808 protein-coding genes, 13 tRNA genes, 1 rRNA gene, 6 pseudogenes and 1 riboswitch (2 of these 829 only partly in view) are annotated in these 922,746 nt (G+C 32.6%); of the genes and pseudogenes, 418 read left to right on the top strand and 410 right to left on the bottom strand.

The features are described from left to right. The 8 genes from E9099_RS04665 to E9099_RS04630 form a co-directional block, all read left to right on the top strand. Window positions 1-1,054: the 3' portion of a POTRA domain-containing protein gene (locus tag E9099_RS04665; RefSeq protein ID WP_136582545.1), read on the top strand. It extends 200 nt beyond the left edge of the window; the window shows 1,054 of its 1,254 coding nt (coding positions 201-1,254); its start codon lies beyond the left edge, outside the window; the stop codon is at window positions 1,052-1,054. A 122-nt stretch (window positions 1,055-1,176) separates the two neighbouring features. Beyond that, complete coding sequence (locus E9099_RS04660; protein WP_205961020.1) at window positions 1,177-1,869, top strand: NUDIX hydrolase; 693 nt, start codon at window positions 1,177-1,179, stop codon at window positions 1,867-1,869. 63 nt (window positions 1,870-1,932) lie between these two features. Further along, a complete protein-coding gene (prs, locus tag E9099_RS04655) occupies window positions 1,933-2,769 on the top strand; it encodes a ribose-phosphate diphosphokinase (RefSeq protein ID WP_136582544.1) in 837 nt (278 codons plus the stop codon). Between the two features lie 7 nt (window positions 2,770-2,776). Then, the gene (locus E9099_RS04650; RefSeq protein WP_136582543.1) at window positions 2,777-3,745 is read left to right on the top strand and encodes an ADP-ribosylglycohydrolase family protein; all 969 of its coding nucleotides are present in this window, start codon (window positions 2,777-2,779) and stop codon (window positions 3,743-3,745) included. Next, window positions 3,735-4,250: an O-acetyl-ADP-ribose deacetylase gene (locus tag E9099_RS04645; RefSeq protein ID WP_205961019.1), complete on the top strand. Its 516-nt coding sequence runs from the start codon at window positions 3,735-3,737 to the stop codon at window positions 4,248-4,250. The genes E9099_RS04650 and E9099_RS04645 overlap by 11 nt, the downstream gene beginning before the upstream one ends. A gap of 22 nt (window positions 4,251-4,272) precedes the next feature. After that, a complete protein-coding gene (locus tag E9099_RS04640; RefSeq protein WP_136582541.1) occupies window positions 4,273-4,830 on the top strand; it encodes an RNA 2'-phosphotransferase in 558 nt (185 codons plus the stop codon). Continuing rightward, window positions 4,830-5,609 carry a metallophosphoesterase family protein gene (locus E9099_RS04635; RefSeq protein WP_136582540.1) on the top strand — a complete coding sequence of 260 codons (780 nt, stop codon included), beginning with the start codon at window positions 4,830-4,832 and terminating at the stop codon, window positions 5,607-5,609. Before E9099_RS04640 ends, E9099_RS04635 begins: the two co-directional genes overlap by 1 nt. Continuing rightward, window positions 5,606-7,057, top strand: a complete 1,452-nt coding sequence (locus tag E9099_RS04630; RefSeq protein WP_136582539.1) for a nicotinate phosphoribosyltransferase — start codon at window positions 5,606-5,608, stop codon at window positions 7,055-7,057. Before E9099_RS04635 ends, E9099_RS04630 begins: the two co-directional genes overlap by 4 nt. Window positions 7,058-7,167: 110 nt before the next feature. Here E9099_RS04630 and E9099_RS04625 read toward each other — a convergent pair whose 3' ends face one another. The 14 genes from E9099_RS04625 to E9099_RS04560 all read right to left on the bottom strand — a co-directional run bounded on the left by E9099_RS04625 (window position 7,168) and on the right by E9099_RS04560 (window position 21,646). Continuing rightward, a complete protein-coding gene (locus tag E9099_RS04625; RefSeq protein ID WP_136582538.1) occupies window positions 7,168-7,857 on the bottom strand; it encodes a TIGR04283 family arsenosugar biosynthesis glycosyltransferase in 690 nt (229 codons plus the stop codon). A gap of 32 nt (window positions 7,858-7,889) precedes the next feature. After that, complete coding sequence (locus E9099_RS04620) at window positions 7,890-8,771, bottom strand: DUF547 domain-containing protein (protein ID WP_136582537.1); 882 nt, start codon at window positions 8,769-8,771, stop codon at window positions 7,890-7,892. Beyond that, window positions 8,768-9,649, bottom strand: coding sequence for a sterol desaturase family protein (locus E9099_RS04615; protein WP_136582536.1), 882 nt, complete (start codon window positions 9,647-9,649; stop codon window positions 8,768-8,770). The genes E9099_RS04620 and E9099_RS04615 overlap by 4 nt, the downstream gene beginning before the upstream one ends. Window positions 9,650-9,706: 57 nt before the next feature. Further along, the gene (locus E9099_RS04610; protein WP_136582535.1) at window positions 9,707-10,519 is read right to left on the bottom strand and encodes a purine-nucleoside phosphorylase; all 813 of its coding nucleotides are present in this window, start codon (window positions 10,517-10,519) and stop codon (window positions 9,707-9,709) included. Next, window positions 10,500-11,123, bottom strand: coding sequence for a TIGR04282 family arsenosugar biosynthesis glycosyltransferase (locus E9099_RS04605; RefSeq protein WP_136582534.1), 624 nt, complete (start codon window positions 11,121-11,123; stop codon window positions 10,500-10,502). The genes E9099_RS04610 and E9099_RS04605 overlap by 20 nt, the downstream gene beginning before the upstream one ends. After that, a complete protein-coding gene (locus E9099_RS04600) occupies window positions 11,123-11,644 on the bottom strand; it encodes a rhodanese-like domain-containing protein (protein WP_136582533.1) in 522 nt (173 codons plus the stop codon). Before E9099_RS04600 ends, E9099_RS04605 begins: the two co-directional genes overlap by 1 nt. A 4-nt stretch (window positions 11,645-11,648) precedes the next feature. Beyond that, window positions 11,649-12,476 (bottom strand): metallophosphoesterase family protein, encoded by an 828-nt coding sequence (locus E9099_RS04595; protein WP_136582532.1) that lies wholly within the window; start codon window positions 12,474-12,476, stop codon window positions 11,649-11,651. Next, entirely contained in the window at window positions 12,461-13,795 is a 1,335-nt protein-coding gene (locus E9099_RS04590) for a sodium:solute symporter (protein ID WP_136582531.1), read from the bottom strand. The genes E9099_RS04595 and E9099_RS04590 overlap by 16 nt, the downstream gene beginning before the upstream one ends. A 3-nt stretch (window positions 13,796-13,798) precedes the next feature. Then, entirely contained in the window at window positions 13,799-15,244 is a 1,446-nt protein-coding gene (locus E9099_RS04585) for a SusD/RagB family nutrient-binding outer membrane lipoprotein (protein ID WP_136582530.1), read from the bottom strand. A gap of 10 nt (window positions 15,245-15,254) precedes the next feature. Next, window positions 15,255-18,446, bottom strand: a complete 3,192-nt coding sequence (locus E9099_RS04580) for a SusC/RagA family TonB-linked outer membrane protein (protein WP_136582529.1) — start codon at window positions 18,444-18,446, stop codon at window positions 15,255-15,257. Window positions 18,447-18,487: 41 nt separating this feature from the next. Next, window positions 18,488-19,174: a DUF2064 domain-containing protein gene (locus E9099_RS04575; RefSeq protein ID WP_136582528.1), complete on the bottom strand. Its 687-nt coding sequence runs from the start codon at window positions 19,172-19,174 to the stop codon at window positions 18,488-18,490. Between the two features lie 36 nt (window positions 19,175-19,210). Beyond that, window positions 19,211-20,266 carry an arsenosugar biosynthesis radical SAM (seleno)protein ArsS gene (arsS, locus tag E9099_RS04570; protein ID WP_136582527.1) on the bottom strand — a complete coding sequence of 352 codons (1,056 nt, stop codon included), beginning with the start codon at window positions 20,264-20,266 and terminating at the stop codon, window positions 19,211-19,213. A gap of 59 nt (window positions 20,267-20,325) precedes the next feature. Next, on the bottom strand, window positions 20,326-20,661 hold the full coding sequence (locus tag E9099_RS04565) for an arsenosugar biosynthesis-associated peroxidase-like protein (protein ID WP_136582526.1): 336 nt from the start codon (window positions 20,659-20,661) through the stop codon (window positions 20,326-20,328). Between the two features lie 88 nt (window positions 20,662-20,749). Continuing rightward, window positions 20,750-21,646, bottom strand: a complete 897-nt coding sequence (locus E9099_RS04560; protein WP_136582525.1) for an alpha/beta hydrolase — start codon at window positions 21,644-21,646, stop codon at window positions 20,750-20,752. A 262-nt stretch (window positions 21,647-21,908) separates the two neighbouring features. On the opposite strand from E9099_RS04560, the gene E9099_RS04555 reads away from it, so the two are divergent. From E9099_RS04555 to E9099_RS04545, 3 genes are all read left to right on the top strand, one after another. Continuing rightward, entirely contained in the window at window positions 21,909-23,150 is a 1,242-nt protein-coding gene (locus tag E9099_RS04555; protein WP_136582524.1) for a cation:proton antiporter, read from the top strand. Window positions 23,151-23,732: 582 nt separating this feature from the next. Then, window positions 23,733-24,740: a hypothetical protein gene (locus E9099_RS04550; protein WP_136582523.1), complete on the top strand. Its 1,008-nt coding sequence runs from the start codon at window positions 23,733-23,735 to the stop codon at window positions 24,738-24,740. Then, the gene (locus E9099_RS04545) at window positions 24,737-25,222 is read left to right on the top strand and encodes a nucleoside-triphosphatase (RefSeq protein WP_136582522.1); all 486 of its coding nucleotides are present in this window, start codon (window positions 24,737-24,739) and stop codon (window positions 25,220-25,222) included. The genes E9099_RS04550 and E9099_RS04545 overlap by 4 nt, the downstream gene beginning before the upstream one ends. On the opposite strand, the gene E9099_RS04540 is transcribed toward E9099_RS04545, so the two are convergent. The 4 genes from E9099_RS04540 to E9099_RS04525 form a co-directional block, all read right to left on the bottom strand. Next, window positions 25,219-25,602, bottom strand: a complete 384-nt coding sequence (locus tag E9099_RS04540) for a hypothetical protein (RefSeq protein ID WP_205961018.1) — start codon at window positions 25,600-25,602, stop codon at window positions 25,219-25,221. The genes E9099_RS04545 and E9099_RS04540 overlap by 4 nt on opposite strands. A gap of 112 nt (window positions 25,603-25,714) precedes the next feature. Continuing rightward, complete coding sequence (locus tag E9099_RS04535) at window positions 25,715-26,290, bottom strand: GNAT family N-acetyltransferase (RefSeq protein ID WP_136582520.1); 576 nt, start codon at window positions 26,288-26,290, stop codon at window positions 25,715-25,717. Between the two features lie 202 nt (window positions 26,291-26,492). Further along, complete coding sequence (locus E9099_RS04530) at window positions 26,493-26,966, bottom strand: nucleoside deaminase (protein WP_136582519.1); 474 nt, start codon at window positions 26,964-26,966, stop codon at window positions 26,493-26,495. Window positions 26,967-27,095: 129 nt separating this feature from the next. Further along, window positions 27,096-27,171: transfer RNA gene (locus E9099_RS04525), tRNA-Phe, on the bottom strand. A gap of 188 nt (window positions 27,172-27,359) precedes the next feature. On the opposite strand from E9099_RS04525, the gene E9099_RS04520 reads away from it, so the two are divergent. The 7 genes from E9099_RS04520 (at window position 27,360) to E9099_RS04490 (ending at window position 35,111) form a co-directional block, all read left to right on the top strand. Beyond that, on the top strand, window positions 27,360-28,091 hold the full coding sequence (locus tag E9099_RS04520; protein ID WP_136582518.1) for a type III pantothenate kinase: 732 nt from the start codon (window positions 27,360-27,362) through the stop codon (window positions 28,089-28,091). Continuing rightward, window positions 28,088-29,395, top strand: coding sequence for a hypothetical protein (locus E9099_RS04515; protein ID WP_136582517.1), 1,308 nt, complete (start codon window positions 28,088-28,090; stop codon window positions 29,393-29,395). The genes E9099_RS04520 and E9099_RS04515 overlap by 4 nt, the downstream gene beginning before the upstream one ends. An 18-nt stretch (window positions 29,396-29,413) precedes the next feature. Continuing rightward, a complete protein-coding gene (locus E9099_RS04510; protein WP_136582516.1) occupies window positions 29,414-30,745 on the top strand; it encodes a tetratricopeptide repeat protein in 1,332 nt (443 codons plus the stop codon). Then, window positions 30,745-31,299, top strand: a complete 555-nt coding sequence (lptC, locus tag E9099_RS04505) for an LPS export ABC transporter periplasmic protein LptC (protein WP_136582515.1) — start codon at window positions 30,745-30,747, stop codon at window positions 31,297-31,299. Before E9099_RS04510 ends, lptC begins: the two co-directional genes overlap by 1 nt. 62 nt (window positions 31,300-31,361) lie before the next feature. Then, window positions 31,362-31,547, top strand: coding sequence for a hypothetical protein (locus E9099_RS04500; RefSeq protein WP_136582514.1), 186 nt, complete (start codon window positions 31,362-31,364; stop codon window positions 31,545-31,547). Next, the gene (locus E9099_RS04495; protein WP_136582513.1) at window positions 31,548-32,837 is read left to right on the top strand and encodes a hemolysin family protein; all 1,290 of its coding nucleotides are present in this window, start codon (window positions 31,548-31,550) and stop codon (window positions 32,835-32,837) included. Between the two features lie 132 nt (window positions 32,838-32,969). Continuing rightward, complete coding sequence (locus tag E9099_RS04490; protein ID WP_136582512.1) at window positions 32,970-35,111, top strand: peptidylprolyl isomerase; 2,142 nt, start codon at window positions 32,970-32,972, stop codon at window positions 35,109-35,111. A gap of 83 nt (window positions 35,112-35,194) precedes the next feature. On the opposite strand, the gene E9099_RS04485 is transcribed toward E9099_RS04490, so the two are convergent. Together E9099_RS04485 and E9099_RS04480 are read right to left on the bottom strand one after the other, a co-directional pair. After that, the gene (locus E9099_RS04485) at window positions 35,195-36,100 is read right to left on the bottom strand and encodes a GYDIA family GHMP kinase (protein ID WP_136582511.1); all 906 of its coding nucleotides are present in this window, start codon (window positions 36,098-36,100) and stop codon (window positions 35,195-35,197) included. Then, complete coding sequence (locus E9099_RS04480) at window positions 36,100-37,398, bottom strand: hydroxymethylglutaryl-CoA reductase, degradative (protein WP_136582510.1); 1,299 nt, start codon at window positions 37,396-37,398, stop codon at window positions 36,100-36,102. The genes E9099_RS04485 and E9099_RS04480 overlap by 1 nt, the downstream gene beginning before the upstream one ends. A gap of 147 nt (window positions 37,399-37,545) precedes the next feature. Here E9099_RS04480 and E9099_RS04475 point away from each other — a divergent pair, with 147 nt between their 5' ends. The 4 genes and pseudogenes from E9099_RS04475 (at window position 37,546) to E9099_RS04460 (ending at window position 44,721) form a co-directional block, all read left to right on the top strand. Further along, window positions 37,546-39,732: a S9 family peptidase gene (locus E9099_RS04475; protein ID WP_136582509.1), complete on the top strand. Its 2,187-nt coding sequence runs from the start codon at window positions 37,546-37,548 to the stop codon at window positions 39,730-39,732. 29 nt (window positions 39,733-39,761) lie between these two features. Then, window positions 39,762-40,997 (top strand): annotated as a pseudogene (locus E9099_RS04470) (peptide MFS transporter); the annotation flags it as partial. A gap of 656 nt (window positions 40,998-41,653) precedes the next feature. After that, window positions 41,654-44,083: an oligopeptide:H+ symporter gene (locus E9099_RS04465; RefSeq protein WP_136582507.1), complete on the top strand. Its 2,430-nt coding sequence runs from the start codon at window positions 41,654-41,656 to the stop codon at window positions 44,081-44,083. Window positions 44,084-44,169: 86 nt separating this feature from the next. Further along, window positions 44,170-44,721: a thioredoxin family protein gene (locus E9099_RS04460; protein WP_136582506.1), complete on the top strand. Its 552-nt coding sequence runs from the start codon at window positions 44,170-44,172 to the stop codon at window positions 44,719-44,721. A gap of 6 nt (window positions 44,722-44,727) precedes the next feature. Here E9099_RS04460 and E9099_RS04455 read toward each other — a convergent pair whose 3' ends face one another. Genes E9099_RS04455 through surE form a run of 5 tightly spaced genes read right to left on the bottom strand, consistent with a single transcriptional unit; the run spans window position 44,728 to window position 49,542 of the window. Continuing rightward, window positions 44,728-46,758, bottom strand: coding sequence for a ComEC/Rec2 family competence protein (locus E9099_RS04455; protein WP_136582505.1), 2,031 nt, complete (start codon window positions 46,756-46,758; stop codon window positions 44,728-44,730). A 21-nt stretch (window positions 46,759-46,779) separates the two neighbouring features. Next, window positions 46,780-47,382 carry a C40 family peptidase gene (locus E9099_RS04450; protein WP_136582504.1) on the bottom strand — a complete coding sequence of 201 codons (603 nt, stop codon included), beginning with the start codon at window positions 47,380-47,382 and terminating at the stop codon, window positions 46,780-46,782. A gap of 10 nt (window positions 47,383-47,392) precedes the next feature. After that, a complete protein-coding gene (gene lpxB / locus E9099_RS04445) occupies window positions 47,393-48,505 on the bottom strand; it encodes a lipid-A-disaccharide synthase (protein WP_136582503.1) in 1,113 nt (370 codons plus the stop codon). Window position 48,506: 1 nt separating this feature from the next. Then, window positions 48,507-48,776, bottom strand: coding sequence for a hypothetical protein (locus E9099_RS04440; RefSeq protein WP_136582502.1), 270 nt, complete (start codon window positions 48,774-48,776; stop codon window positions 48,507-48,509). Next, window positions 48,766-49,542, bottom strand: coding sequence for a 5'/3'-nucleotidase SurE (gene surE / locus E9099_RS04435; protein WP_136582501.1), 777 nt, complete (start codon window positions 49,540-49,542; stop codon window positions 48,766-48,768). Before surE ends, E9099_RS04440 begins: the two co-directional genes overlap by 11 nt. Before the next feature lie 155 nt (window positions 49,543-49,697). Here surE and E9099_RS04430 point away from each other — a divergent pair, with 155 nt between their 5' ends. Both E9099_RS04430 and E9099_RS04425 read left to right on the top strand, forming a co-directional pair. Next, entirely contained in the window at window positions 49,698-51,854 is a 2,157-nt protein-coding gene (locus E9099_RS04430; RefSeq protein WP_136582500.1) for a carboxy terminal-processing peptidase, read from the top strand. Window positions 51,855-51,892: 38 nt separating this feature from the next. After that, window positions 51,893-52,987 carry an ABC transporter permease gene (locus E9099_RS04425; protein ID WP_136582499.1) on the top strand — a complete coding sequence of 365 codons (1,095 nt, stop codon included), beginning with the start codon at window positions 51,893-51,895 and terminating at the stop codon, window positions 52,985-52,987. On the opposite strand, the gene E9099_RS04420 is transcribed toward E9099_RS04425, so the two are convergent. From E9099_RS04420 to E9099_RS04365, 12 genes and pseudogenes are all read right to left on the bottom strand, one after another. After that, a complete protein-coding gene (locus E9099_RS04420) occupies window positions 52,984-53,703 on the bottom strand; it encodes a 3-ketoacyl-ACP reductase (protein ID WP_136582498.1) in 720 nt (239 codons plus the stop codon). The two genes, E9099_RS04425 and E9099_RS04420, sit on opposite strands and share 4 nt — an antisense overlap. Window positions 53,704-53,888: 185 nt before the next feature. Continuing rightward, window positions 53,889-54,113: a hypothetical protein gene (locus E9099_RS04415; protein ID WP_136582497.1), complete on the bottom strand. Its 225-nt coding sequence runs from the start codon at window positions 54,111-54,113 to the stop codon at window positions 53,889-53,891. 259 nt (window positions 54,114-54,372) lie between these two features. Next, complete coding sequence (locus E9099_RS04410) at window positions 54,373-54,810, bottom strand: GNAT family N-acetyltransferase (protein WP_240788951.1); 438 nt, start codon at window positions 54,808-54,810, stop codon at window positions 54,373-54,375. Window positions 54,811-54,901: 91 nt separating this feature from the next. After that, window positions 54,902-55,672: an SDR family NAD(P)-dependent oxidoreductase gene (locus E9099_RS04405; RefSeq protein ID WP_136582495.1), complete on the bottom strand. Its 771-nt coding sequence runs from the start codon at window positions 55,670-55,672 to the stop codon at window positions 54,902-54,904. Between the two features lie 510 nt (window positions 55,673-56,182). After that, the gene (locus tag E9099_RS04400; protein WP_136582494.1) at window positions 56,183-59,854 is read right to left on the bottom strand and encodes an ankyrin repeat domain-containing protein; all 3,672 of its coding nucleotides are present in this window, start codon (window positions 59,852-59,854) and stop codon (window positions 56,183-56,185) included. Between the two features lie 3 nt (window positions 59,855-59,857). After that, window positions 59,858-59,983 (bottom strand): annotated as a pseudogene (locus tag E9099_RS19445) (endonuclease III); the annotation flags it as partial. 404 nt (window positions 59,984-60,387) lie between these two features. After that, window positions 60,388-60,843: a hypothetical protein gene (locus E9099_RS04390; RefSeq protein WP_136582493.1), complete on the bottom strand. Its 456-nt coding sequence runs from the start codon at window positions 60,841-60,843 to the stop codon at window positions 60,388-60,390. Window positions 60,844-61,829: 986 nt separating this feature from the next. After that, window positions 61,830-62,795 (bottom strand): hypothetical protein, encoded by a 966-nt coding sequence (locus E9099_RS04385; RefSeq protein WP_136582492.1) that lies wholly within the window; start codon window positions 62,793-62,795, stop codon window positions 61,830-61,832. Between the two features lie 80 nt (window positions 62,796-62,875). Further along, window positions 62,876-63,181, bottom strand: coding sequence for an integrase core domain-containing protein (locus tag E9099_RS19135; protein WP_168800715.1), 306 nt, complete (start codon window positions 63,179-63,181; stop codon window positions 62,876-62,878). Between the two features lie 310 nt (window positions 63,182-63,491). After that, window positions 63,492-64,298, bottom strand: a complete 807-nt coding sequence (locus E9099_RS04375) for a hypothetical protein (RefSeq protein ID WP_136582490.1) — start codon at window positions 64,296-64,298, stop codon at window positions 63,492-63,494. A gap of 163 nt (window positions 64,299-64,461) precedes the next feature. Further along, window positions 64,462-65,013 carry a hypothetical protein gene (locus E9099_RS04370; RefSeq protein WP_136582489.1) on the bottom strand — a complete coding sequence of 184 codons (552 nt, stop codon included), beginning with the start codon at window positions 65,011-65,013 and terminating at the stop codon, window positions 64,462-64,464. A 52-nt stretch (window positions 65,014-65,065) separates the two neighbouring features. Then, window positions 65,066-65,374, bottom strand: coding sequence for an integrase core domain-containing protein (locus E9099_RS04365; RefSeq protein WP_136582488.1), 309 nt, complete (start codon window positions 65,372-65,374; stop codon window positions 65,066-65,068). Between E9099_RS04365 and E9099_RS19355 the strand changes: the two genes are divergently transcribed. Beyond that, window positions 65,373-65,573 carry a hypothetical protein gene (locus tag E9099_RS19355; RefSeq protein WP_205961017.1) on the top strand — a complete coding sequence of 67 codons (201 nt, stop codon included), beginning with the start codon at window positions 65,373-65,375 and terminating at the stop codon, window positions 65,571-65,573. The two genes, E9099_RS04365 and E9099_RS19355, sit on opposite strands and share 2 nt — an antisense overlap. A 106-nt stretch (window positions 65,574-65,679) precedes the next feature. Here the strand turns inward: E9099_RS19355 and E9099_RS04360 are convergent, their stop codons facing one another. The 4 genes from E9099_RS04360 to E9099_RS04345 form a co-directional block, all read right to left on the bottom strand. Further along, window positions 65,680-66,738, bottom strand: a complete 1,059-nt coding sequence (locus tag E9099_RS04360; RefSeq protein WP_136582487.1) for a PIN domain-containing protein — start codon at window positions 66,736-66,738, stop codon at window positions 65,680-65,682. A gap of 956 nt (window positions 66,739-67,694) precedes the next feature. Then, complete coding sequence (locus tag E9099_RS04355) at window positions 67,695-68,621, bottom strand: hypothetical protein (RefSeq protein ID WP_136582486.1); 927 nt, start codon at window positions 68,619-68,621, stop codon at window positions 67,695-67,697. Between the two features lie 260 nt (window positions 68,622-68,881). Then, window positions 68,882-70,030: a hypothetical protein gene (locus E9099_RS04350; RefSeq protein WP_136582485.1), complete on the bottom strand. Its 1,149-nt coding sequence runs from the start codon at window positions 70,028-70,030 to the stop codon at window positions 68,882-68,884. An 84-nt stretch (window positions 70,031-70,114) separates the two neighbouring features. Then, complete coding sequence (locus E9099_RS04345; RefSeq protein ID WP_136582484.1) at window positions 70,115-70,687, bottom strand: Crp/Fnr family transcriptional regulator; 573 nt, start codon at window positions 70,685-70,687, stop codon at window positions 70,115-70,117. Between the two features lie 254 nt (window positions 70,688-70,941). Here E9099_RS04345 and E9099_RS04340 point away from each other — a divergent pair, with 254 nt between their 5' ends. Then, the gene (locus E9099_RS04340) at window positions 70,942-71,934 is read left to right on the top strand and encodes an IS110 family transposase (RefSeq protein WP_136582483.1); all 993 of its coding nucleotides are present in this window, start codon (window positions 70,942-70,944) and stop codon (window positions 71,932-71,934) included. Between the two features lie 813 nt (window positions 71,935-72,747). Here E9099_RS04340 and E9099_RS04335 read toward each other — a convergent pair. The 4 genes from E9099_RS04335 to E9099_RS04320 all read right to left on the bottom strand — a co-directional run bounded on the left by E9099_RS04335 (window position 72,748) and on the right by E9099_RS04320 (window position 78,393). Continuing rightward, the gene (locus tag E9099_RS04335) at window positions 72,748-73,743 is read right to left on the bottom strand and encodes a hypothetical protein (RefSeq protein WP_136582482.1); all 996 of its coding nucleotides are present in this window, start codon (window positions 73,741-73,743) and stop codon (window positions 72,748-72,750) included. An 871-nt stretch (window positions 73,744-74,614) separates the two neighbouring features. Next, window positions 74,615-77,017: an erythromycin esterase family protein gene (locus E9099_RS04330; protein WP_136582481.1), complete on the bottom strand. Its 2,403-nt coding sequence runs from the start codon at window positions 77,015-77,017 to the stop codon at window positions 74,615-74,617. A 153-nt stretch (window positions 77,018-77,170) separates the two neighbouring features. Further along, a complete protein-coding gene (locus tag E9099_RS04325; protein ID WP_262710433.1) occupies window positions 77,171-78,019 on the bottom strand; it encodes an IS3 family transposase in 849 nt (282 codons plus the stop codon). 2 nt (window positions 78,020-78,021) lie between these two features. Continuing rightward, window positions 78,022-78,393: a transposase gene (locus E9099_RS04320; protein WP_136582479.1), complete on the bottom strand. Its 372-nt coding sequence runs from the start codon at window positions 78,391-78,393 to the stop codon at window positions 78,022-78,024. 286 nt (window positions 78,394-78,679) lie between these two features. On the opposite strand from E9099_RS04320, the gene E9099_RS04315 reads away from it, so the two are divergent. Continuing rightward, the gene (locus E9099_RS04315) at window positions 78,680-79,672 is read left to right on the top strand and encodes an IS110 family transposase (RefSeq protein WP_136581761.1); all 993 of its coding nucleotides are present in this window, start codon (window positions 78,680-78,682) and stop codon (window positions 79,670-79,672) included. 775 nt (window positions 79,673-80,447) lie between these two features. Here E9099_RS04315 and E9099_RS04310 read toward each other — a convergent pair. Beyond that, window positions 80,448-81,182, bottom strand: a complete 735-nt coding sequence (locus E9099_RS04310) for a hypothetical protein (protein ID WP_136582478.1) — start codon at window positions 81,180-81,182, stop codon at window positions 80,448-80,450. 196 nt (window positions 81,183-81,378) lie between these two features. On the opposite strand from E9099_RS04310, the gene E9099_RS04305 reads away from it, so the two are divergent. Beyond that, entirely contained in the window at window positions 81,379-82,938 is a 1,560-nt protein-coding gene (locus tag E9099_RS04305; RefSeq protein WP_136581760.1) for an IS1182 family transposase, read from the top strand. A 100-nt stretch (window positions 82,939-83,038) separates the two neighbouring features. Here the strand turns inward: E9099_RS04305 and E9099_RS04300 are convergent, their stop codons facing one another. Beyond that, window positions 83,039-83,989, bottom strand: a complete 951-nt coding sequence (locus E9099_RS04300; protein WP_136582477.1) for a hypothetical protein — start codon at window positions 83,987-83,989, stop codon at window positions 83,039-83,041. 723 nt (window positions 83,990-84,712) lie between these two features. After that, window positions 84,713-85,234 carry a hypothetical protein gene (locus E9099_RS04295; RefSeq protein WP_136582476.1) on the bottom strand — a complete coding sequence of 174 codons (522 nt, stop codon included), beginning with the start codon at window positions 85,232-85,234 and terminating at the stop codon, window positions 84,713-84,715. A gap of 1,036 nt (window positions 85,235-86,270) precedes the next feature. On the opposite strand from E9099_RS04295, the gene ltrA reads away from it, so the two are divergent. Beyond that, window positions 86,271-87,551 carry a group II intron reverse transcriptase/maturase gene (gene ltrA / locus E9099_RS04290; RefSeq protein WP_136582475.1) on the top strand — a complete coding sequence of 427 codons (1,281 nt, stop codon included), beginning with the start codon at window positions 86,271-86,273 and terminating at the stop codon, window positions 87,549-87,551. Between the two features lie 92 nt (window positions 87,552-87,643). Here ltrA and E9099_RS04285 read toward each other — a convergent pair whose 3' ends face one another. The 4 genes from E9099_RS04285 to E9099_RS04270 all read right to left on the bottom strand — a co-directional run bounded on the left by E9099_RS04285 (window position 87,644) and on the right by E9099_RS04270 (window position 90,163). After that, window positions 87,644-88,153, bottom strand: a complete 510-nt coding sequence (locus tag E9099_RS04285) for a hypothetical protein (RefSeq protein WP_136582474.1) — start codon at window positions 88,151-88,153, stop codon at window positions 87,644-87,646. After that, the gene (locus tag E9099_RS04280; RefSeq protein ID WP_136582473.1) at window positions 88,150-88,476 is read right to left on the bottom strand and encodes a hypothetical protein; all 327 of its coding nucleotides are present in this window, start codon (window positions 88,474-88,476) and stop codon (window positions 88,150-88,152) included. The genes E9099_RS04285 and E9099_RS04280 overlap by 4 nt, the downstream gene beginning before the upstream one ends. A 172-nt stretch (window positions 88,477-88,648) precedes the next feature. Continuing rightward, complete coding sequence (gene yihA, locus E9099_RS04275; RefSeq protein WP_136582472.1) at window positions 88,649-89,254, bottom strand: ribosome biogenesis GTP-binding protein YihA/YsxC; 606 nt, start codon at window positions 89,252-89,254, stop codon at window positions 88,649-88,651. A 144-nt stretch (window positions 89,255-89,398) separates the two neighbouring features. Beyond that, window positions 89,399-90,163, bottom strand: coding sequence for an alpha/beta fold hydrolase (locus tag E9099_RS04270; protein ID WP_136582471.1), 765 nt, complete (start codon window positions 90,161-90,163; stop codon window positions 89,399-89,401). A gap of 283 nt (window positions 90,164-90,446) precedes the next feature. On the opposite strand from E9099_RS04270, the gene mraZ reads away from it, so the two are divergent. The 18 genes from mraZ to E9099_RS04180 all read left to right on the top strand — a co-directional run bounded on the left by mraZ (window position 90,447) and on the right by E9099_RS04180 (window position 110,283). After that, entirely contained in the window at window positions 90,447-90,917 is a 471-nt protein-coding gene (gene mraZ / locus E9099_RS04265) for a division/cell wall cluster transcriptional repressor MraZ (RefSeq protein WP_101020918.1), read from the top strand. Next, on the top strand, window positions 90,895-91,800 hold the full coding sequence (gene rsmH / locus E9099_RS04260) for a 16S rRNA (cytosine(1402)-N(4))-methyltransferase RsmH (protein WP_136582470.1): 906 nt from the start codon (window positions 90,895-90,897) through the stop codon (window positions 91,798-91,800). The genes mraZ and rsmH overlap by 23 nt, the downstream gene beginning before the upstream one ends. A 3-nt stretch (window positions 91,801-91,803) precedes the next feature. Beyond that, the gene (locus E9099_RS04255; protein WP_101016784.1) at window positions 91,804-92,121 is read left to right on the top strand and encodes an FtsL-like putative cell division protein; all 318 of its coding nucleotides are present in this window, start codon (window positions 91,804-91,806) and stop codon (window positions 92,119-92,121) included. 63 nt (window positions 92,122-92,184) lie between these two features. Next, window positions 92,185-94,137 carry a penicillin-binding protein gene (locus E9099_RS04250; protein WP_136585130.1) on the top strand — a complete coding sequence of 651 codons (1,953 nt, stop codon included), beginning with the start codon at window positions 92,185-92,187 and terminating at the stop codon, window positions 94,135-94,137. Further along, the gene (locus E9099_RS04245) at window positions 94,134-95,597 is read left to right on the top strand and encodes a UDP-N-acetylmuramoyl-L-alanyl-D-glutamate--2,6-diaminopimelate ligase (protein WP_136582469.1); all 1,464 of its coding nucleotides are present in this window, start codon (window positions 94,134-94,136) and stop codon (window positions 95,595-95,597) included. The genes E9099_RS04250 and E9099_RS04245 overlap by 4 nt, the downstream gene beginning before the upstream one ends. Window positions 95,598-95,653: 56 nt before the next feature. Continuing rightward, a complete protein-coding gene (gene mraY, locus E9099_RS04240; RefSeq protein ID WP_136582468.1) occupies window positions 95,654-96,886 on the top strand; it encodes a phospho-N-acetylmuramoyl-pentapeptide-transferase in 1,233 nt (410 codons plus the stop codon). Between the two features lies 1 nt (window position 96,887). Continuing rightward, the gene (gene murD / locus E9099_RS04235; protein ID WP_136582467.1) at window positions 96,888-98,219 is read left to right on the top strand and encodes a UDP-N-acetylmuramoyl-L-alanine--D-glutamate ligase; all 1,332 of its coding nucleotides are present in this window, start codon (window positions 96,888-96,890) and stop codon (window positions 98,217-98,219) included. 120 nt (window positions 98,220-98,339) lie between these two features. After that, complete coding sequence (locus tag E9099_RS04230) at window positions 98,340-99,545, top strand: FtsW/RodA/SpoVE family cell cycle protein (protein WP_136582466.1); 1,206 nt, start codon at window positions 98,340-98,342, stop codon at window positions 99,543-99,545. A 9-nt stretch (window positions 99,546-99,554) separates the two neighbouring features. After that, entirely contained in the window at window positions 99,555-100,661 is a 1,107-nt protein-coding gene (gene murG / locus E9099_RS04225) for an undecaprenyldiphospho-muramoylpentapeptide beta-N-acetylglucosaminyltransferase (protein ID WP_136582465.1), read from the top strand. Continuing rightward, a complete protein-coding gene (gene murC, locus E9099_RS04220) occupies window positions 100,661-102,013 on the top strand; it encodes a UDP-N-acetylmuramate--L-alanine ligase (RefSeq protein WP_136582464.1) in 1,353 nt (450 codons plus the stop codon). Before murG ends, murC begins: the two co-directional genes overlap by 1 nt. A gap of 16 nt (window positions 102,014-102,029) precedes the next feature. Further along, complete coding sequence (locus tag E9099_RS04215; RefSeq protein WP_240788950.1) at window positions 102,030-102,722, top strand: cell division protein FtsQ/DivIB; 693 nt, start codon at window positions 102,030-102,032, stop codon at window positions 102,720-102,722. A gap of 3 nt (window positions 102,723-102,725) precedes the next feature. After that, window positions 102,726-104,051, top strand: coding sequence for a cell division protein FtsA (gene ftsA, locus E9099_RS04210; RefSeq protein ID WP_136582462.1), 1,326 nt, complete (start codon window positions 102,726-102,728; stop codon window positions 104,049-104,051). A 69-nt stretch (window positions 104,052-104,120) separates the two neighbouring features. Further along, window positions 104,121-106,088 carry a cell division protein FtsZ gene (gene ftsZ, locus E9099_RS04205; RefSeq protein WP_136582461.1) on the top strand — a complete coding sequence of 656 codons (1,968 nt, stop codon included), beginning with the start codon at window positions 104,121-104,123 and terminating at the stop codon, window positions 106,086-106,088. 190 nt (window positions 106,089-106,278) lie between these two features. After that, window positions 106,279-106,728 (top strand): GatB/YqeY domain-containing protein, encoded by a 450-nt coding sequence (locus tag E9099_RS04200; protein ID WP_136582460.1) that lies wholly within the window; start codon window positions 106,279-106,281, stop codon window positions 106,726-106,728. A gap of 7 nt (window positions 106,729-106,735) precedes the next feature. Then, window positions 106,736-106,809, top strand: a tRNA-Arg gene (locus E9099_RS04195). A gap of 517 nt (window positions 106,810-107,326) precedes the next feature. After that, on the top strand, window positions 107,327-108,892 hold the full coding sequence (locus E9099_RS04190) for a glycerol-3-phosphate dehydrogenase/oxidase (protein ID WP_136582459.1): 1,566 nt from the start codon (window positions 107,327-107,329) through the stop codon (window positions 108,890-108,892). Between the two features lie 11 nt (window positions 108,893-108,903). Continuing rightward, a complete protein-coding gene (locus E9099_RS04185; RefSeq protein WP_168800714.1) occupies window positions 108,904-109,785 on the top strand; it encodes a zinc-dependent peptidase in 882 nt (293 codons plus the stop codon). A gap of 108 nt (window positions 109,786-109,893) precedes the next feature. Beyond that, the gene (locus tag E9099_RS04180; RefSeq protein WP_136582457.1) at window positions 109,894-110,283 is read left to right on the top strand and encodes an HPP family protein; all 390 of its coding nucleotides are present in this window, start codon (window positions 109,894-109,896) and stop codon (window positions 110,281-110,283) included. A 64-nt stretch (window positions 110,284-110,347) separates the two neighbouring features. Here the strand turns inward: E9099_RS04180 and rpe are convergent, their stop codons facing one another. The 4 genes from rpe to E9099_RS04160 all read right to left on the bottom strand — a co-directional run bounded on the left by rpe (window position 110,348) and on the right by E9099_RS04160 (window position 113,705). Further along, complete coding sequence (rpe, locus tag E9099_RS04175; protein ID WP_136582456.1) at window positions 110,348-111,010, bottom strand: ribulose-phosphate 3-epimerase; 663 nt, start codon at window positions 111,008-111,010, stop codon at window positions 110,348-110,350. Window positions 111,011-111,052: 42 nt separating this feature from the next. Continuing rightward, on the bottom strand, window positions 111,053-111,460 hold the full coding sequence (locus tag E9099_RS04170) for a BLUF domain-containing protein (RefSeq protein ID WP_168800713.1): 408 nt from the start codon (window positions 111,458-111,460) through the stop codon (window positions 111,053-111,055). A gap of 144 nt (window positions 111,461-111,604) precedes the next feature. Next, window positions 111,605-112,468, bottom strand: coding sequence for an RNA polymerase sigma factor RpoD/SigA (locus E9099_RS04165; protein WP_101016821.1), 864 nt, complete (start codon window positions 112,466-112,468; stop codon window positions 111,605-111,607). Between the two features lie 268 nt (window positions 112,469-112,736). Next, window positions 112,737-113,705: a hypothetical protein gene (locus E9099_RS04160; protein ID WP_136582454.1), complete on the bottom strand. Its 969-nt coding sequence runs from the start codon at window positions 113,703-113,705 to the stop codon at window positions 112,737-112,739. Window positions 113,706-113,821: 116 nt separating this feature from the next. Between E9099_RS04160 and E9099_RS04155 the strand changes: the two genes are divergently transcribed. Genes E9099_RS04155 through E9099_RS04140 form a run of 4 tightly spaced genes read left to right on the top strand, consistent with a single transcriptional unit; the run spans window position 113,822 to window position 117,625 of the window. After that, a complete protein-coding gene (locus tag E9099_RS04155; protein ID WP_168800712.1) occupies window positions 113,822-116,131 on the top strand; it encodes a phosphotransferase in 2,310 nt (769 codons plus the stop codon). After that, window positions 116,124-116,639, top strand: a complete 516-nt coding sequence (locus tag E9099_RS04150; RefSeq protein WP_136582452.1) for a CDP-archaeol synthase — start codon at window positions 116,124-116,126, stop codon at window positions 116,637-116,639. The genes E9099_RS04155 and E9099_RS04150 overlap by 8 nt, the downstream gene beginning before the upstream one ends. A 3-nt stretch (window positions 116,640-116,642) precedes the next feature. Further along, complete coding sequence (locus E9099_RS04145; RefSeq protein WP_136582451.1) at window positions 116,643-117,218, top strand: CDP-alcohol phosphatidyltransferase family protein; 576 nt, start codon at window positions 116,643-116,645, stop codon at window positions 117,216-117,218. After that, window positions 117,215-117,625, top strand: a complete 411-nt coding sequence (locus E9099_RS04140; RefSeq protein WP_136582450.1) for a GtrA family protein — start codon at window positions 117,215-117,217, stop codon at window positions 117,623-117,625. Before E9099_RS04145 ends, E9099_RS04140 begins: the two co-directional genes overlap by 4 nt. A gap of 56 nt (window positions 117,626-117,681) precedes the next feature. Here E9099_RS04140 and E9099_RS04135 read toward each other — a convergent pair whose 3' ends face one another. After that, the gene (locus E9099_RS04135; protein ID WP_136582449.1) at window positions 117,682-118,680 is read right to left on the bottom strand and encodes a hypothetical protein; all 999 of its coding nucleotides are present in this window, start codon (window positions 118,678-118,680) and stop codon (window positions 117,682-117,684) included. A gap of 136 nt (window positions 118,681-118,816) precedes the next feature. Here E9099_RS04135 and E9099_RS04130 point away from each other — a divergent pair, with 136 nt between their 5' ends. Then, window positions 118,817-119,209, top strand: coding sequence for a hypothetical protein (locus E9099_RS04130; RefSeq protein WP_136582448.1), 393 nt, complete (start codon window positions 118,817-118,819; stop codon window positions 119,207-119,209). 41 nt (window positions 119,210-119,250) lie between these two features. Here E9099_RS04130 and E9099_RS04125 read toward each other — a convergent pair whose 3' ends face one another. The 5 genes from E9099_RS04125 to proC form a co-directional block, all read right to left on the bottom strand. Continuing rightward, window positions 119,251-119,646: a hypothetical protein gene (locus E9099_RS04125; RefSeq protein ID WP_136582447.1), complete on the bottom strand. Its 396-nt coding sequence runs from the start codon at window positions 119,644-119,646 to the stop codon at window positions 119,251-119,253. 121 nt (window positions 119,647-119,767) lie between these two features. After that, entirely contained in the window at window positions 119,768-121,183 is a 1,416-nt protein-coding gene (locus E9099_RS04120) for a glycosyltransferase (protein WP_136582446.1), read from the bottom strand. 294 nt (window positions 121,184-121,477) lie between these two features. After that, window positions 121,478-122,677 carry a glutamate-5-semialdehyde dehydrogenase gene (locus E9099_RS04115; RefSeq protein ID WP_136582445.1) on the bottom strand — a complete coding sequence of 400 codons (1,200 nt, stop codon included), beginning with the start codon at window positions 122,675-122,677 and terminating at the stop codon, window positions 121,478-121,480. Window positions 122,678-122,697: 20 nt separating this feature from the next. Then, the gene (gene proB, locus E9099_RS04110; protein WP_136582444.1) at window positions 122,698-123,477 is read right to left on the bottom strand and encodes a glutamate 5-kinase; all 780 of its coding nucleotides are present in this window, start codon (window positions 123,475-123,477) and stop codon (window positions 122,698-122,700) included. 3 nt (window positions 123,478-123,480) lie between these two features. Further along, a complete protein-coding gene (gene proC / locus E9099_RS04105; protein WP_136582443.1) occupies window positions 123,481-124,287 on the bottom strand; it encodes a pyrroline-5-carboxylate reductase in 807 nt (268 codons plus the stop codon). An 860-nt stretch (window positions 124,288-125,147) separates the two neighbouring features. Here proC and E9099_RS04100 point away from each other — a divergent pair. Further along, complete coding sequence (locus tag E9099_RS04100) at window positions 125,148-126,146, top strand: hypothetical protein (protein WP_136582442.1); 999 nt, start codon at window positions 125,148-125,150, stop codon at window positions 126,144-126,146. A gap of 483 nt (window positions 126,147-126,629) precedes the next feature. Here E9099_RS04100 and E9099_RS04095 read toward each other — a convergent pair whose 3' ends face one another. Next, complete coding sequence (locus tag E9099_RS04095) at window positions 126,630-128,873, bottom strand: polyribonucleotide nucleotidyltransferase (RefSeq protein ID WP_136585129.1); 2,244 nt, start codon at window positions 128,871-128,873, stop codon at window positions 126,630-126,632. A 196-nt stretch (window positions 128,874-129,069) separates the two neighbouring features. Beyond that, window positions 129,070-129,339, bottom strand: a complete 270-nt coding sequence (gene rpsO / locus E9099_RS04090; protein WP_101016848.1) for a 30S ribosomal protein S15 — start codon at window positions 129,337-129,339, stop codon at window positions 129,070-129,072. Window positions 129,340-129,483: 144 nt separating this feature from the next. Between rpsO and def (E9099_RS04085) the strand changes: the two genes are divergently transcribed. Further along, window positions 129,484-130,107, top strand: a complete 624-nt coding sequence (gene def / locus E9099_RS04085) for a peptide deformylase (RefSeq protein ID WP_136582441.1) — start codon at window positions 129,484-129,486, stop codon at window positions 130,105-130,107. 65 nt (window positions 130,108-130,172) lie between these two features. On the opposite strand, the gene accD is transcribed toward def (E9099_RS04085), so the two are convergent. The 3 genes from accD to E9099_RS04070 form a co-directional block, all read right to left on the bottom strand. Beyond that, the gene (gene accD / locus E9099_RS04080; protein ID WP_101016852.1) at window positions 130,173-131,030 is read right to left on the bottom strand and encodes an acetyl-CoA carboxylase, carboxyltransferase subunit beta; all 858 of its coding nucleotides are present in this window, start codon (window positions 131,028-131,030) and stop codon (window positions 130,173-130,175) included. 316 nt (window positions 131,031-131,346) lie between these two features. Then, window positions 131,347-132,414: a class II fructose-bisphosphate aldolase gene (gene fbaA / locus E9099_RS04075; protein ID WP_136582440.1), complete on the bottom strand. Its 1,068-nt coding sequence runs from the start codon at window positions 132,412-132,414 to the stop codon at window positions 131,347-131,349. A 113-nt stretch (window positions 132,415-132,527) separates the two neighbouring features. Further along, window positions 132,528-135,065, bottom strand: a complete 2,538-nt coding sequence (locus tag E9099_RS04070; RefSeq protein ID WP_136582439.1) for a BamA/TamA family outer membrane protein — start codon at window positions 135,063-135,065, stop codon at window positions 132,528-132,530. 165 nt (window positions 135,066-135,230) lie between these two features. On the opposite strand from E9099_RS04070, the gene E9099_RS04065 reads away from it, so the two are divergent. After that, window positions 135,231-135,944 (top strand): RNA methyltransferase, encoded by a 714-nt coding sequence (locus E9099_RS04065; RefSeq protein ID WP_136582438.1) that lies wholly within the window; start codon window positions 135,231-135,233, stop codon window positions 135,942-135,944. A gap of 345 nt (window positions 135,945-136,289) precedes the next feature. Here the strand turns inward: E9099_RS04065 and E9099_RS04060 are convergent, their stop codons facing one another. Then, complete coding sequence (locus E9099_RS04060; protein ID WP_136582437.1) at window positions 136,290-137,015, bottom strand: porin family protein; 726 nt, start codon at window positions 137,013-137,015, stop codon at window positions 136,290-136,292. Next, window positions 137,015-137,743 carry a bifunctional demethylmenaquinone methyltransferase/2-methoxy-6-polyprenyl-1,4-benzoquinol methylase UbiE gene (ubiE, locus tag E9099_RS04055; protein ID WP_136582436.1) on the bottom strand — a complete coding sequence of 243 codons (729 nt, stop codon included), beginning with the start codon at window positions 137,741-137,743 and terminating at the stop codon, window positions 137,015-137,017. The genes E9099_RS04060 and ubiE overlap by 1 nt, the downstream gene beginning before the upstream one ends. Before the next feature lie 118 nt (window positions 137,744-137,861). Here ubiE and trkA point away from each other — a divergent pair, with 118 nt between their 5' ends. From trkA to E9099_RS04035, 4 genes are all read left to right on the top strand, one after another. Further along, window positions 137,862-139,211, top strand: coding sequence for a Trk system potassium transporter TrkA (gene trkA / locus E9099_RS04050; RefSeq protein ID WP_136582435.1), 1,350 nt, complete (start codon window positions 137,862-137,864; stop codon window positions 139,209-139,211). Then, window positions 139,211-140,716, top strand: coding sequence for a TrkH family potassium uptake protein (locus tag E9099_RS04045; RefSeq protein WP_136582434.1), 1,506 nt, complete (start codon window positions 139,211-139,213; stop codon window positions 140,714-140,716). The genes trkA and E9099_RS04045 overlap by 1 nt, the downstream gene beginning before the upstream one ends. An 88-nt stretch (window positions 140,717-140,804) precedes the next feature. Further along, entirely contained in the window at window positions 140,805-141,044 is a 240-nt protein-coding gene (locus E9099_RS04040; RefSeq protein WP_136582433.1) for a hypothetical protein, read from the top strand. A gap of 178 nt (window positions 141,045-141,222) precedes the next feature. After that, entirely contained in the window at window positions 141,223-141,492 is a 270-nt protein-coding gene (locus E9099_RS04035) for a hypothetical protein (protein ID WP_136582432.1), read from the top strand. Between the two features lie 52 nt (window positions 141,493-141,544). Here the strand turns inward: E9099_RS04035 and E9099_RS04030 are convergent, their stop codons facing one another. Both E9099_RS04030 and E9099_RS04025 read right to left on the bottom strand, forming a co-directional pair. Then, window positions 141,545-142,735, bottom strand: a complete 1,191-nt coding sequence (locus tag E9099_RS04030; RefSeq protein WP_101016873.1) for a pyridoxal phosphate-dependent aminotransferase — start codon at window positions 142,733-142,735, stop codon at window positions 141,545-141,547. Window positions 142,736-142,769: 34 nt separating this feature from the next. Beyond that, window positions 142,770-143,864 (bottom strand): fatty acid desaturase family protein, encoded by a 1,095-nt coding sequence (locus E9099_RS04025; RefSeq protein ID WP_136582431.1) that lies wholly within the window; start codon window positions 143,862-143,864, stop codon window positions 142,770-142,772. A 134-nt stretch (window positions 143,865-143,998) separates the two neighbouring features. On the opposite strand from E9099_RS04025, the gene rsmG reads away from it, so the two are divergent. Further along, window positions 143,999-144,634, top strand: a complete 636-nt coding sequence (rsmG, locus tag E9099_RS04020) for a 16S rRNA (guanine(527)-N(7))-methyltransferase RsmG (protein ID WP_136582430.1) — start codon at window positions 143,999-144,001, stop codon at window positions 144,632-144,634. Between the two features lie 56 nt (window positions 144,635-144,690). Here the strand turns inward: rsmG and metK are convergent, their stop codons facing one another. Next, on the bottom strand, window positions 144,691-145,947 hold the full coding sequence (gene metK, locus E9099_RS04015; RefSeq protein WP_136582429.1) for a methionine adenosyltransferase: 1,257 nt from the start codon (window positions 145,945-145,947) through the stop codon (window positions 144,691-144,693). A 352-nt stretch (window positions 145,948-146,299) separates the two neighbouring features. Between metK and E9099_RS04010 the strand changes: the two genes are divergently transcribed. The 22 genes from E9099_RS04010 (at window position 146,300) to E9099_RS03905 (ending at window position 173,387) form a co-directional block, all read left to right on the top strand. Next, on the top strand, window positions 146,300-148,879 hold the full coding sequence (locus E9099_RS04010) for a phosphoenolpyruvate carboxylase (RefSeq protein WP_136582428.1): 2,580 nt from the start codon (window positions 146,300-146,302) through the stop codon (window positions 148,877-148,879). A gap of 257 nt (window positions 148,880-149,136) precedes the next feature. Next, a riboswitch (SAM riboswitch) is annotated at window positions 149,137-149,259 on the top strand. 117 nt (window positions 149,260-149,376) lie between these two features. After that, window positions 149,377-150,669 (top strand): O-acetylhomoserine aminocarboxypropyltransferase/cysteine synthase family protein, encoded by a 1,293-nt coding sequence (locus tag E9099_RS04005; RefSeq protein WP_136582427.1) that lies wholly within the window; start codon window positions 149,377-149,379, stop codon window positions 150,667-150,669. 28 nt (window positions 150,670-150,697) lie between these two features. Beyond that, window positions 150,698-151,150 carry an OsmC family protein gene (locus E9099_RS04000; protein ID WP_055447995.1) on the top strand — a complete coding sequence of 151 codons (453 nt, stop codon included), beginning with the start codon at window positions 150,698-150,700 and terminating at the stop codon, window positions 151,148-151,150. Continuing rightward, window positions 151,150-154,545, top strand: coding sequence for a bifunctional aspartate kinase/homoserine dehydrogenase I (gene thrA, locus E9099_RS03995; RefSeq protein WP_136582426.1), 3,396 nt, complete (start codon window positions 151,150-151,152; stop codon window positions 154,543-154,545). Before E9099_RS04000 ends, thrA begins: the two co-directional genes overlap by 1 nt. Before the next feature lie 59 nt (window positions 154,546-154,604). Then, window positions 154,605-155,774 (top strand): trans-sulfuration enzyme family protein, encoded by a 1,170-nt coding sequence (locus tag E9099_RS03990; RefSeq protein ID WP_136582425.1) that lies wholly within the window; start codon window positions 154,605-154,607, stop codon window positions 155,772-155,774. 17 nt (window positions 155,775-155,791) lie between these two features. After that, the gene (locus E9099_RS03985) at window positions 155,792-156,082 is read left to right on the top strand and encodes a rhodanese-like domain-containing protein (protein ID WP_136582424.1); all 291 of its coding nucleotides are present in this window, start codon (window positions 155,792-155,794) and stop codon (window positions 156,080-156,082) included. 194 nt (window positions 156,083-156,276) lie between these two features. Next, window positions 156,277-157,290 carry a homocysteine S-methyltransferase family protein gene (locus E9099_RS03980; RefSeq protein ID WP_136582423.1) on the top strand — a complete coding sequence of 338 codons (1,014 nt, stop codon included), beginning with the start codon at window positions 156,277-156,279 and terminating at the stop codon, window positions 157,288-157,290. 15 nt (window positions 157,291-157,305) lie between these two features. Beyond that, a complete protein-coding gene (gene metH, locus E9099_RS03975) occupies window positions 157,306-159,978 on the top strand; it encodes a methionine synthase (protein ID WP_136582422.1) in 2,673 nt (890 codons plus the stop codon). Window positions 159,979-160,292: 314 nt separating this feature from the next. Beyond that, window positions 160,293-161,249 carry a methylenetetrahydrofolate reductase [NAD(P)H] gene (gene metF / locus E9099_RS03970; RefSeq protein WP_136582421.1) on the top strand — a complete coding sequence of 319 codons (957 nt, stop codon included), beginning with the start codon at window positions 160,293-160,295 and terminating at the stop codon, window positions 161,247-161,249. 25 nt (window positions 161,250-161,274) lie between these two features. Beyond that, complete coding sequence (locus E9099_RS03965) at window positions 161,275-161,685, top strand: RrF2 family transcriptional regulator (RefSeq protein ID WP_136582420.1); 411 nt, start codon at window positions 161,275-161,277, stop codon at window positions 161,683-161,685. Window positions 161,686-161,811: 126 nt separating this feature from the next. Further along, on the top strand, window positions 161,812-162,063 hold the full coding sequence (locus E9099_RS03960; RefSeq protein WP_136582419.1) for a DUF2061 domain-containing protein: 252 nt from the start codon (window positions 161,812-161,814) through the stop codon (window positions 162,061-162,063). Next, window positions 162,063-162,677: a phosphoadenosine phosphosulfate reductase family protein gene (locus E9099_RS03955; RefSeq protein ID WP_136582418.1), complete on the top strand. Its 615-nt coding sequence runs from the start codon at window positions 162,063-162,065 to the stop codon at window positions 162,675-162,677. The genes E9099_RS03960 and E9099_RS03955 overlap by 1 nt, the downstream gene beginning before the upstream one ends. A 10-nt stretch (window positions 162,678-162,687) precedes the next feature. Next, window positions 162,688-163,590, top strand: coding sequence for a sulfate adenylyltransferase subunit CysD (cysD, locus tag E9099_RS03950; protein ID WP_136582417.1), 903 nt, complete (start codon window positions 162,688-162,690; stop codon window positions 163,588-163,590). Between the two features lie 136 nt (window positions 163,591-163,726). Next, a complete protein-coding gene (locus E9099_RS03945) occupies window positions 163,727-164,974 on the top strand; it encodes a sulfate adenylyltransferase subunit 1 (protein WP_136582416.1) in 1,248 nt (415 codons plus the stop codon). 82 nt (window positions 164,975-165,056) lie between these two features. Continuing rightward, window positions 165,057-167,147, top strand: a complete 2,091-nt coding sequence (locus E9099_RS03940) for a HEPN domain-containing protein (RefSeq protein ID WP_136582415.1) — start codon at window positions 165,057-165,059, stop codon at window positions 167,145-167,147. 21 nt (window positions 167,148-167,168) lie between these two features. After that, a complete protein-coding gene (gene cobA / locus E9099_RS03935) occupies window positions 167,169-167,951 on the top strand; it encodes a uroporphyrinogen-III C-methyltransferase (RefSeq protein WP_136582414.1) in 783 nt (260 codons plus the stop codon). A gap of 5 nt (window positions 167,952-167,956) precedes the next feature. After that, window positions 167,957-168,529, top strand: a complete 573-nt coding sequence (locus E9099_RS03930; RefSeq protein ID WP_136582413.1) for a bifunctional precorrin-2 dehydrogenase/sirohydrochlorin ferrochelatase — start codon at window positions 167,957-167,959, stop codon at window positions 168,527-168,529. Window positions 168,530-168,615: 86 nt separating this feature from the next. Continuing rightward, window positions 168,616-169,665 carry an NAD(P)/FAD-dependent oxidoreductase gene (locus tag E9099_RS03925; RefSeq protein WP_136582412.1) on the top strand — a complete coding sequence of 350 codons (1,050 nt, stop codon included), beginning with the start codon at window positions 168,616-168,618 and terminating at the stop codon, window positions 169,663-169,665. Window positions 169,666-169,794: 129 nt separating this feature from the next. Continuing rightward, window positions 169,795-170,532 (top strand): serine O-acetyltransferase EpsC, encoded by a 738-nt coding sequence (epsC, locus tag E9099_RS03920; RefSeq protein WP_136582411.1) that lies wholly within the window; start codon window positions 169,795-169,797, stop codon window positions 170,530-170,532. Window positions 170,533-170,536: 4 nt separating this feature from the next. Next, entirely contained in the window at window positions 170,537-171,415 is an 879-nt protein-coding gene (gene cysM, locus E9099_RS03915) for a cysteine synthase CysM (protein ID WP_136582410.1), read from the top strand. A gap of 105 nt (window positions 171,416-171,520) precedes the next feature. Beyond that, complete coding sequence (locus E9099_RS03910; RefSeq protein WP_240788949.1) at window positions 171,521-172,576, top strand: acyloxyacyl hydrolase; 1,056 nt, start codon at window positions 171,521-171,523, stop codon at window positions 172,574-172,576. A gap of 67 nt (window positions 172,577-172,643) precedes the next feature. Beyond that, window positions 172,644-173,387 (top strand): head GIN domain-containing protein, encoded by a 744-nt coding sequence (locus tag E9099_RS03905; RefSeq protein WP_136582408.1) that lies wholly within the window; start codon window positions 172,644-172,646, stop codon window positions 173,385-173,387. Here the strand turns inward: E9099_RS03905 and gldA are convergent, their stop codons facing one another. Next, window positions 173,388-174,281, bottom strand: a complete 894-nt coding sequence (gene gldA / locus E9099_RS03900; RefSeq protein WP_136582407.1) for a gliding motility-associated ABC transporter ATP-binding subunit GldA — start codon at window positions 174,279-174,281, stop codon at window positions 173,388-173,390. A gap of 365 nt (window positions 174,282-174,646) precedes the next feature. Between gldA and E9099_RS03895 the strand changes: the two genes are divergently transcribed. The 13 genes from E9099_RS03895 to rlmN all read left to right on the top strand — a co-directional run bounded on the left by E9099_RS03895 (window position 174,647) and on the right by rlmN (window position 189,246). Continuing rightward, on the top strand, window positions 174,647-175,474 hold the full coding sequence (locus E9099_RS03895) for a prephenate dehydratase (protein ID WP_136582406.1): 828 nt from the start codon (window positions 174,647-174,649) through the stop codon (window positions 175,472-175,474). Next, the gene (locus E9099_RS03890; RefSeq protein ID WP_136582405.1) at window positions 175,471-176,613 is read left to right on the top strand and encodes a pyridoxal phosphate-dependent aminotransferase; all 1,143 of its coding nucleotides are present in this window, start codon (window positions 175,471-175,473) and stop codon (window positions 176,611-176,613) included. The genes E9099_RS03895 and E9099_RS03890 overlap by 4 nt, the downstream gene beginning before the upstream one ends. Continuing rightward, window positions 176,613-177,464 carry a prephenate dehydrogenase gene (locus E9099_RS03885; RefSeq protein ID WP_136585128.1) on the top strand — a complete coding sequence of 284 codons (852 nt, stop codon included), beginning with the start codon at window positions 176,613-176,615 and terminating at the stop codon, window positions 177,462-177,464. The genes E9099_RS03890 and E9099_RS03885 overlap by 1 nt, the downstream gene beginning before the upstream one ends. A 53-nt stretch (window positions 177,465-177,517) precedes the next feature. Then, on the top strand, window positions 177,518-178,600 hold the full coding sequence (locus E9099_RS03880; RefSeq protein WP_136582404.1) for a bifunctional 3-deoxy-7-phosphoheptulonate synthase/chorismate mutase type II: 1,083 nt from the start codon (window positions 177,518-177,520) through the stop codon (window positions 178,598-178,600). Window positions 178,601-178,687: 87 nt separating this feature from the next. Continuing rightward, window positions 178,688-179,248, top strand: a complete 561-nt coding sequence (locus E9099_RS03875) for a hypothetical protein (protein ID WP_136582403.1) — start codon at window positions 178,688-178,690, stop codon at window positions 179,246-179,248. An 85-nt stretch (window positions 179,249-179,333) separates the two neighbouring features. After that, window positions 179,334-180,284: a ribosome small subunit-dependent GTPase A gene (rsgA, locus tag E9099_RS03870; protein WP_136582402.1), complete on the top strand. Its 951-nt coding sequence runs from the start codon at window positions 179,334-179,336 to the stop codon at window positions 180,282-180,284. Then, window positions 180,285-180,737 (top strand): D-aminoacyl-tRNA deacylase, encoded by a 453-nt coding sequence (gene dtd, locus E9099_RS03865; RefSeq protein WP_136582401.1) that lies wholly within the window; start codon window positions 180,285-180,287, stop codon window positions 180,735-180,737. Window positions 180,738-180,857: 120 nt separating this feature from the next. Beyond that, window positions 180,858-182,762 (top strand): DUF3857 domain-containing protein, encoded by a 1,905-nt coding sequence (locus tag E9099_RS03860; RefSeq protein ID WP_136582400.1) that lies wholly within the window; start codon window positions 180,858-180,860, stop codon window positions 182,760-182,762. A gap of 4 nt (window positions 182,763-182,766) precedes the next feature. After that, window positions 182,767-184,776 carry a DUF3857 domain-containing protein gene (locus tag E9099_RS03855; RefSeq protein ID WP_136582399.1) on the top strand — a complete coding sequence of 670 codons (2,010 nt, stop codon included), beginning with the start codon at window positions 182,767-182,769 and terminating at the stop codon, window positions 184,774-184,776. A 457-nt stretch (window positions 184,777-185,233) separates the two neighbouring features. Beyond that, window positions 185,234-185,560, top strand: a complete 327-nt coding sequence (locus tag E9099_RS03850) for a nucleotide pyrophosphohydrolase (RefSeq protein WP_136582398.1) — start codon at window positions 185,234-185,236, stop codon at window positions 185,558-185,560. Window positions 185,561-185,595: 35 nt separating this feature from the next. Further along, window positions 185,596-186,828 carry a 3-phosphoshikimate 1-carboxyvinyltransferase gene (locus E9099_RS03845; protein WP_136582397.1) on the top strand — a complete coding sequence of 411 codons (1,233 nt, stop codon included), beginning with the start codon at window positions 185,596-185,598 and terminating at the stop codon, window positions 186,826-186,828. 85 nt (window positions 186,829-186,913) lie between these two features. Further along, a complete protein-coding gene (queA, locus tag E9099_RS03840; RefSeq protein ID WP_136582396.1) occupies window positions 186,914-187,963 on the top strand; it encodes a tRNA preQ1(34) S-adenosylmethionine ribosyltransferase-isomerase QueA in 1,050 nt (349 codons plus the stop codon). A 239-nt stretch (window positions 187,964-188,202) separates the two neighbouring features. Beyond that, window positions 188,203-189,246 (top strand): 23S rRNA (adenine(2503)-C(2))-methyltransferase RlmN, encoded by a 1,044-nt coding sequence (gene rlmN, locus E9099_RS03835; protein ID WP_136582395.1) that lies wholly within the window; start codon window positions 188,203-188,205, stop codon window positions 189,244-189,246. A gap of 70 nt (window positions 189,247-189,316) precedes the next feature. Here the strand turns inward: rlmN and E9099_RS03830 are convergent, their stop codons facing one another. After that, window positions 189,317-190,441: a T9SS-dependent choice-of-anchor J family protein gene (locus E9099_RS03830; RefSeq protein WP_136582394.1), complete on the bottom strand. Its 1,125-nt coding sequence runs from the start codon at window positions 190,439-190,441 to the stop codon at window positions 189,317-189,319. 143 nt (window positions 190,442-190,584) lie between these two features. On the opposite strand from E9099_RS03830, the gene E9099_RS03825 reads away from it, so the two are divergent. The 13 genes from E9099_RS03825 (at window position 190,585) to E9099_RS03765 (ending at window position 205,485) form a co-directional block, all read left to right on the top strand. Continuing rightward, window positions 190,585-191,562, top strand: a complete 978-nt coding sequence (locus E9099_RS03825; RefSeq protein WP_136582393.1) for a polyprenyl synthetase family protein — start codon at window positions 190,585-190,587, stop codon at window positions 191,560-191,562. Between the two features lie 106 nt (window positions 191,563-191,668). Next, complete coding sequence (locus E9099_RS03820; protein ID WP_136582392.1) at window positions 191,669-194,407, top strand: gliding motility-associated C-terminal domain-containing protein; 2,739 nt, start codon at window positions 191,669-191,671, stop codon at window positions 194,405-194,407. Between the two features lie 7 nt (window positions 194,408-194,414). Beyond that, the gene (locus tag E9099_RS03815; protein ID WP_136582391.1) at window positions 194,415-195,326 is read left to right on the top strand and encodes a type IX secretion system membrane protein PorP/SprF; all 912 of its coding nucleotides are present in this window, start codon (window positions 194,415-194,417) and stop codon (window positions 195,324-195,326) included. A gap of 1 nt (window position 195,327) precedes the next feature. After that, window positions 195,328-197,379: an OmpA family protein gene (locus tag E9099_RS03810; protein ID WP_136582390.1), complete on the top strand. Its 2,052-nt coding sequence runs from the start codon at window positions 195,328-195,330 to the stop codon at window positions 197,377-197,379. Between the two features lie 432 nt (window positions 197,380-197,811). Then, window positions 197,812-198,372: an RNA polymerase sigma factor gene (locus E9099_RS03805; RefSeq protein WP_136582389.1), complete on the top strand. Its 561-nt coding sequence runs from the start codon at window positions 197,812-197,814 to the stop codon at window positions 198,370-198,372. Further along, entirely contained in the window at window positions 198,359-199,102 is a 744-nt protein-coding gene (locus E9099_RS03800; RefSeq protein WP_136582388.1) for a hypothetical protein, read from the top strand. The genes E9099_RS03805 and E9099_RS03800 overlap by 14 nt, the downstream gene beginning before the upstream one ends. Window positions 199,103-199,133: 31 nt before the next feature. Beyond that, on the top strand, window positions 199,134-200,183 hold the full coding sequence (locus E9099_RS03795; RefSeq protein ID WP_136582387.1) for a hypothetical protein: 1,050 nt from the start codon (window positions 199,134-199,136) through the stop codon (window positions 200,181-200,183). Window positions 200,184-200,605: 422 nt separating this feature from the next. Next, on the top strand, window positions 200,606-202,003 hold the full coding sequence (locus E9099_RS03790; protein ID WP_136582386.1) for an arginine decarboxylase: 1,398 nt from the start codon (window positions 200,606-200,608) through the stop codon (window positions 202,001-202,003). Further along, entirely contained in the window at window positions 201,993-202,931 is a 939-nt protein-coding gene (gene speB, locus E9099_RS03785; RefSeq protein ID WP_136582385.1) for an agmatinase, read from the top strand. The genes E9099_RS03790 and speB overlap by 11 nt, the downstream gene beginning before the upstream one ends. Continuing rightward, window positions 202,921-203,895 carry a deoxyhypusine synthase family protein gene (locus E9099_RS03780; RefSeq protein WP_136582384.1) on the top strand — a complete coding sequence of 325 codons (975 nt, stop codon included), beginning with the start codon at window positions 202,921-202,923 and terminating at the stop codon, window positions 203,893-203,895. The genes speB and E9099_RS03780 overlap by 11 nt, the downstream gene beginning before the upstream one ends. Window positions 203,896-203,910: 15 nt before the next feature. Continuing rightward, window positions 203,911-204,237: a hypothetical protein gene (locus E9099_RS03775; protein WP_136582383.1), complete on the top strand. Its 327-nt coding sequence runs from the start codon at window positions 203,911-203,913 to the stop codon at window positions 204,235-204,237. A 2-nt stretch (window positions 204,238-204,239) separates the two neighbouring features. Beyond that, on the top strand, window positions 204,240-205,016 hold the full coding sequence (locus E9099_RS03770) for an RMD1 family protein (protein WP_136582382.1): 777 nt from the start codon (window positions 204,240-204,242) through the stop codon (window positions 205,014-205,016). Window positions 205,017-205,155: 139 nt separating this feature from the next. Continuing rightward, window positions 205,156-205,485 carry a hypothetical protein gene (locus tag E9099_RS03765; RefSeq protein ID WP_136582381.1) on the top strand — a complete coding sequence of 110 codons (330 nt, stop codon included), beginning with the start codon at window positions 205,156-205,158 and terminating at the stop codon, window positions 205,483-205,485. A 54-nt stretch (window positions 205,486-205,539) separates the two neighbouring features. On the opposite strand, the gene E9099_RS03760 is transcribed toward E9099_RS03765, so the two are convergent. Both E9099_RS03760 and E9099_RS03755 read right to left on the bottom strand, forming a co-directional pair. Beyond that, window positions 205,540-206,472, bottom strand: coding sequence for a hypothetical protein (locus E9099_RS03760; protein WP_136582380.1), 933 nt, complete (start codon window positions 206,470-206,472; stop codon window positions 205,540-205,542). A gap of 272 nt (window positions 206,473-206,744) precedes the next feature. Continuing rightward, window positions 206,745-207,626, bottom strand: coding sequence for a hypothetical protein (locus tag E9099_RS03755; RefSeq protein ID WP_136582379.1), 882 nt, complete (start codon window positions 207,624-207,626; stop codon window positions 206,745-206,747). Window positions 207,627-207,883: 257 nt separating this feature from the next. On the opposite strand from E9099_RS03755, the gene E9099_RS03750 reads away from it, so the two are divergent. Beyond that, window positions 207,884-210,265, top strand: a complete 2,382-nt coding sequence (locus E9099_RS03750; RefSeq protein ID WP_168800711.1) for a GAF domain-containing protein — start codon at window positions 207,884-207,886, stop codon at window positions 210,263-210,265. A gap of 4 nt (window positions 210,266-210,269) precedes the next feature. Here the strand turns inward: E9099_RS03750 and E9099_RS03745 are convergent, their stop codons facing one another. Beyond that, window positions 210,270-211,526, bottom strand: a complete 1,257-nt coding sequence (locus E9099_RS03745) for a Pycsar system effector family protein (protein ID WP_136582377.1) — start codon at window positions 211,524-211,526, stop codon at window positions 210,270-210,272. A 55-nt stretch (window positions 211,527-211,581) separates the two neighbouring features. On the opposite strand from E9099_RS03745, the gene E9099_RS03740 reads away from it, so the two are divergent. Beyond that, window positions 211,582-215,292: a metallophosphoesterase gene (locus E9099_RS03740; protein WP_136582376.1), complete on the top strand. Its 3,711-nt coding sequence runs from the start codon at window positions 211,582-211,584 to the stop codon at window positions 215,290-215,292. A 10-nt stretch (window positions 215,293-215,302) separates the two neighbouring features. Next, on the top strand, window positions 215,303-216,589 hold the full coding sequence (locus tag E9099_RS03735) for a DUF2254 domain-containing protein (protein WP_136582375.1): 1,287 nt from the start codon (window positions 215,303-215,305) through the stop codon (window positions 216,587-216,589). Here E9099_RS03735 and E9099_RS03730 read toward each other — a convergent pair. Next, window positions 216,584-217,390 (bottom strand): hypothetical protein, encoded by an 807-nt coding sequence (locus E9099_RS03730; protein ID WP_136582374.1) that lies wholly within the window; start codon window positions 217,388-217,390, stop codon window positions 216,584-216,586. The genes E9099_RS03735 and E9099_RS03730 overlap by 6 nt on opposite strands. A gap of 86 nt (window positions 217,391-217,476) precedes the next feature. Here E9099_RS03730 and E9099_RS03725 point away from each other — a divergent pair, with 86 nt between their 5' ends. Both E9099_RS03725 and E9099_RS03720 read left to right on the top strand, forming a co-directional pair. After that, on the top strand, window positions 217,477-218,163 hold the full coding sequence (locus E9099_RS03725) for a glycerophosphodiester phosphodiesterase (protein ID WP_136582373.1): 687 nt from the start codon (window positions 217,477-217,479) through the stop codon (window positions 218,161-218,163). Next, window positions 218,160-219,371 carry an NAD(P)/FAD-dependent oxidoreductase gene (locus tag E9099_RS03720; RefSeq protein ID WP_136582372.1) on the top strand — a complete coding sequence of 404 codons (1,212 nt, stop codon included), beginning with the start codon at window positions 218,160-218,162 and terminating at the stop codon, window positions 219,369-219,371. Before E9099_RS03725 ends, E9099_RS03720 begins: the two co-directional genes overlap by 4 nt. A gap of 296 nt (window positions 219,372-219,667) precedes the next feature. Here the strand turns inward: E9099_RS03720 and E9099_RS03715 are convergent, their stop codons facing one another. Next, a complete protein-coding gene (locus E9099_RS03715; protein ID WP_136582371.1) occupies window positions 219,668-220,234 on the bottom strand; it encodes a TetR/AcrR family transcriptional regulator in 567 nt (188 codons plus the stop codon). Between the two features lie 201 nt (window positions 220,235-220,435). Between E9099_RS03715 and E9099_RS03710 the strand changes: the two genes are divergently transcribed. The 5 genes from E9099_RS03710 to E9099_RS03690 are packed head-to-tail and all read left to right on the top strand — an operon-like array spanning window position 220,436 to window position 225,281. After that, window positions 220,436-221,518 (top strand): diphosphomevalonate/mevalonate 3,5-bisphosphate decarboxylase family protein, encoded by a 1,083-nt coding sequence (locus tag E9099_RS03710; RefSeq protein WP_136582370.1) that lies wholly within the window; start codon window positions 220,436-220,438, stop codon window positions 221,516-221,518. Window positions 221,519-221,546: 28 nt separating this feature from the next. Continuing rightward, entirely contained in the window at window positions 221,547-222,476 is a 930-nt protein-coding gene (locus tag E9099_RS03705) for a mevalonate kinase (RefSeq protein WP_136582369.1), read from the top strand. Between the two features lie 34 nt (window positions 222,477-222,510). Further along, window positions 222,511-223,416, top strand: a complete 906-nt coding sequence (locus E9099_RS03700; protein ID WP_136582368.1) for a geranylgeranylglycerol-phosphate geranylgeranyltransferase — start codon at window positions 222,511-222,513, stop codon at window positions 223,414-223,416. Window positions 223,417-223,420: 4 nt separating this feature from the next. Beyond that, window positions 223,421-224,371, top strand: a complete 951-nt coding sequence (locus tag E9099_RS03695) for a carbon-nitrogen hydrolase family protein (protein ID WP_136582367.1) — start codon at window positions 223,421-223,423, stop codon at window positions 224,369-224,371. A gap of 55 nt (window positions 224,372-224,426) precedes the next feature. Continuing rightward, on the top strand, window positions 224,427-225,281 hold the full coding sequence (locus tag E9099_RS03690; protein ID WP_136582366.1) for a pseudouridine synthase: 855 nt from the start codon (window positions 224,427-224,429) through the stop codon (window positions 225,279-225,281). A gap of 93 nt (window positions 225,282-225,374) precedes the next feature. On the opposite strand, the gene E9099_RS03685 is transcribed toward E9099_RS03690, so the two are convergent. The 5 genes from E9099_RS03685 to E9099_RS03665 all read right to left on the bottom strand — a co-directional run bounded on the left by E9099_RS03685 (window position 225,375) and on the right by E9099_RS03665 (window position 228,966). Continuing rightward, entirely contained in the window at window positions 225,375-226,109 is a 735-nt protein-coding gene (locus tag E9099_RS03685) for an SDR family oxidoreductase (protein ID WP_136582365.1), read from the bottom strand. Next, window positions 226,093-226,491, bottom strand: a complete 399-nt coding sequence (locus E9099_RS03680) for a DoxX family protein (protein ID WP_136582364.1) — start codon at window positions 226,489-226,491, stop codon at window positions 226,093-226,095. Before E9099_RS03680 ends, E9099_RS03685 begins: the two co-directional genes overlap by 17 nt. Window positions 226,492-226,495: 4 nt before the next feature. Then, the gene (locus tag E9099_RS03675; RefSeq protein ID WP_136582363.1) at window positions 226,496-227,299 is read right to left on the bottom strand and encodes a haloacid dehalogenase type II; all 804 of its coding nucleotides are present in this window, start codon (window positions 227,297-227,299) and stop codon (window positions 226,496-226,498) included. A gap of 50 nt (window positions 227,300-227,349) precedes the next feature. Continuing rightward, window positions 227,350-227,952 carry a TetR/AcrR family transcriptional regulator gene (locus tag E9099_RS03670; protein WP_136582362.1) on the bottom strand — a complete coding sequence of 201 codons (603 nt, stop codon included), beginning with the start codon at window positions 227,950-227,952 and terminating at the stop codon, window positions 227,350-227,352. Between the two features lie 102 nt (window positions 227,953-228,054). Further along, window positions 228,055-228,966: a dihydrofolate reductase gene (locus E9099_RS03665; RefSeq protein ID WP_136582361.1), complete on the bottom strand. Its 912-nt coding sequence runs from the start codon at window positions 228,964-228,966 to the stop codon at window positions 228,055-228,057. Window positions 228,967-229,226: 260 nt separating this feature from the next. Here E9099_RS03665 and E9099_RS03660 point away from each other — a divergent pair, with 260 nt between their 5' ends. Together E9099_RS03660 and E9099_RS19130 are read left to right on the top strand one after the other, a co-directional pair. Further along, a complete protein-coding gene (locus E9099_RS03660; protein WP_136582360.1) occupies window positions 229,227-229,523 on the top strand; it encodes an isoamylase early set domain-containing protein in 297 nt (98 codons plus the stop codon). A gap of 343 nt (window positions 229,524-229,866) precedes the next feature. Next, the gene (locus E9099_RS19130) at window positions 229,867-230,022 is read left to right on the top strand and encodes a hypothetical protein (RefSeq protein WP_168800710.1); all 156 of its coding nucleotides are present in this window, start codon (window positions 229,867-229,869) and stop codon (window positions 230,020-230,022) included. 10 nt (window positions 230,023-230,032) lie between these two features. Here E9099_RS19130 and E9099_RS03655 read toward each other — a convergent pair whose 3' ends face one another. Continuing rightward, complete coding sequence (locus E9099_RS03655; RefSeq protein ID WP_136582359.1) at window positions 230,033-230,926, bottom strand: IS1595 family transposase; 894 nt, start codon at window positions 230,924-230,926, stop codon at window positions 230,033-230,035. A 58-nt stretch (window positions 230,927-230,984) separates the two neighbouring features. On the opposite strand from E9099_RS03655, the gene E9099_RS03650 reads away from it, so the two are divergent. Together E9099_RS03650 and E9099_RS03645 are read left to right on the top strand one after the other, a co-directional pair. After that, window positions 230,985-231,395, top strand: coding sequence for a conjugal transfer protein TraO (locus tag E9099_RS03650; RefSeq protein WP_168800709.1), 411 nt, complete (start codon window positions 230,985-230,987; stop codon window positions 231,393-231,395). A 29-nt stretch (window positions 231,396-231,424) separates the two neighbouring features. After that, window positions 231,425-234,313 (top strand): PKD domain-containing protein, encoded by a 2,889-nt coding sequence (locus E9099_RS03645; RefSeq protein ID WP_136582357.1) that lies wholly within the window; start codon window positions 231,425-231,427, stop codon window positions 234,311-234,313. 130 nt (window positions 234,314-234,443) lie between these two features. On the opposite strand, the gene E9099_RS03640 is transcribed toward E9099_RS03645, so the two are convergent. The 6 genes from E9099_RS03640 to E9099_RS03615 form a co-directional block, all read right to left on the bottom strand. Further along, window positions 234,444-234,971 (bottom strand): hypothetical protein, encoded by a 528-nt coding sequence (locus E9099_RS03640; RefSeq protein ID WP_136582356.1) that lies wholly within the window; start codon window positions 234,969-234,971, stop codon window positions 234,444-234,446. A 58-nt stretch (window positions 234,972-235,029) separates the two neighbouring features. After that, window positions 235,030-235,854, bottom strand: a complete 825-nt coding sequence (locus tag E9099_RS03635) for a thymidylate synthase (protein WP_136582355.1) — start codon at window positions 235,852-235,854, stop codon at window positions 235,030-235,032. A 222-nt stretch (window positions 235,855-236,076) separates the two neighbouring features. Further along, window positions 236,077-237,900 (bottom strand): NupC/NupG family nucleoside CNT transporter, encoded by a 1,824-nt coding sequence (locus E9099_RS03630; RefSeq protein ID WP_410523970.1) that lies wholly within the window; start codon window positions 237,898-237,900, stop codon window positions 236,077-236,079. Window positions 237,901-237,910: 10 nt separating this feature from the next. Further along, window positions 237,911-238,519, bottom strand: a complete 609-nt coding sequence (locus tag E9099_RS03625) for a bifunctional nuclease family protein (protein ID WP_136582354.1) — start codon at window positions 238,517-238,519, stop codon at window positions 237,911-237,913. 115 nt (window positions 238,520-238,634) lie between these two features. Then, a complete protein-coding gene (locus E9099_RS03620; protein ID WP_136582353.1) occupies window positions 238,635-239,597 on the bottom strand; it encodes an electron transfer flavoprotein subunit alpha/FixB family protein in 963 nt (320 codons plus the stop codon). A 100-nt stretch (window positions 239,598-239,697) separates the two neighbouring features. After that, window positions 239,698-240,444 (bottom strand): electron transfer flavoprotein subunit beta/FixA family protein, encoded by a 747-nt coding sequence (locus tag E9099_RS03615; protein ID WP_136582352.1) that lies wholly within the window; start codon window positions 240,442-240,444, stop codon window positions 239,698-239,700. 240 nt (window positions 240,445-240,684) lie between these two features. Between E9099_RS03615 and E9099_RS03610 the strand changes: the two genes are divergently transcribed. From E9099_RS03610 to E9099_RS03590, 5 genes are all read left to right on the top strand, one after another. Continuing rightward, a complete protein-coding gene (locus E9099_RS03610) occupies window positions 240,685-241,662 on the top strand; it encodes a pyruvate dehydrogenase complex E1 component subunit beta (protein ID WP_101017033.1) in 978 nt (325 codons plus the stop codon). A 77-nt stretch (window positions 241,663-241,739) separates the two neighbouring features. Next, the gene (locus E9099_RS03605) at window positions 241,740-244,241 is read left to right on the top strand and encodes a DUF5686 and carboxypeptidase-like regulatory domain-containing protein (protein ID WP_136582351.1); all 2,502 of its coding nucleotides are present in this window, start codon (window positions 241,740-241,742) and stop codon (window positions 244,239-244,241) included. A gap of 83 nt (window positions 244,242-244,324) precedes the next feature. Continuing rightward, a complete protein-coding gene (locus tag E9099_RS03600; protein ID WP_136582350.1) occupies window positions 244,325-245,419 on the top strand; it encodes a methyltransferase in 1,095 nt (364 codons plus the stop codon). Window positions 245,420-245,648: 229 nt separating this feature from the next. After that, window positions 245,649-246,176: an inorganic diphosphatase gene (locus E9099_RS03595; protein ID WP_136582349.1), complete on the top strand. Its 528-nt coding sequence runs from the start codon at window positions 245,649-245,651 to the stop codon at window positions 246,174-246,176. A gap of 253 nt (window positions 246,177-246,429) precedes the next feature. Next, window positions 246,430-247,434 (top strand): App1 family protein, encoded by a 1,005-nt coding sequence (locus tag E9099_RS03590; RefSeq protein WP_136582348.1) that lies wholly within the window; start codon window positions 246,430-246,432, stop codon window positions 247,432-247,434. A 123-nt stretch (window positions 247,435-247,557) separates the two neighbouring features. Here the strand turns inward: E9099_RS03590 and E9099_RS03585 are convergent, their stop codons facing one another. Both E9099_RS03585 and E9099_RS03580 read right to left on the bottom strand, forming a co-directional pair. Beyond that, entirely contained in the window at window positions 247,558-248,172 is a 615-nt protein-coding gene (locus E9099_RS03585) for a deoxynucleoside kinase (RefSeq protein ID WP_136582347.1), read from the bottom strand. 2 nt (window positions 248,173-248,174) lie between these two features. Continuing rightward, window positions 248,175-248,954: a hypothetical protein gene (locus E9099_RS03580; protein WP_136582346.1), complete on the bottom strand. Its 780-nt coding sequence runs from the start codon at window positions 248,952-248,954 to the stop codon at window positions 248,175-248,177. Between the two features lie 158 nt (window positions 248,955-249,112). Between E9099_RS03580 and E9099_RS03575 the strand changes: the two genes are divergently transcribed. Both E9099_RS03575 and E9099_RS03570 read left to right on the top strand, forming a co-directional pair. Beyond that, a complete protein-coding gene (locus E9099_RS03575; RefSeq protein ID WP_136582345.1) occupies window positions 249,113-250,015 on the top strand; it encodes a GLPGLI family protein in 903 nt (300 codons plus the stop codon). A 37-nt stretch (window positions 250,016-250,052) separates the two neighbouring features. Next, window positions 250,053-252,797 carry a TonB-dependent receptor gene (locus tag E9099_RS03570; RefSeq protein ID WP_136582344.1) on the top strand — a complete coding sequence of 915 codons (2,745 nt, stop codon included), beginning with the start codon at window positions 250,053-250,055 and terminating at the stop codon, window positions 252,795-252,797. Between the two features lie 149 nt (window positions 252,798-252,946). Here E9099_RS03570 and rodA read toward each other — a convergent pair whose 3' ends face one another. The 7 genes from rodA to E9099_RS03535 all read right to left on the bottom strand — a co-directional run bounded on the left by rodA (window position 252,947) and on the right by E9099_RS03535 (window position 260,946). Beyond that, window positions 252,947-254,224, bottom strand: a complete 1,278-nt coding sequence (gene rodA, locus E9099_RS03565) for a rod shape-determining protein RodA (RefSeq protein ID WP_136582343.1) — start codon at window positions 254,222-254,224, stop codon at window positions 252,947-252,949. After that, on the bottom strand, window positions 254,208-256,151 hold the full coding sequence (mrdA, locus tag E9099_RS03560; protein ID WP_136582342.1) for a penicillin-binding protein 2: 1,944 nt from the start codon (window positions 256,149-256,151) through the stop codon (window positions 254,208-254,210). Before mrdA ends, rodA begins: the two co-directional genes overlap by 17 nt. Continuing rightward, complete coding sequence (locus tag E9099_RS03555; protein ID WP_136582341.1) at window positions 256,148-256,654, bottom strand: rod shape-determining protein MreD; 507 nt, start codon at window positions 256,652-256,654, stop codon at window positions 256,148-256,150. Before E9099_RS03555 ends, mrdA begins: the two co-directional genes overlap by 4 nt. Further along, window positions 256,647-257,462: a rod shape-determining protein MreC gene (mreC, locus tag E9099_RS03550; RefSeq protein WP_136582340.1), complete on the bottom strand. Its 816-nt coding sequence runs from the start codon at window positions 257,460-257,462 to the stop codon at window positions 256,647-256,649. Before mreC ends, E9099_RS03555 begins: the two co-directional genes overlap by 8 nt. 13 nt (window positions 257,463-257,475) lie before the next feature. Beyond that, a complete protein-coding gene (locus tag E9099_RS03545) occupies window positions 257,476-258,504 on the bottom strand; it encodes a rod shape-determining protein (protein WP_136582339.1) in 1,029 nt (342 codons plus the stop codon). 273 nt (window positions 258,505-258,777) lie between these two features. Then, the gene (purH, locus tag E9099_RS03540; RefSeq protein ID WP_136582338.1) at window positions 258,778-260,307 is read right to left on the bottom strand and encodes a bifunctional phosphoribosylaminoimidazolecarboxamide formyltransferase/IMP cyclohydrolase; all 1,530 of its coding nucleotides are present in this window, start codon (window positions 260,305-260,307) and stop codon (window positions 258,778-258,780) included. Between the two features lie 183 nt (window positions 260,308-260,490). Next, window positions 260,491-260,946, bottom strand: a complete 456-nt coding sequence (locus tag E9099_RS03535; protein ID WP_136582337.1) for a GAF domain-containing protein — start codon at window positions 260,944-260,946, stop codon at window positions 260,491-260,493. Between the two features lie 80 nt (window positions 260,947-261,026). Here E9099_RS03535 and xrtF point away from each other — a divergent pair, with 80 nt between their 5' ends. Both xrtF and E9099_RS03525 read left to right on the top strand, forming a co-directional pair. Continuing rightward, window positions 261,027-261,569: an exosortase family protein XrtF gene (gene xrtF / locus E9099_RS03530; protein WP_136582336.1), complete on the top strand. Its 543-nt coding sequence runs from the start codon at window positions 261,027-261,029 to the stop codon at window positions 261,567-261,569. Continuing rightward, window positions 261,570-261,998, top strand: coding sequence for an exosortase F system-associated membrane protein (locus E9099_RS03525; protein WP_136582335.1), 429 nt, complete (start codon window positions 261,570-261,572; stop codon window positions 261,996-261,998). It begins immediately after the preceding gene. Window positions 261,999-262,095: 97 nt separating this feature from the next. Here the strand turns inward: E9099_RS03525 and groL are convergent, their stop codons facing one another. The 7 genes from groL to miaB all read right to left on the bottom strand — a co-directional run bounded on the left by groL (window position 262,096) and on the right by miaB (window position 268,921). Further along, window positions 262,096-263,730 carry a chaperonin GroEL gene (gene groL / locus E9099_RS03520; RefSeq protein WP_136582334.1) on the bottom strand — a complete coding sequence of 545 codons (1,635 nt, stop codon included), beginning with the start codon at window positions 263,728-263,730 and terminating at the stop codon, window positions 262,096-262,098. A 101-nt stretch (window positions 263,731-263,831) separates the two neighbouring features. Further along, on the bottom strand, window positions 263,832-264,110 hold the full coding sequence (gene groES / locus E9099_RS03515) for a co-chaperone GroES (protein ID WP_101017068.1): 279 nt from the start codon (window positions 264,108-264,110) through the stop codon (window positions 263,832-263,834). Between the two features lie 144 nt (window positions 264,111-264,254). Then, entirely contained in the window at window positions 264,255-264,605 is a 351-nt protein-coding gene (gene secG, locus E9099_RS03510; protein WP_136582333.1) for a preprotein translocase subunit SecG, read from the bottom strand. Window positions 264,606-264,617: 12 nt separating this feature from the next. After that, the gene (locus tag E9099_RS03505) at window positions 264,618-265,538 is read right to left on the bottom strand and encodes a hypothetical protein (protein WP_136582332.1); all 921 of its coding nucleotides are present in this window, start codon (window positions 265,536-265,538) and stop codon (window positions 264,618-264,620) included. A 5-nt stretch (window positions 265,539-265,543) separates the two neighbouring features. After that, complete coding sequence (locus E9099_RS03500) at window positions 265,544-266,047, bottom strand: LptE family protein (RefSeq protein WP_136582331.1); 504 nt, start codon at window positions 266,045-266,047, stop codon at window positions 265,544-265,546. A 30-nt stretch (window positions 266,048-266,077) separates the two neighbouring features. After that, on the bottom strand, window positions 266,078-267,349 hold the full coding sequence (locus E9099_RS03495; RefSeq protein WP_136582330.1) for a sigma-54 interaction domain-containing protein: 1,272 nt from the start codon (window positions 267,347-267,349) through the stop codon (window positions 266,078-266,080). 123 nt (window positions 267,350-267,472) lie between these two features. Further along, a complete protein-coding gene (gene miaB / locus E9099_RS03490; RefSeq protein WP_136582329.1) occupies window positions 267,473-268,921 on the bottom strand; it encodes a tRNA (N6-isopentenyl adenosine(37)-C2)-methylthiotransferase MiaB in 1,449 nt (482 codons plus the stop codon). A 155-nt stretch (window positions 268,922-269,076) separates the two neighbouring features. On the opposite strand from miaB, the gene topA reads away from it, so the two are divergent. The 7 genes from topA (at window position 269,077) to E9099_RS03455 (ending at window position 278,721) form a co-directional block, all read left to right on the top strand. After that, the gene (gene topA, locus E9099_RS03485; RefSeq protein ID WP_136582328.1) at window positions 269,077-271,620 is read left to right on the top strand and encodes a type I DNA topoisomerase; all 2,544 of its coding nucleotides are present in this window, start codon (window positions 269,077-269,079) and stop codon (window positions 271,618-271,620) included. 8 nt (window positions 271,621-271,628) lie between these two features. Next, window positions 271,629-272,795, top strand: a complete 1,167-nt coding sequence (locus E9099_RS03480) for a formimidoylglutamase (protein WP_136582327.1) — start codon at window positions 271,629-271,631, stop codon at window positions 272,793-272,795. 163 nt (window positions 272,796-272,958) lie between these two features. Next, window positions 272,959-274,326, top strand: a complete 1,368-nt coding sequence (gldK, locus tag E9099_RS03475) for a gliding motility lipoprotein GldK (protein ID WP_136582326.1) — start codon at window positions 272,959-272,961, stop codon at window positions 274,324-274,326. A 56-nt stretch (window positions 274,327-274,382) separates the two neighbouring features. Next, window positions 274,383-275,021: a gliding motility protein GldL gene (gldL, locus tag E9099_RS03470; protein ID WP_136582325.1), complete on the top strand. Its 639-nt coding sequence runs from the start codon at window positions 274,383-274,385 to the stop codon at window positions 275,019-275,021. A gap of 48 nt (window positions 275,022-275,069) precedes the next feature. Then, window positions 275,070-276,635, top strand: a complete 1,566-nt coding sequence (gene gldM / locus E9099_RS03465) for a gliding motility protein GldM (protein ID WP_136582324.1) — start codon at window positions 275,070-275,072, stop codon at window positions 276,633-276,635. 43 nt (window positions 276,636-276,678) lie between these two features. Beyond that, window positions 276,679-277,578 carry a gliding motility protein GldN gene (gldN, locus tag E9099_RS03460; RefSeq protein WP_136582323.1) on the top strand — a complete coding sequence of 300 codons (900 nt, stop codon included), beginning with the start codon at window positions 276,679-276,681 and terminating at the stop codon, window positions 277,576-277,578. Window positions 277,579-277,680: 102 nt separating this feature from the next. Further along, window positions 277,681-278,721: an NAD(P)/FAD-dependent oxidoreductase gene (locus tag E9099_RS03455; protein ID WP_136582322.1), complete on the top strand. Its 1,041-nt coding sequence runs from the start codon at window positions 277,681-277,683 to the stop codon at window positions 278,719-278,721. Between the two features lie 10 nt (window positions 278,722-278,731). Here the strand turns inward: E9099_RS03455 and E9099_RS03450 are convergent, their stop codons facing one another. Further along, window positions 278,732-279,139 carry a DUF983 domain-containing protein gene (locus tag E9099_RS03450; protein ID WP_136582321.1) on the bottom strand — a complete coding sequence of 136 codons (408 nt, stop codon included), beginning with the start codon at window positions 279,137-279,139 and terminating at the stop codon, window positions 278,732-278,734. A gap of 107 nt (window positions 279,140-279,246) precedes the next feature. Here E9099_RS03450 and E9099_RS03445 point away from each other — a divergent pair, with 107 nt between their 5' ends. From E9099_RS03445 to E9099_RS03360, 18 genes are all read left to right on the top strand, one after another. Beyond that, window positions 279,247-281,151, top strand: a complete 1,905-nt coding sequence (locus E9099_RS03445; RefSeq protein ID WP_136582320.1) for an ABC-F family ATP-binding cassette domain-containing protein — start codon at window positions 279,247-279,249, stop codon at window positions 281,149-281,151. Window positions 281,152-281,231: 80 nt separating this feature from the next. Further along, window positions 281,232-282,368 (top strand): efflux RND transporter periplasmic adaptor subunit, encoded by a 1,137-nt coding sequence (locus E9099_RS03440; protein ID WP_136582319.1) that lies wholly within the window; start codon window positions 281,232-281,234, stop codon window positions 282,366-282,368. Beyond that, window positions 282,368-285,565 carry an efflux RND transporter permease subunit gene (locus tag E9099_RS03435; protein WP_136582318.1) on the top strand — a complete coding sequence of 1,066 codons (3,198 nt, stop codon included), beginning with the start codon at window positions 282,368-282,370 and terminating at the stop codon, window positions 285,563-285,565. Before E9099_RS03440 ends, E9099_RS03435 begins: the two co-directional genes overlap by 1 nt. After that, the gene (locus E9099_RS03430; protein WP_136582317.1) at window positions 285,555-286,874 is read left to right on the top strand and encodes a TolC family protein; all 1,320 of its coding nucleotides are present in this window, start codon (window positions 285,555-285,557) and stop codon (window positions 286,872-286,874) included. The genes E9099_RS03435 and E9099_RS03430 overlap by 11 nt, the downstream gene beginning before the upstream one ends. A 187-nt stretch (window positions 286,875-287,061) precedes the next feature. Continuing rightward, window positions 287,062-287,880, top strand: coding sequence for a Two component regulator three Y domain protein (locus E9099_RS03425; RefSeq protein WP_136582316.1), 819 nt, complete (start codon window positions 287,062-287,064; stop codon window positions 287,878-287,880). Between the two features lie 69 nt (window positions 287,881-287,949). Beyond that, entirely contained in the window at window positions 287,950-288,132 is a 183-nt protein-coding gene (locus E9099_RS03420) for a CPXCG motif-containing cysteine-rich protein (RefSeq protein WP_136582315.1), read from the top strand. 119 nt (window positions 288,133-288,251) lie between these two features. Continuing rightward, window positions 288,252-288,324, top strand: a tRNA-Met gene (locus E9099_RS03415). Window positions 288,325-288,869: 545 nt separating this feature from the next. Further along, a complete protein-coding gene (tssD, locus tag E9099_RS03410) occupies window positions 288,870-289,265 on the top strand; it encodes a type VI secretion system tube protein TssD (protein ID WP_136582314.1) in 396 nt (131 codons plus the stop codon). A 23-nt stretch (window positions 289,266-289,288) separates the two neighbouring features. Continuing rightward, window positions 289,289-291,061: a type VI secretion system Vgr family protein gene (locus tag E9099_RS03405; protein WP_136582313.1), complete on the top strand. Its 1,773-nt coding sequence runs from the start codon at window positions 289,289-289,291 to the stop codon at window positions 291,059-291,061. Then, on the top strand, window positions 291,062-291,919 hold the full coding sequence (locus tag E9099_RS03400; protein WP_136582312.1) for a hypothetical protein: 858 nt from the start codon (window positions 291,062-291,064) through the stop codon (window positions 291,917-291,919). 11 nt (window positions 291,920-291,930) lie between these two features. Next, window positions 291,931-293,601: a PAAR-like protein gene (locus tag E9099_RS03395; RefSeq protein WP_136582311.1), complete on the top strand. Its 1,671-nt coding sequence runs from the start codon at window positions 291,931-291,933 to the stop codon at window positions 293,599-293,601. Then, window positions 293,601-293,924: a hypothetical protein gene (locus E9099_RS03390; protein ID WP_136582310.1), complete on the top strand. Its 324-nt coding sequence runs from the start codon at window positions 293,601-293,603 to the stop codon at window positions 293,922-293,924. Before E9099_RS03395 ends, E9099_RS03390 begins: the two co-directional genes overlap by 1 nt. 5 nt (window positions 293,925-293,929) lie before the next feature. After that, window positions 293,930-295,102, top strand: coding sequence for a DUF6402 family protein (locus E9099_RS03385; RefSeq protein ID WP_136582309.1), 1,173 nt, complete (start codon window positions 293,930-293,932; stop codon window positions 295,100-295,102). Beyond that, on the top strand, window positions 295,095-295,448 hold the full coding sequence (locus E9099_RS03380) for a hypothetical protein (RefSeq protein ID WP_136582308.1): 354 nt from the start codon (window positions 295,095-295,097) through the stop codon (window positions 295,446-295,448). Before E9099_RS03385 ends, E9099_RS03380 begins: the two co-directional genes overlap by 8 nt. Window positions 295,449-295,630: 182 nt before the next feature. After that, window positions 295,631-296,149, top strand: coding sequence for a hypothetical protein (locus E9099_RS03375; protein ID WP_136582307.1), 519 nt, complete (start codon window positions 295,631-295,633; stop codon window positions 296,147-296,149). Next, window positions 296,142-298,343, top strand: a complete 2,202-nt coding sequence (locus E9099_RS03370; RefSeq protein WP_136582306.1) for a M23 family metallopeptidase — start codon at window positions 296,142-296,144, stop codon at window positions 298,341-298,343. Before E9099_RS03375 ends, E9099_RS03370 begins: the two co-directional genes overlap by 8 nt. Further along, the gene (locus tag E9099_RS03365) at window positions 298,327-298,935 is read left to right on the top strand and encodes a hypothetical protein (RefSeq protein WP_136582305.1); all 609 of its coding nucleotides are present in this window, start codon (window positions 298,327-298,329) and stop codon (window positions 298,933-298,935) included. The genes E9099_RS03370 and E9099_RS03365 overlap by 17 nt, the downstream gene beginning before the upstream one ends. 81 nt (window positions 298,936-299,016) lie before the next feature. Continuing rightward, window positions 299,017-299,298 carry a hypothetical protein gene (locus tag E9099_RS03360; RefSeq protein ID WP_136582304.1) on the top strand — a complete coding sequence of 94 codons (282 nt, stop codon included), beginning with the start codon at window positions 299,017-299,019 and terminating at the stop codon, window positions 299,296-299,298. A gap of 491 nt (window positions 299,299-299,789) precedes the next feature. On the opposite strand, the gene E9099_RS03355 is transcribed toward E9099_RS03360, so the two are convergent. Beyond that, window positions 299,790-301,403 carry an oleate hydratase gene (locus E9099_RS03355; RefSeq protein ID WP_262710420.1) on the bottom strand — a complete coding sequence of 538 codons (1,614 nt, stop codon included), beginning with the start codon at window positions 301,401-301,403 and terminating at the stop codon, window positions 299,790-299,792. A 183-nt stretch (window positions 301,404-301,586) separates the two neighbouring features. Between E9099_RS03355 and E9099_RS03350 the strand changes: the two genes are divergently transcribed. The 18 genes from E9099_RS03350 to E9099_RS03265 all read left to right on the top strand — a co-directional run bounded on the left by E9099_RS03350 (window position 301,587) and on the right by E9099_RS03265 (window position 319,098). Further along, window positions 301,587-302,054 carry a hypothetical protein gene (locus E9099_RS03350; RefSeq protein WP_136582302.1) on the top strand — a complete coding sequence of 156 codons (468 nt, stop codon included), beginning with the start codon at window positions 301,587-301,589 and terminating at the stop codon, window positions 302,052-302,054. A gap of 27 nt (window positions 302,055-302,081) precedes the next feature. Then, entirely contained in the window at window positions 302,082-302,300 is a 219-nt protein-coding gene (locus E9099_RS03345) for a hypothetical protein (RefSeq protein ID WP_136582301.1), read from the top strand. A gap of 17 nt (window positions 302,301-302,317) precedes the next feature. Beyond that, complete coding sequence (locus E9099_RS03340) at window positions 302,318-302,683, top strand: arsenate reductase family protein (RefSeq protein ID WP_136582300.1); 366 nt, start codon at window positions 302,318-302,320, stop codon at window positions 302,681-302,683. An 87-nt stretch (window positions 302,684-302,770) separates the two neighbouring features. Beyond that, window positions 302,771-303,157, top strand: coding sequence for a hypothetical protein (locus tag E9099_RS03335; protein WP_136582299.1), 387 nt, complete (start codon window positions 302,771-302,773; stop codon window positions 303,155-303,157). Between the two features lie 6 nt (window positions 303,158-303,163). After that, a complete protein-coding gene (locus tag E9099_RS03330; RefSeq protein WP_136582298.1) occupies window positions 303,164-304,438 on the top strand; it encodes an MgtC/SapB family protein in 1,275 nt (424 codons plus the stop codon). Window positions 304,439-304,681: 243 nt separating this feature from the next. Further along, a complete protein-coding gene (locus tag E9099_RS03325; RefSeq protein WP_136582297.1) occupies window positions 304,682-306,283 on the top strand; it encodes an oleate hydratase in 1,602 nt (533 codons plus the stop codon). Between the two features lie 29 nt (window positions 306,284-306,312). Further along, entirely contained in the window at window positions 306,313-307,131 is an 819-nt protein-coding gene (locus tag E9099_RS03320; protein ID WP_136582296.1) for a DUF1269 domain-containing protein, read from the top strand. A gap of 42 nt (window positions 307,132-307,173) precedes the next feature. Then, the gene (locus E9099_RS03315; RefSeq protein WP_136582295.1) at window positions 307,174-307,674 is read left to right on the top strand and encodes a hypothetical protein; all 501 of its coding nucleotides are present in this window, start codon (window positions 307,174-307,176) and stop codon (window positions 307,672-307,674) included. A 20-nt stretch (window positions 307,675-307,694) separates the two neighbouring features. Then, window positions 307,695-308,246 carry an HdeD family acid-resistance protein gene (locus E9099_RS03310; protein WP_136582294.1) on the top strand — a complete coding sequence of 184 codons (552 nt, stop codon included), beginning with the start codon at window positions 307,695-307,697 and terminating at the stop codon, window positions 308,244-308,246. A gap of 135 nt (window positions 308,247-308,381) precedes the next feature. Next, window positions 308,382-309,974 (top strand): oleate hydratase, encoded by a 1,593-nt coding sequence (locus E9099_RS03305; protein WP_136582293.1) that lies wholly within the window; start codon window positions 308,382-308,384, stop codon window positions 309,972-309,974. Between the two features lie 42 nt (window positions 309,975-310,016). Beyond that, window positions 310,017-310,661: a DUF2238 domain-containing protein gene (locus E9099_RS03300; protein ID WP_136582292.1), complete on the top strand. Its 645-nt coding sequence runs from the start codon at window positions 310,017-310,019 to the stop codon at window positions 310,659-310,661. Window positions 310,662-310,723: 62 nt separating this feature from the next. Next, on the top strand, window positions 310,724-311,200 hold the full coding sequence (locus tag E9099_RS03295; RefSeq protein ID WP_136582291.1) for a Dps family protein: 477 nt from the start codon (window positions 310,724-310,726) through the stop codon (window positions 311,198-311,200). 211 nt (window positions 311,201-311,411) lie between these two features. Beyond that, window positions 311,412-312,065 carry a BON domain-containing protein gene (locus E9099_RS03290; RefSeq protein WP_136582290.1) on the top strand — a complete coding sequence of 218 codons (654 nt, stop codon included), beginning with the start codon at window positions 311,412-311,414 and terminating at the stop codon, window positions 312,063-312,065. Window positions 312,066-312,234: 169 nt separating this feature from the next. Further along, the gene (locus tag E9099_RS03285) at window positions 312,235-312,903 is read left to right on the top strand and encodes a BON domain-containing protein (protein ID WP_136582289.1); all 669 of its coding nucleotides are present in this window, start codon (window positions 312,235-312,237) and stop codon (window positions 312,901-312,903) included. Window positions 312,904-312,924: 21 nt separating this feature from the next. Further along, window positions 312,925-313,821 (top strand): 3-hydroxyacyl-CoA dehydrogenase, encoded by an 897-nt coding sequence (locus E9099_RS03280; protein WP_136582288.1) that lies wholly within the window; start codon window positions 312,925-312,927, stop codon window positions 313,819-313,821. Window positions 313,822-313,881: 60 nt separating this feature from the next. Beyond that, a complete protein-coding gene (locus E9099_RS03275; protein ID WP_136582287.1) occupies window positions 313,882-315,642 on the top strand; it encodes an APC family permease in 1,761 nt (586 codons plus the stop codon). An 80-nt stretch (window positions 315,643-315,722) separates the two neighbouring features. Then, entirely contained in the window at window positions 315,723-318,227 is a 2,505-nt protein-coding gene (locus tag E9099_RS03270; protein ID WP_136582286.1) for a cation-translocating P-type ATPase, read from the top strand. A gap of 109 nt (window positions 318,228-318,336) precedes the next feature. Further along, window positions 318,337-319,098: an exodeoxyribonuclease III gene (locus E9099_RS03265; RefSeq protein ID WP_136582285.1), complete on the top strand. Its 762-nt coding sequence runs from the start codon at window positions 318,337-318,339 to the stop codon at window positions 319,096-319,098. Between the two features lie 17 nt (window positions 319,099-319,115). Here E9099_RS03265 and E9099_RS03260 read toward each other — a convergent pair whose 3' ends face one another. The 3 genes from E9099_RS03260 to E9099_RS03250 all read right to left on the bottom strand — a co-directional run bounded on the left by E9099_RS03260 (window position 319,116) and on the right by E9099_RS03250 (window position 320,776). After that, window positions 319,116-319,475 carry a hypothetical protein gene (locus tag E9099_RS03260; protein WP_136582284.1) on the bottom strand — a complete coding sequence of 120 codons (360 nt, stop codon included), beginning with the start codon at window positions 319,473-319,475 and terminating at the stop codon, window positions 319,116-319,118. An 89-nt stretch (window positions 319,476-319,564) separates the two neighbouring features. Continuing rightward, a complete protein-coding gene (locus E9099_RS03255) occupies window positions 319,565-319,972 on the bottom strand; it encodes a hypothetical protein (protein WP_136582283.1) in 408 nt (135 codons plus the stop codon). Window positions 319,973-319,999: 27 nt separating this feature from the next. Further along, window positions 320,000-320,776 (bottom strand): RNA polymerase sigma factor, encoded by a 777-nt coding sequence (locus tag E9099_RS03250; protein WP_136582282.1) that lies wholly within the window; start codon window positions 320,774-320,776, stop codon window positions 320,000-320,002. Window positions 320,777-321,210: 434 nt separating this feature from the next. Here E9099_RS03250 and E9099_RS03245 point away from each other — a divergent pair, with 434 nt between their 5' ends. Continuing rightward, window positions 321,211-324,261, top strand: a complete 3,051-nt coding sequence (locus E9099_RS03245) for an ankyrin repeat domain-containing protein (RefSeq protein ID WP_136582281.1) — start codon at window positions 321,211-321,213, stop codon at window positions 324,259-324,261. A 287-nt stretch (window positions 324,262-324,548) separates the two neighbouring features. Here the strand turns inward: E9099_RS03245 and E9099_RS03240 are convergent, their stop codons facing one another. Then, on the bottom strand, window positions 324,549-325,034 hold the full coding sequence (locus tag E9099_RS03240; protein ID WP_136582280.1) for a hypothetical protein: 486 nt from the start codon (window positions 325,032-325,034) through the stop codon (window positions 324,549-324,551). A gap of 169 nt (window positions 325,035-325,203) precedes the next feature. Between E9099_RS03240 and E9099_RS03235 the strand changes: the two genes are divergently transcribed. Genes E9099_RS03235 through E9099_RS03225 form a run of 3 tightly spaced genes read left to right on the top strand, consistent with a single transcriptional unit; the run spans window position 325,204 to window position 326,094 of the window. Then, window positions 325,204-325,527: a YtxH domain-containing protein gene (locus E9099_RS03235; protein WP_136582279.1), complete on the top strand. Its 324-nt coding sequence runs from the start codon at window positions 325,204-325,206 to the stop codon at window positions 325,525-325,527. A gap of 5 nt (window positions 325,528-325,532) precedes the next feature. Further along, window positions 325,533-325,892, top strand: coding sequence for a hypothetical protein (locus E9099_RS03230; RefSeq protein WP_136582278.1), 360 nt, complete (start codon window positions 325,533-325,535; stop codon window positions 325,890-325,892). After that, the gene (locus E9099_RS03225) at window positions 325,879-326,094 is read left to right on the top strand and encodes a DUF6327 family protein (RefSeq protein WP_136582277.1); all 216 of its coding nucleotides are present in this window, start codon (window positions 325,879-325,881) and stop codon (window positions 326,092-326,094) included. The genes E9099_RS03230 and E9099_RS03225 overlap by 14 nt, the downstream gene beginning before the upstream one ends. 56 nt (window positions 326,095-326,150) lie before the next feature. On the opposite strand, the gene E9099_RS03220 is transcribed toward E9099_RS03225, so the two are convergent. The 5 genes from E9099_RS03220 to E9099_RS03200 all read right to left on the bottom strand — a co-directional run bounded on the left by E9099_RS03220 (window position 326,151) and on the right by E9099_RS03200 (window position 332,943). Beyond that, the gene (locus tag E9099_RS03220) at window positions 326,151-327,221 is read right to left on the bottom strand and encodes a response regulator (RefSeq protein WP_136582276.1); all 1,071 of its coding nucleotides are present in this window, start codon (window positions 327,219-327,221) and stop codon (window positions 326,151-326,153) included. After that, window positions 327,214-329,988, bottom strand: coding sequence for a PAS domain-containing protein (locus tag E9099_RS03215; protein WP_136582275.1), 2,775 nt, complete (start codon window positions 329,986-329,988; stop codon window positions 327,214-327,216). Before E9099_RS03215 ends, E9099_RS03220 begins: the two co-directional genes overlap by 8 nt. Before the next feature lie 77 nt (window positions 329,989-330,065). Next, window positions 330,066-330,833 (bottom strand): patatin-like phospholipase family protein, encoded by a 768-nt coding sequence (locus E9099_RS03210; protein ID WP_136582274.1) that lies wholly within the window; start codon window positions 330,831-330,833, stop codon window positions 330,066-330,068. 70 nt (window positions 330,834-330,903) lie between these two features. Beyond that, window positions 330,904-332,340: a cardiolipin synthase gene (gene cls / locus E9099_RS03205; RefSeq protein WP_136582273.1), complete on the bottom strand. Its 1,437-nt coding sequence runs from the start codon at window positions 332,338-332,340 to the stop codon at window positions 330,904-330,906. Between the two features lie 3 nt (window positions 332,341-332,343). Next, complete coding sequence (locus E9099_RS03200; RefSeq protein WP_240788947.1) at window positions 332,344-332,943, bottom strand: DUF6134 family protein; 600 nt, start codon at window positions 332,941-332,943, stop codon at window positions 332,344-332,346. Window positions 332,944-333,128: 185 nt separating this feature from the next. Here E9099_RS03200 and E9099_RS03195 point away from each other — a divergent pair, with 185 nt between their 5' ends. Both E9099_RS03195 and E9099_RS03190 read left to right on the top strand, forming a co-directional pair. Then, window positions 333,129-333,761, top strand: a complete 633-nt coding sequence (locus E9099_RS03195) for a YceI family protein (RefSeq protein ID WP_136582272.1) — start codon at window positions 333,129-333,131, stop codon at window positions 333,759-333,761. Between the two features lie 57 nt (window positions 333,762-333,818). After that, window positions 333,819-334,193, top strand: a complete 375-nt coding sequence (locus tag E9099_RS03190; protein ID WP_136582271.1) for a hypothetical protein — start codon at window positions 333,819-333,821, stop codon at window positions 334,191-334,193. A 124-nt stretch (window positions 334,194-334,317) separates the two neighbouring features. On the opposite strand, the gene E9099_RS03185 is transcribed toward E9099_RS03190, so the two are convergent. Both E9099_RS03185 and E9099_RS03180 read right to left on the bottom strand, forming a co-directional pair. Next, window positions 334,318-334,893 carry a DUF2911 domain-containing protein gene (locus tag E9099_RS03185; RefSeq protein ID WP_136582270.1) on the bottom strand — a complete coding sequence of 192 codons (576 nt, stop codon included), beginning with the start codon at window positions 334,891-334,893 and terminating at the stop codon, window positions 334,318-334,320. 2 nt (window positions 334,894-334,895) lie between these two features. Beyond that, window positions 334,896-335,699 (bottom strand): DUF6503 family protein, encoded by an 804-nt coding sequence (locus E9099_RS03180; protein ID WP_136582269.1) that lies wholly within the window; start codon window positions 335,697-335,699, stop codon window positions 334,896-334,898. A gap of 145 nt (window positions 335,700-335,844) precedes the next feature. Between E9099_RS03180 and E9099_RS03175 the strand changes: the two genes are divergently transcribed. The 3 genes from E9099_RS03175 (at window position 335,845) to E9099_RS03165 (ending at window position 338,829) form a co-directional block, all read left to right on the top strand. Then, window positions 335,845-336,303, top strand: a complete 459-nt coding sequence (locus E9099_RS03175; protein WP_136582268.1) for an RNA methyltransferase — start codon at window positions 335,845-335,847, stop codon at window positions 336,301-336,303. A 27-nt stretch (window positions 336,304-336,330) separates the two neighbouring features. Further along, a complete protein-coding gene (gene era / locus E9099_RS03170) occupies window positions 336,331-337,212 on the top strand; it encodes a GTPase Era (protein WP_099570439.1) in 882 nt (293 codons plus the stop codon). Between the two features lie 87 nt (window positions 337,213-337,299). Continuing rightward, a complete protein-coding gene (locus tag E9099_RS03165) occupies window positions 337,300-338,829 on the top strand; it encodes a choice-of-anchor I family protein (RefSeq protein WP_136582267.1) in 1,530 nt (509 codons plus the stop codon). Window positions 338,830-338,879: 50 nt separating this feature from the next. On the opposite strand, the gene E9099_RS03160 is transcribed toward E9099_RS03165, so the two are convergent. Then, window positions 338,880-339,377 carry a GTP-binding protein gene (locus tag E9099_RS03160; protein WP_136582266.1) on the bottom strand — a complete coding sequence of 166 codons (498 nt, stop codon included), beginning with the start codon at window positions 339,375-339,377 and terminating at the stop codon, window positions 338,880-338,882. Window positions 339,378-339,474: 97 nt separating this feature from the next. Here E9099_RS03160 and der point away from each other — a divergent pair, with 97 nt between their 5' ends. Together der and E9099_RS03150 are read left to right on the top strand one after the other, a co-directional pair. Then, window positions 339,475-340,782, top strand: a complete 1,308-nt coding sequence (gene der / locus E9099_RS03155) for a ribosome biogenesis GTPase Der (protein WP_136582265.1) — start codon at window positions 339,475-339,477, stop codon at window positions 340,780-340,782. Window positions 340,783-340,892: 110 nt separating this feature from the next. Then, window positions 340,893-343,664, top strand: a complete 2,772-nt coding sequence (locus E9099_RS03150; RefSeq protein ID WP_136582264.1) for an outer membrane beta-barrel protein — start codon at window positions 340,893-340,895, stop codon at window positions 343,662-343,664. A gap of 243 nt (window positions 343,665-343,907) precedes the next feature. Here E9099_RS03150 and E9099_RS03145 read toward each other — a convergent pair whose 3' ends face one another. Genes E9099_RS03145 through E9099_RS03125 form a run of 5 tightly spaced genes read right to left on the bottom strand, consistent with a single transcriptional unit; the run spans window position 343,908 to window position 347,155 of the window. After that, a complete protein-coding gene (locus E9099_RS03145; protein ID WP_136582263.1) occupies window positions 343,908-344,768 on the bottom strand; it encodes a TPM domain-containing protein in 861 nt (286 codons plus the stop codon). An 8-nt stretch (window positions 344,769-344,776) separates the two neighbouring features. Further along, the gene (locus E9099_RS03140; protein WP_136582262.1) at window positions 344,777-345,217 is read right to left on the bottom strand and encodes a TPM domain-containing protein; all 441 of its coding nucleotides are present in this window, start codon (window positions 345,215-345,217) and stop codon (window positions 344,777-344,779) included. A gap of 3 nt (window positions 345,218-345,220) precedes the next feature. Beyond that, window positions 345,221-345,817 carry a LemA family protein gene (locus E9099_RS03135; protein ID WP_136585125.1) on the bottom strand — a complete coding sequence of 199 codons (597 nt, stop codon included), beginning with the start codon at window positions 345,815-345,817 and terminating at the stop codon, window positions 345,221-345,223. A 37-nt stretch (window positions 345,818-345,854) separates the two neighbouring features. Then, a complete protein-coding gene (locus E9099_RS03130; protein ID WP_101017192.1) occupies window positions 345,855-346,184 on the bottom strand; it encodes a MerR family transcriptional regulator in 330 nt (109 codons plus the stop codon). Then, window positions 346,184-347,155, bottom strand: a complete 972-nt coding sequence (locus tag E9099_RS03125) for a M23 family metallopeptidase (protein ID WP_136582261.1) — start codon at window positions 347,153-347,155, stop codon at window positions 346,184-346,186. Before E9099_RS03125 ends, E9099_RS03130 begins: the two co-directional genes overlap by 1 nt. 133 nt (window positions 347,156-347,288) lie before the next feature. Between E9099_RS03125 and alaS the strand changes: the two genes are divergently transcribed. From alaS to E9099_RS03110, 3 genes are all read left to right on the top strand, one after another. Further along, window positions 347,289-349,904: an alanine--tRNA ligase gene (gene alaS / locus E9099_RS03120; RefSeq protein WP_136582260.1), complete on the top strand. Its 2,616-nt coding sequence runs from the start codon at window positions 347,289-347,291 to the stop codon at window positions 349,902-349,904. Between the two features lie 132 nt (window positions 349,905-350,036). Continuing rightward, window positions 350,037-350,984: a GSCFA domain-containing protein gene (locus tag E9099_RS03115; protein ID WP_136582259.1), complete on the top strand. Its 948-nt coding sequence runs from the start codon at window positions 350,037-350,039 to the stop codon at window positions 350,982-350,984. A gap of 239 nt (window positions 350,985-351,223) precedes the next feature. Continuing rightward, entirely contained in the window at window positions 351,224-351,835 is a 612-nt protein-coding gene (locus E9099_RS03110) for a DUF4230 domain-containing protein (RefSeq protein WP_136582258.1), read from the top strand. 28 nt (window positions 351,836-351,863) lie between these two features. Here E9099_RS03110 and E9099_RS03105 read toward each other — a convergent pair whose 3' ends face one another. Next, window positions 351,864-352,169, bottom strand: coding sequence for a rhodanese-like domain-containing protein (locus E9099_RS03105; RefSeq protein ID WP_136582257.1), 306 nt, complete (start codon window positions 352,167-352,169; stop codon window positions 351,864-351,866). A gap of 84 nt (window positions 352,170-352,253) precedes the next feature. On the opposite strand from E9099_RS03105, the gene E9099_RS03100 reads away from it, so the two are divergent. Further along, complete coding sequence (locus tag E9099_RS03100; protein WP_136582256.1) at window positions 352,254-353,006, top strand: enoyl-CoA hydratase/isomerase family protein; 753 nt, start codon at window positions 352,254-352,256, stop codon at window positions 353,004-353,006. A 112-nt stretch (window positions 353,007-353,118) separates the two neighbouring features. On the opposite strand, the gene E9099_RS03095 is transcribed toward E9099_RS03100, so the two are convergent. Then, window positions 353,119-354,879, bottom strand: coding sequence for an aromatic amino acid hydroxylase (locus E9099_RS03095; protein ID WP_136582255.1), 1,761 nt, complete (start codon window positions 354,877-354,879; stop codon window positions 353,119-353,121). Window positions 354,880-354,985: 106 nt separating this feature from the next. Here E9099_RS03095 and E9099_RS03090 point away from each other — a divergent pair, with 106 nt between their 5' ends. Next, the gene (locus E9099_RS03090; protein WP_101017207.1) at window positions 354,986-355,273 is read left to right on the top strand and encodes a twin-arginine translocase TatA/TatE family subunit; all 288 of its coding nucleotides are present in this window, start codon (window positions 354,986-354,988) and stop codon (window positions 355,271-355,273) included. Between the two features lie 300 nt (window positions 355,274-355,573). Then, complete coding sequence (locus E9099_RS03085) at window positions 355,574-357,088, top strand: S8 family peptidase (protein ID WP_136582254.1); 1,515 nt, start codon at window positions 355,574-355,576, stop codon at window positions 357,086-357,088. A gap of 69 nt (window positions 357,089-357,157) precedes the next feature. Here the strand turns inward: E9099_RS03085 and E9099_RS03080 are convergent, their stop codons facing one another. The 4 genes from E9099_RS03080 to E9099_RS03065 form a co-directional block, all read right to left on the bottom strand. Further along, entirely contained in the window at window positions 357,158-358,183 is a 1,026-nt protein-coding gene (locus E9099_RS03080; RefSeq protein ID WP_136582253.1) for a TQO small subunit DoxD, read from the bottom strand. Between the two features lie 10 nt (window positions 358,184-358,193). Further along, a complete protein-coding gene (locus E9099_RS03075; protein ID WP_136582252.1) occupies window positions 358,194-358,616 on the bottom strand; it encodes a sulfur reduction protein DsrE in 423 nt (140 codons plus the stop codon). Window positions 358,617-358,780: 164 nt separating this feature from the next. After that, window positions 358,781-359,155 (bottom strand): hypothetical protein, encoded by a 375-nt coding sequence (locus tag E9099_RS03070; protein WP_136582251.1) that lies wholly within the window; start codon window positions 359,153-359,155, stop codon window positions 358,781-358,783. Between the two features lie 104 nt (window positions 359,156-359,259). Beyond that, a complete protein-coding gene (locus E9099_RS03065; RefSeq protein WP_136582250.1) occupies window positions 359,260-359,790 on the bottom strand; it encodes a DUF421 domain-containing protein in 531 nt (176 codons plus the stop codon). A gap of 216 nt (window positions 359,791-360,006) precedes the next feature. Here E9099_RS03065 and E9099_RS03060 point away from each other — a divergent pair, with 216 nt between their 5' ends. Then, on the top strand, window positions 360,007-361,050 hold the full coding sequence (locus E9099_RS03060; RefSeq protein WP_136582249.1) for a flavin-containing monooxygenase: 1,044 nt from the start codon (window positions 360,007-360,009) through the stop codon (window positions 361,048-361,050). Window positions 361,051-361,135: 85 nt separating this feature from the next. Here E9099_RS03060 and E9099_RS03055 read toward each other — a convergent pair whose 3' ends face one another. The 12 genes from E9099_RS03055 to E9099_RS03000 form a co-directional block, all read right to left on the bottom strand. Beyond that, complete coding sequence (locus E9099_RS03055; protein WP_136582248.1) at window positions 361,136-361,543, bottom strand: DUF3037 domain-containing protein; 408 nt, start codon at window positions 361,541-361,543, stop codon at window positions 361,136-361,138. Continuing rightward, window positions 361,533-362,312 (bottom strand): HipA family kinase, encoded by a 780-nt coding sequence (locus E9099_RS03050; RefSeq protein WP_136582247.1) that lies wholly within the window; start codon window positions 362,310-362,312, stop codon window positions 361,533-361,535. The genes E9099_RS03055 and E9099_RS03050 overlap by 11 nt, the downstream gene beginning before the upstream one ends. An 8-nt stretch (window positions 362,313-362,320) precedes the next feature. Then, on the bottom strand, window positions 362,321-362,962 hold the full coding sequence (locus E9099_RS03045) for an O-methyltransferase (RefSeq protein WP_136582246.1): 642 nt from the start codon (window positions 362,960-362,962) through the stop codon (window positions 362,321-362,323). Next, on the bottom strand, window positions 362,962-364,047 hold the full coding sequence (locus tag E9099_RS03040) for an amidohydrolase family protein (protein ID WP_136582245.1): 1,086 nt from the start codon (window positions 364,045-364,047) through the stop codon (window positions 362,962-362,964). Before E9099_RS03040 ends, E9099_RS03045 begins: the two co-directional genes overlap by 1 nt. A 287-nt stretch (window positions 364,048-364,334) precedes the next feature. Next, complete coding sequence (locus tag E9099_RS03035; RefSeq protein WP_136582244.1) at window positions 364,335-364,871, bottom strand: 3-hydroxyanthranilate 3,4-dioxygenase; 537 nt, start codon at window positions 364,869-364,871, stop codon at window positions 364,335-364,337. A 284-nt stretch (window positions 364,872-365,155) separates the two neighbouring features. Further along, window positions 365,156-365,938, bottom strand: coding sequence for an SDR family oxidoreductase (locus E9099_RS03030; protein ID WP_136582243.1), 783 nt, complete (start codon window positions 365,936-365,938; stop codon window positions 365,156-365,158). A 4-nt stretch (window positions 365,939-365,942) separates the two neighbouring features. Next, a complete protein-coding gene (locus E9099_RS03025; protein ID WP_136582242.1) occupies window positions 365,943-366,704 on the bottom strand; it encodes a hypothetical protein in 762 nt (253 codons plus the stop codon). 106 nt (window positions 366,705-366,810) lie between these two features. Beyond that, entirely contained in the window at window positions 366,811-368,247 is a 1,437-nt protein-coding gene (locus E9099_RS03020) for an aldehyde dehydrogenase (RefSeq protein ID WP_136582241.1), read from the bottom strand. Then, complete coding sequence (locus E9099_RS03015; protein ID WP_136582240.1) at window positions 368,248-368,655, bottom strand: RidA family protein; 408 nt, start codon at window positions 368,653-368,655, stop codon at window positions 368,248-368,250. It lies immediately after the preceding gene. Between the two features lie 435 nt (window positions 368,656-369,090). Next, complete coding sequence (locus tag E9099_RS03010) at window positions 369,091-370,488, bottom strand: FAD-dependent oxidoreductase (protein WP_136582239.1); 1,398 nt, start codon at window positions 370,486-370,488, stop codon at window positions 369,091-369,093. A gap of 318 nt (window positions 370,489-370,806) precedes the next feature. Next, window positions 370,807-372,078 carry a kynureninase gene (gene kynU, locus E9099_RS03005; RefSeq protein ID WP_136582238.1) on the bottom strand — a complete coding sequence of 424 codons (1,272 nt, stop codon included), beginning with the start codon at window positions 372,076-372,078 and terminating at the stop codon, window positions 370,807-370,809. Between the two features lie 180 nt (window positions 372,079-372,258). Next, window positions 372,259-372,918, bottom strand: a complete 660-nt coding sequence (locus tag E9099_RS03000; RefSeq protein ID WP_136582237.1) for a hypothetical protein — start codon at window positions 372,916-372,918, stop codon at window positions 372,259-372,261. Between the two features lie 79 nt (window positions 372,919-372,997). On the opposite strand from E9099_RS03000, the gene E9099_RS19675 reads away from it, so the two are divergent. Together E9099_RS19675 and E9099_RS19670 are read left to right on the top strand one after the other, a co-directional pair. After that, window positions 372,998-373,384 (top strand): class I SAM-dependent methyltransferase, encoded by a 387-nt coding sequence (locus E9099_RS19675; protein WP_317130645.1) that lies wholly within the window; start codon window positions 372,998-373,000, stop codon window positions 373,382-373,384. Beyond that, a complete protein-coding gene (locus E9099_RS19670; RefSeq protein WP_317130644.1) occupies window positions 373,385-373,792 on the top strand; it encodes a hypothetical protein in 408 nt (135 codons plus the stop codon). 9 nt (window positions 373,793-373,801) lie between these two features. Here the strand turns inward: E9099_RS19670 and msrA are convergent, their stop codons facing one another. The 3 genes from msrA to E9099_RS02980 all read right to left on the bottom strand — a co-directional run bounded on the left by msrA (window position 373,802) and on the right by E9099_RS02980 (window position 376,482). After that, a complete protein-coding gene (gene msrA, locus E9099_RS02990; protein ID WP_136582236.1) occupies window positions 373,802-374,458 on the bottom strand; it encodes a peptide-methionine (S)-S-oxide reductase MsrA in 657 nt (218 codons plus the stop codon). Between the two features lie 143 nt (window positions 374,459-374,601). Further along, the gene (locus E9099_RS02985) at window positions 374,602-375,384 is read right to left on the bottom strand and encodes a zinc ribbon domain-containing protein (protein ID WP_136582235.1); all 783 of its coding nucleotides are present in this window, start codon (window positions 375,382-375,384) and stop codon (window positions 374,602-374,604) included. Window positions 375,385-375,387: 3 nt separating this feature from the next. Continuing rightward, entirely contained in the window at window positions 375,388-376,482 is a 1,095-nt protein-coding gene (locus E9099_RS02980) for a Nif3-like dinuclear metal center hexameric protein (RefSeq protein ID WP_136582234.1), read from the bottom strand. 124 nt (window positions 376,483-376,606) lie between these two features. Here E9099_RS02980 and lpxK point away from each other — a divergent pair, with 124 nt between their 5' ends. Further along, window positions 376,607-377,611 (top strand): tetraacyldisaccharide 4'-kinase, encoded by a 1,005-nt coding sequence (lpxK, locus tag E9099_RS02975; protein ID WP_136582233.1) that lies wholly within the window; start codon window positions 376,607-376,609, stop codon window positions 377,609-377,611. On the opposite strand, the gene E9099_RS02970 is transcribed toward lpxK, so the two are convergent. The 6 genes from E9099_RS02970 to E9099_RS02945 all read right to left on the bottom strand — a co-directional run bounded on the left by E9099_RS02970 (window position 377,608) and on the right by E9099_RS02945 (window position 383,707). Further along, window positions 377,608-379,842 carry an ATP-binding protein gene (locus tag E9099_RS02970; protein ID WP_240788946.1) on the bottom strand — a complete coding sequence of 745 codons (2,235 nt, stop codon included), beginning with the start codon at window positions 379,840-379,842 and terminating at the stop codon, window positions 377,608-377,610. The two genes, lpxK and E9099_RS02970, sit on opposite strands and share 4 nt — an antisense overlap. 48 nt (window positions 379,843-379,890) lie before the next feature. Then, on the bottom strand, window positions 379,891-380,886 hold the full coding sequence (gene gap / locus E9099_RS02965; RefSeq protein WP_136582232.1) for a type I glyceraldehyde-3-phosphate dehydrogenase: 996 nt from the start codon (window positions 380,884-380,886) through the stop codon (window positions 379,891-379,893). A gap of 1 nt (window position 380,887) precedes the next feature. Then, window positions 380,888-381,766, bottom strand: coding sequence for a lipoyl synthase (gene lipA, locus E9099_RS02960; RefSeq protein ID WP_101017253.1), 879 nt, complete (start codon window positions 381,764-381,766; stop codon window positions 380,888-380,890). Window positions 381,767-381,848: 82 nt separating this feature from the next. Beyond that, window positions 381,849-382,397: an RNA polymerase sigma factor gene (locus E9099_RS02955; RefSeq protein ID WP_136582231.1), complete on the bottom strand. Its 549-nt coding sequence runs from the start codon at window positions 382,395-382,397 to the stop codon at window positions 381,849-381,851. Further along, on the bottom strand, window positions 382,388-383,500 hold the full coding sequence (locus tag E9099_RS02950) for a glycosyltransferase (RefSeq protein ID WP_205961016.1): 1,113 nt from the start codon (window positions 383,498-383,500) through the stop codon (window positions 382,388-382,390). Before E9099_RS02950 ends, E9099_RS02955 begins: the two co-directional genes overlap by 10 nt. Before the next feature lie 3 nt (window positions 383,501-383,503). After that, complete coding sequence (locus E9099_RS02945) at window positions 383,504-383,707, bottom strand: membrane or secreted protein (protein ID WP_101017258.1); 204 nt, start codon at window positions 383,705-383,707, stop codon at window positions 383,504-383,506. A gap of 200 nt (window positions 383,708-383,907) precedes the next feature. On the opposite strand from E9099_RS02945, the gene aqpZ reads away from it, so the two are divergent. Next, entirely contained in the window at window positions 383,908-384,597 is a 690-nt protein-coding gene (gene aqpZ, locus E9099_RS02940) for an aquaporin Z (protein WP_136582230.1), read from the top strand. Between the two features lie 82 nt (window positions 384,598-384,679). Here aqpZ and E9099_RS02935 read toward each other — a convergent pair whose 3' ends face one another. From E9099_RS02935 to E9099_RS02920, 4 genes are read right to left on the bottom strand one after another with little or no spacing between them, the layout of a single operon-like run. Then, window positions 384,680-385,474 carry an anti-sigma factor domain-containing protein gene (locus tag E9099_RS02935; RefSeq protein ID WP_136582229.1) on the bottom strand — a complete coding sequence of 265 codons (795 nt, stop codon included), beginning with the start codon at window positions 385,472-385,474 and terminating at the stop codon, window positions 384,680-384,682. A gap of 5 nt (window positions 385,475-385,479) precedes the next feature. Beyond that, window positions 385,480-386,016, bottom strand: a complete 537-nt coding sequence (locus E9099_RS02930) for an RNA polymerase sigma factor (RefSeq protein WP_136582228.1) — start codon at window positions 386,014-386,016, stop codon at window positions 385,480-385,482. A 56-nt stretch (window positions 386,017-386,072) separates the two neighbouring features. Then, window positions 386,073-387,086, bottom strand: coding sequence for a UDP-N-acetylmuramate dehydrogenase (murB, locus tag E9099_RS02925; RefSeq protein ID WP_136582227.1), 1,014 nt, complete (start codon window positions 387,084-387,086; stop codon window positions 386,073-386,075). Next, entirely contained in the window at window positions 387,086-388,276 is a 1,191-nt protein-coding gene (locus E9099_RS02920) for a pyridoxal phosphate-dependent aminotransferase (protein ID WP_136582226.1), read from the bottom strand. Before E9099_RS02920 ends, murB begins: the two co-directional genes overlap by 1 nt. 127 nt (window positions 388,277-388,403) lie before the next feature. On the opposite strand from E9099_RS02920, the gene E9099_RS02915 reads away from it, so the two are divergent. After that, the gene (locus E9099_RS02915; protein WP_136582225.1) at window positions 388,404-389,744 is read left to right on the top strand and encodes an aspartyl protease family protein; all 1,341 of its coding nucleotides are present in this window, start codon (window positions 388,404-388,406) and stop codon (window positions 389,742-389,744) included. Window positions 389,745-389,809: 65 nt separating this feature from the next. Here the strand turns inward: E9099_RS02915 and E9099_RS02910 are convergent, their stop codons facing one another. After that, window positions 389,810-390,235, bottom strand: coding sequence for a DUF1573 domain-containing protein (locus E9099_RS02910; protein WP_136582224.1), 426 nt, complete (start codon window positions 390,233-390,235; stop codon window positions 389,810-389,812). A 186-nt stretch (window positions 390,236-390,421) separates the two neighbouring features. Here E9099_RS02910 and E9099_RS02905 point away from each other — a divergent pair, with 186 nt between their 5' ends. Beyond that, window positions 390,422-393,058, top strand: coding sequence for a valine--tRNA ligase (locus E9099_RS02905; RefSeq protein ID WP_136582223.1), 2,637 nt, complete (start codon window positions 390,422-390,424; stop codon window positions 393,056-393,058). A 541-nt stretch (window positions 393,059-393,599) separates the two neighbouring features. Here E9099_RS02905 and E9099_RS19125 read toward each other — a convergent pair. The 9 genes from E9099_RS19125 to E9099_RS02870 all read right to left on the bottom strand — a co-directional run bounded on the left by E9099_RS19125 (window position 393,600) and on the right by E9099_RS02870 (window position 403,329). Beyond that, complete coding sequence (locus E9099_RS19125) at window positions 393,600-393,776, bottom strand: hypothetical protein (RefSeq protein WP_168800707.1); 177 nt, start codon at window positions 393,774-393,776, stop codon at window positions 393,600-393,602. 85 nt (window positions 393,777-393,861) lie between these two features. Beyond that, window positions 393,862-395,151, bottom strand: a complete 1,290-nt coding sequence (locus tag E9099_RS02900) for an HlyD family secretion protein (RefSeq protein WP_136582222.1) — start codon at window positions 395,149-395,151, stop codon at window positions 393,862-393,864. A gap of 63 nt (window positions 395,152-395,214) precedes the next feature. After that, on the bottom strand, window positions 395,215-395,451 hold the full coding sequence (locus E9099_RS02895) for a hypothetical protein (protein ID WP_136582221.1): 237 nt from the start codon (window positions 395,449-395,451) through the stop codon (window positions 395,215-395,217). A gap of 208 nt (window positions 395,452-395,659) precedes the next feature. Continuing rightward, window positions 395,660-397,852: a peptidase domain-containing ABC transporter gene (locus tag E9099_RS02890; RefSeq protein ID WP_136582220.1), complete on the bottom strand. Its 2,193-nt coding sequence runs from the start codon at window positions 397,850-397,852 to the stop codon at window positions 395,660-395,662. 90 nt (window positions 397,853-397,942) lie between these two features. After that, complete coding sequence (locus E9099_RS02885) at window positions 397,943-398,182, bottom strand: hypothetical protein (protein WP_136582219.1); 240 nt, start codon at window positions 398,180-398,182, stop codon at window positions 397,943-397,945. Between the two features lie 73 nt (window positions 398,183-398,255). After that, window positions 398,256-398,432, bottom strand: a complete 177-nt coding sequence (locus E9099_RS19120) for a hypothetical protein (protein ID WP_168800706.1) — start codon at window positions 398,430-398,432, stop codon at window positions 398,256-398,258. Window positions 398,433-398,544: 112 nt separating this feature from the next. After that, window positions 398,545-400,164: a vitamin K epoxide reductase family protein gene (locus E9099_RS02880; RefSeq protein ID WP_136582218.1), complete on the bottom strand. Its 1,620-nt coding sequence runs from the start codon at window positions 400,162-400,164 to the stop codon at window positions 398,545-398,547. Window positions 400,165-400,215: 51 nt separating this feature from the next. Next, on the bottom strand, window positions 400,216-402,678 hold the full coding sequence (locus E9099_RS02875) for a CHAT domain-containing protein (RefSeq protein ID WP_136582217.1): 2,463 nt from the start codon (window positions 402,676-402,678) through the stop codon (window positions 400,216-400,218). A gap of 6 nt (window positions 402,679-402,684) precedes the next feature. Further along, window positions 402,685-403,329, bottom strand: coding sequence for a hypothetical protein (locus E9099_RS02870; protein ID WP_136582216.1), 645 nt, complete (start codon window positions 403,327-403,329; stop codon window positions 402,685-402,687). Between the two features lie 146 nt (window positions 403,330-403,475). Between E9099_RS02870 and E9099_RS02865 the strand changes: the two genes are divergently transcribed. The 6 genes from E9099_RS02865 (at window position 403,476) to E9099_RS02840 (ending at window position 415,554) form a co-directional block, all read left to right on the top strand. Next, window positions 403,476-404,039, top strand: coding sequence for an RNA polymerase sigma factor (locus E9099_RS02865; RefSeq protein ID WP_136582215.1), 564 nt, complete (start codon window positions 403,476-403,478; stop codon window positions 404,037-404,039). Further along, window positions 404,036-404,845 (top strand): tetratricopeptide repeat protein, encoded by an 810-nt coding sequence (locus E9099_RS02860; RefSeq protein ID WP_136582214.1) that lies wholly within the window; start codon window positions 404,036-404,038, stop codon window positions 404,843-404,845. The genes E9099_RS02865 and E9099_RS02860 overlap by 4 nt, the downstream gene beginning before the upstream one ends. Before the next feature lie 205 nt (window positions 404,846-405,050). After that, window positions 405,051-408,014 (top strand): T9SS type A sorting domain-containing protein, encoded by a 2,964-nt coding sequence (locus tag E9099_RS02855; protein ID WP_136582213.1) that lies wholly within the window; start codon window positions 405,051-405,053, stop codon window positions 408,012-408,014. A gap of 447 nt (window positions 408,015-408,461) precedes the next feature. Continuing rightward, complete coding sequence (locus tag E9099_RS02850) at window positions 408,462-411,464, top strand: T9SS type A sorting domain-containing protein (RefSeq protein WP_136582212.1); 3,003 nt, start codon at window positions 408,462-408,464, stop codon at window positions 411,462-411,464. 314 nt (window positions 411,465-411,778) lie between these two features. Beyond that, window positions 411,779-414,748: a T9SS type A sorting domain-containing protein gene (locus E9099_RS02845; protein WP_168800705.1), complete on the top strand. Its 2,970-nt coding sequence runs from the start codon at window positions 411,779-411,781 to the stop codon at window positions 414,746-414,748. Further along, window positions 414,748-415,554: a DNA/RNA non-specific endonuclease gene (locus E9099_RS02840; RefSeq protein WP_136582210.1), complete on the top strand. Its 807-nt coding sequence runs from the start codon at window positions 414,748-414,750 to the stop codon at window positions 415,552-415,554. The genes E9099_RS02845 and E9099_RS02840 overlap by 1 nt, the downstream gene beginning before the upstream one ends. A gap of 121 nt (window positions 415,555-415,675) precedes the next feature. On the opposite strand, the gene E9099_RS02835 is transcribed toward E9099_RS02840, so the two are convergent. The 4 genes from E9099_RS02835 to gcvP all read right to left on the bottom strand — a co-directional run bounded on the left by E9099_RS02835 (window position 415,676) and on the right by gcvP (window position 421,170). Then, entirely contained in the window at window positions 415,676-416,524 is an 849-nt protein-coding gene (locus tag E9099_RS02835) for a glycosyltransferase (RefSeq protein WP_136582209.1), read from the bottom strand. Between the two features lie 83 nt (window positions 416,525-416,607). Then, on the bottom strand, window positions 416,608-417,129 hold the full coding sequence (locus E9099_RS02830) for a class I SAM-dependent methyltransferase (protein WP_136582208.1): 522 nt from the start codon (window positions 417,127-417,129) through the stop codon (window positions 416,608-416,610). A gap of 35 nt (window positions 417,130-417,164) precedes the next feature. Next, window positions 417,165-418,223: a 3-oxoacyl-ACP synthase III family protein gene (locus tag E9099_RS02825; RefSeq protein ID WP_136582207.1), complete on the bottom strand. Its 1,059-nt coding sequence runs from the start codon at window positions 418,221-418,223 to the stop codon at window positions 417,165-417,167. A 94-nt stretch (window positions 418,224-418,317) separates the two neighbouring features. After that, complete coding sequence (gene gcvP / locus E9099_RS02820) at window positions 418,318-421,170, bottom strand: aminomethyl-transferring glycine dehydrogenase (protein ID WP_136582206.1); 2,853 nt, start codon at window positions 421,168-421,170, stop codon at window positions 418,318-418,320. 162 nt (window positions 421,171-421,332) lie between these two features. Between gcvP and E9099_RS02815 the strand changes: the two genes are divergently transcribed. Then, window positions 421,333-422,160, top strand: a complete 828-nt coding sequence (locus E9099_RS02815) for a hypothetical protein (protein WP_136582205.1) — start codon at window positions 421,333-421,335, stop codon at window positions 422,158-422,160. Here E9099_RS02815 and E9099_RS02810 read toward each other — a convergent pair. The 10 genes from E9099_RS02810 to E9099_RS02770 all read right to left on the bottom strand — a co-directional run bounded on the left by E9099_RS02810 (window position 422,140) and on the right by E9099_RS02770 (window position 430,163). Then, window positions 422,140-422,397: a hypothetical protein gene (locus tag E9099_RS02810; protein WP_240788945.1), complete on the bottom strand. Its 258-nt coding sequence runs from the start codon at window positions 422,395-422,397 to the stop codon at window positions 422,140-422,142. The genes E9099_RS02815 and E9099_RS02810 overlap by 21 nt on opposite strands. A gap of 2 nt (window positions 422,398-422,399) precedes the next feature. Next, entirely contained in the window at window positions 422,400-422,954 is a 555-nt protein-coding gene (locus tag E9099_RS02805) for a sigma-70 family RNA polymerase sigma factor (RefSeq protein ID WP_101017327.1), read from the bottom strand. Window positions 422,955-423,011: 57 nt separating this feature from the next. Continuing rightward, the gene (locus E9099_RS19665) at window positions 423,012-423,380 is read right to left on the bottom strand and encodes a DUF1731 domain-containing protein (protein WP_317130642.1); all 369 of its coding nucleotides are present in this window, start codon (window positions 423,378-423,380) and stop codon (window positions 423,012-423,014) included. A gap of 14 nt (window positions 423,381-423,394) precedes the next feature. Next, window positions 423,395-423,910, bottom strand: a complete 516-nt coding sequence (locus E9099_RS19660; RefSeq protein WP_317130641.1) for an NAD-dependent epimerase/dehydratase family protein — start codon at window positions 423,908-423,910, stop codon at window positions 423,395-423,397. Between the two features lie 7 nt (window positions 423,911-423,917). Continuing rightward, window positions 423,918-424,793, bottom strand: a complete 876-nt coding sequence (locus tag E9099_RS02795; RefSeq protein ID WP_136582204.1) for a methyltransferase domain-containing protein — start codon at window positions 424,791-424,793, stop codon at window positions 423,918-423,920. A 121-nt stretch (window positions 424,794-424,914) separates the two neighbouring features. Further along, complete coding sequence (locus tag E9099_RS02790) at window positions 424,915-425,250, bottom strand: hypothetical protein (protein ID WP_136582203.1); 336 nt, start codon at window positions 425,248-425,250, stop codon at window positions 424,915-424,917. 55 nt (window positions 425,251-425,305) lie between these two features. Beyond that, complete coding sequence (locus tag E9099_RS02785) at window positions 425,306-425,809, bottom strand: GbsR/MarR family transcriptional regulator (protein WP_136582202.1); 504 nt, start codon at window positions 425,807-425,809, stop codon at window positions 425,306-425,308. A 121-nt stretch (window positions 425,810-425,930) separates the two neighbouring features. Further along, the gene (locus E9099_RS02780) at window positions 425,931-427,961 is read right to left on the bottom strand and encodes a M3 family metallopeptidase (RefSeq protein WP_136582201.1); all 2,031 of its coding nucleotides are present in this window, start codon (window positions 427,959-427,961) and stop codon (window positions 425,931-425,933) included. 561 nt (window positions 427,962-428,522) lie between these two features. Next, window positions 428,523-429,005 carry a 5-(carboxyamino)imidazole ribonucleotide mutase gene (purE, locus tag E9099_RS02775; RefSeq protein WP_136582200.1) on the bottom strand — a complete coding sequence of 161 codons (483 nt, stop codon included), beginning with the start codon at window positions 429,003-429,005 and terminating at the stop codon, window positions 428,523-428,525. 3 nt (window positions 429,006-429,008) lie between these two features. Continuing rightward, on the bottom strand, window positions 429,009-430,163 hold the full coding sequence (locus E9099_RS02770; RefSeq protein ID WP_136582199.1) for a 5-(carboxyamino)imidazole ribonucleotide synthase: 1,155 nt from the start codon (window positions 430,161-430,163) through the stop codon (window positions 429,009-429,011). Window positions 430,164-430,283: 120 nt separating this feature from the next. Here E9099_RS02770 and E9099_RS02765 point away from each other — a divergent pair, with 120 nt between their 5' ends. After that, a complete protein-coding gene (locus E9099_RS02765) occupies window positions 430,284-431,399 on the top strand; it encodes an adenylate kinase (protein WP_136582198.1) in 1,116 nt (371 codons plus the stop codon). Window positions 431,400-431,477: 78 nt separating this feature from the next. Beyond that, entirely contained in the window at window positions 431,478-432,473 is a 996-nt protein-coding gene (gene obgE / locus E9099_RS02760; RefSeq protein WP_136582197.1) for a GTPase ObgE, read from the top strand. 111 nt (window positions 432,474-432,584) lie between these two features. Here obgE and E9099_RS02755 read toward each other — a convergent pair whose 3' ends face one another. Continuing rightward, entirely contained in the window at window positions 432,585-433,691 is a 1,107-nt protein-coding gene (locus tag E9099_RS02755; RefSeq protein ID WP_136582196.1) for an alpha/beta hydrolase family protein, read from the bottom strand. 174 nt (window positions 433,692-433,865) lie between these two features. On the opposite strand from E9099_RS02755, the gene E9099_RS02750 reads away from it, so the two are divergent. From E9099_RS02750 to E9099_RS02725, 6 genes are all read left to right on the top strand, one after another. After that, window positions 433,866-436,145: an alpha/beta hydrolase family protein gene (locus E9099_RS02750; protein WP_136582195.1), complete on the top strand. Its 2,280-nt coding sequence runs from the start codon at window positions 433,866-433,868 to the stop codon at window positions 436,143-436,145. Window positions 436,146-436,453: 308 nt separating this feature from the next. Further along, window positions 436,454-436,969 (top strand): hypothetical protein, encoded by a 516-nt coding sequence (locus E9099_RS02745; protein WP_136582194.1) that lies wholly within the window; start codon window positions 436,454-436,456, stop codon window positions 436,967-436,969. Between the two features lie 337 nt (window positions 436,970-437,306). Next, window positions 437,307-437,804, top strand: a complete 498-nt coding sequence (locus E9099_RS02740; protein WP_136582193.1) for a hypothetical protein — start codon at window positions 437,307-437,309, stop codon at window positions 437,802-437,804. Between the two features lie 52 nt (window positions 437,805-437,856). Beyond that, on the top strand, window positions 437,857-438,273 hold the full coding sequence (locus tag E9099_RS02735) for a hypothetical protein (protein ID WP_136582192.1): 417 nt from the start codon (window positions 437,857-437,859) through the stop codon (window positions 438,271-438,273). Next, entirely contained in the window at window positions 438,273-439,337 is a 1,065-nt protein-coding gene (locus E9099_RS02730; RefSeq protein ID WP_136582191.1) for a sensor histidine kinase, read from the top strand. Before E9099_RS02735 ends, E9099_RS02730 begins: the two co-directional genes overlap by 1 nt. Next, window positions 439,334-440,062: a LytR/AlgR family response regulator transcription factor gene (locus tag E9099_RS02725; protein ID WP_136582190.1), complete on the top strand. Its 729-nt coding sequence runs from the start codon at window positions 439,334-439,336 to the stop codon at window positions 440,060-440,062. Before E9099_RS02730 ends, E9099_RS02725 begins: the two co-directional genes overlap by 4 nt. Window positions 440,063-440,073: 11 nt before the next feature. Here E9099_RS02725 and E9099_RS02720 read toward each other — a convergent pair whose 3' ends face one another. Continuing rightward, window positions 440,074-446,676, bottom strand: coding sequence for an alpha-2-macroglobulin family protein (locus E9099_RS02720; RefSeq protein WP_240788944.1), 6,603 nt, complete (start codon window positions 446,674-446,676; stop codon window positions 440,074-440,076). 245 nt (window positions 446,677-446,921) lie between these two features. On the opposite strand from E9099_RS02720, the gene E9099_RS02715 reads away from it, so the two are divergent. The 3 genes from E9099_RS02715 (at window position 446,922) to E9099_RS02705 (ending at window position 450,906) form a co-directional block, all read left to right on the top strand. Continuing rightward, a complete protein-coding gene (locus E9099_RS02715; RefSeq protein WP_136582189.1) occupies window positions 446,922-447,866 on the top strand; it encodes a tetratricopeptide repeat protein in 945 nt (314 codons plus the stop codon). Window positions 447,867-448,019: 153 nt separating this feature from the next. Next, window positions 448,020-449,375, top strand: coding sequence for a UDP-N-acetylmuramate--L-alanine ligase (locus E9099_RS02710; RefSeq protein WP_136582188.1), 1,356 nt, complete (start codon window positions 448,020-448,022; stop codon window positions 449,373-449,375). 118 nt (window positions 449,376-449,493) lie between these two features. Then, window positions 449,494-450,906 carry a hypothetical protein gene (locus tag E9099_RS02705; protein WP_136582187.1) on the top strand — a complete coding sequence of 471 codons (1,413 nt, stop codon included), beginning with the start codon at window positions 449,494-449,496 and terminating at the stop codon, window positions 450,904-450,906. Window positions 450,907-451,037: 131 nt separating this feature from the next. Here the strand turns inward: E9099_RS02705 and E9099_RS02700 are convergent, their stop codons facing one another. Beyond that, window positions 451,038-452,219, bottom strand: coding sequence for an MFS transporter (locus E9099_RS02700; RefSeq protein ID WP_136582186.1), 1,182 nt, complete (start codon window positions 452,217-452,219; stop codon window positions 451,038-451,040). A gap of 608 nt (window positions 452,220-452,827) precedes the next feature. On the opposite strand from E9099_RS02700, the gene E9099_RS02695 reads away from it, so the two are divergent. Further along, a complete protein-coding gene (locus E9099_RS02695) occupies window positions 452,828-453,511 on the top strand; it encodes a Lipl32 family lipoprotein (protein ID WP_136582185.1) in 684 nt (227 codons plus the stop codon). Window positions 453,512-453,757: 246 nt separating this feature from the next. Here E9099_RS02695 and E9099_RS02690 read toward each other — a convergent pair whose 3' ends face one another. The 3 genes from E9099_RS02690 to E9099_RS02680 form a co-directional block, all read right to left on the bottom strand. Further along, window positions 453,758-455,092: a hypothetical protein gene (locus E9099_RS02690; protein ID WP_136582184.1), complete on the bottom strand. Its 1,335-nt coding sequence runs from the start codon at window positions 455,090-455,092 to the stop codon at window positions 453,758-453,760. Window positions 455,093-455,909: 817 nt separating this feature from the next. Beyond that, complete coding sequence (locus E9099_RS02685) at window positions 455,910-456,803, bottom strand: energy transducer TonB (protein WP_136582183.1); 894 nt, start codon at window positions 456,801-456,803, stop codon at window positions 455,910-455,912. Between the two features lie 487 nt (window positions 456,804-457,290). Next, complete coding sequence (locus E9099_RS02680) at window positions 457,291-457,746, bottom strand: hypothetical protein (RefSeq protein WP_136582182.1); 456 nt, start codon at window positions 457,744-457,746, stop codon at window positions 457,291-457,293. 575 nt (window positions 457,747-458,321) lie between these two features. Between E9099_RS02680 and E9099_RS19745 the strand changes: the two genes are divergently transcribed. Next, complete coding sequence (locus tag E9099_RS19745; RefSeq protein ID WP_136585120.1) at window positions 458,322-458,549, top strand: glucuronate isomerase; 228 nt, start codon at window positions 458,322-458,324, stop codon at window positions 458,547-458,549. Between the two features lie 256 nt (window positions 458,550-458,805). On the opposite strand, the gene E9099_RS02670 is transcribed toward E9099_RS19745, so the two are convergent. The 3 genes from E9099_RS02670 to E9099_RS02660 all read right to left on the bottom strand — a co-directional run bounded on the left by E9099_RS02670 (window position 458,806) and on the right by E9099_RS02660 (window position 462,459). Next, window positions 458,806-460,170: a spondin domain-containing protein gene (locus tag E9099_RS02670; RefSeq protein ID WP_136582181.1), complete on the bottom strand. Its 1,365-nt coding sequence runs from the start codon at window positions 460,168-460,170 to the stop codon at window positions 458,806-458,808. 99 nt (window positions 460,171-460,269) lie between these two features. Then, window positions 460,270-461,748 (bottom strand): sensor histidine kinase, encoded by a 1,479-nt coding sequence (locus tag E9099_RS02665; RefSeq protein WP_136582180.1) that lies wholly within the window; start codon window positions 461,746-461,748, stop codon window positions 460,270-460,272. A gap of 6 nt (window positions 461,749-461,754) precedes the next feature. After that, the gene (locus tag E9099_RS02660; RefSeq protein WP_136582179.1) at window positions 461,755-462,459 is read right to left on the bottom strand and encodes a response regulator transcription factor; all 705 of its coding nucleotides are present in this window, start codon (window positions 462,457-462,459) and stop codon (window positions 461,755-461,757) included. 622 nt (window positions 462,460-463,081) lie between these two features. Here E9099_RS02660 and E9099_RS02655 point away from each other — a divergent pair. Then, window positions 463,082-463,357 carry a transposase gene (locus E9099_RS02655; RefSeq protein WP_136585119.1) on the top strand — a complete coding sequence of 92 codons (276 nt, stop codon included), beginning with the start codon at window positions 463,082-463,084 and terminating at the stop codon, window positions 463,355-463,357. On the opposite strand, the gene E9099_RS02650 is transcribed toward E9099_RS02655, so the two are convergent. The 8 genes and pseudogenes from E9099_RS02650 to E9099_RS02615 form a co-directional block, all read right to left on the bottom strand. Continuing rightward, on the bottom strand, window positions 463,352-464,035 hold the full coding sequence (locus tag E9099_RS02650) for a hypothetical protein (protein ID WP_136582178.1): 684 nt from the start codon (window positions 464,033-464,035) through the stop codon (window positions 463,352-463,354). The two genes, E9099_RS02655 and E9099_RS02650, sit on opposite strands and share 6 nt — an antisense overlap. A 314-nt stretch (window positions 464,036-464,349) precedes the next feature. Further along, window positions 464,350-464,808 (bottom strand): annotated as a pseudogene (locus tag E9099_RS02645) (GNAT family N-acetyltransferase); the annotation flags it as partial. A gap of 788 nt (window positions 464,809-465,596) precedes the next feature. Then, complete coding sequence (locus E9099_RS02640) at window positions 465,597-466,442, bottom strand: hypothetical protein (protein WP_136582176.1); 846 nt, start codon at window positions 466,440-466,442, stop codon at window positions 465,597-465,599. Window positions 466,443-466,734: 292 nt separating this feature from the next. After that, complete coding sequence (locus tag E9099_RS02635) at window positions 466,735-467,889, bottom strand: T9SS type A sorting domain-containing protein (RefSeq protein WP_168800703.1); 1,155 nt, start codon at window positions 467,887-467,889, stop codon at window positions 466,735-466,737. A 117-nt stretch (window positions 467,890-468,006) separates the two neighbouring features. After that, complete coding sequence (locus tag E9099_RS02630) at window positions 468,007-468,339, bottom strand: hypothetical protein (protein WP_136582175.1); 333 nt, start codon at window positions 468,337-468,339, stop codon at window positions 468,007-468,009. A gap of 1,299 nt (window positions 468,340-469,638) precedes the next feature. Continuing rightward, on the bottom strand, window positions 469,639-470,763 hold the full coding sequence (locus E9099_RS02625; RefSeq protein WP_205961015.1) for a BspA family leucine-rich repeat surface protein: 1,125 nt from the start codon (window positions 470,761-470,763) through the stop codon (window positions 469,639-469,641). A 431-nt stretch (window positions 470,764-471,194) separates the two neighbouring features. Next, complete coding sequence (locus E9099_RS02620) at window positions 471,195-471,890, bottom strand: hypothetical protein (protein WP_136582173.1); 696 nt, start codon at window positions 471,888-471,890, stop codon at window positions 471,195-471,197. A gap of 265 nt (window positions 471,891-472,155) precedes the next feature. Then, complete coding sequence (locus E9099_RS02615) at window positions 472,156-472,500, bottom strand: 5-carboxymethyl-2-hydroxymuconate Delta-isomerase (RefSeq protein ID WP_136582172.1); 345 nt, start codon at window positions 472,498-472,500, stop codon at window positions 472,156-472,158. Window positions 472,501-472,898: 398 nt separating this feature from the next. On the opposite strand from E9099_RS02615, the gene E9099_RS19740 reads away from it, so the two are divergent. Next, on the top strand, window positions 472,899-473,111 hold the full coding sequence (locus tag E9099_RS19740) for a transposase (protein WP_136585117.1): 213 nt from the start codon (window positions 472,899-472,901) through the stop codon (window positions 473,109-473,111). A 335-nt stretch (window positions 473,112-473,446) separates the two neighbouring features. Here the strand turns inward: E9099_RS19740 and E9099_RS02605 are convergent, their stop codons facing one another. The 5 genes from E9099_RS02605 to E9099_RS02585 form a co-directional block, all read right to left on the bottom strand. Then, window positions 473,447-474,304: a hypothetical protein gene (locus tag E9099_RS02605; RefSeq protein ID WP_136582171.1), complete on the bottom strand. Its 858-nt coding sequence runs from the start codon at window positions 474,302-474,304 to the stop codon at window positions 473,447-473,449. 221 nt (window positions 474,305-474,525) lie between these two features. Beyond that, window positions 474,526-474,996 (bottom strand): hypothetical protein, encoded by a 471-nt coding sequence (locus E9099_RS02600; RefSeq protein WP_136582170.1) that lies wholly within the window; start codon window positions 474,994-474,996, stop codon window positions 474,526-474,528. 870 nt (window positions 474,997-475,866) lie between these two features. Further along, entirely contained in the window at window positions 475,867-476,847 is a 981-nt protein-coding gene (locus E9099_RS02595) for a hypothetical protein (RefSeq protein ID WP_136582169.1), read from the bottom strand. 244 nt (window positions 476,848-477,091) lie between these two features. Further along, window positions 477,092-477,745, bottom strand: coding sequence for a hypothetical protein (locus E9099_RS02590; RefSeq protein ID WP_136582168.1), 654 nt, complete (start codon window positions 477,743-477,745; stop codon window positions 477,092-477,094). A 182-nt stretch (window positions 477,746-477,927) separates the two neighbouring features. After that, entirely contained in the window at window positions 477,928-478,413 is a 486-nt protein-coding gene (locus E9099_RS02585; protein ID WP_136582167.1) for a hypothetical protein, read from the bottom strand. Window positions 478,414-478,622: 209 nt separating this feature from the next. Here E9099_RS02585 and E9099_RS02580 point away from each other — a divergent pair, with 209 nt between their 5' ends. From E9099_RS02580 to E9099_RS02455, 26 genes are all read left to right on the top strand, one after another. Beyond that, entirely contained in the window at window positions 478,623-479,894 is a 1,272-nt protein-coding gene (locus E9099_RS02580; protein WP_136582166.1) for a DUF2851 family protein, read from the top strand. Window positions 479,895-480,003: 109 nt separating this feature from the next. Continuing rightward, the gene (locus E9099_RS02575) at window positions 480,004-480,231 is read left to right on the top strand and encodes a PspC domain-containing protein (protein ID WP_101017429.1); all 228 of its coding nucleotides are present in this window, start codon (window positions 480,004-480,006) and stop codon (window positions 480,229-480,231) included. A 3-nt stretch (window positions 480,232-480,234) separates the two neighbouring features. Then, the gene (locus E9099_RS02570) at window positions 480,235-481,260 is read left to right on the top strand and encodes a potassium channel family protein (RefSeq protein WP_136582165.1); all 1,026 of its coding nucleotides are present in this window, start codon (window positions 480,235-480,237) and stop codon (window positions 481,258-481,260) included. Between the two features lie 91 nt (window positions 481,261-481,351). After that, window positions 481,352-482,941, top strand: coding sequence for an alanine/glycine:cation symporter family protein (locus E9099_RS02565; RefSeq protein WP_136582164.1), 1,590 nt, complete (start codon window positions 481,352-481,354; stop codon window positions 482,939-482,941). Window positions 482,942-482,951: 10 nt separating this feature from the next. Continuing rightward, a complete protein-coding gene (locus E9099_RS02560; protein ID WP_136582163.1) occupies window positions 482,952-483,839 on the top strand; it encodes a ComEA family DNA-binding protein in 888 nt (295 codons plus the stop codon). Window positions 483,840-483,863: 24 nt separating this feature from the next. Beyond that, window positions 483,864-485,033, top strand: coding sequence for an acyl-CoA dehydrogenase family protein (locus E9099_RS02555; protein WP_136582162.1), 1,170 nt, complete (start codon window positions 483,864-483,866; stop codon window positions 485,031-485,033). A 190-nt stretch (window positions 485,034-485,223) separates the two neighbouring features. Next, window positions 485,224-486,654: a carboxypeptidase-like regulatory domain-containing protein gene (locus E9099_RS02550; RefSeq protein WP_136582161.1), complete on the top strand. Its 1,431-nt coding sequence runs from the start codon at window positions 485,224-485,226 to the stop codon at window positions 486,652-486,654. 170 nt (window positions 486,655-486,824) lie between these two features. After that, window positions 486,825-488,201, top strand: a complete 1,377-nt coding sequence (locus E9099_RS02545) for an alpha-amylase (RefSeq protein WP_136582160.1) — start codon at window positions 486,825-486,827, stop codon at window positions 488,199-488,201. A gap of 92 nt (window positions 488,202-488,293) precedes the next feature. Continuing rightward, window positions 488,294-488,488 carry a 30S ribosomal protein S21 gene (rpsU, locus tag E9099_RS02540; protein ID WP_136582159.1) on the top strand — a complete coding sequence of 65 codons (195 nt, stop codon included), beginning with the start codon at window positions 488,294-488,296 and terminating at the stop codon, window positions 488,486-488,488. A gap of 112 nt (window positions 488,489-488,600) precedes the next feature. Next, window positions 488,601-489,491, top strand: a complete 891-nt coding sequence (locus E9099_RS02535; RefSeq protein ID WP_136582158.1) for a tyrosine-type recombinase/integrase — start codon at window positions 488,601-488,603, stop codon at window positions 489,489-489,491. A 25-nt stretch (window positions 489,492-489,516) separates the two neighbouring features. Next, complete coding sequence (gene hpf / locus E9099_RS02530; protein ID WP_136582157.1) at window positions 489,517-489,831, top strand: ribosome hibernation-promoting factor, HPF/YfiA family; 315 nt, start codon at window positions 489,517-489,519, stop codon at window positions 489,829-489,831. An 88-nt stretch (window positions 489,832-489,919) separates the two neighbouring features. Then, window positions 489,920-489,993, top strand: a tRNA-Thr gene (locus tag E9099_RS02525). 76 nt (window positions 489,994-490,069) lie between these two features. Further along, window positions 490,070-490,151 (top strand) — tRNA-Tyr (locus E9099_RS02520). A gap of 53 nt (window positions 490,152-490,204) precedes the next feature. Beyond that, window positions 490,205-490,277: transfer RNA gene (locus E9099_RS02515), tRNA-Gly, on the top strand. An 11-nt stretch (window positions 490,278-490,288) separates the two neighbouring features. Continuing rightward, a tRNA-Thr gene (locus tag E9099_RS02510) sits at window positions 490,289-490,360 on the top strand. A gap of 68 nt (window positions 490,361-490,428) precedes the next feature. Continuing rightward, window positions 490,429-491,616 (top strand): elongation factor Tu, encoded by a 1,188-nt coding sequence (tuf, locus tag E9099_RS02505; RefSeq protein ID WP_136582156.1) that lies wholly within the window; start codon window positions 490,429-490,431, stop codon window positions 491,614-491,616. Window positions 491,617-491,678: 62 nt separating this feature from the next. Beyond that, window positions 491,679-491,751, top strand: a tRNA-Trp gene (locus E9099_RS02500). Between the two features lie 87 nt (window positions 491,752-491,838). Then, window positions 491,839-492,039 carry a preprotein translocase subunit SecE gene (gene secE, locus E9099_RS02495; RefSeq protein ID WP_136582155.1) on the top strand — a complete coding sequence of 67 codons (201 nt, stop codon included), beginning with the start codon at window positions 491,839-491,841 and terminating at the stop codon, window positions 492,037-492,039. A gap of 2 nt (window positions 492,040-492,041) precedes the next feature. Then, window positions 492,042-492,596 carry a transcription termination/antitermination protein NusG gene (nusG, locus tag E9099_RS02490; protein ID WP_090837417.1) on the top strand — a complete coding sequence of 185 codons (555 nt, stop codon included), beginning with the start codon at window positions 492,042-492,044 and terminating at the stop codon, window positions 492,594-492,596. 70 nt (window positions 492,597-492,666) lie between these two features. Next, window positions 492,667-493,107, top strand: a complete 441-nt coding sequence (gene rplK / locus E9099_RS02485) for a 50S ribosomal protein L11 (RefSeq protein WP_101017457.1) — start codon at window positions 492,667-492,669, stop codon at window positions 493,105-493,107. 19 nt (window positions 493,108-493,126) lie between these two features. Continuing rightward, window positions 493,127-493,816, top strand: coding sequence for a 50S ribosomal protein L1 (gene rplA, locus E9099_RS02480; protein ID WP_136582154.1), 690 nt, complete (start codon window positions 493,127-493,129; stop codon window positions 493,814-493,816). Window positions 493,817-493,836: 20 nt separating this feature from the next. Then, window positions 493,837-494,358: a 50S ribosomal protein L10 gene (gene rplJ, locus E9099_RS02475; RefSeq protein ID WP_136582153.1), complete on the top strand. Its 522-nt coding sequence runs from the start codon at window positions 493,837-493,839 to the stop codon at window positions 494,356-494,358. A 58-nt stretch (window positions 494,359-494,416) separates the two neighbouring features. Further along, complete coding sequence (rplL, locus tag E9099_RS02470; RefSeq protein ID WP_136582152.1) at window positions 494,417-494,791, top strand: 50S ribosomal protein L7/L12; 375 nt, start codon at window positions 494,417-494,419, stop codon at window positions 494,789-494,791. A 124-nt stretch (window positions 494,792-494,915) separates the two neighbouring features. Beyond that, entirely contained in the window at window positions 494,916-498,728 is a 3,813-nt protein-coding gene (gene rpoB / locus E9099_RS02465) for a DNA-directed RNA polymerase subunit beta (protein WP_101017468.1), read from the top strand. 70 nt (window positions 498,729-498,798) lie between these two features. Beyond that, a complete protein-coding gene (gene rpoC / locus E9099_RS02460) occupies window positions 498,799-503,100 on the top strand; it encodes a DNA-directed RNA polymerase subunit beta' (protein ID WP_136582151.1) in 4,302 nt (1,433 codons plus the stop codon). Window positions 503,101-503,193: 93 nt separating this feature from the next. Further along, complete coding sequence (locus tag E9099_RS02455; RefSeq protein WP_136582150.1) at window positions 503,194-503,514, top strand: DUF3467 domain-containing protein; 321 nt, start codon at window positions 503,194-503,196, stop codon at window positions 503,512-503,514. A gap of 220 nt (window positions 503,515-503,734) precedes the next feature. On the opposite strand, the gene E9099_RS02450 is transcribed toward E9099_RS02455, so the two are convergent. Next, window positions 503,735-505,324, bottom strand: coding sequence for a peptide chain release factor 3 (locus tag E9099_RS02450; protein ID WP_136582149.1), 1,590 nt, complete (start codon window positions 505,322-505,324; stop codon window positions 503,735-503,737). A 737-nt stretch (window positions 505,325-506,061) separates the two neighbouring features. Between E9099_RS02450 and E9099_RS02445 the strand changes: the two genes are divergently transcribed. From E9099_RS02445 to E9099_RS02415, 7 genes are all read left to right on the top strand, one after another. Beyond that, a complete protein-coding gene (locus E9099_RS02445) occupies window positions 506,062-520,428 on the top strand; it encodes a gliding motility-associated C-terminal domain-containing protein (RefSeq protein WP_136582148.1) in 14,367 nt (4,788 codons plus the stop codon). A gap of 67 nt (window positions 520,429-520,495) precedes the next feature. Continuing rightward, a complete protein-coding gene (locus E9099_RS02440; protein WP_136582147.1) occupies window positions 520,496-521,428 on the top strand; it encodes a type IX secretion system membrane protein PorP/SprF in 933 nt (310 codons plus the stop codon). A 19-nt stretch (window positions 521,429-521,447) separates the two neighbouring features. Beyond that, on the top strand, window positions 521,448-523,361 hold the full coding sequence (locus tag E9099_RS02435) for an OmpA family protein (protein WP_136582146.1): 1,914 nt from the start codon (window positions 521,448-521,450) through the stop codon (window positions 523,359-523,361). A 122-nt stretch (window positions 523,362-523,483) separates the two neighbouring features. After that, complete coding sequence (idi, locus tag E9099_RS02430; protein WP_136582145.1) at window positions 523,484-524,020, top strand: isopentenyl-diphosphate Delta-isomerase; 537 nt, start codon at window positions 523,484-523,486, stop codon at window positions 524,018-524,020. After that, window positions 524,004-524,414, top strand: a complete 411-nt coding sequence (locus E9099_RS02425) for a 6-pyruvoyl trahydropterin synthase family protein (RefSeq protein ID WP_136582144.1) — start codon at window positions 524,004-524,006, stop codon at window positions 524,412-524,414. The genes idi and E9099_RS02425 overlap by 17 nt, the downstream gene beginning before the upstream one ends. Before the next feature lie 94 nt (window positions 524,415-524,508). Then, window positions 524,509-524,778, top strand: coding sequence for a hypothetical protein (locus E9099_RS02420; protein ID WP_136582143.1), 270 nt, complete (start codon window positions 524,509-524,511; stop codon window positions 524,776-524,778). A 59-nt stretch (window positions 524,779-524,837) separates the two neighbouring features. Continuing rightward, a tRNA-Thr gene (locus tag E9099_RS02415) sits at window positions 524,838-524,911 on the top strand. 109 nt (window positions 524,912-525,020) lie between these two features. On the opposite strand, the gene E9099_RS02410 is transcribed toward E9099_RS02415, so the two are convergent. From E9099_RS02410 to E9099_RS02390, 5 genes are all read right to left on the bottom strand, one after another. After that, window positions 525,021-525,719 (bottom strand): DUF4369 domain-containing protein, encoded by a 699-nt coding sequence (locus E9099_RS02410; protein ID WP_136582142.1) that lies wholly within the window; start codon window positions 525,717-525,719, stop codon window positions 525,021-525,023. 50 nt (window positions 525,720-525,769) lie between these two features. After that, a complete protein-coding gene (locus E9099_RS02405; RefSeq protein WP_136582141.1) occupies window positions 525,770-527,077 on the bottom strand; it encodes a DUF819 domain-containing protein in 1,308 nt (435 codons plus the stop codon). An 817-nt stretch (window positions 527,078-527,894) separates the two neighbouring features. Beyond that, on the bottom strand, window positions 527,895-528,821 hold the full coding sequence (locus tag E9099_RS02400) for an alpha/beta hydrolase (RefSeq protein WP_136582140.1): 927 nt from the start codon (window positions 528,819-528,821) through the stop codon (window positions 527,895-527,897). Between the two features lie 412 nt (window positions 528,822-529,233). After that, the gene (locus E9099_RS02395; RefSeq protein ID WP_136582139.1) at window positions 529,234-529,827 is read right to left on the bottom strand and encodes an alpha-ketoglutarate-dependent dioxygenase AlkB family protein; all 594 of its coding nucleotides are present in this window, start codon (window positions 529,825-529,827) and stop codon (window positions 529,234-529,236) included. A gap of 2 nt (window positions 529,828-529,829) precedes the next feature. After that, window positions 529,830-530,189: a hypothetical protein gene (locus E9099_RS02390; protein WP_136582138.1), complete on the bottom strand. Its 360-nt coding sequence runs from the start codon at window positions 530,187-530,189 to the stop codon at window positions 529,830-529,832. Between the two features lie 44 nt (window positions 530,190-530,233). On the opposite strand from E9099_RS02390, the gene E9099_RS02385 reads away from it, so the two are divergent. Then, entirely contained in the window at window positions 530,234-530,899 is a 666-nt protein-coding gene (locus E9099_RS02385) for a M15 family metallopeptidase (RefSeq protein ID WP_136582137.1), read from the top strand. An 87-nt stretch (window positions 530,900-530,986) separates the two neighbouring features. Here E9099_RS02385 and E9099_RS02380 read toward each other — a convergent pair whose 3' ends face one another. Continuing rightward, a complete protein-coding gene (locus tag E9099_RS02380) occupies window positions 530,987-531,499 on the bottom strand; it encodes a VOC family protein (RefSeq protein ID WP_136582136.1) in 513 nt (170 codons plus the stop codon). Window positions 531,500-531,619: 120 nt separating this feature from the next. Between E9099_RS02380 and E9099_RS02375 the strand changes: the two genes are divergently transcribed. After that, window positions 531,620-531,931, top strand: coding sequence for a winged helix-turn-helix transcriptional regulator (locus E9099_RS02375; RefSeq protein WP_136582135.1), 312 nt, complete (start codon window positions 531,620-531,622; stop codon window positions 531,929-531,931). Between the two features lie 71 nt (window positions 531,932-532,002). On the opposite strand, the gene E9099_RS02370 is transcribed toward E9099_RS02375, so the two are convergent. After that, a complete protein-coding gene (locus E9099_RS02370) occupies window positions 532,003-532,650 on the bottom strand; it encodes a YceI family protein (protein ID WP_136582134.1) in 648 nt (215 codons plus the stop codon). A 167-nt stretch (window positions 532,651-532,817) separates the two neighbouring features. On the opposite strand from E9099_RS02370, the gene E9099_RS02365 reads away from it, so the two are divergent. The 7 genes from E9099_RS02365 (at window position 532,818) to E9099_RS02335 (ending at window position 540,294) form a co-directional block, all read left to right on the top strand. Then, window positions 532,818-533,375: a nucleotide exchange factor GrpE gene (locus E9099_RS02365; RefSeq protein WP_136585116.1), complete on the top strand. Its 558-nt coding sequence runs from the start codon at window positions 532,818-532,820 to the stop codon at window positions 533,373-533,375. A 7-nt stretch (window positions 533,376-533,382) separates the two neighbouring features. Beyond that, window positions 533,383-534,513: a molecular chaperone DnaJ gene (dnaJ, locus tag E9099_RS02360; protein WP_136582133.1), complete on the top strand. Its 1,131-nt coding sequence runs from the start codon at window positions 533,383-533,385 to the stop codon at window positions 534,511-534,513. Window positions 534,514-535,031: 518 nt separating this feature from the next. Then, complete coding sequence (locus tag E9099_RS02355) at window positions 535,032-535,955, top strand: ABC transporter ATP-binding protein (RefSeq protein WP_136582132.1); 924 nt, start codon at window positions 535,032-535,034, stop codon at window positions 535,953-535,955. 2 nt (window positions 535,956-535,957) lie between these two features. Further along, a complete protein-coding gene (locus E9099_RS02350; protein WP_136582131.1) occupies window positions 535,958-537,271 on the top strand; it encodes an ABC transporter permease in 1,314 nt (437 codons plus the stop codon). 12 nt (window positions 537,272-537,283) lie between these two features. Beyond that, window positions 537,284-538,234: a mechanosensitive ion channel family protein gene (locus tag E9099_RS02345; protein ID WP_136582130.1), complete on the top strand. Its 951-nt coding sequence runs from the start codon at window positions 537,284-537,286 to the stop codon at window positions 538,232-538,234. 12 nt (window positions 538,235-538,246) lie between these two features. Further along, window positions 538,247-539,131 carry a DUF6268 family outer membrane beta-barrel protein gene (locus E9099_RS02340; protein ID WP_136582129.1) on the top strand — a complete coding sequence of 295 codons (885 nt, stop codon included), beginning with the start codon at window positions 538,247-538,249 and terminating at the stop codon, window positions 539,129-539,131. Then, window positions 539,131-540,294, top strand: coding sequence for a sigma-54-dependent transcriptional regulator (locus tag E9099_RS02335; protein ID WP_136582128.1), 1,164 nt, complete (start codon window positions 539,131-539,133; stop codon window positions 540,292-540,294). Before E9099_RS02340 ends, E9099_RS02335 begins: the two co-directional genes overlap by 1 nt. A 78-nt stretch (window positions 540,295-540,372) precedes the next feature. On the opposite strand, the gene E9099_RS02330 is transcribed toward E9099_RS02335, so the two are convergent. Continuing rightward, the gene (locus tag E9099_RS02330; RefSeq protein ID WP_136582127.1) at window positions 540,373-541,128 is read right to left on the bottom strand and encodes a hypothetical protein; all 756 of its coding nucleotides are present in this window, start codon (window positions 541,126-541,128) and stop codon (window positions 540,373-540,375) included. Between the two features lie 187 nt (window positions 541,129-541,315). On the opposite strand from E9099_RS02330, the gene E9099_RS02325 reads away from it, so the two are divergent. From E9099_RS02325 to E9099_RS02305, 5 genes are all read left to right on the top strand, one after another. Next, window positions 541,316-542,194, top strand: a complete 879-nt coding sequence (locus tag E9099_RS02325) for a PPK2 family polyphosphate kinase (RefSeq protein ID WP_136582126.1) — start codon at window positions 541,316-541,318, stop codon at window positions 542,192-542,194. 115 nt (window positions 542,195-542,309) lie between these two features. Beyond that, window positions 542,310-543,707, top strand: coding sequence for a M20/M25/M40 family metallo-hydrolase (locus E9099_RS02320; protein ID WP_136582125.1), 1,398 nt, complete (start codon window positions 542,310-542,312; stop codon window positions 543,705-543,707). 3 nt (window positions 543,708-543,710) lie between these two features. Then, a complete protein-coding gene (locus E9099_RS02315) occupies window positions 543,711-544,178 on the top strand; it encodes a hypothetical protein (protein ID WP_136582124.1) in 468 nt (155 codons plus the stop codon). 25 nt (window positions 544,179-544,203) lie between these two features. Then, window positions 544,204-544,776, top strand: a complete 573-nt coding sequence (locus E9099_RS02310; RefSeq protein WP_240788942.1) for a M23 family metallopeptidase — start codon at window positions 544,204-544,206, stop codon at window positions 544,774-544,776. A gap of 2 nt (window positions 544,777-544,778) precedes the next feature. Continuing rightward, window positions 544,779-545,348: a hypothetical protein gene (locus E9099_RS02305; protein ID WP_136582123.1), complete on the top strand. Its 570-nt coding sequence runs from the start codon at window positions 544,779-544,781 to the stop codon at window positions 545,346-545,348. 101 nt (window positions 545,349-545,449) lie between these two features. Here E9099_RS02305 and E9099_RS02300 read toward each other — a convergent pair whose 3' ends face one another. From E9099_RS02300 to lysA, 3 genes are all read right to left on the bottom strand, one after another. Further along, window positions 545,450-545,848 (bottom strand): response regulator, encoded by a 399-nt coding sequence (locus E9099_RS02300; RefSeq protein ID WP_136582122.1) that lies wholly within the window; start codon window positions 545,846-545,848, stop codon window positions 545,450-545,452. Beyond that, complete coding sequence (locus E9099_RS02295) at window positions 545,841-547,340, bottom strand: sensor histidine kinase (RefSeq protein WP_136582121.1); 1,500 nt, start codon at window positions 547,338-547,340, stop codon at window positions 545,841-545,843. Before E9099_RS02295 ends, E9099_RS02300 begins: the two co-directional genes overlap by 8 nt. 275 nt (window positions 547,341-547,615) lie before the next feature. Then, complete coding sequence (gene lysA, locus E9099_RS02290; RefSeq protein WP_136582120.1) at window positions 547,616-548,821, bottom strand: diaminopimelate decarboxylase; 1,206 nt, start codon at window positions 548,819-548,821, stop codon at window positions 547,616-547,618. A 199-nt stretch (window positions 548,822-549,020) separates the two neighbouring features. On the opposite strand from lysA, the gene sucC reads away from it, so the two are divergent. After that, on the top strand, window positions 549,021-550,211 hold the full coding sequence (sucC, locus tag E9099_RS02285) for an ADP-forming succinate--CoA ligase subunit beta (RefSeq protein WP_090839032.1): 1,191 nt from the start codon (window positions 549,021-549,023) through the stop codon (window positions 550,209-550,211). Window positions 550,212-550,248: 37 nt separating this feature from the next. Here sucC and E9099_RS02280 read toward each other — a convergent pair whose 3' ends face one another. Further along, on the bottom strand, window positions 550,249-550,569 hold the full coding sequence (locus tag E9099_RS02280) for a DUF1456 family protein (protein ID WP_101017550.1): 321 nt from the start codon (window positions 550,567-550,569) through the stop codon (window positions 550,249-550,251). Window positions 550,570-551,094: 525 nt separating this feature from the next. Between E9099_RS02280 and E9099_RS02275 the strand changes: the two genes are divergently transcribed. Next, window positions 551,095-551,496: a TerB family tellurite resistance protein gene (locus tag E9099_RS02275; RefSeq protein WP_136582119.1), complete on the top strand. Its 402-nt coding sequence runs from the start codon at window positions 551,095-551,097 to the stop codon at window positions 551,494-551,496. Between the two features lie 4 nt (window positions 551,497-551,500). On the opposite strand, the gene uvrB is transcribed toward E9099_RS02275, so the two are convergent. The 6 genes from uvrB to E9099_RS02245 form a co-directional block, all read right to left on the bottom strand. Next, entirely contained in the window at window positions 551,501-553,504 is a 2,004-nt protein-coding gene (uvrB, locus tag E9099_RS02270; protein ID WP_101017552.1) for an excinuclease ABC subunit UvrB, read from the bottom strand. Window positions 553,505-553,609: 105 nt separating this feature from the next. Then, window positions 553,610-558,427 (bottom strand): T9SS type B sorting domain-containing protein, encoded by a 4,818-nt coding sequence (locus E9099_RS02265; protein WP_136582118.1) that lies wholly within the window; start codon window positions 558,425-558,427, stop codon window positions 553,610-553,612. A gap of 123 nt (window positions 558,428-558,550) precedes the next feature. Continuing rightward, window positions 558,551-560,389 (bottom strand): gliding motility-associated C-terminal domain-containing protein, encoded by a 1,839-nt coding sequence (locus E9099_RS02260; protein WP_136582117.1) that lies wholly within the window; start codon window positions 560,387-560,389, stop codon window positions 558,551-558,553. Between the two features lie 32 nt (window positions 560,390-560,421). Beyond that, window positions 560,422-563,766 (bottom strand): T9SS type B sorting domain-containing protein, encoded by a 3,345-nt coding sequence (locus tag E9099_RS02255; protein WP_136582116.1) that lies wholly within the window; start codon window positions 563,764-563,766, stop codon window positions 560,422-560,424. A gap of 79 nt (window positions 563,767-563,845) precedes the next feature. Further along, window positions 563,846-564,670 (bottom strand): ABC transporter permease, encoded by an 825-nt coding sequence (locus tag E9099_RS02250; RefSeq protein ID WP_136582115.1) that lies wholly within the window; start codon window positions 564,668-564,670, stop codon window positions 563,846-563,848. Between the two features lie 20 nt (window positions 564,671-564,690). Further along, window positions 564,691-565,599, bottom strand: coding sequence for an ABC transporter ATP-binding protein (locus tag E9099_RS02245; protein ID WP_136582114.1), 909 nt, complete (start codon window positions 565,597-565,599; stop codon window positions 564,691-564,693). A 98-nt stretch (window positions 565,600-565,697) separates the two neighbouring features. Between E9099_RS02245 and E9099_RS02240 the strand changes: the two genes are divergently transcribed. After that, window positions 565,698-566,756, top strand: coding sequence for a hypothetical protein (locus tag E9099_RS02240; protein WP_136582113.1), 1,059 nt, complete (start codon window positions 565,698-565,700; stop codon window positions 566,754-566,756). Here E9099_RS02240 and E9099_RS02235 read toward each other — a convergent pair. From E9099_RS02235 to E9099_RS02215, 5 genes are read right to left on the bottom strand one after another with little or no spacing between them, the layout of a single operon-like run. Further along, window positions 566,753-567,271, bottom strand: coding sequence for a plasmid pRiA4b ORF-3 family protein (locus tag E9099_RS02235; protein WP_136582112.1), 519 nt, complete (start codon window positions 567,269-567,271; stop codon window positions 566,753-566,755). The genes E9099_RS02240 and E9099_RS02235 overlap by 4 nt on opposite strands. 39 nt (window positions 567,272-567,310) lie before the next feature. Beyond that, window positions 567,311-568,327: a COX15/CtaA family protein gene (locus E9099_RS02230; protein ID WP_136582111.1), complete on the bottom strand. Its 1,017-nt coding sequence runs from the start codon at window positions 568,325-568,327 to the stop codon at window positions 567,311-567,313. A 16-nt stretch (window positions 568,328-568,343) separates the two neighbouring features. After that, window positions 568,344-568,793 carry a GNAT family N-acetyltransferase gene (locus E9099_RS02225; RefSeq protein ID WP_136582110.1) on the bottom strand — a complete coding sequence of 150 codons (450 nt, stop codon included), beginning with the start codon at window positions 568,791-568,793 and terminating at the stop codon, window positions 568,344-568,346. Window positions 568,794-568,795: 2 nt separating this feature from the next. Next, window positions 568,796-570,214, bottom strand: coding sequence for a CCA tRNA nucleotidyltransferase (locus E9099_RS02220; RefSeq protein WP_136582109.1), 1,419 nt, complete (start codon window positions 570,212-570,214; stop codon window positions 568,796-568,798). Between the two features lie 8 nt (window positions 570,215-570,222). After that, complete coding sequence (locus E9099_RS02215) at window positions 570,223-570,783, bottom strand: L-threonylcarbamoyladenylate synthase (protein WP_136582108.1); 561 nt, start codon at window positions 570,781-570,783, stop codon at window positions 570,223-570,225. Window positions 570,784-571,150: 367 nt separating this feature from the next. On the opposite strand from E9099_RS02215, the gene E9099_RS02210 reads away from it, so the two are divergent. Then, a complete protein-coding gene (locus E9099_RS02210; protein WP_136582107.1) occupies window positions 571,151-572,602 on the top strand; it encodes an MAC/perforin domain-containing protein in 1,452 nt (483 codons plus the stop codon). 217 nt (window positions 572,603-572,819) lie between these two features. On the opposite strand, the gene E9099_RS02205 is transcribed toward E9099_RS02210, so the two are convergent. After that, on the bottom strand, window positions 572,820-573,743 hold the full coding sequence (locus E9099_RS02205) for a glycosyltransferase family 2 protein (protein WP_136582106.1): 924 nt from the start codon (window positions 573,741-573,743) through the stop codon (window positions 572,820-572,822). A 220-nt stretch (window positions 573,744-573,963) separates the two neighbouring features. Between E9099_RS02205 and E9099_RS02200 the strand changes: the two genes are divergently transcribed. Both E9099_RS02200 and E9099_RS02195 read left to right on the top strand, forming a co-directional pair. Continuing rightward, window positions 573,964-574,719: a glycosyltransferase domain-containing protein gene (locus E9099_RS02200; RefSeq protein ID WP_136582105.1), complete on the top strand. Its 756-nt coding sequence runs from the start codon at window positions 573,964-573,966 to the stop codon at window positions 574,717-574,719. A 177-nt stretch (window positions 574,720-574,896) separates the two neighbouring features. Beyond that, the gene (locus tag E9099_RS02195) at window positions 574,897-575,850 is read left to right on the top strand and encodes a hypothetical protein (RefSeq protein WP_168800702.1); all 954 of its coding nucleotides are present in this window, start codon (window positions 574,897-574,899) and stop codon (window positions 575,848-575,850) included. Here the strand turns inward: E9099_RS02195 and E9099_RS02190 are convergent. Beyond that, window positions 575,842-576,909, bottom strand: coding sequence for a glycosyltransferase family 4 protein (locus E9099_RS02190; RefSeq protein ID WP_136582103.1), 1,068 nt, complete (start codon window positions 576,907-576,909; stop codon window positions 575,842-575,844). The genes E9099_RS02195 and E9099_RS02190 overlap by 9 nt on opposite strands. After that, window positions 576,910-577,656: a glycosyltransferase family 2 protein gene (locus E9099_RS02185; protein ID WP_136582102.1), complete on the bottom strand. Its 747-nt coding sequence runs from the start codon at window positions 577,654-577,656 to the stop codon at window positions 576,910-576,912. Window positions 577,657-577,757: 101 nt separating this feature from the next. Between E9099_RS02185 and E9099_RS02180 the strand changes: the two genes are divergently transcribed. Then, window positions 577,758-578,456: a polysaccharide deacetylase family protein gene (locus tag E9099_RS02180; RefSeq protein ID WP_136582101.1), complete on the top strand. Its 699-nt coding sequence runs from the start codon at window positions 577,758-577,760 to the stop codon at window positions 578,454-578,456. On the opposite strand, the gene E9099_RS02175 is transcribed toward E9099_RS02180, so the two are convergent. Both E9099_RS02175 and E9099_RS02170 read right to left on the bottom strand, forming a co-directional pair. After that, window positions 578,431-578,673 carry a hypothetical protein gene (locus tag E9099_RS02175; RefSeq protein ID WP_136582100.1) on the bottom strand — a complete coding sequence of 81 codons (243 nt, stop codon included), beginning with the start codon at window positions 578,671-578,673 and terminating at the stop codon, window positions 578,431-578,433. The genes E9099_RS02180 and E9099_RS02175 overlap by 26 nt on opposite strands. Continuing rightward, a complete protein-coding gene (locus E9099_RS02170; RefSeq protein WP_136582099.1) occupies window positions 578,673-579,410 on the bottom strand; it encodes a glycosyltransferase family 2 protein in 738 nt (245 codons plus the stop codon). Before E9099_RS02170 ends, E9099_RS02175 begins: the two co-directional genes overlap by 1 nt. A 44-nt stretch (window positions 579,411-579,454) precedes the next feature. On the opposite strand from E9099_RS02170, the gene E9099_RS02165 reads away from it, so the two are divergent. Then, complete coding sequence (locus tag E9099_RS02165) at window positions 579,455-580,276, top strand: glycosyltransferase family 2 protein (RefSeq protein ID WP_136582098.1); 822 nt, start codon at window positions 579,455-579,457, stop codon at window positions 580,274-580,276. A 4-nt stretch (window positions 580,277-580,280) separates the two neighbouring features. Here E9099_RS02165 and E9099_RS02160 read toward each other — a convergent pair whose 3' ends face one another. After that, window positions 580,281-581,360 carry a glycosyltransferase family 9 protein gene (locus E9099_RS02160; RefSeq protein ID WP_136582097.1) on the bottom strand — a complete coding sequence of 360 codons (1,080 nt, stop codon included), beginning with the start codon at window positions 581,358-581,360 and terminating at the stop codon, window positions 580,281-580,283. Window positions 581,361-581,581: 221 nt separating this feature from the next. On the opposite strand from E9099_RS02160, the gene E9099_RS02155 reads away from it, so the two are divergent. Beyond that, window positions 581,582-582,256, top strand: a complete 675-nt coding sequence (locus E9099_RS02155; protein WP_240788941.1) for a lipopolysaccharide kinase InaA family protein — start codon at window positions 581,582-581,584, stop codon at window positions 582,254-582,256. 71 nt (window positions 582,257-582,327) lie between these two features. Here the strand turns inward: E9099_RS02155 and E9099_RS02150 are convergent, their stop codons facing one another. After that, on the bottom strand, window positions 582,328-583,143 hold the full coding sequence (locus E9099_RS02150) for a 2,3,4,5-tetrahydropyridine-2,6-dicarboxylate N-succinyltransferase (RefSeq protein ID WP_136582096.1): 816 nt from the start codon (window positions 583,141-583,143) through the stop codon (window positions 582,328-582,330). A gap of 102 nt (window positions 583,144-583,245) precedes the next feature. On the opposite strand from E9099_RS02150, the gene ruvX reads away from it, so the two are divergent. From ruvX to mazG, 4 genes are all read left to right on the top strand, one after another. Further along, window positions 583,246-583,656 carry a Holliday junction resolvase RuvX gene (gene ruvX, locus E9099_RS02145; RefSeq protein ID WP_101017605.1) on the top strand — a complete coding sequence of 137 codons (411 nt, stop codon included), beginning with the start codon at window positions 583,246-583,248 and terminating at the stop codon, window positions 583,654-583,656. A gap of 8 nt (window positions 583,657-583,664) precedes the next feature. Continuing rightward, window positions 583,665-584,258: a peptide deformylase gene (def, locus tag E9099_RS02140; protein WP_136582095.1), complete on the top strand. Its 594-nt coding sequence runs from the start codon at window positions 583,665-583,667 to the stop codon at window positions 584,256-584,258. A 105-nt stretch (window positions 584,259-584,363) separates the two neighbouring features. After that, window positions 584,364-584,786 (top strand): DUF5606 domain-containing protein, encoded by a 423-nt coding sequence (locus E9099_RS02135; protein ID WP_101017609.1) that lies wholly within the window; start codon window positions 584,364-584,366, stop codon window positions 584,784-584,786. Window positions 584,787-584,893: 107 nt separating this feature from the next. Continuing rightward, window positions 584,894-585,667, top strand: a complete 774-nt coding sequence (mazG, locus tag E9099_RS02130; RefSeq protein ID WP_136582094.1) for a nucleoside triphosphate pyrophosphohydrolase — start codon at window positions 584,894-584,896, stop codon at window positions 585,665-585,667. Between the two features lie 943 nt (window positions 585,668-586,610). Here mazG and E9099_RS02125 read toward each other — a convergent pair. The 64 genes from E9099_RS02125 to htpG form a co-directional block, all read right to left on the bottom strand. Beyond that, complete coding sequence (locus E9099_RS02125) at window positions 586,611-587,408, bottom strand: hypothetical protein (RefSeq protein ID WP_136582093.1); 798 nt, start codon at window positions 587,406-587,408, stop codon at window positions 586,611-586,613. Between the two features lie 86 nt (window positions 587,409-587,494). Further along, a complete protein-coding gene (locus E9099_RS02120; RefSeq protein WP_136582092.1) occupies window positions 587,495-589,399 on the bottom strand; it encodes a DUF349 domain-containing protein in 1,905 nt (634 codons plus the stop codon). A gap of 94 nt (window positions 589,400-589,493) precedes the next feature. Beyond that, window positions 589,494-590,261 carry a shikimate dehydrogenase family protein gene (locus E9099_RS02115; RefSeq protein WP_240788940.1) on the bottom strand — a complete coding sequence of 256 codons (768 nt, stop codon included), beginning with the start codon at window positions 590,259-590,261 and terminating at the stop codon, window positions 589,494-589,496. Then, window positions 590,230-591,249 carry a DUF368 domain-containing protein gene (locus E9099_RS02110; RefSeq protein ID WP_136582091.1) on the bottom strand — a complete coding sequence of 340 codons (1,020 nt, stop codon included), beginning with the start codon at window positions 591,247-591,249 and terminating at the stop codon, window positions 590,230-590,232. Before E9099_RS02110 ends, E9099_RS02115 begins: the two co-directional genes overlap by 32 nt. Continuing rightward, on the bottom strand, window positions 591,250-592,263 hold the full coding sequence (locus E9099_RS02105; protein ID WP_136582090.1) for a DUF368 domain-containing protein: 1,014 nt from the start codon (window positions 592,261-592,263) through the stop codon (window positions 591,250-591,252). Between the two features lie 53 nt (window positions 592,264-592,316). Continuing rightward, window positions 592,317-593,705: a tetratricopeptide repeat protein gene (locus E9099_RS02100; protein WP_136582089.1), complete on the bottom strand. Its 1,389-nt coding sequence runs from the start codon at window positions 593,703-593,705 to the stop codon at window positions 592,317-592,319. 142 nt (window positions 593,706-593,847) lie between these two features. Beyond that, entirely contained in the window at window positions 593,848-595,035 is a 1,188-nt protein-coding gene (locus tag E9099_RS02095; protein ID WP_136582088.1) for an aspartate aminotransferase family protein, read from the bottom strand. 3 nt (window positions 595,036-595,038) lie between these two features. Further along, window positions 595,039-596,859 carry an OstA-like protein gene (locus tag E9099_RS02090; RefSeq protein ID WP_240788939.1) on the bottom strand — a complete coding sequence of 607 codons (1,821 nt, stop codon included), beginning with the start codon at window positions 596,857-596,859 and terminating at the stop codon, window positions 595,039-595,041. 127 nt (window positions 596,860-596,986) lie between these two features. Beyond that, window positions 596,987-598,258 (bottom strand): adenylosuccinate synthase, encoded by a 1,272-nt coding sequence (locus E9099_RS02085; RefSeq protein WP_136582087.1) that lies wholly within the window; start codon window positions 598,256-598,258, stop codon window positions 596,987-596,989. A gap of 2 nt (window positions 598,259-598,260) precedes the next feature. Then, window positions 598,261-598,728: a Fur family transcriptional regulator gene (locus E9099_RS02080; protein WP_101017641.1), complete on the bottom strand. Its 468-nt coding sequence runs from the start codon at window positions 598,726-598,728 to the stop codon at window positions 598,261-598,263. A gap of 96 nt (window positions 598,729-598,824) precedes the next feature. After that, window positions 598,825-601,044, bottom strand: coding sequence for a RelA/SpoT family protein (locus E9099_RS02075; RefSeq protein WP_136582086.1), 2,220 nt, complete (start codon window positions 601,042-601,044; stop codon window positions 598,825-598,827). Window positions 601,045-601,180: 136 nt separating this feature from the next. After that, the gene (locus tag E9099_RS02070; protein ID WP_136582085.1) at window positions 601,181-602,164 is read right to left on the bottom strand and encodes a carboxypeptidase-like regulatory domain-containing protein; all 984 of its coding nucleotides are present in this window, start codon (window positions 602,162-602,164) and stop codon (window positions 601,181-601,183) included. A gap of 947 nt (window positions 602,165-603,111) precedes the next feature. Beyond that, window positions 603,112-604,905: a DUF885 domain-containing protein gene (locus E9099_RS02065; protein WP_136582084.1), complete on the bottom strand. Its 1,794-nt coding sequence runs from the start codon at window positions 604,903-604,905 to the stop codon at window positions 603,112-603,114. Window positions 604,906-604,954: 49 nt separating this feature from the next. After that, a complete protein-coding gene (locus E9099_RS02060) occupies window positions 604,955-606,196 on the bottom strand; it encodes a DEAD/DEAH box helicase (protein ID WP_136582083.1) in 1,242 nt (413 codons plus the stop codon). A gap of 78 nt (window positions 606,197-606,274) precedes the next feature. After that, a complete protein-coding gene (locus tag E9099_RS02055; protein WP_136582082.1) occupies window positions 606,275-607,279 on the bottom strand; it encodes a transglutaminase domain-containing protein in 1,005 nt (334 codons plus the stop codon). A 10-nt stretch (window positions 607,280-607,289) separates the two neighbouring features. Beyond that, window positions 607,290-607,955 carry a carboxypeptidase-like regulatory domain-containing protein gene (locus E9099_RS02050; RefSeq protein ID WP_136582081.1) on the bottom strand — a complete coding sequence of 222 codons (666 nt, stop codon included), beginning with the start codon at window positions 607,953-607,955 and terminating at the stop codon, window positions 607,290-607,292. A 161-nt stretch (window positions 607,956-608,116) separates the two neighbouring features. Then, complete coding sequence (locus E9099_RS02045; RefSeq protein ID WP_136582080.1) at window positions 608,117-609,022, bottom strand: c-type cytochrome; 906 nt, start codon at window positions 609,020-609,022, stop codon at window positions 608,117-608,119. Between the two features lie 82 nt (window positions 609,023-609,104). Next, window positions 609,105-611,363 (bottom strand): FUSC family protein, encoded by a 2,259-nt coding sequence (locus E9099_RS02040; protein ID WP_136582079.1) that lies wholly within the window; start codon window positions 611,361-611,363, stop codon window positions 609,105-609,107. Between the two features lie 51 nt (window positions 611,364-611,414). Continuing rightward, window positions 611,415-613,967 carry a B12-binding domain-containing radical SAM protein gene (locus E9099_RS02035; RefSeq protein WP_240788938.1) on the bottom strand — a complete coding sequence of 851 codons (2,553 nt, stop codon included), beginning with the start codon at window positions 613,965-613,967 and terminating at the stop codon, window positions 611,415-611,417. A 67-nt stretch (window positions 613,968-614,034) separates the two neighbouring features. Further along, window positions 614,035-614,673 (bottom strand): MOSC domain-containing protein, encoded by a 639-nt coding sequence (locus E9099_RS02030; RefSeq protein ID WP_136582078.1) that lies wholly within the window; start codon window positions 614,671-614,673, stop codon window positions 614,035-614,037. Between the two features lie 9 nt (window positions 614,674-614,682). Next, a complete protein-coding gene (locus E9099_RS02025; protein WP_136582077.1) occupies window positions 614,683-616,011 on the bottom strand; it encodes a DUF2207 domain-containing protein in 1,329 nt (442 codons plus the stop codon). 47 nt (window positions 616,012-616,058) lie between these two features. Further along, a complete protein-coding gene (locus E9099_RS02020) occupies window positions 616,059-617,006 on the bottom strand; it encodes a tRNA dihydrouridine synthase (RefSeq protein WP_136582076.1) in 948 nt (315 codons plus the stop codon). A 52-nt stretch (window positions 617,007-617,058) separates the two neighbouring features. Next, complete coding sequence (locus tag E9099_RS02015; RefSeq protein ID WP_136582075.1) at window positions 617,059-617,670, bottom strand: YkgJ family cysteine cluster protein; 612 nt, start codon at window positions 617,668-617,670, stop codon at window positions 617,059-617,061. 105 nt (window positions 617,671-617,775) lie between these two features. Next, a complete protein-coding gene (locus tag E9099_RS02010) occupies window positions 617,776-618,369 on the bottom strand; it encodes a hypothetical protein (RefSeq protein WP_136582074.1) in 594 nt (197 codons plus the stop codon). Between the two features lie 138 nt (window positions 618,370-618,507). Next, a complete protein-coding gene (locus tag E9099_RS02005) occupies window positions 618,508-618,852 on the bottom strand; it encodes a ribosomal protein L7/L12 (protein ID WP_136582073.1) in 345 nt (114 codons plus the stop codon). A 2-nt stretch (window positions 618,853-618,854) separates the two neighbouring features. Continuing rightward, window positions 618,855-620,687, bottom strand: a complete 1,833-nt coding sequence (locus E9099_RS02000; RefSeq protein WP_136582072.1) for a Xaa-Pro dipeptidyl-peptidase — start codon at window positions 620,685-620,687, stop codon at window positions 618,855-618,857. A 125-nt stretch (window positions 620,688-620,812) separates the two neighbouring features. After that, window positions 620,813-621,055 carry a hypothetical protein gene (locus tag E9099_RS01995; protein WP_136582071.1) on the bottom strand — a complete coding sequence of 81 codons (243 nt, stop codon included), beginning with the start codon at window positions 621,053-621,055 and terminating at the stop codon, window positions 620,813-620,815. Window positions 621,056-621,161: 106 nt separating this feature from the next. Then, window positions 621,162-621,884: a hypothetical protein gene (locus E9099_RS01990; RefSeq protein ID WP_136582070.1), complete on the bottom strand. Its 723-nt coding sequence runs from the start codon at window positions 621,882-621,884 to the stop codon at window positions 621,162-621,164. A gap of 205 nt (window positions 621,885-622,089) precedes the next feature. Next, entirely contained in the window at window positions 622,090-623,436 is a 1,347-nt protein-coding gene (locus E9099_RS01985) for a hypothetical protein (RefSeq protein ID WP_136582069.1), read from the bottom strand. A 465-nt stretch (window positions 623,437-623,901) separates the two neighbouring features. Then, a complete protein-coding gene (locus E9099_RS01980) occupies window positions 623,902-624,384 on the bottom strand; it encodes a hypothetical protein (RefSeq protein WP_136582068.1) in 483 nt (160 codons plus the stop codon). 431 nt (window positions 624,385-624,815) lie between these two features. After that, entirely contained in the window at window positions 624,816-624,986 is a 171-nt protein-coding gene (locus tag E9099_RS19115) for a hypothetical protein (RefSeq protein ID WP_168800701.1), read from the bottom strand. Between the two features lie 408 nt (window positions 624,987-625,394). Next, window positions 625,395-625,745 carry a hypothetical protein gene (locus tag E9099_RS01970; protein WP_136582067.1) on the bottom strand — a complete coding sequence of 117 codons (351 nt, stop codon included), beginning with the start codon at window positions 625,743-625,745 and terminating at the stop codon, window positions 625,395-625,397. Between the two features lie 429 nt (window positions 625,746-626,174). Further along, window positions 626,175-626,486: a hypothetical protein gene (locus E9099_RS01965; RefSeq protein ID WP_136582066.1), complete on the bottom strand. Its 312-nt coding sequence runs from the start codon at window positions 626,484-626,486 to the stop codon at window positions 626,175-626,177. Window positions 626,487-627,043: 557 nt separating this feature from the next. Then, complete coding sequence (locus E9099_RS01960) at window positions 627,044-628,117, bottom strand: Fic family protein (RefSeq protein WP_136582065.1); 1,074 nt, start codon at window positions 628,115-628,117, stop codon at window positions 627,044-627,046. 509 nt (window positions 628,118-628,626) lie between these two features. Then, window positions 628,627-629,241: a hypothetical protein gene (locus E9099_RS01955; protein ID WP_136582064.1), complete on the bottom strand. Its 615-nt coding sequence runs from the start codon at window positions 629,239-629,241 to the stop codon at window positions 628,627-628,629. Between the two features lie 195 nt (window positions 629,242-629,436). Further along, entirely contained in the window at window positions 629,437-630,411 is a 975-nt protein-coding gene (locus E9099_RS01950) for a terpene synthase family protein (RefSeq protein WP_136582063.1), read from the bottom strand. Window positions 630,412-631,031: 620 nt separating this feature from the next. After that, window positions 631,032-631,937 carry a hypothetical protein gene (locus E9099_RS01945; protein ID WP_136582062.1) on the bottom strand — a complete coding sequence of 302 codons (906 nt, stop codon included), beginning with the start codon at window positions 631,935-631,937 and terminating at the stop codon, window positions 631,032-631,034. After that, window positions 631,938-632,651 (bottom strand): hypothetical protein, encoded by a 714-nt coding sequence (locus tag E9099_RS01940; protein WP_136582061.1) that lies wholly within the window; start codon window positions 632,649-632,651, stop codon window positions 631,938-631,940. A gap of 216 nt (window positions 632,652-632,867) precedes the next feature. Continuing rightward, the gene (locus E9099_RS01935) at window positions 632,868-633,485 is read right to left on the bottom strand and encodes a hypothetical protein (protein ID WP_136582060.1); all 618 of its coding nucleotides are present in this window, start codon (window positions 633,483-633,485) and stop codon (window positions 632,868-632,870) included. A 168-nt stretch (window positions 633,486-633,653) separates the two neighbouring features. Then, entirely contained in the window at window positions 633,654-634,439 is a 786-nt protein-coding gene (locus E9099_RS01930) for a DUF4272 domain-containing protein (protein WP_136582059.1), read from the bottom strand. 240 nt (window positions 634,440-634,679) lie between these two features. After that, window positions 634,680-635,663, bottom strand: coding sequence for a hypothetical protein (locus E9099_RS01925; RefSeq protein ID WP_136582058.1), 984 nt, complete (start codon window positions 635,661-635,663; stop codon window positions 634,680-634,682). Between the two features lie 621 nt (window positions 635,664-636,284). After that, window positions 636,285-636,806 (bottom strand): hypothetical protein, encoded by a 522-nt coding sequence (locus E9099_RS01920; protein ID WP_136582057.1) that lies wholly within the window; start codon window positions 636,804-636,806, stop codon window positions 636,285-636,287. Between the two features lie 158 nt (window positions 636,807-636,964). Further along, complete coding sequence (locus E9099_RS01915; RefSeq protein WP_136582056.1) at window positions 636,965-637,909, bottom strand: hypothetical protein; 945 nt, start codon at window positions 637,907-637,909, stop codon at window positions 636,965-636,967. A gap of 154 nt (window positions 637,910-638,063) precedes the next feature. Further along, window positions 638,064-638,672, bottom strand: coding sequence for a hypothetical protein (locus tag E9099_RS01910; RefSeq protein ID WP_136582055.1), 609 nt, complete (start codon window positions 638,670-638,672; stop codon window positions 638,064-638,066). A 380-nt stretch (window positions 638,673-639,052) separates the two neighbouring features. Further along, a complete protein-coding gene (locus tag E9099_RS01905) occupies window positions 639,053-640,453 on the bottom strand; it encodes an SH3 domain-containing protein (protein ID WP_136582054.1) in 1,401 nt (466 codons plus the stop codon). Between the two features lie 94 nt (window positions 640,454-640,547). Beyond that, entirely contained in the window at window positions 640,548-641,561 is a 1,014-nt protein-coding gene (locus E9099_RS01900; RefSeq protein ID WP_136582053.1) for an XAC2610-related protein, read from the bottom strand. Further along, complete coding sequence (locus E9099_RS01895; RefSeq protein WP_136582052.1) at window positions 641,561-645,115, bottom strand: DUF4132 domain-containing protein; 3,555 nt, start codon at window positions 645,113-645,115, stop codon at window positions 641,561-641,563. Before E9099_RS01895 ends, E9099_RS01900 begins: the two co-directional genes overlap by 1 nt. A gap of 4 nt (window positions 645,116-645,119) precedes the next feature. After that, entirely contained in the window at window positions 645,120-645,554 is a 435-nt protein-coding gene (locus E9099_RS01890) for a hypothetical protein (protein ID WP_136582051.1), read from the bottom strand. Window positions 645,555-645,779: 225 nt separating this feature from the next. Then, complete coding sequence (locus tag E9099_RS01885) at window positions 645,780-646,844, bottom strand: DUF692 family multinuclear iron-containing protein (RefSeq protein WP_168800700.1); 1,065 nt, start codon at window positions 646,842-646,844, stop codon at window positions 645,780-645,782. Continuing rightward, the gene (locus tag E9099_RS01880) at window positions 646,844-647,128 is read right to left on the bottom strand and encodes a hypothetical protein (RefSeq protein WP_136582049.1); all 285 of its coding nucleotides are present in this window, start codon (window positions 647,126-647,128) and stop codon (window positions 646,844-646,846) included. Before E9099_RS01880 ends, E9099_RS01885 begins: the two co-directional genes overlap by 1 nt. 41 nt (window positions 647,129-647,169) lie before the next feature. Continuing rightward, window positions 647,170-647,439, bottom strand: a complete 270-nt coding sequence (locus E9099_RS01875; RefSeq protein ID WP_136582048.1) for a hypothetical protein — start codon at window positions 647,437-647,439, stop codon at window positions 647,170-647,172. A 402-nt stretch (window positions 647,440-647,841) separates the two neighbouring features. After that, entirely contained in the window at window positions 647,842-648,981 is a 1,140-nt protein-coding gene (locus tag E9099_RS01870) for an erythromycin esterase family protein (protein WP_136582047.1), read from the bottom strand. 724 nt (window positions 648,982-649,705) lie between these two features. Continuing rightward, window positions 649,706-650,446, bottom strand: a complete 741-nt coding sequence (locus E9099_RS01865) for a hypothetical protein (RefSeq protein ID WP_136582046.1) — start codon at window positions 650,444-650,446, stop codon at window positions 649,706-649,708. A 56-nt stretch (window positions 650,447-650,502) separates the two neighbouring features. Continuing rightward, complete coding sequence (locus E9099_RS01860) at window positions 650,503-651,087, bottom strand: SMI1/KNR4 family protein (RefSeq protein WP_136582045.1); 585 nt, start codon at window positions 651,085-651,087, stop codon at window positions 650,503-650,505. Window positions 651,088-651,687: 600 nt separating this feature from the next. Continuing rightward, window positions 651,688-653,619, bottom strand: coding sequence for a hypothetical protein (locus E9099_RS19110; RefSeq protein WP_168800699.1), 1,932 nt, complete (start codon window positions 653,617-653,619; stop codon window positions 651,688-651,690). 319 nt (window positions 653,620-653,938) lie between these two features. After that, window positions 653,939-655,015 carry a serine hydrolase domain-containing protein gene (locus E9099_RS01850; protein ID WP_136582044.1) on the bottom strand — a complete coding sequence of 359 codons (1,077 nt, stop codon included), beginning with the start codon at window positions 655,013-655,015 and terminating at the stop codon, window positions 653,939-653,941. Between the two features lie 324 nt (window positions 655,016-655,339). After that, window positions 655,340-656,065, bottom strand: a complete 726-nt coding sequence (locus E9099_RS01845; RefSeq protein ID WP_136582043.1) for a hypothetical protein — start codon at window positions 656,063-656,065, stop codon at window positions 655,340-655,342. A gap of 56 nt (window positions 656,066-656,121) precedes the next feature. Further along, complete coding sequence (locus E9099_RS01840) at window positions 656,122-656,688, bottom strand: SMI1/KNR4 family protein (RefSeq protein ID WP_136582042.1); 567 nt, start codon at window positions 656,686-656,688, stop codon at window positions 656,122-656,124. A gap of 600 nt (window positions 656,689-657,288) precedes the next feature. Then, window positions 657,289-658,848, bottom strand: coding sequence for a hypothetical protein (locus tag E9099_RS01835; RefSeq protein WP_136582041.1), 1,560 nt, complete (start codon window positions 658,846-658,848; stop codon window positions 657,289-657,291). 313 nt (window positions 658,849-659,161) lie between these two features. Next, window positions 659,162-659,560 (bottom strand): lipocalin family protein, encoded by a 399-nt coding sequence (locus tag E9099_RS01830; RefSeq protein ID WP_136582040.1) that lies wholly within the window; start codon window positions 659,558-659,560, stop codon window positions 659,162-659,164. 284 nt (window positions 659,561-659,844) lie between these two features. Beyond that, window positions 659,845-661,080 carry a hypothetical protein gene (locus tag E9099_RS01825; protein WP_136582039.1) on the bottom strand — a complete coding sequence of 412 codons (1,236 nt, stop codon included), beginning with the start codon at window positions 661,078-661,080 and terminating at the stop codon, window positions 659,845-659,847. Between the two features lie 270 nt (window positions 661,081-661,350). Next, window positions 661,351-664,803 carry a pyruvate carboxylase gene (locus E9099_RS01820; RefSeq protein WP_136582038.1) on the bottom strand — a complete coding sequence of 1,151 codons (3,453 nt, stop codon included), beginning with the start codon at window positions 664,801-664,803 and terminating at the stop codon, window positions 661,351-661,353. A 436-nt stretch (window positions 664,804-665,239) separates the two neighbouring features. After that, window positions 665,240-667,462, bottom strand: a complete 2,223-nt coding sequence (locus E9099_RS01815) for an ATP-binding protein (protein WP_136582037.1) — start codon at window positions 667,460-667,462, stop codon at window positions 665,240-665,242. A 223-nt stretch (window positions 667,463-667,685) separates the two neighbouring features. Further along, window positions 667,686-669,602 (bottom strand): molecular chaperone HtpG, encoded by a 1,917-nt coding sequence (gene htpG / locus E9099_RS01810; protein WP_136582036.1) that lies wholly within the window; start codon window positions 669,600-669,602, stop codon window positions 667,686-667,688. 245 nt (window positions 669,603-669,847) lie between these two features. Between htpG and E9099_RS01805 the strand changes: the two genes are divergently transcribed. Next, complete coding sequence (locus tag E9099_RS01805) at window positions 669,848-670,858, top strand: 3-oxoacyl-ACP synthase III family protein (protein ID WP_136582035.1); 1,011 nt, start codon at window positions 669,848-669,850, stop codon at window positions 670,856-670,858. Between the two features lie 1,043 nt (window positions 670,859-671,901). Here E9099_RS01805 and E9099_RS01800 read toward each other — a convergent pair. Then, window positions 671,902-674,346 (bottom strand): outer membrane beta-barrel family protein, encoded by a 2,445-nt coding sequence (locus E9099_RS01800; protein WP_136582034.1) that lies wholly within the window; start codon window positions 674,344-674,346, stop codon window positions 671,902-671,904. Window positions 674,347-674,466: 120 nt separating this feature from the next. Here E9099_RS01800 and E9099_RS01795 point away from each other — a divergent pair, with 120 nt between their 5' ends. Next, window positions 674,467-674,829 (top strand): CoA-binding protein, encoded by a 363-nt coding sequence (locus tag E9099_RS01795; protein ID WP_136582033.1) that lies wholly within the window; start codon window positions 674,467-674,469, stop codon window positions 674,827-674,829. Here the strand turns inward: E9099_RS01795 and E9099_RS01790 are convergent. After that, complete coding sequence (locus tag E9099_RS01790) at window positions 674,813-676,300, bottom strand: sodium:solute symporter (protein ID WP_136582032.1); 1,488 nt, start codon at window positions 676,298-676,300, stop codon at window positions 674,813-674,815. The two genes, E9099_RS01795 and E9099_RS01790, sit on opposite strands and share 17 nt — an antisense overlap. Window positions 676,301-676,504: 204 nt before the next feature. On the opposite strand from E9099_RS01790, the gene recR reads away from it, so the two are divergent. From recR to E9099_RS01775, 3 genes are all read left to right on the top strand, one after another. Continuing rightward, entirely contained in the window at window positions 676,505-677,122 is a 618-nt protein-coding gene (recR, locus tag E9099_RS01785) for a recombination mediator RecR (RefSeq protein WP_136585108.1), read from the top strand. 6 nt (window positions 677,123-677,128) lie between these two features. Then, on the top strand, window positions 677,129-678,241 hold the full coding sequence (locus tag E9099_RS01780) for a glycosyltransferase family 2 protein (protein WP_136582031.1): 1,113 nt from the start codon (window positions 677,129-677,131) through the stop codon (window positions 678,239-678,241). Between the two features lie 79 nt (window positions 678,242-678,320). Next, window positions 678,321-679,625 (top strand): dihydrolipoamide acetyltransferase family protein, encoded by a 1,305-nt coding sequence (locus tag E9099_RS01775; RefSeq protein WP_136582030.1) that lies wholly within the window; start codon window positions 678,321-678,323, stop codon window positions 679,623-679,625. Between the two features lie 135 nt (window positions 679,626-679,760). On the opposite strand, the gene E9099_RS01770 is transcribed toward E9099_RS01775, so the two are convergent. Both E9099_RS01770 and E9099_RS01765 read right to left on the bottom strand, forming a co-directional pair. After that, window positions 679,761-680,165: a nuclear transport factor 2 family protein gene (locus E9099_RS01770; RefSeq protein WP_410523969.1), complete on the bottom strand. Its 405-nt coding sequence runs from the start codon at window positions 680,163-680,165 to the stop codon at window positions 679,761-679,763. Between the two features lie 61 nt (window positions 680,166-680,226). Then, window positions 680,227-680,865: a glutaredoxin family protein gene (locus E9099_RS01765; RefSeq protein ID WP_136582029.1), complete on the bottom strand. Its 639-nt coding sequence runs from the start codon at window positions 680,863-680,865 to the stop codon at window positions 680,227-680,229. Between the two features lie 147 nt (window positions 680,866-681,012). Between E9099_RS01765 and E9099_RS01760 the strand changes: the two genes are divergently transcribed. From E9099_RS01760 to rimO, 10 genes are all read left to right on the top strand, one after another. Next, complete coding sequence (locus E9099_RS01760) at window positions 681,013-681,786, top strand: 3'-5' exonuclease (RefSeq protein ID WP_136582028.1); 774 nt, start codon at window positions 681,013-681,015, stop codon at window positions 681,784-681,786. A gap of 51 nt (window positions 681,787-681,837) precedes the next feature. Further along, on the top strand, window positions 681,838-682,449 hold the full coding sequence (locus E9099_RS01755; RefSeq protein ID WP_136582027.1) for a fumarylacetoacetate hydrolase family protein: 612 nt from the start codon (window positions 681,838-681,840) through the stop codon (window positions 682,447-682,449). Further along, complete coding sequence (locus E9099_RS01750) at window positions 682,450-682,794, top strand: Hpt domain-containing protein (protein ID WP_136582026.1); 345 nt, start codon at window positions 682,450-682,452, stop codon at window positions 682,792-682,794. Continuing rightward, window positions 682,791-684,041 (top strand): competence/damage-inducible protein A, encoded by a 1,251-nt coding sequence (locus E9099_RS01745; RefSeq protein WP_136582025.1) that lies wholly within the window; start codon window positions 682,791-682,793, stop codon window positions 684,039-684,041. Before E9099_RS01750 ends, E9099_RS01745 begins: the two co-directional genes overlap by 4 nt. A gap of 81 nt (window positions 684,042-684,122) precedes the next feature. Continuing rightward, window positions 684,123-684,359, top strand: coding sequence for a 50S ribosomal protein L28 (gene rpmB / locus E9099_RS01740; RefSeq protein WP_090839172.1), 237 nt, complete (start codon window positions 684,123-684,125; stop codon window positions 684,357-684,359). A 27-nt stretch (window positions 684,360-684,386) separates the two neighbouring features. Beyond that, a complete protein-coding gene (gene rpmG, locus E9099_RS01735) occupies window positions 684,387-684,569 on the top strand; it encodes a 50S ribosomal protein L33 (RefSeq protein WP_044399393.1) in 183 nt (60 codons plus the stop codon). Window positions 684,570-684,604: 35 nt separating this feature from the next. Then, window positions 684,605-684,757, top strand: coding sequence for a DUF4295 domain-containing protein (locus E9099_RS01730; protein WP_101017841.1), 153 nt, complete (start codon window positions 684,605-684,607; stop codon window positions 684,755-684,757). A gap of 167 nt (window positions 684,758-684,924) precedes the next feature. Further along, the gene (ftsY, locus tag E9099_RS01725; protein ID WP_136582024.1) at window positions 684,925-685,899 is read left to right on the top strand and encodes a signal recognition particle-docking protein FtsY; all 975 of its coding nucleotides are present in this window, start codon (window positions 684,925-684,927) and stop codon (window positions 685,897-685,899) included. A gap of 83 nt (window positions 685,900-685,982) precedes the next feature. Continuing rightward, entirely contained in the window at window positions 685,983-687,632 is a 1,650-nt protein-coding gene (locus tag E9099_RS01720) for an amidase family protein (RefSeq protein ID WP_136582023.1), read from the top strand. A gap of 314 nt (window positions 687,633-687,946) precedes the next feature. Then, the gene (rimO, locus tag E9099_RS01715) at window positions 687,947-689,251 is read left to right on the top strand and encodes a 30S ribosomal protein S12 methylthiotransferase RimO (RefSeq protein WP_101017845.1); all 1,305 of its coding nucleotides are present in this window, start codon (window positions 687,947-687,949) and stop codon (window positions 689,249-689,251) included. A gap of 62 nt (window positions 689,252-689,313) precedes the next feature. Here the strand turns inward: rimO and E9099_RS01710 are convergent, their stop codons facing one another. Further along, window positions 689,314-690,126 (bottom strand): VanW family protein, encoded by an 813-nt coding sequence (locus E9099_RS01710; protein ID WP_136582022.1) that lies wholly within the window; start codon window positions 690,124-690,126, stop codon window positions 689,314-689,316. A gap of 309 nt (window positions 690,127-690,435) precedes the next feature. Between E9099_RS01710 and E9099_RS01705 the strand changes: the two genes are divergently transcribed. Both E9099_RS01705 and E9099_RS01700 read left to right on the top strand, forming a co-directional pair. Next, entirely contained in the window at window positions 690,436-690,963 is a 528-nt protein-coding gene (locus E9099_RS01705; protein WP_136582021.1) for a DUF4878 domain-containing protein, read from the top strand. Next, the gene (locus tag E9099_RS01700; RefSeq protein WP_136582020.1) at window positions 690,964-691,599 is read left to right on the top strand and encodes a YiiX/YebB-like N1pC/P60 family cysteine hydrolase; all 636 of its coding nucleotides are present in this window, start codon (window positions 690,964-690,966) and stop codon (window positions 691,597-691,599) included. A 61-nt stretch (window positions 691,600-691,660) separates the two neighbouring features. Here E9099_RS01700 and E9099_RS01695 read toward each other — a convergent pair whose 3' ends face one another. Continuing rightward, on the bottom strand, window positions 691,661-692,911 hold the full coding sequence (locus E9099_RS01695; protein WP_136582019.1) for a carboxypeptidase-like regulatory domain-containing protein: 1,251 nt from the start codon (window positions 692,909-692,911) through the stop codon (window positions 691,661-691,663). 133 nt (window positions 692,912-693,044) lie between these two features. Between E9099_RS01695 and bshC the strand changes: the two genes are divergently transcribed. The 7 genes from bshC to E9099_RS01660 all read left to right on the top strand — a co-directional run bounded on the left by bshC (window position 693,045) and on the right by E9099_RS01660 (window position 701,710). Further along, the gene (bshC, locus tag E9099_RS01690) at window positions 693,045-694,646 is read left to right on the top strand and encodes a bacillithiol biosynthesis cysteine-adding enzyme BshC (RefSeq protein ID WP_136582018.1); all 1,602 of its coding nucleotides are present in this window, start codon (window positions 693,045-693,047) and stop codon (window positions 694,644-694,646) included. Between the two features lie 3 nt (window positions 694,647-694,649). Then, complete coding sequence (locus tag E9099_RS01685; RefSeq protein ID WP_136582017.1) at window positions 694,650-696,023, top strand: pyridoxal phosphate-dependent decarboxylase family protein; 1,374 nt, start codon at window positions 694,650-694,652, stop codon at window positions 696,021-696,023. A 101-nt stretch (window positions 696,024-696,124) separates the two neighbouring features. Beyond that, on the top strand, window positions 696,125-697,186 hold the full coding sequence (locus E9099_RS01680) for a ThuA domain-containing protein (RefSeq protein ID WP_136582016.1): 1,062 nt from the start codon (window positions 696,125-696,127) through the stop codon (window positions 697,184-697,186). A gap of 91 nt (window positions 697,187-697,277) precedes the next feature. Next, the gene (gene guaA, locus E9099_RS01675; RefSeq protein WP_136582015.1) at window positions 697,278-698,810 is read left to right on the top strand and encodes a glutamine-hydrolyzing GMP synthase; all 1,533 of its coding nucleotides are present in this window, start codon (window positions 697,278-697,280) and stop codon (window positions 698,808-698,810) included. Between the two features lie 145 nt (window positions 698,811-698,955). Further along, complete coding sequence (locus tag E9099_RS01670) at window positions 698,956-700,899, top strand: LysM peptidoglycan-binding domain-containing protein (RefSeq protein ID WP_136582014.1); 1,944 nt, start codon at window positions 698,956-698,958, stop codon at window positions 700,897-700,899. An 83-nt stretch (window positions 700,900-700,982) separates the two neighbouring features. After that, window positions 700,983-701,471 (top strand): hypothetical protein, encoded by a 489-nt coding sequence (locus E9099_RS01665; RefSeq protein WP_205961014.1) that lies wholly within the window; start codon window positions 700,983-700,985, stop codon window positions 701,469-701,471. Between the two features lie 2 nt (window positions 701,472-701,473). Continuing rightward, complete coding sequence (locus E9099_RS01660) at window positions 701,474-701,710, top strand: DUF3820 family protein (protein WP_101017856.1); 237 nt, start codon at window positions 701,474-701,476, stop codon at window positions 701,708-701,710. Between the two features lie 45 nt (window positions 701,711-701,755). Here the strand turns inward: E9099_RS01660 and E9099_RS19600 are convergent, their stop codons facing one another. Next, window positions 701,756-701,914, bottom strand: coding sequence for a DUF4269 domain-containing protein (locus tag E9099_RS19600; RefSeq protein WP_136582012.1), 159 nt, complete (start codon window positions 701,912-701,914; stop codon window positions 701,756-701,758). Between the two features lie 49 nt (window positions 701,915-701,963). After that, window positions 701,964-702,062, bottom strand: coding sequence for a hypothetical protein (locus E9099_RS19735; protein WP_410523979.1), 99 nt, complete (start codon window positions 702,060-702,062; stop codon window positions 701,964-701,966). A 391-nt stretch (window positions 702,063-702,453) separates the two neighbouring features. Between E9099_RS19735 and E9099_RS01645 the strand changes: the two genes are divergently transcribed. The 3 genes from E9099_RS01645 (at window position 702,454) to E9099_RS01635 (ending at window position 706,880) form a co-directional block, all read left to right on the top strand. Further along, on the top strand, window positions 702,454-704,070 hold the full coding sequence (locus E9099_RS01645; protein ID WP_136582011.1) for a CTP synthase: 1,617 nt from the start codon (window positions 702,454-702,456) through the stop codon (window positions 704,068-704,070). Between the two features lie 82 nt (window positions 704,071-704,152). After that, complete coding sequence (gene yidC / locus E9099_RS01640) at window positions 704,153-706,063, top strand: membrane protein insertase YidC (protein WP_136582010.1); 1,911 nt, start codon at window positions 704,153-704,155, stop codon at window positions 706,061-706,063. 133 nt (window positions 706,064-706,196) lie between these two features. Then, a complete protein-coding gene (locus tag E9099_RS01635; RefSeq protein WP_136582009.1) occupies window positions 706,197-706,880 on the top strand; it encodes a toxin-antitoxin system YwqK family antitoxin in 684 nt (227 codons plus the stop codon). Between the two features lie 95 nt (window positions 706,881-706,975). On the opposite strand, the gene E9099_RS01630 is transcribed toward E9099_RS01635, so the two are convergent. Continuing rightward, entirely contained in the window at window positions 706,976-707,950 is a 975-nt protein-coding gene (locus tag E9099_RS01630; RefSeq protein ID WP_136582008.1) for a fasciclin domain-containing protein, read from the bottom strand. A gap of 181 nt (window positions 707,951-708,131) precedes the next feature. Between E9099_RS01630 and mnmA the strand changes: the two genes are divergently transcribed. The 7 genes from mnmA to E9099_RS01595 all read left to right on the top strand — a co-directional run bounded on the left by mnmA (window position 708,132) and on the right by E9099_RS01595 (window position 715,111). Next, window positions 708,132-709,322 carry a tRNA 2-thiouridine(34) synthase MnmA gene (mnmA, locus tag E9099_RS01625; RefSeq protein WP_136582007.1) on the top strand — a complete coding sequence of 397 codons (1,191 nt, stop codon included), beginning with the start codon at window positions 708,132-708,134 and terminating at the stop codon, window positions 709,320-709,322. 25 nt (window positions 709,323-709,347) lie between these two features. Beyond that, window positions 709,348-710,982, top strand: a complete 1,635-nt coding sequence (locus tag E9099_RS01620) for a S8 family serine peptidase (RefSeq protein WP_136582006.1) — start codon at window positions 709,348-709,350, stop codon at window positions 710,980-710,982. Between the two features lie 47 nt (window positions 710,983-711,029). Further along, a complete protein-coding gene (locus E9099_RS01615; protein WP_136582005.1) occupies window positions 711,030-711,971 on the top strand; it encodes an NAD(P)H-dependent flavin oxidoreductase in 942 nt (313 codons plus the stop codon). A 30-nt stretch (window positions 711,972-712,001) separates the two neighbouring features. Continuing rightward, window positions 712,002-712,778 (top strand): FkbM family methyltransferase, encoded by a 777-nt coding sequence (locus E9099_RS01610; protein WP_136582004.1) that lies wholly within the window; start codon window positions 712,002-712,004, stop codon window positions 712,776-712,778. A gap of 120 nt (window positions 712,779-712,898) precedes the next feature. After that, on the top strand, window positions 712,899-714,296 hold the full coding sequence (locus tag E9099_RS01605) for an MATE family efflux transporter (RefSeq protein ID WP_136582003.1): 1,398 nt from the start codon (window positions 712,899-712,901) through the stop codon (window positions 714,294-714,296). Between the two features lie 7 nt (window positions 714,297-714,303). Then, window positions 714,304-714,531 carry a hypothetical protein gene (locus E9099_RS01600; protein WP_136582002.1) on the top strand — a complete coding sequence of 76 codons (228 nt, stop codon included), beginning with the start codon at window positions 714,304-714,306 and terminating at the stop codon, window positions 714,529-714,531. A 4-nt stretch (window positions 714,532-714,535) separates the two neighbouring features. Then, the gene (locus E9099_RS01595) at window positions 714,536-715,111 is read left to right on the top strand and encodes a phosphatase PAP2 family protein (RefSeq protein ID WP_136582001.1); all 576 of its coding nucleotides are present in this window, start codon (window positions 714,536-714,538) and stop codon (window positions 715,109-715,111) included. A gap of 1 nt (window position 715,112) precedes the next feature. On the opposite strand, the gene E9099_RS01590 is transcribed toward E9099_RS01595, so the two are convergent. From E9099_RS01590 to E9099_RS01580, 3 genes are read right to left on the bottom strand one after another with little or no spacing between them, the layout of a single operon-like run. Further along, window positions 715,113-716,747: an ArnT family glycosyltransferase gene (locus E9099_RS01590; protein ID WP_136582000.1), complete on the bottom strand. Its 1,635-nt coding sequence runs from the start codon at window positions 716,745-716,747 to the stop codon at window positions 715,113-715,115. Then, on the bottom strand, window positions 716,740-717,363 hold the full coding sequence (locus tag E9099_RS01585) for a lipid-A-disaccharide synthase N-terminal domain-containing protein (protein ID WP_136581999.1): 624 nt from the start codon (window positions 717,361-717,363) through the stop codon (window positions 716,740-716,742). The genes E9099_RS01590 and E9099_RS01585 overlap by 8 nt, the downstream gene beginning before the upstream one ends. Further along, window positions 717,363-718,076 carry a glycosyltransferase family 2 protein gene (locus tag E9099_RS01580; protein WP_136581998.1) on the bottom strand — a complete coding sequence of 238 codons (714 nt, stop codon included), beginning with the start codon at window positions 718,074-718,076 and terminating at the stop codon, window positions 717,363-717,365. Before E9099_RS01580 ends, E9099_RS01585 begins: the two co-directional genes overlap by 1 nt. A 94-nt stretch (window positions 718,077-718,170) precedes the next feature. Between E9099_RS01580 and E9099_RS01575 the strand changes: the two genes are divergently transcribed. Then, window positions 718,171-719,112, top strand: a complete 942-nt coding sequence (locus E9099_RS01575) for an NAD-dependent epimerase/dehydratase family protein (protein ID WP_136581997.1) — start codon at window positions 718,171-718,173, stop codon at window positions 719,110-719,112. 216 nt (window positions 719,113-719,328) lie between these two features. On the opposite strand, the gene E9099_RS19655 is transcribed toward E9099_RS01575, so the two are convergent. Continuing rightward, complete coding sequence (locus E9099_RS19655) at window positions 719,329-721,686, bottom strand: fibronectin type III domain-containing protein (RefSeq protein WP_136581996.1); 2,358 nt, start codon at window positions 721,684-721,686, stop codon at window positions 719,329-719,331. A 286-nt stretch (window positions 721,687-721,972) separates the two neighbouring features. On the opposite strand from E9099_RS19655, the gene E9099_RS19345 reads away from it, so the two are divergent. Further along, complete coding sequence (locus tag E9099_RS19345) at window positions 721,973-722,113, top strand: hypothetical protein (RefSeq protein ID WP_205961013.1); 141 nt, start codon at window positions 721,973-721,975, stop codon at window positions 722,111-722,113. A gap of 229 nt (window positions 722,114-722,342) precedes the next feature. On the opposite strand, the gene E9099_RS01560 is transcribed toward E9099_RS19345, so the two are convergent. The 5 genes from E9099_RS01560 to E9099_RS01540 form a co-directional block, all read right to left on the bottom strand. Continuing rightward, window positions 722,343-723,053 carry a DUF3239 domain-containing protein gene (locus E9099_RS01560; protein WP_136581995.1) on the bottom strand — a complete coding sequence of 237 codons (711 nt, stop codon included), beginning with the start codon at window positions 723,051-723,053 and terminating at the stop codon, window positions 722,343-722,345. A 438-nt stretch (window positions 723,054-723,491) separates the two neighbouring features. Next, window positions 723,492-723,893 carry a hypothetical protein gene (locus tag E9099_RS01555; RefSeq protein WP_136581994.1) on the bottom strand — a complete coding sequence of 134 codons (402 nt, stop codon included), beginning with the start codon at window positions 723,891-723,893 and terminating at the stop codon, window positions 723,492-723,494. Between the two features lie 172 nt (window positions 723,894-724,065). Further along, window positions 724,066-725,196, bottom strand: a complete 1,131-nt coding sequence (locus tag E9099_RS01550) for a hypothetical protein (RefSeq protein WP_136581993.1) — start codon at window positions 725,194-725,196, stop codon at window positions 724,066-724,068. A 188-nt stretch (window positions 725,197-725,384) separates the two neighbouring features. Then, window positions 725,385-726,455 carry a methylmalonyl Co-A mutase-associated GTPase MeaB gene (gene meaB, locus E9099_RS01545; RefSeq protein WP_136581992.1) on the bottom strand — a complete coding sequence of 357 codons (1,071 nt, stop codon included), beginning with the start codon at window positions 726,453-726,455 and terminating at the stop codon, window positions 725,385-725,387. A gap of 61 nt (window positions 726,456-726,516) precedes the next feature. Further along, window positions 726,517-727,065, bottom strand: a complete 549-nt coding sequence (locus E9099_RS01540) for a DUF2911 domain-containing protein (protein ID WP_136581991.1) — start codon at window positions 727,063-727,065, stop codon at window positions 726,517-726,519. A gap of 185 nt (window positions 727,066-727,250) precedes the next feature. Between E9099_RS01540 and E9099_RS01535 the strand changes: the two genes are divergently transcribed. The 4 genes from E9099_RS01535 to E9099_RS01520 all read left to right on the top strand — a co-directional run bounded on the left by E9099_RS01535 (window position 727,251) and on the right by E9099_RS01520 (window position 730,717). Beyond that, window positions 727,251-727,808, top strand: a complete 558-nt coding sequence (locus E9099_RS01535) for an RNA polymerase sigma factor (RefSeq protein WP_136581990.1) — start codon at window positions 727,251-727,253, stop codon at window positions 727,806-727,808. Further along, entirely contained in the window at window positions 727,792-728,373 is a 582-nt protein-coding gene (locus E9099_RS01530) for a hypothetical protein (protein WP_136581989.1), read from the top strand. The genes E9099_RS01535 and E9099_RS01530 overlap by 17 nt, the downstream gene beginning before the upstream one ends. A gap of 73 nt (window positions 728,374-728,446) precedes the next feature. Beyond that, a complete protein-coding gene (locus E9099_RS01525; protein WP_136581988.1) occupies window positions 728,447-729,988 on the top strand; it encodes a hypothetical protein in 1,542 nt (513 codons plus the stop codon). A 33-nt stretch (window positions 729,989-730,021) separates the two neighbouring features. Beyond that, a complete protein-coding gene (locus tag E9099_RS01520; RefSeq protein ID WP_136581987.1) occupies window positions 730,022-730,717 on the top strand; it encodes a peptidoglycan DD-metalloendopeptidase family protein in 696 nt (231 codons plus the stop codon). Here the strand turns inward: E9099_RS01520 and E9099_RS01515 are convergent. From E9099_RS01515 to E9099_RS01505, 3 genes are all read right to left on the bottom strand, one after another. After that, window positions 730,714-731,124: an MFS transporter gene (locus tag E9099_RS01515; RefSeq protein ID WP_136581986.1), complete on the bottom strand. Its 411-nt coding sequence runs from the start codon at window positions 731,122-731,124 to the stop codon at window positions 730,714-730,716. The genes E9099_RS01520 and E9099_RS01515 overlap by 4 nt on opposite strands. Before the next feature lie 91 nt (window positions 731,125-731,215). Then, the gene (locus E9099_RS01510; RefSeq protein WP_136581985.1) at window positions 731,216-731,650 is read right to left on the bottom strand and encodes an RbsD/FucU domain-containing protein; all 435 of its coding nucleotides are present in this window, start codon (window positions 731,648-731,650) and stop codon (window positions 731,216-731,218) included. A gap of 243 nt (window positions 731,651-731,893) precedes the next feature. Next, on the bottom strand, window positions 731,894-732,526 hold the full coding sequence (locus E9099_RS01505; protein ID WP_136581984.1) for a hypothetical protein: 633 nt from the start codon (window positions 732,524-732,526) through the stop codon (window positions 731,894-731,896). 483 nt (window positions 732,527-733,009) lie between these two features. Between E9099_RS01505 and E9099_RS01500 the strand changes: the two genes are divergently transcribed. Next, on the top strand, window positions 733,010-733,435 hold the full coding sequence (locus tag E9099_RS01500) for a hypothetical protein (RefSeq protein WP_136581983.1): 426 nt from the start codon (window positions 733,010-733,012) through the stop codon (window positions 733,433-733,435). A 354-nt stretch (window positions 733,436-733,789) separates the two neighbouring features. Here the strand turns inward: E9099_RS01500 and E9099_RS01495 are convergent, their stop codons facing one another. From E9099_RS01495 to aceB, 20 genes and pseudogenes are all read right to left on the bottom strand, one after another. Continuing rightward, window positions 733,790-734,539, bottom strand: coding sequence for a YARHG domain-containing protein (locus E9099_RS01495; protein ID WP_136581982.1), 750 nt, complete (start codon window positions 734,537-734,539; stop codon window positions 733,790-733,792). 111 nt (window positions 734,540-734,650) lie between these two features. Continuing rightward, entirely contained in the window at window positions 734,651-734,812 is a 162-nt protein-coding gene (locus tag E9099_RS19105; protein WP_168800698.1) for a hypothetical protein, read from the bottom strand. A 905-nt stretch (window positions 734,813-735,717) separates the two neighbouring features. After that, a complete protein-coding gene (locus E9099_RS01490; RefSeq protein ID WP_136581981.1) occupies window positions 735,718-736,599 on the bottom strand; it encodes a hypothetical protein in 882 nt (293 codons plus the stop codon). Window positions 736,600-736,799: 200 nt separating this feature from the next. After that, complete coding sequence (locus E9099_RS01485) at window positions 736,800-737,225, bottom strand: hypothetical protein (protein WP_136581980.1); 426 nt, start codon at window positions 737,223-737,225, stop codon at window positions 736,800-736,802. Between the two features lie 3 nt (window positions 737,226-737,228). Continuing rightward, on the bottom strand, window positions 737,229-737,420 hold the full coding sequence (locus tag E9099_RS01480) for a hypothetical protein (protein ID WP_136581979.1): 192 nt from the start codon (window positions 737,418-737,420) through the stop codon (window positions 737,229-737,231). Window positions 737,421-737,625: 205 nt separating this feature from the next. Then, window positions 737,626-739,272, bottom strand: a complete 1,647-nt coding sequence (locus E9099_RS01475; protein ID WP_136581978.1) for a hypothetical protein — start codon at window positions 739,270-739,272, stop codon at window positions 737,626-737,628. Between the two features lie 567 nt (window positions 739,273-739,839). After that, a complete protein-coding gene (locus tag E9099_RS01470; protein WP_136581977.1) occupies window positions 739,840-740,463 on the bottom strand; it encodes a hypothetical protein in 624 nt (207 codons plus the stop codon). A 290-nt stretch (window positions 740,464-740,753) separates the two neighbouring features. Beyond that, a complete protein-coding gene (locus E9099_RS01465) occupies window positions 740,754-741,581 on the bottom strand; it encodes an SH3 domain-containing protein (protein WP_136581976.1) in 828 nt (275 codons plus the stop codon). A 137-nt stretch (window positions 741,582-741,718) separates the two neighbouring features. Then, the gene (locus tag E9099_RS01460) at window positions 741,719-742,075 is read right to left on the bottom strand and encodes a carboxypeptidase regulatory-like domain-containing protein (protein ID WP_240788937.1); all 357 of its coding nucleotides are present in this window, start codon (window positions 742,073-742,075) and stop codon (window positions 741,719-741,721) included. A 368-nt stretch (window positions 742,076-742,443) separates the two neighbouring features. After that, window positions 742,444-743,106, bottom strand: coding sequence for a CPBP family intramembrane glutamic endopeptidase (locus E9099_RS01455; protein ID WP_136581974.1), 663 nt, complete (start codon window positions 743,104-743,106; stop codon window positions 742,444-742,446). Between the two features lie 123 nt (window positions 743,107-743,229). After that, window positions 743,230-743,412 (bottom strand): annotated as a pseudogene (locus E9099_RS19425) (LytTR family transcriptional regulator DNA-binding domain-containing protein); the annotation flags it as partial. 12 nt (window positions 743,413-743,424) lie between these two features. Continuing rightward, a complete protein-coding gene (locus tag E9099_RS01450; protein WP_240788935.1) occupies window positions 743,425-744,066 on the bottom strand; it encodes a LytTR family transcriptional regulator in 642 nt (213 codons plus the stop codon). Between the two features lie 372 nt (window positions 744,067-744,438). After that, window positions 744,439-744,586: pseudogene (locus E9099_RS19730) on the bottom strand (IS3 family transposase); the annotation flags it as partial. A 477-nt stretch (window positions 744,587-745,063) separates the two neighbouring features. After that, a complete protein-coding gene (locus tag E9099_RS01445) occupies window positions 745,064-745,882 on the bottom strand; it encodes a 2OG-Fe(II) oxygenase (RefSeq protein ID WP_136581973.1) in 819 nt (272 codons plus the stop codon). A 253-nt stretch (window positions 745,883-746,135) separates the two neighbouring features. Continuing rightward, window positions 746,136-746,798: a hypothetical protein gene (locus tag E9099_RS01440; protein ID WP_136581972.1), complete on the bottom strand. Its 663-nt coding sequence runs from the start codon at window positions 746,796-746,798 to the stop codon at window positions 746,136-746,138. Between the two features lies 1 nt (window position 746,799). Then, a complete protein-coding gene (locus E9099_RS01435; RefSeq protein ID WP_136581971.1) occupies window positions 746,800-747,258 on the bottom strand; it encodes a hypothetical protein in 459 nt (152 codons plus the stop codon). Window positions 747,259-747,622: 364 nt separating this feature from the next. Beyond that, on the bottom strand, window positions 747,623-748,798 hold the full coding sequence (locus E9099_RS01430; RefSeq protein ID WP_136581970.1) for a pyridoxal-phosphate-dependent aminotransferase family protein: 1,176 nt from the start codon (window positions 748,796-748,798) through the stop codon (window positions 747,623-747,625). A 7-nt stretch (window positions 748,799-748,805) separates the two neighbouring features. Then, entirely contained in the window at window positions 748,806-749,285 is a 480-nt protein-coding gene (gene rraA / locus E9099_RS01425; RefSeq protein ID WP_136581969.1) for a ribonuclease E activity regulator RraA, read from the bottom strand. Window positions 749,286-749,370: 85 nt separating this feature from the next. After that, entirely contained in the window at window positions 749,371-750,996 is a 1,626-nt protein-coding gene (locus tag E9099_RS01420; RefSeq protein WP_136581968.1) for an isocitrate lyase, read from the bottom strand. A 71-nt stretch (window positions 750,997-751,067) separates the two neighbouring features. Then, window positions 751,068-752,666 (bottom strand): malate synthase A, encoded by a 1,599-nt coding sequence (gene aceB, locus E9099_RS01415; RefSeq protein WP_136581967.1) that lies wholly within the window; start codon window positions 752,664-752,666, stop codon window positions 751,068-751,070. 119 nt (window positions 752,667-752,785) lie between these two features. Between aceB and E9099_RS01410 the strand changes: the two genes are divergently transcribed. Then, on the top strand, window positions 752,786-754,261 hold the full coding sequence (locus tag E9099_RS01410) for a helix-turn-helix domain-containing protein (protein ID WP_136581966.1): 1,476 nt from the start codon (window positions 752,786-752,788) through the stop codon (window positions 754,259-754,261). A gap of 34 nt (window positions 754,262-754,295) precedes the next feature. On the opposite strand, the gene E9099_RS01405 is transcribed toward E9099_RS01410, so the two are convergent. From E9099_RS01405 to E9099_RS01375, 7 genes are all read right to left on the bottom strand, one after another. Next, window positions 754,296-754,712, bottom strand: a complete 417-nt coding sequence (locus E9099_RS01405; protein ID WP_136581965.1) for a hypothetical protein — start codon at window positions 754,710-754,712, stop codon at window positions 754,296-754,298. 196 nt (window positions 754,713-754,908) lie between these two features. After that, window positions 754,909-758,265 carry a preprotein translocase subunit SecA gene (gene secA, locus E9099_RS01400; protein ID WP_136581964.1) on the bottom strand — a complete coding sequence of 1,119 codons (3,357 nt, stop codon included), beginning with the start codon at window positions 758,263-758,265 and terminating at the stop codon, window positions 754,909-754,911. Window positions 758,266-758,440: 175 nt separating this feature from the next. After that, window positions 758,441-758,662, bottom strand: coding sequence for a DUF2795 domain-containing protein (locus E9099_RS01395; protein WP_006989959.1), 222 nt, complete (start codon window positions 758,660-758,662; stop codon window positions 758,441-758,443). A gap of 163 nt (window positions 758,663-758,825) precedes the next feature. Continuing rightward, window positions 758,826-759,398, bottom strand: coding sequence for a cob(I)yrinic acid a,c-diamide adenosyltransferase (locus tag E9099_RS01390; protein ID WP_136581963.1), 573 nt, complete (start codon window positions 759,396-759,398; stop codon window positions 758,826-758,828). 70 nt (window positions 759,399-759,468) lie between these two features. Further along, the gene (locus tag E9099_RS01385; protein ID WP_136581962.1) at window positions 759,469-760,407 is read right to left on the bottom strand and encodes a hypothetical protein; all 939 of its coding nucleotides are present in this window, start codon (window positions 760,405-760,407) and stop codon (window positions 759,469-759,471) included. 82 nt (window positions 760,408-760,489) lie between these two features. Beyond that, the gene (locus tag E9099_RS01380) at window positions 760,490-761,269 is read right to left on the bottom strand and encodes an O-methyltransferase (RefSeq protein ID WP_136581961.1); all 780 of its coding nucleotides are present in this window, start codon (window positions 761,267-761,269) and stop codon (window positions 760,490-760,492) included. Between the two features lie 117 nt (window positions 761,270-761,386). Beyond that, entirely contained in the window at window positions 761,387-763,255 is a 1,869-nt protein-coding gene (locus E9099_RS01375; RefSeq protein ID WP_136581960.1) for an ABC-F family ATP-binding cassette domain-containing protein, read from the bottom strand. A 209-nt stretch (window positions 763,256-763,464) separates the two neighbouring features. On the opposite strand from E9099_RS01375, the gene E9099_RS01370 reads away from it, so the two are divergent. The 33 genes from E9099_RS01370 (at window position 763,465) to E9099_RS01210 (ending at window position 801,063) form a co-directional block, all read left to right on the top strand. Further along, a complete protein-coding gene (locus tag E9099_RS01370) occupies window positions 763,465-764,262 on the top strand; it encodes a polysaccharide biosynthesis/export family protein (protein WP_136581959.1) in 798 nt (265 codons plus the stop codon). A 3-nt stretch (window positions 764,263-764,265) separates the two neighbouring features. After that, on the top strand, window positions 764,266-766,716 hold the full coding sequence (locus tag E9099_RS01365; protein ID WP_136581958.1) for an exopolysaccharide transport family protein: 2,451 nt from the start codon (window positions 764,266-764,268) through the stop codon (window positions 766,714-766,716). Between the two features lie 30 nt (window positions 766,717-766,746). Continuing rightward, on the top strand, window positions 766,747-767,625 hold the full coding sequence (locus E9099_RS01360) for an ABC transporter permease (protein ID WP_136581957.1): 879 nt from the start codon (window positions 766,747-766,749) through the stop codon (window positions 767,623-767,625). Between the two features lie 18 nt (window positions 767,626-767,643). Then, window positions 767,644-768,762 carry a non-hydrolyzing UDP-N-acetylglucosamine 2-epimerase gene (gene wecB, locus E9099_RS01355; RefSeq protein ID WP_136581956.1) on the top strand — a complete coding sequence of 373 codons (1,119 nt, stop codon included), beginning with the start codon at window positions 767,644-767,646 and terminating at the stop codon, window positions 768,760-768,762. Next, entirely contained in the window at window positions 768,756-770,009 is a 1,254-nt protein-coding gene (locus E9099_RS01350; RefSeq protein ID WP_240788934.1) for an ABC transporter ATP-binding protein, read from the top strand. The genes wecB and E9099_RS01350 overlap by 7 nt, the downstream gene beginning before the upstream one ends. Further along, complete coding sequence (locus E9099_RS01345; RefSeq protein WP_136581955.1) at window positions 769,999-771,156, top strand: glycosyltransferase family 4 protein; 1,158 nt, start codon at window positions 769,999-770,001, stop codon at window positions 771,154-771,156. Before E9099_RS01350 ends, E9099_RS01345 begins: the two co-directional genes overlap by 11 nt. Beyond that, on the top strand, window positions 771,129-772,133 hold the full coding sequence (locus E9099_RS01340; protein WP_136581954.1) for a glycosyltransferase family 2 protein: 1,005 nt from the start codon (window positions 771,129-771,131) through the stop codon (window positions 772,131-772,133). Before E9099_RS01345 ends, E9099_RS01340 begins: the two co-directional genes overlap by 28 nt. 30 nt (window positions 772,134-772,163) lie before the next feature. Next, on the top strand, window positions 772,164-773,333 hold the full coding sequence (locus E9099_RS01335; RefSeq protein WP_136581953.1) for a glycosyltransferase family 4 protein: 1,170 nt from the start codon (window positions 772,164-772,166) through the stop codon (window positions 773,331-773,333). 319 nt (window positions 773,334-773,652) lie between these two features. Next, window positions 773,653-774,492 carry a glycosyltransferase gene (locus E9099_RS01330; RefSeq protein WP_136581952.1) on the top strand — a complete coding sequence of 280 codons (840 nt, stop codon included), beginning with the start codon at window positions 773,653-773,655 and terminating at the stop codon, window positions 774,490-774,492. A 55-nt stretch (window positions 774,493-774,547) separates the two neighbouring features. Continuing rightward, window positions 774,548-775,393: a class I SAM-dependent methyltransferase gene (locus E9099_RS01325; RefSeq protein WP_136581951.1), complete on the top strand. Its 846-nt coding sequence runs from the start codon at window positions 774,548-774,550 to the stop codon at window positions 775,391-775,393. Window positions 775,394-775,439: 46 nt separating this feature from the next. Next, window positions 775,440-776,363: a glycosyltransferase family 2 protein gene (locus tag E9099_RS01320; protein WP_136581950.1), complete on the top strand. Its 924-nt coding sequence runs from the start codon at window positions 775,440-775,442 to the stop codon at window positions 776,361-776,363. A 24-nt stretch (window positions 776,364-776,387) separates the two neighbouring features. Next, window positions 776,388-777,842, top strand: a complete 1,455-nt coding sequence (locus tag E9099_RS01315) for an MBOAT family O-acyltransferase (protein ID WP_136581949.1) — start codon at window positions 776,388-776,390, stop codon at window positions 777,840-777,842. A 5-nt stretch (window positions 777,843-777,847) separates the two neighbouring features. Further along, window positions 777,848-778,816, top strand: a complete 969-nt coding sequence (locus E9099_RS01310) for a hypothetical protein (protein WP_136581948.1) — start codon at window positions 777,848-777,850, stop codon at window positions 778,814-778,816. Between the two features lie 131 nt (window positions 778,817-778,947). Then, window positions 778,948-779,877: a glycosyltransferase family 2 protein gene (locus E9099_RS01305; RefSeq protein ID WP_136581947.1), complete on the top strand. Its 930-nt coding sequence runs from the start codon at window positions 778,948-778,950 to the stop codon at window positions 779,875-779,877. Between the two features lie 34 nt (window positions 779,878-779,911). Next, on the top strand, window positions 779,912-781,165 hold the full coding sequence (locus E9099_RS01300; protein WP_136581946.1) for a glycosyltransferase family 4 protein: 1,254 nt from the start codon (window positions 779,912-779,914) through the stop codon (window positions 781,163-781,165). Between the two features lie 49 nt (window positions 781,166-781,214). After that, on the top strand, window positions 781,215-781,937 hold the full coding sequence (locus E9099_RS01295) for a hypothetical protein (protein WP_136581945.1): 723 nt from the start codon (window positions 781,215-781,217) through the stop codon (window positions 781,935-781,937). Between the two features lie 474 nt (window positions 781,938-782,411). Continuing rightward, the gene (locus E9099_RS01290; protein WP_136581944.1) at window positions 782,412-783,695 is read left to right on the top strand and encodes a hypothetical protein; all 1,284 of its coding nucleotides are present in this window, start codon (window positions 782,412-782,414) and stop codon (window positions 783,693-783,695) included. A 25-nt stretch (window positions 783,696-783,720) separates the two neighbouring features. Then, a complete protein-coding gene (locus E9099_RS01285) occupies window positions 783,721-784,395 on the top strand; it encodes a cytidylyltransferase domain-containing protein (protein ID WP_136581943.1) in 675 nt (224 codons plus the stop codon). An 11-nt stretch (window positions 784,396-784,406) separates the two neighbouring features. Continuing rightward, window positions 784,407-785,474 carry an acyltransferase family protein gene (locus E9099_RS01280; protein WP_136581942.1) on the top strand — a complete coding sequence of 356 codons (1,068 nt, stop codon included), beginning with the start codon at window positions 784,407-784,409 and terminating at the stop codon, window positions 785,472-785,474. Between the two features lie 22 nt (window positions 785,475-785,496). After that, complete coding sequence (locus E9099_RS01275; protein WP_136581941.1) at window positions 785,497-786,537, top strand: N-acetylneuraminate synthase family protein; 1,041 nt, start codon at window positions 785,497-785,499, stop codon at window positions 786,535-786,537. After that, window positions 786,530-787,657, top strand: a complete 1,128-nt coding sequence (gene neuC / locus E9099_RS01270) for a UDP-N-acetylglucosamine 2-epimerase (RefSeq protein WP_136581940.1) — start codon at window positions 786,530-786,532, stop codon at window positions 787,655-787,657. The genes E9099_RS01275 and neuC overlap by 8 nt, the downstream gene beginning before the upstream one ends. A gap of 3 nt (window positions 787,658-787,660) precedes the next feature. After that, window positions 787,661-788,575 carry a polysaccharide deacetylase family protein gene (locus tag E9099_RS01265; protein ID WP_136581939.1) on the top strand — a complete coding sequence of 305 codons (915 nt, stop codon included), beginning with the start codon at window positions 787,661-787,663 and terminating at the stop codon, window positions 788,573-788,575. Continuing rightward, window positions 788,572-789,405 (top strand): GNAT family N-acetyltransferase, encoded by an 834-nt coding sequence (locus E9099_RS01260; RefSeq protein WP_136581938.1) that lies wholly within the window; start codon window positions 788,572-788,574, stop codon window positions 789,403-789,405. The genes E9099_RS01265 and E9099_RS01260 overlap by 4 nt, the downstream gene beginning before the upstream one ends. 6 nt (window positions 789,406-789,411) lie before the next feature. After that, complete coding sequence (locus tag E9099_RS01255; RefSeq protein WP_136581937.1) at window positions 789,412-790,821, top strand: UDP-glycosyltransferase; 1,410 nt, start codon at window positions 789,412-789,414, stop codon at window positions 790,819-790,821. Then, the gene (locus E9099_RS01250; protein ID WP_136581936.1) at window positions 790,818-791,381 is read left to right on the top strand and encodes a serine acetyltransferase; all 564 of its coding nucleotides are present in this window, start codon (window positions 790,818-790,820) and stop codon (window positions 791,379-791,381) included. Before E9099_RS01255 ends, E9099_RS01250 begins: the two co-directional genes overlap by 4 nt. Window positions 791,382-791,425: 44 nt before the next feature. Continuing rightward, the gene (locus E9099_RS01245; RefSeq protein WP_136581935.1) at window positions 791,426-792,586 is read left to right on the top strand and encodes a glycosyltransferase family 4 protein; all 1,161 of its coding nucleotides are present in this window, start codon (window positions 791,426-791,428) and stop codon (window positions 792,584-792,586) included. After that, window positions 792,567-794,099, top strand: coding sequence for a glycosyltransferase family 2 protein (locus tag E9099_RS01240; RefSeq protein WP_136581934.1), 1,533 nt, complete (start codon window positions 792,567-792,569; stop codon window positions 794,097-794,099). Before E9099_RS01245 ends, E9099_RS01240 begins: the two co-directional genes overlap by 20 nt. A gap of 1 nt (window position 794,100) precedes the next feature. Beyond that, window positions 794,101-795,093: a glycosyltransferase family 2 protein gene (locus tag E9099_RS01235; RefSeq protein WP_136581933.1), complete on the top strand. Its 993-nt coding sequence runs from the start codon at window positions 794,101-794,103 to the stop codon at window positions 795,091-795,093. Continuing rightward, window positions 795,093-796,211, top strand: a complete 1,119-nt coding sequence (locus E9099_RS01230) for a glycosyltransferase family 4 protein (protein WP_136581932.1) — start codon at window positions 795,093-795,095, stop codon at window positions 796,209-796,211. The genes E9099_RS01235 and E9099_RS01230 overlap by 1 nt, the downstream gene beginning before the upstream one ends. A 1-nt stretch (window position 796,212) precedes the next feature. Continuing rightward, window positions 796,213-797,283, top strand: coding sequence for a glycosyltransferase (locus tag E9099_RS01225; RefSeq protein ID WP_136581931.1), 1,071 nt, complete (start codon window positions 796,213-796,215; stop codon window positions 797,281-797,283). Window positions 797,284-797,288: 5 nt separating this feature from the next. Further along, window positions 797,289-798,635, top strand: coding sequence for an O-antigen ligase family protein (locus E9099_RS01220; RefSeq protein WP_136581930.1), 1,347 nt, complete (start codon window positions 797,289-797,291; stop codon window positions 798,633-798,635). After that, window positions 798,598-799,608 carry a glycosyltransferase family 4 protein gene (locus E9099_RS01215; RefSeq protein ID WP_136581929.1) on the top strand — a complete coding sequence of 337 codons (1,011 nt, stop codon included), beginning with the start codon at window positions 798,598-798,600 and terminating at the stop codon, window positions 799,606-799,608. The genes E9099_RS01220 and E9099_RS01215 overlap by 38 nt, the downstream gene beginning before the upstream one ends. A 60-nt stretch (window positions 799,609-799,668) precedes the next feature. Continuing rightward, window positions 799,669-801,063 carry a sugar transferase gene (locus E9099_RS01210; protein WP_136581928.1) on the top strand — a complete coding sequence of 465 codons (1,395 nt, stop codon included), beginning with the start codon at window positions 799,669-799,671 and terminating at the stop codon, window positions 801,061-801,063. A 128-nt stretch (window positions 801,064-801,191) separates the two neighbouring features. Here the strand turns inward: E9099_RS01210 and E9099_RS01205 are convergent, their stop codons facing one another. Continuing rightward, on the bottom strand, window positions 801,192-802,367 hold the full coding sequence (locus E9099_RS01205; protein WP_136581927.1) for a DUF4105 domain-containing protein: 1,176 nt from the start codon (window positions 802,365-802,367) through the stop codon (window positions 801,192-801,194). Window positions 802,368-802,381: 14 nt separating this feature from the next. Further along, window positions 802,382-803,368 carry a PorV/PorQ family protein gene (locus tag E9099_RS01200; RefSeq protein WP_136585104.1) on the bottom strand — a complete coding sequence of 329 codons (987 nt, stop codon included), beginning with the start codon at window positions 803,366-803,368 and terminating at the stop codon, window positions 802,382-802,384. A 206-nt stretch (window positions 803,369-803,574) separates the two neighbouring features. Between E9099_RS01200 and E9099_RS01195 the strand changes: the two genes are divergently transcribed. Together E9099_RS01195 and E9099_RS01190 are read left to right on the top strand one after the other, a co-directional pair. Beyond that, window positions 803,575-804,324 carry a CDP-alcohol phosphatidyltransferase family protein gene (locus tag E9099_RS01195; protein ID WP_136581926.1) on the top strand — a complete coding sequence of 250 codons (750 nt, stop codon included), beginning with the start codon at window positions 803,575-803,577 and terminating at the stop codon, window positions 804,322-804,324. Window positions 804,325-804,351: 27 nt separating this feature from the next. Further along, complete coding sequence (locus E9099_RS01190) at window positions 804,352-805,179, top strand: TerC family protein (protein ID WP_136581925.1); 828 nt, start codon at window positions 804,352-804,354, stop codon at window positions 805,177-805,179. A 144-nt stretch (window positions 805,180-805,323) separates the two neighbouring features. On the opposite strand, the gene lptB is transcribed toward E9099_RS01190, so the two are convergent. From lptB to E9099_RS01170, 4 genes are all read right to left on the bottom strand, one after another. Further along, complete coding sequence (gene lptB / locus E9099_RS01185; RefSeq protein WP_136581924.1) at window positions 805,324-806,064, bottom strand: LPS export ABC transporter ATP-binding protein; 741 nt, start codon at window positions 806,062-806,064, stop codon at window positions 805,324-805,326. Between the two features lie 75 nt (window positions 806,065-806,139). Then, window positions 806,140-806,502 (bottom strand): carboxymuconolactone decarboxylase family protein, encoded by a 363-nt coding sequence (locus tag E9099_RS01180; RefSeq protein ID WP_136581923.1) that lies wholly within the window; start codon window positions 806,500-806,502, stop codon window positions 806,140-806,142. Further along, complete coding sequence (gene tatC, locus E9099_RS01175; protein ID WP_136581922.1) at window positions 806,486-807,322, bottom strand: twin-arginine translocase subunit TatC; 837 nt, start codon at window positions 807,320-807,322, stop codon at window positions 806,486-806,488. The genes E9099_RS01180 and tatC overlap by 17 nt, the downstream gene beginning before the upstream one ends. Then, window positions 807,322-808,287 (bottom strand): SIS domain-containing protein, encoded by a 966-nt coding sequence (locus E9099_RS01170; protein ID WP_136581921.1) that lies wholly within the window; start codon window positions 808,285-808,287, stop codon window positions 807,322-807,324. Before E9099_RS01170 ends, tatC begins: the two co-directional genes overlap by 1 nt. A 202-nt stretch (window positions 808,288-808,489) precedes the next feature. Here E9099_RS01170 and E9099_RS01165 point away from each other — a divergent pair, with 202 nt between their 5' ends. Beyond that, complete coding sequence (locus tag E9099_RS01165) at window positions 808,490-810,682, top strand: ATP-dependent DNA helicase RecQ (protein ID WP_136581920.1); 2,193 nt, start codon at window positions 808,490-808,492, stop codon at window positions 810,680-810,682. Between the two features lie 52 nt (window positions 810,683-810,734). On the opposite strand, the gene E9099_RS01160 is transcribed toward E9099_RS01165, so the two are convergent. Next, window positions 810,735-811,205, bottom strand: a complete 471-nt coding sequence (locus E9099_RS01160; protein ID WP_136581919.1) for a hypothetical protein — start codon at window positions 811,203-811,205, stop codon at window positions 810,735-810,737. 129 nt (window positions 811,206-811,334) lie between these two features. On the opposite strand from E9099_RS01160, the gene E9099_RS01155 reads away from it, so the two are divergent. Together E9099_RS01155 and E9099_RS01150 are read left to right on the top strand one after the other, a co-directional pair. Continuing rightward, window positions 811,335-812,267 (top strand): peptidylprolyl isomerase, encoded by a 933-nt coding sequence (locus tag E9099_RS01155; RefSeq protein WP_136581918.1) that lies wholly within the window; start codon window positions 811,335-811,337, stop codon window positions 812,265-812,267. A 93-nt stretch (window positions 812,268-812,360) separates the two neighbouring features. Next, on the top strand, window positions 812,361-812,903 hold the full coding sequence (locus E9099_RS01150; protein WP_136581917.1) for a YfiT family bacillithiol transferase: 543 nt from the start codon (window positions 812,361-812,363) through the stop codon (window positions 812,901-812,903). Window positions 812,904-812,906: 3 nt separating this feature from the next. Here the strand turns inward: E9099_RS01150 and E9099_RS01145 are convergent, their stop codons facing one another. Then, complete coding sequence (locus E9099_RS01145) at window positions 812,907-813,311, bottom strand: OsmC family protein (protein ID WP_136581916.1); 405 nt, start codon at window positions 813,309-813,311, stop codon at window positions 812,907-812,909. Between the two features lie 233 nt (window positions 813,312-813,544). Between E9099_RS01145 and E9099_RS01140 the strand changes: the two genes are divergently transcribed. Both E9099_RS01140 and E9099_RS01135 read left to right on the top strand, forming a co-directional pair. Continuing rightward, entirely contained in the window at window positions 813,545-813,880 is a 336-nt protein-coding gene (locus E9099_RS01140; protein WP_136581915.1) for a tRNA-binding protein, read from the top strand. Window positions 813,881-813,912: 32 nt separating this feature from the next. After that, a complete protein-coding gene (locus E9099_RS01135) occupies window positions 813,913-814,068 on the top strand; it encodes a hypothetical protein (RefSeq protein WP_168800696.1) in 156 nt (51 codons plus the stop codon). 76 nt (window positions 814,069-814,144) lie between these two features. Here the strand turns inward: E9099_RS01135 and E9099_RS01130 are convergent, their stop codons facing one another. Further along, window positions 814,145-814,558: a PUR family DNA/RNA-binding protein gene (locus tag E9099_RS01130; protein ID WP_136581914.1), complete on the bottom strand. Its 414-nt coding sequence runs from the start codon at window positions 814,556-814,558 to the stop codon at window positions 814,145-814,147. 84 nt (window positions 814,559-814,642) lie between these two features. Then, window positions 814,643-816,385 carry an ABC transporter ATP-binding protein gene (locus E9099_RS01125; RefSeq protein ID WP_136581913.1) on the bottom strand — a complete coding sequence of 581 codons (1,743 nt, stop codon included), beginning with the start codon at window positions 816,383-816,385 and terminating at the stop codon, window positions 814,643-814,645. A 146-nt stretch (window positions 816,386-816,531) separates the two neighbouring features. Between E9099_RS01125 and E9099_RS01120 the strand changes: the two genes are divergently transcribed. The 5 genes from E9099_RS01120 to E9099_RS01100 all read left to right on the top strand — a co-directional run bounded on the left by E9099_RS01120 (window position 816,532) and on the right by E9099_RS01100 (window position 820,153). Then, a complete protein-coding gene (locus E9099_RS01120) occupies window positions 816,532-817,635 on the top strand; it encodes a Glu/Leu/Phe/Val family dehydrogenase (RefSeq protein WP_136581912.1) in 1,104 nt (367 codons plus the stop codon). Window positions 817,636-817,778: 143 nt separating this feature from the next. Next, entirely contained in the window at window positions 817,779-818,690 is a 912-nt protein-coding gene (nusB, locus tag E9099_RS01115) for a transcription antitermination factor NusB (RefSeq protein WP_136581911.1), read from the top strand. An 84-nt stretch (window positions 818,691-818,774) separates the two neighbouring features. Further along, entirely contained in the window at window positions 818,775-819,272 is a 498-nt protein-coding gene (locus E9099_RS01110; RefSeq protein ID WP_136581910.1) for a DUF1573 domain-containing protein, read from the top strand. Further along, complete coding sequence (gene yajC, locus E9099_RS01105; protein ID WP_136581909.1) at window positions 819,272-819,568, top strand: preprotein translocase subunit YajC; 297 nt, start codon at window positions 819,272-819,274, stop codon at window positions 819,566-819,568. The genes E9099_RS01110 and yajC overlap by 1 nt, the downstream gene beginning before the upstream one ends. A 503-nt stretch (window positions 819,569-820,071) precedes the next feature. Next, window positions 820,072-820,153: transfer RNA gene (locus tag E9099_RS01100), tRNA-Tyr, on the top strand. 296 nt (window positions 820,154-820,449) lie between these two features. Here the strand turns inward: E9099_RS01100 and E9099_RS01095 are convergent. From E9099_RS01095 to E9099_RS01085, 3 genes are all read right to left on the bottom strand, one after another. Then, window positions 820,450-820,800, bottom strand: coding sequence for a hypothetical protein (locus E9099_RS01095; protein ID WP_240788932.1), 351 nt, complete (start codon window positions 820,798-820,800; stop codon window positions 820,450-820,452). A 160-nt stretch (window positions 820,801-820,960) separates the two neighbouring features. Next, window positions 820,961-821,323, bottom strand: a complete 363-nt coding sequence (locus E9099_RS19725) for an SET domain-containing protein-lysine N-methyltransferase (RefSeq protein WP_136581907.1) — start codon at window positions 821,321-821,323, stop codon at window positions 820,961-820,963. 143 nt (window positions 821,324-821,466) lie between these two features. After that, a complete protein-coding gene (locus E9099_RS01085; protein WP_136581906.1) occupies window positions 821,467-822,009 on the bottom strand; it encodes a hypothetical protein in 543 nt (180 codons plus the stop codon). A gap of 546 nt (window positions 822,010-822,555) precedes the next feature. On the opposite strand from E9099_RS01085, the gene E9099_RS01080 reads away from it, so the two are divergent. Both E9099_RS01080 and E9099_RS01075 read left to right on the top strand, forming a co-directional pair. Further along, complete coding sequence (locus E9099_RS01080; RefSeq protein WP_136581905.1) at window positions 822,556-823,152, top strand: superoxide dismutase; 597 nt, start codon at window positions 822,556-822,558, stop codon at window positions 823,150-823,152. A gap of 17 nt (window positions 823,153-823,169) precedes the next feature. Beyond that, a complete protein-coding gene (locus tag E9099_RS01075) occupies window positions 823,170-823,610 on the top strand; it encodes a tetratricopeptide repeat protein (RefSeq protein WP_240788930.1) in 441 nt (146 codons plus the stop codon). 443 nt (window positions 823,611-824,053) lie between these two features. On the opposite strand, the gene E9099_RS01070 is transcribed toward E9099_RS01075, so the two are convergent. The 3 genes from E9099_RS01070 to pepT all read right to left on the bottom strand — a co-directional run bounded on the left by E9099_RS01070 (window position 824,054) and on the right by pepT (window position 826,778). Then, window positions 824,054-824,281 (bottom strand): hypothetical protein, encoded by a 228-nt coding sequence (locus E9099_RS01070; RefSeq protein ID WP_205961012.1) that lies wholly within the window; start codon window positions 824,279-824,281, stop codon window positions 824,054-824,056. Window positions 824,282-824,451: 170 nt separating this feature from the next. Continuing rightward, window positions 824,452-825,534, bottom strand: a complete 1,083-nt coding sequence (locus E9099_RS01065; RefSeq protein ID WP_136581903.1) for an L-dopachrome tautomerase-related protein — start codon at window positions 825,532-825,534, stop codon at window positions 824,452-824,454. 2 nt (window positions 825,535-825,536) lie between these two features. Further along, window positions 825,537-826,778, bottom strand: a complete 1,242-nt coding sequence (pepT, locus tag E9099_RS01060; RefSeq protein WP_136581902.1) for a peptidase T — start codon at window positions 826,776-826,778, stop codon at window positions 825,537-825,539. Window positions 826,779-826,929: 151 nt separating this feature from the next. On the opposite strand from pepT, the gene E9099_RS01055 reads away from it, so the two are divergent. The 8 genes from E9099_RS01055 to E9099_RS01020 all read left to right on the top strand — a co-directional run bounded on the left by E9099_RS01055 (window position 826,930) and on the right by E9099_RS01020 (window position 836,288). Beyond that, the gene (locus E9099_RS01055) at window positions 826,930-827,964 is read left to right on the top strand and encodes a quinone-dependent dihydroorotate dehydrogenase (protein ID WP_136581901.1); all 1,035 of its coding nucleotides are present in this window, start codon (window positions 826,930-826,932) and stop codon (window positions 827,962-827,964) included. Next, entirely contained in the window at window positions 827,965-828,591 is a 627-nt protein-coding gene (locus E9099_RS01050) for a LysE family translocator (protein ID WP_136581900.1), read from the top strand. 30 nt (window positions 828,592-828,621) lie between these two features. Further along, entirely contained in the window at window positions 828,622-829,485 is an 864-nt protein-coding gene (locus tag E9099_RS01045; protein WP_136581899.1) for a hydroxymethylglutaryl-CoA lyase, read from the top strand. A 213-nt stretch (window positions 829,486-829,698) separates the two neighbouring features. Next, the gene (locus E9099_RS01040; RefSeq protein WP_136581898.1) at window positions 829,699-830,907 is read left to right on the top strand and encodes a DUF4856 domain-containing protein; all 1,209 of its coding nucleotides are present in this window, start codon (window positions 829,699-829,701) and stop codon (window positions 830,905-830,907) included. Window positions 830,908-830,993: 86 nt separating this feature from the next. Continuing rightward, entirely contained in the window at window positions 830,994-832,091 is a 1,098-nt protein-coding gene (locus tag E9099_RS01035) for an imelysin family protein (RefSeq protein WP_240788929.1), read from the top strand. Window positions 832,092-832,150: 59 nt separating this feature from the next. After that, window positions 832,151-833,515 carry an HTTM domain-containing protein gene (locus E9099_RS01030; RefSeq protein WP_136581897.1) on the top strand — a complete coding sequence of 455 codons (1,365 nt, stop codon included), beginning with the start codon at window positions 832,151-832,153 and terminating at the stop codon, window positions 833,513-833,515. Further along, the gene (locus tag E9099_RS01025) at window positions 833,496-835,922 is read left to right on the top strand and encodes a TonB-dependent receptor family protein (RefSeq protein WP_136581896.1); all 2,427 of its coding nucleotides are present in this window, start codon (window positions 833,496-833,498) and stop codon (window positions 835,920-835,922) included. The genes E9099_RS01030 and E9099_RS01025 overlap by 20 nt, the downstream gene beginning before the upstream one ends. Window positions 835,923-836,039: 117 nt before the next feature. Beyond that, on the top strand, window positions 836,040-836,288 hold the full coding sequence (locus E9099_RS01020) for a hypothetical protein (RefSeq protein WP_136581895.1): 249 nt from the start codon (window positions 836,040-836,042) through the stop codon (window positions 836,286-836,288). Between the two features lie 70 nt (window positions 836,289-836,358). Here E9099_RS01020 and E9099_RS01015 read toward each other — a convergent pair whose 3' ends face one another. The 3 genes from E9099_RS01015 to E9099_RS01005 form a co-directional block, all read right to left on the bottom strand. Next, window positions 836,359-837,435 carry an imelysin family protein gene (locus E9099_RS01015; RefSeq protein WP_136581894.1) on the bottom strand — a complete coding sequence of 359 codons (1,077 nt, stop codon included), beginning with the start codon at window positions 837,433-837,435 and terminating at the stop codon, window positions 836,359-836,361. A 2-nt stretch (window positions 837,436-837,437) separates the two neighbouring features. Beyond that, window positions 837,438-838,844, bottom strand: a complete 1,407-nt coding sequence (locus E9099_RS01010; protein WP_136581893.1) for a di-heme oxidoredictase family protein — start codon at window positions 838,842-838,844, stop codon at window positions 837,438-837,440. Window positions 838,845-838,919: 75 nt separating this feature from the next. Further along, entirely contained in the window at window positions 838,920-840,137 is a 1,218-nt protein-coding gene (locus E9099_RS01005; protein ID WP_136581892.1) for an imelysin family protein, read from the bottom strand. A gap of 229 nt (window positions 840,138-840,366) precedes the next feature. On the opposite strand from E9099_RS01005, the gene guaB reads away from it, so the two are divergent. Continuing rightward, on the top strand, window positions 840,367-841,836 hold the full coding sequence (gene guaB / locus E9099_RS01000) for an IMP dehydrogenase (protein ID WP_136581891.1): 1,470 nt from the start codon (window positions 840,367-840,369) through the stop codon (window positions 841,834-841,836). A 176-nt stretch (window positions 841,837-842,012) separates the two neighbouring features. Here guaB and E9099_RS00995 read toward each other — a convergent pair whose 3' ends face one another. Beyond that, window positions 842,013-842,870 (bottom strand): hypothetical protein, encoded by an 858-nt coding sequence (locus E9099_RS00995; RefSeq protein WP_136581890.1) that lies wholly within the window; start codon window positions 842,868-842,870, stop codon window positions 842,013-842,015. A gap of 796 nt (window positions 842,871-843,666) precedes the next feature. Here E9099_RS00995 and E9099_RS00990 point away from each other — a divergent pair. The 7 genes from E9099_RS00990 to E9099_RS00960 all read left to right on the top strand — a co-directional run bounded on the left by E9099_RS00990 (window position 843,667) and on the right by E9099_RS00960 (window position 849,898). Further along, the gene (locus E9099_RS00990) at window positions 843,667-844,101 is read left to right on the top strand and encodes an integrase core domain-containing protein (protein ID WP_136581889.1); all 435 of its coding nucleotides are present in this window, start codon (window positions 843,667-843,669) and stop codon (window positions 844,099-844,101) included. An 80-nt stretch (window positions 844,102-844,181) separates the two neighbouring features. Then, a complete protein-coding gene (locus E9099_RS00985; protein ID WP_136581888.1) occupies window positions 844,182-845,654 on the top strand; it encodes a restriction endonuclease in 1,473 nt (490 codons plus the stop codon). A 226-nt stretch (window positions 845,655-845,880) separates the two neighbouring features. Beyond that, window positions 845,881-846,786, top strand: a complete 906-nt coding sequence (locus E9099_RS00980) for a hypothetical protein (protein ID WP_136581887.1) — start codon at window positions 845,881-845,883, stop codon at window positions 846,784-846,786. Between the two features lie 216 nt (window positions 846,787-847,002). Then, window positions 847,003-847,992 carry a hypothetical protein gene (locus E9099_RS00975; RefSeq protein WP_136581886.1) on the top strand — a complete coding sequence of 330 codons (990 nt, stop codon included), beginning with the start codon at window positions 847,003-847,005 and terminating at the stop codon, window positions 847,990-847,992. A 265-nt stretch (window positions 847,993-848,257) separates the two neighbouring features. After that, window positions 848,258-848,584, top strand: coding sequence for a DMT family transporter (locus E9099_RS00970; protein ID WP_136581885.1), 327 nt, complete (start codon window positions 848,258-848,260; stop codon window positions 848,582-848,584). A 793-nt stretch (window positions 848,585-849,377) separates the two neighbouring features. After that, window positions 849,378-849,611 carry a type II toxin-antitoxin system ParD family antitoxin gene (locus E9099_RS00965; protein WP_136581884.1) on the top strand — a complete coding sequence of 78 codons (234 nt, stop codon included), beginning with the start codon at window positions 849,378-849,380 and terminating at the stop codon, window positions 849,609-849,611. Next, window positions 849,611-849,898: a type II toxin-antitoxin system RelE/ParE family toxin gene (locus E9099_RS00960; RefSeq protein ID WP_136581883.1), complete on the top strand. Its 288-nt coding sequence runs from the start codon at window positions 849,611-849,613 to the stop codon at window positions 849,896-849,898. The genes E9099_RS00965 and E9099_RS00960 overlap by 1 nt, the downstream gene beginning before the upstream one ends. A 92-nt stretch (window positions 849,899-849,990) precedes the next feature. Here E9099_RS00960 and E9099_RS19595 read toward each other — a convergent pair whose 3' ends face one another. Further along, a complete protein-coding gene (locus E9099_RS19595) occupies window positions 849,991-850,149 on the bottom strand; it encodes a transposase (RefSeq protein ID WP_136585100.1) in 159 nt (52 codons plus the stop codon). 429 nt (window positions 850,150-850,578) lie between these two features. Between E9099_RS19595 and E9099_RS00950 the strand changes: the two genes are divergently transcribed. From E9099_RS00950 to E9099_RS00920, 7 genes are all read left to right on the top strand, one after another. Then, complete coding sequence (locus E9099_RS00950; protein WP_136581882.1) at window positions 850,579-851,187, top strand: hypothetical protein; 609 nt, start codon at window positions 850,579-850,581, stop codon at window positions 851,185-851,187. A 242-nt stretch (window positions 851,188-851,429) separates the two neighbouring features. Continuing rightward, the gene (locus E9099_RS00945; protein WP_136581881.1) at window positions 851,430-852,038 is read left to right on the top strand and encodes a hypothetical protein; all 609 of its coding nucleotides are present in this window, start codon (window positions 851,430-851,432) and stop codon (window positions 852,036-852,038) included. A gap of 286 nt (window positions 852,039-852,324) precedes the next feature. Further along, on the top strand, window positions 852,325-852,702 hold the full coding sequence (locus E9099_RS00940; protein ID WP_136581880.1) for a hypothetical protein: 378 nt from the start codon (window positions 852,325-852,327) through the stop codon (window positions 852,700-852,702). A 163-nt stretch (window positions 852,703-852,865) separates the two neighbouring features. Then, on the top strand, window positions 852,866-853,438 hold the full coding sequence (locus tag E9099_RS00935; protein WP_136581879.1) for a hypothetical protein: 573 nt from the start codon (window positions 852,866-852,868) through the stop codon (window positions 853,436-853,438). Between the two features lie 219 nt (window positions 853,439-853,657). Continuing rightward, window positions 853,658-854,248 carry an ASCH domain-containing protein gene (locus tag E9099_RS00930; protein WP_136581878.1) on the top strand — a complete coding sequence of 197 codons (591 nt, stop codon included), beginning with the start codon at window positions 853,658-853,660 and terminating at the stop codon, window positions 854,246-854,248. A gap of 200 nt (window positions 854,249-854,448) precedes the next feature. Then, the gene (locus E9099_RS00925; protein WP_136581877.1) at window positions 854,449-854,700 is read left to right on the top strand and encodes a hypothetical protein; all 252 of its coding nucleotides are present in this window, start codon (window positions 854,449-854,451) and stop codon (window positions 854,698-854,700) included. Between the two features lies 1 nt (window position 854,701). Then, window positions 854,702-855,010 (top strand): hypothetical protein, encoded by a 309-nt coding sequence (locus E9099_RS00920; protein ID WP_136581876.1) that lies wholly within the window; start codon window positions 854,702-854,704, stop codon window positions 855,008-855,010. Between the two features lie 108 nt (window positions 855,011-855,118). Here E9099_RS00920 and E9099_RS00915 read toward each other — a convergent pair whose 3' ends face one another. Continuing rightward, the gene (locus tag E9099_RS00915; RefSeq protein ID WP_136581875.1) at window positions 855,119-856,678 is read right to left on the bottom strand and encodes an IS1182 family transposase; all 1,560 of its coding nucleotides are present in this window, start codon (window positions 856,676-856,678) and stop codon (window positions 855,119-855,121) included. Between the two features lie 187 nt (window positions 856,679-856,865). Between E9099_RS00915 and E9099_RS00910 the strand changes: the two genes are divergently transcribed. Further along, window positions 856,866-857,588, top strand: coding sequence for a hypothetical protein (locus tag E9099_RS00910; RefSeq protein WP_136581874.1), 723 nt, complete (start codon window positions 856,866-856,868; stop codon window positions 857,586-857,588). Window positions 857,589-857,696: 108 nt separating this feature from the next. Here the strand turns inward: E9099_RS00910 and E9099_RS00905 are convergent, their stop codons facing one another. Next, window positions 857,697-859,256, bottom strand: a complete 1,560-nt coding sequence (locus E9099_RS00905; RefSeq protein ID WP_136581873.1) for an IS1182 family transposase — start codon at window positions 859,254-859,256, stop codon at window positions 857,697-857,699. A gap of 254 nt (window positions 859,257-859,510) precedes the next feature. Here E9099_RS00905 and E9099_RS00900 point away from each other — a divergent pair, with 254 nt between their 5' ends. Together E9099_RS00900 and E9099_RS00895 are read left to right on the top strand one after the other, a co-directional pair. Further along, complete coding sequence (locus E9099_RS00900; RefSeq protein WP_136581872.1) at window positions 859,511-859,843, top strand: hypothetical protein; 333 nt, start codon at window positions 859,511-859,513, stop codon at window positions 859,841-859,843. Window positions 859,844-859,990: 147 nt separating this feature from the next. Next, a complete protein-coding gene (locus E9099_RS00895; protein ID WP_136581871.1) occupies window positions 859,991-860,185 on the top strand; it encodes a hypothetical protein in 195 nt (64 codons plus the stop codon). A gap of 493 nt (window positions 860,186-860,678) precedes the next feature. Here E9099_RS00895 and E9099_RS00890 read toward each other — a convergent pair whose 3' ends face one another. From E9099_RS00890 to E9099_RS00840, 11 genes are all read right to left on the bottom strand, one after another. Then, entirely contained in the window at window positions 860,679-861,776 is a 1,098-nt protein-coding gene (locus E9099_RS00890; RefSeq protein ID WP_136581870.1) for a WG repeat-containing protein, read from the bottom strand. Between the two features lie 147 nt (window positions 861,777-861,923). Then, a complete protein-coding gene (locus E9099_RS00885) occupies window positions 861,924-862,256 on the bottom strand; it encodes a TfoX/Sxy family protein (protein ID WP_136581869.1) in 333 nt (110 codons plus the stop codon). 42 nt (window positions 862,257-862,298) lie between these two features. Further along, window positions 862,299-862,862 (bottom strand): YdcF family protein, encoded by a 564-nt coding sequence (locus E9099_RS00880; RefSeq protein ID WP_136581868.1) that lies wholly within the window; start codon window positions 862,860-862,862, stop codon window positions 862,299-862,301. 483 nt (window positions 862,863-863,345) lie between these two features. Further along, entirely contained in the window at window positions 863,346-864,332 is a 987-nt protein-coding gene (locus E9099_RS00875; protein WP_136581867.1) for a hypothetical protein, read from the bottom strand. 139 nt (window positions 864,333-864,471) lie between these two features. Continuing rightward, the gene (locus E9099_RS00870) at window positions 864,472-864,696 is read right to left on the bottom strand and encodes a hypothetical protein (RefSeq protein ID WP_136581866.1); all 225 of its coding nucleotides are present in this window, start codon (window positions 864,694-864,696) and stop codon (window positions 864,472-864,474) included. Window positions 864,697-864,925: 229 nt separating this feature from the next. Further along, window positions 864,926-865,498, bottom strand: coding sequence for a Crp/Fnr family transcriptional regulator (locus tag E9099_RS00865; RefSeq protein WP_136581865.1), 573 nt, complete (start codon window positions 865,496-865,498; stop codon window positions 864,926-864,928). A 272-nt stretch (window positions 865,499-865,770) separates the two neighbouring features. Further along, a complete protein-coding gene (locus tag E9099_RS00860; protein WP_136581864.1) occupies window positions 865,771-866,538 on the bottom strand; it encodes a T9SS type A sorting domain-containing protein in 768 nt (255 codons plus the stop codon). Window positions 866,539-867,077: 539 nt separating this feature from the next. Continuing rightward, window positions 867,078-868,049, bottom strand: a complete 972-nt coding sequence (locus E9099_RS00855; protein WP_136581863.1) for a hypothetical protein — start codon at window positions 868,047-868,049, stop codon at window positions 867,078-867,080. An 11-nt stretch (window positions 868,050-868,060) separates the two neighbouring features. Beyond that, window positions 868,061-868,609 (bottom strand): hypothetical protein, encoded by a 549-nt coding sequence (locus E9099_RS00850; protein ID WP_136581862.1) that lies wholly within the window; start codon window positions 868,607-868,609, stop codon window positions 868,061-868,063. Between the two features lie 221 nt (window positions 868,610-868,830). Next, on the bottom strand, window positions 868,831-869,505 hold the full coding sequence (locus E9099_RS00845) for a hypothetical protein (RefSeq protein ID WP_136581861.1): 675 nt from the start codon (window positions 869,503-869,505) through the stop codon (window positions 868,831-868,833). Between the two features lie 440 nt (window positions 869,506-869,945). Beyond that, entirely contained in the window at window positions 869,946-870,932 is a 987-nt protein-coding gene (locus E9099_RS00840) for a hypothetical protein (RefSeq protein ID WP_136581860.1), read from the bottom strand. Between the two features lie 193 nt (window positions 870,933-871,125). On the opposite strand from E9099_RS00840, the gene E9099_RS00835 reads away from it, so the two are divergent. Further along, on the top strand, window positions 871,126-872,649 hold the full coding sequence (locus E9099_RS00835; protein WP_136581859.1) for a GH3 auxin-responsive promoter family protein: 1,524 nt from the start codon (window positions 871,126-871,128) through the stop codon (window positions 872,647-872,649). Here E9099_RS00835 and E9099_RS00830 read toward each other — a convergent pair. From E9099_RS00830 to E9099_RS00785, 11 genes and pseudogenes are all read right to left on the bottom strand, one after another. Continuing rightward, complete coding sequence (locus tag E9099_RS00830) at window positions 872,646-873,251, bottom strand: hypothetical protein (RefSeq protein ID WP_240788928.1); 606 nt, start codon at window positions 873,249-873,251, stop codon at window positions 872,646-872,648. The two genes, E9099_RS00835 and E9099_RS00830, sit on opposite strands and share 4 nt — an antisense overlap. Before the next feature lie 123 nt (window positions 873,252-873,374). After that, window positions 873,375-874,223: pseudogene (locus tag E9099_RS00825) on the bottom strand (alpha/beta fold hydrolase). Window positions 874,224-874,403: 180 nt separating this feature from the next. Then, a complete protein-coding gene (locus E9099_RS19720; protein WP_410523978.1) occupies window positions 874,404-874,577 on the bottom strand; it encodes a hypothetical protein in 174 nt (57 codons plus the stop codon). 23 nt (window positions 874,578-874,600) lie between these two features. Further along, on the bottom strand, window positions 874,601-875,383 hold the full coding sequence (locus tag E9099_RS00820; protein ID WP_240788927.1) for an alpha/beta fold hydrolase: 783 nt from the start codon (window positions 875,381-875,383) through the stop codon (window positions 874,601-874,603). Between the two features lie 84 nt (window positions 875,384-875,467). Continuing rightward, complete coding sequence (locus E9099_RS00815) at window positions 875,468-876,214, bottom strand: SDR family NAD(P)-dependent oxidoreductase (protein WP_136581858.1); 747 nt, start codon at window positions 876,212-876,214, stop codon at window positions 875,468-875,470. A 65-nt stretch (window positions 876,215-876,279) separates the two neighbouring features. Then, the gene (locus E9099_RS00810) at window positions 876,280-876,843 is read right to left on the bottom strand and encodes a TetR/AcrR family transcriptional regulator (protein ID WP_136581857.1); all 564 of its coding nucleotides are present in this window, start codon (window positions 876,841-876,843) and stop codon (window positions 876,280-876,282) included. A 214-nt stretch (window positions 876,844-877,057) separates the two neighbouring features. Beyond that, on the bottom strand, window positions 877,058-877,708 hold the full coding sequence (locus tag E9099_RS00805; protein ID WP_136581856.1) for a peroxiredoxin-like family protein: 651 nt from the start codon (window positions 877,706-877,708) through the stop codon (window positions 877,058-877,060). Between the two features lie 110 nt (window positions 877,709-877,818). After that, on the bottom strand, window positions 877,819-878,526 hold the full coding sequence (locus tag E9099_RS00800) for a hypothetical protein (RefSeq protein ID WP_136581855.1): 708 nt from the start codon (window positions 878,524-878,526) through the stop codon (window positions 877,819-877,821). A 242-nt stretch (window positions 878,527-878,768) separates the two neighbouring features. Next, complete coding sequence (locus tag E9099_RS00795) at window positions 878,769-879,203, bottom strand: UPF0158 family protein (RefSeq protein ID WP_136581854.1); 435 nt, start codon at window positions 879,201-879,203, stop codon at window positions 878,769-878,771. 191 nt (window positions 879,204-879,394) lie between these two features. After that, window positions 879,395-879,631: a hypothetical protein gene (locus tag E9099_RS00790; RefSeq protein ID WP_136581853.1), complete on the bottom strand. Its 237-nt coding sequence runs from the start codon at window positions 879,629-879,631 to the stop codon at window positions 879,395-879,397. A 2-nt stretch (window positions 879,632-879,633) separates the two neighbouring features. Continuing rightward, window positions 879,634-880,086, bottom strand: a complete 453-nt coding sequence (locus tag E9099_RS00785) for an SRPBCC family protein (protein ID WP_136581852.1) — start codon at window positions 880,084-880,086, stop codon at window positions 879,634-879,636. Window positions 880,087-880,388: 302 nt separating this feature from the next. Between E9099_RS00785 and E9099_RS00780 the strand changes: the two genes are divergently transcribed. The 10 genes from E9099_RS00780 to E9099_RS00735 all read left to right on the top strand — a co-directional run bounded on the left by E9099_RS00780 (window position 880,389) and on the right by E9099_RS00735 (window position 894,019). Then, a complete protein-coding gene (locus tag E9099_RS00780) occupies window positions 880,389-882,329 on the top strand; it encodes a peptidylprolyl isomerase (protein ID WP_136581851.1) in 1,941 nt (646 codons plus the stop codon). 1 nt (window position 882,330) lies between these two features. Continuing rightward, the gene (locus tag E9099_RS00775; protein ID WP_136581850.1) at window positions 882,331-883,182 is read left to right on the top strand and encodes a peptidyl-prolyl cis-trans isomerase; all 852 of its coding nucleotides are present in this window, start codon (window positions 882,331-882,333) and stop codon (window positions 883,180-883,182) included. Beyond that, a complete protein-coding gene (locus E9099_RS00770; protein WP_317130636.1) occupies window positions 883,166-884,596 on the top strand; it encodes a peptidylprolyl isomerase in 1,431 nt (476 codons plus the stop codon). The genes E9099_RS00775 and E9099_RS00770 overlap by 17 nt, the downstream gene beginning before the upstream one ends. 5 nt (window positions 884,597-884,601) lie before the next feature. Continuing rightward, window positions 884,602-885,555, top strand: a complete 954-nt coding sequence (locus E9099_RS00765) for an AAA family ATPase (protein ID WP_136581848.1) — start codon at window positions 884,602-884,604, stop codon at window positions 885,553-885,555. Beyond that, a complete protein-coding gene (locus E9099_RS00760; protein WP_136581847.1) occupies window positions 885,556-885,747 on the top strand; it encodes a gliding motility protein GldL in 192 nt (63 codons plus the stop codon). Window positions 885,748-885,762: 15 nt separating this feature from the next. Beyond that, the gene (locus tag E9099_RS00755; RefSeq protein WP_136581846.1) at window positions 885,763-886,908 is read left to right on the top strand and encodes an acyltransferase family protein; all 1,146 of its coding nucleotides are present in this window, start codon (window positions 885,763-885,765) and stop codon (window positions 886,906-886,908) included. Between the two features lie 233 nt (window positions 886,909-887,141). Beyond that, the gene (locus E9099_RS00750) at window positions 887,142-889,922 is read left to right on the top strand and encodes a bifunctional aconitate hydratase 2/2-methylisocitrate dehydratase (RefSeq protein ID WP_136581845.1); all 2,781 of its coding nucleotides are present in this window, start codon (window positions 887,142-887,144) and stop codon (window positions 889,920-889,922) included. Window positions 889,923-890,109: 187 nt separating this feature from the next. Then, on the top strand, window positions 890,110-892,380 hold the full coding sequence (locus E9099_RS00745; protein WP_136581844.1) for an aconitate hydratase: 2,271 nt from the start codon (window positions 890,110-890,112) through the stop codon (window positions 892,378-892,380). A 128-nt stretch (window positions 892,381-892,508) separates the two neighbouring features. Beyond that, complete coding sequence (locus tag E9099_RS00740) at window positions 892,509-893,387, top strand: anti-sigma factor (protein ID WP_136581843.1); 879 nt, start codon at window positions 892,509-892,511, stop codon at window positions 893,385-893,387. 68 nt (window positions 893,388-893,455) lie between these two features. Next, the gene (locus tag E9099_RS00735; RefSeq protein ID WP_136581842.1) at window positions 893,456-894,019 is read left to right on the top strand and encodes a TlpA family protein disulfide reductase; all 564 of its coding nucleotides are present in this window, start codon (window positions 893,456-893,458) and stop codon (window positions 894,017-894,019) included. Here the strand turns inward: E9099_RS00735 and E9099_RS00730 are convergent. The 9 genes from E9099_RS00730 to E9099_RS00690 form a co-directional block, all read right to left on the bottom strand. Continuing rightward, entirely contained in the window at window positions 894,016-896,217 is a 2,202-nt protein-coding gene (locus E9099_RS00730) for a prolyl oligopeptidase family serine peptidase (protein WP_136581841.1), read from the bottom strand. The two genes, E9099_RS00735 and E9099_RS00730, sit on opposite strands and share 4 nt — an antisense overlap. Before the next feature lie 17 nt (window positions 896,218-896,234). Continuing rightward, window positions 896,235-897,377 carry a lycopene cyclase family protein gene (locus tag E9099_RS00725; protein ID WP_136581840.1) on the bottom strand — a complete coding sequence of 381 codons (1,143 nt, stop codon included), beginning with the start codon at window positions 897,375-897,377 and terminating at the stop codon, window positions 896,235-896,237. A gap of 12 nt (window positions 897,378-897,389) precedes the next feature. Further along, a complete protein-coding gene (locus E9099_RS00720; RefSeq protein WP_101018023.1) occupies window positions 897,390-897,839 on the bottom strand; it encodes a sterol desaturase family protein in 450 nt (149 codons plus the stop codon). A 2-nt stretch (window positions 897,840-897,841) separates the two neighbouring features. After that, window positions 897,842-898,681 carry a phytoene/squalene synthase family protein gene (locus E9099_RS00715; protein WP_136581839.1) on the bottom strand — a complete coding sequence of 280 codons (840 nt, stop codon included), beginning with the start codon at window positions 898,679-898,681 and terminating at the stop codon, window positions 897,842-897,844. 1 nt (window position 898,682) lies between these two features. Next, window positions 898,683-900,146: a phytoene desaturase family protein gene (locus tag E9099_RS00710; RefSeq protein WP_136581838.1), complete on the bottom strand. Its 1,464-nt coding sequence runs from the start codon at window positions 900,144-900,146 to the stop codon at window positions 898,683-898,685. Window positions 900,147-900,159: 13 nt separating this feature from the next. Next, window positions 900,160-901,059, bottom strand: a complete 900-nt coding sequence (locus E9099_RS00705; protein ID WP_136581837.1) for a MerR family transcriptional regulator — start codon at window positions 901,057-901,059, stop codon at window positions 900,160-900,162. Between the two features lie 91 nt (window positions 901,060-901,150). Then, window positions 901,151-901,236 (bottom strand) — tRNA-Leu (locus tag E9099_RS00700). A 52-nt stretch (window positions 901,237-901,288) separates the two neighbouring features. Beyond that, a tRNA-Lys gene (locus E9099_RS00695) sits at window positions 901,289-901,361 on the bottom strand. A 58-nt stretch (window positions 901,362-901,419) separates the two neighbouring features. After that, a tRNA-Lys gene (locus E9099_RS00690) sits at window positions 901,420-901,492 on the bottom strand. A gap of 124 nt (window positions 901,493-901,616) precedes the next feature. Between E9099_RS00690 and E9099_RS00685 the strand changes: the two genes are divergently transcribed. After that, window positions 901,617-902,132 carry a shikimate kinase gene (locus E9099_RS00685; protein ID WP_136581836.1) on the top strand — a complete coding sequence of 172 codons (516 nt, stop codon included), beginning with the start codon at window positions 901,617-901,619 and terminating at the stop codon, window positions 902,130-902,132. Here the strand turns inward: E9099_RS00685 and E9099_RS00680 are convergent. Next, entirely contained in the window at window positions 902,124-902,642 is a 519-nt protein-coding gene (locus E9099_RS00680) for a phosphoribosyltransferase family protein (protein ID WP_136581835.1), read from the bottom strand. The genes E9099_RS00685 and E9099_RS00680 overlap by 9 nt on opposite strands. Further along, the gene (locus E9099_RS00675) at window positions 902,632-903,006 is read right to left on the bottom strand and encodes an RNA-binding S4 domain-containing protein (RefSeq protein WP_136581834.1); all 375 of its coding nucleotides are present in this window, start codon (window positions 903,004-903,006) and stop codon (window positions 902,632-902,634) included. The genes E9099_RS00680 and E9099_RS00675 overlap by 11 nt, the downstream gene beginning before the upstream one ends. A gap of 80 nt (window positions 903,007-903,086) precedes the next feature. Here E9099_RS00675 and E9099_RS00670 point away from each other — a divergent pair, with 80 nt between their 5' ends. Beyond that, on the top strand, window positions 903,087-904,136 hold the full coding sequence (locus E9099_RS00670; RefSeq protein WP_136581833.1) for an FKBP-type peptidyl-prolyl cis-trans isomerase: 1,050 nt from the start codon (window positions 903,087-903,089) through the stop codon (window positions 904,134-904,136). 59 nt (window positions 904,137-904,195) lie between these two features. Here the strand turns inward: E9099_RS00670 and E9099_RS00665 are convergent, their stop codons facing one another. From E9099_RS00665 to E9099_RS00655, 3 genes are all read right to left on the bottom strand, one after another. Next, a complete protein-coding gene (locus E9099_RS00665) occupies window positions 904,196-904,786 on the bottom strand; it encodes an outer membrane beta-barrel protein (RefSeq protein WP_136581832.1) in 591 nt (196 codons plus the stop codon). A 145-nt stretch (window positions 904,787-904,931) separates the two neighbouring features. Further along, window positions 904,932-905,885 carry a transketolase family protein gene (locus E9099_RS00660; protein WP_136581831.1) on the bottom strand — a complete coding sequence of 318 codons (954 nt, stop codon included), beginning with the start codon at window positions 905,883-905,885 and terminating at the stop codon, window positions 904,932-904,934. A 20-nt stretch (window positions 905,886-905,905) separates the two neighbouring features. After that, window positions 905,906-906,751, bottom strand: a complete 846-nt coding sequence (locus E9099_RS00655; RefSeq protein WP_136585098.1) for a transketolase — start codon at window positions 906,749-906,751, stop codon at window positions 905,906-905,908. A gap of 210 nt (window positions 906,752-906,961) precedes the next feature. On the opposite strand from E9099_RS00655, the gene tgt reads away from it, so the two are divergent. The 9 genes from tgt (at window position 906,962) to E9099_RS00610 (ending at window position 916,842) form a co-directional block, all read left to right on the top strand. Beyond that, the gene (tgt, locus tag E9099_RS00650) at window positions 906,962-908,092 is read left to right on the top strand and encodes a tRNA guanosine(34) transglycosylase Tgt (RefSeq protein WP_136581830.1); all 1,131 of its coding nucleotides are present in this window, start codon (window positions 906,962-906,964) and stop codon (window positions 908,090-908,092) included. 43 nt (window positions 908,093-908,135) lie between these two features. Further along, window positions 908,136-909,209, top strand: coding sequence for an LptF/LptG family permease (locus E9099_RS00645; protein ID WP_136581829.1), 1,074 nt, complete (start codon window positions 908,136-908,138; stop codon window positions 909,207-909,209). Then, a complete protein-coding gene (locus E9099_RS00640; protein ID WP_136581828.1) occupies window positions 909,196-910,104 on the top strand; it encodes a DMT family transporter in 909 nt (302 codons plus the stop codon). Before E9099_RS00645 ends, E9099_RS00640 begins: the two co-directional genes overlap by 14 nt. A gap of 109 nt (window positions 910,105-910,213) precedes the next feature. Next, window positions 910,214-911,167 carry an acetyl-CoA carboxylase carboxyltransferase subunit alpha gene (locus E9099_RS00635; protein ID WP_136581827.1) on the top strand — a complete coding sequence of 318 codons (954 nt, stop codon included), beginning with the start codon at window positions 910,214-910,216 and terminating at the stop codon, window positions 911,165-911,167. Between the two features lie 243 nt (window positions 911,168-911,410). Continuing rightward, window positions 911,411-912,943 (top strand): replicative DNA helicase, encoded by a 1,533-nt coding sequence (dnaB, locus tag E9099_RS00630; RefSeq protein ID WP_101018036.1) that lies wholly within the window; start codon window positions 911,411-911,413, stop codon window positions 912,941-912,943. A 21-nt stretch (window positions 912,944-912,964) separates the two neighbouring features. Next, window positions 912,965-913,999 carry an AI-2E family transporter gene (locus tag E9099_RS00625; protein WP_136581826.1) on the top strand — a complete coding sequence of 345 codons (1,035 nt, stop codon included), beginning with the start codon at window positions 912,965-912,967 and terminating at the stop codon, window positions 913,997-913,999. A 146-nt stretch (window positions 914,000-914,145) separates the two neighbouring features. Beyond that, on the top strand, window positions 914,146-915,330 hold the full coding sequence (locus E9099_RS00620; RefSeq protein WP_136585097.1) for an asparagine synthetase B: 1,185 nt from the start codon (window positions 914,146-914,148) through the stop codon (window positions 915,328-915,330). A 132-nt stretch (window positions 915,331-915,462) separates the two neighbouring features. Then, window positions 915,463-915,732, top strand: coding sequence for an EF-hand domain-containing protein (locus E9099_RS00615; protein ID WP_136581825.1), 270 nt, complete (start codon window positions 915,463-915,465; stop codon window positions 915,730-915,732). Window positions 915,733-915,741: 9 nt separating this feature from the next. Further along, the gene (locus E9099_RS00610) at window positions 915,742-916,842 is read left to right on the top strand and encodes an adenylate/guanylate cyclase domain-containing protein (RefSeq protein ID WP_136581824.1); all 1,101 of its coding nucleotides are present in this window, start codon (window positions 915,742-915,744) and stop codon (window positions 916,840-916,842) included. Here E9099_RS00610 and E9099_RS00605 read toward each other — a convergent pair. The 5 genes from E9099_RS00605 to thrS form a co-directional block, all read right to left on the bottom strand. Next, window positions 916,839-917,642, bottom strand: a complete 804-nt coding sequence (locus E9099_RS00605) for a Cof-type HAD-IIB family hydrolase (protein ID WP_136581823.1) — start codon at window positions 917,640-917,642, stop codon at window positions 916,839-916,841. The genes E9099_RS00610 and E9099_RS00605 overlap by 4 nt on opposite strands. A gap of 163 nt (window positions 917,643-917,805) precedes the next feature. Next, complete coding sequence (rplT, locus tag E9099_RS00600; RefSeq protein WP_136581822.1) at window positions 917,806-918,150, bottom strand: 50S ribosomal protein L20; 345 nt, start codon at window positions 918,148-918,150, stop codon at window positions 917,806-917,808. A gap of 100 nt (window positions 918,151-918,250) precedes the next feature. Further along, a complete protein-coding gene (gene rpmI, locus E9099_RS00595) occupies window positions 918,251-918,448 on the bottom strand; it encodes a 50S ribosomal protein L35 (RefSeq protein WP_055435293.1) in 198 nt (65 codons plus the stop codon). A gap of 67 nt (window positions 918,449-918,515) precedes the next feature. Beyond that, the gene (infC, locus tag E9099_RS00590) at window positions 918,516-919,025 is read right to left on the bottom strand and encodes a translation initiation factor IF-3 (protein ID WP_262710430.1); all 510 of its coding nucleotides are present in this window, start codon (window positions 919,023-919,025) and stop codon (window positions 918,516-918,518) included. Between the two features lie 70 nt (window positions 919,026-919,095). Continuing rightward, complete coding sequence (gene thrS / locus E9099_RS00585; RefSeq protein WP_136581820.1) at window positions 919,096-921,030, bottom strand: threonine--tRNA ligase; 1,935 nt, start codon at window positions 921,028-921,030, stop codon at window positions 919,096-919,098. A gap of 759 nt (window positions 921,031-921,789) precedes the next feature. Here thrS and E9099_RS00580 point away from each other — a divergent pair. Then, window positions 921,790-922,746: ribosomal RNA gene (locus E9099_RS00580) — 16S ribosomal RNA — on the top strand (it continues 564 nt past the right edge of the window).

The following is a 922,746-nucleotide window of genomic DNA, read 5'->3' as shown; positions in this document are numbered from 1 at the left end:
GTCTCATGCCTATTATCAAGTGTTTCCTTCAGATAATGGCGATTATAATGTGTTTTATAATATTGAAGAAAACTTCACTATAATTCCTTCGTTTAATGTGTACACGTCTAATGATGGTGAGTTTGCGTATCGCTTAGGGTTGTACGAGTTTAATTTGTTAGGACAGAATATGGTTTTTGGTGGCTTTTATCAAAAAGATATTTATAGTTCTTACGGTATTAATTTTAGAGCGCCGTTTTTGTTTAGTCGTGAATTTGGTTTGGCCGTAAATCATCAAGATTTACAAACATTGGAGCCCGTGTTTTTTGATAATACCACTTCAGATTATAGATATCGAAACAAATCGTTTGAGGTTTTAGGATTGTATCAACCTAACTTTAATAATCGTTTTGAGTTTGGAATTAATTCTTTTTTAGAAGAATACGAATATGTGTCAGGAGCTACAAGTCTGAGTGTTCCACAAAATTTAAGTGTACAAAAGTTATTGTATAAAGGTATTTATGAATTCAATAATTTAGATTATCATTATCAGTATGTTTCGGGCTTTAAAAGCCAGTTGAATGTGCAATATGTAACTTCAACCAGTGATGAGTTACCTGAATTTGTAATTGGTTGGAATGATTTTAATTTTTATAAACGGCTAGGTGAAAAGGGGAATTGGGCAACAAGAGTACGTGTAGGATTGTCTAGTAACGATGATACGCCATTTGCACCATTTTCTGTGGATAACAATATAAATATTAGAGGTGTTGGAAATACTATCGATCGCGGTACAGGTGCAGTGGTATTAAATACTGAATATAGGCATACCTTATACGAAAAAAACTGGTTTGTACTTCAAGGAAATGCTTTTGTAGATGCTGGTAGCTGGAGAAATCCAGGAGGTGATTTAGGGGATTTTGGACAAGCCGATAATCTTCGTGTGTTTCCTGGTGTAGGATTACGTTTTATTCATAAGTCCATATTTAATGCCATTTTTAGAATAGATTACGGTTACGGAGTTTCTGAAAAAGATGGTCAAGGATTAGTCTTTGGTATTGGTCAATATTTTTAAAATAATTAATTTACTTTAATTGAAGTCAGTACTCAAGTCCTGTCTCAATTTTACAACTGGAGTCTTGTCGTTGTAAGTCAAACCATTTTAATAGTTATCTTTGTGTCAATAATACACAAAATATGAGTGCGATTCAAAATATTAAAGTTGCTGTAGATGCTGTTGTTTTTGGGTACTCTTCTCAAAAAAATCTATCAGTTCTTTTAATAAAAAGAGGGGTAGCTCCTTTTAAAAATACTTGGGCGTTGCCAGGAGGTTTGGTATTGGATGACGAATCATTAGAATCCGCAGTGCAAAGAGAGCTTAAAGAAGAAACGGGAGTTACTATTGATTATTTAGAACAGTTATATACTTACGGTAAACCTGGACGTGACCCTAGAAATCGTGTGGTTTCTGTATCTTATTTCGCATTAGTCAAACCACATCATTTTAAAATTCAGGCAGACACAGATGCTGCAGAAGCGCAATGGTTTGATTGTAATCAATTACCAGAGTTGGCATTTGATCATTCACGTATTTTGCAAACGGCTAAAGACCGTTTAAAAGCTAAATTAACCTATCAACCTATCGGTTTTGATTTGTTAGAAAAGGAATTTCCTTTTTCTGACTTAGAGCATTTATATACTTCAATCTTAGAAAAAAATATAGATCGCCGTAATTTTAGAAAGAAAATCCTAAGCTTCGGTATCCTTGAAGAAACTAATAAAATAAGCCAGAAAGGAAGCGGAAGACCAGCCAAGTTATTTAGATTTAATATTATAAAATATAACACCCTTTTAAAGGACGGTTTTCACTTTGACATTAAGTTTGTGTAAATAATACGCAAAATATTTTGCAGCTATTAGCAATTGATTTATATTTGTGTAAAAATAACGCAAATGTATTTAAATTTAGATCCTCAGTTCACGCCATTCCATTCGGGAGAAAACATAGAGTTTGAAACTTTTACTTTTTCAGGAGGAGAGCCACACATTAAAATTTTATCTGATTTATCAAACGTTTCAGAAGTCACCATAACAACTAGAGCACGATCGTTTAACGATTTTGGATTGTTGTTGCTAACAATAGATGCACTAAAGCGATTTTATATTCAAAAAATCAATGTTTTTATACCATACTTTCCAGCAGCGAGACAAGATAGAGTGATGGTAAAGGGTGAACCGCTTTCGGTTAAGGTCTATGCCGATATGTTAAACCAACTTAGCCTTAATAAAGTGATGGTTTATGACGCACATTCTGAGGTTACAGCTGCTGTTTTAAATAACTGCGAGTCGCTATCTAATCATACATTTATAAAAACGGTCTTGTCTAGAATTAATTCAGAAGTCTTATTGATTTCCCCAGATGGTGGTGCCTTAAAAAAAATATATAAAGTCTCTGAGTTTTTGGGAGGTGTGTCAGTGATTGAATGTTCTAAAAAACGAAACGTAAAAAACGGAAAACTAGAAGGTTTTAAAGTGTATGAAGACGATCTAAAAGGTCAAGATTGTTTAATCGTAGATGATATTTGCGATGGTGGCCGTACATTTATCGGTTTAGCACAAGAGTTGAAAAATAAAAATGCAGGGAATCTGTATTTGGCAGTAAGTCACGGGATTTTTAACAAAGGTTTTGAGGTGTTAAATCAACATTTCACTAAAATATTCACTACCGATAGTTTTAAAACTATAGCGGATGGTGTGGAGCAGATTACAATTAAAGAGTTATTAAAATGATATTGAAATGAAACCAGTAGCTATAACAAATATGTTTTTAGGACTAGCTCTAGCAGATGCGTTAGGTGTTCCAGTTGAGTTTAAGTCAAGAGAATATCTGTATAAGTATCCAGTTAATTCCATGTTGGAATTTGGAACGCATAATCAACCTGCAGGTACTTGGAGTGATGACAGTTCTTTAACATTTTGCTTGGCAGAAAGTTTAATTAAAGGGCTGAATTTAAGTGATATTGCAACTAGTTTTATAAAATGGAGGCATGCGCAATTATGGACGCCTCATGGTAGCGTGTTCGATATTGGTATGCAAACCAGAAAGTCTATTGATAGACTTCAAGGGATGATAGCAGATGAAGATTTTGAAGGGTTACAATTGTTAAAATACGATGCTGATGAGTATAGTAACGGAAATGGATCTTTAATGCGAATACTTCCCTTATTGTTTTTTATAAAAGGAAAGTCAATTAAACAACAGTTTGATATCGTTTGGGAGGTTTCGGCCCTAACGCATGGTCATATTAGAAGCGCAATTTCATGTTTGATTTATTTGAAATTTGGGGAATATCTTATAGAAGATAATACTATGCGTCAAGCTTATGTATTAATGCAGAATGATATTAAACTCTTTTTTACCGAAGAAGCGCTCTCTGATTATGAAACGATTCATTTTAAAAGATTAATTGAAAATGATATTTCACTTTTAGTGCCAACAAAAATAAAATCTGACGGTTATGTTATTAATACATTAGAAGCTAGTTTTTGGTGTTTGTTAACAACAGATTCATATCAAGAATCAGTTTTTAAAGCTGTTAATTTAGGTGGAGATACAGATACTACTGCTATGGTAGTTGGAGGAATAGCAGGCTTGGTTTATGGTCTAGAATCCGTTCCAAAACAATGGATTGATAGTTTAGCTAGAAAGGATGATATTGTAGATTTAAGTAATCAGTTTTTTAACAGATATAATCGTGAAAGTTAAAATATTAAAAGGAGATATTACTAAAATAGAAGTAGATGTAATAGTAAATGCAGCTAACTCTAGCCTGCTTGGAGGAGGCGGTGTTGATGGTGCAATCCATAGAGCGGGAGGGAAAGCTGTTTTGGAAGATTGTCAAGCTATCAGAAATAAACAAGGTAAATGTAAAACGGGAGAAGCTGTCATGACTACAGCTGGTCATTTACCAGCAAAAAAGATAATACATACTGTTGGTCCAGTTTATAATGGTGGAAAACGTTTAGTAAAAGAAAAGGACGATTTAGCTAATTGTTATTTGAATAGTTTAAAGCTAGCCGAGGCTAATGGTTTACAATCCATAGCATTTCCAAACATAAGTACTGGGATTTATAGATTCCCAAAAGGATTAGCGGCACAAATTGCTTTAGAAGCAATCGCTAATTTTGATTCTGAGATTATTGAAACAGTTGTTTTTATTTGTTTTGATGACGAGAATTATACTATTTACAAGCGCCTTTTAAACAAATAATTCAACACTAGAATAATTGATTATGAACGAAACAGATAAAAAAAGGATAAGTAAGTTTATAAGTCTTATTTTGAGACATAAACCTTCTGAAATAGGATTGATATTAGATGATAATGGTTGGGCAGATGTTGAGGAGCTTATCGAGAAATCAAAATTGAGAAATCAAAATTTTACGTTAGCGCAACTTGAAGAGGTTGTTGTGACCAATGATAAACAACGATTTGGATTTAATGAAGACAGAACAAAAATAAGAGCCAATCAAGGGCACTCTTTAAAAACAGTTGATTTAGAATTAAAAGCAATCCAACCACCAGAATTTTTATATCATGGTACAGTTGCACGATTTATAGAATCCATAGAAAAACAAGGGTTACAAAAGCAAAGTCGACAACATGTCCATTTAAGTGGTGATAGAGACACAGCTGTAAAAGTAGGAAGTAGAAGAGGTAATCCAATTGTTTTATGTATTAATGCTATAGATTTACATAACCAGGGACATTTGTTTTATTTATCTGAAAATGACGTTTGGTTGACGGACGCTGTTCCTTCTGAATTTATTGACTTTAAAGAAAAAAAATAATGAAAAGAACATTAGCAATAGGAGATATTCATGGAGGATTAAAAGCTTTGGAGCAGTTAATACAGCGTATAGAAATAACCGAAGAGGATTGTTTTATTTTTCTTGGTGACTATGTGGATGGCTGGAGTGATTCTGCTCAGGTTATTCAATTTTTAATCGAATTTTCAAAACAGCACGATTGCATTTTTATAAAAGGAAATCATGATGCTTGGTGCGAGCAATGGTTAGAAAAAGGTATCGAAAACCAACCGTGGTTTGTTAATGGAGGACAAGAAACAATTCAAAGTTATTCTCAGTTTTCTGAAGCGGAACGCGCAATTCATTTACAATTTTTTAGAGATATGAAATTGTATCATCTTAATCAAGAGAATCAATTGTTTTTACATGCAGGCTTTACCTCTATGCATGGTGTAACTAAAGAAGTCCATCCCGAAAACTTGTATTTTGACAGAACGCTTTGGGAAATGGCGTCAACAATGGATAAGCGTATTAAAAAGCATTCAGAATTATATCCCAATCGGTTGAAACATTATACCGAGATTTTTATTGGACATACACCAACCATACGCTATAATTCTGATGTGCCAATGCAGGCTATAAATGTTTGGAATGTGGATACAGGTGCTGCTTTTACAGGAAAACTGTCGGCAATAGATATTGACAGTAAGAATGTGTTTCAAAGTGATGAAGTGCAATCTTTATACCCGAAGGAAACAGGTAGAAACAAAAGCCCTTATAAAATTATAAAAAATAAATACTCTAAAAAATATACAATATGAACCCATTATTATACACAGATGGTTATAAAGTAGACCACAGAAGACAATATCCAGATAAAACGACATTAGTATATTCTAATTGGACGCCTAGAATGACACGGATTAAAGGCGTTGATCAAGTCGTGCTTTTTGGATTGCAATACTTTATTAAAAAGTACATGATTGCAGATTTTAATGCTAATTTTTTTAAACAACCAAAAGCTGACGTTTGTAAGAAGTATCAAAGACGAATCAATAATTATTTAGGAGAAAACAGTGTTGGAATTCAACATATCGAGGATCTGCATGATTTGGGGTATTTACCTATGGTTATTAAAGCGTTACCAGAAGGTGTGTCCGTCCCAATCAAGGTGCCAATGTTAACTATGTATAATACTAAAGCCGAATTTTTCTGGTTGACTAATTATTTTGAAACCATATTATCTACGACATTGTGGTTACCGTGTAACTCTGCAACAATAGCAAAACAATACCGTAAGATTTTGGATAAATATGCTAATGAAACGTCTTCTGTATTAGAGTTTGTAGATTGGCAAGGTCATGATTTTTCAATGCGAGGAATGGGAGGTTTGGAAGCTGCAACGGTTTCTTCTGCTGGGCATTTGCTAAGTTTTACGGGGACAGATACGATTCCAACAATAGATTTTTTAGAAGACTATTATAATGCTAATTCAGATACGGAATTAGTTGGTGGTTCGGTTGCCGCAACAGAACATTCAGTAATGTGTATGGGAACCAATACTGGGGAGCAGGAGACGTTTAAACGACTGATTACAGAAGTGTATCCAAACGGAATTGTATCCATAGTCTCCGATACATGGGATTTATGGAAAGTATTGACCGAGTATCTTCCTAATTTAAAAGAAGACGTTTTAGCTAGAAACGGAAAAGTGGTTATTAGACCTGATTCTGGAGATCCAGCAGATATTATTTGTGGTAATCCTAATGGTAAAACAGAGGCAGCTAAAAAAGGTGTCGTACAATTACTTTGGGATATTTTTGGAGGCACAACTAATAACAAAGGTTGTAAAGAATTAGATAGTCATATTGGTGCTATTTATGGAGATAGTATCACCATTGATAGAGCAACTGAAATTTGCGAACGTTTAAAACAAAATGGTTTTGCATCTACAAATGTGGTGTTAGGTATCGGGTCTTTTACTTACCAATACAATACGCGTGATACGTTTGGATTTGCAATGAAGGCCACTTATGGTGAAGTAGATGGAGAGTCAAGAGAAATCTATAAAAATCCAATTACAGATGATGGGACTAAAAAATCAGCGAAAGGTTTAATTAAAATCGTAAAAGAAAACGGTGATTATGCGTTAGTGGATCAAGTCTCTTGGGAAGAGGAGCAGAAAGGCGAACTAAAAGAAGTTTTTCGCGATGGGGAATTATTAGTAGATGATTCTTTAGGAGAAATAAGACAACGAATTAGAGCATAAATAATGTCATATTGAGCGTAGTCGAAGTTTGCTTTTAATTAAAAATAAAGTTGATTTCGACTCGTTCAGTGATATTACGAACTTAAAATAGTATTTGGAAATTGTTTTATTTAGGCTATATGCTTCTTGTAATAAGCGCATAGTTCCTCAGCAGAAGCGCCAAACCATTTTTTGATATAGATCAAGCAGAAATGATATTGTAGTTTCCAAACGCCGTGTTTTTCATATAATCGTGCTGAGGTTTTTAGTTTTTCATTAATGACCACAAACTCGTTACGTTTATACAGCTCATTTATTAAAATATTGTCTTCGTATATTATATAAGACTCGTCATAGCCACCAATATCATCAAATAGTGGTTTGGTAATAAACTGACTTTGATCACCACCACGACTAGCTCTCCAAGAGAATTTAGTCAACCAACTAACCAGGCGTAACCACCAATGGCTACTATCAAATTGTAATCTGAAACAACCAGCATTATTTCCTTTTTTAATTTCTTCTAAAATTAAATGATCATATCTGTTAGGAGGAAAAGAATCGGCATGTAAAAAATAAAGAATGTCTCCTTTAGAAGCTTTGGCACCAATATTCATTTGTTTTGCACGTCCTTTTTCTGATTGCAATACTTTAATGTTTAAACCTAATTGGTTTATAATATTAACGGTGTTATCCGTGCTTCCGCCATCTACAACAATAATCTCTTGAATGGTGTTTAAGGATGCGTTATCAATTAAATGATATAAGACGTCAGTAATGTGTTCTGCCTCGTTTAAAACCGGAATAATAATACTTATCATGCTTTATTTACGTAAGTTTTATTGGGTTGGTTTTAATTATTTAAATCCCAGTTGTAATCTTTGTAGCTTATTTTAGCTTTCGCTGAAATAGTTATGTCTGTATACTTGTTTAAAAAATCAATTAAACTTCCGGTTTGTTCAAAATCTTTATCAAACCATTTAAATATTTTTGATAATTTTAAACTGTTCTCTTTGATCTCGTTACGTTTAGTATCGCTTAAAAACTGTTTAGTTGCAGCGGTTAATTGCGTTTCTAAATTTGAAGCTGTAAATGCGGTATTTTGTAATTTAGGACAAGAATAAGAAGCGCAAACAATTGCAAAGTGTATTCGTGGTTCGTCCATTTTACGTAAAACTTCATGCTCAATGTCTTCTAAACTATACCATTTATCTCCTAGTTCCCAAAGTTTTTGACCCCAAGGATCTTTAATGTCTTTGATGCTTTTTACAGGATAGTTTTTTATAATTAAATCTATTGTTAACGCGTTGTATGCATTAATCCAATAGGCTAGTTTTTCTTCTTTTGAAATAGAGTCAAATTCGGGATTGGACTTTAATAAATCCAGGATATATATGTATTCTAATAATTTTTTATGATCGGTTTTAAATGATTTGTAGTTTACATTTCCGTTATCAGAAACATGTTTTTGTAATAATTCATTCCATATAAAATGAATGTTAGAATGCTCTGTTTTGGTAAGAATTTGATTGAAAACAACTGTGGTGTCTTGTTCTGTTTCCGTTTTTGTAATAGTGCTTTCTTCTAAGACTTTTGCATTCATTTTGGCAGTACTGTCTTTTTTAATTTCAGCGACAGCTTTCTCTTTTAAAATAGGGGATTCCTGAGTAGCTTTTTTTGCATTACAACAAGAACTAAACAGTACAATTAAAAGTAATACAATGCTATTTTTCATTTTTTTAAAGGATATAATTCTTGACTAATAAAATCTTTTGGAAACGTTTCGTCGCCTTCAAAACCTAACTCGATATCACGACCATCATGCGGAATGTAATTGGTTTTAAAAATATAATCCCAAATACTTAACGTAATCCCAAAGTTAACACCAAACTTTGTGTGCTCTGGTAATTGTTTTACGTGATGCCAAATGTGCATTTTTGGGTTATTAAATACATATTTTAAAGCGCCATAATCCCAACCTAAATTAGCATGATTTAAGTGTCCAACAGTGATTGCAAAAAAGTGCACAATTGCTACATGTTGTGCATCAAAACCACCAATAATGGCAATAGGAATGTATAGCATGGATTTATACAAAATAGGTTCCATCCAATGGTAGCGTAAATGTGCTGCAAAGCCCATTTCTTTAACACTATGGTGTACTTTATGGAAGTTCCATAAAAACTCAAAACGATGTAATAAATTATGAGTTATCCATTGCGTAAAGTCAGAGATTATAAAAAATATAAATAAGCCTAACCATAATGGTAAATTGTCAACATCAAACAGCTGAAAGTTAGAAATAGATAAACCAACAACGCCTAAAATATCATCAAAAAAACCAGCAGCAGTATTAGATAACGCTATTAAAATGATAAGGTTTAGCAAAAAGAAATTAAAGAACATATAAAACGTGTCCAACCAAAAATCTTTACGGAAAATAGATTGGTTTTTACGCCAAGGAAACACAATCTCTAAACCCCAAACAACTAAAGATATTAGGATTAATCCATAAAAATAGTTGTCCCAGTTATTTGGGAATATAATTTGGTGTTTTAGATAGTTCCAATAACCAAAATAGGCGTTTTTTATTATTTCTAAATACTTTTCCATAGCTGGCTAAATTAGCCTTTTAGTTGCTTTTTTGATGTAACTAAAGTTACATGCGTGTTATAGTGTTTCTATCAACCCTTTAAATAACGTAATCATATCTGGCTCTGCTTGATTAGCCATTGCAATAATTTCGGTAATATCTACAGGTTTTAGATTACTTGGGTCGCATTCATCTGTTAAAACTGACACAGCAGCCACTTTTAAATTTAAATGATTAGCAACAATTACTTCCGGAACAGTACTCATACCAACAGCATCGGTACCAATAATTTTTAGCATACGGTATTCTGCTCTAGTTTCTAATTGCGGTCCGACAACACTAGTGTACACACCTTCGTGCAATGTGATGTTGTTTGCTTTTGCAATGGCTTTAAATTTTTTGTTAATTTCTAAATCGTAAGGCGCACTCATGTCAACAAAACGTTCGCCTAATTCTTGCACACCTTTAAAAGCTAAAGGCGAACTTCCTTGTAGGTTAATATGATCGTCAATTAGCATTAATTCACCTTTCTTAAAATCTAAATTAATGGCTCCCGAAGCATTAGAAACTAATAATGTTTTAATCCCTAATTTTTCCATAACTCTAACAGGGTAAGTCACGTCTTCTAAGCTGTAACCTTCATAGATATGAAAGCGACCTTGCATTACAATTACTTTTTTACCTGCTAAATTTCCGAAAATTAATTTCCCTTTATGAAACTCGACAGTCGCAGTAGGAAAATTAGGAATATGATTATAGCTAACTTCTTCTATAATTTCAATTTCGTCAGTTAATTTACCTAATCCAGTACCTAAAATAATACCAACTTCAGGATTGTTAAATCCTTTTTCTTGAAGGTATTCGACTGTTTTATTTATATGTTTTATCATATTCTATTAAAGCTTTAAGTGTTTGGTTATTTTTAATGTCTTCGTAAGTGTCAACATCATTTAGTTGTTCTAACAAAAATACGCTTTCATTTTTTAAATTTTTAATAGTGTCATCAAATACCGTTTCGGTTCCCCAATTTTTATTTTTAAACACGTCTTTATGCAGGGTTTTCATTCCTAAAAGGTAATAACCGCCATCTTCGGCAGGACCAATTGTGACATCGTTTGTATCCAATGCTTCAAATGCTTGCGTGATATGTTTGGGTTGTAAATCGTGTAAATCACTCCCAACAATCACAATTTTATTATAACCTGCGTCAAAACCAGCTTTAAAAGCGTTTTGCATTCGGATACCTAAGTCGTCACCAAATTGTTGATGTTTTTGGTATATATTACTATCCCAAAGATCGTTTTCTCTGATTTTAACCGAGTAGTAAACTGCTTTGTCGCTGTCTATATTGCGTAAAACACTTTCGGTATGTTCTAACAATTTTATATATATCGCTAAAGCGGAAGTTTCGCCGATGGTCTTGGCTAATCTTGTTTTTACTTTGCCTAACTCTGGGTTTCTGGTAAAGGTTATTATTAGGTTTTTATGAGCCATTAGTTAGTGTTCTTTTTTGTAGGTTTTACTTCAAATACATGTTCTCCTTTTGTTAACCATTTGCTCCATGCTTCGTTAAAGGTGTGTACTTGTTCTGTTTCTTTTTCTTCGGAATCTACTACAATAAAATCATTGTTTTTCCATTCGAAAATACCGCCATAAAGATTAAGTACGTTGGTGTAGCCTTCGTCTTTTAGCTTTTTGGCAATCGTTTCTGATCGTATGCCGAGTGAGCAATAGACTACTATTTTTTGATCTTTATTAGTGTGCTGTGTTGTTACTGTTTTAATGTCAAAAAAGTTATAACCAACTAACATTGCATCTTTAATATGGCTCACTTCAAACTCTTTAGGTTCGCGCGCGTCTAAAATAATAGCGTCTGTTTTTGGCATTGCTAATTCTTGCACAGAAATATATGGGACACTATTTTTGTTGTGTTTTTTTAGTAACTCATCCAACGTGTCTTGCGCTATGCTTTGTGCAGCAAAAAGACTTATAAATAAAAATAATACTGTTTTCATAGGGTTATAAATTAATTCCGAAACCTTGTAATCCACTTTCTATTGCTGGTAAAATTTCGGTGTTATCCCAAATTCCCGTAATAATGGTTCTTGCATATTCTTCTGGCAATAATCCATTTTTCATTAAGCTATTGGTTAACTTGTAATTATAGTCGAGGTTGTGGTGTGTAAATTTCATTTCGCCATTAAGGTCTTCTAAAATAGCATACCAGACTTGTGGCGTTCCATCGTTGGCAGGCATCCCAATAACGCCTGGGTTTAGCCATAATTTGTCCTTTTGTTCATGACTAAAAGGCAAACCGCAATGTCCCGCAATAATAACATCACTATTGGTGGCTTCTAATGTTTTTGATTTAACAGACCAATCTGTAGATTTAAATACAAACTCCGAGACATTAAAATAATCACCATGCACAACCGCTACTTTTTTATTGGCATAAGTAAATGTTAGATGATCGGGAATCGTTTTAAGATGGTCAATGGAGTTTTTACTCAGCTGACTTTGGGCAAATGGATACCATAGTTTTGAAAATCCATCACAACGTGACCCTTCAGTAAAGTCGCAACCACAGTCTTCTTCGCCTTCAATTAGTTGTATTTCTACATTCCCTAATACACTATTGGCTTTCCATAATTTAAGCAATTGAACTGTTTCTTCTGGTTGTGCGCAATAGCCAACAATATCTCCTGTACAAATACAGTTTTCTGGTGTTATTTCTTCTTTTTCGGCAACCGCTTTAAGTGCCTCCAAAGCTTGTAAATTACTGTAAACGCCTCCAAAAAGAAGCACTTTGCCAGATAATGTGCCAATATGTTTTATTGTTTTATCCATCTAGGAACGAAATATAAAATGTTACAACTAAAAATTCCCCAAACATTTACCCAAAGTAAATCGGCATAACGCCCTTTAGTAAAAATTAATGCCTCAGGAAATGCTTTAAATATTAATAAAAAACCAAAAAGGATGCCACAACCCACGCTTAAATAAAAACTGATTATAGGCACTTTATAATTCCAGAATAGAAAGATTGGTGTTAAACCAATAACCATAGTTCCGGAAATGGTGGTTGCTGATAGGATTTCGGCATTAAAAAAGATTGGAATGGTCCCTAATAAGGCAATTGCAACCATTGCTAATCGTCCAAAAGACAAACTTTTGCCTAAGCCTAAATCCACAGCTAATAGTTTTGAAAATGATGAAAAAGTAGAATCTAGGGTTGATGCTGCGGAGGTTATCATTATAAAATTAATGGCTAACAATACCACCACACCAAATGCTTTTCCAACTTCAACTGCTGCTTGCCCTTTAAAACCTTGTGTTTGTGCATAAACACCAATAATACTGAATAACACAATACAAATAGCACCTAATAAACTGGCCCATAAAAAGCTTTTTCTAGTCACTTTAGGAGAACTTATAAAGGCTCTGTCTGTTAAAACGGGGTCATGAAAAGGGTAACTAAAGGATTGAATTATGGCTGCAAAAAACAGGTTTAAACCCAGTTCAAAACTCCAAGTTCCGGACGTTGCAATGTCTTTTGCTGTAAAATTTTCAACAGAAAAAATAGTATATAAAATAATGATTAGCAGTACAGAAAATAAGACCATTTGGATCACATCCGTAAAAATAGAACTACTCAAACCACCTTTAATGGCATAGCTTAGCGTTAGTAATGTAAATACAATTATGGCTGTGTAATAGCTGGTGCTTCCTGTTTCTCCAAAGTAAGAGCCAATAACCATGGTGTTACTCCAAACCTCATTAAATAATCTAATAATGATTAAAATAGTAAAAACAGCAACAGCCTTTTTGCCAAACTTACTGGTTAAAAATTGATGGATACTGGTATAACCACCTTTGGTACGTAATTGATATATTAGTAATCCTGCAACTGCAAAACTTAAATAATAGCCAGCATAAGCCACACCACCAACAATACCAAAATCTAAACCTAAATTAGCCGCATTGGTAATGCTTTTGGCAAAAATCCAAGAAATAATAAGGCTTCCCGTTAGGACTAAAACGTTTGGAGATTTTTTATTGTGATTAGCTTTAAAAAAGGACTCCGTAGTTTTAGCGTAAGGGGATAGGAGAAACAAGATTAAACTTGATCCCACTACCAAAATCCATTGCCAAATTTCTGTACTCATCTGTTAGTTTTCGTCCCACCAAACTGGGAAGTTTATATCGTTACCGTTTGTTGCGTTTGCAGCTTGATTATAATTTTCGGCATTCAATGCATCTTCCTCTGCAGGATAAGGCATTCTTACAGGAATTAATCCATTATTTAAACTTGCCGAAATAGTATTAAATTCAGGGAAACCTGTGCGTCTGTAATCTACCCAACCTTCATAACCGTTAATAATATTGGCAATCCACTTTTGGGTGATAATTTGTTGTAAAGGAGTGGTGCCAACAGCATCAAAAGCTGCACTTTCAGTTAAGTAAGATGTGGGCATATCAGTCTGCCAATATTCAAAAGCTTGTGTTACGCCTGTTTCATATAGCATTTGTGCATTTGCAGAAATTAAACCTTTAGAAGATGCTTCGGCTAAAATAAAATGAACTTCCCAAGACGTCATAAAATTGGCGTCTAAGACCGAAGTGTCTTCTCTAAATGCAGAACCCGCTAACGAGTATTCCGCTAAAGCAATAGATGTTGATGACGCATCAATACCATTTAGTAGACCGTTATATTGATTAGTTGTGGCGTTTTCAAATGGTCTGAAAAAGGTGTTAATTCTATCATCATTTAGGTTAATTAAAACGTTTTCCATAGTTTCCGATAATACAAAATTATTGAAATCTCCAACACGTAATTGTGCTAATCTAAAGCTGTTTGGATCTGTATTGGTAAAGTTGAATACTGCGTTTTCAGCTGTAGCTGAAATAAAATCGCCTGAATTATATAGGGCTTGCAAGTCTCCTGAAACATCGATTTTATCCGATAGTCTCATTAAATATTTTAACTTCAAACTATTCGCGAATTTCACCCAAGCATTTAAGTCACCATTAAATAAAATATCTCCTTCCAAAGGAATGGCTAAATTGTAGTTTTGGATGGCTGCAATCCCTTTGTCTAAATTATCAAGGATTCCGTTGTCGTCTAAATAAATAGATTGCTGTGTATCATAAGTTGGTGTAACGGTTCCGTTAACGCCATTAAAGGCTTCAAAATAGGGTACATCTCCAAATAAATCTGTTAATCCTGCTGCCATGTAGGCTTTTAGGATTAAGGCTGGACCTTCATAGACTTGAAAAGTAGCTGTTGTTCTGGATTGTGTTAGTATGATTTCGTTGTCACGCAAATTCGTATAAAAAATAGGCCAAGGATTTCCTCCTAATTGTGGCGATTTTAAATCGTGTCGGTCAAATAGGTTAAAGTCTAAAGCGGTTCTGTGTTGCGATAATAAATCGCCAGCAACAAAACCTTCGTAACTCATTTGTTCGCCAAAATCGTAAATAACTTGACGCAGTAACAAACTTGGTTGTACAGTGTTTGGTGCGTTAGGATTAGTATTAATCTCTTCAAAGTTCTTGGTGCAACTTGTGGTTAAAACAAGCGCGAAAAAACTTAATATATATAATGTGTTTTTCATGATGTTGCCCTTAAAAATTTAAACTTGCTTTTAATCCAAAACTACGTGATGAGGCATAACTCATATCCTCAACTCCGCTTACAAAACCATTACCCTGAACCGCTAATTGTTCTGGGTCAAAATGTGGGTTTTCTGTAATAACAAACAAATTGCGACCAATTAAGGATACTGCAATATCGCCACCTTCTTCTAGCCCTAAAAAGCCTTCTTTTAGTTTAAAATTGTAACCAATAGAAAATTGTCTCAACTTTAAGTAAGACGCGTCATAGACATTGTTTTCTTCATGGTTTCTGTCGTAAAATTGTCTGTAATAACTCTCTGCAGAAATGGCAACTGTATTGGGTTGTCCAGTTTGCGTAACACCTTCCGCAATAATTCCGTCTTCTGGTCTATATTCTGTTTCTGCTAATTGACCACCAACATTCCCTAGAGCACTTGTACGAGATACAATCTCTCCTCCTTGTCTCCAATCAAACAAAAAGCTTGCAGTCCAATTTTTATAATTAAAATCGTTATTCCAACCTAATGTAAAATCTGGATTATAGTTTCCTAGTTTTTGTAGCGTGTTATCAGCAATATAGTTTCCGTTGTCATCAATTATAAATTGTCCATTTTCATTTTTCAAATACCCTGTACCATAAATATCTCCAATTTGCCCACCTTCTTCCACTTGAAACCAAACGGTTTGGTTGGCACTATCGTAAATTCGGCTATAAGCCAAAGTTAAACGACCGTCTGCTTGCGGTAATTCTTCAATAGTAGCTTTGTTTTTCGCGAAGTTAAACGTCGTGTTCCATTTAAAATTACTGGTTTTAATTGGTGTGATACCTGCAATAATTTCGACACCAGTCGATTTTACTTTACCACCATTAACCACTTGTTGGTTATAACCTGAGGATATAGGAATAGGTAATGATATAATCTGGTCTTTGGTAATTGCGTTGTAATAGGTAAAGTCAAAACGGATGCGGTCATTTAGAAAACGTAAATCTGCACCAAACTCGTAATTAGTTGTGCTTTCTGGTTTTAAATTAGCGTTAGGAATAAAATCCTGATTGCTAAAAGTTGGTTGGCCATTATAAGGTGTTTGAGAGATAAAAGCGGCAGATGTTTGATACGCATTAGTATCGTTTCCTACTTGTGCTACACTGGCTCTTAGTTTTGCAAAAGACAACGCTTTTGGAAGTGTGGTAGTATTAGATAATATAAAACTGGCTGAAGCCGAAGGATAGAAAAATGAAGTCCCATCGACTGAAAAAGGAGTTGCTAAAGCACTAGACCAATCATTACGTCCTGTAATATCTAAATACAGAAAATCTTTATAACCTAATTTGGCAATTCCGTAAAAAGAATTAATGCGTTTTTTAGAGTCAAACTGAAACACTTCAATAGGTGATGCTGCATTATTTAAGCTAAAAATACCCGGTTGCGCTAAGTTGACGGTTTGAGCTTGTTTTGTGGATGCCTTCTGGTCTAAACGGTTTCCTCCAGCGGAGATGTCTACTTTAAAATCGCCAAAGATTTTATTATAATTTAATAAGAAATCTGTGTTAATTTCTCTAAAAAAGACATCGTGTTCTGCGTATGCACCATTTTTAAATCGGTTGCTAGAATAACTACGTTTTAATTCTCTTTTTTCTGAAGAGTAGTCCATTCCTGTTCGGAATTGTAAACTAAAAGCATCGGTAAATTGATGCTTAAAAGCCACATTACCAAACACACGATCGCGATTAAAACTGTTGGTGTTTTCGTATAAAATAAAATATGGATTATCAAAAAATGTGTAGTTAAAACTATATTGTTGCACACCTTCTAAACCAGGTTGCCAATAATTTTTTAAGCTATTAATATCTAGACTTCGTGGTCCCCAAGCTACCAAACTATAATTTGCGTTTTCGCTTCCATAACCATTAGATGGTCTATTATCACTAGTAGAATTTGTATAAGAAATAGAAGTTGAAATTGTTGTTTTTTCCGTAGGTTCAAAATTAAGCTTTGCAGCAACAGTTTGTCGGTCTAAATTAACACCAGGGATAATAGATTCGCTTCTTAAATCTGTAAAAGACAAACGGTAATCTCCTGTGTCAAATCCATTAGAAATAGCAATATTGTTTATAGTTGTGACGCCAGTTTGATAAAAGTCTTTTAAGTTATCCGGATTGGATTTTAAAAGTGTTGGAGTAATGGCGTCTCCGTTGTATAAAGCAGTATCTCCACCACGTACAATGGTTCCGTTTGGCAAAACTACAGGACTATCAAATTGTGGCGTAAAAATACCAGCATCCAATTGTGGTCCCCAAGAATAGGTAATGTTATCATTAATACCACCGCCAAGACCATCAACATATTCAAATTGTCCAGAATTACCTTGTCCGTAACTATTTTGAAATTCTGGTAATCTAAAAGCAGAATCTACAAATACAGACGTATTAATACTAATCCCTAAGCCCTTTGACTTTTTACCATCTTTGGTTTTAATAACAATCACTCCGTTTGACGCACGCGTACCGTATAATGCAGCAGCACTTGGTCCTTTTAAAACCGAAACTTCTTCAATATCATCCGCATTAACTTCCATCGCACCATTTCCGAAATCTATTTCCTGAAAACCTGCAGCAGCCTCGTTTGTAAAGTTAAAAACAGTGTTGTTATTGATAGGAACACCATCGACTACAAACAGCGGATTGTTGTTGGAGAAAGAGGCTTCGCCACGAATCGTAATTTTTGAAGACGATCCAACACCTGTTGCGCCTTGAGAAATCGTAACCCCAGCTAATTTACCTGCTAAATTGTCTAAAAAATTGACCGCTTTAACTTCTGTAAGCCCTTTTGAAGATAACGATTGTACCACATAACCTAGCTCTTTAGTATCGCGTTCCAATCCTAGGGCTGTGATAACTACTTCGTCTAAACTTGAAGCATCTTCAATTAAAGCAACGTTTATAATAGTTTGATTAGTAATGGCTATTTGTTGCGTTTTATACCCAATAAACGAAAACGACAAAGTCTCCGTATTATCTAAAATAGTAATAGAATATTGCCCATCATTATCAGTAATTGTTCCGCTATTATTGCTGGTCACAATGTTGACGTATGGTAATGTTTGACCATCTTCAGCACTTGTAATGGTACCTGTAATTGTAGTTTGCGCGATGCTAAATGTTGATACAAGAAGCAAAGCACATAAGTAAATGTGTTTCATTTAAAAAGATTAGTTTCAGAAATAAAATGACTTAAAAGTCTTTAGTTTTTAATTGAAACTAATTGAGGAGAGCCTTTGTTAAAAAGGGTGTGATTTATAGTAAAACCGATAACTATAGCAGTGTATAAAAGTATCGCTTTCGCGGAAATACAAAGCTGGAGTAATATTGTTTTTACTGCTTTTGAAATAGTTTTATAGCTATTTAATATGGAAGATATATCTGAAGCCGAGTCAATGTCAACCAAAGTTTCTAGTAAACTGAAGCTAATATGATTGACAGATAATAACTGTAATGTGGTTGTTTTTAACGCTGAGGTTTGCCAAGGAAGTTGACTAAAACGTTTAGTATTAAATAACGCTTTATTAAGTCCCATTAAATAAAAACCACCATCTTTAGAAGGCCCAAAGACTAACTGATTGTTATTTAGTTTTTGGTTAGCATCATTTAGATGCTTGGTTTTTAAATGAGGCGTGTCATTTCCAATCGAAATTATATTTGTAAAACCTTTGTCAAAAACGGTTTGTATGGCATGACTAAAACGTGCACCAAAAGACGTTCCTTCTTGCTGCGCTTCAGTAAAATGAAAATAGGGTAGTCCTGTTTTCTTTACTTTATTAATGGTTTCATTAGTCAATGTTTCAAACAACTGACTATCTGCAAAAGATTTGCGCTTGGCATCCTCTTTAGCAGAATTTGAAAAAATTAATATGGCCGTTTTTTTTGTCATTTTTTAATTTCCGCGGAAGCGAAAAATCTATTTTAACTATGCAACAACACCTTGACAGCTGCTTCCTGCACCTGCAGTACAACCATAACAATGTTGAGAAATTATAATGTTTCGTCCTTCTAATAATTCTGTTTTGTACTCAGAAATGTGTTTAGACTTACTGTTTACAGGTAGTTCTAGCATTTGATTAAAATCGCAATCAAATAAATAACCATCCCAACTTACAGACAGTGTATTAGTACACATGACGTTTGCTACAGCAGCAGGATTATAAGCTTCTACTAAAGAGTACATGTAATCTTCGTAGTTTTCTGAAGCAATTAAATAATCTAAAAAACGAGCAATTGGTAAGTTTGTAATGGCAAATAAGTTATGAAACTGAATGCTAAAATCTTCCGATAGTGCTTTCTTAAAATCTTTTTCCATAGCCATTTGATCACCAGGTAAAAAGGCACCTGAAGGATTATAAACCAAGTCCAGTTTTAAGTCGCTTCCGGGCATACCGTAACCAACAGCGTTTAATTCTTGCAATGCTTTTATGGACATGTCAAAAACACCTTCGCCACGTTGTTTATCTGTTTTTCCTCTAGTCCAGTGTGGCATAGAGCTTATAACATGAATATTATGTTTTTTGAAAAATTCGGGTAAGTCGTAATACTTTTTGTTAGCACGAATAATGGTTAAATTAGAACGGACAATAAAATCTTTAATTCCAATTTTTGAAGCTTCTTCTACAAACCATCTAAAATTTGGGTTCATTTCTGGAGCACCTCCCGTTAAGTCTAAAGTATGTGCACCAGTTGTTTTTATAACATCCAAGATTTGTTGCATAGTCTCTTGGGTCATAATTTCCTTTCGGTCTGGACCTGCATCTACGTGACAGTGCTCGCACACTTGATTACACATGTAGCCAACGTTAATTTGTAGTATTTCTAGTTTTTTCGCTTTAAGCGGAAATTGACCAGTTTCAGAAATTTTATCTTTGAAAGTCGGTAATTCGCCATCAGCAAAAATACCACCAGATAAAATCTCTAATTGTTTATTGCTTTGTGCTAAATCGCTTCCTAGTTTTTTAAGGGACTTTGTTGCCATTAATACAGTTATCTTGTTTGTAGTCTACCTACGAAATTAATTAATCATTGGTTTTAATATTAACCATCTAATTTGTTTACTTTATTCATCATTTGCACACCATGAGCTAAAGTTGCTCCAGCTTTTATAGCCGCTCCTACATGGACTGCTTCCATCATTTCTTCTTTGGTAACACCACGTTGTAAACCATCTTTAGTGTAAGCATCAATACAATAAGGGCATTGCTCTGTGTGTGCTACAGCAAGCGCTATTAATGACTTTTCTCTAGCAGTTAAAGCGCCTTCTTCAAACACTGTACCGTAGTAATCAAAAAACTTGTTTCCAAGTGTTTCGCTCCATTCTGTTATTTTCCCAAATTTTCTTAGGTCCGCTGGATCGTAATATGTTTTTGCCATTGTGATTTTTTTTTAAAGATATAAATCTAAAACCGTTTTGTCGTAAAGTTTTAGTTGTACTAACAAAAGTACCGTAATTTCCGATAAATTAATAGGTGGTAGGTTTTGGTAATGTGTATTTTTTGGTTTGGATAATCTCGTTTTCTAGGACTGTTTTATTTAAAAAATAAAAGATGTCGTCTAGATCTTCAGGATGCACGTTTGCAGCATCGTGAGTCCCGTTTTTAACAATGTTTAAAAAGTAAGACGCTTCTAAAGTATCTAGTTTTTGGGTAATAGTTTTAGCGCCATGTAGCATCATATACCCTGTTTTTTTTGGTTGGCAATTTTGGTGAGGAGCACTACCATAGGGTACAGCGCCATCCTCTGTGCCATGAGTAAGAGCTACAGGTACCATATTGTCAATAGTTAGGGCGTCTATGTCTAAAAAAGCACCAGAAAAACCAATGACACCAACAAAAGTAATGTCTTTGTAAACGGTTAAGTCAGGTATAAAAAAGGGCCTCATAAAGACCGCGTGTAAAGCAGTTTCTGCACCAGAACTACTTCCTGCAGCTATTATTTTAGTTGTGTCTACTTGTAGCATCGCACTATTTTGATAGATAAAATTAGTAGCGTCTAAAAAGTCGATCACTGCCTGATTAAATGTAAAAAGCTTATCCTCTTTACTGCAATTGCAACCAAAACCTGTTTTGGTGCCTTTACGTAGTAATCGGTAAGTAATAGAAACGCCTATATATCCATTTTTATTTGCTGCATTTACAATGTTGACCTCGTCAATACCATTACGTCCGCCTCCAGAAAAACCACCGCCATGCATCCAAATAACAACAGGTAAACTGTCTGTTGATTTTATATTCTCTGGTGTATAAACATCTAGTTTAAGTGTATCTAATCCTTTTGTGGCGTAGGTGTAAGTTTTCATGTTTTGTGCAGGACTTGAGAGGTAGGTTAATATTAAGATGACTAGATATAGATTTTTCATAAATCGTATTAGAAACAAAAGTTTGGTCAAAAATAGGGGAATTTTTCTGACATTTTTTTTCTTTTTATTAATCTGTTGTGATTAAACAGCTAATAGATTTAATGTTTAAATCAAATATTATGTTCTATCGGTTTGTATTTAAAACGTCTTGTGCCGTGTCAAGATCGTATAATGTTGTATTTTATATTAGTCTTTTCTTAGTGCTTAATTAGTGAGACTTTGAAGATATAAATTTTTAATTTAGCATTAAATTTATGTTTCTATGGACTATTTTGTAATTATCTCTGTGTTAGTGTTTATGGCTGCGGCTTTTGGTTATCTAAACGTTCGCTTTTTAAAAATGCCAAACACTATTGGTTTAATGCTAATTACAATCGTGTTTACATTTGCGGTTTTTATACTTAGTTATTTTGATGATACATTACTAAATGCTGAGCGTTTTATTATCACACAAATAGACTTTAAAGAAGTTTTACTTGATGTTATGCTTAGTTTTTTGCTTTTTGCAGGAGCGCTTCATACTAATTTTGAACAACTTAAAGTGCAACGTTGGCCCGTTTTAATATTTGCAACATTTGGTGTTTTGTTGTCTACGTTTTTAGTCGGTTTGATCATGTTTTATGCCTTGCCAATAGTTGGTTTACATGTTGATTTTGTTTACTGTTTATTATTCGGGTCTTTGATATCGCCTACAGATCCTATTGCTGTTTTAGGTATTCTAAAAAAAGCAGGAGCGCCAAAAGAATTAGAAACAAAGATTGTAGGAGAGTCCTTATTTAATGACGGTGTTGGCGTTGTTATATTTTTAACCATTTTTAAAATAGCAAGTTTAGGTATTGATAATGTGAGTGCTTTAGAGGTTGCGGAATTGTTTGGTTTAGAAGTTATAGGAGGCATTGGGTTAGGTTTAGTTTTAGGTTGGATTACGTATAGACTAATGAAATCTATAGATGATTATGATATTGAAGTTATTATAACCCTAGCAGCAGTTATGGGAGGGACTGTTTTAGCACAAAAATGGCATATTTCTGCACCATTGGCAATGGTTACAGCGGGTTTAGTTGTAGGTAACGATACTGTTAGAAGCAGTGCTATGTCGGAAACCACCGAGGTTTATGTCGATAAATTTTGGGAGTTAATAGATATTCTTTTAAACACAATTCTGTTTGTATTAATAGGGATGGAAATGTTAGTGCTTACTTTTAAATTCGAGTATTTAATGGCGGGTTTAATTGCAATACCTTTAGTGCTAGCATCTAGGTATTTGTCATTATTAGTGCCTATAAAGTTTTTTGAAAATAAATTAAATTTTGTGCCAAAAACCAATTTAATCATGACTTGGGGAGGATTGCGTGGTGGGATTTCTATAGCATTAGCTTTAGGGCTTACAGAAGCTATGGAGCGTGATTTGTTTTTAGTAATTACTTATGTTGTTGTGGTCTTTTCTATTGTGTTCCAAGGGTTGACTGTTGGTAAGCTTATTAAAAAGTTAGAAGTCAAATAAAGGTTATGCGTAATTTTATAACACTTTTAGCTGAATTTAAAAAAGTGCAAATACCCATAGCTTTTATTACGATATACAAATGTTTGGGTCTACGCCTTGCATTGTTGGTTCTACTATGATAATGACCAAAGACAAGCCGTTTTAACATTGCAAGAAAATAGAATGTAGTTACACGTTAGGGCTATAGTTTGAGCACTGTTGTGTCGGGAACGCCAGAATTATTTTTATTCGGAGAAGGACATATGGGAGTAGGAATCTGTAAACTTTTAGTAGACACATCTTTTTAAGTTAATCTTATATGTTTTCGGGATAATTGTTTTTTTTATCTAGCATTAGACGCATGTGTCGCAACTCATCAAACCACCTAAACCGATTTTAAAACGTTTAAGGGTGTTGTAAGATGAGGTAATAATAACTACGGTTTGGTTTTGATACATAATCGTGCAATCGACTTTAATATTACTACAAGTGCATTAAAAAAAAACTAAGTTAATTTGTGCTGAGCTATAAGATAATATGCCTTCGAAGGGATTGCTCTGATCTCTTGTAAGAAAATAATGACTATTATTGTAGTGACTAAGGATGAGGAAAAACAAATCAATTATAGATAAATTAACTGCGCTTTGGGCTTTAAACGAGTCTGGGTTAGGTGGTTTTTTACACGTGTTTAATTCGCCATTTACAGGTTTAATAGTTGGTGGTGTTTCAATATTATTAATTAGCTTAATTGCTTTTTATGCTAAAAATAAATGGCAAGCTATTTTAAAAGCATTGGTTATTGTATTGATTATTAAAATGGCGGTAAGTCCGTATTCTCCATTCGGAGCTTATGTTGCGGTCAGTTTTCAAGCCCTTTGTGGTGCGTTTTTATTTTCTAACTTTTCTTGGAAAGGTGTTGTGTTATTGGTTTTAGGGATGGTGACTTTTTTAGAGTCCGCACTGCAAAAATTAATAGTACTAACAGTGGTTTATGGTGCTGGTCTATGGGAAGCTATTAATATTTATGGTGCATGGGTTCAGCAAAAGTTAGACTTTGTCTCAGAAACCTCCACCACATCTTTTTTGGTCACGTTATATCTGGTCGTATATGGTATTTTTGGACTATTATCAGGAGTGTTTATTAAAAGTATTATTACGATAATAGCAAGTAAGCCCGAAGTTGATTTTTATTTAGAAACAATGCCAAAGGAATCGGAAAGTACTAAACCAAAAGTGCCTTTTAAAACTAAAGTTATTTGGGTTTGGTTAATTACGGTTGCTGTAATTGTTTTGGGGTTTTCAATATTTGGAGGTGCGCTTTTTGGGTGGCAAAAAGCCATTTATATCGTGTTCCGTAGTTTTCTTGTTTTGATGCTTTGGTATTTAGTAATTGGTCCTTTTTTATTAAAATTGGTTCAGAAATACTTAAGTAAAAAAGAATCTAAGTACCAGCAGGACATTGCTAATGCGATGGATTTGTTTCCTTTTTTTAGACAAATTATTTCATTTACATGGAAACAAACGCAGCATTTAAAAGGATTCAATCGGTTTAGGTTTTTTATAGCGAATAGCATTTCTAATTGTATTCATTTTAAAATACCTTCGGAATGATTTATATCCTCACAGGAGCAATACGATCTGGGAAAACGACAGCATTATTAAACTGGTCTAAAAACAGGAATGATGTTGATGGGGTATTGTGTCCCGATGATGCTAACGGAAAACGCTATTTTCTGAAATTAAAAAGTGAAATAACTTTTAAGCTTGAAGCTGAAGCTGAAAAGGAAGCTATAGTTGCAATAGGTAATTTTAAATTTTTACAATCGGCTTTTAATGAAGCTAATGACTATTTGACTTTAGAAGCTTCAAAAACAGAAACTAAATATTTGATTATTGATGAAATAGGTAAGTTAGAATTAAAAAATGAAGGCTTGCATATTTCAACCGAAGCTTTGAGTGCTCAATTTGGATCTAAAGATAACACACATCTTATATTGGTTGTCCGGGATTATTTACTGGATGCTGTTTTGGAGTATTATGGGATAACGGAATGTGCTATTCTGACTACGGAAGATTTAGAAAATTTAATTTAACTAAAAATAGTTTCGCCTAAAGCATAGTAAATCGCCATTATTGCCGAGTATATCGCACTTGCTAAGAATCGCCATTTCAATTTAAATCTATTTTGAATTAAGTAATTTGCTAAAAACGAAACAGGAATATTTACTAAAAAGGACCAAAAGGCAATTTCTATTAAATTAAAACCAATAGAATTAAATTGCCAAGAAACCAATTTGATAAACAGTAGGTGTCTTACAACCCAAAGCGGGTTAAAGTATGCTATTGCTAAGCCGGTTTTGGATATTACAGCGCGTGCACCTTTTAAATCTTTAGTCTTTTTTACAATCCAATCAAAATAGTTGGGGATTTCAAACGCGTAAAAAGTCGCGCCAATAAATGCTATTCCCAGCAAACGATGCCAATAAAACTCGTCAACTATTAAAGCGGCTATTGTGTCTCCAGCACTATAAATAAGTGCGCCTTTAAGGATGTTTTGTGTTTTGTAATGTAGTGCGATAAGACGTTTATTTTAAATCAGATTGTAGCAAGCAGTAAATTTCGCTATCCAAAAATTGACCATTGTAATAGTAGTTTTCTCTAAATATAGCTTCTAGTTTAAATCCGAATTTAAGTAACAGTGTTTTTGAGTTGATATTTTCAATATTAACATTAGCAGAATAGCTATGAAGATTTAAATCTTTAAAGCCAAAAGTAATTAGTGTGTTTAAGGCTTCTGTCATATAACCTTTGCCCCAAAAATCAGGATGTAAAATATAACCAATTTCCCCTCTCGAGTTTTGTTTGTCAATGTGGTGAATTGCAAAGTCACCAATAACAGTATTGGTGCTTTTGTCTACAATAGCCCAGGTAATTCCTTTCCTTTCTTTAAAAGCTTTTATGTAGCCTTCAATTCTTTGTAAAGTATCTTCAACACATTTTGGAATTGTTGTGTCCATGTATTTGGAGATTGCCTTATTGCTTCTTAAGTTTAAAAGCGTTCGCGCATCCTTTTTTGTATAAGCTTTATACAATAGACGTTCGCTTTCTAGTTCTGGAAAAACATCAAAAACGGACTTGTTTATTTTTGTTTCTTTACTCATTTAGGCTTTTTTATACAAACTCATTAATAACTTTTTAGGTGTCATTGGTGTGTAATATTGGAAATGAGATAAAAACATAATACTATAACATCAATTCGAATGAAAGTCTTAAGCAAAATAATCGAGAAGTTTTTCTTATTTGGAACTTCTCGATATATTTTGTCTATAAAGGTAAATACATCCAATTGATGTAGCCGTTTATTTAGTACTCAGTTTTATCCATTTTCTTAGTCCATTCTTGAAAAGGCTCTAAAGCAATGTCACGAGCTAATTGCTCAAATGGGATACTTCTTTCTGCATACGGTAATGGGATTTCTTTGTAAATAAATTCGTCATCAAAACCAATATTAGCAGCATCTACTTGATTACTTCCGTAATATACTTTGTCTGGTCTAGCCCAGTAAATAGCACCTAAACACATTGGGCAAGGCTCGCAAGACGTATAAATTTCACAGCCGTCTAATTGAAACGAGTCTAAATTTTTACAAGCATCTCTAATAGCGGTCACTTCTGCATGAGCAGTTGGGTCGTTAGTAGAGGTTACTTTATTGTTTCCGCGTCCTACAATTTTTCCGTCTTTAACAACGACACAACCAAATGGTCCACCTTCGTTGTTATTCATTCCCTTTAGAGCTGCGCTGACAGCTTCTTTCATAAATTGATCTTTGTTACTCATACTATAATTTAAATTTTTAAGTTGAAAAATGTAGCATTAGCTAATATACTACTTTTTTATAGTGAATTATTAAGCTTTGGTTTAGTTCTTTAAACCAAAAAACCCGATTCAGATGAATCGGGTTTTTAGTGGTGGTGCCTCCAGGAATCGAACCAGGGACACAAGGATTTTCAGTCCTTTGCTCTACCAACTGAGCTAAGGCACCAGTAGCAATTATATTGCGAGTGCAAATATAGTTTCAATTTTAGAACTACCAAAGAAAAAAGTAAAAAATTTACAATATTTTTTTGAGTTTTCACCTTTGCAGGGTTTAATAATCTCAATGTCAGTATTATAAAATTATTAAGATTTTTATAGTAATGGTTTTGTAATTTTGTTCTTTTTAGAAACTATATGAATTTAATAATAGATGTTGGGAATACTAGGACTAAACTAGCTGTTTTTAATAATAACAAAATAGAAGATAACACTGCTGTAGAGACTAAGGATGTTTTAAATTCGGTACAACAAATTTTAGAGACTCACACTAAAGTGCGTTTAGCTATAGTGTCTTCGGTTGGATTACTAGAGGATGACGTTTTGATATATTTGAGGGCGCATTTAAAAGTATTGATTTTAAATCATGAAACACCAGTCCCTTTTACTAATTTATACGGTACCCCTAAAACCTTGGGCATAGATAGGATTGCATTAGTTTGTGCGTCTGTACAACAATTTCCAAATAAAAATGTTTTAATTATAGATGCAGGAACATGTATCACGTATGATTTTATAAATACAGAAAACCAATATTTAGGAGGAGCTATATCACTGGGTGTAAGAATGCGTTATCAAGCATTACATAATCAAACAGCGAATTTACCGTTATTAGAAACAGAAAGTCCTAAGCATTTAATTGGGAATTCAACAATGGAAGCAATAAACAGTGGAGTTGTTTACGGTGTTTTGAATGAAATGGATGGAGTTATTAAGGAATATCAGTCAATATATTTAGATTTAACAATTATTTTAACAGGAGGAGATGCTAATTTTTTGTCAAAGCAATTAAAAAGTAGCATATTTGCCAATTCAAATTTCTTACTAGAAGGTTTGAATTATATATTACAATATAACACAGTCGAATGATAAAAAAACTTGGATTAGTTTTTATTGCACTATTTGCAATTCAAAGTTACGGTCAGAATGGAACAGCTTCACCATATTCTTTTTATGGTATAGGAAGTATAAATTTTAAAGGGTCTGTAGAGAACCGAAGCATGGGAGGATTAGGGGTCTATAAGGATAGTGTCCATATTAATTTCCAAAATCCAGCAACTTTTGCTGGAAATAACTTAGAGGGATGGAATGGAGAGTCTAGACCTGTTAAATTTACAGTAGGAGGTAGTGCTACTTCTTCTAATCTTAAATCGGATACTGGTAGCGATAAATCAAAAAGTGCTAATTTTGACTACCTAGCTTTATCAGTGCCAGTTGGTAAATTTGGTTTTGGTTTTGGTTTACAGCCTTATTCTTCAGTTGGCTACAAATTAGAAAGTAGAGACTCTGAAGATAAAATGGATTATAGATATACAGGTGAAGGAGGATTAAATAAAGTCTTTTTAAGTTTAGGGTATCAAGTAAATAAATCATTAAGTGTTGGTATTCAAGCAGATTATGATTTTGGGAACATAGAAAATAACACCATAAATTTTGGTTATAATACGGAAGGAGAATTGCTTCAATACCAAACAAAGGAATATACACGTTCTGATCTAAGTGGTTTAAATTTTAACGTGGGTGTTCATTATCAGGAAATGATAACTGATAAATTAGAATTACAGGCTTCAGCAACATTTACACCACAGACGGACTTAACGTCTAAAAATGAAAGAACATTTTCCACTATAACAGTTGATACTGAAACAGAAACTGAATTTATTTTTAACGACCTTGATGCGGATTTAGTGTCTTCAAATTTAGAGGAAACGGATTTAACGTTGCCATCAAAATTTAGTTTTGGAGCAGGATTAGGTCAACCAAGAAAATGGTTTGCAGGTTTGGAATATACAACTCAAAATACAAGTGAATTTTTTAACCCTTTGTATGATAATGTGGGAGCAAGCTTTGAAGACGCTTCAAAATTATCTTTTGGAGGTTTTTATATTCCAGAATATAATTCATTATCAAAATACTGGAAAAGAATGACTTATAGAGCTGGTCTGCGTTTTGAGAACACAGGTCTTAATATTAATAATCAGGCTATTAAAGAGTTTGGCATGTCTTTTGGAGTAGGTATACCAGTTGGGAATATGTTTTCTAATGCTAATATTGGTTTAGAGTTTGGTCAAAGAGGAACGACAAACGCTAATTTAGTAAAAGAAAACTTTGTAAGTTTCCAATTGAGTCTATCGCTGAATGATAGATGGTTTATTAAAAAGAAATATAACTAACAGCATAAAATTATGATTATGAAAACGAAAATTACTTTATTTATTGCTTTGATATTTGGGCTAAACGTTGGTTTTGCACAAAGTTCAGAAGAATGTATGACGAAGCTGTCTCTAATGACGGAAGCTACAAAAGCAAAAAACTTTGATGCTGCCTATAAGTCTCTTAACGAATTAAGAAAAGATTGTCCTCAATACCACATGGGAATCTATAAATATGGTGAGGATATTCTAGAACATTATATAGATACTAAAACAGGTGAAGAGAAAAAAGCTAATGTTTTAGATTTAATTAAGTTATGGGAAGAGAGAATGGCTAATTTTCCTAATGATAAAAAAGTAGGGGAGTATCCTTCTAAAATTTGTCAATTAAAATATGATAACAAAGCTGAGTTAGGATTGTCTGATCAAGATTTATATAACTGTTTTGATACATCATATAAAACTGATAAGGATAACTTTAAAAATGCTAAAAGTTTATATGTTTATTTTAAATTGATGGTTAATCTTTTTGATGCTAAACAAAAGACAGATCAAGAATTATTTGATAAGTATGATGATGTATCAGATAAGATTGAAGTTGAAATTGAATACAACTCAAAAAAATTAAATGAGTTAGTTGTTAAAGAAGATGCGGGTACAGCCTTGACTAAAAAAGAAGGTAAGTACAAAACGTATTATGGTGCTATGGTTGATGCTTTTGATAAAGTACAAGATGGAGTTGATAAAGAATTAGGAGATAGAGCTAATTGTGAAAACTTAATCCCATTATATCAAAAAGATTACGAGGCAAACAAAAACAATGGTGTTTGGTTGCAAAGAGCAATGAATAAACTGTATCAAAAAGGATGTAAGACTGATCCAATGTTTACAACTATAGTTAAGCAGAAAAACATAGTTGAGCCTAATGCTAGCACTTCTTATTATTTATATATAATAACTGGTGAGCAAAAGTATTTAGACCAAACAATGGCCTTAGAAACAGATCCTATTAAAAAGGCTAAATTAAATTATACGATTGCATTAGATTTTAAGAAGAGTGGTAATTATGGAAAAGCAAGACAATATTTTCAACAGTCTTTAAAGCTTAACCCATCAAATAGAAAGCCTTATGAGCATATCGCTAGAATGTATGCAGGAAGTGCAAATAATTGTGGGACAACAACATTTGATAAGCAATCAGTATTCTGGTTAGCTGCAAATGAAGCTGACAAAGGAGGATACTCTTCATTAGCATCAAGTTATAGAGCAAAAGCACCATCTAAATCTGATATTTTCTCTTCGGGTAAAGGAGGGCAAACTATTAAAATTGGATGTTGGATTGGAAGAAGTGTAACAGTGCCAAGCCTATAATGCAGAAATATAAATTACATATTATTAAAAACTCAGTCATAGCATTAGCTATGACTTTGTTTTTTGCATGTAAAAGCAATTTGGAGGACGTAAAACAATTAAGTATGTCCGCTAATGATCCTGTCGGGATATCAGATAGTATAAATGTAAAGTATACAGATTCTGGTCGGCTAGCGGCTAATTTAATTAGTCCTAAGATGTATGATTATAGTAATAGAGAATTTGCCTTTTCTGAGTTTCCAGATGGTGTTGTTTTACACTTATATGACGACAAAAATGCGCAAACCACAATAATCTCCGATTATGCTATTATATATAATAATACAGATTTAATAGATCTAAGAGGTAATGTTATTGCTGCGACACCAACCAAGGACACCTTGTTTGCGGATCAGCTATATTACGATCAATCTAAAGAGTGGCTCTTTACTAATAGGCCGGCGACATACAGGTCTAAAGGTTATGTGACTAGTGGTAATGGCTTTGACTCTGATAAGGACTTTAAAAAAGCTGAAATTCTTGGAGTTACAGGTCAGTTTGCTGTACAAGAATAATGGCTTCTTTATTAATAACGGTTTACTTTTTTAGTATATTTACTTAACCATAAAATTTTTTAATGAAAACCTTTAAGTTTTTTCAATACGCTTATTTAGTATTTGCAGTGCTTTTTTTATATGATGCCATTGCAAATTGGGGAGATTCCAAAGCATACATGTCTCTATTGTTAGGGGCAACAGCTGTTTTTATGTTCTTTTTTAAACAAAGATTTAGTAAAAAGATAGAAAACAAAGACCGCAAATAAATGGTGTCTTCAATTATCATCATTATTATTTGTTTATTACTATCAGCTTTTTTTTCAGGTATGGAAATTGCCTATGTATCCTCAAATAAAATACACATTGAGATAGAAAAAAAACAAGATGGTTTTTTAGCTAAAATTTTATCAAAAATAACAGTTAAACCATCCAAATTTATTGCGACCATGCTTATTGGTAATAATATCGCATTAGTAATTTATGGTTTTTTTATGGGTGATTTACTAATGGATTGGTTTAACAGTTTATTGCCAAGTAATTATGCTTTTATAACTTATCTTTTAACAGATTTAAGTTTATTGTCGCAGACAATTTTGTCTACACTCTTAATTTTATTTACTGCCGAATTTTTACCGAAAGTATTCTTTCAAATTTATTCAAATACGCTACTTAAGGTTCTCGCTTTTCCAGCTTACATTTTTTATGTGTTTTTTAGTTGGGTGTCTGATTTTGTTATTTGGATTAGTGATGTTGTGCTTAAAAAGTTTTTCAAGACAGAAGGAGATCAAGTGCAGTTAGCGTTTACTAAGGTAGAACTAGGGCATTATATTAGCGAGCAGATGGAAAGTGTAGAAGCAGATGAAGATATAGATTCTGAAATTCAAATTTTTCAAAATGCATTAGAGTTTTCAGAAGTTAAAGCACGTGAGGTTATGGTGCCTCGTACAGAAATTGTAGCATTGGAACTTCAAGATACTATTCCCAATTTAAATGCCGTATTTACAGAAACAGGATGCTCTAAGGTGTTGATTTATAAAGAAACCATAGATGATATTTTAGGTTATGTACACTCTTTTGACTTGTTTAAAAAGCCAAAAAATATTGGAGCGATGATTATGCCAATAGAATTAGTTCCGGAAACAATGTTAGTAAAAGACATCTTAAACGTTTTAATAAAAAAACGTAAAAGCATTGCTGTTGTGGTTGATGAGTATGGGGGCACTTCTGGAATAATGACTGTGGAAGATATTGTAGAGGAGTTATTTGGAGAGATTGAAGATGAACATGATACTGTAGATTTAATAGAAGAACAAAAAGATGAGTTTACTTATGTGTTCTCAGCAAGAATGGAAGTCGATTATTTAAATGAAACCTACAAACTCAATTTGCCTGAAGGTGAAAATTATGAAACGTTGGGTGGGTTAATTGTAGATCATACTGAGGAAATTCCACATCAAAATGAAATTGTTTCTACAGAAAAATTTCACTTTAAGATATTAGAAGCTTCAAATACTAAGATTGAATTAGTTGAGCTTATAATCAATACAGAAGACTAAGCTTAGGTGTTAAAATGTCTACTTTTTATCAGTACTATATTCATTTAATTTATTTATTGTGTAAAGAGCTTTTATTATTGAATAGAAAATGGTATTTTCGCCCACTATATTTCACAAAATTTATCACAAAAAATGGCAATTTTAAATAAAATTAGACAAAAAACGGTTGTATTAATCTTAGTTATTGCATTAGCGTTATTCGCTTTTATTTTATCAAGTTTATTTAGCAATAAAGATGCACTGTTTTCTAAATCTCCAGATGTTGTAGCTACAATTAATGGTCAAGATATTTCTAGAGCAGAATTTTCTAATCTTGTTGAGTTTCAACAAAGACAATTAGGACCTAATGCAACGACTAGTCAAGTTATGAATAGTGTTTTTGAGACTAAGGTTAGAGAAATTGTTATGGATGGTCAGATTCAGAAATTAGGAATGACTGTGGAATCAGACCAAATGAGAGATCTGATCAAAACTAATTATGCTAATGATCCTACTTTTTTAAATGAAGCTGGGATTTTTGACGAGTCTAAGGTTGCGCTATATATCGACAATCTTAAAAACTCTTCTAATCAGGCTTATCAAAATTGGATTTCAGGTGAAAAAGCTTTAGCATCAAATGCGTTACAAGCAAATTACTTTAATATGGTTAAAGCTGGTACTACTGCAACTTTAGCAGAAGGAAAGTTAGAACATAAATTAGAAGGAGAAAAAGTCGATATCAAATACGTGCAAGTGCCTTACAGCTCAATTGCAGATAGCACTATCAAAGTGTCTACTTCAGAGATTAAAAGTTACATCAATAAAAATCCAAAAGCTTACCAAGCTGATGCTAGTAGAAGTTTTCAATATGTGTTTTTTAAAGAAGTTGCTTCTTTAGAAGATCAAAAGGCTATTCAAGACGACTTAAATAAGCTTTTGAAAAATAAAGAAGTTTACAATGACGTCACTAAGCAAACAGAAAATAAATTAGGGTTTTTAGAAACTAAGGATGTGGAAGGTTTTGTAGATGGGAACTCTGATGACTTTAAATTTGTAGATAAATACCAATACAAGTCAAGTTTACCATCAACAATTGCAGATACTATTTTTAAATTAGATGCTGGTCAGGTTTATGGACCTTATAAGGATGGTAACTATTATAAAGTCACTAAAGTTTTAGATTATAAAAAATTAGCAGATTCAATCGAGTCGAGTCATATCGTAATTCCTTTTGTTGGGACAACAAGAGCTGGTGCAGATGTAACCAGAACTAAAGAAGAAGCTAAAGTAATGATCGATAGTATCTTCCCTTTAGTGAAAAACAATAAAGATAAATTTGCTGAAGTGGCTAATGAGATTAACTCTGATGGTACTAAAGGAAAAGATGGAAGTATTGGATGGACAAGGTTAACAACTTATAATCCAGCTGGATTTGATCCTGATTTTGCTAACTTTTTGTTCTTTAATGAAGCAGGGAGTATTGATGTAGTCTTGACTAAATTTGGATATCATATTATTAGAGTTGACAATAAGAAAAATGTTGATACAGCTATAAAAATTGCAACTATTGCAAGAAAAGTAGAACCATCTTCTAAAACTGAAGACAAGGTTTTTGCTGATGCTTCTAATTTTGAGTTAGCTATTGCTAAAGGAAACTTTGCTGAAGTTGCTAAAAAATCAAACTATGATGTACGTCCTATGACAGCTAAAGAATTAGACGAAAGTATTCCTGGTTTAGGAAATCAACGTCAAATTGTACGTTGGTCTTTTGAAGATGCTACTGAAATAGGAGATTATAAGCGTTTTGATAATATACCTGGTGGAATTGTAATAGCGCAATTAACTGCAACGCAGGATGATGGTGTGATGAGTGTTGAAGATGCTTCAGTAACAGCATTACCAGCAATAAGAAAGGAAAAGAAAGCTAAATTAATAATGGACAGAGTAAAAGCAACGACTTTAGAGGCGTTTGCTACAGAAGAAAATCAAACTGTAAAAACCGCGTCTGCTATTAATATGAAAACACCAACAATTGCAGGAGCAGGAAATGAGCCTATGGTTGTCGGTAATGCTTTTGGATTAGCTGAAGGAGGAACTTCTAAATTAGTAAAAGGTAACACTGGTGTGTTTATGGTGCAAGTCACTAAAAAGACACCAGCTGTAGAATTAGAGAACTATTTGCCTTTTGCAAACCAGGTGGGTGCTGAAAAATTAAACGCAGTACAAACAAGATTATATAATGCTTTAAAAGAATCTTCAGAAATTGAAGATTATAGAGCTAAGACAGTACAATAATAGACCTTAAGTCTTAAAGTGAAAAAAGCCTTTTCAATTTGAAAAGGCTTTTTTTATGCATTGTAATGAAGGGGATTCTTGGTTTATAAAGCCATGTCTGTATATTTTAAAATAGTATGATAATCCTTTGCTTTGAAATAGTCTGTAGGATTGGTTGTAGAGGCTACTAAAATAAAATCACCTCCCCATGCACCCAAGCTCTTGATACTCCCATTAAAGTCGCTAAAAAGAATCTCTTTTACCGTTTTTTGATTTGTAACCCGGGCAATAAGTGTTTCGTGTTGTTCTATCAGTTGCTGAAACGCTGTAATTGATTTACACGTAGTGAAAGCAATGGTTAGTTGATTAATTGCGGCAATAGTTTCAGTTAAATTATGTCTATTAGACTTATAATGTGCAATCCCTTCACGGCTGTTCTGTTTTTTATTTAAATGAACAAAATAAAGTTGATCAGAAAATATAGGTTTGAAATCTACTAGTTCTGTTTTAGGCAATGTGTTGTTCAGGGAATAGTGTAAAGCAGAGTCTTCTTGAGCACAAGCAATATCGTAACCACTGCCACCAAAAGAACGTTCTAATAGGGTATACGGATCTACTTTTGCCCATGTAGCTAGGTTGTTAATTAATGTAGACGATGTGCCCAAACCCCAATCTTGAGGAAACTCCAAAGTTGTCGTTATTTTAAAACCGTCTTGTTTTGTTAAAAATTCAGGATTTAATTGTTTGGCGGCATTTAAAATTTGAATGAGTCGGTTGGAAATAGCATTACCGGTGTCCTTTGAAGTAGTAATAGCTTCAATAGTGATTGTGTCTGTAAACCAAATATTGTTTTCGTTATCAAAACTAGTCCAAATAATATTTTGTTCTTGAATAGGTTCAATAGTAAGGTGCTGTCCGAAAACGGTAGGAATAGCTAATGCCTTTGCGCCATCTAAAACAACATATTCGCCCGTCAGTAATAATTTTCCGTGACTATAAAAGCTTTCCATTAGTGTCTTAAATTTTCAATAGCGTCTACAACTGCACTATGGGTGACTACATTTGTTTTAAAGTGATGTACTATTTGTGCTTTTTCTTCAGCAGTAGCTTCAAATTGATTTAGGATATTCATTAAATGCATTTTCATATGCCCTTCTTGTATGCCAGTAGTCGTTAAACTACGTAAGGCAGCAAAGTTCTGAGCTAAACCGGCAACAGCAACAATTTGCATAAGCTGTTTTGCATTTGGTTTATCTAGAATCTCTAAAGCTAATTTAACTAAAGGATGCAGATTTGTTAAGCCTCCAACAGTACCTAATGCTAAAGGGACTTCCATCCAAAAGGTAAATATGCCATTTTCTATTTTAGCATGCGTTAAACTACTGTATGTCCCGTCTTTTGCCGCGTAGGCATGTACACCAGCTTCCACTGCTCTAAAATCGTTACCTGTAGCTAAAACCACAGCGTCAATACCGTTCATTATTCCTTTGTTATGGGTGACGGCTCTGTAAGGTTCGATTTCTGCAATGTTAACGGCTTGTATAAATTTTTCGGCAAATGCATTTGGGTCAATATCTTTTTCTGCTAAATCTTCAACGTTACAGCTAACTTCTGCTCTGACTAAACACTCTGGGACGTAATTAGATAAAATACTCATAATTACATTTAAAGGTTGTGGTAAAACCTTTTCAGCTTCAGCTTTAAATGTTTTTGCAAATTGCTCCAAACAGGAATTTATAAAATTGGCGCCCATGGCATCCAAAGTTTCAAAAGTGGCGTGTAATTGGTAGTAGTTTTCTAAGTCTGTAGTCTTGTTTTTTAATTCAATATCTAATATCCCACCACCACGTTTGTCCATGTTTTTGGTTATGGGTTTAGCGTCTTCTATTAATTGTGGTTTTACTAAATTAAAATAGTCTTCTAAAGCTTTAAAAGATCCAGAATAGGTAAAATGAACTTGACCTATTTTAGTTGTAGATAAAACAGTTGTTTTAAATCCCCCGCGGGTTTGCCAATATTTGGCAGCTTTACTGGCTGCAGCAACTACAGAGCTTTCTTCAGTAGTCATCGGGATGGTGTAAATTTTATCGTTTATAACAAAATTAGGGGCAACACCTAATGGTAAATAGTAATTAGTAACAGTGTTTTCTATAAACTCGTCATGTAATTGTTGTAGTTTTTGGTCACTATTCCAATACTGTGTTAGGATCTTTTTTGCAGCATCCTGATTTGGTAAATGGTTGGTGATTAACCAATTTATTTTTTCAGTTTTAGATAATTTTGAAAACCCGGAAACTAATTTACTCATGCTATTCATTTTGAAATACAAAGATACTATTTACACTTTCATTTTTTGCTTAACAAGTTAAGATTGCTGATTTATGTGTTAATGTTTACGTTTTTTTAAGTAATTTTTAGTAAACTTGAGCTCCTATTATTAAATAACAAATATTAAATGAAGATCTTAAGAATTCTTTCACTATTCTGTTTATTAACAACTTCCTTTTTAACTGCTCAGAATAAGCAAATTACCCTTGACGATATATGGAGCGGTACCTTTAGGACGGAAGGTTTAGACGTACTTCACTCCATGAATAACGGACAACAATATTCTGTTTTAAATTTTGATAGAACACTGGGTGGAACAACAATCGATATTTATGATTACAAGACGTTAGCAAAAGTTAATACGTTAGTTAGTTCTGCAGATATAGAAGCTATTAAATATTTTACAGATTATACATTTAGTACTGATGAAAGTCAAGTGTTATTGGCTACAGAGGAAGAGTCTATTTTTAGACGCTCGTCTTTAGGGATTTATTATGTGTATAATACAAAAACAAAACAAGCCACTTTGGTGTCTGAAGACAAAATACAAGAGCCTACTTTTTCTCCTGATGGAACTAAAATTGCTTTTGGTTTAAATAATAACCTGTACGTTAAAGATCTATTGTCAGGAAAAACGACACAATTTACTTTTGATGGCGTTAAAAATAAAGTGATTAATGGTATTACGGATTGGGTGTATGAAGAAGAGTTTGCCTTTGTTCGTGCTTTTGATTGGAATGCAGGGAGTAACAAAATAGCTTTTATAAGATTTGATGAAACTGATGTTCCTGAGTTTTCTATGGATGTCTATGGCAAAGAGTTATACCAAACACAAACTGTTTTTAAATATCCTAAAGCAGGAGAGAATAATGCAAAAGTGTCGTTACATGTGTTTGATTTAAAATCGAATACATTAAGCGAAGTTATAGTGGATAAAACTTATGACGATTTTTATATTCCTAGAATCAAATGGACGAATGATGCGGATGTGTTAAGTGCACAATTTATGAATCGCCATCAAAACGAACTTGATTTATGGATGGTTAATACCAAAAAAAATAAAGCAAATTTGGCTGTAGCCGAAACTGATAATGCTTACGTAGACGTCACAGATAATTTAACGTTTTTAGAGGATGATAGTTTTATTTGGACTAGTGAGAAAGATGGGTATAACCATATCTATCACTATGATAAAAAAGGGAAATTAATTAATCAAGTTACTAAAGGAAATTGGGAAGTCACTAGTTATTATGGTTATGATGATAAGTCCGGTCAGATTTTTTACCAATCGGTTGAAAACGGAAGTACTAATAGAGATGTGTATTCCATAAAACTTAATGGAACACAAAAAAGAAGATTGTCTAAAACCGAAGGAACTAATGCTGCAGATTTTAGCGCAGATTTCACCTATTTTATTAACACATTTTCAAGTGCAACGACACCTTATTTGTATACTTTAAACGATGCTAAATCAGGAACGGTTATAAAATCGATACAAGATAATAGCGATTTAAAAGCGCTTGTTGCCAATTATACACTATCTAAAAAAGAATTTTCTACAATTAAAGTAAATGGAAATGATTTAAATATGTGGGTTATTAAACCAGCTAATTTTGATGCAAACAAGAAATATCCATTGTTTATGTATCAGTATTCTGGTCCTGGATCTCAACAAGTGGCTAATAAATGGAATAGTGCTAATGATTATTGGTACCAAATGTTAGCACAACAAGGCTATATTGTCGCTTGTGTTGACGGACGTGGAACAGGATTTAAAGGCGCGGATTTTAAAAAAGTTACACAAAAGGAATTGGGTAAATACGAAATAGAAGATCAAATAGAAGCTGCAAAATTATTAGGTGCAAAGCCATATGTTGATTCTAGTAGAATCGGAATTTGGGGTTGGTCTTATGGCGGTTTTATGTCAAGTAATGCCTTGTTTAAAGGTCATGATGTTTTTAAAATGGCAATTGCAGTAGCACCAGTTACAAGCTGGAGATTTTACGATTCTATTTATACAGAACGTTATATGACTACACCGCAGGAAAATGCAAGTGGTTATGATGATAATTCACCAATTAACCATGTTGATAAACTAAAAGGCGACTTTTTATTAATTCATGGAACAGGAGATGATAATGTACATGTGCAAAACACAATGCGCATGGTGGAGGCTTTAGTACAAGCTAATAAGCAATTTGAATGGATGATTTATCCAGATAAAAATCATGGTATTTACGGCGGTAATACTAGATTACACTTGTATACAAAAATGACGAATTTTATTAATCGTACCTTAGGAGACAAACTTTAAAATAAAACTAACTAACTTAAATATTTAATATGTCAAGTAAAGCTTTACAACCACATCAAAAAGAACTGTTTGGACATCCAGTCGGTCTATATGTCTTGTTTTTCACCGAGCTATGGGAGCGTTTTTCCTATTATGGTATGCGTGCCTTATTGACGCTTTATATAGCAACATCAGCTACTGCGATAGATCCAGGTTTAGGTTGGACTAATAAAGATGCAATTTGGCTTTACGGATGGTATACCATGTTAGTATACGTTGCAGCAATACCAGGAGGATGGTTAGCAGATAAGTTTTTAGGTCAGAAAAAAACAGTAATGTTAGGGGGTTTATTACTTTGTGTTGGTCATCTTGTTCTAGCTATTCCCGGAACTACAGCTTTCTTTGGAGGGTTATTGTTAATTATATTGGGAGTTGGAGGTTTAAAACCTAATATATCTACTATGGTAGGTGGATTATATAAGCCTGGAGACATTAGAAGAGATAGTGGATTTACCATATTTTATATAGGAATTAATGTTGGTGCTTTCTTATCAAGTATTATTGTTGGTTTAGTTGCTTTTAAGTATGGATGGCATTATGGTTTTGGATTAGCAGGTATTGGAATGTTGTTAGGACAAGCTGTTTTCATGTATGGTCAAAAGTATTTGAGTCATGTTGGTAACTTTATTGGAGCTTCAGGTAGTGTAGCTGATAAAGAGGCAATGAAAAAACCTTTAAATAAAATTGAAAAGGATAGAGTCATTGTATTATTAATCTCCTTTTTAATTGTAATAGTGTTTTGGGGAGCGTTTGAACAAGCCGGTGGTTTGATGAATTTGTATACAGATGCTAAAGTTGATCGATCAATTAGTATTGGCTCTTGGACAGAAATTCCAGCTGCTGTATTTCAATCATTAAATGCAGGTTATATAATAATTTTTGGAACATTAATTGGAGGTTTTTGGATTTGGTGGAAAAAGCAAGGAAAAGAATCGTCGTCGTTGTTTAAAATGGCTATCGGTACAATAATTATGGGATTAGGTTATGTGTTTATGATGTTTGCATCAAAAGAAGCATCAGCTGAAGTCTTTGGTAAGGCAGCAATGTTTTGGGTGTTCTTAGCGTATTTGTTTCATACGATTGGAGAGCTTTGTACATCTCCAGTTTCATTATCATTTATTACTAAACTAGCACCGGTAAAATATGCATCTATTATGATGGGGGTTTATTTTGCAGCAACAGGATTTGGAAATAAATTAGCTGGTAGCATTGGGGAGTCTTCTCAGTTAGAACCATTTCATGGAGAAATGATGGTTAGCAAACAAGAGGTTATACCTTTTATGAGCAAACACTCTATTAAAATGAAGAATAGTAAGAGGGAGATAATAACAGAGTTTGACTATCCAATTAACCAGGATAAGAATTTTAGTATTAAGTCTAAAGTGTATGTCGAAAATGGCGAGGTAATTTACAAACAATTAGAGTCGGATAAAGCACTGAACTCTTTATTTGCTTTATCAAGTAAAGCAGATTCTAATACTAAAGAGTTGTTGGCATTACTGAAAGAAAGAAAAATTTCTTCATCTAACCCGTATCACGCAAAATTAGTATTTGAAAAAGATAAAGATAAAGCACAAAATGTTGAAAATAAGGGGGACGGTAACGATTATGGCGTATCTTTTGTGTTAGAAGAACAACAAAGTGAAGTCGAGTATGCGACGTTTAAATGGTTAGTTATTTTTACTGTGGCATTCGGATTTTTACTTATTTTATTCTTAAAACGTTTAAAAAAACTGACTCATGGAGCAGAAGATCGTGAACGTGTAATTAAATATGAAGACAACGAAGGGTTTGAATTAGCAGACAATTAAAATCATTGATATAAAGACCTCACAAATTTTAATTTGTGGGGTTTTCTTTTTTTAACTAACTAAATTTAATAATGAATACAGATATTGAAAATCTATTTGAAGACAAGGTTTTAGGACATCCCGCAGGTTTGTTTGTTTTGTTTTTCACTGAAATGTGGGAACGTTTTTCGTTCTACGGAATGCGAGTGCTTTTGGTTAATTTCTTAACCATGGCTGCCATTGGATATAACCCAGGTTGGGAATGGTCGGTAGAGAATGCAACAGCTTTATTTGGTACTTACGCCATGCTGTTGTACATAACTCCAATTATCGGTGGTTGGATAGCGGATAAGTATACTGGATATAGATGGGCTGTAATAATTGGTTCGCTGATAATGACTTTAGGACATGTTTCTATGGCTTTAGAAACAGAGTTTTCATTATACTTAGGTTTGGCTTTGTTAGTTATTGGGACAGGGTTTTTTAAGCCAACAATGACGTCTATAATTTCTGAAATGTATAAGAAGAATCCTGAGAAGAAGGATGGCGCATATACCATTTATTATATGGGTGTTAATGCAGGTGCTTTTTTCGGAATGATGCTTTGTGGTTATTTAGCTGAAAAAGTTGGTTGGGCTTATGGATTTGGACTAGCGGGAGTTTTTATGTTATTAGGAACGCTTCAGTTCTGGTTGTCAGGAAATCTGTTTGGTAAAATCGGGCAAAAACCTTCACAGGTTTATGAAGTGGAATTACCTCAAAATATTAATGAGGAAAGTGTTGTTGTAAATGATTCAGAGGTTGAAGAAAAAGAGAATCCTTTTACGTCTTTAGATAAAATATTGATTGTTTTGTCATCCATTTTAGGTTTGGGATATGCTATAAATGATCCTATGTCTAGAATTGCTGGAATTGATATGTTTTCAGCATTACAAATCGGTGATTTTGAAGGGCAATATGTAGCCGTATTGACAGCATTAGCGCTTTTTGTATACCTAGTAATTAGTAGAATATTAAGATATACAAAGGTGGTTAGACATCGCATGTTTGCATTTATCATTTTTGCTTTCTTTACAGTATTCTTTTGGTTGTCATTTGAGCAAGGTGCTTCTTCTTTAGTTATTTTTGCTAGGGATAATGTAGATAGATTACTAAGTGGTAATTCTGCTACTATTTTTAATGTAATAAATACATTGTTAACGGTGGTGCCTCTTATGATTATTTCCTATGTGTTATATCTTCTTTGGAAAAAAACATATAATAAAATACCAGGATCAAATATTGTTTTGGTTGTTTGTTTTGTTTTTATGTGGGGAATTGTAGGATGGATGTTGAATAGGGATTTTAATACAACATCATACGAAACTGAATTTATGGCTTATAAAGTTGCCGCTGTGGATGAAAATCAAGATATAAAACTATCTGAAGATTCAGGAGAGTTAGAATATTATTATCTGCCAGTAACCCAAAATGATAACAAGTCAATTTCAGACTATAAGACAGTAGCTAAAACAAGTCAGTTTTTTAAAATTGAAGTTTTAGATAAAGAGACTAACCTTCAGAAAAAGGATAAAAAAGGTAATTTGGTATTTAAATATTTGCCAGTTAAGAGTTTTGAAAAGAAACCTGAAGGAAAACGTAAACCCGAAGCTAAACATAGCATAATTACTAAGACACTTCAAACTATTGCTGTACCTGTATTAGACCATACAACAAAAGAGCAATTGAAAACAAAAGAGGGGGATTTAGTCTATAGCCATTTTACTTTTGCTGATAATAATGACACATCTAATAAATTTCAAATTGAAAAAAGAACAGTTAGTATTGGTGAGCCATTTGTTGATTATAAGGTTGGAGCCAAAAAAATAATAATCAATAAGGATAAGGATCTTACAGAATTTTCTTTTATTTCTTCAAACGAGAAGAAGGAAAGCTTATTAGCTAATGCTAAAACATTAAATAGAGATAATGGATTTGTTAATGGTACTGTAACTAAGGTAAAAGATAATGAAGTTGAAATTACAGTATCTTGGTTTAGTATTCTAAATTCATTTTTTATTATTGTATTTGCATCTTTCTTTTCTAAATGGTGGGAAAGTAAATATAATCCTTCAGCAGCAACTAAATATGCCCTTGGATTGATTATTATGGCTGTTGGTTTTGGTTTACTTGCTTTTGGAGCCTATGGAATGCAAGAAGGAGTTAAAGTGAGTATGATTTGGTTAATATTAGCTTATTTATTCCACACACTAGGAGAGCTTTGCTTGTCTCCTGTTGGGCTGTCTTATGTAAGTAAACTAGTTCCAGCAAGGATGATTGCTTTAATGTTTGGTATGTGGTACTTAGCGATTGCTATTGGTAATAAATTAGCGGCAGTATTAGGTGGTCAAATAGAGAATATTACAAAAGAATATAGCTTGTCTACATTCTTCTTAATATTTACAATGGTGCCTTTAGCAGCTGGTTTATTGGTTTTTGCTTTAAACCCATTACTGAAAAAATTAATGCACGGTGTAAAATAAAAATAAAATGCCTCATTTTTGAGGCGTTTCTTTTTTTTGTAAATTTGGAATGCTATTTGCGACTACAAAATTAAAATAGAGACATCATGAAAAATATATTTTTAGCCTTAACACTATTATTTGCAGTAAATACCATTGCACAAGAAGAAATTAATTGGATGACTTTGGAAGAGGCAGTGGCGCTTCAAGAAAAAGAACCAAGAAAAATAATGATGGATGCCTACACGTCTTGGTGTGGTCCATGCAAGCTTTTGGATGCAAGAACGTTTAAAAACAAAGATCTTGTTGCTTATGTAAATACACATTTTTATGCTGTTAAGTTTAATGCAGAAGGTAACGAAGAGGTTAATTTTAAAGGTAAAGTATATAAAAATCCAAGTTACGACCCTGCGAAAGCTCAAAAAAGAAATTCATCGCACGAATTATCACGTGGTTTAGGGATTAGAGCTTATCCAACGTTATTGTTTTTTGACGAAGACGCAAAGCTTATTGCGCCAATTACAGGTTATAAAAAACCACAAGATCTAGAAATGTATTTAAAAATGTTTCAGACTAACAAACATTTGGATATGAAAACGCAAGCACAATTTGATGAATATTATAAAGCATTTATAGCGGAGTTTAAAGACAACGTGTAATCCTTTTTAATCTTTAATAATAAAAGCTCCTGTTTTACCGGTTTGGTAAAACGGGAGTTTTTGTTTTTTACAGGTTTGTCGCCATCGGCTGATATAGGATTTGTAGTTGTTACCATCAACAATAATAGCTTTAGGCTTTAGGCTATCTATTAAGCGTTCTAGATTCAATTTTGGTGATTGGGTCAGTAGGACGTAATCTATAGTAATATTTTTTATATTATAAACACCTAAGCTATCAACAATCAATATGTGTTTATCTTTTAATTTGTATAGGACATTTACAGGTTTAGAGGCGATTGGTTGTAATGCATTTTTTACGGCGTAACTTCTAATGATTGTATTGGTTTCTGCATGTTTTAGAGTTGAATAAATAGCGAGTTGGTTATTGTGTTTTTTTGCAATAAGAGTTGTTCTGTTTTTATGAAATACTAAAAAAGAATCCCCTTTAGTATGATACTGGTTTAGAATGTAAGTTAGTTGTAGGACGATAACAGAAACTAAAGTAAATTTAGTCCACGTGTAGTTTTTTTGAATGCATAATTGATAAATACTAAAAATTAACAGGTATGATACAACGACTTGTAAAAGAGTAAACGGGATATCTAGGATTAAAAAATCTTCTTGGTTGGATATCCATGCAAAAAACTGATTCATCCAATTAATTATGGCTCCAAAGGTGTCGGATATAAAACTTTTAGGTATTCCTAAAATCGCACATGTTATAACGACTAATCCTAAACCTAAAATCAGACTTAAAAACGGAATAACAATAAGGTTTGACAGCCAAAACAAACTGGGGAACTGATGGAAGTAATACAAACTAATAGGGATGATGCCAAATTGGGCAGAAACCGTCACTGTAAGCGTTTGCCATAGTAGTTTGTTTAGTTTGTATTTAGGGGAGTAGAGACGTTCTAATATTGGCTGAAAACTAACAATGGAAATAACAGCAGCATAACTTAATTGAAATCCAACGTCAAATAGAAAATTGGGTTTAATTAAGAGTAAAATAAAGACGGAAATGGCTAAGGTGTTGTAAATGTTAGTCGGTCGTTTCAGGTTTATACCAATGGCAACAATACTAAACATGGTCGTTGCTCTAATAATAGAGGCTGATCCTCCTGCGATTAAGGCATACGTCCATAGTAAAATGACTAGGATGATAGTCTTAATTAATTTACCATTTTTTATACGTTCTATGGGTTTGAAAACAAAGTTTAATAGTAATAAGATTATTCCAATATGCAGACCTGAAACAGCTAGAATATGAATGGCACCTGCATTGGTATAATTATCATACACTTCTTTTGTGATATTTTGTCTTTGTCCCAGAATAAGGGCATTAATTATAGACGATTGCTCATCAGAATATTGATATTTGCTAAGTGCCTTGTTGATATAATTTCTAAAACGAGCAGCATGACCAAAGACTGTGGATGTTTCGCTTTTTAACTCAAGAATGTCGAGTTGATTGGCATAAATTTGATAGTAGATTTGTTGCTTCTCAAGATAAGCTTTGTAGCTAAATTGATCTGGGTTTAATGGCGCCTTGATTTCAATGACATTGGTTTTTGATAAGTAAACAGCATCTATAGGTATTGGTATGTTTAGGCTGTCTTTTCTAATGTTTATTAAAGCCTTTCCTTTAACATTTTTAGCGTTTAGTTTTAATATGTCTACGTAATACCGTTGACTAAAAGCATTGGGTTTTAATCGTTCTCTAATCCTAAATGTAATTGTTTGGTTAGCTTGGTCTTTATCAATAGCATGAGAAAAATGGTTCGTTTTTTGTAACTCTCCATTTATATTTGTGATAAAAATTCCAAAGGCAATAAAAGTTAAATAGACTGAGATTCCAAAAAGGTAGATAAAACTTTTTTTCTTTTTTAAAGTGAAATAAAAACCTATAGTAATTAAGGTAAAACCTACACAAAAAAGTAAGCTATAAAGTATGCTAATACTAAATAGCTTAGAAATTATTATGCCTACGATTAGGCAAAATGTAAACTTAATTATAGAAAAATTGAGAAGTTTCACTTCCCTAAGATAAACTATTTCTTACAAAACGCGTCTAGCTTGTACAAAAGCAAAGTACCAGTAACGTTCTGACAGTAAGGAGGTCATGACGCCTTTGCTTGTGCTGGCGTGTATAAACTCAACACGACCAGGTCTTGAAGAGGTGACTAAACCAACATGATTAATGGTTCTGCTATTTTTTCTAGTTGCAAAAAAAAGTAAATCACCTTCTTCTACTTGTTTAACATCTATCCAGTCTCCATGTTCGGACATGGCGCTAGAAGTTCTAGGTAAGGCAATATCTTCCGTTTTAAAAGCTGTATACAGCAGTCCAGAGCAATCCATACCTTTTTTCGTAGTCCCTCCATACTTATATTTAACCCCTTCATAACTTTTGGCGCTACTTATTATGTTTGCTATTGTAGGGTTGTCTGCACGTATTGTATTGTAACTAGGATCTGAGTGAGTGCCTATAATTGATTCTTCTGTCTTTTTAGTATTTCGGGTTGGACGTTTTCTATTGCGTTTAGGCTCTGGTTGACTTACGGTATGAGATTCTGATTTTTTGGTAACAACATGTTTACTTTTAGAACCTCCACAAGATAAAATTGTAGTTGTTAACAGGAGTAGGGCAATCTTTTTCATTTGTAATTTACTATTTTATTGAGTCAAAAATTAATTTTGCTGTATTTTGGCTGGCACCTTTACCGCCTAGTTTTTTTTCTAATTCGTAATAATCTATAAAGAATTTAGTGCGTTCATAATCGTTTAAAATCCGATCTAATTCTTTTTTAAGTCGCTTAGTATTAAAATCATTTTGTATTAATTCTGTTACAGATTCCTTATCTAAAATTAAGTTGACAAGACTAATGTAATCAAGGTTTACTACTCGTTTTCCGATTTGGTAAGATACCCAACTTCCTTTGTAGCAGACTACTTGTGGGACTTTAAACAAAGCAGTTTCTAAAGTTGCAGTGCCCGAGGTTACTAAGGCAGCAGTTGATAAACTTAATAAATCGTAAGTTTTATTGCTAATAAAGTGGACGTTAGTTTGCTTAATAAAGGTTTTATAAAAATCGTAATCTTGACTTGGTGCTCCAGCAATTACAAATTGATAGTCAGGATAGTCGTCCACGACACTAAGCATTACGGATAACATTTTTATAATTTCTTGTTTTCTACTTCCCGGTAATAAAGCGATGATTGGTTTTTCGCTTAAACCATGTGCTTGTCTAAACTCAAACTCACCAACCTGTGTTCTGTCAGAAATGGCATCAATTAATGGATGACCAACAAAGTGAACCGGGTAATTATGTTTTTTTTCATAAAAATCTTTTTCAAAAGGAAGAATAACATACATCTGGTCAATATCATGCTTAATGGCTTTTATACGACCTTCTTTCCAAGCCCAAATTTGAGGAGATATGTAATAATGAGTTTTAAAGTTTTTCTGTTTGGCCCATTTTGCTATTCGTAAATTAAAACCAGGGTAATCGATAAAGATGATAACGTCAGGATTGTAACTAGCAATATCGGATTTGCAAAAAGAGAGGTTTTTAGTGATAGTTCTTAGGTTCATTATAACTTCAGAAAAACCCATAAAAGCGAGTGCTTTATAGTGTTTTACTAAAGTGCCACCAACACTTTGCATAAGGTCGCCACCCCAAAACCTAAACTCTGCATTAACATCTTGTGTTTGCAGTGCCTTCATTAAGTTGGATCCATGTAAGTCTCCAGAAGCTTCGCCAGATATGATATAATATTTCAATTTATAGTCTATTTATTATAAAAATTAATCCAATTATTAAGGTTGCAATTAGTACGCCTTTTGCTTTTTCGTCTTGTTTTCTATTTAAAAATAAAAAGAATAGTCCTAAGTTAAGTAAAGCGCCACGACTTACAAATTTAAACTGTAATGCATGGCTTACAATGTCTTTTGTTCCCAATTTAGAAAACATAATAATGTACAAAAACACACCGACACAGGTGCAAATAATGCCTGAAATAAAGCCAATTACAAGGTCTTTTTTATTGTTCAAATGACCATGTGTTTAATTGTTGCATGTAATGGTGTGCAGTTAAATCGTATTGCACAGGAACTACAGATATATAACCTTGCTCTAGGGCAAACTCATCTGTATCAGTGCCTTTATCGTAATTAACAAATTCTCCAGTTAGCCAATAATAATCTCTACCTTGAGGTGTTTTTCGTTTGTCAAATTTTTCTTTCCAATTTGCTTTTGCTTGTCTACAAATTTTAATCCCTTTTAAGTCTTTTTCTTTTAGATCGGGAATATTAACGTTTAAAATGATGCCTTCAGCAATGCCATTAGTCAATGCATTTTCTGCAATTTGTTTAATGTATTTCTCTGAGGCTTCAAAATCTGCATCCCAACTATAATTTAATAAAGAAAACCCAATAGCAGGTATACCTTCTATTCCAGCCTCGATAGCAGCACTCATAGTTCCAGAATAAATCACATTTATAGAACTGTTAGATCCATGATTAATTCCGGAGACACAAAGATCGGGGCGCCTATCTAACACTTGGTTAACCGCAATTTTAACGCAGTCTGCTGGTGTACCAGAGCAACTATATTGTACCGTTTTGTCACCTTTTTTAGAAACCTTATCTAAATGCAAGACATTATTTAGGGTAATTGCATGGCCCATTCCACTTTGCGGGCTGTCGGGTGCTACAACAACCACATCTCCAAGGGTTTCCATAACTTTAATTAAAGTTAAAATTCCTGGTGCAGTTATGCCATCATCATTGGTAACTAAAATCAGTGGTTTTTTACTCATAAAAAGGGTGTTTATTTGACTGAGCTAAAATACATAAAATCCCTTGTAACTGCTCAATTTATTCAGTTTAACAAAAAATTATCTGCTTTAGGTTTTATTGGCATGGTTTTTTCTTTACTTTAGTAGAAATTTCTTGTAAAATTTAAAAAGAACAGATGAAAAGGAAATACAATATAATATTACTAGTGTTACTATTAGCATTTGGTTCTTGCAGTTTTACTGCAAAAGTAGATGATGATCCAGATAAGGATAAATTATTAATTCAGATTATTACTTTAGCTTTAGACCAGTTGCATTTTGAGCCAAAAGAATTAAACGATTCCTTTTCTAAAGAAATCTACTCGGACTATCTAGAATTAGTAGATCCGTTAAAACGTTATTTCTTACAATCAGATATTGACGAATTTAAAAAGTTTGAAACGCAAATTGATGATCAATTGAGAGCTTCAGATATTTCTTTTTTTAATACGGTTTATCAGCGCTTAATTCAACGTCAGAATGATGCAAAAGTATATTATAGAAGTATTTTAGAAAAGCCTTTTGATTTTTATGAAGATGAAGATTATAATACAGATTATGAAACCTTAACGTATACAAAAAGTAAAAAAGCTTTGAAAGAACGTTGGAGGCAGCAATTAAAGTTTAACACACTTTCTGGTTATGATATGTTAATTGATCAACAGAATGGAGATTCTAAAACAGAAGGAGAAGATACGGAAGAGGTGTCAGAGCCAATCGTTGAAAAATCTTTAATAGAACTAGAGGTGGAAGCCCGAACTGAAACTTTAAAAACTTTAGATAATTATTTTACGGATTATATAGAAGATATGGAGCGTGAGGATTGGTTTGCTATGTATGTTAATACTATAGTAGAAGAGTTTGATCCACATACGTCTTACATGGCACCTACAGATAAAGATCGTTTTGACCAGCAAATGTCTGGGAAGTTAGAAGGGATTGGAGCACGTTTACAAAAGAAAATGGACTACATTAAAATAGTCGAATTAATTTCAGGAGGTCCAGCTTGGAGAGATGGTAAGATTGAAGTTGGAGATGTTATTGTAAAAGTACGTCAGGATAAAGAAAAGGAAGCTATTAGCGTTGTTGGGATGCGTATTGATGATGCTATCAAATTAATTAAAGGACCTAAAGGGTCTAAGGTTATTTTGACAATGAAAAAAGTAGACGGATCATTCGAGGATATTGCAATTACAAGGGACATTGTAGAGTTAGAAGAAACGTATGCAAAATCGTCTATAGTAAAAAAAGAAGGTATAAATTATGGCGTAATTAATCTGCCTAAATTTTATGTGGATTTTGAAGATTACAATAGCAGAAATGCCTCTTCAGATATTAAATTAGAAATCGAACGTTTAAAAGAGCAGGGTATTGAAGGGTTAGTATTGGATCTACGTAATAACGGAGGTGGCTCGTTAAGAACTGTTGTTGATATGGCTGGTTTATTTATTAAAGATGGTCCAATTGTACAGGTAAGATCTACTGGCGAACCAAAAGAAGTTTTAAGTGACGAAGACAAATCGATTAGTTGGGATGGACCTTTAGTTATAATGGTTAACGAGTTGTCGGCTTCTGCTTCAGAAATTTTAGCTGCAGCAATGCAAGATTACAAGCGAGCTATAATAATAGGTAGTAAACAAACTTATGGTAAAGGAACAGTACAGAATGTATTGGATTTAAACCGTATGGTTCGTAACAGTTCTCATGGAGATTTAGGAGCTTTAAAATTAACACGTCAAAAGTTCTATCGTATTAACGGTGGCTCAACACAATTAGAAGGTGTTAAAAGTGATGTGGTTGTTCCGGATCGCTATAGTTTTATTGATATTGGAGAACGTGATCAAGAAAATCCATTAGCTTGGGATAAAATTACACCTGTAGAGTATGAAGTTTGGAATAGTTATTTTGATTATAATACGACTATCGCTAACAGTAAAAGGCGTATGGAGAATAACGAACAGCTAAAGCTTATTGAAAATAGTGCTAAATGGGCCAAATCAAAAATGGACGACAATAGTTACTCGTTAAATTATACAAAATATAAGTCAAAGTTAAAGTTAAACGAAGAAGAAGCTAAGCAGTTTGAAGCTATTTCGGATTACAAAACTAACTTGACTTTCGAGTCGTTACCATACGAGCAAAAATTATTTACGCAAGACACGACTTTACGTGATAAACGAAATAGATGGCATGAAAATTTAAGTAAGGATGTTTATGTTGAAGAAGCTCTTAATGTTTTAAACGACTTAAAAATGACTTACGAGATTAATAAATTAGCAACCATAAGAAACTAAGGTCTATTATCTTTAGGATAATAGGGTGTTAAAATTTAATGGTGACTAAAACAAATTCATTATCACAAATAGCGCTTCAAAAGTTTAAAAAAAACTTTTGGGGCGTTTTTAGTTTATGTTTTATTGGTGTTGTTGGGATAATCTCGGTGTTTGCTTATGTCTTTGCGCCAGATAATTCGCAAAATGCGAATCAAATGCATGTTTCTATTCATTCTAAATCGCCAGGATTTACTGTGGATATGTTGACTATTCCTTCTCAGATAAAGAATCAGCAATCCGTTTTTGATAAATTATTCTTTGGAACAAAAAATACGGATACCGAAATTCCTATATCTATTTTCAATATAAAGGGTAACCAACTTACGTATACAGCATATGCTTCCGATGGGTTGGAAGGTGTTACTAAAACAATTGATGCGGATTTTATCGTGCAAAACTCAGCTAAACAATACATAAAAACGGTAACGTTTTATTTAGGAACTGATAAATATGGACGTGACTTACTTAGTCGCTTATTAGTGGGGGCGCGTATTTCTTTTTTTATAGGGTTTGTAGCCGTATTTATTTCTTTGGTTATCGGAATATTTATGGGAAGTGTTGCCGGTTATTATGGCGGTAAAGTAGATGCTTTTGTTATGTGGATTATAAACGTGACTTGGTCTATCCCAACTTTGTTATTAGTTATAGCAATCACTTTAGCTTTAGGGAAGGGGTTCTGGCAAGTGTTTATTGCAGTCGGACTTACCATGTGGGTAGAAGTAGCTAGAGTCGTGAGAGGGCAGTTGATAAGCGCTAAACAAATGCAATATGTAACAGCTGCACGTGCTTTAGGGTTTAAAGATTATAGGATTATTACTAAACACATCTTGCCCAATATTATGGCACCAGTTATTGTTATTTGTGCAGCAAATTTTGCAGCAGCGATATTAATAGAGTCTGGACTTAGTTTTTTAGGAATTGGAGCGCAACCACCTATGGCTAGTTGGGGCGCTATGATAAAAGACCATTACAACTACATAATCCTAGGAAAACCTTATTTAGCGGTTTTACCAGGCTTATGTATTATGTTTTTAGTAATGGCCTTTATGCTTATTGGAAATGCGTTACGCGACGCTTTAGATGTTAAAAATTAAGGGTTTGTAGACCACAACGCTGCGCTTTTAAGCATAGCTCTTCTAGGTAGTTTTAAACCAGCAACAACTAACTCTGCGAAGTCTTCAGGTTGTAAGACACTGTCTTCAGAATCTTTATCTGCAATACCTAAATCGATGGACATATCAGAAGCTATAGTACTTGGTGTTAAGGTACACACTCTAATGTTGTTTTTTCTAACCTCTTTCATTAAAGATTCAGAAAGACCAATAACAGCAAATTTTGAAGCTGAATAAGCCGAAGTACTTGCGTTTCCAGATAATCCTGCAGTAGAGGATACGTTAATAATATCACCCTCGTTTTTATTAATTAAATGTGGTAAAACCTCTTTGGTTACATAATACATACCCATAACATTAGTTTGGATAATTTGAGACCATTGGCTAACTTCCATCTCGTTAAAAGTTCCGAAAGCTGCAATACCAGCATTGTTTACTAAAATATCAACTGTACCTAAAGTCTCTACTATTGTTTTAATGCTACGTTTTACTTCTTCGTAATTACTAACATCAAAGACGGAGTAAATAGCGTTAACACCAAAGACTCTTAATTCTGCAACCGTTGCTTTTAATACCGCTTCATTTCTACCTGTGATGGCAACGTCAATACCTTCTTTAGCAAAAGCAATAGCAGTTGCTTTCCCTAAACCTCTACCACCACCAGTAATGATGGCTTTTTTGTTTTTTAAGTGTTCCATATGTTTTTATAATCTATAATTTTGATATAACTTTTAAAGAAGACTGTTTTGAGTTATGTCTCATTTAAATGTGACACGAAGTTAGTAGAATTTTCTATAAAGACCAATATTAGAAACTTCATTAACGTAGAAATAACACTAGGGTATGTTGGAAATGGAGTATGCCGACAATCGGTAAAACTAGTTTAGTCTATAATTTCGTAATCAATATCTAGTTTTCGTAAAGCTCTTAATGCTGAACCAGAATTTTTATCATTTAGTTCAATATCTACTGCGTCACCTTCTAATAAGATATCTGTAAGTTCGTTTGCTAAAGAATCGCTAACACTTAAAGAAATCTCAACAATGCATTTGGATATAGCTCTCCTATCTGGTCTTTGAGCGTCACAGGATAATAAATTTATTTTCATAATATAATTTTATAATTGTAATATACCATTGTTTATGTTAGTTTGAATGGTATTCGTTTTATTTCTAAATAAATTTCAATTTAAAAATCTTCTAGATTGAAAATATCGTTAATACAGTCAAATTTATTTTATTGCAATTACCTAGTTTATAATGCGAGAGATTTATAAATATTGTACCGTTTTAAGTCTAATTTTTAAACGTTCTAGTAGGGTCGTTATTTCAAGAACAAGGTTGTTCTCGAAATAATAATTTAGAAAACTATTTTGTTAAATCTTTTGAGAAGTAAATGCGTCTGTGTCCTTTTGGGAAATTTTTCATTTCGCCAATAGCAATGTATCCATTGTTAAGATAAAATTTTTCGGCCTGAAAGTCAAACGTGTCTAGTATAGCTGTCGTAGCACCTTTTTCTTTTGCTACTGTTTCAACATGTTGTAAAATATGAGTTCCGATTCCTTTTTTCCTATACCCTTCTCTTACCCACAAAATCTTTATTTCAAGTCCATTCCAATACCCGATTCCTGCTAAAACACCTCCTATTTCTAGACCATCTTTGTCTTTTACAACAAACTCTAAACGGGTCCAAATGTCAGAAAGCGCAGGCACTTGACTTAGGTTGTATTCGTTAATTCCGTCAACGATTGTTTTTATGTTTTCTTTATCGCAAGTTTCAATAGTAAAATCCATTGTTTTGTTCATTTTAGTAAAGGTATTCTAATTAAAAATTATATATGTTTAAACAGTTAATAGATAATCTTTTGTGTTCAAACATATATAATTTAATCAGTAATTACATATTATAAACACCACCATTAATGTCAAGTGTCGCGCCAGTAATAAATCCATCATATTCAGAAGCTAAATAAATGACAGCTCTAGCAACGTCAGCTGCGTTACCTGCGCGTTGGATTGGTATCCCTGCAGTTGTTTCTGCTGCGGATTCCTTTGTTGTATGTGTGTTATGAAATGAAGTACCAAGGATTAGACCTGGTGCAACAGCATTAACTCTTGTTCCGTTTGGTCCTAATTCTGTAGACAGTGCTCGCGTTAAAGTTAAGATAGCGCCTTTACTTGTCGCATAAGCTAAAGATCCTGGGTGACCACCTTTACGACCAGCAAGTGATGCTAAATTAACGATACTACTAGTTTCGTTTTTTGCCAAATAAGGTGCCGCAGCTCGTGTTACATACAGCATCGATGTCAGGTTAATATCCATTACTTTATGCCAGAATTCGGCTTCCAGTTCGCTTAGTAATTTGCGAGCAACCAATGATCCTGCATTATTAATTAATATATCTAAACCACCAAGAGCTTTGACTGTTTTGTCTACTAGTGCATTGGCATCGGCTTCTTTAGTTAAATCTCCGCTTATAGCAACTGCTTTTTGTCCTTTACTAGTGGCATATGCTGTTAATTCGTTTGCGGTATCAGCGCTAGAAAAATAGTGAATAGCAACATTTGCGCCGCTATCGATAAAATGTTTTGTAATGGACTCGCCAATGCCTTGAGCACCAGCTGTTATTAAAACGTTTTTTCCAGTTAATTTAGTATTGCTTTTCATTGTATTCCTTTTGTTAATAGGGTTGATAATTGCAGTATAATGACTGCTTGTCGCTATAGACGACAAGATTTTATAAATATAATATAATTAGACTTGTGTTTTTGTATTACTCATAAAACAATTGCAAGGTGGTGGTATTGTTTTATTTAGAATAAACACCCTTTTATAATTGTTGCAAGTAGATAGAATGGTTTATAGATAATAGAAAGTAAATTGAGTGATCAATTTACTTTTTATTACTAGTGTCTTTAGAATAATTAACCAAGATTATATTCGGAATATTTTATTAAAAACACGAAAAACTAGCTAATAAACATTAGATTGCTATGTTTTAAGCTACTTGCATTTTAGAGAAAATGCGGACCGTGAAAATTAAAAACAGCTTAAAATCAAAGATTTTAGGCTGTTTTTGTGATTTTTAAGGCGTTGTGCAACGCTTACTAATGTTACAAAACGTTAGTTAGATTTTTGAAGTTTATACCTATTATGAAAAATAGTTCAGCTGTTACGCTATTTCTTTAGAAAGCTAATCACCTCTCTTGCATTTCCGAGCTCTGCATACATTAGCGCATTTCTATTTTTATTATCAACGCTTTCTACTATTGCTTTTGAATTAATAAGTACTTCTGTTATTTTTAAGTGATTAGAAAATGATGCAATCATTAATGGAGTTACATGTTGATTATTAGCAATATTAGTATCTGCATTTTTATCTAATAATGCTTTTACAAGTTTTATATTTCCTGTTTTACAAGCTAAAAATAAAGCTGTTTCTCCGTAGTTATTTTGCTGATTAATATTTGTTATCTTATTTAAAATGTCTGGAGCATTCTCTGTAAAATCATAATCGTTCTTAACCATAGTATGCAAAAGGTTATTTTTTTGATAATTAATATTTGGATTTACTCCCTTTTTCCAAAAAGCTTCAAAACCTTTTTCAAACCCTCTGTCTATAAGTATTTGAGACCATGGTTTGTTGTAAAAATGTATATACGGTTCAAAATAATGTGTGGCAATTATATTTGGGTTTACATCAAAATTTAGTATTGTTTCTATAAGTTTTGTATTGTAAGTTTCTGCAGCATATTTAACAGGGCTGTTACTGTTGTTTGCGGGGTTGTCAAGCGTTACATCGCACTCTAATAAAAAAGGAATCATATCAGGTCTGTTCGTTTGAATGGCATATTCAATCATACCCGTATCACCAGTTCCTGCATGATGTTTTCCTCTGGTAGATAATTTTATAGACATATCAAACTCATTGTCGTAGTAAGAAGAGATGAAGTTATAATTAGAGTAATCTATTGCTTCTTTAAGGTGTCTAATTAGTTTTTTAGATTTTTCTTTCGGGTGTATTTTAAGCATTGCATCCATAGCATATTTATTGTCATAGAGTATCGCATATGTATAGTACCCATGAATCATTTCTTCGTTGCTGTAAAATTTACTGGAGTTTGATTCGTTCTTCATTATATAAGGAGCAAACAGGTCTATTATTTTAGTGCTGTTATTTTTTATAATATACTTACTGTATTGATTTATAAGTGATAGATACTGTTTCTTATCACATTTGTTTAAGTAATACTTAATAAAGTCTATTTTTTCTTCTAAAATTAATAGTGTATTTAATTTATGTGTCCATCCAGAACGATTAACGCTTGTTTCTATGGCTTTTTCCATTGAAATTCCTTTTTCGGATAGGTATTCTAACACGCCCCAAAGGTTGTTTCTAACAACACCAAGATTCAATTTATAAATGTAATCTCCATTTGTCTTAAAAGATTTTATTAAATAAGATTCTTTTTTTAAATAATGGTCTAAATACTCTTTTACAAATTTCTCATTTTCCAACTCACAGATAATTACATAATTGTTCATTATATCATAACTACTCGAAGCGTTTTCAGTGTTTAGAGCGTACTTTACAGCTTGCAGATTTTTTTTATCTACAAGAGTTTGAAGGATGTCTAGTTTACTACCTGGGTATGAACTATAAGGTATTATTTTTTGGTTAAAAGGATTGATGCCTTCTTTTATAAGGTGCATAACAATTTTGTTAGACTTTGCCTGTGCAGCTAAGGCTAAAAATATACGCATAGCATCATCATCATTATAATCTACTTCAGACAAATCTAACGATTGAACCTTACTTTTAAATTGAGGTAAATTATCATCTAAGATTATTTGGGTTATAGATTTTGGTATTTTGGAATCTTCCGCCAATTTATTAATCAATATAAGATCTAAACCAGGGACTTTGTAACCTTTACTATGAGTATCTAATAATTTTTGTAGTTTATTAAAGTAATTAAAATGTTTGGTAGATTTTGCCAAAGAAATAATATTGAGATTAATTTTGGCAATGGTCTCTTTATCCTTAAGATTAATACCTCGTTTTAAAATACTTTTTAAAATAGGAGTAAAATTGGTAACGCTATTTTGGGTAAGATATTTATCTACGGTAAAATTAAAGATGTCTACCAATTTTTGAGGTTCTTTGGTGTGGGTGAAATCGAGAATGTCGCCAGCATATAAATAGGTGTTTTTAGAAGGGGAATCTTCTTTGTTATTTGTAGCACTAACATCTGCACCATAACGAATTAACAACTTATCAATACAATCTTTGTTAGATAAATGTAGGGCTGTATTTCCTTCATTATCAATAGCATCTATATTAGCACCATAGTCTAATAATACTTCTATAAATGGCAAATAACTACAGTCTTGATGTCTATCACTTGTTATGATTCTATGTAAGAGTGTTTTGTTTTCTTCAAATAAAAATTCTGTATCTCTACCGTTTTCTAACAGTTTTTTAAATAAAAGTAAGTTCTCGTCTTTAAAAGCCATCCAAAGAAAATTGGAGTTTTTATAAACCTTTTGAGGTTCTAATGTTACTTTTTTATCAAAAACAGAATTAAAAGCAGTTATATTGTTGTTATGGATTGCAGCAGCAAGTACATCATAATAAAACTCACTGTCGGGTGTTTTGGTTTTAGAAACATGTTCAAAAATTGAGTTATTAAACTTTTTGTTTTTGAGAGTTTTTTGGAAGAAAGGAGAAGTAATTGAGTCTATAATTGGTATTTGAATACCATACTCCTCTAAAATTCGTATTTTATTGTTTAGTTGTCTTATGCTTTCGTATTTGTTTTTAGTATAAATATCTTCACCATTTCCGGTTACCTTAAAGTTATTGTTCAGCAACATTTTAAAAATAGCAGGGTTATATGTTGTTTGTATAATTTTTTTTAAAGTATCACTTGGTATTAAAGTTGGGTTTGCTAAATCATTATTTAAAATATACTTTTTCAAAAGAGAATAAGTACCATAACTTTCTTTTAATGCTGCTTCTTTAAAAATAGAGGCTACAAAATTTAAAGGCACTTTTTTGTTTGCGCCATTTTGTAGTAGCCATGCTACCATATTCTCATCCTCATTAATAATTGCAACACACAAAGGGTTGGCATACAATTTCTCGTTTTTATGTATTAAATCAGGAGACTTCAATAAAAGCTTTTTAGCAGTTTCAGTTTCTCCGCACGAAATAGCAAAAGTAGCCTCTGTTCTACCTTGAGCATCCACAAAAATACTTTTAGCATTTTTATTTAAAAGGTATCTCGTGTAGTTGTAGTTTTCGTTTGTAAATGCGTAAGATAAAGGCGATTTTTTGTCTGAATCCTTTAAGTTGATATCTGCACCTTTTTTAATCAAAAAATCAGCAATTTCTTCAAAGTCATTTCGGTAAGCTAAGTAGAACATGGCGTTCCAAGCTAAGTTACCATTGGAGTCTAATTCTCTGTCATTTGCTTTGATGCCACAATCCAATACAAGAAATTTAATCATGTCTAAATCTGCATTTAAAGCAGCAACAGTTAATGGGCTTCCAACAGCTAAATCCCAATTATCGTCATATAAAATGTCTTTTTTATGGACTTTGGCTCCGTTTATTTTAAGAAGTTTGGCAATATCTAGCTGGTTTTTGTAGATCGCCCACATAAATGCAGTTCCACCGTCTTCGTCTATTTGGTTAATATATTTTTTCTCCTTAATTAAAGCTTTAGCTTCTTCATATTTATCGTTGTAAATTAGGTCTATTAAGGTCATTTTATCTTGACCAAAACCTATATTACAAGATAGCAAAAGTGTAATAAGAGGTAAAAGCATTTTTTTTTGTAGCATTTTTTATTTCTTGTTATAGTCGTTCAATACCGTTTTTCTATCGATTATTTTGGTAATAATATCCTTTTCTAAATCCCAACCAGTAGCTAGGGAATACGCTCTACCGTACCAAATAATTTCTGAGTGCAAAATAGTAAAAAAGGAAGCTATATGAAAGGTAAACGACAAAGTAGATCGCCCCAGTATTTGTTACGCTAACCCAGTTTTTAGGCATGAGTAAGGTAAATACCCTTGGGATTAAATAAGTTAATAAGTATATGCATCTATCCGCAACAGCCTATAATCTTAAAAAGTATTTAAAATATATGAAAAACGGGCCAGAAAGTATAGCGGGACTACTTGCTTTTATTAAAAGTACCAAAAAACACCTAATAAGCCTTCGAATACTAAGTTTTAAGCCACTTGCATTTTATAGAAAATACGGAGAGTCAAAATTAAAAACAGCTTAAAATCAAAGATTTTAAGCTGTTTTTATGTTTTTTTAAGGGGTTGTGCAACGGTTACCATTGTTAGCAAATGTTTTTATTTCATCTTTACTTCATAGGGTATATTTCTGATAATAATTCTTTTACTTTTTCGAAATCTTCAATTTCTTTTGGTATTAAAATCATTTCTTGTGGTAAACTACTTTCTCCTTGAATAGTCAGCCCTTTTCTCTCATTGATGGAAATAGATTTAATTTTGTCTATTGGTATTGAAGTTTTTTTAATATAAAGTTGCTCTCTACTAATTTCGTTTTTATTGATTATTAGGACGAAACTTTCAAATTGTTTTTTAACTCTTTTCATTGCTAAAAAAACAATTAAAGAGAAAATTCCAATTACTATTGGAGCCACAACTATAAGTGTATCTATTTTTGTAGTAAAACCTTTTGATTTTATTCCTAAAACAACAATAAGTATAGTTGCTAATATTAGTGCTATTTTCAGAATTATAGGCTTACTTATTTCAGAAAATCCATTTTCTTTAATTTTAAATTCTTGGTTCATTATATTTGTTTTTTTTGAATATTTGCTAACGTCTCGGCTATGGTTAGTACGGGAATTAAAAGCGATTAATTTCGAGTTAAGCACTTAGCCAAAACTTTCTATTTTGTTTTATCTTTTTTGTTCTAAAGCCAAATCAAAAGATTTGGCGGACTTTATAAAAACACACTAAACTTTGAATTAAAACTAAAACCCGTATTAACTATAGCCATTGTGTGTGCCCAGCATGGGCATCTTTTTATTTACCTAAAGGTAGATAATTAATCTAGAGGGTGCAAGTCCCTTATGCGCAGGAGTAACGTCTTGAAGCATTAGTAAGTCGCAAGGGTGAAAACCGTGAGGTTTTATCTGAAGGAAGCGAGACTACAAAACTCGGTACTGACGAACAGAAATCGTATACAGAGGCATAATTGTTTGGGTAAGGAAGCACACCTTTGTAACGCCCAAACGGTACCAAAAGGGTAATTATGTAGATACGGGAGTGATTGAGTGAAAGAGGATGCTATTACCTGGGGAGGTCTCGAAAGTTACCAATTGACTATTTGGAGCAGTCAGCAGAGGTCATAGTACTTGAAGGAAACGAGGAGATGCAATGCCTCCGACGGTCTCACAAGTAAGGAAGGACTGAACTTAATTCTCTTCAAAATTCGCATAAGAGCACTAGTGGTAGCCTATGCCTAAATTAGAAGATAGTACCAAGGGAGAAAAGCCTTTTGGTGTGATGATTTACGAACCGCCGTATACGTTCCTGAGTTGTATTGCTAGTCGCAATAGATACGAAAGGACCAACGTAGTTATGTACGTACGGTGGTGTGAGAGGCGCACTCCGACTATTTTAGTCGGAGCCGTCTACTCGATTTGTAGCCGTTTATGTTTTGTTGCCAATTTTATTTTTCATATAGTTGTTTTATGAAATAACGTTTTTTGTATTGTAAAAACGTTGTGATTTATATTACAACTCTATTTTTTTATGTTTAAAAATTAAAAGTTTAATCTAAATATTCTTTTGGAAACATTAGTTTTTTTGGTCTAACATAGTTGAGGTCTGTAAAAATCAGATTTTTACCAAAGGTTACACCATCCAAATACCCACAACCTTTTTCAAAAGTGTCATAGGGATTAACTTCTATTTCTTTACCTTCTTTGTTTTTATAAACGACACTAAGACGATTTGATTTATATGAAACTTCAAATATTTCAGGCAGTAATGGGTCTTCGGGAAAACTGCGATTACCCATTGTTTCGTGACAGGAGAAGCATTCTTGCCTTAATCCATCACTGTTTGTTTTTTTTGCTAAAATCCCTAGATTTTCTTGTAGTTTTTCTTTGTTCAAAAAGGTGTTTACTATTTTTAAATTCGTGTTGTATACATATGTTTTTGAGTTCTTAATTGCAGTGAAATAAACGTTTTTATTGGATGATTCATCAACTAATAAACCTGGTTCACTAATTTTTCCTGAGATAACGGAAGGTAATTTTTTATTATTTTTTAATAATATATAGCTGTCGTAATCTAATTGGCCAATTATGAATTCATTTTCAATGCCAGAATTAGGATTAGTTAGTATTACATTTTCAAAGTTGGAGTATTTAAGCGATAATGCTATTTTTTCATTATTTTTCAGGTCTATTAAAAGTGAGATATCTCCATTGTTAAATAGATAAAACCGTTGTTTGTTTACAAAAATTTCAGTTTGAAACGTTCCTGGAGATTTTTGTTGAGTTCCCTTTTCTAAATCAAAAATTAATTCATCATCAAAAGAAACATAATCTAATTCGCCTAAAAGTCTAATATCATTATATTTAGGCTCTATTATGGTTTTTTGAGTAGAATCAACAATCCCCCAGAGGTTATTATGCTTAAACGGCATATATTCTTTATACTTTTTTTTGTCTTGAGAATGAACATTGTTTATCAAAAACAATGAGATTGTTATAAATAGTATTTTTTTCATTTTTTATAAGTTTTTTTTGGGAATTTGAAATGGTTTATTTAATGTCTTGTCCTGAAATATGGCTACCGGTTAAAATTGAATTAAGCTGATAATTTATATACCATATTAGGTGTTTTATAATCTAAAGATAAATGTAATCTAACTTCGTTGTATAAATTAATTGCATTTTTTCTAGTTCTCTTTGCGTGTGCTTTGCTATCAAAGGTTTGGTCTAAGTAAAACTCATCTTTTAATATGCTATTTATACGTTCTTCCATTACTTTTTCGTAACAAGCGTTTTGTTCAGTAAAGAACGATGAAGAAATAATAAAAAAGGAAGCTATATGAAAGGAAAACGACAAGGTAGATATCCCCTCTTTTGGTACGCTAACCCAGTTTTTAGGCATGGCCAAAGTGAATACCCTTGGGATTAAATAAGTTAATAAGTGTATGCATCTATCCGCAACATCCTATAATCTTAAAAAGTATTTAAAATATATGAAAAATGGGCCTGAAAGTATAGCGGGACTACTTGCTTTTATTAAAAGCACCAAAAACCACCTAATAAGCGTTCAAATACTATGTTTTAAGCCACTTGCATTTTAGAGAAAGTATGGCGTATTAAAATTAAAAAGAGCTTAAAATCAAAGATTTTAAGCTCTTTTTATGCTTTTTTAAGGGGTTGTGCAACGGTTACCGGTGTTGACAACAGTTTTTTTATTGTTTAATATATTTCTTTGTTATGAAAAATGTCCTAGTGTCGTTAAACTCATTATTTTCCTTAAAGTCAATAACCCACATATTTACTTCTATACCAGTTAAAAGAACATATTCCAATCGAATAAAACCATAAATATCAGAATAAAAGCTTTTTAGTTTAGTTGAACCTAATTCTGAGTCAGCTTGGCTTTCAACGATAAAGCATTCTACTTCTCCGAATTCAGTATTTAGTTTTTCTTTACCAGTTATTTTATAACTGTAATTAAGTAATAATTGTCCAATCCACTTGCCCCATAATTTATTTCCCCAACCTTCTCCAATTAACATCGCATCTTTCCATTGTGCACCAACTTGTAAAGGTTTTTTAATATAGGGAAATGGGCAAGTCTCTAAGGAACTAAAAAATCCACTTCTAATTGGGTGAATCCATACATTTTCTGAATTATCAACTGCTCCTGTTGACGAGAAAGAACTAAATTCAGGTCCTTGTAAATATGATATTTGGGTTTGATTTTCGTTAGTCCTTGAGTCATCATCTGTCGGTCTTATTATCAAATGAATTTTGTCCACGCCTATAGAGTCATGCTCTTTCTGAACTAATTCAAAATCACCTTCTGAATTTGTTTTGAGTTTTTTTGTAATATTATTTTCAATTATTTCGTAATCAAAAACATAAACATTTCCAATTTTATAAACTTGATTATTTAAGTCAACGCTATCTTGTTCTATTAAAACAGAATCGTATTGTTGAGAAAATACTATTTGAAGAATAAATAAAAATAAAAAGAATAATTTATATTTCATTATGAGAGTTTTTTCAAATTGTTGCCAACGTTGTTCGTATAAGAATAGGTGCGTGTTTGTATGCGAGGATTTTCCGCAGGAAAATCAGTCGTTACAAACACGCAACGACTATTGATTAAACACTAAACCGCAATTATTTTTATACGGTGTTGTGTGGCGTTTTTTAATTTATAAATTCAATTTCTAATCTATCTTTAGATGTATATTCTTTTATAATTTTATGCAATTCTACTTCAACATTTTTTTTGTAGAAAATTTCAAATTTTACAGCACCCTCACCTTTATGTAGAAAATATCGAGGTTCTGGTATAAAGATCTTGGGTTTGTCATAATCTATAAACCTGGTCAAAGTAAGTATTGCTCCTAATGGTACTTCTTGCCCATCTTGGTTCTCTATACTCATATCTTCAAATCTATCTTTATTCAAATCATATTTTTTAATCTTATCACTTAATTTGGTTAGTGATACATTGAGTTTATTAACCCTCAACGTGTCAACTTCAAATTTAACAGCCTTTTTGGTAAGTGGTCTACCTATTACTTTAAGGCTATCTATTAAATTAGTATTTAATAAATTGTTAGTTAAACTTACATAATTATAATTTGGTGTGGGCTCATGTATGTCATAATTTATAAATTCCATTTTTTTTGATTCTTGACTAGCACAAGAATTAAATAATAAAAGGAAAATAGTAGAATAAATAATTTTAATCATCTGTTTTTTTTTAATGTCTTGTCCTGAAATACGGCTACAGTTTAAAATTGAATTAAGCTGATAATTTATATACCATATTAGGTGTTTTATAATCTAAAGATAAATGTAATCTAACTTCGTTGTATAAATTAATTGCATTTTTTCCAGTTCTCTTTGCGTGTGCTGCGCTATCAAAGGTTTGATCTAAGTAAAACTCATCTTTTAATATGCCATTTATACGTTCTTCCATTGCTTTTTCGTAACAAGCGTTTTGTTCAGTAAAGAACGATGAAGAAATAATAAAAAAAAAGGAAGCTATCTGAAAGGAAAGCGACAAGGTAGATATCCCCTCTTTTGGTACACCAACCCAGTTTTTAGGCATGAGTAAGGTAAATACCCTTGGGATTAAACAAGCTAATAAGTGTATGCATCTATCCGCAACAGCCTATAATCTTAAAATGTATTTAAAATATATGAAAAACTTACCAGAAAGTATAGCGGGACTACTTGCTTTTATTAAAAGCACCGAAAACTACCTAATAAGCGTTAGAATACTATGTTTTAAGCCACTTGCATTTTAGAGAAAGTATGGCGTATTAAAATTAAAAACAGCTTAAAATCAAATGTTTTAAGCTGTTTTTATGCTTTTTTAAGGGGTTGTGCAACGGTTACCGGTGTTGTACATAGTTATTTTTTTTCAACATTCCAATCAGGAAGAAAATCTTCGAAATTTTGGCTAATAATATTTTTAGATTCTAAATCAATTTTACCCTCGTAGATACATAAAACATTATTTTCATAAATAGCTCTATTTTCACTATCTATCCTGTGTTTGATTTCGTCAAGGTTATAATCTTTGGGATATTTATTCGGATAGTCATTTAAATCTACTTGTGTTTCCTTATCATAAACAGCTTTTAATCTAACTAAAAAACTTGATATAAGTGTTACTTCTGATTTATCTTCTGAATAAGTGTAGTATTCATAAACTTTTACATCAAGAATTTCAAATGAAATGTTTTTCGGTGGTTTGTGTCTATTGTAATAATCTGAAACGTAACTCGGAAAATCATCAACACTTTTCAATAAACTATTTCTGATTTCTGTTTTGTCAATTGAGTTTAATATAATTTCGTTGTTAAGAAATTTAACTTGAAGACCATAATCACTTAGATATTTTGGAATACTTTCAATTATTATTATATTTTTTATTCCATTGTCCTCGAGCATTTTTTTAAAGAAAATATTCTCTGTAAAAATCTTGTCTCTGCTAATTAATATTACTTTGTCTTTAGGGTATTCTGATGCGAGATTAATTAAGTTAAACCATATAATAAAATCTCGTGTGTTGTCCTTCTTTGATTCTCTTTTATTAGCAATTGAAAAATCAATGAGCAGTTCAGGATTTAAGTAACTTGTAGTCTGAATCTTCCAACAAGTTGACTTTAGTTTTTCTTTAAAATTTTTAAGTGCTTTTTTTTCTAAAGTTTTAGAATCGATATTTTCAATGTTATCTATAAATGGATTTGTTTTAAATCTAGTGTAAACATCTTTATGGTCATACATTAATTTTTTTAAATAATCATTTTCAAAATAATCGATTAATTCTTTATAAACTACATCTTGAAGAACTAGTTCATAATGACTTTTTTTCAAGAAATTTACTAAATAATCAAAGTTGATATTATTATTTAATGCAACTCCAAGTTCCCGATAAATATTAGTGTCAAATGTTAGAAAGTGCATTTTTTGTTTTAATTATGTACAACGTTTTGTGTAAGGATAGTTGCGTGATTAAATAATCAACTTACTAAATATGGAACGAACCAGAGGGGAATCTTTAGGATTTTCCAAGTAGGCAAGAACCAAGCAATTATTTTTACACGTTGTGTGTGCCCAGCATGGGCATCTTTTAATTTACGGAAAGGTAAATAATTAATCTAGAGGGTGCAAGTCCCTTATGCGCAGGAGTAACGTCTTGAAGCATTAGTAAGTCGCAAGGGTGGTAATCGCGAGGTTACATCTGAAGGCTATTTGTGATTGATTAATGAGCAAATACCACTACAAAACTCGGTACTGACGAACAGAAATCGTATACAGAGGCATAGTTATTCGGGTAAGCAAGCACATCATTGTAACGCCCAAACAGTAACAAAAGAGTAATTATATAGATACGGCAGTGATTGAGTGAAAGAAGATGCCATTACCTGGGGAGGTCTCCAAAGTTACGAGTTGACTATTTGGAGAAGTCAGCAGAAGTCATAGTACTTAAAGGAAACGAGTTGAGGCAATACCTCAGAAGGTCTCACAAGTAAGGAAGGACTGAACGTAATTCTCTTCAAAATTCGCATAGGAGCACTAGTGGTAGCCTATGCCTAAATTAGAAGATAGTGTCAAGGGTGAAAAGAGCTTTGGCGTGATGATTTACGAACCGCCGTATACGAGACCCGTACGTACGGTGGTGTGAGAGGCGCACTCCGGCTATTTTAGTCGGAGCCGTCTACTCGATTGTACACTGGCTTTTTAGTTATAATTCAAATTCAGTTCCATACTTCAATCCAATTTCCTTAACTCTCGACATGTGGAGATTCTAGAAATGACACAGAATATCTCTTGAGAAAAACCTCACATCTCTTTAACCTAAACTTGAACCTTGGTTGAATTACATTCAATACTTAAACCAGTCAAACAGAATAAATACACTACTTTTCCAAAAACACTATTTCGTGTAAAGATTTGGTGTTGTATGTCTTTTCCACTCCATCTCTAGTGATTGTCATTGTCTCTTTACCAATATATCGATAGGCAGATTCACTGGGTGTGAATTTAGCTTTTTCTTTCATAACCATGTGATCGACCTCAATCTTTAAGTCCATCTTAAAGTTTTTATCTTTTAATTTTATCACAATCTCATTGGCATACTCAAATCCCATATCTGGATCTTTACTAATCTTATTTAATTTAGATTTAAGTTTAAATAGTGAAGATAATATTGATGGTTCGAAAATTACACCATCCTTATCTGTAATTAAGGCAGTACCAAGAAGTATTTTACCAAATTTTAATACCATTACAGAATAATCTATTGAGATATCTTCCGTATGAACTTTACCCCAATACCAATTTTTAAAAATGTTACCCATAGGTTTAAATCCCCAATTGTGGTCGTGATATCCAGTACCCTTTACTTTGGTTTCTATGCCATTCTTGATGATAACACCTTCCACTCTACCTTGAGGAACTGCAACGGTCCAACCCATTATATTTTTTCCAGCAGGTCGAGACCAATGTGGATTTTCTGGATATAGCTTTAGCTTTGCTCCGTTACCATTAATATTTGTATAGAATTCGTAGTAACCACCTTTATCGATGCAATATTCTTCACCAAGATGAGTGTCACATTTGTCGTAGGATAGCGAGACCTCTGTTTCTTTATATTCTTTAAGTTCCCATATCTCATTCCCGTTTGCTTCATAGATATTAGTTCTTACAGATGGTCTTCTTGGTTTAAGCCTTGTATCGTTTGTAGAATACATAACAACAAGATGATCACCATTATCTAGTGCAGCATCGAAGTACCACCATTCAAACTCATTTTCTCTATCTTTCACAGGGAAAGCAATATGCATTGCATCTTCTTTAATAAAATTTTTCATCTTCAATTTATTTTTTAATGAATATAATTTTTATGCTTGTGTACAACGTTTAGTATATAGAAAGTAAGGCAGAAGACAAGCACTATCGTTTCGGTTTATAACTTAGCTAAATATAAACATTTTACTTTTCGGTTAAATGTCAAATTTTATATTTAGCGAAGTTGCATACATAGAAAAAGGCATTTGGATTAACACCAAATGCCCTATGTTTTTTATACGTTATTAGCAGTATGTTATTTACCTACAGGATCTCCGAAATACATTAATTCCCAAACCGCTTTGTTGCTGGTATGCTTCTCTATTAATTTACCTGATTTGTAAACTCTTATTTCTGCTTTTCCAGTAAATCTAAAATATGCAGGATCAATACTAGTAAGCATTTTTGCAAGTCTGAATTTAAGTCCATTACCAACTGATGCCGCAATTAAATCTACTTCAACAATAGTTTTTTCTCTAAAAAGTGAATATTCATACCTGTATTCAGTTTGAGGATCATCATAAACAAAAATTAAATCGTCACTTACATCTTTTTTTAGTGTTGGATGCTCCTTACCATAAGTTCTATATAGCGTTACTAATTCACCATCATCAACAACTGTTTCGCCATCCTTAGAAATATTAAAAGTAATTATATTGTCATTATTAAATTCTTTTTCAGATATCATTTCTGAAGCAATTACGTTATAAGGACCAATTTCAGCTCTTGACCAATACCAATGGTTAAAAATTTCCATCATAGAGACATTTCCCCAATTATGGTCGTGGTAGGCAGAACCAGATGTTTTAGTTGTTAGATCTTTGTAATCATATTCAATTTCCATTTCACCTTGAGGTACAGGTACTACCCAATTGAATTCTTTGCTTTCGTCAGCACCAAACACCATATATCCTGTTTTTGGTCTCCAGCTTTGCGTAGTTCTTTTTATTACGGCTGTTAAGTTTATATTTTCATTTTCAATGTGAATTTTGTATTCCTTTAGGTTTCCTACTACATAATTATTACCCATCTTAACATTACACGAATCTTTTGAAGCAAAAAAATCTTCTGGGTCACAGTAAATTTTTTCTGATATTTTGCTGCCATCAGCTTTATCTATACTAACCGTCAAGTATGGATTAAAAGGTTTTTTTATGGCGGTCATAAACTTGGTGTAAAACGTTATTACAACAGTACTTCCATCATGTAAATGAGCATCAAAATACCACCATTCGTAGCTTCCTTTATCTCCAGATGTTCTCATTCCGTCTTCCCATTTTTCAGGAATATTACCTTCTATTAAGTTTCTTTTGTTATAGTCGTCACTAATTTTTGCTAAGTTCTGACTGAATAAAAAAGTAGAAAAAAGAAGTGTTATAAATGTAAGACTGATTTTCTTTTTCATTTGAGTTAAATTGTGATCTATAGTTTTTGTAAACCACAAAAATAAATGTAATTTATTTGAGTTTGATGAAACTAATTTCATGTTTCAACTAGTACGTTTTATTTTACTTAACCATTGGGGTGTAACTCCCATAAATTCGGCTATATATTTAGATGGAACATTTTTAGTAATTGGATTGTGTTTTTCTAGAAGGTAGCTGTATAATTTATCTTTTGGTAGACCTATTAGTTTGGACTTTATTTGATTTATAAAAATGAGAGCTTCTATAATATGCGTATTGCAAAATTTATCAAAAGCTTTATGTTTTGAACTCAATCTTTCTATTGTATTTCTATGAAATGCAATTACTTCAGAGTTTTTGAATGCTTTTATTTGCGTATCAGAAGGCTCTTTTGAAAAATAACTTTCTGGTTGCGTCATAAATGGATGATAATTGTCAATGTGGAACGCAGTTGTTCTAAAATTTGATTTATTATCATCAAAATACTGACTTACAAATCCGCCTTTGATTACTATGTAGATATATTTACTATGTTCTCCTAAATTAAGAATATTGTCGTTTCTTTTGATTTCAATTTGCTTACCATTCAAATTTATCTCTTGAATTAAATCTTCTGATAGACCGTATTGAATACCATGGTTTATAAGGTTTCTCATTTTTTTTTAATTACTGCCAACGTTGTTCTTTACTTTATACTCATTACAAAAGTAGTTATTACTTTTACTAGGAAACAAGAGGAGAACTAGAACGTTGTTTAGAATAATAGTTCCACTATACGTATAAGTCCTCTTGTCTTTCTTAGGTTGCTTTAGGACCATTTGGAATACCAGGAATCACTTCCTAATAAAGGTGATAGTCATAGCAGCATTTATTAATCATTCCTCTTTGAGTAGGAACAATATTTAAAAATATGAAAAAATATGTAGATGTTATCGGTATTGATGTATCTAAATTAACAATTGATGCACATATTTATAATAGAGGCGTTCACCGTGTGTTTTCCAATACTTCAAAAGGTTACAAAGCACTATTATCTTGGGTCGAAAAGCATCTTGGTAAAGACCTCTGTTTTTTCTGTTTTGAGAATACAGGTCATTACTCTACAAATCTTAGTGTTTATTTATCAGAAAACAACATAGATTATGTAGAAGAAAGTCCTTTGACCATTAAACGATCTTCTGGAATTGTTAGAGGAAAAACAGATCAGCTTGATTCCGCAATGATTGCGAGATATGCATGGCTTTACAAAGAAGAGTTGACTCTAAGTAGTCCAAAAGCGCAAGATATTCAAGAGTTAGGACGTTTGTTATCCTTTAGAGAACAGTTAGTACGAGACCGTACAGGTAAGATGAGTAGTCTTAAAGAAATGCAGACCTTGCTTAGTAGTCCATCGACTGATGATTGTTGTATAATTGTCAAAAAGATGATTCATTATCTAACAAAACAAATTACAACACTTGAGCAAAGTATTAAAAAACTAATACGAAGTGATGAGTTCTTGGAAAAGAATTATCAGCTTTTAAATACCTTAAAAGGGGTTGGTTTAATATTATCTTGTCAATTGTTATACCACACGAACAATTTTAAGCGATTTGATAGTTGGCGTCAGTTTTCAAGTTATTGTGGTGTAGCTCCTTTTGAGCACAGTTCAGGAACCAGTATTTACCGGAAAAACAGAATTCATAAGATAGGAGACCGGAAAATGAAAACACTCTTAACACTTGCCAGTGTTAGCGCAATACAGTGCGATAAAGAATTAAAACAGTATTACGAGAAAAAAGTTGCAGAAGGTAAACCAAAATTGGTGGCTTTAAATAATGTTAGAAATAAGATTTTGTCAAGAGCTTTTGCTGTGGTAAAAAGAGGAACACCTTATGTCGAATTACAAAAATTTGCAGCATAGTAAAAAGGTCTTTAAATAATTAGGTTTTGACCTTGGAATACGTATATGGTTTGTTGCGTGTTTTAAGCAACTAATTTAGTAAATAATTACCGACCAAGAAAGTCCGCGAGGACTTTCGTAAGTAGGCGAGAAGCTAGCAATAAATTATATACGGTGTGTGTGCCCAGCATGGGCATCTTTTAATTTACGGAAAGGTAAATAATTAATCTAGAGGGTGCAAGTCCCTTATGCGCAGGAGTAACGTCTTGAAGCATTAGTAAGTCGCAAGGGTGGTAATCGCGAGGTTACATCTGAAGGCTATTTGTGATTGATTAATGAGCAAATACCACTACAAAACTCGGTACTGATACTTCGACTACGCTCAGCATAAACTAAACAGAAATCGTATACAGAGGCATAATTATTCGGGTAAGCAAGCACATCATTGTAACGCCCAAACAGTAACAAAAGGGTAATTATGTAGATACGGCAGTGATTGAGTGAAAGAGGATGCCATTACCTGGGGAGGTCTCCAAAGTTACGAGTTGACTATATGGAGAAGTCAGCAGAGGTCATAGTACTTACAGGAAACGAGTTGAGGCAATACCTCAGAAGGTCTCACAAGTAAGGAAGGACTGAACGTAATTCTCTTCAAAATTCGCATAGGAGCACTAGTGGTAGCCTATGCCTAAATTAGGAGATAGTGTCAAGGGTGAAAAGAGCTTTGGCGTGATGATTTACGAACCGCCGTATACGAGACCCGTACGTACGGTGGTGTGAGAGGCGCACTCCGGCTGTTTTAGTCGGAGCCGTCTACTCGATTAGCTGTAGTTTTTATTCCACTTTGTAACGAACAATGACTTCATTATCCAAAACGACATTAGTAGACCAAATAAATTCAGCACCTTTTCCACTAAATTTTTCTATGAAGTTCATATATGCTTTTTTATTATTTACTCCTATTTCATCTTCAGTATATGTGGTCGCATTTGGCCATTGGCTGTCATTGAAAGTAACGTCAAAACTATTTTCTGGAATTTTCCAATGAATACCGTAAAATGCTGTTCCATTATCAACTCCATCTGTACTGCAATTTGAAGAGATTCTTTTTTCTCCAATTTCACTTAAACAACTTAAATCACTAATAGGTGCAGTATAAAAAGTTTGTGCTTTCCATTTGCTATTTGTAATAGTCCCATCACTAAAGCTGGCTATAAAACCTCCATCTCCAGGATGAAAATCTTTTCCTCTATTATTTTCTGAACCTAAACCTAAATGTTCTTCCCAATCTATTAGTTTTACTGCAATTGTATAAGGTTTTTTTACTTTGAATTTTACAATGTTTGAATTAAATGGTGTAAAAGGTACTGGGTCAACTGCTATTAATTTTCCGTTAATGTAAAGTTCAAAATAATTATCCGCAAAAAGATAGCCTGTAATGATTTCTCCGTCCGAATCTATCTCAAAGACAGGAACGGAATTCATATCTATTTCTGAAAGATTATTTGGTGTTATAGAGTTACATTCATTATATAAATCAGAAGCTTTGGTCGATTCGTTGAAATGATTAATTCCGGGAACTGTCCAACTATTTCCTAAATCATCTTTTATTTCTCCAACTCCTGAAATTCTGCTACCTCCTTGATTACAAGAAATAAGACTTTTAATTTGTGTTTCCGCTAATCCTTGGGTTACGTTTCCTGTTCCATTGTAAATTTTTTCGTTAGTTGTTTCTTTAGGAATTGATTCATTAGTTGATGATTTTGCGTTTTTTTCCTTACAACTGATTATCGTAATTAATAGAAATAGAAATAAAATGTTATTTTTCATTATATGAGTTTTTTTTAAAATTACAGCTAACGTTTAGTATAAGAAACGTAGGGCAGTTGAAAAGCACTTCGTTTCGGGTTTTGCACTTAGCCAAATATAATATTTTGTATTTATCTTTTTTATTGAAAATGCCAAATTTTATATTTGGCGGACTTTGTAAATAAACACAGACCTTTGGAGTTAACACAAAAGCCCTATGTTTTTTATACCTTGTGTGTGCCCAGCATGGGCATCTTTTAATTTACGGAAAGGTAAATAATTAATCTAGAGGGTGCAAGTCCCTTATGCGCAGGAGTAACGTCTTGAAGCATTAGTAAGTCGCAAGGGTGGTAATCGCGAGGTTACATCTGAAGGCTATTTGTGATTGATTAATGAGCAAATACCACTACAAAACTCGGTACTGATACTTCGACTACGCTCAGCATAAACTAAACAGAAATCGTATACAGAGGCATAATTATTCGGGTAAGCAAGCACATCATTGTAACGCCCAAACAGTAACAAAAGGGTAATTATGTAGATACGGCAGTGATTGAGTGAAAGAGGATGCCATTACCTGGGGAGGTCTCCAAAGTTACGAGTTGACTATTTGGAGAAGTCAGCAGAGGTCATAGTACTTACAGGAAACGAGTTGAGGGAATACCTCAGAAGGTCTCACAAGTAAGGAAGGACTGAACGTGATTCTCTTCAAAATTCGCATAGGAGCACTAGTGGTAGCCTATGCCTAAATTAGAAGATAGTGCCAAGGGTGAAAAGAGCTTTGGTGTGATGATTTACGAACCGCCGTATACGAGACCCGTATGTACGGTGGTGTGAGAGGCGCACTCCGGCTATTTTAGTCGGAGCCGTCTACTCGATTGGCAATAGTTTTTTATTCAGTCTTTTCTCCTTTCTTTCGTTTGTAAAATGAATACCAAAAGGTTTTGTCATATTCTACACGATTCAATACTGTTTGTTCCATTTTGCGAAATTCATACTCTATTTCTTCAACATTATTTAGCTCAAAGTCATAAAGCTCGGAATCCATTTCTAAAACTCTATTCTCTATTTTGTCATCTATATTTTGTATTTCTTCATAAGATCTATTAAAATATTTTGTTGCGTAATATTTTCCATCATTAAAAATATTAGAATAAGTACAAGTATTTTCCTCTTTAATGGTAATTTGTTTTGCCTTTATAAAGCGTTTATAGCTTTCGTATTCTTTAAAGTGTTTTTCAATTTCTTCAGATTTTAAAGTTGTTTCCCAATTTTCTACAACCTTTACAATAGCAAATGTTTCTTTATCAATATAAACTCTGCCAGAATACTCTGTTGGATAAGGTTTATTTGTGTAATTCCATTTATTCCTTTCTGTTTGGAATGAAATAATATATGTAGTTTCATCTATTGGATTGTCCGATTTTACAAATTTTAAATTGAATTTTTTATATTTTCTTTTGTGTAAGATATTTGCGTAGCGAATAGCATTCTGACGATAAGAGAAAAAATCAGAAGAGTATTTATATTTTTTCGGGTTATTATTCTTGTTCCATTTTATTTGTTCGACTCTTTGTGTTATAACGAAAGGTGATAAATAACCATCGTCATAGTCTTTTGTTATTAACTCCAAATCTAATTCGTTTGTGTCATTTTTGTTTATCAAAACTTTGCCATATCTATAAAAATTAAAAGGCTTGGTTGGATGATTTATCTTTTTATTTAAAATTGCTTTCTTTAATACTGTTTTTGGAGATAAAAAGCCAGTTATAACAACTTCATTTAACGTTTGAAACTTTTGATTAAAATAGGTTTTATCTTTTAGCTCTTTTAATCTAATAGTGCGAGTTTCAAAACCCATTGATGAAATTTCGACACTTGCGTTTTCTATCATAGTTTTTTTTATTGGCAATTCGTAAAAACCATTTTCATCTGCTACTCTGTAAATTTCTTCTTTTTTTAGTATTAAGGTAGCAAACGGAATAGGTTCTTTACTTTCTTTGTCAATAAGTTGACCTTTTAGAATGACATTCTTACCTATTTCAATTTGTTCTATTTTTTCTCCAAAATCTTGTTGTTTGTTAGAAACATTTACGCTGTCAATTGGGGTTTCTAATTTTGGTAATGTCGCATTTTTAAAAAATATATAACCATCGTGTAATTGGTCTAATCGAGCATTTGTAAAATCGACAAAGTTTAATAATCTTGTTTCTTTTATTGATTGCATTTCTTCTTGATTTGAAGTTACAAACAAGTAAGGTTTATTTAAATTACTCAACTCATATTCAAATGAACTTTTTTTAATAGATGTTGAATGCCATTTTTTAGTACCTAAGTCAAAAAGAGAATCATTTGCGTGTATTGTAGCCAAACTATATGATTTGTCTTTTAATGTTTTATGAATATAAGAACCCATTGAAATAAACTCTTTTGCAATTGGTTTTTTTATACTTGAATTATCGTTGATAATATGAACATTATCTGCCCAACAAATAATTTTTTCATTCGGATTTCTATTGATGTAACTCAATAAGTTATCAGCCATTTGTTTATCTCTTATATTGTCATTTTTGTTGCCAAAATCGGTGGTGAGAATTTCTTTTTTATTGTAATAAGATTCTTGTGAACAAGCTAAAAGACTTTTAGTAAACTGTTTCCAATAATAATTAGTTTCATTAGTTTCTAATTTTTCTATTTGCTTTATGATTCTATTGACCTCCTTTTCGTAAACTTTATATTTTATATCATCTTCCTCAATGGTTACATTTTCTAAAACTCCCTCGATGATAATGCCTAAATCATCTTCGTCTAATTTTAAAGTAATATTTTGACTTTCCAAATAATCATAAAAATCTTCTACAAATTGTGAAGTATTATTTACTTGAGAATCGAAACCAATAACTTTTAAATTGTTTTTTTCTATATATTTAACAACTCTTTGAAATTCTAAAGTATTAGACCAAACTCCCCAAACTGCGTTATTAAAATCTTTGGAATTAAAACCGTTTTTGTTCATTCTCCAAATGTCGTACATTGAAGATTCCATTGCAATAGTTGTAAATCCTAACTCTTTATGAAGGTATTCCAAAACTCGTGCTTTCATCTCAAATATGTTTCCATACATATGAGTTTGTTCTCCAAGCATCACAAGTTGTTTTCCTTGTAATTCATTTTTTAGAAATCCTAAATCTGTGTATTCTTTAGATTCAGGAGGAAGAAGTTCTTCTATTTTTAATTCTTGTGATTGTATTAAGTTTACAAAAAGTATAGAACAAATAATAATTAAGTTTTTCATAAAAATATTGCATTTAAAATACAATGATAATAATCCATTTTCAGTAATAGGTTTTATTATTTTTTCTTAACAAAAGTTTATTAAGAATAACAGGTTTTGAGGTAGGCGTGTTAAATGTCTTGTCCTGAAATATGGCTACAGGTTAAAATTGAATTAAGCTGATAATTTATATACCATATTTGGTGTTTTATAGTCTAAAGATAAATGTAATCTTATTTCGTTGTATAAATTAATTGCATTTTTTGCAGCTCTCTTAGCGTGACTAACGTTATCAAAGGTTTGGTCTAAATAAAATTCATCTTTTAAAATTCCATTTACACGTTCTGCCATTGCATTTTCGTAACAATGATTTTCTTCGGTCATACTAATATCTATCTTTTTTCTTTTGAGTATTTGTGTGTATACATTGCTACAGTACTGTATTCCTCTATCCGAATGATGGATAAGTTGTTTAATGTTTTTAGCTTGATAAATGGCCTTATTAAGCGCTCTCACACATCCTTTTAATTCTAAGCTATCACTAAGATCGTAACCTACTATTTTCCTTGAATGCATATCAGTTATTAAAGCCAAGTAACAAAACCCTTTTACGGTTCTAATATAGGTTATGTCACTCACCCAAACCTGATTTGCTCTAGTAACTTCCATGTCTTTTATAATGTTATTATACTTATAAAAACGATGATAAGAATTGGTTGTTCTGGCACTAGTTTTCTTTCTAAGTGTTAGCATTTGGTGTTTTCTAAGGACATTAAATAAGGAGTCTCTACCGACTATAATATTATCTTTATTAAAATCTACATCTAATGATTTTACAAGTTTTCTCACGCCCTCTCTAGGAAGGATCTTGCGTCTTTTTCTAACGATATCTATAATTTGTTGTTCGCGTCTTAAGCGGTTATCAGCTCTAGATTTGTATTTGTAATACGCATCACGTTTAAGATGAAAACAATTAGCGATAGTAGTTAAAGAAGCAGATCCTTTAGATTTCTCTTTAGCTATGATTAAGGCTTTATACTTATTTTTTTTTTTAACTCATTGACAGATTTGTAGCCTAAGTCTTCAGCTGCTACTTCTAGATAAGAGTCTTGTACCATAGCATCTAGATCTTTTTTTAATAGTAGTTTTTTTAACTGTTCAATTTCTTTTTGAAGCGTTTTAATTCTAGATATCTCGTCTTTGGTTTCCACTTTTATTCTGGTGTTCATTAAGTCTGTACGATTGTATTTTTTGATCCATACATTGACTGTAGTAGGGGCTATAGAATAGATTTTACAAAGCTCACTCTTTGTATGCTTGCCACTACTAAGTTCTGTTAATATTTTTAATTTAAAAGGTTCGCTGTAACGTCTAATTACTTTGTCATTTTTATACATAATGTTTAAAATTATGTAGCCTTATTTCAGGACGAGTCAAAATTATTGCCAACGTTGTTCTTTACTTTATACTCATTACAAAAGTAGTTATTACTTTTACTAGGAAACAAGAGGAGAACTAGAACGTTGTTTAGAATAATAGTTCCACTATACGTATAAGTCCTCTTGTCTTTCTTAGGTTGCTTTAGGACCATTTGGAATACCAGGAATCACTTCCTAATAAAGGTGATAGTCATAGCAACATTTATTAATCATTCCTCTTTGAGTAGGAACAATATTTAAAAATATGAAAAAATATGTAGATGTTATCGGTATTGATGTATCTAAATTAACAATTGATGCACATATTTATAATAGAGGCGTTCACCGTGTGTTTTCCAATACTTCAAAAGGTTACAAAGCCCTATTATCTTGGGTCGAAAAGCACCTTGGTAAAGACCTCTGTTTTTTCTGTTTTGAGAATACAGGTCATTACTCTACAAATCTTAGTGTTTATTTATCAGAAAACAACATAGATTATGTAGAAGAAAGTCCTTTGACCATTAAACGATCTTCTGGAATTGTTAGAGGAAAAACAGATCAGCTTGATTCCGCAATGATTGCGAGATATGCATGGCTTTACAAAGAAGAGTTGACTCTAAGTAGTCCAAAAGCGCAAGATATTCAAGAGTTAGGACGTTTGTTATCCTTTAGAGAACAGTTAGTACGAGACCGTACAGGTAAGATGAGTAGTCTTAAAGAAATGCAGACCTTGCTTAGTAGTCCATCGACTGATGATTGTTGTATAATTGTCAAAAAGATGATTCATTATCTAACAAAACAAATTACAACACTTGAGCAAAGTATTAAAAAACTAATACGAAGTGATGAGTTATTGGAAAAGAATTATCAACTTTTAAATACCTTAAAAGGGGTTGGTCTAATATTATCATGTCAATTGTTATACCACACGAACAATTTTAAGCGATTTGATAGTTGGCGTCAGTTTTCAAGTTATTGTGGTGTAGCTCCTTTTGAGCACAGTTCAGGAACCAGTATTTACCGGAAAAACAGAATTCATAAGATAGGAGACCGGAAAATGAAAACACTCTTAACACTTGCCAGTGTTAGCGCAATACAGTGCGATAAAGAATTAAAACAGTATTACGAGAAAAAAGTTGCAGAAGGTAAACCAAAACTGGTAGCTTTAAATAATGTTAGAAATAAGATTTTGTCAAGAGCTTTCGCAGTGGTAAAAAGAGGAACACCTTATGTCGAATTACAAAAATTTGCAGCATAGTAAAAAGGTCTTTAAATAATTAGGTTTTGACCTTGGAATACGTATATGGTTTGTTGCGTGTTTCAAGCAACTAATTTAGTAAATAATTACCGACCAAGAAAGTTCGCGAGGACTTTCGAAAGTAGGCGAGAAGCTAGCAATAAATTATATACGGTGTGTGTGCCCAGCATGGGCATCTTTTAATTTACCTAAAGGTAAATAATTAATCTAGAGGGTGCAAGTCCCTTATGCGCAGGAGTAACGTCTTGAAGCATTAGTAAGTCGCAAGGGTGAAAACCGTGAGGTTTTATCTGAAGGCTATTTGTGATTGATTAATGAGCAAATACCACTACAAAACTCGGTACTGACGAACAGAAATCGTATACAGAGGCATAATTATTCGGGTAAGCAAGCACATCATTGTAACGCCCAAACAGTAACAAAAGGGTAACTATGTAGATACGGCAGTGATTCAGTGAAAGAGGATGCCATTACCTGGGGAGGTCTCCAAAGTTACGAGTTGACTATATGGAGAAGTCAGCAGAAGTCATAGTACTTACAGGAAACGAGTTGAGGCAATACCTCAGAAGGTCTCACAAGTAAGGAAGGACTGAACGTAATTCTCTTCAAAATTCGCATAGGAGCACTAGTGGTAGCCTATGCCTAAATTAGAAGATAGTGTCAAGGGTGAAAAGAGCTTTGGCGTGATGATTTACGAACCGCCGTATACGAGACCCGTATGTACGGTGGTGTGAGAGGCGCACTCCGGCTATTTTAGTCGGAGCCGTCTACTCGATTACCTGCCGTATTTTTTTCTGACTTTTTTATATCGTCTTTCAGATGTATTTAATATAATCACTCCACTTACTCCTTTCGTTCCATAAATCATTGCTGATTTTTCCTTGGTCATATAAGTAATGTCATAAGTTTCTGCTAATAATAGTTCTTTTAAAGGTTCTCTATTTTTTAATAGATAGCCATTGACAATGATTGAAGGTTCTGGAGGAGTGGGGTCTCCACAAAGTCGAAAATGTCTTCTAGAAGGTGAAAGATTCGCAATATTAATATATTCTATTGGATTGTATTTCAATACTTTTATAACTAAAGAATCTACATATTTATATAATTTTTGTTCAGTCAGTTTGTCAAAGTGCATAAGCTTGAGTTCTGACTCATTTTTTTTATTCAGTTCAATAATTCGGAATTTGTTAGTTAAAATTCCATTATGGTAATATTCTATTATTTGTCCGAAATCTTTTTTTTTAAATTTAATTTTTTCTTCACCAACAATTCTCTTTATTCGATTTGGTTCAGTACAAATATTTAATTCGTTTGTCTTAATTTTTCCCTTTTCAATTGACCATTCCGTTTGAAAACAACTTTTTATATTTGAATAAAATTTAATAGTGTCGGTTTTAGAAAACAATCTTTTATCCGTTTTCCATACTCCGTTTAATTCCTTTTTCTTAATTTGAGAGAAAGAGAAATTAGTTAATAAAAGAAAACCTAAAGTTAAAGCAGTTATTTTCATTTTGTATTGTTATGGAAGGTAACGTTGATGTGTATGGTTAGTTGCGTGGTTTAGCAACTAATTTAGTAAACTTTTACGAACCTGAGAATATTCCGAAGGAATATTCCAGATGAGCACTTACAAAGCAATTAATTATACACGGTGTGCCTGTTGCACAACGTGTTGTTAAAGATATAGAAATTTCGTATATTTAATAATGCAAGGCACAAAAATATATCAAGAGAAATTATTCAACAATTTCCAGTTGAGTCGTCGGGTTCCCCAAGACAATTTTTATAGACGATTATCAGAAATTTTAGACTTAGAATTTCTACGGAATCAAACAAAAATCTATTACGGAAACTGTGGACAAAAAAGTTTAGATCCCGTGGTGTTTTTCAAATTCTGTTTAGTTGGTTATTTAGAGAATATCACCAGCGATAGAAAATTGGTGTTACATTGTAGTCTTCGACTGGATATTCTGTATTTTCTTGGCTATGATATCGATGAAGAATTACCATGGCATTCTACGTTAAGTAGAACACATCAACTGTACCCAGAGTCAGTTTTTGAAAATCTATTTACTCATGTTTTCAAAATGTGCGTAGACATGCATATGGTAAGTGGTCATACCCAAGTTATCGACGCCGCACCTGTAAAAGCAAACGCTTCGATGGATAGTTTAGAGCTTAAAGTACCAGAGGAAGATTTAGAGGCTCATTTACGCGCCTTACGACATATAAGCAATAGAGATAAAGCAGTGCCACTTCGATCAGCCAAAGTTAATAAAGCCCCAAAATTGCAACAAGAATTATCAGCAAGCCGTCAGGAATTACAAGCGATAAAAAGCCGAAACAAAAAATGGTCAAAAGATCAAAACCATCGTCCTGGAGCAGGAAATAAAGGCTCACGTTATACGAGTAATAAAACGCATTATAGTCCAACCGATCCCGATGCTCGCATAAGTGTAAAACCAGGAAAAGCAAGAAAGCTAAACTATTCAAGTCAACTCACGGTAGATGCCGCACATCATGTAATAAGTGATATCAAGGCCTATCATGCCGATGGCAAAGACAGTCAGCATTTACCAGATATTGTATTGCGTGTAAAACGACGCTTATGGCAATCTGGTCTTACCATAGACACCTGTCTCGCGGATACTGGTTACAGTAGTGGCGAGAATTATGCTTTTTTAGAAAAGCAGGATATTACCAGTTACATTCCGCCACACGGCACCTTTAAAGGAGGGCCAGATGAATTTATTTATAATGAAAAAGAAGACCACTACACCTGCCCTCAAGGGAAAATTATTCCCTTTAAAAAGGTGTTTTACGAAAAGAAGAACAACACCAAAAAGAAGGCCTATAGAGGTTCAAAAAAACTTTGTATAGATTGCCCAATACGAAGCGCTTGTTTAAGCAAAACGGCACAAGAAAAGTCATTTTCCGTAACGTATTACCGCGCAGAATACCTACGGAATATAGCACGAGTTGACAGTAAAAAAGGAAGCTATATGAAAGGAAAACGACAAAGCACGGTAGAGCCTGTATTTGGTACATTAACCCAGTTTTTAGGCATGGGAAAAGTGAATACCCTTGGGATTAAACAAGCTAATAAATGTATGCATCTATCCGCAACAGCCTATAATCTTAAAAAGTATTTAAAATATATGAAAAACTTACCAGAAAGTATAGCAGGACTACTTGCTTTTATTAAAAGCACCAAAAACCACCTAATAAGCCTTCGAATACTATGTTTTAAGCCACTTGCATTTTAGAGAAAGTATGGCATATTAAAATTAAAAACAGCTTAAAATCAAAGATTTTAAGCTGTTTTTATGCTTTTTTAAGGGGTTGTGCAACGGTTACCGGTGTTGGCTACAGTTTTACTGTTATTTTTTCATTAACTCCATAAATTGGTTCATAAAGTATTATTTCATTTTCAATAGGCGCAGGTAATTCCATAATAATATATTTTCCTATTAGTTCTTCGTTCATTACTGTTTCAAATGAAAAGTTACTTTTGTAATTGTCAAGACTTAAATCTTTATCGTCTTTAAAAAGTTTATATATTTTTTCGTCAATTAGACTTGATGACATATTAAAAGTGTCAGATACTAATTCCATTTTCCCATTTTTATTGAGATTAATACATTTAACTTTTATATCATCTATCGTTAGTTTTTCATCTAAGTTAGATTTTAAGACTATTTTATTTTCGTATATGTCAATAATTTTATATTCGTTTCCACTTAATTCTATAGTTTTTCCGATATCAATTTTTGATATTTTTTCTTTGGAATAATTTGTAATAAATTTTACATTATAAGAAACTTCTCCTGTTAAATTTTTATCAAATTCAGAATCAAAACTTAATTGATTAGATTGAATAATATTTAAACCATTAAAGGAAGTTGATTCCGATTTCATTGTTTTCAATGGAATATTATTGTTACCAAATAAGTTAGTTTCTGCTATTTTAATAGAAATAACTTGAAATTCTTCTTGAACAAAATTTTTAGGAAAACTTGAACGTAATTCTATACTTTTTGTTCGCTCATTTTTTATTTCAAGTTTAGAGTTTTGTTCAAGATGTTTTATACTTGAAATAATTGACTCCTTTGTCTTGTTTGATTTTAAAAATTTTTTATCAAAGTCTAAATTTTGACTTTTAAAATCATATTTAGGTTTTTTAAATAAATCTTGTGTCATTTCAAATTTCATTGAAAGAATATAATCTTTTTGCTCTTTTGGCATTTCAGATTTCTGAGAATAGATTGATTGAGAAATAAGTATTAAAAATATTAATAAATTAAATTTTGTCTTCATTCTTGATTTTTTTTAATTGTAGCCAACGTGTTTGTGCATGATTAGTATGCGACGTTAAGCCACTAATTTAGCAAATAAAAACTAACCATTAGTGAAATTCGGCAGAATTTCACGACAATAAAAACCAAGCATATTAATTATGCGCGGTGTTAGCAACTGGTTTAATTCCGTTATTCAGCTTTCTGTTTTTTTAAAATTCAGCTTTGTCCTTTGGTTTTCTAAGTTGTTGTCTTTAAAAACAAACCGGGGAAAATCCATTTTCATAATATTCAGCCGTAAAGATTAGATTCTGTTATAATCAAACTCAGAGTTTAGCTATTTTATAAAAAGCTAAAAGCGATCTTTTTGCTAAAATTTTCGATGCAAAAATCGACTTCGGGCAAGCCAAAATTCAGAATTAATATGTTTGTCTTTTTTGATTAAACATGTGGTAAAAGAATATATTTTTTTCAGAGCGTACCAACCTGAATTCCCCTTTTTAAATAGACAATAAACTTTGGCTTAAAAACTTAGTTTGCTGATTTACACACTTGTTGCTAACGGCTCAGTGTATGAAACGTAGCGTGCAAAAAGATACTACATTTTGGATTTAGCACAGAGCTAATTTTTTATATTTTGATTTAACTTTTCAGTTTTAAAGCCAAATTAAAAATTTGGCGGTCTCAGCAAATAAAACTCAAACCTTTCGGTTTAGCACTTATTAGCTATGTTTTATAAACCGTGTTACCCAACGTTTTTTATTCTTTTTTTTATCAATCCAATAATTAGAATTACTAAAAAAACAACTCCAATTGTTTTGAATTTTTTCCAACTATTTTTTTTACAAGAATTATAGTCTTTAATGTCTAATATTTTTCTCCCTTTTGGTAACTCGATTCCGTAAACAGAGATATAATTATTCACATATGTTTTTCCTGAATTTAAATCACTTGCCTTAGCTGTAATTCTTAAATTATCTCCAACATCAAGGTTCAAAAGTTCTTTTTTGTTTATGAGGCTTAAAGAACAATCTTTTAATTCAAAATTTTGTTCATAATCGTTGTCAATCAATTTCAGATAAGCAGCAATTTCTGTAGTTGCTTTTGAGAATTCGGGTTTTACAGACAATTTTATATTCACAATCTGAATTTCAGATTCTTTTACAATTGATGGATTAAAATAGAAATACAAAACACCTAGAACGCAAATAGCAATAAAACCAAGAGTTTCTGTCATACCAATATCGTCAAAAATTTTCTTTAGCATATTCTATTTCGATATGTTTTTTAATGTTGGGTAACGGTCTTGTATAAAAAGAGTTGCGTTTTTGCGTGCGAGGATTTTCCGTAGGAAAATCAGAAGTAGCAAAAGTGCAACGACTTTTAAAATTAGTTCTAAATATAGCAATTTTTTTTATGCATTGTTAGCTACTGTTACGAGACATTTGAGTAAGCACATTTTATATATTCTGCATAAAAAGATTATTTCTGAGTGAAGTCCGCAAAGTGATTATGTTTTTTTAAAATTCCGTTTGAGTGACTATTCCGTAACTGGCTATATTCCGCAAGAGTATATTCCGAATTCGAGTAAATGATTCCGCATTATCTAATTCAGATTTTAAGTGGTTTTTTCAGCGTAAAGTTTGGTGGAATTCCGTTTGGTAATTTTTCCGAGTTATAGTAGCTAACGTTGTTGTATATGATTTGTTGCGTGTTTCAAGCAACTAATTTAGTAAATAATTACCAACCAAGAAAGTCCGCGAGGACTTTCGTAAGTAGGCGAGAAGCCAGCAATAAATTATATACGGTGTGTGTGCCCAGCATGGGCATCTTTTTATTTACCTAAAGGTAGATAATTAATCTAGAGGGTGCAAGTCCCTTATGCGCAGGAGTAACGTCTTGAAGCATTAGTAAGTCGCAAGGGTGAAAACCGTGAGGTTTTATCTGAAGGAAGCGAGACTACAAAACTCGGTACTGACGAACAGAAATCGTATACAGAGGCATAGTTATTCGGGTAAGCAAGCACATCATTGTAACGCCCAAATAGTGCTAAAAGGGTAATTATGTAGATACGGCAGTGATTGAGTGAAAGAAGATGCCATTACCTGGGGAGGTCTCCAAAGTTACGAGTTGACTATTTGGAGAAGTCAGCAGAAGTCATAGTACTTACAGGAAACGAGTTGGGAAACCCCCATAGGTCTCACAAGTAAGGAAGGACTGAACATTAAATTACGTTGTCATTCGATTAGGATGCTTAGCTAGCCTAGTTTTAGAGCAACAGGAGTACACGTATTATTAACCCTATGATTGAAAACGTATTAGCAGCAACAAACCTTTATAAAGCAACACGACAAGTGGAGCGCAATAAAGGTGCGAGCGGTGTAGATGGTATGAAAACAACGAAGCTTTCTAAATATATATTAGAAAACCGTTCAATAGTGCTATCCACCATTCGAGAAAACCGCTATACTCCAAAACCAATATTAGGGGTAAGCATTCCAAAAGGACAAGGTAAAACTAGACTTTTAGGAATACCCACGGTAGTAGATAGGTGGCTACAACAGGCGGTAAGTCAGCAATTAATGGTTCATTTTGAGTATGATTTTGAACCCGTTAGTTACGGCTTCCGCCCACAAAAGAACATCCAAAAAGCAGTACTACAAGCTCAAACGTATATCAATTCAGGTTACCAAGATATTGTAGATATTGATTTAAAAGGATTCTTTGATCAAGTAGACCACTGTATTTTACTACAACTTATTTACCACAAGGTAAAATGTCCAACCACCTTACGGTTAATCCGAAAATGGCTAAGAGTTCCCATTTTAATAAATGGAAGACTCAAAAAGCGCAGAAAAGGAATCCCGCAAGGCAGTCCAATAAGTCCTTTATTATCTAATATTATGTTAGATGTACTGGACAAAGAAATGAAAAGTATGGGCTTGCGTTATGTGCGCTATGCTGATGATTTTAGCGTTTACGCTAAAAGTAAAAGCGAGGCGAAACAAATAGGAAACAAACTGTTTGTCTTTTTAAGAGACAGACTTAAATTACCTATAAATAAAGCCAAAAGTGGGCTGCGTAGACCTGTAAATTTTGAGTTACTCGGACATGGTTTTGTGCCCGTTTATAAAAAGGGAGTGAAAGGACAATATGCATTAGTGGTAGCTAAGAACAGTTGGGCAAAGTTTAAACGTAATCTAAAAAGTATCACCAAGAAAACCAAACCGATGTCGTTGTTAGAACGTCTTGAACGGCTTAACCAAGTCTGCCGAGGCTGGATGACTAATTATCGCTTAACAAACATCTATGCAAAAAGTAAAAAGCTAGATGAATGGTTAAGAAATCGATTACGCTATTGTATTTGGCATGATTGGAAGAAACTAGAACGCAAGCGTAAAAACTTGATTCAATTAGGTGTAGAGGCAGGACAAGCTTATGCTTGGAGTAGAACCAGAATGGGAGGTTGGGCAGTAGCTCAAAGTCCTATTTTAAAGACTACTATCACAACTTCTAGGCTTAAACGAAAAGGGTATAAACCTTTGTTAGATTATATTAATAATACGCAAACTTCAATTTGGTGAACCGCCGTATACGAGACCCGTACGTGCGGTGGTGTGAGAGGCGCACTCCGGCTATTTTAGTCGGAGCCGTCTACTCGATTGTAAAACGTTTTTTATTCACTCGGAATTTTATATTTTCCATCTGTTAATTCCCAATTATTTTTCTTTTGGTCAAATATAAATCTCATATCAGGAACGTAGCCATTTGTTCCGCCACATTCTAATGCAAAATCTGCCTTTTTAAATTTCAGACCATTATTGAAATGAATTTTCCGTTTTCCAGTAATATTTACAATTCCAAAATTCACGTCAACTGTGTCAATTCCGATTATTTTATGAGTCAGACGCAAAACTCGAATTGTCTTTTTTTCTTTAATTGATAAGTCAATTAGTTCTCCATTAGTCAGGAATTTGTATCGGTCAGATACATTCAGTTTGGAAATTCGTTTTCCGTTTTCATTCAGTTCTACATATTTCCAACCGCTTGAAAGTAAAAGATCAAATCTGTTATTTAATGCTCGGACGTAAATACTATCCAATTCAATCGTATTCAGTTCGGTTTCTTGTCCAAAAGTCAAAAAACTAATTAAAGTCAATATGATTGTCAAAACATTTTTGTTCATTTTATTCGTACAAATTTTCCAGAATGTGAAATCACGTGCAAGTTCACTCGCAATGTAAAATCAATTGTATCATTTTTACAATTCGTAATCTCATAATATGGTTTTCCATTTGAGGTTAACATTTTTTGAAATTCAGTCAACGAGTCTTTTTGTTTTTCAAGAGATTTTAACCTAAAAGAATTCTCTCCAAGACTTTCAATCTGATAGCTACGATTTAATTCAGAGTTTATTTCGGTTAAGTTTTGTCCGACTATTTCAAACTCAAATTTTGGATAGTCAGAAAACTGTTTGTCATAAATAACTTTATATTTTCCGTTATTCAAACCGCAATTTTTATCAGCGCATTTAAATCCGAAACAGAATATTATTAATATGTACAGAATTTTTTTCATAATGTTTTACAACTAGTTATATGATGACTTTTGTTCCATATATCCCCTAAATATTACGGGATATGAGGAACTTTTGTTCCTGATTTTGGTTTTTATAATAGTATTAATCTATTACAAAACTTTGATTTAAACTATCAATATAACCAAGGACATCTTCTTTTCCGATGTCTTTGCTAGAAGAGGTGACAAAGTAATTGGGCATCTCTTCCCAAGTTTCTAACAAGATGTTTTTGTAAGCGTCAACATGGTTGTCAATAGCTTTTGGTTTAAGCTTGTCGGCTTTAGTAAATATGATAGAAAACGGAATACCTTTTTCTCCTAAATACTGCATAAATTCTTGATCAATAGGTTGGGGTAAGTGTCTAATGTCTACTAATACAAATGCGGTTACTAATTGTTCGCGTTGTTCAAAATATTGAGTAATAAATTTTTGAAAGACTTTTTTTGCACTTTTAGAGACTTTGGCATAACCATAGCCAGGTAAATCCACTAAAAACCATTCTTTGTTAATTGTAAAGTGGTTTATTAGCTGTGTTTTTCCTGGGCGTCCAGAGGTTTTAGCTAAGCTTTTTCTGCTTGTAAGCATATTTATTAAAGACGATTTTCCAACATTACTTCTACCAATAAAAGCATATTCAGGTAAGCGGTCTTTGGGGCATTTTGAGGCGTCAGAATTACTGGTTACAAATTCGGCAGATTTAATGTGCATAGGTATGTGTTTCTGCGAAAGCAAAAAGCGTATTTAAATTAAACAAAAAGCTCAGGCCAATACATAGTTAGCCATTAGAGTCGGTGTAAAAGTAAGGACAATAAAGTAATCAAAAAAGTTTAAGCTTTTAAAACGCTTTAAAAACTATATTTTGCGTGCTTTAAACCAATCAAATAAAATTTGATTAAAAGTATCAGGATGTTCCATCATAGCAGCGTGGCCACATTTATCAATCCAAAATAAATCAGAATCTGGTAACAACGCATTAAACTCGTCAGCAACCTCAGGAGGTGTAACGCCGTCATTTTTACCCCAAATGATACAGGTCGGTGTCGTCATTTTTGGCAAGTCTTTAGCCATATTGTGTCTAATCGCACTTTTGGCAATAGCTAAGGTCTTAATTAGTTTATTACGGTTGTTTACGGTTTCGTAAACTTCGTCTACAATGTCTTTAGTAGCCACTGCAGGGTCGTAAAAAACTTCTTGTGCTTTTTTCTTAATGACTTCGTAATCGCTACGTTTGGTATAACCGCCACCCATTGCACTTTCGTATAATCCAGAACTTCCGGTAATAACTAAAGCTTTAACTGTTTCAGGGTGCATTTTTGTATGGTATAAACCAATATGTCCACCTAGTGAGTTTCCTAATAATACGACGTTTTCAAGTTCTTTAAAAAGAATAAAATCGTATAAATATTTAGCAAACGATTTAACATTTGTTTTAAGTAGTGGCTTACTGTAAATAGGTAATTCTGGAATAATGACTTTGTACCCCTTAGTGCTAAAAAAAGTGGTTACTGCTTCAAAATTACTTAATCCTCCCATAAGTCCGTGAAGTACAATTATTGGCTGTCCTTCTCCAACTTCAATATAGTTGAATTTTCCTTCTTTTTTAAGTATTCTAGTCATTAACGATTAGTAGTTTACATCGAAAGCAAATATAAGTATTTCATTTAAAAAATCGACATTTTAATGATTTAGTTGAGTAGACTTTTTTTTAAGAAAATTTAAATTTCCTCCCACTTAGTTATTACTCTTCTAGTTAACCGATTTTATTGACTATTAATCGATTTTAAAAGGGGGTAACCTGTTAAAGTGGTAATACTTATTAACAATGTGGTAAAATGTGGTAAGATGTGGTAAAATTTTCAATATATTTGATTTTTACAAATTTAGACGCTAAAAAAAGGTTGTGAACTCATTAATAGGGACATACGAATGTAAAGTAGACGCAAAAGGACGGCTTATGCTGCCTGCTGCGCTGAAAAAGCAGTTGGCTCCCGAGTTACAAAATGGATTTGTTATAAAACGAGCAGTGTTTCAGGAGTGTTTGGAATTGTATCCAATGCAAGAATGGGACGCATTAATGCTAAAAGTAAATAAGCTTAATCGTTTTAAAAAGAAAAATAACGATTTTATTCGCAGGTTTACTGCGGGAGTAAAATTGGTGGAAGTGGATACAAATGGACGGTTGCTAATACCAAAGGATTTGGTAGGGTTTGCGTCAATAGCTAAAGATATTGTAATGTCTTCGGCTGTTAATATTGTTGAAATTTGGGATAAAACGAAGTATGAGAAAGCTATTGATGACGCAACATTAGATTTTGCCGATTTAGCTGAAGAAGTAATGGGTCAAGACAATGAAGATGACAGCATATCATAATCCAGTATTATTACATGAAACCGTGGATGGTTTGGCTATCAAAGAAGATGGGGTCTATGTAGATGTCACTTTTGGTGGTGGTGGACATAGTAGAGAAATTTTAAATCGCTTAGGGGAAAACGGGAGGTTATACGCGTTTGATCAAGATAAAGATGCGCTTGAAAATGCAATTGACGATCCTAGGTTTACATTAATACATGAAAATTTTAGATATATCAAGCGCTTTTTGCGTTTTCACGGTGTGAAAGCTGTGGATGGTGTTTTGGCAGATTTTGGAGTGTCATCGCATCAGTTTGATGTAGCAGAACGTGGTTTTTCAACCCGTTTTGAGGCGGTTTTGGATATGCGTATGAATCAGAATGATACATTGTCGGCATACCATGTTATTAATGAGTATGAAGAAGAACAGCTTAAACAGGTGTTGGCGCAATATGGCGAGTTAAGGTCTGCGTCTGCTATGGCTAGGTTGATTGTGGAGCATCGTAAGACTGAAATTATTAAAACTAGTGATCAGCTAAAAAAGGTGTTGCAGCAGTTTTTGTCACCTAAGCATGAAAATAAAATATTAGCACAGATCTATCAGGCGATTCGTATTGAGGTGAATCAAGAAATTGAAGCTTTAAAAGAGTTTTTGCAGCAAACGCCAGAGATTTTAAAACCAGAAGGGCGTTTAAGTTTGATATCCTATCATTCTTTAGAGGATCGCTTGGTTAAGCGTTTTATAAGGAATGGTTTGTTTGAAGGCGAGCCGGAGCGTGATGTTTTTGGTCGCTTTGAAGTGCCTTTAAAAAAAGTGGGAGGACTAATTATTCCGTCTAAAGAAGAAATTAAAATTAATAATCGAGCACGTAGTGCAAAGTTGCGTATTGCAGAAAAGGTGTAATAAATGAAAAAAAGTATCTATAGTATATTAAGAGGGACTTTTCTGGTTAGTGAAGATTCTTTTAAAAATTGGAGACTGATTCTTTTTATTTCAGCTTTAGCAATAGTAATGATTGCGAGTTCGCATAGTTTGGATAAAAAAGTATACGAGATAGCAAAGCTTAATAATCAAGTTAAAGAATTGCGATCCGAGTTGTATGATGGTAGGACCAGATTGATGCAACTGAAAATGGAATCTTCCGTTGTTAAAAAAATGAAAGAAAAAGGGTTGGCGCCTTCCGTAATTCCGCCTAAAAAAATAATTGTTAAATCACAAACCTAAGTTCACATCGTGGCAGTAAACGAAAAGAACATATTAAACAGATTGTATTTTGTCGCAGGATGTATGTTCGTCTTTGGGGTGCTTGTGGTTGTCAAATTGTTAACCATTCAGATCGTTCAGGGGGATGAGTATAGAGCGCTTGCAGATAAGCGTGCTATAAAGAATGTTGTTATTCCTGCTAATCGCGGTAATGTGTATTCTTCAGACGGTAGCTTGTTGGCAACATCAATTCCTAAATATGATATTTTGTTTGATGCGGTAACACCATCGGATAAAAATTTTAAAGCCAATTTAATTCCTTTAAGTGAAGCCTTATCTAAATATTCTGGAAAGCCAACAACGTTTTATAAAAAAGAATTAGGAAAAGCAAGAGCTAATAAAAACCGTTATTTTTTATTGGCTAGAAATATTGGGTATTCAGGTTATTTGAAATTTAGAGAATTCCCTTTATTGAAATTAGGAGCGTTTAAAGGTGGGCTGATTGTTGAACAAAAAGTAAAAAGAGAGCATCCTTTAGGTGAAGTTGCACAGCGTACTATTGGGTATGAGCGTACGGATGATGATGGTAATGTGACCAGAGCTGGGATTGATGGTGCTTTTGGTGTTGATTATTTAAGAGGGAAAGACGGGCAGCGTTTAAAGCAGAAAATAGGAAAAGGGCAATGGAAGCCTATTGTTGATTATGATCAAGTAGAACCTAAAGATGGGTTTGATGTGTATACCACTATAGATGTAAATATCCAAGATATTGCGCATCATGCTTTGTTGGAACAATTAGAATTGTATGAAGCGGAACATGGAACAGTTGTCGTTATGGAAGTGGCTACTGGAGAGGTTAAAGCGATTTCTAATTTAGGAAAAACAAAATCGGGTTACTATTATGAGAAACGGAATTATGCGGTTTATGAGTCTCATGAGCCAGGATCTACTTTTAAGTTAATGGCCTTAATGGCGGCGTTAGAGGATAAGAAAATAGATACTTCAGATATTATAGATACAGGTAATGGGTATAAAGTGTTTTATGGTAGGGGAATAAAAGATTCTCACGGAAATGGTAAGATATCTGCTGCTAAGGTGTTAGAGGTGTCTTCTAATATTGGGATGGCAACCATTATAAATAATGCGTATGCTAAGGATCCAAAGCGCTTCTTAGATATTTTAAGTCGTTGGAATTTAGATAAAAAATTAGGGATCTCTATAAAAGGAGAAGGAGAGCCGATGATTCCAAAACCAGGTGATGATAAATGGAGTCGTAACGCATTGCCGTCTATTGCCTACGGTTATAATTTAAGGTTAACGCCATTGCAGACGCTTACCTTTTATAATGCAGTTGCTAATAATGGTGTTATGGTTAAGCCTCGATTTATAAGAGAGGTTAAAGAGTTGGATAAGCAGATTGAGTCTTTTGAGAAATCAATAATTAATCCAAAAATATGTTCTGATGCCACATTAAATGCTGCTAAGGAGATGCTTAAAAACGTGGTGATAAGAGGGACAGGGCGTTCTTTGTATTCTGATTATTTTTCAATGAGTGGGAAAACAGGGACCGCAAGAGTAGAGTATTGGATGGACGACTGGGCGCGTAACCCAAGGTATATATCGTCTTTTGCTGGTTATTTTCCGTCGGATGAGCCTAAATACTCTTGTATCGTAATTATACATAAACCGAGTATTAAAAAAGGATTTTATGGTGCGGATGTGTCTGGTCCGGTGTTTAAAAAAATAGCACAAAAAATATTTACAGATACGCCTTTAATTGATCAGGTCGCGTCTTTAAATGTTGATGATAAGGCTGTGGATAAGGAGTATGAAGGCTATTATAAAACGGCTAATAAATATAAAACAATCATGCCTGACGTAACGGGTTTACCTGTTATGGATGCATTGGCTTTATTGGAAAACATGAACATTAAGGTTAGTGTTAGTTGTAAAGGTATAGGGACGATTACAAGTCAGTCTGTAAATAAGAATACTAAGTTAAAGAATAATCAAATTATAGTTTTAGAAGCCTCGTGAATTTATTAAAAGACATATTATATAAGGTAACGTTAGACGCGGTAGTGGGTAGTACTGATATTATGGTGCATAATATTCACTTTAATTCGCAAGATGTGGCTGTGGGCGATGTGTTTGTGGCTATTAAAGGTAGTATTACAGATGGGCATCAGTACATAGATAGTGCTATAAAACAAGGGGCTATTGCTGTGGTTTGTCATGTGCTTCCAAGTGATATGGCTAAACATGTTACTTATATTCAAGTCGATGACTCTAGTCGTGCATTGGCTATTATGGCTGCTAATTTTTATGGTAATCCGTCGGAAAACTTAAAGTTAGTAGGAGTTACGGGTACAAACGGTAAGACAACAATTGCATCGTTATTATATCAGTTGTTTAAAAAAGCCGGGTATAAAGTAGGCTTGTTGTCTACTGTAAAAATAATGGTGGATAATACGGAGCATGCAGCAACGCATACGACGCCAGATTCGCTAACGATTAATGGGTGTTTGAAGAAGATGAATGATGAGGGAGTGGAGTTTTGCTTCATGGAAGTTAGCTCTCACGGAATTCATCAAAACAGAACCTTAGGATTAAAATTTGAAGGCGGGATTTTTACTAACCTGTCTCATGATCATTTAGATTATCATGACACGTTCGCAGAGTATAGAGATGTTAAAAAACGTTTTTTTGATGAGTTGCCTAAAACGGCTTTTGCATTAACAAATGGTGACGATAAAAATGGGAGTGTCATGCTTCAAAATACCAAAGCAAAACAATATACTTATGCTTTAAAAACGTATGCGGATTATAAAGCTCAAATTTTAGAAAATCAGTTTAATGGTTTGTTGTTAAAGCTTAATGATAATGAAGTGTGGATTCGGTTAATTGGAGAATTTAATGCTTATAATATTTTGGCAATTTTCGCTACTGCGGAATTGTTAGGTCTTGAAAAAGAAGAAACGTTACGATTGATTAGTGAGTTAGAAAGTGTGAGTGGTCGTTTTCAGTTTTTAATCTCTGAAACAAACATTACGGCTATTGTGGATTATGCACATACGCCTGACGCATTGCAAAATGTGTTACAAACAATTAATGATATCAGAACTAAAAATGAAGATGTTATTACAGTAGTTGGTTGTGGAGGAGATCGTGATAAAACTAAAAGACCGAAAATGGGACATATTGCGTCAGCTTTAAGTACAAAAGTCATATTTACAAGCGATAATCCGCGTAGTGAAGTTCCGGAAACCATTATTGAAGATATTGAAAAAGGGGTGGAGCCTCAAAATTTCAAAAAGACGTTGTCTATTGCGGATAGAAGGCAAGCTATAAAAACCGCTTGTCAGTTAGCAAATCCTAATGATATTATTTTGATAGCAGGGAAAGGGCATGAAACCTATCAAGAAGTGAAAGGGGAGCGATCTGATTTTGATGATTTCAAAATAGTGAAAGAATTTTTAAAACAATTACAGAAATAAGTATTGTCACCTCTTAGATAAACGGAGCGTCACAATAAAAATAAAATATTAAAAGAATGCTATATTACTTATTCGAATTTTTAGAAAAAAACTACCAATTTCCAGGGGCTAGTGTGTTTCAATTTATCACATTTAGAGCAGCTTTGGCAATTATTATCTCATTGTTGTTTTCTACAATTTTCGGTAAACGTATCATATTGGCTTTACAAAGAAAGCAAGTAGGAGAGTCTGTTAGGGATTTAGGGTTAGATGGTCAGTTAGAGAAAGCAGGGACGCCTACAATGGGTGGTGTTATTATAATCTTAGCGACTTTAATTCCAGTATTGCTGTTGGCCAAATTGGATAATATCTATGTGATCATGTTAATTGTGACTATGATTTGGATGGGGGCAGTTGGTTTTACGGATGATTATATTAAAGTATTTAAAAAAGATAAAGCAGGACTTAGTGGTAAGTTTAAAGTTTTAGGTCAAGTCGGACTTGGTGTTTTTGTAGGTGCAGTCATGTATTTTCATCCAGGGATAACTATTAAGACGGAAAAAGTAAATCCTGTTTATGAAACCGAATTGATTACTCAGAACTCTGCAGGAGAATTTAATGTGCCAGAGAAATCTCTAAAAACAACCATCCCTTTTGTAAAGGATAATGAGTTTGATTATACAAATTTGGTCTCGTGGATGGGCGATGATTATGCTAAATATGCTTGGTTAGTGTTTATTCCAATTGTTATTTTTATAATAACAGCAGTGTCTAACGGAGCTAATTTAACAGATGGTATTGATGGGTTAGCTGCGGGTAGTTCTGCAATTATCGTATTTGTGCTCGCGATCTTTGCTTTTATATCAGGTAACATAGTGTTTTCGGATTATCTCAATGTTATGTTTATTCCTAATTTGGGTGAGGTCGTAGTGTTTATAGCAGCTTTTGTAGGCGCTTTAATTGGTTTTTTATGGTATAATACTTATCCGGCTCAAGTATTTATGGGGGATACGGGTAGTTTGACTATTGGAGGTGTTATAGCGGTTATAGCAATTGTAATTAGAAAAGAATTGCTGATTCCATTGTTGTGCGGGATCTTCTTTGCAGAGTCCTTATCGGTGATACTGCAAGTGGCTTATTTTAAGTTTACAAAAAAGAAATATGGCGAAGGGCGACGCATTTTTTTAATGGCGCCTTTACATCATCATTATCAGAAAAAAGGATATCACGAAAGTAAAATAGTCACTCGATTTTGGATTGTAGGGATTATTCTAGCAATACTGTCTATAGTAACCCTGAAATTAAGATAAAATGAAACGATTAGTAATACTTGGAGCTGGAGAAAGTGGTGTGGGTACTGCGCTTTTGGGTAAAGCGAAAGGTTATGAGGTGTTTGTTTCGGATAAAGGGAAAATAAAAGAAAAATACAAAAAGGTTCTTATACATAATGAGATTGAATGGGAGGAAGAGCAGCATACAGAGGCTAAAGTTTTAAATGCTGATGTGGTGATGAAAAGTCCTGGAATTCCTGATAAAGTTGCAATAATACAAGCGCTTTTAAATAAAGGGGTATCGGTAATTTCTGAAATAGAATTTGCAAGCCAATTTACTAAGGCGACTATTGTGGCTATTACGGGAAGTAATGGTAAAACAACAACTGCAATGTTGACGCATCATTTGCTAAAGCAGGAATTGGAAGTAGGGCTTGCAGGTAATATTGGAGATAGCTTTGCAAAGCAGGTTTTAGAACATGATTTTGATAATTATGTTTTAGAGATAAGTAGTTTTCAGTTGGATGGTTGTTTCAACTTTAAACCGAAAATTGCAATAATAACCAACATTGTACCAGATCATTTAGATCGTTACGATTACAAATTTGAAAATTACATTGCTTCAAAATTTAGGATTACAAAAAATCAAACAAAAGAGGATTATTTGATTTATGATGCAGATGATGAGGTGATTTTAGAATACATAAAAAACAATACTATTCAAGCTACATTAGTACCGTTTTCATTGACAAAAACAATTGAAAATGGTGCGTATTTGGATAACGATAATATAATAATAACAATTGATAATAATCAGATAATTATGCCAACAGAAAATATCGCTCTAAAAGGAAAACACAATGTAAAAAATGCGATGGCTGCTTCGACAGTGTCACATTTATTAAATATAAGAAAGCAAACGATCCGTGAGAGTTTGGAAAACTTTCAAGGTGTTGAGCATCGTTTAGAAAACGTACTTAAAATTAACAAAGTACAGTATATAAACGACTCTAAGGCAACTAACGTTAATGCAACTTATTTTGCATTGGATAGCGTGTCGTCACCAACAGTTTGGATTGTTGGAGGTGTTGATAAAGGGAATAGTTATAATGAATTGTATTCTTTTGTTAACGAAAAAGTAAAGGCGATTATCTGTTTAGGTGTTGATAACGAAAAGCTGTTGGCAAGCTTTGGAGAAATGGTTGATGTTATTGTAGAAACACAGTTTATGAGTGAAGCTGTAAAAATAGCCTATAAATTAGCTGAAGCTGGTGATACTGTTTTATTGTCTCCTGCTTGTGCTAGTTTTGATCTGTTTGAAAATTATGAGGATAGAGGGCGTCAATTTAAAGAAGCTGTAAGAAATTTATAAAGGATGCTATCATTTTAAAACAAGTAAAGGGTTGATTTTTAGAGTGGTGCAATTTAGAGTAAAAAATAAATAAATAATGACGCCTAAAAAGGGCGTACAGACGTATAATTATAAATAGAAGTGCAACAAGTATTTAACAACATAAAAGGAGATCGATTGATTTGGGCAATAGCTGCATTATTAGCTATTTTCTCATTTCTTCCTGTATATAGTGCTGCTAGTAATTTGGTTAATATTAGTGGTGGTGGTAGTACTTTTTCATATTTCGTGAAACACTTTATGCACTTGTTTTTAGGGTTTTCTATAATGTATGGCGTCCATAAAATACCATATAGGTATTTTAGAGGGTTATCCATGGTTATGATGCCTGTTGTGTTTATGTTATTGATTTTAACGTTCTTACAGGGTACAACTATTGGTGGGGCTAACGCCAGTCGTTGGATACGTATACCGTTTGTTAATATGTCCTTTCAGACCTCGACGTTGGCAGCGGTTGTTTTGATGGTTTATATTGCACGGTATTTGTCTAAGATTAAAGATAAAACGATTTCGTTTAAGGAGTCTATATTGCCACTTTGGACACCTGTATTTGTCATATTAGCATTAATTTTGCCTTCAAATTTTTCAACAACAGCAATCATTTTTGTAATGGCTTGTGCGTTATTGTTTTTAGGAGGCTATCCATTACGATATTTAATAGCAATGGGATTTGCGGGACTCCTTGGGTTAACGATGTTTGTTTTAGTGGCGAAAGCTTTTCCGGAAGCTATGCCAAATCGTGTCGATACGTGGATAAGCAGGGTAGAAAGTTTTTTGAATGGAGAGGACTCAAAAGAGGATTATCAAATAGAGCGCGCTAAAATAGCAATTGCTTCGGGAGGTATTGTTGGTGTGGGCTCTGGAAAAAGTGTTCAGAAAAACTTCTTGCCACAATCGTCTTCAGATTTTATTTATGCAATTATTGTAGAAGAATATGGTTTGTTTGGAGGGTTTGCATTAATGATCTTGTACATGTGGTTGTTGTTTAGGATAATAATAGTGTCTCAAAAAGCAGACACCTTTTTTGGTAAGTTACTTGTCTTAGGTGTTGGTTTGCCTATTATTTTTCAAGCCATGATTAATATGGCGGTGGCGGTAGAGCTGTTTCCTGTTACGGGGCAGACGTTGCCTTTAATTAGTAGTGGTGGAACCAGTATTTGGATGACTTGTATGGCTATTGGGATAGTGTTAAGTGTTAGTGCAAAAAGAGAAGAAATTATTAAAAAAGAAAAAGCAACTGACGTGGATAGCTCGTTAGACGTTTTGTCGGAAGCATTAGAAGATTAAAATATAACAGTGAATAGTAAAAATAAAACATATAAAATTATTTTATCAGGTGGTGGTACAGGGGGGCATATCTATCCTGCGATAGCTATTGCTAACGAGTTAAAGTCGCGCTTTCCAGAAGCTGAGTTTTTGTTTGTAGGTGCAGAAGATAGAATGGAGATGGAAAAAGTGCCTCAAGCTGGTTATGCTATAAAAGGCTTATGGATTACCGGTATTGAGCGTAAGTTGACGCTTAAAAATATGATGTTTCCATTTAAATTGATTAGTAGTTTATGGAATGCTAGAAAAATTATAAAACAGTTTAAGCCCGATGTTGCTATTGGAACAGGTGGGTTTGCAAGTGGTCCTTTATTGCAAATGGCGTCTTTAAAAGGAGTGCCAAGTATAATACAAGAACAGAATTCGTATCCAGGAATTACAAATAAGTTGTTAGCTAAAAGGGTGGCAAAAGTGTGTGTTGCTTACGATGGTTTAGAGCGCTTTTTTCCTTTAGATAAAATTATAAAAACAGGTAATCCTGTGCGTCAAGATTTATTAGATATTTCTTCTAAAAGAGACGCGGCAATAAAACATTTTGGTTTGGTTGAAGGTAAGCAGACCTTACTTGTTTTGGGAGGAAGTTTAGGGGCTAAAGCAATTAACGAATTGATGGTTGATGAGCTAGACTTTCTGCAAACATTAAATGTTCAAGTAATCTGGCAATGTGGTAAGTTATATTATCAGACCTATAAGTTATATGGTAATACTAAGCATGTTCAAATCCATGAGTTTATAAATAAGATGGATTATGCGTATGCAGCCGCAGATTTTATTATCTCACGTGCTGGAGCAGGTTCTGTAAGCGAGTTGTGTATTGTTGGTAAGCCTGTCGTATTTGTGCCTTCTCCGTATGTGGCAGAAGATCATCAAACAAAAAACGCAAATGCAATAGTGGATGAAAATGCGGCTTTGTTAATTGCGCAAGACGATTTAAAAGTAGATTTTAAAAATAAATTTGGACAACTAGTAGCTTCAAAAGAAAAACAAGAACAATTAAGTAAAAATATAAAAAAGTTAGCATTGGTAAATGCAACAAAAGACATTGCGGACGAGGTTGAAAAATTGCTAAAAAAATAATGAATTTAAATACTATACATAACGTTTATTTTATTGGCATCGGAGGTATCGGTATGTCTGCTATTGCGCGCTATTTTAAAGCTAGTGGTAAGCAGGTGTCTGGTTATGATAAGACGCAAACAGATATTACTACTAGTTTAGAGGGATTAGGTATAGCTGTGCATTTTGAGGATGCAATAGTTAACATTGAAGATCAATATTTAAACCCAGAAAGTACAGTAGTAGTTTATACGCCTGCAGTGCCTAAAAGTCATTCGGAACTACGCTATTTTAAAGATCACGGTTTTAAAGTGTTAAAACGTTCTGAGATTTTAGGATTGATAACAGAGCATACATTTTGTTTAGCAGTCGCTGGAACACATGGTAAAACAACGACGACCAGTATTTTGGGTCATTTGTTAAATGAATGTGATATTGAGTTAACTGCTTTTTTAGGTGGTATTAGCGAGAATTATAATTCTAATTTAATACTTAACGGAGATCAGGTTAGCGTGGTAGAGGCTGACGAGTTTGATCGTTCGTTCTTGACTTTAAGTCCCGATATGGCTTGTATCACATCTATGGATGCAGATCATTTAGATATTTATGGTGATGCTTCAGAATTAATAAAAACCTTTGCGGATTTTTCTAAAAAATTAAAACCTAATGGGAAGCTATTCGTTAAAAACGGGTTGCCTTTAAAAGGAATTACTTACGGAATAGAAGATGATGCAGATTATTCTGCTCAAAATATAAGAATAGAAAACGGGGTGTATGTTTTTGATGTCAAAACGCCAGAAACAGTATTGAAAGATTTTAGATTTAATCTGCCAGGGCGGCATAATTTATCTAATGCGTTAGTCGCTTTAGCAATGTCTTTAGAGTATGGTGTTTCTGCTTCAAAATTAGCAAAAGCATTGACGTCCTATTTAGGCGTGAAACGTCGATTTACTTATCAAATTAAAACGGATGAGTTAGTGTTTATTGATGACTACGCGCATCATCCTGAGGAGATTAATGCGGTGCGTCAAGCGGTAAGAGAAATGTATCCAAATGATAAGGTTGTTGCTGTTTTTCAGCCACATTTATTTTCTAGAACAAAGGATTTTACTGAGGAGTTTGCAAAAAGTTTATCACAGTTTGATGAAGTTATCTTATTGGATATCTATCCCGCAAGAGAATTACCTATAGAAGGAGTGACATCGGAATGGTTATTGAGCTTAATTGAAAATGATAACAAAAAATTAGTATCAAAAGCGGCACTAGTAGATACTATAAAACAAAGTGAAGCAAAAATTGTTTTAACAATAGGTGCGGGTGATATTGGAGCAGAAGTTTCAAAAATAAAAAAAGGATTGCTTAATGAAGATTAATTGGAACTATATAAAAATGGCAGTACTACTAGGTTTAGTAGTGTTTTTGTATGCGTTTTCTTCAGTAAGAAATGCTAAAAGGATCGTATCAAAGCCACATGTCGAGTTTATAGGTAATAAAAACTTATTTATTACGCATGAGGATGTTAGTAAGTTGTTAATACAAAATCAGCATTATGCTACCAACGAGTCTAAAGAAATTTTAGATTTGAATGTTTTGGAAACGACTCTAAATGAAAACCCAATTGTCGAGTTTGCAGATGTTTATGTTAGTGTGTCTGGAGATTTAATAGCTAAGGTAAAACAAAAAATGCCTATTGCCAGAGTCGTATCTAGTACCTCTTTTTATGTAGATAGTAATGGTGGTTATATGCCATTGTCAAAAAACTATACAGAACGTGTTCCAATCGTGACCGGTTTTGTGGATAAAAAGGACTTGATTAGGATTCATGAAATAGCAACAAAAATTCAAAATGACGAATTTTTGAAAAAACATGTGGTACAAATTCAACAAAACAAGAATAATACTATAGATCTTAAGTTAAGACAGTGTAGTTTTGTAGTCAAAATAGGTGATTTAGAACAATTGGATAAAAAGATCAATAATCTAAAGGCTTTCTACCTAAAAGCTACGAAAGATAAAACCTTAAATAATTACAATACAGTAAATTTGCAATTTGGGAGTCAAGTTGTGTGTACAAAAGCATAAGTTATGGAACAGAACATTGCAGTAGGACTAGATTTAGGAACCACAAAGATTGTGGCTATGATTGGTCGTAAAAACGATTATGGTAAAGTTGAAATTTTAGGTATTGGTAAGTCTAAAAGTTTAGGTATCCATCGTGGTGTTGTTAATAATATAACGCAGACTATACAATCTATACAGTTGGCTATTCAAGAAGCAGAAGCTGCAGCATCATTTAAGATTGATGGTGTAACGGTTGGTATTGCTGGGCAACATATTAGAAGTTTACAACATAGTGATTATATCACTAGACCTGATAGCGAAACTGTTATTGATGAGGACGATATAGATCGTTTGATTAATCAAGTACATAAATTGGTAATGTTGCCTGGAGAAGAGATTATCCACGTGCTGCCTCAAGAATATAAAATTGACGGTCAAGCCGAAATAAAAGAACCAATAGGGATGTATGGTGGACGTTTGGAAGCTAATTTTCATGTCGTTGTTGGACAAGTATCGTCTATTAGAAACATTGGGCGTTGTGTACAAAGTGCAGGATTAAGTTTAGATGGTATTACTTTAGAACCTTTAGCGAGTGCCAATGCGGTTTTAAGTCAAGAGGAAAAAGAAGCAGGTGTAGCGTTAATTGATATAGGAGGAGGAACAACGGATTTAGCCATTTTTAGAGATGGTATTATCCGTCATACCGCAGTCATTCCTTTTGGAGGAAACGTGATAACGGAAGATATTAAAGAAGGGTGTTCAATAATAGAGAAACAAGCCGAATTACTTAAAATTAAGTTTGGAAGCGCATGGCCAGGAGAAAATAAAGATAACGAGATTGTGTCTATTCCCGGTTTAAGGGGGCGTGACCCAAAGGAGATTACCTTAAAAAACTTGTCTAAAATAATACATGCAAGAGTTGTAGAGATTATTGAGCAAGTGTACGTAGAGATAAAAAACTACGGACATGAAGAACAAAAAAAGAAACTAATAGCTGGTATTGTTTTAACTGGTGGAGGAAGCCAATTAAAACACCTTAAGCAATTAGTAGAGTATATTACGGGTATGGATACTAGAATAGGGTATCCAAACGAGCATTTAGCAGGAGATAGTGACGACGCTATAACAAGTCCATTATTTGCCACAGCAGTTGGTTTAGTGATGGATGGTCTAAAACGTCAAGATCGTAAAAAAGCGGAAGCTATAATTGAAGAAGAGATTCAGGCACTTGAAGAAGCAGTCGAAGAAACTCCAGAAATAGAACAAATAGAGCCACCTAAAAAACAACGTAAGTCGTTTTTAGATACGTTAACAGAAAGAGTAAAAGACTTTTTGGATAACGCAGAATAATAAAAGTAAAAAGTAAGCGATGTATGTATCGTGTAAAATATTAATAATTGATCCAGTAAAATAGAATTTATGAGCAGCAACAACGAATTCGAAAATATATCTTTTGATCTTCCTAAAAATCAATCTAATGTCATTAAAGTCATTGGTGTCGGTGGGGGAGGAAGTAACGCAATCAACCACATGTTCCTTCAGGGAATTAAAGGGGTAGATTTTGTTATTTGTAATACAGATGCACAAGCACTACAAAATAGTGGTGTGCCAAATAAAATCCAATTAGGTCTTAACTTAACAGAAGGACTTGGTGCAGGGGCTAATCCAGATGTTGGAGAGCAATCTGCAGTGGAGAGTTTTGATGACTTGCAACGCATGCTAGACACCAATACCAAAATGATTTTTATCACCGCAGGTATGGGTGGAGGAACAGGTACAGGAGCAGCACCAATTATTGCTAAAATGGCTAAGGATTTAGACATTTTAACCGTTGGTATTGTAACCATGCCTTTTCAGTTTGAAGGAAAAATGCGTAACGAACAAGCTCAGGAAGGGATTGAGAGATTACGTAAAGAAGTAGATTCTTTAGTTGTAATCAATAACAATAAACTTCGTGAAGTATATGGTAACCTTGGTTTTAAAGCTGGGTTCTCTAAAGCGGATGAAGTATTATCTACTGCAGCACGTGGTATCGCAGAAGTTATAACGCATCACTACACGCAAAACATTGATTTACGTGATGCTAAAACAGTGCTAAGTAATAGTGGAACTGCTATTATGGGATCTGCGTCTGCGTCTGGTCAAAACCGTGCACATGAAGCGATTTCTAAAGCATTAGATTCACCTTTATTAAATGATAATAAAATTACTGGAGCCAAAAACGTATTGTTGCTAATCGTTTCTGGAGCTCAAGAAATTACTATTGATGAAATAGGAGAAATCAATGATCATATTCAGAATGAAGCTGGTCATGGTGCGAATATTATTATGGGTGTTGGTGAGGATGATAATTTAGAAGAATCAATTTCTGTAACTATTATTGCTACAGGCTTTGATGTCGAGCAACAAAATGAAATTTCAAATACCGAAACAAAAAAAGTGATTCACGCTTTGGAAGATGACCATAATGTGGAGCAAGATTTAAATAAAGAAAAAGAGGAAACACCTGCGGTTATTTTACCAACGATAGAGCTAGAGGTTAAAAAAGAAGCGCCTAAAGCAGTGGTTCATACTTTAGATTTAGAAGAAGATACCGATGATCAGTTGTCTGCTTTTGAAATGGCACAGGTCAATAAGCAAAGAACTGTAAATTATCAAGATTTGGATTTAATTCCGACTAGTGAGTTTATCAAAAATATAGATGTTAACTATTCTGAAGTGGATGTTATTGTAGACGAAACAGAGGAGTTTACTATTACTGATACCAGTGTTAATAATATTGAAGTTGCTAAAGTAGAAGAAGAAAAGAAGCAACAAATAACATTAAGTTTTGATTTACCATTATCAGAGCCTGTAATCGAAACTGCCGAAATAGAAGAACGTCCTGTTGTTATGAATCTGTCAGATGATGTTAACAATATAACAGTTAATGATTTTGTTGAAATTGTTCCGGTAACAGAAAATACAGAAAAAGGAGAAGTTAGATATGCGCTTGATGATTATGAAGAGGTAGATTCGGTAATTAATAAAGTAGCAGAACCTAAAGTTGATAAAGAAGTCGTTTTTGAAAGAAAAGTGGTTGAAAATGATGAGGTAAACGCCGATGCCGATGCTGATGTGGATCCAATGAATACACCTATTTCAGAATTACTTAAAAGTAGAGCTGACGAGCGAAGAAAAAAAATGAAGAATTTTAATCATAAATTCAATAGCTCAAAAATTGAAGATATAGAAAAGATTCCTGCTTATAAGCGTCAAGGATTAGAGTTGGATGATAGACAACATTCTTCAGACAATAGCATTTCTAGAACCTCATTAGGTGTTGATGACAATGATGATATACAATTAAGAAGTAACAATTCTTTTTTACATGATAATGTAGATTAGTACATCTCTAAAATTAATAAAACCCCAAATTAGTTTGGAGTTTTATTTTAAAGGATAATCCATTTTAACCCGAAAAGCCCCTCAAGCTTCTCGGGTTTTTATTTTAGATATTTTAAGAGGTAACACAAGGCCTTTTAAACACCCTAAAACTAAATACTATTTATTATCTTCGTGGCTCAAAATATAAGACATGAGTTTATCTACAGACCTAATGACTGCCTTAAAGGAGGCAATGAAAAGTAAAAATACAGTAGCACTAACAGCTTTAAGAGCGGTTAAATCGGAAATATTATTAGCGCAGACAGAAAGTGGCGCAAAACAAGAATTAACAGAAGAGCAAGAGCTTAAAATACTTCAAAAGCAAGTTAAGCAACGTAAAGATAGTGCAGCAATATTTTTAGAGCAAAATCGTGAAGATTTAGCAGCTCCAGAATTGGCAGAAGCAGAAGTTATTTCTCAGTTTTTACCGGAAGCTATGAGCGAGGAAGACGTGACTAAAGTTGTTGAGGCAGTGATTGCTAAAACAGGAGCGGCGGGTATGAAAGATATGGGTAAAGTTATGGGAATGGTTAGTGGTCAATTAGCAGGTAAGGCTGATGGAAAAACGATATCTAATATTGTAAAAGCAAAATTGTCATAAATAATTTGGCCTCGTAGTTCAACTGGATAGAATATCAGATTTCGGCTCTGAGGGTTGGAGGTTCGAATCCTCTCGAGGTCACGAATAAATAGAAAAGTTGCATGTCAAATCAAGCTCGCTTGAATTTGTAATTGCAACTTTTCTATTTTCAAAGCGGAGCTATGAGGATAACGAAGCGCAGCGAAGTAATCTAAAAGTAGGTCAAATCAAGCTCGCTTGAATTTGTAAGTGCAACTTTTTTATTTTCAAAGCGGAGCTATGAGGATAACGAAGTATAGCGAAGTAATCTAAAGTAGGGTCAAATCAAGCTCGCTTGAATTTGTGTTTAAATAGTTTCTATTATCAAAGCAGAGTTTTAATAAGCTATCGGATTAGTAATTGCGACTAGGTGAAAGCATAAAGGGCTAAATGAAGGGCGCTAGAGTAAAAAAACCAGAATTAAAGTTGAGTACATTCAATTTTAATTCTGGTTTTTTTTATGTCTCTAAATTTCTGTTTTTTAATTGTTTTTATACATAGGTGTAGCTTCTTTTAGGTTTGTCGTATAAACAGCAGGTATTTTATATATTTGGTAAAGATCATAATTATTGAGAACAAGATGTTTAATAGAGAAGCTTTAGTAAATCAAATAAAAACGAACTTTAATTGGGACGTCATTATAATTGGTGGTGGTGCAACAGGTTTGGGAGTTGCATTAGATGCTGCAACAAGAGGTTATAAAACCTTATTGTTAGAACAGGTGGACTTTGCAAAAGGAACTTCTAGCCGAAGTACAAAGCTAGTACATGGTGGTGTTAGATATTTGGCACAAGGTAATGTGGACTTAGTGCGTGAGGCTTTGTATGAAAGAGGCTTGATGATGAAAAATGCTTCTCATTTAGTAAGTAAACAATCTTTTATTATACCTAATTATAATTGGTTTGACTCTGTTTTTTATACTATTGGATTAAAAGTATATGATTTTTTATCTGGTAAATTAAGTTTTGGTAAATCCACAAGGATTAATAAACGGGACACAATGTCTAGGTTGGCAACCTTAAAAAACGACAAATTAAAAGGCGGTGTAGTGTATTACGATGGACAATTTGATGATGCTAGACTAGCCGTTAATATGGCGCAAAGTTGTATTGAAAACGGTGCAACTGTTTTAAACCATTTTAAGGTAAAAACGTTGCTTAAAAATAACAAAGGGAAAGTTGATGGAGTTGTAGCAAGCGATGGTGAGTCGGGACTAGATTATAAGCTAAAAGCAACCGTTGTAATTAATGCAACAGGCGTGTTTTCTGATGAGGTATTAAAAATGGACGATGTTAGTGCTAGAACCTCTATAAAGCCTAGTCAAGGGGTTCATTTGGTTTTTGATAAGTCGTATTTACCCGGTGATGATGCCATTATGATTCCTAAAACGGACGATGGTCGTGTTTTGTTTTTAGTACCCTGGCATGATAGGGTAGTAGTAGGTACAACCGATACGTTGGTTGATAATCATAGTTTAGAACCGCAAGCTTTAGATGAAGAAATTAATTTTATCCTACAAACAGCTAATAAGTATTTAAATAAAAAGGTAAGCAAAAAAGATGTGCTTAGTATTTTTGCTGGACTCAGACCGCTGGCAGCGCCAAAGGATAATTCTACAAAAACAAAAGAAATTTCAAGAAGCCATAAAATTATTGTGGCAAAGTCTGGGTTAATTACAATTACTGGTGGAAAATGGACTACTTATAGACGCATGGCTCAGGATACTATTAATAAAGTAATAGCACTTAAAAAGTTATCAAAAGTAAAATGTAAAACAAAAGATTTGCTAATACATGGCGCAAATGGGACAGTCGATAGATCCAATCATTTATATATTTATGGTACAGATCAAAAACATATTGCAGATTTAATTACAGATCATCCGGAATGGTCAGTGCGTTTACATCCACGTTTAGAATTTACAAAAGCAGAAGTTGTTTGGGCTGTAAGAAATGAAATGGCAAGAACTATTGAGGACGTATTGGCAAGACGTGTCCGCGTTTTGTTTTTAGATGCTAAAGCGGCAATCGAAATTGCACCAATGGTTGGAGAGCTTATCAGAGTAGAATTACAGCAAACATCAGAATGGAAAGCGAAGCAAATCTCAGACTTTGTTACTATGGCACAAGAGTATGTTTTAAAATAAAATTGATCTATATGCTGTTAGAAGTTGAGACTAAATTAGAAGAAAATCCCGTGGTAATTGAGTATGTTACTAATATTGGGATTATTTTATTGGCTATTTTTATTACTATTATAAGCTTGATTTGGTGCTTTAAATTAATAGAAAGCATCTATATCGATTATATCGGTGGTAAGCCTTTATTTCGTCATTTTTATTTTCGAGTTAGAGATTTAAAATCGAATCAAAAAAGAATTCTTGAAAGTCAGTTTAAATTCTATAATACACTTGGCATTAAGGAGCGACGCTATTTTAGACATCGCGTTCACAAATTTTTGAGTATCACAGAATTTGTCGGAAAAGAAGGTGTCATAATAACAGATCAACATCGTGTTTTGGTTGCTGCAACAGCAATAATGCTAACCTTTGGTTATCGGGATTATGCAATAAGGTTAGTTGATAAGATCTTAGTATACCCAGCTAGTTTTTATTCTAATCTTGATAAGACGTATCATAAAGGGCACTTTAATCCAGGTTTTAGAGCTGTAATATTTTCATGGGAAGATTTTTTAATAGGATATAAAATTGAAGATGATAATTTAAATTTAGGTATTCATGAGTTTATTCACGCCTTACATTTAAGTTATTTAAAAGCCGAATATAAAAATGAAGTCACTGCATATTTATTTTTAAGTGGGCTAGAAGCCGTAGTTGATTATATCAATTCCAATGAGGTGTGTAAAAACAAGATTAGAAACTCTGATTATTTTAGAGAGTATGCTTTTGAAAATGATTTTGAATTTGTAGCTGTACTTATCGAGAGCTTTATTGAAACGCCAAGCGAATTTAAAACCCAATTTCCGGAAATTTACAATAAAGTAAAGCAAATGCTTAACTTTAATTTTAAAGGGTATTAAATCTGTTTCTACTGACTTATATCATGTTTATTTAGCCTAATTACGTCTAACTTTGAGATATAATTAAAAAGCTATTATCATGAAAAAAGAACTCCTGTATCAGAAATAATGACCAAAAATGTCATTGCTTTAAATAAAACAGACGATTTAGAACAAGCAGAAAAATTATTTAAAGCACATAACATAAGGCATATTCCTGTGGTTAGTGGTGATCAGATAATAGGGATGTTAAGCTATACAGACTTACTCAGAATCAGTTTTGCAGATGCTGCAGAGGATTATGCTGTAGATGTAGAAAGTGTAGTCTATAATATGTTTACCATCGAACAGGTCATGGCAAAAAACCTAATAAGTGTATCAAGTAGTACAACTATAAAAGAAGTGGCAGAATTACTAGCCAAAAAAGAATTTCATGCATTGCCTGTTGTAGATAATAATGTTTTGGTTGGTATTGTTACTACAACAGATCTAATTAATTACTTAATCAAACAGTTTTAGAGATAATAATATGGTAATTAAGTAATTAAAAAAAGGCTCCAATAATTTGGAGCCTTTTTAGATATTAACTGTTAGCTAATGTTTTTAGATTTTTTATTGTTTCTGGCTGATTGTCACTTTTAAAAACGTGACTTCCAGCAACAAAAACATTGGCACCTGCATCAACCAGTTTTTTTATGTTTTTGTCAGTAACACCACCATCGATCTCTATAAGCGTATCTAAACCTTGATCATCAATCATTTTACGCAGTTTACGAACTTTTTGGTAGGTAATCTCTTCAAATTTCTGTCCACCAAATCCAGGGTTAATAGACATTAATAATACCATATAACATTCTGGTAAAATATCTTCCAGAACAGATACGGGCGTGGTTAAGTTTAGCACAATACCTGCTTTACAGCCTGCATCTTTAATTTGTCTTAAAGTACGATGTAAATGGACTGTAGACTCATGATGTACAGTAATTATATCTGCACCAACCTTTGCAAACTCCTCAATATAGCGCTCAGGTTTTTCAATCATTAAATGAACATCTAAAGGTTTTTTAGCATGTTTTTTTATGGCAGCAATTACAGGCATACCATAAGATATATTTGGTACAAAGTGACCATCCATAACATCAATATGAAACCAATCGGCATCACTGTTATTTACCATTTCTGTATCGCGTTGCAGGTTACCAAAATCGGCAGCAAGCATTGACGGGGCAATTAATTTTGAAGACATTTTTTTAGTTTTGTGTTGTTTTTACAAAGCTAAGGTTTTTTATTAGTGGTCGCTTAATAGCCCTTCAATTATTTCTAAAAACAATGGGCTGTTTTCATGTTTTTGCTGGTTTAAATTAGCAACAAACTGTTGTAGACTATAAAGTGTATCAAGATTTTTAATGACAGAATAGCCGATGTCAAATGTTTTAAAGCTTAAACGTGGAATAGAGGTATTTAAAAACTCAGTAATATTGGTATGTCTATAATCTTTTTTAATATCCTCGTAAACCGTATCTATAATAATAGGATTACCTTCCAATACCTGAAAAAACACATCATCTCTCTTGACTAAAAAACCTGTTATATTATGACTGTCGTTTTTTAATTGTGTTTGATTAAATAAAGCTTCAAATTCTAAAAGTTGCAATGCTTTATTTGCATCGCTTGTATAACAAATTGTTTTTAACATACCCATAAATAATAATGCGAAAAATAATAATAATATAAAGATTTAATGTCTAAAATGAGTGAACCCGAAGTAATCAGCTTCGGGTTCTTCATCAATCAAAAAACGAACAGTTATGAATAACTGTTTGTTATTGTAACCTAGGTTTTATCCTAAGTATGTTTTTAATATTTTACTTCTAGACGTATGTTTTAATCTACGAATAGCTTTTTCTTTAATTTGTCTAACACGCTCTCTAGTTAAGTCAAATGTTTCACCAATTTCTTCTAAAGTCATTGGGTGTTGATTACCTAAACCAAAGTATAATCTGATAACATCAGCTTCACGTGGCGTTAGTGTTTCTAAGGCACGCTCAATTTCTGTACGTAAAGATTCGTGTAATAAATCACGATCTGGATTTGGTGATTCACCAGAGTTTAAGACATCATATAAGTTAGAATCTTCACCTTCTACTAAAGGCGCATCCATACTGACGTGACGACCAGAATTTTTCATTGACTCTTTAACATCGTTAATAGTCATGTCTAATTCCTTAGCAATTTCTTCTGGACTTGGTGGACGCTCATGCGCTTGTTCCAAGAAAGCAAAAGTTTTGTTTATTTTATTAATAGATCCAATCTTATTTAACGGTAAACGTACAATTCTAGATTGCTCCGCTAATGCTTGTAAAATAGACTGTCTAATCCACCATACCGCATAAGATATAAATTTAAAACCACGCGTTTCATCAAAACGCTGTCCAGCTTTAATTAATCCTAAGTTACCTTCATTAATTAAATCAGGAAGTGTTAATCCTTGATTTTGGTATTGTTTGGCTACAGATACCACAAAACGTAAGTTAGCTTTAGTCAGTTTTTCAAGTGCTACTTGATCTCCAGCCTTGATGCGTTGTGCTAATTCTACCTCTTCATCTGCAGTAATTAGGTCAACTTTTCCAATCTCCTGTAGATACTTATCTAAGGATGCGGTCTCACGGTTAGTAACCTGTTTGGTAATTTTAAGTTGTCTCATCTAAAAAAGTGTGATTATTTTCTTGTGTGTAAATTGCTATCAATGATTATACGTGAGTAAGTTAGGTTTTGTTACAAAAAAGTGTAATTATTTTTATTTATTAATTTTGGCGTTACGTTTTTAATCCTGAAAAAGGCTTAAAAACGTCAGGCTGTCCATTATATCTTTTTTACTTGTTTGCGATATGTTTGCTCATGCTTCACAAAAATACTCAAACTAAAGTAAAAAAAGATGCCATTTCCATCCTTAACGCACTTACGCTTGCATCTTACTCAAAATCTAACAACTCTGTCGCTTCAATTAATTGTTTTAAAGCATTAATCTTAGCATGTAATTTATTAAAAAATCTATTGCGTTCTTTCTCTCCAGCAGTATTTAATAATTTAGAGTTTTGTAACTGTTTGGTCAAAAAACGCTCAGCTTCCTTACAAGTATGTTTATCTTCTGTCTTATAATAGGACAACAAAGTAAACGGCACATACAATAATTGGTTATTGGGCGTGCTAACCAAAACATTATTATTCATTAAATGCAATTCATTATAATATAATAAAAAGGGATGGTCTTCTGCCATCAACTTATTAAAAATAGAGATGATTAATTGTTGTAATAAATCACATAACTGCAAAGCGGTGCTAGATTTTACTTGGCCAGCCTGAAAATAAAAATGAATTTGTTTTAGCGTACTATTTACCGTTGTTATATCCCAAATCTCTTGTGTGTTAAGATTGCTGTACAAACTCCCTAATTGTTTTCCTGCGATAATTAAAGAAGGACTAGGTGCAAAATTATCAAAACTTTTATTTGCCAATTGTGGGTCTAATAATTTTAGCCAAACATAGTATTTAAACTGACTTAAAGCATCACCATTTAAGTTGTAAAATAAGGGGATGTCTTTTGCCGAATATAAGAGAGTACTGTCCTTTTGTTGTAACAAAGGCAAAAGTGACTGGTACGAATCTTCAAAGTACTGTTGCAATTCGGCTTCACTTTCAATATGTTTTGTCTTTTCAATGGTCACAAATTCGGTCGAAGTTGTTTCAAATAAGCGGTCTAAAGACAAATTGTAATATTTAGCCAACGCAATGCTTTCATCTAAGGATAATTTACTTTTTAAACTAACACGCCTATGCGCAGCATCATAACTAATATCTAAAGCGGTGGCTACTGCTTCAATAGTTGAGGTATTGGCGGGTAATTCAGTTTTTAAATAGTCTAAAAAAGTAGTTTGAAACATATTGTAAAGTACTAAAATTTGCGATAAACACAAAAAATAGTTTTATGCTATGTGATTTGCGATGTTTAAAATGTGATTATAACAATAGTTTTGAATCAAATTTAAAAATAATAGTCATGAAGACACCAATTATTCCAGGGAGAGGTCTTGTAACAAGGACAGCAACTGCTATGCGTTTAGATTTTCTTGAATCTAATAATGTTCCTACCAACCTAATTGCGGATGCTAGATTAGATCTTGACGATATTAAAAACAATATAGAATCCTATATAGGAAGTACCGAAATCCCTTTGGGCATCGTAGGACCTTTACTTTTTAATGATTCAGATCAACACGAATTAACCTATTGTGCAGCAGGGACGTTAGAAGGGGCTTTAGTAGCAAGTATGAATCGTGGCGCAAAAGTTATTAGTAAAAGTGGCGGGTTTTCTGCCGAAGTACTATGGCAAAAAATGACGCGGTCTCCGATGTTTATTTTTAATATTGACGCAGAAGCGATACGTTTTGAGCATTTTATTAAGGGTAATTTTAACAAAATAAAAAAAGTCGCAGAGTGCTATTCTAATCATGCTAAACTAGAAGAAATTAGTATTACTAGACTGGACGAAGTGGTGCATTTAAAATTTGTATACCGTACAGGTGATGCTTCTGGACAAAATATGACGACGACCTGCACTTGGCATGCCATGTTATTTATTGTTGACCAATTTAAAAAGGCCACTACTATTGTTCCTGTAGATTTTGTTATTGAAGGTAATGGTGCTAGTGATAAAAAAGTATCGCAGACTAATATAGATGCTGGTCGAGGTATTAATGTTGTGGCAGAATGTAGTATTCCTGAACAGGTCATAAAAGAGACTTTAAGAACAACGACTGATAAGCTTTTAAAATGTTTTAATCCTTCAAAAACCCAAGCCTTAAAAAATGGGATGGTTGGTTATAATATTAATGTAGCTAATGCTATTGCTGCTATTTTTGTTGCAACAGGTCAAGATTTAGCTTCTATTCACGAATCCAGTACCGGTTTTTTGCATTTAGAAAAAAGAAAGGAGAGTTTATATATTAGACTAACATTACCAAATTTAGTAATAGGTAGTGTAGGGGGTGGGACAGCTTTACCAAAACAATCTCAAGCACTAAAAATCATGAAGTGTGAGGGTAGCGGTAAAGTCAATCGTTTCGCAAAGCTTATAGCTGGTTTTGCTTTAGGCCTAGAAATATCGACCTATGCAGCGATTGTTAGTGGAGAGTTTGCTAAAGCTCATGAAAAACTAGGACGAAATAAACCTGTCAAATGGTTTTTAAAGTCAGAGATTACTCCGGATTTTATTCAATCTAATCTTAGTAACTATTTTAAAGACAAGAAAATTGTTACTGTCAAACCTAATAACGATGTGTTGTTAGAAAATGGGATACTTACTAATATCGCTTCTAAAGTCAATAAAAAGATAACGGGTTTTATACCTTTTCAAGTTAATTATACCAATGCTAATAACATTCTAGATAGTAAAAAGGTACTTGTTAAGTCCAAGCCATTAGATGACGACGTTATAAAAGGGTTACACATCATTGCAGCGTCCATTGATCCAAATTTAGCAGATGTGTTAAATGGAGCAAAAGCTAATTTGGAATATCATAGATGCCATTTAAAAGAAATCGAATTATACGACTATTTGTATCAGAACGGGTTTGAAAATAGCCCTAATTATTATGGGAAGTATGTCAACTCTAAGCGAGAAGTTTATATGATTATTCAAGAGTATTTAGAGGCTGACTCTATGCGGATAATGAATTCTGAAAATAATCCAGAGTTATGGAGTCAAGAAGATATACTTAACGTTATAAAATCAATATCTAGGTTTCATAAAAAAGCAAAGGTCTCAGATTTTAAACATGTGAGACAATTTGAACCATGGAAATCAAAGCCGTTTTATAAAAAAATCATGGCTATTTTAATTAGAGAATGTACAGATCAAAAAAATGCAGCTGTACTAAATGATTTATACCATCAAATAGAAGGTTTGCAAACCGAATCAGAGACGATAGTATTGAAGCAAACGGTTATTCATAATGATTTTAATCCTCGGAATATAGCAATAACAAAAGCAGGTTTGCCTATTATTTATGATTGGGAATTAGCTATGGTCGATTTTCCACATCGAGATATAGTGGAGTTTTTGAGTTTTGTTTTACCATTACATTTTACAAAAGAAACGTTCTTTTTTTATTTAAAAGCACACTATAATATATACAGCTCTGAGTCTTGGAAGGACTGGTTAAAGGGGTATAGCTATTCGCTTAAAGTTTATATTATCACTAGGCTTTCGTTTTATGAAGTGGCAGGATTATTAGTCACGTATGACTTCTCTAAAAGAGTTTTAAATACAGCATTAGCAATGTTAAATTATCTAGCAGAAGATGAGTAGTTTTTTAGAGCATATAACCGTTGTCTTAGCGCCTTTAATAGTGTCTAATATATTACATATGTTAGTTGTAAAAAGAGCGTATTTTGAATGGTTAAAACAACCTATTCTTGATAACGCATTTGGAAGTAATAAGACATGGCGAGGATTTGTGTTTGTACCATTAGTAAATGCAGTAGGATTACAAATACTAGACGTCGTGTCTAGTTATAATGTACAAAATGCTTTTGTTTTAGGTTTTATGTTGGGGTTCGCTTATATGCTGTTTGAATTACCCAACTCTTATATGAAACGAAAGTTAGGGATTAAATCTGGTCAGCATTCTAGCAAAAACCAAGTGTGGTTTGCATTGATAGATAAAACAGATTCTGCTTTTGGAGTATCGCTCTTCTATTTTTTACTTGGATATATAGATTATAAATATGGGATACTCCTATTTCTAGTTAGTAGTTTAACTCATATATCCGCTAGTTTTTTACTATTGAAATTAAAATTAAAACAATCTTTTTAAATTATGAAAAAAGAAAATATATATAATGTTCCGAATTTTTTGAGCTTTTATAGGTTACTTACTTTTCCATTAGTGTTATGGTTTATCTATGTGGGAGAAGACAATCTATTCGCTCTGTTTTTATGCATAAATTTAATTACAGATATCCTGGATGGTTTAATTGCTAGGACGTTTAATTTAAAAACAGAATTTGGAGCAAAATTAGATTCTTTAGCAGATAACGGAACCTTTATAGCGGCTTTTATAGGGATCTTTACTTTTAAAATGGAAGAATTATCCCAATCGATCTGGATGCTTTGGTTATTTATATCTTTTTTTATTTTGGGTTTACTACTCTCTTTTTTAAAATTTAAACAATATCCAAGTTTACATTTGTACACAACAAAAATTGGAGGCTACATTCAAGGACTATTTATTTTTGTTTTATTCGCATGGGGTTATAATGCTAATTTGTTTTACTTAGCCATGCTTTTAGGTTACATTTCTCATATTGAAGAAATTATAATTTTGTTACTGTCTAAAGAAATGGTCTCCGACGTAAAAGGGTTGTACTGGGTTTTAAAAGAAAAGAACAAATGAATCTGATAACGCTTTACAAAGATTCTCAATATTTTCGGATACTTATTGTAGCTATAATTGGAGCTGCTTTTAGCTTTATTACTTACGAAATTATATTTTATTTAAATCCATTTTCACCGAGGGCTACAATAAGTTGGAGTGTCGCTTTTGTAATAGGGGTTGCAAGACAACATGCATTACATCGTTATTTTAGCTTTCAGGATAAAGGGGCTTATTTTATTAGTTTGTATCGTGCTTATGTTGTTGATTTTAGTGGGTTGGTGTTTAGCGCTGCTTTAAGTTGGTTTCTATCTCAGATTTTACAGTTTAATTACAGACTGACGTGGTTGTGTTGTTTATTATCCACAGCAGTAATAAGTTTAGTGTTTCTTAAAAGATTTGTTTTTAAATCTGAATCTGCTGCATAGTTATTAATTAGTGAAAAATAAATAAATAAAGTTTAGTTATAAAAACGAGATCAATTTTAATCAAATTGAAAATTGACATCTATTAGAATTCTTTCTTTTAGTTTATTAATTTTTTGATGCATTTTATTAAAAAATAAAGTGCGATCCTTTTCTCCAGAATGGACTAATAATTTTGAGTTGGTCATTTGTCTATTAAAAAAGTCATCCATAATATTACAAGTGTCTGGATGTTCTATTTTTAAATATTCTAAAACAGTATAAGGAACAAAAAAGGTTTTTTTATGTGTGGTTTTGACCATTATAATGTTGCTCATAGTTAATAAATCACTTTTATATAAATGATAAGAAGCATTGTTTTTTGAATTAATAATACTTTGTTGTATTGTTTGTTCTTCAATATGATTAATAATTTCTTCTAAATCATCACATATTTTTAAAGCCAATGTTTTGGATAATAATTGAGATTCGTAGAAGTAAATTATTTGCTGTATGGTCCCGTTAATTGTATTATCATTCCAGAACTCGGTAATGTTTATAAAGTTATAAGTTTCGCCAAGCTGTATTGCTTTTTCTATTAAAGATTTTGGTATTGTATCAATAAATTGATCAAAAGAAATTTTGCTTTTAGTCATTTCTTTATTGGTTAGTTTTAACCAAACGTAAATTTTATAGCGTGTTATAAAAGAATCTTTTAAGGTGTAAAACAAAGGGATATCTTTTGCAGAGTATAAAATGGAAGCACTTTTTAGTTTGGTTAGTGGTGTTAAATTTTCTATAGATTTAGTAAAATAAGACTCTAAGTGCATTTCATTAGATATGATTGGAGACTTCTCAACCAAAACAGTATTTTGACTACCAACCTGATAAAGATTATTTAGCGATATCTTATAATGTTTAGCCAATAGAACGGCTTCTGTTAAGCTTAGATTTGTCTTGTTGGTAGTGCGTCTGTAGGCTGCATCATAACCAATGTCTAAAACCGAGGCTATTTCATCAACAAATGAATTGCTATTGTTTTTTTTCTTTTTTAGATATTTGAAAAAGTGTTCTTGCATATTTTACAAAATATAACTTCAATTTAATTAAAACTTGTGATATACAGTAGTTTAAGTTTTTATTTTTAGCATTATTTAACTCACACTGTTAATTATTGCAAGTAATTTAGACGTGTAACCAATAAAATTTTTAATTATGAAAACAATTAAATTAATGTGTGTCTGCTTAACTATGTTAATCATATTACAAAGTTGTCGCGTTTATCATTCCAAAACAGTATCGTTAGAAGAAGCGACTGCGTCAACGCAACGGGTGAAGATTAAAACAAAAGAAAATAAGATCTTAAAGTTTCATAAAATTATTTTAGAAGAGGGGCAGTTTTATGGAGTAAAAATAAAAGGAGAAGACATAAGTAAGACGCTACTAAATACGGAAGATTTAGAGCAGGTTAGATTACATAATAAAAATCTGTCTGTAATATTAGGAATTGCTGTGCCGATTATATCTGTCGTTGGTATATTGGTTATTGCAATAGTTAACTGGAATGGTCCGCAAATTGGAGATATCCAAACGTCAAATTTAAATTAAAAAGTCCATCAATACTTGATGGACTTTTTAGACTAATTAATTTAAAATTTATATTCTAAACCTCCAAGAACGGATAATGTAAATGTTTTTGAGTTCAACCTGTTTTCTAATGGTTTAAAATGATATTTGAACATGGGATCTACTGCAAAATGGAGTTTGTTAATTATTAAGGTGTCAAAACTTAAGCCTAAGTTAACAGACATGTTTGAGTTTTCTATGGTTTCTATTTGTAAATTATTTTGAATACCATCAGTGTATAATGCTGCTTTGTCAAGTATTAAATAGCTTATACCACCTATTATGGATGTATTTATTTTTCCTTTAATTAGTTTCTGCCTTATTTCTAAAGGAATTTGATCATAATCATCACAAGAAAATAGTACTAATAGTACTAATAGTATTGAAAATAGTAATAATAGTTTAAAATGAGTTTTCATGACCTTGATTTTTTATGTTTACCTATAGTCCGATAATTTTAAAAAGGTTGCGTCAAAAAACAAGAAAATCCCAAAAAATTTAATTTTTGAGATTTTTTATATAATAGTTTTAAGGAGTTATTTATTTTTTATCCTCCAAATCACGAGTTAACCAACCACTTCTAGCAGCTGTGGCTATTGCATAAGGTGTAATCCAGAACAGCCCGAATGTGTATAAAATGCTGTAGGAATAAGCCCAAAAACCTTGGTAAGTTTTATGCTGGTTTGTGAAAAATAATAATGAAAAGGTTGATAAGATCAATATGCTAACCAATGTAGATCCGAAGAATAATAAAGGATGGACTAAAACAAAAAATAGCATGAAAAGCATTACGGGGTAACTCATGATTAATTTTGAAAACTGACTTAAAAATAATAGTCGTGTTCCTGTCTTTTTTCCTTCTCTAAAATTTGTAAATACATATTTACCCATTTCTAAGTTTTCACGCACATTACTGCGTCCCCATCTTATAAACATTTTGTATAAACCTAAATATTCCTCAGGGACGTTTGTGTAAGCAATAGCATTCCTTTGAAATAATACATGTTCTCCTTGTTTTAAAATCATGTTTGTTAAGGCGCGATCTTCTCCAATATCAGACGGTTGTCCCATAAATTTTTGATCAATCCACTCTGGTAAACATTTAAAAACGACTGTGCTCCTGTAAGCAGCCAATGCTCCAGGTGTGCATAAAACCGAATTTAAATTACTCTCTGCAGATCTTACAAATTCAAAACTCATTACAAAACTAACATCCAACATTTTTGGAAGCATTTCTCTTTTGTTGTTTAACACTCTTATATTTCCTGCTACAGCACCACATTTGGCATCTTTTAGAAATGGACTTACTAAATTTCTTAAAGTGTCCTCTGTAACTATTGAGTCACTATCAACCGTTACAAATATCTCTCCTGACCCCAAATTGAAACCACGGTATAAAGCCTGACGTTTTCCCATGTTTTTGGGTTGCTTGTATATTTCTAGGCGGTCACCAAGCTGTTCTTTAGCATCTAACATCCACTTCCAAGTATCATCCAAGCTACCATCATCTATAGCTAATAACTGTAGTTTTTGTTCTGGATAATCACTTTTAGCTAAGCTCATCAAGGTGTCCCAAACTTGTTTCCCTTCATTATAGGCCGGTACAATAACCGTACATGTTGGTAGTTCTTTGTCTGTTATTGATGCAATTGGTTTATACTTAAAATAATTATAGGCTGTATACATAAAGAATAACACTTTGTACGTAAAAATAACAGTGGCTGTAATAATAAAAGTAAAGCCTAGCGTAGAGCTAAGTTGATTGGCATTAAAAGTTTCGAAATCGTTATGGAAAACAGAGAAAAAATAAATACCTAAACCAATCAGGAAGAAGGTACTTAATAATACCAATCTATTTTGTGGACTGCTTGTTATTCCTTTACTATGAAAAAAGCTGTTTTTTAGCTTTTTTCTTGTTGATTTTGCTTTTTTTGAGCTGGTGATTTTAGTAGCCATTATTTCTAGTGATGTATGGATTAAAGTAATACTACAGTTACGACTGAAACCTAGGTTTAGACGTCCATTATTATGTATTTAAGAAAGATTTAGGATTATGGTTTTTGGTTGTGGCTGTCAAGTGTAAAGTAAATTTGAAAAAATGGGGCATAAAAAAGCCTAACACTACTGTTAGGCTTTTTAAATTTATAAAGTTTAAAAAGAATTAATCTTCTTTTTTTCGTGTTATTAATAAAAAAAATGAAGTTATAAACGCTAAGAGGTGTGAGCGATTATGTTTGAGTGTTTAATTCTTTAAACTCTTACCTGTCCATCTCCATAGACGTAATATTTATTGGTAACTAATTGATTTAATCCTAAAGGGCCACGGTGGTGAAGCTTGTCTGTGCTTATAGCTAATTCGGCACCAACGCCCATTTGGCCTCCATCGGTAAATCTAGTAGATGCATTATGATAAACCGCAGCACTATCTACATTGTGCATAAAGGTCATCGCTTCATTAGTTTGCTCCGTAATTATTACTGCGGAATGTTTGCCGGAGTATGTATTAATTACTTCAATCGCTTCGTCTAAGGAGTTGACTTCTCCTATTAATAGTTTTAATGCTAAAAATTCTTCATGCCATATATCGTTATCAGAAATAGTTTCTTTAGTGTTTAAAATGTTAGATACTTTAGCGTCCACCACAATGTCCACGCTATGTTTTTCTAGTTTTTCTTGAAGCATTTTAAGTTTTATTTCGTATTCAGGAAGATTTTTGTTAATCAATACTTTGTCTAATGCATTACAACCAGAAATTTTATCTGTTTTGGCGTTAACTATAATATTGACAGCTTTACTCCAATCTGCTTTTTCTGATATATATAAGAAATTATTCCCTCGTCCACTGACTAATACTGCACAGGTCGCATGGGTTTTAACAAAGTTGATTAATCGCTCACCTCCACGAGGTACGATTAAATCTATTGTTTCGGTTGGGTTTTTAAGGAAGGCTTGGGTTTCTTCACGTTTTAAATGCAGTAGCTTAATCCAGTCTTTAGATAATCCATTTTCTTCTAAAGCTTCATGCCAACATTTTTCTAAGATAAGATTGCTGTGCAATGCTTCTTTTCCACCTTTCAATAAAATCTTGCTATTTGCTTTAAATGCTAAAACAGCAGCTTCAATGGTGACATCTGGACGAGATTCGTAAATGATTAGAATAGTACCAAATGGAGCAGTAGTGTTAACTATATTTAGTTTGTTTTTTAATGTTAGATTAGAAAGCTCTTTTCCAACAGGGTCATCTTGAAGCATTACCGCATTAACAGCTTCAATCATCTCGTTCACTTTTTTGTTATCCACAACTAGGCGCTCATAAAGTGCTTGGTCTTCTTTTTTAAAAGCATCTAAATCTTTTTTATTAGCTTCAATAATATGTGTGCGCTTCGTATTTAAAATCTGAAGCATTGACTTTAGAACCTTGTTTTTCAATTCTGTATTTAATAGTTTCATCGATTTTTTTAATTTTTAGATTAAGCACTAATAAATTTTGTGCCTACTTTTTTATTATTAATAATATCTACAATAACATTTTCGCGTTTACCATTGGCAATATATGTTGGGATGTTTTTGCTAGCCGTTCCTTTTGCTATTTTTAGTTTAGATGCCATGCCACCGCGACCTTCGCCTTCTTTTTTATTAGAGGCACAAACGTATTTTTCGACATTTTGGTTGGTTCTCACCTCAGATAGTTTAATGGAGTCGTCATCGTCTGGGTCTCCAGTGTAAAGTCCGTCTGTATCTGATAATATAATTAGCCGATCGGCATCTAATAATTCGGCAATCAAACTTGCTAGTTCATCATTGTCAGAAAACATAGACATTGTTAAGGATACCGCATCATCTTCATTCGCAATGGGAATGATACCTTCAGAGAGTAAACCTTCATAACAATTAATCATGTTTTCGCGATGTTTTCCTATATCAAAGTCACGTTTTGTTGCTAAAACTTGTGCACAGCGCATGCCGTAATCATGAAAAAGACTATAATAGTGACGCATCATTCTAGGTTGTCCCACAGCAGAGTACACTTGGCGTCTTATAGACGAATCTTTTATTTTTGTATCTCCTAAGATTTCTTTTCCTGCAATAGCAGAACCAGAAGAGACTAAAATAACCTTGATGCCACGTTCGTATAATTCCGAAATCTGCCGTACCAATTCTCTAAGAATAGGACCTAGTATTCTATTGTCTTTGTTTGTTAACACATTGGTTCCTACTTTTACAACTACACGTTTAATATCGTCTTCCATAATTTATTTTTCTTTTCCTAATTCTACAGCTTTATCAAAGGCAGCATAAGCAGCATCTTGGATAAGTTGTTTTACGTTATTGTCTTCCATCGAGTCTATTGCTGCTTGTGTTGTACCTCCTTTTGAAGCGACTTTATTTATCCAGCTTTCTGGTGATATGTCGGATTGGTTAAATAGTTCGATTGCGCCCTCAAAAGTATTACTAACTAGTATTTTAGAGTCGTAGTCAGAAAAGCCCATTTTTAATGCAGCTTCTAACATCGATTGCATAAAGTAGAACACGTAAGCTGGTCCGCTACCTGAAATCCCTGTTGAGGCATCTATAAAGTTTTCTGAACTTACATGTATTGAGGTTCCTGTTGTATCCAATAAATGCCTCACCATTAAAAGTTCTACTCTAGATACCGCATCGGCACCTGTATAAGAGGTGACACCTTTACCCACTTTTGCTGGTAAATTAGGCATTGTTCTAATAACTTTATCAATCTTTAGATGTTCTTGAATAGTCTTTATGGTTACACCAGCCATGAGTGATACAAAAATTTGGTCTTTATTTACTAATGGTAACATTTCTTTAAATAGAGCTTCGGAGTGATAGGGTTTTACAGCTAAAAAGACAATGTCTGATTTAGGTAAAGCGTCTGCTAAGGAGGTGTATATTGTAAATTTAGGTTCTTGTCTAAGCGTTTCAATTTTGTTTGGATCTGTGTCATAGATTCTTAATTTTTGTTTACCTAATAATGAAGAAGTTGCCATTCCTTCAGAATAAGTTAAACCCATGTTTCCTGCTCCTATTACTAATACTTTCATAATTTTTTTGATTAAAATATTAATTGTTAGTTTAGTACTATAGCCGCAATTACTATGCGGATGTGCCAAATGGAGTAGTTGATTTAAAGAATTTCGAAGTTCTAAAGTATTTGGTATGATACTTATGATATTGAAAACGGATGATGGTATTAGTTAACAATATGAAAATGAGGAAATTTTAGAAAGGGTATAATGGCGACAGTCTGTCGGTGACAAACCCGGTAACTAATGTTATTAAACAGTGATTAATACTCTTTATTCTAAGTATTTCTTTGTGTACAAAAGCGAATGCTATTACTATTAAGTGGGAATTAACTAAATTAAACCTTCATGAAATAACGGGTTACGCTCTCCTGATTGCTGTAAATAGGGGATTTGAGATTGTTATTATTTTAGATGATAAAATTAGAAGTTTTAAGGTGCTAATTGTCATATATAAAGTTTAAAAGAATAATCTTTTTTTTCTCCTATGGTTTTATATTATCGTTTAGCTATGTTATTATGATAACTACGATTTTGTTTTTTTCAGAATGTTATTAGACTCTTGGGGTTACTTTACCTAATCTTTTGGTTTTAGTAAGATGACCTTTCTAAACGTTTTTTTGTTAAGAGTTCCTGGGGCTAATCCAAAAGACTAAACAGCAAAGGTGTTTCGATAGTTTATAATATAGGATACATCTTGTATAAGCTAATTAAGGACGTGAAGTAATACTTTATATTGAAGGGCATTTAAGTGTGTTATAGAATAGTTAATATTCTTTTTTTTATCAAGTAATCAGTTTTATTGGCAAAAGGATATATTTTTCATATTTTGCGGCAATAAACTTATTTTACATTAAATAAACCCCATCTTTTATATTATGAAATATTATTTTTTGCTGCCTGTAGTATGGTTATTCTCTATTTTAGGTATAGCACAGAGTGCTAATTTGGATAGAGAAAAAGTACAAGTATCTTATGTTAAATTACCTTCTCATCCTATTCTTGAAAAAGAAAATCGGACCTATTCTTCAAATTCGTCAGCACTTACAATCTCTGGTTATAAAAGACAGTCAGAAGAAGCTGTTTTAACTGTTGATTTTGATTATCATGGTACACAAGTAGAAGACGTAAACATTAATAAAGAAAAGCATGAGAAAAAAGATAAAGAAGGTAATGTTACTTCTACGACATATACTTATGCTGCAACTGCAAACTATACATCTACAGGTACATTAATTATTAATAATTCTGTTTCAGGTGGTTCTAAAACTCAGAATTATAGCGAGAAAAAAGCTTATAAAAGTAGTGACTATTCTACTTATAATAAGGCAAGAGACTATTATAATAATAATAAAGACAATTTAAGAAATAAACAAAATGCAAGTCATAAGAGTATTATTGTTAATAATGCTAAAGCTTATTTAAATGCAACTTTTGGGTTTGTTCCTACAATTAATAAATATGAATTTTTCTGGATTTTAGGATCTAAAAAGCATCCTGAATTTGAAAATCATCATATTAATTTTGATAAATTAAAAGTTATTATAGATAACATGAAGTATGATCAACCAATTGATGAATTGGAAAAAGAATTAGAACCTGTTATTACTTATTTTGAAAATGTAGTTGAAAAGTACCAAGGCAAGAAAAAGAAATTAAGAAAAGTGAGGTATGCTAGTTATTATAATTTAGCTAATATTTACTATTATTTAGATCAACCAGAAAAGTGTGAGGCATATGGTCAAAAAATTATAGATAACGATTATGATAAAGCTGATGGTAGATACTTTATTAGGATAGCAAAAAATCTAAAGCAAAAACTAGAAAGTAATAAAGTGGATTCAAGACACTTTTCTGTAGATTATATGGCAGAGTAGTTTTTTATTATTATCTGATTTTTAAGATTTAAAGACGGGTTAATTAACACAGATCATCGATTATAAATAAGTATAATCACAAGTCTGTTTTAATTAGTCCGTTTTTTTATGTTCATGTTTTTTATTTTTCAAGGCATAATTAAGTCATATTTGTAAGCTTTGGTAATAGTTTATGAGATCATTTAAAACGACTGGGCTTTTTTTAGGTTTCTTCTGTAATTATAAAAGTTATTGTTAACCGTTGCAATTAGGTGTCTTTTACTCAAGTTAAAATTATAATATAAGCCATTAATTTTGCACATATAGATTAGAGTAATATTACAATTACAACTAAGTTAAGATATCGGTTAATAGTTTTAAAAAAAAATAGAAGTATGTGTTTTGTTGCGATCCTCAAGTGTTAAAGTACATGAGAACAAATTATGCATAAAAAAAAGCCCAACAGTATTGTTGGGCTTTTTAATATATAAAGTTTAAAAAGAATTAATCTTCTTTTTTCTCTTCTCTTGGTTTTCTATCATCACGACCTTTGTTGTCACGAGAACCACGATTATCACGTCCACCAGAACGTTTGTCATCTCTTGGTGGTCGAGCTACATAACCTTCAGGTTTTGGTAAGATTGCTTTTCTAGAGACTTTTTCTTTGCGCGTTCTTGGGTCTAATCCAAAATACTTCACATCAAAAATGTCACCCATGTTAACAACGTCAGATACATTTTCTGTACGTTCCCAAGCTAATTCACTTACGTGAAGTAATACTTCGTTTCCTGGAGCATCAATGTATTCTACAACTGCACCAAAATCTAACATTTTGATTACTTTTACTTGGTAAGTGTTACCTACTTTTGGCTTAAATAAGATAGCATCTATTTTTGCCATTACAGCATCAATACCTGCGCTACCTATACCTAAAATTTCTACAATACCTTCTTCAGTTACTGGATCTTCGTTAATAACGATAGTCGTCTCAGTTTCTTTTTGCATCTCTTGGATTACTTTTCCTCCAGGTCCAATTAAAGCACCAATAAATTCGTTAGGGACACGTCTTGTAACCATAGTTGGTGCGTGTTCTTTAACTTCAGCATTAGGTGTATCAATTGTATCTGTTAGTTTACCTAAGATATGTAAACGACCATTACGAGCTTGTTTTAATGCATTCACTAAAATCTCGTAGCTTAATCCTTTTACTTTAATATCCATTTGGCAAGCAGTAATACCTTCTGAAGTACCTGTTACTTTAAAGTCCATATCTCCTAAGTGATCTTCATCACCTAAAATATCAGATAATACAGCGTATTTTCCAGTTTCTGCATCAGAAATTAATCCCATTGCAATACCTGAAACAGGTCTTATCATTTGTACACCTGCATCCATTAATGCCATAGTACCAGCACAAACAGTTGCCATAGATGACGATCCGTTAGATTCTAATACTTCCGACACTACACGTACTGTGTAAGGACAGTCTGCAGGAATCATTCCTTTTAACCCACGTTGTGCTAAATTACCATGTCCAACTTCTCTACGAGAGGTTCCACGAATTGGTCTAGCTTCACCTGTACAAAAAGGAGGGAAGTTGTAATGTAAATAGAAATTTTCCTCACCTTCGTAAGAGGGCATGTCTATTTTGTTTGCATCTCTAGAGGTTCCTAAAGTAACTGTAGCTAGTGCTTGAGTTTCTCCACGAGTAAAAATAGAGGATCCGTGTGTTGATGGTAAGTAATCTACCTCACACCAGATTGGTCTGATTTCGTCAGTCTTACGACCATCTAAACGTAAACCTTCATCTAAAGTTAAGTTTCTAATTGCTGCTTTTTCAGCTTTACGGTAGTAGTCGGAAACTAAACCACCATAATCTGCTAATTCTTCTTCAGAAAAAGTAGCTTTAATATCTTCTTTTATTTGTTGAAATGCCGCCGTTCTTTCATGTTTAGAAGATCCAGCTTTTGCTATAGCATATACTTTATCGTATGCCATATCATGTACTTTTTTCTCTAAATCTTCATCTGTTCTTTCAGCTTCATATTCACGAACAGCTTTTTTTCCAAAGGCTTCAGCTAATCTTAACTGAGCAGCACATTGTACTTTAATCGCTTCGTGAGCAAACTTAATAGCGTCAGCCATTTCGTCTTCAGAAATTTCATCCATTTCACCTTCAACCATCATTACCGAATCAGCTGAAGCTCCAATCATCATATCGATGTCAGACTCTGCTAATTGAGCTCTAGTTGGGTTGATTACAAATTCTCCGTTTACACGTCCAACTCTAGCTTCAGAGATAGCACATTCAAAAGGGAAATCTGATAATTGAATTGCTGCTGATGCTGCTAATCCTGCCATAGCGTCTGGCATAACATTTTCGTCATGAGACATTAACTGTATCATCACTTGTGTTTCAGAGTGATAATCTTTTGGGAATAATGGACGTAAAACACGATCCACTAAACGCATCGTTAATACTTCACCATCACTTGGTCTTGCTTCTCTTTTGAAGAAACCACCTGGATAACGTCCTGCAGCTGCAAATTTCTCTCTATAATCTACCGTTAAAGGTAAAAAATTAAGATCTTTTTGCTCGTAGTTAGAAACTACGGTACATAACATCATACATTTTCCTGATGTAACAACAACAGAACCATGCGCCTGTTTTGCTAATTTTCCGGTTTCGATAGTAATTTCTCTACCGTCTCCTAGGTCTATGACCTCTTTAAAAACTTTTGGAATCATAAATTTTTCAATTCTAATTAAACAATGGTCGTTGTGTTGTGTTGTGTGGTAGTAGTAGTTGTGATGACCAATGAAAAACTGTTTACCCTGAATATATTTCAGGATCTGCTTAATCAATATTGGAGTTTAGACTCTTCCAAAACGAGTTAGTTTATACCAAAAAACCACGCTGTTAGGCGTGGTCTTTGTATTGAGATTATTTTCTTAATCCTAATTCTTTTACTATTGCACGATATCTTAAGACATCTTTCTTTATTAAGTAATCTAGTAAGCTTCTTCTTTTTCCTACTAACATTACTAAAGAACGCTCAGTGTTATAATCTTTACGATTTTTCTTTAAGTGCTCTGTTAAGTGTGCTATTCTTGCTGTGAATAATGCTATTTGACCTTCTGCAGATCCAGTATTCTTAGCGTCTTTACCGTGTTTTGCAAAAAGTTCAGCTTTTGCTTCTTTTGTTAAATACATTCTAATATTGTTGTAAATGATTGTTATGTAACCGAAAGCTTATCTTTCGAGGTGCAAATATAGTTATTTTTATTGAATAGTAAACAATAGGAATAGTATATAAAAGATGTAAATTACTTTAAATTATAAAATCTCTTTTTTAAAATGAAAAAATGTATTCATCTAATGGTATTTATACTGCTTTTTGCCAGCTGTGGGAGTCGTAAAAAGGTTATATCTAAAAGTTTTTCTGATCAACAGATTAGTAAGATTATGAGTAGTAGCGGATCAAAACCTATGCGTGTATTTAAAATAAATAATACGAAAGATTCTATTCTATTAAGAACGCAGAGTGCTTACATAAAGCCTGATCCTAATAATAAAGTTTTGAAACATTTTACGGAACGCCTTTTTGCTACGGTTAGAGACAGTCTATCTATGGGGGTTGGTATTGCTGCTCCGCAAGTTGGTATACTGAAAAATATTATTTGGCTACAGCGTTTTGATAAAGATCAAGTACCTTTTGAAGTCTATTTAAATCCTAAAATTGTTAACTATTCTCAAACAAAGCAAACCAGAAGGGAAGGCTGTTTGTCAATACCGGATCGAACAGATATTGTTAATACAAGATCTAAAGAGATTACTATCACGTATGATACTATGGAAGGACAACATGTAACCGAAGTTATTACGGATTTTACAGCTGTGATTTTTCAACATGAAATAGATCATTTATATGGTATCCTATATTTGGATCATTTAGAAGAAGAAATCAAGGATGCTAATTGATGCCATAAAAAAACCTCACGAGTTTTAAAATTCGTGAGGTTTGATATTCAATTATTTTAAAGCGCTTATGCTCTTAGAGGCTGATTAGTTATCAGGTCTATATATAAGTTGACTTTGTTTTTTAGTTCTTTACGGTGAGTAATAAAATCTAAGAAACCATGTTCTAACAAAAATTCTGAGGTTTGAAAACCTTCTGGTAATTCTTGTCCTGTAGTATCACGTACTACACGTGGTCCTGCAAATCCTATTAATGCACCAGGTTCTGCAATGGTTATATCTCCAAGCATTGCAAAAGAAGCTGTTGTACCTCCTGTTGTTGGATCTGTACATAAAGAGATGTAAGGAATACCAGCGTCTGCTAGTTGTCCTAATCTTGCTGAGGTTTTTGCTAATTGCATTAAAGATAATGCCGCTTCCATCATACGAGCACCTCCTGATTTAGATATAATCATTAAAGGTAATTTCTTTTTTAATGAATATTCTGCAGCACGCGCAATTTTTTCTCCCACAACACTACCCATAGAACCACCAATAAAGGCAAAGTCCATACAAGCAATGACTAAGTCTTTACCTTTTGATTTTCCAACGGCACAACGTACAGCATCTTTAAGGTTTGTTTTTTCTTCAGCTGCTTTTAAGCGGTCTGGGTATTTTTTAGTATCCTCAAATTTTAAAGGATCTTTAGAGGTTAAATTTTCATCTAACTCTTTAAATTTATTGTCGTCAAATAATATTCCAAAGTATTCTTTACTTCCAATTCTTACGTGGTAACCATCTTCAGGACTTACGTAAAAGTTTTTTTCAAGTTCTTTAGAGTCTACTATCTTTCCGGTTGGAGATTTGTACCACAAACCTTTCGGGATGTCTTTTTTCTCTGCAGTTTCGGTAGTAATACCTTTTTCTTTTCTTTTAAACCAAGCCATATTGATTTACTATTTTGGGATTAAGATTTTAGATATATTCTAAAAATCTATGTTTTTGTTAGTTATTAGTTTGCTTTAAACAAGCGCGTAAAATTACAGTTTTTATTAATCAAACTCAAAAATAGTGGTCGCTATCTGTTTGTTGATGTCGTTTAAATAAGAAAAAATTCCGTTTAAGTCCTGATGCTAGTCAGTTTAAACGGAATTTTTATTTTAAGAAATAACCTTGGTTTGCGTTAGGGATGGAGCAATTGTTGGAGCACATCTGTGATTGCTACTTGTGAGAGCCCGACCCTTGGGTAACGCCAAAATTATTTTATAATGTATTAACGTTGTTAAGGTCTTCGAATGCTTTTTTAAGACGCTCTACAAAGGTAACTTCTCCTTCTCGTAACCATTTTCTTGGGTCGTAATATTTTTTGTTTGGAGATTCTGGCCCGTCTGGACTACCAATTTGTGATTGTAAATAGTCTGTCTTTTCAGCCATGTAATCTCTTACACCTTCCATAAATGCATATTGCATGTCTGTATCAATATTCATTTTTATGACGCCGTAACCGATAGCTTCTTGGATTTCTGCTTCCGTAGAACCTGATCCACCATGGAATACAAAATCAATATGATTGTGTGGTAAGTTGTGCTTTTTTGATAAAAACTCTTGAGAATTTTTCAAAATTTTCGGCGTTAACTTTACATTTCCTGGCTTGTATACACCATGGACGTTTCCGAAGGCAGCTGCAATAGTAAATTGATCACTAATTTTAATTAACTCCTCATACGCATAAGAAACTTCTTCAGGTTGTGTATAAAGTTTAGATTCGTCAACATCACTATTATCTACACCATCTTCTTCTCCTCCTGTAATACCTAATTCGATTTCTAAGGTCATACCCATTTTACTCATTCTAGTAAGGTATGTTTTACAAATTTCTATGTTTTCTTCAAGTGGCTCTTCACTTAAATCAATCATATGTGAGCTGTATAATGGTTTTCCTGTGTCTTTAAAATGTTGCTCACTAGCATCTAGCAAACCGTCAATCCATGGTAATAATTTTTTAGCGCAATGGTCCGTGTGCAAAATTACTGGTACACCGTAAGCTTCGGACATTAAATGGATATGTTTAGCTCCTGCAATACTTCCTGCAATTGCTGCTTTTTGTCCGTCGTTACTTAAACCTTTTCCAGCGTTAAACTGTGCGCCTCCATTTGAAAACTGAATGATTACTGGAGCATTTAAAGCTGCTGCTGTTTCTAAAACACCATTAATTGTGTTAGATCCAATAACGTTAACTGCTGGTAATGCAAAACCTTTTTCTTTTGCTAATTTAAAAATTGCTTGAACTTCTTTTCCTGTAGCAACTCCTGGTTTGATATTATGAGCCATTTTATTTTTTTTAGATGATTTTGTATAAGTTCAAAAGTACTAAAAAATGCTAAATTTTGTGAAGTTTTACAGATAAAACAACGCAAACGTTTTAGCTAAAATGCTTGTTTTTATTAGAAAGGATAGTTGATACCGATGTTATAAACGGCGTTTGAAAAGTTGTAATCATTAAACCAACGATTACCTAATGTGTATTGCGGATCATAGGTTTTAAACCCAATATCTCCACGTAAGACAAAAAAGTTAAAGTCATAACGTAACCCAAAACCTGAACCTACAGCAATGTCTTTTAAAGAATCTAAACCAGAGAAAGTCGCTTCTTCTTGAGTGATATCATCAAAAACATTCCAGATATTTCCTGCGTCTACAAAGAAGGCGCCATTTAAAGGTCCAAACAGATTAAAACGATGCTCAGCACTTAAAGCTACTTTAAGGTTAGCTTCATTAAATTCGTCGCTAGAATTTAAACTTCCTGGGCCAAGACTATATGCTGACCACGCGCGATTATCATTAGCTCCCCCTGCAAAAAAACTTTTTGTAAAAGGAATGTTTGTTGAGTTGCCATATGGTATTGCTATACCAAAAAAGGTGCGTATTGCTAAAACATTTTTGTAACCTAAACTCCAATGCTTGATGTAATTCAGTTCTGTTTTTACGTATTGCGAAAACGCGACGTTAAACATTTCGTATTTACCATCTTCGTTTTTTTCTAAACCTAGTATTTTGGAGGTTGCAGAAAACAGGTTGCCAGCGACTTCTAAACGTGCACTAAATATAGAAAAGTCTTCGTCAGCTAAATTATCTCTGCGATCTTTAGTATAGCTAAAGTTAGTGGAAAAAATAAGATTGTCTTCTGTTAGTCTTTGTTTTCTTTCGTTAATAGCATTAGCTGATTCTAAGTCGTCTGTGGATAATACACTGTCATATGTTCCGTTATCCACTAGATTTAAAAAGGCATCAGCACCGTTTGGAATTCTTAAGTCTTCTGACGGATTAATATAGCCGCTAGTTTGCGCTATGTCATTTAGAGAATCGTATGAATTGGTGTAAACGTTAAAGTAATTTGCTGTATTCAAGTTTTTGACAAACTGAATGTTGAATAAGTCTAGCTTATTAGTAACCATAGTGTCAGGGTACCATTTATAGTTAAACGATCCTGTAAAGGTTTGCTTGTCTAAACCAATATTTGTTTGACTAGAAGTTGCAGCTGTTAAACTGGTGTTAGGGAACATGTATTTTGGTATGATTTTCTCTGTATTAAAGGGTGAGAATAGTCTAGGAATAGTTAGTTTAAAATTTATCCCCAATTCATTAATATCAAAAAATTCGTCATTAGTATTGTTGCTATCTTTGGAAGCACCAATAGAGGTAAAGCCAGAAATTTCTAAAGTCTCGGCTGCGTTAAATACATTTCTAATTAGTAAGCTTGGGCTTATAGAAAAGCCTATAGTCTGTATGTTACTTTGTAATGCTTCTGTACTAAATTCTAGCTCAAACTTATTTAAGGGTGTTAAGTAGATGTTTGCTGTAAGTGTCGTGTCAGGATTTTCTAGGTAATCTATGTTTGGGTATTTAAAAGTACGTAAATCACTGATTTTTCTTGACGTTAAAGGTCTGTTGTTGTCTTTGAAGATGGTGTTTGGTGTAATAAAAACAGCATTAGTTAAAGCTCTAGGTTTGTATTTAAGTTTACCTACACTATAAATAGTGTAACCATCATAGGTAGTGGTGTCTGTAATAGAAAGGTTTCTGTCTTTAAAAGAATTGTTAGTATAGATATTAACGTCTTTTACATTATAAACTTTAAATTTTTCACGCCTTGAAACGTCTTCCTCTCTAATTAACCTATCTTCGATTATGGTTTCAATATTTATTTTGTGATTACCCAAAATACTATCTCCCTCAAAACTTACATAGTCTTGACTAAAGTGATACACCCCATTGTCACGCATAAGATCTACAATACGATCCTCTTCGCTATATACTTTAGAGATGCGGTATTGTTCTCCTGATTTTAATAAACTTTGGTCTTTGTATTGATTGTAGATTTTTTCGACTTCTGGCGAACCAATTTTGGAATTAACTGTGTCTAGTTTATAGGCATGACCTGTCGTTATATTGTAGTCAATAGATGCTTTTTTATAATCTTCTTTATTGATTTTGTATTCTGCTTTGGCATTAAACCAACCATTGGCTTTGTAGTAATTTTGTATACGCGTAATAGATTTATTGGCAAGAACGGTATCTACAATTACGGGAGCTTCTCCGGTACGTTTTATCCAATTATTAAAACTGGCTTTAGACTCCAATCGTTTGATCAATTGTTTCCTTGATAAGAAGCGTGATTTTTGCTTCATTTTTTCTGGCTGACTGTAATATTTTGCGTTTAAAATAGAGTCTATATTTGGTCGTGCGGTATTGTAAAAGTAAAGCCTTAAGGGGATACTAGTAAAAGGGAGTGGTATTGTTGTATTCGGTTTTTGATACAATAGATTTGATATCGTATCATTGGTTACTTTCTGGTTATTTATGGTTAATGTGTTCTTTGTTAAAAGTTGCTGATTATCTGCAACACGTTTTACGGTGTCACAGCCATTAATTAGTAGTGTTAAAACTAATAAGACGACTATTTTAAACTGGAGATTTTTCAAATGAATTGTTTAATAATACCAACGGTTATTGCAAATATGATGCCTAAAAAAGCATGATATTCAAAAATACAATATTTATCGTACAAACAAATTTTAAATAAATAGAAACAGACAAATGGTAACTGCATTTTTTTTGTTTTCTTTATAAAAAATAATAATTTACTAGTGATTTCTAAAATTCAAATTAAAAATATAACGCGTTTAAAGCAAAAAAAATATAGACAACAGGACGGTTTGTTTATTGCTGAAGGCGGAAAAGTAATTAAAGAGTTTTTAAACTCTACTTTTCAGTTAATAGACTTATTTACAACGGAAACATTTAACGTTGTAAATGAAACCATTATCTCTGAGAAAGAGTTGCAGAAAATCAGTTGTTTAACTAACGCAAATACGGCATTAGCTATTTTTAAAATCCCCGAAACTGTTGCGTTAAGTACTGACGGCTTGATTTTAGCATTAGATAGTGTCCGCGATCCAGGAAATTTAGGGACTATTATTAGATTGTGCGATTGGTTTGGTGTTAAACAATTGGTTTGTAGTTTAGAAACCGTGGATTGTTATAATCCAAAAGTCGTACAGGCTACTATGGGGTCATTAACTAGAGTTAAGGTATACTATACCGATTTAGAGCAGTATTTAAAAGATATCAAATTACCTGTTTTTGGTGCTTTTATGGAAGGGGAAAATGTGTACCAAACAACGATGCCTAATGAAGGCGTTTTAGTTTTAGGAAACGAAGCTAATGGTATCTCAAAAACTATTGAAGGCTGTGTGACAGATAAAATAAGTATTCCAAGATTTGGAGCACTTCAAGCAACCGAAAGTTTAAACGTGGCTACTGCTGGAGCAATTTTGTTAAGTGAATTTAGAAGAGGATAGTCTTATATTTTTGATGAAAGCATTAAAAGATGAATCTGGAATTGTAAAAACAAGCAGATTAGTGGCTTTATTGTCTTTTGTGTTTGGGTCTATACTTTTTTTGTTGTTTTATTTCACTGAAAACACAATGTTTATACTTTTGGGAGTTGTTTTCTTTTTTGCGGCAGTTTTAATAAATAGTATGTTTTTTTAAGTAAGTTGATTTTATAATACCCTAAAAATGAAGATAAAAAGGGTGTTAAATTTAGTGTAATACTTATACTCTAGAATATTCCAATAGCATATTGTTACTATTTGTCAGCAACGCATGTTTTTAGCAGAGTACTTGAATTTTTGTAGTAGACGTTACTGTACAGTAAAGTTAATAAAAACCCCACGTGTTTGCATTTGATTGATGTTACTCGTCCAAGGACTATTAGGGTCTTCATCTCTAATAAGTTCGTCTTTCATGGCAAATACACCTCTAATAGATGGTGTAAACTTAAAACGGTCTAAATAGAAATCTATCCCAAAACCAAGTTCGAAAAACTGCATGTTTTTGACCATTCTAAAATCTCCAGAGGAGTTGTCGTCAGGGTTTTTCTCGTTACTGGATAGGTTTATAGCAGTGGATACTCCGGCTAAAACAAATGGTTTAAAATTATTAACACGTTTGGTTGAAATTTTTAATAATAGAGGGAAATAAACATATGTAGATTTTATTTCACGTAGCAGATCTGAGTCTGAAATGTCGTCTTCAAAATCGGCAAAATAGTTCTCTTGGTACAGTAAGTTTCGTTGAGAAATCACCAAGCCTGGCTCAAGACGTAAATCTAAATAATCATTAATACGAAAATTCCCTAAAAGACCAACATTAAAACCTGTTGTGCTTTCGGTCTGGATGTCACCAATATTACTGTTGTAGTCAAACTTAAAATCTAAGTTGTTAAACCCTAAGTAATACCCCCAACTAATGGTCGCTTTATCTACAGTTTCTAGGTTTTTAATCTTTTCTCTAGAAAAAAGTTGTGCTTTGGAGGCTGTTACAGCAAATAGTGTAAACAGTAAAACGTAAATATGTTTTGTATTCATTATTGTTTTGATGCTTTGTAAATTGTAGCTACACCAAATGTTTGAGGCATATCTGTAACATTAATAAACCCAATATTACGTAAAATATTGTTCAACGCTTCTCCGTAAGGAAATGCGTTAGCACTTTCGCTTAAGTATTTGTAGGCTGTTTTGTCTTTTGAAAACAATTTTCCAACTGTAGGTAAAATAACCTTAGAATGGAACTTATAACCTTGTTTAAAAGGGAATTTGGTTGGAACAGACGTTTCTAGAATCACAAAAATACCGCCTGGTTTTAAAACTCGTAAAATATCTTTTAATCCTTTTTCTAAAGTTTCAAAATTTCGAACGCCAAAGGCTACAGTAATCGCATCAAACGTATTATCATCAAAGGGCATGTTTTCAGAATCACCAATGACCATATCAATTTTTTGATCTAATTTTTTGGTTTTTATTTTCTGTTTACCAACGTCTAGCATTCCGCTACTAATATCTAATCCTATTATCTTTTCAGCACTGGTTTCGGCTAGGTTAATAGCTAAGTCGCCAGTACCTGTAGCGATGTCTAAAATGTTTTTAGGGTTAGTTGCCTTTACTAAGGCGACGACTTTTTTACGCCATTTGATATCAATCCCGAAAGAAATTACTCGGTTTAGACCGTCATATTCTCCAGAGATGGTATCAAACATTTTGGTGACTTGTTCTTTCTTACCTAAGTCGCTATTTTTGTATGGATTTACTTTTGCCAAAATCAATTTTTTTACAAAGATAATGCATTCATTATAGTCTATAAAACTTCAAAAGAATAAATAATTGAGCCTTAAATCTTTAAATTAAGTACCTTTGTATTCTCTTTATTAAAAATTTATGAAAATAATTATTGCTGGAGCTGGTGAAGTAGGATTTCATTTAGCAAAATTATTGTCTTACGAGTCTCAAGAAATAACACTTATTGATACAGATAGAGACAGTTTGTCTTACGCGGATAACCATTTAGATATTAAAGTCTTAAAAGGTGATGCCACATCTATTGCAATTTTGAAAGAAGCAAAAATAGATAGAGCAGATTTGTTAATTGGTGTTACAGCGTCGGAGACTACAAATATTACGGTTTGTGTTTTGGCAAAACAATTAGGTGCAAAACGTACGATTGCTAGGATATCAAATACTGAATTTATTACACATAAAGATGAGGTCGGATTTACCAGATTTGGTATTGATGAACTTATTTCTCCAGAAAGTTTGGCGGCAGCAGAGATTGAATTGCTTTTAAACCAATCTGCTTTTAAAGATAGTTACGAATTTGAAGATGGTGCGTTAACCATGGTTAGTCTTAAATTATCTAGGACAGCTGGATTTGTTGGGAAAACGGTAAAAGAAGCAGCGGAGTTGTTTTCTGAAATACATTTTGTGCCCATTGCAATTCAGCGTTTTGGAACACAGTATACAATCATACCAAGAGGAGATACCGAGTTTAGAGAAGGTGATAATGCAGTGTTTATAACTTGTGCAGGTGGTGGTGAAGAGTTGTGCAAAATGACTGGTAAAACCAACACGCCTGTAAAGGATGTTATGATTTTGGGAGGAAGTAAAATTGGTTATAAAACCGGGAGAGACTTGTCTGCTAATGGTTTTAATGTCAAGCTAATTGAAAACAATAAAGAGATTGCTTTTGATTTAGCAGATGATTTACCAAAAGTATTAGTCATAAATGGAGATGGTAGAAACGTCGAGTTGTTAGAAGAAGAAAATATTAGTGATATGGATGCTTTTATTTCTGTGACTGGTAATTCTGAAACTAACATCATGTCTTGTTTGATGGCTAAATCCAAAGGCGTAAAGAAAACGATCGCATTGGTTGAAAATATGGATTATTTTGAATTATCTCAATCTATCGGTATTGATACATTGATTAATAAAAAGCTTTTAGCTGCAAATAATATATTTAGATATATCCGTAAAGGTGAGGTTGTGGCAATGACTAAGCTTAACAACATGAATGCAGAGTTGTTAGAGTTTAGGGTTAAATCCTCATCGAAAATTTGTAATAAATTAATAAAAGACGTTAAATTTCCTAGATCTGCTATTGTCGGAGGCGTTATTAGAAACGGTGAAGGTTTAATTGCGTTGGGAGGTTTTAGAATTGAGGAAGGCGATTATATCGTGGTGTGTTGTTTACCAAGATCTATAAAAGAAGTGGAAAAATTATTTTTATAATGAGAAAACGTTTACGTCTTAACTACAAAATAATATTTTATTTTTTCGGATTATTATTAGTGTTTAACGGTGGTTTTATACTGTTATCAGCATTAGTGAGTCTTATTTATCAAGATAATGTAACGCTTGAGTTATTTTTATCTGGTTTTGGGGTATTGAGTTTTGGTCTTTTTGGGATGTTTAATCATCGGGATCATAATAAAGAGTTAAACAAGCGTGAGGGTTATATTGTGGTGTCTTTTGGATGGATCGTTATGTCTTTATCTGGTGCGATACCCTATTTAGCTACGGGCGCTATTCCAAGTTTTACAAATGCTTTTTTTGAAACCATGTCTGGTTTTACAACCACGGGAGCTTCTATTTTAAATGATATTGAAATTGTTCCAAAAGGGGTTTTGTTTTGGAGGAGTTTAACCCATTGGATTGGTGGTATGGGTATTATTGTATTGGCGGTGGCTATACTTCCTCTTTTAGGTATTGGTGGTATGCAGTTGTTTGCTGCAGAGGCACCAGGACCAAGTGCGGACAAATTACATCCACGTATTACGGATACGGCAAAGCGTTTGTGGCTAATCTATTTTGGATACACAGCAGTAGAGACCATTTTGCTTAATGTCGCTGGAATGAGCTTTTTTGATGCTATAAATCACTCGATGTGTACACTGTCTACAGGAGGTTTTTCGACTAAAAACGCAAGTGTTGCCTATTGGAATAATAAACCAATAATACAGTATATTATTATCTTTTTCATGTTTTTAGCGGGGTCAAACTTCGTGTTAAGTTATTTTGCTTTTAAAGGAAAGGTGCAGAAAGTAATTCAGGATGAAGAGTTTAAACTTTATTTTAAGTTTGTGGCTATATTTACTATTGTGTCAGCTTTAATTATTTATTTTAAAGCAGATTTAACAACATCATCTATTGATCATCCAATGGTTTGGGGAGCAGGAGAAAGTGCTTTTAGACATGCATTATTTCAGGTTATATCGGTAATAACCACCACGGGGTTTGTGACTGCGGATTATACTTTATGGACGCCTTTTTTAGTTGTACTCTTCTTCGGTTTAATGTTTTTAGGGGGATCAGCAGGTAGTACATCAGGAGGTGTTAAAGTAGTGCGTCATATGGTGTTAATTAAAAATGGTTTTTTGGAGTTTAAAAGAACATTACATCCTAATGCCATTATACCTGTGAGATATAATAAAAAAGCAATCTCAAAAGAAATTGTATTTAATATTCTAGGCTTTTTTATCTTATATATGATTTCTTTTATTGTTGGCGCGTTAGGCTTTTCAATGATGGGTATTAATTTTGAGTCCTCCGTGGGGATTGCAGCATCAAGTTTAGGAAACGTGGGGCCTGCTTTGGGGCAATTTGGTCCAGTTAATAATTATGCAGCTTTACCAGCAATTGGTAAATGGTGGTGTAGTTTTTTAATGTTAATTGGTAGATTAGAGCTGTTTACAGTGCTTATTTTGCTGACGCCTTTCTTTTGGAGAAATAGATAAAATGCTGTTTTTTAGTGTTGTTTTGTGTTGAACTGTAACATTTTACAGTTTTATTCGTCTTTATTATATAACCAACACATCAACCATTATGAATGCATCAATCAACACACAATCATTTAAGCAAGATTCAGTTATTCACTATTCAGGAATTTTGAATTCTAATTACAAATCTATTGTAAAACAGAATTTTAAAAATTTAAAAACCACCTCATTATTTAGTAGAAAGCAACATTTAAAAAGTTGGACGTATAATAGAACATGTAGTATTGTTGCAACGTCTCTTAAAGTGTTCTTGTTTATAGGTTTAACGCTTCTCGCTATTATATAATTTCAATTAGTCTTTTGTTATTTCTTTGTAAAAGAATGTAACATTTTATAAAAAGCTGCTACTTATATGTAAAGCAGCTTTTTTTATGGAATAATTTTAAGGTGGTTGAAGCGTATTCAGCCGTTAAAAGATTATTAGTGTTTAATTTCTGAAATCATTCAGACTAATATTTAAGATTATGGGAGGGGAAGGTGCAATGATGGCTGCGAATCAGTCTTTGAAAAGTAATAGAAGTATGCTAAGAAAACGAAGAGAGAAGTCTTTTAGTTTTGTGAGTAATTCTACCGAGAAAACAGAGTATAATTTACCTGAAATTTCAGAAAAAGATATTTTACTATTGCGTAAGAAACTGCAACAAGAACAAAAGGAAAGACGTATTAAACAGGTTGTGCTTCTAAGTGTAGTTATGATGGTTTTGATTTTCACCTTTATTTATCTGTTTATTTAGCATAAAAAAAGCTTCACACATGTGAAGCTTTTTATTTATATAACAGGGTTAACTAGCTAACCACTTCTTTAATTCTTTTAATTGCTTCTATAATTTCTTTCTGCGATGCTGCATAACTTATTCTAATACAATTAGAGTTTCCAAAGGCGTCTCCGGTTACGGTAGCAACTAAGGCTTCTTCTAATAAGTATAATGAGAAATCTGTAGCATTGTGTATTGTTTTTCCTCTTAAGGTCTTTCCGAAAAAGTAAGATACATCTGGAAAAACGTAAAAAGCACCTTCTGGTGTGTTAGTTTGAAAACCTTCAATATTACTTAATAGGTCTAAAACTAAATCACGACGAACTTTAAACTCGTCAATCATAAATTTAACAACACTAGGGTCTGCATTTAAAGCTGTGATTACAGCACGTTGTGCAATGCAATTTGCGCCACTAGTAATTTGACCTTGCATTTTGTTACAGGCACGTGCAATCCAATCTGGAGCACCAATGTAGCCAATACGCCAGCCCGTCATAGCAAATGCTTTAGAGACTCCGTTTACTGTAATGGTATTGTTAAACATACCATCGATACCAGCCATACTTGCGTGTGGTTTTCCAGTGTAATTGATGTGCTCGTAAATCTCGTCAGAAACAACGTATATATTTGGATGTTGTTTTAAAACGACAGCTAGAGCTTCTAATTCAGCTTTGCTATATAGTGATCCACTTGGGTTACAAGGGCTACTAAACCAAACCATTTTTGTTTTTGGAGTAATAGCTGCTTCTAACTGTGCTGGTGTCATTTTAAAGTCTGTATCAATACTTGTTTGTACTTCTACAGGTACTCCTTCGCTAAGCTTTACAATATCAGAATAACTAACCCAATAAGGACATGGTAAAATAACCTCGTCTCCTTTGTTTAGCATAACAGCAGCTATATTTGCTAAACTTTGTTTAGCTCCTGTAGATACTACTATTTGTGGTAAAGTATAGGTTAAGTTATTATCACGTTTAAATTTAGTAATAACAGCTTCTTTTAATTCTACATAACCATCAACAGGAGAGTAAGAATTGTAGTTGTCATTAATTGCTTGGATGGCAGCATCTTTAATAAAATCTGGTGTATTAAAGTCTGGCTCTCCTAGACTTAATCCAATAATATCTTTGCCTTCACCTCTAAGCTCTCTTGCTTTTGCTGCCATAGCTAAAGTGGCAGAAGTGGACATGTTTAAAATGCGGTCAGATAATGGTTGGCTCATAAGTGTGTGTGTTGTTTTGTAATGCGAAAATTAATTAAGCTAAATTAGGTTTTTGACCTAATACTTTTAGTTGTCTGTAGTGTTCTCCTATGGCTTTCCACATCGTGTTGTATTCGTTGTATGGTAAGCTAAACTCATGAGCAGTATCTTTTACGATTTTTGCTATGTGCTTGTAGTGGACATGACTAATATTTGCAAATAAATGATGTTCTACTTGTCTGTTCAAACCTCCAGTATAAAATTCTACTAGCCAGCTTTTAGGCGAGAAGTTAGAAGTAGTAAATAATTGATGAATAGCCCAGGTGTTTTTCATGTTACCATCTTTATCTGGTATTGGTGTGTCAGTATTAGGCATAACATGTGCTAATTGGAAAACAACGCTTAATATGATTCCTGCAGTATAGTGCATAATAAAAAAGCCTATCAATACTTGCCACCAAGCATATCCTAATGTTATTGGTAAAACCACCCAAATAGCATAATATAATATTTTACCAATAATTAGTTTAGTCCATTGTGTTGCTGGTTTAGGGAAATCACCGTAGGATAAATTTCTCTTTAAGTAATTATAAGTCTGTTTAAAATCTGTTGTAATTGCCCAGTTTACAGTTAATAAACCATATAGTAAAAAAGCATAATATTTCTGATATTGATGAATTTTTAACCATTTAGAATGTTTAGAAAAACGGATAATACGTCCTGCATCAATGTCCTCATCATGACCTTGAATATTCGTATACGTATGATGCAATACGTTGTGTTGTACTTTCCAGTTGTAATCGTTACCAGCTAAAATGTGTATGCTACTTCCCATTAATCGGTTAACCCATTTTTTACTAGAAAAAGAGCCGTGATTAGCGTCGTGCATCACATTCATACCTACACCAGCCATTCCAATTCCTATAACCATTACGGATATAATTTGAAGCCAAGTTGGTAAATCAAGAGTTAATAATAACACTAGAGGACCTAGTAATAAGGTAAACATTACTACTGTCTTAATGTATAATTTCCAGTTTCCTGTTTTTTTAATATTGTTTTCTTTAAAATAATTGTTAACACGTTTATTAAGTGTTTTGAAAAATTTTGCAGAATCTATTCGTGAGAATGTTACTGTTTGCTTTGTCATTGTAATTGTATTCTTTTTATTGTAACGTAAAAAAACGTTAAATAATATTTATTACAAAGATAATTAATTAAGCAAAACAGAAGCTCCCTTTTTTGTGTTAAAATGTATATTTTTGCCGAAAATTATAAAAGACTATGGAGCTGATTTTAAAGTATTTTCCTGATTTAACACCTTTACAAATAGAACAATTTACTAAGCTTGAAGCGTTGTATCAAGATTGGAATCTAAAAATAAATGTAGTATCTAGAAAAGATATAGACGAGTTGTATTTACGTCACGTATTGCATTCTATTGCTATTGCTAAAGTGATTCAGTTTAAGGATGGAAGTTCTATGATGGATGTTGGTACTGGCGGTGGATTTCCTGGTATTCCTTTGGCTATTTTATTTCCTGAATGCGAATTCCATTTAGTAGATAGTATTAATAAAAAACTAAACGTAGTGAGAGATGTTGTTGCTGGTTTAGAATTACAAAATGTAAAAGTGACACACAGTAGAGTAGAAGATATAAAGGAAACTTACGATTTTATTATTAGCCGTGCTGTTGCTGCTATGCCAACTTTTGTACATTGGATCAAAGGAAAAGTAGCTAAATCGCAACAAAACGAATTAAAAAACGGAATTATATATCTTAAAGGTGGTGATTTAGCAGAAGAGTTGCAAAATTACCAAACTGCTAAAATTTATGATATTTCAGATTACTTTGAAGAAGACTTTTTTGAAACAAAAAAAATAGTGCATTTACCAATTAAATGGAAAGCACAGTATTAAATAAAAAAGCCTCTCAAATAATTGAGAGGCTTTTTTATATTAAAAAGGAGCGGATGTTATAATCCAAACTCAGCTTTTACTTTATCTACGTAGTCTAATTTTTCCCAAGTAAATAATTCAACATCTAAAGTGATGTCTCCTCCATTTGGTCTTGAAAATGTTTTAGATACAGTTTCGTTTTGTCTTCCCATATGTCCGTATGCAGCAGTTTCGCTATACATTGGATTACGTAATTTTAAACGGTCTTCAATAGCAGATGGACGCATGTCAAATATTTTAGATATTTTATTAGCAATCTCTCCATCAGTCATATTAAACGGGCAAGTTCCGTATGTATCTACAAAAATCCCCATTGGTTCTACAACTCCAATAGCGTAAGATACTTGTACTAAAACTTCGTCAGCAACACCTGCCGCAACTAAGTTTTTAGCAATATGTCGTGTTGCGTATGCAGCACTTCTATCTACTTTACTTGGGTCTTTTCCTGAAAAAGCTCCACCACCATGGGCTCCTTTTCCTCCGTAAGTATCAACAATAATCTTACGACCTGTTAATCCTGTATCTCCATGTGGTCCACCAATAACAAACTTTCCTGTTGGGTTAATATGGTATTTGATGTCGTCATTAAATAACGCTTGAATAGTTTCCGGTAACTTAGCAACTACTCTTGGTATTAATATCTCAACAATGTCTTTTCTGATTTTAGATAACATCACGTCATCAACAGTATCAAAATCATCATGTTGTGTAGATACTACAATGGCATCAATACGTTGTGGTGTATTATCATCACTATATTCAATAGTAACTTGACTTTTAGAGTCAGGTCTTAAGTAAGTAATGTCTTTGTTTTCACGACGTAACTCAGCTAATTCAATTAAGATTTTATGAGATAAATCTAAAGCTAAAGGCATGTAGTTTTCAGTTTCACGAGTGGCATAACCAAACATCATTCCTTGGTCACCTGCGCCTTGCTCTTCTTTGCTGTCACGATCAACACCACGATTTATATCGTCCGATTGCTCATGTATTGCACTAAACACACCGCAAGAATTACCATCAAACATGTATTCGCTTTTTGTATAGCCAATTTTGTTTATCGTATCTCTTGCTATTTTCTGTACGTCTAAATAGGTGTTAGATTTAACTTCACCTGCTAATACCACTTGTCCAGTGGTTACTAATGTTTCGCAAGCTACTTTACTGTCTTTGTCAAACGCTAAAAAATTGTCTATTAGAGCATCACTAATTTGATCTGCTACTTTGTCTGGGTGTCCTTCAGACACACTCTCTGATGTAAATAAATACGCCATATTTGTTTTTTAAAATGTATATAATAGATTTGACGAAAGCGTCTAAGGAAGTTTACACTGCCTTTAGCATTTTTTAATGAGGTTGCAATCAGTCAAATCCGTCCTCTAAATTTATTGAGGTGCAAAAGTAAGAAAATAAAGTAGTTTCTAAGGGTACTTAGAGTTAAAAATAGTTAATTGATTAATTTGAATCAATATTCAAGAATGAGTAAAAGTCAGTAATGTAGTTTTAAATTATGTATTTCTTATTAAGAAAACGATTTAGTATGATAATTTGTAAAATCTTGGCTTTTAAGATTGTCTTAAGCGATTGTTACTTAACTTTATAAATTAAATAAACTAAACGAAAGTCATGTCTTTACAACCTAAATTAACACGTTTTAATCAAAATGTATTGTCAAAATATCAAATATATAATGGTATTTTTATGACACTGCCTTTCGATACTATTACAAAAACAGGCGTATTACTTCCTTTGTTTCATGAAACCTGTAAAAACGGATTTGACAGTGGAGATAATCCTACCGTGATTGTCGATACTTTTTTTAAAAAATATCAGGCAAGACGTTCTGACAAAAGTAAAATAGATTTATTATTTCGTTTTATTCAATATATAGAACGCCAAGTTGTATTATTTGACGCTATAGAGGATGCTGCATTTCCTGTTGTTAATAATATGGATGGGATTGGTACGCTTCGTAGTTTAAAAGAGAGCGCTGCTGCGGAAGGCAAACTGGATAAGTTACGTGAGTATTTAGAAGATTTTAAAGTTAGGATTGTGCTAACGGCCCATCCAACACAATTTTATCCTGGAGCAGTTTTAGGAATCATTACAGATTTAACGGATGCGGTAAAACAAAACGATTTATTAAGAATCAACGATTTACTGGCTCAATTAGGGAAAACACCATTTTTCAAGCATGAAAAACCAACACCTTATGATGAAGCGGTTAGTTTAATATGGTATTTAGAAAATGTATTTTATGAATCCTTCGGAACAATTTATGACTACATCCAACAAAATATTTTTGATGGTCAACATATAGATAACGAAATTATTAATATTGGATTCTGGCCAGGAGGAGATAGAGATGGTAATCCATTTGTAACACCAGAAATTACAGTGAAAGTAGCCAAAAGGTTGCACGAAACTATTATAAAAAATTACCATAAAGATATTAGAAAGTTAAAACGTAAACTAACTTTTCAAGGGGTAGAAGCACGTGTTTCTAAAATAGAAAGCGAATTATACAAAAAGATTCTTAACGAAAAATCTAGTATTACTTTAGAAGGTTTTGTTTCAGAATTAAAAGACATTAGACAAATTATAATTGATAAGCATCAATCTTTATATGTTACGGAGATTACAAGTTTGCTTAATAAATTACATCTGTTTGGATTTCATTTTTCAAGTTTAGACATACGTCAGGATAGTAGAGTGCATCACTCAATATTTACAACGATGGTGGATGCTATGATAGAAAATGGAAGCAAAGATATACCAAGTAATTATCATGATTTACCAGAAAAGGAGCAAGTAAAACTATTGTCAGAGGTAAAAGGAACCGTTGATTTATCTTTAATTAAAGACGAAGAAACACTCAAAGCGCTTAATACGATAAAAGCATTAAAGTCTATTCAGCAGACCAACGGAGAGTTGGCCGCCAACCGTTATATTATAAGTAATAATCAAACCACTTTACACGTCATGCAATTATTTGCTATGCTTAAATTGGTTGCTTTTCAGGATAATTTAACTGTGGATGTAGGACCGCTTTTTGAAACTATTACGGATTTAGAAAATGCACATTTAGTAATGGAAGAGTTGTATACTAACCCTGCTTATGCTAAACATTTAAAAGCTAGAGGAAATAAGCAAACGATCATGTTAGGGTTTAGTGATGGGACAAAAGATGGGGGGTATTTAATGGCTAATTGGGCTATTTATAAAGCAAAAGAGCGTTTAACAGCTATTTCTAGAAAATATGATGTTACTGTGATATTTTTTGATGGGCGTGGTGGGCCACCTGCACGTGGAGGTGGAAAAACACATAATTTTTATGCGTCTTTAGGGCCAACAATAGAGGATAAAGAAGTACAGTTAACGATCCAAGGACAAACGATTAGTTCTAATTTTGGTACGTTAGATTCGTCACAATATAACTTAGAGCAGTTAATTAGTTCTGGGATTTATAATAGTTTAAGTGATACAGATTTACGTATGGTACCGGAAAATAGAGTGGTTATGGATAATCTTGCAAAGCTTAGTTATGAGGCTTATGTCGATTTTAAAAACCACCCCAAGTTTATATCGTACTTAGAACATATGAGTACCTTAAAATATTATGCAAAAACTAATATTGGAAGTCGACCATCAAAACGAGGGAAGGCTGAAGGGTTAGTGTTTGAAGATTTAAGAGCGATACCATTTGTTGGATCTTGGAGTCAGTTAAAACAGAATGTCCCAGGATTTTTTGGTGTGGGTACAGCGTTAAAACATTATGAGGATGCTGGCGAATTTGAAAAAGCACAAAAATTATTTCAGACGTCCAGTTTCTTTAAAACATTAATAGAAAACAGTATGATGTCTTTGTCAAAATCATTTTTTGACTTGACAAAGTATATGAGTGAAGATCCTGAATATGGCGCCTTTTGGAATGTGATTTATACGGAGTATAAAACAACAAAACGTCTAATTTTAAAACTTACTGGTTATACGGAACTGATGGAGGAAGAACCTTCAGGAAAAGCATCTATAAAAGTTAGAGAGTCTATTGTATTGCCATTATTAACCATCCAACAATTCGCTTTAAAGCAAATTCAAGAATTGGAAAAAGCGGAGGATAAGGATACAGAACTAATTGCTGTTTATGAAAAGTTAGTGACACGTTCGTTATTTGGAAATATTAACGCCAGTCGTAATTCAGCCTAAACTCTCGAATAAAGGTTTTGATTGTATATAAAAAAGCAAGTTTGAAATTATCAAACTTGCTTTTTCTTGTTTTAGCCGAATATATTTTTGTTTAATTCGTGTTTAGTAGAATTATATTCTGTTTTATTGATTATTATGTATTTTATTAGAAAATTATTCCGTTTTACTTGTTTGGGAACAATAAATTTTGCAATATTTGCCTATACAAAGTTCAATATCTTACTGAAAAGGAAATTTTTAATTTAAAAGTTTCCGTAATGTTATCAAGAAAGGCGGAGGGATAGACCCATCGAAGCCTTAGCAACCCTTAGACTTACTAAGAAGGTGCTAAATTCTACTTAATAGTCGATTCATTAATCGCTCTATTGGATAGATAACTAAAAACTAATTACTCATTTGTAATTGGCATATTTCTTTTTAACATTTTTCTATTAAGTACGCTTCTAACGAGGCTTATTTGACTTTTGGTTTAATTTATTAATTCAAAAACTAGAAAAATGAGTACACAAAAATTCGCAACACAAGCGTTGCACGCGGGACATGACACAAGTAAAACAGGAGGAACAAGAGCGGTTCCTATTTATCAAACATCATCTTATGTTTTTGATGATTCAGATGACGCCGCAGGACGATTTAATCTCTCTGTTCCAGGCTTTATTTACACGCGTTTAAACAATCCAACAAACGATATTTTAGAACAGCGTATCGCAGCACTAGAAGGTGGTATTGCGGCAGTTGCAACAGCATCTGGTACAGCAGCAATTTCTACAACATTATTAACCTTGTTAAAAGCAGGCGACCATATTGTGGCATCCAGTAGTTTGTATGGCGGAACGTATAATTTATTAAGTGTAACGCTACCAAGACATGGTATTACTACTACATTTGTAGATCCTTCAGATCCAGAAAATTTTAGCAAAGCAGCACAAGAAAATACAAGAGCAATTTTTGTAGAGTCTTTAGGGAATCCAAAATTGGACGTGTTAGATTTAGAGGCTATTTCTAAAGAAGCAAAAGCTGTAAAAGTGCCATTAATTGTAGATAATACTGTGGCAACGCCTTATTTGTTAAACCCAATTGCGCATGGAGCAAACATTGTAATTCATTCTTTAACCAAATATATTAATGGTAATGGAACATCGCTTGGTGGTATCATTATAGATGCAGGAACATTTGATTGGACTAATGGGAAATTCCCTGAGTTTACAGAACCATCTGCTGGTTACCATGGTTTAGTTTATAGTGAAGCTATTGGTGCAGCTGCATTTATTGCTAAAGTTAGAATTGAAGGTTTAAGGGATTATGGTGGGGCATTAAGTCCGTTTAACGCTTTTCAAATCATTCAAGGATTAGAAACATTGGAATTAAGAATTTTAAAGCACTCTCAAAATGCTTTAGAACTAGCAAAATGGTTACAAGAACAACCAGAAGTAACTTGGGTGAATTATCCAGGATTACAGACTAGTAAATATAATAGTTTAGCTAAAAAGTACTTGCCAAAAGGACAAAGTGGTGTGGTTACTTTTGGAGTTGATGGTGGTTTTGAATCAGCTAAAAAAATAGCAGACACCACAAAATTATTCTCGTTATTGGCCAATATTGGTGATACAAAATCATTAATCATTCATCCGGCAAGTACTACGCATCAACAATTAAGTGATGAGGCGCAACAATTAACAGGAGTGACTAAGGATTTAATAAGACTATCCGTAGGAATCGAAAATATAGAAGATTTAAAAGCCGATTTAAAAGAAGCTTTTGCAGTCGTTAAAAAAACAGTTTTAGCTTAAGACGTTACTTAATTAAAATTCGGAAAAGATGAGTGATTTAAAATTTTCAGTAGCAGGAGTAAGCACATCTGCGACGCAATTTGTTGGAAAAGCAAGGCAGTTTAAATTAGTAATAGATGAGCCCGAAGCTTTAAATGGTGCAGACGAAGGCGCTAACCCAGTAGAATATATTCTCGCTGGATTTGCTGGCTGTGTTAACGTTGTTGGTCATTTAGTGGCGAAAGAACTTGGTTTTAAAATTGATAAATTGAACATAGAAGTGTCAGGAGATATTAACCCAGGTAAGTTTCTAGGGACATCAAATAATGAGCGTGCAGGTTTTAAAAATATAGAATTAAAACTAGTGCCAGAAACTACTGCAAGCATTGAAACATTAGTTAAATGGTTAGAAATTGTTGAAGCACGATGTCCAGTTAGAGATAATTTATCTAATAATACACCAGTAAAAATCTCAGTACAAAAAGAATACAATCTTAATTAATGACAGATTTACAATACATAGACAGTATCGATTATGTTACTCTAAGTGGTAAGGCAACTAAAATAAAGTTGTCTTATCAAGTGTTTGGTAAAGCATTACATACAGCTCCAATTGTATTGGTAAATCATGCGCTAACGGGTAATAGTAATGTTGCAGGAGAAGATGGTTGGTGGTCAGATTTGGTTGGCGATAATAAAGTTATCGACACTAAACAATATACTGTTTTAGCGTTTAATATTCCAGGAAACGGATATGATGGTTTTTTAATTGAAAATTATAAAGATTTTATTGCTAGAGATATAGCAAAACTATTTTTAATAGGATTAGAAAAACTAAACATCAACTCGGTTTACGCTATGGTTGGTGGCTCTCTTGGAGGCGGAATTGCATGGGAAATGGTCGTTTTAAAACCCAATTTAGCAACCCACTTTATTCCTGTAGCAACAGATTGGAAAGCAACAGATTGGTTAATGGCTAATTGTCAAATACAAGAACAGTTTTTGGTCAATTCTAAAAACCCAGTACATGACGCTCGCATGCATGCTATGTTATGCTATCGTACACCGGAGTCTTTTAAATCAAGGTTTCAACGTTCTAAAAACGAAGACTTAAATCTGTTTAATGTCGAAAGTTGGTTGCTGCATCATGGTAATAAATTGCAAGAGCGTTTTCAGCTGTCGGCTTACAAGTTAATGAATCAATTATTACGCACAATTGATGTTACTAAAGGTCGGGAGCCAAATACAAATGTGTTAGATGTTATTCAATCTGAAACTACAATTGTTGCAGTAGATTCTGATTTGTTTTTTACTGCTGAAGAAAACAGAGAAACACAAAAACAGTTAGCGTTAACGCATTCAAATGTGACTTACAATGAAATTAATTCCATTCATGGTCATGATGCTTTTTTAATTGAGTTCGAGCAACTCGAAAACATAATTAAAGGCATTTTTAAACCTGCATTAAAAGAAAAGAAAATGAAGATATTAAAATTCGGAGGAAAATCTCTAGCCAATGGTGAAGGTTTAAATCGCGTTATTTCTATTATTGAAAATAAAATTAAAGCCGAAGAAAATATAGCTGTTGTTGTTTCTGCAAGAGGAAAAGCTACAGATCAACTAGAAAGTATACTTGAAAAAGCTGTAAAAGATGAGGCTTATGCTACAGATTTTGATGCTTTTAAAAAGGATCAAAAAGGAACGATTGTAGTAGATTTTGAAACAGAATTTTTAAGATTAGAAAGTTTGTTTGCAGGTGTGCAATTGTTAGGGGATTATAGCCCGAAAATTAAAGATGAAGTTTTAGCGCAAGGCGAATTGATTTCAGCTAAATTAATTACAGCATTATTAGTGGATAAGAATATTAATGCAAAAGTGGCAGATGCTAGAACGTTTATAAAAACAGACGATACCTTTGGTAATGCAAAACCAATAGATGCGCTGTCTAAGAAAAATGTAGTTGCTTATTTTAAACAAAATAATGGCACTACAGTAAATATTGTAACTGGTTTTATAGCGTCTAATAGAGATAATAAAACAACAACTTTAGGTCGTAATGGTAGTAATTACACTGCTGCATTATTGGCTAATTATCTTGATGCTGAAGAGTTGCAAAACTATACGCATGTTAATGGTATTTATACCGCTAATCCAGATTTGGTAGCAGATGCTAGAAAAATTGAAAGACTGTCTTTTACAGAGGCAAACGAGTTGGCCAATTTTGGGACGACCATTTTACACGCAAAAACTATTATTCCTTTAATAGAAAAAAATATTCCATTACGTATTTTAAACACATTCAATCCGGAAGATAAAGGCACAATAATAACGGCTCAAAATAAAGATAAAGGTATCCGTTCGTTATCTGTTTTAGATAATGTGGCTTTAGTAAATATCGAAGGTCGTGGTTTATTAGGTAAAGTAGGTGTAGATGCTAGGATTTTTACTGCTTTAAGTAAAGAGAATATAAGCGTTAGTATTATTTCTCAAGGCTCGTCAGAGCGTGGCATTGGTTTGGTCATTGAAGCCGAACACGCAAATAGAGCCGTTATTGTTTTGGAACAAGAGTTCGAGAATGATTTCTATTCGCAAGACATTAATAAAATTAGTGTTATAGACGATGTGTCTGTCATTTCAATTATTGGTCAAGAGCTAAGCACGTTTCACAAACCATTTAATACCTTAATTAAAAACCAGATTATTCCTATCCTTTTCAATAACACAATTACTGGCGAAAATGTGAGTATTGTGGTTAGAAAAAAGGAACTTCATAAAGCCTTGAATGTTATTCATGGAGAGATCTTCGGAATCTCAAAAAAGATAAATCTAGCCATTTTTGGACATGGTTTAGTTGGTGGAGCTTTAGTGAATCAAATTATTGCTTCAGCTAAAGATATCGAAAAACGTAAAGGGATTAAGCTTAATATTTTTGCGATTGCCAATTCCCAAAAGGCATTATTTAGCAAAAACGGAATCGATAAAAACTGGAAAAACACATTAGAAACTAACGGTGAAAATTATAAGATTGAAGATGTCTTTCAGTTTGCAAAAGACAATCATTTAGAAAACTTAATAGCTATAGATAATACGTCAAGTTTAGAATTTGTATCTAATTATATTAAGTTGGTAGAGCAAGGTTTCGATTTAGTTTCGTCTAATAAAATAGCCAATACTATAGATTTAGAATTTTATAACCAATTACGTAATACTTTAGAGAAACATCAAAAAAGTTATTTATACGAAACTAATGTTGGTGCAGGTTTGCCGCTAATAGATACTATTAAATTGTTGCACCTTTCGGGTGAAAATATTGTGCGTATTCGTGGTGTGTTTTCTGGATCGTTAAGTTATTTGTTTAATACATTTTCTTCGCAAGACACCTCGTTTGCAACCGTATTACAGCAAGCTCTGGATAAAGGGTTTACAGAACCAAATCCAAGAGAAGATTTAAGCGGAAACGATGTCGCAAGAAAACTATTAATCTTAGCGAGAGAATTAGATTTACATAATGAAATTAGCGATGTAACTATCGAAAACCTAATTCCAGAACCGCTTAGAGAAATTGAAACGGCTCAGTTTTTAGATAGTTTAGATGAAATGAATACTGTTTTTCAAAAGATAAAAGAAGCACAAAAAGAAGGTCACGTATTAAGATATATTGGCGATTTACACGGTGATTTATCGCAAGAAAATGGAGCGCAATTAGATGTTAAACTGGAGTCTGTGCCTAGTCAATCGCCTTTAGGAGCATTACAAGGGGCCGATTCTATTTTCGAAATATACACAGAAAGTTATGGCGAAAAACCCATTGTTATTCAAGGTGCAGGAGCAGGAGCATCAGTAACAGCAAGAGGTGTTTTTGGAGATATTTTAAGACTAACAGAAAAAAATAATTAAATAAATGTCACGCTGAGCGCAGTCGAAGTGCTTTAATAGTTGATTTTAAAAACAAATTAATGGATTCTAATAATTTTGAAACCCAGGCCATAAGAACACAAACAGAGCGTTCTCAGTATTTAGAGCATTCTACACCTTTGTACTTAACATCTAGTTATGTATTTGAAGATGCCGAAGATATGCGAGCCTCTTTTGCAGATGAGAAAGAGCGTAATATTTACAGTCGCTATTCTAATCCAAACACATCAGAGTTTATAGATAAAATCTGTAAAATGGAAGGTGCAGAAAGTGGTTATTCTTTTGCTTCGGGTATGTCTGCTATATTTTCAACATTTGCAGCTTTATTAGATGTAGGCGATCATATTATTTCATGTAACAGTGTGTTTGGTTCTACACAAACCATGTTTAAAAATATTTTACCAAAGTGGAATATTTCTACCAGTTATTTTAAAATAAATGAACTTGATAAAATTGAAAGCTTAATTCAACCAAGTACTAAGGTTATTTATGCAGAAAGCCCAACAAATCCAGCAGTAGATATTTTGGATTTAGAAGCTTTAGGTCGCATTGCTAAAAAGCATGATCTTATTTTAATTATCGATAATTGTTTTGCAACACCTTATTTACAACAACCTATACAATTTGGAGCAGATTTGGTAATCCATTCGGCAACAAAGTTAATAGATGGTCAAGGTCGTGTACTTGGTGGTGTTACAATTGGTAGAGCAGATTTAGTTAAGAAAGTCTATTTATTTTCAAGAAATACAGGTCCAGCATTGTCACCTTTTAATGCTTGGGTATTGTCTAAAAGTTTAGAGACTTTAGCGGTTAGATTAGATAGACATTGTGAAAACGCATTAAAAATAGCAACATTTTTAGAAGGACATGATAAAGTAAATGTTGTAAAATATCCTTTTTTAAAATCGCATCCACAGTACGAATTGGCTAAAAAACAAATGAAAGCTGGTGGTAATATTGTTGCTTTTGAAGTTAAAGGTGGTATTGAAGCAGGACGACAGTTTTTAAATAACATTAAGCTACTATCGTTATCTGCAAACCTTGGTGATACTAGAAGTATTGTCACGCATCCAGCATCAACAACACATGCAAAATTAACTGAAGAAGAAAGATTGTTAACGGGTATTACTGGCGGTTTAGTACGTGTTTCGGTAGGATTAGAGCATCCCGATGATATTATCAAAGATTTAAATCAAGCGTTAGCGCAATAAAAAATAAAACACAAGTTATGAGTAATAATTCAGAATTTAAAAACATTCAAGAGTATCTAGATAAAGGTGCTGTAATATTAGACGTTAGAACGGAAGGTGAGTATAATGAAGGTCATGTAGATAATTCATTACATATCGTTTTAGATGAATTGGAATATGAAATAGACCAACTAAAAGCGCTTGATAAGCCAATAATAACATGTTGTAGAAGTGGAGCAAGAAGCGAAAGAGCAAAAGAACTTTTAGAAGACAATGGCTTAGATGTCATTAATGGAGGACCATGGGAAAATGTAGAATCTTATTTGTAAAATAATAAAATATTTACATCGATTTGTCATTCCTGCGCAGGCAGTAATCTAGTATAAAGATTGAAGTAAAAGACAAGAGTAAATAAGTAACGTCAGTTCGAGTGATTTTATGACGAAGGAATGAAATAGTATCGAGAACAAATAATAATAGTACTTAAGGTTTTCTTAGGTGTAGTTGAAATATAGTATTAAGGATGGCAAATATTAGAGAAGAATTAAAAAAACGAATTTTAGTGTTGGATGGTGCTATGGGTACCATGTTACAGGCTTATAAATTTTCTGAAGACGATTTTAGAGGCGAACGTTTTAAAGATTATGCATCGCCATTACAAGGAAATAACGATTTGTTATCCATCACGCAGCCAGAAGCTATAAAAACCATTCATGGTAAATATTTTGAAGCTGGTGCCGATATTATAGAAACCAATACCTTTTCTGGGACTACTATTGCAATGGCAGATTATCAAATGGAAGATTTGGTGTACGAGCTAAATTACCAATCGGCTAAAATAGCTAAAGAAGTGGCCGATGAGTTTACTGCAAAAGAACCGCATAAACCACGCTTTGTGGCAGGTTCAATTGGGCCTACAAATCGTACGGCTAGCATGTCTCCAGATGTAAACGATCCTGGTTATAGGGCAGTAACTTTCGATGAGTTGCGTATAGCTTACAAGCGACAAGTAGAAGCGTTAATAGATGGTGGAGCAGATTTGTTATTGGTAGAAACGGTTTTCGATACCTTAAATGCAAAAGCAGCTTTATTTGCTATTGAAGAAGTTAAAGACGAAAGAAATATAGAGGTTCCTATTATGTTAAGTGGTACCATTACAGATGCTTCAGGTAGAACATTGTCTGGACAAACAGCAGAGGCTTTTTTAATTTCTATATCGCATATTCCATTATTATCTGTAGGTTTTAATTGTGCTTTAGGTGCTAATTTATTACAACCACATTTAGAGGCTATTGCTAGTAAAACGGACTTTGCTATTTCGGCACATCCAAATGCAGGATTGCCAAATGCTTTTGGAGAATACGATGAAACTCCAGAAGAAATGGGAGAACAAATAGAAGAATATTTAAAAAAGGATTTGATAAATATTATTGGAGGTTGTTGTGGTACAAGTCCAGAACATATAAAAGTGATAGCTTCTATTGCAGCAAAATATAGTCCGCGTCGTCATTCTGAACTTGTTTCAGAATCTCACTAAAACAACAGAATGAAGATGAAAATTAAACAAACAAAGTACATGAAATTGTCTGGTTTAGAGCCTTTGGTTTTAAGCGAAAACATGAACTTTATAAATATTGGTGAACGTACAAATGTAGCAGGTTCGCGTAAGTTTTTACGATTAATAAAAAACGAAGAGTTTGACGAAGCACTAGATGTTGCACGTCACCAAGTAGATGGAGGCGCACAAATTATCGACATTAATATGGACGATGGTTTAATAGATGGTGTAAAATCCATGGTTCGTTTTTTAAATCTTATTGCAGCAGAGCCAGATATCTGTCGAGTGCCTATTATGATTGACAGTTCTAAATGGGAAATCATAGAGGAAGGTTTAAAAGTTGTACAAGGTAAGTGTGTCGTAAACTCTATTTCTTTAAAAGAAGGCGAAGAAAATTTTATCTGGCAAGCCAAACAGATTAAGCGTTATGGAGCAGCCGTTATTGTTATGGCTTTTGATGAGGTTGGGCAAGCAGATAATTACGACAGGCGAATAGAAATTGCACAACGTTCTTACGATGTTTTAGTAAATAAAGTGGGCTTTCCTTCGGAAGACATCATTTTCGATTTAAATATATTTCCTGTAGCAACAGGAATGGATGAACACCGTAGAAATGCTATCGATTTTATTGAAGCAACACGATGGGTAAGAGAAAACTTAATAAATGCAAGTGTAAGTGGTGGAGTAAGTAATGTCTCTTTTTCTTTTAGAGGAAATGATGGTGTTCGCGAAGCCATGCACTCGGTGTTTTTATATTATGCTATTCAAGCAGGTATGAATATGGGAATTGTAAATCCAGCCTTATTGGAGATTTACGATGATATTCCTAAGGATTTATTAGAACATGTAGAAGATGTTATTTTAGATAGACGCGACGATGCTACCGAACGTTTATTAGATTTTGCAGACACTGTAAAAGGATCTAAAAAAGAAAAAGTAGCTGATTTATCTTGGAGAGAAAATCCATTACAAGATAGAATTACACACGCTTTAGTAAAAGGTATTGATGCTTTTATTATTGAAGATGTAGAGATAGCAAGACAAGAAACTGCTAAACCTATTGAAGTTATAGAAGGTAACTTAATGGTTGGTATGAATGTGGTTGGAGATTTATTTGGTGCAGGGAAAATGTTTTTACCACAAGTGGTGAAATCTGCTCGTGTCATGAAAAAAGCAGTATCCTACTTAAATCCGTTTATTGAAGCCGAAAAAGGTGAAAAACAAAAAGCTTTAGGTAAGGTGTTAATGGCAACTGTAAAAGGCGATGTGCACGATATTGGTAAAAATATTGTGAGTGTTGTTTTGGGTTGTAATAATTATGAAATTGTAGATTTAGGTGTTATGGTGTCGCCAGAAAAAATAATAGCAGCTGCTATTGAAGAAAATGTAGACATTATTGGTTTGAGTGGTTTAATTACACCGTCGTTAGACGAAATGGTGTATTTGGCTAAAGAAATGGAACGCCAGAATTTTGTTGTTCCGTTGTTAATTGGAGGTGCAACAACCTCTAAAGCGCATACCGCTGTAAAGATTGATACGCAATATAAAAATGCAGTTGTACATGTTAATGATGCCTCTAGGGCAGTAACTGTTGTTAGTGATTTATTGAATCCTAAAACAAGTAATTTATATGTTGCTAAATTAAAGAAGGATTATGACGAGTTTAGAACCAAGTTTTTAAAACGTGGTAAAGAAAAATCATACATCAGCATTGAAAAAGCAAGGGAAGAGAAGTTTAAAATCGATTGGAATACAAGTCATATTGTAAAGCCAAAAACACTAGGTGTTCAAACGTTAGAGCAGGTTAGCTTAAAAGAAATTCTGCCATTTATAGATTGGAGTCCGTTTTTTAGAAGTTGGGATTTACATGGAAAGTATCCAAACATTTTAACTGATGAGGTTGTTGGCGAGCAAGCCACTATTTTGTTTGAAGACGCTCAAATTATTTTAAAGGAAATTATAAACAAGCAGTTATTAAAACCGAAAGCTATTTTTGGTTTGTTTGAAGCAAATACTATTAATGATGATGATATTTCTATTCAGAAAAAAGGAGAAGAAATAGCTGTTTTTAGAACGCTACGTCAGCAATTAAAAAAACGAGCAGGAAAACCAAGTTTTGCGTTATCAGATTTTATTGCGCCTAAAGAAACTGGAATTACCGATTATATGGGCGCTTTTTGTACTGCTATTTTTGGAGCAGACGAGTTGGCTAAAAAATATAAGGATAAGGAAGATGACTATAATGCCATAATGGTTCAGGCAATTGCAGATAGGTTTGCTGAAGGCTTAGCTGAGTATTTACACAAACAAGTAAGAATAAAACATTGGGCTTATGGTGCAAATGAAGACTTAACAAACGAAGATTTAATTAAGGAAAATTATAAGGGTATTCGTCCAGCACCTGGATACCCAGCGTGCCCAGATCATTTAGAAAAAGAAACGATTTGGGACTTGTTAAAAGTAGAAGAACAAATAGGTGTAACGCTTACCGAAAGTTTAGCCATGTGGCCAGGAGCTGCAGTTTCTGGATATTATTTTGCAAACGAAGAAGCGAAATATTTTGGATTGGGTAAAATTACAGACGATCAAGTAAAAGATTTTGCACTAAGAAAAAATATCACATTAGAAAAAGCAAGAAAATGGTTGCATCCTAATTTAACAGAGTAAATTTCTGAGAAGACAGGAGGCTATTAATAGATGAGAAATATAGTTTTTTAAAGCTGAAAAATGACTGATAAGTGCGTTAGGGATTACGCGTTCATTCTTATTTGATTAAATAAGAATTCGTGATTGCTTCACGGTTGAACGGTGTGTTTGAGTTACTCGAAGAGAGCGAGTAGTGAAAGCCCGACGTTTTGCGATCCTGCAAGGCGAAGTGCCAAACTTGTTTTGGTATCTAAAACCTGGCAGGTATGAGTAAAACGAAACGCCCGGAAAATACATAATAATTTAATAAAACACCCATTGTCACGGGGAGATACATGAAAGTAACAGAACACATCACAAAGGGGGAAGGGAAAACACAATTTTCTTTCGAGATTTTACCACCATTAAAAGGGCAACACATACAGTCGGTTTTTGATAATATTGATCCGTTAATGGAGTTTAAACCTCCATTTATTGATGTGACTTATCATCGGGAGGAGTATGTCTATAAGGATTTGGGTGACGGTTTACTTAAAAAACAAGTGGTCAAAAAGCGTCCTGGAACAGTCGGTATTTGTGCTGCAATTCAGAATAAATATAATGTGGATGCTATTCCACATATTTTGTGTGGTGGTTTTAGTAAAGAAGATACAGAGAATTTTTTAATCGATTTAGATTTTCTAAACATTGAGAACGTGATGGCTTTGCGAGGAGATGCTGTGAAAACAGAAACTTATTTTACACCAGAAAAAGATGGGAATGTTTTTGCTAGTGACTTGGTTAAACAGGTTTCGGAACTTAATCATGCTAAGTATTTAGATGAGGGTTTACTTAATTGTAGCGCTACAGATTTTTGTATCGGTGTGGGTGCCTATCCCGAAAAACATATGGAAGCACCAAGTTTAGATAGTGATATTCATTTTCTTAAAAAGAAGATTAATAATGGAGCCGAATATATCGTGACACAAATGTTTTTTGATAACGAGAAGTATTTTCAGTTTGTTGATAAGTGCAGGGCAGAAGGTATTACAGTGCCTATTATTCCAGGTTTAAAACCTATTTCTACAAGAAAACAACTAAATATTATTCCGCATCGTTTTCATGTCGATTTACCTGAAGCTTTAATTAAGGCTATTATTAAGTGTAAAACGAATGCAGAAGTCAGGCAAGTGGGTGTCGAATGGTGTATACAACAGTCTCAAGAACTTAAAAAATCGGGTCTCCCGTTATTACATTATTATTCTATGGGAAAAAGTGATAATATAAAAGCGATTGCTGAAGCTATTTTTTAGTAAAAAAAACGCTTACTTTTGTAATATGCTTTCTAAAAAAACAAAATACGGAATTAAGGCGCTTACTTTTCTTGCAAAACAAGAGACGCATGTGCCGGTTAGAATTGCTACCATTTCGGAAAGTGAAAATATTTCTTTAAAATTTTTAGAAACTATTTTATTATCGCTTCGTAAAAGTGGTTTTTTAGGCTCCAAGAAAGGTAAAGGCGGTGGATATTATCTACTGAAAGACCCAAAAGCTATTCCGATGACGGAAGTTATGAGAGTCTTGGAAGGGCCAATAGCTATGGTGCCTTGCGTAAGTTTAAACTTTTATGAAAAATGCCAAGACTGTCCAGAGGAAGACGTTTGTGCAGTCAATAAAATTATGCTTAAAGTACGAGATAGTACTTTAGAAATTTTTAGAAACACGACACTTGCGGATTTGTGTAATTAACAGATTCTCAGTAATAACTTTTTATTTTTTCAGAATTCTTATTGATTTATAACATATAATTATATAGATTTGCATCATTACCCTACTAAGTCTATAGGGTATTAGAAATAAAAGTAAAATACTGTTATGGGAAACGTGATAAATTCGCAAGTAAGGTTGGAGAGAGAAGAGGTTTCAACTTCAGAAAATATTAAAAGGAGTTTAGTTAAAACGATAAGTTGGAGAGCAGTTGGTACTATTACAACAGTAGTAATCTCTTATGTAATTACTGGTACAATAGCTTTAGCTTTTTCGATTGGAGGAATAGAATTAGTCTCTAAAATGGTATTATACTTCTTTCATGAACGTGCTTGGGAAAAAATTAAATGGGGAAAATAATGAGCTTAGATTTAGATAAAATTAATAAAGAATTAGAAGGTAAAACACCTCAAGAGATTGTGGAGTGGGCTATTAGTGTAGCAGAATCGCCTGTTGTAACCACTAATTTTAGACCTTATGAAGCGGCTATTTTAAAAATAACAAGTGCAACTAAAAAGGACATAAAAGTGATATGGTGCGATACGGGTTATAATACACCAAATACATATAAACATGCAGAAGAGGTGATTAAAATATTAGGCCTTAATGTTAAATTATATGTTCCAAAACAGACTACAGCACATCGCGATGTTGTTTTAGGAGTGCCAAGTATTGAAGATCCTAAGCACGCTGTGTTTACAGAGCAAGTAAAATTAGAACCTTTTAAGCGTGCTATGGCCGAGCATAAGCCAGACGTTTGGTTTACTAATTTACGTAAAGGTCAAACCGCTTTTAGAGATAGCATAGATATTGTATCTCAGGATAAAAACGGGGTTATAAAAGTAAGCCCATTTTATAATTGGACAGATAAAGAGTTAGATGTCTATTTAGAAGAAAATAATTTGCCTAATGAGTTTAAATACTTTGATCCAACAAAACAATTAGAAAATAGAGAGTGTGGATTACATGCTTAAAAAGATAGAAATGATAGATACTTCAAATATAAATCCGTTAGAAAACGAAGCCATATACATAATGCGAGAAGTCGCTGCCCAGTTTGAAAAGCCTGTGCTTTTGTTTTCGGGTGGTAAAGATTCCATTACATTAGTGCGTTTAGCTCAAAAGGCGTTTTATCCAGCAAAAATTCCGTTTCCATTAATGCATATAGATACAGGTCATAATTTTCCTGAAACTATTGAATTTAGAGACCGGTTAGTAAAAGAATTAGGTTTAGAGCTTATTGTTAGAGATGTTCAAGATTCTATAGATGAAGGTAAAGTAAAAGAAGAATCTGGCCGTTACGCTAGTAGAAACCAATTGCAAACCACAACACTTTTAGATGCTATCGAGGAGTTTAAATTTGATGCTTGTATTGGTGGTGCCCGTCGTGATGAAGAAAAAGCAAGAGCCAAAGAGCGTATATTTTCTGTCAGAGATGATTTTGGACAGTGGGATGAGAAAAACCAAAGACCAGAATTATTTGATATGTTAAATGGTCAAATTGAATTAGGGCAAAACGTACGTGTTTTTCCTATTTCTAATTGGACAGAGTTAGATGTGTGGTCTTATATTCAGAAAGAAAACATTGAGATTCCTTCTATTTATTTTGCACATACAAGAGCTACTTTTTTAAGAGATGGGTTAATCTGGTCAGCAGATGATGCTGTTGTTTATAGAGATGAGGAAGAAGAGGTTGTAGATAGAATTGTTCGTTTTAGAACGGTAGGAGATATGAGTTGTACGGCAGCAGTATTGTCTGAAGCAGCGGATATATCAAGTGTTGTTCAGGAAATTAGAGAATCTTCTATATCAGAACGAGGTGCAAGGATTGATGATAAACGATCTGAAGCAGCAATGGAAAAACGTAAGCAACAAGGTTATTTTTAGAATGTTCTTTAAATAATACAGCGCGTTAGGTTTGTGGTTTTAACCATCAGCAAAAAATTGAATATATAATAGAATTAAAAAATAAGGTTATTTATTAGTAGCTAATCGCTATATAAATGACTAACAGCCCAAAAATATGGACGTTTTAAAAATAGCAACAGCAGGAAGTGTAGATGATGGTAAAAGTACTTTAATCGGAAGATTACTTTACGATACTAAATCACTAACTACAGATAAGTTAGAAGCTATAGAGAAAAAGAGTAAACAACTAGGTTACGATTATCTTGATTTTTCTTTAGCAACGGATGGTTTAGTCGCAGAGAGAGAGCAAGGTATTACAATAGATGTGGCACATATTTATTTTTCGACAGCAGCTAAAAGTTATATTATTGCCGATACACCTGGTCATGTTGAATATACTAGAAATATGGTCACTGGTGCCTCAACATCGCAAGTAGCAATTGTGTTAATAGATGCAAGAAAAGGGGTGATCGAGCAAACTAATCGTCACTTTTTTATCAATAATCTGTTACGCATAAAAACCGTAATTGTAGCGATAAATAAAATGGATTTAGTTGATTTTTCTGAAGAAAGATATAACGAAATCAAAGCTGACTTTGAAGCTTTAATGAGCAAGCGAGATTATCAAGATCAAAGCATTACATTTATTCCAGTTAGTGCGTTAAAAGGAGATAATGTTGTTAATAAATCTGATAATACACCGTGGTATTCAGGAGAAACATTGTTAGAACATTTAGAGACTATTGATCAAAAAGATGTGTTTAATGCTGGGACACCAAGATTTCCTGTGCAATATGTTATTCGTCCAAAAACGGAAGACTATCATGATTTTAGAGGATATGCTGGTAAAGTGTATGGAGGTGAGTTAAGTGTTGGTGATGATGTTGTCATTTTACCATCACAAACTAAATCTAAAATTAAAGAGATTCATTTTTACGATCAAAAAGTACAAACGGCATCACGTCGTTCTTCAGTTTTAATTACGTTAGAGGACGATGTTAATATTAGTCGTGGTGATATGATTGTAAAAGCAAATGATTTACCAATAATAGATAAACAATTTACGGCAACTATTTCTTGGATGGATTCTCAGAATTTAACAGCAGGTAATAAGTATGTTATACAGCATGGTGTTAATAAAGTATTGGCTAAAGTAGATACGATTCACCATAAAATTAATCCAGATTATTCAGGGATAGAGGAGTCTATTGCGGGGTTAGGGATGAATGATATTGCCACTGTGACGTTTAAATTAAACAAACCGGTGTTTTATGATGCTTTTAAAGACCATAGAACAAATGGGTCATTTATTATCATTGATACTAAATCCAATAATACGGTAGGAGCAGGGTTTATTCAATAGAAATATTGAATACCCAATGCGCTTAAACTAATAAATTTATTTTCATTACCCTATTAAGTCTATAGGGATTATATATAATTAAATGCAAAGCTTTAGAACCGAAATTGAGAACCCTTTAGTACAAAAGGATATAATTGAATTAGCCAATAAGATTGAGCTATTTAATAACGGAAAAATTGATGAAGAAAAATTTAGAAGTTTACGTTTAGCACGTGGGGTTTATGGGCAACGTCAGGACGGTGTACAAATGATTCGTATAAAACTACCTTACGGAAAAGTATTAAGTAACCAACTCCGACGTATTGCTGAGGTATCTGATAAATATTCCAGAAGCAGATTGCATATTACGACGCGTCAAGATATTCAAATTCATTATGTAGATTTAAACAGAACGCCAGAACTTTGGGCAGAATTAGAGCGAGATAATGTCACACTAAGAGAGGCTTGTGGGAACGCAGTTAGAAATGTAACAGCAAGTGAAACTGCAGGAATAGATATTAACGAGCCTTTTGATGTGTCGCCTTATGCTGATGCTGTTTTTAAATTCTTTTTACGTAATCCAATTTGTCAAGAAATGGGTCGGAAATTTAAAGTGTCTTTTTCTGGAACGGATGAAGATACAGGCTTATCATACATGCACGATTTAGGATTTATTGCTAAAATTAAAAATGGAGTTAAAGGTTTTAAGGTGATGCTTGGTGGTGGATTAGGGTCTCAACCAAGACATGCAGATTTATTTTACACTTTCTTAGCTTCTGATAAAATTATTCCTTTAATGGAAGGTGTTTTGAGAGTTTTTGATCGTTATGGTGAGCGTAAGAGTCGTGCGAAAGCGCGATTAAAATTTTTAATCAAAGATATAGGTTTAGAAGCGTTTAAGGTTTTAGTTGAAGAAGAGCAAAATGCAATAGCATTTAAAACGGTTACTATAGACGAAGCAAATTATACGACCTCAATTCCAGTATCGGTTTCAGTTCCAAAGGTTATATTAAAGGATCAAGTTGCTTTTGATTTATGGAAAGCAACTAATGTCATTCCGCAAAAGCAAGACGGCTATTTTGCTATTGGGATTAAAGTGTTATTAGGTGATTTTTATACTGATAAAGCCCGTTTATTAGCAGATTTAGTGGAGCAATATGCAGCAGGTGAAATTAGATTAAGTTTAAGACAAAATATTGTAATCCCATTTGTAAAAGCAGAGTTGCTGACTTTTTTCTATACCGAATTGGAAAAACTAGGATTTACAGAAATTGGTTATAATAAAGCAGTAGATATTACAGCTTGCCCAGGAACGGACACCTGTAATTTAGGGATTTCTAGTAGTACAGGAATTGCTGAAGAATTGGAACGTGTTATAAAAACAGAATATCCTAGTTATTTAGAAAACGAAGATTTAGTGATTAAAATTAGTGGTTGTATGAATGCTTGTGGACAACACAATATGGCAAATATTGGTTTTCAAGGGATGTCTATTCGTACAAAAGATAAATTAGTAGCACCAGCTTTACAAGTGCTTTTAGGAGGTGGTAATTTTGGGAATGGTAATGCTAGTTTTGCTGATAAAGTGGTTAAAGTCCCAAGTAGAAGAGGGCCAGAAGCATTGCGTCGTATTCTTAATGATTACGAAGCTAATGGCAAAGGTTTAGTGTTTTCAGAATATTATAAAGTAAATGGAGAGAAGTATTTCTATGATTTATTAAAAGATTTATCTAATGTCGACAATTTAACGCAAGAGGATTTTATTGATTGGGGTACGGAAGAAGCATATGTCAAAGCTATTGGAATTGGGGAGTGTGCCGGTGTTGTTATCGATTTAATTGCAACATTGTTTCTTGAAAGTGATGAGAAAATTGAAGAAGCAAAACAGTCTTTTGATAACAAAGTGTATTCCGGAGCTATTTATGAAGCGTATCGATCTATGGTTAATTCAGCGAAAGCGATACTAATTTCTGAAGACATAAAAACGAATACACAAGCAGGAATAATCAGTGATTTTGAAACATTGTTTATTGACACTAAAAAAATAGACTTGGAGGTTTCTTTTGCAGATTTAATTTATCAAATAAAAGTGTTTCCTCCAACGGAAGCTTTTGCAGCACGATATATAGAAAATGCAGAACAATTTTTAGAAAAAGTAAGAGGTTTTAGAGAAAAGACAGTGGCTGCTGTATAATACTATTAAACATTAAGTTTCATGATACATCCAAAATTAACAGTTGTTGGCGCAGGACCAGGAGATCCAGATTTAATAACACTAAAGGCAATAAAAGCGATACAATCTGCAGATGTTATTTTGTATGATGCGTTGGTCAATGCTGATTTGTTAGCGTATGCTTCAAAAACGGCAGAAATCATTTTTGTAGGAAAACGAAAAGGATGTTATGCCTATCAGCAAAGTCAAATAAATCAATTAATTATTGAACGTGCGCTACGATTTGGTCATGTGGTCCGATTAAAAGGGGGGGACCCATTTATATTTGGGCGTGGTGCAGAAGAACTGGATTATGCTAAGGAATATGCTATAGAAGTGGCAGTGGTGCCTGGTATATCATCATCTGCAGCCGTGCCAGCTTCTCAAGGAATTCCTTTAACAAAACGTAATGCTTCTGAGAGTTTTTGGGTAATTACCGGGACAACCAAATCTCATGAAATTTCAGGGGATATTGCACTAGCAGCAAAATCAACAGCAACAATTGTAATTTTAATGGGCATGAGCAAATTATCAGAAATTGTTTCCATTTTTACAGCAGAAGGTAAAGCTGATACTGCAGTTGCAGTTATTCAGAATGGAACTAGAGAGGATGAGAAAGTTGGCATTGGAACGATTAGTACTATCGGAGCCATTGTTGAAGAAAAACAATTGTCATCCCCAGCAATTATCATTATAGGCGAGGTTGTTAATCAGCGTGTTGATTTATCTTCAATGTACGAGCAATCAAATTTAGCTTCTAAATTTACACTACCTATTTCAGCTTAAAATTTATGGAAAGAAATAGTTTATATCCCGTTTTTTTAAAGGTAAAAAATCTTGAAGTCCTTATTATTGGTGGTGGTAATGTCGCTGAAGAAAAACTAACATTTTTATTAAAGTCTAGTCCAGATGCTAATGTCACAATGGTGTCCCCGATGTTTAGAGAAGGCACTATTGCGGTTGCTGAAAAGGGGAACGTTACAAGGGTTAACGATACGTATAACGTTAACTATTTAGAAGGAAAACATATGGTGGTGGCCACCACAGATATTCCAGAGGTTAATGTGCAAGTTTATAACGATTGTAGAGCACAAAGCAAATTAGTTAATGTGGCTGATAATCCGCCTTATTGCGACTTTTATATGGGAGGTATAGTCACAAAAGGTAATGTGAAAGTCGCGATTTCGACTAACGGAAAATCACCAACAACAGCAAAACGATTACGTCAGTTTTTTGAAGATGTAATACCAGAAAATATAGATGATTTGGTTAAAAATCTTAATGTCTATCGAAAGACTATAAAAGGAGATTTTGAACAAAAAGTAGAGACTTTAAATGAATTTACTAAAGGTTTAATTAATTAACGTCATTGCGAACATAGTGAAGCAATCTTTTTATAAAAGGGAGATTACTTCGTCATTCGTCCTCGTAATGATCAAAAGAAAATAATATGATTAAAACAGATATCTTAATAATTGGAGCGGGACCTACCGGTTTATTTACCGTTTTTGAGGCAGGATTATTGAAATTAAAGTGCCATTTAATTGATGCATTGCCTCAGCCAGGAGGTCAGTGCTCCGAATTATATCCTAAAAAACCTATTTATGATATTCCTGGTTTTCCAGAAATACTAGCAGGAGATTTAACGGGTAATTTATTAGAGCAGGGGAAACAATTTCAGCCAGGATTTACTTTAGGAGAACGTGCCGAAACTATAGATAAACAAGAGGATGGTAGTTTTATTGTAACGACAAATAAAGGGACACAACATCATGCTCCGATTGTAGCTATTGCCGGAGGTCTAGGTAGTTTTGAGCCAAGAAAACCTAAGTTGGAAAATATTGAGAAATACGAAGATAATGGGGTTAATTATTTTATTAAAGATCCAGAATTGTATAGAGATAAAAAAGTGATTATTGCTGGAGGAGGAGATTCGGCACTAGATTGGGCAATCTTTTTAGCGGATGTCGCTTCAAGTGTTACGCTAGTGCATAGAAGAAACGAATTTAGAGGTGCATTAGATTCTGTAGAGAAAGTTCAAGAATTAAAACTCGTAAATAAAATAAACTTAATTACTCCTGCTGAAGTTACAGCGTTACATGGTGTAGATCATATTGAAGGGATTACTATTAGTAAAGAGGGGATAGAATCGATTTTAGAAACGGATTATTTTATACCGCTATTTGGGTTGTCACCAAAATTAGGACCTATTGGAGATTGGGGGTTAGAGATAGAAAAAAATGCAATAAAAGTAAACACTGTAGATTATCAAACAAACATCCCTGGCATCTTTGCTATTGGTGATGTTAATACATATGAAGGGAAATTAAAATTAATTCTTTGTGGATTTCATGAGGCAACACTAATGTGTCAATCGGCTTATAAAATATTAAATCCAGGCAAAAAGTTTGTTTTAAAATATACAACAGTAAGCGGAATAGATGGTTTTGATGGTACGCGTAAAGAGTCTCCAAAAGCAGTTGTAAAAGCTATTGTTTAATAGCTAAAATAGGAATATAAGCTTGTAATTGGTAATATTATAACTGATTAAGTTGTTAAATTCTTGTTTAGATATACTGCATGTTTTAAAAATAGAATTAGCTTTAACCATTGTAAACAATATTATAGTATGCAGGAGACATTGCAAATTCCATTTAGGTTTAAAGAAAAAGTTGAAGATCTTGCAAAAGAGTTATTCTATTGTGCATTAGAGGTGCATGATAAACAAGAGGAGCTTTTAAAAAATATTAAAACGGCTTTCTTTTATGTTTCGGAAGCTCTGGATTGTGGGCTTTGTAATACCAAATGGGAACAATTTATTGCTGAAATAAAAGCTTTAAAACCAAAATTGCAACTAGATGCTGAAGCAGCTTATAATAGTGATCCAGCAGCAAAAAGTGTTAAAGAAGTCTACTTAGCATATCCAGGGTTTTATGCGATTGCTATGTATCGTATTAGTCATATTTTATGGCAATTAGGTATTCCAATATTACCAAGAATGATTTCTGAGTATTCCCATGGTGTCACCGGTACAGATATTCACCCAGGTGCAACTATTGGTCATTCTTTTTTTATAGATCATGCGACAGGTGTAGTTATAGGAGAAACAGCTGTGATACATAATAATGTTATTATTTATCAAGGAGTTACTTTAGGAGGAATTAAAGTTGAAAAGGAACTAGGAAATACCAAAAGACATCCAACTATTAAAAATAATGTTACTATTTATGCAAATGCAACAATTTTAGGAGGAGATGTGGTCATTGGCGAAGGCAGTATTATTGGTGCTAATGTATGGATTACTAAGTCTATTCCAGAAAGCTCATTAGTCACTTATAAGTCAGATATAAAAATAAGTAAAAGATAAAAGCATGAGTATTTTAGATCAAATAGGAAATACACCTTTAGTGGAAGTGTCGCATTTGGTGTCTAAACCAAACGTGAAATTGTATCTAAAATTAGAAGGTAATAATCCTGGCGGAAGCGTTAAAGATAGACCTGCGTATAATATGATTGCCGAGGCAGTCAAACGCGGTGATATTAAAAAAGGAGGTCATTTAGTAGAAGCGACTAGTGGAAACACAGGTATTGCTTTGGCCTATGTGGCTAGTTTATTTGGGATAAAAATATCCTTAGTGATGCCTGAAAATTCTACTGTAGAGCGTGTTAAAACGATGCGTGCTTATGGCGCTGAGGTTATATTGACTAGTGCAGATAAAGGTATTGAGGGATCTAGAGATATTGCTTTTCAAATGCGAGACGATAAAGGGTATTTATTGTTAAATCAGTTTGAGAATGACGATAACTGGAAAGCGCATTATAAGACTACTGGACCAGAAATTTGGAGAGATACAAAAGGAGAAGTTACCCATTTTGTATCTGCAATGGGAACGACAGGGACCATTATGGGAACATCAACGTTTTTAAAAGAACAAAATAAAAATATTCAAATTATTGGGGCACAACCAGCAGATGGCGCAAGAATACCTGGGATTAGAAAATGGTCTCCAGACTACGTGCCTAGTATTTTTAATCCTTCTAAAGTGGATCAAGTAATAGAAGTTAGTCAAGAAGAAGCCACAATTATGACAAGACGCTTAGCTAAAGAAGAAGGTGTTTTAGCTGGAATGAGCAGTGGAGGATCGGTTGCTACTGCCTTAAAATTGATTGAAACCATAGATCAAGGTGTTATTGTTGCTATAATTTGTGATAGAGGTGATCGTTATTTGTCTTCTAATCTTTTTGAATAGTAATTCTTCAATAAGCACTTCATGCTTTATTTAATTTAAGTACTTTTGTTAACTAATTTTTAGTGTTTAATGAAGTCTTATTTTAGTTGCTTACTCTTTTGTTGCATGTTCTTTGCTACAGCCCAAGAAGAAAAAATTCCGTTTACGCTTGATGCCGATTTTTTCTATGGAAATATAGCCGAACACAATAGTGACATCTCTCATTTGATAAAAGGACACCCAACGGGTTTTATTTTAAGTTATAATCAAAAAACATTTGGTAAAAAGGCTTGGGAAAGTCGATTTAATTACCCTGATTACGGGGCGTCCATAATTTATCAAGATTTAAAAAATGAAACTTTAGGTAATAACTTTGGCGTTTATGCGCATTATAATTTCTATTTTTTTAAAAGAAATTTAATGTTTAGAATCGGTCAAGGTTTGACTTATAATAGTAATCCATATGATAAGGTAGATAACTATCGTAACAATGCTTTTGGTACACAAATTTTAAGTAGTACTTATTTAATGCTGAATTATAAAAAAGAAAACATCTTTAAAAATTTCGGAATACAAACAGGTTTATCATTAATACATTACTCTAATGCTAATGTAAAGGCGCCAAACAGTTCTATAAATACTATTGCTTTTAATTTAGGTGTGAATTATACTTTGGATGCAGAAAATACGCCTGAATATATAAAACACGTAGATGAGAAGTTTACGGAAAAAGTAAAATACAATTTTGCTTTAAGAACGGGTGTTAACGAGAGTGATATTATCGATTCTGGCCAATATGCTTTTTATGTAGTATCTGCTTATGCAGATAAACGCTTAAATCATAAAAGTGCGATACAAGTAGGAGCAGATGTGTTTTTCTCTAACTTTTTGAAAACTCATATTAGATATAAATCTGTTGCTTTTCCAGAAGATAATGTGTCTGGAGATGAGGATTATAAACGTGTTGGTCTATTTGTGGGGCACGAATTATTTATTAATAAAACGTCTTTAATCACACAATTAGGGTATTATGTGTATTATCCGTTTGATTTTGAAGGTCGCATGTATAACCGAATAGGTCTAAAACGCTATTTTGGGGATAAAATGTATGGTGTATTAAGCTTAAAGTCGCATGGTGCAAAAGCAGAAGCAGTCGAATTTGGAATAGGAATACGTCTGTAATTATTGTTTCGCAGATGATGCAAAACCTTTTTATTATTTAAAAACACACCGCTTTCGCGGAAATTATATGAAAAAGTTATTACTTGTTTTAACTACAGTTTTTCTGTTAGGGTGCAATTCTGAAAATGCGCCTGATTGTTTTCAGAGTACAGGGGACATTATCCAAAAAGAGATTGGCGTTGCTTTGTTTTCAAAAATCATAGTGTATAAAAATGTCGAATTGTTTGTAAAACAAGGATTGACTCAAAAAGTCGTTTTGGAGACCGGTGAAAACTTGGCTAATGATATCGAAGTTTTTGTTGAAAACGGAAAATTAATATTAAGAGATAATAATGACTGTAATCTAACTAGAGATTATGGGGTTACAAAAGTATACGTTACAACTCCAGATCTAACCGAAATTAGAAATAGTAGCAACCTAGACGTGCATAGTGTTGGTATTTTAAATTTTCCTGAATTAAGATTGCTGTCAGAAGATTATGGTGGCGATTATTACAATGTTGGTAATTTTAATTTGGAACTTAATTGTACCAATTTAGCATTGGTAATTAATAACCTGTCTACAAGTACAATTTCTGGAACAACTGAAAACTTAAATATAAATCATGCCTCTGGAAATGGGCGTTTTGAAGGACGCTATTTAGTCGCTCAAAATGTTAGCATTTATCATCGCGGAACAAATGATATTATCGTAAATCCACAACTCAGTTTAATCGCTAATTTAGTAAGCACAGGAGATGTTATATCCGTAAATACGCCACCGATGACAACTATCACAGAGTTGTTTGATGGTCGTGTTATTTTTGAGTAATTAACTAGTTAGTTCTCTAAACAAACTCTCTAAACTCGCGTTTTTCTGATTCAATTGCAAAATCTTCAATTGGTTGTCATGTGCAAAATCAAACACGTGGCTACGCATATCTTCGGAAGTAGTAAATGTGATTTCATATATAAAATCATGTGTGTTTTTTACAGTCTTAGCGTTGGGAAGCTTCAGTAAAAAAGCATCTTCCACTCTATAGTCAAATTCAACAATTACAATTTGCTCTTGTCCATCACGCAAATCTTTTAGTTTTTTGTTAGCAACAATTTCACCTTTATTAATAATAATAACACGATCACACATGGCTTCAACCTCTTGCATGATGTGTGTCGATAAAAAGACGGTTTTGTCTTTTCCTAAGTCTTTTATTAGGTTTCTGATATCAATTAATTGATTTGGGTCCAAACCAGTTGTTGGTTCATCTAAAATTAAAACTTCTGGGTTGTGCAGTAAAGCATTGGCTAAGCCAACACGTTGTCTGTATCCTTTTGATAGTTGACCAATAGTTTTATGCGCTTCTGGTGTTAATCCTGTTAGTGTAATAACCTCTTCAATACGTGCTTTATCAACATTATAAACATCGGCATTAAAGCTTAGGTATTCTCGCACATATTGTTCTAAATATAAAGGGTTGTGTTCTGGCAAGTAGCCAACACTTTTTTGAACATTCTTAGTGTTGGTTAAAATATCATGACCATTAACCTGTGCTTGTCCTTCAGTAGGATTGATGTAAGTGGTTAGAATCTTCATCATAGTTGATTTTCCGGCACCATTTGGGCCTAGAAAACCAACGATTTCTGGTCTATTAATTTCAAAAGAAATATTGTTTAAAGCTTTTTGTGAGCCGTAAATTTTAGTAATGTTTTCTACCTTAATTGACATACTTGTAATGTTTACTCAAAAATAGACATTCTGTAATTTAAACCATAGATTATTAATAAATCTTTAAAACTTTACTAAAAAGCGTAAAAATAGATACTTAGTATTTTGTTATGTCATTTAATTAATTACTTTAGCAGTATTATTACAAACATGAGCACAATAAACACTACATATTTTAGCTGGTATTATTTCTTTTTTAACAAAAGGAACGAGACGGTGTATATGTAATTTTATAACATATATTTTTAAAAAAGTCTCGATATATATCGAGACTTTTTTTTGTTTAAAGAAGTCCTATTGAATTTAAAACGAGTGATTTAAAACGATTCAACATAAGTTGAAAAGGAATAAAAAAAATAGAAATTTTGATAAAATCAGTAGCCATACAAGGTATTAAAGGATCGTTTCATCACATTGTGTCTCAAAATTATTTTAAGACTAATGTTAGTATTGTGCCATTTATGTCTTTTGATCAAACAGTAGACAGCGTGCTTAAAAAGGAGACAGATGCAGCTATAATGGCTATTGAGAATTCCATTGCAGGCTCTATTATTCCTAATTATGCCTTAATAGATACTAATAATTTGCATATTGTTGGCGAGTATTATTTAGATATTCAGCATAATTTAATGGCGCTTCCCAATCAGAAGATAGAGGATATTACAGAAGTGTATTCTCATCCTATGGCGTTACTACAGTGTAAAGCCTTTTTTAAACAATATCCTCATATTAAACTTATAGAAGATAAGGATACTGCTGAGGTTGCGGAGCGTATTCATATAAAACAATTAAAAAACACAGGAGCTATTGCTAGTGCTTTAGCTGCAGAGATATTTGAGTTAGACATTTTAGCAAAAAGTATTCAGACGATTAAACATAACGAAACCCGTTTTGTTATTGTTAAAGAAGATAATTCTGAAATCGCTGAAGCTGAAATAAATAAAGCATCTATCAAATTTGAATTAGATCATAAAAGAGGAAGTTTAGCAACCATTTTGAATGTCATGAGTGATTGCAAACTAAACTTAACAAAAATACAATCCTTACCAATAGTTGAAACCCCTTGGAAATATGCCTTTTTTGTAGATGTTACATTTCAGGATTATCAAGATTTCAAAAAAGCCAAATCAATAATGGATATTATGGCCACACATTTTAAGGTTATTGGTCAATATAAAAATGCAAAAATATAATGGAAGTAGCTAACAGATTACATAGTGTAGAGGAATACTACTTTTCTAAAAAGTTAAAGGAGGTTAATGCTTTAAAAGCAGCAGGGAAACCTATCATTAATTTAGGAATTGGAAGTCCAGATTTAAAACCGTCAAAGCAAGTTGTTGCAGCATTAACAGAAGGTTTGTTAGATGCTAATGCGCATAAATATCAAAGTTATCAGGGCTTACCCGAGTTTAGACAAGCTATTGCAGCGTTTTATAAAGTGCACTATCATACACACATTAATCCAGATACAGAGGTATTACCATTAATGGGAAGTAAGGAAGGGATTATGCATATTTCTTTAGCTTTTTTAAATGAAGGTGATGGCGCGTTAATTCCTAATCCTGGATACCCAACGTATGCAGCTGTGACTAAATTGGTGCAAGCAAATCCTATCGCTTATAATTTAGATGAAAGCAATAATTGGTTACCTAATTTAGAGGAGATTGAAAAATTAGATTTAAGTAAAGTTAAAATTATGTGGACCAGTTATCCGCATATGCCAACAGGTGCTAAAGCCTCTAAAACGGATTTAAAAAAGTTAGTGGATTTTGCTAAAAAGCATGATATTTTACTAGTAAATGATAATCCTTATAGTTTTATTTTAAACGATAAGCCGTTAAGTATTTTAAATGTTGAAGGCGCAAAAGAAGTTTGTTTGGAGTTAAACTCTCTAAGTAAAACTTTTAATATGGCTGGCTGGAGAGTAGGAATGGTTTTAGGAAGTCCAGAACATATTAATGCGGTTTTAAAAGTAAAAAGTAATATGGATTCGGGTATGTTTTACGGGATTCAGAAGGGAGCAATAGCTGCATTAAATAGTCCGCAAGATTGGTTTGATAAGTTAAATACGGTGTATACAGAACGCCGTAAATTAGTTTGGCAGTTAGCGGATAAATTAAACTGTACATATGATAAAGAAGCTTCAGGTTTATTTGTTTGGGCAAAAGCACCAGACGGTTATAAATCAGAAACATTTATAGACACGTTGCTACATGATAAAAGCTTATTTATAACACCAGGAACGGTTTTTGGAACACAAGGGGAAGGATATGTAAGATTTTCGTTGTGTGCAACGACTGAACAAATAGAAGACGCAATAGCGAGAGTATGATACAAAATATATACATAATTGGTGTAGGATTAATTGGCGGTAGCTTGGCTTTAGATATAAAAAATAAACGTCCTGAAGTAACCATTTTTGGTGTTGATAAATCCGAAGACCATATAAATCAAGCTTTGGAGCTTGGTGTTATTGATCATAAAGCCACTTTTACAGATTTAGATAAGGCAGATTTGGTCATATTAGCTATTCCAGTGGATGCTTCTGTTAGTGTTTTGCCGGATGTGCTTGATAAAATATCAGATTTTACGTTAGTTGCTGATGTTGGTTCGACTAAGTCTGATATCTGTAAAGTGGTAGAGAACCATCCAAGACGACGTAATTTTTTAGCAATGCATCCTATTGCGGGAACTGAGTTTTCTGGACCAAAAGCGGCCATCAGAGATTTGTTTAATCAAAAGACAAATATCATTTGCGAAGTAGAAAAAACAGCCTTTAAACTACAGGAAAAAGCAGTCGGTTTGTTTACAGAGATAGGCATGCGTATGCGTTATATGAATCCGGAGTCGCATGATAAGCACATTGCTTATGTGTCACATTTGTCACACATAAGTGCGTTTATGCTTGGGAAAACAGTCATTGAGAAAGAAAAGAACGAACGTGATATTTTTGATATGGCAGGTTCGGGATTTGAAAGTACAGTCCGATTAGCAAAAAGTAGTCCAGCGATGTGGACGCCAATTTTTAAACAGAATAAAAGTAATGTAGTCGAAACTTTAAATGATTATATCTCCAATTTAACACAGTTTAAAAATCTTATTGAAAAGGACGACTTTGATGGTGTTTATAAAGAAATGAAAGACACCAATTATATAAAACAAATATTAAACGGAATACAATAAATAGTAATACCTCCAAAAAAATAAATAGTTTTGAGGCTTTAGATTAGAAGATTATGGAAAACAAAAAAGAAATGAGAAACTGGTTGGATGACATGAAGTTAGATCATCCTTTAGTAATCGCTGGACCATGTAGTGCAGAGACAGAAGAGCAAGTATTAAAAATAGCACACGAGCTAAAAGATACGGATGTTAGCTATTTTAGAGCAGGTATATGGAAACCACGTACTAGACCAGGAATGTTTGAAGGTGTTGGTGCTTTAGGTTTAAATTGGCTTAAAAAAGTAAAAGAAGAAACAGGTATGAAAACCTGTACAGAAGTTGCTAATGCGGCACACGTAAAATTGGCAATCGAGAATGATGTGGATTTACTTTGGATTGGAGCACGATCTACAGTTAGTCCATTTATCATGCAAGAATTAGCAGATGCATTAGCGGGAACAGATAAAATTGTATTGGTTAAAAATCCAGTAAATCCAGATTTAGCGTTATGGTTAGGTGGTATTGAAAGATTATATACTGCAGGTATTAAAAACTTAGGAGCAATTCATAGAGGGTTTTCTACTTACGAGAAAACTAAATATAGAAATATTCCAGAATGGCAAATTGCTATTGAGTTTCAAAACAGATTTCCAGATTTACCATTAATAAACGATCCGTCGCATATTACAGGAAAACGTGATATGGTTTTTGATGTCTCTCAAACAGCATTAGATTTAAATTTTGATGGGTTAATGATTGAAACGCATACAGATCCTGATAATGCATGGAGTGATGCTGCACAGCAAGTAACGCCTAAGTCTTTAATTCAAATGATGGTAGATTTAAAAATTAGAAAAGAATCTGATCCAGAAACAGAATACAATAATGAGTTAACTAACCTGAGAGCACAAATAGACGTTGTAGATAATCAAATTATTGAGTCTTTAGGTAAACGTATGAAAATTGCTGATGGTATTGGAGGTCTTAAAAAACAGAAAAACGTTGCAGTTTTACAAAGCAAACGTTGGAATGAGATTTTAGGAAAAATGGTATTAGAAGGAGAGTCTAAAGGCTTAAGTGAAGAGTTTATCTTAAAAATGTTTAAAGCGATACACCAAGAGTCTATTAATCATCAAGAAAAAATTATAAAAGGATAACGAAGGATTTGTAAGTTTTAATAATAAGTTTATTTTTGGGGTCTCTTTGTTTACACAAAGAGACTAACCAAATTAAATTAAATTAAAATGAAAAATTTTTTATTAGCCGTATTATTAGTTTTTACTAGTTCTTTTGTAAATGCTCAAGAAGCAGAAGCAGAAGCAGAAACTACAAAAGTAAATCAAATTGACGAAGTCTTTAAGCACAATGGAGAAGTAGTTAAAGGTAAGGTTATTAGAGTAGAGGAATATACTATTGTATTTATCTACGATGGTGAAGATACGGAGTATACTATTGGGAAATATGCGGTAGAAAAAATCAAGCATAACAGTGGAAGAGTAGAAGATGTAACAGAGAAAATTGTTGTAAATAGTAAAGACGACTGGGAGAAAGTTGTTATTTTAGAAGACAAAAGTTACATAGCAGGTTTGAAAAAGGGATCTGAAGTAAGAGGTAAAACTGGACTTGTTAATTTTCAAACAGGTAATACAGGAGATAAGAAAGCAGAGAAAAAATTGAAAATGGCTGCAGCTAAAGAAGGATTTCCATTTATTTTATTAACAGCAGACAAAACAACTGTTGGTGCTGGTTCTAATAGATTAGGAGGTTCTCAAGCTATCAAAAAAGGGATTTCTTATAAGTACTAATTAATTTTACTTAATTATATAGAAAAGACTACCATTTGGTAGTCTTTTTTTGTTTTACTTACTAATATTAATCATCTTTGTAATAATGACAGGACGCGTATATAAATCTACAGGAAGCTGGTACACAGTAAAGACCGAATTAGGTCAAACGTACGAATGCAGAATAAAAGGTAAGTTTAGACTAAAAGGCATCAAAAGCACAAATCCAATCGCGGTTGGAGATTTTGTGGACTTTGAGTTGGACACAAAATCTGATGTAGAAACAGGAGTGATTGACAAAATTCATGATAGACAAAATTACATTGTTCGTAAATCTGTAAACCTGTCTAAACAAACGCATATTATAGCGTCTAATATTGATTTAGTCTTTTTATTAGTCACAATAGATAATCCTCCAACATTTACAAGTTTTATTGATCGCTTTTTAGTTACAGCAGAAGCATATGATATAAAGGCGGTGTTGTTATTCAATAAAATTGATACTTACAACGAAGAAACTTTAGACGAAGTTAGATACTTGGCTCATGTATACCGACAAATTGGTTATGAGTGTATAGGGATTTCGGCGAAGACCGGAAAAAATATAGACAAAGTTAAAGCATTAATGGAAGGTAAGGTAAGTATGTTTACAGGGCATTCTGGTGTTGGTAAATCGACATTGGTTAATGCTATAGAACCTACTTTGGACCTTAAAACAAAAGCTATATCGTCTCAACATATGCAAGGTCAGCATACCACAACTTTTGCAGAAATGTTTGATTTAGGTTTTAATGCTAGAATTATCGATACACCAGGAATTAAAGGTTTTGGTGTTGTAGATATGGAAAAAGAGGAAATTGGTGATTACTTTCCCGAGTTTTTTGCCTTAAAACAAGATTGTAAATTTAATAACTGTTTGCATATTGAAGAGCCTAAATGCGCCGTAAAAGATGCTTTAGAAAAAGATGAAATTTCTGCTTCTCGATATAAAAGTTATGTGCAAATTATAGAAGGAGATGAGGAGCATTACAGAACCGATATTTGGGAAAAAGAATAAATGAAAGCAGTCATCCAACGTGTTAGCAAAGCAAGTGTTACTATAGATGAAAAAAAGGTAGCTAATATTGGTCATGGGTTATTAATATTAGTTGGTATAGTAGCAGAAGATACGGAAGAGGATATTAAATGGTTGATTAATAAAATTGCTAATTGTCGTATTTTTAATGATGATAATCAAGTCATGAATTTATCTTTAATCGACACTAAAGGTGATGCTATTGTTGTTAGTCAATTTACACTTCACGCCAGTACTAAAAAAGGAAACAGACCAAGTTATATAAAAGCAGCAAGACCTGAAGTGGCTATGCCTTTGTATGAGGCGTTTGTAAAAACAATACAATTAGCTTTAGGAAAGTCCGTTCAAACTGGTCAATTTGGAGCGGACATGAAAGTTGAGCTGATAAATGACGGTCCTGTTACTATTATTATAGATTCTAAAAAGAGAGACTAATTTATTGTGTTGTTGGTTTACACAGTGATTTAAACAATAAGGCTATTCCCGCTTTCTAAATCCATCGAACAGTTTTCGTTTTCATCATATAATTTCTATATTGTAGTCTAATTAGATGTAATGCCTACAAACACATTTTTAAAAAGTATAATTTGTATACTTTTCTTTTCCGTAAGTGTATTTTCTCAAGATAGTTACCAAGCTATAGTTTTAAGTCCAGAGTTGCAATCAAATGCCAATGCCATTGTCCGCTCTAGTGCAATAGATGTTAGTATTGAATCTAGGAATAAAATAGTTATTAAAGAGCAACGCGTTGTTACTGTTTTAAACGAAAGAGGTCAAAGGCATATTGGAGCTGTCGTGTATTATGATCAGTTAAAATCAATTAAAACATTAGAGGCTGTAGTTTTTAATGCTTTTGGAAAAGAAATTAAAAAGTTCAAGAAAAAAGATTTTATAGATGTTAGTGTTGCTGACGGCGTATCTATTTTTACAGATAATCGAGCGCGCTACATTAATTATATACCTGTTTCTTATCCTTACACTGTCGTATTTGATTTAGAAGTGGTGTCTTCTAATACTGCTTTTATACCACAGTGGTTTCCTATTGATGACTATTACTTAAGTGTAGAAAAAGCATCATATAAAATACAAAATCATACAGATATACCTTTAGATTTTAAAGTCAGCAACTTAGAAGCATTTAAAATTGAAAAAATGTCCGACTATAATTATCAAGCTAATAATCTATCAGCAATAAAAAAAGAGGCTTATAGTCCATCCTTTTATAATGTGGCACCTTCAGTCAAATTTGCGCTTAAACAATTTAGTATGTTGGGCGTTGAAGGGGACAATAACAGTTGGAGTGATTTTGGTAAATGGATGAGTGATAAGCTAATTGATGGGACTCAAGAACTTCCGGAAACTGTTAAAGTAGAAATTAAATCTCTTACTAAAGATGCAAAAACAGATTTAGAAAAAGCTAAGATTGTATATCAGTTTATGCAAAACAAAACACGGTATATAAGTGTGCAAGTTGGTATTGGAGGGTGGAAACCAATGCTTGCAAGTGATGTAGATAGATTGGGATATGGAGATTGTAAAGGGTTGTCCAATTACACAAAAGCACTTTTGGATGAGGTTGGCGTTACCTCTTTCTATACAATTGTTTATGGAGGAGAAGATTTACGAAGTATTGATGCCTCGTTTTCGTCTTTACAGGGGAATCATGCTATATTATCAATACCTGCTAATGACAGTTATATTACTTTAGAATGCACTAGTCAGTCCACACCATTTGGGTATAATGCTAATTTTACAGATGATAGAGATGTTTTAATTGTTACACCATCTGGAGGGCAAATAGTTCATACAAAAATATATAGCACAAATGAAAACAGTCAAATAATAAACTCAGATATTACATTAGATAGTTTAGGTGGTTTTAAAGCCAAATTAAATATTACATCTAAAGGGACGCAATACGATAAATACAGTCATATTGAGGTGCAAACAGAAAAAGAAAACAAGCTATATTACAAGGATGTTTTTTCGGATATAAATAACCTGCAAGTAAATAGCATGCTTTTTAATAACGATAAAAATAATATTGTTTTTAAAGAAGATTTAGACTTACAAGTTGATAAGTATGTTACCAAAGCAGGAGATAGGTGGTTGATGCAACCTAACTTTTTTAATAAATTTAAAACAGCACCACCAAGATATAAAAACCGAAAATTGCCTTTTGAGATTGATAGAGGTTTTGTGGACGAAGATCACTATCAAATTACGTTGCCAGATAATGTTAAAGTAGAGGCATTACAGGACGATGTTGTAATTAAAAATAAGTTTGGAGAATATCACTATTCAATCAAACAAATAGATGACAAAAATTTAGTATTCAAAAGAAAAATCATTATTAATAAAGGTCAGTTTTCAAAAGAGGATTACGGTGCTTTTAGAAAATTTAGACTCGCTATTGTTAAACACGATAAATCAAAAATAGTATTAACCACTACTAATTAAATAAATGAAAAAACTAACCATCCTAACGTTTATGTTTATGTCCGTTTTGGGGCAATGCCAAGATTTTAAATTTGGAAAAGTCAGTAAAGAAGAATTAAAAGAAGCCAGCCATTCAGTTTATCCTGAAGCAAATGCAGTCGTGTTGTTTAAAAAACAACATACTAGTTTTCCTTTTTCAAAAACAAATGGATTTGAACGAGAAACTGAATATCACGAGCGAATAAAAATATATAATAAAGAGGGCTATGAGTGGGCGACAAAGAGAGTTGACTTATATAATGAGAGCAATGCCATGCGCCAAAACCTTGTCGGTCTAAAAGGTTATACTTATAAACTTGTAAATGGTAAGGTCGAAAAAAGCAAACTCAAGAATGAAAACATTTTTAAAGAAGATAATAATAAATACTGGAGTTCTAAGACTTTTACAATGCCTGGTTTAGCAGAGGGGTGCATTATAGAATTTGAGTACAAAATCAAATCAACTTTTTTATCAATAGATGATGTTGTATTGCAATATGATATTCCTATTAATAAAATTGAGGTAGATATTATTACTCCTGAATATTTTAACTACAATAAATTTGTAAGTCCAAGAGCTTCTTTTGTACCAAAAATTCAAGAGTCAAAAAGGGATAGAAAAGAAACTGTTACAACTAAAGAGAGAAGCGGAGCTCGTACAGTAAGTACAGAATTTAAAAAGTCTAGTTTTAATTTTGAGGAGAATGTAGTCAAAATATATATGGAAGATTTACCTGCTTTGGTAGATGAGCCGTTTACGGATAATATTGATAATTATAGAGCTAAGGTAGTCTTTGAATATGCTTTTTACAAAGGTCCAGATGGAGCAGTAAAAAACTATGCTACTAGTTGGGACAAAGTAATTAGGAATATTTATGATAACGACGATTTTGGCGGGCAACTTAGTAAAACTAATTATTTTGAAGACGATATTAATAACTTGATTAAAAGTACTGCTTCGGATACGGAGAAAATCCAACTAATTTTTGACTTTGTAAAAACTAAAATTAAGAAAAATGATTTTATAGGTTATACCTCAGAAAATGGTGTTAAAAACGCATATAAAGAAGGCTCTGGTAATACGGCAGATATTAATTTAATGCTAATTGCTATGCTTCGATATGCTAAAATAAAAACGAATCCAGTATTGGTAAGTACAAGGAGTAATGGTGTGCCATTATTTCCAACAAGAACAGGTTTTAACTATGTTATTTGTGCAGTGGAGACAGAGGGTCAATTACAGCTTTTAGATGCGACGGAGCAATATACGACGCTTAATGTTTTACCTAAAAAAGCTATTAATTGGCAAGGACGATTAATTAGAGAGGGCGGTACTTCTACTTGGGTTAGTTTATCTCCAAATGTTGTTTCAAAACAATTAGTTTCAGTAAGTGTGAATTTAGAGGAGGACCTTTCTTTTAAAGGAAAGATAAGACAGGTGTTTACCAATTATCAAGCATATAATTACAGGAATAACTTTGCTAATAAAAGTAAAGAGGATTTGATTTTAAATATAGAAAAGAAAAATTCAGGGCTTGTTGTGACCGACTTAGATGTGAAAAATGTAGAATCATTAGCTAATCCAGTATCAGAAATTTATAATTTCTCTTATGACCAATCTGCAGAACAAATAGGAGATCTTATTTATGTTTCACCATTATTGTTTTTGAGCCAAGAAGAAAATCCTTTTATCCAAGATTCTAGAGATTTCCCCATGGATTTTATATATCCAACATTAGAGCAGCAGACGATTACTATTATAATACCGGATGGTTATAAGGTGGAATCACTTCCTGAAAGTTCTAGGCTAGATTTTAATGATAAATCTGTTAGTTTTTCTTATTTAATAAAGCAAACAGGTAATATTGTTCAATTAGCGAAAAAAATGGAGATAAATAGAACTATCATTTTGCCAGAGTATTATGCCGATTTTAAAAAATTTCATGAATTTATAGTTGAAAAAAATCAAGAAAAAATAGTGCTTAAAAAAATATAAGTGGTAGTGATATTTATAATTTAGAGTAAATTCAATCAAATAGAGTATTAGTTGTAGTGCGTTTTATAAAAAATTAACAATAGAAAAAAAATATTATTTTCGATCAGTTTTTAAAAGTTTGTTTAGAAATTGACCTTTATTACTTTTAATTAAGAATAAAGATGGTTTTAATTTGTTGGTTTGTACGTTGATGTATAGTGTTTTGTTGTTTTCTTTCGTCTTTCACTGAAGGCTATCAATTAGAGTCGTTACCAGAAAGCGAAACAATAAATTTTAATACAGACGCATTAACTTTTTCTTATCTTACAAAACAAATTGGCGATAAAATTCAAATAGTTGTAAGTTTGGAAATTAATAATACGTATATATTAGCATCTGATTATAGTAATTTTAAGGAGTTCTATAAAATTAGAACAGATAAAAAAGCTGAGAAAATAGTGCTTAAAAAAGAATAAAAATGGACATCAAAAACGCACAATTAGAAGTAGATAACTGGATTAATGCTCATGGCGTTCGTTATTTTAACGAGCTAACCAATATGGCGCAACTTACAGAGGAAGTTGGAGAAGTGGCGCGCATTATAGCTAGGCGTTATGGAGAACAAAGTGAAAAAGAATCTGATAAAAACAAAGATTTAGGAGAAGAACTTGCTGATGTTATGTTTGTAGTATTATGTTTAGCAAATCAAACGGGTATAGACTTGCAAGAAGCGTTTGATAAAAAGTTAGATATAAAAACAAAACGAGATCACGACAGACATCATAATAATCAAAAATTGAAATAAATTTAGTTACATCAGAGCAAGGAATCCATTAGAATATGAATCTACATTTAAATAAATCGGCAATACATAAAACGTCTTCAATCCAAATAACCGGATCAAAAAGCGAGTCTAATAGATTATTATTGCTACAAGCCTTATATCCAGAAATAAAAATAAGTAATGTGTCTAATAGTGATGACTCTGTATTAATGTCAAAAGCATTAGCATCTCAGGACAAAATCATAGATATACACCATGCAGGAACAGCGATGCGATTTTTAACCGCATATTTTTCTACGCAAGACGGAAGGGCTATCGAGTTGACAGGTTCCAAACGCATGAAGGAGCGTCCAATCGCTATTTTAGTAGACGCCTTAAATCAATTGGGAGCAGAGATAACATATAAAGAAAACGAAGGCTTTCCGCCGTTATTAATAAAAGGGAAAAAGCTAACTAAAAATAAAGTCACTTTAAAAGCAAATGTTAGTAGTCAGTATATTTCGGCATTACTTTTAATAGCTCCTAAATTAGAAAACGGAATAGAATTAACGCTTGACGGAGAAATTACATCGGTACCATATATTAAAATGACACTTAGTTTGTTAGAAGAGATTGGTGTTAAAACTACATTTGAAGGCAATCTAATTACTATAGCTCCTAAAAAACAATCGGAAGTTAGCGGACAACAATTAACAGTAGAGAGTGATTGGTCTTCAGCATCCTATTTTTATAGCATTGCCGCCATGTCTGCTATTGGAACAAGTATTATGTTATCTTCATATAAGCAAAATAGCCTGCAAGGCGATTCCGCTTTAGCGACAATTTATAAGTCCTTTGGTGTGACAACAACATTTAAAGATAACAGTGTTACGCTTAAAAAGGAAGAAGAAGTTGCTTTGGATACCCAAATTGATTTCGATTTAAAAAATGCACCAGATATTGCGCAAACTATTTCGGTAACCGCATTTGGTTTAGGTTTAGAGTGTCATTTAACAGGATTGCATACTTTAAAAATTAAAGAAACAGATCGTTTAATAGCCTTAAAAACCGAAATTGAAAAATTAGGAGGAGAGGTTGCCATAACAGATAATAGTTTAACATTAAAAAAAGCAACCAATAGACAACAAAATATTGCTGTTGCAACTTATAATGACCACCGGATGGCTATGGCATTTGCGCCTTTAGCATTAAAAACGCCTATAATTATCGAAGATTATAAAGTGGTTTCAAAATCTTACCCAACATTTTGGGATGATTTAGCTGCTTTAGGCTTCATTTTTAGCGTTTAATAAATAATAATTGCTCATTTACTTGACAAGGCCTATCTCCAGATTGTATATTTGCAATCTTGTTAACTTAACAACTATTTAATAAATGAAATTATCACACTTCCATTTTGACTTACCAGATGAATTATTAGCAGAATATCCTGCTGAAAACAGAGACGAGTCTCGTTTGATGGTATTAAATCGAAAAGAACAAACTATTGAGCATAAAATGTTCAAAGACATAATCGAATATTTTGATGAGAAGGATGTGATGATTCTTAACAACACCAAAGTATTTCCAGCACGTTTATTTGGTAACAAAGAAAAAACAGGCGCTAGAATCGAAGTGTTTTTATTAAGAGAATTAAATAAAGAACAACGTCTTTGGGATGTTTTAGTAGATCCAGCTCGTAAAATACGTATTGGTAACAAATTATATTTTGGTGATGACGAAACGTTAGTAGCAGAAGTTATCGATAATACAACCTCTAGAGGACGTACTTTACGTTTCTTATATGACGGATCTTATGAGGAGTTTAGAAAAAAGCTTCAAATGTTAGGAGAAACACCTTTGCCTAAATATATTAAAAGAGAGGTAGAGCCAGAAGATGAAGAGCGTTACCAGACAATTTATGCAAAAGAAGAAGGGGCTGTAGCAGCACCAACAGCAGGGATGCACTTTTCTAAGCATTTATTAAAACGTTTAGAAATTAAAGGAGTTGATTTTGCAGAAGTAACACTACACGTTGGATTAGGAACCTTTAACCCAGTTGAGGTTGAAGATCTATCTAAGCATAAAATGGATAGCGAAGAGCTTAAAATTGAAGCGGCAGCAGTAGAGATTATCAATAATGCTAAAAAAGAAAAGCGTCGTATTTGTGCAGTAGGTACAACAGCAATGCGTGCTATAGAAAGCTCAGTATCTTCAAGCGGGACATTAAACGAAATAGAAGGATGGACAAATAAATTTATTTTTCCTCCATACGATTTTAGTATCGCTAACGCTATGATTACTAATTTTCATACACCAAAATCAACATTAATGATGATGGTCTCTGCATTTGCTGGACATGACTTTATGAAAAAAGCATACGAAGAAGCAGTAAAAGAAAAGTACAAATTTTACAGTTATGGAGACGCGATGTTAATCATCTAATCCTTCCACTATAGATAATTAAAACCTCTTTTCGCTGTAATCAGTAAAAGAGGTTTTTTTATGGCATTACCCAAAGGTCGCGCTCTCGACAGTCGCTTTGCATTTGCCTAAATAGCAAAAGCAAGAGCTTCAACAAATGTCTCCATCGCTAATGCGTTAGCTTAACGTTGGTTATAAATTTAAGTAAAGTAAATCATCAGTCGTCATTCATCATTCAAAATCACTATTTTTGCAATCCAATGGACATTAAGAAAAAAGACATACGCGCATTAACTAAAGAGCAACTTAGAGAATTCTTTGAAAAAGAAGGAGATAAAGCCTTTAGAGGAAATCAAGTTTACGAGTGGTTATGGAGCAAAGGAGCTCATACATTTGAAGATATGACAAACCTCTCTAAGGAGACGCGTCAAATGCTAGAAGACAACTTTGTTATAAATCATATCAAAGTAGATGTGATGCAACGTAGTAGCGATGGGACTGTAAAAAATGCGGTACGATTACATGATGATTTAATAGTCGAGTCTGTTTTAATACCAACAAAAACTAGAACGACAGCTTGCGTGTCTAGTCAAGTAGGGTGTAGTTTAGACTGTAAGTTCTGTGCAACATCGCGTTTAAAACGTATGCGTAATCTTAATCCTGATGAGATTTATGACCAAGTAGTCGCTATAGATAGAGAAAGTAGGTTGTATTTTGATAGACCTTTAAGTAATATTGTGTTTATGGGTATGGGAGAACCTTTAATGAACTATAATAACGTTCTTAAGGCTATTGATAAAATAACATCTCCAGAAGGATTAGCAATGTCACCAAAGCGAATTGTAGTCTCTACATCAGGGGTGCCAAAAATGATTAAAAAAATGGCAGATGATAACGTTAAGTTTAAATTAGCAGTGTCATTACATTCTGCAATTGACGAAGTCCGAACATCTATTATGCCATTTAATGCAACGTTTCCATTAGCAGATCTTAGAGAAGCACTAGTGTATTGGTATGAAAAAACAAAAAACCGTATTACTTATGAGTATGTTGTTTGGGATGGCATAAACGATAAACGTAAAGATGTAGATGCTTTAGTTCAGTTTTGTAAGTTTGCACCAAGTAAAGTTAATATTATAGAGTATAATCCAATTGATGATGGTCAGTTTCAGCAAGCAAGATCAGAAGCTATTGATATGTATAAAAATGTATTAGAAGATAATAATATTACTGTTACTGTAAGACGAAGTAGAGGTAAGGATATTGATGCGGCTTGCGGGCAATTAGCGAATAAAGAAAAATAAATTATAATTTTTATTGAAAAAAAGCGCCTTTCGATTAATTGAAAGGCGCTTTTTTGTGTTTTAGTAAAGATTACTCTTTAATAAATTTTATTGTTTTTTCTTGATTTCCAGCAAGGATTTTCATGAAGTAAACCCCGTTTTTTAAATCGTTAATAGCGATGGAGTTGTTAATTACTGCATTAGCATTAAGTTGCATAACACGTTGTCCTAATTGGTTAAATATTTCAACAGAATCAAAACGTGTATTTGATTTTATACTAATACTATTTTTAGCAGGGTTAGGATAAATACTAAAAGTAGTGGTGTTAAAGTTAGTAACGGATAGTGTGTTGTCTGCTTCTGTTGTAAAACTCCAAACAGAAGATCCCGTTGCTTGTCCTCCAATATTTTCTGCGACTACAGACCAATAATATACAGTATTGTATTCCGTACCTGTAATATCAACAGATGTGTTATTAATATTACGTAAATAGACTAAAGTTGTTGGAGACTCTCCTAGGTAAAAGTTATAAGTAATTGCAGGGTCTCCAGTTGTCGATTCAGACCAAGAAAAAGAAACTATATTATCTGGGATATTATCTGAATCTGTATCAGTTGGGTCAATTGCGACATCTGTTGCCGTATCAGAAGGGGTGGGCGTGGTAACCGCATTTGGAGGGCTAGCATATTGGTTTACTAAATTAACATTATCTATAAACCAATAATCACCATCATTTTGTGCTAATACAAAAGCAATGTAAACTGTAAGTCCTTCGTAAGCAGATAAGTCTACGGTATATGAAGAAAATGTGGCTTCGTTTCCCGCTGTTACAGATGTTTCGGTTTGCGTATCTATAATAGTAAAATCCGCATGTGTTGTTTGTGATGATCCAGTAGAGACTCTTATAGTGTATTCAGAACCATAATCGGGTAGGAAAGCATCCGTTTGGTCAAATTGTAATAATGAATTAGAGGTTGTAATAGCAATAGATGGAGTTACTAGCCAGTCTTCGGATAAGGTTGGTACGGCTTCATAGGTAACTCCCATGTAATCTCCAACATTTGCCCAGTTTTTAACTGTTCCTTCTCCATTAGTTCCAATAAACGTAGTCCAATTTGTTGGGATGCTCGTGCCATTAAAGCTTTCAGGGAATTGTGCATGACTTAAAGTTGTCATTGTTAAATAAATCAATAATAGCAATGTAATTTTTTTCATGAGTTAAAGTTTAGAAGATTAGGGTATTAAAGATAATAAAAAAAGAATTGCTCTGTTTCTCACATATTAAAAATGCGAATTGTTAATATTAAGGTCTATTAGTTTATTCGTATTTTTGCAATCATAAAAATTAGACCTTTCTTTTGAAAATAACAGAACAGATAAAACAGCCAATTGCTTTTGAAATGGAACTTTTTGAAAAAAAGTTTCGACTAGCTATGTCATCAAAAGTAGCTTTGCTTAACAGGATTACTTATTATATCGTTAATAGAAAAGGGAAACAAATGCGACCGATGTTTGTTTTTTTAGTGGCTAAAATGGTGTCGAATGGAGAGGTTAGCGAGCGGACCTATCGTGGCGCATCTGTTATCGAATTGATCCATACAGCGACTTTAGTACATGATGATGTGGTTGATGATAGTAATAAACGTCGTGGTTTTTTCTCTATTAATGCACTTTGGAAAAATAAAATAGCCGTTTTAATTGGTGATTTTTTATTGTCAAAAGGACTGTTGTTATCTATTGATAATAATGATTTTGATTTATTGAAAATAATCTCTATTGCCGTTAGAGAGATGAGTGAAGGTGAATTACTTCAAATTGAAAAAGCGAGAAAGCTAGACATTACCGAGGACGTTTATTATGAGATTATCAGACAAAAAACAGCCACACTTATCGCAGCATGTTGTAGTCTTGGCGCGGCTTCTGTTAAACCTAATTCTGTTGAGGTGGAGAGTATGCGTAAGTTTGGAGAACTTATTGGAATGGCATTCCAAATTAAAGATGATTTGTTTGATTATGGGACGCAGAGTATTGGAAAACCAACAGGTATTGATATTAAAGAACAAAAAATGACATTGCCTTTAATTTACGTGCTTAATAATTGTTCTAAAAAAGATAAAAAATGGTTGATCAATTCGGTTAAAAACCACAATAAAGATAGAAAGCGAGTGAATCAAGTGATCGATTTTGTAAAACAAAATGGAGGCTTAGATTATGCTGTATCAAAAATGAAATCCTTTCAAGAAGAAGCATTATTGTTGCTTAGTAGTTTTCCTAAATCAGAATATAAAGATGCTCTTGAATTAATGGTTAATTATGTTATTGAACGGAAAAAGTAAGTCTTAAACGCTTCGTATAATTCCTGTTATATCAATTAATTAGATGTTTTTGTGTGTTTTATAATTTGTATTATTTAACTTGCGCCAAATCTAAATTTAAAGCGTATTGAAAAAGATTACCTACCTCGTTTTAGTAATTCTAATCTGTTATACTTCAAAAATAAATGCACAATGTAATGAGCAGGAGACTGTCGTTATTTGTGATATGACAACTATTGATAATAATAATGATGGGATTCCAGATGGAATAATAAATTTGTATGAGCAATACAATAGTGTTACAGGAGGTGCTGTTTCAGCTGCTACCAGTACTTGGTTTGATCCTGATTTTAATTTTGCGTTAGATCCAGCTACTGGTGATTTATTCTTATGGGATTTAGATGACTCTTCAGTAGCAATAACAGATTATCAGTTTCAATTAATTGATACTAGTTCTGCTTGTGCAGATGGTATTATAGCTACTGTTAATTTAGTTTTAGGACCTTTTGAAGGTAATCCCTTACCTCCACAAGGTGTTAATGACGCTAATATTACAATTTGTGAGAGTATATTATCAACTTTTGATTTATTTCAGGTCTTTGAGTCACAACCTTCTCCTCATAAAAATGGTATTTGGGAATTTGTAGGTAACTTAGGGGATCCTTCAAATTTTTTAGGATTCGGACCAACACCAAGTAGTTTTAATGCTACTATACCCTATGTGCCTTTTGGTAATTTGATAGAGTTTGATGTTTTTGAATTTACTTATACCGTGCCAGGTATTACTCCATGTAGCCCAACTTCGGTTTCAAATATTAAAGTAGAAGTTATTAGAGATGTTTTTTCGGGTAATGCAACAAACTATTTTATTTGTGAAGATGATATATTAGCGGGACTTTGGGATAATGATATTAATTTAACTGATGATCAGTATTTGAGCGGAGAAGATGTGGAAGGGCTTTGGTCTGCAAATAATGATCCAACCGGTCAAATTTCCAATCCTTTGGATGCTATCGTCAATATAAGAGAGATTTATGATTTTTTAAAGGCGTCAAATCCAATGTTCGCTTGTGAGACTTTTACTTTTAATTATACGGTTGAAGCACGATCTTCATTAACTAATTGTTCTGATAAGACAACAGGGATATCTTTTTCATTCTTCGAAACCATACGATTTTTCGAACAAGAAGATCCTCCTCTGGAAATCTGTACTGACGATTTTCGTCCATATTCAATAAGTTTATATGATCAATTACTCTTTACAACAGAGAATGGAATACTGTACGAATACCCTAATTCTATTTATACAGAGTGGACTTTGGTTTCTGGGCCTTCAGATTTAAATATTCAGGAAAATGGTGAAATTATTTTATACGATCACCAGATTTTAACAACAGAAGGACTTATAGATATAGCAGGAATTACTAATGATGATGTAGGAACTTATGTGTTTAGTTATAGCGTTTCTTCGGATTCGACATGTTTAGGTAGTCCATGCGCAAATCGTAGCGCAGAGGTGACGCTTATTATTCATCCAACTTATTATGCAGGGGAAGACACTATTGATTTAGAATTTTGTGAAACAGATCCTATAGGTGCTTCTCCTTTAGATTTATTTACTTTATTAACGACTAATGGTATTGAAGACCCAATTTATCAAGGTGATGCAGGTCGCTGGTTAGACAATACAGGAGCAGTAGTAGTAAATCCTATTACTTTACCCGATATTGATGGCAGTCAGACATTTAATTATGTGTATTCTACGCTTACGGAGGAGGGGTGTTTAGATAGAGCAAATCTATCGTTTACTGTTTTTGAAGCCTATGATCCAGGTGAAGATGGTGTCGTTGAAGTCTGTGATACCGATGAGATATTTAATTTGTTTGATAATTTAGGTGGTACCCCAAGTACTACAGGGACTTGGACAGGACCTAATGGGTATGCAACGACTGGTCATGAAGCAATTTTTGATCCAGCACTGTCTGAAGGAGGTGTATACACTTATAGTTTGCCTGATAATACAAATACAGAAAATATAGTTTTATGTCCAGGAAGTGAGTCTATAGTTACAGTCACTTTATTTCAAAGCCCAATACTTGGAGAAGGTGGGTTGTATACTGTATGTCAAACTGAATTACAAATTGATTTATTTGATTATTTAGATGCTACAGCGGATACTAGTGGGGATTTTTTCGATATTGGTGTGACAGGAGCTCTGACAGGTAGTGTCCTTGAGGTATCGCAATTAAGTGAAGGTATATATGATTTTAGATATCAAATACAAGGTAATCCACCGTGTGATTTATCAAGTATAATTATTTCTATTTCGGTAATTGAAGTGGAAGCACCTATTACTGAAAATCAAACATTTTGTGCAACAGATGGAGCGTCTGTAAGTCATTTGATAGCCAATAACGGACAAGATTTTAATTGGTATGATAATGCAACAGATACGGATCCATTAGATGCGGATACAATATTGGTGGATGGTGCTGATTATTTTGTTACAGCAACAGATGGTAATGGTTGTGAATCTTTTCGAGTAGCTATGACAGTCACGTTATTGCCTTACGGGAATCCAGATTGTGAGGATTGTATCAGTGATGGTGTATCTGCAAACGGAGACGGGCAAAATGATCAGTTTGATTTGTGCAGTCTACCAGCGACCTTTCCTAATTTCGAAATTGATATTTTTAATAGGTATGGTACTATTGTTTATAAAGGAAATCAAAATACTCCTTTGTTTGATGGAGAATCAAATGTTGGTATTGGAAAAACACTGCCTTCAGGGGTGTATTTTTATGTTTTTGATCCAAAAGATGGCATGACAGATCCTTTTCAAGGTGATTTTTATTTAAGTAGATAATTTTAGAATGAGACAAAAATTACTAATACTTTTGATTCTATGTAGTTGGTCTACATATGCACAACAAGAACCTCAGTATACACAATATATGTATAACATGAGTATCGTTAATCCAGCTTATATGCTAAACGAACCTGGTGTTATTCAGGTTGGTAGTTTATATAGGACGCAATGGGTGGGGATTGATGGCGCACCAAGAACAGTTAATGCTTTTGCAAACATACCTTTAAACGATAGAATAGAGTTAAGTGTGAATTATTTAAATGATAACATTGGTGATAATGTTAATTTAAGTGAAAACCTATTTAATATTGATGCGGCTTATAAGGTTAGTCTTAATGATGGATTAAACCTTTCTTTTGGTTTAAAAGCAGGATTTGAGCATATTAATATTAGTGCAATCGGAAGTAACGTTGCTGGAGATGCTGCCTTTGGTAATAACAATAAAACGTTGTTGAATATTGGAGCAGGTGTGTTTTTGTTTAATGATGATTACTATGCAGGGGTGTCTTCGCCAAATTTAATTCCAGCGAGTTTAGATATTGAAGATGAGACGACGTACACTAACAAACCTCATGTTTTTTTAATTGGGGGTTATGTTTTTGATGTCGCAGATAATTTAAAATTGAAGCCGTCAACTGTTGTGAAATATACGGGAGGAGCGCCACTAACTTTTGATTTGTCGGTTAACGCGTTATATAATGAGAAATTTGAACTTGGAGTCTCTTACAGATATCAAGATGCTATTGCTGGTTTAGCAGGGTTTAATATTTCTTCCAATTTAAAAATAGGGTATGCCTATGATTTCAATACAAGTAAACTTAATGATTTTAATAGTGGAAGTCATGAGTTTCTTTTGTTGTACAGATTTGATTTACTAGGATTAAGTAAAAAGTATTCATCTCCAAGATTTTACTAAAATGATAAAAAGATTAAGTGTTATTATAGCTCTATTGGTTTTTCAAGTAAGTTTAGCTCAAAAAACAAGAGCAGATCGGTTTTTTGAAAAAGGAGATTATTTAAATGCAGCAAAGTATTACGAAGCAGAATTAGGTAAAGAGCGTCATAAAAAGGCATTACAGAACGCAGCGACTGCATACTACAATACTTTTCAGTATAAGAAAGCGTCGATTTATTTAAGGCAACTTGTAAAAGGGCAGTTTGGAGAGAAAGACAAAAGTTATAATAATCAGTTTAATTTTAAATTATATCAAGTCTTATCTGCTTTAGGAGATTATGAAACAGCGTTAGATTATTTAAGATTATACAAAGAAAATGAATCTGTAAGTATTGATAAAGTAGAGTTAATAGATACTATAGAGGCCTTTAAATTAAAGACACCGGACTATACTGTTGAGAAAACACAGTTTAACTCTGATGCTTCAGATTTTGGAGCAGTACGGTTAAGGGATAGTGTTTATTTTGTTTCAGATAGATCGACGAAGCGACTGTTATCAAAAACTTATAAATGGACTCATAAACCGTTTTTAGATATTTACGTCACCAAAGTCAATGATAAAAACGATACATTAGGATTGGCTAATGCTATAACAAAAACTATAAATTCTAAATTACACGAGGGTAATTTTTGTTTTAGTAACGATGGTAATACGTTGTATGTGTCACGAAGTAATACTGCAGATGGTAAAAAAGAATTTAGTGATGATAATAACAACAATATCCATATTTATAAAACGATAAAAGTGGAGGGTAAGTGGCAAAAATTAGAGAAGTTGCCATTTAATATAAACGGTTTTTCATTTCAACATCCTGCTTTAAGTCCTGACGGTAAGCGTCTTTATTTTTCTTCCGATATTAAAGGTGGTTTTGGAAGCTTTGATTTGTATTATGTTATCTTAAACGTAGATGACACAACTAGTGATCCTATAAATTTAGGTAATGTTATTAATACTGAGAATAGAGAGCATTTTCCATTTATTTCTGAAAAAGGGAATTTGTTTTTTGCATCAAACGGACATGTGGGTTTAGGATTTCTAGATAATTTTGTTTCTGAAAATAGTGATGGCGAATTTACAGTACCGGTTAATTTAGGAGCGCCTATTAATTCGCAATATGATGACTTCAATCTTAATTATTACAATGAAAGTGAAGGTTTTTTTGCTTCTAATCGTAATAAATTAGATGATAATATTTTTCAGTTTAAACAAGTTGGAGAAATTTTTATTAGAGAATATAATAATTCTTTTGAAGTTAGAGATTTTGAAACTAAAGCATATATACCTAATGCTAAAGTTGTGTTGTTAGATAAAAAAGAAAATCAAATTTATTCAAATACTTTAGGCGATTCAGCAATTTTTAATAGTAATTTGTTAGTTGGTAAGTATCAATTTCAAGCAGGTAGTGAAGGGTATTACTCAGATAGTATTGCAGTAATTACAAAAGAAAAAGAAGACCAAAAGCATGTCTTGTATTTAAAACAAATACCACCACCAGAACCTATCGTTGTAGCTCCTGTGGTTGTGCAGCCAATAGATCCTATTGAAGCTGTTATTGTAGAGAAGAAAATTGACAAAAAACTTAAAAGTGAAGACCCTAAGCGTTTTGAAATGTTAACCGATCTAGAAGGACCTCCAATTGTTGAAAAAGATGGTAAATTATTCTTTCAATTGAAACCAATATATTTTGACTTTGGTATGTGGAGTATTACTTCTGAATCAAAATTGGTTTTAGATGAATTAGCTTCTAAATTAGAGCGTTATCCAAATATTCATTTAAAAATAAGTGCCCATACAGATAGTCGTGGAACTGTAAGATATAATCAGATTTTGTCGGAGAGACGCGCGGAATCTACTAGAAATTATTTAGCGTTAGTGAGTTATATCAATGCACGACGCTTAATGTTTGAAGGTTTTGGAGAGCTATCTCCAATAGTGCCATGTCCAATGTTAGACTGTACGGAAGACGAGCATCAATTGAATAGACGAAGTGAGTTTGAAATTGTTAAGTATTAAATAGAATAGACTTGTACAGTCCTTGAGTTACTTATTCACTTAGTTAATACAAGGACTTTATAGTAGTTATCTTAAAGTCATGCTGATTTTGTCGTTACTCATCTTATTGCTATAATTTTAATGTCTAATATTGAATAATTAAGATCGTTTTGTGTGGTGAAATTAATACTTTATTCGAAGTGTTTACCTCTCCTTAGTATGTTTGATTCTTTTATTTACATATAGTTTTGTTATTTTTTTATAAATTCATTTATACTTAGGTAAGCAGTGTATCTCTTTGTTTACGGGTGTTATAATGGGTTTTAATGACATTGCTACAAGTGTTATTAGCTGTGCTTTATTCATTTACTTTTTATTTTTTCTTATTGAGGCAACCTTTTGTATAACTTTTGCGTCTTTATAAATAGAAGCGCTAACTAAATAATACTTTTTGTGAAAGTCGTAACCTTATTTAATAACGAAGCCAAGCTTATAAAAAAAGCAGCTAAAAATAATCGTGAAGCCCAACACGTATTGTTTGAAATGCATGCACCTAAAATGTTAAGTGTCTGTCGTTATTATGTGAAAGATTTACAACATGCAGAAGAAGTAATGCTTAATGGGTTTTTGAAAGTCTTTACAAATTTAAAAAGTTTTAGAGGGGACGGTAGTTTTGAAGGTTGGGTTAGACGCATTATGGTTAGAGAGTCTATTTCGTTTTTGAGACAGAAAAAAACAATTCAATTTGTAGAGGACGATTATCAACATTTCGAAATCGAAGATGAAAGCTCTCAGCAATATGATGTAGCACAATTACAAGAGTTGGTTGATGATTTGCCAGAAGGTTACAAAATGGTGTTTGTTATGTATGCCATAGAAGGTTATAAACATGCAGAGATTGCGACGCTTTTAAATATAAGTGTAGGGACATCTAAATCTCAACTGTTTAAAGCGCGAAAATTATTACAGAATAATATTAGAATACTTAATACCAAGGAATATGGCACCAAATAAATTTGAAAAGCAATTAAAAGATACTTTAGAGCGTCGTACAATTGCACCAAGTAAAACAACTTGGAGTCAGTTAGACACACTATTAGAGCAACGCCAAGATAAACGTAAAGTGTCATTATGGTGGCTGAGTATTGCTGCAACACTTGTAGGTGTTTGTTTGACAGTGTTTGTTTTTAAAAATCAGTCAAATAATATTAATGGCGTTGTTGAAGAAGTGAAAAATGAAATACATATACCAAGTAAAACACAAACGGTACAATCGGATATAATTGTTAATACAGAAGACACTAATGACGATACAGTAAAAGTGGCACAAGAGCAAACTCAAAAACAAAATAACAACATTGTTATTACTCAACCAGCAAAAAAAACTGCTACAAAAAATGTAGTTTCAGAGAATTTAAAACCTGTAGTTATAGAAGATGAGGCTATTGCTTTAAATACCGCCTCTAGTAATGTGGTTAGTAATGTTAATGAAGAATCTCAGTTAGAGGAGACAGTAATAGTAAATAATCAAATTATAAATAATGAGGTAGACCAGCTTTTAAATAAAGCCTATGCCAAAGTCAAGGCAGCAAATACGGGTTATAAATCCGAGAAAATAGACGCGAATTCGTTACTAGATGAGATAGAGATGACATCAGAAAAGTCTCTAAAAAACAGATTGTTTCATGCTGTAAAATCAGGCTATGAAACTTTAAGAACGACAGTAGTAGAGCGCGATAATTAAATTAATTAATCATTAAAAAAAACGAACAGTTATGCAAAACATTACAAAACATTTAGTGTACTTGTTTTTATTGTTGGCCGTAAGTCAACTTAAAGCACAAGTAAAGGATTCAATACCAAGAATAGAATCCATAAAAGAAACCATTACTACGGAAGAGCGTGATGCCTTGAAATTAGAAATTGAAACAATCAATGATCAATTAGAAGAAGATGAGATTACTTTTGAAGAAGCAGAACAATTAAAAAAAGAAGCTGCGGAAAAAAGAGCATTAAATATTGAAAATAGAATAGCTATTGCCATAAATAGAGTTGAATATTTCAATAGAAATAATCAAGTTTTTGATGAAAACACAAGAAAAACAGTATTTTCGTTGAAAATTGGTGATGACGATAGGGAGCTTTTAGGAATTCATACAAGAAAAGCTCCTCCAAAAAAAGATAAACGAACAAATGACCAAATGCTTTTTGCAATGGGTTTTAATAATACAATAATTGATGGTGTTAGTTTAAGTGATTCACCTTATAAATTAGGTGGTTCTGGATTTGTGGAACTTGGATGGTTATGGAATACTCGCGTATTAAAAGAGTCTAATTTTTTGCGCTTTAAATATGGACTTTCTGTACAGTGGAATAAATTAGATATAAAAGATGGGATGTATTTTGTTCAAGACGGTAACCAAACAACATTACAGTCTTTTGATGGCGATTTAAAACGTGCTAAGTTTAGAACCACTAGCTTAGTTATTCCGATGCATATTGAATTTGGTCCATGGAACAAAAAAGACTATAAAGATGGTCGCGTCCGTTATTTTAATGATAATAAGTTTAAAGTAGGATTGGGAGGTTATTTTGGTGTAAATGGTAATGCAGTACAAAAATTAACTTATCAAGAAAACGGAGATCGTGTAAAGGAGAAGATTAAAAGAAGCTTTAATACCAACACATTTACGTACGGTCTTAGTGGATACATCGGAGTTGGAGACTTAAGCTTATATGTAAAGTATGACATTGCGCCATTGTTTAAAAATCAAACTTTTGATCAAAACAACATCTCTTTAGGTATACGAGTAGATTTGGATTGATAATTATTGTATTTTAAGTTAAAACACCTCCGTAAGAGTTATTGCGGAGGTGTTTTTGGTTTTTATAGTGCTGTAATTATGTTTGTTATCAGTGTATTAAATATTTTTTATTTTTTTAATAAAAAAGTTTTTAATTGAAAAAAAAGTATTTCATTTGCAGTATAATAGCTGAACACTTTGAACTCTGTTTCTATGTTCGGGCTTTTGAAAATTAGGAAGTCATATTCAAAAGCAGCTTACAGATTAAGCGACCGAATTCTAAAGCTAACTTCCGCTTTCACTTCGATATATGCTAGCCAGCATCAGTTTGGCTTTGCGCCTACTTACGACCTTAGAATTCAAATTTGATAGTCACTTTGTTATATTTTTTTAACAAGTATTTTTAAACTATTTATATTTCAATTTTAACGTTTTAAACAAAAATGAACACAAAGTACATAGACTTAATCAGTCAAACTTTTGATTTTCCTCAGCCAGAATTTAAGTTAGAGGACAAGACATTACAATTTCATGATATTGATTTAATGGAGTTAGTGGAAGCGTATGGAGCACCTTTAAAATTTACATACTTACCGCAAATTTCTAATAATATTCAACGTGCAAAAACATGGTTTAGAGACGCCATAAAAAAGCATGATTACAAAGGGAACTATAACTATTGCTATTGCACAAAAAGCTCGCATTTTAAGCATGTTTTAAATGAAGCTTTAAAAAATGATATTCATATTGAAACATCATCTGCTTTTGATATTGATATTGTTGAAAATCTTAAAAAAGAAGGTAAGATAACTGACGAAACTTTTATAATCAGTAATGGTTTTAAACGCGAGCAATATGTGACTAACATTGCAAGGTTAATTAATAATGGACAGAAAAACTGTATTCCAATTATTGATAACTACGAAGAAATAGATTTACTTTCAGACCAAATCAATAAAAAGTTTAAAGTAGGCATCAGAATTGCTTCGGAAGAAGAGCCTAAATTTGAGTTTTATACGTCAAGATTAGGTATTGGATATAAAAATATTATTCCTTTTTATAAAAGTCAAATTAAAGATAATCCAAAAGTAGAGCTTAAAATGCTTCACTTTTTTATCAATACAGGGATAAGAGATAATGCGTATTACTGGAACGAGCTTTTAAAATGTTTAAAAGTTTATACGAGTTTAAAAAAGATTTGTCCTAGCTTAGATAGTTTAAATATTGGAGGTGGATTTCCTATTAAAAACTCGTTAGCATTTGATTTTGATTACGAATATATGATTGACGAAATCATCAATCAAATCAAACAAACGTGTGAAGAGGAAGAAGTCGATGTGCCAAACATTTTTACAGAATTTGGAAGTTTTACAGTCGGAGAAAGTGGTGGTGCTATTTATGAAGTGTTGTATCAGAAGCAGCAAAATGATCGTGAAAAGTGGAACATGATAAATTCGTCTTTTATTACAACATTACCAGATACTTGGGCAATTAACAAACGTTTTGTAATGTTAGCGATAAACCGTTGGCATGAGTCTTACGAGCGTGTTTTGCTTGGAGGTTTAACCTGTGATAGTGATGATTATTATAATAGCGAGCAGCATATGAATGCTATTTATTTACCAAAATACAACAAAGACAAACCATTGTACATCGGCTTTTTTAATACAGGAGCATATCAAGAGACAATAGGTGGTTTTGGAGGGTTACAACACTGTTTAATACCATCTCCAAAACATATTTTAATAGATAGAGATGAAGATGGAAACATCACAAAAACATTATTTTCCGAACAACAAAAAAGTGAAGACTTACTTAAAATTTTAGGCTATGCAAACTAAAACTTATGCTGGAATTCCAGAAGAATTGGCAAAATTAGAAAAAGCAAAAATCGTGTTAATTCCAGTGCCTTATGACGGTACTAGTACATGGCAAAAAGGGGCAGATAAAGGTCCTGAAGCTTTTTTAGATGCATCAGAAAATATGGAGCTTTATGATATCGAAACCGGTACAGAAGTTTATAATCAAGGGGTGTATTTAGCAGATGCTGTGACTGAAAATAGCTCACCAGAAGCTATGGTAGAAGCCGTGCATCAGGCGACTAAAAAGTACATTAAAAAAAATAAATTTGTTACTATTTTTGGAGGAGAGCATTCTATATCTATTGGTACAATACGTGCCTTTAATGAGATGTTTCCAAGTTTAACAGTCTTGCAATTAGATGCGCATGCTGATTTGCGTAAAGAGTATGAAGGGACGACTTGTAACCATGCGTGTGCTTTATATGAAGCAAGTCAAACAACTAACTTGATTCAGGTTGGAATACGCTCTATGGATGCGATTGAAACGACGGTAATGGACAAGGACAAAACATACTTTGCGCATGAGATGGCTCTAGATACGACATGGGTAGATAGTGCAATTGATCAAATGACGGATAATGTGTTTATCACAATAGATTTAGACGCCTTTGATCCTTCAATTATGCCAAGTACTGGTACGCCAGAGCCAGGTGGTTTATTTTGGTACGAAACTTTAGAATTTTTAAAGCAAGTATTTGAAGAGAAAAACGTGGTTGGATTTGATATTGTCGAATTATGTCCAAATAAAGTGGATAAATCTTCAGACTTTTTAGCGGCTAAATTGTATTATAAAATGCTAAGCTATAAGTTTTTAAATCAAGAGGTAGAGGACGATTACGATAACACATACGAGAAAGACACAAAAAAAAATAACACTTCTAAATTCAACGAAGACGATGAGTACTAAAGGACCAGTTTCACAATTTATAGAACACCATTACTTACATTTTAACGCAGCAGCTTTAGTAGATGCAGCAAAAGGATACGAAACACAATTAGACAATGGTGCTAAGATGTTAGTCTCTCTTGCTGGCGCTATGAGTACTGCCGAGCTTGGTAAAAGTTTTGCAGAAATGATTCGTCAAGATAAGGTTCATATTATTTCATGTACAGGTGCAAACTTGGAAGAGGATATCATGAATTTGGTAGCACATTCACACTACAAGCGTGTGCCTAACTACCGTGATTTAACACCTCAAGAAGAGTGGGATTTATTAGAAAAAGGACTTAACCGTGTAACAGATACTTGTATTCCTGAGCACGAAGCGTTTAGACGTTTACAACATCATATTGAAAAAATATGGAAAGATGCCGAGGCTAATGGAGAACGTTTTTTACCACATGAGTACATGTATAAAATGTTGTTGTCGGGCGTTTTAGAAGAGTATTATGAGATCGATTTAAAAGATTCTTGGATGTATGCTGCAGCAGAAAAAAACTTACCAATAGTATGCCCAGGTTGGGAAGACAGTACTATGGGTAACATTTTTGCAAGCTACGTGTTAAAAGGAGAGCTTAAAGCTAATACCATGAAATCTGGTATCGAGTACATGACGTTTTTAGCAGATTGGTATACTGAAAACTCTCAAAACGGAATCGGATTTTTCCAAATTGGTGGGGGTATTGCAGGAGATTTTCCAATATGCGTAGTGCCAATGTTGTATCAAGATATGGAGCGTACAGACACACCATTTTGGAGCTATTTTTGTCAAATAAGTGACTCTACAACTAGTTACGGATCATATTCTGGAGCAGTACCTAACGAGAAAATTACTTGGGGGAAATTGGATATTGATACACCAAAATTTATTGTGGAGAGTGATGCAACAATAGTTGCTCCGCTTATATTTGCTTATATATTAGGCTTATAATTGCTTTCGTAAAAAATGAAAAAACCAGACAATTTAAAACGTGTCATAGTAGACTTTAAAAAACTAACACCTGAAATATTAAAACTGTTAGTAGAGAGGTATCCAGAAGGCTATGACGAAGACCATGTTATCGAGTTTAGAAATGCTAAAAACGAGTTAATAGAGGCTGTAGAAGTGACCACAGAAGATACTAAGTATTTAGTCAAAGTTAGTACCAAATTGGTAAAAACTATGGAAAACTATGACGTCGATGATTATGAGGATTTTGAAGAGGATGATGCAGAAGCAGTTCAGGATCCAGAGTCAGAACCAAGCGAAGAGCAAGATCACGACGATTTCTAAGCATGTATACTGTAGTTGCCTATCAGGTAGCTAGTACTATCAACATAAAACAATGTAAACAACAACTGTCTTGGCAGTTGTTGTTTAATGATAGTGACGAGCTGTATTACAAATGCGACGATAATGCATTTGTGTACATTTTTCAATATGGAATAGTAAGCTTTTTTAATATGACCACTCAGTCTATTAAACAAGTGCTTGCTAGTATGGAGCCATTCTCCAATAATTATTTGTCAGAAAAACTATCTGAAGAGGTTAAGGTGCTTATCAAACCCAATAGTTTAAAAGTAGATTTCAATCATATCGAACTGCCCGAATTAAACGATGATAGGATTCGTTTGGTCATGCTTAACGTATCACAAAGTGTGGCTTTAGATCGTTATTCTGATATCACATACGATCTTTTGGAACAAACGAATAAGCATACGTTGTATTTAGAACAAAAAGGTAAACTAGATATTTCTGGAAATAAGCTAAAACGTTTTATAGGTCGGACTTTGAATATTAAAAACCGAATTTCAGAAAATCTGTACATCTTTGATTCGCCTGATAGTACATGGGAAAACGAACAATTAAATCAGCTTAATCAAGATCTAAAACAGACGTTTGACTTAAAAGATAGATACCGATTAATACACGATAGAATTGAAATTATAAAAGAAAACCTTGAGCTTTTTAAGGATATAATGGACCATAAAGAAAGCAGTAGGCTGGAGTGGATCATTATTATTTTAATTGTAATTGAGGTGTTTGATATGTTTCTTACTAAATTAATGTAATCTAATTAAGACTTTTATACGTATAAGCTATATACCACGCGTATTGCAAAAGAAAACAATACTAAAAGCAGTTTTGGACTTGAGGTGGCAAACTTCCGAAAAAACAAACAATACAATAACTTTATAAAATTTTTTTAAAATGAAAGCAAAATTAATTATTATCGCAATTGCATTTTTAAGCTTAACATCATTTACAACAACAGAAACTTTAGTAGTTTCAGGTGTTTACAAAGGAGTAGTAGAGTATGATTATGTATTTGCAGTGGCAGAGGAAGGCGCTAAGGAAAACATGTTATTCCAATATGTGTCTGAAGAAGCTTTAGAGTCTTTTGATTTAGAATCTGATGATTATGTTGGAAGTCAATTTACAGTGACTTACGAGAAAACGACAGAAATGAGTGAAGATGAAGAAGGAAACGAAATTGAAATTCAAGTATTAACCATAACAGGGTTAGAGCTTAACGATTAAAAAAAGTTTAATTATTGAAATAAAAAACCGGAATGTATTCCGGTTTTTTTTTGTTTAATGTCTGTTGTCGCAATAAATCCATAGATTTTGTATGGATTTATCAATAAAATGTATGGAAGGACAGCCAAACGATATAAAGTAAAAACCGAAAAGAACTGGCGGTTTGTTTTTTAAAATTTGTCCTGTCCATTGGTAAGTTTCATTATCACTATCATTAATAAAACTTAAAGGAGCTAGAGATCCAGATTCGCCAATATCTTCGTAAATTTTATTATAAATAATGTGTTGGTTTTTTGAATCCATTATAATGAGGTGTCTAGCATCAAACGTATCATCGTCATTACCTTTTAATAGATGAATGTAATAATTTAACGTATTCGTTGTAAATATATAAGATCCCGTAATGGTTTTGTTTTTTAATAGGATATCATCGGTATGGCTCAGTTTTATAATAGGATACGCTTTGTCGTTTATTTCACGCCAAATAAGAGGTTTTATATTACCAGTAATAAAAGGATTGTTTTTACCAACAAACACAAATGTATTATAATAAGAAGGCCAATTTTTAATATTTATTTCATCTTCTAAATCAAATCCAATTAAATAATCTGATTGGTTAGAATTACCACTATAGGCATTAGCATAGGCTATTATAGGTAGTTTCTTTACGGGGTATGTAAACACAGAGTCTTTGGTGTAATTATATACAAATACGCTATCTGATTCTGATATTTTCACCTTTGCGAGAAATTGCGATCTGTAGTCTTTACTTAAGGTATGATAATCAGATCCTAAATAGGTATTAGGGAACTCTAAAGAATCTCTGCCTGTACTCCATTCAAAATTTCCTGTAAGCGATACGAATCCAACATATTTAGCGGTGTCTTTTTGTAAAGCTTCTAAGGTGTAAAGCTTTATGTCTTTAGATTGTGAGAATAATGAAAAAGAGATGAGGGATAGTGAAAAAAAGAGAGTGTTAATTTTCATTTTGGATGTTATTTTTTGATAAAACGTTAAAGAAATCATTTGTATTCTAAGGATTAAAGCTACTAAATAGAAAATAGAGAAAGGTCTTGTTCTATAAGGGGTGATATCTGTAAATCACGAGCGTTAACAAGCCTTTATGGAATAATAAAATAAAATTTTAAGCCTTATTATTGGTTTTGTTCTTAAAAAAAATAAAAGCAAAGTATATAGTATAATAAAGTAATGTCGTTTATAAAGTTAGACTAGTTTTTCTAGATAAATCAATAAGAGCTTTAATTTATATTCAATGCTGTTGTTATGTTAATCTCCTTAGACGAATTCTTGTCTTTTAATTTTGCAGTTAATTGACACGGATTATTTATTTTTCCATCCGGAAAGGTGATTTTTGCTATCAGTTGTTTTAAATCAGTTAAATTAACACCCTCTTTTTCAAATTTACTTAATAGATTGGCTTCGGAAAGTAGTTTTTTTCCTTTGTTATCTATTATGTCAAGTGAAAAGACAGGAAATACTTTACCATTTATCAATTCTAGACCTTCTATGTTTTCAAGGATTAGTATTAATAAATGGTCAGCATTTATCGTGCTTTCAAAAATAGGTTGTTTCAGGGTTTCGTCCCATAAGTATATGTTTGAATATGCAATTCCGTTGTTTTCTATTGTTAGTAAGTCATTTTGCTTTACTGTGAAGGGTAATTCGTAAGTAAATGTACCCTCACCTTTTTTATCCCATATTTGAACATAAGATTTGTATTTCTCGTTGTTTTTGTAAGGCAATGCCGTTCGGAATGAGGAGCGTAGTTGTAGCGGAGTAAGATCAGTTCCGTTGTCTAAGTTGCCTAATAAATTAGGTTCAGAATACACGGTGTCTTTATTGTTTTTGATAATGTGCATGGACAATCCAGGATAGGATTTGTTGTCGGATTTAATTAATCCGTTAATAGTATTGAAAACAAGGGTTACGTTTTCTCCATAAACAAATTCATTTCTTTTATCCTCTTTACCATTAATTTCTATATAGACAGCATCACAGTCAATACCATCGCCTCTAGAGTAAGCTCCAGTTGTTAAATCTGTACTGACGGATTGATTAAATTGACAAGAGCTAAAGGTTATAATTATTATTAGCAGACTTATTGTTTTTGTTTTTAGCATTTTTTGTAATTAAGAACTATGGTTGTAGGGTTATTTAATATCGTTTGATAACTAAATTTAATTTATGCTAAATATATTAAATTTATCTAATGTCATTCTTTTTAATGATCATAATCGGAACTTTTGAACCACTTATCGGCTTTGTTTTTTATCATTAAAAGAAGTTAAAAAATTATACTTTAAAAAAGGTGTCAACTTGTTAAAAATTTAACGACTAACAGCTATAATGCGTATTTTTGCGTATCTTAAAGAATACAATGATCGATTTAAACGACAATATAAATTTACCTTTTTCGTTGCAAATTAGTTTTAATAAATTAATTGAGCGCTATGAAGAGTTGGCAAAAAGTGAAGATTCATTTGTTGCGGCAAAAGCTACTCGTATTTTAAAAATGCAAGAGGCTAATCCTATATTAAAACAAGGGTTTAGTAAAGTGTCTGTTTTAAAAGAACACGAGGAAGAAATTGAGGTTTTATTACAAGATTCCTTTAGTGAAATTTTAAGTTTAAATGAGATAAAAACGGCGAGTGTACCCTATCATAATTTTATTTTTAATGCCTCTAAACGGTTTGAGAATATTATAGAAACGGCGGGTCCAGATTTTGAGTTGGAAATTAAAAATATGCCTGAAAACGATTGGTATATTTTAGGTTGTACTATAATTATGAGTTTCTGTTATAATTATAACACTAACTTTAAACGTCCTTTATATTATGAGATTCCGGATGCGAATGGCATTATTAGAATTTATAAAATCACGTATAATGCAGATTTTATGGAGATTGTTGCTACCGATGAGGCGCCTAAATTAACTCAGGATGATTTTGATCAGTTATTAGATAATTTTGATAACATAGACTTATGGAAAGAAAAATTCCCGCCGAATAGTTATGTGTCTAAAGGATTTGTGATTTCTAATATATTTGATGTTACAGACGATCAAGCTATATCCAATATAAAAACAACCTTAATAGGAAATAATAAACGTAAAGACGAAACCTTTATGGGTGATTTCCAAAAGGTGTTCAGGTCATTATTAAGTGTTACTGATTTACAAGTTGGTTTTTCGATATATAACAAAGAGGAAAATACGTTGATGAAAGTTCATGATTCTAGCATTAATAGTTATTTATTAAAAGCAAAGGAAGCATTTAAGTGCGAAAATTTATTTTGTCATTTCAGTTATGAGAAAATTTTACGAGAGAAAACAAATTTTGCAATATCTGATGTCGATAAAAGTTTTAAATTATCTGGAGGTGCGTCGCCTCAGGTTACTGTTTTAAAACAGCAGGGTATAAAAAGTGCTATTTTTGCACCAATAGCAGAAAACGGAGAGTTGTTAGCTGTTTTAGAATTGGTTTCTAAAACACCTAAGGCTTTAAATAGTATCAATTCTAATAAATTGGCAGACGTGATGCCTTTTATTTTATCTGCTGTAAAGCGTTCTAAAAGAGATGAGGAAAATTTAATTCAGGCAATTATACAAAGAGAATGTACATCTATCCATCCAAGTGTGAAATGGAAATTTGAGCGTGCAGCAAGGCAGTTTATGCAAGAAGAGTTTGACGGCATGGCTAATCCGACTTTTAATAAGATAAGCTTCGAAAATGTCTACCCTTTATTTGGGCAAATAGATGTCAAAGGATCCTCTGAAGCTAGGAATAATGCAACACAAAAGGATTTGTTATTGCAACTTAAAATGGTGGAGCGTATTGTTAAAACGGTTTATAAAACAGAAAAATTACCAATATTTGAGCAGCTATTGTTTCAAATAGGGGCTTATAAAAAAGCGTTGAAAACCGATTTTAAAGTGGATAGTGAGCAAAGGGTAACACACTTTTTTAAAAATGAAATTGTACCACTTTTTAAATTTCAATTAAAATCGAAACCTTATATAAAAGAAGATGTTGAAGATTACTTTAGTAAGATTGATAGCGACTTAGATGTTATTTACTACTACCGTAAAAATTATGATGACACGATAAGTTTGATTAATAAAAACATGTCCTCTTTATTAGATAAAAAACAGATTGAAGCGCAAGCTATGTATCCTCATTTTTTTGAGCGTTACAAAACAGATGGTGTAGAGCATAATATGTATATTGGAGAAGCGATAACTAAAGAGGATTCGTTTAGCCCTATTTATTTATACAACTTACGTTTATGGCAATTACAGGTCATGTGTAAAATGGAAAATGTATTCTATAACAAACAGCATGAGTATCCGATTGGCTTAGATGTAGCATCTATGATTCTTGTTTTTAACCAACCGTTGTCTATTAGATTTAGAACAGACGAGAAACATTTTGATGTGGACGGAACCTATAATGCCAGATATGAGGTAGTTAAAAAGCGAGTAGATAAAGCTAACATAAAAGGTACTTCAGAGCGTATAACAGCTAAGGGGAAATTAACGATTGTCTATTCTCAAAAGGAAGACGAAATCGAGTACTTACAATACATTAGTTTCTTGCAATCTAAACACCAAATAGGCGATCAGGTCGAAATTTTAGAACTAGAAGATCTTCAGGGTGTAACGGGTTTAAAAGCGTTACGTGTAAATATACTGTACCAAAATGATTCTAATAAAAAGGAGTTTTATACGTATGATGATTTAATGGACGCTATTAAAGCGTAATAGTCTAAACAGCAGTAAATGGTTTAGGTATTATAGATTGTATATATGTCGTTGTGTCTAATACATCTTGGATGTTAACGCCAGGGTTATTTTTAACAGCAAGTCCAAAAGCTAGAAGGGAGACAATAATTCCAATCATAAACACCGTATAAGTTATTCTTAATAATCTGTATTTACGTTCTAAAACAATACCTAAAAAGTATAAATCCTTAGTTAAGGATTTGTAGATGTATTCCTTGTCACTAATCATTTCGTTAATGGCCCATTCAAATTCTTTAAGTCCCATTTTATGGAAGTTTCCAAAAAAAGTAAGGTTAACTTCCTTATTTTTTACATCTTCCTTAGTAAACTGCCCGCTAGTTACATTTGGACGCGTAGCTATTATGGACATAACCATGGAGATGACACTAAACAGTGTAAAAATGACTGTCGGCCAAGTTAAATACGGGTTGGTGTCTAGTTTTGAAATTAAATTAGCCAATACTACAGAGATTATAATGGCATTTACCGATAATAAGATGTTGGCTTTTGTGTCTGCGATATCACTTAGCTTTATATGGTTTTTTAAAGCCGTTCTGTAAAAAGACTGAATTGCACGTTCTGGGCTTTCGTTTTTATATTGCGCTTTGTATTTGGCTTTAAGCTCTTCCGTTTTAATTTTTGTCTTTTGTTTTCTTTTTTCTTTTATAAGCTTTGCTAAGTTTTTTTCTTTTCGTGATTGCCAATTTTTTAGAGCATAGTCAGTATAATAACTGTGTTTTTTTGATAGGACTTTAATGTTTTCATTTAACCATTCTGCTGGTGTGTAAGTTGCTTCTCCTGCCAATTCCAATTCTTTTCTTAAAAATTCGCTTGCTTCAGGGAAATATTTTTTTCCAAAATGAGAACAATCAGCATCACGTATTATTTTCTCTAATTCATTTTGTGGCTGTGCATCAAACTGTGTTGCTAGTATGCAACTTTCTACTGTGTCAATAATGTGCTCGTTTGCATTTTGAGCGGTTAAAAAATCTCTAGCAATTTTAGCACTTATAACTTCATGCCCATTTCTAGTTTGCGTGTAACCAACATCGTGTAATAAAGCAGCTAATTCTAGTATTTCGGCATCATTAACATCAATTTTAGAGTTTTCTATAATTTCTTTTGTACTTTTAAATACTCTTAGGGTATGCGTATGGTTGTGATAAACTATAGTGTTTGGGAGCTCGTTTTTAAGGAGTTCAAATACAAAAGCTTCGGTTTTTTCAACTAGTTTAGACATAGGTATGTAATTATTCTTATCCAAAGTACTAAAAAAATAAAACTCTCAACCTTTAATGACAAAAAATAACATATTTCTAACGTTTACTTTCGCTTTTCTACTAAGTAATTGTGCCTCTTTTGAAGCGCAGTATAGAGATGAAATTTCGACTCAAGTCGAATTGCCTAATAAAAAAGTTCACAAAACATTTTATTTGGTTGGTGATGCTGGTATTTCTCCTGATAATGGTTTTTCTAAAGGTTTAACAGCGTATAAAAATTTTATTAAGGATAAAGAAACAAAAGACGATTATACAATATTTTTAGGAGATAATATTTATCCTGCAGGTTTGCCAAAAAAGGATCATGAGTCTTACGACGAAGCTAAAAATAACATTCAAGCACAAGTTAATTCGGTTAAAGGTTTTGATGGTAAAGTTTTGTTTATTCCGGGTAATCACGATTGGTATGCCAATGGTTTACATGGTCTAAAAGATGAGGAGAAATTTATCGAAGACGCTTTAGGAGAAAATACATTTCAACCAGAAAATGGTTGTCCATTAGAGGTTGTGGAGGTTAGTGATGCCATCGAGTTAATTATAATTGATACCCAATGGTATCTAGAAAATTGGAATAAGCATCCAACGATAAATGACGAGTGTGAAATTAAAACAAGAGAGCGTTTTCTTTTAGAATTAGAAGGCGAATTTAAAAAAGCGCAAAATAAAACAGTCATTGTCGCGATGCATCATCCAATGTATACCAATGGCTCGCATGGTGGGTTTTATTCTAAAGACAAACATTTATTTCCATTTCAAAGTAATTTGCCTCTACCAGGTTTAGCGTCTCTTTTTACGCAAATTAGAACGCAAGGAGGTGTGTCTATTCAGGATCGTTTTAACGAGCGTTATAACAAAATGATGAACCGTATTAAGACCTTAGCGTTAGAGTATCAAAATATTATTTTTACATCCGGTCACGAACATACATTACAGTACATTGAAGATAGTGGGATAAAGCAAATTGTATCTGGAGCTGGGGCTAAAGGGTCAGGAGCATCTTTAAGTAACAATGGCTTATTTGCTTATGGAAAACAAGGTTTTGCGATATTAACTATATATGAAGATGGAAGTAGTTATGTTAGCTTTTATGGCGAAGAGAATGAGCAAGCAAAACTATTGTATACGAAACAGGTTTTTGATAAAAAAGCACCGGAATATGACCTATCACAATTACCAGATAGTTTTCCTGTGACAACACAGGCTTCTATTTATACAAAAGAAGAAACGGATAAAACAGGGGTTTATCAAGCCTTGTTTGGAGAGAAGTATAGAGACTTATATAGTCAAAAAGTTGAAGTGCCTGTAGCAACTTTAGATACTCTTTATGGTGGTTTGGAGATTGTAAGAGAAGGAGGAGGGCATCAAACAAGATCTTTAAGGTTGCAAACCAAAGATGGCCGTCAATTAAATATGAGAGCCTTGCGTAAAAGTGCAACGCAATATTTGCAGACGGTATTGTTTAAAGAAACCTATCTGAGTGATGATTTTGATAAGACTAAAGTAGAAGATTTAATTTTAGACTTTTATACAGCAGCACATCCTTATGCCTTTTCTGTGGTTCCTGATTTATCTCATGCGGCGGATGTGTATCATACCAATCCAAAGTTATATTACATTCCAAAACATAAATATTTAAAGGATTATAATTACAATTATGGAGGCGAATTATATTTAATTGAAGAGCGTCCTGAAGATAATTATTCTGACGAGAAAAACTTTGGTTATGCTGATGATATCGAAAGTACACATGATATTATTAAGAAAATACGTAAAGACGAAAAATATAAAATAGACGAAAATGCATTTGTAAGAGCGCGTTTATTTGATATGCTTTTAGGAGATTGGGATAGACATCAAGACCAATGGCGATGGGCACAATTTAATCAAGAAAACGGTGATAAGTTGTATAAGCCAATACCAAGAGATAGAGATCAAGTGTTTTCTAATTTTGATGGTGCGATTTTAGATATTATGCGTTTTATTTCTGGATCTACAAAGCAATTACAAGTGTATGATGCGGAGTTGAAGGATATCAAATGGATGAATAGTGCTGGTATAAAGCTTGATAAGGTTTTAATTCAAAAATCAGATAAGTCTGTATGGTTAAAGCAAGCACAATATTTGAAGGAGCATATTACCGATGCTGTGATAGATGAGGCGTTTAGTAAAGTACCAAAAGAAGCTCAAGACGAATCATTGCAAGAAATTAAAACCTTTCTGAAAGGGAGACGTTCTAATTTATTAGATATAGCTGAACGTTATTCTGATTATTTAAACGAATTAGTCATACTTACCGGAACAGATAAAGATGATTATATAGAAGTTAAAAGAATTGGTGATAATGAAACTCAAGTCATTATTTCCAGAATTAAAAAAGGAAAAAAAGCAGATGTAATTGTTGATCGTACTTTTAATAAAGATATCACTAAAGAATTATGGATTTATGCATTGGATGATGATGATATAATTGAAGTTACAGGAAAAGCTAATAATTTAATATTTACAAGGATTATTGGAGGTCAAAACAATGACGAGTACATTATTAATAACGGAAGACGTGTACGTATTTATGATCACAAATCGAAGCCAAACACGATTACTAAAAACGATGGCGCAAAAATAAACTTCACAGATATTTATAATAATAACTTATTTGATTTTCAGAAAAACATAGTAAAAACGAGTGTAATTACACCTAGTTTAGGTTATAATCCAGATGATGGTTTTAAAGTTGGAGTTGGTTTTAATTATACAGTTAAAGGATTTTCTCGTAATCCATACTCGCAACAACACCGTTTTAAAAGTGGTTACTTTTTCGCGACTAGCGGATTTAGTTTAAATTATGATGGAGAGTTTGCTAATCTTTTTGGAGATTGGAATTTACACGTCTCTGGACAACTAACCAGTGAGAATTTTACTAACAACTTTTTTGGTTATGGTAATCAAACAGCTAATAATGATGATGTTTTAGATTTAGATTATAATCGAATTAAAACAAGTATTTACGCCGCAAGTGTAGGGGTTTTGAAAAAAGGAGATTTCGGGTCGGATTACGGCGTTAAGGCATTAGTAGAAGCTATTGAAATTGGAGAAACGCCTGATCGTTTTATTGAAACTTTAGAGCCTTCTGCAATTAGTACTGATTTTTATGGAAGACGCTTGTTTGCAGGAGTAGAAGGGAATTTTAATTATCATAGTTTTGATAATGCTTCTAATCCAACTAGAGGTATGACTTTAGGTCTTGATGTTGGAGCAAAGACAGAACCAGAAGATACAAAATACACCTATGGTTATATAAATTCAGAGTTAGGGTTTTATAATGCTTTATCTACAAACAGAAAGCTAGTCTTAAAAACAGACTTACGTTCTCAATTACGTTTTGGTGATGATTTAATTTTTTATCAAGCAGCAAACATTGGTGGCAATAACGGTTTAAGAGGGTATAGATTACAACGTTTTACAGGGCAGAATAGTTTGACAGGTAGTGCAGACGTTCGTTATAGTTTTAATCAATTTAAAACACGAGCATTACCGTTACAATTAGGAGTGTTTGCGGGAGGAGATGTAGGACGGGTTTGGACTAAAAATGGAGATTCTAAGGTGTGGCATAACGATTATGGTGTTGGTTTTTGGGTAACTGCAGCCGATAGTGTTTCGGGGACGTTTAACTTTTTTAATAGTGAAGAAGGTTTACGTTTCTCTTTTGGATTTGGCTTGAATTTTTAATAACCAAAACATGAGAAATATTATAGTCAATGGTTTTGAATATTTAAAAAAGTTAGAAAGCAAAATAGCCTTTTATCCAACGGTATACAGTCTGTTTGGTGTGATCTTTGCCTTTTTTATGTATTACGTAGAAAATAAGGGTATTTCTGCTTACTTAATGGATCATGTTCCTTTGCTGGTTATTAATAATACGGCAACTGCTTTTAATATTTTAACCACTTTTATTGCAGGGCTAATATCAATTATGGTATTTAGTTTTTCCATGGTTATGGTTTTGCTTAACCAAGCATCAAGCAATTTTTCGCCAAGAGTACTGCCTGGTTTAATTTCTAATAAACGTCATCAAAAAATATTAGGGATTTATAATGCGACTTTACTGTATTGTATATTTACTATGGTTTCAATTGAGCCAGACGGTGATAAATACCAATTACCTGGTTTTTCAGTGTTGTTGGCTATTGTTTTAATGGTGGTGTGTTTGGGCGCTTTTATTTATTTTATTCATTCTATTTCTCAAGAAATACAAGTGCATAATATAATGCAACGTATTTTTTCTGAAGCTAAAAACAGATTAGATAAACTTATTACTTCAGAAAAGAATAGTAGTAATAAGTTTCCTGAGACTGAGAAATGGACAACTTTCAAGTCGGTGTCAACTGGTTTTTTACAAGATATAATATTAGAACCTGTATTAGAGTTTGCTAAAAATAATGAGTGTAAATTTCATGTGTTAGCAGTAAAAGGGCAATATGTTTATAAGGATAAACCGTTGTTTAAGTGTAGTATGAAATTAGAAGCGGAAGCGCTTGAAGATGTGTTGAGCTTTTTTCAATTTTCTAGAGACGAAGTCATTGATGATAATTACGTGTTAGGTTTTAAACAAATTACCGAAATTGCAGTTAAGGCTATGTCGCCAGGGATAAATGATCCAGGAACGACAGAGATTGCAATAGATTATTTGACAGAATTATTTGAAAAAAGAATGCAGAAGCAAGATGTCAGTATTTTACAGCATAATAATGACTCTTTGGTTAAGATTAATACTGTAAGTTTTAAAACTCTTTTGTTTTTTGTGTTAGCTCCAATACGGACTTATGTCAAACACGATGTTGTCGTTGTTATTAAATTAATACACATGCTTAATCACTTAGCTTTTAACGTGAATAGTAAAAATAATAGCTATGTTAATGCAATCAAAGTAGAAGCTAGTAAGCTTTTTGAAGACGCTAAAGGAGCGATTAGTAATGAAGCGGATCTAAAATTAATCACACAACATTTAAGTGCTTTTAATTTATAGTTTCAAGCTGTAAATATGGTTGTCTTCTTTTCCAGAATCCTCATCAGTAATATAAACGGTTGTATTGTCTTTAAAACAAATGCCCTCTTTTTGGCTGTCGTGTTTTAAATCTATTTTAGTGACAACACCTTCAAAAAAGTTATCCGTCTTAAATTTGGTTAAAGTCCAAATACGGTCGTGATTTAAAAGCACAACAGTTTTTCCGTCAGGACTAATGTCTGCAGAGGTTACACGTGTATCTTTGCCTTTTAATTCGTATTCTGTAACATAAGTAGCAACATGTTCTCCTACTTGGTTAGGGACCTTAAGAAGCATTGTTTTCTTGTTTTCTTTGCTAAAAATATAAAAGTTGTCTTTCCATAAAAAAAACGATTCAAAATCTTCTGACTTAACAGATTTTGGTAATGTGAAGCTGATCGTTAGTGCTTCCGTTTTATCATCAACATTTGCTAAATTTTCGATTTTATAAATAAAGAAGTTTTTTCGTTTTCTAGAGTTGTTCCCAAAATCACCAATATATAGACTGCCCATGCTATCGCTAGTTAGGTCTTCCCAGTCTTGGTTTTTTATATTGCTAACGTCAATATCTCTAATGATGTCTCCTTTTAGGTCTAAACCGTAAACATTGTTTTTATTTCCTGCATCTTCAATAGTCCAAACTAAATCAGAATTACTAATTAATTGCGCAGCAGAGGCTTCTTCTAAATGACTATCTATAGACCCAATTACAGTTAGTTTTCCTGTATTGCAAGACATAAAAAGTAATGCTGAAACTAGTATTGGTTTTAAATGAAATGTCATAAATTGTGATGCTTTTAAATTCAATTAAATATAAACATATATCAATGCAAATCTAACTTTGGAATCTTAAAATATTGATAAAATTTATGAATAAAATTCTTAAAATTGGTCATAGAGGCGCTAAGGGGTATGTCGCCGAAAACACGCTAGATTCTATAAAAAAAGCTATGGCTCTTGGGGTTGATGGTGTCGAGATTGATGTGCATTTATGTAAAAGTGGAGAGGTGGTTGTTTTTCATGATTTTACATTGGATAGAACAACAAATGGAACAGGTCGTATTGGCGATTTTTCTTTAAGTGAATTAAAAAAACTTAAAATTGATAAGCAATATGAAATACCGACTTTACTAGAGGTGTTCGATTTAATAGCCGATTCTATTATCATTAATATTGAATTGAAAGGTGATAATACAGCACAACCAACGAGTGATATCATCAATTATTATGTAGCCAATAAAGGATGGTCAATGGCTCATGTGTTAGTGAGTAGTTTTAAATCGTCCGAATTAATGGCTGTGTTTAATTATAATTCAAACATTCCATTAGGCGTGTTAACAGAAGGAGCTTGGTCAGAGGCTTTAGTGTTTGCAAAAACTATAAAAGCAAAAGCTATACATCCTGATTTTAAGATGTTAACTAAGGAAAATGTTAGAAAGGCTAAAGCGCTTGGGTTACAAATTAACACCTGGACGGTAAATAAAAAACAGGACATAGAAAAAATAATAAGTTATCAAGTAGATGCTATAATTAGTGATTTCCCAGACAGAATATGAAACAATACGATGTAATAATTATTGGAGGTGGTGCAGCAGGTTTTTTTGCTGCAATTAATATAGGAGAATTACACCCAAATTTGAAAGTCGCCATTTTAGAACGTGGTAAAGATGTGCTTGGTAAAGTCAAAGTCTCTGGCGGAGGACGCTGTAATGTGACGCATGCCGAGTTTGTGCCTCAAGAGTTAACAACATATTACCCTAGAGGCGAAAAAGAATTGTTAGGGCCCTTTCATACGTTTATGACAGGTGATACCATGGGGTGGTTTGAAGATAGAGGCGTGGCGTTAAAAATTGAAGATGATGGTCGTATTTTTCCTGTTAGTAATAACTCTCAAACTATTATCGATTGTTTTTTAAGTGAGGCGAATAAGCATAAAGTTGAGGTGTTAACTAATCAATCTGTGCTAGGTTTTAAAAAAACAAATGCGGATTGGGAGATTGAGACTAAAACAGATCATTTTTTGGCAAACAAAATAGTAGTAGCGACTGGAAGTAATCCAAAAATATGGTCTTTTTTACAAGAACTAAATCATACTATAATTAAACCCGTACCCTCTTTATTTACGTTTAATATTACAGATGATAGGATTAAAGATATACCAGGCGTTGTTGCACAAAATGTTACGGTAAAAGTAGCTGATTCCAATTTGGAATCTTCTGGGCCATTATTAATAACGCATTGGGGGATGAGTGCACCTTCTATTTTAAAACTGTCTGCTTTTGGAGCTTTGGAATTGGCCGAAAGGGATTATAAATTTAATATTGAAGTTAATTTTATAAACCAGGATAATGACGTTGTGCTTTCTAGTTTAAAAGATATTAAACAGGAGTTGTCTAAAAAAACCGTGTTAAAAGCAACACAATTTGATTTGCCAAAACGTTTATGGAAAACACTAGTTATGGCTTCAGATATTACAGAAGAAACAAGGTGGGCTGATCTTAATAAAGCACAATTAGAAGCTTTAAGTAATCAATTAACTAAAGCTGTTTTTAAGGTGGATGGTAAAAGCACTTTTAAAGAAGAGTTTGTTACAGCAGGAGGAATAGATCTTAAAGAGGTCAATTTTAAAAATTACAAAAGTAAGTTACATGATAACTTATATTTTGCTGGCGAAATAATTAATGTTGACGCTGTGACTGGTGGTTTTAATTTTCAGAATGCATGGACAAGTGCTTATATTGTCGCTAAAAATTTAGATAGTTAAATAGTGAAAATAGAAGGCTAATTAAAGGGCCTTTTGAAAAGCGGTCCTTTTAATAAACATGAGAGCCAGGCTAGCTATTTTACATTAGTGTATACTAAAGTTAGTAAAACACAAAAAGCAGTCGTTAGTCAGGTTGTGATTTTCCGAAAGAAAAATGTAACCTAACTAACGACTGCAAGTGTTTGTATTCCAATATAAGATTTGGTGACTAAAGCTAATAATATTTTTTTTGAGAAAAATAAAAAGCGCACCAAACATCAGAAATTTTAAAACATTAAATAAGCTTTTAATGCTTACTAGTTAGTTTTGTATTTAACCGAATCCCACGACATTTCTAAAGCAAAATCTATTTCTTGTTTAGTCATTTCTAAATCTTCGGTAATCTTTAAGCGCATTGCAGAGACTACATCTCCAAAAATCATTTGTAAAATTAATCTAAGTGGGACGTTTCTTAGCTCTTTATCCAATATGCCTTGCAAAAAGAAATCTCTAATATTACCTATGTAAGGTATTCCTTTTTTTACAATCTCTTTGGATATAATAGGAGGTACGGCAACATATTCAATAAATTGAAAAGCTAATGGGTTACCAACAAAATAGTTGAATAAATTTAACCACATGGCGTCGTATTTGTCTTTGAAACTTCCGTTTTCTGGAAGATTTGCCATTAAGACAATACCATAATCTTTTATGATCATCAAGTAAATTTCCTCAATAATTTGATTTTTAGTTTCAAAATAATGATAAATTGTACCAACAGCAACATTTGCTTCTCTGGCAACTTGAGACATGGGTGTAGCGTGTACACCTTGTTTTACCACTAGCTCTAGCATAGTGATAATAATACGTTGTTTTTTGTCCATAAGGAATAGACTTTGTTTTTTAAAGGTAAAAAGCAGTGAAGCGTAGTTTTAGGGAACTTTTTTACCTATCAGTTAACTTATTAAATCGTTTGAATGTACATTTATCACGTTTAAAATCAGTGTTGTGAATGTTCATTCGGTTGCAAAATTAATAAAATAGTTTAAATATTAAGGTTATCTTTGCATAAATTTAGCTTTTAAATGAACTTAAAACATTTTTTGGTACATAATTATCAGTATTCGCCTTCAAATGGGGTTGTTTCTTGGTCATCACCAAGTAATATTGCCTTAGTCAAATATTGGGGTAAAAAGGAACATCAACTGCCTGAAAACCCCTCAATAAGTTTTACTTTAGAGTCTTGTAAAACAATTACAGAACTTATATTTGAAAAAAGAGAAGGTACAACGGATGGTTTTTCATTCGAAGTTTTTTTAGATGAAGAATTCAAACCTGATTTCCATCCTAAAATTGAAACTTTTTTTAAGCGTATTGAAAGTTATTTGCCTTTTTTAAAAGATTTTCATTTCATTATAAAAACAAAAAACACATTTCCTCACAGTTCAGGAATAGCATCTTCTGCTTCCGGAATGAGTGCTTTAGCGTTGTGTTTAATGAGTATAGAAAAACAAAAAGATCCAACAATTTCTGATTCAGATTTTATTCAAAAAGCGTCATTTTTGGCAAGATTAGGTTCTGGTAGTGCCTGCAGAAGTCTTGAAGGCGATTTAGTCGTTTGGGGAGAACATCCAGGAATTGAAGGTAGTAGCGATTTATTTGGTATTAAATATCCCTATAAAGTACACGATAATTTTAAGAACTATCAGGATACCATATTACTAGTGGATAAAGGCGAGAAACAAGTTAGTAGTACGGTTGGTCACGATTTAATGTATGGGCATCCATTTGCGAAACAACGTTTTAATCAGGCTGTTGATCATATTTCTACTATCAAAAACATATTAGAAACGGGAGACCTAGATGCTTTTATTGCTTTAGTAGAAAGTGAGGCATTAACACTGCATGCGATGATGATGACAAGTATGCCTTATTTTATTTTAATGAAACCCAATACATTGGAAATTATAAATAAGATTTGGAGTTTTAGACAGGATACGGGTTTACCCATAAGCTTTACTTTGGATGCTGGTGCTAATGTCCATGTACTGTATCCTGAAAAAGATGCAGTTAAAATTTTAGAATTCATTAAATTAGAGTTGGTTGCATATTGTCAAAACGGTCACTATATTTGTGACAAAATTGGTTTTGGAGCAAAACAGTTGTAACTTTATAAAATCAATGATTAGATAGCATATGAAAGGCCCCTTATTTTATTCAAAAATATTATTGTTCGGAGAATACGGAATTATTAAAGATTCTAAAGGTCTCTCGATACCTTATAACTTTTATAATGGCGCACTTAAAACAGAGGAAAATCCTTCTGAAGAGGCACAAAAATCAAATGAAAGTTTGCAACGTTTTACGGAATATCTATCTAAAATAGATAATAATTTGGTTGTTTTTGATATTGAACTATTAAGAAAAGATGTTAATGCAGGTATGTATTTTGACTCATCTATACCTCAAGGATATGGCGTTGGTAGTAGTGGTGCATTAGTAGCTGCTATTTATGATAAATATGCACAAGATAAAATAACGGTTTTAGAAAATTTAACTAGAGAAAAATTATTATCTCTTAAAGCTGTTTTTTCTGAAATGGAATCTTTTTTTCACGGAAAGTCTTCTGGTTTAGATCCTTTAAATAGTTATTTAAGTTTACCAATTTTAATAAACTCTCAAGAAAATATTGAAGCGACAGGTATTCCAACGCAAAGTAGTGATGGACTTGGTGCTGTGTTTTTATTAGATTCTGGTATTATTGGTGAAACAGCACCAATGGTAAGTATTTTTATGGAAAACATGAAGCAAGAAGGCTTTAGAAAAATGCTTAAAAATCAGTTTATAAAACATACGGATGCATGTGTTGATGATTTCTTAAAAGGAGATATCAAGTCGTTATTTAAAAACACAAAACAATTATCTAAAGTCGTACTTAATCATTTTAAACCTATGATTCCAACTCAGTTTCATGAGTTGTGGAAAAACGGAATCGAATCCAACGATTATTATTTAAAATTATGTGGCTCTGGAGGTGGAGGCTATATTTTAGGATTTACACCAGATATTAAAAAAGCAGAACAAGCACTAAAAGATTATAAGCTTGAAGTCGTTTATAATTTTTAATTATAGTCTTAAATATTTTCAGAATTAAATACTAATGTCAACCAGAGAGCAAAAACATCTTTTCTTAAAGTTTTTTAGTATGTTTTCTGTGGTTCGGGGCTACAATATTCTGGTGATTGTAATGGCTCAGTATTTGGCGTCCATTTATATATTCGCTTCAGATAAGCCTTTAAAGCAGGTGTTGTTTGATGTTAATTTATTAATGTTGGTGCTAGCAACTGCTGCAGTTATAGCTGGTGGCTATATTATCAATAATTTTTACGATTCCGAAAAGGATCTTATTAACAAACCCAACAAGACTCATTTAGATAAATTAGTAAGTCAGAACACTAAGCTGTCGTTCTACTTCGTTCTTAATTTTTCTGCAGTAGTTATGGCTAGTTATGTTTCATTTAAACCGGTTTTGTTTTTTTCGTTTTACATTTTTGCTATTTGGTTTTATTCACATAAATTAAAAAAAATACCGATAGTTGGTAATGTGGTTTCAGCGATATTAACTTTAACGCCGTTTTTTGTCATTTTTGTATATTACTATAATTTTAGGTCTGTTATATTTGTACATGCTACATTTTTATTTTTGATAATTTTTATCCGTGAGTTAACTAAGGATTTAGAGAATATTAAAGGTGATCTAACACTTAATTACAGAACAATACCTATTGTTTATGGAGAGAACACCTCAAAGAAAATAATTACATGTTTGGTGATATTAACGCTTTTTCCGGTATACTTTTTAATCACTAAATTTGATATTGGAGAAATGTATATGTATTTTTATATGTGCGAAATTTTACTAATAACGTATATTTTGTTGCTATGGAAATCCACGACAAAAACACAATACTTATGGTTGCATAATATTTTAAAATTTATTATTGTGGCTGGCGTTTTTAGTATTTTATTAATAGATATAGATTTAGTTTTAAACCGAATACTTTAAATTTATGGAACACACTTTAAAGGTGGCCATTGCGCAAATTACACCTGTACTTTTAAATAAAGAAGAAACACTAAACAAGGTAGAGCAATCTATAATTGATGCCGCTAAAATTGGATCAGAGTTAGTCGTGTTTGGAGAAGCATTGGTGCCAGGGTATCCGTTTTGGGTCGCTTTAACTGGTGGGGCCGAATGGAACACTAACGTGAATAAAGAGTTACATGCGACTTACGTTAAAAATTCAATTCAAATAGAGGCGGGCGAGCTAGATGCTATTTGTAATTTGGCAAAACAGCATACTATAGCTGTTTATTTAGGAATTATGGAACGTGCTAAAAATAGAGGCGGACATAGTATTTATGCGTCTTTGGTGTATATTGACGCTACCGGAATTATTAAATCAGTACATAGAAAATTACAGCCCACTTATGATGAGCGTCTAACTTGGGCACCAGGAGATGGTAATGGGTTGCAAGTCCATCCTTTAAAACAGTTTACAGTAGGAGGTTTAAATTGCTGGGAAAATTGGATGCCACTGCCAAGAACAGCTTTATATGGGTTAGGAGAAAATCTTCATATTGCAGTATGGCCGGGTAGTGACCATAATACTAAGGATATTACACGTTTTATTGCTAGGGAGTCCAGAAGTTATGTGATTTCTGCTTCAAGTTTAATGACTAAAATAGATTTTCCAGAAAACACACCACATTTAGATAAGATATTAAAGGCTGCACCAGATGTGTTGGCTAATGGCGGGAGCTGCATTGCAGGGCCAGATGGAGAATGGCTTATCGAGCCTGTATTGCATAAAGAAGGCTTAATTACGGCTACATTAGATTTTAATCGCGTGTTGGAAGAGCGACAAAATTTTGATGTTGTAGGGCACTATTCTAGACCGGATGTAACCAAACTTACAGTTAATAGACAGAGACAATCTACAGTAGAGTTTAACGATTAATAATGTTTTTAATTTATTATCAAAAAAACATTGTAAATTTGCAAAAAATTATATCATGAGTAAAGCACGCGAAGGAAAGGATAAAGGAAAAGGAAAGGCGAAGCCAAAAGCACCTTTTAGACCTAAAAAAAGAGTGAAAGATGATGCTGTAGTATCTGCTAAGCCTGCTTTTGATAAAAAACCTAGTCAGAAAAAAACATCTAATCCAGGCGAAATACGTTTAAATAAGTACGTCGCTAATTCTGGGATGTGTTCTCGTAGAGAGGCAGATCAACATATTGCTATGGGCTTAGTCGCTGTAAACGGTAAAATTGTTGTGGAAATGGGGTATAAAGTCAAGTTGGAAGACGAAGTACGTTATGATGGTGCAAGAATAAATCCAGAAAAAAAGGCTTATGTGTTATTAAACAAGCCTAAAGGGTTTGCTACAACAACAAGTGAGCAAAAAGGAAAAACGGTTATGGACTTGGTTGGAAATGCAACGAGTTCTAGAATAAAACCTATTGGACGTTTAGGTCGTAACTCTACAGGTTTATTATTATTTACTAATGACGAGAAAATTGTTGAACGTTTTACAAATTCGAATAAAGGAATAGAGCGTTTATTTCATTTAGAGTTGGATAAAAACTTAAAAATGGAAGACATGAAAAAGATAAGAGAAGGTTTTAAAGTAGAGGGGAAGTCCGTTAGAGTGGAAGAGATAGATTACGTTAATAATATTAAAAACGAAATTGGAGTAAAAATCAAAAACACGGGTAATACCATTTTACATACTATTTTTGAACACTTAAAATATGAGTTAGTAAGAATTGATTGTGTACAAATTGCACACTTAACTAAAAAGGATATTCCAAGAGGAAATTGGAAAATTTTAACAGAGCAAGAATTGAATACGCTTAAAATGTTATAGTTAGAAGATTTTTAATGTTATATCAAAATATTAAAAAAAAAAGCAAAATCCTATTTTAGGATTTTGCTTTTTTTTGTTTAAATTAATAAGTTGTTATACGAGCGCACCATTGGCGCCAATCACTTGACCAGAAATCCATTTAGAATCGTCGCTTGCTAAAAATAATACCACTTTTGCAATATCTATTGGTTTGGCAAGTCTATTAAAAGCATTCATGCCACTTAGTTTGTCGATAAACTCTTGAGATTTTCCTTTTAAAAATAATTCAGTTTCAGTAGCTCCCGGAGCAATAGCATTAACTGATACGCCTCTACCTATCTCTTTGGAAAAGACTCTTGTCATTTGTTCTACAGCAGCTTTTGACGCAGAATAAAGCGCATAGGTTGGAAACATTAATTTAACAGTACTCGAGGATACGTTTATTATATTACCATTGTTAGCTAGTTTGCTTTCCGCTTCTTGTAACGTGTTAAAAACACCTCTGACGTTAATGTCAAACTGCTTGGTAAAGTCGTCTTGCGTATTGTCTTTAATTTTTTTGGAAATCATGACTCCAGCATTGTTTATTAGAACATCAATTTTTCCAAAATGGGCAATCGCTTTATCAAATAGTTGCGTGACATCTTCTTTTTGACTTACATCTGCTTTTATGGCAATTGCTGCACCACCTGCTTTTATAATGCTGTCCACAGTTGATTCTGCTTCTTCAGCGCTATTGGAATGGTTTACAATTATTTTTGCTCCATTTTTGGCTAGAAGTAATGCTATTTCTTTACCAATTCCTCTAGAGGATCCTGTTACTAGTATTACTTTATGGTCTAGTGTCATGTTGTTTTGTTTTTGGATTAATTAATTGGTTTAATCTGTATAGTGATACTAAAGTTAAAACGATAGCTATAATCACCAGTACTATTTTGGGTTCAGGTCTTGCAAAAAACTCTAATAGTAGTGCAGAGATCATGGTTGTTAGCAAAAAAGCAAAGGCTATTTTTCCAATAGTTTGATGACCTTTTATTGCAAAAAGCAATAACAATAGGGCTAGAGCTAGCTCGGAAATCCCTGTAAAAATTCTAAAAATATCTGCATTCAAATGGATGGCATTTTCAAACTGTTTGAAGCCTGCGATACTTTGGGGTTTTGCTAATAATTTAGGAATAGCAAAAAAGACCATAACTAGGATAATAACTATATTTATGATTTGGTTTTTCATTAGTTTAATGACCTAAAGCTATTAATTTATCTGTAATTAGTGCTAAATCAGAGGCTATTATTTCTGGTTTATCAGCTAAAGGATATAATTGTGCACCAGGTCTACTGATAAACGCGCCACGCCAATTAGCCCAAAGTGCACCAGCTATGTCCCAACCATGTGCGGCTATTAGCAAGCATTCTTCAGGTTTTATTTTCATTTTTCTTGCAGCCCATATATAAGTGTCAGTATGTGGTTTAAATTTTCCAATATCTTCTACACTTAAGCGCTCATCAAAGTAATCTAATAAGCCTGAGTTTTTAAATTGTGTTTCGACACCTTTATTAGACGAGTTGGTAAATGATACTAATTTGTAACCGGCATCTTTTAATTTTTGAAGAGAGGCTTTCACTTCTGGATGTGCAGGTAATGATCTAATGGGACCCAAAATAGAGTTTTTTGCTTCTTCTTCTGTAAGTGTAATGCCATTGTTAGAAGCTACCATTTGTAAGGCTGCAGCTCCGATAATACCAAAGTCATGGTATTGATTGGCTACGGTGTTTACTAGAGAGTATTGTAACATTGTTGTAAACCATAATGGTAATAAATCAGATCGACCTCCTAGGACTTTTCCAACACTATCCTTCATTGCTGTCAGATCTAATAAGGTTTCATTAACATCAAAGAATAATACTTTTGGACGTATCGAAATTTTGGGTGCTTCTGTTGTGTTTTCTGTTGCGCTAGAAAAGGCTAAATGTGGCGCCACTAAACTAGCTAATGCGGCTTTTTTGATGAAATCTCTTCTTTTGTTTGTCTCTTTTTTCATAGGTATATATTTTAAAACATACTAGTCGGTATGTTTTAGGTTAAAAAAAATTATGCTTTTATTTGTTGGAAGTATAAAGATAGGCCTAAAATGTAGTCGTCAAGAATATCGTCATTATCATAAAGCTTTCTGATGCCTCTAATCCCTTCAAAGGCACTTATTAAGTAGGTCGCAACAGCTTTACTGGATACTTTTTTGCTGATCGTGTTTTCTTTTTGGCCTCTATCTATTAAATGGATCAGTGCCACTTTCCAATCTTCTATTATATGTCGTAATGCTATTTGGTATGCTGCTTCAAGATCACCAACTTCATTAATAAAATTGTTCATGGGACATCCATGTTGTTTGTCGTATAATGGGAATGATTTTAGGCGATCTAAAAAGGTGGATTCTAAAATATGGATTGCGTTTCCTGGTTTGTATAGAGGAGCAATCATTCCGTCATGCACTCTTTTTTGAACTTTTAGGCTTATTACTGAAAGGCCGAGTTCTTTTTTGTTTTTATAATGATGATAAAAAGCGCCTTTAGTAAGTTTAGTCGCTTTCATTATGGTGTCAACACTTGTTGTCTTAAAACCATTTTCATAAAACAGTTTAAACGATTCATTTAAAATGACTTGCTTAGTAAGTTCTGATTTTTGATTTTGTAACATCTTACAAATGTAGACCTAAAAGATACTATCAGGTATGTTTTAGGTGTTAAACTTAAATTAAAATTGTAGTTAGGGGTTTACTATGGGGTAGTTCTGATAAATTTATGTTCTTTCGTAAGTTAAAAAAGAAAACTCAAAGTCATGATTTTCATCTTTTTTATGAAACGTATTAGCCGTTTCTTTCCAAACAGATAGGTCTATTTCAGGGAAAAAGGTATCTGCGTCAAAATTAGCGTGTACGCGTGTTATCTCTATTTTAGACGCATAGGACATGGCGAGTTTGTATATTTCTCCACCACCAACAATAAAGGGTTGCGTATCTTTTTTGCTTATAGCAATGGCATCTTCTAAATTACTTACAACAATAACACCCTCTGGAGCGGTGTAATTTTCTTGTCTAGTAATAACAATATGTGTACGATTAGGTAATGGTTTTGGGAAGCTTTCAAAAGTTTTTCGTCCCATGATGATATGGTGACCAGACGTTAGTGTTTTAAAACGCTTTAAGTCATCACGTAAGTGCCAAATCAGATCGTTGTTTTTTCCAATTTCGTTGCTTTCTCCAGCAGCAACAATCATAGTTAGATTGTTAACTATTTTACTGTTAGTGTTTTTAAACACTTTACTTTCGGCAATATGCAGATCTTCCTTTTCTAATTGAAACTTAAGTTTTTCAATTCTTACGTTTTGTTTATTGACTAGTTTTGCTAATTGTTTGTCTTCCCAATCCTTACCCATGAATTTAGAAGTAACAAATACACTAAAGAAGTGGTATAATAGAAAAAATAACCATGCCATTATAGCTAAGACAAACCAATCAATTCCGAAAAATTTAATCTCTTTACCTGTGTATAAAACTGTACTAATTACTATTAACAATGCAGCGCCAATTAAGAATATTACAAAATGGGTATACAATCGTTTTTTTTGTTTTATTCTACGTTGTGCATTTTTAATTAACTCTAATTGTTCTTTATCTATTTGAGGGGTCTTTTTTTTCTTTAATCCAAACATAAGTTGTGTTTATAATGTAAAGTTAATGTTTTTATAAGATTTCTATTTAAAATTTAACGTAAAAGCACTACTATCTGATTTATAATATTTTAGGGTCTGGTTATTGTAATTATTATTAACAATTTAAAAGCGTTAAATTGTTAATAACCAAATATTTAGTTCTTAAATTTGATAATCTGATAAAAGTTTAAAATTAATTATTTTTTAATTTGAAGAGTGAAAAAATCTTGACTAATTTTATATAACTAAACAATAATATTATGGCTATTAAGAAACAATTTTTGAAAAGCAAACCCCTTTGTAAAGTTACTTTTACTGTTCCGGCAGCAGAAGCAAAGCAAGTGACTGTTGCAGGTAATTGGAATGAATGGAATACCGAAGTCGAACCATTGAAAAAGTTGAAAAACGGAACATTTAAAGGGACTGTAAATCTAAAAGCAGGTCAGGCTTATGAGTTTAAATATGTTGTTGATGGAGAATGGCAAAATGAGGTAGAAGCAGATGACTATACTTGGAATGCTTATGCTGCTGCGGATAATAGTGTCCTAAAGTTGTGAGTCTTTTTAAAGACTTAATGTTAGGCATATAAAAAACTTTCTTGCGGAAGTTTTTTTGTTTTTAACCAATCTGTATTTTACAATTATAATTAATAATAGGTTTTTTTTGCATTTCATCCGCTAAATAGAATAATTAAACATATATGTGTTTTGTTTTTTCTTTAAAATGATATATTTACGGCTTAAGTTGATTTTGCTTTTAAGCATGTGATGCTTTTTTTTTGTGATTTTTTTGATCTACTCCGCTAATAGTAGGTCAAAATAGTGTCTCAAATTAAAGCGTATGACATCAAATCAACTAATATATAGTGACATAATATAAATATAAAAAACATATTTTTAAATGCGATCAACCAAGCTTTTAATTAAATTACTCTTACCTGCTGTTTTCTATTTAAGTACTGCCAATACCGATTTACATGCTCAACGTGATAATAAAACTATAGATTTTATTGGAGGTTATTCTCAAGATGGAATCGGGTTTAATTTAAATTTGTAGAGGTCAGTAGTTAGTTACATATAATTTGTTTATGACTAACTTTTTCTTTTTCGACCATTTTGGTTATTAAGTTATTGAATATTGTAGCTTTGCTTTGAGAGCGATTAATTCTAAAACAAAATTCATTAAAGTATCTATTAATATTAGAATGACTTACCCAAGAATATGTTGTTCTTATCCATGATTTTATTTGATGTATCATGGTGTGAAGCGCTTTAAAATTCATTCCTCCATTACTTTCAATTTGTGTAATATTATAAGCTTTTGCAATAGGTCTGTAACCTCTCCATTTATCGGTTATCACTTTAGCTTCTCGGCTAATATGATTTACAAAAATATATTGAAGCGAACGTGCTGAAAAATCTTCAATTTTCATGGCGTACATTCTTTTTACTTTCCCATCATCAGTTAACTCAATAGCTGTGATAGCCTTTTTTTTCTTCGCATTATAACTTCTACCAACTTTATCTTTTTCTTGTCCGCCAAGCACAAATTCATCAACGTGCACAATACCAGTCATGGGACTATTTCCACTACTTTGCATAGCTTCTCTGATTTTAAGCATAAATAAACGAGCGGTCTTTTCAGTGACACTAAAGCGAACGGCAACATAGCTTGCCGAAAGACTTTTGGTACTGGTGCTCATTTCAAAAACAATAAAAAACGCCTTTCTAATACCAAATTTTACTTTGTGAAATAGTGTGTTTGAAGTTGCTGATTCTTGATGCGAACAAATATTACAAGTGCGAGAAAAATCCTTTCTTATCTGAGCTTTTTTATGGTTACATTTAGTACATATAAAACCATCTGTCCATTTAATATCTGCTAAGTATTTCTTACAATCTAGGTCTGTTTTAAACCGATCGGCAAACTCTAGAAGGTTTTGTCCTTTAAATATATTCATAATAACACTGTATTAGTTGACTTCTAAGGTATGAATTTACATACCTACCTCTATAAATTTGAATTATTTTGTCGATCGAGAGCAATTTATTCAAGGTGGTATTTATTATTCTAAAGGCGTAGTTAAAAATGGAAATATTGAAGTTCCGTTTAACGTTTTTGCTTTTAATGCAGGCTTTTTTCAGGATGTTTTCGCTTCACGAATAAGTTCTTTCAAATTTAGTTTAGGTGGTGGCGTATTAGTTGGTTCTGAAATTGTTAATAATGGAGAAAACCAATTGCCAAGTGGAATTACCTTAAAGGATCGGTCTAAAATTATTTACGGTGGCTATTTAAGCGCAGAAATGGAATTGTATTTGTCTAATGAATTAAGCTTTGTACTAAAGGCTAATGAAAATTATCATATAAATAGTGATTTAGGAGAATTGATACCTTTTTTCGGTGCTGGTTTGAGATACTTTATTGATTAAAATACTAATTACAGGAATAAACTTATATTATGAAGAAAGTACATTACATAGTTTTAGCAGTCTCAACATTAGTGATGACATTTTTTGCTTGTACTAAAGAAGCCGAATTTTTATCTGATTTTTTTAGTATTACAGAAACCCATAATAGTATTGCTACTATTAATTATAAAGAACCGACCTCTATACGTATCATTCCTAGTAATATGGTTACTGGGGATGTCTATGAGTTTAGTTATGCTGTTACAGAAGGGGATGGATATTTGAGATATGCTAATCAAAATCAATTATCTCAAAATACGCAGCACGTTTGTGAAGATTTAGCTTTAGAATTAGAATTTGTTGGAACAGAGATAGGTTTAGCAGTAATCGCATTTACTGTTACGGACTATACTGGAGCAAGCGAAGAGATCTTGTTACCCTATAATGTGATTCATAATACTTTTGAATGGAATGCTGACCCTGAAGTTACAGAGGTTGGACTAAATCAGGAAACACCTCTAAGCTTAGTTTTAAATAATACAGGTGTGGATCAATCAGTGGCCTATGTTTCTCAAATTACGTTTGTACAAGGTTCAGGTATTGTAAAATTAACGGACGATACAGGAAGCTCAACGACTGCAATAGAGCAAGGAGAATCATACGCTATAGCGGATGGACAACATCTCTATAATTTAACTTTACAACAAATAGGAGTAACCATTATAAAATTTGAAGGAACCGATTCTAATGGACAAATTAAGGAAGATATAGTCACTTATAACGTGGGTGAAGTTGATTTTACGCTATCTACAGCGGGGGATGGTTCATTGGTTTTGAATACACAAAAAAACTTTGCTACAATTATAACACAAGACACGCCTGATCCTTCAATTACTTATAATGTAACCTTTACTTTAGTATCTGGTACAGGATCTGGAGAAGTGTACTTAAACAATGCTCTAGTACCGCTTGGCGTAGCTCAAACAGTTACTGCAGGTAATACGTCATTTCAATTTTTAGGAACAAGTGTTGGTAACGTTGTCTTATTGGTTTCAGTTGTAGATTCTAACGGAAATCCTGTGCCTGCCTTAACCTCTCAATTAAGCTTTATAGTTCAGGAATCAAATGCATCTAACACAGACCCAACGGTTGTGATAGACCAAGGTGCTTATTTTGATATCGCAGAAGATACAATAGACTCTATTTTTAGTGCCACAGCAACAGATGCTGATGGGGATAGTGTAACCTATTTATGGACTGTAGATAATGCGGATGTGATATTAGGTACGATAACTTCTGAAGAGGTCAGTATCAATACAACAGGTGTCGCAGGAGGGACAACATTTGTATTAACAGTTACAGTTTCTGATGGTAATGGTGGTACTAGTAACGATTATATAGTTATTACTTTAGATGAAACAGGAGACCCATCAAATACAGATCCTACGGTTGTGATAGACCAAGGGGACTATTTTAATATCGCAGAGGAAACAACAGATACTGCTTTTCATGCTACAGCAGCAGATGCAGACGGAGATACTGTAACATACTTATGGACCGTAGATAATGCAAGCGTCCTATTAGGTTCGACGACATCTGAGGATGTTAGTATCAATACAGCAGGCGTAGCTGCAGGGACAACATTTATTTTAACGGTTACCGTTAGTGATGGTAATGGCGGAACAGCGACTGATTTTATTATAGTTACTTTAGACGAGGTATCAAATAATCCCCCTACAGTAAGTATTGTTGATGATACTTACTTGGTTAATTCTGGAGTAACCAATTTTGCAATTAGTGCTGTTGGTAACGATGTTGATGGAGATGTGCTAACTTATGCTTGGACTACAAATAGTACAGCTGTCGTGGTTAGTAACCCAGGAGAAACAGAAGCCAATTTCGATGTTAGTAGTTTGTCAGCAGGAGATTCTTTTGTAGTTACTGTTACAGTTACTGATGGCAATGGTGGTACAGCAAGTGATACTATACTGGTTATTTTAGAAGAAAATGTACTACCAACAGTTACCATTGTGGAAGGACAATATTACTATATTCCATTTAATGAAGTATCTAGTGCGTTTACTACAGTAGTGGATGACCCAGATGGAGATGTGGCTAATTTACAGTATTCATGGACTTCAGATGATGTTAATGTCATTTTTGAAGCAGATAACCTGCAAGATGTTAATGTTGATGCTACAGGTGTAGCTACCGGAACAATATTTATTGTCACCGTTACCGTAACGGATGAAAATGGAGGAACAGCTAGTGATTATATTGTTGTAGTTAAAGAGGAATCGAGTAATAGTGTAGCACTAGAGGTTACAGGAGGGAAATGTACTACTGATTTAGTAGGGGCTGTCTGGGAGACTGTTTATGTCCCAGAAAACACATTAATAACTAATGGAGTTACATTATATAGTAATGCAGGATTAACCCAAATATATGATGGTACTGGCTTTAAAAGAATCCGAACAGCGGATGGGTTATTGTATAATTATCATTATAGAATAGATACTACTAGTCCTGGTGTTCTTGCCTCAGAAACTGAATGTCCAGACACGACTCCAGGTGGATGTACGGAGCTAACCATTAATAGTTCTCCTCCGGCTAGTAACGGAGGTGGATTTAATGGTACTTTAGATTTTTCATGTGGAGAACCTGATGAAGTATTATATCTTAATTTTCAAATTGTAACTACTTCGGGAACGGCAGTTTTTCAGTCGATTGACTTTATGTATCCTGTTACAGTACAATTTTTAGATCCGATTCATGAGTGGAGAACTGGAAGAGTTCAGTTAGATTCAAGTGGTAATGCCACAGCTGATTATATGATAACAGATCATACTGCGAGTGGTATTTATTTAACAGTAACGATTACAGGAAGAGATTCTAGTGAACCAGTACCTTCATCCAACTCGACCGTAATAATTAGATAAGTGTTACGGAGGCAATGTTAAGGTTGTTGTACTTTGGGGATATTATTAATTTGGATATCTATAATTAAAACTTGATGTAATCTAAGGTTAAACTAAAACAGGCACTAAATTAAGTGCCTGTTTTAGTTTATTATTTTTCTTTCTTGAGGACTGGCTTTTTATTGGTTATAGTATCTGTTGGAGTCGTTGTTCCAACATTACTAAAAACGATAGGGAAACTATAGTTGGTGGCTGCGGGTCTGCCTCTATGCATTGCTGGGGCGTACATTTTTGGAATTAATTGTATAACGCGGATCGCTTCGTCTTCCAGTTTAGAATGAGGGGCTCTGGCTTTTACATCTACAATTTCACCTTTTTGATTAACCTTAAACATCGTGTTTATTTTAATACGTCCTGATGGCAACTCTAGGGAGTCACTAATGCTTGTGTTAAAATTTTTAGACACATGTTTGGCTATCAATTTTGAAAAACAATGGTTCTTGGCATTGTTACCACTCAGGTCTTGACAACCGTCATATATAGGAGGGGTTTCTACTACCGCAAATGGAATATCTACGTTTTCTTCGTTAGTTGGCAATTTATCATCGACGTCTTCAATGTCTTGAGCAAATGCTATTGGGGTTAACAGTATAAAATATAATAGGATTATTTTGTTCATCGGTTAATGTTTTAAGACGGTTATTAGGTCTGATGTTAAATGTACTTATTAAACTACTTTATACAGCAACAGCACCTTTAATATGTGGATGAGGATTATAATCTTCTAAAGTGAAATCTTCAAATTTAAAATCTAAAATATCTGTTATTTCAGGATTAATTGTCATGGTTGGCAATGGTCTCAGCTCTCTAGATAATTGTAATTCTAATTGTTCAAAATGATTACTATAAATATGAGCATCTCCAAACGTATGAATAAAATCACCAGCTTCATAACCACAAACTTGTGCCATCATCATGGTAAATAAAGCATAAGAAGCAATATTAAACGGTACTCCTAAAAAAGTATCAGCACTACGTTGGTATAGTTGACAGGATAATTTACCGTCTGCTACGTAAAATTGAAAAAAGGCATGACACGGTGGTAAAGCCGCTTTACCATCAGCTACATTTTCAGAAAAACTTTTAGAGTTATCTGGTAAAACAGACGGGTTCCAAGCCGAGACTAACATACGTCTGCTGTCTGGATTGTTTTTTAAAGTATTAATAACGTCTTTAATTTGATCAATCTCGTCACTATTCCAGTTTCTCCATTGGTGTCCGTAGACAGGACCTAAATCTCCGTTGTCGTCAGCCCAAGAATTCCATATTTTAACGCCGTTTTCAGTAAGGTAGTTAATATTGGTGTCTCCTTTTAAAAACCAGAGTAATTCGTGAATAATGGATTTTAGATGTAATTTTTTGGTCGTAACCATTGGAAATCCTTTACTTAAATCAAAACGCATTTGGTAACCAAAAACACTTTTTGTTCCCGTTCCTGTGCGATCTCCTTTCTCGTTTCCGTGTTCTAATATGTGTTTGACTAGATCGTGATATTGTTTCATAGTGTATTTGTAATATGATAGACTGTTCTTTTTAAGGATTTTTTGCTATGCGCCTTGTAGTGCAAAATATTTCAGCAAAATTAATAAAAAAAAAACCTATTTAGTTCAGGATTATTCATGATATCCTATAAAGTAGGTTTTTAGTTAAAAATTTAAAAGCTCATATTAATCTAATAATATGAGCTTTTAAGTAGTTCTAATTTGTTGTAATTCTGGTTTTGATTATCCAATAATCATACCTGCAATAGTAGCAGATATTAACGAGGCGATAGTCCCTCCAAGTAAAGCTTTCATTCCAAATTTAGAAAGTGTTTTACGTTGTCCAGGAGCTAGTGATCCAATACCTCCAATTTGAATACCTATAGACGCAAAGTTGGCAAAACCACATAGCATATAAGTAGCCATGATTATTGATTTTTCGTACATTAAATGTGTAGAATTTGCGGCATTTTTTAAATCTGCTAATTGGATGTATCCAATAAACTCACTGGCAGCTAGTTTAATACCTAACAATTGCCCCATTAATGCCATATCTTCATAAGCAACACCAATTAACCACATTAAAGGTGCAAAGATGTAACCCAAGATTAATTCTAAAGATAAGGCACTGTAAGCTGTATTGGCTGCAATCCATGCGTTTAGAGAGGTGACATCTCCAATCCAGCCTAGAATTCCATTAAACATAGCTATAAAAGCAACAAATACTAATAACATAGCTCCGACATTTACGGCTAGCTTTAAACCTTCAGTGGTTCCGTTGGCTATAGCATCTAATATATTAGATCCAATTTTATCTTGTGATACTGAAACATCAGTATTAACATCTTCTGTTTGTGGAAATAATATTTTTGAAATCACAATAGCACCAGGAGCTGCCATAACAGACGCTGCTAATAGATGCTTTGCATAAAACAATCTTAAAGCTTCATCATCACCACCTAAAAAACCGATGTAAGCGGCAAGTACAGCACCAGCAACAGTGGCCATACCTCCAATCATGACTAAAAGCATTTCTGACTTATTCATTTTTTCTAAATAAGCTTTTATCAAAAGAGGCGCTTCTGTCTGGCCTAAAAAGATGTTTCCGGCAACACTTAAACTTTCTGCTCCAGAAATTTTCAAGGCTTTGGATAATAACCAAGCCATTGCTTTAACGACTTTTTGAATAACACCTAAATAAAATAATAGAGAGGTTAAAGCAGAGAAAAATAGTATCGTAGGAAGAACTTGAAAGGCGAAAATAAATCCGTAAGAATTGATATCAATAACACCTCCAAATAAAAACTCGCTACCAGCTCTTGTAAAGTCTAAGATATTAATGAATACTTTTCCAATACCTTCAAAAATATCTTTTACAAAGCTGATTTTTAAAACACAAACGGCTATTAATAATTGAAACGTTAATCCAATACCTACAACCCTCCAGTTAATACCTTTACGATTACTACTAAATAAAAAGGCTACAGCGATTAAAGAAAACATTCCTAGCAAACCTTTCCAGATACTAGTAAATGTATAGCCTGTACTTTTTATTATTTTATCTTGACTGGTTACTTGTTGTAAAAAATCAGGATGGTCTTTAGAGACAAATGTTAAGACTTCGTTATCTCCTTTTTTTAATTTTAAAATATTTTCGGAAATCTCTAAAATAGTATAGTATACGTCAACTGTGGTTGGTACTTTTTGCTTAAAAACTAAGAGTTTGTTGTTTTGTAAATAATAGCCTTTATTAAAACTATTATTAAGTATTGAAACATAGGCACCGCTATCAAAAAATTCGATAAATTCTTTACCTTTTGTGAAAGTAATATTTGATTGTACTTTGTCTGGAAATTTATTTAAGTTTTCATAAATAACATGACTAGATAATTGCCAAGCTTGTAGTTTATGATCTTTTTTTTCTATTTGAAGCTGCTCTGTTGTTATAATTGATTCTGTACTTATTGTCAACGAGTCTAAAGCTATTATTTCTTTTACTGGTTCTTGAGCGATAATAGGATGTAAACCAAAAAAAAAGGCAATAACTGCTATAAAAAAATATTTCATTGTAAAGGGATTAACGTTTAGAGATTTCGTCTCTGATCTTTGCTGCTTTTTCATAATCTTCATTAGCAACAGCGTCGTCTAATAGGTTGTGTAGTTCTTCTATAGTTTTCGCGCTATAGCTGTCGTCCGTTATTTCTAACTCAAACTCATCTTGTAGTAAGTCGTCAATTAAAATATTATCTGGATCTTGTTCTTGGGTCGGATCAACTTTAAGGAATATTCCTGCTTTGTCCAATATGTTTTTGTAAGTAAAAATTGGAGCTTTAAAACGTAAGGCTAAAGCGATAGCGTCACTAGTTCTGGCATCAATGATTTCTTCAATCTTATCGCGTTCGCAAATTAAAGACGAGTAAAATACACCATCTACTAATTTATGAATGATCACTTGTTTGACGATAATATCAAAACGATCTGCAAAGTTTTTAAATAAATCGTGTGTAAGTGGTCTTGGCGGTCTAATTTCTTTTTCTAATGCGATGGCAATGGACTGCGCCTCAAATGCACCAATGACTATTGGTAGTTTGCGGTCGCCATCAACTTCGTTTAAAATTAGTGCATACGCACCATTTTGTGTTTGGCTGTAAGAAATACCTTTAATATTTAATCGGACTAAACTCATAGTGTATAAAAAACAAAGAACCGTTTAAATTAGGACTTTACCAAACTACCTTAAGTAGTTTTTTGTACATAATTTAAACAGTCCTGTGTTAATAAGAACTTATATTTATAAAAACTTATGCGTTTGCTGCTTTAAACGCTTTTAATTTCTCAATTAATTGCGGAACAACTTCAAAAGCATCTCCAACAACTCCATAATCTGCTGCTTTAAAGAAAGGCGCTTCTGGATCTGTGTTAATAACTACTTTTACTTTAGAGGCGTTAATACCTGCTAAATGTTGTATCGCTCCAGAGATTCCGATAGCAATATATAAGTTAGAGGCTACAGGTTTTCCTGTTTGTCCCACGTGTTCGCTATGAGGTCTCCATCCTAAATCAGATACTGGTTTAGAACATGCTGTTGCTGCTCCTAAAACATCTGCTAACTCTTCAATCATTCCCCAGTTTTCTGGTCCTTTCATTCCACGTCCTGCAGATACTACTATTTCTGCGTCAGCAATTGTAACTTTGTCCGATGCTTTATCAACAGATTCTACAGTAACTCCGGTAGCAGGTAAGCTTGGTGCAAAATCTTCTGCTGTCGCACTTCCTGTTTTTTCTACTAAGCCAAAAGAATTGTTAGAGACTCCAACAAGTTTTACATCTGTATCAATAGTGGTTAAGTTGAATGCTTTGTTTGTAAACGCTGTACGTTTTACTGTAAAAGGAGCAGTAGAAGTAGGGACTTCCATAACATTAGAGGCGTAACCAGCTTCTAAAGCAACTGATAAGATTGGTGCTAAATATTTGCTATCTGCACTTTGACTAACGATTACAACTTTAGCGCCTTCATTTTTTACTGCTTGTGCAATTGCTGCAGCATAAGATTTGGCATTAAAATTAGTTAAAGACGCATCAGATACTTTTAAGACTTTATCGACGCCGTATTGTCCTAATTCTGAAACATCATTTGCGTTTACTGTTACAGCTGTTACAGTTGTTCCCATTTGGTCGGCAACTGCTTTTGCGTAAGAGGCAACTTCAAAAGCTGTTTTTTTGAAGGCTCCATTTTCTGATTCTGTATATACTAAAACTGACATATTTTTTTGTTTTTTTAACCTGAACTAACGCTAGGTTGTTATTAATGATTTTGTAAACTATAAAAGATCCCAAAACAAGTTTGAGAGTCATAGTTTATAACTAAATCACTTTAGCTTCGTTATGAAGTAATTGAACTAACTCGTCTAAGTTATCTGGAGCAACTAAAGTTACTGCACCTTTAGGCGCTGGCTTTTCAAATTTTACTGAAGATGTTTCAACAGAAGCACCAACCGGCTCAACAACCGTTAAAGGTTTTTTACGTGCCATCATAATTCCTCTCATGTTTGGGATACGTAAATCACTTTCTTCAACTAATCCTTTTTGCCCTCCAATAACTAAAGGTAATGACGTTGCAACAGTTTCTTTACCACCATCAATTTCTCTCATAGCTTTAGCAGCAGTACCATCTACTTCTAAGCTAATACAATTGGTAACAAAATTAGCGTCAACCATTTCTGCAATCATACCAGGTACCATTCCTCCATTGTAATCGATAGATTCACGCCCTGCAATAACCAAGTCATAACCACCGTCTTTTACTACATTAGCAATCTCTTTAGCAACTTGGTAACCATCTTTAGCTTCCGTATTAACTCTAATGGCAGTATCTGCACCAATGGCTAATGCTTTACGTAAAGTCGGTTCTGTTTCAGGACCTCCAACATTTATAACATCTACAGAAGCGCCTTGCTTTTCTTTAAACCACATAGCACGTGTTAAACCAAATTCGTCATTTGGGTTAATTACAAATTGTACTCCAGTTGTGTCAAATTTTGAATCTCCATCGGTGAAATTAATTTTTGATGTCGTATCTGGGACATGACTAATACACACTAAAATTTTCATATTATTTTGTTTTTATGAGTTCTATAACGTTAGATTTTGATAACTATAACGTTATAGTTGATCTAACTTTTATTTAAATTTTGATAAAATTAAGGTTTTAAAACAGCGCTTAAATCTTACGGTTACGAAGATAATTATTTATTTTGAAAAAATACTATGCGTGCATAGTAAATTTTAAATAATTCTTTAGTCTAAAGTTTTTGATTTATTGTTATTTTTGCTTTTCAAATTATTATTTAGATGAAGACAATTCAATTTAGAGAAGCTATATGTGAAGCCATGAGCGAAGAGATGCGCAGAGATGAAAGCATTTTTTTAATGGGTGAAGAAGTAGCAGAATATAATGGTGCCTACAAAGCATCAAAAGGGATGTTAGATGAGTTTGGAGCAAAGCGTGTTATTGATACACCAATTGCAGAACTTGGTTTTGCAGGTATAGCTATCGGATCGACTATGACTGGTAATAGACCAATTGTAGAATACATGACGTTTAACTTTTCGTTAGTTGGTATTGATCAAATTATAAATAACGCAGCTAAAATCAGACAAATGTCTGGTGGACAATTTAATTGTCCAATAGTTTTTAGAGGTCCTACAGGATCTGCTGGACAATTAGGTGCAACGCACTCTCAAGCTTTTGAAAACTGGTTCGCTAATACTCCTGGTTTAAAGGTGGTTATACCTTCAAATGTATATGATGCTAAAGGGCTATTAAAATCGGCTATACGTGATAATGATCCTGTGATTTTTATGGAGAGTGAGCAGATGTATGGTGATAAAGGAGAAGTGCCAGAAGGAGAATATACAATTCCATTAGGAGTTGCTGAGATTAAAAGAGAAGGTACAGATGTAACCATCGTCTCTTTTGGTAAGATAATTAAGGAAGCTTATATCGCGGCAGACCAGTTAGCTAAAGATGGTATCTCTTGCGAGATTATCGATTTACGTACTGTGCGTCCAATGGATAGAGAAGCTATTGTTAAGTCTGTAAAGAAAACAAATCGTTTAATCATTTTAGAAGAAGCGTGGCCGTTTGGTAACGTTGCGACTGAAATCACGTATTTAGTACAAAGCGAAGCATTTGATTATTTAGATGCACCAATTATAAAAATAAACACTGCAGATACACCTGCACCTTACTCTCCAGTATTATTAGCAGAATGGTTACCAGACCATACCGATGTTATTACTGCTGTTAAAAAAGTAATGTATAAATAAAGAAATAGTATTTTCTATTTATTAAAAGCTTCATTAGCACGATTGTTGATGGAGCTTTTTGTATTAAATGCCTAAATATGAACAGTAAACTTTTTGGTCTCTTTTTTGTCTTCGGAAGTCTTTTTGCAATAGCACAAACTAAGGTTAGTGGTGTTGTTTATGACGAGTATAACCAACCGATATCTTTTGCGAACGTTGTTTTTAAAAACTCTTCTGTAGGAGTAATAACCAATGAGGAAGGTCGTTTTTATCTAGAAGATGATAATGCTTGGGACACACTTGTAGTGTCGTTTGTTAGTTTTCAAACACAAGAAATTAAACTTGATAAAAAAGTAAATTACGATTTAAAGCTTGTTTTAAAAGAAGAAGTGGCGGCACTAGATGAAGTCGTTATTATTTCAGGTAAACAATCTAAAAAAAATAACCCAGCAATTGATATTCTTAGAAAAATTTGGGCCAATAAACGTCTTAATGGTCTAAAAAAATATAAGCAATATCAATATGATAAGTACGAAAAAGTAGAGTTTGATCTTAACACGGTAGACAGTTCTTTAATGCAAAGTAAACTGTTTAGAGGTATGGAGTTTGTGTTTGAGCAAGTCGATACATCTAATGTTACAGGAAAGACTTACTTACCAATGTTTATTAATGAGTCTTCTAGCCAGGTATATGGTGATAATGAAATTAATGCTAAACGAGATGTCTTAAAAGGAAACAAAAACTCAGGGTTTAGTAATAATCAAATTATAATTGATTTTGTGGACGACTTGTACTCCGATTATGATGTGTATGATAACTATCTTAAATTTTTTGATAAAAGTTTTACAAGTCCAATTTCAAGAACAGGGATTCAGACTTATAATTATGTCTTAGCGGATAGTAGTTTTATCGATAATAAATGGTGTTATAATATTATTTATTACCCGAGGCGTAAAAACGAATTAACCTTTAAAGGTGATTTTTGGGTGGCAGATTCAACCTTTGCTATAAAGGAAATTAACATGCAAGCCTCTAAAAGTGCAAACATAAATTGGGTAAAAGAGATTTATATCGAGCAAGAATTTGAAGTGCTTAATGATTCTGTATTCTTAATAAAACGAGATTACTTTATGAGTGATTTTGCTTTTAATAAAAAAGAAAAATCTCAAGGGATTTATGGTAAACGGACCACGTTGTACGATAACTATAAATTTAATGAGAAAAAAGATCCCAAATTTTATAAAGAAAAAGTCTATAGTTTTGATCAAGACCTCTATAATCAAGACGAGACTTTTTGGGATAAAAACCGCATGGAAACCTTAAGTAAGGATGAAAAAGGGGTGTATGTCATGTTGGATTCTTTAAAAAACACACAAAAGTTTAAACGACTGTATAATTTAGGAAGCATATTAGCTTCTGGTTATGTAGAGTTTCCCCAACTTAATTTAGATTACGGACCAATTTTTTCCACTTTTGGTTATAATGCTGTGGAAGGTGTTAGGGTAAGAGCAGGAGGACGTACTTATTTTGGACAAAATGATTTATGGCGTATTGAAGGATTTACAGCGTATGGTTTTAGAGATGATAAATTTAAATATGGTTTGTCAGGTAAATGGTTAATCGATAAGAAAAGTCGATTAATTATTTCTGGAGGAAACCGTCGTGATGTGGAGCAAATTGGAGCTAGTTTAACAACAAGTACGGATGTTTTAGGTCGAAGTTTAGCTAGTAGTTCTGTCGTGGGTACAGGAACAAATGATAAGTTAACTAACTTAAATTTAAGTACATTGGCTATTGAAGCGGAACCCTTTAGAAACTTATTAACGCGTCTAAGTATAAGTTATAGAACTTTAGAATCAGCTTCTCCTACTTTTAGTTTGGATTACTTTACGGATGCCACACAAACCGCAATAAAATCTGAAGTTAAGCAGTACGAAACGGCGTTTTCTATGTCCTATTTTCCAAAACGAGAAATGACTGGATACGGGGTAGAACGTCGTACAAAAAATGATGACTTTGCAAGGCTATTTGCACAAATATCTGTTGGAGATAATACTATTTTAGATAGTGATTTTGATTATACTAGATTGCAATTTTCATACACGCAACCATGGGCTTTAGGCGGATTTGGTAGATTGTTTACCACTATTGAGGCTGGGAAAACATTTGGAGAAGTCCCTTTAGGATTACTAAGTGTGGTACCTGGTAACCAGAGTTACTTCTCTATTTATAATACATTTTCTAACTTAGATTTTTACGAGTTTGTAACCGATGAATATGCTACTTTACATATAGAGCATAATTTTAATGGACGCTTGTTTTCGCGTATTCCATTTCTTAAAAAGTATAATTTAAGAGCAATAGTGGGTGCAAGAGGTGTTATTGGAGATGTTTCTGAAGATAATAGAAATATAAACGCGTCTGGTTTGGTGTATACAGCACCAAAAAAGGAGGCCTATTATGAGTATAGTGTTGGTGTTGGTAATATTTTTAAGGTGTTTAGGATAGACTTAAACTTTAGAGGGAATTACTTAGACCCAATTGCTAATCCGGATGCTAGAAAATTTGGTGTAACGGGTAGTTTTGGTTTTTACTTCTAAAAACCGAAATAATAAATTAACGATTTCAATCTTATGCTTTGCGTACTTTATTAGTGTGCATTGTATTTCAATTTAAAATATATATGGCTGTATCAAAAGCAGAAGTAAATGGCGTAACGGAGTTAGATCTTAATAAGCCAGACATAATTGTTTCGGATAAGCAGTTAATGTTATTTAGCAAAGGAACGGATGTTAAATTAACAATAAAGACTTTAGAAGCAGGGCATCCTGTATTAATAACTGCTTTTTACAGTAATGGATTAACGTTATTAAAAGAGTTAAAAGTATACTTACATAAAAAGTTACCTAATAAGTCTTTTAAGGAGCAACGCGAATACAGAGCACAATATAACAAGTTGTCAAGTCTTATTTTGATCGAAGTTATTGATCATAAACTTGCCGTTAAAAAAGCACCAGCTATTGGTTGGTTAGAAAAATTATATCCAGATACTAGCAATTTTTTATTAGCATTTGTTAAAGTACAAGGATTAAATAGCGCTTGGCAATGGTATGAAAACGGAATTACTATTCCTGTCTTACGTAATAAGATACATCCGTATTACGGCACGTATTTTCCGACACGCTTTGACCATTTAATACTTTTTGATAATTGGTTAAAACGTTATGAGGGACCAAAAAAGTCAGCAGTTGATGTTGGTATCGGAAGCGGTGTGTTATCTTTTCAGATGATAAAACATGGGTTCCAAACGGTATATGGTACGGATACTAATCCTAATGCTATTTTTGGATTAACCGAATCTATGAAGGATACAAAACTATCAAGGAAAATAACGTTGGAGTATGCTAATCTTTTTGGTACGTCAGAAAAACAAACCGAATTGATTGTGTTTAATCCACCATGGTTGCCAACATCTAGTCGTTTAAATAGATTAGACGAAGCTATTTACTATAATGAAACGTTGTTCCCTGATTTTTTTGAAGGTGCAAAACAACAGTTATTACCAGATGGTAAATTGGTGTTATTGTTTTCAAACTTGGCAGAGATTACAGAGGTGTCTAAAGTACACCCGATAGAAAAGGAACTTGCCGAAGGAGGACGATTTGTTTTAGAAAAGTGTTTAAAAAGAAAGGTTAAATTATCTTCGGATAAAACAAAAAGAGATCAACATTGGCGTGCTTTGGAAGAGGTAGAACTTTGGATATTAAAGCATAAATAAGGTTTTGATTTATAATGGATTGTTTTGGTTTGAATAGGTTTCGGTTATTTATATTTAAAGTTTAACAAAGTAAATTGTTTTTTTTAGATAAAGTTTAGTTGATATTGTCATATGACGTAAAAATCAGTACGTTTCTCTTGCTAGAACCTAAATAATCTCGTACTTTCGCATCCCGAAAAAGTAAAAAGTAATATCAAATTCCGCTTGACGGAAACTAAAAATAAATAATATGAGTCCAGGAGGAAAATTAACATTTGATGTATTAATAGAGATACCAAAAGGAAGCAGAAATAAATACGAATACGATTTTGAATTAAATAAAATCCGTTTTGATCGTATGTTGTTTTCTTCAATGATGTATCCAGGAGATTACGGTTTTATTCCAGAAACATTAGCGTTAGATGGTGATCCATTAGATGTTTTAGTTATGGGAACTGAGCCAACTTTTCCAGGTTGTGTAATGGAAGTTAAGCCAATTGGTGTATTCCACATGGCTGACGAAAAAGGACCAGACGAAAAAATTATCTGTGTACCAACTACAGACCCAATTTGGAATAGCTATAACGATATTGATGACTTAAATCCTCATAGAATTAAAGAAATCACTCACTTTTTCCAAGTTTATAAGGATTTAGAAATGAAAAAAGTAGATATCGGAGCATGGGGTGATGCAAAAGAAGCCTATGAGATTTTAAATACATGTGTGGAGCGTTACGAGAATAGCGAACACAAGAAAAATGGTAACTTTACTATCTAAGTACTACTAAGCCTAAAAATATTAAAACCCTTTTACAAATGTGTATTAGGGTTTTTTTTGTTTAATCCCAAGGTACTGGTTTAAAGGTTTAACCTAAAGATTCGGTCGTTATGTAGCATTTATATTTTATTAGATATGCGTTAATGGATTAATTACGGCTGTATTTTTTTAAAATTGTTAAAGCTTTATTGAAATTGCAAATTAATAAGCTCCTAATATATTTAGTAGTTTTTTTTTACACTATATTTGAGTAATGAGTTGGTTTAAGAAAGATCCCTTACAAATTATTTCGTTTTTAAGTTACGGTACGTCCAGTCACTTTTATCATCGTGGACGCGCTTTAGAAGATGAAACTATTGATTTAGACCAGAAAAGCTTATTTAATCTTATCTTAAATACTTGGAAACGTTTTGAAACTGATGAAATCAAACATACCAAGTTAAAAATTACATTACCAAACAACAAAGTCTTTTATACAGAAACCGATAAAGATGGTTATTACAAGATAGATGAAACCATTTCTGACCTTGATAATTTAATAAATACGGAAGGTTGGCTAAATTTTGAAGTATCTTATAATGAAGCGACTTTAAAGCGTACAATACAGAGTCAAAATAGATTTGCTGCCGAGTTGCTAATTCCGAATCAGAATTCAGATTTTGGGGTCATAAGTGATATTGATGATACTATTTTACATACTGGTGTGGTATCGGTTTTAAAATGGCGTGTGCTTTATAATACGTTTCTAAAACATGCGCAGAATAGGATTCCGTTGGAAGGTGCTGCCGAGTTTTACCACATGTTGCACAGAGGTCCAGCTGGTGATAGAGCCAACCCTATTTTTTATGTTAGCCACAGTCCTTGGAATTTATACAGATACTTAGAGTTTTTTTTAAGAACTAATAATTTTCCTAAAGGACCTATTTTATTAAGGGGCTTTAAAACCATTTTTAGAAAGAAAACGGCATCGTGTAAGCCGGATAAACAATTGGAAATAGAAAATATTTTAAAAACATACCCTAGTTTACCTATCATTTTAATTGGTGATAGTGCAGAGCATGATCCTGATATTTATCTAGAACTGGTTAATGCCTATCCGCAGCGGATTAAAGCGGTCTATTTGAGAAGTGTTAATGATAAAAAGAAAACAAAACGGGTTAAAAACTTACTTGGTGATTATAATACAACACCCGTGTTATTAGTAAACTCTAGTAAGGAGGCTATTATCCATGCTAAAAGTCATGGTCTAATTAAGTAATCCCGCGTTAGTGATGGTAGTGGCATCCTTTTTTTGCTGCCATATATGGCAAAAAAAGATATAACGGACAGCACGACCTTTATCCTGAACTAAATTCAGGATAAAGGTAACGTCAAAATAGATTTAAAATAACCCGTTTATCTCCGCGTCAATTTTATTTATAATGATTCCTAAATCTTCGGGGTTAGCAACAAAATCCATGTTATCGACATCAATAACTAATAAATTACCTTTTTTGTAACCGTGTATCCAAGCTTCGTAACGCTCGTTAAGTCTACTTAAATAATCGATGCTTATAGAGTTTTCGTAATCACGTCCACGTTTATGTATTTGAGAGACTAAGTTTGGGATAGAACTGCGTAAGTAAATTAATAAATCAGGACCAGCAACAAAACCTTCCATTAAATCAAAAAGGGATTTGTAGTTTTCAAAATCACGATTAGTCATCAGGCCCATAGCATGTAAATTAGGTGCGAAAATATGGGCATCCTCATAAATGGTTCTGTCTTGAATAATGTCTTTTCCACTTTCGCGAATTTGAGAGACTTGTCTAAAACGACTGTTTAAAAAGTAAACCTGTAGGTTAAAACTCCAACGTTCCATTTGATTATAAAAATCGTCTAGGTAAGGATTGTCTACAACGTCTTCTAATTGAGCTTCCCAGTTAAAATGTTTAGCTAATAATTTAGTCAGCGTCGTTTTTCCTGCGCCTATATTTCCTGCTATGGCAACGTGCATAGTTAGTCTGTTTTAAGTTTGTATTGAAATAGTGATTTACGATTGTAAATATAAAGGATTTGGTTGGTTACAAAAAACTGACTTATTAACATATTTTGTAATGCGATAGGCATCAGTGTTTTGGTTTTATGATTGTAAAAAATTAATGCTTCGTCTTTCTGAATAACTAAATCTTCATTAGCCGCCTTTATTTTTGAATACCCATCATTTTTGATCTTGTAGACTAAACTTCCAAAATAATTGTAACAGTACAAGTTGTTTTCTGTAAGTAACCAACAATAGTTGTAATTACTGGTAAGGTCTAATACTTTAGAGGCTACAGGTATTGTCTTGTATCGCGAGGTTTGTGTTTTGTAGTCGTAAAGTTCTAAGTATTGAAAGTCCTGATTGAATAGCCAAATAGTATTGTCAAATCCAGTGGTGACATGAGAGACGTTTTTGTAAGGTTGGATGGTGTTAAAGTCAAGTTTAGAGACTTCAGCTAATCTATTGTCTAATATGATTACAGTATTTAAATTAGCATAAAACACATTGATTTTTAAAGGATTAAAGGTGTGTACAGATGCAATTTTACCTAATTGGATATTACTATAGTTTGAGGATTGTTTGTCGGACGTTTTTATCAAAACGTTGTCTTTGATAAAATATACGTTTTCAAAATTATTTTTGGATATAAATATATCAGCGTCTATGCTGTCCTTTTGTTCCAAAGTCGTTGTAATACTGTCTTGCGCTAATAACGAAAAAGATAAAAAATATAATAAAATTAGTAGTGGTTTCATGGGGTAACAATGTACAAAAACTAAACCAAAGGTTTAAAAAAATCCATATTTAGTGACGATCGATTTTTATAGAAAAGTATTATTCGATTTACATTAAACTATTTACTCATTTTGTTGTCTTAGTTAAGTATAACTCATTAATTATAAAATTTATCAGAATGACACTTAAAACGACTATTAATAATCTAACTATCTTAATAGTTATGATTGTATCATCTACAACTTTTGCGCAAAGTAGCTTTCAGGGCCAGGCGACTTATATGTCTAAAACAACCATGGATATGGATAATTTTGGAGGTCGAGAGCTTAGTCCAGAACGTAAAAAAGAGATTATGGCACGTATGAAAAGTAGTCTCGAAAAAACATTTGTTTTAGATTTTAATAAAACAGAGTCGTTATATAAGGAAGACGAAGCTTTGGAAGCACCAAGCGGGGGACGAGGTGGTTTTAGATTTGGAGGTATTGCTTCAGGAATAATCTATAAGGATGTAAAATCAAACAAGTTGTTTCAGGATCAAGAGTTTTTTGGAAAGCAGTTTTTGATTAAAGATAGTTTGGTTAAGTTGGAATGGAAAATGAGTGGTGAGTCTAAACAGATTGGGAAGTATACTTGTTTTAAAGCTACTGCTACTAAAAAAGCTGATCCTAACGATTTTACCAATTTTAGAAGAGGAGGAGGTAATGATAGAAAAGAGGATAAAAAGGAAACCGCAGAAGTTAAAAAAGATAGTACACATTCTGATAAATCAAAAGACCCTTTTGATGAGATAGAAATGCCTAAAGAAGTTGAAGTTACCGCGTGGTATACTATGGATATTCCTGTTAATAATGGTCCTGCAGACTATTGGGGGCTTCCAGGTTTGATTTTAGAAGTAAATTCTGGTAAAACAACTATTTTATGTACTAAAATAGTCATGAATCCTAGTGAGAAAAACGATATCAAGCAGCCTACTAAAGGTAAGGAGGTTACTATGGAAGAGTATCAGGATATTGTTAAGAAAAAAATGAAAGAGATGCGCGAAATGTTTAGATCTCGAGGTGGTCGAGGTGGACGTAATTAATTTGGGATACAAAACAACCAACCAATAAAAAAAACAGATGAAACATATATTTACAGGCCTTCTTTTATTAGTAATAAGTACGTCTTTTGCACAAGTAAAATTTGAAGGTGTGGTCAAAGATAGTACGGGGGTTGCTTTAGAGTTAGCAAACGTGGTGGCTATAAACAAGGCAGCTAAAACGTTAGAGGCTTATGCTATAACTAACGATAAAGGACGATATAAGCTTAATTTAGAAGTTAATCAGAGCTACAGTATACAAGTTAGTTATATAGGTATGAAACAGATTTCTAGTATAGTTAATACTAAGGAGAGTGACATAAATAAAGACTATACAATGTTTATAGATAATAGCTTAGATGAAGTAGAGATTACTTATGAAATGCCAGTAACCATAAGTGGTGATACGATTACTTACAACGCGGATTCTTTTAAAAATGGAACAGAACGAAAACTTGGTGATGTTTTAGAGAAAATGACTGGTGTCGAGATTAATGATGATGGAGAGGTTGAGATTGAAGGGAAAAAAGTTGGTAAAGTCATGATTGATGGTAAAGAGTTTTTTGATGGCGATACTAAATTAGCCACTAAAAATATACCTGCAAATGCTATTGATAAAGTTCAGGTTTTAAAAAATTATTCTGAAGTAGGTCAATTAAGTGGCGTGACTAATAATCAAGATAATATTGCTATAAATATTAAATTAAAGGAAGGGAAGAAAAACTTTTGGTTTGGTACCGTTACAGGTGGTTCTGGAAACTCTGAAGATAGTGAGTTATATTTATTGCAACCAAAACTATTTTATTACAGTCCTACGAAGAGTATAAACTTTATTGGGGATTTAAATAATATTGGAGAGCTGGCTTTATCACGTCGTGATATTTTTAATTTCTCAGGTGGTTTCCAACAACCGAGTCAGCAAAGTGGGACTAATATTAGTTTAGGTAGTAATGATTTAGGGTTTAAACAACTTCAAAATAACCAGGCAAAAAGTATTAATACTAAGTTTGGAGCTGCTAACTTTAGTTATTCTCCAAAAAGCACTTTAGATGTTAGTGGGTTTGCCATTTTTGCTAGTAGCAGAATAGATTTGCAAGAAAATAGTAACGTATTTTATACAGATCAAACTTTTGGTATCCCTGATGAAAACACAACTAGTAACACCCAACAAAAAAGTGATCTTGGGTTAGTTAAGTTTAGTGCAAAGTATAAACCGGATGGTAATAATCAATTGGATTATGATATTCTGGGGCGTGTGTCTAAAGACGAACAGTTAAATGGGACTTTCTCAAATGTTGTTGGTCCTATTGATCAAAATGAAGAAACTAATCCTTATAAGATAAATCAAAACCTGAATTATTATTATACAATGGACGAGGATAATATTTTTGCATTATCTGTACAACATCTATTGCAAGATGAAGATCCATTTTATAATGCACTCTTGCTAAATGATCCTACCAATAATTCTGAATTAGATCCTGATAATAGAGATCCTTTTGATGACACAGCTCAAGATTTGGGGTTAGATGGAACTCAGGTTACTTATGACGTAAATCAACAAAAACGGGTCAAAACTAATCAGTTAGATGCTAAGGTAGATTATTGGAATATTTTAAATAAAAAGAGCGATATCAATTTTACTGTAGGAACAATTTATAGTAATCAACAATTTGATTCTAATATTTTTCAAACATTAGATGATGGCAGTGATTTAGAGACTAATACTACAATATCAGGCTTATCTGATGTTAATGATATAAAATATACTTTTAATGATATCTATTTAGGCGCGCATTATCGTTTTAAAACGGGTAAGTTTACAATTAGTCCAGGGGTTTCTGCTCATGCTTACAGTGCAGTTAATAGTCAGTTTAATACTAAAACGACAGATAATTTTTTTAGAGTATTACCGGATTTAAACATACTTGTACAATTAAAAGGTACAGAAACTTTAAACTTAACTTATAAAATGCAAACACAGTTTACAGATGTTAATCAGTTTGCGCAAGGTTTAGTTTTGAACAACTATAATTCTACTTTTCAAGGTAATCCTGACTTAGAAAGTGCTTTGTCGCATAATATTAATTTAAGTTACTTTAGTTTTAATATGTTTAATTATACTAACGTCTTTGCGTTTATTAATTATTCTAAGAATATTGATAATATTAGAAATGTATCGGAGTTTCAACCAGGCTCTGTCATTAAAACGAGTACACCTTTTAATTCGGGGTTGGATGATGAAAGCTTAAATGTTAGTGGACGTTTTCAAAGACGCTTTGGTAAATTACAAGCTAGTTTAAGGGGTACGTTTGGATACACTAAATACAATCAGTTTATCAATAGTCAGGTTTCCGTTAACGAAAACTATAGCCAAAGTTATACTGCAGAATTTAGATCTAATTTTAGAGATGCACCAAATTTTAAATTACGTTATACGTATGGTTTAAGTGATAATGACCAAGGGACAAGACGGACTAAAATATATACTAATGCGCCATCAGCAGAGTTTGATGCATTAATATTTAAAACCTTTACTTTTAAAACAGATTATACATATAGTCGTCAAACGTTGGATGGGAATAGTAATAGTTTCGGATTATGGAATGCTAACTTAGCGTATAGAAAAAGTAGCGATAGTAAGTGGGAGTATGAGTTAAAGATGACCAATTTATTAGATACAGCTTCAAGAGTACAAAATAGTAACGATGCGTTTTCTGTAAGTACTAGTGAGTATTATATACAGCCTAGATTTGTAACGGTTAGATTTATTTATAATCTTTAAGATGAAATAGCATAAAATTTAAAATCCCTTTTAACATTAAGTTAAAAGGGTTTTTTTTAGGCTTAAGGTTAATCGAAACACTATTTTTTAAATTGTTTTAGTGTAACTACTTTTTATTAAATATGGTGTTTTTAAGATTAGGTAAAGGCTTACCACTCATTAATACGATTGGAATCTAATTTTATAAAGATAAAAACAAGGATGGTGAATCCCCATAATCCTGAACCTCCATAACTAAAGAAGGGTAGTGGTATACCAATCGTTGGAATTAATCCCATTACCATTCCGATATTAATCAAAAAGTGTAAAAATAATATTGCTCCAACAGCGTAACCATACATTCTGCTAAATTGTGTTTTCTGTCGTTCGGCTAAAATAAGTATTCTTACAATTAATAGTAGAAATACGATTACCGTTAAAAAACTACCAATAAACCCCCATTCTTCCCCTACCGTACTAAAAATGTAATCCGTGTGTTGTTCCGGTACAAAATTTCCTGTTGTCCGTGTCCCTTCTAAAAATCCTTTTCCTTTAAAACCACCACTACTAATTGCTTTTTCAGACTCGTTGAGGTTATATGCGACTGTTTTTTTCATGCGCTCTAATTTTTCTGGATCTTTTTCTAGACTCAGCCAAATAGTAATACGGTCTTTTTGATGCGTAGGCAGAATGTTGTCATAAAAAAAACGAACACTAAAAGCTAAAGATGTACAAAGCAGTATTACTGTAAGTGGTTGCAGTATTGAAGGTCTCTTTTTCCTTGTAAAGTAATACGTCAGTACGACAATTGCAGTAACTAATAGTGTGCTAACAGCTCCAAGTTTTAAAGCGAATATTGAAAGTAATATCAGTAAAACGCCAACAATTAAATAAACATGAGGTAAACCCTCTCTATACAATACAAAGAAAAAAGCACCGTACACTATTGCACTTCCTGCGTCGGGTTGTAACAATACTAATAAAGCAGGAAGGACTATAATAGCAAAGGTTTTAAGTTGATCACTAAATTGTTTTATATCAGTATTTAAGTCACTGACATATTTAGCAACAGCAAGAGCTGTTGCTACTTTAGCAAATTCGCCTGGTTGGAATGTAAAAGATCCAATAGGGTACCATGATGTTGCTCCGTTTATATTTTTTCCAAAAACAAATAAGCCAGCTAAGGAAAATAGTGCTATAATGTAAATGACACTTGAAAATCTTTCGTAAAACTTGGCTTCTATGGATAGTACTAGTATTATTAATAGTACAGATAGTCCGATAAATACTAATTGTTTACTGTAAAAATGAGAGAAGTTAGAAAACTCTAAAGCCTCTCCAGAATGTGAAGCAGATATAATATTTATCCAGCCAAACATGACTAAAATGAAATATAATAGTATCGTTAGCCAATCAAATTTAAAATGTCTATCAGTTTGTCTTAACATCTAAATGTATTTGATTTGATCTTGTTTTTAAATTTTTATATTCTTCAGGAGAAACAGTTTGCAATTGTGTTTGACCATTAATACTAAAAGGTTGATTGGAAATGGGTTTATCATATTCATTTTGTAAACTGTGTGATAAAATCCAATCTTCGAGATCTGTTCTTGAGATGTCTCCTTTAATGTGTTTCTCAATCATTAAACTTGCTATTTTACCAGCAAATCGACTTCCCCAATATCCGTTTTCTACAAAAACAGCAATGGCAATTTTTGGATCATTTTTTGGGGCAAATGCAACAAAGATAGAATGATCGGTTAATTGTGTTTTCACACTGTCTATGATGGCAAAATTTTCTACAGTTCCTGTCTTTCCGCAAATTTCGATATCTTTTACCTGTAAAGAACTGGCAGTACCTTTTTCATAAACACGAAGCATACCTTCAATAACGGGTTCAAAATGTTGTTTGCTTATTGTTGTATATTTTGGGGTTGTAAAATTATCAGAGATAGTTTCGTCTTCGATAGATTTTATGATGTGTGGCGTTATGTAATAACCTCTATTGGCAATAGCAGCAACCATATTGGCTAATTGTATTGGTGTTGTTGCGACCTCTCCTTGACCAATAGCATTAGATACGGTGTAAGTAGAGTAAAACCTGTTTGGATATATTCTGCTATAATAATCTCGATCTGGGATTCTACCTTTTTGTCCTACAAATAGATCATTATTTAAAAAATTACCTAGTCCAAAGCTTTTGACATGATTACTCCATTTGTCTATACCAATTGATGCATTATCATATTTATCTAGAATACGTCTATAAGTCGTTAAAAAATAAGAATTGCAAGATTTTTCAATACCAGAAAACATATCATTTCTAGTTCCGGAAGCGCAGTGACATTTCATGAATCGATTCCCGTATTTGATTCCGTGATGGCATGTTATTTTTTCAGTAGTGGACATGACATTCTCTTCAAGTGCAATTAAAGCGTTCATTAATTTAAAAGGAGAACCAGGTTCATAAACACCTTGTAAACTTCTGTTAAATAAAGGTTTTGCAATAGAATCGTTATATAATTTGCTGAAGTTTTTAGAGCGATCTCTACCAACTAAACTATTTGGATTATAGCTTGGAGCAGTAATCATTGCTAAAATTTCTCCAGATTTTGGATCTAGTGCAATAATTCCACCACGTTTATTGGTCATTAACAGTTCGCCATAAGCTTGTAAAGTGGCATCAATAGTTATTTTGATATCTTTTCCTGCTTCAGGTATTGTATCATGTATTCCGTCTTGGTAAGGACCTAAGTTTCTATTAAATCTGTCTTTTTGAATAAATTTAATACCTTTTTGACCGCGTAAAGTCGCTTCGTACGACGCCTCAACACCAGCTTTACCAATTAAATCTCCAGATTGGTAATAGTTGTCGTTTTTTATGTTTCTATCATTAACCTCTCCTATATCTCCTAAAACATTAGCGCCAATAGTTGTTTCGTATTTTCTTAAACTTCGTTTTTGAATATAGAAACCTTCATATTTTCGCATTTTTTCTTGTAAAATGGCGTAATCTTCTTTGGATAAATGGGATACAAATACAAAAGGCAATCTAGGCGATCGTTTTTTTGCTTTAGCGTATTTATCTTTAAAGGACTGTTTTGTGATTTTTAATAATTTACAAAACTCTATGGTGTCTAGCGGTTTTACTTCTCTTGGTATAACCATGACATCGTAGGATGGTTGGTTGGAGACTAATAGTTTTCCGTTTCTGTCATAAACAAAACCCCGTTTAGGATAGTCAAAAACTTTTCTAATAGCATTATCCTGATACAAATTTGTAGATCTCGCGTTATAAACTTGGAGGTAGAAAAGGCGACCAGTAAAAACAATCCCGACGATTATTACAGATAAAAGAAGTAAAAGTTTTCTCATTTAGTTTTCTTGCTAAAAATTGACGTTATTAGGATGCAGAGTACAATAGTGAATATACTAGAAAACAACGTGTTTTGTAACACAAAAATTACTTTGGAAATGTTAAAAATTTCAAATAGAAAATATACAAAGGTATGGACAAAAGTTAAAATAGAAATATAGGTTAGTTTTTGACCAAAATCTATATTGTTAAATTTAAGCGCTTGATGCTCGTAAACCGCACCAAAACTAAACTTTAAAATAGCTGGTCTTATAAAGGCAGTGACCAAAGCAGCACTTGCATTAATACCTCCTGAATCCATAAAGACATCGATAATTAAGCCTAATAAAAAGCTAAGAAATAAAAACAGAATTCGGTTGTTTTTTACCGGAAACAATATGATAAATAGGATATAAACGTGGGGGTTTATGTAGCCTAAAAAGTTTATTTTATTAAATAATAATACTTGTAGTAAAATAAGTATTATAAAACGTATGGTATGTATGGATAGAAGGTTATTCATTAGATTTTGATAAAGCTTCTATTAAGGGTTTGTCTTTGTTTTCAATAACGCTAACATGTTCTAAATTAGTCATGTCATTAAATAGTTGTACCTCAATTTCAAAAAAGTTTTGTGTAACGTCTAATTTGAATGTTTCAATTGTACCAACCAAAATACCTTTAGGGAATATTGAAGAACGTCCTGAAGTAACAATAGTGTCTCCTTTAACTAATTTAGCATTTTTTTGGATATCAGTTAATTGTACAAAATGTGGTGATTCTCCATTCCAGCTTAAAGTCCCAAACTGATTTGTTTTTTTTAGTTGTGCACTAATTTTATTTGTAGTGTTTAAAATAGAGATTACAGTTGCAAATCTGCTATTACTGTTGTCAATAATACCAATGATTCCTTTGGACGAAATGACACCTAAATCCTCTTTAATACTATCCCTTTGACCTTTATTAATAGTCAAGTAATTGTTTTGAAGCGAATAGCTGTTTTTTATAATTTTAGCAGTTGTAAATTTATATTTTGTGTCAAAAGAAGTAGAATCAATAAATACTTCTGATACCTCTTTTTGATTATACAATAAAGATCTCAACCGCGTGTTTTCTTCGTGTAGCTTTTCGTTTTCTGCTTTCAAACCAAAATAACTACTTACTGAATTGCTAGCATTATAAACGCTTCCAGTAATACTGTTAGCTGAGTTTATAAATTTGCTTTTATGGTAAGAATGTGATTGTATGGTAAGTCCGACAGAAACGCAAAGCAACAACAAGAAAAACAAAAAGGCTTTGTTTTTAAGTATAAAGTTTACAATTTGTTGCATTCAGTTTTTGTTACTACTTGATCAATACGCTTTTGTATTTTCCTAGATTTTTTAAAGTGATTCCGGTACCTCTAACTACAGCACGTAAAGGATCTTCGGCGATATAAACAGGTAAGTCTGTTTTTTGAGACAGGCGCTTGTCTAAACCACGTAGCATAGATCCACCACCAGCAAGATAAATACCAGTATTGTATATGTCGGCAGCTAATTCTGGAGGGGTTTGTGATAATGTTTCCATTACAGCATCCTCAATACGTAAAATAGATTTGTCTAATGCCTTGGCAATCTCTCTATAGCTAATTTGTACTTGCTTAGGTTTTCCCGTTAATAAATCACGTCCTTGAACGCTCATATCTTCTGGAGGAAGATCTAAATCTTCAGTAGCAGCCCCAATTTGTATTTTAATTTTCTCGGCAGTACGTTCTCCAACATATAAATTGTGTTGTGTACGCATGTAATAAATAATATCGTTTGTAAAAACATCACCTGCAATTTTTACAGATTTGTCACAAACAATACCACCTAAAGCAATAACTGCGATTTCAGTAGTACCACCACCTATATCCACAATCATGTTTCCTTTTGGTTGCATAATATCAACCCCAATACCAATCGCAGCAGCCATTGGTTCATGTATTAAATAAACTTCTTTTCCATTAACACGCTCACATGATTCCTTAACCGCACGCATTTCTACTTCTGTAATCCCAGAAGGAATACAAACTACCATGCGTAAAGCCGGTGTAAATAATTTCTTTTTTAAAGCCGGTATATTTTTAATAAATAAGCTTATCATTTGCTCTGAGGCATCAAAATCTGCAATTACACCATCTTTTAAAGGTCTAATGGTTTTAATGTTTTCGTGAGTTTTACCTTGCATCATGTTGGCTTCTTGTCCAACTGCGATAATTTTTCCCGAAATACGGTCTCTTGCAACTATAGATGGCGCATCAACAACCACTTTGTCGTTATGAATAATTAGTGTGTTGGCAGTCCCTAAATCTATAGCGATTTCTTCTGTCAGGAAATCAAAAAATCCCATGCGTTATTTGTAATTATAAGGTGTTATTAAAAAGATACTGTAAAAGTAATAAAAGTATGGTAATATAAGGATTTTATTGTATCACAATTTTTATTAATTGTCTTACGAGTAAAAGATACGTTTAAAATTTAATTTTGGACGTTTTATGCTGTTGTAGAAAAGTATCTTACCGGTATAAAAAAAGCTTCGGTGTAAGTACCGAAGCTTTAAGTTAACTGTTTAACAATTGTTTATCTCCAACTGTTATGTGCGTTAATTTTATTATAAAAAAGTTTAATGTTTAAAATGACGTGTTCCAGTCATAACCATTGCAATGTTATTAGCATTACAGTAATCAATACTTAATTGATCTTTAATAGAGCCTCCTGGTTGGATTACGCTAGTTATTCCTGCGTTACCTGCTATTTCTACACAGTCTGGGAAAGGAAAAAAGGCATCACTAGCCATTACGCTGTCTTTTAAATCAAAGTTAAAAGATTGTGCTTTGTGTATGGCTTGGTTTAAAGCATCTACCCGGCTAGTTTGTCCAGTTCCACTGGCACAAAGCTGCTTGTTTTTAACTAAAACAATAGTGTTAGATTTTGTATGCTTACAGATTTTTGAAGCGAAAATCAAATCGTCAATAGCAGCAGTTGTCGGTTTGCTGTCTGTAACGTATTTTAAGTCGTCTATGGTATCTGTTTTGTTGTTTTTGTCTTGTACTAAAACACCGTTTAAACATGTTCTAACAGTTGTTGCTGCAAAATCAGTGTCTTTTAAAATTAATAAGATTCTGTTTTTCTTACCTTTTAAAATGCTTTCAGCTTCAGCTGAAAAAGAAGGCGCGATAACTACTTCACAAAATAAATTATGAATATCTGTAGCTGTTGCTGCATCAATTTCTGTATTACTTATTAAAACACCACCAAAAGCAGAAACAGGGTCTCCTGCTAAAGCATCTGTATAGGCTTGAGATACGGTGTCACGTTGCGCAAATCCACAGGCGTTATTATGTTTTAATATAGCAAATGTTGGTTTTTCGCCTTTAAATTCTTGAATTAAATTTACAGCAGCATCAACATCTAAAAGATTGTTGTAGCTTAATTCTTTACCATGTAATTTAGTGAAAAGGGCATCGAAGTTTCCAAAGAAAAAACCTTTTTGATGTGGGTTTTCTCCGTAGCGTAATACTTTACCATTGGTTTCACTTATTTTTAAAGCAGGAATGTTGTGGTCTGCATTAAAGTAGTTAAAGATTGCGGAATCGTAATGTGATGATACGTTAAATGCTTTGGCTGCAAACCCTTTTCTGTCGTCTTCAGATAAATCACCTTTTTTGTTGGTGATTAACTCTAAAAACTCAGAATAATCATCTACAGAAGATACACAAATGACGTCAGCATAATTTTTAGCTGCAGCTCGGATTAATGAAATACCTCCAATGTCTATTTTTTCAATAATGTCTTGATTAGGAGCTCCAGAAGCTACTGTTTTTTCAAATGGATATAAATCTACAATAACCACATCTATTTGTGGTATGTCAAAGTCTTTCATTTCTTTGACATCACCTTCATGGTCTTGACGGTTTAAAATACCACCAAAAACTTTAGGGTGCAATGTTTTTACACGTCCGCCTAAAATAGAAGGATAAGATGTCACATCCTCTACAGGAACGACAGCAATACCAAGATTTTTAATAAAAGTTTCGGTTCCACCAGTAGAATAAATAGTGACACCTTGATTGTTTAGTTCTCTAACAATAGGTTCTAACCCTTCTTTGCTAAATACCGAAATTAATGCAGATTTAATTGTTTTGTTGCTCATTATAGTTGTGTTAATAAGCAAGCAAATTTAAGTAAAAGTAAATTGGTATAGATCAAAAAAAATAGCGCTTTTTCAACTAAAGGAGTAAGTTGTTAACAAGCAGTGTAAAACGTGAAATTCCGATTACGATTAATTTTGATAATTAACCCTAATCGGAACTTTTATAATTTGTTTTATTTAATTTTATAAAAGAGTTGCAACTTTAGCGCATACAAATTCTAAAAAACGCTCGTCTTCTTCTGTAAAAGGGTCGGGAGTATTAGAATCTATATCTATTTGTCCAAGATTTTCTCCATTAACAAAAATAGGTATTACAATTTCTGCTTTTACTGTGATGCTACATGCAATATAATTGTCTTGAGCTGCAACATCAGGTACGACAAAGTTTTCGTTACTTACTGCAACTTGTCCGCAAATACCTTTTCCAAAAGGAATTATTATGTGATCTGTTGGTGCCCCAACGTAAGGTCCTAGCTTAAGTTCATTCTTGTCTCCATTTTTAAAGTAAAAACCAACCCAATTATAATAAGATATGTTCTCATCCAATAATTGACAAATTTGTAATAATTTATCGTCTGTAGGTAACGTTGTGTTAGAAACTATAGTTTCAATTTGAGGTTTTAGAGTTTCGAAAGTCATTTGTTTGAAAATTTTGGTAAAAGTATTTAAAAAGACGTAATTTCAACCCTTAAAAAATCTTAAAATTCATTCTTTTTTAATTGAAGGCATTACTATTAAAATATAAACCCGTTATAAAATTCATAATAACCTTTTTGGCCGTTTATGGGGTTTTAAGTATGGGGTATAATTTCTATTTAGATTTATCTAAGGTTGGCACTTATTATCCAGATTATATTACAAATTTAGTCGCGGTGCAAACCCAAAACTTACTTGAGGTTTTAGGTTATAATACTCAAATGCTGCCTCATCCTAACGAACCTTCTATAATGGTGGTTGTAGAGGGTAAGTATTTGGCAAGAGTTATTGAAGGTTGTAATGGTACGAGTATTATTATTTTATTTGTATCTTTTATAATTGCGTTTGCAGGACGATTTAAAACAACCGTTTTTTATGTTATTGCAGGTAGTGTTTTGATATATGTCGTTAATCTTGTTAGAATCGTAATTTTATCTATCGGTTTGTATCATTATCCGTGGCGTGAAGAAGTATTACATACTGTTATTTTTCCTGGTATTATTTACGGGATGGTATTTTTGTTGTGGATGTTTTGGGTGAATCGTTTTTCTCATATAAATAAGTAGATGGGTAAGTATTCTAAATATATAGGGATTTCTGTTTTAGTTGTGCTGCTTGCTTTAGTACGTTGGTTTCAGAACGACTTGTTTTATGATCCTTATTTATTGTTTTTTGAAAATGATTACCTGTATATAGACTCTCCAAGACAGGAAACTTTAAAATTGGTAGCCAATACAATGTTTAGGTTTTTTATAAACACAGTGCTTTCGTTATCTATTTTATATGTGTTTTTTAAAGATTGGAGTATTGTTAAGTTTTCTGCTTTGATTTTCTTTTTTTCTTTTTTAATTTTAATGATCCTTTATTTGTATTTTGTATTGGATCCTAAGCAAGAACAGTATTATTTGTTTTTTAATGTTAGACGTTTTTTAATTCAACCGATTCTATTGTTATTGTTGTTGCCTGCTTTTTACTATAATAGATTAAATCAGTAGTTGTAAATTTTATATATAGTTTATTACCAAAGCTTATAAAATAAAAAAGCCTCAACATTTGTTGAGACTTTTTCTATTGTAATAGATATTATATTTATTACATCATTCCTGGCATACCGCCACCCATTGGCATTCCGCCTCCAGCTGGTGCAGCTTCTTTAATGTCCACTAAAGCACACTCGGTAGTTAAAATCATACCAGCAACAGAAGCCGCATTCTCTAATGCAATTCTAGTTACTTTTTTAGGGTCAATAATACCTGCTTTAAGCATGTCTACGTAAGTCTCAGATTTAGCATCATAACCAAAGTCTTTTTTACCTTCCATAACTTTAGAGACAACCACACTACCTTCTCCACCTGCGTTTTCAACAATGGTACGTAATGGCGCTTCAATAGCACGTGCTACGATTTGGATTCCTGTTGTTTCGTCTAAGTTTTCTGTAGTAATTTTGTCAAGTACAGATTTAGCTCTAACTAAAGCAACACCTCCACCAGCAACAATACCTTCTTCAACTGCTGCACGAGTAGCATGTAAAGCATCATCTACACGGTCTTTCTTCTCTTTCATTTCAACCTCACTAGCAGCACCAACATAAAGTACAGCGACACCACCTGCTAATTTAGCAAGACGTTCTTGTAATTTTTCTTTATCATAGTCACTAGTCGTTGTTTCAATCTGAGCTTTAATTTGATTAACTCTATTTTTGATTAAACTCTTATCTCCAGCACCATTGACCACAGTCGTGTTGTCTTTATCAATACTAACGCGTTCTGCTGTTCCAAGCATCTCTAAAGTCGTGTTTTCAAGTGTAAAACCTCTTTCTTCAGATATTACTGTACCTCCAGTTAAAACGGCGATATCTTCTAACATTGCTTTTCTACGATCTCCAAATCCTGGCGCTTTTACAGCTGCAATTTTTAAAGAACCACGTAATTTGTTTACAACAAGAGTAGCTAATGCTTCTCCATCTACATCTTCTGCAATAATTAATAATGGTTTTCCTGATTGTGCAACAGGCTCTAAAATAGGAAGTAAATCCTTCATTGTAGATACTTTTTTATCATACAATAAGATGTAAGGATTTTCTAAATCTGTTACCATTTTATCACTGTTAGTTACAAAGTAAGGCGATAAATAACCTCTGTCAAATTGCATACCTTCTACAATATCAACATAAGTTTCAGTCCCTTTTGCTTCTTCAACAGTAATAACACCTTCTTTACCTACTTTTCCAAAAGCCTTAGCGATTAAATCTCCAATAACGTCATCGTTATTAGCAGATATAGAGGCTACTTGTTTTATTTTCTCAGAAGAATTTCCTACTTCTTCTGATTGCTTAGCTAAATCGGCAACAATGGCTTCTACTGCTTTGTCAATACCACGTTTCAAATCCATTGGATTTGCACCGGCAGCAACATTTTTTAAACCTTCTTTAACTATGGCTTGTGCTAATACTGTTGCAGTAGTTGTACCATCTCCAGCTAAATCATTAGTTTTAGAGGCCACTTCTTTTACCATTTGTGCCCCCATATTTTCTAGAGGGTCTTCTAATTCTATTTCTTTTGCAACACTTACACCATCTTTAGTTACTATTGGAGCTCCAAAAGAACGACCGATAATAACGTTTCTTCCTTTTGGTCCTAAAGTTACTTTTACTGCGTTTGCTAATGCATCAACACCACGTTTTAAGCCGTCACGTGCTTCCACATCAAATTTTATATTTTTTGCCATTTGTTTTTGAATTTGTATTTAGCTAGCTGCATTTTGCTGATAGCTAAAAAATTGAACTGTTATTATTTTATTTAAGCTAATAGTATATAGCTAAAAGCTATTTAGATAATAGCCATGATGTCATCTTCACGCATCATTAAATACGCTTTACCATCTAATTTAATTTCTGATCCAGAATATTGACCATAAAGTACTTTGTCTCCAACTTTAACGGTTAAAGGTTCGTCCTTTTTTCCGTTTCCGACAGCAACGATAGTTCCTTTATGTTGCTTTTCCTGAGCTGTATCTGGTATATATAAACCAGAAGCTGTTTGTGTTTCAGCAGGTAATGCTTCTACTAGTACACGATCTGCAAGAGGTTTAATGTTTAATTTACTCATAGTATATATGTTTGATTAATTATAAATGTAATGCTGTGTAATAAGCTAAAAATGTGCCAATAGATTACAACTGACAAACTTGCAGAAACAAAAAATGCCAACTCGAAGAGTTGGCATTTTTTGTTATATTTTAATGATCTGAGCTTATTCTTTAGCAGCAGGCTCTATGACCTTAGTCGCATCATCTGTTGTAGGTGCTGCAGCAGGTGTTGGTAACTCTGCATTATCACTTTGATATTTAGATTCTCCAATTTGACCATTTCTGTCAATACCTAAGCTAGAGGTTAATATAAGTACTAATAATATAGTTGCTAATATCCAAGTACTTTTATCTAAAAAGTCTGTTGTTTTTTTAACACCACCTAATTGTTGTGCACCACCACCACCGAATGAAGACGATAATCCTCCTCCTTTAGGGTTTTGTACCATAATTACAACTATTAGTAGAAATGCTACTATTACTATTAAGATCAAAAAGATTGCAAATGTGCTCATTATAATTGTTATTTATTCTTGTAATTTATCTATTGCTTTAATTTGGTCTGCAAAGAAACCACTTTTTTCTGGATATTTCAAACTTAAAATTTTATAAGATTGAATGGCTTTTTTAAAGTTTTTCTGTTCGACATAAATACGCGCTAATGTTTCTGTCATCAAAGCCTCCGGCTGTATCATCTGAGCTTTAGCAATGTTATGAGACGAAACTTTAGCTTTTTTTGCTTCAAGTTTTGGGTTTTTAGTTATAAATTTATCTATTAATTCAAACTTTTTGGCGCGTTCTAAATTAGATTCTTCGTCTAAGGAATCTTCACCGTCCCTTTTAATTGGCTTAAATTTAGAGATATTTAGCCATTCATTAAAACTATGAGTTTCTGATTTATTAAAATGAAATGGTTTACCTATGTTTAAAAATGATTCTATCTCCTTTTTATCTAAATTAGAGATAGATACCTCTTTATTACTAATTACTTTTTGTTCTTCTTTCTTTAATTCTGGCTTTTCAGTGACTACATCATCCTTTTTAGGTTCAAATAAATCAGGATCAAGTATGACTACAGTATCTTCAATATGTTGCTTTAACGTCTTGTCAATATGTCCAGTGGTGTCCACTGAAATATCTTCCATCAAAACCTCTAAACTATTTATATAGTCTGCATTTTGTTTGATGTATTCTGAAATTTCATTTTGATTAAAAGTATCACTTGTAATAAAATCAAATAAAATACTTCTGTCGGAAGTATAGGCAGCAGTCACTTTTAAAGCTTTATTGTATTTAAAACTTTCTGTGTTTTTTAAGCCCTTTAGGAACATGGCGCGCGCAGACTGAAAGTAAGGAAACTCGTCTAGGAGATCGCTAAGCATGTAAGTTTGCTTTGGGCTAACTAATTGAGGTGTCTGTAATAAGCTTGTTAATTCTTGACTAGTCATTGATTTTACCAGTTTGCAAGTGATGCGTTGAAAATATCTTGTGTTAAGCGTTCAAAAATTTCGTCGTGGGCTGTTGTTTTTGTTGTTCCGGATAATAATTCGCTACCAGTATAATCATAGAAAAATGAAAAAGATTTTTCAAAATCCTTTTCGCTATCCTTTCTATTGTAAAATTGAACTTTTACACCTATCGTTAAACGGTTTTGTGCTGCTGTACTATTTGCAGTGGCTGTTGTTGGAGAAACACGGTAAGTTGTTATTTCGCCTTCATAAATTAAATCAGCACTAGAGTTAACTAAGCTAAGACTGGTTTGATTTTGAATTAAATCTTGTAATGCTCTAGTAAAATCTAAGTCTAATCCAGGTTCTATTAAGGTTGATGTATTCTTAAAATAATTAACCTGAAAGGTCTCGGCTGTTCCAATATCTGCTCCCGTAAAAGAATACGCTCCGCAACCTAATAAGGTAGAGGAGATAAAAAGTAATAAAAGGTATTTAAGCTGTTTCATTATAGTTTTGTTTAGAATTACAACGTGATTTTATAAATCAAATTGTTTAATTTTTCGGTAAAGTGTACGCTCGCTAATACCAAGTTCTTCTGCTGCTAATTTTCTTTTTCCTTTGTGACGTTCTAAAGATTTTTTGATTAATTCTAATTCTTTATCGTGTAAGGAGAGTGTTTCCTCTTCTTCAATTTCTTCAGCAAAATGATATTTATCTTGAGTGTTTTCTGAAATCAAGGTGTTGTTAGATTCTCCTGAATTTTGAGATATTGATAAAACTTCCATATCTTCAATATGTTCATCAAATTCGGCTTCACTTTCATTTTCGCCATAAATCTTTTCAATCAAGCTTTCATTTTCTTTTTGGACCTCTTTTATATTACCTGTTTTCATTAGTTCCATGGTCAGCTTTTTTAGATCGTTTAAATCGGCTTTCATGTCAAATAATACTTTGTACAAAATTTCACGTTCGCTGCCAAAGTCGCTTTCTGACTTAGTGGTATTAATTACTGCTGGTAGATTGCTGCCTGTAGGTAAATAACTATTTAATGTTGCTGCGCTAATAGTTCTGTTTTGTTCTAAGACAGAGACTTGTTCTGCAACATTACGTAACTGTCTTATGTTTCCGCTCCAGCGGTATTTTATTAATAATTGTACAGCATCATCTGTTAATTTGATAGTTGGCATTTTATATTTTAATGCAAAATCACTAGCAAATTTTCTGAATAATATATGTATGTCTTCTTGACGTTCTCTTAGAGGAGGAAGGTTTATATCTACTGTGCTTAAACGATAAAATAAGTCTTCTCTAAATTTTTCTTTTTTAATAGCATCAAACATATTAACGTTTGTTGCAGCTACAATACGAACATCCGTTTTTTGTACTTTACTAGACCCTACTTTTATAAATTCGCCATTTTCTAAAACACGTAGTAAACGGACTTGTGTTGTTAGGGGAAGTTCTCCGACTTCATCTAAAAAAATAGTACCACCATCTGCAACTTCAAAATATCCATTTCTAGTAGCTGTTGCTCCTGTAAAGGCTCCTTTTTCATGCCCAAAAAGCTCACTGTCTATAGTGCCTTCTGGTATTGCACCACAGTTTACAGCAATATATTTACCATGTTTTCTGTGCGATAATTGGTGTATTATTTTAGGAATACTTTCCTTTCCAACACCACTTTCTCCAGTGACTAAAACAGAAATATCTGTTGGTGCAACTTGCATTGCCTTTTCGATAGCACGGTTTAAAGTTGGACTATTTCCAATAATCCCGAAACGCTGTTTTATAGATTGTATTGTTTCCATAGTAAACTCTAAAAGTGTTTAGTTTGCGTAATTAAAAGTTGTGTCTTCTACCATTATCTGTTCTGTTTTAAGAGTAGATAATAGGTCTATTGATAAAAATAAAACGCTTATTTTTTATGATGCTTAATTGTTGATTGATTTTCCAATAGCTTTACCTATAAGTGTTGCTTTTGTGCAATCTGTTACAGTGACGTTTACAAAATCACCAATATTATAATCCCCTTTAGGAAATACCGCCACAATATTTTGCTGTGTACGACCAGACCATTCTTGGTTAGATTTTTTAGATTCTTTTTCTACTAAAACTTCAACCGTTGTATTTAAAAACTGTTTAGTTCTAAACTCACTATGCTTTAGTTGTAACGCTATAATTTCGCTAAGACGTCTGCTTTTTGTTGCTTCTGGTATATCGTCTTCAAATTTACGTTCTGCTAGAGTTCCTGGTCTTTCAGAATACGTAAACATATAACCAAAATTATATTTTACATACGCCATTAGGCTTAAGGTATCTTGATGATCTTCTTCTGTTTCTGTTGGAAAACCAGTAATCATATCTTGGCTAATGACACAGTTTGGAATAATTTTTCTAATATTATCTATTAAGGTAAAATATTCTTCACGGGTGTGTAAACGATTCATCGCTTTTAGTATTCTATTACTACCACTTTGGACAGGTAAATGGATGTGATTACAAATATTATCATGTTTAGCCATCATTTGTATCACTTCAAGATGCATGTCTTGTGGATTAGAAGTGCTAAAGCGAATACGCATTTTTGGTTGCGCAGTAGCACATAGTTCTAAAAGTTTTGCGAAATCTGTTGCAGTTGCTTTTTCAAAATCAGAAGCTTTGTCAAAATCTTTTTTCATACCACCACCATACCAAAGGTAACTGTCTACGTTTTGACCTAGTAATGTTATTTCTTTATAACCTTTAGACCAAAGATCATTAATTTCTTCAATAATACTTTGTGGGTCACGACTACGTTCTCGTCCTCTTGTAAAAGGAACCACGCAAAACGTGCACATATTATCACAACCTCTAGTTATTGAGACAAGTGCTGTAACACCATTGGTATTTAAGCGTACAGGACTGATGTCTCCGTAAGTTTCTTCTTTAGATAGTACAACGTTTATAGCATCATGACCGCCTTCAACTTCTGCAATTAAGTTAGGAAGGTCTTTATAAGCATCTGGACCTACAACCAGGTCTACTATTTTTTCTTCATCTAAAAATTTACTTTTTAAACGTTCTGCCATACAGCCTAGAACACCCACCTTCATTTTAGGATTAATGTCTCGCTTTATAGCATTATATTTTTCTAGTCTTTTTCGTACTGTAACTTCAGCCTTGTCTCTAATAGAGCAAGTGTTAACTAGTACTAAATCTGCTTCTTCAAGGTTTTGTGTGGTATTAAAACCTTCGTTTTGCAGTATAGAAGCTACTATTTCACTATCACTAAAATTCATAGCACACCCGTAGCTTTCAATAAAAAGTTTTTTGGTGTTTTTATCGTTTTTAGCAATAACCAATGTTTCGCCTTGTTTGTTTTCGTCTATTGTCTTTTCCATAAATATATTGAAATCACTCATCTCCAATAAGCACGCAAAGATAGGATTATTTTAAAATTATGACAATCTGACAGACTTAAAATTTTAGCTAAAACTTATAAAATTAGGATGATAAATTTTTTTTGATATACCTTTGCACTCATAAAAATCGAAGAATGGCGAAGAATTTAGTAATAGTTGAGTCACCTGCAAAAGCAAAAACAATTGAAAAATTTTTAGGAAAAGACTTTAAAGTCGAATCCAGTTTTGGGCATATCTCTGACTTACCATCTAAAGAATTAGGAGTAGATGTAGAGGGAGATTTTGATCCAAAATATGAAGTCTCTTCCGATAAAAAAGCACTAGTAAAAAAATTAAAACAACTTGCCAAGAAAGCCGAAATGGTTTGGTTAGCAAGTGATGAAGATAGGGAAGGAGAGGCTATTGCATGGCATTTAGCAGAATCTCTAAACTTAGATAAAGATAAAACAAAACGTATTGTTTTTCATGAGATTACTAAAGCAGCCATCCAGAAAGCAGTTGAGAATCCAAGACAAATTGATTACGATTTAGTAGATGCGCAACAAGCCCGTCGTGTGTTAGATAGAATTGTAGGTTATGAGTTATCTCCCGTTTTATGGCGTAAAGTAAAAGGAGGTTTGTCAGCAGGTCGTGTACAATCTGTATCTGTTAGATTAATTGTAGAGCGTGAACGCGATATCCAAAACTTTACACCTGAAGCATCGTATAGGATAGATGCTGAATTTTCAAACGAAGCTGGGCAGTCGTTTAAAGCTAAATTGCCAAAAACATTTTCGACTAAAAAAGAAGCATTAGATTTTTTAGAAAGTAATGCGAGTGCAGATTTTAAAGTCGCAGACTTAACTAAAAAGCCAGCTAAGAAATCTCCTGCCGCACCATTTACGACGTCAACATTACAACAAGAAGCATCACGTAAATTATATTTTTCTGTTAGTAAAACTATGACGATGGCGCAACGTTTATACGAAGCCGGTTTGATTACTTATATGAGAACAGATAGTGTCAATTTATCTGATGAAGCTAGAAAAGGAGCAGAGAAAGAGATTGTAGCAGCCTACGGTAAAGAATATAGTAAAGAACGTAATTTTAAAGGAAAGTCTAAAGGAGCGCAAGAAGCTCACGAAGCGATTAGACCGACAGACTTTACAAGACACAGCGTAGATATAGATTACGATCAGGCGCGTTTATATGATTTAATTTGGAAACGTGGTATTGCATCACAGATGAGTGAAGCACAATTGGAACGTACTAACGTTAAGATTGAAGCTAATACACATAATCAAACCTTTACAGCTAATGGAGAGGTTATTAAATTTGACGGATTTTTAAAAGTTTATTTAGAAGGGACAGATGATGAAGATTTAGAGCAAGAAGGCATGCTTCCTGCTATGAAGAAAAACGAAACGTTACTTAATAAATATATCACAGCGACAGAACGTTATAGTCGTGCGCCATATAGATATACGGAAGCCTCTTTAGTAAAAAAACTAGAGGAGTTAGGTATTGGACGTCCGTCTACTTATGCTCCAACAATTTCGACCATTCAAAATAGAAACTATGTAGAAAAAGGTGCTATAGATGGTGTAGAACGTGAGTATACACAATTAGTATTAGAAGAAGGAACAGTAAAAGATAACATGCTTTCTGAAAAAGTAGGGTCTGATAAAGGTAAGTTAGTACCAACAGATATTGGTATGATTGTTACAGACTTTTTGGTTAACCATTTTGAAAGTATATTAGATTATAATTTTACCGCTAAGGTAGAAAGTCAGTTTGATGATATTGCTGAAGGTAAAGAGGACTGGAAAAAAATGATGAAAACCTTCTATAAGAAGTTTCATCCAGTAGTTGTAGATGTTCAAGAAAATGCAGATAGAGAATCTGGAGAACGTATTTTAGGTAAAGATCCAAAAACAGGTAAACAAGTTAGTGTGCGTCTTGGTAAATTTGGACCAATGGTGCAAATGGGAACGGTGGATGATGAGGAAAAACCAACATTTGCAAGTCTAAGTCCTGATCAACAATTAGGTAGTATTACCTATGAAGAGGCAATGGATTTATTTAAGTTGCCTAGGACTTTAGGTAAGTATGAAGATGAGGATATTGAGGTTAACAATGGTCGTTTTGGACCTTATGTAAAATACGGTAAGAAGTTTGTGTCTTTAGCGCCAGGTCAAGATCCAATAAGTATTGAGTTTAAAGACGCTATTGAATTAATTAAAGAAAAAGAAATAGCAGATGCACCCGTTTACAATTATAAAGGACATGGTGTAACTAAAGGTAAAGGACGTTTTGGACCATTTATTAAATGGAATGGGTTGTTTATCAATGTGAATAAAAAATACGATTGGGATACTTTAACTAATGAAGAAATTGAAGAATTAGTAGATGCTAAAATTCAGAAAGAAATAGATAAAGTTATTCATAATTGGGAAGATGAAGGTATCCGTGTAGAAAAAGCACGTTGGGGTAGACATAATATTTTAAAAGGTAAAGTTAAAATAGAGTTACCTAAAACAGTAGACGCTGCCGCTTTAACTTTAGAGGAAGTTAAGGATATGATAGAAAAGAAAGCGCCTAAAAAGAAGGCTGCTGCAAAAAAGAAAGCACCGGCTAAGAAGAAAACTGCAGCAAAGAAGCCAGCGGCAAAGAAAAAAACTACAGCAAAAAAGAAATAGTACTATAAATGAATTTTAATTTTCTTTCTCCAGTTTCAGATACTGTTTTAGCGCATAATCAATTATTGTCGCCTTTGTGTTTAGGGCAAAAAATAAAAATACATTCGGAACAACAAGGTATTCCTGATTTAGATGATGTTAAAATTGTTATTCTAGGAGTTTTAGAAAACAGAAATGATGTCAATTATATAGGTGAAGATTTTAATCTAAACGAAATTAGGAAATCATTGTACACACTATATCCTGGTAATTGGTCTACTAATGTTGTTGATTTAGGTGATATTGAAAAAGGAGAACGTGCAGAAGATACTTATTTTGCTTTAAAAGAAACATTGACTCTTTTAATTGAGAAAAGAATCATACCAATTATAATTGGAGGTAGTCAAGACTTAACGTATACCACGTATCGGGCCTATGATAGTTTAATTCCAATGGTTAATATTGTGAATGTTGATAAATCTTTTGATTTAGGAGATACGTCCAAAGCAATAAATAACACTAGTTTTGTAGGTAAAATCGTTCTTGATGAGCCGTACAACCTTTTTAATTATTCAATCATCGGATATCAGACCTATTTTAATAGTCAGGAGGAGATAGATTTAATGGAACGCTTATATTTCGAATCTTACAGATTGGGAGAGGTATCGAATGATATCACATTAGTGGAGCCAGTAATGCGAGATGCAAATATCGTGACTGTAGATTTAGGTGGATTAAAGGCGTCCGAAGTTAGTTTAAGGCAAAAGGTTTCTCCTAATGGGTTAGATGGGAAAGAAATATGTGCAGTAGCACGTTATGCAGGAATAAGTAATAAGGTAAGTTCGTTTGGTATTTACGAGTATAAACCTTCTCAAGATGATGAAATAACGGCAATGCTAGTGTCGCAAATGATATGGTATTTTATAGAAGGTGTTAACTGTAGAGTTAACGATGATGATTTTTCTATTGACGATAATCACCAAAAATTCATTACATTAGCAGAATCGCATGAGTTAATTTTTTATAAAAGTATAAAGACAGGACGCTGGTGGATAGAAATTCCATTTTTAGCAAATGTTAATAATAAATTAAAAAAGCATACGTTATTACCATGCACGCATCAAGATTATTTGGATGCTTGTAATGATATTATACCGGAAAGATGGTATAAAGCCTATCAAAAAAATAGCGTTTAGTAGTCTAGAATTTGCTGATAAACGACATTTTAAATCGTTCAAATGCAAATTTTTTACGATTAAATGTATTTTTTTTTGGTAAAAAAGTTGTTTTTTAGGAAATATATAAATATGTTTACGCTCTTAAAAAATTTAAGAGTTTTAAATTAACCTCGAGTTTTCAATGAATATGAAGAAGTTTGTATTATTAACAGCGGTTTTCGCACTATTAGTAAGTTGTGGATCAAAAGATAACGGACAACTAGTTGGTGCTAAAGGAAGGAAGTGGCATCCAGAAAAACCTTACGGAATGACATTAGTCCCTGGTGGAGCATTTATAATGGGTAAAGCAGACGACGATCTTGCTGGAATCCAGGATGCACCTGCTAAGACAGTTACTGTTGCATCATTTTATATGGATGAGACAGAAATTACCAACAGTGAGTATCGTCAGTTTGTAGAATGGGTAAGAGATTCTACTATTCGTACCAAAATGGCTATTCTAGCTGATGAAGTAGGTATGACATCTGAGGATGGTGGTATTGGAGAATTTGCATTTAAAGATGCGGATACTACTGATTCATCTGCTTACGAAAAGTATATGATGGATAACTATAGTGGTTTAGGAGAAACTGGTTATGAAGGAAGGAAACTTAATTATGACGTTGACTTGATCTTTGATACCTCAGAATATCCTGATGAATACTATGTAGAAGTTATGGATACCATGTATTTGCCATTAGAAGAATCTTATAATGGACAACGTACTTGGGATGTAACTAAATTTAAGTTTCAGTATACTTACATGGATATTGCTAAAGCAGCAAAAAACAAAAACTTAAGTCGTAAAGATGTAATTATTAGAGAAGAAGTAGAAATCTATCCAGATACTACAGCTTGGATTAGAGATTTTGCATATTCTTATAATGAGCCAATGCATAACGATTATTTCTGGCATGATGCTTATGGAGATTATCCAGTGGTTGGCGTATCATGGCAACAAGCTAAGGCGTTTTGTGAATGGAGAACAAAATACCATAATGATTATAGACGTTCAAGAAAAATACATAACGTAGCACGTTACAGATTGCCATCAGAAGCGCAATGGGAGTATGCCGCTAGAGGTGGTTTACAAGCAGCGACTTTCCCTTGGGGAGGGCCTTATGCTAAAAACGATCGTGGATGTTTCATGGCTAACTTTAAACCATTACGTGGTGATTATGCAGCAGATACAGCGTTGTATACTGTAGAAGCTGATGCTTTTGAGCCGAATGATTTTAATCTTTATAACATGGCTGGAAATGTATCAGAATGGGTAGACTCTTCTTATGATCCAGCATCTTATGAGCATGCATCAACTATTAACCCAAGTGTAAATGATCCAAGTAACAAACGTAAAGTTGTACGTGGAGGGTCTTGGAAAGATGTCGCTTATTATTTACAAGTAAGTTCTAGAGATTACGAATATTCAGATTCAGCGAGAAGTTATATCGGTTTCAGAACTGTTCAAGATTATATGGGTACAGATATGACAGCTAATTCACAGCAATAAAACTTAATAATATTAACCAAACTAATAAAAACTTAACAACTAAAAACTTAGAAATTATGGCACAAAAAGGAAAACTTTCGACGATGAATATGGTTTATGGATTGGGAGCAGCAATCGTAATTATTGGAGCTTTATTTAAAATTCAACACTGGCCTTATGGATCACTTATTTTAACAATAGGTATGATCGTAGAAGCTGTCGTATTTACATTATCTGCTTTTGAAAAGCAAGGTGGCGAATTAGATTGGTCATTAGTTTACCCTGAACTAGCAGGTGGTGCTTCATTAGGAGCTAAAAAAGCTACAAAAGAAGAGCCTAAAGATGCTGAAGGTTTATTATCAAAAAAATTAGACAACTTATTAAAAGATGCTAAAATTGATGGAGAATTAATGGCAAGCTTAGGAAATAGTATCAAAAATTTCGAAGGAGCTGCAAAAGGAATTTCTCCAACTGTGGATTCTATGGCTGCAACTAAAAAGTATGGTGAAGAAATGACCCTTGCTGCTGCACAAATGGAGTCTTTAAACAGCCTTTATAAAGTACAAATGGAAAGCGCTAGTCGTCAAGCATCAATTAATGAAGAAGCTGTAGAAAATGCAACTAAATTAAAAGAACAAATGCAATCTTTAGCATCTAACTTATCTTCTTTAAACGGAGTATATGGTGGTATGTTAACTGCAATGAACAAAAACTAATTAGTGATTAATATCAACTAATATTAACAACTAAAAAACTAATTAGACATGGCAGGAGGAAAACAGTCCGCAAGACAAAAGATGATTAACCTAATGTATTTGGTATTTATTGCAATGATCGCAATGACAATGTCAAAAGAAGTATTATCTGCATTTGGATTAATGGATAAAAAATTTGATAGAGCTAACGAATTGGCTATAGCATCAAATAATGGTATTTTAACTCAGTTGAAAACACAAGCTGAGGAAAAGCCGGATGAATTTGGTAACGCAAACAAATTAGCTAATGATATTAGTGAGATTTCGGATGAGTTTTATAAGTTTTTAGGAACAGTTAAAGCTGAAGATATCGTTAAAAGTGGTCATTATGAGTTAGAAGAAAGTGGCGATTTACCTTACGAAGAAATGGATAAGGGAGATAAACTTGACGAGCTGTGGTTTACTGGTGACAGATTAACAAAAAGAGGACAAGAAGTTTTAGATAGAATAGAAAAGTATAAAACGGACATTAAAGCTGTTTTACCTAATGAGGGAAAATGGCAACCAGTAATTGAAAGTTTTGAAAAACGTTTTAGTACAGCTGCCGTAAAAGATAATGATGGTGTAGAGAAAAAATGGCTAGATTATCATTTTCAAGGATTTCCAGCTATTGCATCTTACACTAAGTTAACTGCAATGCAAAATGATGTAAAGGCTACTGAAACTAATATCTATAATGGGTTTTTAGGTAATCTTGTTAGTAATGCAACGTCTTTAAAGAATTATAAGGCAATTGTATTGGCTGATAAATCTGCATTTTTTGCTGGAGAAAAATTTCAAGGTAGAGTAGTGTTAGGTAAGTACGCTAATGTTGTACCTACAAAAATGAGTGTAGGGGAAAAAGAAATTGATTTAACTGAAGCAATTGATTCGACAGGAGCGGCTAAATTAGATTTTAATGTAGGTAACGTTGGAGAGCACAATATTGATGGTAAATTTACTTTCGTAGAAGACGGTAAGGAATTAGAAATTCCAATAATTGGAAACTATGTTGTGGTACCAAGACCAAATTCTGCTACTATTTCTGCAGATAAAATGAATGTTGTATATAGAGGTGTACCTAATCCGATGACTATTTCTTTCGCAGGAGTACCTGATAACAAAGTTAATGCTAGTGGATCTGGTTTATCTAAGGCGAATGGTATTGGAAAATATACTATGAAACCTGGATCGGGTAAAGAGGTTACAATTAGTGTAACAGCTAAACTTGATGATGGTTCTAGTGCTTCTGATAGAGCAGTATTTAGAATTAAAGATATCCCTAAGCCATCTGGTACTATTGCTGGAAAGTCGGAAGGTTCTTTACCAAGAAATAACATTGAAATAGGGACTATTAAAGCTGTATTGGAAGATTTTGATTTTGATTTGCCTTTAAGAGTAACATCATTTAAAATTAAAGTACCTGGACAGTCTACAGTAAATGTACAAGGTAGTAAGTTAAATGGACAAGCAAAAACAGCTTTAAGAAAAGCTAGACGTGGAGATGCTATTCAAATATTTGATATCAAATCTAAATCGTCAGCAGGAGTAAGAATTAAGCCAGCAAGTCCAATTGCTATTGAGTTATCAAACTAATCAAAACATATTTGATTAATTAAATTATAAAAACAATTTTCAGATGAATTATAAATCTTTATTAGCAGTTGTATTCGGAGTATGTTTTGCATCTCAGGCAGTTGCTCAATCTAATATTCTAAATGCTAAATCTCCAAAAGAGATTGGTGTAAGAACAGAAGAACAAATAGCGTTAGATAACGACAACCCTCTAGAATACGGATATGTTGATGATAGAGATATTATGTTTGCAAAGATGACTTGGGAAAAAGTTGTTTTAGACGAACGTGTGAATTTTCCTTTGTACTATCCTGTGGATACTAATAATATAGGGAAAGAAAGACGTTCTTTATTTGATGTCTTAACTAAAGCTATAGATGAAGGTAAAATTAAAGATGTCTACAACGATTCTTATTTTACTGGAAAACGTACTAAAAAAGAGTTAGCTCAAATTAGAACAGCTGTAGATACGATGGATATCGGTTACGATCAGTTAAATGCTGATGGTTATGTAGATCCGGAATATATTACGACTACAACTATTGCATCTTATGATGTTGTTGCATATTTTATCAAAGGACTGTGGTATTTTGATAAGCGTCAAGGAGAATTAAAGTATAGATTATTAGGTTTAGCACCTGCTGCACCGGATGTTAATTACGTTAATTCTAATGACGAAGCAAATAAAGAGCCTATTCCTTTATTCTGGATTTTTTATCCTGATGCACGTGAAGTGTTGCATGAATCTAAAGCTTTTAATGCTAAAAATAGTGCTATCCCTTTTTCTTTTGATCATATTTTAAACTCTAGACGTTTTAATAGTGTGATTTTTAAAGAGGAGAATGTATTTGGAGACCGTAAGGTTGAAGAGTATATCGCTGAAAACTCGTTAATGCAATTATTAGAGTCTGAAAGAATTAAAGAAAAAATTAGAAACTTTGAGTTAGACATGTGGTCGTACTAAAAGAATTAAATTTATTATATTAAGAAACGCCCACTGTGAAGTGGGCGTTTTTTTGTTTATCTACTCTAGTAATTATCCACAGATATAGTATACTTTTGTGATATGAAAGTAGACTATATAATTGTTGGTTGTGGATTAGCGGGGATTTCTTTTTGTGAAAAACTTAAGGAAAATAATAAGACATTTATTGTTTTTGATGATAACTCTCAGCAATCTTCTGTGGTTGCAGGTGGTTTATACAACCCTGTAACTTTAAAACGATTTACACCAGTGTGGAAAAGCGAAGAACAACTTGCTACTGCTTTGCCTGTCTACAGTAAATTAGAAGAGGTATTAGGTGTTAATCTAGATTATAAAATACCAGTTAAACGTCGGTTTACTTCATTAGAGGAACAAAATAATTGGTTTGCTGCTTCTGATAAAGAGGGATTAAAACCTTTTTTAAACACTTCTCTTTTTGAAAATACGAATACAAATATAGAGGCAAGTTTTAAATTAGGAGAAGTATTACACACAGGAAGGTTAGATACAAAACAACTTATAGAAAGTTACAAGCCATATCTTTTGGATAAGAATTTGCTTATTACAGATCCTTTTGTTCATGATTTAATAGAGATAAAGAATGACCAAATAGAATACAAGGACATATCTGCTAAGCAAATTGTGTTTGCCGAGGGGTTTGGTATTAAACAAAACCCTTATTTTAAAGAGTTGCCATTGGGCGGTACCAAAGGACAGTTGCTTACTATTCACGCACCAGATTTAAAACTAGACTATGTGCTTAAGTCTAGTGTCTTTGTTATTCCGTTAGGACAAGATACTTATCGTGTAGGTTCTACTTACGAGCAGAAAGATAAAACAAATACGATTACAGAGGAAGCAAGACAAATGCTTTTAGATAAGCTTAAAACGTTTGTAAAATGCGATTTTGAAGTACTTAGTCAAGTCGCAGGAGTTAGACCAACAGTAAAAGATAGAAAACCTTTAGTTGGAAGACATCCCATATCTAAAAATATATATTTGTTTAACGGTTTAGGATCGAGAGGAGTTATGATTGCGCCTTATATGGCAAATCAACTGTTTAATTTTATTGAGAACAATGGTGTTCTTGATAAAGAAATAGATTGTCTTCGTTTTTTTTAAGACAATTTAGTTATTTTTTAGTTTCTAGTTTATCATTTTTAGAGGCTAACTTTTTATCGTAACTCATAAAAATATTGATCCATATATTTCTCGATAGTCTTACGATTATTGGATAAAACACTATTAAGGCACCTACAATTGCTATAAACGCGACGTTTGGTGTGCTTCCTAAAAAGAAATAGCTAATAACAAAAGCAGCGACAGCAAAAGCAATTCCGACACCATAACTAACATACATAGACCCATAGAAAAAAGAAGGTTCAATTTTATATTTAGTGTTACAGTGACTACAGCGCTCGTGCATACTAAAAAGTTGACTTACGTGATAAGGGTTAGTATCTGTGTACATTGATTCTTTATGACACTTTGGGCAAGCACCTGTAAATATAGAGTATAATTTAGAGCCTTTTTTAAACATAATAATTGTGTACTTTTGCAATTCAAAAAAAAGAGTGTTGAAGTTTAGACTTCAAATACAAATTTAAGTTTTATTCTTTCAACCATAAGTAACATAAGTCACAATTCATGCTAAATATTCATAATTTATCAATTTCATTTCAAGGAGAATACCTTTTTGAAGATATCACTTTCAAACTAGGAAATGGGGATAGAGTCGGACTTATAGGTAAAAATGGAGCGGGTAAGTCTACGATGCTAAAAATTTTGTCTAAAGAATTAGAACCTGATTCTGGACAAATTGCAGCAGATAAAACACTTAAAATTGGATTCTTAAAACAAGATATTGATTTTGTTTTAGGACGAACGGTACTTGAAGAATCGTATCAGGCCTTTACGGAAATTAAAGAAATCGAAGGGAAGATTGAGTATATCAACACACAATTAGCAGAGCGTACGGATTACGAGAGTGAAGCATATCACGATTTAATGGTCGAGTTAAGTGATATTCAGCATCAATATGAAATCCTTGGAGGGTACAATTATCAGGGAGAAACTGAGAAAATATTACAAGGACTTGGTTTTAAACGTGAAGATTTTGAAAAGTTAACCGATACTTTTTCTGGTGGATGGCGTATGCGTATAGAGTTAGCGAAGTTATTATTGCAAAATAATGATGTACTACTTTTGGATGAGCCAACAAACCACTTGGATATAGAATCTATTATTTGGTTAGAGGGATTTTTACGAAATTATGCTGGAGCAGTCGCTATTGTATCGCATGATAAAATGTTTTTGGATAATGTAACTAATCGTACTATTGAGATTTCTTTAGGACGCATTTATGACTATCCAAAACCATATACAGAATATTTGGTTTTAAGAGAAGAGCTTAGAACACAACAGTTAGCGTCTCAAAAAAATCAACAAAAGCAAATAGAGCAAACCGAAAAGTTAATCGAAAAGTTTAGAGCAAAAGCTAGTAAAGCAACGATGGCCCAGTCTTTAATGAAAAAATTAGACAAAATTGACCGTATCGAAGTCGATGAGAATGATAATAGTGTGATGACTTTAAATTTTCCGGTATCTATTACGCCTGGAAAAATAGTTGTAGAAGCTAAAGATGTGTCTAAAAGTTATGGAGATAATCAAGTCTTATCAGGTGTAGACTTGTTAATAGAGCGTGATGTTAAAACCGCGTTTGTTGGTCAGAATGGACAGGGTAAATCGACTTTGGCTAAAATATTAGTAGGAGATTTAAAGCATGATGGACATTTAAAACTAGGACATAATGTGCAAATTGGGTATTTCGCGCAGAATCAAGCGGAGTATCTAGATGGTAGTAAAACGGTCTTAGATACTATGATAGATGCTGCAAATGAAACTAACCGAAGTAAGGTTCGTGATATTTTAGGATCCTTTTTATTTAGAGGTGATGAGGCAGAGAAATATGTTAGAGTATTATCTGGGGGAGAGCGTAACCGTTTAGCTTTAGCTAAATTAATGCTACAACCATTTAATGTTTTAATAATGGATGAGCCAACAAACCACTTAGATATAAAATCTAAAAATGTTTTAAAAGATGCCTTAGAGCGTTTTGAAGGGACTTTAATTTTAGTCTCTCATGACAGGGACTTCTTAAAAGGCTTAACTAATACTGTTTTCGAATTTAAAGATGGTAACATTAAAAAGTATTTAGGTGATGTAGATTATTACTTAGAACAACGTAATGTTGAAAATTTACGTGAAGTAGAAAAACGTACAATTGTAAAAAGTCAGCCTAAAGAAACTCCAAAGCAATCTTACGAAGATCAGAAAAGACAAAAATCTTTAAATAATAAACTAAGTAACTGCGAGTCTAAAATTAACCAGTTAGAAAAGGAAATTAAAGACATTGATCTTATGATGGCAAATAACTATGATGAGACAGTTGCAAAACCTAATTTTTTCGAAAACTATCAATCTAAAAAGGATCAGTTAGTCAAGTTAATGCAAAACTGGGAGGATATTACGCTTCAATTGGAAGCGTTTTAATTACTTCTTTTAAGTTTTTTTTAACGTTTACCCTCTAAACTATAGGCTAATTTTGCGGTCATACTATCAAAATCAAATACATGCGCAAAATTATACTATCCATTTTAGGTGTTTTATTTATTATTGCTTCTTTTATTTTTGCTAAAAATTTAATAGATAATAAAAAGAAACCAAAACCTGTAGCTTCTAAAGTTATAAAAACGGTATTTATAGATACGGTTCAAAACGGAACAATTCCGATTGTTATAGCGGCAAATGGAAATTTGACAGCGAAGCAACGCGTAGAGTTGTATTCAGAAGTGCAAGGTGTATTTCGTAATGGAAGTTATTTGTTCAAACCAGGCCAAACCTATCGCAAGGGGCAAACATTAATTCGTGTTGATGCTTCCGAGTATTATGCAACGGTACAGTCTTCAAAAAGTAGCTTGTATAATTCTATAGCAGCTATAATGCCAGACTTACGTTTGGATTTTCCTGATGTGTTTCAAAAATGGCAAACGTATTTAAATGGTTTCGACTTAAATAAAACGACTCCAAAATTACCGGAAATCACTTCTGATAAAGAAAAATATTTTATAACAGGTCGTGGTATTATTACAAATTATTTCAATGTAAAAAATTTAGAACAACGGTTATCTAAATATACTATATCAGCACCGTTTTCAGGTATTTTAACAGAAGCTCTGGCGACAGAGGGTTCTTTAATTAGAAATGGACAGAAGTTAGGAGAATTTATAAATCCTTCGGTTTACGAAATGGAAGTTGCTATTAGTAAAAGTTTTGCTAATATTTTAAAAGTTGGAGAATCAGTAAGCTTAAGTAATTTAGATAAAACAGAAAGTTATATAGGTAAAGTTTCTCGTGTAAATGGAAGTATTGATGCTACCACACAAACCATTACAGCTTTTATAGAGGTCAAAGATGACAATCTAAAAGAAGGGATGTATTTAGAAGCTAATTTAAATGCCAAAAGTGTTGCTGATGCTATAGAGATTGATAGAAACTTACTAACAGATAGTCAAGAGATTTATGTCATAAAAGATAGTTTGTTAGATGTTATTCCGGCAAAACCCATTCATTTTTCAGACACTAAAGTAATCTTGCAAGGTGTGCCAAACGGAACTATTATTTTAAAAAGACCGGTACCAGGTGCGTATTCTGGAATGTTAGTACAACCATTTGTAGAGCAATCTAAATCTAACAATAACGCGGAGTAATGAGAAAAATAATCACTTATTTTATTAAATACCACGTTGCTGTTAATGTTTTTATTTTAGCATTTTCTGTTTTCGGAATCTTGGGGTATTCATCTTTAAAGTCATCCTTTTTTCCTTTAACAGAATCTAAAATAATCAACGTTAGTATAGCTTATCCAGGTGCTTCTCCTCAAGAAATTGAAGAAGGTATTGTGCTTCAAATTGAAGAAAATTTAAAGGGGTTAAAGGGTCTAGATCGTGTAACTTCAGTATCTAGAGAGAATAGCGGAACTATAACAGTAGAAATTGAAAAAGGTGAAAACCTTGATTTTATGCTGCTTGAAGTTAAAAATGCTGTAGATCGTGTGGCTACTTTCCCTACAGGAATGGAACCTTTAGTCGTGTCTAAGCAAGAAGCGGTTAGAGAAACTATTTCTTTCGCTTTAAGCGGAAAAGATATTCCATTAGCAACATTAAAACAATTAGGTCGTCAGGTAGAAAATGATTTACGTGCAATTGACGGGATATCTCAAATAGAGGTTTCGGGATATCCACAAGAGGAAATTGAAATTGCAGTTAACGAAGGTAACTTGCTGGCTTATGATATTACTTTTAGCGACGTCGCTAATGCCGTTAGTGCATCCAATATATTAGTGACTGGTGGTAATATTAAAACAGATGCAGAAGAGTATTTGATTAGAGCGAATAACAAAGAATATTACGGAGACGAAATGTCTAATATTATTGTTAAAGCTTCGGCAGACGGAAAAGTCATTCGGTTAAAAGATGTAGCTATTATTAGAGATCGTTTTTCAGAGACGCCTAATGCTACTTATTTTAATCAGCAATTGGCTGTAAATATTTCGGTGACTAGTACAAATAATGAAGATTTAATTACTTCTGCTGAAAAAGTAAAGGATTATATAGAGGCTTACAATCAAAAGCATAACAACGCACAGTTAGATGTGGTTAGGGATTTATCTGTAACATTAAATCAACGTACAGATTTATTAACGGAAAATGCTATTGTTGGGATGATATTAGTACTAGTTTTTCTATCGTTGTTCCTTAACATGCGCTTGGCATTTTGGGTGGCTTTTGGATTACCTATTTCATTTTTAGGAATGTTTATTTTTGCAGGTCAGTTTGATGTGACTATTAATGTCTTGTCATTATTTGGTATGATTATCGTTATTGGTATTTTGGTAGATGATGGAATTGTAATTGCCGAAAATATTTACCAACATTACGAAAAAGGAAAATCACCAAAGCAAGCAGCTATTGATGGTACCATGGAAGTTATTCCTCCTGTCGTTTCTGCAATTATTACAACGTTATTGGCTTTTTCTCTTTTCTTGTTTTTAGATAGTCGTATTGGAGAATTTTTTAGCGAAGTGTCCGTCATTGTAATCTTAACATTGGTGGTGTCTTTAGTAGAAGCGTTAATTATTTTACCAGCGCACTTGGCACATTCAAAAGCATTAAGACCTCCAGTAGAAGAAGAAAATCCTTCAAAATTAAAGCAGTTTTTTGCTAAAATGAGATTTATAAATAGGGCAGGTGACAAACTAATGTCCTTTTTAAGAGATAGAATTTATTCGCCAGCTTTAGATTTTGTTTTGGAGTTTAAAATATTGTCTTTAGGGATTTTTGTAGCACTTTTAGTCTTGACTTTTGGAGCAATGGGTGGTGGTGTTATTGGTGTGACTTTATTTCCTAGTGTGGCTAGTGATAGAGTGTCTATTACGCTAGAAATGCCTAACGGAACTAATGTAAGGGTCACAGATTCTATTATTTCTTTAATTGAAGAGAAAGCATTTATTGTTAATCAAGAATTATCAGAAAAGTATTTAAAAGGAACAGGTAAAGAGCTATTCGAAAACACCATTTTGACTATTAATAGTAGTTCTAGTGCATCACTTAGATTAAATATGTTACCAGGAGAAGAACGTCCTGATGCTATTAAATCGTCAATGGTGTCTAATCGACTAAGAGAATTGGTTGGTCCGGTTATCGGAACAGAACGATTGATTTTTGGTTCAGGAGGTAATTTTGGAGGTAGTCCAGTATCTGTCTCGTTATTAGGAAATAACATTGGGGAGCTAAAAGCTGCTAAGTTAGAAATGAAGGCATATTTAGACACCAATCCTTTACTTAAAGATATAGAGGATAATGATCCTGCAGGGATTAAGGAAATTAGATTAAAACTAAAGGAAAGCGCTTACTTATTAGGGTTGGATTTACGTACAGTTATGAGTCAAGTGCGCTCTGGTTTTTTCGGAGCACAAGCACAACGTTTCCAACGTGGACAAGATGAGATTAGAGTTTGGGTCCGTTATGATAGACCAAACAGAAACTCTATTAACGATTTAGACGATATGCGTATTTTAACTCCGACAGGAGCGCGTGTTAATTTAAAGGATATTGCAAGTTATACTATTGCTAGAGGGGACGTTGCTATTAATCACTTAGAGGGATTAAGAGAAATCAGAGTCAGTGCAGACTTAAAGGATCCAAGTACAAGTACAACGGATATATTAGATGATATTAAAACCGTGTTTATTCCTAATTTACAAGCTAAATATCCAACAATCTCGGCTTCTTTTGAAGGTCAGAATAGAGAAGCAAGCAAGCTTTCTAGTTCTATCGGTAGTGCCGGTACAGTTATTTTATTGCTTATTTACATAACTATTGCGTTTACGTTTAGAAGTTATAGTCAACCTATTTTGTTATTGTTATTAGTGCCTTTTAGTTTAACAGCAGTAGCCTGGGGACACTGGTTATTAGGTTTTCCTGTAAATGTATTGTCCTTATTGGGGATTATTGCATTAATAGGAATTATGGTGAATGATGGATTGGTATTAATCGGAAAATTTAATAGCAATTTAAAAGAAGGGATGACCTTTGACTCAGCATTGTCAGAAGCAGGTAAGTCCCGTTTTAGAGCTATATTTTTAACCTCTTTAACCACTATTGCTGGATTAGCGCCTTTACTTTTAGAAAAAAGTAGACAAGCACAATTTTTAAAGCCTATGGCAATCTCTATATCATTTGGTATTGCTTATGCAACCATATTGACACTGTTAGTGTTACCATTATTTTTGTCTTTTAGTAATACTATTAAACAAAAATCAAAATGGTTAATGACAGGTAATGAAGTAACCAAAGAAGAAGTAGAACGCGCTATTAAAGAACAAAATGAAGAAAATGAACATTAAATATAATTTAGTTGTCTTAGCTGCATTTTGTTGTACTGCAATAGTAAGTGCACAAGATGTTGTAACGCAAGAGCAAGCAGTAAAGTTAGCATTAGAAAATAACTACGGAATTAAAATTGCTAAGCAAGCAGTTGAAGTTGCAGAGAATAATACAAGTGTCCTTAATTCTGGATATTTACCAACTTTAACAGGAGCGGCAGGCGCAACTTATAATTTAGATAATACTGAAGCACAATTTTCTGATGGGTCATCAACAGTTTTAAATGGGGCTGAGAGTGATAGATATAATGCTTCTGTAAATTTAAATTATACGCTTTTTGATGGATCAGGAAGACAGTATAACTATAAAAGTTTAAAAGAACAATACCAATTATCGGAGCTTCAAGCGCGCGAAACAATAGAAAATACTGTTATTCAGTTGTTTTCGGTATATTATTCAGTTGCACAATTAACAGAGAATTTGGACGCATTACAGGAAACCCTGGAGGTGTCAAAGGATAGGTTGGTACGTGCCCAGTATCAATTTGACTATGGACAAAATACAAAGTTGGGCGTTTTAAATGCTGAAGTAGATATTAATAATGATAGCATTAATATAATTTCATCATTTCAAGACTTGAAAAATGCAAAACGTGATTTAAATGTGGTATTAGGTAATGCTTTAAATCCTGAGTTTACGGTTAACACGAAAGTTGATTTTACGCTTCAATTTCAAAAAGAAGATTTGTTAGAAAAAGCGAAAACACGTAATGTAGCGTTACTGCAAACGGAGAAGAATATAGCGATTAGTCAATTAGATATTAAATCTAATAAGTCTGGTTTTTTGCCAACTATTGGATTAACGGGTACTTATGGCTGGAATAAGAATAATAATAATGGTGCGTCATTTGTGTCTGTAAGTACAAATACAGGGTTATCTGGAGGCTTAAACTTAAGTTGGAATTTATTTGATGGAGGAAGCACAATAATAAATGTTAGAAATGCTAAAGTTAATCTTGAAACTCAAAAACTTCAAAAAGAAAATATTTTAATAGGGATCAAAAGAGACTTTGAAAATGCTTGGGAAGATTTTGAGAACAAGTTGAAAATTTACAATATTCAACAACAAAATATTATTACCTCACAGAATAATTTTGAACGTACTCAGGAAAATTTTAAAATTGGTCAAGTTAATTCAATCGAATTTAGGCAAGCGCAACTTAATTTATTAAATGCAGAATTAAGTCGAAATCAAGCCAAGTATCAAGCCAAATTAGCGGAGTTAGATTTACTTCAATTAAGTGGGGAATTGCTTAATGTAACCTTCTAACTTATTGTGTTTTAGCGCTGTGTTTTATCGATAGTGTCAGAATGATTTTATTTTAAATACGTGTTTCCCGACTAGTAACGTCTTTTTTTATATGAAATGTTAATTTTATTGACACTTAATCGAAACTATTTGTTTTTGGTCTCCTTTCGACCTATATTTGAGACAGTTAATCCCCAAAACTGTTAACATGAAAACCATAAAACTAACCCTACTAATGTTTCTTTTTGCTTGTGTATCTTTTGCAAGTGTATCAAATTCTGAAAAAGAAGCTTTAATCGCGCTTTATAATAGTACAAATGGATCAGAGTGGAACACAACTTGGGATTTAGATAAGTCAATAGACACATGGCACGGTGTAGTAATTTTGGACTCTAAGGTTGTTAGTTTAAATTTATCATTTAATAATCTAGTAGGAACGATACCAGCGGATATAGGTGAGTTAACTAATCTTCAAGTTTTAAATCTTAGTTTTAATACACTTAATGGAGATCTACCAGAATCTATTACTAACATGAAAGAATTATATTCTCTTCAATTGTTTTTAAATCAATTTGAAGGAGAAATTCCAAATTGGATTGGTAACATAACTAGCTTAGAAGCATTAGCTTTGTATAGTAATAAATTTACAGGGGAGATTCCAGAATCTATTACAAATTTAACTAACTTAAAAAGTTTAGAGCTAGGAAGTAATTATTTGACAGGAAGTATTCCTTTTAATATTAATAATTTAAAGAAACTTAAAAAGTTAAGTCTTTTAGATAACCAATTAGAAGGTCAAATTCCAGAAAGTATAGTTGAATTGACTAATCTTGAAGAGTTAGTGTTATCTAGCAATAAACTGTCAGGAAGCTTACCTTTTGAGTTATCTCAATTGTCAAGCCTTAAATTAGTTATGGTTAGTGATAACCAATTAAATAATGACTACGTTACAGTTGTAGGAAATACACTAAATAAGATGTCATTGTTTTTAGAAGATACAGAAGTGTTGGCTAGTAATAAAGAATAAATAAGTGTTAAAAATATATTTAAAAAGTCAACCTTTGGTTGGCTTTTTTTTTTTTTATAAAAAATATTTATGTTCGAGCACGATTTTCAATGCCCTTATTGTTGGGAAACCATTTCAATGTTACTTGATCCTAGCGTTTCAAATCAAACATATGTAGAAGATTGTGAGGTTTGTTGTAATCCAATACAAATAAATCCAGAATTTAGTCAATCTGAACTTGTTGGTTTTGAAGCTGTTAGTATTGAACAGTAAAAAAAGATAAAATTATGCTTGTTATATCTAAAAAGGTTTGTATATTTGCAGTCCGAAACGGTTATGTCGCCATTATGAAGCGAAAGTTAAAAGCTAAGTTAAGCATTCGGAATTTATATCGCGGGATAGAGCAGTAGGTAGCTCGTCGGGCTCATAACCCGAAGGTCACTGGTTCGAGTCCAGTTCCCGCTACTAAGTAAAAGCTTCACAGAAATGTGAAGCTTTTTTGTTTTACAGAAGGTCTTAATCGACTTGAGTGTTGTAAAGCTTAAATTAGAGATCATAACAAGCGTCTAGATTGATTAACTATATCTGTAAAGCATTATCTTTTCAAAACAAAAAAAAACCGAAGCAAATAGCCTCGGTTTTTGAATTCTCAAGATTGTATTCTAATTAATCTTAACCTTTTATTTAATAGCTTTAAAAAAGGAATCTATAAGTACTTTAGGTGATTTGTCGTGCTTTGTGATTTTGGGTATTTCTAAATCGATATGTAATAATTGATAGACTGGAGTTCTTGTATTTGAGCTATAGGTTTAATTTAAATTTTTATATTTTAATTAATTTATACTGTTTTGTGTTTAGCGCAATACAGCAAGGGGTTTGCGGTAAAATGAATTTTCAGATTTATGACAAGACAAGTGTTTTGTAACTATTATTTTGATTTTCAGACGTCTAAAACATGTTGAAAAACGTATATTAGGTACTTAAACTTAACTATAAAACGCTTAAAAATAATGTCATTTATATCAAAATTATATGTAGATAGTGCAACTTTTAATGTTTTAAAAGCCGAATATTTTATAAAACAAAGTATTGATTCTAGGGGGATTCCAGATGGGCGACCTCAAGGTGGACAAATAGAACTTTTTTTAGAGTCGACCATAGATGTGGATTTCTTTGATTGGGCAGCCCAAAGTGATGCAACCAAAGATGGTAAGGTTACCTTTTTTAAAAGAGATAATATTTCTAATTTTAAGACTTTAGAGTTTAAGGATGCTTATTGTATAGAATTTAGAGAAATGTTTGATGCAGAGAATACAGATCCCTTAAAATTTAAAATTATACTGTCGTGTAGAGTGTTAGAAGTTAGAGGTACTAAGTTCGAAAATAAATGGCCTCAAAAACAATAATTTTAATTTAATTTATAGATATTATGTCATCACATGCTAATATTACTGCTATAATAGGAGGAACTACCATTTCTTATATCAACGATTTCTTTTTGGAAGAAACAGTGGGAGATCATGCTAATTTTTCATTTAAGGTAAGAGGAGATTATTTAGAGGATAGTTTATCTGAAGTTTCTGTTTTAAATAGTTCTAAAGAGTTTCTTGGAGAAAATTGTAGTTTAGAAATTAAAAATGTAGAAGATAATGGTGAGAAAACACTTTATTTTAAAGGTGTTATTACTAATGTACAAGGTGTTAAGGGGGATGATGAAAAAGGTTTAGCTGATATTATAATTTTAACAGGTAAGAGTAGTAGTTTTCTATTAGATAATTTTAGTGTAATAAACTCTTACAAAGAGCAAACGTTGTACGATATTATTGATCGTTCATTAGGCGCCTATAATAGAGCATCGCTGGATGTTAGAATTAATCCAGAAGATAATAAATCATTGTTTTATAGTGTTCAGAATGGACAAAGTGCTTTCGAGTATTTACAGTTTTTAGCTGCAACTAACGCCGAATATCTTCTTTATAACAATGAAACATTATATTTTGGAAAACCAGATTTAGGAGAAGCTACCGCGCTTGTTTATGGGTTTGATTTGAAGGATTTTAAATTAGGATTAGAGATTCAATCTTTAAAGTTTCAATATGGTAATAATGATTATTTTACAGATAATCATGTTAGTTCATCTTCAAATTCTAGTGCTTCAAGTTCAGGATACACTGCATTTACATCTAGAGTAAGTCATCAAATGCAAGTTGCAAAGTCAGAGCATATTTTTCCTACCTATGAGGATCAGGATGTGCGAGGGCGTTTGGATAGAGCTGTAGAACTACAAAAAAAGGTAAAAGAACAAAGCCAAGTAAGTTTGCAGGGCATAAGTACAAATACAGGAGTAACGCTAGGGGGGCTCGTAAATATCAAAAGCGAAACAGATTCATTTGGTGAGTTTCGTGTGGTTAAAGTGTCACACCATTGTAGCGAAAATGGTAAGTATTCTAATACTTTTGTTGCTGTATCTACAGAGATTGATATTTATCCTCTGACTAATATTGGAGCAATAAATAAATCTGACTTGCAAATAGGTACCGTGTTTAACACGGTCGATCCAGAAGGCATGAGTCGTGTATTGGTGCAATTTCCTTGGCAAAAATCAAGTAGTGAAACAACACCGTGGTTGCGTGTTGCCACACTTTATGCGGGAGGAGATCGTGGTATGCATTTTATTCCGGAAGTAGGAGACCAAGTCATCGTCGCTTTCGAAAATGGTAATGTAGAACGTCCTTTTGTACAATCTTCTCTATATACAAATGCTAACAAGCATAGTAATTGGCAAAGTGATAGTAATAATTATAAAGGTATTACTACTAGAGTTGGTCATATTATAGAATTAAATGACACCAAGGGAGGAGAAATGATTACCATTTCAGACCCTAAAGGGAATATGATTTGTTTTGATACTGTTAATAACAACGTTACCGTTACGGCAATAGAGAATATGATTTTTAATGCTAAAAATTTGGAAATTAATGTTCAGGAGAACATGGATATCACAGTAGGGGAAAATTACACGTTAAATGCTAAAAATAGCAATGAAAATATAGACCAAAATAAAACGATAGATGTAGCAGAATCCTATTTGCAAACCTCCTCAGAAGCTACAATTGTAGCATCCAATGGAGATATGAATATTGAAGGCGCAGGAGTAGCGACATTTCAAGGAGGTTCAGATGTTAAAATTAGTAAAGGCTAAATGAGGTTTCTAATTAATGATATTGAGTTAAAATTACAATTGGCAGCTAGTTCAGAAAGCTATCTACAGAAGATAACATCTGAAGTGTTTCTTAATGGTAAAACCACAATCAATAGTTCTGAGAAAACATTGAGTTTAGAAATTAGCAGAAAAAAAAATCAATTACCGCAAATTAATATAAAATCAAAAAACCACGCTATTGCGTTAGCGCCTTTATTAAAAAAACAGGAAGCAATGACCATTAAAATGGCAACATTGACAGACAGCGTTATTTTAGGAATAGATGCTAATGGAGATATTGATACGATACATAATCATCATATTATTAAGCAAAAATGGGACATTCTAAAGAAAGAATTAGCTAAGCAATATGAAGGCGATATTATGGAAATCTATTGTTTTGGTATTGATAAAAAAATAAATGACTCTAAGAAGTTAATTTCAGATTTTAAACAAGCACGATTGTTTGGTTTACTATGGGATAATTTATATGGGGATTATACAGATGACAAATCAGTTATAAAAAAAAGAACTAAACGTATAGATAATTGTGTAAACCATATTCCAATTATTATAAATGAAGACATATTTTGCAACCTAATTGATGATAATAACGGAATTGTTGAATTGCAAATTAAAGGACAGTTAAATAAAGAAGAAACCTATATAAAAAAAATAGAAAATCATTTTATTAGAGAAGGAGCAAAAAAAGAAGCGCGCTTTGCACTTTCTAAATATAACGGTTTATTTCAATTTGATATTAAGTCTGGGCTTTTAAAAAAAGGCTCTTTGTTAATTGAAACTGTCTTTGGAGAATATTATAAGAAAAAAGAACAATTTGATATTCAAAACATATAAGGGTAAAAAGTATGAGTGCTAAAAAATATGTATGTAATCAAGCAAAAATAGAATGCCAAATGTGTACCAACCCGCAAGGGACACTTATGGTTACTTCTAACATGATTAAATTACAAGGTGAAATTTGGGCTACAGAAAAAGATAAGGAGAAAATAAACCTTATATTTCAAGGTAATTGTAAGAAAAGTCCACATCAAGCTGTCCCTTGTATTGCAGTAATGCAAACAGGACAATGGCAAGGAACTGGAGATATATCTATACAAGGTAGCAAACCTCTATTGGAGAGTTCTACTATTATGTGTAATTATGGAGGCGGAACTATTAAAATTAAAGACGATTTACAAAAGTCGCAACCTTCTTCTTTATTACCTACAGCAGTAGATGGTATTACTCCAGATGTACCTGTTTCGAAAGTGTTGGTTTCTTCTGCTTTATCAGCAAGTTCAAAAAACGACCCTGATGATGACTATGTAGAAACCTCTCAAAGTGACATTAAAAAAGAAGAAAAAAAGAAAGAAGAGGAAGAGAAAAAAGACACTTACTTTCTGTTTTTAAAAAAAGAATCAATGAAACCAATTTCGGGATTAACTTTTTTTGTGCAGACTTCAGAAAATAAAAAAATTAAAGGAACAACGAATAACAAAGGGTATTTTAAGATTTCAAGTGATGAAAAACCACCATTTAAGCTTCTTGGTCATTATTACGGAAAAATAACTAAAAGTGATGACAAGCTCTCAGATATAGGAAAAGACATATACACCTTTGAAAAACAAGAAGAAAAACCTATTACTTATATAAAATCTTTAAAATATAAAAGCCTTAATAGAGATAAGAAATTATTAGTAGGTACTACCAAAGTTAAAGTTAAAACAGGAGACACCTTAGAAAAATATTTCAAAAAGTATCTAAAAACATTAGATACAAAAAGCAATAGAGGCTCTGTTTTAATGGACTTTAACTTTGGGAACTCCATAAAAGGAACCTACAAAACATTTGATTTGGGCAATAAAGGAGAAATACTCATCCCTAAATTTGATGGAGAAATTAGTGACTTAAAAAAGGAATTAACACATATCTTTTACCTTACTAAAATTGCAAGAGAGTCCTTAAGTCAAAAAATGCTTAATGACGCCAATGTTATCAAAAGAAATAAATGGACAAAGCAAGCATTAAATACCTATGATATTCTTAATCCTACATTAATAAATAAGAAAAGAACACCTATTGAGTTTGATTGGAATTATGATACAATTGTACTACATAATTCGGGAAATGCATTTGATACTAAAGTAGGGGAATTGGAAGATTACCATTCTTTAGATCATCAATGGGAGGATGTAGGATACCATTTTATTATTGGTAGATGTGAGAATAATGAATGTAAAATATATGAAGGGAGACCATTAATTTTTAAAGGGTCTCATGCAAAGTTAAATTCAAATAAAATAGGTGTCTTAGTTGAAGGAGATTTTGAACATCAGATACTCGATTTTGACGATGATGTAGAAGCAACACAAGTTGTCTTACTGAAAAAGCTAATAAAATCTTTAACCAACAATTTTCCTATCTTAAATTTAATAGGACACTCTGATGTTGATAACTTGAAACCTGGAGACGGATGCCCTGGAGAGGAATTATATAAATACATTCCTATGTTAAGGGAACAATTTAATTTGAAATAATGATAAATAAAATAACGAAAGGTCTATTGATAGTGGTTATTCTTTTTTTATTAATAAAAGTTAGCTGTGTAATATTGAGACCAAGAGGAGATGCACGAGTATTTTTAGGATTGAAGTTTAATCCATCACAAGAAAATATTATAAATCAGTATGATGAAGAAACTGAAGGAAAATATCCGATACTATATTCTGATGAAATAATGCTTAGAGGAGAAAATATTTTGCTATTCATTTTTAAAATTCCTTATTTACTTTACCTAAGTATCATAGGAATATTAATTATTATAAAATTTAAGTTTTTAAAGAATAAAAACACGCTTTAAACAAAATGGTTTTAAAATTTGAACAAGATAAAATTAAAGTAACCTTTACAACTGAAGAAGAAGTAAAAGCAACAACCTATACCGTAAAAGTATTTGCCAAAAACAAAAGTGATGGTGGTAGTGAACAACATGTATATACGTCTCCCAGTTATACAATAATAAAGAAAAAGGAAAATATTTGGTTTCTTGTTATAGACTATATGTTTTACAATGCCGTTGCAAAGAAAATTAAGACTTCAGGCAAGCCATTACCTAACATTATAGACTTTTCTTTTAAAATTCTAATTAATGAAACGGAAAGTGAAGTATCAGAAATTTTTTCAATACATTTTGTACGTTATATGGCACAACTTATGGATGTTTTAAAATGGAAAAATGCAGCAAAATTGCAAAGATTATGGTTTACAAAAGGATGTAATAATGAAAAAAAGAATGTTCCACCCGAAATAGATTTTATAGATATTAATTGGGTCTTTAATATTTCATCTCACGCAAAAATAATATGTGACAATTTTCATAAAGGCAATTTAATGTCTTTTAAAAGCGCCTGGAAAAGACCCGTTAATGAGTTTTTTACTCCAATAGTTAAGAACTCTTTTAAGACTGAAATTAAAGACCAAATAGAAGACAAAGAAATTGAAGTGCCTAACGAAAATAATACTAAGACTACTTTTGGCTCTTTTGATTTAAAAAAAGTAAAAGATAAAAACGGCGAAAAAATGCCATTAATAGAAAAATATTATTTCAATTCTCACTCTTTTGGAGGAGATGGGGGTAAAGATGGAGTAATGCACATTTTAGGAAACGGTTTAGAATTAGATGATTTATTGGGTAGTTTAGCTAATTTTAATTTTCGTGTAGCTGCTCAAGGGCATTTAATTTATGAAAATAACACAGTAAACGTTAACATTAAAAAATTACTGTACTATATAAAAGATAATTTTGATTATGTAGGAGATGAGCAAGAATTAGGTTATTGGAGTATTGGAAATGAAATAAGAGTTAGGGCGCCAGAATTAGGGGCATTTACAGATGATGATGAATTTTATAATATAAAAAACAAAGATTTTTCAGATTATAGAAACGATGTAGGATTAGGCTATGATTTTCACGTATATTCAACGATCCATACAATAGATGTAAGTAACAAAAATATAAAATTTGATTTGTATGAATAAATTTAAAATAGCTTTTTCTATTACTTTCTTCTTCTTGTTTTGTAGCTGTTACAATCCGAAAGGAGAATTCTACACTAAACACGAAAGCCCTAAAGGAGAATACGTTTTAGAAGTATATCAACTAAAATTATCATCTAGTTTTAGAACACATGGAGACTCTCCAAACGCTTACGTTATTTTAAAAAATAAAGAGGGGAAAATTATTTCAAAACCTAGTATTATAAATAAATGCAATTTTATATTGAATGATTTATCTGTTGAATGGTTTAAACATAATGAAAACAAAGTACACTATACCAATATTAGTTATATAGACATAGATTTAGGTGAAATGATATGCTTATAAGCATAGATAAAGAAACCATAGCCGTTAAAAAAGAACCTGTATAGCAAGGCTGAATATTACCAAATCACTAATAAAACATATAGAGATTATAGAGACGATTATAATATGGGGTATAATTTTAATTTGTATTCCTCTATTTTTAAAATGTTAACCTTAATAAGTCTTAAATTGTAAAAAAAAATATGTTTAAAAAAGTCTTTTTTATTAAAATATTTGCTTTGTTTTATCTGTTTTTATTGCTGTTATATGCTATTCTTAAATATGGATTTAATCACGATTTTATGGTTAAATTTTTATTTGGAGTCAGTAGTGTTTTAAACACTTATTTTTATATTTACTTTATTCTAATAGCGCTAGCATTTGCAATAGCTAGTACTTTTCTTTTTAAATACTACATACGTAAAAAAGTGCTGTTAAGAATATTTGCTTTTTTTCCTTTAATAGGTTTATTAACTTCTGTTATAGGTGGTTTTTTATGCGGAATATTATTTAGTATTCATGATATGCTAGCAGGCTTTTACCCCGGAAGCGGTCGATTTATAAGCAAAATGTTTGGATGGGGAATAGAAACGAGTTTTACAGGAATTTTATTAGCCTTTAATTCATTTGCAATTTTTACTGTATTACTCATAGCATATGCATTTGGCTTATTAGAGTTTTTTAGAATAATTTTCATTAAACGATCACAACAAAATGGCTGAAGATTTAATACCACATAGCGAAGTACAAGAAGGAGCTGCAATTGTTCCTAACACAACGTCACCAGTAGTAGTTGAAAATAATCATGTAAGCGCACCAAATGCTAACGCTAACTATGTAACTCCTGTAACTAATGGAACTACAGAGATAGAGGCAAAAGCTAAAAATAAAATAGCATCTATAGCAGTAGATAAAAGTACTATTAATCCTTACGATATAGTAACTTATACTGTAAAGTTAGATAAAAAATTTCCAGACACCTTAGAGAGTGACCTAACAAAAGTAAAGTTTAGTTTTTGGTTACAAGATAAAAACAAGAAAACCGTTTCATTAGAAGTTGGTTCGGGTAAAGCTGCTATAACATCTCATAAAACAAATAAAGGAGCCATTCAAATTGTAAAAAAGGGTAATTTACAATCCGAAGATAAAACATCAGATTTTTTTGTTCTAAAAGAGAATCAGAATTTAACCAGCAATATTAAGTCTAGTAGTTACTATTATGCACTCATATTGGTAGATAAAGAAAACAACCAAGTAACTTTACAGGTAAAGTTTTCTAAATGGTTAGATACTTTCAAAGTAAGAACAGAAGCTTATTTAAACGGTGATAAAATAAAAGCAGATGGCTTAAATACTACGGCATCAAGAACTGTAAAAGCACAACCCGAAATTATAGAAGCCTATTGGCTAAATGCAGCAGGCAGAAAAATAATTTATGCTGGTTATAATCAAGATGCTTATTTATATCTAAAAACATTAGGTTTGCAAGGCCAAACAATTGAAATACAAGTTTTTGATGCAGATACATACCCAAACTCAAACCAGCATGTAAGTACAGAGACAGACGATAAAATAGATTGGAAAAACAATAAAATTAAAATAGAAAGTAGAGAAGTTATTAAACAGTTTAAGGTTGGCAATATAAAGCGGTATGAAACTGCACAAGCAGATGAAGGTGCCGAAGATAATATAATTGGATTATATAATTTTGACAATAAAAAAATAAACGATTTAGAACTCTACATACACATAGCCAATAGCAAGACCTTAAAAATTGAAAATATAAAACCTAAATATGGAAAGCTAAAACTAATTGCTGATGAGAAAATTATAAGGGCCTTTTTTGCCAAAACAGAAACAGAAAGGGTACAAGCCGATGCGCCCGAAATAAAAACTAAAAAAGGAACAAAACTACCCCCAAAAGACAAAGTGCCATATTACGAAAAATTAGACAATGGCATAATAGGGCAAAAAATACAATTAGTAGCCGAGTGTGCTAATTTAGAGGGTAAAGAAGTTGTTTTTAAACTCTATGAGAAAGAACCTTTATTGGTAGATAAAGACATAGAATTACCAGTCTTTCAAAAGAATAATATAATTACTGAAGTTAAAGCAACGGTTACAAATGGATTCGCTATAGCTGAAATAGAGTTAAAACATTGTAAGGAAGAAGTTAATAATGAAGATTGGACTAGACTTTTATTTCCAAATACAGTAAAAAATATTAAAGAAATTAAAAACTCTAACCTCTATATAGAAACTAATTTTGTTAATGAGATGGGTAGTGTTTCAAAAAAACAATCACTAAGAAATGACCTATTCAAATTAACTACTAAAACTTGTGGTTGCCAAAAATGTATAGACTATCAAGATGTTTGGAAGAGTCCAACAATTAATACACAAAGTTATGAGAATAAAAATCGATTCGAAAAAGTATTAAGGTATAATAGTAGCCATCCAAATGGCTATTATCACAAAGGAACAGATATTCTTACGGGCTCAACTTATAAAGAACTTCATTCATTGTTATGTGGAGTAGTTGTCTATACAAAGGATAGCTTCATTACTAATAAGTATGCCTCTGGTAGTCTTGGGAATATAATAACCGTTAAATCCTTTGATAAGGATGGTAATAAAATATTTATTATGTACTGCCACTTAGATAAAATCTATGTAAAAGAAAATGATACGATAATACACGGTCAAAAAATTGGTTTATCTGGTTCAACTGGTAATGCCTCTGATCAAGATGAACCAAATGGTACAAAAAACAAAGGTATTGATAAAGAATTTTGGCATGTTCATATTGAAGCTGCAACAACATATGGAAACGCTGCGACTATGTCAGGTCAAGCTAGAAAAGACCCTGAGTTATTTATGAAATCAAAATTTGATAAAGATGGAAAATCTATTTAAGAAAATAATTTTAATCGCTTTTACTATATCTCTTGTTTCTTGTAAAATAAAAGATTCTAACGACCATATAAAAGAGAGTTTAAATACTACAAAGATTGTTAATTCAATAAAAAAAGAAAAAACAACTACTAAAAAAAATATATTAGATATTTTAGATGTGGACTCGATAAAGATAAAAGGCTTTAAAACAAATATTAATATTGAAAAATTTAAACTTAATTGGAAAAATTCTGATTCAATTAGAACTTATATTCCTGATTGTGGTCCTATGGAAGGAAAAAAAATTAAAGAGTTTTATTTTAGGGGCACCATATTTGAACTTTCTGACAAAAAAGCAAATTTAAAAGAGGTGGATTTTACAAAAAATGATAATGAAATAAAACATCCCAGAATAATATTGAATAGACATACATCCATAAAACAAATAAAAAAATTTAAAAATTCATTTTTAAATAGAAAAGAATATAACATAAGAACTGATAAATACGTTAAAATTAAATTTTTGACAAAAGAAGGGTGGGATGACCGAATAATTTTAGTATTTAAAAATGGAATGTTAGTAGAACTCTATTTTTCTGATTTACCTTGTTAAATAAAAAAAAACAGAAAGCGTACAAGCCGATGCGCCCGAAATAAAAACTAAAAAAAGAAAAAAACTACCCCAAAAGCCAAAGTGCCATATTACGAAAAATTAGACAATGGCGTAATAGTCCAAAAAATACAATTATTAGCCGAGTGTGCAAACTTAGAAGGAAAAGAACTAGTATTCCAAATCTTTGAAAAAACACCAGCACTAACCACAAAGGATACCGCTTTAAAAGTAGTGCAAGGTGGTAAAGAAGTAGATGAAGTTATTGCTAAAGTAAAAGATGGGTATGCGGTTGCAGAGTTTGAGCTATCTAAATTTGATTCTTCAACATATAAAATTAAGACAAATTCTTTTTTAAGTAATTAGTACAAACTGGTATGAGCCTGTTTAAGTAGCTCTTATGGTTTAGATGTAGATGCTGATTTAATAGAGTTTGTAATGTCTTTGTTCAAGTGAAGAGATAGCTAGGGCTAAAGTATAATTTATGACTTTGAAAAAGTATCTATTTGAAGTATCTTTATGTTATTCAATTGGCAGATTTTATATAGATGGCACGAGTTAAATTGTTGATTATTAGGTGTTAATTTTAATGGTTTTCTGGCTCATAACCCGAAGGTCACTGGTTCGAGTCCAGTTCCCGCTACTAAGTAAAAGCTTCACAGAAATGTGAAGCTTTTTTGTTTTACAGAAGGTCTTAATCGACTTGAGTGTTGTAAAGCTTTGATTAGAGATCATAACAAGCGTCTAGATTGATTAACTATATCTGTAAAGCATTATCTCTTCAAAACAAAAAAAACCGAAGCAAATAGCCTCGGTTTTTGAATTCTCAAGATTGTATTCTAATTAATCTTAACCTTTTATTTAATAGCTTTAAAAAAGGAATCTATAAGCACTTTAGGTGATTTGTCGTGCTTTGTGATTTTGGGTATTTCTAAATCGATATTTAATAATTGATAGACAGCGGTTTGAGCAGCTCTTACAGAATATTCCACAGTAAATACAACATCGTCAGCAAGTTCTACAAACTGGCTCACAAAGGCTAAGTTTTTAGAGCTTTCAGGAACAGGTTTTGGTCTATCATTGTAAGCACGTGGCATAAACATAGACGTTATGTATGGCATTCTGCAAGGGACGCAAATAGCGTCTTCAAAAACACTGTCATCAAAATTAAAATGACCTGCTAATTCTTTAAGGATGTCTTGTCCGTTACTTTCTACCATTGTTTTTGGAATAAAATCACCGACGCGACTACCGTGTAACGCATAGCCCCAAAGGATATAAACATCATCCGGTTGATCGATAAAGTGCGGTTGATTATAAAGTACAACAGACATGAGCCAGTTGGAATCTTTAAAGGTTACTAAACCTCCTGTTCCTGCTTTGTTACCTGTCATTTTTTCAATTTTATCGAAAAATTCAGAAGATTTGAATGTTACTGTAAACGATTCCCAAAAAGATTCAGGAATACTGCTGTTAAAAGGCGCTGGATTTCCAAAATCAGGTCTTCCTTTAGCTAATTTTTCCCAAAGTGTCCATCCTTTACTATCTGCTTTTGTCTTTTTAATTGGAGGTTCTGTCATAGAGCCAATACTTGAAGCATCAACCATAGAACCATTTTGGAAAATAACAATATCATCAGGATGTACAGTAACCTGTTTTGGGCTTTCGTTTTTAATTACTGTCAGAGAAGTAACCGTAACTTTTCCATCTATATCTTCCACGTTTATATCATCGACAGTAGTCGCTAATTCAAAATTGACACCTTTATCTTTAAGCCAGGCAATAAGCGGGACTACTAGTGAATCATACTGATTATAAATGGTTCTTTTTACACCACCAAGTGTGTTGATTCTTGGAAACTCATTCATAAAACGATGTAAATAACGTTTAAACTCTACTGCGCTATGCCAAGGTTCAAAAGCAAACGTGGTTTGCCACATGTACCAAAAGTTGGTGTTAAAAAAACCAGGTGATAACCAATCAGTAATTTTTGAGGTCCCTAATTTTTCTTCCGAAGCTTCAAGAAGTTTTAAAAACTCGAGTCTATCATGCATATTAAATCCCATGGTAGAGGTATCTACAATATGACAGTTTTTATCAACTAAGCGACCTTGTGAGTGTGCAATATGTTTTTTATTAAAGGCAATCGTTTCATCTTTTACAGACATACCTTTGTTGTTAATTGAAGGGATATCTTTAAATAGGCCCCAAAAGCATTCATAAGCATCTGTGGTTAACATTCTGCCGCCTCGAAGGGAATAGCTCCCATCCTTAAGGCGCGCACCATCTAAACAGCCTCCTAGTGTTGGTAGTTTTTCGAATATAGTTATTTGATGTCCTAAAATTCCGCCATCACGGATCATAAATACAGCGGCAGATAGGGAGCCAAGTCCACCTCCTAAACAGTAGGCTTTTAAATTTTTAGTTGTCATATTTTTAGTTTTTATATTAAATAATGTCGTGTCCCACAAAATTAGAGTTAGCAGTACGTTACAGAAATGATTTAGGTCAGTCAGTGTGCTTATTAATTTTATACTTCTAGAAAGACACTGTTTAGAAGTGTTAACTATCCTGTGTTTAATATTTTAAACTGACCAAGGTCATTTTACACAATTCCATTCCTTTTTATATTTACTTTTTAAAACTTTATTAATATGAGCGATTTTAGACACAGACCAAAAGACAACTATAGTCACGAAGCTACTTGGGAGCAGTTATATGTGCTTACAGGGCATTGGCAATCGGATATATTGTTTTACCAAGAGGATTTAAAATTTTTGCATCACTTAATAGATAAGTATTTTTTATATCTCACAAAAAAAGAAAATATTGATGTCATACTTGAAATTGAAGTAAACCTATTGGACGTGGAAAAACAATGCAATACATTATTGGACAGAATAAACAAACATTTACAGCATTTAAGTGAGTTGGTAGATGATCCTTTTACATATGTCTCAGATAAATTTAGAGACGAGCATGAACAATTGGAAGATGATTTAGCTCAGTTTTTAAAAGATTTTAGACAAAACAGAAAAGAAGTATTTGCAATAACCGAGCATATGATTGGTGGAGAAGAATTGATCAAACAGCTTAATGTTTTACATAATAAGAATAATTAATTATAACTATAAAATAGAGTCCTATATATGAAAGACCTTCAAAAAGTATTAACAGAGATAACACAACTTACCGGTAATATTGAAACCAACTATCCTGAACTTTATCGGTCATTAGATGAGAATCCTTTAACCTTACCAATCAGTAAACATCCTCATATGGATAAAAATGTAATGACGGACTATTTAGAAAGTTTAAAGCAACTTTTAAAGCGTTATGTAGAGGAAGAAAAAATTAAAAAACAATAGGTTTTAATAATCAAAGTATGGGAGAAATTGCGACATCAAAAAGACAAATAACAGTCTATTATAATTCAGAATCGGTAAGAGCAAAACAAGCATTAGCTTATGCTATAGCAGATGGATTTAAGGTAGAAGATATTGATATATTAAAAACAAAATTGACAGGCACGCAACTAGTAGAATTAGCAGAGCGCTTACATATCGAGGTGGCAGATCTTGTTAATCAGGATAGTCCAGCGTATCAATCCAGTTTTGAACCTCATAATTTATCAACCGATGATTGGATAAAAATAATACAACACAATCCAAAAATCATGAAGCAACCAATTGCTTTGCGTGGCGATAAAACTATTTTAGTAGAAACACCAACAGATATTATAAAAATATAAGTAATTGTTTTACTAGACTGACCTAAGTCATTTCAAAAACGATGGTAAAAGATAACCTTTGTGGTATAATTTAAATAAATAATTATCATGGAAAAAGAAATCATATACAATTCAAACATGCACTTTGAACACGAACAATGGAAAGGCGAATTGGCTTTCTGGAAACAAGAGTTGCAATTTTTTAATAACAAATTAAGCGAACTAGTAACCCGTTGGACAAATAAAGACGTGTTAGCACAATTAGAGCATTATCAAAACGAGTTTATTCTTCACGGTGGAGTTATAGAAGATTTACTAGAAACCATAGAAAAGCACGAAACACGTATCGCGGGACAAAGTCTAGAAGGGGAAGATGCAATAGATGTCCGTTTGGCAGAACAACATGTGGAGTTTAGAAACAAAATGGAAACACAACGTGAGATATACGCAGACCTTAAAAAAGAATTTTTTAGGTTTTTAGAAAAGTACATGTAAAATTAAATGCAAATACAAGAACAGATAAATCAGCTCGTAGGATCTTATATTCTAGGGGTCTTAATAAGCTTAGGGATTGGTCTTATACTTGGTCTAGAAAGGGAGTATGACAAACTCAAAGAAGACACAGGTATAGCAGGTATAAGAACATTTCCTATAGTGACTATTCTTGGATTTACATTAGGCAATCTGACAACAATATATACCGTATGGCTCTTAATTATTAGTTTAGGAGCCTTTATTTTGTTTTTAGGATTCAATCAATATGCCCAAAATAAAGAAGGGCCCAGTCAAGATTTAACAACTAATTTAGCCTTAATAGCAACCTTTGTCTTAGGGGTAATGGTTTCGGCAGGATATTATAGAGACGCAGTGGCAACAGCCGTTATTATTGTCACTTTACTATCGCTTAAAACAAGGTTTCGTTCTGTCATTCAAAACATTACTTCAATAGAGCTTTTTGCATTTATAAAGTTTGTAATCATTGCCTTACTGATACTTCCGTTTCTACCAAATAAAACCTATGGTCCAGATAACCTATTAAACCCATTCGAAATTGGATCTATAATAGTCATCGTGTCCTTCTTAAATTTTATAGGATATTTTCTGGTTAAATTTATCGGTTCCAAAAAAGGAATCATACTAACAGCAGTGCTTGGTGGACTTATTTCTAGCACAGCAGTAGCCTGGAATTATGCGTCTAGTAGTAAAGCGTCTCCAGAACTTTCCAAAAAATATAGCGCAGGAATCATCGTAGCTTCAGCCATTATGTTTCCAAGATTAGCCTTTCTGGCCTACATTTTTAATAGCGCTATATTGGTTAATTTAATAGTGCCATTTGGACTATTAACGGCCATCTGCATTGTAGCAACCTTGTTATTAATGCGCAAGGATGATCCCAAACCAGATACCAATATCAAATTAGGCAACCCCTTAAATATGTTAAATGCTATTGGCTTTGGTGCGGTCTATGTTGTTATTCTCTTTGCTGTTTTTTATAGCAATCAATTTTTTGGAGAGCGCGGTTTATACTATTCTGCCTTAATCGCGGGATTAGCGGACACAGATGCCATTACAATCAGTATGTCCAAATTTGCTTTAAATCAAGACAAATTAACACTAGCATCTTCCGTAATAATTGCAGCTACCATCAGTAATATGTTGGTTAAATTAGTCATCTCTTTATTTAAAGGCTCCAAAGCTACAGGTAAACTTGTTGGTTATGCTTTTGGAAGTGTTATTCTGGTGGGTATTATTTACATTCTTATTATTAGAAGTTAATTATAGTTTAATTTTTAAAAGTTGGGCGTGACCACAAGGGTCAGGCTTTTCGTTACAATTCCTCGCACCTCCTGCGTCGGGCTGTGGGATTTCCTCTGCAATCCTTCACGCATATACCTAATAACAAAACAAAGTAAATAAATGCGACTTATTTTTTGTACTCTGACCTAGGTCAGTGTGTCTTGTCTTATAACACTCTAATTTTGAAGTGTAAAAAAGAGTTAGAAAAAAAAATAAATAGTTATGGACACTAATAATAAAGATAAAAAAGCTTACTTCATAGGTGGTGGAATAGGATCATTAGCGGGAGCAGCATTTTTAATTCGTGACGGAGGATTCTCCGGAGATAATATTACAATCTACGAAAGTCTGCCTGTATTAGGAGGTAGTTTAGACGCGGGAGGAAATCCAGAAGACGGATACACGTTGCGTGGCTCTCGTATGTTTACATTAAACATTTACGAATGTACTTGGGAATTGTTCAAATCCATTCCATCACTTACAGATCCTAACAGGTCGGTAACCGATGAGACTATTACATTTAACGAAAAAGTAATATCAAATTCTAAAGCACGTCTTATAGATAAAAACCGAGCAATTGTAGACGCCTCTAAATTGGGGTTTTCAATGTCAGACCGCGCAGAACTTCTTAAATTAAGTGAGGCTAGCGAAGAAAAATTAGGTAATAGTGCCATTTATGATTGGTTTTCGCCTTCATTTTTCGAAACTAATTTCTGGTTTATGTGGCGTACTAGTTTTGCGTTTTCACCTTGGCATAGTGTGGTAGAGTTTAAGCGATATTTACACCGTTTTATGCAAGAGTTTCCTAATGTAGAAACAATGACAGGTGTAAAACGTACCGTTTACAATCAGTACGATTCTATGATTCTTCCATTGGAAGTTTGGTTAAAATCTCATGGTGTTAATTTCAAAAAAGGAAGTACGGTTACTGATATCGACACAACGTATGCTTTAGATCCAAACACAGAAACCGAAAAAGTAGTTGTAAAAAAACTAATGTATGATACTGCAGGTAATTCTGAAACCGTAACAGTTAATGATGGTGATCTAGTTTTCTATCAAAATGGTTCAATGACAGATGCGTCTAGTTATGGATCAATGACAAGTGCACCACAACACTTTACAAAAAAAGACAGTCAAGGCTGGATGTTATGGGAAAAATTAGCTAGTAAATATCCTGGATTTGGTAGACCGGAAGTCTTTAATACTAACATAGCAGAATCGTTTTGGGAATCGTTTACAGTAACATTAAAAGACACCGCTTTCTTTGATCAAATGGAAAAATTTTCTGGAAACAAAGCAGGAACAGGAAGTCAAGTCACTCTTAAAGATTCTAATTGGTTTATGAGCTTTTCATTAAACGAACAACCTCATTATAAAGACCAACCAGACCATGTGCAAGTGTTTTTTACCTATGGATTACATCCAGACCGCGTGGGTAACTTTGTAGGGAAACCAATGACGGAATGTACTGGAGAAGAAATTCTGAAAGAACTTTGTGGACATTTAAAATTTGATTATGATGTTGTGTTTGCAAATGCCATTTGTATTCCCTGCAGAATGCCATACATCACCAGTATGTTTATGCCACGTTTAAAAACAGATAGACCGCTTCCTGTACCAAAAAATTCAAAAAATTTAGGCTTTATCAGTCAGTTTGTAGAGATTCCAGATGATGTTGTCTTTACTGTAGAGTATTCAGTTAGAGCAGCTCAAATGGCAGTTTATGAGTTGCTAAATATCGATCTAGAGATTCCTCCAATCACAAAATTTGATAAAACACTTAAAGTAGAACTCCAAACAGTTGCTAAAGCATTTCACTAAATAAATATTAATTTTTAAAATCTATAAAAATGGCAAATATCATAGTTATTCCTTTTAAGGAAGAAGACAAAGCGATAGAAGCTTTACACAAAATTAAAGCATTGGATGCATATGGTGATATTACATTGTATGAGCATATGATGATTCGTAAAAAAGAGCACAATCAATATCAAGTGTTAAAAGATCAAACCGATGGAGAAGGTTGGAGGGTTTTTACAGGTATGGCGCTTGGTGGGATGGCAGGTGCTTTAGTTGGCCCTCTTGGATTTGTTATTGGGTTGTACACAGGAACTGCGGTAGGTGCGGTTTGGGATGTTAGTCGCTCTAATTTTGAAGCAGAATTTATTAAAAATGTAAGTAAAAAAATGACTATTGGTACTATTGCAATTGTTGCAGAAGTAGCAGAAGATAGTTCTGTGTTTATTGACGAAGCACTTAACGGGTTAAGCTCAGAAATTATTAGAAGTGAAGCAGGTATAGAATTCGATGATTATGTGGATGAACAGGTAGAAAACTTTGAAGATAGTATAGAGGATGAACGCGAAAAACTGAGACAAGCAACAGCAAATGAAAAAGATAAGATTAAGGCTAAGATTACAGATTTAAAAGCAAAACGAAAAGCGCATATCGTCGCGTTAGAAGCTAAAAGAAAAGCCACTTTAAATAAGATTAAAAGCCAAACTAAATCTCGAATTCATAAGTTAGAAACACGTTTGGATGGTTTTGAGCATTCCGTGACGGATGCATACGCTAAGGCTAGAAAAAACAGATTGAGCAAAAGAATCAAAAAGGAAGAAGAAAAATTATATCAATTACACAGTGCTTTAGGTGAGGATATTGTGGATTAATAAGTAATAAAAAACGTAGTAATTAACTTAAATAGTTTAGATATGAAAGCAAAAATATTAGCCTTAGCTGTAATTGTTATTATGGCAGGAAGTACATTAATTAGCTGTGGGCAATCTTCTAAGCAAGATGCTAAAGCTGTTAAAGAAGATGCTAAAGCACTCGGTAAAGATCTCAAAAAAGGAGCAGTGGATACTAACAAGGAGATTAAAATGACAGTGAATTCGAATTGGAAAAAATTTGAAAATGCATCTCAGTCAGCTATCGAAGCAACAGACACTCAAATTAAAGCATTGAGAACTAAAATTGAAACAGTAAGTAAAGCAGAAAAAGAAAAGTTAACAACAGCTTTAGATCAGCTAGAGCAAAAAAACGAAGCGCTTAAAGACAAATTAGCAAAAAAAAGGAATGAGTTTAAAGAGGGAGTCATCTCTTTTAATGAAACAACCATAGCTAACGAACAAAAGTTTGAACGTGAGTTTACGCATGATATGGACGAGCTTGGATCTGCTTTAAAAGATCTTTTTAAAAATAATGTCGATTAATAATTTAAAATAATGAGGTTATGGAAACTAAGGTTTTAAGTACAGTGAAAAATTGGTGGATTTCTCTTTTAATAGGGGTGCTTTATATTATAGCGGGTATTTGGGTTTTTCAAACACCATTAGCTAGTTATGTGTCTTTAAGTATTATTTTTAGTGTGTTTATCCTGATTTCAGGAGGCTCTCAAATTATATTTTCTATTTCTAATAGACAAGAGATCAGTAGTTGGGGGTGGTATTTAGCAGGTGGTGTTTTAGATCTTATAATAGGGGTATTGTTAATTACGCATCCGTTAATGACTATGGCAATTCTACCTTTTTATATTGGGTTTTGGTTGTTGTTTCAGGGGTTTATGGCCATTGGGTTATCCTTTCAGATTAAAACCTTTGGGCTTTTATCTTGGGGGTGGTTGCTATTTTTTGGATGCCTTATTATCCTTTTTTCGTTTCTGCTATTAGCTAATCCTATTATTGCAGGTTTAAGTATTGTATATATGACAGCTTTAGCATTTATTTCTGCTGGTATTTTCAGAATTGCTTTAGCATTCAACTTAAAAAATCAAAATCACAATTAAAGTAGTGTAAAGCATCGCTGTAACTGGAAAGGCGTGGTAGTTTTAGTCTTTGATTATAGGTCCAAATAATATAACTAATTTGAAGAAAACGACTAACAGTTACTGCTTTGCTTTTTAATTATTATATGTAAAATCATGAGTAAAACAAAAAATAAAAATCCAAAAGAGGCTAAGATATATCTTATTGGAAGCGGTATGGCATCGTTGGCAAGTGCAGTCTATTTAATTAAAGATGCTGGAGTACAAGGTCAGAACATTCATATTCTAGAAAAAGCTAAAATTGCTGGTGGGGCGCTTGATGGTGCAGGTAACAAAGAAGACGGTTTTGTAGTCAGAGGAGGAAGGATGCATGAAAGACATTACGAGTGTTATTGGGATTTATTATCTCATATCCCATCCTTGGAAGATCCTGAGGTTTCGATAAGAGATGAGTCTTTTGAGTTTAATGAGAGATTTGTTTCAAATGGAAAAGCAAGGTTATTAAAAGATGGAAAAAAAATGGATGTTTCCTCTTATGGTCTAACGCTTAAAGAGCAAGCGGATTTATTAAAACTAATAATGACATCGGAAACGCTTCTAGAAAATAAAAGAATTGAAGATTGGTTTGATCAATCGTTTTTCGATACTAATTTTTGGTACATCTGGTCAACAATGTTTGCGTTTCAAAAATGGAGTAGCGTTGCAGAGATGAGACGATATATGAAACGTTTAATTCATTTGGTGGATGGGCTTTACCGTTTAGGAGGTGTCATGCGTACAAAGTATAATCAGTACGATTCCGTGGTACGTCCAATAAAAAAATATTTACAAGCTCAAGGGGTTAACTTTGAGATGGAATGTGAGGTTGTTGATATAGATTTTGATTTGTCTTCAGATAAAAAAACAGCGACGGTATTGCATTTAAAAGATAAAAATGAAATAGTATTAGGGGACAATGATTACGTTTTTATTACTAACGGTTCTATTACGGACAGTACAGATAATGGCGCATGGGATAGACCTGCAAAACTTAAAGGTGTTGAAGCATCAGGCTCTTGGGGATTATGGAAAAATATAGCCAAAAAAGATAAAGCTTTTGGTAATCCAGGGGTGTTTTGCGATAATATCGATTTGCAAAAATGGTATTCTTTTACAGTAACTTTAAAGGATAGTACATTTCAGGATTATATGGAAAATTTTTCAGGAAATGTTGATGGTACAGGTGGGCTGGTAACCATGACTGATTCTAATTGGTTAATGTCCATAGTTATTGCGCGTCAACCCCATTTTCCTAATCAACCAAAAGAGGTTAAGATTTTTTGGGGATATGGCTTGTATCCAGATAGAAAAGGAAATTTTGTCAATAAAACAATGGCGGAATGTAGTGGAGAAGAAATTTTAGAAGAACTGTGGTATCATTTAAAAATTCAGAATTTAATGAAGCCTATCGTAGCTGCTGGAAAAGTAAATTGTATTCCAACAGCCATGCCTTTTATTGATAGCTTGTTTATGCCAAGAGCCTATGGAGATAGACCAGAAGTACTGCCAAAAGGAGCGACAAATTTTGCTTTTTTAGGACAATTTGCTGAGGTGCCAAAGGATATAGTATTTACAGTAGAGTATTCCGTTAGAACGGCACAAACAGCGGTGTATGGATTGTTTGAAACAGGGAAGAAAATTATTCCTGTTTATCCTTCTATTCACGAAGCAAAATCACTTATTAAAGCAGCTAAATCTATTAGTAGATAGTTGAAATTTAATTTTACATTAAATGTAAAGCATCGTTTTTAAATGAAATTATATAGCAGTGTTATAACTGTCATCGGACATAAGCTTTTTTGGATTAGTCTCTTCTTTGGTATCCTATGGGTAAATTCCTTAATGGGTACAACGGATATTAAGAATTGGTTTATAGAAAATACGTTAACGGTTATTGCGCTGCTTTTTTTAATTTTCACCTATTCAAAGTATCGTTTTACTGATTATAGTTATTTTGTAATTTGTGTTTTTCTTTGTTTACACGTGTATGGCTCTAAATATACGTATGCAGAAAATCTGTTTGGTTTTTGGTTACAAGAGGTGTTTCATTCTTCAAGAAATAATTATGACAGACTAGTACATTTTAGTTTTGGCCTACTATTGTATTATCCCCTACAAGAATGCATTTCAAAATGGCTTAAAATTCAGGTAAACTTAGCATTACGACTGCCTATTTTAATCATTTTATCTGCAAGTGCATTGTATGAAATTCTAGAATGGCTAGTTGCAGATGTCTTTTTTGTAGAAGAAGGAATATCGTATTTAGGAACGCAAGGGGATATCTGGGATTCTCAAAAAGATATGGGATTGGCCTTTTTAGGGGTTGTATTTGCAGCAGTCACCTTTCATTTTTATTCTGCATTAAAAAAATCTAAAAAAACGACCAAACTGACCTAGGTCATAAAAAGTGTTTGAGACATCCAATACCTTTACTTAATAATTAATTAAAAATCATAAAGATGAAAACACCAAACATAGGTATTTCAGCAGAAAACAGACAAGCTGTAGCAGATCAGTTATCTAAAATATTAGCAGACGAATTTGTATTATATTCTAAAACTTTAAATTTTCATTGGAACGTTGAAGGTCCAGATTTTCATTCGGTGCACCTTTATCTAGAAACCTTGTATGAAGCGCAACAAGATGTTGTAGATACAGTCGCAGAAAAAATACGCATGTTAGGTCATTATGTACCTGCAACATTAGAAAAATATTCGCAATTAACGCATCTTACTGAAAAAGTAAAAGGTAAAAATGATAGTCAAAGCATCTTTGCAGAATTACTAGAAGATCACGAAAGCATTATCATTTTTATTAGAGAAGAAATACAGCCTATGGCAGATAAATGGCAAGCAGATGGTATTAGTGATTACATAACCGGACTTATGGAACAGCACGAAAAAACAGCTTGGATGTTAAGATCACACTTAAAATAAGTTAGTCAATTATTAGTTAAAGTGACCAATTTAAACCCAAGTAGCTACACGGCTATTTGGGTTTTTTTATGTGTAAATTTTGAATTGCACAATCCATAATTGTGTTAAAATTTTTAAAATAAAAAGTAAGACTGATGTAGGTCAGTGTCAGTAGTTTATAATCTGGATATCTTTAATGTATATTAATTGTTTAATTTAAATCATTAAAATTATGAGAACAGATTTAAGTATTAAAGAAGACATCTTAGACGAATTAGAATGGCAACCAAGTATTGACGAAACTCAAATTGGAGTTGTTGTAAAAGATGGTATTGTAACACTAACAGGAACAGTGGATAGTTATGTTAAAAAACGTGAAGCAGAAAAAGCAGCTAAAAGTGTTGTAGGTGTTAAGGCTGTAGCCGAAGAGATTGAAGTGCAATACAGCGAAACCTCTCACAAATCGGATACAGAAATTGCTACCGCTGCTGTTAATGCATTAAAATGGAATATTTCTGTACCTTCTAACAAAATCGAGGTTAAGGTTGAAGATGGCTGGGTCTATTTAAGTGGTGATGTGATGTGGGATTTTGAAAAAACTGCAGCAAAAAAAGCAGTTGAGAATCTACAAAGTGTAAAGTATGTAGTAAATAATATTGCATTAAAAAACGCGGTGAGAGCAGAAGACATTAAAAATAAAATTAAAAAAGCATTTGAGCGTTCTGCAGATATTGATGCTAAGGATATTACTGTAAAAGCTGAAGGTCATAACATTAAATTGACAGGTAAAGTACATTCATTAAAAGAAAAAGATGATGCCAGACGAACTGCATTTTACGCACCAGGAGTATGGAGTGTAGACAATGAGTTGGAAGTAGAGTATTAATTTTTTTTATTTTTATAAGACATAATAAATTTATGGTCTTATAAGAAATCACCCTAACACATGGTATTGTGCTAGGGTGATTTTTTTTTGAGACTGACGTAGGTCAGCGCATAGTATAATTAAGAGCAGTAATTTTATATAGTATTAAATAATTTGAAACTTATAGAATATGAAAACAGATTTTGAACTTAAAAATGACATTTTAGAAGAATTGTCATGGTTGCCAAATATAGACGAGACTCAAATTGGTGTAACCGTAAATAATGGTATTGCAACGCTTACAGGAATTGTAAGTGATTTACCAAAAAAAACAGCTATTGAAGATGCTATAAAGTCTCTTGCTGGAGTAAAAGCTGTAGCCGAAGCAATTAAAGTAAAATATGGCAGTAGCGATAAACAGTCTGATATAGAGATTGCAAAAGCAGCAATAAATGCTTTAGAGTGGAATGCATCTGTACCATCAGAGGATATTATTGTTGAGGTGGAAGATGGTAGGGTTTATTTGACTGGCGAATTAGAGTGGCCTTATCAAAAAAGCTTCGCCAAAAGAACTATTGAGCATTTATATGGTGTAAAAGAAGTGGTTAATAATATTCATTTAAAACCAAAAGCAACACCTCATAATGTAGAACAGCTCATTCAAAAAGCATTTAAGCGTTCGGCTAATATTGACGCTAAAAATATTAAAGTAGCGGTTAATAATCAAACGTTAACATTAAGTGGAACCGTGCATTCTATTAAGGAAAAAGATGATGCAGAAATTGCAGCGTATAATGCGCCAGGAATTAATAACGTAATCAATCAATTGCAAGTCGATTATTACCCAATGTATTTATAAAAGCAAATAAAAATTATTACAATGAATTATAAAAATGTAACCATAGCAGGAAGTGGTGTTTTAGGCTATCAGATCGCTTTTCAAACCGCATTTCATGGATTTAATGTCACCGTTTATGATATTAATGATGCTGTTTTAGATAAAGCAAAAGCTAAATTTGAGAACATGTGCGACGTGTTTAAAAGGGACTTAAAAGCAACACAAGAACAGTTAGATCAAACGCGTCAAAACCTAAGTTATACGTCTGATTTAGCAGAAGCCGTAAAAGAGGCAGATTTATTAATTGAAGCCGTGCCAGAAAACCCAAAAATCAAAGTAGAGTTTTATCATAAATTAGCAAAAGTAGCTCCTGAAAAAACAGTGTTTGTAACCAATTCTTCAACATTATTACCTAGTCAGTTTGCAGAAGCAACAGGGCGTCCTGAAAAGTTTTTAGCATTGCATTTTGCAAATAATATTTGGATTCATAATACCGCAGAAGTTATGGGTCATGCCACTACAGATTTACAAAATTTTAATGATGTAGTCGCTTTTGCTAAAGCTATTGGTATGTTAGCTTTGCCACTACATAAAGAGCAACCTGGATATATCCTTAACTCTTTACTTGTACCGTTATTAAGTGCAGCCACTAACTTATTAGTAAATAAGGTTGCAGATGTCCAAACTATAGATAAAACATGGATTAAGGCAACCGGAGCACCTGTTGGACCTTTTGGTATACTAGATGTTGTGGGGATTACTACAGCGTATAATATTAATAAAATAGCAGTAGAAAAAACCAATGATCCTTTAAAAATCAAAACCGTAAAATACTTAAAAGAACATTTTATTGATAAAAATAAATTAGGTGTTGCTACGGGAGAAGGGTTTTATAAGTATCCAAATCCAGCGTTTATGGATCCTGATTTTTTAAAATAGGAGTTTGTTTAACGTTATAAGTAAGGAAGCCAACGGGAGTAAATCATAGTAAAAATACTTATGAAAAAACATAAAAAACTAAGCGAATTAGCAGCAACTGCTATTAGTGGAAATGACATTAGTTCATCCGTTTTATATGTGTCTGCGTTAGCAATTGCTTTTGCTGGACAATATGCTTGGATTACCTTACTAATAGTATCGTTAGTTCTTTTTTTATTCAGAAAAATTTATGGAGAAGTGGTTGGTGCTTTACCTTTAAATGGAGGTGCTTATAATGCTTTATTAAATACAACAAGTAAATTTATGGCGTCGTTTGCTGCGACGTTAACCTTGTTGTCCTATATGGCAACTGCAGTTATTTCGGCTAATGAGGCTATTCATTATTTGCATCATATTGTGCCATCTATTTCCATTATAATGGCAACTATTATTCTACTTAGTTTTTTTGGAGGGCTAACTATTGTAGGGGTTTCAGAATCGTCCAAAGTTGCTATTGGTATTTTTCTATTCCATTTATTCTCTTTTGCGGTATTAAGTGGTTTTATTATTTTCTTCTTGTTTAATAATGGTATTGGCTTATTTATAGAAAACTGGTACTTTCCTACGACTTCAGGAAGTATTACTAAAGCTATTTTTCTTGGTTTTGCTGCATCTATGTTGGGGGTTTCTGGATTTGAAAGTTCAGCAAATTTTGTTGAAGAACAACAAAAAGGGGTGTTTCCAAAAACACTAAAAAACATGTGGGTTGTAGTAAGTATATTAAATCCGTTAACGGCTTTATTTGCGTTATCGCTATTTGCAATACCATTATTACAGAGTGAGGCATATCAAAATACACTTTTAATAGAAATGGCATCACATGTTGGCGGTAATTGGTTAGCAATATTAATTAGTGTCGATGCGTTTTTAGTGCTTAGCGGAGCAGTGCTAACAAGTTTTGTTGGTGTTTCTGGATTGTTGGAACGCATGGCTTTAGATCGTATTTTACCTCAGTTTTTTCTAAAGAAAAATAAAAGAGGAAGCTCGTATCGTATTATAATTGTGTTCTTAATGCTAACTATTTCTGTTTTGCTAATTACCAAAGGGGATGTCAAACTATTGGCTGGTGTTTATACCATTTCTTTTTTATCTGTAATGACATTATTCGGCATAGGAAATGTGCTACTTAAAGTAAAAAGAAACAGTTTGCCACGTCCCGAAAAAGCAAGTTGGATGGCAATACTTGTTGCTATTACTGCTGTTATTATCGCGCTGATTGGTAATGTTGTTATGCCGCCCATAAAAGGAGGAGCTAGTAATGTAACCGTCTTTTTAGATTATTTTATTCCTGCCATCGTTTTTACATCCATAATGCTTAATAGGACGGTATTATTAAAGTTTGTGTTAAAAATAATACATACGGTGTTTGATCCTGTTCGTAGTTTTGTAATGAAAACAGATAGTAAAATATTGAATGTAATAGATATGATAAATTCTCAAGAGTTTGTTTATTTTACTAAAGATGATGATGTGGAAACATTAAATAAAGTGTTATTATATATTCAAAGAAATGAGCATACTAAAAAACTAAAAGTAGTCACTGCAACTAAAAACGGAAACTTAATTACCACGCAATTTAGGACTGATATCGATGTGGTAGATAGAGAGTATCCTTTAATTAAAATCGAATTTGTAGAGTTAGATGCTAGTTTTGGTCCAGAGCTAATCACTAAGTTGTCTAAAGAATGGAATATCCCAATTAACTTTATGTTTATTGGTTCTCCAGGCAATCGTTTTCCTTATAAAATTGAAGAGTTGGGTGGCGTACGATTAATTATTTGATTGGAGATTTAGTGGTATAATATCCAAACTATAAAGGCTAATGTGTTAAATTTATAAAAAACCACGATTCCATAATTTTAATGCAAACAAATAATTTTAACATAACAGGATTATCCAATAAAGAAGTGCTAGAGGCACGTTCAATATATGGATATAATAAATTGGAGGCTAAAAAAGAGTATTACTTTTTAGAAGCGATCAAAAGTTTAGTAAAAGAGCCGATGGTTATTTTACTATTGGTGGCTTCCTCTATTTATTTTATTAGCGGAGATGTGGGTGATGGTATTTTTTTGACTTCGGCCACAATATTGGTTGCAGCTATTTCTTTGTATCAAGATTCTAGAAGTCGTAATGCCTTAGAGAAGCTTAAAACTTTTTCAGAACCTAATTGCAAAGTCATTCGTGATGGTAAAACAATAGATATAAAAAGCGAATTATTAGTTGTTGGAGATAGTCTTATAGTAGAAGAAGGCGGTACCGTAGCAGCAGATGGTATTATTGTGCATTCTAATGATTTTTCAGTAAACGAATCTATTCTAACCGGAGAATCGCTAACGGTTTATAAAGACAAAACAAAAACAGATAATAAAGTATATCAAGGGACTTTAGTTTCGGGTGGATTAGCTATTGTTACCGTTACTGCTATTGGTAATACCACGCAATTAGGTAAAATAGGAAAAAGCTTAGAAGGCATCCATAAAGAAAAAACACCTTTAGAATTACAGATCAACAATTTTGTAAAAAAAATGGCTATTATTGGAGCTGTTGTTTTTATGATTGTGTGGGGGATTAACTTCTACCATTCTCATAATATCTTAGATAGTTTACTAAAAGCGTTGACTTTGGCGATGAGTATTTTGCCAGAGGAAATTCCGGTAGCTTTTGCAACGTTTATGGCTTTGGGCTCATGGCGATTGATGAAGTTAGGTGTTATTGTTAAGCAAATTAAAACGGTTGAAACTTTAGGAAGTGCGACTGTGATCTGTACAGACAAAACAGGAACTATTACAGAAAATAAAATGAGTCTTGCTAGACTGTATACCTTATCTTCTAATTCTATTTTTAAAATCGAGGATAGTTTAGGTGCAGCAGAGAATGAATTGATTAGAATAGCCATGTGGGCGAGTGAGCCTATCCCTTTTGATCCAATGGAAATCGCATTGCATAAAGCTTATAAAAAGACAACTAAGATAGATCAACGTGCCCAATTTAAACTTGTACACGAATATCCATTAGGCGGAAAACCACCTATGATGACTCATGTGTTTGAGAATAATCAAGGCAAAAGGATAATTGCTGCAAAGGGAGCTCCGGAAGCAATATTAGCTATTTCAAATCTTTCAACAGAAGAAAAAGAACGTATAAACAATGCGATTAAAACCATAACAGCAGAAGGTTATCGTGTGTTGGGCGTGGCAGAAACGCATTTTAAAGGGGATGCTTATCCAGAAAAGCAACAGGATTTTGAGTTCGATTTTAAAGGAATCGTCGCTTTTTATGATCCTCCAAAAAAAAATATAGTAGCGGTACTTAAGGATTTTAGTTTAGCAGGAATTAAGGTTAAAGTTATTACTGGTGATAATGCTTTAACAACTAGGGCTATTGCTAAAGAAATTGGTTTAAACGGTTTTGAGAACAGTATGTCTGGAGACGAATTAATGCAGCTTACAGCAGCTGAATTACAGCAAAAAGTAAAAGAGACCACTATTTTTACAAGAATGTTTCCTGAAGCAAAATTAAAAATTATTAATGCTTTAAAAGCGAATAATGAAATAGTAGCCATGACCGGAGATGGTGTTAATGATGGTCCAGCTTTAAAAGCAGCACATATTGGTATTGCTATGGGTAAAAAAGGAACCGAAATAGCTAAACAAGCAGCCTCATTAATATTATTGGAAGATGATTTATCAAAAATGGTCGATGCTATTGCTATGGGAAGGCGGATTTATGCCAATCTTAAAAAAGCGATTCAATATATTATTTCAATACATATCCCTATTATTTTAACCGTGTTTATTCCCTTAGCATTGGGTTGGGCTTATCCCAATATCTTTTCTCCAATACATATTATTTTTTTAGAATTAATAATGGGGCCAACATGCTCTATTATTTATGAAAACGAACCGATAGAGAAAAACACGATGTTTCAAAAGCCACGTCCGTTTACGGTTACTTTTTTTAATGGAAAAGAATTAACGACTAGTATCTTGCAAGGTTTAATGATTACTTTAGGTGTGCTGCTTGTTTATCAATATGGTATACAACATAATTTTAATGAGGCATTAACACGTAGCATGGTGTTTACCACGTTAATTAGCGCTAATATCTTTTTAACTTTGATTAATAGGTCTTTTTATTATTCAATCTTAACGACCTTAAAATATAAAAATAAGCTAGTACTCTTAATAATTGGTATCACTATAAGTATTACGATAGCATTGCTTTTTATAACACCATTTGCAAAATTCTTTGAGTTTGAGGCTTTAAGCTTTTTTCAATTATTTAGTAGTGTAGCAACAGGTTTTATAACAGTAATTTGGTACGAAGTTGTAAAATGGAACAAACGTAGAACAAGTCAACTATAGCACTCATTTATATTGGGTTTAAAGGCTTTTTACACCTCTGTTTTTGTAATTAAAAGCGGTGTATTCTGAATATAAAAATTAAGTTATTTAACCCTAAAAAATAGACTTTATGAAAATTGTGTCTTGGAATGTTAATGGAATTAGAGCTATGGTGAAAAAAGATTTTTTTGAATCTATAGCAACTTTAAATCCAGATATTTTATGCCTGCAAGAAACAAAGGCTCAGGATAATGAGGTTGAAAAGGCTTTGGTGTCTATGAGTGGTTATAAACAATATTATAATTCGGTAGATAAAAAAGGCTATTCGGGCACAACGATATTAAGTAAATCAAAACCGTTATCTTTTAGTAATGCTATGGGGATTGAAAAGCATGATGCGGAGGGAAGAGTACAATGTGCAGAATATGATGGTTTTTATTTAGTAAACGTGTATGTTCCTAATTCTGGACAAAAATTAGAGCGTTTAGACTATAGAGAAAAATGGGATGCCGATTTTTTGACCTATTTAAAAAAATTAGAAAAGACTAAGCCTGTTATTGTTTGTGGTGATTTTAATGTTGCTCATAAAGCAATCGATTTAAAAAATGACAAGTCTAATTATAATAAAACCGCAGGTTACACACAAACTGAAATTGATGGGATGGATAAGTGTATCCATTCTGGATTTGTAGATGTATATAGAAGTAAATATCCCGATACTATTGCGTATACCTTTTGGAGTTATCGTTTTAAGTTTAGAGAACGTAATGCAGGATGGCGCATTGATTATTTTTTGGTAAGCAATACGCTAATAGATAAAGTCAGAACGACACAAATATTATCCGATTACTATGGTTCTGATCATTGTCCAATTAGTCTTGAAATCACTTAAAGAAGCAGGCTAATTAATTAGTGCACTTCATTAAGAAATTCTTTTAAAACATCTACTTGAAAACTTCCTACAAGTGGTAGGCTTTTATCGGCATTCATTATTACCAATCCATATCCCAAATGTGATAATTTACAATCCTGAATAATCTGTTCGTTTATTCCACTGTATACAGGCATAAAATGCTTGCTTGTCTCAATATTAGACGTTTTTGCAATGGTTAAGGCTGTTGCTACTGCATCTGATATTTGATCAGGAGATAATCCTTTTTTTAAAAGATCACTAGCTAAATGTGTCATATGTAAGCTATGGTATAAATCCATAAAATTATTAATTACATCAGCGTCATTATATGTTTTAGTATATAGGGATAATTCCATAGTCATGGTGTTTTAGTATGTTATGTTTAATAACTACTGAAGACACGGTGTTTAAAAGATAATACTAATGTCTCCAGTAGTTGTGATAATTATAAACCTTTTGAGTAGTCAAAAACTACTTTTTTAAACGTTTTAAAATCGTTAGTAAAAGTGTTGATTCTTGATAAAAGTTGTGCATGTTTTTCTCTGTAATCATTATCAGATAAGCCTTTTTTTGCAAGCTCGATATTTGATAATAATTGTTCGTGTTTTACCACGCTTTCTCTTAAATCATTAAATACATCAGCATGCACCTTATCTAAGTTTTTTAGCATGCTTTCATATTCTGAATTATTTTTATCTGAGGCTTCTTTATGCTTTAATAAATCATTAAAAAATCTAATTTCATCTTTCCAAAAGTCAATGGTGTCAAGCCATTCTCTGCTTTCAAAGTGCAACACATCTAGTCCTGCACCAAGTAAAAATTCTGTTTTTGGGTTTGAAGTTACTGTATTCATAATAGTCTGTTTTAAATTGTAATTATTCTATTTATTGGTATATCTATTGAAAAAACTAAGTTGTAGCGCGTTTTTAGCATCTTTTAAAAGTTGTGCCACTTCCTCAACCGTATTATCTCTTATTTCAGCAATTTCTTCTAGACTTAATTCTTGTGTTGTAAATAATTCAAAAACATTACGCATAGCAGATGGTAGGTTGTATAACACCATGGCAATGTGATTTTTAATGTCTTCACCACTTAAGTCTTTGTCAATTTTTTCAATCCAACCTTTTTCTTTATTTTCAATAAATACATGGTTTAAGGTGTAGTCGTTATGGTTGTAAGAGCTATCTGAAAATTCTTCAATTAGTTTTGTATGACCATCTCCATCAGCATCAGAACTATACTTCTCTTGCATGGCATCCCATTCTGGTTTAGAATAGTCGTCGATATTTTTAAAGAATAAATCATCAAATTCTTCGTTGATACTAAGGTCTTCTAATAGTGCATTGGTCTTTTTATATAACCATTGGTAGAAGTGTTCTTCTTTTTTAACCTCTTCAATATGATCGTAAATTTCGACAAATAGCTGATCTATAATATCGTCTGCCTTATACTTGTTTTTTGAGAAATGCCCTTTGCTAATAGCGACATTTAATTGTGTATTGACGTACTGTCGTATTTGTGGCATTATTTGTAATACTAAGGCGTTAAAAGACGTTTGGTCTCCTTCTTTTTTTAGTTTAATTAAATTTGGAAAGGATTTAGTAACTAATAAACGGAACTCCTTTTTATTTTCGAAATAAGAAACATTTGTTTGCATGATATAGGTCTTAATAAATTATATGTAAAGATGTAAACTTAACGTTTGATATAAAATGACTTAGGTCAGTTACTAAGAAAAAGATAAACTGTCGATTGGTGTGGTTATTCTATAATACTTTAATAAGTAATACGGCATTAAGAATTGCATTTTGCATACTATAAATTATTCCTTTTTGTTTTGATTTATTAGGGCTATAAATCTATTTTAGAAGATTTTGTCTTTTAATAAAGGATTAGAACATCTTATCATATTTAATAATAGGGTAGTAGATTATAATAAAAGTGCCACTTTAAAGTTTTGCTTTACTTTTGAATGAAAACATGGTTTTTATGAAGGCTTATCACTGAAAACCGTGATAAATTATATCATATAAATAGTAATTTGCACTCTTAAATAAATCACTATAGTTTAGTAATATCAAAAATAATTTCATGACTCATTTGGAAAAATATTTCACGCAAACCATTAACAATACTGTCCATTATTTTCTTATAACATTAGAGAAAAATTATACCATTGTAGTTCATGGTGTAGGTGAAGAAACGCCTTTGATAAAAATAACCTCTTTCGAAAATAAAGAAACAGCAGAGAAAGCAGTCAATACTATGTTTTTGGCTAAACAAGAGGAGCAGTATAAAGAAGTTGAGAAACCAGAGGAGGTTTCTATTTTTTCAATAGCAATGGCGCAGTTAAAAAGGGATGATTTAGTTGTGTTTGAGAAAGGACTTGTTACTTTAAAAACACTAGTAGATATCTATTATACAAGAGATAAACATCCTTTTGTCCAGTTTCTAGGAGTAAAGATGAAAGACGAAAGTTTAGTGGTGGTTTCCATTTTAGATGAATACCTTCAAAAACATAGAAATAAACTTTCATCGTCTGTGTTGATTTCTGTTTTTCAAATGACATTGCAGAACATTTATTTTAATTTTGAAGCGACTAGTTTTGTTGTGGAAGAAATTATTAAAAGAAAAGACTTAACGGCGCAATTGGCTATTGTAACTCAGTTTTATGAGGCTTGCGAATATTATGATGCAGGGCATCGCTTCTGGAGTAGAACAAACCAAGACGTACTAATAGATACCTATTTTCCTAAATTTGAATCGGAAGCTTTACTAAAATTACTATCAGAAGCATCAGGCGATATGCTTAATAACGATGGAGGGGATGGTATGGACGACCTTTTTGCACCTGCATTACACAATACTGAAGATCCTGTTCTTCAGCAAAACATACTAGATGTCCTAGAGGCTTATAAAAAAGAATATGAGGAGGCCGAATACGTAGAAGAAGACTATTTTGAAGCGTTATTAGATGAGATTTTAGAGTCTGCCTCTGAGTATGTAGAAAAAGGTATTGATCTACTTAAAAAGAGAAAAGAAAACAGAGAAATATTATCTGCAGCAATTGAAGACGTTAATCTAGAAAAAATTGAAGAACTTCTAAACGATGGTGCAAAACTGGACAAAGGTCTTACAGAAAATGTTATACAATATACATTAGAACATAAAAACTTATCTATTATTAAACTATGCAAAAGTAAAGGTGTAGCATTTGATGTTAAAGAATTGCTTTTTGATGCAGAAGAACATGTAGATGTAGTAATAGATTGTATTGAATCTGGTATTATAGATATTAATTATATAGATAAAGAATCTAACAAAAACTTATTATTTTTTGTTTCCGAAAATAAAAATCTTCTAGAAGTATTATTAAAAAAAGGTGTAAATGTAAATCAAAGAGATATTGACGGAAACACGATTTTAAGTAAAGTATGTTATTATGCAAGAGCTAATAATAAAAAATATACGGATGTCGTAAAATTACTTTTAGAATATAATGCAAATCCTAATGCCTCAAAAACTACTGATGAATTGCAGAAAGGCGAAACAATACCTTTACTTTCTGCAGTAGATAATGAAGCGGTAGAAATTACTAAAATGCTAATTAATGCTTCTGCAGATGTAAATGCGATGCATAAAAATGGTAATAATCCTTTAATAATAGCGCATAGTAGAAATAATACTGTTTTAATAGATTTGTTAGTGCAAGCAGGCGCTACTGCTCCTGAAAATATATTACTTAAAATTAAGTTTTTAAGATACGCTGCCAAGAAGGAATGGGGACAAGTAATAGAAATGGAAGATGCTATTATTTTAGCATATCCAAACGATTTTAATGTGATTCTTAATTTAGCACAAGGTCATTATTTTTATAAGTCAAATTATACTCAAGCAGTTATTTATGCAAAACAAGCGTTACAGTTAAAAGCAAATAACAGCTCTTTAAATATTCTTTTTATGAGTTTAATACGTCTTGGGCAAGTTCAAAGCACCATTGATATATTTACAAAGCATAAAAAAGATTTTAGTCCAGAAAGAATACTTGCAGATAATATTATAGGAAATCTTGTTGTGGCTTATTGCGCTAGTGGACAATTACAAGAAGGTCTTGATGTCTTGAGCCCATATTTTAGTAAAGTTGAAGAATCTAGAAAATCTAGAGGGGTAATGAGTTTTAATATTGCTTGTATGTATGCATTATTAAACGATATACACGAAATGTTACCTTATGTTATAAATGCGTTAGAACGAGAATATACAAAAGCAGATTTTCTTAATGATAGCGATTTTGCTAACTATCATACCAATGAATTGTTTTTATTTATCTTAAATCAGGATCATAAAAAAAATATAGAGTTAGAAGAATACATAGAGGATAATGAAGCTAATACTTTTAAGAAGTTAAATGTAAAAGCTTTTTATAATACAGGATCATTTTCTTTTGAAAATGATGATCATGAATTTACATGGCAAACAGGTACTATTGGTGAAAAAGGAAAAATGATCAGTAGATTATACGTTTCTAAGGCGCAGGCTTTAACGGTGTATTTTAATAAGTTAAAAAATAGGACTCCGGAAGGTAAAAACATGTATTTTGTTTTAGAGGAAGCCAATTCATCAGGGACTGATGTTGTGTTAAAAGTGGCAAACAAAGAATATGATGGCTTAGATTTTCTATCTGGAAAGAAAATAGCAACAGGTTTAGATACTCCTATAGTAATTACAACTAATGCAAAATCTGGAGATGCAATACTTGATTTTAATGATGGTAACATTCCTGTAATGTCTAAAAGGTTTATTGATTTGCTGACAGAAACGGGCGTAACGGGATTGCAAACGTTTCCTGTAATTATCAAAAGTCAGAAAGATGACACGGTGTGGGATGACTATTTTGCGGTAAATATTATAGACGTAGTTGCTTGTGGTGCTTTTCCTGCATCTCTATTTAAAGAAAAGAAACCAAAACATGGTATTCGTTGTGAGTTGGCCTTAGATACGTCAAAAATTGACGAGACATTATTATTTCGTTTGCAAGAGTATTTACCAACTATTGTCTTACATCGTAATGTTGTTAAGCATCTTATAGATAATGATCCTGATGAGGTTTTGACATGGGAATTTAAAGGTATTATTCACTAAAGAAGAACAGGGTTACTTAGTGCAGTGTATCGCCTTTGTTTAATAACACTGCGTGATACGAGGAAGTAAGCGGTTATAAGTTGATGGGTAACAGGTAGATGTTACCAATATAATAAATAAAAAACCTCAGAGTAATCTGAGGTTTTTTATTTATTGAATTATAAGATTTATATTATAAATAACATTAAAAAAGGGTTTAGTTTTAATGAGTAATGTTATCTCTAAATTTAAATAAAATCACTTTAAATCACTTTAAATCACTTTAAATCACTTTAAATCACTTTAAATCACTTTAAATCAGCTTCAAATTGTTTTAATTCGTTTTCAAAACCTCTAATAATCATTAAGTAATCTCCTTTCTGTAATGCTTTTAAAGATAAGTAAGCACTTTCTTTATCTATCCCTAAGCCTCTTAAAATACCATAAGGGCCTGTTAGCATCGCGCCAATTTCTTTCAGTTCTATTTCTTGTAAAAACATAGACACTAAAAATCCTGTTATAAAAAGAGTGCCAATGTCTGGGTTTGACAGGATGCCAAAGTCTATTGGGTATTCAAACAAAGCTTTGCATTTTGTTTCCATGTCCTCTTCTAAAGCAATTAGTGTTTTGGTGTCATCCCAATGGTCTTCATTAAACTTACCAATAATAGAAATTTGCAGGTTATTGTTATCGGATACTTTAAGGGCTTCTATTGCTTTTTCGATTTGCTGAAATTTTGAGTAAGATTTTAAGAAAACGCGCTTTTGGTTTGTTTCTTTAATTTTAGATTTCATAGTAACTTCATATTGTAGGTCTAATGTAACGTGCTTATTATAAAAGAGTAATGACCTGTATCATTCCGTTATTTTTTTTACACAGTGACCTAGGTCATTCTAAATAACCTTTAGTTACTATAATTTTGTAGTGTAGAAACTAATGTATTAATCTTTAAAATATAAAATTATGGCAAGTACTAAAGAAAACACACTATTAGCGTTATTAGCTGGAGCTGCTTTGGGAGCAGGGATAGGCGTTTTATATGCTCCTGATAAAGGAACAAAAACAAGAAAAAAAATTAAACAAAAAGCAGACGATACAAGACATGATATTTCTGAACGCGTATCTCATGCTAAAGCCGATTTGACAAGATCTGTAAATGAGAAAAAAGAAGAAATGAAAGAAAAGTTAGATGAAACTATTTCTCATATGAATGGTAAGGCCGAAGATATTATTTCTAGCTTAGAGCGTAAGTTAGAGGAGCTTAAAAAAACGGAGCCGCAAAAATAATAATTATGGCTTTTGAAAAATTAAAAGAAAACGTATTAGATACAGATGTTAATATTCATGCTTATTTAAAAAGTAGTGAAGATTATATTAAGCTTAAAAGTTTTAAAGTATTAATGTTAGGGGTTACTTATATTACTAAAGTAATCGTTATTGGAGCTTTAACTTGTATAATGTTACTAATTTTATCTTTTGCAGTAGCGTTTAGGTTAGCACAGGTTTTGGATGATACGTTTTATGGTTTTTTAATTGTAGGCTTGTTTTATGCACTAGTTGTGATGGTTGTTTATTTTTTAAGAGATAAGTTTAATGGACCATTATTAAGAAAATTTTCTAAATGTTATTTTATAAAAAATGATCCCAAATAGCTACAATTCGTTTGAAGACATAGATAATCAGTTAAAAATTATTAGTCTTCAAAAACAGATTTATAAACAACAGATAAAACAGCATTTAAGAAGTTCTAAAGCTAGTTTTAGTGCCACTAGTATTAAAAGTGAGGTTAAAAACACGTTACAAATCAAGTTGTTGGAATTTATAACGACTAACTTGATTAAAAAGTTCAGATAATAAAAAGGAGTTTTGCTAAATATTTGTAGTAAAACTCCTTTGTTATTTATTTCAGATTATCCAAAGTCTGCTATTTGTTTTAGTTCTTCTTTGTTTACTATTACAAGTCTTCTGTTTGATTCTACTTCAATTAATCCTTCATGTTTAAACTCGGTTAGCATACGGATAGCAGTTTCCGTTGCGGTACCAATTAGTCCTGCAAAATCTTCTCTGGGAATACTAATTCCTTCATGTTTGTTATCTTTAATCAAGCCTTTTTGATCTAATTCTAATAAGGCTTTGGCTGTTCTTTGTCGCACAGTAGAGTAGGCCATGTCTACCAAATGCTCTTGCATGTCTATTAAATTATTTGAGATGATATCTATAAATTTGTTAGACACCTCTTTATTGCTATATAAAAGTTTAGTAAAATCTGCTTTTGGGATACCACAAATCTCGGCATCTTCTAATACACTTGCGGTTTCTACATACAAACCTTTATGACCTAGTAATGATAATTGTCCTATAAAATCTCCTGGTCCATAAAATCCTGTCACAAATTCTTTTCCAGATTCTGTTGTTCTATAGGTTTTAACGTTTCCGCTTTGTATAAAATATAATTGATGTGCAGCGTCTCCCTCTGTAAAAATACAATCTTTAGTTTTATATTTTTCAAGGTTACGATCTTTAGAAAGTTCTTCTAGTTTTAAATACTCCGAGGCGTCGTTAATAAATGCACTAAGACCTTCCATATTTTTGGAGAATTCTTTCTTTAAAAAGATATTCTTTTTTAGGCGACATGTTATCGCATCTAAAAGTTCGTCTTCTTCAAAAGGTTTGGTTAAATAGTCATCGACACCAATATTCATTCCTTTTCTGATATCTGTTTTTTCTGATTTGGCAGAGAGGAAAATAAAAGGAATGCTTGCTGTTTTAGGGTTTTTACTTAAGCTTTCAAAAACACCATAACCGTCCAAGACAGGCATCATAATATCGCAAATAATAATATCGGGACTATGCGCTATGGCTTTTTCAACACCTATTTTACCGTTTTCTGCGGTAAAGACAGTATAGTTCTCTAGTTCAAGAATATCTGCAGTATTTTCTCTTACGTCTTGATTGTCTTCAATTAATAGTATTTTATTCATCTTGTTTTTGGTTTAAAGGAAAGTCAATGTAGAAGGAGGAGCCTTTATTTATTTCGCTTTTAAAGTGTATAGTCCCATCCATTAATTCTATATACTGTTTTACGATATGTAAGCCTAAACCAGTGCCTTGAATGTTTGACACATTATCTGCACGATAAAAACGTTGAAACATATTGTTTTGATCCTCGATTGGAATCCCAATACCTTGATCTTTAATTTCTATGCAGATCCCTTGTTTTTTAATAGCTATGTTTATAAATATATCCTGATGTTCTTCAGAATATTTTATAGCATTAGAGACTAAATTGTATATGATGTGCTTTAATAATTTTATATCTAAGAATACAGAAATAGTAGTCTGTTCGCATTGTAGATTTATATGCTGTCCTGTTTTTTTAATACCCTCAAATTCATCAATTAATGTGTCAATAAAAGTAATTAAGTTGAATGTTTCAGGATGTGCAATGATTTTTCCTTCCTGCAATTTGCTCAAAGACAAAAAGTCGTTTAGTATGACAACTAGATTTTTTACATTAGCTCTGATTTTAGAGACATATTTAATTCTTTTGTTTTCTTTTCCGGCGCCATTTTGCTTTTCAATTAATATAGCGGAAGATAGAATAGCACTTAATGGTGTTCTAAATTCGTGGGAAGCCATGGAGATAAACCGCGATTTTAATTCGCTTAATTCTCGTTCTTTAGTTAATGTATTCAGAATGTCTAGTTCTATCTGTTTTTGCTGGGTGATGTTATTATTTACTAATAAAATCTGTTCAATTTGATTTTCGTTATTTAATAAAGGAGTAGTATTAACTAGGTAAGACCTATTCTGAATATTTATTTCAAAAGAACAATGCTCTCCTTTAAATGTTTTTTTTATTTCTTTTATTAATATATCTCTAGTAACTTCTGTAATTCCGTTTCCATCATATATCGTTGCATTTATATGTGCGAGGTCGCTAAAGCCTAATGCTTCTACCTCTTCACCATCTATAAAAACAATGTTTAAGTTAGTGTCGACAACCACTACAAATCCTTTTGGAAAGTTTTTAGTAATGTTTGCAAGGACTTGTTTGCTATTAAGAGCGATATTTTCAGCTTCTTCGGTGATTAATATTTGATCTTCCAAATTAAGGTTTGATGCCACTAATTTTTGCACAACGCTGGTTAATTCTTTAGTGCGCTCTGTTACTTTTGCTTCTAACTCTAACGTATAGTTGCGCAGTTTTTCTTCACTGTCTTTTAGCTTTTCTTCTGCTAACTTCTGTTTTGTAATACTATTGGTTACACCTATTATACGTTCTGGTGTGCCATTAGAATTTTTAAAAACCTTTCCTTTTTCGTGCAGCCAATGTACAGATAAATCAGGGTGCGTTATTCTGTATTGTATTGTGTAATTACTGGTGGTTTTTATGGCTTCGGTTATGTTTTTTTTTACAGCGTCTCTATCTTCTGGATGAATAGAATTTAAAAAATCGTGATAAGTGGTTGTAAACTCTTTTGCTTCCAAACCAAATAACGCATTTTGGTAGGTGTCTCGAATTATTTTATCAGAAAGTAAATCCCAATGCCAAGAGCCAAACTCACCTGCTTCTAAAGTTAATCTTAAGCGTTGTTCGTTTTCTAGAATCTTTTTTTCGGCATTTTCACTTTCTGTAATATCACGGATAATGCACAAAAAATTATTGGTTTCCGTTTTAACTATTCGAGATTCAAAATGTATCAACTTACCCATGATAGTAAGGGTGTATTCTACAATTTGGTTTTTTTTAGTTTTTTCGCAATCAGCAAAGCCTTGTCTTATTTTTTTACAAACGTCTTTAGGAAGTATTTTGTCTATGTTGTTGCCTATATGATCGTGATAAGGTGCTACAAGTTGATAGTTTTCGGGAGAATGGACCTCTAAGTGATTGCCGTGTTTGTCATACAAAATCATGACGTCTGGTAAGGCTTCTAGTATGGCTTGTGTTTTTTCTTTGCTATTTTTTAATTTTAATTCAATCTCTTTATGCCTTGTAATGTCTTGGATAGTGCCGTATATTTCTTTTGGTTTTCCATTTGTATCATAAATCGTTTTGCCTTTTGATAGAAGGTGGCGTATTGTACCATCTGGTCTAATAATTCTGTGTTTGTGTTTATACTGTGTTTTGTTTTTTATGGCGTCGTCTATGGCTTGTATTGTGGTTTTTTTATCTTCTGGATGAATAAATTCTCTAACAGATTCTGAGTTTAATTTTTTGTCTCCTGGAATAAGACCTAGGACTCTATAAAACTCATCCGACCAACTTCTTTGGCCTGTTTGGATATTCCAACTCCAATTACCGACATGTGCAAGACGCTGGGCTTCGGCCATTCTACTTTCGCTAATAATTAAAGCTTGTTTTTCTGCCATCCTAGTGGTGGCGTCAATTATAAAAGCGATAACCATTTGTTTGTTGTCAATCTCGGCGGGACTTAAACTAATTTCTAAAGGAAACTCCGTGCCATCTTTTTTTAATCCCCATAAATCCAAATTTTTTCCCATACGCCTTGACGTGGGGTTTTTAGAAAAATAACTATGATGCGATTTATGATTATTTTTGAACTTATTAGGAATAAGAATGTCTAGTTTTTCTAAAATTAATTCGTCGGTATTATAACCAAACATGAGTTGGCTAGCAGGATTAGCCTTAATAATAATGCCAGAATCGTCAACAACCAAAATGCCTTCGACTGAAGATTGGAAAATGCTTTTAAAAAGAATGTTGTCTTTCAAATCGTTACTCATTTTTATGACTGTAAATTAGTTATAGAGTTAATTGCTTTATATAGTTTAATGCTTTTTCTGATAGATTATTGGTGTAATTACGGTGTTAATATATTTTTATTTTCTTCTAGGGCTTTTTTAGTTGCGGTATAACCTAAATTAAAAATGGCATCTATGCTATTCATGTCAAAAGTGCCATAATTAATTAATTCTTCTGGTGAAATTACCAAATCACAACTTGAAAACTTGAGCATAGACTCTGATGCAACTTTAATTTTATAGGCTCTTTCTACCACACTATAAGAATGTTTTAAATCTTTAATGCTAATTTTTTTTAAGGGATTAACATAAACGCCTATAATTTTGTCGCAGTCTTTTAGCAAAGGTTCTACAGGGAAATTATTTAAAGTCCCACCGTCGATATAAAATTTACCATTAATCTCAGTTGGTGTAAAAACACCAGGGAAAGAAGCGGAGGCAATTACAGGTTTTATAAGTTGGCCTTTACTAAATATTTTGAGAGAACCGTCAATAACATTTGCTGCAGTAACGAATAACGGCTTTTTTAAGGCGCTAAAGTCATCAATAGGAAGATAGGTTTTAAGGTCATCATAGAATTTAGCAGAATTTATAAACCCTGGTTTATTACGCGCATATCTAGTCGTTTGAAATATAGATATGTTTTTAAAAAAGTCTAACATTTCAGACCAACTGATACCAGCTGCGTATAAAGCACCAATAATAGCGCCCGCACTTGTTCCTGCAATGTGTGTTGGTGTAACCCCAAACTCTTCCAATGCTTTTATTGCTCCTATATGTGCAGCACCACGAGCGCCTCCTCCCGAAAGGACTAAACCTGTATTCATTTTTTAGTTGTATTAGTTAAAGTAAAGATATTACGTTGCTTATATAAAAATAATGATTATTATCAGTTGGTTATAATACTGGACTAAATACTTTAGCGAGTCCTTCTTTTAATCGTTCTGTTTTTGGTCTTTTAAGATGGTGTTGATAGTCCATTTGACTACTTTTATTGCAATCTCTTAAAAAATCTTGCTTTAGGTCTATCGTTATTTTGCTATCGTAAATTAGGGCGTTTACTTCGTAGTTTTGCTCAAAGCTTCTAATATCTAGATTGGCAGTTCCAATGGAAGTTAGCGCATCGTCAGATATAATTACTTTACTGTGCAAAAACCCATCCGGATATAAGTAAATTTTAACACCTGCTTCTAATAGGTCTTCAAAATAGGCACGCACATTCCATTTGACTAAAAAACTGTCGGAGTTGGTGGATAACAAAAGCCTAATATCGATACCGCTCATGGCAGCCACTTGCATTGCTTCCAATATAGCTTCTCCTGGAATGATATACGGATTGGTTATGTACACATAATCTTTAGCGCTATTTATTATAGAAAAATAGAGTTGTTGTACAGAAGAAAAATCAGAATCAGGGCCACTAGCAACAATTTGTGCTATAGCGTGTCCTGGAGCCGTGTGTTTTAATATATATTTAGTGCTTAGTAAATTATCTGAGCCACTAGCAAAACTCCAATCCATTGCAAATACCGATTGTAAACTATTAACAACAGTTCCTTTTAATTGCAAATGCATATCGTACCAGTGTCCCAAAATAGGGTCTCCAACGACATATTTGTCAGAGACATTGATACCACCCGTAAAACCAATACGACCATCTACAATTACAATTTTGCGGTGGTTTCTATAATTAATGGAAGAGAGTAGGCGTCCAAATGTCATGGGTAAAAAGGCAAAAACTTCTATGCCTTCCGTTTTAAGATTATTAATGTAGTTGTTGCTTAGTGTTCTGCTGCCTAAAGCATCGTATAATAAACGAATCTCGACGCCTGCTTTAGCTTTTTGTATTAAAATGGATTTGAATTGGTCGGCTAAATCACCATCCTCAAAAATATAATATTGAATATGAATAAATTTTTCAGCTTGCTTGAGTGCTTCAAAAATAGCATCAAAAGTTATTTTTCCATTTTTTAATGGACGTAACTCGTTGTCCAAGGTTGGCGTAAACTTAGATCCTTTAGTTATTAGTTTAGCTAACTTAATGTGTGTTTTAATGGCTTTTGGGATAGTCGTGTTTTTATCATTATCTAATGTGCTATAGTACGCTTCAACTTTTGCATAGTATTCAGCGATCGCTTTAGTTTTTTTAAGTGTGTAGAATTTGTTTTTTCTTCTATTTCGACCTAACACAAAGTAAAACAGCATGCCTCCAATAGGGACCGTGAAAATAGCAAGTAACCAAGCCAATGTTTTCGTGGGGCGGATGCCATAAATTAATAATTTCCCCATTAAAAAAAAAGCTAAAAGAAAATATAGAATAATGGCTATGGTCATAGTCTAATGGTTGCTTTTTCTGATAATTTCAAACTTAACAAGTCCACCATCTATAGTAGCTTTGGTTAAAAGTCCATTTTCGTAATAGTATAAATTTGCATTGTTGCTTGCATTCACTTTTTTATAAACATGATTTCCCATGGCTATTATGGTATTATAATTGCCATTTTGTTCCGAATAGCACTTAGTAATGTTTTTTGGTTCTTCAAAATAGAGCTGAACAGTAGCGTAGGAGATGGCGTTAGTAATTGTAGCTTCATCCTTTCCGTTTTTAACAACTTGGTAAGCATTGTCATCCCATTCAGTAATGGTCTTAGCATGTGATTTTTCATTTACTGTAATGTTTACATTGGATTGCTCTAATAAGTCAGAATCAAAAATGACGTTGTATTTATAATTGACTCTAATTTCTTTTATGATTTTAGCGTTAATACTAGTCGAACTTTTATAGTAAGTTTTAGAATCCTTGATTGTTTTCGTTGCTTTTAGACTACCAATTACTTTTTCGTTGCGTATAACATCAAATAAAATTTTTTCTTCGGAAGTATTAAAATCGCTGCCTAAGGTTATAAAAAATATAATGACTACTAAGTTCTTAATCATAAAATGGTGCGTCTAAATTTTTAACTAAAGGTTTAAGTGGCAAATTAACAAATTAAAAAACAAGTATAACTGACTTGTATCATTTCAGGAGGCTATTACTCTTTCTACCTTTGTCTTTGTTGACACTTAATAATACAGTAAACGTATTAAAAACAACTCCTAAACATAATATTACACTTATTTTTATGAAACTACTATTAAATAAGACAACCTATTTGGTTTTAACGTTATTGATTTTTTCATGTAACACTTCGAAAAAAGAAAAAACAAAAATAAGCGATGCTGAAACCGTAAAAGAAGAGCATTTATATTCTATTGATACAACAGGTGTGTCGGTTTTATGGACTGCATATAAATTTACTGATAAACTTGGGGTTAGTGGTCAGTTTGATAATTTTAAATTTTCGGGACCTAATAAAGCATCGTCTATTGAAGCATTACTAAAACAAGCAAAAATAGCAATACAAACAGCTTCTGTTAATTCTAATTTAGAAATAAGAGACACCAAATTGGTCGCTTCCTTTTTTAAAGTATTTAATACCGATACTATTGAAGGCACTGTAGTAGAAGCAGGTCAAGGTAAAGGGGTTTTTAGTTTAAAGATGAATACGATGAGAAATCCTTTAAATTATACCTATTCGTTTAAAAATGATACTATAATTATGTCTGCAAAAATTGATTTAAAGATATGGAAAGGGGATGAAGCCATGCAGTCGTTAAATAAAGTGTGTTATGATTTGCATACAGGAACAGATGGGATTTCAAAATTGTGGCCTGATGTAGCTGTGCAAATCAAACTTCCTGTTAACACAAAGTAAGGTTTTAATTAGTCTTATGTAGGAAATATAGTTACCTCTAATTTTAATAGAAAAAACATGAAAACAGAAAAAAACTTAGGAATTTGGATGGATCATTCCAGCGCAAATCTGATTGATTTAAATACCAAGAAAGAGAGTCAAACCATAGATTCCAAATTTAATTTTGACACCAAGGAAGAGGCATTGAGTAAAAGCGAAAGTCTAATGCATAATAAACGGCAACAGATGAATGACGCTTATTATAAGGAAATTGCAAATGCTATTTTAAATTATAATAATGTGCTTTTGTTTGGTCCAACCAATGCGAAAACAGAATTGTATAATGTCTTGAGAAAAGATTTGCATTTTAAGGATGTTAAAATTGATGTTGCCCCAGCTGATAAGATGACAAACCACGAGAAAAGTGCCTTTGTAAAAAAACATTTTGAATAGAAGATGCTATTTTAAGTGCTATAGAACCGTATGTTTTAATAAAAAAAAACCGATAAAGACAACTTCATCGGTTTTTTTGTATAGTATGTTAGCTAGTGTTTTAAGTTAGCTTACTTGACTTCATTTATTTTAAAGTAATAGGAAACTCAGCAACTGTAGTATCCCAACCTATTTTTAAATGAACTGTGTTTTTAGAAGCTTCGTAAAGAGAAATTGATAAGTTTTCAATCACTTTATTGCTTTTTGAAACCGGTACAGTTACACTAGCAACATCTTTACTAGCATCGTATCCGTAATTTCCCCAACCATCTAATTCTGTGTTTAATTTTAAAGTCCATTCTGTAGCAGTAGGAATAATAATTACAGTATAACGTCCAGCTTTAATCTCTTTTCCACCAAAAGTAACATCGTTATTAAATAAGATTTCAGTAGACTCGTTAGCTCCAACTCTCCAAGCTTCACCAAATTTTAATAATTCACCAAAAACAACTCTTTCATTTTTAGAAGGACGTGAATAGGTTACACGTATTTGTGGTTCTAAAGCTTTTTTCTCAGCTTCATCTTTTTTAAAGGCTCTTTTTGTTGCGTTTTCAGGATAGTAAGCACGGTCCATTGTGCTTTTGTCCATTTTTGCAAATTCTTGAGCGTTTACAGTCGATCCTGTTAATACAATTGCGATAATAAATAGTAGTTTTTTCATTTCTAGTTTTTGTTTAAATTAATTATGTTCTCGGTTTTTATTTTTGAAAGTTCTTTTAGCTTTTCGGCTTCAAGAAGTTTTGGTAAATCTTTTAAAGGTGTGCCAACTTCAGCTTCGTAATTAATATAATCCTGAAACGTTATGCCATCAATAACTCTAGAGTTGTAGGCGCTTCTAAATCTAACACCACCATCATTCACTTTATAACTGTAAGCTAGGTAATCTACCTTTTTAGTATCTTTGTTTATCCAATAATAAAACTGATCGTCGTGGTCTTCTCCGCCACCAGCTTCATTAAAAGTAATTTCTATAACAGCATAATTTTTGTTTTTAATGGTCGTGCTTTCAATGTATTTAACATTAACGGCGCTGTCGTTTAGTTTGTAAGGAAGGGTTGCAAAGTAAATGACAGAGTTTATAGCACCTGTAGCGCTTGCTTTTGCTTTGTCAGAAAGGGTTACTGGTTTATCATTAACGGTTCTTGAAAAGGTGTCATTCTCTAAAATATCTATTGTTATAGTTTTACCTTTTTTAACCGTTTTTGTGTAGGTATAATTAGTGCCTTCATTTTTAAATTGATAGTTATTATCTCTAAATGTAAAAGCATAATTCGCGGAGTTGTATAAGTCTCCACCGTGCGCAAGAATAGTTTCATTTAAAACCGTTTGTCCTTTGTCCAGTTTTTCAACTTTAGGAGTGGTAGTTGGTTCCTGTAAAATAGTTTCAGGTTTATTTTTTTCTACCGTATTACAAGAGGCTAATAACGTTATAGATAAAACGAGTATAACCGATTTAAGTGTTGTCATTTATTAATTTTTATATGAAACTACACATTTTGTCGTTTTTATGTCAAGACCTTTCAGTTAATTAATAAAACTTTAAGAGATCTCAATCCATTGATATAATTTAAGGGAGTGTTTGTAATTTATATAAAAATTTTACTTTTGTAAAATGGTAGATAATTTTGAAAATGAATATTTTGGTATCGGTATCCAAAATGGTAAAACACCAGAAAATTTGGGTGTACTATGGCGTACAGCTCAAAACTTAGGTGCTAGTTATATTTTTACTATTGGTAATAGGTATGCAAAACAAGCTTGTGATACGCACAATGCGGTAAATGCAATGCCTTATTTTCATTATGCTACTTTCGACGATTTTTATAATAATATTCCTAAAGGGGCTAGATTGGTTGGTGTGGAGTTGGACGATACTGCGGTAGATTTAGAAACGTTTCATCATCCTAGACGTTGCGTTTATTTACTAGGAGCGGAGGATCATGGATTATCTAAACAAGCGATAGCAAAAAGTCACTTTTTAGTTAAATTTAAGTCACCTTTAAGTTTAAATGTATCCGTTGCAGGAAGTATTGTGATGTACGATAGAGGAATAAACAAACCAAGGTCGTAACTTTGCGGTCTATTAAATAAGATTAAGATGGCACATAAAGCAGGTTTTGTAAATATTATTGGTAATCCAAATGTTGGTAAATCAACACTTATGAATGCATTTGTAGGCGAAAAACTGTCTATAATTACTTCTAAAGCGCAAACTACAAGACACAGAATTCTTGGAATTGTAAACGGAGAGGATTTTCAGGTTATATTAAGTGATACACCAGGGATTATCAAACCCGCATACGAGTTGCAAGCCTCTATGATGGATTTTGTAAAGTCCGCTTTTGATGATGCAGATATCTTAATTTATATGGTCGAGATTGGTGAAAGAGAATTGAAAGACGAAGCGTTTTTTAATAAAATCACCAATGCTAAAATTCCAGTCTTATTATTACTTAATAAAATAGATAAATCTAATCAAGAGCAATTAGAAGAACAAGTGCAATCTTGGGCGACTAAAGTTCCAAATGCAGAGATTATTGCAATTTCTGCTTTAGAAGGCTTTAATGTGAAAGAGGTTTTTGATAGGATTATTGAATTATTACCAGAATCACCAGCCTTTTATCCAAAGGATCAATTAACGGACAAGCCAGAACGTTTTTTTATAAACGAAACTATTCGCGAAAAAATCTTAATGCATTACAAAAAGGAAATCCCTTATGCAGTAGAGATTGATACGGAAGAGTTTTTTGAAGAAGACCAAATAATCAGAGTAAGATCTGTAATTATGGTAGAACGTGAGACGCAAAAGGGAATCATCATTGGTCACAAAGGAAGTGCGTTAAAGCGCGTCGGAGTAGAGGCTAGAAAAGATTTAGAGAAATTCTTTGGAAAACAAATTCACTTAGAACTTTACGTTAAAGTAAATAAAAATTGGAGAAGCAATCAACGTCAATTAAAACGTTTTGGTTACAATCAATAGTAATTGGTAATGTAATCGTTGCTTTGGCTTAACTTTAGGTTAAAGGTTATGTCTCATTTTTAGGGTTTATAAAAAATCAATCTAAAAATGAAACATTTAAAAACAGCAGTATTACTTTTTTCTACTTTATTATTTCTGCATTGTGCAGATGATGACGATAATACAGTGGATCTACCAACGGTAAATACCACTGTTAATTTTACGTATAAAACCACCATTAATGTTGGAGGGGAGGCTGCTGCCGAAATTTCAGCATATGATAAGATTATAAAAAAGCTATTTGTAACTAATGCTGAAAGTAATGAGATTTCGATTTACAACCTTTTAGATTTAGATAATCCTATTCAAGAAGCTTCCATTAGTTTAAGTGCTTTTGGATCACCTAACAGTGTGGCTGTGTTTGATGGTAAGTTGGCTGTTGCTGTTGAAGCACCAATCAAACAAAATGCTGGACAAATAAGAGTCTATAATACTTCTGATAGTTCATTATATAATCAATATACCGTCGGCGCTTTGCCTGACATGGTAACGTTTTCTAAAGACGGCAATTTTATTCTATCCGCTAATGAAGGTGAACCTAATGCTGATTACACAGACGACCCAATGGGGACGGTTAGTATAATCGATTTAAATACTGATACGGTAACCACTTTAGATTTTACAAGTTTTAATAGTCAAGAAGCTGCGTTGGAAGCGGATCACTTTAGAGTTACAGGTTTAAATGCAGACTTGGCAAAAGATGTAGAACCAGAATATATTACCATTTCTGAAGATTCGCAGACGGCTTGGGTTTCACTTCAAGAAAATAACGGAATTGCAAAAATTAGTTTATTAACTAAAACAATCGAAGCTATTTTTCCTTTAGGTTATAAGGATCATATGTTGGCAGAAAATAGTTTGGATGCAAGTAATCAAGACGGTATAACCGAACTTAAAAACTGGCCAGTTAGAGGATTATATCAACCGGATGCTATTGTGTCTGTTAGAATAAATGGAGCTGATTATGTTATTTCTGCAAATGAAGGGGATGCCAGAGAATATGAAGGAACACCGGGATACACTGATATTGACAGGGTAAAGGATTTAACTTTAGATGCTACGATGTTTCCAGCGTCAGAGGAGTATCAAAATGAAGCTAATTTGGGACGTTTAAATGTGATGTTATCGGAAGGTGATACAGATAATGATGGCGATTTTGATTATTTATATAGTTATGGTGCGCGTTCTTTTACCATTTGGAATGGTAACGGTGGTTTAGTATATGATAGTGGTAATAGTATTGCTAGAGAAACTTTAGCAGCAACACCAGACCGTTTTAACGACGAAGATAAACGTAGTGATGATAAAGGTGCCGAGCCTGAAAGTGTAGATGTTTTAAATATAGGAGATCAGCGTTATATATTATTCGTTGGTTTGGAACGTACAGACCAAGTGATGATGTATGACATCTCTAATCCTAATGCTCCAGTGTTCTTGTCTATTTTATCACATTCAGGTGATGAGGCTCCAGAAGGTTTATTAACAATTCCTGCAATAGACAGCCCAACCGGTAAAGACCTGCTAATCGTGTCTAACGAAGATAGTGGTACGGTCAGTTTTTACGAAAACCAACAGTAATATAAAATTAAAGACTACAATAAAAGCTCTAGTGTTAACTGGAGCTTTTTTTATTCATCTAAAACACGACTCATAAACGCGTATAAATCTGTCATTTCTTTCTGGTTAGAACTTTTGCTCATTCGTCCTGCAAAATAAAGGACAAACCATATAATCGTCATGCCTATTAATCCCCAAACTTGTAATTGGTAGTTTACTTTTAAAGCATAATTGGAGTATGCCCAAACACAAAAGGCTACAAATAATCCAGCAACTATAAAATGTAGAAACATAAATAAAGTCCAAACGGTTGGGTTAGGTCCAAATAAACCATACAACTGACTTTTGTTGTTTTCTAGGTCGTTAATCTCTAAATGGAGTTGCGGAGACCAGAAATGTTGTTCTGCTTTTGGGAGTTTAATAAATACATGATCGTCGATTCTAGAGACAATAAACTGACTCTGATTGTGTTTTTTAGCTTCAAAAGCCTCTAAAACAGACGTGTGTTGTTTATTTAATTCTATTTTGAATCGTGGACGTAGCACGACTTCATTTAAATTTTCATTCATAATTATCTCATAATGAAAGTAAAATACTATTTTTTCTCGAACTAAACACTACCTTTGCACTCGCTTACAGGATATGTAATGCATAAAAAGATAAATTATGAGTAATATAGTAGCAATAGTAGGAAGACCTAATGTAGGGAAATCAACATTTTTTAATCGTTTAATTCAACGTCGTGAGGCAATTGTTGATGCGGTAAGTGGTGTAACAAGAGATAGACATTACGGAAAAAGTGATTGGAACGGAAAAGAATTTTCGTTAATCGATACAGGAGGTTATGTAAAAGGAAGTGATGATGTTTTTGAAGCTGAAATTGATAAGCAAGTAGAATTAGCTATTGATGAAGCAGATGCTATTATCTTTATGGTTAATGTAGAGGATGGTGTTACAGGAATGGATGAGGATGTTGCACGTTTATTACGTAAAGTAACAAAACCAGTATTTTTAGTAGTTAATAAAGTAGATAACGGTAAGCGTGAAGAAGATGCTGTTGAGTTTTACAGCCTTGGATTAGGAGATTATTTTACCATTGCAAGTATAAATGGTAGTGGAACAGGAGATCTTTTAGATGCTGTTGTAGAAGCTTTGCCAGAAATAGAAGAAATACAAGAAGAAGATCCTTTACCACGTTTTGCGGTAGTTGGTCGTCCAAATGCAGGAAAATCATCTTTTATTAATGCTTTAATAGGAGAAGATAGATATATTGTTACTGATATAGCTGGTACTACAAGAGATTCTATAGATACTAAGTACAACCGTTTTGGGTTTGAATTTAATTTAGTTGATACTGCAGGGATTCGTAAAAAATCAAAAGTAAAAGAGGATTTAGAATTTTATTCTGTAATGCGAAGTGTTCGTGCTATTGAGCATGCTGATGTGTGTTTATTGGTGGTTGATGCTACTAGAGGTTTTGATGGTCAAATTCAGAATATTTTCTGGTTAGCACAACGTAACAGAAAAGGAATTGTAGTTTTAATTAACAAATGGGATTTAGTAGAAAAAGATCATAAGTCTACTAACGAGTTTGAAAAACATATCAAAAAACAATTAGAGCCATTTACAGACGTGCCAATTGTATTTATTTCAGTATTGACAAAACAACGTATTTTTAAAGCTATCGAAACTGCTGTAGAGGTTTATAATAACCGTTCTAAGCGTATCAAAACAAGCGAACTTAATGAGACGTTACTTCCAATTATAGATAATTATCCGCCACCAGCTTACAAAGGTAAGTTTGTTAAGATTAAATACATCATGCAGTTACCTACACCGCAACCACAATTTGCATTTTTCTGTAACTTACCACAATATGTACGTGAAGGTTATAAGCGTTATTTAGAGAATAAATTACGTGAGTTATATGACTTTAAAGGGGTGCCTATCAGTGTATATATGCGTAAAAAATAATGATTCTAAATTAGTTTTAAGTTTTTATTAAGACTAAAAATAGTATCGCAAGGTTATTTTCGTTGAAAATTATTAGCTGTTAATCAGACTTTTAAAATCAACCAAAACCAATGCGTTACCTAATCTTTATTGTCACACTTTTGTGTGCATTCACCTCATTTAGTCAATCCAAAGAATTTGTTATAAAAGGTCAGGTGTTTGATGACTTAGATCAAACACCTCTTGAAGCAGCTACAGTATATCTGGAGCGTGTTAAAGATAGCAGTTTGGTTACGTATACCATAACAGAAAAAGACGGTGCATTTAATATGGAAGATGTGACCGGTGAGGACAATTTAAACTTATTGGTGTCTTATGTCGGTTATAAGGCTTACAAGAAAAAAATTGCAATTAAAGCAGGGATTATAGATTTAGGCGCTATAAAACTACAAATTAGTAATTCTTTAGATGAGGTTTTAATTAAGTCTTCAGCACCCGTAACCATTAAAAAGGACACGTTAGAGTTTAATGTTAATTCTTTTAAAACTAAAAAAGATGCTACGGTAGAGGATTTATTAAAACAATTACCTGGAGTAGAAATTGACGAAGAAGGTAAAATTAAAGTAAACGGTAAAGCCGTTAATAAGATATTGGTTAACGGAAAACCGTTTTTTGGTAATGACCCTTCTATTACTATAAAAAATCTTACCAAGGAGATTATTGAAAAAATTCAGGTAGTAGATACCAAAACTAAAAGTGAAGCTTTTACTGGAGAGGAAGGAGACAAAGAAAACAAAACGATAAACCTTACTATTAAAGAAGAAAATAATAAAGGTGTTTTTGGACGTATTGCAGCTGGTATTGGTACAGATGATCGCCACGAGTTTGCAGGAATGTTTAATCGATTTGATAATGATCAACGCATAAGTGTTTTAGTCGGTGGTAATAATATCAATTCTCCTGGTTTTAGTTTTGGCGAAATCCAAAAAATGTTTGGTAGTGGAGGAGGGCGTTCGTTTAGTAGTAATGGTTCCTTTAGTCTTAATGGAAGACAGTTTGGAGGTGGTCAAGGAATTACAACGTCTAAATTAGGAGGCGTTAATTATGCAGATGCCATAGGAGAAAAAACAGAAGTCTCTGCAGATTATTTTTATTCGAATAGTAATTCTGAAAATGAATCGGCATCACAACGTGAGACCATTTTATCCGATTCTAGATACTTTTCAAATTCAAATTCACGTTCTAATAACGATACAGAAAGCCATTCGGCGAATTCTGATTTTGAAATAAAAATTGATACGACCTTTTTTATTAATATAAAACCCTCATTTTCTAATTCAACGAGTACAACAGATTATAAAAGTGAAGATGAAACATTAGATGAAGACAGAGTGTTGACCAATCAATCAACGTTAACTTCCTTTGTAGAAACTAAGGTTAATAATTTTTCAAATGAAATTAATGCCACTAAAAAGTTTGGTTCTAAAGGAGCCTTTTTAAAATTTGGTGTTAATAATAGTTTTAATAATAGTGAAAGTGAAGATTTTATAAATTCCAATACAGAGGTTTTTGGGTCTTCTCCAGAGTCCATAAACAGAAATCAATTAACGGATGGTGATAATAATAGTAATAACCTGAAGACAGATGTTAGTTATAGGTTACCTATTAAAGAGAAAGAATTTTTCGTAAATTTTAATTACGAATATCAGTTTAATAAAGATTATAATAAAGAAAGTACATTTGACTTTAATACTGTTTCTAATGGTTATGATACCTTTAATGAAGCTTTAAGTACAGATTTTGAATATACAGACGAAAGGAGTTCTCCTGGAATAAGTTTAAGCTATAGGAAAGAAAAATGGTCCGCAAGATTTGGTGCAGATTACGTGCTTAGAACTTTAAAAAATCAAGACGGATTGCGACCTGAATTTAATGTAGAAAGAGATTTTACTGCGATCGAGTTAAATTCGCATTTTGATTATAAATTTAGTAAGAAAGCATCCGTCTATGCTAGTTATAGATTATCTAATAGGCCTCCGTCTTTAAGGCAATTACAGGCTTTTGAAGATGTGTCTAATCCATTAAATACAATTATAGGTAATCCTAGTTTAGAGCCGACTAACGAACATAGTTTATATGTAGGTTTTAATGCTTATAATTGGCAAGAGCGTACTGGGTTTTATATGTATGGAAGTATTCGTAAAAAGGAAAATGCCGTAATATCTAAAACAACTACCGATTCAGAAACTTTAAAACGAGTAACAACTTATGACAATGTGAGTGGTAATCAAGATGGTTATTTTGGTATGGATTACAGCAAGAAATTTAAAATAGACTCCTTACAGTCAGTAAGGGTGAAAGTGGGTAACTGGTCTAGTTTTTCCAAGAACATTAACTTTAATAATGATGTGCAATACGCAAGTAATGTGTTAGTGTTTACTCCTAATGTGGGGATTGATTATATTTATAATGATGTTTTTGAATTTAAACCGCGCTACCGTATCACGTTAACAAATAACAAATATGATATTGATGCCTTTGAAGATCGAAATTTCACCTCTCATAATTTAGATTTAAATACGGCCTTTTTCTTGCCTAAAGGACTAGAGTGGCGGAATGATATTACCTATAATTATAATGCTAACATAGCAGATGGTTTTCAGAAAGATGCTTGGTTTTGGAATGCTAGTATTGCTTATTCTGTTTTAAAAGATCAAGGATTAGTGACTTTAAAAGTGTATGATTTACTAAATCAAAATACTAACGCGAGGCGCACGGCAACACAAGATTATATACAAGATACGCAGAGTACGGTATTACGTCAATATTTTATGCTTAATTTTAGTTGGAAGTTCAATAGTTTGGGATCTAAAGGAGAGACAAAAGGTAATGGTATGCACTAAATGGATTAGTTTTGTCATTGCGAGTTATGTCTGTTAATAGATTGTATCGGTTAATCTAAAAAAAAAAGCAACGTCTTAGTTGCTTTTTTTGGTTTAGATAGGTTATCTATTATTCGTTTAGACTAATGTAGTTATTAACTATAGTGTCATTTTGGTGTGTATGATACAATGTGTTTTCATAAATAATGAAGCTTATTTCTCAATAAAAATGAATAGTTAAGAAGTGTTTTTAAGATGAGTTAGTTACCAACCACCTGAAGCACCTCCACCACCAAAGCCTCCACCTCCGAAGCCACCACCAAAGCCTCCGCCTCCAGAAGAACCACCGAAACCGCCTCCTCCAAAACCACCAGAGCCACTTCTGTAGCCTCCGCGACCAGCATTACTTAGTATTATAGCTTCAAGTATGCTTCGTGATGTATTGCGTCCACCTCCAAAGTGATCCGTGCCATTACCACCTCTTCGATTTTTAGATATAGAAATTAAGATAATTATAAAGATGATACCTAAAAAGAAAATGACTCCTACTGGAAAGTCTTCTGAAGTATCATTTTGACGTGAGCCTTTATACTCACCTTTCATAACTTCAAAAATAGCGTCAGCACCTCTATTTAAGCCTCCGTAGTAATTGTTTTGCTTAAAGAAAGGTATGATGTCTTGATCTATAATACGACGCGACAAGGCATCGGTTAATAGGTGTTCAACACCATAACCGGTGCTAATGTTTATTTTTCTGTCATTTCTGGCTAGCAAGATAAAAATTCCGTTGTCCTCTTTTTCTTGGCCAATACCCCATTCTTGAGCCCAATTAGTTGCTAAGTAATTAATGTATTCGCCTTGAGTAGACGGTATAATGGCTACGACTATTTGAGTGGAAGTCGTGTCGGAGTACTTGATAAGTTTAGTCTCTAATGCGTTTTTTTGAGCTGTAGATAGTAATTTAGCATAATCGTAAACACTAGTTTGTCCTCCATTAGCTTTATCTGGTTTTGGTGGAATTTTAAACTGAGCAAAGCCTGTGCTAAAGGACAGTAGAATAGCTAATACAACAAGTTTTAGTGCATTGTTTTTTATCGATTGCTTACTGATTATTGAAGACTGCATTCTGAATATCATCCTTTAGAAATAGTATTGCTTAATTCATTAGTGTCATCGTCTTTGATAGGGAAATGAGTTTTTAGTTGTTGTCCAGCATGTAAAATGCCATCCACTAAACCCTGTTTGAAATCGCCTGATTTAAAATGGTTTTCAATGATTGTTTTAGTATCATCCCAAAAAGATTTAGGGACCAGATTATTTATACCTTCGTCACCATATATTCCAAATTTATGGTCGTCAACTGCAACATAGATTAAAACGCCATTTCGATCCCTAGTATTGTCCATTTTTAAATAGGAAAAAACCTCTAATGCACGAGATTCTAAATCGGCATTACAGGTTTTTTCGATATGTACACGGATTTCTCCAGAGGTATGGTCTTCTGCTATACAAATAGCGTCAACAATTTCTTGCTCTTCAATAGTGGATAAAAACGATTCTACTTGTTCTTGCATAAATTAAAATTGGACTTTAGGAGCGTTTTCACTTCCTGGTGATGCTTTAAATAAACCAAGCGCTTCTTTATTAATGTAGTTTGCAACGTAGCTAGTAGGGAATTTAGCAATAAAGATATTGTAAGCTCCTGCTAAGCCATTAAATCTATTACGCTCAACGTTAATTCTATTTTCTGTACCTTCTAATTGACTTTGTAATTCTAAAAATCCCCTGTCAGCTTTTAATTCAGGATAACGCTCTACAGAGACTAATAATTTTGATAAAGCACCGCTTAATCCTTGTTGCGCTTTTTGGAATTGAGCAATATTTTCCGGAGAGATAGCACTGGCATCAACATTAATTGTTGGTTTTGTAGCTTCTGCTCTAGCTTTTATTACAGCTTCTAATGTTTCTTTTTCATGATTGGCATATCCTTTAACGGTAGCCACAAGATTAGGTATTAAATCAGCTCTTCTTTGGTAAGAGCTTTCTACGTTAGCCCATTGTGCTACTGCAACACCTTCTTTTTCTATAATTTCGTTGTTGACACCAATGCCCCATTTGAATATTATAAAGGCCAGAATTCCAATAATTATGATAGGTATAAGTAATTTCTTCATGGTAGATGATTTTTTAGTGTTGCCTTCTGGTAGTTGTTTATAGTTCATTTTTTAATTTTATTAGTTGTGCTTTGACTCCTTCTAATTTAGTTATAATTTCAAAGTTATCAAGGGTTTTCTTTTTTTCTTCTTTTAAATGTGTTTTTGCACCGTCTAAAGTAAAACCGCGCTCTTTTACCAAATGATAAATTAGTTGTAAGTTTTTTATATCTTCAGGGGTGAATTTTCTATTTCCAGTTACTGTTTTTTTTGGTTTTAAGACATCAAATTCTTTTTCCCAAAACCGAAGTAATGAGGTGTTTACATCAAACGCTTTTGCCACTTCACCAATGGAATAATAGCGTTTTTCTGGAAGGTCAATAATCATTAATCTAAAGATTGGTTTTCTACCGAGGCATGTCGCAGAAGTTTGTTAAATTCTTCAGGAGATAAACTACCGTAGTAAAAATTCATAGGATTAATACGTTGCCCATCCTTAAATATTTCATAATGGACATGTGGTGCCTGAGAGCGTCCTGTACTACCAACAAAACCTATTAAATCCCCTCGTTTTACTTTTTGATTTTTTTGAGCTACAAATTTAAACATATGTGCATACAGGGAGATGTACCCATAACCATGATCTATTCTAATGTGGTTTCCATAACCAGCAGAATTATTATCAGCACGCACTACAACACCATCTCCTGAAGCGTAAATAGGAGTCCCTCTGGGAGCTGTAAAGTCCATACCCCAGTGCATTTTTCTAAGTTTAGTAAAGGGATCGGATCGCATACCATATCCTGAGGCCATTCGGCTTAAGTCCTCATTACTTACAGGTTGTATCGCTGGAATAGCTAATAATAATTTTTCTTTTTCTTCAGCTAAAATTGCAATTTCGTCTAGTGATTTTGACTGTACAACTATACGTTTAAGGAGTACGTCAATGCGTTTATTGCTGTTTACAATTAGTTGAGAGTTGTCATAGCCTTCTAATCTTTTATATCTATTTACACCTCCAAAACCGGCTTTACGTTGTTCTTCTGGAATGGGGTTAGCCTCAAAGTACAAGCGGTAGATAGCGTTGTCACGATCTTCGATGTTTGCCAAAACCATTTCGGCTTCTTCCATTTTCTTGTTAAGTAAATCAAACTGTAAATCTAAGTTAGCTAATTCGCGTTTTAAAGCTTTTTCTTTTGGCGATTCAAAATAGTGCCCACCTATAAAAACAAATAGAAAACTAAATAAGGCAGCAGCAATTAAGAATAAAGATATAAACTTAAATGTGCGTCTTTTTCTGCGCTCTATCTTTTTATAAGAGAGCGTTTCAGAATCATAATAATATTTTACCTTACTCATTATCTAAAATATTCTATTTTTGCAATTATAAAAGCTGAATTTTCAGCAAATAAAAATAGTTAACGAATAACAAATATATAAATTGTTTTATTAAGCTTTAAGTTTAAGTAAACAAGATTATTAACATAGGCATATGAATTCTCAAGACGTACGCGCAACTTTTCTTAAGTTTTTCGAAGATAAAAAGCACAGCATTGTGCCTTCCGCACCAATGGTGTTAAAGGATGATCCAACATTAATGTTTGTAAATTCTGGGATGGCTCCTTTCAAAGAATACTTTTTAGGGAACGGAAAACCAAAAAATAATAGACTAACAGATAGTCAAAAATGTTTACGCGTTTCGGGTAAACATAACGATTTGGAAGAAGTTGGTTATGATACTTACCACCATACGTTATTTGAAATGTTAGGTAACTGGTCTTTTGGTGATTACTTTAAAAAGGAAGCTATTGCTTGGGCTTGGGAGTTATTGACGGAAGTGTATAAAATAGATAAGGATATTTTATATGTTACTGTTTTTGAAGGAAGTGATGATGCGGATAACCTTGAAATGGATACCGAAGCTTATGATATTTGGAAACAATATATTAATGAAGACCGTATCTTAAAAGGAAATAAAAAAGATAATTTTTGGGAAATGGGTGAACAAGGACCGTGTGGACCTTGTAGCGAAATCCATGTGGATATCCGTTCTGCTGAAGAAAAAGCAAAAGTCGATGGTAAAACGTTGATTAACGAAGACCATCCTCAAGTTGTAGAAATTTGGAACTTGGTTTTCATGCAATACAACCGTAAAGCTAATGGGACTTTAGAAGGCTTACCAAATAAACATATCGACACGGGTATGGGGTTTGAGCGTTTGTGCATGGTCTTGCAAAATGTGCAGTCTAATTATGATACCGATGTATTTACGCCTATAATAAGAGAAATTGAAACCATTACAGGTAAAGATTATAATAAAGACGAAAAAATAGATATTGCTATTCGTGTTATTTCTGATCACGTACGTGCAGTAGCCTTTTCTATAGCAGATGGGCAGTTGCCTAGTAATACGGGAGCAGGTTATGTTATCCGTCGTATTTTACGTCGTGCAGTACGTTACGGCTTTACCTTTTTAGATAAAAAAGAACCATTTATTTACCGTTTAGTTAATGTGTTAACTGAAAAAATGGGGACTGCCTTTCCTGAGTTGAAAGCGCAAAAACAATTGATTGAAAATGTTATAAAAGAAGAAGAAACCTCTTTTTTAAGAACTTTAGATCAAGGTTTAGCTATTTTAGATCGTATTGTGGATAATGCAACAGATAAGCAAGTGTCGGGTTCAAAAGTGTTTGAGCTTAAAGATACTTATGGTTTTCCTGAAGATTTAACTGATCTAATTTTACGTGAAAAAGGATTCTCTTATAATAAAGGTGAATTTAATAAGCGTTTAAAAGAGCAACAGGGTAGAGGTCGAGAGGCATCAGAATTAAAATCTGATGATTGGACTGACCTTATTGAAGATGAAGAACAAGAATTTATTGGTTACGATCAATTAGAAGCTAAAGTAAAAATTACAAAATACCGTAAAGTCGTTTCTAAAAAAGATGGAGAAATGTACCAATTGGTATTTAATTTGACACCTTTTTATGCCGAAGGTGGTGGACAAGTGGGTGATAAAGGCTATATCCAAGCAACTAACGGTGATGTGTTTTATATTGTGGATACAAAAAAAGAGAATAATATTATTATTCACTTAACTAAAGAGTTACCACGTGATGTAAATCAAGTGTTTATCGCAAAAGTAGACGAGAAGCAACGTTCTAGAACGGAATGTAATCATACTGCTACGCATTTATTACACCAAGCGTTACGAGAAGTCTTAGGTGATCATGTAGAGCAAAAAGGAAGTGCGGTACACTCAAAATATTTAAGATTTGATTTTTCACATTTTTCTAAATTAACAACAGAGCAATTACGTGATGTTGAAAATTTTGTAAATGCTAGAATAGAAAGTAAATTGCCATTACAAGAAGGACGTAATGTGCCAATGGAAAAAGCTATAGAAGAAGGTGCTATGGCATTATTTGGCGAGAAATATGGTGATGCTGTACGTACCGTTAGATTTGGTCAGTCCATAGAATTATGTGGCGGTACGCATGTGGATAATACCGCAGATATCTGGCACTTTAAAATTGTGTCGGAAGGTGCCGTAGCTTCAGGAATACGTCGTATAGAGGCGATTACAAATGATGCTGTTAAGTCGTATTATCACGAGAATAATAGATCGTTTTTCGAAATGAAAGATATGCTTAACAATGCACAAGAGCCTATTAAAGCACTTCAAAATTTACAAGACGAAAATACAGGTCTTAAAAAGCAAATAGAACAACTATTAAAAGACAAAGCGAAAAATATTAAAGGCGAACTTAAAAATGAAATTGTGGAGGTTAACGGCGTTAACTTCTTAGCGAAGCAATTAGATTTAGATCCTTCTGGTATTAAAGATTTATGTTTTGAATTAGGTAGTCAATTTGATAATTTATATTTACTGTTTGGTGCAGAGCTAGATGGGAAGGCTATCCTATCGTGTTATGTGTCTAAAAACTTAGTAGAAACAAAGTCGCTTAACGCAGGAACTATTGTTAGAGAGTTAGGTAAATATATCCACGGAGGTGGAGGCGGACAACCCTTTTTTGCAACAGCAGGAGGTAAAAATGCTGCGGGTATTAAAGAGGCTTTAGAGGCTGCTAAAAGTTATATTGCGTAATTGTAATATTCTCTTAAGGTCGAGAACTAAAGTGTTTGATTTTGACTTTAAGAGAATATTCTCAGTTGCTGAGTCGTGAGGTAGGGATGAGAAGGCTATAACAAAAAAAAGGGTTGATAAAAAGTGAACTAATTGAATCTAAGAACCAAAATACCATTAAAAAAACAAGCTCATAATCTTATAGATTATAAGTCCAAAGTATTCCTTTTGGGGTCTTGTTTTGCTGAAAATATTGGGGATAAGTTTGAGTATTTTAAGTTTCAACATTATGTCAATCCATTTGGTATTTTATTTCATCCTAAAGCGATACATAATTTAGTCACAAATGCCTTAGATGGTAAGAAATATTCAGAGGATGATGTGTTTATTAATAATGAACAGTTTCATAGCTTTGATGCACATTCCAAAATAAGTCAACATACTAAAAGTTTATTGTTATATCAATTAAATGCTGCTTCTCAAAAAACGAGTCATTATTTAAAACAAAGTTCTCATATTGTAATAACTTTAGGGACCGCTTGGGTCTATCGTTTTTTGAAGACAGATAAGATTGTCGCTAATTGTCATAAAATTCCGCAGCAGCAGTTTCAAAAGGAAATACTAAGTGTTGATGCTATTACGGCAGCGCTTCAATCTATAATAACGCAAGTTAAAGCTGTGAATCCTGAGGTGAGTTTTATTTTTACAGTGTCTCCTGTCAGGCATGTAAAAGATGGTTTTGTTGAAAATACACAGAGCAAAGCACATTTGATTGCAGCGATACACAAGGTTTTAGATAGTCAATCGCATTATTTTCCGTCTTATGAAATTATGATGGACGAGTTGCGTGATTATCGTTTTTATAATCAAGATTTATTACATCCAAGTCCATTGGCAGTTGATTATATCTGGCAACGTTTTAAGGATGTTTGGATGGCAGATTCAGCAACAAAAATAATGACTGATGTGGATACCATTCAAAAAGGGTTGCAGCATAAACCTTTTAATCCTAATTCTGCTGCGCACCTTAAATTTGTCCAGCAATTAATTGAAAAACAGATGGTCTTAAGTACTCAGTTTCCAAATATGAAGTTTGATTAGCGTGTAATATTTAGATTTCTAGTAAACAGCATGTAATGATGACTTATGGCTTATTACTTGTCTTTTCAAAAAAACATAATATATTTTATAATAGATTTAGTTTAATAAGCTACTGATCAATATGTCAAACTAACACCCAATAATACACGACTAATGTAGTCTTTAAATTAGTGTTTTTAAAATAATATTTTAATGTCACTTTTTTAGATAAATTCAGAATCTAATAGTACTTTTATATCATGCGAAAAATAATTATAGGTATAGTCATAGCGTTTGTTTTGTCTTTCATTTTAAAAAAATGTACAGCAGGTAGTGCGGACAAAACAATTATTAGAGAACACTCTGCTTTAATAGAAAAACAGATAAGTAATGTTGGTAAGTTAGTGGTTACTGAAGGTTATTTTAGTGACGCCTATAGTTATAAAAGTTCTAAAGCCTTATTTGCTAATTTAACCTCAGACAAACAAGCTTTGGTTATTGTTAATGCTGAAGTAACGGTGGCTTACGACTTAAGTAAGATCGAATTTGAAATAGATAGTATTAATAAAATCTTAAAAATTAAGTCTATTCCTAAAGAAGAATTAAAAATCTATCCACAGTTAGAGTATTACGATGTGGAAAGCGGGTATCTCAATGCTTTTAATCATGATGATTATAATAAAATACAAGATATTGTTACAGAGCGTATCAATAAAAAAATAGAAGCTTCTAATTTGCGAATCAATGCTAAAAATAGGTTGGTTAGTGAGTTGTCTAAATTTTATATTTTAACCAATAGTTTGGGGTGGACCTTGGAGTACAACGATAGTAAAATAGATAATCAGGACAAGCTCGAAAACTTCAAACTGTGAGGTATTGGAAAGATTGGCGTTGAATAAACTATAGTTTATTGCTTAGGCTTTGCCATCCTCCACCATTCATAACTTCGACACCATTACTTCGTAAAATAGCTGCGGCACTGCCGGATCGCATACCACTAGCACAACAAGTAATAACAGGTTTGTCCCATTTTTTTATTTGATTGACCTTAGCCTGAATTTGTTGTAATGGGATATGTTTTGAGCCAGGAATTGCACCAGAGTCATATTCTGCCTTAGAGCGTACATCTAAAATTATGGCACCTCTATCTGTAAAGTCTTTTATCTTATTGGCTTTATTTCCGAAAAGAAAACTAAAAATTCCCATAGTGTAATTGTTTCTTACAAAGCTACTAATTTGAAACTTAAAAATCCTTAAATTTGTGTAACTTCAACTTAAAAATAAGAGCAAATGTCTCAAGCATACGTCAAACAAACCATTGAAAATAACATAGGTTATATCGAGTTTTTTACACCAGAACATAATGCGATGCCTAGTCCTATTTTAAAAGAATTAGAATTAACTATAAAAGCAGCGGGACAAAATGATAGTATAAAAGTGATTGTTTTAAAAAGTGGAGGAGACCGCACGTTTTGTGCTGGCGCAAGTTTTACTGAGCTCGTAGCTATTAAGAATTTACAGGAAGGGAAGCAATTTTTTTCCGGTTTTGCAAACGTGATTAATGCTATGCGTAAATGTCCAAAATTAATTATTGGACGTGTACAAGGTAAAGCAGTTGGAGGAGGAGTAGGTTTAGCAAGTGCAACGGATTATTGTTTAGCAACTAAATTTGCAGCAATTAAGCTTAGCGAAATTAGTATTGGTATTGGACCATTTGTTATCGAACCTGCAGTGACTAGAAAAATGGGGCAAACTGCTTTTTCTCAAATGACCATTAATGCAGAATCCTTTTATGATGCAGCGTATGCAAAAACAAAAGGCTTATATGCGGAGGTCTTTGAAACGGTTGAAGCGTTGGACGACGCTGTAACTGTTTTAGCGCTTAAATTGGCGTCTTACAACCCAGAAGCTTTATTAGAGCTTAAAAGAGTGCTTTGGGAAGATACTAACGAATGGTGTGTATCGCTTCTAGAACGTGCTGAAATTAGTGGAAGACTTGTGCTTAGTGACTTTACTAAGGAGAAGTTGAAGAGTTATAAGTAATTGTTTTTTTTGTAAACAAATAATATACTAACTTATATCTGTATTTTAATGTGGTCATTAGTATACAGATATAAGTTAATAATTAAGTTATTACCCTTAATGTCGTTTAAATTTAAACCGCAATCTCCTCACTTGCAATCTTTATACCATCATCAATTAAATGCCCAATTTCTGGTCTGTTTTGTTTGATCGTTTCTAAATGTTCAAGAATAGTATGACGTAATTCATTTTCATTACCTTTTTTCGCTAATTCAAACAATTCAACAGGTAGTAGCCAATCCATCGGAAAACGGTTAATTAACTGTTCCAACACTTTGGTTCTAGAAATAGTACAGTTAGTGCCTTCTCGATAATCACGGACTTGTTTGTATAGATCAATCAATTCTAATTTTTCGGCAGAATGCTCAACATGTATTGTTGTGCTGCTTACTTTATGGGTAATCAAATCAAAACTGTGTAAATCTGCAGGGCCCGAATACCCCGATAATACTTCTTTACCAACAGCCATGTCATATTGTCCCCAAGAAGGTTCAAATAAAATAGTGTCTTTATGTGTTACAGTACAGTTTTTAAAACTAATCAAGATAATTTTACCTTGTAGGTTTCTTGTTCCCGTAATAATCTCTCCAGTTACAATAATATCATTTTCAAACTCTAAAGTAACCGTTTCACCTTCATAAATATCATAAGCACGTAAATCACGTGGCGACATGTCTTCAATAGCAAGATTAATACCTCTTAATTTTCCTATAGGAGATCCAAAACCATCCGCATGTTCTAAAGTACTGTGTCCAACCAATTCTTTATCTCTGTTAGCTAATGCTGTTTTTCCGGTGGTTTGTATATAGCTTACCTTACCGTTGTGTTCAATCATGTTAGTAAACACGCCTGAAATTTGCAAACCAGTACTAAGCTCAATAGTACCCAAAGCTTGACTGTGTATTAATTTTTTAATAGCACTTGGTCCACCAGTGCGGAGCGCCATAGTATTAGCAAAAGACTCTAACACTAAACTAAGGTGCGCAAAATCTGGAGTCACATATAATTGAGGTTGTGGTTTTGTAATGTCAAAATTCTGAAAAGTAGAGTCTATCGTATAAGGTAATTTCTTTACCTTATCCGTCATGCACCAAGCGCTTTCTCCAATAGAGGATAGTAAACCAGCACCATAAATTTTGGGATCTGCAATGGTTCCAATCAAACCATATTCGACGGTCCACCAATGTAAGTTTCTAATTAAAGCCATCTCACTTGGTTCACCCATATTATTTTGTAAATCTTCCACCGTTTTTTCAGCTAAATCAATTTGATCTTGCGGCGTATTAGGCGCTTCCTTAATAATAGATAAATGGCGTACAGCTTCATATAATTCATAATCCTTAGCAGAACTAATTGCTTTACAACCAATTTCTCCAAAACGCCTTAAATACTCGGCATATTCAGGATTAGCAATAATGGGTGCATGACCAGCACCTTCATGGATAATATCTGGAGCAGGAGTATATTCTATATGTTCTAATTGTCTAATATCACTAGCGATAACTAATACGTTATACGCTTGGAACTCCATAAATGCATTAGGTGGTATAAAACCATCTACAGCAACAGCAGCCCAACCTATCGCTTTTAAAATGCGATTCATCCCATACATATTAGGGATAGCATCAACACTAATTCCTGTTTGTTGTAAACCTTCTATGTACGTGCTATGTGCTACTGTGCTTAAATAGTCTACGTTTTTACGCATAGCATAACGCCAAACGGCTTGATCAATTGCAGAATAATCCGCATAATCCTGAGGCTTAATAAACTGCCTTAAATGCTTAGGTAAACGATCCAAAATTGGATTAGACTCAATAGTTTTAAACGCCATAGTTTTGTGTTTCACTTGATGTAAAAATACAAAAAACAACATAAAAGACTCTTAAAAAAAAGAGTAGTTTATTCAAACAATCAAAACAACTTAGTATATTTGTACCATGATACAATTAGCAACATTTTTATTTATAAGCGGAGGAGAAATATTTTTCATCCTGCTTATCGTTGTTATGGTTTTTGGAGCTAAAAATGTTCCTGAAATTGCAAAAGGTTTAGGTAAAGGTATGCGTCAACTTAAAGATGCAACCAATGATATTAAAACCGAAATCACAAAATCTGCAGAACGTAACGGTTTGGACACAAGCATCACGGATGGTGTTAATGAAGAACTTAAAAAAGTTAAAGACGATCTAGAAGAATTTACTGGATCTGTTCGTCGTAAATTATAATTCAAAAACACTACTTATTTTTTGGGCGTTACCACAAGGGGCGCGTCATCCGTTATATCTTTTTTTAATTTTTATAAAAGAGGAACAATTTTCTAAATCTTATATTTATTAAAGGCTTTTTAAGGTTTAATTTCATCTCAAAAAAGGATGCCACTACTACCGCTAACGCAACATAGCGCATTTTAAAATGTATTGATTTGTAATTTTACGTGTGTTTAAATTGTTAAATCACTAATTTAATTAACTTTTTTTTAAGAAAAAGTTATATATTTAACTATTAATCCTTAAACTATATATAAAATGAAAAGACCATTATTAAAACTATCAATGTTATTGGTAGCTTTTACAATTTTTAATGCATGTCAAAAAGATGAAGCTTTAGAAATGCAAGAAGAATCAGTCATTAACGACGATCAAAAACCAGCATTAACCATCCCTGAAATTAATGCTATAATTAATCAAAGTCTTACAGAAACCGGAACTTTTGATTGGAAAGATGTTACACCGCATACCCTTTGGAGTGCTGTAATTAGAGGTAATAATATTTTAACTATTGGATATGGAGCGGAAGGCGAAAGTTTTGCAGAGGTAAAAACAGAAAGTCTTAAAGCAACCTTATCTAACATTGTGCAACTTGTTGAAGATAACGAAGATTATAAAAAAGGTGATAAACCAGTTGTTGAGCATGACATTATTAATGTGATAGATATGGAAGTTGCTAACTTTTCTACTATTAAACAATTGCTACAGTCTGACGGAGTTAGATATTTAGAGCCAAACGGTTATAATCAGTACGAAACAGTAAATAATGGGCGTTCAAGTTCTGGGTGTGATAAAGATTCAAATACTATAAATTCGGCACATTATACAACGATCGCACCAAACAATGCGCAAGTCTCTTGGCATTTTTACAAACATAATATTCCACAAGCTTGGAGTCAAAGTACTGGAGCAGGTGTAACTATTGGGTTAATAGATACGGGAGTTTCTGCGTCTCAGACCTTATTAAATTCATCAGGAATTAATGACGGGTATTCAACGGGTCGTTTTGTTCAAAAGTATGGAACCTTTATAGACTCTTCTTGGTGGTGGTCAGATAATTACGATGGTATTCATGATAAATGTGGACATGGTACGGCTATGGCCTCTACTATAGCAGCACCACGTAATGATAATGGGATGCCAGTTGGTGTAGCATATAATGCAAACTTAGTAGCGTATAGAGCAACAGAGGATGTATTACTTAATGATTATCATGAGCGTAAAGGGGTGTCTGATGCATTAACGCAGTTAGGGAACAGGAGTGATGTCAAAATTATCTCTATGTCTATTGGTTACTTATGGTCAATTGGTAATATAAAAGATGCCGTAAAATATGCATATAGCAAACAGAAATTAATTTTTGCTGCAGGTGGGACTTCGACTAGTTTTACAAACGGTTATGGAGTTATTTTTCCTGCAACTATGAGTGAGACGGTTGCGGTAACAGGAGTAGATGATGGTTCAAATTATGACCGATGTGAAGTATGTCATACCGGAGATAAAATTGATTTTACAATTATCATGGAAGGTGATAATAATACAAGTAAGGCACCACCAGTATTAGGATTTTATGATGGTGATAGACGTTATACTGGAGGGTCATCTGTAGCAACAGCAACAACAGCTGGTATTGCGGCTTTAATATGGTCTAAATACCCTACATGGTCTAGAACACAGATCCTAAATAGGTTAAAACAGTCTGCAGAATTCTATCCAAACAAAAATTCAAGTTTTGGTTACGGTAATATTGATGCGTTACAAGCGGTACAATAACAGGAAGAAGTGTTAATTTAAAAAGCCTCTCGTTTTACGAGAGGCTTTTTTTTATGATTTGTATTTTATTTATTTATGTTTCACAGTTATATTCTGTTTCCAGTAAAGGCCACTAATATCCGTTATCTTGATAGTGTACTCGCCAGTCGGTAATTTTGTTAGTTGGTCATTTTGTAAATGTAGTGTTGCTTTTGCGCCTAAAGGGACAATCAAACTATGTTTACCAGGTTTTATTTTAGCGACATAAAAGTTTGAAATATTTTTAGGTGGTAAGCTTGATAAATCCTCTTGTGTGTATTTCATTATTATGTTATTTTCAATATCTAATAATTCGATACCAATAACCCAAGAACCATACACATCAACACCTTCCGTTCTAAAAACATCAAAAGATAAAGTGTGGTCTGTAATTTGTCCTTTAGTAATCTCTAATTTTGGTTTTACAGATTTATTATGAAGCGTACCCCATAAGCCACCATGAAATATTTGGTTGGTCATTAAGGTCATACCTAAAATGGCTAACGATCCAATAAGCACAATCTTAGGAAATACACTGTCTTTAATTGGTAGCGTGCCAGAACCTAACCAAGCAAACCATTTCTTTTTAGTAAATGTATAATGACGCGCCATTACATAATTGTCCAACGAGTATTTTCCACTTCCAGTTAAAAATAAAACAAAACCGCTAGCAATTCCTAAGACGCCTATTTGCCATTCGTCAAGACAGGTTGTGCCAATCCATCCTGAACCTAAAAGTATTCCCATGGCTAATCCAAAAACACCAATACTCATAAGTCTAGTAAATAACCCAAAGAGGATAAATAAGCCTACTATGCCTTCAATTATTGTAAATATTACCATGTTTAACCAAAGTATATCTGGGTTTTCTACTAGGTATTGAATAATAGGTTTTATACCTAAAGCATTTGGCAAGAAATGGTTGAATTTTTCGCCAATGTAACCCGCCACTTCTGGATCTAGTTTATCTGCTAAGATGGTTCGTCTCCAAAAGGCTGAAAAATAAGTCCATCCAACGACCAGCCTTATTGCTAACGTTAATAGACCGGCATCATTTTTTATGTTTATAGTTTTCATTTTTAGACAATTATATGGTTAGTGAAAGGAATCCTTTTTTTATAAGTTGAAAACCATATAGAATACCATTTTCTGTAACTGCTATATTATCAGGTAATTGTTTAGGAGTTATATTGAATTTTTTAAGCGAAATTCCACATGTAAATACTTTTATATTTAGGAGTTTAGCTTCTTCAAGAAGCGCGTGAAACTCTGAATTGTCAGAGATGTCTTTTACGGTTTTACCACATATAATCACGTAAAAATCACCATAATCCTGTCCGTCTTCTCGCATTAACGATGTTGCGGTTAGTAGTACAGGTTTAAGTTGTTGTATGTTTTTAGAAAGAATTAAGTAATTGTTTTTTGTAGGGTTAAATTCTTGTGCTTGTAAATGTTGCGTTCCTAATAGGAAGCTGAGTAGTGTTGTGAAAATTAAGATTGAATTTCTCATCAGTTTTATATTTTAAATTCGAGAAAAAACAAGAGGTAATGATATGGCATAAGTTGCCATAGCTAAAATTAGCAATAGTGCTTTCTTGAAATTTCAGTTTTGATATCAATTAATTAGTACCGGTTATCGTTGTTTACTGATACTTTAGACTAGAAAATGTCTAATTATAGAAAATCTTTAAAATTTTGATATAAAATATACAGCGGAATTTTAGAAACCGAGTTGGTTCCTACTTGGTCGGGCTGTATATAACTTTTTGAAATATCAGATACAACAAACGCGGTATTAAAATCACGTAGTATCGCAATAGTGTTTGCAGACGACGTGCTTTTTTTAATACTATTATCGGTAATTTCAAAGTCATTACAGTCGGAATAACCTATAGTGGATTGACTTTTATTAGAAACCTCTGTTTGTGTTATGCCAAGTTCTACTTGAATAAAGTTTCTAACCTTACATGGTGAAAGTAGTAACAGTAATACTAATCCCAATAAAGGAAGTAAAGTATGTTTTGTTTTAATGTTTAATTTTTCTTTCACGACTCAAATTTACACAAACTTTATATGGTCAAATGTTAATCTTTATCTAATAAATAGATACAATTGGGTATGTTTGACTTGATAAGTATTTAAGGCGTGTCTTTTCAAGGATACTCTCTAACATTCTCTAATAATGCATCGCTTAAATTAGTATTGTTATTAGGGGAGGATTTATGTAATACAGATATGTCTCCTGTGGATTCCAAAACAACAGCTTCAACTTGTTTAAAATCTAAAACATTAGCTTCTCTAAGTTTAGCTATTAATTGTGATTTTTCTATTCTAGCATGCTTTAAATTGTCATGTAAAATGGTTTCCCCTTTCATTAATAATAAAGGTTTATTCGAAATTATAGCACTTAAATTGGGGAGCTTTTTTTGTAAAAGAGAAAATATATAAGTTAAAAATAGTAGGCCTGCAATTGCGATACTTCCATGAGTAACGGAAGTACTTGAGGTTAAAGTTGATGATATTATACTACCAATAGCAATAGTAAACGCAAAGTCGTAAGCTGTAAATTTCGCAAACGAGCGTAATCCTATAATTCTAGTTAATATAATAATAACGATAAATAGTATAAGGCTACCTGCAAATGTTTCCCATAAAGGGTCGCTTAAAGAATATATCCAATCCATGATTTCGTTTTAAGGGTTATTCATTTATTACCATAAAATTCGTAAAAATAAGTTGGAAAATAAAATTTTAGTTAAACGATGTTAAAAGTCAATGTTGCAAATCAATGTTGATATTTAAGAGGAGTAATCTTATATTTTATTAAGGTTGATGTGCAGTTTCACCCTTAAATCAATATATTGTTTTTATTTTCGCATGGAATTAAAATAAAGGATGAGATGTTGGATTATGTAGTAATTGGAGGAGCACAAGCGGGATTAGCAATGGCTTATCATTTAAAACAAATGAATGCTAATTTTATAGTTTTAGATGGAGAGGCAGAAGTTGGTGCATCGTGGTTAAACCGTTGGGATTCTTTAAAATTATTCACACCAACAGAATATAATCATTTACCAGGTTTAAAATTTGATGCCCCTAAAGGGCATTACCCAACTAAGGTTGAGGTTGCAAATTATTTTAAGACTTACGTTGATCAATTTGAAATTCCAATTCAATTAAATACATTGGTGACTGCTGTTACTAAAACTGCAAAAGGGTTTCATGTACAGCATAAAGATGGCGAAATTGAGGCTAAAAATGTAGTTGTTGCTACCGGTCCATTTCATATCCCTTATACACCCCCTTGTCATACTAAAATATCAGATAGTACACTTCAAATGCATAGTAATTACTATAAAGGTGTTAAGCAATTACAACAAGGTGATGCTTTGGTTGTAGGAGGTGGGGATTCTGGTTATCAAATATTAAACGAGATTTCTAAAGACAGGTCTAGGACGGTTTATTTTTCTGGAGATACTAGTGTAAAATCATTACCTCAAAACTTTTTAGGTAAAACTCTATGGTGGTGGTTTACCGTTGTCGGTTTTTTAAGTTATAGTAAGTATAGTTGGGTTGGTAAAAAAATTAACTCATCAACACAACCCGTTATTGGTACGGATGTAAAAGAAATTTTATCTCGGGAAAATGTTATAGCGGTCGGACGTACCAAAGATGCTTTAAACGATGATATCTTTTTTGAAAAAGAAAAAAAATCAACTATTAAAAATGTGATTTGGGCAACAGGATACCGTCCTAATTTTAAATGGATACAGGGTTTAGAGTTGGATGCTAATAGTTACCCTAAAAACTATAGAGGCGTTAGTAATATTGATGGTTTATACTTTATTGGTTTACCTTGGATGTATACACGTGGATCTGCAACGTTGGGAGGTGTGTCTAAAGATGCTAGTTATTTAGCAGGTATTATGATGAGTAGTAAATAAGATAGGGGCCAATACCTACTTTAGCACTAATGCGCTATTACATTTCTTATTTTGGCTTGTCTTCTGTCATTATAATATTGTTTATTTAGAGTAAAGTATCTGTTTCTTCACACAAAACATAGTTTTTAAAAATAGATTCTAGTTCTTTTTCGGGATCGTTTGTTAATCCAGAATGGGTTTTAGAGCTTTGTATAACAGTACTTCGTGCAGCTGCTAGCCATCTAAATCTATCAGACACTTCAAATTGACCAATAACGCCTGCAGAAGGATCTCCTTTGCAAATTAGTTCCCAAGATTTTAGATAGCTATTCAAAGCTTCTAAGTCTAAGTTACAAGCAAAGGCTTTTAATTTAGCATCGCTAATTTTATATTTTACACCAACAAATTTTTTACGTTTAGAGTATAAAATAACGCCGATATTAAAAAATTCTTCACGTTCTACTTTAGGGACAAGCCTAATAATCGCGTATTCAAAAGTAACTTTATCTTGCATTTTGAGCTTCTTTAACTAGTGAGTCTATCATAGCGATTTTAGCGTCTAAATACTCTATATACGCGTTTCGTATTTCCGATGGTGTTAGACTATCAGCCTCGTTTATCAACCAATCTTCTGGAATAGTATTTATAATGTTTTTAATGGTAGTTTTATCTAAAGCTTTAATTATTTCTTTTGAAGCATTATCCAAATCTGTAGCACGACTTAAAAGCACGTGATCTTTTATTAACGGAAATGTTCTTGTTAAATGGCTTTTCCAAGTCTCCCAATTATGATGAAAATAAAAACTAGCACCATTATCAATAACCCATAACTCTTTATTCCAATTTAGGATATTCGGATTTTTAGAAGTCCTATCTATATTACTAATAATACTATCTAAAAGCACTACTTTAGAAGCTGTTTTAGCATCTGCAACGGAGGCTAAAGGATCAAAGGTTATACTACCACTTAAATAATGTAGTCCTAGGTTTAAACCGACGCTAAACTTAAGTAAGTCTTGTATTTCTTCATCGGGTTCCATTTTACTAAACGAGTCATCCAAATTCATAAAGACTAACTCTGGAACTTTTAAACCAATAGCTCGTGCTAATTCGCCACCAATAAATTCGGCAATCAATGCTTTTTTTCCTTGTCCTGCACCTCTAAACTTTAAAACGTATAAAAAGTCGTCGTCTGCTTTTACAATTGCGGGTAAAGAACCACCTTCTCTTAGAGGTGTGATGTATTGTGTAACATCAACGGTTCTTATATCTAATTTACTCATTAGTAATATTATATTTTTCGGCTAATAGTTAAGCCATCTCTAATAGGTAATAAAACGGTTTCGATTCTTGGATCTTCTTTTAAAAGTGTATTAAATTCTAAAACGGCATTGGTAGAAACGTCTTTTGGGTCTACAGGTTCAATCACTTTACCATGCCATAATACATTGTCCGATAATATGATTCCGCCAGGTCTTAATTTATCTATTATTAAATGAAAATAATTAACGTAGTTAGGTTTATCAGCATCAATAAATACCAAATCAAAGGATTTATCTAGATTTGGAAGTATATCAATAGCGCTTCCTAAATGTTGATGTATTTGCTGCCCAAATTCTGATTTATCAAAATATTTACGCTGAAAATCTTCCAACTCTTCATTAACATCAATAGTATGTATTTTACCTTCAGGATGTAACCCTTCCGCTAAACATAAAGTAGCATAGCCTGTAAAAGTCCCTAGTTCTAAAACAGATTTTGGTCTAATTAATTTAGAAATCATACTTAGTACGCGACCTTGATAAGGTCCGGACAACATAATAGGTTGTAATATTTTTTGATACGTTTCTCTAGTTAATTGTTGTAATAATTCGGGCTCATCTTGACTGTGTGCCACAACGTAGTCGTCTAATTTTTCTGGTAAAAAATACATTATCCTAAAATACGTTTAACAAGTTTATCTTTAGCAGCTTGGTCATCTCCACATAACCATTGGATTACGTTGTCTTCCCAAATAGCATCACGTTCTGTTTCTGTAATAATTTTTCTGTCTATGGCTAAATCTAAAATTTTTCCAGGGTAGGAGCTTTGTTTTTCGCTTTCCATTTCCCCTAAAGGGTAAGGGTCATCAAGTCCCATTAAAACCTGTTTAGAACCTTGGTTTTTTAATAACAAATCCAATCCGCCAGTATCATGCACTAACGTGTCAAAAAAGATGTTTTTATGTCCCACAGCTTTTCTTGGATGACTTTTACCTTCAAATAAATCGGGTCTACCATCAAAACCTTGAATACGTCGTCCTAAGTTTATTTGTGCTAATTGTCCACCATGTGCAAAGCAAGTACGCATATTAGGATACTTATCTTGATAACCATTTAAAGTTAAAAAGTGGTAGGCATCGGCACATTGTGCCAACATCCATATCAAGTGAAAACGCCAAGACGTGTTTTCTAATTTTATAAATTTTTCTCCATCGTAAGGATGAATTTCTACAGCCAGATTATACTTGTTAGCCATTTCAAAAATTGGCTCATTTTCTTCGTCAAAAATACAACGCCAAGTTCCAATAGTATCCATGTAATGGGTTGGTAAGCATAATAGTCGTAAACCTAGTTCTTCTACACAACGTTCAATTTCCCAACAGGCACCTCTAACAAAACCAGGATGTACTACAAAACCACAAGTAAATTTACTTGGGTTTTCACGCTGTACTTTTGCATTAAAATCGTTCTGAAATTTAAGCGCTTGCTTCATTTCTTCCACACGCAATCCGTTACCGTATAATTGCGATAAGTTTAAAACGACTGCATGGTCAATTTTAAAACGTTCCATCCAAGCTAGTTTTTCATCTAAAAAGAAACTAGAATCGGTAATTGGTCTGTTCCAATCTTTTTGAAGCATAAATTTTCGGTCTTTATCCACCCAAAAGATTTCTTTGTCTTGCATAAATTGAGGGATTTCCTCTGGATATGGCAATAAGTGTGAGTGACCGTTAATTCTAAGTTTGCGTTTTTCCATATGTTTTGTCATTGCTAGTCTTAAGACGTGGCAATCTTTGTCTTAAATTATTTATTTTATTCATTTTGCTTTGATGCAAAACGAACCAAAAAATCAAATTGAAATGAGGAAATTCCTGCGGAACATTCATTCTCGGAATTACGTGCTTAAAGCTTCGCTTTGCAGCTTCATTCCTTCATTAATTATTTCTGCATTTCAATGTTCAATTTTACAAATTGAATGGGGACTTTCAATTAAGTTAATGTTATTTTTAATCCTGGCTTTTATTTTCTTTAGCTAACTGCTAACTAGTTTTCTAGTTTTATTTTTTGTGGTGGTTGCATGATTGCCGAGCAGTTTGGACATGTACGTTTGTCTAAATCGCCATAATATTTATCGAATATTTTTGGCATATCGGTTTCAATATTTTTTACCGTAAAATCTTCTTCGTACAATTTAGTTGTGCAATTTTCGCAAAACCATAATAAGGCATCTTGCACACCTTTTTCTCTTGGGTATTCAATGACTAAACCAACCGTGTTGGCACCACGTTGTGGTGAGTGCGGTACTTTTGGTGGTAACAAAAATATTTCACCTTCTTTAATATGAATATCTTTTGGCATACCGTCTTCAATAATTTTTAAGACAATATCACCTTCAATTTGATGAAAAAACTCAGGTGTCTCGTTATAATGGTAGTCCTTTCTATTGTTTGGTCCACCAACAACCATAACAATAAAATCACCATCTTTCCAAACCACTTTGTTACCAACGGGCGGCTTTAAAAGATGTCTATTGTCTTCAATCCAAGCTTTAAAATTTATAGGTGGAAATAATTTACTCATTGTATAATATTTTGGGCGTTACCCTGAAAAGGGTCAGGCTTTTCGCTGTATCTTTTTTTTAACTTGTTCTCGATACATTTTGTTCATGCTTCACAAAACACTCGAACTGACGTTTAAAAAAAAGGATGTCGCTTCAAACCTTCAGGTTCACGAAATCAATATTTTAAAATATTAATCTGTGAGTAATCCTTAACGCGGATTCATCAATGCAATAAAATTAGTGATAATTGAACAGATTGCCACGATTTTTTAAAAAGAAAAAAATCTCGCAATGACAGATAGAATTATAAACTCTTTGTTCTTCCACCATCAACTGGAAGATTAATTCCGTTAATATAACTGGCACGTTCGCTTGCTAAAAAAGTAATTGCATCAGCTAGTTCTTCGGGCTTTGCAAAACGTTTTGCAGGGACAGCACTTTTCATAGCATTTGCAGATTCTTCTTCGGTATTTCCGGATTTAGCAGATTTGTTTTTAATAATTTCAGCCAAACGATCGGTTCCTGTGGCACCTGGCAACACATTGTTTACAGTAACCCCAAATTGACCAAGCTCGTTAGCCAACGTTTTACTCCAATTGGCAACTGCACCACGAATAGTATTACTCACACCAAGACCATCTAAAGGTTGTTTAACAGAAGTAGAAATTACATTTATAATTCTACCATAACCTTCGCTCTTCATAAAAGGAACTACTGCTTGTGCTAGTACGTGATTGCATTTTAAATGCTGAGTAAAAGCAGCTTCAAATTCATCAACTTCTGCCGAAAATACAGGTCCTCCTTTTGGTCCTCCTGTGTTATTTACTAATACATGAAACCCATGATTTGTTTTTATGTAAGCTTCTACCTTTTCTTTTAATTCCTTTGGGTTGGAAAAATCAGCAACAATATAATCGTGATTTCTATGCTGAGGTAATTCCGTTAAGGTTGCTTTTAACTTGTCTTCATTTCTAGCAATAAGGGTAACTTGTACACCTTCTTCGGCTAAAGCCAAAGCTGTTGCTTTACCTATTCCTGCTGTGCTTCCGCATACTAATGCGAATTTGTTATTTAAGTCTAGATTCATATTTTTAAACTTTATTGTTGTTATAGCGTATTCTGTAAGTTCTTAATAAATTTTCTAATTTACTAGGACTTATGTTTAAGTTCTTAATTTCTATTTTAGTATAGTTGTAATCTTCATCGCAAAAAGTTAAAAAATTTACGACATTACTACCATTTGTATCTGTTGTGACTTTTTCTTCATAAATGTCAGCCCAACATAAAAACTCATGTTTGTTTATGGTAATTCCATCATCATTTAAGGTAACTTGAGGCTTTCTGTTAATTAATTTCTTACTCGATTCTTTTAGCATGTAGAGACACCCAACGCCAAGAAATAAACCAATATAAAATTCTTTTTCTTCATAATTAAACATTAAAAATAGACAAGAACAAACGCCTACCAAAAGTGCAATGGAAATAAGTAATGTTGTTGTAAAAGCGAAGTGTATTTTATTCTGTTTTGATGTTTTTACATCGGCTTCATAAATATCTTCAATGTTAAAACGATCTTCAAGTGCTCTTAGTTTTAATTTATCTTTTTTAGAACAAAGTGGATTTTTTTGAAATATAGATCCTGTTTCAAATAGTAGTTTTTGTCTTATGGAGTGACGTCTCAATTCGTGTACGTTTCTAACGTTGCTAAATGCCCAAATTAGCCATTTAGTGATTAGAAGATATCGGATAGTTATCGTTAATGTTATACCAAAAATAACACCAATAATTAAAGCTGTATTCTCCTCTAAGATATCTAATTCTCCTAAGATTATAGAGAAAATTATTGTGGACATAAGAACAATAATTAATGGCAGGTTAACAAATATGATGCCTCTAATAATCGCTTTTTTTATAGAAAGATTTTGTTTCACAGCAATAGTTTTCAATTTTAAAATGTTATTAATATTTTATACAAACATTCTTAGCCTCAGTAAAAAAGCGTAACGCTTCAAAACCTCCTTCACGTCCAACTCCAGAAGCTTTAACGCCACCAAAGGGTGTTCTTAAATCTCGCGTCATCCATGTGTTAACCCAAACTATTCCAGCTTGTAATTGGTTACTCATGCGCATGGTACGTTTTAAGTTGTTGGTCCATAATGTTGCTGACAAACCATACTTTACTTTGTTTGCCATTTGTAAGACGTCGTCTTCTGTATTAAATGGCATAATGGTAACCACGGGTCCAAAAATTTCTTCTTGATTTACGCTGCAGTCATTGCTTTGTACTTCTATAACAGTTGGTTCTAGATAGTAACCATTTTCATAACCTTTTACAGTGACTTCATTTCCACCACAGAGTATTGTTCCGTTTTCCGCTTTAGCGATATTAATATATACTTTTACTTTTTCAAGATGAGGTTTTGAGACTAATGCACCAATGTTGGTAGATGCTTCCGATGGATGTCCAACTTTTAAAGCTTTTACTTTTGCAACAAAATCTTTTTTGAATTTCTCATAGATAGAGGCTTCTACAAATATTCTACTTCCACATAAACAAATCTGTCCTTGATTAGCAAAGGACGAACGTACGGTTGTGTCCAACATATCATCATATTCACAGTCCGCAAAAATGATATTTGGATTTTTTCCGCCTAATTCTAAAGATAGTTTTTTAAACATTGGAGCTGCTACTTTTGCAATATGTGCTCCTGTTGCTGTGCCTCCTGTAAAACTAATAGCTTTTATGTCTTCATGTTCTATAATGGCTTGTCCAGTAGAACCTCCTAAACCATGTACAATATTTAAAACGCCTTTTGGGAGACCAGCTTCGTTACAAATCTCGCCTAATAAATAAGCGGTCATTGGAGTGATTTCACTTGGCTTGGCAACGACGCAGTTTCCTGATGCAATTGCAGGAGCAATTTTCCATGTAAATAAATAGAGTGGCAGGTTCCAAGGAGAAATACAACCGACAACACCAATAGGTTGACGTAAAGTGTAATTTATAGCTTGTCCAATGCTTTCGTGGCTTTCGCTAGCAAATTGTGTTATGGCATTTCCGAAAAAACGAAAATTACTTGCTGCTCTTGGTATGTCTACTGCTTTTGCTAAGCTAATCGGTTTTCCGTTGTCTTTACTTTCGGCTTCCGCAAAGCGTTGTAAATTGGCTTCTAATAACTCTGAAATCTTTATTAAAATTCTACTACGTGTCTCTATACTAGTTTGTGACCAACTTGGGAAAGCTGATTTTGCAGCGATATATGCGTTTTCTACATCCTCTTTTGATGAGTTTGGAATTTGTCCGTAAATAGCTCCATTACTAGGATTGTAGTTGTCTATCCAATGGTCTTGCAATGGATTATGGAATGCTCCGTTAATGTAGTTTTGAATGTTCATTTATTGTTTCTTATATGCCATTACCTTAATTTCCACAACTAAATCGGGATGTGGTAATTGATGCACAGCAACCGTCGTTCTGGTTGGTCCTGTTTCTTTATCAAAAAATTCTGCGTAAGCTTTATTATAATCTGCAAAGTCATTCATGTTTACTAAAAATGAAGTCACATCTACGATGTCTTTTAAACTGGCACCAACTTTTTTAAGATTGGTGTTTATGTTTTTTAAAACTTCCTGCGTTTGTGTGTAGGCGTTTAGTTTTTTTGTTCCCATTTCGTCGATGATATCAACTCCAGCGATACTGTTGTCTGCTCTACGAGAACTTGTTCCTGAAACGAAAATGAAATCGCCAACTTGTTTTACGTGAGGATAGGCTCCTCTTGGTGTTACTTTAGTTCCTTCGTTCATTAGTTTTATGTTTTTGCGTCATTCTGAACTTGTTTCAGAATCTCATTATTCTTTCTTCTTTCTCTTTGTTCATTTTGCCTTGATGCAAAACGAACCAAAAAATCAAATCAATCTGAGGAAATTCCTGCGGAACATTCACTTTCAAAACTTCATGTTTGAAGCTTCGCTTCGCAATTCCGTTTTTTCGTTTTTTATTTCTGCAGATTGATGGTTTCGATTATATCGAAATTTGGGACTTTTAATTTATATAATTATTGTTTCTCCCAATGTTTTTTTCAATTTTGCTAACTGCTAACTGCTAACTGCTAACTGCTAACTGCTAACTGCTAACTGCTAACTGCTAACTGCTAACTGCTAACTGCTAACTGCTAACTGCTAACTGCTAACTGCTAACTGCTAACTGCTAACTGCTAACTGCTAACTGCTCAATGCCAACTATTTTAATCCTGCTATTCTATCGTCTTTCAAAATTGCTTCCGTTTCTTGTTGTACTTTTTTAAAGATACTGTTTAAATCTTCGGTTGTTGTAATGTCTTTATTTACTAATAAGTTTAAAATCGCTTTGTCTTGTGCTCTTCCTTTTGTCATTGCGGTATAATACGGTATGTCTTCTTTGAAGGTCACCATTGAATATTTGGAGAAATAATCATTTGGAAATTCTTTTTCTAATGCCATTTCTATGACTCTTTTTTCTTTAAAAATAGGATTGGCAACATGATCACGCATTTCGTAATAATTGTCTATTGCTAAATCGGCAATAGCGTCTGTGTCTTGTTTTCTAGTTTTTTCGTATACTTTAAAGATAGTTTCCCAATCGCCTTCGTGTTGTTCTAATATACTATCAAAAACAGTGACATCCTCGAAAGACGCGTTCATACCTTGACCATAAAAAGGGACAATAGCATGTGCTGAATCTCCTAATAACACATTTTTGTTTTGGTAATGCCAAGGGGAACATTTTACAGTTCCTAAAGCACCTGTTGGGTTGTTCGCAAATTCTTCTACTATATTTGGTATTAAGGCTAAAGCGTCAGGGAATTGCGTGGTGAAAAAGGCTTTTATTGTGTCTTCTGTCGTAAGATTATTGAAATTGTATTCGCCTTCGTCATAACTTAAAAATAGTGTTACGGTAAAACTTCCATCTAAATTTGGTAAGGCTATGAGCATGTATTCTCCTCTTGGCCAAATGTGAAGGTAATCTTTACTGATAAGATGCGTTCCTTCAGCGGAAGCGGGAATTTCTAACTCTTTATAACCGTGTGTTAAATAGTTTTGCGAGTAGCTAAACAAAAATTTACGTTCTAGATAATAACTTTTTCTAAGCGAAGATCCCGCGCCATCCGTGCCAAAAAGAACGTCGCCTTTTACTGTGAATTCTTCTTTGGTATTATAATCGTATAAAGTCGCAGTATTATTTTCGATATCTATACCGTTACATTTTTTGTTGAAATGAATAGTTAAGTTATCGTATGAGTCGGCTTCGGTTAGCAATAATCCATTTAGATCTCCTCTAGAAATGGAGTTAATATATTCGTTATCTCTTCCTGAATAATTAGAAGGAAAGGTGTTGCCTTCTGCATCATGTACCAAGCGTCCGTGCATTGGTATACAAAGTGGTTTTACTTTGTCTTCAACGCCAGCTAATCGCATGGCTTTTAGCCCACGGTCAGACAATGCTAAATTGATAGATCGTCCCGCAGAAATATCTGTGGTACGTAAATCTGGTCTGCTTTCGTAAACATTTACTGTGTAACCTCTTTGTGCTAAACGTAAGGCTAGGAGTGAGCCGCAAAGTCCAGCTCCAATAATTAGTATGTTGTCTTTTTTGCTCATATTAGTAGTGTTGTCTTCGACTTTGTATTAGGTTTCGTTATCCTGAACTTTATTCAGGATCTCATTATTTATTGGTTTTCTTCTATTGTAAAATGTCACACTGAGCGCAGTCGAAGTGCTTCTTTTGCAATTTATTTTGTCTAAATACAAAACCAAAAGATTGTATTGAAATGAGGAAATTCCTGCGGAACAAGCTCTTTCGGAATTACGTGCTTAAAGCTTCGCTTTGCAACTCCAGTCTTTCGGTCATTATGTTTGCATTTTAATGCTCAATTCTGCGAATTGATTAAGGATAAAACTCGTTGTTTAGTTTTGTAATTATTGGTTTAATATCTCTTTCAGCTTCTCCACCATTCTATACACATCTTTAAAGGTGTTGTATAATGGCACAGGAGCGCAACGTATTACGTCTGGCTCTCTCCAATCTGTAATGATATGTGCTTCGGTTAATTTTTTATGTAAATTTTTGTCAGCATCCTTGACCTGAATGGATAATTGGCAACCGCGTTCTTTGGGGTTAGATGGTGTTATGATTGTTATTTTGTCGTTATTCAATTCGTTAATTAAAAACTCGAAATAACCAGTTAGCTTTTCTGCTTTAGTTCTAATAGCGTCCATACCAACATCATTAAACATATCTAAAGATGCTTTTATGGCAGCCATAGATAATATTGGCGGATTACTTAATTGCCAACCTTCTGCTCCTGGAATAACGTCTAATGGTTGACGCATGTTAAATCTAGTCGATTTATTATGGCTCCACCAACCAGCAAAACGTTTTAATTCTTTATTGTGTGCATGTTTTTCGTGTACAAAAACGCCACCCAAACTTCCGGGTCCAGAATTTAAATATTTGTAGGTACACCATGCAGCAAAGTCAACACCAGAATCGTGTAATTCGGGTTTTATATTTCCTGCGCCATGTGCCAAATCGATACCTACTTTGCAGCCTTTTGCATGACCAAGTGTTGCTATTTTCTTTAAATCTAAATACTGACCAGTGTAATAGTTAACACCTCCAATAAGTAGTAATGCAACCTCGTCGCCTTGTTCTTCAAGAATAGTGTCTAGATCTTCAATATTTAAAAGCACTTCTCCTGGTCTTGGTTTCCATTCTATAACACCATCACTAGCATCAAAACCATGAAACTCTAATTGGGTTTGTACCGCGTATCTATCACTCGGGAAGGCATCACTTTCTATTACAATTTTGTATTTGGTTTTTGTTGGTTGGTAAAAACTGACCATTAATAAGTGCAAGTTAGTCGTTAAGGTATTCATTATAACCACTTCAATTGGTTTTGCACCAACAATTTTCGCCATAGATTCTGTTAAGAATTCATGATAAGGCATCCAAGGATTTTTTGCTTCAAAATGACCTTCTACACCAAGGTTTGCCCAATCGTCAAGTTCTTGATTTATATAGTCTTTGGTTGCTTTTGGTTGTAAACCAAGTGAGTTTCCTGTAAAGTATAACCAATCGTTTCCTTGTTTGTCTTTTGGTATATGAAATTGAGTTCTGTATTGTAACAATGGGTCATTTTGATCCTCTTGCTTAGCGTAATCTAGACCTTGTTTGTAGTTGGACACGATGTGTAGTTTTTCGGGTTTACACAAAAATAAGAATTATTAATTTAGAAATGAAGGGGAAATATAGCGCATGAAAAAGGGCTAAATAAATTAAATTTAAGAAGCCCTTCAAAATTTATGTTGTCGCTATTTAGCGGGATTACAAGATATACGTTTAGATTGTATAGTTTGGATGTTTGGTTAATCGATTTTTATAGAAATATTGGTAAAATATAAATTCCAATGGCCTTCTGACTTTTTATGATCTTTGGCTATTTTAATTCCGTTAAAATCTTCGTAATTCTCGAAAGACGTTATCATTGATGGTGTGGCGGTATTTCCTTTTCTGAAAATCCATTCTTTGATCATATAATTATTGTCGTAATAAAAATCGTAAGCATCTCCTGGTGTATAACCACCAGAATTGCCATACACCAATGTTAATTTATTTAAAGAAGCTTTGCTTATGGGTGCAATTTTGTTTGTTGAATCCGAAATTTTTGTCCCTTGGTCCCAAACCAATTGAAATGGTGCTAATAGCCAGTATTTATCGTTAATAAATCCTTGGTCTGTTTGTATCGTTAAACTATCTATTTGACTTCTGTTGTATGTTATTGTGTCTTTGTCAACAATAAGCGACACTTCGTTTAGTTTTGGTTTCCATGACCATGAACGTTCAAAATGACTGCTATCTTTATCAACATTAAATGTGAAATCTATTTGATTTATTGTATTCCAATTAGTCAGTCCGTGTGCATGGGCTATTTTTTTAGCAGTAGAGACTTTGTTCTCTTCCATTTTTATTTCTTTTTTACAAGAGAAACAAGTGATTGCAATAATGATAAGTAATAGTTTATTCATCTTAATATTTTTTGCAAAGATAGGGAAGCATTTTTTCTTTAAAATAGAAATAGTAAATTAGTGACTTAATGAGGATTGTATGAAAGAAAATTACTTCGATGTAAATAAAACAACTTGGAATGAGAAGGTTAAGGTTCATGTAGCAAGTCAGTTTTATGATATGCAGTCTTTTAGAAAAGGTAATAGCTCTTTAAAAGAATTCGAGTTACGCGCGCTTGGTGATGTTAAAGGGAAATCCATGTTGCATTTGCAATGCCATTTTGGGCAAGACACCTTAAGTTGGGCTAGGTTAGGGGCAAATTGTACAGGTGTAGATTTAAGTAATGAAGGCATTGACTTAGCGAAGACGTTGAATAAGGAATTAAGTTTAGATGCTGAGTTTGTATGGTGTAATGTTTTAGAGACGTCTAAATATGTTAAAGAGACTTTTGATATTGTTTTTACCAGTTATGGTGTTATTGGTTGATTGCCAGATTTAAAACCTTGGGGTAAAATGATTGCTGAAAAACTAAATAAAGGAGGTAGTTTTTATATGGTCGAGTTTCACCCGATAGTTTGGATGTTTGATTATTTAGAAGGTATACCAATAATTAAATATGGGTATATGCAGGAGGAAGTGATTTATGAAGAATATGTAGGGACTTATGCTGATCCTAATTCAAAAATGATTAGCAAAGAGTCTACATGGAATCATGGTTTGAGTGAAGTCATAAACGCGTTAACAGAAGCAGGATTGCATATCGAGTTTTTAAATGAATATGACGACAGTCCATATAATATATTGCCAGATTTAGTCGAAACCCAATCTGGCAATTATATATTAAAGAATAAATTATATCCTCTTATTTTTGAAATTAAAGCGACTAAGCTTTAGTTTGAATGTTTAGTGATTACTCTTAAGTAGCTCCGGCATCTTAGTTTTGAACTTATTTAACCTTGGAATAGATACATTTTGAATGTATGGGTTTTCAGGATGTAAACGTTCGTAATTTTGATGGTAATCTTCAGCTTTCCAAAATTTCAGGAATGGATATACTTCTGCGGCTATAGTCGCGTTAAGTTGTTTAGCTAAAGCTTTTTTCTTTGTTTCAATAATTAGTTTTTGCGCATCGTTTTGATAGAATATAATAGATCGGTATTGACTACCTCTGTCTGGACCTTGTCCATTAGCTTGGGTAGGGTTTTGAGAGGCGAAATAAACATCAACTAAAGTTTCAAAACTAATAACTTCCGGATTGTAAATAACTTCTACTGCTTCCGCATGGCCCGTACGGCCCGTATTACTTTGCTCGTAAGTTGGTTTTTTTGTGTGTCCTCCTGAATACCCATTTATGACTTCTTCAACGCCTTTAACGCTTTCATAAACGGCCTCAACACACCAAAAGCAACCACTTGCGAAATAGGCTTTAGCTTGTCCGTTGTCTAATGCAGCGCTTACAGGTGTTGCTGTTTTTATAGCGTTTTGTTTTGGGTTAGTTTGTGCTTGATTATTGCAACTAAACAATAGCGATAAGAATAATACTGGAATTAATTTTTTCATTTTCTTTTTCTTTTTTATTTTGACGTATAAAGTATCGAAACCTTAATTAAGAAAGTGATAAATATATCTTAATATTTTTTAGAATTTGGGCATAAAAAAAGCCTTTACAATGTAAAGGCTTCTTAATATAATTTAGAAAGTGCTTACGATAATTTTGAAAACAATTTTTCCATTTTTGCTTTTTGCTCTTCTGCTAATGCAGCATCAACAAGGATACGTCCACTGTGCTCATCCGTAATTATTTTTTTACGTGCTCCAATTTCCATTTGTACTTGTGGTGGAATAGTAAAGTATGATCCTCCTGAAGCTCCTCTTTCGATTGGCACTACAGCTAAACCATTTTTAACGTTTACTCTGATACGGTTGTAAGCTTTTACTAAACGTGCTTCGATTTTTTTCTTGTAATCGTCAGCCTTTTCAATAAGTGCTTTTTCTTCTTTTTCAGTTTCCTTTAAGATAGCGTCTAATTCGCTTTTCTTATGTTTTAAGTGCGTTTCACGCTGTTTGTTATGTTCTTTTGTTTTAGAAATAACATCTTTTTTCTGATCTATCTGAGCTTTAAATTCTCTGATATGTTTTTCAGCTAATTCAATTTCTAACTCTTGAAATTCAACTTCCTTAGTTAAAGAGTTAAATTCTCTGTTATTTCTAACATTTTTTTGTTGCTCAGAGTATTTTTTAATTAAAGCTTTAGCTTCTTCAATTAAATTTTTCTTAGAATTAATATCTGCATCTACAGAGCTTAAGCTATCTTCTAACTTTGCTAATCTGGTTTTTAATCCTGCAACTTCGTCTTCTAAATCGCTAACCTCTAAAGGTAATTCTCCACGTACGTTTCTAATTTCGTCAATTCTAGAGTCTATTAATTGTAGATCATATAATGCTCTTAGGCGATCTTCTACAGTTGCTTCTTTTGTCTTTGCCATATATTAAAAATACTTAACAGGATTGGTATTTGTGTTCGATAAAATAAATGCAAAATTAGGGATTTTTTTGTTAAGTATGGCTACTAATCCGTTTTTTGTGAATTGTTCACTTTCATAATGCCCTATATCTGTTAATAGTATAGTGTCTTCTGCTTGATAAAAATCATGATATTTTAAGTCTGATGTAACAAAAACATCAGCACCTGCAGCTTTTGCGGCTTGTATTGCAAAGCTACCAGACCCTCCTAATACAGCTATTTTTTTTACAGGTTTATTTAATAATTGTGAGTGTCTTATTTGCGAAACATTCATTTTTTCCTTTAAATAGTTTAAAAAGTCAGTTTCAGATTGCGGGATTTCTAATTCTGCGATCATTCCCATGCCTATATTTTGATTCGTGTTTTCAATGGTTATTAACTCATAAGCTACTTCTTCATAACTATGTGATTCAAAAAGAGCTTTTAATACTTTGCTTTCAAGATGTTTGGCAAACGTAATGTTTATTTGAGTTTCGGGTTCATTATGGTTTTTTCCAATAACACCAAGTGTGGGGTTCGCGTCTTTGTTGGCTGAGTAGGTTCCTATACCTTCTGTATTAAAACTGCAATTGTTGTAATTACCAATTTGACCTGCACCTGCATTAAATAAAGCATTTCTTAAAGCTTCTGCTTCTTCTTCTGGAACATAAGTGGTTAGTTTTTTTATAGTTTGCTTTTGTGGGATTAAAATCTGTTGGTTTTTAAGATTCAGTTGGTTACATATCATCGCATTTACACCGTTTTTATCATTGTCTAAAGCGGTATGTATGGCGTAAATGGCAATATTATTTTTGATCGCTTTTAAAATGGTCCGTTCTACGTAGTTTTTTCCAGTAATACTTTTTAAACCTTTGAATATTATGGGGTGAAAACTTAATATGAAGTTGCAGTTTTTTGCAATTGCTTCATCAATAACGGCTTCTAATGTATCTAAAGTGACTAATACATTGGTAATTATAGTGTTTTTATCACCGACCAACAATCCGACATTGTCAAAATCTTCTGCATAATTAAGCGGTGCTATTTCTTCAAGATGACTAATCAGGTCTTTAACTAACATACTTTTTTGTCTTTATTATTTAAAACAAATATAAAATATTTACTTTCGTTACTATTAATCTTGCTAGCATTTCATATTTAAATAAAATGTAGCAGTCTTGTGTAATAGACTATAAATTATTTTAATGAAATTTTTGCGTTTTATATTATTTCCTATTGTTCCAGTTTATTTTGTTGTGACATGGTTTAGAAACCTAATGTATGATATGGGTTGGAAAAGTTCTAAAAGTTATGGTTTTCCAATACTATGTGTTGGTAATTTAAGCACAGGCGGTACAGGAAAAACACCTATGGTCGAATATATAATTAGATTACTAAAGGATGATTTGAGGTTAGCGACGCTAAGTAGAGGCTATGGTAGAAAAACCAAAGGGTTTGTGCTAGGAAATCGGTCTTCTAATGCTGAGAGTTTAGGGGATGAGCCATTTCAATTTTACAATAAGTTTAGTGCTAATGTTTTAGTTGCTGTAGATGCAAATAGGCAAGAAGGGATAACGCAATTAATTAAGAGCGAACCAAAACCACAATTAATAGTGTTGGACGATGCTTTTCAACATAGAAAAGTAACCGCTGGTTTTTATGTGATGTTGACAACATATGCTAATTTATATACCAAAGATTTTGTTTTACCGAGTGGTAATTTACGAGAACCAAAGAGTGGTGCTAAACGTGCGAATATTATCGTAGTCACTAAATGCCCCAACGATTTAACTACTGCTAAAAAACAGGCTATTATATCGGAAATTAAACCGTTAGAATATCAGAGTGTCTTTTTTAGTTCGATTAGCTATAGTACGATTTTGTATTCTGAAGATAAGTCAGTTGGTTTAAATGAGCTATCCAATTTTAAGTTAATCACTGGGATTGCTAATGCAACGCCGTTAGTCGATTTTTTAACTGAAAAGGATTTGGATTTTGAACATATAGCTTTTAAAGATCATCATAATTTTAGTCTTCAAGAAATTGAGCGTTTCTCTCAATATGATTGTATAGTAACTACCGAAAAAGATTATATGCGCTTAAAAAATGAAGTGTCTTTGATTGGTAAATTATATTATCTTCCAATAAAAGTAGAAATCGATAATGCTGAACAATTTAACACGCTAATTAAGGACTTTGCGTTACACTAAGACAGGTTTTCTTTTTTTGTAAGCATTAAGGCATTAAATAGTTTTTTCTCAAACTCTTCTTGTTTAAAAGGTTTAGGTATAATATCCGTAAAACCAGCGTCATCAAATTCTTGCATTTTGTCCTCGATAGTTACGGCAGTAAGCGCAAAAATAGTCAGTTCTTTATCAAATTCTCGAATTAATTTTGTGGCCTCCATACCGCTTATTCCTGGCATGTGTATATCCATTAAAACAACATCGTAGTCTATTGATTTTACTTTATCGACAGCGTCTTCTCCGTTGTCTACGACGTCACAATAGAGTTTCATTTTATTCAAGATCTTTTTAGTAATCATTTGATTAATCTTATTATCCTCAACGACTAATATTTTTATATTACTTAGTTCCAATTCGTCAATTTCATTAAAATAGTTAGCTTTTTTCTCAACGATAATTTCATTACTTTTTTTCATTGGTATTTCAAAGAAAAATGTTGTTCCTTTTCCTAATTCGCTTTTCATGTAGATTTTTCCTTTTAAAATATCTATTAGACCTTTAACGATAGAAAGTCCAAGACCAGTCCCACCATATTTTCTGTTAATTTGTATAGAACCTTGAGAGAAGCTTTCAAACATATTCTGTTGTTTTTCTTCACTTATACCAATTCCATTGTCTTCAACTTCATATTTAACATTAAAGTTATCGCCCTCTTTATTTTGTTTAACAATTCTAATCCAAATATCCCCATCCTTTGTGAATTTAATAGAGTTCCCGATTAAATTAATTAATATTTGCGAAATTTTTAATTGATCAGCATTAAAGTTAGTAGGTAGGTCTCTATCGTATTCTAAATGTAATTTTGTGTTATTGTCCGAAGCAGAGTTGTTGAGTGCAGATATTACATTTTCTACTTTCTTTTTTAAATTGAATACTTCAGGTTCTATATCTACTTTATTAGCCTCAATCTTGTTAATTTGGAGGATGTCATTTATAAAAGTTAATAAGTAATCTCCAGAAAATTTCAGTGACTTTAAATGTTGTATTTGTGCGGGTTTTGGATTTTCTTCCAATAGCATATTTGTTAACCCTGTTACCGCATATAAAGGCGTTCTAAGTTCATGGGTTACTGTAGATAAAAAATTAGCTTTAGTTTTGGTTGCTAACTCAGCTTTCTCCATTGCTATTGTTAATTCTGCATTTTTTTTGTGCAAAATATTATTAGATTTTAGTCTAATATTATTGTTTTTGTAAAGCGATAAAGTCAATAAAGATAATATTGTAATTAAAGCAATACTTAAAATTGTAGTTAGCTTTTCTAACCAAGTAGAACTAGCTTCTTTTTGTAAATCGGCCTCCTTTTCTTTTTGATATTCTATAGGGTTACTATAAAGTTTGTCTAATCTTTTTTCAGGTGATAGGTAGCTGCGTTTGAGCTGCAAAAGAGAATCGTTAAGTGTAAGATGTTTTTTTAAATAAGAATTTGCATTTTTATAATCTTCTTTTTGACTGTATAGATCACTTAATGCGGCATAAGCTTTATTAATAACACCAGGATATTTGTTTTTTTGAGCAATGGAAAGCCCTAGATTTAATGTCTTTTCGGCTTCATTTAAATCGCCTAGTTTTGCTATAGTATTACCAAGACTTAAATAAGTACTACTTAAAATTCTCTTGTCTTTATAGCGTTTGGATAATGCTATTGCAGCATCATACTCTGCTTTCGCTTCTTCGAATTTTCCTAACTTATAGTTGGCGTTACCCTTATATAATCTAGTTTCTGCCTCGTGATCATGTAGGTTTTCATTTTCAAATGCTTGTTGAGCAGAGTTAAAATAGTCTAAAGCTCTGCTGTATTCCTTTCGGCTCATAAAGACATTTCCTATAGTTTTATAGGTTTCAGCAATATTAATATGATCTTCAGCAAAACGTTGTTTTTCTACAGCTTTAAATAAGCTTTTCAAAGCATCAACAGGCTCTTCAGTGATAAATTGGATTTTTCCTATTTTACTGTATATTAATCCAATACTTCTATTGTCTTTTATTTCATGAGCTAGTGCAAGCGCTTGGTCAAGATCGCTTTGTGCTTTGTAAAACTCATTATTGTCTATGTTTTTTTGTGCTAAACTAATGTTGTAGTTAATCTTGCCTTGTATGACTTCTGTTTTTTTGTCAGAAAGGTCTTGTGCTTGCAGATTTAATCCTGCAATAAAGAACATAAAATAAGTGAAAAATTTTATAGTTTGGGACTTCATTTTTTACATTTATTCTAACAAATATAAATATTTATCCGTCATAAGTTATTATTTTTCCGACAAATTGAAAATCAAGTCAATGATTCTACTGGAATACCCAGTTTCATTATCGTACCAGCCAATGATCTTTACCATATTGCCGATTACCGAGGTCATTTGGGCGTCAAAAATACAAGAGTGCGGATTGCCTACAATGTCAATAGATACAATAGGATCTTCTGTGTATTCTAGAATCCCTTTATATTTTTCTTGAGATGCTTTTTTAAAAGCTTCGTTAATTGTTTGGATGGTTACAGATTGTTTTACATTAAACGTAATATCCGTTAATGATCCATTAGCAACAGGGACTCTAATACCACAACCACCTATAACTTCTGATAGTTCTGGAAAAATTTTAGTTAATGCTTTTGCAGCTCCAGTAGTCGTAGGTACTATACTTTGTCCTGCAGCTCGAGCACGACGTAAATCTCTATGTGGTTGATCGTGTAAACTTTGATCTGTAGTATAAGAATGAATTGTTGTGATGTAAGCTTGGTTTATACCACATAACTCATTAATAATATCAATCATTGGAGCTGCATTGTTTGTCGTACAAGACGCATTAGATATTATGGTTTCAGTACCATCTAATTCGTTTTGATTAACACCTAAAACGATAGTTTTAATATCATCTTCAATTGCAGGAACACTTAATATTACGCGCTTTGCGCCATTAGTGATATGGTGCTGTAAATCTGAAGTTGTTTTAAATTTTCCTGTAGACTCTATGACAAAATCAGGAGAAAATAAAGACCAGTCAATACTTTTTGGATGGTTTTGATTTAGTAAAGGAACAGCAACACCATTAACAAGTATGGTGTGATCTGTCGATGTGATATCTGCAGGGAATACACCATGTATACTGTCATACTTTGCTAGATGAGCTAATGTTTTGGCATCTGCTAAATCATTAATGGCAACAACCCTAATTTTTGGATTATTATAAAGTAGTCTAAAAACACGTCGTCCTATGCGTCCAAAACCATTAATGGCAACTGTAATCATATTAATTAATGTGTTTTTGAGCTTTGTAAGAAGAACGCACTAAAGCACTACTTTCTACATGTCTAAACCCTAATTTAAGCCCAATCTCTTCGTATTCTTTAAACTCGTCTGGTAGTATAAAGCGTTTTACAGGTAAATGCTTTTTACTAGGTTGTAAGTATTGTCCAATAGTAACAACATCTACATCATTATCACGTAGGTCATGAAGTGTTTGTATAACCTCTTCACGTTCTTCTCCAAGACCTAGCATAATACCAGATTTAGTTCTACGTTGTCCTTGTTGCTTTAAGTATTTTAAAACACCTAGACTTTTTTCGTATTTTGCTTGTATGCGGACTTCTCTTGTTAGTCTTTTTACAGTTTCTATGTTATGAGAAACAACTTCAGGAGCGACATCGATAATGCGATCAATATGCATTTCTACGCCCTGAAAATCTGGAATTAAAGTCTCAAGAGTCGTTTCTGGGTTCATTCTACGAACAGCCTTAACTGTTTCTGCCCACATAATACTTCCCATATCTTTTAGGTCGTCTCTATCCACGCTTGTCAAAACAGCATGTTTAATTCCCATTATTTTAATAGAGCGTGCTACTTTTTCTGGTTCATCCCAATCCACATCTTCCGGGCGTCCAGTTTTTACACCGCAAAAACCACATGATCTAGTACAAACATTTCCTAAAATCATGAATGTTGCAGTACCTTCTCCCCAGCATTCTCCCATGTTCGGGCAGCTTCCTGATGCGCAAATTGTATTTAGGCTGTATTTGTCAACTAAACCTCTTAATTCTGTGTATTTTTTACCAGTAGGTAATTTTACACGTAACCATTTTGGTTTTGGTTGTCTTTTTGGTAATATATTAGATGCAGTTTCTGTATTCATAAGTGCAGTTTTCTATAAGCAAAGATACGAAGTATTTTGTTTAAAATTTAAGGCGAAGCTGTAAAGTAAGGGTGATGGAAAGCTACTTTTTCCGAATGACTTCTGCTAATAATTTTTTAGCGCGAAGTAATTTTACTTTGATATTATTTATAGGTTCTTTTAATTCTTCAGAAATTTCTTTGTAACTCAATTCTTGAAAATAACGAAGGTTTATAACTTCTTGATAGTGAGGTTTTATTTTTTTTATATCTTTTAGTAATTTGGCCAGGTTTTGTTCAGTAATTAATTTGTCTTCAGCAGAAGGGCTTTCGTCTGCGACTTGATAAACGTCATTCTCATTTATTTGAGAGATGGCCTGTTTAATGCTGTTTTTTTCTTTTCTAATAATATCGATATGGATATTTTTAGAAATAGTAATTAACCAAGTGTTGAAAGCGTATTTATTATTGTAAGATTCAATTTTATCAAATGCTTTAGAAAAGGTTTGGATGGTGATGTCTTCAGCGTCATTTTCATTCTGAATACGTTTTAACTGAAACCCATACACCTTATCCCAGTAATTATTTAGTAGATAGTTAAACGCTTTTTGATCGTTTTTTTTAGCTCTTGTTATGGCTTCGTCTATTTCCAATAATTTGGTTTTGATATTTGATTAGTTATAAAGATACTAAATTGTAGTACAATCAAAGTGATTTCTAGAAAAGGTAATAGTAATATTGTATCTAATTCGTTTAGTTTTTTTGCTGAATACCCTAATGTTAAATACTGAAATAAAAACCTTAAAAGGATTAAGCCTAGTACAAATGGCCACAAGTAAGTGGTTGCTAGTAGTATTATGCTTAACACATAAAATAACACTTGTGTGATGTAAAATAGAGCTAACAAAAATTGATGTTTAATTTTATAATGTTTTGCTGTAGATACATGTCTGCGTTTTTGTTTTATCCAATCTTTTAAAGTTGTTTTTGGAATGGAGCTTGTAAAACTTTGTGGCGTAATGCTAATGGTTGTGTTTTTTGAATTAGCAGCTTCATTTATAAATAAATCGTCATCACCTGATCTAATCTGTATGTGCTTTATAAACCCATTAGTTTTAAAAAACTCATCTCTATGATACGCTAAATTACGACCGACGCCCATAAAAGGAATTCCTATTTTTGCAAAAGAAAAATATTGGGTTGCTGTTAAAAGTGTTTCAAATCTAATCAGCTTGTTAAGTAAAGAGTTTTTGACTTTATTATAAGCACCATAGCCTAAAATAATGGTTTCTTTTTCAGAAAAATTAGCACTCATTTGCTTAATCCATTGATTGGATAATGGTTGGCAATCTGCATCGGTGAATAAAAGATGGTCGTATTTAGCAGCTTTAATACCAAGTGATAAAGCGTGTTTTTTATTTCCCCAAAACGCCTCGATGTTTTTAACATCTACAATTTTGATGTTATTATGGCTAGATTTAAAGTTTTCAAAAATAGCCAAGGTATCATCAGAGGAAGAATCGTTGATTAAAACAATTTCAAAATTGGCATAGTCTTGTTCTAAAATACTAGGAAGTAATTTTTTAATATTCTCCGCTTCATTTTTAGCACATATAATTACGGAAACAGGAATAGTATTGGTAGGCTTTTTTGTGTTCTTTGAAAAAGCGAAGCTACCAAATAGGACAGCATAAAATAATACTTGAATGACAACCACAGCCGCAAAACTGTAGAATAATACCTCAAGTATTAGCATGTGTTAAGAGTGTTGTGTTTCGTTACAATTGTCAAATTGATCTGGAGATTTACCGCAAAATCCACAAGATTCTCCTTCTGTATTTAACATAGGGTTTTGACTGGCACATGTTCCTGCAAATTTACCGTCTTTTTTTGCCCAAATTTTAATTGCAATTCCTGCAAATCCTAAGCCTAAAAGGCCAATAGTAAGTAATAAAAGTTTCAAAATAAGTTGCTTTTTTAGTTTTACAAAGATACTAAATTTTAGGAAAAAGAGCTTTGATTTTAACTTTTCAAAAGTATTGTTTCATTTTAATGACCTTGAAAAGTGTATTTCATCGAAATTCTTATTCTAGACACAGTGAAATAGTAAAATCAATCTGTTTTTTTTATAATTTGATAGTCTAACTTTTAAATATTAAAAATATGAAAAAATTATTTGCAGAGTTTTTTGGAACCTTTTGGTTGGTCTTTGGTGGATGTGGTAGTGCTATTTTTGCAGCAGGATTCCCAGATTTAGGAATTGGTTTTGTTGGTGTTGCATTAGCGTTTGGACTAACTGTTTTAACGATGGCTTTTGCTGTGGGGCATATTTCTGGAGGTCATTTTAATCCAGCTGTATCTCTTGGGCTATGGGCTGGTGGTAAGTTTTCTGCTAAAGAGTTGCCAGGTTATATAATAGCGCAATTAGTTGGAGCTATTGTAGCGGCTGTAGCTTTATTGTATATTGTTTCTGGTAAGGCAGGGTTTGTGGATGCGGGTGGATTTGCAGCCAATGGTTACGGGGACTTATCTCCTGATGGGTATTCTATGATGTCTGCTTTAGTAGCGGAGTTTTTATTGACGTTATTTTTTCTATTAATAATTTTAGGTAGTACTAGTGAAAAAGCTCCTAAAGGATTTGCCCCAATTGCTATTGGTTTAGGATTGACGTTAATACATTTAATAAGTATCCCAATTACAAATACTTCTGTTAATCCTGCTAGATCTACTAGTCAGGCATTATTTGCAGAAGGAGGAGAGCACCTTGCGCAATTATGGTTGTTTTGGGTAGCTCCAATTGCAGGAGCTCTAGTTGCTGGTGTAATACATAAAAAGGTATTGAGTAAAGATTAATATTTTATTTTAAGACAATAAAAAAAAAGCCTCACTTAATTAAAAGTGAGGCTTTCTTTTTCTAAATAATTTTAGTTGATATTTAATCTCCTATTTTTAAGGATATTTCAGCAACTGGTGTATCGTTAGATCTTACTTGACTACCTCCTTTAGGTTCTATTGATATACTTAATCCTAAAGCATCTTCTGTGTAAGGAATCTCTTGAAGACGTCTATCTGCTTCGCTTAACACGCCTAAATTGACCATTTTACCTTGTAATTCTGCCCATATTTGGTAGACTTTGTTATCAGGTAATTGAGGTAGTGAAACCACATCAATCATAGATTTTTTGTCTTCAGGGTTAATGTAGGCTACAGTCTTTAAATTTTTTGCTCTCGTATTTCCTTTTAAAACATACTTTTCTGTTTCAGGATTATTTAATTGCTTGAATTGATCTAAAAGTAGGTTTAGAGTGCTGTTGTTGTTTGCAATATCACCTCTTAAATCAAAAATTTCATCCGCAATAGTTTGGTTCTCGCTTGATAGTTGTTTGTTCTTATTGAAAAGATAAAAAGAACTTGAGGCAAACAATAAAGCGGTTACACTAGCTGCAATAGCTAAGCTGTACCATTTTTTTGTTCTTTTTGGCTTTAAAGCAATTACAGGTTTTTCATCTAAAGCATTTAATACATTGTCAAGTATTGACTTAGGTGCTTTTACTGAGCTTAATTGTGCAGTAAACTCTAATTGGTCTTGCAGCGTATCATATGCTTTTGCTATTTCTGGGTATTCAGAAATATAATGTTCTACTTCCAATGTTTCAGAAGCTGTGGTTTGGCCTATTAAATAATTATTTAATAAGTCAGATTTTAAAAATGTAGTTATTTTATCATTCATCTCTTTTACAATTTAGGGTTGTAAATTTTCTTCAATTCACGTAACGCAATTTTTAATCTTGATTTTATTGTTCCCAATGGGATGTCTAGTTCTTCACTAGCTTCTTGTTGTGTCATTCCTTCAAAAAATAAAGCGTTAATAACAATCTGATATTTTGAATCGAGTGTGTTTAGGTGTTTTTTTATGTCTAAAACATCCTCGTTTAAACTATTAGTTGTCAGCTTATATACGTTTGAATTCTCGATTTGGACTTCTTTGATAGATTTTTTATTTACAGATCGTATTTTATCTATCGCAGAGTTGTAGGCAATACGATACAGCCATGTAAATAATTTAGCTTTATCGGGATTGTAGCTTTTACCTTTTTTCCACACTTTTATAAGTGTTTCTTGCAGGACGTCTTGTGCTAAGTCATCGTCGGATATTACCTTTTTTATAACGCCTAATAAGGCATCTGCGTAATTTTCGTACAACAGGTTTATAGCTTGTTTATCACCGTTTTTGAGATGTGCTATAATATGTTCTTCTAATGAAAAGTTCAAGCTATTGTTTATCGTTTGTTAGTTTAACTGTTTTAATTTGAAGTTATTATATTTTGTTAGAAAATATTAACTTCAGCTTCAATTGAAATATTAAAGATACGATAAATAGTATCTTGTATTAATTTTGAAAGATTTAAAATATCCTCTCCTTTAGCGTCACTGTAGTTTACCAAAACTAAAGCTTGGTTTTTGTGTACACCATAATTGCCAAAGGTTTTACCTTTAAAACCCGCAGTTTCAATTAACCAGCCCGCGGGGACTTTAATTTCTGTCTCAGAAATCATATAGTGTGGAGGATCAGGAAAGTTTTTTTGAAGTACGGAAAATGCTTCACTTGAAATGACGGGGTTTTTAAAAAAGCTCCCTGAATTACCAATCTTTTTAGGGTCAGGTAATTTACTTTTGCGAATAGCGATAACAGCATTTGATACGTCTTGGACTGTTGGCTGCTTAATATTTAAATGTTCTAATTGCGAAGTTATCGCTCCGTAATTAGTATGTAAAGTGTGGTTTTTAGTGCTTAACTTAAAAACCACACTAGTAATTATATATTTTCCTTTTGCTTCTTGTTTAAATATAGAGTTACGATAACCAAAATTACAATCTTCATTATTAAAGGTTTCTAACTCTAAAGTTTCTAAATTTAAAGCTTTACAAGAATAAAAGTGGTCTTTAAGCTCTACACCATAAGCACCAATGTTCTGTATAGGGCTAGTGCCCACATTTCCTGGTATTAGAGATAAATTTTCTAAACCTCCAAAGTCTTGTTTTAAAGTCCATAAGACAAATTCATGCCAATTTTCGCCAGCCTGAGATTCTATTAAAACGTAGTCATCTGTTTTGGATACAATTGTTTTTCCTTTTAAATTTAAGTGAATAACAAGTTTGTCTACTGCTTTAGTCAATAGCATATTGCTACCTCCACCAAGGATAAACTTATCGGTATCTTTTTCAGTCGAATAAATAGATTTTAAATCTTCGATACGCTCAACCGATACAAAATGTTTAGCATTAACATCAATACCAAATGTATTGAAAGGCTTTAATGATATGTTGTTTAGAATAGTCACTAATCTTTGTATACTTTAAGCGCTTCTTTTAAAATATGTACAGCTTTTTTTAAACTATCCGTGTTTAGTACATAAGCAATTCTAATTTGATTTAAACCAACACCAGGTGTGCTGTAAAAACCAGCAGCAGGTGCCACCATAACAGTCTCTCCGTTAACATCAAAGTCTTCTAAAAGCCATTGTGCAAAAGTATCACTGTTTTTTACAGGTAACTGTACAATGCAATAAAAAGCACCTTTAGGGTTGGCTACTTGTACACCTTCAATTTTATTTAATTCTTCAATTAAGACATTTCTTCTTTCTACATATTCTTCAATAACATCATCAAAATAACTTTGAGGGGTGTCTAAAGCAGCTTCACTAGCAATTTGTGCCAATGTAGGAGGACTTAATCGTGCTTGTGCAAATTTTAATGCAGTGGCGATAACGGCTTTATTTTTAGAAACTAAACAACCAATACGTGCGCCACACATGCTGTAACGTTTAGAAACAGAATCTATTACAATAGCGTTGTCTTCTAAACCATCCACTTGTAAAATAGAATAATGTGTTGCTCCGTCATAAGCAAACTCACGATACACCTCGTCAGCAATTAAAAACAAATCATGCTTTTTAACAATGGCAGCTAGTTTTTGTATTTCTTCTTTAGAATATAAATAACCGGTCGGGTTCCCAGGGTTACAAATTAAGATTGCTTTTGTCTTAGGTGTGATTAGTTTTTCAAATTCTTCAATTGGAGGTAAAGCAAAATTATCTTCAATTTTAGAAATTACTGGGACAACCTTTACGCCGGAAGCAGTTGAAAATCCATTATAATTAGCATAAAATGGTTCTGGAATAATAACTTCATCATCCACATCCATAATACTACCAAAAGCAAATAATAACGCTTCACTACCACCTGTAGTTACAATAATGTCGTCATGTTTAACATGGATGTCATTTTTTTCGTAATAGTTGGCTATTTTTTTTCGGTATTGTTCTGAGCCTTCAGATCTTGAATATGATAATACATCTATATCCGCATCTTTAACAGCTTGCATTGCTATTTTAGGTGTTTTAATATCTGGCTGACCAATATTTAAATAATAAATATTTTTACCAGCTTTTGCTGCTTTTTCAGCAAATGGCACTAATTTTCTTATTGGTGACTGTGGCATTAACTGCCCTTTATTAGAAATCTTTGGCATTATAAATTATTTAGATTGCAAATTTGCGAAAATATTTGGGAATTTTCTTCAAAAAAAAATATTTAAAAAAAGGTTTTCATACAAAAGATTTGTAAATTTCACAGAAGCATAACTTTTATACTATTGGATGAATTATAATAAATTTATTTTACTACTGCTATTACTGTTTTCTATTGCTACTTTTTCACAAAGTCAATATCGTTTGAAGACGGGAGTGAAATCAGAAAAAGTTAGATTCGAGTTAGTTAATAACATAATCATTATTCCTGTTAAAGTCAATGGGATTGATTTAAAATTTCTTTTGGATACGGGGGTAAATAAGCCAATAGTTTTTAATTTTTATAAAGCCTTAGATTCTTTGAGAATTTTAAATTCAAAAAAAATTAAACTAAAAGGTTTAGGGGAGGGTGGTTTTGTTAATGCAGTAAGGTCTAGCCATAATATTTTTGAAATAGGTAATGCGGTTAATATGGATCAAGCTTTTTATACTATTTTTGATTCTAATTTAAATTTTGCTCCAAAATTAGGAGTACCAATTGATGGGATTATTGGGTATGATTTATTTAAAGATTTTGTTATAGAAATCGATTACGTAAATAAATATATCCGACTTTTTAATCCTTTGCATTATAAATACAGGAAATGTAAGAAGTGCGATATAATTAATTTAGACATTATTGGAAATAAGCCATATGTTGAGGCTAAAGTCGGTATGGACAGCCTTGCGGTGCCTGTTAAATTATTGATTGATTCTGGTAGTAGCGATGCTTTGTGGATGTTTGAAAATAAAAGCAAAGGGTTATTTATTAATGATAATTATTTTAAAGATTTTTTAGGAGCAGGTCTTAGTGGTGATGTTTATGGTAAGCGCACAAAAGTTAAAGATTTTAGTATTGGTAAATTTTCTTTTAATAACCCTAAAGTGGCCTATCCAGATTCTATTATCGTCAAAAATTTAAAGAAGAATAAAGATAGAGATGGATCATTGGGAGGCGAAATATTAAAGCGATTTAATTGTGTGTTTGATTATCCAAATTCAAGAATTCTACTTAGAACAAATAATTTATATAAACTTCCATTTAGCTATAATCGAAGTGGTCTTCAAGTAGAGAATGACGGTGTTAGATTAGTCATGGAATTAAGTACAGAAGAAGGAGGAGGAGCATTTATCGTGAATAAAAATAATAAATCAATAAATTTTCAAACTATTGTTAAGTCTAATTATAAATATCATAGTAAGCCATCCTTTTCAATTTCAGTTTTACGAGAGGGATCTCCTGCTGACCTGGCAGGTTTAAATGTGGGGGATGTCATAACATATGTCAATGGTAAAAGTACGCATAACATGAGTTTAAACCAGTTAGTGGGTTATTTTTATAAAAAACCAGGGACTAGATTAGAGTTGAAAGTTTTTCGGTTTGGGAAGGAAAGAATTTTTAGTTTTGAACTAAAGTCACCAATTAAGTAATTTTTTTTTTAAAAAAAAAGCCAAAACATTTAGTTTTGGCTTTTAAGTTATTAAAGGGGAATGGTTTAATTTTCCATTACACTTTTTTCTTTTTTCTCAAGGACACTAGTTTTAGAAGGATCAATAACTTCTCCTTTTATTTTAAGAGAAACAGTTGGTGTTGTTGCGTTAGATAAAACAGTAATTGTTTTTCTAATAGGCATCACTCTGTTAGTATCGTATTTAACTTCAATTTCTCCAGTTTGTCCAGGCATGATTGGTGCTTCTGGCTTTTTAGGGACAGTACAACCACAACTAGAGCTAACTTTAGATACAATTAATGGTGCATCTCCAGTGTTAGTAAATTCAAACGTTCTAATACCATCGGCACCTTTATTAATGGTTCCGTAGTCAATAGTCGTGTCTTTAAATTCTATTTTAGCCGTTTTTTCTTGAGCATTCATCGATAAGCTAACTAGTCCGATAAATAATATTGTAAATAATTTTTTCATTGTATTATGTTTTAATTTGGTTTGTAAATTTAATTACTTTTTATTCCTCATGCAAAATTATTAGATGTAATACATAGTTGTAAATGCTTATAACGTATTTAACTATACATTATTCATCGTTATAATTTCACGAAAACAGAAATATAAGTACTTTTGTAATATATATTTCAAAAACTATTCCAAAGTATGCAAATTCCATCAAAATATAATGCTATTGAAGCAGAAAATAAGTGGTACGACTACTGGATGAAAAACAATTATTTTCATTCAGAGCCGGACGATAGAGAACCTTATACCATTGTAATACCTCCGCCAAACGTAACAGGAGTCTTGCATATGGGGCACATGCTAAACAATACAATACAAGATGTTTTGATTCGTCGTGCACGTTTACAAGGTAAAAATGCCTGTTGGGTTCCTGGTACAGATCATGCATCTATTGCTACGGAAGCTAAGGTTGTTGCCAAATTAAAAGAACAAGGTATTGATAAAAATGACCTGACAAGAGAGGAGTTTTTAGCACACGCTTGGGAGTGGACAGAAGAATATGGAGGAGTAATCCTAGAACAACTTAAAAAATTAGGATGTTCTTGCGATTGGGACAGAACTAAATTTACAATGGACGATGACATGTCTGAGTCTGTAATTAAAGTTTTTGTAGATTTACATGACAAAGGCTTAATATATAGAGGGTATCGCATGGTAAACTGGGATCCTGAAGCAAAAACAACCTTGTCTGATGAGGAAGTAATCCATGAGGAGCGTCAAGGAAACTTGTACTATATCAATTATAAAATTGAAGGTAGTGTTGACACATTAACAATTGCAACAACACGTCCTGAAACTATTTTTGGGGATTCGGCTATCTGTATTAATCCAGAAGACGAACGTTTTGCACACTTACGTGGAAAGAAAGCCATTGTGCCAATTTCAAATCGCGTGATTCCTATAATCGAAGACGAATACGTTGATATCGAATTTGGAACAGGGTGTTTAAAAGTAACACCAGCACATGACGAAAACGATAAGAATCTTGGTGATAAACATAATTTAGAAGTTATTGATATCTTTCATGAAGATGCTAGTTTAAATAGTTTTGGATTACAATTTGAAGGTCAAGATCGTTTTGTGGCTAGAAAAAATGTGGCTAAAACATTAGAAGAAATGGGAGTTTTAGTGAAGACTGAAACACACTTAAATAAAGTAGGTACGTCAGAACGTACCAAAGCAGTTATTGAGCCAAGATTAAGTGATCAATGGTTCTTAAAAATGGAAGAATTGGCAAAACCAGCTATCGAAGCTGTTTTAGGTGAGGATTCTGAAATTAAATTATTTCCAAAGAAATTTGAAAATACATACCGTCATTGGATGGAGAATATTCGTGATTGGAATATCTCACGTCAATTACTTTGGGGGCAACAAATCCCAGCTTATTTTTATGGCGATGGAAAAGAAGATTTTGTAGTTGCAGAAACTATTGAATTAGCACTAGAAAAAGCTAAAGCAGTAACGGGTAAGTCAGAGTTAAAAGCGGAAGACTTAAAACAGGATACAGATGCTTTGGATACATGGTTTAGTTCTTGGTTATGGCCAATGTCAGTGTTTGATGGCATTAGAAATCCAGAAAATGAAGAAATTAAATATTACTATCCAACAAACGATTTAGTAACAGGTCCAGATATTTTATTCTTTTGGGTCGCGCGTATGATTGTTGCTGGTTACGAATATAAAGGAGAAAAACCATTTAACAATGTTTACCTAACAGGTTTAGTGCGTGATAAACAACGTCGTAAAATGAGTAAATCCTTAGGGAACTCGCCTGATGCTCTAAAGCTAATAGAACAATATAGTGCAGATGGTGTGCGTGTTGGAATGTTGTTTAGTAGTGCTGCAGGAAACGATTTAATGTTTGACGAAGCATTGTGTCAACAAGGAAAAGGCTTTGGAAACAAAATATGGAACGCCTTTAACTTGACTAATTTATGGGAGGTTAATGATACAATTGCGCAGCCGGACTCTAGTAAAATAGCTTTAGAATGGTATGAAGCCAAATTTAGTAAGGCTTTAGTAGAAATTGAAGACCACTTTAGTAAATACAGATTAAGCGATGCTTTAATGTCTATTTACAAATTGATTTATGATGATTTTTGTGGTTGGTTATTAGAGATAGTAAAACCAGCATACCAACAACCTATAGATGCGGTAACCTATAATAAGGTCATGTCTGCTTTTGAAGATAATTTAATAATATTACATCCATTTATGCCTTTCTTAACAGAGGATATCTGGCAGTATATTGCAGAACGTACACCTGAAGAAGCTTTAATAGTAGCAAAATGGCCAGAAATAAAGGTTGTAAATGAAACTATTATCTCTGAATTTGATTTTGCTTCTGAAGTTATTTCAGGAATTAGAACCATTAGAAAAGAGAAAAATATTGCTTTTAAAGAGGCGATTGGTTTTTCTGTAATAAATAATGAACATTCAAATACGGAGTTTGATGCTGTAATATCTAAATTAGGAAATCTAGAAGCGATTACCTATGTTGCAGAGCCTGTAGAAGGAGCGTTAACGTTTAGAGTAAAATCCAATGAATATTTTATACCAATGGATGGTGCAATAGATATAGAAGCTGAAATAGTAAAGCTAACGGAAGAATTAAGTTATACTGAAGGTTTTTTAAAGTCCGTGCAAAAGAAGTTGTCTAACGAGCGTTTTGTTGCAGGAGCACCAGAACAAGTAATCGCTAACGAACGTAAAAAAGAAGCTGATGCTTTAGCTAAGATCGAAACTTTAAAAGCTAGTTTATCTAGTTTGAAGTAATTAAAGTCACACTAAGTACAGTCTAAGTATTGTATAAATTTAAAAAGCCTTTCCAGTTTGGAAAGGCTTTTTTGGTTGTTGATCAATAGCGTTATTGATTAATTTTTCCCTTAATAAATAACTAACTACTTATAAGTCTCTGAAGTGTTGAATTTGTTACCCTTTTTAATGATTTTTTTTATTGAATGCTTATTTAATGGTTTTAGGGTGTAAATAACTTAAGAGATGGAGAGTTTTTGTTTGGTCTGAAGTGGTATGTTAGTTTTGTTCCTAGCTAAAAGAGGTTAGCAAAAAAAAAGAGCCATCAGATATTTTTTTTGTCTCTAAAAACAAATGAAGTTATTTCACACATGTATTATATTTCGGGGTGTGAATTTTGAGAAGTAAAAAGAGTAAATTATTTTGGTTATGATTAAAGTATAAAATTTAGTTTTCTTGTTTATAATAGTAACATTATATTTAAAAAGCCTTTCCAAATTAGGAAAGGCTTTTTCTCAAAAAGTAGAATTGTTAATAATTCTCTAAGAGGCTTGTTTTGGGCTTAACAGCTCACGCCTTCTTTCGGGTGAAACATGCATATTCCTCCTCTAATAATACAAGATGTTTCAAATGAAGGAGGGCAGGCAGGGTTGTAGTAGCAACAGAAAAATTGACCACCTGTAATCGTCTGTTGTTCGGCTTTAGTTAAAGCTTTTCCTAAATTTTTTAAATTTTTCATAATTATGTGGGTTTAAATTAAATTATTACAATGATCATTTAAAGACACTCAAAGTATATGTCTATTTCCTCGCGAGAGAATGCTTTTATTTAAATATATCTTTTACTTGATAAAAGAAACGTTCTGTTAATCTCAATTTTTCGGTTATTATCTCAGCAGAACCTCTCATTTCTTGTTTGAATTCTATAGGTTTTTTGTAGGAAGTAATTAAGTTGTTTGGAAGCTTGGCGCGTATTAAATAGTAGCCTTCTTGATCTGGAATAAGTGTGATGTGATTGACTTTGGCTTGTAAAGTTCCAAACTCCGCTTCTGGATAGTTTTCTAATTTTATATTTACGGTTTGACCAATTTTTAGTTTGCCGGAATTGATGGCAGGTGTTTTAAGTTTTGCTATAAACGTAGAGCTTTTACTGGGGATAATAGTAAATACTAAATCCCCTTGATTTACGGTTTGATGAGTGGACCAGTAATTAGAAAAAGATACTTTTCCGTTAATATTAGATTTTAAAACATAATTAGTTTCCCAATCTCTAATGGCTTTTTTAAGTTGTCTAAAAGATTGAATGACACTTTTTAAAAGGATCATTTCTTCTTTTGTTTTGTTTATTTCTGTGCCTTTAGAAGATTTATTGGCATTACCAATAGATTCTCTTAATTGAGATATTGAAGATTCAAAGCTTTTTAAGTTTTGCTCGGCTTGAAGAAATTCTATTTGCTTATTTTCATATTCTATACGCGCAATGGTTCCTTTTTCAAATAGGGTTTTATACCTCGTTAAGTCCTTTCTTTTTAGGGCTAATTGAGAACGATTTAAGGCTAGTTGTTCTTTGTTGCTTTTAAGTCTCCTGTGTAATTCGGAAATAGAAGTCTTATGCGCTAAAGCTTCATTTGAGAAAGGTTTCAAATCTTTATTTAGCGTATATTGAATGTAGTTGTTTTCAAATAACGCATATTGCGTGTCTATATCTCCTAAAAACAAAACAGGTAATTGGTCGACAGGAAAATTAAAAGATTTAGTGTTTACTTTAATAGTATCAACTATTGATTTTAGTTTATAAACATCTGCAAAATTCGAGTTGTTTTCTATAATGGCTAAAGGGGTGTTTTTTGCTATTAAGTCGTTATCTTTTATTAAAATGTGGTTTAACTTTCCTGTGCTTTGAGCTATTAATTTTTCGGGAGGTACTTGTGTTGTTAATAAAGCTTCTGTAGTGATAACATCGGGATATTTAATTAACCAGCTTAAACTGAAAAACAAAATGATTAAACCTAAAAACAAGAGATTACCATAACGTATCATCCAGTGGGGGACGTAGGATAATATATCTTGTACTTGCTCGCTTCTTAATTTTATTTCTTCTAGTTTTTTTGACATAATATTTTTTTTAAGGAAGTTGTTGATGTGACAACAACTTCCTTTGAATTTTAAAGAACGTTATTAGCTTCCACAGTTTCCATCTGAAATATAATAAACATTTGGTATTTCACATCTATTGCATTCTTCATTCCAATTCCTTCCACTTGCCAAACACTCGCAGTATGCTGATAATGGATGAGGATTGCTGGTTGTTGGGTCAGTCGTGCAGCCATTTCCTGAATATGAAAGGCGTCCACCGTTAATTGTTTTCTGTTCAGCTTTAGTTAAAGTTTTTCCTAATTTTTTTAAATTTTTCATAATTAATGATAATTCTAAATTTAGTTTAAAGTGATCATTTAGAGATAGTCACAATTTCTATCTATTTCTCGCGAGAGAATTTATTTTGTCATTGAGAGTATAACGAAGCAATCTTTTTAATTAAAGAGATATCTTCTCGTTTCATTCCTTGTTAGGACATTATTTTTTGTTTACAGTTTGAGAGGTTTCGACTGTGCTCAATCCGATATTAATTACCTAGTTCTAATTGGTTTTTCACTAGGTTGTAATAGTTTCCTTTTTTTGCTACTAATGTTTTGTGGTTGCCTATTTCTACTATTTTTCCGTGTTCTAAGACTACTATTTGGTGTGCGTTTTTAACGGTGCTTAATCTGTGTGCAATAACAACTACTGTTTTGTCTTCAAAAAAGGTATCAAGATTTTCCATGATTACTTTTTCGTTATTAGCATCTAAAGCAGAGGTTGCTTCGTCAAAAAATAGATAATCGGGGTTTTTATATACAGCTCTAGCAATAAATAAGCGCTGTTTTTGTCCAGTACTTAACCCTGTGCCTTCTGCTCCAATTTTTGTATTGTAAGCTAGTGGAAGTGATTCTATGTGGTCTCTAATATTAGCGACATCTATTGCATGTGCTAATCTTTTTTTATCTACGATGTCTTCTCCAATAGCGATGTTGTTTGCTATGGTGTCATTAAAAATGTAACCTTCTTGCATGACTACGCCGTAATGGTCTCGCCATGATTTTTGAGACACATGTTGTAAAGAAGATTTATCTAATAGTATATCACCTGTATTGGGTTTGTAATAGCCTAAAAGTAATTTCATTAATGTTGTTTTTCCACTTCCACTTGTACCTACGATGGCAGTTGTTTTTTTTGCAGGAATAGTTAAGTTTAATTCTTTTAAAACATTTATGTCAGATCCTGTATATTTAAAGGATAGATTTTCGATTATAATTGCGCCGCTTTTTGGAAGGTCTTTAATTTTATTTTGAGGATCAATTTCTTCATTTTCCATATTATGAATTTCACCTAAACGGTCTAAAGAAATTTTGGCGTCTTGTAGCTCTCGTACAAAATTGATAAGTTGTTGTACAGGGCTATTTAGTTGGCCAACGATGTAAGAAATGGCTAGCATCATACCTAAAGTAATATCTCCGTCAATGACTAATTTTGCGGATAAAATGGTGATGAAAATATTTTTTAATTCATTTATAAAAGAGGAGCCAACACTCTGTGTTTGTTCTAATGTTAAACTTTTTATGGATACTTTAAACAGTTTGGCTTGTGTGTGCTCCCAAGCCCAGCGTTTTTGTTTTTCGGCATTATGTAGCTTGATGTCTTGCATACCATTAATAAGCTCGATTACCGTACTTTGTTCTTGGCTCATTGCAGAAAAGCGTTTGTAATCTAATGTAGCGCGCTTTTTTAGAAATATTTTGATCCAAAGAAAATACAAAATACTACCAACTAAGAAGATGGTGAATATTTGTAAGCTATAATAGGCTAACACGAAACTGAATACTATAAAATTAACCATAGAAAACAATACGTTTAATGATGAGGTTGTTAAGATTTGCTCAATACGTTTATGGTCATTAATACGCTGTAATAGATCTCCTGTCATTTTTACATCAAAATACGAAATAGGTAGTAACATTAATTTGATAAAGAAATCTGAGATTAAGGAGATGTTTATTCTTGTGCTGACATGCAGTAGTATCCAACTTCTAATGATTTCTATAGCTGTTCTTCCAATAAATAAAGCGATTTGTGCAAATAATATAAGATAGATAAAGTTAAGGTCGTTATTTTTAATACCAACATCTACAATGCTTTGTGTTAAAAATGGAACAACTAATTGCAATAAACTGGCTGCAAGTAATCCAATGCAGAGTTGGATAATAAAACTTTTATATTTTATTAAGTATTTTGAGAGATAAGTAAAGTTGAATTTTTGTGCTTCATCTTCATCAAATTCGTTATTGTAAAATTTAGGGGTTGGGTCTAATAGTAATGCAATACCATCTTGTGTGTTTTCTGTAGCGTTATTGCCAATCCAGAATTTTAGAAATTCTTCTTTACTATAAGTTATTAAACCATGTCCTGGATCAGAAATGTAATACGTATCTTTTTTTATCCTATAAAGTACTACGTAGTGTTCTTTATTCCAGTGTAATATACAGGGTAAAGGCGCTTTTTTTAATTCTTCTAAAGTTAGTTTGACTCCCAGTGATCTAAAACCAATAGCTTCTGAAGCGTCACTTAAATTAAGCAGTGTGCTACCTTCTCTAGTGGTTTCGCTGATGTCTCTAATTTGATTGATAGACAACGTTTTGCCATAATGTTTTGCAATAATCTTTAGGCACGTTGGTCCGCAGTCTTTGGATTCTGCTTGCTTATATGTTGGAAATTTTTTCAATGAATAGTGTTTGATGAATAATAGGCAATAACAGAAAAGTTATTGCCTATTTTTAATTGTCATATAGACTTATTTTAAAGCTTTAACGGATTAGCATTTACATTGATTTTTTAACCAAGAGCATCCGTGATTTAAGCAATCTGCTTTTAACCAGTGTTCTGGAGCTGATAAACTATTAGTTTGAGCTCCTGATAATGTTGTTATTGCTCCAATTCCAACGGTAGGTAATGTGTGAGAAGTGTCTCCAAAACTTCCTCCACTACCACTACCAGTAATTTTTTTTTGTTCTACTTTACTTAAAGTTGTTCCTAAGTTTTTTAAATTTTTCATAATTAAAATATTTATAAATTATATTTGCTGCTAACATTTTAAGACACTTGCAGTTTGTGTCTATTTTGTTGTATTAATCAGCACAGCAAATACAATGTCCTTGAAGTGGATGTGGGTGATATCCTATTTTGCAACTGGTTTCATTGTTAAAATAGCCTCCATTACAAATGACAGGAACTGTTTTACCTCCATTAACTTCTTTTTGCTCATCTCTAGATAAAACTTTACCTAAGGTTTTTAAATTTTTCATAATTAAAATATTTATAAATTATATTTGCTGTGAACATTAAAGACACTCACAGTTTGTGTCTATTCTTCGCGAGAGAAATAGTGTTTAAACAGTAAATCCTAGTTATTAGGGTTTACTGTTTTATATCGTGTGTTCTAAATGATTGTGATTTTTTTATTTCAAGTTCATTTAGCTCTTCAATAAAGTAAGTTAAATCTTGTTTTTCATAAGTTTTTGGGTACGATTTACCGTTAATTAAAACTTCTGGTGTAAAGTTGATATTGTTTTCTAAACACCAGTTGTGTTCTGTTTCTAAGATTTCTTTATAGATGTCTATATTATCGGATTTGTTCCAAGTAGATAGCCATGACTTAGCATCTGTATTATTATAAATATCGTGCATTGCTTTTAATGATTCTGTTTCTCCTTCATTATGGAATAATTCTAATAACCTACTAGAAACTAAGACATCGTGGTTATTTGGATTACTTGTGTTTATATTAAATCGAATAACAATATTTATATCATTTTGATTTGTCTTTAAAAGAGATTCAACTAGAGTGTGAACATTTTTACAATGTCCGCAAAAAGGATTGGTTATAATGGTAATGTTTAAAAGCGCATTTTTATTACCAAAAATTATTTCAGGAGTATTAGAAAGTGTTGTGTCGACGGTTTTAGATTGCAGTAAGAGTGTATTAAATAGATTGAAGTCTCTCTTAAATTTATTAGACTCTATTTTAAATTTTTTAAAGTCTTGTTCTTTTTTCATTTTAGGATTAATAAATAACCAGATAGCGGCGGTAGTCGTAAAAGAACAGGCTATTAATAGTGTAGATTCAAAATTTAATAAAGGTGAATTATAGTTGGTGAAAAAGAAAGTTAATGCTTGCAATATTAAAACGGATACAATACCTAAACATAATAGGCACCAATTTTTAGATATTTTTATCTGGTAGTAAATGGAGTATATAACTACTGGGGTTGATATTAAGCTTATTATATATAATGTGTTTAAAGCTGTGTTTGTTATGTTTAACAATAATGAAGCAATACTAATAGATGTAAAATAGATTAGACTGACGTCGCTTAATTTTATATTTTTATAAAGTGTTGCGCCTTTAGAGTTTAAAACGGCGTTACAATTTGTTGTTTTACTTTCTTGAGAGCAAATGCTATCTATTATTTTGGAACTTACTCCTAAATCATGCTGTATGATTAACAAGCTTATTCCGACACCTATTAGAGATAAAATAAAATAAATGGATGCGCTTAGATTGGGACTATAAATAAAAAATAATAGGGTAAGTAGTACTAGTGAAAAAGCAAACAAGGGCTTTTGGAGTTGTGTTGAGTTTGTTTGTACTGTGGTTTTTGAGTCATCTTTTTCAATCGCAACGATAATACCTGTAAATTGTTTTAAAAATGTTGTTTCAGAGTAGGTTTTATTTTCCTTGCTACTAAATATTGTTTTGTAGTTTTTTCCTTTTTTTATAACTAAAACAAAATCAGTTGTGTCATTGCTTTTAATTTGAGCAATAAAGCTAGTTGGTAGTTGTTCTAAAGTGTCTTTGTTTATTGGTACTCTTATTGCAATATTATCTATGTCAAAATGGCTTAATACTCCGGTTATAGCGTGTAAACTCGGGTAGGAAGGATGGCTTTGTATTTGAAAGTCTAATTCTTCACTATCAATTTTGATTTTATTTTTTTGAAGTAATGATTGTACTAAAAAGGATAAAGTATCTTTCAAATTAATTAAGATTTTGTTAGTTTCTTAATTGTTCCTGAAGTATCAGATATGTTACCCGTTATTTTTTAAAATAAAAAACAATAGGATTGATAGTAAGACACTTAAAATGATGTAAAACAATGAGTTATTTGTGAGTTTTAGCGCGGAATCATCACCTATTAAAATTAATGAGGACCAGTAGTAAGGAGAGGCTTCGCTTAGACTATGTGTGTCGAGGTAATCTAGTTTTGCTTGTCTGAGTGCTGCGCTTTTAGATTGACCATCCTTTAGATATTTATAAAAAGATAACGTTATTTCGGTATTCGATTTGTCATTAACATTCCATAAAGAGGAGATGACACTTTTAGAACCGGAGTAGAAAAAACCTCGGGCTAAGCTAAATACTCCTTCACCTTCTTTTATATCACCTATAGATGTTTTACAAGCATTTAATACAACTAATTCAGCTTGGTTTTTGGAGGTATATAGTTCATTGAGGTATAGTTTTTCATTTTTAAAAGCTATCCACGGATTTATGGAGTCGCTAACGTCTGCGTGGGTAGAGAGGTGTATTATTTTATAATTATTTAAGTTTGTTAAAAATTGTACTTTAGTCGCGTTTTTCTCTTCAAATAAATCGCCATTAAAATTATTAATAATAGTAGTCGTTTCATTTATGCTTCTTGGTAATGAAGGTAGGTTTAGTTGACTAAAAGAATGTGGAGCAAATCCAATTATGCTTTTTTTTGCCTGTCTGTGTATTGAATTATTTTCTATTAAAAAAGAGGCTGAATAAGCATAACTTATTTCATTGGAGTTTATTAATAATGCGTTTGTTGTGTTGTTAGTAATTAAAGCTTCAAATGGAATATTAGCCAACTCATTGTCTGGTATTATAATGAGTTTTTTGTTACGTATTTTTGATTTTATTTCTAAGGGAAATAAATCTAAGTATAGTAAGTGTGCTACTTCTTGGTGTTTTTTTTGATCATTTGTTGTTGTAATAGGTTTTGATACTTGTGTTTTATATTTAAGAACACGTTGATTAAATCCTTTTAAGTCTTCTATTTTGAAAGAATTTGAGCTGTTTTTAGTAATTATTATACCATAAAGTGCGTCAAATTGGTTCTCACTTTTGTTCCATAAATAAGAAATGTAACAAGTATTGGTATCTTTTATTTTATTTTGAAATTCTTTTAGTGGTAAAACTTGTGCTAAATTTTTATTGTTTTTTATATAATTGGGATATTTTGATTTTAGTGATTGAAAGTAAATATCTAGCTCTAATTTTTTCTCAAAGAGTTTATTTTGTGATTTATTTTTGTTTTCAAGTGTTAATAGATTCTCTAAATGATAAATTTCTTTTCTTATACGAACTTCTTTATTTTTAATGCTGTCAGGAATTTTAATAGTTCGATTAAGTTTAGATAAGGTAGTGTTGTTTAGTAGTAAGAGTGCTTTGTTTTTTTCGGTAAAGTAAAAAATAGTTTCAGTATCATTTAATAGGTGGCTAATGTGGACTCCTAAAAAATAAAATTTAGAAGCTCTTTGTCTCCAATAGGTTTTAGTCTTTTCTTCTTTAGCTTCAATAAATAAAAGATCAATGATTTTATCGGCAAGTTTAATGGTCTTTAATCCTTCTTCAAGAAACTTATTTTTTTTTTCTTGTTCAGCATATTTGATCCATGCGTATGTTTTTTCAAATAGTACATTTAATAAGTCTCCTTTTTTGTTGGAATTTTTTATTTGTTCATATGCTATTGTTTGGAATTTATTATAACTAGTTTTTCCTAGTATTATTTGTATTGCTTTATTATGATTGTTGATTGCTTTTTGATATTTTTTTTTCAAATAGCTTGCGATGCCTAAATTTAAGAATAAGCTGTAATGAGGTTTAGGGTTGTATCTTAGGGCTTCTGTAGAGTAGTATTCTAGTCTGTTTAAGTCTTTTTCAGTAGAATTAATATTCAAATAAAGAGCTCCTATATTGGAGTACGATCGGGCTATTTTAATACTGTCTTTATTTGCTTTAGCAATACTTAGTGCTTTTTTATGATGAAATAATGAATTTTCCTTTTGCTGTAATCGTTTGTAACAATTAGCTAAATTGTTATGAATAATGTTTTTTGTGTCGTCGTTAATGTTTATTAACTTATTTATTTCGAGTGCTTTTAAGAGGAAGTTGATTGCTTTTGTGTAGTTTTCTCTTTTTTGAATTTTTTTATTGACTAAGGCTATGTTAATATAATTATCAAGGAGGCTGATAGTGTTATTAGTCTCCTTGCTTATTTGTATTGCGATATTAAGGTATTCTAGTGCTTTGTATAAGTTTTCAGTTTTTTCATAGCACTTAGCAACAAGGTTTATTTTGTCAATGTCATAATTATTAGCGTTGTTTTTTAAGTGCGCATCAATAATTGTTTTATAGTTTCCTTTGTTATACTCTATTTTAATCTGTTCTTTTGATAATTGATTGTTTTGGGAAGAGCAAATAAGAGAAGTAAGAAATAATAATAAGGCAATTGTTTTTTTCAAATTAGTTTATTGAATTTTTTGTGTTGATAATATATGGGGTGATCGGTTTGTGGTTCCTGTGCCATCGTCTTCTTGACTTAAGCAGCAGTTTCTCATGATCCATATTTCACAATCAGTACCATTTAATATAATATGCATTAAATGTGAGTATGTGCTTCTTATTATATTTTTATTATTTTCATTAGTACTCTCGCTGTAACAAATTTTGTTGACCACAATATAATCTGGATTATTTTGGTTAGGTAGGTCTTGGAGATATGCGCAAAGTAAGCATATTCCAGTATCCGAAGTTTCAAAAAGACTGTCTATGGCTGCTTGATTTGCTTCATCATAAATGTAAATTAATGTATTTTCGTCTATTGTTATTGGTGTTTGGTGAAGAGTCTGTTGTATTTGACTAAAAAAGATATTGTTAAAATTAGCTCTATTTGCTTTTGGTTTAAAAACTATTTTTAAATACTTTAATTTAGTAATATTTGTAGTATTGACTCTGTTAGTGTTAATGGTGTTTTCGTTTTTTTTATAACTAGTAGTGTAATCACTATTTGGAAAAATTTCTTCTGAAGCAGATTCATTTTCAGAGCAACTATTTAGTAAAGCAAGGTTTAAAAGTAGTAATAGAATTGTTTTTATCGGTTTAATTATTTTCATTATGATTTGAATGTATGTTAATACGAAAACGTTCATAAATATATATATTTGTTACCCAATTCCAATACTATTCTCATGAAACCATTTTAATTGTATCTTTTTAGTTGTGGTTTTGATTACTAGTAATCAGCTAATCTTTAATTTTAATGAAAAAAACAAATTACTTTATTAATGGTTTGAAAACTAAAAATGAAAAAGTAATATTAGAAATCTACAAGACTATCTATCCAAATGTTAAACGTTTTGTGCTTCAAAACTCGGGACAAGAAGCCGATGCCGAAGATGTTTTTCAAAAAGCTATTGTACAAATTATGGCTAGGGTACAAGTCCAAAACATAGAAATTAATTCCACATTTGATGGGTATTTATTTACGGCTTGCAAGAATTTATGGCGCAGAGAATTAATTAAATCAAAACGGATGGTAACAATTGATCAACCTATTGAACGTAATAGTGACGCTAACGACATGGCAACCGCTGTTTTAGAGCAAGAACGATGGGAGTTTTTTCAAGAAAAGCTTGAGTTAATCTCTGGTAATTGTAAAGAGATTTTAAAACGTTTTTTTAAAAAAGTGGCTTATAAGGACATTGCTATAGAATTAGATTATAATGATGAAAATGTAGTGAGACAGCGTGTATTTAAGTGTAAAAAGAAATTAATAGAGATGATTACAAAAGATAGTCGTTTTAAGCAACTAAAGACATTATGAGTTTATCTGAAAACCTACTAAAACAAGCAGATAAGTATTTGGAGAAACTTATGTCTGAATCAGAAAATGCTGCTTTTGAAATAGAATTATCTAATAATACTGAGTTACAAGAGTATTTGGCGATAAACAAAGAGCTAGGGATACAGCTTGACAATAAAGACTGGCAGTTTGTTGATGCTTCAAAATCACCGCAAGTTAAAGATTTAGAAGATTACTTTAAAAGTGAAGAGGCGCAATCGTTAAAAACAGTGTTGAGTAAAGTTGGGGACAATTATAAGGACACCTCAAAACCTAAGAGTAATAATAATATAAAACGCTATACATTTTTTGCGATAGCAGCTTCAGTAGTATTACTTATTGGTTTGTTCTTTTTAAATAATAATCAGAATATTTATAATGATTATAATTCTTGGCAAGAGTTGCCGTCCTTAATAGAAAGAGGGCATTCTGAAAGCGCAACATTGCAAGACGCGGAACAAGCTTTTATAGCCAAAGATTATGTGTCAGCCAATAGTTTTTATAGCAAATATCTAAACGAAGCAGAGGTGATTAATGTTAATGTGTATCTATATCTTGGAATCACACAGCTAGAACTGAATCAAAAAGATAAAGCGTTGTCTACTTTTGATGCAGTCTTAACCAGTGATAGTATCGATTTCTCTAAAGGGTATTGGTATAAGACTTTGGTGTATCTAAAAGCTAAGGATAAAAATAACGCCATTAAGCAATTAGAGTTAATTGTTAAAGATTCTACTAATTATAAATTTTCTGAAGCAGAAAAGATTTTAAAGCAGCTTAAAAATTAAATAGATTTAGTGTAATGTTCTTGTTTGAAAAGACTTACATTTTTTGAACATTTTGTGTAAAGGTTGACGTTAAAACGTATTTTTATTTCGTTTTAACGATAAAAAAGAGCATCTCATCGAGTTGTTTTTCATTTCGTCGTATATAATTGCATTTCGTGGACTTATTTTTCCTATATTCGTCGCGTGTTTAAATGTTAGAATAATTATGATTAAAAATGTCTCTTTAACAATAGTATTGGCATCAGTCTTACTATTGCCTAATTTCTTATTTTCTCAAACTGGTCCCGGTGGTGTCGGTGATTCCAGTAATCAAGTGTTATGGTTAAAACCCGATGCTTTCTCTGTTGCTGACGGTGCAAGTATGGAAACCTGGAATGATGATTCTGGAAATGCTAATACGATGTCTCAACCTGATGTTGCCTTTCAGCCAATAGTTATAAATAATAATGTAAATAGTTATGATGTTGTTAGATTTGGAACGGGTAATAGAAGGTTGAGAAAAACTAATTTCACAACTTTCCCGACGACCCAAATTACTACTTTTTATATTAATAAAACGGGTGATAGTAATGACGGTGTTCTGTCTTACGCATCAACCGCTAGTGATAACGATTACCTTATTTATAGGAGTAATAGTTTAGAGTATTATCGTAGCAATCAAACAAATATGAATATTACGGCTAACGATGGTCATTGGCACATGATAGATATGAGTTGGAATAGTGCAGGAGTGGGGTTAACGTCTTATTTAGATGGGACGTTAAGAAGAACAGATGGTTTTAAGCTTGGTACCTCAATAACTCCCGGCGGTAGTTTAGCATTAGCTGGGGAGCAAGATTCTGTAGATGGCAATTATGTTGCTGATCAATCACATCAAGGTGATTTTACTGAGGTTATTATTTTTAATGAAGTCTTAAGTACCGCTAAAAGAGTAATCGTTCAAAATTACCTTACTGCAAAGTATGGTTTAGTATTAAATAGTGCTGTAGATTTTTATACGCAAGATGATCCTGCAAATGGAAATTTCGATTTTGACGTTGCAGGAATAGGTCAAGCTGCAGACGGTAGTTATCATACCGATTCTCAAGGAACTGGAATTGTAAGCGTTAATACACCTTCAGCATTATCCAATGGTGATTTTTTATTTTGGGGAGAAGAAAGTAAGGATCCAAGTTATGGTTTTGTCACCAATACTTCTAATTATAGTGATGAGCTTAATTCTAAATGGAGAGTCGGCAAAGTTGGAGATTTAGGTACAGTAAACATGTCTTTTGATATCTCAGGTATGCCTATCGCAGTTATTTGTGGAGGTTTACAATTAGTAGTGGATAACGATAGTGATTTTAGTAGTCCTACAGCGTATAATTTGACCGTTTCAGGAACAACAGCAGCTGTCACAGGTGTGTCATTTTCCGACGCAGATTATTTTACTTTAAGATATACAGACCAAATTGTTTGGAACGGAACTGCTTTTTTTAACGGTTCAGGAGCTTTAAATGCACCAGATAACACCGATGCTTGTTTAAAGTTGACCGTTAAATCTGGAAGTACAGCCATTTTAACTGCGGATGCACATGTTAGAGAGGTTGAGGTGGAGCCGGGAGCAACATTACAAGTCAATGATGGTGTCTTATTAGAAGTGGAAAATGGAATATTTAATGAAGGAGTCATAGACTTATTAGGAGAAGCACAGCTAATCCAAAATCATACAGGAACCTCTTTAAATACAGGAAGTGGGGATTTAAAAATTAGACAAGAAGGGACTCCTAATTTATATAACTATAATTATTGGAGTGCACCAGTCCATAGAAGTGGTGATTGGCAAGTTAGCTTTTTGGAAACAGAGTCTGGACCTGTTGGATTTACTACAGCTTATGATGCGGATCCTTTAGCGAGTCCAATAGCATTAAGTAGTTATTGGTTGTATACATTTAACGATTTAATAGATAATTATTATGGTTGGAATTCAATAACGCCAACTACGGCAATAGCACCAAGTATGGGGTATCTCATGAAAGGTTCAGGTAATACAACACCCACACCAACGACCGATCAGACCTACGTTTTTAGAGGGACAGCAAATGACGGGGATTATAACGTGTCTGCAGTTAGCGGTAATCAAGTCTTGGTTGGAAACCCTTATCCATCGGCGATTAGCGCAAAAGAATTTATTGATGATAATTCATCTGTAATTCAAGGCTCTATATATCTTTATGAGCATTTCCAGGAGAATAATACACATATACTAGCTGATTATCAAGGAGGGTATGCTACTCTTAATAACCTTACTGGTGTAGAGGCGCCATCATTACCCGCTACAGGTAATGCTTCTTCAAAAGGAGCACCTGAAGATGGGGTTGCTGTAGGGCAGGGTTTCTTTGTGAAAATTGAAAATACAGGGACTATCCAGTTTCGCAATAGTCAACGTGTGTTTGCTAGAGAATCGTTAGGTGAATCTACGTTTTTTAGATCTGCACAGGCCGCTCCTGCAGATGATAGGATTATATTCTGGCTTAAATTTAAAGATCATCAAAATAACGAATCTACAATAGCTTTAGGTTATGATACTAATGCAAGTGTGGATTATGATAATGGTTATGATAGCGAGTCTTTTAATGAGCTGCCAAACGAAGTGTATTGGCCAATAATTGACAAGAAAATGTGTATTCAAGGATTAAATAGTTTTGATGTTTCTGATGAAATCCCATTAGGTCTTGCTATTACGAATTCAGGAGATTTTACTTTTGACATTGATAGAGCATTAAATTTTCCTACTAACGAAACTATTTATTTAAAAGATAATCAAACTAACATGTTTTATGATATAAAATCTAATCCTGTAACGTTAGCTTTAATTGAAGGTGAAGACGAGTCTAGATTTTCAATCGTTTATAAAAATGCCGAAAGTTTATCTACACACGATTTTGGGGCACAAGATGTATCACTATATTACAACGTCGATAAAGATATGTTAGTTTTTGAAAGTTTAGAGTTGCTAAATAACACGCAAACCTTAAGTGTTTATAATGTATTGGGACAGAAGGTAAAAGCATTAGATGTTATAGAGTCAAGTGAAATTGATCTTTCTATATTAAATTCAGGAATTTACATTGCTGAAATTATTCAGAATTCTGGCCAGAAAATAACACTTAAATTTGTAAAGCGTTAATATGTATTACGAGTAGCTTGTTAAGCTATTTTTTAAGGAATTAAGCCATTTGAAGTAAAATAAAGCCCTATAAGATTTTTTGAGTCTTATCTAGGGCTTTTTTATTTGGAGAAGACTATTTTATTTCTTGGTTAATTTAATTGATACTAAAATGGATGTGATAATAATGGTGTAAGGCCTACGTGTAATGTAGTATTTATGAGTAGCTAAATAAAGTAAAGATTTATCATGATAATAGTGTCTCAATAACAAAGAATAGTCCGGTTTTTTATCTTTTTTGACTCTGAATTTTGTTTTCTTAAGCCCTTTGAACAGTATCAAGTGTGGTTTTAACCACAGTGGTCGGATGTATTTGACCTTTTGTCGATTAGAGTGCAAATCCTTAGTTAAATTCTTCTAAAAAGAAGATTGTTTAGCTACATTTGGGCTCCCTAAATAACTAAATTAATGTTTAAAAGTACTTTATTATCAATAGCGCTAGTGTCGTTATTGTTCTTAACACCCGATTATTTATTTGCTCAAACAGGACCTGGAGGTGTTGGTAATTCTTCAACCAATGGACTGTGGCTAAAAGTTGATGATTTAAATTTGGCAGATGGCGCTCCTGTTTCTAACTGGCAAGATGCTTCGGGTAACAGTAATGATGCAAATCAAATTTTAAATTCTGAAGAACCTACTTTTCAGAGTACATCTTCCTTTAATAGTTATCCTAGTTTAAGTTTTGATGGTACTAACGATTGGTTAAAGGTAGATGATAGTGATATCTTAGATGGTGCTAGTGCTATAAGCTTTTTTACCGTAGTACAACCAAAAGGATTGAATGGTAGTGGAGATACTGTTCAAGCTATGGTAAGTAAACGAGACGATTATAATACTAATGGTTTAACTTATTCTTATACCTTCTTTTTTTATAATAATAGATTGTCAAATGATATTGTAACAGGAAATAACCGTTATGACATAGGAGGATCTTTTTCGAATAATCAAAATTATATTTTGGGTTTCGATTTTGATGGAACTCTGCCTTCTAGTGCAAGAAGTTCTATGTTTAGAAACGGTAGTGTTTTAAGAACAGGAGCAGAGTCTTCTACTGGTTTAAATAATTCTCCTGCTCCTTTAACAATTGGAATATTGGATGTTGGAGATGGTCGTTATGCAAAAAGTGAAATGGCAGAAATCATTCATTATAACTATAAGCTAAATCAAGCTGAGACCATAATAGTAAACAACTATTTGTCTGCAAAATATGATATTTCTTTAGTGGCAAATGACTTTTATATTCAAGATAATACTGCAAACGGTAATTTCGATTTTGACGTTGCAGGAATAGGTCAAGCTATAGATGGAAGTAATCACACAGATTCTCAAGGAACAGGAATGGTTAGGATTAATACACCTTCAGCATTATCTGATGGTGATTTCTTATTCTGGGGAGAGGAGCGCAGAACTCCTGCTTCTGCTTTTGTAACAAACAACTCTAACTTTTCGGAACAACTGGATTCTAAATGGAGAGTCAGTAAAACCGGAGATTTAGGTACGGTAACAGTTGCTTTTGATATGTCTACTTTATCTGTAGGTTCTATTTGTAGTAATATGCAATTAGTGGTGGATAATGATAGTAACTTTAGTAGTGCGACGTCTTATAATTTGACTGTTTCAGGTACAACTGCGACAGCAACTGGAGTATCATTTTCTGACGGAGATTATTTTACTTTAAGATATACGGATCAAATTGTTTGGAGCGGTAGTGCTTTTTTTAATGGTTCAGGTGGCTCAAATGCACCGGATACTACAGATTCTTGTTTAAAGTTGACAGTTAAAGCCGGAAGTACAGCTGTTTTAATTGCGGATGCACATGTTAGAGAGGTTGAAGTAGAGCCAGGTGCAACATTACAAGTTAATAATGGTGTCTTATTAGAAGTGGACAATGGCATATTTAATGAAGGAGTCATAGACTTATTAGGAGAAGCACAGCTAATCCAAAATCATACAGGAACTTCTTTTAATACAGGGAGTGGTGATTTAAAAATTAGACAAGAAGGGACTTATAATTTATATAACTATAATTATTGGAGTGCACCGGTTAACAGAAATGGAGATTGGCAAATAAGCTTTTTGGAAACAGAGACTGGGCCTGTTGGATTTACTTCTGCTTATGATGCAGACCCTTCAGCTAGTCCAATAGAGTTAAGTAGTTATTGGTTGTATACTTTTAACGATTTAATAGATAATTATTACGGCTGGAATCATATAACACCAACTACCGCAATAGCGCCAAGTATGGGGTATCTTATGAAAGGTTCAGGTGATACAACACCCACACCAACGACTGATCAAACCTACGTTTTCAAAGGGACAGCAAACGACGGAGATTATAGTGTGTCTACAGTTAGCGGTAATCAAGTTTTGATTGGTAATCCATATCCATCGGCTATTACAGCAACAGCATTTATAAATGATAATTTGTCTGTAATTGAAGGGTCTATATATCTTTATGAACATTTTCAGGAAAATAATACACATATATTAGCTGATTATCAAGGGGGATACGCTACTCGTAATTTATTAACGGGTGTAGAAGCGCCATCATTACCTTCTACAGGTAATGCTTCTTCAAAAGGAGCGCCTAAAGAGGCTGTTGCAGTGGCACAGGGTTTCTTTGTTAAAATTGAAAATACAGGGACTATTCGTTTTCGTAATAGCCAACGTGTATTTGCTAGAGAATCAGCAAGTGAATCTACATTTTATAGATCTGCACAGGCCACTCCAGTAGATGATAGAATTATATTTTGGCTTAAATTTAAAGACCAATTAGACAACGAATCTACAATAGCTTTAGGTTATGATACTAATGCGAGTGTAGGGTTTGATAAAGGTTATGATAGCGAGTCTTTTAATGAGTTACCAAACGAAGTGTATTGGCCAATAATTGACAAGAAAATGAGTATTCAAGGATTGCATAGTTTTGATGTTTCGGATGAAATTCCATTAGGTATCGCTATCTCGGAATCAGGAGATTTCACTTTTGATATTGATAGAACATTAAATTTTCCTACTAACGAAACTATATATTTAAAAGATAATCAAACTAACATATTTTACGATATACAATCTAATCCAGTAACGTTAACGCTAAGTGAAGGTGAAGACGAGTCTAGATTTTCTATTGTTTATAAAACTTCAGAAAGTTTGTCTACAAGTGATTTTGATACTGAGACATCGGGAGTGTATTATAATGTCAATAAAGACGCTTTGGTTTTTAAAGCTCTAGAGAATATAAATAATATTGAGGCTATAGCTATTTATAATATGTTAGGTCAAAAAGTAAAAGTATTAGAAGATGTGGATTCTAGAGAAGTTAACCTTTCGTTTTTAAATACAGGTATTTATATTGCTGAAATTAATCAAGATTCTGGTCAGAAAATAACACTTAAATTTATAAAACCTTAAGTAGTTTTGGGTACAAGGTTTAGGGCTGGTAAAGTCTTGTAATTGATGCAAATAAGAGTATGGGTACAATAACGGATAGTTTGTAAGTGTTTGTTATTGTGTTGAGTGATAGGATGATGTCGTTAATAAAATCAAAGACATTAGTCAAGACTATTCTATGCAGCCTGTTTTTTTGTTTAAAGAGTAAATTATGGTTGGTCTTTATTTCATCGATTTTATTTACGTTTTGTCGGTTTTTGTTAATGGTTAGATTAAAAATATCTAATAATATTTTAGTTTGCATATATTCGTATTGCCCTAAAACTATTATTAGCATGTTAAAAAAATCTTTATTATCAATAATGCTCTTCGCATTTTTATTACCTACATATTTATTTGCTCAAACCGGTCCAGGTGGAGTTGGATCCGATGATGGTAGTTCAAGTTTAATTATATGGTATCGTCCGGATAATGGTATTTCGACTTCAGGCTCATTAATAGATACTTGGTCGAATTCAGCAGGAGTTGCAGCTTTTGATATTAGCGAGACGGGGACTCTTAGACCCACATTAAATATAGCTACAATAAATGGTTATAACGAAATAGCGTTTAATGGCGCTAATAGACTTAGAACAGGATTAACGTTAACCACATCAAATTTTGTTACAAATCAAGCCTCTTCGTTTACGGTTGCAAAGGCTAACAATACCTCTCAGAGGTCAGTGGTTTATACTACAGATCCATTAGTGGGTTCTACTAGGTTTTCTAATCATATCCCTTGGAATGGTACTGTTTATTTTGATATAGGTGCTTGTTGTGGTACCGATGGACGAATCCAGGTCGGAGGCTTGACTGGCTTATTAGATTATTCTATATGGTCTTATGATGCACATCCTACAACAGGTAAGCAGTTGTATCGAAACGAAGATTTACTTGCTACAGTTGCGGGAAGTTCTACTTATAATTCTCATAGTTCTCAAAGATTTAATTTAGGAGGATATACAACAAGTACTAATGGTTTCTCAGGTGGTATTACAGAGGTCGTTGTTTTTAAAGAAAAAGTAAATGCATCACAACGTATTATTATAGATAATTATTTGTCTTCAAAATTTAATCGGTCATTAACAAGTAACGACTTTTATACTCAAGACAATCCTGCAAACGGAGATTTTGATCATGACGTTGCAGGTATAGGTCAAGCGACAGACGGGAGCAGTCATACAGATTCTAAAGGAACCGGTATTGTAAGAATTAATACACCTTCAGCATTATCTAATGGTGATTTTTTATTCTGGGGAGAGGAGAGTAAGGATCCAAGTTATGGTTTTGTCACCAATACTTCTAATTATAGCGATCAACTTAATTCTAAATGGAGAGTTAGTAAAGTTGGAGATTTGGGCACAGTAACCATGTCTTTTGATATTTCAGGTATGTCTATCGCAGCTATTTGTGGTGATTTACAATTAGTGGTGGATAATGATAGTAACTTTAGTAGTGCGACGTCTTATAATTTGACTGTTTCAGGTACAACAGCGACAGCAACTGGAGTATCATTTTCCGACGCTGATTATTTCACATTACGATATACGGATCAAATTGTTTGGAACGGAACCACTTTTTTTAACGGTTCAGGTACTTCAAATGCACCGGATACTACAGATTCTTGTTTAAAGTTGACGGTTAAAACCGGAAGTACAGCTGTTTTAACTGCAGATGCACATATTAGAGAAGTCGAAGTAGAATCGGGAGCAACATTACAAGTTAATGATGGTGTCTTATTAGAAGTGGACAATGGCATATTTAATGAAGGAGTCATAGATTTATTAGGAGAAGCTCAGTTAATCCAAAATCATACAGGAGTTTCTTTAAATACAGGAAGTGGTGATTTAAAAATTAGACAACAAGGGACTTTTAATTTATATAATTATAATTACTGGAGTGCACCAGTGCATAGAAGTGGTGATTGGCAAGTTGGTTATTTAGAAACCGAAGCTGGACCAGTTGGATTTACGGGAGGATATGATGCTAATCCATTGGCTAGTCCAATAGAATTAAGCAGTTATTGGTTATATACTTTTAACGATTTAATAGATAATTATTATGGATGGAACCATATAGCACCAACGACTGCGATAACTCCAGCAATGGGATATCTTATGAAAGGTTCAGGTAATACGACGCCAACACCAACGACAGATCAGACTTATGTTTTTAGAGGTACAGCAAATGACGGAAACTATAGTATCTCTGCCATTAGCGGGAATCAAGTTTTGGTTGGTAACCCTTATCCATCGGCAATGAGTGCAAAGGAATTTATTGCTGATAATTCAACTATAATTGAAGGGTCTATATATCTTTATGAGCATTTTCAGGAAAATAACACACATATATTAGCCGATTATCAAGGAGGTTACGCTACTCGTAATAACCTAACTGGTACAGAAGCGCCATCATTACCTTCTACAGGCAGCGCGTCATCCAAAGGAGCTCCTGAAGATGCAGTCGCAGTTGGGCAGGGTTTCTTTGTAAAAATTCAAAATACCGGGACCATTCAGTTTAGTAATAGTCAACGTGTATTCGCTAGAGAATCTTTAAGTGAATCTACATTTTATAGATCGGCACAGACCACTCCAGTAGATGATCGCATTATATTTTGGCTTAAATTTAAAGACCATCAAAATAACGAATCGACAATCGCTTTAGGGTATGATACTAATGCTAGTGCGGATTATGACAACGGTTATGATAGCGAGTCTTTTAATGAATTGCCAAACGAAGCATATTGGCCAATAATTGAGAAGAAAATGTGCATTCAAGGCCTGCATAGTTTTGATATTTCAGATGAAATTCCATTAGGGATTGCTATCACAAACTCAGGAGACTTTACTTTTGATATTGATAGAACATTAAATTTTCCTACTAACGAAACTATTTATTTAAAAGATAATGAAACTAACATGTTTTATGATATAAAATCTAATCCTGTAACGTTAACTTTAAATGAAGGTGAAGACGAGTCTAGATTTTCTATTGTTTATCAAACGGCAAAAAGTTTGTCTGCAGGTGATTTTAATACTGAGGCAGCGGGATTGTATTATAATGCAGATAAGGAGGCTTTAGTTTTTACAGCATTAAATAATATTGAAGCTATAACTATTTACAGTATATTAGGTCAAAAAATAAAAGTATTAGATGACGTAGATTCTAAAGAAGTTGATCTTTCATTTTTAAAAACAGGCATCTATATTGCTGAAATAGCTCAAAATTCTGGTCAAAAATTAAAGCTTAAATTTATAAAGCAATAATGTCTAATAAAACTAAATACTCTTTATTAACGGCATTAATCATAATAGCGACTTACGGTACAAAAGAATATTTAGATGTAAGAGATCAAACGGAAGTTGTCGAACAAGGCGCTACTGTAAAATCTGATACAAACGAATACTTTTTACCAACAAGCACCACGGGGCAAATTGTGCATCATGATGGTTATAGTTTAAGTTATAGCGAACCACACGAGCAAGCAGAGTGGGTGGCTTATGAACTTAAAAAAAGCCATTTATCAAAGAACGACTTTAAAAGACCTTATTTTGAAGTGGATAAAGCAGTAAAAACTGGAGCAGCACACTGGCGTAACTATAAAAAATCAGGGTATGATCGTGGGCATTTATGTCCTGCAGGGGATAGAAAATATAGTAAAGCAGCACATGACGAAACTTTTTTAACGAGTAATGTTTCTCCGCAGCGACATGATTTTAATGCTGGTGTTTGGAACAGGTTAGAACAAAAGACACGGTATTGGGCCAGTAAGTATGATGGTGTTTTTGTAGTTTCTGGAGGAATTCTAAAAGGAGAAATGAAAACTATTGGAACAGAAAAAGTAGCTGTACCTAATCAATTTTATAAAGTATTAATAGATAATAATTCTGGTAAAACTAAAGTTATCGCATTTTTAATGGATCATCAAGAATCTGATCAGCCGTTATATAAATTTGTAACCTCAGTTGATACTATTGAGGATTTAACAGGCATTGATTTCTTTTCAGAATTAGATGATGTTACAGAGAATAGATTAGAAGCTTCAAGTGATTATAAAGGCTGGAGTTTTTAGATTGTTTTAAAAGTATAAGGCAAAAGAGAGAAGGTGAAAGGTTGAAGCTGTTAAAAAAAAACTTTAAAAAATGATGCTTTCACTATTTAATTGACCTTCAGTATTGTCAGATCAACGTTTTCTAAAATAATTTTTTCTTAACACCAGTCCATCTTAGGTTTCTGATAAATTGACCTTCTTTAATTGATACTAGTTGTTCGGGTTTGTTTCTGGAAGCTTTTAGATAGCCAATAATATAATCTTTAAAGTAGCGAAAGCTTTTCTTTTTTAAGCCCATTTTTAAGGCTGTTATAAGTGTCAGTGTAAAACCGTAGCGCATTTTGTACATCGCTTCACCTTGCAAGTATTTTGCACCTTTATTGTAGCTTGCACCTGTAGGTTTTAAATGTTTGACGTGTAATGTGTCGTCCAGGACAATATCATACTTATTATATTTCGCTAACAACTCGTCAATAGTATCCCAGCCCATCTCTCTTTTAAGTTGTCCGATAGCTTCAAAACAATCTTTTCGGTAAGCTTTAAGTGCACCTCTAATATGGTCTTTTCCTGTAATAGATTCTAGAACCCAATCGTTGTTTTTTTCAATATAACAATAGCCAGCAACCATTCCAATGGTTTTACTTTTATTAAAATGAAGGGCTAATGTTTCTAAATAATTTAAAGGAAATATAAGATCGGCATCAAATTTACAAAGTACATCGTAATTGGTATTCAAAACCTCATAACCTTTGTAAAAGGCATTGATTATTTTAGTACCTGGTAAGTGTTTGTTTGATGACGTAACGTTAACTAAAGTGATACAGTCATATTGTTTCTGAAAGTCCTTTACAATCGTTTTGGTATTATCCGTAGAGTTATCATTAACCACCACAATTTGTTTAGGAAGTAACGTTTGGTCTACTAAAGACTGTAGCGTTAATCCAATAGAAGATTCTTCGTTATGTGCTGGAATAATAATGCTGAAATTCAAGGTCTAGTATTTAAAATTCAAAGTTAAATGATTTTAATTTAATGAAAAGATTGCTTCACTATGTTCGCAATGACTAGATTTTCTTAAGTTCTTTCGGCATAAATAATATAATATCGAGGGGTAAACCATCTTAAAATAGGTCTAATTCCTAGTTTTTTTGTTGGATTGGTCCATTTTTGTCTGTCTATAATTTTCCATCCCGTTTTTTCTAATAACCAATCTAATTGCCAATCTTCAAACTCGTGATAATGTCTATCCCATTTATCCGTTTTACTTCTGTAAGCAGAAGCAAACCATAATCTAAGCGGAACACTTATCACTAATTTGTCTGCTTTTATACTTTGTAAAACAGTAAAAGGATTTAATAGGTGTTCAAAAATCTCAAAAGCTGTGACTACTGTTGCATCTGAGTTTTTAATAGTAGCGGTGTCAAAATCTAGATCTTCACCTTTAGTATTTTCAACTACAAATGCATTGTCTTTTAAAATTTTGGTAAACGGGTTTTCGACACCTAAATCTAACACTGTCTCGGATTTAGAAATATGTTTTTCTAAAAATTGATAGGTTAGTTTAAAGCGTTTATGCGGAAAGGTTTGTTCGTACACAAAAATAGAGTTTCGTCTGAAACGGGTTCAGCTTTTTATTGTTTATAAACTATAGCATTAATATTCATACCTGCACCAACACTAGCAAAAAGGATTACATCCCCTTTGTTAATCTCTTGGTTTTCTAATTGACCTTTTAAAATCAAATCGTATAAAGTAGGCACGGTTGCAACGCTTGAATTACCAAGTGTACCAATACTCATAGGCATTATACCTTCAGGCATTTTCATGTTATGCAATTTGTAAAAACGTTTTACAATAGCTTCATCCATTTTTTCGTTAGCTTGATGGATCAAAATCTTTTTAACATCCGTTATATCGTAGCCACTTTTCTCTAAACAAGATTTTAAAGCTAGAGGTACGTTTGTTAAAGCGAATTCGTAAATCTTACGGCCAAACATTTTAATGTAACGACGTTGACTATCGGTTTCAGGCTTATTCGTTTCTCCGAAGAAAATATAATGCGCTTCGTCATAAGCAAAAGTTGCAGATTCGTGAGCCAAAATACCACCTTCTTCAGCGGTTTCTTCAACTATAACAGCACCAGAACCATCACTATAAATCATAGAATCACGATCATGTGCATCTATCACTCTAGATAAGGTTTCGCTACCAATAACTAAACAACGTTTAGCGATCCCTGCTTTAATAAAAGCATTGGCTTGTATAACGCCCTCTATCCATCCTGGACAACCAAAAAGTAAATCGTAACCAACACATTTTGGGTTTTTAATTTTCAATAAGTGTTTTACACGAGAAGCTATACTTGGTACGGTATCACTTTGCTCAGACCCGGTTTTTACATCACCATAGTTGTGTGCTACAATAATATAATCTAAAGTTTCTTTATCAATGTTTGCGTTTGCAATAGCCTTTTCTGCAGCGAAAAAAGCAATGTCAGAGTTTGATAGTTCAGGTTTAGCATAGCGCCTTTCCCCAATACCTGTTATCGCTTTAAACTTCTCTACGATAACCTCATTTGGGCTATTTATTTTAGAACCATCAGCATTTAAAAATTCGTGATTATAGAAATCTTCGTTTTTTTCTATAGTGCTTGGTATATAACTTCCTGTACCTGTAATCTTAATATTCATAAAAAAAGGATTGCCTTTAATTGTTTATCTGCTAAGATAAGCAGTAAAAATTAAAGGCAATTTTAATTGATTAATTATTTACGATGTTCAACGCTTAGTTTGCCTCTACATATGCTTCAATAGGTGCACAAGTGCAAAATAAATTACGGTCTCCGTAAGCATCGTCAACACGACGTACAGAAGGCCAGAACTTATTGTTTATCACGTAGTCAAGTGGGTAGGCAGCCTTCTCGCGAGAGTAAGGTAATAGCCATTCGTCACTTGTTAACATCGCTAATGTGTGCGGTGCATTTTTTAACGGATTATTATGGTCATCTTTTGATGCAGCATCAATTTCTTTTCTAATAGAAATCATGGCATCACAAAAACGATCCATTTCTGCTTTGCTTTCACTTTCAGTTGGCTCAATCATCATGGTTCCTGCAACCGGAAAAGATACTGTTGGTGCATGAAAACCATAATCCATCAAACGCTTAGCAATATCTACAACTTCGATACCATTTGCTTTAAACGGACGACAGTCTATAATCATTTCATGTGCTGCACGACCTTGTTCTCCAGAGTACAACGTTTCATAAGCGCCTTGTAATCTGTGCTTGATGTAATTAGCATTTAAAATAGCAATTTCAGTTGATTTTTTTAAACCTTCTGTCGCTAACATTTTAATGTAACCATAAGAAATTAAACAGACTAACGCTGATCCAAAAGGCGCAGCAGAAATAGCAGTAATAGCTTGATCTCCTCCAGTTTTGATTACTGGGTTGGTTGGTAAAAATGGGACTAATTGTTTAGCCACACATATTGGTCCAACACCAGGTCCACCACCACCGTGAGGTATAGCAAACGTTTTATGTAAGTTTAAGTGGCAAACATCTGCACCAATACTCCCTGGATTAGTTAGGCCTACTTGCGCATTCATGTTGGCACCGTCCATATAGACTTGACCACCATTATCGTGTATTATTTGTGTGATATTTTTTATTCCAGACTCATAAACACCATGTGTTGATGGGTAGGTTACCATTAAGGCCGCTAAATTATCTTTATGTAATTCGGCTTTTTCGCGTAAGTCTTCAACGTCTATATTTCCATTTTCGTCTGCTTTAGTAACAACCACTTTCATTCCGGCCATAACTGCACTTGCAGGATTGGTTCCGTGTGCAGAACTTGGTATTAAACAGATATTTCTGTGATGGTCATTTCTAGATTCGTGATACGCTCTAATAACCATTAACCCAGCATACTCACCTTGAGCACCAGAGTTTGGTTGTAAAGAAGTCCCTGCAAAACCTGTAATTTCCGTTAATTGGTCTTCTAATGCTTTTAACATTTGTTGGTAACCTTCGGCTTGATCTATTGGCACAAATGGGTGTATACTTCCCCAGTTTGGATTACTTAATGGAAGCATTTCTGAGGCTGCATTCAGCTTCATTGTGCAAGACCCAAGTGCAATCATAGAGTGATTTAAAGCTAAATCTTTACGCTCTAATCCTTTGACGTAACGCATTAATTCTGTTTCAGAATGGTGCGTATTAAAAACGTCTAAAGTTAAAAAGGCTGTTTGACGTTGGATTGAATTTTGAATATTGTTTGCGTCAGTAAAACTATCTATGGTTACTGCCGGCTTTGTTTCCGCTTCAGCGAAAATTGAAATAATCTCGTTTAAATCGTTTACAGAAGTCGTTTCGTTTAGAGAAACCGTTACTGTAGTATCGTTAGGGTAATAAAAATTAACCTCACGCTGTTCTGCAATTGTTTTTACTGCAGGCGCATTCGCTTTAAGTTGGATGGTATCAAAAAAGGCAGTGTTTACTTGCTCGATTCCCATTTTAGTTAAGGCGTCGGCTAAAGTAGAGGTTGCATTATGTACTTTGTTAGCTATAAACGTTAACCCTTTTGGTCCGTGATACACGGCGTACATACCAGCCATAACAGCTAATAATACTTGTGCAGTACAGATATTAGAGGTTGCTTTATCACGTTTAATGTGCTGCTCTCTAGTTTGTAAAGCCATACGTAATGCTCTGTTACCATTAGCGTCTTTTGTAACACCAATAATACGACCAGGAATATCACGTTTGTAAGCTTCTTTAGTTGCAAAATAAGCGGCGTGTGGACCTCCGTAACCCATTGGGATACCAAAGCGTTGTGTAGTACCAACAACCACATCTGCACCAAATTTACCTGGCGCTTCTAATTTTACTAAACTTAAAATATCTGCAGCTACTGCTACTTTTATGTTATTAGCATTTGCTTTTTCGATAAAAGTTTTGATGTCTGTAATTTGACCATCTTTTCCTGGGTATTGTAAAATAGCTCCGAAAAAGTCTGAAGAAAAATCGAATGTTGCTTCAGTACCAATGACTAGCTCAATTCCAATTGGAGTTGCTCTGGTTTGTAATAATGAAAGTGTTTGCGGTAAAATAGCATCACTTACAAAAAACTTGCAGATTCCTGCTTTTTTCTGATCACGTGCTCTAACCGAAAATAACAAACTCATAGCTTCTGCAGCAGCAGTACTCTCATCTAATAAAGAGGCATTTGCTAATTCCATTCCTGTTAAATCGGTAATCATGGTTTGGAAGTTAAGCAATGCTTCTAAACGTCCTTGCGCAATTTCTGCTTGATAAGGCGTGTAAGCTGTGTACCAACCCGGGTTTTCTAAAACGTTACGTTGTATAACAGCCGGTAGAATTGTAGGGTGGTACCCTAATCCAATATAGGTTTTATAAGTTTTGTTAAGTTTTGACAGGTTGTTAATATGATTTGAGTATTCATATTCTGTCATTGCTTCGTCTAATTGTAACTCTTTTTTAAGACGAATTGGTGCAGGAACGGTTTCAGAAATTAGTTGTTCTATCGAATCTGCATTAACTGTTTGAAGCATTAGTTTTTGATCATTTTCTCTAGGACCAATGTGACGTAATGCGAAAGCGTTTGTATTCATTTGTGTTGTGTTGTTAATGTCCTATTTTAAAGGACTGACAATAAATTATAGTTGCTTTTTTAATGATTGCAAAATTAACAAAATCTAATAGAAAGTTTTGTTAAAAATTGAAAGTTTTCAACTATTAAGCTCCTTTATTAACAGATTAATTATTTTTGCCTAATGAAGGCGTTAAAACAACTTTTAGATTTTTACATAAATAGCAGCGTTCATGTTGCTTTGGCAGTGTATGCATTAAGCTGGGTGACTCTAAAAAAGTTTGAAGTAGATTATGATAGTAGTGTGCTGTGGTTTAATTTTTATGCCACAATAACGGGATATAATTTTGTAAAGTATTTTGGAATTGCCAAGTGGCACCATAGAAGTTTGGCTAGTTGGTTACGCGTTACACAAGTGTTTTCTTTAGGTTGCTTTATTTTAATGTGCTATTATGCTTTACAGTTAGCGGAGGAGGCGTTGATTTTGATTGCAATTTTTGGAGGTGTTACTTTTTTATATGCCATTCCTTTTTTACCTAAAAAATGGTATTTGGATACGCAACAAAATCTAAGAGATATTAGTGGTTTAAAAGTATATGTTATTGCTTTGGTGTGGAGTGGCGTGACCGTTATTTTGCCACTAGTAAATAACCAAGTTAGCTTTAGTGAGGATGTTATCGTGTCCGTAATACAAATCTTTATATTCGTAATTGCTTTAATGTTGCCCTTTGAAATTATAGACTTACGTTATGATAGTCTAAAATTGGCGACAATACCTCAGAAAATAGGAGTGAAGCGTACAAAACTATTAGGATTTGTGCTGTTACTAATCTTTTATGTTTCAGAATTTTTTAAAGACACCATTAAAACAGACTATTTGATAACACAAGTAATAGTCTGTTTAGTGTTAGGTGTATTTATACTATTTGCTAACCAAAATAGAACCAAATATTATACGTCCTTTTGGTTAGAAGCTTTGCCTGTTTTTTGGCTAGTGTTGGTGCTTGTTTAATTCTTTTTCAAAAGACGATTTAATGGTATCTTTCTCTGTAGAAGATAAGTTTTTCGATTTTACTTTTTTGATTAAAGCTGTAAGCTTACCATTAGTTTTGGAATGTTGCCTACATACTTTACATATTAAAGCATGAAATTTAAACTTCACTTTTTCCCATAGTGACGCTTCGTGATATTGTGCTTTGTCACAAATGTGACCGGATTCCTCGCAAGAAATCATAAATTTATTCTTCATTTTTAAAACCAATTATTTTGTAAACAACTTGCCATAGATACTCGGGCTCTGTGTATTATAACCCATAGATTAGACGCAGTAATTTCTAATTCATTACAAATAGTTTCCGTTTCATAATTTAAAATCGTTTTCATTTCAAATATTTGAGCTTGCTTTTTCGGTAATTTTGATAAACAATTCTCAATGGCATCGGCTAACTCTGTATTTTCAATTTGGTCTTCAGCTGTTTTATCGTAGGGATCTGCAACGCGTTCCTCTAACCAATCACCTTCAGTTTCGCTGTCACTATTATAGGACATTCTAACTTCTGCTTTTCCTTTGTTAGAGTTGATTTTACGGTAATGATCAATGACTTTTCTTTTTAAGATAGAAACTAACCATGTACGTTCGCTAGCTTCGCCTTTAAAATTTTTCATGCTTTTTAGACCAGCTAAAAATGTTTCAGAGACTAAATCTTGAGCGATAGCTCTGTCATTAACACGCGTGATGGTGTAATTAAACAGGTAATCGCTGTATAAATCAATCCATTTGTTGGGATCTATTTTGTGATTAGGCATATAAATAATTTTTCTTTTTCAGGCTAAAAATAGTGAAATTAGAATAAAGCGTAAGTTTTATTTTTTTAATAAGTCTTCTAGGGCGTTTTTTATTTTTATAAACTTGAACGTAAAGCCATGTTGAAGTAGTTTTTCAGGGTGTACATTTCTACTTTTTGTAACCAACTCTGTTTCTGTACCTATAAAGAATGCTCCTACTTTTAAAAGCCAAATAGGGTGTGAAATACCAAACGGAACTTTTAAAACCTGTCTTAAACTTTGCATCAGTGTTTTATTGTCTGTCGGTTGAGGCACACAAAGATTAAATACGCCTTCTAAATTCTGATCCATTAAAAACTGAATAGCACTAGTAAAGTCAGCTTCATGTATCCAGCTTACTTTTTGATCTCCAGAGGCTTGTTTACCGCCTAATCCAAAACGGGTCAATTGTTTTAAAGGGATTATTGCGCCACCTTTTTGCCCAATACAATAGAGGTGCGTAAGATTACTTTTTTTGTTTTCGGGGTTGTTATGGCGTTAAAAGTTTGCTCCCAGGATTTAGCAATATTCATGGAAAAGTCATCACCTATAATTCCGGTTTTCTCAGTATTTGGTCTATCCAGTGATCCTTTATATATTGTTGCAGTGGAGGAATTTAACCAATACTTAGGTGGATTATCACATAAGTTGACTGCTAATCCAAGCAAATTGGTGGTGTCAATTCTGGAATTGTAAATCGCTTTTTTGTTTTTATCTGTATATCTGCAATCCACAGATTTTCCTGCTAAATTTATTAATGCGTCTGCATTTTCTAAATGTTTAGTCCAATTACCCAATTCTGTTCCATTCCAATAAATTTCGTTTTCAGATTTTGGGTGTCTACTTAAAATGAAGACAGTATAATTTTGTTTTGTAAAGTGGTCTTTTAAAACTTGTCCTAAAAATCCCGTACCGCCTGCTATAATTATTGTTTTCATTTTTAATTTATTTAGTACAAGTTATAATGTAATACCCAAAGCTTGTCATGTGCAGTCCAGATAATAGCGCATAGAAAGATCCTTGTAAGTTATGCAGACTTTCTTTTTTTAAACCTTTCAGGGTTATGATGTTTTTTATGAAGAAACTCATAATTGTAAACGGAACATGTAATACAGAAGGAGCTACTCTAAGCGAAGCGTCTTCTATTTTGATATTTGTAAAGCCAACAGATTGAAGCTTTTTAACTATATTGTTTTTAGTTTCTAACTTTTCTAAACTCCAATGACTACACAGTTTGTGATACGCGTATTTACCACCGTAACATAATTCTGTTTCTTCTTTTTTCAAGAAAGCATCAGCAATAACTAATTTGCCATCTGGCTTTAAGATACGGTAAGCTTCTTTTAGTGCTGTTTTGCTATGACCAGAATGACAAAAACTTTCTATGGCTAAAGCCGAATTAAAACTGTTAGATTTAAACGAGGTGTTATTGTAGTTTTCTTTTAGGATTGTTCCTTTTAAGCCTTTTAATAATGTGTTTCCTTTATTAACTTGAAAGTCAGATAGTGTGACACCAAAAGCGGTCAGATTCTTATGTTTTTTAATAGCATATCGCATGGATCCTCCCATACCGCAACCTAAATCAATTAAAGTTGCTTTTTTATTAGTGTAATTAAAGCGACTGATTACTTGGTTTGTCATTTGGTTTAACATGACATCTCTTTTAAAAGGACTTGTTTTAAAAGGAATGTAGTATCCAAAATGCATATTAAAATCTTTACTCCAAAACTCATAATCTTCTGTTGCTTCGTTATAAAAGTCAACCATTTCTATTTTGTTTTGTTCTGACTGATCAAGTTGTGCTGTGAGTATTGTTTTCATAAGTCCTGCGTTTTATTTAATGGCATATATTTATAATGAATAACCAAGTCTTTAACTAGATCTAGTCGGAAAAGTTTAATTATAAATAAATGGCTGATTTGCTCTTAGTTCAATGTGCTTTTTATGATTCCTTTGTTGTTATTGAGTGAAGTATTGTTACAAAATATACGGCAATACTCATTGGTATTATTACAATGGTAAGTACAACGAGAAGACCAGAGTTAATGTCATCTATAAGTATCCATCCTAAGCCATAGGTTAGTGTTAAAAACCAATAAATCTTTAAGTGTGTTTTATTTTGAATAGATAATTTATTCCATAAAGAAGTAATACCTAGTGCACTAATTACTTGAAGTGCTCCTAATACTAGTTGTGCATAGAATCCTAAGAAAATAGTTAGATAAAGTGCTAGTGTTACTATTAGCGTAAATTTGTTAATTAAATAAATGCTTCTCATAATTATTGATTTTATAAAACTTTCAGAAATTATTGAAAGTTAATAGTAAATTTTTTTATTTGAATAGTTTAAGTAAAGATTTAGTAATCCAGTTTTGTTTTTGATTTACCAATTTATTTATCATCACGTCCATAGTTTCCGTTAACTCATGAAGTGCTTTTGTTTGTTTAATTAATTCTTTAGTTTTTGCTGTGCCATCATCTGTAATACTAGACACATCGCTTAGTACTTTTACAACAGGTTTGATTTCTCTTCTGCTACGTTCTACCGCAATAATTCTTGCTAATTCTTGTACGTCTTTTTCTGTAGTAAAAAATTCTTTACGCTCTCCAGCAACTAATGTTTTGGTTACAATGCCCCAATCCATTAATTGTCTTAGATTCATACTTGTATTTCCTCTAGAAATTTTTAAATCTGCCATGATCTCTTCCATAGATAATGGTTTAGTGGATATAAAAAGAAGCGCTTGTATTTGTGCCATAGCTTTGTTTATTCCCCATAAAGAACCTAAACTTCCCCAAGTACTAATAAATTTATCTTTTGCTTCTTGATATTCCATGACACAAAGATATAACTTATTTTTAAACTTTCAGTAATTATTGAAAGTTTAATTTTGTGAATTAAAAAAGCCACGCTTAACAAAGTTGAGAGTGGCTTGATTTATAAAGAGTGCTGCTTGATTATTTAATCAGTCCTGCACGTTTTAATAACGCTTCCGGTTTTGGTTCTTGGCCTCTAAAACGTTTGTACAATACCATTGGGTTTTCTGTACCACCTTGAGACAATACATTATCCTTGAATTTTTTGGCTACGTCTTTATTAAAAATACCTTCTTCCTTAAAGTAGTCAAAGGCATCTGCATCTAAAACTTCTGCCCATTTGTAGCTATAGTACCCAGAAGAGTACCCGCCTTGAAAGATGTGTGCAAAAGCAGTGCTCATACAGTTTTCTTTGACGTCAGGATATAAGTTAGTGTCCTCAAAGGTTTTGTATTCATGCATTTTTACATCTGTAATGTCTGATGGGTTTATACCATGCCAGCTCATATCTAAAAGACCAAAACTTAATTGTCTTAAGGTTTGCATGCCTTCTTGGAACGTTGCACTCTCTTTAATTTTTTCAACTAAGTCCATTGGGATGATTTCGCCGGTTTCGTAGTGTTTAGCAAAAAGTTCTAATGCTTCTTTCTCATAACACCAATTTTCCAAGACTTGACTTGGTAGCTCCACAAAATCCCAAAATACACTTGTTCCTGATAAACTAGGGTAGGTTGTATTAGCAAGCATGCCGTGTAATCCATGACCAAACTCATGAAATAAAGTAGTGACTTCATTAAACGTTAGTAAAGACGGTTTGCTTTTGGTAGGTTTCGTAAAATTACAAACATTAGAGATATGTGGTCTTTCATTAATACCATCTTTAATAAATTGAGGTTTGTAAGAGGTCATCCATGCGCCATTTCGTTTTCCAGCTCTCGGAAAAAAATCAGCGTAGAATATAGAGACTAAGTCATTATTCTCATCTAAAACCTCGAAAGTCATAACATCTTCATGATACTTATCTATGGTGTCAATTTTTTTAAATTGAAGCCCAAATAATTTATTTGCGACTTGAAAAGCACCATCAATGACATTCTCTAATTTAAAGTAAGGCTTAAGTTGCTCGTCATCTAAATTAAATAATTTTTGTTTTAATTTTTCCGAGTAGTAAGCAGAATCCCATTTTTGTAATTGATCAATGTTATCAAGTTCTTTTGCGAAAGCTTCTAATTCGGCAAACTCACGTTCAGCAGCAGGTTTAGCTTTTACTAATAACTCCTGTAAAAAGGTATTTACTTTTTCTGGCGTTTCTGCCATGCGCTCTTCTAATACAAAGTGCGAATGTGTTTGATAGCCTAAAAGATTAGCGCGTTCAAAACGTAATTTGGCAATATCTAAAACATTACTTTGGTTATCCAAAACGTCCTTTTTAAAACCTTTAGCCCCAGAAGCTTTTGCTAATTTTTCGCGTAAATCTCTACGGTCAGCATAGGTCATAAACGGAATGTAACTTGGATAATCTAATGTAATCAACCAACCGTCTTTGTCTTTGCTTTCTGCTAATTGTTTGGCAGCTTCTTTAGCGCCTTCAGGTAAACCAGAAACTTCATCTTCTTTGGTTAATAGCATTTCAAAAGCATTAGTTTCTGCTAATAAGTTTTCGCCAAACTTTAATTTAATACTTGCTAATTGTTTATCAATAGCTCTTAATTTTAGTTTTTTGTCTTCAGATAAGTTGGCTCCGTTTCTAGAAAAGCTTTTATATTTTTTATCTAATAATGTGTTTTGTTCTGTAGTTAAGTCTAAACTGTCTTTGGAATCAAAAACTGCTTTAACTTTAGTAAACAAGGCTTGATTTAAGGTGATGTCATTTCCAAACTCGGTTAAAATAGGAGAGATGTCTTGTGCTATTTTCTGAATCTCGTCGTTTGTTTCAGCTGAATTTAAATTGAAAAATATACTCGTGACACGATCTAATTGTTGTCCTGCAAATTCTAAGGCTTCAATTGTATTTTCAAACGTTGGTGCATCAGTATTGGTAACTATGACATCAATATCTTGCTTAGCCTCTTCAATAAGTTTTAAAATCGAAGGTTTATAGTCCTCGTTTTTTATAGATTGAAATGGTGCCGTGTTAAAATTTGTAGTAAAAGGTTTTAAAAGTATGTTCATTATAACGTTGTAGTATAAATGTTTTGTTAAAATTAATATTTTTATTGCATATTAATTATATAAATGTCTATTTTCGCATAGATTTTTTCCCGTGAGCTGGTTACTCACTTAAAAATTATTGATTAATAGCGATAAAAAGCCTCAGATACTTCTGAGGCTTTTTTTTTTCGTTTTTTTTCTCTTTCTGTTACTCATCGTATTAATGTCTCCTTTAAACTAAAATAAAAAATGTTTTTGAACAACTATGAGAGTTTATAAATTAAAGTAACGTTTTTGCAACTGTTTTTTTGATATGAGTATTTATACCCATATGTATAGAAAAATAATAGCGATGGAAGCCTCAAACTTAGTTTGGGGCTTTTTTTTGCACAAAAACAGTGTTTTGACGGTTATTTATGCATTTTATCGAAAGCGTAAGATTTGAGAGGTGTTATTTCTACTATTAGAGGGACAAGTGGCAAATTTGTACTAGGTTTTTTTGATGTGAGATTATATTAACCTCATACAGAAGATTAATAGCGATTGAAAACCCCAACTTTAGTTGGGGTTTTCTATTTTCAACTATTTAATAGCTTCAGCTGCTTGCTCTACTTTTAATTTTAGATTGTCTTTATAAGCTATTATTTTGTCCAAAACTAAAGGGTCTGAGGCGCCTATAATTTGTGCTGCTAGGATACCAGCATTTTTAGCTCCGTTTAAGGCTACTGTAGCTACAGGAACTCCTCCAGGCATTTGAAGGATAGATAATACAGAATCCCATCCATCAATAGAGTTGCTACTTTTTACAGGGACGCCTATAATTGGTAATGGACTTAAAGAGGCTACCATACCTGGTAAATGTGCAGCGCCACCAGCACCCGCAATAATTACTTTAATCCCTCTTTTATGTGCGTTTTTACTAAATTCAAATAATTTTTCGGGTGTACGATGTGCAGATACGATATCAACTTCAATATCTATTTCAAAATCTTTTAAAATATCTATAGCGTCTTGCATGACTGGCATATCGCTATTGCTTCCCATTATTACTGCTACTTTATTCATCTTTTATTGACTTATTACTTTTATACTGTTTTTAACTTCTTCAGCAATTTGACGTGCTGTATTTAAATCTTCGTTTATTATAGTGACATGTCCCATTTTTCTAAAAGGACGGGTTTCTTTTTTCCCGTATATGTGCGGTGTTACACCGTCCATAGCCATGATAGCTTCAATATTTTTATATTTTACGGGGCCTGCGTAATCTTCTGCGCCCACTAGGTTAACCATAACAGCTGCCGTTTTATTATCTGTTTTACCTAATGGTAATCCTAAAACCGCGCGGATGTGTTGTTCAAATTGCGAAGTGTAACTCGCTTCAATAGTTTGGTGTCCAGAGTTATGTGGTCTTGGTGCGACTTCATTAATCAGAATCTGATCATCTTCGGTTTGAAATAATTCGACTGCCAATAAACCAACATGATTAAACGCTTCGGATGTTTTTAAAGCAATGTCTTGTGCTTTTTTAGTAACTTCAGGGGATATTCTTGCTGGACAAATAACATATTCTACTTGATTGGCTTCTGGATGAAACTCCATTTCGACTACAGGATACGTTTTCGTTTCTCCGGTAGCACTTCTTGCAACAATAACGGCTAATTCATTTTTAAAAGGCACTAATTGCTCTGCTATACATTCGCCTTTAGGCAAATCTGTTAAATCCGCAATAGATCGTACTATTTTAACCCCATTACCGTCATAGCCAAACTGTGCTGCTTTCCACACAAAGGGTAACTTTAACCCACCGTTATCAATGGCGTCTTCAATTTCTGAGACATAAGCAAACCGACTAAAAGGAGCAGTTGGCAAATTATGATCTTGATAAAATAATTTTTGCGTTGCTTTATTTTGGATACGTTGCAAAGTTTTAGAGGACGGATAGACTTTTACGCCTTCATTTTCTAGCTTTTCTAATGCGTCAACATTGACGTTTTCAATCTCAATGGTAAGCACATTAACCTGCTTTCCAAAATTGTAAACGGTATCAAAATCCATTAAGTCACCTTTTGTAAATTCATTACAGGCCATTCGGCTTGGTGCTTCACTGCTATTGTCTAAAACGCAAGTGTATATGTCAAATTTTCGAGTATCATACAGGAGCATTTTGCCCAATTGGCCACCACCTAAAATACCTAATTTAAAGTCAGAAGAAAAATAATTCATTAGTCAAGAAACGTGTTAGCTACAAAAATACATTTTAAAACCAAAACAGTACCTAAAAATCGAATTCAAATATCTCTTAAACAGTCACAATTGCGTATATTTGCGCTTTAAATTTATAAAATGCAGACGATAACGCTTCACGACAAACAGTTTAAACCATTTATTTCTGAACAGGAAATTGATGATGCAGTCACCAGAATGGCGCATCAAGTTGCAGAAGATTTAGGTGACGAAGTACCCGTTTTTATTGGTATTTTGAATGGCTCTTTTATGTTAGTTAGCGATTTTGTAAAAAAATATCCAAAACCCTGCGAAGTCACATTTATTAAACTAGCGTCTTATGAAGGTGTTAAATCGACAGAAGATATTCAGCGTTTAATAGGTTTAACACAAGACTTAACGGGACGTACAGTTGTTATTTTAGAGGACATTATTGATACCGGTAACACTTTAGTCGAAGTACATCGCATTTTTGAGAACGAGAACGTAAAACAATTATTAATTGCAACACTTTTTTATAAGCCAGCAGCTTATAAAAAAGACTTTAAGTTGCATTATGTTGGTATGGAAATACCTAATAAATTTATTGTAGGCTACGGATTAGACTATGATGGATTAGGAAGGGATCTACCAGCAGTATATCAATTAAAAACCACACAACATATGACTAATTTAGTGCTATTTGGACCTCCAGGTGCAGGAAAAGGAACTCAAGCTAATTTTTTAAAAGAGAAATATAATCTAGTACATATCTCTACAGGAGATGTGTTTAGATATAATATCAAAAACGAAACGGCTTTAGGGACATTAGCAAAATCATACATGGATAAGGGGCATTTAGTGCCAGACCAAGTGACTATAGATATGTTAGAAGCAGAAGTGGACAGAAATGCAGGAGCAAATGGATTTATTTTTGATGGTTTTCCAAGAAATGAAGCACAAGCTGTAGCTTTAGACAAGATAATGGATGCAAGAGATTCTGAAGTTAGCGCAATGGTTGCTCTAGAAGTTGAAGATGAGGTCTTGGTACAACGTTTATTAGAGCGTGGTAAAACTAGTGGAAGAAAAGATGATTCTGACGAGTCTATTATCAGAAACAGAATTAAAGTATATTATAGCGAAACGGCTATTTTAAAAGACTATTACGCAGCTCAAAATAAATATTTTGGAGTGGATGGAATAGGATCTATTACAGATATTACTAAACGTTTAAATACTGTAATTGACAAATTGTAATACAAACCAATAGGTTTGAGTTATTGAAGTATTAGTGAAAGCTTTTAACTGATAACGTTTTAATTTTTTAAATAAATTATGACTGAGGGAAATTTTGTAGACTACGTAAAAATGCACGTCTCTTCTGGGAACGGAGGAAAAGGATCTGTGCATTTACACCGCGAAAAATTTATTACAAAAGGAGGACCAGATGGAGGAGATGGTGGACGTGGAGGACACGTTATTTTAAGAGGGAACTCTAATCTTTGGACACTATTACATCTTAAATTTAAGCGACACGTCAAAGCTGGACACGGTGGACACGGAAGTAAAAGTAGAAGTTCTGGAGCTGATGGAGAAGATATGTACATGGACGTGCCTTTAGGTACTGTTGTAAGAGATACTGAGACGGACGAAATTCTTTTTGAAATTACTGATGAAGGGGAAGAGGTTATCGTTGCAGAAGGTGGAAAAGGAGGTCTAGGAAACTGGAATTTTAGAAGTTCGACAAACCAAACGCCACGTTATGCACAACCAGGTTTGCCTTTGGTAGAGCATTTTATTACTTTAGAACTTAAAGTTTTGGCAGATGTTGGATTAGTTGGTTTCCCTAATGCAGGAAAATCTACACTTTTATCTGTGGTGACCTCAGCAAAACCGAAAATTGCAGATTACGAGTTTACGACGCTTAAGCCAAATTTAGGTATTGTAGAATACAGAGATTTTCAAACTTTTGTAATGGCTGATATACCAGGTATTATTGAAGGTGCGGCGGAAGGAAAAGGATTAGGGTATTATTTTTTACGTCATATAGAACGTAATTCGATTTTACTATTCTTAATACCAGCAGATGCGCCAGATATTAATGCACAGTATGAGATCTTGTTAGATGAATTAAGACGTTATAATCCAGAAATGTTAGACAAAGATCGCATGATTGCTATCTCAAAGTCAGACATGTTGGATGATGAACTTAAAGCTGAAATGAAAGAAGAATTAGATAAAGTATTACCAATACCTTATCAGTTTATATCTAGTGTTGCACAACAGGGGTTAACCGAGTTGAAAGATTCGCTTTGGAAAATGTTGAATTAAGTATTCAAATATTATATAAAAAAAAGCTTCCTATTGGGAAGCTTTTTTTATATAATATTTTTAACATTCTGTGTTACGACACATCAACCTCACGTAATATTACTACTTATACTAAAATCGAGCATTAATCCAATCGGACATTATTTTTAAAACGTTAGGAGAGAAGGTTTCTTCATTTGTAAAATATTCATTTAAAAGTCCCGTTTTAGCGGTTTGAAACAAGTGATTGTATCCTTCCAATTGTTTTATAGTAACATCCTTATTATTCGCAGTTTTAAGATGTTTTTCAATTTCAGGTAAATTAATTTCAGGTAACACTTGTACATCTTTTGATCCGTTTAAAACAAGAATCGGACAATTGGTTTTCTCTAAATAAGGTTTAGGATCTAGTTTTATAAAAGCCTGTAACCAGGGATTAGAGAGTTGTGTTTTTAATTGATTAATAGTATAATCATTAACATATACTTTAAAAGGACTGTCTTCAGTTTCTAATTTGACTTTAAATTCTTTTAAAGCATTTTCGATAGCTGATTTTTGTTTTTCAACTTCAGTTTCAGAAAACATAGCTTGGTATACAATAGTGGTTAATTCGTTATTAAAAGCAATACCTTCGTCTGTCACTCCTTGTAATTTGGCTATCTTTTTACTTTGCGATTGTAATATTTTTTGACCATTAACTCCAGGTCCGGCAAGCATTATTACGTAGGCAACATTAGGATTTGTAGACGCGACGATAGGTGCTATTAGCCCACCTTCGCTATGACCAATTAATCCAATTTTAGACGAATCAATATCTTTTCTAGTTTGTAAATAGCTAATTCCGGCTTCAACATCTTTTGCTAAATCAAAAGTGGTTGCTTTACTAAAATCACCTTCGGACTTAGCAGTACCACGTTCGTCAAAACGTAACACCGCGATACCATTATTGGTCAGGTAGTCCGCAATAACCCAAAAGGATTTATGATCCATCATCGTGCAATCTCTATCATGCGCACCAGACCCATTTATTAAAATAGCAACAGGCGGTTGTTTTATATTTTTTGGTAATGTTAATGTGCCAGCTAATGTAATACTGTCGACGTCTTTATTTATAAACGAGACGTCTTCTATTATATAATCAAAGGGGCCTTTTGGGGTTTGGGGTTTTTCAGTTTGCGCAAAAGATATTGTGCAAATAAACACAACTAATAAGGGTAATGCTTTTTTTAAAGTTTTCATATTAATGGTGTTAATTGCTATTTCCGTTTATCATTATTAGTTGACCGCTTATCATAATTTCAATTTTAAAAACAGATTATAGATATATCTTTATAAAAACAAATGTAACAATTAAGTGTAATTGATTACTAATTAGGTAACTACTAATAATAATAATAATAATAATAAACCATCATGAAAAAACCAAACACAAAATTAGTATTAAGTATTTTAGCTTTGCTGCTATCCATTAGCACATTTGCTCAAGATATTTCTGGATCTTGGAAAGGAACATTGACCGCGCAAGGTCAAGACATACCTTTATTATTTAATGTAAAAAACGATAGTGGTGTTTTGTCATCTACAATGGATAGTCCTTCTCAGGGTGCAACAGGGATTCCTATGGATAAAACCCTTTTTGAAAACAACCAATTAAGCATCAATTTTACGCAAGGCGGTATTAAATATGTTGGTGTTTTAGATAAAGAAGCTATTACTGGAATATTTTATCAAGGAGGCATGGAGTTTCCTTTAAATCTAACAAAAACCATAAAAACCAAACCGGGGGATGTTTCCTTGCCATCATCTAAAGATGCTTTAGATAAGTTGTCTGCTTTTGATAACGGAACATATAAATATTCTGCTGAAGATTATTTTGAAGATCCAGCAACTAGCTCTTTTCAATTTTCGCCTAAAGGAAATTACTTTTCGTATAGAGAGAAAGATGCTAGTGGAAAAAATCATGTATATGTGAAAAATACAAAAACAGATAAGGTGACACGTGCTATAGAAGAAGGTGAGGAGTTAATTAGAGGTTATGGCTGGGCTAATGATAATAGATTAGTTTATGTAAAAGATAATGGCGGTAACGAAAACTATCAACTGTTTGCTGCTAATATTGATGGAAGTAATCCAAAAGCATTAACACCATTTGATGATGTACAAGTTAATTTTTCGAACCTGTTAGAGGATCAACCAGATCATGTTATTATTATGATGAATAAAGATAATAAACAAATATTTGAGCCTTACAAAATCAATATTGTAACGGGAGATATGGAAAAACTGTTTGAAAATAAAGATGCATCTTCACCTATTGCGGGTTATGAATTTGATAAAGATGGAAATTTAAGAGGTTATACAAAACAACAAAATGGAGTAGAGTACGTGTTAAATTACAGAACAGACGCCGATCAACCTTTTAAAGAGGTGGTTACTACTAATTGGAAAGATTCTTTTTCTATCGTAGCTTTTAATTATAATACAGCTTATAAGCATGATGCTTTTGTGTTAACTAATTTAGAGAGTAATACAAGCGAATTGGTTTTATACGATTTAGCAAAAAAAGAAATTATAGAAAAGGTATACAGTAATCCTACGTTTGATGTAGGTGGTGTTAGTCGTTCTAAAAAGAGAGGATATGAAGTGGATTACTATTTTTATACAGGAGAAAAAACACACATTGTACCGGTAAGTGATTATTACAAAAAGTTAGATAAAAAATTCAAAAAAGAGTTTGGAGATAAAGTGTTTTCTATTGTAGATAAAACGGAAGACGAGGATAAATACTTAGTAATTATACAGACGGATAAGTTATATGGGACTTACTATACTTATGATGTGAAAAGTGACACGTTTACAAAACTATTGGATTTAATGCCACAATTACATGAGGAAGACATGGCAGAAATGAGACCTATTAACTTTATATCTCGAGATGGTTTAAAAGTCTATGGTTACATCACAATACCAAATACTATTAAAAAGGGACAAAGAGTGCCATTAATTGTAAATCCTCACGGTGGACCTTATGGTGTTAGAGACTATTGGGGTTTTAATCCAGAAACGCAATTGTTTGCAAGTAGAGGGTATGCTACTTTACAGGTTAATTATAGAGGGTCTGGTGGTTATGGAAAAGAATTCTTTTTAAAAGGGAATAAGCAAATTGGGAGAAAAATGCTTAACGATTTAGAGGATGCTGTAGCTTATGCTAAAACCTTAGATTTTATTGATGGAAATAAAACGGCTATTTATGGCGCAAGTTACGGCGGACTGGCAACTTTAGGTAGCCTTGTTAAAACTCCAGATTTATATACTTGTGGGATAGATTATGTAGGTGTTAGTAATCTGTTTACCTTTTTTGAGTCTTTTCCAGAATATTGGAAACCTTACATGCCACAATTTAATGAGCAGTGGTATAATACTGAGGATGAAAATGATCAAAAGATTATGACAGAAGTATCTCCTGCTTTACACGTCGATAAAATTACTAAACCATTATTTGTAATTCAAGGTGCTAATGATCCAAGAGTTAATATAGACGAATCTGATCAAGTTGTAAAGAGCATGAGAGCAAGAAATATAGAGGTGCCTTATATGGTAAAGTACGATGAAGGACATGGATTTTCTCATGAAGAAAATAGAGTAGCATTGTACAAAGCGATGTTAGGTTTTTTTGCACAACATTTAAAGTAAACCAGCCAAAACCAATCAAAACCAACCAATCCATTTAGTTAGTAAAAAGCCTTTTAAGCGTAATCTTAAAAGGTTTTTTTATGACTTAAAACCTTTTGTTTCCGTTTAGCATAATCTATTTACCACTCGTCATATTATCACTTTTAAATGCCTAATGTGGCTGTATATTTATACTATCAATACAAAGCGAGTAGTAATTATCAATCAAAAACAACAGTGTTATGATCAATTTAGTAAAAGCAGTCGTTCAATTAATCATTGACGTCGTTTTAAATTAAAACCAATAATTAACCAAAAATCAATACACCATGACAACATCAAAAACAAACAGAACAGACACATTTAAACAACAATTATCAAAATTTAAAAAGCTACTTATAGGAGCTAAACTGGCAAAACTATCATCAATTGTTTTGGTAACTATTTCATTAGCGTTAGCATTTAAATCTAGAGATAATAACCTATCTGTAATGCTATTATTAATGGGGGCTTTAGCTATAATCTTTTTTATAGATAAATTTATGTCTCTAAAAGATATAAGACAAAAATCCTATACACAAATGTTCTTATTGGCAAGTATTACAAAACTTAAGACTTATATGTCTAGACGTAAAAAATATGAAATGTATTTTATTGCTTTTTGGATGTTAACTCTAATTCCTTTTTCAGCGACTTATTTTAGTTCAAATGTCTATGGTATTTTAGGTGTTGTTCTTTATATAGCTGTTGTTGGCTTTTTAGGTAACTTAGCTTATAAAAAATCAGATAAAGAGATTTTAGAGCTAGAAATGACTATGAGTAAAGAACTAGAAAATTTTATATAATTACATATTACGGTAAATAGAGAAAATATTAAGCACAGAAACAACTAAAACCAACCAATCCATTTAGTTAGTAAAAAACCTTTTAAGAGTAATCTTAAAAGGTTTTTTTATGACTAAAAACGTCCTATTTCCGTTTAGCATAATCTATTTACCACTCGTCATATTATCACTTTTAAATACCTAATGTGGTTGTATTTTTATACCATCAATACAAAACGAGCAGTAATTATCAATCAAAAACAACAATGTTATGATCAATTTAGTAAAAGCAGTCGTTCAATTAATCATTGAAGTCGTTTTAAATTAAAACCAGTAATTAACCTAAAACCAATACACCATGACAACAATAACAACAACAGACCTTTTTCAAGACCAATTAAAAAATTTCAAAGCATTATTAAATGGCTCAAAAATGGCAGAAGTATCTTCTATAATTTTAGCTGTATTCTCAGTAGGGGCTGCTTTTATATCTCGAAATAATTTAGAGCAGGCAATCCCATTACTATTGGGGGCATTGGCACAAATAATTTATACCATTAAATATTTGCAAACAAATAATATAAAACAAAAATCATATACACAAACCTCTTTAAATAGTAGTGTTTTAAAATTTAAACAATACATATTAAAACGTGAAAAATATGAAATGCCTGTTATGGCTTTCTACATGGTAACTTTGGTGCCTTTTGCATTAAGATATGCGTCTATAACTGTTGTGATTTCAGTTTGCATAATTAGTTTAGCTTTAGTTTCCTTTTTAGGTTTTTTAGCTTTTAAGAAAGTAGATAGTAATATAGAATTATTGGAAATTACATTAAAAAATAAGTTTCAGTAGTAGTAGAATAGTAATATATTACGATTGCTTAATATGATAAGTTGTAAAGTTAATGAAGAAAATAAATTCTAAACGCGTATTTCTCTTAATCACTGTATTTGCTCTATTTTTATTGGGACTCTTTTTTGCAGGTATCTTTACTTTGGGTATGGGTAAAGGTTATACCTCTGCCATAATTGAAAACACGATTAAAAAGCAATGTAAGTGTACAATAGTTGAAAGTATACAGTTACAATTAAAAGAATCAATGCTTGTTGATCAAGAAAAAATGAAAAAACATACCAATGCTTTCATGTTTATATTGTCAAACTGTGATTATCCTTCTATATCCGATTTAAAATTGGAAGTAATTAGACTCTTAGTTAAAGCGCGTATATGTGAAGATTATAACTTTCAATTTATAGTTAAAAATTTTAATGGTCAAGACCAGCGTTTTATAATAGATAACTGTAACCTAATAGAAAATTAATGAAAACTAAAGCAATTTACTACTGGTCACTGCAAGTCATAATCTGGTCTTTATTAAGCGGAGTTGCTGCTTTCTCTTATTGGATTTCAGGTAACGAATTTAAATTAGAGATCTGGCAATTACTCTTAGATTTTGTAGCACTAGCAATTTTATCTATCTTAATAACACATTTGCTTAAAAAATTTATAAATAAATATTTAGAATTTGATGCGCTAAAAGTAATCGATGGTTTTAAAATTATGGGGCTTTTGTTTTTAGCTAGTGCACTTTTAATCCTGTCGTATACCATTTATATCAGGTTGACTTATACTTTTTTGTATGATCGGGTAGATGTTTTAAATCATGCTTCTCAAAGTTTAAAAAATCATATTATTTTGTTTTTAAATTACGGTATTTACTTTATGGTTTGGACTGTATTTTATGTCGCTATCAAAGGATTAATGCAGCTTAATATAACAAGAGAAAAACGTTTGGAATTGGAGACTAGTTTAAAAGAATCTCAGCTTAATACTTTAAAAGGTCAAATTAACCCACATTTTATGTTTAATAGCTTAAATAATATTCGTGGATTAATGTTAGAAGATGTTGATAGAGCAAGAAATATGCTAACCAATTTGTCTGAAACCTTAAGGTATTCATTAACCAAAAGTGAAGAAAATGCCATCTTGTTAGAAGACGAACTAGAGATGGTAGAAAGTTATATCGAAATTTCTAAAATTCAGTTTGAAGATCGTTTGCAGTTTACAACTAATATTGACGAGGCTTCTTTAAATAAGCAAATCCCACCAATGATTATTCAGATGTTGGTAGAAAATGCACTTAAGCATGGTATTTCAAATTTAAAAAAAGGAGGACAAGTATGTTTATCTACAACTATAAAGGATAACCAATTGCAAATTGAGGTATCTAATTCTGGGACATTACAAACCCACGAAGACTCAACCAAATTAGGTTTAAAAAATATTAAAAGACGTTTGGAATTATTGTATGATAAAAAGGCGACATTTTCTTTAAACGAAATAGATAACCAAGTGGTTGCCACTATTAAAATGCCATTATTATGAAAATATTAAAAGCAGTTATTGTTGAAGATTCTAGATTGGCTAGAAACGAATTAAAAGAGCTTTTAAAAGCACATAAAGAAATTGAGCTTATTGGCGAAGCTGAAAACGTAGACGAGGGGTTTAAGCTTATAAATGAAATTAATCCAGACTTACTTTTTTTAGACATTAATATGCCGGAAAAAGACGGGTTTGAGCTTTTAGAAATGTTAGACGAAGTACCAACTACTATTTTTACAACCGCTTTTGACCAATATGCTATTAAGTCGTTTGAGTATAATGCGTTTGATTATTTATTAAAACCCATCAATCAAAAACGCTTTTCTGCAACAATAACAAAAGTCTTGGAACAAAGTCATGACGCTCCAAAAACAGAAACCAAAGAAGCGGGTTTGAGTTTAGATAAAAAGATTTTTATCAAGGATGGCGAAAAATGTTGGTTGGTAAAAGTGCAAGACATTTCTTTATTCGAAATTGTTGGTAATTACACCCGAGTCTTTTTTGAAGGTAACAAACCATTAATTTATAAATCACTTGCTCAAATTGAAGAGAAACTGCCTTCAGATATTTTCTTTAGAGCTAACAGACAACAGATTATTAATATTAATCATGTTAAAAAAGTAGTCTCTTGGTTTAATGGGAAACTAAAAATAGAACTGAATTCTGGAGAAGAAATTGAAATCTCAAGAAGACAGTCCTATATATTTAAAGATCAGTTAAGTTTTTGATGACGTATTAATTACTCTACTTCAATACGCACACCTTCACTATGACTGCTAAATTCTGGTGCATACATACTTTGTATGGTTGTAATACCATTACTCATATTACCAGCATTGTTAACACGTAAATCATATTCAAAGACATAAATACCTTTTGGTAAATAGTCAAAAAAGAAGTTAGTTGAAGCATCCTTAGTAGCTTCGTAATACCCTAAACCATCTTGATACTTGTATTTACTTAATACATTTACCGGTTCTAATCCTGCAGCGCGCATATCTTTCATATGTACAAATTCCATAGCGCGATCGCTTCGCAATTCTATACGGACTCTTATTAAATCGCCAACCTTAAGTTTGGTGTCTTTAGTGATTGCAGTAATAACCTCACCAGTATCCGTGTTGGTTTTTAAATACAATTGCTTTTTCAGTTTTAAAGGCGTTTCAGCAGGCGTTATTTTATCTAAATCTTCAAAATATTGCCAGTATAAACTTCCCCAAGCAATACCGTCTCCTTTTTTAGTCAGTTTGACATCTGCCATTTTTGGTGTAATTTCAGCTCCGGACCAAGACGTTTTGTAGTAACCAGTACCAGCTTCAACTTTTACATTTTCTAAAGTAGTAGGTGTTATTTTTTTACCACCTAAAACCACATCTACCATATCAGTAACACTTAACCAATCATTACCTTGTAATAGTAAAGCATAAACTGCATCGGTAGTGGCTTTAGTTGTTTTCCATCGGTTGGTCTGCTTATTTTTAAGTAACCAGATCTTAAGATTATCAATGGTTTTTGTTTGTTCTGCTTGCGTTTCGATAGTACTTAGTTTGACATCAGTACTAATAAGGTCTATTTCCGCAAACGCTTCAATCATCAACGCTTGTGTTTCAATAGAGGCTTGATACCAATAATACGAGTTGGTGTTTTCTTTCCAATACATACCTAACTCGTCAGACGTAATACTATTCTCTTTAACAGACTTTAAAATGGCATTAGATGTTGTTTTGTCTTCGTTTCTATTCATAATTAAAGCCATCATTCCTTTAGCATATAAAGGGCGTTTTAACCAGTAGTTTCTAATCTGAGACAAGTAATATTGGTGTATGTCTTCTTGCTTTTTAGTTAATTTATATTCCGGGAAAAAGCTTCGCATGTATAAATAATGTAACTGCGTATAATTTAAATGATCTTTGGTATAATCTATTTTGTTAGTATACTTTGCTAAGTCGTTATATTCTTTTTCAAATGCCGCATCTAAATATTTTAAAGCATTTTCAACCATATCAGTAATGTCTTCATCTTTATCGCTAACCACATTTAGTTTTTTAAGATGACCAAAACCTGTAATAATATGTTGTGTGATGTAACGGTTAACGCGGTAGTCTCCAAACCAAGACCAACCCCCATTGCTCATTTGGTTGTTACGTAGTTTTTTCTTGGCGCGTGTTAATTCATTATTCATTTTATTTAAATCGAATAATAAAGCAATACGTTTTTTCTGTTCCGTTTCTGACTGTGCATCGCGTAACCATGGTGTTTCCTGAATTAAAATAGATTTTAATTCTTGATTTTTTTCAAGGTTACTTAATAACGCATCTGTGTTTTTCCATTGGCTAAACACCTCTTTAATACGGGGATTGCTATTTACAATATGACTAGCTAAAGCATTCGCGTAAAATCTACTAAACGTCTGTTCGTTACATTCATATGGATATTCCATTAAGTAGGGTAACGCTTGTACTGCATACCAAGCCGGATTATTAGTCATTTCCAACGTTAATTTGTGGTGCTTTAAAGTAGTAGACGTGTTTGTCTTTAATTTATCTAAAGTAAAGGTTCTACTTTCGTTACTTCTAATCCACATGGGTAGGGTTTCTGTTACTAACATGCGGTTAGTTAAAACTGGTAAAGCATTTTGTTCGCCATCACTAAAATCGCCGGATTTGGCTAATATTTTATACTGTACAGCACTCACGTTATCCGGGATAGATAGCGTCCATGTGACTTGTGTGTTGCCTTTCGCTTTCGCGGAAAAGGATTGCTGATTTAAAGCATTGGCTAATTCCGAATCTATAGATTTCCCGGTCAATGCATCAAATAACTGAAGCACTGCCGTACCACTTAAATCTTTTGTACTAAGATTAGAAATTTTAGTGCTAATCTGAATTTGATCCCCTTGACGTAAAAAACGTGGCACATTAGGTAAGACCATCAAGTCTTTTTGTGTGACTGTTTGCAAAGTTTTTTTAGCATAATTACCTTGCTTATCATGGGCAAACAAATTAAGATTCCATCTAGTCAAAGCTTCAGGAGTTGTAAAGTTAAACGATACATTGCCCTCTGTATCTGTGGCTAATTGCGGAAAGAAAAAGGCAGTTTCTTGTAAATTGGTTCTTGCTTTTACATCAGAAAACTCTTCTTTTGCTCCATTTTTTGTGGTGATTATTACCACTCCGTTAGCACCTTTGCTTCCGTATAAAGCGCTTGCTTCTGTTCCTTTTAGGATTGACATTTGTAGTATATCGTCTGTATTTAAATTAGAAACATCTCCATTAAAAATCACACCATCGATTACGTATAGAGGGGTGTTGTTACCATTTATACTTGCAGCGCCTCGGATTTTAATAAATTCATCTTTTACAGATTTACCATTTCCATTTGTAATACTTAAACCGGATGCTCGACCTTCAAGCTTGTTGTCTGCCTCCATCATTGCGTCTTCTGACTCCATTACCGCTGGGGGGGCACTCAACATTCTAGAAGATTTCCTTTTTAATGTAGAGCCATACCCAGTCACTACAACTTCCTCTAAAGCATTATCTGGATTAAGAGATATATTAATAACATTGTCAGACCCAACAGTTTTTTCGATAACTGAATAACCGACATAATTAAAAATTAATATATCGCCTTGTTTTACTTTAATGACGTACTTTCCATCAAAGTCAGTACTTGTTCCTGTATCTGTTCCTTTTACTTGTATTGTAGCACTAGGAAGAGGTGTTCCATTTTCGTCGTTAACAGTTCCTGCCACAAATCCTTTTTTAATTGTACTATCATAAGACGTTACAACGCGATCAATTCTCAGTTTATTTAAATACTGATTGTAGACCCAACGGTTATTATTAATGGTAAAGCCAAACCAATTAAATTGATCAAAACTTTTTAAGTTAATATAACGCTCAAAATAATAAGGATTAGTAATGTTAAAAGCGGTGGTTGCAAAACTATTACCATTACCATGTCTGTAAGATGCGTAGTAACTTCTTGGTGTAAAGTTGGAGTAGTTCCAGTTGTGTGGTTTGAATTGGTCTAAAGACGCATCGTACATACTAGCTAATACTTCGGATGCTATTTTTTCGCCTTTAGCGCCTTTTATTTTAAAACACCAAGTTTCATCTGTCCCTGGTTTTAGTTTATCTCTAAAAGTTAAGCTTTCAATTTCTAATTCTGTTTTAGGATAGGGTACATTTATAGTCATACTACCACCTTCATAGCTATTAAAAGCTGCTGTACTGTAATGAATCCCAAAACCTCCTAAATCGTTTTTTTCAATAGGAATACTTATGGTCTTTTTATTGTTATTTAATTGAATAACATAATTTTTTTTGATTTGAAACTCACGCTCTACACTAACAGTAACAGTTGTGTTTTTGGCAGCACTGGCTAAAGTTAGTATCAGGTTATCACCAATCTGATAATTGGTTTTGTCAGTAGTTACAGATAATAATTGCTGGTCTGCTAACGTTTTGTCTTTATCAGCATATAAGGTTGTTTTAACTTCATCTTTTACGTCTTGGCCAAACTTGTCTTTTGTGTTTAGCTCAATAAAATAAGCACCCGATAACCATTTTTTAATATTTTTTAAATCAATAGTTTTAGATTTTTCGGTATCAAAGGTTTTACTTAATACTAAGTCCCCTTTTGTCCAATTTTCGAGATTGTCTTCATTCGTGTAAGCGTCATGCGGAAAATAGTTTTTAAAAGCAGCTTCTGTAAAACCAGGATAATCTGGGGCTGTCCAAGGACGTGTTCTTAGGACCGTGCTTGGAGCTTGTAATTTATAAATTTTTAACGTTCCTTTTGCCGCTACAAATTGACCATTTAGATTTTGTGTTGTAATAGTAATTTGATTATCTTTTTTAGATTTATCAATAACGGGACTAATACCAATAGAGGCTGTTAAAGCATGGTATCCCACTTTTACAATAGTTGAGGTGCTTCTCGTTTCTCCGTTAATATCTGTGACATCTGCAGTGACTTCATAACTAAAAACAGGTAAGCCTGATTGGTCTACTTTTTCATCAGGTATTGCTTTAAAAACGATATCATAATTCCCATTGGCATCTGTAGTCGTTTCTCCATGTGTTATTTCTTGCGCGTCACTATTGTAATTTGGTCTATACCATCTGTACCATGCAGGGTATTGTACGTTTCTAACCACACGATAGATTACTTTGGCATCCGTAATTTTACTTCCAGCAAATGCGATAGCTTCTCCTGTTACAGTAATACTATCGTTAACCTTTATAGTTTCGGTAATGGGATTGAACTTAGTTTCGAATTTAGGACGCTTATATTCTTCAACAGAAATACTAGTGTTTCCATAAATCTTATTATCACTAATAGTAATGCTATAATTACCAGTCAGTCCATCGTTTGGTAAAATAAATTCCCCAGAAATCGAACCAAAATCATTAGTTACAAGGTCTAGATCACTTACTTTTTCGCCATTAACATTGTATAATACAACGGTAACTTTTTTATTAGTAATAACTTCGGTTTTATTGTTTTTATTTTTTAAAGCGATGGCTTTAAAATAAACGGGTTGTGACGGTCTGTAAATACTGCGGTCTGTAAAAATAAAAGCTTGATAATTGGCATCGTTATTAGCGTGGTTTTTGTAGTAATTATTAATATAATAATTGCCAAAATAAGCAGTGTCTGATTTGGTCTTAATAGTAAAGTTAACATTGTTACGGTTGTAATTTGTGCTTTTGTTCAATGTAATAAGACCTTCTGCATTTGTTGTTTGACTTGTGGTTTTTAAGACGTCATTACGGCTGGTATGTTCAATATCTACTTTGATATTTGCTAAAGGTTGTCCGTTATTACGATCAATAACTTGGTAGAATTCTTGATTTTGATCTTCAAAATCCACAATAGCAATGTCTGTAACTTGTGTTAATGTGGTTGCGAAAAAGTTGTCTCTTAGGTCCTTCGATTTTCCAAGAATCAAATATAGACCATTATCTAATTTTGGGACTAAAGTTTCTGTGGTGTGTTGTTGGTAATCGGATTCGCTTTTTAAAGTTGACTCCCATGTTTTTTCAACTTTAAGTTTACTAATAAATGTTGTTTTTTCGTCTTCCTTGTACAGTTTTGAATAAGCATCACGTTGTTTTCTAGTTAGTTTAAAAGCTTGAAAGTTTAAATTTTGGATGTTTTTATAACTAATTAAAAAACGCGAATGCGTATTGATTGACACAAACTGTTCTGCAGTAATATTTAATAAGGGTTGCTGTATTTGTGACTGTAAAATTTTGCATAAACTAGCACCTTTACTATCTGGAAAAGTGGTAATAACTTGTTTGCTTAATGTTAACGCTTCCTTGATTTTATATTGAAGCTCTGGATTAGTTTCTTTATTATAACCATTACCTTGTACATTGTATAGCGTGGCTATTTTAAAATTGTAAAGTGCAGAGACTTGGTGTGTTTTATATTTTTCAGCTGCAGCTTTAAGTGTGTTTAAATAGATCGTCTCTTTGTTGTTTAAAGTCGCATGATTGTATACATACTCTAAACGGTCTATATTAACTTCGGTTAAAGCGTATGGGTTTTTATCTTTTAGATGAAATTTAATTAAATTCTGATAGATTTTTAAGGCTTGTAATTGTAATGACGTCGAATCTTTAGAGGTAATAGTTGTTCTAGAAAAGGTTTTTGAGTCCGCTAAATAGTCCGCATTGTCAATTAGAAATTTATAAGCTGGTTTTTTGATTTGGTTTTCAGGTGTTTTATAAAAGGTTAAGGCATTATGATTTAAAAAATCAAATAACGTGGGTCTGTAAACTTCAGAATCTTTCCCTTTGGCTATAATAGCACTAAATTGGCTAATGTCCGTTTGTTGTAAAATTAAGCCATTGCGTAACGAGTGGTCATAAAGTGTTTGGATTTCGGTGAATAAGGTTTCTAAATCCCAAGTTCTAAAATCAATAGCGTCTGCTTTGTCTTCTGTTTTAGTCCGTCTGTAAAACTGATATCTATTTTGTTGAAAGTACTGCCAATACAAAGTAGCTAACATATTTTCTAGCACATTTTTAGTTGGTGCTTGACTTTTAGCTATTTCGGCTTTAAAGCTGTTGACTATATTTAATTGTGCATCTTCTTCTAATAATAAAGCAAATTTACTTTTAAATAGTAAAACTTTTATACGTTGGTCTGTATCGTTTTCAGCAATAGCTTTGGTTTCTATCGCTGCAATAACTTCAAGTGCGCTTTTAGGTAAACCATTAATTTCGTGCGTTTCTACTTGAGTCCAAAGTTTGGAATACTTGTTGGTTTGAGAATAGGTGGTAGAGAATAGTAAAATCATTAAATATGTTGAAAGATGCTTCATTTTATTAATTTTTAAACAAGATACTTTAGTTTTTAAGTTTGCTGTAACATAAATGCGTAAAGTAAACGTTTCAATGAGTGACGTGTTATAAATTTAAAGTTAAATAATATTTAACAATTTAAACAAAAACAATACCAAGAGAATACTATTTTTGTAAACCTTTACTATTCAATTATTAAAGCGTATGCTAAAAAGCCTATCTTTCAATACCGTAATTAATAGCGAACAACAAGACCTATAAACACATGAAAACATTTTTAGTCGCCTTACTATTTCCTATTGTGATTTTTGCTCAAACGTCCATAGAAAAGGGAGAAACTTATATCGCTAACAAGCAATTTTTGAAAGCTGAGAAAGAATTATTAGCTTACGTTAAGTATCATGAAGATAATTTACAAGCTATAGAGTTGCTTGGTGATGCGTATGGACATCAAAAAAAATGGGATGAAGCAGCGACAGAATATAAAAAGCTTATTGCAGCTAAGCCAAAGTCTGCAAATTATCACTATAAAGTTGGTGGTGCTTTAGGGATGAAAGCCTTATCGGTTAATAAAATATCCGCTTTAGGAATTATTGGAGATGTTAAATCGTCTTTTTTAAAAGCAGCGGAATTGGATGCAAGTCATATTGAGGCACGTTGGGCTTTAGTGGAGTTGTATATGCAATTACCAGGTATTATTGGTGGAAGTAAAAAGACCTCTTTAAAGTATGCTAATCAGTTAGAAAATTTGTCTAAAGTAGATGGCTACTTGGCTAAAGGTTATATTTACGAATATGATGACGAACCAGAATTAGCAGAAGAGTATTACCTAAAAGCCATTAAAGTAGGAGGGTCTTTGACATGTTATGAAAAGCTTACTGCTTTATATGAAAAAGAAAAGCAACCAGAAAAAGCAGTCTCTAATATAGAAGCAGCACAGGTAAAGCATGAGCGTAACAGTTTACATTATCAAATAGGAAAAGTGTGCGCTGATTATAATGTACAGTTGGATAAAGGTGAGCGCTGTTTAGTGACGTATATTAATAATTATTCGGCTAAAGATGGCGTGCCAAAAGCGTGGGCTAATTACCGTTTAGCACAAATCTATAAGCATAAAAGTGATAAGACTAAGGCGTTAAAATTTATTAATTCAGCTATAGCTGAATTGCCAAACATCGACGTGTTTCAAGATTTTAAAGACGATATTTAGTGGTCAGTCACCAGCGTTTTGTATTATCAATTAGTAGTGTGTCATCCTAATAGAAACCCGTGGTGCTCTTGTGATATTTGACTTATTTATTGGTTAAATCCATGTCAAAATTAAATCCAATACTTATCTTTACTTTTTATTTATAAAAACTCTATGAACGTACATTTTATAGCTATTGGTGGATCTGCCATGCACAATTTAGCACTAGCATTACATAACAAAGGATATCAAGTTACAGGAAGTGACGATACTATTTTTGAGCCTTCAAAATCAAGACTTGACGCCAAAGGATTGCTTCCTGAAACATTTGGTTGGTTTCCTGAAAAAATCAATGCTAATTTAGACGCTATTGTTTTAGGGATGCATGCCAAAGCTGATAACCCTGAATTATTAAAAGCACAGGAGTTAGGCTTGAAAATTTATAGTTACCCTGAGTTTTTATACGAGCAATCAAAACATAAAACTAGAGTTGTCATTGGTGGAAGTCACGGTAAAACAACCATTACTTCAATGATATTACATGTGATGCATTATCATGATCGTGATGTTGATTATATGGTAGGGGCACAATTAGAAGGGTTTGACGTTATGGTTAAACTAACTGATGATAATGATTTTATAGTTTTAGAGGGCGACGAGTATCTAAGTAGTCCGATTGATAGACGCCCAAAGTTTCATTTATACAAACCAAATATTGCATTATTAAGTGGGATTGCCTGGGATCATATTAATGTATTTCCAACGTATGAAAACTATGTAGAACAGTTTAGCATATTTGTAGATAGCATTGTTAAAGGCGGAAGTATTAATTATAACGAAGAAGATGCTGAGGTAAAACGTGTGGTGGAAGCTTCAGAAAACCCAATACGTAAGATTGCATATAATACTCCAGAATATACAGTTGATAATGGTGAAACACTATTAGAAACTCCAGAAGGACCAATGCCAATAGAAGTGTTTGGAAAACATAATTTAAACAATTTAGCAGGAGCCAAGTGGATTTGCCAACACATGGGGATTGACGAAGACGATTTTTATGAAGCTATTTCTACCTTTAAAGGTGCGAGTAAGCGTTTAGAGAAAATTGCGGAAAGTAAAACTAGTGTCGTTTACAAGGATTTTGCACATTCGCCAAGTAAAGTAAAAGCAACAACAAATGCGGTTAAAGAGCAATACGAAAATCGTACGTTAGTGGCTTGTCTAGAGTTACACACATATAGTAGTTTAAATGCTGAGTTTTTAAAGGAATATAAAGGTGCTTTAGATGCTGCAGATGTTGCAGTTGTCTTTTATAGTCCGCATGCAGTAGAAATTAAAAAACTAGATTCAGTTTCTGAACAGCAAATAGCAGAGGCTTTCCAACGTGAAGATTTAATTATTTACACTAATCCTGAAGATTTTAAAAACTATCTATTCTCTCAAAAATTTGATAACAAAGCTTTGTTATTAATGAGTAGTGGTAATTATGGTGGATTAGATTTTGATGAAGTAAAGGGGTTGGTGGGGTAGTGTATTTCTTTTAAAAAGGACTCTTAATTAAATATTCCTGCTTTCGTAGGAAATACAAAATGGTTTTTGCTTGTAACATTTGTGTATGAATGCCTACTTATTGGTATAAGAAGGTGATATGCAATTTAAACGACTATTTTTTGATTCTTCAATTTCTCCGAAGTCTGTATCTAAGGGAAGATTTATATCTGCCTTAATTATAGGGTTAATTTCTGCAGTAATAATTTATACTTTTTTTTATGGTCTAAGAGAATTTTACAGAGTATTATCTGTTCAAAATTATATGCCTATTATTTTAAGTGAAGATAAGAGATCGTTTTATAATTTGTTCTTTGCTGGGCTTTCTATGATTTTTGGACAATCAATAATGCTAAGCATTCTTATTAGTCGACCACAGAAAGTATTTTCAAGAAAAAATAATAAACGCCAAAGAATATTAAATGATCAAGTGTTTTTAAATTTTAATGTTGCATTTTGGATATGTGAAATGGGACTTTTTTTTGCGGATTTTCTTACGTTTATCGATTTGTTTTATCCTTTAATACTTCTAATAATTGTCATGTACCTTGACGTATGGAAGGTTTTACTTCAAGTGATTGGAAAAAAGAGATATAAATATTTATTTATACATTTTGTTGTTTTTTGCTTATTGACGTTTGGATTGTCAAAAATTAATAATATCAATTATCAAACGGTAGATGCATTTAGTTTAAAAAGTTATACTAATATGAATTTGCCAAAGTCAAATTATAAAACTGTAAATAGACGACATGTAGATTATTATGATTTAAATTATGTTTTAATAAATAATCCTGACGGAACATTATCTGTTAAAAATCATGAAAATAAATTAGTAAATATTAATGAAATACGTTCTGAGTTAGTTGATCAAAAAAAAGGCATGCGAGAAGTATTGATTCCAAGTCTTGCTGTTAATATATTTGCGGATAGTACAACGAATTTGGTGAAACTAAAAGCTTTTGAAGAACGTTTATTTGCAATACAACAAGTCATAGTGAATTATGTGGTTTTTAATGAAGATGATTACTCTCGACGATTTGAAAAAAAACATGTTTATAATCGATTAAATCGGGATGTTGAGGCTTTTAAAAATACCAATAGTACTTTCTATAAAGAGTTGCCTCCTTTTTTATTCAATCCAATTTTACCTTCAGGAATAGACACTAGTGACTATTATAAAAATAAATTAACGGTTAACCTTAATAGAAAAGGTGTTTTTATTGATGGATATAAGGTGTCTAATAATTTGTTAATTAAATCTTTAAAAAATAATATTGCTGAGGATACTTTAATTGAATACGTGATTTCTGAAGAGTCAACTTATCAAGATTATATATGGGTGTTATCTTCACATAATAAAGTAGTTGAAGAATTAAGACAACAACATCAAACTATTAAGTTGGAATACGATGATAAATATAGATGTTTAAATAAAAAAGCTTTTGAAGCGGAAAGGGATTCTTTAAGGGAATTGTATCCTTTTATTAAAGGAGAAGTTTTAAAGAATTAAAACTATCTATTCTCTCAAAAATTTGATAACAAAGCTTTGTTATTAATGAGCAGTGGTAATTATGGTGGATTAGATTTTGATGAGGTAAAGGGATTGGTGGGGTAGTGTTCAATTAGAATAGACTATAGTAATTATAAAGCTGTTGTTTTTTGTTTTCTTCCCAAAGCAAGCAAACCTAATATAGGTCCTAAAGCCAGTATAAAATAGATGCTGTTGGAGTTTGATAACTCAACTAAAGAAGTCATAACTTGAATACTAATTATGGTAATAGTAAACCCAAGACAGTTTACTATAGTCAGTGCAGTTCCTTTTAATTCAGAGCTTGCGTTTTGAGCCACTAAAGTAGATAGTAAAGGCGAATCAGCAACAACTACCAGTCCCCAAAATATAAGAAAACCAATAAGTAACATCTCTGAAGTTGTAGTAAACACTAATGGAGATATTAAACAACAGAGACACGATAAAAGCAGCGCGATAAACGCTGTTTTTTTTGTGCCTATCCTTTGTGCGATATAACCACTAATGATACAGGCTAATCCGCCTAAGCCTATTATTATAAAAGATAATAAAGGGATATTAAAGGTTGTATCTGTATTTATTATGGTGTATTGTTTTAATATTATTGGCACAAAAACCCAAAAGGTATACAATTCCCACATGTGACCAAAATACCCAAAAGCAGCAGCTCTAAAATCTGGTTTTTGAAAGACATTAAAAAAGGCAGTTAAATTAGTGTGCTGACTGCGCTTACGGAAAGGACCATCAGGTATAAAAATTAACATTAATACACCGCCAAAAAGGGCTAATGTAGATGTTGTGATTAATACTGATTTCCAAGGATAGGTAGCCGTGAGATCTTTTAGTAGATGTGGGAAGGCGGTACCCAATACTAAGGCGCCCACTAGAAAACCAAGAGATTTTCCTAGACCTTTGTTGTAATAGTCCGTTGCAATTTTCATTCCTACAGGGTAGATTCCAGCAAGAAAAAAACCAGTTAAAAAACGAAGTGTAAGTAAGCTTATCAGACTATTGCTATCCCAAATGATACAGAGGTTAAAAAAGGCGCCAAGTAAAGCACTTATAAAAAAGACTTTTGAAGGCGAATACCGATCTGCAATCGTTAAAATAGCAAAAAGTAATGTGCCAATAATAAATCCAAATTGTACTGCTGAGGTTAAGTGTCCTAAAGCGCTAGGGTTAAGACCAAAATTTAAAACAAGATCATTTATAACGCCATTACCAGCAAACCAAAGACAGGTGCAACAAAACTGTGATAGTACAATTACAGGTAGTATTATTTTAGAATGCTTCATTGTTAGTAATAGGTGTTGTGCTTTGTGCAAATATAAAGTTGCAAGGTTATCTTTAAGAGAGGTCAGTCGTTTTTTTAGCGTAAACCTTATAAAATGATTATCGTAAATATAGAGGTGTTTTTAATAGGAAAGTACTTAATACTTTCCGTTTTGATTGGTTTACAGGATTTACGAGATAAGTTCTTATTCACGGAAGGTATTGCCCAGATAGAAATTCATTTTTTTTTGTTTTTGACAGACATTAAATAAATACAATTTAATCCCTGTTTTCAGGGGGTTTGTTTTCACTAAATAAAGGGGGTGTTAAAAGTGATTGTTGTTATAAATTTGCATAGAGATCAGTAATTTTTATTTTAAAAAAATGAGGTGTTTCAATTGCAAAAAAGAAATTTCAATTTTTTTTGAAAAAAAAAGTTTTATTTAACGAATTGCGCTAATCTTATTGAGTATTATTGCAGTGCTATTTTTACTGTTATAAAATATCCCTTAAAGTATGACATCAGGAAATATGTAAAGAGATAGTCCGTGACGCTAACTCTTGATGTAGCTGTCACTTTTATATTTAAAAAAACGAATGTTAATTAATAAACTAAATCAATTAAACCAAAATGAAAATTAAATTATTAGTATTATCATCAGTATTTGCTTTGTGTTGTGTATTTAACGCAGAAGCTCAAAAATTAAAAAAGTTTGGAAGTTCTATTGAAAAGAAAATTGGACCAAAAACAATTAAAGTACCTTACACAGACGTTATATCTTATTTAGGATATGCTTCTGCAGGAAATGAAGATGAAGTAGTAGATGGTAAAAAATTCTATTACATTTACTTATGGGTACCTGCTGTTGCTCCAGAATTAGGAGTAAGAATGGTTTCTCCAGTTGGTAAAACAAAAGTAAAAAATGCTATAGAGTCTGCAGATTATACTGCAAATAAAGGTTCTGAAGATTTTTTTGATACTTACATTACTTTAGAACGTTCTACTATTTTCAAAAAAGAAGATATTTCTGAAGAAGCAGCTAAAAGCGCAACATGGACTAAATTAGCTAGCAATGACGATAGTAGTGAAATGCCTAAGCAACCAAGTGGAAACAAATACAACTCTTTATTAAGATATGAGAGTGAAGTAGGTAATCCTACAAAAGCTTTAACTGCTGGTTTATACCGTATTGGTTTTACAACTTACAAAACAGGAGAAGTTAAAGGAACATTTTTAGCAGAAGTTGCAGCTCCAGTAAAATTACCAGGTGTTGTAATGGCTAAAACTATTACTGAACTTTTAACAGGACTATAATATAAAACGGACATTCGTTTTTTTTACTAAACACCTCTTTATGCAAATAAAGAGGTGTTTTTTATTAGGGCCTATGTTGTTGTGATTTACTAACCTCTGCGTATATTCCTGTGCTCTATTACTTGTAGCAATAAAGATTAAAGGGCAAATGTAATTAAGTGTGCACGGTGGCATGAGAGGTGTGCTCCGGTTATTTTAGCAGTAACTGTCAACGCGATTAGCTGTAGTTTATTATAGTGTAATTGTTTAAAGTTCTTGTAGTTGCATTTTATAGTGTATTTTTTCAATTTTCAGAAAAATCGTGGTGTTATCTATCCAAAAATAACTTTCAATATAATCTAACGCTATGATACTTGACATGTTAAGCATATATTCTGGTTCATCATTTATAATGTTTTTTTCTAAAAAATGAACATTTGCTTGTCCACTATAATATCCATTAAATCGAAACGTGTTTTGTGGAGATGGCGTGTAGTATTCGGGGTTTCCTATTCGGTTAATATCATCTTCTCCATTTTTTAAGTTTATTAAATAATCTGAAGAATGGCCACATTCTAACAACAAATAGTGGTGCTCTGGATAATAAGCAGTTACTCCACATTCATCAAGATCAGCGCTTATTTGTTTGCCGTTATCCGCTAGTATATTTTTTATGTTGTAATAGCCATCTTCATGAGTGTCTCCAATCAATTGATTTTTTAAAATTGCTTCAATTTCTTTAATGTCCGATACTTTTTTGGAACTAGGTTTGTCTTTCTTATTTCGTTCTGCCGTAATAAAATCTTCTTTTGAGACTTCATCAATAATCACATTATAATCGTTAGTAATGATTTCAATGTGTCTTTTTGCAAAAGCGCCAAAAACATATCCTAGTTGTTGTAATGAATCTTTTGTTGCAATTTTTAACCAGAAATTTTTTAGATATTTCCCGTTATCAAATACTGATGTGGAATCTATATTTTCAGTGATGGACAAGTAATCAAAAACTTTTAAATTAGCTGCTTTTTCGACTAAAGCACTTTGAGTTGTAGGTTTATTACGTATTCTAATTCCTGATGGTGTTTTTATAACTACTTGATCTTTTATAGGTTTAAAACCTTTATTTGTAATTGAGTATTTTTTCACTGTATACTCTGGATTATTATATATGTTTTGAGTATTGATGGTTATAATATTATAGTCGATCCAAGAGTTTACACCATAAAACCCTTCGGCATTATCATAAGATGTCTCATCGATTCTATCTATGATGTTTAGTGATTTGTCTAGCAGAATAGCAAAATGAATATCTTCAGTTTCCCAATATTCAGAGAAGAAAAGCATAATTAAGTTATTTATTTCATACTTACCTGTAATGTAATATTCGCTATGTTTTAAGGGTTTTAGTTTTAATTTTTTTAAAATATTAGTTTCGTTTTGTATAGAAAAGCCTTGTTTTTTTCCTGCACTATCATAATAACTAAAAGGGGAATAATAGCCTGTAGAAAAAGGTGTTTCATTAATTATCTGTTTTAAAGTTTTTTGCGCTAAAATAGATTGAAATTGAAATAGTACTAATAGCAATAAAATGTTTTTTTGCATGAGTAAGTTGTTTTGTGTCTGACTTTGTTTTTTGGACGTTTTTAAATGTCTTGTTCAGAATATACCATATTACGTGTTTTATAATCTAAAGGTATTCAAAAGGCAATAGACTTCCATTTAAGCGTATAAAAATTAAGGTAGTCTTTAATTTATTTATAATATTCTGAGATAGCACAAAGGTGACTGGTGTTATAAAGTGCTTTCTGTGTATGCGTTATTTATAAATTTAAGTACTGACTTAATAGTTTTAGTTTCTCCTTTTTTTTCGCAATTCCCTTGTTTGTGGATGAAAATTTCGGAGGGACTTGTTTTATTTTTACCATTTATATTATAATGTTCGCTCGTTATATTATCGAAAATTATAAGTGTTTTTTTTGGTAGTAAATCCGCCTGTACAATCTGTATCTTATGCTCCCGAATTTCCATTTATTTCAAAACTTTTTAATACTCGATCTAATTTGTCTTCCTGTTTTATAAATTACGAGATGCTTTCTGTTATGTATGGATTTGGTTTAGAAATTCCAAGATGTCTTACTTTTAGTGCAAATGTTCGGTTCCCTTTTTGAATACTATAAGGTACTGTATCAATTGATATTTTAACCAGTCGTAAAGCATCATAAGTATTTTTCTAATGTTTTTTTTAATTAAAAGCCACTTCATAATTCATTTTAGAACTATCAAAGGCTTTTTCATTTTTACGACAAAACTCAGTAAAATGCACCCAACAGGTATTGTTGAATTCCAAGATTTTATTATAACTTTTTTAAGGGAGCATTTTTTAGGTTTATACGATGACCTTTTGTCTGTAGCATGGTTTTTAATTAATTTTAAACGTAATGGGTAGACTATAAGGCACGCTAACTGGCTTTCCTTTATGCTTAGCAGGAGTCATACGGGGTAGTTTTGCAATAATTCTTCGTCCTTCCAATTCAAGCAAAGGGTGCGGTCCTCTGGTTGTGATATTTTTTATATAACCATCCTTTTCAATGTTAAACATAATGGTTATTCTACCATCTATTCCTAATTCTTCAGTTTCTTCAGGTAAACTAAAGTTCTTCCTGATGTGTCTGCTCATCTTATTATCAAAACAGGACCTCTGCCTGTTTTTCTCTACTTCTTCACACCCAGGAAATATGGGTCTATCTTCAATGATCTCAAATCCAGTAATATCGTTGGTTTCTTTTTCCTCTGTTTTTTTTAAATTTTCTTTGTTTACGATAATGTCTATTACTCTTAGTCTAATATCTTCTCCTGGGCTAAATTTGGCATAAAGTACATAACCAGTACTAACAGATGTATCCTTTAGTTGAACCACCTTTAGTGAAGGTGTTTTTTTTAGGACCAGATCTATTTTTTCTTCAATAAATTTACTATCAGGTGTATTAAAAATCTCCTTGGATTCTAGCTTTCCTTTAGTATCTGTAAAGAATTTAAAATAGACCTTTCCATCAAAATTTTGTGAGATGGAATCTTTAGGCATTTTTAAATTTTTATTAAAAAACTTTTGTAATTTGTCTGTAAAACAAGCTCTTTTTTCCGCTGTGTTAGTTGAGGTGCATTCACTAAAATTGGCATAATCACTAGCAACTTCAAAGGGATTATAAGACGTAATTTCCCTGCCGTCAGTTTCTTGGTTTTGAGCATTTAATGAAAACGCAAAGACCAAAATGGTAAAGGCGGTAAGTAAAGTTGTTTTTGATTCAAATGTCATAGTGATTTTTTAGTGTTTGTTTGTTTGTTTGTTTGTTTGTTTGTTTGTTGGTCTTTAGGTATATGCCTTGGTAGTTTATTATTCAGAAACGAAATAATCAAAGTTTGACTAGCTTTGATAAGGGACTAATTTAGTGATTTTTTTAAACAATGTTACTTAAAGTGACTTTGTCAACTTTCAATTCTAGTTTGTTTTGCTATTTTCTATAATTCAGATTTTTAGTAAAATTAATGTTTTATAATTCTGAAAGACTTTTATCGCGCTAAAACACTCGGACCTTTTTGTTAACAACAACTCGCACTATTTTTTATATGTTTTGTGAGAGTCGTGCAGTGGTATTTTATTATTTTTAGTTTGTAGATTAGTATATATAATTTATGCAAGATTATTTTTAAAGAAATAAATCCTGAAAGTAGTTGTGATATCGTTTTTCTATTTAGCAGAAAAGCAATTTATAAAAAGTGTAAACTTTTACAAAAGCTGAAAATTATAGAAAAACTGTAAGTTTAAGGCGGTGGTTACTTACATTTTTTAAATTATTTTTATGTGGAGAAAAACCATATCCATAACTAATCGTTGCCTTGTTTATAATGCCAATTCCAATTTCAGGCAACCCACGAATAGTCACATTACCATTTTGAAAATAGCTTATTACCGAAAATCTAGTTGTAATAATTAAAAGGCTTACTTCAACTCCAACTTTAGGGGCATAAGTGTCTATAAAGTCTGTTTCAAAACCGGCAAAAACACCTGTAAAGACAATATCAATATCTGAAGAATTTCCACTATAATCAGAACCACCAGTGTCACTATTCCCTACATTTAATGTTAAGTCAGCAAAAAGTCTGTCTTGCAATATCACACTAAGAGAAGGATGAACTTCTTGTGATAGACAAGAGGGGATATTCATAAAAAAAAGAATCGTAAAAAAAATATATTTCATTTTTATTTAATTATTACCAACGTTGTTCTTTACTTTATGCTCATTAGTAAAGTAGCTATTAATTTTACTAGGAAACAAGAGGAGAACTAGAATGGTATTTATAATATAATTTCCATTCTACATATCAGTCATCTAAGGTTTGTAGCATTGTTTAAGTAGTGAAAATAGTAAATAAAACACGAACGACGAAATTCCGTAAGAATTTCCTAAATGAGCCAACATTAGCAATAAAATTTATGCGGTTTGTGCGCCCAGCATAAGCCTCTTTTAATTAATCTAAAAGGTAAGTGATTAATATAGAAGATGTAAGTTCTTTGTGCGAAGGAGTAATAATAGAGACGAAAGGACCAACGTCGTTGCGTGCGTGCGTTGGAGTGGGACGTATTCTGGCTATTATAGTTTAGGTTATTTGCACTACTGGTAACCCAACAGATAGTTTGGAACATCATAGAACAATTGCAAAAAAAAAGGATTCTTCACCAAAGTTCGGCCCACATTTAGATCCGATAATTTAATTTTAAGTCTATAATTATGTCAATTATATTGAAAAATAAGCTTTTGAAGTTTGATTTTCAATTTCAAACTTATCAGAATTATTAGAGGCTATTCAAAATAGAGTTGACTTTTTAAATCACTTAGGTTGTCGACTTTCAGATTACGGATTAGAGCAGATTTATTCTTTTGATTTTACTAAAGAAACGGTAGATATTATCTTTCAACAACGTTTATCTCAAACAGAAATCACTGAAGAAGAGGCTAATGTTTTTTCTTCTTGTATTTTATTTGAATTATTCCAAAAGTAAGCGCCGTAAGGCTATCTAATTTTATACCAGAATACCATGTGTTGGGGATTACTTATTTCTTTTAAAACAAACAACAATTTATTGTTTAAGAAAGAGACGTTGGTGTTTAAATTATAATACTTTCAGATTTTTACTACCACTTTTTTCATAAAAATGACGTTGCATCATTTAACCACATATAAGAATCCTAAGGCACAAAAAAAATCCGCGTTTCTCCATTAGGTGAAACGCGGATTATATAAAATAATTTGTAATCTTAATTTGCAGTAATTGTAATTTTTAAAACCGTATTCACACTTGGATAATCAAAGCCATCAGTAATATTAGATAATAATTGAACCTGTCCTGTTTCATCCATTCCAGTATCTGCAGCTAGTTGATTAGTCACCGTATTTGGACCAATTGCAGGCTGTTCGTTAACCTCTGTTCCGGCATCCCATAAGTAAACCTCATTTGTAATATCTCCACTTAAAGGTGTTCCGTCTGCACTGAATAATTCAATTCCAGTATCTTCAGTAGCAAATAAAACATCGTTTGTAGCAGCCAACATACTTGCAAATGATAAGCTGTTTCCTTCTTCTGTTGTAAAACTAAAAGTATAAGTGCTTCCTGGTAGTAAAGGCCCTGGTGCACTACCACCAACAACTGTATTAAAAACATTACCAGAAATTTGACCTTCTAACAGACTTAGATTGTCAACTAAAATAGCTGGGTTTCCATCTTCAGCAATATGCTCTAAACCTAAGCCGTAATCTGCGCTTCCTGAGGTGAATAATGGCATAGTACCACCTTCGTGAACCACAAATATCCCTGGAGACGATGGGAAGGTAACTCCTGTGTTATCAGCAGTGTATTCGCCAAGAGGTGCGGCATTTCCATCTTCAGAAATAGCTTCTACACCTTGACCGTAATCAGATTCACCTTCTGTAAATAAAGGATTTGTACCACCATGAACAACATAAACACCAGGAGATAAAGGAGCAGCAGACATACCTGCGCTAGTATTTAAACTAGCTGTTGCTAAGTCTTCAATAGAAATCGTAAATAGTGTACCTTCTATATGTGTGATGCTTACTGAAATTAATTCGTTTACTTCTGGAAAATCAAACATAAAACCATTGGTTACGTCTGCAATTTTTAACACGTTTCCATTTTCTACTTCTCCCGTATCTGGACCAGATTGCATACCTACTGTATTAGGACCAACTGCTGGTTCTTCGTTAACTTCTGTTCCGGCATCCCATAAATAAACTTGATCGGTAACATCTCCAGAAATAGGAGCTCCATTATCATCGTAAAATGCAATTCCATTACCATCAGGAGCAAAAAACAAATCGTTGGTTGCAGCTAACATAGTTGCAAAAGATAATTTTTGACTTCTACCAGCATTAACAGTAAACTCGTAACGTTTTCCTGGAGTTGCTGGGCCAGGGTTTGCATCTCCTACAGGAGTATTAAATATTCCAGAATCTATAAAACTATAGGCACTACCAATATTTTCAATACTTACTGTAAAATTAGTAGTTTCGGTTGGAGCTACTGTAGTGTTGTCATCGTCATTATTGCAACTTGCAAAAAGTGTAACAACGGATAAAAGTGTAATAAATTTAAAATTCTTCATTTGTAAATATGTTAATGATTATATATCTACAAATATCTTCCAAGAGTATCACCAAATTATAACAACGATATAACCATAGTATAAATTATTATATAAAATTTATAACGATGGCGTTCTTTTTAGCACTGGCAGGTTGAAATAAAACTCGGTACCCTGGTTTAAAATGCTATTCACTTTTATGGTTGAATTATGGAGGTCCATAATCTTTTTAACAATGGCCAAACCAAGTCCACTACCTTTTGCAGCATCGGAATAAAATTTGCCTTTACGGTAACGTTCAAAAATATAAGGTAACTCTTGAGACTCTATACCTCTTCCCGTATCGGACACCTTTACCATCACCTGATCATTTGCTGTGTAAAGCTCTAAGGTAACGACATCACCTTGCTCGCAATGTTTAATGGCATTGTCTATGATGTTCTGTAATGCACGATCGATTAAGGCGATATCTGCATATACGAAGGGTAAATCTTTCGAATACACCGTATTAATACTTACGCCTTTATCTTTAGCAATAATGCGGTATTTATCGGCGATATCTTGAATAATTTCTGCCATTTGTAAGGCTTCTGGTTGCACGGCTTTTTGGTTAGCTTCCAAAACACTTAATTCAAACAAATCATTAACCAATTTTTTAAGACGTTCCGAGTTTTTAAGCACTATTTCCATGTAACGATTCTTTTCCTTTTCATCTAAAGCATCACCTTTAATCATAATAGTTTCTACAAAACCTTGAATAGAAGCAATAGGTGTTCTTAAGTCGTGCGAAATATTTGCGATAAGTTCTTTTCGTAAGTTGTCGACACTTTGTAAATCTTGAATATTACTTTGGATGGTATCAGCCATGTCATTATAAGTATTGGCCAATAAACCCATTTCGCCATGCTGTACACCTGCCACACGGGCATCGTGATTACCATTTTTAAAAGACGTAAACGCCGCAATAATTTTATTAAAATTTCTTGTGATAATATAAATGGAAAGCAACGCCACCAATAATGCTGCAAATAGTGCATATAAGATATTACGCATGCTTAGTTTACGAATATAGCTGGCCTCATGTTTTTTAATCAGCGAATCATAATCATTACCACCTACTATAGTATAAATGTAGCCTACTTTTTCGTTATTATAAAGGTAGGGTGCTGCTGAAAATATTTTTTTAGTCCCTGGTAATTTTGGGTCATCTCCTTTAATAAATACTTCACCATCTTGGGCAATAAATTCTGTTATAGGTTTTAAATCGATGCGCTTTGCTTTCACCTCTTTATTCATCGCTACATGTTTAAGGATATTTCCTTCTAAGTCTAACAAGTAAACTTCCGTCGCAGGATTTGTAGCCATAACATGATGCATTAGACTACTCATTTTAGAACCGACTACCGAATCACCATCGTAAAGCCCTTGAATTTCTTCAACAATATATCCTGCTACATTTCTATTTAAGCCTTGTGTAATTTCGTCGTGATAATCTTCTGAAAGTTGGGTGGATGTCCTGGTAATTAAAAAGGCAAGTACTACAAATAATAGGGTGAGTACACCTGCAATTTTATAAAATAAAGTGTTTTTTGTTTTCATAATGTCTTAGTATTCAGAAAATCGGTACCCAACTCCCCAAGTGGTAAGTATATATTCTGGATTTCCAGGATCTTGTTCTATTTTTGCTCGCAAACGGTTAATATGAGAATTTACGGTATGTTCATAACCTTCAAACTCATACCCCCAAATAAGGTGTAACAATTGTGCACGACTATAAGTTTTCCCCACATTATTAGCTAATAAACACAGTAATTCAAATTCCTTTGGGGTAAGATTAAGACGCTCTCCAAGTAATTCTACTTTTCGCATTTCTTGATTTACCACAAGATCTTTACGAGTTAATAGAGGTAAATTTTCTTCTTCTGAAGTAGTAGTTTTAGTATCTAAGGTTTGGCGCCTAATTATAGCTTTTACACGAGCTTGCAATTCGCGAACGCTAAACGGTTTTGTCATATAATCGTCTGCACCTGTTTCAAGGCCTAAAATCTTATCAATTTCATCACTTTTACTGGTAAGCATGAGTATTGGAGTATTAATATTAGATGCTCTTAACTCTCTGCAAATGTCTAAGCCTTTTTTACCAGGTAACATTACATCTAAAATAATTAGGTCATAAGCATTTGTAGAAGCTTCTATAAAACCTTCACTACCATTATAACAACTTTTTAAACTTGTTTGATCGTCTTCAAGGTTTATAGTAACCAATTCGGCGATATGAACGTCGTCTTCGACAACTAAAATTTGAACCATTTCAATATATTTTGTGGGCAATCTAATCTTAAAGTATCAAGAAAGTATCCCGATATTATGTTATTAAAAAAATAACATGTGCTTCGATTACAGGTTAATACTTAAAATAGACGAAAGAAGTTGAAGATGCTTTCAAATTTAAAAAAGTAAATCTCTTGAAAACCCAAGTAAAGGTTGCTGGTAAATAAAAATGGATCTTTTTATATCTAGTATCGGAGTTACTAGATTTTGACTATGTTAAAAAATAAACCCTTGAAAACAACTAGTGCTTACAAGGATTTTTTTTTTGTGGTCCCACATGGACTCGAACCATGGAACATCTGATTATGAGATAGACTAGCAGTCTTTTTATATCGTTTCATTTAATTGAAAACTCATTGTTTATTAATAATTTATGTGTTTTTAAAAATATTTTTGTTTCATCAAATGTTAGCATTTGTACCTGTTGTAGAACGTGTTGTTAAAAATATATAAGTTTCGTATATTTAGTAATGCAAGGCACAAAATAGATGAAGAGAAATTATTCAACAATGTCCAGTTGAGTCGTCAGGTTCCTCAAGACAATTTTTATAGATGATTATCTTCTGTTTTAGATTTAGAATTTCTACGAAATCAAACAAAAATCTATTACGAAAATTGTGGACAAAAAAGTTTAGATTCCGTAGTGTTTTTCAAATTCTGTTTAGTTGGTTATTTAGAGAATATCACTAGTGATAGAAAACTGGTATCACATTGTAGTCTTCGACTGGATATTCTTTATTTTCTTGGCTATGATATCGATGAAGAATTACCATGGCATTCCACGTTAAGTAGAACACATAAACTGTATCCTGAGTCGGTTTTTGTGCTTTTTTTAAGATTGCTCCAACAGTTACTGTTGTGGCCAATCATTTTATAATAATAAGTTCCAATCTAGATCCCAATATCCAGAAATCTTCGAAAAATCTCTTTTTAATTTATTTGATTCACTTCTCTTTATTAAGAAAAAATTTGAATAATAATAAGATTCAATATCATTTTCTGTTTGAATAACCAAAGTAATTAGTACAATAATATCTTTATTCGACCATTTATATATCTCAGATTCATTTGCTTTAAATACGGTAGGACTGCCGTATTCTGTCTCTAATACTGTTATCAAATCCTTAAAATTCTTTTTATCATCCTTGTATGAAAATGACTCTGCTCTCAAGGATTGAAATTCATTGTCATTATTGGAAATCATATTCAATTGTTCAAATTTTATATTTCCAAAAGTTGCTAATGTGTCTTTGGTTTGCATTCCTTGCATTTCATAAATCAATAAATATTCACTATCCTTAATATGTAAAGTGTCTATACCCTCAACACCTTTATAATTTTTTAATAATTCATTTGAATACGCTTCGTCTGTTTTGCCTTGATCGTATAATTCTAAAGACTTATTGTATGTTTCTATTTGTTCTTTATAAAAGTAATGTACATCGATATTTAAAGGGAATTTCTTTAAGTCTATCTTAGTTTTACCTAATTCTATGTTTTGAGCACAAGAAAATAGAAAAGTAAAAAATGTAAATAATAATGATACTCTTTTCATTTTTTTTTAATTGGTGGTAACGTTGTTCTTTACGTAGAAGATTAATTGCATGATTTAAGTAGTGAATTTAGTAAATAAAACACGAACCAAGAACATCCGCTAAGATTTTTGTAAGTGAGCCAAAATCAGCAATAATATTTACGCGGTTTGTGCGCCCAGTATAGGCCTTTTTTAATTAACCTAAAGGTAAGTGGTTAATGTAGAGGATGTAAGTTCTTAATGCGAAGGAGTAATAATAGAGATGAAAGGAGCAACGTCGTTGCGTGCGTGCGGTGCTGTAAGAGGCGCATTCCGACCATTTTAGTCAGAGTCGTTTACTCGATGAGCAACTGGCTTTTTTCCATTTCGATTGTTTCCCATTCTACATTTCCGACTTTGACATATTTTATTGGTTTGTCAGTTTTAGAAAATCCAACTTTTTCGTAACATTTTATAGCTCCAATATTCCAAGAATAAACATTTAGTATAATTCTTTCCTTTTTTAGATTGTTAAATGCATATTCGGTCAGTTTATTAATTAATACCGTTCCGATTCCTTTTCCACGCATTGATTTTTCTCCGATTAAAATCCGAGCTAATTTCGCGCTATTTTCCTCTGGAATGCTTATTTCCGCAATTCCGACTGTTTCATTATTCTCGTTTTCTATTTTAAATACAGTTCGGTTCGAGTCAGATAAATACAATTCGACTTGTTTTTGGTCAATTGGAAAAGTGAAAACCTGTCCAGCAAATTGGATTAATTCGGATTCACTTGAAATCCATTTTCTGAGATATTTCCAATCATTTTATTTTAAATGACTTTAATTCTATCACGATTGTTTTTTTAGCTTATTGCCAATGTGCTTGTGTATGATTAGTGGCATGATTTAGTAACTAATTTAGCAAATAAAAATTGAATAGAAAATCCGCGAAGGTTTTCGTAAGCAAGCTCGAATTAGCCATTAATTATACAAGTTGTGTGTGCCCAGCATGGGCATCTTTTATTTACGGAAAGGTATATAATTAATCTAGAGGATGCAAGTTTCTTATGCGAAGGAGTAAGGCTTCATCTACGATCAGGACAGGCTTATTGAAGTATTAGTAAGTCGCAAGGGTGAAAACGGTGAGGTTTTATCTGAAGGCTATTTGTGATTGATTAATGAGCAAATACCACTACAAAAGGCGGTACTGATATTTCGGCTACGCTCAGCATAAATTAAACAGAAAGCGTAAACGGAGGGGTAATTACTTTAACAAGTAAGTAGTTAAGCTATTTTATTTGTAGAGACTAGACAAACTTATGCTTAGAGTAGAGCCAGAATGGGAGGTTGGGCAGTAGCTCAAAGTTTTATTTTAAAGACTATTATCACAACTTCTAGGCTTAAGCGAAAAGTGTATAAACCGTTGTTATATTATAGTAATATACGTAAACTTCAATTTGGTGAACCGCCGTATACGTTCCTGAGTTGTAATACTAGTCGCAATAGAGACGAAAGGACCAACATAGTTACTTACGTACGGTTTTGTGAGAGGTACACTCCGACTATTTTAGTCGGAGCCGTCTACTCGATTGTAGCCAGTTTTATTGCAGCGTATTACTTTTATGGAGTATAACTCTTTTTTCAATAAAATTGAATCCAACTATCTTCGTGTAAAAATGCTTTTCTGCTGAGAAAGTTTTTAATTTCATTATATAATTAGGCTCGTTAAGTTTTTTTGAAGGTATCGGGATTACTTTTCTTACTGTACCAAAACCCTTCATAGAATCAGTTTTAATTTCATTATTTAAGAACAACGTAATTCCCTGTTCATCAAACAAATCAAAATATGAAACAATTGCAATAGTATCTGATTTGTGTAAAGTATAACCGAAATAATCTATTTCTTTATCCAATAAATTAAATTTGCTAAGTATTTTCTTTTTGTACTTAGAATCATTAGTAGTCATATTTTTCGACCTTTCACAGAATTTCGAATCTGTGCTTCTTTCCGATATTATGATTTGATTTTCTAATCCTTTATTACCTGTAAAAGAAGCCACATAGCTTTGGTGATTTGAATAATCATATAATTCAAAACTTTTAAAATCAATTGAGTCGACAACTTCTTGATTACTATTGAGAACGAATAGTTTTTTTAATGACTGTGAATTTATTTTTAAATATTGTTCAACAATACTATCTTCTATTCTTATTCTAAATTCATTTTTACTAACAAAAACCGTATCATTAGTAATAGATCCTGCAAATTTTCCATAATCTTCAAACATCATTGCGCCAGTATCTAGATTAATAAAATATTCGTCGCTATCAATAAATTTTTTTGCTATATCAACAAATAAGATAGAATCATTAATTGTGTTTTGGTTTTCCTGACTTTGACAAGAATTAACTAACAATATTATTAATATTAAGAAAAAATTTTTCATTCCAGTTTTTTTTTTTTTTAATGTCTTAAGTGTATGTATCTATCCGCAACAGCCTATAATGTTTAAAAGTATTTAAAATATATGAAAAACGGGCCAGAAAGTATGGCGGGAGTACTCGCTTTTATTAAAAGCACAAAAAACTACCTATTATGCGTTCAAATACGATCTTTTAAGTCACTTACATTTTAGAGGCAATATGGCGTATTAAAATTAAAAACAGCTTAAAATCAAAGATTTTAAGCTGTTTTTGTGCTTTTTTAAGGGGCTGTAAAGGTTAGCGGTGTTACAAAAGTTATTTTTTTAATAGTTTTCTGTTCGTTATACTACCATTCTTACCAAGAATATTAATGATATAACTTCCTGAAGTTAAGTTCTCTATATTTATACTATTATTTGTGAATATATTTTCTTCTAAAACTAACTTTCCATTTAAATCATAGATTTTAATATTAGAAATATCATTTGGTTCATTAAAGTAAATAGACCCTAATGTTGGGTTTGGGTAGAATTGTATTTCTTCAATATCATTTAATGAATTTATGCTCAAACTATTAGTGTTAAATTTCCATAATTGAAAATCTTTAGAGTAATATAATTCATTATTGTAAACAATTTTTTGTCCAAATGCTTGATGATTTATATTGTCTAATGCTTCAATAGGATTTAGAGAGGAAGATGTAATGTCTAGTATCCAGCCTTTTTTTTCCCCTAAGGTATCTTTAGGGGAACTAATAAAGAACATATTTCCACTTAGATGGTCTATAGACAAGGTTGTATAAGTTCCGATAAAAGAACTTGGTTCTTGAGGGTTTTGGTCTATTTCAATAACTTCTGAAACCAAATTAGTAGTATTATTTAAGTAGAAAAGTGAAGTGCCGTTGTTAGAATTAATAGATGAAAAAATTAAATTATCATCTACTGTTTTTAAATACGAAGGGTAGAAATATTGATTATTGGTTACGGTGTAAATCTCTGAAGTACCAGTAGATGTGACATCAGATTTATAAATGGATAATTTTTTTAAATCTTTAGAGAAAAACGAAAAATACATATTACCATTTAACTCAATTGAATCGGAAAAACTTACTAGGCTATTCTGAGCATTCCATACACTTGAAATAGTGTTAGTTCCACTAGTAGTTCCATCAGTTTCATGCAAAGAATAGCGAGTTATAAAGTACATCTTGTTGTTGAATTTTATATATTGACTAAACTCAGATGTTCCACCTCCAGACCCATTACCATATAATTCTCCCGTTAGAGCATAGGTTCCAGCATTAGTACCGTCGCTTCTCCATACTCTGGAGTAATTAGTGGAGGGGTCTTGAATAGTAAAAATAAAAATATTATTCACACTTCCTTGAAATGTAGGTGAATTTAATAAAGCGATGTTATCTTTAACTAATACTGTTCCACTAGATGTACCGTCAGATTTCCATATTTCCATATTAAAATTTTCAGTTTTTACAATAAAATACATTTGACTGCCAACAGTTGTTAATCCAAATAATCGTCCGCTGTAGTTTGTTACTAAAGAAGAACCTAGCTCAGTGCCATCGGTTTTTCAAATTTCACCACCAGAATAACTATAGTCATCATTTGCATTAAAGTACAATTCATTATTAAGTATCGTAGAATAAAAGGTGACCAATCCGCTAGTTTCACCAGGTTCAAGATCTAGAACTAAATTAGTGTTTGAGGATATACCATTACTAGACCATAGTTCTCTGCCAGAACCATCATTTACAGCTGAAAAGAAAATCTTGCCATTAAATTCTTGAAGTTCACTCGGATGAGAATTTCGAACATTATTGTAAGTGAAATTCGAAACCTGTATTTGAGCATTTACATTAAAGTAGATTGTTAATAAGGCTAAAAAAAGTAATTGTTTTTTCATATCGTTGATTTTAATTTTTGCTAACGTTGTTCTTTACTTTATACTCATTATAAAAGGAGTTATTACGAATAAGCTTTTTTGAGTGGTTTAAGCAATGAATTTAGTAAATAAAACACGAACGGTAAAATTCCGGAGGAATTTCCTAAGAGAGCTTAAACCAGCAATTATTTTTACACGTTGTGTGTGCCCAGCATGGGCATCTTTTATTTACGGAAAGGTAAATAATTAATCTTGAGGATGCAAGTTCCTTATGCGCAGGAGTAAGGCTTCATCTACGCTCGGATAGGCTTATTGAAGTATTAGTAAGTTGCAAGGGTGAAAACGGTGAGGTTTTGTCTGAAGGCTATTTGTGATTGATTAATGAGTAAATACCACTACAGAAGACGGTACTGATATTTCGGCTATGCTCAGCGTAAACTAAACAGAAAGCGTAAACGGAGGGGTAATTACTTTAACAAGTAAGTAGTTAAGCTATTTTATTTGTAGAGACAGGACGAACTTATGCTTAGAGTAGAACCAGAATGGGAGGTTGGGTAGTAGCTCAAAGTCCTATTTTAAAGACTACTATCACAACTTCTAGGCTTAAACGAAAAGGGTATAAACCTTTGTTAGATTATAGTAATATACGCAAACTTCAATTTGGTGAACCGCCGTATACGTTCCTGAGTTGTATTGCTAGTAGCAATAGAGACGAAAGGACCAACGTAGTTACGTACGTACGGTGGTGTGAGAGGCGCACTCCGACTATTTTAGTCGGAGCCGTCTACTCGATTGTAGCCAGTTTTATTGCAGCGTATTACTTTTATGGAGTATAACTCTTTTTTCAATAAAATTGAATCCAACTATCTTCGTGTAAAAATGCTTTTCTGCTGAGAAAGTTTTTAATTTCATTATATAATTAGGCTCGTTAAGTTTTTTTGAAGGTATCGGGATTACTTTTCTTACTGTACCAAAACCCTTCATAGAATCAGTTTTAATTTCATTATTTAAGAACAACGTAATTCACTGTTCATCAAATAAATCAAAATATGAAACAATTGCAATAGTATCTGATTTGTGTAAAGTATAACCGAAATAATCTATTTCTTTATCCAATAAATTAAATTTGCTAAGTATTTTCTTTTTGTACTTAGAATCATTAGTAGTCATATTTTTCGACCTTTCACAGAATTTCGAATCTGTGCTTCTTTCCGATATTATGATTTGATTTTTCTTTCCATTTAGTTTTATAGCGTTAATTTCTTGAATTCAGATTTGTATGCTCAAATTACACACAACGTTTAGGTGTTGTTGTGTGTATTATTCTTCTTGGTCAAGAAACAAGTTAATTAAACTCATTTTGTTCCAACTCCTAAGTGTTTTTGTTATATTTTCCTCGGTCATACTTGTTTGAGTAAATATTCCCCTTTTAGTGTCATCATACAAGGTTTCGGAAATCTCACAATCTTCGCTAATTTCCCATTCAGTCAAAGATTGGTTAAATGACTTAGCTTGATAAAAAGTTGTTTTAATGTTTGTTACTTTTGATACATCCCACTTATCTAATGGTTGATTGAATGAGTCAGCTCCCCAAAAAGTACTGATTATTGCCGAACCACTAATCGATGACATATCCCAGTTATTGAGTGGTTGGTTAAAACTATCTGCATTCATGAACATATTAACCATATCAGCAACGCTGGATACGTCCCATTTTTCGAGTGGTTGGTTAAATGAACTTGCTCCATCAAACATCCCACCCATTCTTGTGACATTTGAGACATTCCAATTTTCGATTGGGTGATTGAACTTATAGGCATGATTAAACATTCCAGACATTTTGAAAACACTGCTAACATCCCATTTATCTAGTGGTTGATTGAATATTTTAGCGTATCCGAACATTGAATGAGTATTCTGAAGATTTCTGACATCCCATGAATTTAGTGACTGATTAAATTTCCATGCATCATAAAACATATAACTCATATCTTTAACATTGTTCATATCCCAATTATCTAGTGAACTATTGAAGTTTCGAGCATTACAAAAAGCTTGTCGAAAAGTAGATACTTGCGATAGGTCGGGAGTGTCTTTAGCAACAATTTCTATGCTACAGCATTTATAAAAGAATGAATCAAACGATTTCCAAATTGTATTACCCCATTGTTCTACAGAAATAAATTTATAGTCTTTCTTACCGTATTTTGGTATTGTATCTATTGTATATGTTTCAAAATTCATTGTAGCAATATCTCCAGATACTATTAATTGATATATTCCAGCCTTCGGGAAAGTTATTAATGTATTGTCGTCACATTCTTTAACTTTTCCTTTATTTTCTTTATTTCCAACTTCATACCATTCTATAGCATATTTTCCTCTTAATGGAACAATGATTTCAGTGCTGTCACCGTAGCCTTTATTTCTTGTATCCCAAGTCATAATAAAGGCATCTTTCAAATTGTCTTTTGAATTACAAGAAGTTAACATGAAGAATGAAAGAAGAAGCAATAAGTATCTCATTTTTTTATATTTATGTCTTGTCCTGAAATATGGCTACAGGTTAAAATTGAATTAAGCTGATAATTTATATACCATATTAGGTGTTTTATAATCTAAAGATAAATGTAATCTAGCTTGGTTGTATAAATTAATTGCATTTTTTACAGCTCTCTTTTGCGTGTGCTACACTATCAAAGGTTTGATCTAAGTAGAACTCATCTTTTAATATTTGAGTGTATACATTGCTACAATATTGTATTGCTATTAGCAATGGAGACGAAAGGACCAACGCAGTTACGCACGTACGTTGGTGTGAGAGGCGCACTCCGACTATTTTAGTCGGAGCCATCTACTCGATTAGTTAGCGTATTTTATTCTTTTTCTATGAAGTTGTCATATTCATTGGTTGTCATAGTTGTCGATTGATATGGTGTTATTTCTTCAATGTCCTTTTCGTTATATTCTTCAAACATTTTATCTATTAAATCTACTTTTATTGCATTCAGTTTTTGTTCTGTGAAATAATAGAGTTTCCTTTTGTCTGCAATAATAATTAAATTGCTTCTCTGTTTTTTAGAATAGTAATTAACGTATTGGGATGATTGTTCAACAAGTTCAAATGTACCATTATCTAATATGTCATTTTCAATTCCGCAACCGTGCTCTTTTAGATTAAAATCAATTTTTTTTGGAAATTCAATTGGCTTTTTTACAAGAATATTAAATTTAATATCAGTAGAGTAGCAGTCAGGTGCTCCGCAATCAAATCCATGAAGATTAAAAGGAAGTTCAAACTTAATTTCATTACCTTCTTGATTTACAAGTCCTCTAATATATAATTCTTGTAAAATACTTGATTTTAAATTATTGTTCGTTTTAGATTTTAAAAGTTGTTTTCGCAAAGAATCTTGAATTTCTTCAAAAGTCAATTTCAGATTAATCAATTCGTTAATCTCTTTAATTTTTTTTTCAGGTATGATTTTAGTCGGTTCATTAATTTTTGCCTTTTTTTCTTTAGAAGAACAAGAGATAATTAATAGACTAAAAAGAAAAAGTGTAAGTTTCATAGTTCTGTTTTCGATGGTTTTGTCATATGCTACCTAACGTTAATTGTATGGAATCGTAGCGTGTAAAAAGATACTACATTTCAGATTTAACACCGAGCCAAATTTTTATATTTTGATTTATTTTTTCAGTTTTAAAACCAAATTTAAAAATTTGGCGGTCTTTATAAATAAGCACAAATCTTTCGGTTTAGCACTTATTATCTATGTTTTATACACAGTGTTACCCAACGTTATTTTATTCAACGTATAATTTGTTTATTCAGTCTCACACCATTGATTTATTGCAATACGTTGCTTTTTCAAAATCTCTAATATTTATTGAAATAAGTGGAACATCAGGGAACATTAATTTCAATTCAGTAATAATTATTTCCGATAGATTCTTTTTTTGAGAAACAGTTCGTCCTTCCATAATATTCGCGAAAATGTGAATAAAATCATCTTTAGTATTTCCGATATTATAATATTCAAAAGGATTGATTCTTACTTTGATATCTCCTTTGTCAAAAAGGTCAGTCGATTCAGCGGTATCATATACTTTTTGAATAATTTCTTTCGGTGATTTTATTTTTATGATATTTTTAGAACAATCAATTACAAAATGTGGCATAAATTATTTTATTTCAGGCTTTTCTTAATGTTGGTTACGTTGAGTATAAGAAACGTAGGGCAAGTGATGAGCACTTTCGTTTCGGTTTATTACTTAGCTAAATATAAATATTTTGCTTTTATTCTATAAATACCAAATTTTATATTTAGCGAACTTTGTAAATATTCACGAACCTTTCGGTTTAGCACAAACGCCCTATGTTTTTTATACATTGTGCCTGTTGCACAACGTGTAGTTAAAGATATAGAAATTTCGTAGATTTAGTTATGCAAGGCACAAAAATATATCAAGAGAAATTATTCAACAATTTCCAGTTGAGTCGTCGGGTTCCCCAAGACAATTTTTATAGATGATTATCAGAAATTTTAGACTTAGAATTTCTACGGAATTAAACAAAAATCTATTACGGAAACTGTGGACAGAAAAGTTTAGATCCCGTAGTGTTTTTCAAATGCTGTTTAGTTGGTTATTTAGAGAATATCACCAGCGATAGAAAACTATTATCGTATCGCAATATAGTTTACGATTACCGCGCAGAATACCTACGGAATATAACACGAGTTGATAGTAAAAAAGAAAGCTATATGAAAGGAAAACGAAAAAGCAGATAGCCTCCGTATTTGGTACACTAACCTAGTTTTTAGGTATAGAAGAAGTAAATAGCCTTGAAATTAAACAAGCTAATAAGTGTATGCAGCTATCCGCAACAGCCTATAATCTTAAAAAGTATTTAAAATATATGAAAAACGAACCAGAAAGTATAGCGGGACTACTTGCTTTTATTAAAAGTACCAAAAACTACCTAATAAGCGTTCGAATGCTATGTTTTAAACCACTTACATTTTACAGAAAATTGGCGTATTAAAATTAAAAAGAGCTTAAAATCAGAGGTTTTAAGCTCTTTTTGTGTTTTTTTTAAGGGGTTGTGCAACGGTTACCGGTGTTACTACCAGTTTTTATAAGTCGTTTTATATTCATTCAATATGTCAAATGGAATATCATACATACTTAGGTTTATTTGTTTTTGCGCGTTTTCATCTATAGTGTAAACTTTTATTTGATTTTGTTCAGTTTTGTGATTTCCCACAAACATTTCTATATTTTCAATTGAATCTGTAAGTTCTTCTTTTTGTAATGAATAAATATATTTTTGCAATTCCATTATATGGTTAGATATTTCTCTAATTAATGGTATTAAGTCTAATTCTCCTTTTTGGTTTTGTAATTCATTATGAATTTTTGCTCCAAATAATTTCTTTTCCGTAAGCAACTTTTCAATATTCAAAACAAGTTTTGCGGAATGCTCGCTTTTTTCAGGTGAATGACTATTATAATCAATGTGAAACAAAACCACTTCAAGAGGAAATCCTAGATGGACAGAATAATTTCTTAATTTATTTAAAAAGCGATAAGCAAATGATGTGTCAAAAAGATTATTAGTGAGTAAAATAAAATCTTTAGCTTCTTTAGAATCCTTTCCGTATTTACGTTTTAAAAAGACTTCTGCATTATCAATAAATAACTTGAATGACATTAAGGTATTTAGAATCAATTTGTTTGCATTCATAACGAAATGAATATTTGTAGATATTCCAAAATTCATTTTAGTAGCAGGAACTTTTGTCCAATCATCAATAAAATTATAGTAATCTTTTAGGTTAAGTTGAAGATTTTTGAAAACCATAAATTGCGTATAGTTCTTTTTTAAAACAGAACAATCTAATTTTAGTGAATCAAAATTATTTTGACTTATTGTTTTAAAAGGAACTAAATCATTATTTTTAAATGTAGCTATTCTTATCACTAGGATTTTTTCAAATTGGTGCTAACCGATTTAGCTATGAACAGTACGGGAGCAGACTAGCGTTTGCTTTCCGCCAGGAACAAAGCGAAATCTTTTGGTTTTGTTTTTTCTTTTTTGTGTCAAAGCGAAATCCCAAAGATTTCGCGACATTATAAATATACACAGACTTTAGCGTTTAAGCCCGAAGTCCGTATTGTTTATAGGTTTTGTTGTAAGCAGTTTTATTCACAGTCTATGTCTGAGACGTTTCTTGCCTCTAGAATATTTACGACCTCGTAAGTGCTTTCATAATCAGCAGCAAATCCATCTTCTGATTTTCCTTTATCAATAATTTCAATACTCACAAATATTGGGGAGTAAGGTTCTTTGTTTTTTGTTAAATTATAGTATAACTCATAAAATTCCTCTCCCGCCAAAATCCAAAATTCATTATTATCTCCACAAGGGGAAAAACTACTAACTTCATGTCCTAACGTCATTCTTCCTCTCAAAATATTTTGTGTATAATCAGATTTGGATTGGTCTTTTTCAGAATAAACTAGGAAATCAGTGTTTATTTTTGAATTTTGTTCTACTATTTTTTCATTCGTAAAGTTTTTAACGGTTTTTTTTTGCTTCTCCTTACAAGAAATTAGAAATGGATTAAAAACAAATAGAACTAATAATAGTTTGAATATATCTTTTAATTTCATGGTTTTTTTTGCAATAATTATCATTTTTGAAAAATTGCTTACAACGTTTAGTATAAGGAACGTAGGGCAGTTGATGAGCACTTCGTTTCGGTTTGTCACTTAGCCAAATATAATATTTTGTATTTATCTTTTATATTGAAATACCAAATTTTATATTTGGCGGACTTCATAAATAAACACAAAACTTTGGGGTTAACACAAAGCCCTATGTTTTTTATACATTGTGTGTGCCCAGCATGGGCATCTTTTTATTTACGGAAAGGTAAATAATTAATCTAGAGGGTGCAAGTCCCTTATGCGCAGGAGTAACGTCTTGAAGCATTAGTAAGTCGCAAGGGTGGTAATCGCGAGGTTACATCTGAAGGCTATTTGTGATTGATTAATGAGCAAATACCACTACAAAACTCGGTACTGATACTTCAACTGCGCTCAGCATAAACTAAACAGAAATCGTATACAGAGGCATAGTTATTCGGGTAAGCAAGCACATCATTGTAACGCCCAAACAGTAACAAAAGGGTAACTATGTAGATACGGCAGTGATTGAGTGAAAGAGGATGCCATTACCTGGGGAGGTCTCCAAAGTTACGAGTTGACTATATGGAGAAGTCAGCAGAAGTCATAGTACTTACAGGAAACGAGTTGAGGCAATACCTCAGAAGGTCTCACAAGTAAGGAAGGACTGAACGTAATTCTCTTCAAAATTCGCATAGGAGCACTAGTGGTAGCCTATGCCTAAATTAGAAGATAGTGCCAAGGGTGAAAAGAGCTTTGGCGTGATGATTTACGAACCGCCGTATACGAGACCCGTATGTACGGTGGTGTGAGAGGCGCACTCCGGCTATTTTAGTCGGAGCCGTCTACTCGATTCTATGCAGTTTTTATTTCCTCTCTGAACCACTTTAATTCTGTTTCGTCCATTAAATTCATTTTTTTAGACATTATGAAATCTATTAATTTAGTAATTCTGTCATCTTTAAAGTTAATTAAGAAAGTCAAAATGTGAACAAGCTCAGGCTTTGTTCCACCAACATAAATTATATTCGTTTTTCTTGTTTTCGAAAGTATAGTTTTTGCTCTTTTAATTAATATATCAATAACACTTTCATTTCCGAATTTGCATATTGATTGCGTAACCATTGATTTTACATCATTATTTCGATTTGTTTTAAAAATTTCAATGAAAAAATCTAATTCCTCATCTCTTCCAATTTCTCCAATTGCATTTAATGCAGAATTAACTGTAAAAGCTTTACTGTTATTTTTAGCAACTTCTTTTAATTGTGTAATTGATTTTTCTGTACCGTGTCTAACTAAAACTCCACAAATCGAGCTTAATTCGTGAGGTTTTTTCTTGTTTTTCTCTATTAAATCTAAACAAACAATTTCTATTCTATTAGAATATGAAGAATCAAGTTTTTTTAATAATCCTAAGGCACTTAATTTAATTTGCCAGTCTTTATTTTCAATTAATTCAAAGAGATATTCTTTTTCGTTTTGAATTTCAAGTTGTGAATCATTTAGAGAAGATAAAGCAACATCACGAACCCATCTAACTTTTTCCTTTTTCACAAAATTAATTATATAGTCAGCTATTGAATGTTCTTTGTTTTTGTCAGCTAATGGAACTAAAACGTGAATTATATTTATTTTCTCTTTTGTTATTTTTTCTTTATTTAAACGTTCCTTTAGCGGACTAATCCATTTAGAGTCTGAAAGTTTTTTAGATTCAATTCGTGCCTCCCAAGAAACTGTTAAGTCAGATTTATAACTAACACCTTCGGGTAATTTAAGACCAGGACGTAAATTTTCATTTTCTAACCTTTCAAATAAATCATCTAAATAATCCATAATTATTTTTCTGTTGAGTTTTTTTTAATTGCATAGAACTAGTTATATGGTGCCTAAAGTACTAAATACCCCCTAAATATTACAGGATATGTGGAAGTTTTGTTCCTGATTTCGGTTTTGAAAAGCTAATCTACAATTTATAAAGTTGTCTTACAATACGTCGAACTACGTGTTATTTATAATTATTAGTCTTAGTGATGATCTGTAATTAGTTTTTGATTACTCACTTATAATCAATAGTGTATTATTTAAAGCGTTCTAAAAGTTGGGCACCTTTATCTTTTAATTGATCTGCCCATAAATCTAGAATAAGTAGCTTAGTTGCTTCCTCTTTTATTAATAGGTTTACCATTTTTTTTCTTTCTTTTATAGAAGCTACTAAATATTTAAAGGGTTGTAATGGTCTATCTGTTGCGACTATTACCCGCTTCTTTATGTTTGATAAATATGGTTGTAACTCTGCATCGGCCATCAGTTCTTGACACATCAGTGCTAGCATGGTGTATAACATAAAGTATTCTAAATCGTAAATTTCTTGTTCGTTTGTGGGCCATTCTTGTCTTTCTATGTCTAGTAAGTAGCCTTCGTCATCTTCGTATGGTATAGCCTCTAAAATATGATAAACGTCGTTTAAGGAACAGTCGCTTTCGTCAAAAGTTTCATCCGTTATGTATTCCCAATAGTTTTCTTCAATGTTTTTTGTAAGTCCTAAAGCAAAACCTTGACCTGTCCATTGTAATTGCAAGTAGGTATAGTGATCTTTTGGGTACTTTAAAATAGCACGTTTGTATATGGGTAATATTTTAGTGTAAATCACTTCAAACCATTCTCCTTTTTTTATTGGTTGGTAATTTGTGTCATCATCATCGAATAAAAAGTCATAGCCTTTGTCTAGCATGTCATCGGTAAGCGCGTCTATTCTGTCTTCGCAATCATCCCAGCTTTCAAACTCGGTGATGGTTTTTTGTCCCTCGGTGCCTACTATACCTTCAGTAATTATTAGATTGTTATCTTGTCGTTCTGCTTTCTAAAATCTATTTGGCTTGCGGTCAGTTGTTTCTAAATAGGATTCATTCATTTTTAATTTTTGTTTGGAGGTAATTCAACATCACCATTAGGATGAATACGGCAAATTACTTTATTAGCTTGATCGATTAGATTTAAAACAAAGACTACAGGGCCGTCTTTTGGTAGTGCTATAAACGTGTCACTTTTAGAAATAGATTGAAGCCCTTTTAGTAATGCAGAAGCAGCATCTTGAAAGCATTTTTCTATAAAATCTTCAGCATCACTTGCAAAATAATCACCGTCGGAGTCCAGTGGAAAAAAAGAGTCTAAATTTACACCACCGCATTCGCTAAAGGTTTCGCCTTCTGATCCAGCACCATACCCCATAAACTCTAAGTCAGGAGGAGAGGTAATCTCTCCTTGCGCAGTAAACATAATTTTGCCAACTGGGCGAACGGGATCATAGCCAGTATATTCTGTGTTTGCGAATAGGCGTAGGGAGTCTAAAAGTTCAGTTTTTATTAATTGATGTATAGCGTCACTTTGTGTTGCATTCATATTTTTTGAATTATTTAGTATGTTATAAGGCTTGCCAGTGTCTTTTGACACAGGCGATCAAAATTAATAAATAATATAATTTTATAATACCCTGTTTTCCGTGATATTTTGATAATGGAATGTTTATTATTATCTAAATAATGACTTGTTTTTCAAATAATTAAAGGCTGTTGTTTGTTAATATCAAACACTAGTCTTACATTTAAACCATGCAAGAAGATTTTCTACATTACTTATGGAAGCATAAAATACTAGACCCCTCAAACTTACAAACCACTAATGGTGAACAGGTCATTATTAGTAATGTGGGGACGCATAACCATAACGCAGGACCGGATTTTTTTAACGGACAAGTAACCATTGGTAAGCAACTTTGGGCTGGCAATATTGAGATTCATATTAAATCTAGTGATTGGTTTGTGCATAACCACGAGGTAGATCCTAATTATGATAACGTGATTTTGCATGTGGTTTGGGAGTACGATACAGAAGTGTTTAGAAAAGATAATACGCAAATACCAACTATTGTACTTAAAGATTATGTCTCTAAAAAAGCACTAAATAATTACCATAAATTATTTAATAGCAAACAAACATGGATTAATTGCGAAAACACTATTACCGATGTCAATGCCTTTACGGTCAATAATTGGTTAGAACGTTTGTTTTTTGAACGATTGGAGCGCAAAGCAAAAGATATTGAAGTTATCCTAGATACGTCAAACAATGATTGGGAAGCAGTATTATTTAAGTTATTGGCTAAAAATTTTGGACTTAAAGTTAATGGTGACTCGTTTTTAAGTTTAGCTAATAGTTTTGAGTTTTCAGTAGTTAGAAAACAGCAGAGTCATTTACAAAGTTTGGAAGCTTTATTTTTTGGTCAGGCTAATTTGCTAGATGGCGAAGTGCAGGAGGGCTATTATCAAGCACTTCAAAACGATTATGTGTTTCTAAAACAAAAATTTAGTTTAGATAATAACAGTGTTATCCCATTTCAGTTTTTTAGATTACGTCCTCCAAATTTTCCAACCATTAGATTATCACAGTTGGCTAATCTGTATCATGAGCATCACAATTTATTTTCAAAAGTGATTGCTTCAAAAAGCATTGCAGATATGTATAACCTGTTTTCGGTGTCAACCTCCATATTCTGGGAGACGCACTACACGTTTGAAAAAGAATCTAAAGCAAGTAAAAAGAAAATCACAAAAGCATTTGTTGACTTGTTGTTAATCAATACTATTATTCCGCTTAAATTTTGCTACGCTAAGCAGCAAGGTAAATCTATTGAAGCCGATATTGTTAAGTTAATGACGCAGTTAAAACCTGAAAAAAATGGTATTGTCGATAAGTTTAAAACATTACAAGTGGTCTCAGAATCTGCATTACAAAGCCAAGCAGTACTTCAGCTTAAAAATAACTATTGCGATAAAAACCGTTGTTTAAAATGTGCTATTGGTAATAGCGTACTGACACATTAGGAGGTGCAATTGTTGTTTTGTGATTAAATCTTTACATATCTAGACTTGTGTTAATACAAAAGCAAGACGCTTAATTATAAAATTATTAAATTTATAATTACCTTGCCATATGCAATTTTTATATAAACCATTACACTATTTTCAAAAACGAGGCTACCATGTATGCCAACGTATTGCTGACCGTCTAGGGATCAGAGCCAAAGTGGTGCGTACTAGTTTTATGTATTTAACGTTTGCAACATTAGGGTTTGGTTTTGCATTATACTTATTTCTAGCGTTTTGGATGCGTATAAAGGATATTGTATATACTAAACGCTCTTCTGTGTTTGACCTATAAATTATGACCAATCCATTAATTACGCTTTACAGATCTAAAATTTATACTGCAGTTGCCTTATTAATACTGTTATTAATAGTCGGTGTCTTAGGGTTTAGATTTATGTCCAATTATACTTGGGTAGATGCTTTGTATATGACCGTAATTACCATTACAACGGTCGGTTTTGGAGAAGTACAGCCTTTGGATGATGTCTCAAAAATATTTACGATATTCTTAATTTTAAATAGTGTGGTTATTGTAGGGTATGCGCTGACTATTATTACCGAGTTTATTTTAAGTAGAAATAATATAGAAGAACTAAAACAAAAGAAAATGCAGAAAAAAATTGATGCTCTTACTAATCATATTATTATTTGTGGTTATGGTCGAAACGGAAAACAGGCGGCATCCAAATTATTAGCACATAAGCAATCTTTTGTTATCGTTGAAAAAGATAAGGATATTATTGAAAAGAATGAAGATGAAAACACGCCCTTTGTATTTGGTAATGCCAATGAAGATGACGTATTGATGCAAGCTGGTATTACACGGGCAAGTACTTTAATTTCTGCTTTACCTAATGATGCTGATAATTTATTTGTTGTACTATCGGCAAGACAAATGAAAAAGGACTTAAGGATTATAAGTCGTGCGTCTCAAGAAACGTCTTATGAAAAACTAAAACTAGCAGGAGCTAATAACGTTATTTTACCGGATCGTATTGGTGGTGATCACATGGCATCTCTAGTGGTTGTTCCGGATTTAATTGAGTTTATTGATAATCTAGCTATCGTCGGAGAAAGCAATATTAATATAGAAGAAGTCCAAGTGGAAAAATTATACGATCCTAATACAGGAATTAAATCTATTCTTGATTTAGACTTACGTCATAAAACAGGCTGTACAGTTATAGGTTTTAAAAACGGTACAGGTGAGTATATTGTTAATCCGGAAGCTGAATTAAAATTAGTGCCTGGCTCTAAAGTTATTGTATTGGGTAGACCGGAACAAATTCAAAAATTAAATACTGTTTTTAGTTTAGACTAATGCGGTATTTAACACGTTTTCTTTTAGAAATTCATCATTTTTTTGCATCTTGCTACTCTCAAACAAAAAAATACTAACTAATAATCAAATTATGAAGAAATACCTTCTTTCAATTTTTACATTAATATTACCGCTTTTGACCTTTGCACAGGACGAAAAAGGTTTAGATCAGATTATCGACGAAAAATTCGGAAATGCTACGGGCTGGTTTGTTGATCTTATTTTTTATCAAATAGATTTTGGAGGAGGAATTAAAATATTTTGGGTATTATTTCCTTTAATTTTAGGGGCTTTATATTTTACATTCTATTTTAACTTTATCAATTTTAGAGGTTTTTTTACGTCTATAAACATTGTACGAGGTAAGTATGACGAGTTAGATCATCATGAGTCAATGATTGCTGCAGGAGATTCTACTCCAGGAGGTGATAATATAGAAACAATCGCTATTGAAAACCATGAAGGGGAAGTGTCACATTTCCAAGCCTTGACAGCAGCTTTATCCGCAACCGTAGGTTTAGGTAATATTGCAGGAGTTGCTATTGCGGTATCTATTGGTGGTGCAGGAGCAACGTTTTGGATGATTGTCGCTGGATTTTTAGGGATGGCATCTAAGTTTGTCGAGTGTACGCTGGGTGTAAAGTATAGAGATATTGGAGAAGATGGAACCGTATATGGTGGTCCAATGTACTATTTAACTAAAGGTTTAAAATCTAAAGGAATGGGAGGCTTAGGTAAAGTCTTAGCTGTTCTTTTTGCAATATTTGTTATTGGAGGTTCTTTTGGAGGTGGTAACATGTTCCAGGTTAATCAAGCGTTTCAATTAGTAGAAAATATAACAGGAGGTGATCAATCCTTCTTACATGGTTATGGTTGGGCTTTTGGTCTAGTAATGGCCGTTTTAGTAGGTATTGTAATTATTGGTGGAATTAAAAAAATTGCCAAAGTAACCGATAAGATTGTACCATTTATGGTATTAATATATGTGTTAGCCTCTTTATTCGTGATTTTTGCTAAATATGATATGATTGGAGATGCCTTTGCTCAAATCTGGAATGGTGCTTTTAGCCCAGAAGGAATGGCAGGTGGTGTTGTTGGAGTCTTAGTACAAGGATTTAGACGTGCAGCGTTTTCAAACGAAGCAGGTATTGGGTCGGCTTCTATCGCGCATTCTGCTGTAAAAACAAAATATGCTGCAAGTGAAGGTATGGTTGCTTTATTAGAGCCATTTATCGATACAGTAGTAGTATGTACAATGACAGCTTTAGTGTTAATTATTACAGGATCTTTAGCAGGTGCAGGACCATCAAGTGATGCAGAAGCTATTTTAATGACTTCAGGAGCTTTTGGTAGTGTTATTAGCTGGTTTCCTTATGTGTTAACAGTAGCAGTTGTGTTATTTGCTTTTAGTTCTATGATCTCTTGGTCTTACTACGGTTACCAAGGATGGTCTTTCCTTTTTGGAAGAACAAAAAAAGCAGAGTATATTTATAAAGTAATGTTCTGTGTGTTTGTAGTGGTCGGTGCAGCAGCAAGTTTAAATTCGGTAATTGGGTTCTCTGATGCAATGGTATTTGCAATGATGGTTCCAAACATGATTGGATTAGTATTATTAGCTCCAAAAGTGAAGGCTGAACTTAAAAAATATATGGGCGTAATTAAAGCGTTTAAAGCGTCATAAACAGTATATAATGAATATTAAATCCCACTTTGTGTTTTCTAAAAAACAACGAAGTGGGATTTTTTTATTGCTTTTAATTATTTTGTTTTTACTCGGTTTTTCTCATTTTTTGTTACCTAAGATGATGAATACAGATCCAGGGTTTACAACAAATGATAAAGACGTGTCTGGATTTATTAAACAAATAGATTCGCTTAAAGCAATAGAGATAGATAATCGGAAGCCTAAAATCTATCCATTTAACCCTAATTTTATAACCGATTATAAAGGCTATACTTTGGGAATGACTACTCAAGAAATTGATCGTTTATTAGTCTTCAGAAAACAGGACCAATGGGTCAATTCTGTTAAGCAGTTTCAACAGGTGACTAAGGTTTCGGATACGCTGTTAGCAAAAATTTCACCCTATTTTAAATTTCCAGATTGGGTGACTCATCCCAAACAAAAACAGGAAGCGTTTACTAAGTCGTTTTCCAAGTCGCCAAAATCAGAAGGTCAGAAGTTAGATTTAAATTCAGCTACAGCTGCACAACTTCAAAAAGTGTACGGTATTGGGCCTTCTTATTCAGAACGGATTGTAAAATACAGACAAAAAATAAATGGCTTTCATGCGTTTATTGAGCTACAAGAAGTCTATGGGTTGACACCAGAGGTTATTCAAAATGTAAAAGATAACTTTACTATTAAAAATCCAAGAGCGATAACTAAAATGGCTTTGAATACGGCTACTAAAGAACAGTTGGTCACTATCAAGTATATAGATTACGAAGTGGCGCACCATATAATTGAAGAACGCATCTTACGTGATGGGTTTAAATCCATTGACGAATTAACAAAAGTTAACGGTTTTCCTGTTAATAAAATACAGATAATTAAGTTATCTTTACGTCTAGATTAGAACTTAACAATAACACAACGTATTATGGAGAATATGTACTTCAGCGAAGAGCATAATTTATTTAGAGACAGTTTACGCGACTTTTTAAAAAAAGAGGTCGTACCACATATTGATAAATGGGAAAAAACAGGAAGTATAGAACGCTTTATTTGGAAAAAATTTGGCGATATGGGTTTTTTTGGTATTAGTTACCCAGAGCAATATGGCGGAATGGATCTAGATATTTTTTATATGGTTATTTTGCTTGAAGAATTACAGAAAATCAATTCTGCTGGTTTTGCTGCAGCAATGTGGGCGCATGCTTATCTTGCAATGACGCATTTAAAGGCAGAAGGAAGCGAGGCTATAAAAGAAAAATATTTAACAGCTAGTATTACGGGAGACATGATTGGTTGTCTATGTATAACAGAACCTTTTGGAGGTAGTGATGTTGCAGGAATGCGATCTACAGCGGTTAAAAAAGGAGATACTTATGTTATTAATGGGTCTAAAACGTTTATTACAAACGGCGTCTACAGCGATTACCTAGTAGTAGCAGCAAAAACAAATCCTGAATTAGGAAACAAGGGCATTAGTATTTTTTTAATTGATAGAGATACGCCGGGTGTATCTGCAACTAAATTAGATAAATTAGGTTGGAGAGCATCGGATACTGGTGAGATTGCATTTGATAATGTAAGCATACCAGCGTCTAATTTAATGGGAGAGGAAAACAAAGGATTTGCATATATTATGCAACATTTTGCTACAGAGCGTCTAATAATGGGTGTGAATGCACATGCTAGAGCAGAGTTTGCTATAGAGTATACCATGCAATACATGTCAGAGCGTACGGCTTTTGGAAAAACAATAGATCGTTTTCAGGCCTTAAGACATCGTTTAGCAGATCATATTACAGAAGTAGAAATCTGTAAAACATTTAATTATACGATTGCTGCTAGATTAGGTAAAGGTGAATATGTTGTAAAAGAAGCAACAATGTCTAAATTAAAATCAACGAAGGTTGCAGATGATGCTATATATGATTGTCTTCAGTTTTTAGGTGGTTATGGTTACATGGAAGAGTATCCATTGGCACGACTATTAAGAGATAGTAGATTAGGTCCAATTGGAGGTGGTACTTCTGAAATTTTAAGAGAAATTATCGCTAAAATGGTAATAGATGGTAAGGACTATAAGCCAGCGACTAAATAAATAGTGTTATCTTTTAAGCGAAAATCAAATAAAGGTTAGCGCCAAAATGGTAATAGATGGCTGACATTGTAAGCCATCTAGTATATAAAAGAGTTATTGTTTTGGCGAAAATCACTATGTTGATTTTCGCCAAAATTGTAAATAATGGAACGGGTTTTGGACCCGCTACCAAATAATAAAAATGTTTAAGATGAAAACAACCCCAATCAAATCCTTAGTAATTGTTCTGGTTTTACTAGCAACGAACTTTGCAACAGCCCAAACTGAAATTAAAAATAAGGTTGCAGATTTTATGAGCATGCTGCCTATTGAAAATGCAAGTGTCTATGTGCAAAATACAACTATTGGTACCATAACAAATGCAGATGGTAAGTTTGTGTTATTAATACCTAAAGCCTATGAGAACGATACGATTGTAGTATCTTCTATTGGATACAAGAGTTTTAAGACGACGGTAGCCGAGTTTGATAATGATTTTGATGTATTACTTGAAGAAGATATCGCGTCTTTAGACGAAATTTTAATAGTCGCAGACAACAGACCTAAAACAGGAAACGATATAATGCTTCGTGCACTAAAAAGATTACAAAGAAATAGTCCTGAAGAGCCTTACCTACAAAAAGGATTTTTAAGACATAAAGAGCGTAATAAAAGACAGTTTAAGTGGTTAGTAGAAAGTGCTATTACACTGTATGATGATTCGAGTTATGTGTCTGGAGGACAAGATAATCTTAAAATTAATGTTGACCAGGTTAGGAAAAGTTACGATTTACGTGATGTTGATAGTCTGTTTTCATATGCTACGTATCTAAAGTATAATGCAAACGTCAATTTAAAGCCTAAAAACTTAAGGAGGGATACTATTAAAAAAGCATCTTTAATCAAATCTATTAAATGGAATGATACTCGTGTTAACGGTTTAGAAAGTTTATTTAAGGGTAAACTTAATTTAGTTAGAAACTCAAAAAGCCCTAAAGCCTTATTTGGAGAAGATGTTTTAAGTACACACCAATTTAAATTGGATACTGTTTTAGTGGATAACGAAAGGAAAATTTATAAAATAAAGATTGAGAAAGGTGAAGAGTTTGTCGGTCTAAATACAAAAGGTATCTATAATGAAGGGTATATCCCAGAAGGATGGGTGTATGTGTATTGGGATAATTTTGCGATAAAAAAGATTGAATATCAATTAAGAGCTGGTTCTAATGCCCAAAAAAGTAGGAGTAAGACCTTATTTGATACACAGGTCAATCATAAATTGGTGATATCTTATATGGAGTATCAAGATAAGATGTATCCTAATTATATCTATTATGAAACGCCAAAACTAGTTAACGTTGGATACAAGCCAAGTGGTAAAATTAATAAAGAAGAAGAAGCACTGTTTAATAAAGAAGAACGCTTTTATTATACGATTCAGGAAATATTATTTACAGAGATAATTCAAGATCCAGAAAAAATTGAAAGTGCCTTGCAGCAAGATTGGGATCCAGATATATTTTCTGTAAAACCTTATAATAAAGCATTTTGGGATGATTATAATACCTTGTTAGAGAGTGAGGAAGATGAAAAGTTAATTCAGGATTTAACAAAAAGATCCTCTTTATTTAAGAAAGAGTAAATACTTCAAAACAGGCTGATTCTTAAAATCAGCCTGTTTTTTTGTCGATTTACTAATTTAATTAGGTCTTATTTGATTATTTATTAACACGAAAACGTTTTCGTAACGTGTTTCGTTTTGTTTGTGGCTGGTATTGGATTAGTTTTAGGTGTAATCTAATCCCATAAACCATGAATAAATTAAAATTAGTAGTCTTATGCGTCTCAGTAATCTTTGCTTATAGTTGTAGTAAAGAAGACGTATCTGTAGAGCAAGTAAAAGATAAATCCGTAAATCAAACTGTAAGTACACAACGGGCCGGTTTAAAACCTATAGGTTCTGGCGTAATGATGCAAGCCTTTTATTGGGATGTTCCCGCAGGTGGTACTTGGTGGAACACGGTCAAAGTAAAAGTGCAAGATTGGAGTGCTGCTGGTATTGATGCTATTTGGTTACCGCCAGCATCAAAAGCACAAAATGGACCATTCTCTATGGGGTATGATCCTTTTGATTACTATGATTTTGGAGAATACGACCAGATGGGAAGTGTTGAAACACGATTTGGTTCTAAAACAGAGCTGGTATCTTTAATTGATACAGCGCATCAAAATGGACTAAGTGTGATTGCAGATATTGTGATTAATCATAATAGTGGAGGAGATAGTGAAGCAAATCCGTACGCGGGTGGAAACACATGGACCGAATTTAATCCGCTTTCGGGTAATTTTTACAGATCGGCAACAGATTTTCATGCAAATAATGTGCATTCCAACGATTCTGGTGCTTTTGGAGGTTTTCCTGATTTATGTCATCATCAAACATATGTACAAGATTGGCTATGGAATAATCCAAATAGTGTTGCTAAATATTACAGAGATGTTATTGGTTTTGATGGGTGGCGTTTTGATTATGTTAAAGGTTTCGAGCCATGGGTAGTTAAGGCTTGGAATGATGAAGTTGGCGGTTTTTCAGTTGGGGAATATTGGGATAGTAATGTCTCTACCTTAGATTGGTGGACAGGATCAGCGGACGCTAGTGCTTTTGATTTTGCTTGTTATTATAAAATGAAAGATGCGTTTGTAGGTAATAACCTAAATGCTTTAAACGATAACATGCTTTGGAAGCAAAATGCGTCAAGAGCAATGACATTTGTAACCAACCACGATACAGACGAGATTATAAATAATAAAATTTTAGCCTATGCCTACATCTTAACGCATGAAGGCTATCCAACCATTTTTTATAAGGATTATGAAGAATGGTTAAATAAAGAAAGATTAAATAATTTAATCTGGATTCATAATAATTTGGCTAGTGGAAGTACTTCTATTCTTCATGTTGATAACGACGAGTATATCGCTAAACGTAACGGTGATAATTCTTCAGGCTTAATCGTGTACATTAATAATTCTGATGTTTGGCAAGAAAAATGGGTAGAAACTAACTGGTCCAGTGCAACATTAAAAGATTATACAGGACATTCAAATTGGCAACCCGTAACGCAATCTGGCAAATGGGTTAAAATACAAGCACCGCCTAAGAGTTATACTGTGTGGTCTACGCTTTAGATTCCAAAGTATTTTGAAATAAAAACAGAGTGTTTTAAATATCTTTTTATATTTGCACCTCAAAATTTTAAAAGAGAGGAGGTTAAGGCACTATGTTAGTAATTCCAATAAAGGACGGAGAAAATATAGACAGAGCATTAAAACGCTACAAACGAAAGTTTGATAAAACAGGTACAAGACGCGCTTTGCACGATCGTAAGCAGTTTGTAAAACCATCTGTAGATAGTCGAGTGAGAGTTCAAAAAGCGCAATATGTACAGCGTTTAAGAGATCAAGAAGCGATTTAAATAGTTTCTATTACCATAAAATCCCGCTAATTTTTTTAGTGGGATTTTTGTTTGAATACTTTTCCGTTTCAAAAACGGTATATTTAGCATCATTAAATATGTATCGCCACTCATGTTACTAAAAGCCTTTTTAGATTATTTACTGCTCGAAAAAAAATATTCAGAGTTAACGGTTAATGCCTATCAAAAAGATATTACCTCATTTTTGTCTTTTTTAGATGAAGAAGAGCAAAGTAATACGATTATAGAAGTTAACTATTCTCAAATTAGATCTTGGATTGTTTTTTTAGTCGAAAAAAATATTGCTAATCGAAGCATTAACAGAAAAATATCAGCATTGAATAGCTTTTATAAATTTTTATTGAAAATTAATGAAGTCGATATAAATCCACTAGTAAAACACAAAGCACTTAAGGTTAGTAAAAAAGTGCAAATCCCTTTTTCTGAGAAAGAAATAACAACCGTTTTAGATCAAATAAATCACAATAAAGATTTTGAAGGTGTCAGAAATAAATTAATTATAGAATTATTTTACTCAACAGGAATTCGACGTATCGAATTGATAAATATTACCTTAGAAGATATTGATATAGAAAATAAAACAATTAAGATTTTAGGGAAAAGAAATAAAGAACGCATTATTCCATTATTACCAATGGTTATTGAAAGTATCAATAGTTACATTTTAGAGAAAAATAAACTTGAAATTATTGAGGATAAAGCGCATTTATTTTTAACAAAAAAAGGAGTTAAAATTTATGAAACTCTTGTGTACAGAATTATAAATGATTACTTTAGTAAAGCTTCCAGTAAAGTAAAGAAAAGTCCACATATCCTTAGACATTCTTTTGCGACACATCTTTTAAATCAAGGTGCAGAGTTAAATGCTGTTAAGGAGTTATTGGGACATTCAAGCTTAGCTGCAACTCAGGTGTATACGCATAATAGTATTGCAGAGTTGAAAAAAGTGTATGCGAAAGCACACCCACGTAGCAAAAAATAAATGTTTAACTACAAAAAATTAAAGTATGAAGGTAAACACACAGGCTGTAAATTTTAATGCCGATCCCCAATTATTAGCGTTTATTCAAAAGCGAATGGACAAGTTAGAAACGTATTATGATAAAGTAATACAATCAGAAGTCTATTTAAAAGTAGAAAAAAGCAGTAATAAACTCAATAAAATATTCGAAGCTAAAATAAATGTACCAGGAGATAGCCTAATTGTAAAGAAGCAATGTAGGACATTTGAAGAGGGTGCGGACATAGCTGTAGCGTCTTTAGAGCGCCAGTTAAAAAAGCGAAAAGAAAAAATTAGAGAAAATTTTAAAAATATTTCATAAAAATGTTTTGAATAAATAAATAAATATCTACATTTGCAGTCCGTTAGAAATAGCGGGCTTTTTTTAGAAGTAAAAACTGCAGAAAAAAGCCGATGTAGCTCAGCTGGCTAGAGCAGCTGATTTGTAATCAGCAGGTCGTGGGTTCGAGTCCCTCCATCGGCTCAAAATAAAGTAAGAATAAATTAATTTTTGTTTTAACTTTGTTTAAGTTCTTTAAAAGAGTGAAAAGTTTAAAATTGGGGAGATACTCAAGCGGCCAACGAGGGCAGACTGTAAATCTGCTGACTACGTCTTCGCAGGTTCGAATCCTGCTCTCCCCACTTTTTTTACCATAAAAAAGTGAGTTTTAAACAAAAAAGGAATTTAAATAATTGCGAGAGTAGCTCAGTTGGTAGAGCGTCAGCCTTCCAAGCTGAATGTCGCCGGTTCGAACCCGGTCTCTCGCTCTAATATTTAAGCCGGTGTAGCTCAGGGGTAGAGCGTTTCCTTGGTAAGGAAGAGGTCACGGGTTCAATTCCCGTCATTGGCTCTGAATAAAGATTAATAAATTGAGAATACACTAATATTATTATATAACTAAGATTAAATTATTAAAACATGGCAAAGGCAACTTTCGATCGTTCAAAACCACACTTAAATATTGGTACAATTGGACACGTAGATCACGGTAAAACAACTTTAACTGCTGCTATTACTAAAGTATTAGCTGATGCAGGTTTATCAGAAGCAAAATCTTTCGATCAGATTGATAACGCTCCAGAAGAAAAAGAAAGAGGTATTACAATTAACACTTCTCACGTTGAATATTCAACAGCTAATCGTCACTATGCACACGTAGATTGTCCAGGTCACGCCGATTACGTAAAAAACATGGTAACTGGTGCTGCACAAATGGATGGTGCAATATTAGTAGTAGCTGCAACAGATGGTCCAATGCCACAAACTCGTGAGCATATCTTATTAGGTCGTCAGGTTGGTATCCCAAGAATGGTAGTATTCTTAAACAAAGTGGATATGGTTGATGATGAAGAGCTTTTAGAATTAGTTGACATGGAGGTTAGAGAATTATTATCATTCTATGAGTATGATGGTGATAACGGACCTGTAGTTTCTGGTTCTGCTTTAGGAGCTTTAAACGGTGAGCCAAAATGGGTTGATACAGTAATGGAATTAATGGCACAAGTTGATGCTTGGATTGAAGAGCCTGTTCGTGATATGGACAAGCCTTTCTTAATGCCTATTGAAGATGTATTTTCAATTACAGGTCGTGGTACAGTAGCAACTGGACGTATCGAAACTGGTGTTGGTAATACAGGTGATGCTGTTGAAATCATTGGTATGGGAGCTGAAAAGTTAACATCTACAATTACTGGAATTGAAATGTTCCGTCAAATATTAGATAGAGGTGAAGCTGGAGATAACGCAGGTATCTTATTAAGAGGAATTGAGAAGTCTCAAATCTCTAGAGGTATGGTTATTGTTAAGCCAGGTTCTGTAACACCACATGCTAACTTTAAAGCAGAGGTTTATATCCTTAAAAAAGAAGAAGGTGGACGTCACACGCCATTCCATAATAACTACCGTCCTCAGTTTTATGTACGTACAACTGATGTAACAGGAAACATTAAGTTACCTGAAGGAGTTGAAATGGTTATGCCTGGTGATAACTTAACAATTCACGTTGAGTTAATCCAAAAGATCGCAATGAATATTGGTCTACGTTTCGCAATACGTGAAGGTGGTAGAACAGTAGGTGCTGGTCAGGTTACTGAAATTTTAGACTAATTTATAGTCGTTAAAATAGAAAACTAAGGCACTCCGTTAGCGTAGTGTCTTGGTTTTTATTTACGGGCGTAGCTCAGTTGGTAGAGCACTGGTCTCCAAAACCAGGTGTCGGGAGTTCGAGTCTCTCCGCCCGTGCAAATTGAGGTAAACGATATTATTCGTTTACCTCAAAATAGAATAAAGTGGTCCGCTCCAATTAGGAAGACATTTAAATAAAGAGATATGGCTGGAATAGTAAACTATATAAAAGAATCATTTGGAGAGTTAAAAAACAATGTAACTTGGACACCTTGGTCTGAAGCGCAAAGTTTGACAATCCTTGTGGCTGTTTTTTCAATTATATTCTCTTTAGCAATATGGGGAATTGATACTGTTTTTGGTAAAGTTATCAGTACTTACTTTAATCTTATAACAGGTAAATAATTATGGCTGAAGTAGGAGAGAAAAAGTGGTACGTAGTTAGAGCGGTAAGCGGTCAAGAGAATAAAATTAAAACCTATATTGAGAATGAAATTTCTCGATTAGGTTTACAGGATTATGTTGAGCAGGTTTTAGTGCCTACTGAAAATGTAGTTCAAATTCGTAATGGAAAAAAAGTAAATAAAGAAAAAGTTTACTTTAGTGGTTACATTATGATTAAAGCAAACTTAACTGGGGAGGTGCCTCATATTATTAGATCAATAACTAATGTTATTGGTTTTTTGGGTGCAACAAAAGGTGGAGATCCATTACCTTTAAGACAGTCGGAAGTAAACAGAATGTTAGGTAAGGTAGATGAGCTTTCTGTGGATGCTGATGTTAACGTTGCTATTCCTTATACTAAAGGAGAAACAGTTAAGGTTATTGATGGTCCATTCAACGGTTTTGATGGTACGATTGAAAATATTAATGAAGAAAAGCGTAAGCTTGAGGTAATGGTTAAGATTTTCGGAAGAAAAACACCATTAGAATTAAGTTATATGCAAGTAGAAAAAATATAATAATTGTTACAATAAAGAATACTTTTTTTAGGCTTCCACTTAAAATGAGTATAAAACTAAATTAATTAAAATGGCAAAAGAATTAGGTAAAGTAGTTAAGCTACAAGTTAGGGGAGGTGCAGCGAATCCGTCGCCACCGGTTGGACCCGCTTTAGGTGCTGCTGGAGTAAATATCATGGAATTCTGTAAGCAATTTAATGCAAGAACCCAAGATAAAGCTGGTAAGGTTTTACCAGTTGTGATTTCGGTTTACAAGGACAAATCATTTGACTTTGTAATCAAAACACCTCCTGCTGCAGTACAATTATTAGAAGCGGCCAAATTAAAAAAAGGTTCAGGAGAACCACACGTTAAAAAAGTAGCAAAAGTTTCTTGGGATCAAGTCAAAACTATTGCAGAGGACAAAATGGTAGATTTAAATGCATTTACTATCGAGTCTGCAATGAAGATGATTGCTGGTACTGCAAGATCTATGGGTATAACTGTTAAAGGTGGTGATGCACCAAATTAACCTAAAAAGATTTTAAAAAATGGCAAGATTAACAAAGAAACAAAAAGAATCTGTAGCAAAAATTGAAAAGGATAAAGTATATTCTATCAAAGAAGCTTCAGCATTAGTAAAAGAAATAACTAATACAAAGTTTGACGCTTCTGTAGATTTAGCGATTCGTTTAGGGGTTGACCCAAGAAAAGCTAATCAAATGGTTAGAGGTGTAGTATCTCTTCCTCATGGTACAGGTAAAGACGTTAAAGTTTTAGCATTAGTAACTCCAGATAAAGAAGCAGAAGCTAAAGAAGCTGGTGCTGATTACGTTGGTTTAGATGAGTACCTTGATAAAATCAAGAGTGGTTGGACAGACGTTGATGTAATTATCACAATGCCTAGTGTTATGGGTAAATTAGGTCCTTTAGGACGTGTATTAGGTCCTCGTGGTTTAATGCCTAACCCAAAGACAGGTACTGTAACAATGGATGTAGCAAAAGCTGTAACTGAAGTTAAAGCTGGTAAAATTGACTTTAAAGTTGATAAAACTGGTATCGTTCATGCTTCAATTGGTAAAGCATCATTTAGTGCTGACAAGATTGAGGACAATGCAAATGAATTATTAACAACAATAATGAAACTTAAACCAACTACTGCTAAGGGTGTTTATGTAAAAAGCATTTTTATGTCTTCTACAATGAGTCCAAGTATAGCTGTAGATACTAAAATTGGTTAATTAGTTAAAAACTTTATATTATGACAAGAGAAGAAAAATCACAAGTAATTAAAGACTTAACTGTACAATTAGCTGAAAATTCAAATATCTACGTAGCAGATATTTCAGGTTTAAACGCAGGAGCTACTTCAGACTTACGTCGTGCTTGTTTTAAAGCAAACATTAAGTTAGCTGTAGTAAAAAATACATTACTTGAGAAAGCAATGGAAGCTTCGGATAGAGAATTCGGAGACTTACCATCGATATTAAAAGGAAATACATCTGTGATGTATTCTGAAACTGGAAACGCTCCAGCTAAGTTAATCAAAGCCTTCAGAAAAAAATCTGAAAAGCCTTTATTAAAAGGTGCTTTTATTGAAGAAGCTGTTTATTTAGGAGATGATCAGTTAGATATGTTAGTAGACATCAAGTCTAGAGAAGAGTTAATTGGTGATATCGTAGGATTATTGCAATCGCCAGCTAAAAACGTTATATCGGCTCTTAAATCTAGCGGTGGAACACTTTCAGGTATCTTAAAGACATTATCTCAGAAAGAGGGATAATTCAAACATTACGCACTTTTACAATTATATATTATTAAAAAATTAAAACGATAGAAAAATGGCAGATTTAAAAGATTTCGCAGAACAATTAGTTAACCTTACTGTTAAAGAAGTAAATGAGTTAGCTACTATTTTAAAAGATGAATATGGTATCGAGCCTGCTGCTGCTGCAGTAGCTGTTGCAGCTGGTCCAGCTGGAGGAGGTGAAGCTGAAGAAGCTCAAACTGAATTTGATGTTATTTTAAAAGCTGCTGGTGGTGCTAAATTGGCAGTAGTAAAATTAGTTAAGGAATTAACTGGTTTAGGTTTAAAAGAAGCTAAAGGTTTAGTTGATGATGCACCAAGTGCAATCAAAGAAGGAGTTACTAAAGATGAAGCAGAAGCTCTTAAGACTCAGTTAGAAGAGGCAGGAGCAGAGGTAGAGCTTAAGTAAGCTTACCAAACAATTTTACAAAGGTTTAGGTCTGAAGCATACGCTTTACGACCTAAACCATTTGTCGTATATAGTGATTAGCTATATAAAATAATATTTTTTTTAATCAAAATTTCGTCCATTGATGTTAGTAACACAAGCTGAAAGATTAAATTTCTCGTCTATTGTAAATAGAACAGAATACCCAGATTTCATGGATATTCAGATTAAATCCTTCCAGGATTTTTTCCAGTTAGAAACAAAATCTGAAGAAAGAGGTGATGAAGGTCTTTATAACACCTTCATGGAAAACTTTCCAATTACAGACACACGTAATCAATTCGTTTTAGAATTTTTAGATTACTTTATTGATCCGCCAAGATATGCTATTGATGAGTGTATTGAAAGAGGACTAACCTATAGCGTTCCGCTTAAAGCAAGGTTAAAGTTATATTGTACAGACCCTGAACATGAGGATTTCGAGACCATTGTCCAGGATGTGTATTTAGGAACTATACCTTACATGACTCCATCTGGTACTTTTTGTATCAATGGTGCAGAACGTGTGGTAGTCTCTCAATTGCATAGATCACCAGGTGTCTTTTTTGGGCAATCTTTCCATGCAAATGGGACCAAATTATATTCAGCTAGAGTTATTCCTTTTAAAGGATCATGGATAGAGTTCGCTACAGATATTAACCAAGTAATGTATGCGTACATTGATAGAAAAAAGAAGTTACCTGTAACCACTTTATTTAGAGCTATTGGTTTTGAGCGTGATAAAGATATTTTAGAGATTTTTGACTTAGCCGAAGAGGTTAAAGTATCAAAGTCTGGACTAAAAAAGGTAATTGGTCGTAAACTTGCTGCACGTGTATTAAACACTTGGCATGAAGATTTCGTAGATGAAGATACTGGTGAAGTAGTGTCTATTGAACGTAACGAAATTGTATTAGACCGTGATACAGAATTAGACAAAGATAATATTGAGGAAATCCTTGACATTGATGTGAAAACTATTCTTTTACACAAAGAAAGTGCACAACAAGGAGATTACGCAATTATACATAATACACTTCAAAAGGATCCAACAAACTCTGAAAAAGAAGCTGTAGAACATATTTACCGTCAACTACGTAATGCTGAGCCGCCAGATGAGGAGACAGCACGTGGTATTATTGACAAATTATTCTTTAGTGATCAACGTTACTCTCTTGGAGAAGTCGGTCGTTATAGAATGAACAAAAAACTACAATTAGATATCGGAATGGATAAGCAAGTGCTTACCAAAGAAGATATCATTACTATAATCAAGTATTTAATTGAGCTTATTAACTCTAAAGCTGAGATTGATGATATTGATCACTTATCTAACCGTCGTGTACGTACAGTTGGTGAGCAATTATCTTCTCAATTTGGTGTTGGTTTAGCGCGTATGGCACGTACTATTCGTGAACGTATGAACGTTCGTGATAATGAAGTGTTTACTCCAATTGATTTAATTAATGCTAAGACGTTATCGTCTGTTATTAATTCTTTCTTTGGTACAAACCAGTTATCTCAATTCATGGATCAAACCAATCCACTTGCAGAAATTACGCACAAGCGTCGTTTATCAGCATTAGGACCAGGTGGTTTATCTAGAGAAAGAGCAGGTTTTGAGGTACGTGATGTTCACTATACGCACTACGGAAGATTATGTCCAATTGAAACTCCTGAGGGACCAAACATTGGATTAATTTCATCTTTATCTGTTTACGCGAAAGTAAACTCAATGGGATTCATTGAAACGCCATATAGAAAAGTTACAGATGGTGTTGTAGATATTAAAAGTGAACCTATCTACTTAAGTGCAGAAGAGGAAGAAGATAAATTAATTGCTCAAGCAACGGTTAAAGTTGATGAGAATGGTAAGATTTTACATGATAAGGTAATTGCACGTATGGAAGGTGACTTCCCAGTAATGGATCCAAAAGATATTCATTATACTGATGTTGCACCAAATCAAATTTCGTCTATATCAGCGTCTTTAATTCCTTTCTTAGAACATGATGATGCCAACCGTGCATTGATGGGATCTAACATGATGCGTCAGGCCGTACCATTATTACGTCCGCAAGCACCAATTGTTGGTACAGGATTAGAAAGACAAGTAGCATCGGATTCTCGTGTTTTAATTAATGCAGAAGGAGAAGGTGTTGTACAATATGTTGATGCTAATGAGATTGTAATTAAGTATGAAAGATCAGAAGACGATGCTAAAGTTAGCTTTGAAAGTGATGTTAAATCTTATGCATTAGTAAAGTTTAGAAAAACTAACCAAGGGACTTCGATTAACTTAACACCAATTGTTAAGAAAGGTGATAAAGTAAGCAAAGGACAAGTGTTATCTGAAGGTTATGCAACTCAGAAGGGTGAATTAGCTTTAGGTAGAAACATGAAAGTAGCCTTTATGCCTTGGAAAGGGTATAACTTTGAGGATGCAATTGTAATCTCTGAGAAAGTTGTTCGTGAGGATATCTTTACTTCTATTCATATTGACGAATATTCTCTTGATGTAAGAGATACTAAACTAGGTAACGAAGAACTAACAAATGATATTCCTAATGTTTCTGAAGAGGCTACAAAAGACCTTGATGAAAACGGAATGATTCGTATTGGTGCTGAAGTTAAACCTGGTGATATATTAATTGGTAAGATTACGCCTAAAGGGGAATCTGATCCAACTCCAGAAGAAAAATTATTACGTGCTATCTTTGGGGACAAAGCAGGAGACGTAAAAGATGCTTCATTAAAAGCATCACCATCATTACATGGAGTTGTAATTAATAAAAAATTATTTTCTAGAGCTGTTAAGGATAAACGTAAAAGAGCTCAAGATAAAGAAGATATTAATAAATTAGAAAATCTTTATTATACTAAGTTTGATGATTTACAAGCGGTTTTAGTTGAAAAACTATTCACTATTGTAAATGGTAAAACATCTCAAGGTATATTTAATGATTTAGGAGAGGAAGTTTTACCTAAAGGTAAAAAATTCACTTTAAAAATGTTAAACGCTGTTGACGATTATACACACTTAACAGGAGGTACTTGGACAACAGATGATCATACTAACAAGTTAGTTGCTGATTTAATTCATAATTACAAGATTAAAGAAAACGACTTACAAGGGTCTTTAAGACGTGAGAAGTTTACAATCTCTGTAGGGGATGAATTACCAGCAGGTATCATTAAGTTGGCTAAAGTTTATATCGCTAAAAAACGTAAGTTAAAAGTTGGTGATAAAATGGCAGGACGACATGGTAACAAAGGTATTGTTGCACGTATCGTACGTCAAGAGGATATGCCATTCTTAGAAGATGGAACTCCGGTTGATATCGTATTGAATCCATTAGGTGTACCATCGCGTATGAACATTGGACAGATATATGAAACTGTTTTAGGATGGGCTGGTCAAGATTTAGGTCGTACGTATGCAACACCAATTTTTGACGGTGCTACAATTGATCAAATTAATGCATTAACAGACGAAGCTGGTATCCCTAGATATGGACATACTTATCTTTATGATGGTGGAACAGGAGATCGTTTTGATCAACCTGCAACTGTTGGAGTTATCTACATGCTTAAATTAGGGCATATGGTTGACGATAAGATGCACGCACGTTCTATTGGACCGTACTCATTAATTACGCAACAACCTTTAGGAGGTAAAGCGCAGTTTGGAGGGCAACGTTTTGGAGAGATGGAAGTTTGGGCACTTGAGGCTTACGGAGCATCTGCAACGTTAAGAGAAATCTTAACTGTAAAATCTGATGACGTGGTTGGTAGAGCTAAAACTTACGAAGCTATCGTTAAAGGAGAACCAATGCCAGAACCTGGATTACCAGAATCTTTCAACGTATTAATGCACGAATTGAAAGGGTTAGGATTAGACATTAGATTAGAAGAATAATTTTAAGTGAGTCGAGCAGTCTATAAATTTAATTTTTAGACTGCTTTACAAACTGAACACTATAAGAATTATGGCAAAAAAACAAGATAAGAATACAGTACAGAGGTTTAACAAAATCTCTATTGGTTTAGCATCACCAGAATCTATTTTAGCAGAATCTAGAGGTGAAGTTTTAAAACCAGAAACTATCAATTATCGTACACATAAACCTGAACGTGATGGTTTATTCTGTGAGCGTATTTTTGGTCCTGTAAAGGATTACGAATGTGCTTGTGGTAAGTATAAGCGTATTAGATATAAGGGTATTGTTTGCGACCGTTGTGGAGTTGAAGTTACTGAAAAGAAAGTACGTCGTGATAGAGTAGGACACATTAATTTAGTGGTTCCTGTGGCTCATATCTGGTACTTCCGTTCTTTACCAAACAAAATTGGATACATTTTAGGGTTACCATCTAAGAAATTAGATATGATCATTTACTACGAACGTTATGTAGTAATCCAAGCAGGTAATGCTAAAAATGAAGAAGGAGAGCCTTTAAAAAAATTAGACTTTTTAACTGAAGAAGAGTATCTAAATATATTAGAAACACTTCCTCAAGATAATCAATATTTAGATGACACGGACCCAAGCAAGTTTATTGCTAAAATGGGTGCTGAGTGTTTAATCGATCTATTATCTCGCATTGATTTAGATACGTTATCATACGAGTTACGTCATAAAGCAAATACAGAAACGTCTAAACAACGTAAAACTGAGGCTTTAAAACGTTTACAAGTTGTTGAAGCATTACGTGAATCTAATGAGCATAGAGAGAATCGTCCAGAATGGATGATCATGAAAGTTGTGCCAATTATACCACCAGAATTAAGACCTTTAGTGCCTTTAGATGGTGGACGTTTTGCAACTTCAGATTTAAATGACCTGTATCGTCGTGTAATTATCCGTAACAACCGTCTTAAAAGATTAGTTGAGATAAAAGCACCAGAGGTGATTTTACGTAATGAAAAACGTATGTTACAAGAGTCAGTAGATTCTTTATTTGATAACACACGTAAATCATCTGCAGTAAAAACAGATTCTAATAGACCATTAAAATCATTATCAGATTCACTTAAAGGTAAGCAAGGACGTTTCCGTCAAAACTTACTTGGTAAGCGTGTTGATTATTCTGCGCGTTCTGTAATTGTAGTTGGACCAGAACTTAGATTATTTGAGTGTGGTTTACCTAAAAATATGGCGGCAGAGCTTTACAAACCTTTCGTAATTAGAAAACTGATTGAAAGAGGTATTGTAAAAACAGTTAAGTCTGCAAAGAAAATTATAGATAAAAGAGAACCAGTAGTTTGGGATATTTTAGAGAATGTTTTAAAAGGACATCCAGTACTTTTAAATCGTGCTCCTACATTACACAGACTAGGTATACAAGCATTTCAGCCTAAATTAATTGAAGGTAAAGCTATCCAATTACACCCATTAGCATGTGCGGCATTTAATGCCGATTTTGATGGGGATCAAATGGCGGTTCACTTACCATTAGGACCGGAAGCTATTTTAGAGTGCCAACTGTTAATGTTAGCCTCTCATAATATCTTAAATCCAGCAAACGGAGCTCCGGTTACTGTACCTTCTCAGGATATGGTACTTGGTCTATATTATATGACTAAGCACAGATTGTCTACACCAGAGGTAAAAGTAAGAGGTGAAGGTTTAACATTCTATTCTGCAGAAGAAGTAAATATTGCTTATAACGAGAAGAGAGTTGAATTAAATGCAGGGATTAAGGTTCGTGCAATGGACTTTAATGAGGCTGGAGAATTAGTGCCTCAGATTATTGAAACTACCGTTGGTCGTGTTTTATTTAACGAGAATGTGCCAGCAGCCGCAGGTTACATTAACGAAGTATTAACTAAGAAATCTTTAAGAGATATTATTGGTAATATTTTAAAGGTAACTAGTGTACCTGAAACTGCAGATTTCTTGGATGCAATTAAGACTTTAGGGTATTACTTCGCATTTAAAGGAGGATTATCTTTCAGTTTAGGAGATATTATTATCCCACCAGAAAAACAATCTATGATTGACGCTGCCAACGAAAAAGTTGATGGTGTGACTGGTAACTATAACATGGGATTAATTACAAATAACGAACGTTATAACCAAGTTATTGATATTTGGACGTCTACCAATGCAGAATTGACTGAATTGTCAATGAAACGTATTAGAGAAGACCAACAAGGATTTAACTCGGTATATATGATGCTTGATTCTGGAGCCCGTGGATCTAAAGAACAGATTCGTCAGCTTACAGGTATGCGTGGATTAATGGCTAAGCCTAAAAAATCTACTGCAGGAGGAGGATCAATTATTGAAAATCCAATTTTATCTAACTTTAAGGAAGGACTTTCAATTTTAGAATACTTCATATCAACTCACGGTGCGCGTAAAGGACTTGCCGATACAGCACTTAAAACAGCCGATGCAGGTTACTTAACACGTCGTTTAGTAGATGTATCTCAAGACGTTATTGTAAATAGCGAAGATTGTGGTACGTTAAGAGGAGTAGAAGTATCTGCACTTAAGAAAAATGATGAAGTTGTTGAGAAATTAGAAGCACGTATTGTTGGTCGTATTTCATTAAATGATGTTTATGATCCTTTAAGTGAAGAAATTTTAGCTGAAGCTGGTCAATTAATTGATGAAGAGGTAGCAGCAAGAATTGAAAAATCACCAATTGATTCTGTTGAAGTACGTTCACCATTATCTTGTGAAGCTAAAAAAGGAATCTGTGCACAATGTTACGGTCGTAACTTAGCTACCAATAAAATGGTACAACGTGGTGAAGCAGTTGGTGTTGTAGCAGCGCAATCTATTGGAGAGCCAGGGACACAGTTAACACTTCGTACGTTCCACGTTGGAGGTATTGCAGGTAACATTTCTGAAGAAAATAAATTAGCGGTTAAGTTTGATGGTATTGCTGAAATCGAAGATTTAAAAACAGTTAAAGGAACAAATAAGGAAGGTGAAGAGGAAGATATTGTAATCTCTCGTACGTCGGAACTTAAATTAATTGATAAGAAAACAGGTATTACTTTAAGTACAAATAATATCCCTTATGGTTCTACCATTTTAGTTAAAAATGGAGATAAACTTAAGTCTGGAGATGTTGTTTGTCAGTGGGATCCATATAACGGTGTAATTATTTCTGAGTTTGCAGGTAAAGTGAGATATGAAAATATTGAGCAAGGTATTACTTACCAAGTAGAAATTGATGAGCAAACAGGTTTCCAAGAAAAAGTAATTTCTGAATCTAGAAACAAAAAATTAATACCAACACTTATTGTTGAAGATGGTAAAGGTGAAGCAATTCGTTCTTACAACTTACCAGTAGGTGCGCACATTATGATTGATGATGGAGAGAAAGTTAAGGTTGGAAAAATCTTAGTTAAAATCCCTCGTAAATCTTCTAAGGCAGGTGATATTACAGGAGGTTTACCACGTGTAACAGAATTGTTTGAAGCGCGTAATCCTTCTAATCCAGCAGTTGTTAGTGCAATTGATGGTGTCGTATCTTTTGGTAAAATAAAAAGAGGTAATCGTGAGATTATTGTAGAATCTAAATTAGGTGAAATCAAGAAGTATTTAGTAAAGTTATCTAGCCAGATTTTGGTTCAGGAAAATGACTTTATTAAAGCGGGAATGCCTTTATCCGATGGTTCTGTAACACCAAACGATATCCTTAATATTAAAGGACCATCTGCAGTACAACAATACTTAGTAAACGAAGTACAGGAAGTATATCGTCTACAAGGTGTGAAGATTAATGATAAGCATTTTGAAGTTGTTGTAAGACAGATGATGCGTAAAGTAAGAATTATTGATTCTGGAGATACAATCTTCTTAGAAGATCAATTAGCTCACAAATCTGATTTTATTGAAGAAAATGATAACATTTTTGGAATGAAAGTAGTGGAGAGTGCTGGAGATTCTTCTACTTTAAAAGAAGGACAGATTATATCTGCTTTCCAATTAAGAGATGAAAATTCAATTTTACGTCGTGAAGATAAGCAACTTGTAGTAGGAAGAGACGCGCAGCCAGCAACAGCAACGCCAATCTTACAAGGTATTACAAGAGCATCTTTACAAACTAAATCGTTTATATCTGCCGCTTCTTTCCAAGAAACGACTAAGGTATTAAATGAAGCAGCAGTAGCTGGTAAGATAGATAATCTTGAAGGTCTTAAAGAAAATGTAATTGTAGGACATCGTATACCAGCAGGTACAGGTATGAGAACTTACGAGAATATTATAGTAGGATCTAAAGAAGAATTTGATCAAATGATGAAAGCAAAGCAAGAAGTTAATTATAACTAATTGTTTAACTAGAATGTATAGATTAATTTCTAAAATATAATAATTAAAAGAATCCTGCATTAATGCAGGATTCTTTGTTTAAAAAATAAAAGTATGACAGATAATAACGATAAGAAACCAAAGCAGGGACAAGTAAATATTGAGTTAGACGAGAAAATCGCAGAAGGGATTTACTCTAACTTAGCAATAATTAATCACTCAGTTTCAGAGTTTGTTGTGGATTTTGTAAGTATTATGCCAGGAACTCCTAAAAGTAAAGTTAAATCTAGAATAATATTAACGCCGCAACATGCCAAAAGATTATTAAAGGCATTGTCCGAAAATGTTCAAAGATTTGAAAAAGCACACGGAGAAATTAAAGATTATGAACAAGCTCCAATTCCATTAAATTTTGGGCCTACAGGTCAAGCATAAAATAAAAAGCCTTTTTACTAATTAGTAAAAAGGCTTTTTTTATTTACGTCACAAAGTATAGTTTATTACTATTGCTTATTGTTAAATTATAGAATTAAATTATGATTTATTTTTTAAAGGTGTTTTTAAATCGCTTTATGTTGTCTTAAATAAAACAGTGATATATTTGTGTGTTAATTTTGTAAAAGCGCGTTAAAACAACTTTAAATTCCATTTTCAGTTACTCAAACTCTGAAACGTAGTGAAATTTGATACTCGGATATTTTTGTTGTGTCATTTGTAACGAAAACGGAGAATCTGCTAAAAAGACTAATTGACCTCTCTTGTCTTTTGCTAAATAACGTTGTTTGACTCTTATAAACTCTTTGTATTCATTATTTTTCTTATCTGTAGGATCTACCCAACAGGCTTTGTAAACATTTAAGTTTTCATAAGTACATTTTGCCCCATATTCATGCTCTAATCTGTACTGAATAACTTCGTATTGTAGTGCTCCAACTGTACCAATTATTTTTCTTCCGTTTAATTCTAAAGTAAATAACTGGGCAACACCTTCATCCATTAGTTGGTCTATTCCTTTATTTAATTGTTTAGATTTTAAAGGATCTGCATTATTAATGTACCTAAAATGCTCTGGAGAAAAGCTAGGAACACCTTTATAATTAAGGATTTCACCTTCGGTCAATGTATCTCCAATTTTAAAAGTACCAGTATCTTGTAGTCCAACGATATCACCAGGATAGGAGATGTCTACAATTTCTTTTTTCTCTGCGAAAAAGGCATTTGGACTAGAAAATTTAACCTTTTTATTATGTCTTACGTGCAAATATTGTGTGTTTCTTTTAAATTCTCCAGACACAATTTTTACAAAAGCCAGTCTATTTCTGTGATTTGGGTCCATATTGGCGTGAATCTTAAAAACAAAACCAGAAAATTTATCCTCTTCAGGTCTAACAAGACGCTCTTCACTTTGTTTAGGTCTAGGTTTTGGGGCTATTTCAACAAAACAATCTAATAGTTCTCTAACTCCAAAACTATTTAAGGCAGAACCAAAAAAGACGGGTTGTAACTCACCTTTAAGGTAGGCTTCATTGCTGAATTTTGGGTAAATACCTTCGACTAATTCTATTTCTTCACGTAATGTATCTGCTGCTTTTTCTCCAATTAATGTCGTTAATTCATCAGAATTTAAGTCGTTAATTTCGATAGTATCTTCAATATTTTTTCTACTATCACCACTAAATAAATTTATGTTTTTTTCCCAAATATTATATATTCCTTTAAAGTCATACCCCATACCTATAGGGAAGCTTAAAGGGGTCACTTTTAACTTTAATTTTTGTTCTATTTCATCTAATAACTCAAAAGCATCTTTACCTTCTCTGTCCATTTTGTTAATAAAGACAATCATAGGTATGTTACGCATGCGACAAACTTCTACTAATTTTTCAGTTTGTTCCTCAACACCTTTTGCTACGTCAATAACAACAATGACACTATCAACAGCGGTTAGTGTTCTAAACGTATCTTCAGCAAAATCTTTGTGACCAGGGGTATCCAGAATGTTTATTTTAATGCCATCATATTCAAAAGCAAGGACAGAAGTTGCAACGGATATACCACGCTGACGTTCTATTTCCATAAAGTCACTGGTAGCCCCTTTTTTTATTTTATTGCTTTTTACAGCTCCAGCTTCGTTAATAGCACCACCAAAAAGTAATAGTTTTTCTGTAAGTGTCGTTTTACCAGCATCTGGATGCGATATAATCCCAAAGGTTCTTCTTCTTTTAATCTCGTCTAAGAATTTCATTAAATAAATTTTTACAAATATAGAAGTATCGGCTTTAACGTCCTACTTCTCTAATTTATTTATTCTTAATGCGTGACAATTGTTACAATGTATTTGGTCTAGGAATTATTGGGTAAGTCGATTATTTTTGGTTAAAACTATGTTAATAATCACTTGTTGCCTATGATTAGTGTTGTTAAGCGAATATTGTTGACTTTTTAGTCATTATTTAAGGGTGATTTTTTTTTGCGTTGAACCCACAAAAGCAACTGTTTAACGAAAATCAATACTTTAAGCGGTGTAATTAAATCAAAAATGTCTTTTACTATTTACATTTGTGCTTGATATTGTGTAAAAGCATAATTGAAGATAAGATCCCACAAAAAAACGATTAAAAAATAAATTCTCCCACAATAGCATGAAAATCTTTATTCCATTCTCTAAAGCAAAGGCATTTAATATATTCGTATTTATGTTCTTTTCGTTCCATTAGCAATATTTATTGTAAAAATTTTTTCATTTGAAAGCAAATTTTTAGTTTTTTTCGTAGAGTTAAATGTGGCATTTGTCACTAGTAATGAGACATTCAAGAATTAAAATTAAAGCTTCGCATCTATGATCTTGTTTGTGCAAAATATTAAGCCTTTTAAGTTAACCACTTGTTCTCCAATGTTTTTTATTATCAGACATTAGGTAATACTCTGTGATTAACCTTTATTAAATGTTTTTTTAAGTTATTGAATAATAATATTATCATTATGAATAGTAAGATTACCATTTCAAATTTTGTAAGTATAAAAAGAGTTTTTATGCTCTTGTTTTTGTTTGTTTTTAGTTTTAGTGCATTAGCTCAGTTTGATACCGAGTTTTATATGGCACCTGTCTTAGATCCTATTGGAAATAGTAATAATGGTCCCACATTTCTAATAATAACAACACCTTATGCTTCAAGTGACGTTACTGTTTCTAAGTCAGACGGAACTATATTGTATCAAGGGGTGGCTACTAATATTGCGCCCATTAAAATTCAATTAACAGGAGATGTTTTGGATGAAGGTGATACTAGTAATTATAATACGGTAGAAAGTGATAAAGGTATAATTATTACCGCAACACAACCTGTACAGGCTGTACATACAAATGATTCTGCTAATAATAAGTCGTTTATAACGTTGAAAGGGACAAATGCATTAGGGCTAGAGTTTTATGCAGGGTCTCAAACTCAAGTTTTGAATGCTGATTATAGTGATGATGATAGGCATTTTATATCTGTAATGGCAACAGAGGATAATACTGACGTGACTATTACAATGCCTACAGGGTTATTTTTGGCAGATAATGCTGGAGCTAGTACCATTAATTCTGTAACGTTTAGATTAAATAAGTATGAAACTTATGTTGTAAAGAACGCTGATGAAACGAATCTTACAAATAATATTACTGGGGCCCATATTTCATCAAATGAAAATATAGCAGTTACTTTAGGAGCACAACATATACGTCAGAGTTTTGCTACGCATAATGCTGCAGATGCGGGTATCGATCAAATTATACCAGTTAGTCTTTTAGATACAGAATATATTTTACCAAGAGGGCAAAGTACAAATGATTATACGATTCTAGTCGCAGCGACGGCGAATACAACTTATGAGATTTATGATGGAACAGAACCTGTTGTTACAGGAACTTTAGCTCTTGCGGGAGACTATATAAATTATTCTATAGTTTCTGAAAATGTTTATGTGAAATTTTCGGAACCATCATATTTATATCACGTAACTGGTTTAGATACAGATGAATTTGGAATGGCTGTGGTACCATCTATAATTTGTAGAGGAAGTCAGGATATTAATTTTTTGAACTTTGTTGGTTCTAATAATAGTGTTGTTGTTGTTTTGGAAAGTTCGGGTCAAGCTAATTTTACTTTTAATGGGGATAGTATAACTGATTTAGGCATTACAACATATCCAGTGACAGGTAGTCCAGCAGGCTCTAATTGGGTGACATTTACAATTCCAAATGCGAATGTTTTAGCAACACTTAATAATGCATCGTCACCAGGGTCATATTTTCACTTAGGTCTTTTAGTTGGTTCTCCTACAAATTCGGGGACAGCAGGGTTTTTATCTGGTTTTTCAAAAGTAGTGTCATTATTAGAACCTGAATTAGGTTTGCAATCAAATGGATATACTGTTATAGATGAAGATTGTGTAAATAGAGGTGAAACTCAAATAATACCAATAGTTATTAGTGCATCTTGTGGAGATGTTATCATAGATAGTGTAACAACTAATGAGTCTGCTAATGGTAGTACAGTTACATCTAGTAGTAATGGGCAAAATGTAGATGGTGATTACCAATTCAATTTAAGTTATACATCACCTTTAAATTCTTCATTTACAACAGATACAATTACAATAACGTATCATTCGGAAATGGACGGATCTACCCTTTCAACAGGTGTGGCCGAGTTAATTATTGAGTTAGAAGAAGGTGAAGATGGGGATAATATAGCATCATGTAATGATTTGGATGATGATAATGATGGTATTTTGGATATAGATGAAAGTAATGGTAATAATCCTGATGGAGATGAAGATGGAGATGGTATACTTAACTATGAAGATACAACAGATGATAATGGAGCAGGAGGAGATGGAAGTGTTACGAATTATATAGATTCAAATTCAGATGGTATTCCAGATGTATATGATACAGATGGTGATGGTATACCAAATCATTTAGATTTGGATAGTGATAACGATGGTTGTTTTGATGCTTTAGAAGGTGGTGATGCTATTGTTATAGGGCAAGTAAACTCAAATGGTGAGCTTAATGGTGCGGTTGACCCTTTAACAGGGGTACCTAATAATGTTGATACAACTAACGGTCAAACTACTGGGAATTCTCAGGATGCTTCAGCTTTTGATACTAATGGACAATGTGATAGTGATGGAGATGGGGTTATTGATAATTTAGATGTTTGTCCAGGCTATGATGATAGAGCAGATAATGATAATGATAATGTTCCTGATGCTTGTGATCTAGATGACGACAATGATGGTATTTTAGATACAAACGAACAAAATATAATAACATGTACTAATTTAGAATCTCCTTCTTTTGGAGCTGCTCAAGGTCCAAATAATTATTTAGGTTCAGATATTAATAATCCAACAGTAGGGGATTCATTTTTATATAACAATGTTTACACAGGTGTCGATGCTATCGTAACAGTAGTTTCTTCAAATGATAATAGTATAGTTGTTTTAGATGTTACAACAACTGGCTTGGATTCTTTTTTTCAACCACAAATTGATCATGCGTCAGCTACAAGTTTTACGGAATTTAAAATTGATTTTGTTGTTTCAGGTACCACAACACCTGCGCCAGTTTCTACATATATTTTAACGACTATTGATAATGATGTCTTTGAATTTGTAACATATGCTGATGGTTTTACTTCAGATGTCTATGTCGATTCTCCTACAAATGAAAATCTTTATGTTGGAAAACCTGCAAATGCAAATGGATTTAGTGTAGGGTATGTAAGTGATGGTACTTTTATTGCGGGAGTAGCAGTTACTTCTCCTCAGTATCAAGTTGCTGCGTCATATTCTTTAGTATCTTCTGTTAGTTTTAGGTTTGGGGATACTTCTTCTAATACGTCTAACCACTCATTGGCTATAGAGCCTTGTGTACCAGACGATAATTGGGTTGCTACTCCTGTATTTTATGAAAACATTGATACAGATGGTGACGGTATTCCAAACGCTTTAGATAATGATAGTGATGGAGATGGATGTCCAGATGCTATTGAAGGTGGTGGAACATTAAATAGTACAAATGTTGATGCTAACGGTCAATTAACAGGAACTGTAGATTCTACTACGGGTGTACCTAGTGATGTAGATGAAAATGCAGGTCAAACTGTAGGGGATTCGGCAAATGATTTAGTTCAAAGTTTTGAATGTAATCCTATAGATACAGATGGAGATGGAGTGTTCGATAATGTGGATATTGATGATGATAACGATGGTATCTTGGATACTGTAGAGTCAGGTGGAGTAGATCCAACTGGTGACGCAGATTCAGATGGCGTATTTAATTATCAGGACGGAGACTTTTGTACATTAAATGCTAATGGTGTATGTGCAAATTTAGACCCAGATAATGATGGTGTTCCAAATCATTTAGATTTAGATGCTGATGGTGATGGTATTCCAGATAATAATGAAGCACAATCAACTTTAGGATATATTGCACCTTTAGACTCTAATGGAGATGGTATTCCAGATGCAACTGTGAATGGTTTACCGGTATCTTATAATTTCAACAATGAAGAGCTTGGTTTATTGCCAGTCAATACAGACACAGTTGATAATGCTGATTATTTAGATTTAGATTCAGATAACCAAGGAGCCAATGATACAGTAGAAGCGGGTCTAACATTAGCTAATACAGATACAGATGGAGACGGTCTTGATGACGCAATTGATACTACGAATGCATTAGTTGGAGGTTTACCGGACTATAGTGATCCAAACGGTACAATAAATGATACTGCTCTTTTACCAGATTCTGATAATGATTTAAATTCAGGTGGAAATGTAGATTTTAGAGATAAATCGACTCCTACTGATGCTGATGGTGATGGTGTTTTAAATCCGGATGATTTAGATGACGATAATGACGGTATTACTGACATACAAGAAGGTTATCAATTTAATCCAAGTACTGTATCTAATCCAGGTGCTTGTACAGGAAACGAGTATGCTTTTAGTAATGCAACTTATATTACCGGTACAGGTGGTGGTGCAGGAAATGTTAATGCTCAATATAGATTTACTAATGTTTCTACAGGACTAGATGCTATAGTAACAATCACATCCAAAGATACTGGTGTTACATTAGTTAATATTAATAATACAACATTTGGTGTTTCTAGCGCTTTTCAACCTAGAATAAGATATGCTGCCAATGCTAATGGAGAGAGAAAAATTACATTTAATGTAAGATTTGTAACTTCAGGAACTACAACATCTGTTATAGTGCCTCAAGTAGGTGGATTTTTTCAAGATGTTGACGGAGAAAATTTTGATAGAGAATTTTACAGAGTAAATGAGGTTGTAGGGTATTCTTTAGCTAATCCTACAAATATATTAGCGACAACAATTATTGATCCAGCTTTAGGACCAGAAGTAATTCAGTTTACTGCCGATGGTACAGGCTCTATAGTAAATGGAACGGACCCTATAAATTTAGCAAATACACATAGAGTATTTTTCCAAAAACAAGATACAGCGCAATTAAATTTTACAATTGGAGTCGTTAAAAATAGAAATCAAATTATTGATAGATATTATTCTTTATTGTTTGACGAGTGTGAATTAAGTACTTTTCCTGACCCAGCAACTGTGCTTATTACAGAAAATGCACCTGATACAGATGGTGATGGTACTCCTGATTATTTAGATTCAGATAGTGATGGTGATGGTTGTAATGATTCAGACGAGGCATATGCTAATCAAAATGCTGATTCAGATAATAATGGAACTTACGGAACTGGAACTATAACTTCAGCTGATGTAGATACAAATGGATTAGTGATTGCAGCCGGAATTACAGGAAATACATATACTACAACTCCACAAACTTTAGCGGGTAGTTTTACCTTTTTACAAGGAATAACAACTTCAATAGATACCGTTCCAACGGATCAAGATGGTTCTGTTGGTGGTACTGCAACTTTTACAGCGACTGCTTCTGCTACTATTGTAGCAACAACGCCAGTAACAACTGCAAGTACAAATCTTAATTACCAATGGCAATTGAGTACTGATGGAGGTACAACTTTTACTAATATTTCTGGAGCATCGGGAACAACAACTTCAGGAACTGAAATAAGTTATACAACACCAGCATTGGCATTAGCAGATGATGGAAATGTATATAATGTAGTGTTTACTAATGAAGCAAATATTTGTCAAGAAGAAGCTTCAGCTGATTTAAAGATATTAACAGGAATAACCGGAACAGTTGACATCACAGATACTTCAGTACCAGGCGACACATTAGATGTTGTCATTACAGATAATGATTTAAATACAGATTCAGCAGTTATCGAAACTATTATAGTTACAGTGGTTAGTGATAATGGAGAAACTGAAAATGTTACGTTAACAGAGACTGGAGTAGATACTGGTGTGTTCGAAGGAACAGTAAATACGACTTCTGGCGCAGTAGCCGGAACAGATAATGACGGAACATTCAATACGCAAACAGGTGATGAGTTAACAGTAACTTATAATGATGTTTTAACTGCAACAGGAGGAACAGCAAGTCCAACAGATACTGATGATGTTGTAGGAGGTGTAACCGGAACAGTTGACATCACAGATACTTCAGTACCAGGCGACACATTAGATGTTGTCGTTACAGATAATGATTTAAATACAGATTCAGCAGTTATCGAAACTATTATAGTTACAGTGGTTAGTGATAATGGAGAAACTGAAAATGTTACGTTAACAGAGACTGGAGTAGATACTGGTGTGTTCGAAGGAACAGTAAATACGACTTCTGGCGCAGTAGCCGGAACAGATAATGACGGAACATTCAATACGCAAACAGGTGATGAGTTAACAGTAACTTATAATGATGTTTTAACTGCAACAGGAGGAACAGCAAGTCCAACAGATACTGATGATGTTGTAGGAGGTGTAACTGGAACAGTTGATATTACAGATACTTCAGTACCAGGCGACACATTAGATGTTGTTGTAACAGATAATGATTTAAATTTAGATTCAGCAGTTATCGAAACTATTATAGTTACAGTGGTTAGTGATAATGGAGAAACTGAAAATGTTACGTTAACGGAAACAGGAGCTGATACAGGTGTATTTGAAGGAACAGTAAATACGACTTCTGGCGCGGTAGCCGGAACAGATAATGACGGAACATTCAACACGCAAGCAGGTGATGAGTTAACAGTAACTTATAATGACGCTTTAACTGCAACAGGAGGAACAGCAAGTCCAACAGATACTGATGATGTTGTAGGAGGTGTAACCGGAACAGTAGATATCACGGATACTTCAGTACCAGGTGATACTTTAGATGTTGTTGTAACAGATAATGATTTAAATGCAGATTCAGCAGTTATCGAAACTATTGTCGTTACAGTGGTTAGTGATAATGGAGAAACAGAAATAATTACATTAACAGAAACCGGAGCTGATACAGGTGTGTTTGAAGGAACAGTAAATACGACTTCTGGTGCAGTAGCCGGAACAGATAATGACGGCACATTCAATACGCAAACAGGTGATGAATTAACAGTAACTTATAATGATGCTTTAACTGCAACAGGAGGAACAGCAAATCCAACAGATCTTGATACAGTTGTAGGAGGTGTAACCGGAACAGTTGAAATTACAGAGACTTCAACACCAGGAGAAACATTAGATGTTGTTGTAACGGATAATGATTTAAATGCAGATCCAGCAGCAATCGAAACTATTGATGTGGTTGTTGTAAATGAGGATACAGGAGAAACAGAAACAATTACCTTAACAGAAACAGGAGTAGATACTGGTGTATTCGAAGGAACGGTTGATACTGTTTTTGGAACAACAGCAGGAACAGATGAAGATGGAACATTCAACACACAGCCAGGAGACGAAGTAACTGTAACTTACGATGATGTATTAGATGCTAACGGAGTTGATCCAATGGCAATAACAGATACTGATGATGTTGTAGGAGGCGTAACCGGAACAGTTGAAATTACAGAGACTTCAACACCAGGAGATACCTTAGATGTTGTTGTAACGGATAATGATTTAAATACAGATCCAGCAGCAATCGAAACTATTGATGTGGTTGTTGTAAATGAGGATACAGGAGAAACAGAAACCATTACATTAACAGAAACAGGAGTAGATACTGGTGTATTCGAAGGAACAGTTGATACTGTTTTTGGAACAACAGCAGGAACGGATGAAGATGGAACATTCAAGACACAGCCAGGAGACGAAGTAACTGTAACTTACGATGATGTATTAGATGCTAATGGAGCAGATCCAATAGCAGTAACTGATACTGATGACGTTGTAGGAGGTATAACCGGAACAGTTGAAATTACAGAAACTTCAACACCAGGAGAAACATTAGATGTTGTTGTAACAGATAATGATTTAAATACAGATCCAGTAGCAGTTGAAACTATTGATGTGGTTGTTGTAAATGAGGATACAGGAGAAACAGAAACAATTACATTAACAGAAACCGGAGCTGACACTGGTGTATTCGAAGGAACAGTTGATACTGTTTTTGGAACAACAGCAGGGACAGATGAAGATGGAACATTCAATACACAGCCAGGAGACGAAGTAACTGTAACTTACGATGATGTATTAGATGCTAATGGAGCAGATCCAATAGCAGTAACTGATACTGATGATGTTGTAGGAGGAGAAACAGGAACAGTTGAAATTACAGAAACTTCAACACCAGGAGAAACATTAGATGTTGTTGTAACAGATAATGATTTAAATACAGATCCAGCAGCAGTTGAAACTATTGATGTGGTTGTTGTAAATGAGGATACAGGAGAAACAGAAACAATTACCTTAACAGAAACCGGAGCTGACACTGGTGTATTCGAAGGAACAGTTGATACTGTTTTTGGAACAACAGCAGGGACAGATGAAGATGGAACATTTAATACTCAAGCAGGAGACGAAGTAACTGTAACTTACGATGATGTATTAGATGCTAATGGAGCAGATCCAATAGCAGTAACAGATACTGATGATGTTTTAGGAGGCGTAACAGGAACAGTTGAAATCACAGAAACTTCAACACCAGGAGAAACATTAGATGTTGTTGTAACGGATAATGATTTAAATACAGATCCAGCAGCAATCGAAACTATTGATGTGGTTGTTGTAAATGAGGATACAGGAGAAACAGAAACAATTACATTAACAGAAACCGGAGCTGATACTGGTGTATTCGAAGGAACAGTTGATACTGTTTTTGGAACAACAGCAGGAACGGATGAAGATGGAACATTCAATACACAGCCAGGAGACGAAGTAACTGTAACTTACGATGATGTATTAGATGCTAATGGAGCAGATCCAATAGCAGTAACTGATACTGATGATGTTGTAGGAGGAGAAACAGGAACAGTTGAAATTACAGAGACTTCAACGCCAGGAGAAACATTAGATGTTGTTGTAACGGATAATGATTTAAATACAGATCCAGCAGCAATCGAAACTATTGATGTGGTTGTTGTAAATGAGGATACAGGAGAAACAGAAACAATTACCTTAACAGAAACAGGAGTAGATACTGGTGTATTCGAAGGAACGGTTGATACTGTTTTTGGAACAACAGCAGGAACAGATGAAGATGGAACATTCAACACACAACCAGGAGACGAAGTAACTGTAACTTACGATGATGTATTAGATGCTAATGGAGCAGATCCAATAGCAGTAACAGATACTGATGATGTTGTAGGAGGTGTAGATGGAACAGTTGAAATTACAGAAACTTCAACACCAGGAGAAACCTTAGATGTTGTTGTAACAGATAATGATTTAAATACAGATCCAGCAACAATCGAAACTATTGATGTGGTTGTTGTAAATGAGGATACAGGAGAAACAGAAACAATTACCTTAACAGAAACAGGAGCTGACACTGGTGTATTCGAAGGAACAGTTGATACTGTTTTTGGAACAACAGCAGGAACAGATGAAGATGGAACATTTAATACTCAAGCAGGAGACGAAGTAACTGTAACTTACGATGATGTATTAGATGCTAATGGAGCAGATCCAGTAGCAGTAACAGATACTGATGACGTTGTAGGCGGTGTAACCGGAACAGTTGAAATTACAGAGACTTCAACACCAGGAGAAACATTAGATGTTGTTGTATCGGATAATGATTTAAATACAGATCCAGCAGCAATCGAAAGTATTGATGTGGTTGTTGTAAATGAGGATACAGGAGAAACAGAAACAATTACATTAACAGAAACAGGAGCTGACACTGGTGTATTCGAAGGAACAGTTGATACTGTTTTTGGAACAACACCAGGAACAGATGAAGATGGAATATTTAATACTCAAGCAGGAGACGAAGTAACTGTAACTTACGATGATGTATTAGATGCTAATGGAGCAGATCCAATACCAGTAACAGATACTGATGATGTTGTAGGAGGAGAAACAGGAACAGTTGAAATCACAGAAACTTCAACACCAGGAGAAACATTAGATGTTGTTGTAACTGATAATGATTTAAATACAGATCCAGCAGCAATCGAAACTATTGATGTGGTTGTTGTAAATGAGGATACAGGAGAAACAGAAACAATTACCTTAACAGAAACAGGAGCTGACACTGGTGTATTCGAAGGAACAGTTGATACTGTTTTTGGAACAACAGCAGGAACAGATGAAGATGGAACATTTAATACTCAAGCAGGAGACGAAGTAACTGTAACTTACGATGATGTATTAGATGCTAATGGAGCAGATCCAGTAGCAGTAACAGATACTGATGACGTTGTAGGCGGTGTAACCGGAACAGTTGAAATTACAGAGACTTCAACACCAGGAGAAACATTAGATGTTGTTGTATCGGATAATGATTTAAATACAGATCCAGCAGCAATCGAAAGTATTGATGTGGTTGTTGTAAATGAGGATACAGGAGAAACAGAAACAATTACATTAACAGAAACCGGAGCTGACACTGGTGTATTCGAAGGAACAGTTGATACTGTTTTTGGAACAACACCAGGAACAGATGAAGATGGAATATTTAATACTCAAGCAGGAGACGAAGTAACTGTAACTTACGATGATGTATTAGATGCTAATGGAGCAGATCCAATACCAGTAACAGATACTGATGATGTTGTAGGAGGAGAAACAGGAACAGTTGAAATCACAGAAACTTCAACACCAGGAGAAACATTAGATGTTGTTGTAACTGATAATGATTTAAATACAGATCCAGCAGCAATCGAAACTATTGATGTGGTTGTTGTAAATGAGGATACAGGAGAAACAGAAACAATTACCTTAACAGAAACCGGAGCTGACACTGGTGTATTCGAAGGAACAGTTGATACTGTATTTGGAACAACAGCAGGAACAGATGAAGATGGAACATTCAATACTCAAGCAGGAGATGAAGTAACTGTAACTTACGATGATGTACTAGATGCTAATGGAGCTGATCCAATAGCAGTAACAGATACTGATGATGTTGTAGGAGGTGTAACAGGAACAGTAGATATCACTGATACTTCGGTATCGGGAGATACCTTAGATATTGTTGTAACAGATAATGATTTAAACACAGATCCAGCGGTTATAGAAACTATTGATGTGATTGTTGTAAATGATATTACACTAGAAACTGAAACAGTTACATTAACAGAAACAGGTGCAGATACAGGTGTATTCGAAGGAACAGTTGATACTGTATTTGGAACAACAGCAGGAACAGATGAAGATGGAATTTTTAATACACAACTAGGTGACGAAGTAACTGTAACTTACGATGATGTATTAGATGCCAATGGAGCTGATCCAATAGCGGTAACAGATACTGATATTGTTGGAGATACAGATTCAGATGGCGATGGAGTTTTAGATTCTATAGAAATAGCGAATAGTACAGATCCAAATGATGAATGTGATTATAACATTGTAGATATTACAGAAGATATTACAGCAGTAACAGATTGTGATAATGATGGCTTAACAGATGAAGAAGAAATCACAGGAGTTGATGATCCAATAACAACAGATACACCAAACGGTATCGTTACAGATCCAACAAATCCAGATTCAGATGGTGACGGTGTATTAGATGGTACAGAAGGTACAAACAATACGGATCCAAATAATGAATGTGATTATAATGTTGCAGATATTACAGTTGAGATTACGGCAGTAACAGATTGTGATAATGATGGTTTAACAGATGAGGAGGAAATCACAGGGGTTGATGATCCAATAACAACGGATACACCAAACGGTAACGTTACAGATCCAACAAATCCAGATTCAGATGGTGACGGTGTATTAGATGGTACAGAAGGAACAAACAATACAGATCCAAATAATGAATGTGACTATAATGTTCCAGATATTACAGTTGAGATTACAGCAGTAACAGATTGTGATAATGATGGATTATTAGATGTTGAAGAAATTACAGGAGTAGATGATCCTGCAACACCAGCAGATCCAGCAGGAAACACAACAGATCCAACAGATCCTGATACAGACGGAGACGGAGTAACAGATGGACAAGAAGCATTAGATGGAACAGATCCAAATGACTCATGTGATTATGTAGTCGGAAGTATTACATTACCAATAGATTCAGGAGCAGATTGTGATAATGATGGATTAACGGATGCAGAGGAAATTACAGGAGTAGATGATCCTGCAACACCAGCAGATCCAGCAGGAAACACAACAGATCCAACGGATGCTGATACAGACGGAGACGGAGTAACAGATGGACAAGAAGCATTAGATGGAACAGATCCAAATGATTCATGTGATTATGTAGTCGGAAGTATTACATTACCAATAGATTCAGGAGCAGATTGTGATAATGATGGATTAACGGATGCAGAGGAAATTACAGGAGTAGATGATCCTGCAACACCAGCAGATCCAGCAGGAAACACAACAGATCCAACGGATGCTGATACAGACGGAGACGGAGTAACAGATGGACAAGAAGCATTAGATGGAACAGATCCAAATGATTCATGTGATTATGTAGTCGGAAGTATTACATTACCAATAGATTCAGGAGCAGATTGTGATAATGATGGATTAACGGATGCAGAGGAAATTACAGGAGTAGATGATCCTGCAACACCAGCAGATCCAGCAGGAAACACAACAGATCCAACAGATCCTGATACAGACGGAGATGGAGTAACAGATGGACAAGAAGCATTAGATGGAACAGATCCAAATGATTCATGTGATTATGTAATCGGAAGTATTACATTACCAATAGATTCAGGAGCAGATTGTGATAATGATGGATTAACGGATGCAGAGGAAATTACAGGAGTAGATGATCCTGCAACACCAGCAGATCCAGCAGGAAACACAACAGATCCAACGGATGCTGATACAGACGGAGATGGAGTAACAGATGGACAAGAAGCAGTAGATGGAACAGATCCAAATGATTCATGTGATTATGTAATCGGAAGTATTACATTACCAATAGATTCAGGAGCAGATTGTGATAATGATGGATTAACGGATGCAGAGGAAATTACAGGAGTAGATGATCCTGCAACACCAGTAGATCCAGCAGGAAACACAACAGATCCAACAGATCCTGATACAGACGGAGACGGAGTAACAGATGGACAAGAAGCACTAGATGGAACAGATCCAAATGATTCATGTGATTATGTAGTCGGAAGTATTACATTACCAATAGATTCAGGAGCAGATTGTGATAATGATGGATTAACAGATGCAGAGGAAATTACAGGAGTAGATGATCCTGCAACACCAGCAGATCCAGCAGGAAACACAACAGATCCAACAGACCCTGACACAGACGGAGACGGAGTAACAGATGGACAAGAAGCACTAGATGGAACAGATCCAAATGATTCATGTGATTATGTAATCGGAAGTATTACATTACCAATAGATTCAGGAGCAGATTGTGATAATGATGGATTATTAGATGTTGAAGAAATCACAGGAGTAGATGATCCTGCAACACCAGCAGATCCTGCAGGAAACACAACAGATCCAACAGATCCTGATACAGACGGAGACGGAGTAACAGATGGACAAGAAGCATTAGATGGAACAGATCCAAATGATTCATGTGATTATGTAATCGGAAGTATTACATTACCAATAGATTCAGGAGCAGATTGTGATAATGATGGATTAACGGATGCAGAGGAAATTACAGGAGTAGATGATCCTGCAACACCAGCAGATCCAGCAGGAAACACAACAGATCCAACAGATCCTGATACAGACGGAGATGGAGTAACAGATGGACAAGAAGCATTAGATGGAACAGATCCAAATGATGCATGTGATTTTGTTGTCGCAAGCATGACATTACCTCAAGATGCTTTGTTCTTAGCAGGTGATTGCGATGGGGACGGAGTAACAAACGGACAAGAGATTCTAGAGGGAACTGATCCTCTTAATATTTGTGATTACACAATAGGAAGTCAAGACTTGACTATGGTTTCTCCGACTTGGGAAGCTTTAGATTGCGATGGTGATGGTGTAATTAATGGAACGGAATTAGAGGATAATACGGATCCATTAAATCCATGTGAATTTTTAATAGCAAGCACTACTGTTCCTCAATCTATGGAGTGGTTAGCAGGAGATTGTGATTCTGATAATGTGCCTAACGGCGAAGAATTTCCTTTAGGAGATACGGATGGAGATGGTACAGCTAACTGGTTAGATATGGATGATGATAATGATGGTGTTGATACTATTAATGAAGATTATGCTGATACAGATGTGTCAGATGGAGATGTTGATCCAACAGGAGATAACGACCCAACGAATGATGATACAGATGGAGATGGTATCCCTGATTATTTAGATGTGGATGATGATAATGACGGAGTTTTAACTCTTGATGAGTACCCAGATCCTAATAATAATGGTATTGGGTTTGGTGATGATGCTGTAGATAGTGATGGTGATGGTTTACCAGATTATTTAGATGTTAATAATGCAGCACCTTCAGAAGATGATCTTGAAATGTTTAATGCAGTTACACCTAACGGAGATGGAGATAATGATGTGTTTGTAATTAGAAATATAGAGTTGTATCCAGAAAACACTGTTAAGGTTTATAACAGATGGGGAGTAGTCGTTTATGAAACATCAAGTTATGGATCAAATGGGAACTATTTTGATGGTAGATCTAACGGAAGGGTTAATGTTAAAGAAGGAGAATTATTACCAGTAGGAACATACTTTTATATAGTAGAATACACTAAAGAAGGTGATACTAAATCAAGAGCAGGATATTTATATATTCAACGTTAATCATTTTAAAAAAAAGAGGTAGTTTTAAACTGCCTCTTATAAAAAATAAATTCATACCCTATTTATAATGAAAAATAGAATTTTAATTTTAGTAACTGTAATTAGTGCCTTTTGTATGGTAGATGTATCTGCACAGCAAGATGCGCAATACACGCAGTACATGTACAATACGCTTAGTATTAATCCAGCATATGCTGGTGCTAGAGATGGCTTAAGTGCATTAGTGTTATATCGTACACAATGGGTGGGCTTAGACGGAGCACCTGATACAGGAACATTTAATATTCATTCGCCTATAGGAGACGAAGAAAAAATTGGTCTTGGACTTTCTGTTGTTAATGACAGGATAGGACCAACTCAAGAAACTTTTTTAGATGTTTCCTTTTCTTATTCAATTGACACTTCAGATGAAGGTAAATTGTCTTTAGGGATAAATGCTGGAGGAAGTCTAATGGATATAAAATATTCAGAATTAAATCAGTATAATAATGGAGATCCGTTATTCGCTAACGATATAGATAATAAGTTTTCACCTCAATTTGGAGCTGGTATTTATTATAGAAGTGCTGATACATGGTATTTAGGGCTTTCAGTTCCTAATATGCTTGAAACAAAGTATTTGGATAAAGGATCATTATCAGAAGCATCAGAGAGAATGAATTTCTATCTAATGGGAGGATATGTGTTTGATGTCAATAGAGATTTAAAACTGAAGCCAGCTTTTCTAGCGAAAGCAGTTTCTGGAGCACCTTTACAGGCAGATTTAACAGTTAATGCATTATATAAAGATAAATTTACTGTTGGTTTAGCATACCGTTGGTCAGCAGCTGTAAGTGGACTTTTAGGATATCAGGTATCTGATAGTGTTATGTTAGGGTTTGGTTACGATAGAGAGGTTACGGATTTAGGGTTAACTAAATTTGATTCAGGTTCTTTTGAAGTCTTTTTAAGATTTGAACCAAGAGATGTAACTAAAATTTTATCACCAAGATTCTTTTAATATTTTGATACTATAGACTATGAAAAATAAATATATATTTTCTACCTTAATCATTGCACTAACGTTTACATTTTCATTTGGACAAAATGATGGTATTTCTAGAGGTGTGGATAAAAAGTATGATAAATTGTCTTACGTAGCGACAACAAAAGAATTGTTGAAACTAGTAGAGAAAGGAAATAAAACACCTGAGGTTTATAAAAAGCTTGCTAACTCTTACTATTTTAATTCTAAGATGGAAGATGCAGCTAAGTGGTATGGAGAGTTATTGATGTTAGATGCAGTTGTAGAATATGAGTACTATTATAGATATGCAATGAGCTTAAAAGCAATTGGTGACTATGAGAATGCTAATGTTAATATGAAAAAATTTGCAACTTATAAACCAGAAGATTCTAGAGCAATTTTATTTTCTAAATCACCAAATTATTTAGAAGCTATTGAAGCGCTTTCAGGTGATTTTGAATTAGAAAATTTAGATTTAAATTCACGTTTTTCAGATTTTGGAACTTCTTTTTATAAAGATGGGATCGTATTTGCATCTTCTAGGGGTGATGGTGAATTATATAAATGGAACGAACAGCCATTTTTAGATTTATATTTTAAAAGTGACGACTCTGTTACTGTAGTTCCTTTTTCGGAAAATTTGAATACTAAATTTCATGAGTCTTCGACTTCTTTTACACAGGATGGAAACACAGTCTATTTTACAAGAAATAACTACTTTAAAGGGAAGGTTAGAAAAAGTGGAGAGAAAGTTAATGGATTAAAAATTTTTAAAGCAGAATTTGTAAATGGTGCATGGAAAAAGATGGTTAGCATGCCATTTAATAATGACGATTATAATGTGGCACATCCAGCATTAAGTTTAGATGAAACTAAATTATATTTTGCAAGTGATATGCCAGGAACTCATGGTAAATCTGATATTTATTACGTCGATATTTTAGAAGATGGTGCTTATGGAGAACCTGTTAACCTAGGCGATGCTATTAATACAGAGGGAAGAGAAAATTTTCCATATATCAGTAACAATGGTACATTATATTTTTCTTCAGACGGACAACAAGGTCTTGGAGGTTTAGATATTTTTATGACTAAACTGGATGACCCAAATCAAGAGATTACTAATTTAGGTAAACCAATTAATAGTTCTAGGGATGATTTTGAATTTATTATTGACGAATTTTCTAACATTGGATACTTAACGTCAAATAGATATAATGGTAAAGGGGATGATGATATTTATAAGTTTACTAGAACTTTTTGTACGCAATTAGTCTCAGGAACTACTTTAAATAAAAAGACAAATGCTATTATACCTTACGCAAGTGTGGTGGTTATAAATCAAAAAGGTGTAGAAGTACAAAACTTGACTTCAGATCAAAACGGAGCATTTAACTATGAAGGTCCATGCAACAAACAGAAGTATAGTATTATAGCATCTAAAGATGGTTATATTCAAGCAGATCAAACGTTTTTAGTTAATCCTAAGAAGAAAGGAGATGTTGTTTTAACGCTTAAGTTAACACCAGAAACTTCACAACCTGCAGAAGTTGGTATGGATTTAGTAGAGGTCTTAAACTTAAATCCGATATATTTTGACTTTGATAAATCTAACATTAGACCTGATGCAGAATTAGAATTAAAGAAAGTAATTGATTATATGATAAAATACCCTTCAGTAAGGACTGACGTACAGTCACATACAGATTCTAGAGCATCAGACGATTATAACTGGGCTTTATCTAACAGAAGAAACGTATCAACTAAACAATATATAATCCAAAAAGGGAACATTGCTGCTGATAGATTAGAGGGTAAAGGATATGGAGAGACTATGTTAGTAAATAGCTGTAGTAACGATGTTAAATGTACCGAAGAAGAGCATGATTTAAATAGAAGAAGTAATTTTATTATTATTTCTAGATAAGATCACAAGTTTTAGATTAACAAAAAGCATCTCTATTTTTAGAGATGCTTTTTTTATTAAAATAAACTAAAAACAAAATATTCAAAATTCTAATTATTAACTTTGTGTATCAATTATAATGAATGAAAGAAGAAAACGTAATTTTAGTTAACGAATTTGATGAACAAATAGGAGTAATGCCTAAAATGGAAGCGCATGAAAAAGCGCTATTGCACAGGGCTTTTTCAGTTTTTGTTTTCAATGATAAAAATGAGTTAATGCTACAACAAAGAGCATTAACTAAATACCACTCTCCTGGATTATGGACAAATACGTGTTGTAGTCACCAAAGAGAAGGCGAAACTAATTTACAAGCAGGTTCTAGACGTTTAATGGAAGAGATGGGTTTTGTAACAAGTTTGGTAGAAAAGACTTCTTTTATATACAAAGCGCCTTTTGATAATGGTTTAACAGAGCATGAATTAGATCACATTATGGTTGGCTATTATGAAGACAACCCAATTATAAATAAAGAGGAAGTAGAGCACTGGAAATGGATGCCACTAGAGGATGTAAGAAAGGATATAGAAGCACAACCGCACTTGTATACCGCTTGGTTTATAATTATCTTTGATAAGTTTTACCATTTTATAAATATCAACCATGAGAGTAACAGTTAGTAGAAAAGCTCATTTTAATGCAGCACATCGATTATATCGTAAGGATTGGTCGTTTGAAAAGAATGATGAGATATTTGGAAAATGTAATAACCCAAACTATCATGGTCATAATTATGAATTGATAGCAAGTGTTACAGGTGATATAGATCAGGAAACAGGATTTGTTATAGATGTCAAAATTTTAAAAGATATTATTAAAGTTGAAGTTGAAGATGCTTTTGACCATAAAAATCTGAATTTAGATGTTGCTGAGTTTAAAGATTTAAACCCAACTGCAGAAAATATAGTGGTTATTATCTATAATAAAATCAAAGCAAAGTTAAAACCTAACTTAGACCTAGAGGTTACGCTTTATGAGACACCAAGAAACTTTGTTAGTTATTCTGGTAAATAACCTATTTATTATAAATAAAGGCTTTAAAATGCATATAAATAGTTCTAATTTCGAACTTTATATGTAGCTTTGCAGTTAAATAAATTTAAAAGTTATGGCAAATAAAAGAGACCTAAAAAAAGACATTAATTACGTTTTAGGAGATATTATTGAAGCAGTATATGTTTGGGAATATTCAAACACTGATAAAGAAAATACTAAAAGTGAAGCAATTATAGATGACGCTATAGAAACATTTGACGACCTTATAGCTAAATTAAACGCTAAAGATGTAGAGAATAAAAAAGCGCATTTTGGGGCTATCAAATCTGATTTGGAAGTTAAAGGACGTGCACTAATTGAAAGAATAAATAAATTAGGATAAATTTATTTAAAAAAAAGTTTGTCAATCTAAATATTAGACTTATATTTGCAAACTCTTTTGCCGATGTAGCTCAGCTGGCTAGAGCAGCTGATTTGTAATCAGCAGGTCGTGGGTTCGAGTCCCTCCATCGGCTCTAAAAAGCTTCTCAATTTTGAGAAGCTTTTTTTTTGTATAAAACACAAATAAAAAAAAGGCCATTTATTAAATTAAATGGCCTTTTGGGTTGGTGTAAATAGATCGGTCTATTGTTCTGATTTTTTAATATCTATAATATATTGATTTAATTGTTTTCCATACTTTGAAGCTTTTACCTTAGGTGTTAAAACCGTGTTTATAGTATCTAAGTATTTAATATTAGCATCATATATTTCAGAAAGGGCTAAGTAAGGAGCAACCTCACTATCACTATTAGAAACTGCAAAGTTTGCAGTGTATAAATATTTCCTTTTAGTAAAGCTATTTAAGGCTAGCTCTGTTTGTTTTAGCTTAACAGTATCGTTTACTTTAGAAGCTTCAAACAATTCCTTCGTTAAGTCTAAATTTTTATTATTAAACTTAGCAATCATGGCAAGATACTCTTCTAGAGTTGCATGTTGCTTTGATCCTTTGATTTTAGCATCGTAAGAAAAGTTTTTTAACGTTGTATTGATTTCGGTTAAGCCCTTATCTGCGAAAAAAGATATGCGGTCATCTTCTTTAGTGTTTTTATTTAGATATAAATAAAACATCTCTGGTTCAGTTATAGCAGATTGTAACTTAAACTCAGAACTCCCATTGATAATTATGGAGTCCATAGTCACTAATAAGGTGTCTTGTACTTTTTTTAAGTAGATTGTTCCTTTTTTTAAACCTTTAACGGTCCCTTTAACAGTTAATTTGTCAGCGTCGTCTCCACAAGAAAATATAGAAACTAAAAGTAATAATGTAAAAATTTTTTTCATTTAAAGTCGGTTTTATCGTTAGCAAATATCAATTAAAATAAACAATAATACTAACCACCGGACGCTAATTGCATTAAAATAGTACAACCAATTGCGGCTAAAGTACCGACAGCATATCCAAATACGGCTAGTAATACACCTACTGTCGCTAAAGAAGGGTGAAAAGCTGAAGCAACAATTGGGGCAGATGCTGCACCACCAACATTAGCTTGACTACCTACAGCTAAGAAGAAATAAGGTGCTCTTATTAACTTAGCAACAACTATTAATAATATGGCGTGAATGGTCATCCATATAAAACCTATCCCTATAAGTCCAACGTTGTCAAATATTGAAGCAATGTCAATTTTCATTCCTATAGTGGCAACCAGAATATAAATAAAGACACTTCCAAATTTGCTTGCACCGGCACCTTCAAAGTTTTTTGCTTTAGTAAAAGATAGTAAAATGGCTATTATTGTGGAAATACTAATCATCCAGAAAAAAGTGCTATCTAAAAAGGTAAAGGTGTTTTTTAAAGTTTGTGACGCTATGTTTGATACAACTTTGCCAAAGTAAGGTGCCAAATGGTCTGCCAAATAATGTGCAGTACTTACTGACCCAAAAGCTATAGCGCCTAGTAACATTAAGTCTGTTACCGTTGGGTTTCGTTTTACGCTTTCTGTAAAAGAAGAGACTCTTTCTTTTAAGGCTTCAATGGAAGAGGTATCTGCTTTTAGCCATTTATTTATTTGTGCCCGTTTTCCAATCCCAATTAATAAAATAGCCATCCAAACATTAGCCACTACAATATCTACAAAGACCATTTTGCCATATTCTGCTTGGTTATAGCCATAAATCTCTAACATTGCAGTTTGGTTGGCACCGCCGCCAATCCAACTTCCAGCTAATGTCGATAAGCCACGCCATACAGCATCTGGTCCTGCACCACCAACTGTTTCTGGAGAGATTGCGGAAATAATTAGGATAGCAATAGGGCCCCCAATAACGATTCCTACAGTACCAGTAAAAAACATAATTAACGCTTTCCATCCTAAATTAAATACGGCTTTTAGGTCGATACTTAATGTCATTAGCACTAAAGCAGCAGGTAAAAGGTAACGACTAGCTACAAAGTATAAATTTGTTTCATGTGTTACAACTTCTCCTGACGGGTTTAAGGAAGTCCATTTTGGCGCAATTATTCCTATAGTAGTCAATATAGCAGGTAACATGTAGGCCATAAATAAACCAGGTACTATTTTGTAAAACTTTTCCCAAAACCCTCCTTTTAGGGATTCCGTATAAAATATCAAGCCTAATGCTAGCATTAATACGCCAAAAACGACAGTATCATTTGTAAATAGTGGTTCAGTCATAGTGTTAGTTTATCGATAATGCAAAATAACTAAATTAAATGGTTATTTAAAGCTTTGAAAATAAAGTTTGGCATAGGATTTGGTTTAATATAATTAGTATTCAATTACGTTGACTTTTTAATATTAGGTGTGGTTACCTATACAGAAACGAGTAATGACTACATTGGTTGGTTAGTATGAAAAAGCACCCTATTTTAGGGTGCTTTTTCTATTTAATAGTTTTAGTAAACCTTTAACAAAGGTTAGTGTTAGTAGTTTAGTTTTGGCACGACAATTGTATTATTAGTATTGTAATTATATATGTTGACTTTCTAATACTAGGTGTGGTTACCTAAACAGAAACGAGTAAAAATTACATTGGTTGGTTAGTATGAAAAAGCACTCTATTTTAGGGTGCTTTTTCTATTTAATACTTTTAATAAACCTTTAACAATGGTTTGTGTTAGTAATTTAATTTTGGCACGACAATTGCTTTATTAGTATTGTAATTATATATGTTGACTTTCTAATACTAGGTGTGGTTACCTAAACAGAAACGAGTAAAAATTACATTGGTTGGTTAGTATGAAAAAGCACCCTATTTTAGGGTGCTTTTTCTATTTAATAATTTTAGTAAACCTTTAACAATGGTTTGTGTTAGTAATTTAATTTTGGCACGACAATTGTATTATTAGTATTGTAATTATATATGTTGACTTTCTAATACTAGGTGTGGTTACCTAAACAGAAACGAGTAAAAATTACATTGGTTGGTTAGTATGAAAAAGCACCCTATTTTAGGGTGCTTTTTCTATTTATAAAAGAGACTCTAAAGTGTTTATTTTTTTATAAAAGAGATGATACTATTTAGTAAGTCTAAAGCTAAAGGTCTTTGCGACTCGTTATAAGACTTAGAGTTCTCTAAATCGTCACCTTCAATGGTTACCAAAACGTGATTCATGTCTTTTATTAGTTTTAATTCAGCTTTAGGAGAGGCTTCTTTTAGTAATTTAGCTTCAGCTTCACTAACCTGTAAATCTTTGGTTCCGTTTATAATAAGGATGGGTATATCTAAAGAACTTAAGATAGTTGTTGGATTATATTGCATCCAATTCATTATAAAACGTTGTGTTTCAATATTAAAAATAGAGGAGAGCGCTACGGGGTAATCGGTTGTTGTTTGTCCCGTCTGTAAAATTTTAAAAACCCGTTTAGTATCTTTTGTAAATTGTGGAGCTGTTTTTTCAACTTGTTCTAAAATAACATTGTCAATGCTTAAAGCAGATCCAGAAAGAGATATAAAACCATTGACATTATCCTTGGCTGCCAACATACCAACTAGACTACCTTGATCGTGGCCAACAATGTATATTGTTTTGTATTTGTTTTGTTTTTTAAAATAGGTAATGACAGCTTTGACATCCGACACAAAGTCATCAAACATTATATTATTATTTACATTATTCTCTCGTATTTGTTTGACAATACGTTTATCAAATCTAAAGGTAGCAATATTACTGTTTGTTAACCCTATGGCTAGTTTCTTAATAACATTAGTTTTCTGAAAATTTTGATTGCCATCTCTGTCTGTAGGTCCTGATCCACCTATGATTATAGCTAAATTTAAAGTTTTATCGGTGTTAGGTATTAAAAGTGTCCCATTAATATATCTAGTTATTGTAAGTTCTTGGCTAGAATAGTTTGTGTCTTGTGCTACGACATTTACAGATATAAAAGTAAGAAAGGCTAAGGCGTATAATTTCATATAAAGATGTTTAAACTATTTGGGTCAAATAAAACACTGAATTTAATTACTCAAATTTACATTTAATTTATGGTAATAAATACCGAATAATATTCTATTTACTCTTGTTTTTAATCGATTTTATAGATCTTTAATCGGTTAATGTTAAAATTAAGTGTATTTCATCGATTAATAATGTTTTTGACCTAAATATTTATAATAAGTTTTAAATTTGCGGCGTACTAGAAATTACATACTTTTTAGTTCAATGGATTAATTAATTAATATTTGCATTATTAAGTTTTTATAACCTAAATGTAAAATAGCAAAAAGCCAAGGTTGAGGGACCTTGGCTTTTATGTTTTTATAAGTTAAATCTAAGGTATAGTATTTTGTTACAAGTGCAACGATTATATAAATCTCCTATAAACCATTATTTAATAATTCTGAAAGTTAAATTTATTCTTGGTTTAACCTCTTTTTTAGTTTTTGCAATTTGATGCAACCAGTGATGTTGTGTAGTACCTTTCATTACAAGTAAACTACCATGCTCTAACAATAACTTGTGTTTTAGTGACTTATCATCTTTATGTTTTAGATTAAAGTAGCGCTCACCACCAAAGGTTATAGATGCTATAGTAGGATTTAGCCCTAAAGCTTTCTCATTATCTGCGTGCCATCCATTACTATCTTGTCCATTGCGATATAAGTTAGCTAAGCAGGTTGTAAATGTAGTCGCAGTTTTAATTTCTATTTTGTTTTTTATTTCGCTTAAAGCGGAAGTAAAGCTTTTCGGATACATGACAATATTAGAGTAACTATAAGGTTGATCGTTATTGGCAAATAGCGCGGTTAATCTTGGCTGAGCATAGGTTTTTCCAAAGACTGTGATATCATCTTGTTGCCAAGGTATGTCATTTAGAAGTAAATTAAAATACTTGCTAGCAGCTTTTGAATTGAAAAAATTAGGGAAATAGCTAATCTCTGCATCTGGTAAGTTTAGTTTTATTTCTTCAGAAAATAACATATTTAAAATTTTAAATAATAATATGCCCAATACATTAGTACAAATTGTAACGGAATACGAAGTAGTAAAACCCAAGTTGGTATTCCTGCAGATGCTTTTTTACTAGATAGCATATAAAAATGAACCATTAAAAACGTAATAAGCATTGCTATTAAACCATAAATGGCAATGTTTTTTAGTATTGGAATGCAAACAGAAATACCTAAAACAACTTCTGCTATACCACTTAACAATATTAGTAATTTATGATTAGGTAAATAAAGAGGCATGACACGTAAATACAGTTGTGGCTTGATAAAATGCATGATTCCTGCAAATACATATATTGTAGACAAAACATAAAGATGCCAAGGATAAGTCATAGTTAGATTTTTATTTTATAAATTTAGCCTATAATTTAGATATCATGAAGTTTAGCTTAGCATTTTTACTCTTATTTATTACAACTACTTGTGTTGCACAATTGCGTGAAGGCTTTGTATATGCACAAGATATTATTGATGATTTAGCGGTTGAGCTAAGATATTGTAACGATAACAATTTTGTTGGAGCGCAAATAGATGGCTATAATAAGGAGGTTGTTATTATGACAGACTTGGCAGCAAAAGCCTTAAAAAAAGTACAAGACACACTAAAAAAACAAGGTTTAGGTATTAAAATTTATGATGCTTATAGACCGCAACGTGCTGTAAATCATTTTGTACGTTGGGCAAAGCAAATTAATGACACGCTAAAGAAGCGACAGTTTTATCCAAACGTTAAAAAACGAAATCTTTTTAAACAAGGATATATCGCCTCAAAATCCAGACATAGTAGTGGTAGTACTTTGGATTTAACAATTATTAATTTAGAAACTGGTATAGCACTTGATATGGGAAGTCCTTTCGATTTTTTTGGTCCCGAATCTTGGGTCGATAATAAAAATCTGACTAAAAAGCAGCAGGCTAATAGACAATTATTACAACATGTCATGTTGACCAATGGGTTTAGAAACTATTCGCAAGAGTGGTGGCATTTTACTTTAAGAGGAGAGCCTTTTAGAAATCAATATTTTGATTTTCCTATAGAATAATGAATGTATAGTGTTTCTTAGTTTTGTTCTGATAAAATTAAATAAAAAAAGCCACAGTGTCAGCTATGGTTTTTTTGTATATAGTCTTTATTTTGTGTAAGCGCCAGAAGAATAGGTTAACTCATAGCTATGTGTGTATATTTCGAAAACAATTCCAAAGGGATCTTCTACATAGCACATTTTAAAAGGTTTGTCTTTAGGGTAATACTCTCTAATAGGCATTCTCTGTTTACCTCCATAAGAGACAATTTTATCAATAAGGTTTTCAATATTGGGGTCTTGCACGCAAAAGTGAAAGAGTCCGGTGTTAAAAGGATTAAATTCTGGGGCTTGTTTTACACCATGTGGAAAAGAAAATAATTCAATACCTATTCCGTCAGAAGTTGCTAAGTGTGCTATTTCAAACATCTCCCAATCTTCGCCAAAGACATCAATACACATCTGGCCTATAGCTGTTTCTTTTTCTTTTTTAACTTTAGAAGGTTCCATAATAATATACCATCCCATTACTTCAGAATAAAATTGAACAGCTTTGTTTATGTCAGGGATCGTAATCCCAATATGAGAAAAAGATTTTGGATAATTTTTTTTATCTGTCATATTATTTTTTTTAGACTACAAAGATATTTTATATTTGCAGTATTGGCAATAACTTACTAAAAAGTAATATACTGTACTAAAAGAGTGAAATGCTTATTATGTGTTATTTATATATAGAAAATGATCGAAAAGAATTATTGTCCGCTTAATTATACCATGAATTTGATTGGGACTAAATGGAAGCCTCTTATTTTATTTCACTTATTGAGTGGCGCCTTGCGTTCAGGACAATTACAGAAGCATATTTCTGGGATTTCAAATAAAATGTTTACACAATCTGTTAGAGAGCTAGAAAAAGATGGTCTTATTACTAGAAAAATCTATCCTGTAGTTCCGCCAAAAGTAGAGTATAAATTGAGTGCTAGAGGACGCTCTTTGGAGCCTATTTTAAGAAGTTTAGATCAATGGGGAGTTGATGATAATTTAAAGTAATATTTCAAATTTATAACAACAAAAAAAGCCACAACATTTGTTGTGGCTTTTTTTTAATTGATAGGCGTGTTTTAAGCTTTTTTAGCTTTAACCATTATTTTTATTTCTACATCATCTTTTATTACTTTGTCTCCTAATGCAGCAGCGTCAAAAGTTTTTCCAGAATTATACATAATATTCCATTCTGTTCTGTCAATTGAAAAAGTATCACTTGATAAAGTTACGTCATCACCAGTAACAACAACAGTTGCAGGAAAAGTTATATTCTTTTTGATACCTTTCATTGTTAAGTTACCACTTACATTTTTACCGTCTACTTTAGTTATTTCAAAAGCAGCAGTAGCAAATTGTTCTGCATCAAAAAAGTCAGCGCCTTTTAAATGTCCAATTAATTTTCCGTTAGCTTCATCATCAGCAGGAATGTCTGTACACTTGATAGTATTAATATCAAACATAAAACTTCCACCTACTAATTTATCACCCTCAAATTCAACAACACCATTAGAGACGTTTATAGTTCCTTCATGTCCACCAACAATTTTGTTTGCTTTCCAAACAATCATAGAGTTTGTTGGGTCTGCTTTAAATTTAGCAGCTTCATTGTTTTCAACAACAGTTTCAACGTCTCCAGTTTTTGCTTCCTTAACATCGCTTTTACAACCAACAACAGTTAATCCTACTATGGCTACAGCAAAAAGATTTAATACAATTTTTTTCATGATATAAGTTTTTTAGTCTTTAGTGATTTATAATGCAAATATATAAATAATCTTCCATGGAAACTAATTAAATAATAGTTAAAATAAATAATGACATTTTGGCACTATTTATAGTAATGGCAGTACTTTTGCCATCTCAATTACAGTATTTTAAATTAAGTACAACAATGAGCAAGAAAAGTAAAAAAGAAACAGACATAGAAGAGGAAGTAAATACAACTTCAACTCAAGCAGATACAGATACAACACAAGAAGAGGTTGTAGAACAACTATCTCCAGAAGAACAATTAAAAGCAGACTTACAGCAAGAAAAGGATAAGTTTTTACGCCTTTTTGCAGAGTTTGAAAACTACAAAAAACGGACGTCAAGAGAACGTGTTGAGTTGTTTCAGACGGCTAGTAAGGATGTAATGGTGTCAATGTTACCTATTTTAGATGATTTTGAACGCGCCTTATTGCATATCGATGATGATAAAGAAGCAGAGGAGTTACGTAAAGGAGTCTTGTTAATTTATAACAAACTATTAAATGCTTTACAACAAAAAGGATTAGCGACAATAGAAGTCAGAAAAGGGGATGTGTTTAATGCAGATCATCATGAGGCAATAACGCAAATCCCTGCACCTACAGAGGATCTAAAAGGTAAAATTATTGACGTTATAGAAAAAGGATATAAATTAGGTGAAACCGTTATACGTTTTCCTAAGGTAATTATAGGACAATAATATAAGTATGGCTAAAAGAGATTTTTACGAAATATTAGGTATAACCAAGTCGGCAACACAAATTGAAATAAAAAAAGGATACCGTAAAAAGGCAATCGAGTTTCATCCAGATAAAAATCCAGATGATAAGGATGCTGAATCTAAATTTAAAGAAGCAGCAGAAGCTTATGAAATATTAAGCGACGAAAATAAAAAAGCACGTTACGACCAATATGGACACCAAGCCTTTGAAAATGGCGGCGGTGGCGGTGGCTTCAATGGTGGCGGAATGAATATGGATGACATATTTAGTCAGTTTGGAGATATCTTTGGAGGCGGAGGCTTCGGAGGTGGAGGCGGTTTCTCTGGCTTTGGAGGGCAACAACAACGTCGTGTAAAAGGTAGTAATCTTCGTGTGCGTTTAAAGTTAACATTAGAGGAGATTGCTAATGGTGTTGAAAAGAAAATTAAAGTAAAACGTAAAGTTCAAGCGCCTGGTACAACTTACAAAACTTGTAGCACATGTAATGGTGCTGGTCAAGTGACTAGAGTGACCAATACTATTTTGGGGCGTATGCAAACAGCATCGCCTTGTCCAACGTGTAGTGGTGCTGGACAAACTATAGATAAAAAACCAAGCGAGGCTGATGCGCAAGGGATGATTGCTAAGGAGGAGACTATTCCTGTTAACATTCCTGCAGGTGTCGTTGATGGTATGCAGCTTAAAGTGTCGGGAAAAGGTAATGAAGCACCAGGAAATGGTGTTTCTGGAGATTTATTGGTAGCAATAGAGGAAGAAGCACACGAGTCTTTACAACGTGAAGGTGATAATTTACATTACGATTTATACGTTAGTTTGCCAGATGCTATTTTAGGTAACTCTAAAGAAATAGATACAGTAACAGGTAAAGTACGTATTAAAATAGAAGCAGGAATGCAGTCTGGGAAGATTTTACGCTTACGCGGAAAAGGTATTCCTAGTATAAATGGTTACGGTAAAGGAGATTTATTAGTACATGTTAATGTTTGGACACCAAAAACGTTAAACAAAAAACAAAAAGATTTCTTTGAAAGTATGCGTGAAGATGAACATTTTGTTCCTAAGCCAGAACGCAGTGATAAGTCATTTTTTGAAAAAGTAAAAGACATGTTTTCTTAATTGAAACAAATCTATAAAGTGTTTATTTAGTAAGAAAATCCGTTAATTATAACGGATTTTCTTGTTTTTTGTTTAACTATTTAAATCATTTAACATCTTAGTTTAATAAAAAATATTATATTTGATTTATCGCTAGCTCAGCTAGTGGTAATTTTTCTTTTTCATAGCAATTTTTTCCCATCCTTTATTTATTTAAAGGGTGGGTTTTGTTTTTAATGACACCTTTATTTTTGTAGCCTAACGTAACAACAAAAGGGAGTGGTTAGGATTAATCCCAACTTAGGTTGAGTTCTAAAAGTTAAAGGAGTGATTATTGGTTTTCATTACTTGAAATATACTCGTGATATTACTTAAATCTAACAGAATACCTCTGATATAGTTCTCTCAAAGCATAAAATGTAATAATAAAATTGATACACCTAGTTAAAAATACTAAAATCGTTAACGTTACTCTTTTAACATTTTCTATATTTACAAAGCGTGCTATAAGTAGCCATGCTAATCAATTATAAAAATCTATGAGCAACCTTTTAGAGGTGCATCAAGTATCTAAAAATTTTGGAAACTTTACAGCACTTAATAATGTATCTATAACTGTGCCTAAAGGCAGTATTTTTGGTTTGTTAGGACCAAATGGGGCAGGGAAAACAACCTTAATTAGAGTAATTAACCAGATAACAATGCCAGATTCTGGACATGTGTTATTAGATGGAGAGCCTCTTAAAAATCATCATGTAAGAGATATTGGATACTTACCTGAGGAGCGTGGATTATATAAATCTATGAAAGTTGGAGAGCAAGCATTATACTTGGCGCAATTAAAAGGAATGGATAAGGCAGAGGCTAAAAAACGACTTAAAATGTGGTTTGAGCGACTGGAAATTGGAGATTGGTGGAATAAGAAAATACAAGAATTATCCAAAGGGATGGCTCAAAAGATACAATTTGTAGTGACTGTTTTACACGAGCCTAAATTGTTGATTTTTGATGAGCCTTTTTCTGGGTTTGATCCTATAAACGCAAATTTAATTAAAGACGAAATTTTGAGATTACGTGACGAAGGGGCAACCGTTATTTTTTCTACACACCGTATGGAATCTGTGGAAGAATTGTGTGATCATATTGCCTTAATACACAAATCAAATAAAGTGTTAGATGGTAATTTAATGGATATTAAACGCCAATATAAAACCAATACGTTTCAGATTGGGATAAATCCAAACAATAGTAATTTGGAACAGGAATTAACTAATAAATTTAGTGTAACTCCAGCAGAGTTTAAAACGCTTGGTGATGATTTAAAACTGAATGTAAAGTTGTCAGAAAATGAAACCGCTAACGATTTATTAAACTATCTTACTAGTCAAGGACAGGTTTCTCATTTTGTAGAAGTCATTCCTAGTGCTAGCGATATTTTTATTCAAACAGTAAAGAATAACTAATTATGAATCATCTTTCTCTTATCATACAACGCGAGTATTTAACCAAGGTTAGAAACAAATCGTTTTTAATAATGACTATTCTTAGTCCATTAATAATGATTGCGTTAATCACAGTTGTGATGTATTTGTCACAAATGAATAATAATAAACAACGTACTATAGCTGTTTTAGACGAGTCTGGTTATTTAACAGAAGCATTTACGGATACAGATAATACAAAGTATAATATCTTGTCAGGAGTAACACTTGACAATGCAAAATCGATTGTTGAAGAGCAAGGGGATTACGGTTTACTTCATATTAATAAAATCGAAAATTTTGATGATGTTAACAATAGTATTCAGTTTTACTCTGAGGAATCACCATCCATATCTGTAATTTCTTCCTTAGAAGATAAAGTAGAAAAAGAGCTTACTAATCGTAATATGGCTCAAAAAGGAATTGATATTGCACTTATTAAAGCGTCTAAAATTAGAATTGATATTGCGCAAGAAAATTTTTCTGGTGTCAAATCTTCTAAAATTGATAGTGTTGTTAAGTTAGCGTTTGGGGGAGCTGCGGGTTATTTGTTATTCATGTTTATAATAATTTATGGTAACATGATTATGCGTAGTGTAATTGAAGAAAAAACAAGCCGAATTATTGAGGTTATTATTTCTTCAGTAAAACCAATACAATTAATGTTAGGTAAAATCATCGGAACCTCTTTGGCAGGTATTACACAATTTGTAATATGGATCATTCTAGGAGGTGTCTTATTGACTGTCGTTTCTGCGGTTTTTGGTATAGATTTCGCGCAAGCGCAAACACCACAACAAGAGTTAATGATGCAAGCAATGGATAACCCAGATGCAGGTATGAAGATGCAAGGTTTATTTACAGCCTTTTATAATTTGCCTTTAGCTAATTTGGTTATTGCTTTTTTACTATTTTTTATTAGTGGATACTTGTTATACAGCTCATTATACGCTGCAATTGGAGCAGCTGTAGATAATGAAACTGACACACAACAATTTATGTTACCTATATTAATGCCGTTAATTTTGGCTGTTTATGTAGGGATGTTTACGGTTATTGAAGATCCCCATGGGACAGTAAGTACTATATTTTCGTTTATACCGTTTACATCTCCTGTTGTTATGTTAATGAGGATTCCGTTTGGTGTGCCAATTTGGCAACAAGTAGTCTCTTTATTGATTTTAGTTGCGACATTCATGGGAACCGTTTGGTTTGCAGCAAAAATATATAGAGTTGGTATTTTAATGTATGGAAAAAAACCGACGTATAAGGAGTTATTAAAATGGATTAGATATTAATAATGTAATAAAATGCAAGACGGTAAAGCTTCTAGTAAACTAGGTGAAAGTGTTGAGAATTTAGGTGACGCTATTGTTGATAGTTCCATTTGGGAAAAATTCGTGGAGTTTTTAAACTTTAAGATTTATACGTTTACTAATGCTCAGGAAAATATTACAGGTGTTTTAAAAGTAAAAAACCTATTACTTGTCATTTTAGTACTTATACTGACAACATATATATTACGTTGGGTAAGAAATTTGGTTACTCATAAGTTGTCAGACGACGATAAATCTAAGTTTGTAACTGTTTTTTCATTTGCACGTTGGATTATTTATGCCATCGTTTTTATGGTTGTAATAGACTCTTTAGGGATTGATATTACAGCGGTTTTTGCAGCTTCCGCAGCTTTATTAATAGGTGTTGGTTTAGCTTTACAAACGTTATTTCAAGATATTATCTCAGGTGTTTTTATATTAATAGACCAATCAGTACATGTGGGTGATATTATTGAAATTGATGGTAAAGTTGGTCGTGTAGAAGAGATTAAACTACGTACCACAAGAGCAGTAACAATAGATAATAAAGTATTGGTGATACCTAATCATTTGTATTTAACTAACAGTTTATATAATTGGACACAAAATGGATCTACTACTAGAGAAAGTGTAGATGTTGGTGTGGCTTATGGTAGTGATGTAACTTTAGTAAAAAAACTATTGCTTGAAGCTGCTAAGTCTTGTGAGGTTGTATTTAAACAACCAGCTCCCGCTGTTTTATTTACAGACTTTGGAGATAGTTCTTTAAACTTTAGAGTTGCTTTTACTATAGAAGATAGTTTTAATGCAAGAATACCTAAAAGTGAAATTAGGTTTGCAATAGATAGACTATTTAGAGAAAATAATATTTCAATTCCTTTTCCACAAAGAGATATACATATTATTCAAGACAATACACAAAAAGAAAAAATTTCAATCAGATAATTAATAGCGTTTATGCAGAAACATTTTAAATTAGTCCTACTTGTCATTCTACTATTTAGTGGGGTGTATAGTGCTAACGCACAGCTAACAGATTTAGCGCGTTTAGAATATTCTTACATACCAAAAAATAATTCGGAAGATAGTTTTGACCGTGTTCGTTTTGCATTAAACTATCCAATTAAAATTAAAGAAGATAGCTATTTACTGATTGGAGGGGACTATAGTCGAATAACACTAAATTTAGAAGATCGTTACCCTTTTCCAACGTCTAATTTAAGACGTTTACATATTTTGGATTTTAATTTAGGCTATACTTTTAAAGTGTCCGAAAATTGGAGGTTAGGCGCTAAAATAACACCACGATTAGCATCTACATTGAGACATGAAATTAGTGGAGATGATTTGTTTTTAAATGGAGGCGTTTATGCTATACATGATAAAACGAAGGATAAGAGTATAAAAAAACCTTACCGTTTAATTTTAGGGTTAACCTATAACAGTACAACAGGTATCCCATTGCCATTACCATTTGTGAGTTATTATCGTCGTGTAAATGAAAAATGGTCCTATAATTTAGGTGTGCCTAAGACGAACTTAAAGTATTTTATAAATGAACAAAATATTATTCAAACCTTTGTTGGTATTGATGGGTATTTTGCAAACACACAGGAACGTTTTTCTATTGATGGAAAAGAAGCCGATAGTGTGTCGTTATCTATAATATTGGCAGGTTTAGGCTATGAGTATTGCTTTACAGATCATTTAGTTTGGTATGCTTACACAGGCTATACGTTAAGTATGAATAATAGATTGAGAGATGAAAACCGAGAAGACGTATTTAAATTAGATAATGTCAATGCGTTTTATTTAAGAACAGGAATTAAATTTAAAATATAATGCCAAAAATATTAGTAATAGAAGACGAAGCAGCAATTAGAAGAGTGTTAGTTAAAATTCTATCTGAAGAAAATGATACGTATCAAGTCGAAGAGGCTGAGGATGGATTAATAGGACTTAATAAAGTAAGAAAAGAAGATTACGATTTAATTTTGTGCGATATAAAAATGCCAAAAATGGATGGTGTTGAGGTTTTGGAGGCAGTAAAAAAAATAAAACCTGAAATTCCAATGGTCATGATTTCTGGTCATGGAGATTTGGATACGGCTGTAAATACAATGCGTTTAGGGGCTTTTGATTATATTTCAAAGCCGCCAGATTTAAACCGTTTATTAAACACGGTGCGTAACGCATTAGACCGAAAAGAATTAGTTGTAGAAAATAAAATTCTTAAAAGAAAGGTTAGTAAAAAGTACGAAATGATTGGAGATAGTGATGCTATCGCTCAAATCAAAGACATTATAGATAAAGTAGCGCCTACAGACGCAAGAGTTTTAATTACTGGACCTAATGGGACAGGAAAAGAATTAGTGGCGCATTGGTTGCACGAAAAAAGCACAAGGGCAAAAGGACCAATGATAGAGGTTAATTGTGCTGCAATCCCTTCAGAATTAATAGAAAGTGAGTTGTTTGGACATGTAAAAGGGGCTTTTACAAGTGCAGCTAAAGATAGAGCAGGTAAATTTGAAGCCGCAAATGGAGGAACCATTTTTCTAGATGAAATCGGAGACATGAGTTTGTCAGCACAAGCAAAAGTGTTACGAGCATTACAGGAAAGTCGCATTCAACGTGTGGGGAGTGATAAGGATATAAAAGTAGATGTACGTATTGTTGCCGCAACTAATAAAAATCTAAAAAAGGAAATTGAAGAGGGGAATTTCCGAGAGGATTTGTACCACAGACTGGCTGTTATTTTAGTCAAAGTGCCAGCGTTAAATGATAGACGTGACGATATTCCGTTACTAATAAATCATTTTTCGGCAAAAATAGCAGAAGAGCAAGGAGCAATACATAAAGTGTTTTCGGCTAAAGCCATAAAATTATTACAAGATTACGATTGGACTGGTAATATTAGAGAACTTCGAAATGTGGTCGAAAGATTAATCATTTTAGGAGCAGCGGAAGTTAGCGAGCAAGACGTTAAATTATTTGCGAGTAAATAATTTCTTTTTTGTAAAACGTAAAATACATTTATAGTAATAAAAAAAGCCTCAATATTTATTGAGGCTTTTTTTATTCTATTATTTACAACTGTTTAGTTGTTGAATATAATTTTCCGTTATACGTATTATTTTATCTAAATAGTAAGATCTTAATTGTTCTATAGATTTAGACGATAATGCTGTTTTGTCATCAGGCGTGTCAGTAATGGTAGCATTACAATTACAGTTTTTTAATAACTCGTTATAGCTTGTTATATTTTTAGCTATTGCTTTGTCTTGCTGTGTCATAAAAACCTCTTTTTCTAATAAAGATGCTTTTACTTTTTGTTCTTCAAGCTTTCTTTTTAAATCGTTAGCCTTTTGCTCTAATTCGGCTTGTTGTCTCTTCAGATCCGCTTGTTGCTGTTCTAATTGTGACAATTCATTGGTATTACCATCAGAAACAGCACTAGTATCATCTGATGCGGTAGTACAAACTTCATATTCATAAAAGGTTTTGTCTATTAATTCTTCAGCCATATATAAGTAAGATCGTCCTGCCGCCAAATCATCACCTAATAGTGCAGTGTCTAGATAAGTAGAGATGCTTTGTGCTAAGTCATAAGTTGTAGTACAATCTGTAGATTCCAATAGACTCTTAGTTGTTTCAATAGACTTTTTTGCTATTCTGGCATGATACTTTAATCCTTCAAAATTATAAGACTTAATACCTTCTGTTATATTTTTACTTACTATTCTAAGGTTTGTGTGTACATCACCTTGTTGATATACAGTGGCATTAGTCGTATTTAAAAAGATAATAGATAGTACCAGGAGTAAATATTTTTTTTTCATAAGTAGGATGTTTTTAATTTGGGTTTGCGAAAATAAGAAAATATTGCAATTAAGCGGTGTAAAACATCATTTAATCGATTAAAATTATGTTTTTGTAAGATAATTCTTTGTTGTTTGTAAAATATTGAAATGGATTAAAATCAAGGAATAAAATAATTGCATTATATTTAGTAAATAAATTGTAACAATGAAAAATAGCAATAGTAATGACCATAAAATCACGTCTAAAATTAAGTTAAGTGACTTACCAAGTCAGGTTGATTTAGGAGCAGATAAGGATACTACGGAAGAAGAACTAAAAAGAGTAAGACGTAAATTAGGAGATCTTCAAGATACCATGTATGCGCACGGTAAATATTCCGTATTAGTCTGTTTACAAGGTATGGACACGTCTGGAAAAGATAGTTTAATACGTGAGGTTTTTAAAGATTTTAATGCAAGAGGTGTTGAGGTTATGAGTTTTAAAGTGCCAACTGAATTGGAGTTAAAACACGATTATCTATGGAGGCACTACATAAAATTACCGGCAAGAGGTAAATTTGGCGTCCACAACCGTACACATTATGAAAATGTATTAGTAACACGCGTACATCCAGAGTATATTTTAGGAGAAAAACTGCCATTTATTCATAGTGTTGACGATGTCAACGAGAGCTTTTGGGATAAGCGTTTTGAACAAATCAATAATTTTGAGAAGCACTTAACAGATAATGGGACTTTGGTTTTTAAATTCTTTATGAATTTATCAAAAGACGAACAACGTAATCGTTTATTGCGTCGTTTAGAGAAAAAAGAGAAAAATTGGAAATTTTCTGCAGGCGATTTAAAAGAGCGCAAGCTATGGGATCAATACATGGACTGCTATGAGGATGCTATAAACCGTACAAGCACAGAAAATGCACCTTGGTATAATATTCCTGCAGACGATAAGCACACAGCACGACTAATTGTAGCTCAAATTTTATATGATACATTAAAAGAATATAAAGACATAAAAGAACCAGAGTTAGACGATAAAACTAAAGCCAATCTCCATTTGTATAAAGAGCAATTAAACAACGAGTAATATTATTTGGGCGTTACCTTTATCCTGAATGTAGTTCAGGATAAAGGTCGTGCTTTCACTACTCGCTCTCTGCGAGGAGCTCAGACAAACCGTTCAATCACTAACGCAACCTATCATGAAACAACTAGCATTATTTATAACATTTTTACTATCATTAAACGTCACAGCTCAATCAGATCAAGACGCATTAAAAACCATTTACAGTCAATCTTTGACTAATGGAAATGCTTATCAATGGTTAGATCATTTGTCAAATCAAATAGGTGGTCGTTTATCAGGATCTGTAAGTGCAGAAAAAGCAGTGCAATACACAAAATCAGAACTAGACAAATTGGGATTAGATAAAGTGTGGTTGCAAGAGGTGATGGTCCCAAAATGGGAACGTGGGGATAAAGAAGTTGCACATTTTACAACTAATACTAGTAGGTTTGATGTTAATATTTGTGCCTTAGGAGGTTCTATTGCAACACCAAAATCAGGACTAGAAGCCACAGTTATAGAAGTTAAGAGCTTTGAAGAGTTGGCGGAATTCGGAACTAAGGTTAAAGGTAAAATAGTATTTTTTAATGGCGCAATGAATCCTGAGTTAATACACACTTTTGAAGCTTACGGCGGCTGTTCTAAACAACGGTACGCGGGTGCGTATGAAGCTAGTAAATTGGGAGCTGTTGGAGTTATAGTGAGATCTTTAAATTTACGTCAAGACGATTTGCCGCATACGGGAAGCATGGGATATATGGATTTATCAAACGACCAACGTATTCCATCAGCAGCAATTAGTACAAATGATGCAAATAAGTTGTCTGAAGCACTAAAAAAAGACACGAATTTAAAATTCTATTTTAAACAAAACTGTCAGCAGTTTGAAGACGTGTTGTCCTATAATGTTATTGGTGAAATTACAGGAAGCGAATTTCCAAATGAGTTTATGGTTGTTGGTGGACATTTAGACTCTTGGGATTTAGGAGATGGCTCTCATGATGATGGAGCAGGAGTAGTGCAATCTATGGATGTGATCAGATTATTAAAAGAAAGCGGAATCAAACCTAAACGTACCATCAGAGTTGTACTATTTATGAATGAAGAAAACGGGTTACGTGGCGGAAAGAAATATGCTGAAGAAGCTAAGCGTAAAAACGAAAATCATGTCTTTGCTTTAGAGAGTGATTCAGGAGGGTTTTCCCCTCGTGGATTTAGTTTTGACTGTAGTGATGCTGTATTAAATAAAGTGTTAGGTTGGGAGTCGTTATTCAAACCATATCTTATTCATTATTTTGAAAAAGGATATAGCGGGGCTGATATCGGGCCATTAAAAAATGAAACGATTGTAATGGCCGGTCTACGTCCAGATTCTCAACGTTATTTTGATCATCATCACGCCGCAAACGATACGTTTGATGCGGTAAATAAACGCGAGTTGGAGCTTGGTGCAGCAACAATGACAAGTTTAGTGTATTTGTTTGATAAGTACGGGACAAGTGATCTGCCACAGGTTAAGGAATTTAAAGATTAGTAAGTGGATCTAGTCGCTATTATATTAGAATGTTTTGTTGATATTTATTTGTTCTTTTTAGATTATAAATTTTGGAAAAAGAAAAAAGCACAACGTAAATACGAAAAGAAGCATGGGTTGCCAAAACAGCTTATGATTTATCCCTCAAGAGAAATTTATTTAAGAGTAGTGTTTTTGCTTGTTCTGCTGACTGTTCCAGTTTATTTTCTGTTTTTTATAAATAAAGATCAAAATACGATGACTAAGCAGATGACGAAAATTCATGAATTACTAAAAGCTGAAAAAAAACAATTCAATACATATCCCAAAGAGTTAAGTATTATTATTAGAAATAACCCTTTGCACAGAAATTTGACTCTTGATGTTTGGGGTAGTACCTTTTCTTATAGCGTTACAAAAGATGGGGCAGATTACAACTTAGTTTCAAAAGGACGGGATGGGATTTTAAATACAGATGACGATGTGGAATAATTATAAAGTTATGTTTTTATGTTGCTTGCTTTTTTTTCAATGTAAAAAAGAAGGACAATTAGCTATCGATGCTACAAAACAAGAGGCAAAGGAAGACGTGGTAAAACTTAAAAAGAAAGTGCTAGACACCTTTAAAATCACTAATGGGTATGATTTTCCTGTTGGTAAACCAGATGCAAAGCGCTATTATAATGCACAAGGCTTTCAAGAGAACTACCATTTAGGAGATGACTGGAATGGTGTTGGAGGAGGTAATACGGATTTGGGAGATCCAATTTATGCTATTGCAAATGGTTATGTATCTTTTGCAGAGGATATAGAAGGAGGTTGGGGTAAGGTGATTAGAATGGTGCATCACAATCCTGATAAATCTAAAACAGAATCGCTGTATGCGCATTGTAGTTCTATCCTAGTGTCTGAAGGGCAATACATAGTAAAAGGGACTATTATTGGAACCATTGGTACAGCTGATGGTGCTTATTTAGCGCATTTGCATTTGGAGATAAGGGATGTGTTAAACCTACCAATTGGTCCTGGATATTCTGAAGAAACTGAAGGATACTTGAATCCAACGGATTATATTAATAATAATAGATGATAATGAAAACGCGATTATTTATTCTAACTTTAATTTTAACAACGACCATGATTGCTCAAAATAACGAGTTGCCGTATTACGAAATGCCTGAACCGTCAAAATATTTTACTGCTGGTACAGTTGCTGCTAGACAAGTTGATGCTTTAGGATTTCGGTTTTATCATGCGACAAATGGTTTGACAGAAACGGATTTGGCATATAAGCCAAGTGATTCGGTCAGAACTTCTGTAGAGACTGTAGATCATATTTATAGTTTGTCAAAAATACTTTTGAATTCAACATTAAAAAAAGAGAATAAAAAAGAGCAAAACGATTTTACTTTTGAACACAAGCGTAGTGCTACTTTGAATAATTTAAAACAAGCAGCAGATATTTTAAGAGAATCTGAGGATATCTCTGAATTTAAAATCATTTTTGGTGATACAAAAGTTCCGTTTTGGAATAATATTAATGGTCCAATATCAGATTCTGTTTGGCATTGCGGGCAAATAGCCTCTTTTAGGCGTATAACAGGTAATCCGATGAGCTCAAAAGTGAATCATTTTACGGGAAAAGTAGGAAAGGATAAATAAGTCATTTCAATACTCGTAGAGAATGCGGTTTGATAAACTAAGAACTATGCCTTTTACGATTTAGACAGTAATGCAGTAACGTTTTGTCAAGCGTATTGTAATTAAAGACACTTACTTTTAATTAAAGTCAAGCTGTCTAAATTAAGAGGTTTATTGACATAACCTTTTACTAGACTGTTAGTTTCTGCTTTATTTACATCTAACGTGTCCACAGAGGAGCTGGTGATAAAAATTGGTATTTTATTATATAGACTTGTGCTTTTATAAGCCTCTAAAAATTGCCAACCATCCATTATTGGCATATTGATGTCTAATAAAATTAAGTCTGGTAAAGTGTCTTGTTCATTAAAAAGATTTGATAACCCCTCCAAAGCTTCTTGCCCATTTTTAAAAATAACACAGTTATTAGAAAAATTATTCATCTTAAAAAGTTTTTGTACCGCAAAAGCATAGATCGGATCGTCGTCAATAATGCAAATTAAATCTATTGGATCAGTCATGATTAAATTGTATTATAAATTTAGTGCCTTCTCCAACAATGCTTTCGACGTTTACTTTACCACCAATAGCCTCTATTTGATTTTTTGCAATAAATAACCCGAGTCCTCTGGAGTCTTTGTGTTTGTGAAACACGTTGTACATACCAAATAATTTATCACCATGTTTGTTTAAATCAATACCTTGTCCATTATCTCTAATGGTCAAGGTCACATGCTTTTGTTTTTTTACTGCTTCTAATGTTATTTTAGGATCGACATCTAATCTTTTGTATTTGACTGCATTGGTAAGGAAATTTATAATTATGCTATCTAAATAGGCGGGTATAGCTTTAACCGTAGTCTCTTGGTCTATTATGATCTTTATTTCTGCATTATTTGCGAGAGTTATACCTTTTATATTACTTAATGCATTTGTGGTATAGTGCAGTAGATTTAAAGATTCTAGTTTATTATTGTCTAAAGAGTGGTACAGTGCGACGTCATTTAGGTTCTGAATAGTTTCATTTAAATTACCGACTGCTTTTTCGATAAGGGGAAAGTATTCGTCAGCAATAGATTCAGGATATTCTTCTTTCTTTAATTTTAATAGCATCTCTAAGTTTCCGCCATGAGATCTTAAATTATGAGATACGATATGGGCAAAATTGATTAACCTATCATTTTGTTTTGATGTTACTTTTAGTAGGTCTGTTATTTTATTTTGGCCCTTTTTTATTTCAGAGACATCATTAATATTCGCAATAAAATGTTTAGGATCCCCATTGGTATCTCTAACAATTGTTAAGGATAACACACAATGGATACTAGAGCCATTTTTGTGTATATATCTTTTTTCTATCTGATGATTATCTAAAGTACCGGATAGCATTAAATTTAATTCTTCAATACCAAGGTCTTTGTCTTCTAAATGGGTTTGTTTTATAAAGTTAGATTCTAAGAACTCTTTTTCGGTATAGCCTAGAATTTTACAAATACCGTGATTTACTTTAAGCCAATTACCTTCTAGACTTAAAAGTGCCATTCCGGTTAGAGAGTAATTAAAAAGAGATCTAAATTGTTTTTCTTTTAAAATTGTTTTTTTGTTTTCTATCGTTTTTGCCGTAATATCTAGAAAAACGCCTCGTACGGCTGTACATTTTCCATTAACACATCTAGGATGTCCAATAGTTCTTATCCATTTTTCATTGCCCTTTGCAGTGACAATTATAAATTCGTCATCAAATTTTTTTTCATTTTCTAAAGCGTCATTAAATAGTTTTGTAATCTTCTCCCTGTGTATTCCTTCCTTATAAAAATTAATAGCATGTTCCACATCAGGGATGTAATCTTTAGTAACTTCATGGATTTTTTTAGTAAAAGAACTCCATTTTAAGGTGTTAGTTATAACATCAAGTTCCCAAGAGCCAATAGCGAGAGAGTTTTCAATGGTTGATAAAAAGTCTTTATCGTGAATTTCGTCAGACAATATGGGATGGTTAGAATCAGAAAGCATATTTAAGGGATTTGATTTTAAAATATTGAAGAAGATAGAATTAATTATCGTTATTGACCTTTTTATAGTGAAACTAATGGTTATTTTAGACTAAAAGCAATTTATGACGCTTAAATGCATACGCGTGAATGTTTAAAAAACAAGCAACTCCATGAAAGGCATTTTTATTCGTTAAGACGTTTTTTTTGTTGTGTGGTTTTGTTTACAATTAAATACAAAAAAACCACTTCGATATTAGAAGTGGTTTTTTAAAATAGTAACAGGAGTGCTTTCTGTTATATATCAATTTCAATTTGATTGTTTAAAATGTCATCAAATGTTTCTCTTTTTCTAATTAAATGTGCCTTTCCATTATAAACTAAAACTTCTGCAGGTCTGTAACGCGAGTTATAATTACTAGCCATAGAGTAACAATACGCGCCGGCATTGCTAAAGGCTAGAATGTCACCTTCATTAATTTCTGAAATACGTCTGTTAGTTGCAAAAGTATCTGTTTCGCATATGTAACCGACAACACTATAAAAACGTTGACGGCCTTCTGGGTTAGAAATATTTCTAATACCATGTTGTGAGCCATATAGCATTGGTCTTATCAAGTGATTAAAACCACTGTCTACTTGGGCAAAAACAGTTGAGGTTGTTTGTTTAACCACATTTACGTTAACTAAAAACTGACCAGCTTCGCTAACTAAAAATTTCCCTGGTTCAAAAGCTAAGGTTAATGGTCTACCATACTCTGCGCAAAACTGATTAAATCGCGTGGTTAATTTTTCTCCAAATTCTTCAATATTGGTTTCTATATCTCCTGCGTTGTATGGGACTTTAAAACCAGATCCAAAATCTATAAAATCTAAATGTCTAAAGTTTTTAGCGGTTTCAAATAAAATCTCACTAGCATATAAAAAGACATCAATATCTAATATATCACTTCCGGTATGCATGTGGATTCCGTTGATATTCATTTTTGTGTTTTCAACAATTCGTAAGATATGCGGAATCTGATGTATTGAGATTCCAAATTTACTATCGATATGTCCAACAGATATATTGGTGTTACCACCAGCCATTACATGTGGATTAATTCTAATACAAACTGGTGTTTTAGGATGTTTAGTTCCAAATTGTTCTAATATAGAAAGGTTATCAATATTAATTTGACACCCTAATGCTGCAACAGTTTCTATTTCTTGAAGCGACACACCATTTGGTGTAAAAATGATATTTTCGGCATCAAATCCGGCAGCTAATCCTAATTGTACTTCTTGCAAAGACACTGTGTCTAGTCCAGCACCTAACTGTTTCATTAATTTTAAAACGGAAATATTTGATAAGGCTTTAACAGCGTAATTAATCTTTAATTGGTCTACAGTTTTAAAAGCAGAGGTTAAACGGTTGTATTGTGCAGCTATAATATCTGCATCATAAATGTATACAGGACTCCCAAAATCCTCTGCTATCTTAAGTAATTGACTGTTTTGCATCTTTTAATTTTTGATCAAAGATATTTTTTTAGTCGTATTAAAAAATTAAATTATAATAATATTACATATTTAAAACAAATTGTTAATTATTTAACAATTTATAAATTCTTCATTTTGTTAACTTTTTTCATAATTAAATATTAGGGTAAGTAACTATGATTATTTACTTTTGTTATTCTAAAATTTTACTCTAAACAAGATGAATTTACACGAATATCAAGGAAAAGAATTATTAAGCAGCTTTGGCGTACGTATCCAACGTGGTATTGTAGCACAAAATGCTGAAGAAGCGGTTGCTGCAGCTAAAAAATTAACTGAAGATACTGGAACAGGATGGCACGTTGTTAAAGCGCAAGTTCATGCTGGTGGACGTGGTAAAGGTGGTGGAGTTAAGTTGGCTAAAAACTTAGACGCCGTTAAAACTATCGCTGGAGAAATTATAGGAATGGATTTGGTAACACCTCAAACTTCAGCAGAAGGTAAGCGTGTGCACCAAGTTTTAATATGTGAAGACGTATACTATCCTGGAGATTCTGAGCCAGAAGAATATTATATGTCAGTATTATTAAATAGAGGTAATGGACGTAACATGATTATGTATTCTACAGAAGGTGGAATGGATATTGAAACTGTTGCTGAAGAAACACCACATTTAATCTTTACAGAAGAAATTGATCCTGCAACAGGAATCTTACCTTTTCAAGCACGTAAAATTGCTTTTAACTTAGGTTTATCAGGAGCAGCTTTTAAAGACATGACTAAATTTGTAACAGCATTATATACTGCTTATGACAAGTCAGACTCTTCATTATTTGAAATCAACCCAGTTTTAAAAACTAGTGATGATAAAATAATGGCAGTTGATGCTAAAGTAACAATTGACGATAACGCGTTATTTAGACATAAAGATTTAGCAGCAATGCGCGATTTACGTGAAGAAAATGCTATTGAAGTAGAAGCAGGAGAACAAGGACTTAACTATGTAGATCTTGACGGAAACGTGGGTTGTATGGTAAATGGTGCTGGTTTAGCAATGGCAACTATGGATTTAATTAAGCAAGCAGGTGGAGAGCCAGCTAACTTTTTAGATGTTGGTGGTACTGCAGATGCAGCAAGAGTAGAAATTGCTTTCGAACTTATTTTAAGAGATCCAGCTGTTAAAGCAATTTTAATTAACATTTTTGGAGGTATCGTTCGTTGTGATCGTGTTGCTCAAGGTGTAATTGATGCTTACAAAAACATGGGTAACATTAGTGTACCAATTATTGTACGTTTACAAGGTACTAATGCAGATATCGCTAAGAAATTAATTGACGATTCTGGATTAGATGTAATGAGTGCTACAGAATTCCAAGAAGCAGCAGATAAAGTACAAGCAGTATTAGCTTAATACTTTAAAGTATATAATAAAAAAAAAGAGCAACTATTTAGTTGCTCTTTTTTTGTGACTTATTGTACGTTTTGTTTAAGTCTATTTTTTTAGGTTTCGCTTTCGCGGAATCATCGCCAGATGGTTTCTCTCCTTTTTTAGGCATTGGCCCTCTTAAGTGAATGACTAAACCATTTAAAAAATTACGTAAAATTTGATCGCCACATTCTACATAGTTAGGATGGTCTTCTCGTCTAAAAAGTGCGTTTAGTTCTGATTTAGTCACTCTAAAGTCTACCAAAGCTAAGATATCTACAATATCTGTATCACGCAATTGGTGCGCTACTCTGAGCTTTTTTAAAATATCGTTGTTTGTCATCATAGTCTTATATTTAAAGTGCAAAAGTACAAACTTGTATAGTTGATATGGTATTGTTTGCATGTTATTTTACTAACAGCACTTATTAGTTGCTTATCATGTCTTTGTGAATAGTTCGATTTATATTAAACAAGCGTATGGTTACCATTGAGGAATAGTAGTCGTTTGAGGATTAAACCTATCAAGACAAGTGTGCATTATTAGGATAAGAATTATTATTTCTAGCGTTTTGGATGGTGTTGTAAATAAACAGGCTTCTGTTTACTGGTTTTTATGTTGCTAATTTAAAAATGAAATTTATAAATAGTTGATAGCTATGCTTTTGAATGGATTTTTTAGACTTATTAGCGATGTGAAATTAAGGTTGCGATTAGTATAATTTTCTCTTTTAAAAACATAATATCAGATAGAAGCAACTAAATAGCCGATGTAAAGCAGGTGTGTTTTCGATAAGTGACTCATTTTCAACGATTACAAAGTTAGAGTTATACCTAACTTTATCCCGTACTATTTACCTTATAAGTTATGACAAACAGAGTAGAAAAATTAAGCTTATTATCAGAGATGATTGCGTTTGCAAAAAGTGATGATAATATTAAGACTGTTGCATATAAATTTTTACTAATAGTTGCTCAACAACTTGACGTATCCAGAGAAGATTTTGATTATTTGGTTGCGCATCCTCTAAACTGTATAACACTTAAATCGCATAGCGAGCGTATAGTGCAATTCCATAGAATGGTATTGTTAATGCATACGGATCAAGAACGTAGTAAGAAAGAATTATCTAAACTATACAACTATGGACTTAGAATGGGGTTAAATCATGAATCAATAACCAGGGTTTTATATTTAATGGAAGGGTTTCCTAATAGGATGGTTCCTGCCGAAGTCTTGATTGATATATTTAAGGTACAGTATAATTAATTTGCTAAACTTTTAATTCTTCTAATTTACCTTGATACATTTTGATTTCATCACGTAGTTTGGCAGCAATAATAAAGTCTAAAGCTTTAGCTGCGCCTTCCATCATTTTACGCTTTTCTCTAATTTTCTTTTCTAATTCTCCTTTAGACAAATATTCGCTTTCAGGTTCTGCAGCACGAGCAGCTTCTAATTCGTAGCTATAAGTACTTACAGAGTTTTTTCCTAAAGCACTATCTAAACTTTTGTTCAACGCTTTTGGAACTTGGTTATTAGAGGTGTTATACGCAATCTGTTTTTCGCGTCTGTATTCTGTTTCGTCCATTGTTTTTTGCATGCTTTTAGTGATTTTATCAGCATACATAATCGCTTTTCCGTTAAGGTTACGGGCAGCACGACCAACGGTTTGGGTCAAAGATCTAGCCGAACGTAAAAAACCTTCTTTATCGGCATCTAAAATAGCCACTAAAGAGACTTCAGGTAAATCTAAACCTTCACGAAGTAGGTTAACACCAACTAATACATCGTAAATACCTTTACGTAAATCTTGCATGATTTGAACACGCTCTAACGTGTCTACATCACTGTGTATATAATTTACGCGTACATTAATTCGGCTTAAATATTTAGTTAATTCTTCAGCCATACGTTTGGTTAAAGTCGTTACCAAAGTACGTTCGTCCTTTTCAACACGAAGTTGAATTTCTTCAATTAAATCATCTATTTGGTTCAGACTAGGTCTAACTTCAATAATAGGATCCAATAAACCTGTGGGACGTATGATTTGCTCTACATATAAACCATCTGTTTTTTGTAGTTCGTAATCGGCAGGCGTTGCACTAACATAAATGACTTGGTTTTGAAGGGCTTCAAACTCTTCAAATTTTAAAGGCCTGTTGTCCATAGCAGCAGGTAATCTAAAACCGTAATCTACCAAGTTTTCTTTTCTACTTCGGTCACCACCATACATAGCGTGTACTTGTGATATGGTAACATGACTCTCGTCCACTACCATTAAATAATCGTCCGGAAAATAATCTAGTAAACAGAAAGGACGTGTGCCTGGATCACGACCATCAAGGTAACGCGAGTAATTCTCGATACCAGAACAATAGCCTAATTCTCTTATCATTTCTAAGTCAAACTCGGTGCGTTCTTTGAGACGTTTTGCTTCTAAGTGTTTCCCTATTTCTTTAAAATAATCGTATTGTTTTACTAAATCGTCTTGTATCGATTTTATGGCATTTTGCAATACATCGGGTGATGTAACAAACATGTTTGCAGGGTAAATGGTAAGTTGTTCATATTTTTCTACGACTTCATTCGTTTGAATATTGAAGGATTCAATGTCTTCAATTTCATCTCCAAAAAAGTGAATACGAAAGGCATCATCAGCATAACTAGGGAAAATATCCACTGTATCTCCTTTTATTCTGAAATTTCCATGCTTAAAATCGGCTTCTGTACGTGAATACAAACTTTGTACTAATTGATGTAATAATTTTGTACGCGATATTTGTTGATCAATTTCAATCGTGATTACGTTTTTTTGAAATTCAACAGGGTTACCTATACCATATAAACAAGACACTGATGCGATAACAATAACATCACGACGCCCAGATAATAGGGAAGAGGTGGTGCTTAATCGCATTTTCTCTATTTCTTCATTAATAGATAAATCTTTTTCTATGTAGACACCAGATGTTGGAATATAAGCTTCCGGTTGGTAGTAATCGTAGTAGGATACAAAATACTCGACAGCATTATCAGGAAAAAACTGTTTAAATTCAGAGTATAACTGCGCTGCTAAAGTCTTGTTATGGGCTAAAACTAAGGTTGGTCGTTGCGTTTCTTCTATGACGTTAGCAACCGTAAAAGTTTTACCAGAGCCAGTAACACCTAATAACGTTTGGTACTTGTCTTGGCTATCCAAACCAGCTACTAATTGCTTAATAGCACTAGGTTGGTCTCCTGTTGGTTTAAACTCTGATTGTATTTTGAATTTCATAAAACAAAATTACAGAATATAACGGAGTTATTTATTTAAAGTAAGGTTAAAGGTTTATTAGATTGATGAATAGCTGAATGTAAAATATTTGTTTGTAATACTATTTTAAAGACGAAGCGCAAAATGACCTTTAACTTGAAACTCTATAGCTCCTTTTTTTACGTCTGCAACAAACCAATAGTCACTTGCTGGCATTATGTTACCATTATATCGTCCATTCCAACCTTGAGCGTTGTGGGTTAATGTTTTTAGTAATTTACCATAACGATCGTAAATAGTTACAAGAGTACCTTCAAGCTGATTAACGCCAGTAATGTGCCATGTATCAAAATAACCATCGCCATTTGGTGTGACGAATTTTGGAACATCAATAATTACTATGTCTTTTGAGGTTGAATTACACCCGTTGAGATCGATAACCGTTATGACATGAGGACCAATGGGAACATTATTAAAAATGTGAGACTCTTGTGGTTCGTTATCGTCAAATTGATATAGATAATTTCCAATTCCTGAAATTTCTACAGTGACATTATTGGGGTTTGAAAAATCGACGGTTTCAGTGAATTCTATGGTTGCTGCTTCAGATTCTGAGACTGTAAAGGTTGCTGAGGTTGTACATCCAAATTGTGTGGTAACAGTTACGGAATAGGTGCCTATTTCAGTAACTTCTATATAGCTATTGGTGTTATTTGTAGACCAAGAATAAGTGTCTGTTGGTACATTAGTTTCTGCAGAAACTAGTAATGGTAAATCATCTACACAAAGGACTTGATCTGGAATATCTAATTCTGGTTTTCTGTTTACTATTGTTTTAAAACTAGAGGTGTTAAAGCAACCAGTCGTGTTATTTTCTATTCTTACAAAATAGCGTGTGTCATTTTCAGAATCGACACTTAAATCAATTATGGTGTTGGTATTGTTTATGGCCTCATTTTGAGACGTAAAGTAAGAAATACTATAGTTATTTGCGTTTTGGTTACCTAATACTGAAGCATTTTGTTGGCTTAAATCAAATATAGCGAAGGTGTCATAATCGTTATCACAAGTTTGTAAGTCTTGTAAATTCCCGATAGTTGGCGTTGTATTTACATTTAGAACAAAAGTATCTATAGTATAACAGGTGCTTCCAGTAAAATTAGCTCTAATAAATAGGGTTTGATTACCAATAGTGTAATTGTAATTTGCATCTATTGCATTTTGCTGAGTGTTAGCATCTGTTTGCGAGGTGTAAAAAGACGTTTCAATAGATTGTGTTGTGTCTATTAAGTCTGGCAACGCTTCATTTAAATCATAAGCAAAGGTGGTGTCTTCGCATAGGTTTATAATTGTATTTGGAGTAATTATTGGTGGTACGTCGACAATTAATTCTAACGGAATTTCAGCATAACAATTAGAGACCGTGTTTAAAACTTTGATAAACACTATTTGTGGATTTGAAGTATTAGTAAAGTTTTCCGGAGTTGTAATTATATTAATGCTTTGTTGTAAATCTTCTGATGTCGTGTAATATTCTACTACGGTATTATCTTGTCTAATGGAAAGCACTTCAACTTCAGAAAGCGTTAAATCAAAGGTTGAAACGCCATCAGTATCATCATCACAAACATGTAAAGCGTTGGCTGTATTGGTTGCGGGTACAGCAATGACGTTAAACTCAAAACTAGTAATGCCTTTACAAAAAGTACCATTGTCTACTGTAACAAATATTTCTTGCGGATTTACGGTTGTTGTAAAACTATTAGGTAACGGATTTGCTTGCGCCTCTGCATCTTCTAGTGTTAAATGATAAGTAATGCTTAATGTTTCTGGAGAACCTAGGCTTATTTGTTCTGAAACTTCTGCTAAATCGAAAGTGTCAAAACCATCATTACTAACGTCGTCACAAACAAAGATATCTGTTGGTGAGTTGTAAATTGGGTTAGAGCCAACTTCTATTTGAAAAGAAGCGGTGGCATAACAGTTTACATCTGTCAAATTATGAACACGAACATAAATGGTTTGTGGATCTGTTGTGTTTTCAAAAATAACGGTTTTATCTATAGGGTTGCTTGCGGAATCAGCATCGGTTTGAGAAGTAAAGTAAAGCACTTCTTTTCCTGTTTGACCATGTAGTATTTCAGCATCTTTATCAGAAAATAAGAATTCGCCAATTTGATTGCCATCCGTTTCGCAGCTAATTAAAGTGGTAATCGGCTCAAAAATGGGTAATGTATTGACAAAAATTATAAAATTTTCAATAGAAAAACAACCTGTTGTTGTATTCTCTATTCTGCAAAAAACTATTTGCGTATTAGCATTATAACTAGTGTTATTAGTTATTGGGTTTGTGTTTGTATCGGCATCCGATTGGGAGGTATGAAAAGTAAACGTCCTATTAGTGGTGTCGGTAACTATTTGAGGTATTGTAACCGTTAAATCTACAACAGAGAAACCATCTTGATCATCATCACAAATGATAATATTATCTGGGTTAGAACTTTCTGGAGCACGTAATACCTGAATAGTTAATGCTGAGGTTGCGGTACAATTGTTTTGGTTTTGCACGCGCACGTAAACTGTTAAAGGATTACTAGTATTATCATAAAAAGGAGGTAGGGCGTTTAAATTTGAATCGGCGTCTGCTTGAGTTTCAAAATAAGAGACAGATCCATTTGGGATTCCGGTGGCAACGTAGTCGTTATAACTGGTTAAATCAATGCTTGTAAAACCATCACTGTCCGTATCACAATAGTCTTGAGTGGTTAGGGTTTGAATTTCAAAGCCATCATTTATAATTAATTGTATTGAAGAATTGTGAGAACACGAATCGCTATTTAAAACAATAAATAATGTTTTAGGCGTAGTGTCTACAACATAAAGTACATTTTGATCGATGGGATTAAGATTAGCCAATTGCTCTGCTTCTGTTTCGTAAAAATCTATAGTGACATCTTCGACACCATTAATAATGGCAGTAGCAATTTGCAGTAAATCAAAGTCCACGATACCGTCATTTGGTGTTTCATCACACGCATAGTAATCGGTGATTTCTGTAGCGGACTCTAATAAAAAAGTATGAAGTTCTAAGGGAACGACAGAAGCGCAGCCAGTTGTGTTATCTTCGACTCTTATAAAAATAATTTGAATAAACTCTTGCGAGTTAGGGAAGTTTGTAGCATCGCTAATAGCATTTTCTCCACTAAAGGCTTCATCTGCTGTTTGGTGATATGTTACAGTAACATCACTTAGACCTTGTAGAACGTCATCTATGTTTTCAGTTAAATTAAATGTGTCGTAACCATCCCCATCTTGATCGCAAGCGTCTAGTAGTTGGCGGTCTGGATTTATAGTAGGATTAGAACTAATTTGAAGATCTAAGGTTGTTGTCGTACGACATCCAGTTGTAATATCTACAACACTAACGTGTAATGTCTCTGTGCTATTGGAAGTAACGTAAGGAGAATCTATAGGGTTGTCTCCATTTAAAGCGTCAGTTGCGTTAAAATGATAATTGATATTATAATTAGGATTTGTATTGGTTATTTCATCATCTTTTTCAGTTAAGTTAATGCTTGGCGTTCCTGTAGTACAAACAGTTAAGGGTGATGGTGCTGTTATCGTTGGAAACGGATTGATTATAAGATTAAATGTGCCAATGTAAATACATCCGGTTGCATCATTTTCCGCGCTGTAGTATATTGTTTGAGTGGGTGTTGTACTTAAAAAAGAAGTGATTCCGTTTGTGTTATTTTGTGCTTGAGATTCCGTAGAATGAAAACTAATCGTATAATTCGCATTTGGTAACAGGGCTTCGACTTCAGCAATTTTAATAGTTAAATCAAAATTTTCTTCTCCGTCGTTAGAGACATCATCACACATGTCGATAGCTGTGAGTGCAGGACCATCTTGTATTGTACTAAGTGTAATATTTACAGAATCTTCAAAAGTACATGAATCCATATTTAGTGGCACTGTGATACTAACAGTATAGTTTCCATCTGTATCGACAACTAAAGTGCTATTGGTTTCGTTAGGAATTACGGTACTATTTAATGACCATATATAAGACGCTTGTGGATTGTTCGTGTCTGCATTTAGGGTTACTGTGGCATCACATGTATTGATGTCTTCACCCAAATCTACACTATCTGTAAAACTATTACCTTCGATAAAAACAGCCGAATCAAAATTTCGATCCGTTTGATCTGCAATTATTAATTTAATGTGGTATTGTACATTTGGAGTAATGGAAGCCGAAGCGCTTAGTGTTGTTGTGCGTCCATTAAAGTTAGTGTCTCCAACATTATATCCTTCAAAATATTGATTGTTTTCCTCTGGGCAAAAGCCTACTATCTCATCATGAATTGTATTTGTATTTACAGGTGTATTGGTTTCTGGTATTATGGCTATGTTTTGATAAGGATCACTACTACCAGATTCTTTGATTAGAAAAGCAAATCCATCTGAATATAAACAAGGGTATTCTGCAAAATATTCTTCTGAGGCTAAGATGTAATTAAACTGGACTACATTTGAAGTTGAAATAAAATCAAAATCGATAGACGTTGCATTTAAGGTATTAGTAATGCCTAATGCGGCTTCTAGATCTGGATCTGTTACCCAATCTGCGGTACCCTCGTTAAGCGGATTTGTATTTTGTGTATTTCCAGCAGAACTAGCTTGTCCTGTCGATAATACTATTCCGTTTTGAAAAGGGAAGTTTGAGTTGGCTTTTTCAAAATAACCAAAGCTTGAAAACCCATTAATGGTTCCATTTACGGTCGTGTTTATATTGGTTACTTCTACGCAACCTTGCACTAAATTGTTTTCTACTAATTGTTGTGCAGAAAAGGAGTCGTCGATGACTACTTGTTGTGAAAAACACACAGAAGTTAGTGTGCCAATTATAACTATAATTGGAAGTTTTAGGTTAAGTTTCATGTGTTTTTAGGTTTTGGGAACCACGATAAAAAACATATTTCACCGTTTAAAAACACAATATTAGATAAATAATCTATAAAAAACGAATAATAACGATTAAAAACGTTTTTAAAATGTTGCAAATTAATAGTTTACGTACACCCAGCCTGTTTGGACACTATAATTAGGGTCTTTTAAATTTAAAACATAAAAGTAAGTGCCTACAGGAACGATCTTTCCGTGGTTATTTAAACCTTGGTTAATTAGACCATACCATTTGGTCGTATTATCTCCTTTAAAAATTAGAGTACCATATCGATTGTAGATTAATAACTCGTGGTTTTCAAATATGGAATACAATCCTTGAATATTAAAATAGTCATTAATACTATCGTTATTAGGAGAAAAACCTTGTGGCACATAAGGTGGACAGTTTTCGGTAACTAGATCAAACATATATAGGTCATAGCATAGCTCTGTAAAGGCTGTTATGTAAATGGTTTGCGGTGTTGTACTGGATATATAAGAAGTGAGGTTTGTTATTGTATTACCGGATGCTATGTCTTCTGTGGTTTGATAGAAAGAAAAACTTAAATACTGATTTTGATTAATTTGAGGTAATGCTTCCGTTAAATCAAAAGTGGCTTGGTTATAGCCTTTATTGCATTCCGAAATTGGTTGAAGGTTTATAGTTTCTGGAAAGGGGAGTAATTGTATTGCTTGGAAATTGTTATTGTTGACTTCGTTAGTTTCTGTTATGATACTATTATTTAATCCATCATTGTCAACAGCAAGTTGGATTGTAAATGCGTCAGAAATAGAATTAGGGATTTGTATTGTAATTTGATTGTTTTCTTCACCTCCAATAGGGATATCATTAATAGTTTGACTTTGGGCAACCAAAACAGTATCAATAAAAAAGGCTATTGGTGTATTTGCAGGAAGCGTGTCTGTGCTATTGTTATTAAAAACAGAGTAATCAAGCGTTACAGCTCTACTGCCACAGCTAACCTCATAGTTATTTGTAATTATAGTGGCGTCTGGTAATTGGCTATTAAGTACTGTTATAATATTATTAATAATAATTAAGTCAGCTCTAAATATGCCATTACTATCTGGTGCTCCTGTTGTTAGGTTAATAGTGACTTGATTGTCTCCAATTTGAATATTGTTTTCAATATTATAGACATCTAAATCTACATTGTAAAAATTTGTAGCATTAGTAAAGCTATTGGTTCCGTTAAAAGCGTTGTCAGCTGAGTTTAATGGAGGATTGGATAGAATATTTCCGTTGATAGACAAGGATTCTCCAAAGTTAAGCGCATTGTCTCCTTCCCAAGTTAAAAAACCAATTTTAGCATTGTCATTATCTAATACATTGACGTTTTCAAGAATAATGGTTTTGTCTTGTACTTCTTCATTTATTATTTCTAAACCTAGAAATAGATTAACTTGATTTAGTGGTAGTGTACTGTCTTCATAAATAACATATAAACTCCATCCGGCATAATTGGTTCTATTATTACAATAGCCAGGTGTGTTTGCTAAAGTATCAGAAATATCTAATCCCGAAAATTGATAATTCACATTACCTTCCGTAATTATTTGATCAGTGACGTTTGCATAACTAGCAAAATAGGTTAGTATCCCATTAAATCCTGCATTGTAGTCCACGGTATACGTGTCTTCAGCAGTTACTATAGACGTATTTAGCATGACTTCGGTATCTCCAGGACCAGAGCCAGACCAAAATAAGTAAGCAGCTATTATCGATGTATTTGTTGGGAGGTTTAAGTTCGCTTGAGAAGAGGGGAGGATTTCGCAAAAAGTTTGTGATAAATTGTTTTCTGCTTGATTTAAAGTGTTTCCAATTGCTATGTAGTCATATCTTCCATTGTATTGCTGAAAGAGCGTAATGTCTTGAGCATTTACATTTTGAAAGCAAAAACTTATTATAAAAAAAGCATAACATAGGTATTTCATTACTCAATATTCTTGCTTAAAAATACAAATTACTATCGTTTTAAAGTGAAATGATTTTTATATAGTCGTCCGTCTTGAAGCATAACTGTAAACCAATAATCATTAGTAGGCATTGGTAAGCCATTAAAAGTACCATCCCAACCTGTACTAGAAGGGGTGAATTCTTTTAGCAATTTACCGTATCTATCAAAAATTTGGATGACAGAATTTGGTTGGAATTGATTAGATACGCCATATACTTGCCAAAAATCATTCTGACCGTCGTTATTTGGTGTAAAATACAAAGGAAACCCTACTACAGAAAATAATTGATCAACTGTACCACAGTTATTTTTTACATCCTTAACGTTTACTGAATAAATTCCGGGTTTTACGTTTGTAAATACGTTGCTAGATTGAAAGCCAGTAGACAGGTTTTCGGTATTAATTAATTCGAAAAGATAGTGTCCTTCTCCTGAAGCAATAATCGTTACTAAATTATTATTCAAATTTCCGTCGACAACTTCAATATCTGTAATTGTTGCAACGTTTGAAGCTTCGACAATAATAGTTTTTGTTTTTGAACAGCCTTCAACTGTTGTTGCTGTTACGGTATAGGTGCCTACTGTATTAATAGCAATACTTGCTGTAGTCTCATTTGTGGACCAATCATAATAATAGTTGCTATTTGATGATGTTGAAGCTGTTAATTGTATTGTATTAGGAAATTCATTTAAACAATAAAAAATAGTTTCGTCTTCAGGTAATTCGGGTAATGGATTTATAGTTAGTAAGACTTCATTAATTCCGTAGCAAGCATTATCATTTTCTGCTCTAGCATAAATTGTTTGACTGTATGCTGTCGTGTTATCGTATAATCTAGGTAGTGGATTAGCTTCTATTAAGGCGTCATTATAAGTTTCGTAATAACTAATAGTAATTCCTGCAGGAAGACTACTTAAAATTTCTGTAGAAAAATCGTCTAAATTAAAAGTGTTTATACCATCTTCGGATCCTAATTCATCACAAACGGGAGGTGCTATATAGTTATTACTTTGTGTTGTGCTTACCTCTAATATTAATTCACTAATTGATTTACAACTTGTAATGGCATTAGTAACTAGAGCATAAATGGTTTGTGGGTTTGTTACATTGTTATAAGCGCTGCTGTCTATTGGAGTGGTTTCTGATAAAGCATTGGCCATTGTTGTGTAAAAAATGGTCGTTACATTTGGAGCGTTGTTGGTAATACTTGTGGTGATTTGGTTTAAATTGAAAGTGGTTATTCCATCAGGAATACCATCTTGGTCGCATTGAAAGAGTATATCATCAAAAGCTAAAGGGGCTGGATTTATGTTGATGTTAAAACTTTGGGTATCAAAACAATCTGCATTATTTATATTTTCTAGTCGAACAAAAATAGTTTCGTTAAATGGTGTGGTATTATAATAGTTATTAGGTAGCGGATTGTCTCCTAAATTCGCATCAACTTGCGAATTATGATAAGAAATGGCATAGGTCATTGCATCTTGACTTCCGTAAACTTGGCTATTGTAATATGATAGATCGATTGTCGTTTGGCCATTAGTGTTATCTCCATCTGAGGTGTCGTCACAAATACTGTAATCTGTTAAAAGGTCAATAGTAGGTGTCTTAAAAACAGCAATATTAAAAGTAGTGGTGTCAAAACAATCTGGGTTTAAACTGTTAAAAACTCTAGCGAATATTGTTTCTTGAGCATTGCTATTATTGTAAGGGTCAGCTAATTGGTTTTGATCTAAATCGGCATCTACTTGGTTTAGATAATATTGAACAGAGTAAGTCGCTGGATTTTGACCATTTAAAATGGCTACGTCTTGTGAAGAAAGGAGAAATGTTGTGGTCAAGTCATTATTATCATCACAAATATTAAGGTCATTTGGTTGTGTAGCTACCGGTATATTAAAATACGTTACAATGGCTTGACCTTCTTTTGTGTCACAATCGCCATTGTTTAAATTGATTAAGACCTCATAATTACCATTTTCTGTAATTAACAATTCGTTTGGAATTGCAGGTGTTACGATTGCGATGTCATCTTTAGTCCAAGTATAAGTGGCGCCAGAAATAGCTTCGGCAATTAAAGTATAATCGTCACCAACACATAAAGGGAGATTAATATTATTTGATGTATCTGTGGGTATTATATCTATTTTTTCTGAGAAAAAAGAGGCTATAAAAGGAGGTAGCCCTTGTCTGGAGGATCGTCCATTTAAGTTTATGGTAGCGTGTTGATAATTTGATGCTACTCCTAAGTTATTTGGATTGTTTACAACACTTAAAAAAGGAGTTCCTTGATCATAAGTGGCGCTTAATGATCTGTAAATTTTACCATCAGGGCCTAGTTGTAATGCGCTTCTGTACATCGTTCTTTGGTCTAAAACCTGTTCTGTAGCACTAATATTAATGGCTGTTAAATCATATTGGACTAAAGCACCGTATTGTGCACTAGGGTTGGTGAAATTTGCAGTAGAAGTTTCATAATAGGTCGTGACGTATAAGATTTGGTTGTCCGGAGAAAACTCTATACCATAAGGAGATTGTGGTTTTCCGGGAGGAGCAATTGTAGTATTAATTTGTTGAGGATTACTGACTATTCCCGTAGTTGTATCAAAATCAAAGAGGTAAAGGCCTTCTGCGACGTTCGCACAGGCTAGTTTAGTGCCGTCAGGAGAAAATTTAAGATAACCTCTTCTTTCCGAGATAGAAAAAGGTAGGGTAGATACTATTGGAGTTGAATTTACACCTGAAGCAGCGCTAACTTCAAAAGCATAAAAAGTATTATTATTGTTGTCTACCGCATTAATATTTGTAAGTGCGTCCGAATCGGCATAAGTAACGACCCATATATTTTGAGATTGACAATCTTTTAAAACAGCAGTTACTTTTTCGGAGGCTTTATTTAATAAAAATTGATTTTTAACAGTAACCGCACCAAAACCACCATTTAAGGTCATATCTACCGTTGAGTAGTTAAAACCATTGTCAGGATTGAATTGAAAATTAGTGTCTTGAGTGAAGATATAATAGAGGTTAGGATCTTCAGGTTTGGGTATAATTATTGCAGATTGTGTACTAGATTGATTCCCGAAGAGTCCGGTGCCGTTAGACATAATATTATGCTGTCTATCATAAACATTTTCTCCGTTAGTGTAAAATAATAAATTACCAGAACTATCAGAAATACTTGTACAACCTTCTTCTGTGGATAGTAAGCCATCCGCCAAAGCGGTAACAGTATTTGTATTGGTGTTAAAATTAATACCCGCATTGTTTCCAAAATACCAATTGGCCGCTTCGTTTTGAGCTGTTGTAATGTAATTGCAAACTAGTATAGCAAGGAATAATATTCTTTTCATATTTTTTCTAACAGGAGCTAGTAAAGGTATGAAAAGAATATTTTTTAATATAAATGATTACTGTTAAAAAAGGGTTTGACTATAAGTCTCTTTTTTGTAATAATTTGTAGGACCAGTAAACAAATAGTGCAGTCCATACTAAAACAATAGCTATTTCATTCCAATGTACGGCATAGTCATAAAGTAATTTTGTGTTTTCAGGAGATTTCATTAGCGCAATACGTCTAAAGGGTTCGTCAATTAATTTCCACATCGATTTTAAAGGAAAGTAATTTTGAATATTAGTTGCTATTTCATCAGTGTAATTTTTTGCAATAACCGCGTATAAAATCCATTCTACTATAAATATGATAAACATAAACCCCAGTGCAAAGGCAGAGCGTTTTATTAAAACCGCAAGAAATAAACATAAACTAAAAAAGCCAACTAACTTTATAAAATAGGCTAGTAGAAATATAATGTCTCTATGCATATAATACGCTTCTGTGTCTCCAGAATAATATAACCCAATACATAATGTGATTAGTCCAATTAAAAGTGTTGATACTAGCGCAAAGAAAACTATGGTAATAAATTTGGATAAAATAAATTCTTTTTTGCTTAAACCATCAATCAGGTTTTGTTTAATGGTTTTATTGCTATATTCATTACCAATCATACTAACCACAACAATGGCGAAAAACAGTTTAAATTGAGCTGTGAAAAAGGTGGTGATGTGCCATATATGAGGAAAGTCAAATATACCAACACTACCTAGATCTATGGTGAATAAACCAAAGAAGTTGATCTTAAAGGAGGATAATAAGATTATAAAAAAGGGGAGTATAAAAGAAAAGAATATTAGTATTTTACTAATTCTATTTTCTAATAATTTTTGTAGTTCTATAGATAAAAGTCGTAACATGATTGTGTTTTTTTGATTGATTAATTAGCGTCTTCTAAATTATCTGTAAGCTGAAGAAATTGTTCTTCTAAACTTTCTTTTCTAAGTATTAAATGAGACAGTAAAATACCATTTTCAAATAATTCCTTATTAAAGGCAGCAGCCGACATTGGTTGCTCTATAAAAGCAGTTACTAATCCGTCCACAAGTTTTGTGTTTTTAATATTTGGGTGTGCTTCTAAATAATTAATTAACAATGTTGTGTTTTCGCATTTTAATTCAAAAAAGCCATTACTAGAAATCATTTGACCTACGGGGCCTTCATATAGTTTTTCTCCTTTTCTAAGAACAACGACGTGAGTACAAACTTTTTCTACTTCGTCTAATAAATGCGAGGCTAATAAAATAGTTGTCCCTTGGCTAGCAATATCTTGTATTATAGCTCTGATTTGATGGATCCCTTGAGGGTCTAAACCATTGGTAGGCTCGTCTAAAATTAATATTTCAGGATCGTTAAGTAGTGCAGATGCTATGGCTAAACGCTGTTTCATCCCTAAAGAAAACGTTTTGAACTGGCTATCTTTTCGGTCTAATAAACCAACTAGTTCTAGTTTTTCATTTATTTTATCTTCACTAATTTCTTTAATCTTACAAACTAATTTTAAGTTTTTGTAAGCCGACATGTAAGGATAAAAATTAGGGCGCTCGATGATGGCACCAACTCTTTTTAAGGCTTGGTGCGTGGAGGCAGTACCCCCAAACCAGCTAAAGTTTCCGCTAGTAGCATTGACGACATTTAATGTGATACCTAAAGTGGTTGATTTTCCGCTTCCGTTAGGGCCTAAAATACCATATACATTACCTTTTTGAATAGTAAAGGATAGATTATTGACAGCTGTTAAATTGCCATACTTTTTAGTAAGATTACTAATGCTAAGAATAGTTTCCAAGATGTGTGGTTTTTTGATTGGTTTAATAGTAAGACGATAGAGTGTTAAATATGTTACAATTTAAAAATTAGTTTTTAAATTTGGGGACAGATATATTTATGAAGGATTTAAAAATTTCGAAGAAAAAACCGTCTTACCCAATTAGCGATAGATTGAATAGTTATTTATCAGAGTATAATAGAAACTCTAAAATAACAATTCTATATGATGATTTACTGCGTTTTCAAGGTGCTATTACGGTTTATGATAAAGATGATAATGATACACTTTGGATACGTGTGTATTTTAGCGAATTTGATAGAGAAGAAATTGACCTAAGTTTAAAAAAAGTATATAGTAGACTCCATTCTGATGGTAATGTTACCGCTAATGCCTATTTAAATATAGATGCGATAGACTATTGTACTTTTGGGAATTCTAAGCCTTTTAGAGTGAAAATCAGGAATATTATTAATGATAATTACACCTATTTTTATGTCAAAAAAGCGGATGCTTCGCGTATTTATGGTTTAGAGTTAGAGCAAATGCTATCTCCATATCAATTAAATTTTATGGTGCATGGTAATACTTTAATAGAGGAGCATATTGCAGGAATACCTGGTGATGAATTTATAAAAAATAATTTACCAGATTGTTCAGAACGGGAAAAATCCCAGATTGCTAAGGAGTTTGTTAAATTTAACGAGCGCTGTATGATTAGATTACTTGGTGATATGCGTTCTTATAATTATGTTATTGTGCCTACTCATGATTTTGATCACGTGGTGTTTAAAATTAGAGCTATTGATTTTGATCAACAATGTTACGAAGGAAAGTTTAATGTTTATAGACCACAATTTTTTAAAGAAAATTTAAAACTAGTACAATTAGTGGCTAAAAAATTTAAACAGGGCTCTATTGATCAATATAAAGTTGAAGAGCGCTCAATTGTTGCTAAGCGTATGATAAGTTATAACGATCGTATTGCACAACTACTAGATTGTATGGTACATGACAAAATATCTAATAAAGCCAATATAAAACTTTTAAAATCCAAAATATACGATCATACGTTGGATTTGGAATTTAAGAAAAGTAAAAATATGGGCGAAATTTTGAAAAACGCTCTAAACTTTGTCAAGCGTAATTATGAAGATATACATACACAGGATTTTTAGTTCCAGTTTTCTTCAAAGTCTAAATTATCATAATCGTCAATATTAAAGTCGTCATCTTCTAAGTCGTCTTCAAACTCATCTTTTTCTGCTTCAAACACTTTTTCAGGTGCTTCTGTAGGAACTTGACCTTGAACGTACATCAGATTAGGGTAGTCTACACCTTCCGCAACTTCAACGATTTCAGCTAATTCCACAAAAAATGTCCACATACTCATGAAGTCGTACACGTAAATTAGTTTTGTTTGGTCTTCGTGTACAGTGTCAGAGAGTGATGTTTCATTCATCAATCTAACTTCGTTTAGGCCATCACTCATATCAAAAAGACTAATTTCTGCGCCTTGATTCCACTCGTCATCACTTAAATAAAACGAAGCCATTTCGTTACCTTCAAAGCCAAAACATTGTGTGATAACGTTATGTAGATCTTCCATGGTGTCGCTTTCGCGCATTTCAAAATCTCTAAAGATATCTTCTTTAGTATCGTTGTCTAGTATAACTCTGAATCTGTAAATCATAATAAAAAAATAAGGATGTAAAGATAATGCTTTTAGCTGTTATTTACTAAAGCGATGTAGCGTAAATGTCATTGCAGTTAGTAATAAAAAGGCACCAACTTGATGTGCAACACCTAACCAAACAGGGACTTGTAATATTAAGGTGAAAACGCCTAAAATAAATTGTAAAAACACAAGAGATATTAAAGCATTAAGTGCTCTGCGTTGATAGTTTGTTTCAATATATTTCTGTCCTTTAAACACAATTAATAAAATAAATGCGACCACAATATAAGCTAATGTTCTGTGCACAAATTGCACACCACTTTTACCTTCAGTAAGATTAGCAAAAAGGGTGTCTCTTTCTATATATACGCTTTCGTGAATAAATTTACCTTCGCTCATCATTGGCCAGTGGTTATGTACCCAGCCAGCATCTAAACCTGCAACAAATGCGCCATAAACAATCTGAATAATTAGAACTAACATACCAATGCGAAGGAGTCTTTTAAACCCAGTGCTCACAATTTTATCAAATGGAAACATTAAGTCTAAAGCGACCCAAAATGTCGCTGCAAAGGTTATAAATGCTGTTGTTAAATGCATTGCTAGTCTATAGTGACTGACATCTGGACGATCTACTAATCCACTTTTAACCATGTACCAACCTAAAAAACCTTGTAAAGCACCTAAACACATGAGGCCAATTGATTTTTTAATAGTTGGTCCTGTTAGTTGTTTTGTAATTAAAAAATACAAAAAGGGTAAGAAGAAGACTAAACCTATAAAACGACCGATGACACGATGGATCCATTCCCAGAAATAGATGTCTTTAAATTCTTCAATATTAAAATGGTTGTTTAATTTTTTGTATTCTGGGTATTGCTTATATAAATCAAAGGCTTCTTGCCACTCGATATCATTCATGGGAGGTATAGTTCCAGAAATAAGCTTGTAGTTAGAAATGGCTAAACCAGAATGTGTTAATCGGGTGATACCACCTACAATAACCATTATAAATATTAGTAAACAGCCTGTTAGTAACCAATAGATGACTTTTTTGTTATCCTTTTTCATGTTCTTTCTCTTTAGCTTACAATGCTTTTTTGAAGCATATGCTTTCTTTTACATCTTTATATTGCCCGTAATTATCTATGATTTGATAGTTGCATTTTTTATAAAATTGAAGGGCTTCTATTTGTCTAATTCCGGTTTCTAAAATACTGTGTTTGTAGTCGAGTTGTTTTGCCCAAGACTCTAATTCATGTAAAATATTTGAAGCGACTCCTTGTCCTCGAATAGCTTTAGAGGTAAACATGCGTTTAATCTCTATAGTGGTTTCCTTAAAAGGTTTGAAGGCTCCGCACCCAACAGGAGCTTTATCTAAATAAGCAACGACAACATGTTTAATATTATCCAATCCATTATATTGATTATAAAACTCATGATCATCGCCATCCGTTGTTTTTAGATAGCTATCCAACTGCTTGATTAGAGTAATAAAGTCAGGATTATTAGAATCTGTTTTAATTAACTCTAACATGTTTATTCACTTTTAATTAGTCCTAAAGCTTCTCCTTTTTTTATCATTAAATTAAAAGCGGCAGTATATTCGTTTGGGATTTCTCCTTCAAGAATAGCTTCTTTTATGGCTTCTTTAATAATGCCTATTTCTTTTGAAGGTTTTAAATTAAAGGTTTTCATGATTTCTTCACCAGAAACAGGAGGTTGGAAGTTACGAACGTGATCTTTTTCTTCTACTTCAATAATTTTATCTCTTACAATCTTGAAATTGTTATGATATTTATCAAAACGTTTTGGGTTTTTTGTAGTAATGTCAGCCTCGCAAAGTGTCATTAAATCTTCAACATAATCTCCAGCATCAAAGACTAAACGTCTTACTGCGGAATCTGTGACTAAGTCCTCAGCTAAAACAATAGGTCTAGAGCTCATGAATACCATTTTTTGGACAAATTTCATTTTGTCATTTAAAGGCATTTTTAAGCGTTTAAATAGGTGATATACCATTTTAGAACCTTCAAACTCATGTCCGTGAAATGTCCAGCCTACTTTTTTGCTAAATCGTTTTGTTGGTGCTTTACCAATATCATGTAATAATGCTGCCCAACGTAACCAAACATCGTTTGTGTTTTTAGAAATATTATCGACTACTTCAAGCGTGTGGTAAAAGTTGTCTTTATGGGTTTGCCCTTCCACTTCATCAATACCTTTTAAGTTGGTTAACTCTGGTAAGAAATGTTTTAAAAGGCCTGTTTTTTCTAGCAGTAAAAAACCTTTTGATGGTTTTGAACTTTCTAAAATTTTGTTTAATTCAACATTGATTCGTTCTTTCGTTATAATCTTGATCCGATCACTATTTCTAGTAATAGCGTTAAGTGATTGCTCTTCAATAATAAAATCTAATTGTGTTGCAAATCTTATAGCACGCATCATGCGTAAAGGATCATCACTATAAGTTATATCTGGGTTTAGAGGTGTCTTTATTATTTTTCGCTCTAAATCCGCAACACCATCAAATGGGTCTAAAAGATCTCCGAAATTGGATTCGGATAAACTTAAAGCAAGCGCATTTATTGTAAAGTCTCGACGGTTTTGATCATCTTGTAACGTACCATTCTCTACAATTGGATTTCTGCTATGTTCGTTGTAAGATTCTTTACGTGCACCAACAAATTCTACTTCTACGTCATTGTAACGCAACATTGCTGTTCCATACGTTTTAAAAACTTGAACTTTGGGTTTGTTAGGTAGTAGTTTTGAGACTTCTCTTGCTAATTCGATTCCGCTACCTATGGCAACAACATCAATGTCTTTAGCATCTCCTCTTTCTAAGATATAATCACGTACAAAACCGCCAATAACATAACTGTCCAAATGAAGGTTTTTAGACGCTTGAGAAATAATTTTAAATACTGGGTTTTGTAGTGCTGCTTTGTAATTCATATTATAATTTACTCACGAATAACTTTGACTTGTCCACTATTACTTAGTTTTATAATAGTAGAAGGATTTCCTCCATTTTTTTGTTGGTGCAAATTTACGACATAATCCACACCTTTTAAAACAGCTTCACTAATTTCTTTAAAGGATTTTGGTGTCGGTTGACCACTTATATTAGCAGAGGTGGATACAATTGGTTTTCCAAAATATTTTATCAGTTTTTCGCAAAAATCATGGTGGACTATTCTAATCGCTAATGTGTTGTCTTTTGCTACCAAATTTTCTGCAATACCAGCTGGAGCATCATAGATTACAGTCGTTGGTTTGTCCGCAATATCTAAAATTGTATAGGCTATTTTGGGCACATTGTCCACATGTCTTTCTAGCATACTATAATTATTAACTAAGCATATTAGTGCCTTGTCATCTTCGCGTTGCTTTAGCTTGTAAACTTTTTGGACAGCACTAGCATTTGTAGCGTCGCATCCTATTCCCCAAACGGTGTCTGTTGGGTATAAAATTAGTCCACCTTGTTTAAGGGTTTCAATTGCTTTTTCAATTTCTTCTCTCATGGTTTTTTATTGTTCAACAAAATTAATTTAATTTGATTGATATGGTTGCGTTTTTTATATAAATATGGAATATGATTAAGTAGTGAATAACTATTTTATTTAAGCATTAGTTGGGCGATATTTATTTACGCTCGAATTAAGGTGTATTAAATAACAGATTGTATTTTATATTTAATTCTTTTGATACTCAAGGGTAACATTTGAAGCATTAACTGAACATATGTTTAAATAGTTAAATAATAAGCTGGTAAAATAAATTTCTAGACTCACCTTCTATAGACAGTTAGTCATCCCTTAAATTAAACTGAAGCCTTAAAAAGGTTTAAAACAATGATGAAAAAATTATCAACAATGAAACAATGAAACAATGAAAAAAATTAAAATTTTAATAGCTTTAGTATTACTCACAATTATTAATTCTTGTAGTTCAGAGGAAGTTACGTTAATAGAAGATGCCGCAGACAGAAATACTCAAATTAATGATAGAATTAACGTTTTAAAGATTAAAGACAATTTATTTGGGTTAATAGTTAATAATAATAATAATAATTTCCCGCCACCAACCTATAATTATTTAGGAGCTGGTTATAACGTTACAGGTGAATACGCGAATACCAGTTCTGCAGAATTTCAAGTTATAGATATTGATGCATTTATTATTGATTATCCGACAAGAGTTGTTATTGAGTATCCTTCAAGTCAACAATATATCGAGGAATATGGTGAAAATGCTAAGGCGTATAGTGAAATGGTAACCACAAAGGTTGACTTAGGTTTTTCTATACCTGTTTTTGGTAAAACATTAGAATCATCTTTCTCTAATTCAACAACTAATTCTTATACCTTTGATGGTAAATATATTTATGCTAGTTATAATTTAGAATTGAAACAAAGAAGATTTAGATTTAACTCAACACCTGAAACTCTTAAAAATTATTTAACACCCGATTTTGAATCAGATTTAGAGCTATTAAGTCCTGCTCAAATTGTAGAATTTTATGGAACGCATGTTTTAGCTGATATATACACTGGTGGTGCATTAGAAATCAAGTTTCAGTCTGAAACTACAGAAGAAAATAGGACTTTTGCGTCAAGAGTAGGACTTAAAAGCGCTGTAAAAGATATTTTTGATATTGATATCCAAAATGATGTTGCTACATCTGATAGTTTATCAAATTATAATAGAAAATTATCATATAAAACAAGAGGAGGAGATCCTGCAGTAGCATTGTTGAATGACGATGTAAACCTAGAACAACAAAACACTACAGTTAATTTTTCAAATTGGCAAAATAGTAATACGGCAGAAAACGCAGTATTAGTAGATTTTGGTTATAATGGAGCGAAACTAATCTATGAATTTGTAACTGATCCAATAAAAAAACAACAATTACAGAATTATGTTGATCAATATTTAATAGATAATCAGGTTAATTTAGAATATATTGAAAAGCCAATTCATAGATATTTTAATGCTAATTCAGGAGACCATTTTTATACTCAGAATGATGGTTCATATACTGGCTGGGGCTATGAAGGGGTTGCTTTTTCTGCATATACTTATAGAACGCCTTCTTCAGTTCCTATTTATAGGTATTATAATCCAGGAAGTGGTGATCATTTTTATTCGAAAAATAGTGGTGCGCCTTATGGATATACTTCGGAAGGTATAGAGTTTTATGCTTATCTAAATCAAGCTAATGGTACAGTTCCAATTTACAGGTATTTTAATCCTAATTCTGGAGATCATTTTTACACAAAAAATGTGAGTAATTATTCTGGTTATGTTTCTGAAGGAGTTGCGTTTTATGCTTTTTAATTTTCCAAAAATAAAACTTCTTTAAGGTGTTCAGAAGCCGAGATTTATTGACTTAGATCTCGGTTTTTACATTTTAATCCCATTTTAAGTTTGTTAAGGTTGAATAAACACGGTATAGTTTTAGTTTTTTCATCAGAATTATAAGCACTTTGCCTAAAAGGGATCTGTAATATACTATAATATAAGTCCACCTTGTTTAAGTATTTCTATTGCTTTTTCAATTTGATCCCTCATTGTCTATAAAGTTTATAGTTTGTTTTTGTTTTAAAGATTTTGATAAAGGAGCTCCTGTAAAAGCTAACGATAGCAAAAACCATTTTTTTGGTTTTGTAATAAAAGTAAGACAGTAGTACAATCTTATAAACGTGTATTTAAAATAGGAGTAATTTTTTTTTATGACATACAGGTATGAAATAAACCCTTCTTTACTTATTGTTTTAGAAACACCGGTACTAGCACCTTGGCAGTGGGTGATTTTTGCTTCAGGCACTAAAACGCTACTATAGTTGTTTTTTTTTATTCTATAGCAAATATCCATTTCTTCAAAATATAAAAAGATATTAGTATCAAAACCACCAACTTTAGAGAAGACTTCTGATCGAAAAAACATAAAGGCTCCGTTTATAAAATTAACGGATACTGGGTTTTTGTATTTCTTTTTACGTCTAGGGAATTGTTTGGGGTCTTTTTTTTCAAGAAAACTTCGCCCTAGAAGCAACCTTCTAATTCCTTTGTTATGACCAAAAGAAATGATATGGTTGTTGTCTTTATCATAATTTTGTGCTGTACTAACGCCTACTTCTGGATGAGCATCCATGTAATTTGAAATGATAGATAAACAATCATTCATTAAGAAGGCATCATTATTTAAAAACAATAAGTAGTTTGCATTTGCAAACTGCGCTCCAAACATATTCCCACCACCAAAACCAGTATTTACATTACTTCTGTGCAAAGTAATATTAGTGCTGTTGGGTAAGTTGTTTTTTAAATAATTGTAATCATCAATATTAGAATTGTTATCCACAACAATAATTTCGAAAGAAATCATCGGGTTGGTATGTTCTATAACGGATGAAATACACTTAACGGTGTATTTAGAGGTGTTATAGTTTATTATAATAACAGAAATATCTCTCATGGTGCAAACTTATAAAACTCTTTTGCTTCTAGAACATAAAATTGAGATATTCTTATGGTAAGAGTGTATATTGGTAATTTGAAAATAATATGAATTTTATATGTGTTTTTATAAAATAAGTAGTTATTTGCAATAGAGAAAAAAAAGGCATTTAATTAATTTTTTGTTTATAAAATGATTGTTTTTTGTCGGTTAACTTTGTTTTTGATAAATAATTAAAATGAAAAAAAAAATTATAGTTTATACAGCAATTTTTGGTGATTACAGTGCTCTTATAGAGCAACCAAAGCTAGAAAATGTAGAATATATTTGTTATACTGATAGGACAGATTATAAATCTAAAAGTTGGAAAATTGTTCAAGTTGAAAAACCAGTAAAAGATGATAATACAAGGAGTAATAGATACTATAAAATATTACCTCATAAACATTTGAATAAAAATTGTGATATTAGTGTTTATATTGATGGTAATATTTTAATCTTAAAAGATTTTTCCTCATTAATTGAGGATAAAATGAGTAAGGCTGCCATGGCTTGTTTTGATCATGGTCAGAATGCTGTGGATCCAAGATATTGTATTTATGACGAGTATGATGAACTTATGAAAATAGCCGAACAACTTAAGCAGTTTAAGGATATTCCTGAGGTTATGACAAAACAGATTGAGCAGTTTAAATCGGAAGGATACCCTGAAAATAATGGTTTAATTACTGCGCCAATATTAATTCGTAAGCATTTTAAATCTAATGTTGTAGAACTTATGGAAAATTGGTGGCAGATTGTGAAAACACAAAGTAAGAGAGACCAGTTAAGTTTTGACTATGTAAAGTGGAAATTAAATTTTGAGGATTTATCGTTAATAGATGGAGATGTAAGAGAGGGGAATCCATGGTTTTATACGATGCCTCATAGTCTAAATTATAAATCGAGTATCATTAAAATAAAATTAAAACGCTTTTTTTCTTTAAAAAGATAATCAGTAATTATTTACTTGGTACTATTTTTTAAAGATAAATCAATTGGATATACCGTTTCTTTTGTAATCAATGATTTAAGTATGATTTTATTGAAAATTTGGAACGTAGATCTTCAATAAAATTCTGTTAAGAAAAGTTATAGAAACGACATCATATTAGCTATAAGACAATTTAAAATGAAAATGAAAATTACAATTATTGGTCCTCCAGCCTTTGGATACACAAAATATATATATGATTCCTTAAAAAAAATAGAACAGGTAGAGGTTAATATATTTTATATAGATAGATCTACTTTTAAATATAAGAATAAAGCACATAAGATTAAAAACTTTTTGTTGAAGATCTTTTTTGGTGTGAATTTAAAAAAGAAGTATCAAGATGATATAGTAAAGGATAGTATAAAAGCTTTAGGGGGTCAGGACTTTATATTTACGATACGTCCAGATTTACTTAAAAATAAAACCTTAGCTGTGCTTAAGTCAAGTGCTAAACATAACATAGCTTTTTATTACGATAGCATCACTCGTTTTTCTAGAAAAGGCGATATATTACCATATTTTGATAAAGTATATAGCTATGATAAAGAGGATATAGAGGTTCATGGGTTTGATTTTTTAACAAATTATATATATCAAGAAAGTAATATTACACAGCATGAGTATATATTCTTTAACATATCATCTTATGATTTTAGATTTAAAAGTTTAGACAAATTAGCTAAATACATAAATGATAAAGGATGGTCTTCAAAAATCTTAGTGCATCATCCAGATGAATCAATAGAGAAATCGGAGTACCTTGAAATTATTAATCAAATAAAAAGCGTTTCTGAGATTAATGATTTAATGAAGCATTCTAAAATCATTATCGAAATTCAGCGAAATGACCAAATAGGTTTGTCTTTTAGAATTTTTGAAGCTTTAGGGCATAATAAAAAATTGATTACAACTAATAAGGATATTGTTAATTACGATTTTTATAATCCGCAGAATATTTTGGTCATTGATGAAAATTACATTGAAATTCCAGAGGATTTTGTAAATACACCGTATCAACCAGTTGATGAGGCTATTTTGGATAAATACAGAATTGATAATTGGGTAAAACCTATCTTTAATTTAGAGTAAACTTCGATAAACATCAGCGTACTGTTGGGCAGAGGTATTCCAATCAAAGCTTAAGGCACGTTTTATAGAAGCTTTACTGTAGTTTGTTTTATTGGATTCGAAAGAAGTCATTCCTTTAATAAAAACCTCGGACATTGCTTTAGGATCAAAATTAGCCCAATAAAAAGCTTGGTCTCCTCCAATTTCTGGGAGTGAGGTTAGATTAGATAAAAAGACAGGTTTACCAAAGCGCATGGCTTCAATCGGAGGGATTCCAAAACCTTCAAGTAATGATGGAAATACAAAAGCACTGCAATTCTGTAGGTAATACTGTTTTTGTTCAGTATTTATTTTTCCTAACATGTGAACACGATTAGTGGTTCTTGTTTTTGAAATGGCTTGTGCTAAGGTTGTATTTACATAGCTATCCGATGTATCACCAGCTAAAATTAAATCATAATTAGGCAAATGTTCTAACATTTGTACCAAGGTATGTACGTTTTTTCTTTGTGTTAATCCGCCAATAAAAAATAAATATGGTCTGTCCGTTACTGGTTTGATTTTAGTATTTTTCAAGTCCAAAAGAGTAGTAATTGGATTGCCATTATAAATTACATATTCAGGAACTTTAGGCACGTTAAAATATTGATGTGTAGATGCTTTTGCGAATTCAGAAATATAAGTAATGGCAGAACTCCTGTTTAGTTTCTCTGTAAAACGTTTATTTGTGTCGTGATTTAGATCTTTTGAAACTTCACTTATAAAATTTACATCATGTACCGTTAATACATAAGGGATTTTATGATAAGGTTCTATTTTTATATTTTGATTTAAAGAATGCCAAACATCATATTTTTTACGAATACGAAAAAATGGTTTTCTAGATATAGAGCGGTATGTTTTATAATCAAAATAGTTACCAAATTGATCTTTTAGCGCGTTAGTGTCTTTAGCGTGTATCGTCATTTTAAAATCTTCAACATCTGCATGGTATAACCCTTTAATTAAGTGGAAATTGAATTGTCCAAAACCGTTAAACTGGTTTTTAATATTGTGGGATTCTAAAAATACGTGCTTCATTTATTCTATATTACGATACATAGTCCATAATTGTATATAGCGCTTAAATACTGAAAACGCATGGACGTAACAAATAATAAACCCTTCTTTACCGTCCAAAAAACCAAATCTAAAAAAATATTGGTGCATAAATCGATACCATGGTCTAAATAGAAAATGATATAAATTTGGACGCACATTTTTCTTAAATAAAGCTTCAGCTTGTAATTTACTATATTGGGTTAGTTTTTGGTTATAGTTGTCAAAATCTGTATACGTTTGATGCTTCAGATGATGTTTAAGTTTTCTAATTGGAGCTGAGGTTTTAATTGCTTCATGAACTAATTTCCCATTATATTTACAATAGTTTTTATCAAACAACCTAACGGCAATATCTGTTTGAAAACCACTGTATTTTATACGTTTACCCATAAAATGGTAATCGCGATTTACTAGAAAGGCTTTCTCTTTAGGAGTAGACTCAACCGTAGTCATTAGCTCTTTTGATAACGCTTCTGGTATCACTTCGTCCAAATCAAAAAAAGTGACCCAGTCATGTTTGGCTAAACTAATAGCGTAGTTTTTTTGAGAAGAAAAATCGTCAAACACTCGTTTTACAAAAGTGACATTATGTTGTTTGGCAATAGCTTCGGTAGCATCCGTACTAAAAGAGTCTACAATGATAATTTCATCTGCAAAAGACAAGCTTTTAATATAGCGTTCTATATTGTGTGCTTCGTTATATGTAATAGCTAGAGCGCTTATCATGTAATAGAAAGTCAGATTTTTGCCAAATATAACCATTAGGGGTTATATATTTGTATGCAGACTATTCAATTTAAAACATCGTGTCAAAATTACCTATTTTAATGTATCACAGTGTAACCACTCAGTCAACTGAGAGTAAAGGGTTAACTATTGATGTCAAAATACTAGAAGAACAGTTGTTGTATCTAAAATCTGAAGGTTATACGACTTTGCATTTTAAAGATTTACAAAGCTTTAAATCTGCTAAAGACTTTCCTAAAAAAGCGGTGATTATTACATTTGATGATGTGTATGTTAATCAATTGGAGTTGGCATATCCTTTATTTATAAAACATAATTTGAAGGCTTGTTTTTATATTCCGTTTAAATATGTAAATGGTGTTAACACGTGGGATGCTGGAATCTCTCCTATTATGTCTGTGCCGCAATTGCAATCTTTAGATGCTGATATTATCGAGTTGGGTTTGCATAGTTTTGCACATCAGCGTTATGATCAGTTGTCTATTGACGCTATTCAAAACGACTTTGATTTATGTAAAGATTTTATAGTCGAAAATAAATTAAATGTAAATAATACTTTAGCGTATCCTTATGGTAAGTATCCTAAATCAGGAGCCGAACAACATGCTTTTTTTAAGTGTCTAAAGGATAATCAAATTATCTATGGTTTACGAATAGGGAATAGAGTGAATGCATTTCCGTTAAAAAATCACTACGAAATTCAACGTTTGGATATTAAAGGGGATGATAGTATGAAAGTGTTTCAGCGTAAGCTTAAAAAAGGAAAAAGTTGGTTTTGATTATATTAAAATAAGGAAATGATAAGCAGCCTAAGATGATTAATAAAAAGCCTCCTAATTTAAACGTTGTTTGATATTTGTGATACCATTTTTGTTCTAATTCTGGATTGTTTTTAAATCGATTTATAACTTTAAAGCCTATTAAAACAAAATAGCATCCCATTATAATTTGTGCTATTGCAATAAAAAAGTATATAGATTTTAATTGTTCTAACATTACCTAATACCTTTCTGTAATAACATTAGTTTGACATATCTTGAAAATACGCCATACGCATTAACGCTGGCAACAGTTAAACCAGGTATCCCATCCATAAAACCACGACGTAAAATGTAGCTGCTAAAAAAACGATAAAACGGTTTGAAAGCTAAGTGAAAATAGGTCGCTTTTTTACCCTTTTTAAGCATTTGTTCTGCCTGAAACCAAGCATAGCTATCTTTTTTACTGATATAATGAAGTAACCCTTTGTAAGTAAAATGCAGCACCGGACTTTTAAGTTGTCCGATAGTCCCTTCAATAATCAGTTTTTCATGTACTAAACCTTCAAACTTACAATTGCTACGTTTTACTAATCGCGTGACATTATCACTATGATGATATAAAAAGCGATTCATATAAAAATGAGGGAAGTTAAGCTTGTAGCCAGCGTGTTTATTACTAGTTATCGCTGCAAAAATCTCTTGTTGCAAAGCAAAGGGAATACGCTCGTCAGCATCAACAAATAAAATCCAGTCCCCCGTTGCGTATTGCAAGGCATGGTTTTTCTGATTAGAAAAATTATCAAACGCTCTTAAATAGACTTCGCAGCCCATTTGTTTAGCTATTTGTACTGTGTTATCTTTGCTATTAGAGTCTACGACAATAATTTGTGAAGCAAAGCCAACCGATTGGATTGCTTGCGCAATGTAGGCTTCCTCGTTGTATGTGGGTATAATTACGGTAATAGCATTCATATAGAAACCAAAATTACTAAAATAACTTTATATTTGTTGCCATAATGAAAATAGATACTTCAATAATAATAAGCACGTATAATTCGCCTGAATGGTTAGCAAAAGTACTTTACGGTTATAATAACCAATCGTATCGTAATTTTGAAATTGTAATAGCGGATGATGGTTCCAGACAAGAGACCATAGATCTAATAGAAACGATAAAGGTAGAAGTGTTTTATCCTATTATACATGTTTGGCATGAAGACAATGGCTTTCAAAAGTCGGAGATTTTAAATAAAGCCATATTACAATGTACATCAGATTATATTATAATGTCAGATGGTGATTGTATTCCGCGTCAAGATTTTGTAGAAGTCCATGTTAAGGAACGAGAATTAGGTTACTTTTTATCTGGAGGTTATTTTATGTTACCAATGGCAATATCTAAAGCCATTACCAAAGAGGATATTTATAAAGCCAATTGTTTTAAGTTAAAATGGTTAAAAAAGAATGGTTTAAAAGCCTCTTTTAAAAATAATAAATTGACGGCTACCGGACTTAAATCTTCAATTTTAAATACAGTTACACCAACTAATGCTAGTTGGAATGGACACAATGCTTCGGGTTGGAAAAAAGATATTGTAGCGGTTAATGGTTTAGACGAGCGTATGCAGTACGGAGGTCAAGATCGTGAACTTGGTGAGCGTTTAATGAATTTAGGTGTCAAAAGTAAGCAAATCCGGTATTCGGTTATCTGTATTCACTTAGACCATAAGCGTGGGTATAAAAATGAAGATTCGATTGCCAAAAACAGAGCGATTAGGGACATTACTAAAAACGAGAAAAAGGCTTGGACTGATTTTGGAATCGTAAAAAAAAGCTAGACGCTTAGTTTTTATAAGCTTTTAACTGTCGATCCAAAAAAGGTGTTAATTTTTTTAATATCATTTCCGGTGTCAGCATTTGATATAATTCTGATGGGTTTTCTTCTATTTTACGACGTTGTTCTACACTAAATTCGTCAAATAAATTAGGTTTTTCTTCTAATAAGTGAATGGAAGTGTGTTTTTTGCCATCTTCAAAACTAGCCCAATGTTCTTTTAAAACATAAGGTGAAAATATAGTAAAGGTTGGTTTGTCCAGTGCTTTTGAAATATGGACGATACCCCCTTCGTTACCAACAAGTAATTCGCATTTATTCATTAAGGTTATAAAGCCTCTAATAGTATCTTCGTAAATATCAATGATAATATGGTCTTTATTTTGACATTGCTCATAAATACTTAAAGCATCATCTTTTTGGTTTGGGGCGTAGTTAAATAACACGTTTACATTATAACAAGACGTGATGTGGTCAATTATGGTAACAATATAATCGTAAGGCATAGATTTTTGAGGCGTACTTCCTAAAATACCTAACATAATGGCAGGTTTATCGTACTTATCTAGCTTGTTATATTGTTTTTCTTTATCGGTTAAAAAAATATGTGGTTCGTAATCTATTTTGTTTTCAGGTAAACGAAAAAAGGAACTAAACATATTAATTCTGTCCTCAATAGCCTTGCCGCTTATATGTGTTTTTTCTTCTAATAACGGCACTGTATGTGTATAGAATTTAAACCAAGGGTTTCTTCCTCTTTTCTGAAAACCAATACGCATTTTTGCTCCAGAAAAATAACAAATCAGTCTGCTTTGTAGTTTAGAGTAGGGGTCAAAAATAATGTCATAATTAGTTTTCTTAATACGCTTAATTAAGCGCTTCATAACTAGAAATTGTTTTAAGTCTTTTTCATTAATAGCAATAATATTATCAATACTTGGATTGTTCTCGATAACACCAACAGTAAAATCATACACTAAATAATCAATTTGACTATCTGGAAAAACCGATTTCATATTTTGAGCAATAGTAGAAGCTATTAGCACATCACCAATACGTTTATTTTGTATTACAAGAATTTTTTTCATGTATGCTGAACTAATTTCAGTGTCTGTTTTAATAAGTAATAATTATTTTTAATAGGGTATAGCGCAAAATATAATTTTATCGGCTTTTATTAAAATTTACTTTGATATATCTTTGAACAATCTTAAAATTAAATATTATCATACACTGTCATCCAAAATATAAGCACTTAGAACCCATATTAGTTACTCTTATTTCAGAATTTGAAACCTCTGGAGAAGCAGTGACCATTGGACAACGTAACGTTATAAAGTCTTTTGAGGTTGAAGGATTAAAACTAAATGTGAAGTCCTTTAAAATACCAAATGCCTTTAATAGTTTTGTGTATAAATATATACGTCCATCTAAGGCAAAACGTTCTTTTGAATATGCTAATAAGCTAATTGATTGCGATATATCAACCCCTTTTCCAATAGCTTACATAGAAAACACGTCCGTTTTTGGGTTAAAAACGAGTTATTATATTAGTAAACATATCGATTATGATTTTGAGTTTAGAGCGTTAATACACAATCCGCAATTTCCGGAACGCGTTAAAATATTGCAACAATTTGCAGCATTTACTTTTAAATTACACGACAATAATATCGATTTTTTAGATCATTCACCGGGTAATACTTTAATAACAAAGGATGATACTGGTTATAGTTTCTTTTTAATTGATTTAAACAGAATGCGTTTTAAGCCAATGACTTTTAATAATCGAATGCATAATTTTAGACGCTTATGGTTATCTAAAACTATGGTTAAGACATTATCTGAGGCATATGCACAACTTTACAATACGTCCTATCAAGAAACGTATGACTTAATGTTAAAGCATAGCAGAGCATTTCAATTAAAAATAAATAGTAAAAAATTAAGACGTAGCGGAAGGAAGATGCAGTTTAAAAAATAATAGTAATACAAAAGCCTCTAAATTTAAAACTTAGAGGCTTTATTGTATTAATAAGTGTTGCTTTTTAAACTTTAAACAGCAACATCATACTCTCTCAAAGCATCATTTAAAGACGTCTTCTTATTTGTGCTTTCTTTACGTTTTCCAATAATTAAAGCACAAGGGACTTGAAATTCTCCAGCAGCAAAGGTTTTAGTATAACTTCCAGGGATAACTACTGATCTTGCTGGTACACGACCTTTCATTTCAACAGGAGTATCACCTGTTACATCTATAATTTTAGTACTCATGGTTAACACCACATTAGCACCTAAAACAGCTTCTTTTTCTACATGTACACCTTCTACAACGATACAACGTGATCCAATAAAAGCACCATCTTCTATAATAACTGGAGCGGCTTGTAAAGGTTCTAAAACACCACCAATACCAACACCACCAGATAAGTGTACGTTTTTACCAATTTGTGCACAACTACCTACGGTAGCCCAAGTGTCAACCATTGTCCCTTCGTCTACATAGGCACCAATATTTACATAACTAGGCATTAAAATTGTACCTGCAGAGATGTAAGCACCATGACGTGCAACAGCATTTGGTACCACTCTAATTCCTTTTTCTTTATACCCTCTTTTTAGTGGAATTTTATCATGATATTCAAAAATACCAGCTTCTAAAGTTTCCATTTTTTGAATAGGGAAATATAAAACAACCGCTTTTTTAACCCATTCGTTAACCTGCCAACCATCAGTTGTAGGTTCTGCTACTCGTAATTTTCCTAAATCTAAAAGGTTAACCACTTCTCTAATAGCTTCTATGGTTTTTTCGTCTGTCAATAACTCTCGGTTATCCCAAGCAGTCTCTATTGTTTTTTGTAATTCTGTCATGTCAATTTTAATTTAAGACAAATATAATTCGTAAAAATTAAAATATGGCACAATATTTAAGGTGTTAAGAGTATAAAACTATAAATTTGCACAAAATTTGATATGGCTCGCATTTTAGCAATTGATTTCGGAAAAGTTAGAACAGGATTAGCAGTTACTGATGAGATGCAGATTATTGCCTCTGGATTGACTACAGTTAATACAAAGGAGCTTATTACATTTTTAAAGGACTATTTAAGTAAAGAACAAGTCGAATTGTTTTTAGTTGGAGAGCCAAAACAAATGGATAACACGCCAAGTGAAAGTGAAGCATTGATTATTCCGTTTTTGGTTAAATTAGAAAACGCATTTCCTAAGATTCCGATAAAACGAGTAGACGAGCGTTTTACATCTAAAATGGCGACGCAAACACTAATAGATAGTGGATTAAAGAAAAAACAAAGACAAAATAAAGCGCTTTTAGATGAGGTTAGTGCAACCATAATCTTACAGAGTTACCTTTATAATCAATAATTAATAGTATGATATTACCAATTGTCGCCTATGGCGATCCCGTTTTAAAGAAAAAAGCGACTGACATTACTAAGGATTACCCGAAGTTAAAAGAACTAATAGCAAACATGTACGAAACCATGTATGGGTCGTTTGGTGTTGGTTTAGCTGCACCTCAGATTGGATTGTCCATCCGTATGTTTATTGTGGATGCAACTCCGTTTGCAGATGACGAAGAGGTTTTAGGTAAAGAAGAAAGTGAGTTTTTGAAAAATTTTAAACACACCTTTATTAATCCAGTTATTTTAGAAGAATCTGGTGATGAATGGGCGTTTAATGAAGGTTGTTTAAGTATTCCTGATGTTAGAGAGGACGTCTTTAGACAACCAAAGATTAAAATTGAATATTTTGATGAAGACTTTAATAAGCAAACTATGGCATTAGATGGTTTGGCTGCAAGAGTATTTCAGCATGAGTATGATCATATCGAAGGGATTTTGTTTACAGACCATTTATCGGCTTTAAAAAAGCGTTTGATAAAAGGAAAATTGACTAATATCTCTAAAGGAAAAATCAATGTAGATTACCGCATGAAATTTCCATTAATGAAAAAGAAACGTTAAACGTTTGGAAAACCCAAACTAACATAAGATATTTGCCATCCAATTTTTGAACACTATGCAGCGTCAAAGTGAAAGATAAAAGGATAATTAAAAACAAGAAACTATATGGCTTTAGATAAAGTATTAGCAATTGCAGGTAAACCTGGATTATATAAATTAGTAACTCAAACAAGAGGTGGCTTTATTGCTGAATCTTTAATTGATAATAGACGTATGTCTGTTGGAATACAACAAAACGTTAGTATTTTAAGTGAGATTGCAATTTATACTTTAACAGAAGAAGTGCCATTAAAAGACGTCTTAAGTAAAATTAAAGACAAAGAAAAAGGAGCACAGACTAGTATTAGTCACAAGGATTCTAAAGATAAATTGGAAGAGTACTTTTTTGAAGTATTACCAGATTATGACGAGGATAGAGTGTACCCAAGTGATATTAAAAAAGTAGTACAATGGTATAATATGTTACAAAAAAATGACATGTTAGACTTTGATACAGCTAAGACTGAAACGTCTGATGAAGAAGAATAAATTGACTTTATTTATAGATATTAAAATCCAGCTTTTGCTGGATTTTTTTGTTTATCGTTTTTTAAGATGAAACAAATCAACGTACTTTTACAAAAACCTTTTTTTATATGAATTCTAGAGCAGACCAATTAAAAGCATTTGACCGTTTATTGACTATTATGGATGAGTTGCGCGAGCAATGTCCTTGGGATAAAAAACAGACCATGGAAACGTTACGTCATTTAACTATTGAAGAAACGTACGAGTTAGGCGATGCTATTTTAGAAGACGATTTAGAAGAAGTTAAAAAAGAAATAGGAGATCTTATGTTGCATATGGTTTTTTATGCAAAAATAGGAAGTGAGAAAAAGGCATTTGACATTGCAGATGTTTGTAATGGTATTTGCGAAAAACTAATCCATAGACATCCACATATTTATGGAGATGTTACTGTAAAAGATGAAGCCGAAGTCAAACGTAATTGGGAAAATTTAAAATTAAAAGAAGGCAGAACAAGTGTTTTAGAAGGTGTCCCTAATAGTTTACCAGCTTTGGTTAAAGCAAGCAGAATACAAGAAAAGGTTGCAGGTGTAGGTTTTGATTGGGAACGACCAGAGCAAGTATGGGAAAAAGTAGAGGAGGAGCTTAACGAATTTAAAGTTGAAGTAGAGAAAGGCGATGCGGATGCAATGGAAGACGAATTTGGAGATGTATTGTTCTCTATGGTAAATTACGCTAGGTTTTTGAATATAAACCCAGAAAACGCTTTAGAACGCACCAATAAAAAGTTTAAAAAACGCTTTGAGTATTTAGAGCAAAAAGCAAAAGAACTTAATAAAGATTTAAAAGACATGACTTTGGGTGAAATGGATGTTTTTTGGGAGGAGGCCAAAATACAATAATTGGAAAATCTGTGATTTTCACATACTAAGTTTTTTGGGAGGAGGCCAAAAAACAGTAATTGGAAAATCTGTGATTTTCACATACTAAGTTTTTTGGGAGGAGGCCAAAAAGCAGTAATTAGAAAATCTGTGATTTTCAAATATTCGAGTTGCACTTATTAATTGAACTTATAACTCCGTTTTTTTGAGAAAAACCGAAAAGAGTTTGTTTTTTTTTGAGGGATTTAAAACTTAATTATTATTAGTTGGGTTTTATTTTAAATTATTGTTAATCAGAATCTTAAATTGATGTTGTACTCTCAATTGTAATTAGGGAATAAAGTGCTTGAATAAAAAAAGATATTTTTTTCAATCTAAAAAGTCCAAAACAATAATTGCGTCGTATATAAAACAAATGACACAATCTTTTGAAGATACTATAGTTGGTTAATAGCATACATGACTTTAGATGTCATTTAAAATAATTATTTCTTGTAAGCGAACAGAAATAATTGGTTAGTTTAGTTAGGAGCTACAATCCTACCTCTTTACAGAGGTGGGATTTGGTTTTTTATAATGTTTCGTTTAATTACTTTTTTCAGGAAAGAGTTGGTTTATAAGTGTTTTGTTGGTGTACAAAAAAGCTAACAATAGGATTAAAGGTAAGAGATTGAAATTTAACCCGAATACCGTGATTTTGATACTTATGTAAAAAAGTGCTATTAAATCTATTAGAGCTAAAACACAATTGGACAGAAACATTAAAACAAACCATTTCTTATTTTTAAGATATACGAGATTAGAAGCTAATACTAATATAAAGCCAATAACATGTTTGTAATTAATTACAATAGTTGATAAAAAGGACAGTGCAATTGACACAGTAATTAATAGAAATGTAATTAAAGGGACTATAATATTGCCTTTTGTGTATTTTAGATCATTCATTAAGTATCTAACTTATCTAACTAAGTATATTTAAGACGGCATCAATTTTTGTATTCAAAAGATTTAATTGGCTGTCGTATTTATCTGTATCCTCAGATATTGTTTTTCTAATAAGTATAAAGCTTTGAAGTCTTAATTCTGAATAGTCTAATAAGGCTTTGTTTTGCTCTATTAAATCAGAAGGTAAGCCGTCTAACGTATTTAGTTTTTCAATAATATCGATATTTTCTTTCCATTTAGGAATCACTATATCATCTAATTCTTTAATTAAAGCAGGGGTGTCTTTTGAGTCTATGTTGTCATAAAATTTTAGAGCTTCCGTTTCATTTTTAGAAAAGATTTCTATAGTGTTGTCGTAAATATCATATACAGGATTACTAGTTTCATAGTAGATGTATCCAAATAAGCCTATTCCAATAATTAATATAGAGATAAGTCCAATTCCGGCAGCTCTCCATCCTGAAAAGAATATATGGTCATTGTCTTTATGGCTCTTCAATGCCTCACCTTGCGTATGTTCTACAAGTCCTAAGATAATAGCGGTGTAAATAGCAGGTATTACTATGTTGGGGATTTTATTCATAATCTCCTCAGGAACCAATAGTATTCCAACAAAAAGAATAACTGTACTTACAATGCCTAAAATTAAAGTTATACGACCTTTTTTAGGTTGGTTTAGTGTTTTGAAGTTTTCTCCTATCATGTAGCCAGCAGCTAATGGACCTCCTAAAAAGGTTGCCCCGCCTATTGCTCTATGAGAGTATAATTTTAGGTCTTTCTGTGCTACGGCAATTTGTGGTTCTATATTATCCATTCTATGGTTGTTTCATTTTTTTTATAAAAAAAACCTGTTTAATCCATACAAAATGGGCTAAACAGGTTTGTGAAATAATTATTCTTTTAAGAATATAAACCTTTTATTTTTTTCAGTTTAGTAGTCCATAATACTAAATCGTCCTTATGTCTTTTAATATTTTTATGTACATCTTTAACTAAAGGATTGTCTGATTTTACATTAGAGAAAAACTGTAAGTTGTTTTCTAATTGAATGATCTCGCCTTTTATGTCATCTACTTTTTTCTGAATATAAAAACGCTCGCTATCAATTGCTCTAGAATCATCACCAGAAGCTAATTGGTCTAATTTGTTTTCAAATTTAATTAACTCAGATTCTGTTCTGTTTAAGTCTAAAGATTTAAAAACACCATCTAAAGCATCGTTAAAATCATTTTCAATTTGACGTTTATTGCGTGGTACGCGACCAACAGCTTTCCATTTGTTGATATGTTCTTTAATGGTCGCAAGGTCTTCTTTTTTCTCTCCTGCTAGTTTTAAGCTTTTAATTTCTGCAAGTAATGTTTCTTTAGTAGTAAAGGCTTCTTCTTCCTCGGCGCTAGCAGCATTACGTTGTTCTTTAATACGATCAAAGTAATGGTTACACGCACTTTTAAATTGTTTCCATATTTTGTCACTGTCTTTTCTAGGGACATGTCCAATACGCTTCCAATCCCCTTGAATTTTTTTCATTAATTGGGTGGTCGCTTCAAAATCGTCACTGTTTTTATTGTCTTCAGCAATTTTAACTAACGCTTGCTTTTTCTCTAAGTTGTCGTATTGGTCTTTTTTTAGATTTTTATAGAAATCATTTTTTTGTCTATTAAACCCTCTAACGGCTTCTTTAAAAGCAGCCCATGTTGCTTCGTTAACTTTTACAGGTACTTTTCCTGCTTTGAAAAATTCTTCTCTAAGCGCTTCAATGTCCTTAATCTTATTTTGCCATCCACTATGATTACTGATGGTCTCATTAGACTTTTCTTTGATAAGCGTAATAATAGCTTGCTTATTTAATAAGTTTTGCTCGTAAATAGTGTCTAGATTTTTGAAGTAGTCTTGACGTTTCGCATTTATCTTTTTGGTTGCTTCTTTAAAGCGATCCCAGATTGGCTCTCTGTGCTCTCTAGCGACAGGTCCAAGTTCTTCTTTCCAAATTTTATGTAAATTTTGAAGTTCTCTAAAAGCTCTGTTTGTATTTTGATCGTCAGCTAATGCTTCAGCTTGCTCAATAATCTTAGTTTTTAACTCTAAATTATGTGCAAAATCCTTGTCACGTAAATCTCTATCTAAATGTAATAAATCGTAAAAACGTTCTACATTAAAATGGTAGCTGTTCCAAGCATTGTTGTATTTGTCACGCGGAATAGGTCCTGCAACTTTCCATTGGTCTTGAAGTTCTTTAAATTTTTTGTATTTAGTATTCATAGAGTCTTCAGCATCTTCTGTTAATGCTTTGATTCCTTCTATAATATCTAATCTACTAGTTAGATTTTGTTTGTGGTTTTGTTCTATATTTTTATAATGACCATTCAAACGTTGTTTGTAATCTTTATAACTATCTTTAAAACTACGTTGTAAAGGCGATTGGAAACTAAAATCAATCTCATTACCACCAGAACTTAAAAACTCTTCTTTTTTCTCATCAAGCAAGTCTTGAAATTGCTTGTCAAACTCAGTTTTTATAGCATCAATATGCTTTTTTATGGCTTGTACTTTTTCATTCTTTACTAAACGTTCAATCTCTATAACCAATTGTTCTAGGTTAAGTGACTCGTAATCTTTATCCTCAATATTATGACGATCTACATTGCCTTCATCTTCAGCATCTTCTGCATTAGAGTCCTCAATTTCGTTTAACACTTCATCATTGTCTTCTGTAGGAGAAGGCGACTCTTGAGGTGTTTCAGGTTGTACGTTTGCGTTAATTTCTTCCGTTCCATCTGCATTTTGCAGGTTATCTAGCTCTGACATTTTATAAATGTTTTAGTTTGTTTAATGTGTATTCAGCTCTTAAAGATAGTAACATCTTCAAAAACTACCAATATTTTAAGTGTTTACTCGTGATTTAAAGTCGTTTATTCCAAATTTTCCAAGATTTTTCAGCTTGAAAGACTAACATATCATAACCATTGATCGTTGTTGCTCCTCTATTTTTACCTTCTTTTAAGAATACAGTTTGTGACGGATTATAAATTAAATCAAACAATATATGTTTAGAGGTAATCCCTTCATATGGTATGTTTGGAGCATCATTAACATCTGGAAATGTGCCAACAGGAGAACAATTAATAATAATTTGATGGTCTTTAATAATGTCTTCTGTAAGTGTATCGTAGGTATAGCTCGCTTTTTCTGAATCTTGACGAGATACAAAGTGAAAATCAATTTTTAATGCTTTTAAAACAAAAGCAATGGCTTTACTAGCGCCACCAGTTCCTAAAATCAACGCTTTTTTATGGTGTTTTTTTAGATGGGGCTTAATGGTTTTTTTGAAACCATAAATATCTGTATTGTAACCTTTAAGGAATCCTTTTTTTGTGAATTTTATTGTGTTGACAGCTCCTATTTGTTCTGCTTTTTTGTCTAAACGGTCTAAAAAAGGAATAATACTTTCTTTGTAAGGAATGGTGACATTTACACCAGATAGACCTTCTGTTTTTAGAATACTTGTTTTAAATTCTTCAATGTTTTGAATATCAAAGTTTTGATAAGTAGCATCGTTAATAACTTCATCTTTAAATTTTAAAGTAAAGTAATTTTGCGAAAAAGAGTAGGAGATGTCTTTACCTAATAAACCATATTTACGCATGTTGTCGTCCTGTTTTTTGTCCATAAAGTTCTAAAGCTAATACAATGGCGATTCCTACAAGCGTGTAGAAAAACGCAAGGTAAGTTTCGGTATTTAATTCTGGTAAATAACGTTCGTAATTTTCTATTATTTTATGATGTCTAGAATCCATTAGAAAAGCACCAGTGTCGGTCATTTTATAAATAGTACGCTTAAAAGGCCATACCACACCTAAAGAGCCTACAATAAATCCAATTATTGAGGCCATGGTAACACTTTTATAATGTTTAAGAATATAGTTTAGGGCATGAGAAAACGTCACCAATCCGACGACGGATCCAATAGTGAATACCGTCAGTACTTTAAGCATTCTGATGCGTTCTAAATTTGATGTAAAACTGAAATCGCCAATTAATATTTCTGAGAATGTATCAAATAAAGCATTTACGGAGTCTACTAATAATAGGACATAGTTGCCCAGTAAGATTAATATAAATGATCCTGAAAACCCAGGTAACGTCATTCCAGAAACACTTATGATACCACAGAAAAATACAAAAACTAGATTATCATTTTCTGTTGCGGGATCTAAAAAACTGATCCCTAAACCTAGTGCAGCTCCAATTGCTAATGCAAAATAGGTAGTTGTTTTCCAATCTTTAAAATCTTTACTAATATAATAGATAGAGCCAATTATCATCCCGAAAAAGACACTCCAAACATACAATTGATAATGGGTGATTAGATAATCTAATATTTTAGAAATACTAAAATAACTGACAATCATCCCGAAGAATAATAAGGTTAAAAAACGACCATTGATATAATGATAAAACGCTTTAAAACGCCCTCTTATTAATAGTTTAAAAGCGGTCCCGCTTACTTTTTGTAGGGAATGAATAAACTCTTCATAAAAACCAGCAACAAACGCAACAACACCTCCAGATACACCAGGAACTTTGTTAGCTGCTCCCATACCTAATCCTTTTAAGATTAAGAATATCTTATCTTTTAATGTCCGTGTATTCTCCATTTATGACGCTCTGTTGCCTACTTTTTCTAGAATAAAAATAGTTAAAAAACCTGCAATCATTAATCCAATCGCTAACATTGTTTGTGGATTAGCTAAATAATTATTTAGCTCGTTATAGTGTATCGGTAACACACTTTCTTCTAATACGGTTTTGTAGGAGTCAAAATCATTAGTCGTTTTTTGAAAAAAGGATAAGGTTCCAAAATCTGTAATAGTACTAAAGGGTACGATGTCTCCTGTTTTGTCAACCATAACCGAAACTGTTTTTTTCCAAGGCCAGACTTTATTTAACGAGCCTAAAATAAAACCTGTAAGTACGGCTAATGTTGTATTATGATAATTTTTAAATAACCATTTTAAAACGTGACTAAAACTAAGTAAACCAACGACTGCTCCTGCTGCGAATAAACCAATTTTTTTAATGTCAAAGTCAGAAAAGGCATTACTTAATGTTTTGTAAGCGCCTAAAATTACTAAAATAAAACTACCAGAAATACCTGGTAATATCATTGCACAAATAGCTATAGCCCCCGCAATAAATAAAAAGTAAGAATTTGTGTTGCTAGCTAAAGATGGGAGACTAGTAATATAAAAAGCAGCAATAGCACCGACTATAATTGCAAGTATGGCACTGGGTGACCATTTAGTAATTTGTTTACCAATAAATAAAATACTAGCTATAATTAATCCGAAAAAGAAAGACCAAATTAAAACCGGATGATGTTCTAGTAGATATTTGGCTAAGCGCATAAATGTCACAAAGCTGATAACAATACCTGTTAAAAGTGCTACTAAAAAATTACCATTAAGTTTTGTCCAAAAGGCTGAAAATCCGTCTGATTTTAGAGTTTTTAACAGCGCTAAGTTAACACCACTTATAGTGGAAATTAACTCTTCATAAATACCAGAAATAAAAGCGATTGTACCTCCTGAAACACCAGGGACAGCATCGGCAGCTCCCATTGCAACCCCTTTTAAGCTAATTAAAAGATAATCTTTTAAACGTCTTTGCATAGTTTAATTTTTGTTAGTAATCAAAGGTATGCAAAAAACGTTTTAAGTCTAAATTATTGTAACTTTTTTAATGCCTTTTTAAAGGTAGTAGACTGATAGACAAATGGGAACAATTCCTCAATAACAATTAGAAATTCCTTGTCAAAAGTAAAGGCGTTTTTTAAGTGATAACTGGCTTTTTCTGTTTCTAGTAGCGTATAGTAAATACCTGCTAATCGGAATTCAATTTCTGCATTTTCAGGATAAAACTCAGCCGCTTGTATTAAATTAAAACTCGCAGATTCAAATTCACCTAATTGTACTAAAATATCAGAACGCTGTAACCAAGACGTTAATTCGTAGTTACCTAACTCTATAGCGCGTTTATAACCACGTTCTGACTCTTCTAAAAAGTTTAATCTATGATTAATTTTTGCATATAACTTCCAATAAGACACGTTATCTTCATCAATGTTTATTGCTTTATTGATGTAGTATAGTGCTTTTTGGTAATTTTTCTGTTTATTATAAAACTTAGTAATTGCAATCCATCCTTTATCTAATAAGGGATCTTCTTTAACGGTTTGATAATAATACTGTTTTGCTAACTTGTTTTGACCTAATTTTTCATGACAACATCCCAATCGTAATAAAGCAAAAGACGTTGGATCTTCTAACTCTAGAGTTAAAGCGTAGTTTTCTATAGCTTCATTGTATCGTTTTAATTTTTCTAAAACTTTACCTTTTTCTATATATGCGCCAACAAAGGTATCATCTGAAATAATAGCGAACTCATAGGCGCTTAAAGATTTTTTATAAGCTTTGATTGTATAATACTGCTTTCCTAATTGGTGCCAACCCACTTCAGAATATGGGTGTTTGTCTAAATACGCATTTAAAAAGTTTATGGCTTCTACGTTTTCATTTAAAAAATCGAAGCAATACATCACATTATATAAAGACGAATAATCCTCAGAATCTTCCGCTAAACAACGCATAAAACTTTGTTTTGCTTCTTCAAAATTATCTAAAAACAAGTATTCCATCCCTATTAAAGAATGTAATTCAGACGTTTCTTCGGATAAATCTAAGGCTCTATTTAATACTTTTATTGCGTCTTCATGCTTACCTTCTTTAGATAAAATATTTGCTTTTTGAATATAAACCTCTTCATTTGAAGATTCTAAAACATATAAGGCATCTAATAATTGATTCGCGTCTTTTAGCTTGTTTTCAAATACAAAAATTTCTACTTGAAACAATTTAAGATTAGTCGAGGTTGGGTGTTGGTCCAACCCTAATTTAATCGCTTTTTTTGCTAGTGATACTTTACCTTGATTAAGGTAATGGTGAATTATATTTTCAAACTCATCCGAATCAAAAAACAACACATGGTTTGTTTTTAACATAGATTCGAATTTTTTGAGTGATACTTTATTAGGTTCTTCTTGGCTAAACTCCATAGGCACTGTTTAGGTGTTTCTAGTGTAATAAATGTAATGTTCTCTTACTTGTTTTACGGCCTAAACCATTTTTGTTTTTAACAAAGTAATCAACAATTACAGGGATTTATATGTTTTTTGGTGACTTTTAGTAACTTATGTACTAGTTGCGATCACTTATTTTATCTAATAAGTCAATAATAATGCCACAACCTTTTATTATTTGTGCAATGCTAATGGTTAAAGGTGGCGTGATACGTATTGCTTTTGGTTCAAATAGTAACCAGAATAAAATTAGGCCTTGATTTTGAGCTTCTAAAATGACTTTGTTTGTGATGTCCGCCGATGTGGTGAGTGCTGCTAGCATTAAACCTCGACCTCTAATTTGAGTAATTAAAGGGTGTTTTAAGTGTTGTCTTATCACTTGTTCTTTTATTAAAGCTTCTGCCATTAAGTCACTATTTACAACTTCTTTTAATGTCGCTAAAGCGGAAGCTGCAATTAGTGGATTACCTCCAAATGTGGTGATATGTCCTAGTTTAGGACTATCTTGGAGTGTATCCATATGTGCTTTTGAGGCTGTAAAAGCACCAATAGGTAAGCCACCTCCCAATCCTTTTCCTGTGACCACAATGTCGGGAATGACATTATAATTTTCGAAACCAAATAATTTACCAGTACGACCAATACCTGGTTGTATTTCATCTAAAATTAAAAGGGCGCCAGCCGCTTCACATTTTGCTTTTAATACTGTTAGATAGTTGTTTTTAGGTTCGATAAATCCAGCACCTCCTTGAATAGTTTCTACAATAACAGCTGCTGTTTTTGTAGTAATATGTTTTAAATGTGGTTCGTAATTAAAGGTAATATGATTGATATCTGGTAATAAAGGTCTAAAAGGCGCTTTGCGTTCTTCAAAGTCCATTAGACTTAAAGATCCCATAGTATTGCCATGATAGGCATTATGGGCTGCTATTATTTGACTACGACCTGTAACACGGCGGGCAAGTTTTAAAGCACCTTCGATAGCTTCTGTACCCGAGTTTACTAAATACGTTGACTCTAATGGCGCCGGTAAATGTTTGGCGATAAAAGCACAAAGGTCGACCGCAGGTTGTTGTGCATATTCTCCATAAACCATGACATGTAGATATTTATCGGCTTGATTTTTAATAGCATCAACTATTTTTGGATGACAATGCCCTAATGTACAGGCAGACACGCCGGCAACAAAGTCTAAATAGGCTTTATTGTTAGTGTCATAGATATAACTTCCTTTGGCATGAGAGATTTCTAAGGCTAAAGGATATGGAGAAGTCTGTGCTTGATATTTAAAAAAACCATCGGTCATACATTATTCTTTTTCGTCTTCTTGTTTTAATTCTGGTTTTTTAGCTGTTTTTTTAACTCCAGTAGCAGTCTTATTTAAAAATTTCTTAGGTACCGTTCTAGAGGCTTTTGGTGCTTCATCTTTTTTATTCAGTTGTTTTGCATCCGCTTCTTTGTCAGCTTTGTTGATACGTCCAATTAAAGCGTCTCCAAAAAACTCTTCGTCAGCTTTATAGGGGTCTAGTCCTTTTATGACAGGCAAGACGTAAGGTGGATCGTCTTTGAATAAGTCTTCAACAGATTTAGGGCGCTCATCATCACGCCAATCAAATCCTCTTAGTTTTCTCGCATTTTTAGGAAGGTCTTCCTCGGTGTATAGCTTTCCTTCAAACTGCGTTATTTTTCTAAGTTCTACAACTTCTTTGTCTTCAAAATAGATTGTGATATCTCCCGATTTTGATTTTTCAATACCAATTAATTCATCTTTATCATTTCTACTATAATTTATAGATTCTGCATTTTTAAGAATATGTACTTCATTAATATCATTGTTATCATCAAATAAGCCAATCAGTCGTTTACCGGATATTTGATTATAGCCGTCTTCGCTAAGTGTATCTTTACTAATTAGGAAAGCGTTATTAAAAACAATAAGTGAATCTAACTTTTCAGTTTTTGGATTTGATTTTAAATGAATGGTGTCTCCTGTCATTTGGTTGTCAATATTCCAAAGTATGGGTTTTCGAGCTGCCGAAAAGGCATCTCCTTTATTAAGTCTAGCTAAGTTAATTAACTGGGTTAATCCAGATTTGTGATCGGCATGAATCGAATCGGCTTTAGCGCTAATGTCTGATTTATACACTTTACCATTATAAAAACCTCGGGTTATACGATGGTCCGCTTTACCAGTAATCATTAAGGTGTCTGCGTGCATGTAAATACTATCCGTCTCTTGAATAGTAATGGCTAAGGCGCGTTTTGTGATGTAAACCGAATCTTTGGCACGATAGACTTCGGCGTAATGGCCTTTTATAATACTACTATTTATTGTGTCAGTTACTGTAATATTATTGGTTGCTGATGCAAAATTGCGATTTCTGTCAAAAAAGATACTGTCACCAACTACCACGCGATTATCGTAATCTATTCTTGAATTTCTTACAAAGTACCCTGTGTCATCTGTGGTATTATAAAAACCACGTTCACTATAAATTTTACTGCTATCACCAACAATTGTTGAAGGACCATACATGTAAGCATGTCCATTGTCTGAATAATAGTCTAAGGTTTTTGTATTTAACTCGTATTGCGGATTTACTAATTTCACACTATCTACAAAACGGTATTTTTTTTCATTCATATAATAACGCCCCACACGACTAGTTATAGTTCCTGAAGAATCTCTGACTACTTTTCCTCCAGATTTGTAATAGGATTCTTGATTAACTCTATTAAAATATAAAGTATCAGTGGTAATTGTCGATTGTGGATCTGTAAGTACAACATCACCACTAGCAAAGGCTAATTGTGTTTTTCCAGAATACTCGACATATTTAGAGGTTAAATTGAGAGTGTCTCCTTGTTTCATGTTTACATTACCGTAGGCTTCTATAAAATCTTCCTTACCGTAAAAAATAGCTCTGTCACAAAACATGTCAATACCATCATGGTATATGTGGACTTGTCCTTGATCACTTCTCGTCAAGATACTTGCACCAGGAAAATTTTCTTCATCAATATCACCAAATGCACCAGAGTCTTTAATCTCGATGTTTTTTTGTTGGGCCATTCCTAATTGCATGATAAATACAAGGAATAAAAAGGGAGTATATTTAGTAAATTTCAAATTGCGACTGTTTGGTGTAAAAATAACGATTTAATAGACTTACTATTATGTATTAGGAATAATTTAAGATGAAAAAACCTGCTATTAAACTGAATAGCAGGTTTGTAATTTAAACGTTTATTTTGAATTACATAAAAATAGTTTGCTTTCTGTCTGGTCCGACAGATACTATTTTAATAGGTGTTTCTAATTCTTTTTCTAAGAAACTAATGTAATCATTAAGTTCTTTTGGTAGTTGAGACGCTTCACTCATTTCAGTTAAGTCTTCACTCCAACCTTTAAACTCAGTATAAATAGGTTCTACATTTTCCGGTTCTATATTAAACGGTAAATGCGTAATTGTTTCGCCTTTATATTTATAAGCAGTAGCTACTTTTAAAGCTTCAAAACCAGATAAAACATCACTTTTCATCATCATTAATTGCGTCACACCATTAACGCGACACGTGTATTTTAAGGCTACTAAATCTAACCATCCACAACGTCTTGCTCTACCTGTTACAGCTCCAAATTCTTGACCAATTCTAGCCATTTCTTCACCATCTTTATCAAATAACTCTGTTGGGAATGGTCCAGAACCTACACGTGTTGTGTATGCTTTAAAAATACCAAAGACTTCTTTTATTTGGTTAGGTGCAATACCTAAACCAGTACAAGCGCCTGCTGCTGTTGTGTTGCTTGAAGTTACAAATGGATACGTTCCAAAATCAATATCTAAAAGCGACCCTTGAGCACCTTCAGCTAAAATGGTTTTACCTTCTTTAAGTGATTGGTGTAAATACGCTTCGCTGTCTATAAATTGTAATTCTTTAAGTTTTTCAATAGACTCGAAAAATTCAACTTCCATTTCATCTAGATCGTATTGTACGTCTACATTATAAAAAGCAATCATAGCTTCATGCTTGTTAGCTAAAGCTCTGTATTTTTCTTTCCAGCTATCCATTTCTAGATCACCAACTCTGATCCCATTTCTACCAGTTTTGTCCATATATGTTGGACCAATACCTTTTAAAGTAGAACCAATTTTGGCTTTTCCTTTAGAAGCTTCACTAGCAGCATCTAATAAACGATGCGTTGGTAAGATTAAATGTGCTTTTCTTGAAACAATTAGTTTAGCTCTATAATCAATATCAAATTGGTCTAAACCTTCTAATTCTTTTATAAAAACAACTGGATCGACTACTACACCGTTTCCAATAACATTCATAGCCTCTTTATGAAAAATCCCCGAAGGTATAGTACGTAGTACGTGTTTTATTCCGTCAAATTTTAAGGTATGTCCTGCATTTGGACCTCCTTGAAAACGTGCTATAATGTTGTATTTAGAGGTTAATACATCGACAATTTTTCCTTTGCCTTCATCTCCCCATTGTAAACCAAGTAGTAAATCTACTGCCATCTTTAATTTGTTGTGTTGTTATTAGTTTTTTTTCGGTTTCCGTAAAAGTATAAAGAGTGTTTTGATATTTCGATATCAAACACTTCCTCTATTGTTTTTTTTATTGCTTGGATTCTAGGATCACAAAACTCTATGACTTCTCCTGTATCTTGAAGTATAACATGATCATGCTGTTTGTCAAAATAGGATTTTTCATAATGTGCTTGGTTTTTACCAAACTGATGTTTTCTTACCAACCCACAATCCAAAAGTATCTCTATAGTATTATATAAAGTAGCACGACTCACGCGGTACTTTTTATTCTTCATATTATCGTACAAAGATTCTATATCAAAATGTTCTGAATTTGAATATATTTCTTGGAGTATAGCGTAACGTTCTGGCGTTTTCCTATGTCCATTGTCTTCTAAAAAAGAGGTGAAGACGTTTTTTACAATCTCTTGATTTTTTATATCTGTTTTTCCGCTCATAAATACCCAACAAATTTACATCTTTTTTTGAGGTTGTACCCATAAAAAAAGATAATTTGACAACTGTGTTATTAGACAGTTATTAACAACTAAACTTTAAATTCTAGTAACTTTATCAATACCATTGATTTTTTTAAGGTTATCTGTCAGTTTTTTTAGCATTGATTTATTATGAACTTTGACATTTATTTTTCCTTTAAAAACACCATCATCACTCTGGAAGCTTATACTATTCATGTTGACATGCATGTTTGAGGATATGACTTTAGTGATTTCATTGACTAATCCTAAGTTGTCAATACCAGATAATATAATTTGTGCAGCAAATTCTTGTTGAGAGGAATCTATCCATCGTGCTTGAATAATGCGATACGCGTAGTTAGATTGTAAACTTAGCGCATTTGGACAGTTTTTTTTGTGCACTTTAATTCCGTCATTAATAGTAATAAACCCAAATACAGCATCACCGGGAATGGGATTACAGCAATTGGCTAATTTGTAATCTAACTTTTCTTCCTCTTTACCAAAGACTAATAAATCATACTTATTAGTAATCTCTTCTTTATGTATATCGTCAGGATTAGTACCTGGTTTTCTAGTTATTTTATTTTTAAAGAAGCTGACTAAGGCATTACTTCTTGATGCGGAATATTCCTTAAGCATGGTGTTATCTATGCTTCCGGTACCAATACGATAGAATAAATCTAAACTAGTTTTTAAATTAAAATGGCTAACCATTTCATTAACCGATTTTTCGTTTAGGGTGATTTTAAGTTGTTTTAATTTTCGTCTTAAAATCTCTTTACCATCCTCAGCTATTATTTTAGTATCTTCTTTTAATAAGGATTTTATTTTTCCTCTAGCTCTAGCAGTCGTGGCATAATCTAACCAGTTTGGGTTAGGTTTTGCATTTTCTGAGGTGATAATCTCAACTTGATCTCCGCTATTTAAAACGTGACTTAATGGGACTAATTTTCCGTTTACTTTAGCGCCTCTTGTTTTTTTACCAACTTCAGTATGTATACTAAACGCAAAGTCTAAAGGCGTAGCTCCTTTTGGCAACGACTTTAATTCCCCTTTAGGGGTAAACACAAAAATTTCTTTAGAATACAAATTCAGTTTAAACTGTTCTACAAAGTCAACAGCATTAGTAGAGGCGTGCTCTAAAGCTTCTTGCAAACGATTAATCCAAATGTCTAGATTATCCTCTTTATCATCCGCATTTTTGTATTTGTAATGTGCCGCATATCCTTTTTCCGCGATTTCGTTCATGCGCTCACTACGGACTTGGACTTCTACCCAGCGTCCTTTGGGCCCCATTACGGTAATGTGTAATGCTTCGTAACCTGTGGACTTTGGTGATGATATCCAATCACGTAATCGGGTAGGGTTTGGTCTAAAGTGATCGGTAACAATTGAATATATTTTCCAAGCTAAAAACTTTTCGTTTTCTCTGTCGCTTTTATAAATAATACGAACCGCAAATTTATCGTACACCTCGTCAAAGGAAACGCCTTGCTTATCCATTTTTCTTTTAATAGAGAAAATAGATTTTGGACGTCCTTTTATATTGTAATTTAAACCTTCTTTATCTAAAGATTTTTTGATTACATCATTAAACTCTTCAATATAAGCATCTTGTTGTTCTTTACTTTCTTTTATATTGTGTAAAATGTCATTATAAATCTCAGGTTCTGTATATTTTAAACCTAGATCTTCTAATTCCGTTTTAATATTATACAACCCAATTCTGTGCGCTAAAGGGGCGTAAATATATAAGGTTTCGGATGCTATTTTTTCTTGTTTATCTGGACGCATGCTGTCCATGGTTTGCATGTTGTGCAAGCGGTCTGCTATTTTTATAATGATCACTCTAACGTCATCATTTAAAGTTAATAGCATTTTTCTGAAGTTTTCGGCTTGTAAAGATACATCCATGTCTTTCTCTTTACTTAAAGACGAAATTTTGGTCAGTCCATCAACTATTTTGGCAACAGTTTCTCCAAATAAATCTTCAATGTCTTTGACAGAATAATTTTCGTTGTCCTCTACCACATCATGTAATAGGGCAGCAGCAATAGAGGTCGCATCTAAACCAATTTGTTCGGCAACTATTTTAGCAACTGCAATTGGATGAAAGATATAAGCTTCACCACTTTTTCTGCGTTGATGACTATGGGCTTCCACCGCAACATCAAAAGCTTTTCTAATTAGTTTTTTATCGTCCGTAGATAAGGTACGATAACTCACTTTTAAAAGATGCTTATAGGCTTTTGCAATTTCTGCATTTTCTTTTTCAATATCGATTTCTGTCATAAACTGTTCTCCTTCATTTAAAATAGAATGAATACTAAAAATACTACAAAAAAGTCAAAAAACAACACGTTTAGCGCTAATTTGGATTAAAACTATATAGTGTGTTTTTTATAGGATTAAGTGTCGTTTTAAAAGATTACTGTTCTTTATAAACAGCCATTTTTAAGCCCATACCATAATTGTTTAAACCTGCGTTTAATAGGTTGGAATTATTTACATTTTTCTTATCAAAAAGAATCCATTGTCCATTGTTATGAAACACACGTTTGACATAAGTTGTTTTAGTCTCAATTTGATCTGTAAATGGTAATAAAGGTCTAAACGTTGTGGATACTTTAACGATGCCACGTCTTGTTTTTACTTCTTTATATTTTTTGTTGGGCAGTAATTTACCGTTTTTGTCTGTAAAACCTAATACTTGTATGGATACGTATATACCGTCCTTAGGTACAAAAATGTCAAAACCTGAAACATCAAATTCAAATATAGGTTTGGTGTCTTCTGTGGCAATAAATATCACTTTTTCATAGGTTAAAACCTCTCCAGGTAAGCCATTATTGTTTTTATAGAATTGGACTCTAAATAAAGTCGAAAAGGGGCGTTTGGTTTGTTTGTTTTTCCCGCGTTTGTCCCAATCTTTAGTTTCTGTTTTTATAGGAAGCAATATTTTGGTTAAATGCTTTGGTTTATTGTCTTCATTTGGGAAAAATACCGCGATTTCACTTTCTATTGTTGGTAACCAACATTTATAATAATCGTTGTGATCTGTTGGTTTTAAGGTGATTTCTTTAAATTTTCCAGTAGGTCTAGCGATAACTATAACTTCGTCCAACAAGTCTGCTTTTGATTCTAAAAAGATTGTGTCTTTTAGGGTGGCTGTTGCTAACTTTAAATCTTTGTAGCCTAAAGCCGAAATAAATAGCGAGTCAATATCTGAATATAATTTTTTTGTAAAATGAAATTTACCTTCGTCATCTGCAAACAAACCGTTTCCGTTTCCAAATGAAATAGTAGCAAAAGAGACCGGTTCGTTGGTTGTAGATAGTAGTGTTTTGTTTTGTGATTGACTTAAAAACGAAACAAAACAAGTGAAAGCGAGAAGTAGGTGTTTTTTTAGCATGGTCTAATTTAAAGATTATACTTAAATGTTTCAGTAATTATTTGAATAATTTGGAAATTAAAAAGCCTTCACTAAAGAGAAGGCTTTTTATACTTATTTAAGTATTGTATTATTAGTTTCTTGTGAGAACCTGAAACTAGTTCAGGTTGACGACAGAGATATCTTAATTTTATTAATGTCCGTCATTCCGAATTTATTTCGGAATCACATTATTTTGGATTGTTGTGTTTTATGTGGGAACCTGAAACTAGTTCAGGTTGACGATTGATGTGATTTAATTTTAATAATGGACGTCATTCCTGATTTATTTCGGAATCCCATTATTTTGGATTGTTGTGTTTTATGTGGGAACCTGAAACGAGTTCAGGTTGACGACAGAGATGTCTTCGTTTTATTAATGTACGTCATTCCGAATTTATTTCGGAATCACATTATTTTGGATTGTTGTTTTTTGTGTGGGAACCTGAAACGAGTTCAGGTTGACGACAGAGATATCTTAATTTTATTAATGTCCGTCATTCCGAATTTATTTCGGAATCACATTATTTTGGATTGTTGTGTTTTATGTGGGAACCTGAAACTAGTTCAGGTTGACGATTGATGTGATTTAATTTTAATAATGGACGTCATTCCTGATTTATTTCGGAATCCCATTATTTTGGATTGTTGTTTTTTGTGTGGGAACCTGAAACTAGTTCAGGTTGACGATTGATGTGGTTTAATTTTATTAATGTCCGTTATTCCGAATTTATTTCGGAATCCCATTATTTTGGATTGTTGTTTTTTATGTGAGAATCTGACACGAGTTCCGGTTGACGACAGAAATATCTTAATTTTATTAATGGACGTCATTCTGGATTTATTTCGGAATCACATTATTTTGGATTGCGGTGTTTTATGTGAGAACCTGAAACGAGTTCAGGTTGACGGGTGTGGTCTTTTGTGATTTATTTAGACGCTTCAATCCAAAGATCTATTTTAGTTTCAAGTAGCGCTAATGGTACACAACCTGGTTCTAATATTTGATTATGAAACTGCGCAATATCAAAACGATCACCTAAGGTTTTTTCTGCTTTAGCACGTAATTCCATGATTTTTAATTGCCCAATCTTATATGATAGTGCTTGTCCTGGATTTGCCATATAACGTTCGATTTCCGAAATGATACTCGCTTCGCTTTCTGCTTCATGGTCTAAAGAGTATTTTATCGCTTGCTCTCTTGTCCAACCTTTAGTGTGCATTCCTGTATCCACAACTAAACGGATCGCACGGTGCATTTCCATACCTAACATTCCAAAATATTGGTAAGGATCAGTGTATAATCCTAGTTCTTTCCCTAAAGATTCGCAATACAACGCCCAACCTTCACCATAAGCACTATACCATAGTGTTTTTCTGAATTTTGGTAACTCGGTGTCTTCTTGTTGTAATGAGATTTGATAATGGTGTCCTGGAATAGCTTCGTGTAAAAATAAAGCTTCGTCACTAAAGACGTTATATTTTGTAGCATCAGGAATTGGTGTGTAAAAAATACCAGGTCGTGTGCCGTCTAAAGATCCTGGGTTATATTCTGCACTAGCAGACGCTTCTCTAAATTTTTCGGTTTGTCTTACTTCAAAAGCTGTTTTAGGCTTAACATCAAATAGTTTAGCAATTTGCGGTTTCATGGTGTCATGTATCGCATTAAAGTTGTCGATTATTTGCTTAGGTGTGGTGTATGGTGTTAAGTCTTTGTTGTTTCTGACGTAGTCAAAAAACGAAATAATATCTCCTTCATACCCAACTTGTGTCTTTACTTTTTCCATTTCGGCAAGAATACGCTTCACTTCACTTAGACCTAAATTATGTATTTGATCAGCGGTCATTGTCGTTGTGGTGTATAACTTGATTTGATGATCGTAATAGGCTTTCCCGTTTGGCGTATCGTCAATCCCACTAGTTGTTCTACCAGCTGCCATATAATCGTCTTTCATAAAATTATAAAGCGATGTGTAAGCAGGAATAACTTTATTTGACACCATATTAGCATAAGCTGTTGTCAAACGTGTTTTGTCTTCGTCAGAAAAACTGTCTGGTAAATTTTTAATTGGTGTATAAAATAGGTGATCCTCTAATGTCGTTTCTGCAATTGTTTTTAATTGTGGTACAACTTTAGCGATTAAAGCTTTTGGTAAAACGTGTTTGTTATCAATACCTGCTTTCATTTTTGTTTCAGCAGAAGCAACCCATTCTAAATACTGGTCTACACGTTGTAACCAATTGTCGTAATCTTCGACTGTATTAAAAGGTTGAGAACTTGCGCCACTAGCCAAAGTCCCAACTGTTAATTGTTTGGTCCACATTTGGTTGATAGGCGTGTAGTTTTCATTAAAATCAAAACGTTCTAAATTAATATCGCAATCCCAGATTAAAATGTCACGACTTAATTGTTGTTTGGCTTCAAGCTGTGAGTTGCTATAAGATTCCGCTTTAGCTTTAAAATCCGAATAGTATGCTTTTTCTTTCTCTGAAAAGGCGTCTGTTAGTGTATTTGGTAAGCTATTATTATAGCGATTATCTCCAGCCGATGTCGCACTTAATGGGTTTAGCTTTAAACCTTCTTCATAAAAATCGTTTAGCATTATACTAAAAGCTTCGTTTTTTACAGAAGTCTCAGCAGTTGTACTGTCTTTTACGGTTTTATCGTTTTTACAAGCTGTAAATAATGTAAAAATGCAAAGTAGGGTGACGTAATGTTTCATTTTATGCTTTTTTGAAGGTGTGATTAAATGATTGCTATCATGTTACTTATTAATACCAACGCTTTTTCTTCTTTTTAGACGCTTCACTTTTACGTCCTTTTTTATGCTTACTACCAGATTTTGCTGATTTGTGCACAATAGGTTTTGCTTTTGGATCTAAAGGATAAGGATGATCGTCTATAACATCTAATTGTAAATGAATCAGTTTTTGAATATCTATTAAATATGTTTTTTCGTCAGCACTACATAAAGAGTATGCCATACCTGATTGCCCTGCACGAGCTGTACGACCAATTCTGTGGACATACGTTTCTGGTACACTTGGTAAATCAAAGTTAACGACAGCATCTAAATGATCGATATCAATACCACGTGCGGCAACATCTGTTGCAATTAAGATATTAATTTCTTTTTTCTTGAAGCGTTTTAAGGCGTCTTGTCTTGCTGTTTGACTTTTGTCACCATGAATACTATCCGCTAAATAGCCATTTTTAAGTAAGGTTTTTTCTAATTTATCCACACCATATTTGGTACGTCTAAAAATAATAATGTTTCCTTTTATGGTATTGCGAAGTAGGTGTAATGCTAATTCTATTTTGTCCTTTTTAGGTGTGAAATAAAGTAATTGATTAACATTTTTTGAAGTCGAACTGTTTTGAGCAACCTCAATACGTTGTGGCTCATTTAAAATCGTACTTGCTAATTGCTCTACTTTATAAGGTATGGTTGCAGAGAATAATAACGTTTGTTTTGTTTTAGGACAAAGACGTTCAATCTTTTTAACATCATCAATAAAGCCCATGTCTAACATTAAATCAGCTTCATCAAGGACTAAGGTTTGCACATAGTCTAGATTAATTTCGTCTTGCTTATGTAAATCTAATAAACGCCCTGGAGTTGCAATTAATATATCAATGCCTTTACGTAACTTTTCTATCTGAGGTTCTATAGACGCTCCACCAAATATAACCGTACTGTCAAGGTTGGTATATGTTGCGTAAGCTTCAAAGTTTTCTGCAATTTGTATTGCTAATTCTCTTGTTGGACTTACAATTAAGGCTTTAATTTTTTTACCTTTTTTGGGACCTTCTTGTTTGTCATACAATAACTGTAAAATAGGTAATGCAAAAGCAGCTGTTTTTCCTGTACCAGTCTGTGCAGAAACAATCACATCTTTTTTATTTAGCACTAACGGAATGGTTTTTTCCTGTACTAATGTTGGGTTATCGTATCCTTTTTCCGCAATAGCGCGTAAAATAGGTCTGTTAAGTTGTAAGTCTTTAAATGACATGAATTAGAATTTGCTACAAAGGTAGTTTTTTCCAAGCATTTAATGTGGTTTAATATTTTTAGAATAACCTGGTTGTTTTTACTCTGTAATTACCGTAACAGTATAAGTTGCAACGATGTCATTTTTGATTTTTAAATGAACATCATAAACCCCTTTATTTTCAAATTTGTAATTAAAGGATACTAATCCATTATTGTTTTTTAGATCTTTAATTTTGAAAGGAATAGTTTTAAATCCAGAATATTTAATTAGCGATATATCTTTAATATCTAAGCTATTTAATGATTTAAAACTAATTGTAAACGTGTCCTCTTTTTTATGGGTTGTGTTTAAATTACTAGGACCAATCGGAATGATTTTATGGGTAAACGTATCGCCATAAACTATTGGAGACGCTATAAAATTAGAGGATATTAACGTGTCATTTAATAACCATTTTTTATCCAAAGGATAATGGTTTTTAGCAAACAGAGTAGGGTCTGTCAAAAAGTAACCCAGATTATAATCCTTTATAAAAACACTATTTACAAAATACCCACTGGACCATGTCGCATCGCATAAATACCATTTGTTATTTAGTTTTACTGCATTCCAAGAGTGATTGGCTAAATCTAAAGATGTCACATTGGTGGTGGTAGAGCGTCCATAACCATTAACCATTTTACACTCTATATTTGCCAAAAAACAAAGTTCTTTAATTAGGTAAGCATAACCTGTGCACATGGTTTTTTTATGCTTTAGTAATTTTTTAAATGCTGTTTTTTGATAGGTGTTATTCCATTTTATATACGCTAAGCTATCGTTTTTAAAACGCTTACGTTGTTTACTAACTTTATTGTCTTGATTAAGATCGCCTTTTATATTAGTACAAACCCAAGTATAAATTGCTCTAAATTTTTCGGCATCATTATCTAGTTTGTAAGTTAAATTATGCGCAAGTAATGGTAAGTTTTCCAAACTAGCATTAGCATTTAATTTAGCAATATTATCGGCTCTTGTAAAAGAGATAGATTTAAAATCCGAAACTTGCGCAATAGTTAATTTAACTATGAAAAAGAAAAATAGTATAAGTCTGTTTTTCATATAAATAGTATTAATCCTTTTTAGAAGAATAGACTTCTTTAACAGCCACTTTACCCATTAAAATATAAGAGTCGTTGTTTAAACTTACATTTAATACCATGTTTGCAGTTGCATTGTTATTCTGAATCGTCATTTTTTTAGACTCGTAACCAACATAACTAAAGATTAATATGTCTCCATTTTTCACTTTTTGAGGAAAGACAAAATTACCATCAAAATCAGATTCAGTTCCAATAGCAGAACCTTGTAAAACAATATTGACGCCCGGTAATGGTAAGTTGTTTTCGTCTACTATTGTTCCTGTTACAGCGCTATTTTGATTAGTTTGATTAAGTCTGATATTAGGAGTCGTGTCTTTTGCAACCGTGTCCTGTGCTTTGGCACCAGTAAAAGAGAATAGTGCTAGGCAAGCTAGACCGATAGCGCTTATAAAACTGTATTTACTTTTTGTAGGTTTTGATGGGTATGCTGTTAATTGTGTGCTTTTAAATCGACCGCAAGTATTTTTAGTGTCTTTTTTATTGAAGAAGATTGTGATTTCATCAGTATTCATGGATGTAAAGTCAATCACTTCTTTTGTACAAGACTTACAAAAGCCACCTTTTGGTGTTGGTGTAAATTGATTAAAGTTTTCCGAACAAGGTGTTGTAATGTCTAAGTTGATTTGATTTTGCATGAGCTATAGGTTTAAATGTTATTATACATCAAACTTATATAAATAAAGGGTGGATTAAAAAGAGGAATGAGTTAACTATACCTTTCAATGAGTAAAGTCTGTTTTTTAATAGATTTACTTAAATCGACCTAGTCAACTGTTTAATTTTGTAGAAAAACGGATTAGTCTTGTTCGCCTTCTGGTATTTTGGCGTTATCGGGATTTGTTCCTTTTAAAGCATATACATAAGCTGTTACTTGACCAATGTCTTCAGGAGATAATACATGTCTCCATGCAATCATACCTTTTCCAGGTGTGCCACCAAACTGGATAACTTTAGCAATCTCTTTTTTGCTTCCGCCATGTAACGAGTAGTTGTCTGTTAAGTTTGGGCCTATGCCTCCTTGACCAAATTGTCCGTGACAAGCATGACAATTATTGTTATATATTCTTTCCCCTAATTCAATACTATTCGCATCGTTTGCAATTTTAAGAATTAGATTTTTTTTATCAGAAGCAGCGATTTCTTTTTGGAGCTTATCTTTCCTTGTTTTTGTAATTTTCTCAAATTCTGGAGTCATCGGAATTTGCTGCAAATAGGCAATTAAAGCTAGTATTTCGGTAGTGTTGTTTTCGCTTGGAACGGTTGTAGATTTAGAAATGACTTGGGCTTCATTAGTTAGTGTTTCCCATATCGTATCCTGATCTACTTGTAATTTTTTATCTGTTGCAATTTGTACTACGACAGCTCTTTTAAGTTGATTAGTTTTTAATTTAGGGTATGCGGGCATTTTAGAATTAGGAACAATTATTTGAGGATCATTTATGAAATAAAACAACCACTCGTTAGAATACTTTTCACCTAATCCATCTAGGCTAATTAGTTGTTGCGTTTGATTTTTTATTTGTTGTGTATGGCATTGACTGCAAAGTTCTCGAGTATAAATTTTTTGACCATATGCTACTAAAATGTTTTTTTCAGCAGTTGGGATAGCTGTATAAATGGAGATGTTTTTGTTTACAGAAAAACTTGTTAAAAAAGTGACAGTAGCAATACCGAAGAGTCTAATATATATGTATTGTTTCATTATAAGTTGTTTTTTTTAACCAAAGTAATGCGGTTTAAGGTGTTTTTTAATGAAACCATTTTTTGAAAGTCATTATAGCAGGTTAATTAAAAACCGACTTATACTTTACAGTCGTTTTAGTTAAATTGGCTGATAACGATTTTAACCACAGTAATTGATTGTTAATTAAGTGCGCTTCCTGAAGGTTTAATAACATGTTGTCGTCAATTATTGTTTGCCCGGCTTCAATATCACTATCTCGTTTTAAAGATAAATTATCATAGCGTTTTTGTAGTTTTTTATGCGCTTGATATATTTTGTTTTCTTCGGCCACAAGAACGGTTTTAGTACTTTCTAATTGCGAAGCAGAATGCAATAAAGTTCCTGTAATACCTTCAATAATAGTATCAAATTCTTCGGAAGCAGGTGTTGTGCTGTGATTTAAAATATAACGTCCAATCGAAGCTATTGCAGATAATATGGTGTGGTTTAGTGTGACCATCTCATATATTAAAGCGGATTCTTTTTGTTTAGATTTTGGATCTTGCGTTAACCTTTGGAAGGCTGCATTTAGATTACTCATGGCTAAAAACGCCTCTTTTCTAGATACTTTATAAGCCAATGTGTTTTCTTCCTTGTTGTGGTATAGCTTTTTGGTCGCTTTTAAATAATTACTATTAGAGGTAATTACAGAGGCTAATACGGTGTCAAGGTTTTTGTATTCCCAACTAGGGAATAATAAGTAATTTGCTATCACTGCTATTATGGCACCAATTACGGTATCAATAACACGATATTGCACTACAGTAAAAGCATCTGGATCTATAAGCGCGTACACAAATACAATGTGTAAGGTTATAAAGGCGGCACCTACTTTATAACTTTGTTGTATTAAAGAAAACGCAAACGTTAAAGACACAATTGCTAATACTAAATAGACCGTCGTGTTTTTGGTAATTAATATAATAGTGGTGGCAATTATAGCACCAATTAGGGTTCCGATAATTCTGTTTTTAGAACGCGCTTTGGTCAACCCGTAATTGGGACGCATGATCACAATTATGGTTAGAATAATCCAATACGCATTTTTTAAATCCAAAACACTTCCTAAAAGAAAACCAAATATAATCGCACAAGCCAATCGTAAGGCATGCCTAAGCATTGGCGATTTTAAACTAAAATGCTGTATTAATATATTTAGTCTGTAATCTTGAGAGGTTAAAAACTGTTTAGATTCTAGAGGTTTTAAAGACGCCTTGGCATTATTTTTTACTTTGGTTAAAACGCGTCTTATAACTTTTACTTCCTGGAATAATTGCTTCTGATAATCTTGAAGGTTACGCATGGTAATCGCACCTTCTCTGGCTTTAGGTAGTGTCACTTCTGTAACGTAATCCTGAATTGCAGTCTCTGTATCTGCAGCTATTTTGTTTAATAATTCAATATCAGGAAGATTGCCTTTTTTTATGAATAATACAGATAGTTTGATAAGGTGATTTCCTAGTTCTTTATTTAGTTTTTTAAAGGTATTTAAATGCTGTTTTTCTAAACCAAATAGAGTGTCAATTTTGGTGTAATCTAAAGTGTTTGCTAAGGCTAATTCAAAAATGTCAATTAATGAAATGAAAATTAAAAGTCGTCTTTCGTTAGAAAAGGAACGTCCAGAACGTTTTCTGCCCTCTAAAAGTAGCTCTCTTAAGGTTTCGTGTTTTTCGCTTATTTGGGTTTGAAGGACTAATGCTTTTTTAGCATACTTCTCCCGTTTATTAGGCTTGGTTAATAGCTTGGCTCTTATTTTTAAGTATTGGCCAGTAAGCGATAATGTATCTGATAATAATTGGTCATCGTCTTTTCTTGGAAACACCCAATTAGACAATAAAGACACTACTAAATACCATAAGCCACCGACACCAATTAAGCCGACGTGTAAAATAATAGATTGAAAATCAGGTTTGTTAACCGCTAAACCTAATACAATCGCTAATAATCCTGAAAACGATATTAAAGAGGCTCTGAAACCATAAGCAGAAATCAAACTAACCGCAAAACTTATAACCGCAATGGCGATAAGCAGAATAACAAAAACGGGTTTGGTTAACAAGATTATAAACGTTACTAACATCGTTAGTATAATACTAATTAAGATGCCGTTTATTTTACGTCTTAAGCTTCCTGGGACATCACTTGGGGCATTTAAAAAAGTACCTAGTGCAATGGCGGGCGCGTAAGCAAACAGGTCTAAAACATTAAAAATAGCTAATGGTAAAACAATAGCAACGGTTAAAACTACTCCTCTATAAAAGCCTGAACCTTTAAGAAATAACTCGATGGTTTTTAAATTGGTCTTTATCTTATTTCGCATTAAAACAAAGGTAACTTTTAATGCCTTTCGGCGAAATTAATGTTGTGTTAATTATAACTGCAGCAATCCAAAGTCTTTCAGTTTTTGCATGGGTTTAGAAAACCAGAATAACTCAAAATCGTCTAACTGAGTTTCGAAGTCTTTTTTTAATGCTGAAAAAGAAACACTTTTGCCACTTGTTGGTTTTAAGGTTTCTAGTGTGTCAAGCAACCATTCGCCTTCAGGCTTATTTAATGTCATTTGAAGACGCTCCGTTTTATCGTGAAACGTCAGGTCTAATAATTCATTTGTAAACCCTTTTTTAGTTTTTGTACGCTCCGCAACTAAAGGTAAATGTCCAAGCCACACAATTTTTGCGGTTGGTTTGGTGGTTAATGCTGTTTCGGTATTTAAACAATCTTCAATATAAAAAGGGGCAATTGAGGTCTGCGGAATCCCAAAATCAAACCATTCTTGTAAATCCATATCAAAACCAATCCCGTGCATAAAATTGAATAACGACTTTTTTAAACCGAAACTGAATTGGCTATGATTAATACCTGTGCTATCCGTAAAATCAATATCATTATTGGCAAATGTAATGGATTTGTAATTGGGTGTAATCCCATATTCGGTAGGGTTTAAACCAATCGGACTGTGGGCTGTTAATGCAAATTGATGCCAGAACCCAGACTGAATAATGCCTAATTCAAATAACTGTCGGACCATCTCTAAACTATCAACCGTTTCTTGTTCCGTTTGTGTTGGATAACCATACATTAAGTAGGAGTGTACCATAATGTTGGCTTGCGTAAAATTACGCGTCACTTGCGCCACTTGCTCCACAGTGACACCTTTATCAATGAGTTTTAATAGTCTATCTGATGCCACTTCTAAACCTCCAGAGACGGCAATGCAACCTGAGGCTTTTAATAAGTAACATAAATCTTGAGTAAAGTTTTTTTCAAATCTGATGTTAGTCCACCATGTAACGGTAAGTTTTCGTTTTATAATTTCTAAGGCTAACGCTTTCATTAATGCAGGCGGTGCTGCTTCATCCACAAAATGAAACCCGTTTTCTCCGGTTTGCGTAATTAATTGCTCCATGCGATCCACTAAAAGGGCAGCTGCAATGGGTTCGTAAATTTTGATGTAATCTAAAGAAATGTCGCAAAACGTACATTTTCCCCAATAACAGCCGTGTGCCATGGTTAATTTATTCCAACGTCCATCACTCCATAAACTGTGCATCGGGTTAGCAATTTCTATAACCGAAATGTAATCCTCTAACAATAAATCTGAGTAGTCTGGTGTGCCTACTTGCAGTTGTTTGTATTCTGGTCTTGTAGTGTTGTTTTTATAAACGACTTTCCCATCTTCTAAAAGGAAGGTGCGTTTGTATTGTTTTTCTTTGCTATTGTGATTATTGTTTAGAGAAGTGCTTCGACTGCGCTCAGCATGACTGGTGTTGTTGCTATTTTGGTCAATGGTTATTGTAGTGCTTTGATTGCGATCAGTGTGACTATTGCTATTTGTGTCTTTGGTTATTGTAGTGCTTCGACTGCGCTCAGCATGACTGGTGTTGTTGCTATTGTGATCAACGGTTATTGAAGTGCTTTGATTGCGATCAGCGTGACTATTGCTATTTGTGTCTTTGCTTATTGTAGTGCTTCGACTGCGCTCAGCATGACCTGTGTTATTGCTATTTGTGTCATCGTTTTCTAGGATGTTTTCTAGAGTGTTTTCTAAGTCAGTTTCGGAAGTACTTTGGTTGTTATTAGACTGACAAACGTTTTGGTATAATAACTCAATGGGTAGCTCGCCATCGTCTAGCGTAATAAAGTCGAAAAAGTCAAAAACACGTGTGTCTGTCACTTGGCGTAATTCGGTGTTTGGAAAACCACCACCAATCGCAAGTTTAATTTCTGGATAATTCGCTTTTATAAATTGTGCACATCTAAACGCGCTGTATAAATTCCCTGGAAAGGGAACCGAAAAACAGATTAGTTTTGGTTGCACGGTTTTTAATCGGTCTTCTAAAATACCCAAGGTTAACTGATCAATAAACGTTGGTGTGTTTTTTAGACTATCATAAAGCTCGTCAAACGCATTGGCACTTTGTCCCAAACGCTCGGCATATCTACTAAATCCAAAATTAGGATCGATACATTCAATAATAAAATCTGATAAATCCTCAAGATATAAGGTCGCTAAATGCTTGGCTTTATCTTGCATTCCCATTTCTCCAAAAGCCCAGTCCATATCTTCTAGTTGTTCAAATCTAGAGGCTTGTGGTAGGAAGTTTGTCGTGCATATTTGTCGTGCTAATGTTTGATTTTTACCTTGTAGAAATAAAATAATAGCATCTAAAGGCTGTAAATAATCATCTTTTAGCGTGTAAATACGTTGCCCGTTTTCTGTCGAAATGGAGTCGTTTTCTATAGCTAATTCAAAAAGTTTTTCAAAGGTTTTTTTACTGAATAATTCTAAAATCACCTCAATCCCTAAATCCATCTGAAAGGCAGAAACCCCAATAGTATTTAAAAATCCTTTTAAATAGGCAGTTGCAGGATAGGGCGTATTTAATTGGGTAAAAGGTGGCGTTATTAGTAAAAGATCTTTCAAGAATTTGGCTTTAAAAATAGATTGCGGCAAAGATAAGTTAATGAAACTTATCGGTTTTGTGTTCTATTTAGTTTTTTATGAAAGCCGCTAATTTTTGACGCTTTTTAATTGGGATGGCGTCATTGTCTATAATTAAAGCTAATTGTGATTGGTCTTTTTGTTTGGCAAAAAGTAACGTGAATAATTGTGTAGTCGACAGACTGTTTTTTGCAGCTTGTATCAGTGTCATTTTATCTCCGGGTTTTACAAGCCCTTCTTCTAAAATACGGATATAGGTTCCTGGACGTGCATGACTGATAAATTGTTTAAGAATGGTCTGTGTGCCAAACCGTATACCGAGTTTAAAACAAGGTTCTCTTGGTTGCGTCACTTGGACTAGGGCAGTTCCTATTTTGTAAATATCGCCAACCTTAATTTTAGTTTCGTCTAATCCTTTTACGGTTAGGTTTTCGCCAAAAACGCCATAATTAAAGTCTATGTCGGGATATAAGTTTTTCCAATAGTCATAATGGTCTTCCGAAAATAAGTAACAGGCTTTAAAAATACCGCCATGATGCTTTCTGTCTGAGACTTCGTCACCTTTCACGTCTTCTTTCTCAAGGTAAATACCTGCATCCGTTGGGTTTTTGTACATGCCCGTGGTTTGCGTTTTGCCATTCCATTCAATGGTTGTTGGTTTGGCGATGTTGGTAGAAACGATTTGCATGATTGAAACTTAGTTTTTATAGTACCAAAAAGGGATGGTTATTATGGTGTCTTGTGTTTGTGTACTGTCTGTTTTTGATAACCTGTAAACACTTAAGTCGTGCTTACCTTCTTTTATGTTTTTAAGAGATAGCACTGTTTCAAAACCATTTTGGTTGTTATTATGTCTGGCAAATATAAAATCAGGATTAGTATACTCTAAACTATCTATTTTAAAGCTGTAAATACGTGTTATTGTTTTTATGTATTCTAGTTTTAAGCTGTCATTGCTTTTTTGAGATGAAGCATCATGTATACCCATGAATATAGCCGATTTAAGACCACGGATGTCTTCTTCAGGTTTTAATGATGGATTAAAGTTAAAAACAGCATCTTCAACTCCTTTTTGGTAATCAATAAAAACAGGCAAATACGCTGTGTTTATAATTTTAGAAGGAATGGAAGCCTTTTTTATAAACAAGTTTTTATCAGAAATACTTTCGTCATAATTGTTATTGTTTGCTATAAATGCGTTCGAATTATCCGTTGCTGTAAAATAGTTAGATCTGTTATACGAGTAGGAGGATGCCATTATAATTAAAAAATAAATAGGGATTAATGCAAAGCTTAAACGTTTTCCAAATTTGTTGTCTAAAAAATTATGTACTAATGGTCGATATAGGAACGAGAGTGTAATAAAGCTAAACACCCAATAAAACGGAAAGTAAATTTTGGCCAACCATTTGTTTTTTTTCAAATACCCTTGAGTCAAAAAATCAATAAAAGTTAAGAGCATTCCAAAGATAATAAATAGTAATAGCGCTATTCCAATAACATATAAGATAACAGGATTTTCTTTGTGATCATTGATAAAAAAATAGGCGATAAGTGTAATGGCTGCAATGGTTAAAAATATGGAAAGAATATAAAATATCAATAAAAAGGAGACAGCGAATAAAATACTGCAATAATCTTCTAAGGAGGCAATATACTTATCAAAAGAGCCTGTCTTTTTACGTAAGTAGCGGTCAAATTTAGGTCTGTAATTTAATTTTTTATAATCAATATCACCTGAGACATAGCGCAACCCTAAAGCGCCAATCCATAAACCTCTGAGGATAACATGTAGTAATAGGGTCGTAATTAAAATCCAACACGACATTAAAACTATTGTTAGTGTAATTAAATAAAATTGATTGTTTTCGTTTTGAGCAATAGACTGATATAATTCTAAAGGTCCAAATACTTGCGTTAATCCATAAATTGCAAACCCAGAGATAATTAATTCTAACTGCCAACTTTCTTGTTGTAGTTTATCTAACCAAGCTTTAAAGGCTTTGGATCTATAATTATTTTGCATGGGTTTACTCTGGTTGGTTTCTGTAAATATAGAGTAAATATTGAAAATTACTTTTCATTACTCAAAATACTAGCGACTGCTTGCTTGTATTTTACAGGATTTCCAGCTTTTTTTATGGCTTTATATGTTTTTTGAGGATTAGAAAACGACTGCGAGAAAAATTCCCAAAACCCTAACATTTTCATTTTTATTGGCGTTGGTCCAGACAGATACTCGTCGTACTGTTGGTAAATCGTATCATGAAATTGACTAAAAATCTCCCAACGGTCTTTAGGATAGTCTGTGGTGTTATTTTTAATCATGCTGGGTAAAAACGGATCTGCAATTAAACCACGACCAATCATAAAATGATCAATACTCGGAAAACGTGCCTCTATCTTTTTAAAGGCAGCAACGCTAGTGATATCACCATTATAATATAATTTGTGCTTTGTACTAGTAATACAACGCTCAAAAGCCTCTAAATCTACAGGACCTTTGTATAGTTGTTTTCCAATTCGGGCATGAATCGCAATATTTTTAAGGGGGTAACTGTCTAGGATAGGGAAGGTGTCTAAAATTTCTTCCGCATGGTCATACCCCATTCTCATTTTCATAGAGACCGTAATATCACTTTCGTCGTGTGCTTTTTTTAAGACGTCGTTAATTTTAGCAGGATTACAAATCAAACCAGAACCCATTCCGGATTTAGTGACCATTGGATAGGGACAACCTAAATTCCAGTTTAACTCTTTATATCCTAAACTTTGCACGTATTTAACCACAAACATAAACTCGTCAGGATCATTGGTCATCACTTGCGGAATCACCTCTAACGTCGTGTTATTTTCTGGTTGTAAATCTAATTGGTACGATTGCTTAATTTTTAGCTTTCCGTTTAGCCTAATGTAAGGCGCGTAAAACGTATCTATGCCACCAAAATAATGATGAAATGCATTACGGAATCTAAAATCCGTGAAGCCTTGTAAAGGGGAAGATAGTAAAGTGGTTGACATCTAAAATATACAGTAATATTAGTTGCGCAAATATAGTTTCAAAATATTACAATTACGCACTATTTGCTAAACCACTTGGAAACGGTCTATAGGCATAGTATTGTAGGACTTCTTCAATGGCTAATTTTAGCGCCCTGTTTATTGGGACAATAACATTACCCATTGTAAAATCTATCTGCGACAGTTGCATGTAATACGCTGTAAACATTGGGATATTTAGGTCTTTGTTTATGGCCTCTGTAGTTTCTTTAAGTACTTCTTTTTGGTTTTCTTTTATAATTTTGCAAGTCACCATGCGTTTTTGTCCATACTTATCATTAGAAGCTGCATAGCCAAAAAGGCGACAGACTAAACCGCGATATTTATAATTACTACAACGTCCTAGTGCGCTGTCTACGAGACTTAAGGGGCTATAAATATGGCAAATGGAGTGTTTTGCTTTGGTATTAAGTGTTTTTAGCGTGGTTTCGGCTTGACCGTTTAAAAAAAGATGAAACGCAAAAGGTAAAAACTCTAAAGGAGAGGCTTCCATTGTGGGGTTAGTACAGCACTTACCGCAACCCGTTGCGCAATGTAATGTTGTTTTATGTTGAAAGGTTGAAATCTCCGTATCTAACGTATCAAATAACACTTCCACCATTCGTACTCTTCGCTCTATAGACATTACTTTTTTTTGAAGGTACGCTATATATTTACCGTATGCTGTGTTTATTGTGTTTATAAAAAAAGAGCGGCATTACACCATGCCTTAAATTAGAAAGGTTAGCGTCTAATAGGCTTTAAAACCAAAGGCGATATAGGGGTGTGAGTTGTTGTTAATAACTGTAGTGCTTTCGCTAAATTTGGAACTTAAAAATACAACTTGGTTGGAGGCTAATGGGTAAGGGACATCAGAAAAGTCCGATTGACGTAACACCCGACCTATAACAGCGTCGTATGGTGTGTAGCCAGGCGTTATGGTACGTCTTACCGTAATAACATCTCCAGAAGTTACTGTTACTGCGGTAATATTTTGATAATCTAAACCGGCTTGAGAAAACGTATGAAGACCAGAATAACTTAAACCACTGGTATTATTAATAACCGCCATGGTATAACTTCCAGTATATGTGCTTGGGTTTTGATAACCGATACTGCAGATCTCTCCAGACTGATTAATTTGTATGTCATACTCATGCACCTCTAAATCCATCCATTCGGCAAAATCCTCATAACCATCAGCCATATTGAAAATAGTCGTCATATAATTGGCTGCATACTCATTTTCGCAAGTAGGCGTTGTCAAGGCACAGTCGTCGTCGTTATCGCAATTAAAAAGGGTGATAGCTAAAAGTGCGAGTATACCAAAGGTTATATTTTTCATTTTTAAAAGTTTGTGTTGCTTGATTTATTATCAGTAATCTACTGATTGTAAATTACTGATAATACAAGCACTTTTAAACGTATGATTTATTGAACTGTGACTTTCAATAGATTAAAATAAGACTTCAGTCCATCCCCGTTATCGGTTTAAAACTAGATATAGAGCAGCGACCAAACAAATGGCTAAAATAATAAGCACGTATTTTTTAACTTGATTAGGTTTGCTGTACAACATCCCATTGCTAGATTTTTTTTCTAACGTTTCGATGTTTTTATCCATGTCTGGGGAAACCACAGCTATGGTATGCGATTTACCATCATAATATTCGGGATTAGCTATCAAATTCTCGACAATAGTTTTGCTTTCCTTTAAACCTAAGTTAGTCTGCGCACGGACATATTTTATTGCCGCCAGTTGACCAGCGTCAATTAACTCCAGAATAATCTCCTTATCTAATGTTATGTTATTTATAACAATTTTCATAATTACTCAAGAGCCTTTTTTAATACGTCTAAACCACCAACGACAGGTAATGTGATACTTGTTTTGTCTAAATCAACTTTTAATTTTGTTCCTGGTTTAGGATGAATAGTAAACTCTTTATCACTAGAAAAAATAATCAAACCAATTTGTTGTCCTGCTTTGATAATTTGATCATCTGGTTGTAAATTGAAGGTCATATCGTAAAAGGTTCCTTTTTCAAGCGGTTCACTTTCTGTTAACGATTTATAGTTTTGCGGATCCGCCCAACCACGTGTAATAATATTATCTGTGATCACTTCTGGATCATCAGTATACGGTAACGACACTAACATCACTGATAAATTGGCAGCAGCTTTACTACTAGATAAGCTAATTGTAATTGTGCTTTCTCCAGAGATATGAACATCTTGTTTTAAAGTCTTAGTAGCATATAATAAACGGTGTTTACTTTTTTCGGCTTGCGCATGTTGCTTTCCAGATATATTAAAATCATCCTCTAGCGTTTCTGTTTTTTGCTTTTTGCTTCGTAGGGTTGTTAAAGGACCAACCTCGTTACCGCCTTTATTTAAATATAATGTCACATTTTCAGCCTCTGGATTTGGATAGGCTGTATACGACGTCGGATTGTTGGGTTTGTCATTTTCTCTAACAATTTTGACTTGTGGGTCATTTTCCACCCCATTATCAATACCGTGTAAATAGTGTGTAAACCAACGGTTCATCATCGTCATTGGTGGTGGTCCACCGTGTCCGTTTTGATGATAATATAGTTGTGTTGGTAAGCCCATTGCTTTGGCTTTTTGGTAAATACGATTACTGTGTTCTGGCATAACATTCCAGTCGTTAAAACCATGAGACATTAATAATGCAGCTTTCATACCATCCATTTGGTTGAGGTAATCGCGGTCGTTCCAGAAATCGTTTAAATCTCCAGTTTCTCTGTCCATGCCGTTAGCCATTTCTGTATCTCTAACGGTTTTGTTATTGTACGGACGCTTACTCTCGTCGCCACTATGTATAAAATCATATAATACATCAATATCTTCTCCTAGATAACCCCCTGGCGAACGTACTAAACCATTAGATCTGTAATAGTGATATGATGAGGTATTTGGTGCGATTGGGATAATGGCTTCCAAACCGTCTACACCTGTTGTTGCGGCTGCTAGTGGTAAGGTTCCGTTGTATGAGGTTCCTGTCATACCGACTTTTCCGGTAGACCAAAAGGCTTCCACTTCTTCGTCACCATCAGGTGTGGTGTAACCTTTAGCGCGACCATTTAGCCAGTCGATGACTGCTTTTGGTGCTAAGGCTTCGTTTGGACCACCAACAGTTGGACTACCTTGTGATAAACCTGTTCCTGGGGAAGAGGAGTGAACCACAATATAACCGCGAGGTACCCATGATGCGATATGCGAATTTGATATAATTGGACGTTCTCCTAAACGGGTAACTTCTGGATGGACACGTTCGGTTTTGGCAGGTTCGCCTAACTCATGCTCTACATCCCACATAATACCTGGGACATCTGGAGCCACACCAGCAAAATAAGGGCTGGTAACGTAAACTATTGGTAGTTTTAAACCTTCTGTGTCCGTTTGTTTTGGCCTAGTTACAGACACGTGAACACGATCTAAAGTGTCGTCTCCATCGGTATTAAAGGTTGTTTCTACCCAAAGGTCATGTCTTATATAATCTTTATAATTGCTAAAGCCTTCTACTTTTTGCGCTTCTCCGTTTTCAAAAACAGGCACTGTTTTTTCTTGCGCGAAACTTATGGTAGCTGCCGAAAATATTAAGGCTAGAGCAGAAGCTTTTATATACTTTTTTATCATAATAATTAACTTGTCATGTTTGTGGGCTACAAGTTAGTTATTTTTTATGAGTAGAAATTACCGCGGGTTGTTAAGGTAATTATAAATGTTTTTTTTTAGTGTTATGTTTTACATTAAATTTTAGATTAAAAATCATTCAATGAATTTAGGTTGCTTTTTAAACCATCAATTCTTTCTTGTATTTCGGGGTTAGTATGTATTCCTAATCTATATCCAAAAGCACTGATAGGATTCATTCCATTGGCAGTCAATCCAATTGTCAAGATGCTTGATTTAGAATTTATATGGACATCATAAATGCCACGAAGTACCCCATATGAAAACAGAACACAAATTACAATTACGATTACCTCTAAAATTTTTTTCATAGTTGTTTTATAATTTTATGTAAATCAAATATCACGAGCATATTCCCTTTATGGATGTTTCGCTTTGCACTTAATGACAGGGTTTAGGTTTGAATCTTAAGTTTTGTTAAATATCTAGGTTGTTAGCGTCATTATTTTTATTTACTATAATTTTTAAATAGCTTTCAAGTTTAAACGCATCTAAATTTGTAATCGGAATAGATTGGGATGAGAGTTTTTTATTTTCAAATAACTCAACTTTGAAATCACTTTTTTCAATTAAGACACCGTCAACAAAACTGACATCATAATATTCTTCTTTCTTATTATTAAGAAAATCTGTATAATTGATTCTTATGATAAATAAAGGGTTAATAAGCAATGGAGTATATCCGTTTTTTATTAATTCTGTGCTCATTACTCTTGTAAATTCATCAAATTTTATATTGTTATCAAAACCTTTTAGTAATCTAATATCTCCCTTGTTTTCTCCAGTTCTATAGCTCTCATTAAAACATCCCGTTAAGTGAATATATTTATTCAATTTATTATTCTGTTGATCAATAATTTCGAAGTGAGCATAACTTTTGATTCTTATGGAAATGTTTTTTGCTTTACCTCCAAACTTAGATACTTTAACTGCTATTTCTCTAATGTAACCGGTCGAATCTCTTTTGATTTCTTGTGATAAATTAAAATCTGGCGTGTTCTCATAATAGCTCATCTGTTTTTGTTCATTGGCTATTACATTTGAATTATACGAAACAATTATTGCCATCAAGCCTAATAATAAAGTTGTTAGTACATTAAAATAAATTTTATTTTTCTTTAAAAACTTTTTAATTTTCATTTATAAATAATTGATAACGTTGTGTTTAATGATGGTTGCGGGATTGTGTGTGATGATTTACGAATGGCCGTATACGTTCGTAAGTTCTATTGCTAGTAGTAATAGAGACGAAAGGACCAACGTTATTGCTTACGTGCGGTGGTGTGAGAGGCTTACTTCGATTATTTTAGTTGGAACTGTCTACTCGATTGTAGTACGTAATTCTTTATCCTTTATTCATAATTCCATCTTCGATTTCGTCTGTTGCTTTTTCAATAATGCTTTTTGTATTATCTTTTAATGTTTCAACTATTGTTTTATCCTTTTTCTTATCTCGGTCAAAATAGTTTATTAATGGATTGTCAGATTTTTGATAGTTTAAAATCAATTTCCCAGGATTTTCACTTGTTACATTTAAGAAACTATTCAGAAGTTTTATTCTTAATTCTTCTGACATATCTGCATCTTCAATGTTTTCTATTTGTTTAGAAAGTCCTTCAATTGTCATACTTAACACTTGTTTGTGTGAGTATTCTTCTATCAATCGTTTTGATAAGTTGACCTTTTTATTAGCTGAAATAGTTGTCCAAACTAATGGAATATAAAGTGGAAGAAAAGCTAACATTATTTTTGGTGCTCTTTCTATTGTATCGGTTAAAGTTGCTCCAGATAAAAGATAAACAACACTTATTGTAATCGGTAATAAGGCTGATAGTGAAATGTATAAAATCCCATAATTAAAACTCTTTTTATATTCTTTATATAATTCTTCTTCTTCACCTTTTTTTGTTACAAAAGCAGAACTTAAACCTGCTGTTAGAGCATTTGGAAGTAATGATTCGATTTGCTTATTAATTTTATCGTATTCTTTTTTTGAATTTGATTTTAGATCATCAATATCTTTTTGATTTGTTTTAATAAAATCGTTGTAGTTTCCTTTACTTGTCTGATTTAAATTTTCAAGATTTTCTTCTAAATTTTCAGATTTTTCCGTTAATTGATTGTAAGATGTTTCAAGTTCTTTTTGTAAACCTTCTACATTAATTAATTCCCCATTTTCGTCTTCATCTTCATAACCTAGTATTTCTCTATGAAGTTCATCTATTTCTGTTTTTTTGGTTAAAATTCCTTTATATGTAGTATTCGCTTTACTAGAATTCTCCTCAATTTTTAATATTAATTCATCTAATTTATCAATTTCTTGTTCGATTTCTGGATGCTCTTCTAAAACTTCACTTATTCTAGTTACAAGATTGGATAACTTTGTGCTATTTTCAAGTAAATCGTTGTTGATTTCGATTGATTTTCTGTGACTTGAATTTATATCACTTAATTTAATATCAATTTCAGATTCTATATGAACTAATTTTGAATGTATTTCGTTCGCTTCGTCTAGTCTAGTTTCTGCTTTGTTTCTATATTCAGCTGCTTTTCTTGACGCTTGTTTAGCTTCTCTTTCAATATCTGACGGTTTTTCAGAAACTTGTTTTTCAAGTACAGAAAGTCTTTCCCAAATCTTTATTCTTTCTTCTTCTAAGTATTCAATTTTTTTAGAACTTTTTCCGTCAAACATTTTTTTATTTTTTTTGGTAATGCACTACAACTCGTTATATAATTACTTTTATTACTCATATCCCGCAAATACAAAAGGATATAAGGCTTTTTTATTACTGATACATTGTAAGGCTCTATTACACAAAGCTACGACTATTCTTATACGTGTGAAATACGTAGAACTACGTATATTTATTTAATACCAACAAGTTACAACAGCTTGATTAGTAATTTTTATGGTTTTCCGTAAAGGCGTAAAAAAAACACGTGAATGGGTGTTTCTAGATGTTTCGCTGCGCTTTGAATGACAGCTGAGGTTGGAATGTTACGTTTGGATTGCCGGTTAGGGCTATGGAACGTTGTGGTTTTGTATGCGAGGATTTACGAAGGAGAATTAGAAGCTAGCAAACGAACAACTGACTTTGGTTACCCTAAAACTAGCAATTTTTTATACGGTTTTAGCACCTGTTAATTTGTCAATAATTTAATAAATCGGATTTATAATCTCAATACCTTCTCCTCTTTCCAGTGGGTTAAATTGAAAATAATAAATCATTTTTAAGTCTTCTTTATTCAGAGTTTCGTTATTCAATTCTTCATCAAAAGGCGGAAAATCAATTTTGAAATTCCAATTCATCTTTTGATTTAGATTTAGCCAATCCGTTTTGATATCATCAAATTTTAAAATATAATTTTCAAATCTAAATTCAATAATTATGGTTTTTAGTTTTTTGGGAAACTTCGGAATTAAAAGAATACAATCTTTAACCTGACTTTTATATACTTTACTGTCAGAAACAAAGTTTATTGTAAAATTGTTGCAAATATCTATTTGTCCTTTGTCTTTCACCTCAAATGAAACCAGTATTTGTTCGTTTTTATCAAATTGTTTCTCGGGTGATAAATCAAATGCCATTAACAGAATTAAAGCAAAAAATAGAATAGGCATGGCTTTGGTTCTGTTCATAATTGGTGCTAACTTGTTATATAATCACTTTTATTACTAATATCCCTCAAATATAACTGTATATGATGTCTTTTTATTATTGATATTCTAGTAAAATGATATAACACAAACCTACAACTATTCTTATACGTGTGAAATACGCATAACTACGTATATTTATGTAATACCAGCAAGTTACAACAGCTTGATCAGTAATGATTACGGTTTTCCGTAAAGGCATAAAAAAAAACACTTGATTGGGTGTTTTTAGATGTTTCGCTTTGCTTTTAATGACAGCTGAGGTTGGAATGTTAAGTTTGTACTGCCGGTTAGGGCTATGGAAACTTGTGGTTATGTATGCGAGGATTTTCCGAAGTGAAATCGGAAGTAATAAAATAGGAATGCCCTTTTATTAAGCCTAAAACAGCTATTGTTTTATACGGTGTTGTTTACTAGTTTTTTTGTAATAAATAACAATTGTCTTTTAATTGAATGTCTTTTCCGTCATAAAAATCAATTTCCATCTTTAGATCATCAATAAGCTTAGGATGATCTATGGGACATATTTTGAAAAACTTATTTTTAATTACTAAGTTTCCTGATTTATCATAAATCGAAATCATTGCATTGTTTTTATGGCTATGGATCGAATCTAAATTAAACCAGTGTCCTTTTTGATTGTTTTCTACCCAAAATGCTGTTTTAGGAATTTTACTTAATTTAATAATAGAATCAATGTCTTTATTTCCAACAAATTAAACAATACTTGTAACCATTGTCTATTGCTTCTTGTTGAGAATCATAATAATATATTTTACTTCTACAATTATTTAGTCCACGACAATTATTTCTACTATGAAATTTTTTCGCATAATTACCACCACAAATATAAACTCTATTAGAAGTTAAGGTTTTGTTTAAAGTTATATTCGAAAGAGAATTAACTGTTTCCGACTTTATGAAAGTGTGCGATTTAGAACTTAAACTTAAAGAGAAAACTAAACCAAAAAATATTAATAAATTTTTCATAATTAATCTATTCCATCAACTTCAAGTTCCCAATATATGCCTTTATCATAATCATATGCATCAATTGAACCTGGGGCATCAATCTCTTCATCATCTAAAGTTAATGTTATGTAGCCACCGTGACTAAAAGTAATAGTGGCTTCGTCACCAGAAAACTCGACAGTCACATAATACCAATTACCTGTATCATAAGAATATGCTGAGCAGTCGAATTCAATTCCGTCAATATTTCTTCCATTATATTCGGCAGCATAAGTATTCGATGAGAATACAAATAAAAGAGCGAGTAGAGATGTTGTTAATTTTGTTTTCATATATTCTATTTTTCTTGCGTTTTTTTTAATGAATGGCAACTCGTTATATAATCACTTTTATTACTCATATCCCGTAAATACAAAAGGATATAGCGCCTTTTTAGTACTGATATATTGTAAAGTTCTGTTACACAAACCTACAACTATTCTTATACGTGTGAAATACGTAGAACTACGTATATTTATTTAATACCGCTAAGTTACAACAGCTTGATTAGTAATGGTTACGGTTTTCCGTAAAGGCATAAAAAAAACACGAGATTGAGTGTTTTTAGATGTTTCGCTGCGCTTTGAATAACAGCTGAGGTTGGAATGTTAAGTTTGGATTGCTGGTTAGGGCTATGGAACGTTGTGGTTTTGTATGCGGGGATTTTCGAGCCAACGTAGTTGCTTACGTACGGTGGTGTGAGAGGCGCACTCCGGCTATTTTAGTCGGAGCCGTCTACTCGATTGTATGCTGGCTTTTACTTATTCAGGGACTATTGAATTCAGTAATTTAAATTCCAATTCACCATTATTATTCATCGTGTATTCATAAATTCCTCTTCCCTGAACATGTCCATCGTCAAATTCGGCAATCAACCACTCACTACTTAAAACCTGAATATTCCCGAAATGCATCTTTCCACCTAATACTGCTTCAATAGGTATTAGTTCTGTTTTTTCTCGGATTGTGTTTTCAATTAATTCTTCCGGGTTAGAAATTCCACTTTCAATTAGTTTTATTCCGTCATATTCTGCGTCAAACCAATAATTTGATTTAAGCTTTTCCTTGCCCAAAACCTTGATTAGAGAATCATTTTCAATTTTTAAACTATCGACTTTGACAAGTAAATTTTCAGTCCGACTAATTTCTCAGCAACTCAGAATTAAAAATGAGATTAGAATTAATAAAGGTAGTTTTTTCATTTTTTTAGCTTGCGTAGAACTCGTTATATAATCGCTTTTATTACTCATATCGCGTAAATACAAAAGGATATAGCGCCTTTTTAGTACTGATATCTTGTAAAGTTGTGTTACACAAACCTACGACTATTCTTATACGTGTGAAATACGTAGAACTACGTATATTTATTTAATACCAGTAAGTTGCAACAGCTTGATTAGTAATGGTTACAGTTTTCCGTAAAGGCATAAAAAAAACACGAGATTGGGTGTTTTTAGATGTTTCGCTTTGTTTTGAATAATAGCTGAGGTTGGAGTTCTAGGTTTGGTTGGGTGGTTAGGACTATGTAAAGTTGTGGTTTTGTGTGTGAGGATTTACTAACCGCCGTAATTACGCTGGTGTGAGAGACGCACTTGGATTATTTTAGTCGGAGTTGTCTACTTCATTGTACTTAGTGCTTTTTTAATATTTCTATTAATTTTGTATTTACGTAAACACTTTCTCTTCCAATTTTTTGAGAAGTTAATATTCCAATATCTTCCATTTTTTTTAAATATCGTGAAGCCGCTTTTCTTTCTACGTTTAATTTTTCTACAACAAATTCTATTTTAGAATAAGGTTGCTCAAAGAGTAATTCAATTAATTCTTTTCTATAAATTTTAGGTTCTTTTTCTTGAGCAAATATTATAGTTTTATCCAATAATACTTTAATTGAATTTATTTTCTCAATAGTTCTGTTTGATGTTACTTCAACAGCTTTTAGCATATAAATTATATATTCAGACCATTCGTCTTTATTGTTAACGGTATTTAGTAAACGGTAATAATCTGCTTTATTTTCGTTGATATATGAGCTTAAATATAAAATAGGAATATCTAAAAGGTCGTTTGTAATTAAGTATAAAATATTTAGTATTCTTCCTGCTCTTCCGTTTCCATCATAAAAAGGGTGAATACTTTCAAATTGATAATGTAAAATAGCTAAATTAATTAGTGGATTTAAATCGTTATGTATGACATTAAAATGTTCTAAGAAGTTTCCTAATAAATCTAAAATTTCATCTTTTTCTTGTGGAGGTGTATAGACAATTTCTCCAGTTTTATCGTTTTTTAGCACAGTTCCAGTCATTGAGCGAATTCCAGCATTATTTTCGATAATGGTTTTTTGAATAGTTTCGATATCTTTTAGCTTTAAAAATCCTTGTTTCTGAATTAATTCAAAACCAGAAAAAATAGCACTTCTGTAATTTATAACTTCTTTAACTTGAGTTGGTTGTTTTATGTTTGTAGCTAAAGCTTTATATAATTCATCTTGTGTTGTAATAATATTTTCTATTTCCGAACTATCCTTAGCTTCTTGTAAGACAACAGCATTTATCAACATTTCTTGATTAGGAATAGTTTTAGCAATTCCTTTTAATTCTCCTAGTGAATTTGAGGATTTGCTCAATTGACGAAGAATTTCAATAGTTTCTACTTTTTCTCTTTTTGGTGGAAGTTTTGCAAGTTTATTGATTTGGGACATTTTATCTCTTGTGAATTATATATGTACCAAAAATACGAAAAAAGGTTCAATTAAATTCGATGTGCGACTTTTTGTCTCGCATTAAGTACAACTCGGTATATAATTACTTTTATTATTCATATCCCGTAAATATAGCAGGATATAACGCTTTTTTAATGCTGATATATTGTAAAGCTCGGTTACACAAACTTAAAACTATTCTTATACGTTTGAAAGTTGTATAACTTCGTGTATTTGTATAATACCAGCAAGTTACAACAGCTTGATTAGTAATGGTTATGGTTTTCCGTAAAGGCAGACAAAAAAACACGAGATTGTGTGTTTTTAGATGTTTTGCTGCGCTTTGAATGACAGCTGAGGATGGAATGTTACGTTTGGATTGTCGGTTAGGACTATGGAAAGTTGTGGTTTTGTATGCGAGGATTTTCCGAAGTGAAATGGGAAGTAATAAAATCGGAATGACCTTTTATTAAGTCTAAAACAGTTATTGTTTTATACGGTGTTGTTTACTAGTTTTTTTGTAATAAATAACAATTGTCTTTTAATTGAATGTCTTTTCCGTCATAAAAATCAATTTCCATCTTTAGATCATCAATAAGCTTAGGTTGATCCATGGGACATATTTTAAAAAACTTATTTTTAATTACTAAGTTTCCTGATTTATCATAAATCGAAATCATTGCATTGTTTTTATGGCTATGGATCGAATCTAAATTAAACCAGTGTCCTTTTTGGTTGTTTTCTACCCAAAATGCTGTTTTAGGAATTTTACTTAATTTAATAATAGAATCAATGTCTTTTTTATATTTAAATTTCCAATTAGGTCCATTTTTTTTGTTTAGATATTTGTCGATTTCAGAGTTGTAGCTCTCAATTCCGTTTAGCTCACTTCCGCTGACTAAGCATCCAAATCCAACGTTTTTAAATCCGTATTTCTGACTTACTTTATTCATTTCTATTGGTGAAATGATTGCTTCGCCTACTAATACTTTGTGAGGTGTATTGTTTTTAATATCAGATTTTGCAGTTAAGTAATTAAATTGGTTAAAAAAACCATAGTACCACAATCCAATAGCGATTAGAAATACTATTATTCCACTAAATATTATCTTTTTTTGATTCATCTCTTAAATTAGATATAACGTGATTATATAATTATTACTAATATCTCTCAAATATAACAAGATATAGTACCTTTTAAGTACTGATATCTTGTAAAGCTATGTGATACAAAACTACAATGATTTTGATGCTTTTAAGCAAGAAAGACGTCGATCGATTTATCTGATTTTAGTAAGAGTGCTCGTTAGATTATTTCCTTATAGACACATGTTTTTAATAGCGGTTGTAGAGGTTTTCATATCTTCAAAGACATTTTCTGAATGGTAATAGCGGTTAGTTCTTTTTTGCCAATGGTATGAGGAAGCTACAATAATTTCTAATGCACGAAAATATTTGTCTACCGTTAATTTATCTTTTAAAGGTAAAGGCGTTTGTCTAGCTTTTATCATCGTTGTTTTAAAATCGGCATGTATTTGATTTACTTTGTCTATCGATTTAATTACAGCCTGATTGTAGTCTGAGGCTTCCTTGGTTACTAAATAGGCATTGATTAGGTTATAATCACTATGTTTTTCTTTAGCATAGGAGAACAGATCATTGGATAACGCGCCTATTAGCGCACATTGTGTACATAGGTCTTTTATATATAGGTTTTTATTGCCAATGAGTGCAGGGGTGATGTAAATAGAATGTACGTATTCGATTAAATCAATAAGAAGATACATGCCACCCGTAATTAATCTTATAGAGATATATTCGTTGACAGTCGTGAATGTTTTTGTTGTCAATGAAGCCGATAAATGCTCAATGACAGACGCCGTGTATTTAGTATAGAAATCTTCAGGGCTATCTGCTCTTAGCGTAGTGCTTATGTAGTTAATAGCTGTATATAATTTATTGATTTTATTATTTTCAGAATGATGTGTTTTTTTACCTTTCCATATTTCTAATATTTTATCTATTTCAGGTAATTGTCCAGTATTGGTGTCTTCTCCAAAAAAGTCATCCAAAAAGTACAAAACGTCGTAAGTGACAAGAACATTTACCATTTTATCTATGGGACTATCAATGTAGATGTAATTTGTCATTGTAGAATGACCAGAATATAAGTTATCATCAATGACTCCTAACTGTTCAGATCTTAATTTTGCTTTTTGTGAAATAGTATCTGCATCTTTGTGAATATATAATTGGGTATTAGATATTGTTAAAAGCGTTGAGTTGAAATTCATTTTTTTTATTTTATTTAAACTTGTATCTAACGGTTTTTTATTTATCAAATAGTTTATAAAAACAATTGCTTTTCGGATTATTGGATCACCCCACTTTTATTTTCTAACATTATATTTTGTGTTTTTAAGTGCGTCGCGTAATGTGGAGTAACCTGTTATATAATTATTGTTGAGATCTTATAAAAACGATGTTACACAAACCTACAACTATTACTATACTTATGAAATACGTAGAACTACGTATATTTATTGGATAGCAACAAGTTAGAATAGAGGCTTGATTAGGAGCTATTTTTTACAAAGGCGAAAAATACATCACGAGATTGGATGGCTTTTAGATGCTTCGCTGCTGACTGAATGTCAAGTGAAATTTGACAACTGGAATCTATACTGTTTTAAGTTTCAGTGTTGGGAATGTTTGAGGATGCAGAGCGACTAACATCTGGTTTATAATCTTAAACGTATGTACTATTTGTACAAAAGAGAGAAAAAAGGAAAGCTTAACTACTAGGGGTTATTTCTAAAAAGAATAATGCTTCAAAAGAGTATAGCCATCCATTTAAACGTGTTAAAATAGCATTCAATCTTAATAAATAATACAATCAAATGTGTTAATTAGCTTAATCTATTGGAGTAATATCAGTTTGTATAGCGCTTGCAGGTATTTTATGTTGTTTTTCTATGTTATACTTAAACTGTAACACTCTTAAATTCCACAAAGTCAAAGTCTGTATTGCTGTTATTTTTTCATTTTCAGAACTGACAATCAGCTGGTCTTTAAATGACCTAATAAATTTAGTCCATAAATTACCTTTAGAGTCTTTTAATAGAAAGTAAAAACCACTATCACCTATCTTTCTTCCAGACGAATTTAAAATGAGTGCTCCATTTGGACCTACTGTTGGTTCTAAGATAACGGTTGCGCTTCCGTTGGGTAAAGGGAAAATAGCTTTTAAACAACTTTTTCCGTTTGGAATTTTACACGTTTCATAAATTCCGGAATAAACAACTTGCTTAGATTTTTGGAAAGTCCTTAACCATATCGTTCGTTTAACTTTTTTGGTTTTTTTGTCTATTAAATAAATTATTTCACTTTTTAAAGTTGTGGATTCTTTACTGTTGCTTAACGGTATATTTAACTGCTCAATACGATTGCTAAATAATATCTTTAATAAAATTCCAAAGACTTTAAATACTGGATTCCATTTTACTTTTAAATCAAAATTATAATTACTGGTGTTTTCGTAAAAATCAATGACATCCTTAGATAATTTGTTACGTTCTTTTGCTGGTAAGTTTAATAGGTTAATAGAATGTAATAGCCCTTTATTAACTTGTTTTTTGTCTATTATTAATTGTTCGTTTTTTGCTAATTGCGTTATAAATTTTACGCCAATGCCTTCCGTTTTACCAAAAGGCCCTAATAACCATTGGTTGTTACTAGCAATAATTTTTTCACCAAATAGGATGACCCATTGTTGAGTTATCCAATCTTGAAAATTTTGTTTTAATAAAGCAATGGCCATTTATTTTGTTGCTTTTAGGTTAGGGATATAATTGCCTTTTCCTTTCCAAGTTCCAAATTCTGAGAGTGGTTTAAATCGTAAAGTTGCGAATTCAAAATGGAAGTTTTTTCGTTCTCTTTCTTTCATTGCATCCGCATGTCTTTTTGGTTTAGACATTGCGCTATGACCATGAACCATACTAGACATATCTTGTTCCGTTTTCCAAACCGAAAAGGTAGACACTGTATTTGGAAACTTAAATGAAGCTAATGATAATAACGTTCCGGCGTGATCACGTACTAATTTTTCAACCGGTCTTCCCCAATGTAAAAACCGTGGGAGTGCTAAAGGTTTCATTCTTGCGATTGTTACAGCAACTACAGGAGCGGATGGTTGTTCCAGTTTAGCTTTTTCTTTTGGTATTTTGTAGCCAGTAATACCGCCCCATTCTCTTATAAATGCTAGTCTGACGTGCCAACCTTTGGCCAAAACCTTACCAAACGCATCCTCTTTTAAGTAGTTTTCAAGAGCTTCTTCGTTTTCCCATTGTGCAAAAAAGGCAATCTCCCTTATTAAAAAACGAGACGGAGATAGGATAGGGGCGCCTAATGTCATTGCGGTCATGTATTCCGAATAGATAAGGCCTTTAGTGTTTTTATTAATTAGGTTTGATACCATTCCTTTTATCGCTAATGAAAATGGAATTTTGACCAAATGATAAGAAGATATGCTCATATAGATTTTATTGTAGCGTCGTATTTTGTTGTGTTAGATTTTTATTACAGTTTCTTAAATTTATATTACCACCCTTATTTTTAATCGAATAATTTTTATTTGTTATTGCTGTTGGAGTAGTAATGCGAAGGTTATGCGTAAAGGTGTTGTTACGTGATTTAAACATCTAATGTAGTCAATAAAACAGAAATTGAAAAAATCTGTTTTGGAAAGTAATTACTGAAAAATCAATGCTATTATAGCAACTTTTGGATTTATTTTCTGCATTGTTTTATTAGAACTTCTAATGACTTTGTCTCCATAAATTTCTTGAGACTCTTTAGTTGTCAATGTCCCTTTGAAATTAGAATTTTCTAAACGAATATAAAAACCATTTTTAAGCGCAACGGTTTTATTTAGATTACCATTATTCCAGTTTGTTATGGTCCCTTGATAATCCCATCCAAAACCTAGTAAATTAAAAGAGTTTTTATTTAGTTTTTCTAATGTTTTTAAATCTGTTCCAAGTGTAATGCCTTCTTTAGTTTTCCAATTTGTTTTCTCTCCTTTGATTTTAACTAATTTTGGATTTACTCTGTCTTTTTTATTTTTCCAAGTTATAGTAACTTCATCAATAGAATTAGGGAATAATTTTGTGCCAAATTCAAACTGTCCTTCTCCTATACCAATTGAATCTTTTATGACGTTTTTTTGTCCATAAATTTCAATTAATTCCTTTTCAGAAACAGATGCTGTAATTGCTCCAAAACTTTTATTTGGACTAATTAATTTGACGTTTTTATTCTGAAAACTTAAATTGAATAAGATAAACGTTATTAAAACTGTTGCTCTCATATGGTTGTTATCGGGGGTGTATAAAAAAAAGTAGGGTAGAGGATGAACATTACATTACGGGTGTATTACTTCTTAAATATTTAAATTTGGTATCCTTTATTAAGTGGTATTGCTTTTGGTTTGAGTATAAAACCCGTATTGTTTTTCAGCGTGTTGTATGCCATTTTTTTAGGTATCTGTTGTTACATTATCCCAATGTAGATTCATAAACTTAATCAACCAATTTAAAGCATAATGTCTTTCATAAACGACACTTGTATTTAAACCTCCTGGAGCTTCTTCTTGTTTTACTCTAGCATTTACGCAAGCCCAATCAAATCTTAAAATTAAATCTGCTTGGTCAAGAATTTCTTTTTTACTTCTTAATTTAGATTGTTCTCTAAATTTTTTTGGACCTAATTGATATACAATTTTTACATCATCCGAAACATTGCACATTTGGTTTGGGTAAACTAACGTGTCAATATAACCAAGTGACCAAAGTAGCACGTGTAAACTTTCATATCTCCAATTTGCATTTGTATTTTGTTGTTCTGTTGGATGTATTGCGGACGCGTATTCTTTTTCGGTTGGAGTTAGTTTTGATGAAATTTCAAAATCTTTATCCATTTTATCTAAATGAATTTTTTCTAATCCTTCACTTTTTAAACCTAAATATAATAATGCTAATGCTCTGTCTACAACTTGGTCTTTAGTTCTTAATACTACATTTTTCTCAGATTCGACAAAAAGTGAATTAGGGTTTTTATAAATGGGAATACCTTTAGATTTACAAATTTTTTCAGATTTGATTCTTCTTTCTTTTTGGTCAATAGTTGCTGTGATATTTTCAACGGGTTTGGTAATTGGTAGTGTCGTAATATCAGATTCTTTTTCTGCTTTTTTGTTTTTTTGACTGCAACCAAATAGGCTTGATAAAAATCCCATAAGCATAAGTATTTTTAAATATTTCATTTAAAGGTTGATTTTTTAGTTGGCATATAACGTATTTGATATGTTTCGAGGTTTAAACACCCAATTTAGTAAATAAAACATAAATTGAAAAAATCTGTTTTGGATAGTAATTACTAAAAATTCAATGCCAGTATAGCAAATTAAAAGATTTGAGGACCATAAAAAAGGTTGATTATCTTCAAGTTAACTGCTAATTACTCCTGTTTATTATATAGGGTGTTTTCTTTCTTGTTCATTTTCTTAGTGTCCTTTTAAAGTTTTTATTTTAAGTAATGTAGTGCCGTTCCATTGGTAAAATGTTGTTGCATGAGTTACGATATCTCGTGCCATTGTTCCGTCCGTTTTATATCCATCTATGTATTCTTCAGATATATCTTGTACAACTATTAATTCTTCTATAGGTATTTTTAAATCTTTTGGATAAGGAAAAATTTCTGGTTCTGCGGTTATTTGATTAATACTTAGAACACCATTTTTTGCAAGAATTATCTTTTTTCCATTTGTTAATGTTAATGGCAAATAAACAATACTTTGATCGAAAATACCACCGTCTCCTGAGCCACTTGTTAAAACTAAACGAGACAATTGTTCTCCATTGTCAACAATAAAATTATTTACTTCAACTCCTATTCCCGAATAACAGTGATAACTAAGATGAAATAATGCTTCTGAATTTTTTAACGCTGAATTATGTATTTGATTGATACTATAATCCTTGCCATAAATACTATCTTGATATACATTTAATATTTCTTTCTTATCATTTATTTTAATCACTTGTAATTTACTGTTGTCACAACTAGTTTCATCATTGGTGCCATACGCGCTTATACCAAATAAGTAGGTGCGCATTTTAAGTCCCCAAAAAATGGACTGGAGGTATATCTCTTTTTTATTGACATAACCACTTTCTCTGTTTTGAGTACAGATAAGAAAATAATCAGGATATTCGGCAAGTATATTAACCGATGTATTAAAGGGTAAAGTATCAATTGTTTTAGCATTTAATTCCGTTGATTCATATACTAATGTAGTGGCATTAAAAGTGCCTGGAGAGAAGTTAGTCCAATGGTCTCCATATTGATATGCTATAGGTTCACATCCTCTGTTTTTACTTGAATAGGTCGTCTTGTTGTGTTCGGTTTTATTTATATTTTGTGCCGTACAAATAAAGAAATATAAAAAGATAAAAGCTATAGCCAATAGATAAGTTCTTTGTTTCATCTTATTTTTTTATGCCCTAAACGTGATTGTATAAGATTAGTTTGGGCGGTTTAAGCAACTAAGTTAACAAATAAATCACAGATAGAATATTCCGCAGGAATGTTCGTAACTAGCCTTAAAATAGCAATTAATGATAAAGGCTGTATATGTCTATCATGTACATTTTTTTATGTACCGAAAGGGGAATAATTAATTTAGAGAATGCAGAGCTCTCAGGAATCATAAACAAAGGTCTGTTTACCCGGCTAAGCAAACGCTATTGGTGTCTGAAGTAAGGAAGGGCTGAGCGCCTTTCTTTTTGAAATTTGGATATGTACACAAGTTGAAGCTTGTATTTAAACTTGAGGATAGTGTTTAAGGTGTAAAACTCTTTGAAGTGATGATTTGTGGATTGTTTTATGTGTTTCTGAGGGCTATATTGGTGGAAATAATAGTCCTCTTAAAGAATTAGATTACGTATGGTGGTGTGAGCAGAGGGCTTTTAATTATGGAAAGAGTTGTTAGGTTGATTGTAAGGAGTTCTTATTGTTTTTTTCTGAATTTAATTGTTCATCGTTATCTGAAACAATATTAAGTGTCTTTAGGTAAAAATTTATGTTTTCTGGATATTTTACACATATATTATTTTAAAGAAACAGGTTGTGTTATTTTTTTTTTTTTTTCTAATTTTAGTTTCAAGTTGTAATTAGCAATTTTATGAAATTCTATTTGGTTATTCAAAGAGTCTCGTTCTTTTTTTAAAGAATCAACTTTACTTGATAATGTTCTTTTTTCAAAATGTTGATAAACACTAAAAAATAAAACTATTAAAGCAATAACGTATCCAATCCAATTATCATTATACCATTTCGTTTTATTAATGCCATTAGAGAATTTTATAAAATCTTTTTTAGATAGTTTTAATTCTTTTCCTTTTTCAGTTAAAGAATACCATTCATTGTCATTATATAGTTTAAACAAGTTATTATTCAATCCAAATAATTTTGTTTCTTTTATAATGATTTGGAATGTTTTGACGTTATCTTTATTTTTTTCATCAGGTTTTAATTCTTCAAACAGAATGTTATTAATCGAAAACGCATTAAAGTCTGTTATTTTTTTAAATAATAAATCAATATGATTAATAATTTCTCTTTCAGTCATTCATTTTGAGTTTAATTGGTACGGTTTTATGTAAAATAGTTACATGTTTTATGTACTAAAGTTAGCAAATAAATTACAGATAGAATATTCCGAAGGAATGCTTGTAAGTAGACAAAAAGCATCAATTAATTAAACACTGTGCTAATAGAAGGACTTATTCATTTGTTTAATTTCTCAATTTTAGATAATTTTAATTTTGATGCATTCTCAGAGTTTAAAATATCATTTGCTATTAATTTTTTATCATTAATTTTTTCTTTAATCCTATTTTTAAAATTATCTATTTTGACTTTTAACAGATCAATTTCATTTTCATTATGATTAATTTCTATTTCAATTTTTGAAATATTAACTTTCTTAATCTTTATTAGAGAAGAGTTTTCCTTTATTTGATTTCGTAAATTTTCTGTCAGAACAATTCTTGTTGCTGCAAAATATTTAAAAACTAAAGCACTTCGAGCTGTGTCTCCAATAGCAAAAGTTTTTATTCCATTCCAAGAAGCTTTAAGTAGGTCAAAAGCTTCATCCCAACTTTTAACATTTTTGAAACTTCTATAAACTAAAACACCCATTACTAAAAAACCTACAGGACCTATCACAAATGAAATAACTGAAGACATTCCTGTATAAAAAGCAAAAGGTAAGGTGATTCCTATAATTGAAGTTATTGCTCCTAAAGTAGATGAAGCTAAAAGATAAATTCCAAAACCTGAAAGTTGTGCTGCTCCAAGTGCAGATATTCCGCTCAAAGATTTTATTTGGGTTTTATCCAATCCAGCTTTTTCTAATTCTTTATTAATATTATCTTTTTCTTCTTCTGTTAATTTTTCAAATTCTTGTTGAAATAGTTTTAAGTATAACTCTTTTTCTGCACTTGCAATTCCTAATGAGAAATCAATTTTTTCATTATTAGCAGTTGCTATTTTTTCAACGAATTGATTATAATTTAAAGGTGTTTGTAAAAAACCGCCAACAGGAAGTAAAATTTTACTTAACTTTTCATTAATTAATTTATTGTTATTACTTTTTAATCCTAAAATTTTTACAATAGGTGCTTTCTGTTCTATTGTCATTTCAGTTAAAAGTGTTTCAATATGTTTCATTTAGGTTCTTTTTATTTCTGCCAACGTATTATTATATGGTTAGTTGTGGATATGTTTGTGAGGGTTTTTCGAAGGGGAATTAGACATTATAAACACGAAATGACTTTTGATTAAGTATCAAAACACAATTCTTTTTATGCGGTTTTAATAAAAGTTATTTTAGTAATTCATCGGTCAATTTTTTTATTTCAGATTTCTCTTTATCCAATGCATCAGGAATAATTTCTATTATGTCATAAAAATTAGAAGTTAATTCAGGATATGCTTCTAAAATATAGTTTTTTGATTTTTCTTTGGTTTCAATACATTTATTTAAGGCATACAATGCCTTTTCTGTAGATATTCGTACGGCTTTTCCCTTATCAATTGCTTTGTAATATTTGATACATTGCATCCACCAATAAAACTTATTTGAATTGTCTCCAGGTTTTCCCCCTTTAATACTATTAGCAAATAATCTGGCACTTTCTCCTTTGACGAAATTCAATTCACCTTCAAATTCTGTTTTAAACTGCTTTATTAATTTTTCCTTTTCTTCTTGAAATATTTTATCGGTCTCCTTAATTATTTCCGTTTTGACAATCTTTTTGTTATAAAGCCAAGTTGCTCCTGCGAATAGGGCAATTATGCCTAAAAAAACAACTATTAGTATATTATATGTTTGGCTTTGGGAATTAATAATCTCCTTATATATTTCTGAATTGTCAGAAATCGGTTGAATAACTTTTACTATTGTATCTCTAATTATTTCTTTTTTTTGCATATAGTTTTTAATTTTCGTTAAGTAGTTACCTAATTACTTAATATCCGATAACTAATTATATAAATACCTCTTAAGCACTAATAACCTGTGAGTCTAGGTCACACAAACCTACAACTAATCTAATTCCTATGAAATACGTAGAACTACGTATATTTATTGGACAGGTGTAATTTACAACACTGCCATAAGTATGCGTTACGGGTTTCCGTAAAGGCATAAAAAAAAACCACCCAATTAGGTGGTTTTGATAGTTTGCGCTGTATTTTGAATGGCGGTTGAGGTTTAATTGATAGCTTAATTTTAATTGCTAAGTTTATATTATGTGTTGTAATAAGTATTGCTGTGACGTTTGTTTAATAAAAAACAGGAGTTAGTGTGTATTAATAGTATTCCAATTCTTGTTTATACACTTGGTACAATTTACCATTTTCAAATATCTTTTTTACGGTCCAATTACCATTGTTGTCAAAAACGTAAGCATAATCTTTGGTGGTTCTTATTGTTTTTAGATCGTCTCCATATTCAATATGTTTTATTAGCGTATTGTTATAGTCGTAGTAATATTCATTTCTATAGGATTCCTTAAAATCACTATAATAGCTGTGATATAGCTCATCAGAATAATTATGCTTGTAATTGATCGCTTCTATTAATACTTCTTGGTCTTTTTGTTTGTAATATAGTTTTCTGTAGTTTTTAAAAGAGGTGATTTCTCCATTGTGATACTGTTTAACGAACCGTTCGTCATAATTACCACCGCCACCAGAAAACCCAATGTTTGGAAACTGACTTTCAGCCGCCTCGTAGGTCGTTGTTTCTATTAATTGATGTTGTTTATCATACACTTTTTGGTTATAGGTGTATAATTTACCTTTGTTATACTCGGTTTCTTTTGGAAAGTATTCTACATATTTTTCGGTTATAAAACCTAAAGAATCATTTAGTAGTCTTTCAGCGACGACTCTTTTATTGTTTTCAGAATCAATTTTATATTTTTTCACTAAAATAGTATCCTTTAAATAGTCGTATAAATAGGTGCTGTTTAATTTTCCATCCGCATTATAATGCGTCGCTTTAGTCTGTTTATTAGCATGGTTATAGGTGTAAATCGACTTCGTGCTATTCTCTTCTTTATAGTCATAATACTCAGAAGACATCGTATTACCTTGACTATCGTAAGTAGTTAAAAACTTAGTCTTAGGCGTTTTGTTATTATCAAAACGAAGTTGCTCTGTTTCATTACCTTTCTTGTCGTATTTATACTGGGTAATGACGTCGTATTTATATTTGGATATCAATTGGTCTTTTTTGTTGTAAACGTACTCTTCATCTAATACCCATTGGTCATCATACTCATAGACTTGCGTTTTTTTGCCCTGTTTGTTAAATTTAATATGCTTCCCTTGTTTTATTTTTTCTGTATTACTGGTATAATAGGAGTGCGTTTTTACAGATTTAACCAGACCGTATAATCTATAAGCGTTTGTATTATATGCTCTTTGCATAAAGCCATCAAATACATAGCCTTTTATGGTGTCCTTTTTAACTAGAATCCAGCGTCCAACGATGTCGCTAATGGTATCTAATTTGTTAACCTCTTTTTGATCTACTTCAAATTGATAGTCGTAAAGTAGCTTACCAAGCCGCTCACTAGTAACGGTTGGGTTTTCTCTTATAATTAGTCCGTTTTTTGCTTTAACCGTATAATGGCGTTGTGCAAAACAAAGCGTGCAAAATAAGGTTGTGCAAATAACAAGTAGTGTTTTTAAAGGTGTCGTCATAGTAATATGTAGTCTATAATGGGGTGTTTACTTATGTTAGGTTAGTAATATAAGTAAATGATGTTAGTTTTTTTAAGATTTTTTTTAGTCTGTTTTAAAAACTATCGTAGATTTTAGTCATGTCCTGTTCTGTAAAATGGGAATCTGGTTTATCTAGTATTGTTTTTAATTGTCCATCAATTCTTTGTTTTAAAATAACCCTATGTTTGTATTGGTTATCTACGGAAAGACTTTTAACTAACTGTAGTGTATCATTTACCCATTTGTAAGCATCTGCATAATGCATGCAACAACTTCCTTTGTTATAACTAAGCATCCTGTTATCAACGGTATCGACTTCAAACGAAACTGCGTTTGCTATGGTTTCATAAGCAATACTTCTAATAAATTTTTTCTCTGCTTTGTCATAAATATAATAATTAAAGCTATTTGAGGCATACGGTCCATTGGTTCCAGTATAAAAAGATAAATCCGTAATATTATCAAAATTATAATCTTCGTAATAATTAAAATACAATTTATCTTTATTATAAAAATAAAATGCTTCTGATGTAATTTGCTGAATGTCCGCTTTAGATGTTTTGTCTTTAATCGTTATTGTGGATACACCATGTTTAGTTCTCGAATTCCAATTTTTTATTTTCAGCTCGAAAAGATAATCCCCTATAATTGTATCTTTTTGTAACGTTAATAATTTAGGATGTGCTTCTAAATACTTTGTGTAATAGGTTATAGAATCAATCTCTTTTAAAGTAAGGTTGTTATGACCATTTAATTGAAGTTTAATTTGATCCTTTCCAATTATTCCATAAGCTGTAGAGTCTTTTCTTCCGCTCTCTTTATAAGTGAATTTAATAATAGAGTCTTTGAGTGTGCCTTTAATAACAGTTGGACTGTCTTTAAAAAAACTAATGTGGGTTGCTATTCCTTTTAATGAGTCCTTTTTATCTTTAAACTCAAATAGCATATAATCACCCATATTACTGCAACAATCTCTTTCTGCTAAGAAGTATTTTGTCTTACTAAAGTCAAATCTAGGTAATTTAGTTGCCGTCTTGTCTTGACAACTCATAAACACTATTAAGCATAGGATATAGATGTTTTTCATTATTTATTTTTTATTATTTGCAGTATTTTTTGATCTGTAATGTCGGCGTCATTTTGCAGAAATAATGCTTTAGCTAATATGATATATAATGTGTCATCACCTGTGATAGCTCCATATTTATTAATCTTCTTTTTAATAACGTTTGTATTAGGTATAATTGGAATGTGTCTTTTTGTCTCTTTTAGTTGTGCAAAACCACTACCTAAATTAATTGTGTATTTATTTAATTCGCCATCAATTAATAAGTAGTTTTTTTCAAAGTTGATTTTTTTTAATCCTATTTGTTCTCCAATTAGGGTTATTATTTGTTTTCTTATTTTGGCTTGTGCATTGTCAGAAAATTTACCAAAAGAGAAATCTTCTCTGTATTGTTTTAGTAATTCTGTTTGTTCTGATAATTCAATATTATGGGCGACACTTGTTGTAGCGATAAATAAGTCTATATCTCTACATATTTCAGAACGTGTTGTTTCTGGTATTTTATCAAACATAATTTTTTCAACCTTATCATTATAAGAAATTTTTCGTGTGTCATTTTTAGTAAAATAAAAGCCTTTCGTGGGGATTGCAAAATCGTTGCGGTTATATTCGCATTTAAGATGTGCCGTAATATCAAGTGCTTTTATATAGACTCTAGGCCAATTGACATCTTCATGTACGTAGGTAAAAATCCAACCTGCGGAATTGGCAATAGCCATTAGTTTTTTTACAGTTAAGAAGTGATGATTAAACCTTGAGGTGTCATCTAATTTTAATTCTGAATCAGAAAAAGGATAAAACTCTCTAAATACTTGTCTTTCCGATTGGTCAATTTTATTTTTTAATACAAATTTTTGCCAATCTATTATTTCATTACTTGTAGACATTACAGGATGCCATAAGGCGATAATGTCGCTATCTGCTATTTTAATTTCTTTTTTAGCGCTATTTATGACTTTGTTATCCAATAGCATAAAAGTAGACTCTTGAGTTTTATTTTTCCATAGTAATCCATTAAGCCATGGACTTAACATTTCGTTATGGTTTAAATTGGTATTCCACTGTTTATAATCCCATTGTCTATTGTTAAGCCAATAGGTTTTAACTCGGGATTTGGTTAATTTAAAAAAGGTGTTTATTGATTTAAATTCTGAAGAGACTTCTTTTAGTATTTTTGCATTTTCTTCCTTTATAAAAGCTGGTGTAGTCGTTGTTTCTTTTGCATCTACGATCCATTTTTTACTTAGTTTTTTGTTTTTGATTACATATTTTACAGCAAAGCCAGAATATTGCACAATTTTTTCTCCGTTGTTAAAATCGAAATCAGGAATAGCTTTATCTGCTAATTGTTGCTCATCTTCATCAGAATGATCAATATATTTATCTATGTATTTGTCTAATACATTTGCAAAACGGGCATATTTAGTTTGATTTCTTAATAGATTTAATATCCCAAAACTATCCGGGTTTGGATGCACAATAAGAGCTTCTAAAGCAGAATTACCAATTGCTCCAGATCTTGGACCTACATTAGGTACTTTTGTATATGAATTAGAAATAATTTGTTTCAAAATAATCAATGACACCGCATCATTTGATAAGCTGCAAGTCCATGCTATTGCTTTTAGAGCATTTCTATTAGAATCAAAATACCAAAAATCTTCTTTTATCGAGCTGTCAATTAATGTTCTTAATTCTTTGTAAAACAAAGATTCACCATGTTTTTTTATTGCAGTAGCTATTTCAGTATTCCATTTTTTTGTCGGCTTTTTACTTCCTGAAAAACTGATTATTATCTCCATTAAGTCATACCATTGTTTTGCAGAGGGTAGCTGGTCTACATATTTTTCCTTAAACCATTTCCAGTTATTGTCAGCCAAAAAGGCATTGGTAGACACATTTTTAGTTTTTTCTAAAGTAAATGCTTTAAATGTTAGCGGATTGTTATTGGCAAAATTATAGTTTGAGTAATTTTTTTCGATATTTATGTCTAGAAAATCTCCAATTAAATAAGTTGAAATCAGGTAATTATATTGCTCTTGGTTTAAAAATTGTAAGCCACAAAAATATTTGGTCCCTTTATAGTATTTGTCATTTATAACTTCCATTATCTTAAATGGGACAGGTATTAATTGATATCCTATATTTTCATTAAATAAAATGGCGTTAATATGTTCATGCTTAATTTTTTGGGTCTCTCCATTTAGATTTATTTCTATAACGGTTTGATAAGCATCATCGTAGTAGCCTGATTTAATTTTTACAAGCGATAGATCAATAATCTTTGTGACTTCCTTAAAGTTGCTTTTAATAGATTTGTTTTTATCTCCCTCCAAAAAGGCAGTCCAACCATGTGCAGTATCAATAATCGCAACTGATCCTGTGTATTTTGCTTGTGCGATTTCTTTCTCTATCTTATCTTGGATGGTATTGGTTAGCGCGTTAAAAAATGTGAGGTGTTTGGCTTTAGTGGATTGATTTAAAATAATGTTTTCCAGTTTTTTTCTTATTTCACTATGGTACTGTATTCCAATTTTTTTTGCTAACGGTATGTATAGATTGTCAATAATGACCTCATTATAAACAGGGTAAATAGTCAAAAAATCTAAAAATATATCTTCATCTGGTTTTAGTTGATTTTCTAAATAAATAACCGTTTTTATTAAAAAGTCATCAGTGTAGAAGCTCTTTAAATTTAAGGATAATAATAAATATTTAACTAATAGATTGGTGTCATTTGTAGCTATGAAATTGACAAAATCAGGAAAGTCCAAAATCCCTAAATCTTGTCTTTGATTAGGTTTAGTATTGGTCCATTTTTTAAATCCTTTTTTATAATAATACAAATCGAAAAATTCTTGAAACAGCTCTAAATCTAGTTGAATATAAGTGCTTTTATTTAATGTGTTTATCTCCTTAAGAACAATATCTTTTAAATGGTTCTGTACCTTGTCTGTTGCAGACATATACTGACTGGTTGAGTAATCATTTTGTTTGTAACAATAAAAACCTAAAAAAACATAAAGTTTGTTTTCTGTTTTTATGTCTTTTGCAAAATCCATTACACGGATAAACCCTTCAGGGAAGGAAAATTTAAGTGATTTATATTTGTGGGAATCATCATATGGATTCCTGTTACCGGAGATGTGTAGATAGGTGTGGAATATTAAATTTACGGTTTTTTGGAAGAACTCGTATTCCGGATATGATGCACACTGTTGTTTCGAAAAAGAGGTTGTAAAATAACTGTTAGGTGTATTTTGATTGGTGTTATTATAAAAAATAGCTTTTAATCTTTTAATCAAATCCTTGTCAGGAAAATGATAGATTAAATATATAAATGCAATATTTAATTCTAAATTATGTTTTTCATCTTCGGATTCGCTTATTATATCAGCGATGTAAGAGGTGTTTTTAAAAATCTCAAACACTTGTGGATAAAAACTGGTGTTATATTCATCGTAACTCAATTTGGCTTCACTAAACCAATCGATCATTAATATTTCTACATCAGATTTGTTTTGGTTGTCAGTTACGTTTTTTTTGTTGTTAAAAAAATTATCAAATAATCCCATAATTCTATAATGTTGTAAATTGTATGTTGTCCATTTTTTGCACCTCAGTAAAGCTAATTGTGCTATCTGGTTTTAGGTGTATTTTACTCTCCAAGTTTTTAATCAATGTATTGTCAATAGTAATTAAAACATCTTTGCTAATTACTTTGGCTATAAAAAGATAGGTGTGTTTTTCTATATCAAAATCAATTTGCGATTGATTAAGTAGGTTAGTATATTTTGTCTCTAGTTTTAGTTTAATCTTAGATGGAATTTGATTTACATTATCATATCCTAAATTGAGTATCCTTTTGTAAATGGTATCCTCTATGTCTTTGTTTGAAATGGTGTTAACGCTAAAGAATTCGAATAAAAAGTGAACCAAGTTGTCAAACTCAAAAAACGTGAAATTTTTTAAATATGACTTAGTGGCGAGTCCTGTTTTTAGTTTTATTTCCATTAATTGGGGTGAGGTATAAAATGCATAGATAATGCGCGTATTCAATTGGTTTGATTATAAGCAAAACGATGTTGTTTAGTTTGCTGTATTAATAACACCTTGTTCTGTTTTTAGGTTACAAGTTAATTCTTTTTTTGAAAAATGAAAAGGGTAGTTGTAATCAAGAAAGCGTAACTTGGTTTTGGAGGTGTAATTTAAATATTAACCACAAAGAGTGAGATGTTATTACTTATTCCATTTTTTATAAAGCTTAGTGGCTGTTTTCCATAAGTCAGTATCCCATTCTGGATGTGCGTTAGGTTGGTCTAATTGTATGTTTTGGCGTAACGTATTTTGTTGATTTACTAGTTCTAAATCTATTAAAGGTTGGTCTAGATTATGTTTGTTTAATGACCAATGTCTTGGTGTTGTACTAAAATTGGTGTGGTCTATAATGGCTTTTATTTTGTTAAAATCAGCTCTAAAGTCGATACCGTCCTTTTGGTCTTTAAAGGCGTCGCCAATTCGTTCAAAAATTATAAATTCTAACACAGGACAGCGTTGTAGTACTTCTGGCAGTATATTAAGTATAGCTTCTGGGATACAACCATCATGCGTGTCTCTTCTAATAGGTTTGGTTAAGCTGGTATCCTGGTCCCAACTTCCTCCAGAAATATGAATTTCTTTAACTAAATCTAGCGGATATGAAGTAATGATGGTCAGCATATCTATATCAAAATTTTCTGATTGACAATAGATATTATGCAAGTCTAAAATAATAAACCCATTAACCGGTGTTACAAGTTTATTTAGGAATTCGCCTTGTTTTAATATATCTGATGCATTGGAGGCTAACGCTAAGTTTTCGATACCAACATCTAGTTGTACTGTGTTTTGTAGTTTTTTTAAGCGATCTATACCAATATTAAGAATCGTATCAGATAAATCAAAAGGAAGCGGAAAACCATTATGTGCATTTGTAGCACTCATTAGTCCAAAATGTTCAGAGATATGAGTGTAATTATAAGTTAGTGTCTCTTGTTTTGCTTTTTTTAACCAGTTGTCTTGATTGGCGCTCCAATTGGCATCCAAAAGGGAGTAATACACACCATGACCAAGGAGTCTATTATTATCTCCGTATTCTTTTAATACTAGCGGAAGCCATTCTGGTTGATACGTTTTGTCTAGTATAGTATCAAAAGACCACTCGATAACTTCTACTTGAGCAGCTTCAAATAAAGGGAGTACGGCTGCTATAAATTCTGGGTTAGGCATTAGAGATAAGCCTAATTTAGGTTTGTTATTTTTCATTATCCCATACCGCATGCGCGACAAATAAACGCTTCACTTTTATTTCGTTTCTTTAGTTGTCGTTCCTTTTGTTTTGTTAATCGTTTAATCTCTTTTTTTTGTTTTTTTGCTTCTTTTTTTTGTTGTTTGGTAGAGTCTTTAGCGACTACGGTCTGTATTGCGTTAGATGATGTTTCATTATTTGTTTTTACAGTAACACTAGCTGTTTTTGTGCTGTCTACTTGCGCAGAAACACTAAGCGATGTGGTTATAATACTTGCTAGTACAAGGTTTGAAAGTTTCATTTATGTTGTTTTTTTGAAAAATAGTTAATTTGAATTTAGGATTATCCCATCCCACATGCAGGGCATTTACCAAGCCGTTTTATTGGTTTATCTCCATTTGGACGTATAGATGGTCTTGTAATAGAATCTTTTAAAACCATAACAGGTTCAGTTTTAGGTTTTGTAGTAACACTATCCTTTGGTGTTACCACGATATGTTTAATCGAGTCTTGGTGGGCGATAGGTTGTTCTGTTTGTGATTTGTTATTTTCCATACAACCACTAACAGAGGACGCTATAAGACTTGCTAATACTATATTTGAAAGTTTCATAGTAATGTGTTTTAATTACAATATACTTAATTTAAGACTAATTTGTTTTTTGCGGTTATAAGTTAACTGTTTTTTTTGAAACAGGGTAGTGGTTGTTTGTTGTGGTGTTGTGATTTTATTGTTGAATCAAGCTTTGCAAATATCAATCTCAATGTTGGAACGACTCAGAGCGTCGTACTGTGGAAAATATAAGAGCAAACTCAAGAATCAATGCATTAGGGAAAATACCTAATTATTAAAATGAGGGAATACCCTATGGGTAAAAGCAAGTTATGAAAGTATCTTATGAAACATAATCAAAAGAGAAGTATTAGATTGAATAGCTACTATCATTTCTTTTAGTTAGAAAGGCGCACTCCGGCTATTTTAGTCGGAGCGATCTACTCGATTAGCAGCAGTGTTTTATTTCGGATATTTTACTTTTTCTCCTTTTGATATAAAAACTAATGCATCAAAATGTTTGAACCAATTCGTTTTGTTTTCCTCTAGATTAAACATTCCCTCAAATATTTTTTCCGAATATTCTGGGTTTTTGTTAATTATTTGTTTTGAGTCAATAAAATAATTTTTTTCAGTTGAAGGTAAATAGTGAAGTAAGTTTTCAGAGTCTTTACTTGATTTTTCTATCCATTTTTCTTTTCTATAAGGCATATGGATTGATGAAATAGCAATGTGATAAGAAATATTAGGATTCATATTTACAAATTGACCTCCCATAGTTTGGCCTTTCATAAAATCATATTCATATTTTGTCATATGTGCATTGGCTAGCCAAACAATAAACTTTTTTTCAGGCATTGACTTAACCAAAAAGTCTAGGTTTTTTGCCATTTGACTGTCTCTAACGGGTATTCCTTTTTTATTGCTTTTATGAGTTGAATTTATAATAATGTCGCTTCTGTAACTTTTCAAAAATTGAGACCAAAGTTTATCTTTAATTACTGTTTCGTTTTTTATTAGTTTATCAACTTCAGTGATTAAGTATTCTAAATTTGATTTACCAATAACTTTGGTTGCCTTTTTTCTATTTTTTATATAATTTTCAGTTGTTTCGGTAAATTTTTTATCAAAACTAATGGAATTATTTTGTAGAAATTCAGTCAGTTTATTTGTGAAATTATTCCAAGTATAACCAGAGCCCATTTGATTATCAAAACCCCAAATAGTTACATTATGTTCTTTTAAAAATTCGAATAGCTCATTGCATTGAACAGAACGAGACCAAAAAGAGTATAAATTAATTTTATTATGGTCAAAATAAAGCCCAAAAAAATCGCCTTCAAAAGCAATGTCTTTATATCCTTTTTCCAAAACTAAATATTTCACAAATTCAGTTTTAGCTAAAAAATCCGAACCAATGTGATGTTCAGCTTCTCCCAAGAAGATAACTTTTTTATCAATTAAATTTATATCTAAAATGTCCTTAATGTCTTCGGTTAAAAGGTTTTCCATTGAGTTCAATTCATAAATATTCTGTTCAATTTGAGCAAATATAGAGTTGAGTCCAAAGACTGTAAAAATGATGAGGATAATATTTTTCATAAGCACAAATTTGATTGAAAGTCAAAAGACGATATAGTTAATTCTAAAATTGTTAAATATTCTTTAATTATGAAAATTTTAATTAATTGAATTACAGTGTGTTTCTATTTTTACCAACGCGCTTGTCTAAGATTAGTTGCGTGATTTAAGCATTAAAGTTAGCAAATAAATCACAGATAGAAAGTCTGCGAGGCCTTTCGTAAATAGGCTGAAACTAGCAATTAATTTTATAAGGTCTGTGTGCCCAACATGGGCCTCTTTTAGTTTACCTAAAGATAAATAATTAATCTAGAGGGTGCAAGTCTCTTATGAGCAGGAGTAACCCTTCGGCTACGATTAAGACAGGGGTATTGAAACAGTAGTAAGTCGCAAGGGTAGAAAACCGTGACGTTTTATCTGAAGGCTATTTGTGATTGATTAATGAGCAAATACCACTACAAAACGCGAGACTGATACTTCGATTGCTCTCGGCATAGACTAAATTATTCAAAACCACTATTTAAGCACTAGTTGTAGCCTATGCCTAAATTAGAAGATAGTGCCAAGGGTGAAAAGCGCTTTGGTGTGATGATTTACGAACCGCCGTATTTGTTCCTGAGTTGTATTGCTATTAGCAATGGAGACGAAAGGACCAACGCAGTTACGTACGTACGTTGGTGTGAGGGGCGCACTCCGGCTATTTTAGTCGGAGCCGTCTACTCGATTAGCAACTGGGCTTTCCTTTTTAGTGATTTAAATAATTGTATTTTCTAATGTTTTTTTTAATTTCAGTAACATCTTGTAACTTGTAAAGGTCAATATATTTATTCTTATTATTAATAGTTATTAAGGTATCAAGTTGGTAATAATATTCTTCCTCATCAATTCCAAAATTATATTTAATAATTATTTTATTAATAGTTAATGTATTGTTATTATTAATTTTAAAGTAAATATCATAATCTTGTAAATTATCATTGTACACATCAAATTTAGCTAAAGTGTTATTAATTTTTTTAATATCTACTAAGCGTGGCATATTACTAGGGCTGTCTGGTCTTTCAGACTTACCATAATTACAATAAATGTAAAATGTAGATGCCTTTTTGTCTTTTATTTTTTTTAAACTAATAGGATAGGTACTAAATTTATTGGTGCCTGTTTTATAATAACTTAATTCGTTGAAAGATTGAATTACAAAACTTGAAGTTTTGTAATTCATATTAATTTTACTTCCTTTTTCTTGTGCATACTTAATAAACAAAACAGTATCACCTTCTTTTACAGGAAGTGTGTGTATTAATCTTCCATTATATCCGTCATTACGTCTATTGGTTTCTATATTACTATAGTCATATAGAATAGTATCTATAACAATGTTATTTTTTTTGCTTTCTGTGTTTTTTGTAGTCCTTTTACATGAAGCTGTAACCATTAAACAAAATAATACAAATAGTAATCTATTGGTTTTTTTTACAATTGTCATAATCAAATATTATTTTTAAATCATCAGTATATTTTTGACGTTGGCTTAATCCTTTTTTACCACCATTTATATTTTAATAAATCTTCTACTTTCGTGTCCATAAAATTATTAAATATGTCTTTCGATAAACCTTTTGATAAGTTCAGTCCAAAAAAAATTGAATCTCCTCGTATAGATAAAACTTGTTTACTTTCATCTAATATTAAGTATCTATTTCCGCAATAATTAAATATTATAGGTGCTTTTTTTGAATTTATATCATCTATAGATACATTATAAGATTCAAATTCTAAATTTGCATTTCTTTTAATAGTTTCTATATCTTCCGGAAAAGACCTATATAAATCTTGATAAAACGGATATTCTTCATCTTCGCTAAAGTTTTCATTAACTATGGCTAAACCATTCATAACTTTATAAAAATTTTTGAGAGCTTGAGGGAATTTATAACCAAGTTGATTCTCAAAACTTATTATCTCAAGTTTAGTTAATCCTTTTTTCCATTTTAATCCTTTAATTCGTTTTCCACCACATTCACTTGATAAATGTTCAATATTTTTCCATTTTTCTTCACTAAGTTTTTTGATAAGTTCAAAACTCTCAATTGAATCATCTAAAGTAATGAATTCCTTTTTCGTCATTTTTTATTGGAGCTAACGTGTTTGTATATGATTAGTGGCGTGTTTCAGCACCTAATTTAGCAAATAAAAACCGAATAGAAAATCTGCAAAGATTTTCGTAAGCAAGCTAAAACTTGCCATTAATTATATACGGTGTGTGTGCCCAACATGGGCCTCTTTTAATTTACCTAAAGGTAAATAATTAATCTAGAGGGTGCAAGTCTCTTGTGCGCAGGAGTAACCCTTCGGCTACGCTCAAGACAGGGGTATTGAAGCAGTAGTAAGTCGCAAGGGTGAAAACCGTGAGGTTGTATCTGAAGGCCATTTGTAATTGATTGATGAGCAAATACCACTACAAAACGCGATACTGATACTTCGGCTACGCTCGGCATAGACTAAATTATTCAAAACCACTATAGAAGCACAAGTTGTAGCCTATGCCTAAATATGAAGATAGTGCCAAGGGGGAAAAGCCCTTTGGTGTGTTGATTTACGAACCGCAGTATACGTTCCTGAGTTATATTGCTATTAGCAATGGAGACGAAAGGACCAGCTTAGTTATGTAAGCACGGTGGTGTGAGAGGCGCACTCCGGCTATTTTAGTCGGAGCCGTCTACTCGATTAGTGTCCGTTTCTTTTATATACAATTAGTTCATCTTTGTTCCTTTCAGTCAGTTGATTCTGTCCATGAAATTCGATACTGCCATTTGACTTTTCGTAGAAGATATTTTGAAAATCCTTATTCCATACTGTAATTAAGTTTATAGAAGGTATATCGAAAACGAAGAATTCTCCTTCTTCTATAAAAAATGTTTCTCCTGCACTATTGCTTCTATTTTTTAAATATTTTACATTGTCTATTTCTACAATTTCTGGCTTACTTTCAACATTAATAATAGCATCTCCTTTTCTTATTGACATAGAAGATGGTTTCAGTAATGCTATAACCTCATCCTGAGGAATTAATTCAAAACGTTCAAAAGATTTCCTTCTCCATGCTACATATTTCCCATGATGCCCACTTCCAACCATAATCGAGTCATCTGGGGAGAAAGTCAAAGTTGACAAATCAAAATTATGATGTGTATCAGAATATAAAGTTTCCTTATAACCTTTTTTAAAAGTAGGGTGAGCCCAAAGTGTTTTACTTTTGCCTTCAAACTCATAATATTGAGATTTTGTAGAATAGCCGTAAAAAGTTATTGAGTCTTCACTGTTGGATATCTTCCATTGGCTGTTTCCATGACCAACTTTATATTCATGTTTTAAATTGCCGTCAAAATCAAAAATTCGATTGGCACTAATTACCCATTTTTTTGATGGAACCATTTTTTCAAGAACGTATTCAAACTCTTTTTGCTCAACAAATTCACCTTCAATTGAATACTTGATAAGTGTTTTGTGATAAGTTACATAAATATTATTATCTATAAATTTTACATCCTTAAAATTGGAGCTTTGCTTGTGTTTACTTTTTTTTGTTTGTCTTGGAATTTTAAGTTCTATAACTGTACCATTATCGAAAATAAGTAAATTGTTGGCATAGGTAACTTTGTGTTTCTTTTCATATCCTAACGGTATTTCCCAATTAAGTTTATTAAACCCTTGCTGAATCGGAATAGTAATTTCGCTTTTAAGGTTACCAGTTGAATTCAGGATAAAGAGCTTTGAATTATTAATGTATAAGATAATCTCCCCGTTGGTATTCAACAAGACTTGATTTAAATCAACATTTCTGATATCAATTCTGAGGTTTTCAGAGTATCCAGAATTTGGAAGAAAATTCAATCTACTCTCATTAAGATTCGATTTGATTTTAATTGCCTGCTTAAAAGGGTTTTCTAATTCCAAACCGTTAAGTTTCTTTACATCATTTAGGAATTTCTCAAACATTTGGATAACTCTCTTGGGATTCTCCTCTTTATCTATTTTATCTAAATAATATTTATGTGTCTTACTAATTTGGCTGTTTGCAAGTTCATTGTGACCGTAAAAATGCATTAAAAAAGTATATTGTAGCGGAAACTCACGTTTTTCAAATAAAACTTCTGGGTTTGATTTAGAATTTAATTCATCAAGTAGTTTAAAAAGTATAGATTCAATATATTCGTTAATATTGAGAGGTTCAGCTTTTTCTTTACCTGTAATCAATGATTTTGTAACCATTGATTTGAAAGCCTGAGACTTTGATGGAACATAGTATGAAGATGAATCAAAATCACTAATATCTGGAACGATATAAACTTTGATTCCATTTGTTCCAATATTCATTCTTGATTCTTCATCAAATTTTTTTTTATACCACTTTTCATATTCAATATATTTAATGCTACCTGCTATGGAGAAATATATTCTTGGCTCATCACTTTCTTCTATATATTCTAATGTTGATTGCTGTGTTAATAATCTCAATTGATATTCTATTCCATCTGAGATCTTCTTAAATATTTTTTGTGATTTTAAATATTTAAATCCATGTTCTTCTAATTTTGTTAATATAATAGAGGGAACTTTGTTTTGAATTATGTTTTCTAATACTTTCTTTTTTATCATAAGTCTAATGGACACTAACTCGTTATATAATTACTTTTTATTCCTAATATCCCGTAATGCAGTATTACACAAACCTACAACTATTCTTGTTGTTGTGAAATACGTAGAACTACATATGTTTTTTACAACAACCAAGTTACAACAGTTGCTGTAACCTAGTTTACGGTTTAGTAAAGGCTAAAAAAAAGTTTTAATTGTGAGATTGTAGTGTGGGTTATTCTAGCAGTGCTATTTGCTGATTTTGATTAGATGTTTGTTTTTTTTGATACTTTTGCATTGTTGGTAATGTGGGTGAATGCCAAGTTGGCTTTTGTTCCGTTTAGTTTTTCGCAGCCAATTCTGCTATTTCTCTTGTAATCTTGGTTGGCGAATTACAAAGGCAATTTGATAACGCAATTACATAAATATCTAAATCAGGGAAATAAACACCCATTGATTTGAATCCGAAAATCGCACCTCCGTGTTCAAAAGTTTTATCGTTGTTTATGTTTTTAATATGCCATCCATAACCATAGTTAGTATGCTCTCCGTTATTCAATGTATAGTTCGTAAATGCTTTCTCAGTTATTTCTTTACTAACTAAAAGATGATTTTTTATTGCTTCTTGCCACTTAAACATATCATCAACTGTAGACATCAATGAACCTGCAGAATACGATAAAGTAAGACTAAAATTCATTCTGTTAGTATAACTATCGCTCATTTGGTAGCCGGAAGCTCTATTTTTAATTACCTTTCTCTGACTTGCATATTGCGAGGCTTTCATTTCTAGTTTTTTAAAAATTTGTTCCTCAACAAATTCACCATAAGACTGTCCAGTTATTTTTTCAATGATTTGGCCTAATATTACGTATCCTGAATTATTATACTTGAATTTTTCTCCAGGAACAAAATCGACAGGCTCGTTTTTAGAAAAATCAATTAATTCTGTAGGAGTCAGGTCTTTTTGTGAAATTGCATTTAGACCTTTGATCTTAGTATAATCTTTAATTCCTGAAGTATGATTCAACAAGTGATGTATTGTTATTTTATTTCCATTTGTAGGATAATCAGGAATATACTTTGTTATTTCGTCATCCAAATTCAGTTTACCTTTTTCCTTAAGCATTAAAATGGATATTGCAGTAAACTGTTTTGTTATAGAACCTATTTTGAAAACATTGTCTGTTTTCATAGGAACATTCAACTCTAGATTTGCAAGACCAAATGCTTTTTTATAAATAACATTTCCGTTTTTGGAAATCAAGTATGTTGCTCCTGGTCCATTGTCTGGATATTTTGCCTGTAATAAACTGTCAATTTTTGTTAAATCTTGTGCGTAGCCTATTGATTGAAAATTAAGAGATAAGACTGTAATTATTGCTAATAGATACTTTATGTAAATTGGTTTTTTCATTGTTTCTAAATGTTATTTGTTCGTTGGACGACAAATCATACAGTTTCGTTACAAAAAAAATGAAGTATTGAACTTATTGACTGAAGTTCTTGTATTCTGGGAGTTATCTTTTTAATGCTGTAAAACGGTTACGTATAAGAATAGTGCGGGTTTGTATGCGAGGATTTTCCGAAGGAAAATCAGATGTTACAAACACGCAACGACCTTTGACTAAGCACTAAACCGTAATTGTTTTTATATTACGTGCGGTGGTGTGAGAGGCGCACTCCGGCTATTTTAGTCGGAGCCGTCTACTCGATTAGTAACTGGGCTTTTTTAGTGATTTCAATAATTGTTTTTTCTAAAATTTTTTTCCTTTTGAGTAACTTTTTTTAGCTTATATATGTCAATATACTTGTTCTTATTATTAATATTTATTAAGGTATCTAATTGACAATAAAATTTTTGTTCTTCATTCCTAAAGTTATATTTAATAATTACTTTATTAATAGTTAATGTATTGTTGTTATTGATTTTAAAGAAAATATCATAATCTTTTAAATTATTATTATCTACATCAAATTTAGCTAAAGTGTCATTAATTTTTTTAATGTTTACTAAACTTGACATATTACTAGGTCCAGCTGGTCTTTCAGACTCACCTAAGTTACTATAAATGTATAATGTAGATACCTTTTTTGTCTTTTTATTTTTAATACTAATAGGATATGTACTAAATTTATTGGTGCCTGTTTTATAATAATTTAAAACATTTAAAGTTTCAATTTCAAATTTTGAAGCTTTATTAGCTATTGTAATTTTACTATTACCTAAGGTGTCTGTACGAAACAAAACAGTATCATTTTTTTTTACAGGAAGTGTATTTATTAATCTTCCATTATATCTTTCGTTAAGCCTATTTGTTTCTATATTACTATAGTCATAGACAATAGTATCTATGACTATAGTGCTGCTTTCCTCTTTGTTTTTTCTAGGCCTATTACAAGAACTTATAATAATTAAAAAAAATAATACTAATAGTGTACTACTGGTTTTTTTCACAATTGTCATAATCAAATATTATTTTTAAATCATCAGTATATTTTTGACGTTGGCTTAATCCTTTTTTACCACCATTTATATTTTAATAAATCTTCTACTTTCGTGTCCATAAAATTATTAAATATGTCTTTCGATAAACCTTTTGATAAGTTCAGTCCAAAAAAAATTGAATCTCCTCGTATAGATAAAACTTGTTTACTATCATCTAATATTAAGTATCTATTTCCGCAATAATTAAATATCATAGGTGCTTTTTTTGAATTTATATCATCTATAGATACATTATAAGATTCAAATTCTAAATTTGCATTTCTTTTAATAGTTTCTATATCTTCCGGAAAAGACCTATATAAATCTTGATAAAAGGGATATTCTCCATCTTCGCTAAAGTTTTCATTAACTATGGCTAAACCATTCATAACTTTATAAAAATTTTTGAGAGCTTGAGGAAATTTATAACCAAGTTGATTCTCAAAACTTATTATCTCAAGTTTAGTTAATCCTTTAATTCGTTTTCCTCCACATTCACTTGATAAATGTTCAATATTTTTCCATTTTTCTTCACTAAGTATTTTGATAAGTTCAAAACTCTCAATTGAATCATCTAAATTAATGAATTCCTTTTTCGTCATTTTTTATTGGAGCTAACGTGTTTGTATATGATTAGTGGCGTGTTTCAGCACCTAATTTAGCAAATACAAACCGAATAGAAAATCTGCAAAGATTTTCGTAAGCAAGCTAAAACTTGCCATTAATTTTATAAGGTCTGTGTGGCCAACATGGGCCTCTTTTAGTTTACCTAAAGATAAATAATTAATCTAGAGGGTGCAAGTCTCTTATGAGCAGGAGTAACCCTTCGGCTACGATTAAGACAGGGGTATTGAAACAGTAGTAAGTCGCAAGGGTAGAAAACCGTGACGTTTTATCTGAAGGCTATTTGTGATTGATTAATGAGCAAATACCACTACAAAACGCGAGACTGATACTTCGGCTGCGCTCGGCATAGACTCAATTCTTTAAAATCACTGTTGAAGCACAAGTTGTAGCCTATGTCTAAATTAGAAGATAGTGTCTGGGTGAAAAGCGCTTTGGTGTGATGATTTATGAACCGCTGTATACGTTTCTGAGTTGTATTGCTATTAGCAATAGAGACGAAAGGACCAACGTAGTTACGTACGTGCGGTGGTGTGAGAGGCGCACTCGGGCTATTTTAGTCGAAGCCGTCTACTCGATTAGCTGCCGTTTTTATTCCTTTCTAAAAAAGTTCCTGGACTTAAATCCGTTCGCAATTTTTCAAGTTGTTCAGGTGTAAATCTATCATCATCAATTCTATATATTTCGTCAAATATTTCTTGAAAGGTCATATCTAGATTTTTTTGATTTAAATAATAGTCAAACTCTTCCAAACTTAAAGTTAGATAATCTGAAAAGTGAGATAATATTTCTGGATTTTTCGAAACAATAATATATTTAAAATTTGAAGGTATTCCATATTTCGAATGATTAATTAAAATATGTTTTCTTCTTTTAGCTACTTTTCTTTCCCATTCCTTTTGAAGATATGATAGTCTTTTTCTTGTTGGTTGATAATCGTGAAAATAAACATCTAAAGGTAGTGAATGGTTTTTAGCTTCAATTAGTATAAAATCATTTTTTGAATTTTTTATGATTAAATCAATATCTCCTATTTGGTTTTTTCCTTGATATAAGTCTAATTCTCTCGCAACCTCTTTAAAGTCATGCTTTTTTGATACTTCAACAATTTTATCAAGGAAGGTTGATGCATATTTATCTTTGTATTGTTCTTTTGATTCAAAGCCCTCAAGCAATGTATAATGAAGGTTAATAAATAAACTGTCAAGTAATAATTCAGGACTAATTAAATACTTATCTCCAAAATCAAATATTGGTTGTCGTGCGACTTGATTATATCTTAATTCATTTGCATTATATAAGTTTATATCGAAAGTTAATTTGTTAAGAATTTTTTTAATATTATCTCCGAAGTTAGAGTAGAGTTTGTTCTTATCAATGAATAGTGAATTGGCAAAATTAACAATAGTTCCAAGTGCATTTACATCTATCTTATCTTCATCAATATTAACGAAGTTGCTCTCATTACTATTTATTTGTTCCGTGATTGTATTAATTATAAAATCGATTAGCATAATAAATGTCTTGAGTTCGATATTTAGCTCATTTTTAAATAAATCAGAATAAGGTTGATATTCCTTTTCAAAATTCTTTAATAAATCATCTTTTAATTGCAAGTTTTGTTTATGGAATTCATTATCTCGGTCGATGCGCAGATTATATTCAAAGAATTTTTTTGTTCTAGGATTATTGAGTACTTCTCCAAAATCCATTCGTAAGTATCTGTCTCTTTCTCCATAAACTTTAAGATTTTCTGACATTGTAATGAAAGTCAAATTTTCATAATTGGAATTAATCTCAAAAGTTCGTTTAGTAAGTGATTGTACAATTTCAGAATTGATACTAATATCTTTAAGATTTATTGGTGTAGCTACATCAATTGCATTAACATAAAAAATTTGAATTAAATATTTATAAGCATCATTTAAGTGGTTATTGTATATTAATACCATATTTAATTCACTGTCTGGTATGTCTTGAGTTTGAGGAATTAATCTTATAACATGTAAATAGTGTAAATAATAAAATAGTTCGCCAATACCTCCGTTTTTTGAGGATTCGATTGTTGATTGAATTTTTTTTGATATTTCAAACTCAATTTTGTTTTTAGCTCTTTCGTGTGGGGTTTTATCGTTCATTAATTAATTCGGAGCAATTTTTGTTAAATGGCAGCTAACTCGTTATAAAATCACTTTTATTCCAGATATCCCGCAAATAGGATAGGTTAGGGTGACTTTTTATTCGTAATATCTAACAACGCGGTATTACACAAACCTACAACTATTCTTGTTGTTGTGAAATACGTAGAACTACGTATATTTTTTACAAAGCCAAGTTACAATAGTTGCTATAATCTAGTTTACGGTTTTCCGTAAAGGCAAAAAAAAAGGGGTTTTAGTAGTGAGATTATAGCAACTTTTGCTCAGTAAATGCTATTTGATTTTAGCGTAGTTATAAACGCTCATATTTTTCTACGCAGGCCTCTATGCATGGAAAGTAAACCATAAGGGTGTTTTGTTCCAATTGAAAATCCAAAGTAATATTTTGACATTGGTCGACGCTAATTTCACCATCTGTGGTGTAGGTTCCTGAAGTTGGACTTGTTGTTTGGCTTGCTACGATACACATATCTGTATTACTGCTAACGGTTCCGTCTGCGTCAAAAGTTAACGTTTTACTGCTTGTTACGGATGTAAAGTCACCACTACCATCTCCTGGGTCCATATAAACATGTGTTAATTGCCATGTTCCGACAACGGTTGTTTCTGATGTTGGCGTGTTGGAGTCATCGTCGTTATCGCAACTAACCAAGGTCAATGCTGCAATTAATAATAAGGTTATCGTTTTCATAATGCTGGTTTATTAAGAAGATACATATGATTACAAAAGGTTGCGTGTTTTTATTGATATTTCTAAGGGGCTTGTTATTTGTTTGTAAGTAAACACCTTTTTTTTTACTCGTAATTTGATTGTTTTTTTAGAGATAATTATTTCAAAAAAATTACTGAAACAAATGGTTGTTTAATTTCCGCATAAGCGATATAATTATTGCGATTGTTTAGGTTTTTAGTGACCTCTTAAATAATGATAGACACTTGTAAATTACATGGTGTTTTAGATACTATTTGTAGCTGTTATTGCGCTTTTAACTGTTGCTTAATAGTGTTATACATCTCATTATATTCTGTATACAGAAAAGGGGTGTTTTCAATACTTGCATATTTATTAAGAATAGCCATTAGTGTTTCTGCTTTTTTATTTTCTTTATCAATTATAAGGGTATTGATTTTATATAATATATTAAATCGGTAGAGCTCTAAATAACTATGTTGATCGACACTATTTAGATTAATATATTGGGTTAGCTCTAGTACGTTTGATATTTGTATTAGGTAGTCGTTAAAATCTTGAGCTTGGTTATTTGTTGCTTCTAGTTTGTCTACTAAAGCATTTTTTGTACTATGATTTTCTAAACCTAATCTGCTTGAGTTATCAAATCCTTTGGAAAAGTAAACCGCTTTATTAAAATTGTTTTGTTTTAAAATACTTAATAATAAGCGTTCTCCTCTTAGTAAGTATCCTTTGTAAGTCGTTTTAGGTGACCAAGTTAAACGGTTAATTTTTATTGGGTTTTCTTCTCGTTTTATAAAGTCTAAACTATCTAATTGACTGTCTGGTATGTCAAATACTACATTGTGATTTTTTTTCAAGAACAAAGGATACCATGTTGTGTTTAATAAACTACTGTCTACTATGGAGATGTCCTTCCTGAAATTTTTTACTGTTTGAAGATAGTATATAGGAAAGAGCGTCATGTCTCCGGAGACAAACAGGATAGCGTCCGTATTGCAAGCCATTAAGGTTTGTTTAAGGACTTCTAATCTATATTTACTAAAACCACCTCTCTTTTTACCCTCTTTAAAAGCCCAAACTGCTGAATCTTTTTTTTGTTCGTACAAATATTTTAACCCCATTGATCCCCATTCTGCAGTTATTTTAGAATAGGGATCTAAGACTATTAGCTCTCCTTTGTATTGGGGAGATAACTGGTTGACTTTTTCAAATTGAGCACTTGTTTTAATTAGTAAGTCTAAATCCATTCCTGTAATACCTCTGCCATCTTTGGCATTAATACGACTGTAAGTGTAGCCTAAAAAGTAATTAGCTTCCGGATGGTTTGGCTGCAGCAATACAGCTTTTTCTAGCAAGTTAACGACTTGGTTATAGTTTGCTTTGTCATACGCTTCCCTGTCTAAACTGTTTATGTTATTAAATTCTTTTTTAGAGTCGTCCAAAAGGGTTTGGAAATTAGTTTGGCTTTGTGCGACCGTTATTGAAAAGTATAGAATAATTAAGGCTATTTTTTTCATATTAATTTGCTGTGATGTAAAATGTTAAGTTGTAATTTTAAAATATGAACCTCTAAGATCGGTTAATTTTGGTTAAGGTTAAAATCTAAAAACCGTTTTAAGGTTGGTTTATTATGTTTTCAAAGATGTGTTTTTATTTGTGAAAGTGCTACCCTTTTTAATAGTTATTTATTCTTCTCAAGAACAGTCTTGTATGCGGTTATTTAAGTTGCGAAACTAAAAAACCATCTATAAATAGATGGTTTTAGATTAAAATAAAAGCAGGTGTTTTTATTCAATAGTCACAACCAAATCATTTTGTTTTACCATTTGACCTTCTTTTAAAGTGACCGTTTTTATTTTTCCAGATTTAAAAGCAACAACAGTCGTCTCCATTTTCATAGCTTCAATTATAAATAGGGGATCGTTTTCTTGTACTTCTTGTCCTTTTTTAACTAAAACCTTGTATAAGGATCCTTGTAATGGAGCACCAATTTGGTTGTCATCTGCTGGATCTATTTTGGTATTGGTTTCGACTTTTATATTTAATGAAGTATCTAATATCTCGACAAACCTATTTTCTCCGTTAACCTTAAAAAAGACGGTTCGCATCCCTTCTTCATTAGGAATACCTATGGATAGTAATTTAATGATTACTGTTTTTCCTGGTTCTAACTCGATTAATGTTTCTTCACGAAGTTTCATCCCGTAAAAAAAGTTTTTAGTAGGTACTAAAGCTAAATTACCATAGCTTTTATAGTTTTCATGTGCTTGTTCAAATACTTTTGGATATAAGGTATAGGATAAAAAGTCTTCCATTTCGATAGGACGTGTGAAGCCTTTTTGAAATTTCTTTTTGAAAGCTTTGTATTCTAAATCAAAATCGATGGGCTTTAAATGTGCATTTGGCCTGTTGGTATACGGTTTACGATTTTTTAGAATTATTTTTTGAAGTTTTTTAGGAAATCCACCTGTGGGCTGCCCTAAATCTCCAACAAAGAAACTTATTACAGAATCTGGGAACGAAATCTCTTCGCCACGTTCCATAACATCCGCTGTGGTTAGATTGTTGGTTACCATAAAAATAGCCATATCTCCGACCACTTTAGAGCTTGGTGTGACTTTAATTAAATTGCCAAATAGCTTATTAACTTCGGCATACATTTTTTTAACCTCATCAAAACGATCTGCTAATCCTAGAGCAGTAGCTTGCGGACGTAAGTTACTGTATTGTCCACCAGGGATTTCGTGTTCAAAAACCTCAGCAGTTCCTGCTTTTAATCCTGATTCAAACGGGTAATATAACTCACGCGTGTCTTCCCAAAAGTTAGAAAACTGATTTAATTTAGGCATATCAAACGCATGTGCTCTTGGTTGGCCTTTCATCATCTCTACCGTGGCATTAAAGTTTGGTTGCGAGGTTAATCCAGATAAACCGCTTAAGGCGACATCAACCACATCAACGCCTGCTTCGATAGCTTTTAAATAGGTGGCGGTTTGCAATGATGAGGTATCGTGTGTATGTAAATGTATTGGGACGTTTACGGTGTCTTTTAAAGCAGCGACCAGCTCTGTGGCTGCATATGGTTTTAATAAACCGGCCATATCTTTTATGGCAATCATATGCGCCCCAGCATTTTCTAAATCTTTGGCTAGTTGCGTGTAGTATTTTAGATTGTATTTAGTTTCATTGACATCTAAAATATCCCCTGTATAACTTAACGCCGCTTCTGCAATTCCGCCTGTTTTATTACGGACATAACTAATACTTGGTTCCATTGCTTTAACCCAGTTTAAAGAATCGAATATTCTGAAAATATCAACACCATTCTCCCAAGATTTTTCAACAAATTTCTCGATCAAATTATCTGGATATGCTTTGTATCCCACGCCGTTAGAGCCACGTAAAAGCATTTGGAATAATATGTTTGGTACGGCTTTACGTAATTCTCTTAAACGGGTCCAAGGACTTTCGTGCAAGAAACGTAAGCAAACATCAAAGGTGGCACCGCCCCAAACTTCCATACTAAACGTGTTTGGATGGTTTTTTGCAAAACTTTCTGCAACTTTAAGCATATCAAAGGTTCGCATTCTAGTCGCTAATAACGATTGATGCGCATCACGCATGGTGGTGTCTGTAAAATGAATTTTTTTCTCGTCTTTTAGCCAAGCGCAGAATTGTTCTGGACCTAGCTCGGTCAACATATCTTTAGTTCCTTTTGGATAGGGATCTGATAAATTAAATTTAGGGACTTTAGGGTTTCTAAAGACTTTGTTTTCTTCGATGTTTTTGACATCAGGATTACCGTTAACTATAACTTCTGCTAAAAACTGAACGACTTTAGAGGTTCTGTCTTGTGGTAGTTTTATGTCGAAAAGGGCAGGGGTGTTTTGAATAAAGTTTACCGTTACTTTTCCGTCTTTAAAGGTGGGATGCTGAATAACATTTTGTAAAAAATGAATGTTGGTTTTAACGCCTCTAATTCTAAATTCTTTTAAAGCACGGACCATTTTGCGGGTGGCACCATCTAAAGTTCTTCCATGAGAGGAGACTTTGACTAACATAGAGTCAAAAAATGGACTGACTTGATACCCTTGGTAGATACTTCCAGCATCTAAACGAATACCCATTCCTGACGCACTTCTATAGGTTGTTACATTACCATAGTCTGGAGTAAAGTTATTTTCTGGGTCTTCTGTGGTTAATCGACATTGTAATGCAAATCCGTAGGTTGCTAATGTGTCTTGTCCGTAAATTTTAATTTGCTCGTCAGATAATTTATAACCTCCAGCAATAAATATTTGGGTTTTTACAAGGTCTATCCCTGTTACCATTTCGGTAACCGTATGTTCTACTTGTATTCTTGGGTTGACTTCAATAAAGTAAATATTGTCTTCTGGATCTACCAAAAACTCGACTGTACCAATATTATTATAGCTTACCTTGGTCGCTATAGCAACTGCGTATTTGTATAGGTTTTCTTTTACGGTAGTGGAGACATTAAAAGAAGGGGCAATTTCTACTACTTTTTGATGACGACGTTGTACAGAGCAATCTCTTTCAAATAAATGACGAATATTACCATGTCTATCGGCTACAATCTGTACTTCAATATGTTTTGGGTTTTCGACATATTTTTCTAAAAACATGGTGTCATCACCAAAGGCGTTTAAAGATTCGTTACGAGCCGAGTCAAAGTTAGTTTCTAAATCCTCAGCAGATCTAATAATACGCATGCCGCGTCCACCACCGCCAGAAGCCGCTTTGAGCATTAAAGGATACCCAATACTCTCGGCTTGCGAAATGGCGATTTTTAAAGAGGTGAGTTCTTTTGTATTACTTTCTATAATAGGGACTTGACATTGTGCTGCTATTTTTTTTGCCGTAATCTTATCACCCAAAGCATCCATAACTTCTGGATCTGGTCCAATAAAAACGATATTGTTTTGAGCACAACGTCTTGCAAACTCGGAGTTTTCAGATAAAAAACCGTAACCAGGATGTATGGCATCTACATTTTTAGATTTTGCTAAATCTATAATGCCATCCATATCTAAATATGGTTTTAAGGGTTGATTGTCGTCTCCAATTTGATAGGACTCATCAGCTTTATTTCGGTGTTGGGAGTAACGGTCTTCGTAAGTGTAAATGGCGACTGTAGCAATGTTTAATTCCGTACAAGCACGTAGTACTCTAATAGCTATTTCACCTCTATTAGCAACAAGGATTTTTTTGATTTTCATTTTTTAGTGTGTGTTTTAGTGTGTGTTGTTTTATGTCAAAGCTATTTTACGATTTTGTCAGACTTTTGTGAAAACTATTTAAAAGGATAGTGTTACTGAGTCTAAATTGAAAAATGTAGTAAAGTTAAAAAGGTAATGTCTCTCTTTTTAATGCCTATATGATGCTCTTAAAAATTAAGTAAAGTCCTATTTTTTAGGCTACAGGGTATAAGGTAATTTTTATTTGTGTAAAATACAATGCATGCATAGTATTTTTTTGATCAAAGGTTATAAACGGCAACTATTGCGGCTCAGATACATTTTTTTATTCAGAATGTGAGTTTATCTTCTGATTGGTGTTGTCCTTCTAATAAAATAAGATTGTTATATGCTTATTCGTCGGTCTTACTAAAGTTGCTAGTTGAAAGCTATTATAGCCAAAGTACTAAGAGTAGACTTACTGCAACCGTGTCTGGTGGACATTGGATAAAGCTAGGTATAACTTCTCAAATTCGATAGGTTTCCAAAGGACGTCAGCAAATAAATCAGAATGCGTTTTGTTGTTTTTAGTGGTCATAACATCTGCTGTGATCGCAAATATTGGCGTGGTGCTATTTAAATTGTCTTTTTTTGCAATTAATTGGGTAGCGTCAATACCATTCATTTCTGGCATATGTAAGTCCATTAAAATAAAATCATACTTTGTTTTTTTTGAGTACTCTACCGCAACTTTACCATTAATGGCATGTTCTGTTTTGACACCCCATTTAGATAATACTTTTGTAATAAGAATAGCATTCATCAAGGTGTCTTCGACTAATAGTATAACCTTATCTTTTAACAAGTGTAATTCAGGTTTGATTTTACTAATAATCGGAGCTGCTTTTTCTAGTTGTATCTGGAAATAAAACTCAGAACCTTCGTGTACTTTGCTTTTTACTTGAATTTCGCTATTATGTAATTGGACTAATTTTTTAACAATTGCTAATCCTAAACCAGTACCACCTTGTTTTCTGGTCATGACTGGTTTTATTTGAGCGAAACTATTAAATATTTCGGCTAAATCTTTTTTAGAGATACCATCTCCAGTGTCTGCAATACTAATTAAAATGGTATCGTGCTTTGGAGTTTCTTGTTCTAATGTTATATTAAAGGAGATGTGTCCTTTTTGAGTAAATTTAATGGCGTTTCCAATAAGATTACTAATGATCTGGGTTAACTTAGTCTGATCTATAAGGTAATTTTGAGTTGTTGGAATATTATTATTTAAGGTCAATTTTAACCCTTTAGAGTGTGCTAAAGTGCTATGTAGATTTGTTATGTTATTGCAAAAAGTGTCAAAATGTGTATTATCAAGCTCCAATGCTGTTTTTTTTGAGTCTAGTTTAGAGAAGTCTAAAACGTCATTGACAATACTTATTAGGTTGTTAGAGGCAAATTCAAGACTGTTTAATAGTCTTTTGTTTTCTCCGAAGACTTGGTCTTCCAAAATGGAGACAATAGTGGTCATGGCATTTAATGGAGTCCGTATCTCATGGCTCATAACCGATAGAAACTCTTGCTGTAATTTAACCGCTTTTAAGTCGTCATTATTTTTTTTATCAATGCTTTTTTGTTTCTCCTTTTGAAGCAAGGCCTCGTTTTCTAATTCGTTAGTTTTATTAATCAAGTTATAGTTTTCCATAACTTGTTGTGTTTGGGTATTCATCATGACTTCCTTTTCTCCTAGGTATAACTCTAGATATTTAAAGGCTTTAGTGATTTTATTTCCTTTTTTGTAAATAAGATATAATTGATGGTATCCTTTTATTTTTGTTATCGAAATATTGTAAGTAATAGAGAGGTTTAAGCCTTTAATTATTGTTAGTTCTGCTTTTTTGAGGTCGCCTACTTTATAGTGTAGTTTGCCTAATTTATTATAGGCCATACAGGCTCCCACTATTTCGATTACTTTGTTATAAGTCGCAATGGCTTTTAAAAAATCTATTTCGGCGTTTTTATAATCACCTAAAGCAAAATGTATTTTACCACGTCCGTACAGTGCAAAACCATATCCTCTAGTATCTCCGGATTGCTTTTTTAAAGCAATAGAGTGCTCTATCATGCGTAAGGCATATCTAGTTTTATTCTTTTTTAGTAATAACCCAGATAGGTTATTGTAGACATTGGATTCTAGATTTATACAACCTACTTTTTTAGCATTTTTTATAGCGTCTTTGTAAGATGTAAACGCATTGGATTGATCACCAATATACTCGTAAGCAGTACCAATTGCTTTACCAACTTTGGACTGATTCCGATAATCGTTACGCTTTTTGTAAATACGCATCGCTTCAATCAGGCAAATTAAGCCTTGGTGGTAATTATCAGTTTTGTAATGTATGCTACCCATGGTGTATTTGGAGTCTGCCACACCATTTTGGTCGCCTATGGTTTTATAAATAAATAGTGCTTCTTTGGTGTATTTAATAGCGTCGTTATAGTCACTATTTATCATGGAATACAAACCTAGTTGATTTAAGCTACGCGCTATTACGTATTTGTTGTCAAGGTCTCTACTAATTTGTAAGGCGGCTTTGGCAAGTAAGATACTCTCTTGTAAATCTAATGAACGCTGCGCATAAGCTTTTGTAAGTAACACATTAGCTTTTTCTATGTTTTGAGGAGGCGTATCAGGCATTTACTAAAAGTAGGTTTATTATGTGAATTTAACAAAAATAATAAAAGCTTTTAATAATTAGTACGCTATGTTTTTTTTTTAATCTATTGACTTGTATTAAACAAAAAAACCACCTCGAAAGGTGGTTTTTTAATTTCCGCGAAAGCGGTATAGTACTATTTAAAGCGGTTTGTTTTAATATGCTTCGCGTTGCTTATAATATTAAAACGACTTTAAATATAGATTACTTTAGTAAAGCATAACTACGTTTAACAAAATCTGATAATTCTTTTCCTTTTAAAAGACCTTGAGATAAACGGGCTAAATCTAAACTTTGCGTAATTAAATCGGCTTGTTTGTCTTTAGCTTCAGTATTTAAAATCTCGTTAACAAGCTCAGAGTTTGTATTAACCACAAGGTTATACATTTCTGGCATGTTACCAAACATTTGCATACCACCGCCACCACCAGACGCTTGCATCTCTTTCATACGACGCATAAATTCTGGTTGTGTAATCATAAATGGTGTCGCGTTACTGTCCATAGCTTCTAATTGGACCATGAATTTATCAGAAGGCACCACTGCTTTCAATAACTCGTCTAACGTTTTTGTTTGCGCTTCGTCTAATTTAGAAATTGTAGTTTCGTCCTTAGCAATTAACTTGTCAATAGAATCTGCATCTACACGAGAAAAAGTGATGTTTTCTTTAGTCGATTCTAATTTTTGCATCAAGTGCGAAATAATAGGACTATCTAATAATAATACTTCATAACCTTTATCTTTTGCAGCTTCCACATAACTGTGTTGCGCTTCTTGGTTACTTGTATATAGGATTACTAACTTACCATCCTTATCGGTTTGTTTTGCTTTGATCGCGTTTAATAACTCTTCGTAAGTGTAGTATTTATTATCTACTGTTGGGTATAATGCAAAGGCATCTGCTTTATCGAAGAATTTGTCTTCAGATAACATACCATATTCGATAACAATTTTAATGTCATTCCATTTTGCTTCAAACTCTTCACGGTTATTGTTAAATAACGATTTTAATTTGTCTGCAACTTTACGAGAGATGTAAGATGATATTTTTTTAACAGCACCATCTGCTTGTAAATAACTACGAGATACGTTTAATGGGATATCTGGACTGTCAATCACACCACGTAACATCGTTAAAAATTCTGGTACAATCCCTTCTACATTATCTGTAACGTATACTTGGTTTTGGTACAATTGAATTTTGTCCTTTTGCATTGCCATATCCTGAGACATCTTAGGGAAGTATAAAATACCTGTAAGATTAAATGGATAGTCTACATTTAAGTGAATGTGGAATAATGGATCTTCGTGTTGTGCAGGGTATAACTCTCTGTAAAAGCTAGTGTAATCCTCATCCGTTAAATCTGCTGGTTGTTTAGTCCAAGCTGGAGTAGGATTATTAATAATATTATCTACAGTAATTTTTTTCTGAGGTTCAGTAGTTTCTTTACCTTCAGCATCTTTTGTCGTTGCTGGAGTATGCTCAGGATCGTTTATTTCTTTAGTTCCAAATTTGATCGGAATAGGCATAAACTTGTTATACTTATACAATAAGCTGCTAATACGTGCTTCTTCTAAAAACTCAAGAGAATCTTCTGCGATGTGTAAGATAATCTCCGTTCCTCTGTCCGTTTTATCAGCGTCTTCTAAAGTGAATTCTGGAGAACCATCACAAGTCCAGTGTGCACCAGTTGTTCCTTCTTTATGAGATTTAGTAATAATTTCTACTTTTTCTGCAACCATAAAAGCAGAGTAAAACCCTAAACCAAAGTGTCCGATAATTCCAGAATCTTTAGCGCTGTCTTTGTACTTGTCTAAAAACTCTTCAGCTCCAGAAAAAGCCACTTGATTGATATACTTTTCAACCTCGTCCGCCGTCATCCCTAAACCTTGATCGATTATATGAAGTTTTTTACCTTCTTTATCAATTTTAACCTCGATTACTGGGTTTCCGTATTCGGCTTTAGATTCGCCAATAGTCGTTAAATGCTTTAATTTTAATGTTGCATCTGTACCATTACTTATAAGTTCACGTAAAAATATTTCGTGATCACTGTACAAGAATTTTTTAATTAATGGGAAAATGTTTTCTACTGAAACATTAATACTTCCTTTTGCCATGATGTTATTTATTTTTTAAATTCCGCTTAAGCGAAAATCTCTTATTAATTTCTGAATAGTTAATAGTCAACAAAAATGCCAATTGCTTAAATATGACAAGATGGCACTTGAGAATTGTTTTAAAGTATTATGCACGCATAACGAATAAAATATAATTGTGAAATCTTTATTATTGAAAGCATTAAATTGCCGTACTATTTTTTTTAATTGAAAAGAATCGATAGATCTAATAAAAATATAATTTAATGTACAATTCGAAAATTATTGGTTTAGGTAAATATCTACCTGACAACGTGGTCACAAATGAGGATTTATCTAAAATGATGGATACTAACGATGAGTGGATTACAGAACGTACTGGGATAAAAGAAAGACGTTGGGTAGAGAAAGACTCTGGTGATACAACTGCTACAATGGGAGTTAAAGCAGCTAAACAAGCGATAGAACGTTCTGGAATAGATAAAGATGATATAGATTTTATTATTTTTGCAACCTTAAGTCCTGATATGTATTTTCCTGGTCCAGGTGTGCAAGTGCAACATGCTTTAGATATTAAAACAGTAGGTGCTTTGGATGTGCGTAACCAATGTTCTGGTTTTGTATATGCGTTATCTGTTGCCGATAATTTTATAAAAACAGGTATGTATAAAAACATATTGGTTATTGGTAGTGAGCTGCATTCTGGAGGTTTAGATAAAACAACGAGAGGTCGTGGAGTGACTGTTATTTTTGGAGACGGAGCAGGAGCAGCAGTATTAACACGAGAAGAAGATAATAGTAAAGGGATTTTATCAACGCATTTACATAGTCAAGGAGAACATGCTGAAGAGTTAGTGTTAGTAGCACCAGGAATGGGTAAACGTTGGGTAAGTGATATTCTTGCAGATAATGATCCTAATGACGAAAGTTATTTCCCGCACATGAATGGGCAGTTTGTATTTAAAAATGCAGTTGTTCGTTTTAGTGAAGTGATTATGGAAGGTTTAGCAAAAAATAATTTAGAAAAGGAAAACATTGATATGTTGATTCCGCATCAAGCTAATTTACGTATTGCACAATTTATTCAAAAGCGTTTTGGTTTAAGTGATGACCAAGTATTTAATAATATTATGAAATATGGTAATACAACCGCTGCCTCTATACCAATAGCTTTATGTGAAGCCTGGGAAGAAGGTAAAATAAAAGAAGGCGATAATGTTGTGTTAGCGGCGTTTGGTAGTGGATTTACTTGGGGTAGTGTTATTATTAAATGGTAATTTATACCTGTGTATTGAGCAACTCTTATTAAATAGTTGTTAGTGTCTTTGATACTATCAAGAAAAAAAGCCAGAAACGTATTTTATGTTTCTGGCTTTTTCAATTAACTAACTAACTACTTACTTAAACTTAACTATATAAATCTCTTTCTTGTTTTTTGTTGTGAAGACTAATTCAAATAAAAATAATAAAACCGATTTACTGTCTTGTTACTATTAAGACGCCTAAAAGTGTTTTTTATTACACTGACTATTAGTATTTAACGCGTATTTAACAGAGTTGAGGTCTTAAACAAAAAATGGTGTTAAAAAATAAAATTCCTAAGCTGATCAAGCTTTGGTTTTTTTTTATCTAACAACTAAGTTAAATACTAACTGCTTGTTGGCTACTAAATAACCTCTAGATGATATTGTTTATACTATTACATAAATCCTCGTATGGATGTATGGATTCAATAATATTATAAAATAGGATAATATAAGCGCTGCTTTTGTATGAATAGCATTATGCGAAGTCTGGGAAGAAGGTAAAATAAATAAAGGCCATATTGTTGTGTGAGCTGCGTTTGCGATTGGATTTACTGGGGCGTGTTATTATATAAAGGGATGGTGATTCTGGCGCAAGCAAGACTCTTAAAAAATAAAATAACTATTATTACTATAGATAAGTCTTCATAAAGATGTAAACCTAAAAAAAGGCCAGAAACATATTTTATGTTTCTGGCCTTTTAACTAACTACTTAAACTTAACTATATAAATCTCTCTCTTGTTTTTTGTTGTGAAGACTAATTCAAATAAAAATAATAAAACTGATTTACGGTCTTGTTACTATTAAGACGCACAAAAGTGGTTTTTATTACATTGATTATTAGTATTTAACGTGTATTTAACATTGTGAAGGTCTTAAACAAAAAATGGTGTTAAAAAACAAAACCCCAAAGCTGATCAGGCTTTGGGGTTTTTATCTAGCAACTAACTTAAACACTAACCATTAACTGTTTGTTAGCTACTAAATAACCTCTAGATGGTATTGTTTATACTATTACATAAATCCACCACCCGATTTAGTATCGTCGTCTCTTTGTTTTCTGGATTTAGCTCTGTATTTACCACCACCAAAACGGTAGGATAATCGGGCGGAAATTTGTTGACTCTCCCAGTTAAACTGACCTTGTTGTAAATAAGGGGTTTGACCTTCAAATTGCGCATACATGGTATTAAAAATATCATTATAACTTAAACTTAAACTGGCTTTACCTTCTAAGAAGCTATAACGCATCCCTAAGTTAACCATTAACATGTCTTCCATTTCAAATTGGATGTTTTTGTTTTTTCCGCTGTACATTCCAAAAGCAGATAAGCTTAAGGCTTTAGTGACTTTAAAATTGTTAAAGGCTCTAATATTCCAAACAATATTATCCACTTTAACCGTGTTTAAAACAATGTTTTGGTTGGTGTCAAAAGATTCGGCAACACTTTTTTGTGTTTGAGAAAACAAATCAAAACTACTATTAATACTCCACCATTTAGTTGGTCTATAGTTTGATGATAATTCTATTCCGTAGGCAGACGAGTTATCAAAATTTAAATTTGTAAAAAACAGTCTGTTAACATCTGATCTATCAATTAGGATAGCTTGTTGTATTTCGTCTTCAATAATTCTGTAAAACACACCAGCAGTAATACTACCGTTTTCAAGTTGTCTTGTGTAGTTGGTTTCAATCGAGTTTGTAAACTGCGGACGCAATTCTTGATTTCCAAATTGAGAGATTAAAGGCGTACTCCATTCTGGTAAAGGATTAACTTGTCCAATACCTGGACGATCCACACGTCGACTATAGTTTAATTGGAACGAATTTTTATCTGAGGCAGTGTAGGTTAAAAATGCTGAAGGATAGAGTCTAAAATAATCATTATCAAATGGGATTGTCGTCTCTTCGTTTGATGCTAAGTCTTTTTTAAACGCTTCAGAATCTACAGCAACAGTCTCTGCACGCAATCCAACTTGGTAGCTCCATTTATCTAATGTTTTACCATAAGTAGCGTAGGCCGAATAAATATCTCTTGTATAATCAAAAGTAGTTGTGGTAGGGATGTAAACTCCCGATTGATTAGTCTCTCTGGCGTCAGATTGATAAAAAATAGTGGTATTAAACAAGCGGGCTTGTAAACCAAATTCTAATTTAGTCGTTTCGGATATAGGATTACTATAATCTAAGTTTATTGTAGAGCTTTTTCGGTCTGTATCTGTGTTCTCTAAAAAGTTTGGACGCTGAGAGCTAAAAAAGTTGTTTCTAGAATCTGATAAACCATCATAAGTATTGTGATCAACCTCTAATTCTAAACTATGGCCATCGTCATTAAAGTCGTGTTTGTAGTTAAAGTTGTATTGTTCAGAATCGTTTCCGTTATCATTTCTAGTAAATTGGGATTCGTTAAAAGCTGCATTTGCTAGATAATTGATTTCAGAATTAACATTAACCCAGCCATCAAATATATTTTGATTTGTAAATACAGAAATAGTGTTTCTATCATCCAAATAATAATCTAAACCAACTTTGAATAAATGTGATTTGTTGTTATTTAGTATTTCAAATTTTTGCTGAATATCTTGTTCCACTCTATTAATCTCTCCAAAATTGAAGTTTTTGGTGACACTATTATTGTAAGACCCATATAAGTTGAATTTACCATTACGGTAATTGGCATCAATGGAGCTATTAAATTTGGCTTCTACGTCGTGCGATAACCCGATGTTTATATTTCCGTTAAATCCTATTTTTGTGTTTTTATGTAGTACAATATTAATAATACCACTCATCCCTTCTGGGTTATATTTAGCAGACGGATTAGTAATTAATTCGATGCTTTTAATAGAAGATGATGGGATTTGCTTTAGTAATTGTTCGGCAGGAATGTTTGATAATTTACCATCCACCATAACTCTTACATTTTGGTTACCACGTAAACTAATAGAGCCTGTTTGTTGATCAACACTTACAGATGGTAAGTTGTTCATAATCTCGCTAGCAGTTGCACCAGCGGTTTGTAGGTCTTTACCAATAGTAATTACTTTTCTGTCTACTTTTTGCTGTATTGTTGAGGTTTCTGCAACTATAGTGACCTCGTCCAAACTAGTTGCTGCTTCTTCTAAATTAATAGTTCCTAAATCTATTGTTTTATTATCTTTAGTAATAACAATGGTTTTAGTCTGTGGCAAAAAACCTAAGTACTCAATAGTAATTAAATTAGTCCCTTCCGGTATTTGTGTGACTCTAAATTGTCCGTCATTATTTGTAATACCACCAGTTATTAATTTATTATTGGTGTCTTTTACAATAACGTTAACATAAGGTAAGGGTTGGTTAAGTGATACGTCTAATACATTACCGGTAATGGTTCCGATTTTGGGTAAAGCATTTGTTTTGTCTTGGGCCTGAATACTAAAGGTTAGTAATAGTAAGGCCATGGTGATTAGTTTTTTCATTGATTGATTGATTGATTGATTGATTGATTATTTGATTGATGTATTTTACTTCTATTATAAAGACGTCTTATTTTAGAAACTGTTACTGTATATTTATATTATTTTTAAATTTTAACATTTATGAGCAAGAAAACGTTAGTCCTTGGGGCATCACTAAAATTAGATAGATATAGTAATATTGCACTACGTAAATTGGTGAATTATGGCCATGATACGGTTGCTTTCGGGATGAAAGCAGGAGAAGTCGTTGGTGTTACTATTGCTAAAGAATTACAGCAATATCAAGATATAGATACGGTTACACTATATTTAAATCCAACACGACAAAAAGAATATTACAATTATATAATCGGTTTACATCCTAAACGCGTGATTTTTAATCCAGGGACAGAAAACCCTGAATTGTATGCTCTTTTAAAAGAAAATAAGATTGACTTTGAAGTCGCTTGTACTTTAGTGTTGTTATCTACAGATCAGTATTAGGTTTCGCTTTCGCGGAAATTAAAAGCAGTCCTATAAAGGTTATTAATCCATTTAAAGGAAGAATTTCCCAATGGAATACGTATTTTCCGATAAAGCTATCAGGAAAGTTTACAGGTAATTCTGTAATAAAATAAGTGATTATAATAGACGCTAAACCGATGACCCAAGCAAAGTTGTCTTTAATAGAACGCTTGGTCAGTATTCCAAACGCAAACAAACCTAATAAAGGACCATAAGTAAAGGTGGCGAATTTAAATAGGTTACTGACAACGCTCCCTTCTAATTCATTAAAAATAACGACAACTACGATTAATAATACCGATACGCCAATATGTACTTTTTTACGTAGTGGTTTTTGTTGTGCTATTGGTAATTTTTCAATATTTAAAAAATCAATAGAAAAAGACGTTGTTAAAGACGTTAACGCACTATCCGCACTACTATAAGCTGCAGCAATTAATCCTATTAAAAAGGTGATTTGCAGTCCAAGCCCTAACCCTTGATTCATTGCTATTTCTGGGAATAATAAATCGGTTCTCACTTTATCATCTACTACAGGGATAGAGACTCCAAATTGTTCAGAATATATAAATAATAAAGCCCCCAAGGATAGAAATATCACGTTTACAAAAACTAATAAAACAGACATGCTAAACATATTTTTCTTAGCGTCGGAAGGGTTTTTACATGTTAAGTTTTTTTGCATCATATCTTGGTCTAAGCCAGTCATCGCAATAGTTATAAATAGACCTCCGATAAAGTATTTCCAGAAATAAATCTTACTGTTTACATCCTCAAAAAAGAAGACTTTACTTTTGGCTATAAAAGTCTCTTTGCTAAAGACTTCTGTAATAGTCCAATTCAATCTGTTAACTATTAAAATTATAGCAACAACAACAGCGGTCAGCATGGCTAAAGTTTGTAAAGTATCTGTCCAAACAATGGTTTTAATACCGCCACGATTAGTATACAACCAAATTAAAAGTATTGAGAGAACTACAGTTAGCCAAAACGGAACACCTAATGTTTCAAATACAATATATTGCATGGCTAAAGCCACTAAAAATAATCTAAAAGCCGCACCTGTTACTCGAGATAATAAAAAGAAAAAAGCGCCAGTTTTATAACTAACAGTGCCAAAGCGTTGTTCTAAATACTGATAGATAGAGGTGACGTTTAATTTATAGTATAAAGGAAGCAGCACAAAAAGTACTACTAAGTAGCCAACAAAAAAACCAAACACACCTTGCATATACGCAAACTGTTGTCCTTCTATCAAACCAGGGACAGATATAAAAGTAACACCAGATAGTGATGCGCCAATCATCCCAAAAGCCACCACATACCAAGGTGATTGTTTTTTTCCTTTAAAAAAGGCGTCATTAGAGTCGTCTTTTCCTGTGAAATATGAGATTAAAATTAGTACACCAAAATAGGCTGCAATTAATAATAGGATCTGTATAGAAGTCATAGTCGTTATTTAACAAAGCCAAAATACAAAATTAGTATTTAGATAAAAGTTATTTGACAATAAACAGAAAATTATAACTGACTTTAGTTTCAAACGGATTGGAGCGTTGTTTACGTTTTATGCCAAAACATATAGATTTTATTAACATAATTAGACTTGAAATAAATGCTAAAAGTAATGGCAAAAGCATTAATTTTGCAACTTATGGAATTTTCTTCAAAACTTCTTGAAAACGCAGTAAGCGAAATCTCGCAATTGCCAGGCATCGGTAAGCGTACAGCATTACGTTTAGCATTACATTTATTACGTCAACCAAAGGAGCATACCCATGGTTTAAGTCATGCCTTAAATACTATGGTTAACGATTTAAAGCTCTGCGCTTCCTGTAATAATATTAGTGATAACGAGTTGTGTGATATTTGCTCAAATCCATTGCGTAAAGCAGATGTTATTTGCGTAGTCGAAGATATTAGAGATGTTATGGCTATTGAAAACACAGCATCACATAAAGGATTATATCATGTTTTAGGAGGTAAAATATCGCCAATGGATGGCATTGGTCCACACGACTTAAATATTACGAGTTTAGTGGAAAAAGTGAAATTAGGACATATTAAAGAACTGATTTTTGCTTTAAGCCCAACTATGGAAGGCGATACAACTAACTTTTATATCTATAAACAAATTAAAGAGTTTAGTATTGAGACATCGACTATAGCCAGAGGAATTTCGGTTGGAGATGAATTGGAGTATGCCGACGAAATTACTTTAGGACGTAGTATATTAAATAGAATTCCATTTGAATCTTCATTAAAACTATAATCGTTAATGAAGCTTTCTATTATTATTTTAAATTACAACGTGCGCTATTTTTTAGAGTTGTGCTTGCAGAGTGTAGAAGCTGCAATTACAAATCTAGAAGCGGAAATTATTGTGGTAGATAACAACTCTAAGGATGATAGTTGTGCTATGATAAAAGAGCGGTTTCCGAATGTGATTTTGATTGAAAACAAGACTAATTTTGGGTTTTCAAAAGGTAATAATATCGGAGTGGCTCGTGCAAAAGGGGAATATCTATGTATATTAAATCCTGATACTGTGGTGCCAGAAGATTGTTTTCAAGAGCTATTCGAGTTTTCTAAAATTAAAAATGATTTAGGGCTCTTTGCTTGTCGATTAGTAGATGGTAAAGGTGCTTTTTTACCGGAAAGTAAACGACAAATTCCAACACCAGGAGTCGCTATTAAAAAGGTGTTTGGGTTTGATAAATCGTATTATGTATCTGATTTAAAATTAAATTCCACAGGTATTGTACCTATTTTAGTCGGCGCTTTTATGATGGTTAAAAAGGAGATTTACCTAAAAGTAGGTGGATTTGATGAAGACTATTTTATGTATGGAGAAGATATCGATTTATCCTATAAAATTGTAAAATCCGGATTTGATAACATGTATTACGGTCCTATAAAAGTGATTCATTTTAAAGGAGAAAGTACATTAAAAAATAAGGCATATGCTACCCGATTTCATGGAGCGATGCAGATTTTTTATAAAAAACATTTTAGACGTAATTTAGCTTTTGACACTATCGTTTGGTTAGGTGTAAACGTTGTTAGGCGTTTCAATAATAACGCTTTCGCGGAAAATCAGCCTGTTTTAAATTATACGCTAGTTTCCGATAAAAACTATCCAGATTTAGAAAATAAATTACCCAATACATTACATCAGGTTTTAGAAGTATCAAAAATTGAAGCAAATACTCAGGTTGTTTTGGATGCTAACTATTTAAGTTTCAAAGCAATTATTGATACGGTAATAAAATCTGAAAAAAATAAAAATATTAGCTTTAGAATTCTTCCAAAAAACTCTAATTTTATGGTCGGAAGTGATTCGTCAAAAAGTAGAGGCGAAGTGCTTCACTTTAAAGCGCTTGTAAAATGATGATGAATAAGTAGCAAAAGCTCTTATTTTTTATTAATTTTGCAATTCAACACATTAAAAAGACTATTAAATTATTAATATGGCAAGATTTGAACTTAAGTTACCTAAAATGGGAGAAAGCGTTGCAGAAGCGACACTAACCTCATGGTTGAAAGAAGTTGGAGATACTATTGAAGCAGATGAAGCAGTTTTAGAAATTGCAACAGATAAAGTCGATAGTGAAGTACCAAGTGAAGTTGATGGCGTTTTAGTTGAAAAACTATTTAACGTAGATGATGTTGTACAAGTTGGTCAAACCATAGCAATAATTGAAACGGATGGTGATGCTGGTACAACTACCGAAGCACCTAAGGCTGAAGCAAAACCTGAAGTAGCAGTTGCGGCTCAAGATGTTTCTAAAACGGTTGAGGTAGCAAAAGAAACTACAGCAGCTATTGCTTCTAGTGATGAGCGTTTTTATTCGCCTTTAGTAAAAAATATGGCTAAAGCAGAAGGTATTGCTCAATCAGAGTTAGATGCTATTGCTGGAACAGGTAAAGATGGTCGTGTTACTAAAAACGATATGATTACCTATTTAAAAGATAGAAGTAGTCAACCTGCAAAAGCAGTTGCAGCACCAAGTGCTCCAGCAGCGAAAGCAGCTCCAAAGGCATCGACACCAGTAGCTGTGTCTGGCGGAGATGAGATTATCGAATTAACTAGAATGGGAAAAATGATTTCTCATCATATGGTACAATCTGTTCAAACTAGTGCGCATGTGCAAAGTTTTATAGAAGCAGATGTTACTAATATCTGGAATTGGCGTAAAAAGGTTAAAGATGGTTTTGCAAAGCGCGAAGGTCAAAATTTAACGTTTACACCAATATTTATGGAAGCTATTGCGAGAGCATTACGTGAGTTTCCAATGATGAATATCTCTTTACAAGGAGATACGATCATTAAAAAGAAAAATATAAACCTTGGTATGGCAGCTGCTTTACCTGATGGTAACCTTATTGTGCCTGTTATTAAAAATGCAGATCAACTTAATTTGGTTGGCATGACTAAAGCGGTTAATGATTTAGCTGGACGTGCTAGAGACGGTAAATTATCTCCGGATGATGTGCAAGGAGGGACGTATACTGTAACTAATGTTGGTACTTTTGGAAGTATCATGGGGACACCAATTATTAATCAACCACAAGTAGGTATTTTGGCTTTAGGAGCAATTCGTAAAGTTCCTGCAGTTATTGAGACTCCAGATGGTGATTTTATTGGTATCCGTTATAAGATGTATTTATCACACAGTTATGATCACCGTGTTGTAAATGGCGCGTTAGGAGGTCAGTTTGTAAAAGCGGTTAAGGATTACTTAGAAGCTTGGGATAAGAACAGAGAAATTTAAAGTTTAGTTATTTGTCACTTAGGATGTAGTGAACATTTCAATATAGAACTAAATATAAAATAGAGTAATAAAAAAGCACAATCTGAGGATTGTGCTTTTTTTATGTTTTATATTGAATGATAAGTATAGGTCCTATTAATACATCTTATTTTTGTTAGCAGCGTGTTTTGGTATTTGTTGTATGGCATCCCAATGTTCAACAATTTTAGCATTGGCATCAAATCTAAAAAAGTCCATGGTGACGTATTCGTCATTGTCAGGCCAAACTTGATGGGTGTGCAATGCTACTAAATCATTTTCAGAAATGATACGTACAAATTCAATTGATTTTTTAGGGTATTCGGCTTGCATACGTTCAAAGTAGTCTATAAAACCTTCAGTTCCATTAGCAACATCAGGGTTGTGTTGGATATAGTCATCTCCTACGTATAATGCAGTCGCTTGTCTTGGGTTTCCTTCGTAGGCCATTTTATAAAACGCAATAGCATTTGCTTTCATTTTTTCATTCATAGGCGTCGGTTTAGTTATTATGTACTTCATTTTAAAATACAGTATAGCACTAAATTTAAATGTTTTTGTTCTTTAAATGCAGAGGTTTGTATTAGTTAAAACCTTCACGTAGCGCTTGTATAAAGTCTTCTAGGCTTTCAATGTTGTTATAAAGTTGATCTTCAATCTTTAAGATTGGAATATGATTATACTCACTTTTTGGTTTTATAGCTTTAAATTCTTTGATAATTCGGCTATAATTTGTTGAGTCTTTATCTAGGTTGTATTCTGTGTAGGTAATTTTGTTTTTAGTTAAAATATGTTTAGCGTCAGGGCAGATCGTGCAATCGTCTTTGGTGTAAAGTGTTACTGTTTTATTGTGCAGCTCTTTGTCTAGCTTAAAGTCAATAATCTCAAAGTCTTTATCAATTTCTAAAGCGTAAGACACTTCGTTAACGACCAATATATGCGTGTATTTCCCGGGTTTACCATTTAGTTTAACCATCGTTAAAACACGGACGCGACTGTTGCCTTTTATAGTTTGTAAAATAGGACGTTCGCTGCTGCGTCTAAAGTCATTAGTCTCAACTTTTAAAAAGATATCGTAGGAAATAGAATCTGTGTTTTCTATAAATAACTCATAACGCTTGCCTTTAATTTCTTCTTGGAGTTTAACATGCTTGTGTTCGTTCTGACCAAAAGCAGTTTGTGATAGTAGAGTGATTAATAGTAGTGTAAGGTTTCTAATCATTTTTTAAAAGTATTACAAAGTAAAAGTAACAGATTAGATTTATATTTGCATAAATCATACCGAAATATGTTTGGATTTAGCTAAAAGCAAATAATAATTTTTTATTATATTTAATTCATTCAATTTCAGGTGTAAACCAAAAATTTTATGTCTTTAAACTTAACAAAACCTATCTGTTTTTTCGATTTAGAAACTACAGGAATCAATATAACATCAGATAGAGTCGTAGAAATTTCTATTTTAAAAGTGTTTCCAAACGGAAATAAAGAAAGTAAAACATGGCTTGTTAATCCAGAAATGCCTATTCCAGCAGTAGTGTCAGCAATACATGGTGTTACTGACGAGAGAGTTGCAAATGAGCCTACTTTTAAACAATTAGCGCCAGAAATTAGTGCTATGATTAAAGATGCCGATTTAGCAGGTTTTAATTCTAACCGTTTTGATATTCCGCTTTTAGCTGAAGAAATGTTGCGTGCAGAATTTGATTTTGACATGAAAGGGCGTGTTGCAGTGGATGTGCAAACTATTTTTCATAAAATGGAAAAGCGTACCTTAGGAGCAGCGTATCAATTTTATTGTAATCAGAGTTTAGAAAATGCGCATACAGCCGAAGCGGATACTTTGGCAACCTACGAAGTGTTAAAAGCGCAAGTAGAGCGTTATGACGAGCTTGAGAATGATACTAAATTTTTAGCTGAGTTTAGTTCGCACAGAAAATTTGCTGATTTTGCCGGTTTTATTGGCTATAATAAAGACGATAAAGAAGTGTTTGCTTTTGGGAAACACAAAGGGAAGTTGGTCTTAGACGTGTTAGAGAAAGAACCAGGATATTTTGGCTGGTTGCTTAATGCCGATTTTCCGTTGTACACTAAAAAAGTGTTGACAGCAATAAAGTTAAGTGCCTTGAATAATAAGTTTTGATGGTTTGAGCGTTAACTGTTATCGTAAATTGAATAATAGAAAATACTGAATATGAAATTAATCTGCATAGGTCGTAATTATACAGACCATATTAAAGAGTTAGAAAACGAAAAACCTACAGATCCTGTTGTTTTTATCAAATCTGATAATGCCATATTGTTAAAAAAGCAACCCTTTTTTATTCCTGATTTTTCGGATGATGTACATTATGAAGTGGAAGTTTTAATTAAAATAAACAAACTAGGGAAGCATATAGATAAAAAATTTGCACATAAATATTATGACCAAGTCGGTTTGGGGATTGATTTTACCGCTCGAGATGTGCAAAAACAATTAAAAGATAAGGGGTTGCCTTGGGAAAAAGCAAAATCTTTTGATGGTGCAGCTGTTATTGGTAAATGGATTGATAAGACAGAATTTTCTGACGTGGATAATCTGAATTTTAGATTGGAAAAAAATTCAAGTGTGGTTCAAACCGCAAATACTAATTTAATGTTGTGGAAAATTGACGAATTGATAGAATATGTGTCAAAATATTTTACTTTAAAGATCGGAGATATTATATTTACGGGAACACCTGCAGGCGTTGGTAAGGTAATTGCTAACGATAGACTAAAAGGATTTCTTGAGGATAGAGAACTTTTTTCAATAACAGTAAAATAAATGGAAATACACTACAAATTACATAGATTAAAAGAATTAGCTGATAATGATCAAGAATTTTTATTAGCATTAGCTTCGACATTTATTGAAGAAGTTCCAGAAGACGCTAGAGTACTTAAAATAGCTGTCGCGGAAAAAAATTATCTCCAAACGTATCAAACCGCTCATAAGATGAAGCCAACAGTAGATATGTTTGAATTAGGGATTTTAGACGATTTGATTGAAGTACAAGATTGGGGAAAACTGGAACAAACAGAAAAGGATATTACAGATAAATTAAATAAAGTATTAGCTGCTGTAGAAAGAGCAACTAATGAACTTATTGAAGATTTTAATTTAGAATGAAAGCAGAAATAATTACTATTGGCGATGAAATTTTAATCGGTCAAGTAGTGGATACAAACTCAGCATTTATTGGTAAAGCATTAAATTCTATAGGGGTGTCAGTGTATCAAATCACGTCTATTCAGGATGATAAATCACATCTGTTAAAAGCGTTTGCTGAAGCGGAAGTTAATGCAGATATCATAATTATTACGGGTGGATTAGGACCTACAAAAGACGATATAACAAAACATACTTTAGCGACGTATTTTAATGATACTTTAGTTAAAAACGAAGCAGTTTTACAACATGTTGAAGACTTGTTTAAACAATATGTAGATCATCCAATTTCCGAGAGTAACAGGACACAGGCCTTAGTACCTTCTCAAGCTAAGGTGTTAACCAATCGTTTTGGAACAGCGCCGGGGATGTGGTTTGAAAAGGGTAAAAAAACGTTTATATCCCTTCCAGGGGTGCCTTATGAAATGAGGGCGTTAATAGAGTTTGAAGTACTTCCTAAGTTAGTTTTAAAATACAAGCGCCCATTTATTATACACAAAACACTTTTAACCTATGGTTTGGGAGAAAGTGTCATTGCAGATCGTTTAGAAGCTGTTGAGGACGCTTTACCAAAGCATATTAAATTAGCTTACTTGCCAAGCATTGGAAGCGTTAGATTGCGCTTGTCAGCTATTGGAGAAGACGAAGATCTGCTTAAGCAAGAGATTCAAACAGAAATAGATCAGATACTACCGCTAATTGAAGATGTTTTTGTTGGTTTTCAAGATAATAATGAAGGATTAGAACTAATTATCGGGAAGCAATTAACCGAAAAAGGTAAAACATTAGCTTTGGCAGAAAGTTGTACTGGCGGAAAATTAGCAGAGCAATTTACATCACATTCAGGAGCTTCTGCTTTTTTTAAAGGTGGAATTGTGAGTTATGCAACCCAAGCAAAAATTGACGTTTTAGGCGTTTCTGAACAGCTAATTAGGGAGCATTCTGTTGTTAGTTCGCAAGTTGCAATGGCTATGGCGACCAATGTTAGAGAAAAATTTAAATCAGATTTTGCAATTGCGACTACAGGTAATGCTGGACCAACAAAAGGAGACTCTGATGCAGAGGTAGGAACCGTTTTTATAGCAATAGCTACAAAAAACGGTGTTGAGGCTCATGAATTTAACATGGGAAACCATCGCGAAAGGGTTATAAATAAAGCCGTAAATAAGGCTTTCGAGCTGCTTCAAAAAGAAATTTTTAAAAATTAATTATTAACCTGTTGTTAAATAGTAAATAATTAGTATATTTGCACCTCGATTTTTAATAACATATTTTAAAGTTATAAAGTAATGTCAAGAGTTTGTGAACTTACAGGAAAGAAGGCAATGGTTGGAAACAACGTGTCTCACGCAAAGAATAGAACTAAGCGTACATTTGATGCTAATTTGATTAAAAAACGTTTTTATATTCCTGAAGAAGATAAGTGGGTAACTTTAAAAATATCTACATCAGCGTTAAAAACTATTAATAAAATCGGTATCTCTGCTACGTTAAAAAGAGCAAGAGCTAACGGATTTGTAAAATAATTGCCCAAAAGGTAAAGTATAATAATTATGGCAAAGAGAGGTAATAGAGTACAAGTAATATTAGAGTGCACAGAGCACAAGGAGTCTGGAAAGCCAGGAACGTCTCGTTATATTACAACGAAGAACAAAAAGAATACTCCAGATAGAATGGAAATTAAGAAATTCAATCCTATCTTGAAGAAAATGACCGTTCACAAAGAAATTAAATAATATTCCTTTAAAGGAATACTAAAACCATATAAGTCATGGCAAAGAAAACCGTAGCATCTTTACAGACGTCGTCTAAAAGATTATCAAAAGCAATAAAAATGGTGAAGTCTCCAAAAACAGGAGCTTACATGTTTGTGGAAGCAATCATGGCACCAGAATTTGTTAGCGATTTCATGAAAGACAAATAGTCTTCAGAAATTTACAGTATACAAAAGCTACTTTCTAATGGAGAGTGGCTTTTTTGTTGTTAAAATATTACGTTACTTTACATTGTCATACTATGACAATGTAGCAGACCTTTAAATTAGGCGCTATAATTGTAATAGGCTAATCAATAAAAACCAATAAAAAACAGATGAGTTTTTTTAAAAAAATATTTTCTTCAGAGAAAAAAGAAACCTTAGATAAAGGTTTAGAAAAATCAAGTACTAGTTTTTTAGGAAAACTAAGTAAAGCGGTAGCAGGGAAATCTAAGGTAGATGATGCAGTCTTAGATAACCTAGAAGAGATTTTAGTGTCTAGTGATGTTGGTGTTAGTACAACACTAAAAATTATTAACCGTATTGAAGATAGAGTTTCTAAGGACAAATATTTGGGTACTGACGAGCTTAATAAGATTTTGCGAGAAGAGATCGCAGGATTATTATCTGAAACCAACTCTGGTGAAGATACAGAATATAAAATTCCAGAATTACCAAAACAAGCCGATGGGTCAAAAACACCATATGTTTTAATGGTCGTTGGCGTTAATGGTGTTGGTAAAACGACAACCATTGGTAAATTAGCATATCAATTTAAAAAGCAGGGCTTAAAAGTTGTTCTAGGTGCAGCAGATACCTTTAGAGCGGCAGCAATTGATCAATTACAAGTATGGGCCGATCGTGTAGATGTACCTATGGTCCGTCAAGATATGGGATCAGATCCAGCATCTGTAGCTTTTGATGCATTAGAATCTGGTGTGACCCAAGACGCAGATGTTATTATAATTGATACGGCAGGACGTTTACATAACAAGATTAACTTAATGAACGAGTTAACCAAGGTTAAACGTGTTATGCAAAAAGTGATTGGGGACGCACCTCATGATGTTTTATTGGTTTTGGATGGTAGTACAGGTCAGAATGCTTTTGAACAAGCAAAGCAATTTACGGCAGCGACAGAAGTTACAACTTTGGCTGTTACTAAATTAGACGGTACAGCAAAAGGTGGTGTTGTTATTGGTATTAGTGACCAATTTCAGATACCTGTCAAGTATATTGGCGTAGGAGAGGGCATTGAAGACTTACAAGTGTTTAATAAATTCGAATTTGTAGATTCGTTCTTTAAATAAAAACAGAGACATAATATATATCTTAAAAGGAGTGCATTTTTTGCACTCCTTTTTTATTTTGTATTTTTAAGAAAAAATAGCACATGAAATTAGTTCAAGTCTTTTTCTTACTAATAATTCTAACGGGTTGTAAAAACAATAAGCAAACGGTAATTGCTGATATTGATACCGAAGCAGCTAGTGACATAGCAATCAAACCCTTTAGAGAGTTTAAGGTGTTGGACTCTAAATATTTGTCTAAAACTAAAATGTGGGAAGATTTAAATGTGCAATTAGAAGATTTTAACGAAGAAGACTACAATACTTTAAAACCATTAATTTTAGAGCAAGACATTCCAACTTTGCAACAGCATGTGACTAATGGTCTTTTGAGTTATGAAGTTTTAACTAAGTTTTATTTATTTAGGATCAGAAAATTTGATAGAGAAAATGAACTCTCATTAAATTCTGTAATAGCAATTAATCCTAATATTATTAAAGAAGCAAAACGTAAAGATAGTTTGCGTAGCACTTTAAGTGATACTAAAGAATTACAAGTATCACTTTTTGGAATGCCTATTTTATTGAAAGATAATATCAATACTGCTAATATGCCAACGACAGCAGGTGCGGTTGCACTTAAAGATAATACGACCCAAGATGCATTTATAGTTACTAAGCTTAAATCTAATAATGCTTTAATTTTAGGTAAAGCTAATTTAAGTGAGTGGGCCTATTTCTTTTGTGGAGACTGCCCAAGTGGTTATAGTGCTATTGGAGGGCAAACTTTAAATCCTTATGGTCGCAAAACTATAGATACAGGTGGTTCTAGTTCTGGAAGTGCAGTAGCAGTTGCAGCTAATTTTTGTGTCGCTGCAATTGGTAGCGAAACGTCAGGATCGATACTGTCCCCATCTAGCCAAAATTCGGTAGTGGGTTTAAAACCAAAAATAGGATTAGTTAGTCGTGGTGGTATTATTCCAATTTCATCGACATTAGATACTGGTGGGCCTATTGCTAAAAACGTTATGGATACGTCTATTGTATTAGATGCTATTTATGGCTATGATTCAGAAGATGCTAAATCTTTCAAATCAAAAGACTTAAAACAGGGCGATATTAATTATTCAAAGTTTAAAAATGCATCACTTAGAGGTAAAACATTTGGTGCTTTTAAGGCTTTGCTTGAAGATTCATTATATGTTAAAGCGATTTCAGAGTTAAAATTACAGGGAGCAACGATTATCGAGTTTGAACCTAAAGCGTATCAACTACCAGATTTTTTAAGGTTACTTAATTTAGATATGAAAAAAGATCTACCAGAATATTTTGCTAAATATGGAGCTCCCTCTTTAGGTTTAAAATCAGTGGAAGATGTTATGGCTTTTAATTTGCAAGATTCTATAAAAAGAATGCCTTACGGTCAAAACTTATTTAAAGGTATAGTGGCAGATACAGCGACGGAGAAGGAATTTATAGACATAAAAAAACAATTAAAAATTAATGGAACATCGTATTTTTATTCTGTAAAACAACAACACAATTTAGATGCTTTTCTATCAATAAATAATTATCATGCAGGATATGCAGCTGTAGCTGAAATTCCGGCAATTACAATCCCTATGGGATATGCTATAATGGGTGAGCCAAAAGGATTAACCATAATTGGCGATTCGGAAAAAGAAATATTGGAATATGCCTATTTGTACGAGCAAGCTTCTAAAAAAAGAATAGCACCTGTAAAATACGATTAGTCTATAACAGTCTTTTTGTGCTCCCAAAGTAAATTATCATAGTTTGATGCTCTTTCAATTTTGCTAAGTAGGAGAAGCATTGCTTCATATCTTTAAATTTATTGGAAGTAAATAAATAACATCGTAAGCAGATTGGGTAATAGAAACGCTTTCATTTTTAGAAGCAAAATTTATAATGCTTATAACTATTACACTAAAAAGAGAAGTGCATGTTGTAATGGTGTTGGTATTTCTATTTGACTAATATAAATCATAAGGGTTTAATATCTGATATATTAAAATTAGATAGTATCTTTGCAGTCCAAAAATGAGGTATGAGAACAAAGTCACTTAAAAAGAACAAAATCAACGTAATAACTTTAGGTTGTAGTAAAAACGTTTACGATAGCGAAGTCCTAATGGGACAATTAAAGGCTAACGGAAAAGAAGTTGTGCATGAAGAGGAAGGTAATGTCGTTGTGATTAATACGTGTGGTTTTATCAATAATGCCAAGGAGGAAAGCGTGAACACTATTTTAGAGTACATGCAAAAAAAGGAAGATGGAGAGGTTGATAAAGTATTTGTAACTGGTTGTTTAAGTGAACGATATAAGCCAGAATTACAAAAGGATATCCCTAATGTTGATCAGTATTTTGGAACTACAGAATTACCTGGACTACTTAAAGCTTTAGGTGCAGATTATAAACATGAGTTAATTGGAGAGCGTCTAACAACAACGCCAAAAAATTATGCGTATTTAAAGATCGCAGAAGGTTGTGATAGACCTTGTAGTTTTTGTGCAATTCCTATAATGAGAGGAAAACACAAATCGACACCAATCGAAAATTTAGTTATTGAAGCTGAAAAATTAGCAGCCAATGGTGTTAAAGAATTGATCTTAATTGCTCAAGATTTAACATACTACGGTTTAGATATTTATAAAAAACGTAACCTTGCAGAGTTACTTGAAAACTTAGTAAAAGTTGAAGGTATAGAGTGGATAAGATTACATTATGCATTTCCAACAGGTTTCCCGATGGATGTTTTAGATTTAATGAAACGCGAACCTAAAATTTGTAATTATCTAGATATTCCATTACAACATATTAGTGACGATTTATTAAAAAGTATGCGTCGTGGTACTACAAAGGCAAAAACAACTAAGCTAATAGAAGAGTTTAGAGCTATAGTTCCAGAAATGACTATCAGAACGACATTAATTGTTGGGTATCCAGGTGAAACGGAAGCACATTTTCAAGAGTTAAAACAATGGGTTAAAGACATGCGTTTTGAGCGTTTAGGATGCTTTACGTATTCTCATGAAGAAAACACACATGCTTATAAATTAGAGGATGATGTGCCACAAGAGGTGAAGCAAGATAGAGCGAACCAAATTATGGAAATTCAATCTCAAATTTCTTGGGAATTAAATCAAGAAAAAATTGGAGAGACCTTTAATGTCGTTATCGATCGTAAAGAAGGCACATATTTTGTTGGTCGTACGGAATTTGATAGTCCAGATGTAGATAACGAAGTGTTAATTGATGCTACCGAGACGTATTTAAAAACTGGAGAGTATTATAATATTAAAGTTACAGAAGCTGAAGACTTTGACTTGTACGGAGAATTAGTTAAGTAATTTTTATTTAAATAAAGTATACGCACTAATGATTGTAATAGCGCGTATACTTTATATTTTGTTTACTTAGTTTTCTCGCTAAGAAAAGGATCATACATCATGATAGCATGGTTTTCTACGATCATTTTCTCTGTTATAGAATGTGGAGATGTAATAATTTTAAAAATCTGATTATGTCTGGAGTAACCACCCCAAAATTGTTGTTTAATTTGATGGTTTCTTTCTTCAACTTTAAAAGAGTCTTCTAGTTTGTCTTTTGAAAATAATTCACCATTTAAATGCGTGTCATCCATCCATAACTTGATAACAAAACTATTTTTTGTTTCATTTTTAATCTGCAAATCTATATAGTTATAAGATAAAGTGGCTCCAGCTCCAAAAGGGACTTTCCTATTGATATCAGGAAAAACATCAAACCCATGTCTATAACGTTCTTTCACAGTTAATGGACTATGTGCAAAAATCCAAAATAAAAGATTTCCAAGTTGGCAAAGTCCGCCTCCTGTATCTTTATCAATTTTCCCACTCTTTAAAACTAATCCTTCTAAATAGCCTTTTCTTTTAGTAGGTCTACCAACTAGTTTCCACAGCGAAAAGTATTCATTAGGTTTAATTTCTATGTCATTTAAATGTTGGATGGCAATTTTAAGATTGGTCCTTTTATTTTCTTGAAGATACATGTCCACATCTTTCAATGGTCTCAAAACTAAAGAGCTATGTTTAAATACGGAATGATTGCAATCCGAAGTTAAAGATTGTTTTGAATAGGTTTTGTCAGAAAAGAACCAATCCCATTGTCGTTTAAGAATAAAGTATTCTTTCCCTAAAACTTGTCTTAATTGACCTCTTTCTATTGGTTTTTTTATTTCGTTCAAATTTGGTTTTTATTTATTTGGCAATGATTTGTTCTTGGTTTTTAATTCATTTTATCTACATAACGGTAACATAATACAATTTAAAACTATAGATAATTAAATATCTAGCGTTAAATTTAATTTATTCGAACTTATAAATAATCGATGTATAGCTTAAAACGTATTCGATTTAATGTTAAGCGGGTTTCTTGTTATAGCAGTTGTGATTGGTGTTTACACACAATTTTTATCATTGAATGATTTTAAATAAGATTTGTTTATAACCTCTAATAAAGTATATTTACAAAATATAATAAAAACCAATCAATAATGAAAACACAAATTTTAAAAACAATTCTAGTCTCATGCTTTTTTATGTTAACTGCCTGTGGAGGAGGTGGACCTGAAGGTGCAACAATAAAATTTTTAGAGAGTATGTACTCAGGAGATTTTAAAACGGCTAAAGAATATGCAACTACAGATACTAAATCAATGTTATCTATGTTAGAGTCTTTTGGGGCAAAAGATCAGTTTGCTGAAAAAATGGGAGAAGCAGATATGGATTTTGAAGTTGTGGAAACTAAAATTGATGGTGATAAAGCTGTTTGTACTGTAAAAATGACAAGTGGTAAAGAAGAAGGTGATCAAAACATGCCAATTAATCTTGAAAAAGTAGACGGAAAATGGTTAGTGAGCATGGATAAAGAGTCTATGAATAAAGAAGGTATGGGGAATCAGAGTAAAGAAACAGGTAACCCTGATTTAAATTCTGATGATGATATGGATTCTGATAATGACACGGAAGAAGAAACTATAGAAGAAGAAGTTATAGAGGAAGAAACTGAAGTTCAAGAGTAAATGTTAAAAATAACTATTAAAATTATACTAGTTGTTAGTATTCTTTTTTTAGCATATAGATTTTTAAAAGACGATTCAAACCGACCGTATGAATCGTCTTTTTTGTATAAATTAAATGCTAAGGAAAAGGCTAAACTCCAAAATGGTGACATTATTTTACGTCGCGGTTATGGTTTAGTCAGTACCATGATTTTAAAAATGATGAACGAGGATTATGATGTGACACACTTAGGGATGGTGGTTCGACAAAATGATACTTTAAAAATAGCACATGCATTATCTAGTAGTGTATCTAATCAAGACGGCTTGCGTTTACAAGCCATAGATTCCTTTGTACATAATTCTCATGATCGTACAATATTAGTGACCCGATTAAAAAATATAGATTCGGTAAAACAGCAAAAAGTGATAAGTCAAATCGATTATTACTATAAAAAGCAATTACCTTTTGATCATAGTTTTAATTATAAAGACACAACAGAGCATTATTGTTCTGAGTTAATATGGCGTATTTACGAGCATAATCTTAAAATATTAAAAGTGTCTGATACCTTGACTGATGAGGAGAAATACAATACACTTCGGACGTTTTACGATCCTAATTATTTTGATATTATAATCAATCATCAACAATAATAAAGTCCCGATTTCTAAAAATATTGACTGAACAGAAAGAGTAGGACTAAAAAGTAGTCTGTTATTCTTTTTTTAATTGCTTGCTAATTTTATTAATCGCATTTTCAATTGATTTTTCAGGCTCAATAATATTATAGGCACCCCAAAAATCTGGATCAGAAAAACCGGAGGCTTTATTTTGTAAAATTGAATTTGGTCGTAATTTTTGTGTCTTAGTTTTTACTGTTTTTTCGTTGATTTCCCAATCTGTTATTGCCATTTCACTTTGCAGAGTATACTTACTATTAAACCAGCGGTTTTTCCAATTGACTTTAAAAGTCAATAATATATTACTGTATGCATAATACCATTTACCATCTTTGGTTCTATAGTTTACACGGTAAAAAGCTTCAGTGGGATACACTTTAGCAGTTAATGGTTTTTTCCTAACAAAAAGCTTTGTCGCTTCTTCTCTGTTTTCAACATTTAAATTATAACTAGCACTAGTGAGAGCATTGGTTTGCGCATCGATATACAACGCTCCATAATACATTGGGCTGCTTATATTTTTCTTTTGGATAAAGTTAACCACATAAATTAGCCTATTATCAATTTGTGTAGAACGCCCAAAGGTAAAGTCATAGTTGGCTATCGTACTATTGTTAAAAATAAACTTAGGATATTTAATCATATCTGTATATAAACTACTAAAAGGACCGCCTTGTAATTTTAAGGCAAGGGTATCTAGTCTAGCGTAATTGGTGTTTTTCCTTGCTTTAATAAGGGTGATCTCGTCACTTTTATTGGTCGTGTAGGATTGTTTTTTTATTGTGACTAAAGCTTCCGATAGTGACGCATTCCTATTTCTTTTTTTTATGGTTTCTCTATAAAATCCAGTCATAAAAATAGTTTCATTAAAATAATTGTCTCCTTTTAAGGCAAATGTTTTTTTTACTAAAGCAGCTGCGTCTTGTGGAGTAACTAAATCTATTTCGGCGAGTACTGTTGGTGCTTGTTCTAAATAAATTGTAGTGTTAGTTTTTAAATCTAATAATTTAAATTCTAGTTTTTGATAGCCTAAATATGACACCATCACGCTATTGTTTCTAAGATTTTCAGGCACTTTAAGACTAAACTCACCTTCACTATTAGAAACCGTACTTATATTAGAATTTGTTATTGTTAAGTCGGCTAGAGCAAGGGGTTTGTTAGTGTTTTTGTCTAATATTTGACCTTTAAATTCTTGGGTGTTTTGTGCAAAAGTAAAGACGCAACTTATTAAAATTAACAAAGTGACTGTTAGTTTTAAATTTTTATTAACTATTTGATTCATGACTATAATTGTGTTAAGGGTTCACTGTTTCAATTTAATCAAAAGTAGACACTTTTCTGTAAGGATTTATGTTAATTTTAAGACATACTAAAGCGCAAACTGCCTTATCTTTACGCAAGATTTATCTGTAACTATGCCAACACACTGTATTTCATTTAAAGACACTGGATATTTTTCTCAATTAATTTGCGATTATTTAGCTGAAGCTAAAACGTTAAAACCGTTTTATAATAGGTTTCCTAATATTCAGAATTTTAAAGCCCAAATCAAAGAAAAGCAAGAGTCGTTTAATAATGACAATAGAAATGTATTAGTTAATGCACTTGAAGAACAATACAAACTACTTGACACGTCAGATGCAACAGACACTAATATTAAGTTACTAGCAGATAGTAAAACATTTACCATTACGACAGGACACCAGCTTAACTTATTTACTGGTCCGTTATATTTTTTACATAAAATTATTTCGACCATAAACCTGACTAAGGAATTAAAGGTCGCTTATCCAGAGTATAATTTTGTGCCTATCTATTGGATGGCATCGGAGGATCACGATTTTGAAGAAATCAATTATTTTAATTTCAGAGGTAAAAAGATACGTTGGAATAAAAAAGCGTCGGGAGCAGTTGGGGAGTTAGATACAGAAGGTTTAAAAGAGGTTTTTGAATTATTTACTAAAGAGCTAGGTATTGGTACTAATGCTAAATATTTAAAAGGACTTTTTGAAAACGCCTATTTAAAACACGATAATTTAGCCGAGGCCACACATTATTTAGCCAATGAGTTGTTTGGCGAGCAAGGTTTAGTAATTATCGATGCTAATAAAAAAGCATTAAAACAACTGTTTATTCCGCAAATCAAAACAGAGTTATTCAATAACACATCTTTTGAAGCTGTAACTAAAACTTCAAAACAATTAAGTCAAGTTTCTGATAACTATAACATACAAGTTAACCCAAGGGAGATTAACTTATTTTATATTACAAAAGGCGTCAGAGAGCGCATTGTTTTTGAAAACAATACCTATAAAGCTTTAAATACAACTGTTGTTTGGAATAAAGACGAGATAGAAAAAGAAGTCCAGGACCATCCAGAACGTTTTAGTCCAAATGTAATTATGCGTCCATTATACCAGGAGGTTATATTACCAAATTTGTGCTATATTGGTGGTGGTGGAGAGCTAGCGTATTGGTTTCAATTACAAACTAATTTTGAAGCTAATCAGGTGACGTTCCCAATCTTATTATTACGGAATTCCGTTTTAATAAAAACAAAACAACAAACCGAAAAACTAGATAAATTAGGGATTTCTGATAAAGATTTATTCTTGAAACGGAATAGCTTTATTAACAAAAAGGTAAGAGAGATTTCAAATATAGATATCGATTTCTCTGAACAAATCAAGCATTTAAAAGCGCAGTTTAAGGACTTGTACTTGTTAGCAGAACAAACAGATCAGTCTTTTGTTGGTGCGGTAGCATCGCAAGAAAAGAAACAAATCAATGGATTAGAACATTTAGAAAAACGTTTGCTTACGGCGCAGAAACGTAAATTAAAGGATCAAGTTGCCCGTATGACTGCTTTACAATACCAATTGTTTCCTAATTATAGTTTGCAAGAACGCAATACCAATTTTTCAGAATTATATTTAGAATTTGGTTCGGAATTAATACCTCATTTAATTAAAAATTTGAAACCTTTGCAAGGTCAATTTTTAATTGTTGAATTATAAGTTATGCATAAGATAGATTTAGATTTAGTCGAAATGACGCTAGACGTCATGAAATATACTATTGATCGTATTTCAAAAACGGAAGATGTTATAGGTAAACCACAAAAAGCGGAAACATTAAAAGCCTTAGTGGGAGAAACGGTAACAGATAAAGGTATTGGAGGAGAGGTCGCTTTTAATCTATGGAAGCAACATTTAATGCATGCAAACGTAAAAATTGACCATCCACGTCATTTAGCATTTGTACCAGCAGCACCAACCAGAGCCTCTATTTTATTTGATTTAGTAACATCCGCATCAAGTATTCATGGTGCGTATTGGATGGAAGGAGCAGGAGGGATTTTTTGTGAGAACGAAGCTATGAAATGGATCGTATCACTAACAGGATTACCTCAAGGCGCATTCGGTGTTTTTACAAGCGGTGGTACGGCTGCAAACTTATCAGCAATTGTTACTGCACGTGAGTATTGGAGAAGTTTAAACGACGAGAATAAAAATAGAAAAGGTTTAATAATCACATCTATCGGAGCACACTCCTCAATAAAAGCAATGGCTAAAGTGGTTGATGTAGATGTGTTATTAGTAGATACAGAAGACCGTTTAAAAGGATCTGCATTACAGCAAACCATAGACGGTTTAACAGTACACCAGAAAGAGCGTTTATTTGCAGTAGTAGCTACAGGAGGAACAACTAATGCTGGTATTATTGATGACTTAGAAGGGATTGCAGCGATTTGCGAGACAGAACACTTATGGTTGCACGTCGATGCAGCTTATGGTGGAGGAGCATTAGCAGCAGATTCTGTTAGGCATTTATTTAAGGGGATTGAAAAAGCGGACAGTATTACTATCGATCCACATAAGTGGATGTTTTCACCGTATGATTGTGGTGCTGTAATATACAAGCAGCCAGAATTAGCTAAAAAAGCACACTCGCAAGAAGGCTCGTACCTAGATATTTTTAAAGACGAAGGTGCACATGGTTTTAATCCAACAGATTACCAAATACAATTAACACGTCGTGTACGCGGGTTACCTTTGTGGTTTAGTCTAGCCACTCACGGTACGGATAGATACAAGGAAGCAGTAGAAAGAGGTTTGGAACTAGCAACCATTGCAGGACAATTAATAAAAGAGATGGATCATGTTGAGTTGGTTAGGGAGCCGAGTTTGTCATGTGTGTTATACAGACGTAAAGGATGGTCGCCAGACGACTACAGAGACTGGACATTTGCTAACCACGACAAAGGATTTGCATTAGTAACACCAACCAAATGGAAAACAGGAGAAAGTTTTGAAACTGTATCTCGTTTTTGCTTTATAAACCCCGATACAACAGAGCAAGATATTAAGGCTATTTTGGAGTCTATGGCATAGTATTTATAATTCGTTTAAAATAAGACAGTGGATTATTGCATTCGAAAAAATCCATTAGAGCGTAATTGGCGTATATTAATTGGATTTTAATCAATATTAGTATGAAGCAATTATTTACGCTTTCAATTTTTCTTATTTCATTTTTAAATTTTTCTCAAACTAAAAACCTTTTAGTTTTTCATGAAACCAATGGTTATAGGCATACGCAAGCTATAGAGGCTGGTATTGCTATGTTTCAAGAATTTGCTTCTGATAATGGGTTTACAGTTATAGATTCTCAGGATTCTAGTGTGTTTTCAGAGTCTAATTTTTCAACTAATTATGATGCGGTAGTCTTTTTAAATACTTCAGGAAATGATTTATTAACTGTAGAAGAAAAAGTTGGTTTAGAAAATTTTATAGCTAGTGGAAAAGGATTTATTGGTATTCATGCAGCAACGGATACGTATGTAGATGGCAGTTGGGATTTTTATAATCAACTTGTCGGCGGTATTGTACAAACAGGTCCAAATCATACCAGTAATAATTATAATGCGGACATGACGGTTGTAGAAAGTCATGAGATTATCGATTTTTTAGGTCCAGTCGAAACGGTTTGGAATAAAAATGAAGAATATTATTATTGGGAATTGAATGGAGGACAATTAAGTACTGATAATACAGTCTTGCTAGAGGTTGAACAAACGGGAAGTAATAGTTATGATTTGGCTAGGCCAATAACGTGGTATAAAGAAGCAATAACTTATGATGATAATGGTGTCAGTACTAATTTATCAGGAATACGATCTTTTTATACTGCTTTAGGGCATTTTGGAAATAATTATTCTGATACTAGTAATTTTAGAACTATGCTAGAAAATGCGACGCTATGGGCTTTGGGCGAAAATACTTTGAGTATTCAAGCTATTAGTAAACCATTATTTACAATCGCTCCAAATCCAGTACAATCGCAAACGTCTATTTATTTTGAAAATGCAACAGGAACTGTAGGTCTTAAATTATATAATATTTTAGGAAAAGAAGTGCTTTCAAAAACAATACAACCATTACAGTTTAATGGTAGTGGTTATAGCTTGGATTTGTCAAGTTTTGATGCCGGGATTTATCTTCTGAAAATGACAACACAAACCGCTCAAAAAAGTATAAAGTTGGTCAAAATTTAATTTTTTGTTCGTTGTTTTTTTTTGTTGAAAAAAATGAATAAAAATTCACGTTTAGAATTAGTAATTTTCAAAGCAATTAGTATTTTTGTGCATGCAACACGACAAAGTACTTATTTTAGATTTCGGATCGCAATACACACAACTAATTGCGCGCAGAGTTAGAGAGCTTAACATCTATTCCGAAATACACCCATTTAATAAACCACCAAAAAACGTAGACGATTACAAAGCAGTAATACTTTCTGGTAGTCCAATGTCTGTAAGATCAGAAGATGCTTTTCATCCTGACTTATCAGAGATTAGAGGCAAAAAGCCAATGCTTGCTGTTTGTTACGGTGCACAATATTTAGCACATTTTTCTGGAGGTGAAGTCGCCGAATCAAACACACGCGAATACGGACGTGCCAACTTGAGTTTTGTGGAAGAGGATGCCTTTTTCAAAAACATAACAGTAGGTAGTCAGGTGTGGATGAGTCATAGTGATACGATTAAAAATTTACCAACAAATGGTAAATTATTAGCCAGTACACATGATGTGAAAAATGCAGCTTTTAAAATTGAAGGAGAATCAACTTACGCGATTCAATTTCATCCAGAAGTATACCATTCTAAAGATGGAAAACAATTATTAGAAAACTTTTTAGTCGCTATAGCAAATGTAAATCCAGATTGGACACCAAATGCATTTGTACAAGAAACGGTGGACGACTTACAAGAAAAACTAGGAGACGATAAAGTTGTTCTAGGCTTATCAGGTGGAGTAGACTCGTCAGTAGCAGCCATGTTACTGCACAAAGCAATAGGTAAAAATCTATATTGCATATTTGTAAATAACGGCTTATTACGTAAAAATGAATTCACGGAAGTATTAGAACAATACAAAGGGATGGGCTTAAATGTAAAAGGTGTAGACGCTTCGGCACGCTTTTTGGATGCCTTAGCAGGACTGAGCGATCCAGAAAAAAAGCGTAAAGCCATAGGTAATGCTTTTATCGAGGTGTTTGACCAAGAAGCAAATCTAATCGAAGATGTAAAATGGTTAGCACAAGGGACTATTTATCCGGATGTGATAGAAAGTGTAAGTGCAACGGGAGGACCAAGTGCAACAATAAAAAGTCATCATAATGTAGGTGGATTACCAGACTACATGAAATTAAAAATTGTAGAGCCACTTCGCGCGTTGTTTAAGGACGAAGTAAGACGTGTCGGTGCAAGTATGGGTATGGATAAAGACCTTTTAGGACGTCATCCATTTCCAGGACCAGGTTTAGCAATCAGAATTTTAGGAGACATCACAGCAGAGAAAGTGCAAATTTTACAAGATGTAGACGCTGTATTTATTAACGGCTTACGCGACGCAGGATTATACGATAAAGTATGGCAAGCAGGTGCTATTTTACTACCAGTAAATAGTGTAGGAGTAATGGGAGACGAGCGTACTTATGAGAAATGTGTCGCATTAAGAGCTGTGGAAAGCACCGATGGTATGACTGCTGACTGGGTAAATTTACCATACGAGTTTTTACAAAAAACAAGTAATGATATAATAAATAAAGTAAAAGGCGTTAATAGAGTAGTATATGACATTAGTAGTAAGCCACCAGCAACAATAGAGTGGGAATAAAAAAAGGCTTATAATAATCAAAGTAAATTTAGGGCGTTACCACAAGGGTCGCGTTTTTCATTATATCTTTTTTTTGCCATATATGGCAGCAAAAAAAAGGATGCCATTACAACCGCTAACGCAGTTTGAAACGTATAAATAACATATGAGAAAATTAATATATATCTTAAGTCTAGTCGCATTGTTCGGCTGTGTTTCCGCGAAAGCGCAGAACTACAAGACGCACAAAGTACAAGTAGGAGAAACTATAGAGCAGATTGCCACTAAATATAGTGTTACAAAATCACAGATTTATGCTTTAAATCCAGATGCTAGAAAGGATATTAAACCAGATTCGGTTTTAATAATTCCAAACGATTCAGTTGTTCCTAATAGACCTTCTGTTTCAGAAGTTAAAGCTTTAGAAGGGTTTAAAAAGCATAAAGTAAAGCGTAAGGAAACGCTTTATAGTTTAGCTAAAAAGTATAATGTAGACCAAGAGGATATTAAAAAGCATAATCCAGATTTATACGCTAATAACTTGCGTAAGGGCGATAAGATTAAAATTCCTATTTACAAAGTGACTAAGGAAGTGGTCGAGGCAGAAGGAGTAACAACGTCTTACACCGTTAAACCTAAAGAAGGTAAATGGCGTATAGCGTATCAATACGGAATTACGGTTCAGGAGTTAGAATCTTTAAATCCTGATATGGAAGACGTTTTACAACCAGGATCTGTTATTACAGTGCCTAATTTAAAGGTTGAAGAAGTTAAAGATTTTGACGAAAAATATAGCTATCATACCGTTTTAAAATCAGAAGGTTTTTATAGATTAAAAGTAAAAACAGGTTTGACTCAAGAGGAGTTAGAAAAGTTAAATCCAGACTTATTAACTACAGGTTTAAAGGAAGGTATGGTTTTAAAAATACCATATGATGCTAATATAAGGTCCATCAACGAAGGTTCTGGACCTTTAACTATCGGAGAGGATTTACCTTCTTCAGATTTGACCTCTCGTGATTTGGATTCAGAAACTAAGCATATAGCAATAATGCTACCGTTTAAGTTAAATGAAATTAATTCGGAATCTGCTTATGATACTAAAAAGTTTATTACAGATGATCCTTATTCCAGTATATCGTTAGATTTTTATTCTGGTGTTAAAATTGCTTTAGATAGCTTATCAACTTTGGGTGTTAACTTAAAAGTAGATGTATATGATACAGAAAACAGAGAAAGTCAGGTAACCTCTTTATTGCAGTCAAATGCTTTTGATGATGTACATGCGGTTATAGGACCTATAATGCCAAAATTATTTAATATAGCATCGGCCTCTTTAAAAAGCAAAAACATTCCTTTAATTTCTCCAATTACAAAGACGATTAATTTAAGTGATAATGTGTTTCAATCAATACCATCAGAAGATTTAATAGAACAAGCATTACTTAATTATTTTAAAGCAGATAGTACCGCAAATTTTATTATCATTTCTGATATGAAAAATAAAGAGAGAGCTACAGAGCTTAAAAAAACATTTCCTAAAGCCGCTTTGGTAATGTCTAGGAAAGTTAAGAAAACAGGGGCCGATTCGTATTATATTTTAGATGGTGATATGGTTCGTGTGTTAAAATCAGGTAAAAATGTAGTGTTTTTAGAAACTGCTAATCCAGGATTTATATCTAATGTCTCTAGTATTTTAAATTCTAAAATTAAACCAAATATTGAAATTGTTTTAACAACTTCAGATAAAAACAAGGCATTTGAGGATGATGAGGTTAGAAATACGCATTTATCTAATTTAAGTTTTACTTACGGATCTATTAATAAGTCATTTAGTGAGGATGATAATAATAGTTTTGGTAAACGTTACAAGGCATTGTATAGTGAAACACCAAACAAGTATGCTGTTAGAGGATTTGATTTGACAATGGATGTAGTACTAAGATTGGTAACATCAGAGGATTTATATTTGTCAGCAATCGAATCTCCATTAACGACTTATGTTGAAAATAAATTTGCTTATAAAAAGAAATTGTTCGGAGGATATTTTAATAACACTGTTTATTTAGTGAAGTATCAAGACTTGAAGGTAGTCGAAGTAGAAAAATAATAGACAACAGGTTAACGTTTTTCAGGTGTATGCTAAAGTATCTATTTATGTGCGTTGGGTTTTTCTTATTGCAAAGCGATGCGATGGAAGAATTAGAATGGAATGCAAATTATAAATTAGCTTGGCATGATTTTAAGGGACAACCTAATCCAGAAGCAGCTGCGGTTGCGGTAACAGCATCGGGTATTACCTTTAGCTACTCATTACAACGACGAAATAAAAAAATAGAAGGCTTTAAAACTGTAATTAAAGCCTTTTTTTATCCAGAGCATTCCTGGTATAAGGCGGAAAAAGTTAATACACATGTTTTAGGACATGAGCAACTTCATTTTGATATAACCGAGTTGCATGCTAGACTATTTAGGCAGCGTATAACAAAGGTTGTGCTTAGCGACAGTTTAGCTCAGATATTTCAAGAGATGCATGCTGCTATTGATCGTGAATTAGCGGATATGCAGCATAATTACGATAGTGAAAGTGCGTATTCTATTAATGTTGAAGGACAAAAAAAATGGAAAGATAGTATTGCTATCCGACTAAAAGCGCTTGATAAATTTAAATCCAAAGGATAATTTTGCTACAACCAGATAAAGAGTTTCTAATTAAATTGGCACACACTAAAATGCCATTCGGGAAATATAAGGACCGTTTTTTAATAGATTTACCAGAATATTACGTGGTTTGGTATCACAACAAAGGCTTCCCAAAAGGAAAACTAGGAGAGATGCTAGATACTATTTATACCGTTAAACTTAACGGGTTGGAAGATTTGATTAGAAATATTAAGAAACAGTATCCAAAACCTAGGTAAGTGATGTCTTAGGTAGTTATTTTTTTTTTGATATTCATTTTGATATTAGTTTTCCAACTTAAATAATTCAAGATAAGGATCTCCGTGCACTCCTAGTAATTGAGCAAATGTAGTTTCGGTTTTTATTCCATTAGATTTTAAGTTTTTGTTTCTTTGCTTAAACTCAACATTCTTTTCTTTTAAAATTTGATATTCAACAATCATATGTCGATGGGCATTTTGTTTTTCAGTTTTAAATTCTCCAATAGTTGATTCAATTCCATTTTGTTAAATAGACTTTAAAATTTTTTTCGTGTGAAAAATTTTTGAAGAAATAACGTTGCAATGTATTATTATTTTCACATTGACAGATTGTATCTAAATCGCTTTCAGGTAAGTCTATTTCGATTGGAATAGTTCCAGTTAGTATCGTAATGTTTTAGCTTGTTTAAAATTTTTAACTTCTTTGTTTCTGAAAAAGCAAGTCTTTGTCTTTCGTTACCGTTTCTAAATAGGCGATATTTTGAAAGTCGATAAGCACGTTTTTGTTTTTTTTGTCTAAGGGTTATTTTTTTTTGATATTACGTTTGCAATACTATATATCAAGTATCAAACGAAGTTAACTCAAATAAACAAGAAAATTAAAGCTGTTATTGAGCTAGTCGTCGTTTAAAAGCGGATTCCAAATTCTTCCAAAAATAAAACGGTAAACAGGTTTAGTTTCAACTAAAAACCATAAATTTGCAAGCGTTTAACAACGCAACATGACATCAGAAACTAAGTACATATTTGTAACGGGAGGAGTAACCTCTTCTCTAGGAAAAGGAATTATAGCAGCATCTCTTGCTAAGCTACTTCAAGCGCAAGGTTACAGAACCACAATCCAGAAATTAGACCCTTATATTAACGTCGATCCAGGGACGTTAAATCCATACGAACATGGCGAATGCTATGTGACTGACGATGGTGCAGAAACAGATTTAGATCTTGGACATTACGAGCGTTTTTTAAACGTACCAACTAGTCAAGCTAATAATGTGACGACTGGACGTATCTACCAAAGTGTAATACAAAAGGAACGTAGAGGTGAGTTTTTAGGAAAAACGGTACAGGTTATTCCACATATTACCGACGAAATTAAACATAGAATCCAAATTTTAGGTAATTCTGGTGATTATGATATCGTAATTACTGAAATTGGTGGAACTGTAGGAGATATTGAGTCTTTACCATACATAGAAGCCGTAAGACAACTTAAATGGGATTTAGGGGATAATAACGCATTAGTGATTCACTTAACGTTAATTCCGTATTTAACAGCAGCTGGAGAACTTAAAACAAAACCAACCCAACACAGTGTAAAAACATTGATGGAAAGTGGGGTACAGGCAGATATATTAGTGTGTCGTACGGAACATGAGTTACCATCAGATTTAAAACGTAAACTAGCATTATTCTGTAATGTTAGAGAAGATGCTATTATACAATCTATTGATGCTTCAACAATTTATGATGTGCCAAATATGATGTTAGATGAAGGCTTGGATAAAGTAGTGCTTAAAAAACTAGCTTTAAACAGTGCTGTTCCTGATTTAACCACATGGAATCAGTTTGTACAACGTCATAAAAATCCAAAATCAGAAATTACGATTGGATTAATTGGTAAATATGTCGAGTTACAAGATTCTTATAAATCAATTTTAGAAGCTTTTATTCATGCAGGTGCAGAAAATGAAGTGAAGGTAAATGTAGAGTCTGTACATTCGGAATATTTGAATGCCGATAATATAAAAATGAAATTATCTCATTTAGATGGGGTTTTAGTGGCGCCAGGTTTTGGAGAGCGCGGTATTGAAGGTAAAATAACAGCGATTAAATATGTGCGTGAAAATAATATTCCGTTTTTAGGAATTTGTTTAGGAATGCAAATGGCGGTTATTGAGTTTTGTCGTAACGTGATTGGATTAGCAGATGCTAACTCTACAGAGATGGATCCTGAGACTACAAATCCGGTGATTGACATCATGGAAGATCAGAAAAACATTACGGATATGGGAGGGACGATGCGTCTTGGTGCTTGGGATTGCCATATCGAAAAGGACTCGATTGCCTATAAGGTATATAATACACAAGATATAAAAGAACGTCACAGACATAGATACGAGTTTAATGGTACTTATAAAGCGCAGGTAGAAGCTGCTGGTTTAAAAGCTACCGGATATAATCCAGATACTAAATTAGTCGAAATCGTAGAGAATCCTGCTCACCCTTGGTTTGTTGCGGTACAATATCATCCTGAATATAAAAGTACAGTAGCTAATCCACATCCTTTATTCGTGGCATTTGTAAAAGCAGGTTTAAAACACAGTAAGAAAAAATAAGTGTCAATTTGACACCTATTTAAAAGTGGTCGTATATTTGACTAATTAATTATTCCTTGCAAATAAGAGGAACCAGACAATTATGGAAGAAAAAAAACTAGACGTTAAGTCGATAATAGGTTTTGTATTAATATTCGGAATCTTGTTATTCATGATGTGGCAAAACCAGCCAAGTGAAGAAGAAAGACTAGTACAAGAAGCAGAAAAGAAAGCGCAAATTGAAGCTAATAAAAAAGCAGAAGCTAGTGCACAAACAGATACTAAAACAACAACTGCCTTAGATTACGCAAAACCAACAGATTCTGCTCAAGTAGCGGCATTACAATCTAAGATTGGGGCTTTTGCTTATTCTGCAGCAACATCAACTTTTAATGGTGATGATTTAACGGTTAGTAACGATGTTTTAGAATTAAAGTTTAACACTAAAGGGGGGCATTTATCAGAAGTAAAGCTTAAAAACTTTGTAGATTTTGATTCTGTTCCAATCTATTTAGTGAAAAATGGAAATGCAATTTTTAATATCAATTTCCAAACTAATGATAATAGAACTTTAAATACAAAAGATTTATATTTTCAACCTACAGTAAGCAAAAGTGGAGACAACACTATTGTATCAATGAAGTTGAAAACTGCTGAAAATAATTTTTTAGAATATAACTATGTGATTAAGCCTAAGCAATACATGGTAGATTTTACTATGAAATCTCAAGGTTTAGAAACAGCAATAAATACATCTGCTCCGATTAATTTAGAGTGGACTCAAAAAGCATATAGACATGATCAAAGTATTAGCTTTGAAAATAGATATACACGTCTAACGTATCAAGCAGAAGGTGATGTTGATAAATTATCTCAAGGAGGAGATGATGATGAGACAGAAGCTGATGTGGATTGGTTATCTTATAGACAACACTTTTTTAGTTCTATTTTAACGACGGACAAACCGTTTAAGAGTGTAGATTTTTCTTCTAAAAATTTAGTAGAAGATGAAGCTAAAGATTCTATTTTTACTAAACAGTTTTCTTCAAAAACAACGTTAGCTTTAAGTGGGGCAAATATCAATAACAATTTAAAGTTGTATTATGGTCCTACAGATAGTGAGATCTTAAAACAATACGATAATAACTTAGCAGAGAGTGTACAATTTGGATGGGGAATTTTTGGTTGGATTAATAAGTATTTATTTTTCCCATTATTTGGTTTCTTAAGTTCATTCTTACCTTATGGTGTTGCCATTATTGTAATGACAATCTTAATTAAGTTAGCCATGAGTTTTGTGCAGTACAAGCAGTACTTATCTCAGATGAAACTGAAGGTGTTAAAGCCAGAATTGGATGCTATTAGAGAGAAGCACAAGGATAACAAAATGAAAGCGCAACAAGAGACTATGGCGCTTCAAAATAAAGCTGGGGCAAGTCCTATGGCTGGATGTTTACCAGCTTTAATACAAATGCCTGTATTTTATGCGTTATTTATGTTTTTCCCAATTGCCTTTGCTTTAAGACAGAAAAAGTTTTTATGGGCAGAAGATTTATCATCTTATGATGTTGTAGCAGAATTACCGTTCCATATTCCATTATACGGAGATCACGTAAGTTTGTTCCCTATTTTAGCAGCCATCGCTATTTTCTTTTACATGAAGTTAACGACTGGTCAAAACCAAATGTCAGCACCAACACAAGAAGGGATGCCTGATATGGCTAAGATGATGAAGTACATGATTTACTTTGCACCAATTATGATGCTTATCTTCTTTAACCAATATGCGTCAGGTTTAAGTTTATATTACTTTGTCTCTAACTTAATTAGTATCGGTATTTTATTAGTGATCAAGAATTTTATTTTAGATGAAGATAAGATTCATGCTAATATTCAGGTTCAGAAAGCAAAACCGAAAAAGGAAAGTAAATTTCAGCAAAAAATGAAAACAATGATGGAGCAAGCTGAAAAACAAAAACAAGCGCAAGCACAACAAAAGAATAAGAAAAAGTAATTTTTTTATATAGAACTTATAAAGCTGTCTACTATAATTTTAGTTTGGCAGCTTTTTTGTTATAACAAATCTAAAGTATTAACGTTAAGCCATTAGGCAAGATTTTCGCGAAAGCGCCATAAAATTTTTTAAAATGAAAAAACTAATTATTCTATGTATTGTTTTAATAACCAATACTGTATTATTTGCACAAAATTTAAATCAGTTTGATGCTAATGGACAACGTCATGGACAATGGAAAAAGAATTTTACTAAAACAAAGGTAGTGAGATATGAAGGCGCATTTGATCATGGTAAAGAAATCGGAACCTTTAAGTTTTACAAAAACATTGATAATAAACCAGTATTAACGGCGACCAAAATATTTAATAATGATAACGAATTAGCAGAAGTTGTTTTTTTTGCTAGTACTGGAAAAAAAATTAGTGAAGGCCGAATGCGAGGTCGTAACCATATTGGTAAATGGGTGATTTTTCATAATAAGTCAGACCAAGTCATGACGGAGGAGTTATATAACGATAAAGGAACCTTAGAAGGACAACGTTTAGTGTATTATTTAAATGGACAGGTAGCGGAGGACGCGCAGTATCAAGATGGATTGTTACATGGAGAATCTAAGTGGTATGCGGAAAATGGAACGTTGCTTAAAAGTGCAACTTTTAAATTAGATAAGTTTGATGGTGCTTACAAAACTTATAATAAAGAAGGGGTAATTGCAACAGAAGGGCAATATAGAGACGATGTTAAATGTTGTGTTTGGAAACGGTATAAGACTGGTAAATTGGTTGAAGAAAAGGATTTGGATAAAAAAGGATAACGTAAACTGGTAATAAAATATAAAAAACGCCTTAATATATCATTAAGGCGTTTTTCTATTTAGTCAAACTAGTAGATTGTTAAAACATGTGTCTTTTATAATTGCGGTAATAATACGTTATCTATAACATGTACTACACCGTTTACAGCTTGAATATCCACTAATGTTGTAACTATATTACTAACTCTATCATTTACATCTGTAAGTGTAAAAAGTGTCGCATCGGCAGTGAGATCGCCTCCAAGAGTCGTTACTGGTCCACTAGCTAACATTGATGATTGCACGTTAGCGTTTACAATATGATAGGTTAATGCGGCATCTATAGTTGATGTAGCTATATCTGTTAATGCATCAACTTCTAATTCTACTAATAGGTTACCAAAAGCAGCATCAGTTGGCGCAAATACTGTAAATGGTCCAGCTGTTGCATCTGATACAGTGTCAATGTAAGGTACTGTTGGCATACCTGTATCTGCATATTGTAATGCTGCAACCAAGTTAGTTAACGCTGGGTTTGTTGTTGCAAAAGTTGCAATAGTTGGTAAATCAATTACGGCATCCACGACATGTACAATTCCGTTTGATGTAGAAATGTCTGCTAGTGCCACGCTTGATGCACCATTAAAAGTGACACCGTCTGTTCCGTCCCAAAAGATACTCAGATTTGTGCTATTAGGTCCTGAAGCTAATGTATTGGTGTAACCTGTCGCTCCTGCTAAGTCTGAAGACATGATGTTTGCATCATCAATAACATGATTTAATAAAATTTCTTGTAATACGTCATTTGGAACATCTGCAAGTGTAGCAAAACCATTTGCTTGTAAAAATGCGGTAAAAGCGTCATTGGTTGGTGCTAATACGGTACGACTTCCTGAAGCCGATAGGGCGTCTACTAATCCTGCTTGCACAACAGCTTCTACTAAAATACTTAGGCTTGGAGTTGCTTGTGCGGTTTCGACAATATTCAATTCTTGTGTTGTTGTCGGTGTTGTTGCATCGTCATCGTCACTACAAGACCATAATGTAACAAATGCTAAAAATACGAGGGATAAATTTTTGATTGTTTTCATAAAAATTATTTTATACTGTTTGTTTAACAAATCTATAAAAAGATTAAACATAATTATTTAAAGATTTGTTAAAATTTTTAAATAATTGTTTTTTAGCAGGTTAGTGTGGTAATCCAATACGATGTAATTGGTAGTAAATTTTCAAGAAAGACTTATCTTTGCACTTTATTTAAATGTAGTCATGAAAAAGAGAGTTATTGTTGGTTTGTCAGGAGGTGTAGATTCTAGTGTTGCTGCTTATTTATTACAGGAACAAGGATATGAGGTTATTGGACTTTTTATGAAAAACTGGCATGATGACTCAGTTACTATTTCTGACGAATGTCCTTGGTTAGATGATAGTAATGATGCAATGTTGGTTGCAGAAAAATTAGGGATTCCATTTCAAACCGTAGATTTAAGCGAGCAATATAAAGAACGTATTGTGGACTATATGTTTGACGAGTATGAAAAAGGACGCACTCCAAATCCTGATGTGTTATGTAATAGAGAGATCAAATTTGATGTCTTTATGAAAATAGCATTAGACTTAGGTGCCGATTATGTAGCAACAGGTCATTATTGCAGAAAAACAACAATTACCAAGGATGGTAAAGAAGTACATCAGCTATTGGCTGGTCAAGATCCAAATAAAGATCAATCTTATTTTTTATGTCAATTATCTCAGGAGCAACTAGCAAAAGCGCTGTTTCCTGTTGGGGAATTGTTGAAACCTCAAGTGAGAGCAATAGCAAAAGAGCAAGAACTGACTACCGCAGATAAAAAAGATTCTCAAGGGTTATGTTTTATAGGAAAAGTAAGATTACCAGAATTTTTACAACAACAACTTAAACCAAAGGAAGGTGTTATTGTAGAAATTCCAAGGGATAATGCGTTTTATAATGAAACAGTTCCAAGCTTTAATTCTAAATTAGAAGCTTTACAATACCACTCAAGAAAGCCTAGTTATGAAGTGTCTCAAGGAAAAATAATGGGTAAACATCAAGGCGCACATTATTTTACTAAAGGACAACGTAAAGGATTAGCAGTGGGTGGAACAGTAGAACCATTATTTGTTATTGATACAGATGTAAAAGAGAATGTTATTTATACAGGTCAAGGAACATCTCACCCTGGATTATACAAAAGTGCATTGTTTGTCTCTAATGAAGAATTGCATTGGGTGCGAGAAGATTTAGCCTTAAAAACAGGCGAAACAATGTCTGTTTTAGCAAGGATTAGATATAGACAGCCTTTAGAAAATGCAACCTTACATAAATTAGAATCAGGTTTGTATGTCGAATTTGAAAACCCGCAGTCGGCCATAACGGAAGGGCAGTTTGTAGCTTGGTATTTGGATGAAGAATTAGTTGGTTCAGGTGTAATTTCTTAAATTGCAGTAACTAAATGTTACTGCTATGAAACACGTTTACTTTTTAATACTAGTCATTTACTCGTCTTGTTTGTGTGCTCAAGAGCATGCTTGGGTTTATTTAACGGGTAAACCGGATAGTGTAACAGCATTAGCTAATCCTATTTCAATTTTAACTCAAAAGGCATTGGATAGAAAAGCCGCACATAACGTTAGTGTGGATTTTAGAGATGTACCTGTGGATGAGACTTATATTACTTCCATAAAATCTCAAACAGGTATTACTGTGGTTTCAAAATCAAAATGGTTTAATGCCTTACATGTACTAGGAACACAAGCTGATATAAATGCTTTATTAACGGTCACCGTTAATGGTGATTTAGTTGTTAGTAGCATAACTTATGCAGATGCTAGTTTAAATGCTAGACCAGGTGCAAATCAAAATAAACATGATTTTGAAGCTAGTTTAACAGACTTCACATATGGTAATGCTACAAATCAGGTGCGTATGATAGGCGTAGACGACTTACATCAACATAGTGATGACTATACTGGAACTGGTATGACCGTTGCTGTCATAGATGCTGGTTTTCCTAGTGTAAATACCATGAATGGGTTTCAACGTTTAAGAGATGCTAACGGAATTTTAGGAGGTTATGATTTTGTAGATCGCAATACCGATGTCTATGCCTACACCGGTAATTCTCATGGGACTTGGGTGCTTAGTGATATGGCGGGTTTTATTCAAGATCAATTTGTAGGTACTGCTCCAGATGCTAATTATTATTTATTCAGAACAGAAAATGCTGAGACAGAAACACCTTTGGAAGAAAGTCTTTGGGTAGAAGCAGCAGAACGTGCGGATAGTTTAGGGGTTGATGTTATTAATTCATCTTTAGGGTATACCACCTTTGATAATCCTAATTATAGTTATACACCAGCTCAGATGGATGGAAACACGGCATATATTACAAAAGGAGCTAATATTGCTTTCGAAAAAGGAATTTTAGTGGTTAACTCTGCAGGAAATTTTGGAGGAGGTAGTTGGCAGATTGTTGGGGCACCAGCGGATGCTGCAGGAGTTTTTAGTATTGGTGCTGTGCAAGCTAATGGTATGTATGCGTCATTTAGCAGTACAGGAAACAGTACACAACCCACTCAAAAGCCGGATGTTGTAGCTCAAGGCCAAGCTAGTTACGTGATAGGTACTAATGATGCTATTATAACGTTAAATGGAACTTCGTTTAGTTCGCCAATTTTAGCTGGAGGTATTGTCTGTTTATGGCAAGCCTTACCCACAAAGTCAAATGCAGAAATTATGCAATTAGTACGTGAGTCAGCTTCGCAATACACTACGCCAGATTATTTTTTAGGATATGGTATTCCTGATTTAAGTTTAGCATTAGCAGACGGGCTATTATCTGTAGATAATTTTGAAGCCGAAAGTACTACACTTAAAGTGTATCCTAATCCTGTAGCGGAACAATTAAATATACAATTATCTAGTCGATTTAAAGACGCTAGCGTACGATTATATGATGTCTTAGGAAAGCAGGTCATGGATAGTAAAATAACAACAAGTCATAAAAGTATTAATACATCCGCTTTAGCTAAAGGCGTGTATTTAATGAAAATAGAAGCTCAATATTTATCCGTCACTAGAAAGATTATAAAAAAATAAGCGGTCATAAGTTTTAAGTCATAAATTTAATATTCAACATTTTAATAATGCAAAATAAAATAACAAGACTCTTCAATATTAAACATCCAATTATTCAAGCAGGAATGATTTGGAATAGTGGTTGGAAATTAGCGTCAGCAGCAAGTAATTCTGGAATATTAGGATTGATTGGTGCCGGAAGTATGTATCCAGACGTGTTAAGAGATCATATTCAAAAATGTAAAAAAGCAACAGATAAACCTTTTGGTGTTAATGTTCCAATGTTATATCCTAACATTGAAGAAATCATGAATATTATCGTGGAAGAAGAGGTTAAGATTGTATTTACTTCTGCAGGAAACCCAAAAACGTGGACCAAATGGTTGCAAGACAAAGGGATAACAGTGGTGCATGTGGTTAGTAGTGTTAAGTTTGCTTTAAAAGCGCAAGGAGCAGGTGTGGATGCTATTGTTGCAGAAGGTTTTGAAGCAGGAGGACATAATGGTCGTGACGAAACGACGACGCTAACTTTAATACCAATGGTTGCTGAGCAATTGGATATTCCGTTAATAGCTGCAGGTGGTATTGCCACAGGAAAAGCAATGTTAGCTTGTTTAGTTTTAGGAGCAGATGGTGTGCAAGTCGGAAGTCGATTTGTCGCTAGTACAGAAAGTAGTGCGCATCAGGCGTTTAAGCAAGTCGTGGTTGATACTAAGGAAGGTGACACCCAGTTAACGTTAAAAGAATTAGCGCCAGTAAGATTAATTAAAAATAAGTTTTACCAACAACTTGAAGATTTTTATAAAACAGGACCAACAACCGAAGAACTTAAAGCATTTTTAGGTCGTGCACGTGCTAAAAAAGGTATGTTTGAAGGAGACTTAGACGATGGAGAACTAGAGATTGGTCAAATAGCAGGATTAATTCACGATATAAAACCAGTGGCTGAGATTGTTAAAGACATGGTTACTGAGTTTGAGGAGGCTAAAAGGAGTATTATTAAGCTTTAAAAAGTAGAGGTTATACTTTTAATAATACAAATGATATTCAAAAAAATAATATTTAAAGCTTCACAAATTAAATGGATCCCTAAGTGGATATATTTACTTGGTGTGATTCAGTACATTAAATTATTGTTTACTCTTAAAAGCAAGACGCCCTATTTAAGGTTAAAACTGAAAGGTTATCAAAATGAAATTTACTTAAGACCAAAGACTTCCGATTTTAAAATATTCAAACAAATTTTTATTGAAGAAGACTATAACGTCAAATTTCCAGAAGAGGTTAATAATATTATAGACGCCGGCTCTAATTGTGGGTATTCTATAGTTTATTTTAAAAACAAGTTTAAAAATGCTAAACTTATTGCAATAGAACCTGATCCTTCAAATATTGAAATTCTTAAAAAGAATACCGCTCATTTTGAAAATGTATATATTGTTGAAGGCGGACTTTGGCATATAAATACGGATTTAAAAATTTTAGATAAGAATGCGGGAAAATGGGCGTTTAGAGTGGTTGAAGCTTTAGATGATTCTAAAGAATTTAGAGGCTATAGTTTGGATGCCATTATGTTAGAGTATGATATTAAAACAATCGATATTCTGAAAATAGATGTTGAAGGTGCCGAAAAAGTTGTTTTTGAACAAAATTATCAATATTGGCTATCCAAAACTAAATTCGGTTTTTTAGAGCTTCATGAAAATTATGCGCCAGGTGTTACCGATTTAGTGAATGACAGACTAAATGCATTAGATTTTGAGCAGTCCAAATCTGGTGAAAACTTAGTGTTTTCCATGCGTTCTAATCTCAAATAAGTACTTCAAACTAAAACTAAAAACACTACTTTTGCGCCATCAATTATATCTTGTAAAACACTGTTTATTTTAAAGTTTAAACCTAAGGATATAATGCTATTAATGTAACACAACGCGTAAATGGTTTTAAGTAACTACACTAAAGAATTTAAGTATAATTGGCAGCTTGCTGCGCCAGTAATGTTAGGTATGTTGGGACATACCTTTGTCAGTTTTGTAGATAACATTATGGTAGGACAAATGGGGACTGCAGAGTTAGCAGCAGTATCGCTAGGTAATAGTTTTATGTTTATTGCCATGTCAATAGGTATTGGATTTAGTACCGCAATTACCCCCTTAGTGGCAGAAGCAGATAGTGCTAACGATTTTGAAAAAGGAAAATCAGCTTTTAAACACGGTTTATTTTTGTGTACAGTTTTAGGTGTTTTATTGTTTTTACTCCTTTTATTAGCAAAACCCTTAATGTATTTAATGAAGCAACCTATGGAGGTTGTAGAGCTGGCTATTCCGTATTTAGATTTGGTCGCTATTTCATTAATACCATTAATTATATTTCAAGGATTTAAGCAGTTTAGTGATGGTTTATCTTTAACTAAATATCCAATGTACGCTACCATATTAGCCAATTTGATTAACGTCTTATTAAATTATTTGTTGATTTTTGGGAAATTTGGGTTTCCAGAATTAGGAATTGTTGGAGCAGCATATGGGACTTTGGTCTCACGAATTATAATGGTGTTTTATTTATGGTGGTTATTAAAAGGACGAGAAAAATCAAAAGCTTATGTTACTAATATCAAATTTTTTGTTTTAGAAAATGTAATGCTAAAAAAGATAATTAATTTAGGGACGCCAAGTGCTATGCAAATGTTTTTTGAAGTCGCTATTTTTACCGCTGCCATTTGGTTAAGTGGTTTATTAGGTAAAAACCCTCAGGCAGCTAATCAAGTAGCTTTAAATTTAAGTTCAATGACCTTTATGGTTGCTACGGGGTTAAGTGTCGCGTCAATGATTAGGGTTGGTAATCAAAAAGGATTACATCAATATTTAGAGTTACGTCGTATTGCAGTATCCTTATTTTTGATGGGCTTTATTTTTGCGGTTCTTTTCGCCTCTTTATTTTTAATATTTAATCAGTTTTTACCACGATTATATGTCGATTTTGATGATGTAGTAAACTTTAAAGATAATATGGAAGTGGTTACCATTGCATCACAATTATTAATTGCGGCAGCCGTATTTCAGATTAGTGATAGTCTGCAAGTTGTTGCACTGGGGGCTTTAAGAGGACTTCAAGATGTAACCATTCCGACGGTGATAACATTTATATCATATTGGTTAATTGGTTTTCCAATAAGCTGGTATTTTGGTAAAGCAGAGCTGTATGGTAGTTTTGGAATTTGGTTAGGTTTAATAGCAGGTTTGACCTCGGCAGCTATTTTATTGTTTATACGTTTTAATTATCTAACTAAAAGGTTAATTTTGAACTCGGCTAAATATTTAACAGCTAAAAGCTAAATACAACATGGAACTACCAAAATTTATATTAGGAGACAATACCGATTTACCAAACGCTATCTTTGTAATTCATACAGAATTCCCTAGATTTATAATCAATCTAGAAGATGATGAAGTGGAGTGGTTTGAAGATTTTGACCAACACGATGAAAAGGAATTAGAAATGGAAACCGAAAATCTAATCGAAGAAGCTTCCGCTTTTTATGATAGAGAAGTAGCACGATACGACCAATAATTATATGTTAGACCAATTAGTACAATACGATAAAGACCTTTTTTTATTCTTAAATGGATTAGGAACGACCACTTGGGATAGTTTCTGGATGTTTTATACGGATAAAGTACACTGGATTCCGTTTTATGGAATTTTGGCGTATTTGATGTACAAACGGTCTAATACAAAAATGTTTGTATTAACATTGGTGGTAATAGCTTTAATGATTTTATTTACAGATCAAATTACAAACCTATTCAAAAATTTCTTGGTAAAGCGCCCTAGACCCTGTCATGAGGATGATATAGTACAGTCTATGCGTTTAATTAAGTCTTGGTGTGGTGGTAAATATGGTTACTTTTCTGGACACGCCAGTAACAGTATGGCGGTTGCTATCTTTTCAGGTTTAATGTTACGTTACAAATACAAGTATCTAATTTATGTATTAATTGTTTGGTCTATAGCTATGGCGTATAGTAGAATTTATATTGGTGTACACTACCCATTAGATGTGCTTAGCGGAATGTTATTTGGTGGACTATCAGGATTACTATTTTATAAGCTTGATAAGTACTTGCAATCAAGATTTGAGGTCAAGTAAATTACTTTTTTTTGAAGTAATAATACTTACTAATTAACCTGTCTTTATATTGTTTACTGTTCGGTTCACTTTCATTTAGATCGTAAGTTCCAAGTTGTTCAATAATGTAGGTTTTACTTATATTGTCTTGATCTTTTTGACTAATATCATTAGCTAGTACAACAAATTCAGAATCCGTGGGAAAGCCAAACACATTATCTTTTTTAGTAATGCGCGGAATTTTTTCGCCATATTGCCAAATTGCTTCAGGTGAAATATGATTGATATTATACAGTCTAATATTAGATTTTGTATTCTCGTCTAAAAGCCCCGAAATTGGTTTAAAATTAGTGCTAGTAAAAGTTTTGGCTAATGGTAAACCGAATAAGAAGATAGCTCCGAAAAAAGTGGTGGTTAATAAAAATACTTTTGTCATCTCTTTTTTTAGTAATTGCCAAAGTATAGCTAGTCCTAAAACAAAAACAATTAAAGCAAATAGTAAAAATGGAAATAGGTTAGTACTTAATTGTGTTTTAAACTGAAAGAATAGTACAAAAGGTGCAATAATACCTATTAAAGCAATAAGTCCAAAGTTGAAATATACAGGAATAGTTTCACGTTTATCGGTTAGGGTTTTAAATGTTCTGATTAAATATTCAATATAAAACCCAATATTTAAAGCTAACGGAATTAAAACTGGCATTAAGTAACGTGACTTTTTCTCAGGAATTAGAGATAATAGTACCACCGCAAAAATAGTCCATAGTAGTGTAAATTTATAGGCTTGTAGATTTATAACTCTTGTCTTTAAATAAGGATAGAGTAAACTTATAAAAGCAGGTATCGTCCATAAGCCACTTTGTGTAAAAAAGCTCCAGTAATAATAAAAAGGTCTAACATTATAACTCGTCCAATTCCCTGTTTCTTTACTTGTTATAGCAGCAAAAGTTTCTGGATCTTCAAGTCTTACATAAAAGTACCACCAACCACCAATAGCAATGGCTAATACTAATATGGTTAGTATTGGTAAAACTTTTGGTTTGATTTTTTTATACTTAAAGCTAAAACCATAAGCTAATAAAAAGGGTAATAATAGCGCATAAAAACTAACAGGACCTTTGCTTAATATAGAGCAGCCAATAAAAAAGGCAGTAAATACAGCTGGTTTCCAGTGCGTGTGTTCAGAATTTAAAAAAGTAAATAAGTGGTATATGGCAACCATCATAAATCCATGTGTAAAAATATCCCAAGGTGCTTCAATTGTAATTCCTATAACATAAAAAGAAGTGATTAAAACCAAGGTGTTAATTATACTGTGAGCGCTACTTTTTAATATGGTCTTAGATAATTTATAACTGTAACAAGCCAATACCATAATCATAATTATAGCGGGTAAGCGCATCCCAAAAACACTTTTTACACCAAATAGCAATGCAGATATAGCAGTTAACCATGTTGGTAATGGTGGTTTTTCGTAACGTGCTTCACCATTCATAGTCGTTAATAGCCAGTGGTTATCCTGTATCATTTCTCTTGCAGTAATAAAATTACGTGCTTCCATAATAGTCACTTGTATAGTCTCTAAGTTGGGTAATAACACGATTGCAATAAGCAAACAAATACTACTAAGCGGATAATTTTTAAAGACGTTAAGCATTTTGTTTTTTTAAGATTAGCAGATTTCTAAAATAGATAATAGCTCCTAGAGAATGCCCTACCAATAATACATAATCTACTCTCAAAATAGCATAAGTTAAAATTAGTAACGATCCTATTAGACTTAAAGCCCAAAAGCCAAGCGGTAAAGAGGATTCTTTATGTTTTTCAGAATAGAGCCATTGGTATACAAAACGAAGCGTAAATACAGTCTGAGATACAATGCCAAGTACTAATAGCCATAAAGGAATGGCTTCGTTTTTAAATAACTTGACTGTATCAATAGCATTATTATTAAAATAGAATACCGTTACAAAAAGAGGCATAAATATTAAAATCCATCGGATACTAACAGGAAATGTTTTCCATTGGTTTTGCAGTTGTAAATTTCTTATATAAATATAGTATGTAAGACCTTGACCTAGCATGATGGCAAAATCATCACGCAAATACCCATAAATAAATAAGAGGAATGAGGCAATTAAACTTAGCGTCCAAAATAAGGTTGGAGTGATGACACGTTTTTGCTTCTCGCTAGTAATCCATTGGATAATTAAACGAGAAGAAAATAAAGTCTGCGCTAAAAAACCAATACTAAGTATAATCCAGTTACTCATTATTTTTTCTTGGCTACTTCGTAGTTAATATATTTTTTTTTCATCCATAAATACGCAAAACAATCCATTAACGGGCCTAAAAGTCTATTCCAAACGCCAAATTTAGCTTCTCCTGCAACTCTCGGAAAATGCTGAACTGTAATTTGTTTAGTCTTACCATTTTGTAACATAATCATGGCAGGTAAAAAACGGTGTAACCCTTTAAACATTGGGATACGTTTAGCATAATCCGTTTTGATTACTTTTAAAGGACAACCTGTGTCGTCCATCCCATCTTTTGTAAAAGCACGTCTAATACCATTTGCAATTTTAGACGACATGTTTTTTACAAAACTATCCTTACGGTTAGAACGGACACCAGTAACTAAATCGAATGCTCCGATATGTTCGAGTAATAAATTAAAATCTTCCGGAGCAGTTTGTAAGTCAGAGTCTATATAACCAACCAATTCTGTGTCAGTATAATCAAAGCCTGCTTTAATAGCAGCACTTAAACCACGATTGTCTTTAAATAATATATAGTCGAAAGCATCGTGTCGGCTACAAATAGTTTCAATTAATGCTTGACTTTTATCTTTTGAGCCATCATTAACAAATAATATTTTAGTTGTTTTGGTTGCTATTTGCGTGTAAGCTAATAACTCCTTTTCAACTCTAAGTAAATTATCTTCCTCGTTATATACAGGAACAATGATGGTAAACTGGTAATTCATAAACCTTTTTTAGTGCTACAAATGTATTGTTTTTTAAAGAATTGAAATCGGTATCGAAAAAAAATATGTTTCTTTGTATTATACAAATGCACTTATGAAGATTTTAGTAACTGGAGCAGCAGGTTTTATAGGCTCTCACACATGCGAACGTTTACACGATTTAGGTCATGACGTTATTGGTTTAGATAATTTTAATGATTATTACAGCTTAAAGCTGAAAACTTTAAACGAAAAAGCACTTTTAGAAAAAGGAATTAGAATTATTAAGACCGATTTAAGAGATGATAATTTAACCGAAGTTTTACCGAAAGATATTAACTATATTTTTCATTTTGCAGCACAACCAGGTATTTCGGCAAGCTCAACATTTGAAGATTATTTTACTAATAACATTATTGCGACCAAAAACTTAATTGATTACGCTTTAGAGTGTCAAGATTTAAAGTTGTTTGTAAATATAGGGACCTCTTCAATTTATGGTTTGGAAGCCACTTTTCCAGAAACTAAAGCACCAGAACCAGCATCGCATTATGGCGTCACTAAATTAACAGCTGAGCAATTAGTATTACAGAAAAGCAGAGAGAAGTTATTTAAAAGCTGCTCATTGCGTTTGTATTCTGTGATTGGGCCAAGAGAACGTCCAGAGAAAATGTATACCAAATTAATTGCCAATGCATTTAATGGGGACGCGTTCCCGTTATATGATGGAAGTGCAACACATTTGCGTAGTTTTACCTATGTTGGAGATATCGTAGATGGTATTGTTAGTGTGATTGGTAATGAAGTTAAAGTAGATGGTGAAATTATTAATTTGGGTACAGAAGTAGAACACACGACACAAGAGGGGATTGAGGCTGTAGAAAAAGTGATTGGACAATCTATAAAAATAGACCACGTTAAAGCTAGAGTAGGAGATCAATTACGTACTAAAGCTAATATTGATAAAGCTAGAAAATTATTAGATTATAAGCCTCAAACGACTTTATTAGAAGGTGTTAAGGCTCAAGTAGAATGGTATAAAGCTAATTTTTTGTAAACGCTATGTGTAATAATTAACTGTTTAAAAATGGCTTTTTTCAGAATTCTAGTTTAATATAATTTTAAAATTTAGTTGTTTGTCCTAACCTGGTCATATTAAAAATTGGTTAACATTTCTTTTTGAAATTATAATTAAAAAAGGTAGATATATTTATAAAAACATATCTACCTTTTTGATAAAGTATTCTATTGTTATATTAAGATTTTTGACGTCTTAATTTTTTATGATTTTTTTAGATTCTATAATTTCTCCATTTTCATTAAATAGCATAATTACATATATTCCATCTTCAATATTATTATCTAATACAATTTCTTTATTAGAACTTATCTTTGATTTTTCATATACTAATCTGCCATAAATATTAAATATCTTTACAGATTGTTTTTCTTTAGTGTTGGTTTGGTCATCTATTTTAATTATTAAGTTAGTTTTAGATGAGTTAGTATAGGTGTTAATAGATGGTTGAGCACTTTTATTTGATGCTGTTGGTAAAAAATTAGGACCTTGCCCGTCCGTATAATCTGAGCCACTTCCATCAGTACATTTCGCTCTAATTTGCCATTCGTAACTAGAACTTGTGTTGACATCTGTTAGTGTTATACTTCCTGTAGTGATGCTATTTTTGTATCTCCAGTTAGAATCTCCTGTTTTTTTGTAACGAACATTATAATGGTCTACGCTAGAATAGTAATCCCAATTAACAGTAACGCTATTGTTTGTAAGATTAGTAATATATAATCCTGTAGGTGTATCGCTACATGATGGTGTTATAGAAATGTCATTTGAAGACGATGGTAAAAAGTCAGGACCTTGACCGTCAGAATAATTAGATCCAGACCCATCAGAACATTTCGCTCTAATTTGCCATTCATAAGTAGAACTTGTATTAACATCTGTTAGTGTTACACTTCCTGTTTGGATGCTATTTACATATCTCCAATCAGAGTCTCCGAGTTTTTTATAACGTACATTATAATGATCTACACTTGAAACATAGTTCCAATTTAAAGTAACGCTATTACTAGTTAAGTTACTAATATTTAAACCAGTTGGTGTGTCACTGCAGTTTATTGAAGATGAGTTTGATGTGGTTTTAAAACTAGGTCCTTCAGCGTCAGAATAATTAGATCCAGAGTCATCAGTACATTTAGCTATAATTTGCCATTCGTAATCTGTGTCTTCATTCAAATTAGTTAACGTAACATTGCCTGCTGTAATGGAATATTTAAAACTCCAATTAGTGTTACCAACTTTTCTATATCTCACGTCGTAGTAGTCAATAGCAGTGTCAAAATTCCAGTTTAATGTGGTTTCAGTTGTTGAAACACCGGTAACAGTTAATCCTGAAGGAGCTATTGCATTACAAGTTGTACTTGTTACATTGGTTGTAAAGTTAGCGCCTTGAGCATCTGAGTAGTCAGATCCAGAGTCATCAGCACATTTAGCTCTGATCTGCCATTCGTATTCTGTATCAGTAGAAAGGTTATTTAAAGTAATACTTCCTGTAGTTATTGAAGACTCGTTAATCCATGTAGCAGAACCAATCTCTTTATATCTTACATTGTAGTGGTCAATAGTAGTATTGTAATTCCAACTTAATGTCGCTTGAGTAGTAGAAACATTAGTTACGGATAGTCCTGAAGGGGCTGTTGCATTACAAGAAATTGGTGTTACAATACCAGCATCTGCATGATCAACATACAGGTCATAAACAACGACTTCTCCATAGTTGTCAGGGTTATCTGTATCGTCTCCTTCTTTTGTTGGATTACTTTGTGTGTAATTACCAACTTTAAAATAAGCATCATCATAATTAATATCCATTAATATTTCATTACCATTATCTTTTACTAAATAAGAAGAAGCATTTCCGCTTTGGTAAGCTGCTTTTAAATTACCATCTTCACTATAATATACGTAATGTTTATCATCAAGAACTTCAAAAATAACTTCGTGTAAGGTTCCTAATGCGTAATTATTAGTAATGGTTACATTACTTCTTAGTTCTCCACCATTAAAACTTAAAAAAAGATGATCGTCTTCTAGTCTTACTACTAAGGCGTCATCAATTCCTTCAGATTTATTTCCATGAATTTGTGTTGCGACTAACTGGTTTACATTAATAGGTAAGTGGGTTATTGCTTGTTTCACATATATAACATGTCTACCTTCTGTTGTCCAGTATTTGTCAGATTCGCCATCAATATCTCTTTCTCTTAATTCAGATCGTATGTTTTTAGAATTAGGAGTAGTACCATTGTCAGAGCGGACTGGAGCGTAAAATACGATACCATCATTAGTAGAATTTACATAATAAAATTCGTTGTTATCTTCTCCACATAACGTTTTGTCTTCTTCACTTGTTGGGTAAGTAATTTTCCATTGTTCGCAATGTGGATACGTGGTATTATCTGATATGTTAGAATTCCATGCATTTAATAAGTCAGAGGGCACTAAATTAGATTGCGCTTTTACTTGACAAATAAATGTAGCAGAAACCAACATCCCGGTAATAAAAAGTTTTAATAATCTTTCTTTGATTTTGGGTGTTTGTAAGTTTTGTTTCATTTTGTAGGTTTATTTGGTTTGAAGGATATACGATGAAAGTCTTAATTTGGATGATGAAATACGGTTTTTTGTTAATTGACAGAATGGTTGGACTAACAATAACATTAAATAATTTTAAATGTTTAATGATTTAACCAGTTGTAATTGTTGATCTTAATTCTTCTTAAAAATAAAAAAGACTAGTTATGTTCTAGTAGAGGAATAGGACGATTGTTTAAAAAAAAGTAATAAATGGGTGATTAAAACCAATGGTTTTGTAAATAATCTCTCCAAAACCAATTCTTAATTGTTTTATATAGAGTTAAAAAAGGGGATTGAGGCGGTTGAGTATGTGATTGGACAATCTATAAAAATAGACCATGTTAAGGCTAGAGTAGGCGGTCAATTACGTACTAAAGCTAATATTGATAAGGCCGAAAATTATTAGATTATAATCCTCAGACGACCTTATTAGAAGGTGATAAAGCTCAGGTAGAACAGTATAAGGCTAATTTTTGTTAAGTCTGTTTAAAAGAATACTAATAATAGAATATATAAAAAAAAAGCACAGTCCTAAAACTGTGCTTTTTTTTGTGTATTGTAAGGTTCGTTTAAAATTTTTATCGAGTAGTAATAACAACGTTAATTGTTTTTGTGGAAATCTATTAGTTTGATTTCTAAAGCTCTACTTTATTTAAATCTTTATCAAAAAAGACAACTTCTTTGTCTATGCTATTTTTCATTTTAGTGTTTAATTGTTCTAAAATAGCCCATTCATTATCAGATTCTAAAGCACTGTCATTAGTTATTAACGCTACGGTTTTAGATATTAAATCAGGATTCTTGTATCCCCAAGATATTGGTCTAGGTTCAAAAAATCGTCTATACCCTTTAAGTGCGATTCCAAATAAACTTACGCAAGGTATTTTTTCGCCAACTACTATTTTGTGATTTGGTAAATTTTCTACCGTCATTTTTTGACATCCCCAAATTATTTTTTGATCTGTTGAAGAACGCATGTCAGCAAGAGCAATAATTTTAATTGGATTTGTTTCTACTACTATTGCAGAAATAATGAGCCCACTTTCGTAAGCAATTTGTTTTGTTACGTTTGCTTTTCCAAAGGAATAGGTGAGCATCCCTAAAAATAGTATTAAAGGAATTAGAATAAGGCCCCAACCCCAGTGCCCCGTGTAGAATAAATAAATAGAAAGACTAATAGAAACAAAAGCCAATAACATTGCAACATATTTAAGAGGACTTGCTTTTGCTTCGTACTCGTCGAATTGTTCTATTTGTTCTTCATCGGGTTCCGTATTCATAGCTCTTGAGGCAGAACTTAGGTTTAAGACTTCTCCTTGATCTCCAATCGCTTTATTTTCTTCCATAGTTATTTTTTGTTTAGTATTAAGCGAAGTTATAGGATTCAAATGACAAAATCAAACGTCTAATTTACCAAGTACAAATTACCTCAATCCCAACAAATAATCTGCTGCAGCAAAAGGCGTGGTTTTTTTGATAGTCAAGAGCATAAAAAAAAATACAGTTTTGTGATTGTGCTTTTTTGTTTGTATTATTGATTAGTAATTGTCTAAGATTAATTTAAAATATTGTAGTTAAGGGTTTTATGCTAATTCTTCTGAAATTATTTCTATTTTATTTCCCGCTTTATTAATCCCCCAAATCTGTAATCCATCAAACCTATTTCGTTTTACTTCATCAAAGTCAATTTTAACTTTAGATGTTAATTCTAGTTTTCCGTGGGCATCAACTTGCTCACTAAACTCATCATCGTAATCAATTCTGTTATAGGTGGAAATAATTATTTAAAATTCGTTGTCTCCATTTTCTGAAGTGTAGATTTTGTCTGCAGATCTATTTTCTATCTGTTGCTTCGTATATTTATCACAGAACATCGCGTTATATCCATGAATACAGCCATCAAACAATAAAAAAGCTTCATTATTTGAAACATCAACCGCGTAAATTTTAGATGGTGCAAATTTGGTTTGGACAATTAGATTTTTATGCTTAGACTGACGTTGACCGTAATATTTGATTTTGAAAAATGTACCACCGGATTCTGTTTTTAATCCTCTTTTCCATTCGTGTGAATGCAACTTTTTGGGGTTAGTTATTTGTTCAACTTTATTCTCAAGAAATGTTGGGCCTAAATTTTTATTTTGAGAAGTCTTCCTCTTCTTTTTTAAAGTATCAAATAGTCCCATGATTAGCTGCTTTGTAATTGTTTCTACTCTAACCTAATTGGTCATATTATGATTATGAATAAATACAATTCGAAGTTATAGTTTTTTTATGAGAAAATTATTTTTAAGTTAAGTGTTTGATGATTATCAATCAGTAAGGGATAGTATATTTATTTTGTTATAACAGTTTTATTTAATAATCAATTAACTTTTTATCGATAAACGAATTAAAGTCTTTTCTATTAATATCAAATAGGCTTTCAATAGCTAAAATTAGCTCTTCATCTGTTTTTCCACAATCTAACAATTGATTGAGCACATTTTGTTTGTCAGCTAAATCACAGAGTAGTGCGCCGGCGGAATATTTTATTGAAGATATATTTCCAATTATTGTAAACTTTTTTTCATCGTCGAACAAATATTCAAATAGGTCTATTTTGCTAGTTTTTAAATAGTCTTTTAAAATTTTAATATGACTTAAATAATCTAATTCCATTGAGCCACCAAGGTAAGTCGCAAAACCTTCATTAATAGTTGAGTTTATATTCTTAAAATATTTGTAGGTATATAGATGTACTAATTCATGAGGATAGAATTCCGAATTATTTCCTGAAAAAATTAATTGACTATTAGTAAAAGCTACTCCACCTTTTTGATTATTTAAGAACATGGAATTTTCATAGTCAAATCCTCTTAATTTCATAAATTCATAAACAGAATTGCAGCTTATATAGGTGTAATTAATTTTATCGAAATCAAATTTTGTGATCAAATTATTTTCAAATTCAATCTGTTTTTTTATCTCGTTGTTATTAAGTGTATTTTGAGGTGGGTATATATATTTAATATTATCTATTGTCTTTGTATTCCATAGTTTTAAATTGTCGTTGATTACATTTTTAAATTTGAAAATATCTTCATTGTCTCGAATGGCATAAAAATTATAAATAGCATGTAAGGAATTAAACTGTTCAGGGTTTCCCATTACTGCTATTTTAACTAAATATTTATCCTTCTCTTTTTTTTGGATTGATACTATTGTTGGAGTATATGCTGGGTAATAATCCTCTATCGACAGCCATAAATCATCGAATGGACGTTTGAAAATTAAAGTATCTGATTCTTGCCAGTATTGCGCATAATCAAGATATGTATATGAGTTAAAACACTTTTTAAATGTAGTTATTATCAAGTCGTTTTCTTTATGAAGTTTAGAAAAGGCTTGAATTCCGTAATCTACAGCAAATGTTTTTTCTGACTCAATTTTCTTTTTTTGCGTACAATTTGTAAGTAATATAAGAGGAAATAATAATAAAATCTTCATAATTATTTAAAAGTTAGTTTGCGGTAGCTTTATGTAGAATAGTTTACAAGATAACCTTTCTTATTCTTGTCTCTTCAGTTAATTATGGTATAGTGATTATTTCAATTCCTGGGATAAAATTATCTAAAGTCAAACGAAGTTATAGGATTCAAATGACAAAATCAAACGTCTAATTTACCAAGTACAAATTACCCCAATCCCAACAAATAATCTGCTGCAGCAAAAGGCGTGGTTTGATTAGCTTCAATCAACGCTAATTGTTTATTTAGTTCTATTTTAATGTCAGGATTATTAAAAAAGACACTTTTAAGTTGTTCTTCAATGGTTTGCAATAACCAAAATTTATTTTGTTCAGTACGTTTGGTATTAAAGTAGTTGTTTTGTTTGGTTAGGGTGATGTAATCCGAAATAACATTCCAGATATCAGAAATGCCCTCGTTAGTCAAAGCACTACATAAACTGACTTTAGGTTGCCAATCCGAGTCTTTTATTGGATACATATGTAAGGCACGGTTAAACTCGACTTTAGCTAATTTAGCACGTTTTACATTATCTCCATCTGCTTTGTTAATGGCTATGGCATCTGCCATTTCAATAATACCACGTTTAATACCTTGCAATTCGTCTCCGGCACCTGCTAGTTTTAAAAGCAGAAAAAAGTCAACCATACTATGTACAGCGGTTTCACTTTGTCCAACACCTACGGTTTCAATAATTACCATATCAAAACCAGCAGCTTCACAAAGGATAATCGTTTCTCTTGTTTTTCTAGCCACACCACCAAGTGAGGTTCCAGAAGCGGATGGACGTATAAACGCATTGTTGTTTTTAACCAAATCTTCCATTCTGGTTTTGTCACCCAGAATACTCCCTTTTGTTATGCTACTACTTGGATCGACAGCTAAGACTGCCACTTTTTTGTTTAAAGTAGTTAGATAGGTTCCAAAAGCTTCAATAAAGGTGCTTTTTCCAACACCAGGCACACCAGTAATACCAATTCGAGTCGATTGGTTGGCATGTGGTAAGCAAGCTTTAATTATAGCATTAGCTTGGGTGGTATGTTTTGGGTTTTTGCTTTCTACTAAAGTAATGGCTTGACTTAAAGCGGTAATGTTTCCGTTTAAAATCGCGCTGACTAAATCTTTAGTGGTCCGTTGTAATCTACGTTTGGCTTTTAGTTTTAAAACAGCAGCGGCATTGGTCATTTCTGGAGAAGAAACGCCTTCAGTTTCTGATAATGCTGTTTTTTTATTGGACATGGTTGCTTTTAATTTCCGCGTAAGCGAAAACGAGTTTAATTATAAATAACTGAGATCAATATTAGTCCTTAAGCGGGACTTCTATTTTTACATTATCCCAAGCCATCGTCATTTTTAAATCGTCTGTAGAATTATCAAAGGCTACCGTAAATTGTTCAACGGTTTTATCTAATTTTTGAGCAGGCACTTCTACTTCTACGACATCAAAATTAGGATCCCAGTTCGGTTCCATTTTTTCGTTAACTCCCCAATCATATTGTTTAGAATTAAACATCACTTTCCAATGGTCTGCCTGTGGTACCGTCCAAAGCGTATATTTTCCTTTAGGTAATGTAACACCTTTTACAGATAAATCATGATTAGTTTCAAAAGTAGTAGCTTCGTTTGCTCCTGTACGCCATACTTTATCAAAAGGGACTAAAGCGCCAAACACGTCTCTATTTCGTTTTGAGGGTCTGTTGTAGACTACTCTGACAGTTAAATCATTTATTTTAATTCCCGCAGTATCTTTTGGACTTAAAGGTTGATTAAATAAACCTGTTTTAGTAAAAAATTGGTAGCCTAAAACTCCAATAGCGACTATAATTAATAGATATATAAATTTTTTCATTTATGTTTTACTTGAAAAGTGTAAATAATAGAGACACAAAATTAACTGAAAATTTAGTACTTACAGAAGGATAAACCTTAAATTATTCTAAATTAATATGCTAAATTGAAAAAAAAACCAATCTTTTTTGCAACACTCCTTTTTTTGTGTCGTCTTTAAGCTGAACACTAACCAAAAACCAACACGTGAAAGTCGTTACTTTAGATAACATTGAGTTGTGTAAACAAAACAACCGAAAAGCCCAATTACAGGTGTATCAGCAATATTGCGATGCTATGTATCATGTCGCTTTGCGGTTTGTAAACCACACAGCCGAAGCAGAAGATGTCGTCCAAGACGCGTTTATTAAAGCGTTTGCTAAACTACATCAATTTAAAGGCGATGTCACTTTTGGGGCTTGGTTAAAACGTATTGTCATTAATAAAAGTATTGATTACTTAAAATCTAAAAAACAACGTTTAGTTGAATTAGATGAGGTGCATCTGAAAGTCATTGATACGGACACAAATGACAAATGGTTAGTAGAAGATAGTACAACTTTAAACGATATTAAGCAAGCCATTAACAATCTTCCGGAAAAATATAAATACGTGGTAATGCTGTATTTAATTGAGGGTTATGATCATCAAGAAATTTCTGAAATCCTAAATATTACAGCAATAGCATCGCGTACACAATTATCCAGAGGAAAAGTAAAATTGCAAGACCTTTTAAAACATACCCATTATGGCGAAAGATATTAGAACGCTTTTTAACGACGATAAAAAAGCAATGACTCAGCAACTGTCCAAAGGGCATGAGGCTAAGTTTTTAGAAAGATTAAATCAAGAATTGCCACAAAAAAAGCAATCCAGATGGTCGTTTTTAAATATTGCAGCTAGCGTGCTATTAGTCGTTGGTTTAGGATTTGGTAGTTACACACTTTTTAACAAAGAAGTGACACCAACACAAGTTGTTGATACTGATATGCCAAAACCGGACACTAGTCCTGATGAAAAGACCATGACACTTGGAGATATCTCTCCGGATTTAAAAAAGGTTGAAGATTATTATGTCGCCAATATTAATTTAGAATTGTCTAAGTTAAAATTGACACCAGACAACAAAGAGTTGTTTGATGGCTATGTTTTGAAGTTAGAAGAATTAAATGTAGAATATAAAAGCTTGTCAAAAGAGTTGACCGAAAATGGTCCTGATGAGCATACGGTAAATGCATTAATCCAAAATTTGAAATTTCGTTTAAACTTGATGCACCGTCTTAAAGAACAACTAAAAGAGTTAAGTACATTAAACGCATCTCAAGGGTAAGCGTAAAACTAGAGCAATTATAAACCTGATACATTTTGCAGGCGAATTATAATTTTCATTAAAACCAATACAAATGAAACTATTTAAAAATATATATTTAAAATTAGTCCTTTTGCTAGTTACCGTAAGTGTTACAGCGCAACAAAAGTTGAGTAAAATTGACCAATCTGTAAGAGCGGATAAAGACGTTGTTGTAAACCTAGATACTAGTCATACTAATATTATTGTAGAAACTTGGAACAACGATTATATTGAGGTCGAGGCTTTTATAGAAAGTAAAACCCTGTCCAAAGCAGAGATGCAAAAAGCTTTAGATAATTGGGAGGTGTCTTTAACAGGCGATTCCGACTATATAACTATTGCATCAAAAGGGTCTAGAGGTGTTTGGTCTGACGATATGAGCCTTGGTATTTTAGATGAAGAATCGATTGCTGTATTATCTAGTCTTCCTGAATTATTAGATATTAATATAACACCGTTATTAGAAGGTATTGAAAAATTGGATCTTTTAGAAGGATTACCTGAAGGGTTAAGTGCTTTGCGTATTCCGAAGTCTCCAGACGGAAATTATAATTTCGATTTTGATTATGATAGGTATAAAAAAGAAGGCGAATCTTATTTAGATACATGGAGTAAAAAGTATCGTAAAGAATACGGGGCAGCGTATGAGCAAGACATGCGTACTTGGGCTAAAAGTATCAAACAAGAAGATATTGATAAGTTTGAAAAAAAGATGGACGCTTGGGGAGAAAACTTAGGCAAACAAATAGGAAATGTTTTGGAAGACGTTTTTGATGAAGATTTTGAGGACAGCATGGAAGAATGGGGAGAGAATTTTGAAAAAAAGTTTGAATCCGAGATTGCACCAAAATTAGAAGCTTGGGGCAAACGTTTTGAAAAAGAGGTAGGGCCTAAGTTAGAAGCTTGGGGAAAACGTTTTGGCGAAGAGTTTGAACGTAAAATGCAAGCGCAATTTGAGAGTGATGGCGCCAATGGAAACCAAAAAAGCAATAAACTTTTTAAAGCTATTGATTATAATACCACAAAGACCATTATTATAAAAATGCCTAAAAAAGCTAAATTGAAATTAAACGTTAGACATGGCGAATTAAAGCTAGCTAATGTCCTAGAAAATGCCAATGGTACTATTTCTCATGGATCGTTTATAGCAAATCACATTACTGGAGGTAACACCTCCATTAATGTGTCTTATGCAAAAGTGGCTATTAAAGATTGGAGGTCTGGCGAGTTAAAATTAAATTATGTAGATGATGCTATAATCGCGAATGCTAATAATTTAATATTAAATGCAGTATCGTCTGATGTGGAAGTTAATACCTTGTCAGGTAACTCTGTAATTAATGGGAGTTTTGGAGATTTGTTAGTTAATACAATCGCTTCAGATTTTAATAATCTAAACATTATTTTAGAAAATAGTGATGCTAAATTAAAGTTGCCAGATACCGATTATAACTTATTTTACAGTGGTAATCGGTCTAAATTTAACAACGTGACAGCGTCTAATAAAACCATTAAAAATTATCCAAATAATAATAGTAATACCAGTAAAACAATTGTTATAAATGCAAAATTTAGTAATGTAATTGCTAAATAAATTATTTAAATTTGAGTTCAATTTTGATTATAAATGAATTCAAAGACACGTTCTATAATCTTAAGTCAGTTATCCAAGCAAGACTTAAACGTCATCGATGCGACTATTCCAAAAACGGATTATATTGCTATTGATTTATCTAAAGCTAATCTAGATTTAGAGACGTTTGATATTTCTTCTTCCAAAGCTTGGGAGCACTACGTTACTAATTATCTTAACAGTCAAAACAAGCAAGTCGCTTTTGGCGGGTATTTAGAACAACGAAACTTATATAACAGAAGTACTTATTTTTCTTCGCAAAGCGAAACAGAACAACGTAACATCCATTTAGGTTTAGATTTATGGTGTCCAGCAGAAACTCCTGTATTGGCTTGTTTTGAGGGGACGATCCATAGTTTTAAAAACAATACTAATTTTGGGGATTATGGTCCAGCTATAATTTTAGAACATAACATCAATAACCATAGCTTTTATACATTGTATGGGCATTTAAGTTTAGCTTCTTTAGAGGGGTTAAAAGTGGGTAATACTGTCGCTCAAGGCGAAACGATAGCGTATTTAGGAGAAGCGTCTGTTAACGGAGATTATGCCCCGCATTTACATTTTCAGATTATAATAGATATACAAAATAATACTGGAGATTATCCAGGAGTGTGTAGTCTAAATACTTTAGAATTTTATAAATCAAACACCATAAATCCTGAGCTTGTTTTAGGGTTGCAATCTTAATCTAAATGCTTTAAATCCTTTTTAATACGTTGCTCCGTTGGCATTAAAAGTGCTAAATACACAATAAGAAGGATTCCAAAAATGATAAAGTCAGGCTTTATAATTAAAATCAAAAAAGCAGTACCTTCAATAATAGCATAGCGTACAATCGATGCGCTTTGGTAAGGGACTATTTTCTCTTTTAAACTAAGTGTGTTGTCAATTTTAGAAACCAACAGTCTAAACATCAGATTGCTGATTAAAAAAGCAGCGACCGGTAGTATTACATACAGCATGCTGTCATTATCTAATGTAGGTCGTTTTAATTGACTTAAATCTGATAAATTACCTAAGAAAAAATAGGCGACTATTAAACCTACTACTAATGATAAGTGGATGATCTTAAATATTTTTAATTGGTCTTGCATAGTCTTGGGATTGGGGGTGTTATAGGGTTTCGTTTAGTGTCAGTATTTTGATCTGTAGTTATGTAAAGCGAGAATTAGTAATGGGGTTTTCTTAAAAACCGCTTTCCTCTGCCATTTTTACAACACCGACCGTTAAAATCAAATTAGCAAAACGACGTTGCTCGCCCGTTTGAATAATTAAAGTGGTCTCAGGTGCTTTAATTTTATCGTAAAATGCCCAACGTTCCATTTCATCCCATGTCACGTCTCCAAGTAATTTTTTATAAGCGTCATGTATATCTGCATTCGCTTCAGCCGGCTTTTCCATAACAATAGCAGCTTGAAAAGGGCAAACTTCTAATAGACCTTCAAGTACTGTAAGGGCATCTAATAATCCAGGACGGAAGTTGAGGTGTACTGTTGTCGAGTTTGGGCCTGTCATAGCGCCAACAGGTAAATTACCATCAGCAATGACTACTTGAGCAAAGTGACCTGAGCGCGCCAACGCTTCCATAATTGTAGGGTGTATAACCGGAGTTTTTAACATCTTTTTGTATTTAGATAAGATGTAAATATAAAACAATAATGGCTCAAAAATAAATGGTTTTTGATGACTTGCAATCCTTTTTGTTTATAAATAACATTTGACTACTATCATGTTTAACGATCAAAAAACACTTGAGAATAATAAAATATAAAACTTAAAGTTAGATAATATTGACACAAAAAGTGATTAAGAATACCAGTGTATATGATGATATATTTTAAAGCGTGCCTAGTTGGTAGTGTTTTACATTTTGCAATTGTCGCCATAAACAGCTTTCCAATATTTTGTGTTTTCGGTAATAGCTTCAGCTAGTGTTTGTCGGATTTCATTTTCTAATATAGATTTGTTTTCTCCAATAACAAAATGACCATCATACATTTGTTCTGCTTTTAAGATGTAGTCCTTTAGATATGCTTTTTCTTCGTTCGTTTTTGGTTTGTTGTTTAAGTATTGCATGCCTTGGTGTACATTCCATTCGTCTACATATGCTTCGATATAAAGCTGTGAGCTTTCTAAACTTACAGAGCCTTTTGGGGTGACGTAATATATCTGTTTTCTAAAACCATACGGATAGATGTTTTTCATCATTCTATCTGCACTTGCCCAATAGGAATAGAATATCAACCTGTTATCTATAATTTTATAGGCTCCTAATTCAATATTTTCACTACTACAGTCACCATCACTTTCATATAGCGTATGCTGTAATAGTTTTTTATCATTTCTGTATAATTCAATAAAGTCAGTTTGCTGATCTTCATCCACTGAAACAGTAACAATTTTAAATTCTATGCCATTAATGACCTCTTTTTGCGTTTGAGAAAAACAAAAAGTAAGACATAGGAAAGTTGTGATTATAAGTGTTGTTTGTTTCATTTTAACTTTTTTGCTTTGCTTTTTGAGTGGATTCGATATTTAGGGTTTTGTTTAATGATTTTTTTTGAGATTAAAAGCTTTAATGTTTCGACTAGTCATTGCGCTTTGATAAAGATACAAAACTGGAATGAAAGCATTAAACCGCTATAGTAGTTTATCTTTTGTTATGCTCTTTTTTCTTTTATAGCTAAGATGCTTACATTCATTTACAAATATCAAACACTAATGATATGCTTTCATAATTCAATTTCTTAATTCTTAATTCTGAATTGTCCAATGATATGAAATAGTAGGTTTAAGTATAAATACATTTTTTTAAATCAGGTATTTATACTCTAAAAAGTAATCCAATATCATTATACATTTATAATGTAATTAAAAGAAAAATATTCGATTGAGTAGCTACTATTTTTTCTTTTAGTGGTAAAGGTGGAATCTGAAAAGCCTTTATTTAATAGAGTAGGAAATTAAAACTAAAAACAAATGAAAAATATTAAAGAAACAGATGAATATGTAGTTGTAGAATTTATGAATGACTCAGGAAATAAATATGAGGTTGGTTATCCTAAAGATTCAGGTTACACATTAGATAATATAGAAGAAGAGCTAACAAATGCTGTGAAAACATATCAAAATAGAGACTTGGCAAGTTTTAAAGACATAAACTGGGTGCCTGATGGTGGAAGTAATACATCAAGAGCTGCTATTAAGAATGGTATTGTCGGTGGCTATGTTAATAAAGATAATGGTTTTATATATACTTATAGATTGCATTTTGCAAATCAGAGTGGTTGGGGATTTACTTTTAAAGATGTTTCAGATGATACCTATCACTGTTCAACACCTAGAAATGGGAATCATTACGTCGATTACAATTCTGGGCATCCCACAATGGTAGGAGTAGATTAATAGTGAAGTTTATAATTTATATAATTTTTTGACTTAGAAGTTAATTAAAAGAGCAATTAGTAATAATTGTTCTTTTCTGTTTTCATAGTTATGAAATAAAAACGTCTAGTTAATTTAATCAACTTTTTTGAGGAAGTTGCTCTCTTTTAATTGGGCGTAACATATAGTGTGAAAAATGTAAGATAGGAGATGAGCGCTATCGTTTCGATTTATAACTTAGTAAACGATAAATATTTTGGACACTGTCTCATTTAAACGTCAAATTTGATATTTAGTGGACTTTGTAAATAAACATAGGACTTTGAAGTTAACCTAATCGGTCCTGGGTTTTTATATCGTGTTACAGCTTGTTTTTTATCCCGCAAAAATCAGACTTACTACAATTAACTTACCATTTTTAAATATAATTTCAACTCCACTTGAGTTTTCAAACTCAGAATAATAGTCACTTGGATATTTAAAAGCAGCATCATTTTTCATTAAATCAGAGTGCGTCATAGGGTCTGTGCTCATTATGGTTATTGAATTTCCCTTGATATATATCCCTTGAGAAGAAATTGAAAATCCATTATCAATCAATATTTCATATTTAGCTTGACCTTTGTGCCAATTTATATTCTCTATATCGATTAATTCAAGAATAGAGTTTATTTTTTTTAGTAAAGATTTGTTGTCATTTTTTATAACACCGTTTGTAAAATCACTAATAAAAGAGTTGTCGTTTTCTTTTATTGCAATTTTTAATTTTCCTAGTTCAGTAAGTAGTAATTCTCTGTTTCTTTTTATTTCTTCTTCTTTCCTCTTAAAAAGTGTAACATTAAATTGTTCTATGGCGTTTAAATTTACTTGTGTTACTGGATTTTTATAATCAGGTTTATACCAATCATAGTTAAAGAAATATTCTTCTAACCTTTCGTTTTTAAAAGAGAAATTATGTCTTGCAAAAATTTCATTTCTCAATAATTTAAGTTCAAACAATTCATTAGTTATTATGTTTGATTCAGAATATTTGATAGAAGAGCATTCTGAACAATTCTCTAACTTTTGAGCATTAGAAGCTATAGTTATAAATAGTAATAAGAGTATTAATAGTTTTTGTTTCATAATAGCTTGTAGCGCATAACAAATAAGATTCCGTTTTACTGAGTTTTATTCGAAGTTAAACGAAGTTAGTTTAAAAAAAAGACAAAGTCAAGTTACTATTTTGTGTTTAGATTAGCTTCTGTAATCACCATCAAGCTCATAAAGTGTGTGGTATGATATTTTTTTATTGTTTCTGTATAATTCAATAAAATCCGTTTGCTGATCTTCATCCACTGAAACAGTAACAATTTTAAATTCTATGCCATTAATGACCTCTTTTTGCGTTTGAGACAAACAAAAATTGAGATAAAAAAGTTGTGATTAAAAATGTTATTTGTTTCATTTTAACTTTTTTGCTTTTTGTGTGGATTAGATATTTGGGGGCGTTTAACGTCTCGTATTTTAAACGTAGCGTGTTAAAAGACACTATCGTTTCGGATTATACACGAGCCAAATTTTTAAATTTTTCTCTTTATCTTTATTGTTCTAAAAGCCAAATTTAAAAATTTGGCGGTCTCCGAAAACACACAAAAACCTTTGGTAAAACCTATAATAGCTATGTTTTATATACATTGTGTGTGCCCAGCATGGGCATCTTTTAATTTACGGAAAGGTAAATAATTAATCTAGAGGGTGCAAGTCCCTTATGCGCAGGAGTAACGTCTTGAAGCATTAGTAAGTCGCAAGGGTGGTAATCGCGAGGTTACATCTGAAGGCTATTTGTGATTGATTAATGAGCAAATACCACTACAAAACTCGGTACTGACGAACAGAAATCGTATACAGAGGCATAGTTATTCGGGTAAGCAAGCACATCATTGTAACGCCCAAACAGTACCAAAAGGGTAACTATGTAGATACGGCAGTGATTGAGTGAAAGAGGATGCCATTACCTGGGGAGGTCTCCAAAGTTACGAGTTGACTATATGGAGAAGTCAGCAGAAGTCATAGTACTTACAGGAAACGAGTTGAGGCAATACCTCAGAAGGTCTCACAAGTAAGGAAGGACTGAACGTAATTCTCTTCAAAATTCGCATAGGAGCACTAGTGGTAGCCTATGCCTAAATTAGAAGATAGTGTCAAGGGTGAAAAGAGCTTTGGCGTGATGATTTACGAACCGCCGTATACGAGACCCGTATGTACGGTGGTGTGAGAGGCGCACTCCGGCTATTTTAGTCGGAGCCGTCTACTCGATTATGCTACGTTTTTTTAATTTTATTTATTAGTGAGTCAATTATAATTTCTAGTAATAGATTTCTTTGCTGATAAATAGCTTTCCATTGTTTTTCATTCCAAGAATCTTCTTCCTGCTTATACATTCCGTGAGCTAAAATATGTCGCATATCGTCTAATTTAGGGTTTCTCAATAATCCATTTTGACTTTCTATAATGCTCTTAATATTTTCTCTTTTTGTTTTGTTTTCTCGTCCTGGTGCGTAATCTTGTCCTAGCATTGCTAAAAAACTATCTGTAAGATTAGATTTTCCTTTTTTGTTCCACCAAAACCCTTCTATAAAAGAGTAAAGACTTAATAACTCAATTAAAACATCATTAATTCCTGATATTTTATAAATTTCCTCAAGAATGCTACTATGTTTAATATTTAATTTATTTAGTGTATCAAAATAGAATAATACTTTATCAAAAGTTTTTGAATTAATTTCAGTTTGAGAAGATGTTGTAACACTTTTAAAACCTTCCCAAGTAGGCATAGTAATGGCAGCATTAGGAATAAATTCAGATGTGTGCGAAACTAATGTTGGTTGAAAATAGACAAGCTTTAAACACAATTTAAAGAGTAATGAAAATTCCGAAGCGTTTTTGTTTTCATATCCATTCTTTGTTATGACAAATATTGATTTAATAGGTAAAGGACTATTTCTTGAATTCATCATTCCATCATTTATGATTTTATTATAAATCCAATCTTGAAATGGTTCTTCTATATGTTTAGAGTTTTCGTAGTTTGTAATTAAAAGTTCAATTTCTCTACCATTGAAGTCAATTTTTTTGATAAAATCTTCGCCCGAAAATTTAACATTATCGATTAGCCAACATCCATATCTAATAGTTTCTGTCATAATGTAGCATAACATATAGCGAATAAGATTCCGTTTTAATGAGTTTTATTCGAAGTTAAACGAAGTTAGTTTAAAAAAAAGACAAAGTCAAGTTGTTAATTAGTATTGAATTAGCTTTTGCAGCCTCTATCACTCTCATATATCATATACCGGTGTGCGCTAGCTATTTTTGTCGGATCTGTCTATTCGATTGGCAATGGTTATTTGCATTCACAGGCATATTTTCCATCTCCTTCTATTAACATCCAACTTTCATTTTTATTAAAATTTTCACTATCAATTGGCCAAGATGTTAGGTATATTATGCACTCTTTATCTTTTGGTATGCCAGACTTCCAATTATAATGTGCGACTTTTATGGTGTCCTTAATATGCAAACCACTTGTATTCATTAAGATATCCATAACTTGTATAGTTGGATATAAATATTTGTTTCCGCTACCACATTCAATTAGCTTTCCTTTTATAATAGCTTTAGATTTTGAATATTTGACAGCGTCTATTTTACTATTATCTTGCAATGTCTTTTCTTTAACCTGAGTTATTGCTACTTCATTATGCTTATCTTTTGATTTTACACAGCTAAAAAAGACCAATATGACAAATAATGTAGATAAATATTTCATGATTTAATACTGTTTTGGAGCTTCTCTAAAAGACCAACCTCCACTTTTAAATGATTTTGTTTTTCCCTGACCCAATTTTAATAATCTGACAGGTCCAGAAACTTCATAAGTTGTCGCTGCTTTTGGTGAATATTTTGTGTTTATCCCATTATTTCCAAAATTAACGCCCCAAACTATAGACTCAAAAAGAGACACTCTAAATTCAGAAACAGAACAAATTGATAAAACAGCACGCCAAGTTGTTGTTCTGTTAGAAGGAGAACTTCTCCATGGTGAATCAAAGAAGCGGTCATTATCATTAAGGGGGTTAGTTTGAAAAAAAACACGAAAACTTTTTGTTTAAGCCAAATGGCCGTATTGTTTATTAATTACTATGCTTTAAATTTTTGCACTTATATTTTCAATCTGAATCTAAGATGTAAACACCATCTATTAATTTTATTTCCGAATAATAGTTGTAATGTTTATAGTATTGATATGCTTCTGTAAGTGTATACTCATTTTCTGCTTTTTCAAAAATAAAAAAGATAGTCTCAAGTATTTGACTATCATCTTCAGTCTTGAATTCATTTTCTAGTATGATTTTTTTTCCTACCTTTTTTAATGTGAATGTTTGATGACTGCTTCCTGTTACGATTTGATCTAGTTGAATTTTAAAGGTGCTGACAAATTCTTTTTTAAAAGTAAGATTGTATGCTACCTTTTGGTCATAGTCTATTTGGTCATTAATAACAAAAGATTGATGAAAATCGCATTGTCCATAATTTTCAAATGTCAAATTAAAGACAAGCGGCTCTGTTGGTATAGGCTCTTTTCTATTGTATTTATAGTCTATATATTTGGGAGTTACAATAATGTTTGCCTTTGGTTTTAAATTATGTTTTGTATTATAATCATTTAAGTAAATTCTATTGTTATTTTGTGCGTGGTTGTTCCATAATTTTTCGATATCAATTAAATCATTCTCCCCAATATTCACTAAAGTATCTAGACTATAAGTTGTTCTTTGATTTCTGTAAAATTTATCTGAGTATAGGTTACTAATCCTTAAATTATTGTTTTCTATTTTAAAATATATAGAAAAGGGTTCTAAGGTTCTTCCAAAACTGGAGGTAAAAATACCGGTGTCATCGTTCTTTTTATCTAACGATACAAACGCAGTTAATTCGTTATGAGAATAAGATGTACTGGTGCCTAAGTTTGCATAGGTGTAAAAACTAAACTCTTTATTGTTGGTTAAATTTTTTAAATGAAACTTAGCTTTAGTAAATATAGTGTCTCCTGTTTTGTAATATTCTATGAATTCGCCAGTTGTTATTTTATAAGTTTTGTTTTTTAAAAGGAGCTGATTTTTTCCATTAGACCACTTTCTAAACAGTATAGTATCTTTTTTCTTTACAGGAACTATATTTATAAATCTGAAGTCAAATCCTGCGTTTACACTATCTGTTTCTTCAAAATAACTTAAAGTTTCTATTTTGCTATAATCATAGTCCTGTATAAAGGTATCTTTTTCAAAAAAAAGGGTTCTTTCAATCTTTTTATCACTTAATATTTTTAGAGTGTCATTGGTTATGGTAAAATGAAGATCTTTTTTTGTATTAATATATAACATCTTACCAGCCCAATCACTTAACGAAATTTCTTTTTTCAGATAGTCAATTTTTGATAAATCTTTAATTTCACCTAGATTATTATACACGTGAAAAAAGTATTTCTTTTGTGTGAATAAATTTTCCATTAAAAAATTATAGCTAATAACAATATTATCCCCTCTTTTATAACATCTAAAAAAAACTTCATGGAGGTCATAGACTTTAAACCGAAAGTAATTAGGTGGTTTTATCTTATTTTCGAACAGTAAAGTGTCATATAATTTTTCTGATTGCTCTCTTTGATTTTCAAAGTAACGAATTACTCTAAAATTGCTATTGTCTATAGTTACGACAGAATCTATAGCAAGACTTTTATAATCGTTTTTACCATTATAAATAGTACGACTAGAGAAAAAAAATAGTAATAGTAAAACGGTAAAAAGATACCTCATATGTTTGTCGTTGTTTTTTGATCTCTAAAATGGTATTCTCTAATTTTGATGTACAAGTGGCTAAAAGAAAGAATAGATAATAATTTGTTTTTTATCGTAATGGTAAATTTAAGATAATTATTCTACTTTTAAACAGTTCGGTTTTATGGGGAGCTTACACATAAAGGCCATATTGTCATCAATGAAGTTAGTTTAAAAAAACGACAACATCAAGTCGCTATACTGTATTTAGATTAGCTTTTGTAATCAACATCAAGCTCATAAAGTGTGTCTTATGATATTTTTTTTATTGTTTCTGTATCATTCAAGAAAGTCAGTTTGCTATTCTTTTTCAACTGAAACAATTTTAAACACTATACCATTAATGACTTCTTTTTACGTTAGAGAAAAACAAAAATTGAGGCGTATAATAGATTTGATTAAAATGTTGTTCGATTTGTTTAAGCTTTTTTACTTTATTATTTAAACTGGATAGCTAAATCATTAAGATTTAGTAGAGAGTGTAAAACATATTAAACTTTTGGATGTAACACTAAAAGTGGTGTTAATTATAGTTGATGTTGTTTCTTACTTTTGATTGATCTTCCATTCACCATTTTCGTAATCAAAAAGATTGTCTTTTTTATTTATTATTTTAATTACGTATTCTTTATAAGCTACCTTGTCAAAGGTCCATAATACACACCAACGTTTAAACCTTTCTTTGTCTTTTACTCTTATTTCTCTAATAAACCATTGGACATCATTTACAAATAAACTAGCAAGTTTGTCGTGTTTTTCTTTTTTTAAATAAATTTGAAGTCTCTCGAAAGTTTTTAATTTCCCTTGTACTGTGTCAGATAAATAATTGTTTTCTTCGATTGAATATTTTGTTATTAAGTTCTCTTTCGATTTATAAAATCCTTTGTTTTGGTATAAAAAACCATCCGTTAGAAGTGTGTCTATTTTTCCATTTTTTTTATAAATAAGAATTTTATGCGTACTTATATTATCTTCTGTTGTAACAGTGCTAGATTTGTTTAAATCAGCGATAAAATCCTCTTTAAAACCAGCTTTCATCTGTGTTTTTTTACCTAAATATCTAGAAATAACTTCAACTTTGTCAATTTTAGAAGTCTTAAAGGTCAATTGTTTTGGACTATTACAGGATGTGAAAATAAAGAGACATAGAATGTATTTGAGGTTTTTCATTAAATTGTTTATTAGAGTCGTGGATGTATAGGTTAGTTACGTGTTTTAAGCTGTTAGTTGAGAAAATTAAAAGTGAATCAAGAAAGTTTGCATGGACTTTTGTAAATAAGCTAAAAGTCTGCAATTAATTTTAGACAGTCCTGTTTTTTTTTATGCACAGATTTCTAATTATTTAATTTAATACTACTCTTTTTTATGTTTATATGAAATCGGTTGGCTATTTATTTGCGATTTTTTTAAATTACGATTCTGATTAGTCAAACAAATTTACATAAACATAAAAAAGAATTTTAATTTGGATTATCATCCACTAAATAACCATTAAATACATATCCATAAGGGGTATATGCATCGTTAGATTTGGTCTTCAATGTGATACCTACCCAGTTTCCAGAAATATTTTCATTCATATCTTCGTCATAAATTGTTAATTCTTTATCTGTTAATGCTATAACGTTAACCTCTTGTCCATACTTTAATTTATCTATCACTTCAGCATTTTTACTGGGCTGTTTTCTACATAAAAGTCCTTTTCTTGCGGATACATATTTTCTATTATCGCGCTCTGTATAACTAAATTTTACATCGTTGGTAGTTATGTAATCAAGTTGTAAATTGTTTTGAAGATATATAACGATACCTCGACTGCTAAAACTTTCTCCTATCCGACCAAAAGAGTCAGGTATGTATTTTTCAATTATAATACCATCTCCTCTATTAGAGTAGAAGCTTTTACTTTGAGATGGAATTATATGTTTATATGAATAAATTAAAGAATCTGTAGGTATCAATTCTTTGCCATTGTTTCTTAAAAAAAGAATTTTTGATTTATAGAATGTATTGTTTTTAGTGTTTTTGAACCCCAAAAATACTAATGCATCTAACGAATTATCATAATCGAAATCAAATGTAACTATATGATTACTCATAATAGATATGCCTTTTGAATACAATATATCTAAATCTATAGTCTTTTCTATTTTGATTTTAGCTTCACGAATTATGGAAGCTTCATCATTTAATAATAATTTATTTTCAATTTTAGTATCCTTTTTACCACATTTAATGAAAAAGATAATGGAACAAAATGTAAAAAATAATTTGTACGATAAATTCATTTTTTTTTAATTTTCAATAATTGAATTACTATAATATTCCTTTTTAGCTCTAAATATAGTGATTTTGTTAACGTTGAATTCAAGTGATAAAGGTACTTGTCTATTTTTTTTAATTTAAAAGTTAAATCTTAAGAGGTCTATCTTCTGAGATATTTAATATAAGCTTTTTTATTCTTAAAAACGGTATCTAATGCTACGGTCTCAGCAGATAATTCCGTGTAGATTTTCAATTGGCGTATGTCTCCAGATTTATACTTTAAATTTTCAAAATTTAAAGTTGGAGTGCGGCTTAATCTGTAAGGAATTAGCTGTAATTTGTATAAGCCGCTAGCTATGGTTATTTGAAATTGGCCAATAGAATCTGTGATTGTTTTAAAACTCTGATTGTTTTCTTCACTAGTAAAAGTTAGTTCAATACCTTTTCCTGCATGTTTATCGTAATTATTGACCTTTCCGTTAATAAACACAACTGTAGTGTCTGAAACTCCTTTCATGCTATTTTCTTTAATCTCACCCCGAAATGACGGTTGAAATTTAGATATTTTAGCTGAATACGATTGCTGCGTACTGCAGGAATAAAAGCTAATCAATATAAACGGAACGAAACAACAATGTATAAGTGAAATTTTTCTATTTTGAATAAGTGTTTTCATAGTACAGCTAACATACAACAAATAAAATTCTGTTTTTAGAAATTCTGTTTGAAGTGAAATGAAGTTAGTTTGAAAAAATAAAAAAAAATCGAGTCCCATTCATTGTCACTATATACTTGTGGAATAAAAGGAAACGATTTAATTTACTGTACAGCTTAAGTTAAATTTATTGGGTAAATTAAATTTGTAAGTGTTCTCATTTGATAATGCTATGCCAAACCATAGTAAATACAAATTAAAGCAAACGTGTCAAAAAAACCATGTACTGCAACAATAAACCATAAATCGTATTTACGCAAGTAGAATATCAGAGCTAAGAGCGCCCCAACAAACCCTGCAACAAGTTGTCCTGTAATGCCTTGGTAACTATGCATAAAACCGAAAAAACAACCCAATAGGATAATATTGATAGCGATACTAAGTTTGCTTTCTCCAAAGAATTTAACAAATTGGCGCATAAAATAACCGCGAAAGATAATTTCTTCGCCAAATCCCGCAGTAGCCCACACTACTACTAAAGCAATTAAACAAGCTGGAAGATTTCCTTTCAATTGCTCAAAACTTGAATAATCAATAGGTACTCTTGTAAGTTTTGTTATTCCAGGGACCACAGCAAAGACATAAAAAGCAAAGAGAACTAGTGCAACTATTGGCGCAAGTACGAGGATGTTTTTGATTGTGAATTTTTCACGTTGAAATCCAAGTGCGGAAAATGGTTTTCCTTTATATTCTATATAATTCGCTATAATGATTACTATAGAAATAATTATATTTTCTATATAATTTATACGGATTGGTCCAAACCATATAAACCAGATGATTGCAATGGTAATTAATGGAATTAAGGTTTGACGTAAGTTTATTTTGTTCATTTTTTTAGGTTTAATTTCTAAGCGAAATAATGAACAAAATCTCTGAAAGCCCCTTTAAATGACTCTGTTTTTACTGAATGGTCATAAATTTAGGTCTGAATAGTCGGTAGTTTTTGATTTCTTTTATTGCAACCAACTCATAAATGCTTTTCGTTTGTAACGACTGATATTAATTATGGCAATTGCATCGTTTTTAATGGAGGCTTTTAACCGAATACTTAGCTTACCATTTTCAATCTTTTCAATTTGGTCTACAGCATCTTTGTGAATGATAATTTGTCGATTGGCTCTAAAAAACAATTGATCATTTAATTTTTCTTAAAGTTCTTTCAGTGTAAAATCGGTGTTAATTGTGGTGCCATCATTTTGAACCGTGTATACAATTTTGTTTTCGCTGTAAAAGCACGCAATATTTTCATAGGTAAGTTTGGTTGTTTTTGCGCCGCTTTCAATAGTAATTTCCGCATCTTTTATAGATAATGTATACAAACTGTATAGGTCTTGGGTATACAAGATAACTATAAAAATAAAACTCAATAATAAGGTGATTACCAAGCCAATTAATAAATAATAGAACTCGGTCTGTCCGCCTGTAATTATATTTAAAATAATATTTACAGGGATATACATGATTGTAATGTACCCTAAAGTGGAGAGCATAAACCTTAATATAGTAACAACCTCTATCTTTTTGGAGAAATACTTTTTCTTGTAAAATTTAAAATTAAGATTTGTAATAATTCCAATGAGAATAAATAACATAATAGTTGACAAAAAACCTTCTATAGGGAATCTGTACGATTCAGTATCTATAAAATTATCTTGCGAGGCTAAATGATTGACTACTAATGAAAAAACCGTCAATATAATTATTTTCTGAAACCAACGCCATGCAGTGTTGCTGATGCATGCCTGCCATACTGTTTTTAATGTATTCTTGATTGGTTGTGTAATACTCATTAATTAGAAATTTTTTTAGTCAACTTATTTCATGATGATGTTTTTACCAATGTAGCTAACATACAACAAATAATATTCTGTTTTTAGAAATTCTATTTGAAGTTAAACCAATTTAGTATTAAAAAAAAACTAAAAAAGTGAAGTTACTATCCAGTCTGTGGATTAGCTGCTGTAACTTCCATTGCTCTCATATATCATATGTTGTAATATTTTAAATTCAATCCCATTAATGACTTTCTTTTGCGTTTGAGAAAAGCAAAAATTGAGACATAAAAAAGTTGTGATTTACACTTTTTTTTAGAAATATTTTAGCAGTTTTTAAACCAATGATAATAAGTGTTTTTTCTAACTTACACATCTTCTCAACTAGACACCAGGTTTAAGTTTGTATTCTCGTTTCCAACGACCAATCATACTTGAACTTAAATTGTAATCATCACTAACCTGTTTAGTCTTTAATTTCCGAATTTAATAGATCTACTATCATTACTTTAAATTCGTTTTCATAATTCTTTGCCATAAATTAAATATATAATTTGTAAGCTTAATATAATCGGCACATCAAAAGTAGACACTCCAGAATATAGAGGCATAATTATTCTGGTAAGCAAACACATCATTGTAACGCCTAACAATTACCAAAAGGGTAATTATGTGGATACGGCAGTGATTAAGTGAAAGAAGATACCATTATCTAGGGAGATCTCCAAAGTTACGAGTTGACTGTATGGAGCAATCAGCAGAGGTCATAGTACTTAAAGTAAACGCGCAGAGGTAATACGTCATAGGGTCTCGCAAGGTAAGGAAGGATAGAACGTCATGCTCTTCAAAATTCGCATAGGAGCACTAGTGGTAGCCTATGCTTAAATAAGAAGATAATGCCAAGGGTAAAAGTCTTAGGTGTGATGATTTACGAACCGCCGTATACGTTCCTGAGTACTATTGCTAGGCACATTTCGACTATTTTAGTCGGAGTCGTTTACTCGATTAGTAAAAGTTAATTCTCCTTCTTGTATACATGCGGGTTTTCTTTAATTCCTTTCTTAAATAGTTTTCGGATATTCATTCTTAAAAAGGAGTCAATTTTTAAAACTTGATTTGTAATTACTTGCTCTGGTCGCCCTCTAAAAGTTGTAACATGGAATTTATCATTAGCTTGTAAAGGATTGTTCGAGAAATAATAATTAGATACACAATTACGGGAAGAATCAACTAATACGGGGCTTACAGAATGCCATGACAATTGATGTGTAGCCATAACAACTAATCGATTAAACTTAGCATGTATGGTAATTTGCTTTTTCTTTAGACCGTTAGGCCATAATTCTAAATGACCTCCGTTTCCATCGTTCCAATTTGGAGTAACATAATAGAGTAAATTTAAAACTCTCCAGCTATTTCTATCCTTATCATGAGAATTATCCAAATGAGGATTCAAAAATTGATCTTTATTCATGGAAGATAGTCCTCCTGCATATAAATATTCATCAGGTTGAAGGTCTTCTATTCCGCAAATATATTTAATACAATTAACCACCTCTTTATTTTGAAACGCATATATTGCTTCTTCCAAAATAGGATTGTACTTATTCATTTGAGCCGCTATATATTTATTCTCCCTTAAGCTTTTTTTTAGGGACATTTTATTTTGGTTTGGAAACTGATTATCAATTTCGTCAACAATTTCTTTAGGTAAGATATTGTCAATATAAAAATGCCCTATTTTATTTTTTGATTGATCATATTGTTGTTTGAGTAATTCTCTGTCGCTATTTAATCGATTCACTATCAATTTGGCTAACTGATCTCTGTTCATGGTATTTTATTTTAGTGCGTACAACACATAAGATTCCGTTTTTAGGAATTCTATTTGAAGTGAAACGAAGTTAGTTTAAAAAAAGGACATTGTCAAGTGGTTATTAAGCACGTAGCTGAGCACACGAGTAATAAAAAGAACGATTAAAGTATACAAGAAATTAAAAGCGATCTATTATTACTAGGATAGAAAACAAAAAGCCGAATTTCAAAACATATTGAAATTCGGCTTTAAATATTATAATGCTAAAAGATTAGCTTTTTACTTTTAAGTTGGGATAAAGGGTACTAATTTTAGTGTAAAATTCATCTCCAACGACTTTGTTTTTGGTTAATGTTTTAGAATAACTACTACCAAACATGGAAGAAACACCAGCATTAAAAGTTAAGGTGTTATGCACTTCGATAGTACTTATTTGACCATCTATATCAAAGGTAAAAAGATACTTGTTAGCAAGGACGTCTTCGGTTTTAGTAGGCTCTAATGTAACGGTGGCATGACTCAAACGATCTGAATTAAAAATCAAGTGTTCTTTTAAATCACCATCTACATCTGTACTAAAATAATGCATTTTTCCTTCGCTTAAAGTTACAAAAGAAGGCGTTTCAACAGTTGTATACTTTACGGTTCCTAAGGTCAATGCCGATTTTAATAAATCTTTACCGACATCCTTCGCCTTGTCGACACCAGTATACGGTATAGATGCAGAAGTAAAGGCGTCAATAGGTGCACTTTTCATCCATTTTTTAATATAGGAGTAGTCTTTGTCTAGAAGCTCTTTTTGATAATGATCAACATTTAGTTTTTCTTTATCAATATCTTCATTAGAAATATGGGTTTTGTTCTTTTTCATCATGTAAAACATCATAAAAATACCCAAGGAAAAAACTATAGCCGGGATTAAATATGGACTCATGTTAAACTTCTTTAGGTTCTACATTATCGTCTTTTTTACCCATATAGCTCCAGATAATTCCAGCAACAATTAAAAGAAATACAATTTTACCACCATATTTATTGTAAAAAGGAACTTTTAAAACATCTGCTTCAGTAATGTTATTTTCTTTTAATATAGCTTCCATTTGATCTGCAGGAACGTCATAGTAAGTTTCTGATTTAACACTGTATAATACAAGTTTTGCCTCTTTAGTAATCCATAAAGGTAAAATCCAAGCAATATTAAACTCTTCATGTATCGTTGCTAAATCAAGATATTCTTTACTGTTTTCATCAGTTTCATACATTTCGTTATCTGGTAATTCAGACACAACGGTAATCACTTCTTTTTTTCCAAATGGAATTTTTCCTTTTGCAAAAGAACTCGTAATACCAAAAATTAAGAATGTAAATAGAATTGCTGCTTTAATTTTTTTCATGTTATGGTTTTTTATGGTTAGCTGTAAATATATGTGAAAAAAATTAATAGAGATATAAGCCGAATCAAAAAAAGGAAGATTACAATGTCGTTTTTAGTATTTATATGTGTTTCATATTTAACTAATGCGTACTGTCTTATAGATTTAGTATAAGTTTTTAGGCTATGCTAGAATCTGAATAAATTGGTTGTTTTAAGTTTGAAACACACAAACAAACGTTGTTTTAGGGAGGTGCTTGCGTGTTTTTGTTTAAAATATAAGATTATGAGTACTATGTTTTTTTTAAATTTAAGAAGTGTAATAAGACTGCTTGTCGTTGTGTTAAGTAAATGGTGTACATTACATTGATGTTAGATGGAGTAGGCTAAAGGTTACTTTTTAGAAGTGTATCCTGAAAGGCTCGTAAACTCTGTCCCGCTTTTAAGGGATGTCCTAAAGTTATTAATGCCCGCTCTAAAGCACCTAACACAGCTAGGAGATCGTTAGATGATATTGATCCCATATGGCCTATTCTAAAATAGTTTGCTTTCAGTTCTGGGAGTAGTCCTCCGGCGATTATAATATCATTAGCACTCATTTGTTTACTTAAATCAGCGCCATTTATGCCTTTTGGGTAGTAAATAGCGGTTAATGTATTGGCTGTTGTAGTATTTGTTTTAGGTAATATCTCTAGGTTTAAAGCTACTATTCCTGCTCTAAATGCTTTCGCTAAATTGTGATGACGGTGTACGCGCTGGTCTATGCCCTCAGTACAAATAATTTTGAGACTAACTTCTAGAGCTACAATTAAATTGACTGCTGGTGTGCCAAAATAGGATGGTTGACGCGCTTCATAAGCATACATTATTGGTAACCAATTGCTAAAATCTGCATAGTAATTTGGGACAGGTGTTTTTCTGTTTTTCCAGACTTGCATCGCTTTTTTGGAAGCCATTAGAAGCGCTAGTCCTGGTGGTACACCAATAGCTTTTTGAGAAGCGGTTAATACCATGTCAAGACCCCACTCGTCTTGATGGATGGCTTCACCTGCGACTGAGCAAACACCATCTAATATACTTAAGGTGTTGTATTTTGTAGCTAATTGTGCAATGGGTTTAGGGTCTGTTAGTAAACCTGTTGAGGTATCTACATGTGTAATGGTTAACGCTTTGTATGGTTTGCTTTTAAGTTCTTTTTCAATCGTTTCAAGAGCGACCAATTCGCCTAAAGGTGCTTCGAGTAAAGTTGTTTTTGCGCCATAGCGTTCTGCAATAGCTTTAAAACGATTCCCAAAATAGCCAGAAGAAATTATTAACACGTGATCACCCTGTTCTATAAGGTTGGCAGCTGCCATATCCATCGCTAATGTCCCTGTTCCTGCTATAATAAATGGTTGTCCTTTTGGAGCTTTCCAAACATCGCGCATTAATTCTAAACTAGTTCCAAAAACGTTTATAAAATCTGGTGAGACATGACTGGTTGTTGGTATGCTCATAGCGTGTAATACGTCTGGTTCAAATTCTATAGGACCAGGAATCATAAGTAGTTTTCTGCCTTTCATTACTTTATTATTTAATTAAATAGTGTTTGCTTATTAGTATACCATCTAAATCTACATAAATATAGTGTTTTGGTATAAAAATAACGCCTCCAAATGTAATTGAGATAGTGCTATGTCCACTATTTTGTTTTATACTTTTTACTGGCGAAGTGTTTAAAGCTCTTATTCCGATGTCCATTGTGTTAATTAGGGCGCTATCTCGAATACAACCATTAATCACAATACCATTCCAATTATTCTGAATAGCCAAAGCCGCTAATTGATCTCCAATTAAAGCACATCGTATTGAGGCATCACCTTCAATGACAAGGACTTGGCCCGTTCCGTCGGATTCTAATTGTTTTCTGACTAGCGTATTATCTTCAAATACTTTCAGGGTTTTTATTTGTCCTGAAAATGCTGATTTGGATCCATAAGATTTAAAAATAGGAGCAACACAGGTAAGGTGTTCGTGGTGGTCGTCCCACAGGTCTGCTGTTGTAAACATAGTATTAGCAATTGAGATGTTACATGACATTTTAATTAAAATAAGGCAACAAATACGTCTGTTGCCCTATTTTAAGAATGATAGCTTATTTGTCTAAAACCAGTTCTGGTTTTGTCGTATTTGTTTTGCTTTCAAATTGATTAGAGGTGTTATTTTCTCCACCTGCTTTTAAGGCTTTATCACCTGCGAAAAATGTTTTGTGATCATCTCCAAGGTCAGAACCAGCCATTCTTTGATGTTTTACACAAGACACGCCTTTGCGGATCTCTTCTCTTTGCACACCTTTTACGTAAGCTAACATACCGTCGTCTCCAAAGTAACCTTTGGTTAAATCGTTCATGTGTAACGCGGTGGTGTGATACGTTGGTAATGTAATTAGGTGGTGGAATATACCCGCATCTCTAGCGCCATCTTTTTGGAATGTTTTAATGTTTTGGTCTGCACGCAAACATAAAGGGGTGGCGTCATATTCAGCAGCCATTAAATTGTTTTTGTCATAGGCTGTTACGTCTTCTCCTTCAGCAAGCATAGCTTCATAGGCTTGATTACGGAAATTTAAAGTCCAATTAAATGACGGCGAGTTATTGTATACCAATTTAGCATTGGGTACGACTGCTTTTACACGATTAACCATATGTGCAATTTGCTTTACATTAGGTGTTGGTGTTTCAATCCATAATAAATCGGCACCATTTTGTAAACTTGTAATACAATCTAAAACGACACGGTCTATATTAGAGCCTTCTTTAAATTTATAAAGCCCGTTAGCTAATCGTACTGGACGTACTAATTTACCATCTCTTTTTAGTAGCACATCACCTTCTTTGGCTTCTGTAATATCAATAGCTTCAGCTTCAACAAAAGCTAAATATTGAGAGGCTAAATCACCTGGTTCTTGACTTACGGGTAGTTTTTGGGTTAATCCTGCGCCTTCAGAGTCTGTTCTAGCTACAATAACTCCATCGTCTACACTTAATTCTAAAAACGCATATCTAATAGCGTTTAATTTTGCAATAAAATCTTCGTGGGGTACCGTTACTTTACCATCTTGATGCCCACATTGTTTTGCGTCAGACACTTGATTTTCAATTTGAATGGCACAAGCGCCAGCTTCAATCATTTTTTTGGTTAGTAAATAGGTCGCTTCTTCATTACCAAAACCAGCATCAATATCAGCTATAATTGGTACGATATGTGTTTCGTAATTATCAATTAAATCTTGTACATCTTCTCCGTTTTCTAGTCTTTTAAATAGGTCATTTAATTCTATAGCATCCGCTTGACGTAAAAAATCATAGATCTCTGCAATCAAACTCGGTACTGCCGTTTTTTCATGCATAGACTGATCTGGTAATGGTCCAAATTCTGAACGTAGGGCAGCAACCATCCATCCAGAAAGGTATAAATAACGTTTACTTGTTGTTTTATGATGTTTTTTTACGGCAATCATTTTTTGTTGGGCGACAAACCCGTGCCAGCAGCCTAATGATTGTGTGTAGTTAGAAGGGTCAGCATCATAAGCAGCCATATCTTCTCTCATAATGCTAGCCGTATATTTAGCGATGTCTAATCCTGTTTTAAAACGATTTTGTGTTGCCATTCTCGCTGCACTTTCTGGACGGATGGCATTCCAGGTGTTACCATACTTAGCTTTTAGATTTTTAACAGTGTCTAAAGCCGAACTATAATTTGTTTGTGCTAAATTTTTCATAATTTTGTACTATGTTATTTATTATTAATAATTAGATCCTGTTGATTGTTACAGCAATCGCAGGATTTTTTTTATAGGTATTGGTAAGCGGGAAGCGTTAAAAATTCTTCAAAGGTTTCGGCGGTTACCAATTGGTTAAATAATGAGATGGCTAGTTTAAACTTTGTGTTTTTAATTGTGTCTTCACCATATTCGGTAAGGATTTTTTCAACTTCATCATTAAATAAGGCTTGGTATAAATCGGAATTAAACGGTCGTCCATCTTCAAGAATCACTTCGTTTTTTAACCATTGCCAAACTTGTGTTCTAGAAATTTCCGCAGTAGCGGCATCTTCCATTAAATTATAAAGCGCGACAGCACCATAGCCTCTTAACCAAGCTTCAGTATATAGAATACCAACGTTTATATTTTTTCGTATGCCGGCTTCGGTAACCGTTCCTTTGGGGATTTCTACTAAATCTTGTTCGGTTATAATCACATCATCACGTGTGACTTGCAACTGGTTTGGTGTTGGCATGTGCTTATCGAATTCGCTCATGGCTACAGCAACCAAGGCAGGATGTGCCACCCAAGTGCCATCGTGTCCGTTTTTAACTTCACGTTCTTTATCTTTTCTAACTTTTTCTAGAGCCGCTATATTAGCATATTCATCATTTTTAATAGGTATTTGTGCGGCCATGCCTCCAATAGCTAAAATGCCTCTTTTGTGACAACGTTGAATTACTAATTTAGAATAGGCATCCATAAATGGAGAAGTCATAGTCACTTGGTCACGATTTGGGACTACAAAATTGGGATGGTTTCTAAATTTTTTGATATAGGAGAAAATGTAATCCCATCGGCCACAGTTTAAGCCAACAATATGATCTTTAAGTTCAAAAATTATTTCGTCAAGCTGAAAGCTCGCGGTAATTGTTTCTACTAAAACGGTTGCTTTAAATGTACCATGAGGCACTTTTAAATAGTCTTCAGCAAAAGTAAAGACAGTATCCCACCAGCGTGCTTCTAAATAATGTTCTAATTTTGGAAGATAAAAGTAAGGTGCGGTATTATTTTCTAATAGTATTTTCGTGTTATGAAATACGTATAACCCAAAATCGACTAAACTCCCAGAAGCCTCTTCGTTGTTGATGGTAATATGTCTTTCGTTTAAATGTAATCCTCTTGGCCTTACTAATAAAACAGCAGTGTCAGGATTTAGTGTATAAGATTTATTTCTTTTGGTATCCGTTAACGAGATTGTTTTATTGTTGGCATCTATTAGATTTTGTTGCCCTGAGATAGCATTATCCCAAGTAGGGGCATTACTATCTTCCAAATCTGCCATAAATGTTTTGGCACCAGAATTTAAAGCATTGATAATCATTTTTCTGTCCACTGGTCCTGTGATCTCTACACGACGATCCTGTAAATCATGTGGGATATTACCAGCTGTCCAATCGGTGTCTCTAATAGTTTTTGTTTCTCTAGGGAATTCTGGGAATTGGCCACTATCAAAAATCTGTTGTTGATTGGTGCGTCTTTTTAATAATTCTAAGCGTTCAGGATTAAATTTTTCATGAAGTGCAGATAGAAAAGCAAGCGCGTCATCCGTTAATATTTCAGGATAGTAATTAGTGACGTCTTTTGAGAATGTAATCTGAGGGGTTTTTAAAAGCGTGTTTTCCATGATGTTATGATTTTATATGACAATAGTATAACAAAGATTTTAGAAAAACAAGCGAACGTTCGCTAAATGTTGTTTTTCGCTGAAATTGAATATTCGCAGAAAAGCGTATATTTGCTATTATGCAAGAAGATTATATAAAACTGATATTCGGCTTAAAGCTAAAGCAGATAAGGACTGACAAAAAATTATCATTGTTTGGATTGTCTAAGCTTTCGGGGTTGTCTAAGTCGTATTTAAACGAAATAGAAAATGGGAAAAAATATCCTAAACCTGATAAAATTGCTATTCTTTCAGAAAAATTAGATGTGCCATACGATCAAATGGTGTCTTTAAAATTGGATAAAAATTTAGCGCCAATTGGCGACTTGTTGCAGTCTAAGATTTTAAAAGAAATTCCTTTAGAATTATTTGGAATAAAAGAGAGTAACTTGATTGATATTGTGGCCAATGCGCCAGCTAAAGTCAATGCCTTTATTAGTACCATTATTAAAATTGCAAAACATTATAATTTTAGTAAAGAGAGTTTTTATTTGGCTTCTGTACGTTCTTTTCAGGAGGCGAATAATAATTACTTTGAAGATTTAGAGGATAGCGTATTAAAGTTTGCAAAAGCCTATCAAATTAATTTAAATGAAACGATTACGTCTGCAGATTTAGAAGAGATACTCGTGGAAGAATATGGGTATACTATTGCGTGTAATGAATTAAGTCAGTATGAAGCTTTGGGTAATTTAAGAACGCTTTTTGTACCTAAAACGAAAACACTATTGCTTGCTAATGAAATTGACGAAGCCCAACGTACGTTTATTTACGCTAAAGAATTGGCTTATAATTTTTTGGAAATAGAAGACCGTTTATATACGTTTCCTTGGATTAAATTTGACACGTTTGATCAGGTTTTAAATAATTTTTATGCCTCTTATTTTGCTGGAGCCTTAGTGATACCAAATGCTAAAATTAAAGCACAGTTAAGTACCGTTTTTGAAAAAGACACCTTTGATACCGATTTGTTTTTAGAAGCCATCGATAGTTTTAATGCGTCTCCAGAATCTTTTTATCAACGTCTGACTAATATTTTGCCAAAGGCATTTAATATTCAGAATTTGTTTTTTTTAAGATTTACGCACAAAGCTAAAAGTGATCGCTTTTATTTGAAAAAAGAATTGCATTTATCACATCAACAATCTCCTCATGCTAATGAGACTAATGAGCATTATTGTAGACGCTGGGTGTCTTTGCAAAAACTAAAAGATATTAGTAAAGGTGAAAGTGAACACGAATTTGATATTCAGATTTCTAACTATCCAGATGATGGTTTTAAGTATTTGGTGTTCTCTTCTGCAACTAAAGATCCGTTTAGGGATAAGCATCATAGGAGTATAACGGTTGGGTTATTAATTAATAAGCAGTTACAGCGTAAACTTAATTTTTTAAATGATCCAAAAATTATTACTCATAACGTTGGGGTGACTTGCGAGCGTTGTGCGATAAAAGATTGCAAAGTTAGAGTCGTACCTGCTGTGTTTTTAGAGAAGAAAGCAAAAAACATAAAAATGCAAGCTATTGTTTCGGAATTAAATAGTAAGTTTTCATAAACTTTAAAGGACATGGGGGAGTGGTTGCTTTTATTTATACCAATACACCATAAACATGTCTAGACGCTAAAGATTTGCCGAAGTAAAAAGCAGCAATGGCTAGTAGTCCATCACATGCCGCAAACCATAATGCTTTTGGTAGCATTATTATAGTGCCTATGGTTGCTAAAACTAGTAATCCACCAACGATGTAAGCAGGAATCATGCTGGTTTTAGAAATCAGACCAGCGATTAACATACCAGCTATAATGCCAGAAAAATGTGCTAGAATAACAAATAGTTTTGCGCCTATTGGTATCAAGTGTAGATTTGCTTTTATCGAGGATAGGTCATTTGGATCTATATGTTCTGGTAAAGGGAAAAGGGCATGACCTAAAAGCGTTTCTATGATGTAAACGACAGTAGCTGCAACTATAAATCCAACAATGGTGGCAATTGTATTTTTTAGCATGATATTAAGTGTTAGTACTCAATAAAGGAGTTGGTTAGTCATTCAATTTACAAAATAAAAATAACTATGTCGTTACTGTAATAGATTGGCAGGTGATTTAATTACGGTAAAGAGTCGTGTTGTGACCAAAAAAAATCTCGATACTAATTAGTATCGAGATTTTGATATAAGCGGATCCTACAAAGTAGGTGTTAATTTAATCGTTAACGATGACCCATTCTCCTTTTGAAATTAAAGGCTCAGCTTGTTTGTACTTAACCGTTTTGTTTTCTCCAGTAATAATGTGTTTGATCGTTACTTTATCATTGCGACCAATTTTTGGCTGATCTCTAACAATCGTTTCTACTACTTGTTGTTGAGGTTGTGTGTTAGATGCTGCTCTGTTTTGTGCAGAACGTTCGTCTAAGTTTTGAATTTCTTCTTTTTGTGTTTGTAAGTTATCCTTTTGACGGACGTCTTTAGCTTCGCTAATGGCGTTAGTCGTTTCAGTAGGTAATTCTCCTTTAAATAAGAAAGAAATAACCTCCTTATTAACCTGATCAATCATTGCTTTAAATAACTCAAAAGCTTCAAATTTGTAGATTAATAGCGGGTCTTTTTGTTCGTGAACGGCTAGTTGTACAGATTGCTTAAGTTCGTCCATTTTACGTAAATGGGTTTTCCAGGCATCATCAATAATGGCTAGTGATATGTTTTTCTCAAAATCAGTTACTAGTTGTTTTCCTTTAGTTTGGTATGCTTTTTCTAAGTCGGTGACTACTTGAATATTTTTTACACCATCCGTAAAAGGAACGACAATACGTTTGTACTGGTCACGTTGGTTTTCGTATACATTTTGAATAACCGGGAATGCAATTTCTGCATTACGCTCCATTTTTTCTTTATAATGCTCAAAACCTGCTTTGTAAATGGTTTGTGCAATATCTAAAGCTGACATTTTATTAAATTGAGCTTCAGTAATTGGAGACGACATAGAGAAGAATCTAATTAATTCAAACTCGAAGTTTTTAAAGTCACCAGCACCTTTATTAGATTCTGCAATACCTTCTGAAGTATCATAAATCATGTTGGCTAAATCGACACGTAGACGTTCTCCAAATAAGGCATTGTAACGACGTTTGTAAACAACTTCACGTTGCGAGTTCATGACATCATCATACTCTAATAAACGCTTACGTACTCCAAATTGATTTTCTTCAACTTTTTTCTGAGCACGCTCAATAGATTTAGAAATCATAGAATGCTGAATCACTTCACCTTCTTCTAATCCCATACGGTCCATCATCTTCGCGATACGCTCCGATCCAAATAAACGCATTAAGTTGTCTTCTAAAGAGACGTAAAATTGAGAGCTTCCTGGATCTCCTTGACGACCAGCACGACCTCTTAACTGACGGTCTACACGACGTGAATCATGACGTTCTGTACCAATAATTGCTAAACCACCTGCGGCTTTAACTTCTTCAGATAATTTAATATCCGTACCACGACCAGCCATGTTTGTTGCAATAGTGACTTGACCTGGCTTACCAGCTTGATCAACTATTTCTGCTTCTTTTTTATGTTGCTTGGCGTTTAATACGTTGTGTGGTACTTTACGTTGTGCTAAAATTTTACCTAATAATTCAGAGATATCTACAGACGTTGTTCCAATTAATACTGGACGTCCTTGTTGTGATAGTTTTGTAACTTCATCGACAACTGCATTGTATTTTTCACGTTTAGTTTTGTACACTAAATCTTGTCTATCATCTCTTGCAATTGGTCTGTTAGTCGGAATTTCGACAACATCTAATTTATAGATTTCCCAGAATTCTCCAGCTTCCGTTACTGCTGTACCTGTCATACCTGACAGTTTTTTGTACATTCTAAAGTAATTTTGAAGCGTTACCGTTGCAAAAGTTTGCGTAGCATCTTCAATTTTTACATTTTCTTTAGCTTCTATGGCTTGGTGTAATCCGTCACTATAACGACGACCATCCATAATACGACCTGTTTGCTCGTCGACAATCATTACTTTATTCTCCATGACCACATATTGTGTGTCTTTTTCAAATAAAGCATAGGCTTTAAGTAATTGGTTAAGCGTATGAATACGTTCTGATTTGATTCCAAAATCTCTAAATAAATCTTCTTTAGCTTCAGCTTCGGCTTCAGTAGATAAGTTTTTAGCTTCGATTTTAGCAATTTCGATACCAATTTCTGGCATGACGAAAAAATCAGGATTATCTGCTCCAGAGATGTATTCAACCCCTTTGTCCGTTAATTCAATTTGATTGTTTTTTTCTTCAATAACATAGTACAAATCAGCATCAACCTTAGGCATCTCGCGATTGTTATCTTGTATGAAATAGTTTTCTGTTTTCTGAAGAATTTGTTTTACACCGTCTTCACTTAAAAACTTAATTAAAGCTTTGTTTTTAGGAATACCTCTGTAAACTTGTAATAGTTTGAAACCACCTTCTTTACTATCGCCTTCTGCAATTAATTTTTTAGCTTCAACTAAAACCTGAGTTAAATACTTGCGTTGGATACTAACAATATCGTCTACTTTTGGTTTAAGCACTGTAAATTCGTGCTCGTCACCTTTTGGGATTGGACCAGAAATAATTAATGGCGTACGGGCATCATCAATTAATACAGAATCGACCTCATCTACAATGGCGTAGTGGTGCGGACGTTGTACTAAATCTCCTGTAGCATGTGCCATATTATCACGTAGGTAATCAAAACCAAACTCGTTATTGGTACCGTAAGTAATATCAGAGTTGTATGCTTTACGACGCGCATCACTATTAGGTTGATGATAATCGATACAGTCAATACTTAACCCGTGAAAGTTAAATATTGGCGCCATCCAGGCGCTATCACGTTTTGCTAAGTAGTCATTTACTGTTACTAAGTGCACACCTTTACCGGCTAGTGCATTTAAATAAACAGGAAGCGTCGCTACTAATGTTTTCCCTTCTCCAGTATGCATCTCTGCAATTTTACCTTGGTGCATTGCAACACCACCAATAAGTTGTACATCATAGTGTACCATGTCCCAAGTAATAGCTTTACCTGCAGCATCCCAAGAGTTAGACCAAGTGGCTTGGTCACCTTCTAGAGTTACAAAATCTTTATCTGCAGAAAGATTTCTATCAAACTCGTTAGCAGTTACTGTTATGGTTGTATTGTCTTTAAAACGTCTCGCTGTTTCTTTAACAACAGCAAAGGCTTCAGGTAAAATCGTGTTTAATGTTGCTTCGGTAGCAGTGTAAGAGTCTTCTTTAATTTTATCAATAGCTTGATAGATATCTTCACGTTTGTCAATATCCTCAGTCGTTTCAGCTTCAGCTTGAAGGGTTTCAATTTTGGAGTTAAACGGTTGACGTGCTTCAGCAATAATAGCTTTAAACTCGGCTGTTTTAGCTCTTAATTGATCATGTGACAAGGCTATCAAAGCCTGTTCAAAGGTTTTAATTTTGTCTACTATAGGTGTGATGGCTTTAACGTCTTGTTTAGACTTGTCGCCAACAAATACTTTTAGTACGGAATTTAAAAAACTCATAGTTTTATTTTTTATTTAATGTGAAATACTCTGCAGTGCAAAGGCTTTCAATACTTTATGTGTTGTGCTCTTTTGAAAAAGGGCTTAAATATACGTTTTTAGCGGCATTCGGCTAAATTTTAAAGCACAAAAAAAGTCTCTAATTGAGACTTTTTTTGATACTATTTGTGTGTTATTAATATTCGTCCTCATTCCAGAGGTAATCTTCGTCAGTTGGATAATCCGGCCAAATTTCTTCGATAGAGTCGTACGAATCACCTTCGTCTTCTATGGATTGTAAGTTTTCTACAACTTCTAAAGGAGCACCTGTTCTAATGGCGTAATCAATAAGCTCATCTTTAGTTGCTGGCCAAGGTGCATCACTCAAATAAGATGCTAATTCTAGTGTCCAATACATTTCTTAATAGGATTTAATTTTTGCAAAAGTAAATTTTTTGTTCTAATAGTCAAGAGAAAAGTGAATTATTTTTTCATTAAAAAAAAGAACGTCTTCAAAACGGGAACTACTTGATACTAAAGTGTTTTGCAGTATTAGTAATCACAGCGCTTTATAAAAGTGATTACGTTTTCTCCGGAATCCATTTTACTTCGTCTGCTTGTAAGTCATGGGACAACTTTCGTGCCAAGACAAAAAGATAATCAGAAAGTCTGTTTAAATACGTTAAGGTGTTGGCTTCAAAAGGTTCTAAATCGTTAAGTGCTGATGCTAAGCGTTCTGCTCGTCTACAGACGGTTCTGGTAATATGACAGAATGACACCGTTTGATGTCCGCCAGGTAACACAAAGTGTGTCATAGGTGGTAAATCAAGGTTCATGGCATCCATTTCTCGTTCTAGTAAGGCAATGTCTTCGTCCGAGATTTTATTAATATTTAAACGCTCTTTTCCATTTTTTAGAACGGCTTTTTCTGGATCTGTTGCTAATACTGCACCAACAGTAAATAATTTATCTTGAATAATAATTAAGATGTCTTTATATAATTGGTGGATGTCCTGATCTCTTATTAAACCAATGTACGAGTTTAGCTCGTCAACGGTGCCGTAACTATCAATACGGATATGGTGCTTTGGTACACGTGTGCCTCCAAATAAAGCAGTGGTACCTTTATCTCCTGTTTTGGTATATATTTTCATGTAATGCAAGTTAAAAGTAAAAAGAATAAAACAGAAAAACTTAATTAGAATTTAATGTTAAATAATAGTTTTATTCCGTAATTATTTGAGGTTCTTCTAAAGTCTCTTCATTATCTACAATTGGTTGTGTTGCTGGTTTGAAGTTTACTAATTTGTCTTTTAATTCGTTGTTTAAATAAATATTTTCGACAAGTAAGGTGTCATCAAAACTTAGGGCACCTTCTTTATTATACTTTGCTTTCTTGTTATTTATCGTTAGATAATTTTCGTTATTAGATGAAGAGTATAACGTAAACACGCTATGGTCTTGATCAGCTTTTGTAGCTAATGTTAATGAATTAAAAGCGGTTGGGTTTCCATTTTCAATAGCTTTGATTAATTCAGGACCATTGTCTATTGCATCAAAAGCAGGTAGGTTTTTAGAGTCAAACCATTTGTTAGATAATTCGCAAAAGGGCACTCTGGAACCGTTAGTTAAAAGTAATGTTACCCCAATAATTAGAACGACTTCTAAAATCCAGATTATTGTTAAAAAAGTCCCACTAACGGTTGCGGATTTTATACCCCAAGTACCGTATTCGTTTATGTTAGCTATTATTTCAAATAAGGTTAATGGGTTGGTGGCTAAAACGTATAATTGATTGATGTCAACATTACTTGCTGCTATTCCTATTGTTGAGTTTCCGTAACTTTCTCCTATATTAAGGACTAAATCGACCCAAACAACCCACGCAGAATATAGTGCAATGCTGCTTGCTAAAAGCGCAAAAATTATGGCAAGTGTTTTGTTTCTTACTTTTCCTATTTTAATAACATACTTAGAGACTAGCCAAGCTATTGTAAAACCAATAGCTCCTGCAATAATAAAATTAAGATAAATAATAGGAATATACCAAATGGCATACGAGTAGGCTAGACCTAAAAGAGGCATTGCTATTACTGAGATTAGAATAAAATAAAGAATTGCTTTTGAGTCAAATTTTCCCGAAGGAGCGTAGTATTTATCCATGTTTTGGTTGGTTTTTGGTTAGAAGAGGCTAAATATAGTTATATTTTTTTAACGTCGTTTTATTTTAAGTAAAACGAATAGTTTATAATCTAATGGTAAAATGCTCTTTAGCTTGTTCTTGTCTAAAAAATACAAAACCAAAGTTGTAAGTGTCAATAGTTACGGTGACTTTAGGGTGTTGTTTAATCATATTCCAAGCGTCTGTCATGTCTTTTGACCAATAAATATCATCAAATATAAACAGCGAGTCGTTAGTGATTGTTGGAAGTAAAGCTTCAAAATACTGCAAGGTGGGTTCTTTTTGATGATTCCCATCAAAATAAACTAAATCATAAGTGTTAGTTTGTAGTCTATTGATGGCGTCTCTAAAATCATTGGTTACAACGTCGATGTGATTTAAATCGAATGTTTTAAAGGTGTTTTTGGCTGCTGCCGAAATGTTTGGGCAACCTTCAATAGTGGTAAGTGTTGCTTTAGGATGTCCTAATGCTAATGCTTGCGTGGCAATACCTAAAGATGTGCCGAGTTCTAAAATGGAATCACACTGTAAGTATTGCGTTAGTCTATATAATAACTTAGCATCTTTATAGCTAGAGCCAGCAACCGCAGCCATTTTGGAAATAGATCTTTTATTGGTTTTAAACACTTGACTGCCTGTTCCTAAGTCGGTAACCTTAAGAGAAGCTGTATTACTTAATAATTGTTGTCTGTAGGCTTTTATGTCTTGGTAAGCGGGGTACTTTTTTTTGTCATAAAAACACTTCGTCACCAAATCATAAACAAAAGGGGAGTGCACACCATGCTGATTGGTGGAGCGTTTTAGGAAATTAAAGTAGGATTGTATTTGGTAGGTCTTACTCATTTTGATGTTGGTTCAAACGCTTCTTTCTTGTCATTTCCGTATTAGGAAAATTAAAATTCAGTCTCTTCTTTATAGTTGAAGAGGAGACTGAATTTGTTAAGTAGAATGGCGATTAAATTACGCTTCCATTTTCTCAGTTAATTCTAGCCAACGCATTTCTTTTTCTTCAATCGAATCGATGATTTTCTGAATTTTAGCAGACAGGTCTTTAATTTGATCTTGCGTTAAATCTGGATTTAGAAATTTTTGTTCTATTTCTTTTTTGTCAAATTCTAAGGCTTTTATTTTACTTTCTAAATTCTTATATTCTTTCTGTTCGTTGTATGATAAAGTGACTTTATTGCTATCTTTTTTCCAGTCTTTCTTTTCTTTTTTATCATCAGTATTCTTGTCGCTTTCTGGCGCTTTACTGTCTTCGTAACTGCGATAATCAGAATAGTTACCTGGAAAATTTTCAACTTGACCTTCACCTTTAAACACGAGTAGGTGATCTACAATTTTATCCATAAAGTAACGGTCGTGAGACACGACTATCAAACAACCTGGGAAATCTAATAAGAAAGATTCTAATACATTTAAGGTAACAATATCTAGATCGTTAGTCGGCTCATCCAGAATTAAAAAGTTTGGGTTTTGTATTAAGATCGTACATAAATACAAACGCTTACGTTCTCCACCACTTAGTTTTTCGACAAAATCATATTGTTTTTTTCTATCAAATAAAAAGCGCTCTAATAATTGCTGTGCACTAATTTGTCGTCCTTTTTTTAATGGAATATAATCTCCAAAATCTCTAACAACGTCAATAACTTTTTGGTTTGGTTTTGGGGTAATACCGGCTTGGGTGTAATATCCAAACTTGACCGTTTCTCCAATTAAAATTTTACCACTATCGGGTTGTATGGTTTGGGTTAACATGTTAAGAAAAGTAGACTTTCCAGTTCCGTTTTTACCGATAATCCCCACACGTTCTCCGCGTTGGAAGTTGTAATCAAATGAGTCTAATATCATTTTGTCTTTAAATGATTTAGATAGCTTGACTAACTCGACAATTTTACTTCCTAAACGTTCCATATTAAGCTCAAGCTCGATAACATGATCGTTTCTACGTTGGGAAGCTTTATGTTTAATTTCGGTAAAATCGTCAATTCTAGATTTAGATTTAGTAGTACGTGCTTTAGGTTGGCGACGCATCCAAACCAATTCTTTTTTAAAGAGCTGTTTTGCTTTCCCTGTTTCGACTTGCTCTCTGTTTATACGCTCTTCTTTCTTTTCTAGGTAGTAAGAGTAGTTTCCTTTGTAGTTATATAATTCGCCATGATCTAACTCTATAATTTCGTTACACACGCGCTCTAGAAAAAACCGGTCGTGGGTCACCATAAATAAAGTGATGTTTTCTTTGGCAAAAAAGGCTTCTAACCATTCGATCATTTCTAAATCAAGGTGGTTAGTCGGCTCATCTAAAATTAGTAAATCTGGTTTATTAATTAAGGCATTAGCTAAACTAAGACGTTTTTTTTGACCTCCAGATAGCACGCTTACTTTTTGATTTAAGTCATCTAATTTTAATTTAGAAAGTATTTGCTTGTATTGCGTTTCAAAGTCCCAAGCATTATTTCTATCCATTTGTTCAAATGCTTTTTGATAGGCATCTTCATCTTCAGGATTTAATAGTGCTTTTTCGTAATTTTTTATGACATCTAAAATAGGATTGTCAGAATTAAAGATCGATTCCTCGATAGTTAAGGTTGGATCTAGTTTAGGATCTTGAGGTAAAAAAGCGACTTTTATATCTTTTCTGTAAATAATATTTCCAGTATCTGGCGCATCAAAACCAGCTAACATATTTAAAATAGAGGTTTTTCCGGTTCCGTTTTTTGCAACAAATGCAATTTTTTGATCTTTATGCACACTAAAAGAAAGGCCTTCAAATAATGTTAATTCGCCATAAGATTTAGCGATATTTTCTACTGTTAGATAATTCAATGGATATTTTTTTTACAAAGATGGTTAATATTAAGTGAAATGTAGAAAGTGAAAAGTAAAAAGTTGTTTTTTAGAGTAGTAAAAATAAAAGCAATTACATTAAGAAGCGGTTTGGGTTTGATATACTACGTGTATATACCAAAAACACCGATAAATGTTTTGATTTGCATGACGAAAGGTTATATTTGTGAATTAACAAACGCCTAAAAATGAAGCAAATTGTAGTGTGTATTGTCGTTGTACTTGGTCTATTAAGTACGTCTTGTATTACTCAAAAAGATGTGGTTTATCTTCAAGATAAGGGCACTGTGGTTAACGACTCTCTACAAATACAAGCTTTAGTATCTCCGTATCGCGTTCAGGTTAATGATTTATTAAGTGTTAACGTTAAAGCAGAAAAGAAAGAAATTAACGACCTCGTTCAAATATTTAACCCAACTAGTGGTGACATTGGGACGACTCAGGAGGAGTTATATTATACAGGGTTTACCGTGGATTTACATGGTAATATCGAGTTTCCTATTCTAGGAGAAATTAATGTGTTGGGGTTTACTACGGATGAAATAGAATCTAAAGTAAAGGAAGTGATCCTTCAAAAATATTTAAAAGAAACGGCTAAGATTTTTGTAACTGTTAAGTTATCGGGGTTGAAGTATACCACTTTAGGAGAAATTGGAACAAAAGGAACAACAGTGTTGTATCAAGATCGTGTTAATATCTTAGAAGCTATAGCAAATGCAGGGGATATATTAGATACTGGAGATCGTAAAGATGTGTTAATTGTACGACAGTATCCTAATGGTCAAAAAATTCATCATATAGATTTAACCGATATTGCAGCGATGCAATCGGAGTTTTATTATATCCAACCCAACGATTTAATTATGGTTAAACCTTTAAAGCGTAAGTCTATTGGAGCTGGACAGACTGCAGCGCAGACACTGACGACCATCGCTAGTATTTTTTCAGTACTGATTAGTACTTACTTTTTAGCACGTAACCTTTAAAAAATGGAAGAGCAATTAGATATTGATGGCATTCAGGTTTTTGATTTTAAAGCCTTTGTTTTTAGGACTATAAGCTATTGGAAATGGTTTGTTCTAGCACTTTTAATAGGTTTTTATGTTGTGTATCAGCAAAATATAAGACGAGAGTTTCCATACACCCTTGATGCTTCGCTGACGGTACAAGACGATAAAAATCCATTATTTACCTCTAATACTAGTTTAGTCTTTAATTATGGCGGAATTTCTGGTAAAGTACAAGAAGTCTTACTTAATTTAAAATCTAGAAAGCACCACGAAAAAGTCGTGGATAGTTTAGATTTATTTTTATCATATTATAAACAAGGTCGATTTTATAAAACAGATAGTTATGGCGCTACGCCTTTTAAATTTGTAGGATTAGATAGCGCGTATCAAATGATAGGGCATCCTATAAAAATTGTATTTTTAGACCAAACCTCTTTTGAGTTGTCTTATGATTTGGGAGATACACAAAATGTAACCACACAAAATTTTAAGAATAAGACACTAAAAACAATGGCGATTACTGCGCCTACTTATTCTAAAACGTATAAATTTAAGGAGTATATCGAGTTGCCTTTCTTTAAAGGAAGTGTGATTAAAAACGATAATATGGCGGTAGCTAAGGGGCAAGAGTTTTTTATACAGTATACTAATTTTAATGCTGCGGTGTCGTCTTTTGTTAATAACTACGCTGTTACCAATCAACCAGGTTCGCCATTATTAGTCACGCGTTTAACCAATAAAAATAAAGCTAAAATTGTCGATTATATAAATACCTCTGTTTTTATACTAGAACGGGATCAATTACAGCGTAAAAATCAATATGCTATTAATACGGTAGCGTTTATCGATAAACAATTAGCAAGAGTTAAGGGACAAGTAAATAGAAAAGCAGACTCGTTAAACAACTTTAAGCGTAGTAATAAAATATTTAATTTGGAGAGTGAAAGTGATTTGCTGTCGACTAAAATTGAAGACTACAATAATCAGAAGGAAGCCTTGAGTCAATCATTGTTATCCTATGATTTATTGAAAAATTATTTAATGACTAGCCAAGATTTTACTAGTTTTCCTGCGCCAGCGTTGCAAGGGATTGATGATCCTAATATAATAGCAGGAATTTCAAAAATTGTTAATTTATCCATACAAAAATCTACTTTAGAATCTTCTGTTAGGGATAATGTATCTGTTTTTGGAGATTTAAATAATCAAATAGCGTCACTTAAAAATGTGATGTTAGAGAATATTGCCTCTGTAAAAACCAATCTTGGTTATCAATTACAATCTGTAAATTCTAAAATTTATAGTACGGAAAGTCAGTTTTCAACCTTGCCAGAAAATCAGCAGAAACTAGAAGCGATTGAACGTGAGTATTTATTAAGTCAAAGTACTTATAATTTATATTTGGCAAAACGTGGGGAAGCAGATTTAATTAAGGCTTCTAATATTTCTGATATAATTTTAATAGAGCCAGCAAAAGATATTGGACAAGGACGTAATGCGGTAAACCTTAATATAAGATACGTATTTGCTGCTATAGCTGCTTTATTACCTATTTTATTACTCTCTTTTATCATTACTTTTTTTGATAATAAAGTGCATACACCAAGTGATTTAGATAAACTAGCCAAAATACCATTATTAGGTGTGGTTGGTAAAAACGATACAGAAAATAATCTAGCTGTTTTTAACAAACCTAAGTCGGCAGTAGCAGAAGCCTTTAGAGCGGTTAGATCTAGTTTGCAATTTATATATAAAAAACACGAATTAGAAGGAACTAAAACGGTTATGGTGACGTCTTCAGTTAGTGGAGAAGGTAAAACATTTTGTTCTATTAATATTGCTTCTGTGTTCGCTTTAAGCGGAAAAAAAACAGTATTGGTAGGACTAGATTTGCGTAAGCCAAAAATATTTGGGGATTTTGATATTGACAACACTATAGGAGCGGTTAATTATTTAATAGGCCAGAAACCGTTAAAAGACGTTGTTCAAAAAACGAAGGTGGCGCATTTAGATGTGATCACCTCGGGACCAATTCCTCCAAACCCTTCGGAGTTATTAATTGGTAAGCAAATGGATCAATTTATAGACGAGCTAAAAGCAAATTACGATTATATTGTATTAGATACGCCTCCTGTTGGTTTAGTAGCAGATGCTTTGGAGTTAATTGAATATGCCGATGCGTCTTTATATGTGGTTAGACAGGATTATACTAAAAAAGAAATGCTGTCTTTAATTAATGACAAGCATAAAAAAGGAGAGGTTAAAAATATAAGCTTCCTATATAATTTTTATGACCAAAAAGGTAAATATGGTTATGGCTACGGGTATGGTTACGGATATGGTTATGGCGCCTATGGGAATGGGTATCATGAAAATGAAGTTAAAAAGCAATCCGTATTTAATCGTATTAAATCAATTTTTATAAAATAAAAGAGTATTCATAATATTTAAAATAAACCTTTGAAACCTTTAATTAAAAATAACGATTGGCTATATACTATATCGCCAAAAAGAAAGTTGATAGATTTAAATTTTAAAGAAATTTGGAGCTATCGTGATTTGTTATTTTTATTTGTCAAGCGTGATATTATAACAGTTTATAAACAAACCATTTTAGGACCTTTGTGGTTTTTTATTCAACCCTTATTTACCTCTGTAATTTTTACTCTAATTTTTAACAATTTAGCAGCTATTCCAACAGGAGAAGGCGTGCCTCCCTTTTTGTTTAATTTGGCAGGAATAACGTCTTGGAACTATTTTAGTGCGTGTTTAACAGGGACTAGTAATACATTTAAAGCCAATCAAGGCATTTTTGGTAAAGTCTACTTTCCTAGAGTGATTACCCCATTGTCTGTAGTGTTTTCAAATTTAATAAAGTTCAGTATTCAGCTATTAGTACTAATCGTATTTTATCTCTATTATGTGTTTTTTACAAATCAAGAGGTAACGGCAGCACCACAATTAGCAATAATGTTACTACCATTACTAATAGTATTTATGGGCTTATTTGGTTTAGGATTTGGCATGATTTTATCATCATTGACTACTAAATATCGTGACTTAACATTCTTGGTTACTTTTGGTGTACAGTTATTAATGTACGGTTCGGCAGTGATGTATCCATTATCTTATTTTAAAGAAAAAGTACCAGAATATGCGTGGCTAGTAGAATATAATCCGATGACTACTATTATAGAATTGTTTAGATATATGACTTTAGGTGTTGGCGCATTTTCAATAACTAATTTTATATATGCTGGAAGTATAAGTGTAATCGTATTTTTATTAGGATTAATAATTTTTAATAAAACGGAAAAAACGTTTATTGATACGGTTTAGATAAGCTATTTTGAAAATATGAACGACAATAAAAATGTTTTAATTTGTATAGGAACAAGACCTGAAGCTATAAAAATGGCTCCAGTATATTTTAAGTTTTTAAAATCAGGCTACAATACAAAACTTTGTGTGACAGCACAACATCGAGATTTATTGGATCAAGTATTGGAGTTCTTTAAAATGAAACCAGATTTTGATTTAAACTTAATGACGCCTAATCAGACATTAAATAAGTTAAGTTCAAGAATTCTAGAAGAGATTGATAAAATATTTATAGAACATAAAATAGACCTTGTTTTAGTACATGGCGATACGACAACATCAAGTGTTATTGCATTAGCTGCTTTTAATCGAAAAATTAAGGTAGCACATGTAGAAGCAGGATTAAGAACGTACAATAAATGGTCTCCTTTTCCTGAAGAAATGAATAGGCAATTAACCGGTAGGTTAGCCGATTTTCATTTTGCCCCTGGGAGAAGTGCTAGTCAAAACCTTTTAAAAGAAGGAGTGGCTTCAAATACAATACTAGTTACGGGTAATACTGTTATTGATGCTTTAAAAATGACTGGAGAGATCTTAGATCAAGGATTTAATACACCGGTAATTGAAAGTTTAAAAGAAGCTGTCAATTTTGATAAAAAAATAATTTTAGTAACGGGACATAGAAGAGAAAATTTTGGAGAAGGTTTTGAATCTTTATGCAATGCCTTAGTTGAAATATCTAAGGATAATGGTGTCGAGATTGTTTTTCCAGTACACCTTAATCCTAACGTGCAAGAAGTGGTTTATAAAAGACTGTCTAATCTATCAAATGTGCATTTAGTAGCACCATTAGACTATCCAACATTTATATGGTTAATGAAAAAAGCACACTTAATTATTTCAGACTCAGGAGGTGTTCAAGAAGAGGCGCCAACTTTTGGAGTCCCTGTTTTAGTGACTAGGTCGGTTACAGAAAGACAAGAAGGGGTGGATGCAGGTTGTTCGTTTTTAGTAGGCACCGATCAAGATCTTATTGTAAGTAAAGCACAACAAATTTTATCTAAAACTAAGCAGATAAATACAGTTATTAACCCTTATGGTGATGGTGATGCTTCTCAAAAAATTATAGATTTTTTAAAAAACACATCATGGTAGGTAAAGTGGATATTATCTTAAAAGCAGAAAATATTTCTAAACAATACCGCTTAGGACTTGTTGGAACCGGTACTCTAAGTCACGATTTAAACCGTTGGTGGAGCCGGGTTAGAGGGAAAGAAGATCCATATTTAAAAGTAGGAGAATCCAACGATCGCAGTACAAAAGGTTCTAGTGAGTATGTTTGGGCACTTAAGGATATTAATTTTGAAGTTAAAAGAGGAGAGGTTTTAGGTATTATTGGAAAAAATGGAGCGGGTAAATCTACCCTTTTAAAAATACTATCTAAAGTAACAGGACCTACCACTGGAGAAATTAAAACAAGAGGACGAATCGCCTCTTTATTAGAGGTTGGTACAGGGTTTCATAGTGAAATGACTGGACGAGAAAATATCTATCTTAATGGTGCTATTTTAGGAATGACCAAAAAGGAGATTACGTCTAAAATCGACGAAATTATCGAGTTTTCCGGTTGTCAACGTTATATAGATACCCCTGTAAAACGCTATAGTTCTGGTATGACCGTACGGTTAGCCTTTGCAGTAGCAGCATTTTTGGAGCCTGAAATATTGGTTATTGATGAGGTTTTAGCTGTTGGAGATGCCGAGTTTCAAAGGAAAGCAATTGGTAAAATGAAGGATATTAGCACCTCAGATGGTAGAACAGTCATTTTTGTAAGTCATGATATGACTGCTATTCGTAATCTTTGTTCTAATACTATAATGTTAAAAAACGGAACTGTTTCTATGATAGGAGAAACGGATGAAGTGATACAAGAATACTTAAAAGAGTCGATGAGAACCACAGATGATAATGTGCTTAAATCCAAATTTATACAAAAAGTAGAACTACTTAATAATCCCATTGAAATAGGAAAAGAATTTAAAATCAAAATTACATTTAAAGGAAACTATAAAGAAAAAATCAACTATTGCTTTATAGGTGTAGAGAATGAAGATCAAAGACGAGTTTTTTCAATTGGAACACATTTGGATAATAGTTTTAATAAACCTTTTAATCCTAATGATAGTTTAACCTGTGTAATTGATTCATTAAATATTACTAAAGGAAGTTACAAGGCATTAATCGCTATTGGAACAAACCTACCTAGACAAAATATGGAGGTAATATATGATGCTCTATTTTTTGATGTTATAGATAATAATTATTTTAATAATGGTTTATCATTAAATAAAAAGCAAGGTGATGTTGTTTTTAATTCTAAATGGACTTTAAATGAAGCATAAGTTAGTTGTAATACCATCAGATCCAATACAGGCTTATGAAGAAAAAGGGACCTCTTCTTGGTTAGAGGAGTATTTTAACCCCAATTCTTTTTTTGATGAAGTATATGTGCTATCACCTTTAGAAAAAGAAGCAAGAGACGTTTATGGTTTAAAGATAATCCCTTGTAAAAACCCAAAGGAATATAAAAGGCATTTAAAAAACATTAATCCTTTATGTGTAAGAGCTTATGGAGGATATTGGGCGACAACTTATGCTAACTATAATCGCGTTGCTAATATACCGGTTGTGTCTAGTATACACGATACTAATGAGAAATTGCTTCATGAAAGTTTAAAATTTTCTGATGAGGTTTTTACTATGAGTAATGTTATTAATAAGGTTTTAGATAAAGAATTAAATATTAAGCATGCTAAAGTTTTAGGTAATAGAGTTGATACTGCTAAATTTAATAAACTAGAAGAATCAAGCAACCCGTTAGCAGAACAATTTAAGAATAAGAAAGTAATACTTCATGTTGGAAGAAAATCTGCTCAAAAAAATATAGAAACCGTAGTTAAGTCATTGGTGTTTTTAGAGAATGATTACGTATTGGTATTAATAGGAAAAGGAGATGTACAGCCTTATATAACAATAGCAAAAGAATATAAGGTTGAAGATAGATTACTTGTTATAGAAAAAGTTGAAAATGAAGCGCTTGTAAAATGGTATAATATTGCCAAAGTATTGTGTGTACCAAGTAGATGGGAAGGTTTTGGGTTAGTTTTTGCAGAAGCTGCTAGCTGTAAAACAAAAATTGTAACGTCAAACATAGCACCAATGACCGAGTATTTGTTAAATGATAAGGTTATGAATATTTTGGTAGATAAATATGAAGATCCTAAGATAATTGCTCAGGCAATTCTTGAATTAGCAAATAGTAATCTTTCTAATAATGACACTAGAGATTTAATTATTAAAAATTTTGATAAAAAAATTATAGCAGAACGAGAAGTAGGTTATTATAAAAGTGTAAGTTATCAGAAGAAGAATATAGATTATAAAATCTGGTATATTAAATATTATTATAATAAGGATTTTAAACACAAAGTGAAAAGAGTCATTAAACTGCCAAAAAGAATATGGAAAAAGCTCCTCTCGTATCTATAATCCTTCCGGTTTATAATGGCGAAAAATACTTTGGTCAATCTATAGAGAGTTGTTTAAATCAAACCTATAGCAATATTGAGCTTATTATAGTTAATGACTGTTCAACGGATACTACTTTAAAAATAGCAAACCAGTATTTAGCTGTAGATAATAGAGTAAGAGTAATAAATAACGTCATAAACAAAAAATTACCTGCTAGCTTAAATATTGGACACAATCAGGCTAAGGGTACATATATCACTTGGACAAGTGATGATAACTATTATGATTTATCAGCAATTGAAACAATGGTAAACGCAATACTGAAAGAGAAAACAGATATTGTCTATGCTAATTATAACATGATAAGCGAAAATGAGAATACTGTTGTTAAATTATTGGATTTTTATAATTTGTTGCAATTAAACTGTATCGGAGCTTGTTTTTTGTATAACCATCAAGTTTATAAAAACTCAGAAAAGTATGACGAATCTTTATTTTTAGTTGAAGATTATGATTTTTGGTTACAGTCTCTAAAAAAATATAAATTTTATCATTTAGATAAAGTCTTATATCATTATAGAGTACATAATGGGTCATTAACCCAAAGTATTCAGGTTGATAGTGAGCGTAATCAGCTTTTTGTTAAAAATATAGAAGTTAGTTATAAAAAGTTTTTCTCAAGCTTTGATTTAGATGTAAATTACTATGCTAAACTATTCACAAAACTGCATATAGCGCCTTATTCAATAAAAAGTAGTAAAGAGGTTTTTGATTTAAAAAGGGGTGTTAATGTTTGTAGTGAAAAACTAAATCTTTCAAAAAAGAATAAAAAAGCGTGGTTATTTACAATAATACAATTACAACTGCGATTATTACGATCCATAAATAAAGACGTTAATTTTTATAGTTGTTTAAGTTTTTTAAAAACAAACTATGCATTGATGACTTATAAAAACTATAAAGTTTGGATTAAATTATGTTTTAGATTAAAATAACTTAATTAAAAGTAATAATAAAAGCTTTACATGAAATTTGATAATAAAAATGTGTTGTTAGTACTTCAAGTCGGTACATTAGGAGGTGCTGAAAGGCAAGCATTAGGACTTGGTAAGTTTTTAGTGAATAATAAGAATTGTAATGTTGATATTTTGTTTATAGCATCAAACAATAGAACAAAAGAGTTTGATGATTTTTTTAAAACAACAGGTATAAAAAATAGTTTTTATTTTGGTTTTCCTCATGTAGTTCTTCGAAAAGAGTTGTCAGTTAGGAATTTGAAACGTTTAAAATGGTCTGTACAATATTTTTTACTTTTAAAAAAAGGGCTTAAAAAAAATAACTACGACATTGTAGTTCCATTCTTAAACACGCCATCAAAAATCTCATATTATTTATATAAATTATTACCAACCGTTAAATATACTTTTTGGCATCAGTTAGGCTTAGATTTTTTAAAAAAAGATATTTATGAAAGTATTGCTGTTAATAACATGCCTTGTATTATTGGTAATGCAGATAATTGCTTTGATATTTTTAAAAATGAGTATGTAGTAAAGAATAAAGTGTTTAATTTATTGCCTCAATATTTAACGCTAAAAAAAGAAAATAGAGATTCAGACATAATAAAAGAAAAATATAATATTAGTAAAGGAGATGTTGTATTTGGCATGATTGCTCATTTTAAGTCTTTTAAATACCATGATTTAGCATTAAAAATTTTTGATAAACTAGCTAAAAATATAAAAAATATACACTTAGTCTTACTTGGGAATAAAGACAATGACGAGATTTGTTTAGAGATATATAATAATCTTAATGAAAGTATTAGCAAAATGAATCTTTCTGATAAGGTGACTTTATTAAGTAATGAGGATGTTACAGATGTCTTGAATATTTTAGATATTGGTATGCTTCTATCTCTTATAGAAGGTACACCAAATGTGATTATGGAATATATGTTATACGCGCTTCCTGTTATAAGTTCAAACCATCCAGGTTGTGTTGGTTTGTTAGAAGATTCTAAGTTTTTAGTAAATAATACAGAAGAAGAGATATATCAAGCAATGTATGAATTGGCAATTAATGAAAGACTAAGAAAAGCAGAAGGCAATAGAAATGCTCAGTATATAAAAAAATACGATATTGAAACTTATGTTAAAAAGTTAGAAATCATACTAACTAATAGCTTTGAATAATTATGGGTAATAATGATTCAATGTTTATTGTTATGCTAGGATATAATGAAGGAAAGTATTTAACATTGTCTATTTAGAGTTACTTAAATCAAACTTATTCAAATGTATAAAGGATAATTGTCAAGGCTTGAAAAATTTGATTCCTTTTTTTACTAAAAAGAATAAAGAGTAATTACAGAAAGCCTTATCAAGCTTAGCGCTGTCTAAAGTGTAAATAAAAGGAAATAAAAACTAAGATTAAGTAAATTTAGCATTCAAAAGCTAGTGTATGAAGAAAATAATGAAAATAATGGATCAATATGTTTAAAGTAACTCTTTAATGGAAAGTAATAACATAATTTCAATAATTATACCTTGTTATAATGATGCCAAATTTATTGAACAAGCAATCGACTCTGTAAATAATCAAACCTATTTATATAAAGAAATCATAGTAGTAGATGATGGTTCAAATAAAGAAACTAAAGCGGTCTTAAAAAGCTTAAGGTCAAAAATAGACATACTAATTACTCAAGAAAATGCAGGACAAAGTAATGCTCGTAACAATGGCATTAGTCAAGCTAAAGGGGATCTTATTTTAACTTTAGATAGTGATGATTATTTCGAAAATACATTTTGTGAAAAGGCTATTAATTTAATCAAGACCGAGAAAGATGCAAAAATTGTAACCTGTTTTGCTAATATAATTTTTGAAATGGCAGGAAATAATTATGTTTATAAGCCACAAGGAGGAAATGTGAAAAAGTTTTTATCATCAAATAATTCTTTTGGATCAGCTATGTTTAAAAAGTCCGATTGGTTAAAATGTGGTGGGTATGATGAATCTATGACTAGTGGATTTGAAGATTGGGAATTTTATATTAACCTGTTAAGAAAATCAGGTTCGGCAGAAGTTATACCTGAAGTTTTATTTAATTACAGAAGAAGAGAAGGTTCAACTACATCGAGAGCAAATAAAGTTAAATATCAGCTTATCCGATATATTTACAATAAGCATAAAGATATTGTTAATATTAATTGTGAATTTATAATTGATAATTTGTTATTGAAATTAGAAAAGGAAGATCGCGAAAAAATAAAAATTACAAAGCGTCTAGAGTATACAATTGGAGCTTTTATATTAAAGCCATTAAGATGGATAAAGTCAAAATTTGGTTAAAATACTAAGAGTTAATAAAAAAATGGTGACTAATTATAAAAGTTAATAAGTAAAAATGGACGCATCAGAAAAGAATACAATTAAAAATGAAAAGCATTATGATAAACAATACAATAATGTTAATGTTGAATCTATTTTAAACAAAATAACTAACGTTGATAAATTTATAACTTCAGCGACACAAATCCATACAAGCTGGGTGGGTTTATATCACAATAATTTCCAAGCACAATTAAAAGGTAAAAAAGTGTTAGAATTGGGATGTGGAGATTGTACAAATGCTGCGGTTATGGCAGCTTTGGGTGCAGAGGTACATGCCAATGATATTTCTCAATATTCAGGTGATATTATTAATAAATTAAATGCTAATTTTGATTTTGAAGTCCCTCTTAAATTTATATATGGAGATTTTCTTAAATCCGAATTAGCACTTGATTATTATGATATTGTAGTAGGAAAGGCTTTTGTACATCACTTAACGCATGAGCAAGAAATAGAGTTCACAGAAAAAATAGTAAAAGTTTTAAAGCCTAATGGTATGGTAAGATATTTTGAGCCTGCTGTTAATAGTAAAGTTTTAGACGAGTTGAGGTGGCATACACCAGTTCCAGGAAGGCCCTCAAAGTTTCAAAAAGATAAATTTGCCCAATGGAAAAAAAATGATCCACATCCAGACAGGGATAATTCTTCAAAGAGCTATAAAAAAATAGGCAATACATATTTTAATGCTGTTAATATTACTCCTATTGGCACTATAGAGAGATTTCACAGGTTACTCCCAAGTAAATATAGTACAAGGTTTAGGCGTATGGCATTTAAAATTGAACGGTATATTCCTGAAAACCTCAATTTATTTTTAACTAGAAGCCAATTAGTGGAATATAAAAACCCAAAGAAATAAAGACCTCATATTTTTTAATAAGCGAATAAGGATATAAAAACGTAAAATGAAACCAATAGTAACTATAATAATGGCAACTTATAATAGATCACGATATATTGTGGAATCTATTAAATCTATTCAAGCACAAACATTTCAAAATTGGGAATGCCTGATTATTGATGATGGTGGGACTGATAATACACCAGATGTGTTGGCGCCTATATTACAACAAGACAAACGCTTCTCTTATTTAAAGCGAACAGATGACTATACTAAAGGTTTACCAGGTTCAAGAAATTATGGTTTAGATTTAGCTAAAGGTGATTATATTATATTTTTTGATGATGATGATATTGCACATCCTCAAAATTTAGAAATTTGTTTAGATGAATTTTCTAAAGATGATATTTCATTTTGTCGCTATATAAGAGAAGCTTTTAGAGGTGATTTTAAATATAATTTTGATTTATCAAAAGAGTACACACATTTCTATATTGACAAAAGTGATATTAATAAAATTCTTAAAAATGAACTTCAATTTAATTCATGTGCAGTCATGTGGTCAAAAGAGTGCTATGTTGAGCATCGTTATACCGAACATTTAAAATATGCAGAAGAATGGGAAGTGTATTCAAGAATAATAACCTCTGTTAAAAAAGGTGTATCAGTAAATAAGTCGCTTTATTATGGTAGGAAACATGAAGAGTCAATAACCGGCGATTTTAATAATAAGAATGAAGCTAGTCTTAAATCTTACGCAGATGCAATACACTTAGTAGTCAGTGATTTAAATAATAAGAAATTGCTTAATGATGCGATTTTAAGATATTTTATTCAGGTATCTCTTGATTATAGAAAATATAATTTGTTTGATAGAATTTTAACAACTTTAGATTATTCATACTATAAAAAAAATAAATGGAAACTGTTTTATTTTCATTTACCAATGCGTTTATTCTTTTATAGATTATTAAAAAACAAACACTAATATTAAAAATTTTAGAATAAAAGTATGCTATTTAACTCTATTGACTTTGCTATATTCTTGCCAATTGTTTTTATTTTATATTGGTTTGTTACCAATAAAAATTTAAAGTTACAAAACGCATTAATTGTATTAGCAAGCTATACCTTTTATGGCTGGTGGGATTGGCGTTTTTTATTCTTGATATTTTTAAGCAGTATTATTGATTATTTAGTTGGTATAAGTCTGTCAAAACAAGAAAATCTAACCAAGAGAAAAACGCTCCTTTGGATTAGCATTATAGCAAATCTTGGATTTCTATGTTTTTTTAAATATTATAATTTTTTTATAGAGAATTTTGTGTCCGCCTTTTCGTTTTTTGGAACAGAAATAAAACCAAATACTCTCAATATTATTTTACCTGTAGGTATTAGTTTTTATACATTCCAGACATTAAGTTATACCATTGATGTTTATAAAAAGAAACTTGAACCAACAAAAGATTTTGTTGCATTTTTAGCCTTTGTTAGTTTCTTTCCGCAGCTAGTAGCTGGACCTATTGAGCGGGCAACTAATTTACTACCTCAGTTTTTTAGTAAAAGAACGTTTGATTATAGTAATGGAGTAGATGGTTTAAGACAAATACTTTGGGGCTTATTTAAAAAAATTGTCATAGCTGATAATTGTGCCTTCTATGCAAATGAAATTTTTAATAATTCAGCCGTCTATAGCGGTAGTACACTAGTCATTGGTGCTGTCTTCTTTACATTTCAAATTTATGGTGATTTTTCAGGCTATTCTGACATAGCTATAGGTACATCACGTTTATTTGGATTCAACCTGCAACAAAATTTTGCATTCCCATATTTTTCCAGAAACATTGCTGAGTTTTGGAGGCGTTGGCATATTTCATTATCAACTTGGTTTAGAGATTATTTGTATATCCCTTTAGGAGGGAGTAGAGGGGGGACTTTGATTAGTATTAGAAATATATTTATAATTTTTATTGTAAGTGGTTTTTGGCATGGAGCCAATTTGACTTTTATTATTTGGGGTGCCTTAAATGCGTTTTATTTTTTACCCGTTTATATTTTTAAAAATAACCGTAAGTATTTTGACGTTGTAGCAAAAGGAAGCTATTTACCAACAATAAAAGAAACAGTATTAATGCTATTTACTTTCGGATTAACTGTGTTTGCTTGGATATTCTTTAGGGCAGAAAACATTGAGCATGCGCTAAGTTATGTTTCTGAAATATTTTCGAAGTCACTTTTTATATATCCATCATTCCAACAAGACAGCTTAGTCAAGCCGATAGTGGTGTTGTTATTTGTTTTTATTATTATAGAGTGGTTAGGGAGAGGGCAACAACACGCATTAGCTAATTTAGGGTTAAAATGGTTTAGATCATTTAGATGGGCTTTTTATTGTGTAATTCTATTTTGTGTTTTCTATTTTCATTTTAGTGGAAAACAACAAGAATTTATATATTTTCAATTTTAACTACCATGAAAAAATTTATATTTAAAACGTGTATTTTTCTATTTGCTTCTTCGTTATTCATTGTGGTAATACTTTTGATGCCTAAGAAAATTATTGAAAGCGGTGATAATTTTAAAATAAAACAAAACAGTAATCAGTTAGTTTTTGGACACTCGCATCCTGAATGCGCGTATAATGATTCCATAATTCAGAACTTTGAAAACTTTGCACAATCAGCAGAATCTTATTTTTATACATACTCCAAACTAAAAAAAATAGTAGAAGTAAATAACCAAGTGCGTACCGTTTTTTTAGAATTTACAAATTATGAGATAGATGATGATTGGGACAAACTATATACTTGGGGTGATAATATAATCTCCAGGAATTATCCGAAATATGCTCCTGTTATCGAGACCTCTGATTTATTAATGATTGCTAAAAAGAATATGAAGGAAGTTGTAAGCGCTCAATCAACTTCATTTATGAATAATGCAAATTTTATATTTAGGTCTAAAAAGAATTTCCCGAAAACTATTAATTGGGGAGGATACTACTATCTTAAAAGAGATAAAACAGACTCATTACTTACCGTTCTTTCTTCAGAAAACCTATTAAAATTTCAACAGACAGATAAGTTAGCTTCTACTAATTTAACGTATCTTTTGAAGATTATTGAGTTTTGTAAAAAGAGTAAAGTACAGTTATATTTAATACGTAGTCCTTTACATCCTAAATATCCTGGTTTGCATAACGAATCTGATTTTATAAATATTATTGACACAAGATTATCAAATGTCGAATTTTTAGACTTTAAGAATTTTCCATTGAAAAATAGTGAATTTGGTGATTTAAACCACCTTAATCATAAAGGGGCAAAAGTATATTCAGAATGGTTTGATACTATGATAAATAAAAAAGGGTTATTAGAAAAACAGGATAAACAAATGTTTATAGATAGTGAAATAAAAGCGCGAATGATTAACGTTTTGTAAAAGTAATGGTTGTGCTAAATAAAATATCAGTAATTATAATACCTATTGATGCTAGCACGATAAATTGTTTTATTTATCTGTAAAGAAATTCAAACAGCTAAAATATTTTTTAACCCCTCCTAAAAGAGCATATGAGTCCTTCTGCACTAGTTTCAATACTAATTCCTGTTTATAATAGAGAAGATTTAATATCAATAACTCTAGACTCTGTCATTTCTCAAACTTATCAAAATTGGGAGTGTATTATAGTGGATGATGGCAGCACAGACGAGACAGTATCCATTTTAGAAGCATTTATAATAAAAGATGCAAGAATTAAAGTGTATAGTAGGCCAGATACCTTACCTAAGGGTGGTAATAGTTGCAGAAACTATGGGTTTGAAGTCTCTAAAGGAGCGTATGTAAATTGGTTTGACAGTGACGATATTATGCATCCTGATTTTATAAAAATTAAGTTAGATGCATTTGATAATAATATTAATTGTGTAATCTCTAAAACACAGTCATTTACAGGGACAATTAAAAAAACAATTGGTAAAGAAATTAGAACTTTTAATAGCCCAAATTTATTAGAAGATTTTATAACCTTAAAGAGAAGTTGGTATGTTTGTGATCCAATGTGGAAAAAAAGTGTTTTAAAAAATAACAACCTGTTTTCTCTACAATTGTTGAAAGGCCAGGATAGAGATTTTCATATTAGAATGCTTCAAAATCCAAAAATAAATATCAAATTTGTTGACTCATATTTAACCTATTACAGACATCACAATAAAACGATTACAAACACATTTTCTCAAGCTGTTGCTTTGAGTATTCATAATAATTTAATAGAGAGAATAAATTTTTTAGTAGATTATGGTGTTTCAAATAAAACACTATTGTTTATGTACGTACAATTATTTAAAAATTACAGATATTTACGATGTAAGACTTTAAATATTATGTTTTTTGTTTTAAAAAAACCACTATTAGATGTTCAATATTATAAATGGATTACTAAGTTTTTATTAGCGAGTTTAAGTTATAAAATATTAGGAAAAGGAGATGTTTTGTTAAAGTAGGTTACTTGTTTATAAGTGATTTTTTAAATAAAAAATGGATAGTAAATTAAAAAAAATATTAGTTGTAGCAGAAACATTAGACGTTAACGCTTCCAGTGGCGCTAAAGCTAATTTAGGATTTATTAATTCTCTTGTAAGTTGCAATTATAGTGTTACTGTGTTGCATTATACACGAAAAAAAGTAACTGTAGATAAAACAGATTGTTTTGACATAAGAGAGAGAAAAGCAAATGTAAATTATATTTTAAGTAGATCACAACGGGTCTTTCAGCGTATAACTAAAATAAATATATCCAAACCACTAGAACGCATTTTTGGTCATTCATTTGTTTTTTTAAATGATTCTAAGAGTATCTCTAAAGCAGTACTTAAAACAAATCCTTTAACTTATGATTTAATTATTACTTTAAGTCAAGGAGCTAGTTTTAGACCACATCATGCACTTTTAAGAACACCACAATTATACAATAAATGGCTGGCTTATGTACATGATCCTTACCCGTTTCATTTATATCCAGAACCTTACAGTTGGGAGGAAGCAGGATATAAACAAAAAGAAAATTTTTTCAGTAAAGTTTCCGAAAGCGCTAAATACTCTGCATTTCCAAGTCAGTTATTGAAAGAATGGATGAGTCAGTTTTTCCCTAATTTTAAATCATCAGGTTTAATAATTCCTCACCAACAATTAAAAATCGATGTTATAAAAGATTTAGAAGAATATAATGGGCTTTTCCATGATGGTAAATTTACTTTACTTCATGCTGGTTATTTAATGAAACAGCGTCCACCTTTTGATTTAGTTAATGCTTTCAGAAAGTTTTTAGAGAATAATCCTAGCGCAAAAGAAGATTCAAAATTAGTATTAATCGGTTATGCAAGTTATCACCGTAAAGGTTTAGAGTTTGAGGCACAAACGCTTCCGCAATTACAATTACACTTAAAAAATGTTCCTTTTAGTGTTGTTAATACTTTACAGAATAAAGCATCTGTTAATATAATAATAGAATCTAAAGCAGAAATCAGTCCGTTTTTGCCTGGTAAATTCCCGCATTGTGTTTATGCTAATAAACCAATTTTAGCATTAAGTCCGAAGAAAAGCGAGGTTAGACACTTATTAGGAGCTAGTTATCCTTATGCTTGCCAAGTTGATGATGTCGAAGAAATAGCAGAAAAAATAGAATTGCTTTATTTAAATTGGTTACAAAATAAAGAAGCGAATTTAAATCGTCCAGATTTAGAGCACTATTTGAGTACAGATTATTTTAAAACTATAATCGAAAGTGTTTAAATTTACTTTTGTTAATATATATTGGAAGTCTTAATTTTAAAAAAAAAGAATGATATTAAAAAAAATTATTAATACAGTAAAAGATAATAAATCTAGGCACAAACGTACAGAAGCATTAACCAACGAATTAATTTGGGCAAATGTTTATCATGATAGTATTAGAGGTGTCGCATGTTTAAATAATTTATCCATTAACATAGGACGTTGGGCTGGTAATTATTCTTTTTTTTATATTTTAAAACGGATTTTGTTTGACCTTAAACCAGAAAGCATATTAGAGTTAGGTTTGGGAGAAAGTTCTAAATTTGTATCCACACTAGTTAGCAATAATATTTTACAGTCTTCTCATATAATTATTGAGCATGATAAAGAATGGATTAAAAAATTTAATAAAGAATTTGAATTGTCTGGTAGTTCTGAAATAAAACATTTTGAAGCTATAGATAAAGACGTATTAAATCAAAAATATTTGGGGTATCAAGACATAGAAAAGTTACAAAATAATTTTTCATTATATATCATAGATGGTCCTTTTGGTAGTTCTAGTTATTCAAGATACGATATTGTTGAACTTGCAAAAATGTTTACTCAGGATAAAGAGTTCATTATTATTATAGATGATTATAATAGAGCAGGAGAAAAAGAAACAGCAGAAAGTTTATTGCAAGTTTTAAAAGAGAAGAGTATTGACGTAAATTATAAATGTTATTCGGGTAGTAAAAGTCAATTGGTAATTGTAACAAAGTCTTACAAAATGGCTTTGAGCTTGTAGGTTCTATTTAATTTTAAGAGTATCTAAATTAGTAACAGTAACAGAGAGCGTCCTTATTAACTATTTTTGAAAGTATTAAGATTGATTTGCAACTCGCTCTTATTAGGTTAAAATTTTTAGTTAAATATACATTGTGATAAAGTCTGAGTGCTTACTGACTTACTAGAAGCATATTTAGATAAGTAACCATTAGATTTTGACTATTGGAGATTAACAATGCTAGAGAACTATGTTTTTTATATAAGTAATGTTTTAGAAGATTGGATGTTAAAACAGCCCAATACTGATGTAAATAACGGTGAGGTTATTTCAGGTTTCCCTAAAAAGACTATATAAAATAATTTAAACTATTTTATAAAAAATAAATTGATGTATAAACTTATTTTAAGCAAGTGTTTTTCAAAAGTATTTTATGCTTGGAAACAATTACCAAAGCAAATAATTAATAACTATAATAGTGTAAAAGCAAAATAGATGACTAATCCAATTATTGTTGTTGCTTATGCTGTACATCCAGATCAAAAATCTAGTGAAGCCATTGTTAATAAAAATTGGTTAGATATTTCAACGACTAAAGGTAATACGTTACTGGTATTATCGGCTTTCCATAATTATCGTTTTAAAGGTGAAGAGATTCAACTTGTGAAAAAATTAAACACAAGTGCTGTGTTTTATAAGATTTCAAAGAAAAAGAAAGGTATAGATAAGCTTTTGTACAGTATTGTGAATAAAATATTTAAAATAGTATTTGGTTCTAATCAAACACTTCAGAATACAGTATGGATTAATAAACAATCTAGAATATTAGAAAAAATAATAACTACTGATGACGTGGTTTGGTCTAGGGTTTTACCAACGTTGTCATTAGCACCAGTTTTAAATGTTTATGATAAAAACCCATTTCCATTTGTTGTAAATGTTAACGATCCAATAAATGTAAACACGTTTAATAAAAATAATTTAAACAGTGAACAAAAATTATTTTTAGAGACTAAGAATAAAGCACAAGCTTGGACATTTCCATCTTCTAAATTAGCAGATAGAATGGCTAATAATTATAATTTAGATAGAGCACGGTGCTTTGTAATACCGCATGCTATGCGTGAAGTAGTTAAACTTTATACAAGAGATATTATAAAACAACGCATAAATATTCTATACGCAGGTACGTTTTATAAAAGTGCGTTTACTGACGAATTGAAGAACAGTTTAATCGCTTTTAATAAATTAGACTGCGCAAAAGGTGTAAACTTTACATTTGTATTGTCTCAATTTGATGATGAATCCGTTACTTGGCTAAAAGAATCAATTCCTAACTGTACCTTAAAATTTAAATTAGAGCGAGAAGAAGTGCTGGAACTTTTAAAAAAAGCAGACTGTATGTTTGTTGTAGATTCTATTTTACACAGCGAATTGTTAAAAGGGAAGTTAATAGAGGCTTTGTCTTTTGGTGTCCCTGTGTTTGCAGTGACATATCAAGATTCGATAATGGATAAAGTAGTTAAAACTTATGGAAGTATTTCTGCTTATCAAGATATAGAAGACGATATTTTAAACAAAATGAAATTATTTGTGTCAAACATTAATAATAAAGAGTGGTTAAGTACATTTTATAATCAACGTACAAACGCACTCGGTAAAATATCAGAGAACTATATTGCAGATGCCACAAATTTAGTAACAACGTTTGCTTATCAACGTTTTTATAAAGAACAGCAGGAAACGATACAAGCACCAAAACAATTAAATTGGCCTTGATATAATAAATTAAATAATTTTAAAATTGAAAACAATTGCAGTCATTCCCGCACGTGGAGGGTCAAAACGATTACCAAATAAAAACATTTTAATGTTAGGTGATTTACCTTTAATAGTACACAGTATTTTGTATGCTAAAGCAAATAATCATTTAATTGATGCCATATATGTAACTACAGATGATGCTGCTATTAAAAAAATTGCGTTGTCCTATAACGTAAATGTTATAGATAGACCTTCCGATATTTCTGGAGATTTTGAACCTACAGTTTCTGCGGTTAAGCATGTTATACAAACAATTAATGAAGCTGTAGAAACAGTAATCCTATTGCAGCCTACAAACCCATTAAGACCAAAAACATTATTAGAAGATTGTATAAATGCTTACAATGAAAAAACTTGTGACAGTGTGTTTACAGTATCTCAAAGTCACCATAAATTAGGGAAAATAGAGAATGATAAGTTTGAGCCTTTTAATTATGCACCAGGACAACGCAGTCAAGATTTAGAACCCTTATTTTTTGAAAATGGATTATTGTATATAGCAAATGCAACAAGTGTATTAAACAATGAAATAATGACTACTAACGGTTTTCCTTTTAAAATAAACCACGATTTTTCAACTATAGATATTGATACACAAGCAGATTTAGACTATGCAAATTATATTTTAGAGAAGTCTAATCTTAACTTAATTTAAATAAGCCAGTAATGAGAATAGAACAACTTACTTTTACTCGATTTGTTGCGGCACTTTTAATTGTTGTGTTCCACTTTGGTAGCGGATCAATGCATTTTACTAACGAGTATACTCAGTTTTTATTTAAACAAGCTAATATTGGAGTAAGTTACTTTTTTATCTTGTCTGGTTTTGTAATGATAATTGCCTACCATAAAAAAGCGAAGGTTAATTTTATGGATTATATGGTAAATAGATTTGCTAGAATTTATCCTGTATATCTTTTAGCCATTCTTTGCCTTTTGTTTCTAATAGTTGTTTCAGGTCAATTTAATTTTACCGAGTTTATTTTGAATCTATTTATGGTTCAAACATGGGTACCTGGTCAAGCTTTAGTTTTTAATATTCCTGCTTGGTCATTATCAGTAGAGTTAGTGTTTTATGCATTGTTCCCATTTTTATACAATAGGTTGTACTCTAAAATTAGTTTCAATAAATTAATTGTCCCGATTATTTTATTTTGGTTAATTAGTCAAGTTTTATTTCATTATTTAATTAATCAAACAACGTTTACAGATTTATTTTATAGTTCAGAAGATGTAATGTATCATCCCATTTTTCATCTTAATGAATTTATTATTGGTAACCTAGCAGGTCTTTATTTCGTTAAAAAAAATACTGAAACTAAAAATTACGATGTGCATATAATAACTCTAGTTATTCTATCTTTAATAGCCTTAAAATTTCCAATAGGATTTAGTTATCACAATGGTCTTTTAGCAGTTTTGTTTATTCCAGTAATTATATTATTGTCACTTAATAATGGGTTTATAACTAAACTGTTTAATAAAAAAATTTTTATTTTTTTAGGCGAAATAAGTTACGGTTTATATATTCTTCAATTTATTGTTTGGATGTATATAAGTGATTATAGATTGAATAAGTATTTAGGCTTAGATAAAGCAGAAGATTTCTTATTTTGCTTCTTTTTAAGGCTGTTTATACTCATTGGCTTATCTGTTTTAAGTTATTTATACATAGAAAAGCCAGCTAGAAATAAAATAAAGAGTTATTTAAGTAAAAGAAAAAAGGTAAATTAATATAATATAGAGAATGCAATATATGAATCCATATATAGAAATAGCTGGACGTAAAATTGGTAAAGATTTTCCACCTTTAGTCATTGCAGAAATAGGAATAAACCACGAAGGCTCTCTAACAGTAGCCAAAGAAATGGTTGATGCAGCACATAGAGCAGGTGTCGAGGTTGTAAAACACCAAACACACATTGTTGCAGACGAAATGAGTGGTGCAGCTAAAAAAGTAATTCCTGGTAATGCAGATGTTTCTATTTACGATATTATGGAGCGATGTTCACTAAATGAGGACGATGAATTAGCACTTAAAAATTATGTAGAGTCAAAAGGGATGATTTTTATATCAACACCATTCTCTAGAGCAGCTGCAGAGCGTTTAAAGCGATTTGATATTCCTGCTTATAAAATAGGATCTGGTGAGTGTAATAACTATCCGCTTTTAGAGCATATTGCGCAGTTTGGAAAACCAGTGATTTTAAGTACAGGAATGAATACAGTAGAAAGTGTTAGAAAGGCAGTCGCTATTTTCGATAAATATAAAGTGCCAATCGCCTTATTACATACTACTAACTTATATCCAACACCAATACATCTAGTGCGCTTTGGTGCCATGATGGAATTACATGAAGCATTTCCAGAAAAAGTCTTTGGTTTAAGCGATCACACATTAAACAATAATGCGTGTTTAGGTGCGGTAGCTCTTGGTGGTTCTATTTTAGAACGTCACTTTACAGATCACATGCAACGCACAGGACCAGATATTGTTTGCAGTATGGATGAGCAAGCTTGTAAAGCGCTAATTGTAAATAGTGCAGAAATGGCATTAATGCGAGGCGGAACAAAAGAACCTGCAAAAGAAGAGCAAGTAACAATAGATTTTGCATTTGCAACAGTATGTACTATAAAGCCTATAAATAAAGGTGACATTTTTACAAAAGATAATATTTGGGTAAAGAGACCAGGAACAGGAAAAATATTAGCAGATAAGTTTGATTCTATTCTTGGCAAAAAAGCAGCAAATACTATTGATAATGACGTGCAATTAACATGGGAAAACATTGAGTAATATTAAAAAAATAGCATTTTTAACAGGAACAAGAGCAGATTTTGGTAAGATAAAAACACTTATACAAAGTGTAGAATCTGAACTCGATTTTGAAACTCACGTGTTCGTTACTGGTATGCATATGCTAGAAGAATATGGTTATACTCTTATTGAAGTTGAACGTTGTGGTTTTAAAAACATTTCAACATTTAATAATCATACCCATGAAGCTACAATGGATTTAACATTGGCTAAAACAATTTCAGGATTTTCAGAATTTATAAAAACAGTGAATCCAGATTTGATTGTTATCCATGGTGATCGTGTAGAGGCTTTAGCTGGCGCAATAGTTGGAAGTTTAAATAATATATTAGTTGCTCACATAGAAGGAGGAGAGTTATCTGGGACAATAGACGAGCTTATACGTCATGCGACAAGTAAAATGAGTCATATCCATTTTGTAGCAAATAAGAGAGCCAAAGAGCGTTTAGAACAAATGGGCGAATTACCAGAGTCTATTTATACTATTGGATCTCCAGATGTCGATATTATGTTTTCAGATAATTTGCCTAGTCTTGGTGTTGTAAAAGAGTATTACAATATCGATTTTGAAAATTATGCAGTTGCCATGTTTCATCCTGTAACAACAGAGCATGATCAAATGGAATTGTATGCTAAACAATTTGTTGAAGCTTTAATTACTAGCAAAAAAAACTATGTTGTTATTTTTCCTAATAACGATTTAGGGAGTAAAATAATAATTGAAGCATATCAAAAATTAAAGGAACACTCTAATTTTAGAATTTTCCCTTCCATTAGATTTGAATATTTTTTAACCTTATTAAAGAAATCTCAATTTATAATAGGTAATAGTAGTGCTGGTGTGCGTGAAGCACCATATTACGGTATTCCAACAATAAACATTGGAACAAGACAAGCCAATAGGGTGTCTTTAGTCTCAATAATAAACACTAGTTATAATACTAAAGACATATTAAATGCTATTGATGTAGAAAAAGAAATGGGCTTAGAGAAAACAGAAGTCTTTGGTTTAGGTAATAGTGCTGAAGCTTTCTTAAAAACGTTATTAACAGATGATTTTTGGGAAACCAACCATCAAAAACAATTTATGGATATTTAACTTATGCTTACAGTTAGTAATTACCATTATATTAGAGAAGATTTTAAAACTAAATACCCCAGTATTTTTGGAATCACACCTTTAGTCTTTAAAAAGCAATTGCTATTGCTTCAAAATCAAGGAGAATTTATAGCTTCAAAAGATTTATTAGATAATTCTGAAAAAATCCTTTCAAGTAAAGAAAATTTCATTTTAATCACTTTTGATGATGGTTTAAAAGAGCAATTTGACTTTGGGCTTTCTATTTTAGATGCGCTTGATATTCCAGCAGTATTTTTTGCAAACTCAATAAACTATTTAGAGAAAAAAGTATCAACAGTTCATAAAATACATTTATTAAGATCGATAATAGATTCTGAAGTAGTATTAAAGAGAATTGAAAGTAAATATAAAAGTAAACTAATGCATTTAGATACAGCTAAAATGAAATCCATTTACTTTTATGATGATGAAAAAAGTGCTGTTTTAAAATATATTTTAAATTTTGTATTAAATTACAAAGAGCAAGAAGTAGTAATAGAAGAGTTGTTTTCTAATTATTTTGATGAATCAGAAATACTTAATGATTTGTATATGACAAAAAATCAACTGCAAGAATTAGCAAATTTAAAGTATTTAGGAAGTCATACACATAGTCACTATCCATTAGGTTTATTAGAAACTGACCATATAATTGAAGAATTAAAACAATCAAAAGCCTATTTTGAAACCATAACACAATCTAAAATAGAAACTGTTGCTTATCCATACGGAACAGATGAAGCTTGCACTACTGCGGTTTCAAAACTAGCATCTGTTGCTGGATATAAATTTGGTTTTACGACAAAGCGAGGTACAAATTCTAATAGAGAGGACAAGCTACTTTTAAATAGATTTGATTGTAACGATGTCATCGGCGGTAAAAATTATAATTTATGATTACAAGAGAAGCTACTATAAACGATTGGGATCAATTACTCCTCTTTTTTTCTAAAATATATAGAACTAATCACCCATTACACAAAAAAGAGTTTTGGGAATGGCAATATGGGAATCAAAAATATGGACGTTCATTTATTTGCGTTAATGATAAACAGCAGGTTGTAGGTCATGTAGGTGCTAATTTTCAAGGCAATTTAGCTTGGATTATTAATGTATATTTGGATGCCGAATGTAGAGGTCAAGGTATTCTAGGAAAGCTTTATGCTTTAGCAAGAAGTTATTATCCATTAGCAGCAACCGCAGCAAACGAAGCAGGTTTAGGTTTATATAGAAATATGAGATGGATTCGTTATCATGATTTAGTTCGCTACGTTAAAGTTAATCCTGCATTAGAGGATAAGTCTTTCCAATCTGTTTGTGATAAAGTTGACGTTAATTATAATCATTTAATAGATGCTAAATCTCATTATTTTCAACAACCAGGAATTAATGGTCTACTGTTTAACGATGGCTCGGAGGCTGTTAGTCAAGAAGATGTTGGAGGATTAAGAGCGGTTAAAATTTTAAATCTGGCTATTTTTGAAGCAGAAGCTTGGGCATTAGGCTATAATTGGATTGATTATATTACTTCTTGGAATAACTTAGAAGTTAAAAAGCTTGAAAAGAATAGCTGGACTTTAGATTTTAAAAATATAGTACCTTGGCGTCTAAATCCAATTGAAGAAAACTATTTTTGCGATATTACATTTCTTTCAGAAAAACCTTTAAATAATGAGTTTGTCGTGCAAAGAGATTATTCAGATCATGGCAGAATAGGAAGTCTATAAAATTATATGAAAAACAAAAAAATATTTGTTCTATTACCTTCAGGTATTGCGCTTCGTAATTTTGCTTTTACAAGCTTTAATGATGTAGCAAAAACAAAAAATCTCGATATTACCTATTGGAATAGTACGCCATTTTCTATTGCAGAAATGGGGTATAACGAAGTTAGATTAACTAATATTAAAACACATTGGTTAACAGATATTTTAAAGAATGCTAGAAAACAAATAGAACTAAATTTAAATATTAAAAACACCGGAGACACAACCTATAATGCATATCGGTTTCCTGCTAAGAATAATACATTAAAGAAGTTTATAAAAAATGTAATAACCAAGACTTTTATATTATTATATTCCTCAGAAAAAGGGCTTGAGAAAGTAAAAAATATAATTAATAAGAAAGAACGTACGACAGCGTATTACCAATCGTGTATTAAAACGCTACAAAAAGAAAAACCAGACTTTTTATTTTGCAGTAATCAGAGAATTGGTACCGCTATAGCGCCTTTATTAGCTGCACAAGATTTGAAAATTCCGACTGCCACATTCATTTTTTCTTGGGATAATTTACCAAAAGCAACACTTGTTGTAAATACAGATTTCTATTTTGTTTGGAGTGATTTTATGAAAAAAGAAGTGCATAAATATTATCCTCGAATTAAATCTGACCAGATTGTAATTACAGGAACACCGCAATTTGAATCTCATTTTAATAGTGCAATAATTAAATCTAAAGACGCATTTTATACTGAGTATAATCTAAATCCTGATAAAAATTATATTTGTTTTTCTGGCGATGATATTACAACTTCTCCGGATGATCCAAAGTATTTAGATGACTTTGCAAAAGCCATTTCTGTATTAAATACAAGAGGATATAAACTTGGTATTTTACTAAGAAGAAGTCCAGTAGATTTTTCAGGAAGATATAACCCAATTATCGATAAATACAAAGATATAATTGTTGAAGTCGCACCTAAATGGCAGAATGTAAATAATACTTGGAATACGATGTTTCCTACTAAAGAGGATAATATCTTATTATCTAATACTATCGCACATACCTTGTTTGTTGTAAATTTAGGTTCATCTATGATTTTTGATTATGCTGCTTTTAATAAAGCTTGTGGCTATTTTAATTATAATCAAGAGGAGCAGTTAGATAGTGCATGGGATATCCACGTGTGTTATAAATATATTCATTTTCGCTCAATGCCAGAAGGGGCTGTGATTTACTTAAACAGTGCTGAAGACATCGAATCGAAAATTATAAGTGTTTTACAAAATACAACTAATACTATAGAACAAGCAAACTCATGGTTTGATACCATTTGTCAATCACCACAAGAAAAATCTACAGATAGAATTTTAGAGGCCATAGCACTAATTAGTTCTAAAAATAAAAATTTGTCATGAGTCATTCAAGTTTAAAACATATTCTGGGAGAAGATTTAAAGCGCTATGGTATTAATACTAAGCCTTCCTTTTTTAGAAATTTAAAACAGCTTTTATTTAATGGTGCTCCTGGTGTTAAATTTTCTATTGTTTTCAGAAATTGCCAGCACTATAGAAAAAAAAACAAACTGCTATTTTACTTCTTTTTCTTGTATTTAAGAAGGATGAAATATAAATATGGTTTTGATATATCGTATCGCACAAACATAGGTAAAGGTTTATATATTGGGCATTTTGGAGGAGTGGTAATTCATGGTGATTCTATTATTGGCGAGTATTGTAATATTTCTCAAGGCATAACAATAGGTGTTTTAAATCGTGGAAAAAATAAAGGTATTCCAAAAATAGGAAATAGCGTTTTTATCGGTCCAAATGCTGTTATAGTTGGTGGTATTGCAATTGAGGACGATGTTTTAATTGGTGCCAATAGCTTGGTTAATTTTAATGTAAAAGCTAACGCTGTGGTTGCTCCACAACCTTCACAAATTATATCTTACAACGGTTCACAAGATTATGTGTAATACTTTATATTAATAAATACTCAAGTCTTTAATACATTAAATCTATGAAAATAGCATTCTTAACACCAGAATATCCACATGAGCGTATTGGCCATTCTGGAGGTATTGGTACTAGTATAAAACATCTTGCTGTTGCTTTACAAAAACAAGGACATGAGGTGTCTTTACTTATTTATGGTCAAGAAGAAGATGTAACGTTTAGCGATAATGGTATTGCTTTTTATAAAATTAAAAACCCCAAGCTGAAAGGTTTGTCGTGGTTTTTAACACGTAAAAAAATTCAAAAGCTAATAAATAGATTACATAAAGCGCAAAAAATAGACATAGTAGAAGCTCCAGACTGGACTGGTATAGCCTCGTTTATTAATATTAATTGCCCATTGATAATTAGGGAAAATGGGTCTGATACTTATTTCTGTCATTTAGATCACAGACCAGTTAAAGCCATTAATCGCTTTCATGAAAAGCAGGCTTTAAAATCTGTAGATGGTATTATTTCGGTAAGTCAATTTACAGGTGAGTTAACAAATAAGCTTTTTAATTTAAACAAACCATTTACCGTAATTCCAAATGCTGTTAATATTGAAGACTTTGAGCCTACAGATAGTCTTTCAGAAGAAAAAAATCAGACCATATTATACTTTGGTACACTAATAAGAAAAAAAGGACTTCTAGAGTTGCCTTATATTTTTAATAAAGTTAACGAGAAGTATCCACATGCAGTACTTATCTTAGTTGGTAAAGACAGCCCAGATATTAAAACGCAAACGCAATCGACTTGGCAATTAATGCAACCGTTATTTACAGAAGCAGCGATTAAAAGAGTAAATTACGTGGGCGCAGTGCCATATTCTGAAATGAGAGCACATATAGAGAAAGCAACGTTGTGTGTTTTTCCTACTTTCGCGGAAGCATTACCAGTATCTTGGTTAGAAGCAATGGCCTTAAAAAAGCCTATAGTGGCATCAAATGTGGGTTGGGCAAAAGAAATTGTTGACGATGGTGAAGATGGCTTTTTAGTGCATCCAGAAGCACACGGAACTTACGCAAATAAAATCAATGAACTTTTAGATAATGAAACTTTAAGAAAGGAATTTTCAATTGCAGCAAGAAAGAAGATTATATCAAAATTTAGTTCAGAAATTGTTGCAAAGCAATCTGTCAAATTTTATAAAAAAACTATAGATGCTTATTCTTTTTCATAAAAACAATACCGTTGTTGAGGTGCTCAACACTACAACTAGCGAAATTATAGTAATTGAAGAAAAAGAACCTACAAAGGGATTGTTTTTTTTAGCTTCAAAGTATAGTCATTCTATTATTGCTTGGTGTCATATTTTAAATAAAAAGAATATTAATATAGAAGCCATACAATTTTGTTTTACTTCAAATAATGTTATGGTGTCTAATGGAAACTCTAGCTATTTAACCGATGCCATTGGTTATGTTGAAGATTCGCTGTTTATTAATGTGAATAGAGAGACAAAGTTTCCTACTTGGTTAATGTCCAGTAATTGTGGCGCAATTTATGGTGAAAAACTTTTAATGTTTAGAGAATGCATAAGTAATAGTAACAGTTTAGATTATAATCTAAATAGTATAGCAAAACTTGGAATGAAGAATGGTTTGCTTTGTTATTTTTCTTCAGAAATTATAAAAGATAATAAAGAAGTCTATTTAGATGAAAAAGCAAGTGAAACAGAGTTGTTTCAGTTTGTAAAAGAACATTTTAGAGCACGTTGGACGTTGTTATTATTTTTATATTTAATGATTTTTGAAAAGAAATTTTTATTATTTCCTTTAATAAAAAGTCTGTTATTTAAACAGAAGACCTTTAATAAGTTTATAACTTCAGAAGCCATTACTGAAGAGTTAAAAATAAACACATCAGTTTCGGTTTTAATACCAACATTAGGAAGAGCAAAATATTTATACGATGTGTTAAAGGATTTAGCAAAACAAACAGTAATGCCTGCTCAAATTATAATTATAGAGCAAGACGATAGCGAAATTGCAAAATCTGAACTTAATTATATAACATCTGAAGATTGGCCATTTAAAATAGAGCATAGACTTATATCTCAAACAGGAGCTTGTAATGCTAGAAATATAGGTTTGCAATTGGTGACATCAGATTATGTTTTTATGGCAGATGATGATATTCGGTTTAATAAAAACACAATAAATGAAGCCTTGGTATTTATGCAAGCACACGATTTTAATGCGATTACTCTAAGTTGTTTAAGAGAGAATGAAACCGAAAAACGTAAAATACCGATACAATGGGCGGCTTTTGGATCTGGTTGTAGTATCGTAAAAACAAGTGTTTTAAGAAATTTGAAATTCGATATGGCTTTCGAACATGGTTTTGGAGAGGATACAGATTTTGGAATGCAGCTCAGAAATAAAGGTATTGATGTTATCTATTTGCCTTATGTACAATTAAAGCATCTAAAAGCACCTATTGGCGGTTTTAGAACAACATATATCCATGCTTGGGATAATGAAAAAGTAACGCCTAAACCATCACCAACGGTCATGCTTTACAATTTAAAATATAAAACTGTACAACAGTTAAAGAGTTATAAACTAACATTATTTTTTAAGTTTTATAAAAAACAAACTATAAAAAATCCATTTATATACTATCGCGTGTTTAAAAAACGTTGGGAAATAAGTCAAGATTGGGCTAATAATTTGAAAAATAAGGCTGTTTAATATGAATTTTTCTCTACTAATTTGTACTTATATGCGTCCAAAAGCAATAATTCAGCTTTTGGAATCGGTAAACAAACAGACTCTTTATCCAAATGACATCATAATTATTGATGGTTCCACAAATAGGGATACCGAAATAATTTTAAAAGACAAAGCGTTTAAAAATCTAAGTTATTATAAAGTTGAAGCAGATAATAGAGGCTTAACAAAACAACGTAATTTCGGAATTACTCATGTTGGAAATACAATAGATGTGGTTTGTTTTTTAGATGATGATGTCGTTTTAGAACCTCATTATTTTGAACAATTATTATCTACATATAAAGCGCATCCAGAAGCATTAGCAGTTGGTGGTTATATAACTAATGAGATAGATTGGCAAAAACAAACTACAGAAAACGATACAAACTATTTTTATTATGATGGTTGGCAACGCAAAGAACCTTTACGTTTTAAAATAAGGAGGTTATTTGGAGTTTTACCTGATGTGCCTCCAGGGTTTATGCCTACTTTTTCAAATGGGCGGTCAGTCAGTTTTTTACCCCCTTCGGGTAAAGTGTATCCAGTAGAACAAATAATGGGAGGTGTGTCATCTTATAAAAAGGAGGTGTTTGACACCTTAAATTTTTCAACATATTTTGAAGGGTACGGGTTGTATGAAGATGCCGATTTCTCTTTACGTATAGCTAAACAAGGGATGTTATATATTAATACTGCAGCACAATTAGCACATCATCATGAGCCTTCAGGCAGACCTAATAAATTTAGTTATGGGAAAATGGTTATTAGAAATGGCTGGTATGTTTGGCGCGTAAAATATTCAAATCCTAAATTTAAAGCGAGGTTTAAATGGCACGTAATTGCTATCTTGTTAACTAAGGTTAGATTGCTTAATGTTATTACAACAGCTAATAAAAAAGAAGCATTTACAGAAAGCTTAGGGCGTATAGTGGGCTGGTTTTCTTTATTTTTTAACCCTCCAAAACATAACTAATGCGTTTTTTAATAATAAGCCATGTCTTACATAAATCAAATGCCCATCAGTGGTATGCTTATGCACCTTATGTGCGTGAGATGAATTTGTGGTTAAAGCATGTGGATGAGGTTGAGATTGTGGCACCGCTAACTGAAGTCTCAATTTCTGAGATAGATATAGCCTATAGTCATGACAATATTACATTAACTCAAATACCTGCAATAGCCTTTGTTAATATTAGTCGTGGTATTAAGTCTTTGCTAGTATTACCATATATTCTTTTTAAGTTATGGAAGGCTTGTAAACGCGCCGATCATATTCATTTAAGATGTCCTGGTAATATCGGATTATTGGGGTGTTTGGTACAGTTTTTCTTTCCAAAGAAAGTCAAAACTGCAAAATATGCTGGTAATTGGGATCCTAATGCCAATCAACCTAAGAGTTATCGTATTCAAAAGAACATATTAAGTAATATCAAATGGACAAAAAAGATGACTGCTCTAGTTTATGGAGATTGGCCAAATCAGACTAAAAATATTAAATCATTTTTTACTGCAACTTATAAAGATCAAGATCGAGTAATACCGGTTACTCGCGACTATACAAAAGGTTTAGAGTTTGTATTTGTCGGAAGTTTGGTAACAGGTAAACGTCCTTTATTGGCCATACAAATTGTAGAGCAATTACTAAGGAGCGGTGTTAAGTGTAATTTACAATTGTTTGGAGATGGTGTTTTGAAACAAGAGGTGCAACAGTATGTAAAAGATAAACAATTAGGTAGTGATATTGTTCTACATGGTAATAAAACTAATGAAACTGTCAAGGCTGCATTGCAGTCAGCTCATTTTACAATATTAGCCTCTAAGTCCGAAGGATGGCCTAAAGCCTTGGCAGAGGCTATGTTTTTTGGTGTCATACCAATCGCGACCGCTATATCTTGTGTTTCAAACATGTTGGATTATGGAAATCGAGGAATACTTATAGCGCCTAATGTGGATGATGCCGTTTCTAAAATACTATTAGCTTTAAAATCCAATGATGGATTAGAGACGATGTCTAAATTAGCATCGGACTGGTCGCAACAGTATACTCTAGATGTGTTTGAAAGTGAAATTGAAAAACTAATAAAGGCTTAAAATGAAAGTATTACAACTTATAGACAGTCTAGAAGCAGGAGGTGCAGAGCGTGTTGCAGTTAATTATGCCAATGGGTTACTTGATAAAGTCGATGGTAGTTATTTGTGCGCTACAAGAACAGAAGGCTTGTTAAAAGCTAACTTGAAGCAAGAGGTGGGCTACTTATTTTTAAAGAAAAAGTCCGCTTTAGATATTACGGCTATTAGAGGTTTATATTTTTTTATTAAAAAAGAGGGGATAACATTAATACATGCACACAGTTCCTCTTTTTTTTTGGCAACACTTGTTAAGTTAATACACCCAAAAATTAAATTGATTTGGCATGATCATTATGGTAATCGCGTTAATAGTACATTTAAACACATTTTTATCTTAAAAATATGTTCGTTATTCTTTTCTAATATTTTAGTTGTTAGTACTGATTTAGAAAAATGGGCAAAAAAAAAGTTATGGACCCAAAAGATAAAATATATACAAAATTACCCACAACTAGACTCAAGTAAAAAACAAACAGTTCTTAAAGGTGAGAAGAATAAAAGAATAGTATGTTTGGCAAACTTAAGATCAGATAAAAATCATACATTTTTAATTAAAGCATTTCGTGAAATTTTAGATGTATATCCTGATTGGACCTTACATTTAATAGGTAAGGATAATAATGATCAATACGCGCATAACTTAAAACAATTAATAAAATCTTTGTTACTAACTGATACTGTTTTTTTGTACGGTAGTTGTCCTGATACTTCAAATATATTAAGTCAATCGCAAATAGGAGTTTTATCTTCAAAATCAGAAGGCTTACCTTTGGCATTGTTAGAATATGGTTTGGTTGGTTTAGCGACTATAACGACGGATGTAGGACAATGTGGTACAGTAATTACGAATCATGAGAATGGTATAGTGATAACGTCTAATAATCAAGAAGAGCTTTGCAAAGCTCTAAGATTTTATATAGAGAATAAAAAAATAAGACAATCCTATTCTGATCAATTAAGAAAACATATTTTGGAGGAATATTCTGAAATTTCAACGTTACAGAATATTGTAAAGATTTATAATAGATTATAATTTAAATGCAAAAAAACTATTTAAAACTATTGGGTTTACACGTGTTGATAGGCATTTTTATTTACCTATCAAAAGCTTTAGGTAATCTTTATTTTTATGGTATTGTATTTTATTTTTTAATTAAAATAATTAGCGCTAAACAACAATTAAAATCTTTAGAAGTTGTTAAAGCTTGTGCGTACATAGTCGGTGCTGAGGTTATTTTGCGCATGACCAATAGTGGCCCTTTTTATGAGGCTAGTAAATATTTAGTGATTTTATTTTCCGTGTTAGGCTTGTTTTATAATGGGTTTAATAAAAAAGCAGTATCTTATTTATTGTATTTACTACTTTTAATTCCAGGTATCTATGTGTCTTTGTACCTTTTGGATATAGGTGTTAATATAAGAAAGGCGATAGCTTTTAATTTAAGTGGTCCCACCACTTTAGGAGTTGTGGCGTTATTTTGTTTTGGATTAAAAATCACTAAAAAACAACTAAAAATGATTATTAATTATATGCTGTTCCCTTTAGTTAGTACATTGGCTTATGTGATTATGTATAATCCAGATGTGGCATCGGTTTCAACTGGGACAGGTTCTAATTTTGCAGCTTCAGGCGGCTTTGGTCCTAATCAAATGGCTACGGTGTTAGGTTTAGGTTTCTTTTTAATGACGGTGCGTTTTTTTTATTTTAGTAAGACCAAATTATTACGTTATATCGATTTAGCATTTGTGTTATTATTTGCGTTTAGAGCGATCGTTACATTTAGTAGAGGGGGTGTTTTTACTGCTATTATTATGATTGTCGCGTTTATCTTTTTATTATATAGAACGATGGATAAAACCAATAAAAATAAGATGCTACTCTCTGTAGTTGCGTTTTTGATTATTGGTGTAGCAACTTGGATTATTTCTGCAAGCCAAACCAATGGTATGATTGAGAAACGTTATGCTAACCAAAATGCTATGGGCCAAGAAAAAAGCGATATTAGTACAGGTCGAGGTGGTTTATTTTTAGAAGAATTTGAAGAGTTTATTGATAGCCCATTTTTAGGCGTTGGCGTAGGTCGGGTTAAAGATTTACGTTTCCAAAAAACAGGGATCCATGCCGCCTCTCATAATGAAATGAGTCGTATTATAGCAGAGCATGGTTTTCTTGGTGTATTAGCATTTTCTATTTTATTAGTGGTGCCTTTATTTTTTAGAATGGGTAATAGAAGTAATGTGTTATTCTTTTCCTTTTATTTATTTTGGCTACTGACCATTAATCATTCGGCAATGCGTATTGCTGCACCTGCTTTTATTTATGCATTAAGTTTATTACATATTATTGATGAAAAACCTGGTTTACATAGGCAACAAATTAAATAGAAAAGGTAAAACAGCCACGACTATTGATACCTTAGGTAAAGGACTTGAGGCGTCTGGTTTTAAGATTTACTATGCTTCTAGTTATAATAACATCGTGTTACGACTTATGGATATGTTATGGACGGTTTTTAAACATAGAAAAACAACGGACTATGTCTTAATTGACACGTATAGCACTTTAAATTTTTATTACGCCTACGCAGTAAGCAAATGGTGCCAAATTTTAAAGTTGAAATATATTCCCATTTTGCATGGCGGGAATCTACCTCAAAGACTAAAAACGAGTCCAAAATTAAGTGCGTCCATTTTTAAAAAAGCGTATGTAAATAGTGCACCCTCTAATTATTTGAAGTTTCAATTTGAAACGTATGGGTATACTAATGTAAAACTGATCCCTAATAGTATTCAAATAGAAGCCTATCCATTTAAACCGAGAGGTATTGATGCCGTTCATTTACTTTGGGTACGCTCGTTTTCAAAACTCTATAACCCTAAATTGGCAGTAGACGTGTTGCATTCACTTAAAAGTAAAGACAGCAACGCCACACTCTGTATGGTCGGTCCTGATAACGATGGTAGTTTAGAAGATACCAAAGCATACGCTAAAATAAGCGGTGTGGAAGTCACCTTTACAGGGAAATTAGATAAAGCTGCTTGGGTGTTATTGTCAGAAGATTATAACCTATTTATTAATACCACTAATTTTGATAATACGCCTGTTAGTATTATCGAAGCTATGGCTTTAGGCTTACCAATTGTGTCTACTAATGTTGGTGGTTTACCTTTTTTAATTGAAAATAATAGCGAAGGGTTATTGGTGGAACCGAATAATACGGAAGCGTTTGTAGAAGCTATATTAAAATATAAAAATAATGAATGGCTTTGTCAGTCCATTATAAAACAAGCCAGAACAAAAGCAGAAACCTTTAATTGGGAACATGTGAAGGAATACTGGTTGGCGACTTTAAAGTAAAAACCTTGCCGTAAAGTAATTACTTGTTATATTTGAAATAATTCTTCCAACTAACCAACAATGAGTAATAACAGTGGTATTCACTTTGAGATTTCTGAACGTAAAATTCTGTTACGTTTATTTGACCTGCTGTTTGTTGGAGTGTCATTATATTTAGTCAGTACTTTTTTTGAGTTTGATTATTTTAGAGTGTATGATAAGCATTGGGCGTGGTTTTTAGTGCTGGCACTTTATATTTCAGTATTTGGTACGGTGTTAGAATTGTATGATTTACAAAAATCCAGCCGATTAGATACCGTTTTAGGAACCGTCTTAATGACCACGTCAGCAACCGTTTTATTTTATTTGTTGACTCCTTTTTATACACCGTCTTTGCCTGAAAACAGATTACAAATTCTTTATTTTTATTTGGCTATTCTGTTTGGTTTATACCTTTGGAGATGGGCTTATATTACTTTTATTTCGTCCCCTAGATTTTTTAAAAAAGTATTGTTGGTTGGAGAGACGTCTAATATTAAATCCATTGTGGATGCCTTTGCCAATGCAGACCCTAATTACAAAATCATAGGGTTTATTAATTGTGAAATTGAAAAGAAAGAGACTATTAAATATACTGGGTTACAGGAATATGAGCCTGCTGATTTACACCAGATTATAAAAGAGGAAAGTATTTCTGAAGTGGTTATCGCTAGTTATAATTCGGAAAATATTACACCTGCTATTTATAGTGATTTGATTATGCTTTTGGAGAAAGGATTTCCTATAAAAGAGTATACGCAAGTGTATGAGGATATTACGTATCGTGTACCCGTACAGTTTGTCGGTAAAGATTTTTATAAATACTTTCCGTTTAGTCGAAACAATAAAAATAAACTCTATTTAACATATAGACGTTTATTTGATGTCCTTTTGGCTAGTGTTGGCGTCCTGATCGGATTGTTAATTTTACCTTTAGTATTAATAGGAAATGCTATTGGGAATAGAGGTCCTTTGTTTTATTCGCAAGAACGCGTCGGGCAAAATGGTGTCCCCTTTAAGATTTTTAAATTCAGGACTATGATTAAAAATGCAGAAACGAATAAAGCTGTTTGGGCCACAAAAAATGATAGCCGTATTACTGCTTTTGGTAAATTTTTACGCGTCTCTAGATTAGATGAAATGCCACAGTTTATAAATATTCTTAAAGGTGATATGAGTTTGATCGGACCACGTCCTGAACGTCCGTATTTTGTTAAAGAATTGTCTCAGGTCATTCCATTTTACGAAACTAGGCATATTATAAAACCTGGGCTTACAGGTTGGGCACAAGTCAAAGCACGTTACGGATCTAGTGTGGATGATAGTCTATTAAAATTGCAGTATGACTTATACTATATCAAGCATCGTAGTTTTTTACTAGACATTAATATCATTGTCAAAACCCTAAGTACGGTGATCTTTTTTAGAGGACAGTAGGCCGATTTGTAGTTTTGACTTAGTCAATAACTGCTGAACATATCTATCTGCCAGAATTAGTAAATGCAGGCAAAAGTAAACAAGAGGTCGTGATAAAATTATTAGCTTTTCTAATGGTGTTATAAAAACTAAATAGCTGTTAACTTATAATGTTTTAAGAGAAAAACATATCTAATTACTAAAGCAATTAATAACGGGATTAAAGCAGGAGCAAAGCGTTGTACACCAATAGTCCAATGCATAACTAATAAGCATAACATTAGTATAGAAAACTTAATATAGGCTATAAACCATTTTTTAGGCACGGTTTTTATAATTTGTAGGACACAAAATAGACTTAAAGGAAAAGCCCATAGGACATTGTAATTATAGGCTGTTCCTGTGTGGTCTGTAGCAAACCATAATAAAAATAATAAGACACCAATTAGACCAGTGGTGATAAATATAGCCAGGTCTACCCCTTTAGAACGTACTTTGTTTTTAAAGTCTTTATAAGTTATAAAAATGATAAGTCCTCCAATTAGTAACATGACTAGTAAAGGACTAGTTAAAAATGAGCTGGTCTTGTTTTCATTCTCCCCTTTTTGTGTATAAATCGTTTTAGAGTTTGAGACTAGTTTTTGACCAGAATCTTTTAAGGTGGCTGTCTCAAAATTTTGATTAACATATTCTGGTAAAAAGAGTTGTTCTCTTGGCGTTGCTGTACGGTCTATAATCGATCCTAAAGCGATATCAATACCAAAACTACCCCAAGTATTCCAATGTAAATTAGCATCAATTAATTGTCTAAAGGTCTGCTTTTTGTAATGATCAGGTAGGTTGTAGATTAAATTACCAGCCAAGGTTGTTTCAATAGCATCTCTGATTTTAGTCGCACAATTATCATAGAAAAAATCATATAAATAAGCGCCTTGATTGTTTTTGTAATTGGCTTCTAAGTAATCGTATAAGTTTTGCTTCTCAACTGCAGTAAGCTGTAGTTGCTGTTCTTTTATTGTTCGGTTTTCATTGCGATAAAGGGCAATAAAATGCTTGTAATTTGATTTGCCTTGTAGGTAGTTTAGTTTTCCTCTGGCAAAGTTTAAATAGAAACCAGGGGCATCAAAATCATAACGTCCAAAGTCGTAAGTAATATCATAAAATCTAGAGTGTACTCTAATGGCATTGTGGCCAAAAGCATCATTTAGGTTGCTTCCTGGTCCAATAGTAATAACACTTACTGTGGCATCTTGAGACAATGGTATGCTTTGAGAAAAAGCAGTAGCCATTGTAAATAAAAAGAAAAATTGTAAAGCTTTTATCATGTTACAAAGATAACTTATCTAAAAACACTAAAGTCCAGTTTTAACGAAAACACATTAGAATATAGTGCGACACTTTGGTCTCCAATATCCGTAAAAGCATAATCTACTTGAATGCCTTTATATTTAAACCCGACACCAAAGCTTGGCTGAAATGTTAAATCTTCGGAATTGTCTATCTGTAATTCGTTTTGAAAATTACCAACACCTGTTCTTAAGTAAATCATATCTACATAGCCAAATTCAAAGCCTAAAGCAGGGTTGATACTTGCAAAAGAGGTTGATATCACATCGTTGTTTTGTTCAAATCTGACGTTTAAGTCTAATTCGGCCTCCAAAGTATAGTCGTAATGAAAGCGGTATAATTTAGCAATACCTATTTGTAATTTAGGAATCGTAATTTCTGTTGTTTCTGGTAAGTCTTGATTTTGACCTTCCACAGCATTTTGGACTTTAGCAAATTCATCGTCATTAATAGTCCAAGCATTAAAGGTTGTCGTTATATCACGAGCCATAATACCAAACTTCCAATTATTTTTAGTTTCAAATTGAATGGCAGCATCTAAACCAAATCCCCAACTTGAGGCGAAATCACCAATAATACGTCGAATGATTTTAGCATTAACACCATAACTTAATCCTTGGATAGGTAGATCTCTAGCATATGAAAACGTTACACCATAATCTGCGGTAGAGAATAAACTAATACGATCGTAATTAATATTACCTTGCTCGTCAATAAGTTGTGTTGTGTCTAAAATATCATCGACAGCAAAACGGATTAAAGAAATTCCGAAGGCACTGTCTTCATCTAAAGGCATCGCAAAAGCGGCGTAGTCATAATTTGCAATATTAGCAAAATAACTAGAGTGCATTAAGGCTAACTGGTTGTCTTCTAGGTGAACTAATCCTGCAGGGTTCCAATAGCCAGAATTAACATCATTAGATCTAGCAACTGTAGCATTACTTAAACCTAAAGCAGCAGCATCCACACCTATATTCATAAATTCATTTGAATATTTACGTGTCGTTTGTGCGATAGTAAATGATGCACACAGCAGTAAAAAGGCTAGTAAATGTACTTTCAATTTCAATTTTTTTTACAAAGATGCTATAATTTTTCTATATATAAAACTTCAATTTTAATACTATATTGCTCAGTGTTTGGAATAGAACAAAATACTTTGCTATTTTTACAAAAAACTAACGGATGAACATTAAAGCTTTTATACCTAACTTTATAACACTTCTTAATTTATTTTGCGGAAGTGTTGCCGTAATCTTTGCGGTTAATAACCATTTTGTGTTTGCTGCATTTTTTGTGTTTCTAGGAATTTTCTTTGACTTTTTTGATGGATTATTAGCTAGAAAATTAAATGTGCAAAGCGAACTTGGACTTCAGCTAGATAGCTTAGCAGATATGGTTACTAGTGGATTAGTGCCAGGTATTGTGGTGTTTAAATTACTGGAATTGGCAAGTAATGGTAGAGCGATTACCTCTGTTGACGAATGGTCAGAAACCATGAATTGGTCAGGTTACCATTTTAATTTACTACCATTTATTGGGTTATTTGTGACATTAGCGTCTGCTTACAGACTGGCACGTTTTAATATAGATGAAGACCAACAGAGTTACTTTAAAGGTTTACCAACACCTGCAAACGCGTTACTAATTTTATCATTGCCTTTAATTCTAGAGTTTCAGAATAACGATTTAATTAATAGTATTATACTTAATCAATGGTTTTTAATAGCCTTGACGGTATTGAGTTGCTATATCTTAAATTCGCCAGTAAAATTATTCGCCTTAAAATTTAAAGAGTGGAGTTTTAAGTCCAATGCAGTCCGTTACATCTTTATTATTTTAAGTGTTATACTTTTAATTGTATTACATTTTGCTGCTATACCGGCAATTATTATACTGTATATCTTACTATCCTTGTTTAACAATATTAATTAAATTTATAAAATCAACTATTTATAGCTCATGTTAGAAATTATTTTCACATTATTTATGCTTGTCTTATTACAAGCCGTTTTAGGATTTGATAACCTTTTATATATCTCTTTAGAATCAAAAAAAGCACCTGAAGCAGATCAGAAACGTGTTAGGAAAGTCGGTATTTTAATTGCTATTGTACTACGTATTATTTTATTGTTTGTCCTAGTATCAATTATTGACTTTTTTAAAGAACCTTTTTCTTTCATGACAGGCGAGTTAGGTAGTGTTGCTAGTTTTGCTTTTAATGGGCATAGTTTAATAGTACTTGCTGGAGGTGGTTTTATTATTTATACTGCTATTAAAGAAATTTGGCATATGATTGGAGCCCATGATTTAGATGCTGATATAGAAGGAGACGGGACACGTGGTAAATCTGCCAATGCCGTTATAACAAGTATTGTTATCATGAATTTAGTATTCTCTTTTGATTCTATTTTAGCAGCCATAGGATTAACTAGCGAAATTGAAAGTAGTACAACAGCATTTATAGTTATGGCAATTGCCATTGTAATTAGTGGGTTGTTAATGTTGTTTTTAGCAGACCGAATTTCTTCGTTTTTAGCTAAGAATAGAATGTATGAGGTCCTTGGGTTATTTATCTTATTTATAGTCGGGATTATGTTAGTAACAGAAGGTGGGCATTTAGCACAATTAGAGTTATTTGGAAATCCTATTGAGTCTATGAGTAAAACAACTTTTTACTTTGTATTGGTTATTTTAATTATTGTAGATGTTGTACAAGGACGCTATCAGAAGAAAATTTTAGCGGAGAATGCTAAAGCTAATGTAAGAAAAGTAAAGGAAGAGGTTTAAGACCAACTTTAATATATAAAGAAAAAGCCCAATTGAAAATTCAATTGGGCTTTTTTATGGTTTTATTTAAGATGAAATCTAAGTCTTTTTTCTGTTAATTATACTCTCTACAAGAGGGAATGATAGACAGCGTAAGACTTTAATTTAATCTCTAATCTTCTTTTTACGTAATTCAAAATTCTGACCTAAGTATACTTTTCGGACCATTTCATCATTGGCTAGTTCTTCAGGTTCTCCTGCTTTAAGGATACTTCCTTCAAACATTAAATAGGTACGGTCTGTAATTGCTAAGGTTTCTTGAACATTGTGATCGGTAATAAGTATACCAATGTTCTTTTTGGTTAATTGCGCTACAATACGTTGTATGTCTTCTACAGCTACAGGATCTACTCCTGCAAAAGGTTCATCCAATAAAATAAAACTAGGATTGGTCGCTAAGGCACGTGCAATCTCTGTACGACGACGTTCTCCTCCTGATAATAAATCCCCTCTGCTTTTTCTGATATGCTCTAAACTAAACTCTTCAATCAAGGATTCCATGCGGTGCAATTGTTCCTTTTTGGTTAGTTTGGTCATTTGTAAAACACTTAAAATATTGTCTTCAATACTAAGTTTTCTAAACACCGAAGCTTCTTGTGCTAAGTAACCAATACCGTTTTGAGCACGTTTGTACATAGGATAGTTAGTAATGTTGGTGTCATCTAAATAGATATTACCAGCATTTGGTTTTACTAAACCAACCGTCATATAAAAAGAGGTGGTCTTTCCAGCACCATTAGGGCCTAAAAGCCCAACAATTTCACCTTGACTAACCTCAAGCGATACGTCTTTTACTACTTTACGTCCGTTGTAGGACTTCATTAAATGTTCGGCTCTAAGCTTCATTTGGTGTGTTTAATTGTGCTAAAAATAAGCATTTCAATATAACTTCTAAAAAAGGGACTTTAATTTATCTAAAGTTTAACCTTGTTGTACAACATCTTGAGCTTCTAAAGCTTCCCAAAACTCGTAAGCGCGTCTTAAGTGTGGTATGACTATTGTACCACCAACTAATGTGGCAATACTTAAGGTTTCCATAACTTGCTCTTTGGTTAGACCATGTTTGTAACTAGATTCTAAATGGTATTTAATACAGTCATCGCAACGTAATACTGTAGAGGCTACAAGTCCTAATAACTCTTTCGTTTTAACATCCAAAGTCCCTTCTGAAAAGGCATTGGTATCAAGGTTAAAAATACGCTTGATTATTTTATTATTATCGCCTAGAATTTTATCATTCATTTTTTCGCGATAGTCGTTAAATTCTTTAACTGGTTCTGACATCTTTTTTTTCTTTTTTATTTTCTTTTTTTACTACCATTCTAGAGATATGGATACTAACTTCATATAGAACTAGTACAGGAATCGCTACAATAATTTGACTTGCTACATCCGGAGGTGTAATTACTGCCGACAAAATTAAGACAATAACTAATGCGAATTTTCGATATTTTTTTAAAAATTGAGGGGTAACCAGACCTACTTTTGTTAAAAAGTATATTAATATGGGTAACTCAAAAATAATACCAGACGCTAATACAGAGGCTCTGATTAAACCAATATAAGAGGAGATGTCAATTTCGTTTGATACTTCTGCACTTACAGAGTATGTTCCTAAAAAGTTGATAGATAACGGGGTTATAATATAATATCCAAATAACACGCCCATAAAAAACAAGAGGGAAGATATTACAATAAAACCAGTGGATGTTCTTCTTTCTTTAGAGGTTAATCCAGGACTAATAAATTTCCATAATTGATAAATGACATAGGGGAAGGCTACAATAAATCCGGCATATATGGAGGTCCATATATGTATGGAAAATTGCCCCGCCATTTCACGGTTTTGGATAATAAACGGAAATGAGTCGGCACAAAAGCTAATGTTATCGAATCCGAAAAATTGAGACATTTCACACAACGATTGGTACGTTGGAAAATCCATTTTCTGGGGTGCAAATAAAATGCTGTCAAACAAAATACTTGGAAAACAGAACGCTACCAATCCACAAAGAACAACAGCAGATACAATCCTAATTAAATGCCACCTTAAATCTTCAAGATGATCTAAAAAGGACATCTCATTTACATTTTTTTTCGCCATTATAAAATACCTTCTCTAATTAAATCATGGACGTGCACAACACCTGCGTATTTACCATCATTTTCTACTAATAATTGAGATATACCGTACGTTTCAATAACTTCCATAGCATCAATAGCCATAGCTTGTTCTTCAATACGTTTAGGATTTGGACTCATAATATCCTTCGCCGTTAAGCTAGTAAAATTATCCACTTTACTTAACATACGACGTAAATCACCATCTGTAATAATACCTACAATTTTATTGTTTTCTGTAACGGCAGTGACACCCAACATTTTTTCGGAAATTTCAATAATAACCTGTTTGATGTTCGTGTCTAAAGTAACTTCTGGTTTTTGATTAACAGAAGAAATATCATGTACTCTTAAATATAATTTTTTTCCTAAAGCGCCACCTGGATGGTATTTAGCGAAATCTGTACTAGAAAACCCTCTGATTTCTAATAAGCTGACAGCCAATGCATCTCCTAAAACTAATTGCGCGGTCGTACTAGTGGTCGGGGCTAGGTTATTTGGACAGGCTTCTTTTTCTACAAATGCATTTAAAACAAAATCGGCTTGTTGGCCTAAAAACGAATCTTTATTACCAGTTATGGCAATCATTTTATTTTTTGCATTTTTTATTAAAGGGACTAAAACTTTAATTTCGGGTGTATTTCCGCTTTTAGAAATACAGATGACAACGTCGTCATGGAGTATCAATCCTAAGTCACCATGTATCGCATCTGCAGCGTGCATAAATACCGCAGGAGTTCCTGTCGAGTTTAGCGTAGCTACTATCTTTGTTGCTATTATGGCACTTTTTCCAATACCTGTAATTATGACACGACCTTTAGAATTATAAATTAATTCTACTGCTTCAGCAAAGTCATTATCAATTAAATTAGACAGATTTAATATAGACTGTCCTTCTAATTTAATAGTTTCTTTGGCACTACTAATAATGGACGCTTTTGTTTTCAATGTGTTTAATTTTTTTTGGTTTATAAAGATTTTACTATCTTTAGTTTTATTCTAAAAAACATTTTCTGTTTTGAAGAATTATATTGGCAACAAATTTAGCGAAAAAATAGAGAGGGAAATTAAATTTTGAGCAAGATTTTATTTGTTAGCCATATGTGAGTAAATAAGGATGAATAATTAATTTAATACATAAGTTAGACTAGTGAAAAGCGATTTGCATACTGCACTAAAAAAATATTTTGGGTTTGACGAGTTTAAAGGACTCCAAGAACAGGTTATACAAAGTATTACAAAACAAGAAAATACATTTGTGATCATGCCAACGGGTGGTGGTAAAAGTTTATGCTACCAATTACCGGCGTTAATGCAAGAGGGTACTGCTATTGTAGTGTCACCTTTAATTGCACTAATGAAAAATCAGGTGGATGCCATTCGTGGTATCTCTGATCAACATGGTGTTGCACATGTATTAAATTCATCTTTAAACAAGACAGAAGTTAAACAAGTTAAAGAGGATATTACCAACGGTATTACTAAACTGTTGTACGTCGCTCCAGAATCTTTAACTAAAGAAGAGAACGTTGAATTTTTACGAACCGTAAAAATCTCTTTCATGGCAGTGGACGAAGCCCATTGTATAAGTGAATGGGGACATGATTTTAGACCAGAATACCGTAACCTAAGATCTATTATAAGGCGTATAGGGGATGATATCCCTATAATTGGATTAACAGCAACTGCGACACCTAAAGTTCAAGAAGATATCTTGAAAAACTTAGGGATGAATGATGCCAATACGTTTAAAGCGTCTTTTAATAGACCCAATTTATATTACGAAATACGTCCAAAAACCAAAACCGTAGATGCTGATATTATCCGTTTTGTAAAGCAAAACGAAGGTAAATCAGGTATTATCTATTGTTTAAGTAGAAAGCGTGTGGAAGAGTTAGCACAGGTCTTACAGGTTAATGGTGTAAAAGCTGTGCCTTATCATGCGGGATTAGATGCTAAAAAACGCTCTAACCATCAAGACATGTTTTTGATGGAAGATATTGATGTTGTTGTGGCTACCATTGCTTTTGGAATGGGAATTGACAAACCAGATGTGCGTTTTGTAATTCACCATGACATTCCTAAAAGTATAGAAAGTTATTATCAGGAAACTGGTCGTGCTGGACGTGATGGAGGAGAGGGACATTGTTTAGCATACTACGCGTACAAGGATATCGAAAAACTAGAAAAATTTATGTCGGGTAAACCGGTAGCGGAGCAAGAAATTGGTCAGGCGTTACTGCAAGAGGTGGTCGCTTTCGCGGAAACTTCAATATCAAGACGTAAATTTATACTACATTATTTTGGAGAAGCTTTTGATAATGCTACAGGCGAAGGTGGAGAAATGGACGATAATATGCGTCATCCAAAAGAAAAGCAAGAAGCAAAAGAGGATGTTAAATTACTCTTAGAAATAGTGGATGCTACTAACGAAAAATATAAAGCAAAAGATCTTGTAAGTGTTATTACAGGAAAAACCAATGCTTTAATTTCTTCTCATAAAACAGATACACAACCCTTTTTTGGTAAAGGAAAAGATAAAGATAAGTCGTATTGGATGGCTTTAACACGCCAAGCGTTAGTCGCTGTGTTCTTAAAAAAGGATATAGAAACTTATGGAGTTATTAAAATAACAGAAAAAGGACACGCGTATATTAAAAAGCCAGAATCTTTTATGATGACTAAAGATCACCAATTTGGTGATGCTACAGACAACTCTATTATCACAGCACAAAGTGGTACTGGAGCAGTTGTAGACGAGGCACTAATGTCGATGCTTAAAGATTTAAGAAAATCTAATGCTAAAAAATTAGGAGTGCCCCCTTTTGTTATCTTTCAGGACCCTTCTTTAGAAGATATGGCGTTAAAATATCCCGTGTCTGTAGTAGAATTATCTAATGTACATGGTGTAGGAGAAGGTAAAGCTAAAAAATACGGTAAGGATTTTGTTAATTTAATTGCACAATATGTCGAAGATAATGACATTACAAGACCGGATGATTTAGTAGTTAAATCTACAGGTAGTAACTCCGCGCTTAAATTATATATCATACAAAACGTAGATAGAAAATTACCTTTAACAGATATCTCTTCCGCTAAAGGTATGGAAATGAATGCTTTTATAAAAGAAATGGAAGCGATTGTCTTTTCTGGGACAAAACTAAATATTGATTATTGGATTAATGATATTTTAGATGAAGACCAACAGGAAGAAATTCATGATTATTTTATGGAATCAGAAACCGATAAGATAGATGTTGCGATAGACGAGTTTGATGGTGATTATGATGATGAAGAATTACGTTTGTATCGTATTAAATTTATAAGCGAAGTCGCAAACTAAAAGCGAGATCTAAATAAATAGAAGTAATAAAAACATCTAATGACTTAAGTTATTAGATGTTTTCTTCTTCTACCTCGTTTTCAACATCTAAAATAGGAGTAAACACAAAATTGTTTTTCTTAAAGTTAAGCGTAATACTTTTGATAGTGGATCGTTTGATTTTTTCTACCGTGTCTTTTTCTATTTCAAAATCTATTCTAGTAGAGTTGCCCTTAAAAATATCTATTGGATCAGACTCTATTTCGTCCATGTCAGATTTTAAATTTAAACTGTAACCGTCACCTTCTACTAATAACGTTGCGCCAGTTTTGGTTTTAGTATTCAGTTTTCCAACAATATAGGTTTGTAAATAATAGTAGCCACCCAGCTCATTATAACCAGCATAAATAACATTTTGATCTCCTACACCTAACGGTTGGTCTTCACTATGTTTTAAAATAGTTTCAATATAATTAGCATTAATTAATGCGTGGTCTTCTTTATTACTGTTGTTTCCTCCAAATAGTTTACTAAATACTCCCATAATTGCTTTTTATTCTTGTCCAAATCTAATACAATTTATCAGAATAGGATTCAATTAAAAAAAACCATCACGCATCGCTAATAACTTTTAACTTCTTTATATCTTTGCAGTTCATTAAAAAACAATGCAATGCAAGACGGTTTATACGCAAAATTTAATACGAATAAAGGCGAAATTTTAGTCGCTTTAGAATTTGAAAAGACTCCTGGAACAGTTGGTAACTTTGTTGCTTTAGCAGAAGGGAATATGGAGAACTCTGTAAAACCTCAAGGAACACCTTACTATGATGGTTTAAAATTTCACAGAGTAATAGATAATTTTATGGTACAAGGTGGTTGTCCACAAGGTACCGGAACTGGAAATCCAGGATATAAGTTTGATGACGAGTTTCATCCTGATTTAAAACACAGTGGACCTGGTATTTTAAGTATGGCTAACTCTGGACCTGGTACTAACGGAAGTCAGTTTTTTATTACACACGTTGCTACAGATTGGTTAGATGGTAATCATACCGTTTTTGGAAATGTTGTCAAAGGACAAGACGTTGTTGATGCTATTGGACAAGATGACCATATTGATACTTTAGAAATAGTTAGAGTTGGTGCTGATGCAGAAAAATTTAATGCTATTGAAGCGTTTAGAACATTTGAAGGTGCAAGAGAAAAACGTGTGGCTGCAGAGCGTGAAGCTAAAAGTGCAGAATTAGATAAATTAGCAGCAGGTTTTGAAGAAACATCAAGTGGTTTACGTTACCAAATTATCCAAAAAGGATCTGGTAAAAAAGCAGAAAAAGGAAATCAAGTTTCTGTACATTATAAAGGACAATTAGCAGACGGAACTGTTTTTGATAGTTCTTATAAACGTAATCAACCTTTAGATTTTCAAGTAGGAGTAGGTCAAGTTATTTCTGGTTGGGATGAAGGTATTCAGTTATTACATGTTGGTGATAAAGCCCGTTTTGTAATACCTTCAGACTTAGGTTACGGATCAAGAGGAGCAGGCGGAGCAATTCCACCAGATGCTGTACTTATTTTTGACGTAGAGTTAGTTGCAGTAAACTAATCCATCTGCTGTTGACTTTTTGTCAAGAGCATTTAAAATATAAACCTCACAGTTTTTTTAAATCTGTGAGGTTTTTTGATTTATATTTACAGCATGACAGACCAAGAATTAGAATCATTAAAGTATCCAATAGGGCTATTTGATTGTCCAACAATGATAACTGCTGCGACTATTGAGGCATGGATTTCTATCTTAGAACATTTCCCTAATCGTTTAGAACAATTGGTAAGTAATCTGTCAGATAAACAATTAGATACTGCTTACAGACCGGATGGTTGGACCGTGAGGCAAGTTGTGCATCATGTGGCCGATAGTCATCATCATAGTTACATTCGTTTCAAGTGGGCTATGACGGAAGATAATCCGCTTATAAAAGCTTACGACGAAAATACTTGGGCTGCGCAACATGATTACAATCAACCAATAACTATATCTTTATTACATATTAAAGCAGTACACGCTAAGCTGGTTTATTATTTAAAAGGATTAAGTATCGAGCAGTTGCAACGGACGTTTATTCACCCAGAGAGTCAGGAGACGGTAGCTTTAAATAAAAATGTAGGTATCTATGCTTGGCATAGTAATCACCATTATGCGCATATTGAAGCTTTAGTCAAACGTGAAGGTTGGGCTTAATACTTAGTCAACTATTTTTTTAACGTCACCGACTATCGTGCAGCATTGACTAACCGTGTTGTATATGGTACCAAATTTTTCAATATTTTTTTTAAGTAAATTAATATTTAAAGTTTCGTCTTGACTATATACTATTAACTCATAATTAATTTGATCCATTCTTGGTGGTTTTTCTAAACGAATGGCATTTACTGTGATTTCAGCTGTATTGTATTCAAAGTGCATTAGGTCAGAGAAACGTTCTACATTTTTAAGAATACATGCTGAAAATGAACTTAGAAACAACTCAGCCGGATTGGCTAACGTATCAGCAGAATCTTTTGTTGTTCCAAAGTTAATCTCAGTGTTTTTAATCTGTATAGACGCATTATTTTTTGCAGTTGAAGTTGCTTTCATTGAATAGTTCATAGGTTTCTTTTTACTTGTAATTAAGGTGTGTTCTTTTTAATGAAACAGTGCTCCGTTAATTTAATTTATTATAATAGGCGAGTAACACCATCAAAAAAGAGAGCTATATAAAGATAAGAATTTCTCTAATTTTAAATCGAAATTCTTATCGGTTTTAAATGATATCGTTTTTAATATTTCATTTTAAAATATTACATTGCAGTATAACCACAAACAAACTAACCAATTAAGTCATGAGTGATACTATCCAATTTGAGGACTTTACCAAAGTAGATTTACGTATTGGTACAATTATAGAAGTTAATGATTTTCCTGAAGCTAGAAAGCCTGCCTATCAGTTAACGATTGATTTTGGAGGTTTGGGAATAAAAAAAACAAGTGCACAAATAACAACGTTATATAAAAAGGAAGAATTATTGAATAGGCAAATTGTTGCCGTAGTAAATTTTCCTAGAAAACAGATTGCTAAATTTATGAGCGAGTGTCTTGTGCTTGGAGCAGTTAGCGGAAAAGATGTTATATTACTTAACCCTGAGAGTAACGTGCCTAATGGTACTGTTGTGTCGTAATAGATGTCCGATATAAATCAGGCACTAGAACATTGATCATAACCCTGTTTGGTGTTGCTTTGGGTATAAATCTTCCAGATTTTAAAGAGCTGTCTGAACAACCAAAACCTATTCTGTTAGGTTTATTAGCTCAGTTTGTCGTGTTGGTGGGGATTGTCTTCTGTTTTAATATTGTTTTTGATATATAATAAAACATAAAAAAAGCCTTTTCTAATTTAGAAAAGGCTTTTTTATTGGTTAACTAACACTACTAGTTAATACTTATTAGATATCATCAAAATCTACATCTGTAAATCTACTTTCAGCAGTTGCTGTATCATTGGTTGTTTCAGTAGACGCTACTTCTTTAACTACGTCTGGTTTTGGTGTATCGTATTCTTTTTTGAAATCTTTTTGGTGACGCTCACTAATCACTTCATCTCCTTTTTCGTTGATGATATAATCTGTCATTTCTTTTAAGATTTCATTAAATTCGCTAAAATCTTCTTTGTATAAATAGATTTTATGTTTTTTATAATGAAATGATCCATCATCATTTGTAAACTTTTTACTTTCTGTAATCGTTAAGTAATAATCATCTGCTTTTGTCGCTCTTACATCAAAGAAGTAAGTTCGTCTTCCCGCTCTTAATACTTTCGAAAAAATCTCTTCCTTCTCCATCATCTCGTTATTATGCATAATTCTTATTTTGTGTTGTTGGTTAATTCTCTCTCAAAAATCAAAAAAAAAGTTGGATGCGACAAGGCTTTTATGTAAATCTTTTTACTTCGTAGTTTTTAAATATAACTCTTTATAGTAGCCATCGGTGTTAATAAGCTGATTATGTGTTCCCGATTGTACAATTTGTCCATCGTCTAAAACTATAATATGATCTGCATTTTTAGCAGAAGAAATCCTATGACTAACAATTATCGTTGTTTTGTCTTTAGTGATGGTTTTAAGATTGGTTAGTATTTTTTCTTCAGTTTCTGTATCTACAGCCGATAAGCAGTCATCAAATAACATAATTTCCGGCTTTTTAATAATGGCTCTAGCAATGGAGACGCGTTGTTTTTGACCACCAGATAAAGTAATACCACGCTCGCCTAAAACAGTGCTGTATTGCTTTTTAAACTTAATAATGTTTTTGTGTACTTGTGCTAGTTTTGCAGCTTCAATAACTTCTTGATCCGTTGCATTTTCTTTTCCAAATTTGATGTTATTATTAATACTGTCGCTAAACAAGAAGGCATCTTGTGGGACGTAACCAGTCGCATCACGTAAGCTAAATAAATTTAAAGATTGGATAGGGGTGTGGTCTATTAATATTTCGCCTTTAGTGACATCATATAAACGACCAACTAAATCTAAAATAGTCGATTTTCCAGACCCTGTTTTTCCTATTATGGCTAATGTTTCTCCTGAATTAACTTTAAAACTAACGTCTTTTAAGGCTTGTATATTAGTGTCGTCATAGGTAAATGAGACATTTTTAAATTCGATATCACCTTTTATTATAGAAGGCTGAAGATTTTTATTTTGTATTTCAGGTTCCGTTTGTAAAAACTCGTTAATACGTTGTTGAGAGGCTTCTGCTTCTTGCACAATGGAGGTTACCCAACCAACAGTTGCTACTGGCCAAGTTAGTAAGTTTACGTACATGATAAACTCAGAGATGGTTCCTAAGCTAATTTCACCATTCATATATTGTTTCCCTCCAATGTATATAACCAAAACGTTACTTAATCCAATTAGTAAAATCATCATCGGAAAAAAGAGAGCTTGGATTTTAACTAAATTTAGTTGTTTTTGTTTACTAGTTTCCGACAGCTGTTCGAAGCTAGCAGAAGTTTGTGGTTCAATACCATAGGCTTTGATTACAGAAATACCACTAAACGTTTCTTGAGAAAATGTAGATAGTTTTGATAAATATTGTTGAACAACAGTACTGCGTTTATGGATTTCTGAGCTTATTTTGTAAATTATTATGGACAAAATAGGTAAAGGAATAATAGTATATAGGGTTAGCATTGGTGCTTGTTTAAACATAAAAACAAGAGCAACTATAAATAAAGTCAAGGTATTTATACTGTACATGATGGCAGGACCTGCATACATACGGACCTTACCAACATCTTCGCTAATACGGTTCATTAAATCTCCGGTTCTATTCTTTTTGTAAAAATTTAGAGACAATTTTTGATATTGTTGGTAGATTTCGTTTTTTAAATCAAATTCAATATAACGAGACACATTAATGATCGTTTGTCGCATCCAAAAAGTTAAGATGCCAGATAGGACTGCAGACCCAATTATAAGCAAAATGTATTTGAGGAGTTTGGCTTTATAGGCGACTTCACTAGTTTCTGGGTTTTGTAGTTGGTCATTGATGACGTCTATAATCGAACCAATAAATTTGGGTACAAATACCGTAAATAATTTAGAAACTATAGTAATTAGAACACCAATGATTATTTGTGTTCTATATTTGTAAAAATATTTGTTAATATGTTGTAATTCTTTCATTTAATACAAAAGGTAGATTTAAAATATTTTTAACAATAATACAATTTAGCATGCTAATTATTGTTTTTTTAGTAATTATGAGTTAATATTGTGTACTGATTTTACAAATAATGTAATGTCTATACCTTAAATTAAATGTATACTAAATGGTTTCAGAATTAATTAACACTAATCAATTATCAAAAGCAGATCCTGTTTTTGGACAATTATCTTTCGATAATCACGAACAGGTCGTTTTTTGCAACGACAAAGATACAGGATTAAAAGCAATAATTGGAATTCATAACACAGTTTTAGGACCTGCATTAGGAGGTACTAGAATGTGGCAATATGCTAACGAATGGGAAGCATTAAATGACGTACTACGTTTGTCTAGAGGGATGACCTTTAAGTCTGCTATAACAGGTTTAAACCTTGGAGGAGGTAAAGCTGTTATAATAGGAGATGCAAAAACACAAAAAACGCCAGAATTAATGAAGCGTTTTGGAGAGTTTGTGCATAGTTTAAGTGGACGATATATTACGGCAGAAGATGTTGGTATGGAAACTGCCGATATGGATTTAGTTAGAGAGGTAACACCTTACGTTACAGGTATCTCTGAAGATAAAGGTGGGGCAGGTAATCCATCTCCAATTACGGCTTATGGCGTTTTTATGGGAATGAAAGCTGCTGCTAAATATAAATTTGGTTCAGATGTTTTAGAAGATAAAACAGTGATAGTACAAGGTATTGGGCATGTTGGTGAGTCTTTAGTAGAGCATTTAACCAATGATGGTGCTAAAGTTATTATTGATGATATTAATGAAGAACGTCTTGAGGCTATCAGTAAAAAATATGGAGCTTCTATATATAAAGGAAGTAATGTATATGCAGAGGATGTAGATATTTATGCGCCTTGTGCTTTAGGAGCAACAATAAATGATACTACAATTAATTCTATTCGCGCTAAGGTGATTGCAGGAGCAGCAAACAACCAATTAGCAGATGAGATTAAACATGGTCGTTTATTACAAGAAAAAGGAATTGTTTATGCACCAGATTTTTTAATTAATGCTGGTGGAATTATAAATGTTTATGCAGAGCTTGAAAACTACGGTAAACAGGAGATAATGAGAAAGACAGAAAACATCTACAATACCACGTTAGAAATTTTAAGTAATGCTGGAACTAATGATATTACAACGCATCAAGCGGCTTTAAATATAGCTTTAAGCAGAATTGAGGCTAGAAAAAAAGAAAATCAGCAATAGATATCATTTAAAAGACTATTTTTGCAAGGCGTAAGTGAAAACTTGCGCCTTTTTTAATTAATAACATAAAAGTATTTCAAGCTAATTGAAATCTAAAGTTCTTTGTAAGTATGCTAAGTAGAAGACATATCCGTGTTAAAGTAATGCAAGTATTATATGCATTTAATGGTACAGAAAGTGATGATTTTTCAAAAGATCAAAAATTTTTATTATACAGTATAGATAACATGTATAGTTTGTATCTGATGTTACTATCTTTAATGGTAGAGGTGAACAAAAGATCCAAAAATCAGTTAGAAACCATTCAGAAAAAGCATTTAGCGACTCAGGAAGAAAAAAATCCAAACAAAAAACTTATAAATAATCAGGTATTACAACTTATTGCCAACAACGAAGCTTTAAAAATAGCTTTTGCTAATAACAATATTAATAATTGGCAGTTAGATAACGAGTATGTAGATATTATTTACAAAGCTATTATAGCTAGTGATTTGTATAAAGAATATATGCAAACTAAAACGTCTACCTTTAAAGAAGATCGCGATTTTATAGTTGATGTTTTTAAAGAAATTATTGCTCCAAACGAAAAGCTTTACGATTATATTGAAGATAAAAACTTAACTTGGTTAGATGATCTTCCAACAGTTAATACAGCGATCTTAAAGTTACTACGTAAAATTAAAGAGTCTTCTGACGAGCGTTTTTTAACACCTAAGTTATATAAGGATATCGAAGACAAAGAATATGCGATTAAATTGTTTAAAAAAACGTTGTTAAATCAATCTAAATTAAGCGAAGAAATCACAGCTAAAACTAAAAATTGGGATACGGAGCGTATTGCAAGTATAGATTTAGTATTATTAAAAATGGCTATTTGCGAACTTAAAGAATTTCCGTCTATACCAACTAAAGTAACTATAAACGAATATTTAGAAATTGCTAAAGAATACTCGACACCAAAAAGTAGTATTTTTATAAACGGTATACTAGACAAATTGTTAAAAGAGTATCAAGCAGATGGAAAATTAAATAAAGTGGGAAGAGGATTGATGTAGTTAAAAATTATTATTATTTTTACACTTCAAATATCCTAAAATCAGAAGTCCAAAAAGGATTTCAACAAATTTAAAATAAGTATTATGAAAAAAGTATTGATTCTATTAAGTGCCGTATGCTTAATGAGCTTAACGGCATGTAAGCAAGATGCAGCAGCAAAAATTGACCCAAGTAACATAAGTGCAGCAGCAGAAAGAGATGCTCAATCTGGAAAATTACCAGTAATCACTTTTGATAAAAAAGATCATGATTTTGGACAAATTGTATCAGGAACACCTCAAGAAACAGTGTTTTCTTACACAAATACAGGTGAAGCACCATTAGTGATTACAGATATTAAAAGTACTTGTGGATGTACAGTACCAAAAGATTGGTCTAAAGAACCATTAGCAGTAGGAGCATCTGATAAATTTACAGTTAAATTTAACGGTAAAGGCGCTAACAAAACATCTAAAGTGATTAATATTACTGCTAACACAGCAACAGGAAAAGAATCTGTTAAGATTTCTGCATTTATTACTCCTGACCCTAATGCACCAGTTAAAGGGGCAAATACTAACTTAGGACCAGTTACTAAATAATGGAAGGAATTAGCGGATTTTTACCTATAATAGCCATGTTTGCTGTTGTGTATTTCTTTATGATTGCACCACAAATGAAACGTGCAAAAAAAGAAAAAGTATTTGCTGCCGAGTTAAAACGTGGTGATAGAGTTATCACTAAAAGTGGATTGCACGGAAAGGTTGCAGAGCTTAACGATAAAGATAATAGTTGTGTTATAGAGACGATGTCTGGAAAGTTAAAATTTGACCGTTCTGCTATTTCTATGGAAATGAGCTCAGCATTAAACAAACCAACTGTAGCATTGAAAAAATAAGCTACAGTTATAAGTAATAAAAGAAGGCGACCAATTGGTCGCCTTCTTTTATTTAAGGCCTTTTATTATCAATGCTGTTTATATGTAGTCTTATAAATATTAAAGACAAGCATGGGATATGCGTTTTTTATACGGTTTGTGCTCTTAATTGGATGTCTTTGTAAGTTTACCTGGATATGTTTTATAAACGCTTTAAAAGAAGCTTTAAATAGGTTGTGTCGTTAGGTTTAATTATTGAGAATATTACTGTAGCTAATAAGACGTGTTCATTAGTTATCTAAACACTACATTTATTTGCTTTTAAGCTTTTTTGATAGCTGTTTTTTTTGGCTAATACGTTCTGAAATGGTAATTAATAGGTTAAATGCCATGAATTACTTGAAAAAACAAATATTTTTAAAGTAATAAATAATTAGAAATCAGCAGGTTTGAAATTATTTTAAAAAAAGTGCATTATTTTGCTTTGAAGTATGTAAAACTTAAATATATTTGCAGTCAACAAAGGGGAGATACTCAAGCGGCCAACGAGGGCAGACTGTAAATCTGCTGACTACGTCTTCGTAGGTTCGAATCCTACTCTCCCCACATTTTATTAAAAAGCCTTTTCATTTGAGAAGGCTTTTTTTATGCTTTATATCTTTGTTATTCGTTGTTTATAATCAAGTATTTTACCTGCAAAAGCAAAAAAGCCAAAACAGATGTGTTTTGGCTTTTTTGTTGTGGCATTCTATAAAGTAATCTAAATTTATGTCTACTTTATTTTGCAATAGTATATGACGTCGTAAATTGTTCTGACTACAGATTATTAGTGTTATTACCTATAATACACCGTTCAAAATTTACTAATCTTATAAAAAGCAAAGACAAACTAATGGATAGTTTTAGTTTTCAGTAAGTGCTTTCTTGTAATATTTTAAATCTAATATGTTCATGCTATTATCAAGGTTTTTGATAAGAGAAATCACATATTTAAGACTTTCTACTGGATCTATTTCGATTGTTGCTTCTTCTTCAGTCTCTTCAACTTCCGCGTCTAATTCAGAATCATCATCTAAAGGCGTATCCTCAGGGATAGCTATTAAAAAAGAGTCATTCTCTTCGATATGTTCATAAGTGTAACGCAATACTTTTACAGCAAGAGGGATTTCTCTCTCTATTGTATATTCTCTTAGCGCTTTAATGTCTTCAATTAATGCATCTGTATTAATACCTGTAGTATCTAGGTCTTTCAAGATTTTGTTTACTAGTGCAATTGCTTTTTTATTTTCCAAAGGGCAAAATTATAAATGTGATTAGTTACTGACTCAGAGTTGCAAATTTAATTTTTTTTGTCCTTACGGGAAATCAAATACAGATGTTTATTTTAAAATAAATGTAATTTGTGACTATTAGCTATCTTTTAGTCAGGTTTTTCCAATAGGGTTTGCCGTATCCACAGAATATTTCTGCACCAAACTTTATGTGTTTAGTCGCTTTTAGGCACACATTAAGATCATCATCTAATGTAATTTTAGCATTATTTTTAAATAGGGAGTTAGAATCTCCTTTGGCATCGTTAGCATATTTAGCAAAACAATCTATATGCATGCTATCCATAATACTGCCATCTAACAAATTAATAAAGTATTTGTCATGGTTTAGTTGTATTCTTTTATCTGCTTCAATAGCATCAATAATCTCACCTTTAAATAAGGATATGATTTCATTTTTATAAATGGCTATTGCTGTAAATAGTCCATTACCGGCTTCAGGTATTTGCGATGCTTTAACAAATAAATAATCTGATTCTTCAGCATCTATCGTATTATTGTGTGTAGTAGTGTTTGTGATGATACTAGTGCTTTAGTGCTGTGGTTTTATTAAACATATTGGTTAGGGATACTTACGTATTGGTTAAACTAATCTTTTGTTTTCTTTTCTATTAGTTCTAAATTAATTTTTTCTCCTGTCCAATCTTTGTGTTTCTTAACTAATTCTAACGTTTTTTCTATTGAGAGATTCTTTTTTTTAGTAAGTATTTCGTCATAAATACTTAAGTTTTTAGAGTCTTTAAAGTAGACCATATTGGCAGCCGAAAACAGTGGTGCTTTAATCTCTTTTCCGTTACTTATCTTGATGCTATTAGTAATGACTTTCTCACTAAGGGTTTGCTTGTTTCCATTGGTACTAACGGTTCCTTCAAACTGTATTAATGTAAAGTAATTTAGGATACTATCGGTACTAGTAGATTGTTGTGTTTTAGGATTGTTTTTTGTCTTAGCCGATATAAAATCAATATGATAAGCACTATCATTAACAATTTTAAGTACGACTAGTTCGCCACGATTAGTTTTATATATTGTTTGATCTTTTGGTATGTCGCTCTCTGTGTTTTTTTTGCTGTTGTTACAACTAGTAAGAGTTATTATAAATAGGATATAAAGTAGGTTGGTTATTTTCATTTGATACAGTTTTATTTTTTGTTGGTACTACGCGATATAGTAGGATGCAATAGTATTCAATAAATCTAATTTTATTATTATTTTTTACTTCTTTTTTTGCTTCTTTTTTAAAAAGGAGTTTCCATTGGGTGCTTTTTTAGGGTGAGCTTTAGTGTCTTTGTGTGTACTGTAATTCTCATTGTTTTTTTCTAAAGTGATATTATACAAGGAATTTCCTTTTTACTATAATATTGGATTATAGTGTTGTTTTGGATTATAGTAAGCTGTGATCATGTAATAATTTATAGAAGTTGTGTTTCCAAAAAGTAGTGGTATTATTTTAGATTTCAAATTTTGTTGTTAAATTGTTTTTTAGACTAATCTAAAATATTATTTTTTCGAGACTAATATTGTTTTTTGTTTTAATTAAAATAGTGCTTTTAGAATGATTTTAACAGTTAGGTAAACTACTAAACATACATTTTGTGTCAATCAAAATGTTAGCTACTGTTTAAGAAATAACAATAAATGAGTTTGTAAACATGAAATAATTAAAAACAGATATCTATGAAAATTACACACCAATTACCTGAGCTTCCTTTTAATAAAAGTGCGCTCAATCCTATTATTACCGAGGAGACGTTTGATTATCATTACGGAAAACATCATGCGGCTTACGTTAATAACCTAGCGACACTAATACAAGATACTGAGTTAATCAATTTTAGTATTGAAGACATCATTAAAAAAGGATTTTATGAAAAGAATGCCAGTCTATTCAATAATGCAGCGCAACATTGGAGTCATACTTTTTTCTGGAATTGTCTATCTCCAAATGGCGGAAAGGCTCCAGTAGGGAGAATAACTGAATTAATTACTCGAGATTTTGGAAGCTTTGAGCTATTTAAAGATCAATTTTCTAATGCGGCCATTAAGTTATTTGGTTGCGGTTGGGCTTGGTTAGTACAGGATGAAAATGATAAACTTGAAATTATTGCCATGAAAGAAGCGCAAACACCTTTAATCTTAAATAAAAAACCAATTCTGACATTGGATGTTTGGGAGCATGCCTATTATATTGATTATAAAAATGCACGTCCAAAATTTGTAGAAGGTTTTTGGGATATTGTTAATTGGGATTTTGCTAATAAAAATGTAATATAACAATGAGTGATACATGTATGAACCACATAGAAAGACATTGGCAAACATTAACAGTCTCTAACAATTTGCTTTTTAATAAAGGACATTTTGAAACGGCATTATCAGGTTATAAAGACGCTTTGTATAGAGCAGAAGTTTTAAATAATAATATTGCGGATTGTGTTCGTTTGCAAACCCCATTTGTTCAGGTATATATTATTTCTTGTAATAATTTAGCGAATACTTATGAGGAGTTAGGATGTCTTGAGGATGCAGAGAAAATGTTAAAAAGAGTCGTGTACTATTTATTACTCTTAATTAATAAAAAAGTAGTAAATAGTGATGAAATACAATCAGAACTTAAAAGGGCTTCTATTGCTTATTCCTGTTTTGTAGAAAAGCATGACGTCATTAAAACCAAACAAAATAGGGTGTTTAATGATTTAAAGGAACAGTTAATGGTGCATAATTTAATATAGTATATTAGAAATTAGTTAATAATACTCTATTTTTAAGAAACCGATTTTAAGTTTTTAATCAGTAATTACCTTATTTTATACGCAGCTACTAATTAGCTTGAAACCGAGTATATAATAATAGGTTATCAAATTTGATATCCCATTAGTATGTATGATTTTATAGTGGTATAAGTGTTAAAATAGAAGGTAACATATTAAACAGCATTTTCAAATTTGAGGGTTAGCATCGTTGTTTAATATGTCTGATTTCTAAATGCTTAAGATACTTATTATTAGTGTTAAATTAGGTCTTAAGTTTGATGACCTTTAGCCGGTTAGTTTGAATTATATATAAGAATAGTTACGTATGTGGAGGCTAATGATTTCTTATCGAAATTATATTGTACCCAATACGTAACTATTTTTTTAATACTACATCACTTTTTAAAGGTAATGGTTATTATTTAGTTTTGTGGTTTGTAAATTGCTCCTGTAGCAAAGTCCACTATTAATCCTGGTGCGAATAGAACAATATTAGCAATCAAAGCACCAACTCTTACTGATCTTTGTTGTTGCCCTGGTGCTGGTTTCGTTTTTTGATGTGCATTTACTTTTCCTCCAAAAACTGTTGCACAGCTAGACATTGTTATTGCTATGAATCCAATGGCTATTACTTTTTTAATGTTTTTCATTTTTAAATAATTAATTTAGATTAATACTGTTTTACAAGGTTATCTAGGGTTTTGTTGAATGCAAATAAATATACTGAATAAGCAATACTATTAAGTTTCACAATTTGTACTACTTGAAGCTAGTCCCTTTTTTTGACTTAGTTTCTAGCTTTGGTAGTCGCGAAAAAAAACTAGTCTTTTAATGCTATTTTATTCACTTGAAACGTCATTGTTGGAATAGGTCCTGTAATTTCGTTAATACGCGAATTGGTATAGTATAAATCACCATTATAAATACTAAAGGTATCTGCCCAACGTACCATTTCACCTTTTGCTATAGTTGTTGTCATTCCGTTTAAATCTCTTTTTAAAATATCGTTATTTTCTAAATCGGCATAATAAAGATTACCCGATTGGTCAAAGATCATTCCGTCGGGTGCAGCTGTTTTATCAACAACTTCTACCGCAGCAGCAATCTCGTCATCTGTTGCGTTAATTAGTACAGCAGTGGACACAGCGTATAGTGTATAGCCTGTTAAGGCATGAAAATATAACACATCATCTATTAGGTTTAGAGCAATACCATCAGAATGTACTGTATTTACCCATTGTTTACCATTAATCGTTAGATGATCCGTTTCTGCAGTCGTAGAGACATGATCCGTTAATACACGTTTAAAGGTACCGTTTTCTAAATTTAGAAGTAATAAACCAGCATGTCCTGAATCTGTAAAATAAGCAACGTTATTTTTACGATCGATACGAACATCATTAATATAAGAATCTTTAAAAAACACCTCTTCTGTTAGTGTATACGTTTGCTTTAAAGTGTTGTTGTCTAAATCGAAAACAAATAGTTTGGGATTAGATAACACCCCTTTAAAAAAAGGATTTCTAGTATCTACTACAAACAATTCTTTTTGAGAAGCAACTACAGATTGGACGGCAACAAAAGTTGTGTCCGTTAAAGGGGAGTCTGCAGTCCAGCTATTCCAATTTTTATTTGGAAAAGGAATAGAGTGTCCATTCACCACTTCTGTAACCGAATGTTTTACTGTTGGTCTCCATCTAGGAAAGTTAACAAATACACGTCCTGCATCACTTACAGTAACACCCGTAACTTGTTGCCCCGTAAATTCTGCAACCTCTGTAATAGTTGCTAATTCGTTGGTTTTAGTAGAGGTTTCAGTAGTTGTAACTTCAGGATGTTTAGTCTCCTTTTTACAAGCAATACTACTGACGACCAAAGCCGATAATACTAATAGTTTTTTCATAATTATTTATTTTTATCAGCAGTAATTTCACAAATCTTACAAATTACTTCCGTTGCTTTAATCATACTTTCCACAGGAACATACTCATAACGGCCATGAAAATTGTGTCCTCCAGCAAAGATGTTCGGACAAGGTAAGCCCATGTAACTTAATTGTGAGCCATCTGTACCGCCGCGAATGGCTTTAATTAGTGGCTCAATGTTTAACTGCTTCATTGCTTCTTCTGCAATATCAACAATGTGCATTACAGGTTCCACTTTTTCTTTCATATTAAAATACTGATCCTTTATTTCAATAGTCACAACTTCTCTTTCATATTGTGCATTAAGCTCATCAGTAAGCTTTTGCATCATTTCTTTTCTAGCTTCAAAATGACCTAAATCGTGATCTCTGATAATGTATTCTAAAACGGTTTCTTCCACTTCCCCTGAGATAGAATATAGGTGGAAAAATCCTTGATAACCTTCCGTGTGTTCTGGAGTTTCCATGCGTGGTAACGAGTTGATAAACTCGGTAGCAATGTACATCGAATTGATCATTTTACCTTTAGCATAACCAGGGTGTACAATTTTTCCTTTTACTTTTACAACTGCGCCTGCAGCATTAAAGTTTTCGTATTCTAATTCTCCTATCTGACTACCATCCATGGTGTAAGCCCATTCGGCACCAAATTTTTCAACATCAAATTTATGTGCACCACGACCAATTTCTTCATCAGGTGTAAAGCCAACTCTAATTTTTCCGTGCTTGATTTGTGGATTAGCTACAAGATATTCCATTGCCGAAATAATCTCTGTAATACCAGCCTTATCATCCGCACCCAAAAGTGTTGTTCCGTCGGTTGTAATTAATGTTTGTCCTTTGTATAATAATAAGTCTTCAAAATAATCTGGAGACAATACAATATTTTCTTCCTTGTTTAAAATTATGTCTTCACCGTCGTAGCTATCAATAATTTGAGGTTTTACATTAGCACCTGTAAAATCAGGAGTTGTATCAAAATGCGAAATAAATCCAATAGTGGGCACATCATGAGCAACATTACTAGGTAAAGTAGCCATGATATAAGCATGCTTATCTATAGTCACGTCTTCTAGACCAATAGCTTTTAGCTCTTCGACTAACGCATTGGCTAAATCCCATTGTTTAGCAGTACTTGGTGTTGTGTCACTAGCTGGATCAGACTCTGTATCTACAGTGACGTATCCTACAAATCTTTTAATTATATCTTCTTTTGAAATCATTTTGTTGTGATTTAATGCGTTTTGTATTCCGTTGAAATGTTAAGTTAAATTAAATAATTTAACTGTACGTCAAAGTTACGATTATTAAGTTTTTTAGCTTTTGAATTGCTCAATTTTTTAATTAGAATTACTTTTGCGCAAACCTATTATCATGTACAAATCCCTTTTAAGACCTTTCTTTTTTAGTTTCGATCCTGAAAAAATTCATCATTTCACGTTTTCATTAGTAAAAGTGACGTCTAAAATCCCTGGTATGGCATCATTATATAGACGTTTATATGCCATTGAGGACCCTAAATTAGAACGTAAACTTTTCGGTTTAACCTTTAAAAATCCCGTAGGATTAGCGGCTGGTTTTGATAAAAATGCGGTATTGTATAACGAATTGGCAAACTTTGGTTTCGGTTTTATAGAAATTGGTACTGTGACTCCAAAAGGGCAAGCAGGTAATCCTAAAAAACGCCTATTTAGATTAAAAGACGACCAAGGGATTATTAATAGAATGGGGTTTAATAACGAAGGCTTAGAACAAGCTATCGTTCAACTTAAAAAAAATAAAGGCAAACTTATTATTGGTGGTAATATTGGGAAAAATACACAGACTAAACCTGAGGATTATACCAAAGATTATCTAGAGTGTTTTAACGGTTTACATCCCTACGTAGATTATTTTGTGCTGAATGTCAGTTGCCCAAATGTGGGGAGTCATGCTAAGTTAAATGATAAGGATTATTTGTTAGAATTAATTGGTACGGTGCAAAAGGCCAATAAGACCTTTACTAAGCAAAAGCCCATTTTACTTAAAATAGCGCCAGACTTAAATGACATACAATTAGACGAAATTATTGAACTAATTGCCGAAACTAATTTGGATGGTGTGATTGCAAGTAATACGTCTGTAGATCGGTCTAATTTAAAAGCGTCCGCAGAACGCTTAGCCGAAATAGGAAATGGTGGTGTCAGCGGACAACCGGTTAAAGAAAAATCAACAAAAGTGATTAAGTATCTAGCAGATAAAAGTAATAAAGCTTTTCCTATTATTGGAGTAGGAGGTATCCACGCGGCACAAGACGCTTTAGATAAGATACATGCTGGCGCTGATTTGGTACAGATTTACACCGGTTTTATTTATGAAGGACCAAGTCTAGTAAAAAAAATTAATAAAGCTATTTTACACAATAGTTAAATGAATTACGAGATCCTGTTTAGTTTTGTTTTAGCTACGATGGCATTAGCTGTATCTCCAGGTCCAGATAATATTTATGTATTAATGCAAAGTATTACCAATGGTCGTAAATATGGATTAGCCACGGTTTGTGGTTTAATTTCTGGTTGTTTATTGCATACCACGTTAGTGGCGTTTGGTGTGTCGGCCATAATTAAAGAAAGCGATACTTTATTTTTTATAATCAAAGCTTTAGGAGCTTTGTACTTATTATATTTAGCTTATAAAGTCTATAAAAGCGATGCTAAAGTGTCGTTAGGTAGTGCGGCTGTCCCTAAAAAAAGCTTAGGACAATTATATAAGCAAGGGGTGATCATGAATGTTTTAAATCCTAAAGTCTCTATTTTCTTTTTGGCTTTTTTTCCGGCATATTTATATAGTGATACCATAAGTACAGTGACTCAGTTTTATGTTTTGGGATTGATTTTTATGGCAACGTCTTTTATTGTTTTTGCATTAATCGCAATTTTAGCCGGTTTTATTTCGGATTATTTAAAACAAAGTAAAAATATCGGGTTGATTCTAAAGTGGTTACAGATTGTAGTCTTTATTGGGATTGCTATTTTTATATTCCTTTCAGAAAAATAACCTACTTTTATACAAGAATTTAAATCACAAATGTCAAATCAGGTTAAAGTTATAGAATGTCCAAGAGATGCCATGCAAGGCATTAAACAGTTTATACCTACAGCACAAAAAATACAATATATCCAATCTATACTTCGTGTGGGGTTTGATACTATTGACTTTGGTAGTTTTGTGTCGCCTAAAGCTATTCCGCAAATGGTGGACACAGCAGAGGTTTTGTCTAAATTGGATTTAAGTCAAACGACTAGTAAGTTATTATCTATTGTAGCAAATTCGCGCGGCGCAGCAGAAGCTTGTACACATCCCGAAATTGACTATTTGGGCTATCCGTTTTCTATCTCAGAAAATTTTCAAATGCGTAATACGCATAAAACGATAGCACAGTCTATAGTGTTACTTCAAGATATTTTAAACCAAGCAGATGCGGCTAATAAAGAAGTCGTGGTCTATATCTCGATGGGCTTTGGTAATCCTTACGGAGACCCTTGGAATGTGGATATCGTTGGAGAGTGGACCGAGCGTTTAAGCAAAATGGGTGTTAAAATCTTATCTTTAAGTGACACAGTAGGGACCTCTAATCCAGAAAATATAGAGTATTTGTTTTCTAATTTAATTCCGCATTATAAGGATATCGAGTTTGGAGCACATTTACACACCACACCAGATACATGGTTTGAAAAAGTAGATGCCGCCTATTTAGCAGGTTGTAAACGTTTTGATGGTGCCATCCAAGGTTTTGGTGGTTGCCCTATGGCTAAAGACGATCTGACAGGTAATATGCCAACCGAGAAAGTATTGTCTTATTTAACAGCTAAAAAGGTTAATAATTTAAATGCTATGTCTTTTGAAAGTGCTTATAATGAAGCTTCTAAAATCTTCAAAGCTTACCATTAATTCTTCTTTTATATTTACTTTCAATTAAATTGAAAGAATTTTAACGCTATATAATCAGCTATATAACAGTCTATTAAATTATTTTTGTTGTTTTTATTTGAATTTAGTCTAAATAAACTTGTGTGCGTTAGTTTTCATTTTTATTTTTGCATCAAAATTACAAGTCTATTTGTAATTGGTCTAAATAATAATAGAAACAAAATAATATATTAAATGAAAAAATTAGCATTCGGATTAGCAGCATTAGCCACTTTAGCTTTAACTTCATGTTCTAGTGACGACGATGGAGGAAATGTAACACCTACAAGTGGTGTAACAGCTCCTGATACTTATACTTTTGAGAGAAGCGGAAACACAAGTGTTAGTTTTAGTGGACAAACAACACGTCTTCAAATGGCACAAGAGATTGTTTCAGGTCTAGTAAATACAGCTAATACAGAAGCAACTTTAGAGGCTATGTTTGCTCATGAAGAAGGTGCAAACGATTTTTCTGATGCCGATTTAAATGCTTCAGATAAAAGTGTAAAAAGTAAAGTAGCCGCATCTACAGATTTTTTCTCTGCAAATACAACAGATGCAGGAAGTATCAAAGCTACGTTTGATGGGTATATCTCAAGTCAAGTGACTGAGGTGTTTCCAAATTGGGCAACTATTGCTACTGCAGGTTTCGCTGGGCAATTACAACAAGCAGGAGGTGGATCTACACGCTATATCAATGCCAAAGGATTAGAATATAATCAAGCCTTTGCAAAAAGTTTAATTGGTGCGTTAATGACAGACCAAATTTTAAATAACTATTTAAGTACAGCTGTTTTAGACGCTGCCGATAATGTCGCAAATAACGATGCTGATGTTTTAGATGGTGATAGCAATTATACAACAATGGAACATAAGTGGGATGAAGCTTATGGTTATTTATACGGTAGCGAATTAAACCCTGCAGTACCTGTATTAGAAGCGGATAAATTTTTAAATGAATATTTATCTAAAGTAAATGATGATGCTGATTTTTCTGGTATTGCTTTAGACGTTTACAATGCTTTTAAATTAGGTCGTGCTGCAATTGTAGCTAAAGATTACGATTTACGTGACGAGCAAGTTGCTATTATTAGAAGTAAAATTTCTATGGTTTTAGCTGTTAGAGGAATTTACTACTTACAACAAAGTAAAAACAATTTAGAGACAGATAAAGCATCAGCGTTTCATGCATTGTCAGAAGCTTATGGATTTATTTATAGCTTACAATTTACAAGAAAACCTGGTACAACGGAGCCTTACTTTACAAAAACTGAAGTAGAAGCATTAACAAGTCAGTTAATGGTAGGTAATGGTTTTTGGGATATTACTCCTGAAACTATAGATTTAATCTCAGATACAATATCTGCAGAATTTGACTTTACAACAGCCCAAGCTGGAAGTTAATAACTAATTACATTTAAAATAGTAGTCATTTTTTATAAATGGCTACTATTTCTTATTTTTGCAAATTGAAAAGAAAATTATTGATTATGAAAAAGTTAATTTACATTTTTGCGGTATTTGTACTAGTAGCAGCATGTACAGAATCTGATGATTCTAATGATAATGGTGTTGTAGATAATTATAATAGAGCTGCCATGCAAACCAACTTAGCAGATAATATTATAATACCAAGTTTTCAAAACTTAAAAGCCTCTTTAGAAATTTTATCTGACGCTAACTCAATTTTTGTTGCTAGTCCAGATCAGGTTAATTTAGATAATTTGAGAACAGCTTGGTTAGAGGCTTATAAAAAATGGCAATTAGTAGAACCTTTTGATATCGGTCAAGCCGAAGTTATAAGCTATCGTTTCCAAATGAATGTATTTCCTACAGATGTAGTTAATATTGAAAGCAATATTGAAAACGGAAACTATGACTTAGCGCATAGCAATAATAATGATGCAGTTGGGTTTCCTGCATTAGATTATATGCTTTATGGTTTAGCAGACTCTGACACAGAGCTATTAAACAAATATCAAGATGTAAAATACATAACGTATTTAACAGATTTGATTGAAGCTATGCAAACACTTACCGACTCTGTGCTTACAGATTGGACAACAAATTACAGATCAACATTTATAAGCAGTACATCAAATACTGATACTAGTGCTACTAATATGTTTATAAATGATTTTATGATTTATTTTGAAAGAATACTTCGATCTAATAAAATAGGTACACCATCAGGAGTTTTCGCTTCAAGTGTTTTACCAAATAATGCAGAAGCAATTTTTAATGGAGAATCATCAAGAGAGCTTGCTATTATAGCTTTAAATAATATACAAAATATTTTTAATGGTAGAGCAGCTAGTACATCTCCAATAGGTGAAGGATTTTATTCTTATTTAGTGGAGTTAGATAGAACAGATTTAGCAACACTTATTAATAGTAGAATTGATGATGCCAGAGCTAAGCTTGAAGTTTTAAATGTAGATATTAAAACTCAAGTTGAAACTGATTTTTTAAAAGTGAGAGAAGCATATGATGCCTTACAGTTAGTTAATATTTCATTTAAGGTAGATATGTTTGCTGCTTTTCAAGTACGCGTAGATCCACTTTATAATGATAATGATGGTGATTAATACTATATAACACAAATTTATCAAAGGTTGATTGTAATAAATCAACCTTTTTTTGTAAAATGAATTTTAGCTTAAAAACATATCTAAATAAAACTACGGATGCAGCTACTTTAGCAGTGTTCAGGATTGGCTTTGGAATAATGATGTGTTACGGCATGCTTCGTTATTGGTTAAAAGGATGGATTGAAACGGTATATATTCAACCAAAATTTCATTTCAAATATTATGGTTTTGAGTGGGTTCAAGTTTTAGGTAATTACACTTATTTATTATTTTTAATATGTGGTCTATCTGCCATTTTCGTGGCTATAGGTTATAAATACAGATTAGCGATAATAACTTTTTTCCTCAGCTTTACTTATATAGAGTTGATGGATAAAACGGTATATTTAAATCATTACTATTTTATAAGCATACTTAGCTTTTTAATGATTTTTTTACCTGCTAATGCTTACTTTTCTTTAGATAATTTTAAATCTAAAATAGCTTTTAATACAATCCCTAAATGGTGTGTTGATAGTATTAAGTTATTATTAGGTATCGTCTATTTTTATGCAGGATTGGCTAAAATAAATAGCGATTGGTTGCTTAGGGCACAACCACTAAAAATATGGTTACCCTCTAAATACGATTTACCTTTAATTGGCGACACATTAATGCAACAAGAGTGGTTTCATTATGCGATGAGCTGGTCTGGGATGCTGTATGATTTGTTAATTCCGTTTTTCTTGCTTTACAAAAAGACACGTATTCCAGCTTTTATACTCGTTGTTTTCTTCCATGTGTTTACACGTATTTTGTTTCCTATTGGGATGTTTCCGTTTGTTATGATTGTTAGTGCGTTAATATTTTTTGAGGCACCATTTCATCATAAAATAATAAATAAAATCAAGCGGTTGCTAGGCTCTATTTCCGCGAAAGCGACCCCTATAAATTATAAAACGAATTATAAAGTAAGGTATCGCAAATTTGTACTACCAATACTAGGCGTGTTTTTTGTGTTACAACTAGTACTCCCATTTAGATACCTATTATATCCAGGCGAGTTATTTTGGACGGAAGAGGGGTATCGTTTGTCATGGCGTGTGATGTTGATGGAAAAAATGGGAAACAGCACGTTTAAAATTAAAGATGAAAAAGGGAAGGCCTTTTTGGTTAATAACTCGGACTTTTTAACGTCTTTGCAGGAGAAGCAAATGAGCGCTCAGCCAGATTTTATATTAGAATATGCACATTATTTAGGAGATCATTTTACAAAACAAGGCCATAAAGGTGTGCAGGTGTATGTCAAAAGTTACGTAGCTTTAAATGGGCGATTAAGTCAATTATTTATTGATGATAACGTAAATTTGTACCAAGAAAAAGAATCGTTTAAACATAAACATTGGATTTTACCATTTACAGATGAAATTAAAGGACTATAACCTATTACTATTATTGATGTTATCTGCGTTTAGCATGTTAGCACAACAGCAAATTACGGGTACTATTATAAACCAACAAGGAGAAACCTTGAGGGATGTTGGCGTGTACGATAAAACCTCTGGCTTATTAACGAAGTCTGATACTAATGGTTTTTTTACATTGGAAACAGACAAAGAGACTTTAGTGTTGACTTTTTTCAATTACGAATACCAAGTATTGGAGCAAACAATTAATACAAGCACACAACAGGATATAAAGATTACATTATCGCCTTTAGCCGAAACCACACTGTCTGAAGTCGAAATTACGGTTAGAAAAGCAAAATTATTTAGTTTAAAACAACTTGACGATGTGGAAGAGACTGCTATTTATGCAGGAAAAAAGACAGAAGTGGTGTTAGTAGACCAATCTATGGCTAATCTAGGAGCCAATAACGCAAGACAATTATACAGTCAAGTCGCAGGATTAAATATTTACCAGAATGATGATGCAGGATTGCAGTTAAATATTGGTGGTCGTGGTTTGGATCCTAACAGAACTGCTAATTTTAATACGCGTCAAAATGGTTATGATATTAGTGCGGATGTGTTAGGTTATCCAGAGAGTTATTACACACCAACAGCAGAAGCTTTACAAGAAATACAAATTGTAAGAGGAGCTGCATCTTTACAATATGGGACACAATTTGGAGGTTTGGTTAATTTTAAAATGAAAACACCAAATACCGAAAAAGAATTAGAGGTAATTACCAGAAATACAGTAGGAAGTAATGGCTTATATACCAACTTTACTAGTGCGAGTGGTACTAAAGGGAAATTTAGCTATTATACGTTTTTTAATTACAAAAAAGGAGATGGGTTTAGGGACAATTCAAATTTTGAATCTAAGAATTTTTATGCGCATTTAGGGTATCAGTTTAATGAGGATACAAAGTTGGAAGGTGAAGTAACGTATTTAAGGTATTTGGCGAAACAAGGAGGTGGACTAAACGATGCTATGTTTGAAGAGGATCCATATCAAAGTAATCGTGCACGTAACTGGTTTCAAGTAGATTGGTTACTGTATAATTTAAAACTGTCCCATCAATTTTCTGAAAATACCAATTTTACTTTTAATGCGTTTGGATTAAATGCTTCAAGAGATGCGTTGGGGTACAGATCTAATCGTGTGGATCAAGGCGATAGTAATGGTGTCAGAGATTTAATTAAAGGCGAATTTGATAATTTTGGTTTTGAAACTAGGGTATTAACTAATTATACTTTGTTTGATAAAAAATCTATAGGATTATTAGGTGCTAAGTTTTATAAAGCGGAAAATACTTCAGAACAAGGTCCAGGGAGTGATGGGACTGATCCCAACTTTGATTTTCAGTATGATACATTTCCTAATTATAGTAATCAATCTAGTTTTACTTATCCTAACTTAAACGTGGCTATTTTTGGAGAAAATATTGTGTATCTAAATGATAAACTATCTATTACGCCTGGTTTTAGATTTGAATATATTAATACCCAAAGTGATGGTTTTTACAGACAAATCAATACTGATGGAGCAGGTAATGTCATTTTAAACGAATATAATGAAGATGACTTAACTAGAGAGCGCTCATTTGTCCTTCTTGGTTTAGGTACAAGTTATAAATCAAGTAATAGTTTTGAGGTCTACGGAAACCTATCTCAAAACTACAGGTCAGTTACTTTTTCTGATATCAGCATAAATAATCCAGCGTTTATAATTAGTCCAGATATTGATGACGAAAGTGGGTTTACTGTAGATGGTGGAATAAGAGGTAAACTCTCTAATAAAATATCTTATGACGTAAGTGGATTTAGTTTATTTTATAATGATAGAATCGGTTTTATACAACGTGTTTTAGAAGATACAAGTATTAAAACTGAAAGAGGAAATGTTGGAGATGCTATGATGTATGGTATTGAGAGTTTAGTAGAATTTAATTTAGAAAGTCTACTGCTTAAAAACGAAGATTATATTTTTAATTATTATGTTAACTTTTCATACGTAGATTCAGAGTACACAAAGTCTGACGAAGTGGGAGTAGAGGGTAATAAGGTAGAGTTTATACCAAACTATAATTTTAAAACTGGCGTTAGATTGGGATACAAAGATTTTTTGTCTAACATACAATACACGTACTTGTCGTCTCAATTTACAGATTCTTCAAATGCAATCGAAGGTAATTTAAGTGGTGTTATTGGAGAAATACCAGCTTATGATGTATTAGATGTGTCTATGTCTTATAAATACAAACAATTTAAGCTAGAAGCAGGAGTCAATAATCTTTTGGATACGGCTTATTTTACAAGACGTGCTACTGGATATCCTGGACCAGGAATTATTCCATCCGCTAACCGAAACTTTTATGCGACGTTAGAAGTTAAGTTTTAGTTTTTTAATCTATTTTAAAACAGTCTAAATACAAACTGTTGTTTATCAGTTGTTTTGACTCGGTTTTAGTTTATTGTTTTCTTATATTAGAGTTGTATTAACGTAAAAAAAGAAATTATGTCGATTAGAATAGGAAATAGTTGTGTGAATTGTGAAAACTTAACTGAAAATGAAGTGTGTAAAGTACACGCCGTAAAAGTCAGTGATAATTATACTTGTGATAGTTTTGAAATGCTAGCCGCTTTAAAAAATGATCCTAATTGCGGTACTTGTGCGCGTTATGAGTCTGCAAATTGTGCGAATCCACAAAAAGCAGCACCAAATATGCTATGCTCGCAATGGGCGCCACAAAATGCCCAAGCTTAATTTATATAAAGAGTAATTATTTTATAACTTAGATAGAAAAAGACCACTTAAAAGTGGTCTTTTTTTTTATTTAATCTCCATCATTATCTGTAGAGGTAATAATTATAGAGAGTATACTTCTAACATCTACACTAAACAAAACGCCTAAAGCATCTAATTCCGTATGTAAGTGTTCCACTTGATCGGGATGAGAGGTTATAGCATCAAAAAGCGGTACAGGTATAGCATCAATAGCGGTACGTACGTCTTCTATTTTATTTTGAATAGCTGTGTTTAAATCATTATTTTTAATAATATGAAAAACATAGTCGGCAATACCAACGCCCTCGGTATTAAAATAGACAGCTTTAACACTAGTCATGTTTTCTTTTAAAATAGCCAACGATAGGCTACTAAAATAAGCTTGCGTCTCGTCTGGATTGGTGGCCTGAGAGTTTTCTAAACCAGCAGGTTTTCCTATTTTAGTTATTTTGGCGGTATCGATAAGGTTGTACACCCCATTAAATAAGATATTAAAAGACGCTCTTATTCCTGTGTCGTTATTAGTAATAAATGTATTGGCGTAATGTTCGGGGGCATTCCAAATACCTTGCAGTCTTTCGGCTTGAGCCTGAAATTCTGACGCTGTAAATTTTAAATAATTTTGTCTTTTTACCGAATTTGTAAATTGTGAATTTAATGTCGTGGCGTCATTTTCAAATAGTAAATACTCTAAGCCCGATAGTGTTTTTATTTGTGGACTTAAAGTGGCCATCAATTCTGCAGTAATGGCATCATTATTTGTGATTACGTTTTCTAAAGCACTAGGTAGTGTAGGCCAGTTATATAATGCTAAGTGCATAAATTGATCTCTGATACTACCAATATTGAAGGCATATACCTTAGCATATGCTTTAGCCGTTACTTTCCATTGGTTTTGGGCCAAGATAAGGTCTGTTTCTGTATAGGTCGTTAGATAGGTTTGTATGGCTGAATTTAGAGTCGTGCTTTCTGTAACAAAAGTGTCTACGTTAGGTAGTATTTGTTGGGTAGTGATATCGTTTAAAAGCGCCATGACATTAAATGCTGGTTCTTCTTGCTGATCATCATCACTATTACAGCTAAAAATAAGTAATAGAATAATTAATACTTTGGCTTTTTTTATCATAATTATAAGGAATTTACAAAAGCGATCAACTGTTGACGCTTTTCAGCATTTAGATTTTTAAAGTTTTGTTTACTAGTTTCGGCTTCTCCACCATGCCATAAAATAGCTTCTTCAATAGTTCTAGCACGACCGTCGTGTAAGAGATTGGTGTGGTTGTTAACTGTCGAGATTAGCCCAATACCCCAAAGTGGTTGCGTACGCCATTCGTTACCATTGGCATTAAAATCTGATCGGTTATCTGCTAAAGCGTCTCCCATATCGTGTAATAAGAAATCTGAATAGGGTTTTATCGTTATATTTTCTAACAATTCACTTTCTGCATCGGTCCCTGTTTTTTGGTTTATGGCATGACAAGCAATACAATTAAGTTGGTTAAAAAGGACTTTTCCTTGTTGTACATCCGCGTCTAAATAATTACGCCGATTTGGTACTGCTAAATGGGCTTGATAAAAAATAACTTTTTCTAGTTGGCTATCCGTAACCTCAGGAGTACCACCATTGGGAGCGTCAAAACAATCTTGTTGAGGGGATGGGCAGTTTTGTTCAGAAAAAATAGAGGTAGTTAATCCCATATCACCATGAAAAGCACCAGCAACTTGTTGTCTTAATGTTGGTGCGTTGGCTTTCCATCCAAATCGGCCTAAAGCGATGGCATTGGTATCATAATTATAAACAAAATTGGCACGTCCTGAAATTCCATCATTATCACTATCGTTGCTATCTTCAAATTTAGTGATTTCAATGTCTGGTAAAGCAGATATCAGCCCCAAACCTATTGTTTGTTGTCCGATTCTAGGCGATGTGTTAACGCCAGTTAAAGCGCCAAATTGTTCATCTTGAAAAGTGTAAATGGGTTTTTGTAGTTGATAGGTACTTCCATCGGCGAAAGTTCCGTTTACGGCTTCATGGGTAATATTTATTTTGGCTTCATAGGCAATACCATTATTGGCTTGATCTTGTAATTGTAAACCATAACCAGGGACAGGAATAGCATCTCCATTAGCATCTTGTCCATTTAGACTAATACGCATTAAAAAACCACTAGAATTGGAACCATTAACTAAAGGGCTACCGCGTCCATCTTTAAAGTGACAACTGGCACAAGCACGGGCATTAAATGTCGGCCCTATACCATCTCTGGCTGTTGTCGAAGCGGGAGCAGAAACCCAAGTTTGATTAAATAACGAGTTTCCAGAAGCAAATACCGCTAGTTGCTGAAATGATAGGCCATCAATTTCAAAACCAAATGCATTACTACTTGTGGAGTTGACCCCTAACACACCAGTTAATAATTCTTCTCCTTCTTCATAGTTGGAAGCGGAGTCGGGTACAGGTTGATAATTGTCATCATCACTACAATTAAATAGGATTAAAAGAAATAAGTAAATTAAGGGTAATTTGTATTTCATAGTGTAATTGTTTTAAATAGAAAAAATCTCGAAACTAAATTCGAGATTTTTTTTAACTTTAAAAAGAGGTGGTATTTATAGACTAATTCCTATAGCATCAGCAGACGCGCTAATTTCGTCAGCCCAATCTTGAAGCGCTTGCACGCTTTGCATGACAATTCCGAAGTTAGAATCTGTAGAGCTTTCTAAAGTTATCAAATAATCAAAAGGTTGTGTGTTATTCCCAATAGCATTCACTTTATCCATTGCATTTTCAGCAGCAGCTTTTAAAGTCGCTGCTTGAGTAGGATTAGCTTGTTTTACTAAATCATAAAACGAAGCGCCAGTAATAGCGTTATAGTCTCCAAAGACAACATTATAAACCCCTTTTGCATTAGCATATATATCACGATGTGTGTTGTCACTAAAACAAGAATGTTCGTCTTCTTGACCTAATCCACCAATACCATCGGTAGAATCTACAGGAGTAAAGATACGTTCATAGCTTAACTCGTTACCAGCAATAAAAAAGGCGCCATTAATTAACTGTGTTAAAGCGATATCGTCGCTTAAATTATCAAAAACAACTCTGTAAGTCCCACCTGGAGACCAAGTCGTTGTTAAAGCATTTAAATCGTTAACTAGTAAATTGGTTGCTGTTTGTAAATACAGAGCGCGTCTGTCTGCATGATCGGCAGTTGTATAATCTGTAAATGCTCTTGTTCCTGGTAAGTCGTCCACTGGCATTGTGTTGTCTTGTCCCCAAAGTAAAAACTCAATAGCGTGCCATCCAGTACTTATAGACTTATCGTTAATATCTTCGTTTAATCCAGTTATAGTTGACTGATCAATAGTAATACTGTCGTCACCTATAATACTGTCGTAATCGTTAGCATAGTCCTCTGTCCCAGCAGCAACATAGTCGATATAACTTTCGTCTATTGGCCAAGCATTCATTTGTCCTTCGGTACCTAATGACCACGCATCAGATTCTGTATCTACAGGTCCATTACATTCTCTAAAAGCTTCGGTTAATCCATAAAACTCTCTAGCGTCTAACCAGGCGGTTTTTGCTAAATCAAAATTAGCTTGGTTTGGAGTTGTTACAAAGGCATTGATCGAAGTTTGCATGTCTACAGCGCTATTGTAGCTGTCTAAATACGTTTGGTATACAATGTTACCATAGTTAGTTGTTACGTCAGTTTTACTGACAACATTAATATTTTCTGTTGTAGCGTCATCATCGTTACCACAAGAAAAAAGTGATAATGTTAGGGCGATTGCAGCGGTTGTTTTTAATACGTTGGTTTTCATTTTATAATTTGTTTTTATTTAGAATGAATAAAAATAGAGCTGCAAATATATTTGTACTAATCATGCAATCCAAGTTATTTAGACTAAATCTTAATAATTAATTTAAGATTGTGTTTATTCGGTTACCAATCAGTTGTTTTAATTGTAGTTATTTTAGATTCTATATCATAAAAAACGGTATTAATAACATAATTATATATATCTTTACGCGCAATTAATTCCAATTGCAATGACAGCACACGAAAATAAAATAGTAGGCGAAGGATTAACTTATGATGACGTCCTTTTAGTTCCTGCTTTCTCAGATGTTCTTCCTCGCGAAGTCAACATTCAATCAAAATTTACACGCAACATTACCATTAACGTACCAATAGTTTCTGCAGCTATGGATACTGTTACAGAAAGTCAAATGGCTATTGCCATGGCTAGAGAAGGGGGGATTGGTGTGTTACATAAAAACATGACTATTGAGCAACAAGCGATTAAAGTACGTAAAGTAAAACGTGCGGAAAGCGGTATGATCATAGATCCTGTTACGTTACCAATGACAGCAGTTGTTGCCGATGCTAATAATGCGATGCGCGAGCATGGTATTGGAGGAATTCCGATTGTAGATGCCGACGGTATGCTTAAAGGGATTGTAACCAACCGTGATTTACGTTTTGAACATGAAAAAAGCAGGCCAATTGTTGAGGTTATGACTAGCGAAAATCTAGTAACAGCACCAGTAGGAACCTCTTTAAAAGCTGCTGAAAAAATATTACAACAACATAAAATTGAAAAGCTTTTAATTGTTGAAGGTAACAAGCTAGAAGGTTTAATTACCTTTAGAGATATTACTAAAGTAACACAGAAGCCCATAGCAAACAAAGATACTTTTGGTCGTTTACGTGTTGCAGCAGCAATAGGAGTTACTGGAGACGCAGTAGCGCGTGCAGAAGCCTTAGTAAGTGCAGGAGTAGATGCTATAGTCATTGATACAGCACACGGACATACTAAAGGTGTGGTAAATGTGTTAAAAGAAATCAAGAAAAAATTCCCGAAATTAGACGTTATTGTTGGTAATATAGCAACAGGAGCAGCAGCTAAGTATTTAGTTGAGGCAGGAGCAGACGCCGTAAAAGTTGGTATTGGACCAGGTTCTATATGTACAACTCGTGTAGTTGCAGGTGTTGGTTTTCCTCAATTTAGTGCCGTGCTAGAAGTCGCAGCAGCAATAAAAGGAAGTGGTGTACCAGTAATTGCAGATGGAGGAATTAGATATACGGGAGATATTCCTAAAGCATTGGCAGCAGGAGCAGATACAGTTATGTTAGGCTCATTACTAGCAGGAACAAAAGAAAGTCCTGGCGAAACCATTATATACGAAGGACGTAAGTTTAAATCGTATAGAGGTATGGGATCTGTGGAAGCGATGAAGCAAGGTAGTAAAGACCGTTACTTCCAAGATGTAGAAGACGATATTAAAAAACTAGTACCAGAAGGTATTGTGGGACGTGTCCCTTATAAAGGTGATTTATATGAAAGTTTACACCAGTTTATAGGTGGATTAAGAGCCGGTATGGGGTATTGTGGTGCAAAAGACGTGGCTACTTTACAAGATACAGGACGCTTTGTTAAAATTACCGCTTCAGGTATTAATGAGAGTCATCCACACGATGTTACTATTACAAAAGAAGCACCAAACTATTCTAGATAATAAGTATTGTTTCTTAAAAGGTTTATATAAAAAAAGCACAACTATTGGTTGTGCTTTTTTTATGTTTCAAAACTATTATAACGGTTTAATTATGGTTAATTAAGCGCAGAGAATTAGAGGTTTTTGGTTTAGCAGTTAATCCTTTCTTTTTTTTAACATGGTTAGTAAATGTAGCGCTAGAGATTCTGCTTTTTTATAAGTTGATTAGGGTATTTTGGTTCTATCCATTTTTTATAAATTAAAAATTCGATTAGAGGTAGACTCATAATAATAAGCAATAAAATTAATTGAGTATAAAGTAACGATTTATATTGTTTGTATAGTAAATCATCAAACCATATCAATAGTTTGTCTTTTATTCCTTGCTCAATATCTTTGTAATCTAAATCCAATAAGAGATCCATTCCAGTACTAAAATCGTCATAAGTCAATTCTTCTTCAATATTAATATTAGCTTTAGCTCCAGTTGCATCAAGCATACCATAGATCACTATTTTGTAAATATCATCTGCATACTTATCAATTAAATAGTTGGCTAATTTGTTTTTATTGTCATCTATAATTGAGTATCCTGAATTATATTCCGACGTTGTTTTTTTTAGAGAGGCTAACAAGACCTTTGAACCTCCTTTAACCACTATTGCTGATATCTGTAAATTAACAATAAATTCATTTTTGCTATTCTCTGATTCAAAAGATAGTTTCAGAACATGATTATAAACACTAGAGACGATAGTCTCTTTTTCTTTATTCATAACTTTATATACACCTGTAATAAAGCCGGTATATCCAAAAACAAACAAAAATCCAACAATAAGTGTTGGTATATATACTTTTACTGCCCAATTGTAATATTTTGGGTTTCTCGTTAAAACTTTTTTCTTATTTAGAATAATAATGTAGAAAATGGATAGAATAAAGCCAAAAAATAAAAAAATAAGTGTTTGAGACGTTAATATCCATGTGTGAGGCATTACAATATCTTTAATAATACTCCAAATTACACTCCATTCTATTGTATCAAAATGCTCCATTCTTTTATCTACTTTATTAATCTGTTTGAACCTAAAATGCTTGAATATTTATTTTATTCGAGAGGTCTTGCGGTTTTATTTTAAATATTTGCTGATTGCCATGTGATACGACATCGGTTTAATAAGTAATATCAACATTTAATTATTTTCGAAGTTAATTTAATTTTTTACAAAGGCAAGTTTTATTGGCGGTTTTAGGCTTGCATTATAGGAGTTGTAGAGTTTACTTAAGTTTTGTAATTACAGAAAAAAAACATCAAACTATTCAATACATTATTTAGTTAAATACAAATAGGACAACTTACTAGTTATGCGTTTTTTTGTTTAATTCAGTATTAAATTTGTGTGTCTAAAATAGTATAACGTTTAGCTATGGTTAGCACGGGAATAGAAAGTCAAAGACTTTCGGTTTGGTAGACTTAGTCAGTTTATATTAAATTTGGAACTAAACACTAATCCATATTAATTATAGCTAATGTAACCATTACAAAAGCCCATAAGACTATAATATTTAAAGCTAATTAAATCTTTTAATAGGCCTTGTTTTTGTTGTTTATTAAGGTTTGCCTTTATTTTGATGCGTTTAAATGGAATTCTAATGTCTTTTAACAACCAGTTGTCTTCAAAAAAATCACGTAGTTATACGTATTGTTAGACTGTTTTATAAATTGTAGCTTGGCTTTTTGAAACTAAAGTTAGAAACTAATCTTTTGAATATCAAGTGTGTCTGCGGGATATGTAGAATGAAAGTTTCATATAACGGGTTACAAAAAGTAATCATTAAAAGCTATAGATTATGAATGAAAATAGAGACAATGCCATCGATGCACTTACCAAGCAGAATATTGCAAATGCCCTTTGGATGCAAGAATATGATGAAAGCAAGATTCCAAAAGAGATATTGGAAAAAATACATAGTGATAAAAGCATTACACAACTTATTCATCATTCGGATAGAGGAATACAGTACTGTAGCAATGTATACACACAAATACTCAAAAGAAAAAAGATAGATATTAGTATGACCGAAGAAAATCATTGTTACGAAAATGCAATGGCAGAACGTGTAAATGGAATTTTAAAAGATGAATTTTATCTCGACCAAACCTTTGATAACGTGAGTCACGCTAAGAGAGCTGCAAAAAATGCAATTAATTTATACAACGAAGTTAGATTACATTTATCTTTAGATTATAAAACACTTAATATGGTATATAAATTATCAGCTTAATTCAATTTTAACCTGTAGCCATATTTCAGGACAAGACATTTAAAAAATCCAATCGTTAAAAATTGACCATCTAAAATTTAATGGAAATATTATATCTAATTGGCGGGTTTATCGCACTTCTAGCAATTTGGAGTTTCTTCTCTAATTTTCTCGACAAGAAAAAAGAAAATAAGAAGAAATTAAACGAGTATCCTCAATTATTAAGGGAACTGTCAAACGAAAAATTACTAGCGAAAAAACATCAAGAAAATTATAAGAATGAAACTTTAAAAACAAAAGAACTTTCATCTAGCCTTTTAAAAAAAAAGGAAGAGTTTCAAAAACTACATAACGAAATTAGAATCAAGACTAATGATTTAGAAAAGGTAACTATATTTCTGACTAATGCTCACGAAGAGTTAGCAAAATTAGAGCAAAAAAATGAAGAATTAGTTTTTAAATTAGATGAACAAATAGATGAAAATGACACGCTAAAACTAAAACTAGATTTTTCCGATAAAAAATATATCACAGAAAACAGGACTCTTAATGAAGTACAACGAGAACGAGATAATTTCAAAAACGGTCTTGAAGAACAACATGATTTGTATTTAGCAATTCAGAGCAAAAGTCAAAATTCTGTTTCTAAAATCACATCAATGTATAGTGATTTCCTATTGTTAGAATATGATATTATCGCGAAACGATTAGAAAACAAGAAAAGACCGGCAATTGAAGAAAGTAAAAGGATAAAAGAACTTAAAACACAAAGTAAGTTCCATCTGGAACAATATCGTCAAATGTTATACAAATACGAATACCTACTAAATGTTTTTCCTGAGCTCACAAACTATGTAGATGATTTTGATACATTAAAACAACTTGAAGTCGCCAATTCGATTGATGACTTTAAAGAAGATTTCGATAATGTTCAAAATTATATTAGTAAAAAGGAATATTTAAGTTTAGATGAAAACATTAGAAACCAATTAGCTTTAGATAGATATCTAGACCCAGCAAGAAAAAACACTAATTGGCAAGTTGGTAGAGATTATGAACTTTACTGCGGGCTAACCTATGAAGAAAAAGGTTGGGACGTAGAATATTACGGAATGGAAAAAAAACTAAAAGACCTTGGGCGTGATTTAATTGTAAGAAAAGGAAATGAAGTTGAAATCATCCAATGTAAACTTTGGAAAAAGAGAACAATAATTCACGAAAAACACATATTACAATTATATGGCACCACAATTATTGACAAACTTGTTAATCCTGATTTGTTTAACGTTGTAACCCCTGTGTTTATAACCAATACTTCGCTATCTGAAACTGCCACAAAATTTGCTCAAATTTTGGGAGTACGAATTGAAAAGTGGGAAATGCAAGAATTCCCAAGAATCAAATGTAATATTGGAATTGACTCAAATGGACTTGAAAGTCGCATTTATCACTTACCCTTCGACCAACATTATGACAGAACTAAAATTAAAAATGGGCAAGGTTTTTTCGCAAAGAATATCGAAGAGGCTACTGAACAAGGGTTCAGGAGGTCATACAAATATTATGGAAAATAAAACGTGCTACAACAAAGCCTAAACGTAATGCGGACTTTAGGTCTTAAACGCTAAGGTCTGTGTATATTTATAATGTCGCTAAATCTTATGGATTTAGCTTTGAACAAAAAAAGAAAAAGCAAAACAATAAGCTTTAGCTTCGTGCGCAGACGGAAACGAAAAGTTTCCTTGCCTCCGCACTACGCTTAGCCCAACCGTTGTAAGTCATTACCAAAAAAAAACTAAAATGAGTATACTAAAGAAAATATTCGGAAATAAATCTACTCACAACAAACCTAAATTGAAAAAACAATATCTGGCTGGATGGGAAGTCAATTTAGATGGAAAAGAGCATTGTCTCAGTTTTATCGAAACACAAATAACCGATAAACAAACGGCTGAAAGTATGTATTCTCATATCATTTTGACATATGATGAAAATAATTTTTTAGAATTTGCAGAGTCAAGAGATGAAGACGAAAACAACGAAGAGTTAATAATTAGAGATGACCAAATAAAATATAGAGATTTAAGAATTAATAAGATTTTCAATTTTGAAAAAGCTAAAAATGGAGAAAACTGGATTGGTGGGAATATACCATCAGACTTCTTAATTCCAAAAAACACTTGTCCTGGTTCTTTTCAATATCTAGGAAAATTGAGCAAAGAAAGTAAAGCTTATGATTGGCTTCCATTTGACATAAACCTCATTTGTCCAATATATTTAGACTTAGATAAAATATGGTTAGATTACTCAGAACCGAATTCTCCTAAAATATTGAATATAGAAGAGGTAAACTCTCTTTCTACAGCCTATGATGATTTAAATGCAGATTCATTTATAGAATATGAACAAGTCCGTTTTACAACTAAAGAAGATAAAGCTATTGGTTATGAAATTGGATTTTCTGGCATACCTAACTGGATTCAATATTCGGATATTCCAAAATGCCCTAAAACACAAAAAACAATGAGATTTCTATGTCAATTACAGAGTAGTGATGAGATAAAAACTAAGGAAACTAATATTAAACCCACAGACGAATGGTACAAGCAATACTTTGAAAAAATGAACTTTTGGGGTGACGGGGATTTGTTTGTGTTCTTTGAGCCTGAATCAAAAATTGCTTGTTATATGATTCAAAACACTTAAAAATAAACGACTTACAACACGGTGTATAAAACATAGCTAATAAGTGCTAAACCGAAAGATTTGTGCTTATTTACAAAGACCGCCAAATTTTTAATTTGGCTTTAAAACTGAAAAGTTAAATCAAAATATAAAAAATTGGCTCTGTGCTAAACCGAAAATGTAGTTTCTTTTTATACGCTACGATTTCATACACGAGACGTTGGCAAACATTAAAATATGATAACAAATTCTAATATTATAGATTTTAATTCGAAAAGAAAATATTTACATTTTGTAAAAAACTATAAGAATCTATTATTTACAATACAAGAAGATACAATTTTAACAATTTGGAAAATTGAAGACTCTTTTCAGCTAAAGAAAGTAGTAAAGGTACCGCTAGCAGAACGTTTTTATGAACCTAATTTTCAATTTATAGATGATACCCTTTTGTTAAGGGGCAACAGAGGAAATAGAATTGCAATTATAGACTTTCAAGATCTTGATAGTCCTACCGTCATAATTAAGGAAAGAGAAATGGGCTATATAAAAGGTGCCTGTATAGCAAAAGGTAAATTATACACTCAAATTTCTTCTATTTATAATAAAGACTATAGGTTTGAGGTTTCTGATATTCCAACTACTGACAACACAGATCCAATATCAAAAATCGTTATACCAGATACAGATGAAGAATCTTCAGCTTTTTACTCTTTAGTTTTTAATGAGACCATTTATTGGGTTAATCAAGATTCTATATTTTTAATGGATATCTCAGAACCAGACTCTCCAAAATCAATAGTAACAAAAAAAATAGTTGATTTAGGAATAGGGTATCCAATACTACTATCAGATAATAAAATGATCGTTTTTGAGATTGCAGGTGATGTAAGAATTGGGTTAAATTATTTAGACATTGCAAGTAATAGTGTAAAAAGAAAAGAAAAAGGGTTATTTAAAAATCACTGCATTAGAGGTTGGCAGTTAATAGAGGAAAAATTATATATCGTACATTTAGACTTCAAAAAAATCAATAACGAGCGAAAATATAAAACCTATTTAAGTTGTGTTGACGTAAGTAGTAACCTCGTTATCAACTTCACAAAAGAACTACCTATTATAGAGGTTTATGGTGAAGATAATACAAGGATAGTTTGGTATTATATAAGTAATAACAAACACATTTTCCTTCAAGGAAATGGAACTTTTTATGAGTTACCTTTCTAAAAAACGATTTGCCAACAATGGCTATAATTAATACGGGGTTTGGTACTTAGCCCAAAGTTTAGTGTGTTTTTATAAAGTCCGCCAAATCTTTTGATTTGGCTTTAAACAAAAAAGATAAAACAAAATAAAAAGTTTTGGCTAAGTGATTAATTCGAAATTAATCGCTTTTTAATCCCGTACTAACCATAGTCGAGACGTTGGCAGTAATGCAAAAATAAACAGAAATTGAATATTGACAGACAGCGCAAAAAGAAAATAATTACGAATGAATTGGATACTATTAATAATTGCAGGACTATTTGAAGTAGCTTTTGCAGCTTGTCTTGGAAAAGCAAAAGAATCAACAGGAATTGAAACAACTTATTGGTACATAGGATTCTTGATTTGTTTAGGAATAAGTATGTTTCTTCTAGTAAAAGTGACTCAACAACTACCGATAGGAACTGCATATGCAGTTTGGACAGGAATTGGTGCTGTAGGAACAGTTTTGATTGGAATTCTGATTTTTAAAGAACCAGCGACTTTTTGGCGACTATTTTTCATTATGACATTAATAGCCTCAATTATCGGACTAAAAGTAGTCTCAAATTAATCGGACTTTTAAAAAATAAAAGCACATACTGCCAACACCGGTAACCGTTGCACAACCCCTTAAAAAAGCATAAAAACAGCTTAAAATCTTTGATTTTAAGCTGTTTTTAATTTTGATACGCCGTATTTTCTCTAAAATACAATGCGACAGCAGTTTTCTATCACTGTTGATATTCTCAAACTAACCAACTAAACAGAATTTGAAAAACACCATGGGATCTAAACTTTTTTGTCCACAGTTTCCGTAATAGATTTTTGTCTGATTCTGTATAAATTCTAAATCTAAAACAGAAGATAATCATCTATAAAAATTGGCTTGAGGAACCCACCGACGCAACTGGAAATTGTTGAATAATGTCTCTTGATATATTTTTGTGCCTTGCAGTATTAAATAGACGTAATTTCTATATCTTTAACAACACGTTGTGCAACAGGGACAATGTGTGTAATTAATGCGAGGTTTGGTGCTTTACCAAAGTTTAGTGTACATTTACTAAGTCCGTCAAATCATTTTCATTTGACTTTTCAACAAAACAAGATAAAGGCAAACAAAATGCTTTGCCTCGTGCTAAACTAAAAGTCTTCTTACTTTAAACCCCCACACGAATCATACACGTACGTGCAATGGATCTATAATTCTAAAACACGTTATAGTTCTCTTCTTTTTCTATATAAAGATATTTATTACAAACTAAAGAAACACGTTGGTAACTATAAAATTGAGAAACTCAAACTGAACATTAAATTTGCTGTATTATCTTTTTTGGTGTAAATTAGCACCAAAACAAAATATTATGGCAAGACAGAGCATTTCATTCACTCAACCGAATGATGAGTGGTTGAAAAATCAAGTTGACAAAAAAGAATATTCTACCAAAAGTGAACTTGTGAACGATTTAATTAGACAAGCAAGAAAACAGCAGAGCCAAATTGACTGGATTAGTGCCAAATTAGAAAAAGCCGAAAATAGCGGATTTACAAATTTAAGTAAAGAACAAATATTAGCGGAATCAAAGTCATTAATTTAATGACTCAGTATAAACTAAGTAACTTAGCGAAAGAAGACTTAATAAGAATACATAAATACGGAGTTGAAAAGTTTGGAATGACACAAGCTGATAAGTATTTCGATACTTTGTTTGAGAACTTTGATACTATTGTTGAAAATCCATTTTATTTTGAATCTGTAGATTATATAAAAATAGGATATAGACGTTGTGTTTCTGGCTCTGATAGTATTTATTACAAAGTGAATAATAATATCGTTGAAATTATGGCAATAATTGGAAAACAAGATTTGAAAAATATTCTCTGAAATAAAAATTACAGTTGCCAACACCGGTAATCGTTGCACAACCCCTTAAAAAAGCATAAAAACAGCTTAGAATCTTTGATTTTAAGCTGTTTTTAATTTTGATACGCCGTATTTTCTATAAAATACAATAATAGTTTTCTATCGCTAGTGATATTCTCTAAATAACCAACTAAACAGAATTTGAAAAACACTACGGGATCTAAACTTTTTTGTCCACAGTTTCCGTAATAGCTTTTTGTCTGATTCTGTATAAATTCTAAATCTAAAACAGAATATAATCATCTATAAAAATTGTCTTGGGGAACCCGACGAAGCAACTGGAAATTTTTGAATAATGTCTCTTGATATATTTTTGTGCCTTGCATTACTAAATTTCTATATCTTTAACAGCACGTTGTGCAACAGGCGTAATGTATAAATATAATTGGACAATAAGTGTTTAAAGCAATGGCAAAGGCACTTTTGTGTGGTCTCCAAATTTTTAAATTTGGCGTATTGATAAAAAAAGATAATAAGAAAAATTTAAAAATTCGGCTTGTGTTTAAACGAATGGTTGTCGTCTTTTTTCGCCCTACTATCTAAAGTTACTTATAAGTTGTACAACTCTAACCCATTTGGTGGTTACACAAAACAAGACCACTTAACAAAAACAAGAGAAGACATCTCAATACTGTATTAACATGAAAAAAATCTCTATTCTAATTACATTTCTCAGTGTTTTAGGTTGTAATACCTCTTACCAATCGCCTCCATTTTTACTGACAGAAGAAGTGTACACATTAAAAAATGCTGAAAAAGAAGCTCCTTTTCCTCACCCTAACACAAATTATTCCAGTGAGGATAATGAGTATTTTTTATACAATTATCCCGAAAGTGTTTCCGATAATCCTAAACAATGGACAATAATAAAAGATAAATATGCCTATACAGTATTATATTATTTAATTTTTAAAGAAGAAAACAAAACATATTTATTCCGATCAATAAATAAACATATTAATCAAGAAATCACAAACCCCGAGCAATACCATACGTTTTTAAAAAAACAAGGTTATTCTGATTATAAAGTGATTGACACTACATCAACAATTTTCTCTGGTCCTTATCTTAAAATGCATACTATTCTATTAGAATACGGTGGAATTAGACACCAAATCAGATTTAAGAGAAAAGAAATTACTGTTGAATCTTATCTTAAATCGCAACAAAACTATTGGGAGAGTAAAGGAAAATTTATGTTAGACACACCCAAAGAAATTATTGATAAATGGGTTAAAGAAAATAACTGATATTACTAAAATAATTTCAAATACATCTCGTCTTATGGTAATACTAAAAATTAATTAGCCTTGACGTATTAAAAAATCAGTTTAAAAGTGGGTTGAGTTGCAGTCTAGTTACAAGATGTATATTACCCCTTTGTTTGATTAATTTGTATGTTAAGTTAACTCTTTTTGTACCTAAAACTTACCTAATAGTTCAATAAGCAATTAGCCAAAAATAGAGAAGACATCTCAATACTGTATTAAAAATGAAACGAATCACTATTATAATTATATTTCTGAGTGTTTTAGGTTGTAATACCTCTTACCAATCGCCTCCATTTTTATGGACAGAAGAGGTTTACACATTAAAAAATGCTGAAAAAGAAGCTCCTTTTTTGCATGAATACAGATATAATTTAACTAATGGTAAAGAGTATCTTTTATATAATTACCCCGAAAGTGTTTCCATTAACCCTAAAAAATGGACCATACTAAAAGATAAATATGCGTACACACAATTGTATTATTATGTCTGTAAAGAAGAAAACAAAACATATTTATTCCGATCAATGTGTAAATATCTTGAACAAGAAATTACAAACCCCGAGCAATACCATGCGTTTTTAAAAAAGGAAGGCTATTCTGATTATAAAGTGATTGACACTACATCAACAATTTTCTATGGTCCTTATCTTAAAAGGCATACTATTCTATTAGAATACGGTGGAATTAGACACCAAATCAGATTTACGAGAAAAGAAATTACTGTTGAATCTTATCTTAAATCGCAACAAAACTATTGGGAGAGTAAAGGAAAATTTATGTTAGACACACCCAAAGAAATTATTGATAAATGGGTTAAAGAAAATAACTGATATTACTAAAATAATTTCAAATACATCTCGTCTTATGGTAATACTAAAAATTAATTAGCCTTGACGTATTAAAAAATCAGTTTAAAAGTGGGTTGAGTTGTAGTCTAGTTACAAGATGTATATTACCCCTTTGTTTGATTAATTTGTATGTTAAGTTAACTCTTTTTGTACCTAAAACTTACCTAATAGTTCAATAAGCAATTAGCCAAAAATAGAGAAGACATCTCAATACTGTATTAAAAATGAAACAAATCACTATTATAATTATATTTCTGAGTGTTTTAAAATGAAAAACAGCATTACCTCTTTTCTGCTTTTAATTTTAGTTTTTAGTTGTTCGAAAAATGATTTTTTGGACACTAAACTACGCTTTGAAACTGATAAAGAAACATATCTTACTAATGACAAATTTGAACTGAAAATTTTTGTCTATCCAACAAAAGAGGATAAAACCATCAGATTCAATAAAAATCTAAATAATCTCAATATTACATTTTTTTCAACTGAAGAACACTCTGAATTCCATCAAGAATTAAAAAAGCACTGTGATTCTGGACAGATGGCAATGATGAAAAAAGGAAAATCGACCGAACAAATTCTTAAAAAAAAATGGAATAAAAACGGTTTACAACATGGTATAAAAAACATAGGGCGTTTGTGCTAAACCAAAGTTCTGTGCTTTTTTACATAGTCCGCTAAATATAAAATTTGGCAGTTAAAATAAAAAGATAAAAGCAAAATAGTTATATTTAACTAAGTTATAAACTGAAACAAAGTGCTTATTATCTGGCCTACGTTTCATTACCAATCTGTTGTAAAACATTGAAATGAAAAAGTACTATTCAATATTATTATTATTATTATTAATATCAATAACTCTAATGTCTTGTATTAATAAGACCCAGAAAAAATATGCGACAATTACAAATATTCCAAAAAAGGAAAATTCAGTAAAAACAAATGAAACATATTCTGAATTATTTAATGTGGAATTAGTTGGTCTAACTATTGACTCTAAGAATAAAGAAAAATATCTTATTGATTTTTTGTCATATTGTATGTGTGATTCTCCTTCAATTTTATTAAAACAAAAAAAAGCATACTTATTCCCTTATTGTAGAGGTGATAAGGATTCTTTACCTCCATTTTCAAAGAGTAAATTTTACACCTACAATATTATCAAAAAAGAAGAATTGAGTAATGGAATATCAATTGACTTAAAAAACAATATTGGAGAAAAATTAAATCTACTTTTTTTGAAAACAGAAAATAAACTAGTATATAAAATTAAAGTAGTTGGTGAGTTTCCGCATAGTTATATTGGAGCTAGATTAACAGATTTTTTCACTTTTAAAGAGAATAAATTTGAAATTGAAGATTGTGGTGACTTTGATGGGTAAAACGTTTTAAATCAATAGCTATAATTAATTCTAATTTTTGTGCATAACCCAAAGTTTAGTGTCTTTTTATAAAGCCAGTCCAATCGTTTTTATTTATCTTTTTACAGAAAAAAAGAAGAGCTAGCAAAGTGCTTTGCTTGATACTAAACTAAAAGTCTTCAGTCTTGCAATTGCTGCACTAAACATACATCCAATGTTGGTATTAATACTGAGTAATCTATGAAACAATTAACAATTGTCCTTTTTTTGATTTTTATTAGTTGTAAAGACAAATCAAAAACAAAAACCAATTCGGAAATAGAAACGGAAAAAGAAGTGCAAATGGACACTGAAAATGAACTTGACGAATCCGTTTATGAAATGTGGAGTGATTTTAAGAAATCAAATCCTGAATTTAAAAAAGAAGCACTACCCAATACAGAATTTTTTGATAATAGTGAAGAAGATTATCATCGATTTGCCGACCTAATTGTTGACGGAAAAAAGAAAGCAAGTTCTGGTTTATACATTTGGTATAAAGAAGTAAATGTTGACTTACCAAAAAAAGGAACAAAACTTATTGTAACGGATTATAACGGAAAAGCGCGAGCAATAATTGAGACCAAAAAGGTAGACACAATGCCATTCAATCAGATTACCAAAGATTATGCTCAATTAGATATGGGAACAAACATTAAACCGCTCGAAAATTGGAAAAAAGCACATTGGGAGTTTTTTGCTAACACACTGGACGAAAACGGACAAAAAGCAACAGATAAAGTATTAGTCGTTTGCGAATGGTTTGAAACAATCTGGCCGAAAAAGTACTAATCTATTGTCTTTATAATAACAGATTATCTTCAAAAGAACTACGTAGTTATACGTATTGTGAGACCGTTTTATAAATTGTAGCTTAGCTTTTTAAAACCAAGTCAAGAACTAAAGGTGCGGATATCCCGTAATATTTACGGTATATCCGGAACATAGGTACTTATATAACGAGTTGTAGCACATTTGAGAAAACTCACGAATTGAAAAGAAAAACAGGAATTTTAATATTAATAATCGGAATTTTAATCGTCTCGAAATTCTGGGTTGGAATCTATACTCACGATGAATTTGGAGGAAAAAATATTTTTATTAAACATAGACCAATTTGGAAAACGTTTTTCTATTCGCCAAGAGGAATGAGTGATTTAAAACTATCTGAAATGTCGACTGAAAAGCAAAATGAACAAATACTATTCGATGAATTTGTTTTAGAAAATCAAACAATCGAATAAAATGAAAATTAAATATTGCTGGAGATGTAAAATGGAAATTCCAATGTTGGATAAAGAAGAGTTTGCAATCGCTTCCGAATTATACTCTAACGGATTTAAAATAGCAAAAGCGGATAGAAAAGAGAGATTTAAAGAATTATTGGAATACTATAATAATTTGACTGGATTTGGAGAAACTGAACCGAATGCGATTATGCATCACTCACTTGAACAAATTGGACCTGATTGTGAAAATTGCGGAAAACCATACAGAACACCAAAAGCAAAATTGTGTGCGAATTGCGGGAATAAAAGGAAAGTTGAGGAATAAAAACGTGCTACAACACCGGTAACCGTTGCACAACCCCTTAAAAAACATAAAAACAGCTTAAAATCTTTGATTTTAAGCTGTTTTTAATTTTGACTCTCCGTATTTTCTCTAAAATGCAAGTGGCTTAAAACATTGCATTCGAAGGCTTATTAGGTGGTTTTTGATGCTTTTAATAAAAGCAAGTAGTCCCGCTATACTTTCTGGCAGGTTTTTCATATATTTTAAATACTTTTTAAGATTATAGGCTGTTGCGGATAGATGCATACACTTATTAGCTTGTTTAATCCCAAGGGTATTTACTTTTCCCATGCCTAAAAACTGAGTTAGTGTACCAAAAACAGGCTCTACCGTGCTTTGTCGTTTTCCTTTCATATAGCTTCCTTTTTTACTATCAACTCGTACTATATTCCGCATGTATTCTGCGCGGTAATACGTTACGGAAAATGACTTTTCTTGTGCCGTTTTGCTTAAGCAAGCGCTTCGTATTGGGCAATCTATACAAAGTTTTTTTGAACCTCTATAGGCCTTCTTTTTGGTGTTGCTCTTCTTTTCGTAAAACACCTTTTTAAAGGGGATAATCTTACCTTGAGGGCAGGTGTAGTGATCTTCTTTTTCATTATAAATAAATTCATCTGGTCCTCCTTTAAAGGTGCCGTGTGGCGGAATGTAACTGGTAATATCCTGCTTTTCTAAAAAAGCATAATTCTCGCCACTACTGTAACCGGTATCCGCGAGACAGTTGTCTATGGTAAGACCAGATTGCCATAAGCGTCTTTTTACTCGCAATACAATATCTGGTAAATGCTGACTGTCTTTGCCATCGGCATGATAGGCCTTGATGTCACTTATTACATGATGTGCGGCATCTACCGTGAGCTGACTTGAATAGTTTAGTTTTCTTGCTTTTCCTGGTTTTACACTTATACGAGCATCGGGATCGGTTGGACTGTAATGCGTTTTATTACTAGTATAACGCGAGCCTTTATTTCCTGCTCCAGGACGATGGTTTTGATCTTTTGACCATTTTTTGTTTCGGCTTTTTATCGCTTGTAATTCCTGACGGCTTGCTGATAATTCTTGTTGCGATTTTGGGGCTTTATTAACTTTGGCTGATCGAAGTGGCACTGCTTTATCTCTATTGCTTATATGTCGTACGGCGTGTAAATGAGCTTCTAGATCTTCTTCTGGCACTTTAAGTTCTAAGCTATCCATCGAAGCATTTGCTTTTACAGGTGCGGCGTCTATAACTTGGGTGTGGCCACTTACCATTTGCATGTCTACGCACATTTTGAAAACATGAGTAAATAGACTTTCAAAAACTGACTCTGGATACAGTTGATGTGTTCTACTTAACGTAGAATGCCATGGTAATTCTTCATCGATATCATAGCCAAGAAAATAAAGAATATCCAGTCGAAGACTACAATGTAATACCAGTTTTCTGTCGCTAGTGATATTCTCTAAATACCCCACTAAACAGAATTTGAAAAACACCACGGGATCTAAACTTTTTTGTCCACAGTTTCCGTAATAGATTTTTGTTTGATTCCGTAGAAATTCTAAGTCTAAAATTTCTGATAATCGTCTATAAAAATTGTCTTGGGGAACCCGACGACTCAACTGGAAATTGTTGAATAATTTCTCCTGATATATTTTTGTGCCTTGCATAACTAAATATACGAAATTTCTATATCTTTAACAACACGTTGTGCAACAGGCACACCGTATAAAAATAATTGCGGCTTAGTGCTTAATCAAAGGTCGTTGCGTGTTTGTAACGTCTGATTTTCCTTCGGAAAATCCTCGCATACAAACCCGCAACTATTCTTATACATAAACGTTAGGCACAATTAAAATGGAGAACGTAAATTGGAATTTAATAACGAATATTTTATTAACAGTTTTTACTGGTGTATACGTATATCTGACTTTTAGGTTACTAAAATCCACCAAAGACTCAAGCAAAAATCAAGAAAGAATTAGTGCACTTCCTCTATTTGAATGCAGAATTGACTTAAAAAAAGGAAAGAAAGTTTTAAAAATATCTAATATCTCAAGCAATCCTGCATTTGATGTTGATATTTGGTTTTACACAATCTTATTTGACGAATCAATTAGCAAAAGAGAATTACTTAACAAGTATTTATTTAAGGATAAAAAGAACAAAATTAAAAAGACAGATAAAGTAAAATTATTAGAGGACGAACAATATTGCCTCTTTGAAAGAAGTCTGCACGCGAATTTACCAGGGAAACGCAAAATCGAATATACTATTGAATATCCAATTGAATGTGACCAATTTGAAATAATATTACAATATCGAGACCATATAGGAAATAATTACACTCAACTTTATTGGATATTTAACGAAAACGGAAGATTTAGATTAGGATTTGTTTACCCAAAAACAATACAGAAAGCTGAACGAATTGAAATGGATGATGCAGAAAGTTTGAATGTAAAAAATATACCAGAAAGATTTCATTACACATTAAAAAGACACCTTTTCGGAATAATGGCAAATCACTTATTAGAAAATAATGATAATTCAGTTGAGGATAGATGGGAAATAAAATAAAACTGTGCCTAACACCGGTAACCGTTGCACAACCCCTTAAAAAAGCATAAAAACAGCTTAAAATCTTTGATTTTAAGCTGTTTTTAATTTTAATACGTCATATTTTATCTAAAATGCAAGTGGCTTAAAACATAGTATTCTAAGGCTTATTAGGTGGTTTTTGGTGCTTTTAATAAAAGCAAGTAGTCCCGCTATACTTTCTGGTAAGTTTTTCATATATTTTAAATACTTTTTAAGATTATAGGCTGTTGCGGATAGATGCATACATTTATTAGCTTGTTTAATCCCAAGGGTATTCACTTTTCCCATGCCTAAAAACTGGGTTAGTGTACCAAATACGGGCTCTACCGTACTTTGTCGTTTTCCTTTCATATAGCTTCCTTTTTTACTATCAACTCGTGCTATATTCCGGAGGTATTCTGCGCGGTAATACGTTACGGAAAATGACTTTTCTTGTGCCGTTTTGCTTAAACAAGCGCTTCGTATTGGGCAATCTATACAAAGTTTTTTTGAACCTCTATAGGCCTTCTTTTTGGTGTTGCTCTTCTTTTCGTAAAACACCTTTTTAAAGGGGATAATCTTCCCTTGAGGGCAGGTGTAGTGATCTTCTTTTTCATTATAAATAAATTCATCTGGTCCTCCTTTAAAGGTGCCGTGTGGCGGAATGTAACTGGTAATATCCTGCTTTTCTAAAAAAGCATAATTCTCGCCACTACTGTAACCGGTATCCGCGAGACAGGTGTCTATGGTAAGACCAGATTGCCATAAGCGTCGTTTTACTCGCAATACAATATCTGGTAAATGCTGACTGTCTTTGCCATCGGCATGATAGGCCTTGATGTCACTTATTACATGATGTGCGGCATCTACCGTGAGCTGACTTGAATAGTTTAGTTTTCTTGCTTTTCCTGGTTTTACACTTATGCGAGCATCGGGGTCGGTTGGACTGTAATGCGTTTTATTACTCGTATAACGGGAACCTTTATTTCCTGCTCCAGGACGATGGTTTTGATCTTTTGACCATTTTTTGTTTCGGCTCTTTATCGCTTGTAATTCCTGACGGCTTGCTGATAATTCTTGCTGCGATTTTGGGGCTTTATTAACTTTGGCTGATCGAAATGGTACCGCTTTATCTCTATTGCTTATATGTCGTACTGCGCGTAAATGAGCTTCTAAATCTTCTTCTGGCACTTTAAGTTCTAAGCTATCCATCGAAGCGTTTGCTTTTACAGGTGCGGCGTCGATAACTTGGGTATGACCACTTACCATATGCATGTCTACGCACATTTTGAAAACATGAGTAAATAGATTTTCAAAAACTGACTCTGGGTACAGTTGATGTGTTCTACTTAACGTAGAATGCCATGGTAATTCTTCATCGATATCATAGCCAAGAAAATACAGAATATCCAGTCGAAGACTACAATGTAACACCAATTTTCTATCGCTGGTGATATTCTCTAAATAACCAACTAAACAGAATTTGAAAAACACCACGGGATCTAAACTTTTTTGTCCACAGTTTCCGTAATAGATTTTTGTTTGATTCCGTAGAAATTCTAAGTCTAAAATTTCTGATAATCGTCTATAAAAATTGTCTTGGGGAACCCGACGACTCAACTGGAAATTGTTGAATAATTTCTCTTGATATATTTTTGTGCCTTGCATTATTAAATATACGAAATTTCTATATCTTTAACAACACGTTGTGCAACAGGCACACCGTATAAAAATAATTACGGTTTAGTGCTTAATCAAAGGTCGTTGCGTGTTTGTAACGTCTGATTTTCCTTCGGAAAATCCTCGCATACAAACCCGCAACTATTCTTATACATAAACGTTAGCAAACAGTTGAACACATTATAGGAATTGATAAATTAGAACATTTAAGAAAAATACCAAAGGATGAATTATCAAAACTTTTGACAAATTATTCTAAGGCTAGTACTATTAATAAATACCTCAAAATTAGTGCAGTGGTTTTTGCAATACTAGTTTTAATTTATAATATTTTTGTAACGGGAACAGGTTATAGCTTTATTCCTCATAAAACTATTGTGTTTTCAATTGGTGGGATAATTATAGTTATTGTTTTGTCTTTTGGCATTTATGCTACCATATTAAATTTGAAAATCATAAAAAAACTAAAAAAAGTATGTGATATTAATAATATAAGCCCTCATATATTAGAAGCAGAATTCAATAGTCTTGCTATAAAATTACATAGAGGAATAGGTCTCCAAATAACAAAATAATGTTTTCAGAAAAATTTCACCAGAATTTAAGTATACTAAGTTTCATTTTTAGTCAGCGAAAATTCAGTAAACTGACAAACCATAGTTGAATAACGAAGTCCGCAAAACTAAAAAAAAATTGTATTCCAATAATATCTAACAATAAATATGAAAAGAAACGATTTTGAATATCACTCAAATATTGATAAAATAGATGGATTTGTATATCATACTTTTAAAATTACGGAAAGTATCTTAATCGTTATATCAAAGTTTGATGGTGAAGAGTGGAAAATTGCAAACAAATTAATTGATTCTAATTTAGCAAAAACGTTAGGGGAAATAATAGATAATGAAAAATAATTACTGCCGACAAAGATAACCGTTGCACAACCCCTTAAAAAAGAACAAAAACAGCTTAAAATCTTTGATTTTAAGCTGTTTTTAATTTTAATACGCGATACTTTCTTTAAAATGTAAGTGGCTTAAAAGATAGTATTTGAACGCTTATTAGGTGTTTTTTTTTGCTTTTAATAAAAGCAAGTAGTCCCGCTATACTTTCTGGCCGGTTTTTCACATATTTTAAATGCTTTTTAAGAGTATAGGCTTTTGCGGATCGGTGCATACACTTATTAGCTTGTTTAATTCCAAGGGTATTCATTTTTACTTCACGCTAGCTTTTTTTTAATAAAACGCCATGGGATTACTTAAAATAAGAATAGTATAAAAATTAGGGGTAATGCTATGGCATAATATTGGACAATCTATCGTCCTCAAAATAACTTTCAGAATGTAATGAGCTTTCGATGGTAGCATTATGATCGGGATCAAGCAAAAACTTGAGGTCTTTTTTTAGTTATTTCATTTTATGATCTCTAATATCTAAACTAATAAGCTTATATCCGTTATCTGTTCTTAAAAATTGATAAGTGTTTTGTGTAAAATCAGTATCGTTTTTGTGATTAATTATTACGGACATTGTTGGATATATCCAATCTTTAGATTCGCCACAATTATTATAATATTTTTTAAACGCTTCACACTCGTACATAAATGGATTAAGTCCATCAGTTGAGATAAAATAATCGGTTTTTGGATTTAAAATTTCTAATAATCCATTTTTCAAGGTTGTAAAATTATCGGTTATAACTTTGTTTTTACTTGTCTTTTTCCAACCATTTTTGGATTGCCAAGTTATTATATTATAGGAAGCGGAAATTAATTTTTCAACAGTTAAGTCCTCAAGTAATTCCGTTGTTAGCCATTGTTTAAATTCTTTTTCGAAGACCACAAATGAGTAATAACCACCTTTTTTTGCGACAAAGGATTGTCTTATCGCATCTGAATGAATGTCTTTAGTTTTTTTAATACTAAAAAAGTTTAAAGCTTTATCATATTTAAAATTTTCAACAAGGATATTATGCTCTATATCCATTAAAAGGTCTTGTCCACCTTGCCAACTGTAATGATTACAACCTGATTGATTATGTTTGTCCCAATATTTTTTTTCTGCGCCTTTCAGTACCCAAATTAATCCATTATGTGTTCTTGAAAGGGCATTATAAATGGCAGGAATTACAATGGTTCCATTTTTGTCAAACATTCCGACCTGATCCGTTTTTTCATCTCGGAACCTTATAAATCCTTCACTTTCGCAATCCGCACTATTATCAATAATATGTAGACTATCATAACCTATTTTTTTACCTGCTTTAGTTAAATAATAAGTGTCATAGTTACCATTGTTTTCTTCCATTACAGCTATAATCTTGTCAAAGCTTCTGGCTACCGTGAATCCCATAAACTGTGGTTGAATCATTATTTTACCTTCTGGGCTTTTAAACCCCATTAAGTTAGTTTCTTCATTCCAAAAAGAAGTCCATAACTCATGGTTTTGAGCCAAAGTTAATTGGCTAAATAGAAGTAGGCAATAGATTGTGATAATAGATTTCATTTTAATAACAGCTAGATTTAAGAGGATATAATATGGTTTTAATGCTTTGTATCAGTAAGTATAATATAATCGAAGTTAGTCCTTTATTTTAAAAGTCAAGTCTGGATTGTTTGCTTGTGTTGCATCATAACAGCGTAATATATAATTTTAAGCACTGTATTGTTTGGTATTAAAATCTAGACATTTTTGGATCCAAAATTCTAAATCGTCTTCGGTATCATAGCCTTCTGGTTGGATAAATAGGTAGCCTTTGATTGGTTTTCCTCCTTGAATCATTTTATTAGCTCCATTTTTATTTAATAATTCGTTTATTTCTGCTGTACCAACTTTAAGCATTAATCCGCCTTTATAGGTGGCAAAGCACATTTTTTTATTAACCATAAAACAATGTCCACCAAACATTTTTTTATCAATCCATTGTGTTTTTTTACTAGTTAATATATTTGTTATTCGTTCTAGTAAGTATTGATCTGTAGCCATTTTTTATAATATCAAGTATTTGTAACGGGCGTATATTTTTTATTAATAATAAACTAAGTACTTATAAAATCCGAAAAATTCTCGAACAACAGCGTATAGATCTCTTGATTCAAAATAGTCGCAATGCACGCCTGTTACATTGGTAATTCCAACTTGTTTAAAGGCTAGCTTACAACGGGTAATATGAAAGTATTGACTGACAATGGTAACAGACGTTTCCGAAGGGTAATCTTTTACAAAATTAAGAGCGGTATGTCTTGTATTAATACCATTATCATCGATTGTAATTAATTTTTCAGGAACCCCTTTGGATACTAAGTAATCTGCCATAACTGTGCCTTCATAAAACCCTTCTTTACCTAGTCCGCCACTAACATAAAGTTTGCTGACTTGGGCGTCCGAATATAATTGATAGCCTCGATCTAAACGTGCTTTAAGTTTCTTAGATAAACTACCGTCTAAATTAACTTTAGATCCCAGTATAACCGCGATCTTAGTTTTTGTATTATCATCATCATCAATTAATCCATCAGTTATGATTACAATCTCATGTATAATAAATATCAGACTAACTAAGATTAATAATTTTTTTAGGGTTGGTTTCATTTGTGTTATAATGCGTGTTGTTTTTATTTAGGGTTTAAATTGTTGTATAAGTTGTATCTACAAAAATTGGATGTGCCAAAGTAATAGATTTTTTTGAAAAGGTTAGTATATATTTGGATGGAAAAAAAGCGTTAGTACTTTTATTGTAAACGGATTGAAAGGTCTTTAATATATTGTTTTTAGTCGTCTGGATGGTTTAAATTGATTGACACTTCTCAGCGTTATAACCTTTGGTAGGTTTTTATATAGGATACTTGTTGATTGTAGTATAAAGGAACTTAGTATAAAATAAAACGAAACAACAAAGGTGGGCATAATTATTTTGCTTAGAATAATTATAAATTTAATTGAAAGAAGAAACAGTACGATGTAGATATAATCTATTGTTTCTAGTCTTAGGAGTGTTCTTGAAAAAAATATTCCTTTCATTTTAATGAAAGGAATATAATATAAGGGTATTAGCAAAAACCAAAGGTTAAGCTTTTATTGGTTTAAATATACTATTTCGTGTAAACCATTGGTATGGTACGTTTTTGTTTCACCATTTTTAGTTACAATCAATTCTTCTTTAGCTATATATCTGTAAGCATCTTCACTTTTTGCTACTTCAGCTTTTTCAATCATTACAATTTTTTCAAGTTTAATATTTGCTATAAAACTAAAATCTCCTTTTGCCCCCTTTAGTGTAAAGTCTTTAGCAAAGGTGTATCCCATTGTTTTTTCTGTCATAGTAGCATTTATAACACCTACTATTTTACTTATGTTAGGTTCTTCATAGATATCTAGAGGTGACATATATATAGACGTTTCGTCAGTAATTAATGCCCCGGTTACTGCTATATCTCCGTTTAGACCTATCATCATTGAATAATCAACGGAGATGTCTGGCGTGTGGATTTTCCCCCAATACCAATTTTTAAATGCTCCTGCTAAACTTTTTTCACCCCAATTATGATCATGATATCCAATACCTTTAACTTTAATGGCTTGGCCACCTTTATATAATTCTCCTTCTATTGGTCCAGACGGAACAGCCACTGTCCATCCCATTGGAACAGGATAGCCTTCTGTTGTAAAGGGATGATTCTTTTTATTTAATTTCAGTTTAGCACCGTAGCCATCAATCATGGTATACAATTCGTAATGATCGCCACAATCTTTACAGTACTCTTGTCCAAATGTAGCATCACACTTTTCGTAACTAGTCGTGACGTCAGCTTCTGTGTATTCTTTTATCTTTCTAATTTCTAGCTCTCCTTTTGGATATATATTTAAACGAACGGAGGGTTGTCTTGGGTTTAACCTAGTATCGTTAAGAGAATACATGACTACAAAATGATCTCCGTTGTCAAAATGTGCATCAAAGTACCACCAATCAAAATGTGCTTCTCTGTCGGTTACAGGAAATTTGATGTGTGTAGCATCTGCTTTAGTGTAATTAATCTCTTTTTTATTTTCTATAGTTGCCATAAGTTGATATTTTAAATATTATTTTATTGAATAGGTGATCTAATAGGTTAATAGATAATCTTGTTGTGTAAAGTCTTAACTATTATTAAAAAGGTGTTTGTTATTAGCCTTGATTGGGTTTGCCCAAACACATTAATTTCTATACTGCTTTAGGGCTAGTATCGTTATTAGTTAATAGATCCTTTTTGTACACTCTTTTGGTACCGTCAGTCTTATTAATAGATAGTGTAACATAGGGTTGCGAAGGCTTATCAATGTTTGTCATTGCTTTGGTATGACATGCAATTACAGCAGTACTGCCGTTCTCTAAATGTGCGTCAAAATACCACCACTGATAGGTTTCTTTTTCTCCCGAAGTGCGCATACCATCTTCCCAAACTTCAGTAATATTACCTTCCTTAAATTGTACTTGGTATAGTTAGTACTATTTTGTAATAATTTTTTTGATGAATTCTGAGCAAATAAGCTGTATCCACTAAAAAGAAGTATAGCAGTAACTAAACACTTTTTTGTAAGTTGTTTCATAATTTGTAATTTTATAAAACAAAGGTATAGCGATGCTTGAAGAAAGGTCTTAAAGTAGTTTAAGAAAACTAGAGGTCGTGTTTAATATTACTCATCCATACCTCGGAAATGCCAAGAAAACTTGCAATATCTTTAGACGGTATCGTTTTACTTATTTCGGGATGCTCATCTAAAAGGTATGTGTAAAATTTTTTAGGTGAATAGGTTAATAGTTTAGATCTTAATTGATTTTCAGAGATTAAACTCTGTATAATCATATGATTGGAGAATTTATTAAAACTATTATTTTCTGAAGCAATTTTATCTAGGTCAGACTTGTAATAAGATAATACGGTAGCATTACTTATGGCTTGTATTTTATTTTCACTTTCTAAATTAAAGAAATAAGCTTTAGCTTCGGTCATATGCGGATGAAAAGAATTTAGATTGAAGCTTATTGTTTTTTCAATTTGTTTCTCTTCATTCCAAGCTTTAGTGACAAAACCACCTTTTAGGATGTAATATATTTTATTGGTTTTCTCTCCGTAATCTAAAAGAACAGTTTTATTTTTAATCTTTTCTATAGTAGAAATATTTAGTAACTGATCAATTAGATCATTTGTTAAACCATGTTCTTTAGCTATTTTAATTAAATTTTCCAATGGAATTTTCTGTGATATTAAGGTTAACAGTGCTATAGTCGACAGCAGGGTTTAATTGATATAGACTCATTTTAATAAGTTGTACCTATAAAAATAATATTTACTAAATTAATAGTTTTTTTATAAAAATGAAGGCTGTAATTTTGATTGCTCAATTTTGTTGTAAAAGTATAAATAAAAAAAGCACAACTTTAGGTTGTGCTTTTCTAATTTCAGGTTTCAATAAAACAAGTAATTATAGGTCTGTTTCTTGTTTTATCAATACTGTTTTTTTATTCTTTTATAAACTTTAATGTGTTTCCGTTATCTAATTTTAAGAAATAGAGCCCTTTAGAGAATGCTTTAATATCAATTTCCTCGTTTTTAGACACTTTTCCTTTTGAAATTTCTTTTCCAATAGCATTATAAATTGTGTACGGTTCTAAAGTGTTTATTCCAGAAATTTTAATTTGGTTTTGTGATGGGTTTGGATAGATATTTATTTTGTTTTTTACATCACTAAATGCTGCTGTAGATAATGTTGCTTTATTAACAATAGAGACATTATCAATTAATGCTTTTGCACTAGCATCACCTCTGGTATATATCCAAGCTTGCACATTTTCTGTATCTGTAGCGGTAAATTCAAATTCTCCTTTTTTCCATTCTGTTGCAGATAAATCTGTGAATTCATTATCTGATAAACTTACTGGAAAGACACTTTGTGTTTGCATCAAATTAAATTCAATTTTGGTAATATTATCGGACACTTTTTTATAGTAAAAAGAACAAACATACGTAGTTCCACTTGTAAATTGAATATCAGGAGTAAATATATATATAAATGTTCTGTCAGAATCAATTTCTAATTCTAAGCTTGAGGTACCATTTTGAGCGTCCGAACTTTTATTCCAATATCCATTTAGAAACCTGCTCCAATCGTCAGGGTTATCGTCAAACGAATCCCAATTTTCCATATCCGCATTAGGAACGAGATTGATTTGACCTATTAAATTAAAGGTTGTAATAAATAGTAATAATGTAAGTAATTTTGTTTTCATAAATTAGGTTGTTTTAATGGGTTATTTTACTAATATTCAAATTTAAAAGATTTTTTTGACAAATTAAAATTTGTTTTTTTGAAATATAGTACGAAGTTATTTTTAGTTCTTGAACAGGTTTGAATAAAAAAAGCATAACAATTAAGTTGCTCTTTTTTTTTATTATAGCTCAAATCGTAAAATGTTAATGATTTTTGACAATACTCTAGATGATCATAATTTTCCTTTTTCACTATAGTTTTCACTACTACCTTTGACATACCATTCAATTCCAGAAACTCCAAATTTTAAAATTCCTATATTAAAAACAGAATCAAAAGAGATTTTATCGGTGCTAAAAGGATTTTTTTTAGAGGTTAAGTAATAAAAAGATTAATCATTAATTTCATCATTTAAAATAGGTAAGAAGTGAGATTGTATTTTAATTAAATGGGGATCTTAAACCTACTTGTTTTTGTCCAAGTGATTCAAACTTTCGAAGTAAAATATTATTAATCCAGCCATTAAAGCTTGTTAGGTGAATTGTATAGGGTATAATACTATTTTATCTCAGTTTTGAAATATTTGAAGGTCTTAATCCATTTCTTATTTTTGTACACTTTATGGCTAGCTTTAACAACACAAGTATAAGCTTGACTCCATCTAATAGCTTCCACTTGCCAATCTGTTGCATGATAGCTTTTATATTCAGATAAATAGTTATTGGCATCTAATTTTGCTGAGGCATTTACTTTTATTAAGCTTATAAAGGATTCATTTGCGCTATACATAAGGTTATAGTAATAAATCAAATAGTCATTGTTGGGCGAGGGGATAGGTTGCTGTACTTCGCCATCACCAATAGATATTAGGGTGTATTGGTGATTAGTAACACGATCAATCAAAATAAATTGTCCAAAACCAAGACCTCCAGAAGTAAAATTAGTTGTGATAGCATAAAACTGAAATGCAGGATAATAGCCTATAAATTCGGAACCACTCCAACCACCATTGGCACCATAATCCTTATAAAATTTAAATTGGTGTGTTTCCTTATTTGTTTTAATAAAGAAGTGGGTGTCATCTTTTTCTATTTTGGTTAATTTAGAAGGGGCGATACTATCGGTTTTGTTAAATTCAACTTCAGTTATTGCTGTAAATTTTAAACTTGGTAGTTTTTCAAACGTATCAATATGACCTATATCCTTATAAGGATTTTTCCATTTAATATAGGCATCAAAAATATAGCCATACTGTTTACTGGAGTGTATGCTTGGTAATTGCTTTAACTCGATTTTAATCCATTCGCCTGAAACTTTAGTGTCACCATCTTTAACTGTTTCTACTATGTCTGTACTACTATTAATTTTTAATTCAAATTCAAAAGGAAGCACACCTAGTTTTTTAGCATTAGACTCAGGAGCGACTCTTATATTTAAACCATTTTTAGCTGTTACTATATAGGTGTCTTGACCATAAGTTGTAAATGTAAATAGTAAGGTGATCAGTAATATTGTTTTAGTTACTTGCATTGTTTTTTATTTTATCTTTTTGACAACGTTTCGTAAATCATAATTAACTTGTCTATTCCTTCTTTGTTTACCGAATTACCAAAAAAATGAATTTTTTGGTTCCAGCTTTGATTGTACTTATTGTCTATTACAGCTTCTAAGGAATAGTCCTCGTTACAATTATATGTGGTCCATTGGTTTTTTTTGTCAAAAACGTTTCCTTCGATATAATCAATGTTACAACTATCGTTAGTCATCTCAAATGTGTTTGGATGATTACCAATATATAAACCACCATAATAATTTGTAGTACTAATGGTGTCGTTATGGACAACATAAAATATATTGAAATCTGGACCTTGTTGGGGTTTTATGATATAGTCTTTTGGTAGTGAAATATAAAAATCAGTATGTTCTAGTGGGCTAGGGATTAAGTCTTTTTTAAATGTCTCAATAGCATTCAGTCTTAAGGAATCTTGAATAGCCTCTTGCTCAAGAATAGATTTATTTTTGTCTTTACAAGATAAAACACTAATTAAAAGGAGTGCGGTTAATAAGTATTTATACACGGTTTTTGTCATGATATTTGGTTTTTTTGATTAATAATGACAGATATATCGGATTAAATGAAATAGCTAATGCTATGATTGTTACGCCTAGTAAGAAGTCGTCTTAGATTTAAAAATATGTAGCACTATGATGCAGAGCAATAAGCGATACTGTTGCATTGTGTTAAAATAGAAAAACACAACTTTAGGTTGTGCTTTTCTTAGGTCTAATACACTATAATCAAGAGTTAGTCTTAATTATTAGTGATTTTTGTCAATACTCTAGACGATCGTAGTTTTCCTTTTTTGCTATAATTTTCGCTTTTTATTATTCCAATACCTTTGACATACCATTCTATTCCAGAGCCTCTAAATTTGATGATGCCTATATTAAAGATATAGTCAAAAGAGACTTTGTATCCATCAAAAGTACCTGCTTTTGTAGTCAATGACTCGTTTGCAAGTATCTTTCTGTTGAGTATATTCATGGTGGCAATGGAAGCCGAACTATTTTCGTCACCAATAGCTAAATCTATAGTTCCATCTTTTAAAACAGTACCAACCTCCATGTTATCTGGAAATTCTAAAAAGTCTCCTGTGGCCTTTACCTTAAAATTGTTGCTATTATCATTGTTTTGTAAGGTTGTGTAATTTGACATATCGACATAAAAATCACCATTAATACATTTTAAGATGTATTCTTTAGGCGTTTTGTCTTCTATAGATTTTATATAAATAGTCAGGTTGCCGTCTTCATTTGATACGGTTTCTATGGTGTGACTTTCCACAGACTTTTCTTTACCTTTCTTGTTATAGTTTGTGTATTCTAGAATCATACCTTCTTTATAAGGCGATGTGTCTTCACATGTTTGAGAATAGGACAGGCTAGATAGTAATAATACTGTTAGAATTGTTAATATTTTTTTCATAATAGTGAGGGTGAACGAATTAATGAAAGTTAAAACTGCTTATGAGGTGTTAACGCAATTCAAATTTAAAGTTTTAATTTTAAAAACACAGAAAATTAAATAATGGTTTAAAGTAGATCCAAAATCGTGTTTTAATGTGTAAAAAAGTATTTGTTACATTTGTCGTAATGAAAAAACTAAATATAGTATCACTGGCGTTATTTTTTATTCTAATTAGTCTACAATCTGCATGTCATATTAATCTTCATCTTTATATAAACGATAAAGTAGCACTGTGCATCTTGTTTTATTATATAGCATTACCGATAATTAATTTACTTAATAAAACAGGACTGCTGTGGTTTTTATTGAGTCTTATTCCTGTAGGTGTTTGTATTTATATCTTTTCTTTAATTTTGACTACCGTGGGTAATGTGTAATGGTCATTTTATGTTTGGTTTTTAGTGTACATCCTGTTTTGCTTCTACAAGCGCTATTTTATCTAAAGTTATTTTTATTGCTCCACTTAAAATAATAAGTAATGGCGGAAATATAGAAACTTGGAAGTTGGAATGAAAAATAGTAGCTACGATATAAATGACAGATAAGCTCATTAAAGTAAATAGTAAGAGTCTAAATTTTTTATAATTAATACTTAAAAATAGACTTACTATTAAGCTTATTAATAGTAGTGTTTTTAAACCATAAACTAGGATCGTATCAATGGATTGTAATGCTGGTCTATAGGATGTGCTATTAGCAGTTTGATATGTGATTTCTCGCGTCATATCAATAGGGGAGTTGAGTAATAAGCAAAAAGCTAATAATAGAAATAGAAATATAGAGGAGCCTTTCCAGTCCTTGCCATCAACAGCAATGACCTTTTTCAAAATTACTTTATGATCATTAGCGCCACGTCTTATCGAATTAATAATTATTTCAGCACTTGATACACTCTCTTTTGAAGCGGTTTTGTATAAGCTATAAATAACAATACCAATAATTCCTGCTAAGGCGGACATAGGCGAATTGGAGCTTATAGAAATAACAATGAACAATACCAATGCTATTAACAAGGTTAGGCGTGTGTTTTTATTTATAAAACCTTTATTGATACTAGCATTGATACCTGTAAACAATAAAGCTAAAATCAAAAAAGGCTTAAAAACCCATTCATTTAATCTGAAAAAATCTCCGGAAGAATCAAATTCGTAGTTAAAACTTCCAAAGGTAGATTTTATACTAAAGCCTATCCATATCGCTAGACCAATCATAAAAAAACCTAATATATTTCCATTCCACTCGGACTTAAACTGGTAGTTGTCAAATTCTTTTATTATTTCAGATTGGTTATACTCTTTTTTTAATAGATTTTGCATGACTTCATACCTGTCTTTTGTAGTGTATTCAAAATGTTTAATATCCTTAATTAGTTGTTCGTTGGGCATGGGTTTAGGTATTTGCTTTTTGATTTTGGGAGATATATTTGTTCCGAAGATATCAGAATTTTCTAATTAAAGCAAGTCGAAACATGACATAAGGTGACTGTTAATATTACTGTAAAGGACCGTTGTGATTATATATTTTTTTTTATTTTCATAGAAATTAGAAAACTAGGCAATTACATTATACATAAGTAACATGGAGATTATAGGAAACGTTATAAAAGGGGCAATTAATTTAAAAGAAGCGTTGACACCAGAAGTAAAACCAATCGAAGCTCAAGAGAAGGTGTTACATAGGTTATTAGATACAGCTAAAGATACGTTGTTTGGTAAGCAGTATAATTTTGAAGCTATTTTAGAGTCAGAAACACCTTCAAAAGCTTTTTCTGAACGTATTCCGTTTTTTGATTATAACCAAATTAATGAGCAATGGTGGTCTAAATTGCATGATGGGATTGAAAACGTAACTTGGCCTGGTAGTCCATCCTATTTTGCATTAAGTTCTGGAACAACAGGGAAAACAAGTAAACGTATCCCTGTAACCGATGCTATGTTAGAGGCTATTAAACAAGCAGGAATAGATCAAGTTACAGCACTTAGTAATTTTAATTTACCTGCCGAGTTTTTTAGTAAAGAAGCTATGATGTTAGGAAGCTCTACCGATTTAATAGAGAAAGATGATCACTTAGAAGGGGAGATTAGCGGAATTACAGCTAGTAATATTCCATCATGGTTTAAAGGGTTTTATAAACCAGGAGAAGACATCGCTAAAATTGACGATTGGGATACACGTGTAACCACAATAGCTAAGCGAGCAAAACAATGGGATATTGGCGCTTTAAGCGGAATTCCGTCATGGATGGAACTCATGCTAAAAGCTGTTATCGATTACCATAAGGTTGAAAATATCCACGACGTTTGGCCTAATTTGCAAGTCTTTACTTCTGGAGGTGTTGCTTTTGGTCCATACGAGAAAAGTTTTAATGCGTTGCTAGGAAAACCCGTAACCGTTATTGATACGTATTTAGCGTCGGAAGGTTTTGTAGCATTCCAAGCCAGACCAGAAACTGATGCTATGCAATTGGTCACTGATGGCGGCATTTATTTTGAATTTGTACCCTTTAAACCTGAATACATTAACCAAGATGGCTCATTAAAAAATGAAGCACCGAGTGTTACTTTAAAGGACGTTGAGCTAGAGCAAGATTACGTGTTAATTATTAGCACCGTAAGTGGTACTTGGCGTTACTTAATTGGTGATACAATTGAGTTTATTAATATTGAAAGAGCAGAAATTAAAATAACGGGACGTACCAAATTCTTTTTAAATACGGTTGGTTCGCAATTATCTGTTAATAAACTGGATGATGCTATTAGACATTTAGAAGATACTTTTAATACTACTATTCCTGAGTATACATTATGTGCCAAGCGTTTTGATGATGGCTTTTATCATAGTTGGTATTTAGGCTCTGAAGGTTTAAAAGAAGACAATGCTGAAATTGTAAAAGCTTTAGATCAATTTTTGAAAAAGGCTAATAAAAACTATAAGGTTGCTAGAGGTAAAGCTTTAGAAGGTGTAAAAGTTGAGGTTATTGATACAGAGGTGTTTTCTGAGTGGAGTGGAGCGAATAAGAAAAAAGGAGGGCAAGTTAAAATGGAACGCGTTATGGGAGAAGATAAATTTAAAGATTGGGAAACGTTTGTCCATAAATACTAAGATTTGGATAGTTTAGCGTCCCTTTGATTTATAATGGCCATGATTTCTTCGGGAGACAAATAATATTTTTTAATTCTTGCGATGTAGGATGGCTCAATATTAGCTTGACTTAATATAAAGGCTTTAGTTTTTAGTATATAATCTTCCATTCCTGATTGTACAGCATAAGTATCTGCAGAGCGTTCTGCAGCTGCAATATGGTTGTCTGACAAAAGATACTTTACACCAAACCACATCAGGTTGAGGTTGCTTCTGTTTTTGTAATCCATAACATGACCTAGTTCGTGACCAATCCAACCAATTAGTACGTCTTTAGGCATATCTTTAGTGTAATACACAGCACCAGAAATCTTTACAGTTTCACTTATAAATATATTATAAGAGCGCTTTCCTTTTCGTTTTAGAAAACTGCCAGCAGTTGGTTGTGCTTGCATCGTCGATTTTTTTATAGTCTTCTTGAATTCAAAATTAATAGGTGTGTCTTTTAATTCAGGGTAATAAGACAGCGCTGTTTTAATTTCATTTGCAATAGATTCGGGTATTGTAGATTGTGGATACAGTGTTTGTGTCATTAATAAGAGTAAAATTAGTTTTAGTGTCATGTTCTACTTAAGATACTAGATATTAAGGTAACACAAAAGCATTTAACTTTTTAGTAATAATTTTTAACAGTTTCAACTAGATAAAAACAAAAAAAGCACAGCATTTAAGTTGTGCTCTTTTTATTATCTGATCTCATTTTTATCTAAAAAACGGAGTATAAGAGTTGCTATTTCTCTAGTTTTTTCTTCAGCTGCAAAATGCCCTGCATCCAATAGATGGAGTTCTGCATTAGGTAAATCTTTGAGGTAAGCTTTCGCTCCGTTAGCATTAAATTTCACATCTTTTTTACCCCAAACAATTAGCGTCTTAGGCTGGTTTTCTTTTAATAGATTTTGCCATTTGGGATAGCTTAATAAATTAGTATAGTAATCTTGAAATAACTGTACCTGAATTTCTCTATCCTTTTTAGTGTTTAGGAAAGACAAATCATGTGTCCATGCATCAGGACTTTGAATGTTGCTGTTCGTGCTATCTAAATCAAATAAATACTGTTTGTTAATTATGGCATCTTCACCTGTTAAGCGGTATAAGAAATCATGTTGTTTTTGAGAAGTATCAGTTTGCGCTGTTTTAAAAAAGTGTTGCCTTTTGGGGGTTAAGCCTTCTAAATAAGCATTGGCATTTTGAACGATTAATGCAGTTATTCTTTTAGGGTTTTTCGTCATCACTCTATAACCAACAGGAGCCCCAAAATCTTGCATGTATAGCACATAATTATCGATTTGTAGCGCATTAATAAGCTTTTCGGTATAATTAGCCAACACATCAAAAGTGTACGTTGTTTTTGTGGGATCCAAGTGTGTACTTTAGCCAGAACCTAAGTTGTCAGGAGCAATGACATGGTAATGCGTAGCTAACATAGGGATTAAGTGTCTATAAGAATGTGATGATGAAGGGTAACCATGTAACAATACTATTGTAGGCTTAGTTTTATCACCTGCTTCTCTATAAAATAGGGTAACACTATCCATTTGTTTGTAATTATAAGTGGTAGGAGGTGGTAAAAAGAACTGGTTTTTAGGGGCTTCATAATTACTGTCGTTTACATTATTACACGACACTAAAGCGCCCGTTAAAAGTAAAATTAGTACTAGCTGTTTCATAGGACACTTATCATTTATAAAATTAAAAGATTAGTATATTAGACGTGTTTATTTATTAAGCTTTCGCATAAAACTTCTAATTTTTTTAATGATGGCGTCTCCTTCTTCTTCTAATGCAAAATGGCCCGTTTCGTAAATATTATAATCAATATTTTGGACGTCCTTTTTAAATGCTTCCGCACCGCTTTCAGGAAAAAAAGCATCATTTTTACCCCAAACAATTAATAATGGAGGTTGATTATCCCTTAAATACTTTTGCCATTTGGATATAATGCCACGTTATTTTGGTAATCATAAAACAAATCTAAATTCACGGCGTGTGCATTTGGTCTGGATAGTCTTAAATAATCTAAATTATAACTGTCCGGATCTACCGTTTGTAGATCTCTAACGCCATGTGTGTATTGCCATTTTAGCCCTTCCAAAGAAAAAGCAGGTAGTAACGCCGCTTCCGTCTGTTTAGTTCTGTTTTCCCAGAGTATTCTAATATCTTTCCATGCGTCGCCTAAACCTGCTTCGTATGCATTTCCATTTTGATTTATGATAGCTGTAATTCTTTCAGGGTGGGAGGTAGCGAGTCTAAAACCAATTGGTGCACCATAATCTTGTATCATTATAGCATAAGAATTAATGTTCTTTTTTTCTAAAAAGGCATTGACTGTTGTTGCTATATTATCGAAAGTGTATTGGTAGGTTTTAGCATCAGGAAAGTCACTATTTCCAAGGCCAGGATAATCAGGAGCTATTAAGTGGAATTGATCTGCTAATTGTTGTAATACTTCTCTATATTGATAAGATGACGCTGGGAAACCATGTAATAATACAATTGTAGGATGTTCTGGATTTCCAGCTTCTCTGTACGCTATATTTACACCATCTATGGCTAAAGTTTTATATTTTAATGTCGAGGTGTTATTTTGACTTAAATCTGTTGTAGCGTTAGTTACGCTATCCTTTTCTGAGGTGTGGTTAACTTTACACGAGTTAAAAAGGACAAGGATACTTAATGTAATTACTATATTTTTCATGTGTTCAATTTTTATGATAATCCATAATAGATAGAAAGCCATAAATAAGGTTTAAATTATTGTATGACTTTCTATTAACTTTTTCTAATTTCTACCTGCCATTACACCTCCATCAGTATCCCAAATTGCACCAGTAACCCAAGCGGCTTTGTCAGATAGTAAAAACAGAATACTATTAGAGACATCTGTTGCTTTTCCAAAACGTCCAATAGGATGGAAACCATTAAAACCAACTAACGCTTTATCGGCTGCTTCTTTGCCTCCAAAAACACCGTGGTAAACAGGTGTGTTTACTAACGCAGGTGACACTGCATTAACACGGATGTTGTCTTCTGCTAGCTCCATTGCTAAATGCTTAGTTAAGGTATGTAAACCTGCTTTTTGCATGGCGTATGCTGTAGACGGTGTTGCTTTTACTGCTTGTTTGGCCCACATAGATCCTACATTAACGATAGCGCCTCCTTGTGTCGCTTTCATTTTTTTAGCCGCACTTTGCGTTATAAAAAAGAAACCTCTATTTAAATCTAAATATGAGTTGTAGTCTTCCATAGTGTGGTCTAAAAATGGTTTAGGTCCAAATATTCCTGAAGCATTTACTAGGTAGTCTAAGTTATCTAATCCATCGATGCTTTCTATTAAGCTTTGTACCGCTGTAGTATCAGAGATATTTATAATATGCTTAATTAAATTTGGAGCATCAGCTATTTTAGCAGTATTTCTACCCACAACATGTACGATTGCGCCACTGGCTAATAATGCATTTGTTGTGGCGTTACCAATACCACTTGTTCCACCAATTACTAAGGCTACTTTGTTTTCAAATTCTTTCATTTTTCTTTATTTATTTAATTATTAATTAAAGACAGACAGGTCTGTCTATTTTGAGTTAAATTTTTTTAGTTCAATATTAAGTTACACAAGTTTTTCGACTCTTTTATAGGCCAATCGGCTTGGTGTAAATGACTTTCGCCTACAGCGCTTTCATATAATAAATAGATTTGTCTAGCTAGAGACTCCGTTTGCGTTTTGTTAGAAGCTTCTAAGTTTGTTTTAATTAGAGAAGTGATTAACTGAATAAACTCGTTTTTTTGAGACTGAATTTCTGTTCTAATACGTTCGTTGTCTTTTGGTATTTCAGCAACTGTTTTGATGCACCAACAACCATTAAAATCTTTGCTCATAAAAAACAAGGTTAGGAAATCGAAAATGGCTAGTATTTGAGCTTTACCTTTAGATTTTGTATTTGCAAAATCTTCAATATCTTGTAAAAAGTTTATGTTTTTAAACTGAAGGTATGCCAAACAAATGTCTTCTTTAGATTTAAAATGATTGTACAATGTGGCTTTTGCAATGCCTGCTTCCGAAATAATTTCATTGATACCCGTTAAGTTATAACCATTCTTATAAAATAAGCTGGAGGCTGTTTCAATGATTCTATGTTTTACTTCAGAATGTTTCATGAGGCAAATATATAACATTTTATTAAAAACAGACAGATCTGTCTGTTTTTAATAAAATGTTAGGTTTTATTTAACTAATACGATTGTGTTACACATTAAGATTGAATGGCCTAAAATCCATTATTAATGATATGTTTTTTTTGTCTTCGTTCCAAATAGATTACATAAACAACGGTATTGTTAGTCATTAGACCAAGCAAAATTAGTCTCTAGGTTATGATAGCTTTTTTAAAGCTTCAATAATCTCATCCGGCTCAGAGCGTGTTCTATAATCCACATTAACATAACTCCATTTAACTAATCCATCTTTACCTAATATAAATGTGGCAGGAATTGGTAGTATGTTACTATTACCATTATTAATTTTTTCTAAATCAAGATTACGATCTACGCGCATGTGTTCCATTAAAAATTCAGGGACTTCCCAAGCAACACCATACTGTGCCGCAACTTTTGCATCTTGGTCTGACAATACAGTAAATTCCATTTGGCTAATTTCACTTTTTGTCATTGATCCATCAGGTACTTGCGGACTGATGGCAACTAATGTTGCACCAAGTGCTTGTATATCGTCTAATCGGGCTTGTAAAGCTCTTAATTGTAAATTACAATACGGGCACCAATCGCCACGGTAAAAACTGATAACTACGGGACCTTTTTCTAATAAATTATGTAATTCTATTAATTTGCTATTAGGGTTTGGTAATTCAAAATTTGGAGCTTTCTTACCAACTTTAATAGCATGCTCGCCTTCTTTAAAAGCTTTTGCTTTTTTTATAATCTCATCCACGCCTTGCATAAACTGAGGCTTAGCCTGTCGTCCTGCTGCAATTTTAGCGTCCGTTTGTTCTTTTAATGTTTTCATTGTTTTCTTTAATTTTTGCTTGATAATAATGTGCTATCTTATTCTTTTTTACTCATATTTTAAATGTAATCTTTTTAATGTCACTAAATTTTTAACTCTTGGTAATTGAATTATTGAATTTTATTAGATAAAGCGATGATTAAGTCTTTTAAGTTTTCATTTTCTAGTTTTTCAGCTTTATAACCAGTGTAATAGCCAGCTTTAAACAGTTTATAAAAATCTAAAACGTCTAAAATTACTTTTACATCTTTTGAGTTATGATTGTTACTTATTTTATCAGGTAATGTAGATATGGTATAGTCCCAAGTCTTTGGTATAAATATATCTTTATTTGAAGTTAATGTAATTCTGTTCTTTGAATAAAGAAATGATGAACGCGTATTTTTTAGTGATTTTTCAAGTTGACTTTGGTTCTTAGCATAGCTGTAAATTATCAATGTGTCCCCTACAATTAAAGGTAAATCAAAAGAACGTGTGCTCATTGACTCACTATTCTCATATCTAATAGGAAAAACAATGAATTGTTGGTGATTTAGATTTAAAAGCCCATCTTTAGTTATCTCAAAGTTAGTTTCTTTCCCATTAATGGATAAACTATGATTTCCTGATTTTAAAAGAATCTTTTCAAAAAAGGCTTTTTGTACTTTATTAACAACAGTGAAACTGTGATCAATTACCACGCTATTGGCATTCAAAAATGCTGAATCAATGATAATTTCATGATTTTTATTTGAGCAATTGTATAAGCAGAAAACTATGGTAGATAAGATTACAAATTTATTGAAAATATTTTTTGACGTATAATGTGGTCTTTTCATATTATTTATTCCAGGATATTGTTTTCAATAATTGTAAAATTTAAGATGATCTGACCTAGTTTTAATTATTTATATCAGGAGTTATATTATTTTCGAAGTTAGGCCATTTTTTATTAAAGTAAAACCTAAAATAAATAAGGAGCAGCTATTTATAAAACAGTATAATAACAGTTGCGCTCTTGAGCAAGCTAAAGCAGCTATTTTTGTAATAATGCTTTAGACTTTATTAGTTACATCAGGATTTATGCGTCTGGATTTTCTAAGTTCAATTGATTTTCTACTATTTTTTCCAACGCACTCTGTTTAAATTCAAACCAACTTTGTCTAAATTCTGATTGGTCAATTTTATGCTTAAAATTTTGAAACGGTTTTTTATTGGTCAACACATTTTCTAATTCCATTTTAAAATCGTCGTCAGCTAGTTGCTCAATAAAGCGCTCCATTATTTTAAACGATTCGAAACTTTCTAAAGGCTCAAATTTCATAAAATCTGATTGCTGTTTTTCTATTTTTTCTATACTCTCACGAAAGGTTTCTTTAAACTCTTCATCGTCAAAAAAATGAGAGAAATTTGGAATTGTTATTATCTCATCAGTATTGGAATTAAAATAACAGTTAAACCCACAATCTAATTCTTGGGCAATTTCTTTCACTATATTTTGATGTACTTTTTTCATTTTACTATTTGGATTTGTAATTCTAGGTATAATCGTTATCCTGCATAGGGTATCATAGAGATATGTTGATATAGAAACAATCCATATGCTAGTAATGTTAATCTTTTAATATTAGGGTTTAGTAGTTAGACGATTACGATTATTAAAAGAACCAAAATAATTCTTTATTTTTCAAGTTAAAATTGCTTAATTTATGGGATGTACACTTGTCCACGGTGTGGTTTTAAGGCATCACGTATGGGTTTCATTTCTGTTTCATTTACAACCATAAAAGCAATGCTATGCATGTCGCTTAATTCTTCTTGGCCAGTAATGTTTAATTCGGTTTTTTCTAACGCAATAAACTCTTTAAGATGTATCACATGGTGTTGTGCTATTTTTAAAGCATCAGGACCTCTAAAATCCCAAATTAATTTAAGTTGTCTCATAATTATTTTATAATTGAAATTTCCTTTTCAGCAAATGTTTTAAAATCGCTTAAATACTTTTTGGATTGTTTTTTAAAAGCTTTTGGCATTAATAACAGCATCATATGCGATCTAAATTTTGTAGGTGCAAATTGGTTAGTACTAATCCATTTTGTGGTGTTGTTATCCAAAGCTTCAAAATAATTTTCTTGAATATTATGCATACCGGAAGTGTCAAAATTAAAATGAAAGGTCTTACCTTTTTGTTTACCTGTAACGGTTTCGGTTAGACTAATCTTTCGTTTACCAAAAGCATAATTTAATTTTATTTTAGAACCAATCTCTCCTATGTCTCCAGAAATATGCTCATAGCTTTCTAAGCCTTCTTGCCAATACTTGATGTTACTGTGGTCTTCTAATAAACTAAAGCAGTATATTAGAGGCCTGTTAATAATGATCTCCGTAGTGTATTTCATGTTATGAGGGATAAAAATCAAAGTTATTAAAGTAATTTTAATAATAAACAACGTTACGATAAAATGTAGGTTTTAGTGGTGAATTGGTGATTTTAGTATAAATAAACGATTACTTAGATTTAAGTTTTCTAAAATTTTAATACTATTATAACATTTAGAACGTGAAAAATGTCTCAAATTAGCGTTTTAAATGCGCCTTATAAATTATAATAAATAGTTTGAACCCTCGTTGTTAAAAGAGCTTGTATTATAGTGTAATATTGCTATTTTTGCCAACATTGCTAATAAAAGTGCTCTTTTTTATGAAAATGAATATTTTACGTGCCACATTACTAGTTTTTTTGTGTTCTTGTTTTTTTGCTAAAGCTCAAGGTAACAGTGTTTTATTTACGGTGGATAATGTTCCCGTTTATACTTCTGAGTTTAAACGTGTTTATAATAAGAATTTAGACTTAGTAAAAGATGATTCGCAAAAGGACATCGATAATTATCTAGATTTATTTGTAAAGTATAAACTTAAAATAGCCGAGGCTAAGACATTACAATTAGATAAAAAGACCTCTTATTTAAGAGAGTTTGATAACTATAAAAATCAACTTTCAAAAAATTACTTAAATGATAATAAAGTTACAGATCGTTTAATAGAAGAAGCCTATAATAGACTTCAGACAGAGGTTGATGCCAATCATATTTTAGTGAAAATAGATCAAAATGCTAGTCCTAAAGATTCTCTTTTAGCATTTAAAGAATTACAGAAATTAAGAACTCGTGCTATATCCGAAGGATTTGAGGCTGTTAAAAAGGATGTTCATAATGGTCGGACATTATTTGCCGAAGAGCTAGGTTACTTTACAGCTTTTAAAATGGTTTATGCGTTTGAAAATGCAGCTTATAATACTAAAGTAGGAGAGTGGTCTGCACCGTTTAGAACTCAGTTTGGGTTTCATGTCGTTTTCGTAAAAGATAAACGTGATAATAGAGGAGACGTGACAGTAGCACATATAATGTTAGAGGATAAGGCGGATCAACAAGATGCAGAGAGTAGAATTAATGAAATTTACAAACGCCTAAAACAGGGTGAAGCTTTTGAAGCTTTAGCTAAGCAGTTTTCAGAAGATAAAAGCTCTAGTAGTAATGGCGGTAAATTAAATACGTTTTCAGCAGGGCAGTTAAGTTCTAAAGTATTCGAAAATCAAGCTTTTGGATTAGAAAGTGTCGGTCAAGTTAGCAAACCATTTAAATCGGAATTCGGGTATCATATTGTTAAGTTATTGGAAAAAAATGGAGTCAAATCGTTTAAAGAATTGGCACCTGAATTAAAGAATAAAATTAAACGTGATTCACGATCCAAGGTTATTAACGATAAACGTTTGGAGGGGTTATATAAAAAGTATAATATAACAACAAAGCATCCGGATTTACAATCGTTTATAGCTATTTTAAATGACGAGTTTTTTAGAAGTAACTGGACAATTCCGGAAGACTTTATAGGAGAAGCATTATTATTAGAAATTGGAAACAAGAAAATTACTGAAAAGGATTTTGCCGATTTTTTATTTAAAAGTCAACGTAGACGTCAAGCTAAAACTGAATTTGAGACTTTAGTAGAAGACAATTATAACGTTTTTGTAGAAAGTAATTTAAAAGCATATCAAGAGGAAAATCTAGAAAATGAAAACGAAGAGTATGCTCAGGTTTTAACAGAGTACCGTGATGGGTTGCTGCTTTTTGATTTAATGGAAACCGAAATTTGGAATGCAGCAAAACAAGATTCAATAGGGTTGGAAGGATATTATGATTTAAATAAAGATAATTATTTTTATGAGGTTAGGGTAGATGCAATTGTTGCGTCTTCGGCAAAGAAAAGTGTAATCAAAACAGTGGCAAAACTTCTGAAAAATAATAAGACTTCGGAAGTTATCAAAACTCAGTTAAATTCTGATTCTAAAATTAATGTTAGTTTTATTACTGATACATTGGACAGTAACCACCAATCATTACCAAAAGAACTTGAGCTGAAAACAGGTGTTTCTAAAATATTTAAACATAATGATGCGTTTAGTGTTGTTAAAATAAAAGCTGTTATTCCTAAGACATTAAAAACTTTTAAGGAAGCTAAAGGACATGTGATCTCTGATTTTCAAGAACAAAAAGAAAAAGATTGGTTATTAGGTTTAGAAAAAAAATACAAGGTAATTATTAATCAAGACGCTTTAAATCAAGTCAAAGAAGAACTAAAATAAATTGAAAAAATCAATATTTATCAGTATTATAGTAAGTGTTTTATGGTCGTGTGACTATTTTAACCCAGTGCCAGAGGAAGAAGCTTTGGCAAGGGTGGAAAACTCTTTTTTATACGCCAAAGATCTTAAAAAGGTGTTGCCAGAAAATTTGACTAAATCGGATAGCGCCATTTTTACTAATAACTTTATTAATAAATGGGCAACCCAACAGTTATTGGTTCAGGGGGCGCAAGTAAACCTATCGGATGACAAAATAGAGAAGTTTGATAGATTAATACAGCAATATAAAAGTGACCTTTATAGTAAAGCATATTTAGAAGCTCTAGTCTCTAAAAATCTGGACACAATAGTTTCTAATGCAGAAGCAACAGGTTATTATGATGCTAATAAGGAGGCTTTTAAATTAAATGAAGATTTAATACAGTTTAGATATGTAAATGTTGATGCTAATCGCTTAGATTTAGAAAAAATTAAAACAAAATTTAAGCGCTTTAATAAAACAGATAGAAAAGACCTTGATTCTGTATCTATTCAATTTAAATCCTATTCTTTAAAAGATTCTGTATGGATTAGAGTAGATCAGGTTATTAGAAAAATAACAGCAGTACATCCGGAAAATAGAAATGAATTGTTAAAAAAATCTAATTTTATACAACTCAAAGATTCATTAGGATTATATTTGATGCAAATAAATGATGTATTATTACGAAACGATACAGCACCACTAGAATACGTAAGACCAACAATTAACCAAATCGTTATTAATAAACGAAAATTGGAATTAATTAAACAATTAGAAAAGGACATTACTAAAGATGCCATTAAAAACGAACAATTTGAAATTTACAATTAAAACTAAAACGTTATCCTCTTTTGCGTTTTTATTACTAGCAATATTTACTGCTTCAGCTCAAGAAGTTATTGACGAAACAGCTCCAGAAATAATCAAAGATACTATAGTCGCTAATGGAGCGACGAAAGTAGACGGTGTCGCTGCTGTAGTTGGAGATTACATTGTGTTGGATAGCGATATTGAAAAAATGATTTTACAATTAAAAGCGCAAGGTGCTTCTTTAGAAGGGGTGACTAATTGTCAACTGTTTGGTAAGCTATTAGAAGATAAATTATATGCGCACCATGCTATACAAGATAGTATTGTGGTTAATGATGCCGAGATTACTTCTTACGTAAACCAACAAGTGGAGCAATTTGTGCAACAATTTAATGGGAACATGGACGAGCTGCTTAAGTTTTATAAAAAAGATAGTGAAGCAAGTTTTAGAGAAGAAATGTTCGAAATTAATAAGAGCAATAAGTTAGCTTCAGAAATGAAGAATAAGATTGTTGATGAAATTGAAGTTACGCCGGAAGAAGTAAGACAGTTTTTTAATAAAATACCAAAAGAAGAAAGACCAAGATTTGGAACAGAACTTAAAGTAGCACAAATAATAATTGAGCCTAAAGTAAGTGATACCGAAAATCAACGTGTAATTGATCAATTAAAAGAATACAAAAGAGAAATAGAAGAAGACGGAAAAAGTTTTAGATCTAGAGCTGCATTTTATTCGGATGATCCAGGATCAAAAAAAGCTGGAGGAAAACTACCTCCAATGAATAGGTCTAACCCTAGAATGGTAAAAGAATTTAGAGATGTCGCTTTTTCTTTGCAAGAAGGGGAGATTTCAGATCCGTTTGCTACTGATTTTGGATATCATATTATATACTTAGAAAAAATTAGAGGTCAAGAATATGATGTAAGTCACATTTTATTAGTTCCAGAAATTTCTGATGAAGAAGTTATGGAGGCTAAAGAAAGAATAGAAAAAATTAAAGAGGACATTAATAAAGGAGATTATACTTTTGCTGAGGCTGCCAAAGAATTTAGCGATGAAGTACAAACAAAATATCAAGGTGGACAATTAATTAATCCGCAAACTCAGGATTACAATTTTGAGTTAACCAAAATGGATCCAGAATTATATGGACAATTGCAAGGGTTAGAAAATAACGCAATCAGTGAAGTATTAACAGATTCGGATAGACAAGGAAACATCAAGTTTAAACTAGTTACTGTTACTGATAGAATAGAAGATCATGATGCAGATTACTCTCGTGATTATTTAAAAATCAAAGAATTAGCTTTAAGTGAAAAGCAATATGAAGCTATAGGTAAATGGCAAAACGAAAAAATAACGGATACTTATATTAAAATAAGCGAATCTCATAGAGATTGCGATTTTAGCAGTAACTGGTTAAAAAATAAATAAATTATATGTCAGACGTTGCAGCAGTAAAATCTCTAGTAACAAGATACAATGCGTTAAGGCAAGAAGTAGCCAAAGTCATTATAGGGCAAGACGATGTGGTTAATCAGATTTTAATCTCGATTTTCTCTGGTGGTCATGCCTTATTAATTGGTGTTCCAGGATTAGCCAAAACTTTAATGGTTAATACTATTTCTCAAGCTTTAGGATTGGATTTTAAACGTATACAGTTTACTCCAGATTTAATGCCAAGTGACATTTTAGGAAGCGAAATCCTAGACGAAAGCAGACAATTTAAGTTTATCAAAGGGCCAATATTTGCTAATATCATATTAGCAGATGAGATTAACCGTACGCCTCCAAAAACACAAGCAGCTTTGTTGGAAGCTATGCAAGAGCGTTCGGTAACAGTTTCTGGTCACCATTACAAATTAGATTTACCATATTTTGTTTTAGCAACTCAAAACCCAATTGAGCAAGAAGGGACGTATCCACTTCCTGAGGCACAATTAGACCGTTTTATGTTTGCTATCAATTTAGATTATCCAAGTTTTCAAGAAGAAGTAGATGTGGTTAAGGCGACAACTTCTGATCATAGACCCAAAGTGAATGCCTTATTTACTTCGCAAGAAATCGTAGATTTTCAAAAGTTAATTAGACGTATTCCTGTAGCAGATAATGTTATTGAATATGCGGTAACTATGGTTGGTAAAACTAGACCAAATAGTGATTCTGCAGCAGATTTAGTTAAGCAATATGTCGATTGGGGTGCTGGTCCAAGAGCCTCTCAAAACTTAATTTTAGCAGCAAAAACACATGCGGCTATTAACGGTAAATTTTCACCAGATATAGAAAATGTACAAGCAGTAGCAACTAGTATTTTACGTCACAGAATGATTAAAAATTATAAGGCAGAAGCTGAAGGGGTAACTATTGAACATATTATTAAAAGCTTATTTTAAATGAGTTTGAAACAATTTAAAGTGCCATTAATTCTTTTGATATTAGGAATAGGGCTAACTATAGTAGGCGCTGTATTTAAAATTCAAGGGGAAGCCAATGGGAGTCTACTTTTAACTCTAGGAACTTTTACTGAATTTTGTGCTATATTTTTGGGCATACTAAAACTTATAAAAGTAGCAAGACAGAAATAATTCAACAACGATCCATTGAAATCCATAACAACAAACAAACAAAGAATTTTTGGTTTAGATGTTGTTAGAGCATTAGCGATTTTGCTTATTCTTTGCTCACATTCTACCATTTTAATTTTCCCCGAATCACAGTCAACACTTATTAAAACCATTCAGTTTTTTGGAACTATCGGCGTTGACCTTTTTTTTGTGCTTAGTGGTTTTTTAATTGGAGGTATTTTAATTAAACAGATAGAAGCTAAACAAACGAAGTTTAAAAATTTCACTCAGTTTTGGATGCGTCGTTGGTTACGGACGTTGCCTAATTATTATTTAGTATTACTTATCAATATTGGTTTGTTATTCGTTTTTAATACTGAAGTCCCAAAACAACTCTACAAGTATTTCTTTTTTCTTCAGAATTTCTCAAATAGACAGGCTGATTTTTTTACGGAATCATGGAGTTTAACTATCGAAGAATTTGCCTATCTAATTGGACCCATTTTAGTATTCCTTTTAAGTTTAATTTTTAAAAAGAGTAGTAAATGGTTGTTTTTGGTAGTAACACTGCTTGTAATATGTGTCTCAATTTTTCATAGATTTATTTTTGATGTTGGTATCACCAATAGTCCTAATGATTTTTCTTGGAGTAAATCTTTGCGTAAAGTTGTCGTGTATAGATTAGATAGTATTTACTACGGTTTTTTAGCTGCCTTTCTAGCATTTTATTATGCTTTAGCGTGGAGACGTTATAAATGGATAAGCTGTGGTTTGGGTGCTATTTTATTCATGGGTATTCATGTCTATATTTATATAAACTCATTAAATCCTGACCATTTTTCAACGTTCTTTAATGTGTATTATTTATCTATAGTTTCAATAAGTATAGTGCTTACATTTCCTATGTTTTCAAATTGGACATCAACAACAATACTTAAAAAGCCAATTACAGCTATTAGTTTATGGTCGTATTCTATTTATCTAATAAATTATTCTATTGTACTATTAAGTATTCAGCAATGTGTTGCTATTTCGGATCTATCCGATTTAATTAAATTGGGTGTTTTAGTATTCTATTGGAGTGCTACTTTAGTGCTTTCTTATCTCTTATTTTCCTTTTTTGAATATCCAATTATAAAATTTAGAGATTCTGCTCAGGTTAAAAGATGGTTTGCAAGTTAGATTTGTTATTAATTTAATATTTTAAAGTATCAAAAATTATCATTTCGATATCTTTTAAGTCGTATTTGGTCTTATTGCTGCATTTTGTTCAGTGAATATTCTAATATCTTAAATATTTTCAAAAGACTTCATTTTTTTGTAATTTTGTTTGCCTTAAATAGGCGGTTCAATTAAGTTAAAAGGTTAGCTTGATTGGACGTTTATGATTCAAAAATAATCCTTTTAATTACTATATGAACACTTATAAAGATTACCTAAAAGAGATTGAAGACAGGAAAGTACTTGGACTTCATCCTAAACCTATTGATGGTGCTGAATTACTTAGCAACATTATTACTCAAATTGTTGATGTAAATAACCCATATAGAGAAGAGTCTCTTAACTTTTTTATCTACAATGTTTTACCTGGAACAACGAGTGCTGCAGGAGTAAAAGCAAAGTTTTTAAAGGAAATTATTTTAGGTGAAACTGTAGTTGAAGAAATGACACCTGCGTTTGCTTTTGAGCAATTGTCACACATGAAAGGGGGTCCATCAATTGATGTATTATTAGATTTAGCTTTAGGAAACGATGTTGCTATTGCTACAGAAGCTGCAAAAGTATTAAAGACACAAGTGTTTTTATACGAAGCAGATATGGCGCTTTTAGAGAAGGCTTTTAAAGCAGGAAATACGATTGCAAAAGAATTGTTAGAGAGCTATGCACAAGCCGAATTTTTTACAAAACTTCCAGAAGTTGATGAAGAAATTGAAATTGTAACCTTTGTCGCTGGTGTAGGTGATATCTCTACAGATTTATTGTCTCCAGGTGCTGATGCACACTCAAGATCAGATCGTGAATTACATGGGCAATGTATGTTTGAGCATAACAAAGACATGCAGAATCAATTGTTAGCTTTAAAAGAGCAACATCCTGATAAACGTGTGATGTTAATCGCAGAAAAAGGAACAATGGGAGTAGGGTCTTCTAGAATGTCTGGTGTAAATAACGTGGCGTTATGGACCGGAGTTCCGTTTAGTAAATATGTACCTTTTATCAATTTTGCACCGGTAATAGCTGGGACAAATGGTATTGCTCCGATTTTCTTAACTACGGTTGGGGTAACTGGTGGTATTGGTATCGATTTAAAAAATTGGGAAAAACAAAAAGATGCTGATGGTAACACTGTAGTAGATGCAGATGGTGAGCCAGTTTTAAAACAAACCTATTCTGTAGAAACAGGTACGGTTTTAACTATAAATACAAAAACTAAAAAATTATATAACGGAGACAAAGAGTTAAAAGATATCTCTACTGCTTTAACACCACCAAAAATGGAGTTTATTAAAGCGGGTGGATCTTATGCAGTTGTTTTTGGAAAGAAAGTACAAACTATAGCGTGTAAAATATTAGAAATTGACATCCCTCAAGTATATGCGACTTCTAAAGAAGTGTCTATTGATGGACAAGGTCTAACAGCTGTTGAAAAAATCTTCAACAAAAATGCTGTAGGAACAACTCCAGGTAAAACATTACATGCAGGATCTAATGTAAGAGTAGAAGTAAACATTGTTGGATCACAAGATACTACAGGTTTAATGACGTCTCAAGAATTAGAAATGATGGCAGCGACTATTATTTCTCCAATTGTGGATGCAGGATACCAATCAGGGTGTCATACAGCTTCTGTTTGGGATGATAAGTCTAAAGCTAACATACCAAGGTTAATGACCTTTATGAATGACTTCGGATTAATTACGGCGCGTGACCCTAAAGGAAAATATCATGCAATGACCGATGTAATACACAAGGTTTTAAATGATCTTGCTGTGGATGATTGGGATATTATTATTGGAGGAGATTCTCACACACGTATGTCTAAAGGTGTTGCTTTTGGAGCCGATTCAGGTACAGTGGCGTTAGCATTAGCGACAGGTGAAGCGACGATGCCAATCCCAGAATCTGTAAAAGTAACTTTTAAAGGAGAAATGAAATCATTTATGGATTTCCGTGATGTAGTTCATGCTACGCAAGAGCAGATGTTACATCAGTTTGGTGGAGATAACGTTTTCCAAGGTAGAATTATTGAAGTGCACTTAGGTACACTTACAGCTGATCAAGCGTTTACATTTACAGATTGGACTGCAGAAATGAAAGCTAAAGCGTCTATCTGTATCTCAGAAGAAGAGACTTTAATTGAATCTTTAGAAATTGCAAGAGGTCGTATCCAAATCATGATTGATAAGGGAATGGATAACGAAAAGCAAATGCTTAAAGGTTTAGTTGAAAAAGCGAATGCTAGAATTGAAGAATTAAAGTCAGGTGCTAAACCAGCTTTAAAACCAGATGCGGATGCTAATTATTTTGCAGAAGTTGTTGTTGATTTAGATGAAATTGCTGAACCAATGATTGCTGATCCTGATGTAAACAATGAAGACGTCTCAAAACGTTATACACACGATAATATCAGACCTTTATCTTACTACGGAGGAACTAAAACCGTGGATTTAGGATTTATTGGATCTTGTATGATCCATAAAGGGGATATGCAAATTTTAGCGCAAATGCTGAAGAATATAGAGGCGCTACATGGTAAAGTAGAATTTAAAGCACCATTAGTAGTGGCACCTCCAACTTATAATATTGTGGATGAGCTAAAAGCGGAAGGTGATTGGGATATATTAACTAAATATTCAGGATTCGAATTTAATGATGATGCACCTAAGGGAGAAGCACGTACTAAATACGAAAACATGTTATATTTAGAGCGTCCAGGATGTAACCTTTGTATGGGGAATCAAGAAAAAGCTGAACCAGGAGATACGGTAATGGCGACTTCTACACGTTTATTCCAAGGTCGAGTTGTAAAAGATTCAGGAGAAAAGAAAGGAGAATCGTTGTTGTCTTCTACACCAGTAGTGGTATTGTCTACCATTTTAGGAAGAACACCTACAATGGCTGAATATGAAGCTGCAGTTGATGGCATCGTATTAACTAGTTTTAAACCTTCTAAAAAGAAGTTAGTGTTAGCATAACAACTTAATAAATATATTAAAAAGCCCGAATCTTAGATTCGGGCTTTTTTATGCGTGAACTTTAAATAATTTTAGCATATAAATAACTTATATTAGAATCAATCTATACTATTATTGATGCTTTTAAAGTCTCTCTATATTTCGTATCTTGTAAGGATTAAAGTAGAATTTAAAAAAAATAAAATTTATGGCATTTGATATCGATATGATTAAAGGTGTTTACTCTAAAATGACGGAACGTGTTGATGCAGCGCGTAAAGTTGTCGGTAAACCTTTAACGCTTTCTGAAAAGATTTTGTATTCTCACCTTTGGGATGGAACACCTAATACCGCTTTTGTAAGGGGTAAAGACTATGTGGATTTTGCTCCAGATAGGATCGCTTGTCAGGATGCAACAGCTCAAATGGCTTTATTGCAGTTTATGCAAGCAGGAAAAGATAATGTTGCAGTGCCGACAACGGTACATTGTGATCACTTGATTCAAGCTAAGGATGGTGCTACAACTGATTTAAAACACGCTAATAGTGTGAGTAGTGAAGTTTTTAACTTCTTAGAGTCTGTGTCTAATAAATACGGTATTGGTTTTTGGAAACCAGGAGCTGGAATTATTCATCAAGTCGTTTTAGAAAATTATGCATTTCCAGGAGGAATGATGATTGGTACTGATTCGCACACAGTAAATGCTGGTGGTTTAGGTATGGTAGCTATTGGTGTTGGTGGTGCTGATGCTGTAGACGTAATGGCAGGTATGGCATGGGAACTTAAATTTCCTAAATTAATAGGGGTAAGGTTAACCGGTAAATTATCTGGTTGGACGGCACCAAAAGATGTCATATTAAAAGTGGCTGGTATTGTTTCTGCTAAAGGAGGAACAGGAGCCATTGTTGAATACTTTGGTGAAGGTGCTAAATCTATGTCTTGTACCGGAAAAGGGACTATTTGTAACATGGGTGCAGAAATAGGTGCAACAACGTCTACTTTTGGATATGACGAGTCTATGGAACGTTATTTACGTGCTACAGATAGAGCAGATGTCGCTGATGCAGCAAATCAAGTTAAAGACTATTTAACTGCAGATGCTGAAGTATATGCTAATCCAGAAAATTATTTTGATCAAGTCATAGATATTAATTTATCAGAATTAGGACCATTATTAAATGGACCTTTTACTCCAGATTTATCAACACCAGTTGGTAAAACTATGGGTGAAAAGGCTACAGCTAACGAATGGCCTTTACAAGTAGAATGGGGACTTATTGGTTCTTGTACTAACTCGTCTTACGAAGATTTATCGCGTGCATCTTCTATTGCACAACAGGCTTTAGATAAAGGTATAAAAATGAAAGCAGAATTAGGGATTAATCCTGGTTCTGAGCAAGTACGTTATACAGCAGATAGAGATGGTATTTTAGGAATCTTTGAAAAGTTAGATGCTAAAATATTTACGAATGCTTGTGGTCCATGTATTGGACAATGGGCTAGATATAGTGATCCTAAAAATGCACCTAAAAACAGTATTGTGCATTCGTTTAATAGAAATTTTGCAAAACGTGCAGATGGTAACCCAAATACACATGCTTTTGTAGCGTCTCCAGAGATTACAGCTGCTATTGCAATTGCTGGTCGTTTAGACTTTAATCCTTTAACGGATTCGTTATTGAACGAAGAGGGGCAAGAAGTAATGTTTGATGAGCCAACAGGATGGGAATTACCTCCAAAAGGGTTTGAAGTTAAAGAAAATGGTTACTTAGCTCCTGATGAAGATGGTAGTGGCGTGGAAGTAAAAGTAGCTTCGGATTCTGAAAGATTACAATTATTAACACCATTTACACCAATTGGAAGTGATATTTCTGGTGCTAAATTATTAATAAAGGCTTTTGGGAAATGTACAACAGACCATATTAGTATGGCTGGACCTTGGTTACGTTTTAGAGGGCATTTAGATAATATTTCTAATAATTGTTTAATCGGTGCTGTTAACGCATTTGGTAAGAAGACAAACTTTGTTAAAAATCAATTAACAGGAGAGTTTGGAGGTGTGCCAGATACAGCAAGAGCTTATAAAGCTGCTGGTGTTAAAACTATAGTCGTTGGAGACCATAATTATGGAGAAGGTTCTTCTAGAGAACATGCAGCTATGGAGCCAAGACATCTTGGAGTTGTGGCAGTAATTGTAAAATCTTTTGCACGTATCCACGAAACAAACCTTAAAAAACAAGGAATGTTAGGATTAACATTTAATAATGAAGCGGATTACGATTTAATTTTAGAAGATGATACATTCAACTTTGTAGATTTAAACGAATTTGCTCCTGGTAAACCATTAACAATTGAGGTTGTTCATGCCGATGGAACTAAAGATACAGTAGTTGTTAATCATACGTATAACGAAGCGCAAATTGCTTGGTATAACGAAGGAAGTGCGCTTAACTTAATTAAAAAAGAGAATAACGCATAATCTATCAAATTATAGATATTAAAGCTCCTAAATTAAATTTTAGGATTTATTTTTGTTAAATATGTAAGGATTCATTTTAAGAAGCGACAGTTGTAATAAAAATTGTTTAATTAATTAAAACCAAAATTATGATTAAAAAAATGTATTTAGCTGTAATGGCTCTTGGTGTATTAAGTGTGTCATGTAGTGACGATGATGATGCGACAACACAGGTGGAAACATCAGAATTAACACTAAATCTTACAGGACTAGACCCACTTGGAGACGACTTTGTATATGAAGGATGGGTAATAGTGAACGGAGCACCTGTATCTACAGGGACATTTAGTGATGTGGACACATTTCCAAAAACATTTTCAGTATCAAGCACGCAATTAGCTTCAGCTACTGCTTTTGTTTTATCTATTGAGCCAACAAACGATCCAGATCCAGCACCAGCAGCAACTAAAGTGTTATCAGGAGATTTTTCAGGAAGCTCAGCAAGTGTGAATTCTAACTTAGTAGCAGATTTTTCTACAGCGGCAGGAGCATTTATTTTAGCGACACCTACAGATATGGATGATACAAATGAAGAAAGTGGCGTTTGGTTTTTAGATAACGCTTCGGGAATACCTGTAACAGGATTAAATTTACCAGAACTTTCTGATGGATGGAAATATGAAGGATGGGCTTTAATAAACGGTACACCAATAAGTACAGGAACTTTTACAGATGCTTCTATGGCAGATGATAATGCAGCAACGTCTCCTTTTAAAGGTGACGCCGGTAATGGCCCAGGATATCCAGGTGAAGATTTCTTACAAAATGCACCAGCAGGATTTACGTTTCCAACGGATTTAAGAGGAACTACGATTGTAGTATCTGTAGAGCCAAGTCCTGATAACAGTACAGCTCCATTTGTTTTAAAGCCTTTATTAAAAGATGTGGCTACGGATGCAGCATTGCGTACTTCTATAACTATGGGAGCAGGACCAGTGCAATCATTAACTGGGACAGTAAACAGATAATTCTTAATTGTTTTTTTGTTAGATTTGAAGCACCTAATTGTATTAGGTGCTTCTTATTTTTTAGACTTATGCAAAAACCTAAGATTACATTTAAAAATATAGTTTTTGGACTGATTATAGTCTTATTAATTATTCCAGCTAGTAGGCAATTTATTCAAATACAACTCCATAAAGGCTTGGCGTTATTTTCGCCCAGTATTGAAACCGATTCAAAGCGAGAGCGAATCACCAATTATAATTGGAATTTAGTAGACCTGAATGGTGGCGTGTATAATTTCCGTCAAGCGGAAAACAAAATCGTACTTGTCAGCTTTTGGGCAACTTGGTGTCCACCGTGTATAGCCGAATTACCGAGTATGCAAAAATTATATGAAGCTTATAGCGATAAAATTGAATTTGTATTTGTATCCAACGAAAAAAAGGAAACCATTAAAGCATTTATGGATAAAAACGGTTACAATTTTAAGGTTTATACGCCTTTAGAGACTCCAATAATCAATCAATTTAAGGTAAGTAGCATTCCGCATACATTTTTGATCAATCAAAAAGGTGCTATCGTAATTGACAAAAATGGAGCAGCTAATTGGAATAGTGATTCGGTAAAAGAGGCAATTAATGATTTACTCAATTAATCTTTTTTAAGTTGATACTTGGGATGACCTGTTTGCCAAAGAGCAAAAGTTAAAACATTCCCCCATTCTTCATATGACTTTTTACCATAACTACCGCTATGTCCTGACTCAAAATCGGCATATAAAAACACCGGTTTTGTTAATAGGTTAGTATTTTGTAGTCTTGCAGCAAATTTTCCGCTTTCCCAAGGGACAACTCTAGGGTCGTTCATTCCAACGGTTAAATAAGTTGCTGGATAATTTGTGCTATCTTTTATATGTAGATACGCATCCATTTCTAGTAAAGCCATACATTCGGTAGAATCTTTTACATTACCAAATTCCCTAATATTAGAACCGCCTGCTCCTGGTTGAACTTCCGTTCTAATAGGATTTAATTCACCAACTTCAGATATTACAGCCGCAAATAAATCTGGACGCTCTGTCATTGCTCTTCCAACCATTATTCCTCCGGCACTACTACTATAAATCGCAGTCTTGTTTTTGGAAGTGTACTTATTATCAATAAGATATTCAACAGCAGCTATTAGATCTTTCCATGTGTTTGGCTTAGTCTTTTTAAAACCACCTTTTCTCCATTCTTCACCTTTTTCTCCTCCTCCTCTAACATGGGGTATGCATAGAACACCACCTTCTTGTACGTAGTATAAAAAGGTTGGTGAGAAAAATGGATTGATGCCATCTCCATACGCGCCATAACCATAAAAGAATGAAGGATTATTACTATTTCTTTCTATATCTTTATTATAAATAATAGAAATAGGTACTAAAGCCCCATCGTGTGAAGGAATACTAATTTCTTCAATGATTATATTTTTAAATTCAGGATATTCTACTTTATCTGTTAAGTAGTCTTCTGTAAATTTATTTGTTATAGAATTATATTTATAACGCTCATTAGAGCTTGTCCATCCACTAATAGAAACCCATAAATCATCATAATTAATAGATTTATGGCTTATACTTATGGTTCCAGCTTTTTTAGGTAATTTAATTTGTTTAGTTTCTCCATCTTTTATTTGATAGAGGAATGCTTCAATGCCGTATTTACTTGTCGTTAGATAGATAGCATTATTGTTAATCCTAAAGGAGGTTATTACTTCATCTTTCTTTTCTTCAAAAATAATTTGTGGATTTTTAAAATTCAAAGTATTTAAATTTATAGAAGCTAATTTGAAGTTATCAGCATTTGAGCCAGACATAAATATAAATTGGTCTTTAACAATAATACCTTTATTAGTTTTAACTTTATCTTCTTTTGTATACAGTAGCTTCCAATTTAAATGACCTTTTTTAAGGTCTTCGATTTTTGCATAATAAGTGCCCCAAAAATTATCTACTCCAGCGAGGTAACCAATTATATATTTATCACTAGCTCCATTTATTTTTGTTAATGGATATTCACTTTTTATAATATTAAATGCAGGGTGAGTTGTATTACCAAATATAAAATTTAATTTTTTTGGATCTTGACCTAAAGTGTATAATACAGATTGACTATTGTTTTTAAAATTGCTGCTGTTAGGATCTGGATTGGTTAAATATAAATAAGTAAACCCGCTATTGTCTGGTAACCAGTTTATCCCTAAAAATGAGTTTGGCCAAGCATTGTCTAATATTTGTGAGTGCTGTTTTTGTGTTTTAGTATCAATTATAATTAATTCTGATAATTCTTTTCCTGAATAGGATAATGATACCACGACATGCTTTTCATCCCAACTTGGTTTTATATAGTTAATTATATAATCGTTTTTAGTATTTGTTTTATACTCTTTTGGATTAAATAATAGTGTTTCACTTGAGTCGTTAACAGCTTTGAAATATAATTTGTAATAGTCTTCTCCAATGTTTTTCTTTAAATAAAAACGATTGTCATTTTCTGTCAGGTGATGCTTTTTTATATAATAAGATTTTCTATTATCGATCTCGTAAGTGTTATCTATAAAAGAGGTTCTATTATTTATGTTTTCAATAAAGCTATTGGTGTATTCTGTTTGAGATTTATACCACTTTAAAACAGTGCTGTCTTTGGTGTTTTCAATGTTTCTATAAGGATCGTCTATTGTGGTCCCAAAGTAAACATCACTAACTAGCTGACTTTCTATTTTTGGAGGATTGTATATAATGTCACGATTGATAGCTTTTTTACAGTTGGATACTAGAAGTGTGATAAGAAGGGAATAGATGATGTTTTTCATCAGATAAATATACGCGTTTATAGCGTTTTAAAAAAAGCTTTTATAAAGCTAAAGCTGAATAAAGACCACATAATTTTTATGTCTTCGATAAAAGTAGATTCTTCATCTAAAAAGCGAAACATTGTATTTACATTGTTTTTACTATAGTATTGCTCAAAAATCCATTCACCTTTATAATTTTCGTCTTTTAAAACCTTTAAAAATATTTTATCATAGAATTTATATTTTGATATAAATAGATTTTTAGAAGGTGGCTGGTTGGTTTTTAAATTGGCAACAATCTTAGTTACTTTTTTCTGAGTATGTTTAAAAGAATAACCTGTAGACGGTTTTACCCAACCTCCAGCAGTGCCTATTTTAGTAATGTTGTAGGTGTTGTTGTTGCTAAATGGAAATGTTGTCATTGGTATGACACCAGATTCAGTTTCTGATATGGTGTAGTTTTTAATTTTTAAATAATCAGAAATGTATTGTTTGATATAACTATCGTAAGTCGAGGCGTTAACAGTGTTTTCTGTAAAATAGGTAAATTCTACTAAAGCTTCAGTCTTAGAAAAGGGCAACACATACATAAACGTGGTTTGATTTCCGTCTTTTAAACGGTAGTCCATCATTGTTATCTGTGTATCATCAAATACGGGTTGTTCTGTTTTTATAATCCAACCTTTAAAGTGTTGTAATAATGTGGTGTATTTTTTGTTTTGAGTTGTAAAATCTGGTGTGATTCTACTATCAAAAACATGAGTAGCAGTATAACTATTAGTTTTTGTGGTTACTGTAACCATGTTTTGTTCTGATACTTTTGTAACGGTGTCTTTTATTAAGTGAATGTTATCACTTTGTTTTAAATTATCTTTGGTATAATTATAAAAATCTAAGGCACGTATACTTTTATAAGTATAAGGATCTAGGTTTAGCTTAATTTCTTTTTTTGAACTATAAATAGTAGCTTTTTGCCAAGTTTTATAGGCTAATTTGTCCCAAGTGCTATCTTCTGTTTCCCAAAAACTCCACGTTTTGTCATTGTTAGACTTTGTAGAAGGATCTATTAGAGCTATTTGTTTATCATTAAAAAAGTCATCTTTCCCTAATGCTAAAGCTAGTTGTAGCCCTGCTAATCCATTACCAACTATTATGTAATCATAATGGGGTTTATGCATGTAATTTGTAGCTTACTTTTTAAAATATTTAAAGGGAACAAAAAGCATCCCGAAGCATTCGCCATCTCCTTTTCCTAAATGCTTGTGATGCATTTTATGAGCACGACGGACCCCTTTAGCGTAGGTGTTATTTGCGTTTCTAAATAACTTAAAACGTTGGTGTATAAAAATGTCATGTACTAAAAAGTAAGCGGCACCGTAGGCCATAATACCAAGACCTATGGGTAGGCAATACCATACGCCTTCATAACTCCAAAGGTAAAAACACGTCATACTAACGATGGCATAAAATATAAAAAAGGCATCATTACGCTCAAACCAACTGTCGTGATCTTTGTGATGGTGATCCTTGTGTAAGCTCCATAAAAAACCATGCATGACATATTTGTGTGTAAACCACGCCATAAATTCCATTGTAGAAAAGGTTCCTAAAAAAACTAATATCCAATATACTGTTTGCATTATTATAATAAATTGAGTTGGTATTTTACATAACTACGTGTTAGAAGTTCGGCCTTTTTGTAATTAGGGACTCTAATACGTGTGTTTTTTATTTCTAAAGCTGGTGTTTTCTTTAATTTTTTTAATAGTTGGTTGTAGTAGCGGTAAGCCATGAATACACCAAATTTAGCTTCGATTGGTAATTGTTTGATTCCTTTTAAACCTTCTTCAAAATCACTTTCGATATCCTGAATAATAAACAATTTATCTTCTTCTGTTAAATTAGTTAAATCGGTATTAGGAAAATAGGTTCTGTCCAATAATTCATGGTCAGCCTTTAAGTCTCTTAAAAAATTCACTTTTTGAAAAGCAGACCCTAATGACATTGCTGTACTTTTAAGCGATTCGTATTTTTCGCTATCACCTTTTACAAAAACTTTTAAGCACATTAAGCCAACAACATCAGCAGATCCATAGATATAATCTTTGTATTCTTGATCTGTTGTATATTTAGTTTTGGACAGGTCTAAACGCATGCTTTTCATAAACGATTCCACCATATGCTTATCTATATTGCATTTGTGATATGTGTGCTGAAAGGCATTTAGAATAGGGTTTAAGCTTATCTTTTCTTGTAATGCTAATTCTAGGTCATTTTCAAAACGATCAAATAAATCCTGTTTATTATAGTCGTGGAAAGTGTCTACAATCTCGTCTGCAAAGCGAACAAAGCCATAGATATTATAAATATCTTGTCTTATTGTCTGGGACAACATTTTTGTTGCTAGTGAAAATGAAGTACTATAAGAGGTAGTAACCACTTTGCTACAATCGTAGGAAACAGCGTCGAATAATGATTTCATTTTAATTATTATGGTGTTTGTTAATTAATTCTGCGACTAGTTTTCCAGAAATAAGTGCTGGTGGCACGCCTGGACCTGGTACAGTTAGTTGTCCTGTAAAATATAAATTATTTACTTTTTTACTTTTTAGTTTTGGTCTTAAAAATGCAGTCTGTAGTAGTGTGTTAGCCATTCCGTATGCATTTCCTTTGTACGAGTTGTAGTCTTTTATAAAATCTCTCACACAAAAAGACTCTTTAAAGATAATATTATTTTTAACATCTTGTTTTGTTAATTTTTCAAAGCGTTCTAAAATAATGTTAAAATAGTGTGCTCTTAATTTTGGTGTGTCCGCGATACCTGGTGCAATAGGTATTAGAAAAAAGCCTGTTTCACAATTTTCTGGTGACATACTGCTATCTGTTGTCGAAGGAAAATTAGCATAAAATAATGGATCTGTTGGCCATTTTGGGTTATCATATATTTCTTCAGCATGGGTTTCAAAATTGGTATCAAAAAACAAATTATGATGTTGAATGTTGTTTAACTTTTTGTCAAATCCGATGTAGAATAATAGGGAGGAAGGGGCAAATGTTTTCTTACTCCAGTATTTTTCTGAATATTGTCTATGCTGCTGATCCAAAAGTGTTTCAGAATGGTGGTAATCTGCACCGCTTAATACAACATCAAAGTCTAGCGTTTGTTTATTAACAATTATGGATGTTGCTTTTTTATTAGTAACGTTAATTTTAGTTATCGGACTGTTTGTTTTGAATGTTACACCTAAGGTTTCTGCTAAGGTTTTCATAGCTTTTACTATTTCATACATACCGCCTTTTGGATGCCAAGTGCCTAAACCAAAATCGGCATAGTTCATAAAATTATAGAACGATGGCGTTTTGTTTGGTTTGGCTCCTAAAAACAAGACAGGAAACTCTAAAGTAGAGATGAGCATTGGATTTTTGAATTTTTTTCTAACATCACTACTAATAGTTTTAAAAAATTGATCTACCCGGAGTGCTGTTTCTGGAGTAATCAATTCTAAAGGAGAAATTCCTGGTTTTAAAACGACTTTATTAATAGCAATATCATAATTTGTTCCTGCTTTTTTTATAAATTTTTTAAGTTGCACAGAACTACCTGGTTCAATGCGCTCAAATTCTATACAGATTTTATCAAGCGTATCTCCAATAGTGATTTCTTCATCTTTAAAAAAGATTTTATAAGCTGGAGATAATTTATCCAATTGATAATAATCAGATGTCTTTTTACCAAAATCGGCAAAGAATTTATCAAATATATCAGGCATCCAATACCAGCTTGGTCCAATATCAAACGTAAAACCTTCTTTTTTAAATTGTCTACAACGCCCACCTACGGTTTCATTTTTTTCAAAAACAGTAACTGTTTGACCTGCTTTAGCCAAATAGCAAGCGGCGGATAGAGCAGAAAACCCGGAACCAATAATTGCAATGTTTTTAGTCATTAATTAAAATAAATTAGAAGCTTTCAATAACATCTTTTGTAGAATTGAAAGCAGTTATTTTCGGGTTTACCTCAGAATCAATATAGGCGGTCATTCGCCCAGAAATGATCAGATTATTATTAGTGTTATTTAAAAGTTTTTTATTAAACTCAGCTAAATACTTATTTATATAGTCTTTTTCCGGTTTAACTGTAAAGCAGGAAATAAACGTTATCTTTTTATATTGAGATAATAAAAACTTTAAACTATCGATTGGTACACTTTGTCCTAAATAGATGGTATGCGAGCCTTGATTTATAATTTCGTAGTTTGTATATAACAAACCTAACTCGTGCACTTCATTGTCAGGTAGGAATAAAACATATGTGGTATCATCATTAGTAGCATTGGAAGTACTTATCGCATGGTCTATGTTGATTAAAATTTTACGTTTTATTAATTCGACTATAAAATGTTCGTGTGCCGCAGTGATTGTATCTGTTTGCCATAGTATCCCTATGTCATCCAATAAAGGGACTAAAATGTTATAGAAAATGTGTTTGAAGGAAAATTCACTTATTAAATCATTAAACGTGTTGTAGAAAAGTGTTTGATCAAAGTTGATCATCGCTAATTTAAAAATATTAACAGCGTGATTTTTACTATCACTATCTTCAGATATTTTTTTTACTAAAGAAGGTATTTCTTCTGTTTTTAAATTCGCTATTTTGGATATTTTATAGCCATTAGCGTTCAGGTAGCTTATATTTAAGATCTTTTGAAGGCTTGCTAAACTATAATATCTAATATTAGTTTCTGTTCTGTTTGGTTCAAATAAATTATAACGTTTTTCCCATATCCTTATGGTATGTGCTTTGATACCCGAGAGATTTTCTAGGTCTTTAATGCTAAACTTTGACTTAATATTGTTCATTATTTTGCTAAATTAGTTAAACAAAACGAGTTTAGACACTAAAAGGTTAAACATTTTGAAATAATTAACTATAAAATAGATTTTGGAAAAGTGCGCACGAGAAGACTCGAACTTCCACGATTATAAGTAATCACTAGCCCCTCAAGCTAGCACGTCTACCAATTCCGCCACGTGCGCTAATTTAAAATAAAGATAAAAAAAAAGTTAAGCGATTGCTTAACTTTTTTAGTGACCAGTCTGGGGCTCGAACCCAGGACCCTCTCCTTAAAAGGGAGATGCTCTACCAACTGAGCTAACTGGTCAATATTTGTATTCGTAAAAAGATAAAATAACCAATAATACTACTTAATTATTTTATTGTGACCAGTCTGGGGCTCGAACCCAGGACCCTCTCCTTAAAAGGGAGATGCTCTACCAACTGAGCTAACTAGTCTTTTCCGTAACGGGGTGCAAATATATAATCTTTTATTAAAAATACAAGGGTATTTTTGATTTTTTTTTTGTTTTTTTGTGTGATGCTTCTGTATAATTTTAATAATCAATATATAACGTCAAAAATGAATTTAATTTTAGTTGGATATATGGCTTCTGGAAAATCAACAATCGGTGTAAAAACAGCAGAATTGTTAGATTTTAATTTTATAGATTTAGATGCCTACATAGAAAAAAAAGAAAATTTAAGCGTTTCTGATATTTTTAAAACCAAAGGAGAAATCTATTTTAGGAAATTAGAGCAATTATATCTTAAAGAAATAACTGCTAAAGTTGATAAAACAATTATTTCTTTAGGAGGAGGTACACCGTGTTTTTATGATACCATGACTTGGTTAAATGCGTTAGAAAATGTTCAGACGGTTTATTTAAAAACGAGTTTAGATGTTTTGACAGATCGACTTTATAAAGATAGCACAAGGCCATTAATAGCACATTTAGAAACCAAAGAGGCTTTAAGAGACTTTATTGCTAAGCATATCTTTGAGCGCTCATATTTTTATAATCAAGCTAATTTGGTTGTTGAGTCGTCTATTTCTGCAGAAGAGACTATAAATAAAATAGTCTCTCAATTAGTTTAAATAAGCTTTCCAATCTTTTCCTTCTAAGTCTACTTGGACATGCTCATGCAGGGAAGTAGATAGAGAGATACCTTTGTAATCAGCCTTGACAGGGAATTTTTTGTGGTTTCTATTTACTAACACAGCTGTTTTAAATTGTTTTAGAGGCACATTTAAAAAGTGTTTTACACAATATATTAAAGTCGTTCCAGAGTTAAGTACATCATCAATCAAAACGACGGACTTATTTTGGTAGTCTTCTGGCTGGATAGATGTTTTAATTGGTAGTCGTGGATTTTTTTTGTCAATAGTTATTTTGCAAAGTATTGGCGTTATGGGGGATATCTTGGATAATATTGTTTTTAATTTTTTAGCAAGAATATATCCATTGGCATCAATTCCGGCAAGTATAATATCCTTTTCATTAATATTAGCCTCGTATATTTGGAAAGCTATTCGTCTTAATTTATTATTAATTGCGTTGCTGTCTAGAATTATATCTTTTAATTCACTGGTACTGTTATTGCTCATTTTCGATGTTTAAATTATCTAAATCTCTTCTGTCTTTTTTTGTGGGTCTTCCGACACCTTTTTTTCGGTAATAGTCTTTAGCTAATTTAAGCAATTCTTGTGCTTCAAAAGCCGATTTTGGTGTTTTATCCACTCTATACATGTCAACTAATTTGGCTCCAACACGGTTTGGAGGTATATCCAAAACGGTTAATGTGTAATTAATTTGGTCTTTTCTTAATTGTATAGTGTCTGTTGGATAGACATCTCTACTAGGTTTTACTACTTGGTCATTTATTTTAATATGACCTTTTTTACATGCAGTGGTTGCAATGTTTCTAGTTTTGTAATATCTAACACACCACAAATATTTATCTATTCGCATATTAATTCTCTAAAATTGACGTTAACGTTATTGTACAAAATTATATTAAAATGTATCTTGCAACTTCAAAAATAAGAATAATGAAATTAAGAAAAATTACTTTGGCACTTTTATCCGTATTTATGCTAACTGTAGCATGTAATTCTGATGATGACGATGATACATCGACTTTTGTCGAAAGAGATAGACAGGAAGTTTATGATGAGAATATTGCTGAAATAGAAGAGTACCTTAGTACACATACATATAATTATGATGAATTTGGATTTGGGGATCTCTATACTATACCTAATGATAACTTTGAAATTGTTTTTGATACAATTAGTTCTGAGAATGGAAACTTAGATGCTATTCCATTGATTAACCGACCTGAATTATTAAGTAAAGTCGTGACGGAAGATGATATAGATTATAAACTTTATTATTTGAGTTTAAGAGAAGGCCGAGGTGAGATTGTTCATCCATTAGATGCTGCAGGAGTAACTTATGAAGGAATGTTATTGGATGGTACTGTTTTTGATAATGCAGATGTGGTTAATAACCCTTTTAATCTGTCATCTGTTAGTGGAACTATATTTGGTGTAATTACTGGGTTTAGAGAAGCTTTAATTGAATTTAGAACTAGAGACGGTTATACCGAAAATGGAGATGGTACAACTACGAATCATAATTTTGGGATAGGAGCTGTTTTTATACCTTCAGGTTTAGGGTATTTTTCATCGGGTACAACGACAATACCTAGTTATTATCCGCTAATATTTAAATTTGACATGCTTACTAGAATTGTTACTGATTATGATGGAGACTCTATACCTTCTTATTTAGAAGATCTAGATAATGATGGAGATGGTTTTAATGAAGATACAGATGATGATGGTATTGCTAATTTTATAGATAATGATGACGATAATGATGGTGTTTCTACCAAAGATGAAATTACGAAAAGTGTTTATGTAGTAGATACTAATAATGGGGATGTAGAACCAGTTTTGGTAACTAACGAGTATGAGACATCACGTGAGGAAGTTAATGGGGTAATAACTATTAAAACTATTACATTGGTAGATTCTGATAACAACGGTATATCAGATTATTTAGAAGCTAATATCTCAATAGATTATAATAACTAGTAATTAAATAAAAGTTATATTAATAAAAAGAGCCACTTTTAAAGTGGCTCTTTTTTATTTTATAGCATTATTGATAAACTAAGTATGAGCTGTTCTGGTCTTGTGTCTAGCCTGTTAGGGTTGAGAGAAGAGATGTTGTTATTTATAATAGTAGCTTCGTTATCATTGAAGCCTCTTTCATATCTTAAATCAATACCAATTTTGTTTAGGTTAAAGCCAATACCAAAATTTAGGCCGATAGAAAAATCATTTTCGATAGTATTAATTGTTGAATTTTGAAAATCACTATCTACTATATATTGTAGTGATGGTCCACCAAAAAGATGAAAGGGGCCTATAATATTAATCCCAACCAATAAAGGGGCGTCTAATTTTTTTAACTCGAAAGAACCTGCATCGTAATCACTTTTTGTTGCTGTGTAGACTAATTCTGGTCTAAAATAAATTTTGGAGCCTAATTTACCAAATACTCCTATATGGTAGCCTATATTTCGATCTGCATTTTGATAATTATTGGTAATAGATTCAAAGTAATCCCCATTACCATTATAGTTTAATCCGCCTTTAAAGCCAAATCCACTTTCTGTTTGAGCGTAAATACATGTCGAAAATAATAGCGTTGTAATTGACGTTATAATTAAATTTCTCATAATTGATGTTTTATTTGATGAACACAAATTATAACGACTATTATGCCTATATATTTTAAATACTCAACTCTAATTTGATTATAGAACAAAAAAAAGCGTTTAAAATTATTAGTTTTAAACGCTTATGATAAGTGATGTTTTTAGTTTATTTTCGTTTAACAACGCGTTCGCAAGCATTAATAATTGCTTCGGCATTTAAACCATATTTTTCCATAAGTTGTGCAGGTGTACCAGATTCTCCAAAGGTATCATCTGTAGCAACAAACTCTTGAGGTGTCGGTTGATTTTGTGATAGTATTCTAGAAACACTTTCTCCTAAACCTCCTAGCTTATTATGTTCTTCTGCTGTAACAACACATTTTGTTTTCTTAACAGATTCAATAATGGCATTAGCATCCAATGGTTTTATGGTGTGAATGTTTATGACCTCCGCAGAAATACCGCTTTCATTTAAGACTTTAGCAGCTTCTAATGCTTCCCAAACTAAATGTCCAGTAGCAACGATGGTCACATCTGTACCTTCTTGTAAATGGACGGCTTTTCCAATTTCGAATTTTTGATCAGCAGCTGTGAAATTAGCTACTTTTGGACGTCCAAAACGTAAGTAAACGGGACCATCGTGATCTGCAATAGCTATAGTTGCTGCTTTAGTTTGATTGTAATCACAAGTGTTGATTACAGTCATTCCTGGAAGCATTTTCATTAATCCAATATCTTCAAGAATTTGGTGCGTTGCACCATCTTCACCTAAAGTTAAACCGGCATGAGAAGCACAAATTTTTACGTTTTTATCAGAATAAGCAATACTTTGTCTTATTTGATCGTAAACACGACCAGTAGAAAAGTTAGCAAATGTACCTGTAAAAGGAATTTTACCTCCAATAGTTAAACCTGCTGCAATCCCCATCATGTTTGCTTCAGCAATTCCAATTTGAAAAAAACGTTCTGGATTTTCTTCTATAAACTGATTCATTTTTAAAGAACCAATTAAATCTGCGCAAAGTGCTACAACATTAGGATTTGTTCTCCCTAATTCTGTTAATCCGTCTCCAAAACCTGATCTTGTATCTTTACTACCTGTATTTGTATATGTTTTCATTTTGTCTTAATTCAAGTTGATTAATAGTCACCTAACGTTTCAGGGTTTTGCTCCAATCCAATAGCTAATTGCTCATCATTTGGTGCTTTGCCATGCCAAGCATGTGTATGCATCATAAAATCTACGCCATTACCCATTACTGTTTTAAGTAAAACGCAAACTGGTTTCCCTTTTCCTGTTAAACTTTTAGCTTCAGCCATTCCTTTTAAAATAGCATCAATACTATTACCTTCTTCTATGTCTAAGACAGTCCATCCAAAAGCTTCAAATTTAGCTCTAAAACTTCCCATAGGTAAAACAGTATCTGTAGATCCATCAATTTGCTGACCATTTAAATCGATAGTTGCGATAATGTTATCTACTTTTTTTCCTGAAGCATACATAATTGCCTCCCAGTTTTGACCTTCTTGCATTTCCCCATCACCATGTAAACTATACACTAGATGTTTATCTCCATTTAATTTTTTAGCTTGGGCAGCACCTAAAGCAACACTTAAACCTTGTCCTAAAGATCCTGACGCAATTCTAATACCAGGTAATCCTTCGTGAGTTGTTGGATGTCCTTGTAGTCTTGTATTTATTAATCTAAAGGTGTTTAATTCTTCTACAGGGAAATAACCGCTTCTTGCTAAAACACTATAAAATACAGGTGAAATATGACCATTAGAAAGGAAAAATAGATCCTCTCCAATACCGTCCATATCAAACCCTTCTTTTCTATCCATTATGTCTTGATAAAGTGCTACCAGAAATTCTGCGCAACCTAATGAACCTCCTGGGTGTCCAGAATTTACTTTGTGTACCATACGTAAAATATCTCTACGTACTTGAGTAGTTAAATCTTCTAATTGTTGTGTGCTTGCCATGTTGTATGGGTTAATTATTTTGTTCAAAATTAGTTTTTTAATATGCCTTTACCAAGATTATTGATGACACTTATTAACGAAATAGGCCGATTTCTTAACAATTATAGATATTTATACTAATCGCTAACAAATTTTTCAATTTTAGCAACTATTTAGGACCCTTTGTATTTTTCTTATATATATTTGCTGGCAGAAGATTTAAGAGATAAAATGACTTTCGATTTAAAAGCTAAAGACACACAAAGTAACGCAAGAGCAGGAGTAATAACTACAGACCATGGTGTCATTGAGACACCTATTTTTATGCCTGTAGGAACTGTTGGTTCTGTGAAAGGTGTGCACCAAAGAGAACTAAAAGACGATATAAACCCTGATATTATTTTAGGAAACACCTATCATTTATACCTAAAACCTCAAATTGATGTTTTAGAAAAAGCAGGTGGATTACATAAATTTATGAATTGGGATAGAAATATTTTGACTGATTCAGGTGGTTATCAAGTCTATTCTTTATCTGGAAATAATAAAATTAAAGAAGAAGGGGTTAAATTTAAATCTCATATCGATGGAAGTTACCATATGTTTGCTCCTGAAAATGTAATGGAAATACAACGTAGTATTGGTGCTGACATTATTATGGCATTTGATGAATGTACACCTTACCCGTGTGATTATAATTATGCTAGACGATCTATGCATATGACACACCGTTGGTTAGAACGTTGTATTACGCATTTGGAAAAAACACCATTAAAATACGATTATTCTCAATCCTTTTTTCCTATTGTTCAAGGAAGTACTTATAAGGATTTGCGTAAACAGTCTGCAGAATATATTGCGGGTGTTGGAGCAGAAGGAAATGCTATTGGAGGTTTGTCTGTTGGAGAACCGGCGGATGAGATGTATGCCATGACAGAAGTGGTTACTGATATATTACCTTGGGATAAGCCACGTTATTTAATGGGGGTTGGAACACCAATTAATATTTTGGAAAATATTGCGCTTGGTGTGGACATGTTTGATTGTGTGATGCCAACACGTAATGCTAGAAACGGTATGTTGTTTACAGCACATGGATCAATAAATATCAAAAACTTGAAATGGCGAGAAGACTTTTCTCCTATTGATGAAATGGGAATTACCTATGTAGATACAGAATATAGTAAAGCGTATTTGCGTCATTTATTTAATGTGAATGAATTATTAGGAAAGCAAATTGCAACTATACACAACTTAGGTTTCTATTTGTGGTTAACTCGAGAAGCAAGAAAACATATCATAGCTGGAGACTTTAGAGCATGGAAAGACAAGATGGTTAAACAAATGGATAATAGACTTTAAATTAAATCACAGTATTACTTTCTTTTAGAGAAGTTAAGATAAAATGAAAATATTAGACTGGTACATATTAAAACGTTATTTACTGACTTTTGCTGTCATGCTATTGTTGTTTATACCTATTGGTATAACAGTGCATTTGGCTGAGAAAATAGGGAAAATATTAGAGAAAAATGTGCCTTTTGGGGAAGTTATGGTCTACTTTTTAGACTTTACAATATATTTTGCCCACTTATTGTTTCCCCTGTTTTTATTTTTATCAGTGATTTGGTTTACCTCCAAATTAGCCAATAATACAGAGATTGTTGCTTTTTTAAGTTCAGGTGTATCATTTTCACGATTTTTAAGACCTTATTTAATAGGGGCAACTATTGTCGCGATTATTTCGATTATTCTAGGTTTGTATTTAGCGCCCAACGCTAGTAAAGGTTTTAATAATTTTAAGTATAAATACCTTTCAGGTAAGAAAACTAATAATACGACCAATGTTCTCAAACAAATAAATGATAACGATATTATTTATGTTACTAGTTTTGATACAAAAAATAGGACAGGGGTTAATTTTACTTTAGAGCATTTTGAAGGTCAAAAAATGGGTTATAAAATAAGCGCTTCGAACATTAGATATTTGGAAGAGGACTCTGCATTTGTTTTACGTAATTATGTTAAAAGAATAATTGGTGGGAATAATGATGTTTTAGATATACAAAGAAAAAAAGACACTATTTTTAATTTTGATTTAGAAGATTTAACTCCAGAAGACTATATTGCAGAAACACTCCGTTATAATGAATTAGTTAAATTTATTGATAGAGAAGAGCAACGCGGATCTAAATATATAGGACGCTATAAATTGGCTAAATATCAAAAGTGGAGTTTACCAGTGTCTGTTTTTATATTAACTATTATTGCAGTAGCCGTATCTTCAAGAAAGCGTAGAGGAGGTATGGGAGTTAATTTAGCTTTTGGTATCTGTATTGCAATGATCTTTGTCTTTTTTGATAAAATTTTTGGGACATTGGCCTCTCAATCAGATTTTTCACCGTTATTGGCAGTATGGTTTCCTAATATTATTTTTGGAATTTTAGCCATTATTTTACTGCGTAATGCAAAACGATAAGCTTAAAAATTACTTACACTTACATCTTCTAGTATTTATTGCTGGATTTACAGCCATTATAGGTAAGTTAATTACTTTAAATGCAGTCAGTTTAGTCTGGTACAGGATGCTTATCGCTACAGTTTTAATGTTTGTATATATTAAAATTGCAAAGATTAATATCTCAATTACCAAAAAAGCTTTATTTAAATTTGCTATTGCGGGTGTCATTATTGCTTTACATTGGATTACATTCTTTGGATCTATTCAAGTGTCAAACGCGTCAATAGCATTAGCAATGTTTTCTACGGGTGCATTTTTTGCTTCATTTATAGAACCAATCATATATAAACGTAAAATTATTGCTTACGAGATTGTTTTTGGTCTAATAGTCGTCTTTGGAATATACTTAATTGTTAGAAGCGAGTTTAAATATATAGACGGTATGATTTTAGGTGTTATTTCGGCCTTTTTATCATCATTATTTGCGGTTCTTAATGGTAAGTTCATGGAAGAGCATTCCGCAACTAAGATTTCGTTTTATGAGTTTATAAGTGGTGTGTTTTTTATTTCTGTTTATATTTTATGCTTTGGAGAAGGCTTTAATACTAACCATTTTAATATCTCAATGTCTGATGGACTTTGGTTATTTGTTTTGGCTTCAATATGTACTGCTTATGCATTTATCGCTTCGGTACATGTAATGCGTTTTATAAGTCCATATACAGTTGTACTAACATACAATCTAGAGCCAATCTACGGAATAGTTTTAGCCCTAATGTTATTTCCAGAGTCAGAAACAATGTCATCTTCATTTTATATAGGAGCTTTTATTATTTTGGGCGTCGTTTTGTGTAATGGTATTTTAAAAAATTGGAAGAACTTCAAAAAAAACAAGAGCAAACAAACTGATTGATTATCAAATTTTAACGTTAAAAAGGATGCTTTTTAGCCGAATTCTTAAAATTTGAAATAAAAAATATGTAATTTTGCTAGCTAACAAATAAACAAAACTATCATTCCCTATGGAATATTTAGAATTTGAATTACCGATTAAAGAACTAGAAGAACAACTAGGAAAGTGTCAAATTATTGGAGAAGAGAGTGATGTAGATGTGACACAGACTTGCAAGCAGATAGAGAAAAAGCTTGTAGCAACAAAAAAGGAAATATACAAAAACCTGACCCCATGGCAGCGTGTACAAATGTCACGTCATCCAGATAGACCATATACTTTAGATTATATTAAATCACTTTGTGGTGACTCTTTTTTAGAGCTTCATGGCGATAGAAGTTTTAAGGATGATAAGGCTATGATTGGTGGTTTAGGTAAAATTGGAGATCAAAGCTTTATGTTTATTGGCCAACAAAAAGGATACAATACCAAAACTAGACAATACCGTAATTTTGGTATGGCTAATCCAGAAGGATATCGTAAAGCATTGCGATTGATGAAATCTGCTGAAAAATTTGGTATTCCTGTAGTTACATTATTGGATACACCTGGAGCATATCCTGGTTTAGAAGCAGAAGAACGTGGGCAAGGAGAAGCTATTGCCAGAAATATTTTAGAAATGACACGTTTAAAAGTGCCTATTATTACCATAGTGATTGGTGAAGGGGCTTCTGGAGGTGCATTAGGTATTGGAGTAGGAGATAAGATTATGATGTTGGAAAACACTTGGTATTCAGTAATTTCTCCTGAATCTTGTTCGTCTATTTTATGGAGAAGTTGGGAATATAAAGAGTTAGCAGCTGAGGCATTAAAATTAACGCCTACTGATATGAAAAAAATGAAAATTGTTGACGAAATCATTAAAGAGCCACTTGGTGGAGCGCATTCTGATAGAGCAACAACCTTTAAAACGGTATCTGCTGCAATTGTTAAAGCTTACGATGAGTTTAAAAACTTATCACCAAAAGAATTAGTAAATAAACGTATTGAAAAATATTGCGAAATGGGCGTTTTTAAGGGGTAGACCTTATAGATCCATTTGCTAACATAAATCTGAAGTTTAGGCTTCAGGTTTTTTTTTATGCTTATAAACAAAAAAATAGACTTATTAACACTATAAATGTTGATGACCTGTTAAGATTGAGTAACTTTGTAATTCAATATTTCTTAACAATTTATTTACTTTCGCTAAGTCTTAAATCTGTTTTTTTAATCAATAATTAACCAAAAGAGCATTAAGTTTCTAACTTAATATTACATTATATAAATGAAGCAACCCAATCAAGTAAAAGGCTATCAAGTTGATAGAAGCACTATAATTAACCTTGAAAAAGGTAAGATTCCACCTCAAGCTTTAGACCTAGAGGAGGTAGTACTTGGTGCAATGATGATTGATAAAAAAGGGGTTGATGAAGTCATTGATATTTTAAGTGCCGATGCTTTTTATAAAGAAGCGCATCAGCACATTTTTGAAGCAATCTTTATGTTGTTTCAAGAAAGTCAACCCATAGATTTATTAACAGTTTCTACTCAATTAAAGACAAATTCGACCTTAGATTTAGCTGGTGGAGATTTTTATTTGATTTCCTTAACGCAGAAAGTATCGTCTTCTGCCCATATCGAATTTCATGCTCGTATTATCTTGCAGAAGTTTATTCAACGTAGTTTGATTAAAATTTCTTCAGAAATTATAGAGGAAGCTTATGACGAAACTCAAGATGTATTCGACCTTTTAGATAAAGCCGAATCTAGATTGTATGAAGTAACACAAGGAAACATTAAAAAGTCGAGTGAAACGGCGCAAGACCTTGTAATACAAGCCAAAAAGAAAATTGAAGAAATCTCCAAAAAAGAGGGGATGAGTGGGGTGCCTTCTGGTTTTAATAAACTAGATAAATTGACGTCTGGATGGCAGGAAAGTGATTTAATTATTATTGCAGCACGTCCAGGTATGGGTAAAACAGCCTTTACTTTGACTATGGCACGAAACGTAGCTGTAAATTCAAATATACCAGTAGCCTTTTTCTCTCTGGAGATGGCATCTGTACAGTTAATTACACGTTTAATTTCTAGTGAAACTGGATTGTCTTCAGAAAAACTGAGAACAGGTAAATTAGAGAAGCACGAGTGGGAACAACTTAACGTAAAAGTAAAAGCTTTAGAAAAAGCACCACTTTTTATTGATGATACACCTTCACTTTCTATTTTTGATTTACGTGCAAAAGCACGTCGTTTAGCATCGCAACACGGTATTAGAATGATCATGATTGATTATTTACAGTTAATGACAGCTGCCGGATCAGGTGGTAACCGTGAACAAGAGATATCGACTATTTCGCGTAACTTAAAAGCTTTAGCTAAAGAATTAAGTTTACCAGTAATTGCACTATCGCAACTATCGCGTGCTGTAGAAACGCGTGGAGGAAGTAAACGTCCTCTACTATCCGATTTACGTGAATCTGGAGCGATTGAGCAGGATGCCGATATTGTAAGTTTTATTTACAGACCGGAATATTATAAAATTGATGAGTGGGATGATGAAGAACGCTCGCCTACGGAAGGTCAAGGAGAGTTTATTGTAGCAAAACACCGTAATGGTGGTTTGGAAAGTATTAGACTTAAATTTATTGGACATTTAGGTAAGTTTGATAACTTAGATGACTTTGATACCCCTTTTGGACAAGAATTTCATAGTAAAATGAATGCTGCCGCAAATGATAATACATTTGCACCAGATAATTTCCCTTCTGCTAATGATGCTTTTGGAGCACCAGAAGAAGATAATGACGTACCTTTTTAATATAAATTAATTATTACTTTGATGGATAAAATCAAAACGACTAACTATTTGCTTTTAATAATTGTAATACCAATTATTTTTTATTTACTAAAAGTGTTATCTTTTATTTTCGTGCCGTTAGTATTCTCAATGTTTATTGCATTGTTATTTTTACCATTAATGCGTTTTTTACGTAAACGAAAACTTCCAAAAGCAGTTAGTGTTTTTGTGGTGTTACTTGTTATTGCTTTAGGTGTTAAGGCTGGAATAGAATTGGTGAAATTATCTAGTAAAGAAATTATAGCTTCAGATTCTCAATTTTTTCACAAAGCGGAAGATAAAATCAACGTATTAATTGATAATAGTCAGGCGTTTTTTGGAGTAGACAAGGTGGAAGGTAGTAGATCCTTAACTAGACTTTTAAATAAAGAAGCTTTATTAAGTAATCTTTCTCCAACATTAAGTTTTATCAGTAAATTTTTAACAGCATTATTAATGACGACATTTTTCGTCGTTTTGTGGTTAGCGGAGTCAATAAATGTTGAACAGGTAATTAATAAAACCATTCTAAAGAAAAAACATACGTCTATTAAAACGTTCATGAAAATTGAAAAAGACCTAATTAAATTCATTAAAGTTAAGTTTTTAGTTAGTTTTTTAACAGGGATAGGTACTGGATTAGCGTGTTATTTTTTCGATGTTAGCTTTCCTATTTTCTGGGGCTTATTTGCTTTCATAATTAACTTTGTACAAATGGTGGGGTCTTTTATCACTGTTATTTTGTTGTCTATTTTTGCTTTTGTCGAAGTTGAAAACATGAGTGTTTTATTATTTTTTACATTATCAATTACCGGAGTTCAAGTGTTATTTGGAGCTATTTTAGAACCTGTTTTTATGGGTAAATCTTTTTCTATTAATATTATTGCAGTATTAGTAATGTTGATGTTCTGGGGGTTTATATGGGGTATACCAGGATTAATTATGGCTATCCCAATCACAGTGTTTCTTAAAATTATTTTAGAGCAATTTCCAAAAACAAAAATCATATCAGATCTGCTTTCTGGATCCACAAGTTAATTTAATACTAATCCCTTTTCTATAAGGGGGTTTTTTTAAGTATCTTTCAACTTATAAAATCCTTTTTTTAAATGAAAAAAATAGCTATATTTTTATTTTTGTTTCTATGTGCAAATCAATTGTTTGCTTCATATATCTTAATTCCTATGGATGCAGATACACAAAAAAATCATTTAAAAGCCTATGGGATTACGTATTGGACTTTAGCGAAAAATGTAAAAGTAAAATGGTTACTCAATTACAGAGGAGGGGCTTTTTTACTACCTGACAGTAAAGATATACAAAGAGAATGTCAAATTAGAGGCGTAAGTTTTGAGGTTATTTCTGATACCAAAACGGAACAGATTCTAAAAGAAATAGCTAGTCCAAGTAAGAATATGGAATCCGTTGTGCTAGAAAAAGCGCCAAAAATTGCGGTTTATACTCCAAAAGGTAAATTACCATGGGATGATGCAGTTACAATGGTTTTAAGTTATGCAGAAATCCCTTATGAAACAATCTATGATGAAGAAGTCTTAAAAGATGAATTATTGTTGTACGATTGGTTACATCTACATCACGAAGACTTTACGGGGCAATTTGGTAAATTTTATGCGAGATATAGACAAGCAGCTTGGTATATTCAAGAGAAAAAGGAAGCAGAAGCATTAGCAACTAAATTAGGTTACAACAAAGTATCTGAAGAAAAACGTGATGTTGCACTAAAAATTAGAGATTATGTAGTTGGAGGTGGTTTTATGTTTGCTATGTGTAGTGCAACAGAAAGTTTTGATATAGCATTATCCGCAGCAGGTATAGACATATGCGAACCAATGTTTGATGGAGATGCCAGTGATGGTAATTACCAATCTAAAATTGAGTTTTCAAAAACATTTGCATTTAAAGATTATACTTTGGAGCGCAGCCCTTTAGTGTATGAGTTTTCTAGTATCGACATGACCATGAAACGTAAGATTCTCAAAGAAACAGATTATTTTTCACTGATGGACTTTTCTGCAAAATGGGACCCAATTCCAACGATGTTATGTCAAAATCATACAGCATTGGTTAAGGGATTTATGGGACAAACCACCTCTTTTACAAGGGATCAAATAAAATCTAATGTTTTAGTCATGGGAGAAAACAAAACTAATGGCGAGGCTAAATATATCCATGGTATAAAAGGAAAAGGATTTTTTACTTTTTATGGAGGGCATGATCCAGAAGATTACACACACCAAGTTGGAGATCCTAAAACAGAATTAGAATTACATCCAACATCACCAGGTTATAGATTAATACTTAATAATGTGTTGTTTCCAGCTGCTAAAAAGAAGAAACAAAAAACATAACTTTGGGCGTTACCACAAAGGGCAGGCTCGCAAGGTTCGCGCTCTGCGAGGAGTTCATACAGACCTTTCCATCCTTAACGCATAAGTAACAGTCAAAAAATAGAGAACAGCAATCATTTAATTTCAAATATTATGTCAACAAAAGGTGATATCCTAAAAAAAATAGAAATTTTAATTACAACCCATTTTGAGACACCGAAAAAAGCATTCGATTTTTTTGATGACAATGGAGATCAAAAATTGTCTAAGTCAGAAATTAAAAATCTATTACAAGAAGCAGAGATCAGTGGCTTTATACGTGGTATAATTTCATCCAAGTTAATAGAAGGTTACGATAAAGATGGTGATCAATTAATTAGTTGGTCTGAGTTTAGAGTAGCAATTGATGAAATCTCTCAATAAATATAGCTTTTGAAAAATTTATTAGTTCAGTTTTTTAGATTACTAGTAGCGACCATTGTTTTTTGGTCTATAGCGTTTTGCGTATTTATAATGATTCGGTACTTTCAAATAGGAGTAGAGGGAGGAAAGGCTTTTGAAGTAGGAAAGGATATTCCAGGTTTAGATAGCGACGTTATACCAATAACCCAATGGTTAGAGTTTGGTGTATTTTCCGGAATTGTAGTGGGCTGTATTTATGCTGTAGTAGAGTTTCTTTTTGAAAAATTGCGATTAAATAAACTTTCGACGGGATTGGTTTTGGTAGAAAAATCTCTGATTTATCTATTAATGTTAATTCTTTCGACTAATTTTATTATAACTTTAATTGAAGAACAAATTGACAGAAATTTACCAAATGAACAAGGGTGGTGGATTCAAAATAAAGTATTTTGGTTGGTTGTTGGTTATTTTGTGATCTGTTCATTAATTTTTTCATTTTTAAAGATTGCCAAAGATAATTTTGGTAGAGGTGTTTTCTTTAATCAATTGATAGGAAAATATAAAAAACCTAGAGAAGAAAGGCGCATTTTTATGTTTCTAGATTTACAAGCGTCGACGACTATTGCAGAACAATTGGGGCATTTTAAATATAGCGAGTTGATACAACAATGCTTTTATGATCTCAACTATGTATTGCCTAATTATAATGCAGAGATTTATCAATACGTTGGTGATGAAGCAGTAATAAGTTGGCCTTTTGATAAAGGAATAAAGGATAACAATTGTGCGGAACTATTCTTTAAGTTTCAAGATAGATTACTTAAAAAAGAAAAAAACTACATCAAAAAATTTGGAATTCTACCTAAGTTTAAAGCTGGTCTACACGGTGGAAAATTAATTGTGACAGAAGTAGGAACAATTAAAAAGGAGATTGCATACCATGGTGATGTTATAAACACGGCAGCACGAATTCAAGGGGAATGTAATGCTTACAACGAGACGCTTTTAATTTCTGAAACCTTATTGGGTAAATTAAAGTTGCATAAATATAAACTGGAGTCTATAGGGAATATCGCCTTAAAAGGTAAAGAGTCTGAAGTAAAGTTATTTTCTATAAATAGAAACAGTTAGTCTAAACTTTCAATGAGTTGTTTTATAATAAACTCCACGCCATTGTTATTATTGGTTTTAGTAGTATAATTAGCGACAGCTTTCACATTAGGATGCGCATTTTCCATAGCATAACTAAAATGGGCTAACTTTAGCATCTCGATGTCATTATTATAGTCACCAAAAGCCATAGTTTCTGCTTCGGTAATGTTGTGAAGTTCTTGTATGTGTTTTATCGCGTATCCTTTGTTGGCAATGTTTTCTGATATATCTACCCAATGGTTTGCCGATACTTTTACCTTAAAATTAGATTCTAGATGCTTTACAGAAGGGTATATATACTTTTCAGAACTCTCTTCATGGTATAATGCAATCTTATAAATGTCTTCTTCAATATCAGCTATAGTTTCTATGATGTCGTAATTAGAATAGTATTCACTTAAAAGAGACATTAGTTTTTTTGACTTACTAATAACGTAAGCCTTATCTTTTGCACAAAAAACGGGATGGGTATCTTTTAAATTAAGTACTAAATGCGATATAGCACTTAAATTTTCTTTTCTGAATGTATTAGAAATAAGTAAATCATCTTTTTTTATAGCCAATCCACCATTCTCAGAGACTATAATAATGTCGTCTTTTATTGGTGCTAGTTTGTCAATCATACTGTAATATGGACGCCCACTAGCAGCAACAAATAAAATGTTTTTCGATTGTAATATTTTAAAAAGTTTGAAGAATTCCGAGCTTACCTCGTGATTAGAGTTAAGTAACGTTCCATCTAAATCGGAAACTATTAATTTGACTTGACTTAAATTCATAAGTGTGTAATGCGTTTAGATTGTAAATCTAATTGTATTGTTTCAAAAACAGCAATATTTAGCGTTAAGTTATAATTAAAAGCATAAAAAAATCCGATTCAATTAAGAATCGGATTTTCTATGTTATAAGCGAAGTATTGTTATACAATTGGCAAAATGCCTTTTATTTTACTTTGTTCACAATTGCTTCAAAAGCATCTGGGTTGTTCATTGCTAAATCAGCTAAAACCTTACGGTTTAATTCGATATTGTTAGCTTTTACTTTCCCCATAAATTGTGAGTAAGTCAATCCATGTAATCTAGCTCCAGCGTTAATACGCGTGATCCATAATGCACGGAAAGTTCTCTTTTTATTTCTACGGTCTCTGTATGCATATTGCATAGCTTTGTCAACCGCATTTTTTGCTACTGTCCAAACGTTTTTACGACGTCCAAAGTAACCTTTTGCTTGTTTAAGCACCTTTTTTCTTCTGGCTCTTTTGGCAACAGAATTTACTGATCTAGGCATAATTTTAATGTGTTTTGTAGTAGGCGGTTAATTAATAACACTTTATATAGGCCTAACTCCAGGGTTTATAAATAATAATTTGTAACCAATTAAGGTAATGTTACTTTAAACGTAGCATTACTTTAATGTTGTTCTCATCCGCTTTATGTACTAAACCGTCATGAGTTAACTTAAGCTTACGCTTTTTAGACTTCTTTGTTAAGATGTGACTCTTAAAAGCGTGCTTTCTTTTAATTTTACCAGTACCAGTAAGCTTGAAACGCTTTTTAGCACTAGATTTTGTTTTCATTTTAGGCATTTTGTTTCCTAGTTTTAATTATTTCGCTTATAATATTTTTAAGTACTGAAATTTTTTCAGCAACTTCTTACTTCTTTGGTGCAATAAACATTGTCATACGTTTTCCCTCAAGTCTTGGCATTTGTTCTACTTTACCAATTTCTTCCAAATCTTGGGCTAAACGTAATAATAATATTTGTCCTTGCTCTTTAAACACAATCGATCGTCCCTTAAAGAAAACAAAGGCTTTTAGCTTTGCACCTTCTTTTAAGAATTTTTCGGCATGTTTTTTCTTAAACTCGTAATCATGATCATCTGTTTGTGGTCCAAACCGAATTTCTTTAATTACAACTTTAGTAGCCTTGGATTTTAATGCTTTTTCCCGCTTCTTCTGTTCATAAAGAAACTTCTTGTAATCCATTATTTTACATACAGGTGGAACTGCTTTAGGAGAAATCTCTACCAAATCAAGCTCTTGCTCTCTTGCAAACTCTCTTGCTTCTTTGGATGTATAGATTCCTACTTCAACATTATCTCCAACTAGACGCACTTTTTCTGCTCTAATTTTTCCGTTAATGTTGTGCTGATCTTCCTTAATGATTCTTGCCGGACCTCTTGATCTTTTTCTACGTATTGCTATGACTTATATATTTTAGTTAAACTTAATTTTAAAATTGTCTTTTTGTCTTATTTATCTCTGTTTTAACAATCTCTGCAAAGGTTTCTACACTAATCGTGCCTAAATCTTCACCACCATGTTGTCTTACAGATATCTTGTTTTCATTTTCTTCTTGCTCTCCAATGATAATCATATAAGGCGTTTTATTGATTTCAGCCTCTCTAATCTTCTTTCCTATCGTTTCACTTCTGTTATCTAAAGTAGCACGAATCTCGTTATTTTCTAGCAAAGTTAAAACATTTTCTCCGTATTTCTCGTATTTCTCACTAAGAGTTAATACAGAAACTTGATTTGGCATTAACCAAAGCGGGAAATTTCCACCAGTATGTTCTAATAAAATAGCAATAAAACGTTCCATACTTCCAAAAGGAGCACGGTGTATCATTACCGGTCTGTGGCTTTCATTATCACTCCCTTTATAAGATAATTCAAAACGTTCAGGTAAATTGTAGTCAACCTGAATAGTTCCCAATTGCCATTGTCTACCTAAAGCATCCTTGACCATAAAATCTAATTTAGGTCCGTAAAAAGCAGCTTCGCCAGTTTCTATAACATAATTTAAGTTTTTATCCTTGGCAGCATTTATAATGGCTTGTTCTGCTTTCTCCCAGTTTTCTAAACTTCCAATATATTTCTCTGGCTTTTCAGGATCACGTAAAGACACTTGTGCCGTAAAGTTTTCAAATCCTAAAGATCCAAATACATATAACACTAAGTCAATAACATTTTTAAACTCTTGATCTAATTGATCTGGAGTACAAAAAATGTGTGCATCATCCTGAGTAAATCCTCTAACTCTAGTTAAACCATGTAATTCTCCACTTTGTTCATATCTATAAACAGTACCAAATTCAGCAAAACGCTTTGGTAAATCTTTATAAGACCATTGCATGCTGTTGTATATCTCACAGTGGTGAGGACAGTTCATTGGTTTTAGTAAAAATTCTTCACCATCTTTAGGTGTCGTAATAGGTTGGAAGCTATCAGCACCATATTTTTCGTAATGTCCAGAAGTAACATAAAGTTCCTTTTGACCAATATGTGGCGTAACCACCATTTCATAACCGGCCTTTTTCTGTGCCGCCTTTAAAAAATCTTCTAAACGCTCACGTAAAGCAGCACCTTTTGGTAACCATAAAGGTAAACCAGCGCCTACTTTTTGAGAAAAAGTAAAAAGCTCAAGCTCTTTACCTAATTTTCTATGATCACGTTTTTTTGCTTCTTCTAAAAGATGTAAATATTCAGTTAATTCTTTTTGTTTCGGGAAAGACGTTCCATAAACACGCGTTAATTGTGGTTTATTTTCATCACCTCTCCAGTAAGCACCAGCAACAGATAATATTTTTACAGCTTTAATAATCCCAGTATTTGGGATATGTCCACCACGACATAAATCGGTAAAAGTAGAGTGGTCACAAAAAGTGATAGTCCCGTCTTCTAAGTTCTCAATTAATTCAGTCTTATATTCATTGTCCTTATATAAAGACAAAGCATCAGCTTTAGTTACAGATCGCATAGCAAACTCATGTTTACCTCTCGCAATCTCTAACATTTTATTTTCAATAGTCTTAAAGTCTTTGTCAGTAATAGTTTCGTCACCAAAATCTACATCGTAATAAAAGCCATTATCAATAGCAGGACCAATAGTTAATTTGCTATTTGGATATAACGTTTCGATAGCCTGAGCTAAAACGTGAGCAGAACTATGCCAAAACGCTTTTTTTCCTTCATCATTTTTCCAAGAATATAAAACAAGAGACCCATCGGTGGTCAATGGAGTAGTGGTTTCAACCGTTGTACCATTAAAACTTGCCGAAATAATATTTCTAGCTAATCCTTCACTAATACTCTTAGCGACATCCATTGGTGTAGAATCTTTTTCAAAAGATTTCACACTACCATCAGGTAAAGTAATTTTTATCATCAATATCAAATTAAGTTACAAATATAATAGGATAATAAGAGACTGCCAATACAAGTAATAAGTAATAGTGAATAAATTATAATATTTTAAACAATTAGGGCGTTACCCAAAGGGTCGGGCTTTCACTACTCGCTTTTTTTTACAAATGTTGTACCTTATATATGGTATAGTATCTAAATAATGGTCAATAGTACTATTAATACATGTATTTCAAAAAAAGAGCTCAGACAGACCGTTCTATCCCTAACGCATTGCAAATCAGTAAATAAATTCAAACACAACCAACATTCGTAATCTATGGGTAGTTCAACCTAAAAAAAAACAATACAAAAGGATAACACTGTAATAAGCTAACTACAAAGGCTTAACCATCATTGTTAAATTTAAATTAAAAAAAGATTACCAAAAGGGTTGTAGGAACCAAAAAGGCTTGTATATTTGCACCCCGAAAACGACGCAACTATAACAGGTTAATTAGTGATTAAGGAAACGTTCAGAGAGTTATTATGACAGTTTAATAGAAAAGAGTCAAATCTTTTCAAATAAAGCTTGTGGGATTTAAAAAAGCGAATTATATTTGCACCCGCTTAAGGAAATAACATCTTAAGAGACAGAGAAAAAAAGTTCATAAACATATTGAATTGACAGCGTAAGAATTTAATTGGAAACGATTAGATTCAAACAAGAGAATAAGCCATTTTGAGTAAAGAAATATTTCTTTAATTGTTAAGCATATTAGTGGAAACACTTAAAAATTTAACGATGAAGAGTTTGATCCTGGCTCAGGATGAACGCTAGCGGCAGGCTTAACACATGCAAGTCGAGGGGTAACATTTTAGCTTGCTAAAGATGACGACCGGCGAACGGGTGCGTAACGCGTATAGAATCTACCTCTTACTAAGGGATAGCCCAGAGAAATTTGGATTAATACCTTATAGTATATAGCCCTGGCATCAGGATTATATTAAAGATTACGGTAAGAGATGACTATGCGTCCTATTAGCTAGATGGTGTGGTAACGGCACACCATGGCAACGATAGGTAGGGGCCCTGAGAGGGGGATCCCCCACACTGGTACTGAGACACGGACCAGACTCCTACGGGAGGCAGCAGTGAGGAATATTGGACAATGGAGGCAACTCTGATCCAGCCATGCCGCGTGCAGGATGACTGCCCTATGGGTTGTAAACTGCTTTTATACAGGAAGAAACACTCTCTCGAGTAGAGAGCTTGACGGTACTGTAAGAATAAGGATCGGCTAACTCCGTGCCAGCAGCCGCGGTAATACGGAGGATCCAAGCGTTATCCGGAATCATTGGGTTTAAAGGGTCCGTAGGTGGATAATTAAGTCAGAGGTGAAATCCTGCAGCTCAACTGTAGAATTGCCTTTGATACTGGTTATCTTGAGTTATTATGAAGTAGTTAGAATATGTAGTGTAGCGGTGAAATGCATAGATATTACATAGAATACCAATTGCGAAGGCAGATTACTAATAATCAACTGACACTGATGGACGAAAGCGTGGGGAGCGAACAGGATTAGATACCCTGGTAGTCCACGCCGTAAACGATGGTCACTAGCTGTTCGAACTTCGGTTTGAGTGGCTAAGCGAAAGTGATAAGTGACCCACCTGGGGAGTACGTTCGCAAGAATGAAACTCAAAGGAATTGACGGGGGCCCGCACAAGCGGTGGAGCATGTGGTTTAATTCGATGA

Origin of the sequence: Psychroserpens sp. NJDZ02 (genome assembly GCF_004843725.1) — a bacterium.
Classification (GTDB): Bacteria; Bacteroidota; Bacteroidia; order Flavobacteriales; family Flavobacteriaceae; genus Olleya.
This window is presented reverse-complemented; position numbering and strand designations above follow the sequence as displayed.

Excerpts from the sequence above, each read along its gene's own strand:
- E9099_RS01840 (WP_136582042.1), bottom strand. The coding sequence starts at position 656,688 with ATGACGAAAAAGGAATTCATTAATTTAGATGATTCAATTGAGAGTTTT.
- E9099_RS00760 (WP_136581847.1), top strand. The coding sequence starts at position 885,556 with ATGAGTTTGAAACAATTTAAAGTGCCATTAATTCTTTTGATATTAGGA.
- E9099_RS02025 (WP_136582077.1), bottom strand. The coding sequence starts at position 616,011 with ATGCAAAATAATTATAGATCCAAAGCCTTTAAAGCTTGGTTAGATAAA.
- E9099_RS03405 (WP_136582313.1), top strand. The coding sequence starts at position 289,289 with ATGTCATCACATGCTAATATTACTGCTATAATAGGAGGAACTACCATT.
- E9099_RS02400 (WP_136582140.1), bottom strand. The coding sequence starts at position 528,821 with ATGAAATTATACGCCTTAGCCTTTCTTACTTTTATATCTGTAAATGTC.
- E9099_RS00975 (WP_136581886.1), top strand. The coding sequence starts at position 847,003 with ATGATAACAAATTCTAATATTATAGATTTTAATTCGAAAAGAAAATAT.
- E9099_RS03395 (WP_136582311.1), top strand. The coding sequence starts at position 291,931 with ATGAGTGCTAAAAAATATGTATGTAATCAAGCAAAAATAGAATGCCAA.
- E9099_RS00725 (WP_136581840.1), bottom strand. The coding sequence starts at position 897,377 with ATGCATAAACCCCATTATGATTACATAATAGTTGGTAATGGATTAGCA.
- E9099_RS02085 (WP_136582087.1), bottom strand. The coding sequence starts at position 598,258 with ATGGCAGTAGATTTACTACTTGGTTTACAATGGGGAGATGAAGGCAAA.
- E9099_RS02370 (WP_136582134.1), bottom strand. The coding sequence starts at position 532,650 with ATGAAAAAAATTGTATTAAATCTTTTTGCTGTAGCCATAGTAGGATTA.
- yihA (WP_136582472.1), bottom strand. The coding sequence starts at position 89,254 with ATGCACATTAAATCTGCCGAATTTGTAACCAGTAATTCTGACGCCTCA.
- E9099_RS00730 (WP_136581841.1), bottom strand. The coding sequence starts at position 896,217 with ATGAAAAACATCATCTATTCCCTTCTTATCACACTTCTAGTATCCAAC.
- groES (WP_101017068.1), bottom strand. The coding sequence starts at position 264,110 with ATGAGTAAATTAAACATTAAACCTCTTGCAGATCGTGTACTAGTAGAA.
- E9099_RS03800 (WP_136582388.1), top strand. The coding sequence starts at position 198,359 with ATGGCACCAAATAAATTTGAAAAGCAATTAAAAGATACTTTAGAGCGT.
- E9099_RS01245 (WP_136581935.1), top strand. The coding sequence starts at position 791,426 with ATGAAAATAGCATTCTTAACACCAGAATATCCACATGAGCGTATTGGC.
- E9099_RS00815 (WP_136581858.1), bottom strand. The coding sequence starts at position 876,214 with ATGAAAGAATTTGAAAACAAAGTAGCCTTAGTAATTGGTGGAACAAGT.
- E9099_RS02385 (WP_136582137.1), top strand. The coding sequence starts at position 530,234 with ATGAAGTTTAGCTTAGCATTTTTACTCTTATTTATTACAACTACTTGT.
- E9099_RS02375 (WP_136582135.1), top strand. The coding sequence starts at position 531,620 with ATGATCGAAAAGAATTATTGTCCGCTTAATTATACCATGAATTTGATT.
- E9099_RS03440 (WP_136582319.1), top strand. The coding sequence starts at position 281,232 with ATGCGCAAAATTATACTATCCATTTTAGGTGTTTTATTTATTATTGCT.
- E9099_RS04060 (WP_136582437.1), bottom strand. The coding sequence starts at position 137,015 with ATGAATACAAAACATATTTACGTTTTACTGTTTACACTATTTGCTGTA.
- E9099_RS03630 (WP_410523970.1), bottom strand. The coding sequence starts at position 237,900 with ATGAAATATTTTTTTATAGCAGTTATTGCCTTTTTTTTTGGTTTACAT.
- E9099_RS00960 (WP_136581883.1), top strand. The coding sequence starts at position 849,611 with ATGACTCAGTATAAACTAAGTAACTTAGCGAAAGAAGACTTAATAAGA.
- E9099_RS00890 (WP_136581870.1), bottom strand. The coding sequence starts at position 861,776 with ATGAAATCTATTATCACAATCTATTGCCTACTTCTATTTAGCCAATTA.
- purH (WP_136582338.1), bottom strand. The coding sequence starts at position 260,307 with ATGAGCAACAAAACAATTAAATCTGCATTAATTTCGGTATTTAGCAAA.
- E9099_RS04410 (WP_240788951.1), bottom strand. The coding sequence starts at position 54,810 with ATGAACAAAACAATGGATTTTACTATTGAAACTTGCGATAAAGAAAAC.
- E9099_RS04450 (WP_136582504.1), bottom strand. The coding sequence starts at position 47,382 with ATGAAAAAGATTGCCCTACTCCTGTTAACAACTACAATTTTATCTTGT.
- E9099_RS02020 (WP_136582076.1), bottom strand. The coding sequence starts at position 617,006 with ATGTCAACCACTTTACTATCTTCCCCTTTACAAGGCTTCACGGATTTT.
- E9099_RS03685 (WP_136582365.1), bottom strand. The coding sequence starts at position 226,109 with ATGACACTAGACCATAAAGTAATACTAGTAACAGGATCCTCTAGAGGA.
- proC (WP_136582443.1), bottom strand. The coding sequence starts at position 124,287 with ATGAAAGTATTAGTAATAGGAGCAGGAAACATGGGTTTAACTTATTCT.
- E9099_RS03525 (WP_136582335.1), top strand. The coding sequence starts at position 261,570 with ATGGGTAAGTATTCTAAATATATAGGGATTTCTGTTTTAGTTGTGCTG.
- E9099_RS04005 (WP_136582427.1), top strand. The coding sequence starts at position 149,377 with ATGAGTACACAAAAATTCGCAACACAAGCGTTGCACGCGGGACATGAC.
- E9099_RS04200 (WP_136582460.1), top strand. The coding sequence starts at position 106,279 with ATGAGTTTATCTACAGACCTAATGACTGCCTTAAAGGAGGCAATGAAA.
- E9099_RS01065 (WP_136581903.1), bottom strand. The coding sequence starts at position 825,534 with ATGAAAAAACTATTAGTATTATCGGCTTTGGTCGTCAGTAGTATTGCT.
- E9099_RS04255 (WP_101016784.1), top strand. The coding sequence starts at position 91,804 with ATGAAAAAAAGTATCTATAGTATATTAAGAGGGACTTTTCTGGTTAGT.
- lipA (WP_101017253.1), bottom strand. The coding sequence starts at position 381,766 with ATGAATACAGAAACTGCATCTAATATATTACCAAAAAGACAACCAAAA.
- E9099_RS04285 (WP_136582474.1), bottom strand. The coding sequence starts at position 88,153 with ATGAACAAAAATGTTTTGACAATCATATTGACTTTAATTAGTTTTTTG.
- E9099_RS01210 (WP_136581928.1), top strand. The coding sequence starts at position 799,669 with ATGAGTAATAACAGTGGTATTCACTTTGAGATTTCTGAACGTAAAATT.
- E9099_RS01880 (WP_136582049.1), bottom strand. The coding sequence starts at position 647,128 with ATGAAACTTTCAAACCTTGTACTAGCAAGTATTATAACCACATCGCTT.
- E9099_RS19660 (WP_317130641.1), bottom strand. The coding sequence starts at position 423,910 with ATGAAAACAATAATTATAGCAGGCGGTACGGGATTTTTAGGACAAGTT.
- E9099_RS04560 (WP_136582525.1), bottom strand. The coding sequence starts at position 21,646 with ATGAAAAATCTATATCTAGTCATCTTAATATTAACCTACCTCTCAAGT.
- E9099_RS03570 (WP_136582344.1), top strand. The coding sequence starts at position 250,053 with ATGAAACATATATTTACAGGCCTTCTTTTATTAGTAATAAGTACGTCT.
- E9099_RS03130 (WP_101017192.1), bottom strand. The coding sequence starts at position 346,184 with ATGATTATTGACCTTCCAGAAAAACGCTATTATTCCATTGGTGAAGTG.
- E9099_RS02045 (WP_136582080.1), bottom strand. The coding sequence starts at position 609,022 with ATGAAACAATACATATATATTAGACTCTTCGGTATTGCTACTGTCACT.
- E9099_RS04610 (WP_136582535.1), bottom strand. The coding sequence starts at position 10,519 with ATGATAAAACATATAAATAAAACAGTCGAATACCTTCAAGAAAAAGGA.
- E9099_RS02095 (WP_136582088.1), bottom strand. The coding sequence starts at position 595,035 with ATGACCGATGGTTTTTTTAAATATCAAGCACAGACTTCTCCATATCCT.
- E9099_RS02900 (WP_136582222.1), bottom strand. The coding sequence starts at position 395,151 with ATGTCAAAAAAACTAGAAGAAATAAAATTAAGAAGCGAGCAAGTACAA.
- E9099_RS04030 (WP_101016873.1), bottom strand. The coding sequence starts at position 142,735 with ATGAGCCAACCATTATCTGACCGCATTTTAAACATGTCCACTTCTGCC.
- E9099_RS02330 (WP_136582127.1), bottom strand. The coding sequence starts at position 541,128 with ATGAAAAAAAAATATTTACTCCTGGTACTATCTATTATCTTTTTAAAT.
- E9099_RS00980 (WP_136581887.1), top strand. The coding sequence starts at position 845,881 with ATGAGTATACTAAAGAAAATATTCGGAAATAAATCTACTCACAACAAA.
- E9099_RS01760 (WP_136582028.1), top strand. The coding sequence starts at position 681,013 with ATGTCTTTAAACTTAACAAAACCTATCTGTTTTTTCGATTTAGAAACT.
- E9099_RS19135 (WP_168800715.1), bottom strand. The coding sequence starts at position 63,181 with ATGCCTAAAAACTGGGTTAGCGTACCAAAAGAGGGGATATCTACCTTG.
- E9099_RS01750 (WP_136582026.1), top strand. The coding sequence starts at position 682,450 with ATGGAAATACACTACAAATTACATAGATTAAAAGAATTAGCTGATAAT.
- E9099_RS01670 (WP_136582014.1), top strand. The coding sequence starts at position 698,956 with ATGAGAAAATTAATATATATCTTAAGTCTAGTCGCATTGTTCGGCTGT.
- murC (WP_136582464.1), top strand. The coding sequence starts at position 100,661 with ATGAATTTAAATACTATACATAACGTTTATTTTATTGGCATCGGAGGT.
- E9099_RS02785 (WP_136582202.1), bottom strand. The coding sequence starts at position 425,809 with ATGGAATATCAAGAAGCAAAAGATAAATTTATTAGTACTTGGGGAAGT.
- E9099_RS01635 (WP_136582009.1), top strand. The coding sequence starts at position 706,197 with ATGAAAAAACTAATTATTCTATGTATTGTTTTAATAACCAATACTGTA.
- E9099_RS03020 (WP_136582241.1), bottom strand. The coding sequence starts at position 368,247 with ATGAACATTCAAAACTACATTAACGGAGCATTCCATAATCCATTGCAA.
- E9099_RS04365 (WP_136582488.1), bottom strand. The coding sequence starts at position 65,374 with ATGCCTAAAAACTGGGTTGGTGTACCAAAAGAGGGGATATCTACCTTG.
- E9099_RS01030 (WP_136581897.1), top strand. The coding sequence starts at position 832,151 with ATGAATTTTAGCTTAAAAACATATCTAAATAAAACTACGGATGCAGCT.
- E9099_RS03215 (WP_136582275.1), bottom strand. The coding sequence starts at position 329,988 with ATGAGTAACGATTTGAAAGACAACATTCTTTTTAAAAGCATTTTCCAA.
- gldN (WP_136582323.1), top strand. The coding sequence starts at position 276,679 with ATGAATTATAAATCTTTATTAGCAGTTGTATTCGGAGTATGTTTTGCA.
- E9099_RS01550 (WP_136581993.1), bottom strand. The coding sequence starts at position 725,196 with ATGAAGATTTTATTATTATTTCCTCTTATATTACTTACAAATTGTACG.
- aqpZ (WP_136582230.1), top strand. The coding sequence starts at position 383,908 with ATGAAAAAATTATTTGCAGAGTTTTTTGGAACCTTTTGGTTGGTCTTT.
- E9099_RS00910 (WP_136581874.1), top strand. The coding sequence starts at position 856,866 with ATGGAGAACGTAAATTGGAATTTAATAACGAATATTTTATTAACAGTT.
- E9099_RS03125 (WP_136582261.1), bottom strand. The coding sequence starts at position 347,155 with ATGAGTAAGGTAAAATATTATTATGATTCTGAAACGCTCTCTTATAAA.
- def (WP_136582441.1), top strand. The coding sequence starts at position 129,484 with ATGAAAAAATGTATTCATCTAATGGTATTTATACTGCTTTTTGCCAGC.
- E9099_RS00970 (WP_136581885.1), top strand. The coding sequence starts at position 848,258 with ATGAATTGGATACTATTAATAATTGCAGGACTATTTGAAGTAGCTTTT.
- E9099_RS00915 (WP_136581875.1), bottom strand. The coding sequence starts at position 856,678 with ATGCAAGGCACAAAAATATATCAGGAGAAATTATTCAACAATTTCCAG.
- E9099_RS00830 (WP_240788928.1), bottom strand. The coding sequence starts at position 873,251 with ATGACACTAAAACTAATTTTACTCTTATTAATGACACAAACACTGTAT.
- E9099_RS01795 (WP_136582033.1), top strand. The coding sequence starts at position 674,467 with ATGAGCAAGAAAACGTTAGTCCTTGGGGCATCACTAAAATTAGATAGA.
- fbaA (WP_136582440.1), bottom strand. The coding sequence starts at position 132,414 with ATGGCTCATAATATCAAACCAGGAGTTGCTACAGGAAAAGAAGTTCAA.
- E9099_RS00950 (WP_136581882.1), top strand. The coding sequence starts at position 850,579 with ATGAAAAAAATCTCTATTCTAATTACATTTCTCAGTGTTTTAGGTTGT.
- E9099_RS02165 (WP_136582098.1), top strand. The coding sequence starts at position 579,455 with ATGAAAATAGATACTTCAATAATAATAAGCACGTATAATTCGCCTGAA.
- cysM (WP_136582410.1), top strand. The coding sequence starts at position 170,537 with ATGAGTATTTTAGATCAAATAGGAAATACACCTTTAGTGGAAGTGTCG.
- E9099_RS02545 (WP_136582160.1), top strand. The coding sequence starts at position 486,825 with ATGAATAAATTAAAATTAGTAGTCTTATGCGTCTCAGTAATCTTTGCT.
- idi (WP_136582145.1), top strand. The coding sequence starts at position 523,484 with ATGAAAGAAGAAAACGTAATTTTAGTTAACGAATTTGATGAACAAATA.
- def (WP_136582095.1), top strand. The coding sequence starts at position 583,665 with ATGATATTACCAATTGTCGCCTATGGCGATCCCGTTTTAAAGAAAAAA.
- E9099_RS03625 (WP_136582354.1), bottom strand. The coding sequence starts at position 238,519 with ATGAGTTTAGTCCGATTAAATATTAAAGGTATTTCTTACAGCCAAACA.
- miaB (WP_136582329.1), bottom strand. The coding sequence starts at position 268,921 with ATGGAAAAGACAATAGACGAAAACAAACAAGGCGAAACATTGGTTATT.
- E9099_RS03855 (WP_136582399.1), top strand. The coding sequence starts at position 182,767 with ATGAAAAAACTAACCATCCTAACGTTTATGTTTATGTCCGTTTTGGGG.
- E9099_RS03250 (WP_136582282.1), bottom strand. The coding sequence starts at position 320,776 with ATGCAAACAAATGTTTCTTATTTCGAAAATAAAAAGGAGTTCCGTTTA.
- E9099_RS02710 (WP_136582188.1), top strand. The coding sequence starts at position 448,020 with ATGAACGTACATTTTATAGCTATTGGTGGATCTGCCATGCACAATTTA.
- E9099_RS04310 (WP_136582478.1), bottom strand. The coding sequence starts at position 81,182 with ATGAAAATAACTGCTTTAACTTTAGGTTTTCTTTTATTAACTAATTTC.
- E9099_RS02730 (WP_136582191.1), top strand. The coding sequence starts at position 438,273 with ATGAAAACTAAAGCAATTTACTACTGGTCACTGCAAGTCATAATCTGG.
- E9099_RS04475 (WP_136582509.1), top strand. The coding sequence starts at position 37,546 with ATGAAGATCTTAAGAATTCTTTCACTATTCTGTTTATTAACAACTTCC.
- E9099_RS03035 (WP_136582244.1), bottom strand. The coding sequence starts at position 364,871 with ATGAGTAAATTATTTCCACCTATAAATTTTAAAGCTTGGATTGAAGAC.
- E9099_RS03345 (WP_136582301.1), top strand. The coding sequence starts at position 302,082 with ATGAAAGACCTTCAAAAAGTATTAACAGAGATAACACAACTTACCGGT.
- E9099_RS02810 (WP_240788945.1), bottom strand. The coding sequence starts at position 422,397 with ATGAAGAATAAATTTATGATTTCTTGCGAGGAATCCGGTCACATTTGT.
- E9099_RS02295 (WP_136582121.1), bottom strand. The coding sequence starts at position 547,340 with ATGCTTTCTGATTCTAACCATCCCATATTGTCTGACGAAATTCACGAT.
- E9099_RS02010 (WP_136582074.1), bottom strand. The coding sequence starts at position 618,369 with ATGAAAAATATAACCTTTGGTATACTCGCACTTTTAGCTATCACCCTT.
- E9099_RS03770 (WP_136582382.1), top strand. The coding sequence starts at position 204,240 with ATGTATACTGTAGTTGCCTATCAGGTAGCTAGTACTATCAACATAAAA.
- thrS (WP_136581820.1), bottom strand. The coding sequence starts at position 921,030 with ATGATAAAAATTACTTTACCTGATGGTAGTGTGAAATCTTTTGAAAAA.
- E9099_RS03500 (WP_136582331.1), bottom strand. The coding sequence starts at position 266,047 with ATGAAACAGCTTAAATACCTTTTATTACTTTTTATCTCCTCTACCTTA.
- E9099_RS04590 (WP_136582531.1), bottom strand. The coding sequence starts at position 13,795 with ATGAGTACAGAAATTTGGCAATGGATTTTGGTAGTGGGATCAAGTTTA.
- E9099_RS02815 (WP_136582205.1), top strand. The coding sequence starts at position 421,333 with ATGAAGGCGTTAAAACAACTTTTAGATTTTTACATAAATAGCAGCGTT.
- E9099_RS03480 (WP_136582327.1), top strand. The coding sequence starts at position 271,629 with ATGAATTTTAATTTTCTTTCTCCAGTTTCAGATACTGTTTTAGCGCAT.
- E9099_RS00685 (WP_136581836.1), top strand. The coding sequence starts at position 901,617 with ATGAATTTAATTTTAGTTGGATATATGGCTTCTGGAAAATCAACAATC.
- E9099_RS01530 (WP_136581989.1), top strand. The coding sequence starts at position 727,792 with ATGGCGAAAGATATTAGAACGCTTTTTAACGACGATAAAAAAGCAATG.
- E9099_RS03320 (WP_136582296.1), top strand. The coding sequence starts at position 306,313 with ATGGCAAATATCATAGTTATTCCTTTTAAGGAAGAAGACAAAGCGATA.
- E9099_RS04315 (WP_136581761.1), top strand. The coding sequence starts at position 78,680 with ATGAAAAAATATGTAGATGTTATCGGTATTGATGTATCTAAATTAACA.
- E9099_RS01475 (WP_136581978.1), bottom strand. The coding sequence starts at position 739,272 with ATGAGGTATCTTTTTACCGTTTTACTATTACTATTTTTTTTCTCTAGT.
- rpoB (WP_101017468.1), top strand. The coding sequence starts at position 494,916 with ATGTTAGTAACACAAGCTGAAAGATTAAATTTCTCGTCTATTGTAAAT.
- E9099_RS04420 (WP_136582498.1), bottom strand. The coding sequence starts at position 53,703 with ATGGAACACTTAAAAAACAAAAAAGCCATCATTACTGGTGGTGGTAGA.
- E9099_RS03220 (WP_136582276.1), bottom strand. The coding sequence starts at position 327,221 with ATGAATAAAATACTATTAATTGAAGACAATCAAGACGTAAGAGAAAAT.
- E9099_RS02885 (WP_136582219.1), bottom strand. The coding sequence starts at position 398,182 with ATGAAAAATTTAAAAAACTTAGGAACAACTTTAAGTAAAGTAGAACAA.
- E9099_RS03605 (WP_136582351.1), top strand. The coding sequence starts at position 241,740 with ATGAACAGTAAACTTTTTGGTCTCTTTTTTGTCTTCGGAAGTCTTTTT.
- E9099_RS03300 (WP_136582292.1), top strand. The coding sequence starts at position 310,017 with ATGAAATTATATAGCAGTGTTATAACTGTCATCGGACATAAGCTTTTT.
- E9099_RS01025 (WP_136581896.1), top strand. The coding sequence starts at position 833,496 with ATGAAATTAAAGGACTATAACCTATTACTATTATTGATGTTATCTGCG.
- E9099_RS02720 (WP_240788944.1), bottom strand. The coding sequence starts at position 446,676 with ATGAAGCATCTTTCAACATATTTAATGATTTTACTATTCTCTACCACC.
- E9099_RS19110 (WP_168800699.1), bottom strand. The coding sequence starts at position 653,619 with ATGATAAAAAAGAAAGTATTAGAAAACATAATTCAAAACAAAGTTCCC.
- E9099_RS03265 (WP_136582285.1), top strand. The coding sequence starts at position 318,337 with ATGAAAATTGTGTCTTGGAATGTTAATGGAATTAGAGCTATGGTGAAA.
- E9099_RS02380 (WP_136582136.1), bottom strand. The coding sequence starts at position 531,499 with ATGACAGATAAAAAAAATTATCCAAAATCTTTTTCTCATATTGGGATT.
- E9099_RS02190 (WP_136582103.1), bottom strand. The coding sequence starts at position 576,909 with ATGAAGCACGTATTTTTAGAATCCCACAATATTAAAAACCAGTTTAAC.
- E9099_RS01730 (WP_101017841.1), top strand. The coding sequence starts at position 684,605 with ATGGCAAAGAAAACCGTAGCATCTTTACAGACGTCGTCTAAAAGATTA.
- E9099_RS00640 (WP_136581828.1), top strand. The coding sequence starts at position 909,196 with ATGCAAAACGATAAGCTTAAAAATTACTTACACTTACATCTTCTAGTA.
- E9099_RS19115 (WP_168800701.1), bottom strand. The coding sequence starts at position 624,986 with ATGATTTCGATTTATGATAAATCAGGAAACTTAGTAATTAAAAATAAG.
- E9099_RS04000 (WP_055447995.1), top strand. The coding sequence starts at position 150,698 with ATGAGTGATTTAAAATTTTCAGTAGCAGGAGTAAGCACATCTGCGACG.
- E9099_RS03850 (WP_136582398.1), top strand. The coding sequence starts at position 185,234 with ATGGACATCAAAAACGCACAATTAGAAGTAGATAACTGGATTAATGCT.
- E9099_RS03180 (WP_136582269.1), bottom strand. The coding sequence starts at position 335,699 with ATGACAACACTTAAATCGGTTATACTCGTTTTATCTATAACGTTATTA.
- E9099_RS03390 (WP_136582310.1), top strand. The coding sequence starts at position 293,601 with ATGATAAATAAAATAACGAAAGGTCTATTGATAGTGGTTATTCTTTTT.
- E9099_RS04400 (WP_136582494.1), bottom strand. The coding sequence starts at position 59,854 with ATGCTACAAAAAAAAATGCTTTTACCTCTTATTACACTTTTGCTATCT.
- E9099_RS01445 (WP_136581973.1), bottom strand. The coding sequence starts at position 745,882 with ATGAACAGAGATCAGTTAGCCAAATTGATAGTGAATCGATTAAATAGC.
- E9099_RS01265 (WP_136581939.1), top strand. The coding sequence starts at position 787,661 with ATGCTTACAGTTAGTAATTACCATTATATTAGAGAAGATTTTAAAACT.
- E9099_RS02650 (WP_136582178.1), bottom strand. The coding sequence starts at position 464,035 with ATGAAAAGAGTATCATTATTATTTACATTTTTTACTTTTCTATTTTCT.
- trkA (WP_136582435.1), top strand. The coding sequence starts at position 137,862 with ATGAAAATAATTATTGCTGGAGCTGGTGAAGTAGGATTTCATTTAGCA.
- epsC (WP_136582411.1), top strand. The coding sequence starts at position 169,795 with ATGCAGGAGACATTGCAAATTCCATTTAGGTTTAAAGAAAAAGTTGAA.
- E9099_RS04650 (WP_136582543.1), top strand. The coding sequence starts at position 2,777 with ATGAAACCAGTAGCTATAACAAATATGTTTTTAGGACTAGCTCTAGCA.
- E9099_RS04575 (WP_136582528.1), bottom strand. The coding sequence starts at position 19,174 with ATGACAAAAAAAACGGCCATATTAATTTTTTCAAATTCTGCTAAAGAG.
- mreC (WP_136582340.1), bottom strand. The coding sequence starts at position 257,462 with ATGCAACAAATTGTAAACTTTATACTTAAAAACAAAGCCTTTTTGTTT.
- E9099_RS00615 (WP_136581825.1), top strand. The coding sequence starts at position 915,463 with ATGTCAACAAAAGGTGATATCCTAAAAAAAATAGAAATTTTAATTACA.
- E9099_RS04250 (WP_136585130.1), top strand. The coding sequence starts at position 92,185 with ATGTTCGTCTTTGGGGTGCTTGTGGTTGTCAAATTGTTAACCATTCAG.
- meaB (WP_136581992.1), bottom strand. The coding sequence starts at position 726,455 with ATGTCCAATAAAAAAACAGCATTATCAGAAACTGAAGGCGTTTCTTCT.
- msrA (WP_136582236.1), bottom strand. The coding sequence starts at position 374,458 with ATGAAAAAATTAATTCCAGTATTATTCTTATCGCTATTGTTTAGTTGC.
- rpsU (WP_136582159.1), top strand. The coding sequence starts at position 488,294 with ATGTTAGTAATTCCAATAAAGGACGGAGAAAATATAGACAGAGCATTA.
- E9099_RS01885 (WP_168800700.1), bottom strand. The coding sequence starts at position 646,844 with ATGAAAAATAACAAACCTAAATTAGGCTTATCTCTAATGCCTAACCCA.
- gldA (WP_136582407.1), bottom strand. The coding sequence starts at position 174,281 with ATGTCAATTAAGGTAGAAAACATTACTAAAATTTACGGCTCACAAAAA.
- E9099_RS03640 (WP_136582356.1), bottom strand. The coding sequence starts at position 234,971 with ATGAACAAAATAATCCTATTATATTTTATACTGTTAACCCCAATAGCA.
- E9099_RS01150 (WP_136581917.1), top strand. The coding sequence starts at position 812,361 with ATGACAGACCAAGAATTAGAATCATTAAAGTATCCAATAGGGCTATTT.
- E9099_RS01665 (WP_205961014.1), top strand. The coding sequence starts at position 700,983 with ATGGAAGAATTAGAATGGAATGCAAATTATAAATTAGCTTGGCATGAT.
- E9099_RS01960 (WP_136582065.1), bottom strand. The coding sequence starts at position 628,117 with ATGTCCCAAATCAATAAACTTGCAAAACTTCCACCAAAAAGAGAAAAA.
- rplK (WP_101017457.1), top strand. The coding sequence starts at position 492,667 with ATGGCAAAAGAATTAGGTAAAGTAGTTAAGCTACAAGTTAGGGGAGGT.
- E9099_RS04520 (WP_136582518.1), top strand. The coding sequence starts at position 27,360 with ATGAATTTAATAATAGATGTTGGGAATACTAGGACTAAACTAGCTGTT.
- E9099_RS01955 (WP_136582064.1), bottom strand. The coding sequence starts at position 629,241 with ATGAATCAAAAAAAGATAATATTTAGTGGAATAATAGTATTTCTAATC.
- rplT (WP_136581822.1), bottom strand. The coding sequence starts at position 918,150 with ATGCCTAGATCAGTAAATTCTGTTGCCAAAAGAGCCAGAAGAAAAAAG.
- rpe (WP_136582456.1), bottom strand. The coding sequence starts at position 111,010 with ATGTCTTCAAAATTAATTGCCCCGTCAATGCTTGCTGCCGATTTTGGT.
- E9099_RS04040 (WP_136582433.1), top strand. The coding sequence starts at position 140,805 with ATGAATGCATCAATCAACACACAATCATTTAAGCAAGATTCAGTTATT.
- E9099_RS01805 (WP_136582035.1), top strand. The coding sequence starts at position 669,848 with ATGTACAATTCGAAAATTATTGGTTTAGGTAAATATCTACCTGACAAC.
- E9099_RS03780 (WP_136582384.1), top strand. The coding sequence starts at position 202,921 with ATGAGTACTAAAGGACCAGTTTCACAATTTATAGAACACCATTACTTA.
- E9099_RS01120 (WP_136581912.1), top strand. The coding sequence starts at position 816,532 with ATGGTTTCAGAATTAATTAACACTAATCAATTATCAAAAGCAGATCCT.
- E9099_RS04515 (WP_136582517.1), top strand. The coding sequence starts at position 28,088 with ATGATAAAAAAACTTGGATTAGTTTTTATTGCACTATTTGCAATTCAA.
- E9099_RS04320 (WP_136582479.1), bottom strand. The coding sequence starts at position 78,393 with ATGTATAAAAATGACAAAGTAATTAGACGTTACAGCGAACCTTTTAAA.
- E9099_RS02555 (WP_136582162.1), top strand. The coding sequence starts at position 483,864 with ATGGAGAATATGTACTTCAGCGAAGAGCATAATTTATTTAGAGACAGT.
- E9099_RS02765 (WP_136582198.1), top strand. The coding sequence starts at position 430,284 with ATGCAGACGATAACGCTTCACGACAAACAGTTTAAACCATTTATTTCT.
- metK (WP_136582429.1), bottom strand. The coding sequence starts at position 145,947 with ATGGCGTATTTATTTACATCAGAGAGTGTGTCTGAAGGACACCCAGAC.
- E9099_RS01645 (WP_136582011.1), top strand. The coding sequence starts at position 702,454 with ATGACATCAGAAACTAAGTACATATTTGTAACGGGAGGAGTAACCTCT.
- E9099_RS00710 (WP_136581838.1), bottom strand. The coding sequence starts at position 900,146 with ATGACTAAAAACATTGCAATTATTGGTTCCGGGTTTTCTGCTCTATCC.
- E9099_RS02690 (WP_136582184.1), bottom strand. The coding sequence starts at position 455,092 with ATGCAAAAAAACATTTTATTGCTATTAGTACTATTTCAATTTCAATCT.
- tgt (WP_136581830.1), top strand. The coding sequence starts at position 906,962 with ATGACTTTCGATTTAAAAGCTAAAGACACACAAAGTAACGCAAGAGCA.
- E9099_RS03160 (WP_136582266.1), bottom strand. The coding sequence starts at position 339,377 with ATGAATGAAAATTTAAATGAAGTCGTGCTACGTCCACGATTCAAAATA.
- E9099_RS01365 (WP_136581958.1), top strand. The coding sequence starts at position 764,266 with ATGGAAGAGCAATTAGATATTGATGGCATTCAGGTTTTTGATTTTAAA.
- E9099_RS04660 (WP_205961020.1), top strand. The coding sequence starts at position 1,177 with ATGAGTGCGATTCAAAATATTAAAGTTGCTGTAGATGCTGTTGTTTTT.
- E9099_RS04580 (WP_136582529.1), bottom strand. The coding sequence starts at position 18,446 with ATGAAACACATTTACTTATGTGCTTTGCTTCTTGTATCAACATTTAGC.
- E9099_RS02805 (WP_101017327.1), bottom strand. The coding sequence starts at position 422,954 with ATGCCTAATCACAAAATAGATCCCAACAAATGGATTGATTTATACAGC.
- E9099_RS01140 (WP_136581915.1), top strand. The coding sequence starts at position 813,545 with ATGAGTGATACTATCCAATTTGAGGACTTTACCAAAGTAGATTTACGT.
- E9099_RS03735 (WP_136582375.1), top strand. The coding sequence starts at position 215,303 with ATGAGAAATATTATAGTCAATGGTTTTGAATATTTAAAAAAGTTAGAA.
- E9099_RS02070 (WP_136582085.1), bottom strand. The coding sequence starts at position 602,164 with ATGCTAAAAAAACACCTACTTCTCGCTTTCACTTGTTTTGTTTCGTTT.
- E9099_RS01335 (WP_136581953.1), top strand. The coding sequence starts at position 772,164 with ATGAAATTTGATAATAAAAATGTGTTGTTAGTACTTCAAGTCGGTACA.
- E9099_RS03210 (WP_136582274.1), bottom strand. The coding sequence starts at position 330,833 with ATGAATACAGGTTTAGTCCTTTCGGGAGGAGGCGCTCGTGGTGCTGCA.
- E9099_RS03875 (WP_136582403.1), top strand. The coding sequence starts at position 178,688 with ATGAAAAATTTTTTATTAGCCGTATTATTAGTTTTTACTAGTTCTTTT.
- hpf (WP_136582157.1), top strand. The coding sequence starts at position 489,517 with ATGAAGGTAAACACACAGGCTGTAAATTTTAATGCCGATCCCCAATTA.
- E9099_RS02700 (WP_136582186.1), bottom strand. The coding sequence starts at position 452,219 with ATGAAGCATTCTAAAATAATACTACCTGTAATTGTACTATCACAGTTT.
- E9099_RS04490 (WP_136582512.1), top strand. The coding sequence starts at position 32,970 with ATGGCAATTTTAAATAAAATTAGACAAAAAACGGTTGTATTAATCTTA.
- E9099_RS02120 (WP_136582092.1), bottom strand. The coding sequence starts at position 589,399 with ATGTCAGAGCTAGATAACCTGCAAAATGCAGATGGAACGGAAGAAATT.
- E9099_RS03000 (WP_136582237.1), bottom strand. The coding sequence starts at position 372,918 with ATGAATAAACTATTACTTATCATTATTGCAATCACTTGTTTCTCTTGT.
- aceB (WP_136581967.1), bottom strand. The coding sequence starts at position 752,666 with ATGGAAAACACGCTTTTAAAAACCCCTCAGATTACATTCTCAAAAGAC.
- E9099_RS03430 (WP_136582317.1), top strand. The coding sequence starts at position 285,555 with ATGAACATTAAATATAATTTAGTTGTCTTAGCTGCATTTTGTTGTACT.
- E9099_RS00935 (WP_136581879.1), top strand. The coding sequence starts at position 852,866 with ATGAAAAAGTACTATTCAATATTATTATTATTATTATTAATATCAATA.
- E9099_RS01315 (WP_136581949.1), top strand. The coding sequence starts at position 776,388 with ATGCTATTTAACTCTATTGACTTTGCTATATTCTTGCCAATTGTTTTT.
- E9099_RS01455 (WP_136581974.1), bottom strand. The coding sequence starts at position 743,106 with ATGAACAAAATAAACTTACGTCAAACCTTAATTCCATTAATTACCATT.
- E9099_RS03765 (WP_136582381.1), top strand. The coding sequence starts at position 205,156 with ATGAAAGCAAAATTAATTATTATCGCAATTGCATTTTTAAGCTTAACA.
- E9099_RS01555 (WP_136581994.1), bottom strand. The coding sequence starts at position 723,893 with ATGGGACTATTTGATACTTTAAAAAAGAAGAGGAAGACTTCTCAAAAT.
- E9099_RS02840 (WP_136582210.1), top strand. The coding sequence starts at position 414,748 with ATGTCTAATAAAACTAAATACTCTTTATTAACGGCATTAATCATAATA.
- E9099_RS01020 (WP_136581895.1), top strand. The coding sequence starts at position 836,040 with ATGTCGATTAGAATAGGAAATAGTTGTGTGAATTGTGAAAACTTAACT.
- E9099_RS03750 (WP_168800711.1), top strand. The coding sequence starts at position 207,884 with ATGATCGATTTAAACGACAATATAAATTTACCTTTTTCGTTGCAAATT.
- E9099_RS01215 (WP_136581929.1), top strand. The coding sequence starts at position 798,598 with ATGAAAAACCTGGTTTACATAGGCAACAAATTAAATAGAAAAGGTAAA.
- E9099_RS03635 (WP_136582355.1), bottom strand. The coding sequence starts at position 235,854 with ATGAAACAATATCACGATCTAGTCAAACACATATTAGAACACGGAAAC.
- E9099_RS02340 (WP_136582129.1), top strand. The coding sequence starts at position 538,247 with ATGCAGAAACATTTTAAATTAGTCCTACTTGTCATTCTACTATTTAGT.
- E9099_RS00670 (WP_136581833.1), top strand. The coding sequence starts at position 903,087 with ATGAAATTAAGAAAAATTACTTTGGCACTTTTATCCGTATTTATGCTA.
- E9099_RS00840 (WP_136581860.1), bottom strand. The coding sequence starts at position 870,932 with ATGCCCAACGAACAACTAATTAAGGATATTAAACATTTTGAATACACT.
- E9099_RS03615 (WP_136582352.1), bottom strand. The coding sequence starts at position 240,444 with ATGAAAATTTTAGTGTGTATTAGTCATGTCCCAGATACGACATCAAAA.
- E9099_RS03140 (WP_136582262.1), bottom strand. The coding sequence starts at position 345,217 with ATGCAAGAACAAGTAGAATCGTTTTTATCCACTATTGAAGAGCAAGAA.
- E9099_RS01470 (WP_136581977.1), bottom strand. The coding sequence starts at position 740,463 with ATGAAAAACCTCAAATACATTCTATGTCTCTTTATTTTCACATCCTGT.
- E9099_RS03655 (WP_136582359.1), bottom strand. The coding sequence starts at position 230,926 with ATGAATATATTTAAAGGACAAAACCTTCTAGAGTTTGCCGATCGGTTT.
- E9099_RS02390 (WP_136582138.1), bottom strand. The coding sequence starts at position 530,189 with ATGACTTATCCTTGGCATCTTTATGTTTTGTCTACAATATATGTATTT.
- E9099_RS03095 (WP_136582255.1), bottom strand. The coding sequence starts at position 354,879 with ATGGCGTTTAAAACTATTGAGTCTAATCCAATTTTGGATCGTTTACCT.
- E9099_RS03175 (WP_136582268.1), top strand. The coding sequence starts at position 335,845 with ATGGTAGATAATTTTGAAAATGAATATTTTGGTATCGGTATCCAAAAT.
- E9099_RS04535 (WP_136582520.1), bottom strand. The coding sequence starts at position 26,290 with ATGAGTAAAGAAACAAAAATAAACAAGTCCGTTTTTGATGTTTTTCCA.
- E9099_RS01300 (WP_136581946.1), top strand. The coding sequence starts at position 779,912 with ATGGATAGTAAATTAAAAAAAATATTAGTTGTAGCAGAAACATTAGAC.
- E9099_RS04100 (WP_136582442.1), top strand. The coding sequence starts at position 125,148 with ATGAAATATTATTTTTTGCTGCCTGTAGTATGGTTATTCTCTATTTTA.
- E9099_RS01040 (WP_136581898.1), top strand. The coding sequence starts at position 829,699 with ATGAAAAAATTAGCATTCGGATTAGCAGCATTAGCCACTTTAGCTTTA.
- E9099_RS02450 (WP_136582149.1), bottom strand. The coding sequence starts at position 505,324 with ATGAAATTCTTAGACGAGATTAAAAGAAGAAGAACCTTTGGGATTATA.
- E9099_RS01155 (WP_136581918.1), top strand. The coding sequence starts at position 811,335 with ATGCAAGACGGTTTATACGCAAAATTTAATACGAATAAAGGCGAAATT.
- E9099_RS03910 (WP_240788949.1), top strand. The coding sequence starts at position 171,521 with ATGTTCTTTGCTACAGCCCAAGAAGAAAAAATTCCGTTTACGCTTGAT.
- E9099_RS03260 (WP_136582284.1), bottom strand. The coding sequence starts at position 319,475 with ATGGAATTATCCCTATATACTAAAACATATAATGACGCTGATGTAATT.
- E9099_RS01520 (WP_136581987.1), top strand. The coding sequence starts at position 730,022 with ATGAATTCAAAGACACGTTCTATAATCTTAAGTCAGTTATCCAAGCAA.
- E9099_RS00655 (WP_136585098.1), bottom strand. The coding sequence starts at position 906,751 with ATGGCAAGCACACAACAATTAGAAGATTTAACTACTCAAGTACGTAGA.
- E9099_RS01190 (WP_136581925.1), top strand. The coding sequence starts at position 804,352 with ATGTTAGAAATTATTTTCACATTATTTATGCTTGTCTTATTACAAGCC.
- E9099_RS02435 (WP_136582146.1), top strand. The coding sequence starts at position 521,448 with ATGAAAAATAAATATATATTTTCTACCTTAATCATTGCACTAACGTTT.
- E9099_RS01305 (WP_136581947.1), top strand. The coding sequence starts at position 778,948 with ATGAGTCCTTCTGCACTAGTTTCAATACTAATTCCTGTTTATAATAGA.
- E9099_RS03280 (WP_136582288.1), top strand. The coding sequence starts at position 312,925 with ATGAATTATAAAAATGTAACCATAGCAGGAAGTGGTGTTTTAGGCTAT.
- E9099_RS01075 (WP_240788930.1), top strand. The coding sequence starts at position 823,170 with ATGAACCACATAGAAAGACATTGGCAAACATTAACAGTCTCTAACAAT.
- E9099_RS03795 (WP_136582387.1), top strand. The coding sequence starts at position 199,134 with ATGCAAAACATTACAAAACATTTAGTGTACTTGTTTTTATTGTTGGCC.
- E9099_RS01405 (WP_136581965.1), bottom strand. The coding sequence starts at position 754,712 with ATGCTAAAAAATACAATTGCCACCATTGTTGGATTTATAGTTGCAGCT.
- E9099_RS02755 (WP_136582196.1), bottom strand. The coding sequence starts at position 433,691 with ATGAAAACTTTAAAAAAAGCATTACCCTTATTAGTTGTGTTTATTTGC.
- E9099_RS02345 (WP_136582130.1), top strand. The coding sequence starts at position 537,284 with ATGCAAGACGGTAAAGCTTCTAGTAAACTAGGTGAAAGTGTTGAGAAT.
- wecB (WP_136581956.1), top strand. The coding sequence starts at position 767,644 with ATGAACGACAATAAAAATGTTTTAATTTGTATAGGAACAAGACCTGAA.
- E9099_RS01495 (WP_136581982.1), bottom strand. The coding sequence starts at position 734,539 with ATGAAACAAAAACTATTAATACTCTTATTACTATTTATAACTATAGCT.
- E9099_RS03990 (WP_136582425.1), top strand. The coding sequence starts at position 154,605 with ATGGATTCTAATAATTTTGAAACCCAGGCCATAAGAACACAAACAGAG.
- rplL (WP_136582152.1), top strand. The coding sequence starts at position 494,417 with ATGGCAGATTTAAAAGATTTCGCAGAACAATTAGTTAACCTTACTGTT.
- E9099_RS00895 (WP_136581871.1), top strand. The coding sequence starts at position 859,991 with ATGAAAAGAAACGATTTTGAATATCACTCAAATATTGATAAAATAGAT.
- dtd (WP_136582401.1), top strand. The coding sequence starts at position 180,285 with ATGAAAGCAGTCATCCAACGTGTTAGCAAAGCAAGTGTTACTATAGAT.
- E9099_RS01010 (WP_136581893.1), bottom strand. The coding sequence starts at position 838,844 with ATGAAATACAAATTACCCTTAATTTACTTATTTCTTTTAATCCTATTT.
- E9099_RS01380 (WP_136581961.1), bottom strand. The coding sequence starts at position 761,269 with ATGAGTAAGACCTACCAAATACAATCCTACTTTAATTTCCTAAAACGC.
- E9099_RS00880 (WP_136581868.1), bottom strand. The coding sequence starts at position 862,862 with ATGAAACCAACCCTAAAAAAATTATTAATCTTAGTTAGTCTGATATTT.
- E9099_RS04270 (WP_136582471.1), bottom strand. The coding sequence starts at position 90,163 with ATGACTAGAATACTTAAAAAAGAAGGAAAATTCAACTATATTGAAGTT.
- E9099_RS02050 (WP_136582081.1), bottom strand. The coding sequence starts at position 607,955 with ATGCAAAATCAAATCAACTTAGACATTACAACACCTTGTTCGGAAAAC.
- E9099_RS00745 (WP_136581844.1), top strand. The coding sequence starts at position 890,110 with ATGGCATTTGATATCGATATGATTAAAGGTGTTTACTCTAAAATGACG.
- purE (WP_136582200.1), bottom strand. The coding sequence starts at position 429,005 with ATGAATAAAGTAGCAGTAATAATGGGAAGCAATAGCGATATGCCAGTC.
- E9099_RS03060 (WP_136582249.1), top strand. The coding sequence starts at position 360,007 with ATGTTGGATTATGTAGTAATTGGAGGAGCACAAGCGGGATTAGCAATG.
- E9099_RS02180 (WP_136582101.1), top strand. The coding sequence starts at position 577,758 with ATGTATCACAGTGTAACCACTCAGTCAACTGAGAGTAAAGGGTTAACT.
- E9099_RS02535 (WP_136582158.1), top strand. The coding sequence starts at position 488,601 with ATGTTACTAAAAGCCTTTTTAGATTATTTACTGCTCGAAAAAAAATAT.
- E9099_RS03425 (WP_136582316.1), top strand. The coding sequence starts at position 287,062 with ATGAAAACCATAAAACTAACCCTACTAATGTTTCTTTTTGCTTGTGTA.
- E9099_RS01850 (WP_136582044.1), bottom strand. The coding sequence starts at position 655,015 with ATGAAAAAACCAATTTACATAAAGTATCTATTAGCAATAATTACAGTC.
- E9099_RS03045 (WP_136582246.1), bottom strand. The coding sequence starts at position 362,962 with ATGTATTTTTTACCAGAAAAATTAGACGACTACGTTGTGGCACACAGT.
- E9099_RS00780 (WP_136581851.1), top strand. The coding sequence starts at position 880,389 with ATGAAAATGAATATTTTACGTGCCACATTACTAGTTTTTTTGTGTTCT.
- E9099_RS03790 (WP_136582386.1), top strand. The coding sequence starts at position 200,606 with ATGAACACAAAGTACATAGACTTAATCAGTCAAACTTTTGATTTTCCT.
- E9099_RS00715 (WP_136581839.1), bottom strand. The coding sequence starts at position 898,681 with ATGAAATCATTATTCGACGCTGTTTCCTACGATTGTAGCAAAGTGGTT.
- E9099_RS01900 (WP_136582053.1), bottom strand. The coding sequence starts at position 641,561 with ATGAAAAACATCTATATCCTATGCTTAATAGTGTTTATGAGTTGTCAA.
- E9099_RS02795 (WP_136582204.1), bottom strand. The coding sequence starts at position 424,793 with ATGAAAACAATACTCACAGCACAACTTGATCAGTCAGAACAAAACAAA.
- E9099_RS02980 (WP_136582234.1), bottom strand. The coding sequence starts at position 376,482 with ATGTTAGTTAAAGACCTGATTAGTCATCTTGAAGAAATAGCACCGCTT.
- E9099_RS03305 (WP_136582293.1), top strand. The coding sequence starts at position 308,382 with ATGAGTAAAACAAAAAATAAAAATCCAAAAGAGGCTAAGATATATCTT.
- E9099_RS01770 (WP_410523969.1), bottom strand. The coding sequence starts at position 680,165 with ATGAAGTACATAATAACTAAACCGACGCCTATGAATGAAAAAATGAAA.
- E9099_RS02150 (WP_136582096.1), bottom strand. The coding sequence starts at position 583,143 with ATGACAGAATTACAAAAAACAATAGAGACTGCTTGGGATAACCGAGAG.
- rpsO (WP_101016848.1), bottom strand. The coding sequence starts at position 129,339 with ATGTATTTAACAAAAGAAGCAAAAGCTGAACTTTTTGCAAAACACGGT.
- E9099_RS01930 (WP_136582059.1), bottom strand. The coding sequence starts at position 634,439 with ATGAAATATTTAAAAATACTTATGCTTATGGGATTTTTATCAAGCCTA.
- E9099_RS03580 (WP_136582346.1), bottom strand. The coding sequence starts at position 248,954 with ATGAAACCACTACTAATTTTATTATATTTTTTATCTTTTTCGTTATTA.
- E9099_RS04340 (WP_136582483.1), top strand. The coding sequence starts at position 70,942 with ATGAAAAAATATGTAGATGTTATCGGTATTGATGTATCTAAATTAACA.
- E9099_RS02210 (WP_136582107.1), top strand. The coding sequence starts at position 571,151 with ATGAAAAAAATTAAAATTTTAATAGCTTTAGTATTACTCACAATTATT.
- E9099_RS03235 (WP_136582279.1), top strand. The coding sequence starts at position 325,204 with ATGGCAAGTACTAAAGAAAACACACTATTAGCGTTATTAGCTGGAGCT.
- E9099_RS02235 (WP_136582112.1), bottom strand. The coding sequence starts at position 567,271 with ATGATTTACAGATTCAGAGTTATACTAGACAACGATACTAAAGAAGAT.
- guaB (WP_136581891.1), top strand. The coding sequence starts at position 840,367 with ATGACAGCACACGAAAATAAAATAGTAGGCGAAGGATTAACTTATGAT.
- E9099_RS02410 (WP_136582142.1), bottom strand. The coding sequence starts at position 525,719 with ATGAAAAAAATTTTTACATTATTACTTTTAGTTTCTATATTTTCTTGT.
- E9099_RS02425 (WP_136582144.1), top strand. The coding sequence starts at position 524,004 with ATGAGAGTAACAGTTAGTAGAAAAGCTCATTTTAATGCAGCACATCGA.
- E9099_RS03725 (WP_136582373.1), top strand. The coding sequence starts at position 217,477 with ATGAATAAAATTCTTAAAATTGGTCATAGAGGCGCTAAGGGGTATGTC.
- E9099_RS04485 (WP_136582511.1), bottom strand. The coding sequence starts at position 36,100 with ATGGAAAGCTTTTATAGTCACGGAAAATTATTACTGACGGGCGAATAT.
- rsgA (WP_136582402.1), top strand. The coding sequence starts at position 179,334 with ATGACAGGACGCGTATATAAATCTACAGGAAGCTGGTACACAGTAAAG.
- E9099_RS04615 (WP_136582536.1), bottom strand. The coding sequence starts at position 9,649 with ATGGAAAAGTATTTAGAAATAATAAAAAACGCCTATTTTGGTTATTGG.
- E9099_RS01815 (WP_136582037.1), bottom strand. The coding sequence starts at position 667,462 with ATGCCTGATACGCCTCCTCAAAACATAGAAAAAGCTAATGTGTTACTT.
- E9099_RS01685 (WP_136582017.1), top strand. The coding sequence starts at position 694,650 with ATGCATAAGATAGATTTAGATTTAGTCGAAATGACGCTAGACGTCATG.
- E9099_RS03400 (WP_136582312.1), top strand. The coding sequence starts at position 291,062 with ATGAGGTTTCTAATTAATGATATTGAGTTAAAATTACAATTGGCAGCT.
- E9099_RS01605 (WP_136582003.1), top strand. The coding sequence starts at position 712,899 with ATGGTTTTAAGTAACTACACTAAAGAATTTAAGTATAATTGGCAGCTT.
- E9099_RS04405 (WP_136582495.1), bottom strand. The coding sequence starts at position 55,672 with ATGAAAAGCAATACTAAATTAACTGGAAAAAACGTTTTAATAACAGCT.
- metF (WP_136582421.1), top strand. The coding sequence starts at position 160,293 with ATGAAAGTAACAGAACACATCACAAAGGGGGAAGGGAAAACACAATTT.
- E9099_RS02750 (WP_136582195.1), top strand. The coding sequence starts at position 433,866 with ATGAAAAAACCAAACACAAAATTAGTATTAAGTATTTTAGCTTTGCTG.
- E9099_RS02175 (WP_136582100.1), bottom strand. The coding sequence starts at position 578,673 with ATGTTAGAACAATTAAAATCTATATACTTTTTTATTGCAATAGCACAA.
- E9099_RS02825 (WP_136582207.1), bottom strand. The coding sequence starts at position 418,223 with ATGAATATTAAGATTACAGGTACAGGAAGTTATATACCAAGCACTATA.
- E9099_RS01255 (WP_136581937.1), top strand. The coding sequence starts at position 789,412 with ATGAAAAACAAAAAAATATTTGTTCTATTACCTTCAGGTATTGCGCTT.
- E9099_RS02160 (WP_136582097.1), bottom strand. The coding sequence starts at position 581,360 with ATGAAAAAAATTCTTGTAATACAAAATAAACGTATTGGTGATGTGCTA.
- E9099_RS03690 (WP_136582366.1), top strand. The coding sequence starts at position 224,427 with ATGAGTAAAGCACGCGAAGGAAAGGATAAAGGAAAAGGAAAGGCGAAG.
- E9099_RS02635 (WP_168800703.1), bottom strand. The coding sequence starts at position 467,889 with ATGGAAATATGGAAATCTGACGGTACATCTAGTGGAACAGTATTAGTT.
- E9099_RS01370 (WP_136581959.1), top strand. The coding sequence starts at position 763,465 with ATGAAGCAAATTGTAGTGTGTATTGTCGTTGTACTTGGTCTATTAAGT.
- E9099_RS01420 (WP_136581968.1), bottom strand. The coding sequence starts at position 750,996 with ATGAAAAATTTAGCACAAACAAATTATAGTTCGGCTTTAGACACTGTT.
- E9099_RS01320 (WP_136581950.1), top strand. The coding sequence starts at position 775,440 with ATGAAACCAATAGTAACTATAATAATGGCAACTTATAATAGATCACGA.
- E9099_RS01160 (WP_136581919.1), bottom strand. The coding sequence starts at position 811,205 with ATGGGAGTATTTAGTAAACTATTTGGAGGAAACAACAGTAATAAAGAA.
- E9099_RS01385 (WP_136581962.1), bottom strand. The coding sequence starts at position 760,407 with ATGGATAAATACTACGCTCCTTCGGGAAAATTTGACTCAAAAGCAATT.
- E9099_RS02735 (WP_136582192.1), top strand. The coding sequence starts at position 437,857 with ATGAAGAAAATAAATTCTAAACGCGTATTTCTCTTAATCACTGTATTT.
- E9099_RS02200 (WP_136582105.1), top strand. The coding sequence starts at position 573,964 with ATGAAAAAAAAAATTATAGTTTATACAGCAATTTTTGGTGATTACAGT.
- E9099_RS01680 (WP_136582016.1), top strand. The coding sequence starts at position 696,125 with ATGAAGCAATTATTTACGCTTTCAATTTTTCTTATTTCATTTTTAAAT.
- E9099_RS03065 (WP_136582250.1), bottom strand. The coding sequence starts at position 359,790 with ATGGATTGGATATATTCTTTAAGCGACCCTTTATGGGAAACATTTGCA.
- mazG (WP_136582094.1), top strand. The coding sequence starts at position 584,894 with ATGAATTCTAGAGCAGACCAATTAAAAGCATTTGACCGTTTATTGACT.
- E9099_RS02240 (WP_136582113.1), top strand. The coding sequence starts at position 565,698 with ATGAAGGATTTAAAAATTTCGAAGAAAAAACCGTCTTACCCAATTAGC.
- E9099_RS03350 (WP_136582302.1), top strand. The coding sequence starts at position 301,587 with ATGAGCGATTTTAGACACAGACCAAAAGACAACTATAGTCACGAAGCT.
- E9099_RS01950 (WP_136582063.1), bottom strand. The coding sequence starts at position 630,411 with ATGAATTTCAACTCAACGCTTTTAACAATATCTAATACCCAATTATAT.
- E9099_RS01310 (WP_136581948.1), top strand. The coding sequence starts at position 777,848 with ATGAAAAAATTTATATTTAAAACGTGTATTTTTCTATTTGCTTCTTCG.
- E9099_RS01145 (WP_136581916.1), bottom strand. The coding sequence starts at position 813,311 with ATGAACTATTCAATGAAAGCAACTTCAACTGCAAAAAATAATGCGTCT.
- arsS (WP_136582527.1), bottom strand. The coding sequence starts at position 20,266 with ATGGCAACAAAGTCCCTTAAAAAACTAGGAAGCGATTTAGCACAAAGC.
- E9099_RS03930 (WP_136582413.1), top strand. The coding sequence starts at position 167,957 with ATGGAAAGAAATAGTTTATATCCCGTTTTTTTAAAGGTAAAAAATCTT.
- E9099_RS01260 (WP_136581938.1), top strand. The coding sequence starts at position 788,572 with ATGATTACAAGAGAAGCTACTATAAACGATTGGGATCAATTACTCCTC.
- E9099_RS02125 (WP_136582093.1), bottom strand. The coding sequence starts at position 587,408 with ATGGATAATATAGAACCACAAATTGCCGTAGCACAGAAAGACCTAAAA.
- E9099_RS01990 (WP_136582070.1), bottom strand. The coding sequence starts at position 621,884 with ATGAAAATTAAAAAGTTTTTAAAGAAAAATAAAATTTATTTTAATGTA.
- E9099_RS02580 (WP_136582166.1), top strand. The coding sequence starts at position 478,623 with ATGCAAGAAGATTTTCTACATTACTTATGGAAGCATAAAATACTAGAC.
- E9099_RS02100 (WP_136582089.1), bottom strand. The coding sequence starts at position 593,705 with ATGGAGTTTAGCCAAGAAGAACCTAATAAAGTATCACTCAAAAAATTC.
- E9099_RS02590 (WP_136582168.1), bottom strand. The coding sequence starts at position 477,745 with ATGCTAGACAAAGGCTATGACTTTTTATTCGATGATGATGACACAAAT.
- E9099_RS01615 (WP_136582005.1), top strand. The coding sequence starts at position 711,030 with ATGCAAAATAAAATAACAAGACTCTTCAATATTAAACATCCAATTATT.
- E9099_RS03240 (WP_136582280.1), bottom strand. The coding sequence starts at position 325,034 with ATGAAATCTAAAATTAAAGAAACAAACCAAAAGCGCGTTTTCTTAAAA.
- E9099_RS01745 (WP_136582025.1), top strand. The coding sequence starts at position 682,791 with ATGAAAGCAGAAATAATTACTATTGGCGATGAAATTTTAATCGGTCAA.
- E9099_RS04370 (WP_136582489.1), bottom strand. The coding sequence starts at position 65,013 with ATGATTAAAATTATTTATTCTACTATTTTCCTTTTATTATTTAATTCT.
- E9099_RS02395 (WP_136582139.1), bottom strand. The coding sequence starts at position 529,827 with ATGTTATTTTCTGAAGAAATAAAACTAAACTTACCAGATGCAGAGATT.
- E9099_RS02030 (WP_136582078.1), bottom strand. The coding sequence starts at position 614,673 with ATGCAAATCGTTTCTACCAACATCGCCAAACCAACAACCATTGAATGG.
- E9099_RS03965 (WP_136582420.1), top strand. The coding sequence starts at position 161,275 with ATGCTTTCTAAAAAAACAAAATACGGAATTAAGGCGCTTACTTTTCTT.
- proB (WP_136582444.1), bottom strand. The coding sequence starts at position 123,477 with ATGGAAGACGATATTAAACGTGTAGTTGTAAAAGTAGGAACCAATGTG.
- E9099_RS03505 (WP_136582332.1), bottom strand. The coding sequence starts at position 265,538 with ATGACTAGTCAAGAATTAACAAGCTTATTACAGACACCTCAATTAGTT.
- lpxK (WP_136582233.1), top strand. The coding sequence starts at position 376,607 with ATGAAATTTTTGCGTTTTATATTATTTCCTATTGTTCCAGTTTATTTT.
- E9099_RS03385 (WP_136582309.1), top strand. The coding sequence starts at position 293,930 with ATGGTTTTAAAATTTGAACAAGATAAAATTAAAGTAACCTTTACAACT.
- prs (WP_136582544.1), top strand. The coding sequence starts at position 1,933 with ATGTATTTAAATTTAGATCCTCAGTTCACGCCATTCCATTCGGGAGAA.
- ftsA (WP_136582462.1), top strand. The coding sequence starts at position 102,726 with ATGGAACAGAACATTGCAGTAGGACTAGATTTAGGAACCACAAAGATT.
- E9099_RS02665 (WP_136582180.1), bottom strand. The coding sequence starts at position 461,748 with ATGAAAACAAAAAACACTTTATTTTATAAAATTGCAGGTGTACTCACC.
- E9099_RS00855 (WP_136581863.1), bottom strand. The coding sequence starts at position 868,049 with ATGCAAGTAACTAAAACAATATTACTGATCACCTTACTATTTACATTT.
- E9099_RS01905 (WP_136582054.1), bottom strand. The coding sequence starts at position 640,453 with ATGACGACACCTTTAAAAACACTACTTGTTATTTGCACAACCTTATTT.
- E9099_RS01490 (WP_136581981.1), bottom strand. The coding sequence starts at position 736,599 with ATGACAGAAACTATTAGATATGGATGTTGGCTAATCGATAATGTTAAA.
- E9099_RS01195 (WP_136581926.1), top strand. The coding sequence starts at position 803,575 with ATGAACATTAAAGCTTTTATACCTAACTTTATAACACTTCTTAATTTA.
- E9099_RS02055 (WP_136582082.1), bottom strand. The coding sequence starts at position 607,279 with ATGAAAAACAGACTTATACTATTTTTCTTTTTCATAGTTAAATTAACT.
- rpmG (WP_044399393.1), top strand. The coding sequence starts at position 684,387 with ATGGCAAAGAGAGGTAATAGAGTACAAGTAATATTAGAGTGCACAGAG.
- nusB (WP_136581911.1), top strand. The coding sequence starts at position 817,779 with ATGCAAGTATTATATGCATTTAATGGTACAGAAAGTGATGATTTTTCA.
- E9099_RS03105 (WP_136582257.1), bottom strand. The coding sequence starts at position 352,169 with ATGGGAATTTTTAGTTTTCTTTTCGGAAATAAAGCCAATAAGATAAAA.
- E9099_RS00620 (WP_136585097.1), top strand. The coding sequence starts at position 914,146 with ATGGATGCAGATACACAAAAAAATCATTTAAAAGCCTATGGGATTACG.
- E9099_RS01005 (WP_136581892.1), bottom strand. The coding sequence starts at position 840,137 with ATGAAAACCAACGTATTAAAAACAACCGCTGCAATCGCCCTAACATTA.
- E9099_RS00705 (WP_136581837.1), bottom strand. The coding sequence starts at position 901,059 with ATGAACAATATTAAGTCAAAGTTTAGCATTAAAGACCTAGAAAATCTC.
- E9099_RS01395 (WP_006989959.1), bottom strand. The coding sequence starts at position 758,662 with ATGTATTGGACACTAGAATTAGCATCTTATTTGAGTGATGCACCTTGG.
- E9099_RS02080 (WP_101017641.1), bottom strand. The coding sequence starts at position 598,728 with ATGAGCGGAAAAACAGATATAAAAAATCAAGAGATTGTAAAAAACGTC.
- E9099_RS03380 (WP_136582308.1), top strand. The coding sequence starts at position 295,095 with ATGAATAAATTTAAAATAGCTTTTTCTATTACTTTCTTCTTCTTGTTT.
- E9099_RS00720 (WP_101018023.1), bottom strand. The coding sequence starts at position 897,839 with ATGCAAACAGTATATTGGATATTAGTTTTTTTAGGAACCTTTTCTACA.
- E9099_RS03075 (WP_136582252.1), bottom strand. The coding sequence starts at position 358,616 with ATGAGAAATTCAATCTTAATTTTCACAACACTACTCAGCTTCCTATTA.
- E9099_RS03090 (WP_101017207.1), top strand. The coding sequence starts at position 354,986 with ATGATACAATTAGCAACATTTTTATTTATAAGCGGAGGAGAAATATTT.
- E9099_RS00675 (WP_136581834.1), bottom strand. The coding sequence starts at position 903,006 with ATGCGAATAGATAAATATTTGTGGTGTGTTAGATATTACAAAACTAGA.
- E9099_RS01345 (WP_136581955.1), top strand. The coding sequence starts at position 769,999 with ATGAAGCATAAGTTAGTTGTAATACCATCAGATCCAATACAGGCTTAT.
- E9099_RS02985 (WP_136582235.1), bottom strand. The coding sequence starts at position 375,384 with ATGGCAAAGACAAAAGAAGCAACTGTAGAAGATCGCCTAAGAGCATTA.
- E9099_RS01540 (WP_136581991.1), bottom strand. The coding sequence starts at position 727,065 with ATGAAAAAATTTATATATCTATTAATTATAGTCGCTATTGGAGTTTTA.
- E9099_RS01985 (WP_136582069.1), bottom strand. The coding sequence starts at position 623,436 with ATGTTTGACGGAAAAAGTTCTAAAAAAATTGAATACTTAGAAGAAGAA.
- E9099_RS04550 (WP_136582523.1), top strand. The coding sequence starts at position 23,733 with ATGAGGAAAAACAAATCAATTATAGATAAATTAACTGCGCTTTGGGCT.
- E9099_RS00985 (WP_136581888.1), top strand. The coding sequence starts at position 844,182 with ATGGAAATATTATATCTAATTGGCGGGTTTATCGCACTTCTAGCAATT.
- E9099_RS01485 (WP_136581980.1), bottom strand. The coding sequence starts at position 737,225 with ATGAAATATTTATCTACATTATTTGTCATATTGGTCTTTTTTAGCTGT.
- E9099_RS03670 (WP_136582362.1), bottom strand. The coding sequence starts at position 227,952 with ATGTTACAAAATCAAAAATCAGAACTTACTAAGCAAGTCATTTTAAAT.
- E9099_RS03545 (WP_136582339.1), bottom strand. The coding sequence starts at position 258,504 with ATGGGATTTTTTGATTTCCTGACAGAAGAAATCGCTATAGATTTAGGG.
- E9099_RS02265 (WP_136582118.1), bottom strand. The coding sequence starts at position 558,427 with ATGAAACTTAACCTAAAACTTCCAATTATAGTTATAATTGGCACACTA.
- speB (WP_136582385.1), top strand. The coding sequence starts at position 201,993 with ATGCAAACTAAAACTTATGCTGGAATTCCAGAAGAATTGGCAAAATTA.
- E9099_RS03110 (WP_136582258.1), top strand. The coding sequence starts at position 351,224 with ATGCGAAAAATAATTATAGGTATAGTCATAGCGTTTGTTTTGTCTTTC.
- E9099_RS03245 (WP_136582281.1), top strand. The coding sequence starts at position 321,211 with ATGACTCATTTGGAAAAATATTTCACGCAAACCATTAACAATACTGTC.
- E9099_RS00735 (WP_136581842.1), top strand. The coding sequence starts at position 893,456 with ATGCAAAAACCTAAGATTACATTTAAAAATATAGTTTTTGGACTGATT.
- E9099_RS02115 (WP_240788940.1), bottom strand. The coding sequence starts at position 590,261 with ATGGACAAAAAACAGGACGACAACATGCGTAAATATGGTTTATTAGGT.
- E9099_RS01295 (WP_136581945.1), top strand. The coding sequence starts at position 781,215 with ATGATATTAAAAAAAATTATTAATACAGTAAAAGATAATAAATCTAGG.
- E9099_RS01325 (WP_136581951.1), top strand. The coding sequence starts at position 774,548 with ATGGACGCATCAGAAAAGAATACAATTAAAAATGAAAAGCATTATGAT.
- E9099_RS03535 (WP_136582337.1), bottom strand. The coding sequence starts at position 260,946 with ATGACTTTCGAAACTCTAAAACCTCAAATTGAAACTATAGTTTCTAAC.
- E9099_RS04630 (WP_136582539.1), top strand. The coding sequence starts at position 5,606 with ATGAACCCATTATTATACACAGATGGTTATAAAGTAGACCACAGAAGA.
- E9099_RS03015 (WP_136582240.1), bottom strand. The coding sequence starts at position 368,655 with ATGAACGAAGGAACTAAAGTAACACCAAGAGGAGCCTATCCTCACGTA.
- E9099_RS03695 (WP_136582367.1), top strand. The coding sequence starts at position 223,421 with ATGGAACACACTTTAAAGGTGGCCATTGCGCAAATTACACCTGTACTT.
- E9099_RS03340 (WP_136582300.1), top strand. The coding sequence starts at position 302,318 with ATGGGAGAAATTGCGACATCAAAAAGACAAATAACAGTCTATTATAAT.
- E9099_RS00940 (WP_136581880.1), top strand. The coding sequence starts at position 852,325 with ATGAAAAACAGCATTACCTCTTTTCTGCTTTTAATTTTAGTTTTTAGT.
- E9099_RS00740 (WP_136581843.1), top strand. The coding sequence starts at position 892,509 with ATGATTAAAAAAATGTATTTAGCTGTAATGGCTCTTGGTGTATTAAGT.
- E9099_RS19355 (WP_205961017.1), top strand. The coding sequence starts at position 65,373 with ATGAGTAAGGTAAATACCCTTGGGATTAAACAAGCTAATAAGTGTATG.
- E9099_RS00805 (WP_136581856.1), bottom strand. The coding sequence starts at position 877,708 with ATGAAAACATTAAAAGAACAAACGGACGCTAAAATTGCAGCAGGACGA.
- E9099_RS02915 (WP_136582225.1), top strand. The coding sequence starts at position 388,404 with ATGAATTATAATAAATTTATTTTACTACTGCTATTACTGTTTTCTATT.
- E9099_RS03860 (WP_136582400.1), top strand. The coding sequence starts at position 180,858 with ATGCCTACAAACACATTTTTAAAAAGTATAATTTGTATACTTTTCTTT.
- E9099_RS02275 (WP_136582119.1), top strand. The coding sequence starts at position 551,095 with ATGACAAACAGAGTAGAAAAATTAAGCTTATTATCAGAGATGATTGCG.
- E9099_RS02670 (WP_136582181.1), bottom strand. The coding sequence starts at position 460,170 with ATGAAGAATTTTAAATTTATTACACTTTTATCCGTTGTTACACTTTTT.
- E9099_RS01755 (WP_136582027.1), top strand. The coding sequence starts at position 681,838 with ATGAAATTAATCTGCATAGGTCGTAATTATACAGACCATATTAAAGAG.
- E9099_RS04465 (WP_136582507.1), top strand. The coding sequence starts at position 41,654 with ATGAATACAGATATTGAAAATCTATTTGAAGACAAGGTTTTAGGACAT.
- E9099_RS04120 (WP_136582446.1), bottom strand. The coding sequence starts at position 121,183 with ATGGCTACTAAAATCACCAGCTCAAAAAAAGCAAAATCAACAAGAAAA.
- E9099_RS04385 (WP_136582492.1), bottom strand. The coding sequence starts at position 62,795 with ATGAAAAAAATACTATTTATAACAATCTCATTGTTTTTGATAAACAAT.
- E9099_RS01070 (WP_205961012.1), bottom strand. The coding sequence starts at position 824,281 with ATGAAAAACATTAAAAAAGTAATAGCCATTGGATTCATAGCAATAACA.
- E9099_RS03450 (WP_136582321.1), bottom strand. The coding sequence starts at position 279,139 with ATGTTTAAAAAAGGCTCTAAATTATACTCTATATTTACAGGTGCTTGC.
- E9099_RS02725 (WP_136582190.1), top strand. The coding sequence starts at position 439,334 with ATGAAAATATTAAAAGCAGTTATTGTTGAAGATTCTAGATTGGCTAGA.
- E9099_RS02185 (WP_136582102.1), bottom strand. The coding sequence starts at position 577,656 with ATGATAAGCGCTCTAGCTATTACATATAACGAAGCACACAATATAGAA.
- E9099_RS03285 (WP_136582289.1), top strand. The coding sequence starts at position 312,235 with ATGAAAACAGATTTTGAACTTAAAAATGACATTTTAGAAGAATTGTCA.
- E9099_RS03760 (WP_136582380.1), bottom strand. The coding sequence starts at position 206,472 with ATGAAAATTAACACTCTCTTTTTTTCACTATCCCTCATCTCTTTTTCA.
- E9099_RS03050 (WP_136582247.1), bottom strand. The coding sequence starts at position 362,312 with ATGAGTAAATTAGATATAAGAACCGTTGATGTTACACAATACATCACA.
- E9099_RS01290 (WP_136581944.1), top strand. The coding sequence starts at position 782,412 with ATGACTAATCCAATTATTGTTGTTGCTTATGCTGTACATCCAGATCAA.
- E9099_RS01610 (WP_136582004.1), top strand. The coding sequence starts at position 712,002 with ATGATATTCAAAAAAATAATATTTAAAGCTTCACAAATTAAATGGATC.
- E9099_RS03710 (WP_136582370.1), top strand. The coding sequence starts at position 220,436 with ATGAACTTAAAACATTTTTTGGTACATAATTATCAGTATTCGCCTTCA.
- E9099_RS02905 (WP_136582223.1), top strand. The coding sequence starts at position 390,422 with ATGCAAATTCCATCAAAATATAATGCTATTGAAGCAGAAAATAAGTGG.
- E9099_RS00835 (WP_136581859.1), top strand. The coding sequence starts at position 871,126 with ATGGAGATTATAGGAAACGTTATAAAAGGGGCAATTAATTTAAAAGAA.
- E9099_RS04150 (WP_136582452.1), top strand. The coding sequence starts at position 116,124 with ATGAGTAGTTTTTTAGAGCATATAACCGTTGTCTTAGCGCCTTTAATA.
- E9099_RS04635 (WP_136582540.1), top strand. The coding sequence starts at position 4,830 with ATGAAAAGAACATTAGCAATAGGAGATATTCATGGAGGATTAAAAGCT.
- E9099_RS03100 (WP_136582256.1), top strand. The coding sequence starts at position 352,254 with ATGTCTCAAGCATACGTCAAACAAACCATTGAAAATAACATAGGTTAT.
- E9099_RS03700 (WP_136582368.1), top strand. The coding sequence starts at position 222,511 with ATGTCAACCAGAGAGCAAAAACATCTTTTCTTAAAGTTTTTTAGTATG.
- ltrA (WP_136582475.1), top strand. The coding sequence starts at position 86,271 with ATGATTGAAAACGTATTAGCAGCAACAAACCTTTATAAAGCAACACGA.
- E9099_RS02005 (WP_136582073.1), bottom strand. The coding sequence starts at position 618,852 with ATGAAAATTGTTATAAATAACATAACATTAGATAAGGAGATTATTCTG.
- E9099_RS04305 (WP_136581760.1), top strand. The coding sequence starts at position 81,379 with ATGCAAGGCACAAAAATATATCAAGAGAAATTATTCAACAATTTCCAG.
- E9099_RS04625 (WP_136582538.1), bottom strand. The coding sequence starts at position 7,857 with ATGATAAGTATTATTATTCCGGTTTTAAACGAGGCAGAACACATTACT.
- surE (WP_136582501.1), bottom strand. The coding sequence starts at position 49,542 with ATGAGTAAAAAACCACTGATTTTAGTTACCAATGATGATGGCATAACT.
- E9099_RS02015 (WP_136582075.1), bottom strand. The coding sequence starts at position 617,670 with ATGTCTATAGAGCGAAGAGTACGAATGGTGGAAGTGTTATTTGATACG.
- E9099_RS01220 (WP_136581930.1), top strand. The coding sequence starts at position 797,289 with ATGCAAAAAAACTATTTAAAACTATTGGGTTTACACGTGTTGATAGGC.
- pepT (WP_136581902.1), bottom strand. The coding sequence starts at position 826,778 with ATGATTTCAAAAGAAGATATAATTAAAAGATTTGTAGGATACGTCACT.
- cobA (WP_136582414.1), top strand. The coding sequence starts at position 167,169 with ATGATACATCCAAAATTAACAGTTGTTGGCGCAGGACCAGGAGATCCA.
- murD (WP_136582467.1), top strand. The coding sequence starts at position 96,888 with ATGAAACGATTAGTAATACTTGGAGCTGGAGAAAGTGGTGTGGGTACT.
- E9099_RS01720 (WP_136582023.1), top strand. The coding sequence starts at position 685,983 with ATGAAATTAGTTCAAGTCTTTTTCTTACTAATAATTCTAACGGGTTGT.
- E9099_RS01275 (WP_136581941.1), top strand. The coding sequence starts at position 785,497 with ATGAATCCATATATAGAAATAGCTGGACGTAAAATTGGTAAAGATTTT.
- E9099_RS04155 (WP_168800712.1), top strand. The coding sequence starts at position 113,822 with ATGAAGACACCAATTATTCCAGGGAGAGGTCTTGTAACAAGGACAGCA.
- E9099_RS02600 (WP_136582170.1), bottom strand. The coding sequence starts at position 474,996 with ATGAAATTAAAAGATATATTCAAACTATTATTAGTTCTATTTGTTTTT.
- mrdA (WP_136582342.1), bottom strand. The coding sequence starts at position 256,151 with ATGAGAAAACTTTTACTTCTTTTATCTGTAATAATCGTCGGGATTGTT.
- E9099_RS02595 (WP_136582169.1), bottom strand. The coding sequence starts at position 476,847 with ATGGATTATTTAGATGATTTATTTGAAAGGTTAGAAAATGAAAATTTA.
- rplJ (WP_136582153.1), top strand. The coding sequence starts at position 493,837 with ATGACAAGAGAAGAAAAATCACAAGTAATTAAAGACTTAACTGTACAA.
- E9099_RS02740 (WP_136582193.1), top strand. The coding sequence starts at position 437,307 with ATGACAACAATAACAACAACAGACCTTTTTCAAGACCAATTAAAAAAT.
- cysD (WP_136582417.1), top strand. The coding sequence starts at position 162,688 with ATGATAGATACTTCAAATATAAATCCGTTAGAAAACGAAGCCATATAC.
- E9099_RS03370 (WP_136582306.1), top strand. The coding sequence starts at position 296,142 with ATGGCTGAAGATTTAATACCACATAGCGAAGTACAAGAAGGAGCTGCA.
- E9099_RS04130 (WP_136582448.1), top strand. The coding sequence starts at position 118,817 with ATGAAAACAATTAAATTAATGTGTGTCTGCTTAACTATGTTAATCATA.
- secG (WP_136582333.1), bottom strand. The coding sequence starts at position 264,605 with ATGAGCACATTTGCAATCTTTTTGATCTTAATAGTAATAGTAGCATTT.
- E9099_RS02215 (WP_136582108.1), bottom strand. The coding sequence starts at position 570,783 with ATGAGAGAAGAAATTGAAAAAGCAATTGAAACCCTTAAACAAGGTGGA.
- E9099_RS01870 (WP_136582047.1), bottom strand. The coding sequence starts at position 648,981 with ATGAAAAATATTATCCTCATCATTTTTACAGTCTTTGGACTCAACTCT.
- E9099_RS02365 (WP_136585116.1), top strand. The coding sequence starts at position 532,818 with ATGAGCAAGAAAAGTAAAAAAGAAACAGACATAGAAGAGGAAGTAAAT.
- E9099_RS01440 (WP_136581972.1), bottom strand. The coding sequence starts at position 746,798 with ATGAGTCCATATTTAATCCCGGCTATAGTTTTTTCCTTGGGTATTTTT.
- E9099_RS02920 (WP_136582226.1), bottom strand. The coding sequence starts at position 388,276 with ATGCCAAAGATTTCTAATAAAGGGCAGTTAATGCCACAGTCACCAATA.
- E9099_RS03705 (WP_136582369.1), top strand. The coding sequence starts at position 221,547 with ATGAAAGGCCCCTTATTTTATTCAAAAATATTATTGTTCGGAGAATAC.
- E9099_RS03165 (WP_136582267.1), top strand. The coding sequence starts at position 337,300 with ATGAAACATTTAAAAACAGCAGTATTACTTTTTTCTACTTTATTATTT.
- ftsZ (WP_136582461.1), top strand. The coding sequence starts at position 104,121 with ATGAGCAGCAACAACGAATTCGAAAATATATCTTTTGATCTTCCTAAA.
- E9099_RS02630 (WP_136582175.1), bottom strand. The coding sequence starts at position 468,339 with ATGAAAAAACAATTACTTTTTTTAGCCTTATTAACAATCTACTTTAAT.
- E9099_RS02845 (WP_168800705.1), top strand. The coding sequence starts at position 411,779 with ATGTTAAAAAAATCTTTATTATCAATAATGCTCTTCGCATTTTTATTA.
- nusG (WP_090837417.1), top strand. The coding sequence starts at position 492,042 with ATGGCTGAAGTAGGAGAGAAAAAGTGGTACGTAGTTAGAGCGGTAAGC.
- E9099_RS01700 (WP_136582020.1), top strand. The coding sequence starts at position 690,964 with ATGTTAAAAATAACTATTAAAATTATACTAGTTGTTAGTATTCTTTTT.
- lptB (WP_136581924.1), bottom strand. The coding sequence starts at position 806,064 with ATGAAGCTTAGAGCCGAACATTTAATGAAGTCCTACAACGGACGTAAA.
- lptC (WP_136582515.1), top strand. The coding sequence starts at position 30,745 with ATGCAGAAATATAAATTACATATTATTAAAAACTCAGTCATAGCATTA.
- E9099_RS03150 (WP_136582264.1), top strand. The coding sequence starts at position 340,893 with ATGCGTTACCTAATCTTTATTGTCACACTTTTGTGTGCATTCACCTCA.
- E9099_RS01590 (WP_136582000.1), bottom strand. The coding sequence starts at position 716,747 with ATGCTTAACGTCTTTAAAAATTATCCGCTTAGTAGTATTTGTTTGCTT.
- E9099_RS02205 (WP_136582106.1), bottom strand. The coding sequence starts at position 573,743 with ATGAGAGATATTTCTGTTATTATAATAAACTATAACACCTCTAAATAC.
- E9099_RS00930 (WP_136581878.1), top strand. The coding sequence starts at position 853,658 with ATGAAACAATTAACAATTGTCCTTTTTTTGATTTTTATTAGTTGTAAA.
- E9099_RS02685 (WP_136582183.1), bottom strand. The coding sequence starts at position 456,803 with ATGACATTTGAATCAAAAACAACTTTACTTACCGCCTTTACCATTTTG.
- E9099_RS01130 (WP_136581914.1), bottom strand. The coding sequence starts at position 814,558 with ATGCATAATAACGAGATGATGGAGAAGGAAGAGATTTTTTCGAAAGTA.
- E9099_RS03030 (WP_136582243.1), bottom strand. The coding sequence starts at position 365,938 with ATGAATCTAGACTTAAATAACAAATTCGCATTAGTATGCGGAAGCACA.
- E9099_RS03980 (WP_136582423.1), top strand. The coding sequence starts at position 156,277 with ATGGCAAATATTAGAGAAGAATTAAAAAAACGAATTTTAGTGTTGGAT.
- E9099_RS01945 (WP_136582062.1), bottom strand. The coding sequence starts at position 631,937 with ATGGCCATTGCTTTATTAAAACAAAATTTTCAAGATTGGATAACTCAA.
- gldM (WP_136582324.1), top strand. The coding sequence starts at position 275,070 with ATGGCAGGAGGAAAACAGTCCGCAAGACAAAAGATGATTAACCTAATG.
- E9099_RS00800 (WP_136581855.1), bottom strand. The coding sequence starts at position 878,526 with ATGAAAAGACCACATTATACGTCAAAAAATATTTTCAATAAATTTGTA.
- E9099_RS00790 (WP_136581853.1), bottom strand. The coding sequence starts at position 879,631 with ATGAGACAACTTAAATTAATTTGGGATTTTAGAGGTCCTGATGCTTTA.
- E9099_RS01595 (WP_136582001.1), top strand. The coding sequence starts at position 714,536 with ATGTTAGACCAATTAGTACAATACGATAAAGACCTTTTTTTATTCTTA.
- E9099_RS19120 (WP_168800706.1), bottom strand. The coding sequence starts at position 398,432 with ATGAAAAATTTAAAAACCTTAGGTAAAGTTTTATCTAGAGATGAGCAA.
- recR (WP_136585108.1), top strand. The coding sequence starts at position 676,505 with ATGGAATTTTCTTCAAAACTTCTTGAAAACGCAGTAAGCGAAATCTCG.
- E9099_RS03745 (WP_136582377.1), bottom strand. The coding sequence starts at position 211,526 with ATGTCTAAACTAGTTGAAAAAACCGAAGCTTTTGTATTTGAACTCCTT.
- E9099_RS00870 (WP_136581866.1), bottom strand. The coding sequence starts at position 864,696 with ATGCGCACTTCGGGAGAAAAAGAAACCTATCAGTGGTGGTATTTTGAC.
- E9099_RS01340 (WP_136581954.1), top strand. The coding sequence starts at position 771,129 with ATGGAAAAAGCTCCTCTCGTATCTATAATCCTTCCGGTTTATAATGGC.
- E9099_RS03375 (WP_136582307.1), top strand. The coding sequence starts at position 295,631 with ATGTTTAAAAAAGTCTTTTTTATTAAAATATTTGCTTTGTTTTATCTG.
- E9099_RS03025 (WP_136582242.1), bottom strand. The coding sequence starts at position 366,704 with ATGTCCACAATAATTTTCTCTATAATCTTAGGAGAATTAGATATCTTA.
- E9099_RS04495 (WP_136582513.1), top strand. The coding sequence starts at position 31,548 with ATGGTGTCTTCAATTATCATCATTATTATTTGTTTATTACTATCAGCT.
- E9099_RS02065 (WP_136582084.1), bottom strand. The coding sequence starts at position 604,905 with ATGAAACATTACGTCACCCTACTTTGCATTTTTACATTATTTACAGCT.
- E9099_RS00845 (WP_136581861.1), bottom strand. The coding sequence starts at position 869,505 with ATGAAAAAAATATTAACAATTCTAACAGTATTATTACTATCTAGCCTG.
- E9099_RS02850 (WP_136582212.1), top strand. The coding sequence starts at position 408,462 with ATGTTTAAAAGTACTTTATTATCAATAGCGCTAGTGTCGTTATTGTTC.
- E9099_RS01790 (WP_136582032.1), bottom strand. The coding sequence starts at position 676,300 with ATGACTTCTATACAGATCCTATTATTAATTGCAGCCTATTTTGGTGTA.
- bshC (WP_136582018.1), top strand. The coding sequence starts at position 693,045 with ATGCCAACACACTGTATTTCATTTAAAGACACTGGATATTTTTCTCAA.
- E9099_RS03455 (WP_136582322.1), top strand. The coding sequence starts at position 277,681 with ATGAAAGTAGACTATATAATTGTTGGTTGTGGATTAGCGGGGATTTCT.
- E9099_RS00645 (WP_136581829.1), top strand. The coding sequence starts at position 908,136 with ATGAAAATATTAGACTGGTACATATTAAAACGTTATTTACTGACTTTT.
- E9099_RS03080 (WP_136582253.1), bottom strand. The coding sequence starts at position 358,183 with ATGAAAACTATAAACATAAAAAATGATGCCGGTCTATTAACGTTAGCA.
- E9099_RS03420 (WP_136582315.1), top strand. The coding sequence starts at position 287,950 with ATGTTCGAGCACGATTTTCAATGCCCTTATTGTTGGGAAACCATTTCA.
- E9099_RS02350 (WP_136582131.1), top strand. The coding sequence starts at position 535,958 with ATGAATCATCTTTCTCTTATCATACAACGCGAGTATTTAACCAAGGTT.
- E9099_RS03945 (WP_136582416.1), top strand. The coding sequence starts at position 163,727 with ATGGACGTTTTAAAAATAGCAACAGCAGGAAGTGTAGATGATGGTAAA.
- E9099_RS01935 (WP_136582060.1), bottom strand. The coding sequence starts at position 633,485 with ATGAGAGCAACAGTTTTAATAACGTTTATCTTATTCAATTTAAGTTTT.
- queA (WP_136582396.1), top strand. The coding sequence starts at position 186,914 with ATGAAATTATCACACTTCCATTTTGACTTACCAGATGAATTATTAGCA.
- ftsY (WP_136582024.1), top strand. The coding sequence starts at position 684,925 with ATGAGTTTTTTTAAAAAAATATTTTCTTCAGAGAAAAAAGAAACCTTA.
- E9099_RS02790 (WP_136582203.1), bottom strand. The coding sequence starts at position 425,250 with ATGAGAAGCATTTATTTAATTAACAAATTTACGCTAATAGTAACACTA.
- E9099_RS02325 (WP_136582126.1), top strand. The coding sequence starts at position 541,316 with ATGAAAAATAGCAATAGTAATGACCATAAAATCACGTCTAAAATTAAG.
- E9099_RS02565 (WP_136582164.1), top strand. The coding sequence starts at position 481,352 with ATGAAGAAATACCTTCTTTCAATTTTTACATTAATATTACCGCTTTTG.
- E9099_RS04035 (WP_136582432.1), top strand. The coding sequence starts at position 141,223 with ATGGGAGGGGAAGGTGCAATGATGGCTGCGAATCAGTCTTTGAAAAGT.
- E9099_RS03775 (WP_136582383.1), top strand. The coding sequence starts at position 203,911 with ATGAAAAAACCAGACAATTTAAAACGTGTCATAGTAGACTTTAAAAAA.
- E9099_RS03085 (WP_136582254.1), top strand. The coding sequence starts at position 355,574 with ATGAAAAGACCATTATTAAAACTATCAATGTTATTGGTAGCTTTTACA.
- E9099_RS03225 (WP_136582277.1), top strand. The coding sequence starts at position 325,879 with ATGATCCCAAATAGCTACAATTCGTTTGAAGACATAGATAATCAGTTA.
- gldK (WP_136582326.1), top strand. The coding sequence starts at position 272,959 with ATGAATATGAAGAAGTTTGTATTATTAACAGCGGTTTTCGCACTATTA.
- E9099_RS00660 (WP_136581831.1), bottom strand. The coding sequence starts at position 905,885 with ATGAAAACATATACAAATACAGGTAGTAAAGATACAAGATCAGGTTTT.
- E9099_RS02660 (WP_136582179.1), bottom strand. The coding sequence starts at position 462,459 with ATGGTTCAAATTTTAGTTGTCGAAGACGACGTTCATATCGCCGAATTG.
- E9099_RS03190 (WP_136582271.1), top strand. The coding sequence starts at position 333,819 with ATGAAAACAGAAAAAAACTTAGGAATTTGGATGGATCATTCCAGCGCA.
- E9099_RS03645 (WP_136582357.1), top strand. The coding sequence starts at position 231,425 with ATGAAGAAAGTACATTACATAGTTTTAGCAGTCTCAACATTAGTGATG.
- E9099_RS01085 (WP_136581906.1), bottom strand. The coding sequence starts at position 822,009 with ATGAAAATAACCAACCTACTTTATATCCTATTTATAATAACTCTTACT.
- E9099_RS03720 (WP_136582372.1), top strand. The coding sequence starts at position 218,160 with ATGAAACAATACGATGTAATAATTATTGGAGGTGGTGCAGCAGGTTTT.
- E9099_RS04555 (WP_136582524.1), top strand. The coding sequence starts at position 21,909 with ATGGACTATTTTGTAATTATCTCTGTGTTAGTGTTTATGGCTGCGGCT.
- E9099_RS04585 (WP_136582530.1), bottom strand. The coding sequence starts at position 15,244 with ATGAAAAACACATTATATATATTAAGTTTTTTCGCGCTTGTTTTAACC.
- E9099_RS02970 (WP_240788946.1), bottom strand. The coding sequence starts at position 379,842 with ATGAAGTCCCAAACTATAAAATTTTTCACTTATTTTATGTTCTTTATT.
- gldL (WP_136582325.1), top strand. The coding sequence starts at position 274,383 with ATGGCACAAAAAGGAAAACTTTCGACGATGAATATGGTTTATGGATTG.
- E9099_RS04355 (WP_136582486.1), bottom strand. The coding sequence starts at position 68,621 with ATGCATATTGCTTTCCCTGTGAAAGATAGAGAAAATGAGTTTGAATGG.
- E9099_RS00765 (WP_136581848.1), top strand. The coding sequence starts at position 884,602 with ATGTCAGACGTTGCAGCAGTAAAATCTCTAGTAACAAGATACAATGCG.
- E9099_RS04345 (WP_136582484.1), bottom strand. The coding sequence starts at position 70,687 with ATGAGAAACCTTATAAACCATGGTATTCAATACGGTCTATCAGAAGAT.
- E9099_RS01915 (WP_136582056.1), bottom strand. The coding sequence starts at position 637,909 with ATGAAACATATTGAAACACTTTTAACTGAAATGACAATAGAACAGAAA.
- E9099_RS02455 (WP_136582150.1), top strand. The coding sequence starts at position 503,194 with ATGACAGATAATAACGATAAGAAACCAAAGCAGGGACAAGTAAATATT.
- E9099_RS01525 (WP_136581988.1), top strand. The coding sequence starts at position 728,447 with ATGAAACTATTTAAAAATATATATTTAAAATTAGTCCTTTTGCTAGTT.
- E9099_RS02335 (WP_136582128.1), top strand. The coding sequence starts at position 539,131 with ATGCCAAAAATATTAGTAATAGAAGACGAAGCAGCAATTAGAAGAGTG.
- E9099_RS04350 (WP_136582485.1), bottom strand. The coding sequence starts at position 70,030 with ATGAAAAAGAAAATCAGTCTTACATTTATAACACTTCTTTTTTCTACT.
- E9099_RS02220 (WP_136582109.1), bottom strand. The coding sequence starts at position 570,214 with ATGAATTACAAAGCAGCACTACAAAACCCAGTATTTAAAATTATTTCT.
- mraY (WP_136582468.1), top strand. The coding sequence starts at position 95,654 with ATGCTATATTACTTATTCGAATTTTTAGAAAAAAACTACCAATTTCCA.
- E9099_RS01225 (WP_136581931.1), top strand. The coding sequence starts at position 796,213 with ATGAAAGTATTACAACTTATAGACAGTCTAGAAGCAGGAGGTGCAGAG.
- E9099_RS04605 (WP_136582534.1), bottom strand. The coding sequence starts at position 11,123 with ATGGCTCATAAAAACCTAATAATAACCTTTACCAGAAACCCAGAGTTA.
- E9099_RS00750 (WP_136581845.1), top strand. The coding sequence starts at position 887,142 with ATGAACACTTATAAAGATTACCTAAAAGAGATTGAAGACAGGAAAGTA.
- E9099_RS03575 (WP_136582345.1), top strand. The coding sequence starts at position 249,113 with ATGACACTTAAAACGACTATTAATAATCTAACTATCTTAATAGTTATG.
- E9099_RS02320 (WP_136582125.1), top strand. The coding sequence starts at position 542,310 with ATGAAACAACTAGCATTATTTATAACATTTTTACTATCATTAAACGTC.
- E9099_RS03135 (WP_136585125.1), bottom strand. The coding sequence starts at position 345,817 with ATGAAGAAATTACTTATACCTATCATAATTATTGGAATTCTGGCCTTT.
- E9099_RS01080 (WP_136581905.1), top strand. The coding sequence starts at position 822,556 with ATGAAAATTACACACCAATTACCTGAGCTTCCTTTTAATAAAAGTGCG.
- secE (WP_136582155.1), top strand. The coding sequence starts at position 491,839 with ATGGCTGGAATAGTAAACTATATAAAAGAATCATTTGGAGAGTTAAAA.
- gcvP (WP_136582206.1), bottom strand. The coding sequence starts at position 421,170 with ATGAATACAAACGCTTTCGCATTACGTCACATTGGTCCTAGAGAAAAT.
- E9099_RS01890 (WP_136582051.1), bottom strand. The coding sequence starts at position 645,554 with ATGGAAATAAAACTAAAAACAGGACTCGCCACTAAGTCATATTTAAAA.
- rsmH (WP_136582470.1), top strand. The coding sequence starts at position 90,895 with ATGAAGATGACAGCATATCATAATCCAGTATTATTACATGAAACCGTG.
- E9099_RS04545 (WP_136582522.1), top strand. The coding sequence starts at position 24,737 with ATGATTTATATCCTCACAGGAGCAATACGATCTGGGAAAACGACAGCA.
- groL (WP_136582334.1), bottom strand. The coding sequence starts at position 263,730 with ATGGCAAAAAATATAAAATTTGATGTGGAAGCACGTGACGGCTTAAAA.
- E9099_RS01515 (WP_136581986.1), bottom strand. The coding sequence starts at position 731,124 with ATGCAAGACCAATTAAAAATATTTAAGATCATCCACTTATCATTAGTA.
- E9099_RS04215 (WP_240788950.1), top strand. The coding sequence starts at position 102,030 with ATGGCAGTACTACTAGGTTTAGTAGTGTTTTTGTATGCGTTTTCTTCA.
- E9099_RS03310 (WP_136582294.1), top strand. The coding sequence starts at position 307,695 with ATGGAAACTAAGGTTTTAAGTACAGTGAAAAATTGGTGGATTTCTCTT.
- E9099_RS02280 (WP_101017550.1), bottom strand. The coding sequence starts at position 550,569 with ATGACAAACAACGATATTTTAAAAAAGCTCAGAGTAGCGCACCAATTG.
- E9099_RS03590 (WP_136582348.1), top strand. The coding sequence starts at position 246,430 with ATGAGTTGGTTTAAGAAAGATCCCTTACAAATTATTTCGTTTTTAAGT.
- E9099_RS04025 (WP_136582431.1), bottom strand. The coding sequence starts at position 143,864 with ATGACAAAGCAAACAGTAACATTCTCACGAATAGATTCTGCAAAATTT.
- E9099_RS00680 (WP_136581835.1), bottom strand. The coding sequence starts at position 902,642 with ATGAGCAATAACAGTACCAGTGAATTAAAAGATATAATTCTAGACAGC.
- E9099_RS01465 (WP_136581976.1), bottom strand. The coding sequence starts at position 741,581 with ATGAATTTATCGTACAAATTATTTTTTACATTTTGTTCCATTATCTTT.
- uvrB (WP_101017552.1), bottom strand. The coding sequence starts at position 553,504 with ATGAAATTCAAAATACAATCAGAGTTTAAACCAACAGGAGACCAACCT.
- E9099_RS02780 (WP_136582201.1), bottom strand. The coding sequence starts at position 427,961 with ATGAACATACTTTTAAAACCTTTTACTACAAATTTTAACACGGCACCA.
- E9099_RS01500 (WP_136581983.1), top strand. The coding sequence starts at position 733,010 with ATGAAAAATATTAAAGAAACAGATGAATATGTAGTTGTAGAATTTATG.
- E9099_RS03315 (WP_136582295.1), top strand. The coding sequence starts at position 307,174 with ATGAAAGCAAAAATATTAGCCTTAGCTGTAATTGTTATTATGGCAGGA.
- E9099_RS04375 (WP_136582490.1), bottom strand. The coding sequence starts at position 64,298 with ATGAAATATAAATTATTCTTTTTATTTTTATTTATTCTTCAAATAGTA.
- E9099_RS01920 (WP_136582057.1), bottom strand. The coding sequence starts at position 636,806 with ATGACTGAAAGAGAAATTATTAATCATATTGATTTATTATTTAAAAAA.
- E9099_RS03755 (WP_136582379.1), bottom strand. The coding sequence starts at position 207,626 with ATGCTAAAAACAAAAACAATAAGTCTGCTAATAATAATTATAACCTTT.
- E9099_RS03445 (WP_136582320.1), top strand. The coding sequence starts at position 279,247 with ATGCTAAATATTCATAATTTATCAATTTCATTTCAAGGAGAATACCTT.
- E9099_RS02170 (WP_136582099.1), bottom strand. The coding sequence starts at position 579,410 with ATGAATGCTATTACCGTAATTATACCCACATACAACGAGGAAGCCTAC.
- E9099_RS01925 (WP_136582058.1), bottom strand. The coding sequence starts at position 635,663 with ATGAAACAAAGAACTTATCTATTGGCTATAGCTTTTATCTTTTTATAT.
- E9099_RS00850 (WP_136581862.1), bottom strand. The coding sequence starts at position 868,609 with ATGACAAAAACCGTGTATAAATACTTATTAACCGCACTCCTTTTAATT.
- E9099_RS01600 (WP_136582002.1), top strand. The coding sequence starts at position 714,304 with ATGGAACTACCAAAATTTATATTAGGAGACAATACCGATTTACCAAAC.
- E9099_RS02105 (WP_136582090.1), bottom strand. The coding sequence starts at position 592,263 with ATGCAAAGACGTTTAAAAGATTATCTTTTAATTAGCTTAAAAGGGGTT.
- E9099_RS02250 (WP_136582115.1), bottom strand. The coding sequence starts at position 564,670 with ATGTTACGACTTTTATCTATAGAACTACAAAAATTATTAGAAAATAGA.
- yajC (WP_136581909.1), top strand. The coding sequence starts at position 819,272 with ATGGAAGGAATTAGCGGATTTTTACCTATAATAGCCATGTTTGCTGTT.
- E9099_RS02680 (WP_136582182.1), bottom strand. The coding sequence starts at position 457,746 with ATGAAATATATTTTTTTTACGATTCTTTTTTTTATGAATATCCCCTCT.
- E9099_RS02770 (WP_136582199.1), bottom strand. The coding sequence starts at position 430,163 with ATGAATTATTTTTCTTCTGACTTTAAATTAGGTATTTTAGGTGGTGGC.
- obgE (WP_136582197.1), top strand. The coding sequence starts at position 431,478 with ATGACTGAGGGAAATTTTGTAGACTACGTAAAAATGCACGTCTCTTCT.
- E9099_RS02040 (WP_136582079.1), bottom strand. The coding sequence starts at position 611,363 with ATGCGAAATAAGATAAAGACCAATTTAAAAACCATCGAGTTATTTCTT.
- E9099_RS02585 (WP_136582167.1), bottom strand. The coding sequence starts at position 478,413 with ATGAATGCAACACAAAGTGACGCTATACATCAATTAATAAAAACTGAA.
- E9099_RS00945 (WP_136581881.1), top strand. The coding sequence starts at position 851,430 with ATGAAACGAATCACTATTATAATTATATTTCTGAGTGTTTTAGGTTGT.
- E9099_RS02440 (WP_136582147.1), top strand. The coding sequence starts at position 520,496 with ATGAAAAATAGAATTTTAATTTTAGTAACTGTAATTAGTGCCTTTTGT.
- E9099_RS03255 (WP_136582283.1), bottom strand. The coding sequence starts at position 319,972 with ATGAATACAGTAACTTCAAACCCAAAAACAGAATTTTTACTTGGTGCA.
- E9099_RS00990 (WP_136581889.1), top strand. The coding sequence starts at position 843,667 with ATGAATGAAAATAGAGACAATGCCATCGATGCACTTACCAAGCAGAAT.
- E9099_RS00965 (WP_136581884.1), top strand. The coding sequence starts at position 849,378 with ATGGCAAGACAGAGCATTTCATTCACTCAACCGAATGATGAGTGGTTG.
- era (WP_099570439.1), top strand. The coding sequence starts at position 336,331 with ATGGCACATAAAGCAGGTTTTGTAAATATTATTGGTAATCCAAATGTT.
- E9099_RS03295 (WP_136582291.1), top strand. The coding sequence starts at position 310,724 with ATGAAAACACCAAACATAGGTATTTCAGCAGAAAACAGACAAGCTGTA.
- E9099_RS01780 (WP_136582031.1), top strand. The coding sequence starts at position 677,129 with ATGAAGCTTTCTATTATTATTTTAAATTACAACGTGCGCTATTTTTTA.
- E9099_RS04295 (WP_136582476.1), bottom strand. The coding sequence starts at position 85,234 with ATGCTAAAGAAAATTTTTGACGATATTGGTATGACAGAAACTCTTGGT.
- E9099_RS02620 (WP_136582173.1), bottom strand. The coding sequence starts at position 471,890 with ATGAAACTTACACTTTTTCTTTTTAGTCTATTAATTATCTCTTGTTCT.
- E9099_RS03555 (WP_136582341.1), bottom strand. The coding sequence starts at position 256,654 with ATGAATAACCTTCTATCCATACATACCATACGTTTTATAATACTTATT.
- E9099_RS01235 (WP_136581933.1), top strand. The coding sequence starts at position 794,101 with ATGAATTTTTCTCTACTAATTTGTACTTATATGCGTCCAAAAGCAATA.
- tuf (WP_136582156.1), top strand. The coding sequence starts at position 490,429 with ATGGCAAAGGCAACTTTCGATCGTTCAAAACCACACTTAAATATTGGT.
- E9099_RS01860 (WP_136582045.1), bottom strand. The coding sequence starts at position 651,087 with ATGACGAAAAAGGAATTCATTACTTTAGATGATTCAATTGAGAGTTTT.
- E9099_RS03185 (WP_136582270.1), bottom strand. The coding sequence starts at position 334,893 with ATGAAAAAACTACTATTTATTATCGCAATTGTATTAACAGGATCGACT.
- E9099_RS01765 (WP_136582029.1), bottom strand. The coding sequence starts at position 680,865 with ATGATTAGAAACCTTACACTACTATTAATCACTCTACTATCACAAACT.
- E9099_RS02870 (WP_136582216.1), bottom strand. The coding sequence starts at position 403,329 with ATGAAAATAATTAAACCGATAAAAACAATTCTATTACTACTTTTAAAC.
- E9099_RS02420 (WP_136582143.1), top strand. The coding sequence starts at position 524,509 with ATGGCAAATAAAAGAGACCTAAAAAAAGACATTAATTACGTTTTAGGA.
- E9099_RS03495 (WP_136582330.1), bottom strand. The coding sequence starts at position 267,349 with ATGGAAACAATACAATCTATAAAACAGCGTTTCGGGATTATTGGAAAT.
- E9099_RS03730 (WP_136582374.1), bottom strand. The coding sequence starts at position 217,390 with ATGACATTTCATTTAAAACCAATACTAGTTTCAGCATTACTTTTTATG.
- E9099_RS01460 (WP_240788937.1), bottom strand. The coding sequence starts at position 742,075 with ATGAAAGGAGTTTCAGACACTACAGTTGTGTTTATTAACGGAAAGGTC.
- E9099_RS02695 (WP_136582185.1), top strand. The coding sequence starts at position 452,828 with ATGAAAATTAAATTATTAGTATTATCATCAGTATTTGCTTTGTGTTGT.
- E9099_RS01230 (WP_136581932.1), top strand. The coding sequence starts at position 795,093 with ATGCGTTTTTTAATAATAAGCCATGTCTTACATAAATCAAATGCCCAT.
- E9099_RS01630 (WP_136582008.1), bottom strand. The coding sequence starts at position 707,950 with ATGAAAACAATCAAAAATTTATCCCTCGTATTTTTAGCATTTGTTACA.
- E9099_RS01875 (WP_136582048.1), bottom strand. The coding sequence starts at position 647,439 with ATGAAACTTTCAAATATAGTATTAGCAAGTCTTATAGCGTCCTCTGTT.
- E9099_RS01830 (WP_136582040.1), bottom strand. The coding sequence starts at position 659,560 with ATGAAAACGATAACCTTATTATTAATTGCAGCATTGACCTTGGTTAGT.
- gap (WP_136582232.1), bottom strand. The coding sequence starts at position 380,886 with ATGATTACAGTTGCCATTAATGGTTTTGGACGCATAGGACGACGTGTT.
- E9099_RS02355 (WP_136582132.1), top strand. The coding sequence starts at position 535,032 with ATGAGCAACCTTTTAGAGGTGCATCAAGTATCTAAAAATTTTGGAAAC.
- ruvX (WP_101017605.1), top strand. The coding sequence starts at position 583,246 with ATGGCTCGCATTTTAGCAATTGATTTCGGAAAAGTTAGAACAGGATTA.
- E9099_RS02075 (WP_136582086.1), bottom strand. The coding sequence starts at position 601,044 with ATGACAGAAATCGATATTGAAAAAGAAAATGCAGAAATTGCAAAAGCC.
- E9099_RS00820 (WP_240788927.1), bottom strand. The coding sequence starts at position 875,383 with ATGAAAAATATAGTAATTACATTAAGTATCCTTGTCCTTTTTAACTCG.
- E9099_RS03335 (WP_136582299.1), top strand. The coding sequence starts at position 302,771 with ATGGAAAAAGAAATCATATACAATTCAAACATGCACTTTGAACACGAA.
- rimO (WP_101017845.1), top strand. The coding sequence starts at position 687,947 with ATGAGAACAAAGTCACTTAAAAAGAACAAAATCAACGTAATAACTTTA.
- E9099_RS04300 (WP_136582477.1), bottom strand. The coding sequence starts at position 83,989 with ATGAAGACAAAATTTAATTTATTAATATTTTTAATACTTATTTCTCAA.
- E9099_RS00860 (WP_136581864.1), bottom strand. The coding sequence starts at position 866,538 with ATGAAAACAAAATTACTTACATTATTACTATTTATTACAACCTTTAAT.
- E9099_RS02865 (WP_136582215.1), top strand. The coding sequence starts at position 403,476 with ATGAAAAAAACAAATTACTTTATTAATGGTTTGAAAACTAAAAATGAA.
- E9099_RS01775 (WP_136582030.1), top strand. The coding sequence starts at position 678,321 with ATGGCAAGATTTGAACTTAAGTTACCTAAAATGGGAGAAAGCGTTGCA.
- E9099_RS19655 (WP_136581996.1), bottom strand. The coding sequence starts at position 721,686 with ATGAAACAAAACTTACAAACACCCAAAATCAAAGAAAGATTATTAAAA.
- E9099_RS04390 (WP_136582493.1), bottom strand. The coding sequence starts at position 60,843 with ATGAACCAAGAATTTAAAATTAAAGAAAATGGATTTTCTGAAATAAGT.
- E9099_RS00785 (WP_136581852.1), bottom strand. The coding sequence starts at position 880,086 with ATGAAATACACTACGGAGATCATTATTAACAGGCCTCTAATATACTGC.
- E9099_RS04045 (WP_136582434.1), top strand. The coding sequence starts at position 139,211 with ATGAGAAAACGTTTACGTCTTAACTACAAAATAATATTTTATTTTTTC.
- E9099_RS01695 (WP_136582019.1), bottom strand. The coding sequence starts at position 692,911 with ATGAATCAAATAGTTAATAAAAATTTAAAACTAACAGTCACTTTGTTA.
- rpmI (WP_055435293.1), bottom strand. The coding sequence starts at position 918,448 with ATGCCTAAAATGAAAACAAAATCTAGTGCTAAAAAGCGTTTCAAGCTT.
- E9099_RS19125 (WP_168800707.1), bottom strand. The coding sequence starts at position 393,776 with ATGAAAAATTTAAAAAATTTAGGAAAAGCTTTAACTAAAGCCGAACAA.
- E9099_RS02255 (WP_136582116.1), bottom strand. The coding sequence starts at position 563,766 with ATGAAAAGAATATTATTCCTTGCTATACTAGTTTGCAATTACATTACA.
- E9099_RS01585 (WP_136581999.1), bottom strand. The coding sequence starts at position 717,363 with ATGAGTAACTGGATTATACTTAGTATTGGTTTTTTAGCGCAGACTTTA.
- E9099_RS01505 (WP_136581984.1), bottom strand. The coding sequence starts at position 732,526 with ATGAAACAAACAACACTTATAATCACAACTTTCCTATGTCTTACTTTT.
- E9099_RS19600 (WP_136582012.1), bottom strand. The coding sequence starts at position 701,914 with ATGATTGTTGAATATCAAATTTTAAAAGAAAAGAATGTTGAGTTTAAG.
- E9099_RS03830 (WP_136582394.1), bottom strand. The coding sequence starts at position 190,441 with ATGAAAAAAATTACATTGCTATTATTGATTTATTTAACAATGACAACT.
- E9099_RS02300 (WP_136582122.1), bottom strand. The coding sequence starts at position 545,848 with ATGACTGATCCAATAGATTTAATTTGCATTATTGACGACGATCCGATC.
- E9099_RS01330 (WP_136581952.1), top strand. The coding sequence starts at position 773,653 with ATGGAAAGTAATAACATAATTTCAATAATTATACCTTGTTATAATGAT.
- E9099_RS02575 (WP_101017429.1), top strand. The coding sequence starts at position 480,004 with ATGCAATTTTTATATAAACCATTACACTATTTTCAAAAACGAGGCTAC.
- E9099_RS02705 (WP_136582187.1), top strand. The coding sequence starts at position 449,494 with ATGCAATTTAAACGACTATTTTTTGATTCTTCAATTTCTCCGAAGTCT.
- E9099_RS01580 (WP_136581998.1), bottom strand. The coding sequence starts at position 718,076 with ATGAATTACCAGTTTACCATCATTGTTCCTGTATATAACGAGGAAGAT.
- E9099_RS01865 (WP_136582046.1), bottom strand. The coding sequence starts at position 650,446 with ATGACAATTGTAAAAAAAACCAATAGATTACTATTTGTATTATTTTGT.
- E9099_RS04480 (WP_136582510.1), bottom strand. The coding sequence starts at position 37,398 with ATGAGTAAATTAGTTTCCGGGTTTTCAAAATTATCTAAAACTGAAAAA.
- E9099_RS03290 (WP_136582290.1), top strand. The coding sequence starts at position 311,412 with ATGAGAACAGATTTAAGTATTAAAGAAGACATCTTAGACGAATTAGAA.
- E9099_RS04415 (WP_136582497.1), bottom strand. The coding sequence starts at position 54,113 with ATGAAAATAAATTTATTATCCTGTGACGCTCAAAGACCAGATAGGAGA.
- accD (WP_101016852.1), bottom strand. The coding sequence starts at position 131,030 with ATGGCTTGGTTTAAAAGAAAAGAAAAAGGTATTACTACCGAAACTGCA.
- E9099_RS01845 (WP_136582043.1), bottom strand. The coding sequence starts at position 656,065 with ATGACAATTGTGAAAAAAACCAGTAGTACACTATTAGTATTATTTTTT.
- E9099_RS01820 (WP_136582038.1), bottom strand. The coding sequence starts at position 664,803 with ATGAAAATCAAAAAAATCCTTGTTGCTAATAGAGGTGAAATAGCTATT.
- E9099_RS03040 (WP_136582245.1), bottom strand. The coding sequence starts at position 364,047 with ATGGAAAAACGCAAACTTAGAATTAACGGTCACTCACACTTATTGCCA.
- E9099_RS03595 (WP_136582349.1), top strand. The coding sequence starts at position 245,649 with ATGAGTCCAGGAGGAAAATTAACATTTGATGTATTAATAGAGATACCA.
- E9099_RS04010 (WP_136582428.1), top strand. The coding sequence starts at position 146,300 with ATGTCTTTACAACCTAAATTAACACGTTTTAATCAAAATGTATTGTCA.
- E9099_RS04160 (WP_136582454.1), bottom strand. The coding sequence starts at position 113,705 with ATGTTTCAAACTACTTTTTTAGACTATTTAAAAACTGAATTACCCGCC.
- E9099_RS03365 (WP_136582305.1), top strand. The coding sequence starts at position 298,327 with ATGGAAAATCTATTTAAGAAAATAATTTTAATCGCTTTTACTATATCT.
- E9099_RS03230 (WP_136582278.1), top strand. The coding sequence starts at position 325,533 with ATGGCTTTTGAAAAATTAAAAGAAAACGTATTAGATACAGATGTTAAT.
- E9099_RS02405 (WP_136582141.1), bottom strand. The coding sequence starts at position 527,077 with ATGACTGAACCACTATTTACAAATGATACTGTCGTTTTTGGCGTATTA.
- E9099_RS00625 (WP_136581826.1), top strand. The coding sequence starts at position 912,965 with ATGGATAAAATCAAAACGACTAACTATTTGCTTTTAATAATTGTAATA.
- E9099_RS04600 (WP_136582533.1), bottom strand. The coding sequence starts at position 11,644 with ATGAAAACAGTATTATTTTTATTTATAAGTCTTTTTGCTGCACAAAGC.
- rsmG (WP_136582430.1), top strand. The coding sequence starts at position 143,999 with ATGGAGCTGATTTTAAAGTATTTTCCTGATTTAACACCTTTACAAATA.
- rodA (WP_136582343.1), bottom strand. The coding sequence starts at position 254,224 with ATGTTAAGACAAACTGATAGACATTTTAAATTTGATTGGCTAACGATA.
- E9099_RS04430 (WP_136582500.1), top strand. The coding sequence starts at position 49,698 with ATGAAAAGGAAATACAATATAATATTACTAGTGTTACTATTAGCATTT.
- E9099_RS01045 (WP_136581899.1), top strand. The coding sequence starts at position 828,622 with ATGTCAAATCAGGTTAAAGTTATAGAATGTCCAAGAGATGCCATGCAA.
- E9099_RS02745 (WP_136582194.1), top strand. The coding sequence starts at position 436,454 with ATGACAACATCAAAAACAAACAGAACAGACACATTTAAACAACAATTA.
- E9099_RS04510 (WP_136582516.1), top strand. The coding sequence starts at position 29,414 with ATGAAAACGAAAATTACTTTATTTATTGCTTTGATATTTGGGCTAAAC.
- E9099_RS01435 (WP_136581971.1), bottom strand. The coding sequence starts at position 747,258 with ATGAAAAAAATTAAAGCAGCAATTCTATTTACATTCTTAATTTTTGGT.
- E9099_RS03740 (WP_136582376.1), top strand. The coding sequence starts at position 211,582 with ATGACAAAAAATAACATATTTCTAACGTTTACTTTCGCTTTTCTACTA.
- E9099_RS04135 (WP_136582449.1), bottom strand. The coding sequence starts at position 118,680 with ATGCAAGAACACTTTTTCAAATATCTAAAAAAGAAAAAAAACAATAGC.
- E9099_RS02910 (WP_136582224.1), bottom strand. The coding sequence starts at position 390,235 with ATGAAAAAATTATTTACAATATTATTTATCGGACTAGTTAGCTTATCG.
- E9099_RS04115 (WP_136582445.1), bottom strand. The coding sequence starts at position 122,677 with ATGAAACTATTAAATACAGAATTGAAAAACAAGGTTCTAAAGTCAATG.
- htpG (WP_136582036.1), bottom strand. The coding sequence starts at position 669,602 with ATGGCAAAAGGAAGTATTAATGTTTCAGTAGAAAACATTTTCCCATTA.
- E9099_RS04500 (WP_136582514.1), top strand. The coding sequence starts at position 31,362 with ATGAAAACCTTTAAGTTTTTTCAATACGCTTATTTAGTATTTGCAGTG.
- E9099_RS00920 (WP_136581876.1), top strand. The coding sequence starts at position 854,702 with ATGAAAATTAAATATTGCTGGAGATGTAAAATGGAAATTCCAATGTTG.
- E9099_RS04185 (WP_168800714.1), top strand. The coding sequence starts at position 108,904 with ATGCTGTTAGAAGTTGAGACTAAATTAGAAGAAAATCCCGTGGTAATT.
- E9099_RS00875 (WP_136581867.1), bottom strand. The coding sequence starts at position 864,332 with ATGGCAACTATAGAAAATAAAAAAGAGATTAATTACACTAAAGCAGAT.
- E9099_RS02855 (WP_136582213.1), top strand. The coding sequence starts at position 405,051 with ATGATTAAAAATGTCTCTTTAACAATAGTATTGGCATCAGTCTTACTA.
- E9099_RS03010 (WP_136582239.1), bottom strand. The coding sequence starts at position 370,488 with ATGAGCAAAAAAGACAACATACTAATTATTGGAGCTGGACTTTGCGGC.
- E9099_RS04125 (WP_136582447.1), bottom strand. The coding sequence starts at position 119,646 with ATGAAAACTCATTTTAAACTATTATTACTATTTTCAATACTATTAGTA.
- E9099_RS04530 (WP_136582519.1), bottom strand. The coding sequence starts at position 26,966 with ATGAGTAACAAAGATCAATTTATGAAAGAAGCTGTCAGCGCAGCTCTA.
- E9099_RS01800 (WP_136582034.1), bottom strand. The coding sequence starts at position 674,346 with ATGAAAAAACTAATCACCATGGCCTTACTATTACTAACCTTTAGTATT.
- E9099_RS01410 (WP_136581966.1), top strand. The coding sequence starts at position 752,786 with ATGCAAGAAGATTATATAAAACTGATATTCGGCTTAAAGCTAAAGCAG.
- E9099_RS01510 (WP_136581985.1), bottom strand. The coding sequence starts at position 731,650 with ATGTTAAAAACTCCGGTTATACACCCTACAATTATGGAAGCGTTGGCG.
- E9099_RS04595 (WP_136582532.1), bottom strand. The coding sequence starts at position 12,476 with ATGGATAAAACAATAAAACATATTGGCACATTATCTGGCAAAGTGCTT.
- E9099_RS03620 (WP_136582353.1), bottom strand. The coding sequence starts at position 239,597 with ATGTCAGTTTTAGTATATACAGAATCAGAAAATGGAGCCTTCAAAAAA.
- E9099_RS03325 (WP_136582297.1), top strand. The coding sequence starts at position 304,682 with ATGGACACTAATAATAAAGATAAAAAAGCTTACTTCATAGGTGGTGGA.
- E9099_RS03925 (WP_136582412.1), top strand. The coding sequence starts at position 168,616 with ATGATTAAAACAGATATCTTAATAATTGGAGCGGGACCTACCGGTTTA.
- E9099_RS04565 (WP_136582526.1), bottom strand. The coding sequence starts at position 20,661 with ATGGCAAAAACATATTACGATCCAGCGGACCTAAGAAAATTTGGGAAA.
- E9099_RS01940 (WP_136582061.1), bottom strand. The coding sequence starts at position 632,651 with ATGAGCATATCTTCTTATCATTTGGTCAAAATTCCATTTTCATTAGCG.
- E9099_RS02060 (WP_136582083.1), bottom strand. The coding sequence starts at position 606,196 with ATGTCATTTAAAGACTTACAACTTAACAGACCTATTTTACGCGCTATT.
- rlmN (WP_136582395.1), top strand. The coding sequence starts at position 188,203 with ATGGACATTAAGAAAAAAGACATACGCGCATTAACTAAAGAGCAACTT.
- E9099_RS01280 (WP_136581942.1), top strand. The coding sequence starts at position 784,407 with ATGAGAATAGAACAACTTACTTTTACTCGATTTGTTGCGGCACTTTTA.
- E9099_RS00795 (WP_136581854.1), bottom strand. The coding sequence starts at position 879,203 with ATGAAAAAAGTACATCAAAATATAGTGAAAGAAATTGCCCAAGAATTA.
- E9099_RS01825 (WP_136582039.1), bottom strand. The coding sequence starts at position 661,080 with ATGAAAAAAATAGCCTTAATTATTCTATACTTTTCAATAACGGTCGCA.
- tatC (WP_136581922.1), bottom strand. The coding sequence starts at position 807,322 with ATGGCGAAAAAAAATGTAAATGAGATGTCCTTTTTAGATCATCTTGAA.
- E9099_RS00665 (WP_136581832.1), bottom strand. The coding sequence starts at position 904,786 with ATGAGAAATTTAATTATAACGTCAATTACAACGCTATTATTTTCGACA.
- E9099_RS01450 (WP_240788935.1), bottom strand. The coding sequence starts at position 744,066 with ATGAGTATTACACAACCAATCAAGAATACATTAAAAACAGTATGGCAG.
- E9099_RS03055 (WP_136582248.1), bottom strand. The coding sequence starts at position 361,543 with ATGCAAGATAAAGTTACTTTTGAATACGCGATTATTAGGCTTGTCCCT.
- E9099_RS01110 (WP_136581910.1), top strand. The coding sequence starts at position 818,775 with ATGAAAAAAGTATTGATTCTATTAAGTGCCGTATGCTTAATGAGCTTA.
- E9099_RS02560 (WP_136582163.1), top strand. The coding sequence starts at position 482,952 with ATGAATATTAAATCCCACTTTGTGTTTTCTAAAAAACAACGAAGTGGG.
- E9099_RS00905 (WP_136581873.1), bottom strand. The coding sequence starts at position 859,256 with ATGCAAGGCACAAAAATATATCAAGAGAAATTATTCAACAATTTCCAG.
- E9099_RS00995 (WP_136581890.1), bottom strand. The coding sequence starts at position 842,870 with ATGGAGCATTTTGATACAATAGAATGGAGTGTAATTTGGAGTATTATT.
- E9099_RS02550 (WP_136582161.1), top strand. The coding sequence starts at position 485,224 with ATGAAAACAACCCCAATCAAATCCTTAGTAATTGTTCTGGTTTTACTA.
- E9099_RS03660 (WP_136582360.1), top strand. The coding sequence starts at position 229,227 with ATGGCTATTAAGAAACAATTTTTGAAAAGCAAACCCCTTTGTAAAGTT.
- rraA (WP_136581969.1), bottom strand. The coding sequence starts at position 749,285 with ATGTTTACAACAGCAGACCTGTGGGACGACCACCACGAACACCTTACC.
- E9099_RS02445 (WP_136582148.1), top strand. The coding sequence starts at position 506,062 with ATGAATAGTAAGATTACCATTTCAAATTTTGTAAGTATAAAAAGAGTT.
- E9099_RS01980 (WP_136582068.1), bottom strand. The coding sequence starts at position 624,384 with ATGAACAGAACCAAAGCCATGCCTATTCTATTTTTTGCTTTAATTCTG.
- E9099_RS02110 (WP_136582091.1), bottom strand. The coding sequence starts at position 591,249 with ATGGAGAATACACGGACATTAAAAGATAAGATATTCTTAATCTTAAAA.
- E9099_RS03845 (WP_136582397.1), top strand. The coding sequence starts at position 185,596 with ATGAATCTACATTTAAATAAATCGGCAATACATAAAACGTCTTCAATC.
- E9099_RS00605 (WP_136581823.1), bottom strand. The coding sequence starts at position 917,642 with ATGAATTTAAGTCAAGTCAAATTAATAGTTTCCGATTTAGATGGAACG.
- rplA (WP_136582154.1), top strand. The coding sequence starts at position 493,127 with ATGGCAAGATTAACAAAGAAACAAAAAGAATCTGTAGCAAAAATTGAA.
- E9099_RS01390 (WP_136581963.1), bottom strand. The coding sequence starts at position 759,398 with ATGAAAATATATACCAAAACAGGAGATAAAGGTACCACTGCTTTATTT.
- E9099_RS01200 (WP_136585104.1), bottom strand. The coding sequence starts at position 803,368 with ATGAATATAGGTGTGGATGCTGCTGCTTTAGGTTTAAGTAATGCTACA.
- E9099_RS00810 (WP_136581857.1), bottom strand. The coding sequence starts at position 876,843 with ATGAAACATTCTGAAGTAAAACATAGAATCATTGAAACAGCCTCCAGC.
- E9099_RS01055 (WP_136581901.1), top strand. The coding sequence starts at position 826,930 with ATGTACAAATCCCTTTTAAGACCTTTCTTTTTTAGTTTCGATCCTGAA.
- cls (WP_136582273.1), bottom strand. The coding sequence starts at position 332,340 with ATGACCATAGCCATTATTCTATATTTTCTTTTAGCTTTTTTTTTAATG.
- tssD (WP_136582314.1), top strand. The coding sequence starts at position 288,870 with ATGTCATTTATATCAAAATTATATGTAGATAGTGCAACTTTTAATGTT.
- E9099_RS04425 (WP_136582499.1), top strand. The coding sequence starts at position 51,893 with ATGGTGACTAAAACAAATTCATTATCACAAATAGCGCTTCAAAAGTTT.
- E9099_RS03940 (WP_136582415.1), top strand. The coding sequence starts at position 165,057 with ATGCAAAGCTTTAGAACCGAAATTGAGAACCCTTTAGTACAAAAGGAT.
- E9099_RS04190 (WP_136582459.1), top strand. The coding sequence starts at position 107,327 with ATGTTTAATAGAGAAGCTTTAGTAAATCAAATAAAAACGAACTTTAAT.
- E9099_RS02715 (WP_136582189.1), top strand. The coding sequence starts at position 446,922 with ATGAAAACATTTTTAGTCGCCTTACTATTTCCTATTGTGATTTTTGCT.
- E9099_RS01180 (WP_136581923.1), bottom strand. The coding sequence starts at position 806,502 with ATGTCAGAACCAGTTAAAGAATTTAACGACTATCGCGAAAAAATGAAT.
- E9099_RS03665 (WP_136582361.1), bottom strand. The coding sequence starts at position 228,966 with ATGTTTGGATTAAAGAAAAAAAAGACCCCTCAAATAGATAAAGAACAA.
- metH (WP_136582422.1), top strand. The coding sequence starts at position 157,306 with ATGAAAATTAAACAAACAAAGTACATGAAATTGTCTGGTTTAGAGCCT.
- E9099_RS01050 (WP_136581900.1), top strand. The coding sequence starts at position 827,965 with ATGAATTACGAGATCCTGTTTAGTTTTGTTTTAGCTACGATGGCATTA.
- thrA (WP_136582426.1), top strand. The coding sequence starts at position 151,150 with ATGACAGATTTACAATACATAGACAGTATCGATTATGTTACTCTAAGT.
- E9099_RS04330 (WP_136582481.1), bottom strand. The coding sequence starts at position 77,017 with ATGAAAAACTTAATTATTATTTGTTCTATACTTTTTGTAAACTTAATA.
- E9099_RS03200 (WP_240788947.1), bottom strand. The coding sequence starts at position 332,943 with ATGATTAAGAACTTAGTAGTCATTATATTTTTTATAACCTTAGGCAGC.
- E9099_RS03810 (WP_136582390.1), top strand. The coding sequence starts at position 195,328 with ATGATAAAAAGATTAAGTGTTATTATAGCTCTATTGGTTTTTCAAGTA.
- E9099_RS04640 (WP_136582541.1), top strand. The coding sequence starts at position 4,273 with ATGAACGAAACAGATAAAAAAAGGATAAGTAAGTTTATAAGTCTTATT.
- E9099_RS01620 (WP_136582006.1), top strand. The coding sequence starts at position 709,348 with ATGAAACACGTTTACTTTTTAATACTAGTCATTTACTCGTCTTGTTTG.
- E9099_RS02305 (WP_136582123.1), top strand. The coding sequence starts at position 544,779 with ATGAAAACGCGATTATTTATTCTAACTTTAATTTTAACAACGACCATG.
- E9099_RS01995 (WP_136582071.1), bottom strand. The coding sequence starts at position 621,055 with ATGAAAAAAATTTTAGAGGTAATCGTAATTGTAATTTGTGTTCTGTTT.
- E9099_RS03600 (WP_136582350.1), top strand. The coding sequence starts at position 244,325 with ATGGCTGTATCAAAAGCAGAAGTAAATGGCGTAACGGAGTTAGATCTT.
- E9099_RS04180 (WP_136582457.1), top strand. The coding sequence starts at position 109,894 with ATGACCAAAAATGTCATTGCTTTAAATAAAACAGACGATTTAGAACAA.
- rpmB (WP_090839172.1), top strand. The coding sequence starts at position 684,123 with ATGTCAAGAGTTTGTGAACTTACAGGAAAGAAGGCAATGGTTGGAAAC.
- mnmA (WP_136582007.1), top strand. The coding sequence starts at position 708,132 with ATGAAAAAGAGAGTTATTGTTGGTTTGTCAGGAGGTGTAGATTCTAGT.
- E9099_RS03815 (WP_136582391.1), top strand. The coding sequence starts at position 194,415 with ATGAGACAAAAATTACTAATACTTTTGATTCTATGTAGTTGGTCTACA.
- E9099_RS00635 (WP_136581827.1), top strand. The coding sequence starts at position 910,214 with ATGGAATATTTAGAATTTGAATTACCGATTAAAGAACTAGAAGAACAA.
- E9099_RS02195 (WP_168800702.1), top strand. The coding sequence starts at position 574,897 with ATGAAAATGAAAATTACAATTATTGGTCCTCCAGCCTTTGGATACACA.
- E9099_RS04140 (WP_136582450.1), top strand. The coding sequence starts at position 117,215 with ATGAATCTGATAACGCTTTACAAAGATTCTCAATATTTTCGGATACTT.
- E9099_RS01015 (WP_136581894.1), bottom strand. The coding sequence starts at position 837,435 with ATGATAAAAAAAGCCAAAGTATTAATTATTCTATTACTTATTTTTAGC.
- E9099_RS04170 (WP_168800713.1), bottom strand. The coding sequence starts at position 111,460 with ATGTTAAAAACAATTTGTTATACAAGCGATGCAAATAAAGCATTGCAA.
- yidC (WP_136582010.1), top strand. The coding sequence starts at position 704,153 with ATGGAAGAAAAAAAACTAGACGTTAAGTCGATAATAGGTTTTGTATTA.
- E9099_RS03585 (WP_136582347.1), bottom strand. The coding sequence starts at position 248,172 with ATGCACGTTGCCATAGCAGGAAATATAGGCGCAGGAAAAACGACGCTG.
- E9099_RS02950 (WP_205961016.1), bottom strand. The coding sequence starts at position 383,500 with ATGCTAATACTTGAGGTATTATTCTACAGTTTTGCGGCTGTGGTTGTC.
- E9099_RS03715 (WP_136582371.1), bottom strand. The coding sequence starts at position 220,234 with ATGGACAAAAAACAACGTATTATTATCACTATGCTAGAGCTAGTGGTA.
- E9099_RS00885 (WP_136581869.1), bottom strand. The coding sequence starts at position 862,256 with ATGGCTACAGATCAATACTTACTAGAACGAATAACAAATATATTAACT.
- E9099_RS04145 (WP_136582451.1), top strand. The coding sequence starts at position 116,643 with ATGAAAAAAGAAAATATATATAATGTTCCGAATTTTTTGAGCTTTTAT.
- E9099_RS02225 (WP_136582110.1), bottom strand. The coding sequence starts at position 568,793 with ATGTTAGAGTTAATTAAAACAGATTCTAATAATCCTGACTTTATTACT.
- E9099_RS02570 (WP_136582165.1), top strand. The coding sequence starts at position 480,235 with ATGACCAATCCATTAATTACGCTTTACAGATCTAAAATTTATACTGCA.
- E9099_RS02615 (WP_136582172.1), bottom strand. The coding sequence starts at position 472,500 with ATGCCACATTTTGTAATTGATTGTTCTAAAAATATCATAAAAATAAAA.
- E9099_RS04460 (WP_136582506.1), top strand. The coding sequence starts at position 44,170 with ATGAAAAATATATTTTTAGCCTTAACACTATTATTTGCAGTAAATACC.
- E9099_RS01205 (WP_136581927.1), bottom strand. The coding sequence starts at position 802,367 with ATGATAAAAGCTTTACAATTTTTCTTTTTATTTACAATGGCTACTGCT.
- E9099_RS03330 (WP_136582298.1), top strand. The coding sequence starts at position 303,164 with ATGCAAATACAAGAACAGATAAATCAGCTCGTAGGATCTTATATTCTA.
- E9099_RS03270 (WP_136582286.1), top strand. The coding sequence starts at position 315,723 with ATGCAAACAAATAATTTTAACATAACAGGATTATCCAATAAAGAAGTG.
- rpoC (WP_136582151.1), top strand. The coding sequence starts at position 498,799 with ATGGCAAAAAAACAAGATAAGAATACAGTACAGAGGTTTAACAAAATC.
- E9099_RS02260 (WP_136582117.1), bottom strand. The coding sequence starts at position 560,389 with ATGAAATACCTATGTTATGCTTTTTTTATAATAAGTTTTTGCTTTCAA.
- E9099_RS04335 (WP_136582482.1), bottom strand. The coding sequence starts at position 73,743 with ATGAAAAATAACATTTTATTTCTATTTCTATTAATTACGATAATCAGT.
- E9099_RS03275 (WP_136582287.1), top strand. The coding sequence starts at position 313,882 with ATGAAAAAACATAAAAAACTAAGCGAATTAGCAGCAACTGCTATTAGT.
- guaA (WP_136582015.1), top strand. The coding sequence starts at position 697,278 with ATGCAACACGACAAAGTACTTATTTTAGATTTCGGATCGCAATACACA.
- E9099_RS02640 (WP_136582176.1), bottom strand. The coding sequence starts at position 466,442 with ATGAAAAATTTTTTCTTAATATTAATAATATTGTTAGTTAATTCTTGT.
- E9099_RS03610 (WP_101017033.1), top strand. The coding sequence starts at position 240,685 with ATGAAGACAATTCAATTTAGAGAAGCTATATGTGAAGCCATGAGCGAA.
- E9099_RS04360 (WP_136582487.1), bottom strand. The coding sequence starts at position 66,738 with ATGCACTTTCTAACATTTGACACTAATATTTATCGGGAACTTGGAGTT.
- E9099_RS01560 (WP_136581995.1), bottom strand. The coding sequence starts at position 723,053 with ATGGAAGAAAATAAAGCGATTGGAGATCAAGGAGAAGTCTTAAACCTA.
- sucC (WP_090839032.1), top strand. The coding sequence starts at position 549,021 with ATGAATTTACACGAATATCAAGGAAAAGAATTATTAAGCAGCTTTGGC.
- dnaJ (WP_136582133.1), top strand. The coding sequence starts at position 533,383 with ATGGCTAAAAGAGATTTTTACGAAATATTAGGTATAACCAAGTCGGCA.
- E9099_RS19130 (WP_168800710.1), top strand. The coding sequence starts at position 229,867 with ATGCGATCAACCAAGCTTTTAATTAAATTACTCTTACCTGCTGTTTTC.
- E9099_RS03955 (WP_136582418.1), top strand. The coding sequence starts at position 162,063 with ATGAGCTTAGATTTAGATAAAATTAATAAAGAATTAGAAGGTAAAACA.
- E9099_RS03985 (WP_136582424.1), top strand. The coding sequence starts at position 155,792 with ATGAGTAATAATTCAGAATTTAAAAACATTCAAGAGTATCTAGATAAA.
- lysA (WP_136582120.1), bottom strand. The coding sequence starts at position 548,821 with ATGCAAAACAGTCAATTACTTAAGATAGCAGAGGATTTTGGGAGTCCT.
- E9099_RS01350 (WP_240788934.1), top strand. The coding sequence starts at position 768,756 with ATGGTAGGTAAAGTGGATATTATCTTAAAAGCAGAAAATATTTCTAAA.
- E9099_RS03680 (WP_136582364.1), bottom strand. The coding sequence starts at position 226,491 with ATGAAAAACCAAATCATAAATATAGTTATTATCCTAGTTATGGTCTTT.
- E9099_RS01895 (WP_136582052.1), bottom strand. The coding sequence starts at position 645,115 with ATGGGATTATTTGATAATTTTTTTAACAACAAAAAAAACGTAACTGAC.
- E9099_RS03435 (WP_136582318.1), top strand. The coding sequence starts at position 282,368 with ATGAGAAAAATAATCACTTATTTTATTAAATACCACGTTGCTGTTAAT.
- E9099_RS02895 (WP_136582221.1), bottom strand. The coding sequence starts at position 395,451 with ATGAAAAATTTAAAAAAATTAGGAAAAACTTTAACTAAAGCTGAACAG.
- E9099_RS03675 (WP_136582363.1), bottom strand. The coding sequence starts at position 227,299 with ATGAAAAAAGAGACAAACAAAAGAAGAGATTTCATCAAAAAAGCCGCA.
- E9099_RS01125 (WP_136581913.1), bottom strand. The coding sequence starts at position 816,385 with ATGAAAGAATTACAACATATTAACAAATATTTTTACAAATATAGAACA.
- E9099_RS02860 (WP_136582214.1), top strand. The coding sequence starts at position 404,036 with ATGAGTTTATCTGAAAACCTACTAAAACAAGCAGATAAGTATTTGGAG.
- E9099_RS01250 (WP_136581936.1), top strand. The coding sequence starts at position 790,818 with ATGAGTCATTCAAGTTTAAAACATATTCTGGGAGAAGATTTAAAGCGC.
- E9099_RS01705 (WP_136582021.1), top strand. The coding sequence starts at position 690,436 with ATGAAAACACAAATTTTAAAAACAATTCTAGTCTCATGCTTTTTTATG.
- E9099_RS01835 (WP_136582041.1), bottom strand. The coding sequence starts at position 658,848 with ATGAACGATAAAACCCCACACGAAAGAGCTAAAAACAAAATTGAGTTT.
- E9099_RS01575 (WP_136581997.1), top strand. The coding sequence starts at position 718,171 with ATGAAGATTTTAGTAACTGGAGCAGCAGGTTTTATAGGCTCTCACACA.
- E9099_RS03960 (WP_136582419.1), top strand. The coding sequence starts at position 161,812 with ATGGGAAACGTGATAAATTCGCAAGTAAGGTTGGAGAGAGAAGAGGTT.
- E9099_RS01035 (WP_240788929.1), top strand. The coding sequence starts at position 830,994 with ATGAAAAAGTTAATTTACATTTTTGCGGTATTTGTACTAGTAGCAGCA.
- E9099_RS04165 (WP_101016821.1), bottom strand. The coding sequence starts at position 112,468 with ATGAGACAACTTAAAATTACCAAACAGGTTACTAACCGTGAGACCGCA.
- E9099_RS01910 (WP_136582055.1), bottom strand. The coding sequence starts at position 638,672 with ATGCAAAAAAAAGAAATAATTAGAGATACAATAGTAAAAGTTATTCAA.
- E9099_RS03145 (WP_136582263.1), bottom strand. The coding sequence starts at position 344,768 with ATGCAGTCTTCAATAATCAGTAAGCAATCGATAAAAAACAATGCACTA.
- E9099_RS02000 (WP_136582072.1), bottom strand. The coding sequence starts at position 620,687 with ATGATAAAAAAGTATATAAAAGCTTCTGCTCTAGCCTTAATATTTTCG.
- E9099_RS04095 (WP_136585129.1), bottom strand. The coding sequence starts at position 128,873 with ATGATTCCAAAAGTTTTTAAAGAGGTCATAGACCTAGGAGACGGTAGA.
- E9099_RS02935 (WP_136582229.1), bottom strand. The coding sequence starts at position 385,474 with ATGAATGATAAAATAACTACATTTTTAAAATCTGACTTATTAAATAAT.
- E9099_RS03195 (WP_136582272.1), top strand. The coding sequence starts at position 333,129 with ATGAAACTACTATTAAATAAGACAACCTATTTGGTTTTAACGTTATTG.
- dnaB (WP_101018036.1), top strand. The coding sequence starts at position 911,411 with ATGAAGCAACCCAATCAAGTAAAAGGCTATCAAGTTGATAGAAGCACT.
- E9099_RS01430 (WP_136581970.1), bottom strand. The coding sequence starts at position 748,798 with ATGAAAGGCAGAAAACTACTTATGATTCCTGGTCCTATAGAATTTGAA.
- E9099_RS02135 (WP_101017609.1), top strand. The coding sequence starts at position 584,364 with ATGGCTTTAGATAAAGTATTAGCAATTGCAGGTAAACCTGGATTATAT.
- secA (WP_136581964.1), bottom strand. The coding sequence starts at position 758,265 with ATGAGTTTTTTAAATTCCGTACTAAAAGTATTTGTTGGCGACAAGTCT.
- E9099_RS04620 (WP_136582537.1), bottom strand. The coding sequence starts at position 8,771 with ATGAAAAATAGCATTGTATTACTTTTAATTGTACTGTTTAGTTCTTGT.
- E9099_RS03905 (WP_136582408.1), top strand. The coding sequence starts at position 172,644 with ATGAAAAAGTTATTACTTGTTTTAACTACAGTTTTTCTGTTAGGGTGC.
- E9099_RS01240 (WP_136581934.1), top strand. The coding sequence starts at position 792,567 with ATGCTTATTCTTTTTCATAAAAACAATACCGTTGTTGAGGTGCTCAAC.
- E9099_RS02625 (WP_205961015.1), bottom strand. The coding sequence starts at position 470,763 with ATGACTTGGGATACAAGAAATAAAGGCTACGGTGACAGCACTGAAATC.
- E9099_RS03880 (WP_136582404.1), top strand. The coding sequence starts at position 177,518 with ATGGAAAACAAAAAAGAAATGAGAAACTGGTTGGATGACATGAAGTTA.
- der (WP_136582265.1), top strand. The coding sequence starts at position 339,475 with ATGAGTAATATAGTAGCAATAGTAGGAAGACCTAATGTAGGGAAATCA.
- alaS (WP_136582260.1), top strand. The coding sequence starts at position 347,289 with ATGAATTCTCAAGACGTACGCGCAACTTTTCTTAAGTTTTTCGAAGAT.
- topA (WP_136582328.1), top strand. The coding sequence starts at position 269,077 with ATGGCGAAGAATTTAGTAATAGTTGAGTCACCTGCAAAAGCAAAAACA.
- E9099_RS02230 (WP_136582111.1), bottom strand. The coding sequence starts at position 568,327 with ATGAAAAAGGATAACAAAAAAGTCATCTATTGGTTACTAACAGGCTGT.
- E9099_RS19675 (WP_317130645.1), top strand. The coding sequence starts at position 372,998 with ATGAAAGAAAATTACTTCGATGTAAATAAAACAACTTGGAATGAGAAG.